The organism is Stenotrophomonas indicatrix (assembly GCA_041545745.1).
Lineage (GTDB): Bacteria > Pseudomonadota > Gammaproteobacteria > Xanthomonadales > Xanthomonadaceae > Stenotrophomonas > Stenotrophomonas indicatrix_A.
The window spans coordinates 1106548-2016451 of record CP168152.1 but is presented as its reverse complement, the minus strand read 5'-3'; the positions used below and the strand labels follow the sequence as shown (position 1 = coordinate 2016451).

825 protein-coding genes, 19 tRNA genes, 1 other RNA gene, 2 pseudogenes and 1 riboswitch (2 of these 848 running past the window's edge) are annotated in these 909904 nt (G+C 65.6%); of the genes and pseudogenes, 380 read left to right on the top strand and 467 right to left on the bottom strand.

What is annotated here, in order from left to right; genetic code table 11:
* From ACEF39_RS09345 to ACEF39_RS09320, 6 genes are all read right to left on the bottom strand, one after another.
* Positions 1-2090: the 5' portion of a beta-mannosidase gene (locus tag ACEF39_RS09345; RefSeq protein WP_500287745.1), read on the bottom strand. Its footprint begins 532 nt before the window's first position; the window shows 2090 of its 2622 coding nt (coding positions 1-2090); the start codon lies at positions 2088-2090; its stop codon lies off the left edge, out of view.
* Positions 2091-2271: 181 nt separating this feature from the next.
* Entirely contained in the window at positions 2272-3498 is a 1227-nt protein-coding gene (locus tag ACEF39_RS09340; RefSeq protein WP_500287744.1) for an AGE family epimerase/isomerase, read from the bottom strand.
* Positions 3495-4490, bottom strand: a complete 996-nt coding sequence (locus ACEF39_RS09335; RefSeq protein WP_500287743.1) for a carbohydrate kinase family protein — start codon at positions 4488-4490, stop codon at positions 3495-3497. The genes ACEF39_RS09340 and ACEF39_RS09335 overlap by 4 nt, the downstream gene beginning before the upstream one ends.
* Before the next feature lie 7 nt (positions 4491-4497).
* A complete protein-coding gene (gene fucP / locus ACEF39_RS09330) occupies positions 4498-5811 on the bottom strand; it encodes an L-fucose:H+ symporter permease (RefSeq protein ID WP_025874796.1) in 1314 nt (437 codons plus the stop codon).
* 69 nt (positions 5812-5880) lie between these two features.
* Positions 5881-6930: a LacI family DNA-binding transcriptional regulator gene (locus tag ACEF39_RS09325; RefSeq protein WP_312704849.1), complete on the bottom strand. Its 1050-nt coding sequence runs from the start codon at positions 6928-6930 to the stop codon at positions 5881-5883.
* Between the two features lie 96 nt (positions 6931-7026).
* Positions 7027-9501 carry a GH92 family glycosyl hydrolase gene (locus tag ACEF39_RS09320; RefSeq protein ID WP_500287742.1) on the bottom strand — a complete coding sequence of 825 codons (2475 nt, stop codon included), beginning with the start codon at positions 9499-9501 and terminating at the stop codon, positions 7027-7029.
* Positions 9502-10628: 1127 nt separating this feature from the next.
* On the opposite strand from ACEF39_RS09320, the gene ACEF39_RS09315 reads away from it, so the two are divergent.
* Positions 10629-13706 (top strand): TonB-dependent receptor, encoded by a 3078-nt coding sequence (locus ACEF39_RS09315; RefSeq protein ID WP_500287741.1) that lies wholly within the window; start codon positions 10629-10631, stop codon positions 13704-13706.
* Between the two features lie 163 nt (positions 13707-13869).
* Positions 13870-14064, top strand: coding sequence for a heavy-metal-associated domain-containing protein (locus tag ACEF39_RS09310; RefSeq protein WP_500287740.1), 195 nt, complete (start codon positions 13870-13872; stop codon positions 14062-14064).
* Between the two features lie 78 nt (positions 14065-14142).
* Here the strand turns inward: ACEF39_RS09310 and cueR are convergent, their stop codons facing one another.
* The 20 genes from cueR to hisS form a co-directional block, all read right to left on the bottom strand.
* The gene (gene cueR / locus ACEF39_RS09305) at positions 14143-14595 is read right to left on the bottom strand and encodes a Cu(I)-responsive transcriptional regulator (RefSeq protein ID WP_500287739.1); all 453 of its coding nucleotides are present in this window, start codon (positions 14593-14595) and stop codon (positions 14143-14145) included.
* Positions 14596-14607: 12 nt separating this feature from the next.
* A complete protein-coding gene (locus ACEF39_RS09300; protein WP_500287738.1) occupies positions 14608-17109 on the bottom strand; it encodes a heavy metal translocating P-type ATPase in 2502 nt (833 codons plus the stop codon).
* A 158-nt stretch (positions 17110-17267) separates the two neighbouring features.
* Positions 17268-20225, bottom strand: coding sequence for a TonB-dependent receptor plug domain-containing protein (locus tag ACEF39_RS09295; protein ID WP_500287737.1), 2958 nt, complete (start codon positions 20223-20225; stop codon positions 17268-17270).
* Positions 20226-20503: 278 nt separating this feature from the next.
* On the bottom strand, positions 20504-20971 hold the full coding sequence (locus ACEF39_RS09290; RefSeq protein ID WP_500287736.1) for a hypothetical protein: 468 nt from the start codon (positions 20969-20971) through the stop codon (positions 20504-20506).
* Between the two features lie 288 nt (positions 20972-21259).
* Complete coding sequence (locus ACEF39_RS09285) at positions 21260-21991, bottom strand: copper homeostasis protein CutC (protein ID WP_500287735.1); 732 nt, start codon at positions 21989-21991, stop codon at positions 21260-21262.
* On the bottom strand, positions 21988-22986 hold the full coding sequence (locus ACEF39_RS09280) for a glycosylasparaginase (RefSeq protein WP_500287734.1): 999 nt from the start codon (positions 22984-22986) through the stop codon (positions 21988-21990). The genes ACEF39_RS09285 and ACEF39_RS09280 overlap by 4 nt, the downstream gene beginning before the upstream one ends.
* Before the next feature lie 52 nt (positions 22987-23038).
* Positions 23039-24061 carry a glucokinase gene (locus ACEF39_RS09275; protein WP_500287733.1) on the bottom strand — a complete coding sequence of 341 codons (1023 nt, stop codon included), beginning with the start codon at positions 24059-24061 and terminating at the stop codon, positions 23039-23041.
* An 85-nt stretch (positions 24062-24146) separates the two neighbouring features.
* Positions 24147-24431 carry a hypothetical protein gene (locus tag ACEF39_RS09270; RefSeq protein WP_025874818.1) on the bottom strand — a complete coding sequence of 95 codons (285 nt, stop codon included), beginning with the start codon at positions 24429-24431 and terminating at the stop codon, positions 24147-24149.
* Between the two features lie 48 nt (positions 24432-24479).
* Positions 24480-26069, bottom strand: coding sequence for a calcineurin-like phosphoesterase C-terminal domain-containing protein (locus ACEF39_RS09265; protein WP_500287732.1), 1590 nt, complete (start codon positions 26067-26069; stop codon positions 24480-24482).
* A 65-nt stretch (positions 26070-26134) separates the two neighbouring features.
* Positions 26135-26755 carry a bifunctional phosphoribosyl-AMP cyclohydrolase/phosphoribosyl-ATP diphosphatase HisIE gene (hisIE, locus tag ACEF39_RS09260; RefSeq protein WP_500287731.1) on the bottom strand — a complete coding sequence of 207 codons (621 nt, stop codon included), beginning with the start codon at positions 26753-26755 and terminating at the stop codon, positions 26135-26137.
* Positions 26745-27521 (bottom strand): imidazole glycerol phosphate synthase subunit HisF, encoded by a 777-nt coding sequence (hisF, locus tag ACEF39_RS09255; RefSeq protein ID WP_500287730.1) that lies wholly within the window; start codon positions 27519-27521, stop codon positions 26745-26747. The genes hisIE and hisF overlap by 11 nt, the downstream gene beginning before the upstream one ends.
* Positions 27515-28249: a 1-(5-phosphoribosyl)-5-[(5-phosphoribosylamino)methylideneamino]imidazole-4-carboxamide isomerase gene (hisA, locus tag ACEF39_RS09250; protein ID WP_500287729.1), complete on the bottom strand. Its 735-nt coding sequence runs from the start codon at positions 28247-28249 to the stop codon at positions 27515-27517. Before hisA ends, hisF begins: the two co-directional genes overlap by 7 nt.
* Complete coding sequence (gene hisH / locus ACEF39_RS09245; protein ID WP_500287728.1) at positions 28246-28848, bottom strand: imidazole glycerol phosphate synthase subunit HisH; 603 nt, start codon at positions 28846-28848, stop codon at positions 28246-28248. Before hisH ends, hisA begins: the two co-directional genes overlap by 4 nt.
* Positions 28845-29918, bottom strand: a complete 1074-nt coding sequence (hisB, locus tag ACEF39_RS09240; RefSeq protein ID WP_500287727.1) for a bifunctional histidinol-phosphatase/imidazoleglycerol-phosphate dehydratase HisB — start codon at positions 29916-29918, stop codon at positions 28845-28847. The genes hisH and hisB overlap by 4 nt, the downstream gene beginning before the upstream one ends.
* Positions 29915-31009 (bottom strand): histidinol-phosphate transaminase, encoded by a 1095-nt coding sequence (hisC, locus tag ACEF39_RS09235; protein WP_500287726.1) that lies wholly within the window; start codon positions 31007-31009, stop codon positions 29915-29917. Before hisC ends, hisB begins: the two co-directional genes overlap by 4 nt.
* On the bottom strand, positions 31006-32301 hold the full coding sequence (hisD, locus tag ACEF39_RS09230) for a histidinol dehydrogenase (RefSeq protein WP_500287725.1): 1296 nt from the start codon (positions 32299-32301) through the stop codon (positions 31006-31008). Before hisD ends, hisC begins: the two co-directional genes overlap by 4 nt.
* Positions 32298-33209 (bottom strand): ATP phosphoribosyltransferase, encoded by a 912-nt coding sequence (gene hisG / locus ACEF39_RS09225; protein WP_500287724.1) that lies wholly within the window; start codon positions 33207-33209, stop codon positions 32298-32300. Before hisG ends, hisD begins: the two co-directional genes overlap by 4 nt.
* Positions 33210-33242: 33 nt before the next feature.
* On the bottom strand, positions 33243-33551 hold the full coding sequence (locus ACEF39_RS09220; protein WP_025874839.1) for a YerC/YecD family TrpR-related protein: 309 nt from the start codon (positions 33549-33551) through the stop codon (positions 33243-33245).
* A 194-nt stretch (positions 33552-33745) separates the two neighbouring features.
* Positions 33746-34015 carry a hypothetical protein gene (locus tag ACEF39_RS09215; RefSeq protein WP_500287723.1) on the bottom strand — a complete coding sequence of 90 codons (270 nt, stop codon included), beginning with the start codon at positions 34013-34015 and terminating at the stop codon, positions 33746-33748.
* A gap of 23 nt (positions 34016-34038) precedes the next feature.
* Positions 34039-35436, bottom strand: coding sequence for a histidine--tRNA ligase (gene hisS, locus ACEF39_RS09210; RefSeq protein ID WP_500287722.1), 1398 nt, complete (start codon positions 35434-35436; stop codon positions 34039-34041).
* A gap of 139 nt (positions 35437-35575) precedes the next feature.
* Between hisS and ACEF39_RS09205 the strand changes: the two genes are divergently transcribed.
* On the top strand, positions 35576-36328 hold the full coding sequence (locus tag ACEF39_RS09205; protein ID WP_500287721.1) for a Crp/Fnr family transcriptional regulator: 753 nt from the start codon (positions 35576-35578) through the stop codon (positions 36326-36328).
* A gap of 102 nt (positions 36329-36430) precedes the next feature.
* Here the strand turns inward: ACEF39_RS09205 and thrC are convergent, their stop codons facing one another.
* The 9 genes from thrC to ACEF39_RS09160 form a co-directional block, all read right to left on the bottom strand.
* A complete protein-coding gene (gene thrC / locus ACEF39_RS09200) occupies positions 36431-37720 on the bottom strand; it encodes a threonine synthase (RefSeq protein ID WP_500287720.1) in 1290 nt (429 codons plus the stop codon).
* Positions 37721-37749: 29 nt separating this feature from the next.
* On the bottom strand, positions 37750-38664 hold the full coding sequence (locus ACEF39_RS09195; RefSeq protein WP_500287719.1) for a homoserine kinase: 915 nt from the start codon (positions 38662-38664) through the stop codon (positions 37750-37752).
* Positions 38661-41165, bottom strand: a complete 2505-nt coding sequence (gene thrA, locus ACEF39_RS09190; RefSeq protein ID WP_500287718.1) for a bifunctional aspartate kinase/homoserine dehydrogenase I — start codon at positions 41163-41165, stop codon at positions 38661-38663. The genes ACEF39_RS09195 and thrA overlap by 4 nt, the downstream gene beginning before the upstream one ends.
* Before the next feature lie 85 nt (positions 41166-41250).
* Entirely contained in the window at positions 41251-41388 is a 138-nt protein-coding gene (locus ACEF39_RS09185; protein ID WP_500287717.1) for a hypothetical protein, read from the bottom strand.
* Between the two features lie 138 nt (positions 41389-41526).
* A complete protein-coding gene (locus ACEF39_RS09180) occupies positions 41527-42477 on the bottom strand; it encodes a DMT family transporter (protein ID WP_500287716.1) in 951 nt (316 codons plus the stop codon).
* Between the two features lie 66 nt (positions 42478-42543).
* Positions 42544-43263: a helix-turn-helix domain-containing protein gene (locus ACEF39_RS09175; protein ID WP_500287715.1), complete on the bottom strand. Its 720-nt coding sequence runs from the start codon at positions 43261-43263 to the stop codon at positions 42544-42546.
* 42 nt (positions 43264-43305) lie between these two features.
* Complete coding sequence (locus ACEF39_RS09170) at positions 43306-44358, bottom strand: linear amide C-N hydrolase (protein WP_336027679.1); 1053 nt, start codon at positions 44356-44358, stop codon at positions 43306-43308.
* 63 nt (positions 44359-44421) lie between these two features.
* Positions 44422-44835, bottom strand: coding sequence for a DUF6691 family protein (locus ACEF39_RS09165; protein ID WP_500287714.1), 414 nt, complete (start codon positions 44833-44835; stop codon positions 44422-44424).
* Positions 44832-45269 carry a YeeE/YedE family protein gene (locus tag ACEF39_RS09160; RefSeq protein WP_500287713.1) on the bottom strand — a complete coding sequence of 146 codons (438 nt, stop codon included), beginning with the start codon at positions 45267-45269 and terminating at the stop codon, positions 44832-44834. Before ACEF39_RS09160 ends, ACEF39_RS09165 begins: the two co-directional genes overlap by 4 nt.
* Before the next feature lie 87 nt (positions 45270-45356).
* Here ACEF39_RS09160 and ACEF39_RS09155 point away from each other — a divergent pair, with 87 nt between their 5' ends.
* Positions 45357-45674 (top strand): metalloregulator ArsR/SmtB family transcription factor, encoded by a 318-nt coding sequence (locus ACEF39_RS09155; protein ID WP_500287712.1) that lies wholly within the window; start codon positions 45357-45359, stop codon positions 45672-45674.
* Positions 45675-45677: 3 nt separating this feature from the next.
* Here ACEF39_RS09155 and ACEF39_RS09150 read toward each other — a convergent pair whose 3' ends face one another.
* The 5 genes from ACEF39_RS09150 to ACEF39_RS09130 all read right to left on the bottom strand — a co-directional run bounded on the left by ACEF39_RS09150 (position 45678) and on the right by ACEF39_RS09130 (position 51828).
* Positions 45678-46106, bottom strand: coding sequence for a BLUF domain-containing protein (locus ACEF39_RS09150; protein ID WP_500287711.1), 429 nt, complete (start codon positions 46104-46106; stop codon positions 45678-45680).
* An 82-nt stretch (positions 46107-46188) separates the two neighbouring features.
* The gene (locus ACEF39_RS09145; RefSeq protein ID WP_500287710.1) at positions 46189-47328 is read right to left on the bottom strand and encodes a hybrid sensor histidine kinase/response regulator; all 1140 of its coding nucleotides are present in this window, start codon (positions 47326-47328) and stop codon (positions 46189-46191) included.
* Positions 47325-47900: a chemotaxis protein CheB gene (locus ACEF39_RS09140; protein WP_500287709.1), complete on the bottom strand. Its 576-nt coding sequence runs from the start codon at positions 47898-47900 to the stop codon at positions 47325-47327. The genes ACEF39_RS09145 and ACEF39_RS09140 overlap by 4 nt, the downstream gene beginning before the upstream one ends.
* On the bottom strand, positions 47900-48724 hold the full coding sequence (locus ACEF39_RS09135) for a CheR family methyltransferase (RefSeq protein ID WP_500287708.1): 825 nt from the start codon (positions 48722-48724) through the stop codon (positions 47900-47902). Before ACEF39_RS09135 ends, ACEF39_RS09140 begins: the two co-directional genes overlap by 1 nt.
* Entirely contained in the window at positions 48721-51828 is a 3108-nt protein-coding gene (locus ACEF39_RS09130; protein WP_500287707.1) for a response regulator, read from the bottom strand. The genes ACEF39_RS09135 and ACEF39_RS09130 overlap by 4 nt, the downstream gene beginning before the upstream one ends.
* A gap of 151 nt (positions 51829-51979) precedes the next feature.
* On the opposite strand from ACEF39_RS09130, the gene ACEF39_RS09125 reads away from it, so the two are divergent.
* Together ACEF39_RS09125 and ACEF39_RS09120 are read left to right on the top strand one after the other, a co-directional pair.
* Entirely contained in the window at positions 51980-53140 is a 1161-nt protein-coding gene (locus ACEF39_RS09125; protein WP_500287706.1) for a two-component system sensor histidine kinase NtrB, read from the top strand.
* Positions 53130-53489, top strand: coding sequence for a response regulator (locus tag ACEF39_RS09120; RefSeq protein ID WP_500287705.1), 360 nt, complete (start codon positions 53130-53132; stop codon positions 53487-53489). Before ACEF39_RS09125 ends, ACEF39_RS09120 begins: the two co-directional genes overlap by 11 nt.
* Before the next feature lie 321 nt (positions 53490-53810).
* Here ACEF39_RS09120 and ACEF39_RS09115 read toward each other — a convergent pair whose 3' ends face one another.
* Complete coding sequence (locus ACEF39_RS09115; protein ID WP_500287704.1) at positions 53811-54275, bottom strand: GNAT family N-acetyltransferase; 465 nt, start codon at positions 54273-54275, stop codon at positions 53811-53813.
* Between the two features lie 45 nt (positions 54276-54320).
* A tRNA-Arg gene (locus ACEF39_RS09110) sits at positions 54321-54397 on the bottom strand.
* 185 nt (positions 54398-54582) lie between these two features.
* On the opposite strand from ACEF39_RS09110, the gene amaB reads away from it, so the two are divergent.
* The 7 genes from amaB (at position 54583) to ACEF39_RS09075 (ending at position 61217) form a co-directional block, all read left to right on the top strand.
* Positions 54583-56115: an L-piperidine-6-carboxylate dehydrogenase gene (amaB, locus tag ACEF39_RS09105; RefSeq protein ID WP_500287703.1), complete on the top strand. Its 1533-nt coding sequence runs from the start codon at positions 54583-54585 to the stop codon at positions 56113-56115.
* On the top strand, positions 56115-56903 hold the full coding sequence (locus ACEF39_RS09100; RefSeq protein WP_500287702.1) for an SDR family NAD(P)-dependent oxidoreductase: 789 nt from the start codon (positions 56115-56117) through the stop codon (positions 56901-56903). The genes amaB and ACEF39_RS09100 overlap by 1 nt, the downstream gene beginning before the upstream one ends.
* A 187-nt stretch (positions 56904-57090) precedes the next feature.
* Positions 57091-57381 carry a DUF4190 domain-containing protein gene (locus ACEF39_RS09095; protein WP_205405631.1) on the top strand — a complete coding sequence of 97 codons (291 nt, stop codon included), beginning with the start codon at positions 57091-57093 and terminating at the stop codon, positions 57379-57381.
* A 7-nt stretch (positions 57382-57388) separates the two neighbouring features.
* Positions 57389-58159 carry a class I SAM-dependent methyltransferase gene (locus ACEF39_RS09090; protein ID WP_180166892.1) on the top strand — a complete coding sequence of 257 codons (771 nt, stop codon included), beginning with the start codon at positions 57389-57391 and terminating at the stop codon, positions 58157-58159.
* Between the two features lie 9 nt (positions 58160-58168).
* Positions 58169-59224, top strand: a complete 1056-nt coding sequence (locus tag ACEF39_RS09085; protein ID WP_500287701.1) for a quinone-dependent dihydroorotate dehydrogenase — start codon at positions 58169-58171, stop codon at positions 59222-59224.
* Positions 59225-59232: 8 nt separating this feature from the next.
* Positions 59233-60297 carry a UDP-N-acetylmuramate dehydrogenase gene (gene murB, locus ACEF39_RS09080; protein WP_500287700.1) on the top strand — a complete coding sequence of 355 codons (1065 nt, stop codon included), beginning with the start codon at positions 59233-59235 and terminating at the stop codon, positions 60295-60297.
* 50 nt (positions 60298-60347) lie between these two features.
* Entirely contained in the window at positions 60348-61217 is an 870-nt protein-coding gene (locus tag ACEF39_RS09075) for a DMT family transporter (protein ID WP_181392997.1), read from the top strand.
* 583 nt (positions 61218-61800) lie between these two features.
* On the opposite strand, the gene ACEF39_RS09070 is transcribed toward ACEF39_RS09075, so the two are convergent.
* The 4 genes from ACEF39_RS09070 to ACEF39_RS09055 all read right to left on the bottom strand — a co-directional run bounded on the left by ACEF39_RS09070 (position 61801) and on the right by ACEF39_RS09055 (position 65273).
* Positions 61801-62808: a phosphotransferase gene (locus ACEF39_RS09070; RefSeq protein ID WP_500287699.1), complete on the bottom strand. Its 1008-nt coding sequence runs from the start codon at positions 62806-62808 to the stop codon at positions 61801-61803.
* 98 nt (positions 62809-62906) lie between these two features.
* A complete protein-coding gene (locus ACEF39_RS09065; RefSeq protein ID WP_500287698.1) occupies positions 62907-63941 on the bottom strand; it encodes a DUF418 domain-containing protein in 1035 nt (344 codons plus the stop codon).
* The gene (locus ACEF39_RS09060; RefSeq protein WP_500287697.1) at positions 63938-64528 is read right to left on the bottom strand and encodes a TetR/AcrR family transcriptional regulator; all 591 of its coding nucleotides are present in this window, start codon (positions 64526-64528) and stop codon (positions 63938-63940) included. The genes ACEF39_RS09065 and ACEF39_RS09060 overlap by 4 nt, the downstream gene beginning before the upstream one ends.
* Positions 64529-64661: 133 nt before the next feature.
* Positions 64662-65273 (bottom strand): TetR/AcrR family transcriptional regulator, encoded by a 612-nt coding sequence (locus tag ACEF39_RS09055; RefSeq protein WP_500287696.1) that lies wholly within the window; start codon positions 65271-65273, stop codon positions 64662-64664.
* A gap of 103 nt (positions 65274-65376) precedes the next feature.
* Here ACEF39_RS09055 and ACEF39_RS09050 point away from each other — a divergent pair, with 103 nt between their 5' ends.
* Positions 65377-66453 carry an MBL fold metallo-hydrolase gene (locus ACEF39_RS09050; protein ID WP_500287695.1) on the top strand — a complete coding sequence of 359 codons (1077 nt, stop codon included), beginning with the start codon at positions 65377-65379 and terminating at the stop codon, positions 66451-66453.
* Between the two features lie 21 nt (positions 66454-66474).
* Here ACEF39_RS09050 and ACEF39_RS09045 read toward each other — a convergent pair whose 3' ends face one another.
* Together ACEF39_RS09045 and ACEF39_RS09040 are read right to left on the bottom strand one after the other, a co-directional pair.
* Entirely contained in the window at positions 66475-66975 is a 501-nt protein-coding gene (locus ACEF39_RS09045) for a helix-turn-helix transcriptional regulator (RefSeq protein WP_500287694.1), read from the bottom strand.
* Positions 66976-67085: 110 nt separating this feature from the next.
* On the bottom strand, positions 67086-67865 hold the full coding sequence (locus ACEF39_RS09040) for an NAD(P)H-dependent oxidoreductase (RefSeq protein ID WP_500287693.1): 780 nt from the start codon (positions 67863-67865) through the stop codon (positions 67086-67088).
* Between the two features lie 83 nt (positions 67866-67948).
* Between ACEF39_RS09040 and ACEF39_RS09035 the strand changes: the two genes are divergently transcribed.
* The 3 genes from ACEF39_RS09035 (at position 67949) to ACEF39_RS09025 (ending at position 72472) form a co-directional block, all read left to right on the top strand.
* Positions 67949-68845, top strand: a complete 897-nt coding sequence (locus ACEF39_RS09035) for a LysR family transcriptional regulator (protein WP_500287692.1) — start codon at positions 67949-67951, stop codon at positions 68843-68845.
* A gap of 113 nt (positions 68846-68958) precedes the next feature.
* Positions 68959-72081 carry a discoidin domain-containing protein gene (locus ACEF39_RS09030; RefSeq protein ID WP_500287691.1) on the top strand — a complete coding sequence of 1041 codons (3123 nt, stop codon included), beginning with the start codon at positions 68959-68961 and terminating at the stop codon, positions 72079-72081.
* A gap of 19 nt (positions 72082-72100) precedes the next feature.
* Entirely contained in the window at positions 72101-72472 is a 372-nt protein-coding gene (locus ACEF39_RS09025) for a hypothetical protein (protein WP_500287690.1), read from the top strand.
* A gap of 145 nt (positions 72473-72617) precedes the next feature.
* Here the strand turns inward: ACEF39_RS09025 and ACEF39_RS09020 are convergent, their stop codons facing one another.
* The 9 genes from ACEF39_RS09020 to ACEF39_RS08980 form a co-directional block, all read right to left on the bottom strand.
* Complete coding sequence (locus tag ACEF39_RS09020) at positions 72618-73592, bottom strand: ABC transporter substrate-binding protein (protein ID WP_500287689.1); 975 nt, start codon at positions 73590-73592, stop codon at positions 72618-72620.
* Between the two features lie 18 nt (positions 73593-73610).
* A complete protein-coding gene (locus ACEF39_RS09015) occupies positions 73611-75353 on the bottom strand; it encodes an amino acid ABC transporter permease/ATP-binding protein (protein WP_500287688.1) in 1743 nt (580 codons plus the stop codon).
* A complete protein-coding gene (locus ACEF39_RS09010) occupies positions 75350-75910 on the bottom strand; it encodes a GNAT family N-acetyltransferase (protein ID WP_500287687.1) in 561 nt (186 codons plus the stop codon). The genes ACEF39_RS09015 and ACEF39_RS09010 overlap by 4 nt, the downstream gene beginning before the upstream one ends.
* On the bottom strand, positions 75907-77127 hold the full coding sequence (locus ACEF39_RS09005; RefSeq protein ID WP_500287686.1) for a M20 aminoacylase family protein: 1221 nt from the start codon (positions 77125-77127) through the stop codon (positions 75907-75909). Before ACEF39_RS09005 ends, ACEF39_RS09010 begins: the two co-directional genes overlap by 4 nt.
* Before the next feature lie 4 nt (positions 77128-77131).
* Positions 77132-78475, bottom strand: coding sequence for an LLM class flavin-dependent oxidoreductase (locus tag ACEF39_RS09000; RefSeq protein WP_500287685.1), 1344 nt, complete (start codon positions 78473-78475; stop codon positions 77132-77134).
* Positions 78476-78491: 16 nt separating this feature from the next.
* A complete protein-coding gene (locus tag ACEF39_RS08995; protein ID WP_500287684.1) occupies positions 78492-79469 on the bottom strand; it encodes an LLM class flavin-dependent oxidoreductase in 978 nt (325 codons plus the stop codon).
* A 14-nt stretch (positions 79470-79483) separates the two neighbouring features.
* Entirely contained in the window at positions 79484-79846 is a 363-nt protein-coding gene (locus ACEF39_RS08990) for a DUF3088 family protein (RefSeq protein WP_089240600.1), read from the bottom strand.
* Between the two features lie 148 nt (positions 79847-79994).
* Positions 79995-80576, bottom strand: coding sequence for an FMN reductase (gene msuE, locus ACEF39_RS08985; protein WP_500287683.1), 582 nt, complete (start codon positions 80574-80576; stop codon positions 79995-79997).
* A gap of 52 nt (positions 80577-80628) precedes the next feature.
* Entirely contained in the window at positions 80629-83205 is a 2577-nt protein-coding gene (locus ACEF39_RS08980; protein WP_500287682.1) for a TonB-dependent receptor plug domain-containing protein, read from the bottom strand.
* Between the two features lie 315 nt (positions 83206-83520).
* On the opposite strand from ACEF39_RS08980, the gene ACEF39_RS08975 reads away from it, so the two are divergent.
* Positions 83521-84522: a helix-turn-helix domain-containing protein gene (locus tag ACEF39_RS08975; protein WP_500287681.1), complete on the top strand. Its 1002-nt coding sequence runs from the start codon at positions 83521-83523 to the stop codon at positions 84520-84522.
* A 75-nt stretch (positions 84523-84597) separates the two neighbouring features.
* Positions 84598-85839: a hypothetical protein gene (locus ACEF39_RS08970; RefSeq protein ID WP_500287680.1), complete on the top strand. Its 1242-nt coding sequence runs from the start codon at positions 84598-84600 to the stop codon at positions 85837-85839.
* Positions 85840-85863: 24 nt separating this feature from the next.
* Here the strand turns inward: ACEF39_RS08970 and ACEF39_RS08965 are convergent, their stop codons facing one another.
* From ACEF39_RS08965 to ACEF39_RS08955, 3 genes are all read right to left on the bottom strand, one after another.
* Positions 85864-86364 carry a hypothetical protein gene (locus ACEF39_RS08965; protein ID WP_500287679.1) on the bottom strand — a complete coding sequence of 167 codons (501 nt, stop codon included), beginning with the start codon at positions 86362-86364 and terminating at the stop codon, positions 85864-85866.
* 90 nt (positions 86365-86454) lie between these two features.
* A complete protein-coding gene (locus ACEF39_RS08960) occupies positions 86455-87042 on the bottom strand; it encodes a TetR/AcrR family transcriptional regulator (RefSeq protein WP_500287678.1) in 588 nt (195 codons plus the stop codon).
* 120 nt (positions 87043-87162) lie between these two features.
* Positions 87163-88116 carry an AraC family transcriptional regulator gene (locus tag ACEF39_RS08955; RefSeq protein ID WP_500287677.1) on the bottom strand — a complete coding sequence of 318 codons (954 nt, stop codon included), beginning with the start codon at positions 88114-88116 and terminating at the stop codon, positions 87163-87165.
* A 101-nt stretch (positions 88117-88217) separates the two neighbouring features.
* Here ACEF39_RS08955 and ACEF39_RS08950 point away from each other — a divergent pair, with 101 nt between their 5' ends.
* Positions 88218-89063 carry an oxidoreductase gene (locus ACEF39_RS08950; protein ID WP_500287676.1) on the top strand — a complete coding sequence of 282 codons (846 nt, stop codon included), beginning with the start codon at positions 88218-88220 and terminating at the stop codon, positions 89061-89063.
* An 83-nt stretch (positions 89064-89146) separates the two neighbouring features.
* Here the strand turns inward: ACEF39_RS08950 and ACEF39_RS08945 are convergent, their stop codons facing one another.
* Together ACEF39_RS08945 and ACEF39_RS08940 are read right to left on the bottom strand one after the other, a co-directional pair.
* Positions 89147-90916, bottom strand: coding sequence for an oleate hydratase (locus ACEF39_RS08945; RefSeq protein WP_500287675.1), 1770 nt, complete (start codon positions 90914-90916; stop codon positions 89147-89149).
* Between the two features lie 94 nt (positions 90917-91010).
* The gene (locus ACEF39_RS08940) at positions 91011-91535 is read right to left on the bottom strand and encodes a GNAT family N-acetyltransferase (protein WP_500287674.1); all 525 of its coding nucleotides are present in this window, start codon (positions 91533-91535) and stop codon (positions 91011-91013) included.
* A gap of 440 nt (positions 91536-91975) precedes the next feature.
* Here ACEF39_RS08940 and ACEF39_RS08935 point away from each other — a divergent pair, with 440 nt between their 5' ends.
* The 4 genes from ACEF39_RS08935 to ACEF39_RS08920 all read left to right on the top strand — a co-directional run bounded on the left by ACEF39_RS08935 (position 91976) and on the right by ACEF39_RS08920 (position 94736).
* Positions 91976-92290, top strand: a complete 315-nt coding sequence (locus tag ACEF39_RS08935) for an ArsR/SmtB family transcription factor (RefSeq protein ID WP_117310206.1) — start codon at positions 91976-91978, stop codon at positions 92288-92290.
* A gap of 2 nt (positions 92291-92292) precedes the next feature.
* Positions 92293-92751 (top strand): SRPBCC family protein, encoded by a 459-nt coding sequence (locus ACEF39_RS08930; RefSeq protein WP_500287673.1) that lies wholly within the window; start codon positions 92293-92295, stop codon positions 92749-92751.
* 174 nt (positions 92752-92925) lie between these two features.
* Positions 92926-93366 (top strand): chemotaxis protein CheW, encoded by a 441-nt coding sequence (locus tag ACEF39_RS08925; protein WP_500287672.1) that lies wholly within the window; start codon positions 92926-92928, stop codon positions 93364-93366.
* Positions 93367-93689: 323 nt separating this feature from the next.
* Positions 93690-94736 carry a hypothetical protein gene (locus ACEF39_RS08920; protein ID WP_500287671.1) on the top strand — a complete coding sequence of 349 codons (1047 nt, stop codon included), beginning with the start codon at positions 93690-93692 and terminating at the stop codon, positions 94734-94736.
* A 141-nt stretch (positions 94737-94877) separates the two neighbouring features.
* Here ACEF39_RS08920 and ACEF39_RS08915 read toward each other — a convergent pair whose 3' ends face one another.
* From ACEF39_RS08915 to ACEF39_RS08900, 4 genes are all read right to left on the bottom strand, one after another.
* Positions 94878-95660 (bottom strand): 3-hydroxybutyrate dehydrogenase, encoded by a 783-nt coding sequence (locus ACEF39_RS08915; RefSeq protein WP_500287670.1) that lies wholly within the window; start codon positions 95658-95660, stop codon positions 94878-94880.
* Between the two features lie 86 nt (positions 95661-95746).
* Positions 95747-96226, bottom strand: a complete 480-nt coding sequence (locus ACEF39_RS08910; protein ID WP_500287669.1) for a hypothetical protein — start codon at positions 96224-96226, stop codon at positions 95747-95749.
* Between the two features lie 83 nt (positions 96227-96309).
* Complete coding sequence (locus ACEF39_RS08905; RefSeq protein ID WP_500288001.1) at positions 96310-97047, bottom strand: hypothetical protein; 738 nt, start codon at positions 97045-97047, stop codon at positions 96310-96312.
* 98 nt (positions 97048-97145) lie between these two features.
* Entirely contained in the window at positions 97146-97985 is an 840-nt protein-coding gene (locus ACEF39_RS08900) for a type 1 glutamine amidotransferase domain-containing protein (RefSeq protein ID WP_500287668.1), read from the bottom strand.
* Positions 97986-98082: 97 nt separating this feature from the next.
* On the opposite strand from ACEF39_RS08900, the gene ACEF39_RS08895 reads away from it, so the two are divergent.
* Both ACEF39_RS08895 and ACEF39_RS08890 read left to right on the top strand, forming a co-directional pair.
* Entirely contained in the window at positions 98083-99006 is a 924-nt protein-coding gene (locus ACEF39_RS08895) for a LysR family transcriptional regulator (RefSeq protein ID WP_500287667.1), read from the top strand.
* Between the two features lie 545 nt (positions 99007-99551).
* Positions 99552-99908, top strand: a complete 357-nt coding sequence (locus tag ACEF39_RS08890) for a hypothetical protein (protein ID WP_500287666.1) — start codon at positions 99552-99554, stop codon at positions 99906-99908.
* A gap of 386 nt (positions 99909-100294) precedes the next feature.
* Here the strand turns inward: ACEF39_RS08890 and ACEF39_RS08885 are convergent, their stop codons facing one another.
* The 17 genes from ACEF39_RS08885 to ndk all read right to left on the bottom strand — a co-directional run bounded on the left by ACEF39_RS08885 (position 100295) and on the right by ndk (position 123934).
* Complete coding sequence (locus ACEF39_RS08885) at positions 100295-101152, bottom strand: HNH endonuclease family protein (protein WP_500287665.1); 858 nt, start codon at positions 101150-101152, stop codon at positions 100295-100297.
* Positions 101149-102900: an AAA family ATPase gene (locus tag ACEF39_RS08880; RefSeq protein WP_500287664.1), complete on the bottom strand. Its 1752-nt coding sequence runs from the start codon at positions 102898-102900 to the stop codon at positions 101149-101151. Before ACEF39_RS08880 ends, ACEF39_RS08885 begins: the two co-directional genes overlap by 4 nt.
* A 2-nt stretch (positions 102901-102902) precedes the next feature.
* On the bottom strand, positions 102903-104924 hold the full coding sequence (locus ACEF39_RS08875; RefSeq protein WP_500287663.1) for a restriction endonuclease subunit S: 2022 nt from the start codon (positions 104922-104924) through the stop codon (positions 102903-102905).
* Positions 104924-106699, bottom strand: coding sequence for a class I SAM-dependent DNA methyltransferase (locus ACEF39_RS08870; protein WP_500287662.1), 1776 nt, complete (start codon positions 106697-106699; stop codon positions 104924-104926). The genes ACEF39_RS08875 and ACEF39_RS08870 overlap by 1 nt, the downstream gene beginning before the upstream one ends.
* A 33-nt stretch (positions 106700-106732) precedes the next feature.
* Positions 106733-109174, bottom strand: coding sequence for an EcoAI/FtnUII family type I restriction enzme subunit R (gene hsdR, locus ACEF39_RS08865; protein ID WP_500287661.1), 2442 nt, complete (start codon positions 109172-109174; stop codon positions 106733-106735).
* A 183-nt stretch (positions 109175-109357) separates the two neighbouring features.
* Entirely contained in the window at positions 109358-110923 is a 1566-nt protein-coding gene (guaA, locus tag ACEF39_RS08860; protein WP_134832404.1) for a glutamine-hydrolyzing GMP synthase, read from the bottom strand.
* Positions 110924-111031: 108 nt separating this feature from the next.
* Positions 111032-112489, bottom strand: a complete 1458-nt coding sequence (guaB, locus tag ACEF39_RS08855) for an IMP dehydrogenase (protein ID WP_500287660.1) — start codon at positions 112487-112489, stop codon at positions 111032-111034.
* A 271-nt stretch (positions 112490-112760) separates the two neighbouring features.
* Entirely contained in the window at positions 112761-113639 is an 879-nt protein-coding gene (folD, locus tag ACEF39_RS08850) for a bifunctional methylenetetrahydrofolate dehydrogenase/methenyltetrahydrofolate cyclohydrolase FolD (protein WP_100552320.1), read from the bottom strand.
* A gap of 173 nt (positions 113640-113812) precedes the next feature.
* Positions 113813-115648, bottom strand: a complete 1836-nt coding sequence (locus ACEF39_RS08845) for a monovalent cation:proton antiporter-2 (CPA2) family protein (RefSeq protein ID WP_500287659.1) — start codon at positions 115646-115648, stop codon at positions 113813-113815.
* Between the two features lie 355 nt (positions 115649-116003).
* Positions 116004-117140, bottom strand: coding sequence for a molybdopterin-synthase adenylyltransferase MoeB (gene moeB, locus ACEF39_RS08840; RefSeq protein WP_500288000.1), 1137 nt, complete (start codon positions 117138-117140; stop codon positions 116004-116006).
* A 177-nt stretch (positions 117141-117317) separates the two neighbouring features.
* The gene (gene der, locus ACEF39_RS08835) at positions 117318-118715 is read right to left on the bottom strand and encodes a ribosome biogenesis GTPase Der (protein WP_500287658.1); all 1398 of its coding nucleotides are present in this window, start codon (positions 118713-118715) and stop codon (positions 117318-117320) included.
* A gap of 15 nt (positions 118716-118730) precedes the next feature.
* Positions 118731-119939, bottom strand: coding sequence for an outer membrane protein assembly factor BamB (gene bamB, locus ACEF39_RS08830; protein WP_140227102.1), 1209 nt, complete (start codon positions 119937-119939; stop codon positions 118731-118733).
* Entirely contained in the window at positions 119939-120577 is a 639-nt protein-coding gene (locus ACEF39_RS08825) for a YfgM family protein (RefSeq protein ID WP_025874997.1), read from the bottom strand. Before ACEF39_RS08825 ends, bamB begins: the two co-directional genes overlap by 1 nt.
* 64 nt (positions 120578-120641) lie before the next feature.
* The gene (locus ACEF39_RS08820; protein WP_500287657.1) at positions 120642-121502 is read right to left on the bottom strand and encodes a helix-turn-helix domain-containing protein; all 861 of its coding nucleotides are present in this window, start codon (positions 121500-121502) and stop codon (positions 120642-120644) included.
* Positions 121503-121520: 18 nt separating this feature from the next.
* A complete protein-coding gene (gene pilW, locus ACEF39_RS08815) occupies positions 121521-122306 on the bottom strand; it encodes a type IV pilus biogenesis/stability protein PilW (RefSeq protein ID WP_500287656.1) in 786 nt (261 codons plus the stop codon).
* On the bottom strand, positions 122293-123498 hold the full coding sequence (gene rlmN / locus ACEF39_RS08810) for a dual-specificity RNA methyltransferase RlmN (RefSeq protein ID WP_089240538.1): 1206 nt from the start codon (positions 123496-123498) through the stop codon (positions 122293-122295). The genes pilW and rlmN overlap by 14 nt, the downstream gene beginning before the upstream one ends.
* A gap of 10 nt (positions 123499-123508) precedes the next feature.
* Positions 123509-123934, bottom strand: coding sequence for a nucleoside-diphosphate kinase (gene ndk / locus ACEF39_RS08805; protein WP_008265389.1), 426 nt, complete (start codon positions 123932-123934; stop codon positions 123509-123511).
* Positions 123935-124268: 334 nt separating this feature from the next.
* Between ndk and ACEF39_RS08800 the strand changes: the two genes are divergently transcribed.
* The 3 genes from ACEF39_RS08800 to ACEF39_RS08790 all read left to right on the top strand — a co-directional run bounded on the left by ACEF39_RS08800 (position 124269) and on the right by ACEF39_RS08790 (position 128619).
* On the top strand, positions 124269-124937 hold the full coding sequence (locus ACEF39_RS08800; protein WP_500287655.1) for a TetR/AcrR family transcriptional regulator: 669 nt from the start codon (positions 124269-124271) through the stop codon (positions 124935-124937).
* A gap of 26 nt (positions 124938-124963) precedes the next feature.
* Entirely contained in the window at positions 124964-127336 is a 2373-nt protein-coding gene (locus ACEF39_RS08795) for a 3-hydroxyacyl-CoA dehydrogenase/enoyl-CoA hydratase family protein (protein ID WP_447934590.1), read from the top strand.
* 74 nt (positions 127337-127410) lie between these two features.
* The gene (locus ACEF39_RS08790; RefSeq protein WP_500287654.1) at positions 127411-128619 is read left to right on the top strand and encodes an acetyl-CoA C-acyltransferase; all 1209 of its coding nucleotides are present in this window, start codon (positions 127411-127413) and stop codon (positions 128617-128619) included.
* Positions 128620-128905: 286 nt separating this feature from the next.
* Here ACEF39_RS08790 and ACEF39_RS08785 read toward each other — a convergent pair.
* The 9 genes from ACEF39_RS08785 to cmk form a co-directional block, all read right to left on the bottom strand.
* Positions 128906-130140, bottom strand: a protein-coding gene (locus tag ACEF39_RS08785; protein WP_500285465.1) for an IS3 family transposase whose coding sequence is annotated in 2 segments (ribosomal slippage) — positions 128906-129789 and positions 129789-130140 — 1236 coding nt in all. Because the reading frame shifts where the segments join, the coding sequence is not laid out codon by codon here.
* Between the two features lie 173 nt (positions 130141-130313).
* Positions 130314-131192 carry a UTP--glucose-1-phosphate uridylyltransferase GalU gene (gene galU, locus ACEF39_RS08780; protein WP_025875017.1) on the bottom strand — a complete coding sequence of 293 codons (879 nt, stop codon included), beginning with the start codon at positions 131190-131192 and terminating at the stop codon, positions 130314-130316.
* Positions 131189-133102: a polysaccharide biosynthesis protein gene (locus ACEF39_RS08775; protein ID WP_500287653.1), complete on the bottom strand. Its 1914-nt coding sequence runs from the start codon at positions 133100-133102 to the stop codon at positions 131189-131191. The genes galU and ACEF39_RS08775 overlap by 4 nt, the downstream gene beginning before the upstream one ends.
* Positions 133103-133117: 15 nt before the next feature.
* Positions 133118-134095 (bottom strand): MraY family glycosyltransferase, encoded by a 978-nt coding sequence (locus ACEF39_RS08770; RefSeq protein ID WP_500287652.1) that lies wholly within the window; start codon positions 134093-134095, stop codon positions 133118-133120.
* A gap of 3 nt (positions 134096-134098) precedes the next feature.
* Positions 134099-135277 (bottom strand): lipopolysaccharide assembly protein LapB, encoded by a 1179-nt coding sequence (gene lapB / locus ACEF39_RS08765; protein WP_032977571.1) that lies wholly within the window; start codon positions 135275-135277, stop codon positions 134099-134101.
* Between the two features lie 6 nt (positions 135278-135283).
* Complete coding sequence (locus ACEF39_RS08760) at positions 135284-135568, bottom strand: lipopolysaccharide assembly protein LapA domain-containing protein (RefSeq protein WP_500287651.1); 285 nt, start codon at positions 135566-135568, stop codon at positions 135284-135286.
* Between the two features lie 77 nt (positions 135569-135645).
* Positions 135646-135951 (bottom strand): integration host factor subunit beta, encoded by a 306-nt coding sequence (locus ACEF39_RS08755; RefSeq protein WP_005409286.1) that lies wholly within the window; start codon positions 135949-135951, stop codon positions 135646-135648.
* An 89-nt stretch (positions 135952-136040) separates the two neighbouring features.
* Positions 136041-137726 carry a 30S ribosomal protein S1 gene (gene rpsA, locus ACEF39_RS08750; RefSeq protein ID WP_025875032.1) on the bottom strand — a complete coding sequence of 562 codons (1686 nt, stop codon included), beginning with the start codon at positions 137724-137726 and terminating at the stop codon, positions 136041-136043.
* Positions 137727-137926: 200 nt separating this feature from the next.
* Positions 137927-138604 (bottom strand): (d)CMP kinase, encoded by a 678-nt coding sequence (gene cmk / locus ACEF39_RS08745; protein WP_500287650.1) that lies wholly within the window; start codon positions 138602-138604, stop codon positions 137927-137929.
* A 197-nt stretch (positions 138605-138801) separates the two neighbouring features.
* On the opposite strand from cmk, the gene ykgO reads away from it, so the two are divergent.
* The 6 genes from ykgO to ACEF39_RS08715 all read left to right on the top strand — a co-directional run bounded on the left by ykgO (position 138802) and on the right by ACEF39_RS08715 (position 143302).
* Entirely contained in the window at positions 138802-138927 is a 126-nt protein-coding gene (gene ykgO, locus ACEF39_RS08740) for a type B 50S ribosomal protein L36 (RefSeq protein WP_005409283.1), read from the top strand.
* Between the two features lie 146 nt (positions 138928-139073).
* Positions 139074-139403, top strand: a complete 330-nt coding sequence (locus ACEF39_RS08735) for a hypothetical protein (RefSeq protein WP_089240526.1) — start codon at positions 139074-139076, stop codon at positions 139401-139403.
* A 39-nt stretch (positions 139404-139442) separates the two neighbouring features.
* Positions 139443-140480, top strand: coding sequence for an agmatine deiminase family protein (locus ACEF39_RS08730; RefSeq protein ID WP_500287649.1), 1038 nt, complete (start codon positions 139443-139445; stop codon positions 140478-140480).
* A 164-nt stretch (positions 140481-140644) separates the two neighbouring features.
* Positions 140645-141532, top strand: coding sequence for a carbon-nitrogen hydrolase (locus tag ACEF39_RS08725; protein WP_099821258.1), 888 nt, complete (start codon positions 140645-140647; stop codon positions 141530-141532).
* Positions 141533-141546: 14 nt separating this feature from the next.
* Positions 141547-142077 carry a GNAT family N-acetyltransferase gene (locus ACEF39_RS08720; protein ID WP_099821257.1) on the top strand — a complete coding sequence of 177 codons (531 nt, stop codon included), beginning with the start codon at positions 141547-141549 and terminating at the stop codon, positions 142075-142077.
* A 4-nt stretch (positions 142078-142081) separates the two neighbouring features.
* Positions 142082-143302 (top strand): TraB/GumN family protein, encoded by a 1221-nt coding sequence (locus ACEF39_RS08715; protein WP_025875050.1) that lies wholly within the window; start codon positions 142082-142084, stop codon positions 143300-143302.
* Between the two features lie 149 nt (positions 143303-143451).
* Here ACEF39_RS08715 and ACEF39_RS08710 read toward each other — a convergent pair whose 3' ends face one another.
* The 3 genes from ACEF39_RS08710 to ACEF39_RS08700 are packed head-to-tail and all read right to left on the bottom strand — an operon-like array spanning position 143452 to position 151204.
* Positions 143452-146541: an efflux RND transporter permease subunit gene (locus ACEF39_RS08710; RefSeq protein WP_500287648.1), complete on the bottom strand. Its 3090-nt coding sequence runs from the start codon at positions 146539-146541 to the stop codon at positions 143452-143454.
* On the bottom strand, positions 146538-150056 hold the full coding sequence (locus tag ACEF39_RS08705; RefSeq protein ID WP_500287647.1) for an efflux RND transporter permease subunit: 3519 nt from the start codon (positions 150054-150056) through the stop codon (positions 146538-146540). The genes ACEF39_RS08710 and ACEF39_RS08705 overlap by 4 nt, the downstream gene beginning before the upstream one ends.
* Positions 150053-151204: an efflux RND transporter periplasmic adaptor subunit gene (locus ACEF39_RS08700; RefSeq protein ID WP_500287646.1), complete on the bottom strand. Its 1152-nt coding sequence runs from the start codon at positions 151202-151204 to the stop codon at positions 150053-150055. The genes ACEF39_RS08705 and ACEF39_RS08700 overlap by 4 nt, the downstream gene beginning before the upstream one ends.
* 205 nt (positions 151205-151409) lie before the next feature.
* Here ACEF39_RS08700 and ACEF39_RS08695 point away from each other — a divergent pair, with 205 nt between their 5' ends.
* Positions 151410-151805, top strand: coding sequence for a c-type cytochrome (locus ACEF39_RS08695; RefSeq protein ID WP_089240512.1), 396 nt, complete (start codon positions 151410-151412; stop codon positions 151803-151805).
* Between the two features lie 9 nt (positions 151806-151814).
* Positions 151815-152276 carry a c-type cytochrome gene (locus ACEF39_RS08690; RefSeq protein ID WP_099821251.1) on the top strand — a complete coding sequence of 154 codons (462 nt, stop codon included), beginning with the start codon at positions 151815-151817 and terminating at the stop codon, positions 152274-152276.
* A 211-nt stretch (positions 152277-152487) separates the two neighbouring features.
* Here the strand turns inward: ACEF39_RS08690 and ACEF39_RS08685 are convergent, their stop codons facing one another.
* Together ACEF39_RS08685 and ACEF39_RS08680 are read right to left on the bottom strand one after the other, a co-directional pair.
* Positions 152488-154368 (bottom strand): ATP-binding cassette domain-containing protein, encoded by a 1881-nt coding sequence (locus ACEF39_RS08685; protein WP_500287645.1) that lies wholly within the window; start codon positions 154366-154368, stop codon positions 152488-152490.
* Positions 154369-154698: 330 nt separating this feature from the next.
* Positions 154699-155574, bottom strand: coding sequence for a LysR family transcriptional regulator (locus tag ACEF39_RS08680; protein ID WP_500287644.1), 876 nt, complete (start codon positions 155572-155574; stop codon positions 154699-154701).
* Between the two features lie 101 nt (positions 155575-155675).
* Here ACEF39_RS08680 and ACEF39_RS08675 point away from each other — a divergent pair, with 101 nt between their 5' ends.
* The 3 genes from ACEF39_RS08675 to dbpA all read left to right on the top strand — a co-directional run bounded on the left by ACEF39_RS08675 (position 155676) and on the right by dbpA (position 158567).
* Positions 155676-156755, top strand: a complete 1080-nt coding sequence (locus tag ACEF39_RS08675; protein WP_500287643.1) for a YeiH family protein — start codon at positions 155676-155678, stop codon at positions 156753-156755.
* Between the two features lie 28 nt (positions 156756-156783).
* Positions 156784-157056: a hypothetical protein gene (locus tag ACEF39_RS08670; RefSeq protein ID WP_500287642.1), complete on the top strand. Its 273-nt coding sequence runs from the start codon at positions 156784-156786 to the stop codon at positions 157054-157056.
* Between the two features lie 134 nt (positions 157057-157190).
* Entirely contained in the window at positions 157191-158567 is a 1377-nt protein-coding gene (gene dbpA / locus ACEF39_RS08665; RefSeq protein ID WP_025875072.1) for an ATP-dependent RNA helicase DbpA, read from the top strand.
* A 105-nt stretch (positions 158568-158672) separates the two neighbouring features.
* Here dbpA and ACEF39_RS08660 read toward each other — a convergent pair whose 3' ends face one another.
* From ACEF39_RS08660 to ACEF39_RS08645, 4 genes are all read right to left on the bottom strand, one after another.
* Positions 158673-159209, bottom strand: coding sequence for an adenine phosphoribosyltransferase (locus tag ACEF39_RS08660; RefSeq protein ID WP_500287641.1), 537 nt, complete (start codon positions 159207-159209; stop codon positions 158673-158675).
* A 366-nt stretch (positions 159210-159575) separates the two neighbouring features.
* Entirely contained in the window at positions 159576-161141 is a 1566-nt protein-coding gene (locus ACEF39_RS08655) for a protein adenylyltransferase SelO (protein ID WP_500287640.1), read from the bottom strand.
* Positions 161142-161172: 31 nt separating this feature from the next.
* The gene (locus tag ACEF39_RS08650; RefSeq protein WP_500287639.1) at positions 161173-161862 is read right to left on the bottom strand and encodes a glutathione S-transferase family protein; all 690 of its coding nucleotides are present in this window, start codon (positions 161860-161862) and stop codon (positions 161173-161175) included.
* Positions 161863-162014: 152 nt separating this feature from the next.
* Positions 162015-162224 carry a cold-shock protein gene (locus ACEF39_RS08645; protein ID WP_025875108.1) on the bottom strand — a complete coding sequence of 70 codons (210 nt, stop codon included), beginning with the start codon at positions 162222-162224 and terminating at the stop codon, positions 162015-162017.
* Positions 162225-162528: 304 nt separating this feature from the next.
* Here ACEF39_RS08645 and ACEF39_RS08640 point away from each other — a divergent pair, with 304 nt between their 5' ends.
* On the top strand, positions 162529-163017 hold the full coding sequence (locus ACEF39_RS08640; RefSeq protein WP_500287638.1) for a YaiI/YqxD family protein: 489 nt from the start codon (positions 162529-162531) through the stop codon (positions 163015-163017).
* 13 nt (positions 163018-163030) lie between these two features.
* Here ACEF39_RS08640 and ACEF39_RS08635 read toward each other — a convergent pair whose 3' ends face one another.
* Positions 163031-163900 (bottom strand): pseudouridine synthase, encoded by an 870-nt coding sequence (locus tag ACEF39_RS08635; RefSeq protein ID WP_500287637.1) that lies wholly within the window; start codon positions 163898-163900, stop codon positions 163031-163033.
* A 180-nt stretch (positions 163901-164080) separates the two neighbouring features.
* Here ACEF39_RS08635 and ACEF39_RS08630 point away from each other — a divergent pair, with 180 nt between their 5' ends.
* The 3 genes from ACEF39_RS08630 to ACEF39_RS08620 all read left to right on the top strand — a co-directional run bounded on the left by ACEF39_RS08630 (position 164081) and on the right by ACEF39_RS08620 (position 167971).
* Complete coding sequence (locus ACEF39_RS08630; protein WP_033830883.1) at positions 164081-164629, top strand: YaeQ family protein; 549 nt, start codon at positions 164081-164083, stop codon at positions 164627-164629.
* Positions 164626-165810, top strand: a complete 1185-nt coding sequence (locus tag ACEF39_RS08625) for a BaiN/RdsA family NAD(P)/FAD-dependent oxidoreductase (RefSeq protein WP_500287636.1) — start codon at positions 164626-164628, stop codon at positions 165808-165810. The genes ACEF39_RS08630 and ACEF39_RS08625 overlap by 4 nt, the downstream gene beginning before the upstream one ends.
* Before the next feature lie 91 nt (positions 165811-165901).
* Positions 165902-167971, top strand: coding sequence for an EAL domain-containing response regulator (locus ACEF39_RS08620; RefSeq protein ID WP_500287635.1), 2070 nt, complete (start codon positions 165902-165904; stop codon positions 167969-167971).
* Positions 167972-168088: 117 nt separating this feature from the next.
* Here the strand turns inward: ACEF39_RS08620 and fabV are convergent, their stop codons facing one another.
* The 7 genes from fabV to queA all read right to left on the bottom strand — a co-directional run bounded on the left by fabV (position 168089) and on the right by queA (position 177198).
* Complete coding sequence (gene fabV / locus ACEF39_RS08615) at positions 168089-169348, bottom strand: enoyl-ACP reductase FabV (protein ID WP_500287634.1); 1260 nt, start codon at positions 169346-169348, stop codon at positions 168089-168091.
* 548 nt (positions 169349-169896) lie between these two features.
* A protein-coding gene (locus ACEF39_RS08610) for an IS3 family transposase (RefSeq protein WP_500285688.1) occupies positions 169897-171248 on the bottom strand; the annotation gives its coding sequence in 2 pieces (ribosomal slippage) (positions 169897-170792 and positions 170792-171248; 1353 coding nt in all).
* Positions 171249-171464: 216 nt separating this feature from the next.
* Positions 171465-172445, bottom strand: coding sequence for a protein translocase subunit SecF (secF, locus tag ACEF39_RS08605; protein ID WP_100552292.1), 981 nt, complete (start codon positions 172443-172445; stop codon positions 171465-171467).
* Between the two features lie 15 nt (positions 172446-172460).
* Positions 172461-174317, bottom strand: a complete 1857-nt coding sequence (secD, locus tag ACEF39_RS08600; RefSeq protein ID WP_500287633.1) for a protein translocase subunit SecD — start codon at positions 174315-174317, stop codon at positions 172461-172463.
* A gap of 61 nt (positions 174318-174378) precedes the next feature.
* On the bottom strand, positions 174379-174723 hold the full coding sequence (gene yajC / locus ACEF39_RS08595) for a preprotein translocase subunit YajC (RefSeq protein WP_089240484.1): 345 nt from the start codon (positions 174721-174723) through the stop codon (positions 174379-174381).
* A 136-nt stretch (positions 174724-174859) separates the two neighbouring features.
* Positions 174860-175990: a tRNA guanosine(34) transglycosylase Tgt gene (gene tgt, locus ACEF39_RS08590; protein WP_500287632.1), complete on the bottom strand. Its 1131-nt coding sequence runs from the start codon at positions 175988-175990 to the stop codon at positions 174860-174862.
* Between the two features lie 140 nt (positions 175991-176130).
* Positions 176131-177198 (bottom strand): tRNA preQ1(34) S-adenosylmethionine ribosyltransferase-isomerase QueA, encoded by a 1068-nt coding sequence (gene queA, locus ACEF39_RS08585; protein WP_500287631.1) that lies wholly within the window; start codon positions 177196-177198, stop codon positions 176131-176133.
* 210 nt (positions 177199-177408) lie between these two features.
* On the opposite strand from queA, the gene ACEF39_RS08580 reads away from it, so the two are divergent.
* Together ACEF39_RS08580 and ACEF39_RS08575 are read left to right on the top strand one after the other, a co-directional pair.
* A complete protein-coding gene (locus ACEF39_RS08580) occupies positions 177409-178905 on the top strand; it encodes an aminotransferase class III-fold pyridoxal phosphate-dependent enzyme (protein WP_500287630.1) in 1497 nt (498 codons plus the stop codon).
* Between the two features lie 169 nt (positions 178906-179074).
* Positions 179075-179668 carry an LOG family protein gene (locus ACEF39_RS08575; protein WP_089240478.1) on the top strand — a complete coding sequence of 198 codons (594 nt, stop codon included), beginning with the start codon at positions 179075-179077 and terminating at the stop codon, positions 179666-179668.
* 19 nt (positions 179669-179687) lie between these two features.
* Here ACEF39_RS08575 and ACEF39_RS08570 read toward each other — a convergent pair whose 3' ends face one another.
* Positions 179688-182534 carry a bifunctional diguanylate cyclase/phosphodiesterase gene (locus tag ACEF39_RS08570; protein ID WP_500287629.1) on the bottom strand — a complete coding sequence of 949 codons (2847 nt, stop codon included), beginning with the start codon at positions 182532-182534 and terminating at the stop codon, positions 179688-179690.
* Between the two features lie 247 nt (positions 182535-182781).
* On the opposite strand from ACEF39_RS08570, the gene ACEF39_RS08565 reads away from it, so the two are divergent.
* The 5 genes from ACEF39_RS08565 (at position 182782) to ACEF39_RS08545 (ending at position 186957) form a co-directional block, all read left to right on the top strand.
* On the top strand, positions 182782-183300 hold the full coding sequence (locus ACEF39_RS08565) for an RNA polymerase sigma factor (RefSeq protein ID WP_500287999.1): 519 nt from the start codon (positions 182782-182784) through the stop codon (positions 183298-183300).
* Positions 183297-184292 carry a hypothetical protein gene (locus tag ACEF39_RS08560; RefSeq protein ID WP_500287628.1) on the top strand — a complete coding sequence of 332 codons (996 nt, stop codon included), beginning with the start codon at positions 183297-183299 and terminating at the stop codon, positions 184290-184292. The genes ACEF39_RS08565 and ACEF39_RS08560 overlap by 4 nt, the downstream gene beginning before the upstream one ends.
* Positions 184293-184326: 34 nt before the next feature.
* A complete protein-coding gene (locus ACEF39_RS08555) occupies positions 184327-184923 on the top strand; it encodes an IMPACT family protein (RefSeq protein WP_500287627.1) in 597 nt (198 codons plus the stop codon).
* Positions 184916-186694 (top strand): ABC transporter transmembrane domain-containing protein, encoded by a 1779-nt coding sequence (locus ACEF39_RS08550; RefSeq protein ID WP_500287626.1) that lies wholly within the window; start codon positions 184916-184918, stop codon positions 186692-186694. The genes ACEF39_RS08555 and ACEF39_RS08550 overlap by 8 nt, the downstream gene beginning before the upstream one ends.
* Positions 186695-186762: 68 nt before the next feature.
* Positions 186763-186957, top strand: a complete 195-nt coding sequence (locus tag ACEF39_RS08545) for a hypothetical protein (protein ID WP_088101408.1) — start codon at positions 186763-186765, stop codon at positions 186955-186957.
* Positions 186958-187123: 166 nt separating this feature from the next.
* Here ACEF39_RS08545 and ACEF39_RS08540 read toward each other — a convergent pair whose 3' ends face one another.
* The 3 genes from ACEF39_RS08540 to ACEF39_RS08530 all read right to left on the bottom strand — a co-directional run bounded on the left by ACEF39_RS08540 (position 187124) and on the right by ACEF39_RS08530 (position 190910).
* Positions 187124-188248 carry a prephenate dehydrogenase gene (locus ACEF39_RS08540; RefSeq protein WP_500287625.1) on the bottom strand — a complete coding sequence of 375 codons (1125 nt, stop codon included), beginning with the start codon at positions 188246-188248 and terminating at the stop codon, positions 187124-187126.
* Entirely contained in the window at positions 188245-189153 is a 909-nt protein-coding gene (gene pdxY / locus ACEF39_RS08535; protein WP_500287624.1) for a pyridoxal kinase, read from the bottom strand. The genes ACEF39_RS08540 and pdxY overlap by 4 nt, the downstream gene beginning before the upstream one ends.
* Positions 189154-189710: 557 nt before the next feature.
* Entirely contained in the window at positions 189711-190910 is a 1200-nt protein-coding gene (locus ACEF39_RS08530; RefSeq protein WP_500287623.1) for an MFS transporter, read from the bottom strand.
* Between the two features lie 73 nt (positions 190911-190983).
* Between ACEF39_RS08530 and ACEF39_RS08525 the strand changes: the two genes are divergently transcribed.
* Positions 190984-191781 carry an AraC family transcriptional regulator gene (locus ACEF39_RS08525; RefSeq protein WP_500287622.1) on the top strand — a complete coding sequence of 266 codons (798 nt, stop codon included), beginning with the start codon at positions 190984-190986 and terminating at the stop codon, positions 191779-191781.
* Positions 191782-191881: 100 nt separating this feature from the next.
* Here ACEF39_RS08525 and dnaJ read toward each other — a convergent pair whose 3' ends face one another.
* The 4 genes from dnaJ to hrcA all read right to left on the bottom strand — a co-directional run bounded on the left by dnaJ (position 191882) and on the right by hrcA (position 196942).
* Positions 191882-193015 (bottom strand): molecular chaperone DnaJ, encoded by a 1134-nt coding sequence (gene dnaJ / locus ACEF39_RS08520; RefSeq protein WP_025878872.1) that lies wholly within the window; start codon positions 193013-193015, stop codon positions 191882-191884.
* Between the two features lie 154 nt (positions 193016-193169).
* Positions 193170-195095, bottom strand: a complete 1926-nt coding sequence (gene dnaK, locus ACEF39_RS08515) for a molecular chaperone DnaK (RefSeq protein ID WP_025878871.1) — start codon at positions 195093-195095, stop codon at positions 193170-193172.
* 203 nt (positions 195096-195298) lie between these two features.
* Complete coding sequence (grpE, locus tag ACEF39_RS08510; RefSeq protein WP_025878870.1) at positions 195299-195814, bottom strand: nucleotide exchange factor GrpE; 516 nt, start codon at positions 195812-195814, stop codon at positions 195299-195301.
* A 63-nt stretch (positions 195815-195877) separates the two neighbouring features.
* Positions 195878-196942: a heat-inducible transcriptional repressor HrcA gene (hrcA, locus tag ACEF39_RS08505; RefSeq protein ID WP_099820184.1), complete on the bottom strand. Its 1065-nt coding sequence runs from the start codon at positions 196940-196942 to the stop codon at positions 195878-195880.
* Positions 196943-197057: 115 nt separating this feature from the next.
* Here hrcA and recN point away from each other — a divergent pair, with 115 nt between their 5' ends.
* Positions 197058-198719: a DNA repair protein RecN gene (gene recN / locus ACEF39_RS08500; protein ID WP_500287621.1), complete on the top strand. Its 1662-nt coding sequence runs from the start codon at positions 197058-197060 to the stop codon at positions 198717-198719.
* 185 nt (positions 198720-198904) lie between these two features.
* On the opposite strand, the gene ACEF39_RS08495 is transcribed toward recN, so the two are convergent.
* On the bottom strand, positions 198905-199822 hold the full coding sequence (locus tag ACEF39_RS08495) for a LysR family transcriptional regulator (protein ID WP_500287620.1): 918 nt from the start codon (positions 199820-199822) through the stop codon (positions 198905-198907).
* 97 nt (positions 199823-199919) lie between these two features.
* Here ACEF39_RS08495 and ACEF39_RS08490 point away from each other — a divergent pair, with 97 nt between their 5' ends.
* On the top strand, positions 199920-201179 hold the full coding sequence (locus ACEF39_RS08490) for an SGNH/GDSL hydrolase family protein (protein ID WP_500287619.1): 1260 nt from the start codon (positions 199920-199922) through the stop codon (positions 201177-201179).
* A 63-nt stretch (positions 201180-201242) separates the two neighbouring features.
* Here ACEF39_RS08490 and fur read toward each other — a convergent pair whose 3' ends face one another.
* On the bottom strand, positions 201243-201650 hold the full coding sequence (gene fur, locus ACEF39_RS08485; RefSeq protein ID WP_025878865.1) for a ferric iron uptake transcriptional regulator: 408 nt from the start codon (positions 201648-201650) through the stop codon (positions 201243-201245).
* A 103-nt stretch (positions 201651-201753) separates the two neighbouring features.
* On the opposite strand from fur, the gene ACEF39_RS08480 reads away from it, so the two are divergent.
* The gene (locus tag ACEF39_RS08480) at positions 201754-202149 is read left to right on the top strand and encodes an outer membrane protein assembly factor BamE (RefSeq protein ID WP_099820180.1); all 396 of its coding nucleotides are present in this window, start codon (positions 201754-201756) and stop codon (positions 202147-202149) included.
* A 36-nt stretch (positions 202150-202185) separates the two neighbouring features.
* Here ACEF39_RS08480 and ACEF39_RS08475 read toward each other — a convergent pair whose 3' ends face one another.
* Both ACEF39_RS08475 and ACEF39_RS08470 read right to left on the bottom strand, forming a co-directional pair.
* On the bottom strand, positions 202186-202443 hold the full coding sequence (locus ACEF39_RS08475; RefSeq protein ID WP_500287618.1) for an RnfH family protein: 258 nt from the start codon (positions 202441-202443) through the stop codon (positions 202186-202188).
* A 3-nt stretch (positions 202444-202446) separates the two neighbouring features.
* Positions 202447-202872 carry a type II toxin-antitoxin system RatA family toxin gene (locus tag ACEF39_RS08470; RefSeq protein ID WP_025878862.1) on the bottom strand — a complete coding sequence of 142 codons (426 nt, stop codon included), beginning with the start codon at positions 202870-202872 and terminating at the stop codon, positions 202447-202449.
* A 57-nt stretch (positions 202873-202929) separates the two neighbouring features.
* Between ACEF39_RS08470 and smpB the strand changes: the two genes are divergently transcribed.
* On the top strand, positions 202930-203433 hold the full coding sequence (gene smpB, locus ACEF39_RS08465) for an SsrA-binding protein SmpB (protein WP_025878861.1): 504 nt from the start codon (positions 202930-202932) through the stop codon (positions 203431-203433).
* An 89-nt stretch (positions 203434-203522) separates the two neighbouring features.
* Here smpB and ACEF39_RS08460 read toward each other — a convergent pair whose 3' ends face one another.
* The 3 genes from ACEF39_RS08460 to ACEF39_RS08450 form a co-directional block, all read right to left on the bottom strand.
* Positions 203523-204095: a hypothetical protein gene (locus ACEF39_RS08460; RefSeq protein WP_500287617.1), complete on the bottom strand. Its 573-nt coding sequence runs from the start codon at positions 204093-204095 to the stop codon at positions 203523-203525.
* Positions 204096-204332: 237 nt separating this feature from the next.
* Positions 204333-204872, bottom strand: a complete 540-nt coding sequence (locus ACEF39_RS08455) for a hypothetical protein (RefSeq protein ID WP_500287616.1) — start codon at positions 204870-204872, stop codon at positions 204333-204335.
* 168 nt (positions 204873-205040) lie between these two features.
* The gene (locus tag ACEF39_RS08450) at positions 205041-205460 is read right to left on the bottom strand and encodes a hypothetical protein (RefSeq protein WP_500287615.1); all 420 of its coding nucleotides are present in this window, start codon (positions 205458-205460) and stop codon (positions 205041-205043) included.
* 148 nt (positions 205461-205608) lie between these two features.
* Between ACEF39_RS08450 and ssrA the strand changes: the two genes are divergently transcribed.
* From ssrA to ACEF39_RS08430, 4 genes are all read left to right on the top strand, one after another.
* Positions 205609-206001: a transfer-messenger RNA gene (ssrA, locus tag ACEF39_RS08445) on the top strand.
* 119 nt (positions 206002-206120) lie between these two features.
* Positions 206121-206474 (top strand): TM2 domain-containing protein, encoded by a 354-nt coding sequence (locus tag ACEF39_RS08440; protein WP_500287998.1) that lies wholly within the window; start codon positions 206121-206123, stop codon positions 206472-206474.
* Positions 206475-206498: 24 nt separating this feature from the next.
* On the top strand, positions 206499-206858 hold the full coding sequence (locus ACEF39_RS08435) for a HEAT repeat domain-containing protein (RefSeq protein WP_500287614.1): 360 nt from the start codon (positions 206499-206501) through the stop codon (positions 206856-206858).
* Positions 206859-206915: 57 nt separating this feature from the next.
* Complete coding sequence (locus ACEF39_RS08430) at positions 206916-207383, top strand: hypothetical protein (RefSeq protein WP_500287613.1); 468 nt, start codon at positions 206916-206918, stop codon at positions 207381-207383.
* A 36-nt stretch (positions 207384-207419) separates the two neighbouring features.
* On the opposite strand, the gene ACEF39_RS08425 is transcribed toward ACEF39_RS08430, so the two are convergent.
* Complete coding sequence (locus ACEF39_RS08425) at positions 207420-207875, bottom strand: methyltransferase family protein (RefSeq protein WP_500287612.1); 456 nt, start codon at positions 207873-207875, stop codon at positions 207420-207422.
* Positions 207876-208015: 140 nt separating this feature from the next.
* Between ACEF39_RS08425 and ACEF39_RS08420 the strand changes: the two genes are divergently transcribed.
* The 4 genes from ACEF39_RS08420 to ACEF39_RS08405 all read left to right on the top strand — a co-directional run bounded on the left by ACEF39_RS08420 (position 208016) and on the right by ACEF39_RS08405 (position 212815).
* On the top strand, positions 208016-210022 hold the full coding sequence (locus ACEF39_RS08420) for an esterase/lipase family protein (protein ID WP_500287611.1): 2007 nt from the start codon (positions 208016-208018) through the stop codon (positions 210020-210022).
* A 529-nt stretch (positions 210023-210551) separates the two neighbouring features.
* Positions 210552-211424, top strand: a complete 873-nt coding sequence (gene hchA / locus ACEF39_RS08415) for a glyoxalase III HchA (protein WP_500287610.1) — start codon at positions 210552-210554, stop codon at positions 211422-211424.
* A 158-nt stretch (positions 211425-211582) separates the two neighbouring features.
* Positions 211583-211825: a hypothetical protein gene (locus ACEF39_RS08410; protein WP_500287609.1), complete on the top strand. Its 243-nt coding sequence runs from the start codon at positions 211583-211585 to the stop codon at positions 211823-211825.
* A gap of 135 nt (positions 211826-211960) precedes the next feature.
* Complete coding sequence (locus ACEF39_RS08405) at positions 211961-212815, top strand: endonuclease/exonuclease/phosphatase family protein (RefSeq protein WP_500287608.1); 855 nt, start codon at positions 211961-211963, stop codon at positions 212813-212815.
* Between the two features lie 18 nt (positions 212816-212833).
* Here the strand turns inward: ACEF39_RS08405 and ACEF39_RS08400 are convergent, their stop codons facing one another.
* Complete coding sequence (locus ACEF39_RS08400; RefSeq protein WP_500287607.1) at positions 212834-213097, bottom strand: hypothetical protein; 264 nt, start codon at positions 213095-213097, stop codon at positions 212834-212836.
* Between the two features lie 140 nt (positions 213098-213237).
* Here ACEF39_RS08400 and ACEF39_RS08395 point away from each other — a divergent pair, with 140 nt between their 5' ends.
* Positions 213238-213615: a VOC family protein gene (locus ACEF39_RS08395; RefSeq protein WP_500287606.1), complete on the top strand. Its 378-nt coding sequence runs from the start codon at positions 213238-213240 to the stop codon at positions 213613-213615.
* Between the two features lie 42 nt (positions 213616-213657).
* On the opposite strand, the gene ACEF39_RS08390 is transcribed toward ACEF39_RS08395, so the two are convergent.
* From ACEF39_RS08390 to ACEF39_RS08365, 6 genes are all read right to left on the bottom strand, one after another.
* On the bottom strand, positions 213658-215079 hold the full coding sequence (locus ACEF39_RS08390) for an efflux transporter outer membrane subunit (protein WP_025878845.1): 1422 nt from the start codon (positions 215077-215079) through the stop codon (positions 213658-213660).
* Positions 215073-215810, bottom strand: coding sequence for an SDR family oxidoreductase (locus tag ACEF39_RS08385; RefSeq protein ID WP_500287605.1), 738 nt, complete (start codon positions 215808-215810; stop codon positions 215073-215075). Before ACEF39_RS08385 ends, ACEF39_RS08390 begins: the two co-directional genes overlap by 7 nt.
* Before the next feature lie 63 nt (positions 215811-215873).
* Positions 215874-219044 (bottom strand): efflux RND transporter permease subunit, encoded by a 3171-nt coding sequence (locus ACEF39_RS08380; protein WP_089240410.1) that lies wholly within the window; start codon positions 219042-219044, stop codon positions 215874-215876.
* A gap of 127 nt (positions 219045-219171) precedes the next feature.
* Positions 219172-220395, bottom strand: a complete 1224-nt coding sequence (locus ACEF39_RS08375) for an efflux RND transporter periplasmic adaptor subunit (protein ID WP_100464915.1) — start codon at positions 220393-220395, stop codon at positions 219172-219174.
* Between the two features lie 91 nt (positions 220396-220486).
* Positions 220487-221257, bottom strand: a complete 771-nt coding sequence (locus tag ACEF39_RS08370; RefSeq protein ID WP_089240405.1) for an SDR family NAD(P)-dependent oxidoreductase — start codon at positions 221255-221257, stop codon at positions 220487-220489.
* Positions 221254-221481, bottom strand: a complete 228-nt coding sequence (locus tag ACEF39_RS08365; RefSeq protein ID WP_100552199.1) for a hypothetical protein — start codon at positions 221479-221481, stop codon at positions 221254-221256. Before ACEF39_RS08365 ends, ACEF39_RS08370 begins: the two co-directional genes overlap by 4 nt.
* A gap of 147 nt (positions 221482-221628) precedes the next feature.
* On the opposite strand from ACEF39_RS08365, the gene ACEF39_RS08360 reads away from it, so the two are divergent.
* The gene (locus ACEF39_RS08360) at positions 221629-222660 is read left to right on the top strand and encodes a LysR family transcriptional regulator (protein ID WP_025878839.1); all 1032 of its coding nucleotides are present in this window, start codon (positions 221629-221631) and stop codon (positions 222658-222660) included.
* Between the two features lie 174 nt (positions 222661-222834).
* On the opposite strand, the gene ACEF39_RS08355 is transcribed toward ACEF39_RS08360, so the two are convergent.
* Both ACEF39_RS08355 and ACEF39_RS08350 read right to left on the bottom strand, forming a co-directional pair.
* Positions 222835-223530 carry a YiaD family glycine zipper/OmpA-like lipoprotein gene (locus tag ACEF39_RS08355; protein ID WP_089240401.1) on the bottom strand — a complete coding sequence of 232 codons (696 nt, stop codon included), beginning with the start codon at positions 223528-223530 and terminating at the stop codon, positions 222835-222837.
* A 141-nt stretch (positions 223531-223671) separates the two neighbouring features.
* Positions 223672-225087 (bottom strand): cryptochrome/photolyase family protein, encoded by a 1416-nt coding sequence (locus ACEF39_RS08350; protein WP_500287604.1) that lies wholly within the window; start codon positions 225085-225087, stop codon positions 223672-223674.
* Between the two features lie 202 nt (positions 225088-225289).
* Between ACEF39_RS08350 and ACEF39_RS08345 the strand changes: the two genes are divergently transcribed.
* The gene (locus ACEF39_RS08345; RefSeq protein ID WP_500287997.1) at positions 225290-225781 is read left to right on the top strand and encodes a hypothetical protein; all 492 of its coding nucleotides are present in this window, start codon (positions 225290-225292) and stop codon (positions 225779-225781) included.
* Between the two features lie 76 nt (positions 225782-225857).
* On the opposite strand, the gene ACEF39_RS08340 is transcribed toward ACEF39_RS08345, so the two are convergent.
* The 4 genes from ACEF39_RS08340 to ACEF39_RS08325 are packed head-to-tail and all read right to left on the bottom strand — an operon-like array spanning position 225858 to position 231058.
* Positions 225858-226010: a hypothetical protein gene (locus ACEF39_RS08340; RefSeq protein WP_500287603.1), complete on the bottom strand. Its 153-nt coding sequence runs from the start codon at positions 226008-226010 to the stop codon at positions 225858-225860.
* 10 nt (positions 226011-226020) lie between these two features.
* Positions 226021-227370 carry a purple acid phosphatase family protein gene (locus tag ACEF39_RS08335; protein ID WP_500287996.1) on the bottom strand — a complete coding sequence of 450 codons (1350 nt, stop codon included), beginning with the start codon at positions 227368-227370 and terminating at the stop codon, positions 226021-226023.
* Positions 227371-227381: 11 nt separating this feature from the next.
* Entirely contained in the window at positions 227382-228500 is a 1119-nt protein-coding gene (locus tag ACEF39_RS08330) for a phytase (protein WP_500287602.1), read from the bottom strand.
* Positions 228500-231058 (bottom strand): TonB-dependent receptor, encoded by a 2559-nt coding sequence (locus ACEF39_RS08325; RefSeq protein ID WP_500287601.1) that lies wholly within the window; start codon positions 231056-231058, stop codon positions 228500-228502. Before ACEF39_RS08325 ends, ACEF39_RS08330 begins: the two co-directional genes overlap by 1 nt.
* A gap of 164 nt (positions 231059-231222) precedes the next feature.
* Between ACEF39_RS08325 and upp the strand changes: the two genes are divergently transcribed.
* Together upp and ACEF39_RS08315 are read left to right on the top strand one after the other, a co-directional pair.
* Positions 231223-231855 carry a uracil phosphoribosyltransferase gene (gene upp / locus ACEF39_RS08320; protein ID WP_025878832.1) on the top strand — a complete coding sequence of 211 codons (633 nt, stop codon included), beginning with the start codon at positions 231223-231225 and terminating at the stop codon, positions 231853-231855.
* Between the two features lie 85 nt (positions 231856-231940).
* Entirely contained in the window at positions 231941-232207 is a 267-nt protein-coding gene (locus ACEF39_RS08315) for a PsiF family protein (RefSeq protein ID WP_500287600.1), read from the top strand.
* A gap of 275 nt (positions 232208-232482) precedes the next feature.
* Here the strand turns inward: ACEF39_RS08315 and ACEF39_RS08310 are convergent, their stop codons facing one another.
* The 6 genes from ACEF39_RS08310 to rsmD form a co-directional block, all read right to left on the bottom strand.
* Positions 232483-233370 (bottom strand): MBL fold metallo-hydrolase, encoded by an 888-nt coding sequence (locus tag ACEF39_RS08310; protein WP_500287599.1) that lies wholly within the window; start codon positions 233368-233370, stop codon positions 232483-232485.
* A gap of 120 nt (positions 233371-233490) precedes the next feature.
* A complete protein-coding gene (ggt, locus tag ACEF39_RS08305; RefSeq protein ID WP_500287598.1) occupies positions 233491-235218 on the bottom strand; it encodes a gamma-glutamyltransferase in 1728 nt (575 codons plus the stop codon).
* Positions 235215-235496 carry a YfhL family 4Fe-4S dicluster ferredoxin gene (locus ACEF39_RS08300; protein WP_025878828.1) on the bottom strand — a complete coding sequence of 94 codons (282 nt, stop codon included), beginning with the start codon at positions 235494-235496 and terminating at the stop codon, positions 235215-235217. Before ACEF39_RS08300 ends, ggt begins: the two co-directional genes overlap by 4 nt.
* 132 nt (positions 235497-235628) lie before the next feature.
* The gene (locus ACEF39_RS08295; protein ID WP_089240385.1) at positions 235629-236120 is read right to left on the bottom strand and encodes a hypothetical protein; all 492 of its coding nucleotides are present in this window, start codon (positions 236118-236120) and stop codon (positions 235629-235631) included.
* Between the two features lie 78 nt (positions 236121-236198).
* The gene (gene coaD / locus ACEF39_RS08290; protein ID WP_008267036.1) at positions 236199-236708 is read right to left on the bottom strand and encodes a pantetheine-phosphate adenylyltransferase; all 510 of its coding nucleotides are present in this window, start codon (positions 236706-236708) and stop codon (positions 236199-236201) included.
* Between the two features lie 26 nt (positions 236709-236734).
* Positions 236735-237313 carry a 16S rRNA (guanine(966)-N(2))-methyltransferase RsmD gene (rsmD, locus tag ACEF39_RS08285; protein ID WP_500287597.1) on the bottom strand — a complete coding sequence of 193 codons (579 nt, stop codon included), beginning with the start codon at positions 237311-237313 and terminating at the stop codon, positions 236735-236737.
* Between the two features lie 584 nt (positions 237314-237897).
* Between rsmD and htpG the strand changes: the two genes are divergently transcribed.
* On the top strand, positions 237898-239790 hold the full coding sequence (htpG, locus tag ACEF39_RS08280) for a molecular chaperone HtpG (RefSeq protein WP_500287596.1): 1893 nt from the start codon (positions 237898-237900) through the stop codon (positions 239788-239790).
* Between the two features lie 293 nt (positions 239791-240083).
* Here the strand turns inward: htpG and ACEF39_RS08275 are convergent, their stop codons facing one another.
* Positions 240084-240386 (bottom strand): hypothetical protein, encoded by a 303-nt coding sequence (locus ACEF39_RS08275; protein ID WP_500287595.1) that lies wholly within the window; start codon positions 240384-240386, stop codon positions 240084-240086.
* A gap of 131 nt (positions 240387-240517) precedes the next feature.
* Here ACEF39_RS08275 and ftsY point away from each other — a divergent pair, with 131 nt between their 5' ends.
* The 3 genes from ftsY to ACEF39_RS08260 all read left to right on the top strand — a co-directional run bounded on the left by ftsY (position 240518) and on the right by ACEF39_RS08260 (position 243342).
* Complete coding sequence (gene ftsY / locus ACEF39_RS08270; protein WP_500287594.1) at positions 240518-241861, top strand: signal recognition particle-docking protein FtsY; 1344 nt, start codon at positions 240518-240520, stop codon at positions 241859-241861.
* 81 nt (positions 241862-241942) lie between these two features.
* Positions 241943-243067, top strand: coding sequence for an A/G-specific adenine glycosylase (gene mutY, locus ACEF39_RS08265; protein ID WP_500287593.1), 1125 nt, complete (start codon positions 241943-241945; stop codon positions 243065-243067).
* A gap of 5 nt (positions 243068-243072) precedes the next feature.
* Entirely contained in the window at positions 243073-243342 is a 270-nt protein-coding gene (locus ACEF39_RS08260) for an oxidative damage protection protein (protein WP_132825380.1), read from the top strand.
* A 73-nt stretch (positions 243343-243415) separates the two neighbouring features.
* On the opposite strand, the gene ACEF39_RS08255 is transcribed toward ACEF39_RS08260, so the two are convergent.
* The 10 genes from ACEF39_RS08255 to ACEF39_RS08210 all read right to left on the bottom strand — a co-directional run bounded on the left by ACEF39_RS08255 (position 243416) and on the right by ACEF39_RS08210 (position 250468).
* Positions 243416-243874, bottom strand: coding sequence for a DUF6491 family protein (locus ACEF39_RS08255; protein ID WP_500287592.1), 459 nt, complete (start codon positions 243872-243874; stop codon positions 243416-243418).
* Between the two features lie 196 nt (positions 243875-244070).
* Positions 244071-244784: a lipoprotein-releasing ABC transporter ATP-binding protein LolD gene (gene lolD, locus ACEF39_RS08250; protein WP_500287591.1), complete on the bottom strand. Its 714-nt coding sequence runs from the start codon at positions 244782-244784 to the stop codon at positions 244071-244073.
* Positions 244777-246018, bottom strand: coding sequence for a lipoprotein-releasing ABC transporter permease subunit (locus ACEF39_RS08245; protein WP_500287590.1), 1242 nt, complete (start codon positions 246016-246018; stop codon positions 244777-244779). The genes lolD and ACEF39_RS08245 overlap by 8 nt, the downstream gene beginning before the upstream one ends.
* 23 nt (positions 246019-246041) lie before the next feature.
* Complete coding sequence (locus ACEF39_RS08240) at positions 246042-246491, bottom strand: hypothetical protein (RefSeq protein WP_500287589.1); 450 nt, start codon at positions 246489-246491, stop codon at positions 246042-246044.
* The gene (locus ACEF39_RS08235; protein WP_089240366.1) at positions 246442-246690 is read right to left on the bottom strand and encodes an FAD assembly factor SdhE; all 249 of its coding nucleotides are present in this window, start codon (positions 246688-246690) and stop codon (positions 246442-246444) included. The genes ACEF39_RS08240 and ACEF39_RS08235 overlap by 50 nt, the downstream gene beginning before the upstream one ends.
* 97 nt (positions 246691-246787) lie before the next feature.
* Positions 246788-247573 carry a succinate dehydrogenase iron-sulfur subunit gene (locus ACEF39_RS08230; protein ID WP_025878815.1) on the bottom strand — a complete coding sequence of 262 codons (786 nt, stop codon included), beginning with the start codon at positions 247571-247573 and terminating at the stop codon, positions 246788-246790.
* 66 nt (positions 247574-247639) lie between these two features.
* Positions 247640-249430 (bottom strand): succinate dehydrogenase flavoprotein subunit, encoded by a 1791-nt coding sequence (gene sdhA, locus ACEF39_RS08225; RefSeq protein ID WP_500287588.1) that lies wholly within the window; start codon positions 249428-249430, stop codon positions 247640-247642.
* Between the two features lie 31 nt (positions 249431-249461).
* Positions 249462-249848 carry a succinate dehydrogenase, hydrophobic membrane anchor protein gene (sdhD, locus tag ACEF39_RS08220; protein ID WP_025878813.1) on the bottom strand — a complete coding sequence of 129 codons (387 nt, stop codon included), beginning with the start codon at positions 249846-249848 and terminating at the stop codon, positions 249462-249464.
* Positions 249845-250237 carry a succinate dehydrogenase, cytochrome b556 subunit gene (sdhC, locus tag ACEF39_RS08215; protein ID WP_089240360.1) on the bottom strand — a complete coding sequence of 131 codons (393 nt, stop codon included), beginning with the start codon at positions 250235-250237 and terminating at the stop codon, positions 249845-249847. Before sdhC ends, sdhD begins: the two co-directional genes overlap by 4 nt.
* Before the next feature lie 57 nt (positions 250238-250294).
* Positions 250295-250468 (bottom strand): DUF1674 domain-containing protein, encoded by a 174-nt coding sequence (locus ACEF39_RS08210; protein ID WP_500287587.1) that lies wholly within the window; start codon positions 250466-250468, stop codon positions 250295-250297.
* A 39-nt stretch (positions 250469-250507) separates the two neighbouring features.
* Here ACEF39_RS08210 and ygfZ point away from each other — a divergent pair, with 39 nt between their 5' ends.
* Positions 250508-251383 carry a CAF17-like 4Fe-4S cluster assembly/insertion protein YgfZ gene (gene ygfZ / locus ACEF39_RS08205; protein WP_500287586.1) on the top strand — a complete coding sequence of 292 codons (876 nt, stop codon included), beginning with the start codon at positions 250508-250510 and terminating at the stop codon, positions 251381-251383.
* Between the two features lie 124 nt (positions 251384-251507).
* Here ygfZ and ACEF39_RS08200 read toward each other — a convergent pair whose 3' ends face one another.
* Positions 251508-252590, bottom strand: a complete 1083-nt coding sequence (locus ACEF39_RS08200; protein ID WP_089240356.1) for an ABC transporter ATP-binding protein — start codon at positions 252588-252590, stop codon at positions 251508-251510.
* A gap of 352 nt (positions 252591-252942) precedes the next feature.
* Between ACEF39_RS08200 and zwf the strand changes: the two genes are divergently transcribed.
* The 5 genes from zwf to eda all read left to right on the top strand — a co-directional run bounded on the left by zwf (position 252943) and on the right by eda (position 258968).
* The gene (gene zwf, locus ACEF39_RS08195) at positions 252943-254379 is read left to right on the top strand and encodes a glucose-6-phosphate dehydrogenase (protein WP_340568408.1); all 1437 of its coding nucleotides are present in this window, start codon (positions 252943-252945) and stop codon (positions 254377-254379) included.
* Positions 254376-255383 carry a glucokinase gene (gene glk / locus ACEF39_RS08190; protein WP_500287585.1) on the top strand — a complete coding sequence of 336 codons (1008 nt, stop codon included), beginning with the start codon at positions 254376-254378 and terminating at the stop codon, positions 255381-255383. The genes zwf and glk overlap by 4 nt, the downstream gene beginning before the upstream one ends.
* Complete coding sequence (gene pgl, locus ACEF39_RS08185; RefSeq protein ID WP_500287584.1) at positions 255380-256102, top strand: 6-phosphogluconolactonase; 723 nt, start codon at positions 255380-255382, stop codon at positions 256100-256102. The genes glk and pgl overlap by 4 nt, the downstream gene beginning before the upstream one ends.
* 58 nt (positions 256103-256160) lie before the next feature.
* Positions 256161-258077: a phosphogluconate dehydratase gene (edd, locus tag ACEF39_RS08180; RefSeq protein ID WP_500287583.1), complete on the top strand. Its 1917-nt coding sequence runs from the start codon at positions 256161-256163 to the stop codon at positions 258075-258077.
* A gap of 231 nt (positions 258078-258308) precedes the next feature.
* On the top strand, positions 258309-258968 hold the full coding sequence (gene eda, locus ACEF39_RS08175; RefSeq protein ID WP_500287582.1) for a bifunctional 4-hydroxy-2-oxoglutarate aldolase/2-dehydro-3-deoxy-phosphogluconate aldolase: 660 nt from the start codon (positions 258309-258311) through the stop codon (positions 258966-258968).
* A gap of 290 nt (positions 258969-259258) precedes the next feature.
* Here the strand turns inward: eda and ACEF39_RS08170 are convergent, their stop codons facing one another.
* From ACEF39_RS08170 to ispG, 3 genes are all read right to left on the bottom strand, one after another.
* Positions 259259-259906: a response regulator gene (locus ACEF39_RS08170; protein WP_025878804.1), complete on the bottom strand. Its 648-nt coding sequence runs from the start codon at positions 259904-259906 to the stop codon at positions 259259-259261.
* Positions 259907-260108: 202 nt separating this feature from the next.
* Positions 260109-260858, bottom strand: coding sequence for a phosphatase PAP2 family protein (locus tag ACEF39_RS08165; RefSeq protein WP_117310107.1), 750 nt, complete (start codon positions 260856-260858; stop codon positions 260109-260111).
* Positions 260839-262104, bottom strand: coding sequence for a flavodoxin-dependent (E)-4-hydroxy-3-methylbut-2-enyl-diphosphate synthase (ispG, locus tag ACEF39_RS08160; RefSeq protein WP_089240343.1), 1266 nt, complete (start codon positions 262102-262104; stop codon positions 260839-260841). The genes ACEF39_RS08165 and ispG overlap by 20 nt, the downstream gene beginning before the upstream one ends.
* A 114-nt stretch (positions 262105-262218) precedes the next feature.
* Here ispG and ACEF39_RS08155 point away from each other — a divergent pair, with 114 nt between their 5' ends.
* Positions 262219-263439: an ATP-binding protein gene (locus ACEF39_RS08155; RefSeq protein WP_089240341.1), complete on the top strand. Its 1221-nt coding sequence runs from the start codon at positions 262219-262221 to the stop codon at positions 263437-263439.
* Positions 263436-264005 carry a response regulator transcription factor gene (locus ACEF39_RS08150; RefSeq protein ID WP_032952096.1) on the top strand — a complete coding sequence of 190 codons (570 nt, stop codon included), beginning with the start codon at positions 263436-263438 and terminating at the stop codon, positions 264003-264005. The genes ACEF39_RS08155 and ACEF39_RS08150 overlap by 4 nt, the downstream gene beginning before the upstream one ends.
* 103 nt (positions 264006-264108) lie before the next feature.
* Here ACEF39_RS08150 and pgi read toward each other — a convergent pair whose 3' ends face one another.
* From pgi to pcnB, 7 genes are all read right to left on the bottom strand, one after another.
* Complete coding sequence (gene pgi, locus ACEF39_RS08145; RefSeq protein ID WP_500287581.1) at positions 264109-265623, bottom strand: glucose-6-phosphate isomerase; 1515 nt, start codon at positions 265621-265623, stop codon at positions 264109-264111.
* Positions 265620-266000 carry an aspartate 1-decarboxylase gene (gene panD / locus ACEF39_RS08140; RefSeq protein WP_004153087.1) on the bottom strand — a complete coding sequence of 127 codons (381 nt, stop codon included), beginning with the start codon at positions 265998-266000 and terminating at the stop codon, positions 265620-265622. The genes pgi and panD overlap by 4 nt, the downstream gene beginning before the upstream one ends.
* 87 nt (positions 266001-266087) lie before the next feature.
* Positions 266088-266582, bottom strand: a complete 495-nt coding sequence (locus ACEF39_RS08135) for a hypothetical protein (protein ID WP_500287580.1) — start codon at positions 266580-266582, stop codon at positions 266088-266090.
* A 72-nt stretch (positions 266583-266654) separates the two neighbouring features.
* Positions 266655-267494 carry a pantoate--beta-alanine ligase gene (gene panC, locus ACEF39_RS08130; protein WP_500287579.1) on the bottom strand — a complete coding sequence of 280 codons (840 nt, stop codon included), beginning with the start codon at positions 267492-267494 and terminating at the stop codon, positions 266655-266657.
* The gene (gene panB, locus ACEF39_RS08125; protein ID WP_500287578.1) at positions 267491-268306 is read right to left on the bottom strand and encodes a 3-methyl-2-oxobutanoate hydroxymethyltransferase; all 816 of its coding nucleotides are present in this window, start codon (positions 268304-268306) and stop codon (positions 267491-267493) included. The genes panC and panB overlap by 4 nt, the downstream gene beginning before the upstream one ends.
* A gap of 34 nt (positions 268307-268340) precedes the next feature.
* Positions 268341-268826 carry a 2-amino-4-hydroxy-6-hydroxymethyldihydropteridine diphosphokinase gene (folK, locus tag ACEF39_RS08120; RefSeq protein WP_500287577.1) on the bottom strand — a complete coding sequence of 162 codons (486 nt, stop codon included), beginning with the start codon at positions 268824-268826 and terminating at the stop codon, positions 268341-268343.
* 3 nt (positions 268827-268829) lie between these two features.
* Positions 268830-270209 (bottom strand): polynucleotide adenylyltransferase PcnB, encoded by a 1380-nt coding sequence (gene pcnB, locus ACEF39_RS08115; protein ID WP_500287576.1) that lies wholly within the window; start codon positions 270207-270209, stop codon positions 268830-268832.
* Between the two features lie 49 nt (positions 270210-270258).
* On the opposite strand from pcnB, the gene ACEF39_RS08110 reads away from it, so the two are divergent.
* Both ACEF39_RS08110 and ACEF39_RS08105 read left to right on the top strand, forming a co-directional pair.
* Positions 270259-270333: transfer RNA gene (locus ACEF39_RS08110), tRNA-Glu, on the top strand.
* Between the two features lie 108 nt (positions 270334-270441).
* Positions 270442-271676 (top strand): IS3 family transposase gene (locus ACEF39_RS08105; protein ID WP_500285465.1). Its coding sequence is split into 2 segments (ribosomal slippage): positions 270442-270793 and positions 270793-271676, totalling 1236 coding nucleotides; the frame shifts between segments, so codons are not numbered across the junction.
* A 457-nt stretch (positions 271677-272133) separates the two neighbouring features.
* Here ACEF39_RS08105 and ACEF39_RS08100 read toward each other — a convergent pair.
* Complete coding sequence (locus ACEF39_RS08100) at positions 272134-273558, bottom strand: sugar porter family MFS transporter (RefSeq protein WP_500287575.1); 1425 nt, start codon at positions 273556-273558, stop codon at positions 272134-272136.
* Between the two features lie 186 nt (positions 273559-273744).
* Between ACEF39_RS08100 and fdxA the strand changes: the two genes are divergently transcribed.
* Positions 273745-274068, top strand: a complete 324-nt coding sequence (gene fdxA, locus ACEF39_RS08095; protein WP_005409054.1) for a ferredoxin FdxA — start codon at positions 273745-273747, stop codon at positions 274066-274068.
* 189 nt (positions 274069-274257) lie between these two features.
* Positions 274258-275492, top strand: a protein-coding gene (locus ACEF39_RS08090) for an IS3 family transposase (protein ID WP_500285465.1) whose coding sequence is annotated in 2 segments (ribosomal slippage) — positions 274258-274609 and positions 274609-275492 — 1236 coding nt in all. Because the reading frame shifts where the segments join, the coding sequence is not laid out codon by codon here.
* 156 nt (positions 275493-275648) lie between these two features.
* Here ACEF39_RS08090 and ACEF39_RS08085 read toward each other — a convergent pair.
* Together ACEF39_RS08085 and dapA are read right to left on the bottom strand one after the other, a co-directional pair.
* Complete coding sequence (locus ACEF39_RS08085) at positions 275649-276164, bottom strand: hypothetical protein (protein WP_500287574.1); 516 nt, start codon at positions 276162-276164, stop codon at positions 275649-275651.
* 32 nt (positions 276165-276196) lie between these two features.
* Positions 276197-277090: a 4-hydroxy-tetrahydrodipicolinate synthase gene (dapA, locus tag ACEF39_RS08080; protein WP_230112518.1), complete on the bottom strand. Its 894-nt coding sequence runs from the start codon at positions 277088-277090 to the stop codon at positions 276197-276199.
* Between the two features lie 164 nt (positions 277091-277254).
* Between dapA and ACEF39_RS08075 the strand changes: the two genes are divergently transcribed.
* The 10 genes from ACEF39_RS08075 (at position 277255) to ACEF39_RS08030 (ending at position 283407) form a co-directional block, all read left to right on the top strand.
* On the top strand, positions 277255-277815 hold the full coding sequence (locus ACEF39_RS08075; RefSeq protein WP_025879444.1) for a glycine cleavage system transcriptional repressor: 561 nt from the start codon (positions 277255-277257) through the stop codon (positions 277813-277815).
* 91 nt (positions 277816-277906) lie between these two features.
* Positions 277907-278386: a peroxiredoxin gene (locus ACEF39_RS08070; RefSeq protein ID WP_500287573.1), complete on the top strand. Its 480-nt coding sequence runs from the start codon at positions 277907-277909 to the stop codon at positions 278384-278386.
* An 84-nt stretch (positions 278387-278470) separates the two neighbouring features.
* Positions 278471-279871 carry a PhoH family protein gene (locus tag ACEF39_RS08065; RefSeq protein ID WP_500287572.1) on the top strand — a complete coding sequence of 467 codons (1401 nt, stop codon included), beginning with the start codon at positions 278471-278473 and terminating at the stop codon, positions 279869-279871.
* Positions 279872-279900: 29 nt separating this feature from the next.
* Positions 279901-280374, top strand: coding sequence for a hypothetical protein (locus ACEF39_RS08060; RefSeq protein ID WP_500287995.1), 474 nt, complete (start codon positions 279901-279903; stop codon positions 280372-280374).
* 10 nt (positions 280375-280384) lie between these two features.
* Positions 280385-281053 (top strand): YoaK family protein, encoded by a 669-nt coding sequence (locus ACEF39_RS08055; RefSeq protein WP_230112521.1) that lies wholly within the window; start codon positions 280385-280387, stop codon positions 281051-281053.
* Positions 281054-281363: 310 nt separating this feature from the next.
* Positions 281364-282173, top strand: coding sequence for a bifunctional hydroxymethylpyrimidine kinase/phosphomethylpyrimidine kinase (gene thiD, locus ACEF39_RS08050; protein ID WP_500287571.1), 810 nt, complete (start codon positions 281364-281366; stop codon positions 282171-282173).
* Entirely contained in the window at positions 282170-283096 is a 927-nt protein-coding gene (locus ACEF39_RS08045; protein WP_500287570.1) for an alpha/beta hydrolase family protein, read from the top strand. The genes thiD and ACEF39_RS08045 overlap by 4 nt, the downstream gene beginning before the upstream one ends.
* A tRNA-Arg gene (locus ACEF39_RS08040) sits at positions 283087-283163 on the top strand. Before ACEF39_RS08045 ends, ACEF39_RS08040 begins: the two co-directional genes overlap by 10 nt.
* Before the next feature lie 58 nt (positions 283164-283221).
* Positions 283222-283298 (top strand) — tRNA-Arg (locus ACEF39_RS08035).
* Positions 283299-283330: 32 nt separating this feature from the next.
* Positions 283331-283407: transfer RNA gene (locus ACEF39_RS08030), tRNA-Arg, on the top strand.
* A gap of 610 nt (positions 283408-284017) precedes the next feature.
* Here the strand turns inward: ACEF39_RS08030 and ACEF39_RS08025 are convergent.
* Complete coding sequence (locus tag ACEF39_RS08025; protein WP_500287569.1) at positions 284018-284938, bottom strand: LysR family transcriptional regulator; 921 nt, start codon at positions 284936-284938, stop codon at positions 284018-284020.
* Between the two features lie 140 nt (positions 284939-285078).
* On the opposite strand from ACEF39_RS08025, the gene ACEF39_RS08020 reads away from it, so the two are divergent.
* On the top strand, positions 285079-285780 hold the full coding sequence (locus ACEF39_RS08020) for a pirin family protein (protein ID WP_500287568.1): 702 nt from the start codon (positions 285079-285081) through the stop codon (positions 285778-285780).
* 54 nt (positions 285781-285834) lie between these two features.
* Here the strand turns inward: ACEF39_RS08020 and ACEF39_RS08015 are convergent, their stop codons facing one another.
* A complete protein-coding gene (locus tag ACEF39_RS08015) occupies positions 285835-288030 on the bottom strand; it encodes a TonB-dependent siderophore receptor (RefSeq protein WP_500287567.1) in 2196 nt (731 codons plus the stop codon).
* Between the two features lie 160 nt (positions 288031-288190).
* Positions 288191-288886 carry an alpha/beta hydrolase gene (locus tag ACEF39_RS08010; protein ID WP_500287566.1) on the bottom strand — a complete coding sequence of 232 codons (696 nt, stop codon included), beginning with the start codon at positions 288884-288886 and terminating at the stop codon, positions 288191-288193.
* A gap of 186 nt (positions 288887-289072) precedes the next feature.
* Here ACEF39_RS08010 and ACEF39_RS08005 point away from each other — a divergent pair, with 186 nt between their 5' ends.
* The gene (locus ACEF39_RS08005) at positions 289073-290212 is read left to right on the top strand and encodes an MFS transporter (protein ID WP_500287565.1); all 1140 of its coding nucleotides are present in this window, start codon (positions 289073-289075) and stop codon (positions 290210-290212) included.
* Between the two features lie 87 nt (positions 290213-290299).
* Here the strand turns inward: ACEF39_RS08005 and ACEF39_RS08000 are convergent, their stop codons facing one another.
* Positions 290300-291451, bottom strand: coding sequence for an alpha/beta hydrolase (locus ACEF39_RS08000; RefSeq protein WP_500287564.1), 1152 nt, complete (start codon positions 291449-291451; stop codon positions 290300-290302).
* A gap of 183 nt (positions 291452-291634) precedes the next feature.
* On the opposite strand from ACEF39_RS08000, the gene ACEF39_RS07995 reads away from it, so the two are divergent.
* From ACEF39_RS07995 to ACEF39_RS07980, 4 genes are all read left to right on the top strand, one after another.
* Positions 291635-292981, top strand: coding sequence for a c-type cytochrome (locus ACEF39_RS07995; protein WP_500287563.1), 1347 nt, complete (start codon positions 291635-291637; stop codon positions 292979-292981).
* Positions 292978-293904, top strand: a complete 927-nt coding sequence (locus tag ACEF39_RS07990) for a c-type cytochrome (protein WP_500287562.1) — start codon at positions 292978-292980, stop codon at positions 293902-293904. The genes ACEF39_RS07995 and ACEF39_RS07990 overlap by 4 nt, the downstream gene beginning before the upstream one ends.
* 118 nt (positions 293905-294022) lie before the next feature.
* Positions 294023-296401: a TonB-dependent receptor gene (locus ACEF39_RS07985; protein ID WP_500287561.1), complete on the top strand. Its 2379-nt coding sequence runs from the start codon at positions 294023-294025 to the stop codon at positions 296399-296401.
* A 10-nt stretch (positions 296402-296411) separates the two neighbouring features.
* On the top strand, positions 296412-298520 hold the full coding sequence (locus ACEF39_RS07980; protein ID WP_500287560.1) for a phosphocholine-specific phospholipase C: 2109 nt from the start codon (positions 296412-296414) through the stop codon (positions 298518-298520).
* Between the two features lie 55 nt (positions 298521-298575).
* Here ACEF39_RS07980 and ACEF39_RS07975 read toward each other — a convergent pair whose 3' ends face one another.
* The 4 genes from ACEF39_RS07975 to ACEF39_RS07960 form a co-directional block, all read right to left on the bottom strand.
* Positions 298576-300171, bottom strand: coding sequence for an alkaline phosphatase D family protein (locus ACEF39_RS07975; protein ID WP_500287559.1), 1596 nt, complete (start codon positions 300169-300171; stop codon positions 298576-298578).
* A 12-nt stretch (positions 300172-300183) separates the two neighbouring features.
* Positions 300184-303117, bottom strand: a complete 2934-nt coding sequence (locus ACEF39_RS07970; protein ID WP_500287558.1) for a TonB-dependent receptor — start codon at positions 303115-303117, stop codon at positions 300184-300186.
* Positions 303118-303259: 142 nt separating this feature from the next.
* A complete protein-coding gene (locus tag ACEF39_RS07965) occupies positions 303260-304291 on the bottom strand; it encodes a FecR family protein (RefSeq protein ID WP_500287557.1) in 1032 nt (343 codons plus the stop codon).
* Positions 304288-304803, bottom strand: a complete 516-nt coding sequence (locus tag ACEF39_RS07960; protein WP_089240285.1) for an RNA polymerase sigma factor — start codon at positions 304801-304803, stop codon at positions 304288-304290. Before ACEF39_RS07960 ends, ACEF39_RS07965 begins: the two co-directional genes overlap by 4 nt.
* Positions 304804-305074: 271 nt before the next feature.
* On the opposite strand from ACEF39_RS07960, the gene aceE reads away from it, so the two are divergent.
* Positions 305075-307747: a pyruvate dehydrogenase (acetyl-transferring), homodimeric type gene (gene aceE, locus ACEF39_RS07955; RefSeq protein ID WP_500287556.1), complete on the top strand. Its 2673-nt coding sequence runs from the start codon at positions 305075-305077 to the stop codon at positions 307745-307747.
* 57 nt (positions 307748-307804) lie between these two features.
* On the opposite strand, the gene ACEF39_RS07950 is transcribed toward aceE, so the two are convergent.
* A complete protein-coding gene (locus tag ACEF39_RS07950) occupies positions 307805-308287 on the bottom strand; it encodes a LuxR family transcriptional regulator (RefSeq protein ID WP_500287555.1) in 483 nt (160 codons plus the stop codon).
* A gap of 211 nt (positions 308288-308498) precedes the next feature.
* Between ACEF39_RS07950 and ACEF39_RS07945 the strand changes: the two genes are divergently transcribed.
* Positions 308499-310829, top strand: coding sequence for a TonB-dependent receptor (locus tag ACEF39_RS07945; RefSeq protein ID WP_500287554.1), 2331 nt, complete (start codon positions 308499-308501; stop codon positions 310827-310829).
* Between the two features lie 57 nt (positions 310830-310886).
* Here ACEF39_RS07945 and ACEF39_RS07940 read toward each other — a convergent pair.
* The 15 genes from ACEF39_RS07940 to rlmE form a co-directional block, all read right to left on the bottom strand.
* Positions 310887-310979 (bottom strand) — tRNA-Ser (locus ACEF39_RS07940).
* Positions 310980-311057: 78 nt separating this feature from the next.
* Entirely contained in the window at positions 311058-311261 is a 204-nt protein-coding gene (gene csrA, locus ACEF39_RS07935; RefSeq protein WP_025878924.1) for a carbon storage regulator CsrA, read from the bottom strand.
* A 148-nt stretch (positions 311262-311409) separates the two neighbouring features.
* On the bottom strand, positions 311410-314058 hold the full coding sequence (alaS, locus tag ACEF39_RS07930; protein WP_500287553.1) for an alanine--tRNA ligase: 2649 nt from the start codon (positions 314056-314058) through the stop codon (positions 311410-311412).
* A gap of 105 nt (positions 314059-314163) precedes the next feature.
* Positions 314164-314655 carry a recombination regulator RecX gene (gene recX / locus ACEF39_RS07925; RefSeq protein WP_500287552.1) on the bottom strand — a complete coding sequence of 164 codons (492 nt, stop codon included), beginning with the start codon at positions 314653-314655 and terminating at the stop codon, positions 314164-314166.
* Between the two features lie 109 nt (positions 314656-314764).
* Positions 314765-315802 carry a recombinase RecA gene (recA, locus tag ACEF39_RS07920; protein WP_500287994.1) on the bottom strand — a complete coding sequence of 346 codons (1038 nt, stop codon included), beginning with the start codon at positions 315800-315802 and terminating at the stop codon, positions 314765-314767.
* A 201-nt stretch (positions 315803-316003) separates the two neighbouring features.
* Complete coding sequence (gene lexA, locus ACEF39_RS07915; protein WP_500287551.1) at positions 316004-316639, bottom strand: transcriptional repressor LexA; 636 nt, start codon at positions 316637-316639, stop codon at positions 316004-316006.
* Between the two features lie 212 nt (positions 316640-316851).
* On the bottom strand, positions 316852-318534 hold the full coding sequence (ubiB, locus tag ACEF39_RS07910; RefSeq protein ID WP_500287550.1) for a 2-polyprenylphenol 6-hydroxylase: 1683 nt from the start codon (positions 318532-318534) through the stop codon (positions 316852-316854).
* Positions 318535-318569: 35 nt separating this feature from the next.
* Positions 318570-319064, bottom strand: a complete 495-nt coding sequence (locus ACEF39_RS07905; RefSeq protein WP_500287549.1) for a CinA family protein — start codon at positions 319062-319064, stop codon at positions 318570-318572.
* A gap of 102 nt (positions 319065-319166) precedes the next feature.
* Positions 319167-320477, bottom strand: a complete 1311-nt coding sequence (gene hflX, locus ACEF39_RS07900; protein WP_089240267.1) for a ribosome rescue GTPase HflX — start codon at positions 320475-320477, stop codon at positions 319167-319169.
* Positions 320478-320491: 14 nt separating this feature from the next.
* Positions 320492-320767 (bottom strand): RNA chaperone Hfq, encoded by a 276-nt coding sequence (gene hfq, locus ACEF39_RS07895; protein ID WP_025878916.1) that lies wholly within the window; start codon positions 320765-320767, stop codon positions 320492-320494.
* Positions 320768-320862: 95 nt separating this feature from the next.
* Entirely contained in the window at positions 320863-321816 is a 954-nt protein-coding gene (miaA, locus tag ACEF39_RS07890; RefSeq protein WP_500287548.1) for a tRNA (adenosine(37)-N6)-dimethylallyltransferase MiaA, read from the bottom strand.
* Positions 321816-322712, bottom strand: a complete 897-nt coding sequence (gene folP, locus ACEF39_RS07885) for a dihydropteroate synthase (protein WP_500287547.1) — start codon at positions 322710-322712, stop codon at positions 321816-321818. The genes miaA and folP overlap by 1 nt, the downstream gene beginning before the upstream one ends.
* Positions 322713-323270: 558 nt before the next feature.
* A complete protein-coding gene (locus ACEF39_RS07880; protein WP_100464731.1) occupies positions 323271-323456 on the bottom strand; it encodes a hypothetical protein in 186 nt (61 codons plus the stop codon).
* Between the two features lie 98 nt (positions 323457-323554).
* Positions 323555-325492 (bottom strand): ATP-dependent zinc metalloprotease FtsH, encoded by a 1938-nt coding sequence (gene ftsH, locus ACEF39_RS07875; RefSeq protein ID WP_162292006.1) that lies wholly within the window; start codon positions 325490-325492, stop codon positions 323555-323557.
* Positions 325493-325558: 66 nt separating this feature from the next.
* Entirely contained in the window at positions 325559-326191 is a 633-nt protein-coding gene (gene rlmE, locus ACEF39_RS07870) for an RlmE family RNA methyltransferase (protein WP_499292027.1), read from the bottom strand.
* Positions 326192-326255: 64 nt separating this feature from the next.
* Between rlmE and yhbY the strand changes: the two genes are divergently transcribed.
* Positions 326256-326561, top strand: a complete 306-nt coding sequence (gene yhbY / locus ACEF39_RS07865; protein ID WP_108266546.1) for a ribosome assembly RNA-binding protein YhbY — start codon at positions 326256-326258, stop codon at positions 326559-326561.
* A gap of 12 nt (positions 326562-326573) precedes the next feature.
* Entirely contained in the window at positions 326574-326948 is a 375-nt protein-coding gene (locus ACEF39_RS07860; RefSeq protein WP_500287546.1) for an Mth938-like domain-containing protein, read from the top strand.
* Between the two features lie 340 nt (positions 326949-327288).
* On the opposite strand, the gene ACEF39_RS07855 is transcribed toward ACEF39_RS07860, so the two are convergent.
* From ACEF39_RS07855 to surE, 4 genes are read right to left on the bottom strand one after another with little or no spacing between them, the layout of a single operon-like run.
* A complete protein-coding gene (locus ACEF39_RS07855; protein WP_500287545.1) occupies positions 327289-328074 on the bottom strand; it encodes a peptidoglycan DD-metalloendopeptidase family protein in 786 nt (261 codons plus the stop codon).
* On the bottom strand, positions 328071-328685 hold the full coding sequence (locus ACEF39_RS07850) for a YqaA family protein (RefSeq protein WP_500287544.1): 615 nt from the start codon (positions 328683-328685) through the stop codon (positions 328071-328073). The genes ACEF39_RS07855 and ACEF39_RS07850 overlap by 4 nt, the downstream gene beginning before the upstream one ends.
* 19 nt (positions 328686-328704) lie before the next feature.
* On the bottom strand, positions 328705-329382 hold the full coding sequence (locus ACEF39_RS07845) for a protein-L-isoaspartate(D-aspartate) O-methyltransferase (RefSeq protein WP_089240249.1): 678 nt from the start codon (positions 329380-329382) through the stop codon (positions 328705-328707).
* Positions 329379-330158: a 5'/3'-nucleotidase SurE gene (gene surE / locus ACEF39_RS07840; RefSeq protein WP_089240247.1), complete on the bottom strand. Its 780-nt coding sequence runs from the start codon at positions 330156-330158 to the stop codon at positions 329379-329381. The genes ACEF39_RS07845 and surE overlap by 4 nt, the downstream gene beginning before the upstream one ends.
* Before the next feature lie 209 nt (positions 330159-330367).
* Here surE and ACEF39_RS07835 point away from each other — a divergent pair, with 209 nt between their 5' ends.
* Entirely contained in the window at positions 330368-330907 is a 540-nt protein-coding gene (locus ACEF39_RS07835; RefSeq protein ID WP_500287543.1) for a Smr/MutS family protein, read from the top strand.
* Positions 330908-331112: 205 nt separating this feature from the next.
* Here ACEF39_RS07835 and truD read toward each other — a convergent pair whose 3' ends face one another.
* From truD to ACEF39_RS07785, 10 genes are all read right to left on the bottom strand, one after another.
* Complete coding sequence (gene truD, locus ACEF39_RS07830; protein WP_500287542.1) at positions 331113-332144, bottom strand: tRNA pseudouridine(13) synthase TruD; 1032 nt, start codon at positions 332142-332144, stop codon at positions 331113-331115.
* Positions 332141-332638, bottom strand: a complete 498-nt coding sequence (ispF, locus tag ACEF39_RS07825) for a 2-C-methyl-D-erythritol 2,4-cyclodiphosphate synthase (RefSeq protein ID WP_089240241.1) — start codon at positions 332636-332638, stop codon at positions 332141-332143. The genes truD and ispF overlap by 4 nt, the downstream gene beginning before the upstream one ends.
* Positions 332639-332672: 34 nt before the next feature.
* Positions 332673-333371, bottom strand: coding sequence for a 2-C-methyl-D-erythritol 4-phosphate cytidylyltransferase (gene ispD, locus ACEF39_RS07820; protein WP_100552136.1), 699 nt, complete (start codon positions 333369-333371; stop codon positions 332673-332675).
* Complete coding sequence (ftsB, locus tag ACEF39_RS07815; protein WP_089240237.1) at positions 333368-333718, bottom strand: cell division protein FtsB; 351 nt, start codon at positions 333716-333718, stop codon at positions 333368-333370. The genes ispD and ftsB overlap by 4 nt, the downstream gene beginning before the upstream one ends.
* 4 nt (positions 333719-333722) lie before the next feature.
* Positions 333723-335015, bottom strand: a complete 1293-nt coding sequence (eno, locus tag ACEF39_RS07810; RefSeq protein WP_500287541.1) for a phosphopyruvate hydratase — start codon at positions 335013-335015, stop codon at positions 333723-333725.
* Between the two features lie 97 nt (positions 335016-335112).
* Positions 335113-335445: a hypothetical protein gene (locus ACEF39_RS07805; protein WP_500287540.1), complete on the bottom strand. Its 333-nt coding sequence runs from the start codon at positions 335443-335445 to the stop codon at positions 335113-335115.
* Positions 335445-335792: a hypothetical protein gene (locus ACEF39_RS07800; RefSeq protein ID WP_500287539.1), complete on the bottom strand. Its 348-nt coding sequence runs from the start codon at positions 335790-335792 to the stop codon at positions 335445-335447. Before ACEF39_RS07800 ends, ACEF39_RS07805 begins: the two co-directional genes overlap by 1 nt.
* On the bottom strand, positions 335789-336619 hold the full coding sequence (kdsA, locus tag ACEF39_RS07795; RefSeq protein WP_014036736.1) for a 3-deoxy-8-phosphooctulonate synthase: 831 nt from the start codon (positions 336617-336619) through the stop codon (positions 335789-335791). The genes ACEF39_RS07800 and kdsA overlap by 4 nt, the downstream gene beginning before the upstream one ends.
* An 88-nt stretch (positions 336620-336707) precedes the next feature.
* Complete coding sequence (gene pyrG / locus ACEF39_RS07790; RefSeq protein ID WP_100464696.1) at positions 336708-338372, bottom strand: CTP synthase; 1665 nt, start codon at positions 338370-338372, stop codon at positions 336708-336710.
* Between the two features lie 475 nt (positions 338373-338847).
* Positions 338848-339081, bottom strand: a complete 234-nt coding sequence (locus tag ACEF39_RS07785) for a hypothetical protein (protein ID WP_500287538.1) — start codon at positions 339079-339081, stop codon at positions 338848-338850.
* A 160-nt stretch (positions 339082-339241) separates the two neighbouring features.
* On the opposite strand from ACEF39_RS07785, the gene parE reads away from it, so the two are divergent.
* The 4 genes from parE (at position 339242) to ACEF39_RS07765 (ending at position 345033) form a co-directional block, all read left to right on the top strand.
* Complete coding sequence (gene parE, locus ACEF39_RS07780; RefSeq protein ID WP_500287537.1) at positions 339242-341131, top strand: DNA topoisomerase IV subunit B; 1890 nt, start codon at positions 339242-339244, stop codon at positions 341129-341131.
* Positions 341132-341333: 202 nt separating this feature from the next.
* Complete coding sequence (locus ACEF39_RS07775) at positions 341334-341912, top strand: GNAT family N-acetyltransferase (protein ID WP_500287536.1); 579 nt, start codon at positions 341334-341336, stop codon at positions 341910-341912.
* A 98-nt stretch (positions 341913-342010) separates the two neighbouring features.
* The gene (locus tag ACEF39_RS07770) at positions 342011-343507 is read left to right on the top strand and encodes a S10 family peptidase (protein ID WP_500287535.1); all 1497 of its coding nucleotides are present in this window, start codon (positions 342011-342013) and stop codon (positions 343505-343507) included.
* A 174-nt stretch (positions 343508-343681) separates the two neighbouring features.
* Positions 343682-345033 (top strand): IS3 family transposase gene (locus tag ACEF39_RS07765; protein ID WP_500285688.1). Its coding sequence is split into 2 segments (ribosomal slippage): positions 343682-344138 and positions 344138-345033, totalling 1353 coding nucleotides; the frame shifts between segments, so codons are not numbered across the junction.
* 291 nt (positions 345034-345324) lie between these two features.
* Here the strand turns inward: ACEF39_RS07765 and ACEF39_RS07760 are convergent.
* Both ACEF39_RS07760 and ACEF39_RS07755 read right to left on the bottom strand, forming a co-directional pair.
* Positions 345325-346446 (bottom strand): inorganic phosphate transporter, encoded by a 1122-nt coding sequence (locus tag ACEF39_RS07760; protein WP_500287534.1) that lies wholly within the window; start codon positions 346444-346446, stop codon positions 345325-345327.
* Between the two features lie 13 nt (positions 346447-346459).
* On the bottom strand, positions 346460-347086 hold the full coding sequence (locus tag ACEF39_RS07755; protein ID WP_176021108.1) for a DUF47 domain-containing protein: 627 nt from the start codon (positions 347084-347086) through the stop codon (positions 346460-346462).
* A 292-nt stretch (positions 347087-347378) separates the two neighbouring features.
* Here ACEF39_RS07755 and ACEF39_RS07750 point away from each other — a divergent pair, with 292 nt between their 5' ends.
* Together ACEF39_RS07750 and ACEF39_RS07745 are read left to right on the top strand one after the other, a co-directional pair.
* On the top strand, positions 347379-348683 hold the full coding sequence (locus tag ACEF39_RS07750; protein ID WP_500287533.1) for a hemolysin family protein: 1305 nt from the start codon (positions 347379-347381) through the stop codon (positions 348681-348683).
* A complete protein-coding gene (locus tag ACEF39_RS07745; protein ID WP_500287532.1) occupies positions 348667-349320 on the top strand; it encodes an exopolysaccharide biosynthesis protein in 654 nt (217 codons plus the stop codon). The genes ACEF39_RS07750 and ACEF39_RS07745 overlap by 17 nt, the downstream gene beginning before the upstream one ends.
* Positions 349321-349521: 201 nt before the next feature.
* Here ACEF39_RS07745 and ACEF39_RS07740 read toward each other — a convergent pair whose 3' ends face one another.
* From ACEF39_RS07740 to ACEF39_RS07725, 4 genes are all read right to left on the bottom strand, one after another.
* On the bottom strand, positions 349522-350019 hold the full coding sequence (locus tag ACEF39_RS07740) for a pyridoxamine 5'-phosphate oxidase family protein (protein ID WP_500287531.1): 498 nt from the start codon (positions 350017-350019) through the stop codon (positions 349522-349524).
* Between the two features lie 67 nt (positions 350020-350086).
* Entirely contained in the window at positions 350087-351082 is a 996-nt protein-coding gene (locus ACEF39_RS07735) for an LLM class flavin-dependent oxidoreductase (protein ID WP_500287530.1), read from the bottom strand.
* A gap of 201 nt (positions 351083-351283) precedes the next feature.
* Positions 351284-352051, bottom strand: coding sequence for a sulfurtransferase (locus tag ACEF39_RS07730; RefSeq protein WP_500287529.1), 768 nt, complete (start codon positions 352049-352051; stop codon positions 351284-351286).
* Positions 352052-352349: 298 nt separating this feature from the next.
* A complete protein-coding gene (locus ACEF39_RS07725; protein WP_500287528.1) occupies positions 352350-352715 on the bottom strand; it encodes a DUF6164 family protein in 366 nt (121 codons plus the stop codon).
* Positions 352716-352784: 69 nt separating this feature from the next.
* Between ACEF39_RS07725 and ACEF39_RS07720 the strand changes: the two genes are divergently transcribed.
* Both ACEF39_RS07720 and ACEF39_RS07715 read left to right on the top strand, forming a co-directional pair.
* Positions 352785-353219: an FKBP-type peptidyl-prolyl cis-trans isomerase gene (locus ACEF39_RS07720; RefSeq protein WP_500287527.1), complete on the top strand. Its 435-nt coding sequence runs from the start codon at positions 352785-352787 to the stop codon at positions 353217-353219.
* The gene (locus ACEF39_RS07715) at positions 353206-354453 is read left to right on the top strand and encodes a TIGR03862 family flavoprotein (protein WP_500287526.1); all 1248 of its coding nucleotides are present in this window, start codon (positions 353206-353208) and stop codon (positions 354451-354453) included. Before ACEF39_RS07720 ends, ACEF39_RS07715 begins: the two co-directional genes overlap by 14 nt.
* A gap of 25 nt (positions 354454-354478) precedes the next feature.
* Here ACEF39_RS07715 and ACEF39_RS07710 read toward each other — a convergent pair whose 3' ends face one another.
* The 5 genes from ACEF39_RS07710 to ACEF39_RS07690 form a co-directional block, all read right to left on the bottom strand.
* Positions 354479-354940, bottom strand: coding sequence for a GNAT family N-acetyltransferase (locus tag ACEF39_RS07710; RefSeq protein WP_500287525.1), 462 nt, complete (start codon positions 354938-354940; stop codon positions 354479-354481).
* Positions 354941-354983: 43 nt separating this feature from the next.
* Positions 354984-356606, bottom strand: a complete 1623-nt coding sequence (locus ACEF39_RS07705; RefSeq protein ID WP_500287524.1) for an FMN-binding glutamate synthase family protein — start codon at positions 356604-356606, stop codon at positions 354984-354986.
* 45 nt (positions 356607-356651) lie between these two features.
* Positions 356652-357938, bottom strand: a complete 1287-nt coding sequence (locus ACEF39_RS07700) for a nucleotide sugar dehydrogenase (protein ID WP_500287523.1) — start codon at positions 357936-357938, stop codon at positions 356652-356654.
* Positions 357939-358049: 111 nt separating this feature from the next.
* A complete protein-coding gene (locus tag ACEF39_RS07695; protein ID WP_500287522.1) occupies positions 358050-358502 on the bottom strand; it encodes a BLUF domain-containing protein in 453 nt (150 codons plus the stop codon).
* Positions 358503-358560: 58 nt separating this feature from the next.
* The gene (locus tag ACEF39_RS07690; RefSeq protein ID WP_500287521.1) at positions 358561-359532 is read right to left on the bottom strand and encodes a TraB/GumN family protein; all 972 of its coding nucleotides are present in this window, start codon (positions 359530-359532) and stop codon (positions 358561-358563) included.
* Positions 359533-359698: 166 nt separating this feature from the next.
* Here ACEF39_RS07690 and ACEF39_RS07685 point away from each other — a divergent pair.
* Positions 359699-359785, top strand: a tRNA-Leu gene (locus tag ACEF39_RS07685).
* Positions 359786-360126: 341 nt separating this feature from the next.
* On the opposite strand, the gene ACEF39_RS07680 is transcribed toward ACEF39_RS07685, so the two are convergent.
* The 3 genes from ACEF39_RS07680 to ACEF39_RS07670 form a co-directional block, all read right to left on the bottom strand.
* Positions 360127-360675 carry a hypothetical protein gene (locus ACEF39_RS07680; RefSeq protein WP_353101866.1) on the bottom strand — a complete coding sequence of 183 codons (549 nt, stop codon included), beginning with the start codon at positions 360673-360675 and terminating at the stop codon, positions 360127-360129.
* Positions 360676-360953: 278 nt separating this feature from the next.
* Positions 360954-362363 (bottom strand): oxygen-independent coproporphyrinogen III oxidase, encoded by a 1410-nt coding sequence (hemN, locus tag ACEF39_RS07675; protein ID WP_500287520.1) that lies wholly within the window; start codon positions 362361-362363, stop codon positions 360954-360956.
* Positions 362364-362407: 44 nt separating this feature from the next.
* Positions 362408-362848, bottom strand: coding sequence for a group III truncated hemoglobin (locus ACEF39_RS07670; RefSeq protein ID WP_500287519.1), 441 nt, complete (start codon positions 362846-362848; stop codon positions 362408-362410).
* Between the two features lie 180 nt (positions 362849-363028).
* Here ACEF39_RS07670 and ACEF39_RS07665 point away from each other — a divergent pair, with 180 nt between their 5' ends.
* Complete coding sequence (locus tag ACEF39_RS07665) at positions 363029-363310, top strand: hypothetical protein (protein WP_165376789.1); 282 nt, start codon at positions 363029-363031, stop codon at positions 363308-363310.
* On the top strand, positions 363307-364356 hold the full coding sequence (locus ACEF39_RS07660) for a 4Fe-4S dicluster domain-containing protein (RefSeq protein ID WP_500287518.1): 1050 nt from the start codon (positions 363307-363309) through the stop codon (positions 364354-364356). The genes ACEF39_RS07665 and ACEF39_RS07660 overlap by 4 nt, the downstream gene beginning before the upstream one ends.
* A gap of 1 nt (position 364357) precedes the next feature.
* On the opposite strand, the gene ACEF39_RS07655 is transcribed toward ACEF39_RS07660, so the two are convergent.
* Together ACEF39_RS07655 and ACEF39_RS07650 are read right to left on the bottom strand one after the other, a co-directional pair.
* Entirely contained in the window at positions 364358-364594 is a 237-nt protein-coding gene (locus ACEF39_RS07655) for a hypothetical protein (RefSeq protein ID WP_025875165.1), read from the bottom strand.
* 351 nt (positions 364595-364945) lie between these two features.
* Positions 364946-365155 carry a helix-turn-helix domain-containing protein gene (locus tag ACEF39_RS07650; RefSeq protein ID WP_108266613.1) on the bottom strand — a complete coding sequence of 70 codons (210 nt, stop codon included), beginning with the start codon at positions 365153-365155 and terminating at the stop codon, positions 364946-364948.
* 78 nt (positions 365156-365233) lie between these two features.
* Between ACEF39_RS07650 and ACEF39_RS07645 the strand changes: the two genes are divergently transcribed.
* Both ACEF39_RS07645 and crcB read left to right on the top strand, forming a co-directional pair.
* The gene (locus ACEF39_RS07645) at positions 365234-365674 is read left to right on the top strand and encodes a helix-turn-helix domain-containing protein (RefSeq protein ID WP_500287517.1); all 441 of its coding nucleotides are present in this window, start codon (positions 365234-365236) and stop codon (positions 365672-365674) included.
* Between the two features lie 22 nt (positions 365675-365696).
* A riboswitch (Fluoride riboswitch) is annotated at positions 365697-365760 on the top strand.
* An 82-nt stretch (positions 365761-365842) separates the two neighbouring features.
* On the top strand, positions 365843-366235 hold the full coding sequence (gene crcB, locus ACEF39_RS07640) for a fluoride efflux transporter CrcB (RefSeq protein WP_089240183.1): 393 nt from the start codon (positions 365843-365845) through the stop codon (positions 366233-366235).
* A gap of 3 nt (positions 366236-366238) precedes the next feature.
* On the opposite strand, the gene ACEF39_RS07635 is transcribed toward crcB, so the two are convergent.
* Complete coding sequence (locus tag ACEF39_RS07635; protein ID WP_500287516.1) at positions 366239-367072, bottom strand: cupin domain-containing protein; 834 nt, start codon at positions 367070-367072, stop codon at positions 366239-366241.
* A gap of 94 nt (positions 367073-367166) precedes the next feature.
* A complete protein-coding gene (locus tag ACEF39_RS07630) occupies positions 367167-367682 on the bottom strand; it encodes a P-loop nucleotide/nucleoside kinase family protein (protein ID WP_500287515.1) in 516 nt (171 codons plus the stop codon).
* 261 nt (positions 367683-367943) lie between these two features.
* Here ACEF39_RS07630 and ACEF39_RS07625 point away from each other — a divergent pair, with 261 nt between their 5' ends.
* Positions 367944-369026: an alpha/beta hydrolase family protein gene (locus tag ACEF39_RS07625; RefSeq protein ID WP_500287514.1), complete on the top strand. Its 1083-nt coding sequence runs from the start codon at positions 367944-367946 to the stop codon at positions 369024-369026.
* A 13-nt stretch (positions 369027-369039) separates the two neighbouring features.
* Here the strand turns inward: ACEF39_RS07625 and ACEF39_RS07620 are convergent, their stop codons facing one another.
* Positions 369040-369309 (bottom strand): hypothetical protein, encoded by a 270-nt coding sequence (locus ACEF39_RS07620; RefSeq protein WP_500287513.1) that lies wholly within the window; start codon positions 369307-369309, stop codon positions 369040-369042.
* Between the two features lie 133 nt (positions 369310-369442).
* Entirely contained in the window at positions 369443-370147 is a 705-nt protein-coding gene (locus tag ACEF39_RS07615; protein WP_500287512.1) for an ArsR/SmtB family transcription factor, read from the bottom strand.
* Between the two features lie 105 nt (positions 370148-370252).
* On the opposite strand from ACEF39_RS07615, the gene ACEF39_RS07610 reads away from it, so the two are divergent.
* Complete coding sequence (locus ACEF39_RS07610; RefSeq protein WP_500287511.1) at positions 370253-370894, top strand: flavin reductase family protein; 642 nt, start codon at positions 370253-370255, stop codon at positions 370892-370894.
* A gap of 46 nt (positions 370895-370940) precedes the next feature.
* On the opposite strand, the gene ACEF39_RS07605 is transcribed toward ACEF39_RS07610, so the two are convergent.
* From ACEF39_RS07605 to ACEF39_RS07580, 6 genes are all read right to left on the bottom strand, one after another.
* A complete protein-coding gene (locus ACEF39_RS07605; RefSeq protein WP_500287510.1) occupies positions 370941-371510 on the bottom strand; it encodes a DUF998 domain-containing protein in 570 nt (189 codons plus the stop codon).
* A gap of 505 nt (positions 371511-372015) precedes the next feature.
* A complete protein-coding gene (locus ACEF39_RS07600; protein ID WP_500287509.1) occupies positions 372016-372114 on the bottom strand; it encodes a CII family transcriptional regulator in 99 nt (32 codons plus the stop codon).
* A gap of 804 nt (positions 372115-372918) precedes the next feature.
* Positions 372919-373152 (bottom strand): hypothetical protein, encoded by a 234-nt coding sequence (locus tag ACEF39_RS07595; RefSeq protein ID WP_500287508.1) that lies wholly within the window; start codon positions 373150-373152, stop codon positions 372919-372921.
* A 291-nt stretch (positions 373153-373443) separates the two neighbouring features.
* Positions 373444-373517: transfer RNA gene (locus ACEF39_RS07590), tRNA-Cys, on the bottom strand.
* 66 nt (positions 373518-373583) lie between these two features.
* Positions 373584-373659: transfer RNA gene (locus ACEF39_RS07585), tRNA-Gly, on the bottom strand.
* 154 nt (positions 373660-373813) lie between these two features.
* Positions 373814-373889: transfer RNA gene (locus tag ACEF39_RS07580), tRNA-Gly, on the bottom strand.
* Positions 373890-373963: 74 nt separating this feature from the next.
* Between ACEF39_RS07580 and ACEF39_RS07575 the strand changes: the two genes are divergently transcribed.
* Positions 373964-374416: a hypothetical protein gene (locus tag ACEF39_RS07575; protein ID WP_500287507.1), complete on the top strand. Its 453-nt coding sequence runs from the start codon at positions 373964-373966 to the stop codon at positions 374414-374416.
* A gap of 12 nt (positions 374417-374428) precedes the next feature.
* On the opposite strand, the gene ACEF39_RS07570 is transcribed toward ACEF39_RS07575, so the two are convergent.
* From ACEF39_RS07570 to ACEF39_RS07555, 4 genes are read right to left on the bottom strand one after another with little or no spacing between them, the layout of a single operon-like run.
* Positions 374429-375340: an HlyD family secretion protein gene (locus ACEF39_RS07570; protein ID WP_500287506.1), complete on the bottom strand. Its 912-nt coding sequence runs from the start codon at positions 375338-375340 to the stop codon at positions 374429-374431.
* Positions 375337-376065, bottom strand: coding sequence for an ABC transporter ATP-binding protein (locus ACEF39_RS07565; RefSeq protein WP_500287505.1), 729 nt, complete (start codon positions 376063-376065; stop codon positions 375337-375339). The genes ACEF39_RS07570 and ACEF39_RS07565 overlap by 4 nt, the downstream gene beginning before the upstream one ends.
* Positions 376066-376075: 10 nt before the next feature.
* Positions 376076-377215 (bottom strand): ABC transporter permease, encoded by a 1140-nt coding sequence (locus ACEF39_RS07560; RefSeq protein ID WP_500287504.1) that lies wholly within the window; start codon positions 377213-377215, stop codon positions 376076-376078.
* Positions 377212-378537 carry a TolC family protein gene (locus tag ACEF39_RS07555; protein WP_500287503.1) on the bottom strand — a complete coding sequence of 442 codons (1326 nt, stop codon included), beginning with the start codon at positions 378535-378537 and terminating at the stop codon, positions 377212-377214. The genes ACEF39_RS07560 and ACEF39_RS07555 overlap by 4 nt, the downstream gene beginning before the upstream one ends.
* A gap of 332 nt (positions 378538-378869) precedes the next feature.
* Between ACEF39_RS07555 and ACEF39_RS07550 the strand changes: the two genes are divergently transcribed.
* A complete protein-coding gene (locus ACEF39_RS07550; protein ID WP_500287502.1) occupies positions 378870-379217 on the top strand; it encodes a hypothetical protein in 348 nt (115 codons plus the stop codon).
* A 68-nt stretch (positions 379218-379285) separates the two neighbouring features.
* On the opposite strand, the gene ACEF39_RS07545 is transcribed toward ACEF39_RS07550, so the two are convergent.
* The 15 genes from ACEF39_RS07545 to ACEF39_RS07475 all read right to left on the bottom strand — a co-directional run bounded on the left by ACEF39_RS07545 (position 379286) and on the right by ACEF39_RS07475 (position 394560).
* Positions 379286-379361, bottom strand: a tRNA-Gly gene (locus ACEF39_RS07545).
* Positions 379362-379466: 105 nt separating this feature from the next.
* Positions 379467-380573: an NAD(P)/FAD-dependent oxidoreductase gene (locus ACEF39_RS07540; protein ID WP_500287501.1), complete on the bottom strand. Its 1107-nt coding sequence runs from the start codon at positions 380571-380573 to the stop codon at positions 379467-379469.
* Between the two features lie 138 nt (positions 380574-380711).
* A tRNA-Gly gene (locus ACEF39_RS07535) sits at positions 380712-380787 on the bottom strand.
* 188 nt (positions 380788-380975) lie between these two features.
* Positions 380976-381605, bottom strand: coding sequence for a CDP-diacylglycerol--glycerol-3-phosphate 3-phosphatidyltransferase (gene pgsA, locus ACEF39_RS07530; RefSeq protein WP_089240079.1), 630 nt, complete (start codon positions 381603-381605; stop codon positions 380976-380978).
* A gap of 17 nt (positions 381606-381622) precedes the next feature.
* Positions 381623-383467 carry an excinuclease ABC subunit UvrC gene (gene uvrC, locus ACEF39_RS07525; RefSeq protein WP_500287500.1) on the bottom strand — a complete coding sequence of 615 codons (1845 nt, stop codon included), beginning with the start codon at positions 383465-383467 and terminating at the stop codon, positions 381623-381625.
* Positions 383464-384876, bottom strand: coding sequence for a hypothetical protein (locus ACEF39_RS07520; protein ID WP_500287499.1), 1413 nt, complete (start codon positions 384874-384876; stop codon positions 383464-383466). Before ACEF39_RS07520 ends, uvrC begins: the two co-directional genes overlap by 4 nt.
* A complete protein-coding gene (locus ACEF39_RS07515) occupies positions 384873-385361 on the bottom strand; it encodes a low molecular weight protein-tyrosine-phosphatase (RefSeq protein WP_500287498.1) in 489 nt (162 codons plus the stop codon). The genes ACEF39_RS07520 and ACEF39_RS07515 overlap by 4 nt, the downstream gene beginning before the upstream one ends.
* Positions 385358-386131, bottom strand: a complete 774-nt coding sequence (gene kdsB / locus ACEF39_RS07510) for a 3-deoxy-manno-octulosonate cytidylyltransferase (RefSeq protein ID WP_500287497.1) — start codon at positions 386129-386131, stop codon at positions 385358-385360. The genes ACEF39_RS07515 and kdsB overlap by 4 nt, the downstream gene beginning before the upstream one ends.
* A gap of 75 nt (positions 386132-386206) precedes the next feature.
* Positions 386207-387226, bottom strand: coding sequence for a tetraacyldisaccharide 4'-kinase (gene lpxK, locus ACEF39_RS07505; protein ID WP_500287496.1), 1020 nt, complete (start codon positions 387224-387226; stop codon positions 386207-386209).
* Positions 387226-388974: a lipid A export permease/ATP-binding protein MsbA gene (gene msbA, locus ACEF39_RS07500; RefSeq protein ID WP_500287495.1), complete on the bottom strand. Its 1749-nt coding sequence runs from the start codon at positions 388972-388974 to the stop codon at positions 387226-387228. Before msbA ends, lpxK begins: the two co-directional genes overlap by 1 nt.
* Positions 388971-389393 carry an ExbD/TolR family protein gene (locus ACEF39_RS07495; RefSeq protein ID WP_025875217.1) on the bottom strand — a complete coding sequence of 141 codons (423 nt, stop codon included), beginning with the start codon at positions 389391-389393 and terminating at the stop codon, positions 388971-388973. The genes msbA and ACEF39_RS07495 overlap by 4 nt, the downstream gene beginning before the upstream one ends.
* 2 nt (positions 389394-389395) lie before the next feature.
* Complete coding sequence (locus ACEF39_RS07490) at positions 389396-390058, bottom strand: MotA/TolQ/ExbB proton channel family protein (protein ID WP_500287494.1); 663 nt, start codon at positions 390056-390058, stop codon at positions 389396-389398.
* Positions 390059-390061: 3 nt separating this feature from the next.
* Complete coding sequence (locus ACEF39_RS07485) at positions 390062-392473, bottom strand: DNA internalization-related competence protein ComEC/Rec2 (RefSeq protein WP_500287493.1); 2412 nt, start codon at positions 392471-392473, stop codon at positions 390062-390064.
* Between the two features lie 70 nt (positions 392474-392543).
* On the bottom strand, positions 392544-393887 hold the full coding sequence (locus ACEF39_RS07480; protein ID WP_089240065.1) for a sensor histidine kinase: 1344 nt from the start codon (positions 393885-393887) through the stop codon (positions 392544-392546).
* 1 nt (position 393888) lies between these two features.
* Entirely contained in the window at positions 393889-394560 is a 672-nt protein-coding gene (locus tag ACEF39_RS07475; RefSeq protein WP_108264756.1) for a response regulator transcription factor, read from the bottom strand.
* Between the two features lie 144 nt (positions 394561-394704).
* Between ACEF39_RS07475 and ACEF39_RS07470 the strand changes: the two genes are divergently transcribed.
* Both ACEF39_RS07470 and ACEF39_RS07465 read left to right on the top strand, forming a co-directional pair.
* Positions 394705-395472, top strand: coding sequence for a MipA/OmpV family protein (locus ACEF39_RS07470; protein ID WP_500287492.1), 768 nt, complete (start codon positions 394705-394707; stop codon positions 395470-395472).
* A gap of 39 nt (positions 395473-395511) precedes the next feature.
* Positions 395512-395799 (top strand): hypothetical protein, encoded by a 288-nt coding sequence (locus ACEF39_RS07465; protein WP_025875229.1) that lies wholly within the window; start codon positions 395512-395514, stop codon positions 395797-395799.
* Positions 395800-395807: 8 nt separating this feature from the next.
* On the opposite strand, the gene ACEF39_RS07460 is transcribed toward ACEF39_RS07465, so the two are convergent.
* The gene (locus ACEF39_RS07460; RefSeq protein WP_170929494.1) at positions 395808-395948 is read right to left on the bottom strand and encodes a hypothetical protein; all 141 of its coding nucleotides are present in this window, start codon (positions 395946-395948) and stop codon (positions 395808-395810) included.
* 107 nt (positions 395949-396055) lie between these two features.
* Between ACEF39_RS07460 and ACEF39_RS07455 the strand changes: the two genes are divergently transcribed.
* The 4 genes from ACEF39_RS07455 to ACEF39_RS07440 all read left to right on the top strand — a co-directional run bounded on the left by ACEF39_RS07455 (position 396056) and on the right by ACEF39_RS07440 (position 397649).
* Positions 396056-396625, top strand: coding sequence for a TlpA family protein disulfide reductase (locus tag ACEF39_RS07455; protein WP_500287491.1), 570 nt, complete (start codon positions 396056-396058; stop codon positions 396623-396625).
* An 11-nt stretch (positions 396626-396636) separates the two neighbouring features.
* Positions 396637-396828 carry a hypothetical protein gene (locus ACEF39_RS07450; RefSeq protein ID WP_500287490.1) on the top strand — a complete coding sequence of 64 codons (192 nt, stop codon included), beginning with the start codon at positions 396637-396639 and terminating at the stop codon, positions 396826-396828.
* A gap of 31 nt (positions 396829-396859) precedes the next feature.
* Positions 396860-397054, top strand: a complete 195-nt coding sequence (locus ACEF39_RS07445) for a hypothetical protein (RefSeq protein WP_099820043.1) — start codon at positions 396860-396862, stop codon at positions 397052-397054.
* A 262-nt stretch (positions 397055-397316) separates the two neighbouring features.
* Positions 397317-397649: a hypothetical protein gene (locus tag ACEF39_RS07440; RefSeq protein WP_500287489.1), complete on the top strand. Its 333-nt coding sequence runs from the start codon at positions 397317-397319 to the stop codon at positions 397647-397649.
* A 112-nt stretch (positions 397650-397761) separates the two neighbouring features.
* Here ACEF39_RS07440 and ACEF39_RS07435 read toward each other — a convergent pair.
* The 3 genes from ACEF39_RS07435 to uvrB all read right to left on the bottom strand — a co-directional run bounded on the left by ACEF39_RS07435 (position 397762) and on the right by uvrB (position 400140).
* Positions 397762-397836 (bottom strand) — tRNA-Val (locus ACEF39_RS07435).
* Between the two features lie 97 nt (positions 397837-397933).
* A tRNA-Val gene (locus tag ACEF39_RS07430) sits at positions 397934-398008 on the bottom strand.
* A 107-nt stretch (positions 398009-398115) separates the two neighbouring features.
* Positions 398116-400140, bottom strand: a complete 2025-nt coding sequence (gene uvrB / locus ACEF39_RS07425) for an excinuclease ABC subunit UvrB (RefSeq protein WP_500287488.1) — start codon at positions 400138-400140, stop codon at positions 398116-398118.
* Positions 400141-400319: 179 nt separating this feature from the next.
* On the opposite strand from uvrB, the gene ACEF39_RS07420 reads away from it, so the two are divergent.
* On the top strand, positions 400320-400814 hold the full coding sequence (locus ACEF39_RS07420; protein ID WP_500287993.1) for a GspH/FimT family pseudopilin: 495 nt from the start codon (positions 400320-400322) through the stop codon (positions 400812-400814).
* Positions 400815-400866: 52 nt separating this feature from the next.
* Here ACEF39_RS07420 and ACEF39_RS07415 read toward each other — a convergent pair.
* From ACEF39_RS07415 to grxD, 11 genes are all read right to left on the bottom strand, one after another.
* A tRNA-Asn gene (locus tag ACEF39_RS07415) sits at positions 400867-400943 on the bottom strand.
* A 45-nt stretch (positions 400944-400988) separates the two neighbouring features.
* Positions 400989-401396, bottom strand: coding sequence for a type IV pilin protein (locus ACEF39_RS07410; RefSeq protein ID WP_500287487.1), 408 nt, complete (start codon positions 401394-401396; stop codon positions 400989-400991).
* Between the two features lie 23 nt (positions 401397-401419).
* Positions 401420-405181: a pilus assembly protein gene (locus tag ACEF39_RS07405; protein ID WP_500287486.1), complete on the bottom strand. Its 3762-nt coding sequence runs from the start codon at positions 405179-405181 to the stop codon at positions 401420-401422.
* A 13-nt stretch (positions 405182-405194) separates the two neighbouring features.
* Complete coding sequence (locus ACEF39_RS07400; protein ID WP_500287485.1) at positions 405195-405716, bottom strand: pilus assembly PilX family protein; 522 nt, start codon at positions 405714-405716, stop codon at positions 405195-405197.
* Positions 405717-405721: 5 nt separating this feature from the next.
* Positions 405722-406879, bottom strand: a complete 1158-nt coding sequence (locus ACEF39_RS07395) for a PilW family protein (protein ID WP_500287484.1) — start codon at positions 406877-406879, stop codon at positions 405722-405724.
* An 8-nt stretch (positions 406880-406887) separates the two neighbouring features.
* On the bottom strand, positions 406888-407385 hold the full coding sequence (gene pilV, locus ACEF39_RS07390) for a type IV pilus modification protein PilV (protein WP_500287483.1): 498 nt from the start codon (positions 407383-407385) through the stop codon (positions 406888-406890).
* The gene (locus tag ACEF39_RS07385) at positions 407382-407897 is read right to left on the bottom strand and encodes a GspH/FimT family pseudopilin (RefSeq protein WP_500287482.1); all 516 of its coding nucleotides are present in this window, start codon (positions 407895-407897) and stop codon (positions 407382-407384) included. The genes pilV and ACEF39_RS07385 overlap by 4 nt, the downstream gene beginning before the upstream one ends.
* A 173-nt stretch (positions 407898-408070) precedes the next feature.
* Positions 408071-409459 carry a nucleotide 5'-monophosphate nucleosidase PpnN gene (ppnN, locus tag ACEF39_RS07380; protein ID WP_025875258.1) on the bottom strand — a complete coding sequence of 463 codons (1389 nt, stop codon included), beginning with the start codon at positions 409457-409459 and terminating at the stop codon, positions 408071-408073.
* A 254-nt stretch (positions 409460-409713) separates the two neighbouring features.
* Entirely contained in the window at positions 409714-412905 is a 3192-nt protein-coding gene (locus ACEF39_RS07375; protein WP_230110759.1) for a TonB-dependent receptor, read from the bottom strand.
* 226 nt (positions 412906-413131) lie between these two features.
* Positions 413132-413929, bottom strand: a complete 798-nt coding sequence (locus ACEF39_RS07370) for an SDR family NAD(P)-dependent oxidoreductase (RefSeq protein ID WP_500287481.1) — start codon at positions 413927-413929, stop codon at positions 413132-413134.
* Positions 413926-414246: a Grx4 family monothiol glutaredoxin gene (grxD, locus tag ACEF39_RS07365; protein WP_500287480.1), complete on the bottom strand. Its 321-nt coding sequence runs from the start codon at positions 414244-414246 to the stop codon at positions 413926-413928. The genes ACEF39_RS07370 and grxD overlap by 4 nt, the downstream gene beginning before the upstream one ends.
* A gap of 119 nt (positions 414247-414365) precedes the next feature.
* Here grxD and ACEF39_RS07360 point away from each other — a divergent pair, with 119 nt between their 5' ends.
* The gene (locus ACEF39_RS07360; protein ID WP_500287479.1) at positions 414366-414944 is read left to right on the top strand and encodes a superoxide dismutase; all 579 of its coding nucleotides are present in this window, start codon (positions 414366-414368) and stop codon (positions 414942-414944) included.
* 221 nt (positions 414945-415165) lie between these two features.
* Here the strand turns inward: ACEF39_RS07360 and ACEF39_RS07355 are convergent, their stop codons facing one another.
* Together ACEF39_RS07355 and purE are read right to left on the bottom strand one after the other, a co-directional pair.
* Entirely contained in the window at positions 415166-416314 is a 1149-nt protein-coding gene (locus ACEF39_RS07355; protein WP_500287478.1) for a 5-(carboxyamino)imidazole ribonucleotide synthase, read from the bottom strand.
* Positions 416311-416814 (bottom strand): 5-(carboxyamino)imidazole ribonucleotide mutase, encoded by a 504-nt coding sequence (gene purE, locus ACEF39_RS07350; protein WP_025875268.1) that lies wholly within the window; start codon positions 416812-416814, stop codon positions 416311-416313. Before purE ends, ACEF39_RS07355 begins: the two co-directional genes overlap by 4 nt.
* Before the next feature lie 58 nt (positions 416815-416872).
* Between purE and ACEF39_RS07345 the strand changes: the two genes are divergently transcribed.
* From ACEF39_RS07345 to ACEF39_RS07330, 4 genes are all read left to right on the top strand, one after another.
* On the top strand, positions 416873-417142 hold the full coding sequence (locus tag ACEF39_RS07345; RefSeq protein WP_500287477.1) for a Trm112 family protein: 270 nt from the start codon (positions 416873-416875) through the stop codon (positions 417140-417142).
* The gene (gene nadC, locus ACEF39_RS07340; RefSeq protein ID WP_500287476.1) at positions 417139-417990 is read left to right on the top strand and encodes a carboxylating nicotinate-nucleotide diphosphorylase; all 852 of its coding nucleotides are present in this window, start codon (positions 417139-417141) and stop codon (positions 417988-417990) included. Before ACEF39_RS07345 ends, nadC begins: the two co-directional genes overlap by 4 nt.
* 112 nt (positions 417991-418102) lie before the next feature.
* Positions 418103-419080, top strand: coding sequence for a DUF2272 domain-containing protein (locus tag ACEF39_RS07335; protein WP_500287475.1), 978 nt, complete (start codon positions 418103-418105; stop codon positions 419078-419080).
* 69 nt (positions 419081-419149) lie between these two features.
* Positions 419150-419500, top strand: a complete 351-nt coding sequence (locus ACEF39_RS07330) for a DUF3301 domain-containing protein (protein ID WP_089241240.1) — start codon at positions 419150-419152, stop codon at positions 419498-419500.
* A gap of 77 nt (positions 419501-419577) precedes the next feature.
* Here ACEF39_RS07330 and ACEF39_RS07325 read toward each other — a convergent pair whose 3' ends face one another.
* The 7 genes from ACEF39_RS07325 to ACEF39_RS07295 all read right to left on the bottom strand — a co-directional run bounded on the left by ACEF39_RS07325 (position 419578) and on the right by ACEF39_RS07295 (position 425649).
* Entirely contained in the window at positions 419578-420033 is a 456-nt protein-coding gene (locus tag ACEF39_RS07325; protein WP_230110765.1) for a ClpXP protease specificity-enhancing factor, read from the bottom strand.
* An 84-nt stretch (positions 420034-420117) separates the two neighbouring features.
* Complete coding sequence (locus tag ACEF39_RS07320) at positions 420118-420753, bottom strand: glutathione S-transferase N-terminal domain-containing protein (protein WP_089240017.1); 636 nt, start codon at positions 420751-420753, stop codon at positions 420118-420120.
* Positions 420754-420887: 134 nt separating this feature from the next.
* Positions 420888-421637, bottom strand: coding sequence for a cytochrome c1 (locus ACEF39_RS07315; protein ID WP_500287474.1), 750 nt, complete (start codon positions 421635-421637; stop codon positions 420888-420890).
* Positions 421630-422889: a cytochrome b gene (locus ACEF39_RS07310; RefSeq protein ID WP_025875284.1), complete on the bottom strand. Its 1260-nt coding sequence runs from the start codon at positions 422887-422889 to the stop codon at positions 421630-421632. Before ACEF39_RS07310 ends, ACEF39_RS07315 begins: the two co-directional genes overlap by 8 nt.
* Positions 422889-423509, bottom strand: a complete 621-nt coding sequence (gene petA / locus ACEF39_RS07305; protein WP_025875286.1) for a ubiquinol-cytochrome c reductase iron-sulfur subunit — start codon at positions 423507-423509, stop codon at positions 422889-422891. The genes ACEF39_RS07310 and petA overlap by 1 nt, the downstream gene beginning before the upstream one ends.
* Before the next feature lie 195 nt (positions 423510-423704).
* Entirely contained in the window at positions 423705-424634 is a 930-nt protein-coding gene (locus ACEF39_RS07300) for a lytic transglycosylase domain-containing protein (RefSeq protein ID WP_500287473.1), read from the bottom strand.
* Between the two features lie 46 nt (positions 424635-424680).
* Positions 424681-425649, bottom strand: a complete 969-nt coding sequence (locus tag ACEF39_RS07295; protein ID WP_500287472.1) for a helix-turn-helix transcriptional regulator — start codon at positions 425647-425649, stop codon at positions 424681-424683.
* Positions 425650-425729: 80 nt separating this feature from the next.
* On the opposite strand from ACEF39_RS07295, the gene ACEF39_RS07290 reads away from it, so the two are divergent.
* A complete protein-coding gene (locus ACEF39_RS07290) occupies positions 425730-426350 on the top strand; it encodes a glutathione S-transferase family protein (protein WP_500287471.1) in 621 nt (206 codons plus the stop codon).
* A 195-nt stretch (positions 426351-426545) separates the two neighbouring features.
* Positions 426546-427967, top strand: a complete 1422-nt coding sequence (gene miaB / locus ACEF39_RS07285; RefSeq protein WP_500287470.1) for a tRNA (N6-isopentenyl adenosine(37)-C2)-methylthiotransferase MiaB — start codon at positions 426546-426548, stop codon at positions 427965-427967.
* Positions 427968-428055: 88 nt separating this feature from the next.
* Here miaB and ACEF39_RS07280 read toward each other — a convergent pair whose 3' ends face one another.
* The 3 genes from ACEF39_RS07280 to ACEF39_RS07270 are packed head-to-tail and all read right to left on the bottom strand — an operon-like array spanning position 428056 to position 431065.
* Positions 428056-429168 (bottom strand): ABC transporter permease, encoded by a 1113-nt coding sequence (locus tag ACEF39_RS07280; protein ID WP_500287469.1) that lies wholly within the window; start codon positions 429166-429168, stop codon positions 428056-428058.
* On the bottom strand, positions 429165-430088 hold the full coding sequence (locus tag ACEF39_RS07275) for an ABC transporter ATP-binding protein (RefSeq protein WP_500287468.1): 924 nt from the start codon (positions 430086-430088) through the stop codon (positions 429165-429167). Before ACEF39_RS07275 ends, ACEF39_RS07280 begins: the two co-directional genes overlap by 4 nt.
* Before the next feature lie 20 nt (positions 430089-430108).
* Positions 430109-431065, bottom strand: a complete 957-nt coding sequence (locus tag ACEF39_RS07270; protein WP_500287467.1) for an HlyD family secretion protein — start codon at positions 431063-431065, stop codon at positions 430109-430111.
* A gap of 364 nt (positions 431066-431429) precedes the next feature.
* On the opposite strand from ACEF39_RS07270, the gene ACEF39_RS07265 reads away from it, so the two are divergent.
* From ACEF39_RS07265 to ACEF39_RS07230, 8 genes are all read left to right on the top strand, one after another.
* Positions 431430-432416, top strand: a complete 987-nt coding sequence (locus tag ACEF39_RS07265; protein ID WP_500287466.1) for a PhoH family protein — start codon at positions 431430-431432, stop codon at positions 432414-432416.
* Positions 432413-432898 (top strand): rRNA maturation RNase YbeY, encoded by a 486-nt coding sequence (gene ybeY, locus ACEF39_RS07260; protein WP_033830754.1) that lies wholly within the window; start codon positions 432413-432415, stop codon positions 432896-432898. The genes ACEF39_RS07265 and ybeY overlap by 4 nt, the downstream gene beginning before the upstream one ends.
* Before the next feature lie 47 nt (positions 432899-432945).
* On the top strand, positions 432946-433554 hold the full coding sequence (locus ACEF39_RS07255; RefSeq protein ID WP_500287465.1) for a hypothetical protein: 609 nt from the start codon (positions 432946-432948) through the stop codon (positions 433552-433554).
* Between the two features lie 41 nt (positions 433555-433595).
* A complete protein-coding gene (locus ACEF39_RS07250; protein WP_500287464.1) occupies positions 433596-434174 on the top strand; it encodes a hypothetical protein in 579 nt (192 codons plus the stop codon).
* A 109-nt stretch (positions 434175-434283) separates the two neighbouring features.
* Positions 434284-434838 (top strand): hypothetical protein, encoded by a 555-nt coding sequence (locus ACEF39_RS07245; protein ID WP_500287463.1) that lies wholly within the window; start codon positions 434284-434286, stop codon positions 434836-434838.
* Positions 434839-434902: 64 nt separating this feature from the next.
* Complete coding sequence (locus ACEF39_RS07240; RefSeq protein ID WP_089239987.1) at positions 434903-435784, top strand: CorC family transporter; 882 nt, start codon at positions 434903-434905, stop codon at positions 435782-435784.
* Positions 435781-437022 carry a lipoprotein N-acyltransferase Lnb domain-containing protein gene (locus ACEF39_RS07235; RefSeq protein ID WP_500287462.1) on the top strand — a complete coding sequence of 414 codons (1242 nt, stop codon included), beginning with the start codon at positions 435781-435783 and terminating at the stop codon, positions 437020-437022. The genes ACEF39_RS07240 and ACEF39_RS07235 overlap by 4 nt, the downstream gene beginning before the upstream one ends.
* Positions 437023-437028: 6 nt before the next feature.
* Positions 437029-438063 (top strand): magnesium and cobalt transport protein CorA, encoded by a 1035-nt coding sequence (locus ACEF39_RS07230; RefSeq protein WP_089239983.1) that lies wholly within the window; start codon positions 437029-437031, stop codon positions 438061-438063.
* Between the two features lie 88 nt (positions 438064-438151).
* On the opposite strand, the gene ACEF39_RS07225 is transcribed toward ACEF39_RS07230, so the two are convergent.
* The 4 genes from ACEF39_RS07225 to ACEF39_RS07210 form a co-directional block, all read right to left on the bottom strand.
* Entirely contained in the window at positions 438152-439516 is a 1365-nt protein-coding gene (locus tag ACEF39_RS07225) for an NAD-dependent succinate-semialdehyde dehydrogenase (RefSeq protein WP_108268107.1), read from the bottom strand.
* 63 nt (positions 439517-439579) lie between these two features.
* Entirely contained in the window at positions 439580-440422 is an 843-nt protein-coding gene (locus ACEF39_RS07220) for an ABC transporter permease subunit (RefSeq protein ID WP_100464457.1), read from the bottom strand.
* Positions 440419-441351 (bottom strand): ABC transporter permease subunit, encoded by a 933-nt coding sequence (locus tag ACEF39_RS07215; RefSeq protein WP_089239977.1) that lies wholly within the window; start codon positions 441349-441351, stop codon positions 440419-440421. The genes ACEF39_RS07220 and ACEF39_RS07215 overlap by 4 nt, the downstream gene beginning before the upstream one ends.
* Positions 441348-442484: an ABC transporter ATP-binding protein gene (locus ACEF39_RS07210; protein ID WP_500287461.1), complete on the bottom strand. Its 1137-nt coding sequence runs from the start codon at positions 442482-442484 to the stop codon at positions 441348-441350. The genes ACEF39_RS07215 and ACEF39_RS07210 overlap by 4 nt, the downstream gene beginning before the upstream one ends.
* 307 nt (positions 442485-442791) lie before the next feature.
* Between ACEF39_RS07210 and ACEF39_RS07205 the strand changes: the two genes are divergently transcribed.
* Positions 442792-444159, top strand: coding sequence for a flavin-containing monooxygenase (locus tag ACEF39_RS07205; RefSeq protein WP_500287460.1), 1368 nt, complete (start codon positions 442792-442794; stop codon positions 444157-444159).
* Between the two features lie 38 nt (positions 444160-444197).
* On the opposite strand, the gene ACEF39_RS07200 is transcribed toward ACEF39_RS07205, so the two are convergent.
* The 3 genes from ACEF39_RS07200 to ACEF39_RS07190 all read right to left on the bottom strand — a co-directional run bounded on the left by ACEF39_RS07200 (position 444198) and on the right by ACEF39_RS07190 (position 447551).
* Positions 444198-445307: a polyamine ABC transporter substrate-binding protein gene (locus tag ACEF39_RS07200; protein WP_500287459.1), complete on the bottom strand. Its 1110-nt coding sequence runs from the start codon at positions 445305-445307 to the stop codon at positions 444198-444200.
* 91 nt (positions 445308-445398) lie between these two features.
* Positions 445399-446793 (bottom strand): glutamine synthetase family protein, encoded by a 1395-nt coding sequence (locus ACEF39_RS07195; protein ID WP_363730986.1) that lies wholly within the window; start codon positions 446791-446793, stop codon positions 445399-445401.
* Entirely contained in the window at positions 446790-447551 is a 762-nt protein-coding gene (locus ACEF39_RS07190) for a gamma-glutamyl-gamma-aminobutyrate hydrolase family protein (RefSeq protein WP_500287458.1), read from the bottom strand. The genes ACEF39_RS07195 and ACEF39_RS07190 overlap by 4 nt, the downstream gene beginning before the upstream one ends.
* A 161-nt stretch (positions 447552-447712) precedes the next feature.
* Between ACEF39_RS07190 and ACEF39_RS07185 the strand changes: the two genes are divergently transcribed.
* Positions 447713-448990 carry an NAD(P)/FAD-dependent oxidoreductase gene (locus ACEF39_RS07185; RefSeq protein ID WP_500287457.1) on the top strand — a complete coding sequence of 426 codons (1278 nt, stop codon included), beginning with the start codon at positions 447713-447715 and terminating at the stop codon, positions 448988-448990.
* 230 nt (positions 448991-449220) lie between these two features.
* Positions 449221-450798, top strand: a complete 1578-nt coding sequence (locus ACEF39_RS07180; protein WP_500287456.1) for an MASE1 domain-containing protein — start codon at positions 449221-449223, stop codon at positions 450796-450798.
* A 113-nt stretch (positions 450799-450911) separates the two neighbouring features.
* Here ACEF39_RS07180 and ACEF39_RS07175 read toward each other — a convergent pair whose 3' ends face one another.
* On the bottom strand, positions 450912-451241 hold the full coding sequence (locus tag ACEF39_RS07175) for a hypothetical protein (RefSeq protein ID WP_500287455.1): 330 nt from the start codon (positions 451239-451241) through the stop codon (positions 450912-450914).
* A gap of 259 nt (positions 451242-451500) precedes the next feature.
* On the opposite strand from ACEF39_RS07175, the gene ACEF39_RS07170 reads away from it, so the two are divergent.
* Both ACEF39_RS07170 and ACEF39_RS07165 read left to right on the top strand, forming a co-directional pair.
* Positions 451501-452844: a diguanylate cyclase gene (locus ACEF39_RS07170; protein WP_500287992.1), complete on the top strand. Its 1344-nt coding sequence runs from the start codon at positions 451501-451503 to the stop codon at positions 452842-452844.
* Positions 452845-452929: 85 nt separating this feature from the next.
* A complete protein-coding gene (locus tag ACEF39_RS07165) occupies positions 452930-453391 on the top strand; it encodes a bacteriohemerythrin (RefSeq protein WP_500287454.1) in 462 nt (153 codons plus the stop codon).
* Here the strand turns inward: ACEF39_RS07165 and ACEF39_RS07160 are convergent, their stop codons facing one another.
* On the bottom strand, positions 453392-454672 hold the full coding sequence (locus ACEF39_RS07160) for an MFS transporter (protein ID WP_500287991.1): 1281 nt from the start codon (positions 454670-454672) through the stop codon (positions 453392-453394).
* Here ACEF39_RS07160 and ACEF39_RS07155 point away from each other — a divergent pair.
* Complete coding sequence (locus tag ACEF39_RS07155; RefSeq protein WP_500288071.1) at positions 454659-454784, top strand: hypothetical protein; 126 nt, start codon at positions 454659-454661, stop codon at positions 454782-454784. The genes ACEF39_RS07160 and ACEF39_RS07155 overlap by 14 nt on opposite strands.
* A 35-nt stretch (positions 454785-454819) precedes the next feature.
* On the top strand, positions 454820-455461 hold the full coding sequence (locus ACEF39_RS07150) for a hypothetical protein (RefSeq protein WP_500287453.1): 642 nt from the start codon (positions 454820-454822) through the stop codon (positions 455459-455461).
* A gap of 88 nt (positions 455462-455549) precedes the next feature.
* Here ACEF39_RS07150 and ACEF39_RS07145 read toward each other — a convergent pair whose 3' ends face one another.
* Positions 455550-457046, bottom strand: coding sequence for an aldehyde dehydrogenase (locus ACEF39_RS07145; RefSeq protein WP_500287452.1), 1497 nt, complete (start codon positions 457044-457046; stop codon positions 455550-455552).
* Between the two features lie 153 nt (positions 457047-457199).
* Between ACEF39_RS07145 and aptA the strand changes: the two genes are divergently transcribed.
* The 6 genes from aptA to ACEF39_RS07115 all read left to right on the top strand — a co-directional run bounded on the left by aptA (position 457200) and on the right by ACEF39_RS07115 (position 463660).
* On the top strand, positions 457200-458552 hold the full coding sequence (aptA, locus tag ACEF39_RS07140; RefSeq protein WP_500287451.1) for an omega-aminotransferase AptA: 1353 nt from the start codon (positions 457200-457202) through the stop codon (positions 458550-458552).
* A gap of 63 nt (positions 458553-458615) precedes the next feature.
* On the top strand, positions 458616-459500 hold the full coding sequence (locus ACEF39_RS07135; protein ID WP_500287450.1) for a ParB N-terminal domain-containing protein: 885 nt from the start codon (positions 458616-458618) through the stop codon (positions 459498-459500).
* A gap of 115 nt (positions 459501-459615) precedes the next feature.
* Complete coding sequence (locus ACEF39_RS07130; protein ID WP_500287449.1) at positions 459616-460902, top strand: DUF445 domain-containing protein; 1287 nt, start codon at positions 459616-459618, stop codon at positions 460900-460902.
* A 486-nt stretch (positions 460903-461388) separates the two neighbouring features.
* Positions 461389-461709, top strand: a complete 321-nt coding sequence (locus ACEF39_RS07125) for a DUF3649 domain-containing protein (RefSeq protein ID WP_500287990.1) — start codon at positions 461389-461391, stop codon at positions 461707-461709.
* Positions 461706-463334: a PepSY-associated TM helix domain-containing protein gene (locus tag ACEF39_RS07120; protein WP_500287448.1), complete on the top strand. Its 1629-nt coding sequence runs from the start codon at positions 461706-461708 to the stop codon at positions 463332-463334. The genes ACEF39_RS07125 and ACEF39_RS07120 overlap by 4 nt, the downstream gene beginning before the upstream one ends.
* Entirely contained in the window at positions 463331-463660 is a 330-nt protein-coding gene (locus tag ACEF39_RS07115) for a DUF3325 domain-containing protein (protein WP_500287447.1), read from the top strand. The genes ACEF39_RS07120 and ACEF39_RS07115 overlap by 4 nt, the downstream gene beginning before the upstream one ends.
* A gap of 150 nt (positions 463661-463810) precedes the next feature.
* On the opposite strand, the gene rlmKL is transcribed toward ACEF39_RS07115, so the two are convergent.
* Both rlmKL and ACEF39_RS07105 read right to left on the bottom strand, forming a co-directional pair.
* The gene (rlmKL, locus tag ACEF39_RS07110) at positions 463811-465949 is read right to left on the bottom strand and encodes a bifunctional 23S rRNA (guanine(2069)-N(7))-methyltransferase RlmK/23S rRNA (guanine(2445)-N(2))-methyltransferase RlmL (RefSeq protein ID WP_500287446.1); all 2139 of its coding nucleotides are present in this window, start codon (positions 465947-465949) and stop codon (positions 463811-463813) included.
* Between the two features lie 144 nt (positions 465950-466093).
* A complete protein-coding gene (locus ACEF39_RS07105) occupies positions 466094-466621 on the bottom strand; it encodes an alpha/beta hydrolase (protein ID WP_500287445.1) in 528 nt (175 codons plus the stop codon).
* Between the two features lie 72 nt (positions 466622-466693).
* Here ACEF39_RS07105 and ACEF39_RS07100 point away from each other — a divergent pair, with 72 nt between their 5' ends.
* On the top strand, positions 466694-467260 hold the full coding sequence (locus ACEF39_RS07100) for an N-acetylmuramoyl-L-alanine amidase (protein ID WP_500287444.1): 567 nt from the start codon (positions 466694-466696) through the stop codon (positions 467258-467260).
* Positions 467261-467591: 331 nt separating this feature from the next.
* Here the strand turns inward: ACEF39_RS07100 and ACEF39_RS07095 are convergent, their stop codons facing one another.
* The 3 genes from ACEF39_RS07095 to ACEF39_RS07085 form a co-directional block, all read right to left on the bottom strand.
* Positions 467592-468494: a sulfurtransferase gene (locus ACEF39_RS07095; protein ID WP_500287443.1), complete on the bottom strand. Its 903-nt coding sequence runs from the start codon at positions 468492-468494 to the stop codon at positions 467592-467594.
* Positions 468491-469294: a CoA pyrophosphatase gene (locus ACEF39_RS07090; RefSeq protein WP_500287442.1), complete on the bottom strand. Its 804-nt coding sequence runs from the start codon at positions 469292-469294 to the stop codon at positions 468491-468493. The genes ACEF39_RS07095 and ACEF39_RS07090 overlap by 4 nt, the downstream gene beginning before the upstream one ends.
* A gap of 129 nt (positions 469295-469423) precedes the next feature.
* Positions 469424-470125: an FKBP-type peptidyl-prolyl cis-trans isomerase gene (locus tag ACEF39_RS07085; RefSeq protein ID WP_500287441.1), complete on the bottom strand. Its 702-nt coding sequence runs from the start codon at positions 470123-470125 to the stop codon at positions 469424-469426.
* 166 nt (positions 470126-470291) lie between these two features.
* Between ACEF39_RS07085 and ACEF39_RS07080 the strand changes: the two genes are divergently transcribed.
* The 16 genes from ACEF39_RS07080 to rnt all read left to right on the top strand — a co-directional run bounded on the left by ACEF39_RS07080 (position 470292) and on the right by rnt (position 484159).
* Positions 470292-471086: an enoyl-CoA hydratase/isomerase family protein gene (locus tag ACEF39_RS07080; protein WP_500287440.1), complete on the top strand. Its 795-nt coding sequence runs from the start codon at positions 470292-470294 to the stop codon at positions 471084-471086.
* A 4-nt stretch (positions 471087-471090) separates the two neighbouring features.
* Entirely contained in the window at positions 471091-471444 is a 354-nt protein-coding gene (locus tag ACEF39_RS07075) for a hypothetical protein (RefSeq protein WP_500287439.1), read from the top strand.
* On the top strand, positions 471444-472133 hold the full coding sequence (gene nth, locus ACEF39_RS07070; RefSeq protein ID WP_500287438.1) for an endonuclease III: 690 nt from the start codon (positions 471444-471446) through the stop codon (positions 472131-472133). Before ACEF39_RS07075 ends, nth begins: the two co-directional genes overlap by 1 nt.
* A gap of 228 nt (positions 472134-472361) precedes the next feature.
* A complete protein-coding gene (locus ACEF39_RS07065) occupies positions 472362-473573 on the top strand; it encodes an OprO/OprP family phosphate-selective porin (RefSeq protein WP_500287437.1) in 1212 nt (403 codons plus the stop codon).
* A gap of 110 nt (positions 473574-473683) precedes the next feature.
* Positions 473684-474463 (top strand): PA3715 family protein, encoded by a 780-nt coding sequence (locus ACEF39_RS07060; RefSeq protein ID WP_500287436.1) that lies wholly within the window; start codon positions 473684-473686, stop codon positions 474461-474463.
* Between the two features lie 136 nt (positions 474464-474599).
* Positions 474600-475619, top strand: coding sequence for a phosphate ABC transporter substrate-binding protein PstS (gene pstS / locus ACEF39_RS07055; RefSeq protein ID WP_025875374.1), 1020 nt, complete (start codon positions 474600-474602; stop codon positions 475617-475619).
* A 485-nt stretch (positions 475620-476104) separates the two neighbouring features.
* Complete coding sequence (pstS, locus tag ACEF39_RS07050; protein ID WP_025875376.1) at positions 476105-477193, top strand: phosphate ABC transporter substrate-binding protein PstS; 1089 nt, start codon at positions 476105-476107, stop codon at positions 477191-477193.
* 82 nt (positions 477194-477275) lie between these two features.
* Positions 477276-478244, top strand: a complete 969-nt coding sequence (gene pstC / locus ACEF39_RS07045; RefSeq protein ID WP_033830733.1) for a phosphate ABC transporter permease subunit PstC — start codon at positions 477276-477278, stop codon at positions 478242-478244.
* Positions 478244-479107: a phosphate ABC transporter permease PstA gene (gene pstA, locus ACEF39_RS07040; protein WP_500287435.1), complete on the top strand. Its 864-nt coding sequence runs from the start codon at positions 478244-478246 to the stop codon at positions 479105-479107. The genes pstC and pstA overlap by 1 nt, the downstream gene beginning before the upstream one ends.
* A 19-nt stretch (positions 479108-479126) precedes the next feature.
* On the top strand, positions 479127-479957 hold the full coding sequence (gene pstB / locus ACEF39_RS07035) for a phosphate ABC transporter ATP-binding protein PstB (protein ID WP_025875381.1): 831 nt from the start codon (positions 479127-479129) through the stop codon (positions 479955-479957).
* A gap of 65 nt (positions 479958-480022) precedes the next feature.
* The gene (gene phoU, locus ACEF39_RS07030; protein WP_025875384.1) at positions 480023-480730 is read left to right on the top strand and encodes a phosphate signaling complex protein PhoU; all 708 of its coding nucleotides are present in this window, start codon (positions 480023-480025) and stop codon (positions 480728-480730) included.
* Positions 480731-480911: 181 nt separating this feature from the next.
* Positions 480912-481262: a hypothetical protein gene (locus ACEF39_RS07025; protein WP_500287434.1), complete on the top strand. Its 351-nt coding sequence runs from the start codon at positions 480912-480914 to the stop codon at positions 481260-481262.
* Positions 481249-482124 carry an HvfB family MNIO-type RiPP peptide maturase gene (locus tag ACEF39_RS07020; protein ID WP_500287433.1) on the top strand — a complete coding sequence of 292 codons (876 nt, stop codon included), beginning with the start codon at positions 481249-481251 and terminating at the stop codon, positions 482122-482124. Before ACEF39_RS07025 ends, ACEF39_RS07020 begins: the two co-directional genes overlap by 14 nt.
* On the top strand, positions 482117-482872 hold the full coding sequence (locus ACEF39_RS07015; protein WP_500287432.1) for an HvfC family RiPP maturation protein: 756 nt from the start codon (positions 482117-482119) through the stop codon (positions 482870-482872). Before ACEF39_RS07020 ends, ACEF39_RS07015 begins: the two co-directional genes overlap by 8 nt.
* 23 nt (positions 482873-482895) lie before the next feature.
* A complete protein-coding gene (locus ACEF39_RS07010) occupies positions 482896-483417 on the top strand; it encodes an HvfX family Cu-binding RiPP maturation protein (protein ID WP_500287431.1) in 522 nt (173 codons plus the stop codon).
* 157 nt (positions 483418-483574) lie between these two features.
* Positions 483575-484159 carry a ribonuclease T gene (gene rnt / locus ACEF39_RS07005; RefSeq protein ID WP_032951815.1) on the top strand — a complete coding sequence of 195 codons (585 nt, stop codon included), beginning with the start codon at positions 483575-483577 and terminating at the stop codon, positions 484157-484159.
* 289 nt (positions 484160-484448) lie between these two features.
* Here rnt and ACEF39_RS07000 read toward each other — a convergent pair whose 3' ends face one another.
* The 3 genes from ACEF39_RS07000 to ACEF39_RS06990 form a co-directional block, all read right to left on the bottom strand.
* Complete coding sequence (locus ACEF39_RS07000; protein ID WP_500287430.1) at positions 484449-487418, bottom strand: two-component regulator propeller domain-containing protein; 2970 nt, start codon at positions 487416-487418, stop codon at positions 484449-484451.
* A gap of 255 nt (positions 487419-487673) precedes the next feature.
* Positions 487674-489065 carry an ATP-binding protein gene (locus tag ACEF39_RS06995; protein ID WP_500287429.1) on the bottom strand — a complete coding sequence of 464 codons (1392 nt, stop codon included), beginning with the start codon at positions 489063-489065 and terminating at the stop codon, positions 487674-487676.
* Between the two features lie 6 nt (positions 489066-489071).
* A complete protein-coding gene (locus tag ACEF39_RS06990) occupies positions 489072-489800 on the bottom strand; it encodes a response regulator (RefSeq protein WP_500287428.1) in 729 nt (242 codons plus the stop codon).
* Between the two features lie 205 nt (positions 489801-490005).
* Here ACEF39_RS06990 and ACEF39_RS06985 point away from each other — a divergent pair, with 205 nt between their 5' ends.
* Genes ACEF39_RS06985 through ACEF39_RS06975 form a run of 3 tightly spaced genes read left to right on the top strand, consistent with a single transcriptional unit; the run spans position 490006 to position 494635 of the window.
* On the top strand, positions 490006-491244 hold the full coding sequence (locus ACEF39_RS06985) for an efflux RND transporter periplasmic adaptor subunit (protein ID WP_500287427.1): 1239 nt from the start codon (positions 490006-490008) through the stop codon (positions 491242-491244).
* Positions 491241-493199 (top strand): MacB family efflux pump subunit, encoded by a 1959-nt coding sequence (locus tag ACEF39_RS06980; RefSeq protein WP_500287426.1) that lies wholly within the window; start codon positions 491241-491243, stop codon positions 493197-493199. The genes ACEF39_RS06985 and ACEF39_RS06980 overlap by 4 nt, the downstream gene beginning before the upstream one ends.
* Positions 493196-494635: a TolC family protein gene (locus ACEF39_RS06975; protein WP_500287425.1), complete on the top strand. Its 1440-nt coding sequence runs from the start codon at positions 493196-493198 to the stop codon at positions 494633-494635. Before ACEF39_RS06980 ends, ACEF39_RS06975 begins: the two co-directional genes overlap by 4 nt.
* A gap of 145 nt (positions 494636-494780) precedes the next feature.
* Here the strand turns inward: ACEF39_RS06975 and rlmB are convergent, their stop codons facing one another.
* The 3 genes from rlmB to rnr all read right to left on the bottom strand — a co-directional run bounded on the left by rlmB (position 494781) and on the right by rnr (position 498656).
* A complete protein-coding gene (gene rlmB / locus ACEF39_RS06970) occupies positions 494781-495524 on the bottom strand; it encodes a 23S rRNA (guanosine(2251)-2'-O)-methyltransferase RlmB (protein WP_500287424.1) in 744 nt (247 codons plus the stop codon).
* A gap of 92 nt (positions 495525-495616) precedes the next feature.
* Positions 495617-496111, bottom strand: a complete 495-nt coding sequence (locus tag ACEF39_RS06965; RefSeq protein ID WP_500287423.1) for a GFA family protein — start codon at positions 496109-496111, stop codon at positions 495617-495619.
* Between the two features lie 85 nt (positions 496112-496196).
* Entirely contained in the window at positions 496197-498656 is a 2460-nt protein-coding gene (gene rnr, locus ACEF39_RS06960; protein WP_500287422.1) for a ribonuclease R, read from the bottom strand.
* Between the two features lie 128 nt (positions 498657-498784).
* Between rnr and ACEF39_RS06955 the strand changes: the two genes are divergently transcribed.
* Both ACEF39_RS06955 and ACEF39_RS06950 read left to right on the top strand, forming a co-directional pair.
* A tRNA-Leu gene (locus ACEF39_RS06955) sits at positions 498785-498869 on the top strand.
* 160 nt (positions 498870-499029) lie between these two features.
* Positions 499030-499116: transfer RNA gene (locus tag ACEF39_RS06950), tRNA-Leu, on the top strand.
* A gap of 60 nt (positions 499117-499176) precedes the next feature.
* Here ACEF39_RS06950 and ACEF39_RS06945 read toward each other — a convergent pair.
* Positions 499177-499923, bottom strand: coding sequence for a sulfite exporter TauE/SafE family protein (locus ACEF39_RS06945; protein ID WP_500287421.1), 747 nt, complete (start codon positions 499921-499923; stop codon positions 499177-499179).
* 97 nt (positions 499924-500020) lie between these two features.
* Between ACEF39_RS06945 and ACEF39_RS06940 the strand changes: the two genes are divergently transcribed.
* The 3 genes from ACEF39_RS06940 to ACEF39_RS06930 all read left to right on the top strand — a co-directional run bounded on the left by ACEF39_RS06940 (position 500021) and on the right by ACEF39_RS06930 (position 501678).
* On the top strand, positions 500021-500932 hold the full coding sequence (locus ACEF39_RS06940) for a LysR family transcriptional regulator (protein WP_500287420.1): 912 nt from the start codon (positions 500021-500023) through the stop codon (positions 500930-500932).
* Positions 500933-500982: 50 nt separating this feature from the next.
* Positions 500983-501069 (top strand) — tRNA-Leu (locus tag ACEF39_RS06935).
* Positions 501070-501399: 330 nt separating this feature from the next.
* A complete protein-coding gene (locus tag ACEF39_RS06930; RefSeq protein ID WP_500287419.1) occupies positions 501400-501678 on the top strand; it encodes a hypothetical protein in 279 nt (92 codons plus the stop codon).
* Positions 501679-501811: 133 nt separating this feature from the next.
* Here ACEF39_RS06930 and emrB read toward each other — a convergent pair whose 3' ends face one another.
* From emrB to emrR, 4 genes are read right to left on the bottom strand one after another with little or no spacing between them, the layout of a single operon-like run.
* Positions 501812-503389, bottom strand: coding sequence for a multidrug efflux MFS transporter permease subunit EmrB (emrB, locus tag ACEF39_RS06925; RefSeq protein WP_500287418.1), 1578 nt, complete (start codon positions 503387-503389; stop codon positions 501812-501814).
* 8 nt (positions 503390-503397) lie between these two features.
* Positions 503398-504576 carry a multidrug efflux MFS transporter periplasmic adaptor subunit EmrA gene (emrA, locus tag ACEF39_RS06920; RefSeq protein ID WP_099783412.1) on the bottom strand — a complete coding sequence of 393 codons (1179 nt, stop codon included), beginning with the start codon at positions 504574-504576 and terminating at the stop codon, positions 503398-503400.
* An 11-nt stretch (positions 504577-504587) separates the two neighbouring features.
* Positions 504588-506081 carry a multidrug efflux transporter outer membrane subunit EmrC gene (gene emrC / locus ACEF39_RS06915; RefSeq protein ID WP_500287417.1) on the bottom strand — a complete coding sequence of 498 codons (1494 nt, stop codon included), beginning with the start codon at positions 506079-506081 and terminating at the stop codon, positions 504588-504590.
* The gene (gene emrR / locus ACEF39_RS06910; RefSeq protein WP_105163770.1) at positions 506078-506521 is read right to left on the bottom strand and encodes a multidrug efflux system transcriptional regulator EmrR; all 444 of its coding nucleotides are present in this window, start codon (positions 506519-506521) and stop codon (positions 506078-506080) included. The genes emrC and emrR overlap by 4 nt, the downstream gene beginning before the upstream one ends.
* Before the next feature lie 145 nt (positions 506522-506666).
* On the opposite strand from emrR, the gene ACEF39_RS06905 reads away from it, so the two are divergent.
* Both ACEF39_RS06905 and parC read left to right on the top strand, forming a co-directional pair.
* Entirely contained in the window at positions 506667-507575 is a 909-nt protein-coding gene (locus ACEF39_RS06905) for an AraC family transcriptional regulator (protein WP_500287416.1), read from the top strand.
* Between the two features lie 59 nt (positions 507576-507634).
* Entirely contained in the window at positions 507635-509878 is a 2244-nt protein-coding gene (gene parC / locus ACEF39_RS06900) for a DNA topoisomerase IV subunit A (protein WP_500287415.1), read from the top strand.
* Between the two features lie 348 nt (positions 509879-510226).
* Here the strand turns inward: parC and bfr are convergent, their stop codons facing one another.
* The gene (gene bfr, locus ACEF39_RS06895) at positions 510227-510715 is read right to left on the bottom strand and encodes a bacterioferritin (protein ID WP_108267855.1); all 489 of its coding nucleotides are present in this window, start codon (positions 510713-510715) and stop codon (positions 510227-510229) included.
* 125 nt (positions 510716-510840) lie between these two features.
* On the opposite strand from bfr, the gene ACEF39_RS06890 reads away from it, so the two are divergent.
* Positions 510841-513171 (top strand): penicillin acylase family protein, encoded by a 2331-nt coding sequence (locus tag ACEF39_RS06890; RefSeq protein WP_500287414.1) that lies wholly within the window; start codon positions 510841-510843, stop codon positions 513169-513171.
* 75 nt (positions 513172-513246) lie between these two features.
* On the opposite strand, the gene ACEF39_RS06885 is transcribed toward ACEF39_RS06890, so the two are convergent.
* Positions 513247-514635 (bottom strand): cation:proton antiporter domain-containing protein, encoded by a 1389-nt coding sequence (locus ACEF39_RS06885; RefSeq protein ID WP_500287413.1) that lies wholly within the window; start codon positions 514633-514635, stop codon positions 513247-513249.
* Between the two features lie 104 nt (positions 514636-514739).
* Positions 514740-516431, bottom strand: a complete 1692-nt coding sequence (gene asnB, locus ACEF39_RS06880) for an asparagine synthase B (protein WP_500287412.1) — start codon at positions 516429-516431, stop codon at positions 514740-514742.
* 358 nt (positions 516432-516789) lie between these two features.
* On the opposite strand from asnB, the gene ACEF39_RS06875 reads away from it, so the two are divergent.
* Positions 516790-517683: a tetratricopeptide repeat protein gene (locus ACEF39_RS06875; protein ID WP_500287411.1), complete on the top strand. Its 894-nt coding sequence runs from the start codon at positions 516790-516792 to the stop codon at positions 517681-517683.
* A gap of 46 nt (positions 517684-517729) precedes the next feature.
* On the opposite strand, the gene dapE is transcribed toward ACEF39_RS06875, so the two are convergent.
* Genes dapE through map (ACEF39_RS06850) form a run of 5 tightly spaced genes read right to left on the bottom strand, consistent with a single transcriptional unit; the run spans position 517730 to position 523700 of the window.
* Positions 517730-518857 (bottom strand): succinyl-diaminopimelate desuccinylase, encoded by a 1128-nt coding sequence (gene dapE, locus ACEF39_RS06870; RefSeq protein WP_500287410.1) that lies wholly within the window; start codon positions 518855-518857, stop codon positions 517730-517732.
* Positions 518854-519219 (bottom strand): arsenate reductase, encoded by a 366-nt coding sequence (locus tag ACEF39_RS06865; protein WP_032975801.1) that lies wholly within the window; start codon positions 519217-519219, stop codon positions 518854-518856. The genes dapE and ACEF39_RS06865 overlap by 4 nt, the downstream gene beginning before the upstream one ends.
* Before the next feature lie 13 nt (positions 519220-519232).
* Positions 519233-520294 carry a 2,3,4,5-tetrahydropyridine-2,6-dicarboxylate N-succinyltransferase gene (gene dapD, locus ACEF39_RS06860; RefSeq protein WP_500287409.1) on the bottom strand — a complete coding sequence of 354 codons (1062 nt, stop codon included), beginning with the start codon at positions 520292-520294 and terminating at the stop codon, positions 519233-519235.
* Positions 520294-522903, bottom strand: a complete 2610-nt coding sequence (locus ACEF39_RS06855; RefSeq protein WP_500287989.1) for a [protein-PII] uridylyltransferase — start codon at positions 522901-522903, stop codon at positions 520294-520296. Before ACEF39_RS06855 ends, dapD begins: the two co-directional genes overlap by 1 nt.
* Positions 522904-522923: 20 nt before the next feature.
* A complete protein-coding gene (gene map / locus ACEF39_RS06850; protein ID WP_500287408.1) occupies positions 522924-523700 on the bottom strand; it encodes a type I methionyl aminopeptidase in 777 nt (258 codons plus the stop codon).
* A 239-nt stretch (positions 523701-523939) separates the two neighbouring features.
* Here map (ACEF39_RS06850) and ACEF39_RS06845 point away from each other — a divergent pair, with 239 nt between their 5' ends.
* From ACEF39_RS06845 to ACEF39_RS06775, 15 genes are all read left to right on the top strand, one after another.
* Positions 523940-524467: a Csu type fimbrial protein gene (locus tag ACEF39_RS06845; protein WP_488765524.1), complete on the top strand. Its 528-nt coding sequence runs from the start codon at positions 523940-523942 to the stop codon at positions 524465-524467.
* On the top strand, positions 524467-525219 hold the full coding sequence (locus ACEF39_RS06840) for a fimbrial biogenesis chaperone (protein ID WP_500287407.1): 753 nt from the start codon (positions 524467-524469) through the stop codon (positions 525217-525219). Before ACEF39_RS06845 ends, ACEF39_RS06840 begins: the two co-directional genes overlap by 1 nt.
* A 7-nt stretch (positions 525220-525226) precedes the next feature.
* Positions 525227-527569 (top strand): fimbria/pilus outer membrane usher protein, encoded by a 2343-nt coding sequence (locus ACEF39_RS06835; RefSeq protein ID WP_500287406.1) that lies wholly within the window; start codon positions 525227-525229, stop codon positions 527567-527569.
* Between the two features lie 2 nt (positions 527570-527571).
* Positions 527572-528606 carry a Csu type fimbrial protein gene (locus ACEF39_RS06830; RefSeq protein WP_500287988.1) on the top strand — a complete coding sequence of 345 codons (1035 nt, stop codon included), beginning with the start codon at positions 527572-527574 and terminating at the stop codon, positions 528604-528606.
* 101 nt (positions 528607-528707) lie between these two features.
* Positions 528708-528935, top strand: coding sequence for a hypothetical protein (locus ACEF39_RS06825; protein ID WP_500287405.1), 228 nt, complete (start codon positions 528708-528710; stop codon positions 528933-528935).
* Positions 528935-529633 (top strand): fimbrial biogenesis chaperone, encoded by a 699-nt coding sequence (locus ACEF39_RS06820; RefSeq protein ID WP_500287404.1) that lies wholly within the window; start codon positions 528935-528937, stop codon positions 529631-529633. The genes ACEF39_RS06825 and ACEF39_RS06820 overlap by 1 nt, the downstream gene beginning before the upstream one ends.
* Before the next feature lie 219 nt (positions 529634-529852).
* A complete protein-coding gene (gene rpsB / locus ACEF39_RS06815) occupies positions 529853-530659 on the top strand; it encodes a 30S ribosomal protein S2 (RefSeq protein ID WP_089239851.1) in 807 nt (268 codons plus the stop codon).
* Between the two features lie 125 nt (positions 530660-530784).
* Positions 530785-531663 (top strand): translation elongation factor Ts, encoded by an 879-nt coding sequence (tsf, locus tag ACEF39_RS06810; protein WP_165376694.1) that lies wholly within the window; start codon positions 530785-530787, stop codon positions 531661-531663.
* A gap of 238 nt (positions 531664-531901) precedes the next feature.
* A complete protein-coding gene (locus ACEF39_RS06805) occupies positions 531902-533104 on the top strand; it encodes a tyrosine-type recombinase/integrase (RefSeq protein WP_047128803.1) in 1203 nt (400 codons plus the stop codon).
* Positions 533101-534156 (top strand): PDDEXK nuclease domain-containing protein, encoded by a 1056-nt coding sequence (locus ACEF39_RS06800; protein ID WP_313459252.1) that lies wholly within the window; start codon positions 533101-533103, stop codon positions 534154-534156. The genes ACEF39_RS06805 and ACEF39_RS06800 overlap by 4 nt, the downstream gene beginning before the upstream one ends.
* A gap of 370 nt (positions 534157-534526) precedes the next feature.
* Positions 534527-535036 (top strand): RadC family protein, encoded by a 510-nt coding sequence (gene radC / locus ACEF39_RS06795; RefSeq protein ID WP_313459205.1) that lies wholly within the window; start codon positions 534527-534529, stop codon positions 535034-535036.
* A gap of 280 nt (positions 535037-535316) precedes the next feature.
* Positions 535317-535703 carry an ATPase gene (locus ACEF39_RS06790; protein WP_313459207.1) on the top strand — a complete coding sequence of 129 codons (387 nt, stop codon included), beginning with the start codon at positions 535317-535319 and terminating at the stop codon, positions 535701-535703.
* Between the two features lie 672 nt (positions 535704-536375).
* A complete protein-coding gene (locus tag ACEF39_RS06785; protein ID WP_313459208.1) occupies positions 536376-537203 on the top strand; it encodes a DUF932 domain-containing protein in 828 nt (275 codons plus the stop codon).
* A gap of 80 nt (positions 537204-537283) precedes the next feature.
* Entirely contained in the window at positions 537284-539350 is a 2067-nt protein-coding gene (locus tag ACEF39_RS06780; protein ID WP_313459210.1) for a ParB/RepB/Spo0J family partition protein, read from the top strand.
* Between the two features lie 277 nt (positions 539351-539627).
* Positions 539628-540230: a LysE family translocator gene (locus ACEF39_RS06775; RefSeq protein WP_313459212.1), complete on the top strand. Its 603-nt coding sequence runs from the start codon at positions 539628-539630 to the stop codon at positions 540228-540230.
* Between the two features lie 84 nt (positions 540231-540314).
* Here the strand turns inward: ACEF39_RS06775 and ACEF39_RS06770 are convergent, their stop codons facing one another.
* From ACEF39_RS06770 to ACEF39_RS06755, 4 genes are all read right to left on the bottom strand, one after another.
* A complete protein-coding gene (locus ACEF39_RS06770) occupies positions 540315-541526 on the bottom strand; it encodes an MFS transporter (RefSeq protein WP_313459214.1) in 1212 nt (403 codons plus the stop codon).
* A 52-nt stretch (positions 541527-541578) separates the two neighbouring features.
* Positions 541579-542136 carry a TetR/AcrR family transcriptional regulator gene (locus ACEF39_RS06765; RefSeq protein WP_313459215.1) on the bottom strand — a complete coding sequence of 186 codons (558 nt, stop codon included), beginning with the start codon at positions 542134-542136 and terminating at the stop codon, positions 541579-541581.
* Positions 542137-542498: 362 nt separating this feature from the next.
* Positions 542499-542693 (bottom strand): hypothetical protein, encoded by a 195-nt coding sequence (locus ACEF39_RS06760; protein WP_500287403.1) that lies wholly within the window; start codon positions 542691-542693, stop codon positions 542499-542501.
* A 152-nt stretch (positions 542694-542845) separates the two neighbouring features.
* Positions 542846-543625: an HAD-IIB family hydrolase gene (locus ACEF39_RS06755; protein WP_313459220.1), complete on the bottom strand. Its 780-nt coding sequence runs from the start codon at positions 543623-543625 to the stop codon at positions 542846-542848.
* An 806-nt stretch (positions 543626-544431) separates the two neighbouring features.
* Here ACEF39_RS06755 and ACEF39_RS06750 point away from each other — a divergent pair.
* Positions 544432-544746, top strand: a complete 315-nt coding sequence (locus tag ACEF39_RS06750; protein WP_313459223.1) for a DUF736 domain-containing protein — start codon at positions 544432-544434, stop codon at positions 544744-544746.
* 73 nt (positions 544747-544819) lie between these two features.
* Here the strand turns inward: ACEF39_RS06750 and ACEF39_RS06745 are convergent, their stop codons facing one another.
* On the bottom strand, positions 544820-545254 hold the full coding sequence (locus tag ACEF39_RS06745) for a VOC family protein (protein ID WP_313459226.1): 435 nt from the start codon (positions 545252-545254) through the stop codon (positions 544820-544822).
* A 1-nt stretch (position 545255) separates the two neighbouring features.
* The gene (locus tag ACEF39_RS06740) at positions 545256-545540 is read right to left on the bottom strand and encodes a helix-turn-helix domain-containing protein (protein ID WP_500287402.1); all 285 of its coding nucleotides are present in this window, start codon (positions 545538-545540) and stop codon (positions 545256-545258) included.
* A gap of 210 nt (positions 545541-545750) precedes the next feature.
* Here ACEF39_RS06740 and ACEF39_RS06735 point away from each other — a divergent pair, with 210 nt between their 5' ends.
* The 9 genes from ACEF39_RS06735 (at position 545751) to ACEF39_RS06695 (ending at position 553335) form a co-directional block, all read left to right on the top strand.
* A complete protein-coding gene (locus ACEF39_RS06735; RefSeq protein ID WP_500287401.1) occupies positions 545751-546206 on the top strand; it encodes a DUF2958 domain-containing protein in 456 nt (151 codons plus the stop codon).
* Between the two features lie 346 nt (positions 546207-546552).
* Positions 546553-547323 (top strand): DUF2285 domain-containing protein, encoded by a 771-nt coding sequence (locus ACEF39_RS06730; protein ID WP_313459232.1) that lies wholly within the window; start codon positions 546553-546555, stop codon positions 547321-547323.
* A 110-nt stretch (positions 547324-547433) separates the two neighbouring features.
* On the top strand, positions 547434-547715 hold the full coding sequence (locus ACEF39_RS06725) for a helix-turn-helix transcriptional regulator (protein ID WP_043291169.1): 282 nt from the start codon (positions 547434-547436) through the stop codon (positions 547713-547715).
* A 14-nt stretch (positions 547716-547729) separates the two neighbouring features.
* Positions 547730-548587 (top strand): replication initiator protein A, encoded by an 858-nt coding sequence (locus tag ACEF39_RS06720; RefSeq protein ID WP_500287400.1) that lies wholly within the window; start codon positions 547730-547732, stop codon positions 548585-548587.
* A 265-nt stretch (positions 548588-548852) separates the two neighbouring features.
* On the top strand, positions 548853-549491 hold the full coding sequence (parA, locus tag ACEF39_RS06715; RefSeq protein ID WP_313459255.1) for a ParA family partition ATPase: 639 nt from the start codon (positions 548853-548855) through the stop codon (positions 549489-549491).
* Complete coding sequence (locus ACEF39_RS06710; protein WP_313459258.1) at positions 549488-549757, top strand: chromosome partitioning protein ParB; 270 nt, start codon at positions 549488-549490, stop codon at positions 549755-549757. Before parA ends, ACEF39_RS06710 begins: the two co-directional genes overlap by 4 nt.
* Positions 549754-550311 (top strand): DUF2840 domain-containing protein, encoded by a 558-nt coding sequence (locus ACEF39_RS06705; protein ID WP_313459237.1) that lies wholly within the window; start codon positions 549754-549756, stop codon positions 550309-550311. The genes ACEF39_RS06710 and ACEF39_RS06705 overlap by 4 nt, the downstream gene beginning before the upstream one ends.
* The gene (locus tag ACEF39_RS06700) at positions 550308-550895 is read left to right on the top strand and encodes a S26 family signal peptidase (RefSeq protein WP_313459240.1); all 588 of its coding nucleotides are present in this window, start codon (positions 550308-550310) and stop codon (positions 550893-550895) included. The genes ACEF39_RS06705 and ACEF39_RS06700 overlap by 4 nt, the downstream gene beginning before the upstream one ends.
* Positions 550896-551343: 448 nt before the next feature.
* Positions 551344-553335: a DUF3363 domain-containing protein gene (locus tag ACEF39_RS06695; protein ID WP_500287399.1), complete on the top strand. Its 1992-nt coding sequence runs from the start codon at positions 551344-551346 to the stop codon at positions 553333-553335.
* Between the two features lie 123 nt (positions 553336-553458).
* On the opposite strand, the gene ACEF39_RS06690 is transcribed toward ACEF39_RS06695, so the two are convergent.
* On the bottom strand, positions 553459-553965 hold the full coding sequence (locus tag ACEF39_RS06690) for a 2-dehydropantoate 2-reductase N-terminal domain-containing protein (RefSeq protein WP_425928673.1): 507 nt from the start codon (positions 553963-553965) through the stop codon (positions 553459-553461).
* A gap of 100 nt (positions 553966-554065) precedes the next feature.
* Between ACEF39_RS06690 and ACEF39_RS06685 the strand changes: the two genes are divergently transcribed.
* Positions 554066-554311, top strand: coding sequence for a hypothetical protein (locus ACEF39_RS06685; RefSeq protein WP_032720668.1), 246 nt, complete (start codon positions 554066-554068; stop codon positions 554309-554311).
* A 46-nt stretch (positions 554312-554357) separates the two neighbouring features.
* On the opposite strand, the gene ACEF39_RS06680 is transcribed toward ACEF39_RS06685, so the two are convergent.
* The 3 genes from ACEF39_RS06680 to ACEF39_RS06670 all read right to left on the bottom strand — a co-directional run bounded on the left by ACEF39_RS06680 (position 554358) and on the right by ACEF39_RS06670 (position 556802).
* Positions 554358-555344 (bottom strand): polysaccharide deacetylase family protein, encoded by a 987-nt coding sequence (locus ACEF39_RS06680; protein WP_500287398.1) that lies wholly within the window; start codon positions 555342-555344, stop codon positions 554358-554360.
* The gene (blaOXA, locus tag ACEF39_RS06675; RefSeq protein WP_500287397.1) at positions 555298-556104 is read right to left on the bottom strand and encodes a class D beta-lactamase; all 807 of its coding nucleotides are present in this window, start codon (positions 556102-556104) and stop codon (positions 555298-555300) included. Before blaOXA ends, ACEF39_RS06680 begins: the two co-directional genes overlap by 47 nt.
* Before the next feature lie 314 nt (positions 556105-556418).
* Positions 556419-556802, bottom strand: a complete 384-nt coding sequence (locus ACEF39_RS06670) for a GatB/YqeY domain-containing protein (protein ID WP_050548614.1) — start codon at positions 556800-556802, stop codon at positions 556419-556421.
* Between the two features lie 74 nt (positions 556803-556876).
* Between ACEF39_RS06670 and ACEF39_RS06665 the strand changes: the two genes are divergently transcribed.
* The 18 genes from ACEF39_RS06665 (at position 556877) to ACEF39_RS06580 (ending at position 573083) form a co-directional block, all read left to right on the top strand.
* On the top strand, positions 556877-557302 hold the full coding sequence (locus ACEF39_RS06665; RefSeq protein WP_032720670.1) for a helix-turn-helix domain-containing protein: 426 nt from the start codon (positions 556877-556879) through the stop codon (positions 557300-557302).
* Positions 557299-558177 (top strand): alpha/beta fold hydrolase, encoded by an 879-nt coding sequence (locus ACEF39_RS06660; RefSeq protein ID WP_425928667.1) that lies wholly within the window; start codon positions 557299-557301, stop codon positions 558175-558177. Before ACEF39_RS06665 ends, ACEF39_RS06660 begins: the two co-directional genes overlap by 4 nt.
* Positions 558178-558267: 90 nt before the next feature.
* On the top strand, positions 558268-559212 hold the full coding sequence (locus ACEF39_RS06655) for a LysR family transcriptional regulator (protein ID WP_273929409.1): 945 nt from the start codon (positions 558268-558270) through the stop codon (positions 559210-559212).
* 103 nt (positions 559213-559315) lie between these two features.
* Positions 559316-560272, top strand: coding sequence for an IS30 family transposase (locus ACEF39_RS06650; protein WP_500287396.1), 957 nt, complete (start codon positions 559316-559318; stop codon positions 560270-560272).
* On the top strand, positions 560273-560530 hold the full coding sequence (locus tag ACEF39_RS06645; protein WP_500287987.1) for an EexN family lipoprotein: 258 nt from the start codon (positions 560273-560275) through the stop codon (positions 560528-560530). It begins immediately after the preceding gene.
* Positions 560531-560763: 233 nt separating this feature from the next.
* Positions 560764-562761 carry a conjugal transfer protein TraG gene (locus ACEF39_RS06640; RefSeq protein WP_500287395.1) on the top strand — a complete coding sequence of 666 codons (1998 nt, stop codon included), beginning with the start codon at positions 560764-560766 and terminating at the stop codon, positions 562759-562761.
* Positions 562758-563234, top strand: coding sequence for a CopG family transcriptional regulator (locus ACEF39_RS06635; RefSeq protein WP_313458031.1), 477 nt, complete (start codon positions 562758-562760; stop codon positions 563232-563234). Before ACEF39_RS06640 ends, ACEF39_RS06635 begins: the two co-directional genes overlap by 4 nt.
* A 68-nt stretch (positions 563235-563302) precedes the next feature.
* The gene (gene trbB / locus ACEF39_RS06630; protein WP_500287986.1) at positions 563303-564277 is read left to right on the top strand and encodes a P-type conjugative transfer ATPase TrbB; all 975 of its coding nucleotides are present in this window, start codon (positions 563303-563305) and stop codon (positions 564275-564277) included.
* Positions 564274-564657 carry a TrbC/VirB2 family type IV secretion system protein gene (locus tag ACEF39_RS06625; RefSeq protein ID WP_500287394.1) on the top strand — a complete coding sequence of 128 codons (384 nt, stop codon included), beginning with the start codon at positions 564274-564276 and terminating at the stop codon, positions 564655-564657. The genes trbB and ACEF39_RS06625 overlap by 4 nt, the downstream gene beginning before the upstream one ends.
* Positions 564654-564926, top strand: a complete 273-nt coding sequence (locus tag ACEF39_RS06620; protein ID WP_182060287.1) for a VirB3 family type IV secretion system protein — start codon at positions 564654-564656, stop codon at positions 564924-564926. Before ACEF39_RS06625 ends, ACEF39_RS06620 begins: the two co-directional genes overlap by 4 nt.
* 12 nt (positions 564927-564938) lie before the next feature.
* Positions 564939-567389, top strand: coding sequence for a conjugal transfer protein TrbE (gene trbE / locus ACEF39_RS06615; RefSeq protein ID WP_500287393.1), 2451 nt, complete (start codon positions 564939-564941; stop codon positions 567387-567389).
* Positions 567386-568123, top strand: coding sequence for a P-type conjugative transfer protein TrbJ (gene trbJ, locus ACEF39_RS06610; protein ID WP_500287985.1), 738 nt, complete (start codon positions 567386-567388; stop codon positions 568121-568123). The genes trbE and trbJ overlap by 4 nt, the downstream gene beginning before the upstream one ends.
* Before the next feature lie 11 nt (positions 568124-568134).
* Complete coding sequence (locus ACEF39_RS06605) at positions 568135-568437, top strand: hypothetical protein (protein ID WP_500287392.1); 303 nt, start codon at positions 568135-568137, stop codon at positions 568435-568437.
* Positions 568434-569828: a P-type conjugative transfer protein TrbL gene (gene trbL, locus ACEF39_RS06600; RefSeq protein WP_500287391.1), complete on the top strand. Its 1395-nt coding sequence runs from the start codon at positions 568434-568436 to the stop codon at positions 569826-569828. Before ACEF39_RS06605 ends, trbL begins: the two co-directional genes overlap by 4 nt.
* A gap of 24 nt (positions 569829-569852) precedes the next feature.
* Positions 569853-570557 (top strand): conjugal transfer protein TrbF, encoded by a 705-nt coding sequence (gene trbF / locus ACEF39_RS06595; protein WP_500287390.1) that lies wholly within the window; start codon positions 569853-569855, stop codon positions 570555-570557.
* Complete coding sequence (gene trbG / locus ACEF39_RS06590; protein ID WP_500287389.1) at positions 570554-571564, top strand: P-type conjugative transfer protein TrbG; 1011 nt, start codon at positions 570554-570556, stop codon at positions 571562-571564. The genes trbF and trbG overlap by 4 nt, the downstream gene beginning before the upstream one ends.
* A gap of 2 nt (positions 571565-571566) precedes the next feature.
* Entirely contained in the window at positions 571567-572847 is a 1281-nt protein-coding gene (locus ACEF39_RS06585; protein ID WP_500287388.1) for a TraB/TrbI/VirB10 family type IV secretion system protein, read from the top strand.
* A complete protein-coding gene (locus ACEF39_RS06580) occupies positions 572844-573083 on the top strand; it encodes a DUF2274 domain-containing protein (RefSeq protein WP_500287387.1) in 240 nt (79 codons plus the stop codon). The genes ACEF39_RS06585 and ACEF39_RS06580 overlap by 4 nt, the downstream gene beginning before the upstream one ends.
* Positions 573084-573383: 300 nt before the next feature.
* On the opposite strand, the gene ACEF39_RS06575 is transcribed toward ACEF39_RS06580, so the two are convergent.
* Both ACEF39_RS06575 and ACEF39_RS06570 read right to left on the bottom strand, forming a co-directional pair.
* Positions 573384-573731: a hypothetical protein gene (locus ACEF39_RS06575; RefSeq protein WP_500287386.1), complete on the bottom strand. Its 348-nt coding sequence runs from the start codon at positions 573729-573731 to the stop codon at positions 573384-573386.
* Complete coding sequence (locus tag ACEF39_RS06570) at positions 573700-574296, bottom strand: MFS transporter (protein WP_500287385.1); 597 nt, start codon at positions 574294-574296, stop codon at positions 573700-573702. The genes ACEF39_RS06575 and ACEF39_RS06570 overlap by 32 nt, the downstream gene beginning before the upstream one ends.
* A gap of 97 nt (positions 574297-574393) precedes the next feature.
* Here ACEF39_RS06570 and ACEF39_RS06565 point away from each other — a divergent pair, with 97 nt between their 5' ends.
* On the top strand, positions 574394-575281 hold the full coding sequence (locus ACEF39_RS06565; RefSeq protein ID WP_500287384.1) for a LysR family transcriptional regulator: 888 nt from the start codon (positions 574394-574396) through the stop codon (positions 575279-575281).
* A 150-nt stretch (positions 575282-575431) separates the two neighbouring features.
* Positions 575432-575755 (top strand): hypothetical protein, encoded by a 324-nt coding sequence (locus ACEF39_RS06560; protein WP_500287383.1) that lies wholly within the window; start codon positions 575432-575434, stop codon positions 575753-575755.
* Positions 575756-576286: 531 nt separating this feature from the next.
* Here ACEF39_RS06560 and ACEF39_RS06555 read toward each other — a convergent pair.
* Complete coding sequence (locus ACEF39_RS06555; protein ID WP_500287382.1) at positions 576287-577219, bottom strand: AraC family transcriptional regulator; 933 nt, start codon at positions 577217-577219, stop codon at positions 576287-576289.
* 121 nt (positions 577220-577340) lie between these two features.
* On the opposite strand from ACEF39_RS06555, the gene ACEF39_RS06550 reads away from it, so the two are divergent.
* Positions 577341-578201 carry an NmrA family NAD(P)-binding protein gene (locus ACEF39_RS06550; protein ID WP_500287381.1) on the top strand — a complete coding sequence of 287 codons (861 nt, stop codon included), beginning with the start codon at positions 577341-577343 and terminating at the stop codon, positions 578199-578201.
* 317 nt (positions 578202-578518) lie between these two features.
* Here ACEF39_RS06550 and ACEF39_RS06545 read toward each other — a convergent pair whose 3' ends face one another.
* Positions 578519-579433 (bottom strand): helix-turn-helix domain-containing protein, encoded by a 915-nt coding sequence (locus ACEF39_RS06545; protein ID WP_500287380.1) that lies wholly within the window; start codon positions 579431-579433, stop codon positions 578519-578521.
* Positions 579434-579527: 94 nt separating this feature from the next.
* Between ACEF39_RS06545 and ACEF39_RS06540 the strand changes: the two genes are divergently transcribed.
* Both ACEF39_RS06540 and ACEF39_RS06535 read left to right on the top strand, forming a co-directional pair.
* On the top strand, positions 579528-580289 hold the full coding sequence (locus ACEF39_RS06540) for an SDR family oxidoreductase (protein WP_500287379.1): 762 nt from the start codon (positions 579528-579530) through the stop codon (positions 580287-580289).
* A gap of 53 nt (positions 580290-580342) precedes the next feature.
* Complete coding sequence (locus tag ACEF39_RS06535; protein WP_313458070.1) at positions 580343-581290, top strand: alpha/beta hydrolase family protein; 948 nt, start codon at positions 580343-580345, stop codon at positions 581288-581290.
* Positions 581291-581335: 45 nt separating this feature from the next.
* Here the strand turns inward: ACEF39_RS06535 and ACEF39_RS06530 are convergent, their stop codons facing one another.
* Positions 581336-582268 (bottom strand): LysR family transcriptional regulator, encoded by a 933-nt coding sequence (locus tag ACEF39_RS06530; protein WP_500287378.1) that lies wholly within the window; start codon positions 582266-582268, stop codon positions 581336-581338.
* A 69-nt stretch (positions 582269-582337) separates the two neighbouring features.
* Here ACEF39_RS06530 and ACEF39_RS06525 point away from each other — a divergent pair, with 69 nt between their 5' ends.
* From ACEF39_RS06525 to ACEF39_RS06515, 3 genes are all read left to right on the top strand, one after another.
* Positions 582338-583105 carry an SDR family oxidoreductase gene (locus ACEF39_RS06525; RefSeq protein WP_500287377.1) on the top strand — a complete coding sequence of 256 codons (768 nt, stop codon included), beginning with the start codon at positions 582338-582340 and terminating at the stop codon, positions 583103-583105.
* Positions 583106-583110: 5 nt separating this feature from the next.
* The gene (locus tag ACEF39_RS06520) at positions 583111-584262 is read left to right on the top strand and encodes an amidohydrolase family protein (protein ID WP_500287376.1); all 1152 of its coding nucleotides are present in this window, start codon (positions 583111-583113) and stop codon (positions 584260-584262) included.
* A 222-nt stretch (positions 584263-584484) separates the two neighbouring features.
* The gene (locus tag ACEF39_RS06515; protein WP_500287375.1) at positions 584485-584685 is read left to right on the top strand and encodes a DUF2274 domain-containing protein; all 201 of its coding nucleotides are present in this window, start codon (positions 584485-584487) and stop codon (positions 584683-584685) included.
* Positions 584686-584757: 72 nt separating this feature from the next.
* On the opposite strand, the gene ACEF39_RS06510 is transcribed toward ACEF39_RS06515, so the two are convergent.
* A complete protein-coding gene (locus ACEF39_RS06510; RefSeq protein WP_500287374.1) occupies positions 584758-585126 on the bottom strand; it encodes a winged helix-turn-helix transcriptional regulator in 369 nt (122 codons plus the stop codon).
* A gap of 116 nt (positions 585127-585242) precedes the next feature.
* Here ACEF39_RS06510 and ACEF39_RS06505 point away from each other — a divergent pair, with 116 nt between their 5' ends.
* The 18 genes from ACEF39_RS06505 (at position 585243) to ACEF39_RS06420 (ending at position 607879) form a co-directional block, all read left to right on the top strand.
* The gene (locus ACEF39_RS06505) at positions 585243-586262 is read left to right on the top strand and encodes an MDR/zinc-dependent alcohol dehydrogenase-like family protein (protein WP_500287373.1); all 1020 of its coding nucleotides are present in this window, start codon (positions 585243-585245) and stop codon (positions 586260-586262) included.
* Positions 586263-586300: 38 nt separating this feature from the next.
* Positions 586301-587164, top strand: coding sequence for a LysR family transcriptional regulator (locus ACEF39_RS06500; RefSeq protein WP_500287372.1), 864 nt, complete (start codon positions 586301-586303; stop codon positions 587162-587164).
* A gap of 506 nt (positions 587165-587670) precedes the next feature.
* The gene (locus ACEF39_RS06495) at positions 587671-589209 is read left to right on the top strand and encodes a sensor domain-containing diguanylate cyclase (RefSeq protein WP_500287371.1); all 1539 of its coding nucleotides are present in this window, start codon (positions 587671-587673) and stop codon (positions 589207-589209) included.
* Between the two features lie 119 nt (positions 589210-589328).
* On the top strand, positions 589329-590057 hold the full coding sequence (gene pyrH, locus ACEF39_RS06490; RefSeq protein WP_025877663.1) for a UMP kinase: 729 nt from the start codon (positions 589329-589331) through the stop codon (positions 590055-590057).
* A gap of 97 nt (positions 590058-590154) precedes the next feature.
* A complete protein-coding gene (frr, locus tag ACEF39_RS06485; protein ID WP_099821430.1) occupies positions 590155-590709 on the top strand; it encodes a ribosome recycling factor in 555 nt (184 codons plus the stop codon).
* A gap of 5 nt (positions 590710-590714) precedes the next feature.
* Entirely contained in the window at positions 590715-591482 is a 768-nt protein-coding gene (gene uppS, locus ACEF39_RS06480) for a polyprenyl diphosphate synthase (protein ID WP_500287370.1), read from the top strand.
* Positions 591479-592315, top strand: a complete 837-nt coding sequence (locus tag ACEF39_RS06475) for a phosphatidate cytidylyltransferase (protein WP_049465362.1) — start codon at positions 591479-591481, stop codon at positions 592313-592315. Before uppS ends, ACEF39_RS06475 begins: the two co-directional genes overlap by 4 nt.
* A gap of 2 nt (positions 592316-592317) precedes the next feature.
* Positions 592318-593508: a 1-deoxy-D-xylulose-5-phosphate reductoisomerase gene (locus tag ACEF39_RS06470; RefSeq protein WP_500287369.1), complete on the top strand. Its 1191-nt coding sequence runs from the start codon at positions 592318-592320 to the stop codon at positions 593506-593508.
* Positions 593509-593563: 55 nt separating this feature from the next.
* Complete coding sequence (rseP, locus tag ACEF39_RS06465) at positions 593564-594922, top strand: RIP metalloprotease RseP (protein WP_500287368.1); 1359 nt, start codon at positions 593564-593566, stop codon at positions 594920-594922.
* Positions 594923-594996: 74 nt separating this feature from the next.
* Positions 594997-597360, top strand: a complete 2364-nt coding sequence (gene bamA / locus ACEF39_RS06460) for an outer membrane protein assembly factor BamA (RefSeq protein ID WP_500287367.1) — start codon at positions 594997-594999, stop codon at positions 597358-597360.
* Positions 597361-597794: 434 nt separating this feature from the next.
* Positions 597795-598817 (top strand): UDP-3-O-(3-hydroxymyristoyl)glucosamine N-acyltransferase, encoded by a 1023-nt coding sequence (gene lpxD / locus ACEF39_RS06455; protein ID WP_093817747.1) that lies wholly within the window; start codon positions 597795-597797, stop codon positions 598815-598817.
* A complete protein-coding gene (gene fabZ, locus ACEF39_RS06450) occupies positions 598814-599269 on the top strand; it encodes a 3-hydroxyacyl-ACP dehydratase FabZ (RefSeq protein ID WP_500287366.1) in 456 nt (151 codons plus the stop codon). The genes lpxD and fabZ overlap by 4 nt, the downstream gene beginning before the upstream one ends.
* 19 nt (positions 599270-599288) lie before the next feature.
* Positions 599289-600080, top strand: a complete 792-nt coding sequence (gene lpxA, locus ACEF39_RS06445) for an acyl-ACP--UDP-N-acetylglucosamine O-acyltransferase (RefSeq protein ID WP_500287365.1) — start codon at positions 599289-599291, stop codon at positions 600078-600080.
* Positions 600081-600133: 53 nt separating this feature from the next.
* Complete coding sequence (gene lpxB / locus ACEF39_RS06440; RefSeq protein ID WP_500287984.1) at positions 600134-601336, top strand: lipid-A-disaccharide synthase; 1203 nt, start codon at positions 600134-600136, stop codon at positions 601334-601336.
* A complete protein-coding gene (rnhB, locus tag ACEF39_RS06435; RefSeq protein WP_500287364.1) occupies positions 601333-602004 on the top strand; it encodes a ribonuclease HII in 672 nt (223 codons plus the stop codon). The genes lpxB and rnhB overlap by 4 nt, the downstream gene beginning before the upstream one ends.
* Positions 602005-602282: 278 nt before the next feature.
* Positions 602283-605864 (top strand): DNA polymerase III subunit alpha, encoded by a 3582-nt coding sequence (dnaE, locus tag ACEF39_RS06430; protein ID WP_500287363.1) that lies wholly within the window; start codon positions 602283-602285, stop codon positions 605862-605864.
* A gap of 59 nt (positions 605865-605923) precedes the next feature.
* A complete protein-coding gene (locus ACEF39_RS06425) occupies positions 605924-606790 on the top strand; it encodes a hypothetical protein (RefSeq protein ID WP_500287362.1) in 867 nt (288 codons plus the stop codon).
* A 129-nt stretch (positions 606791-606919) separates the two neighbouring features.
* Complete coding sequence (locus ACEF39_RS06420; protein WP_165376684.1) at positions 606920-607879, top strand: acetyl-CoA carboxylase carboxyltransferase subunit alpha; 960 nt, start codon at positions 606920-606922, stop codon at positions 607877-607879.
* 324 nt (positions 607880-608203) lie between these two features.
* Here ACEF39_RS06420 and ACEF39_RS06415 read toward each other — a convergent pair whose 3' ends face one another.
* The gene (locus tag ACEF39_RS06415) at positions 608204-608659 is read right to left on the bottom strand and encodes a CopD family protein (protein WP_500287983.1); all 456 of its coding nucleotides are present in this window, start codon (positions 608657-608659) and stop codon (positions 608204-608206) included.
* Between the two features lie 148 nt (positions 608660-608807).
* Between ACEF39_RS06415 and ACEF39_RS06410 the strand changes: the two genes are divergently transcribed.
* A complete protein-coding gene (locus tag ACEF39_RS06410; RefSeq protein ID WP_482995259.1) occupies positions 608808-609404 on the top strand; it encodes a class I SAM-dependent DNA methyltransferase in 597 nt (198 codons plus the stop codon).
* Positions 609405-609490: 86 nt separating this feature from the next.
* The gene (locus ACEF39_RS06405) at positions 609491-610798 is read left to right on the top strand and encodes a polyhydroxyalkanoate depolymerase (protein ID WP_100464249.1); all 1308 of its coding nucleotides are present in this window, start codon (positions 609491-609493) and stop codon (positions 610796-610798) included.
* A gap of 113 nt (positions 610799-610911) precedes the next feature.
* Here ACEF39_RS06405 and ACEF39_RS06400 read toward each other — a convergent pair whose 3' ends face one another.
* Both ACEF39_RS06400 and ACEF39_RS06395 read right to left on the bottom strand, forming a co-directional pair.
* Positions 610912-611901, bottom strand: a complete 990-nt coding sequence (locus tag ACEF39_RS06400) for a sensor domain-containing protein (RefSeq protein ID WP_500287361.1) — start codon at positions 611899-611901, stop codon at positions 610912-610914.
* On the bottom strand, positions 611898-612263 hold the full coding sequence (locus tag ACEF39_RS06395; RefSeq protein WP_099821443.1) for a PadR family transcriptional regulator: 366 nt from the start codon (positions 612261-612263) through the stop codon (positions 611898-611900). Before ACEF39_RS06395 ends, ACEF39_RS06400 begins: the two co-directional genes overlap by 4 nt.
* A 220-nt stretch (positions 612264-612483) precedes the next feature.
* On the opposite strand from ACEF39_RS06395, the gene ACEF39_RS06390 reads away from it, so the two are divergent.
* Both ACEF39_RS06390 and ACEF39_RS06385 read left to right on the top strand, forming a co-directional pair.
* A complete protein-coding gene (locus ACEF39_RS06390; RefSeq protein WP_346476556.1) occupies positions 612484-612951 on the top strand; it encodes a hypothetical protein in 468 nt (155 codons plus the stop codon).
* Between the two features lie 130 nt (positions 612952-613081).
* Positions 613082-613984, top strand: coding sequence for a peptidylprolyl isomerase (locus ACEF39_RS06385; protein WP_500287360.1), 903 nt, complete (start codon positions 613082-613084; stop codon positions 613982-613984).
* Positions 613985-614575: 591 nt separating this feature from the next.
* Here ACEF39_RS06385 and ACEF39_RS06380 read toward each other — a convergent pair.
* Complete coding sequence (locus tag ACEF39_RS06380; RefSeq protein ID WP_500287359.1) at positions 614576-615448, bottom strand: DMT family transporter; 873 nt, start codon at positions 615446-615448, stop codon at positions 614576-614578.
* 116 nt (positions 615449-615564) lie between these two features.
* On the opposite strand from ACEF39_RS06380, the gene ACEF39_RS06375 reads away from it, so the two are divergent.
* Both ACEF39_RS06375 and ACEF39_RS06370 read left to right on the top strand, forming a co-directional pair.
* Positions 615565-616509 carry a LysR substrate-binding domain-containing protein gene (locus tag ACEF39_RS06375; RefSeq protein ID WP_108265809.1) on the top strand — a complete coding sequence of 315 codons (945 nt, stop codon included), beginning with the start codon at positions 615565-615567 and terminating at the stop codon, positions 616507-616509.
* Between the two features lie 69 nt (positions 616510-616578).
* Positions 616579-616872, top strand: a complete 294-nt coding sequence (locus tag ACEF39_RS06370; RefSeq protein ID WP_500287358.1) for a hypothetical protein — start codon at positions 616579-616581, stop codon at positions 616870-616872.
* A gap of 42 nt (positions 616873-616914) precedes the next feature.
* Here ACEF39_RS06370 and ACEF39_RS06365 read toward each other — a convergent pair whose 3' ends face one another.
* Positions 616915-617727 carry a DUF4349 domain-containing protein gene (locus ACEF39_RS06365; RefSeq protein WP_500287357.1) on the bottom strand — a complete coding sequence of 271 codons (813 nt, stop codon included), beginning with the start codon at positions 617725-617727 and terminating at the stop codon, positions 616915-616917.
* Positions 617724-618080, bottom strand: a complete 357-nt coding sequence (locus ACEF39_RS06360; RefSeq protein WP_500287356.1) for a GFA family protein — start codon at positions 618078-618080, stop codon at positions 617724-617726. Before ACEF39_RS06360 ends, ACEF39_RS06365 begins: the two co-directional genes overlap by 4 nt.
* Positions 618081-618192: 112 nt before the next feature.
* Here ACEF39_RS06360 and ACEF39_RS06355 point away from each other — a divergent pair, with 112 nt between their 5' ends.
* Positions 618193-620001: a DUF885 domain-containing protein gene (locus ACEF39_RS06355; protein ID WP_500287355.1), complete on the top strand. Its 1809-nt coding sequence runs from the start codon at positions 618193-618195 to the stop codon at positions 619999-620001.
* 119 nt (positions 620002-620120) lie between these two features.
* Here the strand turns inward: ACEF39_RS06355 and smrA are convergent, their stop codons facing one another.
* Together smrA and ACEF39_RS06345 are read right to left on the bottom strand one after the other, a co-directional pair.
* Positions 620121-621953 carry a multidrug efflux ABC transporter SmrA gene (gene smrA / locus ACEF39_RS06350; RefSeq protein ID WP_500287354.1) on the bottom strand — a complete coding sequence of 611 codons (1833 nt, stop codon included), beginning with the start codon at positions 621951-621953 and terminating at the stop codon, positions 620121-620123.
* Positions 621954-622094: 141 nt separating this feature from the next.
* Entirely contained in the window at positions 622095-623657 is a 1563-nt protein-coding gene (locus tag ACEF39_RS06345) for a serine hydrolase (protein WP_500287353.1), read from the bottom strand.
* 110 nt (positions 623658-623767) lie between these two features.
* On the opposite strand from ACEF39_RS06345, the gene ACEF39_RS06340 reads away from it, so the two are divergent.
* Together ACEF39_RS06340 and ACEF39_RS06335 are read left to right on the top strand one after the other, a co-directional pair.
* A complete protein-coding gene (locus ACEF39_RS06340; protein WP_500287352.1) occupies positions 623768-624211 on the top strand; it encodes a VOC family protein in 444 nt (147 codons plus the stop codon).
* Complete coding sequence (locus tag ACEF39_RS06335; RefSeq protein ID WP_500287351.1) at positions 624208-625086, top strand: DUF72 domain-containing protein; 879 nt, start codon at positions 624208-624210, stop codon at positions 625084-625086. The genes ACEF39_RS06340 and ACEF39_RS06335 overlap by 4 nt, the downstream gene beginning before the upstream one ends.
* On the opposite strand, the gene ACEF39_RS06330 is transcribed toward ACEF39_RS06335, so the two are convergent.
* Positions 625007-625624, bottom strand: coding sequence for a Pr6Pr family membrane protein (locus ACEF39_RS06330; protein ID WP_500287350.1), 618 nt, complete (start codon positions 625622-625624; stop codon positions 625007-625009). The two genes, ACEF39_RS06335 and ACEF39_RS06330, sit on opposite strands and share 80 nt — an antisense overlap.
* A 77-nt stretch (positions 625625-625701) precedes the next feature.
* Here ACEF39_RS06330 and ACEF39_RS06325 point away from each other — a divergent pair, with 77 nt between their 5' ends.
* Positions 625702-626649 (top strand): DMT family transporter, encoded by a 948-nt coding sequence (locus tag ACEF39_RS06325; protein WP_500287349.1) that lies wholly within the window; start codon positions 625702-625704, stop codon positions 626647-626649.
* 39 nt (positions 626650-626688) lie between these two features.
* Here ACEF39_RS06325 and ACEF39_RS06320 read toward each other — a convergent pair whose 3' ends face one another.
* The 5 genes from ACEF39_RS06320 to ACEF39_RS06300 all read right to left on the bottom strand — a co-directional run bounded on the left by ACEF39_RS06320 (position 626689) and on the right by ACEF39_RS06300 (position 635895).
* A complete protein-coding gene (locus tag ACEF39_RS06320; protein ID WP_500287348.1) occupies positions 626689-627849 on the bottom strand; it encodes an AAA family ATPase in 1161 nt (386 codons plus the stop codon).
* 346 nt (positions 627850-628195) lie between these two features.
* Positions 628196-628918 carry a pseudouridine synthase gene (locus ACEF39_RS06315; RefSeq protein WP_500287347.1) on the bottom strand — a complete coding sequence of 241 codons (723 nt, stop codon included), beginning with the start codon at positions 628916-628918 and terminating at the stop codon, positions 628196-628198.
* A 34-nt stretch (positions 628919-628952) separates the two neighbouring features.
* A complete protein-coding gene (locus ACEF39_RS06310; RefSeq protein ID WP_500287346.1) occupies positions 628953-630617 on the bottom strand; it encodes a sensor domain-containing diguanylate cyclase in 1665 nt (554 codons plus the stop codon).
* Positions 630618-631354: 737 nt separating this feature from the next.
* Positions 631355-633778, bottom strand: a complete 2424-nt coding sequence (locus tag ACEF39_RS06305) for a putative bifunctional diguanylate cyclase/phosphodiesterase (protein ID WP_500287345.1) — start codon at positions 633776-633778, stop codon at positions 631355-631357.
* 188 nt (positions 633779-633966) lie between these two features.
* Positions 633967-635895 carry a DEAD/DEAH box helicase gene (locus tag ACEF39_RS06300; protein WP_500287344.1) on the bottom strand — a complete coding sequence of 643 codons (1929 nt, stop codon included), beginning with the start codon at positions 635893-635895 and terminating at the stop codon, positions 633967-633969.
* A 269-nt stretch (positions 635896-636164) separates the two neighbouring features.
* On the opposite strand from ACEF39_RS06300, the gene ACEF39_RS06295 reads away from it, so the two are divergent.
* Positions 636165-636386, top strand: coding sequence for an RNA-binding S4 domain-containing protein (locus ACEF39_RS06295; RefSeq protein WP_089239773.1), 222 nt, complete (start codon positions 636165-636167; stop codon positions 636384-636386).
* Between the two features lie 15 nt (positions 636387-636401).
* On the opposite strand, the gene ubiM is transcribed toward ACEF39_RS06295, so the two are convergent.
* From ubiM to ACEF39_RS06270, 5 genes are all read right to left on the bottom strand, one after another.
* Positions 636402-637580 carry a 5-demethoxyubiquinol-8 5-hydroxylase UbiM gene (gene ubiM, locus ACEF39_RS06290; RefSeq protein ID WP_500287343.1) on the bottom strand — a complete coding sequence of 393 codons (1179 nt, stop codon included), beginning with the start codon at positions 637578-637580 and terminating at the stop codon, positions 636402-636404.
* 80 nt (positions 637581-637660) lie between these two features.
* Complete coding sequence (locus ACEF39_RS06285; RefSeq protein ID WP_500287342.1) at positions 637661-638050, bottom strand: MAPEG family protein; 390 nt, start codon at positions 638048-638050, stop codon at positions 637661-637663.
* A 208-nt stretch (positions 638051-638258) separates the two neighbouring features.
* Complete coding sequence (locus tag ACEF39_RS06280; protein ID WP_500287982.1) at positions 638259-638702, bottom strand: SMI1/KNR4 family protein; 444 nt, start codon at positions 638700-638702, stop codon at positions 638259-638261.
* Between the two features lie 23 nt (positions 638703-638725).
* Complete coding sequence (locus ACEF39_RS06275; RefSeq protein ID WP_500287341.1) at positions 638726-639271, bottom strand: DUF4019 domain-containing protein; 546 nt, start codon at positions 639269-639271, stop codon at positions 638726-638728.
* Positions 639272-639329: 58 nt separating this feature from the next.
* Positions 639330-640493: a COG3904 family protein gene (locus tag ACEF39_RS06270; protein ID WP_500287340.1), complete on the bottom strand. Its 1164-nt coding sequence runs from the start codon at positions 640491-640493 to the stop codon at positions 639330-639332.
* Between the two features lie 138 nt (positions 640494-640631).
* Between ACEF39_RS06270 and ACEF39_RS06265 the strand changes: the two genes are divergently transcribed.
* The 4 genes from ACEF39_RS06265 (at position 640632) to ACEF39_RS06250 (ending at position 644701) form a co-directional block, all read left to right on the top strand.
* Complete coding sequence (locus tag ACEF39_RS06265; protein ID WP_500287339.1) at positions 640632-640778, top strand: hypothetical protein; 147 nt, start codon at positions 640632-640634, stop codon at positions 640776-640778.
* 215 nt (positions 640779-640993) lie between these two features.
* Positions 640994-642472, top strand: coding sequence for a DNA-3-methyladenine glycosylase 2 family protein (locus ACEF39_RS06260; RefSeq protein WP_191077520.1), 1479 nt, complete (start codon positions 640994-640996; stop codon positions 642470-642472).
* A complete protein-coding gene (locus ACEF39_RS06255; RefSeq protein WP_025877732.1) occupies positions 642469-642960 on the top strand; it encodes a methylated-DNA--[protein]-cysteine S-methyltransferase in 492 nt (163 codons plus the stop codon). The genes ACEF39_RS06260 and ACEF39_RS06255 overlap by 4 nt, the downstream gene beginning before the upstream one ends.
* 481 nt (positions 642961-643441) lie before the next feature.
* Entirely contained in the window at positions 643442-644701 is a 1260-nt protein-coding gene (locus ACEF39_RS06250; protein ID WP_500287338.1) for an alkaline phosphatase family protein, read from the top strand.
* 83 nt (positions 644702-644784) lie between these two features.
* On the opposite strand, the gene ACEF39_RS06245 is transcribed toward ACEF39_RS06250, so the two are convergent.
* Positions 644785-644967: a 30S ribosomal protein THX gene (locus ACEF39_RS06245; protein ID WP_025879339.1), complete on the bottom strand. Its 183-nt coding sequence runs from the start codon at positions 644965-644967 to the stop codon at positions 644785-644787.
* 110 nt (positions 644968-645077) lie between these two features.
* On the bottom strand, positions 645078-645491 hold the full coding sequence (locus ACEF39_RS06240; RefSeq protein ID WP_025879338.1) for a MerC domain-containing protein: 414 nt from the start codon (positions 645489-645491) through the stop codon (positions 645078-645080).
* Positions 645492-645624: 133 nt separating this feature from the next.
* Between ACEF39_RS06240 and ACEF39_RS06235 the strand changes: the two genes are divergently transcribed.
* The 5 genes from ACEF39_RS06235 (at position 645625) to ACEF39_RS06215 (ending at position 652061) form a co-directional block, all read left to right on the top strand.
* The gene (locus ACEF39_RS06235; RefSeq protein ID WP_500287337.1) at positions 645625-647823 is read left to right on the top strand and encodes a TonB-dependent receptor; all 2199 of its coding nucleotides are present in this window, start codon (positions 645625-645627) and stop codon (positions 647821-647823) included.
* A 168-nt stretch (positions 647824-647991) separates the two neighbouring features.
* Positions 647992-648429 (top strand): hypothetical protein, encoded by a 438-nt coding sequence (locus ACEF39_RS06230; protein ID WP_500287336.1) that lies wholly within the window; start codon positions 647992-647994, stop codon positions 648427-648429.
* A gap of 218 nt (positions 648430-648647) precedes the next feature.
* Entirely contained in the window at positions 648648-649214 is a 567-nt protein-coding gene (locus ACEF39_RS06225) for a TetR/AcrR family transcriptional regulator (protein WP_500287335.1), read from the top strand.
* A complete protein-coding gene (locus tag ACEF39_RS06220) occupies positions 649214-650887 on the top strand; it encodes an MFS transporter (RefSeq protein WP_500287334.1) in 1674 nt (557 codons plus the stop codon). Before ACEF39_RS06225 ends, ACEF39_RS06220 begins: the two co-directional genes overlap by 1 nt.
* A gap of 10 nt (positions 650888-650897) precedes the next feature.
* Positions 650898-652061: an HlyD family secretion protein gene (locus ACEF39_RS06215; protein ID WP_500287333.1), complete on the top strand. Its 1164-nt coding sequence runs from the start codon at positions 650898-650900 to the stop codon at positions 652059-652061.
* Positions 652062-652174: 113 nt separating this feature from the next.
* Here the strand turns inward: ACEF39_RS06215 and ACEF39_RS06210 are convergent, their stop codons facing one another.
* From ACEF39_RS06210 to creB, 7 genes are all read right to left on the bottom strand, one after another.
* Positions 652175-652660 carry a Fur family transcriptional regulator gene (locus ACEF39_RS06210; protein WP_025879333.1) on the bottom strand — a complete coding sequence of 162 codons (486 nt, stop codon included), beginning with the start codon at positions 652658-652660 and terminating at the stop codon, positions 652175-652177.
* 34 nt (positions 652661-652694) lie between these two features.
* Positions 652695-654098, bottom strand: a complete 1404-nt coding sequence (gltX, locus tag ACEF39_RS06205) for a glutamate--tRNA ligase (RefSeq protein WP_500287332.1) — start codon at positions 654096-654098, stop codon at positions 652695-652697.
* A 154-nt stretch (positions 654099-654252) separates the two neighbouring features.
* A complete protein-coding gene (locus tag ACEF39_RS06200; protein ID WP_500287981.1) occupies positions 654253-655815 on the bottom strand; it encodes a M28 family metallopeptidase in 1563 nt (520 codons plus the stop codon).
* 256 nt (positions 655816-656071) lie between these two features.
* Positions 656072-656482, bottom strand: a complete 411-nt coding sequence (locus tag ACEF39_RS06195) for a hypothetical protein (protein WP_500287331.1) — start codon at positions 656480-656482, stop codon at positions 656072-656074.
* A gap of 10 nt (positions 656483-656492) precedes the next feature.
* Positions 656493-657806 (bottom strand): cell envelope integrity protein CreD, encoded by a 1314-nt coding sequence (gene creD, locus ACEF39_RS06190; protein WP_500287330.1) that lies wholly within the window; start codon positions 657804-657806, stop codon positions 656493-656495.
* Between the two features lie 81 nt (positions 657807-657887).
* The gene (creC, locus tag ACEF39_RS06185; protein WP_500287329.1) at positions 657888-659348 is read right to left on the bottom strand and encodes a two-component system sensor histidine kinase CreC; all 1461 of its coding nucleotides are present in this window, start codon (positions 659346-659348) and stop codon (positions 657888-657890) included.
* A gap of 3 nt (positions 659349-659351) precedes the next feature.
* Entirely contained in the window at positions 659352-660077 is a 726-nt protein-coding gene (creB, locus tag ACEF39_RS06180; protein WP_500287328.1) for a two-component system response regulator CreB, read from the bottom strand.
* Between the two features lie 35 nt (positions 660078-660112).
* On the opposite strand from creB, the gene ACEF39_RS06175 reads away from it, so the two are divergent.
* The 6 genes from ACEF39_RS06175 to ACEF39_RS06150 all read left to right on the top strand — a co-directional run bounded on the left by ACEF39_RS06175 (position 660113) and on the right by ACEF39_RS06150 (position 667272).
* On the top strand, positions 660113-660970 hold the full coding sequence (locus ACEF39_RS06175) for a 23S rRNA (adenine(2030)-N(6))-methyltransferase RlmJ (protein ID WP_500287327.1): 858 nt from the start codon (positions 660113-660115) through the stop codon (positions 660968-660970).
* A gap of 94 nt (positions 660971-661064) precedes the next feature.
* Entirely contained in the window at positions 661065-661610 is a 546-nt protein-coding gene (locus ACEF39_RS06170; protein WP_500287326.1) for a GNAT family N-acetyltransferase, read from the top strand.
* Between the two features lie 147 nt (positions 661611-661757).
* Entirely contained in the window at positions 661758-665222 is a 3465-nt protein-coding gene (gene mfd, locus ACEF39_RS06165) for a transcription-repair coupling factor (RefSeq protein WP_500287325.1), read from the top strand.
* An 82-nt stretch (positions 665223-665304) separates the two neighbouring features.
* Positions 665305-665820 (top strand): hypothetical protein, encoded by a 516-nt coding sequence (locus ACEF39_RS06160; protein WP_500287324.1) that lies wholly within the window; start codon positions 665305-665307, stop codon positions 665818-665820.
* A gap of 184 nt (positions 665821-666004) precedes the next feature.
* Complete coding sequence (locus ACEF39_RS06155) at positions 666005-666610, top strand: HD-GYP domain-containing protein (RefSeq protein ID WP_500287323.1); 606 nt, start codon at positions 666005-666007, stop codon at positions 666608-666610.
* 101 nt (positions 666611-666711) lie between these two features.
* Positions 666712-667272, top strand: coding sequence for a hypothetical protein (locus ACEF39_RS06150; RefSeq protein ID WP_500287322.1), 561 nt, complete (start codon positions 666712-666714; stop codon positions 667270-667272).
* A gap of 81 nt (positions 667273-667353) precedes the next feature.
* Here the strand turns inward: ACEF39_RS06150 and ACEF39_RS06145 are convergent, their stop codons facing one another.
* Complete coding sequence (locus ACEF39_RS06145; RefSeq protein ID WP_500287321.1) at positions 667354-669444, bottom strand: M13 family metallopeptidase; 2091 nt, start codon at positions 669442-669444, stop codon at positions 667354-667356.
* Positions 669445-669601: 157 nt separating this feature from the next.
* Complete coding sequence (gpmA, locus tag ACEF39_RS06140) at positions 669602-670351, bottom strand: 2,3-diphosphoglycerate-dependent phosphoglycerate mutase (RefSeq protein WP_025873769.1); 750 nt, start codon at positions 670349-670351, stop codon at positions 669602-669604.
* A 94-nt stretch (positions 670352-670445) separates the two neighbouring features.
* Here gpmA and nfi point away from each other — a divergent pair, with 94 nt between their 5' ends.
* Positions 670446-671126, top strand: coding sequence for a deoxyribonuclease V (nfi, locus tag ACEF39_RS06135; RefSeq protein ID WP_500287320.1), 681 nt, complete (start codon positions 670446-670448; stop codon positions 671124-671126).
* Between the two features lie 27 nt (positions 671127-671153).
* On the opposite strand, the gene ACEF39_RS06130 is transcribed toward nfi, so the two are convergent.
* Both ACEF39_RS06130 and ACEF39_RS06125 read right to left on the bottom strand, forming a co-directional pair.
* Positions 671154-672128: a cation diffusion facilitator family transporter gene (locus tag ACEF39_RS06130; protein WP_500287319.1), complete on the bottom strand. Its 975-nt coding sequence runs from the start codon at positions 672126-672128 to the stop codon at positions 671154-671156.
* 141 nt (positions 672129-672269) lie between these two features.
* A complete protein-coding gene (locus tag ACEF39_RS06125; RefSeq protein WP_500287318.1) occupies positions 672270-674516 on the bottom strand; it encodes a TonB-dependent siderophore receptor in 2247 nt (748 codons plus the stop codon).
* A gap of 287 nt (positions 674517-674803) precedes the next feature.
* Here ACEF39_RS06125 and ACEF39_RS06120 point away from each other — a divergent pair, with 287 nt between their 5' ends.
* Positions 674804-676219, top strand: coding sequence for a GGDEF domain-containing protein (locus ACEF39_RS06120; RefSeq protein WP_500287317.1), 1416 nt, complete (start codon positions 674804-674806; stop codon positions 676217-676219).
* A 40-nt stretch (positions 676220-676259) separates the two neighbouring features.
* Here ACEF39_RS06120 and ACEF39_RS06115 read toward each other — a convergent pair whose 3' ends face one another.
* Entirely contained in the window at positions 676260-677444 is a 1185-nt protein-coding gene (locus ACEF39_RS06115) for an MFS transporter (RefSeq protein WP_500287316.1), read from the bottom strand.
* Positions 677445-677520: 76 nt separating this feature from the next.
* Between ACEF39_RS06115 and ACEF39_RS06110 the strand changes: the two genes are divergently transcribed.
* From ACEF39_RS06110 to map (ACEF39_RS06040), 15 genes are all read left to right on the top strand, one after another.
* Positions 677521-677970 (top strand): winged helix-turn-helix transcriptional regulator, encoded by a 450-nt coding sequence (locus ACEF39_RS06110; RefSeq protein WP_500287315.1) that lies wholly within the window; start codon positions 677521-677523, stop codon positions 677968-677970.
* 74 nt (positions 677971-678044) lie between these two features.
* Positions 678045-679169: a metallophosphoesterase gene (locus ACEF39_RS06105; protein ID WP_500287314.1), complete on the top strand. Its 1125-nt coding sequence runs from the start codon at positions 678045-678047 to the stop codon at positions 679167-679169.
* 132 nt (positions 679170-679301) lie between these two features.
* Positions 679302-679973, top strand: a complete 672-nt coding sequence (locus ACEF39_RS06100) for a response regulator (RefSeq protein WP_100464099.1) — start codon at positions 679302-679304, stop codon at positions 679971-679973.
* Positions 679970-681349 (top strand): sensor histidine kinase, encoded by a 1380-nt coding sequence (locus ACEF39_RS06095; protein ID WP_500287313.1) that lies wholly within the window; start codon positions 679970-679972, stop codon positions 681347-681349. Before ACEF39_RS06100 ends, ACEF39_RS06095 begins: the two co-directional genes overlap by 4 nt.
* Before the next feature lie 79 nt (positions 681350-681428).
* Positions 681429-682265: an alpha/beta hydrolase gene (locus tag ACEF39_RS06090; RefSeq protein WP_500287312.1), complete on the top strand. Its 837-nt coding sequence runs from the start codon at positions 681429-681431 to the stop codon at positions 682263-682265.
* Between the two features lies 1 nt (position 682266).
* Positions 682267-682626 carry an EamA family transporter gene (locus ACEF39_RS06085; RefSeq protein WP_500287311.1) on the top strand — a complete coding sequence of 120 codons (360 nt, stop codon included), beginning with the start codon at positions 682267-682269 and terminating at the stop codon, positions 682624-682626.
* Positions 682623-683021, top strand: coding sequence for a DMT family transporter (locus ACEF39_RS06080; protein ID WP_500287310.1), 399 nt, complete (start codon positions 682623-682625; stop codon positions 683019-683021). The genes ACEF39_RS06085 and ACEF39_RS06080 overlap by 4 nt, the downstream gene beginning before the upstream one ends.
* Positions 683018-684220: a DegT/DnrJ/EryC1/StrS family aminotransferase gene (locus ACEF39_RS06075; protein WP_500287309.1), complete on the top strand. Its 1203-nt coding sequence runs from the start codon at positions 683018-683020 to the stop codon at positions 684218-684220. Before ACEF39_RS06080 ends, ACEF39_RS06075 begins: the two co-directional genes overlap by 4 nt.
* Positions 684221-684381: 161 nt before the next feature.
* On the top strand, positions 684382-685068 hold the full coding sequence (locus ACEF39_RS06070) for an MtnX-like HAD-IB family phosphatase (protein ID WP_500287308.1): 687 nt from the start codon (positions 684382-684384) through the stop codon (positions 685066-685068).
* Between the two features lie 48 nt (positions 685069-685116).
* Positions 685117-686517: an aspartate aminotransferase family protein gene (locus tag ACEF39_RS06065; protein WP_500287307.1), complete on the top strand. Its 1401-nt coding sequence runs from the start codon at positions 685117-685119 to the stop codon at positions 686515-686517.
* Positions 686518-686549: 32 nt separating this feature from the next.
* Positions 686550-687614 (top strand): GNAT family N-acetyltransferase, encoded by a 1065-nt coding sequence (locus tag ACEF39_RS06060; protein ID WP_500287306.1) that lies wholly within the window; start codon positions 686550-686552, stop codon positions 687612-687614.
* A 3-nt stretch (positions 687615-687617) separates the two neighbouring features.
* Positions 687618-688502, top strand: coding sequence for a hypothetical protein (locus ACEF39_RS06055; protein WP_500287305.1), 885 nt, complete (start codon positions 687618-687620; stop codon positions 688500-688502).
* A 141-nt stretch (positions 688503-688643) separates the two neighbouring features.
* The gene (locus ACEF39_RS06050; RefSeq protein ID WP_500287304.1) at positions 688644-689003 is read left to right on the top strand and encodes a bleomycin resistance protein; all 360 of its coding nucleotides are present in this window, start codon (positions 688644-688646) and stop codon (positions 689001-689003) included.
* A 67-nt stretch (positions 689004-689070) separates the two neighbouring features.
* Positions 689071-689283 carry a ParD-like family protein gene (locus ACEF39_RS06045; protein WP_025873788.1) on the top strand — a complete coding sequence of 71 codons (213 nt, stop codon included), beginning with the start codon at positions 689071-689073 and terminating at the stop codon, positions 689281-689283.
* A gap of 10 nt (positions 689284-689293) precedes the next feature.
* Positions 689294-690076, top strand: a complete 783-nt coding sequence (map, locus tag ACEF39_RS06040) for a type I methionyl aminopeptidase (RefSeq protein WP_500287303.1) — start codon at positions 689294-689296, stop codon at positions 690074-690076.
* Here the strand turns inward: map (ACEF39_RS06040) and ACEF39_RS06035 are convergent.
* Positions 690073-690687, bottom strand: a complete 615-nt coding sequence (locus ACEF39_RS06035; protein ID WP_500287302.1) for a LysE/ArgO family amino acid transporter — start codon at positions 690685-690687, stop codon at positions 690073-690075. The genes map (ACEF39_RS06040) and ACEF39_RS06035 overlap by 4 nt on opposite strands.
* A 104-nt stretch (positions 690688-690791) precedes the next feature.
* On the opposite strand from ACEF39_RS06035, the gene ACEF39_RS06030 reads away from it, so the two are divergent.
* The 5 genes from ACEF39_RS06030 (at position 690792) to ACEF39_RS06010 (ending at position 696475) form a co-directional block, all read left to right on the top strand.
* Entirely contained in the window at positions 690792-691685 is an 894-nt protein-coding gene (locus ACEF39_RS06030; protein WP_500287301.1) for a LysR family transcriptional regulator ArgP, read from the top strand.
* A gap of 111 nt (positions 691686-691796) precedes the next feature.
* Complete coding sequence (locus tag ACEF39_RS06025) at positions 691797-693173, top strand: TolC family protein (RefSeq protein ID WP_500287300.1); 1377 nt, start codon at positions 691797-691799, stop codon at positions 693171-693173.
* Positions 693166-694179, top strand: a complete 1014-nt coding sequence (locus tag ACEF39_RS06020) for an HlyD family secretion protein (RefSeq protein ID WP_500287299.1) — start codon at positions 693166-693168, stop codon at positions 694177-694179. The genes ACEF39_RS06025 and ACEF39_RS06020 overlap by 8 nt, the downstream gene beginning before the upstream one ends.
* Complete coding sequence (locus ACEF39_RS06015) at positions 694164-695351, top strand: ABC transporter permease (protein ID WP_500287298.1); 1188 nt, start codon at positions 694164-694166, stop codon at positions 695349-695351. Before ACEF39_RS06020 ends, ACEF39_RS06015 begins: the two co-directional genes overlap by 16 nt.
* Positions 695348-696475: an ABC transporter permease gene (locus ACEF39_RS06010; RefSeq protein ID WP_500287297.1), complete on the top strand. Its 1128-nt coding sequence runs from the start codon at positions 695348-695350 to the stop codon at positions 696473-696475. Before ACEF39_RS06015 ends, ACEF39_RS06010 begins: the two co-directional genes overlap by 4 nt.
* A 170-nt stretch (positions 696476-696645) precedes the next feature.
* Here ACEF39_RS06010 and ACEF39_RS06005 read toward each other — a convergent pair whose 3' ends face one another.
* The 14 genes and pseudogenes from ACEF39_RS06005 to ACEF39_RS05940 form a co-directional block, all read right to left on the bottom strand.
* Positions 696646-697014 carry a glycine zipper 2TM domain-containing protein gene (locus ACEF39_RS06005; RefSeq protein ID WP_025873797.1) on the bottom strand — a complete coding sequence of 123 codons (369 nt, stop codon included), beginning with the start codon at positions 697012-697014 and terminating at the stop codon, positions 696646-696648.
* A gap of 154 nt (positions 697015-697168) precedes the next feature.
* Positions 697169-699391, bottom strand: a complete 2223-nt coding sequence (locus ACEF39_RS06000) for a methyl-accepting chemotaxis protein (RefSeq protein ID WP_500287296.1) — start codon at positions 699389-699391, stop codon at positions 697169-697171.
* Between the two features lie 206 nt (positions 699392-699597).
* The gene (locus ACEF39_RS05995; RefSeq protein WP_500287295.1) at positions 699598-699990 is read right to left on the bottom strand and encodes a hypothetical protein; all 393 of its coding nucleotides are present in this window, start codon (positions 699988-699990) and stop codon (positions 699598-699600) included.
* A complete protein-coding gene (locus tag ACEF39_RS05990; protein ID WP_500287294.1) occupies positions 699990-700862 on the bottom strand; it encodes a DUF2628 domain-containing protein in 873 nt (290 codons plus the stop codon). The genes ACEF39_RS05995 and ACEF39_RS05990 overlap by 1 nt, the downstream gene beginning before the upstream one ends.
* Before the next feature lie 62 nt (positions 700863-700924).
* Complete coding sequence (locus tag ACEF39_RS05985) at positions 700925-701566, bottom strand: hypothetical protein (RefSeq protein ID WP_500287293.1); 642 nt, start codon at positions 701564-701566, stop codon at positions 700925-700927.
* Positions 701567-701590: 24 nt separating this feature from the next.
* The gene (gene cdiI, locus ACEF39_RS05980) at positions 701591-701956 is read right to left on the bottom strand and encodes a ribonuclease toxin immunity protein CdiI (RefSeq protein ID WP_500287292.1); all 366 of its coding nucleotides are present in this window, start codon (positions 701954-701956) and stop codon (positions 701591-701593) included.
* Between the two features lie 63 nt (positions 701957-702019).
* Entirely contained in the window at positions 702020-702469 is a 450-nt protein-coding gene (locus ACEF39_RS05975; RefSeq protein WP_500287291.1) for a hypothetical protein, read from the bottom strand.
* A gap of 35 nt (positions 702470-702504) precedes the next feature.
* The gene (locus ACEF39_RS05970) at positions 702505-704937 is read right to left on the bottom strand and encodes a hemagglutinin repeat-containing protein (RefSeq protein ID WP_500287290.1); all 2433 of its coding nucleotides are present in this window, start codon (positions 704935-704937) and stop codon (positions 702505-702507) included.
* A gap of 406 nt (positions 704938-705343) precedes the next feature.
* Positions 705344-705502: a hypothetical protein gene (locus ACEF39_RS05965; RefSeq protein ID WP_500287289.1), complete on the bottom strand. Its 159-nt coding sequence runs from the start codon at positions 705500-705502 to the stop codon at positions 705344-705346.
* 1547 nt (positions 705503-707049) lie between these two features.
* A complete protein-coding gene (locus ACEF39_RS05960; RefSeq protein WP_500287288.1) occupies positions 707050-707442 on the bottom strand; it encodes a hypothetical protein in 393 nt (130 codons plus the stop codon).
* Positions 707443-707455: 13 nt separating this feature from the next.
* Positions 707456-710224, bottom strand: a pseudogene (locus tag ACEF39_RS05955) (hemagglutinin repeat-containing protein); the annotation flags it as partial.
* Between the two features lie 24 nt (positions 710225-710248).
* Positions 710249-710533: a colicin immunity domain-containing protein gene (locus tag ACEF39_RS05950; protein ID WP_500287287.1), complete on the bottom strand. Its 285-nt coding sequence runs from the start codon at positions 710531-710533 to the stop codon at positions 710249-710251.
* The gene (locus ACEF39_RS05945; protein WP_500287286.1) at positions 710530-722919 is read right to left on the bottom strand and encodes a hemagglutinin repeat-containing protein; all 12390 of its coding nucleotides are present in this window, start codon (positions 722917-722919) and stop codon (positions 710530-710532) included. Before ACEF39_RS05945 ends, ACEF39_RS05950 begins: the two co-directional genes overlap by 4 nt.
* A 21-nt stretch (positions 722920-722940) precedes the next feature.
* The gene (locus tag ACEF39_RS05940; RefSeq protein WP_500287980.1) at positions 722941-724617 is read right to left on the bottom strand and encodes a ShlB/FhaC/HecB family hemolysin secretion/activation protein; all 1677 of its coding nucleotides are present in this window, start codon (positions 724615-724617) and stop codon (positions 722941-722943) included.
* A gap of 368 nt (positions 724618-724985) precedes the next feature.
* Here ACEF39_RS05940 and ACEF39_RS05935 point away from each other — a divergent pair, with 368 nt between their 5' ends.
* Positions 724986-725378 carry a barstar family protein gene (locus ACEF39_RS05935; RefSeq protein ID WP_500287285.1) on the top strand — a complete coding sequence of 131 codons (393 nt, stop codon included), beginning with the start codon at positions 724986-724988 and terminating at the stop codon, positions 725376-725378.
* A 54-nt stretch (positions 725379-725432) separates the two neighbouring features.
* Here ACEF39_RS05935 and ACEF39_RS05930 read toward each other — a convergent pair whose 3' ends face one another.
* Positions 725433-725891, bottom strand: coding sequence for a hypothetical protein (locus ACEF39_RS05930; protein ID WP_500287284.1), 459 nt, complete (start codon positions 725889-725891; stop codon positions 725433-725435).
* 196 nt (positions 725892-726087) lie between these two features.
* Here ACEF39_RS05930 and mutS point away from each other — a divergent pair, with 196 nt between their 5' ends.
* From mutS to katG, 3 genes are all read left to right on the top strand, one after another.
* Positions 726088-728679, top strand: a complete 2592-nt coding sequence (mutS, locus tag ACEF39_RS05925; protein WP_500287283.1) for a DNA mismatch repair protein MutS — start codon at positions 726088-726090, stop codon at positions 728677-728679.
* 119 nt (positions 728680-728798) lie between these two features.
* Positions 728799-729416 (top strand): DUF937 domain-containing protein, encoded by a 618-nt coding sequence (locus ACEF39_RS05920; protein WP_500287282.1) that lies wholly within the window; start codon positions 728799-728801, stop codon positions 729414-729416.
* A 144-nt stretch (positions 729417-729560) separates the two neighbouring features.
* The gene (gene katG / locus ACEF39_RS05915) at positions 729561-731801 is read left to right on the top strand and encodes a catalase/peroxidase HPI (RefSeq protein WP_500287281.1); all 2241 of its coding nucleotides are present in this window, start codon (positions 729561-729563) and stop codon (positions 731799-731801) included.
* 106 nt (positions 731802-731907) lie between these two features.
* On the opposite strand, the gene ACEF39_RS05910 is transcribed toward katG, so the two are convergent.
* The 3 genes from ACEF39_RS05910 to ACEF39_RS05900 form a co-directional block, all read right to left on the bottom strand.
* Positions 731908-733101 (bottom strand): glycoside hydrolase family 5 protein, encoded by a 1194-nt coding sequence (locus ACEF39_RS05910; protein ID WP_500287280.1) that lies wholly within the window; start codon positions 733099-733101, stop codon positions 731908-731910.
* 130 nt (positions 733102-733231) lie between these two features.
* Positions 733232-733639 carry an RNA-binding S4 domain-containing protein gene (locus ACEF39_RS05905; RefSeq protein WP_089239660.1) on the bottom strand — a complete coding sequence of 136 codons (408 nt, stop codon included), beginning with the start codon at positions 733637-733639 and terminating at the stop codon, positions 733232-733234.
* A gap of 9 nt (positions 733640-733648) precedes the next feature.
* Positions 733649-733888 (bottom strand): hypothetical protein, encoded by a 240-nt coding sequence (locus tag ACEF39_RS05900; RefSeq protein ID WP_049470175.1) that lies wholly within the window; start codon positions 733886-733888, stop codon positions 733649-733651.
* 62 nt (positions 733889-733950) lie between these two features.
* Between ACEF39_RS05900 and ACEF39_RS05895 the strand changes: the two genes are divergently transcribed.
* A complete protein-coding gene (locus tag ACEF39_RS05895) occupies positions 733951-735423 on the top strand; it encodes an MATE family efflux transporter (protein WP_500287279.1) in 1473 nt (490 codons plus the stop codon).
* A gap of 82 nt (positions 735424-735505) precedes the next feature.
* On the opposite strand, the gene ACEF39_RS05890 is transcribed toward ACEF39_RS05895, so the two are convergent.
* The 12 genes from ACEF39_RS05890 to ffh form a co-directional block, all read right to left on the bottom strand.
* On the bottom strand, positions 735506-735913 hold the full coding sequence (locus ACEF39_RS05890) for a DUF1801 domain-containing protein (RefSeq protein WP_500287278.1): 408 nt from the start codon (positions 735911-735913) through the stop codon (positions 735506-735508).
* Positions 735914-735946: 33 nt separating this feature from the next.
* Entirely contained in the window at positions 735947-736381 is a 435-nt protein-coding gene (locus ACEF39_RS05885) for a DUF1801 domain-containing protein (protein WP_500287277.1), read from the bottom strand.
* A 77-nt stretch (positions 736382-736458) separates the two neighbouring features.
* Positions 736459-736833: a DUF6404 family protein gene (locus tag ACEF39_RS05880; RefSeq protein WP_500287276.1), complete on the bottom strand. Its 375-nt coding sequence runs from the start codon at positions 736831-736833 to the stop codon at positions 736459-736461.
* 81 nt (positions 736834-736914) lie between these two features.
* Positions 736915-737316: a 50S ribosomal protein L19 gene (gene rplS, locus ACEF39_RS05875; RefSeq protein ID WP_025873818.1), complete on the bottom strand. Its 402-nt coding sequence runs from the start codon at positions 737314-737316 to the stop codon at positions 736915-736917.
* 151 nt (positions 737317-737467) lie between these two features.
* Positions 737468-738226 (bottom strand): tRNA (guanosine(37)-N1)-methyltransferase TrmD, encoded by a 759-nt coding sequence (gene trmD / locus ACEF39_RS05870; protein ID WP_500287275.1) that lies wholly within the window; start codon positions 738224-738226, stop codon positions 737468-737470.
* An 8-nt stretch (positions 738227-738234) separates the two neighbouring features.
* Positions 738235-738747 (bottom strand): ribosome maturation factor RimM, encoded by a 513-nt coding sequence (gene rimM, locus ACEF39_RS05865; protein WP_500287274.1) that lies wholly within the window; start codon positions 738745-738747, stop codon positions 738235-738237.
* A gap of 45 nt (positions 738748-738792) precedes the next feature.
* Positions 738793-739053, bottom strand: coding sequence for a 30S ribosomal protein S16 (rpsP, locus tag ACEF39_RS05860; RefSeq protein ID WP_025873821.1), 261 nt, complete (start codon positions 739051-739053; stop codon positions 738793-738795).
* A 190-nt stretch (positions 739054-739243) separates the two neighbouring features.
* Complete coding sequence (locus ACEF39_RS05855) at positions 739244-739852, bottom strand: suppressor of fused domain protein (protein ID WP_205404906.1); 609 nt, start codon at positions 739850-739852, stop codon at positions 739244-739246.
* A 128-nt stretch (positions 739853-739980) separates the two neighbouring features.
* Complete coding sequence (locus tag ACEF39_RS05850) at positions 739981-740763, bottom strand: aminotransferase class IV family protein (protein WP_500287273.1); 783 nt, start codon at positions 740761-740763, stop codon at positions 739981-739983.
* Entirely contained in the window at positions 740760-741836 is a 1077-nt protein-coding gene (locus ACEF39_RS05845) for an NAD(P)H-dependent flavin oxidoreductase (RefSeq protein WP_500287272.1), read from the bottom strand. The genes ACEF39_RS05850 and ACEF39_RS05845 overlap by 4 nt, the downstream gene beginning before the upstream one ends.
* Positions 741837-741924: 88 nt before the next feature.
* A complete protein-coding gene (locus ACEF39_RS05840) occupies positions 741925-742359 on the bottom strand; it encodes a hypothetical protein (RefSeq protein WP_500287271.1) in 435 nt (144 codons plus the stop codon).
* A 55-nt stretch (positions 742360-742414) separates the two neighbouring features.
* Positions 742415-743791 (bottom strand): signal recognition particle protein, encoded by a 1377-nt coding sequence (gene ffh / locus ACEF39_RS05835; RefSeq protein ID WP_500287270.1) that lies wholly within the window; start codon positions 743789-743791, stop codon positions 742415-742417.
* A gap of 122 nt (positions 743792-743913) precedes the next feature.
* On the opposite strand from ffh, the gene ACEF39_RS05830 reads away from it, so the two are divergent.
* Positions 743914-744708: a cytochrome C assembly family protein gene (locus tag ACEF39_RS05830; RefSeq protein WP_500287269.1), complete on the top strand. Its 795-nt coding sequence runs from the start codon at positions 743914-743916 to the stop codon at positions 744706-744708.
* A gap of 73 nt (positions 744709-744781) precedes the next feature.
* On the opposite strand, the gene ACEF39_RS05825 is transcribed toward ACEF39_RS05830, so the two are convergent.
* The 4 genes from ACEF39_RS05825 to radA all read right to left on the bottom strand — a co-directional run bounded on the left by ACEF39_RS05825 (position 744782) and on the right by radA (position 751066).
* Entirely contained in the window at positions 744782-745246 is a 465-nt protein-coding gene (locus tag ACEF39_RS05825; RefSeq protein WP_500287268.1) for a YqhG/Tai3 family protein, read from the bottom strand.
* 95 nt (positions 745247-745341) lie between these two features.
* The gene (locus ACEF39_RS05820) at positions 745342-747648 is read right to left on the bottom strand and encodes a tetratricopeptide repeat protein (RefSeq protein WP_500287267.1); all 2307 of its coding nucleotides are present in this window, start codon (positions 747646-747648) and stop codon (positions 745342-745344) included.
* 51 nt (positions 747649-747699) lie between these two features.
* The gene (locus tag ACEF39_RS05815; protein WP_500287266.1) at positions 747700-749556 is read right to left on the bottom strand and encodes an ATP-binding protein; all 1857 of its coding nucleotides are present in this window, start codon (positions 749554-749556) and stop codon (positions 747700-747702) included.
* A 133-nt stretch (positions 749557-749689) separates the two neighbouring features.
* Positions 749690-751066: a DNA repair protein RadA gene (gene radA, locus ACEF39_RS05810; RefSeq protein WP_089239626.1), complete on the bottom strand. Its 1377-nt coding sequence runs from the start codon at positions 751064-751066 to the stop codon at positions 749690-749692.
* A gap of 148 nt (positions 751067-751214) precedes the next feature.
* Here radA and ACEF39_RS05805 point away from each other — a divergent pair, with 148 nt between their 5' ends.
* Positions 751215-753272: a putative bifunctional diguanylate cyclase/phosphodiesterase gene (locus ACEF39_RS05805; RefSeq protein ID WP_500287265.1), complete on the top strand. Its 2058-nt coding sequence runs from the start codon at positions 751215-751217 to the stop codon at positions 753270-753272.
* 127 nt (positions 753273-753399) lie between these two features.
* Here ACEF39_RS05805 and cyoD read toward each other — a convergent pair whose 3' ends face one another.
* From cyoD to cyoA, 4 genes are read right to left on the bottom strand one after another with little or no spacing between them, the layout of a single operon-like run.
* Positions 753400-753741, bottom strand: a complete 342-nt coding sequence (gene cyoD, locus ACEF39_RS05800; protein WP_025873831.1) for a cytochrome o ubiquinol oxidase subunit IV — start codon at positions 753739-753741, stop codon at positions 753400-753402.
* On the bottom strand, positions 753741-754379 hold the full coding sequence (gene cyoC / locus ACEF39_RS05795; RefSeq protein ID WP_099821051.1) for a cytochrome o ubiquinol oxidase subunit III: 639 nt from the start codon (positions 754377-754379) through the stop codon (positions 753741-753743). The genes cyoD and cyoC overlap by 1 nt, the downstream gene beginning before the upstream one ends.
* A complete protein-coding gene (cyoB, locus tag ACEF39_RS05790; RefSeq protein ID WP_336025919.1) occupies positions 754376-756373 on the bottom strand; it encodes a cytochrome o ubiquinol oxidase subunit I in 1998 nt (665 codons plus the stop codon). The genes cyoC and cyoB overlap by 4 nt, the downstream gene beginning before the upstream one ends.
* 2 nt (positions 756374-756375) lie before the next feature.
* Positions 756376-757419, bottom strand: coding sequence for a ubiquinol oxidase subunit II (gene cyoA, locus ACEF39_RS05785; protein ID WP_500287264.1), 1044 nt, complete (start codon positions 757417-757419; stop codon positions 756376-756378).
* A 337-nt stretch (positions 757420-757756) separates the two neighbouring features.
* Between cyoA and ACEF39_RS05780 the strand changes: the two genes are divergently transcribed.
* The gene (locus tag ACEF39_RS05780) at positions 757757-758185 is read left to right on the top strand and encodes a VOC family protein (protein ID WP_500287263.1); all 429 of its coding nucleotides are present in this window, start codon (positions 757757-757759) and stop codon (positions 758183-758185) included.
* Positions 758186-758223: 38 nt separating this feature from the next.
* On the opposite strand, the gene ACEF39_RS05775 is transcribed toward ACEF39_RS05780, so the two are convergent.
* From ACEF39_RS05775 to ACEF39_RS05735, 9 genes and pseudogenes are all read right to left on the bottom strand, one after another.
* Complete coding sequence (locus tag ACEF39_RS05775; protein ID WP_500287262.1) at positions 758224-760236, bottom strand: energy transducer TonB family protein; 2013 nt, start codon at positions 760234-760236, stop codon at positions 758224-758226.
* Complete coding sequence (locus ACEF39_RS05770; RefSeq protein WP_500287261.1) at positions 760233-761618, bottom strand: hypothetical protein; 1386 nt, start codon at positions 761616-761618, stop codon at positions 760233-760235. The genes ACEF39_RS05775 and ACEF39_RS05770 overlap by 4 nt, the downstream gene beginning before the upstream one ends.
* Positions 761619-761622: 4 nt before the next feature.
* Positions 761623-762378: a PP2C family serine/threonine-protein phosphatase gene (locus ACEF39_RS05765; RefSeq protein ID WP_500287260.1), complete on the bottom strand. Its 756-nt coding sequence runs from the start codon at positions 762376-762378 to the stop codon at positions 761623-761625.
* 2 nt (positions 762379-762380) lie between these two features.
* Complete coding sequence (locus ACEF39_RS05760) at positions 762381-763061, bottom strand: vWA domain-containing protein (RefSeq protein ID WP_051584968.1); 681 nt, start codon at positions 763059-763061, stop codon at positions 762381-762383.
* A 156-nt stretch (positions 763062-763217) separates the two neighbouring features.
* Positions 763218-764452, bottom strand: a pseudogene (locus ACEF39_RS05755) (IS3 family transposase).
* Between the two features lie 166 nt (positions 764453-764618).
* Positions 764619-764876 (bottom strand): hypothetical protein, encoded by a 258-nt coding sequence (locus tag ACEF39_RS05750; RefSeq protein WP_500287259.1) that lies wholly within the window; start codon positions 764874-764876, stop codon positions 764619-764621.
* 446 nt (positions 764877-765322) lie between these two features.
* Positions 765323-765398, bottom strand: a tRNA-Thr gene (locus ACEF39_RS05745).
* Positions 765399-765482: 84 nt separating this feature from the next.
* On the bottom strand, positions 765483-766487 hold the full coding sequence (locus tag ACEF39_RS05740) for a 2-hydroxyacid dehydrogenase (RefSeq protein WP_500287258.1): 1005 nt from the start codon (positions 766485-766487) through the stop codon (positions 765483-765485).
* 97 nt (positions 766488-766584) lie between these two features.
* Positions 766585-769473: an autotransporter domain-containing protein gene (locus tag ACEF39_RS05735; protein WP_500287257.1), complete on the bottom strand. Its 2889-nt coding sequence runs from the start codon at positions 769471-769473 to the stop codon at positions 766585-766587.
* 213 nt (positions 769474-769686) lie between these two features.
* On the opposite strand from ACEF39_RS05735, the gene ACEF39_RS05730 reads away from it, so the two are divergent.
* From ACEF39_RS05730 to treA, 6 genes are all read left to right on the top strand, one after another.
* Complete coding sequence (locus ACEF39_RS05730) at positions 769687-770241, top strand: RNA polymerase sigma factor (protein WP_500287256.1); 555 nt, start codon at positions 769687-769689, stop codon at positions 770239-770241.
* Entirely contained in the window at positions 770238-771206 is a 969-nt protein-coding gene (locus ACEF39_RS05725; RefSeq protein WP_500287255.1) for a FecR family protein, read from the top strand. Before ACEF39_RS05730 ends, ACEF39_RS05725 begins: the two co-directional genes overlap by 4 nt.
* A gap of 11 nt (positions 771207-771217) precedes the next feature.
* Entirely contained in the window at positions 771218-774016 is a 2799-nt protein-coding gene (locus ACEF39_RS05720) for a TonB-dependent receptor domain-containing protein (protein WP_500287254.1), read from the top strand.
* A gap of 45 nt (positions 774017-774061) precedes the next feature.
* Positions 774062-775030 (top strand): hypothetical protein, encoded by a 969-nt coding sequence (locus tag ACEF39_RS05715; protein ID WP_500287253.1) that lies wholly within the window; start codon positions 774062-774064, stop codon positions 775028-775030.
* The gene (locus ACEF39_RS05710) at positions 775027-775731 is read left to right on the top strand and encodes a hypothetical protein (RefSeq protein WP_500287252.1); all 705 of its coding nucleotides are present in this window, start codon (positions 775027-775029) and stop codon (positions 775729-775731) included. Before ACEF39_RS05715 ends, ACEF39_RS05710 begins: the two co-directional genes overlap by 4 nt.
* 63 nt (positions 775732-775794) lie before the next feature.
* On the top strand, positions 775795-777432 hold the full coding sequence (gene treA / locus ACEF39_RS05705) for an alpha,alpha-trehalase TreA (RefSeq protein WP_500287251.1): 1638 nt from the start codon (positions 775795-775797) through the stop codon (positions 777430-777432).
* A gap of 53 nt (positions 777433-777485) precedes the next feature.
* Here the strand turns inward: treA and ACEF39_RS05700 are convergent, their stop codons facing one another.
* The 7 genes from ACEF39_RS05700 to murJ form a co-directional block, all read right to left on the bottom strand.
* A complete protein-coding gene (locus tag ACEF39_RS05700) occupies positions 777486-778151 on the bottom strand; it encodes a lysoplasmalogenase (protein WP_500287979.1) in 666 nt (221 codons plus the stop codon).
* A 2-nt stretch (positions 778152-778153) separates the two neighbouring features.
* A complete protein-coding gene (locus ACEF39_RS05695; protein WP_500287250.1) occupies positions 778154-780037 on the bottom strand; it encodes a M61 family metallopeptidase in 1884 nt (627 codons plus the stop codon).
* Positions 780038-780224: 187 nt separating this feature from the next.
* The gene (gene ispH, locus ACEF39_RS05690) at positions 780225-781175 is read right to left on the bottom strand and encodes a 4-hydroxy-3-methylbut-2-enyl diphosphate reductase (RefSeq protein WP_500287249.1); all 951 of its coding nucleotides are present in this window, start codon (positions 781173-781175) and stop codon (positions 780225-780227) included.
* Positions 781176-781202: 27 nt separating this feature from the next.
* Positions 781203-781727 (bottom strand): signal peptidase II, encoded by a 525-nt coding sequence (gene lspA, locus ACEF39_RS05685; RefSeq protein WP_099783243.1) that lies wholly within the window; start codon positions 781725-781727, stop codon positions 781203-781205.
* Positions 781727-784561, bottom strand: coding sequence for an isoleucine--tRNA ligase (ileS, locus tag ACEF39_RS05680; protein ID WP_500287248.1), 2835 nt, complete (start codon positions 784559-784561; stop codon positions 781727-781729). The genes lspA and ileS overlap by 1 nt, the downstream gene beginning before the upstream one ends.
* Entirely contained in the window at positions 784558-785505 is a 948-nt protein-coding gene (locus tag ACEF39_RS05675) for a bifunctional riboflavin kinase/FAD synthetase (protein ID WP_025873849.1), read from the bottom strand. Before ACEF39_RS05675 ends, ileS begins: the two co-directional genes overlap by 4 nt.
* Positions 785506-785580: 75 nt before the next feature.
* Positions 785581-787185, bottom strand: coding sequence for a murein biosynthesis integral membrane protein MurJ (murJ, locus tag ACEF39_RS05670; protein WP_500287978.1), 1605 nt, complete (start codon positions 787183-787185; stop codon positions 785581-785583).
* A 116-nt stretch (positions 787186-787301) separates the two neighbouring features.
* Here murJ and rpsT point away from each other — a divergent pair, with 116 nt between their 5' ends.
* On the top strand, positions 787302-787571 hold the full coding sequence (gene rpsT, locus ACEF39_RS05665; RefSeq protein ID WP_025873851.1) for a 30S ribosomal protein S20: 270 nt from the start codon (positions 787302-787304) through the stop codon (positions 787569-787571).
* Positions 787572-787776: 205 nt separating this feature from the next.
* Here rpsT and obgE read toward each other — a convergent pair whose 3' ends face one another.
* Genes obgE through rplU form a run of 4 tightly spaced genes read right to left on the bottom strand, consistent with a single transcriptional unit; the run spans position 787777 to position 789618 of the window.
* A complete protein-coding gene (gene obgE, locus ACEF39_RS05660) occupies positions 787777-788832 on the bottom strand; it encodes a GTPase ObgE (RefSeq protein WP_025873852.1) in 1056 nt (351 codons plus the stop codon).
* Positions 788829-788966: a hypothetical protein gene (locus tag ACEF39_RS05655; protein ID WP_157804331.1), complete on the bottom strand. Its 138-nt coding sequence runs from the start codon at positions 788964-788966 to the stop codon at positions 788829-788831. Before ACEF39_RS05655 ends, obgE begins: the two co-directional genes overlap by 4 nt.
* 59 nt (positions 788967-789025) lie before the next feature.
* Positions 789026-789289 (bottom strand): 50S ribosomal protein L27, encoded by a 264-nt coding sequence (gene rpmA, locus ACEF39_RS05650; protein ID WP_025873853.1) that lies wholly within the window; start codon positions 789287-789289, stop codon positions 789026-789028.
* Between the two features lie 11 nt (positions 789290-789300).
* Positions 789301-789618 carry a 50S ribosomal protein L21 gene (gene rplU, locus ACEF39_RS05645; protein ID WP_004148331.1) on the bottom strand — a complete coding sequence of 106 codons (318 nt, stop codon included), beginning with the start codon at positions 789616-789618 and terminating at the stop codon, positions 789301-789303.
* A 319-nt stretch (positions 789619-789937) separates the two neighbouring features.
* Between rplU and uvrA the strand changes: the two genes are divergently transcribed.
* From uvrA to ACEF39_RS05630, 3 genes are read left to right on the top strand one after another with little or no spacing between them, the layout of a single operon-like run.
* Positions 789938-792937: an excinuclease ABC subunit UvrA gene (uvrA, locus tag ACEF39_RS05640; RefSeq protein WP_500287247.1), complete on the top strand. Its 3000-nt coding sequence runs from the start codon at positions 789938-789940 to the stop codon at positions 792935-792937.
* Complete coding sequence (locus ACEF39_RS05635) at positions 792937-793344, top strand: acyl-CoA thioesterase (protein WP_089239570.1); 408 nt, start codon at positions 792937-792939, stop codon at positions 793342-793344. The genes uvrA and ACEF39_RS05635 overlap by 1 nt, the downstream gene beginning before the upstream one ends.
* A gap of 51 nt (positions 793345-793395) precedes the next feature.
* Positions 793396-794121 (top strand): enolase, encoded by a 726-nt coding sequence (locus ACEF39_RS05630; RefSeq protein ID WP_500287246.1) that lies wholly within the window; start codon positions 793396-793398, stop codon positions 794119-794121.
* 73 nt (positions 794122-794194) lie between these two features.
* Here ACEF39_RS05630 and ACEF39_RS05625 read toward each other — a convergent pair whose 3' ends face one another.
* Positions 794195-794641, bottom strand: a complete 447-nt coding sequence (locus ACEF39_RS05625; RefSeq protein WP_500287245.1) for a copper chaperone PCu(A)C — start codon at positions 794639-794641, stop codon at positions 794195-794197.
* Positions 794642-794676: 35 nt separating this feature from the next.
* On the opposite strand from ACEF39_RS05625, the gene ACEF39_RS05620 reads away from it, so the two are divergent.
* From ACEF39_RS05620 to ACEF39_RS05605, 4 genes are all read left to right on the top strand, one after another.
* Positions 794677-795453 carry an enoyl-CoA hydratase/isomerase family protein gene (locus ACEF39_RS05620; protein ID WP_500287244.1) on the top strand — a complete coding sequence of 259 codons (777 nt, stop codon included), beginning with the start codon at positions 794677-794679 and terminating at the stop codon, positions 795451-795453.
* 128 nt (positions 795454-795581) lie between these two features.
* A complete protein-coding gene (gene tesB, locus ACEF39_RS05615; protein WP_406779147.1) occupies positions 795582-796502 on the top strand; it encodes an acyl-CoA thioesterase II in 921 nt (306 codons plus the stop codon).
* Positions 796503-796506: 4 nt separating this feature from the next.
* A complete protein-coding gene (locus tag ACEF39_RS05610) occupies positions 796507-797016 on the top strand; it encodes a pathogenicity-like protein (protein ID WP_500287243.1) in 510 nt (169 codons plus the stop codon).
* A gap of 140 nt (positions 797017-797156) precedes the next feature.
* Positions 797157-798377 (top strand): RNA polymerase sigma factor, encoded by a 1221-nt coding sequence (locus ACEF39_RS05605; protein WP_500287242.1) that lies wholly within the window; start codon positions 797157-797159, stop codon positions 798375-798377.
* A 59-nt stretch (positions 798378-798436) separates the two neighbouring features.
* On the opposite strand, the gene ACEF39_RS05600 is transcribed toward ACEF39_RS05605, so the two are convergent.
* Entirely contained in the window at positions 798437-799003 is a 567-nt protein-coding gene (locus ACEF39_RS05600; protein WP_500287241.1) for an EF-hand domain-containing protein, read from the bottom strand.
* A gap of 156 nt (positions 799004-799159) precedes the next feature.
* Between ACEF39_RS05600 and ACEF39_RS05595 the strand changes: the two genes are divergently transcribed.
* Together ACEF39_RS05595 and ACEF39_RS05590 are read left to right on the top strand one after the other, a co-directional pair.
* A complete protein-coding gene (locus ACEF39_RS05595; RefSeq protein ID WP_500287240.1) occupies positions 799160-799915 on the top strand; it encodes an arginyltransferase in 756 nt (251 codons plus the stop codon).
* A 38-nt stretch (positions 799916-799953) separates the two neighbouring features.
* The gene (locus tag ACEF39_RS05590; RefSeq protein WP_500287239.1) at positions 799954-801162 is read left to right on the top strand and encodes an endonuclease/exonuclease/phosphatase family protein; all 1209 of its coding nucleotides are present in this window, start codon (positions 799954-799956) and stop codon (positions 801160-801162) included.
* A 114-nt stretch (positions 801163-801276) separates the two neighbouring features.
* Here ACEF39_RS05590 and purT read toward each other — a convergent pair whose 3' ends face one another.
* Positions 801277-802464 (bottom strand): formate-dependent phosphoribosylglycinamide formyltransferase, encoded by a 1188-nt coding sequence (gene purT / locus ACEF39_RS05585; protein ID WP_500287238.1) that lies wholly within the window; start codon positions 802462-802464, stop codon positions 801277-801279.
* Positions 802465-802610: 146 nt separating this feature from the next.
* Here purT and ACEF39_RS05580 point away from each other — a divergent pair, with 146 nt between their 5' ends.
* The 6 genes from ACEF39_RS05580 to ACEF39_RS05555 are packed head-to-tail and all read left to right on the top strand — an operon-like array spanning position 802611 to position 806594.
* A complete protein-coding gene (locus ACEF39_RS05580; protein ID WP_500287237.1) occupies positions 802611-803492 on the top strand; it encodes an SPFH domain-containing protein in 882 nt (293 codons plus the stop codon).
* 45 nt (positions 803493-803537) lie between these two features.
* Positions 803538-803717 carry a type II toxin-antitoxin system antitoxin gene (locus ACEF39_RS05575; RefSeq protein ID WP_005412615.1) on the top strand — a complete coding sequence of 60 codons (180 nt, stop codon included), beginning with the start codon at positions 803538-803540 and terminating at the stop codon, positions 803715-803717.
* Positions 803714-803893, top strand: coding sequence for a DUF4177 domain-containing protein (locus ACEF39_RS05570; RefSeq protein WP_089239544.1), 180 nt, complete (start codon positions 803714-803716; stop codon positions 803891-803893). The genes ACEF39_RS05575 and ACEF39_RS05570 overlap by 4 nt, the downstream gene beginning before the upstream one ends.
* Positions 803894-803895: 2 nt before the next feature.
* Complete coding sequence (locus ACEF39_RS05565) at positions 803896-805185, top strand: alpha/beta hydrolase (RefSeq protein WP_500287236.1); 1290 nt, start codon at positions 803896-803898, stop codon at positions 805183-805185.
* Positions 805182-805775 (top strand): PH domain-containing protein, encoded by a 594-nt coding sequence (locus ACEF39_RS05560; RefSeq protein ID WP_500287235.1) that lies wholly within the window; start codon positions 805182-805184, stop codon positions 805773-805775. Before ACEF39_RS05565 ends, ACEF39_RS05560 begins: the two co-directional genes overlap by 4 nt.
* Before the next feature lie 9 nt (positions 805776-805784).
* Entirely contained in the window at positions 805785-806594 is an 810-nt protein-coding gene (locus tag ACEF39_RS05555; RefSeq protein WP_500287234.1) for a M15 family metallopeptidase, read from the top strand.
* 259 nt (positions 806595-806853) lie between these two features.
* On the opposite strand, the gene ACEF39_RS05550 is transcribed toward ACEF39_RS05555, so the two are convergent.
* From ACEF39_RS05550 to ACEF39_RS05535, 4 genes are all read right to left on the bottom strand, one after another.
* Entirely contained in the window at positions 806854-807225 is a 372-nt protein-coding gene (locus tag ACEF39_RS05550) for a DUF423 domain-containing protein (protein ID WP_500287233.1), read from the bottom strand.
* Between the two features lie 103 nt (positions 807226-807328).
* Positions 807329-808402, bottom strand: coding sequence for a polyketide cyclase (locus tag ACEF39_RS05545; RefSeq protein WP_500287232.1), 1074 nt, complete (start codon positions 808400-808402; stop codon positions 807329-807331).
* A 245-nt stretch (positions 808403-808647) separates the two neighbouring features.
* The gene (locus tag ACEF39_RS05540) at positions 808648-809289 is read right to left on the bottom strand and encodes a response regulator (RefSeq protein ID WP_025873873.1); all 642 of its coding nucleotides are present in this window, start codon (positions 809287-809289) and stop codon (positions 808648-808650) included.
* On the bottom strand, positions 809289-810494 hold the full coding sequence (locus tag ACEF39_RS05535) for a sensor histidine kinase (RefSeq protein ID WP_025873874.1): 1206 nt from the start codon (positions 810492-810494) through the stop codon (positions 809289-809291). The genes ACEF39_RS05540 and ACEF39_RS05535 overlap by 1 nt, the downstream gene beginning before the upstream one ends.
* A 150-nt stretch (positions 810495-810644) precedes the next feature.
* Here ACEF39_RS05535 and ACEF39_RS05530 point away from each other — a divergent pair, with 150 nt between their 5' ends.
* From ACEF39_RS05530 to ACEF39_RS05510, 5 genes are read left to right on the top strand one after another with little or no spacing between them, the layout of a single operon-like run.
* Positions 810645-811241 carry a GNAT family N-acetyltransferase gene (locus ACEF39_RS05530; RefSeq protein WP_500287231.1) on the top strand — a complete coding sequence of 199 codons (597 nt, stop codon included), beginning with the start codon at positions 810645-810647 and terminating at the stop codon, positions 811239-811241.
* Positions 811242-811243: 2 nt separating this feature from the next.
* Positions 811244-812050, top strand: a complete 807-nt coding sequence (gene minC / locus ACEF39_RS05525) for a septum site-determining protein MinC (protein ID WP_500287977.1) — start codon at positions 811244-811246, stop codon at positions 812048-812050.
* Between the two features lie 36 nt (positions 812051-812086).
* The gene (minD, locus tag ACEF39_RS05520; RefSeq protein WP_100463870.1) at positions 812087-812896 is read left to right on the top strand and encodes a septum site-determining protein MinD; all 810 of its coding nucleotides are present in this window, start codon (positions 812087-812089) and stop codon (positions 812894-812896) included.
* Between the two features lie 2 nt (positions 812897-812898).
* Positions 812899-813159: a cell division topological specificity factor MinE gene (minE, locus tag ACEF39_RS05515; protein WP_005408532.1), complete on the top strand. Its 261-nt coding sequence runs from the start codon at positions 812899-812901 to the stop codon at positions 813157-813159.
* Between the two features lie 45 nt (positions 813160-813204).
* A complete protein-coding gene (locus ACEF39_RS05510) occupies positions 813205-813684 on the top strand; it encodes a hypothetical protein (protein ID WP_049467711.1) in 480 nt (159 codons plus the stop codon).
* A gap of 75 nt (positions 813685-813759) precedes the next feature.
* Here the strand turns inward: ACEF39_RS05510 and ACEF39_RS05505 are convergent, their stop codons facing one another.
* The 3 genes from ACEF39_RS05505 to ACEF39_RS05495 all read right to left on the bottom strand — a co-directional run bounded on the left by ACEF39_RS05505 (position 813760) and on the right by ACEF39_RS05495 (position 819438).
* Positions 813760-815004 (bottom strand): DUF819 family protein, encoded by a 1245-nt coding sequence (locus ACEF39_RS05505; RefSeq protein ID WP_500287230.1) that lies wholly within the window; start codon positions 815002-815004, stop codon positions 813760-813762.
* 125 nt (positions 815005-815129) lie between these two features.
* A complete protein-coding gene (locus ACEF39_RS05500; RefSeq protein WP_500287229.1) occupies positions 815130-817208 on the bottom strand; it encodes a S9 family peptidase in 2079 nt (692 codons plus the stop codon).
* A 265-nt stretch (positions 817209-817473) separates the two neighbouring features.
* On the bottom strand, positions 817474-819438 hold the full coding sequence (locus tag ACEF39_RS05495; RefSeq protein ID WP_500287228.1) for an OPT family oligopeptide transporter: 1965 nt from the start codon (positions 819436-819438) through the stop codon (positions 817474-817476).
* 327 nt (positions 819439-819765) lie between these two features.
* Here ACEF39_RS05495 and ACEF39_RS05490 point away from each other — a divergent pair, with 327 nt between their 5' ends.
* From ACEF39_RS05490 to ACEF39_RS05475, 4 genes are all read left to right on the top strand, one after another.
* Positions 819766-820281, top strand: a complete 516-nt coding sequence (locus ACEF39_RS05490; protein ID WP_089239518.1) for a hypothetical protein — start codon at positions 819766-819768, stop codon at positions 820279-820281.
* A 56-nt stretch (positions 820282-820337) separates the two neighbouring features.
* Complete coding sequence (locus tag ACEF39_RS05485) at positions 820338-821486, top strand: acetyltransferase domain-containing protein (RefSeq protein ID WP_500287227.1); 1149 nt, start codon at positions 820338-820340, stop codon at positions 821484-821486.
* A gap of 72 nt (positions 821487-821558) precedes the next feature.
* Entirely contained in the window at positions 821559-823313 is a 1755-nt protein-coding gene (locus ACEF39_RS05480; RefSeq protein ID WP_500287226.1) for a peptide MFS transporter, read from the top strand.
* A gap of 133 nt (positions 823314-823446) precedes the next feature.
* A complete protein-coding gene (locus ACEF39_RS05475; protein WP_500287225.1) occupies positions 823447-826101 on the top strand; it encodes a pectate lyase-fold domain-containing protein in 2655 nt (884 codons plus the stop codon).
* Positions 826102-826142: 41 nt separating this feature from the next.
* On the opposite strand, the gene ACEF39_RS05470 is transcribed toward ACEF39_RS05475, so the two are convergent.
* The 4 genes from ACEF39_RS05470 to ACEF39_RS05455 form a co-directional block, all read right to left on the bottom strand.
* Positions 826143-828128, bottom strand: coding sequence for an alpha/beta hydrolase family protein (locus ACEF39_RS05470; RefSeq protein ID WP_500287224.1), 1986 nt, complete (start codon positions 828126-828128; stop codon positions 826143-826145).
* A 67-nt stretch (positions 828129-828195) separates the two neighbouring features.
* Positions 828196-830181: an alpha/beta hydrolase family protein gene (locus tag ACEF39_RS05465; RefSeq protein WP_500287223.1), complete on the bottom strand. Its 1986-nt coding sequence runs from the start codon at positions 830179-830181 to the stop codon at positions 828196-828198.
* Positions 830182-830274: 93 nt separating this feature from the next.
* Complete coding sequence (locus ACEF39_RS05460) at positions 830275-832245, bottom strand: alpha/beta hydrolase family protein (RefSeq protein WP_500287222.1); 1971 nt, start codon at positions 832243-832245, stop codon at positions 830275-830277.
* 165 nt (positions 832246-832410) lie between these two features.
* Positions 832411-833046 (bottom strand): LysE/ArgO family amino acid transporter, encoded by a 636-nt coding sequence (locus ACEF39_RS05455; protein ID WP_025873889.1) that lies wholly within the window; start codon positions 833044-833046, stop codon positions 832411-832413.
* Positions 833047-833185: 139 nt separating this feature from the next.
* Here ACEF39_RS05455 and ACEF39_RS05450 point away from each other — a divergent pair, with 139 nt between their 5' ends.
* The 14 genes from ACEF39_RS05450 (at position 833186) to ACEF39_RS05385 (ending at position 848261) form a co-directional block, all read left to right on the top strand.
* The gene (locus tag ACEF39_RS05450) at positions 833186-834091 is read left to right on the top strand and encodes a LysR family transcriptional regulator ArgP (protein WP_025873890.1); all 906 of its coding nucleotides are present in this window, start codon (positions 833186-833188) and stop codon (positions 834089-834091) included.
* Between the two features lie 103 nt (positions 834092-834194).
* Positions 834195-834779, top strand: a complete 585-nt coding sequence (locus tag ACEF39_RS05445; RefSeq protein WP_500287221.1) for a hypothetical protein — start codon at positions 834195-834197, stop codon at positions 834777-834779.
* An 80-nt stretch (positions 834780-834859) separates the two neighbouring features.
* Complete coding sequence (locus ACEF39_RS05440; protein WP_500287220.1) at positions 834860-835306, top strand: GNAT family N-acetyltransferase; 447 nt, start codon at positions 834860-834862, stop codon at positions 835304-835306.
* 205 nt (positions 835307-835511) lie between these two features.
* Positions 835512-837209: a malate dehydrogenase (quinone) gene (gene mqo / locus ACEF39_RS05435; protein ID WP_500287219.1), complete on the top strand. Its 1698-nt coding sequence runs from the start codon at positions 835512-835514 to the stop codon at positions 837207-837209.
* A 353-nt stretch (positions 837210-837562) separates the two neighbouring features.
* The gene (locus ACEF39_RS05430) at positions 837563-839767 is read left to right on the top strand and encodes a TonB-dependent siderophore receptor (RefSeq protein ID WP_500287218.1); all 2205 of its coding nucleotides are present in this window, start codon (positions 837563-837565) and stop codon (positions 839765-839767) included.
* A gap of 184 nt (positions 839768-839951) precedes the next feature.
* Positions 839952-841595, top strand: a complete 1644-nt coding sequence (gene mdcA, locus ACEF39_RS05425) for a malonate decarboxylase subunit alpha (protein ID WP_500287217.1) — start codon at positions 839952-839954, stop codon at positions 841593-841595.
* 10 nt (positions 841596-841605) lie between these two features.
* The gene (gene mdcC, locus ACEF39_RS05420) at positions 841606-841926 is read left to right on the top strand and encodes a malonate decarboxylase acyl carrier protein (RefSeq protein WP_500287216.1); all 321 of its coding nucleotides are present in this window, start codon (positions 841606-841608) and stop codon (positions 841924-841926) included.
* On the top strand, positions 841923-842831 hold the full coding sequence (locus ACEF39_RS05415) for a biotin-independent malonate decarboxylase subunit beta (RefSeq protein ID WP_500287215.1): 909 nt from the start codon (positions 841923-841925) through the stop codon (positions 842829-842831). The genes mdcC and ACEF39_RS05415 overlap by 4 nt, the downstream gene beginning before the upstream one ends.
* A gap of 2 nt (positions 842832-842833) precedes the next feature.
* Positions 842834-843538, top strand: coding sequence for a biotin-independent malonate decarboxylase subunit gamma (mdcE, locus tag ACEF39_RS05410; protein WP_500287976.1), 705 nt, complete (start codon positions 842834-842836; stop codon positions 843536-843538).
* On the top strand, positions 843531-844181 hold the full coding sequence (gene mdcG / locus ACEF39_RS05405) for a malonate decarboxylase holo-[acyl-carrier-protein] synthase (RefSeq protein WP_500287214.1): 651 nt from the start codon (positions 843531-843533) through the stop codon (positions 844179-844181). The genes mdcE and mdcG overlap by 8 nt, the downstream gene beginning before the upstream one ends.
* A complete protein-coding gene (gene mdcB / locus ACEF39_RS05400; protein ID WP_500287213.1) occupies positions 844178-845035 on the top strand; it encodes a triphosphoribosyl-dephospho-CoA synthase MdcB in 858 nt (285 codons plus the stop codon). The genes mdcG and mdcB overlap by 4 nt, the downstream gene beginning before the upstream one ends.
* Entirely contained in the window at positions 845032-845952 is a 921-nt protein-coding gene (gene mdcH, locus ACEF39_RS05395) for a malonate decarboxylase subunit epsilon (RefSeq protein ID WP_500287212.1), read from the top strand. The genes mdcB and mdcH overlap by 4 nt, the downstream gene beginning before the upstream one ends.
* Positions 845953-846069: 117 nt before the next feature.
* On the top strand, positions 846070-847437 hold the full coding sequence (locus tag ACEF39_RS05390; RefSeq protein WP_500287211.1) for an SLC13 family permease: 1368 nt from the start codon (positions 846070-846072) through the stop codon (positions 847435-847437).
* Positions 847438-847541: 104 nt separating this feature from the next.
* On the top strand, positions 847542-848261 hold the full coding sequence (locus ACEF39_RS05385) for a GntR family transcriptional regulator (RefSeq protein WP_500287210.1): 720 nt from the start codon (positions 847542-847544) through the stop codon (positions 848259-848261).
* Positions 848262-848351: 90 nt separating this feature from the next.
* On the opposite strand, the gene ACEF39_RS05380 is transcribed toward ACEF39_RS05385, so the two are convergent.
* Complete coding sequence (locus ACEF39_RS05380) at positions 848352-848705, bottom strand: hypothetical protein (protein WP_500287209.1); 354 nt, start codon at positions 848703-848705, stop codon at positions 848352-848354.
* Positions 848706-848859: 154 nt separating this feature from the next.
* On the opposite strand from ACEF39_RS05380, the gene ACEF39_RS05375 reads away from it, so the two are divergent.
* Positions 848860-849807: a nucleoside hydrolase gene (locus tag ACEF39_RS05375; protein WP_500287208.1), complete on the top strand. Its 948-nt coding sequence runs from the start codon at positions 848860-848862 to the stop codon at positions 849805-849807.
* 4 nt (positions 849808-849811) lie between these two features.
* Here ACEF39_RS05375 and ACEF39_RS05370 read toward each other — a convergent pair whose 3' ends face one another.
* The 6 genes from ACEF39_RS05370 to ACEF39_RS05345 form a co-directional block, all read right to left on the bottom strand.
* Entirely contained in the window at positions 849812-851086 is a 1275-nt protein-coding gene (locus ACEF39_RS05370; protein WP_500287975.1) for an MFS transporter, read from the bottom strand.
* Positions 851087-851267: 181 nt separating this feature from the next.
* Complete coding sequence (locus ACEF39_RS05365) at positions 851268-852404, bottom strand: metallophosphoesterase (RefSeq protein WP_500287974.1); 1137 nt, start codon at positions 852402-852404, stop codon at positions 851268-851270.
* 82 nt (positions 852405-852486) lie between these two features.
* Entirely contained in the window at positions 852487-854025 is a 1539-nt protein-coding gene (locus ACEF39_RS05360) for a TerC family protein (protein ID WP_500287207.1), read from the bottom strand.
* Between the two features lie 62 nt (positions 854026-854087).
* Entirely contained in the window at positions 854088-854312 is a 225-nt protein-coding gene (locus ACEF39_RS05355; protein ID WP_100551815.1) for a helix-turn-helix domain-containing protein, read from the bottom strand.
* 13 nt (positions 854313-854325) lie between these two features.
* On the bottom strand, positions 854326-854793 hold the full coding sequence (locus ACEF39_RS05350) for a DUF2975 domain-containing protein (RefSeq protein ID WP_500287973.1): 468 nt from the start codon (positions 854791-854793) through the stop codon (positions 854326-854328).
* A 186-nt stretch (positions 854794-854979) separates the two neighbouring features.
* The gene (locus ACEF39_RS05345) at positions 854980-855573 is read right to left on the bottom strand and encodes an NMCC_0638 family (lipo)protein (RefSeq protein WP_165376517.1); all 594 of its coding nucleotides are present in this window, start codon (positions 855571-855573) and stop codon (positions 854980-854982) included.
* A gap of 131 nt (positions 855574-855704) precedes the next feature.
* Between ACEF39_RS05345 and ACEF39_RS05340 the strand changes: the two genes are divergently transcribed.
* Both ACEF39_RS05340 and ACEF39_RS05335 read left to right on the top strand, forming a co-directional pair.
* Positions 855705-856016 carry a metalloregulator ArsR/SmtB family transcription factor gene (locus ACEF39_RS05340; RefSeq protein WP_089239470.1) on the top strand — a complete coding sequence of 104 codons (312 nt, stop codon included), beginning with the start codon at positions 855705-855707 and terminating at the stop codon, positions 856014-856016.
* 11 nt (positions 856017-856027) lie between these two features.
* On the top strand, positions 856028-857416 hold the full coding sequence (locus ACEF39_RS05335; protein WP_500287206.1) for a DUF2867 domain-containing protein: 1389 nt from the start codon (positions 856028-856030) through the stop codon (positions 857414-857416).
* Positions 857417-857457: 41 nt separating this feature from the next.
* On the opposite strand, the gene ACEF39_RS05330 is transcribed toward ACEF39_RS05335, so the two are convergent.
* The 3 genes from ACEF39_RS05330 to ACEF39_RS05320 all read right to left on the bottom strand — a co-directional run bounded on the left by ACEF39_RS05330 (position 857458) and on the right by ACEF39_RS05320 (position 858987).
* On the bottom strand, positions 857458-857889 hold the full coding sequence (locus tag ACEF39_RS05330; protein WP_500287205.1) for a pyridoxamine 5'-phosphate oxidase family protein: 432 nt from the start codon (positions 857887-857889) through the stop codon (positions 857458-857460).
* Between the two features lie 142 nt (positions 857890-858031).
* The gene (locus tag ACEF39_RS05325; RefSeq protein ID WP_500287204.1) at positions 858032-858532 is read right to left on the bottom strand and encodes a GNAT family N-acetyltransferase; all 501 of its coding nucleotides are present in this window, start codon (positions 858530-858532) and stop codon (positions 858032-858034) included.
* An 11-nt stretch (positions 858533-858543) separates the two neighbouring features.
* Complete coding sequence (locus ACEF39_RS05320) at positions 858544-858987, bottom strand: hypothetical protein (RefSeq protein ID WP_500287203.1); 444 nt, start codon at positions 858985-858987, stop codon at positions 858544-858546.
* 387 nt (positions 858988-859374) lie between these two features.
* On the opposite strand from ACEF39_RS05320, the gene ACEF39_RS05315 reads away from it, so the two are divergent.
* Both ACEF39_RS05315 and ACEF39_RS05310 read left to right on the top strand, forming a co-directional pair.
* Complete coding sequence (locus ACEF39_RS05315; RefSeq protein WP_500287202.1) at positions 859375-859818, top strand: hypothetical protein; 444 nt, start codon at positions 859375-859377, stop codon at positions 859816-859818.
* A 25-nt stretch (positions 859819-859843) separates the two neighbouring features.
* A complete protein-coding gene (locus ACEF39_RS05310) occupies positions 859844-860350 on the top strand; it encodes a PaaI family thioesterase (RefSeq protein ID WP_500287201.1) in 507 nt (168 codons plus the stop codon).
* Positions 860351-860355: 5 nt separating this feature from the next.
* On the opposite strand, the gene ACEF39_RS05305 is transcribed toward ACEF39_RS05310, so the two are convergent.
* The 3 genes from ACEF39_RS05305 to arsH form a co-directional block, all read right to left on the bottom strand.
* Positions 860356-862098 carry a GGDEF domain-containing protein gene (locus ACEF39_RS05305; RefSeq protein WP_500287200.1) on the bottom strand — a complete coding sequence of 581 codons (1743 nt, stop codon included), beginning with the start codon at positions 862096-862098 and terminating at the stop codon, positions 860356-860358.
* Between the two features lie 54 nt (positions 862099-862152).
* Positions 862153-863118 carry an AI-2E family transporter gene (locus ACEF39_RS05300; RefSeq protein ID WP_500287972.1) on the bottom strand — a complete coding sequence of 322 codons (966 nt, stop codon included), beginning with the start codon at positions 863116-863118 and terminating at the stop codon, positions 862153-862155.
* A 147-nt stretch (positions 863119-863265) separates the two neighbouring features.
* The gene (gene arsH, locus ACEF39_RS05295; protein WP_500287199.1) at positions 863266-863997 is read right to left on the bottom strand and encodes an arsenical resistance protein ArsH; all 732 of its coding nucleotides are present in this window, start codon (positions 863995-863997) and stop codon (positions 863266-863268) included.
* Positions 863998-864014: 17 nt separating this feature from the next.
* Between arsH and ACEF39_RS05290 the strand changes: the two genes are divergently transcribed.
* The 4 genes from ACEF39_RS05290 to ACEF39_RS05275 all read left to right on the top strand — a co-directional run bounded on the left by ACEF39_RS05290 (position 864015) and on the right by ACEF39_RS05275 (position 866482).
* Positions 864015-864344, top strand: coding sequence for an ArsR/SmtB family transcription factor (locus ACEF39_RS05290; protein ID WP_500287198.1), 330 nt, complete (start codon positions 864015-864017; stop codon positions 864342-864344).
* Between the two features lie 15 nt (positions 864345-864359).
* Positions 864360-864866 (top strand): arsenate reductase ArsC, encoded by a 507-nt coding sequence (locus ACEF39_RS05285; protein ID WP_500287197.1) that lies wholly within the window; start codon positions 864360-864362, stop codon positions 864864-864866.
* A 14-nt stretch (positions 864867-864880) separates the two neighbouring features.
* Positions 864881-865903 carry an ACR3 family arsenite efflux transporter gene (arsB, locus tag ACEF39_RS05280; RefSeq protein WP_500287971.1) on the top strand — a complete coding sequence of 341 codons (1023 nt, stop codon included), beginning with the start codon at positions 864881-864883 and terminating at the stop codon, positions 865901-865903.
* A 186-nt stretch (positions 865904-866089) separates the two neighbouring features.
* Complete coding sequence (locus tag ACEF39_RS05275; RefSeq protein ID WP_500287196.1) at positions 866090-866482, top strand: DoxX family protein; 393 nt, start codon at positions 866090-866092, stop codon at positions 866480-866482.
* A gap of 40 nt (positions 866483-866522) precedes the next feature.
* Here ACEF39_RS05275 and ACEF39_RS05270 read toward each other — a convergent pair whose 3' ends face one another.
* On the bottom strand, positions 866523-867530 hold the full coding sequence (locus tag ACEF39_RS05270) for a LacI family DNA-binding transcriptional regulator (RefSeq protein ID WP_500287195.1): 1008 nt from the start codon (positions 867528-867530) through the stop codon (positions 866523-866525).
* A 95-nt stretch (positions 867531-867625) separates the two neighbouring features.
* Between ACEF39_RS05270 and ACEF39_RS05265 the strand changes: the two genes are divergently transcribed.
* From ACEF39_RS05265 to ACEF39_RS05245, 5 genes are read left to right on the top strand one after another with little or no spacing between them, the layout of a single operon-like run.
* Positions 867626-868678, top strand: coding sequence for a sugar phosphate isomerase/epimerase family protein (locus ACEF39_RS05265; RefSeq protein ID WP_500287194.1), 1053 nt, complete (start codon positions 867626-867628; stop codon positions 868676-868678).
* Between the two features lie 27 nt (positions 868679-868705).
* Positions 868706-869923, top strand: coding sequence for a nucleoside permease (locus tag ACEF39_RS05260; protein ID WP_500287193.1), 1218 nt, complete (start codon positions 868706-868708; stop codon positions 869921-869923).
* A gap of 12 nt (positions 869924-869935) precedes the next feature.
* Positions 869936-871060 carry a Gfo/Idh/MocA family protein gene (locus ACEF39_RS05255; RefSeq protein WP_500287192.1) on the top strand — a complete coding sequence of 375 codons (1125 nt, stop codon included), beginning with the start codon at positions 869936-869938 and terminating at the stop codon, positions 871058-871060.
* A gap of 19 nt (positions 871061-871079) precedes the next feature.
* Positions 871080-871943, top strand: a complete 864-nt coding sequence (locus tag ACEF39_RS05250) for a sugar phosphate isomerase/epimerase family protein (RefSeq protein WP_500287191.1) — start codon at positions 871080-871082, stop codon at positions 871941-871943.
* Between the two features lie 27 nt (positions 871944-871970).
* Positions 871971-872258, top strand: coding sequence for a c-type cytochrome (locus ACEF39_RS05245; protein WP_500287970.1), 288 nt, complete (start codon positions 871971-871973; stop codon positions 872256-872258).
* Positions 872259-872268: 10 nt separating this feature from the next.
* Here the strand turns inward: ACEF39_RS05245 and ACEF39_RS05240 are convergent, their stop codons facing one another.
* From ACEF39_RS05240 to ACEF39_RS05220, 5 genes are all read right to left on the bottom strand, one after another.
* Positions 872269-873015 (bottom strand): 3-keto-disaccharide hydrolase, encoded by a 747-nt coding sequence (locus tag ACEF39_RS05240; protein WP_500287190.1) that lies wholly within the window; start codon positions 873013-873015, stop codon positions 872269-872271.
* 11 nt (positions 873016-873026) lie between these two features.
* On the bottom strand, positions 873027-873602 hold the full coding sequence (locus tag ACEF39_RS05235) for a gluconate 2-dehydrogenase subunit 3 family protein (RefSeq protein WP_500287189.1): 576 nt from the start codon (positions 873600-873602) through the stop codon (positions 873027-873029).
* Entirely contained in the window at positions 873602-875287 is a 1686-nt protein-coding gene (locus ACEF39_RS05230) for a GMC oxidoreductase (RefSeq protein WP_500287188.1), read from the bottom strand. The genes ACEF39_RS05235 and ACEF39_RS05230 overlap by 1 nt, the downstream gene beginning before the upstream one ends.
* Before the next feature lie 26 nt (positions 875288-875313).
* Positions 875314-876210, bottom strand: coding sequence for a hydroxypyruvate isomerase family protein (locus ACEF39_RS05225; protein ID WP_500287969.1), 897 nt, complete (start codon positions 876208-876210; stop codon positions 875314-875316).
* A 561-nt stretch (positions 876211-876771) separates the two neighbouring features.
* Complete coding sequence (locus ACEF39_RS05220; protein WP_153675080.1) at positions 876772-877554, bottom strand: hypothetical protein; 783 nt, start codon at positions 877552-877554, stop codon at positions 876772-876774.
* 388 nt (positions 877555-877942) lie between these two features.
* Between ACEF39_RS05220 and ACEF39_RS05215 the strand changes: the two genes are divergently transcribed.
* The 3 genes from ACEF39_RS05215 to ACEF39_RS05205 all read left to right on the top strand — a co-directional run bounded on the left by ACEF39_RS05215 (position 877943) and on the right by ACEF39_RS05205 (position 883687).
* Positions 877943-879667 carry a hypothetical protein gene (locus tag ACEF39_RS05215; protein ID WP_153675079.1) on the top strand — a complete coding sequence of 575 codons (1725 nt, stop codon included), beginning with the start codon at positions 877943-877945 and terminating at the stop codon, positions 879665-879667.
* A 3-nt stretch (positions 879668-879670) separates the two neighbouring features.
* Entirely contained in the window at positions 879671-882751 is a 3081-nt protein-coding gene (locus ACEF39_RS05210) for an ABC-three component system middle component 1 (RefSeq protein WP_153675078.1), read from the top strand.
* Positions 882752-882979: 228 nt separating this feature from the next.
* Positions 882980-883687 carry a hypothetical protein gene (locus ACEF39_RS05205; RefSeq protein WP_153675077.1) on the top strand — a complete coding sequence of 236 codons (708 nt, stop codon included), beginning with the start codon at positions 882980-882982 and terminating at the stop codon, positions 883685-883687.
* 1062 nt (positions 883688-884749) lie between these two features.
* On the opposite strand, the gene ACEF39_RS05200 is transcribed toward ACEF39_RS05205, so the two are convergent.
* From ACEF39_RS05200 to ACEF39_RS05180, 5 genes are all read right to left on the bottom strand, one after another.
* A complete protein-coding gene (locus ACEF39_RS05200; RefSeq protein ID WP_232054015.1) occupies positions 884750-886804 on the bottom strand; it encodes a hypothetical protein in 2055 nt (684 codons plus the stop codon).
* A gap of 20 nt (positions 886805-886824) precedes the next feature.
* Positions 886825-888366, bottom strand: coding sequence for a site-specific integrase (locus tag ACEF39_RS05195; RefSeq protein ID WP_153675076.1), 1542 nt, complete (start codon positions 888364-888366; stop codon positions 886825-886827).
* Complete coding sequence (locus tag ACEF39_RS05190) at positions 888356-889687, bottom strand: site-specific integrase (RefSeq protein WP_153675075.1); 1332 nt, start codon at positions 889685-889687, stop codon at positions 888356-888358. Before ACEF39_RS05190 ends, ACEF39_RS05195 begins: the two co-directional genes overlap by 11 nt.
* Before the next feature lie 136 nt (positions 889688-889823).
* The gene (locus ACEF39_RS05185; protein WP_500287187.1) at positions 889824-890411 is read right to left on the bottom strand and encodes a single-stranded DNA-binding protein; all 588 of its coding nucleotides are present in this window, start codon (positions 890409-890411) and stop codon (positions 889824-889826) included.
* 263 nt (positions 890412-890674) lie between these two features.
* A complete protein-coding gene (locus tag ACEF39_RS05180; RefSeq protein ID WP_500287186.1) occupies positions 890675-890947 on the bottom strand; it encodes a DUF7710 domain-containing protein in 273 nt (90 codons plus the stop codon).
* A gap of 195 nt (positions 890948-891142) precedes the next feature.
* Here ACEF39_RS05180 and ACEF39_RS05175 point away from each other — a divergent pair, with 195 nt between their 5' ends.
* A complete protein-coding gene (locus tag ACEF39_RS05175) occupies positions 891143-892174 on the top strand; it encodes a LacI family DNA-binding transcriptional regulator (protein ID WP_500287185.1) in 1032 nt (343 codons plus the stop codon).
* Positions 892175-892199: 25 nt separating this feature from the next.
* Here ACEF39_RS05175 and ACEF39_RS05170 read toward each other — a convergent pair whose 3' ends face one another.
* Positions 892200-894254: an ATP-binding protein gene (locus tag ACEF39_RS05170; protein ID WP_500287184.1), complete on the bottom strand. Its 2055-nt coding sequence runs from the start codon at positions 894252-894254 to the stop codon at positions 892200-892202.
* Positions 894244-895740, bottom strand: a complete 1497-nt coding sequence (locus tag ACEF39_RS05165) for a DUF7125 family protein (RefSeq protein WP_500287183.1) — start codon at positions 895738-895740, stop codon at positions 894244-894246. Before ACEF39_RS05165 ends, ACEF39_RS05170 begins: the two co-directional genes overlap by 11 nt.
* A 316-nt stretch (positions 895741-896056) precedes the next feature.
* Between ACEF39_RS05165 and ACEF39_RS05160 the strand changes: the two genes are divergently transcribed.
* The 3 genes from ACEF39_RS05160 to ACEF39_RS05150 all read left to right on the top strand — a co-directional run bounded on the left by ACEF39_RS05160 (position 896057) and on the right by ACEF39_RS05150 (position 901090).
* Complete coding sequence (locus ACEF39_RS05160; protein ID WP_500287182.1) at positions 896057-896521, top strand: GNAT family N-acetyltransferase; 465 nt, start codon at positions 896057-896059, stop codon at positions 896519-896521.
* A gap of 72 nt (positions 896522-896593) precedes the next feature.
* Positions 896594-897493 (top strand): ABC transporter ATP-binding protein, encoded by a 900-nt coding sequence (locus ACEF39_RS05155; RefSeq protein WP_500287181.1) that lies wholly within the window; start codon positions 896594-896596, stop codon positions 897491-897493.
* A 12-nt stretch (positions 897494-897505) separates the two neighbouring features.
* Positions 897506-901090 carry an ABC transporter permease/M1 family aminopeptidase gene (locus ACEF39_RS05150; RefSeq protein ID WP_500287180.1) on the top strand — a complete coding sequence of 1195 codons (3585 nt, stop codon included), beginning with the start codon at positions 897506-897508 and terminating at the stop codon, positions 901088-901090.
* A gap of 140 nt (positions 901091-901230) precedes the next feature.
* Here ACEF39_RS05150 and ACEF39_RS05145 read toward each other — a convergent pair whose 3' ends face one another.
* From ACEF39_RS05145 to ACEF39_RS05120, 6 genes are all read right to left on the bottom strand, one after another.
* Entirely contained in the window at positions 901231-901536 is a 306-nt protein-coding gene (locus tag ACEF39_RS05145) for a hypothetical protein (protein ID WP_500287179.1), read from the bottom strand.
* On the bottom strand, positions 901533-901997 hold the full coding sequence (locus ACEF39_RS05140) for a GNAT family N-acetyltransferase (RefSeq protein ID WP_500287178.1): 465 nt from the start codon (positions 901995-901997) through the stop codon (positions 901533-901535). Before ACEF39_RS05140 ends, ACEF39_RS05145 begins: the two co-directional genes overlap by 4 nt.
* 90 nt (positions 901998-902087) lie before the next feature.
* A complete protein-coding gene (locus ACEF39_RS05135; RefSeq protein WP_340568880.1) occupies positions 902088-902474 on the bottom strand; it encodes an SseB family protein in 387 nt (128 codons plus the stop codon).
* Between the two features lie 122 nt (positions 902475-902596).
* Positions 902597-904315 (bottom strand): alpha-amylase family glycosyl hydrolase, encoded by a 1719-nt coding sequence (locus ACEF39_RS05130; protein WP_500287177.1) that lies wholly within the window; start codon positions 904313-904315, stop codon positions 902597-902599.
* Complete coding sequence (locus ACEF39_RS05125) at positions 904315-905802, bottom strand: MFS transporter (protein ID WP_500287176.1); 1488 nt, start codon at positions 905800-905802, stop codon at positions 904315-904317. The genes ACEF39_RS05130 and ACEF39_RS05125 overlap by 1 nt, the downstream gene beginning before the upstream one ends.
* The gene (locus tag ACEF39_RS05120) at positions 905799-907991 is read right to left on the bottom strand and encodes an alpha-L-rhamnosidase-related protein (RefSeq protein WP_500287175.1); all 2193 of its coding nucleotides are present in this window, start codon (positions 907989-907991) and stop codon (positions 905799-905801) included. Before ACEF39_RS05120 ends, ACEF39_RS05125 begins: the two co-directional genes overlap by 4 nt.
* A 236-nt stretch (positions 907992-908227) precedes the next feature.
* On the opposite strand from ACEF39_RS05120, the gene ACEF39_RS05115 reads away from it, so the two are divergent.
* A protein-coding gene (locus tag ACEF39_RS05115; RefSeq protein WP_500287174.1) for a glycoside hydrolase family 97 protein crosses the window boundary here: on the top strand, positions 908228-909904 show its 5' portion. The gene runs 381 nt beyond the window's last position; only the first 1677 of its 2058 coding nucleotides appear in the window; the start codon lies at positions 908228-908230; the stop codon falls past the right edge of the window.

Sequence of the window (909904 nt, the reverse complement as noted above, 5' to 3'; positions counted from 1 at the left end):
GCCACGGTGACCGGCGCGAAGAAGCGCCGTGCGGCGAAGTGCAGCGCCTTCCAACGGCCGAAGTAGTCAACGCTCGACCACGAGGCACCTGGCCAGACGTCGTTGAGCTGCCAATACAGCGAGCCCATCGTATAGGGCCGCGAAGCACGATGGTGCAGCGCCGCCAGGGAAATGCCATCGGCCTGCATCACCTGGCTCAGGTAGACGAAGTCCTCGAAGTCCTTCGGCGTGCCGTAGCCCAGCTCGATGTAGTGCAGCAGGCGCGTATTGCCCTCGCCGGCCATGAACTTCTGGTGCGCGCGGATCACCGGACTGTCGATACGCTGCTCGGCACGGGTAGCGATCTGGTCCACCGTCGCCACCGCAGGCCAGGCCTGCAGGCCATACTCGGACATGAAACGCGGGGTCTCGCGCAGATAGGCCTGCACCGGCAACGCTGGATTGCCCCACACCTGCCAGTAGTGCTTGTCACCGCGGGTAGAGTCGTTGGCCTTCTCGTCCAGATCGTTGCTGGGCGAACTGGACCAGTACGGCACGCCCAGGCCGTCTTCGCTCACCACCTGGCGCAGGTCGTTGCCGAACAGGTCGACATAACCCTGCCAGACCTTCGCTGCGAACGCCGGATCGGCGGCCTTCAGGTCGCGGCCGTGGCCCCAGTCCTTCCACGCCGTCTCTTCTTCGTTGTTGCCACACCACAGCACGATGCTGGGATGATGCCGCAGGCGGCGCACGTTGTCGCGCGCCTCGGCGACCACGCTGGCGCGGAATGCCGGGTCGTAACCGGGTTGCATGCCACCGCCGAACATGAAGTCCTGCCAGACCAGCAGGCCCAGTTCGTCGGCGATATCGAAGAACGCATCGTCTTCGTAGTAACCGCCACCCCAGTTGCGCAGCATGTTCATGTTGGCATCGCGCGCGGCGACCAGCACCTGGCGCAGGCGCGCGGCATCAACACGCGCAGGGAAGGCGTCGAACGGAATCACGTTCGCGCCCTTGGCGAAGATCGGCACACCATTGATCACGAAGGCGAAGCCCTGCCCTCCCTTGTCGTCCTGCTCACGGCGCAGCTCGACCGTGCGCAGGCCGATACGCTGCTCGCGCTTCAACGTGGAATCGGCGCCACCGTCGAGCGAGGCCAGCACGGTGTAACGATCCTGCGCACCGTGGCCGACCGGCCACCAGCGCCGCGGCTTGGCCAGTTCAACCGGCACCTCCACGCTGTTCCGACCGGGCTTCAGCTCGACCGTGCGTTGCACCCGTGCGACGCTGCGGCCGTCTGGATCACGCACCTCAACGTCCACCGCCACCGGACCGGCGGCCGCACCCTGTTCCACCTGCAGCACTACGGCCAGCGTTGCCTTTTCCGCATCAAGCGCATCCGTGCGTACGGCGAGGTCGGTCAACCGATGCGCGCCCCATGCCTGCAGGTCAACGCCGCGCCAGACACCGGCCGTGACGTAGCGCGGACCCCAGTCCCAGCCGAAGTGGTAGGCCGGCTTGCGCGCGAAGTTGCCGACCATCGCGTCCTTGGGTTCATCGCCGTAGGGCGAAGGATAATTGCCGGCGATTCTGTGCGGCATCGCCTGCACGCCCGGCAGCAGCGTGCGGATCGGCGAACGGAACACGAGCTGCAGCTCATTGCCCTTCGCACGCAGGCGACCTTCGACGCGGGCGCGCCATGTGCGGTGGGCATTATCGGCACGCAGCAGCGGCTTGCCGTTGAGCTTCACCTCGGCATAGGTATCCAGGCCATCGAAGCGCAGCTCGGCGTTGGGCCTGGCCAAGGTGACGGCGTCCACATCGAAACGGGCGCGGTACTCCCAGTCAGCCAGGCCGATCCACTGCAGTTCGGCTTCGGGCGCGCCGACGTAGGGATCGCGGATCAACCCATGCGCCAGCAGATCGGTGTGCACGCTGCCCGGCACCGTGGCCGCACGCCACAGCTGCAGGCCCGGATGCGCCGCGCCCTGGGCGTCGCCGGGCAGCAGGCGGAATTCCCATTGCGCCTGCAGCGGAGCGGCAGTTGCCGGGAAGGCGGACGCTGCGATCAGCAGCAGGAGCAGACGGACAACGAGGGGAAGGCGATGCACGTGATGCTCCTTTTGTTGCTGTTGAAGGCCCAAGCGGGTGTCCACTGCATGCGGTCGGCTCCGCGCGCATGGCGATGCGTTCGACATCCTGGCGCCAGACCACAGCGCGGCGCGGCGCTACCAATGCAACACGCCACGGTAGCGCCGGACCACGTCCGGCGAGCACGCAGCGCGGCAGACCTCAACGCACGACGTTCAGCACTTCGTAGCAGGCGCCCATGGTGTGGTAGTCGACCTTGCCAGCCGGGCTCTTCTCGTCGCTGTACTTGCGGTTGTCAGCGTCGAGGATGCGGAACCATGCGCCGTACCGGTGGTCGACGAAATGGTCCCACGAGTACGCCCAGATACGGTCGTACCACTGCCAATAGCGGTCATCGCCAGTGCGCTTGGCCATCAGTGCGGCGGTAGCCAGCGTCTCGGCCTGCACCCAGAAATACTTGTCGTCGTCGCAGACGAAGCTGTCGCCGCCAATCGGCGCGCCGTCCATGCCCGGCTGCCGGCGCGACTCCGGAGCGAAGCCGTAATACAGGCCGCCGCGCACCTCGTCCCAGCTGCGCGCTACGGCCACATCGAACAGATGCTGCGCGGTCGGCAGCAGCCAGTCGGCCTGCACGTGGCGGTCCAGGATCAGCAGCAGCTTGGCCCACTCGGTCTGGTGGCCGGGCTGGAAGCCCCATGGCCGGAACAGGTGCTTGGGATCGTCCAGGTTGTAGTCCCAGTCGATGTTCCAGTTGACGTCGTAGTGCTCCCAGACCAGACCGCCGGCCTTGGCCGCCTGGCGGCGGGTCATGTTGTCGGCCAGCTGCAGCGCGCGCTCGACATAGCGCTGTTCACCACTGGCCTCGAATGCTGCCAGCATCGCCTCGCACATGTGCATGTTGGCGTTCTGGCCACGGTAACCGGTGAAGTTCCACTGGCCGTCGGCCTCGTCCCTGTACAGGCCGTGCTCTGCTTCCCAGAAGCGCGCTTCCAACAGCTGCCAGGTCTCGTCCATCCACGCGCGGGCTTCTTCGATACCCGCCTTCAATGCACAGCTGTAGGCCAGCAGCACGAAGGCCACGCCGTAGCAGTGATTCATGTCGTCCTCGACCACGCCATCGCGCAGGGTCCAGGCGTAGCCGCCCGTAGCCGGGTTGCGATGCACCTCGCGCAGGTAGCGCACGCCGTGCTCGACCGCATCGCGATACTCGGCATTGCCGAATTCGCGGTAGGCCATGGCGTAGTTGAAGACGAAACGGGTGCTGCTCACCAGGTGGCGATGGCTGGCGTCGTAGATGCTGCCGTCGTCACGGAAGTAATGGAAGAAGCCGCCCTTCGGGTCGATGCAGCGCGGGTGGTAGAACGCCATCGTGTCGGCGATGTGGGCGCGCAGGAACGCGGGAGAACGGAAATCGGGCGAGGTGCTCATGCGGGGAGATCCTGTAGCTGCAGCAGCCGCTGCACTTCATCGAACGAGGGCATTGCAGCGAACGCGCCCTTGCGGGTCACCGCCAGTGCGCCAACGGCGGCGCCGAAGCGCAGCGTGGCGGCGATCGCCTGCGGGTCCTGGCAGAACGCGGCAAAGCCCGCACCTGCCCCACCCCTCTCCAGCAGCCCGACCAGCACACCGCCAACGAAGGCATCACCGGCAGCGGTGGTGTCCACGGTGGCGACGCGGAAACTGCTGACCTTGCCCTGCGTTTCACGGGTATACCAATGCAGCGTGGCGGCGCCGTCGGTGATGATCACCCAGCGTGCCTGCGCGGCCAGCAGGCGACGCAGCACCAGCGCCTCGCCGTCATCACCCAGCGGTGCCGCCAGGTACTCCAGTTCCTCGCGCGACAGCTTGACCAGGTCGGCGCGTTCCAGCGCCTGCCACAACCGCGGTGTCGGGTCGACATCGGCCGGCCACAGCGCCGGACGCAGGTTGAGATCCAGGCTGACCACCGCACCGGCCGTGCGTGCGCGGTCCATGCCGGCGAACGTCGCTTCGGCGATGTCCGCTTCGGTCAGGCTGTTGGAACAGACATGGAAACAAAGCGCGCCATCGAAGCAGCCCGCCTGGAAATCGCTGTCACGGAACAGCAGGTCGGCGGCAGGCGGACGGTAGAAGCTGAAGCTGCGTTCGCCGCCCGCGTCCAGTGCAACGAAGGCCAGCGCGGTCTTGGCCGCGTCGGTACGCACGATGTAGTCGGTACCAACGCCGTGTTCGCTCAGGCTCTCCGCCAGGAAGTCACCGAACATGTCGCGGCCGAGCATGCCGACGAACTGGGTCTTCGCGCCCAGCCGTGCAGCGGCCACCGCGACGTTGGCCGGTGCACCACCGGCGTACTGCAGGAACGCGCGCGGGGTATCGGCCGAGGCCGGCGGCTGCGCTAGTAGATCGATCAAAATTTCGCCGAAGCAGACGATGGAACTCATTTTCGACTCAGCCTCCCTGCGTGCCGGCAGCCGGCGCGCGGGCGCCGACCAGTCCATAGAAAATGATGTAGCCGTAGCACAGCAGCGGCAGGATGAAGCTGGCCTGCACGCCGATGTGGTCAGCCAGGACGCCCTGCAGGTAAGGCACCACGGCGCCACCGACGATGGCCATGATCAGCAGGCTCGAACCCTTGCTGGTCAGCGGGCCCAGGCGCTCGATGCTGAGCGCGAAGATGGTCGGGAACATGATCGAATTGAACAGGCCGATCGCCACCACCGAGTACAGCGCGACATTGCCGGAGGTCATCATGGTCAGCGTCAGCAGGCCCACGTTGACCAGCGCGAAGATCGCCAGCAGGCGGCTCGGCGAGAAGCGCGCCAGCAGCGCCGAACCGGCGAAGCGACCGATCATCGCCATCGTCCAGTAGGCCGACACATAATGGGTGGCTTCCTGCTCGCTGAAACCGCCGATGGTGGGCATCGACAGGTAGTTGACCAGGAAGCTGCCGATCGATACTTCAGCGCCGACGTAGAAGAAGATGCCGAGCACGCCCAGCAGCAGATGGCGCTTGCGCAGCGCGTCCAGGTAGCTGTGCTGATGCCCCTGGTCAGCCTGCTCGGTGGTGTCGTTCAGCGCCGGCAGGCGGAACAGGAACACGAACAGGGCCAGCAGCACAAGCGCCACCGCCAAGCCCACGTAGGGGCCCTGCACGGCGTGGGCCTCGGCGGTGCGGTAGGCCAGCTGTTCGGCGGCCGGCAGCGCGGCGATCTGCTCACCGCTCATGGCCGTGTTGGACAGGATCAGCATGCCGCCGAAGATCGGCGCGATGGCCGTACCCAGCGAATTCAGCGCCTGCGCCAGGGTCAGGCGGCTGGAACTGGTCTGCTCCGGCCCAAGCAGCGCCACATACGGGTTGGCCGCGACCTGCAGCACGGTGATGCCGGTGGCCAGCACGAACAACGCACCGAGGAAGGCGCCGTAGACGCGCAGCTCAGCGGCCGGCCAGAAGCCCAGCGCGCCGATGCCGGCGATCACCAGACCAGCCACGATGCCCTTCTTGTAACCCAGCGCGGCTACCAGCCGGCCCGCCGGCAACGACATCAGGAAATAGGTGCCGAAGAAGGTGAACTGCACCAGCATTGCCTTGGCGTAGTTCAGTTCGAACACCGCCTTCAGATGCGGAATCAGGATGTCGTTGAGGCAGGTCAGGAAGCCCCACATGAAGAAGATGGTGGTGACCACGGCCAGCGCCTTGCCGTTGGTGACGGCAGGCTGGTTGCCCGGGGAACCCGATGGGCGGGGCGTTGCGGAGATCGGCATGCGGTACGCGCCTCGATGCGCGAAAGGTCGTTGAAGCGTGGAAGGGGGCAATCAGTCAGTAGCAAAGCATCAATTCGGGCGTGCGGCACTGCTTTCGCGGATGCGCAACTGTACCGGGGCGACCGTGCGCCGTGGTGGCGCATCCGGTTCCTCCAGCCGCTGCAGCAGCAGGGACGCCGCCTGCCGGCCGCGCTCGCGCGGGTCGGCGGTCAACGTGGTCAGCGGCGGCACGGCAACCGATGCCTCGGAAATATCATCGAAACCGGTCACCGCGAAATCACCGCCGGGCCGGATGCCGCGCGAGTTCAGGCCCAGCATCAGGCCCAGCGCGACAGTGTCGTTGTAGCAGACCGCTGCGCTCGGCCGATGGCCGTCGACGAACAGTTCATCGGTGCGCGCGGCCGCTTCCAGCCGGTTGGGTGCCGATTCGATCATCCAGCCCGGCGGCAATGCCAGCCCGGCTTCGGCCAGTGCCTGCTGGAAGCCGGCACGACGCTGGTGGCAGGAACTCGATGCGGCGTGGCCACCGAAGAACGCAATCTGGCGATGACCGCGCTCGATCAGGTGGCGGGTGGCCAGGTAGGCGCCATGCTGGTTGTCCAGGGTCAGGAAATCCCACTCGGCGCCTTCCAGTTCACGGTTGAACAGCAGCACGTTGGCATTGGCACCCAGCGCCTGCCGCAGCAGCGTGGCATCGCTGCCTTCGGCCGGCGACAGGATCAGGCCTGCAGGTGTGTGTTCCATCAACGTGGACAGCACCGCCTGCTGGCGCTCGGGTGACTCGCCGGTACTGCCGAGCAGGGTCACGTAGCCACGCCCGCCCAGCGCTTCGTCCACACCGGAGGCGAATTCGGCGAAGAACGGGTTGGACAGATCGTTGATGACCAGCGCGATGCTGGATGATGTACGTCGTCGCAGGTTCGCCGCAGCGCGGTTGTAGACATAGCGCTGGCGGCGCAGCTCGGCCTCGACCCGGGCGCGGGTATCGACGTTGACCAGCGGACTGCCGCGCAGCACCAGCGACACGGTCGCGCGCGAAACGCCGATGGCACGGGCGATGTCGGTCACCGTCACCGCCTTGCCGGAACGCTTGCTGGAACTGTCGCCGTTGTCGTTCATCGTCTTCCCGCACTCCGATGGATGCTCAAGCCTAATGGATCGCGGCCCTGTCGTGCCGTGCCGTTCGCTGGGTTGCCTCGAACGGCACAGCCCGGCTCAGTGCAGCTGGCTGCCCGGTGACGCACACCAGGACACCGGCAGATCCTTGACCGCCGTGCCCCAGCCCTCGGTCGGCGCCTGCCCATCAAGCGCAAAACGCAGTTTCGGGCCCTGCTGCAGCTGGCTCCAGCCCATCCATACCGGGGCATGTGCCTGGCCGTCGACCTGCACGCCCTGCACGTACTGCAGGCGACGGCCATCGGCGCCAGGCGCCTCGATGCGCAGGGTGCGGCCGTTGCCCAGCTCGACTTCGACCTTGGCAAAGCGCGGCGTATGCAGCAGGAACTCGCCACTGCCCGGCACCGCCGGGTATACGCCGATGGCACTGAACAGGTACCAGGCCGACATCGTGCCGAGGTCATCGTTGCCGGTCACGCCGTTGGGTGCATTGGTGAACAGCTGCTGCGCAGCACGCACCACCGCTGCGGTCTTCCATGGCTGGCCGATCAGCGTGTACAGCCACGGCGAATGCAGGTCGGGCTCGTTGTTGGGGTTGTAGCGGAACTGGTTGTAGTAGCTGTACGGGCCCACCACCCACTCGCGGCGCGCCGCATTGAGCGGGTCGGCCTGCAGCGCATCCATCGCGAAGAAGGCATCCAGGCGGCGGCCCGCCTGCTCGCGACCGTCCATCGCCTCGACCAGGCCCGGCATGTCCTGCTGCGCCAGCCACTGGTACTGCCAGGCGGTGCCTTCATGGAAACCATGGTGCGAACGCGGGTTGTAATGGCCATCAGCCGGGGTATACCACTGGCCATCTTCGGTGCGCGGGCGCGGGAAGCCGCTGAAGCCGGTTTCCGCATCACGTACCTGCGGGTCCCATACCTTGCGCCAGTTGCGGCCGCGCTCACGCAGGGTCGCTGCGTCCTGGGCGTGGCCAAGGCCGTCGGCCATCTGCGAAAGCGCACAGTCGGCCAGTGCGTATTCCAGCGTTGCCGAACCACCATGATGGGGATCGACGTCCATGCCCTTGGACGGGAATGCACGGTCGTAGACCACGTAGCCCTTGTCCAGATAGGTTGGATTGCCGGAACGGCCGGCCATGCGCGAGTTCAGCGGCGGCGTGCCGAAGGCATTGCGGCGCAGCGCGTCCCATGCCTGCGATTCACGGCCTTTGAGCGCACCGAAGCGCCACAGGTCGACCATGAAGGGGGTGACCGGGTCGCCGGTCATGATGTTGGTCTCGAAGTTGGCATAGCCCCAGCGCGGCAGCCAGCCGCCCTGCTCATCGATCGCCAGCAGGCTGCGGCCGATGTCGCGCGCCACGTCCGGGCGCGTCAACGCCAGCCACTGGTTCTGTGCGCGGTAGGTGTCCCACAGCGAGAAGTACTCGTAGTAGGTCCAACCATCGGCGCGATGGATGCCATCGTCGTAGCCGCGGTAACGGCCGTCGGCATCGCTGCCGGTAAGCGGCTGCAGCAGCGCGTGGTACAGCGCGCTGTAGAACACGGTGCGGTCATCGCCATTGCCCCCCTGCACGCGCACGCGTGCCAGCTGCTCACGCCACGATTGCTGCGACAGCGCGCGCATGCGTTCGAAGCCGAGCAGCGCCCCGCCCTGCATGCCCTCGGCGCGCAGGTTGGTTCGCGCACCTTCGGCGTCCACATGCGAAATCGCGCTGACGGCCGTGACCGACTGGCCTTTGGCCAGATCGAAGCTGAGCCAGGCGCCATTCGGCTTCTGCTCGCCTTCCATGCTGTGGCGCGCGCCTGGCAGGCCGCCGCCCTCGCCCCAGGTGCCATGCGCCTTGAACGGGCGGTCGAACTCGATACGGAACCAGGTGGTGTACTGATGGCCACCGCAGAAGCTCTTGGTGACCAGCTTGCCTTCCACCACGCGGTCGCCAACCACATCGACTACGCTGCCGATCACCGAGTGGCGCTCGTTGGCCTGGCCGACATTGACCAGCACGTGGCCATCGCCCTTGCCCTGGCCGAAGGTGTAGCGCTCCGCAGCCGCGCGCGTACGCGCCGTCGCCTCAGCGTCAATGCCGCCGTAGCTGGTCAGGCGCACCTTGTAGTAGCCGGCCTGGCCGATCTCACCGTCATGGGTATAGGCCGAGGCATACGCCTTGTGGTCGAACTGCTTGGGGTTGGCGGTATCGAAGTCGCCGCCGGGACCGATGCTGCCCGTCACCGGCAGCACCGAGACCTGCCCGCCCTGCTCCCAGCAACCGGCGCCGGACAGGAAGGAGTGGCCGAAACCGCGGATCTTGTCGTCGTCGTAGCGCCAGCCCGAATAGTGGCTGCCGATCGGGCTGACCTGGATCAGGCCGAACGGCGCCGAGGCACCGGGGAAGGTGTTGCCGTCATCCTTGCTGCCGATGAAGGTGTTGACCTCGCGCTCCAGCGCGGCCGGCGCGGCCTGCAGCCAGGGCGTCACCGCCAGAGCCAGCAGGCAGGCGATACGGGCAAGGGGCCGATGGGACAATGCCGACAGGCGGCGGTCGGGACGACGGTGGGACAACCTGGTCACGGGCAGGACTCCTTGGCGGCAGGGCGGCAGCGAAGGACCGACCGCACAGGCCGAGCCCTCGTTTCCATCGGTACAAATCCGCACCCCGGCGGATTTAGATCGATTCAAGTAGAGCATGGGGATTTCGCCCAATGCATTCTGCGGCGCAGCATGAGAGGGGGCTTCGGCCGGGCTGCGCCCGGCACCTGCAGAGGCCGGAGCAAGAGCAGAAGCAGGCTCCCGAGCTGGGCGGGGCGCTGCGGGTATGCAGGACGCGCCGTAAACCCCGCTCCGCGGTCCGGCCCAGCCGCTGGCGGCTGTGCGTTCGGGCGCTTGCGAAGCAGTGCTTCGCAAGCAAAGCGCCCTCACCCATGGGGGCTCGATGGCGCCATCCGTGGCGCCAACGGTCCTGCACACCCACACCGCCCCACCCCTGACAGTTTCCTGATGCCTGGTAGATCCACGCCATGCGTGGATGGATGTTCCTACCGATTTCGAAATCATCGAATGGATTGGATTTCATCCACGCATGGCGTGGATCTACTGTCAGCCGCAGGAAACTGTCGAAGGCGGGGTGGGTCCGGTTGCGGGGGCGTGAGCGCCATGGATGGCGCGACCGAGCTTACAGGGGTGAGGGCGCTGCTTGCGAAGCACTGCTTCGCAAGCGCCCGAACGCACAGCCGCCAGCGGCTGGGCCGGGCCCCGGAGGGGGACTTGCAGCGTCCCCCGCAACCGGACCCACCCCGCCATCCCACGGAACGCCGCTGTTGTTGCTGCTGTTGCTGCCGCACTGGCTTGAAGGCCTCTGCGGGTGCTGGGCGCAGCCCGGCCGGCCCAGCCCATTTGCGCATGTAACCGCTTACAGCAATTTTCCGTAAAGGGTCATTTGTACGACACGTCGCTGCCATATTGCGCAGCAACATGCGTCGGCGCCGTTGCCGTGCTAAAAATCGCCCCGCCCATCGCTTAGATCGATCCAAGACGACAGCGCGATGGCCCGGAGTTGGGGAGCAAGACAGGACGTGCCGCGCCATCTGCCAAGCGCTCGTTGCATCTGCAGGGCGAAGGCAAAGATCGGCATCACGAATTAGATCGATTCAAGTTTCCGCGTCAGTCAGTCACCGGATCAATCCAGGAGAGAGGGAGAGATGGCAATGAGGCATTCAACACGTACACAGGGCCACGACGCGTTGTCGCTGGCCATCGCGCTGGCCCTGGCCGCCGCCGTCGCCCCGCTTGGCGCCTCCGCGCAGCAGGCGACAGCAACGACCGGAGCGCAGGACGCCACCACCCTGGACAGCGTCCAGGTCACCGGCTACCGCTACGCAATCGAAAAGAGCCTGCAGCAGAAGCGCGACGCCAATGCCGTGGTCGAAGTGATCACCGCCGAGGACGTTGGCAAGTTCCCCGACAAGAACGTGGCCGACGCGCTGCAGCGCGTGCCCGGCGTGGTCATCACCCGCAGCGGTGGCGAAGGCAAGTCGGTCAGCGTGCGCGGCCTCGCGCCCGACCTGACCCTGACCCAGTTGAACGGCAACTTCGTCGCTTCGTCGGAAACCAACAACGAAGCTACCCGCTCGTTCAACTACACCCTGCTGCCGTCGAACATGCTGTCCAGCGCCGAGCTGTTCAAGTCGCCGGAAGCGCGCATCGACGAAGGCGGTATCGGCGGCACGGTCATCCTGCATACCCGCCGCCCGCTGGAGATGGAAGCCAATTCCGGCTACGTGAACCTGGAAGGAACCTCGTCCGACACCAGCCACGACGTCGACCCGCAGGTGTCGGCGCTGTATTCCTGGCACAGCAAGGACGAGCGTTTCGGCGTGCTGGTCGGCGTGACCCAGCAGAAGCGCACCAGCCGCACCATGGAAGCCAGCACCGAGGACTACCAGTGGTACGGCAACGGCACCACCGCACGTGATGCCAACGGCAACCTGCTGGAACAGGACGGCATCCACTACTGGTGGGGCGAGTCCGGCTTCAACAACCAGACCGGCAAGAACTACAGCGAGTTCTTCATGCCGACCTCGGTGAACTTCGCGGTGAAGGAAGAGAAGCGTGAGCGCAAGGGCGGCCAGCTGACTTTCCAGTTCAAGCCGATCGACAACCTCACCCTGACCGCCAACTACTTCCGCTTCGAGCTGCAGGGTGATTACACCCAGAACATGCTGAAGGTGCCGGAGTGGAACCTGGCCCGTTACAACCAGGACGGCAACTGGGATGGCGGCCGCCTGCTCAACGGGCTCAGCTTCGACCCCAGCGGCAGCATCGTCACCGGTGCGCAGTACGAAAAGCTGGCCGGCAAGACCTACTACTGCAGTGAAGACGAAGCCGCAGCGGCCGGCATGAAGCCCGGTGGCTGGGGCCCGGACGACTGCACCATCCCCACCCCGCAGCTGACCGGTGGCTACAGCAAGGAAAAGGCGCTCTCGCAGACCGCCGACCTGACCATCGACTGGGACATCAGCCCGCTGTGGAAGGCGTCGTTCACCGGCGGCCGTACCTGGTCTGAAGGCGGCCCGTCGATGAACTTCCGGATGTCAGCCAAGCCGCGTCGCAAGGTCGGCGATCAGTGGCAGTCGGGCAATCAGTACACCGCGTGGGACCTGACCGGCACCCCGTCGGTGCAGTTCTCGCCGGACCTGCAGCAGCAGCTGATGGCCGGCATTGCCGAAGTCGATACCGGTTCCACCGATTCGTCGTGGATGAAGACCGAAGTTGAACAGAACTACTTCCAGGCTGATGTCACCAAGCTGTTCGAAGCCGGCTGGCTGGATTCCATCCAGTTCGGTACCAAGTACCGCGATGGCAAGGTCCACCGCAACACCGGCAACACCTACTGGGTGTGCCCGGGCCTGGACCCGGCCGACTATGACAACAACCGCTACCAGGCCGGTTGCGATCCGACCGCAGGCAATGCGCAGCCGGGCTTCTTCCTGTCCAACCCGATCAGCAACATTGCCGGTGGCTTCAACGCCAACGTGTTCCCGGGCGTCAACTACCCGGCCTACATCGATTACCTGAACAAGACCTACGGCGGTTCGCACAACCGCACCGAGGAAGACTTCGTCTACGACGTCAACGAAAAGATCTACTCGGGTTACTTCCAGGCCAACTTCCGTACCGATCGCGTGCGCGGCAACGTCGGTGTGCGCGTGGTGCGTACCAAGCAGTTCGCGCAGTCCAGCGATTCGGTCGAGCGCTTCAACGACTATTTCGTGGACAACGCCGCCGGTGCACCGATGAGCTGCGATGATCCGGCCGCCGATCCGAACCTGCGCTGCCAGGGCGGCTTCGTGCGCCTGCCGGACAACCAGGTCCGCGACAAGGTCTACACGCTCAGCTCGCTGGACAAGACCTACACCGACTTCCTGCCCAGCTTCAACATCGCCTGGGACATCACCGACAACCTGGTGCTGCGTGGTGCCGCATCGAAGGTGATCGCCCGCCCGAGCTACACCTCCATCGCCTACCCGGGCGGCCTGCGCTACGTCAGCGAGGAATACAGCAACGACCGCCGCGTCGCTGGTGGTACCGACACCCCCGGCTGGTATGGCTCGGGCAGCAACAAGGCGCTGGAGCCGTTCGAGGCCGTGCAGTTCGACCTGGGCCTGGAGTGGTACTTCAAGCCCGGTTCGGTAGCCGGCGTGGCGCTGTTCCGCAAGAACGTGGACAACTTCACCGTGCCGGTGGTGCGCGACCAGCAGATGACCGTTGGCGGGCAATCGGTGACGGTGCAGAAGTATGAAACCCAAGCCAACGGCCGTGACGGTGTCTCGCAGGGCGTGGAACTGTACGGTCAGTACACCTTTGACTTCGGTCTGGGCGTACAGGCCAACTACACCTACAACGACACCAACCTGGCTTCGATCGTGCTGGATGGCGAAGAGATCGGTTCCTCGCCGCTGGTGGGCAGCGCCAAGAACCAGGCCAACGTGACGGTGTTCTACGAGAACGAGAAGTTCCTCGCGCGCGCCTCGTACAACCGTCGTGGTGAAGTGGTCGGCGGCCTCAACAACGGCCTCACCACCTACACCAAGCCCTACGACCAGCTTGATCTGAACGTGGCCTACAACCTGACCCCGGACTGGACCGTGACCGCCTCGGTGCTCAACGCCACCAAGTCCGAGCTGCGCAGCTATCTGGGCAACGACAGCCAGGCCCGCCTGCTGTCCAACATCTACGCCGGCCGCCAGCTGTACTTCGGCGTGAACTGGAAGTTCTAAGGCATTACCCCCGCCTGCGGGCGGGGACGATCCTCCACGGCAGCCGCGCTGGTACAGGTGGCTGCCGTTTTTCGTGGCCCCTGCGCTTCGGGGAATGCTTGACCCTGCCATCGTTGCAAGGTGCACACTGCCTCCACCCCCAAGTGAATCGAAGGAGCTACAGATGGAATTCCATGTGGAAGGCATGACCTGCGGTGGCTGCGCGCGCAGCGTGACCAAGGCGATCGAACTGGTCGACCCGGCGGCGACGGTGTCGGCCGACCCGCCCAGCCGCCGCGTGCAGGTGCAGACCTCGGCCAGCGAAGCGCAGATCATTGCAGCGCTGACCGAAGCGGGTTTCCCGCCGCGTACCGCCTGATCGTCCTGCCAACTGCGTAAAACAATGCCCGTCCCGTGCAACTGCCGGGTCGGGCATTTTCTTTTCCGCAGGTCTTCGTCAGGTCCTGCGCGAGCGCCTGCGTACCGCCCCGGCGGGCGCTGCAACCGGCACAGCGCCCTCCTCGCCCTCCCCCAGCCGCTGCAGGATCGGGCACTCGGGGCGGTCATCGCCGGCGCAGCAGCTGATCAGTGATTTCAGCGTATCGGCCATCTGCCGCATGTTCTCGATGCGCTGCTCCAGATCATCGATGTGCTGCTCGGCCAGGCGCTTGACGTCGGCGCTGTGCCGCGAGGTGTCGTTCCACAGGCCCAGCAGATTGGTGATCTCGGCCACCGAAAAGCCGAGATCGCGTGCGCGACGGATGAAACGCAGCCGATGCACGTCGGCCTGCGAATAGGCGCGATAGCCCGCTCCGGTGCGGTCAGCCTGAGGAATCAGGCCGATCTGCTCGTAGTAGCGGATCATCTTGGCCGACACGCTGGATGCCTTCGACGCTTCACCGATGTTCATTCAATCGCTCCTTCACTGGGCTGCATGGGGCGCCTCAACCATCGGTGCCTGGAAGCGCCGCAGGCGCAGCGCATTGCCGAGCACGAACACACTGGACAGCGCCATGGCACCGGCGGCGAACACCGGTGACAGCAACACGCCCCATACCGGATACAGCGCACCCGCCGCGACCGGGATCAATGCGGTGTTGTAGGCAAAGGCCCAGAACAGATTCTGGCGGATGTTGCCGATGGTCGCCTTCGACAGTGCGATGGCGTTGGGCACACCCTGCAGGTTGCCGGACATCAGCACCACGTCGGCCGACTCCACCGCGACGTCGGTACCGGTGCCGATGGCCAGGCCGACATCAGCCTCGGCCAGCGCCGGCGCATCGTTGATGCCATCACCGACGAACGCGATCTGACCGTAAGCCGCCTTCAACCGGCGCACCGCCTCCACCTTGCCTTCCGGCAGCACTTCGGCCACCACTTCATCGATGCCGAGCTGGCGGGCAATGGCCTGCGCGGTAGCGGCGTTGTCACCGGTAATCATGGCCACCTTCAGGCCAAGCTGGTGCAGGGCGGCAATGGCGGCCGGCGTACTCGGCTTGATCGGATCGGAGACTGCGATGATCGCCGCCAGGCGGCCATCGACGGCGGCATACAGCGGCGACTTTCCTTCGTTGCCCAGGCGATCGGCCAGCGCAGCGAACATGCCGATGTCCACGCCCAGCGAACGCATGAAGCGGTCGGCACCCACTTCCACCCGCGCACCGTCGACGCTGGCACGCACACCCATGCCGGTCACCGACTCGAAATCAACCATCGCTGGCAGCGCGATGCCCTCCTCCGTTGCCGCCTCGACAATGGCGCGGGCGATCGGATGCTCCGAGCGCGATTCCACCGCTGCCACCCATGCCAGTACCTGCGCGCGATCGAAGCCGTCGGCGATCTCCAGGTCGGTCAGCAGCGGTCGCCCTTCGGTCAAGGTGCCCGTCTTGTCCACCGCCACCACCTTGGCATCCTTCAACAGCTGCAGCGCCTCACCCTTGCGGAACAGCACGCCCATCTCGGCGCCGCGGCCGGTGCCGACCATGATCGAGGTCGGCGTCGCCAGCCCCATCGCGCACGGGCAGGCAATGATCAGCACGGCCACCGCGTTGACCAGCGCGAAGGTCAGCGCCGGCGACGGCCCGAAGATCAGCCACACCAGGAAGGTGGCCAACGCCGCCAGCATCACCGCCGGCACGAACCACAGCGTCACCTTGTCGACCACGGCCTGGATCGGCAGCTTGGAACCCTGTGCCTGTTCAACCAGACGGATGATCTGCGCCAGCATAGTCTGCCCACCCACCGCGGTCGCACGCAGGGTCAGCGCGCCCTTCTGGTTGACGGTGCCGCCGACCACGCTGCTGCCAGCCGACTTCTCCACCGGGATCGGCTCGCCGGTGATCATCGACTCGTCGACGAAACTGCGACCGTCGGTCACTTCACCATCCACCGGCACGCGCTCGCCCGGACGCACTTCCAGCAGATCGCCCAGCAGCACCTCGTTGATCGGGATATCGACGATGCGCCCTTCGCGGCTGACGTGCGCCACCTTGGCCTGCAGGTTGACCAGGCGCTTGATCGCCTCCGAGGTGCGGCCTTTCGCACGCACTTCCAGGAACCGGCCGAGCAGGATCAGCGCGACGATCACCGCCGCAGCTTCGTAGTAGACATTCACCGTGCCCGCCGGCAGCAGGCGCGGGATGAAGGTGGCCACCACCGAATAACCGAACGCCGCCGCGGTGCCCACCGCCACCAGCGAGTTCATGTCCGGCGCCAGGCGCAGCAGCGCCGGGAAGCCCTTCTGGTAGAAGCGCCGGCCGGGAATGGCCAGGACCAGCGTGGTCAGCACGAACTGCAGGTACCAGCTGGCCTGCATGCCGATCGTGGACATCACCCAATGGTGCATGCCGGGGATCAGGTGCGAGCCCATTTCCAGCACGAACACGGGGGCCGCCAGCACGCTGGCCAGGATCAGGTCGCGCTTCAGCGCCACCCGCTCGGCATCCTTCTTTTCCGCCGCTTCCTCATCGACCTGGGTACCGCCATCGATCGCGCGTGCCGCATATCCAACCTTGTCGATCGCCGCCACCAGCGCGTCGATGCCGGCAACGCCGCGCACGGTCGCACGCTCGGTGGCCAGGTTGACGCTGGCGTGACTGACGCCCGGCACCGCCAACAGCGCGCGCTCCACGCGGCCGACGCAGGACGCGCAGGTCATGCCTTCCACGGCCAGTTCGGTGGTCGCGGCCGGTACTTCGTAGCCCACCTTCTCCACTGCCTGGATCAGCGCATCGCGGTCGACCGGACCAGAGGAGCGGATGTCCGCGCGCTCGGTGGCCAGGTTGACCGACACGCTGGCGACCCCCTCGACCTTGGCCAGGGCCGCTTCAACGCGGCCAACACAGCTGGCGCAGGTCATGCCTTCGATCGGCAGGCTGATGGTGGAAGCCGTCTCGTGGACGGTTGTGGTGCTGGAGGTGCTCATGGCCTGGTTTCCCTGGTTCCATCTGGAGAGGTGACCAGCCTAGACCTTGCCATCGTGGGAAGGTCAAATCCACCCCACCCCGCCAATGTTCCATCAAAGCCACAGTAGAGCCACGCCATGCGTGGCTGGCGCCGGGCCACGCCCGGCGCCGCCTTCCCTCAGAACGTGAACACATACTCCAGCGCGAACTCGCGTCCCACCGCACCCAGCAGGCGGGTCGGGGCGAAATCGTAGTCGACCTTGTACGGGTCCTTGTGGTTCCAGCTGGTCGCATTGAAAGCGTTGTTCACGTACAGATTGACCTTCATGAACTCGGTCACCTGGTAGCCGACGTTGAAGTTCCAGGTAATGAACGGTCCGACCCGGCCGTAATAGCGCGCCGTTTGCTGCCCCGCATTCGGGTTCGGATTGGCCGATCCATCCGGGCGCGTGGCAGGCTCCAGGCAGTTAAGCGACGGGCTGTCGCTGGGCACGTAACCATCGGCGAACGGCAGGCAGCCACCGGGGTTGTCCAGGCGGTCGGTGCCCCAGTGGTAGCGCACGCCCGGCACCGAACCGATGCGGTCGGCATACACGTTCGCATTCCAGTTGCCGCCCTGCCAGGCCAGGCTGGCGCGCAGCTTGCTGCGCAGGTCACGATCGCGACGTTCCGGATTCGGGTCGTTGGCGTAGCGCTGCTCCTTCGTCGAGATCTGGTTGGTGTAATTCACCCCCAGCTGGAAGCTGCCCCATGCGGCGGTCTCCAGCCGGTAGCGCGCGCTCAGGTCGATGCCGCGCACTTCGCGGCTGGCCAGGTTGAACGGCCCGCGCTCGATCGACACCAGCCGGCCGCTGCTGTCACGGTTCACCCGGGCCAGGATGCCGGCGCAGTACGCGTCACCCGCCGGGTTCGCCCACGGCGTACCGTCCATGTTCTTGCCGGTCAGGCAGCCGGCCTCGCTGGCCAGCACCTCGTCCGCACCGACGTCGACGATCATGTCTTCCAGCTTGATCGCCCAGTAGTCAGCGCTCATCGACAGGTTCGGCAGCACGTCCCAGACGAAGCCGACCGTCCACGAATCGCCGGTTTCCGAGCGCAGCAGCGGCGTACCCCGACGGTTCACGTCGAACGCATACCAGACATCGGTATTGCCCACGCCGCAGTTGTTGACCAGATACGCCCCGCTCTCGATGCAGCGCAGGCGGTCGTAGGTCAGCACTTCGGAACTGCTGGCCTGGCCCAGCAGGTAGTGCATGTCCGGCGCATGGAAGCTGGTCGCGTAGGAGCCGCGCACCAGCAGCGACTCGAACGGCCGCCATTCCAGGCCGGCGTTCCAGGTGGTCTCCTTCTGGCTGCCGATATCCAGCGCCCCGCCGCCGCCGTCGGCCTTGTAGCTGCCGTATCGGTCGTAGCGTGCCGCTGCGGTGGCGATCAGGCTGTCGGCCAACGGAATCTTGAACTCGACGCCGGCCGAATAGCGGGTGCGCTCACCGCCGCCACGATCAACGTTCTGCAGGTCGAAATCGATGCCGGCACGCGGGTCCGGGCTGAGGTGATAGCCCTGCTTGGCCACTTCGGCTACCGCTGCGAACGAGATCGGCCCGGCCCAGCCCTGGAACAGTTCACCGGTGATGTCGGCCGAGGCCTGGTTGACGTAGGACGACGCCCGGTTTTTCGCCACCGTGCCCATCTGCCAGTACTGGTCCGGGGTGATCGGGTTCCACCAGTGCGACTCGTTCAAGGCATAGATCGCCTCGCCATCGCCGGTGGTGCCCAGCCGTGGGCCGAGGAAGAAGTCGTACGACTTCTGCTCGTCGACCACGTTCTGCCGCTCCTCGACGCGGTAGTAGGAACGGCCGACCGTGGCGCTCCAGTCGAAGCGATCGGCCAGGCGCCCGCGCAGGCCCGCGCTGATATCCCACGACAACTCGCGGTTGGTATTGCGCAGCGTGTCCAGGCCACCGACTTCGTTCGGGGTGAACTGGCGCACGCCGAGCACCGGGCGATTGCGGTTGGCATCCCAGTAATAGCCGTTGGCATCGTCGATCAGCGACACGCTCGGCGGATTGGTGCCCCAGACCGCTTCGGAACGGTATACCGCCAGGTTGCTCCAGGCCTGCAGATCGTTGCCGAAATCGAAGGTGGCATACAGGTTGCCCGACAGGTTCTCCGAGCCTCCGGTCAACAGCCAGTTGGCGTAGTCGGCGCTCATGCCGCAGAGGCGGCCGGTGTTGCTCACCGTATTGGCGTTGTAGTTGTAGACCAGGCGGTCGGCGGTGTAGTACTCGCCAGCGAATTTCTCGCAGGTGCCGTCGGGCGGCGCCAGGCGCTGGCCGTTGCTGGGGTCGATCAACGCCAGGCCAGCGGTGGGACGGAAACCGACCTTGCGCTGTTCCATGTTCCAGGACGGGTACAGCGCGTCGTCGGCGTCGTCCATCTGCGGCCGGTCGCGGCCGAACAACGGATCGCGCTTGGTGTACTGCAGGGCGTAGGTGACGCTCCAGTTGTCGCCGGTCTTGCCGCCCGCCCAGGACAGATCCCAGGTATCACGCCCGCCTTCGGTGGAGGTGCCGCCGCGCACGCGCACTTCGTCGCCGTCGTAGTTGGTCTTCAGGATGACGTTGACCACGCCGGCAATGGCGTCCGAACCATAGATCGCCGACGCGCCGCCGGTCAGCACTTCGATGCGCTCCACGGCAGCGGCAGGAATGTTGCTGTAGTTGGAGAAATTGGTCTCGCCGCCATAGGGCAGCGGATAGTCGGCCACACGGCGGCCGTTGACCAGCAGCAGGCTGCGGTTGGGCCCCATGCCGCGCAGGTTCAGGCCGCTCGCATTGGGGGTGTGCGAGCCCCACTGCGACGCCGCTTCGACGGTGCCGGTCGCCTCGGTCAGGGTTTTCAATGCGTCGTAGACGGTGACGAACCCTTCCTTCTGGATCTGTGCGGCGCTGATCACGTTGACCGGGGCCGGGCCCTCGACGCCAGCGCGCTTGATGCGCGAGCCGGTGACGGTGACCGCATCAAGATCCTTGGTCGGCGACGGGGCCGCTTCCTGTGCACCAGCGGCGAACGGCAGCAGGGCCAGGGCGAGGGCGTGGGACAGCAGATGACGGCGGTTGCGGACGGACTGAGCCATGGGTGGTTGCTCTTGGATGGTGGACGCGCGGTCGGATGGCGATCCCGGGCGTTGAATCGATCCATCTCGATTCGATCACCCTCCCCTGTGGATCGATCCAAACTAAAGCACAGCTGAACCACACCCGGCATGCGGCGACGCAGCAACGCACTGCGACATGTCGCTATCGGTTCTCGGTATCCAAGAAAATCATATGTTTGCGAAACATCGCTGAGAGAACGACGCACGAAGCGATGACACGATTGCGACAAACGCGCGCGGAACGGTTTTGTCCGCCTTCAACGATTTCCAAGGTCCGGTGGATCTGGAACAAACCAGCCATCGCGGAGGACGTAGTGGCTTGATGCGTTGCCTCCGGGTCCGATACCCCACCATTCGATGGTGAACCCGTCGTCCTGCCAGGTCACGGAAGAAAAATCGGATTCACTGCCGGGGCTTCCCGAGTTCTGACTGGCGAGGGAGACGGTCTCCAGGCAGCTGCTGATGACTGCACTGCCGCGTTCGATGGGCTTCGGCCGGGTCAATTCGTAAACGGACAAATGGATCTCGCGCCCCGCGCCACAGCGGCCCGTCGGATTGGAGGCGTTTGAATCGAACACCTGATACAGCGCCCGAAAGCGTTTGTTTCCAAGCATATGTACGCGAGTGTCGACGAACGCCCCTGTAGCAGAGGGTGCCAGCGTCACCCCACTCAGCACGGCGTCGATGCTGTTTCCCTCCGGACCGGCCGCCTTCCAGATCAACACTGGTGGCTGTCCTTCATCTGCAGCTATTACGGCGGTTGGCAGCAGACAGAGAAGTAGCAAGAGCAGTCGAGGCATGCGGAAGGAGGATCGTTGCCACAGGGAGTTGGACCCCACTGTCGACAATCCTGACTTGCTCGTCCATTCGGAAACACGGATGCCTCTGCTTTCCGCTGTTTGGCGGACGGGCTGTCCATCCGCGCATGTCAGAAACGTCACTTTTCGGCAAAGGGTGCGCGTTCGGTAATGGGGTCGGAGCCCTTCTGCGAAGGGATCCGACCTCGGCGGCTCTCAGCCGTCCAGCGCCTGCCGCAGTGCGGCCACGGTGGCGGTCGCGGTCTGGCTCCAGTCCGGGTCCAGCCCGCGCAGGGCCGGGTTCTGGAACTGCATGGCCGAGCGTCGCTGCCCTTTGGCCGAGGCATGCAGTTCGAGACAGCCGGTCTTCCGCGCGACGGCGGCGATATTGCCCGGGCCCAGCCCTGCGCCGGCCATGACGCTGATGCGGCCGGCCGCCTGTGCGACCAGCGCGGCCAGTACCTCGGCACCGGCCTCAGCGCTGGCTTGGCCGCCAGAGGTCAGCACCCGCTGGCAGCCCAGCCCGATCACCTGTTCCAGTGCCGCAGGCAGATCGCACACGGCATCGAACGCACGATGGAAGGTCACCTGCAGCGGGCCGGCGGCGCGCAACAGTTCGCGGCACAGCGGCAGGTCGATGCCGCCCTGCACATCCAGCGCACCGATCACCACGCCATCGCAGCCCAGCGCGCGGCACTGGGCGATGTCGCGCAGCATCAGTTCGGTTTCCAACGCGTCGTAGTGAAAATCCCCCGGACGCGGCCGCACCAGCACGAATAACGGAATCTGCAACCGCTCGCGGGCGATGGCGATGCTGGCAAACGACGGCGTGGTACCGCCTTCGGCAAGGTTGTCGAACAGCTCGATGCGATCAGCACCACCGGCCTGCGCGGCCAACGCCGAAGCCACCGAATTGCTGGCGATCTCCAGCGTCAGGCGTGCGCTCACGCCTGCGTGCTCGTATAGATCGACGGTGAGTCGCGCAGGTCGTCCTGGCGCTGCGCATCGCACACCGCGTAGACGAAGCCGCGATGCAGTGCATAGGCACCGACCTCGCCGTGCTTGTTCATCGCCAGGAAACAGACCTGCAGCGTGCGGCTCGCCTCGGGGCGCTTGCGCACCACGCGGTCGATCGCTTCGCGGCAGGCCTGTGCCGGCGAACGGCCCTGGCGCATCAGCTCGACCACCAGGAACGAGGCCGCGTTGCGGATCATTTCTTCGCCCACACCCGAGGCGGTGGCCGCGCCCACTTCGTTGTCCACGTACAGACCTGCGCCGATGATCGGGCTGTCGCCGACCCGGCCGTGCAGTTTCCAGGCCATGCCGCTGGTGGTGCAGGCACCGGCCAGGTTGCCCTTGGCGTCCAGTGCCAGCATGCCGATGGTGTCGTGGTTGTCGCTGTTGCCGGGAAGTCCGCGGCGCTCGGCATTGATCTGCGGCGCGTACTTTTCGGTCTTCAGCCACTCACGCCAGGCCGCTTCGGCCTTCGGCGTCAGCAGGTGCTGGCGCTGGAAGCCCTGCTGCACGGCAAACTGCTGGGCGCCCTCGCCCACCAGCAGCACATGCGGGCTGTTCTCCATCACCCTGCGGGCCACCGACACCGGATGCAGGATGTCGACCAGCGCAGCGACCGCGCCACAGCGGCCGTCACCATCCATGATGCTGGCGTCCAGGCTCAGCACGCCGTCGCGGTCCGGGTTGCCACAATGGCCGACGGTGGGATTGCACAGCTCGCTTTCGGCCCAGCGTGCACCGGCTTCCACCGCATCCAGCGCACTGCCGCCCTGCGCCAGTACCTTCCACGCGGCCTGGTTGGCCGGCACGCCGAAGTCCCAGGTCGAGACCACCTTGGCGCCACCGTGCGTACGTGCCTTCACCACCGGCAACGCTGCCACGCCTGCGGCCAGTGCACCGACCTGCAAAAACTGCCTGCGATCCACCATCTTCGCCTCCGTCTGCATGCTGCGCCCGCCGGCTCGATGCCGGCAGCGCCGATCAATCGTGCGCGGGGGTCCGCGCTGCGTGCCAGGCCGCTGCACCAAGCACACCCAGCTGGCCATGTTCGACCCGCCACACCGGCACCTGGCGCAGCACGTCGGTCAGCACTCCCTTGTTGAGGAAGCGCTCACGGAAACGCCCGTCGGCAAGGAAGTCCTGCACATGGGTGGAAATGCCGCCGGCCAGGTACACCGAGCGCGCGCCCACGGCGATCGCCGCGTCACCAGCCAGGCTGCCCAGCCAGGCGCAGAACACCTGCAGGGTTTCCACCGCCAGCGCGTCGTCGCCTTGCCGCGCAGCCGCGATCAGCGCTTCGGTGCTGGTCCATTGCGGAGCCACGCCACGCAGTTCGCACAGGCAGGGATACAGGTTCATCAGGCCGCTGCCGGACAGCACACGTTCGTTGTCCACATGCGACCAGCGCTGCAGCAGCTGGCCCAGCACATGCAGTTCCAGCGCATTGCCGGCGCCCAACGCAGCGTGGCCGATCTCGCTGGCCAGCACCGGGCGCTCGCCATCGGCGAAGCGCAACGCCGCGCCCAGGCCGGTGCCCGGCCCCAGCACCAGCGCCGGGAAGGTCTTGGCCGGATCGGCATCGCCATTCAGCGGCACCAGCGTGTCGGCCTGCAGGTAGGGAATGGCCAGCGCCACTGCTTCGAAATCATTGATCAGCTGCAGGTCGGGCAGGCCCGACTCGCGGCGCGTCGCCGACAGCGACACCGTCCACGGCAGATTGGCATTGATCAGGCTATCGCCGTCGAGCAGGCCGGCGATGGCGACCACCGCACTGGCCATCGGCTGGCCAAGGCTGGCGGTGAAATCGGCCAGGATCGCCGCCAGGCTGGGGTGGTCGGCACAGGCGTAGGTACGGTAGCTGCCCAGCCGCGGCGCCTGCCCCGGCACGGTCTCAGCCAGCGCCAAGCGGGCGAAGGTGCCACCGACATCGGCGACCACCAGGCTGCGGGGAACGCCGCTGCGGGTGGGTTCGGGTGGAACCGGGGACACTGCTGCAACGTTCACGCTGGCCTGCTTGGATCGATTGAATCGTCCCGATTCTCAGGCATCGGCCGGCCTTTGCCTAGCGCGGCGACACTGGCACCCGGGGTCACATGCCTTCCTGCTCGGCCACCTGGACACCATCCACCAGCACCCGCAGGCGCTGCGGACGGAACCCGGCGAACAGCAGCGGCCGGGTCCGCTCAACCAGCACTTCATGGCCGGCGATGTGGCGCTGCCACGACTGTACCAGCGAGAACGAGAAGTGCGTGCCCGGATGCAGCGGATGCTGCACCCAGACCTTCTCGCTGGCGCTCTGCAGCATCATCGCGCCGGTGAACCAGTGGCGGCTGAGGGTGACCGGCGTGGTGCCGGCCATGAAACGGATATCCATGCTGCGTCCTTTCGTAATGGAAGTGCGTGACGGAGACCCGGCCCGCGCTCAGGGCTGCGCGGTCTGCAGGCTGTAGCTGGTGCTGGCGGTGAACACCGCACCATCCGGCTGGGTGGAACGCACCTCGACCTTGTGGCTGCCCACGGCCAGATCGGTCGGCAACGCACCACGCCACAGGTGCGGCGAAGCGGTGGCTTCCGGCGAACGGTCGTAGCCGCGCAACGTGGCGGCGAGATCGTCGGCGACGTTCTCCACCATCAGCCGCGGATCAGGCTGGCTGACCTGCTTCATCGGCTGCCAGGCGCCGCCATCGACGCGGTACTCGACCACGCTGGCATCCTCGCCCATGTAGACGTTGGCATAGATACCCCACGCCGGATACGCGCCCTTGCGCAGCACCTTCGGCGCATGCAGGCCGATCTGCTCGCTGGCGGCCGCACCGGCCACCCGGTACTGCAGGCGATAGCTGCCGTTGCCGGCCACGTCCAGCAGCGCATAGCCCTTCGGCGTGCCATCGCTCATGGTGCTGTCCGGCACGCCGGCGGCATTCTTCACGCCCGACCAGAACGCACCGCAGTTGGCGCCGACGTTGTACTCGTGCAACGGCCTGGCACCCTGCCAGCCGTCAGCCTTGCCGTGGTAGACATGCTGCTGGGTGTGGCTGTGGCCACTGAGCACCAGCACGTTGCGGAAGTCCTTCAGCAGGTCGAACAGGCGCTGACGGTCGGCATGGCGGAAGGTCTCGCGACCCGGTGCCGCATCGAACAGCGGAATGTGCATGCCCAGCACCAGCAGGCGGTCCTTGTGCAGGCCCTTCAGATAGGCAGCAAGGAAAGCGAACTGATCCTCGCGCAGGCCACCAACATACCTGGGCTTGGCATTGGGGTCGTAGACCACGTCGTCGAGGAACACGAAGCTGGCGCCGCCCTCTTCCACCGCATAGGTATCGGGGCCGTAGATGTTGCGCCAGCTGTCCAGCGAATGCGCGTCATTGGCCGCGTCGAAGTCCAGATCGTGGTTGCCGGGCACGTGGAACCACGGCACGCCGAGTTCGGTGGTGACCTTGTTGATCGCCGGGTACAGGGTCAGGTCGTCGTTGACGATGTCACCGAGCGTGGTACCCAGGCGCGCCTTGGTCTGACCCACCAGCGGCGCCACGATCGACTGCTGGTAGTAGCCGATGTCCTGCAGGCTGGCGGTCTGCGAATCGGTGAACACCAGCATCTGGAAGCCGCGGCGGCTGTCATGCCGGTCGTTCTGCAGCGCGAAGTCCCAGTTGCGGGCGACGTCACTGGTGGCCGCGATGCCGCCGTACTTCAGCGCAGGGGAACCGTTCGGCCGGTAGTGCCGCCAGAACGACGGCAGGCCGTCGGCGGCCTTCGGGAAGGAATAGGCATCGGGCTTGATGACGAAGACCGTCTGGCCGTCACGCACCGGCAGGCTGTAGCTGCCGTCGGCAGCGGTCTTGACGATGGTTTCGCCATTGGACACCTGCACGCCGGCCAGACCCGGATCAGTCGCACCGCGGCCTGGCTTGCCGTCACGCTCCAGATAGACCTTGCCGCTGACCACGGTGTCCGCGGCCCAGGCCGGCGAGGTCAGCAACAGGCAGCACAGCCAGGCGGCAGGCAGTTTCATGGGGGCGGTCCGGGAAAAAGAAGACGCCATATTGTAGGTGCGGACCGTTGGTCCGCACACCTCGGTCAACGATGGCGCTTTTCCAGCACGTCGCGGGCATCTTCCAGCGACAGCCCGCGCGCGCGCAGCAGCACCAGCAGGTGGTACAGCAGGTCCGACGCCTCACCCAGCAAGGCCTCATCGTCCTGTGCCACCCCGGCCAGCGCCGTCTCCACGCCTTCCTCGCCCACCTTCTGCGCGATGCGGCGGATGCCGCCCTCGAACAGCGACGTCGTATAGCTGCCGGAAGGGCGAAGCGCCTCACGTACCGCGACCAGCTGGTCCAGGCCACCGAGGAAGTCCTTCGGCGCACCGTCGAAGCAGCTTTCGGCCCCGGTGTGGCAGGTCGGGCCTGCCGGGCGTGCCAGCACCAGCAGCGTATCGGCATCGCAATCGACGCTGATCGACTGCACCGCCAGCACATTGCCGGACTGCTCGCCCTTGGTCCAAAGACGCTGCTTGCTGCGGCTGAAGAAGGTCATGTGGCCGATGGCCAGCGTCGCTGCCAGCGACTCGGCGCTGACATAGCCCAGCATCAGCACCTGCAGGGTGTCGGCATCCTGCACCACGGCCGGCAACAGCCCATCACCCTTGCCCCATTCCAGCGTTTCCAGCGCCTGCGGCGACGGCCGCACGTCAATAGACATCTCGTACCTCGATCTGCTGCTCGCGCAGGTAGCGCTTCAAGTCGGCAATGGCGATGGCGCCACTGTGGAACACGCTGGCCGCCAACGCACCGTCAACGTCGGCCTGGTCAAAGGCCTGGGCGAAGTGCTCCATCGTACCCGCACCGCCCGATGCGATGAGGGGCACGTGGCACAGCGCACGCGCCTGGCGCAACTGCTCAACGTCATAGCCGCGGCGCACGCCATCGCTGTCCATGCAGTTCAGCACGATCTCGCCGGCACCCCGGCGCTGCGCGTCGACGATCCAGTCCAGCGTGCGCAGCGGCACCGCCAGGGTTTTGTCCGGGTCGCCGCTGAAACGGCGTACGCGCCACTGGCCGTCGTCCTCACGTACCGAGTCGACACCGACCACCACGCACTGCACGCCGAACTCTTCGGCTAGTTCGGTGATCAGTTCCGGGCGGCCCAGCGCGGGTGAGTTGATCGAAATCTTGTCCGCACCGGCGAACAGCACGCGACGCGCGGTCTCCACGCTGTCGATGCCACCGGCTACGCAGAACGGGATATCGATCAGGCGCGCGATGCGTTCGATCCAGGCCACGTCCACCGACCGTGCCTCCGGGCTGGCGCCGATGTCATAGAACACCAGCTCGTCTGCACCCTGGTCGCGATAGCGCTGCGCCAGCTCGGCGATGTCCCCCATGTCGACGTGATCGCGGAAACGCACACCCTTGACCACACGGCCATCGCGCACGTCCAGGCACGGAATGATGCGGCGGCTCAGCATGCCAGCGCCTCCGCAAGGTCCATGCGCTGTTCCAGCAGCGCTTTGCCGAGAATCGCACCACCACAACCGGCGGCCTGTGCCGCAGCCACGTCGGCCACATCGCGGATACCACCTGACGCCTGGATGGCCACGCCCGGCAGCAACGTTGCGAGGTGCTGGTACAGGCTGATGTTGGGGCCGGCCAGCATGCCGTCGCGGGCGATGTCGGTGCACAGCAGGTGGCGCATACCCGCCTGCGCGTAGCGTTCGGCCAGCGCATCCAGGGTCACCCCCGCGTTCTCGGTCCAGCCGTGTACCGGCAGCTGCCACTGCCCCTGCGCGTCCTGCCGTGCATCGAGGGCGATGGTCAGCCGCTCCGGGCCGAACTCGCCCAACCAGCCGATCACCTGCTCGGGTTCGCGCACCGCCAATGACCCGATCACCACGCGGCTGGCACCAGCATCGAGGATGCGTGCCACATCGTCACGGCCACGCACGCCGCCACCGGTCTGCACCTGCAGCGGAGTCTGCGCACGGATCGCGGCCAACAGCGGCGCCAACGTGTAGCCACCGGCACGTGCGGCATCCAGGTCGACCAGATGCATCCACTGCGCGCCCTGCACTGCGAACGCCTGCGCACGCGGCAACGGATCGTCGCCATAGTGGGTTTCCTGCGCGTAGTCGCCCTGGCGCAGCCGCACCACGCGGCCATCACGGATATCCAGCGCGGGATAGACGGTGAAACTCATGCAGCGGTGCCCTCGAGGAAATTGCGCAGCATCAGCGAACCAGTATCTCCGGACCGCTCGGGATGGAACTGGGCGCCGAAGTAGCGGCCCTGCTCGACCACGGCGGTGAACAGGCCGCCGTGATCACAGGCGGCGACGGTATGGCTGTTCAGCGGCGCGGCGTAGCTGTGTACGAAATACGCACTGGCGCGCTCGGGCACCCCCTGCAGCAGCAGCGACGGGCGCAACGGCAGCAGCCGGTTCCAGCCCATGTGCGGCACACGGATGCCACAGGCCGGCACCAGCTTGCGCACCACCCCGGGGATCAACCCAAGCGTATTCACGCCGGCCTCTTCGGAACGATCGAACAACAGCTGCATGCCCAGGCAGATGCCCATCAGCGGCACCTGCAGCTGGCGCAACGGCTCGACCAGGCCCTGCGCATGCAGGCGCTGCATGCCGGGGCCGGCCGCGCCGACGCCGGGCAGGATCACCCGTTGCGCGCCGGCCAGGCCTTCGGCATCGCGAACCAGCTTCACCGTCGCACCGAGCCGTTCCAATGCGTAGCGCACCGACCCCAGGTTGGCACCGCCGGCATCGATCAGCACGACCTCGCTCACAGCGCCCCCTTGGTGGTTGGCAACGCGGTGCCCTGCCGCGCAAGCGCCGGCCGCAACGCACGTGCCAATGCCTTGAAGCAGGCTTCGACCTTGTGGTGGTCGTTGTCGCCACACACCTGCAGGTTGAGGTTCAGGCCGCTGGCATCGCACAGCGAACGGAAGAAGTGCGGGACCAGCTCGGTCGGCATGTCGCCCACGCGCTCGCGCTTGAACTCGCCTTCGAATACGAAATACGGACGGCCGCTGAAATCCAGCGCAGCACTGGCCAGGGCTTCATCCATCGGCAGGGTGAAGCCGTAACGGCCGATGCCGCGCTTGTCGCCCAGCGCCTCGCGCAGGGCCTGGCCCAGCGCAAGTCCGGTGTCTTCGATGGTGTGGTGTTCGTCGATGTGCAGGTCGCCCTCGGCGCGGATGTCCAGGGCGAAACCGCCGTGCTTGCCGATCTGTTCCAGCATGTGGTCGAAGAACGGCAGGCCGGTGTGGATGTCCGCATCGCCGGCACGGTCCAGATCCAGTTCGACGCGGATCTTCGTCTCCTTGGTATTGCGCTGGACCACTGCCGTACGCGGTGCATCGGCCAGTGCGTGGGCGATGGCCGGCCAGTCCCACTCGCCGCCGAACTGCTCGGTGCGCAGCTGGAAGCCACGGATGTTGAGGTTGTCGGCGAACTGCAGGTCGGTGATGCGGTCGCCCACCATGCCCGAGCGCGCCCAGTCGACGCTGCGGTCCTGCAGGTAGGCCGTCATCAGGCCGATGCCCGGCTTGCGCGTCGGCGCGTTGTCGTGCGGCCAGCTGCAGTCGACCAGCACGTCACGGAAGACGATGCCCTGGCTTTCGAAGATCTGCAGCATCAGGTCGTTCGGGCCATCGAAGCTGGCGCGCGGATAGCCTTCGCTACCCAGGCCATCCTGGTTGGTGACGATCACGAACTGGTAGCCGGCATCGCGCAGCTTCAGCAGTGCCGGGATTACCTGAGGTACGAAACGCAGCTTCTCGTAGGCATCGATCTGGAAATCCGCCGGTTCCTCGATCAGGGTGCCGTCGCGGTCGATGAACAGAATGGGCGTCATGCCACGGCCCTCCGTGTGGACAGGGCGGCAAGCACGCGGTCGTTCTCCTCGGGGCTGCCGATGCTGATGCGCAGTGCATCGCCCAATAGCGGCGCAGCGCGCTGATCGCGCACCACCACGCCAGCAACGAGCAGCGCGTCGAACGCGGCCTGGGCATCGGCAAAGCGGACCAGCAGGTAGTTGCCGGACGAAGCGTATATCCGGTCGATGCCAGGCAGGCCTTGCAGGGCGTGGTACAGGCGCTGGCGCTCGGTGATGACCGTGGCTACCCGCTCAGCGGTGCGCGCAAGCGCGGCCGGCTGCAGTGCCTGCACGGCCAGCTCGGCGCACGGCGTCGGCACCGGGTACGGCGCCTGGCAGCGGCGCAACACGGCAATCAGCTCCGGCGCGGCGATCAAGGTGCCGATACGCGCGGCGGCCAGAGCGTGCGCCTTGGACAACGTGCGCAGCACCGCCAGGTTGGCGTGCGCGGCAAGCAACGTGGTCGCCGAAGCGCGCCGCGCGTACTCGACATAGGCCTCATCCACCACCACCAGCGCCTGCCCACGCAGGGCAGCAGCCACGCGTTCGATCTCCGCCAGCGGGATATCACTGCCGGCGGGATTGGACGGCGCGCACAGGAACACCAGCTTGGCGCCCTGCCCCTTCGCAGCGGCAATCACCGCATCCAGATCCGTGCGCAGGCCATCACCATCGTCGATCAACGGCACTTCAATCAACGGCGCACCCTGCAGGCGTGCGCAGACCGCGTACATGCCGAATACCGGCGGCGTCACCAGCACGCCATCGCGGCCTGGTACGCACATGGCGCGCGCCAGCAGATCGATCGCTTCGTCGCTGCCACGGCCTACCAGCAGCTGTTGCGGCTGCACGCCGTACAGCGACGCCAGCGCTTCACGCAGCGCAGCCGGTTGCGGCTCCGGGTAGCGGCGGCTGCCACCGGTGGCGTCGGCCGGATTGGCCCACGCCGATTCGTTCGCGTTCAACCATACTTCACCCTGCACAGCGCTGCTGCGCGCCGAACTGTAGCCGGCGAAGGCCTGCAGGTCCGGCCGTACCAGGGCCAGCACGCCATCGATGTCCGCGCTCATGCGGCCACCTCCATGCGCAGGGCGACGGCACGTTCGTGTGCATCCAGCCCTTCGGCGCTGGCGATGGTGCGCGCGCACCCACCGATCGCGGCCAGGCCAGCGGCGGTCGCGCTCTGTACGCTGATCAGGTTCTGGAAGCTGGCCACGCTGACGCCGCTGTAGGCGCGCGCGGCACCGGCGGTGGGCAGCACGTGGTTGGTGCCGCTGCAGTAGTCACCCAGTGCTTCCGGCGTGTAGTCGCCGAGGAACACCGATCCGGCCGCCTGCACCTGGTCCAGCCACGCGCGCGGTTCGCGCAGGGCCAGGATCAGGTGTTCGGGGGCGTAGCGGTTGCTGATCGCAAAAGCATCGGCCAGCGATTCCACCTGGATCAACTGCGATGCCGACAGCGCTTGGCGGGCGATGTCCTGCCGCGGCAGCAATGCCACCTGGCGTTCAACTTCGGCCTCGACGGCGGCCAGGATCGCCGCGTCATCGGTCAGCAGCAGTACCTGTGAATCCGGGCCGTGCTCAGCCTGCGACAGCAGATCGGCGGCTACGAATGCAGGGTTGGCACCGGCATCGGCGATCACCAGCACTTCCGAAGGACCGGCCGGCATGTCGATGGCGGCGGCACCGTCCTGTGCCACCTGCTGCTTGGCCTCGGTGACGAAACTGTTGCCGGGCCCGAACAGCTTGTCGCTCGCCGGAATGCTCCCGGTGCCGTACGCCATCGCCGCGATCGCCTGCGCACCACCCAGCTTGAACACACGTTGCACGCCGGTCAGGCGCGCGGCCACCAGCACTGCAGGATCGGCCGTACCGTCGGCACGCGGCGGCGTGCACAGCACTACCTGCGGGCAAGCGGCCAACTGCGCAGGCACGCCCAGCATCAGCGCGGTGGACGGCAACGGCGCACTGCCGGCCGGTACGTACAGGCCAACCCGGCCGATCGGCCGCAGCATGCGCTCGCAGACCACACCCGGCGCGGTTTCCACTGCATAGCCCTGGCCCATCCCCGCCTTGTGGAAGCGGGTGATGCGCTCGGCCGCCTCGACCATGGCCTGGCGCAGCGCGGCCGGCACGGCGGCTTCCGCGGCAGCGAACTCGCTGTCGGAAACTTCGAAATCCTGCAGGTCCACGCCATCGAAGCGCGCGGTGATCGCGCGCAACGCGGCATCGCCCTGTGCACGTACCTGCGCGATCAGCGCGGCCACCGCATCACGGGTCTGCTGCGCCACGGCCTGCACCGGGCGGGTCAGCGCCGCGCTGCGTGCGGCCTCATCAAGTTGCGACCAGATCAGACGATTCATGCCAGCGACCGCTCCACGCTCAATACCATCAGGCCCTGGGCGCCGGCGCGCTCCAGTTCTTCCATGCGCTGCCAGGTCAACGGACCGGGGCACATGGTCTGCAGGCGCAACGCACCGCCATCGGCAGGCAAACGCACCAACGGTTCGGCATCGGCCAGCAGTTGCGCCAGCGCGTCGACGCGGTCCTCGCTGGCGCGGAACATCAGCAGCTTGCGGTCCTGTCGCTGCACCACACCGTCCAAGCGGCGCAGCAGCATGCTGCGCAGTGCGCCGCGCGCATCATCGGGAACGCGTACCGCACCGGCCAGCACGGCTTCGCTGTCGAGCAGGTTGTGCACCGGGGTGAGCTGGTTGGCACGCAGGGTGGCGCCGCTGGAGACCAGGTCACAGATCAGGTCGGCGGTGCCCAGGCGCGGCGCGATCTCCACCGAGCCGGACAGCTCCACCACCTGCGCATCCACGCCCTGCGCGGCCAGCCACTGCTTGAGGATGGCCGGGTAGCTGGTGGCGATGCGGGTACCGGTCAGTTGTGCCGGCCCCTGCCATTGCCACTCTTCCGGCACCGCCAGCATCAACCGGCACTGACCGAAGCCCAGCCCACGCAATGCCTGGTAGGCGTCGGCCAGGCCGATCTGGCGACGCGCGGCGGCCTGTTCGTCCAGTTCGTTGCGGCCGACGATGCCCAGGTCGCAGACGCCATCGGCAATCAGGCCGGGGATGTCGTCGTCGCGCACCAGCAACAGGTCCACCGGCAACGATTCGCCATAGCAGAACAGCTTGTCGCGACTCTCGCGCCAGCTCAGGCCACAGGCGCTGAGCAGGTTGCGGGCGGGCTCGGCCAGCCGGCCACTCTTCTGGATGGCGATACGCAGCCGGTCTCGCGCCGGCGCTGCCTGGGTTGCACTCATGGGGGAGGTCTCGAAGTTCGGAACGGGCGCGGATCAGCGCGAAGCAAGGCGGTCGACGGCGGCGGCATAGCCTCGATGGCCATGCTCGAGCGTGCGTGCCACCCGTCCGGTGGTAGTCACGCTGACGCCGGTGCGCTCGTGGATCTCGCGGTACGGCACGCCCTGCTGCAGCAGCGGCACCACCTTCCAGCGGTCGGCCATGGCTTCCAGTTCGGCCGGCGTGCACAGGTCACGCAGGAACGCGACCACCTGTTCCGGCTCGCGCAGGGCAGCAAAGGCCTGGGCCAGGGCGTCCAGATCGGCTTGCGGGTCTTTGGCGGCGATGTCGGGGCGGGCTTTCACGGGCAGGACTCTTGCATCAATGTAATAGCGTGTTAGTACATTAGCGCATTCTTGCGCGGCGCGTCAAACCGAGAGGCCATGGGGTCAGATCCGTTTTCCCAGGGGAAACGGATCTGACCCCGGAACCGAGCGGCGGAAACGAAAACGCCCACCGGGCGGTGGGCGTTCGGATGCTGCGATGTACGTGACCCCGATCAGGGCGGACAGCGGACCTCCGCCTGCAGCGCGCCGCGCCGCAGGCATTCACCGAACAGGCTGCCCTGCCGGCTGGGATGGGACTGCAGGTTCTGCAGCGCTCCTGCCCGGCCCGGGCACGCACGCGCGGCCAGGGCCTGCAGATCCCGCTCCAGCTGCGCCCGGTCGATCACATGGCAGCGATCAACCACCAGCTGGTAGTGCGCCGGGCCGATCCGGGTGCTGCGCAGCGCCGGATCGCTCTGGCAGCCCGCCAGCAGGAGCAGCATCAGCGCCCCTGCGGCGGCAGGCTTCACGCCATGACCCGCGACTGCTCCAGCTCCACCTGCAGCGTGCTGGCCAGTTCGTCGCGCGAGATCTCGAACTGCTGCTCGCGCAGCAAGTCCTTCACCGCCACCACGCCGCGCGCCAGTTCGTCTTCGCCAGCCAGCACCACGAAACGGATACCCGCCTTGGCCGCGTACTGGAACTGCTTGCCGATCTTCTTCGGCTCCATCTGCACTTCGGTGTTGATGCCACCGGCGCGCAGGCGGCGGGCAATGTCCAGCGACTGCGGCATGCCCTGCTCGTCCATCAGCGCTACCAGCGCCTGCACGCTGCTGGCCTCGATGCCCTCGATCAGGCCGGCTTCGCGCAGCTGCCAGAACAGGCGCGACAGGCCGATGGAAATGCCCACACCCGGCAGCTTGGATTTGCTGTAGTGGCTGGCCAGGTCTTCATAACGGCCACCGGAACAGATCGAACCGATCTGCGGGTGGTCGGTCAGCGTGGTCTCGTACACCGTGCCGGTGTAGTAATCCAGGCCACGTGCAATGGAGAAGTTCAGGCAGTACGCGCTTTCCGGCACGCCCAGCGCCTGCACCAGCTGCAGCACTTCGCGAAGCTCGGCCACGCCGGCACGCAGGATCTCCGACGAACCGGCACCGGCTTCCAGTGCTGCCAGCTGCGCCAGCGCATCGGCATGACCCTGCGAACGCACGGCGACGAAGGCCAGGATCTTCTCGACCTGTTTGGCCGGAATACCGAAGCCCTCGCCCACCAGCGTCTCGCGCACGTAGTCAGGGCCACGCTTGTCCAGCTTGTCCACTTCGCGCAGTACCGCCAGCTGGCGCTCGCCCTCGGCCACGCCGAGGCTTTCGAAGAAGCCGCGCAGCAGCTTGCGGTTGTTCAACTGGATGCTGAAGTCACCGATGCGCAGTTCGGCAAACACCGCGTGGATGACCGCCAGCACTTCGGCGTCGTAACGCACGCTCAGGCTGTCCTTGCCGATCACGTCGATGTCGCACTGGTAGAACTCGCGGAAGCGGCCGCGCTGCGCACGCTCACCGCGGTAGACGCGCTGCATCTGGTAGCGGCGGAACGGGAAGGTCAGCTCGTGTTCGTGCTCGGCCACGTACCGCGCCAGCGGCACGGTCAGGTCGAAGCGCAGTGCCATCTCCGGCAGCGAACGGTCGCCGGATTCGGCGGCGTTGGCCAGCGCGCCGGTGGACTGCACGAAATACACCTGGCGCTCGGTCTCGCCGCCGGACTTGGTCAGCAGCACATCGGACAGCTCGAACACCGGCGTCTCCACCGGCAGGAACCCGAAGCGCTCGTAGTTGCGGCGGATGACGTCCAGCATGCGCTGGAACGCAATCTGCTCGCGCGGCAGCAGTTCAAGGGTGCCGGGCGGGGTACGGGGCTTGATCACGGGCGGAGCTCCTGCGGAATCGGGGACGTGGGAGGGGGCGACATTCTAGCGCCCCGCATCGCTCAGCCGCAGATAAGGGGTCCAACGGCCGCTTGAAGTATCATAAAGCCCTCCCCCGCCCGCGATACGCCCACGCAACATGTCCCGGCCTTCCGGCGCTCCGCCCGCCACCAACGACCCCGCCGCGCCGTCCTGCGCCACGCTGGACTGCCTGCACTGCTCGGTACGCCACCTGGCGGTGTGCTCTGCGCTGTCGCCCGATGAGGTGCAGGCGCTGGAACAGGTGACCGTGTCGCAGCAGGTGACGATGGGCAGCACCCTCGCCCGCAGCGGCGAAGAGCGCCAGCATGTCTATACATTGACCGGCGGTGCGCTGCGACTGGTGCGCACGCTTGCCGATGGCCGCCGGCAGATCAATGGCTTCGTGCTGCCTGGTGATTACCTGGGCCTGAGCGGCAGCGACCACCATCGCTACGACATCGAGGCCATCGCCGACAGCCGCGTGTGCCGCGTCGCCCTGCCGCAGATGAAGGGCCTGCGCGCCCGCTATCCGCACCTCGAGCGCAAGCTGCTGCAGCGCGCCTGCCAGGAGCTGGATGCCGCGCAGGATGCCGCCTTGGCGCTGGCACGCCTGCAACCGGCGGAAAAACTTGCTGATTTCCTGCTTCGCCTGGCCGCGCGCGAGGCCAAGCTGGGCGGAGATGGCCTGCGCGTTTCGCTGCCGATGGGCCGCGGCGACATTGCCGATCATCTGGGCCTGACCATGGAGACGGTCAGCCGTACCTTCACCAAGCTGCGCCAGCAGGGGTTGATCGCCCTGCCCCATCTGAACGTGGTTGAGATCCTCGACGAGGATGGCCTGCGCACGCTGGCCGGTGAAGTGCAGGGCTGAGCGCCCTGACGTTGCTGGGGTTGCCGGCCAGCGGCCGGCACTACCCATGACCCAGACGTCTGCCGATGCCGGCCAGCGCCCGGCAACCGCAGAGATTTCCAATCAACGCAACAACACCTCGCGCAACCCTGCGTAATCAGCCGCCAACGGCTCGGCATGCGCTGGACGCTGCAGCAGCGCGTCCAATGCCGGCGGCACCGCCACGGCTTCGCCGATCAACGGTTCCACCACCGCCTCGAACTTGGCCGGGTGCGCGGTAGCAACCACCGCCCAGTCGCCCTTGGCGCCACCCACGCGCAGATCCTGCAGCACCTTCACCGCCGTGGCCGTGTGTGGGCAGAACAGTTCACCGTCGCTGGCATGGGCGCTGGCGATGGTCGCGCGAATGGTCACGTCATCCACTGCGAAGGCGCGGAACGCTGCGCGCAATTCGGCATCGTCGCCCTGGTACAGCCAGCGCAGCCGCTCGAAATTGCTGGGCGCGCCGACATCCATGGCGTTGGCCACGGTCGCAATGCTGGCCGCCGGCCGGTACTGATCTCCACCGAAGTAGCGTGGCAGCACCGCATTGGCATTGGTCGCCAGCACGATCTGCCCGATCGGCACGCCCAGCGCGCGTACCAACACCGCCGCCATCGCGTTGCCGAGATTTCCGGTGGGCACCACCAGGTTCAAGCGCCGTTGATGCTGCGCGTGATGGGTCAGCGCCGCATGCGCGTAATAGCTCATCTGCGGCAGCAGCCGACCCAGGCTGATGCTGTTGGCTGAGCTCAGCGGCACCTGCGCCTGCAGATCACGGTCGGCCAGCGCCTGCTTCACCATCGCCTGGCAATCATCGAACGAACCGGCCACCCGCAGCGCCTGGATGTTGTCGCCGAAGCAGCCGAGCTGATGCGCCTGTCGCGGCGACACCCGCCCATCGGGATACAGCACCACCACGCGTACACCGGGCTGCCGATGGAAGGCCGCCGCCACCGCCGCACCAGTGTCACCGGAAGTGGCCACGACGATGGTCAGATCGCGGCCCTTGCCGGCCTGCAGCCGCGACAGCACACCGGCGAGGAAGCGCGCGCCGATGTCCTTGAACGCCGCTGTCGGCCCATGGAACAGCTCCAGCACGTAGTCATTGCTGTTGCGCAGCGCGCGCAATGGCACGAGGAAATCGAAGGCCTCACGGCAGATCGATGGCAAGGCATCGGCCAGCGCATCCCCGTCGAAGAAAGGCGCCAGCAGGTCAGCGGCGGTGTCGGCCAGGGTCGCACCGGCCTGCAGCGTGCGCGGCGCCGGCAGCGCCTGCGGAACGTACAGCCCGCCATCGGGCGCGAGACCGGCGGCGATGGCCGCACTGAGTCCAACAGCCGGCGACTGGCCACGGGTCGAAACGAATTGCATGGGATCGATATCCGGTAGGGAGGAAAAGTTCAGCACAGGCGGGCTCCGGGTGCATCCAACGGCGAGATCCAGGCATCACTGTTGAAGCCGGCAGCGGCGAAGGCCGCACGCACCGGCTGCGCTGCCGCGCGCGCCTGGTCTGCATCTTCGAACCAGGCAAATACACTGGGCCCGGCGCCGGAAATGCCTGCGCCCATCGCGCCTGCAGCCAGTGCGGCATCACGCGCCGCACCGAAGCCAACGATCAGGCCCGCCCGCCGCGGTTCGACCAGCACGTCACGCAGGCCGGCGCGCACCAGCGATGCATCGCTGCGATGGCATCCACTCAATACCAGCGCCAGGTTGGCGCTCTGCGCAACGAATTCGCCCAATGCATAGCTGCCCTGCAGCGCCTGCCGCGCACGCCGGGTTTCCAGCACCGCATGTGGATGTACCAGCAGGCTGTGCCAGCTGGCCGGCACCGGAACCGGCACCAGACGATCGGCCGTGCACAACGCCACACCTCCCAACAGCAGCGGGCCGACGTTGTCGCCATGGCGGCCACCGCTGGCCACCGCTTCGCCATCCACTGCGAACGGATACAGCGCCTCACGCGACAGCGGTACGTCCAACAGTGCATTGGCCGCCACCAGTGCGGCCACGCAGGAGGCCGCCGATCCGCCCATGCCGGAGCCGAAGGGAATGCCCTTGTCGATCTCGATGGCGAAGCCGAAGCCCAGCCCCAGCGCCGCCCGCAGCGCGATCAGCGCCGCGCCAGCGGTGTTGCCGGCGGCTTCCAGCGGCAGCTCCACCGCACTGCCGCGGATGGCGTCGATGCGCACCCGTGGTTCGTCGATGCGGCGCACGCTCACCGTATCGCCGATACCGGCGATGGCGTGGCCCAGGATGTCGAAGCCCACGGCCACGTTGGCCACCGACGCGGGCGCGAAGGCGCGTGCGATCACAAGCGCGCCCCTTCGCCGGCCGCCACCCGCAGCAGATCAGCGAACACACCGGCAGCGGTGACTTCCGGGCCCGCACCCGGGCCCTGCACCACCAGCGGGTTGTCGCAGTAGCGGCGCGTACGGAACTGCACCACGTTGTCGGTCAACCGCAGGTTGGCGAACGCGTGGTCGGCCGGCAGCTCCTGCAGGCCAACCGAGGCACCGTCCGGCCCCAGCCGCGCGACGTAGCGCAACACTGCACCACGCTCACGGGCCTCGTGCAACCGCGCCAGCAGCGCCTCATCGGATGCGCCCAGGCGGGCCATGAAGTCATCCACGCTTCCCTCGCGCAACGGCGCTGGCACCAGGCTCTCGACCTGCACCTGCTCCAGGCTCAGCGCGTGTCCGGCCTCGCGGGCGAGGATCACCAGCTTTCGCGCGACATCCACACCGGACAGGTCATCGCGCGGATCCGGCTCGGTGTAGCCCATCGAACGCGCCTGCGCGACCAACGCCGAAAACGGCTGGCTGCCATCAAAACGATTGAACAGCCAGGCCAGCGTGCCGGAGAAAATACCTTCGATCGCCAGCACTTCGTCACCGGTATCCACCAGGTCACGCAGCGTGGTGATCACCGGCAGGCCAGCACCCACCGTGGCCTCGTAGCGGAAGCGCGCGCCACTGGCGGCGGCCGCCGCGCGGATGCGCTGGTAGCGTGCGAGCGGCCCGGCACCGGCCTGCTTGTTCGGGGTCACTACATGGATGCCTGCCGCCAGCCAGCCTTCATAGCGCTCGGCAACCTCGGCGCTGCCACTGCAGTCGATCACCACCGCATGCGGCAGATGTGCGGCCAGCAGGTGTTCGGTGAAGTGGTCCAGATCGCTGGCCTGGCCGGCGTCCTGCAACGCCTGGCGCCAGTCTTCATGCAGCCCATCGGCCTCCAGGCGCATGCGCGAGCGTGACGCAAGCGCGCGCAGGCGCAGATCGATGTTGGCCTTGGCCAGCAGCTGCGGGCGCGCTGCCAGCAACTGGTCCAGCAGCGCGGCGCCGACATTGCCCGGACCGATCACACCCACCGCGAACGTCTGTGGCGACAGCCAGAACCCCGCATGCGCGGCACGCAGCGCACGGGTGGCATCGGCGCTTGCCACCGCCACCGAGATGTTGCGCTCGGACGACCCCTGCGCAATCGCCAGGATGTTCACCTGCGCGCGACCCAGCGATTCGAACAGCCGTGCAGCCACGCCAGGCTGGCCCGCCATGCCATCGCCGACGGCGGCCAGTACGCTGACCCCCTCGCTGACCTGCACGCGCTGCACCTGGCCGGCAGCCAGCTCGTGCGAGAACGCCTGCACCACGGCATCGCGACCACGCGCCGCTTCACCTGCACGGACAACGCAGCAGATCGAATGTTCGGAAGATCCCTGCGAGATCATCACTACCGAGACCAGCGCCTGACGCAGCGCGGCGAACACGCGTTCGGCGGTACCCGGCACGCCGATCAGACCGGTGCCTTCCAGATTCAGCAGGGCCAGATCCTCACTCAGCGTCAGCCCCTTTACCGGACCACGTGGCGAGCGCTCGGCACTGATGCGGGTACCCGGATGGCCGGGGTGGAACGTATTGCGGATGAAGATCGGCAGACCCAGCCGGATTGCCGGGGACATGGTCTGCGGATGCACCACCTTGGCCCCGAAGTACGCCAGTTCGCAGGCCTCGTCGTAGCTCAGCGCGTGCAGCTGCACAGCCTCCGGCACCAGCCGCGGGTCGGCCGACAGCACGCCGTCGACGTCGGTCCAGATATGCAACTCATCGGCATTGAACAGCGCGGCGAAGATCGCACCGGAATAGTCGCTGCCGTTGCGGCCCAGCGTGGTGACGCGATCCTGGCGGTCACGGGCGACGAACCCGGTAGCGACCACGCGCAGCTGCGGGTGCTGCAGCCGCCACGCGGCAAGGCGGCCAGCACTGGCATCCCAGTCGACATCCACGCCCAGTTCGCCGTGGCCGACCACCAGCACATCGCGTGCATCCAGCACCGCGCAGTCCTCACCCAGCGCGCGCAAATGGGTGCCGAGCAACTGCGCGGAGAACACTTCGCCCAGGCCCTGCACTCGGTCGAGCACTTCGCGCGGCAGTTCACCGATCACCGCCAGAGCAGCCAGCACCTCGGCCAGCTGATCGAAGCGCGCGTCGATCCAGTCCACGGTGTCGCCCACCTGCTCACCCAACAGCGCTACCGCGGCACCGCGATGGCGCGCGCGCAGTGCATGCCAGGCTTCCTGCCAGCCGGCATCGCCCTGGGCTGCCAGGTGCGCCAGTTCGATCAGCGCATCGGTAACGCCCTTCATGGCCGAGACCACACTGACCTGCAACGACTCGGGGCGGGCCAGCAGCAGGCCGGCAACATGGCGATAGCGCTCTGCGTCGGCCACCGAGGTACCGCCGAACTTGTGCACGACAGTGGACGGCGCGGCCAGCGCGGACGCAGCGGGGGAATGGGCGGGAACGGTGGAAGACATGCAGACCTCGGTTGGAGGCCCCGTCGCATGCAGGTGGTCGAGTTTCCCCGTCACCTGGATGGTGCGGGGCCGTTGTTTTCGGGAGTTACACGAAGACGACGGGCCGCACCAGGGCAGTGGTGGCGGTGGTGGTGGTAATGGTGGTGGTGATGGCGACCGGCGCAGTCGAACGGCCCGCGGCAGCGGGGGCGATCAGGCAGGCGTTGGCGGCATCAAGGACCATGGCGTACAGAAAACACCGCCGCGATGGCCGCTGTCAAGTGTTGCGGCGCAATATTTCTTTGCGGCGATCATCGGCCAACGTGCCGGCATTTGGTTGCAATTGAGACAAAACGGTGATCGTCGGCTTCAATGCGTCGATTCAGCCGACATGTTCGGTGATCGCGCGGGGCGTGCGGTGTGCATGCGCGCACAACAGCACGCCGCCGACCAGCAGCACGATCGCCAGCAGTTCCAGCAGGCTTGGCCAACGTCGCTGCCAGGCGAAGGCATAGAGAAGCGCGAACAGGGTTTCGAACACGATCATCTGCCCGGTCAGGGTCAGCGGCAGCAGGCGACTGGCGCGGTTCCAGAACGCGTTGCCGAGGATCGAAGCAACCACCGCAACGCCCGCGCTGATGGCCCAGAACCCACTCCATTGCGCGGCCGTATGAGTCCCGGCGTGTCCGATGAACGCCATCGGCACCAGCAGCAATGACAAGCCGCCGGTAGTGACGCCGGTCAGCAGCGACCAGTCATGGCTGGAAAGATCAGGCCGTCGCGCCAACCAGCGGCTGTTGCCGATGGAGTACAGCGCCCACGAAAACAACGCACCGAACGCGCACAGCAGACCGATCAGGCGTTGCCGCCAGGGCGTGCCCAGGTGTTCGGACATCAGCGCTTCCCAGCCGACCATCGCCACCCCGGCCACGCACAACCCCAGCGCCGGCAGCAGTTGCTTCAACGGCACCGCGCCCTGCTCGCGCACGCCCACCAAGGTGACCACGACCGGAATCAGGCCGACAATCAACGAAGCAGCGGCGCCACCGGCCCACTGCACCGCCGTGGCCAACAGCAGGAAGTACACCAGGTTGCCGGCCAGGCTCAGCCACAACAGGCCGATCCATTCGGCACGGCCGAGCTGCGGCGCCAAGCGCTTCCAGCGCGGCAGCAGCAGAACCACGGCGATCAGGCCATAGACCAGATAGCGGCCAGCGGAAAGCTGCAGGGCATTGAAGGTGTTCAACACGGCGGGCGCGAGGAAGACCACGCCCCACAGCGCACCGGCGGCGATGCCATTGGCGATGCCCAGAGCAATCGGGTTGTTGCGCATTGCAGGTTCACGGCGAGAGCGGGCCGCGCAGTGTAAGCGGCCGTTGCCGGCCGGTCTTGACCGAGGCTACTGCCGGTTCGCCTGCGTAACGTCGGGCGTCCCGCGCCGCCATGCTGCCGGCGTCTGCCCGCATTCGCGGCGCAGCGCACGGGTCAGTGCACTCTGTTCGGAATAGCCTGCGGCCAGTGCGATGTCACTGATTGAAGCCGGGCTGACCCGCAACTGGTGCTTGGCCCAGCGCAGGCGGCTGGCACTGAGCCAAGCCTGCGGGCTTAACCCGAACTCGCGCCGGAACACCGCATGCAGACGGCTTTCGCTGATGCCGACGAAGACGGCCATGCGCGCGACCGACCACCCCTGCCCCGGCATCGCCTCGACGGCAGCGCACAGGCCTTGCAGGCGCGCACCACTACCCGCAGGCGCGAACATCCGCAGCAGTTCCGGCAGCAGCGCTGGCACAGGCCGACCCGTCTGCACCTGGGCAAGCCGCTGCCGCAGCGACAGCGGGAAATGCAGCCAGCGTTGCCGGCACAGGTGCTCCTGGGTCGCGTCATCAAGCACACCCGGTCCGCAGTCGACAATCACGAAACCGTTAGGGCCATCGGCCATCTGGTCGTGCGCCTCGCCGGCAGCCACGAAGGCGCCCTGCAACAGGTCAAGACGCCCACCCCTGCCCTCCATCTCGAACTGCAGCTCACCCTGCAGGGGCAATACCCACTGCGCGTAGTCGTGGCGATCCAGGCCGGTGGCCTGACCGTAGTGCCGTAGATGGAAGATCGCGCCCATTCAAGGAGTGTGCGCGCGCCGCTGCCGGCCCGCAACGTTGCGCTAACCCTCCACGCCGAGGAAGGTAAACGGCGCGCTGGGCACGAAGTGCTGCAGCGCATCGCCGGCGAAGGTATTGCGCTGGTCACGGCCGAGATCGAGCTTGAGCACCTTGCCGCCGAAATCGACCTTGGTCAGGTCAACCCAGAAGGTGTTCGGTGTCAGTGCCGACTCGAAGAAATACAGGCGTCGCTTGTGGTCGGCCACCGTGCGCCAGCGGGTGGATGAGATGTTTGGCTCGCCCGGCGTGGTGATGCCGAACGGTACCGACACGTTGCGGATCACGCTGAACACACTGGCCAGCGCCTCCACCGGATCTTCCGCTTTCGGAATCGCGTTGATGTAGAACGACGCGCGCGCGAAGCGGTCGGCCGAACGGTTGGTGCCCGGCAGCATCACCGTGCCACCGATCTGCTGCCAGTAGCTGTTCAATGCCAACTGCTGGTCGAAGATCGGCGAATTGGTCATCACCTGGTAGCGGCGATCGTGGTGGATCACCTGGCGTCCGCCGATGTACTCGACGATCGCGCTGTCACCCGTGGCATCGGACAGCGACAGGTGCAGCGTCGCCTGACGGTCCTCGCCAGGCACCTTGTCGGTCACGATCGAATACGGCTCGCGCTGCAGGGCGGTCACCGCCTCCTCCACCGTCGCGAAATTATCCAGCACGTACTGCGCCCACAACGAGATCGACAGGCCGGGCTTGCCGCTGCGCTGGGCCGGATATTCCGACTCGACCAGCCACAGCAGGTTGGCGACCAGGCCCTTCTCGTTCATGCCGTCGGTGGTGGAAATGTCATAGCCGGTGGCCACCACGCTGCCGTAGCGCGCAGTCCAGGCGATCGACCCCGGCCCCGCCTTTCCGGTGCGCGCAATACCACGCGGCAACACGTAGAGATTGGTGGCCACGTCCACTTTCCAGTCCATCGAGCGGGCGGTGATGACATCACCGTTGTCGCCCAGATACACCGCGCGCGTGCAGGCCATCGCCGGCATTGCCGCCGTCGCCAGTGCCGCCGCCAGCAACGCGCTGCCTTTCCATTTCATCCGTGCCATGTTGTGCTCCGTTCCCCGGGAAGGGTGATCTGAACCCCGCAACGGTGAGACGAACGTGAAGCCTCAACGCAGCCAGCGATCATGCAGCCAGAAACCGGCCGCCATTGCGGGCACGAACCACAAGGCTTCGCGCGCGCCCACCGCAAACGCGGCCAGCGCGGGTCCTGGGCAATAGCCGACCCAGCCCCAGCCGATGCCGAACACTGCAGCGCCCAACAGCAAGCGCGCGTCGACAGCCTGCGCTGCCGGCAGCTGGAAGCGCTCGGCGCAGCATGGGCGTTGCCACCGCCGCAGCCAGAACTGACCCAGTGCACTGACCAGCAGCGCCGACGCCAGCACCCAGGCCAGCGTGGGATCGAAGTCGCCAGCCACATCGAGGAAACCGAGCACGCAACGCGGGTCGGTCATGCCGGCCAGCGCGAGGCCGGCACCAAACAGGCCACCGGCCGCGCCTGCGGACCAAACGCTGCGGCTCATGCCAGGCCTCCGCCGTGGCGTACCAGGAACGTAGTGAGCATCGCGCAGGCCATGAACACCAGCACCGCCACCAGCGATCGCCGCGATCCACGGGCGAGGCCACAGACACCGTGGCCGCTGGTGCAGCCGTTGCCCAGTCGCGTACCGACGCCCACCAGCACACCGGCAGCGATCAATTGCCAGGCCGGCAGGGCGTCACGCAGCAAGGCGCGTGGTGGTTGTCCCGCGCCCGCCTGCCAGCTCAGTACCGCCGCCGCAGCCACCATCAGTCCGAGCAGGAAGGCCCAGCGCCAACCACGATCACCGCGCGGCGCGGCCACGGCGCCTGCAGTGATGCCGCTGATGCCGGCCACCCGACCGAGCGTGGCCAGTAGCACCACTGCCGACGTACCGATCAGGCCGCCGCCTGCAATGGCCGCCCATGGCAGGTTCATACCCTGTCCCTCTGCATTGCGCGCATCGGCTTGCCCTTAAATTTAGATTTCTCTAAATTAGACTTTCCTGAACTATCGGGTCAAGCCATGCCCAGCATCACCACCGACAGTGCCGCGATGGCCGCGCATGCCGCACAGGCGGCGGGCCTGTTGAAATCGCTGGCTCACCCTGCGCGGCTGCGTGTGTTGTGTCGCCTGGTGGAAGGCGAAGCACCGGTGCCAGAACTGCAGGCCGTGACTGGCCTGAGCGCATCGGCGCTGTCACAGCATCTGGCCGTGCTGCGCACTCTGGATGTGGTGGCAACGCGGCGGCAGGCACAGACACTGCACTATCGGCTGCTGGAAGGCCCTGCGCTGGGCGTATTGCAGGCATTGCACGCGGCGTACTGCGCACCGCAGCGCTAGCGATCAGCCCGCGCTGAGCGCCGGCCGCACGACCTCGGTCAACAGATCCACCGCGGTCGGCCGCCCACTGTCGCCACGCACGGTGCGCGCGAACCCCGACCAGTCACCTGCGGAAAGCTGGCGCAGCAGCGCAGCGTCCACCGGCAACACGCGCATCGCCCAGTACGGAAACTGACGCTGGCCTACCCGGCCGCGCGCCAGTTCGACGATGTCGACATGGCTGCCGGCCTGCAGGATGCGCTCATACACCGAATCGATGCCATCGGGTGGGCCTTCGATATACTGCAGGAAGCGCTCGCCGTCATGCAGCAGCACACCCGTCACCCCTGCCATCTTGTTGAAGCGCGCGGCATCCTCGACCAGCGTCTGCAGACGTTCGGCAGACAGATCCGGCCTGGCCTGGCTGACATAGGCGATGGCACGCAGTGGCATGGAGCTTCCTTTGCAAGAGTGATGCCACGGTAGCAGTTGCGGACGAGTCCGTCTCAGCACGCTCACGCGTCAGCTGAAGAATTCAGGAAACGACCACGCTGCGTCCATCGCTGCGACGAGGCAGCACTGCCTCGAACACCACCTGTCCCGCGTCGTTGCGCGCGCTCAACCGTCCACCATGGGCACGCACGAACTGGTCAACGATGTACAGGCCCAGTCCGAGCCCGTTGCTCTGATGGAAGCTGGCCTTGAAGGGTTCGAACAATCGCGGCAGCAACGCTTCATCGACATGGCCGGCGTTGCGTACGCGCAGCGCAACCACGCGCGCATCTCCACCATCCACCTGTACCTGCACCGCTGCGTTGGCGCCATGGGTGAGTGCGTTGCCGACCAGGTTGGCGACCACCTGCCCCAAGCGATCCATGTCACCCTGCAGGGTCGCATCACCACGGACATCCAGCGCAATCCGATCGGTTCGATGACCGGCACCGGCCTCCACCAGCACCGCACGCGTCACCTCGGCCAGGTCGCAGGCACCGGTCTGCAGGCGCAGGCCACCGCTGCGGATCCGCGAGAAGTCCAGCAGCTGCTCGACCATGCGCGCCATCCGCAGTGTGCTGGCTTCCAGGTAGCTCAGTGTCTGCTGCGCGCCGGCATTGTCGGCCGGCAGTTCCAGCGACAGCTTGTCGGCACACAGCAGGATGGCCGACAACGGCGTGCGCAGGTCGTGGGTGAGCACCGCCGCCATGGTCTCGTTGAGCTTCAACGCGCGCTCCAGTGCTTCGTTGCGCGCCTTCAGCAGCTGCCGCTGCTGGTAGAGCTCGATGAACACATTGACCTTGCTGAGGATCACCTGCGGTGCAACCGGCTTGTGCAGGAAATCCACCGCGCCAGTCTCGTAGCCCTTGAACACCCGCAGCGGATCATCCGGCGAGGCGGTCAGGAAGATGATCGGCACATCACGGCTGCGCTGAGAGCCGCGCATCAGCTCGGCCAGCATGAAGCCATCGATTTCCGGCATGTGCACGTCCAGCAGCGCCAACGCCACCTCATGCTCCAGCAGCAGTTCCAGCGCCTGCGCGCCGGAGTCGGCCAGCAACAGGTTGACGCCCTCGCGGCGCAGCAGCGCCTGCATGGCCACCAGGTTCTGCGGCACGTCGTCGACGATCAGCAGGTTGACCGGCGCCTGCGACTGGGCAGGGTCCGGCGGCAGCAGGTTCATGCAAACAACTCCTTCAGGCGGCGACACATCAGTTCAAGGGGCAGCACGGCGTCGGCGCCGGCGTGCTGCAGGGCGGAGGCCGGCATCATCGATGCCTCGGCCTCCTCGGGGCATTGCAGCCAGGCCTGGCCGCCAGCGGCGCGCACCGCGGCCACGCCATCACTGCCATCGCTGCTGGCACCGGTCAGCAGGATCGCCAGCACGCGCGTGCCGAACACGGCTGCGGCCGATTCGAACAGCGGATCGATGGCCGGCCGCGAGAACAGCACCGGTTCGTCCATCGACAGTGCGATGGCCTGCGCGTCCTCCACCAGCAGGTGGTAGTCCGGCGGCGCGAACGTCACCGTTCCAGCCTGCAGGGGCTGCTTGTCCTCCGCTTCGCGCAGGGTCAGCGTGCAGAACGGCGTCAACACCTCGGCGATGCGGCTGGAACGGTCGCGTGGCAGATGCAGCACGACCAGTACCGGCACCGGCAGGGTGGCCGGCAACGCACCCAGCACGGTCTGCAGGGCGGCCACGCCACCGGCCGATGCGCCGATCACCACGACCTCAGGGCGGGACATCGCCACCATCAGGCCACCTTCCGGTACAGGCGGTGCTCCCGCGAACAGGCTTCGAACGCATCGTGGTGACGGCCGAACTGCAACGATTCCTTGCTGCCCAGGCCGAGGAAGCCGCGATGCACCAAGGCTTCGCGGAACAGCCCTACCGCCCGATCCTGCAGGTCGCGGTTGAAATAGATCAGCACATTGCGGCACGACACCAGGTGCACTTCCGAAAACACCGTGTCGGTGGCCAGGCTGTGGTCGGCAAACACCACGTTGCGACGCAACTGGCGCTCGAAGACCGCGCCGTCGTAGGCGGTGCTGTAATAATCCGACAGTGAAGCAGTGCCACCGGCGGCAAGGTAGTTGCGGCTGAACTGCGCCAGGCGGTCGATGCCGTAGGCGCCGGCTTCGGCCGTGGCCAGTGCCGCGGGGTTGATATCGGTGGCGTAGACGATGCTGCGCTCAAGCAGTCCTTCCTCGTGCAGCAGGATCACCAGCGACCACACTTCCTCGCCGGTACTGCAGCCGGCCACCCACAGCTTCACCGAAGGGTAGGTGCGCAGCACCGGTACCACCTGTTCGCGCAACTGCCGGAAATACTCCGGGTCACGGAACATCTCCGAGACCTGCACGGTGAAGAACTGCATGGCCTGGGCGAACAGCTCCGGCTCGTGCAGCAGCCGATGCTGCAGATCCGACAGGCGCTCGCACTCATAGCGCTGCATGGCCTGGCTGACGCGACGGCGCAGCGAGGACACCGCATAGCTGCGGAAGTCGTAGTGGTAGCGCTGGTACAGCGCTTCCAGCAGTACCTTCAGCTCCAGGTCGAACAGCGCCTGCTCGTTCATTGCCGCGAACACCAGACCCGGCACAGCGACACCAGCTTGTCCACGTCGATGGGCTTGGCGATGTAGTCGTTGGCACCGGCCTGCAGGCAACGCTCACGGTCATCGGGCATGGCCTTGGCGGTCAGCGCGATGATCGGCAGGTCCTGCAGGTGGCGCTGCGCGCGGATCTCGCGCATCGCCTGCAGGCCATCCTTCTCCGGCATCATGATGTCCATCAGCACCAGGTCCACCTCGCGCTGGGCCAGGCGGTCGACGGCCTCCTGGCCATTGCGGGCGATCTCCAGCGTGACCCCCAGCGGCTCCAGCACGCTGGACAGCGCGAAGATGTTGCGCACGTCGTCCTCGGCCAGCAGCACGGTGCGTCCGTCGAGCACGGTGTCGCGGCGGCGCGCTTCGCGCAGCAGGCGCTGCTGGTCGCTGGGCAGGTTGGCCTCCACGCTGTGCAGGAACAGCGTCACCTCGTCGAGCAGGCGCTCGGGCGAGCGTGCACCCTTGATGATGATGCTCTTGGAGTAGCGGCGCAGGCGCTGCTCTTCTTCGCGGCTGAGGGCACGGCCGGTATAGACGATGACCGGCGGGAAGCCGACATCATCGTTGCCTGCCATGTGCTCGAGCAGGTCGTAGCCACTGCCGTCGGGCAGCGACAGGTCCATCACCATGCAGTCGAAGGTGACCGTGCTCAGCTGCTCCACCGCTGCGGCAAGCGTACCGACAGCAGCGATCTGCAGCTGATCGCGGCCCAGCAGCAGTTCCAGGTTGCGGCGCAGGTCGTTGTCGTCTTCCACGATCAGCAGGCGCCGTACATCGCGCTGGCTGGTCTGTTCAAGCTGCTCGATGGCAGCCACCAGCCGCTCGCGCGTGGTCGGCTTGATAGCGAAACCGATCGCGCCCAGTTCGCGCGCCACTTGGCCGCGGTCCATGCCGGAGACTACATGCACCGGAATGTGCCGGGTGTCGGGGTTGCGCTTGAGCCGCTCGAGCACGGTCAGGCCCGAAACGTCGGGCAGGCCGATGTCCAGCAGGATGCCGTTGGGACGCAGGTCTGCCGCCAGTGCCAGCGCCTCTTCGGCAGTGGTGGCCACCACGCAGTCGAAATCGAGTTCGTGCGCCAGCGTCACCAGCGCTTCGGCGAAGACCGCATCATCTTCCACGGCCAGGATCAGTCGCCCGGCGTGGCGACGCCGGCCACGGTCATCTGCAACCGTGGCGACCACAGTGGCCGGGGCAGCGCTGGAGCGCTGGGCAACAGGTGCCGGTGCCGCAGTCGCGGCGGGGGCCGGCCGCACGGGCACGGCCACCGCGGCATCTGCGCGGGCCTCGGCCATCGGCGCACCCTGCAGGGGCAACTCGAGGATGAAGCAGCTGCCGCGGCCCGGCTCGCTGTCCACCTGGATGTCACCGCCCATGCGCACCGCAAGGTCGCGCGAGATCGACAGGCCCAGACCGGTGCCGCCGTAACGGCGGCGGGTGCTGCCATCGGCCTGGCGGAATGCTTCGAAGATCAGCTGCAACTGATCGCGTGCGATGCCGATGCCACTGTCGGCGACTTCGAAACGAATCCGGCCATTGCCGCCGTTGCGCACCTGCAGGCTGACCTTGCCGTGTTCAGTGAACTTCAGTGCATTGGCCAGCAGGTTCTTCAGGATCTGCTGCAGGCGCTGGTTGTCGGCCACCAGCTGGCTGGGGGCCAGGCCATCGGCCTCGATCTGCAAGGCCAGGCCCTTCTGCCGCGCCATCGGTTCGAAGGTTTCACGCAGCCGCTGCAGCACGCTGTCGACCACCACCACTTCATCGGCCAGTTCGACGTGCCCTGCTTCGATGCGCGACAGATCGAGGATGTCGTTGATCAGCGCCAGCAGGTCGTTGTTCGAGGACAGGATGGCGCGGGCGTACTTGACCTGCTCGTCGCTGAGCGCGCCGTCCTTGTTGTCGGCCAGCAGCTTGGCCAGGATCAGCGAACTGTTCAGCGGCGTGCGCAGCTCGTGCGACATGTTGGCCAGGAACTCGGACTTGTAGCGCGAGGTGGCGGCCAGTTCGTTGCTGTTGCGAACCAGCTGGCCCTGCGCGACCAGCAGCGCCTGCTTCTGCGCCTCCAGCTCGTGGGTGCGCTCTTCCAGCTGCACATTGCTCTGCTCAAGCTCGGCCTGCTGCTGTTCCAGATGGGTCTGCGACTGCATCAGGCTGCGGCTCTGCTCTTCCAGCTCTTCGTTGGCCACACGCAGCTCTTCCTGCTGTGCCTGCAGCTCTTCGCCCTGGCGCTGCGACTCCTCCAGCAGCACCATCAGCTGCCCGCGCAGCATCGAGGTACGCAGTGCCATGCCGATCGTTTCGGCGCAGCGCTCCAACAGTTCGTCATCCAGTGCACGCTGATCGCCCACCACCGACCTGCCGAGCTCGATCACGCCGACCACAGCGCCATCGCTGCTGATCGGGGTGAGGATGCGCTCGCGTACAGGCACACGTCCCAGGCTGGTCTGCAGCTCAAGAGGCGCCCCTTCGCCACCCTGCAGGTGGCGCGTCAGCTGGTCGCGGGCCACCTGCCCTGCCACCCCTTCCTGCAGGCCCAGCGTCGCCGGGATGCCGGTCGGCAACGCCAGTCCACCGGTCAGCTGCAGGCGACCGCCCTCAAGCCGATAAAGCGCTCCAACGTCCGCGCGCAGGTGGGTTGCCAGTGCCGTCACCGCCGCCTCGGCGATCTGTTCCGGTGCCAGCTCGCCCCGCAGGCCCAGCGATACCGCGTTCTCCGCTTCCTGCAGCCACAGCGCGCGCATCGCCTCGCGCCGTGCCTGGATGGCACGCGACGCGATGAGCGCGATCATCAGGAAGGCCGCACCACCAATGGATCGGTTGACGAACGAGAACGACGAATTGGTGCTGGCCGGGGCCACGTTGTAACCCACCGCCAGCAGCACGCAGGCGCTGAAGGCAACCACGAACGGCACGCGGGCGCTGCGCTGGAACACAGTGACGCCGATGGCCATGAAATAGGCCAGCCATACGGCATAGCCCAAGGGCACCACCAGTTCCAGCGCGGCGGTGGCCGCCACCAGCACCGCCGACATCATCCAGATCCAGCGGTCACGCGTAGTCGCACCAGGACGCATGCAGGTCGGTTCCACATTGGAAAAGGGAGGAGATGTTACTCCGTGTCGCATTCAGCCGCATACGACCAATGGCACGGGCGCAGCGTGCACACCTTCTTCACACTTCACTGCCTACGTTCTCGTCCCTCACAGAGGTAATACGCATTTCATCGTGGTCGCTGCCGCTTCGACGCCGTCCGTGTTGACGGACCCTTCCCGACAGCTGCGATTGCTGATCGACAGCGTGCGCGATCATGCGTTGTACCTGCTCGATCCCGATGGCATCGTCTGCAGCTGGAACCCCGGCGCCGAACGCATCAAGGGCTACCGGTCGGAAGAAGTCATCGGCACCCACTTCGGACGCTTCTACCTGCCGGCTGATCGCGATGCCGGCGAGCCGCAGCACCTGCTGCGACTGGCGGCGGAAAGCGGACACCATGCCGCCGAAGGTTGGCGGGTGCGCCGTGATGGGTCGCCGTTCCGTGCCAGCGTGGTCATCGAGTCGGTGGTCGAGCACGGCGAACTGGTGGGCTTTGTCAAGATCACCCGCGACATCACAGAACAGTGGCAGGCGCAACGGCTCCTGCGCGACGCGCAGCGGGCGTTGCGCCAGACCCAGCAGTTCGAGACGGTCGGCCAGCTCAGCCGTGGCCTTGCCCACGAGTTCAACAACCTGCTGACCACCATTGTCAATGCACTGGATCTGCTGTCCGCACGCATGGGTGATGATGCGCGTGCCAACGCCCTGCTCACCACCGCGCAGGCGGCCAGCGATCGTGGCGCACTGTTGACCCGGCAGCTGTTGGCCTTCAGCACCGGGCAGACCCTGATCCGCGAAACGCTGGACATCAATGCGCGGATCCGCGACTGGCTGCCCGCACTGCAGGCCACCTGCCCTGCCGGCGTCACCCTGGAAACCGCGCTGGCCGCCGGCCTGCCTGCGATACTGAGCGACACCGTGCAGCTGCAGACAGCGCTCACCAATCTGGTCGGCAACGCTGCGGATGCCACCGTCGGTGGCGGCCGGGTACTGATCGCCACCGCGCTGGAACACCGCATGGACCCCGACGCCGACACATCCCGGCAACGGACCTATGTAACGTTGAGCGTCTGCGATGAGGGCCATGGCATGGCCCCGGACATCGCCGAGCGCGCGACCGAACCCTTCTTCACCACCAAGGACATCGGCAAGGGCAGCGGTCTGGGCCTGAGCCAGGTGTTCGGATTCACCACCCAGAGCGGCGGCTTCGTTGATGTGTCCACCACGCCCGGTGTCGGCACCACGGTCAGCCTGCTGCTCCCTGCCACCGAGGACCCCGCACATGACCGATGATCCGATCCGCGTATTGATGGTGGAGGACCAGACCGATCTGCGCGAGATGATCGGGCTGGCCCTGCGCGACTTCGGCATCGACGTGGCGACCACGGCGGATGCGCAGGAAGCAGTCGCCCTGCTGCAGGGTGGCGCGCGTTTCGATGTGGTATTCAGTGACATCAGCATGCCCAACGGCATGTCCGGCATCGAGCTGAGCGAGCATGTGGCGCGGGACCAGCCGCAGGCGCGGATGATCCTCTCCTCCGGCTATGCGCGCTCGCAGTTGCCGCCGTTGCCCGAGCAGGTGGAATTCCTGCCCAAGCCTTACCGGTTGCGGCAGCTGGTGGAGTTGCTCAAGCAGGCCTGAGTCGCCGTTGCGACGCCAGGCATGGCCTGGCACTACCTCGAATCGACCCTCATGGGCCCGCCAGGCATGGCCTGGCGCGCCGCGCTCCTACGCCGCGCTCCTACCAGGGCACGAAGAGCAGGATCAGCAGAATCACCAGCAGCACTGCGGCGACGGTCAACAGCACGTTGCGCTGGCGCCAGGAAGGTTTGGGGGTGCCGGGGGTGTTCATGGGGGCGCTCCTGGGCAACCGATGGGGACAGCACCAGACTGCCGAGTCCGCTTGCAGCAGCGCGTGCAGATGATGTGCAGCGGGAGTGCAGAGCACTGCCCGTTCTCGGCTCAGACCGCCGGGCGGGCCATGAACAGCAGCTCCGGCGTGGATGCGTCTTCGCTGGCAACGAAGCCAAGCGCGCGGTACAGCGCCACGGCCGCCGGATTGTCCCGATAGACTTTCAACGTCAGTTGCAGTGCGTCGGTACGACGAACGGCTTCGGCGCACAGTGCGGTCACCAGCACCCGGCCCAGGCCACGGCCGCGCGCCTGCGGCGACACGATGATGCGCCCAAGGTGGGTGCTGCCAGGTGCCGTCTGCCAATACTGGCCAAAGCCCATGCAGGTGCCGTCGGCATCCAGCAGCGTCCAGCCTGGGCGCGAAGGCAACGCCAATGCAGCGGCGAAGGCATCGGCAGGCAACGGAAACGGCACGCCGGGGCCGGCCCAGCGCAGGGTCGCCCCAGGCGAGTCGAGCCAGCCGGCGATGACCGCGAAGTGTGAAGGCTGAACAGGCTGCAGGAGGTGATCCATGGCGCCGACGCTGTTGCGGGCGCGCGTCGATGCGCCCTACGTGGATGGTGACCCCGGCCCGATTCGAACGGGCGACCTTCCCCTTAGGAGGGGGACGCTCTATCCAGCTGAGCTACGGGGCCATGCAGCCGCCAAGTTTACAGGCAAGCCGCCCTGCCCTCCAAGCATTCATCTGCCACACCGCTGCCACTGGCGCGGCGCACCATGGCAGTTCCGGTCGCTCTGCTACCATCGGCGGCTCAGTTCGTCGCGCCCCCACCTGCCCGCGACGGCACCAAACACAACGTAACGAAACACAGGAGTCTGCATGTCTTCCGAGCTGCTCAAGTCCCTTGGTCTGGACGCGATCAACGCTGGCACCTACCTGGGCAACGGGGAGTGGTCGAGCGCTACCGGCGGTGAACTGATCACCCCGATCAATCCGACCACCGGCGAGCCGATCGCGCAGGTCCGCGCCACCACCGAAGCCGAGTACGAAACCGTCATTGCGCGCGCGCAGGAGGCCTTCAAGGTCTGGCGCACCACCCCGGCCCCGCGTCGCGGTGAAGCCGTGCGCCTGTGCGGCGAAGCGCTGCGCAAGCACAAGGATGCGCTGGGTTCGCTGGTCGCGCTGGAAATGGGCAAGAGCAAGCCCGAAGGCGACGGTGAAGTGCAGGAGATGATCGACATCGCCGACTTCGCCGTGGGCCAGAGCCGCATGCTGTACGGCTACACCATGCATTCCGAGCGCCCGGGCCACCGCATGTACGAGCAGTACCAGCCGCTCGGCCTGGTCGGCATCATCAGCGCGTTCAACTTCCCGGTCGCGGTGTGGGCCTGGAACTCGTTCCTGGCCACGATCTGCGGCGACATCTGCCTGTGGAAGCCGTCCAACAAGACCCCGCTGACCGCCATCGCCTCGATGCGCATCTGCAATGAAGCACTGCGCGATGCCGGTTTCCCGGACCTGTTCTTCCTGATCAACGACGCCGGCACCGTGCTGTCGGAAAAGATGGTGGCCGACAAGCGCGTGCCGCTGATCAGCTTCACTGGTTCGACCCAGGTTGGCCGCACCGTCGCCGAGAAGGTCGCGCACCGCCTCGGCCGTTGCCTGCTGGAACTGGGCGGCAACAACGCGATCATCCTCGATGAAACCGCCGACCTGAAGCTGGCGATCCCCGGCATCGTGTTCGGCGCGGTCGGCACCGCTGGCCAGCGTTGCACCACAACCCGTCGCCTGATCGTGCACGAATCCATCCATGACGACGTGCTGGCCACGCTGGTCAAGGCGTACAAGCAGGTGGAAGGCAAGATCGGCGATCCGACCGACCCGGCCAACCTGATGGGCCCGCTGAACAGCGACGGTGCCGTGCAGCAGTTCCTGGCCTCCATCGAAAAGGCCAAGGCCAGCGGCGGCACCATCGAAACCGGCGGCACGCGCATTGACCGCGCCGGCAATTTCGTGCTGCCGGCCATTGTCACCGGCCTGAAGAACAGCGATGAAGTGGTGCAGCACGAGACCTTCGCGCCGATCCTGTACGTGATGAAGTACAGCACGCTGGACGAAGCCATCGACATGCAGAACGGCGTGCCGCAGGGCCTGTCCTCCTCGATCTTCACCACCAACCTGAAGACCGCCGAGCGCTTCCTGTCGGCGGCCGGTTCGGACTGCGGCATCGCCAACGTCAACATCGGCACCTCCGGTGCGGAAATCGGTGGCGCCTTCGGTGGCGAGAAGGATACCGGCGGTGGTCGCGAATCCGGTTCGGATGCATGGAAGGTCTACATGCGCCGCCAGACCAACACCATCAACTATTCGGATTCGCTGCCGCTGGCCCAGGGCATCAAGTTCGACCTGTGATGGCAGAGACCGCGCCTCTGCGCGATGGCCGGCCGGTGATCGATTTCACCGGCCGCCGGGTGTTGATCGCCGGCGGCAGCAAGGGGATCGGCCGCGAACTGGCGCTGGCGTTTGCTGGCGCCGGTGCGCAGGTTTCGGCCTGCGCGCGCGGCCAGGCCGGCCTCGACGCCCTGCAGGCCGATGCGCAAGCACAGGGCACGCAACTGCACACCTTCTCCGCCGATCTGGGTGATCCTGCCCGGATCAGCGCCTGGCTGCAGGCCGCTGCCGACACGCTCGGCGGCATCGATGTGCTGGTCAACAACGCCACCGGCTATGGCATGGCCGATGACGAAGACGGCTGGGCCGCCAGCCTGCAGATCGACCTGATGGCCGCTGTCCGCGCATCGCGCCTTGCGTTGCCGTGGCTGCGCGCCTCGTCCGATGCCTGCATCCTCAATCTTTCCTCGATCGCCGCGCAGCAGCCGCGTCCCGGCGGGGCACCGTATGCGGCGGCCAAGGCCGCGCTCTCGCACTACACCACCTCGCAGGCGCTGGCACTGGCGTCGGACCGGATCCGGGTCAACGCCATTGCACCAGGCTCGATCGAATTCGCCGACGGTCTCTGGGATCGCCGTCGTATCGAAGATCCGGCGCTGTACCACGGCACCCTGGCGAAGATTCCGTTCGGCCGCTTCGGGCAGCCGCGCGAGATCGCCGATGCCGCGCTGTTCCTGTGCTCGCCACTGGCGCGCTGGATCACCGGCCACGTGCTCAACGTCGATGGCGGCCAGGTGCTGATGGGCTAGCGCCGATACCTCGGTAGCCGCCAACCTTGGTTGGCGGTGCCTTCGTCGACCAAGGTCGACGCCTACCAACACCACCCCGCTCCCGGCTCCGATGGTTGCCAACCTTGCCTGGCAGCCTGGCATTGGCCGGACCATGGGATTGCCGGAGCAGAGGCACTATCATGTCGGCACTGCCACGGAGGACTCGATGAGCGTGCCACCCCGACAGAGCAACGCCCTGGCCGTGGTCAGCCTGATCGCGGGCATCTGCAGCTGGACCGTGCTGCCGGGTGTCGCCGCCCTCGTTGCGATCATCACCGGGCACCTGGCCCGCGCCGAGATCCGCCGCCGTGCTGGCGAACAGGAAGGCGATGGCATGGCCCTGGCCGGGCTGATCATGGGCTGGCTCAATATCCTCGCTGCGGTGGGCCTGGTGGCCATCCTGATCTTCGCGATGGTGGCGGCCGGTGCCGACGCCAAACCTGGACTGCGCTGGTGAAAGCACGATGACCTCCCCGGACAGCACTGAACGCTTCAGCAGCCGCGTCGCGGACTATGTCCGCTACCGCCCCGACTATCCGGTCGCGCTGATGGACTGGCTGCATGGCCCCATGGCCGTGGCAACCAGCGCGCTGGTTGCTGACATCGGCGCAGGCACCGGCATCTCCAGCCGGCAGTTCCTGGCCGCCGGCCATCCACTGGTCGCCGTCGAACCCAACGCGGCGATGCGCGCCGCCGCCGAACACTGGCTGGCGCCGCAGTATCCGCACTTCTCCGCCGTCGATGGCCGCGCCGAGGCCACCGGCCTGGCCGATGCCAGCGTTGACCTGGTCAGTGCCGCGCAGGCTTTCCACTGGTTCGACACCGTGGCCGTGCGCGCCGAGTGGCAGCGCATCCTGCGCCCCGGCGGCCTGGCACTGATCTACTGGAATTCGCGCCTGCTCGATGCCAGCCCGTTCCTGGTCGGCTACGAACAACTGCTGCTGGACTACGGCACCGACTACACCGCGGTGGCCGAACGCTACCAGGACGACGCCACCATGCAGGCCTGGTTCGGCTCCGGCCTGCGCGGCATGGTGCAACTGCCGAACGTGCAGCACCTGGACCTGGACGCCCTGAGCGGACGCCTGCTGTCCTCTTCCTACGCGCCGCAGCCCGGCCATCCGCGCCACGCGCCGATGCTGGCTGCGCTGCAGGACCTGTTCGCCGCCCACGCGGTCGACGGCCAGGTCGCTTTTGAATATCGAACCCGAGCCTTCCTCGGCACGCTGGACTGAAACCTACGCATGTATTCGCTTGCCCGCCCCTTCCTGTTTTCGCTCGACGCTGAACGCGCCCACGGTCTCGGCCTGTCCGCTCTGGACCTGGCCTATCGCACCGGCACCACGCCGCTGGTGGCCGCACGCATCGCGCCGATGCCCAGCACGGTGTTCGGGCTGACGTTCCCCAATCCGGTCGGCCTTGCTGCTGGACTGGACAAGAATGGCGAGCACATCGATGCACTGTTCGCGCTGGGTTTCGGCTTCGTGGAGATCGGCACGATCACGCCACGACCGCAGGCCGGCAACCCGAAGCCGCGCCTGTTCCGGCTGCCGGCGCACAACGCGATCATCAACCGCATGGGCTTCAACAATGCAGGCGTGGATGCGCTGGTACGCAACGTCGAACGCGCGCGCAACCGGCGCGGCCTGCTCGGCATCAACATCGGCAAGAACAAGGACACCCCCAACGAACAGGCCGCCGATGACTACATCGCCTGCATGGACAAGGTGTACCCGCTGGCCGATTACATCACCGTAAACATTTCCTCGCCCAATACCGCTGGCCTGCGCGAACTGCAGGAAGAGACCGCGCTGCGGCAGCTGGTCAGCCAGCTACGTGAGCGCCAGGAAGCACTGGCTACGCAGCATGGCCGGCGCGTGCCGATGCTGGTCAAGGTGGCCCCGGACCTCAACGAGCGCGACATCGACGCCGCCGCGCGCGTGCTGGGCGAACTGCAGGTGGACGGTGTGATCGCCACCAACACCACCATCGACCACAGCCGCGTTGCCGGCGATCCGCTGGCCAATGAAGCCGGCGGCCTTTCCGGTGCACCAGTGCTGGAGCAGTCCACCCTGGTGCTGCGCCGCCTGCGCGCGCGCCTGCCGGAATCGGTGCCGCTGGTCGGTGTCGGCGGCATCCTTTCCGGTGCCGACGCCGTGGCCAAGATGGCCGCCGGTGCGGCGCTGGTGCAGTGCTACAGCGGCCTGATCTTCAAGGGCCCGGCCCTGGTCGCCGACTGTGTGGAGGCGATCCGGCGCCGACGCGAAGCGCCCAGCCGCGGCGCGGTGGCACCGCTGTGAGTACCCCCATGGACGACACAAACAACACTGCAGCACCGCTGCGCTGGACCCTGACCCGCAACGCACCGCTGCAGGCCCTGAACACCTTCCACGTGCAGGCCAACGCCGCGCAGTTGCTGGAACTGCACGATGCCGCGCTGCTGCCGGAGGTCCTGGCCCTGCCGGATGTGGCCGATGGCCCGCTGCTGGTGCTCGGCAGCGGCAGCAACGTACTGATCGCCGACGACCTGCCCGGCACCGTGCTGGTGTTCGGCAACCGCGAAATCAGTTTCCTCGAACACCGTGCGGACCACGCCGTGATCCGCGCCGGAGCCGGCGTGTCCTGGCATGGGTTGGTGATGTGGTCGCTGCAGGAAGGCCTGTCCGGTTTGGAAAACCTGGCGCTGATTCCCGGCACGGCCGGTGCGTCGCCGATCCAGAACATCGGCGCCTATGGCGCACAGGTCGGCGAGTTCATCCAGACCGTAGAGGCCTGGGACTGCCTGGAAAAGACCTGGGTACGGCTGGACAACGAACAGTGCGGCTTTGCCTACCGCGACAGTGTGTTCAAGCAGGAGCCGGACCGTTACCTGATCACCGCCATTGAACTGAAACTGCCACTGCTGCATGACCTGCGCATGGGCTACGCCGGCATCCGCGAAGAACTGCAGGCGCAGGGCGTGGAACTGCCGAGTGCGGTGGACGTCGCCAATGCGGTGATCGCGATCCGTCGCCGCAAGCTGCCCGACCCGGATGTGCTGGGCAACGCGGGCAGCTTCTTCAAGAACCCGATGCTGCCGCTGGAACAGGTGGAGGTGCTGCTGCAGCACTTCCCCGAGCTGCCAGTGTTCCCGGCAGACCGTGACGACCGGCGCAAGGTCTCGGCCGCCTGGATGATCGAATCCTGCGGCTGGAAAGGCTTCCGCGAGGGTGATGCCGGCGTTGCGCCCAGCCATGCATTGGTGCTGGTCAACCACGGCAACGCCACCGGCACCGAACTGCTGGCGCTGGCACGGCGGATCTCCGCCTCGGTGCTGGAAAAATTCGGCGTACCGATCGAACCGGAGCCTCGCCTGCTCGGCGCACAGTGGTGAGCACACCGGCCCTACCCGCCAGCGCCACTCCATTGCGGGCGGCGCTGCTGATGCTCGGCAGCACCATGGCGTTCGGCCTGATGGCGGTGGCGATCCGCTACGCCACCCGCTACGTGCCGACCCAGGAAGTGGCGTTCTTCCGCAATGCCTTCGGCCTGCTTGCCCTGCTGCCGATGTTGCTGCGCCCAGGCCATGCCCCGCTGAAGACCCAGCAGCTGCCGCGCTATTTCGTGCGCAGCGCGATCGGCCTGGGGTCGATGCTGTGTGCGTTCTGGGCGTTGGGCCACCTGCCACTGGCACAGGCCGTTTCGCTGTCCTACTCCACGCCCTTGTTCGTCACCATCGCGGCGGTGCTGTGGCTGGGCGAGACGGTACGCGTACGGCGCTGGGCGGCGGTGGTGGTCGGTTTCATCGGCGTGCTGGTGATCGTGCGGCCGGGCACCGCCGGTTTCACGTCCGGCAGCCTGATTGCCGTGGCCGCCGCCGTGCTCAGCTCGCTGGTGGCGATCCAGATCAAGCAGCTCACCCGCATCGACAGCGCCGACACCGTGGTGCTCTACACCTACGTGTTCTGGGTGCCGCTGTCACTGATTCCGGCGCTGTTCGTCTGGGTCTGGCCCGCCGGCATCGCCTGGGTCTGGCTGCTGGCCACCGGCGTGCTGGGCACCATCGGCCAGTTGCTGTGGACGCGCGCATTGCGCCTGGGCGAAGTTTCCGCGCTGACCCCGATCAGCTTCCTGCAGTTGCCGCTGGTGACCCTGTGCGGCTGGCTGCTGTTTGCCGAGACGGTTGATCGCTGGACGATCATTGGCGCTGGCATCATTCTCGCCGCCAACGCCTACATCGCCCACCGCGAAGCAGTGCTGTCACGACGTGCAGCGAGCGTCGCAGCGAGTGCGGCGGCCAAGCCGGCAGAGTAAGGGTTCTGACCGGGCTGCGCCCGGCACCCGCGGTAGTGCCGGCCGCTGGCCGGCAACCGAAGCAACAGCCGAAGCAACTTCAACAGCGGCATTCCGTGGGATGGCGGGGTGGTGTCGGATTGCGGGGACGCCGTAAATACGTCCCTGTAGGCTTGGCCGCGGCATCCATGCCGCGGACACCCCGCAATCCGACACCACCCCACCTCTGACAGATCTCCGCGATCGGGTAGATCCACGCCATGCGTGGATGAATCTCCATGGAAATCGAACATTTCGACAATTGATTGAAGAGCATCCACGCATGGCGTGGATCTACGTGTCGACCAAGGTCGACACCCACCAAGAGCAAGCCACGCCATCCAGACAGATTGCGGAAAACTGTCGAAGGCGGGGTGGGTCCGGTTGCGGGGGTGTAAGCGCCATGGATGGCGCGCCCAAGCCTCCATGGACGGATTCACGGCGGCCCCCGCAACCGGCCCCACCCCGCCATCCCACGGAATGCCCGCTGTTGCTGTTGCTTCGGCAGTTGCTGTTGCTTCGGCTTCGGCCTCTGCAGGTGCCGGGCGCAGCCCGGCCGTAACCCCTACAGCACCCGATACGCGCGCTCGGCCGCATCGAATACATTGCCCGGCGCGAACTGCTCGCCCAGGTAATGCAGTGACTGCCGGTGCTGTTGCAGCGAGCGCTGCGCCGCGCCGGGGCCCAGCAGCATCTGCTCGAACTCGATCAGGTCCTGCAGAATGCGCCAGTGCCGGTACCATGCAATCCAGCGCGGATCACCGAGGTCGCTGCCATACCCCTCGGCGAAGCCCAGCGGATGCTCGCGCCCCCAACGGCCACCCACCGCAGCTCCGACAAACATCAGATCGCGCTCGCGCGGGGCCAGCGCCAGGCCGTCCCAGTCGATCAGGTGCAGCGCGTCGTCCTGCCCCATCAGCAGGTTGCCGGCGTGCAGATCGGTGTGGCACAGGCACAGTGCGGGGGCTTCGTCCTGCAACGCACGACGCAGTGCTTCAGCACGCTGGTGAAGTTCGGCGATGCGCGGCCGCTGTTGCTGCCACAGCGCCAGGAATGCACTGCCGGATCGATCCTGCGCCTGCGCCAACGTCGAGGGATCCTGCAACCACGCGCCCACCGTATCGACCGCCGCGGTTTCAAGCCGCAGCGTCGGCAATGCCTGGCGCAGCGCTGGCGGAATCCCGGCCTCATGCAGGCGCCGCAGCACCTCGCCCAGCCTGCGCCATTGCGCGCGGCTCAGCGGTGCCTCGAAGCCCGATTGCCCTTCGATATAGGGGAACAACGTGAACTGCAGGCCCCAGCGCTGCACCGATGCACCACCGGTCAATGCCGGCCACGGCGCAACGATCTCTTCAATGCCCAACGTGCCACGCAGCCAATGCAGGCTGTCCCACACCGCTGGCGCAACCTGGAAGTTGCGGCACTTCAACCACCAGTGGTCGTGGCGGGCATCGATGCGGAACACGCACGCGTTGGCATCGGCGCCCACCGGACGCGGCACCACCGCTGTCGCGTTGATGTCGTAGGACTGCTGCAGGACTTCAACGATCTGCTGCGCCGAAGCGAATGACATGGATGCAGGCGTGCTCTGATGACGACACCTACTATCGCAGATGGCCCTGCATCCGCACAGGCAAACGGGTCACAACATTGGTTCCTGCGACAAAAGAACTAGCCGGCGACGCGCCGCATGACCGCTTCCAACGGGCCGCGCGCGAACTGCCACGACCACAACCAGGCCGCTGCCGTAGCCAGCATCACGAACAGCAACGCGGCCATCAACACCCACGACAGGCTTGCACTGCCATCAAGCAGACCGATCGATTCCAGCACGCCCATGCCAATCAGGATGTGCGCCACGTACAGGCTCAGCGTCATCCGTCCGGCAGCAGTGAACGGCTCCAGCCAATCGCCGGGATGCAGCCGCACCAGCCACAGACACGCGGCGATCAGTCCGCACGCCGCGCCTGCGCCGGTCAGCAGATACGCCGGACCGGGCGGCATCGGCTGCGTCGCCAACCACGTCTGCCACGCGGTGCCCTGGCCCCACTGCTGCAACGCCTGGCCGGCGCCCATCAACAACAGGCCGAGCAGCAGCAGGGTACGCTGCACCCGTGGCTGCGACAGCGGCAGCCGCGCCAGCAGCATGCCCAGCAGGAAGAAGCACAGCCACGGCAACACGGGATGGAAACCGTTGAACAGCAGGTTGCGCATCGCACCCGGCCACTGCCACAGACCTTCGTAAGCCAACGCCTGCCAGTTCCATCCCGCGTTGTAGTCCCAGTGCAGCAGGGCCCAGAACGAGACCATTGCCAGGGTCGCCATGCTGCCCAGCAGAACACGGGGAGACGCGCGCAGCCACAGCACTGCCACCGCGAAATACACCGCGTAGTAGTGCAGGATGTCAGCAGGAAACACGGTCAGGTTGAGCAGGCCGAGTACGGCCAGGAACACGGCCCGCCGCCAGGTCTGCACGCTCGCCTGCCACCACGCTTGTCGCTGCGTGGCCAGCATCAACCCCACCCCGGCCAGCGTCACGAAGGTTGCCGAGGCCTTGCCTTCCAGCAAGCGGAAGAATCCAGCAAGCAACCCGCCGCCGTCGGCTTCAACGGCCATCGCCAGACGGAAATTGACCAGCACCATGCCGGCCAGCGCGAGATAGCGCGCGAGGTCCAGCCCGTGCAGCCGTCGATCATCAGTGCTCACGCGCGCCCCCCGAGCAGCGCTGTCAGCAGGCCAGGATCAAGCACGTCGGCATCCGCATCGCGCGCCTCGCCCAACCCCTGCCGCAGCGCATCGCTTTCGATCGCATCCAGCAAGACCTGCGCCTGCAACGCGGCGGGCAGTGCAGGACGGCGGCGCTCACGCCGTGCGACCTGTTGCAGGGCCTCGGCCAAACCGCGTTGCAACTGCGCGCGGTTGCCCGCAAATGCCGCCGCCACCGCTGGATTGCGCGCACTCTCGGCCAGCACTTCCACACTCATCAGCGCCCATTCCGGCTGCCGACACAAGGCGTGGAACTCCTGCAGGAACATCTGCACGTGCGCCCGTTCGCCATTGCAGCCCGTCAACCGCTGCAGCAAAGGCTGCAGTTCATCCTGTTCGGCCTCGGCCGTCGCCAGGATCAGCGCCTCCTTGCCGGGAAAGTGGTTGTAAAGATTGCCCAGGCTTACCCCCGCCGCCTGCGCGATGTCGCGCATGCTGGCCTGGTGGAAGCCTTTCACCAGGAAACACTGCAGGGCGGCCTGCAGGATCTGCGAGGCACGTTGTTCGTTGCGGTCGGTTCGGTTCATGTCGCAGACAATGAACGAACGTTCGTCCATTTTACAGGCCTGCCAACGCCCTCGGCCAGTTGCCGTTCAGACCGCTGCGCTTGATCCTGCCGCGCCGTACAGCGCCTGCGGACTTGGTGACATGCTCCCAGGCCTAGACCGCGTAGAAGCCCAGGAACATCGCCACCGCCGACTCTGCCACGCGCGTGCGTTCGGCCTGTGCCAGCACTGCCTGACCCATCGTCACCTGCGGCCAGAACGCGAAGCTCTTCACCAGGCCCTGCAGCTGATGGCCGGCGAATTCCGCATCGACCTCGCGCAGCCGCCCATCGGCAATCGCCGCACGGATCCACGCGCTGATCCCACTCTCCTTCTCGCCCATGCGGCAGACGATCGCCTGCGCTCGCTCGGGCGAATGGATGATCTCGGCCATCGCCACCCGCGCCAGATCGATGAAGTTGGCATCACCCAGCAGGTCCAGCTTCTGCCGCAGCAGCTGCAGCAACTGCACGTCCAGCGGCTGGTCGGCACGGTACGGCAACTCGACGCTGGCCACGCTGCTTTGCCACAGCTCTTCCAGGATCAGCGCGAACAGTTCTTCCTTGCTCGGGAAGTGGTTGTAGACGGTGCGCTTGGAGACGCCAGCCACTGCCGCGATGCGATCCATGCTGGTCGCCTCGTAGCCGGCCGACCGGAACTCCTCCACCGCCGCGCGGACAATGGCCTCGCGTTTGCGGTCGGTAAGGCGTTGCGGGGCACGGGACATGGCGGGACCAGACAGCTGAACGGATGTCTCTATTTTACACCCTGCAGTGTACTTTCCGAAATCTGGAAACTACACTGTGCAGTGTACCCTGCGGACGTCACCCATGAAGCGCCTGCTCCTTGTCCTCCTGCTCGGAATCCTCGCCGTGACCGCTTATACCTTCTGCAAATCCTGGTCCCTCCCCGACTTCCCCGATTCGCCGCAGTACCGCGAAGGCAGGTTCCGCAATGCCCTGCCGAAGCCGGCGATGGGCCTGCGCGACGGCCTGGAGATCTGGTGGACCTTCCTGTTCAACAAGCCCAAGGGCACCGTACCCAACCACCCCATTCCGGTGCAGACGCTGGACCGCGCCACGCTGGACGCAGCACCCGACCGCAGCCTGTTCCGGCTCGGCCATTCGACGATCCTGCTGAAGCTGCGCGGCCAGTACTGGCTGACCGATCCGGTGTTCTCCGAACGCGCCTCACCGGTGCAATGGATGGGCCCGGCGCGCTTTCATGCACCGCCGATCAGCATCGACGAACTGCCGCCGATTACCGGCGTCATCCTCTCGCACAACCACTACGACCACCTCGACCACGCGGCTGTGATGAAGCTGGCCGGCAAGACCGCGCGCTTCATCGCACCGCTGGGTGTGGGCGACCAGCTGATTGCCTGGGGCGTGGATGCGGCCAAGGTCGAGCAGCTGGACTGGTGGCAGTCCACCGAAGCCGCTGGCCTGCGCCTGACCGCCACGCCCGGCCAGCATTTCTCCGGCCGCGGCCTGGGTGACAGCGATCGCAGCCTGTGGGCCTCGTGGGTGATCCAGGACGGCGACTTCCGCATCTTCTTCAGCGGCGACACCGGCTACTTCGATGGCTTCAAGGCCATCGGCGAAAAGTACGGTCCGTTCGACCTGACGATGATCGAAACCGGCGCCTACGATCAACGCTGGGCGTTCGTGCACATGCAGCCCGAACAGACCCTGCAGGCGCACCTGGACCTGCGCGGCAAGTGGCTGCTGCCGATCCACAACGGCACCTTCGACCTGGCCCTGCACGAGTGGCAGCAGCCGTTCGAACGCATCAGCGCATTGGCTGCAGCGAAGAACGTGCCGGTGGCCACGCCGATGATGGGCGAGGCACTGGACATGCAGGCACCGACCGCTGGAACGCGCTGGTGGGAGCGGGTGGAACTGTAGCGGCCTGTCGCGCAGCGACCCTCAGCCGGGATGGCTAACCAGCCGCTCCTGCTCCTTCGCCACATTGATCTGAAGCGCCGCAGCAGCGAGCTCCGCCAGCTCGCTGCTGACCTTCTGGCTGCCGCGCGCCTGCATCCACGAGAGAATATCGGTCAGGTGCCAGATCGACGCGCTGCCTTCGTGCACCGGTGCCGGAAACGTCTGCGGGTGCGCGAGCAGCAACTTGCGCATGTTCCGCCGTGACATGCCCAGCAGATCAGCAACATCCGTCAGACCCACCAGATCGGGACTGACTTCGATCAGTTCTGCACCGGGTACGGCACGCTGGACGTCTGCCAGCGCGGAGTGAATCGCCTCGGCGGCACTGCTCGCTTCACGACAGAATTCCAGCGCCAGCCTTGCCACGCTCCCTACGCCCAGCAATGCATCTCCACATCCAGCATCGAGCAGGCGCCGCTCGAGGGCACCTTGATCAATCGAGGTATCAGGCAAGTGGTGTCTGAGGGTGAAGTTGAATTCCATCTTCAATGGACCTGCGTCTCCCTGAGTTCACTGAGGGCGGCTACAACGCGTGCCGCTGGACTGCCGAACCTACAGAATCTCCGTCGCGTTTCCAGAGGCGAATGCGCCATTCACGGTTCGAGGTGAACTCGCAACCCTGCCTCACCCTCGGCCAACTCCGGCCGCAGCTCCAGCGACGGGATCAGATAATCCCCAGCGTTCTGCCGCCGGTAAGCAATCACCGGATCGCTCGCCAACCCATCCAGCCGCGCCCCCAACCCCTCCAGCACAGCAGGCAATGACGCCTCATCGATACGACTGCTGCGGTAGATCACATGCGCGGGCAGCACGTCAAAGCCGGGATAGAACAGGATGCCGTGCTGGATCGGGAACAGCACATCGTCGATCGGCCCATTGATGCCGCGCGGACCGTAGTGCGACTCCCAGCCGCCGGTGGTCACCACCAGCATCGCGCGCTTGCCGGACATCGCACCTTCGCCATAGCGGTCGCCCCAGTGCCGATCGGAATGTTCGCCCACGCCATACGCAAAACCGTAGGCGTACACGCGGTCCACCCAACCTTTGAGGATGGCCGGCATCGAGAACCACCACAGCGGAAACTGCAGGATCACCGCGTCGGCCCAGCGCAGTTTTTCCTGCTCGGCGGCGATGTCAGGACTCTGGCGGCCGGTGGTGAACGCTTCGCGCGAATCCAGTGAAGCGTGGAACGGCAGCGAAGGATCCCGCCCGACGTGATCGTCGGCGTCGATCTGCGCCTTCCATTGCATGGCATGCAGATCGGACACCTGCACGGTGTGGCCGGCGCGTCGCAGGTGCTCGACGGTGAAGGTCTTCAAGGTGCCATTGAGCGAGGTCGGTTCGGGGTGGGCGTAGACAATCAGAACGTTCATGGTGGTACCAGGGGGGAATGCCAGCCATATTGGGCGCCGCCACGCTATAGTTGAAATGAATTCCTGCAATCCCCGGCATTGCCATGGACAATATCCTGCATCGCGTCGACCTCAACCTGCTGGTAACCCTGCAGGCCTTGCTGGAAGAGCAGAACGTCACCCGCGCGGCCGAACGCCTGCATCTGGCCCAGCCCACTGTCAGCGTGCAGCTGGCGCGCCTGCGCCACCTGTTCGATGATCCGCTGCTGCTGCCGGGCCCACGCGGCATGCGTGCCACCGCACGGGCCGATGCACTGCGCGAACCGTTGGCCGAGGCACTGGCTGCACTGCAGCGCGCGGTCGCGCCGGTACAGGCGTTCGATCCCGCCCAGGCCACGCAGACCTGGCGGATCATGGCGTCGGACTTCGGCGAAACCACGATCGTCCTGCCGGCGTTGGCCGACCTGCGCCAGCGTGCACCCGGCACGCGCCTGGCCGTGGTCAGCCTGGCACCGTCGCAGATGGTCGCGCAGAGCGAGCGCGGCGAGATCGATCTCGCGCTCCACATCACTTCAGACGCACCTCCGTCCCTGCACCATCGCCCGCTGTTCCAGGAGCGCTACGTACTGGCCGGGCGCCGCGATCACCCACGACTCAAGCGGCGGCCGACGCTGAAGCAGTTCTGCGCGCTGGACCACGTGATCGTGTCACCTGACGGCGGCGGCTTCCATGGCGGCACCGACAGCGCGTTGGCGCATGTAGGCGCGCGTCGCAACGTGGTGCTGTCGGTGCCGCACTTCCTGTTCCTGCGCAGCGTGCTGCTGCGCACGGACCTGGTGGCGATGATGCCCTCGCGCCTGGTCGCGCAGGACCCGGCCTTGAGGGCGGTTGCGGCGCCCATTGATGTGCCCGGGTTCGAGATGGTGATGCTCTGGCACGAACGCGTGCATCGCGATCCGGCGCATCGCTGGTTGCGCGAGCGGATCTGTGCGCATTCATGAAAAGTCGCGCCAGGAAGCGCCCGGAAAATATTGCGACGCGTCATGTAACCGATTACATCCCTTGCTAGCGTAGGCCCGCCCGTTCCGGGCCCTGCCGATGTGAGGCCTTCGCGATGACGTTGTGCGCTGACCGCTGGACCGCTCCCTGCCCGCCGAACCGGCGCCTTGCACTGGCCCTGCTGCTGCCGACCCTCGCGCTGGCTGCAGCCGTAAGCGCACAGAACCTGCCGCCTCGTGCGCAATGGCAGGCCAGCGCGTCATCGCAGCAGGTTCCGGCGATGGCGATCAGCCACCTGATCGACAGCGATCCGAAGACGGTGACCGGTGGCGCGTTCAGTCCCGGCCATTGGTTCCAGATCGATCTCGGCAAACCGGCGATGCTGGCCGGTACCCGCCTCACCTGGGATGTCTCCAACCCCGAAGGCTATTCGCTGCAGACCTCGCTCGACGGCAAGCAGTGGCAGAGCGCCTACGTCATGGGCGATTCGCTGGGCGGCACCGAAACCCTGTACTTCGCACCGCGCCAGGCCCGCTACCTGCGCCTGGCCAGCCCGCAGCGCACCTCCGACTGGGGCGTATCCATCTTCGAAATGGAACCGCTCGACACCGCGCTCACTGCACGCGTGACCGGTCTGGATGCCGCCCAGTCCGCTGCGCTGTGGCAGGGTGGCGGCTCGGTTGCCATCCCCGCGGGCAAAGCCGGCGTGCATACGCTCGACATCGCCCTGCCCCGCGCGCAGCCAAGCACCGGGCTGGCGGTGGACTGGGCCAACGTGCACGGCGCTGCACGCCTGCAGGCGCAGGACGCGCAAGGCCGCTGGCACGAACTGGCGCACGATGCGCAGGCAGCGAGCCGGCAGCAGAGCTGGCTGGCGGCCGGCGCGCCACTCAACATCAAGGCGCTGCGGCTGACCGTGGAAGGCGATGCACCGCAGATCAAACGCCTCCGCCTGCTCGGCCCGAAGGCGGTGATGACGCCGATGAAGCGCTACCAGATCGCCGCCAGCGGCGCGCAGCGCGCCTTGTTCCCCGCGTCGCTGCACATGCAGCAGACCTACTGGACCGCAGTGGGTGTGCACGCGGGCCGGCAGAAATCGATCTTCGACGAATACGGCAACATCGAGGCCTACAAGGGCGCACCGCTGGTGCAGCCGATCTGGCGCAGTGCCGATGGCCGCGCGGCGGGTGCCGCCGAACACCCCGTGCAGCACGCCCTTCGCGATGGCTGGAAGCCGATGCCGTCTGCCACGTGGTCACCGCAGACCGGGCTGGAACTGCGTAGCGAAGCCTTTGCCATCGAGCGCGACGGGCAACCGGTCACCTTCGTGCGCCATCGCCTGCGCAACACCGGCAGTTCAGCCATCGAAGGCACGCTGACCCTCGCAGTGCGACCGATGCAGATGAATCCGCCGTGGCAGAACGGTGGCCTGTCGCCGATCCGCCAGGTGGCCGTCGAAGGCAACAGCGTGCGCGTCAATGACCGCACGCTGCTGCAGTCACTCACTGCGGTGGATGCCGCAGGCGCCGCGCCTTTCGGCAACGCGGGCGACACCGAGATCACATCGGCCATCGCCAGCGGACAACTGCCTGCCACACAGCAGGCAAGCGATGCTGCAGGCTTGGCTGCGGCGGCGTTGAGCTACCGCATCAGCCTGGCACCGGGTGCCAGCGATGCGGTGGTGGTGGCCTTCCCGCTCGGTACCGCCACCGCCGATGCCAATGGAGTGCTGCCGCAAGCACCGGCCCTCAACTTCGCGTCGCTACCGCGCGACGGTGACAAGGCCTTCGACACGCTGGCCAGCCGTGCCTCCGCCGATTGGCAGGCACGCCTGGGCCAGGTGGGTCTGCGCCTGCCCGATCCTTCGCTGGTGGACATGCTGCGCGCGCAGGCCGCGTACATGCTGATCAACCAGACCGGCCCGGCGATGCAGCCCGGCCCGCGCAACTACAACCGCTCCTTCATCCGCGATGGCATGGCCACCTCGGCCGTGCTGCTGCGCATGGGCGAAGCCAAGGTCGCGCGTGACTACCTGGCCTGGTACAGCGAACACGGCGTGCACGGCAACGGCCTGGTGTCGCCCATCCTCAACGATGATGGCAGCGTCAATACCGGCTTCGGCTCGGACATCGAGTACGACAGCCAGGGCCAGTACGTCACCCTCGTTGCCGACGTCGCGCGGCTGGATGGCGGGCCGGAAAGCGTGCGTGCCTACCTGCCCAAGGTGAAGGCCGCGCTGCGCTTCCTGCAGGAACTGCGCGAACGCACGCTGGTGCCGGGCTACATGGCCGACCAGCCCGCACCGGAGCGCTTCGCCGGCATTCTTGCGCCGTCGATCAGCCACGAAGGCTACCCCTCACCCACCCACAGCTACTGGGACGACTACTGGGGCCTGAAGGGCTGGCATGACGGCGCGTGGCTGGCCGAATCACTGGGCGACCACGAAACCGCCACGTGGGCGCGCGAACAGTACAAGGCGCTGTATGACGCACTGCATGCCTCGATCCGCGCGACGATGTCATGGAAGGGCATCGACTTCATTCCGTCATCGGCCGACCTCGGCGACGGCGACCCGACCGGTGTGTCGATCGCGCTGGACCCGACCGGCGCACAGAGCGTGCTGCCCGCCGAGGCCCTGCGCACCACCTTCGCCCGTTACCTGGACGATGTGCGCAAGCGAAACCAGCCCGGTGCGCTGTATGCCTACACGCCGTACGAAATCCGCAACGTGCTGAGCTACGTGCACCTGGGCCAGCCTGAAGCGGCCGATGAGCTGCTGCAGGGCCTGCTGCACGACCGCAGGCCGCTGGAATGGCAGGTGCTGGCCGAGGTCGTGCATTCGCGGTTGCGCTTCCCGCGCTACCTGGGCGACATGCCGCACACCTGGATCGGCGCCGAATACGGCCGCACCCTGTTCGGCATGCTGATGCGCGAGGACGATGATGCGCTGTCGCTGCTGCCGGGTACGCCGCCTTCCTGGGTGGCTGGTGAAGGCCTGGCCGTGGACCGCCTGCCCACTGCTTATGGCACCCTGCAGATGCAGGCGCGGCAGCGCGACGGCAACCTGACCGTGTCGCTCGGCAAGGGGCTGCGCAAGGGCACGCCGGTACGCGTATGGTGGCCCAGCCGTTCCCTGCCCAAGGACGTGCGCGTGGATGGGCGATCGGTAAGGAACTTCGACAAGGACGGCGTGCTGCTCGATGGCCCGTTCCGCACCTTGGAGGCACGTTGGCAGTAATGCCGATGCAGGAACCGAAGTGATCGAACTTCTACTCGATGGCAGCCCTGTCGCCGCCGCTACCGACGATCAGCTGGCCAGCGCACTGGCGCTGGCCGCATCCATGCCCCAGTTCGAGCTGTGGGTATCGGTGCCCGACGGTCCATCGCTGTGCATGCTGCGCAATGCCGAGCATGCATGGCTGATGTACCTGCGCGAGCCCGGCGACGACGGCTTCCATTCCTGCGGAAACGAACACCGCGCCGGCAACGCCTACTTCCGGCTCGACAATGGCCAGGTGGATGGCTATCCCCTGGCGTGGTGCATCGGCATCGAGGCGTGCTTCGCCGCGATCAGTTTCTTTCACGGCAATGGAGGCGCCCGCCTGGAACACATCGATTGGCAGCCCTGACCCCGGTAGAGGCCGACCTTGGTCGGCATGCCCCGCCTCGCATTCCGGTGGGTGCCAACCGTTGGTTGGCACGCCCTCCCGTAGATGCCGACCTTGGTCGGCACGCCTTCCGTCGAGCAAGCTCGACGCCTACCAAGCGGCATCGCTAGAACCCCGGCAGCCCCGGCGGATTGGTCTGCGATTGCGGCACTGCTTCTTCGGCCACATTCCAGCGCGCCAGCACCTTCGCGTAGGTACCGCTGCTGATCTGCGTGTTCAGGGCCTGGGTCACCGCATCGGCCAGGCCGCTGCCCTTGCGGGTGGTCACCGAGATCGCCGCCGCATCCGGCCAGCCGCCCGGGAACAGGCCGACCCGGCGCACCTTGCCATCGCGTGCCGAATAGGCGCCGGTGGCATTCGGCTCGAACGACACATCCGCGCGACCGGTGATCACCGCCAGCCGCCCGATCACCGCGTCATCGAAGTACTGGTATTCCACCGGTTTCAGGCCAGCGGCGATGTTCTGCTTGTCCCACTGGCGCAGGATCTGGTCCTGGTTGGTGCTTGCCCCCACCACCACTTTCAGCCCGGCCACGTCGGCGGGCGTGGCGATCTTCTGGATCGGCCCATCGGTGCGGGTATAGATGCCCAGCAGGTCGAAACGGTAACTGGAGAAATCGAACTTCTTCTTGCGCTCTTCAGTAACCGTCACGTTCGACAGCACCGCATCGTACTTGCCCGATTCCAGCCCCAGCGGCCAATCAGCCCAGGCCACCGGCACCACCACCAGCTTCAGGCCGAGGCCATCGGCGATCAATCGTGCGATATCCGGTTCCACGCCCACCACTTCCTTGCTGTCGGCACCGTAGTCGGCCAATGGCAGCTGGCCGGGATGGGTGGCAATGGTGAAGACACCCGGGGTGACGAAACGGTAGCCGGCCGGAATCAGCGCCTGCGCCTTCGGATCGGGCGTGCCCTTCAGTATCTGCGCGTTGCTGGCGGCCAGCGAGGCCGCCGCAACGGGCACGCCATCGGGGCCATGGCGCACGCGCGAGTAGACGATGCCGGCGATGCCGATGACCAGCACACCGAAGATCAGCAGGGTGCTGCGTGCGGGACGTCGGTGCGATGCTGGGCTCATGGGGTTTCTCGAAAGGGGTTACAGGGTCTTGGCCAGGAAATCGGCGGTACGTTGCTGGCGCGGATGTTCAAACAGCGTGTCCGGCGTGCCCTGCTCGATCACCCGGCCCTGGTCCATCATCACCACGTGGTCGGCCACGCGACGGGCGAAGCCCAGTTCGTGGGTGACGATCACCAGCGTGGTGCCGGAACTGGCCAGCTCCTCGATCACGCTCAGCACCTCGGACACCAGCTCCGGGTCCAGCGCGGAGGTCGGCTCGTCGAACAGCAGCACTTTCGGCTGCAGCGCCAGCGCGCGGGCAATGGCCACGCGCTGCTGCTGGCCACCGGACAGCTGGCGTGGGAAGGCATCGGTCTTGTCGGCCAACCCCACCCGCTCCAGCAGCGTGCGTGCCTGCTGCTCGGCCTGTGCCCGCGAAATGCCGCGCACGGCGATGGGCGCTTCGATGATGTTCTCCAGCGCGGTCATGTGCGGGAACAGGTTGAAACCCTGGAACACCATGCCGACTTCCGCGCGGCGCCGGCGGATCTCGCTTTCCGGCAGCTCGTACAGCGTGTCGCCGTCGCGGCGGTAGCCGATCAGCTGGCCGCCCACGGTGACGAAGCCACTGTCAGCGCGTTCAAGATGATTGATCAGCCGCAGCAGCGTGGACTTGCCGGCACCGGACGGACCGATCAGCACGGTTACGCTGCCCGCCTTCAGTTCCAGGTGCACGTCATCCAGCACCGTCTGCTCGCCGAAGGCCTTGCCCACGCCTTGCAGGGACACAGCCGCGCCCGTTCCGGCCTCGATCGGCACGGCGAATGCCGCGCGGCTGGGCACGCGTGCGCTGGCCGGTACCGCCGGGCGCGGTGGCGCCGACGGTACCCGCGACACGCTGCGCTCATGTTGCAGCTGGCCGCGGGCAAAGCGCTGCTCCACCCGCCGTTGCAGCAGCGAAAGCACCGTCAGGATCACCAGGTACCAGACCGTGGCCACCATCAGCAGCGGCACCACCTCCAGGTTGCGGCGGTAGATCACCTGCACGGTGTAGAACAGCTCCGGCAGCGCCAGCACGTAAACCACCGAGGTGCTCTTGGCCAGCCCGATCACATCATTGAACGCCGCCGGCAGGATCGAACGCATCGCCTGCGGCAGGATGATGCGGCGCACCTGGCGACCGCGCGGCAGGCCCAGCGCTGCGGCGGCTTCGTACTGGCCGTGGTCGACCGACAGGATGCCACCACGGATCACCTCGGCCGAGAACGCCGCTTGGTTCAAGGTAAGGCCGAGTACCGCCGCAGTGAACACGCCGATCAACTGCGTGGTCGGGTACGAGAACAGGCTGATGCCGGTGAACGGCACGCCCAGTTCGATGGTGCTGTACAGGTAGCCCAGGTTGTTCAGCAGCAGCAACAGCACCAGCAGCGGAATCGAACGGAACAGCCACACGTAGCCCCACGACACCGCCGACAGCAGCGGTGAGCCGGAGACGCGGGCCAAGGCCAACAGTGTGCCCAGCGCAAAGCCGAGACCGGTGCCGAGCGCGGTCAGCAGCAAGGTCCGCCCCAACCCTTCCAGTACCGGCCGGGCAAAGAACCACTCGGCGAACGTGCCCCAGCCCCAGCGCGGGTTGCCCAGCACCGACTGCAGGCCGATCAGGATCAGCGCGAGTGCCAACACCGTGCCGATCACCTGCAACGGATGCCGGGCCGGCACGATCTTCAGCGCCGTGGCCGGCTGGCGGGGAATGCCCTCGATAACGGTGGACGGTGTGCTCATGCCACCGCTCCGTGCAGTACGATGTCGAGCGCGACGCCCACCTGCGGCTGCGGCACCAGCTGCTTTTCGAACGGCAGATGTGCGATGGTTTCCGGATCCGCATCCAGATCGAACAGCGCGGTGTAGCCGTGGCTGAGGTAAAGGCCGACCGCCTCCGGCTGGCGGAAGCCGGTGGTCAGGAACACGCGCCGATAGCCCTGCCGCGCGGCCTGGTCTTCCAGTTCCTGCAGTACGCGACGGGCGATGCCCTGCCGACGCAGACCAGGCAGCGTCCAGATGCGCTTGAACTCGGCGGTATCCTCATCGCGATGCGGCATGAACGCACCGCCGGAGATCGCCACGCCGTCGCGCAGCAGCAGCACGAACGCACCGACCGGGGCCGCGAATGCCGCCGCCGGATAGCGCTGCAGCTCTTCGCGGGCGCTGCCACCAATGCGTCGGCGCACGTCCGCGTAGCGGTTGTCGTATTCCTGTTCAAGGCCATCGAACAACGGCCGCGCCAACGGGTCGTCCACCGTGGTGTACAGGAAGCGATCGTTGTCGTACCGCACGCTCATGCCAGGTCCTCCACCAGGTAGTGCTCGGCCAGACGCGCCCACAGGCTGGCAGCGGGGGCGATGGCCGCATCGTTGAATACATAGCGCGGGCTGTGCAGCGGCGCGCTGTCACCGTTGCCGACGAACACGAAACTGCCCGGCCGCGCCTGCAGCAGGAAGGCGAAGTCCTCGCTGGCGGTACGCGGTGCGAATGCCTCAACCACCTGCCCTGCGCCGAAGCCCTGTACCGCCACCTCGCGGATGTAGGCCGTCTGCTCCGGGTGGTTGATCACGCTGGGGAAGCCGCGCGGGAATTCGATCTCGGCACGCGCGCCGAACGCGGCGGCGGTTTGTTCGGCAATGTCGGTGACCCGCTGGCGCAAGGTATCGCGCACCTCCGGCAGGTACGCACGCACGGTCAGCTTCAGCTCGACCACATCCGGGATGACATTGGCCGCCTGCCCACCGTGGATCGAACCCACGGTGACCACGCCCATCTGCCGCGGATCGACATTGCGCGATACCACGCTCTGCAGCGCGGTGATGATGTGCGCGGCGGCCAGGATCGGGTCGACGCTGCCCTGCGGCTCGGCGCCGTGACCACCCTTGCCGATCACCCGCAGCCGCGCCCAGTCCACCGAGGCCATCGCCGGTCCGTCGACGAAGCCGAAGTGACCCACCGGCACACCCGGCCAATTGTGCAGGCCATAGATGGCATCGACCGGGAAGCGTTCGAAGAGGCCATCGGCGATCATCTTCGAAGCACCCGACCCGGTTTCCTCGGCCGGCTGGAACACCAGCTGCAACGTGCCATCGAATCGGCCATGGTGCGCCAGGTAGTGGGCGGCCGACAGCAGAATGGCGGTGTGGCCATCGTGGCCGCAAGCGTGCATCAGGCCTTCGCGCTGGCTGGCATAGGCCAGCCCGGATTCTTCATGGATCGGCAGCGCATCGATGTCGGCGCGCAGGCCCAACCGGCGACTGCCCTGCCCGCGCTGCAGCGTACCGACCACGCCGGTGCCACCGATGCCGGTGCTGACCGCGTAGCCCCATTGCTGCAGCAGTTCCGCCACGCGGGCACTGGTGCGGTGTTCTTCGAAGGCCAGTTCCGGGTGCTGGTGCAGGTCATGGCGGATCGCGATGGCCTCGTCGGCACGTGCCGCGATCTCGGGCAGTACGCCCGTTGCCGGCGAATTCCTCCGGGCATGGCCCGGCGCTACCGAGGTATCTCCGCTCATCGCCTTATCCCACCTTCCGCGCCGGCTCGGCGTCGGTCGCATACCGGCTCGCCTTGCGTGGCAGGCCCAGGTGGTCGCGCAGAGTCTCTCCTGCGAGCTCGCTGCGGTGGTAGCCGCGCGCTTCCAGCAAGGGCAGCACCAGGGTCACGAAATCATCCAGGCCTTCGCGCTGCGCGGCGAAGCCGAGGATGAAGCCATCGCTGGCACCGGCGTCGAACCAGAGGATCAGCTCCTCGGCCACATGCTCCGGCGTGCCGATGAAATTCGGCCGCGGGCTGACCGCTTGCAGTGCCACCTGGCGCAGGCTCAGGCCCTGCTCGCGCGCGTCCTGCTTGATGCGGTCGGTGGTGGAGCGGAACGAATTGCTGCCGATCTCACCCAGTTCCGGGAACGGCGCATTCGGGTCGTACTGGCTGAAGTCGTGATGGTCGAAGAAGCGGCCGAGATACGCCAATGCATCGTCCAGCCCGGCCAGCGCGGCAATCGCCTGGTACTTGGCTTCGGCTTCTTCCGCCGTACGGCCAACGATCGGGCCGATGCCCGGGAAGATCTTGACGTCACCGGCGCTGCGGCCATGGGCGATCGCCGAGTTCTTCACCTTCTGGGTGAACGCACGGGTCTCCTCCAGCGACGGCGCGTGGGTGAACACCGCATCGGCGTACTTGCCGGCCAGCGCAATGCCATCGTCGGACGAACCGGCCTGGAAGATCACCGGCTGCCCCTGCGGCGAGCGCTGGATGTTGAGCGGACCTTCCACCTGGAAGAAGCGGCCCTTGTGGTCGAGGCGACGGAACTTCTCCGGTGCGAAGAACGTGCCGCTGTCGCGGTCGCGCACGAACGCATCGTCATCCCACGAATCCCACAGGCCCTGCACCACCTCAAGGTACTCATCGGCAATCTGGTAGCGCAGCGCGTGTTCCGGATGCGGGCGGCCGTAGTTGCGGCCCGAACCTTCCAGCGGCGAGGTCACCACGTTCCAGCCGGCGCGGCCACCGCTGAGCACGTCCAGCGAGGCGAACTGGCGGGCTACGGTGAACGGATCGCTGTACGAGGTGGAAAGCGTGCCGGCCAGGCCGATCTTCTTCGTTGCCGTCGCCAGTGCCGACAGCAGCGAGATCGGCTCGAAACGGTTGAGGAAATGCGGGATCGACTTCTCATTGATGTACAGGCCGTCAGCAACGAAGCCGAAGGCGATGCCGTTGTCCTCGGCGGTGCGCGCGATGTCGATGTAATAGCCCAGGTTGACGCTGGCATCGGGCACGTTGGACGGATGCTTCCAGGCATGCATGTGGCTGCCGGGGCCCTGCAGCATGATGCCGAACGGGATGGGACGCGGGGTCGTGCTCATGGGGTCGCTCCAGCAGTCAGGCCACCGCCGCGCGGGGAGCGGGCGACAGCAGTTCAAGGGACGTCAGGCGTGCGTCGAGGTCGGCCACCGGCGCGTCGAGGATGAATTCACCCACGCCGAAGCGTCGATGCAGCGCATCCAGCTCGCTGCGTACGTGCTGCGCGTCGCCAGAGAGCACGCTGGGGCGTGTTTCTTCGACGCGGAAATCGGTCACACCCACTTGCCGTGCGTACTCGGCAGCGGCCTCGGGGCTGGGCAGGTTCACCGTCTGTCCAGGGCCCAGGTGCAGCTTGTAGACCCGCAACGCGCCGATATGGCGTGCAGCGGCCTCGCTGGTGGGCGCGGCGAAGGCCACCGTTGCCAGCAACGGGGCGTGCGCGGACACCGCGCGATACGCCTCGAAGGCGGCCTCGATGTGCTTCGGGTCACCGTCGAAATGCGCGGCATACACGAAGCGCCAGCCCAGTTCGGCTGCCTGCCTTGCGCTCTGCGGGCTGGCACCCAGCAGGAAGCGCTCCGGCGACGTCTGCGGAATCGGCCGCGCCTGCGCATCAGCCTGCGCATCGGACAGATACCCTTCCAGGTCGCGCAGCTGCTGGTCGAAATCGGCGAATGCCGGGCGACCGGCGGCCAGTGCGGCAGTCGATGCCGGCAGACCGCCCGGTGCCTTGCCCACGCCCAGATCCACGCGCCCCGGCGCTAGTGCCGCCAGCAGGTTGAAGTTCTCGGCCACCTTGTACGGTGCGTAGTGGCGCAGCATCACCCCGCCACTGCCGATGCGGATGCGCCGGGTCTGCGCCAGCACCCACGCCGCCAGTACTTCCGGTGCCGGGCTGGCCAGCGTCGGCGCCGCGTGGTGCTCGGCAAACCAGTAACGGTGATAGCCCAGCTGCTCGGCACGCTGCGCCAGTTGCAGGCTGTTGCGCAGCGCCTGTTCCGGCGTGCTGCCGTCGGCCACTGGGCTCTTGTCCAACACGCTGGTGAGGTAGCTCATCGTCACGTCCTCGCTCAGGGATGGGCCACGGGAATGCCCAGCAGGCCGTTCAGCGCCGCCAGGATCGGCTCGGCACCGGAGATGTACTGGCGCTGCTGGTACTCACCACTGGCGTGTTCATTGACCACGCCCTGCGGCAGCACCAGCTTCGGCAGCGACTGGTCCTGCTCGCCGATCTCGGCGATCACCTCGCGGCGCGGCCGGCTGAAGCCGATGCGGCGCACGTCCAGTTGCGCGTCCAGGCCATCGATGCTCGACAGTGCACCTTCCAGCAGCAGGCTGTGCCGGCAGAAGAAGCGCTGTCCGGGCAACTGGCCGTCCTCGAACTCGCGGTCCAGCAGGAACAGGATGGGTTTGTGGGTTGCGTCTACAGCCACGGAATCGTCCTCGTAGGGGCCGGCAATGCACTGCCGCTTCGATATCGATGCTAGAGAAGGACGGCCGCATGCCAGCGCCAGAACTCGACAATCCACGGTCGGATCCGGCCATGCAGATGCAGGTTGGCAATAAGGTCATGGCACCGCGCTAGGCAATCCGCCGAAGTGGCGGCGCTACGGACGTCGCCAAGGGCGCCAGGTGTCCCGCTGCACGCTCGGCCGCCAGTTGGATGCGTGCCTGCAGAGCAGCACTGTTGATGCGATCGCCGTCGAAGTCGGCCGGCGTGGCATACACCCCGATCGGCAGCGTATGCGCCTGCAGGAAGCTGAAAAGCGGCCGCAGCTGGTGGTCGATCACCAGCGCGTGGCGCTCGCTGCCACCGGTCGCGGCCAGCAGCACCGGCGTATCCACCAGCGCGTCCAGCCCGATGAAGTCGATCAGGTGCTTGAACAGGCCCGGATAGGACCCGCGATACACCGGCGTGGCCGCTACCAGCAGCTGCGCCGATTCAATCGTGGCCAGCGCGCGCTCCACCTGCGGCTCCACTTCACTACGCTGCAAGGCCTGCCCGAGCGAGCGCGCGATCGGCGCCAGCTCGACCAGCTCCACGCTGACGTTGACCCGCTCGCGCAGTTCTTCCAGCAGATGCCGCACCAGCAGCAACGTGCGCGAGTTGGCCGATGCCGTCGGCGAACCAATCAACGCAACCACATTCAACGCAGAAGACATGACCCCCTCCTCGGTAGCGCCGGGCCATGCCCGGCGACGTTTCACATGAACCTCAGAACCGGTAGTTGACGCGCCCGTACCAGAACGTCCCGACGTTGCTCAGCACATCACCGCTGTCCCAGGTGGTCTCGATGCTGGCCACGTCGGTGGCGCTGCGTGCATATGCGGGTACCTTGCGGGTGCGCTTGTCGAACACGTTGTTGATGCCCAGCGCCGCGCTCCAACCGGCACCCAGCTCGACGCCACCGGACAGGTTGGTCACCAGCACCGGCGGCTGCTTGTACTCCACGCCGTTGTTCAGGCGCTTGATCGGGCCGTAGTAGGTGAAGTCCACGTTCGAGCGCCAGCGCCCGTTCTGCCAGCCCATTCCCGCCACCTGCGTGTACGACGGCGTGCGGAAGCGCAGCGCGTACTCGCTCGACTTGGTCAGCAGGTTGATGTTCGGCAGCCCCTGCAACGCCTGCGGAATCGCGCTCACTTTCTGGATGGTGGTGCGGCCCACGTTGGCCGCGTAGCTCCAGCGCAGCTTGCCCCACTGCGTTTCCTGGTTCGCCTCCAGGGTCAGCTCCACGCCGCGCGTGCGGGTGTCGCCCACGTTGGTGAAGTAGCTGGCATAGAACGCATCACCGGGCAGGATGCTGATGCCGGCCGTGCCCAGCAGCGCATCGATGGTGTTCTTCTGCGCGGCGGTCAGCACGGTGCCACTGTTGTCGGTCACCCGCGCCGGGTCCTGCGCGTTGTAGCCGATCTGGCTGGACTGGCCGAGCTGGCCGCGGATGTCGATCTGGTACGCATCCACCGCCAGATGGAAGGCAGGGCTCGGGTCCCAGGTCACGCCGAGGCTGTAGTTGGTGGCCTTCTCCGGCTTCAGCGGGGTAGCGCCCAGCGCCACTGCTGCCGGCGAAGAAACCTGCGCCACCAGCGTGGTACCGCACGGGCAGCTGCCGGTGGCCTGGTAGAACTGCGCGCCCAGGCTCGGCGCGTGGAAGCCATTGCTGACCGTGGCGCGCACGCCCAGTGCATCAGTGAAGTCGAAGCGCGTGGTCAACCGACCGGTCGACACCGTGCCGAAGTCGGAATGGTCTTCCCAGCGCGCGGCCGCATCCAGGTACCAGCGCGAGGTGATGTTGGTCGCGGCGCCTGCATACACCGCCTTGCTGTTGCGGGTGGCCTTCACCGCATCGGCGGTGGAATAGCCCACGAAGGCGGCCGCACCGAAGCCGGTGTACGACTCCCACTGCCCTGCCCCGCGCTCGTACTCCTCGTGCTGGTACTCGGCACCGGCACTTACTTCCACCGGCGAGGCGAAGGCCGCCACCTCGAAGCTGCGACGAAGATCGAGGTTGGCGATGCCCTGCTGGTAGTCCAGCTTGCCGTCGTAGAAGTCGGTAGGCGAGCCGGGGTACGGCAGCGAGTAGTTCACCGAATTGCGGGTGTAGGTACGCACCGTGTTGCGGTTGCCGGTCAGGCTGACGTCGTAGTCCCAGCCCGCAACCTGGCCCTTCACCCCGGCCGTGCCGGTGTACTGCTTCTCCTTGGTTTCCAGCACCGGCAGGAAGCCGTCGGGAAACACGCTCAGCACGCCCGGCGCCCTGTAGGTGGTGAAGATCGTCGCCGGCAGCCGGAAGTTCTGGATCGCCTGTGCGGTGCGGTCGCTGGCGGTCGCATTGGCGTAGAACTGCGCGTTCTCGCCCAGCCCATGGCCCACGTTCACCGCAAAGGCCTTCAACGCATACGACGGCGAGCTGAGGATGATGTTGGCTTCGGCATCGCGTCCGGCCTCGGCCGGGTTCGGCGACGCCCCGGCCGGCAGCCTGTTGTTCGGCCGCAGCGCCACAAGGTTGCCGTTACCGTCCACCGCCGGATAGCTCAGGTAGCCATCGATATAGCGTCGCGTGCGGATTGCATGGTGCTGGCCCGTGCTCTCACCGGACAGGTTGATGAAGCCATCCTCGCCCCATGGCAGACCGATGTTGGCGCGCACGCTGGTGCGGCTGCCGTCACCATCGGTGCTCTGCCCGCTCTCCACCGACACATCGCCACCGTGCGCCTGCGATTTCAGGATCACGTTGATCACCCCGGTGATCGCGTCCGAACCGTAGATGGCCGAAGCGCCGTCACGCAGCACCTCCACGTGGTCGATGGCCGATACCGGAATCAGCGCCAGGTCGGCCCAGGCGTGGCCCGGATAACCACCACCGTTGGCGCCACTCACATACGCACTGGCGTTGCGGCGCTTGCCGTTCACCAGCACCAGCGTGTATCCCGGCGACAGGTTGCGCAGCTGGTAGCCGCGGATCAGGCTTTCCTGGTCGCTTTGATAGCCACCAATCTGGCTGAGCGACGGCAGGCTGCGCTGCAGGGCTTCAAGCAGGTTTGCCTGACCGGTAGCCGCCAGGTCCTCGGCAGAAATCACGTCGATCGGCGTCGAGCTGTTCTTCACCGTGCGTGTACTGGTACGCGAACCGGTCACCACCACCGCATCCAGCGTGGACGCGGCAAGGTTCGCAGAAGTGGCCGTGGTCACCGACGGTGCATCGGCATCAGCCGCATACGCCGGGGCAGCGGCCAGGGCGGCGGCAATCAGAAGGGAGAGCGTGGACAGCGCAGGAATGTGGGCAGCAGGCATGGGGGCTCGTGGGGGTGGGCCGGAGACACGCCTCCATTCAAGAGCCCACGCCCAACACGCAACAGCGGATATCGCGTCATGTGACCGTCACATCGCGCCAGCTACATGACCGCTGGTAATGACCTTACGCAGCCTGCACACACCGGGTCGGATCCCTTTCCAAAGGAAAGGGCTCTGACCCCATGCACGCGAATCCGCAGGGTCAGCGCCCTTCCTGCGAAAAGGATCTGACCCCGGTCTGCATATACCCCGCGGGCATCACCTCATGCCCGCGCGCCACTCAGCGGCACGTGCCTGCATCGGTAGCATCAAGCCATGCCCAGCCTGCCTGCCGAACCGAACGCGCCCACCGTCGCCATCGTGGCCTGCCACGGCCAGGGCCTGTTCGAATTCGGCTGCGCGGTTGGCCTGTTCGCGCCCATCCGCCCCGAACTCGGTGTGGCCTGGTACCGCACCCAGCTCTGCGCTGGCGAGCCCGGTGCGCTGCGCATGCTCGGCAGCGCACAGGTGCAGCTGCCCTACGATCTGAGTGCGGTCGACGACGCCGACATCATCGTCATTCCCGGCTGGCGCGAACCCAGCGAGCGCCCGCCACAGGCGCTGCTCGATGCCTTCACCCGCGCCCATGCGCGCGGCGCCCGCATCACCTCCATCTGCTCCGGCGCGTTCGTGCTCGCCTGGGCCGGCCTGCTCGATGGCCGTCAGGCCACTACCCATTGGCGGCTCACGGAAACGCTGGCCCGCGAGTTCCCGCGCATCCACGTGCGCGACGACGTGCTGTATGTGGACGCCGGCAGCATCATCACCTCGGCCGGGTCGGCCACCGGCATGGACATGATGCTGCACATGGTGCGCAAGGATTACGGCGCCCGCGTGGCCAACCTGGTCGCCGAACGGCTGGTACTGGCACCCTGGCGCGATGCCGAACGCAGCCAGCGGGTCAGCCGCGCGATCCCGCTGGGCGAACCCACGCGGCTGGCCAAACTGATGGAATGGATGCGGCGCAATCTGCGCGAACCGCATTCACTGGGCAGCCTCGCCGAACAGGCCGCGCTGAGCCAGCGCACCCTGCAACGCCAGTTCCTCGAAGCCACCGGCCTGTCGCCCATCGACTGGCTCATCCGCGAGCGCGTGGCCTACGCACGCGAACTGCTGGAAACCACCGATCGGCCACTGCAATGGGTGGCCGAACAGGCGGGCTTTGGTTCGCAGGAATCGTTCCGTCGGCACTTCCGCGGCATGGTCGACGCCAGCCCCATCGAATACCGCAACCAGCGCCGCAGTGGCATCAGCGCCGACCGGCTGGTGGGCTGCTGACAGCCCCCCGGTCTTTCCACGCTGCCATCCACCCGGCAAGATGCAGGCACGCCCCGGCCTGCCGATGGAACGGTGATGACTGCTACCCCGTACAGGAACTACCGCTTCGGTATTGGCGTTTCGCTGGTCCTGGCCAGCCTCCTCGCCGCGCTCGGCCTGATCGCAGTCTGCACCCCGAATCTCGGCTGGGGCGTAGTGGCGTTGGTCACCCTCGCGCTGTGGGTTGGCGTACCGCTGCTGGTGCTGCTCCTGCTGGCCTGGATCCGTTACATGGTGCGCGAGCGCGGGAACGTGCCGGGCGGGGTGCATGCCCTCATGTTCCTGCCCACTGCCCTCGCCCTGCTCATCGTTCCGCTGGGGCAAGCGCTGCACAGTACCGTGGACACCGCCACCGGTGGCTCACGCGCGGCCATCGCAGAAATGCACATCAACCTCAGTGACAATGCACTGTGGCTGGACACCTCACCCTATGCCTCCACCTACTCCGGCGCGGGGCCCGACCTGCCCATGAATGGGCAGACACCCGAGCACTTCGTTGCCTTCCACCGCTATCCGAACGCACAGTCCGATGCAGACAGCGCCTTCCCCTACGACAACGCACGACTGAAACCAGGCATCGAGCATTACTATTACGGCGCCCCGCCCGGGGGCACCGGCACCCGCCTGCCACTGCGTCGCCAGTCCTATCCGGATACCGCAGCGCTCACCCGCGTGTGGGGCACATCGGGGGGGCCAGACATCGTGCACCTCTACTACCACTATGCCGACCACGTCGAGGTTGCCCCCGCGCTGGCGCGTCTGGCCGGCGCTACCGAATACGAGCTCGAGCGCAGCCGCGTGGAAGGGCTGGTGCAGTTCAGGACGCACAACTACGGCGCCGCGCCGATCGTGCGCTTGGAAATCAATGGCGCGACGCTGGACATCGGCGACGACGCCATCGCGCCCATTGCTGCGCCCCCCGCTGCGTGCACGGCGTCCAACCACACCATCGGTGTCGCGCTGTTGAATCTCGACCAGCCGTTGCAGGTTCGCTGGCAGACTGCCGCCGCACCGCAGGAATGGCACAGCGCGCGCGTGCAGGTTCCTGCATTCCGCCAGCCGCAGCCATTGGACGGGCAATCCACCCTGCAGCGCGTGCTGCTTTACGTTCTGCCCGACGACACGCTGGCAGCAGAGCGCTACGTGAAAGTGTCCAACGGCGATTCGCGGCGTGCCATCAAGGCCACCGGCCTGCCTGCCAACGCGGCGGCGTACGCGACGTGCGGCAGCGCCTACGCCACCTATGGTGAAGACGCACCAGCACCGCTGGCAGACTGATCACCCGGACTGTCCCGCGCAGCGTCAGCCGCGTGCGCGTGTGTTGCGCGCATGTATCCGCCAGCACTGCGCCACGAAGCCGATCGCAAACAGCGCCGCACACCCCAGCAACGTCTGCAGGATCACCGGCGCCAGCGGCGCAGCCGCAATCGGATGCGCCACCGGCAGTCGCGTCAGCGTTTCATTCACGCCCGGCACCAGCGACAGCAGGAAGCTGAAAGACAGCGCGAACGTGGACAGATAAGGCGCCAACCGGCCAAGCAACCGCAGCCGCGACGCCAGCACTCCACCGAATGCAATCAGCAGGATCACCACGCCAAACGCATGACCTGGGTTGAGGCCCCCGGTGCTGGAGACGGTGAACGACGTCATCACCGACAGCACCAATCCCAGCAGATAGAGCTTGCCCGCGCGCGTAGCCGGAGCAATTGCGCGATGGCGGATGAATCCGTAAATGCCGGCGACGATGGGAACCAGGCTGATCGCGGTGTGCACGACGCCCAAGGGAGAAAGCGGATGACTCATGGCAACCTCTGCTGGAGTTATGAACCTACTAGTAGGTAGATTCGATGGACAAAAAGAAGACCCGCTTCGCGCAGGCCTTCCGGGAAACACTCAGGCCGCCGCGCTCACCCGGGCAATCGACAACCGTGCCAGCGCCGCGAACGTCGCTGCATCACCAAATCCGCGCGCCGCCAGCATCGCGCCGTGCACCGACGCCATGAAGGCCTTGGCCTCGTCGGCAGGCGTGCCCTGCAGGCGTAGCTGGCCGCGGGCCACGCCCTTCTCGAGCGTCACGGTCAGCCAGCCGGTCAGATCCTCGAAATGCCCGCGCACTTCCTCGGCAACCTCCGGCGGAATCATCGGCATCTCGGCCGCCAGCATCGCGCAGATGCAGAACGACGCCGTGCCACCGGCAATGCAGCTGGACCAGTAGTCCACGTAGGCGTTGAGCTCCTGCAACGGGTCGCCCAATTGCCGGTCCAGCAGCGCCAGGCCCGCCCGGGCTTCGGCCCGGTACAGCTCCACCACCGTGCGCACCAGATCCGCCTTGCTGGGGAAATGATGGTGGATGCTGGCCTTGCTGATGTTCACCCGCGCCGACACGTCGGCATAGCTGAAACCGTTGTAGCCACCGGCTTCCAGCAGCGAACGGGCCTGGGCCAGGATCTCGTGGGCCTTTGGGGAGAGTGAGTCTTTCATGGACTTAAACCTACTAGTAGGTAGGCCGCATGTCAACCGCCTCGTTCGCCGGGCATGGCCCGGCGCTACCTGACACGGGCTTCCCTGGTAGCGCCGGGCCATGCCCGGCGAGCGCAGCGGTCAGTGCGAAGACACATACAGCGCATCGGCCGGCGCCGGCGGCAGCGCAAAACTTCGCCGCATGCGCGCCACCTCGGCCGCCGGCGGCAAACCGAACAGGCGCTTGAACTCCCGGTTGAACTGCGACGGGCTGGCATACCCCACCGCCAGCGATGCCGCCTCAGCCGTCATGCCCTGCCGCAGCATCAGCAGCCGCGCCTGGTGCAGCCGCGTGGACTTCACGTACTGCATCGGCGAGGTCCCGGTAATGCTGCGGAAGTGATCATGGAACGTGGCCACGCTCATCTCCGCCTGCGCCGCCAGCGCGTCAACATCCAGCGCCGTCGAATAGGCCGCATGGATATGCCGCAGCACCTTGCCAATGCGGCCGAAGCGCCCACGCATGGCCAGCGCCTCGCGCATCGCCCCACCCTGTGCGCCGGTCAGCACCCGGAAATACAGCTCGCGCACCAGCGAGGGCCCCAGCACGTCTGCCTCCAACGGATCGGCCAGCGCCTCCAGCAAGCGCAGCACGGTGGCCTGCATCGCCCCCTGCATCGGGCTGGACATCATGCTCTGTGCTGGCGCTTCGGCGCTGGCGGCGCGCTCGCCCAGTTCAATCAGCAGATCCGCCGCCAGCTGCAGGTCCAGATGCAGGTAGATCGCCAGCAGCGGCGCCTCCGCCGTGGCCTCGGTTTCCATGGTGAAGGGCACCGGCACCGACACCGCCAGGTAGTGCTGCGCGTCGTATTGGTAGACCTGCCCGCCCAGATAGCCGCGCTTCACCCCTTGGCAGACGATCACGATGCCCGGGTCGTACAGCACCGGCGTGCGCGCCAGTGGCCGGTTCGAGCGCAGCAGCCGCACACCGGGCAGTGGCGTCAGCGTGTAGCCCTCGTCCACCGCCAGCGCCTGCAACAGGCCGACCATGCGCGCCTGTGCCGGATGGTGCAGCGGATCATCGACCGATCGCATCGGGCGCCCCATAGGAATAGGCAAGAATGACCGAAGCTTAGGCCTGGGCTGCCCCGCACTCAACCACTAACGTGCAAGACCCCAGCCACGAGCCCTCGTCCATGACCGTATCCCGCCTCCTCCTCATCACCGGCGTCAGCAGCGGCTTCGGCCGCGCCCTGGCCCAGCAGGCGCTGCTGGCCGGCCACCGCGTGGTCGGCACCGTGCGCAGCGAAACCGCCCGTCAGGATTTCGAAGCCCTCGCGCCGGGTCACGCCTTCGGCCGCCTGTTGGACGTCACCGACGCCGCCGCCATCGAGGCATTGGTGGCCAGCGTCGAAGCCGACATCGGCGCCATCGACGTGCTGGTCAACAACGCCGGCTACGGCCACGAAGGCATCCTCGAAGAATCCACGCTGGACGAACTGCGCCATCAGTTCGAAGTGAACGTGTTCGGTCCCGCCGCGCTGATCAAAGCCGTGCTGCCGCACATGCGCGCGCGCCGCCGCGGCCACATCCTCAACATCACCTCCATGGGCGGCTTCATCACCCTGCCGGGCATCGCCTGGTACTGCGGCAGCAAGTTCGCGCTGGAAGGCATCAGCGAGGTGCTGGGCAAGGAAGTGGCGCCATTCGGCATCCACGTGACCGCGATCGCGCCGGGCTCGTTCCGCACCGATTGGGCCGGTCGCTCGATGGTGCGGGCCTCGCGCAGCATCGGCGACTACGACGCACTGTTCGACCCGATCCGCAGCGCACGCGAAGAAAAGAGCGGCCATCAGCTGGGCGACCCGATCAAGGCCGCGCAGGCGATGCTGCAGGTGATAGACAGTCCCAACCCACCCACGCACCTCCTGCTGGGCAGCGATGCCCTGCACCTGGTACGCGGCAAGCTGGCTGCCATGACAGAACGCATCGATGCCTGGGAGCGCCTCAGCCGCTCCACCGACAACGCGGCGTTGCGGTAGCGCCGGGCCATGCCCGGCGAGCGAAGCGGTCACTGCAGCGCGGGACGCCGGGCATGGCCCGGCACTACCTGCACCGCGCTCGCTCAGTCGTCCTGCACCAGCTTGAACTCACGCAGCAACCCGCCAATCTGGGTCTTGTCCAGCTTGTTCATCAGCAGGTTGCGCAGGAACGCCGGCCCCGGAATGTCCAGCTCCTTGCCATCGCGCAGGCGACCGGTCGCCGCCAGCAGCGTGCGCACGTCGTAGGTGGAATTGAACACCTCCGGCACGCCGCGCTCGATGCCCAGCAGGGTGTATACCGCTTCCATCGGCGTGCGCACCGAATACTCGGTGGTGAAGATGCAGTCGCGTTGCTTCGATTCGGCGAACTGGCCGATGAAGGCGAAGTTCACCGCGCCCTCCGGCACCACGTCCGGGCGGTCACCGGCCTGGCGCGGCATGAAGAACGCGGTGATGTACGGCATCATCACCGGCACCGTCTTCGCCCCGGTCGCCGCCAGTTCGTCGATCTCCCCCACCGGCACACCCAGGTGGTACAGCCATTCGCGGGTGATCTCCTCGCCCGTGCAGTCCTGCATCGGCTTGTTCACGTAATCGCCCGGCGTATCCACGAACAGCGAATACACCCACACAACGATCTGGTCCTTCGGCTGGTTCTTGAAGTGCGGCTGCCGGTTCACCGTCCAGCTCATCAGCCAGCGTGAATCGCGCACGCTCACGATGCCGCCGGTCACCACCCTGCCACTGAACGGATCGCGCTTGGCGATCTTCTCGATGTACGCCGGAATGCGCGCGTCCAGCGTGGTCACCGTCGCCGATTCCCACTTGGTTTCCGGTATATGCGCACCGAACACATCCGGGCGCCCGAACGCCGCATCCTTGGCCGCGATGCGCCGCCACAGGTCCCACGCCGGTGCGGGGCCTTCATTCAAGCGCGCAGCAGTGTGGTGGTCGCCGTTGTCGGAATTCTCGGTGAGCGAGCCGATCGTCATGAACAGCAGATCGTCCGCGCCCAGGGCCACGCCACCGGCCTGGCCATCCCGCGTCCAGTGGATGCGCGTGGCCTGCTTGCGCCCTTCCTGAAGCGCGAAGCCCACATCGGTCACCTCGGTGCCGTACTGGAACTGCACACCGTGCTCCTGCAGCCACTTCACCAGCGGCAGCACCAGCGATTCGTACTGGTTGTACTTGGTGAACTTCAGTGCCGAGAAATCCGGCAGCCCGCCGATATGGTGGATGAAGCGATGCAGGTACAGCTTCATCTCCAGCGCCGAATGCCATTCCTCGAACGCGAACATCGTGCGCCAGTACAGCCAGAAATTGCTGTCCAGGAAATCGCGGCCCAGCACTTCGTTGATGCGCTTGTTCTCCATTTCCTGCCGGGTGGCCAGGAACAGCGCGATGATGTCCTTCTGTGCCTGCTCACTCAGGGTGAACAAGCCATCGGTATGCGCGTCCTCGCCCCGGTTGACGGTGGCACGCTGCAGCGAATAGTTCGGGTCATCCTTGTTCAACCAGTAGAACTCGTCCAGCACGCTGGCATCATCGATCTCCAGCGACGGAATCGAACGGAACAGATCCCACAGGCACTCGAAATGGTCTTCCATCTCGCGGCCGCCGCGGATCACGAAACCCTTCTCCGGCACCTTCAGGCCGTCCAGCGCGCCACCGGCAATCTGCTGCTGTTCTAGGATGGTGATGCGCTCGCCGGGCATGCGCCCATCGCGCACCAGGAAGGCTGCACCTGCCAGCGAGGCCAGACCCGAGCCGACGAACCACGCCGTCTTGTTGTCCACGCCCGCCGGCTTGCGCGGGCGCGCGAAGGCCTCATAGTTGCCACTGCTGTAGTACATGCGCGTCTCCTTCCTGGATAGGGTATGCCCACTCTAGCGCTGAACCGATGTACCGCATCCTGCAGAGAGGCTGCGACGCAGTGACGCAGCTACCTCACAGCCGGCGACCCAACACCTGTCCCGGCCAGCCATCCACGTTGAAGGTCGACAAACGTTCGTAGCCGCACGATTCGTAGAACCGCACCAGCTCGCCGCTGCCACCGCCATAGCAATCAACGCGCAGGTAATCCAATCCCGCCGCGCGCGCCTGCTCGTCGGCGAATGCCATCAAGCGACGGCCGATACCCCGCACCCGCGCATCGCGCGAAGCAATCAGCACGCGCACGTACAACTCGGGTTCGGTCGCAGCAGGCACATACGGCATGGCCTCGCCCAACGCCAGGAATGCACGCACCTCGCCCTGCGCGGTTTCCGCCACCCACGCACCGGGCAGCGCGCAGGCATCGGTCACCTGGGTGATACGGCGCGGAATGGACGACCACGCCTCGGTGCCCCACTGCTGCGGATTGCCGATGACCACGAACCACGCAATCACCTCATCGAACAAGCCCAGCACCGCAGGTGCATCGGCCACACTGGCGCGACGGATCGTCAGCGCCTCTTTTCCTGTATCAGTCACGCGTAGTGCTCCTTTCATTCAACGAACCCGAACGGTTGCAATCACCCGGCTCCGCTCAGAATGCCGCCGCGCAGCCGCCATCACCATGGCCAAAAGTCCATTGCGCGCCGCTAACCGGTAGTGCCGGCCGCTGGCCGGCAACTGCAATCTCCCAACCCCACCCTGGTTGCCGGCCAGCGGCCGGCACTACCTCGGTTGGAAATCCATGGACCACAGTTGACATGCAGGCATTTGCCTGCCTATAGTGATCCCACGGACGGCACCCGCCGCCCACCGTGGAGCCGCAGTCATGGTGGATATCGCAGACAGAGTTGGCATCAAAGCCACTGCAGCACCAAATGGGCCATTTTCCTGATGAGCCTGAAATCCCTGCTGGAAATCGGGCGCGGCCAGCCCAGCCCGCACGACATCAAGATCGACAACTGGAACTGAAGGCCCCCATGGATGCAGACAAGGTGTTCAAAGCACTGGCCGACCCCACGCGCCGCACGCTGCTGGATCTGCTCTGTGAAGACAACGGGCAGACCCTCGGCCAGCTCTGCGAGCACTTGGACATGGCCCGGCAATCGGTCACCCAGCACCTGGGCCTGCTGGAAGACGCCAACCTGATCAGCACCGTCAGGCGCGGCCGCGAGAAGCTGCACTTCATCAACCCGGTGCCGCTGCACGACGTCTATACGCGCTGGGTAAGCAAGTTCGAGCAGCAGCGCCTGAGCCTGCTGCATGACCTCAAACAGGAACTGGAAGGACAATGACGATGAGCGCTGAATCCACCCGTTTCATCCACGTGATCTATATCGCCTCCACGCCGCAGAAGGTGTTCGAGGCCATCACCCGGCCGGAGATTGCCCGCACCTACTGGGGCCATGAAAACGTCTCGGACTGGACACCCGGCTCGCGCTGGCAGCACGTGCGCGCCAATGACGAACGCAAGGTCGAACTGGTGGGCGACGTGGTGGAAAACACCCCACCCTCACGGCTGGTGATCACCTGGGCCGCCGCCTCGCAGGCGGACAACCCGAAGGCCTACAGCCGGGTGACGTTCGAGATCGTGCCGTATGAGGACATGGTCAAGCTGACGGTGATCCATGACGAGCTGGAACCGGGCAGCGGCATGGATACCGGCATCCGCCAGGGCTGGCCGATCGTGCTCTCGAGCCTGAAGTCGTTGCTGGAAACCGGCAAAGGCCTGGACGTCTTCGCCAAACCCCAGTAGTGCCAGCCCATGGCTGGCAACCCTACCCCGGCGCCAACCGACCCGTGAAGGAGCCTTGATTCCGCTGAACGACACATGCAACGCGTGTTGGCCGCTCACCCGTCAAGCACGCGTTGCACCACGTCAACACGGCATCATTGCGACGCAGTCTAAATACCCTTCCACAGGTTCCTCTTGCAGCCCTCTTCCCCTTCGGCCGGTGAACCGGCCCCGTCGTCGCCAGCCTTCATTGAAGTTGTTGTTGTGCGGGCCGGTAACCACCTGTTTGCCATCGATGTCGAAGCCGCGATTGAAATCCGCGGCCCGGAAACCTTTGATCGCCCCGGCAGTGGCACGCGCCCGCACCTCACCGTGCGCGGCCACGCCCTGCCGGTGGTCGACCTGCGCCAGGCCATTGGCTTGGATGCATTCGCCCACAGCTGCCCGGCCATGCTGCTGATGCAGGCCGGCGCAGAGACCCTCGCTCTGGCCGTCGACGAGGTGCGGGAAATCGAAAGCGTGCCACGCCACAAGGTGCGGCCCGCCACGGATACCTCGTTCGGGTTCTGCAGCCATCACATCACGCTAGGCGCGCTCGGCGAGATTCCCCTGATCGATCCAACGCGGCTTCGATAACGGCTGGCTTCCGCTCCGTCATCAGGTTGGCGCTGTGGCATGCCGGGCGAGCGCAGCGTCCTTCCTAAGGCAACGCAGTGTCAGAGCTCAAAGCCGCCGGGCAAAGCTCCACTATTGCTGTGTCTGATGGTCGCAAGATCCGGCTATTCTGCCCGCCGCCGGGGCAGCCAAATTCGGCGGGCCTAACGCCCGACTTTGGCCAAGCTACTGCCCGGCGTCCACCCGATTTTTCCTGAACTAGGTGACACGCGCATACTTGGCGCAGGTCGAAACCTAAGCCTATACGCAATTTCGGATTTCCCTGCTTAAGGAGCTACAAGGCGATGACGCAAAATACGCAGCTGGTAGAACCGCTCATCGGTGAAACCTGGGTAGTTGATGGCAAAGCAACGAACATAAGGCCTCAGGCAGTCAATGCACTCTACATCACGCCCTTGGTGCATCAAATGGGCGTCGCTCCGTCCGAGCTGAGGATTCTTCATTCTGTACTTGTCGACAACAACGTACTAACCGACATGCTTGAGAATCGTCGACCCTCAGACTTGAAATACTTGACCGAGCTCTTCCGCTCCATGCCGCTTGAGTTCAACCCCGTGATGGCGCTGATCGAGAAGAGGCAGAACTATGCCGCCGCCAGTCAATCAGTTCATGACCTCGCAGAGTTGTTTGGTAGGACTTTTGGCTCTTGGGAGGCAAAGAGCAACGCAGTCGAGTTTGACAAGATTCTGGAACAGGGCAAACCAGAAATTGCAACGAATGTTGAACTTCTGTCCGGCTACATCCCTGCCATCGCCTACCTTTATCACCAACGTGGAAGTGCTGAGGGCAAGCTGGAGTGGCTAGGAGGCCTGGTTCGAGAGAACGATCTCCCCTATCTTCAGATTCCCTTCTACTTGGCTGCACTTTTCTTCCTGATCAAGGATAAGCCCCAGCTTTTTCCTCAGGCGGTCGTCAGCAAAGTCACTAAGGACACCAAACTGCAGTCCAATGTGGAGCTGCAGAAGAAGGCGGCACTGAATATCACCCACGACGTCATGCTTCCTGCAACTGCGCTCTTCTCCGCAGGCCTGACTGACACCCTCGTTGTTCCGTACATTGCCACGCGAGACTACCTGCTCCAAGAACTTCTAGGGCAGATCCGTTGCGAAGTCATAGTGACGATGGCGGATGGACGTGCCAACGGAGCTTGGCAACTGAACCCCAATGGGCAACTGCATGCCCAACTCGCGAATGTTATTTCAAGCCACATGCCTCGCCGCACAAGCCCCAGTCTGGAACATGAGATGTCTGGCCGGCGGGCAAGACTGCGAGCCTTCTCGGACAGCTACCTCGACAAGTGTCTTGAGCTCAGGTCGGCCCGGCTTGCGTAGGAAGCGGACACCTGAATTGTGATCAGGTTGCGACGGGCAATCTGATCTCACTTCCGTCGAGCATGCCGCAGAGCATGTGCGCAACCTTATTCCAATGAACCGGCCCTAAAATTGGCAGGCTCAGCGCGCACAGCCTGCCAGCTAGCGCGCTGTCCAGCCACCATCCACTGGAAGCGCCGTGCCCGTAATCTGCGCCGCAGCATCCGAGGCCAGGAACACCACCATCTCCCCCAGCTGCTCGGGCGTCACGAACTGCAACGAGGGCTGTTTCTCGGCCAGCAGCGCGCGAGCGGCGGACTCTTGGTCCGTTCCCTCGCGCTCCGCCAACGCGGTGATCTGTTGCTCGACCAGCGCCGTTCGCACCCACCCCGGGCAGATCGCGTTGGCCGTAACGCCCGTGCCGGCGTTCTCCAGCGCCGTCACCTTGGTGAACCCCACCACGCCATGCTTGGCCGCCACATAGGCCGACTTGTTCACCGAGCCAACCAGCCCGTGCACCGACGCGATGTTGATGATGCGGCCGGCGCCCTGCTGCTTCATGTAGGGCAAGGCCGCCGCCGTTGAGTGGAACACCGCCGAGAGATTCAGCGCGAGGATCGCATCCCACTTCGCTACGGGAAACTCCTCGATCGACGCGGTGTGCTGGATGCCCGCGTTGTTCACAAGGATGTCGATGCGCCCCATCGTGGCAACGGCGTGGGCGATCAGCTCCCGCACCGCCTCACCTCGGGAAAGGTCGGCGCCATCATGCGCCACCCGCACACCGAACTCGGCTTCCAGGCCGGAGCGGATGCGTTCGATCTCCTGCGCATCGCCAAATCCATTCAACACGATGTCGGCGCCTTGTCGCGCCAGCGCGGTGGCAATGCCAAGACCGATACCGCTGGTGGAGCCGGTAACTACCGCGACTTTTCCATTGAACATGGGCGAGCTTCCATCGGGCGTAGGCAGCCAGTGTAGCTCCACGGGCCAACCTCCTTTTGAATGGAACGGCCGATGTCGGCCCACGGTTAGAAGATGACGCTCGCTCGATCAACGGTCGCGAGCGGATTGGCTTTCCGCACCGCCTCTAGGAAGAGCAGGAAGTCGCGATTGAACAGCGACAGATTGTTGGTGAACGTTACGCACCTTCTGCCCGCTTCTCTGCTGAAGCATACCTGCCAGATATAGCGCGCGTAGATGACATCGGACGTTCGTGTGACTGAGGTGATCTGCGAGAGCGGAACCGTCGTGGGCACTGGGCCCCGCTGCAGATAGAAGGTATCTGTATCAAAGAAGTAGTGCTCTCGATCCTCTTTCCCATTAACCATCACCAAGGTCATGGACGTACCGGAAATCCGGCGAGGGGAGTTCAATCGCAGCCCTGATCCCAACGCAGAACGGGCTCTCAGTGACACTCGCCGATGGATCAGCCAAATAGTCAGCAGCGGAAGTGCCGCAAGGACAGCGAAGGCCAGGATTTTCAACACAGCTTCCAGTGTGCTTGCCACACAGATCTCCACGATTAACTTTCAGGCACTGGCGACTCCAGTAGATCCACGCCAAGCGTGGATGCTCTGGCTTCAACGCTCCATCACCTCCAATGATCCGGCCCCAGGAACGGCAGGCTCAACACAAACACCGGAACCGCCACAGGTACCAACGCCGCACCCAGCACCTTGCCGGTCGCCGCACCCACGCCCGGCTTGTCCTTATCCTCCGGCTGGATCCGCTCAGCCCGCGCGGCAATCGACTGCGGCAGCTTCGCCTTCGCGGCCAGCGCAGCAGCGTCCGGCAATTGCACCCGCTCGCCATCACCCTCGAACAGCGCGCTGTAATAGCTGCCGCCCTTCCTGGAAAGATTGCAGTCCGGGTCGGCCGCCAGTTCGTAGCGGGTCCGCGCTTCAAGGATGTACGGCCGGCGCGTCAACTCGTCGATGGCCTTGGCCACTCGTGGGCTGATCTCCAACCGCTCCAGCTTGAACTGGGCAGCTTGCTCCGGCGTCACCTGCTCGGGCCGCAGCAGCAACGCGTAGCTGCCATGTACCTTGGTGCGGTCAGCCGGAACACGCCAGTCCTCACGGATGTACATCTGCGCGCAGACCACGGCCTCGCGCAGCGGGCTGTCCATCAGGGCGCGGTAATCACGGAACGGCGCCGCATCGAAGCGCATTGGCTCGTCATAGACAGGCAGCAGATACAGCTTGCCGTCGTCGGCCACGAACGCGCTGGTGATCTCGCGACTGTAATGGTGATACTCCGGCCCGCTGGCGCAGCCAGACAACAGGGTCAGACACAAGGCGGAGAGAATGAAGAGAACGGACGTTCGCATGTCGTAGTGAATGGCTTCCCTGGGTAACCAGCCTCGCCCACAAAGACGAGACCAGTCCGCCATGGTGCCACGGCACCGCATGCGATGCAGACCCGGCCTTACTTCAACCGCTCAACCAACCGCTGCCCCACCTCCAGTGCCGAAGCCGGGTTCTGCCCGGTAATCAGCTCACGATCCACCACCACATGCCCCGTCCACGGCATGGCATTGCTGCTGAATTTCGCACCCGCCCGCTGCAGCGCGGTCTGCGGGTAGAACTTCATCTCGCCGCCCCCCAGCAGCGGCTTGGCCTGCTCTTCTTCCTGGTTGCTGATCACCGTCATCTGGTAGCCGCTGTAGATCCACTTCGGCGTGGCCGGCATCGCACCCGCTTCCATCTTCGCCGCGAAACCTGCAGCATCCGGCAGCGTGGACAGCAGCGCGATCGGCCCGTGGCAGACCAGCGCGGTGGTCTTGTTGCGCTGGTGGAAGTCGGCCAGCAGCCGGCCCAGCGCCGGGCTCTTCAGCAGGTCCTGCATCGGCGCGTGGCCACCGGGAATGTAGACCGCATCGAAACGCGCGTAACCCTGCTGCTCCACGCGCGCCAGGCTGACCACCGGCGAGGCGGTCGGCGATGTCAGCGCCAGTTTCTCCAGCAGGTCCTTGTGCAGCGTCAGCTGCGCGGCGTCGTTGCCGAAGTACGCCGGCGTCACCGAGGACGCATCCACCGTCGGCGCCCGCCCCTGCGGCGTGGCGTAGGTCACCTCGTGGCCGGCGTCCAGCAGCAGCTTGACCGGCTGCATCAGCTCGTTGAGATAGAAGCCAGTGGACAGCACCTTGCCGTCCTTCAGGTCCAGGTGGTTTTCGTCGGACAGCACCACCAGCACGTTGGCGGCCTGCGCGCCGGTGGCGGCCAGGGTCAGGGCCAGCGCTGCGGCCAGCCGGGTCATCAGGTTCATGGGGGAGCTCCTATCGGGGAATGGCCGCCACTTTATTCATCGCCCCAGCGGCGATAAATTGGCCCCATCGCAAAACATCTGTTCCCCGGAGAGCCAAATGAGCCGCAAGTTCGACTATCTGGGCGATGTGGAGGTGTTCCTGGCGGTGGTCGAGCACGGCTCGTTCACGGCTGGCGCGGTGGCGCTGTCCACCACGCCCTCGGTGCTGAGCCGCGCGGTCACCCGATTGGAAGCGCGGCTGGGCCGGCAGCTGCTGCAGCGGACCACCCGCCGCGTGGGCCTGACCGACGCCGGGCGGCTCTATCTGGAACAGGTGCGCACCGCCTTCGGCCTGCTGGACGACGCCGAGCGCGACGTACTGGCCCAGGACGGTGCGCTGGCCGGCCGCGTGCGCCTGAGCGTGCCCACCACCTATGGCCACTACCGGCTGCCGCCCGTGCTGGCGCGCTTTGCGCAGCAGTACCCGCAGGTGCAGGTGGAACTGAACATCACCAACCGCAACGTGGACCTGGTGGCCGAAGGCTTCGACCTGGCCATCCGCCTGGGCCAGCTGCCGGACAGCGGGCTGGTGGCGCGCAAGCTGGAAGACGCCCCGCTGCTGCTCGTGGCTTCGCCGGACTACCTGCAGCGCCACGGCACGCCGCAGACGCTGGACGACCTGCAGCAGCACCTGTGCCTGCCGTTCGTGATGCCGCGCACCGGGCGGCTGGCGCCGTGGACCTTCCGCGACGGCGGGCGCGACGTGGACTGGCTGCCGCGTTCGTCCATCGAGACATCCGACGATGTGCTGGGCGTGGTGTCGCTGGCCGAACAGGGCATCGGCATCTGCCAGAGCTATGAGTTCATCGTGCGCGAGCGGCTACAGCGCGGGCAGTTGGTGGAGGTGCTGCCACAGCTGCGAGGGAGATCGCGGCCGTTCTCGGTGATCTATGCGCCGCATCGGCGGCAGTCTGCGGCGGCGCGGGCGATGATTGAGCTGTTGGTGGGGAATGCGTCGGCCGTTGAAGAAGGCGTCGGCTAAGGATGCGATGCCTACTTGCGGTGTCGGGTTTGAACCGATTTTCGGACCGCGCGGCAGATCAGGCGGCGTGGCCACCCGATGCGGACTAAGAACTGTTGCAAAGAAAGCCATCGCACTATTCGCTTGCGGCATGGGCGATTGCGCCACTTCGATTCGTAATCAACAGAACAACTGCACGAATGCGTCTTGTGGCGTCGCGTGCTGCACGAAGGGCGCGTGCGACAATGGTTCTTCGCTCTCGAATCCCGCGATTTCTTCGCGAATTTCAATTTGCATTCGAAGCGACCACGTAAACACTATGGCGCGCCACCGACAACGGGTGGCCGGGCGTCCAAACCCGAGACAGATAGTTGTTTACGCTTGCCCGTCGGCACCGTCCTTAACCGGTGCCGGCGGGCAATCCGTCGGCCTTTATGGCGGGCGGTGCGTGGGGGTCTTCGGACCCGCCGGCTATTGACAACTGTCTGTCCCGGTTTGGAACCCGCACCGTCCGCCACCCCGCTCACGCGGTGGCGCTGTTAAGCACAGCCAAGGAAACCGACGCCATGAGCGAATCCGACACCTTCTCCTCGTACACCGTTGTTGAGCCCATCAACGACGACACCCCACTGCCGGACCTCAGCACCTTCTTGGGCATACTCAAGCGCATGCGCGGCTGCGAGGGCGCCGACGGACTGCCTTGGCCGGAGAACGACGTGTCACCTGGCCGCCGCGTGAGCCTGGCGAGGACCGAGCGCGCGTTGGTGGGCCTGCTGACAGTGCTGGAGGTGCTTCATTCGGCGGACCGCTGCCGGGTGGCAGCGGAGCCGGAGCGGCATTTGGATGAGGGAGTGGTTGATGGGCTATTTCTGGCTTGCAGGGGGTTGGCTGAGTGGGCTTGTCGGGAGGTCAGGCCGGAGTGACGCCTAAACGGTGGCCACTCAACTACATCTACGCTTCGACCACATAGTTCACAAAAGCAGAACCTACAGCAATCAGCACAACCTTCTAAGCCATCAACCAATTAGCAATTCAAGCACGACATGGATTGCCCCCAAACTGCGCATGTTCAGCGATACCTTCAACTCAATACCGCTCGATCATCAACGAGATTCATAAACCCCTAAATTGAACGAACTGATTGCTATCGAAAAAAACTCACGTCGCCCCTACTGCCAAGAATTCTCATCTTTAACTGGCGCGAAAGATGGAGAAATTTGACGCGCAACGGCCTTCTCGTTCCTATTGATAGATCACAATGGGAGATACCGAACAAGTGGGCCATGGTCAGCACCACATAGTGGAGGGATTAGGCAACCAATCTTGATAGTTGCGGTTCATTTCGCACTTGGATGCACCATCGGGCAACCGCAGATAGTTCAGCCGATCGCTGGGTCATCTCCCGCACTCGCGAGCGGACCTCAAGCAGTTTCGCCTTGGCCGCAGGATTGTTGCCCATAGAGCACTTGGCCTTGGCCGCGAAAAAGTCATCAATCAATGCATCAACCTTCTGCCAAACCTTGCGTCGCTCCTCCGCGAGAGGGACATGTTCGTTTAGCTTGAGCCGCTGCACTGTCACGCTCACGCGCTCCCGCTCCCAATCTGAGGCGCCCGGCACGGGTATGACTTTGCCCTCTTCGTCAAATGCAATCAGTGAAACGTCGTCGTCGTCAATCGGGTCCAGCAAGTAGCGGGACTCTGACTCCTCGCAGGGCTCTCCATAAGTTGAACAGAGCGAGCCCTGCTTCAACGGAAACCAACCACCCTTCTTTCTGTTTCCTACGTTGCCACAGAGACGGAAATTCATGTAATCAAAAGCCAGCCACCAATAGCCGTCGCGCGCCGCGCCATCCAGCGCCTTTGCTGCCTTCTTAGGCCGAAAGTGTTCAACATCGTAGTGCGAGTACAACTCCCGTACTTCGGAGAACCAGCACTTTCCTCCAGAGAGCGCCAACAACCATGGCTTTAGCGCATCCCAATGTGGCTTATTCTTGTCGATTAGTGCATTGCGCTCGGCACGACCTCCTTCGGCCTCTAGCGCTGCTAGGCTTACAACCAGCTGTTTTGAAGTTGCCAGCCAAGTATCCCACTGATCCTGTGTCCAAGGCACCCAGCCGGGTATGTCGGTGTCCGTCGGCCGCTTGTGCTCGAGGTCGATGAAGATCATTTGTTATCCTCCTCGCGAAGGATCTCATCAATGATCTCGTCGGCGATTTGATCCTGTTCCGCCTGCTCTTCCGGCGTAAGAGTGGGCTTTCTGAACTTGCGGTGTTGCGCCATTTTGCGCACGAACAAGGCGTAATCCGGATCACGGAAGTCGGCCGTAGAGAATCCCAAGTCGGCCAGCTCGGTCGATAGACGACTGAGCTCCGCATCCTCTTCCAACGTACGTGGTGACTTCACGTACAGCTCGTTGCGGCGGAACAGCCGCCGCTCGGTCTCGACATCTAACGTGGAAGAGAGGCCAAACAGATCACTCTTAAGCAACCCCGTCACCCCCATGCCTTGCGGGTGCATATCCGGTTGCTCCACTACTGTTTGATCACCCCGGCGGCGCAAGATATGCACCTGCTCGCGCTTGAGGCTTCCTACCATCATCGGGTCATGGGTGGTAATGAGAATCTGCGACTCGCCCTGCTCCACCTGGTTCTCGTCGGCACCTAGCACGCCTTCGATGTCGTCAAAATAACGCAACTTCCAGATTGGGTTCAGATGCGTATCAGGCTCATCGAGTAAAAACAAACAGTGGTTCTCCCGCGTGATGCGCATCAGGCCCAGCACGGTGAGCATTTGCAGTTCTCCTTCCGATAGCTGGGTGAAGCTCACCTTGCCACCGTGCTCGTCGCGCTTCTTCACCGTGATGCGCACCTCGTCAATCAGATCGCCGATGTAGGCGCCTTCAGCGTAGCGGAAGAAGCTGTCGGTTCCGCCCACCAGCTCGCCCAGTTGCTTGAGCTTGGCATGATTGGGAACGAACAAGTAGAGCTGTTTCTGTTTTTCGGTGCGGCCACGGAAGTCGATCTGGCGCGTGATCTCCTGCTCAATGGGGGCCCAGGCCACCTGCCAAAGCTTGTCGAGAAACTCGCTCACCACATTGCCTCGGGCATACCAGAATCGCGGATCGCCTTCATTGAGTTCGTTCTCGTCGAACTTGCCACCCCGGCGCTTTTCGCGCAAACGATGCGGCTCCTTCAACACGAACAGCGCAGATTCCAACGATTCGATATGCAGGTTCTTCAGCACCTTCTGGAACACAGGGTCATCCGACAGTAGGCAAGCCAGAAGCACCAGCTGACTGTGGCCACCACGGCAATAGAACAAACGCCGCAGGCGGTCGTCACCGGCGTGTTTAAGCCGCGCATCGCGACGACGTCTGGCGTCCTCTAGCGCGCGGATGTCAGCCTCGCTAGCCGTGAAGTTCTCCAGCAGTTGTTCTGGTAGCACTTCGTCAGTGGTGATCTCCTGGCGCTGGTTGAAGCGGCGCTGGTGCTCTTGGAACAAGGTTTCAATACGCTCGTTCCGGCCGGAGTAATAGGCAAAGATGTGTGAAGGCAACAGCTCGCGATTCTGGAGCAAGTGACCTTGAGATTGACCATGCCCATCCACCCACACGAAGGGCCGCTTCTGTTTGGTTGTGTCAGCCTCTATGCGTACGGTGTGGCCGCGGATCTCGTACTCCAACGTGTAGTCCAGAGCGGCATCGCGGTCCAGATCCACGTCACGGAAGATGGTGATCAACGCTTCGATCAGATTGGACTTGCCAACACCGTTCTGGCCGATAAGAGCATGGCTGCGGATGACCTTGAGTGCCGTGGCCGGGTCAGCGCCCGACATGGGTTCCAGCTGGGCGACGAAGTCGATGGCCACACCATGCAGGTTGCGGAACTGCGGGATGGCCAAGTGGCGCAACTGCATGGTCAGACCTTGGCCGCTTCGGCGGCAGCTTTCTCACGCATCTGCGCCACCTCAGGCTCGGCGATCCAGCCGTGTGCCACCTCGGTCTTGATCTGGGCGTAGAAGGCGTCGATTTCACCGCCGAAGCGTTGCCACAGATCACGGGCCGCCATCTCGCCTTGGTGGCGGGCCAGGATCGTGGCCAGCGGCGCCTGGTCCTTCACGTCGGGCTGAGTACCGATGCGCAACGGGGCGATGAGTTCGGTTTGCGGGGCTTTCACGGCGGTATCCTTTTCTTGTTCGATTTTGATGCCGGTGAGGGAAGCAACAGCAGACCGTACAAACTGCCCCGCTGTCTTGCGAGCTCGAGAGAGCATGTCTGAGTACACCGCACATAGTCCGAACAACTGGTCAAGAATTTCAACGATTTGATCTTGCTCACCTTTTGGAGGCACCGGAATCTGAAGATTCTCGACATCGCCAACATTGATGTGCTTCACGGCCATCCCCACTGCTGATTCCATGAGACGCTCTTTAAAAATCGGGCTTTGAACTACGTACAGAAAATACTGTGGATTAAACAAGTCATTGAAGAGGCGGATCAACATCAGGCGCTGACCCAGTCCAACGCGTACCCCCTTAGGCACCATTGCAGCCTCTCCCATAGGAGCTTCGCGCGTAAAGAAGATATCCTCAGCTCTTGGGACCAGACGACGCGACCTTTGCAGATAAACCTCTTCAGAAGTCTTCTTGGTAGCATCAAGGCGCATCTCCCCATCTCGGACGTCCGTCGTGCGGACCAGATGGATCCCGTCAGCGGAGTAAATCGGAGTCTTGTGGTCGCAATCAATGATCATCTGCGCAACCTGCAGCATCGACGCCCAACGCCAATGGTTAGGCAGTATTTTATCGGGCGTCTTAGCCCGCTGCATTCGAAGCTTTTTCGCCATTGCAACGGCTTCCTTTTTCCCCTGTCCCTCAGCCTTCTCAGCCCACCTGGACCTTGCTAAGGCAATTCGTTCGAGCAGATCAGCCGCCGTGACCGTTACAGGGAGGGGGGCTAACAACTGCCCATGGACTGCGAGGTCCAGAACTAAACCCTTGAAGTCCCGAACGTCCTCCGGCTCACTGAACAACCGCCCGAAGTTGCCTTGTAGGCGTTGCCAACTCGTCTGCAACTCGTACGGGCTTTGGGCACTTGCGATGGCTTGCAGAGTGGACTGCCGCAGCGCGCTCTGCAGCTTGCGGCGATCTTGCTGCTGCTGCTCCAGCTGATCACACAATGCCATCAGCTCGTCGACTTTGGCGACGATGCGCGACTGCTCTTCGGATGGAGGCAGCGGAAAGGCTCGTGTTGCGAAGTAATCCGTTGGCACGCGCTTTTGCCCCGCGGTGCCGGTCATGTTTTGCTCGCCCTCGACCGTGAACAACGGCGAACGAAGAAACAGATAGACGTACGCGGGCAAGACACCGACGTGAATGGGCCGAAACACCAGAAGTTCGGTGGTGCCCGCGCCAATGCCAGCTTCACCAGGCAAACGTTCAATTGCGGCAGCCTTGCCGTTTTCGAAGCACGGCGTGATCTTGGCCAGCACCACGTCGCCGTTAGCGAAGTGGGTGTAGCCCTTCTTGATTTCGCCCCAACGCCTCGTCTCAGCGACGACACCGGCGCCGTGAAGTTGAGGAACACCGCTCATAGGAACAAAGGCAGCCAGTTGATCGTCTGGCGCGTCGTTACGCGGATTGATCTCGCCGATGTCAAGCAGGCGCGTCCATCGCCAAGTCGCCGGCAAACCAATGCCCCGGGGGGATGCAACTGGCTCGCTTTCAAGCTCAAGCATCCGCTTGTACTTCTTGGCACGGATCAATTGCTGACGGTGTTCTTCAATGCGGGCTAGCAAGAGCCCAGCGTCTTCCTCCGAGTCACCGCGTGGAGTCAGCGAGCCGGCAACTGCCAATTGGTAAATCATCCGCCGCAGGTGAGCGATGCCTCCCGGCGCACTGGCAATGTGCCCGAACTCAGCTAGAAACTGCTGCGTATTCATCAGGCGTCCTCGCCCATGAAGTGGTGTGCCAGCGCCGCAGCAAGCTCACTCTTCAGGCGGTTCTCGGTCTCTTCGATCTGGCCCAGCAGCACCTTGTACTCTTCCATAAGCACGTCTGGGTCGTGGCTCTCTTCCTCGGGCGTGTTGGGGTTCTTCAAATCCAAGTTGTAGATCGGCCAGTACAGCCTGTCCCCAGCGGCCTGGGCGTCGCGAGCCTGCAGACGTAGGGTGTCGACCTGAGTGCGCAACGCGTCGATTTCAGCCTCCACCGGCTGTCGTTGCTTGGCATCGCTTACACCCTTGATGGAGTCACGCAAGTCGCGGATACGGTTGTCCAGCGCGCTGGCCTCGTTGCCCAACTGCTCGGCACGATCCCAGTGCGGCTTCGCGACAGCTTCGGCCTGCTCGCGCTTGGTCTTGAAGTCCACCCTCCAGGCGAATTCGTTCTCCACCCGGTCAGCGAAGTCGTTGGCCTCGTTCCCCCACCAGTCCTGCTCGGGTCTGAACTCCTCGAAGCGGATGGGCTTGGTCTTGCTATAGCTCTTGTAGCCCGGTGGGTACGGGTGCTCGTAGTACCAAATGGTGTCGGTGTGGAAGTGCTCGGTACCATCGTCCACCAGGGCGCCCTTAGTGAAGAAGAGTAGGTTGGTCTTGATAGTGGTGTACGGGGCAAACACGCCCTTCGGCAGACGCACGATGGTGTGCAGCTTGCAATCGCGCAGCAAAAGCCTCTTCAACGTCGCCTTGATACCGTCGCCGAACAGGAAGCCGTCGGGCAACACCACGGCAGCGCGGCCGTTCTCCTTCAGCAGCTTCTTGATGATCAGCGCCATGAACATATCGGCGGTTTCGCGTGTGCGCAGTTCGGCCGGGTAGTCGCTGCCCACGCCGTCGTCCTCGTATCCGCCGAATGGCGGGTTGGTGATGACGCAATCCACCTTGTCGTTGGCGCTCCACTCGTTCCAGCCCACACCTAGGGTGTTGCGGTGCTCGATCTGGCTGGGTACGTCGATGCCGTGCAGCAACATATTGGTTGTGCACAGCAGGTGGGGCAACTGCTTCTTTTCGATACCACGAATGGCAGTCTCAATCGCCCTCTGCTCTTTTGTGCCCGACTTAGTGGTCCGCTGATTACGTAAATGGCCGATGGTGGCTGTCAAGAATCCGCCCGTTCCGCAGGCTGGGTCCAGCACAACCTCGATTTTATTCAACCGCGGATTGACCCGATCAACCATAAACTGAGTGATGGCGCGCGGAGTGTAGAACTCGCCAGCGTTGCCAGCACCACGCAGATCGTTGAGCAGTTGCTCGTACACATCACCGAGGTTAGCGCGGGTTTTGAAGTCATGAAAATCGATGGCCTCTTCCAGCTTTTCAATGACTGCCAGAAACTGGGGACCAGACTTCATGTAGTTGTTAGCGTCTTCAAAGACGCCACGAATCACCTTATGTTGCGGACCGGCATTAGCATTCAGGTCCTTAAGCGATGGGAACAACTCATTGTTGACGAAGCTGACGACTTCGCTGGCGGCGACCTGCGGTTTCTTCTTTCCGTCTCGGCCCGGCACATAGGCCGCCCAATTCCGCCATCTCATGCGCTTGGGCAACGGGGATTTATACTCTGGATTGTCGTCCTCCCACTCGTCCTCGCGCTGATCGAATATCTTGAGAAAGAGCATCCAGGTAAGCTGGCCCAGGCGCTGAGCGTCGCCATCGACGCCGTCGTCCTTGCGCATGATGTCCTGGATAGATTTGATAGTGCTGCTGAGATTCATCTACTTTTCTCGTATCGCGACCTGAAAAGATACTCAGGCCTGCTTTTTGCGTTCCGGTTTGTCATAGAGCGCTTTTTCAAGCGCCTGCACAGCCTGGCCGTATTGTTCGACACTACCGAAAATTCCGCGTCGAATCTGAGTTTTGCTACCTAACTGATCGAAGGGCGGCAGTTCCAGCACCTTGGCGTCTTCGATATCCTGCACGCCGTGGTCGGCGAACTTTTCGAGCAGCGCATCAAGAACAGCACGGGCCTGTTCGCCGTACTGGCCAAAGACGTTCCGCTTCTTGACGTTGTCGGCCCGCTCGCGGCGGGTGAGTGGCGTCTGGTCAAAGGCTACGTGAGCGACTAGATCGAACGCATCGAGCTCGATGCCGTTCGGCACGGACTGCTGCAGGCTCTGCAGCGGAACACCATGCTCAGCCAGCTCTTCGAGCACGGTTTGCTTGCGCTCAGCACTGTTCCAGCGACGCAAAAAATCTGTGAGGCTGCCGAACTCAGATTGCAGAGCCTTTTTGATGTCATCCCTGAGCAGCACACGGTAGTCCTCGGTGATGAGCTTGCCGTCAGCATCGAGGTACTGCGAGCGCTCGACCGCCACTCGCACATTCACGTCATCGATGTAGTACCTGCTGCGGCCTGGGCCGCCGCCCCCGCCTTCGTCATCGCCACTAGGCTCGGTACTCTCCCCGCCGGTGGTACGGAAATCATCAGGCGACAACTCGGGTTCTCCGCCGCCGAGTGGGGTGATGTCGTCTGGTGGTACTACTGGATCGTCAGGCCTGGGCTCGTAGATCACTACCGGTTCACCATCGAAGTCCGGATCAGCGAACAGGCGCGTGGCACCTTTGAAATCCATGATGGTGAAGTAGAGCTTCTGGTAGTCCTCACGAAGCCGGGTACCTCGACCGATGATCTGTTTGAATTCGGTCATCGAGTTGATGTTCTGGTCCAGCACGATAAGCTTGCAAGTCTTGGCATCTACCCCAGTAGTAAGCAACTTGGAGGTAGTGACGATGACGGGGTAAGGCTCGTCGTTGTCGATGAAGTAGGAGAGCTGGGCCTTGCCCTCAGTGTCGTCGCCAGTGATTCGCATCACGTAGCGGCGGTTGCTGGCAGCAGCCGGGATGATCTTCACCAGCTCTTGCCGCATGCGCTCGGCATGGTCCTGGTCATCGCAGAAGACGATGGTCTTGGCCATCGCATCGGTGGCCTTGAGGTACTCCCACACCTTGGCCGCGACGAGCTTGGTCCGTTTTTTCAGCACCAAACTTCGGTCGAAATCTGTCGTGTTGTACTGACGCTGTTCGATAACTTTCCCGAACCTATCGCGCTTCCCCTTCTCCGGCGTGTAGCCGACAGCGTCGACATCGGTGGCGATACGAATGACCTTGTAGGGCGCAAGGAATCCATCTTCAATGCCCTGCTTGAGCGAGTACGTGTAGACCGGATCGCCAAAGTAAATGATGCTGCTTGCGTCCTTCGTCTCTTTAGGCGTGGCGGTCAGGCCCAGATGTGTAGCACTGTTAAAGTAGTCAAGCACTTCTCGCCAGGCAGAGTCGGCGGTAGCACTACCGCGATGGCATTCATCGATGACCACCAGATCGAAGAAATCTGACGGAAATTGACGATAGATTTGCTTCCACTCCTCCTTACCTGTGACTGCCTGATACAGGGCGAGGTAGATCTCATAGTTCTTTTTCACTTCGCGATTGGCGACCTTGTGCATCACTTGGCCGAACGGAGCGAAGTCCTGCTGTATGGTCTGGTCTACGAGGATGTTGCGGTCGGCAAGGAACAGGATTCGCTTCTTGGCTTTGGCTTTCCACAAGCGCCAAATGATCTGGAAGGCGGTGTAGGTTTTTCCGGTGCCGGTAGCCATAACCAGCAACACTCGTTGTTGCCCCTTGCTAATAACTTCGATAGCACGATTAACGGCTACGCGCTGGTAGTAACGCGGCTCTTTGCCGCTCCCGTCTGTATGGAAGGGCTGCTCGATGAGCTTGACGGCGTCGGTCGTAGTGATGCCCTTCCACTGCTGGTACAGAGGCCAAAGGTCATCGATGGAGGGAAATTCGACAAGCGGAAGCTCACGCTCAATCGGCCGGGTCAGGCCGGTGCGGTCGTGCAGCAGGAAACCATTCCCATTGCTGCTGATCGCGAAGGGCGCGTCGAGCATCTCGGCGTAGACAAGCGCCTGCTGCATGCCATGACCAATAGAGAAACGTGCCTGCTTGGCTTCGACAACTGCAATAGGGACATTTGGCCGGGCATAGAGTACATAGTCCGCACGCTTCGGGCCGCCTTTGACTTCCGGGTTCTTGACACGGGATGCGAGTTTGCCGCGTACCATGACGCGACCATCGGTGAGATTGACCTCCTCGCGAAACTGGTCTTGCTGCCACCCGGCCCCCTGAATGGCGGGCGTGATGAACTTGGTACAAATATCCCTTTCGCTTAGCGAGTGCTTATCCATCGCTCCCTCCCGACAGTATCGACCCAACCCCACTGCTGGGACTGGCGGGTCAACCACTCGACCCGGCAGCCCCACCAGCGCTAATTACCCGTTTTCACCGCCACCAACATTCATCGACTAACAACAAGACTCAGAAAGAGCCAACCACGCAATCCATTCTGTAACTCTACCGGGCGCCAGTGCTCATTCCCACTCAATGGTCGCCGGCGGCTTCCCCGAGATGTCATAAACCACCCTCGACACCCCCCGCAACTCATTGATGATCCGGTTGCTCACCGTCCCCAGGAACTCATACGGCAGATGCGCCCAGTGCGCCGTCATGAAGTCAATCGTCTCCACCGCACGCAACGCAATCACCCACTCATAAGCCCGCGCGTCACCCACCACGCCCACCGACTTCACCGGCAGGAACACGGCAAACGCCTGGCTGGTCTTGTCGTACAGATCCGCCTTGCGCAGCTCATCAATGAAGATGGCATCGGCCTTGGCCAGCAGCTCGGCGTATTCGCGCTTCACCTCGCCCAGAATACGCACGCCCAGGCCCGGGCCCGGGAACGGATGGCGATAGACCATGCTGCGCGGCAGGCCCAGCTCAACGCCGAGGCGGCGCACTTCGTCCTTGAACAGCTCGCGCAGCGGCTCCACCAGGCCCAGCTTCATGTGCTCCGGCAGGCCACCCACGTTGTGGTGGCTCTTGATCACATGCGCCTTGCCGGTCTTGCTGCCGGCCGACTCGATCACGTCCGGATAGATGGTGCCCTGCGCCAGCCACTTGGCGTTCTTCAGCTTGTTCGACTCTTCGTCGAAGATCTCAACGAACAGGTTGCCGATGATCTTGCGCTTGGCTTCCGGGTCGCTCACGCCTTCCAGCGCGCTGAAGTAACGGTCGGCGGCATTCACGCGCACCACCTTCACGCCCATGTGCTCGGCAAACATCGCCATCACCTGGTCGCCTTCCTGCCAGCGCAGCAGGCCGGTATCCACGAACACGCAGGTCAGCTTCTCGCCGATGGCCTTGTGCAGCAGTGCGGCCACCACGGACGAATCGACGCCGCCGGACAGGCCCAGAATCACTTCATCATCGCCCACCTGTTCGCGCACGCGGGCGATCTGGTCGTCGATGATGTTGGCGGCGGTCCACAGGGTCTGGCAGCCGCACACGTCCACCACGAAGCGGCGCAGCAGCGCCTGGCCCTGCAGGGTGTGGGTCACTTCCGGGTGGAACTGCACGCCGTACCAGCGCTTTTCTTCGTTGGCCATGGCGGCCACCGGAATGCGGTCGGTGGTGGCGGTGATGGTGAAGCCCGGCGGTGCAACGGAAACGTGGTCGCCGTGGCTCATCCAGACATTCAACTTCGGCTCGCCGCCGTGGTCGCTCAGGCCCTTGAACAGTGCATCGGGGTTGACCACGTTCACTTCGGCGTGACCGAACTCGCGCTGGTCAGCCGCTTCGGTGGCACCGCCCAGCTGCGCGGCCAGGGTCTGCATGCCGTAGCAGATGCCGAAGATCGGCAGGCCGCTGTCGAACACTTCCTGCGGCGCGGCGGGCGCGCCCGGCAGCGTGGTCGATTCCGGGCCACCGGACAGGATGATGCCCTTGGCGCCGAAGCCGGCGATCTCGGCCGGGTTGTGGTCCCACGCCCAGATTTCGCAGTAGACGCCCAGCTCGCGGATGCGGCGGGCAATCAGCTGCGTGTACTGCGCGCCGAAATCGAGGATGAGGATCTTGTCGTTATGGATGTTGGTCATGGCGCCCCGGCAATGCAGTAGGGAAAACGAAAACGTCAGATTTTTCAGCGGCAGATGGAGAAAGAGGAACGGGAATCAGCTTCCTCGTTCCTCTTTGCTCGTCCCGCATCAGGAGCGGTAGTTCGGCGGCTCTTTGGTGATCGTCACGTCGTGGACGTGGCTCTCGCGCTGGCCGGCGCCGCTGATCTTCACGAACTTGGGCTTGCTGCGCATGTCCTCGACGGTGGCACAACCCACGTAGCCCATGGTGGCGCGCAGGCCGCCCATCAGCTGGTGGATGATGCCGCCCACCGGGCCGCGGTACGGCACGCGGCCTTCGATGCCTTCGGGCACGAGCTTGTCGGCGGTGGCGGCGTCCTGGAAGTAGCGGTCCTTGGACCCCTTCTCCATCGCGGCCAGCGAACCCATGCCGCGGTAGCTCTTGTACGAACGGCCCTGGAACAGCTCGGTTTCGCCCGGCGATTCCTCGGTACCGGCCAGCAGGCCACCCACCATGATGGTCGAGGCACCGGCGGCCAGCGCCTTGCCGATGTCGCCGGAGTAGCGGATGCCACCGTCGGCGATCAGCGGGATGCGATCCTGCAGCGCTTCGGCCACCAGGTCGATCGCGGTGATCTGCGGCACGCCCACGCCAGCCACCACGCGGGTGGTGCAGATCGAACCCGGGCCGATGCCCACCTTCACTGCGTCCGCGCCGCTGTCCAGCAGCGCCAGCGCGGCTTCACCGGTGCAGATGTTGCCGCCGATGACCTGCACGTTCGGGAAGTTCTTCTTGACCCAGCTGACGCGGTCCAGCACGCCCTGCGAATGGCCGTGCGCGGTATCGACCACGATCACGTCCACGCCGGCAGCGACCAGCGCTTCCACGCGGCGATCGGTATCGCCGCCCACGCCGACGGCGGCGCCGACCAGCAGGCGGGTGGCGATGTCCTTGGCAGCGTTCGGGAAGTCGGTGTTCTTCTGGATGTCCTTGACGGTGATCAGGCCACGTAGGGCGAAATCATCGTTGACCACCAGCACCTTTTCGATGCGGTTGCGGTGAAGCAGCTGCAGCACTTCGTCAGACGCGGCGCCTTCCTTGACCGTGATCAGGCGATCCTTCTTGGTCATGATGTGGCGGACCGGATCGTCCAGCTCGGTCTCGAAGCGCATGTCGCGATGGGTCACGATGCCGGCCAGCAGGCCGTCGCTGCCCACCACCGGCACGCCGGAGATGTTGTGCGCCTGGGTCAGGGCCAGCACGTCGCGGATGGTGGTTTCCGGGCCGACGGTGATCGGGTCGCGGATGACGCCGGCCTCGAACTTCTTGACCTTGGCCACTTCGGCGGCCTGCTGCTCCACGCTCAGGTTCTTGTGGATGATGCCCATGCCACCCAGCTGTGCCATGGCGATGGCCAGGCGTGCTTCGGTGACGGTATCCATGGCGGCGGACAGGATCGGAAGCTTGAGCTTCAGGTCGCGCGTCAACCGCGTTTCGAGGTTGACGTCCTTGGGCAGGATGGTCGAATGAGCGGGGACGAGCGAGACGTCGTCGTAGGTGAGAGCTTCAGCCTGGATGCGCAGCATCGGCATACCCGAGATGTGGGGAAGCGCGACATTTTACCCTGTTTTGGCGGCCAAGAACAGTAATTTTGGTAACCGGAAACAGGCAATGCTGCGACACAGTGTCGCGCCAGCGCACCGCCCTTGGTAGGTGCCAACCTTGGTTGGCACAAACCGTCCGGCATCCGGACCCCAGCTAGGGCCGCGGCCCTGTCAGATGCGTGCCAACCAAGGTTTGGCATCTACCAGGAGCGGTCCATTCCGGTCAGCACGCCCTCATCAACAGCAGGCCCAATCAGACCCCAGCTTCCGCCGCTTCCAGCGTGTTCTGCATCAGCGTGGCCACGGTCATCGGGCCCACGCCGCCCGGCACCGGGGTGATCCAACTCGCCCGCTGCGCTGCGGCCTCAAACCCGACATCGCCCACCAACCGGCCGTCATCCAGCCGATTGATGCCCACGTCGATCACCACCGCGCCCGGCTTCACCCACTCGCCCGGCACGATGCCCGGGCGGCCCACCGCCACCACCAGGATGTCGGCGTTGCGCACGGCCTGTTCCAGCACGTCCTTGGGGGTGAACTTGTGGCAGCTGGTCACGGTGCAGCCGGCAATCAGCAGCTCCAGGCCCATCGGCCGGCCGACGTGGTTGCTGACGCCGACGATGGTGGCGTTGCGGCCGCGCACCGGCTGGTCGGTGTGCCCCAGCAGCGTGGTGATGCCACGCGGGGTGCACGGGCGCAGGCCGAACTCGCGCAGGGCCAGGTGGCCGACGTTTTCCGGGTGGAAGCCATCCACGTCCTTGCGCGGGTCGATGCGCTGGATCAGCCGGCGCGCATCGGGAATGCCCGGCAGCGGCAGCTGGATCAGGATGCCGTTGATCTTCGGGTCGGCGTTGAGCTGGTCGATCAGGTCGAGCAGCTCGGCCTCGGTGGTGCCGGCCGGCAGGTCGTAGTCATAGGCCTCGATGCCCACCTTCTCGGCGGCGCGGCGCTTGTTGCGCACGTACACGGTCGAGGCCGGGTCGCCCCCCACCAGCACCACGGCCAGGCCAGGGCGGCTGCCACCGGCGGCGACACGGGCGTCGACCCGCACCTTCAGGCTGTCGAGCAGGTCCTCGGCGATACGGCGGCCATCGAGGATGCGGGCAGGAAGCTGGGGGGCGGAGTCGGTCATCGGGGGCAGGCGTGGGGCGGCGGGGACGCTATTGTCCCCGATTCACGCCCCCTCGCCCACCGGGAATGCTGGCCGCCGCCGCTTCGGTAGTGCCGGCCGCTGGCCGGCAACCTCATGAACGCAGGAAGCACCGTGCAGCTGCCGGCCAGCGGCCGGCACTACCAGGCTTCAGATCAATCCTCTTCTTCTTCCGGCACTTCATCCGCATTGAGCGTGCGTGCCTTGCGCTTGGGCGCGGTGAACGGCGTCGGCGTCGGCACACCCGACAGCGCGGTACCGAACACCATGTGTGCGCCGGCACGCAGGTTGCCGCCGGCCATTTCCAGTTCGAAGCGTTCGGCGTCGCGCTCGCGGATCTGCTCGGCGATCTCGCGCGCGTCGTCTTCCTCCGCGCCCAGTTCCACCAGTGCCGCCTGCCCGAACAGCAGTGCCGACTCGAACGTTTCGCGGATCTGGAAGTCCACGCCAGCATGGATCAGCCGCAGCGAATGTTCGCGGTCGAACGAGCGCACCAGCAGCTTGGCCTGCGGGAACTGGTGGGCCACCAGTTCGACGATGCGGTCGGCATCCTCGGCATTGTTCACGCACACCGCAATCGCCCGCGCACTGCCAGCGCCAGAGGCATGCAGCACGTCCAAGCGGGTGCCGTCGCCGTAATAGATCTTGAAACCGAAGCGCTCGGCGTTGTGGATCATCTCCACGTCGTTGTCGATGATGGTCACGTCCACGTCGCGGGCCAGCAGCGACTGGCTGGCCACCTGGCCGAAGCGGCCGAAGCCGATCAGCAGCACGCTGCCGGACAGGCCATCGGCAGTGTCCACGCCTTCCAGGCTGACGGTCGGCTTCGGCGCCACGCGCTTGTAGACCAGCACCACCAGCGGCGTCAGTGCCATCGACAGCACCACCACGGCGGTGAAGTTGGCATTGATGTCCAGGCTGATCACGCCGGCGCTCGCAGCGGCCGAGAACAGCACGAAAGCGAACTCGCCGCCCTGCGCCATCAGCACGCCACGGTCCAGCGCCTGCGCATGGTCGCTGCCCATCAAGCGCGCCACCACGTAGATGCACAGCGCCTTGGCCGCCATCAGCGCGACCACCAGGCCGAGGATCATCGGCCAGTTGCCGGCCACCACGCCCAGGTCCAGCGCCATGCCCACGCTGAGGAAGAACAGGCCCAGCAGGATGCCGCGGAACGGCTCGATGTCCGCTTCGATCTGGTGGCGGAAGGTCGATTCGCTCAGCAGCACGCCCGCGAGGAACGCGCCCATCGCCATCGACAGGCCGGACAGCTGCATCAGCAGCGCCGCGCCCAGCACCACCAGCAGTGCGGCGGCGGTCATCACTTCGCGCGCCTTCGATTCGGCCAGCACGCGGAACAGCGGATTGAGCAGGAAGCGGCCGACCAGCACCAGGCCGACGATGGCGCCCACGCCGATCGCTACCGACATCCAGCGCGAGCCCTCGCCATCGGCGCTGCCGGCAGCCGGTGCCATCCACGCGACAAGCGCCAGCAACGGCACGATCAGCAGGTCTTCGAACAACAGGATCGAGACGATCTTCTGCCCCGACGGCAGCGCGATATCGCCGCGCTCGGCCAGCAGCTGCATCACCACTGCGGTGGAAGTCAGCACGAAGCCGGTGGCGCCGATGAAGGCGATCTGCCACGGCAGCCCGAACAGCTTGGCGATGCTGGTCAGCACCAGCGCGCAGGTGACGATCTGCAGCGTACCCAGCCCGAAGATTTCCTTGCGCAGGCTCCACAGGTGCGAGGGCCGCATTTCCAGGCCGATGACGAACAGGAACATGACCACGCCGAGTTCGGCGGTATGCAGGATCGCCTGCGGGTCGGAGAACCAGCCCAGCCCGAACGGACCGATCGCCAGGCCGGCGGCGAAGTAGCCCAGCACCGAGCCCAGGCCGAGCCGACGGAACAGCGGCACCATCACCACCGCTGCGCCCAACAGGGCGACGACCTTGACCAGCTCGCTGGTCGCTGCTTCTACCGCCATGCGGTGGGTTCCCCGGAAATCGAAATCGGACTCAACGATAGAGCAACACCGATGACGGCAATAGCATGTACGTTGCGTTTTATTGTCTTGGAGATGGAACGATCGAGGGGGCGGCCCCGCACATCATCCTGAAACCGTGCGCGCGCCTCGGTAGGTGCCAACCTTGGTTGGCACAATCCCGAAGCCATGACCTGTAGAGCCGAGCCCACGCTCGGCTGATTCTGGCCTCAGCGCGAAGAGCAGCCGAGCGTAGGCTCGGCTCTACAGTAGATCCACGCCATGCGTGGATGACGCCCCGACGCGGTTCGCCCACCCCAGTAGATCCACGCCATGCGTGGATGACGCGCCGCCCGGTTCACCCACCCCGACAGAACGCGGCGTAATCGATATACCCCGGGAACGGCACGCCCGGCGCACACACCGGGCACTGCGGGTCCGGCCCGATGCCGGTCTCGCGGAAGCGCATGCCCAGCGCATCAAAGCGCAGCAGGCGCCCCACCAGCGGCTCGCCGATGCCCAGCAGCAGCTTCAGCACCTCGGTGGCCTGCAGCACACCGGCCAGGCCCGGCAGCACGCCCAGCACACCCGCCTCGGAACAGTTGGGCGCGAACTCCGGCGGCGGCGGCTCCGGGAACAGGCAGCGGTAGCACGGCGCCACGCCACGCTGGCGGCCGGCATCGAACACGCTCACTTGGCCATCGAAGCGCTCGATGGCCGCGTAGACCATCGGCTTGGCGTGCTTGATGCAGGCATCGTTGAGCAGGTAGCGCAGCGGGAAGTTGTCCGAGCCATCCAGCACCACGTCGACGTCCTGCAGCAGGCGGTCCACGTTCTCCGAGGTCACCCGCTCGGGCACGGCCTCGACCTTGATGGATGGGTTCAATGCCAGCAGACGCTCACGCGCCGAATCCACCTTCAACTGGCCGACGCTGGCCTCGGTATGCACGATCTGCCGATGCAGGTTGCTGCGCTCGACACGGTCGTGGTCGGCGAAACGCAGGTGCCCTACCCCGGCCGCCGCCAGATAGAAACCGGCCGGCGCACCCAGGCCGCCCGCGCCCAGCACCAGCACTCGCGACTGCTGCAGCCGGCGCTGGCCGACCTCGCCCACCTGCGGCAGCAGCAGATGGCGCGAATAGCGGTCGTAGAAATCGCGGTCGTCGGCGCTGGTCAGCGGCTGCACCAACGGCAGCGACAACTCACGCCAGGCGACGGTGCCGCCAGCAACGGAGCTCACGTTCGTATAGCCCGCATCCAGCAGCGCCTGCGCCGCATCGGCCGAGCGCTTGCCGCTCTGGCAGATCAGCAGGATCTCCTGTTCCGGCAGCGGCAGCTGCGCGGCCGCGTCAGCCAGCAACTCGCCCTTGGCGATGCCACGCGCGCCTTCGGCCATGCCGCCGGCCCGCTCATGCGCCTCGCGCACGTCGATCAGCACCGCACCATGGGCCACGCGCGCACGCGCCTGCTCGGGGGAAATCTCTGGAATGCTCATGGCGCCATTATCGCGCAGGCTCAACCGGTAGCGCCGGGCCATGCCCGGCGGATTCCCGCGCGCCGCTGCGCTCGCCGGGCATGGCCCGGCGCTACCGAATCAAAACCCAGCAGCACCGTGCCCGAACCCGCATGCATCGCAAACAAGAAGGCGGCCCTGCGGCCGCCTTCTTGTGGATCACTTGCCCTTGACGTGCTTCATCAAGCGCCGCTTGGCCTTGACCTGCCGTTCGGTCAGCACGTTCTTCTTGCCCTCGTACGGGTTGGCACCCTCGCGGAAGATGAACTGCACCGGCGTACCGATCAGCTTGAAGCGCTTGCGGAAGAAGTTCTCCAGGTATCGCTTGTACGACTCCTGCAGTTCCTTCAGGCGGGTGCCGTGCACGATGAAGGTCGGCGGGTTGGCGCCGGCCGGGTGCACGTAACGCAGCTTGGAGACATGGCCGCGGATGGTCGGCGGCGGGTTGGTCTCGTAGGCCACTTCCAGCGCCTTGTTCACTTCGCTGGTGGTGAAGGTCTTGTTCGCCGATTCGTGCGCGCGGTGCACCGCACGGAACAGCTCACGCAGGCCCGAGCCATGCTTGGCCGAGATGCGCACCGATTCGGCCCACGGCACGAAGCCCAAGCGCAGCGACAGCATCGTTTCCGCCTGCTCGCGCTGGTAGTCGGTCAGGCCGTCCCACTTGTTGATCGCGATCACCAACGCGCGGCCGGCATCCAGCACGGCGCCGAGCACGGTGGCGTCCTGGTCGGTCACGCCTTCGGTGGCATCGAGCATCAGCACGGCCACCTGGCAGTGCTCGATCGACTGCATGGTCTTGACCACCGAGAACTTCTCGACGACCTCGTCCACGCGCGAACGGCGACGCAGGCCGGCGGTGTCGATCAGACGGTACTCGCGGCCGTCACGCTCCAGGTCCACCGAGATCGAATCGCGGGTGGTGCCCGGCACGTCCGAGGCGATCATGCGCTCTTCGCCGAGGATGCGGTTGACCAGGGTCGACTTGCCCACGTTCGGGCGGCCGACGAAGGCGATGCGCACGCGGTTCGGATCGTTGTCCAGCTCTTCGCCGCTGCCCTCTTCCGGCAGGCGCTGGATGACCTCGTCCAGCAGGTCGTCCAGGCCCTGGCGGTGGGCGGCCGACACGGTCAGCATCTCGCTGAAGCCGTAGCGGGCGAACTCCGAACGCACGGTGTCCTCGTCGGTGCCGTCGATCTTGTTGATCAGCAGCAACGTCGGGCGCGACAGCTTGCGCAGCCAGGCCAGGATCTCATCGTCCATCGCCGAGGTGCCCTCGCGGGCATCAACGACAAACAGGATCAGGTCAGCTTCGCCAGCGGCAGCACGGGCCTGGCGCGTGGTAGCACCAGCCAGGCCTTCTTCTTCCTCTGCGATGCCGCCGGTATCGACGACGAGGAAATGGTTGTCCTCGTCAAGCCGGCAGACGCCATAGTTGCGGTCCCGGGTGACGCCGGGCTGGTCATGGACCAGGGCGTCACGGGTTCGGGTCAGTGCATTGAATATGGTCGACTTGCCGACATTCGGCCGTCCAACCAGGGCGACCAAAGGCAGCATCGCGATTACTCCGTATTAATTTGCCAACCGGAATGCGGTCAGCTTGCCATCAACGTTCTGCACCAGCAGCACCCCATCGACGACGATTGGCTGGGCCAGAAGCGCATCACCGCCGCTTTTCGCCCGCGCCGCCATCGCGCCATCGGAGGCCTGCAGCCAATGCAGGTATCCCTTGTAGTCACCGACCACCACGTAGTCGCCGTGCAGCGCCGGACCGGTCAGCGAGCGCCGGGCCAGTGCGGTCTGCGACCACATCGCCGCGCCGCTGGCCTTGTCCAGGCCGAACACGCCGCCCTTGTTGTCGGTAACGAAAACATTGCCCGAAGACACCGCCACACCGCCGGCACCGCCGTGGTCACGCGCCCACAGCGGGCGACCGGTCGGGCCTTCGATGGCCATGGTCTGGTTCTTGAAGCTGCTCACGAACAGCGTATTGCCGTCGAGCACCGGGGCGCCATCGACGTCGGCCATGCGGTCCAGCTCGGTACGGCCTTCGCCGGTGCCGACGTTCTGGTCCCACAGCGTGCGGCCGTCCTGCATGGCCAGCGCAGCAACGCTGCCCTCGTCCTTGCCGATGAACAGCACGCCCGGACCGGCCACCACCGCCGCGTTGCCGCGCACGGTCAGCGCCGGCAGCTCGCTCGGGTTGAACCACTTCTGGGTGCCGTTGCCGGCATCGAATGCGGTGACGCGGCCATCATTGCTGCGCACGAAGACCATGCCCTGGGCAATGGCCGGCGCGGCGATGACTTCGTTCGGCACGCGTGCGCGCCACTTCTCGCTGCCATCGTTGATGTCCAGGGCGATCACCTGGCCATCGAGGGTACCGATGACCACCAGGTTCTCACCGACGCCCGGACCACCGGACAGCCGCAGCTTGGCCTTCTTCTTTTCCTTCTTCGGCTCCCAGGTCCAGACCTTCTTGCCGGTCTGCAGATCAATGGCGTGCACGCCACCGGTGATCGCCGCGGCGAACACGTGACCATTGGCCACTGCCGGGCCCTGGCGTACGCCGATGCGGCGCTCGCCCTTGCCCAGATTGACCGACCAGGCCTTGTTGACCTTCAGGGTCGGCTCGAACTTGACCAGTTCAGCCGGCTCCTGTGCCTTCTTCGCTGCTGCGTCCTTGCCGGCGAACCAGCCCTTCATGGTGCTGCAACCGGACAGCGCCATACCGAGCAGGAGTACGGTGGCGACGCGCGTGATCATGACCTTCTGACTCATCAAACCGACTCCGCAGGGGCGGCGACGGTGCCGCCGGCGTCCATAACCTTGGTTTCCAGCAGTCGCCGCTGCGGCGCTGCCACGTCCAGCGTCTTCAGCGCCTTCTCATACTGTTCGCGGGCCGCGTCACGCTTGCCCTGCGCCATCAGCGCATCGCCATGGATTTCCAGGCTGCTGCTGTCGGTGGCGCTGCCCAGCAGCTTGATCGCTTCATCACCCTTGCCGGTTGCCACCAGCAGGCGTGCCACGCGCTGGTCGACCACGCGCTGCAGGTCACCTTCGACCTTCACCGCGCGCAGTGTAGCCAGCGCTTCTTCATTCTTGCCCGCATCGACCTGGGCCTTGGCCAGCTGCAGCGCAGCCAGGTCGCCGTAGATGCTGGACGGGCCAGCCTCAAGCGCCTTGACCGCCTTGGCCGCGTCGTCGAGCTTGTTCTGCTGCAGGCCTACCAGGGCCTTCTGGTACTCGACATTGGCCGAGGCCAGCTTGCCGCCCTGATCCTTCTGGTACCACTGCCAGCCGGCAATGGCACCGATGGCGATGACTACGCCACCGAGGATGCTGGCACCATTCTTCCGCAGCCAGCTGCGGACGCGTTCACTTTGTTCGTGCTCGTCGAGCAGGTCGTCGATCGCCATGCGTACTCTCGCCCCGCCCATCGGGAGGGACCATTGGGATTATCGAAGGTGGTGAAACCGCGCCTCAGTGTGAAACCGGGACAACGGAGCCTTCAGAGGATACCTGAAAGCGTGCCACGTTGGCTCGCTGATAGGGCGTCAGATCGACGATAGCGCCATTCTGCTGAACCTGGACCGCCGAGGCGTTGCCCAGGGTGACCCGGGCCACCTGGCCGGGGGTGAAGCTGCGGGTCTCGCCCGCCTTGATCAACGCCTTCTCGACGCTGCCGCCATCCGGACCGGCGATATCGACCCAGCTGTCACCGCTGAACTGCATGTCCAGATTGGCGGCAGCGGCCGGCGCAGCGCGTGGCACCGGGGCCAGCGAGGCAACGTAGGGGGTAGCGGTCGGCTTGACGACGGGCGCGGCCGTCACTTCGGCGGGTGCGGCAGCGGCGGACCCGGGACCGGCCGGGGTAACCGGTACGGCGGCCGGGATCACGTCCAGCGAGGCGGTGCTCGGCGAAGGCGCGGTGCCATCGAAGTGGCCACGGGTGGCGAACCAGACCGGAACGGCCAATACAGCGGTAATACCGACATACAGCGCACGGCGGCCGAGATTTTCGGCGATCCGGCGCGCACGCGGGGTATGGGTGTGGCTGACCAGGGTCGGCGGAACCACCGGGCCGACCTGGGCCTGCTCCAGCAGTTCGCTGACGTCGACACCGAGCAGGCGGGCATAGCTGCGCAGCTGGCCGCGCACGAACACCGGCGCCCCCAGCTTCTGCCATTGCTCCTGCTCAAGCGACTTCACCACTTGAACCGGCATGCGCAGGCGCTGGCCGACGTCTTCGAGGGTCAGTCCGGCGGCCTCACGGGCCTGGCGCAGGCGGGTGCCGCAGCCGGCCACAGTCTCGAGATCGCTCACAGTCTGGTCATCAATCACAATGCATCAACCCTGGAGTTAGGAGCCCGCGTCCTGCGGAAATTCCTGTCGAATCCGCTGAAGATAGCGATCAGATGCTGCCTGATCACCCAGCCGCGCCTCGATTTGAGACGCAAGTTGTAACACGGAACGCGTGGCCGGTGCAGCCGCAATCCTACGTTCGGCGAAGGCGCGGGCCTCCATGAACTGGCCGCGACGGAAGCTCAGCTGGGCCATCGCCTCCAACGCGACCGGGTTGTTCGGCACCTGCGTCAAGGCCGCACGCAGGTTGCGTTCGGCGCGATCCAGCTGGCCAGCATCCAACGCACAGCTGCCGCCGTTGGCCTGCGCCTCGGCCGGCGTGGTGTAGCTGGGCGCCTGCAACGCACGGTCGAACCAAGCCAGCGACTCGGCGGCCTGTCCGTTCTGGCACAGCCAGGCACCATAATTATTGAGCACGTCACCCCGCTGCGGCGCCAGCTCGGCGGCCCTGCGGAAGCCCTCCCCGGCCTGCCGGGTGCGGCCACGCTGATCATCGATGCCGGCCAGCAGCACCAGCGCATCGGGGTCGGCAGGCGCCAGCTTGATCGCGTCGCGCGTTTTGCGCTCGGCCGCATCGAGGTTGCCGCTCTGCATGTCGCGGACTGCCAGGGCCAGCAGATCCGCCGCGCGGACCTGGCGACGAACGCCCTCCGGGTCGCGGACCGAATAGACCGTCGCCTGGCTGGGACCCAGCTTGGCTTTGGGTTGCGATTTGCAAGCGGTGACCGAGAGGGCCAGCACGCCTGCAAGCAGCGCCAGCCAGAAGCGGTCAGGCAGCAGCATCGCTCCCCTTCCCTGCCTGCAGTGTCTTGTTGAACTCTGCCTGGCGGCGGGTGCGATCCATCACCTGGCCCTTGAGCTGGCCACAGGCAGCATCGATGTCGTCGCCACGGGTCCGTCGGACCATGGTCAGCACCTTCGCGTCGAGCAGGATCTTCTGGAAGGCACGGATATGCGCTTCTTCGGAACGCTCGTAGCGCGTTCCCGGGAAGGGATTGAACGGGATCAGGTTGACCTTGCCCGAGTGCGACGCCTGCACGGCGTTGTCGAACTGGCGCATCAGCCGCGCCAGTTGCCGGGCATGCTCGGGCTGGTCGTTGATGCCCTTCATCAGGGTGTATTCGAAGGTCACCGACTCGCGGCGCTTGTTGGCGCGCAGGTAGCGTGCGCACGATGCCATCAGCTCGGCGATCGGGTACTTCTTGTTGAGCGGGACCAGCGTCTCGCGCAGCGCATCGTCGGCCGCGTGCAGCGACACCGCCAGCGACACGTCGCTTTCGGCGGACAGGCGGTCGATCTGCGGCACCAGGCCGGAGGTCGACAGGGTCACGCGCTTGTTGGCCAGGCCGTAGCCCAGGTCGTCGCGCATCACGCTCATGGCGCGCACGACGTTGTCGAAATTCATCAACGGCTCGCCCATGCCCATCATCACCACGTTGGTGAGACGACGCTGCTTGTGCGGGATGTTGCCCAGATGACGCGCAGCGACCCACACCTGGCCGATGATCTCGGCAGTGGAGAGGTTGCGGTTGAAGCCTTGGGTGGCGGTTGAACAGAACGTGCAGTTCAGCGCGCAGCCCACCTGCGAGGACACGCACAGGGTGCCGCGGTTCTTGTCCGGAATGTAGACGGCCTCGATGGCGTTCTTGCCATCGGTACCCATCGCCAGCAGCCACTTGTGGGTGCCGTCGGCGGAGGGCTTGTCGAACACGATGTTGGGGACGCGGACCTCGGCGTGCTGGTGCAGCTTGGCGCGCAGCGCCTTGCCCAGGTCGGTCATCTCATCGAAATCGGTGACGTAGTGATGGTGGATCCACTTCATCACCTGATGGGCGCGGTAGCGCGCTTCGCCGAGAGTCTCGGCGAAGAAGCGCTCCAGACCCTCGCGATCGAGGTCGAGCAGATTCTGCTTTGCCACAACCGGACCCGCAACGAGTACGGAAGGGATGGCGGTTGGCTGTACGACCTCGTTCACGGCATCACTCTCAGCGCGAAACGACTTCGGTGGCGGCGAAGAAGTAGGCGATTTCAATCGCGGCGTTCTCGACCGAGTCCGAGCCGTGGGCAGCATTGGCATCGATGGATTCGGCGAAGTCGGCGCGGATGGTGCCCGCAGCGGCTTCCTTCGGGTTGGTGGCGCCCAGCAGGTCGCGGTGGGCCAGGACGGCGTTCTCGCCTTCCAGGGCCTGGATCATCACCGGGCCGGAGATCATGAACTCGACCAGCGCGTTGAAGAACGGACGCTCGCGGTGCACGGCGTAGAAGCCTTCGGCTTCACGGCGCGACAGCTGCTTGTACTTGGCGGCCACGACCTTCAGGCCGGCCTTTTCGAAACGGGCGTAGATTTCGCCGATGACGTTCTTGGCAACGGCGTCCGGCTTGATGATCGAAAGGGTGCGCTCCAGCGCCATGGGATGTCTCCAATGGAATCGGGCCGCTGATGGCCCGAAGGGTAACAAAAAAAAAGCCGCGTCGAAACGCGGGCTTAGCCTGATAAACGTGCGCGGATTGTAAAAGATCCCGCCGAGTAGTGCCAGCCCATGGCTGGCAGGTGGACGCTGCCCCTCCCGCGCTGTAACCGATCATCCTGGGCCGCCTATTCAGGCTTTAGCGGCTGCCAGCCATGGGCTGGCACTACTGAATCCTTTGTAACCGCTGGTCAGATTTTTGCTGCACTGCAAAATGCCATACGCTACCGTCTGGTTCTAGTATCAAACAATCGTTTGATTAAGGTCCGCCCGCCCGATGGCCAAGCCCGCCCACTTCTCGACCAAGGACCGGATCCTCGGCGCCGCCGAGGAGCTGTTCGCCCAGCACGGCTTTGCCGGCACCTCGCTGCGCCAGGTCACCAGCCAGGCCGACGTCAACATCGCTGCGGTCAACTACCACTTCGGCTCCAAGGAAAACCTGGTCAACGAGGTCTTCCGCCGCCGCATGGACGAGATGACCGGCAGCCGCCTGGCCCAGCTCGAGCGCGCCCGCAACGAACACCCCGGGCAACTGCGGCCGGTGCTGGCCGCCTTCGTCGAGCCGGCCCTGGCGCTGGCCCAGGACCGCCAGAACGGCGGCGCCTTCGTCCGCGTGATCGCCCGTGCCTACGCTGAAAAGAACGACAACCTGCGCAAGTTCCTGTCCGACCACTACGGCCACGTGCTGCGTGAGTTCGGCAAGGCGATCGCCACCTGCGTGCCCGGCCTGAGCAAGGAAGAGCTCTATTGGCGCCTGGATTTCCTCGCTGGCTCGCTGACCTATGCCATGGCCGATTTCGGGCTGATCAAGCGACCCGCCGGTGTCACCGAAACGGCGCATCGTGCCCATGCCGCGCATGAACTGATCCATTTCGCCGAGGCCGGATTCCGCGCCGCCGCCCGCAGCGGCAGCGCCCTGCCCGCCTCCATTGATTCCACCCAGTAACTGCTGACCAACAAAGGCCCTACACCATGTCCAATTCCCTGCTAGTCCGCCGCGCCGCCGTGCTGGGTGCCGGCGTCATGGGTGCCCAGATCGCCGCCCACCTCACCAATGCCGGCGTCGACACCGTGCTGTTCGACCTGCCCGCCAAGGAAGGTCCGGCCGATGGCATCGTGCTGAAGTCGATCGCCAACCTCGGCAAGCTGAGCCCGGCGCCGCTGGCCAGCAAGTCGCTGGCCGAAGCCATCACCCCGGCCAACTACGAGACCGGCCTGGAACAGCTGAAGGACTGCGACCTGATCATCGAGGCCATCGCCGAGCGCATGGACTGGAAGCAGGACCTGTACAAGAAGATCGCCCCGTTCGTGGCCGACCACGCGGTGCTGGCCTCCAACACCTCGGGCCTGGGCATCAACAAGCTCGCCGACGTGCTGCCGGAACAGCTGCGCCACCGCTTCTGCGGCGTGCATTTCTTCAATCCGCCGCGCTACATGCACCTGGCCGAGCTGATTCCGGCCACCACCACCGATGCCAGCGTGCTGGAAGGCCTGGAGGCGTTCCTGGTCACCACCCTGGGCAAGGGCGTGGTGTACGCCAAGGACACCCCGAACTTCATCGGCAACCGCATCGGCGTGTTCTCGATCCTGTCCACCATCCACCACACCCAGCAGTTCGGCCTGGGCTTCGATGAAGTGGACGGCCTGACCGGCCCGCTGGTCGGCCGTCCGAAGTCGGCCACCTACCGCACCTCCGACGTGGTCGGCCTGGACACCATGGCCCACGTCATCAAGACCATGGGCGATACCCTGCCGAACGACCCGTGGCATGAATTCTTCAAGTCGCCGAAATGGCTGGATGCGCTGATTTCCAAGGGTGCACTGGGCCAGAAGACCGGCGCCGGCATCTTCCGCAAGGTCGGCAAAGACATCGTGGTGCTGGACCTGGAAAAGCAGGACTACCGTCCGGCTGACCGCACCGCCGCGCCGGAAGTGGTCGAGATCCTGAAGATCAAGAACCCGGCCGAGAAGTTCGCCAAGCTGCGCGAGAGCCAGCATCCGCAGGCGCAGTTCCTGTGGGCGACGTTCCGCGATCTGTTCCACTACAGCGCCTACCACCTGGCCGACATCGCCGAGACCGCGCGCGACGTCGACCTGGCCATCCGCTGGGGCTACGGCTGGTCGCTGGGCCCGTTCGAGACCTGGCAGGCCGCCGGCTGGAAGCAGGTCGCGCAGTGGATCGCCGATGACATCGTCGCCGGCAAGAGCATGAGCAACGCCCCGCTGCCGGATTGGGTGTTCGATGGCCGCGACGGTGTGCATGCCGCCGAGGGCAGCTACAGCCCGTCGCGCAATGCCAAGCTGCCGCGTTCGTCGCTGCCGGTGTACCAGCGCCAGCGCTTCCCGGATCCGCTGCTGGGCGAGAAGTTCGCACCGGGCGAGACCGTGTTCGAGAACGACGGCCTGCGCATGTGGCACGACGGTGATGGCATCGCCGTGGTCAGCTTCAAGACCAAGATGAACACCGTGTCCGACCACGTGCTGGACGGCCTGCAGGAGTGCGTCACGCGCGCCGAGAAGGACTTCCAGGGCCTGGTGATCTGGCAGCAGAAGGAGCCCTTCTCCGCCGGTGCCGACCTGGCCGGCGCCCTCGGCCTGCTGCAGGCCGGCAAGGTCGACCAGTTCGAGGAAATGGTGCACAACTTCCAGCGCACCAGCCAGCGCATCAAGTACTCGCTGGTGCCGGTGGTGGCTGCGGTGCGTGGCCTGGCCCTGGGTGGCGGTTGCGAGTTCCAGATGCACAGCGCCAAGACCGTGGCCTTCCTGGAAAGCTACATCGGCCTGGTCGAGGCCGGCGTCGGCCTGCTGCCGGCCGGTGGTGGCCTGAAGGAACTGGCCGTGCGTGCCTCGCAGGCCGCTGGCCCGGGCGGTGACGTGTTCGCCGAACTGAAGAAGACCTTCGAGACCGTGGCGATGGCCAAGGTCTCCAACTCGGCGGTCAACGCCCAGGAACTGGGCCTGCTGCGCAGCACCGACAAGGTGGTGTTCAACAGCTACGAGGCGCTGTACATCGCCAAGGCCGAAGCGCGCGCGCTGGCCGAAGCCGGTTACCGTCCGCCGCTGCCGGCACGCCGCATCCAGGTGGCCGGTGACGTCGGCATCGCGACCTTCAAGATGATGCTGGTCAACATGCTGGAAGGCCGCTTCATCAGCCCGTATGACTACGAGATCGCCGAGCGCATCGCCACCGTGCTGTGCGGCGGCAAGGTCGACCGCGGCACCCTGGTCGACGAAGAGTGGCTGCTGACCCTGGAGCGCAAGCACTTCGTCGAACTGGCCCAGCAGGAAAAGACCCAGGCCCGCATCGCGCACATGCTCAAGACCGGCAAGCCGTTGCGTAATTGATCGCCCATCCCTGCTTTCGGTGGGTGCCGACCATTGGTCGGCACTCCGGCTAAAAAATTCAAGAGATCACTGCAATGACCAAGCAAATCCAGGACGCCTACATCGTCGCCGCCACCCGTACCCCGGTTGGCAAGGCGCCCAAGGGCATGTTCCGCAACACCCGCCCCGACGACATGCTCGCCCACGTGCTGCGCAGCGTCGTCGCGCAGGCACCGGGCGTGGACGTCAACCGCATTGATGACGCGATCATCGGTTGCGCGATGCCGGAAGCCGAGCAGGGCATGAACGTCGCCCGCATCGGCGTGCTGCTGGCTGGCCTGCCGAACACCATCGCCGCGCAGACCGTGAACCGCTTCTGCTCCTCCGGCCTGCAGGCCGTGGCGCAGGCGGCCGACGCGATCCGCCTTGGCAATGCCGACCTGATGCTGGCCGGCGGCACCGAATCGATGTCGATGGTGCCGATGATGGGCAACAAGATCGCGATGGCCCCGAGCGTGTTCGACAACGACCACGTCGCCATCGCCTACGGCATGGGCATCACGGCCGAGAAGGTCGCTGAAGAATGGAAGGTCTCGCGCGAAGACCAGGACGCGTTCGCCCTGGCCTCGCACCAGAAGGCCATGGCCGCCATCCAGAATGGCGACTTCAAGGACGAGATCAGCCCGTACGAGATCGTCTCGCACCAGCCCGACCTGGCCGACGGCAAGCGCATCATCACCCGCAACAAGGTCGCTGACACCGACGAAGGCCCGCGTCCGGATTCCTCCGCTGAAGGCCTGGCCAAGCTGCGCCCGGTGTTCCGCAACGGCCAGTTCGGCGGCACCGTCACCGCCGGCAACTCCTCGCAGATGAGCGATGGCGCCGGCGCGGTGCTGCTGGCGTCGGAACAGGCGATCAAGGATTACGGCCTGACCCCGCTGGCCCGTTTCGTCAGCTTCTCGGTGGCCGGCGTGCGCCCGGAAGTGATGGGCATCGGCCCGATCGCCGCAATTCCGAAGGCACTGAAGCAGGCCGGCCTGAGCCAGGACCAGCTGGACTGGATCGAGCTCAACGAAGCCTTTGCCGCGCAGTCGCTGGCGGTGATCCGCGATTGCGGCCTGGACCCGAGCAAGGTCAACCCGCTGGGCGGCGCGATCGCGCTGGGCCATCCGCTGGGCGCAACCGGCGCGATCCGTACCGCGACCCTGCTGCACGGTTTGCGTCGTCGCCAGCAGAAGTACGGCATGGTGACGATGTGCATCGGTACCGGCATGGGCGCGGCGGGCATTTTCGAGGCGCTGTAGGGTTCAAGGCGTTGCCGGCTGATTGCTGGCTGTGGGGCCCGGGCGGGTGAGGCTGCCCGGGACACGCCGCAAGTACATCCCTGTAGGCTTGGCAGCGGCATCCATGCCGCTGACAGTCCCGGTCAGCCTCACCCGCCCGGACCAGCCAGCATTCCGCGCGGCGGAGGGGTGAGCAAAGGCAGGGCAAGAGCTGGGGTCAGAGCCCTTTGCTGCGCAAAGGGATCCGACCCCGACTGACCCGTCCTGCCATAGGTTGACACCTATGGGGTGGATGATCCGGCCGCCGTCAGGCGGCCAAGGACGCCCGGTGCATCGCATCGGGCGTCTGCATTTTAAGGGACAGGTGGGGGCGCTCGGCGTTGTAGATCTCCACTGCCTCAGCCACCATCTGCCGAGCCTGTCCCAGGTCCCGTGGGCGACGGAGCAGAAACTCGCATTTGAGGATCCCGTTGATCCGCTCTGCCAGAGCGTTCTGATAGCAATCGTAGCCGTCGGTCATGGAGCAGGTCAGGCCGTGCTTGGCATGGATCTTCTGATAGTTGTCCGAGCAGTACTGGATGCCCCGATCCGAATGGTGGATCAGCCGTTGCCTCGTTTTCCGGGTTTTCAGGGCCATCTCCAATGCCTGCGCGGTATGTTCGGTCTGCAGCGTCTCATTCACGCTCCAGCCTACGATCTTGCGTGACCACGCATCGGTAACAAGGCTCAGGTAAACGAACTTCCCATCTGTTGGTAGATAGGTGATGTCAGCCACCCACACCTGTTCGCAGCCACTGGGAACGATGCATCCTTCACCGGATTTGAGCAGATTGGGATGCTTGCGGAAGCGATGATGGCTATCGGTCGTCTTGTGATACGCGCGGCGCTGCGGCACCAGCAAGCGCGCTTCTCGGAGCACGTCAAATAAACGATCGCGCCCCAGAGCGATCCCCGCCGCCTGCAGCTTCGGCTCAATCAGATGGTGCAGCTTGCGCGTACCGACCCGAGGCTGGCGCGCGCGGCAGTCGCTCACCAGCGACAGTGCCGTAGCATCAGCAGCGTCTCGCCGCTGATGGCGGTGACCGGCCTGATAGAACGCCTGCCGACTGATGCCGAAATGGCGGCAAGCCCTTGCCACGCTTACGCCTTTGAGGCGCCCTTGCGTGAGGACTTGCCGGAAGGCTTTTTTACGATTTTTACCCCGTAATCCTCTTTGAGGACATCCACGATGGCCTCGAACAACTGCGCCTTCTCGTTTGCCTCCCGCAACTGGACCTGCAGGGCCTTGATCTGTTGTTCCGGCGTCAGCGGCTTGGCCGCCCCGGCTTTGGGGACAGTGCTCATGGGAGGCAATGATGCCCCAGCTGACCAATCCTGCCGACCATGCCGACGAAGCCAGGAAAGCACCGTGCTGCGCCCTTGGATCCCATAACGCTCCTGGGCCTTTTTGTAGGTCAGCTCCCCGCGCTCGACCTGGTCTACCACCGACAACTTGAAGGCCAGCGAGTAATCCCGTTGGCTGCGCCTGATTGTTGATTTCATTGAACATTCCTTTTCCAGAGGGAAAAGGTGTCAACCCAATTCAGGACGGGTCAGACCCACGAAAAAAGGCAGCCAATGGCTGCCTTTTTGCTTTTGCTTCTGCCTTTGATTCCGCCCTACCCGTCCCGCCCATCACGTATCAATCAAAGCGCCGACGGAACGCTCGAAAAACCTTACTCCGCTAGCATCGCCGCCAGCTTCTCGCGTGCCGGGCCGGCCAGTTTCGGGTTGTCCAGCGCGAAGCGGATCGTCGCCTCCACCAGCCCCAGATGGGTGCCACAGTCGAAACGGGTGCCCTCGAAACGATAGGCATCAACCTCGTCGGTCTTCAGCAGTTCGGCGATCGCATCGGTCAGCTGGATCTCGCCGCCGGCACCGGTCCGGGTCTGCTCAAGCAGCTCGAAGATCTTCGGGCTCAGCACGTAACGACCGACCACGGCCAGATCGCTCGGCGCGTCTTCCGGCTTCGGCTTCTCCACGATCTGCGAGATACGCCCCTTGCGGCCATCGAACGCCTCGGTGGCGACGATGCCGTAGCTGGCCGTCTTGTCGTGTGGCACGTCTTCGACAGCAATGACGCTGGCACCGCTGGCCTCGTTGAGGTCGGCCATCTGCTTCAATGCACCCGCGCCGCGGTTCCAGATCAGATCATCTGGCAACAGCACAGCGAACGGCTCGTCACCGATGACCGCCTTGGCGCACAGCACCGCGTGGCCCAGGCCCAGCGCCTCGGCCTGGGTAACGAAGATCGCGCGCACGCCTTCCGGCAACACATGGCGGATCAATTCGAGCTGTTCGTGCTTGCCCGCGCGCTCGAGCTTCTGCTCCAGCTCGTAGGCCTTGTCGAAATAGTCGGCGACAGCGTGCTTGTAACGGTTGGTGATGAACACCAGGGTGTCACAGCCCGCTTCGATCGCCTCATCCACGGCGTACTGGATCAGCGGCCGATCGATGATCGGCAGCATTTCCTTCGGCACCGTCTTGGTTGCCGGAAGAAAACGCGTGCCCAGACCTGCTACCGGAAATACCGCCTTGCGAATGCGCTTGCTCATTGGTGCCTGCTGGCCTCACGTGCCGGAAAGGGCACAACCTTAGCGGATGAAATGTAAGCATCCTGTTCGATTGGCGAGAATTCCGGCATGGTCGCGAACAGGATTTCCTGGATCGTATCGATGTCGTACCGGGCAATCGCCTCGCGCAGTTTGGGCACGTTGCCCAGCACGATATCCCGCGAGAAAGTACGGACGCCGGCCTCCAGGATCTTCGGGTGCGCGGTCGGCCGGTAGTCCTCGTCGGAATAGAACAGTGTCTCGTGCAGCTTCTCGCCCGGGCGCAGGCCGGTATAGATGATCGGAATTTCCTTGTAGGGCTGCTTGCCCGCCAGGCGGATCATCTGTTCGGCCAACACCCGGATCGGCACGGGCTCGCCCATGTCCAACGTATAGATCGCCCCGTGCGACGCCGACGCGGCCGCCTGCAGGATCAACTGGCACGCCTCTGGAATCGTCATGAAATAGCGGCTGACCTCCGGGTCGGTCACCGTGACCGGTCCGCCCTTAAGGATCTGCTCGCGGAACAACGGCACCACGCTGCCGGCCGATGCCAGCACGTTGCCGAAGCGCACGGTCACGAAACGGGTGTGCGTGGACTTCTGGTCCAGGCTCTGGCAGATCATCTCCGCATAGCGCTTGCTGGCGCCCAGCGCATTGACCGGGTCCACCGCCTTGTCGGTCGAAATGAACACAAAGTGCTCGACGCGGGCTTCCAGGCAGGCGCGGGCCACGTTCTCGGTGGCCAGGATGTTGTTGCGCACGGCTTCGCGCAGCTGACGCTCCAGCACCGGCACATGCTTGTAGGCAGCCGCATGGAAGGCGGTGTCGACCGGGTGCAGCGACAGCGCATGGCGGATCACCGCAGGATCGCCACAGTCACCGAGCACGGCTTCGATCTCGACATCGGGGAAGCTGCGGCGCAGCTCGCCCTCGATGGTCAACAGCAGCAGTTCGCTGATCTCCAGCAGCACGATACGTCCCGCACCATGGCGCGCGCACTGGCGACACAGCTCGGACCCGATCGAGCCACCGGCACCAGTGACCATCACCGTGCGCCCGCCCAACCAGCCGCGGATGAGGTTCCAGTCCGGCATGATCGGCTTGCGCCCGAGCAGATCTTCGATCGCCACTTCCTTCAACTGGCCCGGCAGCGACTGTCCCTGCAGGATGTCGCTGAGTTTGGGCACCGTGCGGAACGGAATGCCGGTGCTCTCGCAGATGGCCACCACGCGCTGCATGCCGACGGCATCCAGCGAGGGCATGGCAATCACCAGCAGCTTGGCCGCGGTCTCACGAGCCACCGCCGGCGCATCGTCCAGCGTGCCCAGGATCGGCAGGCTCTGCAGCTTTGCACCACGCAGGTGCGGTGCATCATCGAGCAGGCCAACCGGCTCGAAATTGCCGGATCGGCGCAGGTCGCGCACCAGGGTCTCAGCGGCTTGGCCGGCGCCGAGAATCAGCACGCGGCGCGCGGACGAATCGGACTGCAGCGACTGGTAGTCCTTCCATGCCCGGTACAGCAGGCGCGGCGCGCCCAGCAGTGCCGACAGTGCGAACGGATAGATCACCAGCACCGACATCGGCACGCCGTTGAAGCGTTTCCAGGCCAGCACCAGAACAATGGCAATCAGGCCGATGAAGCTCGCCTTGAAGATGTTCAGCAGGTCGCTGACGCTGGCAAAGCGCCACAGCCCGCGATAGAGGCCGATACGCCAGAACACCAGGCCCTGCAGGGCCAGCACCAGCGTGGTGTCCACGTTCCACAGCGGCAATGCGGGAGCGTCTGCGAGGATCGAGTAGCGACCCGCATGCAACAACTGCCAACAGGCCCATACCATGAACAAGTCGTGGCAGACGATGGCCGTACGCGGCATCAGGCCGAGGATTCTGTCCCGCCAGGGTGAAGACATAGATCGAGTAATTCCTTATCGGTGGCGCAATCCATTGCGCAGGAGGAGCCACAGCAGGGTCAACGCGGTAAACCACGCGACCGCTACGGCAGCCTCCCACCTCGGCTGCAAATTGGTGCAGATATTGAACACTGTAATACTGAACAGGCCCAAAACAAAATACATCCCTGTCACCAGGGCGTGGCTGGCTCCTGCCTGCACCGCGCGCTGGTAGACATGCTGGGTGTGGGGTTCCATCCAGCGTTGCCCAGAAAGCATGCGCGCCAACAGCGTGAAGCCCGCGTCCACAAGGAATGCAGACAACGGCAGCAACAGCAGCATCCAGTTGATATCGGTATGCACTGCGGCGACGGCCAGCACGACGGCCACGGCATAGCCGAGCGTGCCACTACCGACATCACCCATGAAGATCCGCGCCTGCGGGAAGTTGAATGGCAGAAAACCCAGGCATGCCAGGCCAAGGACGACGGCCACCAGCGAATAGGGCCAGGGCAGCACGGTGGCGAAGCCCAGTGCAACGATGACCGCCTGGCTGCTGGCAATCCCGTTGATGCCATCCATGAAATTCCAGATGTTGATCAGCGAAGCGGTGAAGAACAGCACCAGCAGGCTCAACAGCCAACTGCCGCCGTGCATCTTGACCAGCCCTGCCAGCAACATGGCGGCGAGGAAATGCACCAGCAGCCGGCGCATGGCCGGCAGCGGCCGATGGTCATCCCACCAGCCAATGCCGGCAACCAACAGCAGGCCAAGACTGGCGACAGCCAGGATGAGCGTGGCGTCCGGCCAGAAAAAAGCGGCCACGGCCGCAGCAACCAGCAGACTGATCACGATGGCGATGCCACCACCGCGAGGGGTTGCGACACTGTGGCTGCGGCGCTCACCGGGCTGATCCAGCAACTGCCTGCGCAGGGCATACACGCGCGCCGCCCAGGTCAACGCCGCGCTGAGCAGGGCCAGGCCCAACAGCGCGGCCATCACAAGCCACGGCATGGTTCAGAGCACCGCGTAATTCAACAGCGGCTTGACCGTGCCCCACTCCTTGCAACTGGGACATTGCCAGTGGTGGGTACGTGCGCCGAATCCACAGCGGGTGCAGCGGTAGGCGGGATTGCGCACCAGCAACTGGTCGGTGATGTGCTTGAGGTCGTGCAGGGTCGCGGTGGAATCTGCGCCCTCGGCCAGAGTGAGGTCGATCAGTGCCGATTCGCCGCGCACCGACGGGCGATCCTTGAGCTGGCGGCCAAGATAGGCGCGGGCAGGTGCAACACCCTCCTGCTCTTCCATCAGGCGGGTCAGCGCCAGCACCGGAGCGATGCCGCGGTAATGCTCGGTCATCTCGGACAGGAAGGCGCGCGCGCCACCCAGGTCACCGACCTTGCGGTAGTTCTCCATCAGCGCCGGCAGCACTTCCGGCAGGTATTCCGGATCGTTGCGGGCAGCACGCTCGAAGGCACGCACGGCGGCCTCGGCGTTGCCTGCATCGGTTTCCAGGCGGCCCTCGATGATGCCGGCACGGACCGACATGGCATCGGCCTGGTAAGCGCGGGCAATGGCCGCCCTCGCCTCTTCCAGCTTGCCCGCGCCACGGAAGCGTTCGGCCAGCTCGCATTCGAACTGCCCGATCAGCTTGCCCATCGGCTCGCCGGTGACATCTTCGAAGCGGGTAGCGTTGTCAATCGCCTTTTCCCAGTCACGCTCGGCCTGGTAGATGCCGATCAGGTGTTTGAGCGCCTGCGGTGCGCGCTGGTCCAACTGCGCAAGTTCGGTGAACACGGTTTCGGCCCGGTCCAGCAGACCAGACTTCATGTAGTCCTCGCCCAGTGCCAGCAGGGCCTGCACGCGCTGCGCGTCGCTCAGGTCCTGGCGGTTGACCAGGCCCTGGTGCAGACGGATTGCGCGGTCCACTTCACCACGGCGGCGGAACAGATGGCCCAGCGCGACCTGGGTCTCGAAGGTTTCCTTGTCCAGCTCGGCGATGTGCAGGAACAGTTCGATGGCCTTGTCCGGCTGCTCGTTGAGCAGGTAGTTCAGGCCACGGAAATAGGTGCTGGACAGGTGGCTGACCTGGTTGTCACCGTGGCGTTGACCGCCGCGGCGTCCGATCACCCAGCCGGCCAGCGCAGCCAAAGGAAGACAGAGGAAGAACCAGAACCACTCGGAAACGAATTCCATCTTCGATCAACGTCCATCAAAAGATTGGGAGGGGACCACCGGCGCCGACGGTGCAGCCGCCGATTTGTTGGCACGGCGCAGCTGGCTGTAGAGCGGAATGACCACGCTTACCAGCACCAGGCCAGCACCGACCACGACACCGATCAGCAGGGCGGCAATCAGCGCCACGCCGACGGACGTGTTCAATTGGGTAAACAGCAGGTTGATCGACATGGCCGTCATGTTGACCGCACCGATGATCAGACCAAGGATGAGAACCGTCAGCAGGACCAGCAGACGAAAAACTTTCATGCGACAGCTCCATTGGCAGGAGGCCGTAGCTTATCCGACTCGTGGTGGGATTCGCACGAAGTCGCGCGACGGACGGCTCAGGCCGGATCTGCGTCCAGCGGCAGCACACTGCTGACCCGCTCGCGCAATTCCTTGCCTGGCTTGAAATGAGGGACATGCTTGCCCGGAAGGGCAACCGATTCGCCGGTCTTCGGGTTGCGACCCAGGCGCGGCGGACGGTAGTGCAGCGAAAAGCTGCCGAAGCCGCGGATCTCGATGCGATCACCGGCCGACAGTGAGCCCCCCATCATTTCCAGCAATGACTTGACCGCCAGATCGACATCATCGGCCTTCAGGTGCGCCTGCCGGCGCGCAAGGATTTCGATCAGTTCGGATTTGGTCATTACCGGCTCACATCAGGGGCATCTCAGCCTGAAACGGCCCGGGCAGTGCCCGGGCCGTCCAGGAAACAACGAACAGCGCAGGGCCGATATTACTCGGACTTGTTGCCGTTCAGCTGTGCACGCAGCAGCGCGCCCAGCTGGGTGGTGCCGCTGGAAGCCGAAGAGGACTGGTATTCCTCCAGCACTTCGCGCATTTCAGCGTCGTCCTTGGCCTTGATCGACAGCTGCAGGGTACGACCCTTGCGATCCATGCCCACGAACTTGGCTTCAACCTTGTCGCCGACCTTCAGGTGCTGGGTCGCGTCGTCGACACGCTCGTTGGCGATGTCGCGAGCTGCAACATAGCCTTCGATGCCGTCGGACAGCTCGATGATCGCGCCCTTGGCGTCGACTTCCTTCACCACGCCTTCGACCTTGGAGCCCTTCGGATTGGTCGCCATGTACTGGCCGAACGGATCCTGCTCCAGCTGCTTGACGCCCAGCGAAATGCGCTCGCGCTCCGGATCGACGGCCAGGACCACTGCGTCCAGGTTGTCGCCCTTCTTGAAGTTGCGAACGATGTCTTCGCCAGTGGTTGCCCAGCTGATGTCGGACAGGTGAACCAGGCCGTCGATGCCGCCGTCCAGGCCGATGAAGATGCCGAAGTCGGTGATCGACTTGATCTGGCCCGACACCTTGTCACCCTTCTTGTGGGTGGCAGCGAAGGTTTCCCACGGATTGGCGGCAACCTGCTTCATGCCCAGCGAGATGCGGCGACGCTCCTCGTCGACGTCCAGGACCATGACTTCAACTTCGTCACCGACCTGCACAACCTTGGACGGGTTGACGTTCTTGTTGGTCCAATCCATCTCGGAAACGTGCACCAGACCTTCGACGCCCGGCTCGATTTCGACGAATGCGCCGTAATCGGTGACGTTGGAGACCTTGCCGAACACGCGGCTGTTGGCCGGGTAACGACGGGCGATGTTATCCCACGGATCTTCGCCCAGCTGCTTCAGGCCCAGCGAAACGCGGTTGCGCTCGCGGTCGAACTTCAGCACGCGCACGTCCAGCTCGTCGCCGACGTTCACGACTTCGGACGGATGGCGCACGCGCTTCCATGCCATGTCGGTGATGTGCAGCAGGCCGTCGATACCGCCCAGGTCCACGAATGCGCCGTAATCGGTCAGGTTCTTGACGACACCCTTCAGGATCGCGCCTTCCTGCAGCTTGTCCATCAGCTGCTCGCGCTCTTCCGAGTGCTCGCTTTCGACGACAGCGCGGCGCGAGACCACGACGTTGTTGCGCTTGCGGTCAAGCTTGATGAGCTTGAATTCCAGCTCCTTGCCTTCCAGGTAGGCCGGATCGCGCACGGGGCGCACATCGACCAGGGAACCCGGCAGGAAGGCGCGGACATCCTTGATGTCCACGGTGAAACCACCCTTGACCTTGCCGCTGATGCGACCGGTGATGGTTTCGTTCTTTTCCAACGCTTCTTCCAGCTCGTCCCACACCATCGCGCGCTTGGCCTTCTCGCGCGACAGGACGGTTTCACCGAAGCCGTTCTCGATCGAGTCGAGGGCGACCTTGACGATGTCGCCTTCGGCAACATCGATTTCGCCAGCGTCGTTACGGAACTGTTCGATCGGCACGATGCCTTCCGACTTCAGCCCGGCGTTGATCACCACGACGTCGCCGCGGACTTCAACAACGGTACCGCTGACGATGGCGCCCGGCTTCAGCTTGGCCAGGTTGGCCTGGCTGGCTTCAAACAGTTCGGCAAATGATTCGGTCATTAGATTTACTCTGTTGGACACATGGGTCGGTTGGCTTCCCTTCAGGGAATGGCTACCGCCCGCCTGTTGGTCGACCCCGGAAATGCAGGTCGTGTGTGGAAGTAGGAAAACCGCCACGCATCATTGCGCGACGGAGCTTTTACAGCACTGCAATACGCGACCTCCACCGATGGTGCTGGCAGAGCTCCCGCGCGAACGGATCAGGCAGCCGGAACCGGAAGCAGATCCATCACTCTGGCAACGACATCTTCGATGCCGATGCCTGTGGTGTCGATGAGGACAGCATCGTCTGCCGGCTTCAGGGGCGCCACGGTACGCTGAGCATCACGGGCGTCGCGGGCCATGATCTCGCGCAGGAGGTCATCAAAGTTAACAGAAACCCCCTTGTCTTTCAACTGCTTATGCCGGCGCTCGGCGCGCTCCTCGGCACTGGCGGTCAGGAACACCTTGTAGGGGGCGTCCGGGAAGATGACCGTGCCCATGTCGCGGCCATCGGCGACCAGCCCCGGCTCCGTCCTGAATGCGCGCTGGCGCTCCTTCAGGGCGGCCCGGACCTCGGGAATGGCGGCAATCGCCGACGCCAGCGCCCCGGTGGTCTCCAGCCGCAGCTCGTCGGTGGCATCGGTGCCATTGACCAGGACCCGCATGGCATCGCCCTGCTCGACGAACTGGACATGGGTGTCAAAGGTGCAGCGCACCAGCGCGGAGGCGTCGGAGGTATCGATGTCGGCCCAGCTGGCCGCCACGCCGACGGCGCGGTACAGAGCGCCCGAATCCAGGTAGTGCCAGCCCAACCGGCGCGCCACGATGCGGCTGATGGTACCCTTGCCGGCCCCTGATGGGCCGTCGATGGTCAGGACGGGAACAAGTGGATTCATGGGGGTCCTTGCGCGTGTGAAGAGGCCATTCTAGCCCCTGCCAGACACCCCGCAACGGGCCATTTGTGCAACCACTTGAAACCATGGGGAAAAGCCCGGTAGAATGGCGGGCTTGAACGAGCGTCAACTGCCGATTGTCTTTCGCATATCGCGGCCACGCTCCACCCGAACAACTACTGTTTACGCCGAGGTATGCCATGAAAGTTCTGTCCTCCCTGAAGTCGGCGAAGGCCCGTCACCGTGACTGCAAGGTCGTGCGTCGTCGTGGCAAGATCTTCGTCATCTGCAAGTCGAACCCGCGTTTCAAGGCGCGTCAGCGCTAAGCCCAACGGTCCTTGTGACCGCGGCTGGCCCCACGCGGGGCCGACCCGATGCAAAAAGCCGCCTTCGGGCGGTTTTTTGTTTATGCGGTTTTTTCCTGCCGTTTTTGCTGTAATCGCTGTTCTTGACCACTGGGGAGTAGATCGAGATGACGCGTTACCTGTGCACCCTGGCCGTACTGGCCACCCTGGCTGCCGCCACCCCGGCGCTGGCCGATACCCTGCTTGTCGACCGTGCCCGCGAAAAGCCGGCCGGCGCCCTGCCCGTCCGCGGCCAGAGCATGCAGCAGGTGCAGTCCCAGTTCGGCGCGCCGGCAGAGCAGCTGCAGCCGCGCGGCGGACAGAAACGGCAATGGCCGACCATCCACCGCTGGGTGTACCCGCAGTTCACCGTCTACTTCGAGAAGCAGAAGGTGATCGACGTGGTGGCAAACCAGGCGGATCCGAACGAAATCGGCCCCAAGCCGCCGATCCGTTGACCTCCATGCCCGCCACCGGCGGGCGCGTGTAGCGAGACCATGAACCAGACCCTTCGTTTTCCTGCCGAATGGGAAGCCCAGAGCGGCGTCCTGATTGCCTGGCCCACCGCCGACACCGACTGGGCCGACCGCCTGGGCCAGGTGGAAGAGACCTACATCGCCCTGGTTGCGGCGATCACCCGCTTCCAGCCGGTGCTGATCTGCGTGGCCGACGATGACGTGGAGACCTACGCCGAGATGCGGTTGCGCTCCAACCGCATCGACATGGACAAGGTCCACTTCACCACCGCCGCGTACGACGATACCTGGCTGCGTGATTCGGGCCCGATCACCCTGCGTCGCGCCGATGGCGGCTTCCAGCTGCTGGACTTCCGCTTCACCGGCTGGGGCGGCAAGTTCGATGCCACGCTCGATGACCAGCTGGTCGGCGTGCTCGACCAGGCCGGCGTGTTCAACGACGCGACGGTGCGCAGCATTCCGTTCGCACTGGAAGGCGGCGGCATCGAGACCGATGGTGAAGGCACCCTGCTGACCACCTGGAAGTGCCTGCACGAGCGCCATCCCGACCGTGACCGCGACAGCCTGAGCGCCGACCTGGCGAACTGGCTGCAGCAGGAACGCGTGCTGTGGCTGGATCATGGCTACCTGGAAGGCGACGACACCGATGCCCATATCGACACCCTCGCCCGCTTCGCCTCGGCCGACAGCATCGTCTACCAGGCCTGCGACGACGCCAGCGATTCGCACTACGCCGAACTGCAGGCGATGGGTGCCGAGCTGGCCGCACTGCGCACGCGTGACGGCCAGCCGTACCGGCTGTTCCCGTTGCCGTGGGCAAAGCCGGTGATCGATGAAGGCCGCCGCCTGGCTGCTTCGTACGCCAATTACCTGATCGTCAACGGCGCGGTGCTGATGCCGGCCTATGGCGACGCGGCCGACGACCTGGCCCGTGATGTGCTGGCGCAGGCCCACCCGGACCGCGAGATCGTGCAGGTGCCCTGCCGCTCGCTGATCTGGCAGAACGGCAGCCTGCACTGCATCACCATGCAGCTGCCGGCAGGGCTGTTGAAGGCATAAAGCCACGCGGTAGCGCCGGGCCATGCCCGGCGAGCGCAGCGGCATCTGGAAAATCCGCCGGGCATGGCCCGGCGCTACCGGTTGCGTGCACCATTCAGCAGCCAACACGCTGTCGTGGCGCATCCGCGTTAACATGCGGGTTTTCCCCCGCAGGATCGCCCCGCATGAACTCGCGCAGCCCCCTTACCGTCGCCCTGATCCAGGAGCGCAACCACGGTGATGCCGCCGCCAACCTGGCGGTGATCGAAGCGCGTGTTGCCGACGCTGCGGCACAGGGCGCGAAGCTGGTGCTGCTGCAGGAACTGCACAACGGTCCCTACTTCTGCCAGCACGAATCGGTCGATGAATTCGACCTGGCCGAGCCGATTCCGGGCCCAAGCACCGAGCGCCTGGGCGCGCTGGCGAAGAAGCACGGCGTGGTGCTGGTCGGCTCGCTGTTCGAGCGCCGCGCTGCCGGCCTGTACCACAACACCGCCGTGGTCTTCGAAAAAGACGGCACGTTGCTGGGCAAGTACCGCAAGATGCACATTCCGGACGACCCGGGTTTCTACGAGAAGTTCTACTTCACCCCGGGCGACATCGGCTTCAAGCCGATCGACACCTCGGTGGGCCGCCTTGGCGTGCTGGTGTGCTGGGACCAGTGGTACCCGGAAGCGGCGCGTCTGATGGCGCTGGCCGGTGCTGAGCTGCTGCTCTACCCCACCGCGATCGGCTGGGACCCGGATGACGTGCAGGACGAGAAGACCCGTCAGCGCGACGCCTGGGTACTGAGCCACCGCGGCCATGCCGTGGCCAACGGCGTGCCGGTGCTCAGCTGCAACCGCGTGGGCCATGAAGCGTCACCGCTGGGCGCCTCGGGCATCCAGTTCTGGGGCAACAGCCACGTGCTGGGCCCGCAGGGCGAGTTCCTGGCCGAGGCCGGCACCGAGGCGACCATCCTGATGTGCGAAGTTGATCTGCAGCGCAGCGAGCATGTGCGCCGCATCTGGCCGTTCCTGCGCGATCGTCGCATCGACGCCTACGGCGACCTGCTCAAGCGCTACATCGACTGACCCGGAGCCCGCGCATGGCCGTACTCATCCGTGATGCCGGCCCTGCCGACATCGCTGCGATCACCGCGATCTACGCGGTGGAAGTGACCGACTTCGTCAACACCTACGAGTACGACATTCCCGACCAGGCCGAGATGCTGCGCCGCATGCGCGACATCATCGACCGCGGCTTTCCCTACCTGGTGGCCGAGGTCGACGGCCAGGTTGCCGGCTATGCGTATGCCAACACCTACCGCACGCGCATCGCCTACCAGTGGACCGTTGAGAACTCGGTCTATGTCGATGCCCGTTTCCAGGGCCGTGGCGTCGGCACCAGCCTGCTGCAGGCATTGATCGATGCCTGCACCGCGCGCGGCCATCGACAGATGGTGGCGGTGATCGGCGAGCCGACCAACACTGCCTCCATCAAGCTGCACGAACGCTTCGGTTTCCAGCTGGTGGGCGTGTTCCGTGGCCTCGGTCGCAAGCACGGCCGCTGGCTGGACACCGTACAGATGCAGCGCGCGCTCGGCGATGGCGCCGATTCCGCTCCTTCCAATGAATGATTCCATGACTGAAACCCTTCCCGAAACCGGCGACGATCTGTTTGCCGGCCAGCCCGTACGCGTCGTCGAACGCGATGGCGTGCGCTACACCCTGCTGGGCACCGCCCATGTTTCCCATGCCAGCGTCGAGGCGGTGGAGAAAGCCATCGACAGTGGACGTTTCGATGCGGTGGCGGTCGAGCTGGACCCGCAGCGCCTGCAGGCGCTGAGTGATCCGGACACGCTGGCCAAACTGGACCTGGTGGAAGTGATCCGCAAGGGCCGCGTCGCGTTGTTCGCGGCCAACCTCGCGCTGTCGGCCTACCAGCGCCGACTGGCCGAACAGCTCGGCATCGAGCCGGGCGCCGAACTGAAGCGAGCAGTGGACCTGGCGCGCGAGCGCAACCTGCCGGTGCACCTGATCGACCGCGAAGTCGGCCTGACGTTCCGTCGCGCCTCGCAACGACTGGGCTTCTTCGGCAAGCTGAAGCTGGTGGCCGGGCTCGGCGCCGGCCTGTTCTCGTCCGAGGATGTCGGCGAAGACGAGATCGAGAAGCTGAAGCAGGGTGACATGCTGGAATCGAGCTTCGGCGAGTTCGCCAGCGAGAACCCGGCCCTGTACGAAACGATCATCGGTGAGCGCGACCGCTACATGGCCACGCGCCTGCGCGAAGCGCATGATCCGCAGCAGCGCGAAGTGCTGGCGGTGGTCGGCGCCGGCCATCTGGCCGGCCTGGCGCGTTACCTGGAAACCGATACCGAGGCGCCTGCGCCGTTGCGCGAGCAGCTGGAAGCGGTGCCGAAGAAGCGCAACATCCCGTGGTTCACCCTGGCGATCCTCGCCATCGTGGCCACCGGCATCGGTGTTGGCTTCTATCGTGGTGGACTGGGCGTGGGCACCGAGCTGCTGGCGACCTGGGCGATGTATACCGGCGGCCTGGCTGGTCTGGGCTGCCTGGTGGCCGGCAGCCATCCGCTGAGCATCCTCACCGCGATCGTGGTGGCGCCGTTCAAGCCGTTCCGCCTGAGCATCCCCACCGGTGCGTTCGCGGCCCTGGTGGAGGCGCGCCTGCGCAAGCCAACCTACGAGGATTTCCTCAAGCTGCGTGACGATGCGCAGTCGTTGAAAGGCTGGTACCGCAACCGTGTTACCCGCGTGGTGCTGACCTTCATGCTGACCAACCTGGGCAGCATGCTGGGCCTGTGGCTGACCGCCGGCAAGGTGTGGAGCAAGGTGGCGAGCTGATCGCGCTGCCTCGCCGGGCATGACCCGGCGCTACCGGTAGCTGCCAACCTTGGTTGGCACGACATTTACACGCTACGGCGATGAAAAAAAGGGGGAGACCGCCCCACTACGACCGGTCTCCCCCCACCACAAACACGTTGTGTTGTGCATTACAGCCGGGCAGCGCCCGGCTCTACCCTCTCCAGCCCGCGGGCGCGTTGGATCAGGCGCACCACCGCATTGCGCAGGTCATCGAGCACCGCGTAGATGGTCGGCAGGAACAACAGGCTGACCACGGTCGAGAAGGCCAGGCCACCGGCAATCGCACGCGCCATCGGCGAGTACTCCGGCCCATTGCCGAACATCTGCGTGTCGGTCAGCGAGATCGGCACCATCGCCAGGATCGCCGTGCCCATGGTCATCATGATCGGGCGCAGACGCTCGCGTGAGCCCTCCACCAGCGCCTGGGTACGGCCCATCCCGCCCCGGCGCAGATTGTTGATGTGCTCGATCATCACGATGCCGTTGTTCACCACCACGCCCATCAGCACCAGAATGCCGATGAAGGACATGATCCCGAACGAGGTGCCGGTGATCCAGAACAGCCAGAACACGCCGAAGATCGAGAACAGCACACCGCTCATGATCGCCGCCGGGAACAGCAGCGATTCGAACACCGCGGCCATCACCACGTAGATCATCACCAGCGCGATCAGCAGGTTGAACACCATCTGCTGCATCGCCTCGTTGTCATCGCCGTAGTCGCCACCGTCGAAGGTGAAGCCGTAGCCGGCCGGGAAGTTCATCGGCTTGAGCACTGCTTCCATGGCCTTGCGACCGTCCGGCGCGGTGATCTTCTCGGCCAGGTTGGCCTTGATGGTCAGCGTGGTCTGGCGGTTGGTGCGGCCGATCTGGGTCGCCGATGAACCCACATCGATGCTGACCAGACTCAGCAGCGGCACGCTGCGGCCATCGCCGGTGCGCACGCTGAAACCCGCAAGGTCTTCGGGGCTGCTCTGTTCGGCGCCGGCGAAGCGCACCCACACCGGCACTTCGTTGTCACCACGACGGAACTCGCGCATCGGCGCGCCACGCAGCGCCAGGCCGACGAAGCTGGCCACCTGCTCGGCATTGAATCCGAAGGCCGCTGCGCGCTCGCGGTCGACGTGCACTTTCAGCTCGCCGCCCTTCTCGCCATTGTCGATACGCACATCGCGCAGCTCGGCCCGCTGCGCCAGCAGCGGCAGCACTTCCTGGCCGATCTCCTGCAGCATCGCGCTGGAGTCGCCGACCAGCTGCACCTGCACACCCTGGTTGCCGCCACCGCCGCCGCCATCACCGCCCTGGTTGCCGACGAAGTAGTCGGTACGCGCAGACTTCGGCAGGCCCTTGCGCACCTCTTCCTGCAGCGCCTTGATGTCCTTGGCGTACTTCTCGTCCAAGGTGACCACGGTCGAGCTGCCTTCCTGTTCGCTGTACCAGGAGTAGACCTGCTGCACGTGCAGGCGCTCGCGGTTCTCCTCGACCCAGGCTTCGACGCGGGCCACTTCCTCCGACATCTGCCGGTAGGTGTAGGCGCCCTTCCACATGTAGCCGATGAAGATGTCCTTGCCGCCGTCGCCGCCGAACATGTCGATCTTGGTCAGTTTCATCGGCACCAGGCTGACCAGCACCACCAGCAGGATGCCCAGCAGGCTCCAGCCACGATGGCGCAGTGACCAGTCCAGCAGCTGCGCGTACCGACGCTGCAGGCGCGCGATCACGCCGGTCTGCGAATGCACCAGCTTCGGTGTGGCCATGCGTGCGGACAGCATCGGAATCAGGCTGACCGCCACCAGCCAGGAGGCCAGCAGCGAGACCGAGATGGTGATCGCGATCTGCGCCATGAAGATGCTGATGTTGTTGGTTTCGCCGAACAGGTTGGGTACGAACACGATGCAGTGGCACAAGGTGCCGGCGCTGAGCGCGATGGCAACGTTGCGGGTGCCGATGATCGAGGCCAGGCGTGGCTGGTCCGGCAGTCGCTCGCGTTCCTGGTAGATGCTCTCGACCACCACCACGGCGTTGTCGACCAGCATGCCCACCGCCAGCAGCAGGCCCATCATGGTCAGGATGTTGAGCGTGACGCCAGCGAAGTACATGAAACCGAGGGTGATGGTGAAACAGATCGGAATGGCCAGGGTCACCATCAGCGTGGATGGCCAGTGGCGCAGGAAGAAGAACAGCACCGTCACCGACAGGATCAGGCCGACGCCACCGGCCTCGGCCAACTCAAGCAGGGACGAAGTCACCGCCTTGCCCTGGTTGTCGATCACCTTGATCTGCACGTCGCGCATCGAGTCCTGCGCGCGGATCGCTTCAACCTCGGCAAGCGCGCCGCGTGAGACGTCCACCAGGTTGGCGCTGCGTTCCTTGTAGATGTCCAGGCCGACGGCAGGATTGCCATCCAGGCGGCGGCCGTAGCTCATCCGTGCCGGCTTCAGCCGCACGTCGGCAATGTCACCCAGGCGCAGTCCCTTGGCATTGATGACCAGATCACGCATTTCCTGCAGGTCGGTGATCTCACCCACCGGCTGCACGCGCACGCGCTGGCCGTTGTCGTCGATCTGCCCGGCCGAGATCGAGAAGTTCAGCGTGCGCAGGCGATCACTCAGCTCGTTGATGCTCAGGCCGTGTGCGTTCAGGCGGTTCGGATCGATCGCGATCTCCACCTCATTCGGCGGCGCGCCGGTGATCTCGACCCGGGCCACACCCGGAATCCGCTCGATACGCCGTTTGAATTCGCGGTCGAGCATGTCATAGGCAGTGGTCAGGTCGGTGGTGCTGGCCAGGCGCACCTTCAGCACTGGCTGGTCGCTGCTGGACCACTTGAACACGTTGTAGCGCTGCACGTCGTCAGGCAGATCGCTGCGGATCGCATCGATGCGCTCGCGTGCGTCGGAAGCGGCGATGGCGATATCGCGATCCCAGTCGCTGAACTCGATGAAGATCGACGCGGCTTCCGACGTCGCCGAGGAGCGCATGCGCTTGATGCCGGTCATCGTCGCCAACGACTCTTCCACCGGGCGGATGATGGTCCGCTCGACTTCTTCCGGGGTGGAGCCGGTATACGGAATCTGCACGAACAGGAACGGTGCGGAGATGTCCGGCAGCGCTTCCAGTGGCAGCCGGAACGAGGCAATCAGTCCGACCACCACCAACGACACGAAACACATGATGGTGGTGACTGGCCGGCGGATGGAGAACTCGGCAATGCTCATGCCGGTTCCTCCCCACCCGCGCTGCGGCCCGCAGCGTGCAGGCCCTCACCAGCATGCTTGCGGCCACGTTCGCGGTAATAGGCATCACCGCGGCGGTCCATCAGGTCGTACACCACCGGGATCACCAGCAGGGTCAGCAGGGTCGACACCAGCAGGCCGCCGATCACGGTGATCGCCATCGGTGCACGCACCTCGGCGCCCTCGCCCATCGCCACCGCCAGCGGCAGGAAGCCGAACAGCGTGCACAGGGTGGTCATGATGATCGGCCGCAGGCGCGAGCGTGCGCCTTCCACCAGCGCCTCGTGCTTGGCCACGCCGGCCTCGCGCAGCTGGTTGACCTTGTCGATCAGGATGATCGCGTTCTTTGTGACCAGGCCGACCAGCAGGATCAGGCCGATGAACACCACCACCGAGATCGGCTTGCCGGTCAGCATCAACGCCAGGATCGCGCCGACCAGCGCCAGCGGGATGGTGAACAGGATCACGAACGGATGCAGCAGCGACTCGAACTGCGACGCCATCACCAGGTAGACCAGGAAGATCGCCAGGCCGAAGGCGAAGATCAGCGACTTCGCTGCCTGAGCCAGTTCTTCGCCCTGGCCGCCGATGTGCAGGCCCACGCCAGCGCCCAGCGGCTGTTCGGACACCATCTGCTGTACTTCGCGCATGGCCGCGCCAAGGTCGATGTCGCGCAGGTTGGCCGAGACCACGGCAACCCGGGTCTGGTCGGCGCGATGGATCTCGCTGGGGCCGGTGGTGGCCACCACGTCGGCCACTGCGTCCAGCGTGACCGGACGGGTGCTGCCCGGATTGACGATCAAGCGGCGGATGCTCTCCACGCTGGCACGATCGGTTTCCTGCGCGCGCACCAGCACATCAATCTTGCGGTCACGGAAGCTGTAGCGGGTGGCCACATCGCCGCGCACCTTCTTCACCACCACATCGGCGATCTGCCGCGTGGTCAGGCCCAGTGCACCGGCACGCTCCTGGTCGAAGCGGATCTGGATTTCCGGGAAGCCCTCTTCCACGGTGGATTTGACGTCGGCGTAGTGCGCGTTGCCGCGCAGCAGCGCCGCCAGGCGCTGGCCCGCCACTTCCAGGGTGGCCATGTCCTGCCCGCGCAGTTCGATCTCCAGCGGCGTGGAGAAGCTGAACAATGCCGGCCGCGCGAAGTCGACCTGCGCACCCGGATGCTGGCCCATGGTGTCGCGCAGGCGTTCGGTGATCTCCGCTTCGATCTGCGGGTTGCCGCCACCTTCCATCACGATGGTCAGCTTGCCGATGTTCTCGCCACTTTCGGTCGGGCTGGCATCCAGGCGAGTACCGCTGCCGCTGACGCCGTACAGCGATGCCACGCCCTCGCCCTTGCCGTGTGCCAGCTGCAGCTCGCGCACCAGTGCGTCGGTCTGCTTCAGCGGCGTGCCGGCCGGCAGCTTGACCGTCATTTCGAAACGGTCCTGCGCCAGCTGCGGGATCAGGTCGGCACCGAGCATCGGCACCAGCGCCATCGTGCCGACGAACGCCAGTGCAGCCAGGCCCAGCACCTTGCCGGGATGGGCCAACGCACCTGGCAGCAGCCGCAGGTAGCCGCGCTCGGCACCGGCGTACGGCTTCATGGCGACGTCGCTGGCCTTGCGCATCACCGGGCCGACCACCGCAGCGACGCCGCGACAGATGCGCACCACCAACCATGCAAGTGCGTAGAAACCCCAGCGCATCGTTGCCATCACACCACGACGGCCGAGCGCGACCGGCTTCTGCCAGCGGCTCTGCGGCTGCCACGGCTCGGCCGCGGCTTCTTCCGGGAATGCCAGCGGCGGCCGGCCCTTCAGCGAGCTCAGCATCGGGATCAGGGTCATCGACACCAGCAACGAGATCGCGATGGCGATGGCCACGGTCAGCGCCTGGTCGCGGAACAGCTGGCCGGCGATGCCGTCGACGAACACCAGCGGCAGGAACACCGCGATGGTGGTCAGGGTGGAAGCAACCACCGCCATGCTCACTTCGCGGGTGCCGGCGATGGCCGCCTGCAGGATGCCCAGGCCGCGCTCGCGCGCCTTGGCGATGCTCTCCAGCACCACGATCGAGTCATCCACCACCAGGCCCGTGGCCAGTGCCAGGCCGCCCAGCGACATCACGTTCAAGCTCAGGCCGAGCTGGCCCATGAAGAAGAACGTGGCGATGATCGAGACCGGCAACGACAGGCTGATCACGAACGTGCTCCAGCCGTCGCGCAGGAACAGGAAGATGATCAGGATCGCCAGCAGGCCGCCGATCACCGCGTCCTTCTTGACGTCAGCGATGGCGTGCTCGATGAAGCGCGACTGGTCTTCGATGGTGGTCAGTTCGGCATCGGCCGGGAACGTTGCCTTGATCTGCTCCAGACGCTTGCGCAGCGCTTCGGCGGTGGCAACGGTATTGGCGTCGCCTTCCTTGTAGATCGCCAGTTCGACCGATTCCTTGCCGCCCAGGCGGATGACCGCTTCGCGCTCCTTGTAGCCCTGGCGCACGGTGGCCACGTCCTTCAGGCGCACCGGCACACCGTTGGCGACCACGCTGGAGCCGCCGCCGGACGAAGCGCTCTGCGCAGCGGAAGCTGCGGCGACGGCCGCAGCCGAACCTGTCGAGGCCGCGATGTTGAACATCTGCTGCAGCGCCGAGTCGGCCGCGCTGCCGTTGGCGGACTGGGTGGTGACCAGCAGGTTGCGGATCTCTTCCAGATCAGCGAACTGGTTGACGGTACGCACCAGGAAGCGCTGCGAGCCCTCCTCCAGACGGCCGCCGGAAATATTGATGTTCTCTTCCTTCAACCGCTTGATGACGGTGTCGATCGGCAGGTTGAGCTGGGCCAGTTTCTGCTGGTCGATGTCGACCTGGATCTCGTCTTCCAAGCCACCGCCGACCTTGACCGCCGCCACGCCGGTAACCGGCTCCAGCTTCTTTTTCAGGTCTTCATCGGCATAACGGCGCAGACCGGTCAGTTCACGGACCGCTTCTTCGTCGGTCGCAGGCGCGGCCTTGGTCGACAGCACCAGGCGCATGATCGGCTCGGTGGAGGGATTGAAGCGCAGCAGCACCGGAGCCTTGGCTTCCAGTGGCAGGTTCAGCGCCTCCATCTTGTCGCGCACTTCCAGACTGGCCTGGTCCATGTTGGTGCCCCAGGCGAACTCGAGCACCACATCACTCTGGCCGGTGCGCGACACCGACTTCAGCTTGCGCAGGTTCTTGACCACGCCGACGGCTTCTTCAACCGGCTGGGTGATCAGGGTTTCGATTTCAGTCGGCGCCGCACCGGTGTACTCGGTGCGCACGGTCAGCGTCGGATAGCTCAGGTCCGGCAGCAGGTTGACCTTGAGGTTGCCCAGCGCGATCAGGCCGAACAGCAGCAGGGTGACCGTGCACATGGCGATGGTGACGCGGCGGCGGGTGGCGAACTCCACCAGGCCGCCACGCATGCCTGCGGCGGCGCCGTCGCTCCCTGGCGAGGCACCGTGGTCGTGGCCGGGCGCGGTCATTGCGTGCTCCCGGCCTTCTCTGCCGGCTTGGCCGAGGTGGCTACCGTCTTTGCCTTGGTCTTCGGATCGGCGATCACCTGCACTGCCGTGCCATCGCGCAGGGCGACCTTGCCGGCGGTGACGATCTGGTCGCCCGCCGCCAGTCCCTCACGGATTTCCACCCACGGCCCTTCGGCGTAGCCGAGCTTGACCGGCACCCGCGCGACCTTGCCCCCGCGCACCCGGAACACCGCCGGCTCACCATCGTCCAGCAGCGCCAGGCGCGGCACCACCAGCGCATCGGCACGCTGGTCGTAGTCGATGCGGATGCGGCCGAACATGCCAGGCTGCAGCGACTGCGCAGCGCCATCGAAAGCACTGACCACACGGAAGGTGCCGCTGCCCGAATCCACCACCGGCGCGATGCGGTCGACGACACCGGTGAAGGTCTGGCCCGGCAGCGCATCGGCCGACAACGTGACCGGCTGGCCTGCGCGCAGCGTCGCCAGCTCGCGCTCGGGTACGTTGAGGGTGGCTTCCAGCCGCGAGTTGTCGACGATGCGGAAGATCGGCGTGTTGATCTGCACGAAGTTGCCGGTCTTGATCGAACGCGAGGCGATCACGCCGGAAATCGGTGCGACCACGGTCGTATACGACAGTTCCAGCGTGGCCAGGCGGTACTGCGCGCGGATGTTTTCCAGGTCGTAGCGCAACTGGTCGACGCTGGCCGCACTGACCAGCTGCTGGCCGACCAGCTTCTGTGCACGCTGATAGTCGTTTTCCAGCTTGCGCATCTGCGCTTCGCTCTGGGCAACGGCCAAGCGCGCGCGGTCCGGATCCAGCCGCACCAGAGGCTGCCCGGCGCTGACCCGCTGCCCTTCCTCGACCAGCACCGCCAACGCGACGCCCGAGGTCTTGGCGACCACCTGCGATTCGGCGCGCGGCTCCAGTGCTGCGGTTCCGGTGTAGCTGGCGGCCACTGCGCGATGGCTGGCCACGGCCACTTCCACCGGCACCGCGTCGACCTTCTTCTCGTCCTTGGTCTCGGCCGCCTTGGCCTCGTTGTTGGGCCCAGCGGCGCAACCGCTCAGCAGCAGTGAGGTGGAGAGCAGCAGCGCGGCAGCGCAGAGTCCGCTGCGGGGGCCGGGCAGGAAGGTTTGGTGCGACATCGTCAGATCCCTGGAGGATGCGTGGGCAGGTGTGGTAGCAAAGTAATGCACCACTTCACGGCAACACCATATCCCAAAGGTCATGGTGCCTTCACGCCGCCGGTCGGGCCGACCCCATTTCAGCTAGATGAAACCTGAGGCTATACTCGGGTTGTTCCGTACCCCACGCCGGAACGACCAGACCCGAATCCCCGGAAAAGACACCATGCGCCCGCAGCCGCTCGCCGCTTGTCTCGCTCTGGCCGTCCTCCTGCCCCTCGGGGCCGCCGCACAGCCCGCTCCTGCTTCTGCTCCTGCAGCACCCGCCCCGGCACCGGCTACGGCCCCTGTGCCGGCGGCTGCCACGCCCACCGGCAGTTTCGACAATGGCCGTGTGCTGGCCTATACCTGCCAGGGGTGCCACGGCATCACCGGTTACAAGAACGCCTACCCCAGTTACCGGGTACCGAAGATCGGTGGCCAGACCCAGCAGTACCTGACCCAGGCCCTGACCGAGTACCGCCAGGGCAAGCGCCGGCATCCCACGATGCAGGCACAGTCGATGAGTTTCAGCGAACAGGAGATCGCCGATCTCGCTGTTTACCTGTCCACCGTCAAGTAAGGCCCGCCCATGTCGAAAGCCGCGCATCCACTGCGTCACGCCATCGCCCTGTCCGTCGCCCTGCTGCTGGCGGCCTGCTCGCAGTCACAGGTGGAGAACAGCGAGAAATCCGCCGGCGATCCCGGCCATGCCAGCGGCGAGCACGGATCGTCTTCATCCGCTGGCCTGCCTGCCGGGCGTGAAGCCGCCGGTGAGGCGCGCGCCAAGGTCAAGAGCAAGGCCACCAGCCAGAGCTGCATCGATTGCCACGGTGCCGACGGCAATGCGCCGATCGATCCGACTTACCCGAAGCTGGGTGGGCAGTACGGCGATTACCTGGCGCATGCGCTGCAGGCCTATCGTGCCGGTGACCGTCAGCATGCGTTGATGACACCGCAGGCGAAAGACCTGAGCGATCAGGATATTGCCGATCTGGCCGCGTACTTCGGCAGCCGCACGAGCCAGCTGCGGGATCTGCACGGGGTCAAATGACCGCCGGCCGCCGGTGGGTGCGGACCGTTGGTCCGCACGGATCATGGGCGTTACTTTTCTTTGCGCGCAAAGAAAAGCAACCAAAAGAAGCGCTCCGCCATCCGCGAGCCGGTGCTACGCACCGGTACCCTGCGCTCCTCGGTCCGCTACAAGGCGGAATCAGATCAGAAGCCACAGCCGCCCGCCAAGGCGAGACGGCCGTGGTGGCCGATCAGCCTTCCAGCTCTTCCCAGCGTGCGTACGCGGCATCCAGTTCGGCCTGCACCTTGGCCAGCTGCTGGGTGTGCGCGGTCACTTCGGCACTGCTGCGCGTGTAGAACGACGGATCGTTCATCGCGGCGGTCAGGCCTTCAACATCGCCTTCGAGCTTTTCGATCGTCTTCGGCAACTGCTCCAGCTCGCGCGCTTCCTTGTAGGCAAGCTTGCGCTTGGGCGCAGCCGGTTCCGCAGCAGCGGCCGGCGCCGCGGCAGCGGGCTTGGCCGCGGCAACCACCGCCGGCGCTGCGGCCACGCTGGCCGCGTAACGCTGCCAGTCGCTGTAGCCGCCCACGTACTCACCGATAACGCCATCGCCTTCCATCACCAGGGTGGAGGTCACCACGTTGTCGATGAAGTCACGATCATGGCTGACCAGCAGCAACGTGCCGTTGTATTCGCCCAGCAACTCTTCCAGCAGCTCCAGGGTTTCCACGTCCAGGTCGTTGGTCGGTTCGTCCATCACCAGCAGGTTGGACGGCTGCGCGAACAGCTTGGCCAGCAGCAGGCGGTTGCGCTCGCCACCGGACAGGCGGGTGATCGGCGCGCGCGCGCGCTCGGGGGTGAACATGAAGTCCTGCAGGTAGGCGTGCACGTGCTTGCGCTTGCCGTTGAACTCGAGGAAATCGCGGCCTTCGGCCACGTTCTCGATCGCGCTCCAGTCCTCGCGCAGCACTGCACGGTACTGGTCGAAGTACGCAACCTGCAGGTTGGTGCCGGCGTTGACTTCACCCTTCTGCGGCTGCAGCTCGCCCAGCAGCAATTTCAACAGCGTGGTCTTGCCACTGCCGTTGGGGCCGATCAGGCCGATGCGGTCGCCGCGCAAAATGGTGGTGGAGAAATCACGGACCATCGTGCGATCGCCGAAGGCAAACGAGATGTCCTTGATGTCGATGACCTTCTTGCCCGAGCTCACGCCCTGGGCCGCTTCCATCTTGACGTTGCCGCTAAGGTCGCGGCGCTCCGAACGCTCGTTGCGCATCGCCTTCAGGCGGCGCACGCGGCCTTCGTCACGGGTGCGGCGGGCCTTGATGCCCTGGCGGATCCACACTTCTTCCTGCGCCAGCAGCTTGTCGAACCGCGCGTTTTCCTGCGCCTGCGCATTGAGTCGTTCTTCGCGGCGGCGCTCGTAGTTGGCCCAGTCGCCCGGCCAGCTGGTGACCTGGCCGCGATCGATCTCGACGATGCGGGTGGCCAGCGCGCGCAGGAAGCGGCGGTCATGGGTGACGAACACCACGCTGCCGTTCCAGTTCTTGAGGAACATTTCGAGCCAATCGATGGCTTCGATGTCCAGGTGGTTGGTCGGTTCGTCCAGCAGCAGCAGGTCGGGGCTGGAGACCAGCGCACGGCCGAGCAGCACGCGGCGCTTCATGCCGCCGGACAGGCGCGCGAACTCCGCTTCGCCATCGAGGTCGAGCTTGGTCAGGGTCTCGCTGACGCGCTGGTCCAGGCCCCAGCCGTTGGCGGCATCGATCTTCGCCTGCACGTTGCCCAGCGCTTCGCCATCGAACACGTCGGCGTGGCTGAGGTGATGGAATTCGGCGAGCCATTGGCCCAGTTCGCCCAGGCCGTCGGCGACGACGTCGAACACGCTGCCGGCGGCGCCATGCGGCACTTCCTGCTCCAGGCGGGTCACGCGCACGCCCTGCTGCACGCGCACTTCGCCGTCATCGGGCTTGTGGTCGCCGGACAGCAGCTTGAGCAGGGTCGATTTGCCGGCGCCGTTGCGGCCGATCAGGGCGATACGCTCGCCCGGCTCGATCGACAGTTCGGCTTTTTCCAGCAACAGCGGGCCGCCGACGCTGAAGTCGACGTTTTGCAGAGTAATCAGAGGCATCCGACCATTGTAGCGGGTTGCGGGCGTCGGCCGGGCGGCGCCCGGCACCCGCAGAGGCAACGGCCGCAGCCAAAGCAACGTCAAAAGCTGGCTTCCTGTGGGATGGCAGGGTGGGTCCGGTTGCGGGGGACGCCGTAAACCCGTCCTTGGGGGCTTGGCCGCGGCATCCATGCCGCGGACACCCCCGCAACCGGACCCACCCCGCCTTCGACAGATTTCCGCTGCTGTTGGTGGGTGCCGACCGTTGGTCGGCACGGGGTCGGGTCCCGTTGCTGCGCAACGGGCTCTGACCCCTTCGTGGAATTCGCGTCTGGGGAAAATGAATCCCTGCTACTGCACGTCCCCCAGCAATGCCTGCAAACCCGGCAACCATCGCTTGCCGGGGTGGCGTACCAGCCACAGCGTGCGCTGCAGCGCCGGCAGCGGGGTTTCCAGAATGCGCAGGCGGCCCAGGGCCAGGGGCTCTTCCAGGGCGTGGCGGGACAGGCAGGCCAGGCCGAGGCCGGCGATGGCGGCTTGCTTGATGGCTTCGGTATTACCCAGCTGCAGGGTCTGGGCGAAGCCGCGCAGATGCGGCAGCAGCGCCTGTTCGACGGCTTCGCGGGTGCCTGAACCGGGTTCGCGCAGCAGCCAACGGGCGGCGCGCAGTTCATCCAGCGACCAACGCGGGGGCGCGTCCGCGGCTGCCACGATCACCAGCGGATCCTGCTGCCAGACCGTGACCTGCAGTCCGCGTTCGTGGCATGGGCCTTCGATCAGGCCGGCGTCGACGTCCAGGCGCTGCACAGCGGCGACCACGCCTGCGCTGTTGTCGATACGCAGATCGACCTCGGCCTGCGGCGCCTGCCGGAGCAGTTCGGCGATACGCGGCGGCAGCAGGTAGTTGCCGATGGTGGTGCTGGCCGCCAGTACCAGCCGCAGCGGTGCGCCTTGGGCCGGGTCACCGCCTGCCGCCAATTGGCGCTCCAGATCGGCGGCATTGACCAGCAGCGCGCGCGCCGGTTCCAGCAATGCCCGGCCGTGGCCGTTCAACGCCAGGCGACGGCCGATGCGGTCGAACAGCGGCGTGCCGAAATGCGCCTCCAGCTCCTGCAGCGCGGCGCTGCTGGCCGATTGCGAGAGGGCGATGGCCTGGCCAGCGGCCGTGGTGCTGCCGTGATCGGCGATGGCGACGAAGACCTGCAACTGGCGGAGGGTCAGTCGCATATTCAACCTGCTGGGCGGGTAATTTTCACTCATATTATTCGTTTTACAGGTCAACGTGGCGAGCGCACGCTGGCATGGCCTCTCCAGACCCTCCCACTGCCATGAACGCCCCCGCCCTTTCCTCCTGGTCCCTGCCCTCCCTGCGCCAGCGCTGGCAGCCGCGGCTGCCCGGCCTGCTGCTGGTCGGCATGGTCGCGGCCGCCTCGCTGTATCTGGCCGAGCTGCCCTGGCTGCAGGCGCATGGCCTGAGTGCGCTGACCGTCGCCATCGTCGCCGGCATCGTGGTCGGAAACACCTTGTACCCGCGACTGGCCCCTGCCAGCGCGGCGGGCGTCGGCTTCTCCAAACATTGGCTGCTGCGCGCCGGCATCGTGCTGTACGGCCTGCGTCTGACGTTCCAGGACATTGGCCACGTCGGCGTCGCCGGCGTGCTGATGGACGTGCTGGTGGTGGCGAGCACCTTCGGCCTGGCCTGCTGGTTGGGCGTGCGGGTGTTCAAGATGGAGCGCGAGGCCGCCATGCTGATCGGTGCCGGCAGCGCGATCTGCGGTGCGGCCGCCGTCATGGCCGCCGAACCGGTGGTGCGCGGCCGTGCTGCGCAGGTGACGGTGGCGGTATCGACGGTGGTGGTGTTCGGCACGTTGGCGATGTTCCTGTATCCGCTGCTGTACACGCTGGTGCAGTCACATGGCTGGCTGGCGATGGACGCACAGCAGTACGGCCTGTTCACCGGCGCGACGGTGCATGAAGTCGCGCAGGTGGTCGCCGCCGGACGCGCGGTGAGCGAGCCCGCCGCCGATACCGCTGTCATCACCAAGATGGTGCGGGTGATGCTGCTGGCGCCGTTCCTTATCGCGCTGTCGTTGTGGCTGGCCCGTGGCGGCAAGGCGGCAGCGGGCGGAGGCAAGGCCCGGATCGTGGTGCCGTGGTTCGCGTTCGGTTTCGTGGCGATTGCCGGCCTCAATTCGCTGCACCTGCTGCCGCCCGGGCTGCAGGCAGCGCTGGTGCAGCTGGATACGGTGCTGCTGGCGATGGCGATGGCCGCACTGGGCCTGACCACCCATATGTCGGCGCTGCGCCAGGCCGGCCTGAAACCGCTGCTGCTGGCGCTGGTCCTGTTCGGCTGGCTGCTGTTCGGTGGCCTGGCGATCCACCGGGGCGTGCTGGCCCTGCTGGGCTGAGGGCAACCTGGATCGTTAGACTTGAGGCATGTCCGCCTCCTCCGCCCTGCTGTCGATCCCGTTGCGACTGCTGGATGATCGTTACGGGCCGGGCAATGTGGATGAGGCCGAAGACACGCTGCTCGAGATCGTTCAGGCCGTGATGGGCGTGCAGGCAACCTGTTCGTTCGACTTCGACACGCGGCACGCCAACCCGTGGTTCCACCAGCTGCTGCTGGAGCCCCGGGTCGCTGGAAAACCGGCCACCCCGGAGCAGTTGCAGGCGATGGTTGCGCGGCTGGTGGCCATCGGGCTGGGCTGAGGGGACGGCCAGAGCATCCACGCATGGCGTGGATCTACTGAATCCCCAAGGCACCGCCTCTCCCGGTAGATCCACGCCATGCGTGGATGAAAGCCCCAAGTCGGGAGCGGGCGCGCGCACAGGTACAATGCGCCATGACTGATTTCTCGACCTTGCCGCTGAGCCCGGCCCTGCAGCCCGGCCTGGATGCCCTCGGCTACACCACCCTCACGCCGATCCAGGCGCAGAGCCTGCCCGCCATCCTCGATGGCCGCGATGTCATCGCCCAAGCCCCGACCGGCAGCGGCAAGACCGCAGCCTTCGGCCTGGGCCTGCTGCAGTCGATCGACCCCAGCCTGATCCGCGTGCAGGCGCTGGTACTGTGCCCCACCCGCGAGCTGGCCGACCAGGTAGCCAAGCAGATCCGCAAGCTGGCCACCGGCATCCCCAACCTGAAGCTGCTGCTGCTGACCGGCGGCACGCCGCTCGGCCCGCAGCTGGCGTCGCTGGAAAGCCATGATCCGCACGTGGTGGTCGGCACGCCCGGCCGCGTGCAGGAACTGGCGCGCAAGCGCGCACTGAATCTGGGCGCCGTGCGCACGCTGGTGCTGGACGAAGCCGATCGCATGCTCGACATGGGTTTCGAAGAGCCGATCCGTGAGATCGCCGGCCGTACCCACCGCGATCGCCAGAGCCTGCTGTTCTCGGCCACTTTCCCCGACACCATCCGCGCCATGGCCCGCGACCTGCTGCGCGATGCCGTGGAAGTGACCGTGGAAGGCGCCGATCAGGCCCCGGCCATCCGGCACCTGTTCTGCGAGGTCGAACCGGCGCACCGGCAGAAGGCACTGGCCGGCCTGCTGCTGAAGTACACGCCCGAATCGGCCGTGGTGTTCTGCAACACCCGCAAGGACGTGGACGAAGTGGCCAACTCGCTGCAGCAGTTCGGGTTCTCCGCGCTCGCCCTGCATGGCGACATGGAGCAGCGCGACCGTGAGGAAGTGCTGCTGCGCCTGGCCAACCGCAGCTGCAACGTGCTGGTTGCCAGCGACGTCGCCGCACGCGGGCTGGATGTGGAAGAGCTGGCCGCGGTGATCAACTACGAGCTGCCGACTGACGTCGAGAGCTACCAGCATCGTGTCGGCCGTACTGGTCGTGCCGGCGCCAGTGGCCTGGCGATCAGCCTGGTGGCAGGCCGCGAAAAGAACCGCGCCGACGCCATCGAAGCGCAGCGCGGCGAGCCGCTGGATTGGCAGAAGACGCCGCTGGCGACGTCGCGCCCGGCCGAGCTGCCGCAGGCGGCGATGCGTACCCTGCGTATCGATGGCGGCAAGACCGACAAGCTGCGCGCGGGCGACATCCTCGGCGCACTCACCGGCGACGCCGGTCTATCGGCCAAGTTCATCGGCAAGATCGCGATCTTCCCGACCCGCTCCTATGTAGCGATCGCCCGCGAGCAGGTCAACAAGGCGGTAGCCAAACTGGAAGCCGGCAAGATCAAGGGCCGACGGTTCCGTGTGCGGATGATGTGATTGAAGGGGCGCTGCCAATCACGGTTGGCAGCGACGTGACCTGGTAGTGGCCAACCTTGGTTGGCCCATCCATCCGGTGCCAACCAAGGTTGGCAGCTACCGGAATCAGAACACCAGTTCGGTGTGCAGCGGCAGATCCACTTCCCAGCGGCCACGACCGCCCAAGCCATCCAGCTCGACCAGAACGCCTGCGCCGACCACGTTTACGCCCAGGCGGCGCACCAGCGACAACGCAGCAACCAGCGTGCCGCCGGTTGCCAGCACATCATCGATGATCGCCACGCGCGCACCGGCCGGCAGCGCGTCGGCATGCACTTCAATGCAGTCGCTGCGGTATTCCAGGGTGTATTCCTCGCGCAGCACCTTGCCCGGCAGCTTGCCCGGCTTGCGCACCGGCACGAAGCCGACGCCCAGTTCCAGCGCCATGGCCGCGCCCAGAATGAAGCCACGCGATTCGATGCCGACCACTGCATCCAGCTTCTGCTCGCGCCAGCGATCGGCCATCGCTGCGATCGCGCCACGGAAGTCCTCGCTGTGCGCGAGCAGCGGCATGATGTCCTTGAACAGGATGCCCGGCTTGGGGAAGTCGGCGATGTCGCGCAGGCGCGAGGCCCACTGCGGAGCGACGATGACGTCGGTCATGGCGATTCAGTTGTCTGATGGCGGCATAGGGTACCTGTTCCGGGCGCCGGCTGCCTGTTGAGGGGTTCGGCCGGGCTGCGCCCGGCACCTGCAGAGGCCAGATCAAGAGCCAAAGCAAAAGCTGAATCACGTGGCTTGGCGGGGCGGTGTCGGATTGCGGGGACGCCGCAAGTACGTCCCTGTAGGCTTGGCAGCCGCATGGATGCGGCGACCAAGCCTCCATGGACGGATTCACGGCGTCCCCGCAAACCCACAGTGCCCCGCCATCCCACGGAATGCACGCCGTTGCTGTTGCTTCGGCTGTTGCTGTTGCTGTTGCTGTTGCTGCTGCAGGTGCAGGGCGCAGCCCTGCAAAAGAACCCCTACCTAGGAACTGCAGGACAGCATCGAGCAGCCTGCGCGATTGTCTGCCCACGCTGGGCGCTTGCCGGCGTAATGCTCCAGACCCGGGCGTTCGGTGTACGGATCACGCAGCACGTCCTGCAGGGCGTGCACACCGCCCAGGTCACCCTGCTCGGCGCGATCGATCGCTTCCTGTGCCAACCAGTTGCGCAGCACATACAGCGGATTGGCCGCACCCATCTTCGCGACCCGCGCGGGTACCGACAGCGGATCTGCGTGCAGCCGTGCCGCGTAATCCTGCAACCACTGCTGCAGAGTTTCCTGCACCGCGTGCTGCCGCTCTGGGTAGTAGAACACTTCGGCCAGTACACCCGCATCGGGCGCATTGGCATCGATGCGCATCAGCGCACGCCATGCCAGGGTCATGTCCATGCCACCGTCCTGCATCAGCTGCTGCCAGCGCTGATAGAGCTGCAGATCGGTATCGTCGGCGGCCGCCAGACCCAGCTTGGCCGCCACGTCGCGGCGGGTGCAGGCGACAAAGGTCGCCTGGTAGGCGGCCAGCCCTGCCTGCAGCGGCTGTACGTCGGCGAACAAAGGCGACAGCGCCTGCGCCAGACGGCTGAGGTTCCAGTACGCCACCTGCGGCTGGGTGCCGAAACGATAGCGACGCCCCTGCGCATCAGTGGTGTTCGGCGTCCAGTCCGGATCGAAATCTTCGACCCAACCGTAGGGGCCGTAGTCCAGGGTCACGCCGAGCACGGAGAGATTGTCGGTGTTCATCACCCCATGCACGAAGCCAACGCGCATCCAGTGCGCGATCATCTCTGCGGTACGCACGGCGATCTGTGCGAACCAGTCGCCATACAACACTTCACCCTGCCCCTTCAGTTCCGGGAAATCGCGGGCGATGCAGGCGTCGACCATCTGCTTCAACAGTGCGGTCTCGCCACGTGAAGCGGGCAGTTCAAATGAACCAAAACGCAGGAACGAGGGCGATACCCGGCAGACGATCGCACCCGGCTCCGCGCGCGGATGGCCGTCATAGAACATGTCGCGCACCACGTCCTCACCGGTGCCGACCAGCGACAGGGCGCGGGTGGTCGGCACGCCGAGGTGATGCATCGCCTCGCTGCACAGGAATTCGCGGATCGACGAGCGCAGCACCGCACGGCCGTCGGCGCCGCGCGAGTAAGGCGTTGGCCCGGCGCCCTTCAACTGCAGTTCCCAGTGCCTGCCATCGGGGGCGATCACCTCGCCCAGCGAAATGGCGCGACCATCACCCAACTGCCCGGCCCAATGCCCGAACTGATGGCCTCCATAGTTGGCCGCCCACGGCTGCATGCCTGCATACAGCGCGTTGCCGCCGAACACCTGGGCGAAACTTTCATCATTGACCTGCGCAGGATCGAACCCCAGCATCCCGGCAACCTCCGGCGACCACGCCAGCAGCGCGGGCGCTGCAACAGGCGTCGGCATCACCGAAGACCAGGCTGCGCCCAGTACTTCGCGCCGGCGCGGGCCGGACTCGGGATCGCCCGGCAGCAGATTCAGCAGGCGGTTGTCGAACTGGGGAGCTGTGGTATCCATGAGCACAGCATGGGGGCGACGACGGCCGTCCTCAATCGCCGCGCAGGGCCTGCAATGCGCCACCGTGCGCCTCGGCACGCTGGTAGGCCGGACGCTCGCCTATGCGCTTGAGGAAGCCACGCAATGCCGGCTTGTCGTCCAGCCCGCCGCCGCGCGCGGCCGCCGCCTGGATCGGGAAGCTCATCTGGATGTCCGCGGCGGTGAAGCGCTCGCCCGCAAACCACGGGCTTTCGGCCAGACGCCGTTCCATCCAGTCCAGATGCAGGCGTCGTTGCGGGCCGACGAAACCGCGCTCGGCCTTGTCGGCGATGCTGCGGGCAATCGGCCGCGCGAAGAACGGCATCGGCGCGCTGCGGATGCGGCTCATCACCAAGGTCAGCAGCATCGGTGGCATCGCCGAGCCTTCGGCATAGTGCAGCCAGTAGCGGTAATCGATGCGCTCTTTGCCATCGGCCGGCACCGGCGACGGCGACAGCTGGCGATGCATGTCGTAGCGGTCAGCCAGGTAATCGAGGATGGCGCCGGATTCGGCGAGGATGAGTTCACCGTCCTGCAGCACCGGCGCCTTGCCCAGCGGGTGCACCTGACGCAGTTCCGGCGGCGCCAGCATCGTCTTCGGGTCGCGCGGGTAGCGGCGCAGCTCGTAGTCCAGCCCCAGCTCCTCCAGCATCCACAGCACGCGCAGCGAACGGGAGTTTTCCAGATGATGGACGATGCGCATGGGGACGATCCTTGGGGAGGCCTGCATCGTACCGTGCCGGGTGCATGCCCTTTGTAGAGCCGGGCCTGGCCCGACGCTACAGGAAGCCCATAACGAAAAACGCCGGGAGCTTTCGCTCCCGGCGTTTTGGCTACCAAACGGTAGCAGACGGATTAGACCGCCTGCACCTGGTCAGCCTGCATACCCTTCTGGCCCTGGACGGCGACGAAGGTAACCTTCTGGCCTTCCTGCAGGGTCTTGAAGCCGGTGCCCTGGATCGCGCGGAAATGCACGAACAGGTCCGGGCCGCTTTCCGGGGTGATGAAGCCGAAGCCCTTGGCGTCGTTGAACCACTTGACAGTGCCGGTCTGACGATCAGACATATTTACTAACTCCTGAAACACATGTTGAAAAAAATCGCAGCCACCGGGTATCGGGGCCGAGACTGAGTTGCAGGCGTTGGTAAAGCGGATCGATGAGCGGATCGTGAGATCAACTGCACCAGGCCACGATTCACGGTGACCCTAGCAAACACAGTGGGCCAGACGATACGCGTGTTTTGAGCAAAAAGCGATAGCCCTGATATTCAGCGACAGACGGTCGGCCCCCAGACAGGGCAAGGGGTTGCACCAGATCGAGGCTAAATCCGGGCCCCCATTCAGGTTTTTCCTACCCTACACTGGGTAAATGACTGAAGCTGAACCCCGAGCTGAACCCCTGCTCCCCCGCATCTGGGTGGACGCAGACGCCTGCCCCGTCGTCATTCGCGACATCCTGTTCCGCGCAGCTGAACGGGTCGGTGTGGAGCTGACCCTGGTCGCCAACCAGTGGATCCGCACCCCGCCCTCGCGCTGGCTGCGCTCGATCCAGGTTCCACAGGGACTGGACGTAGCTGACAGCGCCATTGTCGAGCGGGTGGCCCCCGGCGACCTGGTGGTCACCCAGGACATCCCTCTGGCTGCCCTGGTGCTGGAGAAGAAGGGGGTGGCCCTGAACCCACGCGGCCAGCTGTACACCCCCAACAACATGGCCGAGCGGCTGTCGATGCGCAATTTCATGGAAGAACTGCGCGGTACCGGCGTGCAGACCGGTGGACCACCGCCGCTCAGCGCGCGCGACCGCCAGCTGTTCGCTGCCGAACTGGACCGCTGGCTGGCGCGCCGCCCGAACCGGTGAATCCGGCCGCGCGTCAGCCGGGAACGCTCAAGGTGCGCGCGCTGCGGAAGCTGCGTCGCTGGCCGGTCAACGGATCATCGAAGGACAGTGCCTGCGCCAGCAGCTGCAACGGCAGCTCGCCCTCACCCTGCGGCCGGTCCTGCAGCTGCGGGTAGAACCCGTCGCCCAGGATCGGCGCCCCGAGCGCGGCCATGTGGACGCGCAGCTGATGCTTGCGTCCGGATTCCGGCGCAAGCCGGTAGCGCCAGACCGAGCCGTGCGCATCAATGACCTCGACACGGGTCAACCCATTCGGCTCGCCGGGAACTTCAGCCATCCGGAAGAACGGCTCCCCCGGCTGCAGCCGGCTGTGCCGCTCCAGCGGGAATCGCAGGTCTGGCAAGGCCGGCGCCAGCGCCTCGTAGGTCTTCTCGATGCGGCGCTCACGGAACAATCGCTGGTAGGCGTCGCGCGTTTCCGGCTGGGTGGAGAACAGCACCAGGCCGGCCGTCAGCCGGTCCAGCCGATGCAACGGCACCAGATCGGCGTTGCCGGTGCGTTCGACCAGACGCGCCAACAGGGTTTCGCGCACAAAGGCCCCGGCAGGCGCGGTCGGCAGGAAGTGCGGCTTGTCAGCCACCAGCAGGTGCGCATCGTGATGCAGGATGGTCTCCACGAAGGGAATCACCGGCTCGTCGGCCACTTCACGGAAGTAGCGGATCTCCAGCCCCACCTGCCACGGCATGTCCGGCGCCAGCGCCCTGCCCTGCGCGTCCTGCACCCGCCCACGCGCGAAGCGGCTCTCCCACTGCAACCGGTCGATGCGCGGGAAGCGCGCGCACAGCCCCTCCAGCAGGGAAACCCAGTTGCCGGGCGGCAGCTGCAGCCGACTGGGCGTGCTCATGACGTGGTCGGGGCGCCGAAGATCTGCAGGCGGCGCGGACGTGAACGGGACATACGACAGGGCAAGCCGGAAGCATCAGGGCGGCCAGCGTGCCACCGATCACGCCCTGCCGACACCCCCATACCGGACACCCCCGGGGCAAACCTCTATCATTGACGGTCTTTACCCCTCTGGATTTTCATGGCCCTCACCGCCACCATCCGCAAGGCCGAACTGCAGATCAGCGACATGGATCGCGGCTACTACGCGACCCACAACCTGACCCTGGCCCAGCATCCGTCTGAAACCGACGAACGCCTGATGGTGCGCCTGCTCGCCTTCGCGCTGAACGCTGGCGACCGCCTGGAGTTCGGCCGCGGCCTGAGCACCGACGATGAGCCGGACCTGTGGGAACACGACTACACCGGCGACATCCTGCAGTGGATCGACCTCGGCCATCCGGACGAGTCGCGCATCCGCAAGGCCAGCAACCGCAGCCGGCAGGTGCAGGTGGTCAACTACGGCGGCAATGCGTCGGACATCTGGTGGCAGAAGCAGAGCAAGGGTCTGGCCCGCTTCGACAACCTGTCGGTGGTGGACCTGGACGGCGGATTCGTCGATCTGTGGGGCCAGCAGATCCAGCGTGCGATGCGCTGGAGCGTGCTGATCCAGGACGCCGAAGTGCAGTTGCTCAACGATCAGATGCAGCTGGACGTGATCCCCAACTGGCGCAAGCGCGCCAAGGCATGAGCACGATCCGTTGCGACGTGCTGGTGATCGGTGCCGGCGCAGCCGGGCTGATGACCGCGATCACGGCGGGCCAGCGAGGCCGGCATGTGCAGGTGATCGACCACGCCAACAAGATCGGCAAGAAGATCCTGATGTCCGGCGGTGGCCGCTGCAATTTCACCAACACCGGCACTACCCCGGCCAACTTCCTGTCGGCCAATCCGCATTTCTGCAAATCGGCGCTGGCGCGTTACTCGCCCTACCACTTCATCGAGATGGTCGAGCGCCACGGCATCGCCTATCACGAAAAAGAGCTGGGCCAGCTGTTCTGCGATGTATCGTCCAAGCAGATCGTGAAGATGCTGGTGGACGAATGCCAGCAGGCCGGCGTGCAGATCCGCACGCAGTGCAGCGTGGAACGTATCGGGCATGGCACCGACGGCTTCCGCGTGCAGACCACGCACGGCCTGTTCCATTGCGCCTCGCTGGTGGTCGCCACCGGCGGCCTGTCCATTCCCAGCCTCGGTGCAACCGGGTTCGGCTATGAGATCGCGCGCCAGTTCGGCCATCAGCTGCTGCCGACCCGCGCCGGCCTGGTGCCGTTGACGCTCAGCGGTACCCACCAGGAGCGCCTGGCCGAACTCAGCGGCGTCGCCCTGCCGGTCGAGGCCAGCTGCAATGGCACAAGCTTCCGCAACTTCATGCTGCTGACCCATCGTGGCGTCAGTGGCCCGGCCATCCTGCAGATTTCCTCGTTCTGGCAACCCGGTGACGCGCTGTCGCTGGATCTGCTGCCCGGCCAGGATGCCGGCGAATGGCTGCGCCAGATGAAGCGCGAACGCCCCGCCGCGGAACTGCGTACGGTGCTGGGCGATGTACTGCCCAAGCGACTGGCGCAGCGCCTGTGCGAGCACTGGCTGCCTGACCGCCCGGTGCGCCAACTGGACGAGCCGGACCTGCGCAAGGCAGCACAGGTGCTTTCAGCCTTCCCGCTGGTGGCCAGCGGCACCGAGGGCTACCGCACCGCCGAAGTCACCCTTGGCGGTGTCGATACCAACGAAGTCTCTTCGTCGACGCTGGAATCCAAGCGCGTGCCTGGCCTGCATTTCGTCGGCGAGGTGCTGGACGTGACCGGCTGGCTGGGTGGCTACAACTTCCAGTGGGCCTGGGCCAGCGGGCACGCGGCCGGCTGCGCGGTGTGAACCGCATCGCCGTTCCAGGCACGCAACCGCTGCGCGCATGGACGTGCCGCCACGCATCGTGTATCTAGATTTGCAGATTGGGGAGCAGTGCATGCAGAACGCGAACGACATCACCATCCGCCTGCTGATCGTCGATGACAGCGGCGAGAACGCCGAAGCCATCGTCAGCACCCTGCGCAACAGCGGCATCGCCGTGCGCCCATGGCGCCCGCAGGATTCGGCCGAGCTGTCGCAGGTGCTGGCCAGCCAGGCGATCGACCTGGTGCTGGCTGCGCCCTCGCAGAGCATTCCGCTGCCACTGGTGGCCCAGCACATCGCCGCCAGCGGCAAGGACATCCCGCTGGTGCTGCTGGCCGAACGCATCGACGAGGACGAACTGGTACAGGCCAGCAGCAACGGGGTTCGCGCCCTCGCCCTGCGCCAGCGCGCCGAACACCTGCTGGCAGTGGTCCGCGACCAGTGGGTCGACCTGCAGGCACGCCGCGGCCTGCGCCGGATCGAGGCGCAGATGCGCGAGACCGAGCGTCGCTGCGACGCGCTGATCGCCTCGTCGCGCGAGCCCATCGCCTATGTCCACGAAGGCATGCACATCCGCGCCAATGACGCCTACCTGGAAATGTTCGGTTACGAGGATTTCGAGGAGGTTGAAGGCATCTCGCTGCTGGACATGGTTGCCGCCCAGCACGTGGATGATTTCAAGCAGCTGCTGAAGTCACTCAGCCGCGGCGAAGCGCCTCCGCCGCAGTACCAGCTGGACGCCCGCCACCAGGACGGCAGCGCCTTCCCGGCCACTATGGAGTTCACCGCGGCCACCTACGAGGGCGAATCCTGCCTGCAGGTGGTGTTCCGCCGGCGCATGGAATTCGACCCCGAGCTGGCACGCGAGGTCGAAGACCTGCGCCAGCGCGACCAGGTCACCGGCCTGCTCAACCGCCCGACCTTCATGCTGCAGGTCGAGGATGCGGTTGCCCAAGCCGGGCGCAGCGAGGGCCAGTTCGGTCTGCTGATGGTCGAACCGGACCATTACGCGCGCCTGCTCCCGGACATCGGCCTGGCCTCGGCCGACGCCCTGATCGGCGCCCTCGCCGCGCTGCTGGCCAAGGTCGTTGGCGAAGATGCGCAGCTGGCCCGTTTCGGCGAACACAGTTTCGCCGTGCTGCAGTCCGGTCCCTATGCGCAGACCGTGGCATTGGCCGAGCGCATCCGTGAAGCCTATGCCGCGCACGTCTTCAGCATCGGTGCGCGCTCGGCCACGGTGACCGTCAGCATTGGCGGGGTGCAGGTGGGCGAGAAGATCGCCAGCATCGGCCAGGTGCTGGCGCGCGCCAGTGAATGCACGCAGGCCGCTGCCGCGCTCGGCAATACCTGCCGCATCTTCGACCCGGCCGCTGTTGATCGCGTGGAGGAAGAGCGCGTGCAGCGCTGGGTCGCGCGCATCCGCGAAGCGTTGGCAGGCGATGGCTTCCATCTGCATTACCAGCCGGTGCTGAACCTGCAGGGCGAGTCGCTGGAGCTGTATGAAGCCTACCTGCGGCTGGAGCACAACGGAGAGCTGCTGAGCCCGACCGCGTTCCTCGGCATTGCCGAAGAACACGACCTGCTGGCGGACATCAACCGCTGGGTCGTATCGCGGGCGATCGCGGTACTGGGCGCGCGGGCGCGCGAGGGCCATCCCACCCAGGTGCTGGTGAAGGTCACGCCGGAATCGTTCGATGATCCGAAGATGATCGCCACGCTGCGCCAGCAGTTGCAGGCACACGGCGTGCCGGGCGAACGCCTGTGGCTGCATGCGCCGGAGTCGAAGGTGTTCACCCACCTGCGCAGCGCCCAGCAGTTCCTGGCGGAAGTGGCGCCACTCGGCTGCCGGATCGGTCTGGAGCAGTTCGGCTCGGGCCTGGATTCGTTCCAGCTGCTGGCCCACTTCCAGCCGCAGTTCCTCAAGCTTGATCGCGGCTTCACCAGCGACCTGGCCGCCACCCGCGAGAACATCGACCGGGTCAGCCAGATCACCGCACGCGCGCAGGAAGCCGGCATCCGCACCATGGCTGAGTTCGTCAGCGACGCCAACTCGATGACACTGCTGTTCAGTGCCGGCGTCGATTACGTGCAGGGCGATTTCGTCGGCCCAGCAGCGCCGGCGATGAACTTCGAGTTCGGTTGATGCCTCGCCGGCAGCGCCGGGCCATGCCCGGCGGATGGTTGGCAAACCGCTACGCTCGCCGGGCATGGCGCGGCGCTACCAATAGAAGAAGGCCGGCTTGCGCCGGCCTTTTTTCAATCAGGTCAAATCGACCAGATTATCGATCTTCACGTCCGGGTTGACGTCGGCTTCGTAGTCGACGCCTTCAACACCGAAACCAAACAGACGCAGGAAATCGGCCTTGTAGCCGGCCAGGTCGCTGATCTCGTACAGGTTCTCATTGGTCACCTGCGGCCACAGCGCCAGCACCTCACCCTGCACGTCGGCCGCCATTTCCTTGTAGTCGGCGCGAAGGCGTCCCTCTTCATCGATCAGCGCGACGGTGTGGCCATTGCCATCGACCAGATCGTGGCGCAGGCGATCGACCGCACCGCCATCGGCCTTGGCCCCGTACAGGATGTCGTACAGCACGTCGAGCTGCTCGATGCAGCCTTCGTGGGTGCCCTTTGCCTTCATCACCTTGAACAGCAGCGACAGGTACAGCGGCATGGTCGGAATCGCCGAGCTGGCCTGGGTCACCACCGCCTTCAGTACCGACACGCGCGCATCGCCGCCGATCTTGGCCAGCTTCTCGCGCAGGCCCAGCACCTTGTCGTCCAGATCCTTCTTGGCGGCACCGATGGAACCATTCCAGTAGATCGCCTGGGTGATCTCTTCGCCCACATAGGTGAAGGCCGTGGTGGTGCAGCCATTGGCCAGCACGCCGGCATCGGCCAGCGCGTCGATCCACATCTGCCAGTCCTCACCGCCCATCACTGCGACGGTACCGGCGATTTCTTCCGCGGTCGCCGGCTGCAGGTGGGTTTCGGTCAGCACTTCCTTGTCGGTATCCAGGCCACGCAGGGTGATCGGCTCGCCGATCGGCTTCAGCGTGGAGCTGATGATCTCGCCGGTCTTGGGATGCTTGCGGCGCGGCGCAGCCAGGCTGTAGACCACCTGATCAACCTGGCCGAGATCGGCCTTGATCATCTCGATGGTCTTCGCCTTCACCTCGTCGGAGAACGCATCGCCGTTGATGCTCTTGGCATACAGGCCCGCTTCGTCGGCGTACTTGTGGAAGGCCGCCGAGTTGTACCAACCCGCCGTGCCCGGCTTGGTTTCACTGCCCGGGCGCTCGAAGAAGATACCCAGGGTTGCCGCGCCACTGCCGAAGGCGGCGGTGATGCGCGCGGCGAGGCCGTAGCCGGTCGAGGCGCCGATCACCAGCACGCGCTTGGGGCCGTTCTGGATCGGCGGGCGCGCACGGATGTAGTCGATCTGCTGCTTGACGGCGGCGTCGCAGCCGGTCGGATGGGTGGTGACGCAGATGAAGCCGCGGACGCGCGGTTTGATGACCATGAAGACCTCGGGTTGGCAGATGCGGCGCACGGGGCGCTCAGCAGGAGTACGGGCACGCGTGTGCGCGCGAACCGCAGGATCGTAGTGCGCAGGGGCCGATTGCACAACCGACGCTGGCGTAGGGTGGTGGTGTTTTGCAGGGTTGCACCCTGCACCTGCTGCAATCAACGGCAACGTCAAAAGCCGGCTATCCGTGGGGTGGCGGGGTGGGTCCGGTTGCGGGGGACGCCGTAAATACGTCCCTGTAGGCTTGGCCGCGGCATCCATGCCGCGGACACCCCCGCAACCGGACCCACCCCGCCTTCGACAGTTTTCTGCGATCTGTTGGAACGGCTCGTGGGGTCAGATCCGTTTTCCGAAGGAAAACGGATCTGACCCCGGAATTGTTTCGATGTCTGACAGATTTCATCCACGCATGGCGTGGATCTACTGGCCGCCGGCCAACTGTCGAAGGCGGGGCACTGTGGGTTTGCGGGGTGTGAGCCGCATGGATGCGGCGACCAAGCCCCCATGGTGAAGTGACCCCCAAAAGCTGGACAGTTGGGCGGTCAGGCGGCCAGCTTGGCCTGTTCCCGGTACTTTACCGGGCTCATGCCCTTCAACTTCAGCTTGATGCGGTCTTCGTTGTAGTACCTGATGTACTCAACCAGGCCCGCTTCCAGGCTTTCGATACTGTCAAAGCTGTTCAGGTAGAAAAATTCCGACTTCAGTGTCCCGAAGAAACTCTCCATGGCCGCGTTGTCCAGGCAGTTGCCACGTCGGGACATGCTTTGTTTCAGGCCGCGCCTCTCGAGCTTGTGCCGGTAGTTCTCGTGCTGGTAGTGCCATCCCTGGTCAGAGTGGATCATCGGTCGATCTTCGGGTGAGAGCTTTTTGATCGCCTGATCCAGCATCTGACCCACCAGATCGAACACCGGCCGACGCTTCATCTGGTAGGCCACGATTTCGCCGTTGTAGAGGTCCATGATCGGCGAAAGATAGAGCTTCATGCCCTGCACTTTGAACTCGGTTACATCGGTCACCCACTTCTGGTTGGGAATTTCGGCTTCAAACTGACGGTCCAGTTCGTTGGGAACCACGACATTGGCTGTGCCCTTGAACGCGCGGTAGCGCTTGATGCGTACGCGCGACTGCAGGCCCAGCTCGGCCATCAGGCGCTGCACCCGCTTGTGGTTGATCGCCTCGCCCCGATTGGCCAGTTCCAGTGTTATGCGGCGGTAGCCATAGCGCCCTTGGCTTTCGTCGTAAATCGCGCGGATGCGCTCACGCAGTTCCACCTCGCCCTCATCAGGATGGGCCAAGGCATGAACCTGGTAATAGAACGTGCTGCGCGACAACTCGGCCGCCTCGAGCAAAAGCGGCAGGGAGTGGGCCTGCCTCAATCCTTGGACGGCTTGCGCTTTGTGCGCTGTGCCGCCTGCTCTTCCTGGATCAAGGCATCGAGCTTTTTTAAGTAGGCCGTCTCCGCACGCAGGTAGGCTACTTCCTTAAGGAGCTCATCGCGGCTCATGTCCTCGGCTGGCTTGGACGAGCGGGTCTTCTTCATCGGCTTTGGGGGCGGTAATGGTGGCGGCGCCAACGCTTGGGCGCCACCGTCAGCATACAGCCGTTGCCATTGCCCCACCGCGCCGGCATCTCCGATCTGGAAATAGGTCGTGGCCTCGCGCCCAGACATCCCTTCTTGACGCATCTTTTCAAGGACATCCAGCTTGAACTGGAGATCGTAGGACCGGACTTTGCGGTGAAACCCACGCCAACCATGCAGCCGGTAGGTCGCTGCCCAACGCCGGACCGTCGAAAACTCCAGACCGTGGCGACGGGCCACCGCCTTGACGGATGTGGAGGTCTTGCAGGCCTCCTTGGCGACCTGAAGTTTGAAGCGCGCGTCATACCTATTCATGAAATCCTCGGAGTTGGACGGGGTGTCCAACTTCCGGGGGTCACTTCATGGATGGGTTTACGGCGTCCCCGCAAACCCACAGTGCCCCGCCATCCCACGGAATGCCGCTCCGGCTTTTGACGTTGCCGTTGATTGCAGCAGGTGCAGGGCTGCAAGCCCTGCCAACAAAAAACCCCGCTTGCGCGGGGTTCTCTGTGTGTTGCGTGCAGCAGAGGCTTACGGACGACGCTCCAGGGCTTCGATGTCCTTGGCCTTGGGCAGCAGATCCTGCTTGGTCACGCGAAGGGCACCCACGGTCAGCATCGGCACGGCGACCAGGATCGAGGACAGCACCACGATCACCGCACCGATCATGTGCGTCTCGGCCAGGCCTTCCATCGAGCTGCCGCCGTACATGTACAGGGCCAGCGCAGACAGGAAGAACATCACCGCGGTGATCACCGTACGCGACAGCGTCTGGTTGATCGAACGGTTCAGCACTTCCATCGGCTCCACGCGCAGGCTGCGGAAGTTCTCACGGACACGGTCGAACACCACGATGATGTCGTTGATCGCAAAACCCATCACCGACAGCAGGCCGGCCAGCACGGTCAGGTCGAACTCACGGCCGAGCAGCGACACGTAAGCCACCGTCACGATCAGGTCGAACATGGCCACGATGCTGGCGGTGACCGCGAACTTCCATTCGAAGCGCACCGCGATGTAGATCAGGAAGCCGGCCAGCATGAAGATGGTGGCGTACAGGCCATTCATCGCCAGGTCCTTGCCGATCTGCGGGCCAACAAACTCGTTGCGCAGCACGGTGGCCTGGTTGTCCGCCGAAGAGACCGCCTTGACCACGGCCGCAGCCGTGGCCTTGTCCTCGGCAGACGCGCCACCGGTACCCGGAGCGTGTTCACCGTGCGGGGCCAGGCGGATCAGCAGGTCGGTGTTGCCACCGACGCTCTGTACCTGGGCGCCATCGAAGCCGTTCTGCTCAAGCTTGCTGCGGACGTCCTCGACGTCCACCGCATGTTCGAAGCGGGCTTCGATCAGGGTGCCGCCGGTGAAGTCCAGAGCGTAGTTGAAGCCCTTGAAGCCGATGATGCCGATCGATGCCAGGAACACGATGATCGTGACGACCATCGCGACATGGCGCCAGCGCATGAAGTCGATCTTGGTATCGTTCGGGAGGATGTGCAGCGGAAACAGTTTCATGTGCGTGTCGTCCCGTCAGATGGCCACGTTCTGGAGCTTCTTGCGACGGCCGTAGATCAGCGTCGCCAGTGCACGCGATACGGTGATCGCGGTGAACATGGAAGCGAAAATACCGATGATCATGGTCAGCGCGAAGCCCTTCAGCGGACCGGTACCGAATGCGAACAGCGCCACACCGACGATCAGGCCGGTCAGGTTGGCGTCAAGGATGGTGCCCGAAGCACGCTCGTAACCGGTCACGATCGCGGTCTTGCCCGGCACGCCGGCACGCAGCTCTTCACGGATACGCTCGTTGATCAGCACGTTGGCGTCGACCGACAGACCGACCGACAACGCCAAGCCGGCAAAGCCCGGCAGGGTCATGGTCGCGCCGAACAGCGACATCACCGCCACCACGATCAGCAGGTTGAACAGCATCGCGACCGAGGTGATCAGGCCGAACATGCGGTAGTAGATGGTGAAGAACACCAGGGTGAACATGAACGCGTAGACCACCGCGGTGATGCCGTTCTTGACGTTCTCCGCACCCAGGCTCGGGCCGACCACGCGCTCTTCGACGAAGTCCATCGGCGCAGCCAGCGAGCCCGACTTCAGCAGCTTGGCCAGGTCTTCGGCTTCCTTCTTCTGCAGACCGGTGGTCTGGAAGTTCTTGCCGAACACGCCGTTGATGTTGGCCACCGAGATCACTTCCTCGTTGACCTTGAAGCCACGCACTTCCTGGCCGTCAACCACGGTCACGGTCGGCACGCGCTCGGTGTAGACCACCGCCATCGGCTTGTTCACGTTGGCGCTGGTGAAATCGAACATGCGCTGGCCACCGACGTTGTTCAGCGTCACGCTGACTGCCGGGGTGCCACTGGTGGAGTCGGTCACCGCCTGCGCGGCCACCATCTGGTCACCGGTGACGATCACGCGCTTGTTCAGCAGCACAGGACCGCCGTTGTCACGACGCTGGTAGACCTTGGCTTCCGGCGGGATGCGGCCCGACGCGATGGCATCCTGCGCGTTGCCATCCACAACCGCCCGGTATTCCAGGGTGGCGGTGGCACCGATCATGCGCTTGGCCTCGGCCGTGTCCTGCACACCCGGCAGCTGCACCACCACGCGGTCAGCACCCTGGCGCTGGATGATCGGCTCGGACACGCCGAGCTGGTTCACGCGGTTGCGCAGGGTGTTGATGTTCTGCTCGATGGCGCCGTTGGCGATCTGCGCGATCTCGGCTTCCGGAATGGACACCGTGATGCGGTTGCCATTGACGTCGTAGCCGAGGGTCGGCTGCGCCTTGGCCAGCGCGGCGCGCGCACGGGTACCGGCATCTTCGCCGGCCGACGGGCTCAGGTTGGCGACGATGGTGTTGTCGGCACGACGCTCGACCGACTGGTAGGCGATGCGCGCATCACGCAGGGTGCTGCGCACGTCTTCGGTGTAGGCGTCCAGGCGCTTGTCCAGCGCGGCCTTCTGGTCGACCTGCAGCACGAAGTGCACGCCGCCCTGCAGGTCCAGGCCCAGCACCATCGGGCGACCGCCGAGCTTGGCCAGCCAGTCCGGCACGGTCGAGGCCAGGTTCAGGGCCACCGTGTAGTTCTCGCCCACGCTGTCACGCAGCGCATCGCTGGCGGCAGATTGCGACTTCAGGTCCGACAGGCGGACGATCAGGCTGTCCCCTTCCTTCTCTGCGCCGAGCGTGGTCACTCCGGCCTTCTTCAGGTCGGCCAGCACACGGTCACGCAGCGCATCGTCGACCTGGCCGCCACGGTTGGCGGTGATCTGGATGGCCGGGTCCTTCTGGTAGATGTTGGGCAGTGCGTACAGCGCGCTGAGCGCCAGTACGATCACGATGACGACGTACTTCCAGCGTGGAAATTCGAGCATTGCTTGGGTCCCGCGCGGCGCCATCCCCGGCGCCGCGGTTGTGCTTCAGAAAGGGAGTGGCTTACTTGGCCGAATCCAGGGTGCCGGTCGGCAGCACGCTGCCGACAGCGCCCTTCTGCACGCGGATGCGCACGTTCTCGGCCACTTCGACGGTGACGAAGTTGTCGCCGATATCGGTGACCTTGCCGGCGATGCCGCCGTTGGTCAGCACTTCGTCGCCGCGCTTGATCTTCTCCAGCATGGACTTGTGCTCCTTCTGCCGCTTCATCTGCGGGCGGATCATCAGGAAGTACATGATGGCGATCAGGATGATCGGGAACAGCAGCGTGGTCAGGCCCATGCCCTGCGGTTGGCCGCCAGCGGCCTGGGCGTGGGCGGCGGGAATCAGGAAGGCAAGCAGGTTCATCGTTGGTCCTTTGGTTGGGCGGCGCTTCGGCCGTTTCACGGGCACGAGGTGTCGACCGCGGATCTGGGTCAGCCTTGAAGTATGCCACGGCCCCGGGCATTCGTCCTTGGGCCGTTTGGCAGGGGGTGCTGCGGGTTTACAGGGGCGGCGCTACCGCCCCGCGTGCTGCGTAGAAGGACTCGCGGAAGGCCAGGAAGGTTCCCGCCTCGATGGCCGCGCGGATGTCGGCCATCAGTTTTTCGTAGTAGAAGAGGTTGTGCTGGGTGCCCAGCATCGGCGCCAGCATCTCGTTGCAACGGTCCAGATGGCGCAGGTACGAGCGGGTATAGCCGCCGGCGCAGGCCACGCAGCCACAGCCCGGCTCGATCGGGTCCAGGTCCCGCGCATACTGTGAATTGCGGATGCGAACGGTGCCGAACGAGGTGAAGTAGTGGCCGTTGCGCGCATTCCGGGTCGGCATCACGCAATCGAACATGTCCACGCCACGTGCGACACCCTCGACCAGGTCCTCAGGGCGGCCCACGCCCATCAGGTAGCGCGGACGGTCGGCGGGCAGCTCGGGGTCCAGATGGTCGAGCATGGCGTTGCGCTCGTCTTCCGGCTCACCCACGGCCAGGCCGCCGATGGCATAGCCGTCGAAGCCGATCCCCTGCAGGGCCTCGGCCGAACGGCTGCGCAGATCGGTGTGCACCCCGCCCTGGACGATGCCGAACAGGGCCGCGTCATTGCCGAGCTCGTCATGCGCGTTGCGGCTGCGCTGGGCCCAGCGCAGACTCAGTTCCATCGACCGGCGGGCGACGTCTTCGGTGGCCGGGTACGGCGTGCACTCGTCGAAGATCATCACCACGTCCGAATCGAGCACCTTCTGGATCTTCATGCTCTCCTCCGGGCCCAGGAACACCCGGGCGCCGTCGGTCGGCGAGGCGAAGGTCACGCCCTGCTCGGTGATCTTGCGGCGGTGGGCCAGCGAGAACACCTGGAAGCCGCCGGAGTCGGTCAGGATCGGGCCATCCCAGCGGCAGAAGCCGTGCAGGCCGCCGTGGTCGGCGATGATGTCCAGGCCCGGGCGCAGGTACAGGTGGAAGGTGTTGCCGAGGATGATCTCGGCGCCCAGCGCACGCACCTGGTCCGGCAGGATGCCCTTGACCGAGCCATAGGTCCCCACCGGCATGAAGGCCGGCGTTTCCACCGTGCCACGCGGGAAGGTCAGGCGGCCACGGCGGGCGCGGCCATCACGGGTCTTGAGCTGGAACTGCAATCGGGACATGGAGCGGTCGTTCGGGCAAATAGTCGCCTATTGTCTCCCAAAACCACCTTTCCTGCTCCGGTAGCGCCGGGCCATGCCCGGCGGATTGCCCGCAAGTGCACACCAACGGTGCGCACCCACCGCAAGCGCGTGTTGGCGCCTCAGCCCGCCTGCGGGAACAGCAGCATCGCGTCGCCGTAGCTGAAGAAGCGGTAGCGCTGCTCGATGGCGTGCTGGTAGGCCTCGAACACCCGCTCTTTGCCGGCGAAGGCCGAGATCATCATCAGCAGCGTGCTTTCGGGGAGGTGGAAATTGGTCACCATCGCATCCACGCTGCGGATCCGGTAGCCGGGGGTGATGAAGATCTGCGTTTCGCCAGCGAACGGCAGCAGTTCGCCGTCGCGCATCGCGCTTTCCAGCGCGCGCACCACGGTGGTGCCGACGCCGATCACCCGGCCACCGGCCGCACGCGTGCGCCGCACCTGCTGCACCAGCTCGGCGCCCACGTTCAGCCACTCGCGATGCATGACGTGGTCCTTCAGGTCGTCGGCGCGCACCGGCTGGAACGTGCCTGCGCCCACGTGCAGGGTGACGTGGCCGAAATCCACGCCCTTGTCCTTCAGCGCGGCCAGCAAAGGTTCGTCGAAATGCAGGCCGGCGGTCGGTGCCGCCACCGCCCCCACTTCGCGCGCGAACACGGTCTGGTAGCGCTCACGGTCGTCCATGCCCGGCTCGCGCTGGATGTAGGGCGGCAACGGCAGCCGCCCGGCGTGCAGCAGCCACTGTTCCAGCGACTCCGGCACGTGGAACTGCAACACGTAGAACTCGCCGTCGCGGCCGAGCACTTCGGCTTCGCCACCGGCATCCAGGGCGATGCGGCTGCCGGCCTTGGGCGACTTGCTCGCTCCGACCTGCGCTCGCGCCTGCTGGCCGCCGAGCAGGCGCTCGATCAGGATCTCCACGCGGCCACCGCTGGCCTTCTGCCCGAACAGGCGCGCCGGGATCACCCGGGTGTCGTTGAACACCAGCAGGTCGCCCGGTTGCAGCAGCGATGGAAGGTCGCGCACCTGCAGGTCGGTGAAGGCTGTCGGAGTCGGCGGCACCAGCAACAGACGGCTCGCCGAGCGTTCGGCCAGAGGAGCCTGGGCGATCAATTCGGCCGGCAGTTCGTAATGGAAATCGGACTTCTTCAAGGCAGTGGACGGCAACAGGTCGACAATGGCGCGCATTGTACGTCCAGCGTCTGCGAGCCGGCACGGGCGAGGCCAAACGTCGCGCAAAATGCTGCTATGCAGCAGTCTTTTGCGGGGTTATCGCGCAAAAAAACAAGTGCTAGCATCGACGAGGAAGTCCGCTGCACGAGCCCGCCCCAAGCGCGCGTAAAGACGCGCGTTTTGCTTTTGAAGGCCCGTGCGACCCAACGTTTCAGGAGATCTGCAATGAGCTTCATCGAACGCCTCGCCCCCCTCCGCGCCCAGCCCGGCACCCGCCTCACCAACGGCCTGGATGACGCAACCCTGACCGCCCTCGCCGACAACCACCCGCAGCTGGTTGCCGCGGTCGATGCCGCCGCCGCCGAATTCGCGCGCGTGCAGGCCGAGCTGGGGCCGCTGCTGGCACAGGATGAGCAGGCGCAGATCGATGCCATGCAGGACGGCTTCGTTAATTTCTACGCCGATGATGCGGTAACCCCGTACGTGGCGCTGGCCGCACGCGGCCCGTGGGTGGTCACCCTGAAGGGCGCGGTGCTGTACGACGCCGGTGGCTACGGCATGCTCGGCTTCGGCCACACCCCCGATGCGGTCATGGAAGCGATGTCACGGCCGCAGGTGATGGCCAACATCATGACCCCCAGCCTGTCCCAGCAGCGCTTCATCAGCGCGCTGCGGGCCGAGATCGGCCATCGCCGCGGCGGCTGCCCGTTCACGCGCTTCATGTGCCTGAATTCCGGTTCGGAAGCGGTCGGCCTGGCTGCGCGCATCGCCGACGTCAACGCCAAGCTGCAGACCGACCCGGGCGCCCGCCATGCCGGTGCGGCGATCAAGCGCGTGGTCATCAAAGGCAGCTTCCACGGCCGTACCGACCGCCCGGCGCTGTATTCCGATTCCAGCCGCAAGACCTACATGCAGCACCTTGCCAGCTACCGTGGCGAGGAGTCGGTGATCACCGTCGCGCCGTACGACGAGGCCGGCCTGCGCAAGGTGTTCGAGGATGCCGCGCACAACAACTGGTTCATCGAAGCGGTGTTCCTGGAACCGGTGATGGGCGAAGGTGACCCGGGCCGCTCCGTGCCGCCGGCGTTCTATGCACTGGCGCGCGAACTGACCCGCGCCCACGGCAGCCTGCTGCTGCTGGACTCGATCCAGGCCGGCCTGCGCGCCCACGGTGTGCTGTCGGTGGTCGACTACCCGGGCTTCGAAGGCCTGGATGCGCCGGACATGGAGACCTATTCCAAGGCGCTGAACGCTGCACAGTATCCGCTGTCGGTGCTGGCAGTGACCGATCACGCCGCGCAGCTGTATCGCAAGGGCATCTATGGCAACACCATGACCAGCAACCCGCGTGCGCTGGACGTGGCCTGCGCCACCCTGGCCCAGCTGACCCCGCAGGTCCGCGCGGCGATTGCCGAGCGTGGCGCCGAGGCGGTGCGCAAACTGGAGCAGCTGAAGAACGAGCTGGGCGGCCTGATCACCAAGGTGCAGGGCACCGGCCTGCTGTTCTCCTGCGAGCTTGCGCCGCAGTTCAAGTGCTATGGCGCCAATTCCACCGAGGAATGGCTGCGCCAGCACGGCATCAACGTGATCCACGGCGGCGAGAACTCGCTGCGCTTCACCCCGCACTTCGGCATGGACAGCAGCGAGCTGGACCTGCTGGTGAGCATGGTGGGCCGCGCCCTGCGTGAAGGTCCCCGCCGCGAGCAGGCTGCCGCTGCGTAACGGCCCACCTATGGGCGTCTGCGCGGTATGAACGGAGAGCAGCCGAGCGTGGCTCGGCTCTACAGGAAGCAAGCGCAAGGCCTCATAATTGCCCGGACACCCCGCCCTGCGACCGGCTCCACTGGTCGACGGCGGGGCGTTTTCGTTTCCGGCCAAGACAGGAAGATCCATGAAGTCGATCTGTGTGTACTGCGGTTCCAACGCTGGCAGCAAGCCGGTCTACACCGAACGCGCCATTGCGCTGGGCGATCGCATCGCCCGCGACGGCATGCGCCTTGTGTACGGCGGCGGCAATGTCGGCCTGATGGGCACCGTGGCCAACGCCGTGCTCGCCGCCGGCGGTGAGGTCACCGGTGTGATTCCGCGCCAGCTGGCCGACTGGGAAGTGGCCCATCGCGGCCTGACCGAACTGGAGATCGTCGGTTCGATGCATGAGCGCAAGTCGCGCATGTTCGATCTTTCCGATGGCTTCGTCGCCCTGCCGGGCGGCTTCGGCACGATGGAAGAGATCTTCGAGATGCTGACCTGGCGCCAGCTCGGCATCGGCAACAAGCCCTGCGCGTTTCTTGATGTGGACGGCTTCTACGCACCGCTGATCGGCATGATCGATCGCATGGTGGAAGAGCGCTTCCTGCACCCCGAGCAACGCCAGGACCTGTGGTACGGCTCGGATATCGAGGAAATGCTGACCTGGATGAAGAACTACCAGCCGGCCCAGGCCTCGAAGTGGATCGACGAGAAGCGCCGCGCGGCGCTGCGTTGAAGACTGTGTGCGCGGTGGCTCAGGCTGCCGCGCGCGTCCACGGTGCCGGTCGGCCCAGCAGGTAGCCCTGGCCGTAGTCGCAGCCGAGCTCGAACAGCGTGTCACGCTGCGCCTCGGTCTCGATGCCCTCGCCGATCGTCTCGATGCCCAGCGTGCGTGCCAGCGACAGCACGCCTTCAACCAGCGCGCGCGTGCTCTGCGCCTCCGGGCCGTGCAGGCCGGCAATGAAGCTCTGGTCGATCTTCAACGTGCTGATCGGGAAACGGTGCAGGTAGGACAGCGCCGAGAAGCCCGTGCCGAAATCATCCAGCTGCACCTGGATGCCGCGTTCTCGCAGGCCCTTGAGGATGTGCAGCGTATGCGGACCATCGTCGAGCAGCGCGACCTCGGTGATCTCCAGGCGCAGCCTCCGCGGGTCCGCGTTGCACGCCTCCAGCAAGCCATACAGCCGCCCGCTGAACTCGGCGGAGCGGAAATGCCGTGGCGACACGTTGACCGACACATAGCCACGCCCGCCGTCGGCAAGGCCAGCAATGACCTGCTCATAGATCAGCCAGTCGACCTGTTCGATCAGGCCACTTTCCTCGCCCAGTTCCAGAAACGCGCCTGGCAGCAGCAGGCCACGGCGCTCGTGCTTCCAGCGCAGCAGGGCCTCGTGGCCGACCACCTCGCCGTCGGACAGGCGCACGATCGGCTGGTAGAACGGCACGAAATCACGGTTGTTGATCGCCCGCCGCAGGTCGGCCTCAAGATCCAGGCTGCGCAGCGCCTGCTCGCGCATCTCCTCATCGAAGATCGAGCAGCGGTCGTGGCCCTGGGCCTTGGCCCGGTACATCGCCGCATCGGCATCACGCAGCAGTTCCTCGCCGGTGCGATAGCGCGGGTTCCACAAGGCGATGCCCAGGCTGCCGGAGGGGAACAGCTCGCGACCGGCGATCCACATCGATTCCTGCAGCGCCAGCAACAGCCGCTGGCCGAAATCCAGCGCCTGTGCCAGGCCCTCCGGACAGTGCAGCAGCACAGCGAACTCATCGCCGCCCAGGCGCGCCACCACATCGTTGTCGCCGGCCATGGATACGATGCGCTTGGCCACTTCCACCAGCAGGCGATCGCCGGCGGCGTGACCGATGCTGTCGTTGACCAGCTTGAAGCGATCAAGGTCCAGGAACAGCACCGCGAACACCGGGCCACCTTCGCGCCGGGCCAGCGCCAGCGCATCCTGCAGCCTGTCCAGCAGGTGCAGGCGATTGGGCAGTCCGGTCAGCGCGTCGTGCATGGCCTGGTGGGTCAGTCGCTGCTCGGCGCGCAGGCGCTCGGCGATCTGGCCCAGCAGCTTTTCGTTGACCTCGCCCAGTTCGCGGGTGCGCTCCTCCACCCGCTTTTCCAGCTCGGCATGCGCCGAGCGCAGTCGTTGCTGGTCGCGCTGGCGCGCAAGACCGGTACCGATGTTCTGCGCAACGAAGATCAGCAGGCGCTGGTCATGCACGCTGAAGGCGATCTGCTCGGTGTAACTCTGCACCACGATCGCGCCGACCACTTCGTCGTCGCGCAGCAACGGCACGCCGAGCCAGCACTGCGAACGTGCGCCGGATTCGCGCACCTCGCCGGTTTCCAGCAGCGCGTCGATCTGCGCACGCGAGGCCAGCAAGGGCCGACGATGGCGGACCACATACTCGGTCAAGCCGCGACTGAACGCGCGCGGTACACGACTCGCGTTGTGCTCGTCGACCGAATAGACGAAATCCAGCCCATCGCCATCGGCATTGACCAGCGCGATATAGAAATTGCGCGCATCCAGCAAGCGCCCGACCACGCCGTGTACCTGTCCGTAGAACTGCGCCAGGCTGTCGGCCGACATCGCCATTTCGGCGATGTTGTACAGCGCGGTCTGCAGCTGCTCGGCGCGGCGGCGCTCGGCCACTTCATCCTGCAGGCTCGAATTGGCGCGCTGCAGCTCCTGCGTGCGCCGTTCCACCTGCTGCTCCAGCCGCACCTGCGCCTGGCGGCGGTCCATGGCGGTCTGCACGTGCTGGGCAACAAAACCCAGCAGCGCCCGTTCGGCTTCGCCGTAGCGATCGGCGTGCTCGTAACTCTGCACCACGATCGCACCGCACACGCGGCCATCGCGCAGCATCGGCACGCCCAGCCAGTCCAGGCTTTCCGGGCCGCGCTGCGGATCGTGCTCCTGGTCTACCCGCGCCAGCAGTTCGCGCGAAGGCCCGCTCAGCGGCCGGCCATGCCGCAGCAACGCCACTGTCAGGCTGCGCGGCATCTGGTCGATGTCGTAGCCCTGTGCAGGATCGGCAACGAAGTCATCGACCTGGTCGGCGAAGTACAGGAAGCGGATCTGCCGGCGGGCATCGTCATACTCGACGATGTAACAGTTCTGCGCATACATCAGGGTGCCCAGCACGCCATGCACGTGGCGCAGCATCTCGCCCATTTCCAGGTCGGCACCGGCCAGGTCGGCAATCTGGAACAAGGCCTGCTGCAACCGCTCGGCCTGTTCCAGCGCCTTGATCTGACCCGCCTGGCGGTCGCGCTGCAAGGCCAGCTCCATGGCCTGCCGGGCCAGCCCCCACCAGGCCGGAGAGGGTGTCGCCCCGTGCACCGACAGCAGCAGCCGAGCACCGTCGTACTCCCAGCCATGACGGCCTTCGGCATGGTCGGCCAGGGGCTGCCAGACGTCCTCGCCGCTGCCACCGATCGGCCAACCGCCCTGCCCGCTGCCGAGCTGCGGATCGTCCCAACCGACGCGCACGACCGCCGTTTCCGGCAGCAGCGCATGCAGCGCGCGCACCAGCGCCGCGCTCAGCACGGGCTCGTTGTGGGACGCTTCCAGCGCGCGGTCGGCTTCGGTGGACAAATGACGTTCTCTTGGCGCCGCCTGAGCGCCGCCTCCCCTGAATTACCGAGCATAACGCGCCACCCGGGGGGCAATGGAAGCCCGGTAACCCCGAAACGTGCCGTCGGGCGTTTTTCCTGTCGATCTTCTCCTGATTCCCGCCGTGACCGTCGCCCTCTCCCACACCATCGCCGGCTATGCGCCATTGCCTGCAGGGCTTACCCTGTACGGCGTGGATGCCAGCGCCCTGCCAACCGATGAAGCCTTGATGCTGGCCTGGGCCGCCGGTGACGTGCACGCGTTCGAAAGCCTGTATGCACGTCATCGCAAGCGCCTGTTCGGCTTCCTGCTGCGGCAACTGCGCGACACCGCGCTGGCCGAGGAGATGTTCCAGGACGTCTGGCAACGGGTGATCAGCGCGCGGGCAGGCTGGCAGGCCGACGCGGCCTTCAGCACCTGGCTGTTCCGCATCGCCCACAACCGCCTGAACGACTACTGGCGCGCCGCCCGCCATCGCCCCCCTGCACCGGCCGATGCCGATCTGCGCCTGGCCGCGCTGGAGGATGGGCAGACCCCGGAAGCGGAACTGTCCGAATTCGAACAACGTCGCCGCATCCAACTGGCGATGGAAGAGCTGCCCGCAGAACAGCGTGAAGTGCTGCAGCTGCGGCTGGAACAGGAACTGAGCCTGGAGGAGATCGGCCAGATCACCGGCGTTGGCCGGGAAACCGTGAAATCGCGGCTGCGCTATGCGATGGACAAGCTGCGTGCGGGACTGAACGCATGAACCGAGACGATCCCCTGACCCCGGAAGAACGCGAGCTGGCACGCTTGCTTGGGCGACGCGCTGAACAGGGCCCTCCGCCGACGCTGGACGCGGCGATCCTGGCCGCTGCGCGTGCGGCCGTGGACACGCCAGCACGCGAGGCGACCCCGCCCCCGGTGGCACCGCGCACGCTGCGACCGCGCCGCCGCTGGCCGGCCGTATTCGGCGTGGCCGCATCGACGGTGTTCGCCGTCGGCATCGCCTGGCAGATGCGTCCAGAGCCGCCGTCGGCCCCTGCGGAGGCAGTTGCCACCGCGCCGGCTGCACGGGAAATGGCCGCCGATGCGAGCGCCGAAGGCACGGCCCACGACAGTGCGGCCGCCGATGTCGCAGCCACCGAACCGGCACCTGCACCGACAGCAGCACCGGCACCTGCGGCGGCTGAGGCAGCGCCGGCTCCGGCACCGGCCATTGCAGACGTGCCGAAACCTGCGCCCGCCGCACCACGGCAGGTGCCTGCCCCGACGATGGCGCCTGCGCCTGCGCCGCCACCTTCGCCTGCCGCTGACACGGCCTTTGCCGCGCCTGCGATGCCTGCGGCAGCGCCAGCCGCACCCGAAGCCTATTCGGCGCCTGCATCTGCAGCGGCACCGGCGGTTCCTGCCGCGGCGATGAGGGCGCGCAAGGCCACCGCAGCAACGGCAGAAGCAGCGCTCTCCACACAGGCCACGGCCGAAGACCGCATCGCGCTCACTGCGGCCAAGCAGGACGCAGCCGGCAGAACCGCACCTGGCGTCATGCGCCGCGCCAGCGATGCAGGCCTCAGCGCGGAGGCCGTGCAGGCTGAAGTGCAGGCCGACGCCGGGCTGCCCCGCCGGCAATGGCTGCAGAAGATCCGCGAGCGTCGCGACGCCGGCCAGCGCGACCTGGCCCGGGCGAGCCTGGAGCGTTACCTGCAGACCTATCCAGAGGCGCGCCTGCCAAAGGATGTGCGGCCATTGCTGGACGACTGAAGCACGTCGACGGCAAGCCCGTAGAATGAAGGGAATGTCCGATACCCTCGCCCAACCGGTCAGCCACACCCTGGACGTCAAGCACAGCCGCTTCATCGCGCATGCCGCGCCGATCGAAGGTGCGTCTGCTGCACTGGCATTTCTGCAGGACGTGGCCGTGGCCGATGCGACCCACAACTGCTGGGCCTACCGGCACGGCCAGGACTATCGCTCCAGCGACGATGGCGAACCGGCCGGCACCGCAGGCCGGCCGATCCTGGCAGCTATTGATGGCCAGGGATTCGACCGGGTGATGGTGGTGGTCACCCGCTGGTTCGGGGGCATCAAGCTGGGCGCCGGTGGCTTGGTCCGCGCGTACGGCGGCGCCGCTGCCGAATGCCTGCGCACCGCGCCACGCCTGCCGCTGGTCGCGATGGCGCGGCTGCAGCTGCTTGCCGGATTCGAGGACCTGGGCGCGCTGCACGCGGCCCTGCCCGCCCATGCCGCTGAAAAGCGTGATGAACAGTTCGATGCCAACGGGGTGAGATTACGGGTGGAATTGCCCGCAGACCAGGTCGACGCATTGAAAATCCGCCTGCGCGACGCCACCCGTGATCGTATCCGTATCCAAGATGACCCCCTCGATGACTGACAAGGACGCACCGGCTACCGATCCGGCTTCCCCGCCGCTGCGCCGCCTCGGCAGCCTGCGCACGCTGTGGCCGTTCGTGCGCCGCCACAGCGGCTTGTTCAGCGCCTGGCTGCTGGCCCTGGCCGTTTCTTCGGCGGCGACCCTGAGCCTGCCACCGGCCGTGAAGCAGATGATCGACCACGGCTTCAGTAGCGGTGGCCAGATCAACCGTGCCTTTGCGCTGCTGATGCTGGTCGCGGTGGTGCTGGCGTTGGCGACGGCCGCGCGTTTCTACTTTGTTTCGTTGCTCGGCGAGAAGGTCGTGGCGGATCTGCGCAGCCGCCTGTACGCGCACCTGATACAGCTCGGCGCCGGCTTCCACGACCGCAGCCGCAGCGGCGAACTGGTTTCGCGCCTGACCGCCGACAGTGAACTGCTGCGCAGCGTGGTCGGCTCGACCATGTCCGTGGCGCTGCGCAGCAGCGTCACCGTGGTTGGCAGCCTGGCGATGCTGTTCGTCACCAGCCCGCGGTTGGCCGCCTGGTCACTGCTCGGCATCCCGCTGGCGGTGCTGCCAATCATCATCGGCGCGCGCAAGCTGCGCACCATCGCGCGCAGCAGCCAGGACCGCATCGCCGATGCCAACAGCCTGGCCAGCGAAACGCTGGGCGCGGTGCGCACCGTGCAGGCGCATGCGCGCGAGCCCTATGAGCGCGGCCGCTTCGACCATGCGCTGGGCGATGCGATCCGTGCCGCGCGCCGGCGCATCGGCGCGCAATCGCTGGTCACCGCCAGCGCCATCCTGCTGGTGTTCGGCGCGATTGTCGGCGTGTTGTGGCTGGGCGCGCACGACGTCATCGACGGGCGCCTCAGCGCTGGCACCCTGGGCCAGTTCGTGCTGTACGCACTGATCGGCGGCGGCTCGGTGGGTGCGCTGGCCGAAGTGTGGAATGAACTGCAGCGCGCGTCCGGCGGCATGGGCCGCATCGGCGAGCTGCTGCAGGAAGACATCGAGATCCGTGCGCCGGCCAAGCCGCGTGCGCTGCCACAGCCGCTGCGTGGCGAAATCCACTTCGACGACGTGGTGTTCAACTACCCGCAGCGACCGGACCAGGCCGCACTGGACCATTTCAACCTGCACGTGCGACCGGGTGAAACCGTCGCTCTGGTCGGCCCATCAGGCGCCGGCAAGAGCACGGTGCTGTCTATGCTGCTGCGCTTCCACGATCCGGCAGCCGGCCGCATCCGCGTGGACGGCATCGATGTGCGCGACGTCGATCCGGCCGAACTTCGCGCACAGCTCGCGCTGGTGCCGCAGCAACCGACATTGTTTGCTTCCAGCGCACGCGACAACATCCGCTATGGCCGGCTGGAGGCCAGCGACGCCGAGGTCGAAGATGCAGCCCGCGCCGCCGAGGCCGACGCCTTCCTGCGTGCGCTGCCGGAGGGCTACGACAGCGAACTGGGTGAGCGTGGTGCCCGCCTGTCCGGTGGCCAGCAGCAGCGCGTGGCGATCGCCCGTGCCTTGCTGAAGGACGCACCGATCCTGCTGCTCGACGAAGCCACCAGTGCGCTGGACGCGCAGAGCGAACATGGCGTGCAGCAGGCACTGGAACGACTGATGGCCGGGCGCACTACGGTAGTCATCGCCCACCGGTTGGCGACCGTGCTGAAGGCCGACCGCATCGTAGTGATGGACCACGGTCGCATCGTGGCCGAGGGAACGCATGCGGAGCTGTTGGCTGAAGGCGGCCTGTATGCCGAGCTTGCACGCCTGCAGTTCATCGATTGATGACGGCCGGCTAACACCGGCCGGCTCACTCTGACGTCGTAGCGATGAACCACTGAAGGAGGTCGAACATGTCGTTCCGTCAGTTCCCTGCTGTCGACAGCAATGGCGAAAGCCACATCATCATCGAGTTCAAGCCCGAGGCCAGCGGCAGCGGGCATGGCTCCGAGACGACGCCGCGTTATGAACTGGATGACGGCCGCCAGCTGGTGCGCAACGGCCGCGAGTTCACCACCAGCGGTGGCGAAGTCAGGCTGTCGATCTAGCGGTCCGCTGTAGCGCCGAGCCAAGCTCGCCTCAGCCGTTGGTTCCGTCAAAAAAGGTTGGTCATTTTTTGACCAACCATCTTGACAGCCTTTTCTGCCAAGGCCTGCGGCCGGTTATCCACATGTTTTCGCAGAAGCCATCCACACGCCCTGTGGATGAATACTTCTACGCGAGCACCCGGCCGATTCCGCTGGCATCCACCTCGGCGGCAGCGGCGGCGATAGCCCTTGGCTCGCTGCCTGCAACGAAGCCAATACGGAAATGCACCTCGCCGCCGGGCGTGCGCGAGGAATGGATCGAGGCCAGGCTGATACCATGCTGCTCGAACACATTGAGCAGTTCGCGCAATGAACCTGCGCGGTCTTCAGGCAGATGCACCGACAGCGCGTTGCGCTCGGTCAGGTCGGCCAGCAGATAGCCGACGCGCTCGAAGGTGTAATTTCCCGCAGCCAACGCCTGATCGCCGAACGCGCTCCTGTTGGCCCCCAGCAGGTGCTCACGGAACGCGCCGCGCGCAGCATCGTCGCCCTGCCCGACCTGCGCCTGCAGCGTCTGCAGCTGGCCGATCAAGCGTTGCAGCATCGGCGCCACATAGGGATTGCCGAACTGGATGTCTTCGTAGATCGCCGGATTCAACGACAGGATGCGCGAGATGATCGCCGTATCCAGTTCGAACGAAGCCGATCGATACGGCAGCATCGCCGCCAGCGTACCCAACTGCGGCTGGTACTCGCGCAACACACCCGCCTGGGCCAGATGGGTCGCATGCACCATCGCCTGCACCAGCGCCATCATCTGGTCATGGTGCTGCGGCGTGGCCCGCACGCACTCTGCCTGCAGTGCCAGGCACAGCGCGTCCACCCAGGGCCGCCAATGCTGCAGTCGCGCCTCGCAGACCACCATCACCCGGCCTTTCAGAGTCGGCGCCTTGGGCGGCGCCGTCATCGGATGAAGGCCCACCACCTCGGCGCGCGAGGCCAGCATCGCCTGCACCGGCGCTTCCTTCACCGAGGTCACGTCCAGCCACAAGCGTTCCCGCTCGCGGCCAGCCGACAGACGCACGTACTCGGTGATCAACGAGGACGTGTGCCGGATCGGTGCGGAGAACACCAGCACATCGGCCTGTTCCAGCAGCTGCTCCGGCACATGCGAGCCCGGATCGGCCGGATCGTGGCCGATCACCTGCACCTGCATGTGCTGTTCGAAGAACCGGGTCAGCCAGCGCCCGTAGGCGCCGGCACTGCCGACGATGCCGACCGTGCGCGGCGTGCGTTCGTGCAGCTCGCTCATGCCAGCCGTTCGGCGCGGAAGCGCATTCCGTCGGCCAGCGCCGCCGGTGCGGCCGCGATCACGTCGAACTCCTCGAAGCCATGGGCCAGGGTTGCCTCCAGCGCCGCATGGGTGCCGGCGATGGCACGCGAGATGGCCATCTGCATCGGCTCACCGCGCAGCAGGAAGGACACCATCAGCGACATCAGTACATCGCCGGTACCCGCCACGTCGACCGGCAGCAGCGGCGAAGTCCAGCGCCAGGTTTCCTCACGGCCGACAGCCAGCGTCACCAGCTCACCCGGATTGCCGCCGACGCTGTGTGCCAGCACCCACTCCGGCCCCCGCGCCAGCAGCGCACGCGAGGCGGCGATTGCATCGGCTTCGGCCAGCGCCGGCATGCCGGTCAGGCGACCGAGTTCGAAGGCATTGGGGGTAACCAGCCAGGCATGCGGCAGCAGGCGCTCAGCGAAGATCTCTTCCAGGCCTGGCTCCACGTAGGGACCGGTGTGGGTATCGCCGATCACCGGGTCCAGGCAGTAGCGCAGCTGCGGACATGCCGGCAGGATCTCGTCCAGCCACTCGGCAAACGCGGCACCATTGGCAGCGCTGCCGAAGTAGCCTGAAACCAGCATCTTCGCCCGTTGCGGAAGACCACGCTCGCGCGTGCCGAGCAGCAGGTCGGCGAACCAGTCGCTGGGCAGCACACGGCCACGGGTGGTCTCGTAGAACGGCGCATTGCTCAGCAGCGTGGTCGGGATCGAGGCCACGCGCACGCCCAGCGCGCGCATAGGTGGCAGTGCGGCGCTGTTGCCGGCATGGCCGTAGACCAGTTGCGATTGGACCGAAATGACATCGATCGGCGAAGGGCCGTCGGGCCGCTGGCGGCGGCCGTGGACCAAGTGGTTGTCGAGGGATTCGCTCATGCCCGCATTCTACGCTCAAGGGGGTTTTCGGCAGGGCTGCGCCCTGCACCCGCCGAAGCGGTAGTGCCGGCCGCTGGCCGGCAACAGCAACAGCAACGACAACAGCAACAGCGGCACTCCGGGGATGGCGGGGCACTGTGGGTTTGCGGGGACGCCGTGAATCCGTCCATGGAGGCTTGGTCGCCGCATCCATGCGGCTCACACCCCGCAAACCCACAGTGCCCCGCCTTCGACAGTACCCCGCGAGCAGTAGATCCACGCCATGCGTGGATCAATCTCTGTCGAAGTCGAATATTTCGAATTCGAATCGAAGAGCATCCACGACGTGTCGACCAAGGTCGACACCCACCAACAGCAGCAGAAATCTGTCGAAGGCGGGGTGGGTCCGGTTGCGGGGGTGTCCGCGGCATGGATGCCGCGGCCAAGCCTCCAGGGATGGATTCACGGCGTCCCCCGCAACCGGACCCACCCCGCCATCCCACGAAATGCACGCTTTTGCCGTTGCCGTTGCTCTGGCATCAGCGGGTGCAGGGCGCAGCCCTGCCGAAGAACACCCCTCAGTGCGCAGTAGGCCTGGACGGCGGCAGCCATGCCGCCACGATGCCCAGCAGCGGCAGGAACGCGGTGAGCTGGTAGACGAATTCGATGCTGGTCTTGTCGGCCAACAGACCCAGCACCGCCGCGCCGAGGCCGCCCATGCCGAAGGCAAAGCCGAAGAACAAACCGGACACCATGCCGATCCGGTGCGGCATCATTTCCTGCGCGTAGACCACGATCGCCGAGAACGCGGAAGACAGCACGAAGCCGATCAGCACCGCCAGTATCGTGGTCCACAGCAGATCGGCATGCGGCAGCATCAGCGCGAACGGTGCCACGCCCAGGATCGAGGCCCAGATGATCGGCTTGCGACCAATACGATCACCCAGTGGCCCACCAAAGAAGCCGCCCGCCGCGGACGCCACCAGGAAGGCGAACAGATGCAGCTGTGCCTGCACCACCGGAATGCCGAAATGATGCATCAGGTAAAAGGTGAAATAGCTGCCGATGCTGGCCATGTAAAAATACTTGCTGAAGATCAGCACCAACAGGATGGCGAGCACCCGGGCGATCGTGCGCGGCGGATGGCGTGCGGCGATCACACCATGTGCTGCGGGGCGAGGAGCCCCCAGATGCAGCGAGTACCAGCGGCCGACATAGGTCAGCAGGGCAATGCCGATCAACGCTGCACCAGCAAACCACGATGCGGAATGCTGGCCGTAGGGCACGATCACCGCGGCGGCGATCAGCGGCCCCAGCGCCGTGCCGAAGTTGCCGCCCACCTGGAACACCGACTGCGCCAAGCCATGACGGCCGCCCGAGGCAAGGCGTGCGATGCGCGAGGCTTCCGGATGGAAGATGGCCGAACCGATGCCGACCAACGCGGCGGCCAGCAGCACCATCGCGTAATTGGGCGCGAAGCCGAGCAGCAGCATGCCGCACAAGGTCGAGGCCATGCCGATCGGCAGGGAATACGGTGCGGGTCGGCGGTCGGTGGCAAGCCCGACCAGCGGCTGGAAGATCGAGGCGGTGAGCTGGTAGGTCAGCGTGATCAGGCCGATCTGGGTGAAGCTGAGGTTGAAGCCGCCCTTGATCACCGGATAGATGGCCAGGATCAGCGACTGCATCATGTCGTTGACCATGTGCGAGCTGGAGATCGCCGCCAGCACTCCTGGCGATACGGGGCGGGTGGATACGGCAGGAGAAGCCAGGGTCGACATTGCGCACGGTCAGGATGGGGGCGAGTCGTGCATGCTACGGTGGCCATCCGCTCCCTTCTGCCGCGTTCTGGTCATGGCCTATCGCAAAAAGGACACCCCCTGCCCCATCCGCGAAACCGCGCCGTGGAACGACGTGCCGGTGCATCGCCCGGTGACCTGCCGCGCACGCGACTACCGCGCCGGCACCCACATCTCGGCGCACAAGCACCGCCGGCACCAGCTGGTCTATTCCATGTCCGGGCTGATGGTGGTGCGATCGGAAGTCGGTCGCTGGGTAGTGCCCTCCACCCGCGCGATCTGGATGCCGGCGGGCATGGCGCATGCGGTGGACTGCATCGCCGACGTGCACATGCGCAGCCTGTACATCGAACCGGCATTCGCCCCGCAGCTGCCGGCAGAGCCGTTCGCCGTGCAGGTGGCTCCACTGCTGCGCGAACTGCTGCAGGCGACCAGCCTGATCGACGGACCGCATGAAGAGCACAGTCGCGATGGCCGCGTAGTGCGACTGATGCTCGATGAGCTGCACCGCATGGACGTACTGCCGCTGCACCTGCCCGAGCCCGCCGACCCGCGCCTGCACAGGATCTGCCAGCACATCCAGAAGCATCCCGGCGATGAGGCCACTCTGCAGGATTGGGCGCAGGCGCTGGCGATCGACGTGAAGACCATCCAACGTCACTTCGCCAGCGAACTGGGCATGACCTTCGGCCAATGGCGGCAGCAGGCACGCCTGCTGGCCGCGATGGAACGACTGGCCCGCGGAGAGAAGGTGATCGATGTCGCGCTGGCGATGGGCTATGAAAGCCCGAGTGCGTTCACCAGCATGTTCAAGCGCCAGCTGGGGCAGACGCCAGCGGCATTCTTCCGTTGATCCGTTGAACGGCATCCACGCATGGCGTGGATCTACTGCAGCGGCAAACGAAAACGCCGGGCATGGCCCGGCGCTGTCGTTCACCATGTCCGTCGATGGATCAGGACGTCATCCGATCCCAGAAGCCCTTGACGCCGTCGATGAAGGTCGCCGACTTCGGCGAATGCTTGCGCGCATCCTCGCCGTTGAAGGTGGCTTCGAACTGCTCCAGCAACTTGCGCTGGTCGCTGGTGAGGTTGACCGGCGTCTCCACCACAACGCGGCAGTACAGGTCACCTTCGCTGCGGCTGCGCACCGAACGCACGCCCTTGCCGCGCAGGCGGAACAGCTTGCCGGTCTGGGTCTCGGCCGGGATACGGATTTCCGCTTCGCCACCGAGGGTGGCCACGCGCACGGTGTCACCCAGCGCGGCCTGCGAAATGCGGATCGGTACTTCGCAGTGCAGATCGTCGCCGTCGCGCTGGAAGATGTGGTGCTCACGCACGCGCACTTCCACGTACAGATCGCCCGGTGGCGTCCCCGCGGGGCCGGCCTCGCCCTCACCCGCCAGGCGGATGCGGTCGCCGGTATCCACGCCCGCCGGCACCTTCACCGACAGCACCTTGTCTTCCTCGACACGACCGTTGCCGTGGCAGGTCTTGCAGGGCTTGGCGATGATCTGGCCACGGCCGCCACAGTTGTGGCAGGCCTGCTGCATGGCGAAGATGCCACGCTGGATGCGCACCTGGCCACGACCATGGCAGACGTTGCAGGTCTCGACCTTGCCGTCTTCCGAGCCGCTGCCATCGCAGTCGCCGCATTCGGCCAGGGTCGGAATCTCGATGCGGCGTTCGACACCACGCACCGCTTCTTCCAGGTCCAGCTCCATCACGTAGCCGATGTCGGCGCCGCGACGCGCCTGGCGCGGACCGCCGCCGCCGGCACCACCAAAGATGTTGCCGAAAATGTCGCCGAAGATGTCGTTCATGTCCGGGCCACCCGGACCACCACCGCCACCGCCCATGCCGTGTTCGAACGCGGCATGGCCATGGCTGTCGTACATGCGGCGCTTGTTGCCGTCGGACAGTACTTCGTAGGCTTCCTTGCACTCCTTGAAGGAGGCTTCGGCCGCCGCATCACCCGGGTTGCGGTCCGGGTGGAACTTCATCGCGCAACGACGGTAGGACTTCTTCAGTTCTTCGTCGGTGGCGGTGCGGGCAACGCCCAGCACTTCGTAGTAATCGCGCTTGCTCATATCGTGGATCGCATTCCGGAAAGTCGGGATTCGTCAAAGCGGAAGAGCGGAACCAGGTCCGCTCTTGCGTCGGGCGCCCCGACGCGCCAGAGGGCGGTCAGGACCCTGATACGACAACGGGACGCTGGCAAGCAGCGTCCCGCGTCGGTCCGGATCAGGACTTCTTGTCGTCCTTGACTTCGGTGAACTCGGCGTCCACCACGTCATCCTGCGCCTTGCCCGCATTGCCGGCGTCGGCACCCGGGGCTGCACCGCCCTGGTCGGCCGAAGCCGCAGCGAACAGCGACTGGCCGGCTTCTTCCAGCACCTTCGACTTGGCTTCGATCTGTGCCTTGTCGTCGCCCTTCATCGCGGTTTCCAGATCAGCCAAAGCCGCTTCGACCTTGCCGATCACTTCGCCGCCGACCTTGCTGCCGTGCTCGGTGATCGCGCTGCGGGTGCCGTGGATCAGGGCATCGGCCTGGTTGCGGGCCTGCACCAGCTCCTGGAACTTCTTGTCTTCTTCGCGGTTGGCTTCCGCGTCGGCAACCATGCGTGCGATCTCTTCCTCGGACAGACCCGAACCGGCCTTGATCTCGACCTTCTGTTCCTTGTTGGTCTTCTTGTCCTTGGCCGACACGTGCAGGATGCCGTTGGCGTCGATGTCGAAGGACACTTCCACCTGCGGCAGGCCGCGCGGGGCCGGCTCGATGCCGGACAGGTCGAACTTGGCCAGCGACTTGTTGAAGCGGGCCTGTTCGCGCTCACCCTGCAGCACGTGCACGGTCACGGCCGACTGGTTGTCCTCGGCGGTGGAGAACACCTGCGAGGCCTTGGTCGGGATGGTGGTGTTCTTTTCGATGATCTTGGTGAACACACCGCCCATGGTTTCGATGCCCAGCGACAGCGGGGTCACGTCCAGCAGCAGCACGTCCTTGACGTCGCCGCCGAGCACGCCGCCCTGGATCGCAGCACCCAGTGCCACGGCTTCGTCCGGGTTGACGTCCTTGCGCGGTTCCTTGCCGAAGAACTCGGTGACAGCCTGCTGCACCTTCGGCATGCGGGTCTGGCCACCGACCAGGATCACTTCGCTGATATCGCTCGAACGCAGGCCGGCGTCATTCAACGCAACGCGGCACGGCTCGATCGACTTCCTGATCAGCTCTTCCACCAGCGATTCCAGCTTGGCGCGGGTCAGCTTGATGTTCAGGTGCTTCGGACCCGACGCGTCAGCGGTGACGTACGGCAGGTTCACTTCGGTCTGCTGGGCGCTGGACAGCTCGATCTTGGCGCGCTCGGCAGCATCCTTCAGGCGCTGCAGGGCCAGGGGATCCTTGCGCAGGTCGATGCCCTGGTCCTTGTTGAACTCTTCAACCAGGTACTCGATGACGCGGTTGTCGAAGTCTTCGCCACCCAGGAAGGTGTCGCCGTTGGTGGCCAGCACTTCGAACTGCTTCTCGCCGTCGACATTGGCGATCTCGATCACCGAGACGTCGAAGGTGCCGCCGCCCAGGTCGTACACAACGATCTTGCGATCCTTGTTGTCGCCCTTGTCCAGGCCATAGGCCAGCGCGGCCGCAGTCGGCTCGTTGATGATGCGCTTGACGTCCAGACCGGCGATGCGGCCGGCGTCCTTGGTCGCCTGGCGCTGGCTGTCGTTGAAGTAGGCCGGCACGGTGATGACCGCTTCGGTGACCTTCTCACCGAGGAAGTCCTCGGCGGTCTTCTTCATCTTCTCCAGCACCTTGGCCGAAATTTCCTGCGGCGCCATCTTCTTGGCATCGCTGGTGGCCACCCAGGCATCGCCATTGTCATGGGCCAGGATGCTGTACGGGACGTGCGCGATGTCCTTCTGCACTTCGGCGTCGGTGAACTTGCGGCCGATCAGGCGCTTCACCGCGTAGAAGGTGTTCTTCGGGTTGGTCACGGCCTGGCGCTTGGCCGAGGCACCGACCAGGACTTCGCCGTCCTTGGTGTAGGCGACGATCGACGGGGTGGTGCGATCGCCTTCCGAATTTTCGATGACGCGGGCCTTGCCGCCGTCCATGATCGCCACGCACGAGTTGGTGGTGCCGAGGTCGATACCAATGATCTTGCCCATGGGGGAGACTCCTTGAAGGATGTTGTTTTTGTCAGTCCGGCCGTTCGGCCGGTGGATGAATGGGATGTGGGGGAGGCTCGTGGAACATTCAAGCCATCCCCCGAACGCTGTGTTTCCGTTCGCCCAACACGTTCAGCGTCGGTCGTGCCGATGCCCCGGTCGCGGCGGGAAAACCCGCGCCAGGCCTCGCCCGGCGCCCGCGGTCAATCGGCGGCAACCACCACCAGCGCCGGCCGCAGCAGGCGCTCGTTGAGCAGGTAGCCCTTCTGGAACACGGTCACCACGCTGCCCGGGGCGGCGCCGGGGGCCGCGACCTGGCTGATCGCCTGGTGATGTTCCGGGTTGAACGGCTGGCCGGTCGGGTCCAGCAGCACCAGGCCGTTGTCACCAGCGACCTTCAGCAGCTGCTTGTAGGTCAGCTCCAGGCCCTCGCGAAGCGGATGGGCATCGTCGCCGGCAGCCTTGAGGCCGGCATCGAGGCTGTCGAATACCGGCAGCAGCTCGCCCAGCAGCTTCTCGTTGGCGAACTTGCGCGCCTGCTCGATGTCGCGGGCCACGCGCTTGCGCTGGTTGTCCAGGTCGGCGCGCTCTCGCAGCGCTTCGGCCTTGACCTGCTCCACTTCGGCACGGAGCTGTTCGATCTGTTCGTTGACGCCCTCGGCGGCAGCTGCGTCGGCGGCGGCCTGCTGGGCGGCGATGTCTGGCTGATCTTGATTCATGTCTGGGTCCCTGGCGGTCACTCTCCGCCTCCACCCACCCTAGTGTGGGCGGGATGCTGCGTTTCAAGCGTCCGATGCACCCGGCGTTCGCCCGCCGGGCGAAAAGGCCGCACCGAGCACATCGGCGGTGGCCTGCACCAGTGGGATCATGCGGTCGTAGGCCATCCGTTTCGGCCCGATCACGCCCAGCACGCCCAGCACCTGGCCATTGGCCGTGTACGGCGCGGTGACCAGCGAGACGCCCTGCAGGGGCACCACGCCGGTTTCTTCGCCGATGAAGATGCGCACGCCGGGGGCCTGGATGGTCCGCTCCAGCAACTGCAGGATCTCGCGCTTGCTGGAGAACAGCTCGAACAGCTCGCGCAGGCGCTCCAGGTCGGACAGGTCCTGCACCCCCATCAGACGCGTCTGGCCGGCCACCAGCATGTCGTCGGCCGGCGGCTGCAGGGCCTGCTCGGCCAGCTCGATGCTGTGCGCCAGCACCTGTTCCAGCTCGGACCGCGCGTCGCGGAGCTCCAGCAGCAGGCGGGTACGGATCTCGGCCAGCGGCAGCCCGGCGAAGTGGGCATTGAGGTAGTTGGCCACCTGCTCCAGCTGCCCCGGTGCGAAGTCCTGGCGGGTCTCGATCACCCGGTTCTGCACCTCATTGTCGGCAAACACCAGGATCGCCAGCACCCGGCGCCCGTCCAGTGCCACGAAATCGATCTGGCGGAAAGCGAACTGCTCGCGCCGTGGCGCGCTGACCACGCCAACGAAATGACTCATCGCCGACAGCAGCTCCGAGGCGCTGCCAAGCAGGGCCTGGGTGCTGCCGCCTCCGGCCAGCTCCTGACGCAGCCGGGCCAGCTCCCCTTCGCCCGGCGGCTGCATCTGCAACAGGCTGTCGACAAACACCCGGTAGCCATGCGCGGTCGGAATCCGGCCCGCCGAGGTATGCGGCGAGGCCAGCAGGCCCAGGTCTTCCAGGTCACCGAGGATGTTGCGGATGGTGGCGGGACTGACCTCCAGGCCGGCCACGCGCGCCAGCGTCTGCGAGCCCACGGGTTCGCCGTCCTGGATGTAGCGCGCGATCAGCGTGCGCAGCAGGTGCCGCGCGCGCGGGGCAAGTTGGTCGGGAGAACCGTGCATGGAATCAACCTGTGAGACAGGGACATTAGATAATGGCGGCGCATCCCCTTGGCAAGTCATTGGACGACCCCGCCGCGCGTGCTAGCGTTGCGCGGCTGCAGACACCCCCTTACCCATGCTCAGACATCTTTCAATCAAGGATTTCGCCGTCGTCCGCGCCACCGAACTGGAGTTCGGGCCGGGCATGACCGTGGTTTCGGGCGAGACCGGCGCAGGCAAGTCGCTGATGGTCGACGCCCTGGGCTTCCTGTCCGGCCTGCGCGCCGACAGTGGCGTGGTGCGCCATGGCGCTGCCAGGGCCGAACTGTCGGCCGAGTTCGCGCTGGACCAGCTGCAGGCCGCCCGCCAGTGGCTGGCCAGCAACGAGCTGGACGATGAAGACCAATGCCAGCTGCGCCGCGTGATCCGCGCCGACGGCGGCTCACGCTCGTGGATCAACGGCCGCCCGGTCACGCTGGCACAGCTGGCCGACCTGGCCGGACTGCTGGTGGAGATCCATGGCCAGCACGAGCAGCAGGCCCTGCTGACGCGTCCGTCGCAGCTGGCCCTGCTGGACGCCTATGCCCGCAATGAAAGCGAACGCCGCCAGGTGCGCCGTGCTGCCGCCACCTGGCAGGCGCTGGTCGATGAATCCCTGGCACTGTCGCAACAGGGCGATGTGAGTGACCGCATCGGCTTCCTCGAACACCAGCTGCGCGAAATGGACCGTGAGGATCTGGAACCGGAGTCGATCACCGCGCTCGGCGCCAGCCATCGCCGCCAGGCGCATGCCAGCGCCCTGTTGAGCGCCTGCCAGACAGCTACGGACCAGCTCAACGGTGACGAAGGCCACTCGGCGCTCGATCTGCTGCAGCAGGTCCGGCATGAACTGGCCAGGGTGGCCGAACATGACCCGCGCCTGGGCGACGTCGATGCCTTGATCGACAGCGCCTCCATCCAGCTGCACGAAGCCCTGGCCCTGCTCGACCGGGTACATGACGACCTGGATGCCGACCCGGACCAGTTCGAGGAGAACGAGCGCCGTCTGGGCCGCCTGCACGATCTGGCACGCAAGCATCGCGTTCCGATGGACGAGCTGGGCACGCAGCGCGAGCGCATGCACGCCGAAGTGGAACAGCTGCGCGGCGCCGACGAACGCCTGCAGCGCTTGGCCGGCGAGATCGAAAAGGCGGCAGCGGCGTGGCGCGTCGAGGCCGCGGCACTGACCACCAGCCGCCGCACCGCTGCTGCCGAGCTGTCGGCCACCACCACCGGCATCATCGCCGAACTGGGCATGGGCGGCGGCCAGTTCCTGATCGAACTGGAGCCGCAGGACAACGGCAAGCCGGACCCGCAGGGCGCCGAGCGCGTTGAATTCCTGGTGGCAGCCAATGCCGGCCAGCCGCTGCGTGCGTTGCGCAAGGTCGCTTCCGGTGGCGAGCTGTCACGCATTTCGCTGGCCATCGAAGTGGCCGCGCTCGACCTCGACGCGGTACCGACCATGGTGTTCGACGAAGTCGATTCCGGCATCGGTGGCGCGGTGGCTGACATCGTCGGCCAGAAGCTGCGCGCCCTCGGCGAAAAGCGTCAGGTGCTGTGCGTGACCCATCTTCCGCAGGTTGCCTCCAAGGGCCACGCGCACTATCGGGTCAGCAAGGCGCCGGTGGAAGGCATGACCCAGAGCTCGGTGGAGAAGCTTGACACCAAGGCGCGCGAGGAAGAGCTGGCGCGCATGCTGGGTGGCGTGGAAGTGAGCAAGGAAGCCCGCGCCGCCGCGCGCAAGCTGTTGCAGGTGTAGGCCCCTGCACGCCTGCTGGCGCGCGTGAATGGCGGGCATTCATCCACGCATGGCGTGGATCTACTGCACGGTTCATCCACGCATGTCATCCACGCATGGCGTGGATCTACGGGTAGTGCCGGCCGCTGGCCGGCAACCCGATGCGGGTGGACGAAGATCGTGAGGTTGCCGGCCAGCGGCCGGCACTACCCTCGCGGCTGCGTCAGGTCGACCTTCTCCACCAGGAAATCGAGGAACGCGCGCACCCGCAGCGGCAGGTAACCGCCCTGCCCCAGGAACACGGCGTGCACCTCTTCGAGGTCGCCCGGGTTGGCGTCCTCCAGCACCGGCAACAACCGCCCTGCGCCGATGTCGGCCTGCACCTGGAACGCCGCCAGCCGGGCCATGCCCAGCCCGCCCAGCACCAGCTGACGCAGCGCATCCCCATTGCTGGCGCGCGCATTTCCGCTGGGCAGCACCCGCTGCTCCTGCCCGTCCTGCAACAGCGGCCAGCCCTGCACCGACCGTGCGTGGCCGATATCCAGCCGGTTGTGCGCCAGCAGCGCGTCGACATCGCCCGGCAATCCGTGTCGTGCCACATAGGCCGGTGCCGCCACGATCATCATCCGCGTTGCCCCCAGCCGGCGCGCGACCAGGCTGGAGCTCTTCAACGGGCCAGCCCGCACCGCCACGTCGGTGCGCTGCTCCAGCAGATCGATCACTTCGTCGGTCAGGGTCAGGTCCACCCCCACCTGCGGGTGCCGCTGCAGGAATTCCGGCAGCAGCGGCAGCAGGAAGTGCTGGCCGAACGGCACGTTGGCATTCACCCGCAGCCGCCCGCGCGGCTCGCTGTGGGCACTGGCGCAGCGTTCAGCCTCTTCCAGATCAGCCAGCACGCGCAGGCCGCGCTCATAGAACGCACACCCCTCCGGGGTCAGCTGCAACTGGCGGGTGGAGCGCTGCAGCAGGCGCGTACCCAGCCGCTGCTCCAGGCGCGCAACCAGCTTGCTGACCGCCGACGGCGTCATCTCCAGGCTGCGGGCGGCAGCGGAAAAGCCGCCGGTCTCGATGACCCGCACGAACACTTCCAGTTCGCCGGATCGGTTGATGTCGGTGCGTGCCATGAAAATGAATTTGATTCACAGATGATTGTCCATGCGCAGTCTAGTTCACAGGTGAGCGCGGACGCACCATGGCCGTCCCTCCCACCGGGTCATTCCGATGAATCGCCTGAGCCAACTGACCGCCACCGCCCTGCTTGCCCTCTCCGGCGCCGCCGCCGCGTCACCCGCGTCACCCGCGCCGCACTGGGTCGCCAGCTGGCAAGCCAGCCCGCAGCCGGTATGGAGCGCAGATTTCCTGTTCCCTACCCTCGTCCCTGGCCAACTGCAGGCCCAGACCTTCCGGCAGAGCGCTCGCATCAGCCTGGGCGGGGCGCGCCTGCGGGTCCGGCTGAGCAATGCCTATGGCACCCGACCGTTGCGGATCGGCGCTGCCAGCGTCGCTGCACAGACGGGTGACACGCCGCAGCCGCTGCGCTTCGACGGCCAGCCCGGGGTCGTGATTGCGCCGGGGCAGGACCGCCTGAGCGATCCGCTCCCCCTTCCCACTGCTGATCGGCAGGCCTTGCAGGTCAGCGTCTACCTGCCCGACCCCACGCCGCTGCAGACCTTCCATTGGGACGGGCGGCAGACCAGTTGGATTGCGCCGGGTGACCAGCATCAATGGCCCGCACTGCACGGCGCCAACAGCACCACGGCCCGCCTGCTGCTGTCGGGCATCGAGGTCGAGGCCGCGGCCAGCGCGCGCAGTGTGGTGGTGATCGGCGATTCGATCACCGATGGCGCCACCGCCAGCCTCGATCAGGACCAGCGCTGGACCGATCATCTCGCCGCGCGGCTGGCGCCAGAAGGGGTGGCAGTGGTCAATGCCGGCATTTCCGGAGGTCGGTTGCTGCGCGATGGCATGGGTGATTCGGCCCTCAAGCGCTTCCAACGTGACGTGCTCGACCAGCCCGGCCTCGCCAGTGTGATCGTGCTGATCGGCATCAACGACATCAGCTGGCCGGGCACCGCGTTCGCCCGGAACCAGGCCCAGCCCACGCTGACCGAACTGCAGGCCGGGTATCGCGAGCTGGCCGAACGCGCCCATGCACGCGGCCTGCGCATCCTTGGCGCGACCCTGACGCCGTTTGCAGGCGCCCTGCCCGGCACACCGCTGGACGACTACTACGCCCCTGGCAAGGATGCCCAGCGCCGGCAGCTCAATGCCTGGCTGCGCACGGATAGTCCGTTCGATGCGGTGATCGACCTCGACGCGGCCCTGCGCGATCCGGCCGATCCTTCACGGATGGCGGCTGCCTATGACTCCGGCGATCACCTGCACCCCGGTGACGCCGGCAACCGGGCGATGGCCGAGGCGGTGGATCTGGAGGTCCTGATGGGGCCATCCACGCATGGCGTGGATCTACTGCTACGCTGAGGCCAGACAAGCAAAAACCCCGGGCATGCCCGGGGTTTCGTCGCAATCAGCTGGCTGCGGGGCTTACTTGCGCTTCTTGCGCACGTACAGCACCAGCGAGTGCTCTTCCAGCTCGTAGCCGTGGTCGGCAGCGATCTTGCGCTGCAGGTCTTCGATCTCGGTACTTTCGAACTCGATGATCTTGCCGCTGTCCACGTCGACCATGTGGTCGTGGTGGCCGCCGCGGTCGAGTTCGTAGACGGCCTGGCCGCCTTCAAAATTGTGCTTGAGCACGAGGCCGGCGGCCTCGAACTGGGTCAGCACCCGGTACACCGTGGCCAGGCCGATCTCGTCGCCATGCTCCAGCAGCTGGCGGTAGATGTCTTCGGCGGTCATGTGGTGCTGGGCATTGCGCTGCTCGAGCAGCGCCAGGATCCGCATCCGCGGATGGGTCACCTTCAGGCCGACTTTACGCAGGTCGTGGGTTTCCATAGGTCTCCGTTCATTGGCGATTTAGCGCCAGCTGCCTCGGATTGGGTCGCGGTGGCACGCCGGGAGTGTATCATCGGATTGATTTCCCCAACCGCCAGTCCCGATGCGCAATCTCCTGTTGGTCGCCGCCGTTGCCTTGTCCACCACCGGGTGCGGCATCATCTACAAGCAACCCATCTACCAGGGCAACCTGATCCGGGAAGATGCCGTGGCCAAGCTGCAGGTCGGGCAGAGCAAGCAGCAGGTCAACGCCCTGCTGGGTACCCCCTCGGTGCCGGACCCGTTCCACGCCCAGCGCTGGGACTACACCTCGACCGAGCGCGTGAACCGCCTGGGCCGTACCGACGTGAAGAATTTCGTCGTGTACTTCGAGAATGACGTGGTCACCCGTTGGGATGGCGATTACTTCCCGGCCAACGACAAGGCCCTTGCCCAGCAGACCGTGCGCCAGTTCGGCCGCAATCTGCCGAAGGACAAGAAGAAGAAGGGCGGCCGCTGAGCCACCCTGCCCGTCCTTCGGGACGGGTCTTGAGGATCATCCGCCGCGCGCGCGACGCCGGCGGTTGTCCTTCGGGTCGGCCTGCAGGACACGCAGCAGCTCGACACGATCGCCATCCAGCAGCACCTGCTGCGGCCGCGCCAGTACGCCATGCACCGCAGCAGCCGGACAGTCGGCGCTGCCTTCGAGCCGGGCCGCTGCCACTGCATCAGCCACGGTCGCCCCTTCCTCCAGCTGCAGCCGGCGCGACAGCACCCGTTGTGGCCAGGCCAGCACGACCTCGACCTCGATCATCGTTCAGCCCTCGTCGGCGACGCGGACGAAATCGTTGACCATGCGATCGGCCAACCCCTGGAAGCCGATCGCCAGCGCCGGGCCCAGCAGGCGTGAGCTCGGTTCGAAGTCCAGGGTGAGAGTGACCTTGCAGGCATCTTCGGCCAGGGCATGGAATTCCCAGCGGCCGTGCAGTTGCTTGAACGGCCCCTCGCGCAGCTGCATGTCGATGCTGTGCGGACGTTGCAGGGTGTTTTCGGTCTGGAACCAGGTACTGAACGAACCCAGGCCCAGATCCAGGCGAGCGACCAGCCGGTCTTCGCCCTGCTCGAGGATGCGGGCATCGGAGCACCAGCGGAAGCGGCGCGGATAGGCCTGGACGTCGTTGACCAGATCGAACATGCGCGCGGCCGAATGTTCGACCAGGGCACTGCGGCGGATAGTAGGCATGAATACAGGACGCTTCGGCAATCGACCGGGCGGGCCCGAATCGGAGACAATACGGAAATGAGCAAGAACACCGGCAAGGATAAAGCAAAGAGCGCGACGGCCAACAAGACCATCGCGTTGAACAAGCGTGCCCGTCACGAGTACCACATCGAAGACCGCTTCGAAGCCGGCCTGGCCCTGCAGGGCTGGGAAGTGAAGTCGATCCGCGCTGGCCGCGGCAACATCGTCGACGCCTACGCCTACGTTAAGGATGGCGAGATCTTCCTGATCGGCGCGCAGATCACCCCGCTGATCCAGGCCTCGACCCACGTGGTGGCCAACGACCGGCGCGAACGCAAGCTGCTGCTGCACCGGAGCGAGATCGACAAGCTGGTCGGCAAGGTCGAGCGCGATGGCTACACAATCGTGCCCACGGCCATGTACTGGAGCAAGAACAAGATCAAGCTGGAAGTGGCGCTGGCCAAGGGCAAGCAGACCCACGACAAGCGCGATGCCGCCAAGGATCGTGACTGGGCGATCGAGAAGCAGCGGGTGATGCGTCGCGGCAACCGCGACGCATAAGGACGCCTACCCGCCTTCGTGTGGAGCCGAGCCATGCTCGGCTTCGGCAAAGAAGCAGCCGAGCGCAGGCTGGCTCTACAAGACCCCGATCAACCCGCCAGCAGGCCCTGCCCGCGCAGACGCGGTGACAGCGCCGCGTGCATCACCGCCAGGTGCATCACCACCGACAGCTCCGGCGCATGGCGATCATCACCGGCCCGCCACTGCTGCGCCAGCCGCGCGGCGTCGACGGGCAGCAGGGCCAGCAACTGGGCGTCGTCCAGCGCATCGGCGGAGGTCTGCAACTGCCGCGCCAGTTGCCGCGACTGCCACACGTGCACACCGATGCTGAGGCTGGCCAGCGACATCAGGGTCAAGGCCAGGCCATGTTCGAACCACTGTGACAGCACATCCGGGCCCCACAACAGCGCGGCGAGCACCGCCAACGCCGGCAGCCGCCAGCCCAGCCAATGGAAGCGGCCACGCCGAGGCCAATGCACCACCACCGCACTGGCGATCAGCGCGGCTGCAGCCGTGGCCGGCAGCTCGGTTGCCCAGGTTGCGGCCAACAACACCGCCAGCACCGCCCAGACCCAGCCGGGCGGCAACGCCCGCCGCTGGTAATCCGCCCCTACCGGGCCAACCAGCTGACGCAGGCTGCGCTGTTGCATTGCTTCGGTCACCGGCCGTCTCCGTCTCTGTGCTGGCTCGAATGGTCGTGACCAGTGTGTCGCAAATTCGTGCCAGCGACGTTAGCAATCCGCTATGACGGAGGCTCTACAACAGAACAAACGGTCCGATTCGGCCCAGGCAACCGAGCGCCTGCCTTTACCGCATCTGCTCGGGAATCGACAAGTGCATTGCTTCCAAGGCACCCCCGCCACAAGGCAGCCGATCAGTCTGCGGGCGAACTGCCACCTTCAACGGGTTGAAATCTCGCGGGATACCCGTTGCTTCCGCATTACCCATCCCCAAAAGTCACCGAACAGGTTCGCGGAGACGATGAAAATAGCCCACACGGCAATACCGGAAATTGTCGGCCAATGCTGTGCGAGAGGGAATTGCGACAGCAGCACCAACAGAAGATGCCCTTCTACGGCGATGATCGGCGTGCCGATGAGCCAGCCGGCGATCAGCCATCGATCACGACGTTGGAACACCATGGCGAAATCGAGGTGGTACACCAATCGCCCAACGTAGTAGGCCAACACAGCAGTCAGGAACACCAGTGAGTAGCCAGCGAGGGTGAAGTCCTGGCTGACCCTCACCTTCTGCCAGCTCTCGCCGATGAGCAGCCACTGGGACACGGCCGGGTCGTAGTCGACAATCGGAACGATCCCTACGCTTCGCGCCAGCCATGCCAAACAGTGGAAGCAGTACCACGCAAAAACGATGAAGGCCGCGGCGGCAAGCCACATCCGCAATCGTCTGAGACGCTCGGACTTCGCTACATCCGGCATAAGCTGCTCATTGAATGAGTTCGTTCGCATTATGCCGCCATGAGCGCCACCGGTCCCTGAAGGGGCCTCCGCAGTGGCCCCATACATTACAAGTCCGGCAATCCCAACGCTCGGCGCACTGTTGTCAGCAGCACCGGTCGAGCGCGCCAGTGCATGCTGCTCGTACACCTATGAGTTCAAGCACCAGGCCGTGGAGCTGAGCCGGCCAGGCAATTGCTGGGACAACGCGGTGGCCGAGAGCTTTTTCGCCACGCCCAAGGTTGAAGAGGCCGCTGATCCATACGCGAGCCAGGAGCAGGCCAGCCAGCATTGCTGCCGGCATCCACGGTTTCTGCAATCCTGCCCGGCTACGCTCGGCACTGGGCTATCAGTCGCCCAACACCATATGCCGGGCAGCTCAGGGCTGCCGCCTGAAACGGCTTCATGGCGTCCGTTTTCAGAGAGCCAGATCAGATCGAACGGCAGTTCATCATCAGCCGCAACTCCACCCGTCGATAGCCAGACGAGCTGGTTGCCTTGAATGACCCGCGCAGCCACTACCGCAGCCAATTTTTCAGCGATGACGTGGCCTCCTTCCTGAATGACCATCCCGAACTCGGGGACGGACCGCCTGCCGATGGAGGCTGACTGCGTGACTGTTCAGGGAGATTGCCGTACCATCCACATCGTTAGGCAGGCTCTTGGTCAACATTTGGTCAACCAAGGGCCTGAAAGCCTTGCAATACTTGAAGAAACCGGGGGTGCATTGGTTTCGACGGGGGTTGTGAAGTCGCCTGGCGCATGCCGAGGGGGTAGCTTTCCTCGTAAATCCAGCTGCAAAACTCTAGTTGCCAACGACGACAACTACGCTCCGGTCGCTCTCGCAGCCTAAAAACTGCGGTGCGTGACCTTCTGCCGACTTAGGCGGAGCCTCGAAACTGCTTGTGTCCATGCTCGCAGCGTAGAGTCATTATCATGGAATCGCGCTGGGCGGCTGCCTGTCAGTCCGGCACAAGAACACAACAGGCTGGTCCTTGGATGCGCTTTGCACGCCGTGCTGTCCCGGGATGAGATTCAACGGTGAGCTAAGCATGTAGTGCTGGGGATGGAGTGCCTTCGGACGGCGGTTCAATTCCGCCCACCTCCACCATTTGTACCGCCCTTCGGGGCACGAAAAGCCAGATCTCCCGTCGATTGGGATCTGGCTTTTTTGTTGGCCGCATCAGGTCCAGGCCCGCCGCCTCGACAAGGAGAAGCACCGTGGCGTTGATGAAGAGCTCCGAATGCAACTGCAAGGCACGCAGCGATATGACGAACTGCCCACTCTGCGATGCAACTGCCTCGCCGGCCATTCCGCGGCCGATCGACGCCGTCTATGCGGCACCGGTGTCGCAAGCCCTGCCGATCGCCAGGAACCGGGCAATCTACATCCTCCTCGCTCTGTTCCTGGGCATTTTCGGCATCCACAACTTCTACGCCGGTTACCACGGACGCGCGATCTGCCAGCTACTGATCACGCTGCTGTTGGGTTGGCTTCTGATCGGCGTGATGATCACCGGCCTATGGGCGCTGGTGGAAATGATCACGGTGGAAACCGACGCCTCTGGCATGCAGATGGTGTAATCCTTGGCTTCAGGAGGAACTGCCATGGATCTCGACAGAATCGACGTTGTCTCCTGGCTCGACCAGATCCTGGATCAGGACCCGGCAACCTTCGAAGACGCTTACTGGGGTGTTCGCCCGGCCGCCGCCATTGCGGTACCGCACCTGCTCGCCCGCCTGCCGACCGTGCACGATGGTCACTCGCGCGCAAAGGTGCTGGAGCTGCTCGGCGAATCAGGCGACAGCGCCATCATCCCGACCCTGTTGGCTGAGCTGCAGCATCCGCTGGGGGAGGTACGCAAGTGGGCGCAACTGGCCTTGGATGCCCTTGATCGGGGGACCTCCTGGCAGCCCAGCATGGGGGGCCTAGCCGACAACGCTGCCCTGCCCCACACTTCAGCCTGACCGCCCGGACTCCGAGCCGGCGCCCACGCTCCTCCGCGACACACAGAAGGATCTGCCATGAACACGCCGCTGATCGCCCTGCTGCTGGGCCTGACCGTATCGACCGCCGCTGTCGCCGCACCTCCGGTAACCAGCACCGCCGCACTGGAAGCCCTGCTGGCCTGCAAGGCCGGCTCCGATTTCACCGAAGCGCAGGTGGAGCAGGCATTCCATGCCGCCGGCCTGACCCGCGACCCCGGCAGCGTGTTCGAGCCGAAGGACAAGCCGGTGGCGCTGTTCGGAGGCACCGTGGCCAGCGCGGATGTGAGCGTGTCAAATGTCCACAAGAGCCTGCACGTATACCTGAACAGCGTCGACCACAAGCGCTTGGCTAAAGCGTGGTCGGTGACCACTGTCGATGATGCCGCGCAGACGGAGGAACCGTCGTACATCAAGCAGACCGACGCCCGTCACACCCTGCATGTCGGCGCCGCTGACGACTACGAGGGCTATTCGGCCTCGGTGACCTGCCAGATCCATCCGTGACCGGACCGATGATCGACTGAAGAGCCGGCCCGGGCGCTACAGCCAACGCCGGACCTGCTGCCGGAACGCGGTGTACCGGGCGCCGAAACGTTCGCCGAGAACACGTTCTTCCGGATGGATCTGAAAGCGCGTGATGTACAGGACAAACATCGGCACCACTGCGAGTGCCGGGAGGTTCTGCAGATACAGCATGCCTCCGAGCAGGAACGCCGCTTGCCCCAGATACATGGGGTTGCGCGTATGGCGATAGACCCCTGTGGTGATCAGCGCGGTCGATGACGCCGGTCGCAGCGGATTGACCGTGGTACCCGCACGCTGGAACGCCAACTTGGGCAACAGGTTCATCACCAGCCCTGCGGCCATCACCGCCGCCGCAGCCCACCATGGCGTGGGCAATTCCGCTGCGGGCAGCCAGCGGCTGATGCCGAGACCGAGCAGACCGCACAGCAGCATTACAAGGGGTGGGGGAATACGGGTTTCCAGCAATCGCATCGGCCGTTCCGGCATCGGATGTCCGAACCAGTGTCACACGCCGATGCCGGAGCCGCACTTCGGCCAGCGATGCCCCATCCGAGCCCTGCTTCCGCGTTGACACGCCTGCCGCTAGAGTGGCGCCAGCGCAGGGAGTCCACATGGCAAGAACAGGCATCGGTTTCATCGGCCACACCACCTTCGTCCTCATTGCCCTGCTGACCCTCAGCGGATGCGCGACGCTGCGCCAGTTCGGCCCATCGGTGCAGGTGGGCACGGTCACACCGGGCCAGTACATCGCGCTCAAGCGCGGTGACATCCTCACCAGCGGCAAGCTCAGCGCGGCCACGATGGAGACCCTGCGCGTGGCAGGCCTGGACGAAGGCGCCTGCGCCAAGCCGGGCCTGCCGTGCATCGAAGCGATGGAAGCCAGCATCGTCGTCCGCGAGGAAGACAAGCGCTCGTCGCTGGCCGAACTATGGGTGCAGTACGCGATGACGATGCCGGCGCCGAAGCGCGAGTCAGCGTCGGCTGCGCGCAGCAAGACCGCGACCATTCAGCCCGACCCGACCTTCCAACCGCGCCTGGATGCGTGGATGCAGATCGCGCGGCAATCCTATGCATATCTGTTCTTCACCGAACGCACCGCCAACCAGCGTGGCTTCGAAGACCGCCAGACGCAGGTGCGCGACTACTACAACCTGGCCGTGCAGGAATCCGCCGTGCTGCTGTTCGAGGCCTATTCGAGCAAGCAGGTGCGCAACGACAACGGGCGGTTCCAGCTGGGCCGCTGGACCTTTGTACTGGCGCCCGCCGACGATGGCGCGGCAGCGGACACGCGCGAACCGATCGAACTGGTACCGGCTGCATCGATGTCCTTCACCGGCACCCTGCGCAGCGTGCATCGCCGCGATGGCTTCGGTGCCGAGTTGGTGGCGGTGATGGCCGACCCGGCCAGCACCGGGCTGGCGGCGGCCGCCGCAGGCACCGCACCGGCGGCCGAGCGTGACTGGAGCGAGATGCCGTCGCCGTCAATGACCGTGCTGCTGCGCTTCTCGGGCAAAAACCTGTGGGAAGTGCTACACGATGACGAACCGCAACTGGAGATCCACGACCCCTACCAGGTGGCGGTGGTGGAGCTGCACGGCGAGCAGGTACCGCTTGCGGCGAACTTCACCGCAGGCTATGCGCTGTGGCTGGCCCGCTCCAACTTCAGCCGGCAATCGCTGCGTTCGTTGTTCGGCGGCAAGGGCGGCATCGACAAGCCGCATCTGTTCATGATGCAGCCGTACGATCCGAACCGCCGTGTGCTGCTGATGATCCATGGACTGGCCAGCAGCCCGGAAGCGTGGGTCAACGTGGCCAACGAGCTGATGCGCGACGATGAGATCCGCGGCGATTTCCAGATCTGGCAGTTCTACTACCCGACCAACATGCCGATCGCGCTCAGCCACGATGAGATCCGGCGGATCCTGCACGAGGCACTGCAGCGCTTTGATCCGAGCGGCCAAGCCCTCGCATCGCACAACATGGTGGTGGTCGCCCACAGCATGGGCGGCGTGATTTCGCGACTGATGGTGTCCTCCTCCGGCGACCATCTGGTCGACACCCTGCTGGAAACCGCGCAGATGACCCCGGCGCAGCGCGAACTGCTGCGAACGAAAGGCGCGCCGGTGCTGACGTTCCAACCGGAACCGGAAATTTCACGGGTGGTGTTCATCGCTACCCCGCATCGCGGCACCGATGTTGCCGGCACGCGTCTGGGACGCTGGCTGGGCCGCTTCGTGCGGCTGCCGCTGACCGTGCTGGAGGACGTTGCAACGTTGGCAAACGACGGCAAGGTCGAGCGCAACGATGACAAGCACGGCTACCAGATGAACAGCATCCAGAACCTGGACAAGGACGATGCCTTCGTCAAGGCCGTGGCCGATCTACCGATATCGCCGAAGGTGCGCTACCACTCGATCATTGCCCGTACCCAGGCAGAAGGTCCGCTGGAAAAGACCGATGATGGACTGGTCCCGTACTGGAGTTCGCACCTGCCCAATGCCGTCTCGGAAAAGGTGATCGTGTCCGGCCATAGCGTGCAGGAAGCCACGCCGGCCATCGTCGAGCTTCGCCGCATCCTGCATGAGGACATGGCGGCTCATCCGCTGCCGGCGAAGTAATACACGAAGTCCAGCAACCGTGGCCCGCGCTTGCCCATATTCGGGTGCGGGAAGTGGAGTTCGTCCCCATGGCGGCAACGTGCCGCATTGAATGAACGGACTGCGGTCTGTAGCGTTGCAGCTGCCCATTCGGGCTACAACGGAGAACACGCATGAAGAGGATGTTCAGGCTGTCTGTTGCTATCGGTGCCGTGGCGCTGGTGTTCGGATTGAACGCTGTCGCGGCCGAGCCGACCCCATGCGATGAGTGCTAGCGCGGTTACCAGATCTGCCTGTCGCAAGGCAAAAGCGAGATCTGGTGTTACGGCGCACTATCCCGGTGCCTGAAAAATTCCACCGGATGTAACACGCCATACTGACTGCGCACTCCGGTCGATCCAGTATCCCGGTGAAACAACGGATCGACACCGCCAGTCCCACGCTGATGGGACTGGCATCTGCCAACTGGCGGTCCTATTGAGGGAAAACCCTCATCGTTCCTGCGCATCGCTCTGGCTAAGCTGACCACTCTCTTCCGCAGGAGATCCGCATGAACACCTCAGAGCCCAGCCGCCAGCCCAGCCCCGATCCGGCCGAGCGCGATGCGTTTTTCCCGTCGCCGTATTCGTTGTCCCAGTTCACTTCGGCAACGAGCAACCTGTCCGGTGCGGACTATCCAGACGCACGCAGTGACGGACGCTGGAAAGTGTTGATGATCGCCGCTGACGAACGGTATCTGCCTACCGCCAATGGCCATCTGTTCTCCACCGGCAACCATCCGGTGGAGACGCTGCTGCCGATGTACCATCTGGACAAGGCCGGTTTCGGGATCGACGTGGTCACGCTGTCCGGCAACCCGGTGAAATTCGAATGGTGGGCATTCCCACGCGAGGACCGCAAGATCGGCCGCCTGTACGAGCGCTACGAGTCCCGCTTCCGCCAGCCTCTGCAGCTGGACGACGTGGCGGCCGCGCTCGATGCCGGTTCGGACTATGCTGCGGTGTTCATTCCCGGTGGTCATGGTGCATTGATCGGCCTGCCGGAAAGCCGTGCAGTGAAGGCCACCCTGCAGTGGGCGATGGACAATCAACGCCACATCATCACCCTCTGCCATGGCCCCGCCGCCTTGCTGGCAGCTGGCGTGGACGAAGCCGATGGCAGCTCGCTGTTCCGGGGTTACCGCATCTGCGCCTTCCCCGATGCGATGGACCGGCAGACCCCGGATATCGGCTACATGCCGGGTCAACTACCTTGGTTCTTCGGTGAGCGCCTGGCCCAACAGGGCGTGCAGATCGTCAACGAGGGCATCGATGGCAGCGTGATGCAGGACCGCCTGCTGTTGACCGGCGACAGCCCGCTGGCGGGCAATGCGCTGGGCAAGCTGGCTGCGCGCACCCTGCTGGATGCGTTGGCCGGTCACTGAGAGGACAGGCACTTCCTGCCGGCGCAGGCTGCGTGCTACACAGGACCGCACCTGTGTTCTGCTGCAGGTGTGGCGCCGGCACGCTGTTGCCAGCGGCGGCCGGCAGTCATTGCATCAATAGCGTCTGGCAGCACCCACGACAACAAGGAGCGTGTTCAATGATGCTGCACAGGAAACTGTTCGCGTGTTCATTCGGTGCCGTGCTGGCGGTTGCCACGCTGGTGCCTTCAGCGCCGGCAAATGCCGCCGAAGAGGTCGGCCTGCAGGAAGAGTGCGTGCCCTTCCGTGCCGGCTTCGGCATCCACCAGCGTTGCACGCTGTATGTGGTCTACGACGATGGCACCCGCGTGGCCAGCGACCACTACAACCGCGACGAGAACGGGATGATGTACGACCCCTGATCGCCCAGTGGCATCTGCCGGGCGGTCGCACGCCGTCCGCCCGGCCCTTGCAGCCGCCCATCCCGGCATACCGCTGCCCTGGCCTTCCATGGCATCCTCCATGAAACCGCTTTCATGGAATGGAGGGATTCCACGATGTTGTCTCGCTTCCGAACGTCCGCGCTCTGCGCACTCTTGGCTTTTGCACTGCCCGCCGTGACCTGGGCAGCCTCACCCGCGCCGTTGAAAGTCATGTCATTCAACGTACGCACCCCCGCCGACACCGACCCTGGCAAGCGCTGGCAAGACCGCCGCGATGCCATGGTCAAGGTGATCCAGCAGGCGCACCCGGCGGTGATCGGCACCCAGGAACTGGTGCTGGAGCAGGCCAACTACCTGGCCGAGCACCTGCCCGGCTATCGCTGGTTCGGTGAGGGCCGCCGCGGCGGCAGCGGCGACGAGCACATGGGCGTGTTCTACGACAGCAAGGTGCTGGCGGTGGAGCAGTCCGGCAACTTCTGGCTGTCCGATACACCTGACGTTGCGGGCAGCATCAGCTGGGGCAACCTGTTCCCGCGCATGGTCACCTGGGCAGTGTTCCGACGCCTGGATGATGGCCGTCGCTTCTACTTCATGAACACCCACCTGCCCTACCGCGACGAAGACGAACCGCGGCGGATCAAGGGCGCCGAACTGATCGCCACGCGCGTGGCCGCATTGCCTTCCGATCTGCCGGTGGTGCTTACCGGCGACTTCAACAGCGAGCCCGGCGGCGGCACCTACCAGGCCTTCACCCGGGTGCTGCAGGACACCCGACGCCAGGTCAAGTCGCCGCAGGGTCCGCGCCTGACCTTCCACAACTTCACCGGCACGGCGACCGCCGAGCTGGACTGGGTGCTGGTGCGCGGCTTCCACGCGCGCAGCTTCTTCACCGATGACCGCCGCATTGACGGCGTGCTGCCCTCCGACCACTTCCCGCTGGTTGTTGAGCTGGACTGGCCGAAGCCCTGAGCACTACGGCGGCCCTCGCTACAGCGGGGGTCGCTTGCCCAGCAGGCGGTACAGCGCCTGGTGCTGGTCGCGCGCCTGGCAGATGCGTGCGCCGACGGCGAGGAACACCGCAATGCCGACAAGGCCGCCTCCCAGCATGGAATCGGGCAGCCGCAGGAAACCGATCACCGCAGCCATCGCCGCCAGCACCAGCAGCACCACCACGGCCACCGACAGCCCGGCCCCCGGCAAGCCAGGATCACCGAGCAGCGTCCGTTGGGCAGATTGATTCTGTTCGCTCATGTCCCTGTCCTCCCGTAGTTTCCCCACTAGTTACACGGTGGGCGGGACTTCCGGCAGAGTCAGAAACGTCATGGCGGCGAGAACGCGTGCGGCAACGCACGCGCTACCCTACCGGCACTCTCATTGAGCGGAGACGGCACATGGCCCATCGCAGCCGACTGGCCGGGTTCATCATCGATTGCCAGGATACGCCTGCCGCAGACAGCGCCCGCTTCTGGGCCGCAGCACTGGGCCTGGTGGCTGAGCCTGCCCGTGCCGAAGGCGACGCAGAGTACGCCGACCTGATAGGTGCGCCGGCGGGATTGAACGTGGAGGTGCAGCGGGTCGATCACCCGTCACGGGTGCATCTGGATATCGAAAGCGATGACATCAACGCCGAGGCCGAAAGGCTGGAAAAACTCGGCGCCCGCCATGTCGGTTTCGTAAAACGCTGGTGGGTGATGGAAGCGCCCACCGGCCATCGTTTCTGCATCGTGCGCATGCGCGGTCACGATGTCCCGGCCAACCTCTGGCCATAGCGAAAAAGGGGGACGGAAGCAGATGCTCCCGTCCCCTGTAGATCAGCGCGCCTGGGCCACGCTCGGTGCCTGCGGTGACTGTCCCCAGCCACCCAGCGCCTTGTACACGCCCACCACGCTGACATTGACCTCCGATTCGGCAGCCGCCAGTGCATCATCGGCCACCAACTGCGTGCGCTGCGCGTCAAGCAGGGTCAGGAAGTCTTCCGAGCCCTCGCGATAGCGGATCTGCGCCAGCGATTCGGCACGTCGTGCCGCCTGCGCCTGCTCGACCACGATGGCCAGCCGCGCCTGCTGTTTGGAATAGCGGGTCAGCGCGTTTTCGGTGTCTTCCAGCGCCAGCAGCACGGCCTGTTCGTATTGCGCGGCCACGCCCTCGGCCTCGGCCTTGCTGGCACGCAGGCGTGCCTTGACCGTACCGAAGTCGAATGCCGCCCAGCTCAGCGACGGAGTCAGCGACCAAGCCTTGTTGTTGCCGTTGACCAGGCCACTGGCATCGCCACCGAGGAAGCCGACGAAACCGGACAGCGACAGCCGCGGGAACAGATCGGCCGTGGCTACGCCGACACGCGCGGTGGCGGCAGCCAGGCGACGTTCGGCGACCCGCACGTCGGCACGCTGACGCAGCAGTTCGCGGGTATCGCCCAGCGGCAATGCCTTGGCAAACGCCGGCACCTCGTGCGGTGCCAGCATGGCGGTCAGCACTTCCGGGCGCTGCCCAAGCAGCACGGCGAGCCGGTTGCGCGACTGCGTCTCGGCCACTTCCAGCAGCGGGATATCGGCCTCGATGGCCTTCAACCGTGCGCGACTGCTCTGCACGTCCAGCTCGCTGCCGGCACCCAGTTCCCAGCGTGCCTCGGTCAGCCTCTGCGTATCGCGCAGGTTGACCAGGGTGCGCTGGGCCACCGCGATGCGCTTCTGCGTGCCACGCAACTCAAAGTAGTTGCGTGCCACTTCGGCAGCGATCAGCACCTGCGCGTCAGCGAGGTTGGCCTGCTCTGCGTCCAGGTCGGCACGCGCGGCCTCTGCAGCACGGCGTTTGCGGCCGAACAGATCCAGCTCCCAGCCCGCATCGAAGCCGAGCTGGTAGCTTTCACTGAACACCCGCTGCCCACCCAGCTGCGGATCGGGTTGCTTGCGGCGATCGTAGCTGCCGCCAGCGGTAACGTGTGGCGCCTGGTCGAAGCGGCTCTCGACGAACACTGCACGGGCCTGGCTGACACGGGCGACAGCCACGCGCAGGTCCAGGTTGTCCGACAGCGCGCCGTGCACCAGTTCTTCAAGCACCGGATCATCGAACTGCGCCCACCAGCTGGCCACCGGCGAGGTGGTGCTGAAGACCGGCTGCTGCGCGCCCTGCAGGACGACGGGCTCCTGCACCGGTGCTTTGTAGTTGGGGCCGACGCTGACACAGCCCGCCAGCACCAGGCTGGAGACGGCCATCGCCAGGGTGCGGATCACCATGGCAGCACCTCGCCCAGGTAGGTGAAGCTGCCGCTGGCGCCGGACTCGCCGATCAGCGACATCTGCACGCTGGAGCGTGCGCCCTCGGCGATTTCGATCTCGCCGTTGCCACCGTTCATATCGGTTTTCACGTAGCCGGGGTGCACGGTGTTGACTTTGATCGGCGTGCTGCGCAGCTCATGGGCCAGGGCCAAGGTCCAGCTGTTCACTGCGGCCTTGGACGCGTTGTAGGCCGGGACCTTGAAGTCGTAGATGCCCGAGGTCGGGTCGGCATGCAGGGTCTGCGAGCCGAGCATGCTGGAGACGTTGACGATGCGGCCGGACTTGGCCTGCTTGATAAGCGGCAGGAAGGCCTGGGTCACCGCCACCAGCGCGTACACGTTGGTGTCGAAGGTGCGGCGCCAGGTATCCAGCGACTGCTCCGAAGGCAGCTGCGCCGGGTTCTCGATCATGATGCCGGCGTTGTTGACCAGGATGTCCAGACGACCATGGCGCTGGCGCACCTGCTCGACCGCCTCGGCGATGCTGGCGCCATCGTTGACGTCCAGCTGCAGCGCCTCCACCGGCAGGCCCTCGGCCTGCAGCTTCAGTGCCAGTTCGACAGCGGTCTCGCGCTTGCGACCGGCCAGCAGCGTATGCACGCCGGCCTGCGCCAGCTGGCGCACGGTTTCCAGACCGATGCCGCGGGTTGCGCCGGTGACCAGCGCGATCTTGTTCTGATGGGTGTTCATGGATTCATTGCCTTGGTAGGGGGAAGCGGGCGCCGGTGGTTGCCGGCGCCGCTGTTTTCCATGTCAGTGGTGGATGGTCGGCTCGCCGTGCTGCACCAGCTGGCCACCACCGTTGCGGGTGACGAACTTGCGCAGTGCCACGTAGAACACCGGGGTCAGGAACAGGCCGAACAGGGTCACGCCCAGCATGCCGGCAAACACAGTGATACCGGTCACCGAGCGCACTTCGGCGCCAGCGCCATGCGACAGCACCAGCGGCACGGTGCCGGCGATGAAGGCGATGGAGGTCATGACGATCGGGCGCAGACGCAGGCGGCACGCTTCCAGAGCCGCTTCGACGATGCCCTTGCCGCCCATCTCCAGCTCTCTGGCGAACTCGACGATCAGGATCGCGTTCTTGCACGCCAGGCCCATCAGCACCACCAGGCCGACCTGCACGAACACGTTGTTGTCGCCGCCGGTCATCCACACGCCGAACAGCGCGGACAGCAGGGTCATCGGTACGATCAGGATCACCGCCAGCGGCAGCGACCAGCTTTCGTACAGCGCGGCCAGCACCAGGAACGCCAGCATGATCGCTACCGGGAACACGATGAAGGCAGCCTTGCCCTGGGTCGCCTGCTGGTAGCTCAGGTCGGTCCATTCGGTAGCCATGCCGACCGGCAGCACCTTGGCGGCGATGGCGGTGAGGTTGTTCATCGCTTCGGCCGAGGACAGCACACGCGGGTCGGCTTCACCGGCCAGGTCAGCGGCCGGGTAGCCGTTGAAGCGCAGCACCGGGTCAGGACCGTAGGTTTCCTTGACGGTGACCATCGAGCCGATCGGCACCATCTCGCCACGATCGTTGCGGGTCCGCAGCTTGCCGATGTCCTCGACGCTGTCACGGAACTGGCCATCGGCCTGTGCGATCACCTGCCAGGTACGCCCGAACTGGTTGAAGTCGTTGACGTAGGCAGAACCCAGGTAGGTCTGCAGCGTGTCGAACAACTCGGTCAGCTGTACGCCCTGGGCCTTTGCCTTGACACGGTCCACCTCGGCATCCAGCTGCGGCACGTTGGCCTGGTAGCTGGTGATCGGGAAGGCCATGCCCGGGGTCTGCGCAACCGCACCCTGCATCGACTGCACCGCATTCTGCAACGCGCCATAGCCGAGGTTGCCACGGTCCTGGATGAACATCTGGTAGCCGTTGCCGTTACCGAGGCCGAGGATCGGCGGCGGCATCATGGCGAAGGCAAACCCTTCCTGCAGGCCTGCGATCTTCTGGTTGATCTCCGCATTGATCTGTGCCGCGGTACGGCCATGGCGCTCGCTGAACGGCTTGAGCGGAATGAACGCAACACCGGTGTTGGGCGTGTTGGTGAACTGCAGGGCATTCAGACCCGGGAACGAGATGGTGTGGGCCACACCGTCGGTTTCCTGGGCGATCTTGGCGACCTTGCGCAGCATTTCATCGGTACGCGCGATCGACGAACCCTCCGGCAGCTTCACACCGGCGATCAGGTACAGCTTGTCCTGGGTCGGAATGAAGCCCGGCGGCACCAGCTTGAAGATGAAGCCGGTACCCACCAGCAGCACCGCGTACACCACGAACACCGCACCACGACGGCCAAGGATCTTCGACACGCCACGCTCGTACTTTTCCGAGCTGGACTTGAAGAAGCGGTTGAACGGACGGAACACCCAGCCGAACAGACGGTCGATGATGCGGGTCGGGGCATCCTTCGGCGCGCCATGCGGCTTCAGCAGGCGGGCAGCCAGGGCCGGCGACAGGGTCAGCGAGTTGATCGCCGAGATCACCGTGGAAATGGCGATGGTGACCGCGAACTGCTTGTAGAACTGACCGGTGACGCCCGACAGGAACGCCATCGGCACGAACACTGCACACAGCACCAGCGCGATGGCGATGATCGGCCCGGACACTTCGCGCATCGCCTGATGCGCAGCGGCCAGCGGGGTCAGGCCTTCTTCGATGTTGCGTTCAACGTTTTCCACCACCACGATCGCGTCATCGACCACGATGCCGATCGCCAGCACCAGGCCGAACAGGCTCAGCGTGTTGATCGAGAAGCCCAGCAGGTACAGCGCGCCGAACGTACCGACGATCGACACCGGCACTGCGATGAGCGGGATGATCGAGGCACGCCAGGTCTGCAGGAACAGGATCACCACCAGCACCACCAGCGCGATGGCTTCCAGCAGGGTGGAGACCACTGCCTTGATCGAGTCGCGCACGAAGATGGTGGTGTCATACACCGCCTCGTACTTCACGTCGGCCGGCATGGTCTTCTGCATCTCGTCCATGCTGGCCATCACCGCGTCGCGGATCTCCAGCGCGTTGGCGCCGGGGGCCTGGAAGATACCGATACCCACCGCGTTCTTGCCATCCAGCTGCGAGCGCAGCGTGTAATCGCCGGCGCCCAGTTCAACCCGAGCTACGTCCGACAACCGCACCACTTCACCGTCGGCGCCGCTCTTGAGCACGATGTCGCCGAACTCCTGCTCGCTGCGCAGGCGACCCTGGGCGTTGATCAGGGTCAGGAACTGGCTGTTGGGCATCGGCTCGGCGCCGAGCTGGCCGGCCGAAACCTGCACGTTCTGCTCGCGCATGGCGCGCACCACATCGCTGGCGGTCAGGCCACGCGAGGCAACCTTGTCCGGGTCCAGCCAGGCGCGCATCGCGTAGTCACCACCACCGAAGATCTGCGCGTCGCCCACGCCCTGGATACGTGCCAGCGCATCCTTGACGTGCAGGCGGGCGTAGTTGCGCAGGTACAGGGTGTCGTACTTGCCGTTGGGCGAGGTCAGGTGCACCACCATCAGGAAGGTGGGCGACTGCTTCTGGGTGGTCACGCCTTGCCGGCGGACGTCCTCGGGCAGTCGCGCCTGGGCCTGGGCGACGCGGTTCTGTACCTTCACCGCCGCTTCGTCCGGGTCGGTGCCCGGGCGGAAGGTGATGGTCATCTGCAGCACGCCGTCAGAGCCGGCCACCGACTTGAGGTAGATCATGCCCTCAACGCCGTTGATGGCCTCCTCCAGCGGGGTGGCTACGGTTTCGGCGATCACCTTGGGGTTGGCGCCCGGATAGACCGTGCGTACGACCACCGACGGCGGCACCACTTCGGGGTACTCACCGATGGGCAGCATCGGAATCGAGATCAGGCCTGCGGCGAAGATCACGATCGACAGCACCGCCGCGAAGATCGGCCTGTCGATGAAGAAACGGGAAAAGTCCATGGAAGAATTCCTGGAAAAGGCCGTCGGCGGGCAACAGCCGCCCTGCCCCTCACCAATCTGGTGAAGGCAGTGACGGCTGCCGCTGGCACCGGCAGCTAAGCGGGGACGCGGATCAGGAGCCGGCGGATCAGTGGTTCAGGGCGGCAGTTGCATCGCGACCCGGCGCCGGCGCAGCGGTGGGCTGCATCGCCACCGCCTTCGCCTGCACCGGCATACCGGGCATGAAGACCTTCTGCACGCCATCGATGATCACCTTGTCACCGGCGGCCAGACCCTGCTCGACGATGCGCAGGCCTTCGGCGGTGCGGCCAAGCTGGATGTCGCGGCGCTGGGCCTTGCCATCCTTGTCGACCACGTAGACGTACTTGCGGTCCTGGTCGGTCAGCACGGCCTTGTCGTCGATCAGCATGGCCTGGAACTGACCGCTGCCGAGCAGCTGCACGCGGGCGAACAGGCCCGGGGTGAACTGGCGGTCGGCGTTGTCCAGCAGCGCGCGGACGCGGATGGTGCCGGTGCTGCGGGTCACCTGGTTGTCGAGGAAGTCGACCTTGCCCGTGTGCGGGTAGCCTTCTTCACCGGACAGGCCGACCTTCACCGGCAGCTCGCTGTCGCGCTCGCTCGGGCGTTCGCCCTTGCGTGCCATCTGCGCGTACCGCAGGAAGGTGCTTTCGTCGGCATCGAAATAGACGAACACCGTGTCCAGCGAGACCAGCGTGGTCAGCACGCTGGCGCTGTCACCGGCGGTGACCAGGTTGCCGGCGGTGACCATCGCACGACCGGCACGGCCGTCGATCGGCGCACGCACCTTGGTGAACTCCAGGTTGAGGCGGGCTGCATCCAGGGCGGCCTGCGCAGCCTGCACCGCCGCACCGGACTGGTCGGCGGCCGCGCGACGCTGTTCGGCCGTTTCGGTGGAGATCGCCTGCTGTTCGGCCAGGCGCTTGGCACGCTCGGACTCACTGCGGGCCAGCACCGCCTGGGTGCGGGCGCGAGCCAGTTCGGCGTTGGCGCGGTCGTACTCGGCCTGGTAGCTGCGGGCATCAATGGTGAACAGGACGGCGCCCTTTTTCACTTCTTCGCCTTCAACGTAGTTGACCTTGTCGATGTAGCCGGACACGCGCGGGCGTAGTTCGACGCTCTGTACGGCCTCGACGCGACCGCTGAATTCGTCCCACTGGCTGATCTGCTTGAGCAGCACGGGGGCAGCGCTGACCTGCGGCGGCGGCGGTGCGCCAGCTTCTTCGGCATGGCCACCGCTGCAGGCAGCCAGAACGGCGGCAGCGAGGATCGACACGCCAGCCATCGCCAGGCGATGACGGAAACGATGTGGAGTGGTGTTGGGGGAAGTCATGGCATGCATCCGTACGGAGGGGTGGTACAGCTATTTGAGAATTGCTATCAACTTTTGGCGGCGTATCCTGCGACCTCAACCAAGGCTGAGGTCAAGCAACGCCTGCGGTGTCGCGCCACAGCGGCGGTATTTCCAGGTGCAGCAGCCCGCGCGGCAGTTCGGCATCACTGCTGTCGCAACGGACGATTGCGCGGTTATCGCGGCAACCATCGAGCAGGGACACCACGCGGCGACCGACCAGCAGCGAACTGGGCCATTCGATGCAGGCGTTGGCGGCGTTGGCCGGGGTGCATACCGGGCTGCACACTTCCAGCATCTGCGCGCGAACGCCCACGGCCTGCGCTTCCTGGTGCACCACCTGCGCGTACATGCGCAGCGCGGCCGTGGTGATCGAGGTCTCGCCATAACCGGCCCAGGGCTTCAGCCCGGCCGGGCTGCCGATCATCACGTAGCGACGGGCGTGCACGTTGTCCTGCAGCAGCGGCAACAGATGCCGCACCGCGTGCACATGCGGCATCAGGTCAGCCTGCAATGCCGCCGCCAGTGCGTCACCGCCGCGCTCGACCACACGACCGCGGTTGTACGGACCACCCATTGCCGCGATCACTGCCGCAAGCGGACGCGGACGCTGCGCCACGCGTTCGGCCAGCACGCGTGCCGAGCTGTCGTCGCTGAGCGAACCCAGCATCGTCTGCAGGCCAGGCTCATCGGCAAACTGCTCGTGCAATGCCGCCAGGCGGCGCGGATCGCGGCCGACCACCAGCACGGGGCTGCCGGCCTCCAGCAATGCGCCGACTACACCCTGGCCGACGGCACCGGTGCCGCCGAGAACCAGCACCTCGGGGGTCAGAATCCCATTCACGGGACATTTCCTCCCAAATCCGGGATAGTCCCGATTCGACGCAGTCGGTCCCCCTTCTGCGAAGCAAGGCGCAAGGCACCGCCACGCTGCTGACGCATGGGTGCGGTAAACTCACGAAAGTCCTTGTGTACCAAGGAACTAGGGCGGGATTCGACGGTCATCGCCAGGTCCAGGGCGTTCTGGCCGGCAATCCGGAAGCGGGCAAGAATGTTGCGCAGGCTCATGGCGGACGGGCTCCAATTAGCGAATGGCGCCACGATAGACCTCAAACCCCTACTTGATTAGTCCTGATTAAGGGGAATAATCATCCCGCCCCCGGTCCAATCGTTCTGTCACGATTGCCCCATCCCCGACGTCCAGGATTCCTGACCATGTCCCACGATCTCAACGAGACGCTGATCTTCGTCAAAGTGGTCGAGCAAGGCAGCTTCATCGCGGCTGCCAAATCGCTCGGCCTGCCCAAGACCACGGTCAGCCGCAAGGTGCAGGAACTGGAGACGCGCCTGGGTGCGCGCCTGCTGCACCGGACCACGCGCCGCCTCGGCCTCACCGAAGCCGGTTCGATCTATCACGAGCATTGCCAGCGCATCGCACGCGAGCTTGAAGAAGCCGAAAGCGCGGTCAGCCAGCTGCAGTCCGGCCCGCGCGGCTGGCTGCGCTTCACCGTGCCCTATTCGATCGGCATCACCTGGATCGCGCCGCTGCTGGGCCAGTTCCATGCGCAGTATCCGGAGATCCGCCTGGACATGCACATGGGCAACGAGAAGCTGGACCTGATCGCCGGTGAGGCCGATCTCGCCCTGCGCGTGGGTGCCCTGCCCGATTCCAACCTGGTGGCGCGCAAGCTCGGCAGCCTGCGCACGCAGGTGTTCGCCAGCCCGGCCTACATCGAGCGCTACGGCGAGCCGCTGCATCCGGAAGAGCTGCAGTTCCACCGCATCCTGGCCATGCGCAAGCCGTACCACACCGGCAATTCGCCACGCTTTACCTGGCAGCTGGGCGAGAACGGTGGCGAGCTGCGCGACTTCCCGGTGACGCCGCTGATGACGGCCAACGACATGTCGGCGCTGAATGGCGCGCTGGTGTGTGGCGAAGGCCTGCTGCTGACCGGTGACGTGATGGCAAAGCCCTTCGTCGAGTCGGGCATGGTGCGCCGCGTGCTGGCCGGCTGGACCGGGCCGGAAGTGGATTTCAATGCGGTCTTCGCCGGTGGCCGCCTGGTCTCGCCGAAGGTGCGCGCGTTCGTCGATTTCCTGGTGGAGAAGCTCAACTTCGACGCCAACTACATGCTGGCGCAGTGCCCCGGTGCGAAGCTGGCGCGGCAGCAGCAGGAACAGGAAGAAGCGGCGCTGGCGAGCAGCGGCAAGCGGATTCTGGAGAAGGTGGCTGCGTCGGCGGCGTAATCCACAACAATGCCGCCTCCAATCTCCTGGTAGTCGCCGACCTTGGTCGGCACGGCTCTCCACATGCGCTATCGGCGTGCCGGGCAAGCCCAGCACCCACAAAAATGCCGCCTGCAAGGGCGGCATTTTCGTTCCGGCCGATGGCCTGGCCGGCTCAAGCAACAACGCTGGGCATTATTGTTTGAGGGGAATCACGCGGATCTCGACGCGGCGGTTCTTGGCACGGCCGGCATCTGTGCTGTTGTCGGCAATCGGATAGGATTTGCCAGCGCCCAGGGTCTCGATGCGCACGCTCTGCACGCCTTGGCCGATCAGGTACTGCGCCACCGAATCGGCGCGTTCCTTGGACAGGCGGTTGTTGACCGCGTCGCTGCCGATGCTGTCGGTGTGGCCGACCACTTCGATCATGGTCTGGTTGTAATCACGCAGGGTGCCGGCAACGCCATTGAGCGAGCCGTAGAACTGCGGCTTCAGTGCCGACTTGCCGAAGTCGAAGGTGATGCCGTCCGGCAGGTTCAGCATGATGTTGTCGCCCTGGCGCTCGACGTCGATGCCGGTGTTGGCGGTGCGCTCGCGCAGCGCGCGCTCCTGGCGATCCTGGTACTGACCCACGGCGGCGCCACTGAGTGCACCGATACCCGCGCCGATCAGCGCATGCTGGCGACGCTCGGTCGCGCTGTCGCCGGTCAGCAGGCCCGCGGCCACGCCGATGGCGGTACCGATCAGGGCGTTGCGGCCGGTGCGGTTCTGCTGCTCGGTCGGGTTGCCGTATGGATCACTCTGCACATAGGAGCCGCCGGTGGCGCAGGCCGACAGGACGGCCGCACTCATCAGGGCCAGTGCGACGTTGCGGGTGGTGTTGCGGATCATGGTGTTCTCCTTGGTTTCCGGTCGGGCCGGCGGCTTGCGGGCGGCAACGAGGATAAACAGCCGGACGCGATGTCGGCATGATGATCGCACTGGTCGACAGGGGCGTGTTCAGCTAGCTGTCTGGACCGCTCAGCCAGTGCTTTACCCCGCTGCCGACTGGCGGTAGGCAGCGAGTGCCGCGTCCCGACCTGCCGCCAGGTCCACCAGCGGCGTGCGCGGATACCCGGGCGCGCGTTCGGCCAACAGCTGCGGGTGCTGCGAGGGAGCGAACCGCGCCTTCACCGGCAGCGCCGCCAGCTCCGGTACCCAGCGACTGATGTAGCGCGCCTGTGGATCGAACTTCTCGGCCTGGGTGACTGGATTGAATACACGGAAATAGGGAGCCGCGTCGGCACCGGTACCGGCCACCCACTGCCACCCCATCGTGTTGTTGGCCAGGTCCGCATCCACCAGCGTGTCCCAGAACCAGTGCGCGCCGTGCAGCCAATGCGCGCGCAGGTGCTTGCACAGGTAGCTGGCGACGATCATCCGCACCCGGTTGTGCATGTAGCCGGTATGCCAGAGCTCGCGCAGGCCAGCATCGACAATGGGCACGCCGGTGTTGCCGCGCTGCCAGTCGTGCAGCTGGGCGGCACTGGGGTTGGCCCAGGGGAAACGGTCGAAACGCGGATTGAGATTGTCCGTGGGCGTTTTCGGGAAGTGGTGCAGCAGGTGGTAGGCGAAATCACGCCAGCCGAGCTGGCGCAGGTAGCCGTCGATGTCGGCATCGCTGCCAGCACTGCGCAGGCGTTCCAGCGCGTGGGCGATGCGCCACGGGGCGATTTCGCCGAAATGCAGGTGCGGCGACAGCCGCGAGGTACCGACCCGGTCCGGCAGGTCGCGCTGCTCGCGATAGCCGCGCAGCGCACCCTCCTCGAACACGGACAGCGCCTCGAGCGCGCCGGCCTCGCCCGGCTGCCAGTGCTCCCAGAAGCCGGAGTCCCACTGCAATGGCGGCGCCAGCTGCAACGCGTCCAGCGCCAGGCCTTCAACCGTGTGTGCGGCCAACGTGCGCGGCGCCTCCTGCAGGGCCGGCAATCGCCAATGATTGAGTACGTTGCGCCAGTACGGAGTGAATACCTTGTAGGGCTGCCCTTGCTGGGTAGCGATGTCCCAGGGCTCGAGCAGCAGGCTGCCGTTGCAGCTCTGCGCATCGATACCCTGCTCGCGCAGCATGCGCTTGATGGCGGCATCACGCGGTTGTGTCGCCGGTTCGTACTTGCGGTTCCAGTACACCGCCTCGGCGCCGGTCTGCTGCACCAGCTCCAGCAGGGTCGGCAGGCTGTCACCGGCGCGCAGGACCAGCGATGAACCCCGTGCACGCAGGTCGGCATCCAGCGCTGCCAGCGAACGATGGCGCCACGCATTGGAGGCCGCGCCCGGCGCCCACTCGCCCTCTTCGTGCGGCGCGTGGATGTACACCGGCACCACATCGTGGCCCGCTTCCAGCGCTGCCTGCAGCGCCGGATTGTCCTGCAACCTCAGGTCCCGACGGAACCATACCAACGCTACCGACACCTGCACCGCCTCTCTGTTGCTGGGCGGCCATGATAGCCAGTGGCGGTGAAGGCGATGCGTGCGACCGGCTCTGCTAGGCTGCGTGCTCTTCCGCCTCCGCCCTGCCCTCGTCATGGATGATCTCCGCGCCACGTTTGCCCGCTTCGGCCCCCTGCAACCGCAACACGCTGATGCGTGGCAAGGACCATTCCCGTTGCCGGACGTGCTAGCCGGATTCTATGCACACGTCGGCCCGTTCGGTGAGGTATTCAACGCTGCAAAAGGCCCCAGCGGCATCACCATTCCGGGCGTAGAGGTGTGGCTGCCGCCGTTGCAGCGCCTGTGGGCCTGTCAGGCGGGCTACCGCTGGAATGGCATTGATGGCGAACCGATCGGCGACTGGCCAGCGCACTGGCTGGTGATCGCCGACCGTGGCGCCGATCCTCTCATCCTCGACATCAACGATGGCCGCGTGCTGTTCGCCCGTCATGGCGCGGGGCATTGGGAGGGCAGTGACTTCGTTGCGGACCTTCCGACACTGATGGCCGCGCTGGCGGCCGCCGGCAGCGTTTACCTGGAGGCCGATGAGGACCTGTACAGCGATGACGATGATGGCGGGATCCGTCCCGTCCATCGCGAAGCGGCGCTACGCGCTGTCGCCGCAGTGCTGGGCGGCACGGATGAAGCAGAACTGTTCCTGGACGCGATGCAGTAGATCCACGCCATGCGTGGATGGTGTACGGGAAGATTCAATCCACGCATGGCGTGGATCTACTTCATGCCTTCCCTGATCACCCGCCCGTCTTTCTTTCCAGCGGCGCCTGCTTCAGCGGTGCGGCCAGGAACGGGTGCAAAACCGAATCCGCGGCAGCCACCACGCTGCCCATCAGCAGCAGGGCAACGGCGATAGCGACCATCGGAACGATGCGCGGGCGCATGCTCATCGGTCTGTCCTCACTCCCAGCAGCGGTCGGTACGGCCCTTGGCGGTCTGGGCGCGCGCGCAGTCACGCGGGGCAATTCGTCCTTCCTGCTGCTCCACCCGCTGCTTGCCGCCATTGTCATCGCGCTTCAGCTCGAAGGCGTCGTACAGGCGTCCGGTGACCGTGCGCGCTTCATAACGCAGGTGCTGCGGATCGATACGCAACACCTGGAACAGTTGGGTGTCCTCGCCCACAGGTTCCATCGTCCTGCGTGCTTCGTCCGACAGCCGGTACTGCTTCGGCCCTGCTACGGTCACCACGTACTGCGGCGTTGCCGCCTGCCCTTCACCGCGACGGCCGTAGGTGTGGTCATGCCCCTGCAGCACCAGATCCACCTTGTGGCGTCGCACCACCGGCAGCAGCACCTTGCGCAGGGCGGCGTTCTCGCGGCCCTCACGCGGTGAATAGAACGGCTGGTGCAGCAGCACGATCGTCCACGGCTGCCGGTTGCCGGCCAGCACCTTGTCCAGCCACTGCGCCTGCGCCTTGGCGGTGCCGAGATCCAGCGCCGAAGTGCCATCGACCACGGCCACGCGCACACCCTGCGCATCGAACCAGTAGCTGGTACCCGCCGCCGCATTGGCACCGTTGCCTGGCAGGGCGAAGGTCATCGGCCAATGACGGCCCAGCACGCGACGTTCCTGCGGGGTGTCCTCGAATTCCTCGAAATACTCGTGGTTGCCGATCGCCGGCGCCACCAGTGTCTCCTGCGCCAGCCAGCTGGTGGCGGCGAACCATTCGCCCCATTCGCTGTCGTCCATGTTGTCACCACCACTGACCAGGTCACCGGCGAACAGGCTGATCCGCGCATCTGGTGCAGCCTTCTGCGCAGCCCGCACCACGCGGCTGACGTGACTGACATTCTTGTTCTGGGTATCACCGAAATACAGCAGGGTCAGTGGCTGGCCGGCAGCGGCCAGCGTGCGCAGCTGGTTCCACGCGCTCCAGCTGCCATTGCCCTGCACGCGATAGACATACAGGGTGTCCGGCTGCAGGCCATCGATGTCGGCGCGATGATGATGCGACAGACCATTCTCGGTCTGCAGCACCTGGGTCGTTGCGCGCACCTGGCGGATGCCTTCGATGGCCGGTGAATCGTCGGCCAGTGCGATCTCCAGCAACGGCGACTGCACGCTGCCATCGGTGCGCCAGGCCACCGCGAAACCGTGGCTGGGGTCGACCGACGGAGAAGCAACGATGCGGTCCGGCACCGGTGCCGCCGCGTAGTAACGGCTGCCCGACGGCACCTGGGTGTTGGGCTCGGCCGCCGCCATCGCCAGCGATGGCAATGCCAACAACAAGCCGATCGCGAGCACGCGCATCGAACGCGCGCTCACGAACCGCACTCCAGCGGCAGGGCCAACTGCTTGGCAATGCTCTCCCAATCGAATGCCACCACGCCCTGGTCATCGTGCACCGCATACAACGCACCGTGCGGGAATCGCGGTGTCGGCTGCTGCATCATCCAGATGCCATCGGTGTTGGCCACGGTATTGCCCTGGAACGCGCCCACCGGCTTCAGCGTGTGGCGGTCGAACAGATGGAACACGCTGCGCTGCTTGCCCTGCTCGGTGGTGATCCACCAGCCATCCTTGCCGCAGGTGCGCAGCATCACGCCTTCGGCCTGCGCCTTGAACACGTCGCGACCGAAGGTGGTGCCGGTGAAGCGCCCGGCCAGGGTGTAGACCTTGAATTCGCTGGCGTAGCTTTCGTCCTCTTCGGCGATCAGCAGGCGATCATTGGCCGGATCACCCCAGATCGATTCGACCACGCGCAGCGCGCCGGCTTCGCTGGTATCACCGATGCTGGCCGACAGCGTTGCCTGGACCCTGGTACCGTCGCGGGTCACGTGGTACTGGCGCACGCGCTTGTCCAGCTCGGCCAGCGGCGGCAGGATGTCCTTGCCCTGTGCATCCTCGCCGTTGTCCCAGGAGTCGGTGACGTAGACGCTGTAGCCATCGGCTCGACGATCCACCCACAGGCCGTAGGGCTTGCGCAGGTCGTCGGCACCGAAGGTGGCCAGCGGAGTGAAGTCCGGCAGCGAAAGCACCTGCACGCGATGATTGTCGCGCTCGACGATCCACAGCAGGTCATCGATCATCGCGATGCCATTGGGACGATCGAACTGGCCCAGGCCGGTGCCGGTGCTGCCGACGTCACGCAGGTGCTGGCCATTGCTGCCGTCGTAGACCACCAGCTTGTCGGTGGCCTTGGCCGTGGCGATCAGCCAGGTCTTGCCATCCGGTGCCTGCCAGGAGGCGGGCGAATCGATGTTGTCGGCCGGGGTCATCGGGGTCAGGAAGGCCTCGGCGATGGTCACCACCTTGCGTTCGACGGGGGCCACAGCGCCCGTCGCCGCAGCCGCTGCAGGCGCCTTGTCCGCTGCCGGCGTGCAGCCGGCGGCAAGAACGGCTGCCAGCGAGGCGGCCATCAGGGTCATGCCGCGCGCCATCACAGCGCCACCTTCAGGCCTACGGCGTAGGTGCGGCCATATTCCTCCATCTGCAGGGTGCGCGAGCGCGTGCCCTGGTACAGCTCCAACGGCTTGTCCAGCAGGTTCTGCGCTTCGAAATACACGCTCACGTTCGCGTTGAACTTGTAGTCCAGCGAGAAGTCGAGCTGGGTGTTGGGCGCCACGTAGATATCGAACGCACGGCCCTTGCCGATACTGTCCAGGTACTCGCTGCGGTAGACCGCCGCCAGACGCGTGCTGAGACCGTACTTTTCGTAGCCGATGTGGGCGCTGTACACGTGCTTGGAGGCACGCGGCAGGGTGAAGTCCTCACCGGCGCGATCCTCGATGCCCGCGTCGAATTCGGTATCCAGCCAGGTGCCGCTGGCGCCCACCAGCAGGCCGTCCAGGCCGGCGGGCAGGAAGGCCAGCTGCTGCTGCCAGTTCAGCTCCGCACCACGCACCGTGGCCTTGCGGCCATTGATCGGCTGGGTCACGTCGAAACCACCGTAGGCCGGATCATTGGTGCGCACCGTCTCGACGATATAGCCGTTGATGGACTTGTGGAACAGACCGAGCGAGACGATGCCGGTGCTGCCCAGGTACTTCTCCACCGACAGATCGATGTTCTTCGACTCGTACGGGTCCAGCTCCGGGTTGCCCAGGCGCACTTCCTCGTCGCCACGACTGTAGCCTACGCGCGGCGAGATATCACCGAAGGACGGGCGCGAAACCGTCTTGTTGGCCGAGGCACGCAGCACCCAGTCATCGGCCGCGTCGTAGCGCAGGTGCAGGCCCGGCAATACGTTGGTGTAGCTGCTGTTGGCCACGCGCGGGGTTACGGTGTAGCTGCGGCCGTTGGCAGCCACATCGACCTGGTTGCCCTCGGCCCTGAAGCGGGTGTTCTCCACACGCACGCCGCCGATGATGCGCAGCGCACCGACATCCCAGGTCCCCATGGCGTAGCTGGCGAAGATGTCTTCACTGGCGATGTAGTCCTCTTCCAGCGAGGTCATCGCGTTGGCGCCGACATCCTGCGGACGGGCACTGAACTGGCCACGGTTGGCCGCCCAGTACGCGCGCATCGCGTCCGAATCCATGCCGTCACCCAGGGTGCCGTGGCGGTGATCCGGGGAGCCGGTGGTCCAGCTGGACAGGGCAACCTTCGGGCCGACGCGCAGTTCGCTTTCGTCGACGTTGACCTCGCGGTCGCGCCAGCGCCCCAGCAGGCCGAACTTGATGCTGCTGCTGTCGCCATCGAAGCGCACGTTGACCTGTGCGCTGTGCTCCTTGTCGTTCACCTGCTTGGGCGAAATCACGAAGCGGTCGAACGCGTAGTTCGCGTTGTCCAGCCACTGCGGATTGTCGAAACTGTAGCTGGGCAGGCGGCTGCTCTGGTCCAGCGTACCGTTGAAGGCCTTGCCGTTGAGCTTGAAGCGCGCCTCCATTTCATCGTTCACCCGCTCTTCGGTACGGGTGAAACCAACCTTGTAATCGACCACGGCGTTGGTCAGCTTGTTCTCGCCGCCCAGGCTGGCCGCAAAGGTGTTCTCTTCCTTGGTGCGGTAGCGCATGCGCTTGTCGATGGAATCCTTCGGCATGCCGTCCAACCGGTACTGGTCGGTACCGGTCTTCACCATCTTGGCGTCATCGAAGTTGAAGATCACCCGCTGGCGGGTTTCGGCATCATCGAACTGGCTGTACAGCGCACGCAGGTAGTACTTGCTGTCCTCGTTCGGACGCCAGTCCAGGTTGAGATTGGCGCCGATGCGCTTGCGCTCGATCTCATACTTGCGGTGCTGCAGGTTGATCGCGGTGACGTCGCCCGGTGCGGCATCATCTTCGCCGTCGTACTCCACTTCGGTGTTGTCCGATTCGAACTTGCGCTTCTGGTAGTTCACGCCCAGCGCCACGCCGAAGGTGTCGTTGAACACTTCGCTGTAATTGAAAGCGGCCTTCGGGCTGGTTTCGCCGGACAGCTGCTGGTGGCTGGCTTCGATCTTGCCGCGCAGGCTGCGGCCGTCACGATCGAAGGCCGAGGCCGACTCGACCAGGATCGCGCCGCCGATGGCGTCGCCCGGCATGTCCGGGGTGGGCGACTTGACCACGCGCAGGCGCTCGGTCGAATCGGACGGAATCACATCCAGTGGCGCGGCACGACTGGAATCTTCCGGGGTGCCGATGGCGATGCCGTCGACGCTGACGCTGTTGAGGTTGGCATCCAGACCACGTACCACCACGAAACGGCCTTCGCCCTGGTCGCGGGTCACGCTGATGCCCGGCAGGCGCTGCAGCGACTCGGCCACGTTCTTGTCCGGGTACTGGCCCAGCGCGTCGGAGGACACGGCGTCTTCGATGGCATCGCTGCTGCGCTTGAGGTCAACCGCACGCACCTGCGATTCCAGCTGCGCGCGCACTTCGATGCGGTCCAGATCGGTCGCTGCGGCGCCCCCCCCTGCCACGGCAGCGGCAGCGTTTTCGGCCGCCAGCACGGACGGGCTGGCCGTCACCAGCAACGAGAGGCTGATTGCCAGGCCCAACGTGTTCTTCTTCTGCACAGCTATCCCCAACGGTGTAAAGATTGGGTCAGCACGGTATGTCCGGCAGGTTGCATGGACATGACACCGGTGGTGCGGGGGCCGGAACAACGTGCCTGCCACGCATTCGGCTTCGGCATTGGGTTCAGGCAAAATGGGGGCCTCCCCTCTTCCCAGACCCTCCCATGAAGATCGTCGAAGTGCGCCACCCGCTGGTGCAGCACAAGATCGGCCTGATGCGCAACGCCGCGCTCAGCACCAAGGATTTCCGCGAACTGGCCAACGAACTGGGCACGCTGCTGGCTTACGAGGCCACCGCCGACCTGGAAACCGAGCCTCACACCCTGCCGGGCTGGTCCGGTCCGGTTACCGTGCAGCGCATCGCCGGCGCCAAGATCACCGTGGTGCCGATCCTGCGCGCTGGCCTGGGCATGCTCAGCGGTGTGCTGTCGCTGATCCCGGCCGCCCGTGTCAGCGTGGTCGGCCTGCAGCGCGATGAAGAAACCCTGCAGCCGGTGCCCTACTTCGAGCGCCTGACCGGCCGACTGGAAGAGCGCGATGCGCTGATCCTCGACCCGATGCTGGCCACCGGCGGCACCCTGATCGCCACCATCGACATGCTCAAGCGCGCCGGTGCACGCCGTATCAAGGGCATCTTCCTGGTTGCCGCGCCGGAGGGCATCGAAGCGGTCAAGGCCGTGCACCCGGACGTGGAGATCTACACCGCCGCGATCGATGCGCAGCTCAACGACAAGGGCTATATCCTGCCGGGCCTGGGTGATGCCGGTGACCGCATCTTCGGCACCCGCGTGGGCTGAGATCAGCCAGGGTCGGAGCGCTTTCGAAACGAAAGTGCTCCACCTGCTCCAGGCACGTTCACACCGGCCTTGCGGCGACGGGCGAATGCTCCGCGCACCCGCCCTGCCCTGGAGGCGCCGTGAGAGCATCATTCCTGAGCGCATGGCCGACTGTTCGGCCAAGAACAAGGGGCTGAAAGGCGACGCCTACAAGTCCGCGCAGAGCGCATGCCTGAGCTCGCACGCAGCCGCCCCGGCAGCCCCTGCCACGCCGGAGGACCGCATGAAGAAGTGCAACGCCGACGCCGCGACCAAGAAGCTCGCCGACGAAGCCCGCAAGACCTTCATGAGCAGCTGCCTGAGAGCATCGTAAGCACGGCGAAGAAAGGCCCCATCCACGCATGGCGTGGATCTACTGAAGGAAGTCCCATCCACGCATGGCGTGGATCTACTGGCCACCGGAAAACTGTCGAAGGCGGGGCGGTGTCGGATTGCGGGGTGTCAGCCGCATGGATGCGGCTGCCAAGCCTACACGGACGTACTTGCGGCGTCCCCGCAATACGACACCGCCCCGCCAACCCACGGATAGCCCGCTGTTGCTGTTGCCGTTGATTCGGCAGGTGCAGGGCGCAGCCCTGCCGGCAAACCTCACCCCAACGCCCGCGCCTTCAGCTCGCCCTGCTCATGCAGCGTAACGAAACGCCCCTTCTCATCCCGCCCGACCTGCGCCAGCGCAACCTGCGGGTCGTGAGTGAAGAACAGATGCACGTTGCGCGCCAGCTTGTCCTCCAGGAACTGCCGCTTCTCGTCGATCAGCAGTTCGGCATTGCGGTCGTAGCCCATCGTGATCGGCACGTGCACCCACGAACGACCGGGAATCAGATCGGCGCAGAACACCACGCCGCCGTGCGCCCCCTCGCCTGCACGTGCCTGCCCGACGATCTCGGCCAGCATCAGCCCCGGCGTGTGGCCGTCGCTATAGCTGAAACGCACGCTGTGGCCGAGCACCTTCGAATATTCACCGTCCACCACTTCCAGGCGCCCACTGGCCTGCAGCAGGCCAGGCAGTTCCGGAATAAAACTGGCACGGTCGCGCGGGTGCGGCTGCAACGCACGCTGCCAATGCTGCGCACCAACCACGTATGTCGCATTGGGGAACAGCAGTTCCGGTTCACGGCCTTCGCGCCACGCCGCCAGCAGGCCACCGGCATGATCGAAATGCAGATGGCTGAGCACCACCACGTCGATGTCTTCGTGCTCGAAGCCGGCTTCGCGCAGTGAATCAATCAGCACATGCTGGCTTTCCTGCACGCCATAGCGCTCGCGCATGCGCGGATCGAAAAACGCACCGATGCCGGTTTCGAACAGCACCGTCTTGCCTTCCAGCGGGCTCGCCAACAACGCACGACAGGCCAGCTCGATGCGATTGAGCTCATCCGGTGCTGCCCATTTCTCCCACAACGCACGCGGTGCGTTGCCGAACATCGCACCGCCGTCCAGGCGCTGGGTATTACCGCGGATCGACCATAGTTTCATGGCGCAATTATCGGTCGCCGCTCGTTAAATAATCGCTAGCGGGAAAATGAAAAACCCCGCCGTTGCGGGCGGGGTTCTCAGGGTTGTGTCCGCCGGGCATGGCCCGCCGCTACCGCCGGATCAGGGAGCCGGCACAACCTGGGCACTGCCGACCGGGTTGCGCGGGTCGCTGCCACCAAACAGTTTGTTGGCCTTGCGGTCCCACTCCACCGTCTGCAGGTTGCCCCACACATGGCTGGAGCCACGGCCACCGGCAGCGACCTCGCCCGGCAGGTCGATCTTGTGGCCCATCGCCTGCAGCTGCTTGATGGTGCCAGCGTCGAAAGCATTGCTTTCCGCTTCGATCAGGTCCGGCAGCCACTGGTGGTGGTAGCGCGGCAGCGCAGCGACCTGCTGCGCATCCAGGCCAGCGTCGTAGCCGAGGATGCCCAGCAGCACCATGGTGATGATGCGGCTGCCACCAGGCGTGCCCAGCACGATCACCTTGTCGTCGTTCTCCATGAACGTCGGCGTCATCGAACTGAGCATGCGCTTGCCCGCTTTCGGTGCATTGGCGGCGTACCCCATCACGCCAAAGGCGTTGGGTGTGCCCGGCTTCAGCGCGAAGTCGTCCATCTCATTGTTCAGCAGCACGCCGGTGCCCTTCGGAATCAGGCCCGAGCCATACAGCAGGTTGACGGTCTGGGTGGCGCCGACACGGTTGCCGTCACGGTCGATGATCGAGAAATGGGTGGTCTCGTCATCTTCCAGCGGCGTCGGGTTGCCCGACAGCAGGTCGCTGGGGGTAGCCTTTTCCGGGTGGATGGTCGCACGCAGGCCCTGCGCGTAGTCCTTGCTGGCCAGCACCTTCTGCGGGATCTGCACGAAATCCGGATCGCCGAGGAAGAAGGTGCGGTCGCGGTAGGCACGGCGCATCGACTCGACCACCAGATGGGTGCGGTGCGCCGCATCCATCTGCTTGATGTCCCAGCCTTCCAGGATCTGCAGCATGCTGGCCAGCGCGATGCCACCGGAAGACGGCGGCGGCGCGGTGGTGATCTTCCAGCCGTTGTAGTTGAAGACGATCGGCGCGCGCTGCTTGACGCGGTAGCCGGCCAGTTCCTCGGCGGTCCACTTGCCACCGGCCTGCTTCACGCCGGCCAGCAGCAGCTTGCCGGTCTGGCCCTTGTAGAAGCCATCGAAGCCGCCGGCTGCCAAGCGTTCCAGGGTCTGCGCCAGCTCCGGCTGCTTGAACAGGTCACCGGTGGCGATCGGCTTGCCATTGCGCAGGTAGACCTCGCGCGTGCCGGGATAACGCTCCATCACTTCACGGCGCGAGGCATAGCCCTTGGCCATGCGCTCATAGACCGGGAAGCCTTCACGCGCGATGCGGATCGCCGGCTGCAACGACGCTGACAGCGGCAGCTTGCCGTGCTTGGCCGACAGTTCGACCAGCGCCGCCGGCAGGCCCGGAATACCGGCCGACCACGGGCCGTTGACCGAGCGGTCGCGGTCCAGGTCACCCTTCTTGTCGAGGAAGGCCTGCGGCGTGGCCGCGGCCGGCGCGGTCTCGCGCGCGTCCAGCATCACGTCCTTGCCGGTGGCCGCATCATGCAGCAGGAAGAAGCCGCCACCGCCCAGTCCGGAACTGATCGGCTCGACCACGGCCAGGGTGGAGGACACCGCCACCGCCGCGTCGAAGGCGTTGCCGCCCTGGGCCAGGATGTCGACACCAGCCTGGGTGGCCAAAGCGTGGCCGCTGGCGATGGCGGCGCCATCAGGGCGCTCGGCGCGGGCCGGGGCATCAGCCCAGGCAAGGGGGCTCAGCAGCAGGCCGAGCAACAACAGGGGGCGGGCGAACGGCTTCATTCGGATGGGGGCTCCGCATAGAGTTCGGGATGATCGTGCTGCAGTTGGCGCAACTTGGCCAGCAGCTCGATTTCGGTTTCGACGATATCCGGATCGGGGTCGATGCACTCGACCGGGCAGACGACCACGCACTGCGGTTCGTCGAAATGGCCCACGCACTCGGTACAGCGGGCGGGGTCGATCACGTAGATGGTTTCACCCATCGTGATGGCCTGGTTCGGGCAGGCCGGCTCGCATACGTCACAGTTGACGCAGAGCTCATTGATTTTCAGCGACATGGCGATACTCCACGCCCGCGCCTTGGGACAAGGACCGGCCTGCGCGGGCGCGCGGGCCGGTCAGGTCATCAGCGGCGCCCATCGCAGGGCGCCGCCCGGGTCGTGCCGCAGCACGACCGCCTCGGCTCGGTCTTACTTGGCTTCGACGAAAATGTACTCGGCACCGGTCGGCTGGACCACGGCCTGCACGCGGGCGTTGTCGGCGGACTGGCCGATGAAGACGACGCGCACGCCCTTCATGGAATCCGGCGAGACGTCCTTGAACACGACCTGGATCATGTCAGCCATCTTGCCCGAGGCCGACGAACCGAAGGCCAGCATGTTGCCCGGCTGCACGCCACGGGCCACGGCCTGGGTCGCGCTTTCGGTCTGGCGCTCGTACTTGGCCTGGAAGTCCGGGTCGGTTTCCGGCGAGAGGTAGTACAGGAACGGGCTGTTGGTGATGTTGCCCATGTTCTGGATGGCCACTTCCTGCAGGTACTTCTTCCAGCCTGCGTCGTCTTCCTTGGCCGGGGCGACCAGCGCCTGCTTGGCTTCGTCGACCGGAGCGGCTTCTTCCTTCTTGCAGGCGGTGAAAGCCAGGGCAAACGAGGCGATCAGCATCGCGCGCATGGTGTTGTTCATGGGTTTCCTCCCGGAATGTTGCGTGTTGGTGTGCGTAATGGGGTGCGTGGTACTACAGGATCTACTGCGGGCCGGGGCTTACGACTGCGCCGACTTCGCTTCGCGGACCTTGCGCAGCGCCTCGAGCACGGCGGCCGGCACGAAGCCGGACACATCGCCCCCCAGGCGTGCGATCTCGCGGACCAGCGAGGACGAGATGAAGCTGTGCTGCTCGGCCGGGGTCAGGAACAGGGTCTCGACCTCCGGAATCAGGTGGCGGTTCATGCTCGCCATCTGGAATTCGTACTCGAAATCGGACACCGCGCGCAGTCCGCGCAGCAGCACACCGCCCTGCACCGAACGTACAAAATGGGCCAGCAGCGTATCGAAGCCGATGACCTCGACGTTGCTGTGGTGGCCCAGGGCGCCACGCGCCAGCTGCACGCGCTGTTCCAGCGGCAGTGCCGGCCCCTTCGAGGGGCTCTGCGCCACGCCCACCACGACCTTTTCAAACAGCGGCGCGGCCCGGCTCACCAGGTCGATATGACCGTTGGTGATGGGGTCGAACGTGCCGGGATAGACGGCGATGCGGCGGTTGGCCACGGTCATGGGCGGTTGCAGATGTTCAGATGAGGTCAAAGTGTAGCAGCGGCACGGCGGTACAGGGCAAAGCGCACCTCGCGGGTGCTGCCATCGCGGTGCAGCAGCCATTCCGGGGGCAGCACCGGCACGTGGCTGGCCGGCGACTCCAGGTACAGCCAGGCATCGGCGGCCAGATGCCGCGGCAGTTGGGCCAGCACGTCCTGCCACAGGCCATCGGCAAACGGCGGGTCGACGAACACCAGATCCGCCTGCTGCGCCGACGCGGCCTGCAGCCAGCGCAGCGCATCGGCCTGGGCGACCGTGATCTGGTCGGTGGCCTGCAGTTTGGCCACGGCAGCAGACAGATTGCGCGCCAGTTGCGCATCGCGCTCGACCAAGGTCGCATGCGCGGCACCGCGCGAGACGGCCTCCAGGCCCAGCGCGCCGCTGCCGGCGAACAGGTCCAGCACGCGTGCCCCGCCCAGCTTGGGCATCAGCCAGTTGAACAGGGTCTCACGCACGCGGTCGCTGCTGGGCCGCAGGCCCGGCAGGGTTGGCACCGGCAGCCGGGTATTGCGCCAACGCCCGCCGATGATGCGGACCTGGCCGTCATTGCCACCACGGCCGCTCATCGGCGCCCCCGGCGGGAGGTATTCGAGAATTTCAGCATGAGCGGGATTGTAGTTCGGCCGGGCTGGGCCCGGCACCCGCAGAGGCCGAAGCAACGTCAAAAGTTGGTTTCCTGTGGGTTGGCGGGGTGGGTCCGGTTGAGGGGGCCGCTGCAAGTACGTCCATGTAAGCTCGGTCGCCGCATCCATGCGGCTCACGCCCCCTCAACCGGACCCACCCCGCCTTCGACAGTTTCCTGCGATCTGTCGGAACGGCTCGTGGGGTTTCGATATCTGAGAGATTTCATCCACGCATGGCGTGGATCTACTGCAGGTCGCGACGATCTGTCGAAGGCGGGGCGGTGTGGGTGGGCTGGACCGTTGGCGCCATGGATGGCGCCATCGAGCCCCATGGATGGGTTTACGGCGTGTCCTGCCCACCCACACCGCCCCGCCATCCCATGGAATGCCCGCTGTTGCTGTTGATTTGGCCTCGGCGGGTGCCGGGCGCAGCCCGGCCGACCAACCCCTTGATTTCGGGACAATCACCCTTACCCCTTGGCGAGGCCGCACGCGCTTGCGCGGCATTGCACATGGAGCCCTAACCGATGACCGAGACGATCCAGACCGAAACCCTTGGCTTCCAGACCGAAGTCAAGCAGCTGCTGCAGTTGATGATCCACTCGCTGTACTCCAACAAGGAAATCTTCCTCCGCGAGCTGGTCTCCAATGCCGCCGACGCCGCCGACAAGCTGCGCTTCGAGGCCCTGACCCAGCCGGCCCTGCTGGAAGGCGACAGCGAGCTTCGCGTGCGCGTCAGCTTCGATCCGGCCGCCCACACCATCACCATCGAAGACAACGGCATTGGCATGAGCCGCGCCGATGCCATCACCCACCTCGGCACCATCGCCAAGTCCGGCACCGGCGACTTCCTGCGCCAGCTGTCCGGCGACCAGAAGAAGGATTCGCAGCTGATCGGCCAGTTCGGCGTCGGCTTCTACAGCGCCTTCATCGTCGCCGATGAGGTCGAAGTCACCTCGCGTCGCGCCGGCCTGGCAGCCAATGAAGGCGTGCGCTGGACCTCGCGTGGCGAAGGCGATTTCGACGTTGCCACCATCGACAAGGCCGAGCGCGGCACCCGTATCGTCCTGCACCTGAAGGATGGCGAGCACGACTTCGCCGACGGCTGGCGCCTGCGCAGCATCCTCAAGAAGTACTCCGACCACATCGGCCTGCCGATCCAGATGCCCAAGGAAGGCGGCGAAGAAGGTGCTGCCGTCGAATGGGAAACCGTCAACCGCGCCAGCGCGCTGTGGACCCGCCCGCGCACCGAGATCAGCGATGCGGAGTACACCGAGTTCTACAAGCACGTCGCCCACGACCACAGCGACCCGCTGGCGTGGAGCCACAACAAGGTTGAAGGCAAGCTGGAGTACACCTCGCTGCTGTACGTGCCGGGCCGTGCGCCGTTCGACCTGTACCACCGCGATGCGCCCAAGGGCCTGAAGCTGTACGTGCAGCGCGTATTCGTGATGGACCAGGCCGAGCAGTTCCTGCCGCTGTACCTGCGCTTCATCAAGGGCGTAGTCGATTCCAACGACCTGTCACTGAATGTCTCGCGCGAAATCCTGCAGTCCGGCCCGGTCATCGATTCGATGAAGGCGGCGCTGACCAAGCGTTCGCTGGACATGCTGGAGAAGCTGTCCAACGACAAGCCCGAACAGTACGCCGCGTTCTGGAAGGAATTCGGCCAGGTGCTGAAGGAAGGCCCGGCCGAGGACTACAACAACCGTGAGAAGGTCGCCGGCCTGCTGCGCTTCGCCTCCACCCGTGGCGAGGCCGATGCACAGACCGTGTCGCTGGCCGATTACATCGGTCGCATGGCCGAAGGCCAGGACAAGATCTATTACCTGACCGGCGAGAGCTACAGCCAGGTGCGCAACAGCCCGCATCTGGAAGTGTTCCGCAAGAAGGGCATCGAAGTCCTGCTGCTGACCGATCGCATCGACGAGTGGCTGATGGGCTACCTGACCGATTTCGACAGCAAGGGCTTCGTCGACATCGCCCGCGGCGACCTCGACCTGGGCGCGCTGGAAAGCGAAGCAGACAAGCAGGAGCAGGAAGCAGCGGCGAAGGACAAGCAGGGCCTGGTCGAGCGCCTGAAGAACGTACTCGGCGATGACGTGGCCGAAGTGCGCGTGTCACACCGCTTGACCGATTCGCCGGCGGTGCTGGCCATCGGCGAACAGGACCTGGGCCTGCAGATGCGCCAGATCCTGGAAGCCAGCGGCCAGAAGGTGCCCGACAGCAAGCCGGTACTGGAGATCAATCCGGGTCATCCGCTGATCGCCAAGCTTGATGCCGAAGCCGATGGCGCACGTTTCGACGACCTGGGCCGGGTGCTGTTCGACCAGGCCGCACTGGCCGCCGGCGACAGCCTGAAGGATCCGGGTGCGTACGTGGCCCGTCTGAACAAGCTGCTGCTGGAACTGTCGGCCTGATCGATGCCGGGATCGCCCAGCCTGGAGGGTGCCAACCCCGGTTGGCACCGCCATTGCCCCGGTAGAGGCCAACCTTGGTTGGCGCTGTCGCTGCCCTGGCAGGTGCCAACCTTGGTTGGCACTTGAAAAGCTGCCGAGCATGGTTCGACTGCAAAAGCGTGCCAACCAAGGTTGGCACCTACCAAGGCGCATCGCGGTTGTCCTCAGAAGCACGGCGAGGTTGGTATTCCGCAGAAACAGGCCGCCACGATTGCCCTCATGGCCAGCCACCGGCCCGCCCAGAACCGGTAGGATCAGGCCTGCCGATCCAGCAGCGAGCCCAGCATCTGGTCCTCGCGGCGGATCACCGCAGCGTTGGCAGCAAACGCCACCACCTCGGCCTTGGCGGCCAACAGGTCACCCAGCGGCGTGGTCGGGCCTGTGTCACCAGTAGAGATCACCCGAGTCTCCACCCCACCCTGCGCTGCCGCTCCGCGCTGCAGTTGCAGTCGCGGGGCATTCGCGGTCGCCAGGTTGGCCACGTTGTGCGCGGCCACCTGCACGCCCCGCTGGGCCGCACGCATCCCGCTGAGGGCAACACCGGTCACATCGTTCATCGGCGGTCTCCCAGGCCGCCCAACGCAGCCTTCCGCACCGGTTAACGGCCGCGCGGCTGCGACCTTGAGTCCACGCCGGCCAGACAGGCCCGGGTGGTAGCATATCCCTCTGATTTCAGCGCCTTTTGCCAATGCTCAGTTTTTTCCGCCGCAAGAAGCCCCAGGACGCCGCCACACCGGACGCGCCCAAGACCCAGCACTACTCGGCTGAAGAGCTGGCGGCGGCATTCCCGTCGGCCGCGCCGCCCGAGCAGGCCCCGGCCGCACCGGTAGCACCGCCCGTGGCGGAAGCGCCTGTGCCGGCTGCCATTCCCGATGTCGTTGCGCCCGCAACGTCAGCGGCACCGGCTCCGGCTCCGCAGGCAACGCTGGAACCGCCGCAGGAAGCCATTCCGGAAGCCGCGCCGGACCGCGTGCTGGCGCCGGAGAACTTCGCAGCCGAAGCGGCCGCCGCCGCTGCGGTCCTCGCTCCGCTGGCCCCGGTCATCCCCGCGCAGGAACCGGCCGCCCCCGCCGCCGACCTGCCGGTGCTGGTCGATGCCCCGCCTGCCCCGGCCGGCAAGCCCGGCTGGCGCGAGCGCCTGCGCAACAGCGCTTTCGCCCGCAGTTTCGGCGGCCTGTTCTCACGTAATCCCAAACTCGATGACGACCTGCTGGACGAGATCGAGACCGCGCTGCTGACCGCCGACGTCGGCGTTGCCGCCACCACCGACCTGATCGCTGACCTGCGCAAGCGCATGAAGGCGCGCGAGTTCATCGATGCCAACGCCCTGCTGGCAGCACTCCGCGCCGATCTGATCGCAATCCTGCAGCCGGTGTCCAAGCCGCTGGTCATCGACCGCAACGCCAAGCCCTTCGTGGTGCTGACCGTCGGCGTCAACGGCGTCGGCAAGACCACCACCATCGGCAAGCTGGCCAAGCGCTTCAAGGACGAGGGCCACAGCCTGATGCTGGCCGCTGGCGATACCTTCCGCGCTGCCGCCGTGGCCCAGTTGCAGATCTGGGGCGAGCGCAACGGCGTGGCCGTGGTCGCGCAGGGGCAGAACGCCGATGCCGCCTCGGTCGCCTACGACGCACTGCAGGCCGGCAAGGCCCGTGGCACGTCGGTTCTGATCGCCGATACCGCGGGCCGCCTGCACACCCAGTCCGGGCTGATGAATGAGTTGGGCAAGATCCGCCGCGTGCTCGGCAAGATCGACGAGAACGCGCCGCACGAAGTGCTGATGGTGATCGACGGCACTACCGGCCAGAACGCGCTTTCGCAGCTGCGCCAGTTCAATGCCGCGGTCAAGGTGACCGGCCTGGTGGTGACCAAGCTGGACGGCACCGCCAAGGGCGGCGTGGTGTTCGCGCTGGCCCGTGAGTTCGGCATTCCGATCCGTTTCGCCGGCATCGGCGAGCGCCCGGAAGACCTGCGTGTGTTCGATCCGGAAGCTTTCGTCGACGCCCTGTTGCCCGAAGCGCTGGGTGCCTGACACACCGCGCAGCCACGCATGGCGTGGCTCTACTGCAACCCGGTAGAGCCACCCCATGGGTGGCTGCCTCTTGGAGTACCGATGCCCCGCCAGCCGAACGCCAGCGCCAAGCCAGCTCCTGAGCACGGCTTCGTCGCCCGCCTGCTGCACTGGTTCGACGACCACGGCCGCCACGACCTGCCGTGGCAGCATCCGCGCAGCCCGTATCGGGTCTGGTTGTCCGAGATCATGCTGCAGCAGACCCAGGTGGCAACGGTCATTCCGTACTTCCACCGTTTCCTGCAGCACTTCCCCACCCTGCCCGACCTCGCCGCCGCCAGCAACGACGCGGTGATGGCGCAGTGGGCTGGACTGGGCTACTACGCGCGCGCACGCAATCTGCATGCCGCCGCCAAGCGCTGCGTGGCCGAGCACGGCGGCGACCTGCCGCATGATTTCGATGCCCTGCACGACCTGCCCGGCATCGGCCGCAGTACCGCCGGCGCGATCCTCAGCCAAGCCTGGAACGACCCGTTCGCGATCCTCGACGGCAACGTCAAGCGCGTGCTCAGCCGCTATCACGGCGTCGAAGGCTTTCCTGGCCTGCCCGCCGTCGAAAAGCAGCTGTGGGCCATCGCCGAAGCACAGGCCGCCCAGGTCCCGGCGGCGCGCATGGCCGACTACACCCAGGCGCAGATGGACCTCGGTGCGACGGTCTGCAGCCGGTCCAGACCGGCCTGCGTGATCTGTCCCCTGCAGGAGGATTGCGTGGCCCGTCGCGAAGGCCGCACGGCCGAGCTGCCAACAGCAAAGCCGAGCAGGGTGCTGCCCGAACGCGAGGCGGTGGCCCTGCTGCTGCGCGACAAGCAGCAGCGCGTGCTGCTGCAGAAGCGGCCGGACACCGGCATCTGGGCGCAGCTGTGGACGCTTCCGCAGGCCGATGCGGGCAGCGAGCTGCAGGACTGGTTCGACGTGCACGTCGATGGTTCGCTGGAAGATGCCGAGGAACTACCGGTGCTGCAGCACACCTTCAGCCACTACAAGCTGCATCTGCAGGTATTGTCACGGCAGGTGCACGGCCTGCGCGTCGAAGAACCCACGCTGCGCTGGGTCGGCGCCGCCGAACTGTCTGTACTGGGTTTGCCAGCCCCTATCCGAAAACTGCTTGATGGCACACCCATCAAGGCCCCCAAGCGAACCTCCGCGAAATCCCGCAACCACGAGTGAGTGCCATGCCCCGAACCGTCTTCTGCCAGTACGAACAACGCGATGCCGAGGGCCTGGACTTCGTGCCTTACCCGGGCGAGCTGGGCCAGCGTGTGTTCAACCACATCGGCAAGCCGGCCTGGACCGCGTGGCTGGCACACCAGACCATGCTGATCAACGAAAACCGTCTCTCCCCGCGAAAGCCGGAGCATCGCGCATTGCTGGAAACGGAACTGGTGAAGTTCCTGTTCGAGAAGGACGCGGAGAAGCCCGCCGGGTTCGTACCCGAGGCCTGACTCCCGGTAGTGCCGGCCGCTGGCCGGCAACCTGGCACATCCGGGGTGCCGGCCAGCGGCCGGCACTACCGCATCACTTCGCGGGCGACATGGATTCCTCGCGTTCCTGCACCTGCGCCTGGCGCATTTCCTTTTCCTCTGCCCGCAGCGACTTCACGTCCAGCTTGCGGATGGTCTTGATGAAGCACGGCATGCGCGGGCCACTGGTCGGGTCGCGCACCAGCACCTTGTCGAACGGCGCCGAGACACGCCCCATGTGGCTGGTCAGGCCGATCGCGGGTGCGTAGGACAGATCCGGGCACGGTCCGCTCAGCTCCAGCAGGTAGGCTTCGCTGGGCTTGGTCCAGACCGCCAGCGCGCTGTCGCCCAGTTCGGTCCAGCCATTGAGGCTGCCGAAGAACTGCATGTCCTTCTGGGGGGCCCCGGCGTGGGCACGATACAGCTCCAGCTTCTCGGCACTGCCCAAGCGGCCAGTCGTTGCACAGCCAGCCAGGGCCAGGCACAGCCCGGCGATCAACAGCGGGGTCTTCATGGTGATCTCCACGGACGAACTGTGTACATCATGCGCCCAGTCATGCAGCGCCGGCGCGACGGCCGGCGGCCCAGTTCAGCCGTTGGTCGGTGGTCCCAGATCGCTTGCAACCGCGGTAGCCGCCAACCTTGGTTGGCGCCTGCGCTGCAGGACCAGCCGACCAAGGTCGGCATCTACCAAAGCGGGCCCAGCCCGCTCAGACGTCGGCGTGGGCCAGCGCGTGCAGGCGCCCTTCGCGCAACTCCAGCACACGGTCCAGGCGTCGCGCCAGCGAGCGGTCATGGGTGACCAGTACCAGGCTGGTGTGGCGGGCACGATTGAGCTCGAGCATCAGCTCGAACACGGTCGCGGCCGTGCGGTCATCCAGGTTGCCGGTCGGCTCGTCACCCAGCACGCAGGCCGGGTGATTGACCAACGCGCGCGCCACTGCAGCACGCTGGCGTTCGCCACCGGACAATTCGCCGGGCTTGTGATCCAGGCGATGGCCGAGGCCGACCGATTCCAGCAGCGCAGTGGCGCGCGAGCTGGCCTCCGCCACCGCTGTACCGGCCAGCATCACCGGCATCATCACGTTTTCCAGCGCGGTGAATTCCGGCAACAGATGGTGGAACTGGTAGACGAAACCCAGCGCCTGGTTGCGCAGCAGGCCGCGCGAGGTATCAGACAGCGCGGACATGCGCTGGCCGGTGACATAGACCTCGCCCGCGGTGGGCGTATCCAGCCCACCGAGCAGATGCAGCAGCGTGCTCTTGCCGGCACCGGAGGCGCCGATGATCGCAACCGTCTCGCCTGCGGTCACCGTCAGGTCCAGGCCATCGAACACCGGGGTCTGCATGCGCCCTTCAGCGTAAGTCTTGCCCAGTACTTCGGCACGGATCACTTCATCGCCGCGGTTGAAGACCTTATTCATAGCGCAGGGCCTCCGCCGGCTGGGTGCGTGCTGCCCGCCAGGCGGGATACAAAGTGGCCAGGAAGCTCATCAGCAGCGCGATCAGGGTGATCACCACGATGTCGCTGGTCTGCATGTCGGTGGGCAGGCCGGTGATGTAGTACACGTCCTCCGGCAGCAGCTTGACGTTGAACACGGACTCGATGGCGCCGAGGATGCGCTCAAGATTCAAGGTCAGGGTGATGCCGCCGATCAGGCCGGCGAGCGTGCCGAAAATGCCGATCAGCGAGCCCTGCACCATGAACACCTGCATCACTCCGCCCGGGGTCAGGCCGAGGGTGCGCAGGATCGCGATATCGGCCTGCTTGTCGGTCACCAGCATCACCTGCGAGGACACCAGGTTGAACGCGCCCATGGCGATGATCAGCGAGAGCAGGATGCCCATCACCACTTTTTCCATGCGCAGCGAGTGATACAGGTTGGCGTTCTGCTGGGTCCAGTCGCTGACCCGATAGGCGCCGCCGAGGTTCTGCGCCAGGTCCACGCCCACCTCCAGCGAGCGGTCCATGTCATGCAGTTTCAGGCGGACGCCGGTGGCGCCATCGGAACGCAGTACGCGCTCCAGGTCTTTCATGTTGGCAAAACCCACACCGCGATCGACTTCGTTGTAACCGGCCTCGAAGATGCCGCTGACGGTGAAGCGTTTCATCCGTGGCACCGCACCGGCCGGCGTGCCCTGCACTTCTGCAAAGGTCACCAGCACCTGGTCACCGACGTCCACGCCAAGCCAGACGGCCAGTTCCTTGCCCAGCAACAGGTTGAAGCTGCCCGGGGTCAGGCTGCCATAGCTGCCCTTGGTGACCTTCTTGTCGATCACCGACACCTTCGGCTCCAGCGCCGGATCGATACCCTGGATGATCGCACCCTGCACACGCGGGCCGCTGATCATCGACTGGATCTCGATATACGGCGCAGCACCGGCCACGCGCGGATCCTTGCTGGCCACATCGACCACGCGCATCCAGTCCGGCATCGGTTCACCGTCGCGGCTGATGGTGGTGTGTGCGGTCATCTGCAGCAGGCGGCTGCGGATTTCCTTCTGGAAACCGCTCATCACCGCCAGCGTGGTGATCAGCACCGTCACCCCGAGCGCGATGCCCAGGATCGATGCCATCGAAATGAAGGAGATGAAGCCGTTGCGGCGCTTGGCGCGCAGGTAGCGCAGGCCGATTGCCACGGGAATGGGTTTGAACATGCAGGCACGCCAGTCGATTCAGCCTATGGTGCCACCGACCGGGGCCGACGGGAAACGCTTCGTGCGGCCACGGCCAGTCGCAGTTCACGTCGTTGTACGCGATCAAGCACGTCCGGCCAGAACAACAGGCGCCTGCGACGCCGGCCATCACGCCACTGCAGCAGCAGCCAGGGCCCGCGCACTACCAGTCGCGGCTCGGGAATATCCTGCCCGTCCACGCGCAGCGGCTCAGGCAGGGGCGGCAGCCGCAGCATGGCGCGGGGCCGCTGCAGGCGCCACGCCAGTTCGGCCAGGCCCAGCACCCAGACCCCGATCAGTACGGGAACAAGGTGCGCCGGCGGCAGATCCGAAGCGCGCAACAGCCACGGCGCGGCCAGCAGCACGCTCAGCTGTGCGCAGGCCTGCAGCCGCGACGGGCGCCACTCAAGGCTTGAGGGCGAGGATCTTGTGCATGAGGGGGACGGCGTGCGCATGTGGGCAGGCCTCGTAGCCCATGAACCAGCGCCACAACTTATCGTCCTCGCAATCGAGCAGGAACAGGAAAACCTCGCGCTCTTCGGTCGGCGCACTGCTCCATTCGCGGTCCAGGTAGCGACCGAACAACTGGTCCAGTTCGCGCATGCCGCGCCGGCAACGCCAGCGCAGCTTCTTCAACAGAACATCTTCTTCCATCGTGTCTCTCCAGATACAGCAAAGCCACGCATGGCGTGGCTCTGCTGGGAGGTGCAGCCACGCGTGGCGTGGCTCTACCGGGTACAGCCGGGCCGTATCAGGCGCGGCGTTCCATCATCAGCTTCTTGATCTCGGCGATCGCCAATGCCGGGTTCAGGCCCTTCGGGCAGGTCCGGGCGCAGTTCATGATGGTGTGGCAGCGATACAGCTTGAACGGATCTTCCAGATCGTCCAAGCGCGCACCGGTGTCCTCGTCGCGCGAATCGATGATCCAGCGGTAGGCCTGCAGCAGGATCGCCGGGCCCAGGTAACGCTCGCCGTTCCACCAGTAGCTCGGGCAGCTTGTCGAGCAGCACGCGCACAGGATGCACTCGTACAGACCATCGAGCTTCTTGCGGTCTTCCGGCGACTGCAGGCGCTCACGGTCCGGCGGTGCCGGGGTCTGGGTGCGGATCCACGGCTTGATCGAGGCGTACTGCGCGTAGAAGTGGGTCAGGTCCGGAACCAGATCCTTGACCACATTCATGTGCGGCAGCGGGTAGATCGGCACTTCCTTCTTGCCGCAGTCCGAGATGGCTCGGGTGCAGGCCAGGGTGTTGGTGCCGTCGATGTTCATCGCGCACGAACCACAGATACCTTCGCGGCACGAGCGGCGGAAGGTCAGGGTCGGATCGATCTCGTTCTTGATCTTGATCAGCGCGTCCAGGACCATCGGGCCGCAGGCGTCCAGATCGACGTCATAGGTATCGGTGCGCGGATTGCTGTCGTCGTCCGGACTCCAGCGGTAGATCTTGAAGGTGCGCACGTTCTTGCCGCCGGTCTTGGCGGGGAAGTGCTTGCCCTTCGTGATCTTGGAATTCTTGGGGAGTGAAAACTCGGCCATGGCTGCTCTCGTTGGCTCAGGCGGCCCGCGCCCTAGGGCGCGGATTGCATGTTAGGCGGGGTCGGATCAGTACACGCGCGGCTTCGGCGGCACCACGGACACGTCATCGGTCAACGTGTACATGTGCACCGGACGGTAGTCGAAGCTGCACTTGCCCTTCTCGTCCACGCTGACCAGGGTGTGCTTCTGCCAATTGACGTCGTCGCGGTCAGGGAAGTCCTCGTGCGCGTGTGCGCCGCGGCTTTCCTTGCGCTGCTCGGCCGAGTTGATCGTCGCCACCGCGTTCAGCAGCAGGTTGTTCAGCTCGTAGGTCTCGATCAGGTCCGAGTTCCAGACCAGCGAACGGTCGGAGACCTTCACGTCCTGGAACGAGTCGAAGATCTTGTCCATCTTCTCGCAGCCTTCCTTCAGCGTCTGGCTGGTACGGAAGACCGCCGCGTCGGCCTGCATGGTGCGCTGCATGCGATCGCGGATGACCGAAGTCGGGGTATCGCCGTTGGCGTGGCGCAGCTTGTCCAGCAGGCCCAGCGCCTTGTCGCAGGCGTCGGCCGGCAGGGTCTTGTGCGAGGCGCCGGGGGTGATCGTCGCAGCGCAACGATTGGCCACCGCACGCCCGAACACCACCAGATCCAGCAGCGAGTTCGAGCCCAGGCGGTTGGCGCCGTGCACCGAAACGCAGGCCGCTTCGCCGATGGCGTACAGGCCCGGCACGACCGCATTGTCGTTGTCACCGACCCTCTGCACCACTTCACCGTGGTAGTTGGTCGGGATGCCGCCCATGTTGTAGTGCACGGTCGGGATCACCGGGATCGGCTGCTTGTGCACGTCGACGCCAGCGAAGATGCGGGCGCTTTCGGCGATACCCGGCAGCTTGTCGTCGATCACGCCCGGGCCGAGGTGGGTCAGGTCGAGCAGGATGTGGTCCTTGTGCTCGCCGACGCCGCGGCCTTCGCGGATCTCGATGGTCATCGAACGGCTGACCACGTCGCGCGACGCCAGATCCTTGTAGTGCGGTGCGTAGCGCTCCATGAAGCGCTCGCCGCTGCTGTTGCGCAGGATGCCGCCTTCACCGCGGACACCCTCGGTGATCAGGCAGCCGGCGCCGTAGATGCCGGTCGGATGGAACTGCACGAACTCCATGTCCTGCATGGCGATGCCGGCGCGCATGGCCAGGCCGCCACCGTCGCCGGTGCAGGTGTGCGCCGAGGTGGCGCTGAAGTAGGCGCGGCCGTAGCCACCAGTGGCCAGCACCACGCCCTGGGCGCGGAACAGGTGCAGGGTGCCGTCGGACATGTCCAACGCCAGCACGCCGCGGCAGGCACCTTCGTCATCGAAGATCAGGTCGAGTGCGAAGTACTCGATCATGAAGCGTGCGTCGTGCTTCAGCGACTGCTGGTACAGCGTGTGCAGCATTGCGTGGCCGGTACGGTCGGCCGCCGCGCAGGTACGCTGCGCCGCCGGGCCTTCACCGTACTGGGTGGTCATGCCACCGAACGGACGCTGGTAGATCTTGCCTTCGGCGGTGCGGCTGAACGGCACGCCGTAGTGCTCGAGCTCGATGATCGCCGGAATCGCTTCACGGCACATGTACTCGATGGCGTCCTGGTCGCCCAGCCAGTCCGAACCCTTGATGGTGTCGAAGAAGTGGTAACGCCAGTCGTCCTCGCCCATGTTTCCGAGCGCGGCGGAGATACCGCCCTGGGCGGCGACGGTGTGTGACCGGGTCGGGAAGACCTTGGTCAGGCACACGGTCTGCAGGCCCTTGGCGGCCAGGCCGAACGTGGCACGCAGGCCGGCGCCGCCGGCGCCCACCACGACCATGTCGTACTTGTGTTCGGTAATCTTGTAAGCGGACATCTAGTCTGGATTCCTGTCTTGGCGCCTGGGCTCAGGCAACGCCGAGGGCGATGCGGCCCACCGCAAACACACTGACGATCATGCCGAGCACGGCAACGAACTTCACCGCGGTCTGCAGCACCAGGGCCAGCAGCGATTCGTGGATGTAGTCCTCCAGCACGACCTGCAGGCCGAGCTGGGCGTGCCAGAACATGGCGATCAGCAGGCCGATCAGCGGAACGGCGTTCCACGGCTTGGCGATCGCGGCAGTGGCGGTCACGTAATCCGAGCCCAACAGGCCCAGCACGAACACCAGGAACCAGATGCCCAGCACCACCAGTGCGGCGGCAGTCAGGCGCTGATGCACGAAGTGCTCGGTGCCGGTCTTGGCCGAACCGAGACCGCGCACGCCCTTCAACGGGGTACGGAACTTGCTCACGCGGCACCTCCGAACATCACATAGGCCCACACCGCCAGGGTGATCAGCAGGCTGCCGATCACCGACATCCAGCTGCTGCGGATGAAGGTGGCAATGCGGAATCCGATCGCGAAGTCCTGCACGATATGGCGGATGCCATTGCACAGGTGATAGGCGAACGACCATGTCCACGCGAACAGGAACACGCGGCCATACCAGGCCCCGGCATGGCCGGTGAAGCAGTTCCAGGATTCGGGCCCCATCATCAGAGCCAACAGGCCTCCGGCGATGATGAGGGCACCAACAGACAGAAAGACGCCAGTGGCTCGATGCAGGATCGAGGTGGCCATCTGAATCTGCCAGCGATACACCTGAAGGTGCGGAGAAAGGGGACGTTGTCTGGTCGCCATTCGCTGGGCTCGTTGTCTCGGCTGGGCGGCATGATGCCGCGTTGGCTCAATGCTGGATCAGAAATCGATGCAGCGTCCGTTTTTTTCCCAATCGCCATACCGCACCGGATCGAGTCCGCCGCGGCCACCGAATTCTTCTTCCACCTCTGGTTGTTCCACGGGCACAGGGACCGGGGGAACCAGCAGGGCTTCAGCTTCGGCGTCGGGAGTGGGGGTTGTTTGGCCTATCATGATGGGTCTCGCAACGCACAAATTTTAGACCTCGTTCACGTGCCTGACAACCTTCCCCCTGCTTTCGTCGCATATCCGCGCCTGCCCGGCCATCAATTGCTGAGCCTGCAGGGCGTGGATGCAGCTGCTTTTGCCCATGCCCAGTTCAGCAGCGACGTGACCGCCCTGCCCCTGCTGCACTGGCAATGGAGCGCGTGGCTGAGCGCCAAAGGCCGCACCCTGGCGGTGTTTCAGCTGCTGCGGCTGGCCGATGACCATGTGCTGCTGATACTGGCCGACAGCGATGCCGATGCGATTGCGTCGCAACTGCAGCGCTTCGTGTTCCGCCGCAAAGTGAAATTGCAGGTGCACGCCGACCTGGCAGTGGCCGGGGCCTTTACTGCGCCGGAAGCCGCTACCGGCGCTGCCATCGCGCTGGCCGGCAGCCACGGCTGGGAGCTGGACCTTGGCAGCGACGCACTTCCCCGCACGCTGCGCATCGGTCCGGTCGATGCCTTCCCGGCCAGCGACGAAGCCGGGGACGCCACCTTTGCTCTGGCCTGGCGCCAGGCCGACCTGCGCTTTGGCCTGCCGCGATTGGAAGCGAGCCAGCGCGAAGTGTGGACCCCACAGCAGCTGGGCCTGGACCGCCTCAACGGCTATAGCGTGAAGAAGGGCTGCTACCCCGGTCAGGAAATCGTCGCGCGCACCCATTTCCTCGGCAAGGCCAAGCGCGCGGTGCAGCTGCTGCATACCGCAGCACCAGCGCAGGCCGGCGATGGCGTGCAGCAGGATGGCACCACGCTGGGCACCCTGGCCAGCGTGGCAGGCGATCTGGCACTGGCGGTGCTGCCGCTGGAGACCAATGACGGCGAACTGCAGGTGCGTGATGCGCCCGCGCAGCGGATGCCGCTGCTGGACGGCCTGGCGCGCTGAGGCGGGTTGGTGCGGATCTGCACCGGTGGGTGCGGACCGTTGGTCCGCACCGGATGGGTAGTGCCGGCCGCTGGCCGGCAACCACGCATCGATGAGATTGCCGGCCAGCGGCCGGCACCACCGCTTACAGGCGCTCGCCGGTTTCCGGGTTGAAGAAATGCAGGCCCTGCGGGTGGATCGCCACCCGGATGTCCTCGCCCACGCCAGGCAGCGACTGCGGCGCCACGCGCATGGTCAGCGCGTGCTGGCCGCTGCTCATGTTGACGAAGATCTCGTTGCCGACCGGCTCAATGCCTTCGACGCGCGCGGTGAACGCATGGGTGTCTTCGCTGTCTGCCGGTTGCAGGTGTTCGGGACGCACGCCCACCGCGATCGGCTTCTGCAGCCACGCCGGATCGATCGTTGCCTGCCCCAGCGGAGCCTGCCACGCACCATCAACCACGGTCACGCCACCGGCATCGCCCTGCAGCGTACCGCGCAGCACGTTCATCGCCGGACTGCCGAGGAAACCGGCCACGAACAGGTTGGCCGGACGGTCATACAGCGCCATCGGCGTATCGATCTGCTGGATGACACCGTCCTTCAGCACCACGATGCGCTGGCCAAGGGTCATCGCTTCGACCTGATCGTGGGTCACGTAGATCATGGTGGTGCCCAGCTTGCGGTGCAGCTGCGCGATCTCGGTGCGCACGCTGTGGCGCAGCTTGGCGTCAAGGTTGGACAACGGCTCGTCCAGCAGGAACACCGCCGGCTCGCGCACCAGCGCACGGCCCAGTGCAACACGCTGGCGCTGGCCGCCGGACATCGCCTTGGGCAGCTTGTCCATCATCTCGGTCAGGCCCAGCGTCTGCGCGGCTTCGCTGATGCGCTTGTCGATGGTCGCCTTGTCATGCCCGCGCAGCTTCAGGCCAAAGGCCAGGTTCTCGGCCACGGTCATGTGCGGGTATAGCGCGTAACTCTGGAACACCATCGCGATGTCACGATCCTTCGGCGCCACGTCATTGACCACGCGATCGCCGATGGTCAACGTGCCGCCGCTGATTTCCTCCAGCCCAGCCACCATCCGCAACAGGGTCGACTTGCCACACCCGGACGGGCCGACCAGCACCATCAGTTCGCCGTCGGCCACCTCGAACGTGGCGTCCTTCACCGCGACCTGGCCGTTGTCGTAGACCTTGCGCACACCCTGCAACTGCACTTTTGCCATTTCACTCATCCAGTCCGCCCGACGCCGGGCTGTCTTTTGGGACTGCCTCGGCCCTCCCGATGGCAGTGATGATTGCGCGGTTGCCGCATGACGGCGACCACTGCAATCGAATACAGTTGCCCATTCTGCCATGTAAACGTTTTCACGTGGCACTATCCGACAGTCGGTGCGCGCCGACCTGCATCGTCGACCGAACGAAGGGTTGCCGCTGTAGTGGTTTCGATTGGAACGGTGCTCCGCCAACCCGGAAAACCGATCCAGATGAGCCTCGGACAGGCAGTTGCGCGGATGTCCCCCGAACCCAGCCATGAAGCGATTGACAACGATGTCACCCGGATCTGAAACTCGAGCGATGCACGACACACTCTTCCTGTTTGGTGCCACAGGTGATCTGGCCCAGCGCTACCTGTTCCCTTCGCTGCTGCGCCTGCTCGGCGACGGCCTGCTGCCGGAGGATTTCCGCATCCGTGCGCTGGCCCTGTCCGGCCACGACACCGAAGCCTTCCATGACATCCTGCGGCCACGACTGCAGCAGGCGATGCCGATGGCCAGCCAGGAGGACATCGCCTCCCTGCTGCGTCGCATCGACTACCGCTCGGTCGACCTGCGCGACGTCGACTCGGTCGCCGCCGCGGTGTCCGACCTGGTCGACCGCCGCTGCGTGAGCTATCTGGCGATCCCGCCGGGCCTGTACATCTCCACCTGCGAAGGCCTGGCCAAGGGCGGCGCGCTGGCCGCACCGGCGCGCCTGATGCTGGAGAAGCCGATCGGCAGCGACAGCGAAAGCGCCGAGGAGATCATCACCACCATCGGCCAGTGGATCGACGAAGACCGCGTGTTCCGCCTGGATCACTACCTGGGCAAGGCGGCGGTACAGAACCTGATCGCGCTGCGCTTCGGCAACACGCTGCTGGAAGCGGTGTGGAACCGCAATTACATCGAATCGGTGCACATCCTGGTCGCCGAAAGCGAAGGCGTGGATGGCCGCGATGCCTACTACGCGCGCTCCGGCGCCCTGCGCGACATGGTGCAGAGCCACATCCTGCAGCTGCTGTGCATGGTGGCGATGGAGCCGCCGGCGTCGCTGGAAGCCGACCGCATCCGCGACGAGAAGGTCAAGGTGCTGCGTGCGCTGCGCCCGCTGGATGCCAAGCACGCAGCGCGTGACAGCGTGCGTGGCCGCTATACCGCCGGCAGCATCAACGGCCAGCCCGCACAGGCCTACCAGCCGCCGGAAGGCAGCGACGTGGAGACCTTCGCCGGTGTCACCGCGCACATCGACAACTGGCGCTGGAGCGGCGTGCCGTTCCATCTGGTCACCGGCAAGCGCCTGCCCGAGCGCACCACCCGCGTGGTGGTGACCCTAAAGCCGGTCACGCATTGGTTGTTCGAGCGTCCGCAGCGCGCGCAGGCCGCACCGAATCGCCTGGTGTTCCAGCTGCAGCCGCAGGAGAACATCGAACTGGGCCTGATGAGCAGCCTGGCCGGCCCGGAATGGGGCGCGCTGGAACTGCAGCCGCTGGAGCTGGAACTGTCGGTACCGACCGGCCTGCATCGCCGCATCGCCTACGAACGCCTGTTCCTGGACGCCTTCAACGGTAACCACACCCTGTTCGTGCGCGATGACGAAGTGCGCGCCGCCTGGGCCTGGATCGACAGCGTTGCCGATGCCTGGAAGGCGGCCGACCTGCCGCTGGAACCCTACCCTGCCGGCCAGTGGGGCCCGGCCAACGCGGTCGACTTCCTGCCGCAGGGCGTGGATGCGCCCGACAGCGGTGCCTCGGCATGAGTGCCAGCTCGCAGCCCGTGCTGGTCGCCGACATCGGCGGTACCAACGCCCGCTTCGCCCTGGCCGATACCTCGCTGGACGCCCCCTTGCTGAAGGACAGCATCCGCGAGTTCGCGGTGGCCCAGTTCCCTTCGCTGGGCGATGCCGCCCGCCACTATCTGGAACAGGCCGGCGCCACCGCACGCCGTGGCGTGTTCGCAGTGGCCGGCCGCGTTGATGGCGATGAAGCACGCATCACCAATCATCCGTGGGTGATCTCGCGCAACCGCACTGCGGCGATGCTCGGTTTCGACGAACTGCACCTGATCAACGACTTCGCCGCACAGGCGATGGCCGTCGGCCTGCTGCAGCCCGATGACGTAGTGCAGATCGGTGGTGCACAGTGGGTTCCGGCAACGCCGGGGCAACCGCGCAACTACGGTGTGATCGGCCCGGGTACCGGCCTCGGCGTCGGCGGCCTGATCGTGCGCCATGGCCGCAGCTACCCGCTGGAAACCGAAGGTGGCCATGTCAGCTTCCCGCCGGGCACGCCTGAAGAAGTGCGCATCCTGGAAATCCTCTCCGAGCAGTTCGGCAGGGTCTCCAACGAGCGGCTGATCTGTGGCCCCGGCCTGGTCAACATCCATCGCGCGGTCTGCGAGATGGCCGGCTTCGATCCTGGCCAGCTGCAGCCGCCGGATGTGACCGCCCGCGCCGCCCTCGGTGATCCGCAGGCGATGCGTGCCGTGGATGTGTTCTGCGCCGTGTTCGGCGCCATCGCCGGTGACCTGGTGCTGATCCAGGGCGCTTGGGACGGCGTGTTCCTGACCGGTGGCCTGGTGCCGAAGATGCTCGATTCACTGCAGCATTCCGGTTTCCGCCAGCGCTTCGAGCACAAGGGCCGGTTCTCTTCGATCATGGGCCGGGTACCGTCGCTGGCCATCATGCACCCCTGCCCCGGGCTGCTGGGTGCCGCTGCCTATGCCAGCGATGTTGAACACGATGTAGCAGGAGCTGCCACATGACCCCGATCTTCCAGGACGACCGTATAGATTTCATCAACCACGGCGATGCCGATGGCTGGATCGAAGCGGTCGCTGCCGAAATGGCACAGGCAATCAACCACGACATCACCGAGCTGGGCCGCGCACGCATCCTGTTGTCCGGCGGTACCACGCCAGCACCGGTGTACCAGGCGCTGGCCGAGCTGGACGTGCATTGGGACCGCGTCGAAGTGAGCCTGGCCGACGAGCGCTGGTTGTCGCCGCAGGATCGCGACAGCAATGCCTGGCTGGTGCGCGAGAACCTGCTCACACGTGCCGAAGGTGCACACTTCGATCCGCTGGTGCGGATCGGCAAGCCGCTGCCCGAGTGCGTGTACACCGCCAACCTGCAGGCCCAGCACAGCCAGGCGCCGAGCCTGGTCGCACTGGGCATGGGCAACGATGGCCATACCGCCTCGCTGTTCCCGGGCTCGCGCGACCTGCAACGTGCCCTCGAAAGCACCCTGCCGTATGCCGCGCTTGATGCCACCGGCTGCCCCGGTGCCAACCAGTGGCCACTGCGCATCACCCTGACCCCGCGCGGCCTGGGCCAGTGCCGCCAGCGTCTGCTGCTGCTGCGCGGCAAGCAGAAACTGCAGGTGCTGCGCCAGGCATTGGACAGCAACGACCCGCAGCAGTATCCGATCCTCAACGCGATCAACCTGGACGGCGCGCGCCTTCGCGTCCACTGGGCTGATTGATGTCGGCCGCGGCGCCCTCGCGCCGCATGCCTCTCGCCACCTCGAACGCCGGTAGCCAATGAGCCTCCATCCGCAACTGCAAGCCATCACTGAGCGCGTCATCCGCCGCAGCGCCGCCTCGCGCGCCGCCTATCTGGCAGCGATCGACGCCTCCCTGCGCGATGGCCCGTTCCGCAGCCGCCTCAGCTGCGGCAACCTCGCCCACGGTTTCGCCGCCTGTGGCGGCACCGACAAGAGCCGCCTGCGCGGCGGCGTGACGGCCAACCTGGGCATCATCACCGCCTACAACGACATGCTGTCGGCGCACCAGCCGTTCGAAACCTATCCCGAACAGATCCGTGCGGTGGCGCGCGAACTGGGCGCGACGGCACAGGTTGCCGGCGCTGTGCCGGCGATGTGCGACGGCGTGACCCAGGGCCGTGGCGGCATGGAGCTGTCGCTGTTCTCGCGCGATGTCATTGCCCAGGCCACCGCGATCGGGCTCAGCCATGACATGTTCGATACCACTGTGTACCTCGGTGTGTGCGACAAGATCGTGCCGGGCCTGCTGATCGGCGCCCTCGCCTTCGGCCATCTGCCCGCCGTGTTCGTGCCGGCCGGCCCGATGACGCCGGGCATCCCCAACAAGCAGAAGGCCGAAGTGCGCGAGCGCTACGCCGCCGGCGAAGCCACCCGCGAAGAACTGCTGGAAGCCGAATCAGCGTCCTACCATGGCGCGGGCACCTGCACCTTCTACGGCACCGCCAATTCCAACCAGGTGCTGCTGGAAGCGATGGGCGTGCAGCTGCCGGGCGCATCGTTCGTCAATCCGGACACGGCGCTGCGCGATGCACTGACCCGCGAAGCCACCGAGCGCGCACTGGACATCACCGCCCTGGGCGACGACTTCCGTCCGCTGGGCCGGATCATCGACGAGCGCGCGATCATCAACGCGATCATCGCGCTGATGGCCACCGGCGGTTCGACCAACCACACCATCCACTGGGTCGCCGTAGCGCGGGCGGCCGGCATCGTGCTGACCTGGGACGACTTCGACGAGCTGTCGCAGCTGATTCCGCTGCTGGCGCGCGTCTATCCGAACGGCGAGGCCGACGTAAACCGCTTCGCTGCAGCGGGTGGCCCGGCGTTCGTGTTCGGCGAGCTGATCAAGGCCGGCCTGATGCATGGCGACCTGGTCAGCGTGGCGCGTGGCGGCATGGCCGACTACGCCCGCGAACCGCAGCTGCGCGATGGCAAGCTGGTGTATCTGCCGGGCCTGGAACGCAGCGCCGATGAAGAAGTGGTGCGCGGTGTCGACAACCCGTTCGAGAGCCAGGGCGGCCTGCGCCTGCTGCGCGGCAACCTGGGCAAGTCGCTGATCAAGCTGTCGGCGGTGAAGTCGCAATACCGCACCATCGAAGCGCCGGCCGTGGTGGTTGATGCACCGCAGGTATTGAACAAGCTGCACGCCGGCGGCCTGCTGCCCGAGCATTTCGTGGCGGTGGTGCGTTATCAGGGCCCGCGTGCGAACGGTATGCCGGAACTGCATTCGCTGGCGCCGCTGCTGGGCCTGCTGCAGAACCAGGGCCGGCGCGTGGCGCTGGTCACCGATGGCCGCCTGTCCGGCGCGTCGGGCAAGATTCCGGCCGCGATCCACGTGACCCCGGAAGCCGCACGCGGTGGTCCGCTGGGCAAGGTGCGCGAGGGCGACATCATCCGCCTGGATGGTGAAGCCGGCACGCTTGAAGTGCTGGTGGACGCGGCCGAATGGGCTGCACGTCCGCATGCGCCGAATACGGCGCCGGCCGCCAACGACCTGGGCCGCAACCTGTTCGCGATCAACCGGCGCGTGGTGGGGCCGGCGGATCAGGGTGCGATCTCGATTTCGTGTGGTCCGGCGGCGGCTGATGGTGGGCCGTGGGATTACGACGCGGAGTATGAGCTGGGGCACGATGCTGCGGCTGCGGCGGCGCCACATGAGGCCAAGGACGCGTGAGGGATTGAAGAGCGCTGCGGGTATGCGTGGGCGGTGAGCGTCCTGGTTGAGGCGGCGGGTAGCCCCCACCAGGACACGCCGTAAACCCATCCATGGGGGCTCGGTCGCGGCATCCATGCCGCTCACGGTCCTGGTGGGGGCTACCCGCCGCCTCCGGACAGTTTCCCGGCGCCCTCGCGCCGCGAAGTGATCACTGAAAATCAAATTCGAAAGCAAAGGCAGAAGCAGAGCATGGGTATCGAACAACATCAGGTGCGGGCGGCGGAGTTGCTGCATGCGGCGGGCATCCTGCCGGTGGTGACGATTCATACGCTGGACCAGGCGCGTGCGGTCAGTGCGGCGTTGCTGGAAGGCGGATTGCCGGCGATCGAGCTGACGCTGCGGACGCCGGTCGCGATGGAAGCACTGGCGATGCTCAAGCGTGAGCTGCCGGAAGTGGTGGTCGGCGCGGGTACCGTGTTGACGGTGGAGCAGATGCAGCAGTCCATCGATGCGGGCGCGGACTTCCTGGTGACCCCGGGCACGCCGCCGGTGCTGGCCGATGCGCTGGCTGCGGCACCGCTGCCGGTGGTGCCGGGTGCAGCCACGCCGACCGAACTGCTGGCGCTTTACGCGCGTGGCTTCCGCGTGTGCAAGCTGTTCCCGGCCACGGCCGTGGGCGGGTTGGCGATGATCAAGGGTGTAGCCGGCCCGATTGCCGACCTCAAGCTGTGCCCGACCGGTGGCATTACCGAAAACACGGCCGCCGAGTACCTGGAGCAGAAGAACGTGGTCTGTATTGGTGGCTCGTGGATGGTGCCGGGCAACTGGATCGACGCCGGCCAGTGGGACAAGGTGCGCGAAAGCGCGGCGCAGGCCGCAAAGATCATCAAGCGCGTACGCGGCCACTGAAGCACTACGGGGCCAGAGCCCTTTCCCGCCGGGAAAAGGATCCGACCCCAGTCTACGAGCGCGCAAAGCGCGCGACCCGCTCCTGCACTTCCCTCTTCATTCCGCGGTAGCGGCGCACGGAACCTGTCCGTGGCCCTGCGGAGGGATTGCGCAGGGGCGTAAGCGCCATGGATGGCGCGCCCGAGCCTCCAGGGATGGATTCACGGCGTCCCCTGCGCAATCCCTCCGCAGGGCCAACCCCATGAAACCAACCGCCCCACCGCGAGGGGCTCAGCCGTTGGCCGAAACCCTTACAGCGGCCGTGCCGGGTCCACCAGCCCGTACTGGCTGGCCATGCGTGCCAACGCGATGTTGTCGTGGATTCCCATCTTCTCGAACAACCGCGCCTTGTGCGTGTTGACCGTCTTAGCGCTCAGGCTCAGACGTCGGGCGATGTCTTCCTGCCGCAGGCCCTGGGTCAGCAGCAATGCCACTTCCAGCTCACGCGGCGACAGGTTGTCGAACGGCGAGCCGTTGCCTTCCACGGTGGACAACGCCAGGTTCTGCGCGATGCTCGTGCCCAGGTAACGCCGTCCGGCGGCCACGTCGCGCACCGCACGCAGCAGTTCCTGTGCATCGCAGCCCTTGCCGATGTAACCGGCAGCCCCGGCTTCGAGCAGGCGCTTGGGCAGCGGACCGTCCTCCAGTACCGACACGATCACCACCCGCGTGCTGCGGTGGCCACGGACGATGCGCTCGGTCACTTCCATCCCGCTCACGCCGGGCAGGTGCAGATCACACAGCACCACGTCCGGCTGCAGCTGGCGGATCGCGGGCAGCGCGTCTTCACCCGTCTCGGCCTCGCCCACCACTTCAATGTCGGTTTCACTCGACAGTATCATTTTCATCCCGGTGCGGACCAGCGCGTGGTCATCCACCAGGTAGACTCGAATCGTCATTCACGTACCTCTTCGAATGCGGCCAATACGGGTCAACCTAGGCAGGAGCACCTGACCACTGCAAGCGCGGATGTTGCGCAAATCCGGCGTTCTGCCTTGCGCATCACATTCTTCACGCACTGATCGTGCCCCTTGCCCCGCAGAACCCGTTACAACGAAACAACCCGTCCCTCAGGTAGACGCCCTTGGGAGGGCATCCACGTCACTCCCCTTGCGTGATCGCTTCGCTGGCCGTCGCTGGCGGCGAACCGTGCCGTCGCCATGGATGACGGCGGCTGAACATGACCAGGTAGCACCCTACCACCCAAACCAGCGCGGCACACCATCCGGCCAGGATGTCCGAGGGGTAATGCACCCCCAGATAGACCCGGGAAACGCTTACCAGCAGGCTGAACGACGGCGCCAGCAGCAGCACCGGCCAGCGCCAGCGGGTATTCCAGGCCAGCAGTACCAGGGTGACCGCCAGGGTCATCGAGCCCATCGCGTGGCCGCTGGGGAAACTGAACGTGGATTCCGGCGCGATCGATTCCCACAGGCTGGGCCGGTCGCGCTGGAAGAACTGCTTGCTGCCCATGTTGAGCAGCGCCGACCCTACGAAGCTCACGGCCACGAAGGTCGCTTCGCGCCAACGCCGGTGCCAGGCCAGTGCACCGACAATCAGCACATCAGCCGGGATCAGGAACCACTCGTAACCCAGTTTCGACAGCAGCACGAAGACGTGGTCCAGCCACGGCGAATGCAGGCCGTGCATCTGCCACAGCAGCGGCGCATCGAAGTGGAAGGACTCGAACTCGTGCACTTCGTCGGCCAAGGCGACGAATCCGGCCAGCGGCAGCAGCACACCGGCAAACAGCAACAGCAGCCGCCAGGCATTGCGCGCCATCCAGTGGCGGAAACCGGAGGCCGGCTCCGGTGCAGCGAGGATCGTCGGCTTACCCGGCGCTTCGGACATAGGTGCGTTCAACATAATCATCGATCAAGGCGACGAATTCCTGGGCGATGTTCTCGCCACGCAGGGTCACCTTCTTCTCGCCATCCACGAACACCGGTGCCGACGGTGCTTCGCCGGTACCCGGCAGTGAGATGCCGATGTTGGCATGCCGCGACTCACCCGGCCCGTTGACCACGCAGCCCATCACCGCCAAGGTCATGTTCTCCGCGCCCGGATGCTGGATCTTCCACAGCGGCATCTTTTCGCGCACGTGGGTCTGCACCACCTTGGCCAGCTCCTGGAAGAACTCCGAGGTGGTTCGGCCGCAGCCCGGGCAGGCCGTGACCAGCGGGGTGAAGGCGCGCTGGCCGGTGGTCTGCAGCAGTTCCTGGGCAACAATCACTTCCTGCGTGCGCGACTGGCCCGGTTCGGGCGTCAGCGAAATGCGGATGGTGTCGCCGATGCCTTCCTGCAGCAGCACGCTCAGCGCCGCCGCCGAGGCAACGATGCCCTTGCTGCCGATGCCGGCTTCGGTCAGGCCCAGATGCAGGGCGAAGTCCGAACGCTGGGCCAGGTCACGGTACACCGCGATCAGCTCCTGCACGCCGCTGACCTTGGCCGAAAGGATGATGCGATCGCGCGGCAGGCCGATGTCCACGGCCTGCTCGGCCGAATCCAGCGCCGACCGGATCAGCGCCTCGCGCAGCACGCGGCCGGCGTCCCAGGGCTGTTCGCGATGATTGTTCTCGTCCATCAGCTTCGCCGCCAGGGCCTGGTCCAGCGAGCCCCAGTTGGCGCCGATGCGCACCGGCTTGTTGTAGCGGATGGCGAACTCGATCAGCTGGGCGAACTGCAGGTCCTTCTTCTTGCCGAAGCCCACGTTGCCCGGGTTGATGCGGTACTTGGCCAGCGCTTCGGCACAGGCCGGTTCGGCCGTCAGCAGCTGATGGCCGTTGTAGTGGAAGTCGCCGATCAGCGGTACGTCGATGCCCATCATCGCCAGCTTGTCGACGATGCGCGGGATCGCCGCAGCCGCTTCAACCGTGTTGACGGTCAGGCGCACCATTTCCGAACCGGCGCGCCAGAGCTCGGCAACCTGCTTGACGCTGGACGCCACATCAGAGGTGTCGGTGTTGGTCATCGACTGCACCACCACCGGCTTGCCACCACCCACGGTGACTCCACCAATCTGGACCGATTGGGTCAGGCGACGGGGCCAGGCAGTGGCATCGGAGGGGGCTGTAGGGCGGGTGACGGCGTCATGCATGCGGGCATTCTAACGCCGGCCCCGACCTTACGGGTGTGTCGCATTCAGGCGGCAGTACGGCTGCGGCCGATTGTCGCAGGCAGGCGTCCCTGCGAACGCATACGATGGGCGCGAATGACCGGTCCCGACGCCCCGTTTCTCCGAACCCTGTGCAGCCTGCGCTGGCTGGCCGTGGCTGGCCAGGCGGCCACCATCCTGGTCGCGACCTGGGTGCTGGGACTGCCTTTGCCGCAACTGCCATTGTGGTCAGGCGTGGCCGTGCTTGCCGTGTTCAACCTGTATACGCAGCTGCGCCCGGAGCCGGCCGATACCGCGCCGCTGACCGCCTTCGGCCACATCCTGGTCGATGTGATCATCCTCACCTGGATGGTCAGCTGGAGCGGCGGCATCGCCAATCCGTTCGGCTCGCTGTTCCTGATCCTGATCGCCCTGGCTGCGTTCGCCCTGCCCCTGCGCTGGGCCTTGGCCGTAGCCAGCGCCTGCCTGCTGGGCTATGCCGCCAGCGGACTGTTCGGGCAGCCGCTGCCGGCCGGCTACTTCAACGCGCTGGACCTCAATCGCTGGGGCGTGATCGCCACCTTCCTGCTGTCCGCCGCAGTGGTACTGATCTTCTCCACCCGACTGGCGATCGCCCTGCGTGAGCGCGAGCTGGAACTGTCGGCGCTGCGCGAACGCTTCGCGCGCAACGAAGGTATTGTCGCCCTGGCCACGCATGCGGCTTCGGTGGCGCACGAACTGAACACGCCGCTGGCGACCATGACCCTGCTCGCCGATGACGTAGCCGAGCGCAGCGAAGAGCCGGAAGTACGCGAGGACATGGAAACCCTGCGCGAGCTGCTGGTGCAGTGCCGCGAGCGTGTGCTGGCACTGGCCGCGCCGGCCTCCAACGACCGCCCCGGCCGCGCCCACTCCACTGCCCAGCAGGTGCTGGAGCAATGGCGGCTGGTGCGCCCGACCATCGACCTGCACCGCAACGACGACGCACCGCTGCGCTTGCCGCTGGACCCCGGCGTCGGCCACCTGCTGATGGTGCTGCTGAACAACGCGGCCGATGCCGGCGAGCAGGCTGGGCGACCGCGCGTCGACCTCAGCCTGCGCATCGAAGGCGACGACCTGATCGGCGAAGTACGCGATTACGGCCATGGCTTCGATGCCCGCGCCGCCGTCCTGCCGGGCAAGCTGTTCGGCAGCAGCAAGAGTGAAGGCATGGGCGTCGGTCTTGCCCTGTCCCATGCCACCATCGAACGCCTGGACGGCGAGATGTGGATGCGCCCGGCCCAAGGGGCCGGTAGCCGCGTCGGCTTCCGCCTGCCGTTGGCCCCCCGCGAGGAATGACCATGACTGCTTCTACCCTTGGCCTGCTGGTCGACGACGACGAACTCTACCTGCGCACCCTGCAGCGCAGCCTGGCCCGCAAAGGGCTGGAGACGCAGACCGCACAGGATGCCGCCAGTGCGCTGGCACTGGCCCGCCAGCATCCGCCGGCGTTCGCGTTGATCGACCTGAAGCTGGGCAGCGATTCCGGCCTGGCCCTGATACAGCCGCTGCGCGCGCTGCGCGCGGACATGCGGATCCTGCTGGTGACCGGCTATGCCAGCATCGCCACCGCGGTGGAGGCGATCAAGCTCGGCGCCGACGACTACCTGCCGAAGCCTTCGACGGTGCCGATGATCCTGCGTGCGCTGGGCGAAGAAGACGACGGCCCCGCCGATGACGGCGAGATGGAAGTGCCCGATGCGATGACCCCGATCAGCCGCCTGCAGTGGGAACACATCCAGCAGGCGATGCATGAAACCGGTGGCAATGTGTCGGCGGCCGCGCGACTGCTCGGCATGCACCGGCGTTCGCTGCAGCGCAAGCTGGCCAAGCGGCCGAGCCCGGAGCGCGATCCAAGCCGATAACGCGGCACGCCCTTCACGGTAGTGCCGGCCGCTGGCCGGCAACCTCATGAACGATTGACGCATCACCGGGATGCCGGCCAGCGGCCGGCACTACCAGGCCTGGTCAGCCCTTCAGCTGGGCCAACAGCTCACGAGTCAGCGGGTCGTTGACCTCGACATCCTCACCCTGCAGAGCGGGCAGCAGGCCACTGGCCAGCTGCTTGCCCAGCTCGACACCGAACTGGTCGAAGGCGTTGATGTTCCAGATCACCGACTGCACGTACACCGCGTGCTCGTACATTGCGATCAAGGCACCCAGCGCCTGCGGGGTGAGCGCGTCGAGCAGGATCATCGTGCTCGGGCGGCCGCCCGGATAGTCGCGGTGCGGATCGTCGCTGCCTTGGCCGTTGGCCAGTGCTTCGGTCTGCGCCAGCAGGTTGGCCATCAACGCCTGGTGGTTGACCGTATACGGGTCGTCGTTGTGCACGCAGCCGATGAAATCGGCCGGAATGATGCTGGTGCCCTGGTGCAGGGCCTGGAAGAAGCTGTGCTGCACGTCGGTACCGGCACCGCCCCACCACACCGGCACGGTGTCGGTGGTGACCGGCTGGCCATCGCGCTGCACGCGCTTGCCCAGGCTTTCCATCACCAGCTGCTGCAGGTAGGCCGGCAGCAGCGCCAGGCGCTGGTCGTAGGTCATCACCGCGTGCGTGGCAGAGCCCAGCAGATTACGGTTCCAGATGTCGGTCAGGCCATGCAGCACCGGCAGGTTGCGCTCCAGCGGCGCGTCCAGTGCATGCGCATCCATCTGCGCGGCACCTTCCAGTAGCTGCTCGAAGCGCTCGAAGCCAATGGCCAGTGCGATCGGGAAACCGACGGCCGACCACAGCGAATAGCGGCCGCCCACCCAGTCCCACATCGGCAGCACACGATCGGCTGCAATGGCGAAGGCCTTGGCGGCGCGTTCCGGATTGGCGCTGACCGCGTACAGGCGTTCGCTGCCACCCAGCCAATCGTGCAGGATCTGGCCGTTGAGCAGGGTTTCCTGGGTACCAAAGGTCTTGGAGATCAGGATGCCAGCGGTCTTCGCCGGATCCAGCGTGGCCAGCGTGCGCTGCATGGCGGCGCCGTCCACGTTCGACACGAAATGCACGCGCAGGCGTGCACCAGTGACCGGACGCAGCGCGTCGGCGACCAGTCGCGGACCCAGATCGGAACCGCCGATGCCGACGCTGACCACATCGGTCACGCCACTGTCTTCCAGCGCGCGCACCAGCACGCCCATGCGCTGGCGGATGCCGCGCGCGGTGGCATAGGCCTCGGCAGCCACCGGCGCATCGACCACATCACCACGCAGCGCGGTATGCAGCGCGGCGCGGCCTTCGGTCAGGTTGACCTGCTCGCCACGGAACAGGCGCGTGATGGCGCCGCCGACATCACGTTCGGCAGCCAGCGCCAACAGCGCCTGCAACGCCGCGGCATCGTATTTCTGCCGGGCGAAGTTGACATACAACGGACCGACCCGCAGCGCCAGGTCCTGCACACGGCCGGGTTCGGCGGCGAGCAGGCTGGGAATGCTTGCGCCCTTCAGGCGCTGGGCGTGGGAATGCAGCGAGTCGAATCCGTTGTTCGTTGTCATGCGGCCTGGGTCGGGATCGTGTCGTTGGTGTGGGAGATCTGGTTGTTGCCATCCACGTACACCAGCTTCGGCTTGAAGCTGTCGGCTTCCTGCTCGGTCATGCTGGCGAAGGCGGCAATGATGATGATGTCACCGACCTGCACGTGGCGCGCGGCGCCACCATTGAGCGAGACGACGCCGCTGCCCGCTTCGGCGCGGATCGCGTAGGTCGAGAAGCGCGCACCGTTGGTCACGTCCCAGATGTGCACCTGCTCGAATTCACGGATGCCAGTGGCAGCCAGCAGGTTGTCATCGATGGCGATCGAGCCTTCGTAGTTCAGCTCGGAATGGGTGACGGTGGCGCGGTGGATCTTGGTCTTGAGCAGGGACAGGTGCATGGGGGCGCTGCAACGGCAAAGGAAAGAGCGGATTCTAGCACCCACGCGGCAGCGGTCAGGTAGCTGCCGCGGGATGCTGAAGACCGTTCAGCCGGTGCGCTGCTGCGCGCCCGGCGCCGGCGCTGCGGCACCGGCCAGCACGGCCCGGAACACGGCATGGAACGCCAGTCCGGCCATCAGGCCGAATCCGGCCGCCACCAGTACCGAGAAGGCATAGCTGGTCCAGTCGAAGCTGCCGGCATCGGTCAAGCGGCTCATCAGAGCGCCGTCAGACCCGTCGGGCCAGGCGCAGGTGGCCATGGCCAGCGCACCCAGCCCTGCCCCCACCAGCGCGAACCACGCCCGGCGCAGGCGGCCGGAGGACAGCAGGATCAGGCCCATCGGCAGCAGCACCGCCACGGCATGGGCGAAGGCCAGCACGAACATCAATGCGGCCGCCAGCGCGGCCGTGGCCACTTCCTGGCCGAGACTGAGACCGGCAATCAGGCCACCGATCACCAGCGAAGGCAGCAGCGCGGCGGCGAACACCGCCAGGATCGCCGCCACGGCGCGGCGGCCGGAGCTGGCGGAATACGAGGTCATGTCGGCACGTCATCCTTGTCCGGCGAACAGTGGGCGCCCACTACGGGCGCCCTGCAGAACCGCGCATGCGGCTCAGAACTCCAGGTTGTCGATCAACCGGGTGGCGCCCAGGCGGGCGGCGATCAGGGCCACACGGCCACCGCCGTCGAAGCTCGGTTCGGCCAGCTCCGGGGTGCGCAGCACCGCGTAATCCACCTGGAAGCCGGCCGCCTGCAGCGCAGCGACGGCGTCGGCCTCGATGCGTTCACGGCCGTGCCCGGCCACATAACCTTCGCGCATGCCAAGCAGGGTGCGATGAAGGGTGGTCGCCAACGGGCGCTGCTCGGCGCTGAGGTACTGGTTGCGCGAGCTCTTGGCCAGGCCATCCTCATCCCGCACGATCTCGGCACCGACGATCTGGATCGGGAACGACAGCTCGGCCACCATCTGCTTGATGACCGCCAGTTGCTGGTAGTCCTTGCGACCGAACACGGCCACGTCCGGCTGCACCTGCAGGAACAGCCGCGCCACCACCGTGCACACGCCATCGAAATGGCCCGGGCGGCTGGCGCCTTCCAGCACTTCACTGACGCCAGGCGCATGCATCTGCGTGGTTTTGTCCACGCCCAGCGGGTACATCGCTTCGACGCTGGGCAGCCACACTGCATCGCAGCCCACTTGCTCCAGCCCGGCCACATCGGCTTCGGGGGTGCGCGGATAGCGGCTGAAATCCTCGTTCGGCCCGAACTGCGTCGGGTTGACGAAGATGCTGGCCACGACCTTGTCGGCGTACTGCTTTGCCAAGGTGACCAGCGCGTGGTGCCCGCCATGCAGGTTGCCCATGGTCGGCACCAGCGCCACGCGCAGGCCCTCGCCCTTCCACTGCGCGATCTGCGCGCGCAGTGCACCGAGTTCGTTGAAGGTCTGGATCATTGGGCGTACGCGTGCTCTTCGTCGGGGAAGCTGCCATCGCGCACGGCATCGGCGTAGGCGCGGGTGGCGCCGGCCACCGAGCCGCCCTCAGCCAGGAAGTCCTTGACGAACTTCGGGCGGCGGTGGCCGCTGTCCAGGCCAAGGAAGTCATGCAGCACCAGTACCTGGCCGTCGCACTGCGGACCGGCACCGATACCGACGGTCGGCACCGGCACGGCAGCGGTGACGGCGGCGGCAACCGGAGTCGGCACGCATTCGAGCACGATGATGCTGGCACCGGCCTCGGCCACGGCCTTCGCATCGTCCACCAGCTGGCGCGCGGCATCGCCACGGCCCTGGATCTTGAAGCCACCCAGGCGCAGCACCGACTGCGGGGTCAGGCCCAGGTGCGAACAGACCGGGATCTCGCGCTCGACCAGATAGCGGACGATGTCGACCTTGAAGCCGGCACCTTCGATCTTGACCATCTCTGCCCCCGCCTGCAGCAGCTGCAACGAAGCATCCAGTGCACGTTCCGGGGTGGCATCGGCGCCAAACGGCAGGTCGGCGATCAGCAGCGCACGCTGCAGCACGCGGGCGACCGCGCGGGTGTGGTAGACCATGTCGGCGACGGTTACCGGCAGGGTCGAATCGTGACCCTGCACGACCATGCCCAGCGAATCGCCGATCAGGATCAGGTCGACACCGTTGGCATCGAACGTGCGGGCGAAGCCTGCGTCGTAGGCGGTCAACATGACCAGCTTCTGGCCATTGCGCTTGGCCTCGGCCAGGGCGGGAACGGTCCAGGGCTTGCTGTCTGCGTGGGTGCTCATGTGCTGATAACCGGGGGAGATAACCCGGGCATTATCACCCTAACGGCGCGATCCCGCAGGCATCCACCCGCATCACTGCATCCCGCACGCGGCCATGGCCGGGAATGGCCAGATCGGCGGCGATTTCGGCCAACGGCACCAACACGAACGCACGCTGGTGCAGGTAGGGATGCGGCACTTTCAGCTCGGGCAGGTCCAGCACCTGCGCGCCGAACAGCAGCAGGTCCAGATCCAGCGCACGCGGCCCCCAGTGCACGGCAGGGTGGCGTACGCGGCCGAAGCGCTGCTCCAGCGCGAGCATGGCCTGCAGCAGCGTGACAGCGGACAGATCGGTGTCGACCGAGGCCACTGCGTTGACGAAGGGCGGCTGGTCCTCGTTGCCCCAAGCCGGCGTCGCGTACAACCGCGACGCCTGCGTCAGCCGGGTTCCGGGCAGCTCGTCCAGCGCGGCAATAGCCGCGCGGACGGTGTTGGCTGCATCGCCAAGATTGGCGCCCAGCCCGATCCAGGCAGCGGTCATCGATTACTCGGCGGCACCGGCAGCTGCGCCATCTGGACGACGACGGCGACGACGACGCTTGCGCGGCGCCCCACCATCCTCATCGCCGGCCTCGCTGTGCAGCGAATCCAGCGACGAATCCAGCTCATGCCCGGACTGCGCCTGCGCTTCGCGCCAGAACGCGACATCGGCTTCGTGCTCTGCCGAGGCCACCTGGCGCAGGGACAGGAAATCGAAGGCTGCACGGAAACGGGGGTGGCTGAGCGTGCGCATGACGCGCTTGCGCTGACGCGAACTGAAGCGCGCCTGCAGCAGCCAGATTTCCTGCATCGGCAGCGAGAATCGGCGCGGCAATGCGATGGTGCTCAACTGCTGCACGGTGACGCGGTCGGCGGCGCGACGCTGCGCCTCTTCCGGCGCCACGCCCTGCTTGAGCAGGGTTGCCTGCGCGCGGCAATAGGCCGGCCACAGCAACAGTGCGAACAGGAACGCCGGCGACACGGGCTCGTCATTGGCCACGCGTGCATCGGTGTTGGCCAGGCCCTCGACCACCATGCGGCGCAGCGCACCGGTACGGTTCGACTTCAGCGCCTTGGCGCTTTCCGGGAACAACACGTCGAACAGGCCATAGCGCTCCAGTCCTTCAAAGCTGGCCACGCCGTGGCCGGACAGGAACAACTTCAGGACTTCCTCGAACAGGCGCGCCGGTGCGGCTTCATTGAGCAGGCCGGCCAGCTGCGGGATCGGTGCAGCGGTGCCCTCTTCGATCTGGAAGCCGAGCTTGGCCGCCAGGCGGACCGCACGCAGCATGCGCACCGGGTCTTCCTGGTAGCGCTGCACCGGATCGCCGATGAGCTTCATCAGACGTGCCTGCACATCTTCGAAGCCGCCGGTGTAGTCACGCACCGAGAAGTCCTCGATGGCGTAGTACAGGGCATTGCAGGTGAAATCGCGGCGGATGGCGTCGTCTTCGATGCTGCCGTACACGTTGTCGCGCACGAGCATGCCGTTTTCCATCTCGCGATCGCCGCTGCCGTCATCGATGTTGGCACGGAAGGTGGCGACTTCGATGATCTCGCGGCCAAACACAACATGGGCCAGGCGGAAACGGCGACCGATCAGGCGGCAGTTGCGGAACAACTGCTTGACCTGTTCGGGCGTGGCATCGGTGGCCACGTCGAAATCCTTGGGTTGGCCATTGACCAGCAGATCGCGCACCGCGCCGCCGACAAGGTAGGCGCCGAAGCCGGCATCGCGCAGTCGATAAAGCACGCGCAAAGCGTTCGGGCTGATGTCCTTGCGGGAGATCGTGTGCTGGTCGCGCGGGATGACGCGCAGGCTGAACGGTGATGTAGCAGAGGAAATGATGTTGGCGCTTCCGGTTGAAGTTTCGGGATTGCCCAATGGCATCGAGGTGCATATACTAGCGCTCCTGCACCGGCAGCGACACACTGCTCCCTTCGTCTAGTGGTTAGGACGTGGCCCTCTCAAGGCTAAAACAGGGGTTCGAGTCCCCTAGGGAGCACCAGTCGCCGCAGCAGGAACCGAAAAAGCCCGCCTTGTGCGGGCTTTTCTGTTTTCCGTGACCCGTCCTGAATTGGGTTGACACCTTTTCCCTCTGGAAAAGGAATGTTCAATGAAATCAACAATCAGGCGCAGCCAACGGGATTACTCGCTGGCCTTCAAGTTGTCGGTGGTAGACCAGGTCGAGCGCGGGGAGCTGACCTACAAAAAGGCCCAGGAGCGTTATGGGATCCAAGGGCGCAGCACGGTGCTTTCCTGGCTTCGTCGGCATGGTCGGCAGGATTGGTCAGCTGGGGCATCATTGCCTCCCATGAGCACTGTCCCCAAAGCCGGGGCGGCCAAGCCGCTGACGCCGGAACAACAGATCAAGGCCCTGCAGGTCCAGTTGCGGGAGGCAAACGAGAAGGCGCAGTTGTTCGAGGCCATCGTGGATGTCCTCAAAGAGGATTACGGGGTAAAAATCGTAAAAAAGCCTTCCGGCAAGTCCTCACGCAAGGGCGCCTCAAAGGCGTAAGCGTGGCAAGGGCTTGCCGCCATTTCGGCATCAGTCGGCAGGCGTTCTATCAGGCCGGTCACCGCCATCAGCGGCGAGACGCTGCTGATGCTACGGCACTGTCGCTGGTGAGCGACTGCCGCGCGCGCCAGCCTCGGGTCGGTACGCGCAAGCTGCACCATCTGATTGAGCCGAAGCTGCAGGCGGCGGGGATCGCTCTGGGGCGCGATCGTTTATTTGACGTGCTCCGAGAAGCGCGCTTGCTGGTGCCGCAGCGCCGCGCGTATCACAAGACGACCGATAGCCATCATCGCTTCCGCAAGCATCCCAATCTGCTCAAATCCGGTGAAGGATGCATCGTTCCCAGTGGCTGCGAACAGGTGTGGGTGGCTGACATCACCTATCTACCAACAGATGGGAAGTTCGTTTACCTGAGCCTTGTTACCGATGCGTGGTCACGCAAGATCGTAGGCTGGAGCGTGAATGAGACGCTGCAGACCGAACATACCGCGCAGGCATTGGAGATGGCCCTGAAAACCCGGAAAACGAGGCAACGGCTGATCCATCATTCGGATCGGGGCATCCAGTACTGCTCGGACAACTATCAGAAGATCCATGCCAAGCACGGCCTGACCTGCTCCATGACCGACGGCTACGATTGCTATCAGAACGCTCTGGCAGAGCGGATCAACGGGATCCTCAAATGCGAGTTTCTGCTCCGTCGCCCACGGGACCTGGGACAGGCTCGGCAGATGGTGGCTGAGGCAGTGGAGATCTACAACGCCGAGCGCCCCCACCTGTCCCTTAAAATGCAGACGCCCGATGCGATGCACCGGGCGTCCTTGGCCGCCTGACGGCGGCCGGATCATCCACCCCATAGGTGTCAACCTATGGCAGGACGGGTCACCGGATTCTCGATTCCAACGGGCGTGGTCGCTTTTGCGCCTCTCTGTTCCTGCGCGGGAGGGGGCGGGCCACCCTTTCCTGGACACGCTAAAGCCCATCCATGGTGCTCGATGGCGCCATCCTTGGCGCCAACGGTCCAAGAAAGGGTGGCCCGCCCCCTCCTGACAATTTCCCGCGACGGCGGCAAGAACAGCCTCGCTCCTCCGAAACAAATTCAACCCCGACGCGCTTGCCTGCGTCCGCCATCCGCGATCTGTCGAGAGGCGGCGGGCCGGCCGCTCCAGGACCGTTGGCGCCATGAATGGCGCCATCGAGCCCCCATGGATGGGTTTACGGCGTGTCCTGGAGCGGCTGGCCTGCCGCCTCACCTCGGAACAGGAAGGCGCTGAAAGCCAGGCCGAGCCGTCAGCCTTCCATCTGCTCCAGTTCCTTGCCCTTGGTCTCGCGCACGTGGCGGACGACGAAGATGATCGAGAGGATCGCGGCGACGGTGTAGATGCCGTAGGCACCGGCCAGGCCGATACCGGTCAGCAGCATCGGGAAAGTCACGGTGATCGCGAAATTCGACGTCCACTGCGCCGCACCGGCCACGGCCAACGCCGGGCCGCGGATCTGGTTCGGGAACATCTCGCCCAGCATCACCCACATCACCGGGCCCCAGGACATGTTGAAGAACACCACGTAGACGTTGGCCGCTACCAGCGCCAACCGGCCCATGCCGTCGGACAGCTGCAGTCGACCATCGGCCAGGCTGCCACTGGCGAAGGCGACCACCATCAGCACCAGCGCCACCGACATGCCGACCGAACCGACCCACAGCAGCGGCCTGCGGCCGATGCGATCGATCAGCAATACCGTCAGCAGGCAGGCGCCGATGCTCAGCGCACCGGACAATACGTTGATCAGCAGCGCGTCGCTTTCCGAAAAGCCCACCGCCTGCCACAGCACGGCGCCGTAATAGAACACCACATTGATGCCGACCAGCTGCTGGAACATCGCCAGTCCGATGCCGACCCAGACGATGGGACGCAGCTTGCCGGTGGCCTTGTTGAGCAGGTCACCGAAACGCGGCTTGTGCTGGTCCTGGGCCAGGCTCGCTTCGATCTCGGCCTGCTTGTTCACCGCGGCGCGTTCACCATACAACCGGCCAAGCACCGCCCTCGCCTGCGCCTGCCGGCCCTTCATCACCAGGAAGCGCGGGCTTTCCGGGATCACCAGCAACAGCAGCAGGAACAGCAGTGACGGCAGCGCCTGCATCCAGAACATCCAGCGCCATGCCTCCTGCCCCAGCCAGAGCGGCTCGGTAGAGGCGCCTGCAGCCCTGGCCAGCAGATAGTTACTGAGGAACGCCGCGAACAGACCGCAGATGATCGCCATCTGCTGCACGGTCGCCAGCCGGCCGCGATAGCGCGCCGACGCGACTTCGGCGATGTAGGCCGGCGACATCACGCTGGCCGCACCGACGGCGAATCCGCCGAGCACGCGCGCACAGACGAACAACCAGGACGCATGTGCAGCGCCGGCGCCCAGCGCCGACACCAGGAACATCACGGCCGCCACGATCAACACGCCGCGACGTCCCAGCCGGTCACCAAGCCAACCGGCCGCGAACGCGCCGATCGCGCACCCCAGCAGCATCGAGGCGACCTCGAAGCCGAGCGCGGCCTCGCTGGAGTTGAAGGCCTGGCGCAGGCCGTCGACGGTGCCATTGATGACGCCACTATCGAAGCCGAACAGGAACCCGCCGAGGGTGGCGGCGCAGCTGATCAGGACGATGAAGGCAGTGTTCTCACCGCCGTTGGGGGCGGCACCGGGCTGGACTGGCGACATGAAGGATCCTGCAAGGAAGGGAGCCGACCGAAGCGGGCCGGCGGCCTTGGCAGCGTCGCACAGGGCGGGCATGCCGCCAAATGGGCATTCCAGGCACCAATCCGCCCCACTTTCACACGGCAACCGACACCGGGGGCCAACCTGTTCTAGAATTGGCAGGTTCAGAAAGCGATTCACCCTCTACCCATGCCCTTTGTCGTCACCGAAAACTGCATCAAGTGCAAACACACCGATTGCGTGGAAGTGTGCCCCGTGGATTGCTTCCACGAAGGCCCGAACTTCCTGGTGATCGACCCGGACGAGTGCATTGACTGCACCCTCTGCGAACCCGAGTGCCCGGTCAACGCGATCTTCCCGGAAGACGATGTTCCCGCTGGTCAGGAAGGTTTCGTCGCCCTCAATGCAGAACTGGCGAAGGAATGGCCGGTGCTGACGGTGCGCAAGGATCCGCCGGCCGACGCCGGCGAGTGGGATGGCAAGCCGGACAAGCTGAAGCTGCTGGAGCGCTGAGGCGCCAGCACCATGGCCTTGGTAGCTGCCAACCTTGGTTGGCACAAAGGCACCGACCAAGGTCGGCCTCTACCACGGCAGGTACGCACCAGCAGGCAATGAAAAGGGCGCCCAGGGCGCCCTTTTCTGTTCTGGCTGACCCGTCCTGAATTGGGTTGACACCTTTTCCCTCTGGAAAAGGAATGTTCAATGAAATCAACAATCAGGCGCAGCCAACGGGATTACTCGCTGGCCTTCAAGTTGTCGGTGGTAGACCAGGTCGAGCGCGGGGAGCTGACCTACAAAAAGGCCCAGGAGCGTTATGGGATCCAAGGGCGCAGCACGGTGCTTTCCTGGCTTCGTCGGCATGGTCGGCAGGATTGGTCAGCTGGGGCATCATTGCCTCCCATGAGCACTGTCCCCAAAGCCGGGGCGGCCAAGCCGCTGACGCCGGAACAACAGATCAAGGCCCTGCAGGTCCAGTTGCGGGAGGCAAACGAGAAGGCGCAGTTGTTCGAGGCCATCGTGGATGTCCTCAAAGAGGATTACGGGGTAAAAATCGTAAAAAAGCCTTCCGGCAAGTCCTCACGCAAGGGCGCCTCAAAGGCGTAAGCGTGGCAAGGGCTTGCCGCCATTTCGGCATCAGTCGGCAGGCGTTCTATCAGGCCGGTCACCGCCATCAGCGGCGAGACGCTGCTGATGCTACGGCACTGTCGCTGGTGAGCGACTGCCGCGCGCGCCAGCCTCGGGTCGGTACGCGCAAGCTGCACCATCTGATTGAGCCGAAGCTGCAGGCGGCGGGGATCGCTCTGGGGCGCGATCGTTTATTTGACGTGCTCCGAGAAGCGCGCTTGCTGGTGCCGCAGCGCCGCGCGTATCACAAGACGACCGATAGCCATCATCGCTTCCGCAAGCATCCCAATCTGCTCAAATCCGGTGAAGGATGCATCGTTCCCAGTGGCTGCGAACAGGTGTGGGTGGCTGACATCACCTATCTACCAACAGATGGGAAGTTCGTTTACCTGAGCCTTGTTACCGATGCGTGGTCACGCAAGATCGTAGGCTGGAGCGTGAATGAGACGCTGCAGACCGAACATACCGCGCAGGCATTGGAGATGGCCCTGAAAACCCGGAAAACGAGGCAACGGCTGATCCACCATTCGGATCGGGGCATCCAGTACTGCTCGGACAACTATCAGAAGATCCATGCCAAGCACGGCCTGACCTGCTCCATGACCGACGGCTACGATTGCTATCAGAACGCTCTGGCAGAGCGGATCAACGGGATCCTCAAATGCGAGTTTCTGCTCCGTCGCCCACGGGACCTGGGACAGGCTCGGCAGATGGTGGCTGAGGCAGTGGAGATCTACAACGCCGAGCGCCCCCACCTGTCCCTTAAAATGCAGACGCCCGATGCGATGCACCGGGCGTCCTTGGCCGCCTGACGGCGGCCGGATCATCCACCCCATAGGTGTCAACCTATGGCAGGACGGGTCAGGCCCTGGTAGCTGCCAACCTTGGTTGGCACAAAGGCACCGACCAAGGTCGGCCTCTACCACGGCAGGTGCGAACCAGCAGGCCCGCCCCCACCCAACCGGCCATTACGGGGCCAGCTTCGCCTTCAGCGTGGCAATCAGCTTCACCGGGGCTTCGGCGGTGGCCGGCAGGCCACGCGGGTCGACCGCGGAAATGTAGGCACCGGCGTCGACGGCGACCACGCGGACCAGGAAGTTGCTGCCTTCATAAGCCACGTCATACGAGCCCAGCAGCTGCGCGCGGGTGGCGATGGTCAAGCCTTCCACGCCTTCCAGCGCGGTACCAACCTTGGCGAAGGCTTCATCCTTGCTGCCGGCAATGGTGAAACCGGTGGCGCTGACTGCGGGGGTGGCTGCGGCCGGCGTGGCCGGCTTGGTCGCCGAGCTCAAGGTCGGCACCTGGTTGTTGCCGGCGCCTGCCGGCAGGTTCAGGTCCGGCGGCACTTCCAGCGGACGCACTTCCGGGGCCAGAGCGTAGTCGCCCTTGACGCCACGCTTGAAGCAACCGGTGGTGCCGGCTGCGGTGGCCACGGCAAGGAGCGCGAAGGACAGCACGCGGACGGCGGAAACGGGTTGGCGCATGTGAATCTCCTGGATCAGACCAAGACGGAAGGTCAGTGGCTGGAAAGGGCTTCGAGGGCGGCGATATCGCCGGCGAGATGGTCGGCGGCAGGCGCATGTGCAGCCGAAAGCGGCAGCAGCGGCAGGCGCAGATCGTGACCGATGCCGATCCGACGCAACAGCGCCTTGACCGGAATCGGGTTGGATTCGACACCGCAGAAGTCATGGAACGGCTGCAGGCGCGCATCCCAGGATTCGACGGCTTCATGGTCATGGGCAGCAGCCAGGTCGCACATCCGGCGGTAGGCGCCGGGCAGCACGTTGGAACCGACCGAGATCAGGCCGTCCATGCCGGCCTGGATCGAACGTGCGGCCGTGCCGTCATCACCGGTAAGCACGGCGAAGGTCGGGCTGCGCAGGTCCAGCAGCGCACGCACGCGGCCGGTATCACCCACCGCTTCCTTGATGCCGACGATGTTCGGATGGCTGGCGAGCTCGGCCACGGTCTCCGGCAGCATGTCGCAGCCGGTACGGCCGGGCACGTTGTACAGCACCACCGGCAATCCCCCCTGCTCGGCCACCGCACGGTAATGCGCGATCAGGCCGGCCTGGGTCGGCCGCACGTACGGCGGGGTGACCACCAGTGCGTGGGTGGCGCCGAGCGCGGCGGCGCGGCGGGTCTGTTCGATGGTCTTGGCGGTGCCGGACAGGCCGGTGCCGGCCAGGACCGGAACGCGGCCGGCGATACGCTCGACCGCGCTGGCCAGCAGCTGGTCGTACTCCGCATCGGACAGGGTGGCTGCCTCGCCGGTGGAGCCGGCAACGACAACGCCTTGGACGCCGCCCTCCAGCTGCAGGTGCAGCAGGCGCTGCCAACCGTCGGGGTCGAGTGCGCCGTCGGCCCGGAAGGGGGTCGCCAGCGCGGTGATGAGGCCGGAAAGGGACAAGGACGTGCTGCTCTTGGCTGGGGAGGGAAAACGTCCGCCACGGAAGGGCGCGGGCGTTCTGAATGTTACTTGCGGCGCGAAAGCACGGGCAAGTATGCTGGACACCGGTGGATCCCCGCCTCAGGCGGGCATTCAGACTAACGCATGCATTACCCGGAATCGCCTTGACCGACACCACCCCGCGCCCAGCGCCGAGCGAAAACCACCTCCTGATCAACGCCTATACGACGCATCCGGAGTCCCCCCTGTTGTCCGTCACCCGCCGCATCGCCGACAGCGGGTGCAATCTGGTGGATGCACGCCTGGCCACCGTGGGCCGCGATGTCTCGGTGACCGCGCTGGCCACCGGCTCCTGGGATTCGGTGGCCAAGCTGGAAGCGATGCTGACCCGGCTCGAGCGCGAGGAAGGCCTGAAGCTGGTGTGGTATCGCACCGAAGCCAAGCAGGCGCAGTCCAACCTGCTGCCGTACATCGTCGAGGTGATCGCCGCCGACAAGCCGGGCATCCTGTTCCAGCTGGCCGATTTCTTCGATCGCCAGGGCATCACCATCGAGACCCTGCAGAGCACGCGTTACCGCGCCATGCAGACCGGTGCGGAGATGTTCAGCGCACAGGTCACCATCGGCGTGCCGGCCAACATGCACATCGCCGCCCTGCGCGACGATTTCCTCGAGTTCTGCGACCACTTGAACCTGGACGCGATCATGGACCCGATGAAGTTCTGATTGAAATCCTGATTTTTCGCGCGCTCCTCACGGGCGCGTGGCGTTTCATGCAATTGTCGTAGAAAGAACCCAGGCTCGACAGAAGGACCTCATGAACAACGGCGATACCCTGGACAGCACCACCCTCTCCCTGCCGCTGGCGCTGTCCGGCGGCGCCCAGGCCACCCTCGGCGATTACGCCGGCCAGTGGCTGGTGCTGTACTTCTACCCCAAGGACAGCACCCCGGGCTGCACCACCGAAGGCATTGACTTCAACGCACTGCTGCCCGACTTCAGGAAGGCGGGCGCGGTGGTGCTTGGCGTCTCCCGCGACTCGGTGAAGTCCCACGACAACTTCTGCGCCAAGCAGGGCTTCGCGTTCCCGCTGGTCAGTGATACCGACGAAGCGCTGTGCAGCGCCTTTGAGGTGATCAAGATGAAGAACATGTACGGCAAGCAGGTACGTGGCATCGAGCGCAGCACCTTCCTGATTTCCCCCGACAGCCGCATCGTGCAGTCATGGCGCAAGGTCAAGGTCGCCGGCCATGCCGACGCCGTGCTTGCCGAACTGAAGGCCCATCCGTCCAAGTGAGTCCCATCGCCCACTTTGTCCGCCACCACCCTGCCCTGCAGCAGGCCGTGGTGGTTTTTCCCTGTCCGTAACCAGGAACCGATGATGACCCGAGGCAAGCGCATCTACGTGCTGGATACCAACGTGCTGATGCACGATCCCACCGCGCTGTTCAAATTCGAGGAGCACGATGTCTACCTGCCCATGCAGGTGATCGAGGAGCTGGACAACGGCAAGAAGGGTACGACCGAAGCGAGCCGCAATGCCCGCCAGGTCAGCCGCTTCCTCAACGAGCTGGTGCAGGCTTCGGGCCTGGACAACCTGGCCGAGGGCATTCCGCTGCAGCGGCCGCAGGGCCTGCAGCTGCGCGGCAAGCAGAGCGTGGGCCTGCTGCGCTTCCAGACCAGCCATTTCGACGCGGGCAAGAGCTTTGGCAAGGTCATCCCGGATAATGCCATCCTCGGCGCGATCCTGGCGCTGAAAGAAGAAACGCCGGAAATCCCGGTGGTGTTCGTCTCCAAGGACATCAACCTGCGGATCAAGGCCGCCATCGCCGGCATCGTGTCGGAAGACTACGAGAACGACCGCGCGCTGGACGATTTCAGCCTGCTCTACACCGGCGCCACCGAGTTGCCGGAAGACTTCTGGAAGCGCCACGGCGAGGATCTGCGCAGCTGGAGCGACAAGGGCCGCACGCACTACGAAATTCTCGCCCAGGACGGCGAAGAGTGGTACCCGAACCAGTACGTGTACCTGCCAGGCGAAGACGAAGTCGAGCTGCGTGTCAGCAAGATCGTCGGCGATGGCAAGGTGGTGTTGTCGCTGGTCGATGACTTCCGCCACGGCAGCCATGCCGTGTGGGGCATCAGCGCGCGCAACCGTGAGCAGAACTTCGCACTCAACGCACTGATGGATCCGGAGATCGACTTCGTCACCCTGCTTGGCACCGCCGGCACCGGCAAGACCCTGCTGGCGCTGGCCGCCGGCCTGGCGCAGACGATGGACCAGCAGCGCTACCGCGAGATCATCATGACCCGCGCCACGGTCAGCGTCGGCGAGGACATCGGCTTCCTGCCCGGTACCGAAGAAGAGAAGATGACGCCGTGGATGGGCGCGCTGACCGACAACCTGGAAGTGCTGACGCACAACCAGGAAGGCGGTACCTGGGGCCGCCAGGCCACCAACGACCTGCTGGCCAGCCGCATCAAGATCCGCTCGATGAACTTCATGCGCGGCCGAACGTTCCTGTCGCGTTACCTGATCCTGGACGAGGCGCAGAACCTCACGCCCAAGCAGATGAAAACGCTGATCACCCGTGCCGGCCCCGGCACCAAGATCGTCTGCCTGGGCAACGTCGAACAGATCGACACCCCGTACCTGACCGAAACCACGTCGGGCCTGACCTATGCGGTGGACCGCTTCAAGAACTGGCCGCACAGCGCGCATATCACGCTGCGTCGCGGTGAACGCTCGCGGCTGGCCGATTACGCGTCGGAGGTGTTGTGAACCGTTGCACCCGTCTGCTGCTGCCATCGATGGCGGTCGCCATTACCACGCTGCTCGGTGCCTGCGCGACCACGCAGGGACCGGCCAGCGTGCCGACCACCGAGCGCAGTGGCCAATCCTGGGTGGTCACCCGCCCGATCATCGCCGCGCAGGTGCTCGACACCTGTTCGCGACCCAGCCCCGGCCGCGAGGCCGGGCGGGTCAGCGGCTACTGGGCACCGAGCCGGCAGCAGGTGGACCAGCTGGAAGCGAAGCTGTCAGCGCTGGAAACGCAGGTGCCGCATGTCATGGATTTCGATCGCCAGTACGTCGGCATCGAACTGGACGGAAAGCAGGTGATCTACATCAACGCGTTCCACCAGCCTGAAGACAACAGTCTGCGGCCCGCCCGCGAAGCGGTGCGGGTCTGCGATGGCGGCGCGCAGTTCTGGGGCGCGGTCTTCGACCCGGCCAGCGGGACCTTCAGCGAGCTGCAGTTCAACGGCGGCTTCGGCGGGCCCTGAGGGGCCTGCCATGGGAATCCGCCTGCCCACCTGGGTCTGGATCGGCGCGGTCGCGCTGTCGTGCGTGGCCGGCATGGTCAATGTGGTTGGCTTCCTCGGTTTTGAACACCAGGCGGTCAGCCACATGACCGGCAGCACCAGCCAGCTCGGCATGGCGTTGGCGCAGGGTGATTGGCGCGCGGTCGGCCATCTGTGGGGTCTGCTGATCGCATTCTCACTGGGCGCGATGGTCAGCGGACTGCTGATCCAGGACAGCGCACTGCAGCTCGGCCGCCGCTACGGCGTAGCACTGGCGCTGGAATCGCTGTTGCTGCTGGCGGCCATTCCGCTGTTCAAGCAACATCAGATCTGGGGCGCACTGGCAGCCGCGATGGCCTGCGGACTGCAGAATGCGATGGCTACCACGTTCAGTGGTGCCGTCGTACGCACCACTCATCTCAGCGGCATGTTCACCGATCTCGGCATCGGCCTGGGCCACCTGCTGCGCGGACTGCCGCTGCAGGTACGGCGCCTGACCCTGAGCGGCCTGATCATCAGCGGCTTCCTTGCTGGCGGCGTGATCGGCGCTTGGCTGTTCGTACGCTGGCAGTACGACGCCCTGCTCGCCCCTGCCCTGCTGACCGGACTGACCGGCCTGGGCTATGTGTTCTACCAGCAGTGGGCACGCTGGCGGCGGTGAGCATGGCGTCATCCACGCATGGCGTGGATCTACGTTGTCCCTCCGATCATTTCCGCGATATCCACGCATGGCGTGGATCTACTGCAGGAAGCCGTCAGAGGCGGGGCGGTGTGGGGCTGCAGGACCGTTGGCGCCATGGATGGCGCCATCGAGCCCCCATGGACGGGTTTACGGCGTGTCCTGCAGGCCCACACCGCCCCGCATCCCACGAGATGCCGCCGTTGCTCCGGTGTTGCTGTTGCTTCTGCGGGTGCCGGGTGCAACCCGGCCGGCACTACCCCCACACTTAGCAGCACGGCACAATCACCGCATGAGCCCGACCACCCCCGTTTCCGCCCTGACCATCGCCGGCTCCGATTCTGGCGGTGGCGCCGGCATCCAGGCCGACCTGAAGGCCTTCGCCGCGCATCGCGTGCACGGCCTGTCGGTGATCGCCGCGCTGACCGCGCAGAACACCCGCGGCGTCAGCGCCGTGCACGTGCCGCCGGTCGACTTCCTGCGCGCGCAGATCGAGGCCTGCTTCGACGACTTCGATATCCACGCAGTGAAGCTGGGCATGCTGGCCAACGCCGAGGTGATCCACGCTGTGGCCGATGCCCTTGAACGCCATCGACCGCCGCACGTGGTGCTGGACCCGGTGATGGTCGCCACCAGCGGCGCGCGCCTGCTGGAGGACAGCGCGCTGCAGGCAATGCGCGAACGGCTGCTGCCACTGGCCACCCTGGTCACCCCCAATGCACCGGAAGCGGAGCTGCTGGTCGGCCGCAGCATCGACAATGGCAACGACGCAGAACAAGCCGCCGCCTCACTGCTTGATCTGGGTGCCGGTGCCGTGCTGCTGAAGGGCGGTCACCTGCAGGAGGGCAACCGCGTGGTCGACCGTTACTTCGATGGTGTCAGCAGCGAAGAGTTCATCCATGCCCGCTTGCCATTGGATGCGCACGGCACGGGCTGCACGCTGGCCTCGGCCATCGCCGCACAGCTGTGCAACGGGCTGAGCCTGGCCAATGCCTGCGAAGCCGGCATCGACTACGTAGCGCGCGGCCTGCAGCAGGGCTACGCGCCTGGCCGCAGCGAGGTGCTGGTACTGGACCACTTCGGCGCGGCACCGCACGCATGAGCGATTCGCCACGCGCGCTCGCCGTGGACAGCGGCGATGGCCACCGTTACGAGATCATCGCCTGCGTGCCTGCACAGCCGCTGGCACGGCTGTTGTGGCTGCCGGCGCTGGGCGTGGCCACGCGCCATTACCTGCCGCTTGCGCAGGCACTGGCAGCCAGGGGCGTGGCGGTCTACCTGCACGAATGGCGCGGCAATGGCAGCAGTTCGCTGCGCCCGTCACGCACCCAGGATTGGGGCTACCGGCAGATTCTCGATCACGATCTGCCGGCCAGCCAGGCCCTGCTCGCCGATGCCGATGACGCGCAGGAGGTACTGCCATGGATCATCGGTGGTCACAGCCTGGGCGGTCAGCTGGCCTGCGTGCATGCCGGGCGCCAGCCGCAGGCATTCGATCGATTGTGGCTGGCGGCCAGCGGTACACCGTTCTGGCGCACGTTCCCGCCACCACGCGGCTGGTTGCTGCCGCTGATCTATCGCTTCCTGCCATGGATCTCACGGCATCAGGGCGTGCTGCACGGGCGCCGGCTGGGCTTCGGCGGCACCGAAGCACGGGGATTGATCGCCGACTGGGCGCGCGTAGGGCTGAACAATCACTACGCTGCCGTGGGCATGGACGAGGACCTCGATGCGCAGATGGCGCGCGTGCATGGCAGTGCGCAGGCGGTGCTGATGGAAAACGATTGGCTGGCGCCTATCGGATCGATGCAGGCGCTGCTGGCGAAACTGCCGAATGTCGCCTCACAGCTGCGCGTGCTTTCTGCGCAGGAGCTGGGCGCGCGAGCCGACCACTTCGCGTGGATGAAACACCCGGAGGCTGTCGCAGAGGCGTTTTTCATTCAGTTGGGTGAAAATTTTCACAAAAGCGTTGACGACTCGCGCCGACATCCGCATAATTCCGCTCCTGTCGCAGGGCGCCCGTAGCTCAGTTGGATAGAGTACCTGGCTACGAACCAGGCGGTCGGGAGTTCGAATCTCTCCGGGCGCACCACTCGACAGACCTTCAGCATCCGCCGCTGGAAGTGCAGTAAAATTTGATTGTGTACCGCGCGCCCGTAGCTCAGTTGGATAGAGTACCTGGCTACGAACCAGGCGGTCGGGAGTTCGAATCTCTCCGGGCGCACCACACACGATCAACACAACAAGTTTATGTAATTGGCGCCCGTAGCTCAGTTGGATAGAGTACCTGGCTACGAACCAGGCGGTCGGGAGTTCGAATCTCTCCGGGCGCACCATTACACCGAAACAGCAGGCCCCGGCCTGCTGTTTTTTTTGTGTGTTTTTCGGCAGGGTTGCACCCTGCACCCGCAGAGGCCAAAGCAACGGCAACAGCAGAAGCAGGCATTCCGTGGGATGGCGGGACGGTATGGGCAGACAGGACACGCCGTAAACCCATCCATGGGGGCTCGATGGCGCCATCCATGGCGCCAACGGTCCTGCCTACCCATACCGCCCCACCTCTGACAGATTTCCGCGATCGGGTAGATCCACGCCATGCGTGGATGAATCTCATCGAGATCAAATATTTCGACAATTGAACGAAGAGCATCCACGCGTCGCGTGGATTCACGTGTCGACCAAGGTCGACACCCACCAAGAGCAGACCAAGAGCAGGCCATGCCATCCAACAGATCGCGGAGATCTGTCGAAGGCGGGGTGGGTCCGGTTGCGGGGGCGTGAGCCGCATGGATGCGGCGACCGAGCTTACATGGACGTACTTGCAGCGTCCCCCGCAACCGGACCCACCCCGCCATTCCACGGAATGCCCGCTGTTGCTTTGGCTTTGGCTTTGGCTTTGGCTGTTGCCGTCGATTCGGCAGGTGCAGGGCGCAGCCCGGCCGAACCCTATCCCTCTGCCATCGCCTGCCACCATTGCGCCAGCAGCTCCGGCCGTCGCAGGCGCTCGCGCCACCAGCGCAGGGCCGCGCCATCTTCGCCGGTGCGCCAGGCCAGCCAGAAGGTCTCCTCCGGCTTGTGCTCCTCGACCTCGCGGATCACCAGCTGGCCGCGCGCCACCGCCGCGCGCGCGCACGGCTCGGGCAGGAAACCGAATCCCAGCCCTTGGCACTGCAGCTTCAACTTGCTGGCCATGTCCGGCACGGTCAACGTCTCCTGGCCCATCAACAGACCCACCGTCCGTGGCAGCAGCCGCCGTGCCGAGTCGGACACGGCGATCGCGCAATACGGCGCCAACTGCTCGCGGCCCAGCACACCCGGCACCGTCGCCAGCGGATGACCGGGCGCCACCGCAAACACGAAACCAACGCTGCCCAGCGGCTCGACCACGTAGCCCCCGCCACTGGGGCCCTCGCCCGGCGCGCCCACCAGCAGGTCGGCACGCCGGTCCAGCAGCGCTTCCCAGGTCCCGGACAACGCCTCGCCAAACAGGCGCAATCGGGTCGGCGCCGCCACCTCGCGGAAAGCAGCAATTTCCGGCCCCAGCAGCCAAGTCGGGAACACCGAATCCACCGCCATGGTCAATTCAGCCTCCCAGCCCGAGGCTACCCGCCGTACCCGCAGTTCCAGCTCCCGGGCCGCACGCAGCAGGTGCCTGCCCTCCTCCAGCAACGCGCGCCCGGCCTCGGTCGGCTCCGCCCGCGGGCCGATCCGGTCGAACAGCTGCACGCCCAGATCCTCTTCCAGCTTGGCCACGGTGTAGGAAATGGTCGAAGGCACCTTGTGCAGGGCCTTGCCGGCACCGGCAAAGGAGCCTCGGCGGTCGATCGCATCCAGGATCTGCAGGGCATCGAGGCTGAGCTTGAGCATTCGAAATTTTCGATGATGGCTGTCAAAACTATCCGTTTTTCAAACCCAAGGTGCAAGCGGATACTTCTCTCCAACGGGGAAACACAGCGGCTTCCAGCCGAACCCGCTCCATCGAAACCATCGAACAAGGAGATTCCATCATGCTGCAGATCCGCAAGAGCGCTACCCGTGGCCTGGCCGAGCATGGCTGGCTGTCCTCGCGCCATACCTTCTCGTTCGCCAGCTACTACGACCCCCGTTATGTGAGCTTCGGCCCGCTGCGGGTCATCAACGAAGACAAGGTGACCGGCGGCCAGGGCTTCGGCACCCACAGCCACAGCAACATGGAGATCGTCTCCTATGTGCTGGGTGGCGCACTGGAACACAAGGACTCGATGGGCACCGGTTCGGTGCTGCGCTACGGCGACGTGCAGCGCATGAGCGCCGGCAGCGGCGTCAGCCACAGCGAGTTCAACCATTCGGCCACCGATCCGGTGCATTTCCTGCAGATCTGGATCTTCCCGCAGACCGAGAACATCACGCCGTCGTATGAGGAGACCCACTTCACGCCGGACAGCAAGCGCGGCCAGCTGCGCCTGATCGCCTCGCCGGATGGCGCCGATGGCTCGCTGCACATCCACCAGGATGCGCGCATCTTCGCCACCATCCTCGATGGCGAGCAGAAGCTGCATCACGCCCTGGCTGCCGGCCGCGGCGCGTATGTGCAGGTGGCGCGGGGCCAACTGCAGGTCAACGGCATCACCCTGGAAGCAGGTGACGCACTGCAGGTCAGCGACGAGGCACAGCTGACCCTGGAAAACGGCAACGACGCCGAAGTGCTGGTGTTCGACCTGCCGCTGTAACCAACACGCCCGCGATGCCGTCCGGCATCGCGGGCATGTCATGTCGCAACGCGATCAGAACTTGTACGTCACCGCCAGCCGCACGTTGCGCGGCTCGCCCCAGGTGTAGGTGCTGTACCAGCTGAAGATCGTGTAATAGCGCTTGTCCAGCAGGTTGTTGACGTTGACGGTAGCCGACAGGCGATCGTTGAACTGGTAGCGGGCCATGGCATCCAGCAGCCAGTACGGCTGGGTGCGATGAACCACCGACGCACCACTGGCCGGGTTGGTGATGTTGCCGAACGTGGAATCCTGCCAGCGCGCGCCGCCACCGACGGTCAGGCCACGCCAGTCGCCGCGAAGACGGTAGCTGGTGTGCAGGCTGAACTGGTTTTCCGGCTCCAGCGTGGACACCTTGGTCCCGGCCTGGCGGGCGATCTTGTGCGCAAAGCCGCCCTGCACCTGCCAGCCCTCGGCCAATTGTCCGGACAACTCCAGTTCGTAGCCCTTGGTGCGCACCCCCATCAATCCGCGATAGGCGATATCGCCGGTCGGCGTTTTGCCGCCTGTAGGCTGGGCGAAATTGTCCTGGTCAAGCTGGAACAGTGCCGCGCTGGCATTGAAGCGGCCGTCGAGGAACTCCGCCTTCAGACCCATTTCATAGCTGCGGCCTTCCAGCGGATCCAGTGCCTTGCCCTGTTCGTCGCGCTCACCCTGCGGCTTGAAGATGGTGCTGTAGCTGGCATAGACCGAATAGTGCTCACCAAGGTCGTAGACCACGCCGGCATACGGCACGAACACGCCGGTCTCGCGCGTCTGCGGCGAACGGTAGCTGGCCAGGCGGCTGCCGACGATCACCTTCAACGGGTCGGCCACGTCGAAGCGACCGACCACGTACAGACCGTTCTCGCGGGTCACTTCATTGTTGCCATAACCGCGCTGCCATTCCGGTTCCGGGATATCACCCTTCCAGCTGTTGTAGTCGGCAACGGCGGTCGGGTAGCCGGGCTGCGGCGAATAGCCGGTGTTGGTCCAGCGCTTGCGCGACGCACTGCCGCCGACCACCAGTTCATGCTGGCGGCCGAACAGACCGAAGTTGCCGCTCAGATAGAAGTCCGCAGCGTTGCTGACCGTCTTGCCGACGTACTTGCCCAGCCACAGCGAGACGCCTTCGCCGGTGACCGGATCGGGATTGCCGCCGGCCGCACCCGCCAGCGCGGCATCGTAGCCATTGACCTGGTGGTTGAGCTGCAGCTTGGCCACCCAGTCGTTGTCGAACGTGTGTTCCAGCGTGGCAAAGCCGGTGCGCACGTACTGGCGCCAGCCACTCCAGCGGGTACCGTTGTTGAACGAGCGCGGCATGTCATTGAAATTGCCCTGGCTGTCCAGCAACGGAATGCCGCCCCAGGTCGAGCCCTTGGGGTCGCTCTCCAGCACGTCGCCACCCACGGTCAGCAGCGTGCGTTCGCCCAGATCGGCTTCCAGCACGGCATAGCCGACCTTGCTGGTGCGCTGGTAGAAATCCAGATTGGAATGCTTGTCCTGCCAGGCAGCCACCGCACGGCCACGCACGCGGCCATCGGCGGTCAGCGGGCCGCCGACATCGACTTCTGCACGGTAGTCGTCCCAGCGACCGACGCCGAGCGTCGCACTGCCGGCAAATTCCTTGCCCGGCTTCTTGCGCACCAGGTTGATGGTCGCGCCGGGATCGCCCATGCCGGTCAGCAGGCCGGTGGCACCCTTGAGCACTTCGATGCGGTCGTAGATCGCGGTATCGCTGAGCGTATTGCCGGCCGAGTAGGCCGAGTCGCGCGACATCGGAATACCGTCGTACTGGAAGTTCTGCACGGCAAAACCACGTGCGTAGTACTCGGTGCGCTCACTGTCGTAGGTGACGATGCTGATGCCCGGGGTCACCCGCATCACGTCATCGATGCCATCCAGGCCGAAGTCGTCCATCTGCGCACGGGTGATCACGCTGATGGTCTGCGGGGTCTGCCGCGGGGTCAGTACCAGGCGGGTGGCGGTGGCGATGGTGCCCGGCGTGTAGGCGCCGCTGCCTTCGGTGATGGTGCCCAGCTGGTTGGCGGTGACCTGCACGGTCTGCAGGGTCTGCGAGGGCGTTTTGCCCTCCTCTTCAGCCGGGGCGGATTGCGCCGAAGCGGCGCCGGCAGCGGCCAGCGAGGTCAGCAGAAGACCATGGGCAAGGGCGTTCGCCAACGGGCGACGACGCAGGGAGAGCACGGAAAAACGAACAGGCACAGACGACACGACGGGACCTCCACGAAGGGGTGGGATCCTCTGGCGGCGGCTCGAGGCAAGGGGGGGGATGCGGCCAAAGGCCGCCGGCGCAGGAGTTTACTCTCCTGCGCCCCCGCTGTCGTGAGTGGCGCCCGGGTCTGATCAGGCTCTGCTTGCTCCGTATCGATGGTCAGCCGTCGACGGCGGCCACGGCCTCCAGGATCAGTGCCGCCACCTCGGCCGGATGCGAGGCCAGTGAGGCATGGCTCGCCTCCAGCTGCAGCAGGCGCTTGGGCTGCATGCGTACGGCCATGGCCTTCTGGTTCTGTGGCGCGATCATCCGGTCCTGGCTGGAAAGCTGGTACCAGCTCGGCTTGTGCTTCCACGCCGGGTCGCTGATCGCATCACCAAAGGTGCTGGCCAGCGGCGCCTTCTGGGTCACCGCCATCACCCAGCCTTCGTCGGCGCTGAGGTCCTGGCAGAAGCTCTCATGGAACTTGTCGGCACGCAGCCACAGATAGCCATCACTGTCCGGGGCCAGGTTCGGTGCTGCTTCGGGCAGGTGCTGCTGGGTAATGCCGCCGGGGCTCTCACCACTGTCCGGCGCGAATGCAGCGATGTAGACCAGACCCTGCACATTGGGCTGGTTGCCGGCTTCGGTGATCACCGCGCCCCCGTAGGAGTGCCCGACCAGTACCACCGGGCCATCGATCTGGCGGATCATCCTGCGCGTCCGCTCGGCGTCGTTGACCAGCGAGGTCAGCGGCAGTTCGACCGCCTTCACCTGGTCGTGGCCCTTGCGGTGCAGCTCCAGGATGACCTTGCCCCAGTGTGCGGCCCCGCCCCAGAACCCATGGACGAGGAGGATGGTCGGTGTAGTGCTCATGCGCTGATCTCCGGCGGCGGCCAGGCGGAATGCCCACCGTCGGGCTACTTTGCGCTGGCGACGTTAATCAACGGTGACGCATCCGGACCACTGCAATCGTATGCGTCGTCTGATGTCGTTCATGGCACTTGCCCAGGGCCCATGAAAACGTTTTCATAAAGGGATCCTCTGGAGCCCTTCTCGCGCATGACGCCTTCCTCTCCCCGCGCCCAGCAGCACGCGACCCGCGCTGCATTCTTCATCCCCGGCTTTGCCACCGCTGCCTGGGCGCCGATGGTGCCCTATGCCAAGGCCCAGGCCGGATTGTCCGATGCCAGCCTCGGCGGGCTGTTGCTGTGCCTTGGCCTCGGCTCATTGCTGGCGATGCCGCTGGCAGGTGCGTTGACCGCGCGGCTGGGCTCACGCCGCTTGATGATCGCCACCACCGCGTTGATCCTGCTCGCCCTGCCACTGCTGACGCTCGCTCCCACGCCGCTGGCACTGGGAGCGACGCTGTTTGTGTTCGGTGCGGGTGTGGGAGCGATGGACTGCACGATGAACATGCAGGCGGTGACCGTCGAGCGCGATGCGGGGCGACCGATGATGTCCGGCTTCCACGCGTTCTACAGCATCGGCGGCTTCATCGGCGCCGGCTGCATGACCGGCCTGCTGGTTCTCGGCACGCCGCTGTGGCTGGCGTCAGTGGTCGCCGTGGCGGCCATGCTGCTGGTGGCCGTGCTGTCGGCCCCGCACTGGCGCCCGCAGCGCATCCTGCATGACGGCCCGATGCTGGCGGTGCCGCACGGCGTCGTGCTGTTCATCAGCGTGCTGGCCTTCGTGGTGTTCCTGGCCGAGGGCTCGATGCTCGACTGGAGTGCAGTGTTTCTGGCCGACGTGCGGCAGGTATCGCGCGACCAGGCCGGTGCCGGCTTTGCGGTGTTCACGCTGGCGATGACCGCGATGCGTCTGTTCGGCGACGGCATCGTCGAGCGCCTTGGCCGCACCCGCACCATCGTCATTGGCGGCATCACCGCGGCGGCCGGTTTCGCACTGGCCACGCTGGTGCCCTCCTTCGCGATGGCGCTGGTCGGTTACGTGCTGGTGGGCCTGGGCTGCGCCAACATCGTGCCCGCCCTGTTCTCGATGGCCGGCCAGCAGCGCGCGATGCCGGAGAGCATTGCGATCACCGCAGTCACCACGCTGGGCTATGCCGGAATCCTTGCGGGCCCCGCAGCGATCGGCGCGCTCGCCCATGCTACCAGCCTGGGCTTTGCCTTCCTGTGCGTGGCGGCGATGCTGCTGGGCGTGGCGGCGTCGGCGCGTTCACTGGCCCGCCGCCTGCCCTGAAGCAAAAAGGGGACGGAGGGGATTAAGTCGTTTCCTGCACTAGTAGGCCGAATGCGACTTAATCCCCTCCGTCCCCTTTTTGAGGGTTCAGCTGCGCGCTGGGGTCTTTGCTGGTGCATCGACGCCGTGCACCAGCCACTCGGCCTGTGCCGGCAACTGCGGCGCTGGGCACGCGGTCTTCGGGTGGTGCTCGTCGCGCGCCATCCAGTCATCGACCACCCCGGCCAGCAGGTCCAGCCGCAGCGGCAGGGTGATGTGATCTTCGCCGCGCATCTCGATGTAGTGCGCACGCGGATTGGCCTGTGCCAGTGCACGCCCCTGGCTGACCGGAATGTGCTGGTCGCCCTGTCCGTGCAGCAGCAGCACGCAGGCACGTGTATCGGCCAGCGCACGGGCAACATCCACCTTGTCCAGGTCCACGTCGATGCGGCGGCTGGCGGCGGCCACCACCTGGTTGATGTCCTGGCTGCCGTAGCGCCAGCGTGCATACGAAGCGATCGCCTGTGCCTTCAAGCCTTCCGGCTGCAGGGCCATCAGATGCGGAATCATGGTGCGGATCGCTACGCCGGCATTGGCGAACGATTCCATCGCCACCACGCCTGCAACCTGGTCACCCAGCTTGTCGGCGGTGAACAGTGCGGTGGCAGCGCCATAGGAAACACCGAACAGGTACAGCGGGCCGGTCACTTCGCCGCGCGCGCGCAGCTCGGCGATGACGTCCACCACATCGTCCGATTCGTAGGTGCCGTAGCCGGAGGGGCCGGCGCCGGACTGGCCATGGTTGCGCAGGTCCAGGGTGACCACGCGGTAACCCGACTCGGCCAGCTGCAGCGACCACGGCAGCATCGAATCACCGTTCATCATCCAGCCGTGCAGCAGCACCACGGTGCCACGCGGCGCCTGCGCGCGGAACGGTTGCGGTACGGCCAGGCTCAGCCCGGTATCCAGCGGCAGACCGTTCTGGTGCTGCTGCGGCAGGTAGTGGTAGCGCGCACCATAGTCACCCGGATCGAAAGCACGCCAGAAGATCGGCACGCCATCACGGCCCGCGGCGAACCCATGCCGGTTCGGCAGCGCGGCCACAGCGGCGGCGATACGCGGTTGATCAAGCAGGGTCGAAACGCCACCGGGCGCGATCAGGCGATCGCTGAGCGAGGTGGACGAGGCCGTCATCGAAGAAGAGCATGCAGCCAGCCACAGGCCGGCGCACGCCAGCAAAAGCAGCAGCAGGCGCTTCATGGGCAGTCAGGGGAAAAGTGCGACAGCGTGGCAGGTTAGCGGTCGCGCCCGATGCCATCTATCGCAGCTGGATGACGAGTTGATGACAGCGCAGGATCGATTCAGCTTGTCACAATGTCGCGACCGGCCAGAGCATTGATCCGGATCAATGAACGCCATCGCACGAATGGCCACAGTGCCAGCATGCGCACCTCGTTCAAGCTCGCCATTGCCCTGGCCGCCACATTGACCGCCGCCTACGGCATCGCCCGCAGCACACCGTACTGGTTCGCCCCACGGCAACCGGCCGAGGTTGATATCCACGACCCGACCCTGATCGAGCAGGGCCGGTATCTATCGCGTGCCGCCGACTGCGCCGCCTGCCATACCGCACCGGGCGGCAGACCGTTCGCCGGTGGGCTTGGCATGCAGACACCGATGGGCACGCTGTACTCGACCAACATCACCCCGGACCCGGATACCGGCATCGGCACGTACGACTATGCGGATTTCGAGCGCGCGGTGCGGCGTGGCATCCGCCATGACGGCCAGCCGCTGTATCCGGCAATGCCCTACGCCTCGTACGTGATCGCCAGCGATGCCGAGATCAAGGCACTGTATGCCTACTTCATGGGCGCAGTGCAGCCGGTCCGGCAGGACAACGCCGACAGCACGATTCCATGGCCGGCCAACATGCGCTGGCCGCTTGCCTGGTGGCAGCTGCTGTTCGCGCGCCCGCGCAGCTTCATCCCTGATCCAACCCTGGATGCCGGCCAGCAGCGCGGCGCCGAACTGGTGGAAGGCCTGGCCCATTGCGGCGCGTGCCATACCCCGCGCGGGCTGGCCTTCCAGGAAAAGGCGATGGCCGATGATGGCAGTCGCCAGTTCCTGTCCGGCTCGGTGCTGGAAGGCTGGTATGCGAAGAACCTGCGCAACGAAGCGACCGGGTTGGCCAGCTGGAGCGAAGCCGAGATCGTCGAGTTCCTGCGCACCGGCCGCACCGATCGTTCCGCGGCCTTCGGCGGCATGGCCGATGTGGTCGAGCACAGTACGCAGTACCTGTCCGATGCCGATCTGCTGGCGATGGCGCGGTACCTGAAGCAGTTGCCGGCACGCGAAGGTCGCAGCGTGCAACGGACCCCGGGCACCGACACCACTACCGCCGCACTGCGCGGCGGCGACTACCGGGTGGCCGGTTCGCTGGCCTACGCCGAACACTGCCAGGCCTGCCATCGTGCAGATGGCCGTGGCATGCCACGGGTCTACCCTGCTCTGGCCGGCAACTCCATCGTGTTCGCCGACGATCCCAGCTCGCTGCTGCAGGTAACCCTGATCGGTGGACGCACGCCGCACACGCCGCATGACCGGATGGCGTTCACCATGCCGGGCTTCGAGCGACTGCCCAATGCGCAGCTCGCCGACATCCTCACCTTCATCCGCAACAGCTGGGGCAACCAGGCCAGTGCGGTCAGTGAACTGGACGTGGCGCGCATGCGCCGGGTCGTGCGTGACAAGCCGGTGCATGTGGTCCCGCAGGAGACGGCGCAATGAGGCGTTCGAAGAAGCGTTCCAGAGCGCTGATCGCCAGCGCAGTGGTTGCGGTGCTGCTGGCCGGTGCCGGTACGTTGCTATACCAGCACCTGTACCCGGACCTGGATGCGGAGGTGGCAAGGACCCTGGATATCCTCGACCGCCACGGCCAGGTGGTGGGTCAATACCACGTGCCCAGTGCCGAAGAGATCGCCGGCCTCGGCAACGCAGACACGGTGATGTTCGGCCGTCGCCTGCTCAATGAAACCGCGCGGCTGTTGCCGGACAACGTCGGCAACGATCTGAACTGCAACTCCTGCCACATGGCCGAGGGCAAGCGACCGTTCGGCAATCACTACTTCAACACCGGCGGCGGCAGCTACCCGCGCTACATGCCGCGCCCGGGCAGGGAAATCGGTCTGGCCGAGCGCATCAACGGCTGCCTGCAGCGTTCGATGAACGGCAAACCGCTGGCCAAGGACGCGCCGGAGATGCGGGCCATGCTGGAATACATGGCGTGGCTGAGCCGCCCGGTACCGGAGGGTGCACGCGTGGCCGCGCCCAGCGAAGGGCCGATCGACAGCACGCTGACGCCGGACCCGATACGTGGGCAGGCGCTGTACGCCGCGCAGTGCGCCGCCTGCCACGGCGACAACGGCGAAGGCCAGCGCGATGCCAGCGGCGATATCGCGTTCCCGCCGTTGTGGGGCGAGCGCAGCTTCAACATCGGTGCCGGCATGGCGCGGTTGTACAAGGCCGCTGGCTTCATCAAGCACAACATGCCGCCGGCGGTGACCCGTGAACCGCCACTGGGCCAGCAGGTGATGCCCGACCAGGATGCGGTGGATATCGCCAGTTACTTCATCAATCAGCCGCGCCCGGACTTCGCCGGCAAGGCCAAGGACTGGCCACGCGACCCGAAACCGAAGGACGCGCGCTACTGAGGGGCGCCGCCGGCGTTGCCGGCCGTCACACAACACACTCCCTGCATCTGCGCGTCACCGCCATGTCATCGGCGCTGCCGACACTCCCGGACTTTCCTCCCCTGAAGGTCCGGTTTCGATGCGAACGATGGCGCGCTTTCCCCGTATCTCGCTGCTTGCCCTGCTGATTGCTCCCGCACTGGATGCCCTGGCTGAAGCACCTCAGGGCGATGCCGCTGATACGCGAAGCGCCGACGCGCGGACCCTGGACCAGGTGCAGGTGATCGGCCAGGCCACCAGCTATGCCAAGACCTCGGTGCGCCAGGAAACCTTGAACCGGCAGGCCGTATTGAGCAGCGTCAATGGCACGCTCAACGAAGTGCCCGGCGTGGTCGTCAGCGAAGCCGATGCCACCGGCTCGTCGGTCTGGGGCACGCAGATCAGCATGCGCGGCTTCGTCACCAACCGCGATACCCAGCAGATCGGCACCACCATCGACGGCCTGCCCAATGGCGGTTCCGGTTATGGCGGCGGCTCGCTGGCCAACCGCTACATCGACACGCTCGACCTGGAAACGGTGGAAGTGAGCCAGGGTACGGCCGATATTTCCTCGCGCTCGAACGAAGCATTGGGCGGCACCCTGAACTTCCTCACCAGCGATCCACTGCAGGAACAGCGCCTGCGGATGGTAGTGGGTGCCGGCGACAATGAGGCGCGCAAGTACTACGTGCGCTACGACACCGGCCTGCTGGGCGGACACACCCGCGCGTGGATCAGCGCATCATCGGCGCGCGTGCATGACTGGATCGATGGCACCGGCCACACCAGCAACGACAACATCGCCGGCAAATTCATCACTGAACTGGACCGCTGGACCTTGACCGGCTACCTGTCCTACAACGATGCCGACGAGCCGGAGTACACCAGCGTTTCACCGAAGGGCTTCGCCACCAACCCGGACCGCGACGGCCTGGTCGGCACCCTGACCGGCATTCCGTATCTGGACCAGAACTACCGCTCCGGTTCGCGCGCACTGCGCGAGAACACCTTCGGCTACCTGCGCGCGGCCTTTGATGGCGGCAACGGTTTCAAAGCCTCGATGGCTGCCTACGGTCACCGTATGCAGGGCCGCGGTGACTGGCTGCCGCCGTACCTGGCCGATGTCAACGACGATGGCGCCGGTCGCCCGCAGTCGGAATACCTCGGCGGCAGGACGGTCTACGGCGGCAGCAACCGTGGCCAGATCTACTTCGTGAACCCCGATGGCAGTTCCGCCCAGCGTCTGGCCAACTGCACACCGCGTCTCGGCTTCACTGCCGAGTACGACCCCAACTGCTACGCCGGCAATGTGCAGGGCGCACAGTCCTACCGCCATTCCCACTACGACAACGATCGCATGGGCGTCACCGCCGACGTCGAATGGCGGCAGACCTTCGGCGCGATCGACAACACGATCCGCGGTGGCCTGTGGGTGGAGAAGCTCGACCGTTCCGTGCGCCGCGACTGGCACCGCCTGCTCAACGTCGGCCAGGACATCGCCTTCGACCACCAGCCCTACTGGGTGCAGTTCGAAGACAAGTACAAGGTCGATGAGCAGATGTACTACGTCGAGGACGTGGCCCGCTTCGGTCCGTTCAGCGCGCGCCTCGGCGTGAAGCAGTTCTTCGTCGACCAGTCCCGTCGCCGTGTGATCGGCGCCGCCGAGAATGTGAAGTCCGATTCGAAGTCCGATCCGCTGCTGTCCACCGGCTTCACCTGGGCCCCGGGTGTGGAGGGCATGGAGCTGTTCGCTGGCTACTCGCAGAACTTCGCCGCGATCCCGTCCGGCGTGCTGGGTGAAACCGATCCGCAGCGCTTCCGCAACGTCGAGCCGGAGACCGCCGACAACATCGAACTGGGCATGCGCATCAGCCGCTGGCCGCTCACCGCTTCGGTCACCCTGTACAACATCAAGTTCGACAACCGCATCGTCTACCTGCCGGCCGGTCTGGTCAGCGGCATCGACTACCTCGGCGAGACCGATGGCGTCTACGAGAACTTCGGCGGCGTGGAGAGCAACGGCCTGGAAGCGGCCTTCGGCTACGGCTGGGACAATGGCTGGCGCATCAATGCCGCCTACACCTACAACCGTTCCAAGTACCTGGGCAGTGGCAACGACGCGCGTGATGCCCAGCTGGGCATCGTCGACGGTGCCAAGGTGATCGGCCAGCCCGAGCAGATCCTGGTGGTGTCGGCCGACTGGCAGGGTGAGAACTGGAACTTCGGCCTGTCCGGTCGCTACCTCGGCGAACGCTACCTGGATGCAGCCAACGTCAACAAGCTGCCGTCGGCCACCGTGTTCAACGCCAACATCGGCTTCGATCTGCAGGCCCTGTCGCCGCGCCTGAAGGGCATGGGCGCCAACCTGGTGGTGAGCAACCTGACCGACAAGCGCTATCTTGCAGGGGTGGACGGCCGCGACAACGCCTTCATCGGCGCCCCGCGCACCGTCGGCATCTCCTTCCGCGTGGACCTGTGAGTGTGACCCTGTGACTGATACCGGCCGACGCCGACTGTTGCAGGCCGGCGTCGCCGCCGGCCTTTCGCCGCTGCTGCCCAGTATCGCCCGGGCAGCAGCGATCGCCCCTGCTTCGCGCACGCGCAGCCTGCAGGACCTGCAGCACATCGTGGTGTTCATGCAGGAGAACCGCTCGTTCGACCACTACTTCGGCACGTTGCAGGGCGTGCGTGGCTTCGGTGACCGTTTCGTTGCCCCGGCATCGCCGCTGCCCGATGGCGACCGCCCGCGCAGCCTGTGGCTGCAGCCCGACGCCAGCGGACAACGCGCGATCGCCCCCTTCCCGTTGGATACTGCTGCGCACTTCGGCTACATGCGGGTGGAAGGCACGCCCCACACCTGGCCTGATGCACAGCAGGCGTGGGACCACGGGCGCATGGCGCACTGGCCCAAGGCCAAGCAGAACCACTCGATGGGCTACTTCCAGCGCAGCGACATGCCGTTCCAGTTCGCCCTGGCCGATGCGTTCACGCTCTGCGATGCCTACCACTGCGCGATGCAGGCCGGCACCAACCCGAACCGCGTGTTCCTGTGGACCGGCCACAACGACGCCCAGGGCCAGGCAGGCGGCCCGGTGATCGCCAATTCGCACGACAATTTCCCCGAGCTGGGCGGCCATCCCGACTCGTACAGCTGGGCCAGCTATGTCGAGCGGCTGCAGCAGGCCGGCGTGTCCTGGCAGATCTACCAGGACATGGCCGACAACTTCACCGACAACCCGCTTGCCGGGTTCGAGACCTTCCGCCAGGCGTACCGCGGCGACCCGGGGCATGACCCGGAGCTGCGCGCGCGCGGCGTCAGTACCCGTGGCCTGGCGCAGCTGCGCGAGGACGCGATCAGCGGCCGCCTGCCGCAGGTCAGTTTCATCATCGCCGATGCGGCCGGCAGCGAGCATCCCGGGCCGTCCAGCCCCGCGCAGGGCGCAGCCTATACCGCACGCCTGCTGGATGCCTTGACCGCCGACCCGGAGGTGTGGAGCCGCACCGCCCTGCTGCTGATGTTCGATGAGAACGATGGCTTCTTTGACCATGTGCCACCACCGGCACCGCCCTCCCCGCTTGGCGATGGCTGGGCCGGTGCGTCGGCGGTCAGCACCGAGGGCGAGTACCACCGCCACCCGGCACCCGGCGACCAGAAATACGATGCCGCCGAGCTGCGCGGGCGCCCCTATGGGCTCGGCCCACGCGTACCGTTGTATGTGATTTCACCGTGGAGCCGCGGCGGCTGGGTCGACTCGCAGGTGTACGACCACACTTCAGTGCTGCGTCTGATCGAGCGCCGCTTCGGCGTGGCCGCGCCGGACATCTCGCCGTGGCGGCGTGCGGTCTGCGGTGATCTGAGCAACGCCTTCGACTTCGCCCAGCGCGACACCCGCCCCTTCGCCAAGGCGCTGCCCGATGTCACCGCTGTCGCAGCGCGCGCCGCCGCCCTGCCCGGCCGTACCGTGCCCGCGCTGCCCGATGGCCTGCATCCGGCCCGCCAGGAGCCAGGCGTACGTCCTGCACGGGCACTGCCCTATCGGCCGCAGGTGCAGGCCACATCGGTGGATGGCGCTGGTCTCACCCTGCAGCTGGCCAGCGATAGCGCCGCGGCCGTGCTGCATGTCTACGACCGCCTGCGCCTGGACGCCGTTCCGCGCCGTTACACCGTGGTACCGGGTACCCCGTTGCAGGATCGTTGGCCGCTGGATGCACAGGGTCGTTACGACCTCTGGCTGCTGGGGCCGAATGGATTCCATCGTCACTATCGCGGCGATGGCACGCTCGCACCGCTGCATGCGCACGTGGAACGCGCGGACGGCCAGATGCGCCTGATACTGCGCAATCCATCGCCTTCAGCGCGGAAGGTCCAGGCGCAGGCCGGCGCCTACGCCGGCCACATGCCCACCCGCGAACTGCAGTTGGTGGCCGGCGCGGAAACCGTACTGGCCTGGGATCCCGCCCCCACCGCAGGCTGGTACGACTTGATCGTGCACTCAGAGGGCGTCGAGCAACGCCTGGCCGGACGTGCCGAAGACGGCCGGCCTGGCACCAGCGACCCTGCCATGGGCAGCGAACCGCTGCGCTTCGAGCACGGCTGAGGGATTTTCCGTGGAGCCGGGCGCGTGCTCGGCTCCACAGGGTGGGACATCCGGCTCAGGCCTCCTGCAACCCCGGCCGGCCGTGCTCCACCGCATAGCGCTTCCAGCTCTGCAGCGCGCCGTTCGGCTGCATGACCGTATCGAGCGTCTTCATATCACCGATCCAGGCATTACGGGTGACGTCGCACAGCACGTAACCGCGCTTGTCCGTCGTCGCCTTCAGATGGGGGCTGTGCCGCAGCTGGTTCTCTGCATACGCATCCACGCCCTGTCCGTCCGCACCCGACGTGATCGAGGTGGCCAGGAACTCACTGGAAATCACCCCGGAGTCTGCATTGTCCTGCACCAGGTCGCCGGCATAGTGACGGTGCGCATCGCCACAGGCGGTTACCACGTTGCCGAAGCCCACCTTCTGGATGTGATCGAGCAGGCGGCGGCGGCTGGACAGATAGCCGGACCACTGATCATCGGAGGACTGCACCACGCCGCCCTTCTCGCGCATGTAATTGCCCAGTGAGACCTGGTGCGCGATCGCGTGCCAGCGCGGTGCGGCATCGGCCAGACCATCAAAAAGCCATTGCTCCTGCTTCGCACCCACAATGCTGCGCGCGGCAGATTCGACCTGCCCGCGCTGCGCCATGTTGACCTGCTTGCTGCGGTACTGGCGGGTATCGAGCAGATGCAGGTCCAGCAGCGTGCCGTAGCGCGCGCGGCGGTACATCTGCATATGGCCGTCGCGCGGGAACGACGAGGCGCGCAGCGGCATGTTCTCGTAGTATGCCTGGAATGCCTGTGCGCGGCGCAGCAGGAACAGTTCGCTGGGCGTACCGTCCTGGTCTTCAGCACTCGCCCAGTTGTTGTCCACTTCATGGTCGTCAAACGTCACGAACCACGGTGACGCGGCGTGCGCCGCCTGCAGATCCGTATCGGTCTTGTACTGCGCGTAGCGGCGGCGATAGTCGTCGAGGGTGTAGGTCTGCGGGCCAATGTGGTTGCGCAGGTTGGTGAACGGCTGACCGTTCATCTTCCGCACGCCAGTCTGGCTTTCGCCCTCGTAGATGTAGTCGCCGTAATGGAACACGAAATCGAGCGGTTCCTCGGCAATATGTCGCCAAGCCGTGTAGTGGCCCTCCTCGAAATGCTGGCAACCGGCCACCGCGAAGCGCACGCGCTCGATCGGCGCGTTCGCCGCAGGCAGGGTGCGGGTGCGTCCAATCGCACTGGCATGGCCTCCAACAGTGAAGCGGTACCAGTACGGCCGTCCAGGCAGCAGGCCATCCAGTTCCACGTGCAGCGCATGGCCCAGCTCGGGGTGGGCCAGCGAGGTTCCCTGCCGCACCACCGTGCGCATGCCCTCGTCAGCGGCCACCTGCCATGCCACCACCATCGGCCGGCTTGGCATGCCGCCACCGAACACCAAGGGCTCGGTGGCCAGCCGCGTCCACAGCACCACGCCGTCGGTCGACGGATCACCCGACGCCACGCCGAGAGTGAAGGGCGTACTGGCAAAGCGCGGCGAGGCCAGCAGATTGCGGGGATTCAGCGCTGCTGCATCGTTGTGCGCGGCCAGCGCGCGGGCAGTTCCGGCCCACGCACCCAATGCGGACAGTCCCGACAGGGCAAGGAAGCGCCTGCGATTGATCGTATCCAAGACAGCCGCCCCTCAGTTGTAGATGATGTGGAAGTAGAAGAAGCGGCCGTAGTCATCGATCTCGGTGCGGAAGCGTCCGTTCGGACCGGTGCTGTAGGTCGGCTGGGTGTTGAACAGGTTCTTCGCCTCGTACTTCAGCGTCACGTGCTTGCTGACCTTGTGGCTGAAGGCCAGGTTGAAGGTCATGTACGGGTCGTAATACGAATCCAGCCACTGGGTATCGCCGAAGTCGACCAGCATGCGGCTGCGGTAGGTGCCGGACACGCGCAGCTGCGAGCTCTTCCACGGCATGCGCCAGATCACCGAGCCGTTCACCGACCAGTCCGGCTGGTACAGCAGGCGGTCCAGGCGGCGCTCGCTGCCATCGCTGATGCGGTAGTTGGTCTGCCCGTCCAGGCGGGTGGCATTGAGGTACATGTCGAAGCGGTGGCGGCCCCACTGCAGATTGCGGTTTGCCACCGCGAACTCGACACCGCGCAGCGTCGACTCATCGGTGTTCATCGGCTGGGTGACTCGATAGCGGACGTCGCCGATGTTCTCGAACGTGGTCAGGGTATAGATGTCGTCCTTGATGACCTTGTCGAACAACGCAACCGACACCAGGCCGTTGTTGCCGTTGAAGTACAGGTCCCACGCAAGATCGAGGTTGGTCGAGCGGCGCGGCTGCAGCGAGGCATTGCCCTGCTTGATAGTGCAGAAGCCGCCACCCAGCTCGTCGTCACCGCAGCTGGTACTGGTGGCCTGGGCGATGTTGCTGGGCGTCGGCCGACCCAGCGTGCGGCTGGCGGAGAAACGCAGACGCTGGTTCTCGCTCAGCTTGAAGGTCGCATTCAATGACGGCAGCAGGTTGTTGTAGCCGCCACTGCTCTTGCGGAATGCCGAGGTGTAGGTGGTACCGCCATCATCACTGAACGGGCTGAACGCATCGAAGGAGGTGTGGTCATAGCGCAGGCCGCCGATCAGCAGCAGCCGGTCCCAGGCGTAATGCGCCGAAACGTAGGCGTTGGCGATGTCTTCCACGTACTTGTAGTCGCTGGTGAAATCGGCATTCGGGTAGGCCGCATCGTTGTTGCCCAGCTTCGGGTACAGCTCGTCATGCCACTTGCGGTTGTCGATCAGCGGGAAGCCGGGGACGCTGCCAAGCAGCGTCGAACCGGGATACAGATAGTCGTTCAAGGTCGCGCTGGTCTTGTAGTAATCGAAATCGATGTCCTGCCAGATCTTCAGGTGGCGATACTCGGCACCGGCGGCGAGACCGAAGCCGCGCGCATCGGCATCGATGTTGTAGCTGAAGTCGGCGCGCAGGTTGTCGATGCTCTCCTTGGCGTCGCGCGGCGAGATGTAGGCCTGCGCGGGATTGAGCTTGAACGCCGAGCTGGTCAGCAGACTGGAGTCCGAGACGCCCACCGCGTTCGGAAAACCATGGCTGTCGTTGGCATAGTCGACGAACAGGTTGCTCGGGTACGCGCGTACGCCCCAGTAGACCTGATTGTTGTGGAAGGTCTCTTCGGTGTGGCCGGCGCGCAGGGTCAGCCGTGAGAGGTCGCCGATATCCCAGTTGAAGCTGGCGATCGCACCTCGGTTGCTGCGGTCCCAGCGGTCATGGCGGTTCTTGATGTAGATGCTGTTGATCTGGGTGGTGCCACCGTCCTCGCTCTGGTTGCGTATCGGGAACTTGGCGTTGCCATACAGATCGGTCTTGTTCATCGTCGAGTTCTCGTAGAACCGGTACGAGTACAGCAGCAGCGAGGCATAGAACGGATCGTCCGATGGCTTCCATTCCAGTTTGGCCGAGCCACCGAAGTTGGTGATGTAGTTGGTGTAGGTGCCGGTGCTGAAGTTGCCCGGCGCGCGCAGGCCGTTCCAGCCTTTCGCCTCGTCGGGGCCGGTGGTCCCATCGGTGAGGTACTTGCCGGCATCGTTGTAGTAATAGTTCGATTCCACCCAGCGCTTGACGCTGTTGCGTGAGCGCTGCTCATAGCGTGCGACCGCGACGATGCCGAACTGATCATCGGCACCGAACTGGTTGGAGAACACCGCCTTGGCGCTCTTGCCGAAGTGGCCCAGGGTCTTGTGGTCGCCACCCGCGCTGCGCCCTACGTTGGTCTCGGCCGTGGAATAAATGCCGGCCACATCGGCGAACACATACTTGCCGGAGCGATCAAAGGCACTGCGGCTGATGATGTCGATCACACCACCAATGGCATCCGGTGCCTGCTCAGCGCTGAAGCTCTTGTAGATGTCGGTGCGCGTGCCGATGTCACTGGGAATCAGCTGCAGGTTGTTCATGCGCTCGCCGGAGCCACTGCCACCCACGCTTGCAATCGCGATGCCGTCGATGGTCGTGTAGTTGAGATTGGCCTGCACCCCGCGTACGGTCACATAACGCGGTTCGCCCGCATCTTCCACCGCACTCAGGCCAGGCGCGGCCATCAGGCTCTCGGCCAGCGTCTCATCGCCGTAGCTGTCCATCTCATCGTAGATCACCGAATCCTTGATCACCGGCGACGTCTTCTTCTGGTCGATGACCTCATGGGCGGCGATCACCTTGATCGTTCCCAGGGTCGGAGCCACCACGGCTTCCGGTGGCCGCGGTGCAGGTGCGGCCGGCCTGGTTTCCCGCTGGGCCGGTGCCGCATCGATGGCAATCACGTTGCCGTCCACCACCGTGTAGCGCAGGCCGGTGCCGGCCAGCAGCGTGTCCAGCGCCTGCTTGACGGTGGCTCCCCGCGGTACCGCGCCCGCCATCGGTGTATTGCCCGCGCCGGCATACAGGAACTGCACGCCGGAGCTGCGTGACAGCTGCTCCAGTGCCTGGCTCAATGGCTGCGGGGCGATCGCTGCAGTGACCTTGGTCTCAAGCCCGTTGGACGACACCGCCTGCGCATGAGCGCCCAGACAGGGAGACAAGGCCAGTACCACCGACAGATAGAGCTTCTTGCGCATCACGGTTCCTTGCAGGAGAGAGGACAGCTGCTGCCGCGTCGGCATTCGACAGCGGCTTCTCCCAAGTAAGAGCCGGCATCGGCGGAAGTGGAGAACGCCGATTCGATGAATTTTTTCTGACAGCCCACCGCCCTCACCGGGATCAGCGGCTGGAGACCCATATCGTGTCCTGTTCGCGGCGGATGACGAAGCGCGCGTCCCGCTGCAGGAATGCCTGCAATGCGGCGACCCGGTGCGCCTCCAGGCTGCCCGACAGGCGCGCCGCCCGCGCCGCATCATCGGTCAGCCGCACCTGCACCTGGTTGTGGCGGTTGAACGCTGCAGCCACCTCGTCCAGGCGCTCATCACGAAACGACACCCGGCGCTGCTGCCAGTCCAGCAGCATGGACATCGGTATTTCCAGCGGCTGCACCGCATGACTGAGATGATCGACCTGGACCACCCGCCCGGCGGGCAGCTGCGCCAGCCGGCGTTGCTCATCACCGGCAGTCCAGACCTCCACCTCGCCGGATACCACGCCGACACGCGTGCTCTGCAAACGACGCGACACATCGAACACGGTGCCGATGTCACGGATCTGCAGATCACCGACCCGCACCTCGAAGGGTCGGCGATCCGCTGCGATATCAAACGTGGCCTCGCCCTGCAGCAGTTCGACGCGGCGGCTGAACCAGCCGATGTTCACCCGCAGACGGCTGTCTGCATTCAGCCGCACCTGCGTCCGGTCAGCCAGTACCACCTCACGCAGTTGCCCGTGCCCGGCGACCAGCATCTGTTCGCGCGGCGTCAGCCACGGCAGCAGACCGGCCACCAGCAACAGACAGCACGCCACCGCAGCCCCCCGCCTCCAGAGCGGCCGGCGTGATCGCGATGCAACCGCGGCGCGCGGCAGGGGCACGGCAAACAACGGCACGACTTTCGCCGTTGCCGGCAGCGCCGGCAGCGCGGCCCTGTCCCCCTGCTCCTGCGCGTGCGCCGACATCGCCGCGCCCACCTGCCGGTGCACATGCAGGGCATGCAGGTACGCGCGTATGTGTTCGGGAGAGCGCTTCATCCATGCCATGAACTCGGCACGCTGCGCAGCGCTCAGGCCACCCTCGCGGTTGCACAGGAACCAGCGCGCGGCCTGCTCGGCCACCTCGTCATCCATTGCTGCAGGCTCCTGCCGGTTCATCCATCCTTCCCCGCGCCGAGCGCCTTCCTGCAGGCATCCAGCCCCTTGCCGATGTGCTTGCGCACCATGTGCACCGACACATCCAGCTGTGCCCCCACCTGTTGGCAATCCAGACCTTCGCGGTAGTGCAGCTCCATCACCCGCCGCGTCGTGGGTGGCAGTTGTGCGATGGCGCCGCGGATCCCGCTCCAGCGCTGCGCCCGTTCGAAATCACCCTCGATGTCCTCCTCGCTGCTGAGTACCTCGGCCAGCAGATCAACATCCTCGATCTGCGGCAGGCCGGAGCGCGAGCGTGCCTGCTCACGGGCCAGGTTGGCTGCCACGGCGAACAGATAGGCTTCAGGGTTCTCGATCGCCGCGGCGTCTTCGCCGGTGCTGCGCAGCAGGCGCAGATAGACCTCCTGGGCCAGATCCTCGGCATCGGCAGCCTGTGAACCACGCCGAAGGAAGAAGCCCCGCAACAGGCGGCGCCGCAAGGCGTAGCTCTTCTCCCAGATCCTGACGCTGTTCACAACCGACCAACCACCCCGAGGCTGGAAAGCCCAGCAGGGTGCACACCGACGATGACAGCCGCATTGCAGCGCCGCCGGGTAAAGCGCAGGTTCGCGCAGATCCAATCGTCACCTGCCTACCGGCCAACCCGTGCGCCGCCTACGCTTGTCTCCCCGGCAGCCACCAAGGCTGCCCCCGCGCCACGGCCCTGCCGGCGCGACTCCGCTCCAGAGCTGTCGCCCTGCCGGCGGTGTCGCGCAGATGCCGACCGGCGCTCTCTGGAGACGCAGCATGAACCAGGCACACTTCCCTCTCGACACCGATCCGCAGGAAACCCGCGAATGGCGCGAGTCCCTGCACGCGGTGATCCAGGCTGGCGGCCGCCCCCGCGCGCACTACCTGCTGGACCAGCTGGATGAACTCGACGTGCAGCAGCATGGCGACCTGCACACCCGCGCGTGGACCGCCTACACCAACACGATCCCGCCCGAACGCCAGCCCGCCTACCCGGGCGACCTGGCCATCGAGCGGCGGTTGAACGCGATGATCCGCTGGAACGCGATGGTGATGGTGCTGCGCGCCGGCAAGCATTCCAATGTCGGCGGCCACATCGCCACCTACCAGTCCGCAGCGGTCATGTATGACGTGGGCTTCGATCACTTCTTCCGTGGCCGTACCGACACCTTCGACGGCGACATGATCTACATCCAGGGCCATTCCGCACCCGGCATCTATGGCCGTGCCTTCGTGGAAGGCCGCATCAGCGCCGAACGCATGGACAACTTCCGTCGCGAAGCCGGACGCGAGGGCCTGTCCTCGTATCCGCACCCGCGGTTGATGCCGGAGTTCTGGCAGTTCCCCACCGTATCGATGGGCCTGGGCCCACTGACGGCGGCCTATCAGGCCCGCTACATGCGCTACCTGGAATACCGCGGCTTGAAGCAGCACCAGGGCCGCAAGGTCTGGGCCTTCCTCGGGGATGGCGAAATGGACCAGCCCGAATCGCTGGCGGCCATTTCGCTGGCCGGGCGCGAGCGCTTGGACAACCTGGTGTTCGTGGTCAACTGCAACCTGCAGCGCCTGGACGGACCGGTGCGTGGCAACGCCAAGGTGATCCAGGAACTGGAAGGCACCTTCCGTGCTGCCGGTTGGAACGTGATCAAGGTGATCTGGGGCAATGGCTGGGACGACCTGCTGGCACGCGATCACAGCGGCCTGCTACGCCAGCGCATGATGGAATGCGTCGATGGTGACTACCAGACCTTCAAGTCACAGAGCGGTGCCTATGTACGCGAGCATTTCTTCGGGCGCTACCCGGAACTGCTGGCGCTGGTCGCGCACATGAGTGACGACGAGATATGGGCGCTGGCACGTGGTGGCCACGACCCGCAGAAGGTCTTCGCTGCCTACCAGCAGGCAGTGAACACCACGGGCCGGCCAACCGTGGTGCTGGCCAAGACGGTGAAGGGCTTCGGCATGGGTGAGGCCGGCGAAGGCCAGAACATCAATCACCAGCTGAAGAAGATGAGCACCGATGCGATGCGCGCCTTCCGCGACCGCTTCGATCTGCCGGTCAGTGATGAACAGCTGGAGGAAATGCCGTACCTGCGCCCGGAACCGGGCAGCCCGGAAGCGCTCTACTTCGCCCAGCGTCGCCAGGCGCAGGGTGGCCAGCTGCCGGCACGACTGGCACAGGTCGATCCGCTGCCACTGCCGCCGCTGTCCGCGTTCAACGTCCAACTGCAGGGCAGTGGTGATCGCGGCCAGTCCACCACCATGGGCTTCGTGCGCATCCTCACCACCCTGCTCAAGGATCCCGAGCTGGGCAGGCTGGTGATCCCGATCGTGCCCGATGAATCGCGCACCTTCGGCATGGAAGGCCTGTTCCGCCAGATCGGCATCCATTCCTTCCTGGGCCAGCTGTACACGCCGCAGGATGCTGGCCAGCTGAGCTATTACAAGGAAGCCAAGGATGGCCAGATCCTGCAGGAAGGCATCAACGAATCCGGCGCGATCTGTTCGTGGATCGCCGCCGGTACCGCGTACGCCAACCACGGCCTGGCCACGATTCCGTTCTACATCTTCTATTCGATGTTCGGCCTGCAGCGCGTCGGCGACCTGGCCTGGGCAGCGGCCGACGCGCGCACCCGTGGCTTCCTGCTTGGCGCCACCTCGGGCCGTACCACGCTGATGGGCGAAGGCCTGCAGCACGACGATGGCCACAGCCACGTGCTGTCCTCGGTGATTCCCAGCTGCGTGTCCTACGACCCGACCTACAACTTCGAGCTGGCGGTGATCATCCACGACGGCCTGCGCCGCATGTACGTGGACCAGGAAGACATCTACTACTACATCACCCTGCTCAACGAGAACTACCCGCACCCGGCCCTGCCCGACGGCGCCGAAGCCGGCATCCTGAAGGGCCTCCATCTGCTGCGCCCCGCCGCTGCCGACACCATTGCACCGCCGCGCGTGCAGTTGATGGGCAGTGGCTCGATCCTGCGCGAGGTACTGGCCGCCGCCGATCTTCTGCAGCAGGATTTCGGTATCAGCAGCGATGTCTGGAGCGCCACCAGCCTGACCGAACTGCGCCGGGATGGTCTGGCCGTCGAGCGCTGGAATCTGCTGCACCCGGCCGACGAGCCGCGCGTTCCCTACGTGCAGCAGTGCCTGCAGGACCACGCCGGCCCGGTGGTGGTGGCGACCGATTACATGAAGATCGTCGGCGACCAGATCCGCCCCTTCATCAACGATCGTCGCTTCATCGCACTCGGCACCGATGGTTTCGGTCGCTCGGATACACGCGAATCGCTGCGGACGTTCTTCGAGGTCGATCGCCACTTCATCGTACTGGCGGCACTGAAGGCTTTGGCCGATGACGGACATGTCGAACGGAGCCTGCTGCAGCAGGCGATCGACCGGTACGGGATCGATACCGGCAAGCGCGACCCCGCCGCCGCATGACAGCGCAGCAACGGCATCCGCAGAGCACGCCTCTGCGGGTGTCGCTGCATTACACCGCTACGGCAACCGCTTGAACAGGTTGGTCTGCAGGATCGGCGTGCCGTCATGACCGAAGAACGCCTTGGTTTCGGTCATCGTTGAACGATCGGCGGCCACCGTATACACACGGGTGGACGCAGGCGCACCGTGATCGACCAGCTGCATCACCAGCGTGTTCGGCGCCGGCAGTTTCAGCGTCGCCTGGTTGGCGCCGTAGCTGCCGGTCAGCGCTGCGGGCGTGCCATCCAATGCCAGCGTACCGTCGGATTTCATCGTCTTGCCATCATGCAGGACGATATCCACATGCGAGCTCCACCTTCCCGCACCGGCGTCCTTGAATTCCAGCACGACCTGTTCCGGACGCTGTGCTTCAGGCAGCGCGGAGGTGGCGATATCCAGCGACCAGCGGCCGAGCAGCGGCGAGGACTTCGGGTTTTCAGCCAGGGCAGGCATCGCCTGCAGCGAAACCACGGACAACAACACGACGGACAACAGCTTCATGCGAGGCTCCTTTCGAGTGAGGAAGGTCCTGCAGGTGCGTTGTGGGGAACCTGCCATGCCGGATGCTGCGCGCCAGCGGCCGGGCGTGCAAGTTCCCAGGCTGCCGCCGATTGCCAGGCCGATCTCCCCTCCCCTCCGCCGTCCCCCCTTCCGACTTGTGAATCTGAATAGTTACGTTATAACATTTCACATTCTTTTCACGGAGTGTGTCATGCGTCGTCATCTGCTTGCTGCAGCCATCCTGTTCGTCGTTCACAACGCCCATGCCAGCGACGACCCCACCCTGCCCGCCGTCCGGGTCGAGGCAAGCAAGCCCTCCCGGATCGACAGCATCGTCACTGTCGAGACCCCACAGGCCCAGAACCGCACCCTCGGCGGCATGCTTGAACATGTCTCCGGCGTGCAGAACAGTGCCTTCGGTCCCAACGCTGGCGCTCCGGTCATCCGCAGTCTCAGCGGCAACCGCGTGCAGATCCTGGAAGATGGCCAGTCCATCCTCGGCATGAACGCCTTCAGCGGCGACATCAACATTCCCTTCGACCCGCTGTTCGTGCGCAGCGTCACCGTCACCAAATCCTCCGATACCGTCCGCTACGGCGGCAACGCGATCGGCGGCAGCGTCGACATCGACTCCGGCCTGATCTCGCGCACGATGGAGGACAAGGACCAGTCGATGCAACTGGTGCTGCGCAAAGGCTTCAACGCGGCCGATGCGCAGGGCTTCCGCATGAACTTCAACAACCAGCGGAATGTCTCGACCAACCTGCAGGTCTCGCGGCAACGCATCTCGTATTACGACATTCCCGGCAACAGCAAGGCAGGCGTCTGCAACACCCAGCTGTTCCCGGCCACCGGAGGTGTCAATTCGGCGCTGGCCGACAGCTGCCAGAAGGAAGCGCGCGTCCAGCAGCTCTACAACAAGGCCTCGCAACCCTACATCGACCAGTTCATGACCGAGAATCCCGACTGGGCCGATGGTGATTTTTCCTTCTATACCAGCAACCCGACCTCGGTCTGGCAGCGCCGCACCTACATCAATCCGGTCAATCCGGCCTATGTCGCCGGCACGCCTTCGTACGTACAGAAACAGATCAACAACGATGTGACCCCCGATTACCACCATCGGCTGGGCAACAGCTACTCACGCAGTTCGCAGGCAGCACTCGGATCGACCTGGTTCTTCGATCGCGGCCATATCGGCGTCAGCATCGATGCCAAGGACAGCGAGTACGGTGTGCCGGGCTTCTCGATGCAGAACCTGTCCTTCGGTTCCAACTACGCCAACGCACTGCCGGTGGGCGTGGTGATCAAGCAGCAGCGCTATGCACTGGAAGCGCTGCTGCGCGATCCGCTGCCGTGGTTCGAGCGCGCCGAGCTGCGTGTCTCCAAGCTGGACAACACCTCGGGCGAACGGCTGGGTGCCACCCGGGCCAACGACTACGATGTCGAAAGCACCCAGGCCGAGCTGCTGCTGAGCCATCAGCGCGTCGGTCCGCTCAGCGGCCTGCTCGGTTACAGCCACCAGTCGCGTGATGTCACCGGCAGTGGCGCGCTGCGCTACCTGCCTGACGTCGACACCCGCAGCAACGCGGTGTTCCTGAAGGAGATGCTGGACTTCGGCTGGGCCAGTTTCGACGCCGGCGTGCGCCATGAACGCGTGGACCATGGCCTGCAGCCCAGCCGCTTCAAGACCTCGCGCAATGCTGCCAACACCACGCTGCAGGATCGCTCCTATCGCCTCAACAGTTACAGCCTGGGTTCGTATGTCGAACTCGGCCCGCTGTTTGCCGCCAAGGTGCGCTATTCGTCTTCGCAGCGCACACCGGAGATCAACGAGCTGTATGCCAGCAACGCGCATTATTCGGTGATGACCCAGGAAGAAGGCAACCAGAACCTGGAGCCGGAACGCGCAAAGAACCTGGAGCTGACCGGACTGTTCCACCTTGGCGGCTTCGCGCTGTCGGCCACCGCCTACCGGATGAAGTACGACAACTACCTCTACCTGGGCTACTCCGGCATGCAGACGGCCAACCGCCTGCCGCTGAAGTACTGGAAGCAGACCGACACCACGGTGAAGGGATTCGAGATCGATGCCTCGCAGGCGCTCGACCTTGGCGGCTACGGGAAATTGAATCTGTCCGCCTTCGCCGATCTGGTCAGGAACCAGGCCGATCGTCCGGACACGCTGCGCGCGCACAACGATGGCGAGTACCTGCCGAACATGCCGACCAACCGCTATGGTGCCAACCTGCAATGGCAGCGCGACCGCTGGAAGGTACAACTCTCCAGCACCTACTACGACAAGCAGAAGTACCTGGGGCGCAACGTCAGCGAAGAGATTCCGCTGGATGCATTCAACCTGGTCGATCTGCAGGTCAGCCGCGAGCTGCCAGTACGCAATGCCTACATCGCCGGGATGGAGGTGTTCGTCAACGGCAGCAACCTTCTGGATGACGAAGCGCGTCCACACAACTCGCCGTTGAAGTACATCGCACCGCTGCCCGGTCGCGGGTTCCAGGTCGGCGTGACCGTGAGGCTTTAAGGGACCGGAAAAGAAAAACGCCTGCAGATCGAGGATCTGCAGGCGCTTCTTTGTATCTGGCGGAGCGAGAGGGATTCGAACCCTCGATAGAGCTTTTGACCCTATACTCCCTTAGCAGGGGAGCCCCTTCAGCCGCTCGGGCATCGCTCCGGGGTTTTCTCCGCGTCTGGTGCGTTGCACCTCAGCGGGGCGTGAATCATAACGTTAATCACGCGCGAAGGTAAAGCCTTATTCCGCAGAATTTTCACCACCGGTGCTGCCGGCTTCGTCACCACGCTGGATGCGCTGGTAGATCTCTTCGCGATGCACAGCGACGTCCTTCGGCGCAGTGATGCCGATACGCACCTGGTTACCCTTGACGCCAAGCACGGTGACGCTCACCGAGTCACCGATCATCAGGGTTTCGCCGACGCGGCGAGTCAGGATCAACATTTTTTTAAGTCTCCATGGAACCGTGTGGAAGGGTATCCCCCACCGGCTTGACGCTCCGTCAAGAAGCGCGCCCACGACAAAGGGAAAAGATTCGCAATGGTACCGTCAGCCGTCCCGCTCCTACAAGGAGGGGGACGGCAGGGGTTCATCACAGGCGGGGGCTGACCCATTCGACGACCGCAGCCAGCGCGGTGGCAAGGGCGGGCCCGTCCTCGCCACCACCCTGGGCGAGGTCCGGGCGTCCGCCGCCCTTGCCCCCGATCTGACCGGCGATATGAGACAACAGTTCCCCGGCCTTGACCTTGCCCATTGCACTGCCGTTCACGCCCGCGACCAGGGCCGCCTTGCCGTCCTGGGCACCGGCCAGCACGATCACCGCGTCGCCCAGCTGCTGCTTCAGGCGGTCCATGGCATCGCGCAGGGCCTTGGCATCGAAGCCTTCCAGGCGGACGGCCAGGACCTTCACGCCGGCGACCTCGACAGCCTGGCCTGACAGATCAGCCGTGGCGCCGGCGGCGGCCTTGGCCTTCACGGCCTCCAGTTCGCGCTCCAGCTGCTTCTGACGCAGGCCCAGCGCGCGGATCTTTTCGACCACGTCAGCTGCGCTGCCACCCAGCAGTTCCGCGGCCTCGGCCAGGCGCGCCTCCTCGGCGTCCACGTAGTCCAGCGCGCCCTGGCCGGTGACGGCCTCGATACGACGCACACCGGCCGATACGCCGCCCTCGGAGGTGATCTTGAACAGGCCGATGTCACCGGTCCGGTTGACGTGGGTACCACCACACAACTCAGTGGAGTAGTCACCCATCTTCAGCACGCGTACGTTCTCGCCGTACTTCTCGCCGAACAGGGCCATCGCGCCGAAGTCCAGCGCTTCCTGCATGCCCATGTTGTGCACTTCCACAGCGTTGTTGACGCGTACCTGCTGGTTGACCTTGCGTTCGATGATCGCCAGTTCCTCGGCGCTGATCGGCTGGAAATGCGAGAAGTCGAAACGCAGGCGGTCCGGTGCCACCAGCGAGCCCTTCTGCTGCACGTGGGTGCCCAGCACTTCGCGCAGGGCAGCATGCAGCAGGTGGGTGGCCGAGTGATTGAGGATGGTGGCGCCACGGCGCTCGCCATCGACCTGACCGGCCAGGACGTCACCGATCTTCAGGCTGCCCTGGGTGAGCTTGCCGACGTGGCCATGGAACTGGCCCGCGAACTTCTGGGTGTCGCTCACCTGCACCTGCACGCCGGCAGCGGACAAGGTGCCGGTGTCGCCGACCTGACCGCCGGACTCGGCATAGAACGGGGTCTGGCTGGTCAGCACGATGACCTCGTCACCGGCCTGGGCCGCTTCCACCGGACGGCCATCCTTGAGGATCGCGACCACACTGAGGCCGTCGGCCTGCAGGCGGTCATAGCCCAGGAAGACGGTCGGCTTGAGCGTGGCGACCAGATCGGCCGACAGCGTCACGCCGCCGCCGAACTTGCCGGCCGCACGCGCGGTCTCGCGCTGCGTTTCCATCGCGGCATTGAAGCCGTCGATGTCCACCGTCAGGTCACGCTCGCGGGCGATGTCCTGGGTGAGGTCGAGCGGGAAGCCGTAGGTGTCGTACAGGCGGAAGGCGTCCACGCCCGGGATCACGCCATTGCTGACCTTGGCGGCGACGTCGTCGAAGATCTTCATGCCCGAGTCGAGGGTTTCGGCGAAACGCTCTTCTTCGGCCTGGAGTGCACGCACGACGGTATCGACCTGCGCCGGAAGTTCCGGATAGGCTTCGCCCATCTGCTCGACCAGGGTCGGCACCAGCTTGCTGAAGAACGGCTGGCGCACGCCCAGCATCCAGCCGTGTCGCAGCGCGCGGCGGATGATCCGGCGCAGCACGTAGCCGCGACCTTCGTTGGACGGCAGCACGCCATCGACGATCAGGAACGAACAGGCGCGGATATGGTCGGCGATCACCCGCAGCGACTTGTTTTCCAGATCGGCGGTGCCGGTCAGCTCCGATGCCTTGCGGATCAGCGCCTGGAACAGGTCGATCTCGTAGTTGGTATGCACGTGCTGCAGGATCGCGGCCAGGCGTTCCAGGCCCATGCCAGTGTCCACGCACGGCGCAGGCAACGGCATCAACGTGCCGTCCTGCTGGCGATCGAACTGCATGAAGACCAGGTTCCAGATCTCGATGAAACGGTCGCCGTCCTCGTCCGGCGAGCCCGGAGGGCCACCGGCGATATGGTCACCGTGATCGTAGAAGATCTCGGTGCACGGACCGCAGGGACCGGTATCGGCCATCTGCCAGAAGTTGTCCGAGGCGAACGGCGCCCCCTTGTTGTCGCCGATGCGCACGATGCGCTCTTCCGGAATGCCGATCATGTCGCGCCACAGCGCGTAGGCCTCGTCGTCGGTCTGGTAGACCGTGACCAGCAGGCGCTCGGCGGGCAGCTTCCAGACCTGGGTCAGCAGCTCCCAGGCCCAGGCGATCGCATCCTTCTTGAAGTAATCGCCGAAGGACCAGTTGCCCAGCATTTCGAAGAAGGTGTGATGACGGGCGGTGTAGCCCACCTGGTCGAGATCGTTGTGCTTGCCACCGGCACGCAGGCAACGCTGGACGTCGGCCGCGCGCACGTAGCTGCGCTTCTCCGCGCCCAGGAACACGTCCTTGAACTGCACCATGCCGGAGTTGGTGAACAGCAGGGTCGGATCGTTGCCCGGCACCAGCGGCGCCGACGGCACGATGGTGTGGCCTTTGCCCTTGAAGAACTCAAGGAAGTCGCTGCGGATCTGGGATGTCGTGAATTTGGCGGATGCGTTCATGGGGGCTGGCAGTCTGCGGGCCGGGGCCCGTGCCGCCGGCCGCAGTGGCCAGGGTCGAACGGACCGCCGAAACCCCAAAGGGTATCAGGCCCGGCGCCATCAGTCTCAGTCGTCCGGATCGTAACGGGTCGCACGGCGGATGCTGTCACCATCAAAGCCCCGGCGGGCCAGCAAATCGGCAGCCTTGCGACGCTGCGCCAGGTCCTGCGGGCCAGCCTCACCGAAGCGGCGACGGACCAGATCCCGGGCGTTCTCCGTCCAGTCTCCTTCAAAGGTCTCCATGGCGGCAGCGATCTGCTCGCTGTCCAGTCCATGGGTACCCAGTTCGGCACGCACATGGATCGGCCCATAGCCGGTATTGGCACGCATGCGCACCAGATTCTCGGCAAACCGGGTGTCGTCCTGCCAGCCGGCCTCGGCCAGCTTGTCGACCGCGGCCTGCGCTGCCTCGCCCTCGATACCCCGGGAGGTCAGTTTGCGGGTCAACTCCTTGCGCGAATGTTCACGCCGCACCAGCAACCCCAGGGCGCGCTGGACAGGCGTCTGTTCGCGTACGCGGCGCTTGCGGCCGGGTGCCGGGGCGTCGGAATCGTTCATGCTCGCCTTCAATCAAATGCGCCGTCCCTGGCGCGTCCCCCGTCGGGGAAACCGAATCTGCAGGACAGGGCGACGTCACTGACGGCGCCGCCCTGCCCCACAGCAAGCCTTACTCGTCGTCGCCTTCGTCTTCGCCTTCCTCACGGACGGCTTCACTCGGCTGGAACTTCTCGCGCAGCTCGGCCTCGAGCTTGGCCGCAACCTGCGGGTTGTCGCGCAGATAGCCGCGGGCGTTGTCCTTGCCCTGGCCAATGCGCTCTTCACCGTAGCTGTACCAGGCACCGGCCTTCTCGACCAGCTTGGCCTCCACACCCATGTCGATCAGTTCGCCTTCGCGGCTGATGCCCTCGCCGTACAGGATCTCGGTGATGACCTGCTTGAACGGGGGGGCCAGCTTGTTCTTGACGACCTTGATCTTGGTCTGGTTGCCGATGATCTCGTCACCCTTCTTGATCGCACCGATACGACGAATGTCCAGGCGCACCGAAGCGTAGAACTTGAGCGCGTTGCCGCCGGTGGTCACTTCCGGGCTCTGGCCCGGCATCATCACGCCGATCTTGTGACGCAACTGGTTGATGAATACCACCAGCGTATTGGAACGCTTGATGTTGCCGGTCAGCTTGCGCAGCGCCTGGCTCATCAGACGGGCTTGCAGACCCGGCAGCTGGTCGCCCATCTCGCCTTCGATTTCAGCCTTCGGGGTCAATGCGGCCACCGAGTCGACAACCAGGATGTCGACCGAGCCGGAGCGGACCAGCATGTCGGCGATTTCAAGCGCCTGCTCACCGGTATCCGGCTGCGACAGCAGCAGATCGTCGACGTTGACGCCCAGCTTGCCTGCGTAGATCGGGTCCAGCGCGTGCTCGGCATCGATGAAGGCGGCCGTACCGCCCATCTTCTGGCACTCGGCAATGGCCTGCAGGGTCAACGTGGTCTTGCCGGAGGATTCCGGGCCGTAGATTTCAACCACGCGGCCCTTGGGCAGGCCGCCAATGCCCAATGCGATATCCAGCATCAGAGAACCGGTCGGAATCGCCTCGACGGGCTCGACCACACGGTCACCCATGCGCATCACCGAGCCCTTGCCGAACTGCTTTTCGATCTGGCCCAGAGCTGCAGCGAGGGCGCGCTTCTTGTTCTCGTCCATCGGATTGGTCCTTGCAGAGGTCACGTCGTTGGAGGTGCTGTCTTTGGAAGTCTTCTTGGCCATGGGTTCACTTTAAGGCTGGCGTATCGCACAGGCTGAGATTCTGCCCGGCGTTCGGAAAAAAATTATCGGACATCCGTACCAACCTCAGCAGAACCAGAGAATCGCCACAAAAGACCGCGGGAATTGCAGGGTGGATCGTCAACGGTTCGGTCGCAGCAGCCCGCAGTACAGGCCCTCGATCGAGAAGTCCTGGTCCGGAAGCACGTCAATCGGTTTGTAATCGGGATTGCGCGGCAGCAACCGGATCCGGTCCTTGGCGATCTTCAGCAGCTTGACGGTGATCTCGTCATCGATGCGGGCCACCACGATCTGCCCGGAACGAGCGTCACGGGTGCGGTGCACACCGATCAGGTCACCGTCGAAGATGCCCTCGTCGATCATCGAGTCGCCCTGCACTTTCAGCAGGTAGTCCGGCGCCGGCGAGAAGAACACCCGGTCCAGCACCACGAAATCATCCGAGCCGATGTCGGCGCCGATCGGCAGACCTGCAGCGACACGGCCCAGGATCGGCAGACGCAGGACGCTGTCAGGCAGGCCTGGCTCGGCGAGCTTCTCCACCGGAGGCGCCTGCACCAGACGGATGCCGCGCGCCTGGCCCGGTACGCGGCGGATCGCCCCGGCCTGCTCCAGCGCCTCCAGGTGATACTGCGCTGCACGTACGCCCTTGAAGCCGAAGGCACGTGCGATTTCAGTCTGCGAGGGGGGGGCCCCTTCGCTCTCGATACGCTCGGCGATCAACTGCAGGATCGCCTGCTGGGTGTCGGTCAGGTCCATGGTTAGTAGTATTACTACTAACTCCCGGGACCGCAAGTGCTGAGGGCGACAAGGCGCAATGCGAGCCGAATCCGACCTGTCGTGCCGAGCCATGCTCGGTAATCGGGCGAATGGCCGGGCGGCAAAGCCGAAAGCAGCCGACCAGCGGTCGGCTCTACAGGAATCGCTGCGCGATTCCGCGGTTCCCGGTGGGAACCGCAGCGGTAAGCACACTACGTGTGTTTACCGCTGCGCCAGATCGAGAACAGGATCCACACCCCGCAGAACCCTGCGCCGATGAAACCGCACACGCCCAGCGCCAGCAGCCAACGGCTGGAGACGCCCCCTACGCTGTGCATCACGATCGAGGAACCGATGATCAAGGCCGCGGTGACGATCCCCATCACCAGCCGGTTCGCGGCGCGATTGACCTGGTCACCGAAGCCCTGCAGTGCGCTGGTCTCGACCTTCAGCTGCAGGCGGCCACGGCGCGCCGCCTGGACCAGCTTGCGCAGATCCCGCGGCAGTTCACCGGCAAAGTCGATCATGCCCAGCAGACTGCGTCGGCCACGCTTGAACAGCGCCCGCGGCGCATAGCGCTGCAGTACCACCCGCTCCAGGAACGGGCGCGCGGCGCTGGCCATGTCGAAATCCGGGTCGAGCTGGCGGCCCATGCCCTCCAGGGTCAGGAAGGCCTTGATCATCAGTGCCAGATCCGCCGGCAGGGTCAGGTTGTAGCTGCGCAGCAGCTGGGTGATGTCGCCCAGCATCAGGCCGATGCGCAGGTCCTTCAGCGGTACGCCACGGTACTGGTCGACGAACAGGCTGATGTCGTGCTGCAACCGGTTCTCGTCCACCTCCACGCCGCCCGCCCAGTCCAGCAACACGTCGGCCACGCCCTGCGGGTCCTGTTCCACCAGGCCATGCAGCAGCTGTGCGACCTGGAAGCGGCGTACCTCTGACAAGGCGCCAACCATGCCGAAATCGATCACGCCGATGCGGCCATCGCGCAGGTAGATGATGTTGCCCGGGTGCGGATCGGCGTGGAAGCTGCCGTCCTCAAGCACCATCTTCAATACGATGTCGCCACCACGCCGGGCCAGTTCACGGCGGTCGAGGCCGGCGGCATCGACACCGGCCAGATCACGCCCCGCGATGCCGTCGACGAAGTCCTGCACGTTCAGGCTTTCGCAGGTCCATTGCCAGTGCACCGCCGGAATCAGGATGTCGTCACGCCCCTCGAAGTTGCGCGCGATGCGCTCGGCGTTGCGGCACTCCGCGGCGAAATCCAGCTCGCGCCGCAGCGACACGGTGAACTGCTGCACCACCTCGGCGGGCCGGTAGCGACGCAGGTCCGGCAGGCGTGCCTCAACGATCTCGGCCAGCCGTGCCAGCAATCGCAGATCGGCTTCAACCACGTCACGGATTCCGGGGCGACGCACTTTCAACACCACTTCGCGGCCATCGCGCAGCCGCGCACGGTGCGCCTGGGCCAATGAAGCAGCGGCCATCGGGGTTTCATCAAGGAAGGCGAACACCTGCGAAGGCGGCGCACCGAGATCGGCCTCCAGCTGTTCGCGGATCTTTTCATAGGGCAATGCCGGGACCGCGTTCTGCAACTCGGAGAGTTCGGCGATCCAGTCCGGCGGCAGCAGGTCCACACGGGTGGCGAGCACCTGGCCCAGCTTCACGAACGTCGGACCGAGTTCCTGCAGGGCGCTGCGCACGCGCACCGGCGCGGTCATCCGCAGCATCTCCTGCCGCTCCTCGTTCCAATGCAGCAGGCGGCCGGTACGTTCCAGCACCGTGGCCAGGCCGATGCGCCGCACGACGTCGCCGAAGCCGTAGCGGATCAGGACGGCGGCGATTTCCTGCAGCCGGCCAAGGTCACGGACGGTGCCCAGCGTCTCCCACATCGTTGCCTACTCCGGTTGATTGCCGGAGCAGCATGTCACAGCTGGGCGTCGATACCGTGCAATGCCGCCGCTACGGTTTGCCGGCGGATGGCTTCGCGGTCACCGTCGAACTGGAACAGCTCGGCACGGGCATAGCCGCCGCGGCGCTTCCAGCCGATCCAGACACTGCCGACCGGCTTGTCCGGGCTGCCACCGCCCGGCCCTGCGATACCGGTCACTGCCACCGCGATGCCGGCACCGGAATTGACCAGTGCCCCGGACACCATCTCCAGCACGGCTTCGCGGCTGACCGCACCGAACTGCTCCAGCGTCTGCGCGCGCACGCCGAGCAGGCGCTGCTTGGCTTCGTAGCTGTAGACCACCATGCCGCAGTCGAAGAACGCCGAGGAACCGGCGATGTCGGTCATGCACTTGGCGATCCAGCCACCGCTGCAGCTTTCAGCAGTCACCAGTTGCAGCGAAGCCTGATGCAGGCGCTGGCCCAGCGCAGCGGCCTGGGCGTTGAGTTCGGCGTCGGAGGGGATGGACATCGGGTAGCTGAAAGATGAAGAACCTGCACGTTGTACCGCAGATCGCAGGGTGGTGTCGCGGCGCGGGGCTGCAGGAACTGCCGGCCAGCGGCCGGCACTACCTCACCATTCGGGCAGTTTCTCCGGCAGCAGGGCCCGGATCGGCTCGCCATCGGCGCTGGCCGCCAGCTTCTCGGCCTCGGCGATGGGAAGATCGACCTGCAACAGCCAGCCTTCTTCATCAGCCTGTTCACTGCGGACCACTTCCAGCTGGTGCAGGCGCGCGCGCAGGCGGCCGGCACTGGGTGGCAGGCGCAGCTCGCCGGTGACATGCTGCAGACCCAGCCGCTTGCCGAGCACAGCCTGCAACAGTTCGATGCCCTGCCCGTCGCGTGCGGAAATCCACACCCGCTCACGCCGCGATTCATCCGGCACGCCGTCCTGGCCATCGTGGCGCACGTCGGCACCCTCGATGCGGTCGATCTTGTTGAACACCAGCAGCTGCGGCAGGTCGCCGGCACCGACGGCGGTCAGCACTTCGTCGACCTGGGCGATGCGCTCCTCGCGGTGCGGATCGGCGGCATCGACAAGGTGCAGCAGGAAATCCGCTTCCCGCGCTTCAGACAGGGTCGAGCGGAAGGCCGCCACCAGGTCATGCGGCAGGTCGCGTACGAAACCAACCGTATCGGCCAGCACGACGTTGCCACCAGGCACGGCGATCCGGCGCACGGTCGGATCCAGGGTCGCGAACAACTGGTCAGCCGCATAGGCCTCGGCGCCGGTCATCGCATTGAACAAGGTCGATTTGCCGGCATTGGTGTAGCCCACCAGGGCCACGCGCGGCAATTCGCTGCGCACACGCGCACGGCGCATCTGGGTGCGCTGTACTTCGACTTTTTCCAGCCGCTTCTGCAGCTGTTCAACCCGCTTCTGCAGCAGGCGACGATCGGTTTCCAGCTGGGTTTCACCCGGGCCGCGCAGACCGATCGAACCACCACGCTGGCGCTCCAGATGGGTCCAGCCGCGCACCAGGCGGGTCGCCATATGGCGCAGCTGGGCCAGCTCGACCTGCAGCTTGCCTTCATGGCTGCGCGCACGCTGGGCAAAGATGTCCAGGATCAGACCGGTACGGTCGATCACCCGACGCTCCAGGAAACGTTCCAGATTGCGTTCCTGGCCTGGGCTCAACGCGTGGTTGACCAGGATCAGATCTGCGCCAGTTGCTTCGGCGGCGGCCTTGATCTCATCCAGCTTGCCGCTGCCGAGCAGGGTCGATGGATTGGGACGATCCAGGCGCGCGGTGATGGTCACCGCGATGCTGGCCCCAGCCGAGCGGGCCAGATCACCGAATTCTTCCAGCACATCGTCTTCCAGCTTGCCGAAATGCGGCTGGATCAACAGGGCGTGTTCGCCCTTTTTCGAGCGGTCAAACATTCACCGCTCCAACATCATTCGTCTGCTTCATCACCCGCCTGACCATCCTCACCTGATTGCACGTACCCACCACCCGGGCCGACCTTGACGTTGCGCGCCGGCACCACGGTGGAAATGGCGTGCTTGTAGACCATCTGGCTGACGGTGTTGCGCAGCAGGACCACGAACTGATCGAACGATTCGATCGTGCCCTGCAGCTTGATGCCGTTGACCAGGTACACCGAAACCGGCACGCGCTCGCGCCGCAGTGCATTCAAGAAAGGATCCTGCAGCGATTGCCCCTTGGACATTGCACACTCCTGATTATTGTTCTTATTGGTAGCCGGCGGTTGCCGCGGCCCCCGAGCCGCTTGCCGGCCCATGATGGTACACGGCCAGCGTCGGTTCAGCGTGCAACGAAGGTCGACACCGCGCCTGCCAGGCGCTCCCCATCCATATGGGGGTCGAACCAGCGTGCATCAAGCTCGCTGCGCAGCCAGGTCAGCTGGCGCTTGGCCAGTTGCCGGGTGGCGAAAATGGACTTGTCACGGAAGCGGGCCTCGTCCCCCTCGCCGTCCAGGTACTCCCAGGCCTGGCGATACCCCACCGCGCGGACGGCCGGGAGGTCCAGCGGCGCGGCGACCGCCCGCATTTCCGGCAGCGCACGCAGGGCGCGCACTTCGTCGAGAAAGCCCTGGGCGAGCATGGCGTCGAAGCGGGCCTCGATGCGCTGGTGCAGCACGGCGCGGTCGCGCGGCGCCAGAATCAGCTTCAATGTACGCACCGGCAACGGGGCGACGCCGGGGCGACGCTGCCATTCACTGATCGGCGTGCCGGTCAGCCGGTAGACCTCCAGCGCCCGCTGGATGCGTTGCGGATCGGTGGCATGGATGCGTGCAGCGGCGGCAGGGTCAACGGCGGCCAGTTCGGCGTGCAGCGCAGCCCAGCCTCGCTCGGCGGCCTCGGCGCTCAGCACGGCACGCATCGCCGGGTCGGCCTCCGGCATCGGCGACAGCCCCTGCAACAGCGCCCGGAAGTACAGGCCCGTGCCGCCGGCCAGGATCGGAGTCTTGCCTCGGGCGACAATTTCGGCCACCACGCGGGCGGCGTCGGCAGCGAACTCGGCCGCCGAATAGGTCTGCCAAGGATCACGCAGGTCCAGCAGGTGGTGCGGTGCCTGTGCGCGTTCGGCCGCATCCGGCTTGGCCGAACCGATATCCAGGCCGCGATAGACCAGCGCCGAATCGACACTGACGATTTCACCGTCCAGCTGCTGTGCCAGCGCGATCGCGGTGGCGGTCTTGCCGCTGGCGGTCGGCCCCATCACGGCGATCGCCAGCGGCCGCTGATCCACTGCCATCAGTCTTCGTCCGGCCAGCGGAGGGTCGGCTTGGCATCCACCCGCACGGCGGGTACCGCCTCGACCGCCTGCCAGACCTTCAATGCATCGACCGTCGCTGCCACATCGTGCACGCGCACGATACGGGCACCGCGTTGCACGGCGATCAGGTGTGCGGCCAGCGACGCAGCGACACGCTCTGCCGGCGACTGACGACCGGTCAGCTCGCCCAGGCTGCGCTTGCGCGACAGCCCGGCCAGCATCGGCACGCCCAGTTCAAGGAAACGCTCCGAACGGGCCAGCAGCGTCATGTTGTGCGCAGTGGTCTTGCCGAAGCCGAAGCCGAGGTCGATCACCAGGTTCTTCTTGGCGATGCCAGCCATCTCCGCGGCGAACAGTCGCTGCACCAGGAAGCCACGCACCTCGGTGACGACATCGTCGTACTGCGGGTCTGCCTGCATGTGACCCGGTTCGCCCTGCATGTGCATCAGCACCACCGGCACGCCTGCGTCCGCTGCCGCCTCCAGCGCACCGTCCTGGCGCAGGCCGAAGATGTCGTTGATCATCCCCGCGCCTGCAGCAACCGCGGCACGCATCACCTCCGGCTTGAAGGTATCGATGCTGATCGGGACCACCGTGCGCGCTGCCAGCTGCTCGATGACCGGCACGACACGACGCAGTTCCTCGTCGATCGACACCGGCGCCGCGCCCGGACGGGTCGATTCGCCACCGATGTCGAGCAGGTCGGCGCCCTCCTCCACCAGTTTCAGACCATGCGCGACCGCCGCTTCGGTGGTGTCATGGGCGCCACCATCGGAGAACGAATCCGGGGTGACATTGACGATACCCATGACCCGTGCACGGTCCAGGCGCAACACGCGGCCGGCGCAATCGAGCTGGGGAGAGATATCGAACATGGCAGATCCTGCGGGCAACGAAGGTTAGTTTACGGCGGCAGGGCTGCGCCCTGCACCCGCAGAGGCCAGGGCAACGGCCAAAGCAACAGCGGTCCTGAGGGGGGCGGGGCACTGTAGGTTTGCGGGGTCGCCGTGAATCCATCCATGGAGGCTTGGTCGCCGCATCCATGCGGCTCACACCCCGCAAACCTACAGTGCCCCGCCTTCGACAGTTTCCCGGTGGCCAGTAGATCCACGCCATGCGTGGATGAATCTCCATTGGAATCGAATATCTCAATAATTGAACGAAGAGCATCCACTCATGGCGTGGATCTACGTGTCGACCAAGGTCGACACCTACCAACAGCAGCGGGGAATCGTCGAAGGCGGGGCGGTGTCGGATTGCGGGGTGTCCGCGGCATGGATGCCGCGGCCAAGCCTACAAGGACGTACTTGCGGCGTCCCCGCAATCCGACACCGCCCCGCCAAACACACAGACAATCCAGAGCCGGCTGTTGCTTCGGCTGTTGCAGTTGTTTCCGCCTCTGCGGGTGCCGGACGCAGCCCGGCCTGAAAACCCTACTTGCGCCGACGCTTCCGGTCCACGTACAGCGTCTTGATGATGCTCAGCAGGATGCCCACTGCGATGCCCACGCCACAGCCCAGCAGCAGATTGTCCACGGTCAGGCCGACAGCGACGCCGACCACGGTGGCGATGACCATCTCGGCAGTGTGGGAAATCGGTTCAGGCTTGGGGGCGGACATGCGGACTCCAGCGGACTGTCGGGATCGGATGGGCCAGGGCCCGGAAACAACAAGGCCGGGTTGCCCCGGCCTCGTCTTGCATTGCGTACGGCAGGCCGTCAGATCGATTCGGCCGGACCGGCGATGGGCGGCAGCGGACGGGCGTCGCCGCCCTTGTCATTGCCGCCATCGTCCTTGCTCGACTTGGTCCACCCCATCGGCGGCGGCGGATCGCGGCCCTCCATGATGGCGTCGATCTGCGGCGCGTCGATGGTTTCGTACTGCAGCAGCAGCTGGGTCATCGCATGCAGCTTGTCGACGTTGGCGGTCAGCAGCTCGGTGGTCCGGGCATAGGCCTTGTCCAGGATGCTGCGCACTTCCTCATCGATGCGGCGCGCCGTGTCGTTGGACACGCTCTTGTGCTGAGTGACCGAACGGCCGAGGAACACTTCATCGTCCTCTTCACCGTAGGCGATCGGGCCAAGGGTCTCCGACAGGCCCCACTTGGTGACCATGTTGCGGGCCATCTTGGTGGCACGCTCGATGTCGTTGGACGCACCGGTGGTGACCTTGTCCGGCCCGAAGATCAGCTCTTCGGCGACGCGACCGCCATACAGCGAGCACAGCTGCGAGTTGATCGCCACGCGGTTGATCGAGTACTTGTCGCCTTCCGGCAGGTACATGGTCACACCCAGCGCACGGCCGCGCGGAATGATCGTGACCTTGTAGACCGGATCGTGCTCGGGCACCAGGCGGCCGACGATGGCGTGACCAGCTTCGTGGTAGGCGGTGAGGGTCTTCTCCTCCTCGCTCATGGCCATCGAACGGCGCTCGGCGCCCATCAGGATCTTGTCGCGGGCCCGATCGAAGTGGTCCATGCGGACCTCCTTCTCGTTGCCGCGGGCGGCGAACAGGGCTGCCTCGTTGCAGAGGTTGGCAAGGTCCGCACCGGAGAAGCCCGGGGTACCACGCGCGATAACCATCGGCACGACGTCGTCGGCCAGCGGCAGCTTGCGCATGTGCACCTTGAGGATGTGCTCGCGGCCCTTCACGTCCGGCAGACCGACCACCACCTGGCGGTCGAAGCGGCCCGGACGCAGCAGCGCCGGGTCCAGCACGTCCGGACGGTTGGTCGCGGCGATCACGATCACGCCTTCGCCGCCCTCGAAACCGTCCATCTCGACCAGCAGCTGGTTCAGGGTCTGCTCGCGCTCGTCATGACCGCCGCCCAGGCCGGCACCACGGTGGCGACCGACGGCGTCGATTTCATCGATGAAGATGATGCATGGCGCGTGCTTCTTGGCCTGCTCGAACATGTCGCGCACACGGCTGGCGCCGACGCCGACGAACATTTCCACGAAGTCCGAACCGGAGATCGAGAAGAACGGCACCTTGGCTTCGCCGGCGATGGCCTTGGCCAGCAGCGTCTTGCCGGTACCCGGAGGGCCGACCATCAGCACGCCGCGCGGGATCTTGCCGCCGAGCTTGGTGAACTTGGACGGGTCACGCAGGAAGTCGACCAGTTCGCCGACTTCTTCCTTGGCCTCGTCGCAGCCGGCAACGTCGGCGAAGGTGACCTTGATCTGGTCTTCGCCCTGCAGCTTGGCGCGCGACTTGCCGAAGGACATCGCGCCCTTGGCTCCGCCGCCACCGCCCTGCATCTGGCGCATGATGAACAACCAGAAGCCGATGATCAGGATGACCGGCAGGAAATTCATCAGGATCGCGCCAAGGGAGATGCCGCTGGACGGCTCTTCCTGCACGATCTCGACATTCTTGGTGCGCAGCACGTTGATCAGGTCGCGATCGAACGGCGCGGTGATGGTGGACGACTGTCCACCACGGGTGGTGTAGGTGATCTGGCTGGTACCGCCGCGCGTGTCGCCGCCGAAGGCGACCTTCTGCACGTTGCCGGTGTCCACCTGGTCCAGGAACTGCGAGTACGAAGCGCCCTGCGCCCCGGCCCCCGAGGTCTTCGGTGAGAAGCTCTGGAAGACCACCATCAGCACGACGGCGACGACCACCCATAGCAGGAGGTTCTTGGTCAAGTCGTTCATCCTCATTGGCTCCGGTGTTCCTCTTAGTGCTGGCGTTGCGTTGGGGTCGAACTTACGGGGTCGAGCTTACTTCATGTGGGCGCGTTTTCCCTGACCCAAGGCATACACCTCGGGGGAGCGCTTGCGCGACGCTTCCGGCTTGCGGATGGAGACCTTGTCGTACCGGCGGCGCATGTCGCGCACGTAGTCGTCAAAACCTTCGCCCTGGAACAGCTTGATCAGGAATGCCCCACCGGTCTTGAGGTGGTTGTCGGCAAAATCCAGAGCCAGCTCCGCCAGGTGCATCATCCGCGGCTGGTCGACCGCGCCCACACCGCTCTTATTGGGGGCCATGTCCGACAGCACAAGGTCTACCGGCTGATCCCCGAGCATGGCTTCAAACTCCGATAGGACGGTTTCTTCCCTGAAGTCACCATGAAGGAACTCCACGCCGGCCAACGGCGGCATGTCCAGGATGTCCAGGGCAAGCACACGGCCGGTATCGCCAATCTGTCTCCGAATCTGCTGAGACCAGCCGCCTGGGGCCGCGCCGAGGTCGACCACCACCATGTGCGGCTTCAGCAGCCGGTCACGTTCGAGCAGTTCTTCAAGCTTGTAGGCCGCACGGGAGCGCATGCCTTCGGCCTGGGCCTTCTTCACGAAGGGATCGGAGAAGTGTTCCTTGAGCCAGCGCTGGCTGCTTTTGCTGCGGGTAGCCATTGGAAATAGGGGCTGAGGGGGTCGCCATGATACCCTGATCGTCCCATTCAACCGTGTTTTCTGCATGCCCACTGCCTTGACCCCTTCCCAGACCCGTTTCCTGCGCGGCCAAGCCCATGACCTGAAGGCCCTGCTGCAGATCGGCGGCAAGGGCGTCAGTCCGGCCTTCCTGACCGAGCTGAACGAAGTGCTGGAACGCCACGAACTGGTCAAGGTGAAAGTTGCCGCCGAAGACCGTGACGCCCGCGACGTGATGATCGGCGAGATCGTGCAGGCCACCGACAGTGCGCTGGTGCAGCGTATCGGCCATGTGGCCGTGCTGTATCGCCCAAGCAAGGAACACCGTCAGATCGTGCTGCCGCGCGGCTGATCGGTCCCTGCCATGCAGCTGAACCACGAACTGCCCGACTACGCCTACAGCCTGCGCGCCGCTGACGGTCGCTCGGCACGGGTGAATGATCGCGTTCTGGGCAACAGCTTCTTCCTGACTCCGGACCAGCTGGTCGAGCTGTGGCCGGTGACCGACGTCGCGGCACTGCAGGTGGCGGACCTGGAGCCGATCCTGGCACTGAAGCCGGCGTTGATACTGCTCGGCACCGGCGAGCGTCAAGCGTTTCCGCCGGCGGTTGTCATGGCCGCCTGCCTGTCGCGCGGTATCGGCCTGGAAGTGATGAACAATCCTGCTGCCGCGCGCACCTTCAACATCCTTGCCGGCGAAGGCCGCAAGGTGGCGGCCGCCTTCATCCTGGAAGGCTGAGGCCTGAAGCCGCCGGGCATGGCCCGGCGCTCCCGCCCCTCTGGATCACACGTTGCGCGTAGCGCCCGAGCCCATGCTCCGGCGGTGCCGTGTCGCAGCAAAGAGCAGCCGAGCATGGCTCGGCGCTACAGGTGAATCACGCCCGGCGCGCTGCGCCGGGCCGGGGATCCGGCCGGAAGGCGAATGTCCGATTACTTCGCCGGCAGATACTGCTGCGGGTCGACCGGCTTGCCGTTGTAGCGGGTGAGCCGAGGGCGCTTGCGGCCCATGGGACGCGCCCTCGGCGAACGCCCGGCGCGCTGCGCCGGGCCGGGGATCCGCCCGGAAAAAGAGCGGCCGATTACTTCGCCGGCAGATACTGCTGCGGGTCGACCGGCTTGCCGTTGTAGCGGATCTCGAAGTGCAGCATGTCCCGGTTGGCGCCGGTACGGCCCATCTCGGCGATCTGCTCGCCAGCCTTCACGCTCTGCCCTTCATTGACCAGGCGCTTGCGGTTGTGGCCGTAGGCCGACAACCACTGGTCGCTGTGCTTGATGATGATCAGCTCGCCATAGCCCACCAGGCCAGCACCGGAATACACCACCACGCCATTGGCCGTAGCCCTCACCGGCGCGCCGCTGGTGCCGGCGATGTCCACGCCCTGCTTGGTCGCATCACCGGCCACGTAACGGCCCACGACGGCGCCATCGGCCGGCCAGCGCCAGGCGATGTTGCTCTTGACCGGACCGGCCGGACCCGGCGTCGGCGCGGTGCTGCCGCCAGACGTGCTGCCGGCCGGGCGCGGCGCGGTCACCACGGTGGTCGGTGCACGGCCGCCAGCGGAACCGGCCGGATACAGGCGGATCACCTGCCCCGGGTAAATGGTCGACGGGTTGTCCAGGTTGTTCCAGGCGATCAGGTCGGCCGGGGTGATGTCGTGGATGCGGGCCAGCGCATAGATGGTGTCGCCCTTGCGCACGACCACCGTCTGCCCCGGCTTGGGCACCGACGTCTTCGGCGTGCTGACGCCACTGCCGCCACTGCCACTGGGCCGGACCACGGTGGCGGTGCCACAGGCGGCCAGGGTGGATACCAGCAACGCCAGTGCGCCGATGCGCACTCCCTTGCTCAGACGATCTGCACTCATGCGAACTTCGACCTCCATACAAGCCAGGCGATCAGCACCACCACCAACGCGGTGGCGATCCAGCCCAGCGGTTCAATCCATCGGCGCAGCGCTGCTTCGGCGCGCGCACCACCGATACGGATGACCGCGGCCAGCACGAACACGCGCTTGCCACGACCGATCAACATGCTCAACAGGTACTGCGGCATCGGCACGCCGACGATACCCGATGCCCACGTGAAGACCTTCATCGGAATCGGCATGAAGCCGCCGAGCACCAGGAAGGTGAACACCGCCCAGGGCGACTCCACCATCTTGGCCTGCACGGTAGCGATGCCCTGCTCGATCGCCGGCAGCATGCCCAGCGCCTCGAACATCGGCTTGACCGCCTCGAATGCATAGTGACCCAGCGCGTAACCGATCACCGCGCCGATCATCGAGCCGGCCAGGCTGAGGGTGGCGAACCACCAGCCGCGCTTGGGCTGGGCCACGCACATCGGCGCCAGCATCACTTCCGGCATCACCGGGAAGATGATGGCTTCGAAAAAGCTCAGCACCATCAGATAGGTCGGCGCGCGCTCGTGCGCGGCCCACTTCATCGCCCGCTCGTACAGCGGCCCGAAAATCTTCATGCAACCCTGCTCCGTGGATTCAATCGAGCATGCCAGACAGCAGCGGCACGAAGGTGACCGGCGCCAGCACGCGTTGTTCGATGCTGCCGTCGTCCTTGCGGTCGAGCTGCACCAGCGACTGTGCGCCCGCGCCACCGACCGGGGCGACCAAGCGGCCACCTTCGGCCAACTGTTCGACCAGGGCATCGACCAGCGCCGGTGCGGCGGCGGTAACCACGATGGCGTCGAACGGGCCATGCTCGGCCCAGCCCACGCGGCCGTCGTCGTGCTTGGTGCGGATGTTCATGCCCAGCGCGCGGAAACGCTTGCGCGCCTGCCGCAGCAGATCGCCGATGCGCTCGACGGTGTAGACCTCCAGCCCCAGCGCACCGAGCACCGCCGCCTGGTAGCCCGAGCCGGTGCCCACTTCGAGCACCTTCTTCGGCGCCACCTGCAGCACGGCCTCGGTCATCCGCGCGACCACCCACGGTTGGGAAATGGTCTGGCCGTGGCCGATTGGCAGCGCGGTGTCCTCATACGCGCGCGACGCCAGGGCCTCATCGATGAACAGATGACGCGGCACCACCCGGATCGCGTTCAGCGTCGACTCGTCGACGATGCCTGCTTCGCGCAGGCGGTCGACCAGGCGGTCGCGCACACGCTGCGATGTCATGCCGATACCGACCGCTTCCGGCTGCAGGCGCAGGCGTGGGCTCATGCCGGCTGGTCCAGCGCGGCGGTGAGGCCGCCGACCCAGCTGGCGACCTTTTCCAGCGCCTGGTAGCGGGTCAGGTCGACCTGGATCGGGGTGATCGAAATGTGGCCGGTGCGCACTGCATGGAAATCGGTGCCGGGGCCGGAATCCTGCTCGCGGCCAGCCGGGCCGATCCAGTACACCTCGTTGCCGCGCGGGTCTTTCTGCGCAATGCAGCCTTCGGCGCGATGGCGATTGCCCAGGCGGGTGACTTCAAAGCCCTTGACCTCGCTCCACGGCAGGTCTGGCACATTGACGTTGAGGATGGTGTCGGCCGGCAGCGGATCGGCCTTGAGGCGGGCAACGATCTCCACCGCGGCACGCGCCGCCGTCTCGAAATGCTTCGGGTCGTGGTTGCGGGTCACCAGCGACACCGCAACAGCGGGCAGGCCAAGAAAACGACCTTCCATCGCCGCCGAGACGGTGCCGGAATAGATCACGTCGTCGCCGAGATTGGCGGCATTGTTGATACCGGACACGACGATGTCAGGCTCGAATTCCAGCAGCCCGGTCAGCGCAAGGTGCACGCAGTCGGTGGGCGTGCCTGCCACCGACACGGTGTAGTGGTCGATGCGCTTGAGCCGGATCGGCAGATCCAGGGTCAGCGAATTGCTGGCGCCGGAGCGATCGCGGTCGGGTGCGACCACCGTGACTTCGTGCCCGGCCTCGCGCAGCACGGATGCAAGCATCCGGATGCCTGCCGCGTCGACACCGTCATCATTGCTGACCAGGATACGCATCTTCGATTTAACCGCTTGATTTTCCAAGAATTCGATCCCGTCACCTTGCTGCGTGGGCGAAGTCGGCCAGTCTCCTCCAAGGAGGCGGCAACTCCGCAAGTGCGCCGACTATTGTGCCGCAAGCGGGCGCTGGGTCCTACCCTGTCTGCGGTCACGGCCGACATCCAACGGGCATAGGCAGACCCGCGCGGGCGGTTTAACCTGTGCGGATGTCGCACCCTGAAGACGAAGATCCGGCTGCATTGTTCCGTGCCGCCATCGGCGAAGTGACGCCGCTGCGCAAGGAAGTGGAGCCCGCGCCTGCCGCGCCGCGCCCGAAGCCACGCGCGCGCATGGCCGAGCGCGACGACGCCGAAGCCGCCGGTGAGTTCGCCCGGCTGCTGCGCGACAACGCTCCCCTCGAAGCGGGCGACGTTGCCAGCTACCGGCGCGACAACCTGCCACCACGCCTGTTCCAGCGCCTGAAGCGCGGGCAGTACTCGGTACAGGACGAACTGGACCTGCATGGTGCCACTGCCGCGCAGGCCGAGATGATGCTGCGCCAGTTCCTGCTGGAGGCGCACGCCCACGAGTACGGCTGCGTGCGCATAATCCATGGCAAGGGCCTGCAGTCCGATGGCAGTGCGCCGGTGTTGAAGAACCTGGTGGACCGGCTGTTGCGCCTGCGCAACGACGTGTTGGCGTTCCATTCCGCCCCAACCGGGCAAGGCGGCACCGGCGCATTGCTGGTGCTGCTGGCGCGGCGCTGACGTTCTGGCGGTTGGATTCATCCACGCATGGCGTGGATCTACTGACGGCCCATCCACGCATGGCGTGGATCTACTGACGGCCCATCCACGCATGGCGTGGATCTACTGACGGCCCATCCACGCATGGCGTGGATCTACTGCGGCGAGCGGAGGAAAGTAGATCCACGCCATGCGTGGATGCTCTTCGCCTCCGCCCCCTTTTCTTTCAGGCCTGCGACGCGTCTTCTACCGGCCCAAGCTCGTGCAGGACAGCCGTGGCGTAGCAGCCCGGCGGCAGTGCGAAGGACAGCTCCAGCACGTCATCGGCCAGCCACTGATGCTGCAGCAACGCCGGACGCAGCCGCAGCGCGCGTCGCTCCTGCTTCAGCCGCGCCTCTTCCAGGCCGACACGCAACGCCTTGGATTCATCATCATCCAGCGCCGCCAGTTCCAGCTCGCGGGCGGCGTCACTGCTGCGCAGCTCACCCTCGCCCCACAGCGGGCCGCTGGGGTGGATGTCGAAGCGCGCCAGGCGCTCGGCCAGCACCTCGCTGTACGGCTCGGGACCGAACACGCTACGACTGCCGTCCAGCATCCACACTTCACCCTGCAGCGGCTGGTCCCAGCTGCCGTGCTCCACGCGCGCGGCCAGCACCCGGTTGAACAGCGCCGAACGGGCCGCCGACAACAGCAGCGAACGCTGGTCCTTGCGCATGCGGCGACCACCGAACATCGCCAGCGCAGCCGGCACATTGCCGCCATCGCGACCGAAGCGCTGCTCCCCGAACCAGTTCGGCAGGCCGCGCATGGCGATCTGCTGCAGGCGCTCGTCGATTGCCGCAGCGTCACCCCGCACATCACGCAGCACCAGCCTGAAGCGGTTGCCCGCCAGCGCACCGCGCTGCAGCTTGCGGTTGTGCCAGGTGGAGTCGATCACCTCGATCTCGTCACTGGCCAGCTCGGCCAGATCGGGCGCGACGCGCTTGGGCAGATGTACGCTGAAACGCTGGGTGGTGACCGCGTTGCGATCCTTCATGCCGGCATAGCTGACCGCCATTTCCGGCAGGCCCGCCCACTTGGCCAGCACTTTGGCCACGTGCACCGTATTGGCGCCACGCTTGCGGATATGCAGCAGCAGGTGCTCGCCTTCACCCGTCGCCTCGAAGGCCGGCAGTTCATCGACCTGGAAGTCTTCCGGGGTGGTGCGGATGCGCGCCTGCAGCAACGGCGCACCGAACGCGAGCGGCAGCGGGATCATGCGGCCACCAGCAGAACGACGGCCTGCGCGGCGATGCCTTCGCCCCTCCCGGTGAAACCCAGCTTCTCGGACGTGGTGGCCTTGACGCTGACCGCATCCAACGGCAGCTGCAGCAGCTCACCGATGCGCTCACGCATGGCCAGGGCATGCGGGCCGACCTTGGGCCGCTCGCAGATTACGGTGATGTCGGTGTTGCCGACACGCCAGCCGCGCTCGCGCAGCAGGCTGTCGCAGTGGCGCACGAACTCGCTGCTGTCCGCACCTTTCCAGCGGTCATCGCTGGGCGGGAAGTGCTGACCGATGTCGCCCAGCGCAATCGCGCCGAGCATGGCGTCGCACAACGCGTGCAGGATGACGTCGCCATCGCTGTGGGCGAGCACGCCGCAACTGTGCGGTACCGCAACGCCGCCGAGCATGATGTGGTCGCCTTCACCGAAGGCATGGACGTCGTAGCCCTGACCGATACGGACGGGCGGGAACGGGGAGGTGCTCATGGATGCAGCCCTTGCAGCAGGGCCGCGCGGGCGGTCAGCCGGCGCGGCGGGAGAGTACGAATTCGAAACGATCGAGATCGGCCGGGGTGGTGACCTTGAAGTTGTCCTCGCTGCCTTCCACCAGCAGAGGGCGCTGGCCCTGGCGCTCCATGGCCATGGCGTCGTCGGTGACATCGATACCGGCGGCGGCCGCTTCGGACAAGGCGCGGATCAGTTGGTGACGGCGGAACAGCTGCGGCGTCAGTGCACGCCACAGGCGCTCACGCGGCTCGGTGCCATCGATACCGCCATCATCACCGGCGCGCTTGAGGGTGTCTCGCACCGGCGCGGCCAGAATGGCGCCGACCGGATCGGTGCGCCCCACTTCCAGCAGGCGGCCAAGATCGGCCTGCGACAGGTTCGGACGCGCCGCGTCGTGCACCAGCACGAATTCATCGGCACGCACACTGTCCGGCAGGGCCTGCAGCCCCGCCAGCACCGAGGCGGCGCGGGTGGCGCCACCGGTGCAGGTCAGCACCGGTTTGCCGGCCCATTCGGTCCAGCCAGGCCAATCGGCATCGTCCGCACCGATCACTACCATCGCCCCGGCCACGGCCGGGTGTGCCAGCAGCGTGTCCAGGGTATGGGCGAGCAGGGTCTGCCCGCCCGCCTGCAGGTACTGCTTGGGCAACGGCGCACCAAAACGCGTGCCGCGCCCTGCGGCCGGAACAACCACCCAGATCGCCGCGCTCATGGCACGTCCGCCGGATGGTCGCCGGCCTGGGCCGTGACCGGCGCAGGCTGCGCCGGGCGCGTCGGTGCATCTTCCACGACGCGATAGAACTTCTCGCCGGGCTTGATCATGCCCAGCTCGCTGCGCGCGCGTTCTTCGATGGCGGACTGGCCTTCCTTGAGGTCCTTCACTTCGGCAGCAAGCGCATCGTTGCGCTGCTGCAGACCGTCATTGTCCCGCTCCTGGTTGGCGACCTGGGCTTCGAGCATCATCACTTCACCCGAATTGCCCGGGCCGAACCAGAAACGGTACTGCAGCCATGCCAGCAGCAGGGCCAGCAACAACAGCAGCCAGCGCCAGTCGCGCATCGGCTCAGCGCTTCAGCGACACGAACGCGTCACGACCCGCGTAACGCGCGCCGGCGCCGAGAGCTTCCTCGATGCGCAGCAGCTGGTTGTACTTGGCCACGCGATCGCTGCGGCACAGCGAACCGGTCTTGATCTGGGTGGCGGTGGTGGCCACCGAGATATCGGCAATGGTGGTGTCTTCGGTTTCACCCGAACGGTGCGAGACCACGGCGGCGTAACCGGCACGGTCGGCCAGGGCGATCGCTTCGAGGGTTTCGCTGAGGGTACCGATCTGGTTGACCTTGATCAGGATCGCGTTGGCGGTGCCCGAATCGATGCCTTCCTGGAAGATCTTCGGATTGGTGACGAACAGGTCGTCGCCGACCAGCTGCACCTTCTTGCCGATGCGATCGGTCAGCAGCTTCCAGCCCGCCCAGTCGTTCTCGGCCAGGCCGTCTTCGATGGTGATGATCGGGTACTGCGCGGCCCAGTCGGCGAGGAAGTCGACGAACTGCTCGGAGGTCAGGCGCTTGTTCTCGCCGACCAGGTTGTACTTGCCGTTCTCGAAGAATTCGCTGGAGGCCACGTCCAGGCCCAGCAGCACGTCTTCACCGGCGGTGTAGCCGGCCTTGCCGATGGCTTCGAGGATGGTGTCGAGCGCTTCGACATTGCTGCGGAAGTCCGGTGCGAAGCCGCCTTCGTCGCCCACCGCCGTGCTCAGGCCGTGACCCTTCAGCACCGACTTCAGCGAATGGAAGATTTCGGTGCCGGCACGCAGCGCTTCGGAGAACGAGGTGAAGCCCACCGGCAGCACCATGAACTCCTGGAAATCGACGTTGTTGTCGGCGTGCGCGCCGCCGTTGATGATGTTCATCATCGGCACCGGCAGCGACGGGGTCGCGCCGGTCTTGCCGGCCAGGTATTGCCACAGTGCCTGCTTGCTGGAGGCAGCGGCGGCGTGCGCGGCGGCCATGGAAACACCCAGCAATGCGTTGGCGCCCAAGCGGCCCTTGTTCTCGGTGCCATCCAGATCGATCAGGCGACGGTCCAGGGCGGCCTGGTCGGTGGCCTCCAAGCCCTTCAGTGCGTTGGCGATGGCGCCGTTGACGTTGTCGACGGCCTTGCGCACGCCCTTGCCGAGGTAACGGGTCTTGTCGCCGTCACGCAGCTCCACCGCTTCCTTGGTGCCGGTCGATGCGCCGGAGGGAACCGCGGCGCGACCGAACGAACCGTCCTCCAGGGTGACTTCGGCTTCCAGCGTGGGGTTGCCACGGCTGTCGAGGATTTCACGGGCATGGATGCTGCGGATCGTACTCATGGTCGGGCCGGTTACCTGTATGGAGAGGGGGCGACAAAAACGAATGCCGCGTGATTATCCCCGGCTACCCCTCACTTGCCAAATGGCCTGAGCGGCATCAGCCCCAGCTGGACCCGATCACGATCATCACCAGCGACACCAGCAGCACCAGCAGCGCACCGGCAATGGCCGCGCACACTGGCCCGCGCCGTCGTCGCCAGGCCATCACCATCGCCACCAGGCTGCCCACGAAAGACAGCGCCAGCGTGACCAGCGCGCCCAGCATCCAGTACTGCATGGCCTGTACGCCGCTGCTGCCATCCCCCGGCGGACGGAAGCTGGCGGCGAAGGCAAGCACGCCCAGCAGCAACGCGCCCCAGGCGAGCACGGACAGCAACAGGGCGATCAGACCCCAAGGCCAGCTGCGCGAAGGTTCAGGTGTCGTATTCATCAAAGCAGATCGTGCAGCAGGATGCCCGCCCACAGCGACAGCAGGACCATCGCCAGCGCAGCGGTGACCCTGCCCCGGTTCAGGCGCCAGCCGAGCACCGCGGCGAAAAGCCCTGCGGAAATGGTCAGCACTTCGGCCACCGCCAGCGCGATGACGAAGGGCAGCAGGTTCACTACCGGGCCGCCCGCACTGGACGGACGCATGCCGGCACCGAACAACATGCCGATGGCGAATACGCCCGATACCGAGAGCAAGGCCAGACCGAGTGCGATCGGGCCCCACGGCCACTGCCGCCAGTGCCGGCGACGACGCTGGATCTCCAGCGCCGCCTGCGAGTGCTGACTCACGCGAAGCGCGAGAAGCCGTGCTTCTTGGTCACCGCGTCAAGCTCCATCAGGGTCTCGAGCAGGGCTTCCATCTGGTCCAGCGGCCACGCGTTGGGGCCGTCGGACAGCGCCTTGGACGGGTCCGGATGGGTTTCGGCGAACAGGCCGGAGATGCCGACGGCAACCGCCGCACGCGCCAGTACCGGTACATGCTCGCGCTGGCCACCGGAACTGGTGCCCTGCCCGCCCGGCAACTGCACCGAATGGGTGGCGTCAAACACCACCGGGCAGCCGGTATCGCGCATCACCGCCAGCGAACGCATGTCGCTGACCAGGTTGTTGTAGCCGAAGCTGGCGCCACGCTCGCAGACCATGATCTGCTCGTTGCCGGTGGCCTTGGCCTTCTCGACGACAGGTTTCATGTCCCACGGCGCCAGGAACTGGCCCTTCTTGATGTTGACCGGCTTGCCGGCCGAGCACACCTTGCGGATGAAGTCGGTCTGGCGGACCAGGAACGCCGGGGTCTGCAGCACGTCCACCACCGAGGCCACTTCATCCATCGGGGTGTACTCGTGAACGTCGGTCAGCACCGGCACGCCGATCTGCTTCTTGACCTCGGCCAGCACCTTCAGACCCTCTTCCATGCCCGGGCCACGGAAGGCCGTGCCGGAGGTGCGGTTGGCCTTGTCGAAGCTGGACTTGAAGATGAAGTTCACACCGAGCTTGTCGGTCACTTCCTTCAGCTTGCCGGCGGTATCCAGCTGCAGCTGCATCGACTCGATCACGCAGGGGCCGGCGATCAGGAACAGGGGCTGGTCCAGCCCGACCTCGAATCCACACAGTTTCATGGCGTTTCCTTGTTGTCCGCTACACCGGCCGTGCCGGTGCGCTGGGGTTGAAGCAAGCAAGATGGGGGCCGGCGGCCCCCATGACAAGTCAGGCGCGCACTTCCTGCAGCAGCTTGCCACCGGCCTTGCGCTCGCGCGCGGCACGGATGAAGCCGATGAACAGCGGGTGGCCATCACGCGGGGTGGACAGGAATTCCGGGTGCGCCTGGCAGGCCAGGAACCACGGATGCTGGTCGCGCGGCAGTTCAACCACTTCCACCAGGGTGTCATCCATCGACTTGCCGGCGATCACCAGGCCTGCGTCTTCCAGCTGGGTGCGGTAGCGGTTGTTGAACTCGTAACGGTGGCGGTGGCGCTCGGCGACCACGTCCTTGCCGTACAGCTCGCGGGCCAGCGTGCCCGGCTTCAGGCGCTGCTCCTGCAGGCCAAGGCGCATGGTGCCGCCCAGGTCGCTCTTGTCGTCACGCTTTTCCACGTCGCCGGTGGCGGTGCGCCACTCGGTGATCAGGCCGATCACCGGGTTCGGCGACTGGCGATCGTTCTCGGTGCTGTTGGCGTCTTCCAGGCCCACCACGTGGCGCGCGTAGTCGACCACGGCAGCCTGCATGCCGTAGCAGATGCCAAAGTACGGCACCTTCTGCTCACGGGCGTACTGAGAGGTCAGGACCTTGCCTTCGAAGCCACGGTCGCCGAAACCACCCGGCACCAAGATGCCGTCGACATCGGCCAGCGCGGACATGTCGCTGCCTTCCAGGTCCTGCGCCTCCAGCCACTTCAGGGTGACCTTGGTGCGCTGGCGCAGGCCGCCGTGCTTGAGCGCCTCGCCGACCGACTTGTAGGCGTCCTGGTGGTCGATGTACTTGCCGACCACCGCGATGGTCACCGCATCCAGCGGATGCAGGGTGGCATCGACGGCGTCTTCCCACATCGACAGGTCGGCCGGGCCTGCCTTGTCGGCCAGCTTCAGCTGGTTGATGACGATCTCGTCCAGGCCCTGTGCGTGCAGGCCCATCGGAATGCGGTACAGCACATCGACGTCGGGCACGCTGATCACCGCGCGCTCGGAGACGTTGGTGAACTGGGCGATCTTGCGACGCTCCGAATCCGGCACCGGCTGTTCCGAGCGGCACAGCAGCACGTCCGGCTGGATGCCGATCGAGCGCAGTTCCTTCACGGAGTGCTGGGTCGGCTTGGTCTTCAGTTCACCCGCCGCGGCGATGTACGGCACCAGGGTGAGGTGCATGAACAGCGCCTTTTCCGGGCCACGCTCGGTGCGCACCTGGCGGATCGCCTCCAGGAACGGCAGCGACTCGATGTCACCGACGGTGCCGCCGATCTCCACCAGGGCCACGTCGAAGCCCTCGGTGGCTTCGTCCATGCAGCGACGGATCTCATCGGTGATGTGCGGAATGACCTGCACGGTCGCACCCAGGTAGTCGCCGCGGCGCTCCTTGCGGATCACTTCTTCGTAGATGCGACCGGTGGTGACCGAGTTCTTGCGGCTCAGGCGGGTGCGCACGAAGCGCTCGTAGTGGCCCAGGTCGAGATCGGTTTCGGCGCCGTCGTCGGTGACATAGACCTCACCGTGCTGGAACGGGCTCATGGTGCCCGGGTCGACGTTGATGTACGGATCGAGCTTCATCATCGTGACCTTCAGGCCGCGCGCTTCGAGAATGGCGGCCAGTGACGCGGCGGCAATACCTTTGCCGAGCGAGGACACCACGCCGCCGGTTACGAAAATCAAGGGAGTCATGGCTGCAAGCATCCTGTCTGGAAATGGAAAACGGCAGCGCCACGCCTGCCCGGGGGGCGGGCGTGGAGCAGAAAGGGGGTTTTCCGGATCGCTGGAGCAGCGAGGGAGATGCGGGCCCGGCCGGCGCCAGGCGCCAACGGGAAACCACCCTGCGAGGTCGGGGCGGCCGTGCCGGTCACTTCGACCGTCACCTGCGACCCGCTTTGCTGGAGGCCACGCTTGGCCGTGCCAGCCCATTCGCAAATGGTGGACACGCACTTACTCCCGGAAAGCCATAGTTTACAGATAGATGGCCGCCAACCCAAGGGGCTTGTGCGACCAACCCAAACAAAAACGCCCCGGCGTCGGGGCGTCTTATGTCCGGAAGCCCCCTTGGTAAGGGGGCGCGCCGACAGGCGCAGGGGATCGGATACGTGGTAAGGCGGGGCCCGCGGTTTGCTCCGCAAACCGTGGGGAAGCGGTAGCGCGCATGCGCTTAACGCTTCTTCCGCGCCTCTTCCTCTTCTTCCTGCTGCGGCACCGGCTGGCCCTTGGCCTTCATCTCGGCATTGGCCTGCGCACGGCGCTTGGCCTTGGCGTCGGCTTCGGACTGCGCCTTGTCGGCCTGGTCACCCTGCTGCGGAGCAGGCTGGCCGGCGTTCTGCGCCAGCACCATCGGCACTGCAACAGCGGCGGCAGCCAGGATCGCAATGGTCAGCAACTTCTTCATGGAGTCCTCCTCGCGGTATGGCTCGGATGTGGGGGGCGCCGGTGTTCGGTTCCAGCGGCTGCCATTTTACCCCCTCCCCGCCAACGAGGCTGAACCGCAGGCGTGCAAATTCCCGGTCCAGACCGCACACTTGCCCGTCGCTCCACGCTTTCGAAGACAGATGAACGCCCGCTATAACGCCGCCGATATTGAAGTCCTGTCCGGCCTTGACCCGGTCAAGCGCCGCCCCGGCATGTATACCGACACCGCGCGCCCGAACCACCTGGCGCAGGAAGTGATCGACAACTCGGTGGACGAAGCCCTCGCCGGCCACGCCCGCTCGATCGAGATCACCCTGTTCAAGGACGGCAGCGTGGAGGTCAGCGATGACGGCCGCGGCATGCCGGTGGACATCCATCCGGAAGAGAAGATCCCGGGCGTCGAGCTGATCCTCACCCGCCTGCATGCCGGCGGCAAGTTCAACAACAACAACTACACCTTCTCCGGCGGCCTGCATGGCGTCGGCGTCAGCGTGGTCAATGCGCTGTCGACCCTGGTGGAAATCCACATCAAGCGTGAAGGTGCCGAACACCGCATCACCTTCCGCAACGGCGACCGCGCCTCGCCGCTGGAAGTGGTCGGCACTGTCGGCAAGAAGAATACCGGTACCCGCCTGCGCTTCTGGCCGGACCCGAAGTACTTCGATACGCCCAAGTTCGCCGTGCGTGCGCTCAAGCACCTGCTGCGCGCCAAGGCCGTGCTGTGCCCGGGCCTGACCGTCAAACTGACCGACGAGGCCACCGGCGACGTCGACACCTGGTACTACGAAGACGGCCTGCGCGATTACCTGAAGCTGGAACTGGGCGATCGCGAGTCGCTGCCGGCCGACCTGTTCGTCGGCAACCTGAAGAAAGACACCGAGATCGTGGACTGGGCCGTGGCCTGGCTGCCGGAAGGCGAGCTGGTGCAGGAAAGCTACGTCAACCTGATTCCCACCGCACAGCACGGCACCCACGCCAACGGCCTGCGCACCGGCCTGACGGAGGCGCTGCGCGAATTCTGCGACTTCCGCAACCTGTTGCCGCGCGGCGTCAAGCTGGCCCCGGAAGACGTGTGGGACCGCGTGTCGTTCGTGCTGTCGCTGAAGATGACCGACCCGCAGTTCAGCGGCCAGACCAAGGAACGCCTGTCTTCGCGCCAGGCCGCCGGTTTCGTCGAAGGCGCCGCGCACGATGCGTTCAGCCTGCTGCTGAACCAGAACGTGGAGCTGGGCGAGAAGATCGCGCAGATCGCCATCGAACGCGCCAGCGCGCGCCTGAAGACCGAGAAGCTGGTCGTCCGCAAGAAGGTCACCCAGGGCCCTGCCCTGCCCGGCAAGCTGGCCGACTGCATCAGCCAGGACCTGTCGCGCACCGAGCTGTTCCTGGTCGAGGGCGACTCCGCAGGCGGCAGCGCCAAGCAGGCGCGCGACAAGGATTTCCAGGCGATCCTGCCGCTGCGCGGCAAGATCCTCAACACCTGGGAGGTCTCCTCCAACAGCGTGCTGGCCTCGGAGGAAGTACACAACCTGGCGGTAGCCATCGGCTGCGACCCGGGCAAGGATGACATCACCGGCCTGCGCTATGGCAAGGTGATCATCCTGGCCGACGCCGACTCCGACGGCCTGCATATCGCAACGCTGCTGACCGCACTGTTCCTGAAGCACTTCCCGGCGCTGGTCGATGCCGGCCACGTGTTCGTGGCGATGCCGCCGCTGTTCCGCATCGACGTGGGCAAGCAGGTGTTCTACGCCCTGGACGAGGAAGAGAAGCGCTCGATGCTGGACAAGATCGAACGCGAGAAGATCAAGGGCGCCATCAATGTGACCCGCTTCAAGGGCCTGGGCGAGATGAATCCACCGCAGCTGCGTGAATCCACCATCCATCCGGACACCCGTCGTCTGGTGCAGTTGACCATCGACGATGGCGAGCAGACCCATTCCCTGATGGACATGCTGCTGGCCAAGAAGCGCGCGTCGGATCGCAAGGGCTGGCTGGAGAGCAAGGGCGATCTGGCTTCGCTGGAAGTCTGATTCCGGACCGGTGGTAGTGCCGGCCGCTGGCCGGCAGCTTTCCGTGAACCACCGAGATGCCTGGGTTGCCGGCCAGCGGCCGGCACTACCGGGCCTGTCCAGGTTGCCGGCCAGCGGCCGGCACCACCCGGACCGATGGATCCGCCCCCATCGGCAAACCCTGCGGGTCCATAATGCGCGCTCATCCGCGTGGACGACCCCATTGCCCGCCAACTCGCTGCTGTTTCCCGGACTGCCGCTGCACAGCGCGCGCCTGGTGCTGAGCCCCATTCGTCGCGATGACGCTGCGGCCCTGTTCGCCCTGCAGTCCGACCCGGACGTGATGCACTGGTGGAACCACCCGGCGTGGACGCGCCCGGCCGAAGCACGCGCGCAGATCGACGACGACCTCGCCGCACAGGCGACCGGCACGCAATTGAAGCTGGCCCTGCGCGAATCCGTGGACGGCCCGCTGCTGGGCATCTGCGTGGTATTTGCCCTGGATCGCGACGCGGCGCGTGCCGAAATCGGCTATCTGCTGGCACCTGCCAGGCAGGGCCACGGCTACATGCATGAAGCGCTGCAGCAGGTGCTGGCCTATCTGTTCAACACCCTGCAACTGCATCGGGTGGAGGCCGAGATCGATCCACGCAACCACGCCTCGGCACACGTGCTCGAACGTCTCGGTTTCCACCGCGAAGGCCTGCTGCGGCAGCGCTGGCGTATCCGCGGCGAACTGGCGGACTCGGCCGTGTACGGGCTGCTGGTCGACGACACTGTGCGGCCACCCAGCTTCGCTTGACCGGATCAGGTCGCAACGCTGGCCCATGCCTTTGGACACATACGGTACGCGGCACCCCGTCCTAGCATCGGGGTCCCTTCCGCTGCCGTTCCGGTGCCATGAAGTTCCTGCTGCACTCTGCCGCGCTCTGCGTCGGCCTGCTGATTGCCCCTGTCTGTGCGCTGGCCGCTCCTGCTGCTGACAGCGCCTCCGAAACGAAAGAGGAAAAGACCGAAGCCGCTCCCCTGCCCGCCGATGCGTCGGCTCGCCAGAGCATGCGCCTGGCTGGCCGCACCCTCGACTACACCGCCACCGTCGGCACCCTGCCGGTACGCGATGCGAAGGGCAAGGTGATCGCCGATGTGGTGTTCACCGCCTACACCATGCCGGGCAAGGACCGACCGGTGACCTTCGCGCTCAATGGTGGCCCCGGCGCGTCTTCGGTGTACCTCAACCTGGGCGCCATCGGTCCGAAGGTGGTGACCTTCGGTTCGGAAGGCGACAGCGCATCGGCACCGGCGAAGCTGCATGACAACCCCGGCACCTGGCTGGACTTCACCGACCTGGTGTTCATCGACCCGGTCGGCACCGGCTTCAGCCGCGCACGCATCGGCGATGACGAAGCGAAGAAGCAGCTGTACAACCCCAGCGCCGACATCGAGTACCTGTCGCGCTCGATCTACGACTGGCTGCTGCGCAACCAGCGCATGGGCGCGCGCAAGTACCTGACCGGCGAGAGCTATGGCGGCTATCGCGGCCCGCGCATCACCCACTTCCTGCAGACCCGTCTGGGCGTGGCGATGAACGGCCTGGTGCTGGTGTCGCCTTACCTGAGCCCGACGCTGGAAGACAACGCTGATGTTTCGCCGATGGCATGGATGCAGACCCTGCCCTCGATCGCTGCCGCGCACCTGGAGCGCCAGGGCAAACTGACCGACGCGGCGATGCGCGAGGTGGTCGAGTACACCCGCGGCGACTACGCAACCGCACTGATGAAGGGCCGCAGCGATCCACAGGCGACAGAGGTGATGCTGCGCCGGGTGGCTGAGTTGACCGGCCTGGACCCGCAGTTCGTGCGCCGCGCCGGTGGCCGCCTGGAGACACAGGCCTACCTGCGCGAGGTGTTCCGCGACAAGGGCACGCTGGGCAGCCGCTACGATTCCAACGTCACTGCGTTCGATCCGTTCCCGAACGATCCGGAGCAGCGCGCCAACGATCCGCTGCTGGACAGCATCATCGCGCCGACCACCACCGCGATGGTCGACTTTGTCACCCGCGAGGTCGGCTGGAAGGTGGATGCGCGCTATCAGGCGCTGAACTACGACGTGAACCGTCTGTGGGATCGCAATGGTGACCTGCGCGAAGGTGCAGTGACCCAGCTGCGCCAGGCCGTTGCGATCGATCCGCACCTGCAGGTGCTGATCGTGCACGGCTGGAATGACCTGTCGTGCCCGTTCATGGGCTCGGTCCTGACGGTGGACCAGATGCCGGCGATGGGCAGCAACCCGGACCGTGTGCAGGTGCGCAGCTATCCGGGTGGGCACATGTTCTATAGCCGGGCGGACAGCCAGGCGGCGTTCCGCAGGGATGTGCAGGCGTTGTTCCAGCGCAATTGAGGGGTGTGTGGGCCGGGCCTGCGGCCCGGCACCCGCAGAATCAACGGCAACGGCATCGGCAAAAGCTGGCTTTCCGTGGGATGGCGGGATGGGATGGGCTTGCAGGACACGCCGTAAACCCTTCCCTGAAGTGACCCCCGGAAGTTGGACACCCCGTCCAACTCCGAGGATTTCATGAATAGGTATGACGCGCGCTTCAAACTTCAGGTCGCCAAGGAGGCCTGCAAGACCTCCACATCCGTCAAGGCGGTGGCCCGTCGCCACGGTCTGGAGTTTTCGACGGTCCGGCGTTGGGCAGCGACCTACCGGCTGCATGGTTGGCGTGGGTTTCACCGCAAAGTCCGGTCCTACGATCTCCAGTTCAAGCTGGATGTCCTTGAAAAGATGCGTCAAGAAGGGATGTCTGGGCGCGAGGCCACGACCTATTTCCAGATCGGAGATGCCGGCGCGGTGGGGCAATGGCAACGGCTGTATGCTGACGGTGGCGCCCAAGCGTTGGCGCCGCCACCATTACCGCCCCCAAAGCCGATGAAGAAGACCCGCTCGTCCAAGCCAGCCGAGGACATGAGCCGCGATGAGCTCCTTAAGGAAGTAGCCTACCTGCGTGCGGAGACGGCCTACTTAAAAAAGCTCGATGCCTTGATCCAGGAAGAGCAGGCGGCACAGCGCACAAAGCGCAAGCCGTCCAAGGATTGAGGCAGGCCCACTCCCTGCCGCTTTTGCTCGAGGCGGCCGAGTTGTCGCGCAGCACGTTCTATTACCAGGTTCATGCCTTGGCCCATCCTGATGAGGGCGAGGTGGAACTGCGTGAGCGCATCCGCGCGATTTACGACGAAAGCCAAGGGCGCTATGGCTACCGCCGCATAACACTGGAACTGGCCAATCGGGGCGAGGCGATCAACCACAAGCGGGTGCAGCGCCTGATGGCCGAGCTGGGCCTGCAGTCGCGCGTACGCATCAAGCGCTACCGCGCGTTCAAGGGCACAGCCAATGTCGTGGTTCCCAACGAACTGGACCGTCAGTTTGAAGCCGAAATTCCCAACCAGAAGTGGGTGACCGATGTAACCGAGTTCAAAGTGCAGGGCATGAAGCTCTATCTTTCGCCGATCATGGACCTCTACAACGGCGAAATCGTGGCCTACCAGATGAAGCGTCGGCCGGTGTTCGATCTGGTGGGTCAGATGCTGGATCAGGCGATCAAAAAGCTCTCACCCGAAGATCGACCGATGATCCACTCTGACCAGGGATGGCACTACCAGCACGAGAACTACCGGCACAAGCTCGAGAGGCGCGGCCTGAAACAAAGCATGTCCCGACGTGGCAACTGCCTGGACAACGCGGCCATGGAGAGTTTCTTCGGGACACTGAAGTCGGAATTTTTCTACCTGAACAGCTTTGACAGTATCGAAAGCCTGGAAGCGGGCCTGGTTGAGTACATCAGGTACTACAACGAAGACCGCATCAAGCTGAAGTTGAAGGGCATGAGCCCGGTAAAGTACCGGGAACAGGCCAAGCTGGCCGCCTGACCGCCCAACTGTCCAGCTTTTGGGGGTCACTTCACCATGGGGGCTCGATGGCGCCATCCATGGCGCCAACGGTCCTACAAGCCCATCCCACCCCGCCTTCGACAGGTTCATGCTGCTGATGGTGGGGGCGACCGTCTGATGTTGGTAGGTGTCGACCTTGGTCGACACGTTGGATACGGGAAAATGACCTGCCCATGAAAAAAGCCCGCCGGAGTCCGGCGGGCTTTTTGTTTTGCCGGGGTCAGATCCTTTTCCCGTAGGGAAAGAGCTCTGACCCCATTGCCTCGTGCTTCAGGCCCAGCCGAGCAGCTCGAACAACTTCAGGATCAGGTAGGCGCAGCCGCCTGCCGCCGGAATGGTCAGGATCCAGGCCCAGACAATGCGCTCGATCACGCCCAGGCGCAGCGAACGCGGGTTCTTGGCGAAGCCGACGCCCATGATCGCGGTCGAGATGCTGTGGGTGGTCGACACCGGCATGCCGAAGTGGGCAGCCACGGTCAGCACGGTGGCCGAGCTGGTTTCCGCGGCGAAACCGTGGATCGGATGCAGCTTGACCATTTTGTGGCCCAGGGTCTTGATGATCTTCCAGCCGCCCGAGGCGGTACCGGCGGCCATCACCACGGCGCAGGTCAGCACGATCCACATGGCGATGCCATCACCGGCGTGCGCGTCCGGATGCATGAAGGCCAGCCACGACGGCAGGTCGTTCAACGCGCCAGTCGCTTCGGCACCGATCAGGGTCATCGCGATGATGCCCATGGTCTTCTGCGCATCGTTGTGGCCGTGGGCGAAGCCCATGTAGGCTGCCGAGGCGATCTGTGCCTTGCCGAAGAACGCATTGACGATGCGCGGGCGTGCCAGTCGGCCGATCGCGCCGCCGATCCTGGCCAGGCCGGCGATCAGTGCCCACAGCAGCACCATCACCACGATGCCGAGCAGGAAGCCGGCAATCGGCGAGGTGATCATCGGCACGAACACCTTCCACAGCAGGCCCTTGTTCTGCGCCCAGCTGCCGAAGCGTTCCGACCAGATCAACGCATCCCAGTTGTTGTGGGCCGCGGCCAGGCCGGCACCACACAGGCCGCCGATCAGCGCGTGCGAGGACGAGGACGGCAAGCCCTTCCACCACGTGATCAGGTTCCAGATGATGCCGCCGAGGAGCGCGCACAGGATCACCTGCGGGGTCACGTCGACCACGTTGGTGTTGAGCAGGCCCGAAGCAATGGTCAGAGCCACGGCAGTGCCGGTCAGCGCCCCCAGCAGGTTCATGAACGCGGCGAGCATCACCGCCCAACCGGGCGACAGTACTTTGGTCGCCACCACGGTGGCGATGGAGTTGGCGGTGTCGTGGAAGCCGTTGATGAACTCGAAAACGAGCGCGGCCAGGATCACCACCAGGACGAGGGTCAGCATGCTGTGGCGTCCGTCAGCTGTTCTTCAACACGATCTGGTAGGCCACCACGCCGGCTTCGCGGCAGCGGTCGATGGCCTTTTCCAGGATCTCGAAGAATTCTTTCAGCAGGAACATCTGCAGGTTGTCCAGGCGACCGGAGTAGATGTCGCGATACAGCTCGAGCATCAGGCGGTCGGCTTCGTTTTCCAGCGAACGCAGCCGCTCGTTGAGCGCGGTCATCCGGTCCAGGTTCATGTGGCGCAGGTCGGCGACCATCTCCACCACCACGCCAGCGGCCTGCTCGAGCATCGCCGCGCGCGGCGCGAAGTCGATGTGCTCAAGATGGGTCGTGGCCAGCGAATAGCGATCGGCGAACTTCTCGATCTGCTTGGGAATCTTGTACAGGGCCGAACCCAGCGCTTCGATGTCTTCGCGCTCGATCGGGGTCATGAAGCTGTCCACCAGCGCCTGGCTGATCTTGTCCGAGGCCGCGCGCTCGCGCAGACGGGCCAGCTTGAAGGCATCCAGGGCGGGCTGGCGATCGGCCTCGCGCAGCATCGAATGCAGTGCCTTGGCGGCGTCGGAAGCCGCGACGGCAGCCTCATCAAGCAGGGTGTAGAACTGTTTGCCGGAACCGAAAATGGTCTGCAGAGAGAACATTGAGAAACCTGTCAGCCGTCGCGGGAAGGACGGCACCAGGGCGAATTATGACGGCTAGATGACCATCACGGGTATCCCTGGTCCTTTTCGGGGTCAGGATCACCCAAAACTGAACAGGCATTTGCCACCCGACCACGGCCCTTTGCTAAGATGCCAGCGCGCCTTCGGGCGCACCTTATGGACGACGACCCTTATCCCCCAGCGCCGCGCCGGACCCTGTTCCTGAGCGCCTGCCGCCATCGCAAGCACCCGCCCTCCCTGTCACCAACCGGGGACGATGCCCGTGTTTGAAATGATCCTGATTGTCTTCGCGCTCGTTCTGTTGAACGGCTTCTTTGCCATGTCCGAGATGTCGGTCATGACCTCGCGCAAGAGCCGGCTGAAGCAGCTGGCCGGCACCTCCAAGCGCGCGGCCAAGGCGCTGGAGCTGTCGGAAAAGCCCGAAGCGTTCCTGTCCACCGTACAGATCGGCATCACCGTGATCGGCGTGCTGACGGGCTTCCTTGGGGGCGAAGCACTGGGCGAGGCCATCGGTGGCTGGATCCAGGGGCTGATGCCGGGCTTTGCCTACGCCGGTGCGGTTGGCAAGGCGCTGGCAGTCACCTTCATCACCTTCATTACGCTGATCTTCGGCGAACTGGTGCCCAAGCGCCTGGCCCTGACCCGTTCAGAGGACATCGCCGGACTGGTGGCGCTGCCGATGAGCTGGCTGGCCAAGCTGGCCTTCCCCTTCGTCTGGCTGCTGTCCAAGACCACCCAGTTGGTGCTGCGCCTGTTCGGCCTGGGCAAGGACGAGGCCGCGTCGGTCACCGAAGAGGAGATCCGCATGCTGGTGGCCGAGAGCCACGAAGCCGGCGTGATCGACAGCCACGAACGCGACATGATGAACCGCGTGATGCGCCTGGGCGACCGTACCGCCGACAGCCTGATGACCCCACGCAACCGGATCGCCTGGCTGGACACGCTGGGTGGCCTGGACAAGAACCTGGAGATCATGGCCGAGCATGAGTTCTCGCGGTACCCGGTGTACCGCGACAACGACATGGACGTGGTCGGCGTGCTTGAACTGAAATCACTGGCCACGCGCATGGCGCGCGGTGACAACGCGCTGTTCCAGACCCTGCGCGAGCCGCTGTACGTCTCTGAATCCACCCATGCGATGAAGCTGCTGGAGATCTTCCGCGAAGAACAGCAGTCGATGGCGCTGGTGGTGGACGAGTACGGCGAGATCCAGGGCCTGGTGACCATCAGCGACCTGATGGGCGCGGTGGTCGGCCGCCTGCAGGCGACGGAGAATGCCGACGAAGACGCGCTGGTGGTGACCCGTGAAGACGGTTCGCTGCTGGTGGACGGCTCGCTGCCGATCGAGGACCTGCGCGAGCTGATCGGCAGCAACGACCTGCCTGACGCCGAGGATGGCGACTACTACACCCTGGCCGGCATGTGCATCCATTTCTTCGGCCGCATCCCGCACGCGGGCGAGTACTTCGACTGGGCCGGCTGGCGCTTCGAAGTGGTCGATCTGGACGGCGCGCGGGTGGACAAGCTGCTGCTTCGCACCCTGTCCGACGAGCAGGCCGATGAGCTCACCGCCTGAGTCCGGCCCCGGCGCGGCGCCGCCGGAGTACCGCAACGAGGGCATCCGCACCCTGCTGGCGATGTTCGCCTTCGGTGATCCGGCCCAGCACATGAAGCTGGGGCAGATCCTGCAGGATCTGCAGCAAAGCGCTTTCGGTGTATTCCTGTTCGTCGCCATCCTGCCGGCCTTCATTCCCATTCCGGGACTGGGCGGCGCGGTCAGCGGTCCGCTGGTGATCCTGATCGGCCTGCAGATGCTGTTCTGCATGCGCCGGCCCTGGCTGCCCGGCTTCATTGCCCGTCGCGGGCCCAAGCGCGGCACCATGCACCGGTTCCTGGACCGCATCGATGGCGCCCTGCGCCGCCTCGACCGCATGCTCAAGCCGCGCATGCCACAACTGCTGACGCCGCCCCCCGCCCACGCCTTCAGCGGCCTGCTGCTGGTGCTGCTGGGCCTGCTGCTGTCGCTGCCGATTCCGTTCACCAACTATCTGTTCGGCTTCCAGTTGCTGCTGTTCGCACTGGCTCTGCTCGAGCGTGATGGTGCGTTGATGTTGTTCAACTGGGTTGCTGCCGTGGTGGCGATCGCATTCTTTGGTTTCAGTTCCGGGCAGCTGGTGGGCTACACCGTCGAACTGTTCCAGCGCTGGTTCTGAGCGCAGGCAATTTCGGGGCGCTTCCCATCCACGCATGGCGTGGATCTACTTCGGATCACTTGCATCCACGCATGGCGTGGATCTACTTCGAATCACTTGCGTCCACGCATGGCGTGGATCTACTTCGGATCGCGTGCATTGGCGCGTGGCGCGGATCTACCTTGAACCCAGTAGATCCACGCCATGCGTGGATGCGGCACCTCAACGCAGGTCGATGAAACCGTTGTCACCCAGCTGGGCCGGCTCGTCCTGCACTGCCGACAACACGAAACTGAGGGCCGAGCCCAGCAGCGTGCCCGGACCGTCCCAGTATTCGGCGGTCTCCGCACGTACGTGGATCAACCGCAATTTCGGATCATCGGGACCACCGGGAAAGAACAGCTTCATCGCCGGCGACCAAAGCTCTTCGACCTTGGCGCGGTCATCGACAATGCGCGCCACACCCGCCACCGAGACATACGTATTCTTTGACGGTGAGGCATAGGCCACGTTGACCCGCGGGTCGAGCGCGATCTCGGCCACCTTCGGGCTGTCGGCAGCGGTGGCGAACCACAGGTCGCCATCGAAGGCGACCTGCTGGGTGCCGAGCGGACGGCTGTAGAGGCGCCCGTCGACACCGCGGGTGGTGAACATCGCCACCTCGACGTCCTTGATCAGTTCGGCCAGCTGGGCAATGTGTTCGGTACGGGACTGGTCCATGGGGGACTCCGGAGGTGTGAGTCCCCATCAGACGCGCCTGCGCCGCAAATTGCCGTGACGCAATTGTTCAGCCCGCGTGGCGGGCGTGCCAGGCGTGCATCGCCAGCTCGAACGAGCGAAGGCGTGCGCGGTGGTCGTACAGGTTGGCAGTAAGCATCAGTTCGTCCGGCTGATGGCGTTCAATGAAAGCCGCGATGCCGTCGGCCACCTGCTGCGGATCACCCAGCACCGTGCACGCCAGCGCCCGCTCCACGCCCAGCTTCTCGTGCGGCTCCCAGAACGCTTCGATGTCGTCGATCGGCGCCGGGATCTTGCCCGGACGGCCGCGACGCAGGTTGACGAAGCTCTGCTGCTGGCTGGTGAACAGCCGGCGCGATTCGGCCTCGCTGTCACTGGTCACCACGTTCAATGCCAGCATCGCGTGCGGTTGCTTGAGCGTGGCCGAAGGGCGGAATTCGCGGCGATACACCGCCAGCGCTTCATCCATGGAGTCAGGGGCAAAGTGAGAGGCGAATGCGTACGGCAGGCCCATCGAGGCGGCCATGCGCGCGCCGAACAGGCTGGAACCGAGGATCCAGGTCGGCACCCGCAGGCCGCCACCGGGCACGGCCTGCACCGCTTGGCCGGGCTGCACCGGCTCGAAGTAGTGCAGCAGTTCGCGCACGTCCTGCGGGAACTGGTCGGCACTGTCGAAATAGCGGCGCAGGGCGCGCGCGGTCGGCTGGTCGGTACCCGGTGCACGGCCCAGGCCCAGGTCGATGCGATCCGGGTACAGCGAAGCCAACGTGCCGAACTGCTCGGCCACCTGCAGCGGCGCATGGTTGGGCAGCATGATGCCACCGGCACCGACGCGGATGCGTTTCGTGCCACCGGCCACATGACCGATCAGCACCGCAGTGGCAGCACTGGCGATGCCGGGCATGTTGTGGTGTTCGGCCAGCCAGTAGCGGCGGTAGCCCAGCGCATCGGCATGCTGGGCCAGCTCGAGCATGTTGGCAAAGGCTGCAGTGGTATCGCTGCCCTCGCAGACCGGGGCCAGGTCGAGAATCGACAACGGGATCATCAGGCGGTTTTCCGTCACAAGATCCCCTGTTGATGGGGTCGCCCTGCCCCGGCGGCCAGTGTCGGTAGCGGGACGCTGATTCCCGTTGGGCGGGCCCAGGGCCCGCCGGGCTTGATCCGGTAGTGCCGGCCGCTGGCCGGCAGGCAGAGAGCCGTGGCAGCCGGCCAGCGGCCGGCTCTACCGGGACACCGGCATTTCGGGTCAGAACGCGCTGGGGCGTGGCTCGGGCAACGGCTCGTCCACCAACGGCTTCAGTTCGGCATCCAGCGCCACCCGTTCGTCGAATACGAAACAACGACCTTCGTAGCCCTCACCGCCCACTTCCTCAAAGTAGCCGAGGATGCCGCCATCAAGCTGCAGCACGTTGTCCATACCGTCGTTGAGCATCCACAGCGCCGCCTTCTCGCAGCGGATGCCACCGGTGCAGAAACTGACCACGGTGCTGTCCTTCAGCGCTTCACGATGGGGCGCCAGCGCCTCGGGCAGATCGGTGAACTTGTGGATGGGCAGTACCAGCGCGTCCTTGAAGGTGCCGTACTCGATCTCCTGCAGGTTGCGCGTATCGAGCATCACCACTGGCTTGCCAGCATCATCGTGCCCCTGCCGCAGCCAGCGCTGCACGGTGGCAGGATCGATCGCCGGCGCGCGCGGATAGTCCAGCGGTTGACCATCGTCACGGCGGAAGCTGATGATCTCGTCCTTGACCTTGGCCTTCAGCCGCGCGAACGGCTGGTGCTCGCTGAAGCTGGTCTTGACCCGCATGTCGGCGAAGCGCGCATCAGCACGCAGTTCCGCGTAGAAGCCATCGATCGCGGACGGTGCACCCGCCAGGAACAGGTTCAGCCCCTCGCCCGCCACCAGGATCGTGCCCTGCAGGCCGGACGCCTCGGCACGCGTCTGCAGCAGGTCACACAGGGCCTGCGGAGCGTCGATGACGGCGAAATGATAAGCAGCGGTATTGGCGATCATCCCGCCATTTTACCGCCTGACCGCCCCCGTATCAGCCTCCACCGTTCATCCACGCATGGCGTGGATCTACCACAGTGTCGACCAAGGTCGACATCTACCGACAGCACCCGGAACGCGTCCGGGGCGGGCGGTGTGGGCAGGCGGGGGCGCAGAGCGCCATGGATGGCGCTCTACGAGGCACGCAGGAGCAGCTTTTGCCGTCCCCCGCCTGCCCGCACCGCTCCGCCCAATCACGGGAAACCCGCTATTAACGTTGCCGTTGCCTCTGCGGGTGCCGGGTGCAACCCGGCCGACCCCCCTACCCCCGCAGCAGCATGAACGGCAGCAGCACCAGTGCCGCCGCCACCGCCATGCCCAGCAGCACCAGCACCACGAACACAGGGCGGCGGCGCACCAGGCTGCCAAAGGTCTCGGCAGTGCCGTCGCGCAGGGCCTGTTCGCGCTCGGCACGGACCCGCACGCCGCGGGCCGCCTGGTAGTCGGCCATCAGCGCCTTGGCACGCGGCTGGTCGGCATCCTCGCGCAGCCACAGGCCGCCATTGGAGATGCCCCAAGGACTGGGTTCGGTGCGGTACCAGGCGATGCCATGCTGGTCGAGCAGCGTGCAGACATCGGCATATTCGTCGTTGCCGACATTGCGCAGATTGAGCAGGAGTTTTGCCATGTGCCCATGATACCCGGCGCCGATGCGCTAACCTTGCCGCCCTTGACTCATCCCCCCTGGAGACGCCTAATGCGCCGCCTGCTGCTTCCCCTGCTGCTGTCCCTCGCCGCCGTTGGTTGCTCGTCGGAGCCGTCCGGCCCGCCGCCGGGAGGCACCATTGCCACGTTCGAGCGCATCGACACCCAGCCCGGCACCGGCGCCGAGGCCGTGCCGGGCCAGAAGGTCAGCGTGCATTACACCGGCTGGATCTACGACGAGCGCGCCGACAACAAGCACGGCAAGACCTTCGACAGTTCGGTCGAACGCGGCGAGCCGTTCACCTTCACGCTGGGCGCTGGCCAGGTCATCCGCGGTTGGGATGAAGGCGTCGCCGGCATGAAGGTCGGTGGCAAGCGCACGCTGATGATTCCGCCGGAATTCGGCTATGGCGATCGCCAGGTCGGCCCGATCCCGGCGGGTTCGTCGCTGGTGTTCGATGTCGAGCTGCTCAATGTCCAACAGTGACGTACGCCCGCCGCGTCGCGTCGCCGTCATCGGCGGCGGCCCGGCGGGGCTGTTTGCTGCCGAACGGTTGCGCGCGGCTGGGATCGACGTTGATCTGTACGAGGCCAAGGGCTCGCCGGGCCGCAAGTTCCTGATCGCAGGCAAGGGTGGGCTCAACCTCACCCATTCCGACCCGCGTCCGCTGTTCGACAGCCGGTACCGCGAGCAGGCCGCCAGCGTCGGCCAATGGCTGGACGGCTTCGACGCACAGGCGCTGCGCGACTGGGCCGCAGGCTTCGGTGTGGAGACCTACGTCGGCAGTTCTGGCCGCGTGTTCCCGGTTGACCGCAAGGCCGCACCGCTGCTGCGCGGCTGGGTTCGCCGGCTGAAGGAACAGGGCGTGCGCCTGCACGTCAACCATCGCTGGCAAGGCTGGGGCGAAGACGGCGCACTGCGCTTTGCCACCGAGAGTGGTGCGCTGGACGTGCGCGCCGACGCGACCGTGTTGGCGCTGGGTGGCGGAAGCTGGCCGCAGCTCGGCAGCGACGGCGCATGGGTTCCGGCGTTGCAGGCCCACGCCGTGGATATCGCGCCGCTGCAATCGGCCAACTGCGGATTCGACGTGGCGTGGACACCGTTCTTCGCGCAGCGCCACGCGGGAGCGCCACTGAAGCCGGTCGTCGCACATTGGCATGGCCTCGACGGTGGGCCGCACTCGCTGCAGGGCGAGTGCGTCGCCAGCGAGTACGGTATCGAAGGCAGCCTGATCTACGCCCTGTCGGCCGACCTGCGTGACACCATCAACCGCGATGGTCACGCCACCCTATGGCTGGACCTGGTTCCGGGCCGCGACTACGCACGTCTGCAGGCCGATCTCTCACAGCCGCGCAAGGGTCGCAGCTTCGGCGAGCACCTGCGTCGCCAGGCGGGGCTCGACGCGGTGAAGACCGCGCTGGTATTCGAAACGCTGGGCAAGGATGCCGGCAACGATCTGTCCGCCGTAGTCACCACATTGAAGCGCCTGCCGCTGCGCCTGTTGCGCCCGCGGCCGATGGCCGAGGTGATCAGCACGGCAGGTGGCGTGCGCCTGGATGCGCTGGACGATGGGTTGATGCTGCGTGCCTTGCCGGGCGTGTTCTGCGCCGGAGAAATGCTGGACTGGGAAGCCCCGACCGGTGGCTACCTGTTGACGGCGTGCTATGCCAGCGGACTGCGTGCGGCAGACGGCGTGACAGCGTGGTTGGCCACGCGTTGATCAACGTGCGGTAGCGCCGGACACATCAGGCTGGCCGGCGCATTTTCACCGAAGCCAATGCCACGCCGCTGGGATGCGGATACAGTTCCTCGCGTTCGGCGACGAAGCCCTGCCGCTGGTAGAACGGCACGGCATTGAGCGAAGCCGACAACACCACCTCCCGCGTCGGGTCGGCCAGGGCCAGCAACCGCTGCATCAGCGCTTGGCCAATCCCCTGCCCGCCCCGATCCGGATCGACGAACAACGCGTCGATCTCGTTGCCCTCGGCATCGAGCACACCAAACCCCAGCACATTGCCCCGATCATCCTCGGCGACGACGCAGCCGCCCTGCCCCAGCAGCCGCGAATACTGCACCGGCGGCGGCGACGCCGACCAGGGTGCAATCACCGCCGGCGGATAGTGGCTGCTGCACAGCTCACGTACGCAGCGCGTTCTCAGGGCCCACAGTGTGCTTACATCCTCGTTGGTGCCGGTCCTGAACTGCATGCGATCTCCGTATGCGTCTGCTTTTCATGCCCCGTAACGCGGGTCATCGCGACTTGCTGGCCCGCAGCGCCTGGATCTTCGGCGGCGGCTGGAAGGAATCACTGCGCGCATCGGCCCAGAACGAATGGAACACCGCGTGGTCGGGCACCTTGTGCAGCAGTTCGCCCGGCTCCAGGTAGCGGTACAGCGAGGCCAGCGAACGGATCTCGACTGGCGACACCCGGCGCAGAATGTGTTCCGGGCCAAGCTCGGCCGGATCGTTCAAGCCTGCCGCACACAGCAGCTCCTTAAGCGCATGCAGCGTGTGCTCGTGGAAGCTGTACACGCGCGTGGCCTTGTCCGGAGCATCGAGGTGCTTCCAGCGCGCCGGATCCTGGGTAGCGATGCCGGTCGGGCACTTGTCGGTGTGGCAGCTGAGTGACTGGATGCAGCCCAGCGCGAACATGAAACCGCGCCCGGCATTGCACCAGTCAGCGCCCATCGCAATGGTGCGGGCGATATCGAACGCGCTGGTTATCTTGCCGGCCGCGCCGATGCGGATGTGTTCGCGCAGGTCCAGGCCAACCAGGGTGTTGTGCACCAGCAGCAACGCCTCGTGCATCGGCACACCCACGTGATCGACGAACTCGGCGGGTGCCGCACCGGTGCCGCCTTCGGCGCCATCGACGACGATGAAATCAGGCAGCAGACCGGTCTCGTGCATCGCCTTGGCGATGCCGAACCATTCCCATGGGTGGCCGATGGCCAGCTTGAAGCCGACCGGCTTGCCACCAGACAACTCGCGCAGGCGGGCGACGAACTGCAGCAGTTCAACCGGCGTGGAGAACGCCGAATGACGTGACGGAGAAACGCAGTCCACGCCCATCGGCACCCCACGCGTCACCGAGATCTCGGCGGTCACCTTCGGCGCCGGCAGCACCCCGCCATGGCCAGGCTTGGCGCCCTGCGACAGCTTGATCTCGATCATCTTCACCTGCTCGAGCGCGGCGTTGATGGCGAAGCGTTCCTCGCTGAAGCCGCCCTTCTCGTCACGGCACCCGAAGTAGCCCGAGCCGATCTCCCAGACCAGGTCGCCGCCCATCTCACGGTGATACGGTGAAATCGAGCCTTCGCCGGTGTCGTGGTAGAAACCACCCCGGCGCGCGCCTTCGTTCAACGCGCGGATCGCGTTGGCCGACAGCGAGCCGAAACTCATCGCCGAGATGTTGAACACGCTGGCCGAATAGGGTTTGGCACAGTTCGCACCGATCAGCACGCGGAAATCGTGCTTGGCGATGGTGGTCGGCGCCAGTGAATGGTTGATCCATTCGTAGTCCACCGCATAGGCGCTGCGCAGGGTGCCGAAGGGCACCGTATCCATCTGGTTCTTGGCACGCTGGTAGATCAGCGCGCGCTGCTGCCGCGAGAACGGCACATCTTCCAGATCGCTCTGCACGAAGTACTGGCGGATCTCCGGGCCGATGGATTCCAGGCCGTAACGGAAGTGCGCCATCACCGGATAGTTGCGGCGCAGGGTGCTGCGCTTCTGCAGCAGGTCCCAGGTCCCCAGCGCCACCATCGCGGCCGTAAGGCCGACGCCCCAATACCAGGCCGGCCAGATCGTGGCCAGCCACAGGCAGATCGGAAACATCAGGATGGCGAGCAGGTAGACGATATACCGGTGCATGGCGTTCCTCGGTTGCAACTGCCCCCGAGTCTACCGCGCAAGCACCTACAGGCGATCGTCGACCACGCTGCGCGGCCAGGCAGACTTCACGTCGTAGACCAGTCCACCGGGCGCCAGCAGGCTGCGGATATGGACATCGTCCATCGCCTTGAAGCTCTCATGCGCCACCGCCAGCACCACTGCGTCGTAGCTGCCGGCCACCGGCTCGGCCAGCCAGTTCACGCCCTCGTCCGCCAGTGCCGCCGGCCCAACCCACGGATCGCTGACGTCCACCTGCGCACCGCTGTCGGCCAGCCGCTGGGCCAGTTCCAGCGCGCGGCTGTTGCGCAGGTCCGGGCAATCCTCCTTGAAGGTCACGCCCAGCACCAGGATGCGCGATTGCGTCGGTGCACGACCTCGCTCGGCCAGCATCGCCAACACACGGTTGGCCACGTGCTCGCCCACCCGGTTGTTGACCTGCCGCGCGGTATGGATGAGGTCGGGGTGGTAGCCCATGCTTTCGGACTTGTGCAGCAGGTAGTACGGGTCTACGCCGATGCAGTGGCCTCCCACCAGCCCCGGCCGGAACGGCAGGAAATTCCATTTGCTGCCTGCGGCGTCGAGCACATCCTGGGTGTCGATGTCGAGCCGATCGAAGATCAAGGCCAATTCGTTGACCAGCGCGATGTTGACGTCACGTTGGATGTTCTCCACCACCTTGGCTGCTTCGGCGACCCGCATCGACGGCACCGGGAACGTGCCGGCGGTGATGATCCGCTGGTACAGGCCATCGACCACCGCCGCCACTTCCGGCGTTGAACCGGACGTGATCTTGCGGATGTCGGCCAAGCGCCGCTGGCGATCACCCGGGCTGACCCGCTCGGGACTGTAGCCGCAGTAGAAATCCTCGTTGAAGCGCAGGCCCGAGCCCTGCTCCAGCAACGGCACACAGACTTCTTCGGTGGTACCGGGGTAGACAGTGGATTCGTAGATCACCAGGTCACCGGCGCGGAGATGGCTGGCGATCAGTCGCGTCGCCGAGCGCAAGGGCTCCAGATCGGGCTGCTCGTAGGCATCGATCGGCGTGGGCACGGTGACGATGTAGATGTTGCAGGCGTCCAGCTGTGCCGGATCGCTGCTGTAGCGCAGCAGCGAAGCGCTGGCCAGTTCGTCCGGCTCCATCTCCAGCGTGTGGTCCTGCCCGCCGGCCAGTTCGGCAATGCGCGCGGCGTCGATGTCGTACCCCAGGGTCCGCAGCTGCTGCCCGAACGCCACCGCCAACGGCAGCCCGACATACCCCAGGCCGATGATGGCCGGCGACGGCATCTGTGCTGCGCCAATCGGCGCGCTCATGCGCGGCGACCAACAGGCGACGACGGTGTCCACTGGATCATGCGAGGGTCCGGATGCAGGCAAACATGCCGACAAGATTAACCGCGGCGGCGGCGGCAGACCACGCCCGGATCAGGATCCGAGGCTGACGGCCGCAGGTTCAAGCTCCCCGTGCCCCCCTGTCCAGGCCCGCAACAGCAGGCAGAAGCCATTATCCGGGGGATTCTGCTCCAGGCTGAAATCGCGCCACGGGGCCGTCGCGATGCCGGTCAACGTCGCGGTATCCACATACCGGTTGGCCATGGTCCAGCGCGGGAACCAGCGGGTCGGGATCGGGCCTTCGGCAAGCAGGGTGATGCTGCCGTGGCGACGCGCGTTGCCGATGCGCGCGCGGACCGAGGCCAGCCCATCCCGCGGGCCTTCGATGTACTGCAGGAAACGGCTGCCATCGAACATCAGCACCCCGGTCACTCCGGCCATGCGATTGAACGCGGTCGCATCGGCCAGGAGCGCATCGAGCTCAGGCACGTCCAGTCCCTCCCTGGCCGTGCTGACATAGGCGTACGCATGCAACGGCATGTCCATCACTCCCCTCCTGAGTGCAGAGGAATATGACAGGAAGCACGAGGACTTCAAGCGTTGACTATTCCGGCGGCGCCTCGACCTGATAGCCGCGCTGCACCAATGCATCCAGATAGCCTTCGCCCAGCAGCAGGCTGACCGGCACCGTCGCGAACGTGCCAGCGTAGCCGGCCAACGCCGCATCCACGCCCTGCAACCAGCGTGTACGCACCTGTTGCGGCATATCGCTCCAGCCGCGCCGGCGCACGAAGGCCGAATCCTGCAGCAGTTCGCGGCAGGTCCGGGCCATCGCCGAGCCCGACAGCCGACGCAGTGCAGCAACATCGCCGAGCGCCCAGGCATTGGCACGCTCACGCAACACCGGCGCCTGGAATTCCACGGTATCGAGCGTGCGTTCGAAGCACGCACGGTCATCGACCTCGGTGGCCTGCAGTTCCTTCAACGTGCCACGGATGTCGTCGACCTTCAGCTTCACCTGCACGTCTTCCGGCTTCAGATCGCGGGCCTTGTAGGCGCGCCCGAGCGCTTCCTTCACCTGCTTGCCGTCGCGCAGGCCGTTGCGCTTGAGGAACGCCTGGTACAGGCGACCGGAGGCCACCAGCGGACGGTCCTTTTCCACGCCACGATCATTGCCCATGTAAGTCTGTTTCAGCCCCAGCCAGCGTGCGTACGTTGCCGCCGGCAGGATTTGATCCAGCGTGCGCCCCTGCGGATCGCGCGCGGTCCTCATCGCCAGCGGAAGCAGGGTCAGGCCCTTGAACACGCCGATCTTCGCATCGAGGCTGAAACCCGGATCGCCCAGCACGTGGTCGACACCGGCGATGGTCCGTTCGACTTCATCCGAGCGCCATTGCACGCCGCTTGGCAACGGCGAGACCGTTCCCAGGATCCACAGCACATGCCCCTGCGGAGCGGTGACCTTCCAGAGCCCGGGGCCGGGTTGTTCACCGGTCACCTGCACCGTGTCCATGTCCACCACCGGGCCAGTGGACGTCGGCACCTGCTGCGCGGCGGCCGGGCCTATCGCCAGCATCAGCCCCAGCACGGCGCTGCATCGGATCCATCGCCTGCCACGTGCACGCATATCGCCATCCCCGGAAATGTTGCCGGACTGTACCCAGCGCCGCGCCCGGTTGCGTAAAAGCCGCGTTAGCCGGCGGCAGTGGCGGCGATTCCGTTACAATCGGCGCGCGCTGCAGGCCCGGATGGCGAAACTGGTAGACGCATCGGACTTAAAATCCGCCGGGGGCAACCCCATGCCGGTTCGATTCCGGCTCCGGGCACCACTGCATGTTTTGGGGAGACTTTGCGCTTACAGCGATTCGCCAAAAATCGGCAAAGAATCAGCCGCTTGGACTCGCACAAGAATCCGCACTCACCCCGATTCGCCCGGACCTGCCCGGACCTGCCCGGCTACTCTCCCCAGAGTTTCCCCATATGATGCGGCGATGGGCAGCATCCAACGATCAGGGAACAAGTGGCGCGTGCAGGATTACGTGGCGGGCGTTCGCGACTCCACTACCAAACACACAAAGCAGGAAGCTGCGAAGTGGGTTCCCGAGCGCGAGGCCGAGTTGCGTCCTGCGTTGGGCGCCGCCGTCATGCGACTACCGGCGGCGCTTTTACCTCAACGCAGCAGAAGCTGCGCCTTGGCCATCTCAACCGTCTGAACGGTCACACTGAGCGCGCATGGTCCGGGGCCCGAGGCCATTGTGAATGTGGCCAGAGCACCTCCAATAGTGGTGCCGACAAGCGAATTGGCCTGCGGGTCGTGCGGAACCTGAAGAACAAGCAGATTGGGATACTGCGACAGAAGAGTTCGCGTCGAGATGCAGCCTCCGCGAAGGTCGAATGAGAGTTCTTCCAGCTTTCCCGCAGGATCGAGTTGTAGCGCAACATTTGTTCCGGTGAGTCGGTCACCTATAGCCAGGCCGGATACTTCCCCGTCAGGCAGACGGTCCTGCTCCAGCGCAGCAGCACGCTTGACGCTTTCCGCACCCGCCACGGCGGCAAATGAGAGTTGTTCCACCTTCTTCCACAGAGCCTTCTGGTCTTCACGAGAAGCTGGCTCTGAGGGCTTCGGAACGGATAGATCCGTGCCCACCGCTCGCACGTGCAAGGGCACCACATGAAGTATCACCAACGCCGACAGGGCGGTGAGAATGCTGGTCTTCATAGTTCAGACCTCCGTGCCATAAAGGCATTGTACGCCCACGTTCTCGTCGTACCATCTCCCATATAAGGTTCGATAGTTTTTGCCTGTCAATGAATTGGTGTTGTTGTCGCAGAAGCTGCTTCCAACCCTTTCGTCAAGCGTCTCACCTCCGGCCAATATGATTGCCTGTAGCTGTGAGGAATTTCTCGACCTCGCGCACGGACGTCGGCCACACCCACACCACGACCAGCGGCGGCATGGCTGCTCGTCGCAATGCCGGCAAGCGCTGGAGGCTGCGCTCAGATCGCCCGCGAGTAGCGCGGCTGCTCGTGGGCAACACGCAGATAGGGATCGAAGCACATTGCCAGCAGGCGCAGCAACGGCCGCCCCGGCTCGCTGGTACGCACCACGCCATCGCGGTACTCGGCCAGGCCGTCCTGCTGCAGGCGCTGCACGGCCTGCAGGTCTTCGGCGAAGTAGGTCTCGAAATCAATGCCGTGGCGCTGGGCCAGTGACATTCCATCCACTTCACCCTGGCACATCAACTGCTGGATCAGCTCGGCGCGCAGCTCGTCATCGGCACTGAGTGCGACGCCGCGCCAGACCGGCAGCTGCCCCTGATCCACGGCGTTTTCCCATGACGGCAGGTCACGCGAATTCTGGCTGTAGGTGGCACCGATGTGGCTGATCGCACTTACGCCGAGACCAAGCAAATCGGTGTCGGCATGGGTGGTATAGCCCATGAAGTTGCGATGCAGCTGGCCGGCGCGCTGGGCACGCGACAGATCCTCTTCCGGCAATGCGAAGTGGTCCATGCCGATGTACTGGTAACCGGCCGCGGACAGGCGCTCCACCGCCAGGCCCAGCAGCGCCAGCTTGTCTTCCGGCGAAGGCATCCGGCTTTCGTCGATCTGCCGCTGCGCGCGGAACAGGTGAGGCAGGTGCGCATAGCCGTACACCGCCAGTCGATCCGGACGCAGCGCCAGCACCAGTTCCAGGGTACGGCCGAAGCCCTCCAGGCTCTGCCCAGGCAGACCGTAGATCAGATCGACGTTGACCGAACGCATGCCGCTGTCGCGGCACGCGCGCAGGATGTCCAGCGTCTGCCGCACGCCCTGCACGCGGTTGATCGATTCCTGCACCTGCGGATCGAAATCCTGCACGCCCAAACTGGCGCGATTGAAGCCGAGCCGGGCCAGCATCGCCACGTCGCTGGTATCGATGAAACGGGGGTCCAGTTCGATGGAAAAATCACGCTGCGACGAATCGCTGAAATCGAAGCGGCGGCGCAGGCCTTCCACCAACGTAGTCATCGCATCGGCATCCAGGAAATTCGGTGTACCACCGCCGAGGTGCAGCTGGATCACTTCACGGCCGTCGGCGAACTGCGGCGCCAAAAGGTCTGCCTCGGCCAGCACGCGTGACACGTAACTGTGGCCACGCCCGCGGTCGCGGGTGATCACCCGGTTGCAGCCGCAGTAGAAGCAGGGGCTGGAGCAGAACGGCACATGGACATACAACGACAACGCGCGCGCCAGCGGGTTGCTGTCGGCGATCGCCTGGCGCAGCGCTGGTGCATCGAAGCCGTCATGGAAGTGCGGCGCGGTCGGATAGGAGGTGTAGCGCGGCCCCGGCCGGTCGTGCCGGCGCAGCAGATCGGGATCGAAGGTCCAAGCCAGGCCACCGGCAGCGGGAGAGAACGTGTCCATGGCGCCAGCATCGCGCCAAGCCAGGCGGTGCGCCTTGACCCAGATCAATCCTTGGTGGGCACGCCCAGCACCGGCAGCATGACCTGCGGCCAGCGCAGCATCTGGTAACGGCGCCAGAAGGTTTCGGCGATGCGGGCGGCCACATCGTCGGCCAGCGCCTGCATCGGCGGGTTGTTGCATTCGGCCGTGGTGATGTGGAACAGCACCAGCCAGCGGTCGAACAGATCCTTTTCCAGGTCGATCGCCATGTGCTTGGACATCGGCGAACCCTTGAACCGGCGCGTCCCGCGCAGCATCGCCGACCAGAAGTCGACGAGCTGGGCCAGGTGTTCCGGCCAGTCGCGCACATGTCCTTCGAACACCGGCCCCAGACGCTCCTCGTCACGCACGCGCGCGTAGAAATCGTGAACCAGCCGGGTCACTTCCTCCTCACTGCACAACTCTGGCGAAGCAATGGGAAGCACAGTCGTGGGCGTTGCGTTCATCAGGGCACCAAATGCGGACCGGCAGTGTGCCGCATGCCGCCACCACCGCTGTTGATCCAGATCAATGTCAGCGCACTGCGGCGCACCTAGGCTGGCACGCTTGCAGGAAGCATGCCTTGCGGATGCTGCGCCAACCACGGCGAAGTATACGCGCCGCCCTCTTCTTCAACCCGAACCCGCATGAACACACCGTCTTCCAGCCGCCAGCGGCTGATCCAGCATTGGGGCGCAGTCCTGTGGCCCAGCTTCATCGCCGCCGGCCTGGCCTGCGTGGTGTTCTTTGCTTTCGTCGATCCACTGCGGCTGCAGGCGATCAGCTTCCCGGGTACGGCCATCAGCCGTGAGCTGGGCTACACCGCAGGCTTCTTCATGTTCTGGGCCGTCACCGCACTGTCAAGCGCGGTGACCGGGTATCTGCTGCGGCCGATGCCGAGCGAAGAGGATGAGGAGCCATTGGGATGAGCGCCGCCACTAGTCCGCCACCGCGTCCATGGCGTTGGCGCCGCACCCTGGGCCTTGCGCTGCTGGTCCTGTTCCATGCGCTGCCGTGGCTGCAGTGGAATGGCCGGCAGGCCCTGCTGTTGGACCTCAACGCGCGCCGCTTCGACCTGTTCGCGTGGACCCTGTGGCCGGATGACATCGGCGTGCTGCTGGGCCTGCTGGCGGTGATGGCGGTGGGTCTGGCCCTGCTCACCCATCTGGCCGGTCGTGTGTGGTGCGGGCATGCCTGCCCACAGACACTGTGGACACGGGCCTTCGATGGGACCGCGCAGGCACTGGCCCGCCTCCTGCCCGCGCAGGCAGCGCGGCCGGTCACCCACGTGGTCTGGTTGCTGCTGTCGCTGTGGACCGGGATCACCTTCGTAGGACTGTTCAGCCCGATCCGCGAACTCGTCGCCGGCGCGCTCGATGGCCGCTGGAGCGGCTGGGAGACCTTCTGGGTGCTGTTCTATGCCGGCGCCACCTGGGGCAATGCCGGGTTCCTGCGCGAGCAGGTGTGCCGATCGCTCTGCCCCTTCGCGCGCATGCAGCCGTTGCTGACCGACCCGCACACCCCGCGCATGTTGTATGACCCGCGCCGTGGCGAGCCGCGCGGCGCCCGCCCACCGGCATTGGGCGGCGTACTCGGCCGCGGTCGTGGCCTGCTCGACCCGACCACCGCGCAGGACTACGTTTTCCGTGCCGCACATCCACTGCTGGCCGGACCGATGCCGACCTTCAGCGCGGATCGGCTGGGCGACTGCATCGATTGCATGGCCTGCGTACGCGCATGCCCGATGCAACTGGACATCCGCCATGGTCCACAGGCCGATTGCCTGGCCTGCGGTGCCTGTCTGGAAGCCTGCACCCGGCAGCAGCATCAGGCGGGCTTCGGGCCCGGCCTGATCAGCTATTGCAGCCCGCAGGTGATGGCCGGCCAGCCGCGCAGGTGGTGGCGCCCCCGCACCACCGCCCTGGCATCGATGCTGCTGGCCTTGCTGGCCTGTGGCGCCTGGCGCCTGCTCTGAGTCAGCCCGGATCGCCCGGGCGCGGCGGTACCAGCTGGGCACGACGGACGATGCCCAGTTGTTCGATGATCAGCGCCATTTCGTTGGTGACATCGGTCCGCCCGGTTCCTTGCGGAACCAGACGATCAAGCACCTGCTGGTAGGTATCCCAGAACGCCGGACCGCATCCGTGTTTGTGATAACTGGCTTCCAGTTCGCGGCGTACCCGTTCAGCCAAGCCATGCATGCCGTATTCCATACGACCTCCGTTGGACTTGTTCTGCATCGTTGACGGTCGACCGATTCACTTGCGAGCTACTGAAAGACTCCCGGCCTTCACAACCGGTTGATGCCAATTAGTCACAGATTTCACGACACGTCAATTACAAGGCGCGACTTTCGCGATTGAAATTATTAATCATTCATGAAAGGCCATGGCGAAGGGGATCAAGAATCTCCGTGCCGATGTCGACACTGCTCGCCAACGAACCCGGGTGCCCATCACAGATCAGGCCATCGCTGCGAGCGGGGCGATCGATTCTGCCTATGTTGCTAAGCATACTTAGCAAATTGATCTTAGCGGTCTGTCTGCGACAGCCTTGGACGCATCTCATGCAGTTTCATCGTTCGGGTCCTGATCCAGAGGGAACAGCGCGGGGTACCGCTGCTGCAGGATGTAGCGCCTCAGCGGCGGAATGGGAAAGCCTCTGGGCCATTGCGAGACAGCGGATCTGCTGATTCCAAACAATCTGGCGAGCTCTGCGTCGGTGGAAAAGCCCAGCCGCGTGCGGACCTGCCGCTTGCTCCAGAATTCGTCCATTTTCGATCCCTTTCATCATCAAACTTATTCTTGCGCCAAGGCCTCTTTCGATTCCACGCGTTAAGCTGGCTTGCATAGATGAATACTCTTGGACAACGACTCGCGGTCGCCATGAAGGACGCCGGGCATGCACGCCCGGCCGATCTGGCGCGTGCCGCCGAAACGACGACGGCAACGGTCAGCAACTGGCTCAACGACCACGTCAAGGCCAACCACGTGAAAGCCGAACAGCTGTTCCGCATAGCCGATGCGGTGAAGCTGGACCCGCGGGAGCTGCTGTTCGGCCCGTTGGGGCGGGGGGTCGGCGAACGCGGCACGGCCTACATGCACATGCCCAGTGAAGCCCACCTGGATATCTGGCAAGCGGCCTATGAGCTGGTCGCCCACATCCTTGCCGAGCGTGGTCTGGAGGTGGGCTACCGTCGCGAGGCCACGCTGGGGCTGATGGCCCATGACCTGCTGATGGAAGGCGTCAGCCGCGGCAAGGTTGCACGCGTGGTGATGACTGCCCTGCCCTGACCCATCGCGGGCTGGTAGCATGGCCGTCGATGGGGATGGGGCTCCCCCGATAACCGCCTGAGATGGCTGATGGCTCCTGCTGAGACGAACCCGGCGTTCGTTCGATGGCAGGCCGTGCCCGCCATTGCGTACGCCATCGAACCTGCGAACACGCACTCGAGGCAAGCAATGCAGACGTTGAACAACTATGTGCTGGTATTCCTGGGCGGCGGTGTCGGCGCCTGCCTGCGCCATGGCTGCAATCTGATCGGCGCCCGCGTCGCCGTCGGCAGTTCGTGGCCCTGGTCGACCTTTCTGGTCAACATCAGCGGCGCTTTGTTGATGGGTGTGGTGGTGGAGGCATTTGCCCTGCGCAACGGCGCCTCGCCGCAACTGCGCCTGCTGCTGGCCACCGGCATTCTTGGCGGCTACACCACGTTCTCCACCTTCTCGCTGGAAACTGGCCTGCTGCTGCAGCGGGGCCAGCATGGTCTTGCCGCACTCTACGCGGGCGGTTCGGTAGCCCTTGGCCTGGCCGGGCTGTTCGCCGGCATGAAGCTGACCCGGCTCGCGCTGGGGTGATGCTCAACCGGCAGCGACGCGCGCCTGCCCCCGCCATTGCCGTGGCGATTGCCCGGTGTGCGCCTTGAACGCTCGCGACAACGCCGCCTCGCTGCCATAGCCAACCTCGTCGGCGATCCGTTTCAACGGTCGGCCCTGACGCAGCGCCTGCTGTGCCAGACCTACCCGCCACCCCTGCAGATAGTGACCGGGCGTGGTTCCCATGGCCTCACGGAAACTGGCGGCGAACACGCTGCGTGACATGCCTGCGACATCGGCCAGATCTTCCAGTGTCCAGGCCTGGGCAGGTGCCTCGTGCATCGCCACCAGCGCCAACCGCAGGCGTGGGTGGCCGAGCCCGGCGAAAAGGCCGCCGCGCATCTCGCCCCCCTCCATCAACTGCCGCAGCACCTGGATCATCACCACCTCGAACAGGCGGTTGACCATCACCGTGCGACCGCAGCGCTGCTCGAATGCCTCCTCGAACAGCAGCTCCAGGGCGGCATGGCCGCCATACAGTTCGGCCAACGGCAGGCAGATGAAATCGGGCAGCGCGGCACTGATCGGGTTGAGCTTGCCGCCCTCGAAATGGAGGTTGGCGCAGGCCATGTCCGCGCCATGCTGTGGATCGGTGTGGAAGCGGTGTGGCAGCGGGCGCGGATACAGCAGCAGGCTGGGAACGTCGACCTGCACCGTCTGCGCCCCATGGCTGACCTGCAACGGACCGCGCCGCACCAGATGCAGCTGGCCGGCCTCGCCCTCTCCTTCGAGGCTGTTGATGCCACACAGCGCGCCGGCATGGAACACCGAGGCGGTGACCGCGAAGCGTTCGAGCAGGATGGCGAGACGATCGGCCATGACGGGACTCCAGATCAAGCGGAAGAAGGCAGATACGTCAGATCGTATCGGATTCAAGACCTACCGGCACGGCGGCTCAAGCCGGAACAAGGGCTCATCCTCCGGGTAGGTGGATCACGTCGAATCCCTCTTCCTCGGCAGGAGCAACGAAATGGCGGGTAATCCGCTCGAACTCGGCCTCCGTAGCCTGGAATGGATGCGCGCCAGCAGCATTGCGCGCGCGCAGCCTCGCCTTGCAGACCTCATCAGGGACGTCCAGGAAGTGCAGCCGATGCGCCGCGCCGGCGCGAACGAATATCTGCCGCGCCCATGCGCGGCTGGCGGGGGTATTGGAGGGAAAGTCGAGCACTACCGACACCCCCGCCTGCAGCAGGCAGCAGACGTGGTCGGTAAGTATGCCGCGCAACGCCGCCGCGTTCCGCAGGTAGTCGGCCACGGACCTGATCTGGCCGGGATAGAGTGCCGCCAGCCAGGTGTCTTCGCAGATCAGTGCAGTCCGCGGCTGCATCGACAACTTCCGGGACAGCGTGGATTTGCCTGCTCCGATCTTGCCGCATACCAGGTGCAGGGTGGCCGGGCAATCGTGTGTACTGGTGGGAAGTAGCTGCATGTGCCATCTACGAGGGCGAAGGAACGTCGATCGCCCGGGAGCGGTGGCAGCCCGCCCTCCCGGGCGGGTTGCATGGCTGGAACAGCCGCGCGCTAACCCGCCTTCCCGTGGGGAATTCGGATAATCGCCGGAATGCGCTGGGTCACCATTCCCCCACACTAGCGTCAGATCAGGCGCCTGGGCAAGCCACTGATGCGGTGCAGCGCGCCCCTTGCACTATCCAGCCCTATCCTCGCCACACGCCCTGCAAGGAAGGTCACGATGCGTCCACGTTTTCGACTCGCCCTGGCCGTGGCCCTGCTGCTGCCACACACCCCGCTGTCCGCCGCACCTGCAGCCACGCCGCGCACCTCCAGCGGCGAACTGCAAGGCGCACGCTGGCGCCTGGATGTGCCCGCCGGCTGGAACGGTGAACTGGTGATGCTGGCGCATGGCTATGAACCGGTCGGCGTTCCGCAGCCTTCACCGATGCCGGCCAACGACAGCACCGCTGGCCTGCTTGCAGCGGGCTACGCCGTTGCGCAGAGCGCCTATGCCAGCCAGGGTTGGGCGGTGGCAAACGCAATCGACGACATGGAGCGCCTGCGCGTGCATGCCCTGTCCGAATTGAAGGACGTGCGTCGCACCTGGATACTCGGTTTCTCGATGGGCGGTGCGGTGGCCATCGCCACTCTCGAACGCCTGCCGCAGCACTACAACGGAGGTGTTTCGCTGTGTGGCGCCAACCTGCCCGGCGAGCAGTTGGCCAACGACCTGCTGACTACACTGGTGGCGTTCGATTATTTCTTCCCCGAGGCCGAGGGGCTGCCCCGCCAGGGCCTGGTATCGGCAGACGCTGCGGCGCTATCGCAGATGGCGCTCTATCAAGGCATCGCCGCCGCGCTTCAGAGCCGGCCGGCCGTCGCTGCGCAACTGGCCACACGGCTGCAGGTAAGCGCCGAGGCATTGCCGGGCACGATCAGCCTGCACGCGATGATCCTGCACGAACTGGCTACGCGCGCCGGCGGCATGCCGGTCGGCAATCTGAGGACTGTCTACCGCGGATTCGGCGACGACAAGGCGTTCAATGCGGGCGTGCAGCGGCTGGCACCTGCTGCGCCGGCACAGCGATATGTGCGCGAAAAGCTGGCGTTGACCGGCGCGGTCAGGCGGCCGCTTGTGATCCAGTTCAACCACAATGACCCGAGCATCGTGCCGCGCATGCAGACGGTGTATCCGCAACTGGCCAGGCGCGCCGGCGCAACGCCACTGCCGCGGGTACTGCCTGCGGTTGGCGAAGGCCACTGCGGCTTTACCGATTCACAGGTGGTCGAGGCGTTGAAGACAGCAGCGGCTCCCCTCTGAGTACCCCACCGGATCAGTGGCCGAGCGTACCCATGGTGAAGGTATAGCCGCAGCGCATGAGGAAGTCGCGCATGCGCAACTCAGCGCGCCGGGGAGACGGAAGGTCTGGCGGGCCATACAGCGCATAGACCACGCCTGCGCCCTCGATGCGTTCGCGGCGCACCTCACAATGACGGCTCTCCGAGGCGAGGACCCAGCCGTCCTTCAGTTGATCGGGGCCGATGGACTGCCCGTTCTTCAGCCGGAATGTAAGCCAGCGCACATCTGCGGTGGATCTGCTCATTGCCCGCCAGCTGCATCATGCATGCAGCCCCTCATGTCCTTGCCTGCCATTGCTGCTCCCGAAGACCAGAACTCGACCATACCCCGTCGCCATGTCGTGGCCGGCTGAGACTGACAGGGACACGTGGCGGTCCTCAGGCGCCCACGTCGAACAGCCTGTGGAAAGCTGCCTGCCCGGCTGGCGTGACCTGCAGTTCGCGCCGCCCCTCGAGGCGACGCAGCCAGCGGTTCTGCAGGAAGCTCTCCAGCATGGCTTCGCCGACCATGCCGGCCATGTGCGGGCGACGCTCGGTGCAGTCCAGGCAGCCACGGCAGTAGCGCTCGGGCTTCACCTGCGGTGATCGTTCGATCAGCTCTGCCAGCGGCTCGCCCACGGCGCGCAGGACAGCGGCGCCATCAGCCGTCATCTGCCAATGGCCTGCAGCCGCGGTGATCGCTCCGATGCCCAGCAGGTGATCGGAGATGGCGACAGCGTATTCACCCGCCAAGTGTCGATAGCAGCTGCGTGCCCGGCGGAAGCCGGCATCGACCCGGACGGTTCGCGGAGAGAGCGGTGGCAGTTGATCGCTGAAACGCAGGATGCCTTCCAGCATGTCGGCGACCTCGGTCGAGGCGAGCCGGTGATAACGGTGACGCCCCTGTACCGCCACGACCAGGATGCCGCCATCGAGCAACCGCCGTAGATGACTGCTTGCCGTCTGCGGCGAGATGCCAGCCACGCCGGCCAGCTCGGAGGCCGTGTGCGCGCGGCCATCCATCAACGTCAACAGCATGGCCGCGCGTGCGTGGTCGCCGACCAATGTGCCGACATTGATGAAAGAGCGGGAGGTCTGGGCCATGGCCGCATTGTGGCACGCCCCCTGCCACGCATCATTCGACCCGGATCGAAGCTTCCGCGCCTTTGCACAGGGCACAGTGATCGCCCGCAACCAACGAGTTCAAGCATGCCATCGGAAGACCTCCAACGCCGCTGCATCCGTCCCTCCGTGCTCTACCCGGGAACGCCGGTGGTGCTGATGACCACGCTGAATGAAGACGGCAGTGCGAACATCAGCCCGCTTTCGTCATTCTGGGCGTTGGGCGACCGCGTGGTGCTCGGCATCGGCGAACAGGGCCAAGGCTGCAGCAACCTCCTGGCACGCGGCGAATGTGTACTGAACTTCGCAGCTGCCACGCAGGCGACGCAGGTTGAAGCCATCGCCCGCGCCACCGCGCGCACCCCTGTGCCGGATTCAAAGCGTCATATGGGTTACGTGCATGTGCGTGACAAGTTCGAACTGGGCGGCTTCAGCCGCGTCGAATCTGTGCTGGTGGCACCGCCGGCGATCGCCGAATGCCCGCTGCAGGTGGAGGTCGCGCTGCTTGCTTCGCATCGACCCAGCGGAAAGCAGGATCAGGGATTCATGATCGTCGAGGGACGGATCTGCCGGGTGCATGCACACGAGGCGATCACCGTTGCAGGTACCCAACACATCGACGTGCAGCGCTGGGCACCGCTGATCTATCTGTTCCGCCACTATGTGGGCACGACGACGCCGATGGCGCGCAACTTCCGCGCCGACGATCCGGCGCCAGCGGCGGCTTGAATATCTGGCCGCACACTGCCAGCGCTTGCTGCAGGAAGCGCTTGGCTCAACCGCGGAATCGACGCAGCTCCAGCGCCGCGAGGGTGTACCAGCCGAACGCCGGCAGCAGCGCAAGGCGCTGGGTTAGGCCGCGATAGGGCTCCGGATCGAAGCCGGACATCATCAGCCACAGATAGGCCATGCCCAGCAGCGAACTGGCGCGCGCAAACCATGCCATCCGCGTGGACGCCTGCGGGCCCAGCTCTGCCAGGAACAGCAGCGGGGTGAGGATCGAGAAGATGCCGATGGCATGGAGGCCATGCATCGGGCTGCCGATGGTGAAGAGGCCGTTGCTGAGCATGGCCACCCCGAACAACGTGGAGGTGAGCGCAGTGAGCGCGAAACGTCGACTCTGCGCCAGCAACGCGAGGCTGAAGAGGAGGATGGCCGAGCCACTGACCGCCGGGCCGACCTGCACCGCCTTGGCTGGCAGCCCCGGCAGCAGGCCCATCTCGCTGAGGTGCTGCGAGACCGGGTGGTAGCCGGGCACGGTGAATGCAAAAGCAATCAGCGCCAGCATTGCGCCGAGGGGAACATACACGGCCTGCTGGATCGCCAGGTTCCGCACTGCGGTCACCACTGCTGAAGAGGAGTGCGGCGACGTTAGCAGCCGGCTCCGCCGGGTCGCATGTGCATTTTGGTACAGCGCGTCGGTGCCGGATTGTGCGCAAAGAAAAAGCCCCGACCGTAGTCAGGGCTTTTCAATTGGAGGCCTCAAGCGGAATCGAACCGCTGTAAACGGATTTGCAATCCTAAACTACATCTTTCAAATCAATCACATCAATGACACTGACACCCAACTCGTCACCTGGACTCCCCAGCGAAGATTACGGTCAGCGCGAGGAACTTAAATGCGAATCGATTTCACAAAATCCAAGCGATTTCGCGCAAGCGAGCCCTGCATCGCATATGGTGTAGCCGGTGCTCTCCATATCAACTGTCTCGGCAGTTGAGTCCAGGAGGTCACTAGCCAGTAGCGTAGATAGCTTGGCTGATACGCCAAATCGACCAGAGGAAAAGTATGGACACTGTAAAAAAGTCTTCGAAGCCGCTTGGGAAATCCGCGATCGTTCTAGCCATTTTTATGGCGGCAACGCCTGGACTTGCAAGCGCCAATCATATTTCCAATGAGAAATCTGCGATTCATGAGCGCCAACTTGAATCTTCAGATGGAAAGACATGGATCGTTCGAACCATCCCATCGTCCGATTTCAACGGGGGAAAAGTGATGGTCGAGCAACGTCTGTTTAGAGATGGAAAAGGAGGACTTGTCTATCGATTTGACGACCAAAGTCAAGCAACCAAGATCTATCATCAAGCCCTGTGTGAAGCGAAAGATTCTGTTCCCTCAAGGGGGGCAACTACAATTTCCGGAGAGGCAGTGTGGAGTTGGTCCTGCACAAACAGCAACGCTGATGCCCCTTCTTCGAGCAATTCCCCAATCTCTGCAAGGAGCTCGGACTATCTGTATGCTGTTGCCCCTGACGGGTACTATCCTGTAGGAAGCAATTTCACATCCGCTGGCGCTGTTGCTTTTAAGAGTGTGGTCGCAGGAGACATGAAGGCAACGCTTTCCATCGATGATGGAAGATGTACAACGTCGGTGACTGAGCCATACAGCTCCCCCTTCGAAGGCACACACACAGCGCAAGTAGCGTGTCTGATAAGTGATGCCCGAACTGTGAACTCGTCGATGGAAGGATGCATACCACAGCGGTGTGCTACTGGTAGAGGCTCCCTCAGCGCTGTGCAGTCTCCCTGAATCCACATTCAGAAGCGTAGTTGTTGGTACGCACAGGTGTAGCAGCTGAGCAACCCAACGCAGAGTAGAAACTTACCGATCCATTCCCGCTACCCTTGGCCCTGACGACAATCCCGCCGCTCTCGCTAGGGCGACGGGGCCACGGCCAATGCCAGGTGCTGAGATCACCTGTGTTGCGGCGCTGCCTGGATGCTTGCAGGCATCTGGGCAGCGCCCTGTCTTGCTAGATAGTGCCTTCCATCACCGGAAGGTTGGGAGCCGCTTCGACCATCCGACCACCTCGAACCCAGACGTTGTATGGAATGGCTTGCTGCAGCTGGCCGAAAGCCCGCATCTGTACCCCGTCATACGTCGTCAGCGTGCTGGTGCCATCACTGTTGTGCGCGGTGACGGTCGCCAGCAATCGAGGGTTGCTGCTGACCAGTTCGCCGAATTGATCCCACAGGTCAGTCCGCATCGGTGTAGTGCCTCTCAAGGGTGGCGGTTTGCTCGATCACGACGGCCTGCTGCTCAACCGGCTGGGGCAACACCCAGCCCGCTTGATCGTGTACTGCCAGGAGTCGCCCCGGCATCGTTTAGTTGCCATCCCTGCGACTCACGTAAACGCACTCGGTGCATGTCAACGCGAGTTTGCCACCCGCAAACGGGTGGCAGAACGATGGCTCTTCGGTCGTATCAGCGGATTCCGCACAATGACGCAGAACACCATGCAAAGAAAAAGCCCTGACCGTAATCAGGGCTTTTCAATTGGAGGCCTCAAGCGGAATCGAACCGCTGTAAACGGATTTGCAATCCGGTGCATAGCCACTCTGCCATGAGGCCAACGTACTGCGATCAGGAACGACGCCCCTGACATGACAAAACCCCGCGATGGGGCCTGTCGGAACATGGAGCGGGAAACGAGACTCGAACTCGCGACCTCAACCTTGGCAAGGTTGCGCTCTACCAACTGAGCTATTCCCGCATAAGCCATCATGGTACCGGAAGCCCGGGACGCACACCAGCCATTTCACAACAGTTTTCACTTTTCTGACTGCGCGCAAAGCCTTGTGGCTCAACGTGCCCCGCCTTGCCGTGGCGGGAGAAAAACAAGGCCCCAACCGGGGCCCTGTGCAATCTGGAGCGGGAAACGAGACTCGAACTCGCGACCTCAACCTTGGCAAGGTTGCGCTCTACCAACTGAGCTATTCCCGCAGATTCTCCGACCTGCGTCGAAGGAGCGCTATTGTGTCGAAATTCCTTCACGCCGTCAACAGCCCGCCTACCCGATGAAGCCGCCTACGAGAACCCGCTACGCCCGCCTGTTCTGGATCCCTGTCGCCCTCATCTGGCTGGCGCTGATCGCCGCATTGGTCAATGCGGGCTTCACACCGGACTACTGGATGTTGCGGCACTTCGAAGGCGGAACCCTGCCCTACCCGACCAGCAGCGTCGTCGTGTTCGCGCTGTTGAGTACGGTCGAGCTGGTGATCGCTGCGCTGATCGTGCGCCCCTGGAAGTTCGGTCGCTTGTGGCTGCGACTGTTGATCGCCTGCGTGTTGCTGCTGGCGTGGACCTTCCCGTGGCTGGCATCGATGATGCACCAGCCACCGGTACAGGGAATGCACCTGCTGTGGCTGCTGCTTCTGGATGTGGGGTTGCTGCTGGCGCTGTGCGTGGTGTCACTGGCCAGTGCGTGGCGGGCATTGGTCAGAAGGAAACAGAGCCACGCGCTCCCGTAGAGAGCAATGCCGTTACTTCCTGAACTCCACCCGCACGTGCTGGCCGACGCGTGCCTTCGCGGCACTCTCGAACTCCAGCACGCACTCCACCACCTTGGCCACGCCGCGCCCTGCATCCTCCGGCAACCGCGCCGGCGCGAACACCGGGCTGATGCGGACCACGCGTGCCACCGGCAGCGGCTTGCCCTCAGTGCCATCGCTATCGATCACCACCGTCGCGCGCATGCCAACCTGCACCGCATCGGCATAGGCCGCGCTCAGTTCGGCGCGCACCTGCAGCGGCCGCGCCGGCAGCAATGACATCGCCGGCTTGCCGGCCTGCACGAACGCACCCACGCCGGGCACCTGGCCAACCACGGTGCCGGCATCCGGCGCGGTCAAAGACATCTGCCGCAGCTTGAGCCTGGCGTGCTCCAGCTTGTGCTGGGCCATCTCGACCTGCGCGCCCGCCACATCGACATCGGCGCGGACGCCGGCCAGCTGCTGCCTGGCGGCGTCGGCCTGCTGGTTGGAAGAGACGCCTTCGCTGGCGCCGGTGGCAAGACGCGTGGCATTGCGCTCCAACTCGCGCAGCTGTGCCTGGCTGCCCCTCAGCCGGTGGGTAGCCAGCGCGAGATCGGCGTTGGCCATGCCCACTTCCTGTTCAAGCAGTCCGCCATCCAGGGAAAGCAGGACATCGCCCTTGCGGACCACCGCCCCTTCCTTCACCGGCGCGGTGCTGACCGAACCATCCATTGCTGGCACCAGTGCAATCAGCCCGCCTTCCACATCGATGATGCCGCGGGCGACGCCAACCTTGTCCGCGCTGGCGGACGTGGACGCGGCCGGCGGTGCGGGTACGGGTGCACCCTTGCTGCAGGCACCCAGCAGCAATACCGCGCCCAAGGAGATGCTGAGGGAAAACAACGGCGGCAATCTGGTCATCGGCTGGGCCCTACGGTTTCGTTCTGGCGACGGTCATCGCGGACCGTGCCGTCTTCCATGGCGATCACCCGATCCGCATGGCGGATCAGGCGTGGATCGTGGCTTACGCACAGCACCGTGGCCTGATGTGTGCGCGCATAACGGTGCAGTATGTCGATCACACGCTGGCCGTTCTCGGCGTCCAACGCACTGGTGGGCTCATCTGCAAAGATCAGTGTCGGTGACTTGGCGAAGGCACGTGCAACCGCTACGCGCTGCTTCTCGCCGCCGGACAACTGTGCGGGACGCATGTGGCTGCGGTGCGAGAGACCGACCTCGTCCAGCGCCTGCCGCGCCAGCGGCTCGCTGTCACGGTTGCGCATGCCGCGATAGCCCAACGGCAGCTGCACCTGCTCCAGTGCGGTCAGCGCCGGGAACAGATTGAAGCCCTGGAACACGAAACCAACATGATGCAGGCGGAAGCGTTCCACCTCGCTGCGGGTCATGTGGCTGACGTCCTGTCCAAGCGCATGCACGCGCCCGCCGTCGGGCGTGGATAGCCCGGACATCAGCGACAGCAACGTGCTTTTGCCGCAGCCGGAGGGGCCCGACACCAGGGTCAATTCGCCGGGATAGATGTCCAGCGACAGGCCACGCAGCACGGGAACGTGCACATCGCCGGAGACGAAGCCCTTCTCCAGTGCGTCGGCACGCAGCGTCGGGGACGTGGTGGAGGTGTTCGTCATCAGTCGCCCTTCAACGCAACAGCAACGATGGGTCGGAGCGGACGACGCTGCGCACCGCCATGATGCTCGACAGCATGGCCATCACCGCGACCAGCGCCACGCAGCCGAGAACCACCGTCGGCGTGAGCTGTACCGGCACGCGCTGGGTCTGCGCCGCCAACAGCACCACCGTGCTGAAGGCTGCGGCCAGCAGCATGCCGACACCACCGATCAGCACGGCCTGTTCGAACACCACCCGCGCCAGCGCGTAGCGGCCTGCTCCGAGCGCATTGAGGGTGGCGTATTCGCGTACCGAACCGGCCACCACCGCCGCGAAAGACTGGTTGGTGATCACCGCGCCGACGAAGCAGACGATGACCGCTATGAACAGCACCGCGATGCCGGCACCGGTATCGAACAGCCAGTACTGCTGCGAGCGGCTGGCGAACTCCGGTGCTGTCCAGAATTCGACAGGCGTGGCGCGGCCCGTTGAATCGTTGAGGCGATCGCGCACGCGACCTGCCAATTCCGGCGATCGCGTGCCCGCCACGAAATAGGTGCTGCCCTCATGCGGATCGGTTCCGGCGATGGCACGCGCGGTGTCCAGTGATGCCAACACGTTGACGCCACCAAGGCCACGCAGGCCAGGTTGCGCGGCGACCACACGCACCGCCTTGCCGTTGATCCAGGCCCGGTTGCTGCGCAGATCTACGCCCAGGGTGTCCAGGTCAGCGCTGTCGACGATCACCGCGCCGGGCTCACGCAACTGCGCACGCAGCTCAGGCGACAGGATGCGCGAGAACATCATCGCGTCGTCCGCCGTGGAGATGCCGGACAGATACACCGACACGTTGCCGATACCCTGCGCGCTGGAGCGCCACTCGCCATCGACCCATTCGTAGGGCTCGACGCGGGTGACATCCGGGTCCATGCGCAGCCGGCTCTCGACATCCGCGCTGATCGCATGGCCGTAGTTCACGCTCTGCGTGCCGGCAAAGCCAGCCCAGACATCGGCGCTGGACGCCTTCACGTAGATCGCAGCGGTGCCGAAGATGCCCAGCACCAGTGCCGCCTGCACGATCAGCAGGACACCGGCGAAACACATGGCCAGCACCACCGGCAGGAATCGGCGCCACTCGTAAACCAGCGTCTTGCGGGCAAGCGCGATCATTGCGCGTCGCCTTCAGGCTCGACCGGCAAGGGTGCGCCGCCCACTGCCCGGTAGAGCGATGCGAAGGCGAGCACGCGCGTACCCTGCGCACCAATCAGATCGGCCTGCGCGGACAACGCCGCACGCTGGCTTTCCAGCCCGTCGAACTCACTGGAGAGGCCAAGCTGCACCTGCCGGGCCTGTCGGGCGACCTGCTGCCGGGCAGCGTCGTCGGCCACCTGCAGCGACTGGATGCTGCTGTCCTGACGGGCCAGGCTGCCCAATGCGCCTTCCACTTCAGCCACGCCTTGCAGCACGGCCTTGCGATAGCCCAGCAACGCCGCATCCAGTTGCTTGTCGTCGGACTGGTAGCGCGCGCGACGCTGGCCCCAGTCCCACAGCGGAATGTCGATATAGGGACCGATCGATGGGCTGGAATCGGAGTTGGAGCGTGCGTTCTGGGTGAGGTTGTAGGCGTACAGGATGGAGCCGCCCAGGCTCAGTTTCGGGTACATCGACGCGCGTGCACTGCCCTTTTCGGCGGCAGCCTGCAGCACATCGGCCTCGGCCAGCAGGATCTGCGGGCGATGGCGCAGCAGATCGGCCGGCACCTGCTGCAAGGTGAAGGCGCTCAATTGCGGCGGCGTGCGGTAGGCATTCCAGGCCGGATCCGGCCCATCGCGCCCCAGCAGCAGCGCCAGCGCACGCGCGGCGTTGCCTGCGTTTTCATCCGCCTGTGCAATGGCAGCGCGTGTGGTCGCCTGCCGCGCACGCAGACGATCCAGCTCGCCAGGCTCGTCCAGATGCAGGCGCTGCCGCACCAGCCCCAGTTGCTCGCCGCGTGCGTCAACCGCCTGTTGCTTACCCAACAGATCCGCCTGCGCCTGCGCGACGGAAAGATCCAGATAGCTGCGCACCACATCAGCGACGACCGCCACCTGCGCTGCATCGCGCAGTGCCTCTGCATTTGCGTTGGCCGCCTGCGCGCTCAGCCGCGCACTTTCCGCTGCACCAAACAGGCCGAGATCCCAGATCGCTTCGACGCCGGCGTGGAAGTAGGTGTCGACCGCGGCGGCGTCCTGCACCTGCTTTGCACTGGCCGTTATCTCCGGACGGAAGCGCGCATCGGCGGTGCCCGACACCAGGCGTACCGCCTGCAGCCGCAGCGTGGCCTGCTGCAGGTCCAGATTGCCGGCGATCGCCTCTTCCACCAGTGCGTTCAAGCGCGCATCGGCCAGCACCTTCCACCACTGCCGCGCATCGACCGCGACGCCCTGCGCAGGGGCGGCTTGATTCCAGACCACTGGAGTGCGATCGGGCAGATCGGGAACCGGCACCGACATGCAGCCTGCCAGCATCATGCTGGCCAGGAGCGCCCCGGCAGCCAGTACGATGCGCGGGAGGGGGACATACCTTTGAGCGGACATTGCAGGGGAAGTGAAACGTTTGGCCACCCGCCCGCCTTCGTGGAGAGAGAAGCCGAGGAGGCTACGCCGCGATTGTGGAGTGGACATGGAGAATCGGTCGGAGGTGCGTTACAGCGCGTGTGCGGTGCATGCATTGCGAACCCTCGGCCTTTCCACAGCCTTTCATCGGCGCCGCCAAGCTGAACGCTGGACTGTCCGCGGGCGCTGGGGCACATTGGCCGCAACGCTTATACCGGCAGGCAATACGCTTGAAATCCAGCTCTCGCCGCACACTCGGCATCTTCATGGCCGTGCTTATCGTGGGCACGATGGCGATCTGCCTGGCGACGCCACTGGCATCGAACGCGACCATGCTGCTGATGGACAGAAGCAACTTCATTCCCGCGCAGTCGTCGATCCTTTCCTTCGAGCCGTACGTGATCAATGACGGCTCGTCGAACTACTGGCTGTATGGCCAGGACCAGACCTACTACTACCACTTCACCTACCAGGCCGACGCCCCGTATCTGTACATCCCGCGGAAGAACGCCTGCGCCGGCTTTGATCGTGCGGACGTGCGTACCTGGTGCAGCGCGAGCCGGGGCATTCCGCGCTAGCAAGGCTGCATCTGGATGGCGGCGCGCAAACGAAAAACGCCCCCTTGCGGGAGCGTTCTTCTTGAATCTGGAGCGGGAAACGAGACTCGAACTCGCGACCTCAACCTTGGCAAGGTTGCGCTCTACCAACTGAGCTATTCCCGCAGATTCCGTTCGACCTGCGTCGAAGGAGCGCTATTGTGTCGGGATTGCTGCACGGCGTCAACAGGATTCTGCAGCCCTTTCACCGGCCAGCGTTCAGCTTCCGGATCACGCCCGAACGCCCCGTCGGTGGAAGTAGATCTGTTCGGCCAGCCGGCGCACCGGGCCGGTACGCAGCAGCGCATCGACCGGCCAGTCCCGCTGCAGGTGGTCCATGGCCCAGCGCAGCACGCGCTTGCGGTGAAAGGTGGGGGCCGCCTGCCTTGCCACCTGCTCGGCGGCTGGCCCCTTGCCGCGCCGGTGCAGCCCGATCGCATCACCGACCGCCCAGCCGTGCCGCCATGACGAGTGGATGCCGCCGGCCGACAGCGGCGAGACGACACCTGCCGCATCACCGGTCAGGATCACGCCCGGCGCGGTGATCGGGCCATCCGGCAACCCGCAGGGCACCAGCCCCGCGCGGGTGCCGGCAACCTGGGCCGAGTGCGGAAGTCCCACAACGTCGCGCACGTGTTCAAGGAATCCCTCGATATCCGGCGCGCGTGCATGTGCGGGATCATGCCGCAGCGCCAATCCCACCTGCACGCCGGTGGGGTTCTGCGCGGCCCAGCCGATGTAGCCGGGTGCGAACCGGCGGCTGACAAAGCAGTGCAAGGCATCGCCTTCCGGCAGCTGCACGCCGGCAAACTCGCGCTCGACGCCATACAGGTTGTCGCGCACCTGGCCCAGGCCGGTGCGCAGCGCGACGCGTGAACGCGCGCCGTCAGCGCCGACCAGATAGGCCGTGCGCCCCACCCCTTCAACCTGCCACGCGTCGCCGTCGCGGCAGGCGTCGGTGAACGACTGCTGCAACCGCAGGTCCACGCCACTGGCGCGCAGTTCGCTGGCCAACCAGCGCATCAGGTTCGGTGTATCGGTGGTGAGGAAGTAGTAGCCCGGTGCGGCCAGCAACACATTGCGCAGGTTCGGTGCGTACAGGCGCACGCGCGCCACGCGCTGCACCAGCTGTTCGGGCATGCGACCAAGCCAGGTGTGCTGCATGGCCTCCTTCACCACGATGCCGGTGGTATGCAGGCGCTCGCCGGGGTCGGCCTTGCGTTCGAGCACGCAGACACGCAGGCCGTACTGGGCGGCGGCGAGTGCACAGGCAGCACCTGCAAAACTGGCGCCGACGATGATCACGTCGTAGTCGTTGGCCGTGGGAGTGTGAGGCATCGCGGCATCACCACTTGAGAAGGGAGATGCAGCTTCGAGCCTCCGCGTGGTGAGGCGATGGAGTGGCGGTGAAGTGGATATGAAGCGCGCTGGAGACAAACGAAAAACGCCCCCTTGCGGGAGCGTTATTCTTGAATCTGGAGCGGGAAACGAGACTCGAACTCGCGACCTCAACCTTGGCAAGGTTGCGCTCTACCAACTGAGCTATTCCCGCTTGGGAGGCGAAATTTTACCTGTTCCAAGGATTGCGTCAAGCGCTTTTTTCCGGGATTTGTGGAGCTGGCCGACATTGCGTATCCACGCGTGGATGGACGCTTCAGTAGATCCACGCCATGCGTGGATGCGGGCGGCGATGGTGTCAGAGCCCTTTCCTGCGGAAAGGGATCCGACACCGGCAGTTTCTCAACCGTTGCCCAGCTTCTTCTGCCGCGAACGCTCGCGCGCGGCGCGCTCGTCGTCACGCAAGCTGGGCCAGGCGGCGTGCAGGTACTGCAGGCCCGACCACAGGGTCAGCACCGCGGCAATGGCCAGGGTCCAGTCACCGATATGGAATACCGGCGGGCCCATCCAGATGTCGTTGACCGGCACGTTGGGCGCCACCGAATACAGCAGGCACAGCAGCGCGACCATCTGCGCGGTGGTCTTGACCTTGCCGATCATCGCCACCCGCACCTTGGCACGCTGGCCGAGTTCGGCCATCCACTCGCGCAGCGCCGACACCGCGATCTCGCGGCCGACGATCACCGCCGCCCAGAACGCCATCCACGGGGTCGGATGACCCTGCACGATCAGGAACAGCGCCACCGCCACCATCAACTTGTCCGCGACCGGGTCGAGGAAGGCGCCGAACGCCGACTCCAGGCCGTAACGACGCGCGATCCAGCCATCGAGCCAGTCGGTGATCGCGGCCAGGCCAAAGATCGCTGCCGATGCGAAGTTGGTCCAGGTGTAGGGCAGGTAGAACACCAGCACCAGCACCGGGATCATCACGATCCGCAACAGGGTCAGCCAGGTGGGCAGGGTCAACGTCATGCGGCTTTATTCTCTCTCTACTCGGCCGGATCCGGCGCGGCCAACCCGTGCAGGTTAGCGTAGATGCGCGCTGCGAGGGCGTCATTGATGCCTTCCACCTTGGCGATTTCTGCTTCTCCAGCCGCTTTCAGGCCGACCAGGCCGCCGAAATGCTTCAGCAGGCTGGCGCGCCGGCGCGGCCCGATGCCGGGGATGTCTTCCAGTTTGCTGCTCATCCGGGCCTTCTGCCGACGCCCGCGATGGCCGGTGATGGCGAAGCGGTGCGCTTCATCGCGCACCTGCTGGATGAACTGCAGGGCGGGATCGGCCGCACCCGGGCGCAGTTCGCGGCCATCGGGCATCACCAGGGCTTCGTGGCCGGCACGGCGTTCCACGCCTTTGGCCACACCCACCAGCAGCACGCCTTCCACGCCCAGATCGGCCAGCGCCGCCAGCGCCTGTGCCAGCTGGCCGGCGCCACCGTCGATCAGCAGCACGTCCGGCAGCACGCCCTGCTCTTCCACGGCGCGGCGGAAGCGGCGGTCGATGGCCTGGCGCATCGCGGCGTAATCATCGCCCGGCTCGATGCCGCTGATGTTGAAACGGCGGTACTGCGAACGCACCGGGCCAGCGGCGTCAAACACCACGCAGGAGGCCACGGTGGCTTCGCCCATGGTGTGGCTGATGTCGAAGCACTCCACCCGCTTTACCGGTTCGGCCAGCCCCAGCATCACCCGCAGCGCTTCGCTGCGCGCGTGCTGCGCGGTGCGGCTGTTGATCTCGGTGGCCAGGGTCAACTGCGCGTTGCGGCTGGCCAGTTCCAGGTAGCCTGCGCGCTCGCCGCGCACGTTCCATTTCAGCTGCACCTTGCGCTCGGCCGAGGCCGACAGCGCCGAACCGATCAGATCGGCATCGGGAATTTCGCGGTCGAGCAGGATCTCGCGCGGCGGCTCGAATTCGATGTAGTACTGCGAGACAAAGGCCGCCAGCACTTCATCCGGGCTTTCCTCGCCGTTGGTGCGGGGAAAGAACGGGCGGGTGCCCAGGTTGCGGCCATCACGGAAGGCCAGCAGCATCACGCAGGCCTGCGAGCCCTGCATGGCCACCGCCAGCACATCCAGGTCGGCCGCGCGGCCGTCCACGTACTGGCGGGTCTGCATGCTGCGCAATGAAGTAATCAGATCGCGCAGTCGCGCGGCCTGCTCGAATTCCAGCGCTTCGCTGGCGGCCTGCATCTGCTCGCCCAGCTCCCGGGTCAGCTCATCGCTCTTGCCTTCCAGGAACATCGCCGCGCGGCGCACCGACTCGGCGTAGTCCGCTGCTGGCACCAGCTCCACGCACGGCGCGCTGCAGCGCCCGATCTGATACTGCAGGCAGGGCCGCGAGCGGTTGCGGAACACGCTGTCTTCGCAGCTGCGCAGCTTGAACAGCTTGTGCATCAGGTTCAGCGTCTCGCGCACCGCAGTGACGCCGGGATATGGCCCGAAATAGCGCCCGGGAATGGCGCGCGGGCCACGATGCAGGGCGATGCGCGGCCAGTCCTCGCGGGTCAGCAGCACATGCGGATAGGTCTTGTCGTCGCGCAGGGACACGTTGTAGCGCGGCGACAGCGACTTGATCAGCTGGTTTTCCAGCAGCAGCGCTTCGGCTTCCGAGCGCGTCACGGTCACGTCCATGCGCACGATCTGCGAGAGCATCGACATGATGCGCGCGTTCTTCGGACTGCCGTTGAAGTAACTGCCCACGCGGTTGCGCAGCGCACGGGCCTTGCCGACGTACAACAGCGTGTCGTCGGCCGCATACATGCGGTACACGCCCGGGGCGGTACTCAGCTGGGCCGCGAAGGCCTTGCCATCGAAGGTCGGGACGGGAACAACGGTCATTCGCTGATCGGCACTTCGCTGAGCACGCCGCTGTCAGGGTCCAGGCGCAGCACGGTGTGGGAATCCGTTTCGGCGATCCACACCGCGCCGGCACCGACGGCCAGGCCGGCCGGGCCATGCAGGCGTCGCGGCAAGGGCTGGGTGGTCAGTTCGCCGCCCCCCAGACGCAACGTGCGCAGGCGGCCATTGCCGGTATCGGCGATCCACAGCAACGGCGCATCCGGGCTCAGCGCGATCGCCTGCGGGAACTGCAGGCTGGCCTGCGCGCGCGGGCCATCGTCCTCACCGAAGCGCCAGGTGCCCTGCCCGACCAGGGTCTGCACCAGGTCACCGCGCAACTGCAATGAACGGATCGAAGAGCCCAGCGCATCGGCCACGTACAGCACCTGCTGGACCACGGCCACGGCCGTGGGCTGCGCGAACGCGGCCAGGTGCCCACTGCCGTCGCGCTCGTCGATGGCGCCGCTGCCAGCGCGCCACTGCAGGCTGCGCTGGCCGAGGTGATAGCTCCAGATGCGGTTGTCGCCGGCCATGGCGACGTGCAGCTGGTTTTCGGCGATGGCCAGGCCAACCGGATGATCCAGCGATACCTGCCGAGGCTGCGCCACCGGCCCTTCCACGGGAGCGCCCGGACGGCCGTTGCCGCACAGGGTATCGACCAGGCCGGTCAGCAGGTTGATGCGGCGCACGGCGTGGTTGCCGGTGTCGGCCACGTACAGCGACTCACGCTCCAGCGCCAGCGCCTGCGGCCTGTGGAAAGCGGCTTCGGCGAGGTTGCCGTCCATGAAGTCGGCGGTGCCGAGGCCGAACTGACGCAGCACGCGGCCGCCATGACTGCATTCAAGGATGCGGTGATGGCCACTGTCGGCGATGTACAGCCGTTCCTGGTTCACGGCCAGCCCCATGGGGAATCGCAACGCCTGGCGCGGCTCGGGATGCAGTTCGCTGCCGCCGCGCGAAGGGGCCGACGGCGCACCCTCGCAAAGGGCATTCAGGGCCCGCTCCAACTCGCCGGGCACGCCCTGGCCGATCAAGCGCTGCTGTTCGCGGCCCTGCGCGTCCAGCAGCACCATGGTCGGCCAGGCGGTGACACCGAAGCGGCGCCAGCCATCCCAATCGGCATCGAGCAGCACCGGCATGGTCAGGCCCTGCCGGCGCAGCAGTTTCAACGCAGCCGTGGCGTCACGCTCGAAATCGAAACGCGGTACTTGTAGCACCAGGGGTTGCAGCTTGCCGGGGTGGCGTGACAGCCACTGGCTGAACTCGGCCAGCCGTTGCGCGCTCCACACGGAAGCCGCGTTGACGAACAACAGCGCGACCGGCCGGCCACGCAGTTCGGTCAGGGTGCAGGGCGCGGCATTGAGCCAGGCGGCGAACTCGGGCAGGTCCGGGACGGGCTGGATGTTCATGCCCCGATTATGCCGGAGTCAGCGTGATGCAACAGGCGTGCCACGGTGCGTTCGGCAGCAGCGTCGACCAGCGACCAGACCTGTTCGAAATGATCACTGCCACCGGTATAGGGATCGGGAATCGCGCGTTCGCCCTGCCCGCCCGACCACGGTAGGTACAGCGCCAGGCGCTCGCGCTGGGTGGCGGTGGCAAGGCGTGCGGCATCACGCAGGTTGGCCTCGTCGGCGCACAGTATCCAGTGGAAGGTGTCGAAGTCCTGCGGCCGCAGCTGCCGCGCGCGCAGGCTGCCCAGGTCCACGCCATGCCCGGCTGCGCACGCAATGGCTCGCCGGTCGGGTGGCTGGCCCACATGCCAGTCGCCGGTACCGGCCGAGTCGACCTGCACCCGCCCAGCCAGCGCCGAGGCATCCAGGCGGGCGCGCAGCGCGCCTTCGGCCATCGGCGAGCGGCAGATGTTGCCGAGGCAGACGACCAGCAGCTTCATCGCGCGGCCATCGCCTGCAGCAGCGTTTCGGCGCGCTGCAGGTCTTCAGGGGTGTCGATGCCCGGCGGGAAGGGTTCGGGCGAGATCGCCACGGCGATCGGGTAGCCCGCTTCCAGCACGCGCAGCTGCTCCAGCGATTCCACCTGTTCCAACGTGCCCGGCGGCATCGAGGCGAACTGCTGCAGGAAGCCGGCACGGTAGCCATAGATGCCGATGTGACGCAGCCACTGGTGGCCCTCGGGCAGGATCTCGCGGCTGCGGGCGAAGCCGTCGCGATGCCAGGCGATTGGCGCACGGCTGAAGTACATGGCCTCGTTGCGCACGTTGCGCACCAGCTTGACCACGTTCGGGTCGAACAGCGTGTGTGCATCCTCGACCGGCGTGGCCAGGGTCGACATCGGCGCGCTGCCTTCCACCAGTGCCGCGGCGACGGCGCGGATGCCGGCGGCCGGTGCGAACGGTTCATCGCCCTGCAGGTTGACCACCACGGTGTTCTCAGCCCAGCCAGCGATACGCGCGCATTCGGCCAGGCGATCGGTGCCGGAGGCATGCGACGCCGCGGTCATCGCCACCCTCACTTCCTCCAGGCCGGACAACGCCTCGGCAATGCGCTGGTCGTCAGTCGCGACCCAGACCTCACCTGCGCCGGCCTGCAGCGCGCGGCGGGCCACATGCAGCACCATGGGCTCTCCGCCCAGCAGACGCAGCGGCTTGCCCGGCAGCCGCGAAGCGGCATAGCGGGCCGGGATGGCAACAACGAAGTCGGTCATGCGGGCGGTACTCGGCAGGCGCGATATAGCAGGAATGCGGCCGGCGGCGTGCATTTGCAAGCGCCGCACGGCCCCTCAGTTCGGTCGCAGCTTGTCCAGGCGATCGGTCAACGCGATCCAGAAAGCAGCGGGCATCTCGGCACGCAACGGCACGGCGTAATGCCAGTCATTGCCGAACGCGCGGCACTTCACAGCATCCTTTTCGGTCATCAGCACCGGCAACTGGCTGCCAAAGGACAGATCCTGCGGCTGGTAGGCGTGATGGTCAGCGAAGGCGTGCGGCACCACGCCGATCGCACGCGCGCGCAGCATGTCGAAGAAGCGTTGTGGATGGGCGATGCCGGCCACGGCATGCACGCGTTGACCCGCGAAGTACGAGAGCGGACGCGCCCGTCCACCGGCCAGTGGTTGTGCACTGTCGATGTGCAGGGCCATCGGCCATTGGCCGAAGCCGCAGGCCTGGGCAGCCGTCGCTTCATCCGCCTGGCCCAGGTTGACCACCCGGAAATCGCATTCGGCGGCGCGGCTGACCGGCTCGCGGAGCGGGCCGGCCGGGATCATCCGGCCATTGCCATAGCGGCGCTGGGCATCGACCACCTCGATCTCGATGTCCCGCGCCAGCCGGTAGTGCTGCAGGCCGTCATCGCAGACGATCACGTCGCAGCCGGCGGCGATCAACGCCTTGCCCGCGGCCACGCGATCACTGTCCACGCGCACCGGTACGCCGGTTTTCCAGGCAATCAGCACTGGCTCGTCGCCACCGAGGGCGGTCGGCGTATCGGCTTCCACCCAACGCGCCTTGTCCGCTTCTTCGCGGCCATAGCCGCGACTGGCCACGCCGGGCTTCCAACCCGCGGCCCGCAGGCGCTCGACCAGGGCGATGGTCAGCGGCGTCTTGCCGGTGCCGCCGGCGGTGATGTTGCCGACCACGATGACCGGCACCGCCAGCGCATGGCGCTTGCGCCAGCCACGCCGGTACAGGCGCCGGCGCAGCGCGGTGACGCCCGCGTACAGCGGTGCCAGCAATCGCATCGGCCACGGAACCGGGCTGCCGTCATACCAGTACGGCGGGGTCTGGGTACCTTTGCCCGCCATCAGTCCTGCCTTTCGCGGAACTGCATGTTGTGCAGGTGCTGGTACAGGCCGCCCATCGACAGCAGTTCCTGGTGGGTGCCACGTTCAACGATGCGACCATGGTCCATCACCAGCACCTGGTCGGCATGCTCGATGGTCGACAGGCGGTGCGCGATCACCAGCGTGGTGCGCTCGGGCATCAAGCGCTGCAGCGCATCCTGCACCAGACGCTCGGATTCGTTGTCCAGCGCCGCGGTGGCCTCGTCCAGGATCAGGATCGGCGCATCGCGCAGGATCGCGCGGGCGATCGCCAGGCGCTGGCGCTGGCCGCCGGACAGCAGCGCGCCATTCTCGCCCACCGGCGTCTGCAGCTGCTGCGGCATGCGTGCAATGAACTCCCAGGCATTGGCCGCCTCGGCGGCGGCACGGATCTGTTCGTCGGTTGCATCCATGCCATAGGCGATGTTGGCCGCGATGGTGTCATCGAACAGCATGACCTTCTGGCCGACGATGGCCACCTGCCTGCGCAGATCGGCCAAGGGGTAATCATCCAGGGCGACGCCGTCGAGCAGGATGCGCCCGCCGTTGGGCTCGTAGAAGCGCGGCACCAGCCGGATCAGGCTGGTCTTGCCGCTGCCGGAACGACCGACGATGGCGGTGACCGTGCCGGGCCTGGCAACGAAACTGATGTCGTCCAGGGCGATGCCGCTGTCTTCACGGTAACGCAGCATGACGTGCTCGAAGGCCAGTTCGCCGCGTACGCGCTGCACGGCGTGCGTGCCGTCGTCGCGCTCAACCGGCATGTCGATGATGCTGAACAGGCGCTCGGCAGCGGCCACGCCGCGCGAGATCGAGGTCTGCACGCTGGTCAGCCGGCGCAGCGACGGAATGATCGCCATCATCGAGGTCATCAGGCCCATGAACTGGCCCGCATTGAGCTTGCCGGCCAGCGCCTCGCGGGTGGACACCCACACGATCACCGCCAGCGCCAGCGCCGCCAGGAACTGGACCACGCTGGAGGCGGCCGCACGGGTTACTTCCACCTTCATGTTCAGCGCCAGCATGCGGTTGGCCAAGCGCGAGTAACGCGAGATTTCATGCTGCTGGGTGCCGTGCACCTTCACTTCCTGCTGCGCGGCCAGCGATTGCTCGGCGGTCTGCGCCATGGTGCCCATGCCGTCCTGGATGCCGCGGCTGATGCGCCGGTAGCGCTTGCCCACGTAGGAGACGATCACGCCGATCAGCGGCACCACCACCAGCATCGCCAGGGTCACCTTGACGCTCATCTGCAGCATCACCGCCAGCATGGCGATGATGGTCAGGGTATCGGCGACCACGGTCTTGAGCGCGTCGGCACTGGCCTGGGTAACCTGTTCGGTATCGAAGTTCAGGCGGCTGACCATCACCGGCGTCGCCTCGGCGTCGAAGTGCGAGGACGGCAGGTGCAGGTACTTCTGCAGCACCTGTTCGCGCAGGTCGCGGACCACGCTGCGGCCGGTCTTGGCCAGCGTGTAGTCGCTGACCCAGGTCGCCACGCTGCGCATCAGGAACAGGCCGAGGATGGTCAGCGGCAGGATCACCGCCATGCGCGGCTCAGGGTTGACAAAGCCCCGGTTGACCAGCGGCTCCATCAGCTTGGTGAAGTGATAGCCGGCCAGGGCTTCGACCACCATCGCGATGACCGCGCCGATCATGAAGACCCAGTAGGTGCGGGTATAGCCCAGCAGACGTTTGTAGATCGGCCACACTGGCGCGTGATGGGAACTCATGGACGCACCTCTGGCGCTGTTGCAATGGCGATACGACGGAAGCCGAGCTGGCCCAGCGCATCCTGCGCGGTGACCACGGCCTGGTAGGGAGTGCGCGCGTCGGCACGCAGCAGCACGGTCTGTTCACGGTCGCTGCCGGCGACAGCGGCGATCGTCTGCTTGACCGACTCGACGTCGCTGCGCAGCACTTCCTGATCGTTGACGAAGTAGCGACCGTCCGCGTTGATCAGCACGCTCAGCGAGCGCGGTGGCTCGTTGGTCTGCTGCTGGCTGGCGGTCGGCAGCTGCACCTGCAGGGTCGACCGCGCATCGAAGGTGGTGGTGACCACGAAGAAGATGATCAGCACCAGGATGACGTCGATCAGCGGCACCAGATCGATATGCGGTTCATCCTGGGACCGGTCGTTGCCGATACGCACGATCAGGCCTTTGCCGTGGCGGCGGAGGATGCGCGCGCGGCAGGAGCCGGGGCCATCACCCCCGGGCGACCGTCCAGCGTATCCAGCAGTGCACTGGCTTCCTGCTCCATCTCCACCACGTAGCCGTGGATGCGGCCCTTGAAGAAGCGGTGGAACATCAGCGCCGGGATCGCCACGATCATGCCGGTGGCGGTGCACACCAGCGCCTTGCCGATACCGCCGGCAAGCTGGTTCACATCCCCCACGCCGTGGTCGAGGATGCCCAGGAACATCTGGATCATGCCGACCACGGTGCCGAGCAGGCCCAGCAACGGGCCGGCCGAGGCGATGGTGCCCAGCGCGTTGAGGAAGCGCTCCATGCGGTGCACCAGGTGGCGACCGGTGTCTTCGATGCGCTCGCGGATCTGGTCGCGCGGGCGGTTGCGCGCTTCCAGTGCGGCGGCCAGCAGGGCGCCCAACGGCGAATTGGCCCGCAGGGTCTGCAGGTGCGCCGGGTCGAGCTTGCCGCGCGCAGCCCAGTTGCGCACTTCCTGGCCCAGGCCAGGCGGCAGCACCTCGTTACGCCGCAGGGACCAGAAACGCTCCAGGACGATCGCCAAAGCCAGTACGCCCAACAGCAGCAGCGGCACCATCGGCCAGCCACCGGCCTTGACCAGTTCCCACACGTTTCAACCCTCCGGCCCAACGGCCGCTTGTTCGATCGGCGATAGGATAGCAGCCGACCGTGCCCGCCCAGCGGCATCCCACCACCGGGCTGCGTGGATACGCTGTTCACGCAGCTGCAGGCCTTGTGCACCAAGCCATACGCGGATCGCCCCGGACTCGGCGGTGGACAGCACTTCGGCGCCGGCCGCCTGCCAGCGCTGCACCACGTCACGCTTCGGGTGGCCAAAACGGTTCTGGTGCCCGGCCGAGACCAGCGCCAGCTGCGGCGCCACCGCCTTGACCCAGCCCCCAGTAGAGCTGCCTCCGCTGCCGTGATGGGGCACCAGCACTACGTCCGCACGCAGCGCATCGGCAGCGCCCTGCTGCAGCGCCTGCTCGCCCTGCCGGCCAATGTCGCCGGGCAACAACACCACACCGTGTGCGCCGGCAACCCGCAGCACGCAACTGGCTTCGTTGTCGGCGCCCTTCATGCCGGCGGCCGGGAAAGCCGCAGGCGGATGCAGCACCTGGAAATCGACCCCGTCCCATTGCCAGCGCAGCCCCGCTTGGCAGGTGCCGGCAGTGGCAATCGCACTGCCCCGTGGCGCCAGGACGTCCAGTCCCGGCAGTTGCCGGCGCAGCGCTGCCAGGTTGCCGCTGTGGTCCAGATGGTCGTGACTGATCATCACCCGCGTCGGTGGCACCTGCCCCAACGCCCGCACCGTCGGCAGCAGCATCCGCTCCTCGCCCTCGCTGCCTGCTGGAGGGCCGACGTCGTACCAGAGTGCGTGGTGGGCGGTCCGCAGCAGTACCGCCGTGCCCTGGCCGACATCGTGCACCACCAGTTCCAACTCCCCTTGCTGCGGCGCCGAGCGTGCCGGCCACAGCAACGGCAGGCACAGCAATGACCCGGCAAGCACCGCCCCCGCCCCGCGTGGCAACAGCCACCAGAACACCCCCAGCAGCGCCGCCGGCAACGCCCAGGCGGGCCCCTGCGCCAGCCACCACATCGCCTGCGGGTGCTCGGCCAACGGCTGCATCAGCTGCCAACTGGCATCGAACACCCAGGCTGCCGCGCGCCAAGGCCACTGCCCTGCTCCGCTGCGCAGGGCCTCCAGAGCGGTTCCCAGCAGAGCCAAAGGCACTACCAGCAGGCTCCACAGCGGAATGACCGGCAGGTTCACCAGCGGCCCCAGCCGTGCGGTGCCGCCAAACAGCGCCACTGCCAGCGGCAGCAGAGCGACGCTGGCCACCCCCTGTCCTGCGAGAGCGCCGCGCAGCATTGCGGCGAACCCCTTCGGCCGTCCCTGTGGCAGGCACCACAACAACCACAGGACACCGCCGAAACTGAGCCAGAAGCCTGCAGACAGCACCGACAGCGGGGCCGGCAACAGCATCGCCAGCGCGGCAAGCGCCAAGCCCTGTGCCACCGTCACCGGGCGGCGGACGACGCGTGCCAGGGCCACCACCGCGATCATCAACGCGGTGCGCACGGTCGGCAGCTCGCTGCCCGCAACAACGGCATAGCCGGCCGCTGCCACCGCTGCCGCACAGGCCGCCGCCTGCGGTCGTGGCCAGAACCCGGCAAGCCCCGGCCAGGATCGCCAGAGAACAGAACACAGCAATGCGGCGAAGCCCGCCACCAGACCCACATGGAAGCCGGAAATGGCGATCAGGTGGGTCAGGCCCAGCGCGCGCAGCTGCGCCCAGTCGATATCGGACAGGCCACGCGTATCGCCCAGCGCCAGCGCCTGGATGAACCGCGCCGAGGGATGTGCGATCTGCCTGGCGATGGCCGCACTGGTGCGCTCGCGCCAGGCGGGCAGACCATGTGCGGGACGCAGCTGCCGCGTAGTGCGGGCATCACGCACGTTGCCACTCGCTGCCAGCCCACGCAGCAGCGCATGCCGCTCGCCATCGAAGCCACCCGGGTTGATGCGTGAGCGTGGCGGTCGCACGCGCAGCGACAACTGCCAGTCCGCGCCGGCGTGCAGGCGATGTCTCTGATCAACCCCAGCGTTGGTCGCCCCACCCCGTGGCGCGTGCCAGAGCACCTGCAGCCGCTTGCCACGCAGCATCGGCATCGCATCGGACGCATCGACCCGGAACTCGAACCGGGTGTATCCAGGCGCTTCCTTCGGCAGGTCGACAACCTGACCCTGGACCAGCACATCCTGCGCAGCAGCACCGGCCGGCAGCTGCGCCTGCAGCGCCCAATACCCATGGCAGCACGTCCAGGCCAGGCCGAACAGCAGCGCAGCCACCGCGCGTCCTCGCCAGCGCAGCACCCAGCCCAGCGCCGCCACGTTGGCCGCCAGAACAGACAGCCACAGCGGCGGCAACACCGGCAACAGCACGCAGGCCAAGGCACCGGTGACCAGCGCGGCTGCGCACGCGGGGCCGAGCAATGGCGACAAGATCCGATCGGCAGCCATCGACACAGCGTGCCGAGGCAGGGCCTCACGCAACCATCAGGCAACTCCCTGCGGCTTTGTCAGCGCCTGACTAACGACGCACGCTGCCGCGGTGGAAGTTGACCCGGAAACTGGCGCCGCCTCCAACGGCCTCGCCTACGCTCACCGTGCCGCCGTGGTGCTGCACGATTTCCTTGACCAGGTGCAGACCCAGGCCGCTACCACTGCCAGCAGCGCGCAGCCGATGGAACGGCTCGAAGATCGCCTCGCGGTCACCGACCGGCACACCGGCGCCCTGGTCGCTGACTTCCAGCAGGCCCTGCCGGTCCAGACGCACGCAGATGGTGCCGCGCCCACCGCCGTGGACGATGGCGTTGTGCACCAGGTTGGCGATCACCCGGCCCAGGGCCAGGCCATCGCCATGGATCCATACCGGCGTTTCCGGCGCATCCACTTCGAAGCCATAGCCGGCGCCAACGACCAGCGGCGCGAGGTCGGCGGCCGCTTCGCGCACGACATGCGCCAGGTCCAGCCGCTGCAACGCGGCGATGTTCCTGTCCAGGCGCTGCAGGTCGAGCAGATGCTCGGCGACATTGCCGAGACGAGCGACATCGGTCAGCAGCTGCGATTTCAGCTCCCCCTGCGGCAACTGCGACAGGCGCGCCTGTACCACCGCAATCGGCACCCGCAGTTCATGCGCGGCATCGGCGAGGAATTTATCGCGCGCTGCGTAGCCCTGCTGCACCTTGTCGATCGCATCGTTGAACGCTTCGACCAGAGGCGCCACCTCGGTCGACACCAGCTGCGCGTCCAGGCGCGCACCAGGCTGGCCGATATCCAGCTCCTTGGCCTGCTGCGCGGACCGGCGCACGCCACGCATGGCGCGATGGATCACCGTCGGCATCACCAGCAGCGTGACCACGATCAACGGCAGGAAGAACCACAGGCCGATCAACCGCAGCACCATCAATGCGCCATCCAGCAGGCCGCCCTTCGGCGCCCCGCCCACCATCACCGTGATGCGGCGGCCGTCTTCGTTGCGGATCATCACCCGGGCCACGTCCAGGTAAGGCGGTACCAGCGAACCCAGCTCGGTGGCACCCAGTGTCGGCAGGCGGGCCAGCAGCGGCGCGTGGATGGCAGGCAGCGTGCCGCGCTGCAGCCATGCACCGCGATCATCCACTGCGGCGAACCACAGGTTGCCGCCGGCACGCGCGTCGAGCTTCTGCCAGCGTGCTTCGTCCAGCACCAGCCGGCCGCCTTCGCTGTGCACGGCGTTGGCCGCGCTCTCGGCCATGAACATGTCCATGCCCCAGGTGTCCTTGTCGCCCCAGGTCAGGATCAGCGCGACAACGGCAAACAACACCGTGAAGGCCTGCGCCAGGAACAGCCGCCACGCCAGCCCCAGGGTGATCGAACGGATCGGTCGTGCCATCTCAGGCCTCCGCCAGCAGGTAACCGACGCCGCGGATCACGTGGATCTCCACGCCTGCCCCGGCCTGCTGCAGCGCCTTGCGCAGCTTGGAAATATGCGCGTCGAGTGCATTGGACTGGATCTCATCATCGAACCCGTACACCGCCGCTTCCAGCGCACTGCGGGTGACCGTGCGCCCCTGCCGCATCGCCAGCGCCTGCAGCACCAGCACCTGCCGACGCGGCAGTGCGACCGGCTGGCCATCCACCTGCGCCTGCAGCGATTCGAAATCAAACTCCAGCCGGCCCAGCCGCAACCGGGGGGTCACCATCGCCGACGGTCGACGCGAGACGGCGCGGATGCGCGCCATCAGCTCTTCGATCGCCACCGGCTTGACCAGATAGTCATCGGCACCGACATCCAGCCCCTCCACCTTGTCCGACAGCCCACCCTTGGCAGTGAGCATGATCACCGCCAGGTTCGGCCGCAGCGCACGGGCAATCGCCACGAAGCCCACGCCATCACCATCGGGCAGTTGCCGATCGAGCAGCATCAGCTGATGCACCGGCTCACGCAGGGCGAGCGCAGCCTCGGCCAAGCTGCCGACCACGTCGGCGACCACACCCTGGCGCTCAAGCCCGGACTGCAGGGCTCGCGAGAGATCGGGGTCATCTTCGACCAGGAGAATGCGCATCGGGGGCTCGGCAACCGGAAACGGTGCCGATCATAGTGCCTTCGGCGTGCAGGTGGCGGCGATGCCAGCAGATTGCGCCTGCGCAATGTTCCGACAATGTTGCGCGCGCAGCATGCATCGCCATCCCTGCAACGCACTACATCGATGACCTCACTGTCCCCCGCCCTGCTGCGCCCCCTGCTGTGCACCGTCGCTCTCTCCACGCCGCTGCTGGCAAACGCGCAGGAACAGGCTCCGGGGGTGCAGGCCGGCATCACCTTCGGCGCGACCACTGGCGCCTACGCACACTATGACGACAAGCCGCTGGTGCTGCCGGCGCTGTCCTGGCAGGGCAAGCGCTTCTTCGCCAGCCCTGGCTCGCTCGGCATGAACCTCTACAAGGCCGATGGCCTGCGCCTGTCGGCGGTAGCGACGCCCTACACGTTGCGCTTCAAGACCGACGACGTGAACGATCCGCAGCTGCGCCGCCTGCACAGCCGGCAGATGTCGGCGATGGTCGGCATCAATGCCGACTACAGTGCGGACTGGGGTGCGGTGGCGGCCAGCGTGAAGCGCGAAGTGAGCGGGCACGGCGGCGGCGTTGAATCCAGCCTGCATTACAGCTATCCGATCCAGGCCGGCCGTTTCACCTGGGTGCCGCGCGTGGGCGTGGTGCATTCCAGCGCCCGCCTGCTCGACTACTACTACGGCATCAGCGACGAGGAAGCACTGCGCTCCGGGCTGGCAGCCTACAAGCCCGGCAGTGCCACCTCGCCGAGCCTGCAGATCGCGGTCAGCACGCCGCTGGGTACGAAATGGCGCGCGACCGGCGTTGTCGCCAACCAGTGGTTCGGTGATGCCGTCGAGGACAGCCCGATGGCACGGCGCAGCAGCCAGACCTCCGCTTTCATCTCGCTGATGCGCGCATTCTGACCGAACCTGCATCCGCCCCACGGACAACAAGGATCCCGCATGGCCGCCGTCACCCCCACCGCCGATGCCAACGCGATCCTGCGCGCACCGGATCTGGACAGCGCCGAGCGCGCCTACCTGGGCCTGTTGCCGGACATGGATCATGTCGATGCACTGACCCGACGTGCGCTTGGCCTGTCGCGCGCTGCCGATGCCGCGCGCGGCTATGCCCTGTCGATGACCTTGGTCGGCCTGCGCCTGCAGGAACTGGAGATGGGCGAGCCGTGTGCGGCCGAGTATCGGCAGGCAACGCTGCGCAGCCTGCGCCAGGCCTTCACTGCGGCCTGAGCGTCCCGTCAGCGGAAGGTCGTCCAGGCCAGCACCGCAGACAGCAGTGCGACCCAGATCACGGCCTTGAAGGTGCCTTCCAGCATGTTGCCGCCGAACAGCAGTTCGATGATCGGGTCAGGCCGGGAAACGGGAGCATGGTCACTCATGGTGGCGTCCTGAGGTTTGGGAACTGCGTCACCTATGATAGAAAAGCTTGACATTCCTGTTGCTGTTTCCGGTATGGTCGATGCAACGCGGCGTTCAAGGATGATCGATGCTCAAGCGTGCACTGTTTCCCGTAGTCGCCCTGCTGCTGGCCGCACTGGTCATCATGCTCTCCTGGCAGAACCGCCAGTTGCGGCAGGTCAACGAACAGATGGCGGCGCAGCTGCAGCAGACCCAGCTGGATGCACATGGTCTTGCAACCGGCACCCGACCTGAACTGTTAACGCTGCGGACGACGCAGCAGACCCATGTCGATATCGGTGGCCACCGCGCCGTGCCGCAGATCCTCTACTTCTTCTCTACCGCCTGCCGCTACTGCCTGGCCTCAGTGCCACAGCTGCAGCAGATCGCGGCTGCACGTGGCAGCGCCGAACTGGTCGGCGTCGGCCTGCCACCGTATGACCAGCTCGCCGACTACGCCGGCAAACACGCGCTGGCGTTTCCGATCGCCGTCGACGATCAGGGCGAAGTCTCCAAGCGTTACCGCGCAACGCTGACACCGATGCTGATGGTGCTCGCCGCAGATGGCAGCGTCGCCTACAAGCATGTCGGCCAGCTCGACACAGAGACGGTACAGGCCGTCGCCAAGGCAATGAATCCGGGAAGCCACACCAACTGAAGGAGATACACATGATCGGGAAGAAAGCGCTGTTCTCGTCCGTCGCCGGTATCGTCATCGTTGCTGCAATGTCATTCGGTGCCGCACAGGCCTTCGCCACACCGGTGAAGACCGGCTTTGCACCGGGTTGCAAGGAGCATCCCAGCTGCCCGTACGGCAATGCTGGCTCCCACGGCCTGCTGGTCTGCTGCGATCCGATGTGATCCACCTCGACACTCTGCAAAGGAGATACAGATGATCGGAAAGAAGAAGCTGTTCTCGTCCATTGCCGGCATCGTCGTGGTTGCCGCGATGTCATTCGGTGCCGCGCAGGCCTTCGCCACTCCGGCCAAGGCCGGGTTCGCACCGGGCTGCGAGTTCACCCCGGGTTGCCCGTATGGCGGTTCAGGGCACTGGTCCGGCCCGCGCCTGTGCTGCGATCCGCTCTGAGCCTGCTTGAAGGTTCCAGCCATGTCGTGACCTGAGCCCAGGCTTCCCGGCCAAACGGGGTCACTTCCGGGCAAATGGGCCGGACTGCCTTCACAGGCGGCCCGGCCCTTTTCATGATCGTGTCCTGCAGCTGCCCCGACCCAGCCCGGATTCATCCTTGCTGGCTCTCGTTGGCACGCGCTTTTCCAGCCTTCGTCGCATACCGGTTTCACACCGCAGGCCACGGTGCAACGCTGGACTCCCTTCTCCGGAGCACCGTGCCATGCCGATGCTTGCCTTGCTGCTGTTGATGGCCGGTCTATGCAACCGCGACGCCGACACCGGAAGCGATTCGCTGCGATTGCAGATCCTGCAGGCCGATGCCCAGCGTGCCGCCAGCGAGCCAGCCACGCACGGGCAGACGGAGCGCCAGAGCGTACAGATCCTGCGCCTGAGTGCGGATCGCGTGCTGCAGGTGGCCCATGATCGGGGGCACACTGAAGCGCCTGCGGGACAGCGCGGGCAAGCGCACTCCCGGGGCTTCATGCAGCTGTGGCAGCGCGTGGAAGGTCATTGGCAGCTGCAGCGCAGCGCCAGTGTCGAGCAACGCGGTTGATGATGACAGCAACCGGCCAGGCGCAGACGAGCGCGAATCGCAGGCACAAAAAAACCGGCCCAGGGCCGGCTTTCATCGTGTCCACCGCTGCTTCGGCGATGCCGGGAACCGGTGGTGGGCGGTACAGGGTTCGAACCTGTGACCCCTACCATGTCAAGGTAGTGCTCTACCGCTGAGCTAACCGCCCAAAAATTCCGTACAGCCCGCAGGCTGGTGCTTCTACGTAAAAACCCGGCGCCAGGGCCGGGCTTTTGATCCTCACGACAGCCCCCTGGGGGACTTCGTGGTGGGCGGTACAGGGTTCGAACCTGTGACCCCTACCATGTCAAGGTAGTGCTCTACCGCTGAGCTAACCGCCCGTTTGTTGCTTCTGCAGCGCCGCGATTGCGTCGGTGCAGGCCGCGTATATTACGGATGGCGACCGGCAAGCGCAATACTTTTGTGAAGAAAAGCCGCTTTACCGCGTTCAGCCCAGGCTGGCTTCCTTCAGCTGCCTGATCTGGTCGCGGACCCGGGCGGCATCTTCGAATTCCAGGTCTTTGGCATGCTGGTACATCCGCTGCTCCAGCGCCTTGAGGCGAGCGGCCAACTGCGCCGGACTGAGCGACCGGTAGTCGGCCGCATCCTCGGCCACGCCGGAACGGCCTTTGCCCTTGCCCTTGCGGGCCTCCTTCTCGGCGGCATCCGAGCGCGCGCCCTCCAGCACATCGACAATCGGCCGCAAGACCGAGCGGGGAATGATGCCGTGCTCCTGGTTGTACTCGACCTGCTTGGCGCGACGACGGTCGGTCTCGTCAATCGCCGCCTGCATCGAACGGGTGATCCTGTCTGCGTACAGGATCGCCTTGCCGCGCACGTTGCGGGCCGCACGGCCGATGGTCTGGATCAACGAACCGGTCGAGCGCAGGAAGCCCTCCTTGTCCGCATCCAGAATCGCGACCAGCGAGACCTCGGGCATATCCAGCCCCTCGCGCAGCAGGTTGATGCCGACCAGCACATCGAACTTGCCCAGACGCAGATCGCGGATGATCTCCACGCGCTCGACGGTATCGATGTCCGAGTGCAGATAGCGAACGCGGATACCGTGCTCGGTCAGATACTCGGTGAGGTTCTCGGCCATGCGCTTGGTCAGGGTGGTGACCAGCACGCGGTCACCGGCCTTGATCCGCTCGTTGGCCTCACTCATCAGGTCATCGACCTGGGTGCCGACCGGGCGGATCTCCACCACCGGATCGATCAGGCCGGTCGGGCGAACCACCAGCTCGGCCATGTCCTCGCCAGCCTCACGGAATTCGTAAGGGCCCGGCGTCGCCGACACGTAGATACTGCGCGGGCAGCGCGCTTCCCATTCCTCGAAACGCAGCGGCCGGTTGTCCAGCGCCGACGGCAGGCGGAAGCCGAACTCGACCAGGGTTTCCTTGCGCGAACGGTCGCCCTTGAACATGGCGCCGATCTGCGGAATGGTCACATGCGATTCGTCTATCACCAACAGCGCATCAGCCGGCAGGTAATCGAACAGGGTCGGTGGCGGCTCGCCCGCGTTCTTGCCGGTCAAATGCCGCGAGTAGTTCTCGATGCCATTGCAGAAGCCCACTTCGGCCATCATTTCAAGGTCGAACTGGGTGCGCTGGGCCAGGCGCTGCGCCTCGACCAGCTTGTTCTGCGCGTACAGCTGCTCCAACCGTTCCTTCAGCTCGACCTTGATGGTCTCCACCGCCGCCAGCACCCGTTCACGCGTGGTCGCATAGTGGGTCTTCGGGTACACCGTGAAGCGCATCAGGTTGCGCATGGTCTCACCGGTGAGCGGATCGAACATCGTGATCTTTTCCACCTCGCCATCGAACAGTTCGATGCGCAGGGCCTCGCTGTCCGATTCCGCCGGGAACACGTCGATCACTTCACCACGCACGCGGAAGGTACCGCGCTGCAGCTCGTATTCATTGCGCGTGTACTGCAGCTGGGTCAGGTGATTGATCAGGTCGCGCTGGTCGATGCGCTCGCCCTTGGACAGGATCAGGCGCAGCGACAGGTAGTCTTCCGGCGCGCCCAGGCCGTAGATGGCCGACACGGTCGCCACCACGATCGCATCCGGTCGCGACAGCAGGGTCTTGGTCGCCGCCAGCCGCATCTGTTCGATGTGCTCGTTGATCGAACTATCCTTCTCGATGAAGGTGTCCGACGACGGCACGTAGGCTTCCGGCTGGTAGTAGTCGTAATAGCTGACGAAATACTCCACCGCGTTGTGCGGGAAGAACGCCTTGAACTCACCGTACAGCTGCGCGGCCAGGGTCTTGTTCGGCGCCATGATCAGCGTCGGCTTCTGGATCTGCTGGATGACGTTGGCGATGGTGTAGGTCTTGCCCGAGCCGGTCACGCCCAGCAGGGTCTGCTTGGCCACGCCAGCCTCGAAATTGCTGGTCAGCTTGGCGATGGCATCGGGTTGGTCGCCCGCCGGCGAATACGGCGAGACAAGCTGAAAACTGTCGCTCATGGTGTTGCCAGGTCCCGGGGAAGGTAAGTATAAGGGGCGTCCGGTGACGGTCGGCTGAGGGGAAGCCGGGGAGACCGGCAGGGGAATGCCTGATGGTGGGCCCCATTGAAAGGGGCGACGCTCGCTCCATGTCCACCCCCTCCTGGAAACACCCGCCTGCACACCCGCCCGCCCAGGGCATGCAACTGGTTGAACTGATGATGGTTGTTGCCGTCCTTTCGGTAATGCTGGCGGCCGGATGGCCGGCGATGCAGTCACTGCTGCTACGCCAGCGTGCCGACGCACTGCAGCTGACGCTGCATGCCAGTCTCTCCAGCGCGCGCAGCCAAGCGCTGATCCGGCGTGAACTGATCGGCGTGTGCGCCAGCGAAGACGGGCATCAGTGCACGGACGACTGGAGTGCTGGCTGGATCATCTATCGCAGTGGCCTGCGGCGGGACCCACCAGCAACGCCGGAAGCCATCCTGGCCCATCACCGTGGCCGCGACGATGTCTCGATCCTGGCACACGCCAGCAGCGGACGGCCGCTCCTGTTTTTCCAGGCGGATGGGCGAAGCCCCGGCGCCAATCTGACCCTGCGCATCTGCGCTGGCAGACACCTGCACGGCAAGCTGGTGGTCAACAATGGCGGGCGTACCCGCAGTGAACGCAGCAACCGCGATCTGCCGTGCTGAACAGAGCAAAGAAAAGCAAAAAGCCGCGATTTCTCGCGGCTTCTGCAATATCTGGCGCCCGAAGTTGGACTCGAACCAACGACCCCCTGATTAACAGTCAAGTGCTCTAACCGGCTGAGCTATTCGGGCGGGGAGGCGCATTGTACTGGTCGAATCCTGGAAGATCAACACCCACTACCAACAATCGGAAACCGCTCCTTCCGAGGTTTTCCGGTTGGCCTGGTCGAGGGTCAGCTTGCCGCAGCTGTCCTTGACCTGCGTACCCGCGGGAGACGCCGTGATCGTGAACGTGGAACCATCTCCGTTGTAACTCAGGTCGTATCGCGTCGCCCCGCCTTCGCGCGGCGAGACCTTGCTGGGCAGGGTGTAGCCCGAATAGGAATTGTTGCTGGAGTGATAGCGCTCCGCACGTTGCGCGTACTCGGCCAGGTCCGCTTTGGCTACTGCACGGTGTGATCGAAGTACGTACTGCTGGTACGAAGGAATCGCGATGGCCGCCAGGATGCCGATGACGATCACCACGATCATCAATTCGATCAACGTAAAGCCCGCTGAGCGATGAGGCGCACGGAAAGACTGCATGGATGTGGATCCTCGCACAGGGGTCACTGGAGCTGCCGCCAGGATTGGCGACCGCAGGGATAAGGCAGATACAGCGACTGGCTGCCAGCGGCGCCTACCACCATCCAGCATGAGCTGCCCCCGGGCGGACCTTCCTTGCCACTACCCAGACGCGGTATGACCGACAGGGATACGTCCTTGACCGGAGCGGTTCCCTCGGTCTTCATCGACAGGCCCGCTGTACCCGGCGCCGGCTTGACACCCGTGGGGGAACCGGTCCGGACATTCTCCAGGGCAGGCGCACCGGTCAGCGAGGAAAGACCAAACAGCCAGTTCGAACCACTCGTCGAGCAGCCCACGGATTCCAGATTGGGGACATAGGTCGGCATGAACATGATGCCGCTGACCAGCAGTGGATTACCAACGAACCGCTCACCGTTGCTCGCAGGCAGGTTGATCATCCACCCTCGCGCATTGGCCGGCGCAGTCCCTGCCACAATCTTGCGCGCCTCGGCGCCCGTCGCCGGAACATCCGCGGTATAGGGCGTCAGATTGGCCGCGGTCAAGGTCGATGTGACCCTCTTCCCGCCGATGTCATTGACCGCATACAACGCCTGTCGTGAGGTATCGTCCTTGTCACTGTAGAACGAGAAGCTGCCCGTACCGAAATACAGCATCACACCACCCGATGGACCGGTCGCAGCGGTCATGCCACCCGTGATCGGCTGGCGGAAGTTTCGCGCGCTGGTGTCCTGGCTGACCTGGGTGGTGAATACGGGAACGGTCAGCGCCGTGTCGGAACTATCGGTAAGGTCGAATTTCCAGATGGCGCCGCGCTGATCGGCGGCGTAGACGGTATCGGCAAGACCATCGCGACCGCGCAGGTCCTGGCTGTCACCACGCCAGCGATCCACCACCACCACGTTGCCCAACCCATTGTCTCCGGAGATATTGGCTCCCGAGGCATTGCTTTCTACCGCCTCGATCATCCGCGTGGCGCCGGACGCCATATCCACGACGAACAGAACGGCCTTGCGACTGGCACTGTTATAGCCGTTGCCGAAGATCGCCTTCCATGCAACCGTCTTGCCTTCCTTCACCGGCACGATCACCGGCTTGCCCAGCACGAAGCCGATGTTGTTGCGCACGCCCTCGGCCAACGACATGTTCAGGTCGCTGATCTCCCAGAGTGCTTGGCGCGTGCCAAACGCTGCCGGGTCACTCACGTCCAGCGCGAATACCGAGCGTCCACCAGCGCCAGCCGTACCGACCAGTCCCGTCTGCCAGGTGCTGCCGACGAGCATGTCCGAGATGGTGATTGGACCGTCGACGAAATAGCGATGGCGGAAGGTCTGATCAGCGGTATCCGGTTTGTACGGGAACAGCAGGTTGGCCATGTGGCCCAGCGAGGTTGACGGAATGTACGCAAAGCGCTCGGTCCCTCCCGTACTGTCCATCTCACCCGATGCCCCCATGCCACCATCGAAGGCATGCAGCATGCCGTCATTGGCACCGACGTACACCGTGTAACGACCACTCTTCGCCTTGGTGTCCAGGTACTTGGCATAGCTGACGGCATAATCGGTGCCGAGCTGGCGATAGCCATAGTCATCGATAGGCGAACTGACCACCGGGGCCGAATTGACGATGTCGCCCAGCGGCGTGGTCCGGTCGCGGTACTTGCCGCCGCTGCGCTTTTCCATCGTCGTATCCGCTTTCAGATAGCGGATGGCCGTGTCGATATCAGCATCAATGGACTTCAGCTTGTCAGTCGAGCACACCAGCATCTCTGCGTACTTGCCATCCGGCTTGCTGCACAGATCGGCCAGGCTGATGTCGGCCGAACCGAAGTCAACCAGCGTACCCGCTTTGTTGGCCACGATGCGGCGACCCGTTGAAGCGAGTTTCGTTGACGCCTCCCAGGCCTCGCTGAACACAGCGACCTGGTCACTGTTGATCTTTACGGTCGACGCCTTCAGCTTGCTCGACCAATCGGTCGCACCATTGCGGATGTCATAGCTTGGCGTCACCGACAGCGAACCTGCGCCAATGCGGGCGCCGGTCATGCCAATGGTTCCCGACGACGACTTGCCGCCGGAAATCGAGGCCAACACACGTCGCATCGCCTCGGTTACATCGGCAGGCGTCTGAGCATTGATGAATTCACCACGACTGTTGAGCGCGGCGTGCCAGATCTCATCGATGACCGTTCCATCGTCCACCGTCGACGGATCAGGGCTGCCGTTCCAGTTCGGCGGATTCTTGTACGGATCCGCCGTGGCGGCAGCATTCACGCCGTAAATCCGCCCCTGAGCACCAAGCGTGACACCGTAGAAATTCATGTGCAGATCGGCCTGGCAGTCCAGTCGCTTCCACTCCGCGCTGCCTTGGGACAACGTGCCGCAGCGCTCGTCCACCGGCACCTGCCCCTTGGGGAAGCCGGTATCGGAACGAAGCGGCGTCTTGCTGCCCGAGTAATAGGCCGCAGTGATGTCGGCCATCGTATTGTTGTAATTGTCGGCGAAGGGCAGTGTCGGCAGATTCACGGTATTGACCGCGTCCGCGTTGGCGAACGAGCCATTCGGATAGTTCTTGGAATTCGTATAGCCGTCCGTGAACAACATGCCGCCATTGCGCTGGCAAGCGCGGATGACGGGCGCGCCGTCATCGGTGCGGCGGAACTGTTCGGCCAGATACTCCACAGCACGTCGGTTGGGCGTGCCACTGATCGGCTTCAATCCGTAGATCTGCTGATAGAGATCGGCGCGGTTAGTCACCAGATCATGCATCTTCACGTTCTTCAAGTCATTGATCGTGAAGTAACCCACCCGCATGTTGTCGATGCCGTACAACGCCTCGGTAGAGGCACCGACAATGGCCAGCGTGCGGCTGCGGTGATACTGGAACCAATTGGCGAAGTTCTGCACCGCAGTATCGTAGGCACCATCGATGCTGTAGTTGTCCTTCTTGATCTGATAGCGGCGCAGATTGCACTTGGGCCCACAGGCACCCGTGATCACCGGTCGATTCGCATCGTCCAGCTTGTATCCGTAGGGCGCAGGTGAATTCTCCGGCAGATAGAAGGTCGCCGGGAAGTACTGCACGCCATACTGCACCGCAGAGCTGAAGTCGCGCGAAGCGGTACGCCAACTGCCGCCCTGGTAGTACGCATTGTCGGTTCCCGCCAGATTGGGAATCTTCATTCCATCGACGAACTGGAACCCTTCATTATTCCTCGAACGGACACTGGTCATGTCGTACGTGATGTCGTACCCCGCAAATCCGGAGCGCGGGTCGACACGCGCCGCCGTCTTGCTGGCAGCGTCCCAACGGGTTCCATCGGCCCTCAGCCACGGCTTGTAGCTGACGGACGGGTTGTAATAGCTTGCGTTGTAGACGTGCGAGCGGGCAAAGCCGAAGATATCCAGCGGTGGGATCGCGCGTCCATACGAATAGCGCTCGTTGTATTGACTGTGCGCGTAAAGGTAGAGGTAGCAATCGACTGAACTGGAGCTGCAGTCCTGGCCGACACTGTAGAAGCTGCCGTTGTTGTTGAAGAAACTGCCCGTCGTTTTGGTGAAGATCAATCGCCCGTCACCACCCGGGAACATGCGCTCGAAGGTCATCGAATTCGAGTCATCCACCGCCATGATGAACGCAGGCGGTGTCTGCACCTGCACGTTCAAGGGCTCCTGCGCCAACACACCCTGCGCCTGCGCGGCCATCAGGGTATGCACCAGGTAGCCGCCGGCGGCGACAACGGCAAGGCCTACGCCCGCCAGGATCCTGCGATTTCGCGTGTTCATGGGTTCCCCACCCTCACAGCTTGAATACGGTGTCGACCGCCGAGCGCGATGTCGCGTCGGCAGCGGTGTCGCCGGCGTACGTGGTGATCTGGTAGACCGGTGTTGCGGCCTCCAACGGCTTGCCCATGTCCAGCGCCCCCTCTCCCTGGATGCAGCCCTGGATCTGCCGGACCTTCACTGCCGGCTTGTTGCCCAGCTTGGTCTTGGCGACCCAGTCCGAAGGATCGAAGCCGTCGTCGCAGCGTTGATCGATGTCGGCCGAAGTAACCGCCGGGCTGTCACCCGGCGACTGGCGATTGGCAATCTTTTCCACGGCATTCTCGGCACTGCGGGCGGCGCCCTCGGCATTCTGGAAAGCCACGTTGCCAGCACGGTAACCGGATGCCATGCGCTCCTGCATGCCGGCCACCTGCATGCCTATGACACCCAGCAGCGCAAGCATGATCAGCAGAATCAGCGCGACATAGAGCACGGCACCACGCTGCCGGACAGGGGCAGAGAAAGTGCGGCGCGAAGACAGCTTGATGGAGCGCATGGTCGTCAATTCCCGAACAGGCGGTTGCGCAACGCAACGGAAACTTCATAGGCGCCACGGTGGCGCTGGTCATACGGATCGCCCGGCGCGATGGTCACACCAAGCACGCCCAGGTAGGTGGCTGCCGAACCCGGAGCCTGCGCCGACGCCCGCTGCGGGCTGCGGGCAAGCAGCCCCACCTGCACCATGCCTACGCGACGCCACGCGCCAACGGCGGTCGCGTCCACTGCGGTACTGATGTCGCTGGCCACGCGCTGGTCGACGATGCGGCCGCTGGGCGGCGTGGAAAGAGAAATATCCGGTGTTGCATCAAGGCCGTACAGCAACTGCATGCTCTCGATGCCCTCCACCAGTTCCTCGCCGTCACCGTAGCCACCGGCACCGTTGGCGCGGGCGCGGTACAGGGCCGGCTCGTTGTTGCCATTGCTCGCGATGTAATACACCAGGCCATCGGCGCGATACAGCATCGTCATCGCGTTGTTGACGGAGTAGCCGGTCAGATCCAGCTTCTCGATCTTGACCGTGGATCCACTGATGCTGGCCGGGAACACATCGGCGCGAGTGCAATCGGCCAGAGCGAACACCGTCGGAGTGCCGGCAGCACCCGCCTTCAGGCGCGCCATGCCATCACTGGACACCGTCACCGTAGTTGTAGTGCCATCCACACCGACGCCTGTCACAACCGCCCCTTCCGGGCTCAGCAGGCGAAGCACAAGCACATCACTGCCCGGCAATGGCGCCGGCTTCAGGCTGCTGATGCTCTTGGGCATGGATATCGCCGCGCTCCACGTGCGCCCCAGTGTCAGTGTATTGGTCGGGGCGGTGCCTGCGGCCTCATACCCCTGCACCGGTACCGAGAAATCCAGCGGATCTCCACTGCCAGCGGCGACACCAAGGTTGTAGCGGACATCGCCGGTGTTCTTGATCACATGTGCCTGGTCGTTCACGCAACCAAAGTGACCTGCCATGCGCAAGTCACGCTGCAGGAAGTCCAATGCAAAGCGCGCGTTCTCCTGGGTTCGGGCAGCACCTTCTGACAGGCGCGAAGCCGCACGGGAAGCGATGAAAATCTGCGTGATGCCCAACAGAAGCACCAGACCGATGACCATTGCGATCATCAGTTCGATCAACGACAGGCCGCGGGCTCGTGAAGACGGACTCATGGACGCGCTCACAGGAAAGTGGTCAGGCCGAAGGTGGTGAGGCTGTCAGGTTCCTTCGGATCCCAACGCTGATCACCCCAGGTAATGGCCACGCTGACCTGGCCGGTGCTCTGGGTGAACTGGACCTCCGCACTGGCCTTTTCACCGAGTGTCTTCACAACTTCACATTGCCAGCGTGCCACATTGGTCTTCGGCGTCACCGCTGCGCCGGTCGGCCAGGCACATGCACCATTCGCCGTTACCGCACCAGCAGAAAACGAGGCCGACGAGTAAGCACCGCCGGCAAGCGTATCGGTGCGCTGGGCGCGCATCAGTTCGATCAAGTCGTTTGCCAGATTGGTAGCCTGGGTCCGGTAATTGGCGCTCTGCACGAAGCGCACGCTTGTCGTCTGCAGCATGGCAAAGCCGAGCAACCCAAACGCCAGGATCAACAACGCCACCATTACTTCGATCAGGCTGAAGCCGCCTTGGGACGAACGTGGAGAGGCAAGGTTGCGGCGATTCATGAGCAGGTTCCCTTGGTCACCCGGACCTGGCCGGACTTGTTGATCGTCAATGTGCTGCGCTGTTCGCCGGCCTTGCAGGACGCCGGGGACAGCACCAACGTCTGATCTTCCGCGGCCTTGCGACGGCCACGGCCATCAAAGGCGATGGTCGCACCCGGGGGACCGACCACGCTCAGCTGAGGGTTGCCCAGGGAGAAGCGCAGCACGCTGTCATTGCTGCCCAGCACGCCATCCGCATCGAGATCGGACCAGGCCAGCAGCCCCTTTGACCATTCACCATCACAGGCCTGGCCATCGGTACTGCCACAGAGGCCACCACCATGGTTGTTGCGGATGGCCTCGCTGCGCGCGAGGTTGGTCAACGCGATCACTTCGTTGTTGGCAGTTGCCAGCCGGTTCGAACGAATCATGCCGCGGAAGCTCGGATAGGCGATCGACGCCAGGATCACGAAGACGGTCAGCGTGACCATCAGCTCAATCAACGTGAAGCCGTTTTGCCGGCGCAAAGACATTGGACGCTCCCCAGCGTGTTGGTGGCCACGATGGCGCACCGGCCTGCCGCCGGCAAGCGGCGGCAGGATGAACGGTCAGATCCGGGCGACGGGCGTCAAAGGCTTGACGACCCGCCCTGCCCCGGCCGGTCCGGCACGCCCCCCGCCGCGCCGTCCAGCCGCCCTCGCCTGGCTTACGCCAGTACCTGGTAGCAGGGCTGGTACTCGCCGGAGATCTTCATCCGGCGCTGCTCGACGAAGGCACGCAGCAGCGCGTCCAGGGCCTGCATCATGTCGGGGTCGCCATGGATCTGGAACGGCCCGAACTCCTCGATGCGGCGCATGCCGTCCTCCTTCACGTTGCCAGCGACGATGCCCGAGAACGCCCGGCGCAGGTCGGCTGCCAGCGCATGCGGTGCACGCCCGTGATGCAGATCCAGCGCCGCCATCGCTTCGTGCGTCGGCACGAACGGCTGCTGGTATTCCCACGGAATCTCGATGGACCAGTTGAAGAAGAACGAATCCTTCTGCGCCAGGCGGTGCTCACGCACGCGCTTGATGCCGGCCGACATCTTCTTGGCCACCGCCACCGGATCGCCGATGACGATTTCGTAGCGCTCGGCCGCGGCGTCGCCCAGGGTCAGGCGGATGAAGCGGTCGATCTGCTCGAAATACGGCGCGGCCACGGTCGGACCGGTCAGGATTAGCGGGAACGGCAGGTCCTTGTTCTCTTCGCGCAGCAGGATGCCGAGCAGGTACAGGATCTCCTCAGCGGTACCCACGCCACCGGCGAACACGATGATGCCGTGGCCAATGCGGACGAAGGCCTCAAGGCGCTTCTCGATGTCCGGCATGATCACCAGGTGGTTGACGATCGGGTTCGGCGACTCGGCGGCGATGATGCCCGGCTCGGTCAGGCCGATGTAGCGCGTCACCGTACGGCGCTGCTTGGCATGGGCGATGGTCGCACCCTTCATCGGACCCTTCATTGCGCCCGGGCCGCAGCCGGTGCAGATGTCCAGGCCACGCAGGCCCAGCTCGTAACCGACCTGCTTGGTATACAGGTACTCGTCGCGCGAGATCGAGTGACCGCCCCAGCAGACCACCAGGTTCGGGTCACCCGGGTTGAGGATGCGCGCGTTGCGCAGCAGCCCGAACACCGCATTGGTGATGCCCTCGGACGATTCCAGCTCGGCCGCGTAGGCCGGGCCCATCTCAATGGCCATGTAGGCCAGGTCGCGGACCACCGCGAACAGCAGCTCGGCCACACCACGGATGATCTCGCCATCGACGAACGCCATCGCCGGCGCATTGGCCAGGTCGATGCGCACGCCACGATCCTGCTGTGCGACCTGGATATCAAAATCGGGGTAAAGATCGCGCGCCGCGCGCGGATCATCGGAAGCACTGCCACTGGTCAGCACGGCCAGCGCGCAGCGGCGCAGGAGCTCGTGCATGCCACCGCTGGAGGCATCGCGCAGGCGCGCAACCTCGGCCCGCGACAGCACATCCAGGCCACCACGCGGGTAGATCCGCGCGTCCTGCACCGGCAGCGTCCGCGCTGCCTTTTCGTTCGTTGTCATATCCACTTTTCTGCTTCCTTTAAGGTGTCCGACTGTACTGCCGCCCCCTTAAAAAGCAAAACGGCCGGGAAGCCCGACCGTTGGATAGGTGCGTCCCGCGTTCGCCGCTTCGGGACCGCATCGGCGGCATCTGCGCCGCGCACGTGTCTGGATGCTACGCCGATGCAGGCACCCTCGCAAGGACTTTCGCCTGAACGGAAAACGGCCGGGTTTCCCCGGCCGTTTCCGTGCACAGCTGTTGCTACGTCAGTTCATCAGAACTGGTAGCGGAAGCCCAGCTGCAGCGACCACTGCGACACACCGACGTCAAAGCCGTCTGCGTCATTGTTTGCCACCGCCGGCAGGTCAGCGCCGCGGAAGTTGTACACGTACTTGCCGTCCTTCATGCCCTGCAGGGTGGCCACACGCGCATCGGCAAAGAAGCCGTAGTCGTAGATGTTGCCCCACTTCTTGTTCAGCATGTTGCCGACGTTCTGGATGTCCAGCCACACTTCCGACTTGTGACCCTTCATGAAGCCCGGCAGCTGCTGGCTGATACGGATGTCGAAGGTGTTGATCCAGCCGGTACGGAACTGGTTGGCCGGAGCGTAGCTACCCGCATACTTGGCCAGCTGCGGGTTGGCGGCCAGCCACTCGTAGAACGACTTCTCCATTTCCGGGTTGGCGGTGAACCGACCGGTGTCCTTGTTGATGTCACCGAACAGCACATCGCCCCGGTTCGGCACGTAGAACAGGTCGTTCGCACTACGGCTGTCGCCGTTGGCGTCGTTGACGTAGACGTAGCTGTACGGACGGCCGCTACGGCCTTCGTACACCAGGCCCACCTTGGTTTCGTAGTCGCCGAAGAACTTGTGCTTCCAGTTCAGCGAGCCCGACAGGCGGTCGCGGATCTCGTAGCGCGAGGTGTTCTCGGTTTCGCTGTTGGCGTTGAAGGCGTACTGGTAGCCCCAGCCCGAGCTGGCAGTGGAGCTGGTCAGCGAGCCCACTTCGGTGGCGTCGGTGTAGGTGTAGCCGATGTTCCAGGACCAGTCGCTGGCTTCCGACCACGGCTTGCTCAACGACACGGTGAACTGCGAGGTACGGCCCTTGTCGGTGTTGGCGATTTCGTACACCGAGTCGTAGGCACCATTACGCCCGGCGCGTGCGTCGTTATTGGTCCAGAGGTTGCCGTTGCGTGCCGCTGCGTAGTAGAGCGCACGGCCGTCCGGACCCAGCTGCTGCACCGGACCCAGGTTCAGGTTCTTGTAGTACAGCGCGTCCTTGACCTTGGTGACCAGCAGCTCGGCCGAAGCCACGATGCCGTACCACGGGGTCTCATGGTCGAAGGCCAGGTTGGCCTTGTACACCGACGGCATGTTGAAGTCGCTGCCGACGAAGTTGACGTTCTGACGGTTCGAGCCCGGGGTGGTCGGGACCGGCTGGCTGTCCTTGTTCGGGTTGAACGGCAGCGCCGGGTTGTTGGAGGTGTACGCGTAGACCGAGTTGTTGAAGCCGGTCGCCGAATAGCTGTTGCTCAGCCACACCTGCGGGGCATCACCCTGGAACAGGCCCACGCCACCGCGCAGCTGGGTCGGGCGCTCGCTGTCGAAGGTGTAGTTGAAACCGAAGCGCGGCTGGATCAGGAACTTGTTGCTCAGCACATCGCTGTTGTTGCGACCGAAGAACGTCGACGCTGCAGCGTTGTAAGCCGGGGCCGGGCTGGTGTCAGCACGGTCGCCACGCACGCCCAGGGTCAGGGTCAGATTGTTGTTGACATACCAGGTGTCCTGCACGAACAGGGCCAGGTTGCTGAACTTGTAGTCAGCCGGAATCGAGCCCGGGGTGCGCTCCGGGTTGTAGTTGTAGCTGCTCCAGCGGCCAGCGGCGAAGTTGTCCAGACCGTAGAAGGTGTAGGCACCCCACGAGTTGGCGCCGAAGTAGTTGTAGATGTCGTTGGTGTCGTACGACGCACCGAACTTGACATCGTGGTTGCCCAGGGTCCAGGTACCGGCGGCGTAGTAGTTCCACGCCTTGGTTTCCAGGATGTTGTTCTGCGAGTTGACTTCGGTACCCAGGTACAGCGAGTCACCCGACGGCGAACCCTGGTTGCCGCCGAAGAAGATGCGGATGCTCGGCGCATCGGTGGACACGTTGCGGATCGCCGAGTACTCGCGGTACGAGGCCTTCAGTTCGGTCGAGAAGTTCGAGGTCCAGTCGCTGAACAGCTGGGCGACGTAGCTCTCGTTGGTCTTGTCATGCTGGTACCAGTACGAGCTCAGCGAGGCAGAGCTGGTGGTCATGCCGTTGATGCGCAGCTTGCTCTGGTCGATCTTGCTGTAACGGATGTTGGCACGGTGGTTTTCGCTGATGTTCCAGTCCAGCTTCAGCGCGTACTCTTCCATCTCCGTGTCGCCGTTGCTTTCCAGGCCACCGGCGTTGATGCCGTAGCCCTGCGCGATCTGCTGCGCGCGGGTCACGTCGGCCATGGTGAACTGCGCGTTGGCCTTGCCCAGCGCGGTGCCACTCAGGTCGGCGCCCGGCGCGGCCTGCTTGAACTTTTCGTAGTTGGCGAAGAAGAACAGCTTGTCCTTGATAATCGGACCGCCCAAGGTCATGCCGTAGGTTTCTTCCTTGGTGAAGCCCTTGAACGGCTGGCCTTCCGGGTTGTCACCGAACCAGTCGCCGTCACGGTAGGTGCCGTACACCGAACCGTGGAATTCATTGGTACCCGACTTCGTCACCGCGTTGACGGTGGCACCGGCGGCGGCAGCGATGCTGACGTCGTAGTTGGACAGGTTGATGTCCAGCGCTTCGATGGCTTCCATCGCGACCGGCTGGCGGCGGGTCGGCATGTTGTTGCCTTCCAGACCGAAGGTGTCGCTGGCCGAGACGCCGTCGATGTTGATCGAGTTGAAACGCGGGTTCTGGCCGCCGGCCGAGATCGAGCCCGAGGCGCGATCGATGAAGGTCACGCGCGGATCCAGACGCATCAGATCCTGGATGTTGCCGCCGATGGACGGCGCAACTTCGATCTGCTGCTGGCTGATGTTGGTGCCCGAACCCATCTTGGTGGCGCTGAACACTTCCGAGCCGCCGCCGACAGCGGTGACCTGCACGGTGTCCAGGTTGGTCGCGGCGAGGTCGCCGGCCAGGGTGGCATTGATGGTGCCGGTCTGGTTCACGCCCAGGTAGACGCCATCTTCGGTCTTGGTGCCTTCACCGGACTTGGTGATGGTGATCGAGTACGGACCACCCACGCGCAGGCCGCGCGCGTTGTAACGACCCGCCGCATCGGTGGTCGCACGCGAAACGGTGCCCGACTCGGTGTGGGTGATGGTGACTTCAGCACCGGCGACGGGCTGGCCGGCACGGGACACGACCTGGCCGCCGACACCGGCAGAGGTGCTCTGGGCGAAGGCGGGAGCGGCGGCGAGCGCAGCCACGAGACCAAGGGTGAGCTTGGACATCCGGAATGGGTGAGTCATTGTTCGGTAGCCTCGATGCGAGTTGGCGATGGCGGAAAAAAAGCGCATCCAAGCAGCCTTGCGGGCGGCTGTTCGGACATTTATCTGGGGTTCCCTACCGTGAACGGCAGCTGCCGCAACGGTTAACACTAGATTAACACGCTACGCTTTCAATGTGACGGTTGTGCGACAAACGGCACCGGATCGCAACGCTATCGTGACGGGATCTTCATTCCGCTTTACGAACGTCTTCACTCATCGATGGCGGATTGCCCGCATCGAGCACCTGCCCCCGCCACGCCTGTCCAGCGGCGGACAACAGGGTCACGGCCGCTGCAGCGGCGGCCTCCGGGCCACGTGCGGCCGGGTCTTGGTCGATCGAATAGGCCCGCGCCCGCAGGGCGGTACGCAAGGGGCCGGGGTAAAGGCCACTTACCCGCACCGGGCTGCGGGCCAGCTCGTCATGCAGGCTGCCGATCAGCCCGCGCAGGCCATGCTGGGCGGCGCCGTAGCCGCCCCAGTAAGCCTGCCCCACCCGCTCCACGGCATCCACGGTGAACACCAGCGCCGCGTCTTCACGCTGCCGCAGCAACGGCAGGCAGGCCTGGGCCAGCCAGGCCGGAGCGGTCAGGGTAACGTGCACGGCGCGGGCGAAACTGGCCGGGTCGGCCAGCTCGAACGGGGTCAGGCCGGGAAAGTGCGCTGCACAGACCAGCAGGCCATCAAGCCGTCCCAGCTCCTGCGCCACGGCCTGGGCCAGCTCGGCATAGTCGTCAGGACCTGCACCTTCAAGGTCCAACGGGTACAACAGGGGTTCCGGCCCGACCGCCTGCACCTGGGCATAGACCCGGTCCAGCCGGCGTGGCTTGCGCCCCAACAGGACCACGGTCGCTCCCGCCTCGGCGGCAGCAACAGCGGCGGCACTCCCCAGCCCACCACCGGCACCGGCAACGAGCACCACGCGACCCTGCAACGGGCGGCCATCGAGCGCCCCGTCTGCCGGTGACGTCGATGGCCAGGCGCTCATCCCTGCGCAGCCTCTTCGACGATGCGCTTGAGCTCGCCGGCTTCGAACAGTTCCATGACGATGTCACAGCCGCCGATCAACTCACCGTTGATGAACAACTGCGGGAAGGTGGGCAGATTGGAGAAGCGCGGCAGGTTGGCGCGGATCTCGGGCTCTTCCAGCACATTGACCGTGCGCAGCGACGCGGCGCCCGCGGCCATCAAGGCCTGCACGGCGCGGCTGGAATAGCCGCACATGGGGTATTGCGGGGTGCCCTTCATGAACAGCACGAGCGGGTAACGATCCACCTCGGCCTGGATTTGCTGCATTACCGCCACACCTCACTCCTTGCTTCGCTGGACAAACCAACCGTGGTGGTCGGCTAGACTGCCCACGGTAGCCCCCATTGTAAGCCGATGGTACCGGCTGCCGCCGCCCCCTGGCCACGAACCTGTCCATGCCCGTCGAATTGCCCGCCCTGCCCTACCTGCCCTCGTCCCTGCAGCCGCACCTGTCGGCACAGACCGTGGAACTCCATCACGGTCGCCACCATCGCGCCTACGTCGATGCGGTCAATGCCGCCATTGTCGGCACCGAATGGGAAGAAGCCACGCTGGAGGACATCGTCCGCCACGCCCAGGGCGCGCTGTTCGATGCCGCCGCCCAGGCTTGGAACCACGGCTTCTACTGGCAATGCCTGCGCCCGCGCGGCGGTGGCGAGCCGCAGGGTCGCCTGGGCGAGCTGGTCAAGCGCCAGTTCGGCGACGGCCAGCGTCTGCGCGAAGAATTCAGTCGAACCGCGCTTGGCCTGTTCGGCTCCGGCTGGGTGTGGCTGGTACAGCACCCGGGTGGGCAGCTCGGCCTGCAGGCGACGCGCAATGCTGGCACGCCTCTGACCGGCGACAGCACGCCGCTGCTGTGCTGCGATGTCTGGGAGCACGCGTACTACACCGACTACCAGAATGATCGTGCACGCTATCTGGAAGCATTCTGGCAACTGGTGAACTGGGAGTTCGCCGAGAGCCAGCTGCGCTGAGACGGACGGGCATCCGCCGGGCATGAGCCGGCGCTGCCGGTATCACGCTACGCCGTGGCGGCGGCCCACCTTTTGGTGGGCCTGCCTTGGTAGATGCCCACGACTTGGTGGGCATTGCCGGCCAGCGGCCGGCACTACCAAGATCGGCAACGTTTGCCGGCCAGCGGCCGGCACTACCAAGATCAGCGACGTCTGCCGGCCGACGGCCGGCATCACCTTGGTCAGCCGTTGCGCAGCGCGTGCACGGCCGGGGCCACCTGGGCCTGGCGGTCCAGTTCCAGACCGACCTGCACCAACGCATCGGCCAGCGCCCCGGCATCATCGTCACGCAGCGTCGCGTGACCAACCTTGCGGCCGTCACGCGATTCCTTGCCGTAATCGTGCCAATGGCCGCTGGCCTGCTGCAGCACCGGCCTCGGGTCAGGCATCGCCCCGAGCCAGTTCAGCATGCAGGCATGGCCAAGCATGCGGGTACTGCCCAGCGGCAGGCCGAGCACCGCACGCAGGTGGTTCTCGAACTGCGAGGTTTCGCTGCCTTCGATGGTCCAGTGACCGGAGTTGTGCACACGCGGCGCCATCTCGTTGGCCAGCAGTTCACCGTCGCGGCAGAACAGCTCCAGCGCGAACACACCCACGTACTGCAGGTGTTCGGCGACACGCTGGGCATAGCCGATCGCCGCTTCGTGCTCGGCAGCGGACAGCACCGCCGGTGCCACGCTGGCCGACAGCACGCCGTCGACATGCCAGTTGCCGGTGACCGGCCAGGCCTGGAAGCTGCCATCGCGGCCGCGCACGGCTACCACGCTGACTTCGCGCTGGAAGGCGACAAAACCCTCGAGGATCAGGCCGGTGCGCTCGACCTGCGCACCCAGCGCCTGCCAAGCCGCATCGATGTCCGCTTCGCTGCGCAGACGGAACTGGCCCTTGCCGTCGTAGCCCAGGCGGCGGGTCTTGAGGATGCACGGCAGACCGAATTCGGCCGCCTTGGCCGCCAGTTCTTCGCGGCTGCGGATATCGGCGAACGCCGGCAGCGGAATACCCAGCTGCTGGAACAGGGTCTTCTCGCTCAACCGGTCCTGGGCCACGGCCAACGCCGACGGCGGCGGATAGACCGGCACGCGGTCGGCCAGCCATTGCGCGCTGTCAGCGGGTACGTTCTCGAAATCGAAGGTCACCACATCGACCTTGGCGGCGAAATCCGCCAGTGCCTGCCGATCGTCGAAAGCACCGACGGTGAGCGGCGCCAGCGGGCCGCTGCAGGCATCGGCTGCCGGATCGTACAGTTCGAATCGCAGACCCAGCGGCGCACCGGCCAGGACCATCATGCGGGCGAGCTGACCGCCGCCGAGGATGCCGACGGTCAGACTCATTGGCGCGGATCGTCGTGGGCCATCACGTCTTCGGTCTGGCGCGCGCGGAAACTGTCCAGCGCCTGGCCGATGGCGGGCTGGTCGCTGGCCAGCATCGCGGCGGCGAACAGCGCGGCATTGGAGGCGCCGGCATTGCCGATGGCGAAGGTGGCGACCGGAATGCCGGCCGGCATCTGCACGATCGACAGCAGCGAATCCATGCCGTTGAGGGCCTTGGACTGCACCGGCACGCCCAGCACCGGCACCGCGGTCTTGGCCGCGATCATGCCCGGCAGATGCGCGGCACCGCCAGCGCCGGCAATGATCGCGCGCAGCCCGCGCGAACCTGCCTGCTCGGCATAACTGAACAACACATCCGGCGTCCGATGTGCGGACACCACCTTCACTTCGAACGGAACACCCAGGGCTTCAAGCTTCTGGGCGGCGTGCTGCATGGTTTCCCAGTCGGAGCGGGAACCCATGACGATGCCGACAAGCGGCGCGATCGGGTTGGGGGTCATTGGCCGTCACCTGCCTTAAAGACGTATTCTAGCCATCTTCCACGCAAGACGAAGAACCATGGATCGCAAGCTGCTCGACCTGCTGGTATCGCCCGACACCCGCCAGCCCCTGTCCCTGCTGGATGGCAAGGGCCTGGAAGCCCTCAACCGGGCGATCGCCGCCGGTACCGTCAACCGCGCCGATGGCAACCCGCTGGCGCAGCCGCTGCGCGAAGCCCTGGTCACCCGCGACCGCAAACAGGTATTCCGCGTTGACGACGGCATTCCGGTGCTGTTGGCCGAAGAAGCCATCCCGACCGCACAGATCGCCGACTTCCCGACCACATGAGCGCGCTGCCGACGCCGGATCCAGCCGTCGTCGCGGCCGATGTGGCCCGCGCGTTGGCCGAGGACCTGGGCAGTGGTGACGTCACCGCCGCCCTGCTGCCCGACCAGCCCGACAGTGGCTACCTGCTGTGCAAGCAGGATGCGGTGATCGCGGGCCGCCCGTGGTTCGATGCCACCCATCGCGCACTTGATGCGGACGTGCAGATCGAGTGGCGGGTGGCCGAAGGCGACCATGTCAGCGCCGGTACCGTGCTGGCGCTGCTGCACGGGCGCAGCCGCAGCCTGGTCAGCGCCGAACGCACCTCGTTGAATTTTCTGCAGACCCTGTCCGGCACAGCGACCACCACTGCCCGCTACGTGGCTGCGGTGGAAGGAACGGACACACGCATCCTCGATACCCGCAAGACCCTGCCCGGCCTGCGTCTGGCGCAGAAGTACGCGGTGCGGTGCGGCGGCGGCGACAACCATCGCTTCGGCCTGTACGACACGGTGATGCTGAAGGAAAACCACATCCGTGCGGCCGGTTCACTGGCTGCCGCCGTGTCGGCGGCCCGCCGGCAATGGCCGCAGCTGCCGCTGGTCGTCGAGGTCGAAGACCTGGAACAGCTGCGGCAGGCGCTGCAGGCCGGCTGTGAACGCATCCTGCTGGACGACTTCAGCCCGGAACTGCGGCGCGAAGCGGTGCGCATCACCGGGGGCCGCATTCCACTGGAAGTGTCCGGCAGCGTCGGCCTCGGCGGCTTGCGCTCGATCGCCGAAGATGGCGTCGACTGCATTTCCATCGGCGGCCTGACCAAGCACGTGCAGGCCATTGATCTGTCGTTGAAGCTGGGTCCACCACCGGGTTGAGGGTGGATTCGCGGATCGTGATGTTGCCGGCCAGCGGCCGGCACTACCGTTCTCACACCCGGCGTTCACAGCGGCGCTGCGACGCTGCGACCATCCCCCACAGGAACCGCGCATGCGCCGGATGCTCTTGCCCGCCTGCCTGCTGCTGGCCGCGACGCCCCTCTCGGCCGCCGCCGTCGAAGCCTGCGATGTACCCCCGCGTTTCGGCCTGAGCCCTTTGGCCATCGCCATCCGCAACACTGCCTGCAACGAGCATCGTCTCTGGTTCCGCCCCTTCATCGACCGTGACGGCCGCGCCGCCAGCCTCAGTGTCACCGAGGCCGAGAGCGATCATCTGGCCGACAACGGCCTGATCGCCTGGCAACGGGTCAGCAGCTACTGGCGCGAAAGCGGCACGCTGAATGCATTGGGCAGCCAGCCGGGTGCCAGCAGCTGCCTGGCCCCGTCGGGCACCCGCTACACCGACAGCGATTGCCGCGCGTTCCTGATCGACAATCCGTGGTCGGCCGCCTTCATTTCCTGGGTGATGGTGCGTGCCGGCGTACCTGGCTTCAACACGTCCCCACGCCATATCGACTACATCCGCGCCGCCTACCAGGCCGGCCCTTCCGGCGTGCCCTACCGCCTGGTGGACCCAGCCACCGCCAAGCCTGCACCGGGCGACCTGCTGTGCTTCCTGCGCGACCGTAGCAGCACACTCAGCTACAGCGGATTGGTGCAGGCCCTGGGCAACGGCTCGGTAGGCCATTGGAAGTCGCATTGCGAAGTGGTGGTGGCGGCCAACCTCGGTGGCGACCAGACGCTTTACCTGGTGGGCGGCAATGTCATGAACACCGTGGCGATGCGCCTGCTGCAACTGGATCGCACCGGCACGATCAAGCTGCCGCCGCCACGCGAGCGCGACGCCACCGGCATCGATCCGACCTGTACACCGGGTCGCGAGGACGAGTGCAGCTTCAACCGGCAGGACTGGGCCGCACTGCTGCAGTTGAATGCCACTACACCGCGGGTTGCACCGCTTCCGCCGGCACCCGCTGCACCGACATCGGTGCCGCTGCAGCCGGCAACGGAGCCCGGCAGCGATCGCTGAGCAGATGCCGCTTGATCCGGTCGCCATTCGTCGCCATCTTTGGCGGATCGACACCTGACGGCTGAAGCCATGCCCACCCTGCTGATCCTGCTGATTGCCGGCGGTATCGTCTACTTCTTCTGGAACGCAGCGCGTTCGGCCGCCGAACGTGCGGTCGAACTGGGCCGCAATGCCTGCCGTGCCGCCGATGTGCAGTGGCTGGACCAGGCGGTACACGCCACCGGTCTGCGCCTGTCGCGCGGGGAAGATGGCCGGCTCGGTTTCGAGCGCACCTTCAAGTTCGAGTATTCCTACGACGGCATCGATCGCCATGTCGGCCGCATGGTGCTGCGCGGCGACCAGCTGATTTCCTTCACCGGCCCGGGCGCGGCGCGGATCAGCCAGATCCGTGCGGACAACGAAGATGCCGAGGATGTGTGAGCAAGGGCATCCACGCATGGCGTGGATCTACTGGAGCCGGTAGATCCACGCCATGCGTGGATGTAAAGCTGTGGAAGCTACTTGACCACGCGAAGGGTCGGGCGGCCCTTGGGCGGCGGACCGGCGGGCGGCGTGTCGTCCGGCGGCGTCTGCTCATCGTCGTGCAGCAGCTCATCACTGGCCGGCGTCGGCTCGCCACCGGGAATGTCATCCGGCAACGCCATGCCCTGCCCGGTTTCGCGGGCATACACCGCCAGCACCGCGCTGATCGGCACCTGCACCGGATAGCTGGTGCCGGAGAAGCGCGCCGAGAAGCTCACCGACTCGTTGTCGATCACCAGCCGTACCACCGCGCGCTCGGCGATGTTGAGCACCACCCGGCCGTCCTTGACGGCCGAAGGCGGAACCTGCACGCCGGGAACGCCGGCGTCGACCAGGATGTGCGGAGTCAGCTGGTTGTCATTGATCCATTCCACCAGAGCCCGCAACAGATACGGGCGGTGGCTGGTCATGTGGAAGAAGTCTTCGGTCATGCGTGAAGTGTAGCGCCCGACGCCCCTGCCGGGGCGGATCGCCTGCACGCCGGTCGGCGTGCAGACGGGAAAGCGGATGCCGGATCAGCCCGGCAGATCGCGCAGTTTCTTTTCCTGATCGGTCAGGCTGCGGACGAAACCGGGGTGGCGGAAGATCCGATTGCCATAGTCCTCGATCGCCTTGCTGTCCTTGGGCAACGGCACATCCAGCGATTGCAGGCGCCAGATGATCGGCGCCATCGCGCAGTCGGCCAGACTCATTTCCGGGTTGAGGAAGAACTTGCTGGCCTTGAACAACGGCAGCGAGGCCGTCAGCAATTCCTTCAGTCGCTTGCGCCCCGCCTCGGCCTGGGTCTTGTTGCCCAGCTGGATCGCCTGCACCTGCGGCACCCAGTCGTGCTCGATACGCAACATGGCCAAGCGGATGCGCGCGCGCGACAGCGGGTCGACCGGCATCAGCGGCGGGTGCGGATAGCGCTCGTCCAGATACTCGCTGACCACCGAGGCGGCATACAGCACCAGCTCGCGCTCGACCAGGGTCGGCACCGAGTGGTACGGATTGAGATCGATCAGATCTTCCGGCGGGTTCTGTGGATCGACCGGAACGAAGTCGAAACTCACGCCCTTGGCTGCCAGCACCAGGCGCACACGGTGGCACAGTACATCGTCGTTCGAGGAAAACAGCGTCAGTGTATTGCGCATGCGTACGCTCGCCGCCATCAAAGGCTCTCCTACGACAGGAGACCGCCTGCCGCATCGGCGCCACCAGCACCGTGCCGGCGGTCGACTCCTCCCCGAGTGTGCAACCGACCATCACAAAAGCCAATAGGCCCGTTGCGATGGCCGGCTCTGGATCAGTGCACGTCCTTCCAGTATTCCTTCTTCAACAGGTACACCAGGAAGGTCAGCAGGGCCAGGAACAGGATCACCCAGACACCGAGCTGCTCCCGCTTCAGTGCGGCCGGTTCGCCGGCGTATTCAAGGAAGTTGGTGATATCGCGCACGGCCTGGTCGTACTGTGCCGCATCGACCGAGCCCGGGCTTTCGATGCGCAGGCCAGTCACCGGCGGATCCATGCCCGGCGCTTCGGCCTTGCCATGCACCGCATGCTGCAGGCCCTGCATCTCCCACAATGGATTGGGCATGGATGCGTTGGCGAACAGCGCATTGTTCCAGCCCAGCGGGCGGCTGCTGTCCAGGTAGAACGACTTCAGGTAGGTATAGATCCAGTCGCTGCCGCGCACCCGGGAAATCAGGCTCAGGTCCGGCGGCATCTTGCCGAACCACTTCTCGGCCTGCTCCTTGGGCATCGCTACCGGCACCGGATCACCGACTGCCGAGCCGGTGAAGTTGAGGTTGTTCATCACCTCTTCCTCGCTCAGCCCCAGGTCCTCGCCCATCCGTGAATAGCGCAGGTACTTCAGTGCATGGCAGCCACTGCAGTAGTTCATGTACAACTGGGCGCCACGCTGCAGCGACGCCCGGTCACCCAGGTCGTTGCCGGCCTGCAGGAGCTTGGTGCCACCCTCGGCGGCCATGGCCAGGGTACTGCCCAGCATCAGGGCGGCCGCCAGGGCCAGCCGGACCATCCATCGCTCAGTCATGCGTGGTCACCCTCTCCGGTACCGGCTTGGTCTTGTCCAGCCTTGTCCATATCGGCATGGTGATGAAGAAGGCGAAGTACAGGAAGGTCAGCACCCGCCCGACGTAGGTCTCGTGCGCATCGGTACCAGGACCGGACCCGATCACCATCAGCCACGCGAAGCACACCACGAACATGCCCAGCAGGCCGCGCGACAGCCAGCCGCGGTAGCGGTAGGACTTGACCTTGGCGCGGTCGAGCCAGGGCACCAGGAACAGGATGGCGATGGCCGAGAACATCACGATCACGCCGCCCAGCTTGTTCGGCACCACCCGCAACATCGCGTAGTACGGCGTGTAGTACCAGACCGGCTTGATGTGCTCGGGGGTGACCAGGCGGTTGGCTTCGGTGAAGTTGTCGTGTTCCAGGAACAGGCCACCGAAGGCCGGTGCGAAGAAGATGATGAAGGCCGCGATGATCAGCAGGAAGCCCGCACCGACACCATCCTTGAGCGTGTAGTAGGGATGGAACGGAATGCCGTCGGTCGGCGCGTTCGGTGACCAGCGGTTGCCCTTCGGCCCCTTCTTGATCTCCACGCCATCGGGATTGTTCGATCCCACTTCATGCAGCGCGCCCAAGTGCAGCACCACCAGCAGCAGCAGCACCAGCGGCAGCGCGATCACGTGCAGTGCGAAGAAGCGGTTGAGCGTGGCGTCGCTGGGCAGGTAATCGCCCATGATCCATTCGGTCAGGCCGTTGCCGATCACCGGAATGGCGCCGAACAGCGAGATGATCACCTTGGCACCCCAGAACGACATCTGGCCCCACGGCAGCACGTAGCCCATGAAGGCTTCGGCCATCAACACCAGGTAGATCAGCATGCCCAGGATCCACACCAGTTCGCGTGGCTTCTGGTAACTGCCATACAGCAGCCCGCGGAACATGTGCAGGTAGACCACGATGAAGAACAGCGAGGCGCCGGTGGAGTGCATGTAGCGGATCAGCCAGCCCCACTCCACGTCACGCATGATGTATTCGATGGAGGCGAATGCTTCGGCGGCATTCGTCTTGTAATGCATGGTCAGGAAGATGCCGGTGACGATCTGGTTGACCAGCACCAGCAGTGCCAGCGAGCCGAAGTAGTACCAGATGTTGAAGTTCTTCGGCGCGTAGTACTCGCTGACATGCTTGCGGTAGATCGGCATCAACCCCGGCGCGCGGGCATTGACCCAGTCGGCCACGCCGGTGGCGGTACGGCTGAGGATGTTGGACATCAGGCAGCCCCCTGCGGATCGACACCGATGATGATGGTGTTGTCGTCCTGGTAGTGGTGCGCGGGCACCTTCAGATTGATGGGTGCGGGCACGTCCTTGAAGACGCGGCCGGACATGTCGAAGCGCGACTTGTGGCAAGGGCAGAAATAGCCGCCCTTCCATTGTGGGTCGTAGGGCTCGGGGCGGATTTCACCCACCATTTCCGGCGAGCAGCCCAGGTGCGTGCAGAGACCGACCAGCACCGAGATCTCGGGCTTGATCGAGCGCAGCTCCGGGTTCTGCTTGAGTACGTACTCCGGCTGCTGGTCCTTCTCGCCGGACTCGGGGTCCTTCAAGCGGCCATCCAGCCCATGCAGCGCGTCAAGGATCGCCTTGGACCGTTTGACGATCCAGATCGGCTGGCCACGCCATTCCACGATCAGGCGTTGGCCTTCCTGCAGGGCGCTGATGTCGGCCACCACCGGTGCGCCGGCAAGCTTGGCGCGGGCACTGGGGTTCCAGGATTTGATGAAAGGAACTGCGGTGAATCCGACGCCGACGGCGCCCACCACGGCTGTGGTGGCAGTAAGAAAACGCCGACGTCCGGTGTTGACTGGATCGTGTACCCCATCGTTGGCCATCCGGCACTCCGATATTGATTAGGTAGCTTTAAGGCTGCCAGCGGTTCCGGTGGGGGCCAGAGCCGCATTGAATCTCGGTCGAGTGTAGCGGAACCGTCGCGCGCCACACAACGCATTGCAACAACTCTTTTCAAGGTGTGCCGACTGACAGTCGGCACCTACCCGCTTGAAGGTGTGCCGACCAACGGTCGGCACCTACTGGTGGGTCAGGGCGGTGCGGTAACGCTCGGCCAGCTGCCCTACCCTTCGCACGTAATACTGGGTCTCGCTGTAGGGTGGCACGCCTCCATGGCGATCGACCGCGCCTTCGCCGGCGTTGTAGCCGGCCGCGGCCAGGGTCAGATCACCTTTGAAACGCTTCAACAACCACGCCAGGTACTGCACACCGCCACGGATGTTCTGCCCCGCGTCGTAGGAATCGCTGACGCCGAAGCGTGCGGCGGTGGGCGGCATCAGCTGCATCAGGCCCTGGGCACCGGCGCGGCTGAGCGCGGTCGGATTGTAGGCCGACTCGGCGTGGATGATCGCGCGCACCACGGCCTCTTCTACCCCGAATTCGCGTGCGGCCGAGGATATCTCGCTCTGAAACGCCGTGGTGTTCAGGCGCACGCTGCCGAAATCGACCCGCGGATTGACCCCGCAGGCGTAGCAGCGCTCCATGAAGCTGTAGCGGATGGTCCGCACCGGGCCGAGGTTGGCGACCTGGGTCGGGCGTGCGCTGGTGTAGTGGCGCACCCCGTCCTGCATGTACGAATAGACCTGGCCGCTGACCATCTTGCCGCCGCGCGGACTGGCTGGCGCGGACGCTGCCGCCGGCACCGGAGTCGGTGCGACAGCGGGACGGGCAGCGCTGGCGGCAACCGCGACCGGATTACGCTCGGCACTGGCCACCGCTGCAGCAGATACGGGTACTGGCGTCGGAGCCGACGTGGCGACCGGGGCGCGCACCGCCCTGCCCGCGCTGCGGGTGTAGCTGATGGTGCTGCATTGGGCACCGGCCACCCGCTTGCTGACATAGCTGGTGACCCCATCGGCGCCAAGACACTTGAACAGGGTGCCAGCGCTGGCCGGCGCAGCGGTCAGCGCAGCGATGATGATCGCCGTTATCCCCAGTCTCCCCTTCATGGCCGCGAGTGTCCCAGCTTCGCTGCGGCTTGCCAAGGGCGCCGGCTCAGACCGTGACGACGGGCACGGCCAGGACCTGGCTGAGCCCGGTCAGTCGCTGGGCCAGCTCCTCGCGCAGCTCGGCCGGCGTGGTCCACACCTCCACCGGCAGGCGGTCCAGGCTGAGGATCTGCGCCAGCATCATGCCGCGGCTTTCCGCACCCATCCGCAACAGACAATGGTCTGCTCCGTCAGCCTCGAGCACACCGCACCAGGGCGGAATGCGGCCGGCCAGCTCCGCTTCACTGCCGGCCAGGCGCAGGATGGCCTGCAGCGCGAACGGCGCTTGGCTGACCGCCTGGCGCACCATCACATCCGGTGGCGCCGGAGTGCGCCGATGCAGGCCAGGCTCTGGCAGCGAACGCACTGCGCCCATCCGGTCCACGCGCAGCGTGCGCCAGTCCTGCCGCCCCAGGTCCCAGGCCAGCAGATACCAGCGCCGTCCGTAGTTGACCAGGTGCTGGGCCTCGACTTCGCGTTGCGTCACCGCGTCCTGCGCGCTGCGGTATTCGAAGGCCAGCCGCGCGGCCTGCCGGCAATGCTGGGCCAGTCGCCCGAGCAGGCGCGCGTCGGTGGACGGCAGGTCGGACAGGGTTGCGGTAGCGGCATGTACTTCGCCGGCCTGCTGGCGGCGACGCGCGGGCACCAGCGGGTCGAGCTTGGACAGCAGGCCGCGTGCGGTGTCGTCGATGCCGGACACCGTGGCCGACGCCGCGCGCAGGGCAATCGCCAGTGTGGTGGCCTCCTCCTCATCCAGCAGCATCGGCAGCACCGGCGCACCGGCGCCCAGCCGGTAGCCGCCACCTACACCGGCCGAGGCCTGTACCGGATACCCCAGCTCACGCAGGCGCTCGACATCGCGACGGATGCTGCGCCGGTCCACGCCCATGCGCTCGGCCAGCTCGGCACCGGACCAGTGGCGGCGGGCCTGCAGCAGTGAGATCAGGCGAAGCAGGCGATGGGCGGTATAGCGCATGAGAGATCGCGGACAGAAGTCGTCCGCAATTGTGCCCCAGCATGGGCCCCACTTCATCACCACCTGCAAGGAGCAATGCCATGACGTCACGCCAGATCACCCTCTACCACGCCGCCCGTTCACGCTCGAGCGGCGCGGTGGCCCTGCTTGAAGCACTGGGCGCCGATTACCGCATGCAGGTGCTGGACCTGAAGGCTGGCGCCAACCTGGCCCCGGCCTACCTGGCGATCAATCCGATGGGCAAGGTGCCGGCCATCGTGCACAACGGCGCCCTGGTGACCGAGCAGGTGGCGATCTACCTGTACCTGGCCGACCTGTACCCGGAGGCCGGGCTGGCGCCGCCGATCGGTGACGCCCTGCGCGGCCCCTATCTGCGCTGGATGGCCTTTTATGGCGCCTGCTTCGAGCCGGCAATGATCGACAAGGCCATGCACCGCGAACCGCCGCCGCATGCGATGTCGCCCTACAACGATGCCGACACGGTGCTGCAGGTGATCGAAGCACAGCTGGCGCAGGGGCCGTACCTGCTCGGCGAGGTGATGAGTGCAGCCGACGTGCTGTGGGGCAATGCATTGGCCTGGACCACTGCGTTCGGTCTGGTGCAGCCGGCACCGGCGACGGCCGCCTACATCGAACGGATGAGCGCACTGACCGCGTTTGATCGTTCGCGGCAGATCGATGCGGAACTGATCGCGGCGTAACCGGGGTTGCGGTAGATCCACGCCGTGCGTGGATGAACCAGTCCGCCGCGCCTACCGGACGGAATGCAGCCAGGCATGGCCTGGCTCTACTGAGAATCCCGCCGCGCGTGTGCTCGGCGCTTCAGGGGCAAGGCGGGCGGTACGGGATGCGGGTAGAATCGCCTCCTTTCCCGCCACCCGAATGGATTAAGCGCCATGACCGGGACGCCAGACGTCTTTCCGCCCGCCGCCCAGGGCGGCACTCCGCTCGTTGCCCTGCCCTCTGGTCCGCGCAAGCCCGACCAGGTGAAAGGCAAGCTGTACATCAAGACCCACGGTTGCCAGATGAATGAGTACGACTCGGCCAAGATGGCCGACGTGCTCGCCGCCAGCGATGGCCTGGAACTGACCGACCGCCCGGAAGACGCCGACGTCATCCTGGTCAACACCTGCTCGATCCGCGAAAAGGCGCAGGAAAAGGTGTTCAGCCAGCTGGGCGTCTGGAAGAGCCTGAAGAACCAGGGCCGCGAGGTCATCATCGGCGTCGGCGGCTGCGTCGCGTCGCAGGAAGGCGAGGCGATCATCAAGCGTGCGCCGTTCGTCGACCTGGTGTTCGGCCCGCAGACACTGCATCGCCTGCCGGAGCTGATCCGCGCCCGTCGCGAACAGCAGCGCCCGCAGGTGGACATCAGCTTCCCGGAAATCGAGAAGTTCGATCGCATGCCCGAACCGCGTGCCGATGGCGCGTCGGCGTTCGTGTCGATCATGGAAGGCTGCTCCAAGTACTGCTCGTTCTGCGTGGTGCCCTACACGCGCGGTACCGAAGTCAGCCGCCCGTTCGAGGACGTGGTGGTGGAAGTGGCGCAGCTCGCTGCGCAGGGCGTGCGCGAAATCAACCTGCTCGGCCAGAACGTCAACGCCTACCGCGGTCCCTATGGCGACAGCGAGTTCGCCGACCTCGGCCTGCTGATCCGCACCATCGCCGAGATCGATGGTGTCGGTCGCATCCGCTTCACCACCTCGCACCCGTTGGAGTTCAGCGATTCGCTGATCGATGCGTTCCGCGATGTACCGCAGTTGGCCAACTTCCTGCACCTGCCGGTGCAGGCGGGCAGCGACCGCGTGCTGTCGGCGATGAAGCGTGGCTACACCGCACTGGAATTCAAGTCGAAGATCCGCAAGCTGCGTGCGGTACGCCCGGACATCTCGATCAGTTCGGACTTCATCGTCGGTTTCCCCGGCGAGACCGATGCGGATTTCGAGAAGACCATGAAACTGATCGAGGACATCGGCTTCGACCACAGCTTCTCCTTCATCTATTCGCGTCGCCCGGGCACCCCGGCCGCGGACCTGGAAGACACGATCAGCGATGCGGAAAAGCATGCACGCCTGTCGCGCCTGCAGGAACGCATCAACGCGCACGCCGCAAGCATCTCCGAAAAGATGGTCGGCAGCGTACAGACCGTGCTGGTGGAAGGACCTTCACGCAAGAACCCGAACGAACTGACCGGCAAGACCGAGAACATGCGTTCGGTGAACTTCCCGGCGCACCCGCGCCTGATCGGCCAGTTCGTGGACGTGGTGATCACTGAAGCGTTGACCAATTCGCTGCGCGGCCGCGTGGTGGCGGCGGACTGAGCGCCAGGGTCGGATCCCCGCGGGGGCTCCGACCTGTTGCACCGATCAATGGGGTCAGAGCCCCTGCGGGGATCCGACCCCGGTCCCTTCAATCCAGCCGCTTGCGGAAGCGCAGGATGGCCAGGGTCATCATCGCCACGATGAACACCAGCAGTGCCAGTGCGTCCGGCCACAGCTCCCACAGCGAGGCCCCGCGCAGCATGATGCCGCGCACCAGGCGCAGGAAATGGGTGAGCGGCAGTACTTCCGCCAGCCACTGCACTGGCCTGGGCATGCCGGCGAACGGGAACATGAAACCTGACAACAGGATCGACGGCAGGAACAGGAACAGGGTCATCTGCATGGCCTGGAACTGCGACCGCGCGCGCGTGGAAATCAACAGGCCCAGCGCCAGATTGGCCAGCACCAGCAGCACCGCGGCCAGATAGACATCAACCAGGCTGCCGCGAATCGGAACCTCGAACAACCAGGTTCCCAGCAGCAGTACCAGCGTGGTCTGCAGTAGACCGATCGCCGCATAGGGCAACACCTTGCCGACCATCAGTTCGCTGCGCGATACCGGCGTGGCGATCAGCAGTTCCATGTTGCCGCGCTCGCGTTCGCGCACCACCGCCACTGCGGTGAACATCACCAGGGTCATGGTCAGGATCACTCCGATCAGGCCGGGCACGATGTTCACCGCTGAGCGCCGTTGCGGGTTGTAGAAACTGATGACGCTTACCTGCCCGCTGGCGATGCTGCCTTCGCGCAGCGGCCGTGTGTTGCTGGACGGGCGCGTGTCCAGCGGTACCTGTGCAAGCTGGATCGCCGCACTCTGCACCACTGTGTCGCTGCCGTCGACCAGCACCTGCACTGCTTCGCGGCCTTCGTAGCGGCGTCGTTCGAAGTCGGCGGGAATGACGATGCCCACGCTGATCCGGCCCCGTCGCAACGCCTCCATCAGCTGATCGGGCGTATAGGCCTGCGCGCGCGGCGTGATCACGCCGGTGGCGACCATGTCCTGCACCAGCGCGCGCGAAGCCGCACTATTGGCCTGATCGGCGATACCGGCATCCAGATGCCGCAGGTTGAGGTTGATCGCATAGCCGAACAGCAGCAACTGCATCACCGGGATGCCGACGATCATCGCCAGGGTGATGCGGTCACGGCGCAGTTGCCGCAGTTCCTTGAGCATGATCGCCCATAGCCGTCGCATGCTCATGCAGCAGGCTCCCGACCACGGCCACGGGTGGCGGCAACGAATACGTCTTCCAGGTTGGGCGCCACCGGTTCGATCCTGGCCTGTCGATCAGCGGCGGCAAGTGCCTGCGCCAGCACGCTGGTATCGGCCGCGTCCTCGCCGCACAGCACGCGCAGTTCGGTGCCGATCTGGGCCACGCTGAGCACACCCGGCAACGCCGCCAGCGCGCGGCTGGCCTGCCGGGGCTGCGAGGCGGTGACTTTCAGCGTACGACCCTGCAGCTGCGCGCACAGCTCGGCCGGCGTGCCATCGGCCACCAGGGCACCGCGATCGAGGATCGCCAGCCGGTGGCAGCGTTCGGCCTCGTCCATGTAGTGGGTGGACACCAGCACCGTAGTGCCGGCATCGGCGAGTTCGAACAGCGCCTCCCAGAAATCGCGCCGCGACTCAGGATCGACCGCACTGGTGGGCTCATCCAGGAACAGCAGTTCCGGCGCATGGATCACCGCACCGGCCAGCGCCAGCCGCTGCTTCTGCCCGCCGCTGAGGGTGCCTGCCAACTGCACCTGGCGGTCCTGCAGGCGGTACTGCTGCAGCAGCGCATCGACCCGCTGCCGCGCCTGCACCCGCGGTAGGTCCTGGATGGCAGCCAGGAATTCCAGGTTCTCCCGCACCGACAGGTCTTCGTACAACGAAAAGCGCTGGGTCATGTAGCCGATGCGACGGCGCAACGCTTCGGCCTGCACCGGGATCTCCAGGCCCAGCACTTCGATCTCGCCCGCGCTCGGTTCAAGCAGTCCGCACAGCATGCGGATGGTGGTCGACTTGCCCGAGCCGTTCGGGCCGAGGAAGCCGTATACCTGGCCACGCGGCACCTGCAGGTCGACGTTGTCCACCGCCAGCAGATCGCCGAAGCGGCGGCTCAGGCCCCGCGCGCGCACGGCGATGTCATCGACCGGATTCAGAAACGCACCTGCACCGGCAGCCCCGCGGGCAGAGCCTGCGTGTCCGCACTGTCATCAATCTCGATCTCAGCCAGGTAACTCAGCCGCGAGACGTCATCACCGGTCAACGCGTAGTACGGCGTAAAGGAAGGCTCGCTGCGGATCGACCGCACATGCCCCTTCAACACGGTGTTCGCGCCATCCAGCTGCACCTGCGCTCCCTGCCCCACCTTCACCTGCAGGCGCAATGGCTGGGACAGGTACACGCGCGCATACGGGCGTTCGCCCACCAGCATCACCACCAACGGCGCACCGATCGGTGCCTGGTCGCCCTGCCGGTACGGCAACGCATCGACCACGCCATCGCGCGGCGCGCGCAACTGCAGCTTCTGCAGGTTGACGGCCTGCACTACCTGCTGTGCCTGCGTTGCCCGGGAGGTGGCCTGGCCCTGGGCAATGTCCTCACGACGGTTGCCGCGCTGCAGCTCCAGCCACGCCTGTTCGGCAGCGCGCACGCTGGCCACGGCGTTGTCGGCGGCCGCGCGGGCCCGGTCCAGGTCGGCGGCAGCGACCAGCCGCTGACGGGCCAGCGGTTGCACCCGGCGGTAGTACGCGGTGGCTTCCGCCGCCTGCGCGCGCAGCGCCGTAAGCTGTGCCTGCGCCTGGGCGATCTGCTCCGGACGCGGGCCCACCTGCAGTTCTTCAAGCTGTGCCTGCACGCGGGCGGTTTCGGCCTGCGCGGCGTCGAACTGGGCGGCGCCACGGGCAGGGTCCAGGCGCATCAGCAGCGCGCCGGCCTTGACCGCCTGCCCCTCGCGCACGTCGACGGCACTGATCACTTCCGCCGCCGGTGCGGGAATGCTGATCCGGTCCCACTCGAGCGTACCCAGTGCCGCCGGCGGTGCTTCGCCGCAGCCCGCCAGCAGGCAGCTGCCCAGCAGCCCCATCCTGCGCATCCACGTGCCCACGGCCATGCGCCACCTCCTCCGATGGCGCCACGGTGCCATGCTCCCTGTGCACCCGCAATGATCCAGAACAGGGCTGGTCAATAATTGATCAGCCGCCGGCAACGCCACTGCCGCAAGGCTCGCTGCCACCTATCCACAGGTTCACGGCAACACCGTCCACACCGCATGTGGAGAACCCTGCTGGCACTGGCACAATTTTCACCACCGCATCATCTTCCTTGTGGCACAAGCGCTGCAAAGGACTATCCACAGGTTTCTTCGGCGCCGGTCCACACCCGGTGTGGAGAACTGTCGTCCTGCCGCCTCGCGCGTTACCCTTGTCGTCCCTGACTCCATCGCGGTGGACGGCGACCCCGCCCCACCCCAAGCAATGAAAAGCATCGAGCATCGAGACTTCACCCTGTCGCCGGAAGACAACGCGCAGCTGGCCAACCTGTGCGGTCCGTTCGACGGCCACCTTCGCCAGATCGAACTGAAGCTTGGCGTGGAAATCGCCAACCGTGGCTTCGTGTTCCGCATCAGCGGGCCGACCGAGGCCAGCGCCGAGGCACAGAAGCTGATCGAGGCGCTGTATGACGAAGCCGCCGAGACCACCTTCGACAGCCACGGCATCCACCTGCGCCTGAACGCGGCAAACATCGAACAGATCGCCGACCGCTCCTACGAAGCGCAGGACGTGGCGATCAAGGTCAAGCGCGGTACCGTGCGCGGGCGTGGTTCCAACCAGAGCCGCTACCTGCACCAGATCGTCAGCCACGACATCAACTTCGGCATCGGCCCGGCCGGTACCGGCAAGACCTTCCTGGCCGTGGCCAGCGCGGTGGAAGCACTGAACGAATCGCGCGTGCAGCGCCTGATCCTGGTGCGTCCGGCGGTCGAAGCCGGCGAGAAGCTGGGCTTCCTGCCCGGCGACCTGAGCCAGAAGGTCGACCCGTACCTGCGACCACTGTACGACGCCCTGTATGAGATGCTGGGTGTGGAAAAGGTGCTCAAGCTGCTGGAAAAGAACGTCATCGAGATCGCGCCGCTGGCCTATATGCGCGGCCGCACGCTGAACGATGCGTTCGTGATCCTGGACGAAGCGCAGAACACCACCATCGAACAGATGAAGATGTTCCTGACCCGCCTGGGCTTCGGCTCCACTGCGGTGGTCACCGGTGACCTGACCCAGACCGACCTGCCCAAGCACGTGAAATCCGGCCTGCGTGATGCGATCGACGTGCTGCGCGACGTGGACGGTGTCAGCTTCACCTTCTTCGAAGCCCGCGACGTGGTCCGCCACCCGCTGGTGGCGCGCATCGTCAGTGCCTACGACCGCCGCGACCTGCATGAGATCCAACCTGGAGCGACTCCATGACCCGTGGTCCCGTACGACTGGATGTCGCCGTCAACTATGCCCTGCCCCGTGCCGGCCTGCCCTCGGCCGTCAGCTTCCGCAAGTGGGTGGCGGCGGCGCTGAAGGGCCGGATCCGCGAGGCGGACCTGGCCATCCGCGTGGTCGACAGCAAGGAAGGGCAGTCGTTGAACCGGCACTACCGGGGCAAGGACTACGCCACCAACGTGCTGAGCTTCCCGGCCGACGTGCCGGAGGGCCTGCCCAAGGGCGTCAAGTTCCCGCTGCTGGGCGACCTGGTGATCTGCGCACCGGTGGTGGCGCGTGAAGCCGAGGAGCAGGGCAAAGTGCTCAACGCCCACTACGCGCACCTGACCGTGCACGGCGTGCTGCACCTGCTCGGCTGGGACCACGAGGACGACAAGGAAGCCGAGGCGATGGAACAGCTGGAGCGCGAGATCCTGGCCGAGCTCGGCATCGACGATCCCTACGCCGGCGAGCGCTGAGCCTCGCACGGCGCTATCCTGCGCCTGCAACCTCCCCGGAGACATGGATGATGATGGGCGACATGGGGCCACTGCTGGCCGGAAGTGCGATCTTCTCCCTGCTGCTGGTCGTGGCCGCCAACGTGGTGCACCGCGTCAGCACCCGCCATCCCGATGGCCGGCACTGGCTGCTGCGTACGCTGGCCCTGCTGTCCCCGACCAGCCTGCTGGCAGGCGTAGCCGTGGGCATGGTCGGGCCGCACCTGCTGGGTGGCCATGGGCCGGTGAGCAGCACCTCGACGCTGTGGATGACCTCGATGGTGCTGATCCTGATCGGCGCGTTCTCCGCACCGGTAAGCTGGCGCGTGGTCCTGCAGCAACGCCTGGGCCGCGCAAGCGGCAGCCTGCCGTTCTTCCATGCAACGCGCGCGCAGCTGTGCGCGCTGTTCGTGCTCGCTGCCGTGTATATGGGCGCTGCCCACCACGCCAGTGCAGACCTGTCGCCTTGGCTGCTGCAACCGGGTGCACTGCAGCTTGCGGTCCGCGCCGTGCTGCAACTGGTCCACATCGCCCTCCTCTCGGCGATGCTCGCCCTGCCGGTGATGGCGTTCCGTGCCGTGGCCAACCGTTCGGTACGACGTGTGCGGGCGCTGCTGCACCGGACATCGCAGGGCTGACACCGCCCTTTGCAACGGATCATGCCGCCCCGGGAGCGCCAATGACATTGATGCCCGCACTGTTGCTTGCCGCGCTGCTGCAGTCCGGGGCAGGCCTGATGTCCGATCCTGACCAGCCCTCACCGTTCCCCGCGAGCGACAGTGAGGCCGACATCGCCGCAAAGGTCGCCGAGCTGCGGGCGTTCTTTGGCAGCAGCGAACAGGACACCCGCCAGGCCGTCGCCACCGCCCAGCAACGGGCGCTGATCGAGCGCCTGGAAGTCCGGCACGCGCCACGGCTGGCGGGCGCCTGGGTGGAAAACGATCCGGGCTGGCACATCGTGGTGCGATTGACCGGTGATGCACCGGTGGCAGATGAAGTACATGGCGGCGCGGACGGCCCGCAGTACGTGCACTTCCGCACCGGTGCCGCGTTGACCGAGGCGGAGATGCGGCGACGCATGCAGGTCCAGCGTGACTGGTTGCTGGCCCAGCTGCCGTACATCACGGGCTACGGCCTGGACGTGCGGACCGGCGAGCTGTACGTGCAGCTCGATGACGATGCCCCAAACCGCGCGGCGGCATCGGTGGTGGGTGCACACCTGGAAGCCCGGCTCGGCTTCCCGGTCAGGTTCGAATAGCTGCCGGCCGCGCCCCGGCGCTGACCGGCCCCGGCCACGATGGGTCGCAGGCCGCGACGGGCGCCGTTACCATGCACAGCCTTGCCGCCGCCGATCGGATGTTGTCGCGATGTCACCGCTGCGTTTCCTGCCCATGCTGCTTGTCGTCGCCCCGGCCGTCTCCGCCGCGCCGCTGGACTTGCCTGCACTGATCGAGTGCCGCCAGGGCGTGGCCGAGCATGCCGCGCTGGCACCCCTGCTGGCCGATCCGCTGAAGGCTGTGTCCAACGGCCTGCAGCCGCTGCCGCAGGGCAACCAGTTCATGAGCGAGTACCGGCTGGCCAGTCCGATCACCGTGTTCGGCCAGCAGACCGAGCGCGTAGCCGTGGCCGGCGCCAGCATCATGGCCGTGCTCGACCAGGCCGACCCGCGGCCGCTTGCCACGCAGCTGGCGCTGGAGACCGGCTACGACCAGGACGGCAAGTTCATGGCCGGGCGCGAGCTGGTCAGCCGCGATCTGACCGACCCGAAGACCGGCGAGGCGCAGATCGAGTCGATCATCCTCAGCGTATCCACCGTCGCCACCCACCCGGGCAAGACCCTGGCCGGCTGCACCTACAGCCTGGACCTGCCGGCCGAGGACGAGAGCCCGGCCGCCGCCGCCCCGGCTGGCGAGGGTCACTGACAGGCCCCCACATCCTGCTAGACTGGAGCCATCGCCCGGCCTGCCGGGTGCCTTTTTTCCAGAGATGTCAGAAGACGACAGTAGTAGCTCCTCCGTGGAGCACAGTGAAAAGAAGCGCGGCTGGCTTGAACGCCTGACGTCCGCTTTTTCCGGCGAACCCCACACCCGCGACGAGCTGGTCGCTGTCCTGCACACCGCGCAGGAAGAAGGGTTGATCGCCGCCGATACCCTGAAGATGATGGAAGGTGCCATTTCGGTAGCCGAGCTGACCGTGGGCGACGTGATGATCTCGCGTTCGCAGATGGTCTCGCTGCCGGTGGAGGCGCCCTTCCTGGAGCTGATGAAGCAGGTGGTCGAGTCCGGCCATTCGCGCTTCCCGGTGCATGGCGAGAACAAGGACGACATCCTCGGCGTGCTGCTGGCCAAGGACCTGCTGCGCGGCGTGGTTGCCGACAATGGTCCGGGCAACGTACGTGAACTGCTGCGCCCGGCGGTGCTGATTCCGGAAGCGAAGAAGCTCAACGTGCTGTTGAAGGAGTTCCGCCTGTCGCGCAACCACATGGCGATCGTGGTGGACGAGTACGGCGGTGTCGCCGGCCTGGTCACCATCGAAGACGTGCTGGAGCAGATCGTCGGCGACATCGACGACGAACACGACGAGGCCGAGGATTTCTCGGCGCAGATCGCCATCCAGGCCGATGGCCAGTACGTGGTGGATGCGCTCACGCCGATCGGCGATTTCAATGAGCGCTTCGGTGCCACCTTCTCCGATGAGGACTACGACACCATCGGCGGCCTGGTGACCGAAGCCGTCGGCCATCTGCCGGAAGTCGGCGATGAACTGGCGTTGGATCGCTTCATGTTCCGTGTGGCCCGCGCCGATGCGCGCCGGGTCCAGGCTTTCCATGTAACGGTGCTGGCACCGGACGCGCAGGACGACGCTTGAAACACCGTGGCCTGATCCTGACCCTGTGGCTGGCGTTGTGCCTGCTGGCCACTGCCCTGCCACTGGCTGCGTTCGCGCAGGCAGCGGCGCCGACCGTTTCGACGACCACCGATGCCCCTGCCCCGCGTGTCGGCGTGGTCACCATGCAGCCGGGCACCGTGTTCTTCGAGCGCTTCGGCCACGATGCCATCGTCGTGCTGGACCCGGTGAGCGGCGAGGCGATCTCGTACAACTTCGGCTACTTCGATCCGTCCGAACAGGATTTCATCGGCCGCTTCGTACGTGGCGACATGATGTATTACCTGGTGGCCCTGCCACTGCAGCAGGACCTGTCGTACTACGACGAGACCGGCCGCGGTGCCAGCGTACAGTGGCTGGATATCACCCCTGAGCAGGCACGCTCGCTGGCCGCCGACCTGGCCGAACGGGCCAAGCCGGAAAACGCGCGCTACCACTACGATTACTACACCGCCAACTGCGCGACGATGGTGCGCGACACGCTGGACAAGGCACTGGGCGGCGGGTTGCATTCACAGCTGTCGGGCCGCTCACGCGGCAACACCTATCGCAGCGAGTCGGTTCGCCTGGCGTCGCCGGCCCCGTGGATGTGGCTGGGCTTCGATATCGGCCTGGGCCCGTTTGCCGACCAGCCGCTGTCGCGCTGGCAGGAAGCCTTCGTGCCGATGCGCCTGGCCGATGCCCTGCGGCAAGCCCGCAACAGCGACGGCCGCCCGCTGGTGCAGTCCGAGCAGGAACTGCTGCCGCACCGCATCGACCCCGAGCCGAAGGAGTTCGCGCGCCGCTGGTGGCCGTGGCTGCTGTGCGGCCTGGTGATTGCGGCGGGCGTGCTGGCGCTGCGCAACCGTCCGCGCCTGCTGGCTGGCCTGGCCTTGCCGCTGTGGCTGCTGTGCACGATCGCCGGTGGCCTGCTGGTATTCCTGTGGGGCTTCAGCACGCACTACGCCGCCTGGGCCAACCGCAACCTGCTGCTGCTTTCGCCGCTGTGCCTGCTGTTGCTGCCGGGGGCGATCAGCCTGCTGCGGCGGCGCGTGCCCGGCCGCATGTTCAGGATCGTACTGTGGCTGGTGGCGGTACAGGCCGTGGCCGCCCTGGTGCTGCATTGGCTGAGCCTGCAGGCGCAGTACAACGTGCAGTGGATCGTGCTGCTGCTGCCGGTCCACGCAGCGCTGGCCTGGGTGCTGGGGCACCGTCCTCACTTGTCGGAAACGCAGCACTGACGCACGATGGCGGGCATGTCATTGCCCGCCTCATTGCCCGCCCCTGCTGCCGCCTCCGCCGCAGCCAATCCCACCTGCGTCATCAACTGCGTCCACTACGATGACGACGGCAAACGCCACGACATCAGCCTGGATGCCATCAGCGATGTCATCGCCAGCAACAACGGCTTCGTCTGGGTCGGCCTGTACGACCCGAACGAAGATGTACTGCTGAAGCTGCAGGAAGAATTCTGCCTGCACGACCTGGCGGTCGAGGATGCACGCAACGCGCACCAGCGCCCCAAGGTGGAGGCCTACGGCAACTCATTGTTCGTGGTGGTGACCACCGCGCAGATGGTTGACGAGCGTATCCAGTACGGCGAGACCCACGCCTTCCTCGGCCCACGGTTCCTGGTGACCGTGCGCCATGGCGCCTCGCTGTCGTACGCGCCGGTGCGCGCACGCGTCGAGCGCGAACCACAACTGCTGAAGATGGGGCCGTCGTACTGCCTGTACGCCGTGGCCGACTTCGTGGTGGACAACTACCTGCCCATCACCAACCGCTTCCGCGACACCCTGGAACTGCTGGAGAAGGACATCTTCGCCGACAGCTACAAGCGCAGCACCGTGGTGCGCCTGTATGAGCTCAAGCGCGAGTTGAACAAGATGCGGATGGCAGTGGCGCCATTGCAGGATGTACTGGCGCAGTTGCGCCGCTACCAGGGCGAACTGTTCCCGGACGAAGTGAAGCTGTATATCCGCGACGTGCACGACCATGCGGTACGCATCAGCGATGTGATCGACACCCTGCGCGAGATGCTGGGCACCGCCTTGAGCGTGAACCTGTCACTGGTGACGCTGGCCCAGGGCGAGACGGTGAAACGGCTGGGTGCATGGGCCGCGCTGCTGGCCGCGCCGACGTTGATCACCAGCTGGTATGGCATGAATTTCAGCCACATGCCGGAACTGAACCAGCCGTGGGCCTACCCGTTGATGATCGTCGGCGTCGGTGGCATCTGCGTCGGCCTGTACCGGCTGTTCAAGCGGGTGAAGTGGTTGTAACCCGCTTTTTTGTAGAGCCGAGCCCACGCTCGGCTGTTCCCGGCAAAGAGCAGCCGAGCATGGGCTCGGCTCTACACAGGCAGGTGCATCAAGCCACGTAGATGGTCTTGATGTTCATGAACTCATGGATGCCGTGGTCGGCCAGTTCGCGGCCGAAACCTGATTCCTTGCTGCCACCGAACGGCAACCGCGCGTCGCTCTTGACGATGGCGTTGACGAACGCCGCGCCGCATTCCATGCGCTGGGCGAAGGACTCACCGCGCACCGGGTCACGCGTCCACACGCTGCCGCCGAGACCGAAGCGGGTGTCGTTGGCCACGCGCAGTGCCTCAGCCTCGTCCTTGACCCGGATGACCGCGGCGACCGGCCCGAACAGTTCTTCGTCGTAGGCCGGCATGCCCGGCCCCACCTGGTCGAGCACGCTGGCCGGATAGCCGGCGTGGCTGCCAGCAACCGGTTCGCCGCCGATCAACACGCGTGCGCCTTTGGCAACGCTGGCCTGCACCTGCTTGTGCAGTTCGTCGCGCAGGTCGGCACGGGCCATCGGCGCCAGCGTGGTGCCGCGCTCGTTCGGGTCGCCGTACTGGCGCTCGCCTGCGGCTTCGACGAAGCGCCGGGTGAATTCATCGGCCACCGCTTCGACCACGATGAACCGCTTGGCGGCAATGCAGGTCTGGCCACTGTTGTCGAAGCGCGACTTCACCGCAGCGGCAACTGCCTTGTCCAGGTCGGCATCATCGAGCACCACGAAGGCGTCGCTGCCGCCGAGCTCCATCACCGACTTCTTCAACTGGCTGCCTGCGTTGGACGCGATCGAACGCCCTGCCCGCTCGCTGCCGGTCAGGGTCACCGCTTTCACCCGTGCGTCGCGCAGCACCTCGGCGGCCTGGTCGTTGTCAATGTGCAGCACGTCGAACACGCCGTCAGGCAGGCCGCCATCGCGGCATACCGCCAGGATCAGGTCCGCGCACTGCGGCACGTTGCTGGCGTGCTTGAGCAGCGCCACGTTGCCGGCCATGAACGCCGGAGCAAGGAAGCGGAACACCTGCCAGATCGGGAAATTCCACGGCATCACCGCGAACACGCAGCCGATCGGCTCATAGCGCACGTAGCTGCGCTGCGCCTCGGTATCGATCAGTTGCGGCTTCAGGTAGTCGGCTGCGTGGTCGGCATAGAACTCACAGGTGCTCGCGCACTTTTCCACCTCGGCCAGAGCTTCGGCCTTCAGCTTGCCCATTTCGCTGGTCATGGCCTGCTGCAGGTCGTCGCGGCGCGCACGCAGCTGGCCAGCGATCTGCTTGAGGATCGCCCCACGTTCCTGCAGAGAGCGCTCGGCCCAGCGCGGGAATGCATCGGCCGCCGCCTGCAGGCGCTTCTCGATGGCAGCGGCGTCCATCAGCTCATGGCGGTAGGTCACCTGGCCGGTGGCCGGGTTGATGATCTCGACGGTCATTGGGGGTCTCCATCAGGTAGACCCCCATTGTGCGCCGGCGGCCGTGAGCCGGATGTTGCTGGCTCAGCCGTTGTCCTGGCGTGCCAGCTGCAGATCGCGCTGGCGTCGCTTCTCGGCACGCGCGTTGATGTACCAGCCGATCACCGCGGCAATCGACACCGCCGACACCAGCAGCGTGGCCAGCGCATTGATCTTCGGGCTGATGCCCATGCGCACCGAGGCGAACACCTTCATCGGCAGCGTGGTCGAGCCCGGCGTGGCGACGAAGCTGGCCACCACTACGTCATCCAGCGACAGGGTGAAGGCGAGCAGCCAGCCGGCCACCAGCGCCGGCGCGATGATCGGCAGGGTGATGCGGCCGAACACGGTCAGCCGGCTCGCGCCCAGGTCCATCGCCGCCTCTTCCAGCGACAGGTCCATCTCCTGCAGGCGCGAGGACACCACCACGGTGACGAAGCACAGGGTGAAGGTGACGTGGGCGATCCAGATGGTGGCAAGGCCACGCGCCGGGAAACCCGGAATCGCGCCCATCGAGGCCAGCAGTGCCATCAGCGAGAAGCCGAGGATCACGTCCGGCATCACCAGCGGCGCGGTCACCAGCGCACCGAAAAACGGCTTGCCGCGGAAGCGCTTGAAGCGGGTCATCACCATCGCCGCCAGCGTGCCGAGCACGGTGGCGGTACAGGCGGTCCAGAACGCGACCACCAGGCTGGTCCACATCGCATCCATCAGCGCGCGGTCGGCAAACAGATCGCTGTAAGCGCGGGTGGAGAACCCGGCCCAGACCATGGCCAACCGCGAGCTGTTGAACGAATAGAACATCAGCAGCAGGATCGGCAGGTACAGGAAGGCGAAGCCGAGCAGCAGCACGCCCAGCCCTAGGCCTTTGGCAGAACGCGGGCTCATGCCTGCTTCCCTTCCAGCAGTCGCTGCTGGGATCGGTTGAACAGCAGGATCGGCACCAGCAGCAACAGGATCATCGCCACTGCCATCGCTGAGGCGCCCGGCCAGTTGCGGTTGTTGAAGAACTCGTTCCACAGCTGGCGACCGACCATCAGCGTTTCCGAGCCACCGAGCATTTCCGGGATCACGAACTCGCCGATCGCCGGAATCATCACCAGCATGCAGCCGGCGATGATGCCCGCCTTCGACAGCGGCAGGGTGATGCGCAGGAACGCCTGCCACGGCTTGGCACCGAGATCGTAGGCCGCTTCCAGCAGGCGGTGGTCATGCTTGACCAGGTTGGCGTACAGCGGCAGCACCATGAACGGCAGATAGCAGTACACGATGCCGATATAGGCGGCGGTCGGGGTATCGATCAGCTGCAGCTTGGGCAGGCCCATGTTGGTCATCAGCGTCTGCAGGCCGGTGTACTGCAGGAACTGGTCGAGCAGGCCGTTGCGGTCCAGGATCGCCTTCCAGGCATAGACGCGGATCAGGAACGAAGTCCACGAAGGCAGCACCACCAGCATCATCGCCACGTTGCGCGCGGCCGGCGACAGGCGGGCGATGGCATAGGCCATCGGATAGCCGATCAGCAGGGTGAGGAACGTCGAGATCGCGGCGATCTTGATCGAGCTCAGGAACGCCTGCGCGTAGATCGAATCGCGGAACAGCGCCAGGTAGTTCTCGAGGTTGAGCTTCAGTGAGAGGCCGCCATCGACGTACTGCAGCAACCAGGTATACGGCGGCGAGCCGACCCGGCTGTGCGAGAAACTGATCATCAGCACGATCAGGAACGGCACGGCGAAGAACAGCAGCAGCCACAGGTACGGAATGCCGATGACCGTGGCACGCGTGCCCGGCAGCCAGCGCTTCAGGCCCGCCGTGCTCATGAGGTCAGCACCACGCCGTCGTTGTCACGCCAGTGCACCCACACCTCGTCGCCCCAGGTCAGGCCATCGCTGGCCCAGCGCTGCGAGTTGGCGAAGTTGGCCAGCACCTTGGCACCACTGGGCAGGCGCACGTGGTAGACCGAATGGCTGCCGAAGTAGGCGATGTCCTCGATCACGCCCTGCGCCTTGTTGGTGTGCACTTCCGGCTCGTCCTTGCCGATCATCACCTTCTCAGGGCGCAGCGCGAACGCGACCGGCTGCCCTTCATAGCAGGTGATGCCATGGGCGATGTAGACCGGCGCCGGGAACAGCGGCGAGCGCACGGTCACGTATTCGGGCAGGTCCTCGTCGATCACCCCGTCAAACAGGTTCACCGAACCGATGAACTCGGCAACGAAGCGGTTGGCCGGCTGCTCGTAGACCTCGTCGGGCTTGCCGACCTGTTGGATCCAGCCGGCGTCCATCACCGCGATGCGGGTGGCCATGGTCATCGCCTCTTCCTGGTCGTGGGTGACCATCACGCAGGTCACGCCCGACGATTCGATGATGCTGACCAGCTCCAGCTGCATCTGCGAGCGCAGCTTCTTGTCCAGCGCGCCCATTGGTTCGTCGAGCAGCAGCAGCTTGGGCCCCTTGGCCAGCGACCGCGCCAGCGCCACGCGCTGCTGCTGGCCGCCGGACAGCTGGTGCGGCTTGCGCTTGCCAAGATGTCCCATCTGCACCAGGTCGAGCATCTCGCCCATGCGCTTGCCGATGGCCTCGCGGCCTAGCCCGTCCTGCTTCAAGCCGAACGCGATGTTCTGCTCCACGGTCATGTGCGGGAACAGCGCGTAGGACTGGAACATCATGTTGACCGGCCGCTGGTACGGCGGCAGCGCATCCATCCGCTGACCATCGACGGTGATGCTGCCCTTGGTAGGTGTCTCGAAGCCGCCCAGGCAGCGTAGCAGGGTCGATTTGCCGCTGCCGGAGCCACCGAGCAGCGCAAATATCTCGCCCTTGCGGACGTCCAGGTTGACGTCATCGACGGCGACGAAGCCATCGAATTCCTTGCGCAGATCACGAATGGAGAGATAGCCGGGCACACCGGTCGCTTCGACGACGGCGGCTTCCGGCTGGGCTTCAACGGGCATGGGGGCTCCGGGAGCGGGCGGTGGACAGCGGCCGCCATTCTAACGGCCGGGGGCCGATGGGGATATGACGGCGGCAAGTGGCAGCGGCTGCGGCCGGCCCGGCCGCGCGTCGGCTGTCGGATTCCGACCGGAATTGGCGCGCTTCCGTCCATACCCCGTCCCCCTTCCCCGCCATTGCCGGCCGTCTCCGCCAAGCGCCACCGGTGCTACCGGGAATCTGCAACGTTTTTCAGAACCGGAAGCATTGATCGCCCGCAGTACCCCCGGCGCAATCTGCTGGACCGAGGCCCACCATGGATGAACACGCGTGATATCCCCAGCTGACTGCTTCCTTCCCGCCTCTCCCGAGCGCCTGGCACCGCCAGCCAACGGGCTGGAGCTGGTCATCGTCGGCGCCGGCCAGGCCGGGCTTTCACTCAGCGCCGTCCTGCAGGAGACCAACGTCGACCATCGCGTACTGGAAGCCGAAACCGTGGGCGCCAGCTGGCGGCGGCGCTGGGATTCCTTCCAGACCAACACCGCCAACGCGACGATGGCGCTGCATGGTCACGCCTATGCCGGCAACGATCCGGAGGGCTTCATGGCCGCACCGGAAGTGATCCGGCGGCTTCGCAACTACGCCGGCGAAAGGTCACTGCCGATCCACGAAGGCTGCGCGGTCCTGCGTGTCACGCCCAAGGCGGGCGGCTATGCCATCGAATCCAGCCGCGGGCCGATCCAGGCCGCTGCGGTGGTGGTGGCCACCGGCGAATACGGCCGTCCCCGGATGCCCCGCGTTCCCTTTGCGCCCGGGCCGGAGCTGGCGGTACTGCACTCCAGCAACTACCGCAATTCCCGGCAGCTTCCCGACGGCGCGGTGCTGGTCATCGGCGGCGGCCAGTCCGGCGCGCAGATCGCCCAGGACCTGCGCGCCAGCGGGCGCCGCGTGTACTGGTCGCTGGCCGAGCGCCACTCGCATACGCGTCGGCTGCGTGGCAAGGACTCGATGACCTGGTGGGACATGGCCGGACGCATCCACCAGCATGTGCGCGAATCGGCCGGTGTGCTGGCGGGAGAGCCGGATGCCCTGCGCAAGGCCCGCACTGCGGAGTTCCCGCTGATTTCCGGCAAGGGCACCGGCGGCAGGGGCAGTTCGATCAGCCTGCTGGCGATGCATCGCGAGGGCATCACCCTGCTGGGCCGCTTGCAGGGCTTCGACGCGGACATCGCCCGCTTCGCCGATGTCCGCCCACAGCTGCGTATCGCGGTCGAGGCGACGCGGGCCGAGTACGCCTATCTCGATTCACTGGCCAGCGCGTACTACGCCACGCGGCCCGAACCCCGTACCGACGACGCCCGCTACATTCCCGAGGAGGTGTATCTGCACTGGGAGCCGGATGCCTCTCCGCGCGAACTGGATCTGAACGCTGCCGGCATCCGCTCGGTTGTCCTGGCCACTGGCTTCGTTGCCGAATGGCCGTGGCTGGATGTGACCGGCGTGCTGGACGAACACGGTTACCCGCTCGGCGAGTTCGGTGTCTCCCCGCAGCCCGGGCTGTTCTTCATCGGCATGCACAACCTGCAGCGGATGAGCTCGTCGTTCCTGTGCAACGGCGGTCGCGATGCGCGGGACCTGCTGCCCGCCATCCTGCAGCACCTTGGCCGGAGCGGCAGTACCGGCTCCGGCGCAGGGTAAGGCAGCCGCCGGGCATGGCCCGGCGCCACCAGGACCGCTCAGCGGCCGGTCTTTACCTCGGTCCACAGCCGGGTGTAGAGCTTGTCGGTCTCCGGTGTGTTGATCGAATAGGTGAACATCTTCGCGGCCACGTCGGCCGGCGGGTAGATGGTCGGGTCGGTGCGGATCGCTTCGTCCACCAGCGGCGTCGCGGTCGGCACCGGGTTGCCGTAGTGGATGAAGTTGGTGTTGGCCGCGGCCACCTTCGGTTCCAACAGGTAGTTGATGAACGTGTAGGCCGCTTCCGGGTGCTTGGCATCCTTGGGAATCGCCAGCATGTCGAACCACTGCGGCGCGCCTTCCTTCGGGATCGAGTAGGCCACGTGCACGCCATTGCTGGCCTCGGCCGCACGGTCGCGGGCCTGGATGATGTCACCCGACCAGCCCACCACCAGGCAGGTACCGCCATTCGCCAGCGAGCCGACGTACTGCGAGGAGTGGAAGTTCTGTACGTAAGGACGGATCGACTTCAGCAGGTCGGCCGCCTTCTGCAGGTCGGCCGGATCACCGCTGTGCGGGTCCAGGCCCAGGTAGTGCAGTGCGATCGGAATCATGTCCGCCGGCGTGTCCAGGATGGTCACGCCGCAGTCCTTCATCTTGCTGATGTTTTCCGGCTTGAACACCAGGTCCCAGCTGTTGGCGATGTCGGCGCTGCCACCGAAACGCTCCTTCAGCATGTCCACGTTGTAGCCGATGCCGGTGGTGCCGATCATGTACGGCACACCGTATTGGTTACCTGGATCCTGGGTGGCGATGCGCTTCATCACCGCCGGATCGAGGTTGGCCAGGTTCGGAATCTTCGACTTGTCCAGCGGCAGGAATACACCGGCCTGGATCTGCCGGCCGAAGAAATTCAGCGTCGGCACCACCACGTCGTAGCCGCTGTTGCCGGCCAGCAGTTTGGTCTCGACCATCTCGTCACTGTCGAACACATCGTAGGTGACCTTGATCCCGCTCTGCTTCTCGAAGTTCGGGATGGTGTCTTCGGCGATGTAGTCGCTGTAGTTGTAGACGTTCAGGACCTTGCTGTCCTGTCCGCCGCCGTTGCCGCCGCCACAGGCGGAAAGCATGGCGGAGGCCAGGCCGAGCGTGAGGATACGCAGCTTCATCGGGTGCTCCAGAATGCGGAAAGGGGGGCCGGCCGGGCCGGCGACGGGTGCCAGCCTACCCCCCGGCGACGGATTTTTCTATTCGCGGCCTTCACACGTTCAGCAGCAGGAACTCGCGTTCCCACGAACTGATCACACGGAAGAAGGTCTCGTATTCCTTGCGCTTGACCGAGATGTAGGCGCGGCAGAAGCGCTCGCCCAGCAATGCCTGCAGCTCGCTGCACTGCTCCAGCCCGTCCAGCGCTTCACCCAGCGAACGCGGCAGGTCGTAGCCCAGCTCCTTGGCGCTGCCGGTCACTGGTGCATCCGGCGCGAGGCGCTCGCGGATGCCGAGCAGGCCACAGGCCAGGGTTGCGGCCATCGCCAGGTAAGGGTTGGCATCGGAACCGGCGAAGCGGCTTTCCACCCGCATGTTCTCCGGCGTATCCAGCGGCACCCGCAGGCCGCAGGTGCGGTTGTCGAAGCCCCAGTGCACGTTGCTCGGCGAGACTTCGCCGAACACCAGACGCCGGTAGGAATTCACATTCGGCGCGAAGAACGCCATGGCCATCGGCACGTACTTCTGCAGGCCGGCCAGGTAGTGGGCGAACAGCGGGCTGAAATCCTCACCGCCGTGCTCGCCGGTGAACACATTCTGGCCATCGCTGATGCGCAGCAGACTCTGGTGGATGTGCATCGCACTGCCCGGCTCGTTCTCCATCGGCTTGGCCAGGAACGTGGCATACACCCCATGGCGCATCGCCGACTCGCGCATGGTGCGCTTGAACAGGAACACCTGGTCGGCCAGATCCATGGCGTTGGCGTGGGTGAAGTTGACTTCCAACTGCGCCGCGCCGGATTCATGGATCAGTGTATCCACGTCCAGCTTCATCGCGTCGCAATAGTCGTACATCAGGTCGAGGATCGGATCGAACTCGTTGACCGCGTCGATCGAGTACGACTGCCGCGCCGTTTCCGGGCGCCCCGAGCGGCCCGCCGGGGGCAGCAGCGGGAAATCCGGATCGGTGTTCTTCTGTACCAGGAAGAATTCCAGCTCGGGCGCAACCACCGGTCGCAGGCCGAGCTCGGTGTAGGCATCCAGCACCCGGCGCAGCACGTTGCGCGGCGCCAGCTCATGCGGTTCACCGTTCTTGGTGTAGCAGTCGTGGATGACCTGCGCGGTCGGATCGGTCGCCCACGGCACCATGCGCACCGTGTCCGGATCGGGGCGCAGGATCATGTCCGAGTCCGACGGCGAGGTCAGGTCGTAGTAGTCGTCCGGGAATTCGCCGGTGACCGTAGTCGCGAAGATGCCTTCCGGAAGGCGCGTGCCGTAATCGTGCGAGAACTTGTCGGCCGGGATGATCTTGCCGCGCGCATTGCCGGTGATGTCCGGAACCAGGCATTCGACCTCGGTGATGCGCCGCTCCTTCAGCCAGCGCAACAGGCTGCTTTCCTGCGGGGGCGGGGGCGTAGCCGTCTTGCGCGGGCGCGTTCGGGAACTCATGGGGATTCCAGTCGATTCTGTTGGTGCTGCCGGCAAGCTTGGCCGAACGCACGGAAAATAGCGTGATAGAACGGCGTCTGCATGACACGCCACTCCGGATGCCACTGTACGCCGAGCACGAATCGATGGCGCGGACTGCGGGCTGCTTCGACCAGGCCATCATCGGCCCAGGCCTCGATCTGCAGACCTTCGGCCAACCTCGCGATGCCCTGCCCGTGCACCGAATTGACCTGTACCTGATCGCCGGCAGACCACTGAGCCAGCCAACCACCATCGGCCAGGGTGATCGCATGGGCCGGCCCATACTGCACCTCCACCGGCGCCTGCGGGTCTTCGCGATGGTCGGACAGGCCAGGTACTGCATGCACCTGCGGATGCAGCGTGCCGCCGAGCGCCACATTCAATTCCTGGAAGCCACGGCAGATCGCCAGCACCGGCAGATCCATTGCCAGCGCGTCGTACAGCAGGGCGAACGCAGTGGCATCACGCGCTGGGTCGTGAGGGTTGCCCTCCCAGCTACGGCCGCCCTCGTAGTGCTGCGGCTCGATGTTGCTGACCGCACCGGTCAACAGCAGGCCATCCAGGCCCTGCAACCAGTCGCGTGCCGGCAGCGGCGGCTGCAGGCTCGGCAGCACCAGTGGCGTTGACTGCGCAGCGTCAACCAAGGCACGCACATATTTTTCCCCGGCCACCGCGAAACGATGATGGCCGAGCACGGTGCTGTCGGTAGGCAGGCCCACCCAAGGCAGGCGGCGCATGGGAAATCTCCTTGGCGTGGCATCAAGGTACGCGCCCGGCATCGGCATCGGCAAGCCGCTGCCGTCACACCACGGGCGGCCGGCTTGGGCCAAACTATCGCCGTGAAGCCCGACCGTCCTCCCCCGCTCCAACGCCCTTTGCCGCTTCTGCGAGGCCGCCGGTGAGCGCCGCCTTCCCGCCCAGCTGGTACGCCAGCAGCCTGCCCGAACCGCCCGCATTGCCGCCGTTGCGCGGTGAACTGCATGCCGATGTGGCGATACTGGGCGCCGGCTATACCGGCCTCACCGCCGCACTGGAACTGGCCCTGCGCGGCCAGCGGGTGGTGCTGCTGGAAGCGCAGCGGATCGGCTGGGGAGCCTCTGGCCGCAATGGCGGCCAGGCACTGGTCGGCTACGGCTGTGAGGTCGACGAGCTGGAACGCCAGCTCGGCCGCGAGGATGCGCGCCGCCTGTTCGACTGGTCGCGCGAAGCGGTACAGGCGATGCGCGCGCGCATCAACCGGCATGGCATTGAGTGCCATTGGGTGGAGGGCCACGCCAGCGTCGCCATCCGCGCACGCCACGAGCGCGACCTGCGCGCCAACTGCGAACACCTGCAGCGACAGTACGATTACCCGATGCAGTGGTGGGAGCGCGATACCCTGCGTGGGCAACTGGACAGTCCGCGCTACCGCGCGGCGATGTTCGACCCGCTCAGCGCCCACCTGCATCCGCTGGCCTACGCCCGCGGGCTGGCCGATGCAGCGCGCGCAGCCGGGGTGGTCATCCACGAACAGTCGCCGGTAACGCGCATTCAACGCGGCGCACATGCGGTGCTGCATACCGATCACGGCAGCGTGCGCGCGCCGCAGCTGGTGGTGGCCGGCAACGCCCTGCTGCAGGGGCTGGTGCCTGAGCTTGAGCGGCGCATCATGCCGGTCGGTACGTATATCGGCGCCAGCGCGCCGCTGGGGGCCGAGCGCGCCCGCGCCCTGATCGGCAACAACATGGCGGTCTCCGATACGGCCTGGGCGCTGGACTATTTCCGGCTCAGCCATGACCACCGCCTGCTGTTCGGTGGCCGCGCCAGCTATTCCGCGCTACCGCCGCCGGGCCTGCACCGGGTGATGCAGCGGCGCATGCACCAGGTGTTCCCGCAACTGGCCGACATTCCGCTGCAGCAGGTCTGGGGCGGCTATGTGGACATCACCCGCAACCGCGCCCCGCACTGGGGCCGGCTGGATGGGAATCTGTACTTCGCGCAGGGCTTCTCCGGCCACGGTGTGGCAGCGGCCGGCTTGGCCGGCGAGGTCATTGCTGCCGCGATTGCGGGCCAGAGCGAGCGGCTGGATGTATTCCAGCGGCTGCAGCATGCGCCCTTCCCCGGCGGACGCCTGCTGCGCATGCCGCTGCTGGTGGCGGCCATGTCCTGGTACAAACTGCGCGATGCGCTGTGGTGAGTCACCGGGAAGCGAGCTGAATCTACCGTCCCCCGAAAACTGTGAAACTCGTCGCCGCAGGTAATCATGTGATGACTTTCTCACTTGCCGGGCAGACCACTGAGGCGATTGCATAATCGAACGCGTGTCGATACCGTCGGTAAGAACCGGGTCCCGCGGCGAATGGATGCTGACAGGGAACGTACTGTGAAGGGGTAGTGCGATTGAACTGGTGGAATGAAGGCCTGCAGTTGAAGTTGCGTATCCGCCCGGCGGGGCTGGTCCTTGCACTGCTGTACGCCGTCGCATGCTGGGCGTCGCGTCAGTTGTCGCTCGACCAGTTCTATCTGCCTGCCGGCGTCCGCGTCGCTGCAGTGTTGTTGTTCCCCCCTCGCTGGTGGCCGTATCTGCTGCTGGGCGAATATGCCTACTTTGCGCAGATGCGCGTGCCAATGATCGAGAAGTATGGGCTGGCCTGGATCGTGCTGGGCTCGGCACTGCTGATGCCTGCCGTGATGCTGATCGTGCATCTGCACCGGAAGATGATGCTGACCACGAAGAATGCGTGGCTGATTTCAGTCGCGGCGGCTTCGGCGCTGGTAGTCACGGCGCTCAATCTGATGCTGGCACACCTTCTGTGGCCGACACCACCGGAGATGCCGGTGCTTGCCAGCATCGCGCGACTGGTCGTCGGCGACTTCATCGGCATTCTAACCCTGGCGCCGCTCGCGTTGCTGTGGACACGACGGACCAGCAACGCCCGATGGACTTCAGGCTTCGCCCCGCCTGCACTCGGTGCCCTGACGCTGATGGCATTGATTGGCCTGTATGCCGCACAGCTGCCCCTGGACGAAGTCAACGCCAAGACGTCGATGCAGCTGCTGATGGCGCTGCCGGTCGTCGTGCTTACCTGCCTGTATGGCTGGCGAGGTGCGGCGATCGGCGTGCCGTCGCTCAACCTGATCATTGGCCTGACCACGCCCAGCCCCTACACGGGCGCCTTCGATCCGGCCGCCTTCGCGACCCAGCAGATCATGGCGGTCACCGGCGCTGCGCTGCTGGTGCTGGGCTCGCGTATCACCCACTACTACCACCGTTCGAGACTGGGCGAAGTGGGTGAAAAAGATGCGCTCAAGCATGCGCGTAATTCACTGGTGGCGAGCGAGCTCGATCTCCGCGAGCGGGCTCGGCACCTGAGGAAACTGGGGGACGGCATCGACACCTCGCTCAGCGAGGTGGTGAACTGGCTCAATGCTCAGGGCCATCCCACCATAGCGAACAGTCTCCTGCACATGGCTTCGGTCCATTCGCGACAGTTCCGGGAACAGACCAGCATGGTCTACCCCGCTGCGCTGGAACACCTTGGGCTCTATGTCGCCCTCCAGGCCGGCGGCGTACGCGAAACCTGGGACCTGAGCCATCGGGTAATGCGCCCTCGCCTGCTCGGCGATCCCTGTCAGCTGAGTGTCGGCCTGCAGTTGGCCGCCTATCGCGCCCTGACCGATGCCGTTTCGCTGTTGATCAACAGTGAATCAGGCCAGATCTGCATCCGCGTGCGTTGCGGCCAGGCAGGCGGACGCCGCGGCATCCTGATGACGGTCGCACTGCTGGATTCATATCGCAGCCTGTCACCGTCCACCGTCACCGCCACAGTCGAGCGCTTGGCTGGCCGGACGATTGCCTATGGCGGAACGGTACAGTGCCATCGGAACCGGATACGTATGGCGATGGTGGAAACGGGTGATTCCGCTGCCCTGGGCATGGCATCGTTCAACGCCATGGATCACGTGACGGCCTTCGGCCAGGGAAACTCGCAGACCCAGACCTGACGGCCAGTGTCCGCCAAGGGCCCGCCTTGCGGCGTGTCACGCATCGGCCGCATACATCGCGGTCAAACGCAGCGGCGCAGGAGATCCTGACGCCGCTGCCTAGTTCATCGTCTTTACGGCGTTTCAACCGACCAGATGACTTCCGCGCCACTGCGATACCGCACCAGCGAGAAATCACTGCCGCTGTAGATCTGCGAGCGACTGGCACCTGCCGGAATCTGGATCTGCTGCTGGGGCAGCGAAACCCGGGCCGCGTTGTTGCCTGCCGGCAGCACCCAGTAGGTACCCCCTGCATTGCCGATGATCATCTGCACATTTCCGAGCAGGTCATTCACCTGCAGATAGGTGATTCCGTCACGCTGGAATCCATACAGTTGCCAGCTGGGGTCCTGGCTGAGATTGATCGCGGCCGGACTGGCCTGCCCCAACCCAGCCGTAGCCAATGGCTTTCCATGAAAATCCGACGGACCGCCCGCGATTGCTGGGGCAGCGGCAAGCATCAGAAATCCAGTGGCCGCACCAAAACATGAAAATCGCACAGTGACCTCCAGGTCGAAGTTAACGTCGGGAACCTCCAGCAGATACTAACCTCTTCCCGTCCAATCAATTGCCCTGGCAACGGGCATGGACGTTTTCGTCCTAAAGTTACACCCGAAACCGCCGCTATCCGTGCCAAGACTTTCCCACATGAGCCACCGCATCATGCCCGTCCTGTCGCAGGCCGCTCTGGATGGCGACCTGACCGATCCCCTGCCTCAGCGGATCCTGCTGGTGGAAAACTCGCGCGCGTTCACCGGCATGCTGCGCGAGGCAATCGAGCAGCGCCTGGAGCTGCCGGTGGTGGTGGCCAGCTCGCTGGCCGAGGCCGACCGCCTGCTCACTGCCGAGGACGGCTGGTTCCTGGTCCTGACCGGGCTGGTGCTGGCCGATGGTGACCGCGACGCGGTGGTCGAGTTCTTCCTCAAGCGCAACCTGCCGACGGTGGTGGTCAGCGGCGTGTATGACGAGGACCTGCGCAAGCGTGTGCTGCAGCAGCAGATCATCGACTACGTGCTGAAGAACACCCCGGGCAGCATCGACTACTTGGTGTGGCTGGTGCAGCGCCTGGAGCGCAACCGGCGCATCGCCGCGCTGGTGGTGGACGACTCGCCGTCCGCGCGTGGCTATGCCGCCGCCCTGCTGCGCATGTACGGCCACGAGGTGTACGAAGCGGCCGATGGCAGCGAAGGCCTGGCGGCGATCGAGGCGCACCCGGCGATCCGCCTGGCCGTGGTCGACCAGGAAATGCCGGGCATGCAGGGCGTGGAGTTCACCCGCCGCCTGCGCACCCTGCGTTCGCGCGACAAGGTGGCGGTGATCGGCATTTCCGGCAATACCGATGCGTCGTTGATCCCACGTTTCCTGAAGAACGGCGCCAATGACTTCCTGCGCAAGCCCTTCTCGCGCGAAGAGTTCTTCTGCCGTGTCTCGCAGAATGTCGACCAGCTGGAGCTGATCGGTACGCTGCAGGACCTGGCCACCCGCGATTTCCTCACCGGCCTGCCCAACCGCCGCTGCTTCCTGGAACAGAGCCAGCGCCAGCTGCCGCAACTGCAGCTGCATGGCCAGTGCGTGGCGGTGGCGATGATCGACATCGACCATTTCAAACACATCAACGACACCCACGGCCACGAAGCCGGTGACGATGCGCTGCGTGCGGTCGCCCGTGCCGTCGGCGACCACGCGCGCAGCCAGGACCTGATCGCGCGCTTCGGCGGTGAGGAATTCTGCCTGCTGGTGCCGGACATGGAACAGGACGAAGCGTTGCTCTATTTCGAGGAGCTGCGCCAGCGCATCGCCGCGCTGGAAGTGGACATCGGCAGCGCCACCCTGCGCATGACGGTCAGCATCGGCCTGTGCTGCCTGCGGCCGCAACGCGATGCGCTGCACCGGCTGATTTCCGAGGCCGATCGCCAGCTGTACCTGGCCAAGGCCGGCGGCCGCAACCGGGTCAGCTGCACCACCGTTGCCAACCCACTGCGTCCGCGTGAGGCTGCGCTGTCCTGACCGGCGTGCTTTGATCCAGATCAACGCCGCCTGCGGGCGGCACCTCTACAGTCGGCCCCGACATCAGCATGAAGGGGAGCCGGGGATGGCACTACTGGTCTGGCAGGACGATCTGAACATCGGCATTGATGTGATCGATCAGCAACACCGCCGCATCGTCGAGATGCTCAACCACCTGCACATGGCGCAGACCAGCCTGCAGCGTGCGGCGGTGGGCGAAGTGATCGACGAGGTGGTGGACTACACCATGTCGCACTTCGCATTCGAAGAAGAACTGATGGAAGAAGCAGGCTATCCGTTCTGCGCCGCGCACAAGCGCGTGCATGAAATCTTCATCAAGCGCGTGGCCGAGTATCGCCTGCGCTTCCAGGCCGGTGAGGACATCAGTGACGAGCTGCGCACCATGCTCTCGCGCTGGCTGTTCAACCACATCCGCGGCGACGACCAGGCCTATGCCGAACAGGTCAAGCAGCATCTGAACCAGTTCGCCCGCGAGCACCAGAGCGGCGGCTGGCTGGGCCGCACGCTCAAGCGCTTCTTCGGCTGATCAGCGCTGGCGGCGCTGCAGCGCCAGCAGTGCACACAACGTGATCACCGCGGTCAGGCACAGGTAGTAGCCGACCGCGACCAGCCCGTAGCGCTCGGCCAGCCAGGTAGCCAGGTACGGCGCCGGAGCTGCACCAAGAATGCCCGCCAGGTTGAACGACAGCGAGGCTCCGGTGTAGCGCACTTCCACCGGGTAGATCTCGGCCAGGAAGGTACCGCAGGGGCCGTAGGTCAGCCCCATCAGGAACAGGCCCAGGCACAGGAACGTCAGCACCAGCCACGGGCTGCCGGGCTGGAACAGCGGTGCGAACAGCACACCGAAGCCGATGATCAGCAGACTGGCGATGGCCATCGTGCGGCGGGTGCCCCAGCGGTCGCCGTAACGTGCCGACAGCGGGATGCCGGCGGCGAAGAACAGCATCGCCACCATCTGCATCAGCAGGAACTGCTCGCGGCTGTAGCCGAGCACGGCGGTGCCGTGGCCGAGGCTGAACACCGTCATCAGGTAGAACAGCACGAAGGTGGCGAACGCACCCAGCGTGCCCAGCAGCATCGGCAGCGGATGGTCGCGCAGCACGGTCCACATCGGCAGACGCACCGGCGCCTTGCGCTCCAGCGCGCGCTTGAAATCCGGCGTCTCGTGGATGTTCAGGCGCACCCACAGGCCCAGGCCGACCAGCAGCGCGCTGGCCACGAACGGAATGCGCCAGCCCCATTGCAGGAAATCGTCCTGGCCCAGCCAGCGACCGAGCAGCAGGAAGATGCCCGCTGACAGCAGGAAGCCGATCGGTGCACCCAACTGCGGGAACATGCCGTACCAGGCGCGCTTGCCCGGCGGCGCGTTCTCGGTGGCAAGCAGCACCGCCCCACCCCACTCGCCGCCCAGGCCCAGACCCTGACCGAAGCGGCACAGGGCCAGCAGCGCTGGTGCCCATAGGCCGATCTGCGCGTGGGTCGGCAACAGGCCGATGGCGACCGTGGACAGGCCCATGGTCAGCAGTGCGGCCACCAGGGTGGCCTTGCGGCCGATGCGGTCACCGAAGTGGCCGAACACCGCCGAGCCGACCGGGCGCGCGATGAAGGCCACTGCGAAGGTGGCCAGGGACTGCAGCAATGCTGCCTGGTCGCTGCTTTCCGGGAAGAACAGGTGCGGGAACACCAGCACCGCGGCGGTGGCGTAGATGTAGAAGTCGAAGAACTCGATGGTGGTGCCGATCAGGCTGGCCAGCAGGACACGGCGGGGAGAATTCACGGGTGGCGCGGCAGCGGTGATCGTCGACATCGGCAAGGCGGGTAACGGCGGATCGACCGATTCTGCCACGGGGCAGTGGCTGTACGGGGCGATGGTTTCAGCCGAGACCGATGCCAACGAAATTTTTCCAGCCGCCCGCTAGGCTGCGCCACCGGTTCCCGCATGGATGCCTTGCCGATGGCTGCAGTCGCGTTGCCGTGGTCCGATTCCCCGAAGGTGCCGCGCTTGGCGGCCTGGCTGGTGGTGCTGCTGGTGCATGGCGTGCTGGCGCTGTGGCTGCTGGGCAGCGGCCGGATCGAACTGCGTAGCGACGACGGGCCACGGATTTCGTTGCGCTGGCTGCCACCGGAGGAATCTGATCCGATCCCGCAGCACCATGCCCTCCCCGTCGCGTCGATGACGCGCCCTGCCGCGCCGATCGCGCCACACGCAGCACCAGTTGTACGGACGAACCGCCTGGAGTCCGCCGTCGAAGAAGTGCAGCCTGCCGCCCCGCTGAACCTGGGACTGCCGGCGGACAGCATCGATGGCGGTGACGGCATCAGCGCAGCCGGCGTGACGCCGCGCCTGATCGGCCGCCGCGAGGTGCACCCGGCGTTCGCGCCACGCCGCAACTACTTCCGCATCCGCCGGCAGATGACCCCGGAGCAGATCGTGCATGGTGTGGCCCAGTTGCTGGGTTTGTGGCCCCCCGGATACATCGTCGACCCGTGCGAGCTGGGCAAGCAGGACATGGACTATTTCCAGAATGCCGTCGATGAAGCCTACCGGGATCAGCTGCGTGCGGCGGTGCTGCAGGTGAGCGCACGCTGCAGGTAGGCGACACGGTATCTACAGAAGAGCGAAGAGCAGCCGAGCATGGGCTCGGCTCTACAGAAGCGCGCTGAGCCGCACGGCAAGCGCGCCGTCACAGCTGGATCCAGGTGGCCTTCATCTCGCTGTACTTGTCGAAGGCATGCAGCGATTTATCGCGGCCGTTCCCGGACTGCTTGTAGCCCCCAAATGGCGCCGTCATGTCACCGCCGTCCCAGCCGTTCACCCACACGCTGCCCGCACGCAGCTGACGGGCTACGCGATGGGCGCGACCGAGATCCCGCGTCCACAGGCCGGCGGCCAGCCCGTAGCGGCTGTCGTTGGCCAGGCGCACGGCCTCGGCTTCGTCGTCGAAGCCAAGCACCGCCAGCACGGGGCCGAACACTTCCTCGCGGGCCAGCGCCTGCTCGGGCCGCACCTGGTCGAACACCGTCGGCTGCACATAGCAACCACCCGCCTCCACCTCGGCGCGTTGGCCGCCCAGCAGCAGGCGCGCGCCATCGGTTTCGGCCCGGGCGATGTCGGCCAGCACCTTGTCCACATGCGCGGCATCGACCAGCGCGCCCATCGGCGCATCTGCCTCCAGCGGATGGCAGGGTTGCATGCGCTGGCCGTAAGCGACCACCTGGTGCACGAAGTCATCGCGGATCGAACGCTGCACCAGCAACCGCGAACCGGCCGTGCAGACTTCCCCCTGGTTGAAGAAGATACCCTGCGCCACGCCCTTGGCGGCCGCATCCAGGTCCGGCGCATCGGCAAACACCACATGCGGGCTCTTGCCACCGCATTCCAGCCAGACCCGCTTGAGGTTGGAACGACCGGCGTACTCCAGCAACCTGGCGCCGGTAGCGGTGGAACCGGTGAAGGCAAGCACATCTACATCCATGTGCAGGGCAAGCGGTTCGCCCACGCGTGAACCGTGGCCGGGCAACACGTTGAGCACGCCCTCGGGCAATCCCGCTTCGGCCGCCAGTGCGGCCAGCCGCAACGCACTCAGCGGCGAGCGCTCGGAGGGCTTCAGCACCACCGAGTTTCCCATCGCCAATGCCGGCGCGATCTTCCAGCAGGCCATCAACAACGGAAAATTCCACGGCACGATGGCCGCCACCACGCCCGCGGCCTCGCGCGTGACCAGGCCCAGCTCGTGCGGGCCGGTGGGCGCGATTTCACCGTACAGCTTGTCCACCGCCTCGGCGGTCCAGGTCAGGCAGCGCACCACGCCGGGCAGGTCGATGCGGCGCGCATCGCGGATCGGCTTGCCCATGTCCAGCGTTTCCAGCAGGGCCAGCTCATCGGCATGCGTCTCCACCAGCGCGGCCAGCGCCAGCAGCACGCGCTTGCGATGGGCGGGGCTGGCCTGCGACCAGTGGCCTGCTTCGAACGCGCGGCGCGCCGAGGCCACTGCACGCTCAACGTCCTGCGCATCACAGTCGGCCACTGCGCCCAGTACGCGCCCGTCGATCGGGCTGATGCAATCAAAACGCGCGCCGCCGGCGGCATCCACGTAGCGGCCATCGATGAACGCTTGGCCGGGAATCGCCACGCGGCAGGACAGGGCCTGCCAGTGGCTGCGGTCGGGGAAGTGGGTCATGGGGTCCTCCGCGTATCGACTGTCCGCCGTTATACCGACGCGGCCGCGACCGGGTCGTGACGTGCGTATTCCGGTAGCGCCGGGCCCTGCCTGGCGACAGATCCGTGACGCGGCTGCGCTAGAGTCGCAACCATCGGACCCGACGGAGCCGGCATGAAACCCCTTGCAAGCGACCTGCACGACCTGGCCACCCAGCGCCCCGATTCACTGGACGCGTACTGGATGCCGTTCACTGCCAACCGCCAGTACAAGGGCGCGCCGCGCATGCTGGTACGTGCCGAGGGCATGCACTACGAGGACGTGGATGGGCGCGTCATCCTCGATGGCACCGCTGGCCTGTGGTGCTGCAATGCAGGGCACGCGCGCCGGCGCATCGTCGACGCGATCGCCGAGCAGGCCGCCACGCTCGATTATTCGCCCGCCTTCCAGATGGGTTCGCCGCCGGCCTTCGCCCTGGCGCAGCGACTGGCGGCGCTGGCCCCGGCCGGGCTCAACCACGTGTTCTTCACCAGCTCGGGCTCGGAGGCGGTGGATTCGGCGATGAAGATCGTGCTGGCCCACCATCGCCTGCGTGGCGAGGGCCAGCGCACGCGTTTCATCAGCCGCGAGAAGGCCTACCACGGGGTCGGCTTCGGCGGTATGGCGTTGGGCGGGCTGCCCAACAACCGCCGCCAGTTCGGCCTGCAGCTGGGCGGCGTGGACTACCTGCGGCACACGCTGGACCTGTCACGCAATGCCTTCAGCAAGGGGCTGCCGCGTCAGGGAGCCGAGCTGGCCGACGATCTGGAACGGCTGATCGCCCTGCACGATCCCTCCACCATTGCCGCGGTGTTCGTCGAGCCCATTGCTGGGTCGGCCGGTGTGATCCTGCCGGCACCGGGGTATCTGCAGCGCCTGCGTGAGATCTGCGACCAGCACGGCATCCTGCTGGTGTTCGATGAAGTCATCACCGGGTTCGGCCGGGTCGGCATGGCGTTCGCCGCACAGCGTTTCGGGGTCACCCCGGATCTGCTGACCTTCGCCAAGGGCGCCAGCAACGGCGCGGTGCCGCTGGGTGGCGTGCTGGTCGGCGACAGCGTGCATGCCAGCTTCATGCAGGGTCCGCCACAGGCCATCGAGCTTTTCCATGGCTATACCTATTCGGGCCACCCCTTGGCCTGCGCGGCGGCGCTGGCCACACTGGACGTCTACGCCGAGGAACGACTGTTCGAGCGTGCGATCGAACTGGGTGAGTACTGGCAGGAGGGCCTGCACGACCTGCAGGGGCTGCCGAACGTGATCGACATCCGCAACTTCGGCCTGGTCGGTGCGGTGGAGCTGGCGCCGCGCAAGGACGCCCCCGGCAGCCGTGGCTACGAGGTGTTCCGCCGTTGCTTCCATGACGGGCGCCTGCTGGTGCGCTGTACCGGCGACATCATCGCGTTGTCACCGCCGCTGATCGTGGACAAGGCACAGATCGACCAGATCACCGGCACCCTGGGCGAGATGATCCGGGCCACCGCCTGAGGCCGGGACGAAGGTGGCGAGCGGGTACAATGGGCGGTTCCGCTCCTGTCCGTTGCCGTGCCCATGAACATCGTCGTCAAAGAAGAACTCAAGGCCTACATCGACCCGCTCACCGCGGACGAACACGAAGCGCTGGAGCGCAGCATCCTCGCCGAAGGCTGCCGTGATGCGCTGGTGCTGTGGGGCGAGGTGCTGGTGGATGGGCACAACCGTTACGGCATCTGCCAGAAGCACGGCCTGCCGTTCAACACCGTGCAGAACACCCGCTTCCAGAGCATGGAAGACGTGCACCTGTGGATGATCGAGCAGCACCTGGGCCGGCGCAGCGTCTCCGATTTCCAGCGCGGCGTATTGGCCCTGCGCAAGCGCGACATCCTGTCCGCGCGCAAGCAGGTCGAGCAGGCGCAGCTGCAGCGCGAAAGCGATGGCACCGCCGAGCCTGCCGATGAGGCCGGCGAAGACAGCCCGCCGTGGGAGCCAGTGCCGAAGATCAGCCGCGCCGAACTGGCCCGCGAAGCCAAGCTGAGCACCAGCCAGGTCGGCATGATCGAGCGCATCCACGCCCAGGCCGCGGCCGAGGTGGTGGAAGCGGTGAAGGCCGGCATGATCTCGATCAGCGCCGCCGCTGCCGTGGCCGACCTGCCGGAAGAAGAGCAGCGCGCCGCTGCCGCCGGTGGCAAGGATGAACTGAAGCAGGCTGCAAAGCGTGTGCGCGAGTCCAAGCGCAAGCCGCGCGCGCCGAAGCCGGAAACGGAGTCGCCGGAAATGGACTTCGAAGAAGCCAACGAGGATGAGATCGCCAGCCGCGATGCCGAGGTGCTGGCTGCGCTGGAGCAGCTGGGCGAGGATGCCCCGGCGCTGCGCCGTCGCGTGGTGAACCTGACCCGCGAGAACGATACCCTGCGCGCACAGCTGGCCCATCTGCGCAAGCAGCTGGAAGCGCTGTAACGGATGGGTAGCGCCGGGCCATGCCCGGCGAGCGCAGCGGGCTCTGAAAAGCCGCCGGGCATGGCCCGGCGCTACCGATGCGTCGGCATCATTCAGTGGCGGGTAGACTTCGGGCATGACGTCTGCCATCGATCCGCGCCGCGCTCAGCTGCGGCGCCTGAAAGCCCTCGCCCTTGGCCTGCTGCTGCTGATGCTGGCCGGTTTCGCGGTCAGCCACTGGCAGGGCGAGCGCGGCATCTGGGCCTGGGTCTCGGCCTTCTGCGAGGCCGCCGCGGTCGGCGCACTCGCGGACTGGTTCGCGGTGGTCGCCCTGTTCCGGCGGCCGATGGGCCTGCCGATTCCGCATACGGCGATCATTCCGCGCAGCAAGGAACGCATCGGTGACAGCCTGGCCCTGTTCGTGCGCGACCAGTTCCTGGAACCGACGGTGCTGCTAGCCAAGCTGCAGGTGTTCGACCCGGCCAGCCGCCTCGGCAGCTGGCTGGCCGATCCCGCACGGTCAAGGATGCTGGCCGACATGGCCCGTGGCTGGGCATTGCAGGCGCTGGACTTCTTTGATGAAGCGGCGGTGCGGCGGCAGCTGCACAGCTTCGTGGTGCAGCAGTTGCGGCAGTGGAATGCCGCGGCCACCGCCGGCGAACTGCTGGGCCTGCTGACCGCCGATGGCCGCCACCAGCGGGTGCTGGACGAAGGCCTGCAACGGTTGGGGCGCTGGCTGGAGCAGCCGGAAGTGAAGGAACGCGCCTCGCAGCTGATCGTGCGCTACATCCAGCGCGAATGGCCGACGCTGTCGAGCACGGTGAACTGGATCAAGCCGATCGATGAGATCGGCGACAACCTTGCCGAACGCCTGGCCGGGGCGGTGCTGGAAGAACTGCAGCAGGTGCTGGCGGAGCCGCAGCATCCGCTGCGCCAGGATTACGAGCAGTGGCTGGGCAACTACGTGCAGCGCCTGCGCGAAGACCCGGCACTGGCCGAGCGCATCGAGCAGCTCAAGCAGGAAATGATCGACCATCCTGCCCTGCAGGAGTACGTACAGGGCCTGTGGTCGCGCATCCATGCCAGCCTGCGCGGCGATCTGCAGCGCGAGGACTCGGCACTGGTCGGTCACCTGCAGCGCAGCCTGGCCTCGCTGGGTGACAGCCTGCAATCGGACCCGGCATTGCGCGAGGCATTGAACCAGCACCTGCTGGAAGGCGCGCAGCGCCTCACCGGGCGCCTGCGCGAGGGCGTCACCGCCCATATCGCGCAGACCGTGAAGAGCTGGGACGAACGCCACCTGGTCGAACAGCTGGAACTGAGCGTGGGCCGCGACCTGCAGTTCATCCGCTTCAACGGCACCCTGGTGGGCGGCCTGATCGGGCTGCTGCTGCATGCGGCGACTGTTCTGTTCCGGTTCTAGGCTGAGATTCCGGAGTCTTTGCCAGTAGATCCACACCATGCGGGGATCACTGAGGCTGTCGCGCTTGCTTAACGAAATGCGAATGCCTATCATTTACTGATCGGTTGTACGCTCAGCCAAGCGGTGTCCGGAAGCACGCGTCCACCTGCCCCTTCGCCCGTGTACATCTCCCGACTACCGGGTCCCCGGCCTGCCGCAGATGGCCCATCGTCGATGGGAATCACGCGGGGGGGCGCAAGTCGCGCGGGGCCTTCCTGGTCAGTGGCAAGCGCGACCGCGTGGCGATCGAACGGGGTGACATCTACCTGCTCAACCTGTCGGCCGGCTATCGCTTCAGCGAGAACTCACCGCCAGGAGAACGTGAACAACCTGCTGGACAAGAAGTACTACAACCGCGCCGGTTCCTATGACGACGCCGGCCACGGACAGCCAACCCCGGCGCGCTTCGGTGCGCCGGTCCTCTTTCGTTCAACCTGCAGGACCAACGTGGACCGCTCGCCCGCAACCGCCAGCCCCCGCTTCAGCACCCTCTTCGCCAATCCGCGATGGGGCGTGCTGTCCCGATCCCTTGCCGCCATCTTCGGCGGCTACGCGCTTGCCTCGGTGACCACCGTGTTCTGTGCGCTGGTGCTGCCGGGCGCGCGCGGCCAGGCCGTGCTGACCGGCATGCTGCTGGCGATCCTGGTCGCCGCCTGCGCAGCACTGTGGGCGTTCGCCACCCGCAGTGCGCTGCGCGCCTGGGTCGGCATTCTCGCCCCCACCCTGCTGATGGCCGGCATTTCGCGTCTGCTGGGAGCGTGGGCATGAAGAATGGATTCCGCCAATCCATGGCCTGGCTGCATACCTGGACCGGCCTGCTGGTCGGCTGGCTGCTGCTGCTGATCTTCATGGCGGGCACCGCCAGCTACTACCGCGAGGAAATCAGCCGCTGGATGCGCCCGGAACTGCCGCGCAGCACGGTCAGCACCGACGAAGCGGCGCAGCGCGCGGCCGACTACCTGCTGACCAACGCACCACAGGCCGAGAGCTGGTTCGTTACCCTGCCGCAGCCACGCAATCCGGCCATGCAGATGTTCTGGCGATTGCCAGAGGCACTGGCCGATCCGAGCAAGGGGCGCCGCGGCGCCTTCGGCGATGCCACCCTGGACCCCAACACCGGCACCGAGCTGAAGGCCCGAGAGACCCGCGGCGGCGACTTCTTCTACCGCCTGCACTTCGACCTGCATTACATCCCGGTACTGTGGGCGCGCTACCTGGTGGGCTTCTGCGCGATGTTCATGCTGGTGGCGATCATCACCGGCGTGATCACCCACAAGAAGATCTTCAAGGACTTCTTCACCTTCCGGAAAGACAAGAGCCTGCGCTCCTGGCTGGACTTCCACAACGTCAGCGCGGTGATGGCCCTGCCCTACCACGCGATGATCACCTACACCGGCATCGTTACGTTGATGATCATGTACCTGCCGTGGGGAGTGAACGTGGCCTACGGCACCGACCAGGATGCGTTCTACGCGGAGGCCTTTGGTGGCCTGCCCGAGGTCACCGCGCCCGCCGAAGGCAAGGCAGCCCCCCTGCCACTGCGGCAGCTGCTGGACAGTGCCCGCATGCATTGGCACGGCACCGAGGTCGCCGGTTTCAGTGTTGCCAATCCCGGTGCCGTCAATGCGGTGATCGACATCCGCCAACGCGACGGCAAGCGTTTGTCCAGCGATACGCCCGCACTGCGCTATGACATGGTCACTGGCGCGCTGCTGCAGGAAACCCCGCCTTCCGGCGGCGCCACCGCCACCCGTGGCGTGCTGTATGGCCTGCACCTGGCCCGCTTCGCCGACTGGGGCCTGCGCGCGTTGTTCTTCCTGTCCGGCCTGACCGGCTGCCTGATGGTGGCCAGCGGCGTGGTGCTGTGGGCGGTGAAGGAGCGTCCGAAGCATGCCAAGAGCGGTCGCACCGGCTTCGGCCTGCGCCTGGTCGATGCGCTGAACATCGGCGCCGTGGCCGGCCTGCCGATCGCCTTCGCCGCCTATTTCTGGGGCAACCGCCTGCTGCCGCTGGGCCTTGCCGAGCGCTCCAACGCCGAAGCGAATGTGTTCTTCTACGCGTGGGGCGCCTCGCTGCTGGCGGCCTTCATCTGGCCCAAGCGGATGATGTGGGCGTGGCAGCTGTACATCGGCGCGGCCGCGTTCGCGCTGATCCCGGTAGTGAACGCGCTGACCACCCACGCACACCTGGGCGTGACCCTGTTCAACGGTGACTGGGCATTGGCCGGCTTCGATCTGTCGATGATCGCCTTCGGCGCGATGCTGGCCCTGTGCGGCTGGCGCATGCAGCGCTGGACGCCACCGCTGACTGCCGCCGAGAAGAAGAAGCGCGCTGCGGCCGCCGCAGCGACCAAGGCACCGGCCGATGCAGTGGAAGCGGAGGCCAGCGCATGATGCTGCTGGTACTGGGGCTATCGTTCACAGCGTTCACCGCGCTGTCGCTGGCGATGGAAAAGCACCAGCAGGAACTGCACGGCAAGGCAGCGGCGTCACCGGTACGGCGCATGCAATGGCGGGTGCTGGGCTGGGTGCTGCTGACCGTGGCGTTCGCGCTGTGCGTGGTCGATCACGGCTGGGCAATGGGCCCGGTGCTGTGGCTCGGCGCGCTTACGCTGGGTGGAATCGTGCTGGCGTTTGCGCTGTATCCGTACCGGCCAAAGTGGATCGCACCGCTGGCGATCGCGTTGCCGGTTATCGGGCTGGTGGTGGCGTTGTTGTAGCCGAAGCCACCGGGGTCGGATCCCTTGCGCACAGCGCAAGGGCTCTGACCCCAGGCACGTACCGCCATCGATGCATGGCGTGGATCCACCGACCTTGATGGGATCGGATCCCCTGCGCTGCGCGCAGGGGATCCGATCCCGGACGTCGGTTCACGCCAGGCGCTTCAGCTCCCACGCACGATGGATGCGTGCATTGCGCTCGAAATCCGGGCCGATGGTGCTGGCGCTGATCTCGCGGCACTGGGCGAATTCGGCGATGGCGTTCTCTTCCAGCTTGAAGCGGCGGAAGTTGTTGGAGAAGTACAGCACGCCACCCGGTGCCAGTCGCGCGACGGCCGCACGCAGCATTTTCACCTGCTCGCGCTGTACGTCGAAGTCCTCGGCGCGGGCCGAGTTGGAGAACGTCGGCGGGTCGCAGAAGATCACGTCGTACTGGCCGCGATCGCCTTCCAGCCAGGCCATCGCATCGGCCTGCACCAGCAGGTGCTGATTGCCGCCTTGCCCGTTCAAGGCCAGGTTGTCGTAGCACCACTGCAGGTAGGTGGCCGACAGGTCCACGCTGGTGGTGCTGGCGGCACCGGCCACCGCCGCCTGCACGCTGGCCACGCCGGTGTAGCAGAACAGGTTGAGGAAGCGCTTGCCGCGCGCCTGCTCGGCCATCAGGCGGCGCAGCGGGCGATGGTCGAGGAACAGGCCGGTATCGAGGTAATCGAACAGGTTCACCTGCAGCAGCGCGTTGTTCTCACGTACCACGAGGAACTCGTCACGTTGCTCGAAACGGCCGTACTTGCTGCCGCCCTTGCCACGTTCGCGCGACTTCATCGACACCTGTTCCGGCGGCACGCCGAACACCTCGCGCGCAGCGGCCAGCAGTTCATTGCGGCGGCGGCGCACGTCGTTCTCGGGAATCGCAGCCGGTGCGGCGTATTCCTGCACGTGCAGGAAGGTGCGCCGCTGGCCGCCATCCTCTTCGTACACGTCGATGGCCGCTGCGTATTCCGGCAGATCGGCATCGTAGGCGCGGAAACAGGTGATGCCTTCGCGCGCGCGCCAGCTCTTGAACTTCTTCAGGTTCTTGCGCAGGCGGTTGGCCACCATCTGCGCGCCTTCGCTCAGCTCGCGCACCTGTGCCGGGTCGCGACCAGGCACCGCGATCGGATCGCAGACGATCAGTGCACATTCCAATGCACCATTGAACATCTGGTACTTCTTGCCTGCACGCAGGCCGGTAGCGAAGGCCAGTTCGTCATTGCCGCACAGCAGGCTGGCGCGCCACTGCGGCACCGCCTTCTGCAGGGCATTGCCGAGCTTGCGGTACAGCGCCGGATCGGCGGCCAGGCGCTCGTCATACGGCGGGTTGCAGACCACGGCGCCGATCTCCTGCTCCGGGGTGGGCAGATCGGCCACATCGGCGCGGGTGAAGCGGATGGCATGGGCGACGCCGGCCACTTCGGCATTCTCGCGCGCCGCCTGGATCGCCACCGGGTCGATGTCGCTGCCGTGGACGACCGGCTTCAGCGCGGCCAAGCCGGCCGCTTCGCGATCACGCGCTTCGCTCTGGATGGTTTTCCAGGCCGCCTTGTCGAAGCCCAGCCAGCGGCTCGGCGGCAGGCTGCCATGGCGCATCAGGCCGGGAGCGATGTCGGCGGCCATCAGCGCGCCTTCGATCAGCAGGGTACCGCTGCCGCACATCGGATCCAGCAGGCCGCCACCGGCAGCATGCAGGCGCGGCCACTGCGCGCGCATCAGCAGCGCGGCAGCCAGGTTTTCCTTCAACGGCGCGTCATGGGCAGCACCACGCCAGCCACGGCGGTGCAGCGGGCCACCACCGAGGTCGATCGACAGTGAGGCACGGCCCTTGCGCAGCGACAGGTTGACGCGTACGTCCGGCAGATCGGTGTTGACCGAAGGGCGCTCGAGCCCTTCGTCACGCATGCGGTCGACGATGGCGTCCTTGATCCGCTGCGCGGCAAAACGGGCATGGGTGATCTTGTCGCCGGACACGTGCGCGTCCACCGCCAGGGTCATCTCCGGCTTGATGTGTTCATGCCACGGCAGCGCACGCACGCCGTCGTACAGCGCCTGCTCGTCCGGGCATTCGAATTCGTCGATCGGCCACAGCACGCGGCTGGCCAGCCGCGACCACATGACGATCCGCAGCGCCTGCTCCAGTTCGCCATCGGCGTTGACGCCGGCGATGGTGGCGGTGGCCTTTTCCAGGCCCAGGGCCGACAGCTCATCGGCAAGCAGGTATTCCAGGCCCTTGGCGCAGGAGACAAAAAATTTCACGGGATCGGTTCGCAGGTGGTCAGGCACGGCAGGGGGCCGGGCCATTCGGAAGGGAGGGCCGTAGGCACGGCCGGCAGGCCCGCGCCGGGGGCGGCGGGGCTGCCATTGTAGTCAATGCGGGCGGGCGCGCCGTGCGCCCGGGCTTCACAGCTGCCGCAGCAAGCGCTCGAAGGCCTGCGCGGATGCCTCCACGTGGTGTTCCAGGCGATGGCCATCGTCCACCAGCAGCAGCTGCGCCGAGCGCGCCTGCGCCCAGGCGATGACTCCGACGGCCGGCACCACCTCGTCATGCCAGGCCTGCACCACCGTGGTAGGCACCGGCGCGGCATCCAGCGCCGGCATCGGGCCCATGGTGGTGGGCGGCACCATCAGGAACAGGCCGGCCACCGGCACCTGCAGCGAGGCAATGGCGGAGATGTAGGCGCCCAGGCTGGAGCCGGCCAGCACCACCGGCCCCTGCGCAGCGGCAGCGGCCGTGCGCTCGATCAGGCGCTGCAGGCGGGTGCGCACGTCACCAACGCGGCTGACCTCGCTCATTGCGTCCAGGTCGGTGTAGTCCGGGCGTTCATGGGTCCAGCCCAGGCGCTCGGCAACCTCGGCCAGGGCGGTGACCTTGGTCGCCTCCGGGCCGCTCTCGAAGCCGTGCGACAGGATGCAGTGACCGCGGCTCATGCGTGCGCTCCCACGGAGCGGACCGACAGCAGAAAGGAAGGCAGTTTCATTCGGCAATGCTAGCATCGCCGAATGCCCAACCCGCTCCTGCCCGGCCTGCAGCTGCAGCCGCTGCCCTACCACGACCGCCTGCCACTGCGCGATCCATCCAGCCTGGCGATGGTGGTGATCCACTGCACCGAACTGCCCGACCTGGCGACCGCACGGGAGTACGGCGAGCGCGTGCTGTACGACAGCGGCGCCGGCAACAGCGGGCATTTCTACATCGACCGCGACGGCAGCGTGGTGCAGTACGTGGCGCCGGAGCGCATCGCCCACCACGTGCGCGGCATGAATGCCGATTCGGTGGGCATCGAACTGGTCAATTCGGGGCGCTACCCGCACTGGCTCGACAGCCGCCATCAGGCGATGGACGAGCCGTATACCGAAGCGCAGCTGCTGGCGCTGGAACAGCTGCTGCAGGCACTGGTGGCTCGTTACCCGTCGCTGCGGCGGATTGCCGGACATGACCAGTTGGACCTGGAGCAGGTGCCGGCCAGTGATGACCCGGCGGTGACCGTGGCGCGCAAGCGCGATCCGGGCCCGTTGTTCCCGTGGCAGCGGATCCTGGCCAAGGTGCCGCTGCAGCCACTGGGTTGATCGGCAGGGCTGCGCCCTGCACCCGCCGAAGCGGTAGTGCCGGCCGCTGGCCGGCAACCTCAAAGCCAAAGCAACAGCAGGCATTCCGTGGGTTGGCGGGGCGGGTCCGGTTGCGGGGGACGCTGCAAGTACGTCCCTGTAAGCTCGGTCGCGCCATCCATGGCGCTCACGCCCCCGCAACCGGACCCACCCCGCCTTCGACAGATCTCTGCGATCTTTCGGATCGAGCCGGGGTCGGATCCCGTTGCTACGCAACGGGCTCTGACCCAGATTTACGGTCGATAGGGTCAGAGCCGCTTTCCGCTGGAAAACGGATCCGACCCCGCGCGGCTCAGGCGCCGGTCGCCACCGGGCGGCTGCTGTCGCTGACCCAGCCACTCCATGAATCGGCATAGATGCGTGCGCCAGACAAGCCCGCACTTTCCATCGCCAGCAGCAGATGGCAGGCGGTCACACCCGAGCCACACATCAGGACCACGCGCTGCGGGTCCTGGTTGCCGATCACGCCCTGCAGTTCGGCACGCAGTTCCTGCGCATCACGCAGGCGGCCGTCCAGCACGTTCAACGCGAACGGTCGATTGACCGCACCCGGCACGTGGCCGGCGACCGGGTCCAGCGGCTCCACCTCGCCACGGAAACGCTCGCCCGCGCGGGCGTCGACCAGCCAGCCCGGCGCATGCTTGAGGCGTGATTCGATCTCGTCCGCGCTGGCGACCTGGCTGGTATCAAAACGTCCCGGGTACGCCGGCAACGCCGCGACTTCGCTGCTGCCGGTCGCCAACGGTTGGCCCGCGGCCTGCCAGGCAGCGATGCCGCCATCAAGCACGGCCACCTTCGTGTGCCCGATCAGGCGCAGCAGCCACCACAGTCGCGCAGCGGCCATGCTGCCATCGCTGCCGTCATACACCACCACCTGCGTGTCCGTGCCGATGCCCCACTGCCCCAGCCGCGCTGCGAACGCATCGCTGTCCGGCAACGGATGGCGCCCATGGCCGACCCGCGTCAGGTCGGACAGGTCGCGGTTGAGATCGGCATGCACCGCACCGGGAATGTGTCCCTGTGCGTAGAGGCCATTGCCCGCCTGCGGATCGGCCAGCGAGGCACGCGCGTCGACCACGCGCACGGCGGTGCTTGCAGTTGCGCGGGCATCGACCACGCGTACTCCGTTGCCCAGGGCCGCAGCCAGGGTCGCGACATCAACGAGGGTGGTCCACGGCGGGTCGATCAACTTCATTGCACTTGCTCCAGGCGGCGACGCAGGTTGTAGAGGATGGCCGCAGTAGCGCCCCAGATGCGCTGGCCGGGCCAGCCGTATTCCAGGACATGGCGGACGCGGCCGCGATGGTTGATTTCGACCTGGCGCAGGTTGTCGGCAGCCATCAGGTAGTCCAGCGGCACTTCGAACACCTCGGCCACTTCGCTGGGCTGCGGGACCGCCACGAAATCAGGATCGATCACCGCCACCACCGGGGTCACCCGGTAGCCGGTGATGGTCACGAACGGATCGAGATAACCCAGTGCCTGCACCTGCGTCGGCGCCAAGGCGATTTCTTCCTGGCTTTCGCGCAGTGCTGCAGCCAGCGCATCACGATCATCCGATTCGGTACGGCCACCGGGAAAACCGACCTGGCCACCATGTTGCCGCAGGGTTTCGGTACGCCGGGTCAGGATCACCTGCGCCCCGTTGGCACGCGGCACGATGCCAGCCAACACCGCTGCCTCGACCGGTGGTCCGGGAGGCAGCAGATCATCCAGCTCACTGCGGTTCCAGCCATCGCCTGCCGGCGGCTCGGCCAGCGGATGCAGCGCACGCAGCAGGCGCTCATGTTCGGCCAGGGAACCTCGCAGCGACTGCTGCAGTTGCTGGCGCAGGGGCAGCACGCGGTGCAGGATGTGGGACCGCTCGCTGTCACTCATCGACGACCACCGTGCAATTTCGTCGAGATGCCGCCCGCAGCCGGCGCAGAGCCGGTTGTGATCCAGCTTGCACACGTTGATGCAGGGGCTTGCGACAGCACGCGCCGTTTCTTCCATTATTTGCACCGGTCAACAGTAGCGCGAATGGACCGGATTTGGGATGGGATCAACGCGACGGCTGCGCGACGCAGAAACAAAAACGCGCCGGTGGGATCACCGGCGCGTTGATGTTGACGCTGCTTCTTCTTACTTGACGCTGATCAGCTTGATCTCGAACTGCACAGCCACGTTCGGCGGGAACGGGGTGCGCGGGTCGGCGCCATAGGCCTGATCCGGCGGCAGGGACACTTCCCACTTCGAGCCAGCCGGCATCTGCAGCAGGGTCTCGCGCATGGCCTTCATTTCGACTTCGCTGACCTTGATCGACGGAATCTGCTGGGCCGGGCGAGCCTCGGCCGGGCGCTGGCCGTACGGGAACGGACCGGCCACTTCCAGCTGCACGGTGCTGGCCTGGGTCGGCTTGGCACCCTTGCCGGCTTCGATCACACGGTACTGAACGCCGCTCGGCAGGGTCTGCACGCCCGCCTTGGCCTTGTTCTGCGCCATGAACTGATCGCTCTTGGTCTTGTTTTCGGCAGCAGCCTTTTCGTACTCGGCCTTGGCGGCCTGGGCACGGCCCTGCTCGCGCTTCTGGAACGCTTCAACGGCCGGCTTCAGCTGCTCGGCGGTAATGGCCGGCTGCTTCTTGGCGTAGGCGTCCTGCAGACCCTTCACCACCGAGTTGATGTCCAGCTGCTCACCGCGACCGGTCAGCTCCGCCAGGTTGTTGCCGTAGTCGTAACCGAAGTAGTAGCTCAGCTTGCCCTTCTCGGACGCGATGTCCTGGGCGAAGGCATTGCCCGTCAGGGCCAGGGCCGCGACGGCGACCGCGATAGAACGCAACTTCATCAAACAGTTCTCCAGGGGTGGTAACTCAGGGACGTTCTGCGCCGCCCTGAGGCGACGGGTTAGGATAACGGCCACAACGTGTAACCGCTACTCACCACGCAGGCTATGACCTGTCTGCGTTTACAGAGTTCAATCTCACTATTTTTTAACGTTCCAGGAGTTTCCCGTGGTCGAGGCCCCCACTCCCCACCCGGTCGACGTCAGCGATGACGGCGCCATCCGCACCATTACCGTGCAACGCCCGGACAAGCTCAACGCCCTCAATGCCGCCACCCTGCAGGCCCTGGCCGAGGCGTTTGGCGACGCCGCCGCCGACCCGGCGGTACGGGTGGTGGTGCTGACCGGCGCCGGCCCCAAGGCGTTCGTAGCCGGCGCCGACATCGCGGAAATGAACACATTGAGCGCGGTTCAGGGACGTGATTTCTCCCTGCTCGGCCAAGCATTGATGCGCCGCATCGAACGCATGCCCAAGCCGGTGATCGCCCGCGTGAACGGATTTGCGCTGGGCGGCGGGCTGGAACTGGCCATGGCCTGCCATCTGCGCATCGCCGCCGATTCCGCCAAGGTCGGCCAGCCGGAGATCAATCTCGGCCTGATTCCTGGCTTCGGCGGCAGCCAGCGCCTGCTGCGCCTGTGTGGTCGGGCGGCCACGCTGGAGCTGTGCCTGCTGGGCACCCCCATCGACGCCGCACGCGCACTGGCCCTGGGCATCGTCAACGAGGTGGTGCCCGCCGCCGAGCTCGACGCCCGCGTGCAGGCCCTGGCCCGGCAGCTGGCACAGTCGGCGCCGCTGGCCCTGCGTGGCCTGCTCGACGCGGTGCACGTGGGCGGCGAATGCAGCCTGGACGCCGGCCTGGAATACGAAAGTGCGCAGTTCGGTCTGCTGTTCGCCACCGAAGACATGCGCGAAGGCACCAGCGCCTTCCTGCAGCGCCGTCCTCCCGCTTTCCAGAACCGCTGACGCCATGGCATCCCGACCCAACCCCGTGCTGCTGTTCGCCCGGGTCCAGGCAGACGATCCCGATGGCGCCCTGCAGGCGGGACTGATGGACTACGTCGTGCGCGCTGGCGATGATCGACTGTTGCCAGATCATCCTGACCTGCCCGACCGCCTCTGCCGGATGCAGCTGCAGCTGCAGCGTGCGTGGGCCGCGCGCGAACGTTTCCGCGCACGCGAGGTGCGTCTGGCCCGCCGCGAGGCCGAGCGTGATGCGCGGCGGACGCCCGCGCCGGCACCGGACGTCAAACCCGCCCTGCCTGCCGCAGCGGCCGCCATCCTCGCCCGGGCCAAGGCCCGCGCCGTCGGCAAGGAGCAGTAATGGCGACTGCGAAGAAGACCGCGCGCGCGCCAGCGCGCCGCGGCAATACGATGCCGCGTGCCGACGTGGTGGAAATGTTCACCCGCCTGCGCGAACTCAACCCGCATCCGAAGACCGAGCTGGAATACAGCTCTCCCTTCGAACTGCTGGTGGCGGTCGCACTGTCGGCGCAGGCCACCGACGTCGGCGTCAACAAGGCCACCCGTCGCCTGTTCCCGGTTGCCAACACGCCGGCGAAAATCCTCGCCCTGGGCGAAGAGGGACTGAAGAAGTACATCGCCACCATCGGCCTGTTCAACGCGAAGGCGAAGAACGTGATCGCCACCTGCGCGCTGCTGCTGGAGAAGCACGGCGGCGAAGTGCCACGCGATCGCGATGCACTGGAGGCCCTGCCCGGTGTCGGTCGCAAGACCGCCAACGTGGTGCTCAACACCGCCTTCGGCGAACCGGTGATGGCGGTGGACACGCATATCTTCCGTGTCGCCAACCGCACCGGGCTTGCGCCAGGAAAGAACGTGCGCGAGGTCGAAGACCGATTGGTCAAAGCGATTCCCGCCGAGTTCCTGCTGGATGCGCACCACTGGCTGATCCTGCACGGACGGTACGTGTGCAAAGCACGCAAACCGGATTGCCCGGGGTGCGTGATTGCCGATCTTTGCCGGTTCAAGGACAAGACCCTCGCGGAGTGACGATGACATCCACGCGTGGCGTGGATCTGCGGAAAAACCATCCACGCATGGCGTGGAGCTACTGCAACCGGGGCGCAATCCGGGCGTCATACGTAACCGGTTTCAATGGCGGGCCCAGCCGTGACGGGGCCTGCGGCGGATCGCGGTCGTGCGCGAACTGTCACATTTACGCAATCTTCACGTTTTAGCCTGCGCGCATCTTCCCACCTGCCTGCAAGGCTCCTCTCCATGAAACTGCATCACCAACTCCTGACGGTCGCCGTGGCTGCTGCGCTGTATGTGCCGGCCGCCCACGCCGAAGTCGCCATCGATGTGATCGGCGGTTCGGAAATCACCTTCGAAGGCCTGGTCCAGGCCGACGGCAACTGGTACGACAATGACGTCGTGGACCTCAACGGCGGTGACGCCGGCAACGGCAAGAACAGCGAATTCGAACTGCGTCGCGCCGAGCTGGTGCTGAAGGGCAAAGGCCCGGGCAACGTGGAGTGGGTGGTCGGCTATGACGCCAAGGCCGACAAGTTCCTCGACACCAACGTGAAGTACAAGCTGCTGGGCAATGCCAGCCACTTCATCCAGGTCGGCCAGTTCAAGCAGCCCAACAGCCTGGAAGAACTGTCCAGCACCAAGAACAACGACTTCATCTCCAAGGCTGCAGTCACCAACACCTACGCCGTCGCCCGTCGCCTCGGCGGTGCCTATAGCTACGGCCAGGACAACTGGTCGGTGACCGCCAGCGCCTTCGGCCGCGAGCTGACCCGCAACCTTGCCCACGGCAGCGGCTACGGCGCGCGCGGCACCTGGGCGCCGATCAACGAGAAGGGCCAGGTCCTGCACTTCGGCCTGAGCTATGTTGACTACGACACCGACGCGGACACCCTGCGCGTGCGCGCCCGTCCCAACGCCGACCTGGCCACCGTGCGCCTGGTCGACAGTGGCAACATGATCGACACCGACCGCGTCAGCACCATTGGCGCCGAAGCGATGTACTTCCAGGGCCCGTTCAAGGCCCAGGCCGAGTACTACACCAGCAAGGCCAAGCGCCTGGCCAACGACAACTACACCAGTGACGGCTACTACGTCAGCGGCGTGTGGAACGTCACCGGCGAGACCTGGAGCTACAAGGGTGGCACGCCGGGCACCGGCCTGCCGAACAACCCGGCCGGCGGCCAGTGGCAGCTGGGCGTGCGCTATGACCACATGGATCTGAACGACGGCAACCTCGCCGCCAACCCGGTGGCCGGCCGTCCGCCGATCGTCGATGGCGTGCTCGGCGGCAAGATGGACATCTGGACCGTCGGCGCCAACTGGTACTGGCGCTCGAACTTCAAGCTGATGCTCAACTACGTGATGGTCGACAGCAAGAAGTACAGCTCGAGCGCCCGTGGTTTCGTCAACGACGATCCGAACATCCTGGAAGCCCGCGCGCAGTTCTTCTGGTAAGACCGGAAGCACGCGTTCGAACGAAGGCACGGCTCCGGCCGTGCCTTCGTCGTTGTGGGCAGGTGGTGGCCGCGCGATGATGTCCTGCCCTGTCGACATGGACCTTCGGGATGCCCACTTCCCTTCGCCTGCGCCGCCTGCTGTGCGCTGCCCTGCTCGCCGCCCTGCCCGCCACCGCGCTCGCCTGTGACAATGCAGAGGCCGTACGCGAGGTCGCGTATCGGCAGTTGCCGGCTGGCGCGTTGCCAGTGACGGCACGCTTTACCGATGCCGACAGCACCGCCTGCCGTGCGTGGCCCGCGCAGCCCGGCACGACCCTGCTGGCCGTCGCGCAATGGACAGCGCCCGCCTCGGAAGACGTGCGCGGTGGCGACCTGGATCTTCTGCTGATCGACACCGCCAGTGGCCGGCCGCTGGCCTGGACCCGCGTGGCCGATGCGGTCAGCAGCGATGCGCTGCGCTTCACCGGGCTCCACCTGGACATGGCACGCTGGCAACTGGATCCGGCCACCCGCGCGTTTGGCGTGCGCATGGACTACAGCGGCAGCTCAGGCCCCAACCCGTTCGCACAGACCGAACTGCAGTTGTTCGTGCGTGATGGCCGACGGCTGCGCCGGGTGCTTGCCCCGCTGGCCGTCAGCGGCAGTCGCGGCGAATGGGATACGCGCTGCGCCGGCGAGTTCAGCCGCTTCGAGCGCACGCTGGAAATGGGCAACAGCAATCCCCCTGGCCTGGCACCGATCCTGGTGCGCGAAAAGCGCACCGATACGATCAGCGTCGCTGCGGGTGACGACTGCCATGCAACCGACACGACGGCACCTGCGCAGCGCTGGACACTGCTGCCCAGCGGCGGTCGCTATGCCGTTCCGGAGGCGTTGCGCGGGCTCTGACAGGGAGGCTGGGGCACCGCCATGACGGCTGTCACGTCTGCGTCATATGACAGACGCGGGCGTGTCATGGAACCGTTATGGAATGTGCACCGAAACGTCGGGCAGCCGCCCCTCGACCACCCCAGGAGTCTCTCCCGTGATCCACGCCTTCAAGTCGCGCGCCGCCGTCGCCATTCTGGCCGCATCGTCCGTGTTCGCCGCCAACGCCGCCGATGTCACCGGCGCGGGCGCCTCGTTCATCTATCCGGTGATGTCCAAGTGGTCGGCCGACTACAGCACCGCCACCGGCAAGAAGGTCAACTACCAGTCGATCGGTTCCGGCGGTGGTATCGCCCAGATCAAGGCCGCGACCGTGGACTTCGGTTCGTCCGATGCGCCGCTGAAGCCGGAAGAGCTGGCTGCCGCCGGCCTGGCCCAGTTCCCGTCGGTGATTGGCGGCGTGGTGCCGGTGATCAACGTCGCGGGCGTCGCCCCGGGCGCGCTGAAGCTGGATGGCCCGACCCTGGCCAACATCTTCCTGGGCAAGATCACCACTTGGAACGACCCGGCCATCGCCGCCCTGAACAGCGGCCTGACCCTGCCCAGCGGCAAGATCACGATTGTCCATCGTTCGGACGGCTCGGGCACCACCTTCAACTTCGTCAACTACCTGTCCAAGGTCAGCCCGGAGTGGAAGAGCAAGGTCGGTGAAGGCACCTCGGTCCAGTGGCCGGCCGGCATCGGCGGCAAGGGCAACGAAGGCGTTGCTGCCTACGTGAAGCAGATCAAGGGTGGCATCGGCTACGTCGAACTGTCCTACGCACTGCAGAACAAGATGTCCTACGCGGCGATGAAGAACGCAGCCGGCAAGATCGTGCAGCCGTCGGACGCCTCGTTCTCGGCCGCTGCGGCCAGCGCCGACTGGGCCAACGCCCGTGACTTCTACCTGGTGATGACCAACGCCCCGGGCGCTGATGCATGGCCGATCACCGCCACCAACTTCATCCTGGTGCGCAAGCAGCCGAAGAACGTGGCGGGCGCCAAGGCCACCCAGGAGTTCTTCCGCTGGGTTTACAAGAATGGCGATGCGCAGGCCAAGCAGCTGGACTACGTGCCGCTGCCGGACGCGCTGGTGCGCCAGATCGAGACCTACTGGACGCAGAACCTGAAGTACTGAGTTTCGTTGCAAGGCGTTCCCCCGCAGGAACGGGGTCGGCGGGTCCTCTCTCCCCCGCCGGCCCCACCGGGCGCTGGATCCTTCGGGGTCCGGCGCTCTTCTTTTTTGTGCGGTTGGTCGTGAAAGGCGCTGCGCCTGCGTTGATGTGTTGTTGCGTCGATGGGCCGGGCTGCGCAGGACACGCCGCAAGTACGTCCTTGTAGGCTCGGCCCACCGCCGTCCGACAGTCCATCGGGGGCGCGGTGGGGTCATGGAAGGCAGGAGCAGGAGCAAGGGCAACGGCAATGCGCCGCCGCACCGGGAACCGCGCAGAAGCGCAGTTGGCGCCGGCAGCCGGCCCGGCGGCCAACTGCGAATTCCCCGAAACCCTTGCCAGAACGTGATCCAGGACACCTCTGTCATGGACGTCATACGGCTGTAACAAAAACATCATTTCATAGCCGCATCCGCCGACACCGTCGGCTCTACCCCGCTATGGAGTGACCATGAAACTGCACTCGGCCAGCCTTGCCGCCCTTTCCCTGGCCATCGCCCTGGGCCTGTCTGCCTGCGGTGGCGACAAGCAGGCCGCACAGCAGCCGGCCGCTGACGGCGCCGCTGCTCCGGCCGCTGCCGGCGACAAGGTGACCGCGGAGGTCTCCGGAGCCGGCGCCTCCTTCATCTTCCCGCTGGTGTCCAAGTGGTCGGCCGACTACAACACCGCCACCGGCGCCAAGATCAACTACCAGTCGATCGGTTCCGGCGGTGGCATCGCCCAGATCAAGGCCGGCACCGTTGATTTCGGCTCCTCCGACAAGCCGCTGAGCAGCGACGAACTGGCCCAGGCTGGCCTGGCCCAGTTCCCGTCGGCCATCGGCGGCGTGGTGCCGGTGGTCAACATCGACGGCCTGGAAGCCGGCAAGCTGCGCCTCAGTGGCGCCCTGCTCGCCGACATCTTCCTGGGCAAGGTCAAGACCTGGAACGACCCGGCCATCGTCGCCGCCAACCCGGGCGTGACCCTGCCGGACGGCAAGATCACCATCGTCCACCGTTCGGATGGTTCGGGCACCACCTTCAACTTCTCCAACTACCTGTCCAAGGTCAGCCCGGAGTGGAAGAGCAAGGTTGGCGAAGGCACCTCGGTGCAGTGGCCGGACGGCGTGGGTGGCAAGGGCAATGAAGGCGTTGCTTCCTACGTGAAGCAGATCAAGGGCTCGATCGGCTACGTCGAACTGGCCTATGCCCTGCAGAACGCGATGCCATACACCTCGCTGCAGAACGCGGCCGGCACCTGGGTGCAGCCGAACGCTGAAACCTTCGCCGCCGCTGCCGCCAGCGCCGACTGGGCCAGCGCCAAGGACTTCAACCTGGTCATCACCAACGCCCCGGGCGAGCAGGCGTGGCCGATCACCGCCACCAACTTCATGCTGATGCAGAAGAAGCCGAAGGATGCCAAGCGCAACCAGGATGCGCTGGCCTTCTTCAAGTGGGCCTTCGAAAGCGGCCAGACCCAGGCCAACGAACTGCACTACGTGCCGTTGCCGGCCGAGCTGGTCAAGCAGATCGAAGCCTACTGGGCGACCGAACTGAAGTGATGGACCCGACGGTGCCCGCCACGTGCGGGCACCGCCTCCTGAACATCGTGCTGCCCCGCCCCCTCCTGGCCCTGCCGTCCCCATGAATGCCATCGCCCAGCCTGTAGCCGCCCCGTCCACGCGTGACACGCGTGATGCCCGCAACGACAAACTGTTCCGATGGGTGCTGGTCGGCACCGTCATCTTCGTCCTGATCGCACTGGCCTGCGCCGCACTGTCGATGCTGTGGGGTGGTCGCCACGCCCTGCAGGTGCAGGGCCTGAGCTTCTTCTTCTCTTCCGACTGGAATCCGGTCGAAAACAAGTTCGGCGCCCTCGCCCCGATCTACGGCACCCTGGTCACCGCGCTGATCGCGATGGTCATCGCCGTGCCGGTCAGCTTCGGCATCGCCTTCTTCCTCACCGAAGTGGCACCGCGCTGGCTGCGTGGTCCGGTCGGTACCGCCATCGAACTGCTGGCGGGCATTCCCTCGATCATCTACGGCATGTGGGGCCTGTTCGTGCTGGTGCCGGTGATGACCGAGTACGTCACCCCGTTCCTCAACGAAACCCTGGGCGAATGGCCGATCATCGGCCCGGTGTTCCAGGGCCCGCCGCTGGGCATCGGCATGCTCACCGCCGGTTTCGTGCTGGCGATCATGGTCATCCCATTCATCTCCTCGGTGATGCGCGAAGTGTTCCTGACCGTGCCGACCCGCCTGAAGGAATCGGCCTACGCGCTGGGTTCCACCAAGTGGGAAGTGAGCTGGGACATCGTCCTGCCCTATACCCGCTCGGCGGTGATCGGTGGCGTGTTCCTCGGCCTGGGCCGCGCACTGGGCGAGACGATGGCCGTCGCCTTCGTGATCGGCAACAGCGTGCGCCTGTCGCCGTCGCTGCTGGAACCGGGCACCACCATCGCCGCGCTGATCGCCAACGACTTCGGCGAGGCCACTGAAACCTACCGCTCGGCGCTGCTGCTGCTCGGCTTCGTCCTCTTCATCGTCACCTTCGTGGTGCTCGCCATCGCCCGCCTGATGCTGATGCGCCTGTCCCGAAAGGAGGGCAACTGATGTCCAGCACCGCTGACTCCCTGTACCTGCGCCGCCGCATCGGCAATGTCATCGCCATCACGATGTCCTGCGCCACTGCGCTGTTCGGCCTGTTCTTCCTCGGCTGGATCCTGTTCACCCTGGCCTCCAAGGGCCTGGCCGGCATCAACCTGGATCTGTTCACCAAGATGACACCGCCGCCAATGCAGGAAGGCGGTCTTGCCAACGCCTTCTTCGGCAGTGCGGTGATGTGTGCACTGGCGATCGGCATCGGCACCCCGCTGGGCGTGCTGGCCGGCACCTGGCTGGCCGAGTACGGCAACGCCCGCAAGGCCGGCACCGTGGTCCGCTTCGTCAACGACATCCTGCTGTCGGCCCCGTCCATCGTGCTGGGCCTGTTCGTCTACACCCTGTACGTGATGCAGACCGGCGGCAGCTTCTCCGCGTTCGCCGGTGCACTGTCGCTGGCATTCATCGTGCTGCCGGTGGTGGTGCGCACCACCGACGAGATGCTGCGCCTGGTGCCTTCGCAGATGCGCGAAGCCGCCCTGTCGCTGGGCATCCCGCAGTGGAAGGTGATCGTGCAGGTGCTGTACCGCAGTGCCTCGGCCGGCATCATTACCGGCATCCTGCTGGCGCTGGCACGCATTTCCGGCGAGACCGCACCGCTGCTGTTCACCGCTTTCGGCAACCAGTACTGGAACAGCAACGTGTTCCAGCCGATGGCCTCGGTGCCCGTGGTGATGAACCAGTTCGCCGGCAGCCCGTATGAATCCTGGCAGGTGCTGGCCTGGGCAGGTGCCCTGGTGCTGACTGTCTTCGTGTTGCTTGTCAGCCTTGCCGCTCGCGGCTTCCTGCTGCGCAACCGTATCTCCCATGACTGACCTTTCCGTGGATACCGCCATGAACGACCTTTCCAACGCCGTGCCGATGCAGCGCATCGTGGTGCCGGCCTCGCACGAGAACCTGCACGCTCCGGCACCGGTCAAGCTCGCCGCGCGTGGACTGGACTTCTACTACGACAAGTTCCACGCCCTGAAGGGCATCAACCTGGAGATCCCGGAAAAGCGCGTGACCGCGCTGATCGGTCCCTCCGGTTGCGGCAAGTCGACCCTGCTGCGCATCTTCAACCGCATCTACGCGCTGTACCCGAAGCTGGAAGCGCGCGGTGAGGTGATCCTCGACGGCGAGAACATCCTGTCGCCGAAGTACCCGATGAACCGCCTGCGCAGCAAGGTCGGCATGGTGTTCCAGAAGCCGGTGCCGTTCCCGATGACCATCTTCGAGAACGTGGCCTACGGCATCCGCCACCACGAGAAGCTGTCCAAGGCGGACATGGCCGACCGTGTCGAACACGCGCTGCGCCAGGGCGCACTGTGGGACGAAGTGAAAGACAAGCTCAACCAGAGCGCGCTGGGCCTGTCCGGTGGCCAGCAGCAGCGCCTGTGCATCGCCCGTGCCGTGGCCCTGCGCCCGTCGGTGCTGCTGCTGGACGAGCCGACCTCGGCGCTGGACCCGATCTCCACCAGCCGCATCGAGCAGCTGGTGGAAGAGCTGAAGCACGAATACACCATCGTGATCGTCACCCACAACATGCAGCAGGCCGCACGCGTGTCCGATTACACCGCCTTCATGTACCTGGGCGACCTGATCGAGCACGACCGCACCGAAGTGATCTTCTCGCAGCCGTCCAAGCAGCAGACCGAGGATTACATCACCGGTCGCTTTGGCTGATCGGCGCTGACGCTTCGCCACATGTCCCAGCCAGGCGCGGCCTGGCTCTACCTGGATTGCAGACCATGAACCTTCCCAACGACCACATCGTCAAAAGCTACGACGAAGAGCAGCAGCGCCTGGTGGCCGAAATCGTGCGCATGGGCGAGATGGCCGTCGCCCAGCTGGAGGCGTCGATGGACGTCATCGAGAAACGCGATGAGAACGCCGCCCATCGCATCATCGCCAACGATGAAGCGATCGATTCGCTGGAACAGCAGATCAGCCACGACGTGATGCGCCTGGCGCTGCGCGGCCCGATGGCGCGCGACCTGCGCGAGATTCTCGCCGGCCTGCGCATTCCGGCCGATATCGAACGCATCGGCGACTATGCAGCCAACGTCGCCAAGCGCTCCATCGCGCTGGGCAAGGTGCCGCCGCTGCCGCAGATCCAGGGCCTGCGCGCCCTCGGCCGTCTGGCTGCGCAGCAGGTCCGCCGCGCCATCGCAGCTTACCGCGACAACGATGCCGATGCCGCGCTGGAACTGCGCGAGGACGACGCCCGCCTGGATGCGCAGTACACCGCGCTGTTCCGCGAGCTGCTGACCTACATGATGGAAGACCCGCGCAACATCACCCCGTGCACCCATCTGCTGTTCATGGCCAAGAATCTGGAGCGCGTGGGTGACCACGCCACCAACATCGCCGAGAACGTGTGGTTCCTGGTGCATGGCGAACAGCCGCTGCCACCGCGCCAGAAGCGCGACGAGACCTCCAGCGCGGGCGATATCTGATACTGCACTGCAACACCGGATTCGACTCCAAGGTGGCCGCTGTCCTCGCGACAGCGGCCTTTTTTGTTGATATCGCAATACTTCTCACGAAAATTTGAACTCCCGGCGAGGATTCGTTGAGTAGGATCGCTGCACCATCGCTTCACCACGGGCACCCGCCCACCACCCAGGAGCACGACCGATGAGCACCTCCAACAAGACCCTGTCCCTGCTGACCGCCACCGCCCTGGTCGCAGGTCTCGGCATGACCGCCTCCGCCTCGGCCCTGAGCATGAGCGATCTCGCCCAGGGCTATCTGGTTGCCGGCCAAGCGGCCAAGGCCACCGACGCGAAGGCGGCCGATGCGAAATCCGCCGACGCGGCCAAGCATGCAGAAGGCAAGTGTGGCGCCGACGGCAAGAGCGCTGAGGGCAAGTGTGGCGGCGACAAGGGCAAGGCCGCGGCCGGTGCCGACGCCAAGGCCAAGACCGGCGGCGACAAGAAGTCGGCCGAAGGCAAGTGCGGCGAAGGCAAGTGCGGTGGCAAGCACTGACGTCCGCGCCGGCGTCGTCCACCCGCGGTCGCCGCTCCCCGCGGCGGCCGTGGGCCTGGGCCTGCGCCGCGCCCTGCTGCAGGACCTGCGCGACGCACCGGCCGGTGATTTCGATTTCCTCGAGTGCGCGCCGGAGAACTGGATCGGTGTCGGCGGCCCCGCCGGTGACGCGCTGGCCGAACTGGCGGCGCGCCATCCGCTGAGCTGCCATGGCCTGTCGTTGTCACTGGGCGGCAGCGCAGCACTGGATACCCAGCTGCTGGCGCAGGTGGGTACCTTTCTTGAACGCCATCGGGTGCCGCTGTACAGCGAACACCTGAGCTACTGCAGCGACGAGGGCCACCTGTACGACCTGCTGCCGATTCCATTCACCGATGAGGCGGTACGCCACACCGCTGCACGCATCGCCCGCGTGCAGGACATCCTCGGCCGCCGCATCGCCGTGGAAAACGTGTCGTACTACCTTGCGCCGGAGCCGATGATGGACGAACTGGCCTTCACCAATGCGGTGCTGGCCGAGGCCGACTGCGATCTGCTGCTGGACGTCAACAACGTGTACGTCAATGCCCGCAACCACGGCTACGACGCCGATGCCTTCATCGCCGGCCTGCCCGCGCAGCGCATCGTCTGCCTGCACGTGGCCGGGCACCTGGACGACGCTCCGGACCTGAAGATCGACACGCACGGCAGCCCGGTGATCGACCCGGTGTGGGACCTGCTGGCGCGCACCTACGACCGCATCGGCCCACGCCCTACCCTGCTCGAACGCGACTTCAACTTCCCGCCTTACGCCGAGCTGCGGGGCGAGCTGCAGACCATCCATCGCCTGCAGGCCGCGCATGCTGGAGCCGCCCATGGCTGACGCCCCCGAACGACTACGCGCGCAGCAGCACGCGTTCACCGCACACCTGCGCGACCCGGCGCAGGTTCCGGCGCCGCCCGGCATGGACCCGCGCCGGGTGGCGGTGTACGAACGCCTGCTGTTCAACAATCTGCTGGGATTGTTGAGCAACGGCTTCCCGGTCTGCGTGCGCCTGCTGGGCGAACCGGCCTGGAGTGCGCTGGTGCGCCACTATTTCGCCAGCCACCATTGCCAGGCGCCGTTGTTCACCGAGCTGGCCGCCGAGTTCGTGCAGTGGCTGCAGGTGCAACCGGAACTGCCGCACCCGGCGCTGGCTGAGCTGGCCCACTACGAGTGGGTGGAGACCGCGCTGTACCAACTGCAGGCTGATCCGCTGCCGGAACCGGGCGACCTCGATCCGTTGCAGGTGCCGTTGCGGCGCTCGCCACTGGCCTGGCCGCTGCTGTATCGCTGGCCGGTGCATCAACTGGGTAGCGACGATGCGCCGTCGCAGCCACCGGCAGAACCCACCGGCCTGCTGGTACGGCGCGATGCCGATGGCGCGGTGCGCTTTGCCACCCTGACCAGCCTGGCGGTGCATCTGCTGACCCTGATCGGCGAAGCGGCCGGGGCCACCGGCCAACAACAGCTGCAGCAACTGGCCGTCCTGCACCACCTCGATCCCGAGACCCTGGCCGCCCCGGGCGCGCAACTGCTGCAGCAGTTCCTGCGTGCTGGCGTGATCGGTCCGCTCCCCGCTTCACCCTGACGCCCCTTCCAGGAGATTCACGCATGAAGACCCCGATCCTGGCCGCAGCCCGCGGCCAGCTGGACCGTTTCGCCCCGTGGTTGGCCCCGCTTGGCCTGCGCATACTGCTGGCCTGGGAATTTTTTGAATCCGGGCGCGAGAAACTGCACGGCGAGAACTGGTTCGCCGACCTGCAGGGCGCGTTCCCCTTCCCCTTCGACCAGTTGCCCACCGCGCTGAACTGGCAGTTGGCCACTTGGTTCGAGCTGCTGGGCGCAGCCTGCCTGCTGCTCGGCTTCGGTACCCGTTTCGCTGCCGCCAGCCTGCTGGTGCTGACGGTCGTGGCCACGTACGCGGTGCACTGGCCAGCCGAATGGACCTCGCTGGGCGATCTGGCGATGGGCTATGCGATCAGCGACCAGGGCTTTGGCAACTTCAAACTGCCGCTGCTGTTCATGGCGATGCTGCTGCCGCTGCTGTTCACCGGCGCCGGGCGCCTGAGCGTGGATGCAGTGCTGGCGCGGTGGTATCCATCGGGCCCCACGGCGCGCCCCGCGGTCCGGTAGACGCCGACCTTGGTCGGAGCGCAGTGTGCCACCCCAGGTTGGCACCTACCCGGATCCCGGGCGCTCAGGGTCGCTCTGCTAGAATCCGTACATGACTGACCCCACTTCCGCACCTGCCGCCGCCCCTGTTTCCGACGTACCCCAGGCGCAGCGCGCGATGTCACAACGCTTCCGCGGCTTCCTGCCGGTGGTGGTGGATGTTGAAACCGGCGGCTTCGACAGCCAGCGCAATGCACTGCTCGAAATCGCCGCCGTGCCGATCGAGATGGACGAGAACGGCCTGCTCTATCCCGGCCAGACCGCCAGCGCCCACGTGGTACCGGCCGAAGGGCTGGAGATCGACCCGAAGTCGCTGGAAGTGACCGGCATCATCCTCGACCATCCGTTCCGGCTGGCCAAGGAAGAGAAGGCGGCGCTGGATCACGTCTTCACTCCGGTGCGTGCGGCGATGAAGAAGTACGGCTGTCAGCGCGCGATCCTGGTCGGCCACAACGCCCATTTCGACCTGGGCTTTGTCAACGCGGCCGTCGCCCGTACCGGGCACAAGCGCAATCCGTTCCATCCGTTCAGCGTGTTCGATACGGTCACCCTGGCGGGTATCGCCTATGGCCAGACCGTGCTGGCGCGCGCGGCCACGGCGGCCGGGCTGGGCTGGGATGCCAACGAGGCGCACAGCGCGGTGTACGACACCGAGCAGACGGCGCGGTTGTTCTGCACGATCGCCAACGCCTGGCCGCGGTAAGGCGGCCAACGGCGGAGCCCCTCGTGGCGGGCTGACAGCGATTCATCGGTTGGGCCGGGCAAGGTGGGTTCGCGGCGGACGCCGTGAATCCGTCCCTGGAGGCTTAGCCGCGCCATCCATGGCGCGGATACCCCCGCGAACCCACCCTGCCCGGCCTTCGACAGTTTCCTGGGCGCCACGGAAAGATCAGAAGAGCGGGGGCAACAGCGGGGCGCTGCGCTCGATGGGTGCCAACCGTTGGTACGGCACTCCAGTAGATCCACGCCACGCGTGGATGCTTTGCACTGGATCAACCGATACTCGTACGATCGCGGCCGTCGCTCTTCGCGCGGTACAACGCGCGGTCGGCACGCTGGTACAGCAGCGCCGGGGTGCGGTCGTCGCCATCCAGTTCCACCAGGCCCGCACTGAAGGTCACCCGCAGGCCGGGTATGCCGGCCCAGTCCGGATGGTCATGGAACAGGCCACGCAGGCGCGCGCACAGTTGCGCCGCCTCCTCCAGCCGGGTGTCGTTGAGCAGCAGCGCGAATTCTTCGCCGCCGGTGCGTGCCGGCAGGTCCGAATCGCGACTGGCCGCTGCGATCACCTGGGCTACTTCCACCAATACCGCATCACCAATGCTGTGGCTGTGCTGATCGTTGACGTCCTTGAAGTGGTCGATGTCCAGCACCACCAGGCAGAGCGGATGGCCGCTGCGCTGGGCGCGGGCGAAGTCGCGGGCCAGCGCCTCGTCGAAGCCGCGACGGTTGGCCAGCCGGGTCAGCGCGTCTTCGCGGGCCTGCCGTTCGAATGCCTCGGCCTGCCGCGCCAGGCGCTCGGCCAGCTCGGTCTTTTCCTGGTTCAACGCCTGCAGGTGCACGGTCTGCGCCTGCAGGTCGAAGGTTGCCTCGTCCACGCGCCGTGCCAGGCGCAGGTTGCTGGCCTTGTACTGCTGCAGCAGGAAACGGTACAGCGCTACCAGCGCGGCCAGCAGCACCAGCCCGGTCAGCGCCTGTACGCTGCGCCGCTGCCACCAGAACGGCTCGACAGTGAAGCTCCACACTGCTTCCTGATGGCCCCAGCTGCCGCCTGGGTGCGAAGCGGCGACGTGCAGCGTGTAATCGCCCGGCGGCAGACCAACGAACTCCACGCTGCGCTGCGGACCACGCTCCACCCAGCCGCTGTCCAGACCCTCCAGCCGCGTGCGGTAGCGGATGCGGTCGGACATCAGATAGCTCAGGCCCACGTAGCTCACCGCAAGCCGTCGCCCACCTGGAATCAGGTTGCGCTCGCGGCCTTCCCAGTGCACCGGCGCACCGTCCACCTGCACGTTCTCGATTGCCGCAGGTGGCGCCGGACGCTCGCGGAAACGCTGCAGCCGCTGCGGATCGACCGTGCTCAGGCCACCGGCGGTCACCACCCAGAACGTGCCATCCTGGCGCAGGATCGCCGAGGGTCCGGAGCTGCCGTTGGCCTGCGCATTGGCCATGCCGTCGATTTCGTTGTAACGCTCCACGGTTACCCGCGGCGCGCGCCCATCGGCCACGGCGTTGAGCGTTGCCATATCGGTACGCAGCACACCGCGGTTGCTGCTGATCCACACATTGCCCAGGCGGTCGGGCACCAGCTGGAACACCGCATCCACCGGCATGCCCTGCTCCAGGCCCACGCGCGCCAGTGTGCCCCGCTGCCAGCGATACAGCCCACGGTCACTGCTGATCCACATCGCATCGCCGATCTGGTGGAAGCCGAACACGCTGCGGCCACCGCCCAGCGGCGCCAGGTCGATCGACTGCACCCGATCACCACGCAGCACGCGGACGCCTTCAATGGTGCCGATCCACAGATTTCCCTGGTGATCGTGTTCCAGCGCGGTGGTGAGGCCTCCCGGCATGCCGGGAACCGTTGGCACGCTCACCTCGTCACCCTCGATGCGGACCACGCCCTTCTGCGTCCCCGCCCAGACCACGCCGTCAGGCGCGATGCTGATCGCGCGGATGTTGCCGCCGGGCAGGCCATCGGCCGCGGCGTAGTTGTGGCGAAGCCGTCCATCGGCGCGCAACCGGTAGATGCCGTCGCCGAAGGTGCCCACCCACAGATCGCCGCCGGCATCCTGGGCCAGGCTCAGCACCGAGGGCGCCTTGCCACCGCGGTTGTGCAGCGGCATCGCGCGGAATCGACCGTCGGCGGTCTGCAGGTCCAGGCCGCTGGCACTGCCCACCCACAGGTGGCGATCACGGTCTTCGAGCACCGTGCGCACGTAGTCACCGCTGAGACCGTCGCGTTCGGTGTAGCTGCTGAACAGCGTTTCGCGCAGGCGATACAGGCCCCCGTTGGCACCCACCCAGATGCTGCCCTCGGCGTCTTCGCGCAGGCTGACCACACGCCCGCCGGGCAGGTTCAGACCTGCCGGCAGGCGCTCCAGGCCATGCGCCGAGATGCGCAGCAGGCCCTGGTTCTCGGTGCCCAGCCACAGGTCGCCATGGCGGTCCTGCAGCATGGCGGTCAAGTGCAACTGGCCGGGCAACCGGTGCACCAGTACCAGGCGATCGTCCTCCACCCGGTACAGGCGCTCGCCCGCGACGATCCACAGCGTGCCATCGGGTGCCCGATAGGGCCACGACAGGCCCCTGTCCACGCCCCACGCTGCCGGCGCGCGCTGCAGTACGCCGTCGGTGTCGCGCAGCACCAGGCCGTCGAGGGTGCCGATCCAGACCCGGTCCTGCGCATCGACCGCCATCTTGGTGAAACTCATCGCCAGCGGCAGGCCCGGCGGCGGGTGCTGGTAGACGATGCCCTTGTCCGGGGTCAGATAGCCGATGCCCTTGCCCTCGTACAACAGCCACAGGCGACCTTGGCTGTCCATCTGCATGGACTGGATCAGCACCTGCGGCGTATCCGGTTGGTGCTCCCAGACCCGCCACTGGCCATCGCTGCCGCGGTGGCTGACATTGCCACGCGAGTCGCTGATCCACAGCCCGCCCTGCGGGTCGACCAGCAGCGCGCCGATGCCGTTGTCGCGCAGCCCTGGCCGCGTGCTGCGGTCGAACACGGTGAAATCCAGGCCGTTGTAGCGCACCAGGCCTTCCCAGGTGGCGAACCACAGGTGGCCTTCCGGGGTCTGCGCGATGTCGCGTAGCGAGTTGTGCGGCAGACCATTGCGCGAGGTCCATACGTCGATGGCGTAGTCGCGCAGTGGCGGCGCGCCACTCTGCGCGGCCAGCGGCGCGGCTATCGCCAACAGCAGCCACAGCACACCCAATCGCAGCAGACGACCCATGTTCTTCGCGTGGCGCCCCGCCCGGCACCTGCCCGCCCCCTGCCCGCCCATCAGCGCGGCGGCGGCGGCCAGCGGCGGATGCCGGCGGTGGCGGCAAACGCGAACAGGAATGGCCGCACCGCGTAGGGCGGCATGCCGGCAGGAACAGGCAGGCTCATCGGACGAAGAATAGGGAAGTATGCAGATGATAGGGCAAACCCTGTCGTCGGAGTCACCGCATCCGGCACCGCCTGGCACCGGTGCCGATCCCTGCGGCTACCGCGCCTCGGCGCTGGTCGACCATTGCACCACTGCTTCCAACCCACCTTCGGGGCGGTTGCGCAGCCACAGTCGGCCCCCGTCCTTTTCGGCCAGCGCCCGGGCGATGGTCAGGCCCAGGCCGGCACCACCGGTCTCGCGCGAACGGGATGTCTCCACCCGCACGAACGGATCGAATACCGCTTCCAGCTGGTCATCGGCCAGCCCGGGGCCATCATCGGCGATGACCACCGTGATCGTGTCCTCGCCGCGCTCGACACGTACCCGGGCCCGCTGCGCATACATCACCGCGTTGTCCACCAGGTTGGAGAACAAGCGATGCATCGCCAACGGGCGCAGCATCAGCACCGCGCCGCTGCGGCCTTCGAAGACGACGTCGGCGCCGTCCTCAGCGGTGTCCTCGACGATGCTCCCCAGCAGCGAATCCAGATCCAGCGCGGCGCGCTGCTCGGCACTCTCCGCACTGCGGGCCAGTTCCAGCCCCTCGCGTACCAGCGCCTGCATCGCGGCCAGGTCGCCGATCAGTCGCTCGCGCAAGGTCTCGTCAGTCACGTTTTCCAGGCGCAGGCGCAGCCGGGTCAGCGGGGTCTGCAGGTCGTGGGTGATCGCCGCCAGCATCTGCGTGCGTTCGGCCAGGTGCCGCTGCAGCCGATGCTGCATGGCATTGAAGGCCTCGGCGGCGCGCTGCACTTCGCGCGGCCCGCGCAGCGGCAGTGGCGCCCGCTGCAGGTCATCGCCGAGGTCCTCGGCGGCTGCCGCCAGCTCCTGCAGCGGCGCACTGGCCATGCGAGCGACCACGTAGGCCAGCACGGCAATGGCCAGTACCAGCAGAGTCAGGAACAGCGGGTCCACGGCAAGGATGCCGTTGTGTGCGATCGCAGGCGAATCCAGGGCGAGCTTCAGCAATGTGCCGTCGTTGAGCACCACGTCCACCGCCCGGCACTTGGGTGGGATGAAGGTGGGATCGCGTTCGTGTGGCGGCTTGCGGTGACCCGGCGGCGGCGGCGGCAGTAGGTCCTGCAGCTTGGGAATGCACGAACGGAACGAGGCGAAGTGCACATGGGCCCGCGACACCGGGCCCGGGCGGTCCTCCAGCACTTCCATCAGCGCCCTGTCGGCCCGCCCGATGCGCGCGCCGGGCTGCAGCGCCCGCACGCTGGGGCCACCGATCTCCAACAGCCGCTCACGCAGTTCCGGGTTGCCATCCAGCAGATTGATGTAGCCCTGCAGGCGATCGGCAATGCGGTTCAGGTTCTGCCGCTCGAATTCCTGCTGCCGCTTTGAACTGGCCAGCATGGTCGCGCCGATCGCGGCCACGCTCATGCCCAGCAGCAGGATCACGAACAGCCGTCCTACCATCGAGGACAGGAAATGGCGCAGGCGCTTCATCGCGGCTTATTCCAGGTTGACGGCCGAGGCCAGCACATAGCCTTCGTTGCGCACGGTCTTGATCAGGCCATCGGGGCCACCGTCATCGGCGAGCTTGTTGCGCAACCGGCTGACCTGCAGATCGATGGCCCGGTCCTGCGCTTCATAGTTGCGGCCGCTGCTGAGGGCCACCAGCTGCTCGCGCGAGAGCACCTTGTTGGCATGGGCGATGAACACCCGCAGCAGGCGGAACTCGGCGCCGGACAGCACCACGACGCGCCCGTCCGGATCGACCAGGTGGCGATGCTCCAGGTCGAAGATCCAGCGCGAGAAACGCGCACGGCGCACCGCCAGCGGCTCCAGGTTGGCCGGAAGCGCCTCGGTACGGCGCAGCACGTTGCGGATGCGCGCCAGCAGTTCGCGCGGTTCGAACGGCTTGGCCAGGTAGTCGTCAGCGCCCATTTCCAGGCCAAGTACGCGGTCGATCGGCTCGGCGCGCGCGGTGAGCATGATCACCGGCGTGTTCGAGCGCGCGCGGAGGTCGCGGCACAGGGTCAAGCCATCTTCGCGTGGCAGGTTGAGGTCGAGCACGATCAGGTCCACGTGCTCGCGTTCCAGCAACTGTCGCATGGCGGTGCCATCGGCGGCGGTGCTGACCTGATAGCCAGCGCGGCCGAGCTGCTCGGCCAACAGAGTACGGATATCGTTATCGTCATCGACGATCAGCAAACGGTGCATCGGGTTTTCAGTCTCCATGTCGCGAATCATCCCGTGTCGGCAGCTGAACCGCATCCAGGCCAATGCGTACCACTGTATCCCCCGCAGTGCGGGATACCTGCTGATACGCCGTCTCGGAGACAGTGTTACATAGAGACACACCCCGAGGATTGAGCACAGCATCGCTCGATCTTCACAATGCCCACCAACGCCGCCACTGCGGCCCCCAGAGTGAAGCCGCCACGTGATCTCCCGCCTGTTGCCCGCGACCCGCAAGGGTCGCCTGATGTTGATCGCCCTGCTTGTCCTGATCGCCGCCGTTTCCGCCTGGTGGCTGCTGCGCAAGCCGGCCGCACCGGCCCTGGCGACCACCCCGGTCAGCCGCGGCGACATCGAACAGACGGTGGAGGCTACCGGCGTGATCGACGCCTACAAGCTGGTCAGCGTCGGTGCGCAGGCCTCCGGCCAGATCAAGTCGCTGAAGGTGCAGCTGGGCGACACGGTGAAGGAAGGCGACCTGATCGCCGAGATCGATGCCACCACCCAGCAGAACCAGGTGCTCAACGCGCAGGCCTCGCTGGACCAGGTGACCGCGCAGCGCGCGGTGCAGCAGGCCACCCTTCGCCAGGCCGAACTGGAGTTCGCACGCCAGCAGCAGATGCTGGCGGCCGAAGCCACCTCGCGCCAGGAATATGATGCCGCCGAGGCCCAGCTGAAGACCGCGCGTGCGCAGCTGCAATCCTACGAAGCGCAGATCAAGGGCCGCGAAACCGAACTGGGCACCGCGCGTGCCAACCTGGCTTACACCCGCATCGTCGCGCCGATGGACGGCACCGTGGTGGCGGTAGTGGCCGAGGAAGGCCGCACGGTGAACGCCAACCAGACCGCGCCGACCATCGTGATGCTGGCCCGGCTGGACGTGGTGACTGTCAATGCCGAGGTATCCGAGGCCGACGTGGTCAAGATCAAGGCCGGCATGCCGGTGTACTTCACCACGCTGGGTGACCCTGACCGCAAGTACCACGCCACGCTGCGGCAGATCAATCCGGCGCCGGCGTCGATCGCCAACGAGAGCTCGTCCAGTTCCAGCAGCTCGTCCAGTTCCAGCTCCAGCAGCGCGGTCTACTACAACGCGTTGTTCGACGTCGAAAACCCCGATGGCACCCTGCGCATCGACATGACCGCACAGGTATCGGTGCTGCTCAAGCAGGCCAAGGGCGTACTGATGGTGCCCGCCGTTGCGCTGGGGCCGAAGTCGCGCGATGGCGAGCGCATCGTGCGCGTGGTCGATGACAAGGGCCAGCCGCAGCCGCGCAAGGTCAAGGTCGGCATCAACAACGGCGCCAGCGTCGAGGTCCTGTCTGGCCTGAAGGAAGGCGAGCGTGTGGTGGTCGGCGAAGGCGGCGCTGCGGCGGCCGCAGGCGGCGGCAACCGTGGCGGCATGCAGATGCGGGTCGGCGGCCCGGGCATGGGGCGCCGATGAGCACGACGGCGCCGCTGCTGCGCCTGCGCAACCTGCGACGCGAATTCCCGGCCGGCGAAGACGTCATCGCCGTGTTGCGCGACGTCAACCTGGACATCCATGCCGGTGAGATGGTGGCCATTGTCGGCCAGTCCGGTTCGGGCAAGTCCACGCTGATGAACATCCTCGGCTGCCTGGACCGCCCTACCCGTGGCAGCTACCAGGTAGCGGGCCGCGAGACGGGAAAAATGGCACCCGACGAGCTGGCCGAGCTGCGCCGCGAGCACTTCGGTTTCATCTTCCAGCGCTACCACCTGCTGGGGGATCTCGACGCGCGCGGCAATGTGGCCGTACCGGCGGTCTATGCCGGCAGCCCCGGCCCGGTGCGCACCGCGCGTGCCGAGCAGCTGCTGCAGCGCCTCGGTCTGGCCGACCGCATGCACCACAAGCCCGGGCAGCTGTCCGGTGGCCAGCAGCAACGCGTGTCGATCGCGCGTGCGCTGATGAACGGTGGCGAGGTGATCCTGGCCGACGAACCGACCGGCGCACTGGATACGAAATCCGGCGAAGAGGTGATGGCCATCCTCGGCGAGCTGCATGCCGAAGGGCACACCATCATCATCGTCACCCACGACATGAGCGTGGCCGAGCACGCACAACGCATCATCGAGATCCGCGACGGCGAGATCATCGCCGACCGCGCCAATCCGGCCGCGCCCAGCTACCGTGCGCAACGCGAACCGAGCACGGGCGTCGCCCATGGCAGCAGCTGGCTGGCCGCCCGCGACCGCTTCACCGAAGCGTTCCGGATGGCCCTGCTGGCGATGAACGCTCATCGCCTGCGCACCTTCCTGACCATGCTCGGCATCATCATCGGCATCGCCTCGGTGGTATCGGTGGTGGCACTGGGCAATGGCTCGCAGCAGCAGATCCTGCAGAACATCAGCGCGCTTGGTACCAACACCATCGACGTCTACCCCGGCCGCGGGTTCGGCGACATGCGTTCGGCGCGGGTGCAGACCCTCAAGGCCAGCGATGCCGATGCCCTGTCGCGGCAGAGCTACGTCGACAGCGCCACCCCCAGCGTGTCCAGTTCGGTCACCGCGCGCTACCGCAACCAGTCGGCCACCGCGCAGATCAGTGGCGTCGGCGAGCAGTACTTCCGGGTGAAGGGCGTGAGCCTGCTCAGCGGCAGCTTCTTCGAAACCGATGCGGTGAAGGGACTCGGCCAGGTGGCGGTGATCGATGAGAACACCAGGACCCAGTTCTTCCCTGACAGCGACCCGATCGGCCAGGTGATCCTGCTTGGCAACGTTCCGGTGCGCGTGGTCGGGGTGGCCAAGAAGCAGAGCTTCGGTTTCGGCGGCAGCACCAGCCTGAGCGTGTTCGTGCCCTACACCACGGTGATGTCGCGCATGCTCGGGCAGAGCCACGTTTCCAGCATCACCGTGCGGGTCAACGATGAAACGCCGATGGATGCGGCGCAGGAAGCAATCACCCGGCTGCTGACCATGCGCCACGGCACCGAGGACTTCTTCCTCAGCAACAGCGCCGAGATCCGCGACACCATCGAACAGACCACGCGCACGATGACCCTGCTGATCGGCGCCATTGCCGCCATCGCGCTGCTGGTCGGTGGCATCGGCGTGATGAACATCATGCTGGTCTCGGTGACCGAGCGTACCCGCGAGATCGGCGTGCGCATGGCGGTGGGTGCGCGGCAGAGCGACATCCGCCAGCAGTTCCTGATCGAAGCGGTGCTGGTGTGCCTGCTCGGCGGATTGCTCGGCATCGGCCTGGCCCTGCTGATGGGTGTGTTGATCGGCCGTTTCGCCAGCGATTTCCAGGTGTTGTTCTCCACCGCTTCCATCATTGCCGCCTTCGCCTGTTCAACCCTGATCGGCGTGGCGTTCGGCTTCCTGCCGGCACGCAGTGCCGCCCAGCTCGACCCGGTGGAGGCCCTGGCCCGCGAATGAAGATGATGACCCGACTGCCCTTCCCCGCTCCCACACGCCTGCTGCTGGCCGGCGCCGTGCTGCTTGCACTCTCCGCCTGCGCTTCCGTGGGCCGCTATCCGGTTGAAGACCCCAGCGTTGCGGCCACCTATGGCCGTGGCGATGCGACCCTCAACGCACCGGCCGACGACCCGCGCAGCGGCCTGGACACCCCGGTTCGCGACATCCGCCAGGACCGCTGGTGGATCGGCTTCGGCGATGAGCGCCTGGACCGCCTCGTCGCGCAGGCGCTTGCCGCCAACAGCGACCTCGGTGCGGCCGGGCTGGCGGTGCAACGTGCACGCCTGCAGGCCGGGCTGGCCAGCAACGCGCTGTGGCCGCAGCCATCGTCGTCCGGGGTGAGCGGCAGTGGCAGCCGCGCCACCGACCAGGCCGACGACTGGCGCCGCAGCTATTCCACCGGTGTGTCGCTGGGGTGGGAAATAGACCTGTGGGGCCGCCTGCGCACCCAGCGCGACATCGCCCGCTGGGAGGCAGACGCCAGCGAAGAAGATCGGCAGAACACCGCCCTGCTGGTGATCGGTGATGTCATCAACCAGTACTGGGCACTGGCCTACCTCAACCAGTCCATCGCCACCGGCCAGGCCAACCTCGAGCGACTGCAACGCACGCACGAACTGGTGCAGGCACGCTTCGATGCCGGTGCGGTGTCGCGGCTGGAAGTACGCCAGGCACTGCAGAACCTGCAGTCGCAGCGTTCGGCGCAGAGCGCGCTGGAACAACAGCGGGTGGAAGTGCGCAATGCGCTGACCGTGCTGCTGGATGGCACGCCCTGGCCGCAGCAGGACGAACCGCAGAACCTGCTGGAGGCGCAGAGTCCGTCCATTGCCGAAGGCCTGCCGGCCGATCTTCTCGGCCGCCGGCCGGACCTGCGCGCGGCCGAACTGCGGCTGCGCAACAGCCTGAAGACGATCCGGGTGACCGCCACCCAGTACTACCCGGCACTGAGTCTTACCGGCAGCCTGGGTTCCAGCGCGACCTCGCTGGGCGATGTGCTGCGCAATCCGGTGGCGACGCTGGGCGCTGGCCTGTCGCTGCCCTTCCTCAACCTGCAGCGCGCGCAGCTGGATACGGACGTGGCCGGTACCAACTACCAGATCGCCGCCACCAACTTCCGCAAGACGCTGTACACCGCGCTGTCGGAGGTGGACAACGCCCTGTCCGCACGTGAGCAGCTGCTGCGCCAGGTGACTGCCTCGCAGGCGTCCTACGATGAAGCAGTGGAAGTGGAGCGCGCGCAGGAGGTGCGCTATCGCGTGGGCGCTACCGATCTGCGCACCTGGCTGGAAGCACAACAGACCCGCCGCGATGCGGAACTGTCACTGGCGCGGGTGCGGCAGAGCCAGTTGAACAACGACGTGACCCTGTTCAAGGCGCTGGGTGGCAGCGCCGGGTAACGTGCCCGGAGCGCCAACCGAGGTTGGCGGCTAACACCTGCCCGGCAGGTGTCGACCTTGGTCGACATGGCAGATCACAAAAAAGGGGTCAGATCCCTTTTCCCTGGAAAGGGATCTGACCCCGATCATTCTGCAGCGGTGCCGATCAACCGCGCTGGCGCACGGCCTCGAACAGGCTGACGCCGGCAGCGACCGAAACGTTCAGGCTCTCGATCTCGCCCGGCATCGGAATCTTGACCAGGCCATCGCAGTTCTCGCGGGTCAGGCGGCGCAGGCCGTCGGCTTCGCCGCCCAGCACCAGCGCGATGTTGCCCTTCAGGTCCAACTGGTACAGCGACGAGGTGGCTTCACCGGCCAGGCCGTAGATCCACACGCCCTGCTTCTGCAGGTCCTTCAGGCAGCGCGACAGGTTGGTCACCGCCACCACCGGAATAAGGTCGGCAGCACCGGCCGAGGTCTTGCGCACGGTGGCGTTGACCGTGGCCGACTTGTCCTTGGGAATGATCACGGCGGTAGCGCCGGCAGCGGCGGCCGAACGCAGGCAGGCGCCGAGATTGTGCGGGTCCTGCACCTCGTCCAGCACCAGCAGCAGGGCCTTGCCTTCCGCAGCCGTGACCAGGCCTTCCAGCTCGTTCTCGTTGTAGGTGCGGGCGGCGGCATAGCGTGCAGCCACGCCTTGGTGGCGCACCGAACCGCCCACGCCGTCCAGCGCCTGGCTGTTGACCTTGCGCACGTCGATGCCCTTGCGGCGGGCATTTTCCTCGATCTCGGTCAGACGCGGATTCTTCGCACCGGCCTCGACCAGCACTTCGCGGACGTTCTCGGCGTCGTTCTCGATGGAGGAGGCGACGGCGTTGACGCCGACGATCCACTGGCTGTTCTTGCTCATGCGGGCAGGACCGGAAAGGGGGTGGCTATGGTAGAGCATCGGGGGCGGCCGCGCTTCGCGCTCGCCGGGCATGGCCCGGCGCTACCCGCCGTTCACCCTTCGGCCGAACGGCTGCGCGGCGGCCAGTGCGGGGTGTCGTGGTCGGGGTGCTGGTGGGACACGATCGTGGCCAGGAACTCCAGCGCGGCGACATCATCTTCGGTGCGGCGTGCCGGCAGCCCGCCCAGCCCGTCAACGAAGGGCAGCTTGCGCTCGACGCCATACTGGATGGTCGGCGGCAGGCGTTCAGGCTGGTCGAAGGCACCGGCGGCCACCGCCATGCCATCGGGCGCTTCATAGGTCAATGGCGTGCCGCAGTCGGCGCAGAACCCGCGTCGCACCACGTTGGAGGACTGGAAATAGCGCGGTTGGCCACGCGTCCAGCTGAACTGCACGCCGCGCACCGAGACCAGCGGCGCGTAGTACGCGCCAAAGGCCTTCTGGCACATCCGGCAGTGGCAGATCGAGCTGTCGGTCAGCTCGCCCCGCACCTGGAAGCGGATCGCACCGCACTGGCAGCCGCCGCTGTATTCGGGTTGGCCCTGCATTGCCGCTTTCCTCCGAAACGTCGTGCCAACCAACGGTTGGCACCTACCGGGTGAGGTGGGTGCCGACCGTTGGTCGGCACACCTTTCAATACTGCTTTTTCGTGCGCTTGGCCGGCTTGCCGCGCTCGGGCAGCGGCGCCGGGTTCTGCACCTCTTCCTCACCCTTGTGCTCGACCAGGCGGAAGTCGATCTTGCGTTCTTCCATGCTGGCCTTCAGCACCAGAATGCGCACCTGGTCACCCAGCCGGTAACTGCTGCCGCGGCGCTCACCGGTCAACGTCTTGCGGGTCGCGTCGAACTTGTAATAGTCCTGTGGCAACTGGGTCACGTGCACCAGGCCCTGTACCTTCGAGTCGGCCAACTCCACGAACAGGCCAAAGCTGGTCACACCGCTGATCACGCCGTCGAACTGGCCACCGACGTGTTTCTCCATCCACGCCGCGCGGTAACGCTCATCGACTTCACGCTCGGCCTCATCGGCACGACGCTCACGCTCGGAGCACTGCAGTGCCAGTGCGGCCATCTCGCGGGCGTTGTAGGTGAACTTGTCCAGCGGCTTGCCCGACAGCGCATGCTTGATCGCACGGTGCACCAGCAGATCCGGGTAACGACGGATCGGCGAGGTGAAGTGCGCGTACGCCTCCAGGGCCAGGCCGAAGTGGCCGTTGTTGTCCGGGCTGTACACGGCCAGGCTCTGGCTGCGCAGCAGCACCGATTCCAGCAGCGTGGCATCGGGACGGTCGCGGATCTTCTTCAGCAGCTTGGTGTAATCGCCCGGGCGCACCTTCGACCACGGCGGCAGGCTCAGCTTGAACTCCTTGAGGAACTCCAGCAGATCGGCGTACTTGGTCTCCGGCGGCTTCTCGTGCACGCGGTAAGGCGCCGGCACGTGGCGCGACAGCAGGTACTTGGCCGCCTCCACGTTGGCCGCGATCATGCATTCCTCGATCAGCTTGTGCGCATCGTTGCGTACCAGCATGCCGGCCTGGGTGACTTCACCGCGGTTGTCGAGCACGAAGCGGACTTCGCTGCTTTCAAATTCGATCGCGCCACGCTTGGTGCGCGCCTTGGACAGCACCTTGTACAGCTGGTGCAGGCGCTGCACCTGCGGCAGCAGGTCGCCGATGAAGGCCTTGGCACCGGCATCGTCCTCGCCCACCGCCTGCCACACCTGGGTGTAGGTCAGGCGCGCGTGCGAATTCATCACCGCTTCGTAGAAGCGCGAGTGGATGACGACGCCCTCGCGGTCGATCTGCATGTCGCAGACAAAGCACATGCGGTCGACCTTCGGCATCAGCGAACAGATGCCGTTGGACAGCGTTTCCGGAAGCATCGGCACCACGAAGCCCGGGAAGTACACCGAGGTGGCGCGCTTCTGCGCTTCATCATCCAGCGGCGTGCCGGGACGGACATAGTTGGAGACATCGGCAATAGCCACCACCAGACGGAAGCCGTCGGCGTTCGGCTCGCAGTACACCGCGTCGTCGAAGTCCTTGGCGTCCTCGCCATCAATGGTGACCAGCGGCGTGCTGCGCAGGTCGACGCGATTACCGATCATCGCCGGTTCGACCACCAGCGGCACCGAGGCGGCTTCGTCCAGCACCTCCTGCGGGAACTCGAACGGTAGTTCGTGGCCGTGAATCGCGGTCTCCACCACCAGCGATGCGGTCAGCTTGTCGCCGAGCACGGCGATGATGCGGCCGATCGGCGGACGGCGGCTGTCCGGTGCCTGGGTCAACTCGCAGACGACCAGCTGGCCATCGCGCGCGTCGCCGGTCTGGTCCGGCGGCACCTGCACGTTGCGTTGGATGCGCTTGTCATCGGGTACCACGTAGTTGATGCCCATCTCGACGCTGAAGCGACCGATCAGTCGCGTCATGCCGCGCTCAAGCACGCGGGCGATGCTGCCTTCGCGACGGCCGCGGTGATCGATGCCGGTAACACGGGCCAGCACCTTGTCGCCGTGCATCACCTTGCGCATTTCATACGGCGGCAGGAACAGATCGTCACCGCCCTCGACCGGGCGCAGGAAGCCGAACCCTTCCGGATTGGCAATCACCACACCGGTGACCAGGTTCAACGTCTGGATGGGCGCGAAGCCGCCGCGGCGGTTCTGCACCAGCTGGCCATCGCGGACCATGGCGCCGAGCCGGCGCGACAGTGCCTCGGCGCGGTCCGGTGCGGTCAGGCCCAGGCGCGCGCCAAGTTCTTCAGCGGTCTGCGGCCCTTCGCAGCGTTCCAGCAGGGCCAGGATGGCCTCGCGGCTGGCGATGGGTTGTTCGTACTTTTCCGCTTCGCGGGACGCATAGGGATCGTCGATCACCTTGCCCGTCGGCGGCAGCTTGCGGCCCGGCGCGGGGCCCGGTGCCTCTGCATTGCGCGGGCCACGTCCACGCGGAGCGGCGGCGGCATCGGCCACGGCGGGCAGCCAACCCGGCAACGGCTTGCCTGGCTTGTTGTTGCGGGCCGGGCCGGCCTTGGCACCCTTGTTCGGGGCTTCGCTGCGGGACTTGCTCCCGCCCTTGCTTGGTTTTTTGGTAGTCATCGCCCTCCATGGTAGCCGTTGCGGGCGTGCAGAACGGGTCAGCAAAACGGTTGAAGCATCCCCATTAAGAATTTTCAGGAAATCGTTGACAGCCCCCCGGTTCATCTTCACAATTGCGCCTCTGGAACGCCCAGATGGCGGAATTGGTAGACGCACTAGTTTCAGGTACTAGCGGGTAAAACCGTGGAGGTTCGAGTCCTCTTCTGGGCACCAACGAAAAAATTCCTCGCTTCGGCGGGGATTTTTTTTGCCTGTAATCCGGATGCGGCACCCCATCCACGCATGGCGTGGATCTACTGGGCGCGGTGGTCGCGGGGATTTCACAAGGGTCTTGACACCTCCATCACGGCACCGCATAATTCTCCTCCTCGACGCCCAGGTGGCGGAATTGGTAGACGCACTAGCTTCAGGTGCTAGCGGGGGCAACTTCGTGGAGGTTCGAGTCCTCTCCTGGGCACCATGTCGAGAATGAAAAACACCCGCGAAAGCGGGTTTTTTCTTGTCCGGCGTCCGGCCGGCATCACCACCACGAACGCAGCACCAACTCCAGGCCCAGCAGCAACAGGAAGCCGAGGAAGCACGCACGGAATACCCGCGCACTGATGCGCTGGCGGATCACCTGCCCCAGCCACATGCCGGCCAGCGACGGCACCACCGCCAACGCGCTGAGACCGAGCTGCTGCACGCCGAACGCACCGTGCAGCACCAGGCCCGTGGTCAGCGAGATCGTGGACCCCGTGAATGCAAGCCCCAGCGCCTGCACCAGCTCGTCTCGCTGCAACCCCAGCGACTGCAGGTAGGGCACTGCCGGCATCACGAACACGCCGGTTGCGCCGGTCACCACACCGGACATCGCGCCCACCAGTGGTCCGAGCCAGCGCTCGCGCCGAGCCGGGACCCGCAACACCGGCGCCAGCAACGCGTACCCGGCGTAGACCACCAGCGCCACACCCAACGCGGTACGCGACACATCACGATCCACCCGCACCAGCAACGCGGCGGCACCGAGCGTAGCGATCACCACCGCCAGCATCATCGGCCACAGCCGCCGCACGGTGCGACCCAGTGATGGCCCGGACAGCAACTGCCAGGCATTGGTGACGAAGGTGGGAATGAACAGCATCGAGGCCGCCGCCACCGGCGACAACGCGCCGCCCAGCAATCCCATCGCCACCGTCGGCAGGCCCATGCCGGTCACGCCCTTGACCACCCCGGCCAACAGGAACACCCCCACCAGCAACCCATAGAAGTACGTCGTCTCGTTCATGCTGCCATTGGAGCCGGCGCCGCAGGCGCGCACAATGCGGTCTTTCCCGCCTGCGCCTTCGGACCAGCCGAAGGCAGGGCCGAGCGGAGCAAACGACATGCGCTTGGACATTGCCGATCTGCGCCTGTTTCTGGCAGTAGCCGAAGCCGGCAGCATCACCGCCGGCGCCGTAGAGGCGAATCTGGCACTGGGATCGGCCAGCGAACGCCTGCGCGCCATCGAAACCGACGCCGGCACCGCACTGCTGACCCGTCACCCGCGCGGCGTCAGCCTCACCGAAGCGGGCGCCGCACTGGCCCATCACGCGCGCCTGATCCTGCAGCAGCAGGCACAGCTGCGCGGCGAACTGCAGGCGTTCGCCCACGGCGCTCGCGGCACGCTGCACCTGTACGCCAACACCGCGGCATTGACCAACTATCTGCCCGCACGACTGGCCCCATGGCTGGCCGAACGCCCTCGCCTGCGCGTCGAACTGCACGAACGCACCAGCAATGAAGTCGTGCGTGCGATCCGTGCCGGCCAGGCAGAGGCCGGCATCATCAGTGACGCCGTCCCCGCCGATGGGCTGGGCCGCCATGTCATTGCCGAAGACCCGCTGATGATGCTGCTGCCGGCCGGCCACCGCTTCGCCGCGCGGCGCTCGCTCGACTTCAGCGATGTGCTGGGCGAGACCTTCGTTGCCCTGGCCGACGGCAATGCGCTGCAGACCTATATCGAAGAACTGGCGGCAGAGGCCGGACGCACGCTCGACGTACGCATCCGCATGAAGACCTTTGAAGGCCTGTGCACGATGGTGGGCCATGGCATCGGCGTGGGCATCGCGCCGCGCACGATCGCGCGGCAATATCGGCGGGCCACCGGCATCGTCGCCGTTGCACTCGACAACGCATGGGCACAACGCCGGCTGTGCGCCGCGTTCGCCGACTGGAAATCGCTCTCGCCGCCGATGCGCAGCCTGCTGCTGCATCTGGATGTGGACGCGGAAAGGGGTGCAGAAAAAAATGTGTGAAATGGTGTTGACACATATCCAACCTTCCTGCAAAATTCTCCTCCTGAGTCGCCCAGGTGGCGGAATTGGTAGACGCACTAGCTTCAGGTGCTAGCGGGGGCAACTTCGTGGAGGTTCGAGTCCTCTCCTGGGCACCATGACTCAGACAATGATCAAACCCGCGCAAGCGGGTTTTTTCATGTCCGGAGTTCGGGGCGCGGCGTTGCATGCGATTGCTGCTCGACGTGACGTGTCGTATCCGGCCCCATCTGGCGGCCACTTGATTGTGCGATCCCCCTTCGGCACATCGCCGCCACGCTCTGAACATCATTCGTATCCGAATCCATTTCACGTTCCGCTCGAATTCGTACTTTTCCTAAACGAAATCCACGCAATTCCTTTTCCCCGGCAGGCAGATTTACTGCTACCGGGGGCAGACACGACATCACGCTCTGCTCCGGTGCCCTTCCTCCCGCAAAGGACGCTCTATGCAGCGCAGCATCATCTGCCCCCACTGCCACACCAACTCCAACTACGGCGTAACCGTCTGCGTGGGATGCCAGGCCGAGGTCCATTACGGCGCACCAAAAGAAGCGCACCTGCTTGTCATCGTCGCCGCCATCATCTGCGGCGCATTTGTCGGTAGCCACGTGCAGGCCACTGCCGGCTGGGTCACGGGTGGCGTCGTACTTGTGGCAGGAATGTGGGCGATCAGCCAGCTGTTCCGCGATCGCGTGGTGTTCAAGCGCGTGTATCGCACACGCTAGGCCCGAACCAGTCTGCTTGACCTGGATGTGCCAGGGCACACCATTTGAAAGGCATGTCCCCGCACTTTCCGCAACGCCCAAACAGAAACCCCGCCTTCCGGCGGGGTTTCTGCGTTTCAACAACAACGATCGATCAGTGCCCGCCACCGGCGGCGGCACCCGCGCCTGCACCGAACGGCGGCTTGGCCAGCCACAGGAAGGTGATGATCGCCAGGAAGATCCAGCCCAGCAGGAAGAAGATGTCGTTGAAGCCCATCTGCGACGCCTGGTGGTTGATCATGTTGTTCAACACCGCCGCACCGTGTTGCAGGTCACCCTGCCCCATCGCTGCGACCTGATCCTGCATGCCCGGCTGATACACCGAGATGTGTTCGGTCAGGTCCGCGTGATGCACCTGCGTGCGACGCGCCCACAGCCAAGTGGTCAGCGACGCGGCGAAGCTGCCACCCAGCGTACGCAGGAACGTGGCCAGGCCCGAGCCGGCCGCGATCTCACGACCATCCAGGTCCGACAGCAGGATCTGCAGCACCGGCATGAAGAACAGCGCCACACCGATGCCCATGATCAACTGCACGCCGGCCACGTGCTGGAAATCCACCTGCAGGTTGAACCCCGATCGCAGGAAACTGGTCATCGACAGCACCACGAACGCGATGGTGGCCAGCATGCGCATGTCGAAGCGCGATGCGTACTTGCCCACGAACGGGGTCATGATCACCGGAAGAATGCCGATCGGTGCGGTCGCCAGGCCTGCCCATATCGCGGTGTAACCCATGTCGCGCTGCAGCCACTGCGGAATCAGCAGGGCCACGCTGAAGAACGCCGCGTAAGCCACCACCATCGCCAGCGTACCGGCGCGGAAGTTGCGGTGCCGGAACAGCTTCAGGTCGACGATCGGATCCTTGTCGGTCAGTTCCCAGATCAGGAACACGGTCAGCGCCACCACGGCCACGCAGGCCAGCACCACGATCTTCATCGACGAGAACCAGTCCTCGTCGTTGCCCAGGTCGAGCACCAGCTGCAAGGCGCCCACGCCGATCACCAGGGTGACCAGGCCGACGTAGTCCATCTTCGGCTTCTCGACGTGCTCGGGGCGACCCTTCAACTGGTTGCCCACCACCAGCGCAGCGAAGATGCCCAGCGGCACGTTGATCAGGAAAATCCATTCCCAGCTGTAGTTGTCGGTGATCCAGCCACCGAGGATCGGCCCGCAGATCGGCGCCACCACGGTGATCATCGCCAGCAGCGCCAGCGCCTGTCCACGTTTCTCCCGTGGATAGATCGACACCAGCAGCGACTGGGTGATCGGGTACATCGGGCCGGCGACGAAGCCCTGCAGCGCACGCGACAGCACCAGCATGCCCATGCTCTGGGCCAGGCCGCACAGCAGCGAGGTGATCACGAAGGCCAGCGTGGCCCACACGAACAGCTTGCGCTCGCCGAAGCGACGGCTGAGCCAGCCAGTCAACGGCAGCGCGATCGCAGTGCTCACCGCGAACGAGGTGATGACCCACGTCGCCTGCTGCGAACTGGCGCCAAGGTTACCGGCGATGGTCGGCAGCGAGACGTTGGCGATGGTGGTGTCGAGCACCTGCATGAACGAGGCCATCGCCAGGCCCACGGTGCACAGGGCCACACTGGGTGGCAGGAAGCCGGCGGCCGCACCCGGCGCCGCCGGTGCGCCGGGCGCAGCTGGAGCTTGTGCGGACATGGCCGACCTCAGCTCGCCTTGGACTGCTGCGGCAGGTTGCCCTGGATGATCGTGTGGATCACCTCATCGGCATCGTGCAGCTGCTTGGCGTACACGTCGGTGTCGAACACCGTGCCCTTGGCGGCCGCGCTCGGCAGCACTTCACCCTTCTGGTCGCGCAGGCTCACTTCGGCCTTCATCGACAGGCCGATGCGCAGCGGGTGTTCGGCCAGCTGCTTGGCATCGATGGCGATGCGCACCGGCACGCGCTGAACGATCTTGATCCAGTTGCCGCTGGCGTTCTGCGCCGGCAGCAGCGAGAACGCCGAGCCGGTGCCCAGGCCGAGGCTGTCGATGCGGCCCTTGTACTTCACGTCACCGGCATACAGGTCCGACTTCAGCTCCACTTCCTGGCCCAGGCGCATGTGGCGCAGCTGGGTTTCCTTGAAGTTGGCTTCGACCCACATCTGCTCGGTCGGCACCACCGCCATCAGCGCATTGCCCGGCTGCACGCGCTGGCCGACCTGCACCGAACGACGGGCGACATAGCCGGTGACCGGCGCGACGATGCCCGAACGTGCGTTGTTGAGGAAGGCCTGGCGCAGCTGCGCGGCGGCAGCCTGCACGTCCGGCTGGGTGGCGATCACGGTGTCATCGACCAGTGCGCGGTTGCGCTCGACGGTCTCGCGCGAACCGGCCACGGCCGCTTCGGCAGCTGCCAGCTCATCGCGGGCGTGGGCCAGTTCTTCGTTGGAGATGGCGCCGGTGGCGGCCAGGTCCTTGCGGCGTGCGAAGTCGTCGCGCACGCGCTTCAGGGTCACCTGGCGTGCGTTCAAGTCCGCCTGCGCACCTTCGACGCTGCGGTACAGGCCGCGGGTCTGCCGCACGGTCTTGGCCAGGTTGGCTTCGGCCTGCTGCAGGGCCACCGAGGTATCGGCCGGGTCCAGCTGCACCAGCAGCTGGCCACGCTCCACGCGCATGCCGTCATCGGCGTTGATGGCGACCACGGTACCGGCCACCAGCGGAGTGATCTGCACCTGGTTGCCCTGCACGTAGGCATCGTCGGTCTCTTCGAACCAACGGCCGAACATGAAGTACCACAGCGCCAGTGCCGCCAGCAGCAGCACGACGATCACGAACAGGCCGCGCAACAGCTTGCCGCGGCGGTTGGGGGCGGCGGGGGCCGCAGTGTCTTGGGTCTGGCTCATGGCAGGCGTCTTCAGGAATGCGAGGAATCGGAATGGGAAGCAAGCGGGGCGGCATCAGCGTCACTGGGCTGGAAACCACCACCGAGCGCCTTGCTCAGGCGCACCGAGGTCTGCAGCTGCTGCGACTGCAGGCCGGCCAGCTGCTGCTGCGACTGCAGCAGGGTGGACTGCGCGGTCAGCACGTCCAGATAGCTGCCGATGCCGGCGCGATAGCGCTGCTGCGCAAGGTCGAACGCAGCGCGTGCGGTATCCACCGCCTGCTGCTGCGACTGCGCCTGCTGCGCCAGCGAGCGCACGGCGTTGACCTGGTCGGCCACATCGCGCAGTGCATCGAGCACCGCCTGGTTGTAGTTCGCTACGGCCAGGTCGTACTGCGCATCGGTGTTGGCCAGGTTCGCGCGCAGCTTGCCGCCTTCGAAGATCGGCATGCTCAGCGCCGGGCCGATGTAGGCGAAGCTGGAGCTGCTCTGCAGCAGGTCGCCGACGTTGGGTGCGACCACGCCGGCCAGTGCGGTCAGGTTGAGGCTCGGGTAGAACTTGGTCTTGGCGACCTTGATCTGCTTGTCGGCCGCTTCCACCCGCCAGCGCGCGGCGACGATGTCGGGGCGGCGACCGAGCAGTTCACTGGGCACCACGCCCGGCAGCTGCAGCGCCAACGGGTTCATCGCGCGCGGGCGTTCGATCGACAGGCCACGGTCCGGGCCCTTGCCGACCAGCGCGGCCAACGCGGTGCGGCCCGCGTCGATGCGCTGCTGTGCCGCCAGCAACTGCTGCTGTGCGGCCGGCACACGGGCTTCAGCCTGGCGCACCTGCAGGTCGCTGTCGATGCCGGCGCTACGACGCTGACGGGTCAGTTCCAGCGACTTCTGCGAGCGCGCCAGTTCTTCTTCGGCCACGTCATTGAGCTGCCAGGCGTAAGCCAGATCGGTATAAGCCTGGGCGATGCCAGTGGACAGGTTCAGGCGCGCGGCCTGGGCCTCGACGGTAGCGGCATGGGCGCCGTCCACGGCAGCTTCCCAGGCGGCGCGCTTGCCGCCCCACAGGTCGATGCCGTAGCTGAAATCGAAGGCGACCTGGCTGCTGCCGGCGTAATGGCCACCGATTTCATCGCCGGCCATCGATTCGGGCAGGCGCAGGCCGGTGTAGCCACCGGACACGGACAGGCTGGGCAGGCGATCGGCGCGTGCGGTGCCGACCTGTGACTGTGCCTGGCGCAGGCGGGCGTCGGCGGCGTCCAGGCTCGGATGGCCGGCCAGACCTTCGGCGATCAGCGCATCCAGCTGCGTATCGCCCAGTGCCTTCCACCAGTCCTGGGCGGGAAAACCGGCGGCGCTCAGGTCGCTGTCGGCCAGGGTGCGTTCGCTGTGCAGGCTGTCCACGTCGAGCACGTGGCCCTGCGGGGTGAGGCCGCGGCTGCTGGCGCAAGCGGCCAGGGCCAGGGTCAGCGCTGAAACCAGCAGCGCGCGCCCGGACCGGCGGAGAGTGGGATGCGGGATCGGGTTCATGGGGTCGTCAGGGAATCGCGGATTCGGGTCAGGAGGGACAGCAGCTGCGTGCGTTCGTCGGCGGACAGATCGCGCAGGGCGTAATCCATCACCGCGTCGCCGCGCAGCTTCAACCGCGCCCACAGCGCGCGGCCTTCGTCGGTCAATACGATCTGCAGCGCACGCCGGTCCTGGGTGTGCGGCTCGCGGCGCACGCAACCGAGCGCTTCCAGCTTGTCCAGCAGGCGGGTGACCGCGCTGGGCACCTGGTCGATGGCCTGGGCCAGTTCGTTGGCCGTGCACGGCGCCATGTTCGAGAGCACCTTCAGCCCGATGTAGTGGGTGAAGCCGATGCCGAGGTCTTCTTCGGCCATGGACGCATCGAGCTGGCGGACCAGGCCGTCGCGCACCTGACGCAGCAGCAGGCCGAAGCTGGGGGGAGTGGTTGCAGGACAGATCATGGGGGAGCATTCTCTTCCAAAAAAAATATTTCTCAATGGAAATATTCGATCTGGCATCGAATGCTGTGTTGCAGCAATGGGCTGGATCAGGTGAAGGCGCCACCTTAATGGCGCTCCCAACTGGCCCGGTAGTACAATCCAGCCAATGAATGTCACATTCAAGCCACCCCCAGCCCACGTGAAGGCGGGCGAACCCGGACCTGCCACCCTGCTGCGTGAGGAAGCGCTGGACTGGTTCGAGCGCAATGACGGCCCTCCGGTCATCGCCTTCCGCTTCGACAGCCCGCAGGGACTGGCCCGCGAAGTGGACTGGCATCACCACGTGCGCGCGCAGCTGATCTGCGTCGAACGCGGCCTGCTGACCACCCGCACCTCGCATGGCACCTGGTCGCTGGCACCGGGCTCGGCGGGCTGGATGCCACCAGCCGAGCCGCATACGGTCCACATCGATGGCCCCCTGCGCGGCTGGGGCATGGTGCTGGCCGCGCCGCTGTGCGCCGAACTGCCCGCCGACCCTTGCGTACTGGGCATCTCGCGGTTGGCGCAGGCGGTGGCCGAACGCATCTGCGACTGGCCGCAGGACTACGAAAGCACCACCGAGCGGCAGCACATCATCAACGTGCTGCTGGACGAGATACGCGTCGCGCCGCGCCAGCGCATGCACCTGCCGATGCCGCGCGACCGGCGCCTGCTGAAGATCGCCTCGCAGCTGCTGGCCGATCCGGCCGACGAGCGCGGGCTGGCGCAGTGGGCGCATTGGGCCGGCCTGTCGCCGCGCAGCCTGACCCGCCATTTCCGCGACGAAACCACCCTGAGCTTCGCCCAGTGGCGGCAGCAGGCGCGGCTGGCCGAGGCGCTGCGGCAGCTCAGCGAAGGCCACAGCGTGGCTGACATCGCCCACGCACTGGGCTTCAGCAGTGCCAGCGCCTTCGTCACCGTGTTCCGGCGACACTTCGGACTACCGCCCGGACGCTACCTGGCACGGGCCGGCCACGGCCTGGAACCGGGCCTTGACCCTGCACGCGGCTTGGCATCCCCCGCCGCATCCGGATAATCACTGGATTGAGAGCGGCGACCGCCGTCACCGCCTCCCGACATAGGTAACAACGCCGCATGACCGATCTTGCCCGCCCCGTGTTCCACGGTTTCGAACAACTGCCGCTGCGCGAATACGCCGAACGCGCCTACCTCGACTACTCGATGTACGTGGTCCTGGATCGCGCCCTGCCGTTCCTCGGCGACGGCCTGAAGCCGGTGCAGCGCCGCATCATCTATGCGATGAGCGAGCTGGGCCTGAATGCCGCGTCCAAGCCGAAGAAGTCCGCGCGTACCGTCGGTGACGTCATCGGCAAGTACCACCCGCATGGCGACAGCGCGTGCTACGAGGCGCTGGTGCTGATGGCGCAGCCGTTCTCGTACCGTTACCCGCTGATCGAAGGCCAGGGCAACTTCGGTTCCAGCGACGATCCGAAGTCGTTCGCGGCGATGCGTTACACCGAATCCAAGCTGACCCCGATCGCCGAAGTGCTGCTGGGCGAACTGGGCCAGGGCACCACCGACTGGGCGCCGAACTTCGACGGCACCCTGCAGGAACCGACCTGGATGCCGGCACGCCTGCCGCATCTGCTGCTGAACGGCACCACCGGCATCGCCGTGGGCATGGCCACCGATGTCCCGCCGCACAACCTCAACGAGATTGTCAGCGCGCTGCTGCACCTGCTGGACGACCCGGACGCCAGCGTGCGCGACCTGTGCGAGCACGTGAAGGGCCCCGACTACCCGTCCAACGCCGAGATCATCACCCCCGCCAACGACCTGCGGAACATGTACGAGACCGGCAACGGCAGCGTGCGTGCGCGTGCGACCTACATCAAGGAAGCGCACAACGTGGTGGTCACCGCGTTGCCGTTCCAGGTGTCGCCGTCGAAGGTGATCGAGCAGATCGCCGCGCAGATGCGTGCAAAGAAGCTGCCGTGGCTGGAAGACATCCGTGATGAGTCCGACCACGCCAACCCGGTGCGCGTGGTGCTGGTGCCGCGCTCGAACCGCGTCGACGCCGAGCAGCTGATGGGCCACCTGTTCGCCACCACGGACATGGAGCGCAGCTACCGCGTCAACCTCAACGTGATCGGGCTGGACGGCCGTCCGCAGGTGAAGAACCTGAAGACGCTGCTCAGCGAATGGCTGGTGTTCCGCAGCAGCACCGTCACCCGTCGCCTGCAGCACCGCCTGCAGAAGGTCGAGCGTCGTCTGCACCTGTTGGAAGGCCTGCTGGTGGCGTTCCTCAACCTGGACGAGGTGATCCACATCATCCGTACCGAGGACGAACCGAAGGCAGCGCTGATCGCGCGCTTCGGCCTGTCCGAAGACCAGGCCGAGTACATCCTGGAAACCAAGCTGAAGCAGCTGGCCCGCCTGGAAGAGATGAAGATCCGTGGCGAGCAGGACGAGCTGGCCAAGGAACGCGACAAGATCCTGAGCATCCTCGACAGCAAGGCCAAGCTGAAGAAGCTGATCCGCGACGAGCTGCAGGCCGATGCCAAGAAGTTCGGTGACGAGCGCCGTTCGCCGCTGGTGCAGCGCCAGGCGGCGCAGGCCATCGACGAGACCGAACTGGTACCGAGCGAGCCGATGACGGTGGTGATGTCCGAGAAGGGCTGGATCCGCGCGGCCAAGGGCCACGACATCGACGCCTCGACCCTGTCCTATCGGGATGGCGATGCCCTGCAGGGCGCGGTGCGTGCACGCAGCACCCAGCAGGTCGCGTTCCTCGACAGCGAAGGCCGCGCCTACTCCACGCCGGTGCATACCCTGCCCTCGGCACGCGGCAACGGTGAACCGCTGACCGGCCGCTTCTCGCCGGCCGCGGGCACCAGCTTCGTGACCCTGGCCAGCGCCGAGCCGGATACCCGCTTCGTGCTGGCCTCGACCCACGGCTACGGCTTCGTCACCCGTTTCGAGAACCTGATCGGCCGCAACAAGGCCGGCAAGGCGATGCTGAACCTGTCGGCGGGCTCGTCGGTGCTGTCGCCGTCGGTGGTGGCCAACGTCGCCACCGACCGCATCGTCGCGGTGACCAGTTCGGGCAACCTGCTGGCGATCGCCGCCAGCGACCTGCCGGAACTGGACAAGGGCAAGGGCAACAAGATCATCGAGATCCCCAAGGCGAAGCTCGCCACCGAACGCGTGGTGGCGATCGTGGCGATCAGCCCCGGGCAGACCCTGCAGGTACGCAGTGGCCAACGCACGATGGGCCTGAAGTTCAACGAGCTCGAGGCCTACCTGGGCGCCCGTGCCACCCGCGGCCACCTGCTGCCGCGCGGCTGGCAGAAGGTGGAAGGGCTGTCGGTCGAATGAGGCGCGGGGTCGGATCCCTTTCAACGGAAAGGGCTCCGACCCCAGGCATCACCTCTGGTAGATGCCAACCTTGGTTGGCACGCCTCACCCGATGGGGTCAGAGCCGTTTTCTTCGAAAACGGATCCGACCCCAGACGTCAGACACAAAAAAGCCGGGGCATTCCCCGGCTTCTTTGTTTGTCGGCTGGCGGGCGGTGGAGCAGCTGGCTGGCGAAGGCTGGCTGGCGGTGCTCCGGTGCTGGCGGGCGACGGGACGTTGTGATTCTGTGAAATGCCGCCAAGCATGACTTGGCTCTACATCAGGTACAGCAGCCGAGCATGGCTCGGCTCTACCGAAAGCGGCGTCGGTCAGTGCGCCGGGGCGCCGCTGCCGTCGATCTTGCTCAGCTGGTACAGCTCCAGGCCGATGCGCTTGATCAGGCCCAGCTGCTGCTCCAGCCACCAGGCGTGGTCTTCCTCGGTGTCCTTCAACTGTGCCAGCAGCATGTCGCGGCTCACGTAGTCGCCCTTCTCCTCGCACAGCTTCATGCCGGCGGCGAGGTTGTTGCGAACGGCGTATTCGGTGTCCAGGTCCTTGCGCAGCATTTCCTCCACGGTCCTGCCCGGCTCGGTGGCATGCGGGCGCATGTCCGGGTCGCCGCCCAGGAACAGGATCCGGCGCAGCAGCGCGTCGGCATGCTGGGTTTCCTCTTCCATCTCGTGGTTCAGGCGTTCGTACAGCGCGAACAGGCCCTGGTCCTCGTAGCGGCGGGAGTGGATGAAGTACTGGTCGCGGGCGGCGAGTTCGCCGCGCAGCAGTTCCTTCAGGCAGGCGATGACGTCCGGGTTGCCTTTCATGGGGGGAGCTCCTGTGAATCGATGGCGCCCATGGTGCCCCATCTGGAAATACGGTGATCTAATCGGAATCAGTCGCAGTTGCGCCTGCGGCTACAATCGGCCGACATGCTCGGGAAGGACCTGCAATGCGTCGTACGTGGCGGTGGATTCTGGGTGCGTTGGTCGCGATCGTGCTGCTCGCGGTGCTGGTCCTGTGGTTGCTGCTGCGCGGCAGCCTGGCCGAGCTGGACGGCGAGCGCCCGTTGCCCGGGCTGGCCAGCAAGGTCACCGTGGAGCGCGATGCGCTGGGGGTGGTCACCATCACCGCCGGCAACAAGGCCGATGCCCTGCGGGCGCTCGGCCGTGTTCACGCGCAGGAACGTTATTTCGAAATGGACCTGATGCGGCGCAGTGCCGCAGGTGAACTGTCCGCGCTGTTCGGGGCGAAGGCCATCGAAGCCGACAAGCGCATGCGCGTACACCGCCTGCGCGCGCGCACCGAAACCCATCTGCAGGATGCGCTGGGCAGCGACCCTGCGGCCGTGCGCGCCTATGTGGACGGGGTCAACCAGGGCCTGGGCAGCCTGGCGGTGCGGCCATGGGCCTACCTGCTGCTGCGGCAGGCGCCGCAACCGTGGCAGGCCAGCGACAGCGTGCTGGCGGGCCTGGCCATGTACGCCGACCTGCAGGACCCCAGCAACCAGTCCGAACTGGCCCTGCAGCGCATCCGCACGGTGGTGCCGCCGGCCCTGTACGCCCTGCTGGCGCATGACGGCAGCGAGTGGGACGCGCCGCTGGCCGGCCCTCCCCGCGGCAACGCCACACTGCCCGATGCCAGCCAGCTGGACCTGCACACGCTGAAGGCCGCAACCGGCGCAGTTGCCGAAGATGCCGACGCGGTCGGCAGCAACAATTTCGCCGTTGCCGGCGCGCTGACCGCCGATGGCCGTGCGATCGTCGCCGACGACATGCACCTGGGCCTGCGCGCGCCCAGCCTGTGGTTCCGCGTGCGCCTGCGCTACCCCGATCCGCAGGCCGCAGGTGGCCAGGTCGACGTCAGCGGATTCTCGCTGCCGGGCGTGCCGGCGGTGATTGTCGGCAGCAACGGCCACGTGGCCTGGGGTTTCACCAACAGCTACATCGACACCGCCGACTTTCGCAGCGAGCCCGCCGACGCCGCGGTGACCGTGCATGAGGAACGGATCGTCGTGGCCGGCGGCGCCGACGTACGTTTTCCGGTACGCGAAACCGCGTGGGGACCGATCGTGCATACCCACGCCGATGGCAGTGGCGACGCCCTGCGCTGGGTCGCGCAGTTGCCGGGCGCGGTGCGCATGGACTTCGCCGACATGGCACGCGCTGCCGATCTGGACCAGGCCCTGCAGATTGCCGACCACGCCGGCATTCCCGCGCAGAACCTGGTGGTCGGCGACCGCAGCGGACGCATCGCGTGGCGCCTGATCGGCGCGCGGCCCGACCGTGGCCCGCACTGCGCGCCACTGGGTTTCAATGAAAATCAGGCCAACCAGGGCTGCGCGCCCTGGCCGATCCGCAGCGACGCCGCGCCGAGCCTGATCGATCCGCCCAGCCATCGGTTGTGGACCGCCAACAGCCGCGTGGTGGACGAGGCGACCCTGGCCACCGTCGGCAACGGCGGCTACGACCTCGGTGCACGCGGACGGCAGATCCGCGATCTGCTGGCCACGCAGGAGCGCTTTGACGAACACGACCTGCTGGCAATCCAGCTGGACGACCGCGCGGTGTTCCTGCAGCGCTGGTGGGTGCTGCTTCAGGAAGTGATCGAGCACAGCGACGATCCGGCACTGAAGCGGTTGAGAACGGTCAGCGACCATTGGGACGGTCGCGCCGCAATCAATTCGACCAGCTACCGGGTGGTACGCGAGTTCCGTACACAGGTGCTCGACACGCTGACCGATGCGCTGCTGGCACCGGCCCGGGCGCAGCTGGGCGAGGATTTCCTGGCACCACGCCTGGCACAGCTGGAAGGCGTGGCCTGGCCGATGCTGGAACAGCGACCCGCCAACCTGCTGCCGTCCGCGTACACGAGCTGGGATGCGCTGCTGGCCGATGCTGCACGTCGCACCGAAGCCGAGCTGTCCACGCAGGGGCCGCTGGCACACCGTACCTGGGGCGAGCGCAATACCGCAGCGATCTGCCATCCGGTTGCGCGCGCCCTGCCCGCCTTCGCCAGTCGCTGGTTGTGCATGCCGGCCGATCCCCTGCCCGGCGACCGTGACATGCCGCGTGTACAGACGCCGACCTTCGGTGCCTCGCAGCGGATGGTGGTCTCGCCCGGCCACGAAGCCGACGGCATCGTGCACATGCCGGGCGGGCAGAGCGGCCATCCGCTGTCGCCGTACTGGGGCGCGGGGCATGAGGATTGGGTGCATGGTCACCCCACCCCGTTCCTGCCCGGCAAGGCACAGCACACGATGACGCTGGTACCGGTGAGGTAGCGCCCGACAGTGACCGCATGATGCCCGACTCGTGTGCGTGGCTGCCGGCCAGCGGCCGGCACTACCGTCCAGCGCTCAGGCCCTGCGACGCTCGATCAGGTTCAACAGCGGCCCGGTCATCGCGGTGGTCACCAGCGCCATGATCACCAGCACCGCGAACAGGCGGTCGCCGAGCAGGCCCAGCTCGTAGCCCAGGTTGAGCACGATCAACTCCATCAACCCACGGGTGTTCATCAGCGCGCCCAGTCGCCACGCTTCACGCGAGGCCATGCCGGTACTGCGCGCCGCACTCCAGGTGCCCAGCAGCTTGCCCACCGTGGCCACTGCGATCACCACCACGCACAGCAGGATGTCGCTGCTGTGCAACGCGTCGGCCCGCATGCGCAGGCCGGTCATGGCGAAGAACAGCGGCAGCAGCAGGGTCACCGCGAACGGTTCGACCCTGACCACCAGCAGCTGCCGCAGCTGCGCGTTGGACGATACCGCCACGCCCGCAGCGAAGGCGCCGAACAGCGCGTGGATGCCGAGCACTTCGGTGACCAGCGCACTGGCCAGTGACAGCAGCAGGATGCCCAGCAGCCAGCGCCCTTCGCGGCCCGGCGCGATGGTCTGGCGGGCAAACCATGGCTTTACCAAGCCCAGCATCAGCGCGATGAACGCCACCACGCACAGCAGGTTGAGGCTGGCCGGCAGCCAGCCAGTGGCCTGCGCCGCCGCCACGATCAGCGCCAGCAGACACCACGCGGTCGCATCGCCCAGCGCCGCGCAGGCGATGGCGGTCTGCCCCAACGATGTGTGGGTGATACCGCGATCAGCGAGGATGCGCAGCAGCACCGGGAAGGCGGTGATGCTCATCGAGATGCCGACGAACAGCGCGAACGCAGTAAAGCTCACGCCTTCCGGACCATGCTGCGGGTACAGCCAGATGGCCAGCGCCACGCCGAGCACGAACGGCACCGCGATGCCGGCGTGGCTGACGGTGAAGGCGAATCGACGACGCCCGCGCAGCGCGCCCAGATCCAGCTCGGCGCCAGCCACCAGCAGGAACATCAACACACCCAGCTGACTGAGCATGCCCAGCGGCCCCAGCGAAGCGGCCGGGAACAGCGCGCCGTGCACCTGTGGCAGCAGACTGCCCAGCAACAGCGGCCCCATCATCAGGCCAGCGGCCATCTCGCCGATCACGGCCGGCTGGCCGAAACGCTTCAACAGTGCGCCGGCGCCCTTGGCGACCAGCAACAGCACCAGCAGCTGCAGCAGGAACAGGCCGAGCGGCGAGGACAGGTGATGTGCCCAATCACTACCGACCACGGCCTCGGCCTTGTTGCGGATCACCGGCAGCCCGGGCCCGGCATAGCGGGCCAGCAGCAGGCCGACCAGCAGCGGCAGGCCGGCCCAGACCAGGTAACGCCAAGCCCACTTCGTCGGCCGCACGGGACCTCCGGTCTGTACGTCCATGAACATTCCCCAATGTGCAGGGCGCCGATGATACGTCGCAAAAAGGGGACGGAGGGGATTAAGTCGTTTGTGGCATAAGCGACTTAATCCCCTCCGTCCCCTTTTTTGGGTCAGGCCAACGCCTGCTCGTGCACGCCGGCGATGGCGCGGCCCGACGGATCGGCGGCGGCGGCGAAGCTGGCGTCCCAGGCAATGGCTGCCGGCGAGGAACAGGCGATCGACTTCCCGCCCGGCACGGTTTCAGCCGCCGCATGACTGGGGAAGAACTGCTCGAACAGGTGACGGTAGTAGTACGCCTCCTTGGTCTGCGGCGGGTTGTGCGGGAAACGCTTGTCGGCGGCGGCCAGTACGCGGTCGCTGACCTGTGCTTCGGCATGCGCCTTCAGGCCGTCGATCCAACCGTAGCCGACGCCATCGCTGAACTGCTCCTTCTGTCGCCACAGGATGCTATCCGGCAGGTAGCCCTCGAAGGCCTCGCGCAGCACCGCCTTCTCGATGCGACGACCACCGAAGCCGGCGCCGACCATCTTGTGCGCGGCATCGAAACGCATCGCCACGTCGAGGAACTCGCGGTCCAGGAACGGCACGCGCGGCTCCACGCCCCAGGCCATCATCGACTTGTTGGCGCGCAGGCAATCGTAGTTGTGCAGGGCATCGAGCTTGCGCACCAGTTCCTGGTGGAATTCGCGCGCGTCCGGTGCCTTGTGGAAGTAAAGATAGCCGCCGAAGATCTCGTCACTGCCCTCGCCGGACAGCACCATCTTCACGCCCATTGCCTTGATCCGACGCGCCAGCAGGAACATCGGCGTGGAGGCGCGGATGGTGGTGACGTCGTAGGTTTCAATGTGGCGGATCACCTCCGGCAGCACATCCAGGCCTTCCTCGAAGGTGTATTCGAAGCCGTGGTGCACCGTGCCCAGCGCTTCGGCGGCGACCGCAGCAGCGGCCAGATCCGGCGAACCCTTCAGGCCGATGGCGAACGAATGCAGGCGCGGCCACCACGCTTCGCTCTGGCCGCCATCTTCAATGCGACGCCGCGCATAACGTGCTGCCACGGCAGCAACCAGCGACGAATCCAGCCCACCCGACAGCAGCACGCCATATGGCACGTCACTCATCAACTGGCGTTCGACCGCATGTTCAAAGGCCTGGCGCAGCTCGGCGAGATCGGCCTGGCGGCCCTGCACGTCGTCGTACTCGCGCCACGGCTGCTGGTAGTAGCGCACCAGCTCACCGCTGGCGCTGTCGTAGTAGTGGCCCGGCGGGAACTGGGCAACGTCGGCGCAGGTATCCACCAGCGCCTTCATTTCAGACGCTACGCGCAACCGTCCCTGCGCATCATGGCCCCAGTACAGCGGCACCACGCCGACCGGGTCGCGCGCCACCAGTACACGGCCGGCTGCACGGTCCCACAGAGCGAAGGCGAAGATGCCGTTGAGCTGTTCCAGCCACTGCGCCGGCGATCCGCCCTGGCGGTACAGCGCGTTGATCACCTCGCAGTCCGAACCGGTCTGGAAGGCATAGGCTTCGACGAGGCCGGCCTTGAGCTGCTGGTGGTTGTAGATCTCTCCGTTGACCGCCAGCGCCAGCTGCACGTCTTCGGACAGCAGCGGCTGCGAGCCGCCTGCCGGATCGACGATGGCCAGGCGCTCGTGCACCAGCAGCGCGCCCTCGTCCAGGTACACGCCGCTCCAGTCCGGGCCACGATGACGCTGGCGCTGCGACAGCTCCAGCGCATGGCGGCGCAGGGAAGGAAGATCGTCACCGGCCTGCAGGCCGAAAATACCGAAGATCGAACACATGGGTGGAACTCCTGTTGTGGGGAAGTACACGGGGGAAAGGTGTTCGACCGGCCATCCAGGCCCGGGTGGGACTGCGCCCGGGCACAAAAAAACCCGCATCGGCCGATGCGGGTTTTCTGGTGTCCGGGCGTATGTTGCTGTCTATCTACCCAGGGCGCAGTCCCGCATCGGCCGCGCACGATTATTCGCACGCAGATTATTGCGGTTGGTGTTGTTGACGGCGGTGGCCAGGCGGAGCGACATGGATCCGACCGTAACCGGGTTTCCGGCGCGGCGCAACTGTTGCGATGGCAACCGATTCAGCGGCCACGCCGGTGCCGACCCGGATAATCCCCTGCCCGCTTTCCGGAACCCATGGATGACCCCTTCCTACCGTCACCTGCTGCCCATCCTGGCCCTGATCGCCCTGGCCGGCTGCGCGACCACGTCCACCCGCCCGGTCGATGACAGCGAACGCGACGCCCTGGCCGCAGCTGCCGATGGCCAGTTCGATTCGGCGCTACGCGTGGCCAAGCTGTACCAGTACCGCAACGACGTGCGCGCACTGGACTGGTACGCGCGCGCCGCCGCCACCACGCCGCGCACCCACCGCACCACCAGTGCAGAGGAACAGCTCGGTGCGATCCTGGAGCGCGGCCGACTGGACAGTGGTGACACTCCGCAGAAGCCCGACGCGGTCGTGCTCAAACCCTCCGCGCGCAAGGCCTATCGCTGGTACCACAGCGCCGCCTATCACGGCTCGCCGTATGCGATGAGCGATCTGGAGACGTGGTACGAGCGACGAGGCGACATGGAGGGCGCACTGCGCTGGCGCCTGCGCCACGCGGTCTACCTGCGCCAGCTGTACAAGCTGCAGCCGTTGCGCGATGCCACCAGCGGGTCCGCGAAGCCCGGCACTCCGCTCAGCACTGACGCTTCACCGAACCCGGTGATCGCCCGCATCCAGCGCCGTGCCGCGCGCGGCGATGCCGAAGCGCAGGTGGACCTGGGCACGCTGTACGAGGCCGGCATCGGCGTGGTGCAGGACAAGACCGAAGCGCTGCGCTGGTATGAGCGTGCCGCTGCACAGGGCAACGTGTATGGCCAGTACCTGGCCGGGCTGGCACTCGGCCGCGGCGGCGATGGCCTGCAGAAGAACGTGGATGCCGCGGCGACGTGGTTCGCCAAGGCCCGCGCGCAGGGCTTCTACATGGCCGACGAGTCGTACTGGCGCGAAGCGATCAAACCGCCGTTCTTCCAGTTCTCGGAGTAGCGCCGGACCATGCCCGGCGTATCCACGGAAACCCGGCGGAGGGGTGCTACACCAGCAGGCGTTCAACCAATCGCTGGTACAGCCCCGGCAGCGCTTCCAGCTCGTCCACGCGCACGTTTTCATCCACCTGGTGGATGCTGGCGTTGACCGGGCCGACTTCGATGCACTGCGCACCCAGGGGCGCGATGAAGCGCGCATCGGAGGTGCCACCACCGGTGCTCTCTTCCGGCGCGCGACCGGTGTGCTCGGCCAGCACCGCGCGCGCCGCTGCGCGCAATGTCCCTTCCGGGGTGTAGAACGGTTCGCCGCTGCGATGCCACTTCAGCGTGTACTGCAGGCCATGACGGTCCAGTAGCGTGGTGATCTCCGCTTCCAGCTTCGCTGCATCCCAATGCGGGTTGTAGCGGATGTTGAAATCCACCACCAGCTCACCAGGAATCACGTTGTTGGCGCCGGTACCGGCGTGGATGTTGGAGATCTGCAGGCTGGTCGACGGGAAGCTCTCATAGCCCTCGTCCCAGCGCCGCGCACTCAGTTCGGCCAGCATCGGCGCGGCAAGATGGATCGGATTGCGCGCCTTGTCCGGGTAGGCCACGTGGCCCTGCACACCCTGCACGCGCAGCTTGGCCGACAGGCTGCCACGCCGGCCCACGCGCAGCAGGTCGCCCAGCGTGGTGGTGGACGACGGCTCGCCGGTGATGCACCAGTCGATGCGCTGGCCGCGCTCGGCGAACAGCCGTGCGACATGGCGCACGCCGTCGATGGCATCGCCCTCTTCGTCGCTGGTCAACAGCACCGCCAGCGTGCCGGTGTGCTGCGGATGCGCCGCGACGAACTGTTCGGCAGCGATCACGAACGCAGCCACGCTGCCCTTCATGTCCGCGGTGCCGCGACCGTACAGCACGCCATCGCGGATCTGCGGCGCGAACGGATCGCTCTGCCATGCCTCGCGCGGGCCCGGCGGCACCACGTCGGTGTGGCCCAGCAGGACCAGCACCGGTGCGCCGCTGCCGTGGGTGGCCCACAGGTTGTCGACCTCGCCCAACCGCAGGTGCTCACAAGTGAAACCGGCCGCCTGCAGACGTTCACCGATCAGCGCCTGGCAACCGGCGTCGTCCGGGGTCACCGACGGCCGTGCAATCAGATCGCAGGCCAGGTCGAGGACGGCGCTCACGCGCCGCCCACGCCGAAGCGCGCCTTGAAACCGTTGTCGCTGAAACCCTGGCTGACCTTGCCGTCGGCGGTCACCACCAGCGGGCGCTTGATCAGCTGTGGGTACTCGCGCAGCAGCAGCTTCCACTCCGCCTCCGAATCGGCGGCCTTGCGGTTGTCCGGCAGCTGCCGCCAGGTGGTGGAGGACCGGTTGACCATCGCCGCCAGGCCGCCCAGCTGCGCGGCCCATTCCAGCAGCGTTTCCGGGCTGGGTTTGTTGTCGCGATAGTCGACGAAGGTATACGGCACGCCGAAGCGGTCCAGCCACTTGGTCGCCTTCTTGCAGGTATCGCAGTTCTTCAGACCGTAGACGATGGTGCTCATGCGTGCGGCTCCGTCAGTCGGCCAGGCCGCGCAGCAGGTCGTTGACGCTGGTCTTGCTGCGGGTGCGGGCATCGACCTGCTTGACGATCACCGCGCAGTACAGCGAGTGGGTACCGTCCTTGCTCGGCAGCGAGCCGGACACCACCACGCTGTACGGCGGGATGTAGCCGTAGCTGATTTCGCCGGTGGCGCGGTTGTAGATACGGGTGCTCTGGCTGAGGAACACGCCCATGCCGATCACGCTGTGATGGCCGACGACCACGCCTTCCACCACTTCCGAACGCGCACCGATGAAGCAATGGTCTTCGATGATGGTCGGGCTGGCCTGCAGCGGCTCGAGCACGCCGCCGATGCCGGCACCGCCGGACAGGTGGCAGTGCTGGCCGATCTGCGCGCAGGAACCGACGGTGGCCCAGGTGTCGACCATGGTGCCTTCGCCGACGTAGGCGCCGATGTTGGTGAAGCTCGGCATCAACACCACGTCCTTGCCGAAATACGTGCCGCGACGGGCGATCGCACCCGGCACAACGCGCACGCCGCCGCGGCGGAATTTCGCCTCGTCATAGCCGGCAAAGCGCGATTCGACCTTGTCCCAGAACGGTGCCGGGCGTGCATCGACCACGGCCATGTCGTTGACACGGAAATACAGCAGCACCGCCTTCTTCAGCCATTCGTTGACCTTCCAGCCACCATGGCCGTCCGGCTCGGCGACGCGGAATTCGCCGCTTTCCAGGCCGTCGATCACGCGGTTGACCAGCGGACGGGTCGAGCCTTCCAGTTCGTGCAGGGTCAGCGTGGCGCGGCGCTCGAAGGCACTTTCGATGCCGAACTTCAGCTCTTCCACGCCCGGGCCGGCCGGCTTGCGCAGCGACTTGCGTGCGATGTTCTCGGCGCGCGCGGCTTCGGCGGTCTTGGCCGGGGCCTTCTTCGCCGGTGCCTTCTTCGCCGGTGCCTTCTTCACCGCAGCCTTCTTCGGCGCGGCAGTCTTCTTCGCAACCGGCTCAGCGGCAGTGGTCTTTCTGGCTGCTGCGCTCTTGGCGGTCGCGGCAGTCTTCTTTACAGGCTTGGTGGCCATCAGGCGGGGTCTCCGGCGTTTCGATCAGGGTCCAGGCAGGCCAGCATTGCGTCATGCAGCTGCTGCCGGGCGGATTCAGTCAGGGGGAGGTCGTGTTCGTCACTGATCACGAAGGTGTCTTCGGCGCGTTCGCCGAATGTGGCAATGCGCGCGTCCTGCACGCGCAGTCCCTGGTTGCGCAGCACGAACGCCACGTCGGCCAGCAGGCCGGGACGATCGGGTGCGACCAGGGCGAAACGGGTTGCGCCGGGTTCATCGCGGAACTCGATACGCGGGGCGAAACGGAAGTGGCGCAGCTGGCGTGGCACCACCCGGCGCGAGGGTCGCAGCCGCGTCAAATCGCCACTGAGCGCCTCGCGCAGGGCCGCTTCCAGGTTGGCGCTGCTGCCATCGGCAAACGTATCGGCCGGGCTCACTTCAAAATTATCGAAAATCGTGTCGGCCGGACCATCCAGCACGCGCGCGCGGTGGATGCCGTAGCCCTTGCGGTCCAGGGTCATCACGATCGCGGCGAACAGGCCGTCACGGTCCGGCGAATGCACGAACACTTCCAGCGCTGGATCATCGACACTGATCCGGCGAACCTTCACCAGGGTCTGGCCCTGCTTGATCGGTATCAGCGCGGCAGCCTGCCAGGCCAGCTGTTCCGGGCGCAGGCGGATGAAACCTTCGTCGGGCATCACCGCAAACTGGCGATCGATGGTGGCATCGTCGTAGCCCTGCTCGCGCACCAGCGCACGCACGCTGTCGCGCGCTTCGGCCACGCGTTCGGTGGCCGGAACCGGGTGCTCCAGGCCCTCGCGCAGCGCGCGCCGTGTCGCGAAGTACAGATCGGCCAGCAACCGGTCCTTCCACGCGTTCCACAGCTTCGGGCTGGTGCCGGCGATGTCGGCACAGGTCAGCAGATAGAGGTAATCCAAGCGGTCGCGACTGCCGACCAGGGTCGCGAAGCGATGGATCACGTCCGCATCGGCGATGTCCTGCTTCTGCGCGGTCACCGACATCCGCAGGTGCTGTTCGACCAGCCAGGCCACCAGTTCGGTGTCCGAACCGCTCAGCCCCTGCGCATGGCAGAACGCCCGTGCATCGACCGCGCCCAGTTCGGAATGATCGCCACCTCGGCCCTTGGCGATGTCGTGGAACAGGCCGGCCAGCAGCAGCAGCTCGGGCTTGCGCAGGCGCGGCCAGACTTCATGGGCGATCGAGAAACGTTCATCGGCGCGACTGCTGGCAAACAGCCCCATGTTGCGCAGGACCATCAGCGTGTGCTGGTCGACGGTGTAGACATGGAACAGGTCGAACTGCATGCGCCCGCTGACCTGGGCGAATGCGGGAATCCACTGCCCGAGCACGCCCAGCCGCGCCATGCGCGAAAGCGTGTCGACCGGGCGCTGGCCACGCAGCAGGGCCATGAACTGTTCGCGCGCGTCGGGGTCTGCCTGGTCATAGGCAGGCAGCAGCGGCAGCGATTCGGCCAGCGCACGCGCGGTCAACGAATGCAGGCCACGGATCTGCGGATTGTTCGCCCAGCTGGCGAACAGCGCGAAGACCTGGCCGATGTCAGCACTCGGCCAGTCGGCATCGTTGGCCGCCAGATAGCCACGGCGCAGGGCGAACCCCACGGTCAGCGGCTCGGGCTGCGCCTCGCCATCGAACTGTTCCTCGAAGCGCTGCAGCAGACGATCGCTGATCCGCCGCACCACCGAAGCGGCACGGTAGAAACCCTGCATCATCTTCTCGACGCCCAGGCTTTCGGCGTCGTCTTCAAAGCCCAGGCGCGCGGCCAGGGTCTTCTGGTAATCGAAGCGCAGGCGCTCTTCCGGGCGTCGCGCCACCAGGTGCAGGCCGAAGCGCAGTCGCGCCAGCACCGCACGTTCGCGCTTCAGCGCCGCGGCCTCGTCAGCGCCCAGGTGGCCCAGGCCGACCAGCGCTTCCAGATCGCGCACACCAAACGCACGCAGCGCCATCCAGCCCAGCGTGTTGAGATCGCGCAGGCCGCCGGGGCCATCCTTCAGGTCCGGCTCCAGGTTGTCGGCGGTGTCGCCAAAACGCTGGTGGCGGTTGCGCAGTTCCTCCAGCTTTGCCAGGAAGAACGCACGCGGCGGCCACAGTTCGCGGTCATCCACTGCCGCACGCAGCGCACGCCGCGCCGCCTCATCGGCCATCAGCGGGCGCGCTTCGATCAATGCCGTCAGCACGGTCTGGTCGGCTGCAGCCTCGCCGCACTGCCCGCCCGAACGCACCGCGTGACTGACCGCCAGGCCGCAATCCCACAGCAGCGCGAACAGGCGCGCGAGCGCCTCCTCATGGGCCAGCTGCGCCTGCGGATCGCCGAACACCAACAGGTCGATGTCCGAGCGTGGGAACAGTTCACCGCGCCCATAGCCACCGACCGCAAACAGCGACAGGCCACTGTCGGCCGGCAGGCAGCGCTGCCACGCATGGCGGATCAGGTGATCGGCCGCGCGCGCGCGCAATGCCAGCAGGCGCTCGATGTTGTCGCCCTGGTCGAAGCGGCGGTACAGGCGCGTATCGGCCTGCTGCAGCGCATCGCGCGCGGCAGCAGCCCAGTCCGGGTCGTTGAGCGACGCGGCCGGCGTGTCCAGCAGCGAACTCGCCGGCAGCATCGTCAGGAGACCTGCGACTCGCCCGGCGACAGGGTCAGCACGTCCACGCCGGTCTCGGTGACCGCGATCATGTGCTCCCACTGCGCCGACAGCTTGCGGTCCTTGGTCACCACGGTCCAGCCATCGGGCAGCACCTTGTTGTAACGGGTGCCCTCGTTGATCATCGGCTCGATGGTGAAGGTCATGCCCGGCTGCAGCACCAGGCCCTGGCCGGGACGGCCGTAATGCACCACCTGCGGCTCATCGTGGTAGACCTTGCCAATGCCGTGACCGCAGTACTCGCGCACCACGCTGAATCGCTCGCCTTCGGCATAGCTCTGGATCGCATGGCCGACGTCGCCCAGGGTTGCGCCCGGACGCACCGCGCGGATGCCGCGCCACATGGCCTCATAGGTGGCGTCGACCAGGCGCTTGGCCATCACCGACGGGGTGCCGACGAAGTACATGCGGCTGGTGTCGCCATGCCAGCCGTCCTTGATGACGGTGACGTCGATATTGATGATGTCGCCATCCTTGAGGACCTTCCCTTCGCTGGGAATGCCGTGGCAGATGACATTGTTGACCGAGGTGCACACGGTCTTTGGGAAGCCGCGGTAGCCGACGTTGGCCGGAATGGTGCCCTGCACGTTCACGATATGGTCGTGGCAGATGCGGTCCAGTTCCTCGGTCGTGACACCGGGCTTGACGTGGGGGGTGACGATGTCGAGCACTTCGCTGGCCAGGCGGCCGGCGATGCGCATCATCTCGATTTCCTGCGGGGTTTTGATATTCACGCTCATGGCTCCCATTATCGCCGATCCGGCCGCAATCTGAACGAACGCCACCCAACTGGCGATACGGGCCATGCACGGATCCGGCAAGGAAGGTGAAAGCGTGATGGCCCACACCCTTTCGATCGCCTGTTTCTCACGGAATACAGACACTTGCGGTGCCTACGCTGGCGCCACTGTCGTCAAATCGGCGCCGAACGTGCCGACTTCGCGCTGTTCAACGGACCTTCGGGTCAGGGAGGTTGTCCATGCGATCCGCAGCTCGTTCCCCTTTGGCCTGGGCCTTGGCCCTGCTGGTGGCAGGCCCGGCCGCCGCCGCCGACACCACCACGTTCAACGTCACCCTGGTGGTCACCAAGGCCTGCACCATTACTGCGGCCGCAGCCACCAACGTCGACTTCGGTACCGCCGCCTCCACCACCGCCACCCCGACCCTGGGCCAGGGCACCGTGACCGCGCAGTGCTCGGCGCTGACCCCGTACACCATCTCGCTGAATGCCGGCGCCAATGCCGGCACGGCCAATGACGTCACTACGCGGCGGATGAAGAACACCAACGCAGCAGTGACGGCCAACAACTACGTGGGCTACCAGCTCTACCAGGATGCTGCGCATACCCTGGTGTGGGGCGCCACCACGGGCACCAACACCCAGGCCGGTATCGGCACCGGCCTGGCGGTGCCCTACATCGTCTATGGCCAGATCCTCAACCTGAGCACGGCCAACGCTGCGACCGGCAACTACCTGGATACCGTTACCGCCACGATCACCTATTGATGGAGCACGCCCGAATGGCCGGATCCCGCCGGTGGCGCGCCACCGGCGTGGCGCTGCTCGTCTTTGGCCTGCTGGTGGCCGCCGAGGTCCCGGCGACCAGCCTGCAGGTCGCGCCCACCAGCCTGCAGCTGGAGGCACGCCAGCGCGCCGGCGAATTGTGGTTGACCAACAGCGGCACCTCGCCGGTGAAGCTGCAGGTGCGGGTATTCCGTTGGGTGCAGCAGGACGGCAACGAACAGCTGCTGCCCACCGAAGATCTGCTGGCCACGCCACCGATGCAGGAACTGGCCGCCGGCCAGCAGCAGCTGGTACGGGTCATCCGCGCCGTGGCCGACGCACCGGCTGCGCAGCAGTACTACCGGTTGATCGTCGACGAGGTGCCCGATCTGGCCACGCGCACCGAAGGCATGCAGTTCGTTTTGCGCTATTCCATTCCGGTATTCGTGCAACCCGGCGCCGGCAGCCGGCTCGCGCCACAGCTGCATGCCCGACTGGTCCGGTTGGACGACGGCCGCAACGGCGTGGAAGTGGGCAACACGGGCAACAGCTACGCGCAGATCGCCGACCTTGCCCTCGGCAGCAAGGAGCGCCCGCGCATCGTCCATCCGGGCCTGCTGGGCTACGTACTCCCCGGCCAGATCATGCGCTGGCCGCTGGAACGCACGGCGATCGACCGCGACAACGACCAGATCACGGCCAAGCTCAATGGCGAGTCGGAACAGACGCCGCTGCCGCCACCACCGGCTCGCTGAGACGCTGATGAGCGCAGCGCTCGGTGCGGCCCTGTCCCCGGCGGCTCATGCAGCCGATGTCTCCGGGGTCTCCGCCGATACCCTGCTGCCACCACCCACCCCACTCACAGCCAACCAGACGCTGTACCTGGACGTGACCCTCAACAGCACGCCACGCGGCCTGCTTCCCTTCACCGACAATCGGGGTCGCCTGCAGGCCAGCCCCGAGATCCTGCGCCAGCTCGGCTTCAACGCCAGCGGTGAGGTCCCGGTCTATCTGGACCAGATCAGCGGCGCGGTGGTGCGCTATGACGCGCAGCTGCAGACCCTCGCCCTGGACGTGCCAGTGGACCAGTTGACCCTGCCCACCACCATGCTCGGCCGCCCGCAGGTCCGTGCCCCGCGCGGCAGTGCCTCGCCCGGCGTCCTGCTCAACTACGACCTGTATGGCAGCCGCGTCGACAGCCTCGGCAACCTGACCCTGAGCTCTGAGCTGCGGGTGTTCGGCATAGGGGCCGGCACCTTCGACAACACCGCGGTCAGCCGTCGCTACCAGACCGGAGACCGCCACTGGCGCAGCGAAAGCGTACGCCTGGATACGCGCTGGACCCTGGATTTCCCGGACAGGGCGCTGACCCTGGAGGTGGGCGACTTCTACAGCGGCTTTGTCGACTGGAGCCGGCCGGTACGCCTGGGCGGACTGCAGATCGGCCGCAATTACGGACTGCAGCCGTACCGTGTACTCACTCCGACCCCGGCCTTCCTCGGCCAGGCGGTGGTGCCATCGACGGTCGAGCTGTATGTGGATGGCCTGCGCCAGTACAGCGGCCAGGTACCGGTCGGGCCGTTCCAGCTGGCGGCGCAACCGGGCATCAGCGGCACCGGCAGCGCGCAGGTGGTGGTCACCGATGCCTTCGGCCGCATGCAGACGCTGGATTTCAGCTTCTACGGCACCCAGCAGCTGCTGGCCAAGGGCCTGTCGGACTGGTCGCTCGGCGTCGGCCAGCTGCGCGAGCAGTTCGGCGAACGCTCCTTCGCCTACGACGACCGCACCGTGGCAAGCGCCAGCTGGCGCGGCGGCGTCAGCGATACCTTCACCGGCGAAGCACACGCCGAAGGCGGCGGCGGTCTGGCCCAGGCCGGCGTGGGTGGCTGGTGGCTGCTGGGCGGTGCGGGCGTATTCAATGCTGCTTACGCCCACAGCCACTACCAGGGTCTGCAGGGCGGCCAGTGGGCGCTGGGGTACAGCTGGAACAACCGGCGCTTCAATTTCAACCTGCGCAGCGTGCGCAGCCACGGCGACTACCGCGACCTGGGCGCGCTGCAGGCCAACCTGCCGCCCAGCATCAGCGAGCAGGCCACGGTCGGCCTGGACCTGTTGCGTTTGGGCACCTTGAGCGCCAGTTACCTGCGCCTGCGCTACCCCGATGGCGAGGACAGCCGCTATGCCAGCCTGTTCTGGTCACGCAGCTGGAGCCAGCGCTGGTCGGCCTACCTGTCGGTCAACCAGAACCTGGACAACAGCGATGACCGCAGTGTCTACCTGTCGCTGACCGCAAGCCTGGGCAACAACCGCCAGGCAAGCCTGTCCACCCAGCGCAACGGCGACCGCCAGAGCTGGGTCGCCGATGTCACCCAGCCGGTGCCTGGCGACGGCAGCGCCGGCGGCATCGGTTGGCGCGCCCAGGTCCGCCACGGCGACGGCGGCAGTGGCGGCTTGGCCGAAGTCGGCATCCTCAACGATGTCGGTCGCTACGCCTTGGGTGCCTCGCGGCAGGCCGGCCTCAACTACACCTATGGCAGCGCCAGCGGCAGCCTGGTGTGGATGGCCGGGCACACCTTTGCCGCCCGCGAAGTCGCCGATGCCTTCGCCGTGGTCAGCACGAATGGCATTGGCGGTGTTCCAGTGCGGCTTGAGAACCGCCTGATCGGTGTCACCGACGATCGCGGCCTGCTCCTGATCAGCCCACTGCTGTCCTGGCAGCGCAACCGCGTCTCCATCGACACCCTGGACCTGCCGGCGGACATGCGCGCCGATCGCATCGAGGATTGGGTGACACCGCGCCAGCGTGCCGGCACCGGGCTGACCTTCAACCTGCGCTCGCGGCCCTCGTTGACCCTCACCGTGCAGGACATGGCGGGGCAGCCGCTGGAAGCGGGCAGCGAGGTGCAGCTGCCGGATGGCCGCCAGGCATCACTTGGTTACGACGGACTGCTGTACCTGGAAGACGTGGCCGCTGGCACCGTGCTGTACATCACCACCAGCAGGGGACAATGCCGTACGCGGGTACCGGCATCGCCGCAGGTGGTCGCCGCAGGTGCATGGCCTCGTCCGGCGCCCCTGCAATGCGTGCCGGAGGTGGCGCCGTGAGCCTGCGCCCGCTGCTGCTCGGCCTGCTGCTGCTTGCAGGCCTGGTCGCCAGTGCACCGACGCGCGCGGCCGCCACCTGCACCGCCACCGCCGACGCGCTGCTGCCCTTCGGCAACGTCAGCAGCGGCGCTTCAGGTGCCACCCCCGGTACCTTGAACATCACCGTGAACTGCTCCACCGCCGCGCTCAGCCTGATCGCCACCACCGGCATCCGCGTCTGCATCGGCCTGGGCAATGGCACCGGCGGCACCAGTACTTCGCCGTGGCGGACAATGGTCAACGGCAGCAGTGATCCGCTCAACTTCCAGATCTACAACGTCGCCAACTACAGCGAAGTCACCGGCCTGGCACCGCGCGGCACACCGCCCGCACAGGAACTGACGATGACCTACAACGTGCCGCTGATCGGCGGCTCCGGCAGCCGTACCACGCAGTTGTTCGCACAGATCCCGGCCAACCAGTTGCTGGCCTCCGGCAACTACAGCAGCACCTTCACCGGTGCCAGCGTGGTACTCACCTGGGCCTGGAACGAGGTGCTGCTGGGCACCGCCACCGTTCCGGCCACCTGCAATGGCGGCGCTACCGGCACCAACACCGCCAGCAATGCCTTCACCTTCAATGCCACTGCCACGGTGCTGCCGCAATGCGGCAGCTACCTCACCACCACCATGAATTTCGGCAACGTCACCGGCGGCATTCCCGCCAACATCGACCAGACCGCCACCTTCACCCTGACCTGCCTCAAGCGCACCGCATTCCAGGTAAGCCTCGACAACGGCCAGAACAACCCTGCCCTGAGCAGTACCCGGCGCATGCGCACCACCATCGGCAGCAACAACTATTACCTGACCTATGAGCTGTATCGGGATGCTGCGCGCAGCCAGCGCTGGGGCAATACGCTCACCGTGGACACCTTCAGCGGCGTCGGCACTGGCAGCGCGCAACCGTTGACCATCTACGGCCGGGTACCGCCGGTGAGTGGCCAACCGCCGGCCGGCACGTACAACGACCTGGTACAGGTAACGATCACTTACTGAGTGACGCCCCGCACTACAGAATCCCCCCTGTCGGCCGATACCGCGCATCAAGTCGACAACGCAGTGGATGGCAGGTGGTTCGGGCAGTACTGATCGGAGTGATGTCCATTGCCAGCACGACAGCGTGGGCCGGCCCGGCGCCCGCCCCACTGCAGATCCGCCTGACCGTGGTTGAAGGCTGCGCAGGCACGGAGGGCGGCCCCCGTTGCCCGGTGCCACAGCAGCACAGCGACGCCCTGCACCTGCCGCCACAGATCCGTGAACTGGCCCCGCCAGCGCAGGACGAGCAAGGGCGTGCCGCATCCGAACCGCGTACCACCTACTACTGATGCGCCAACTGCTGCCCCTGCTGATGGCACTACTGCCCATGCCGCTACAGGCGCTGGATCTGATGCCGACAACGCTGCGCCTGCCGGCTGCACAGGGGCGGTCCGAGCTGTGGCTGCACAATCCTGGCCCTGGCCATTGGCGCGGCCAGGTGCAGATCTGGGCGTGGGACCAGCAACCGGGGGCCGAACACCTGCAACGCAGCGCGCTGGTGCTGGCCAGTCCGACCGTGCTGGACCTTCCTGTCGGTGCGCGGCAGCGCGTCTGGTTGCTGCCGGCGTCGTCCGCGCCGGTGGCCGCCGAACAGGCATTCCGTATCATCCTGGCACCGGCAGAACCGGCCATGCCACGCTATTCACTGCCCCTGTTCCGCGGCGAACCGGCCGGCCCAGCGCCCCCCTGCCTGCAGGCAGAAGTGGTGCTCAACGGGTCGCAACTGATACTGCGACTGCTGAACGGTGGCACCGGGCACGCGCGCCTGAGCGATCTTGCCTATGAGGCGGCTGGCGGCCACCGCAACCTGCTGCTGCCCGGCCTTGCCGGCTACATATTGGCGGCGCGCCAGCGCCAATGGCAGCTGCCGCCGCGCGCCGATGGCTATGCAGGCGGCAGGTTCCACGCTCGCCTGCAGGACGGTGCAGAGGTGATCCTGGCCGCGCCGACGCCCGCAATTGCAGCGCGCCGCCCAAGCGGGCTATAATCGCCGGGATGTCCTGCCGCCCTGTGCGCAGGACGCCGTCCACGCCGGACGTCACCGGTGAATCCACACCTGCTGCCCCCATCCGTGCCGGGGTGCTCCGCAAGGAGTTCGGCCACGGAGGCAACAGGGAAGCCCAACCCCGGAACCTTCAGCGCTTCCACGCGTCCCGCATACCTATCCCGCGGGCGGAATCGCCGGTTCCCCATCAGGAGTATTGCAATGCCCCAGGTCACCATGCGTCAGATGCTGGAAGCCGGCGTCCACTTCGGCCACCAGACCCGCTATTGGAACCCGAAAATGGCTCCGTACATCTTCGGCGCCCGCGGCAAGATCCACATCATCAACCTGGAAAAGACCGTCCCGCTGTTCAACGACGCGATGAACTTCATCTCGTCGGTTGCCCAGAAGCGCGGCACCATCCTGTTCCTGGGCACCAAGCGCAGCGCGCGTGAGTCGATCCGCGAAGAAGCCGAGCGTTGCGGCATGCCGTTCATGAACCAGCGTTGGCTGGGCGGCACCCTGACCAACTTCCGTACCGTCAAGCAGTCGGTTGCCCGCCTGAAGGAACTGGAAGCCGGTGAATCCGACGGCACCTTCGAGAAGCTGGTCAAGCACGAAGTGCTGGGCCTGCGTCGCGAGCGTGACAAGCTGGAAGCCTCGCTGGGTGGCATCAAGGACATGAACCGTCTGCCGGACGCGATCTTCGTCATCGATATCGGTCACGAAGACATCGCCATCAAGGAAGCCAAGAAGCTCGGCATCCCGGTGATCGCGGTCGTCGATACCAACTACAACCCGGAGCTGGTGGATTACGCGATCCCGGGCAACGACGACGCCATCCGTGCCGTGCAGCTGTACGCACGCGCCGCTGCTGACGCCGTGCTGGAAGGCAAGGCTGCTGCACCGCACGCTGCCACCGTCCGTGAAGAAGAGTTCGCCGACGCTCCGGCCGAAGAAGGCAAGCCGGTTCGCCGCGCTCCGGCCAAGAAGGCTGTTGCTGCCGACAAGGGCGAAGCCCAGGCCTGATCCAGGCCCCGGTGGGCGCCACGCGCCCACCTTTCCTGTCCGCTGCCGATGGCGCGACGACAGGAAACTGTCACACGGGCCGGCCACCATGCCGGCCCAACCCCTTTCTTTCGTGAGGTAATCCCGTGGAAATCACTGCTTCCCTGGTCAAGGAACTGCGCGAGCGCACCGGCGCCGGCATGATGGAATGCAAGAAGGCGCTCACCGAGGCCGGCGGCAACATCGACGCCGCTGCTGAAGCGCTGCGCAAGTCCGGCGCTGCCAAGGCCGACAAGAAGGCTGACCGCGTGGCCGCCGAAGGTCGTCTGGGCCTGGCCCAGGACGGCGGCAAGGCCGTGCTGGTCGAGATCAACTCGGAAACCGACTTCGTCGCCAACGACATCAACTTCAAGAACTTCGTCGATTCCGTCGCTGCCGCTGCCCTGGCATCGGGCGCCACCGACGTGGAAGTGCTGAAGAGCGCCAAGCTGGCCACCGGCGAAACCGTCGAAGAAGCCCGCGCCACCGCCATCCAGAAGCTGGGCGAGAACATCCTCATCCGTCGCCTGGTCAAGCTGGACACCACCGGCAACGTGGGTTCCTACGTCCACACCAACGGCAAGGTCGGCGTGCTGATCGACCTGATCGGTGGCGACGCCGAACTGGCTCGCGGCCTGGCCATGCACGTGGCTGCGCTGAAGCCGCCGCACAACAAGGCTGCCGACGTGCCGGCCGAGTTCGTGGAAAAGGAAAAGGAAATCGAACTGGCCAAGATGTCCGAGAAGGACAAGTCCAAGCCGGCCGACATCCTGGAAAAGATCATCAGCGGCAAGATCAACAAGATCGTCAGCGAAGTGACCCTGTACGGCCAGAGCTACGTGCTGGACGGCGACAAGACCGTCGAGCAGGTGGTCAAGGCCGCAGGCGCCGACGTGGCTGGCTTCCAGCTGCTGGTCGTTGGCGAAGGCATCGAGAAGGTGGTGGAAGACTACGCCGCCGAAGTTGCCAAGGCGATGCAGGTCTGATTCCAGCCTCCCGGCTGTAATGAAACCAGAAGGAGCCGCGGGAAACCGCGGCTCTTTTTTTATTTCAGGATGACTCCAGCACCGCACTTTGCTGGACTACGCCTCAGCCCGATACAGCAGGTTTATCAATAACTTAGGCGAGTTCAACATATGCCGGTGCTTTCCGAAACCTGACCTGACTTCCGACCGCCTGACTCCTATCCGGCTCTTGGAATCCGGGTCTTCCCAAGGAGTCATCATGGCTAAGATCAAACTTACTAAGTCCGCTGTCGACGCGGCGCAACCCCAGGCAGAGGCCGTCGAACTCAGGGATACGCTAGTCCCCGGCTTCCTGTGCAAGATTACCCCGGCCGGTCGCAAGGTGTTCATGCTCCAGTACCGAACGAACGCCGGCGAGCGACGCAAGCCTGCCTTGGGCCTGTTCGGCGAGCTGACTGTCGAACAGGCCCGCTCGCTGGCGCAGGAATGGCTGGCCCAGGTGCGCCGGGGCGGCGATCCGGCAGCGGACAAGGCCGAAGCGCGCCAGGCACCTACCGTTGAGGAGTTGTGCAAAAAGTTCATGGAGGACTACTCCAGGAAGCGCAACAAGCCCAGCACCCGAGTCGGCTATCAAGGCGTCATCAACCGCTGCATCATCCCGCTGCTGGGCCGCAAGAAGGTTCACGACGTGAAGCGGCCGGACGTTGCCGGGCTGATGGAAAAGCTTTCATACAAGCAGACCGAGGCCAACAAGGCGTTCAGCATCCTGCGCAAGATGTTCAACATGGCGGAGGTGTGGGGTTATCGGCCAGACGGCACCAATCCTTGCCGCCACGTCCCGATGTTCCCTGCCGGCAAGTCCACCCACCTCATCAGCGACGAGGACATGGGCAAGCTGTTCCGGCAGCTCGACAAGATCGAGGCCGAAGGGCTTGAGAACTACGTCATCCCGCTGGCGATTCGCCTGCAATTCGAGTTCGCCGCCCGCCGCTCCGAAATCGTCACGCTCGAATGGAAATGGGTCGATCTGGAGAATCGGCGCGTCGTCTGGCCCGACAGCAAGACAGGCGGCATGTCCAAGCCCATGAGCGAGGAAGCCTACCGGCTGCTTTCGACGGCACCGAGGCAGGAGGGCAATCCCTATGTGCTGCCGTCGCCACGCCATCCGGGGCAGCACCTGACCACGGGCGAGTATTACGGTGGCTGGTGCCGCGCGCTCAAGGCAGCGGGCGCGGCGCACGTGGGGACACATGGCATCCGCCATCGCTCTGCGACCGACATTGCCAATTCAGGTATCCCGGTCAAGGTCGGCATGGCGCTGACGGCGCACAAGACCGTCGTGATGTTCATGCGCTATGTCCACACCGAGGATGATCCGGTGCGCGAGGCGGCCGAACTCGTGGCGAACCGGCGCAAGACGATTACCGGTGCCAAGCAGCCTCCTGCGGAGGTGACAGCATGACCAGGCGCAGGGTATCCGTTCCTTCGTCGGCGGCGCTGTTGGGTGACATTCGGGGGCTGATCGAGGCGGCGCGGCAGCGGGCCGCCTCGGCGGTGAATAGCGAACTGACGATCCTCTACTGGCGCATCGGCCAGCGCATCCACACGCAGGTCTTGGATGGCCGACGGGCCGACTACGGTGAGGAGGTTGTGTTGACGCTGGCGGCGCAGTTGGTGAAGGAGTATGGCAGCAGCTTTGCAGTCAAGAACCTGCGCCGCATGGTGCAGTTCGCCGCCACCTTTCCCGACGAGCAGATTGTCGTATCACTGATACGACAATTGAGCTGGACGCATTTCATTGCCTTGATCCCGCTCAAAGACCCGCTCCAGCGGGACTACTACGCGCAGATGGCCGGTGCCGAACGCTGGAGCGTGCGGACGCTGCGGGAGCGCATCGACTCGATGCTGTACGAGCGCACGGCGCTGTCCAAAAAGCCGGGCGAGACGATTGCGCAGGAGTTGGCGACCCTGCGCGATGCGCAGCGCATGACACCGGCGCTGGTCATGCGCGACCCGTACATTCTCGACTTCCTGGGGCTGCGGGATACCTGGCAGGAGGGCGACCTGGAGGCGGCGATCATCCGCGAAATGGAATCCTTCCTGCTGGAGCTGGGCGCGGGCTTTTCCTTCCTGGCCCGGCAGAAGCGCATCCAGATCGACGACGAGGATTTCCATCTTGATTTGCTGTTCTACAACCGCAAGCTGCGGCGGCTGGTGGCGGTGGAGTTGAAGATCGGCGAGTTCAAGGCCGCCTACAAGGGGCAGATGGAGCTTTACCTTCGCTGGCTCGACAAGCATGAGCGGGAGCCGGAAGAAGCCTCGCCGCTGGGGATCATCCTGTGTACTGGCAAGAAGTCCGAGCAGATCGAGTTGCTGGAGTTGGACAAGTCCGGTATCCACGTCGCCGAGTATCTGACCACCTTGCCGCCGCGTGCGGTGCTGGGCGAACGGTTGCAGCAGGCGACCGAGCGGGCACGGCTGCAGATCGAGCAGCGCAAGACGGACATGGAGTAGTCCTGTCTCAAGCAGTCGGGCGTCCCGGCGTGCCGCCGTCGCGCTGTCGTGCTGCGCATCGAGCCTCGCTGCGCGAGTCTCGCCCTATCGGGCTTCCATCGTTCCCTCGCTCCGCTCTGCTGACGCCTCCGGCTCGGCTCGCTGATCCGTGCCTGCGCGCTTCGCTTGCCCCAAAAGCCGAGTGTGTGCAGTGGCAGGTGTGGGCGGTCTTGCTGTTCCCTTCACCGTATCACGGCGTTCTCGCCGTCAAGGGCGGCGCGCGCTTCTGCGCGCTTGCGTCCTGATGGCCGTCTTCGACCCCTGACTGCTTGCGCTGCGCCGTGCTGGCGACGGTTCCGGGCAATTCCGCCCGAGCAACCGGAGCACGATCATGTCGCAACTGTCCATTCCTTCCTTCGATTCCCCGTTGATGCTGCGTGACTCGCGCGGGCGCTACCGTCAGGCATCGGCCGACCAGATTCTCGAAGCCGCGCGCCAGGTCATCGACAAGAAGATGCAGCGGGGTGACGAGTTCACTTCGCCGACGGCGGTCAAGGACTACTTGCGCGCCAAGCTGGCCGGCTTCGAGCATGAAGTCTTCGCGGTGCTGTTCCTCGATACGCGCCATCGGCTGATCGACTATGCCGAGATGTTCCGCGGCACGATCGACAGCGCGGAGGTTCATCCGCGCGAAGTGGTCAAGGAGGCGCTGCGGCTCAACGCGGCGGCGGTCGTCATTTCACACAATCACCCGAGCGGGAACCCCGAGCCGAGCGCCACCGACAAGGCAATGACCTCGCAGCTTCGGCAGGCGCTGGCGCTGGTGGATGTTCGCACCTTGGATCACATCATCATCGCGGGCAGCACCACCACGTCTTTCGCCGAACGTGGCTTGATCTGAACGAGGGGGCTTCGGCCCCCTTTTTGCTGCGCCCGATGGCGCAGCTCCGGCCCTCGCGGGCCTGCGCGTGCTGCGCACTTGCCAAAGGCAGGGTGTGGGTGTGTCTCGTTGGGGGCGGGCTTGCTGTGTCCCTCCACCGTATCACGGCGTTCTCGCCGTCAAGGGCTGCACGCGGCTTGCGCGCTTGCGTCCTTGCGTCCGTTTGCGCCCCCTGACTGCTTGCGCTGCGCCGTGCTGGCGACGGTTCCGGGCAATTCCGCCCGAGCAACCGGAGATCGTCATGAACGACAAATCGCACGTTTCGCTTGAACGACACGTTTGCCTTGCCTGCGGTACTCGGTTCGACACCGGCGCCGTCCTGCTGGATCGCCTGCGCGCGAGCATGGATCGCCGCACGGCAACCGACTGGGGCTTGTGCCCCGAACATCAGAAGCTGTCCGACGATGGCTTTGTCGCCCTGGTCGAGTGTGACCCGCAGCGCGGCGGCTCGCCGGCGGGCGGTGGCCGCGTGAAGCCCGAACAGGCGTACCGAACGGGCCGCCTAGCGCACCTCAAGCGCGAAGCCTTCGCGCAGGTGTTCAACGTGCCGATCGCGGCCGACCAGCCGTGCGTCTTCGTCGAGCCCGGCGTGATCGAGCAGTTGCAGACGATGAAGGCGGCGAACTGATCGCGCCTGCGGCGCTTGCACTCCAGGGAAAGTGCCTTCGGCACATCCCCGCCGAGCTTTGCTTGGCGCCCCTGCAACACCGCCGCCCCGGCTGCGCCGGCGCGGCAATACCGAAGCCGCAAAGGCTGCTTGTCCACCTCAGACGATCCACGCTGCATCTCCACGACTGCATGGGCGTCCCCGGCCAAGAAGCATGACCGGTCGCGCTGTCGTGCGTGGCATCGAGCCTCGCTGCGCGAGTCTCGCCCCTGACGGGCTTCCATCGTTCCCTCGCTCCGCTCGGCTGACGCCTCCGGCCCGGATGCCTCGATCCGGGCCTGCGCGCTTCGCTTGCGTGCGGTCGGCACAAAGGGATGGCCGTTGCCTGTCCAGCCGTCTCCCCTGACTTCATCACCTTGTCCGCGACCGTAGCCCGCTCCCGTGTGCCGTCAAGGCGCGCAGGGCCGTGTCCTCGCTGCGCTGCGGGCCGCACCAACCCTGCGCTTGTCTCCTTGACGGCCCCCGTCCGCGCGCTCCTTTGGCCGCGGGCGATGAACTCAGGAAAGACGGCGGCAACGAGGCCAACCGGGTTCTTCGTGCCGACCGCACCGAACAGCCGAAGGCTGGGCTTCCGAATCTAGGAATTCGGTGTGCGGTTTGAACAGCAAACCTTTTTTTGTCAGGAGAAACGCAATGCAACTCGCATCCCGATTCGCTTCCCGTTCGCCGTCGCTGCGCAGCGATTACCCGCTATCCGATGAGCAGATTCACCGCGTGGCCCCGTCCATCTTTGCAGACGCCCCACATGAGAGCCGCTCGCAGCGGTACGCCTATATCCCCACCGCCGCCGTGCTGTCCGAGCTTCGCAAGGAGGGATTCCAACCCTTCATGGCTTGCCAGACCCGCGTGCGTGATGAAGGCAAGCGCGAGCACACCAAACACATGCTGCGGCTGCGGCACGCGAGCCAGATCAACGGCGCGGAAGCCAATGAAATTGTGCTTCTGAACTCGCATGACGGCACCAGCAGCTATCAGATGCTGGCCGGGATGTTCCGCTTCGTATGCAGCAATGGCCTTGTCTGCGGCGACACTGTGGCCGATGTGCGAGTGCCCCACAAAGGCGACGTGGCCGGTTCCGTCATCGAGGGCGCTTATGAGGTGTTGCGCGGCTTCGACCGAGTGAAGGAGTCCCGCGATGCCATGCGCGGCCTCACCTTGGACGATGGCGAATCCGAAGTGTTCGCCCGCGCCGCGCTGGCCCTCAAGTACGACGACCCAAACAAGCCCGCGCCCGTCACGGAAACGCAGATCCTGATGCCGCGCCGGTTCGATGACCGCCGCCCGGACTTGTGGAGCGTGTTCAACCGCACACAAGAAAACCTCACCCAAGGCGGCCTGCATGGTCGCAGCGCCAACGGACGCCGCCAGCAAACCCGCCCGGTGCAGGGCATCGACCAAAACATCCGCCTCAACCGTGCGCTTTGGCTGCTGGCCGATGGCATGCGCCAGTTGAAAGCCTGAACCCCTACGCGGCAGGGGCAGGCAGCAGCCCTTGCCGCTGTCTTCGCTGCTGCATCCCTGAACCGATAGGAGTTATCACCATGAACGCCAATACCCAAGTTTCCCAAATCGAAACCCGCGCCATCGAAACCGCCGCCCCGCTGGAAGTGGCCGACCCGACCAAGAACCTGATTCTGGTTCCGCTGTCGCGGCTGGTGTCGCGTCCCGCGGGCCGCAACGTGCGCAAGAGCCCGCGCATGTCCATTCCCGAACTTGCCGCCAGCATCCAGCGTGTCGGCCTGCTGCAAAACCTCATCGTGATTGCCGCCGCCGATGGCGAGCATTACGAAGTCGTGGCTGGGGGCCGCAGACTGGCCGCGTTGAAGCTGCTGGCGAAAAAGCACCGCATCAGCAAGGAATGGGAAGTGCCTTGCCTGCTGGTGGCCGATGGCACCGCACGCACGGCCAGCCTCACCGAGAACGTGCAGCGCGAAGCCATGCACCCCGCCGACCAGTTCGAGGCATTCGCCGCGCTGGTGATGGAGGGTCGCAGCATCGAGGACATAGCGGCGGATTTCAGCGTCACGCCGCTGGTAGTACAGCGCCGCTTGAAGTTGGCGAATGTTTCGCCGCGCCTGCTGGCCGACTACCGCGCCGATGCCGTCGCGCTCGATCAGTTGATGGCCTTGTCCATCACCGACGATCACGCCGCACAGGAAAGCGCCTTCTACGATGCGCCGACGTGGCAGCGCCAGCCGTCCGCGCTGCGCGACCGCCTGACCGAACGCGAAATCGACGCCTATCGGCATCCGCTGGTGCGCTTCGTTGGGCTGGACACCTACGACGCCGCAGGCGGCGGCATCCGCCGCGACCTGTTCGCCGAAGGCGATGCGGGCGTGTATCTGACCGATGCTGCGCTGCTGGAACGGCTGGCGCAAGACAAGCTGGCAAGGATCGCCGCCGAGGTGAAGGCCGAAGGCTGGGCATGGGTGGATGCCACGCCGAGCGTGACCCATGCCGACCTGCACGCCTTCCAACGTGCCCCGAGGGAACGCCGCGAACCGAACAAGCGCGAAGCCGCACGCATCGAAAAGCTGCAAGCCAAGCTGCACGAACTGGCCGAAGCCGTGGATACCGCGCTGGATGCCGACGACGAAGACAAGGCCGATGCCTTGCAGGAGGAAGGCGAACGCCTGGGCGAACAGTTACAGGCGCTGGAAGATGGCTTGCAGGACTACAGCGCGAACGTGAAGGCCGCAGCCGGTGCCATCGTCACCCTCGACCGCAACGGCGCAGCCGTGGTGCATCGTGGCCTGATGCGCGAAGCCGAAGCCAAGGCGTTGCGCACGCTGGAACGCTTGCGGGAGGGTTTTGGTGGTGAGGACGCCGCGAACGAGGACGAAGGCGAGGACGCCGAGCAACCCAAGGCCGCAGTCATGTCCGACCGGCTGGCGCAGCGCCTGAGCGCCCACCGTACCGCCGCGCTGCAAATCGAAGTCGCCCGGCATCCACAAGCCGCGCTGGCTGCCGTGGTGCATAGCATGGTGCAGAGCGTTTTGCAGGAACACCGTTACGGCCACGACCAGTCGCTGGGCGTGAGCTTGAAAGTGCAAGACCGGCTGGAAGGCATGGCCCCGGATTGGCCCGAATCGCCCGCCGCCGTGGCGCTGCACGAACTGCAACAGGTGGCGGGCGAAGCCTTGCCGCAGGACAGCGCCAAACTGTTCGCCGCGCTGCTGGCGAAGTCGCAGGATGAACTGGTGCGGCTGCTGGCCGTGTGCGTGGCTTCCACGGTTGACGTGGTGACGCCTCGCGCCATGACGCAGCAACCGGGCGCGGAACTGGCGCAGGCCGTGGGGCTGGATATGGCGGAATGGTGGAAGCCGACCGCCGAGGGCTATTTCCAGCATGTGCCGAAGGCGGCGATTCTTGACGCCGTGGGCGCGTTCGCCCCGGCCCACATCACCCGGCTGGCGAAGTTGAAGAAGGGCGACATTGCCCGCGAAGCCGAACGGCTGGCCGATGGCACTGGCTGGATGCCCGCCATCTTCCGCACCGAAGGCCCGCGGCAGGATGCGCAGGTCGTGACAAAGGATGAAGACGCCGAAGCACCGGAGGCCGCCGCTATGGCGGATGAACCGACGCAGCCCGAGCAATTGGCCGCGTGATCTCCCCATCCATGCAAGCAAGCGCCTTGGCCTCGGCCAAGGCGTTTTTGCTGTCCAGTCAGCACCGGCCCCAAGCCGTGCCGCCTTGGGGCCGGTGGTCAAAAAAGCCGGGCGCGACAGTGGCCGCGCCCGGCTCAAATCCTTGACCTCAACTGTCCGACATCATCGAAAGGACTCACCAACCGCCACCCATGTCCAGTATCATTTTTCAGATCTGGCAGTTATGCCTAACAACGGTATTGCACGCTTCGCGCATCAATAAGGGTTAGGAGCCGCTATGGCTGAGAATTTGCTTTTCTTCATCATTCCTTTTGCCATCGCTGCCGCGTTGCCGGGGCCGGCACAAGGCGCACTTGTGGCACGTGTCGTTTCGTCGGGAGGCGGTTCATCGGGCCTTCTCTTTGTATTGGGCATGGTGCTCGGCAATTTGATCTGGCTTGCTGCCGCCATGTTTGGTTTGTCGGCGGTTGCCCTGCGCTACGAAGGACTATTCATCGCCATTAAATGGGTGGGTGTCGCATATCTGCTTTTCATGGCCTGGAAACTTTGGAATGCGCCGCCTGTCATTTCCGAGACTTCAAAAGTGGATACCAGCGGCTTGGTGCCGGGTATGTTGCTGACAATGGGGAATCCGAAAGCGGTTGTGTTTTTTGGGGCCGTGCTTCCTCATGCTTTCGATATGACCTCACTCTCATACGTGCACATGGGATTGATTCTGGTGCTGGGTCTGGTGATCGACCTTTCCATACAGCTTACGTATCTGTTTGCAGCGACTCGGGCGCGCAAATTCGTTCAGTCCGAGCGCCACATGAGATTGGTCAATCGCTCATCGGCTGGTCTGATGACCGGGGCGGCCGCCGTGATTGCATCAAGGGGTTAGCCCCAAAACACGCGGTAGCGTGTCGGCGCATAGCGCTCCATTCAATCGCCACCATCGGACGACTGTCGTTGTGGTTCGCCTGGATCATCCCGGGCGTTCTTCCGTCATCCAATACACCAAGGCCGCCACGGGCAGCGCGATACCGAAGGCAGATGCCCATGCCCAGCCGCCGCTCGCATAGGCCCAAGCGCCGAGCGCCGAGCCGAGCGCGCCGCCCAGGAAGAACGTGGTCATGTACAGGCCGTTGAGCCGGGCGCGCACTTCCGCACCCAGCGCGAAAATGGCACGCTGCCCCAGGGTCATGTTGGCCGCCACCCCGAAGTCCAGCACGATGGCCGCCAGCACCAGCCAGCCAAGCGACCATGACGAGCCGGGCGCGCCGAGATGCGTCAACAGGAAGCCCGATGCCACCGCCAGCATGGCCGCTGCCGTGGCCGGACGGCTCCAGCCCCGGTCCGCCACGCGGCCCGCGATAGGCGCGGCGATGGCGCCCGCAACACCGGCGAGTGCGAACAAGGCGATGCCGCCTTGCGAGAGGCCATAGGTAGGCCCGGCCAGCAGCAGCGGCGTGGTCGTCCAGAACAGGCTGAAAGCGCCGAACAAGGCGGCATGGTAAAGCGCACGGCGACGCAGTGCCGGCGTCGTGCGCGCCAAGCCGGCCATCGACGCCAGCAGTTCGCCATAGCGCAGATTTCCGGCGGGCGCACGCTGCGGCAGCTTCCAGCTCAACACACCGGCCAGCAATACCATCCCCACGGCGGACGCGAAGAACACCAGATGCCAGGAGGCAAGCTGGGTGATGAAGCTCGATACCGGGCGGGCCAGCATGATGCCCAGCATCAAGCCGCTCATCACGTTGCCCACCACGCGACCGCGAACAGCGACCGGAGCCATGTGTGCGGCATAGGGCACCAGCACTTGCACTGCGACAGTTCCGATGCCGATGCCCAGCGCCGACAGCAGGAATGGCAGTGGCTGTGTGGACAACCCTGCGCCTAGCAGCGACAGCGCGGCAATCAGCAGCAATGTCAGCGTCAGCTTCCGGTTCTCGATCAAGTCGCCCAGCGGCACGATCAGCAGCAGACCCAGACCGTAGCCGATTTGTGTCAGCGTAACGATCAACCCCGTCGCCTTGGCGGACAGGCCAAGCGCCGAACCGATCGGCCCCGCCAGCGGCTGCGCATAGTAGATGTTGGCGGCGATCAGGCCGCAGGCCACGGCGAGAAGCGAAGTCAGCCAGGGGGATATGGCCGATGGTTCCGCCGTGGCGGTCGTCGAAGAAGCAGGTGTTGTCATAAAAAACTCTCAAATAAAGGGAATATTTATTTCCTAAATTGGCAAAAAAATATCAATCCAGGAACTTCAACGCGGTATCGGCCACGGCCTGCATGTCCTCCTTGCTCCGGCCTGCCTTGCCGATGACGCGCATACCTTGCAGCACGCAGAGCATTAGCCGGGCCGTCGCCTGGCTGTCGAGCGTCGTGGGGATCGAACCATCGTCTTGCCCTTGCCGTATGAGTTCGCCCAGCATGGTTTCGCTTCTCTCCAGCGAGCTGGTGACGCGCCGCGCGATCTCCTCATCGAAGGTCCCCAGTTCGCTTGCGCCACTGACCACCAGGCATCCCAACTGACCTTGTGCGCCGCAGGACGAGGCAGCGAAGAAATCGAGGGCATTGCGCAACCGCTCGCGGCCATCGCGGCCGCCCTGGATGGCCTCGCTCAACTGCGCATCACGCATTGCCTTGTAGTGGTCGAACGCAGCCAGGAACACCGCGCGTTTGTCCTTGAACGCCTTGTAGATGCTGCCTGCCGCCAACCCCATCGCCGAGGTTAGGTCGGTAATGGAGGTCGCGTGATATCCACGTTCACAGAACACACGAACGGCCTTGTCCAGAGCTTCATCCATGTCGAACTCGCGTGGTCGGCCACGGGTGCGGGCAGTGGTGTTGGATGATGGATAAGGTCTAGGCATGACGCAGTACGCCAATATTAGGGAATGATTATTTCCCAATATAACATGAAGCGGCTTCGTGTCATTGGTGCGTGTCGGCACCGTGTGCCGCCGGACTTTCGGGCTGCACCCCATTGCCGCCAATGGCGTCATAGCCATCCGGTGTCAATCCCTCACGTCTTCGCGCCCGCGGTGCTGCTAGGGGACCAGAGCAAGGCCCGTCCCCGACGCTTGCAGCTCGTCACCCTCGAATGCTACCGAACCGGCATTGTCGGATGGGTCACGGCGGTGCGCCGCCCCTCGCGGCGGCGCACACACTATGTAGATCTTGTCCTGCGCATGCCCCACGGCAAGACCACCGCTACCGTCGGCAGTCCCGCGCCGAACCACAGTGAGGTGCCCAGGCCATGCCGGTCGGCGACCTCGCCAGCCAGCACCAGCCCGATCACCTGGCCGACCACGAAGACGGCGGTAAACAGCGCCATCGCCTTGGCGACCTGCGCGGGCGGCATGTTCTGGCGCTGCAACACGGCAATTGGGGCCGGCGCCGATCTGACAGATTTTCACTCCATCACGGGGCGCGGCTGTAGCCGCGCCCGAAAAACGCACAACGCCATGCTCGATTCATAAACCCAAGTCGGGGCGAGCTGGATTGGAAAGGGCTTCAAATTGCTGAAAGCACCGCTTCCGCAGCTTCGACGAAACCAGCGCCGCCTGGCCCGTTCGTCACCCAACGCGGAGGCACGGGAATTTCGTGCAGATAACGCCGCACGGTGCTAACGCCAACACAATGTTTGAAGAAGCCAAACATAGGAGCATCGTTTGTCGAGTCTCCGGTATAGAGCACGGCTTCGGGATGGGTGTCGATATTGAGTCCATAAGTCTCGGCAAGAACTCGCCTTGCCATGCTCAATTTGTCGTATCCCCCCACCCACCCCAAGACCCATAGGTTGTTCAGCGTGGCATCAGCACCCAGCTCCCGTAGCCGCGCGATGAGGCGCTGGGTGATTGCAGAATTTTCTGGCTGCGTGAAGGCGATGCTGGTGAGCCGAAAGGGTTGGTCATCTGCCAAGGCGGCTTGTGGTATTTCTTCGCGCAGTGTCCGCGCGATGCTGTCCAGGCGAGCAGCTACGGTTAGCCTACCGTCCTCACTGTGCCAGAAACGGCGCGTGACGCCATGCCCGCCAGGCGCACGCTGGAAAAACAAGCCGCCGTTTTCGCCGATAACCCCGTCAACAGGCCACATGCGGGCCATCTGGTCGCACCAACCCGCTGGCGCAGCCGTTACGGGGATGACCTTGATTCCCTTGTCTTGCAACCGCTCCAACGCTCGGTAGGTAGCGGCGGCCAACCGGCCCTGATAGGTCAGGGTTTCATCCATGTCGGTCAGGATGAAACGCACAGTTTTGAATTCATCGGACGCAGCGGTCGATAAGGGGCGCATGAATCGGTTCTTCCATTGGTTCTTGATAGTTGTTTTTCATTGCATGGTATAGAACATCGAAACTTAGTTCATTTCATAACTTGTCCAATGGCGTTTTGGTCACCTTGAAAAATCTGTTGTGCATGTCTGCGCATAGCGCCGCCGGGCTTTCGGGCTGCGCCTCATGCCGCCAATGGCGTCCTGTCCATTCGGCTTCAATCCCTTATGCCTTCGCGCCTGCGCCGCTGCGCACTTCGCTTGCGGGACAAATCAGCACACCGCCGCAATGAGCGGTACTTGTGAGGCTACACCTGGGCTTGCTGCGGCAGGTTTGTGCGAAAGCGTGCCGTCCTCGACGCTGGCGGTCCAATGCAACCACGTCACGAAGGACGGTTCACGGACACCGCGCGGCCTCGCTATGGCGCATCCACACCACACCTCAAGCCAGCCGCCGCAGGATACGACTGGGACGCTCCCGCCAATCGTGGCGGGCAGACTTGGTCGCATCAGGGCGCATGTCGGTGCAGCCGTCATGCGGGGATGCCGAGTCGGCCACGTCTCCATTCGGGAGTGGGCGGCCCGTGCGTCCTTGGCTTGTCGTGAATCCTGGCGGTGGCGCGGCTGCGCCTTGGGCTTCATGGCCGCAACCTTCCAGCGAAAACAATTTCCCCGTCGCTGCGCGGCTTCCTCGCGCAGCAAATTCTCTTCGCTTCCAGGTTCTCCACGGTGTTGCGACCGCTGCGCGGTGCGGCCAGCCCATCCCTCGCCGGCCGGTTCACAACAAGGACGCACTGGCGCGACCTTGTTCAACCGAAAGGAGAAACATCATGGCTAACATCGGCACCTTCAGCGCAGACAAAGACGGCTTCACCGGCACGCTCCGTACCCTGACGCTCAACGTCAAGGTCAAGCTGGTTCCCAACGACAAGGGCGACACCGAGAACGCCCCCGACTTCCGCCTTCAGGCGGCTGGACACGACATCGGCGCGGGGTGGCGGAAAGTCAGTGAAGCCGGACGCCCCTATGTGTCCGTGTCCCTCGACGATCCTTCGTTCCCGGCAACGGTCTATGCCCGCCTGATCGAAGGCGAGGACGGCACGCACGACCTGATCTGGTCGCGCAGCAAGCCCAAGGCGGCCTGACGGCCGCCACCGCGCCCCGCCCCTTGCGGCGGGGCGCATCCTTGTGCAACCCGGCTCCAGCGTTCGTCGCTGATTACCGGCCCTTTGGGTCGGGCCGATGATGGACGTACTCGACAACCGCGCCATCCGGGTGAACCGCGTTGAATGCCGCGCCTGTGGGAACGACTTGCAAAGGAAATATGATCTTTGCGCCGGCAGCCATCAGCTTGTCGTAGTAAGGCTGTACGTCATCGACCAAGAGCGTGCCCGTGGTCGACGTGAAAGGTGCCAATGTTTTGGGCGTTCCCTCAATCAGCAGGAACGCACCGACCATCGCCAGACGCAAACCCGCTTCGGGGAACGGAAAGCCACCATCGGCTGCCACGCCTTGGAGTTCTTCATAGAAACGCACGCTGCGCTCAAGCTCCCCCGGCCCGACGAACACTCGGATCAGCACGCGCGGTACGCGCTGTTGCGAGGTGTCGTTGCGGTCGCGCCAGAGGTGGTCGAAGTTGCGAGGTTCGGTCATGTCATTCACCAAAAACGATTGCATCCAGTTCCTTCTGGACTTGTACCAGAAGCTGTTGGACTTTGCGTTTGTCCTCGCCGGCATAAGCCAGCGTCAGCAACGTGAGCGGATGCACGTCCATGACCTCGCACAGCTTGGTCAGCTTGTGCATGGTCGGGCTTTTGAGGTCGCGCTCCAGCAAACTCAGGTAGGTACGGCTGGAGACATCGGAGAACGCTTCCTGGCTTAAGCCGCGCGCTTTCCTGACCGTCCGTATTGCCGTCGCCAATGAGTGTTTCGCTGCCACCTATGGTTTTCCTTACAAAACCAAGATGACATCCGATTGCGCACTATAGAGCTACAAACTATAGTGCGCATTTAGTGCTGTTCTACGCTTTCGTGCCTTTACGGAAATCCGCATCTGCGGATGGCTCCAAATTCAGGGAACCGCATCCGTGTCTTTCCGGCTTTCCACAATTCCGCTTGTGCACTTCCGTTCTTCTACGGATGCGATGGATTGCGTTTCCGTGCTTGCGCACGGATGCGCGGACACGGTTCGGCGGTTCTGCGCTTCGGCACAAAAGCGCATCCGCGCGTCCTCGGTTTTGTGGGAATTCCGAATATGACCCTGCCGCTTGTCACCGCCGACGAACGCGCCCGGCTGCTGGCCCACGGCGCGGCACGCGCTGCCGGCCAGTCCATCGACCCGTTGCCCGTGGTGCGGATCTTCACGCCGGACGCGCATGTGATCTGGCTGCTGGTGGCGCTCGATCCTGCGGATGGCGATTCGGCCTACGGCCTGATCGACCTTGGCATCGGGATGCCTGCACTGGGAACGGTCAAGCTGTCCGACCTGGCCGGCATCGTCGGCCCGCGCAAGATGCCGGTGCGGCGAGATCGGTATTTCCAGGCGGTGCGCCCGCTGTCGGAGTATGTCCGACTGGCACAGGAAAGCGGCTCGATCTCGGACTGACCGAGCCCTGCGCAACCCATCCAGCCGGGGTGCATTGTGACTATTTCCGTCTTACTCAAGACCGTGCAGGTCTCAATCCGCATTCTTGCACCGAAGCGGTGCGACTCTGCTGGAAACAGTCACGATCTTTGACGCGGGCTGCGGCACGGTGTCCAGTGCTGCGCACCATTTCCTGGCGGTGCAGCCGTCGCATTCAGACGATTTTCGCGATGCACCGGAGCCAATCGGTCTTGACACCAGAAGACGCAACCTAACCCGATAACGATGACGTTTTGATGTTGAACCGATAGCTCCCACACATCGAAAACCGTGGCGACGTTCCTGCTGACTGACAGGAGGTTGCGTCATGGCTGGCCCGAGCGCTGAACACTGGTATCCGACAGCCGCGTATCTCTACACGCTGCACCTCGACGGCCCGGCGCTGGCGTGGGAATACCTGCGCCGCCACCCCGACTACCGCTACGACTGGCTGCGCCGTCGCCGCCGGCCGAACGCAGCACAGCGCTGGGGCCTGCGCCTGTGGGAAGATCCGGCCCTGGACGCACGCGACGCGCATCCGGCCTGGTTTCCCGATCACGACGCCGTGGTGCAGCTTTATCCCGATGCCGATCCGCCGCCCGATGCCTATGCCTTCGAGTTCTGGCGCCTCCCCGGTCGCAAACACTTGATCCACGATGGCAAGCGCCTGGTGCTGGTGTCGCACTGGCCCGGCTGCTGCATGCGGCTTGTGCTGGCGCCGGGCCTGGAAGACGGCATGGCCTACCTCTACGCCACCCGCGCTTGCGATACACCCTGCGCACGCTATCGCGCGCTCGCGGCCGGGCTGGATGCCTTGGCCGTGGCGAGCGTAGCTGCGCCTGCCGCAGCGGTCCGTTCCCGGCCCTCGCCCGCGGCGGTGCTGGGACTGAACACCTTGCAGGCGCTTGACGCGACCCTGGCGGGCGCATCCTTGCGCGAGGTTGCCGAAGGATTGTTCGGTGAGAATGCCGTCGCCGCCGACTGGCACAAGGACAGCGCCTTGCGTGCCCGCGTGCGGCGGCTGGTGCGTCGCGGCGAGGCGCTGATGCGCGGCGGCTATCGCAGCCTGGCGCAGCTTCCGCCAGTTGCATCGCATTAGGGGGACGTTTCACGCACCCTGCAATTCGTCCCTTAGCAGGAAGCCTCGCTTTCTTGAAAGTGCCTCTATCCGGCTGCGTGGTGTGGCCGGGCTTGATGGAGGACCATCCCATGCGACCTGCTCCCTTGCGGCCTGCCGCCGCTGCTGTCGCTGCGCCCGCGCAGCCCCAACGCTACCTCACCAACGACGAGGCCGCCGAGTATCTGCGCCTCAGCCCTCGCACGCTGGAGAAGCAGCGCGTGATCGGTGGTGGCCCGAAGTTCCGCAAGTTCGGGCGGCGCGTCATGTACGCCGTGAGCGACCTCGATGCCTGGGCCGATGCCCGCAGCTACGAGGCCACGTCCGATCCCGAATACGCCGAGAACCATTCGGCCGACAGCCGTGCGCGCTGATCGGCGCATCGCCGGTGGCCATCGCCATGTCCAGCCCGCCAGGGCAAGCCTTGCCACAGCGCGAACAGCTCGACCTGTTCCGCGCGTTGCCGGGCGACATGGCACCGCGCGACAGCCAGGACTTGATGGCCTTTCCGTTCTTCTCGCTCGCCAAGTCGCGACGCACCGCCCCGATCGACTTCCGCGCGGGCGGCATCACCATCCGGGTGGAGGGCACGGCCGAGCATGGCATCGCCACCATCTGGGATGCCGACGTGTTGATTTGGGCCGCCTCGCAGATCGTGGAAGCGCGCGACGCGGGCATTCGCCCGTCGCGCTGGATACGCGCCACGCCCTACGAGATCCTGCGCTTCATCGGACGCGGCACGTCGCTCAACGACTACCAGCGCCTGAAAGCCGCGCTCGACCGGCTGCAATCGACCAGCGTGGCGACTTCCATCCGCGAAACCACCGGGCGGCGCCTGCACCGCTTTTCGTGGATCAACGAGTGGAAGGAACTGGCCGACGCCAGCGGCGTGCCGCTGGGCCTCGAATTGATCCTGCCGGATTGGTTCTACGCGGGCGTGGTGGACGCCGCCCTGGTGCTGACCATCGACCCCGCGTACTTCCGCCTCAAAGGCGGCATCGAACGCTGGCTGTACCGCCTCGTGCGCAAGCACGGCGGCAAGCAGCCGGACGGCTGGCAGTTCGACTTCCGGCACCTGCACCGCAAGTCGGGCAGCGCGGCACGCTTCTCGGACTTCGCCTACGACCTGCGCGCCTTAGTGGCGCGGCAGTCGCTGCCCGGCTACGTCCTGGGCATCGAGGCGATGCCGGACGAAGGATTGGAACTGCTGACCTTCCGGCCCGTGCTGCATACGGCACGGGGATAACTACGGTAAAGCCTGTGGACGGCCTCGTGCTATCAGGAGTACCGGGTATCGTGCTATCAGGAGTACGCCTATCGTGCTATCAGGAGTACGAAAACGCCGGAAAGCCAATAACGGCGCGGGTTTGCGTTCCCTCTAACTTACCTAACTATAAATCTCTAACTTTTAGTAGAAGCGCGCCGTTTCGGTGGACAACTGCCGAACGGTACGGCGAACAGCGTTTCGCATGGCAGGCAAAGCCTGGCTTTCCAGCATGGAGGGCCACGCAATGATCGTCGCCTTGCTCAACCAGAAAGGCGGCGTCGGCAAGACCACGCTCGCCACGCACATTGCCGGCGAACTGGCGATGCGCGGACAGTCGGTCATCCTGCTGGATGCCGACCCGCAAGGTTCATCGCTGGACTGGACGCAGCGCAGAAGCCAGCAAGGCTTGCCACGGCTGTTCAGCGCCGTGGGCCTGGCCCGCGAAACGCTGCATCAGGAAGCGCCAGAACTCGCCCGCCGCGCAGATCACGTCATCATCGACGGGCCGCCGCGCATCGCCGCCTTGGCGCGCTCCGCGCTGCTGGCGGCCGAGCGCGTGCTGATCCCGGTGCAGCCCAGCCCCTACGACTTGTGGGCCAGTGCCGAGATGGTGGCGCTGATCCGTGAGGCCCAGGTGTTCCGGCCTGCGCTGCACGCGGCCTTCGTCATCAACCGGCGCGTCAGCACCACGGTGATTGGTCGGGAGGCGCGGCAGTCGCTGGCCGAACAGCCGCTGCCGGCGCTGCGCGCCGAAGTGCGCCAGCGCATCGTCTTCGCCGACAGCGTGGCCGCTGGCCGACTCGCACGCGAGACGGCGCCCGACAGCGCCGCCGCGCGCGAAATCACTGCGCTGGTGGACGAACTGCTGCGGTGGCCGACATGACAGCGAAGCCACCACGCAGCAAGCGCGTCGGTATCGGTGCGCGCCCGCCCGCGAATCCGCACGCCGAAGCGTGGATTCGCCAAGGCGACGCCGATGCGCTCAACAAGGGCGACCTCTACACCGCGCGCCTGACCCTCGACATTACGCCCGCCATGCGGGCGCGCATCAAGGTTTCGGCCTTCACGCGGGGCGTGACCGTGGCCGAACTGCTGCGCGCTTTGCTGGAGCGGGAGTTTCCCGAAAACCGCACGGAGAACATCCCATGAACGTATCCGCTGCACCCGCCGAGAACGCGGCCACGGCTGCCGCATCGCCTCCGGCTGCGCCGTCGCTTGTGGTACTCGCCGGCGAGGCCGGCAACGTGCCGCTGACCCGCGTATCGCTGGCCTACATCGAACCGCGCTTCAAGCTCTACCTGCGCTTCGGCGAACCGGCGCGCACGCTCCAGCTCGACCGCTGGCGGCGCTGCGCGGTGTTCCTGCCGGGCGCGATGTTCTGCCGCATCCGCTGGCAGGCCAACGACTACGGCACGATCCGCTGGCAGTTGATGGTGATGCAGGCTGGCACGCCGCTGGATGCCTTGCAGTGCATCCCCGGCGTGCGGCCCGGTGCGCGCTTGCTGCTGCACGCCGAGGGTGACGCCAGCGTGCGCGCCGTGCTGGAGCGCATCGACGCCATCGAGGCGCTGGGGACCGCGCCCTCCGCCGTCTCGCCCGCGTACTGGCGCACGCTGGGCAACCGGCTCGCGGCGCGCCTGCCGCTGCCCGAATACAGCATCGAACGGCACGCCGCTTGGCTGGCCGGAAGGACCCTCCCATGACCAGCATTTCTACGACCGGCTCCGCGCCGCGTCCTCGCTCGCGCTGGCGCGCTCGCTTCGTGCTGGCGGGTCTGACCGCCTGCGGCCTCGCTGCGCTGGCCTGGGCGGCTTTCGTGTCGCCGCTGCCGCGCCTGACATACAACCCATCCGACAGCGTGGCGGTCGGCTGGTATCGCATCGAACCGTTCGACCCGCGCACCGCCTCGCTGCCACGTCCGTTGTCCGTGGACAGTATCGTGCTGGTGCCGCTGCCAGCCGAGGCCGCCGCACTGGCTGCGCAGCGCGGCTACCTGCCGACGCGCGTTCCGCTGCTCAAACGTGTGGGCGCCGTCGCACCGCAACACGTTTGCATCGTCGCTGGTCAGATACGCATCGACGGCGTGCCTTCGGCCGCCGTGCTGCATGCCGACCGGCTGGGCCGGCCGCTGCCATCCTGGCCGCAATGCCGCCGCCTTGCCCCTGGCGAACTGTTCCTGTTGAGCGTGACGAATCCGGCGTCATTCGACAGCCGCTACTTCGGCCCGGTTAGCGCATCCGCCGTGATCGGCGTCGCGCATCCGGTTTGGCTGGAGACACACCCATGATGGCCGCCGATTCGCTTCACGTTGCCGCGCATCCCATCGTGCCATCGGGCGTGTCGTTCCGGCTGCTGCTGCCGTGTCGTCGCGCGTGCAGTGCGAGCGCATCTGCGCCGCACTTCGCGCAACATCCGGCGCAGCCGTCCAACGTGCAGGCGTCTTGCCTTGAACACGCCCGGCCTGCGGCCATTGGCGGATTCACCGGCGCGCTGGCTGCAAGCAGCACAGCGCCGCCGGGCCGCCGACGCCCGGAGCGAGAGCGAGGGGCAAAGGCGGAAGGCAAGACAAAAGGACGCGGCACCGGGCCGCGTCGAAAGCCTGTCTGCACGTGGGGTTGGCGCAGCACGGAGCGGCTTCGCCGCCGTGCCGCTTGTGGCGCGAGGCCCGCGCCAATGCAGGCATGTCCGCGTGCTTCGCACGACCAGACACGCCGGAGCTTGCAGGGAGCACAGCCATGACCGACCGCCGCGACGACGATTTCCGCATCCGCCCCAGCGCCCCGAAGAACCGGGGCAAGGGCCATGATCAGAGTTTCGTTTCCAAGGTGCTCAAGCAGGCCGGCAAGGCCAGCGGCGGCAAGTCCTCGGTGCGCCGTCCGGTGTCGGCGCGTGGCACCGGCCAGAGGCCCGGCTCGCGCCTCGGGCGCGGCCACACGGCGGCGCGCTTCGCGGGGGCGAAGCTCACTCCCATGTCGCGGCGCGTGACCATCAAGACGCTGCTGGTCAACCAGCGCCAGGCCAGCCCGCAGTCGCTCGCCAAGCACCTGCGCTACATCGAGCGCGACGGCGTGGGCCGCGATGGCGAACCGGGCCAAGCCTACGGGCCGCAGACCGATGCCGCCGACCTCGACGCCTTCAAGGAACGCTGCGCCGATGACCGGCACCATTTCCGCTTCATCCTCTCGCCCGAGGACGGCGCGGAGCTGGAAGACCTGCGCACCTACACGCGGCACCTCATGGGCCGCATGGAGGCTGACCTGGGCACGGGCCTTGATTGGGTGGCCGTCAACCACTGGAACACCGACAACCCGCACACGCACATCGTCGTGCGCGGGCGCGGGCGCGATGACACCGGCAAAGACCTCATCATCGCGGGCGACTACATCGCGCACGGCTTCCGCCATCGCGCCGCCGAACTGGCGACCGAATGGCTGGGGCCACGCACCGAGCTGGAGATCCAGCAGACCTTGCAGCGCGAGGTGGAGCAAGAGCGGTGGACGAGCCTGGATCGCACCCTGCAACGCGAGGCCGGCGAGGCCGGCCGAGTGCAGATCGAACGCTTCAACGAACCGCGACTGCAACGCCAGCGCCTGTTGCTGGTTGGCCGGCTGCAACGCTTGCAGCGCCTGGGCCTGGCCGACGAAATGCAGCCCGGCACCTGGGCCGTCCACGCCGACGCGGAAAAGACCCTGCGCGTCCTGGGCGAGCGTGGCGACATCATTCGTACCATGCAACGGGCCATGCGCGGCGAGCCGCGCGAGTTGGCGGTGTTCGAGCCGGGCGACGACGGCCGAACCATTCTGGGCCGCGTGGCCGCAAAGGGGCTGGCCGACGAGCTGCGCGACCGGGGCTATCTGGTCATCGACGGCGTGGATGGCAAGGCCCACTACGTCGCGCTGAACGCCCGCGACGAGCTGGCGAACTATCCGGTCGGCGCCGTGGTGGAGGTGAAGGGATCGGCCGACGTGCGCGCGGCCGACAGGAACATCGCCGCGCTGGCGAGCGATGGCCTGTACCGCGCCAATCACCACCTGGCCATCGAACAGGGCCGGGCCAAGGCCGGACGCGACCCACAGGAGGTTGTCGCGGCCCACGTCCGCCGGCTGGAAGCCCTGCGCCGGGCCGGCGTCGTGGAGCGCGTGGCCGATGGGCTATGGAAGGTGCCGGACGACCTGGTCGAACGTGGTCGCCAGTACGACGCGCAACGGCTGGGCGGCGTGGTGGTGGAGTTGAAATCACACCTGCCCATCGAGCGACAAGCCCGTGTGATCGGCGCGACCTGGCTGGATCAGCAGTTGATCGGTGGCGGCAAGGGGCTCGGTGATTTGGGCTTTGGTGGCGAGGTCAAGAACACCTTGCAACAGCGTGCCGACTTCCTCGCCGAGCAGGGGCTGGCCGAGCGGCGGGGACAGCGTGTGATCCTCGCCCGGAACCTGCTGGGCACGCTACGTAACCGGGAGTTGGCGCAGGCCGCCAAGGACATTACCGCCGACACCGGCCTGGAGCATCGACCCGTCGCCGACGGTCAGCGCGTGGCCGGCATCTACCGGCGTTCCGTCACGCTCGCCAGTGGGCGCTACGCGATGCTGGACGACGGCATGGGCTTCTCGCTGGTGCCGTGGCTGCCAGTGATCGAACAGCGGCTGGGGCAGCAGATCGCCGCGACCATGCGTAGCGGTGGCGTGTCCTGGGAGATTGGGAGGCGGCGTGGGCCAACCGTTGGTTGAAACGGTGTGTATTCAAGCGAGCAAATGCACCTTAGCCTGGACCGTCGCTCGCAGCCGCGAGCAGCGGCACCAGGATGTCGCTGATCGGCGTCGGAACGCAATGAACCCGGCGGCGACGCACGATCATGCCGTGCGGATATCCCATTCGAGTGGCCGTCCTGCTTCCCGATCCGTGAGGATGGAGGTGCTCATGTCCGCCGGTGCCGCCTGGAATTTTTCGAGAATCTCCTGCGGCACTTCGTCGCCGAGTTCGGCGCCTTCAGCCCGGGCCACGGCCAGGCATTCTCGCGCATAGGCAAGGGTCAGGCCAGCGATATCAGATCGGCTGAATATGCCCGAACGGCGGTGCGTGAGCGCCATTAGGCCTGCTACCGCGTTCTGCAATAGCTTGCGCCAAGCCAGGGCGCTGAAGTTTTCGGCCAAGTCCACGGCGCACCGCGTCCCTTGAAGTGCCTGTGCCGGAAACCATACGACAGCGGGAACGATGTCCCCGCGTGGCAAGTGTGATCGAACTATTTCCGCCTGTTCGATCCCATTCTGCAAAACACGCACAACGGTTTGCGGCCCGACCAGCGTGGCCAGCCAGTCTGCTGCCGCCTCAATCTGCGTGGCTTTGACTGCCAGAAACACAAGATCAGCCGTGCGAGTGATCTGCTTCTGACTCGTCCGATCCGGCCCTACAGCGCACGGCCCGGCTGGCGTCCCTCGACCAGCACGACGGGATCGAACTATGAGTCAGTACCGCCTCAATCTGTTCATCCAGCATGAGCACGCCAAGCGCCTGGATCGCCTCTCGCGCCAAGCCGAACGCCTGGAGCGCGAGGCCCCCCAACTGAATGTCTGGAAGCGGCTGGCCGAAGGGCTCAGTCTCGCTGGCGCAAACGCCGGCGAAGAAAGAACGGCTCAGCAAACGCCGGAGCCACTGTCGAGCGCGTCGAGCAGGATGACAGGCAACGCTACATCATGCTGCGGCTAAGAGCAGCTAACAAAACCATGTCATCGTCACACGCTTTGCCGGTGCACTACGGCAGCATGCGCGCCGGTACCAGTTCCAGCGCGCGCAGCTTGGGCTCCTCATAGACCGAGTCCTCGGCCGGATAGCGCAGCCCTGGAACCTGCGCAGCCTTGGCGCTGGCCCAGACGACGCTTTCGCCCGCCGGCAAGGTATCGATCTGCACGGTGTAGATCGGATCCTCGAAGGCGGCTTTGGCGGCTATGAAAGCCCACCCTCGCTCCCGGAAAGCCGCGATCAACTCCCCAAGCGCGGCGGCGTTGATCCTGCTCGTGTGCAGCAGCATCACATGGGCAGGGCTGCGGCCGAGGACCCGCCGGGCCAGACCATCGTAGTAGGCGGCACGGTCCAGCAGATGCTCGATGTACGCTGCCTTCACACGATCGGCCTTGTCGGCGTTTCCTTCGTTCAGCCAGGCTGCATAGACCTGGTTGTAGTACCAGTCGCTCGCGTCGATCGAAACCGGTGCTGCCCGGTAGCCTGCGGCCTGCATCCAGAGTCGCATGCCGTCCCGCTTCGCGAGCGTGTTGCCTTCCTTGAGATACGGAAAGCGCAGCATCTTCGTCCAGCCAGGGAGTCGGCTCAGCACCGCGTCGGCCTCCTCGACATCGCCGATGAAATCCGCGAGCGGCACTTGGGGCGATCCCAGGCTGCGGTGCCGGGACGTATGGTTGCCGACCGCGTGGCCCGCGCGCGCCCAGTCCCGGATGAGATCCAGTCCCTGCGCCCGGCCGGTGCGCACAAGTGTGGGAAACACCATGGACGTCACGCCTGCATCGCGGAGCGTCTCCAGGATCTGCCGGTTCCACGACGGGGCCGCGGGCTCCTTCAGGGGATCGAGCCCGTCGTCGAATGTCAGCGCCACGGTCTGGGCCTGGACGCAGCACGATCCGAGAAAGATGAGAAGCGCGGCAAGCGCGCGGCGCAATGCAGTCATCGCGATGCCCGTCTCAATGGTCGATGGCTGGCAGAAGCCGAAGCAGCTCGTCGCGCGCACGCAGGCCCGCATTGGGCTTGATAGCCTGCTCGTCCTGGATCAGGCGCGCAAATGCCAGCCTTCGCGCGCCCTTGGTCGCCCAGCCCACGTACCAGCCATAAGCGCGGCTTGCGTCATAGCGGTTGTCGCGGCCCGGCGAGCCGGTGCCCGTCTTGCCATGCACGGCCCAGCCGTCGACCGGTGCACCGTAGTTCGCGATGAGGGCGGTCATGTCGAAGGCATGCGCACTCACCGGCAACTGGCGGCGCACGATCTTGCGCATGAACGCAAGCTGTTCCTTAGGGGAGATGCGCAGTGAACTCATCACCCAGGCGCCGTTCTGTCCAGGATCATCGACCGGCACGGCAGAGACATCGGCATTGCCGTATTGAAAGGCCTTCACATACTGCGCGAAGCGCTCCTGCCCCACGCGCTTCACGACCTGCTGTGAGTACCAGAAGACGGAGTCCCTGATCCATGTGGTTGGCGTGATGTCGCGCCGCCAGGCATCACCACCCCAATCCGGATATCCCGTTTGATACGTCAAGGCAGGCTGTGCAGCATCCTTCAGCACGCCTGCGTCGTAGCCCATGAGGCTGATGGCCAGCTTGAAAGTCGAGGCAGGCGTCACGCGCCCGGAGCAGGCGGAGCCGCGCTGCAGAAGCACCCTGCCGGAATCGGCATCGGCGATCAGCGTGCACAGCTCATGCGCGGTCGCGAAAGGCGCTGAAAAAAGGAAGACCACTGATACCGCAGCGACCTGGAGGACGCGATTGCACATGTTGTTTGTTTCCGAAGGAAGGGAGAGGAGTACTGATAGGAGTTTGACGCTGTGGGGGTCGAAACAAGAACAAAGAAATCAGCGCCGCGCTGTTTAAGAAGTCGGCAACGCCACCAACGTCAGCATGGCGTTCTATCTCTATGGCGACGACGCCAAGCAGCGCGCTGCATCGAGCGAACCCAAGTGGCGAGACTGGTTCAACGAGGCTTTCAAGAAATCTTGAGCGCGCCGCCTGGCCAAGAGCAGCAATAGCGGCTTGGCGCAGGCAGCGCAGAGCATTGGCATGAATAGCGGCGCAAGTGTCCCGATTCCCATCACTCCAGATAGCGCCTGGCGAATAGCACCTCTGCGCGCAGGGCTTTGGCGCGCTCCGTCATGTTTAGACGCTCCAGTTCCATCGCCGCGCGCTCGCGCTCATCAATCTCTATCAACAGCACTTGACGCACATCAGACTCGCTCAGTAGAAGTCGCTCCACTTCTGCCGATCCGGTATGGAAACGATGCTGGATAAACGCAGTCTGCTCGGCTTGGACGGGCGGCGCCTCGGCATTGTCGATTGCCGCGACGAGCACCCGGATGACCTTTGCCTCGAAGGCGTGCCTGCCCCTCATGGCAACCCGCAGATCGGCGCGCAGTCGATCCTTCACGTCCTTTCCGGCATCTATCTGCATGCCGATGTTCTCAAGCCTGTTGTTCATGTTGTGCGCTCGCTAGACACTCTCTATAATTACACATTATACCTCACTTCGTACTTAATAGGGATGTTTTAGGAATGAATGCCAGCCTTGTCACCGTCGAGCAAGCGGCCGAGCACCTGAATCTGCACCCCAAGACTGTGCTGCGCTACATCCGCGACAGACGGCTCCCGGCGACGCGCGTTGGAAAGTCCTACCGCATCGTTCGCTCCGAGCTGGATGCCTTTGCCGGCGTCCCGAGCGTCGAGTCCGAAGCTGCGACGGCAATCGTGCGGACTACCTGCATCGTTGACATCCCCCATATCCCGGGGAATGAGGCCGAGCGACTGGCAACCTTCCTCCAGTCCGCTGCCTTGTCCCGTCCTGCCGGCGCAGCGCCACTGCATCTCCAAACGGCGTTCGATCCGCTCGCCAAGAGCATGAAGGTCGTAGTGATCGGTGATCCATCCAGCGCGGCCAAGCTCTTAGAGATGTTGCAGTTTCATATGAGTAACAGCTTATGAATGACGTGGTTTATCGAAGCGCCGAGGCGGCTGCGGCTGTTGAGGGCCAATACAGACGAGTCCTGGAGCGATGGCCGGTTCCGAAGACCGAACTGCACATATCCACTCGTCAGGGTTCGACGTTCGTCGTGATCTGCGGGCCGGAAAGTGCGCCTCCCGTCGTACTGCTCCACGGCTCAATGGCCAACTCGGCTGCATGGCTACCCGATGTGGCATTGTGGTCAACGAAGTTCAGACTGTTCGCGATCGACGTGATCGGCGAGGCTGGCCTCAGTGCAAGAGTTCGGCCCGACCTTGCCAGCGACGCCCATGCGTTGTGGCTCGACGAGGTTCTCGAACGGCTGGGTTTGGTATCGGGGCAAACGCGCGTTGCCATCGTCGGCACGTCACTCGGCGGATGGCTGGCTCTTGACTATGCCAGCAGAAGGCCGGCAAGCGTTGGCGCGTTGGCGCTGATGTGTCCGTCCGGAATCGGCCGACAGAAGAATCTCCTGCTGAAGATACTGCCGCTCCTCCTGCTCGGTTCCTGGGGCAAGCGGCGAATATGGAAACTGGTGTTCGGTCCAGCTCCCAAGGTCTTGCCCCAGGAAATGCAACCGCTCGCAGAACTTATGAAAAGCGTAGGACTGGCCGCCAAGCCGCGGGTGATCCGCATTCCACAACTAACAGATGCCCAACTCCGTGAACTCGGCATGCCGATCCTGACGATCATAGGTGAGCGGGACGTCCTACTGGACTCGCGAGACACAAGGGACAGGTTGCAGCGGACCGTTCCTCACGCGGAAATCCGGTTCATCGAAGCGGGCTATCACTTTCTCCCGGACCAGGCGCCGCACGTCATGGATTTTCTGGAACGAACCACGCTGAAGTCATGAGATTGATGTCTGCCCAAGTGAGTTTCTCCACAGAGGCAATAGTTGTCGGAAGCAAGCGAGACATATTCATGTTGACAAAGGTGTCCACCGATGGAATTGCGACATCTAAGATGCTTCATAGCAGTGGCCGAGGAACTTCATTTCGCACGCGCCGCCGAGAAACTGCATATCGAGCAATCACCGCTGTCGCGCACCATCAAGGAATTGGAGGAAGAGCTGGGCGAGCAGTTGTTCATCCGCACCAGCCGCAGCACGCGGCTGACGCGGTCGGGCAAGCTGTTCCTTGAGCATGTGCCGCGCGTGTTTACTGCTTTACAACAAGCACGCGACAGCGTGAAGGCGGCGAGTAATGGCTTCCACGGCCAGTTGCGCATCGCGCTATCCGACGGCATCACGCCGTCGCGCCTGCCGGCTTTGCTGGCCATGTGTCGGCAGGAAGAACCCGAGACTGATATCCGTTTGTTCGAGGTGCCGCTGTCGCAGCAGATCAAGGGGCTGCACGACGACCTGTACGACGTGGGTTTCGCCCAGTCCGATGAGGTAGGCGAAGGCATCGCGGCCGAAGCGGTATGGAGCGATCCATTGATGGTTGCCGTGCCAGCGCGCCATCCCTTGCTCAAGCACAAGCGCATTCCCCTGGAGGAAATGATGCGGTACCCGCTGGTGCTGTGCGACCCACTGGCGTGCGAAGGGCACGCGCGCCAGGTCGAGCGGGTGCTGCGCCGGTCGGACGTGGAGCCGCTGATTGCCGAGCGCGTGGCCTCCTGCGATCTGATGATGGCGCTGGTTTCGGCAGGCTTTGCGCTGGGGCTGACCGGCGCACCCCACATCGCGGCCAGCCGTGCGCCGGACGTGGTCGCGCGTCCTTTGGCGGGCCGCTCCCCCGTACTGACGACCTATGTATTGCGTCGCGAGGGCGAGTCTTCGGAAGTGCTGTCCCGATTCATCGAGCGAGTGCATGCCATCGACTTGCCCAAAGGCGCACGGCCCACGCCGCCACTTGAACCTGATCTCCAGGAGGACATCGAGCCATGAAGCGAATGACCCGGTGAGTTCAACTCCCAATCGCAACACCTGAGGTTGTGAAGTGGCCCAGGCGACCAGACCTGAGCCACTTCACCGCCAAGTGGAGTTGCTCATGGCCATCGGCCGCCTGGACCAGCACGAACGATATCGCATCCACAGCCTGCGCGAGGCCGGCAACAGCCTGCGCGAGATTGCCCAGACGCTTGTGCGTGCGCCCAGCACCATCAGCCGCGAGCTCAGGCGCAATGCTAGTGGCGGGCACTACGAACCGCAGCGTGCGCAGCGGTTGAGCCAGCGCCGGCGCACGCACGCAAGCCGCCGGCCACGGGTCATGCCGCAGGCCATCGCGTTGATCGAGCAATGCCTGCGCCAAGACTGGAGCCCCGAGCAGATCGCCGGAAGCACCGGCCTTGCCAGCCACGAATGGATCTACGGCCACATCTACGCCGATCAGCGCCGTGGCGGCACGCTGTACCAAGGCCTGCGCCGCCCTCGACGGCGACGTCGCAAACGCCGGCTGCGTGACGGTCGCGGCCAGCTGACGGGCCGGCGCAGCTGGCGCGAGCGCCCCGACGTTGTGGAGAGCCGTGCCCGTACCGGCGACTGGGAGATCGATACCATGCATGCCGCCAGCGGCACCGCGGTGGTGGTGACGATGACCGAGCGCGGCTCCGGCCTGCAGTTGCTGGCGTGCTCGCCGGACTGCACGGCTGGCAACGTGATGCGCGCCATCGTCCAGCGCCTGGGCCGCTTCCGCCACATGGTGTACACGCTGACGGCCGACAACGGCAAGGAGTTCGCCGAACACCGGTTGCTGGCAGCGGCCCTGCAGGCCGAGGTCTACTTTGCCGATCCATACTCGCCATGGCAGTGTGGCAGCAACGAGAACGCCAACGGCCTGGTCCGCCAGTACCTGCCACGCAGCCTGGATTTCGCTACGATCACCCCCGCGCAGCTACGCCACATCGAGCAGCGCCTCAACACACGGCCGCGCAAGCGGCACCGATACAAAACGCCCCTCGACATCTTCGCCGAGGGTTTCAATCACGCTGTTGCGAACCGGAGTTGAATTCACCCCCCTTTGCTACTGGTTGCGGCGCTCACGGCCTGCGACCCATCGGAGGCACCCAAGCCAGCCAACGTGCCTACGGTGAAAGAACTGGCCGCCGATCCGGCACTGTTGAAGGAACTGCGCCAACAGTGCAAGACCGATCGCCAAACACTGGGCGACGTGCTGTGCAACCGAGTGTCCGAGGCCACGCGCAAGCGGTTCTACGGCGATGGGAAGACACCGTACACGCCATCGGAGACGTCGCCGAAGTTCTGATCGCCTGTCCTTCGCTAAATAATCAGCCGTTCTCTGCAAACACGCCGCAGTGCGCCCGCGCCTGCGGCATTTCTATTGGGTTCCACCCAACCTGAACCATTGCTTTTTTCATCAGCTTGCTTCCGATAACGGTCTTTGACCGGCACTGACCCGGCACTGATCCTCGCGCTATGCGGCACGTTCTTGTGCCGCTTCTGAACGAGGAAAAGCGCAGGAACATCGGAGGCCAGTCAATGCAAGCTCAGGGCGTGCTTTTTGGGCAGATCACCGCCATCTTCGGCATCGTGATCGCCGGCATATGGAGTGCAACGCAATGGACAGCCGCCGCTCTGGGCTATCAAGTACGCCTTGGCTCGCCCTGGTTCGATTTCTTCGGCAACCCGGTCTATCACCCGTGGCGGCTGTTCGAGTGGTGGTTCTTCTTCGATGCCTACGCGCCGCATGTCTTCGACATTGGCGGCGTCATCGCTGGCGGCAGCGGCCTGCTGGCCGTGGTGGTCGCCATCGCCATGTCGGTGTGGCGCTCGCGGCAAGCGCGCCTCGTCACCACTTACGGATCGGCGCGCTGGGCCGAAGCGGACGACATTCGCAAGGCCGGGCTGGCGCAGCCGGCCGGCGTCTTCCTCGGCAAGTATCGCAACGAGTACCTGCGCCATGAAGGCCCGGAACACGTCCTGACCTTCGCGCCCACGCGCTCAGGCAAAGGTGTTGGCCTGGTTGTGCCCACTTTATTGAGCTGGCCCGCGTCCGCCGTCATCCACGACATAAAGGGCGAGAACTGGCAAATCACGGCCGGCTGGCGTTCGCGCTTCTCGCATTGCCTGCTGTTCAACCCCACCGATGCGAAGTCAGCAGCCTACAACCCGCTGCTGGAGGTTCGGCGCGGCGCGCATGAAGTGCGCGACGTGCAGAACATCGCCGACATCCTGGTCGATCCCGAAGGCGCACTGGAGAAGCGCAACCATTGGGAGAAGACTTCGCACGCGCTGCTGGTCGGCGCCATTCTGCATGTGCTCTACGCGGGCGAGGACAAGGCGCTGCGCGGCGTGGCGAACTTCCTCAGCGACCCGGCCAGCCCGTTCGAGCTGACCTTGCACCGGATGATGACGACGAAGCACCTGGGCGATGTACCGCACCCTGTCGTCGCATCCGCTGCGCGCGAAGTGCTCAACAAATCGGACAACGAGCGGTCGGGGGTTCTGTCCACGGCCATGTCGTTCCTCGGCCTGTACCGCGACCCCACCGTGGCCGAAGTCACGTCGCGCTGCGACTGGCGCATCGCTGATCTGATTTCCGCCGAGCATCCGGTATCGCTGTATCTGGTGGTGCCTCCTTCGGACATTTCGCGCACCAAGCCGCTGATCCGCCTGATCCTCAACCAGGTCGGCCGACGCCTCACCGAATCGCTCGATGGTAGCGACGGCATCGAGCGCCGCCACAAGCTGCTGCTGATGCTCGATGAGTTCCCGGCGCTGGGGCGTCTGGACTTCTTCGAGACGGCGTTGGCCTTCATGGCCGGCTACGGCGTCCGCAGCTTTCTCATCGCTCAGAGCCTGAACCAGATCGACAAGGCGTATGGGCAGAACCATTCCATCCTCGATAACTGCCACGTTCGCGTGACGTTTGCGACGAACGACGAACGCACAGCGAAACGCATTTCCGAAACGCTCGGCACCGCCACCGAACTACGTGCGCAGCGCAACTACGCCGGACACAGATTGGCCCCGTGGCTCGGGCACCTGATGGTGTCGCGGCAGGAAACCGCGCGTCCGCTGCTCACCCCTGGCGAGGTGATGCAGCTTCCGCCCGACGAGTCGGTGGTGATGGTGTCCAGCGTCGCGCCGATCAAGGCGAAGAAGCTGCGCTACTACGCCGACGCCAATTTCAAGCAGCGCGTGCTGCCACCGCCTGCGCTGGCGGCCGGGCAGTACGCCGACGTGCCACCGGCCCGCGCCGACGACTGGAGCGGTCTGGCGATTCCAGCCGTGCCCGCGGCATCAGCCACGGCATCCGCCGATGACCTGGGCGGCACCGGTGACGGCGGCCCGCGCCGCCAGCCCGAACTCTCCGAATCCGTCGCCTACGCCCCCGAGCTGGACGCGTCCAGCGACCTGGCGCTGCTCGATGACGACGACGACCTACCGCTGCCGTTCTCAGGCCAGCTTGACCCGGCCATGCAGCGCACGGCGCGGCTGGCCTCCCTCGACCCCAACGACGGAATCGACCTATGAGCCAATACCGCCTCAATCTTTTTATCCAACACGAGCACGCCAAGCGGCTGGAAGAACTGGCCGCCAAGAAAGGCGTCTCGAAATCCAGCATCGTCGCGGCGGCGCTGGCGTCCTGGCTGTCGCCGGACGCGGGCGACCAGCGCGAGGCCGCCATTGCCAAGCGGCTGGATCGCCTGTCGCGGCAGGCCGAACGCTTGGAGCGCGACCAGAACATCCAGATCGAGACGCTGGCGCTGTTCATCCGCTACTTCCTGACCGTCAGCACGTCGGTGCCCGAGGCCCATCAGGACGCGGCCCGCGCGCAGGGAAAGGCGCGTTTCGAGCAGTTCATCGAACAGCTCGGCAGACACCTGCTGCGCGGCCGCAGTCTCGTGCGCGATGTGGTGGAAGAACTGCACCCGGACACCGCACGGATGGATGGCGCGGCGGCGCTGGCCGAAGCCCATGAACGTGCTGCGGAGCGTGCCTCATGAGCGCCGTTCTGCAGATCCCGCCCGAACCACGCTCGTCGGTCAGCACGTCACAGGATCGCCGCATCCAGATGCTGCGCACGGCAATGGGGCCGCTGATCGCCGCCGCGCTGGAAGACCCGGACGTGGTGGAAATCATGCTCAATCCCGACCGCACCCTCTGGGTGGATCGGCTGTCGTCGGGCCGCATCCCACTGGGTGTCGAACTGCCCGAAGCCGATGGCGAACGCATCATCCGCCTTGTCGCCGCCCACGTCGGCGCGGAAGTGCATCGCGGTCAGCCGCTCTTGACCGCCGAATTGCCCGAGACAGGCGAGCGTTTCGAGGGCATCTTGCCGCCCGCAGCACCGGGGCCAGCCTTCGCGCTGCGCAAGCGGGCCGTGAGCATCATCGGCCTGGATCGCTATGTGGCCGACGGCATCCTGACTGCCGGCCAGGCGGACTTCCTGCGCCGTGCCGTGCGCGAGCGGCAGAACATTCTGATCGCCGGCGGCACCAGTACCGGCAAGACCACGCTCGCCAATGCCTTGCTCGCGGAAATCGCTGCCACGGGCGACCGCGTGCTGGTGCTCGAAGACACCATCGAGCTGCAATGCGCCGCCCGCGACCATGTGCCGCTGCGCACGCGCGCAGGCGTCGTGTCGATGCAGGAACTGGTGCGCGCCACGATGCGCCTGCGCCCCGACCGCGTGATCGTCGGTGAGGTGCGCGGCGGCGAGGCGCTGGATCTCATCAAGGTGTGGGGCACCGGCCACCCCGGCGGCATCGCCACGGTTCACGCCGGTTCCGCCTTGGGCGCGCTGCTGCGCCTAGAGCAACTGATTCTTGAAGTGGCGGTGAATCCGCCGCGAGCGTTGATCGCCGAGGCCATCAACGTCGTCATCCACATCGCCGGGCGTGGCCGCAAGCGCCACGTCGAAAGCATCGTCCGCGTCGTCGGTTTCGACGGCGTGGGCTATCGCATGGCGGATGCGCTGGAAACGCCGTTTCCCGAGCTGCCGCCAGTTTCTTCCCCGTCCCCTGAACCCTCTGGAGAACTGCCATGACGCAGATGCACATTCATGCTTTCCGCATTTCCGTAAATCCGCTTCTGCGCATGGCGCGGCTGCGCTGCCTGGCCCACCCTGCGGGGCAAGGGTTGCTGCTGGCCGCGCTGCTGCTGTTCTTGGCTGGCACGGCGCAGGCGGCCGGTTCCAGCATGCCCTGGGAAGGCCCGCTGACCTCCATCCTCGAATCCATCCAGGGGCCGGTGGCACGCATCGTCGCGGTCATCATCATCATTTCCACCGGCCTGGCGCTGGCCTTCGGCGATACCAGCGGCGGCTTCCGCAAGCTGATCCAGATCGTGTTCGGCCTGTCCATCGCGTTCGCCGCGTCCTCCTTCTTCCTGTCGTTCTTCTCGTTCTCCGGCGGGGCGGTCGTATGAGTGCCCCGGACGCCTTCGCGGCGGGCTTCGAGGTGCCGCTGCATCGCTCGCTGACCGAGCCGATCTTGATGGGCGGTGCGCCGCGCACTGTGGCGATCGCCAACGGCACGCTGGCCGCCGCCGTCGGGCTGGGCCTGCAACTGTGGATTCCCGGTGCGGTGCTCTGGATCGTCGGCCATTCGCTGGCGGTGTGGGGCGCGCGCGTCGATCCGCAGTTCATGCAGGTCTTCGCCCGGCACATCAAGCACAAACCGCTGCTGGACGTGTAGGGGGACGCCGCCATGCTGAACCTTGCCGAATACCGTCAGCGCCCGGCCTTGCTTGCCGACTGGCTTCCGTGGGCCGGGCTGATCGCGCCGGGCGTCGTCTTGAACAAGGACGGCAGTTTCCAGCGCACGGCGCGCTTTCGCGGGCCTGATCTGGACAGCGCGACGCAGGGCGAACTGATCGCCACATCGGCGCGGCTCAACAACGCGCTGCGCCGGCTGGGTTCGGGCTGGGCCTTGTTCATTGAGGCCGAGCGCCGACCGGCGGCGGACTACCCACACTCCGACTTTCCCGAACCGCTGTCCTGGCTCGTGGACGAGGAACGCCGCGCCGCCTTCGAGGAATCGGGGCATCACTTCGAGAGCGGCTATCACCTGACGCTGGCGTATCTGCCGCCGGAGGAATCCCGCGCCCGCGCGGCCAAGCTGCTCTACGAGAACGCGCCCGGCGACGGCGTGGACTGGCGCGGCCGGCTCGATGCCTTCGTGGCGGAAACCGACCGCGTGTTCGACCTGCTCGATGGCGTGATGCCGGAAATCGCCTGGCTCGATGACGCCGAGACACTGACCTACCTGCACGCCACAGTGTCCACGCGGCGCTACCGCGTGGGCGTACCCGAAGTGCCATTCCATATCGACGCGTTGCTGGCCGACTCCGCGCTGGTCGGCGGCCTGGCACCGATGCTGGGCGACCAGCACCTGCGCGTGGTGTCGGTGCGGGGCTTTCCGACCTCGACCTGGCCGGGTCTGCTGGATGACCTCAACCGCTTGGGCTTTGCGTACCGCTGGAGCACGCGCTTTCTCTGCCTGGACAAAGCCGAAGCGGAAAAGGAACTCGGCCGCCTGCGCCGCCAATGGTTTGCCAAGCGCAAGAACGTGGTGGCTTTACTGCGGGAGACGATCTTCCAGCAGGAAAGCCCGCTGGTCGATACCGACGCCAGCAACAAGGCCGCTGATGCAGACGCCGCCATGCAGGAACTGGGTGGCGATCAAGTCGCCTTCGGTCACTTCACTGCCACGGTGACGGTGCTCGATGCCGATCCGGCCGTGGCCGACGAAAAGCTGCGCATGGTGGAGCGCGTCATCCAGGGCCGAGGCTTCGTGACCATCCCCGAAACGCTGAATGCCGTGGATGCGTGGCTGTCGTCCATCCCCGGCAACGCTTACGCCAACGTGCGTCAGCCAATCGTCTCGACGCTGAACCTGGCGCACATGATGCCGCTGTCCGCCGTATGGGCCGGGCCGGAGAAGAACGACCACCTGGACGGCCCGCCGTTGATCGTCACCCGCACCGATGGCGCCACGCCGTTCCGGCTGGTGACACACATCGGCGACGTAGGCCACACGCTGGTGGCCGGCCCGACCGGCATGGGAAAGTCGGTGTTGCTTGCCATTCTGGTGCAGCAATTCCGCCGCTATCGCGGCTCGCGCATATTCGCATTCGATATGGGCCGCTCGATGCGCGCCACCATCCTAGGCCTGGGCGGCGAGCACTACGACCTGGGTGCCGATGGCGGCATTGCCTTCCAGCCGCTCGCGCGTATCGATCGGGAAAGCTATCGCTCCTGGGCGGGGGAATGGGTGGAAGGCCGCCTGCTGCATGAGGGCGTGACGGTCGGCCCGGACGAGAAGGCGGTCATCTGGTCGGCGCTGGGCAGCTTGGCCGGTGCTCCGGTCGAGCAACGCACGTTGACCGGGTTCTCGGTACTGCTGCAATCGAACGCGCTACGACAGGCACTCGCGCCCTATGTGCTCGGTGGCGCGCACGGAAAGCTGCTGGACGCGGACACCGATCGTCTCGGCTTCGGTGACGTGCAGGGCTTCGAGATGGAAGAACTGATGCACAGCCCCGCCGCCGTGCAAGCGGTGCTGCGCTACCTGTTCGCCCGCTTCGATGAGCGTTTCGACGGTGCGCCCACGCTGCTGATTCTGGATGAGGCGTGGCTGTTCCTCGATGAGCCTTCCTTCGCCGCGCGCATTCGCCAATGGTTGAAGACGCTGCGCAAGAAAAACGTGTCGGTGATCTTCGCCACGCAGTCGCTCGCCGACATCAAGGATTCGAGCATTGCGCCCGCGATCATCGAGAGCTGCCCGAGTCGAATCTTTCTCCCCAATCCGCAGGCCACGGAGCCGCAGATTCGCACGATCTATGAGGGCTTCGGCCTCAACAGCCGGCAAATCGAAATCGTCGCCACCGCGCAGCCCAAACGCGACTACTACTACCAATCGCGCCTCGGCAATCGCCTGTTCGACCTTGTTCTGGGGTCGGCCGCGCTCGCGTTCGCGGGCGCATCTACACCGCAAGACCAGCGCGACATTGACCGCGTGCTGACGCAGGCCGGCGCTCCGGGCTTCGCTGGTGCGTGGCTGCGCCATCGCGGCCTCGATTGGGCCGCCGACCTGCTGCCGTCCTCACCGGCGGCGGCTTCCTTCCTTTCCCAACCACGACAGGAGAACCTGCCATGAAGATCCGGGCGCTTTCCGTTTCGCTGGCCGCCGCGCTGGCTGGCTCGCTGATGCTCGCCCAGCCGGCGGCGGCCATCACCGTATTCGACCCGTCCAACTTCGTGCAGAACACGCTCACCGCCGTTCGCACGCTGGAACAGATCAACAACCAGATCAATCAACTGCAAAACGAGGCGCAGATGCTGATGAACCAAGCTCGCAATCTGGCGAGCCTGGACTTCAACATCGTCAACCGCCTGCGTTCGACGCTCGCCACCACTGAACGCCTGATCGCCGAGGCGCAGGGACTGGCCTACGACGTGCAGAGCATGGACGCTACGTTCTCGCGCCTGTACCCGGAGCAGTACGCCGCCACCGTCAGCGGCGACCGCATGGCGCAGGACGCCCGCGAGCGTTGGAAGAACACCCTCGACGGCCTGCACACCGCGATGCGGATGCAGGCGCAGGTGTCGCAGAACCTGACGCAAGACGAAAGCGCACTGGCCGATCTGGTCAGCCAGAGCCAATCGGCGACCGGCGCCTTGCAGGCGCAGCAGGCGACCAACCAGCTCCTTGCCTTGCAGGCCAAGCAGTCCATCCAGGCGCAGCAGCTCCAGATCACGCAAGACCGCGCCGCGTCGCTGGAACTGGCGCGGCAGGCGGCGGCCACCGAGCGCGCCCGCGAAGTGCGCCGGCGCTTCCTCGGCAGCGGCACGCCGTACACGCCGCAGTCCATCAATTTCTACAACAACTGACGGAGGCGGCCATGCGATGCGCTTCCGTCTTGTCGGTTTCGCTGCTGGCCCTGCTGCTGACCGCGTGCGGCCAGCAGCAGGCCGAAGACCTGGCCGACACCTTGACCACCGATCCCGTGCGGCTCAAGGGGTTGCGTGCGCAGTGCGCGGCCGACCGGCAGGCCGTGGGCGAAGACGACTGCCGCGCCGCCGCCGAAGCGTTCCGGCGGCGCTTCTTCGCCGGCCATACCGGGCCGGACGAGTACCGGACGCTGGCAGACCTGCCGCCGATTCCCCCCAGCTTCGATGAGCCAGCGGTGGAGGACGCGCCATGAACGACGTGACCATCATCGACCGCTTCCTCGACACGTTCTCGCGCTACATCGACTCCGGCTTCGGGTTACTGCAAGGCGAAGTGGCGTTCCTGACCGCCACGCTGATCGTCATCGACATGACCATCGCCGGCCTGTATTGGGCCATGAGCCACGCCACCGGCCAGGGCGAAGACGTGATCGCCAAGCTGCTGCGCAAGGTGCTCTACGTCGGTGCGTTCGCCTACATCATTGGCAACTTCAACTGGCTGGCCGGCATCGTCTTCCGCTCGTTCGCCGGGCTGGGCCTGACGGCCACCGGCTCGGCCATGACGATGGAGAACTTCCTGCAACCGGGGCGGCTGGCCAAGACCGGCATCGATGCCGGCGCGCCGATTCTCGACCAGATCGGCGACATGGCGGGCTTCCCCGAAGTGTTCGTGAACATCGACCCCATCGTGGTGATGTTCCTCGCCTGGCTCACCGTCATCCTGTGTTTCTTCGTGCTGGCGATTCAGCTTTTCATCACGCTGATCGAGTTCAAGCTGACCACGCTCGCCGGCTTCGTGCTGGTGCCGTTCGCGCTCTGGAACAAGACCTCGTTTCTTGCCGAAAAGGTGCTCGGCAACGTGGTGTCCTCGGGCATCAAGGTCTTGGTGCTGGCCGTCATCGTCGGCATTGGCTCGGGCCTGTTCGCGGAGTTCCAGGTTCACCCCGCCGAACCCTCCATCGACCACGCCCTTGTCGTGATGCTGGCCTCGCTCGCGCTGCTGGCGCTGGGTATCTATGGGCCGGGCATCGCCACGGGTCTGGTGTCCGGGGCGCCGCAGCTCGGCGCCGGCGCGATGGCCGGTGCTGCCATTGGCGCCGCTGGCACGGCCGTTGCCATTGGTGCTGCCGCAACCGGCGTGGGCGGCGCAGTGGCCGCCGGCGCACGCATGGCGCCGGCGGCCGCGAAGCTGGCCGGCGCCGGTGCGCGTGCCGCCACGTCGGCGGCCGGTTGCGCACGCTCGGCGTTCCAGGCCGGTTCCGCCGCTGCGGGCGGCGGAGCCAAGGGCGCAATGGCCGGCTTAGGCAATGTCGCCAAGACCGGCGCGCAGGCTGCCGGGCGCAGTGCTGCATCCGGCGCGTCCGGCGCTGCGCAGAAGATGACCGGCTCCTTCCGCGCTGGATGGAACGGCACAGAGGCCGGTGGCGGCGCTGCGTCCGGTGCGGCCGGCTCCGGTCAGGCGGCCGCAGGCGAAGCCGAATCCGGCACCACCAGCTCGCAGAAGCCAGAGCAGCCCGCCTGGGCCAAGCGGATGCACCGCCGCCAGCAGATCACCCATGCCGCGACCACTGCCGCGCACACGTTGCGCGGTGGCGACGGTGGCGGCTCCGGGCAAGGCCCGAGCCTGCGCGGCTCCGACGACTAGAGCGATTCACAAGGAGAACTGACCATGCGATTCAAACGACCGCAGGTGCGCTATGCCGATACGCCGCAGCCTGCCACTCCGTATCAAGCCGCCGCCCAGGTGTGGGACGAGCGTATCGGCTCGGCGCGCGTACAGGCCAAGAACTGGCGACTGATGGCCTTCGGCTGCCTCACGCTCGCGCTGCTGATGGCTGGTGGTTTGGTGTGGCGCTCGGCACAGTCCATCGTCACGCCCTACGTCATCGAAGTCGATCAATCCGGCCAGGTGCGTACCGTGGGCGAGGCCGCCACGCCGTACCAGCCTGCCGATGCGCAGATCGCGCATCACCTTGCGCGCTTCGTGACGCTGGTGCGCTCGCTGTCCATCGACCCCATCGTGGTGCGGCAGAACTGGCTCGATGCCTACGACTACACCACCGACCGCGGCGCGGCCGTGCTCAACGACTACGCCAGCAAGAACGATCCGTTCGCCCGCGTCGGCCGCGAGTCGGTGACGGTGCAAATCACCAGCGTCACGCGCGCCAGCGATGCCTCATTCAACGTCCGCTGGACAGAACAGCGGTTCGTCAATGGCGCACCCGCTGGCACCGAACGCTGGAACGCCGTGCTTTCTACCGTCCTGCAAACCCCGCGCACAGAACAGCGCCTGCGCAAGAACCCGCTCGGGATCTACGTCAACGGCCTGTCGTGGAGCCGCGAACTGGATTCTTCCGAAGGAGCCAAACCATGAACGTGCCTTTCCGCTTTTACGCTTTCGTATTGACGCTCGCGGCCACCACGTCGTCATTGCTGGGCTGCGCCTCGCAGGGCAAGCCGCCGCCGACCATCTCGCTCGATGAGCCGGTGCAGGCGCAGCCGCTGCCCGAGCCGCCCAAGCCGGTCGAAGTCGTCGCCGTGCCCGAGCCGCTGGCGCTGGCGCTGCCGGCGCAGTTGAAGCCGCTGCCGGAGGCGGACGAGGCAGCGACCGTGCCGGAGCCGACCGACGAGAAGGTGCGCGTCTCGCGCGCCAATGCCGAGGCGCGTATCGCGCCGACCCGCGAGGGCTACGTCAACGCGATTCAGGTGTGGCCGTACAGCGACGGCGCGTTGTATCAAGTCTATGCCGCGCCGGGGCGCGTCACCGTGGTTTCGCTCCAGCCCGGCGAGGAACTGGTGACGGTCGCCGCTGGCGATACCGTGCGCTGGATCGTCGGTGACACGTCCAGCGGCAGCGGCGAGGCGCTGCGCGTCAACGTGCTGGTCAAGCCCACTCGCTCGGGCCTGAAAACCAATCTGGTCATCACCACCAGCCGGCGGACGTACCTGCTGGAACTGACCTCGACGGAAAAGGCATGGATGGCGTCGGTGTCTTGGGACTACCCGAAAGACCGGATGCTAGCCTTGCAGCGCCAGTCGCAGGCCGCACAGACAGCCGCGCCGGTCGATACCGGCCTGGCGCTGGAGAAGATCCGCTTCCGCTACGCGATCAGCGGCAGCAATCCGCCGTGGAAGCCGCAGCGGGCCTTCGATGATGGCGAGAAGGTCTATATCCAGTTTCCGCCGGGTATCGCCCAAGGCGAACTGCCGCCGCTGTTCGTAATCGGCGCGCAGGGTGACGGTCAGCTCGTCAATTACCGTTTCCGTTCGCCGTACTACATCGTGGATCGCCTCTTTGGTGCGGCCGAACTGCGCCTGGGCGGTGATGGCGGCGACGTGGTGCGAATCGAGCGCACCGACGGCATTGCGCGGAGGAACTGAGCATGAGCCAGGACAACACTCCCGACCTCGCCACGCCTCAGCCGGGCAAGGTCGCGCCCGAGGCGGTGGCGCTGCGCGCCCAGCCACGCCCGGTCACGCGCCTGAACCGGCGCACGCTGGCCATCCTCGCCGGCGGCCTGTCGGTCACTGTGCTCGGCGCGCTGATGTGGTCGCTGCAACCGCAGCGGCGCGGGACCAACGAGCAGACCGAGCTTTACAACGTCGATCGTGTCTCCAAGTCCGAAGGACTGGACGCGCTGCCGGCGGACTACTCCAAGCTGCCGCCGGCCTTGCCGCCCGCGGTGCCCGAGCTGGGGCCACCGCTGCCGGGCGATCTTGGCCCGGCCATCGTCAAGTCGCAGCAGCCGGTGACGGCCGCCTATGCGGCCCCTGGCAACGACCCGAACGATGCGCTGCGCAAGGAAGCCGAAGCGGCTGCGGCATCGTCCGTGTTCTTCCGCTCTGGCACGCAGAAGGCCGCGCCGGTGGCACAGTCGCAGGCCGCCGCCGCACCGGGCTTCGCCGCCAATGCGGCGTTCGACCCGATGGCTGCCGGGCCAGCCTCGACGGCGGCGCAGCCTCCCGACCCAACGGCGGTGCAGAACCGGCAAGACCAGAAAGAGGCGTTCCAGAAAGCCGGAACTGCGGAAACCCGTAATTCCGGCAGCCTGCAAATGCCGGCATCGCCGTATCAAGTGATGGCCGGTACGGTCATCGCCGGTGCGCTGGTGACGGGCATCAAGTCGGATCTGCCGGGCGATGTGATCGCCACGGTGACGGAGCCGGTCTATGACACGGCGACCGGGCGCTTTCTGCTGATCCCGCAGGGTTCGCGCATCCTGGGCCGCTACAACAGCCAGGTCAGCTACGGCCAGAGCCGCGTTCAAGTCGTCTGGAACCGGATTATCCTGCCCGACACGTCTTCGCTCACGCTCGACAACCTGGTCGGAGCCGACCCGGCCGGCTATGCCGGGCTGGAAGACGACGTGGACTACCACTGGGGCCGCATCTTCGCCGGCGCGGCGCTGACCACGCTGCTGGGCGTCGGCGCCGAGCTGGCCGCGCCCGAGAACCGCCAGGATGGCGACCGCATCATCATCGCCGGGCGCGACAGCGCGCAGGACAGCATCAATCAGGTCGGCCAAGAGATGACCCGGCGCAACATGAACATCCAGCCGACGCTGACCGAGCGGCCGGGCCTGCCGGTTCGCATCATCGCCAACCGGGATCTGGTGCTGCGGCCCTACCAGCCGTTGTTCTTCAACAAGGGGACTTCACGATGACGACGCGCAAGCTGCGGCTCGGCCCGCTACCGAAAACGGAATCCGCGAAGCTGACTTTTGCCTGCCCGGCCAGCCTGAAAGCCGACCTCGACCACTACGCCGCGCTGCATGCACAGGCGTATGGCGAGGCGGTCGATGCCGTGACGCTGATCCCGCACATGCTGGAGGCGTTTATGGCTGGGGATCGAGGGTTCAAGAAGAAGACGGCCAGACCCACGTCGGCGAAGCCCATCTGACGATGCACATTTCTGTCATCGGTACATTCGACTGCGCAGCCCGGGCAACGCGCTGGCGAACTCGGCGTCAACGCTGGCCAGGTCGCAATAGCCTGGGCGGGCACGCATGGCGCTGTTCCGATCCTCGGGCCGCGTTCACGCACCTAACTCAACGACAACCTCGGCGCACTGGCGCAGGAGCTTTCAGCGGAACAAATCAGCCGCCTCGATGCCGTGAGCAGCCCGACGCCATCCGGACTGGCAAAGACGCCCATTTCTTGGGCCAACGACGTTTCGGCGCGTGTCGTGGCTTGAGCCGCATCAGTAAGTCTGCTGATCTCTCCAAGATCGGGACGAAAGTGGTGGCACTTGCAGTGGCGTCATCAAGCCGTGGAGCGATCTGGTCGGATGGCCCAGCCAGCACAGAATAGTTCCGAACAACAGCAATGCCACCGAAATGCCAATCGACACATGCATGCCGCGCATGAAGGCCTGCGGCGCGGTATCCCGGATCAGATAGCCGAAGACGGCCACGCCCAACATGCCGCCGACCTGGCGCGCGGAATTGAGCACGCCGGAGGCAATCCCCGTACGCGAAGCATCCACCGACGAAAGCGTCGCGTTGATCCTGGCCGCCCTAGTCGAGGCTGCGCCGGTGGCTGCCCCCATGCGGGGCGACGTGGCGCAGCGTCAGGCAGATCCCGATCAAGCCGATGGGCAGGTTGATCAGGAAAATGCTGTGCCAGCCCAGGTGCGTCACGAGCACGCCGCCCAGCACCGGACCGGCCGCCAGCGACATGCTGCCAAAGGCACCCCACCAGCCGACCGCCCGGCTGCGCTGCTCGCGGTCCGGGAAGGCCCGTTGCAGCATGGCGAGCGAGTTCGGCACCAGCAGGGCCGCGCCCAGACCCTGGACCAACCGGGCGACGACCAGCATCGACAGGCTGCTCGCCATGCCGCACGCGGCCGACGCCAGAGTGAACACCACGAAGCCCTGCAGGAAGATCCGCCGCGCGCCGAAGCGGTCGCCGAGCGCGCCGCTGGTCAGCAGCAACGCGGCAAATACAAGCGTGTAGGCGTTGAGCACCCATTGCAGGCCCGCCACATCAGTGGCGAATTCATGACGCAAGGCGTCCAGCGCCACGTTGACGACGCTGACGTCGAGCAAGACGACCACGAAGCCGAGCGAGGCCGCCCACAGCGTGCCGCGTGCGGAAGGAGAGGAGAGAGACATGGATGCGTCCGAAAAGCCGATGAGAACGCATGCTAGGCTGCGGTCATGTCAGCGTAAATTCCCTAAAATTTCAATCCAGACTGGAGAAAACGCACCGATGTTTGATTGGGAGAACTTTCGTCATTTCCTGGCTGTGGCCCGCGCCGGCACTCTCTCCGGGGCCGCCCGGGCCTTGCACGTGGACCATGCCACCGTCAGCCGACGCCTGACGGCGCTGGAGGCCGAGTTGCAGGCGCCGCTGGTCGAGCGCCTGCCACGTTCCTGCCGACTCACGCCGATGGGCGTGCAACTCTACGAGCAGGCCAAGGCGATGGAAAATGCAGCCTTCACGGCGGAGCGCCTGGCGCATGCGAGCCATGTGCCGCTCAGCGGGAAGGTCACCCTCAGCGCGTCGCCGGTGCTGGCCACGCACCTGCTGGCCAGCAAGCTGGCCGACTTCCGCAACGAACATGCAAGCATCCAGCTGTCTGTTTCGGCGCAGGTCCAGCAGGTGTCGCTCAGCCGCCGGGAGGCCGACGTGGCGCTGCGGCAGGTGCGGCCCCAGGAAGCCAGCAGCGTTGTTCGCAAGCTCGGGCAGATGCCCTTTGCGCTTTACGCGACTCAGGATTACGTGACGTCGCACCGCCCCGAAGACTGGACCTTCATCGCCTACGACGCGCAGTTCGCCGACATGCCCCAGCAAAAGTGGCTGCTCGGGATTGCCGCCGGGCGTCGGGTCGGGTGCAAGTTGAGCGACATCAGCGGCCATCTGGCGGCTGCGCGGTGCGGGGCTGGCGTGGCCGGTCTGCCCTGTTTTCTCGGCGATGCGGAATCCGGGCTGGTGCGGCTGGACCATGACGGTGCCATGTTCTCGCGTGACATCTGGCTGGTGGTGCACCGCGATCTAAGGCACTCTGCGCCCGTGCGTGCCGTGATGGACTTTGTGGCCAAGGTTGTCGCAGAGAAACCGGGGCTTGGTCTGACGCTGGCTCGCGCAGCGCCATGACCTTCCCGAATAGAGTCCATTGGTGTCTTGCCAATCCGTTTCCTGAACATGGTGGAAAACGCGCTGGGGCTGTCGTAACCGAGATCTAGCGCGACCTACGTGACGGACTGCCCCGGCCGACAGCCGGGGCAGCGCCGCCAGCAGGCAGGCTTGCTGGCGCCATGCGCCAAAGCTCATGCCCGTCTGCTGGTGGAAGAACCGGGTGAAGGTACGCAGGCCCTTGTGCAGCCGCTGCGCCCAGGTCAGGGGCGTCGCTTGGATGCCGGGCGATTTCAGAAATGCCTTGCACAGCCGCGCAAGCTGACGGTCTTGGGGGATCGGCGCAAACAGGGGCATTGTCTGCGCCAAGCGTACTTCCTGCAAAAGCAGTTGCACCAAGGCGCTGTCGCGCCCGTTTTCGTCGTAGAGCGCGGGAATGTCCGCCGAAGCAAGGCGTATATCGCGCTGTTGTGCGTCGTGCTGCTGGCGGTTTAGCCTGCTATGCCTTATGGGGTTTTAGGCTGGTCGCCGTACGATGGGCCGCCGGGCTTCCGGGCTTCGCCCCGCGTCGTCTTTGCCGTTGCAGCCATGCGCGGCATCAACCCCTCATGCCTTCGCGCCTGCGCTTGCGGGATAAGTAGCCCCGCCGCAATAGGCACGGCTTGTGGGGCTACGCCCCGGCTTGCTGGGGCAGGTTGTGCGAAAGCGTAGTCGGCCATGTTTTCATTCGGCAGCGGTTGGCCTGCACGTCCTTGTCTTGTCGTGAATCCTGGCGGTGGCGCGGTTGCGCCTTGGGCTCCATGGCCGCAACCTTCCAACGCAAACAGTTTCCCCTGCGCTGCGCGCATTCCTCGTGGGACAAATTGCATGCTCTTCCAGACTCTCCACTGCATTGCGACCGCTGCGCGGTGCGGCCAGCCGCAGTCGGCCGCGCGCCTTGAAAGCGAAAGCGCAGCCCACAGCCTGCGCTTTCGTCGGTGGACACTGGCGGAATTTCTCATCGGCTCTCGCCACGCTGTTCGCGACTCAGTGTTGTTGGGCCGGCGTTTCGGCCAAGACACGAGCCCGATGGTCTCTTGGAGAATGGCCATGGATCTTCTTGAATGCGGTGCTGAATGACGCTTCCGATTCGTATCCAACCTCATATGCGATCCTCGCGAGGCTGATTTCCCGGTTTATGAGCCGATCAACGGCGATCTGCATTCGCCATTGAGTCAGATACCCCAATGGCGTTGTTCCGACCACCTGTCTGAACTTTGCGGCAAAACTCGAACGGGACATGCCGGCAAGCTGCGCCATTTCCAACACAGTCCAACGACGGCCAATATCCTGGTGCACCGCATTGATGGCTGCACTCAACTGCGGATCATGCAGCGCTGAAAGCCAACCGTTGTTCATCGTTTTTGTCGACGCAAGATGCAGCCGCAACACCTGGATGAGCATGATGTGCGCAAGATGCTCAGCCGTAAGCGAATGGCCTGGCTGACTATTCCGCAATTCCTGCGCGAGAAGATCCAGTGACCATCGAAGCACTGACGCCTCGCTCGATGCGGCGCTCACCGGGACCACCGGCGGGAGGTATTCGAAAAGCCTGTCGACACCGGTTCCCTTCAAGGAGAAGTGACCTGCGACCAGGAAACAGTCGCCACCAGCCTGGCATTGTGCAATGCCTTGGGCATCGTAAGACAGCGCGTCCAGATAGTTGACCGGTGATATGGAAGGGTCGCTGGCAAGGACGAATGGCCGGCCGCGCGTCAGCAGGAAGCAGTCTCCTTCGACAAGGCGATAGGGTTCGCTTTCTCCATCTGAAAGAAGCCAGCATGAGCCTTTCAAGACGGCATTCAGCTTGACGCCGTTATGGACAGGAAACTGGATAGCCCAATCGCCGCCTGCGTCCAACGCATGAAGGACGTACGTCTGGGGTCTAAGGAGCGCGAGGGCTTCGGAGAGTAGGTCCATGCTGATAGCCGGGGGATGATGAGCTTGGACGATATCGAAAGTACTGTGGAGCCTAAAGCATGGATCGTCCAAGCTTGTCTTGTTACTGTGGGCGCTGCTCAAACAGAACAAGGAACATCGTATGTTTTTCATCGCTGGCGTCACAGGGAAAACGGGTGGTGCTGCTGCGCGTCAGTTGCTCGAAGACGGGTTCAATGTGAGCACGCTTGTGCGGGATCCGCAAAGGGCATTGGAATGGTCGCGGCAAGGTGTGCGGGTTCATCAAGGCGACCTGAACAATGCGCGGGATGTAGCCGCAGCGCTGGAGGGTGTCGAAGGCGCCTTCCTGATGTTGCCGCCAACGATGACCCCGGCGCCGGGGCATCCAGAAGCCAGGGCCACCATCGCCAGTTTCGTGGAGGCGCTTCGAGTCACGCCACCGCCACGCCTGGTCCTGCTGTCGTCATTTGGATCCGAACGAACCAGCGGTTTGGGGAACATCACATCCACGCACCTGATGGAGCAGGCGCTGGACGACCTCGCCATGCCTACCGCCATCTTGCGGCCAGGCTCCTTCATGGAAAATTACCTGTACGGCCTGCATCAGGCAGAGGCGTCAGGGTTCGTTGATTTCTTCCTGACGCCGACTGACCGCAAGGTGCCCATGACCGCTACGGCTGATATCGGCGCGGAGATCGCAAGGCGACTGCAAGAGGATTGGGAGGGTCGCAGGATTGTCGAGCTCGGCTCGCGATTCAGTCCGGACGATCTGGCTCAGGCGATAGGCAACGTCGTTGGCCGTGCCGTCACAGCCCGATCCGTTCCACGTGAGGCATGGACGTCAACGCTGGAATCGATGGGGATACCGGCGGGCTCTACAGGCCCGATAGAGGAACTGAATGATGGGATCAATTCCAGCTGGATCGATCATGGTGTCATTGGCACCGAGTCCGTCGCGGGCACGACAACCCCGGACAGATTCTTTGCGACCGTGCGCAAGTGACAAACGCCCGTTTTTGGCGCCAGCGGTAGACCGCTTCGGGTCTTTCGCCGGGGCATCTGCAGATGCCCAAGGTGCTCCATCGTGGCAATGCAACAGGGATGTGGATATAAACCGCTGAAACCGAAGACCCGAAGCCTTGTCCGCATGAGCCGGCATTGATCGCCGTTCGCAGTCTCGCTGTGTGAGCCCACCACGTTGTTCACGGGGACCGCAATTCGAGAGATGGCGGTTTGCTGCAGGGGGCCCAGGTGCTGCGGCAGCTACCGACCTCATCCGCAGCATCATGGTCATCGGATGAGAACTGGTCGAGGTGCGATTTACGCAGCCTGGCATCTGGCGGCGAAAGCGCCGGGTGGTGTTCCAACATGCCGCGAAAAGGCCATGCTGAATGAACTGACCGACCCGTAGCCGACACGCCGCGCGAGCTCCGCCATCGCGATATTGCCCTTCACCAACATGTCCTTTGCCACTGCCATCCGCCAGGCAGCTACATATTCCATGGGCGCGGATCCGACCTCGCTGTGAAAGCGGTCAAAGAAGGTGGAGCGCGACACGCCCGCTGCAGCGGCCAAGCCCTGAACGGACAGGCTTGCACCGGGGTCTGCGTGGATCTGCCGCAGCGCCAAGGCAAGTTTGGGATCGGCGAGGCCGCGAAGCAATCCAGGTTCTGCCATCGTGCTTTCGACGGAGCGCAAGGCCTCGACCAGCAGCAGCTCCAAAAGGCATACGAGCACCATGTCTCGGGCTGCACGATCACTTTGCGTCTCTTCCTGGATCATCTGAACGAGCGCGATCAAGCGTCTATGTGCGCGCACATGGATGACCGCCGGCAGGAGCGAAACGAGCAGTTCCCGGTCCGGCGAGGCAAAGCTGCAGTGGCCCACTAAGCACCGCATTTCGTTCGGTGCGTCCTGTTCGCCCAGGCGGAAAACACCTGGGCCGGTCTCCAGCGGCCGGTGCGGGGCGCCGCGTGGCGGCGGATCAATGCTCGACATAGTGAAATCAAAGCTTTCCGGTACCAGAACGAAGTCTCCCGCTCCAAGAACAAGCGGCGCACGGTCCCGAAGGGTCAGCAAGCAAGTGCCCTCGACCATGGCGCAGTAGAACGGGCTTGCCATGTTTGTGCGCTCGACGCGCCAGCGGCCGCCGCCGTTGACAAGCTTGGCGATCGAAGGCTCCGGCTTGAGCAGCGCGACGACACTGGCGAGGGGGTCAATTGTCGAAATAGCCATAATTCGGACTTTCGCTGAAATATATCGGATTTTCAAATATAGACAGTCCGGAAAGTTTTATCCATCCTTGTCGTACCAACGACAGGAGATACCCATGCCCAAAATTCTTATCACCGGCGCTTCGTCGGGCTTTGGTCTCGCCACGACAGAACTCTTCCTTGCTCAAGGTTGGGAGGTGGTCGCGACCATGCGGAACCCGCAGGCACACACAATGCCAGCGCATGATCGCCTGCACATACTGGCACTCGACGTCATCAGTGCAGCCAGCATCGCCCAGGCCGTGGCCGACGCCGGTGCTGTCGAGGCGCTCGTCAACAATGCCGGGGTCGGCATGCTGAACGTGCTGGAGGGTGTAGACATGGCCAAGGCCCGCGAACTTTTCGAGACCAATGTGCTCGGCACGATAGCTATGACCCAGGCGGTGCTGCCGGGCATGCGTGCGCGACAGTCCGGCGTCATCGTCAACATCAGCTCCAGCGTCACGCTGCGCCCATTTCCGGCGCTGTCGGTCTATACCGCCAGCAAGGCCGCCATCAATGCGTTCACGGAAAGCCTCGCCCTTGAGACAGCACAATTCGGCATCCGTGCCCGGCTTGTCCTGCCGGGGTCGGCCCCGACGACCGCCTTTGGAAAGAACGCCGTGGCACGCATGGGGATGGACGTTCCGGCGCCCTATGACGCTTTCGTGAAAGACTACTTTGCAATGATGCGCGGCTCGACCGAGAAAACAGAGGCTGACGACGTGGCGCAGGCCGTATGGCGGGCCGTGACGGAGCCGGATGCGCCGATGCGCCTGCCAGCAGGCGCCGATGCAGAAACTATCTTCAATCAGACAGCCACCCAGGCCAACAGCTGAACGTACCGCTCCTCTTGACCCGGCGCCCATAGGGGGCTCAAAAGGGTGACAACATGAATAATCTCATCGATTTGTCGCGGTCCATCCCTACGCCCCAGGCGGCGCTGACCGTGGCCTATACGCCGATCGTCCTGCCGATGGCAGGGCGTGCACCACTTGAGCTGCGCCTGACTGCACCGGCAAAAGGCGACGCACTGCCAATCGTGCTTCTCTCGCACGGAGCCGGACCTTCAAAATATGCTCCCTCCAAAGATGGCTATGCACCCCTGGCGCAGTTCTGGGCTGAACGCGGTTTTGCCGTGATCCAGCCAACCCATGGAAATTCGCCTGTCGGTGGCCTGCCCAAGGACGCTCCCGGTGCGCCCTACTTTTGGCGCCAGCGCGTGTCCGAGATGACAGCAATTCTCGACCAACTGGATGAAGTGGAACAGCAGGCGCCAGCAATAGCGGGTCGGCTCGATCACCGACGCATAGCGGCTGCTGGCCACTCTTTTGGCGGGCACACGGTCGGCCTGCTTCTGGGCGCGCGGCTTGCAAAAGAGGACTTTGCTGACCCGCGCATATCCGCAGGCGTCCTGCTGGCGGCACCGGGTCGTGGTGGCAGTGACCTCACCGCGCAAAGTGCGGCGCGCTTTCCATTTTTTGATGTGGATTTTTCGCATATGAAAACGCGCAGTGTTGTGATCTGCGGCGCGGACGACAACCCGCACTTCACGTCACGCGGCCCGGAGTGGCACTCGGATGCCTTTCACGACAGCCCGGGAGCCAAGGCTCTCGTCACCCTGTATGGCGTTGGTCACGGATTGGGCGGCATTGCTGGTCTGGATGCAAAAGAAACGGAAATTGAGGCGCCCGATAGTCTTGAGGCGACGCGGCGGCTAAGCGTGGCCTGGCTTCTCACCGCTCTCGACCTTGATGTGGGGGCTTGGCCCGCTGCAATCGCTTCACTCGACGGACCTGCAAGCGCGTTGGCGCAGGTAACGCTCGCCGCCAACACCTGAAGCCATGCCTGCCGCTGCCGTCGTTCTCTGGCAGCAGTCAGGCAATCAGCTGACCAGTCCCACGTCATTGCAAACAGCGAAGATGGTGTCGCGGAGCCAGCGATGGGCGGGATCTGCGTTAAGTCGTGGATGCCAAATGGCGGATACCTTTATCGGGGGGGTATGCACCGGCAGCTTGAAGTGCTGGATGCCCGCGCTTATGGTAGCGTCGCACGGCGAACCAATCCCCAGGCTCAAACGCGGGACAAGCCCGATGAGGTCTGAGTAGCACACGATCCGCATTGCGTTGGCATAGGCGGGCACAACCATGACGACCGTTCTGTGCAAGCCCAACTGATCCAGAGCATCGTCCACCGGGCCGGAGAATTGGCGTTTGCGCGAGACGACCACATGCGGGAAGCTGGCATAGCGTCTGGCCGTCACGCCCGGTCTGCCCAAGATGGGATGGCCCGTTCGACAAATGCCAACGAACCGGTCTTGAAGAAGAAGCCGTGTCTTCAGTTCCGGCGCCTTGGTTCCAATCACCCCGATCTCCAGGTCGATCATGCCTTCCCGAAGCGGCTGTGCGTCCTTGTCGAGCTTCGGAACAAAGCGGATGCGAACATAGGGCGCAGTCTGGGCGATCACGGCCATCAGCGAGGGGCCGACGAGATCGACAAACCCATCATTGGCCCGGATCGCAAACGTCCGCTCCAAGGTCGCAACGTCAAGGGTGTTGCTGACGGGCTGGAGCACCGCGCGGGCATGGCGCGCAAGTTCATGCACTTGCTCGGTCAGTTGTTCCGCGTAAGGGGTTGGGACAAGTGTCCTGCCGGCCTGTACGAGCAGTTGATCGCCTATGGCTAGCCGAAGCCTGGCAAGCGTTCTGCTCATGGCCGAGGGGCTCAAGCCAAGGCGGTGTGCCGCCCGCGTCACGTTGCGCTCAGTGAGCAGCACGTCCAACGATGTGAGGAGGTTCAGATCCACGTTCTGCACCATGGCCAATCCTTGAATCAACTATGCGTTTGATGCAATCGATTATTGCATCGCACGCGTCTGGTGCAAACCATGATCCACGTCGAGAATCATGGCTGCCAGCCGAATGAAGGGATTGCAACTATGACGAACTCAACCAGCCGTGAACCTCGTCCGAGCATTTTGCTCATCGGTGCTTCGCGTGGCCTTGGCGCCGCCATGTCTGCGGAATTTATCAAAAGTGGATGGAACGTCACCGGCACCGTGCGCGGGACTGCCAGAACCGAATTGCATGATTTGGCCGATGCCCACGCGGGTCGCGTTGAAATCGAGCAGCTCGACGTTACCGAGCAGGAGCAGATTACCGCGCTACGCGATCGCCTCTCTGGCTCTCGCTTCGAGATCCTATTCGTGAATGCCGGAACCGCGAACACCAACCAGAACGAAACCATTGCCGACGTGTCCACGGAGGAGTTTGTGCGCGTCATGCTCACCAACGCGCTCGCACCGATGCGCGTCATCGAAGCGTTGCAGGGCTTGGTGCCTGCCAACGGACTGATCGGCGTCATGTCGTCCGGGCAAGGCAGCATCACCAGCAATGAGAAAGGCGGACATGAGGTCTATCGTGGCAGCAAGTCGGCTTTGAACCAATACATGCGCAGCTACGCAGCCCGGAATGCAGACGAATCCCGTGCGTTGATGTTGTTGGCTCCCGGCTGGATTCGTACCGCACTGGGTGGACCGGAAGCACCGTTCAGCCTGGAGGAAACCGTCCCCGACCTGGTGAAGGCAGTCCTCTCGAAACGCGGAAGGCCAGGTCTGGAATACCTCGATCGCATGGGCCGAACTGTTCCTTGGTGAAGCACATGACTGCCGAAAATATCAATGATGAACGTCGGGCGGTGTTTGGCGCCTCGCTGAGTCTTCTGGCGGGTGCGGCGAGTGGTTCGCTAATCCCCGGAAAGGCGTTTGCGAAGCAACCGGCCATGGCCAGCAGCTCCAGCAGCAAAGTTGTACTGAATGGAAATCTGGGAGCGCCCATGAAGCTCATTGGCATCGAAGAACATTTTCTGACCGCCGAGATACTCAAGGCTTGGAGCGATGCCGGCTTGGAGGCAACCGATCCAAGCGTCGCGTTCCATTCCGGCGTGATGGAGGGGCGCTTGCTCAATCTGGCCGAAGACCGGATTGCGCTAATGGATGAAACCGGACTGGACATTCAGGTGCTGTCCCTAACGACACCAGCGCTCCACGACCTCGGGGCGGAAAGTGTCGATCTGGCACGGCGAACCAATGACGCCTTGGCGGCGGCGGTGGCGCGTCATCCAACGCGCTTCCAGGCGATGGCTACGCTGCCGATGGCAGTACCGGAGGCTGCGGCCCGCGAATTGGAACGCTGCATCAAAACGCTGGGCTTCAAGGGAACGCTGCTGTGCGGGAAAGTCGGCAAGCGCCACCTCGATGACCTTGCTTTTGCGCCCGTCTTCCACACTGCGGCGGAGTTGGGCGTACCGGTATTCCTGCACCCCCGCGTGCCCGATCCGGCGGTGAGGGAGGCCTACTATTCGGGGTTCTCGCCTGACGTTGATGCGGCTTTCGCCACCTACGGCCTCGGCTGGCACTATGACGCAGGCATCCAGTTCATCCGCCTTGTCCTGTCCGGTACCTTCGACCGCCTGCCGAACCTTCAAGTGATCCTCGGCCATTGGGGCGAGCTGGTGCTGTTCTATGCGGAACGCTTGGCTGCGATGGATCGTGTGTCCGGCCTTGCGCATCCGATCGCCACCTACTTGCGCAAGAACCTCTACGTCACCGCGAGCGGCATGTTCCTTCCGCATTTCCTAGAACGAGCCGCTGTGGTGGTCGGGGCTGACCGTCTGCTCTTTTCGACCGATTTTCCCTATCAGTACCGTCCCGGCCATGAGGCGAGGAGTTTCCTGGACAACTGCGGACTCTCTGTGCAAGACAAGGCCGGGTTCGCCCACGGTAATTGGATACGGTTGATCGGTGACAAATGATTTTGCACATCTTTAGGCGACAAGAAAGTAAGGGCAAGCAGAAGCAAATAATGCTGAACGACTCCCGGCGACCATCGCCCGCCCCCTCTTTCTGGGATTTGTGATCTTCCATCGTGGGAGGCAGAAAGTTCTTAGCTAATTCGACTAGCGCGACTTCCCCGCCACAGTAGATTCTTCACGGAGCAGATAGGTATATCCGCCACCCAGGTCTTCCTTGCCCTATTGGCGGAGTTCGGTGGGTTGACGATAATCTGCGCCGACAGGCCTGACCTCGACCGCTATGTCGCGCTGCATGCGCATGCGTATGGCGAAGCAGTCGATGCAACGAAGTTGATCCCGCACATGCTGGCAGCGTTCATGGCGGGGGATAGAGGATTCAGGAAGGGCACGGCGACACGGAGCGCGCCATCGAAGCCGGCATGACGGCGTTGCATGCTATCCACCGCGTTCTTCGTTCTGGAGTTCCGGGCCATGCCGAACACCACACTAAACAATTCATGCCCCGGCATTGGACGAAGTGGCTGGGTCGGTGTCCTCTGATGTCTCGATTACTTTTTCGCGATTAGCCAAGCCCCAATCGGCCATGGCGGACATGACCGGACGAAGCGTCTGACCCAGGGCGGTCAAGCGATATTCGGTTTTCGGCGGAATGACGGGGAAGGCCTCACGCGAGATCAGGCCACAGTGCTCCAGCTCCCGCAGCTCCTTCGTCAGGATGCGATCGCTGACGGGCGGGCAGGCTCGACGGATCTCCGAGAAGCGCAATGGTTCATTCCGGACAAGCGCCCAAATGATTCTGGCCTTCCATTTGCCGCCCAGAATCCGCGAAGTAAACGCCACGGGGCACTTCGTTTCAAGCTTCATGGCGAAAACACTAACAAATAATTCCGTACTTGTAAAAAGTAAGAATTGGAATTCTCATGTATCCGTCCTGGCACGGCATCCCTCCCTTCAACTTCGCCGGGGCATGAGGAACATGCATGAAAGCAATTGGCATCAATGCGTCCAGCCGCAGGTTGGAAGTCCTGGACATCCCCGCACCTGATATTCCGCCTCCGGATCATGTGATCGTGGACATCGAGGCTTGCGGCATTAACCATGGCGACAAGTTGTTCTTGACAATGCCAGGCGCGGCCGGTGGGGCTCTCAATCGATCAAACAGCGCATGGGGCGCTTCCGCAACTGGCAAAGTGGCCGCGATTGGCGCAGGAGTTCCGGAGGAGTTTCTTGGAAAGTCCGTGGCGCTCTATCGGTCACTCAGCGCCAGTGCCCAGACGGTAGGATTGTGGTCCGAAAAGGCACAGGTGCTTTACACCAGCTGCTTGATCCTGCCTGACCAACTGCCGGCGTGCGACTACTGCGGTTCATTGGTCAATGCGTTCACACCCTATGCCTTCCTTCAGGAAATGGCGGTGGAAGGCCATCGTGGCGTGATCGCCACGGCGGGAGCCTCGGCGACCGCACTGGCGCTGGCCGTGCTGGCGAAAAAACGCCAGGTTCCGGTCATCCATCTTGTGCGCTCGCAGGCGCAATACGAGGAAGCACGTCGGCTGGGTCTCGAACACGTCATAGCAACGGATGGCGAAGGGTTCGAGGGCAAGCTGGGACAACTGGCCGAAGCCCTTGGAACCACAGCGGTGTTTGACGGGTTGGGCGGCGTTCTGATTAACCGCATTGCTCCGCATGTACCGATGAATACTTCGATTTACATATACGGAATCCTCGATGCTTCGGTGCCAGTGACGATTCCGTCACAGCTGTTCATGGGCAAGAACCTTGTGGTGAAGCGATTCAGTAATTTCAATAGCGCCACGGCCAAAGACCCGGCACGACTGGCAGCGGCGATGACTGATCTGCGCAGTGTCATCGCGGACCCTTTGTTCCGCACTAAGATCGGCAAGGTTTTTCGTTTCGAGGAGATTGACGCCGCGATGGCCTATCAGGGAGCACCTAACGCGAGGGCTGTTCTTGTGCCTCCCGCAGTTTCATTGAAGCAATGAGTATCCTCAGGCACGCACAAGCAATCTGCTAACCCGGCGTGCGCAGCTACGTTGCGGCCGCGCGCATTCTCGGGGTTTCGTCGTCCGCCGTTTCCAAGAACGTGGCACGGCTGGAGACCCGGTTGGGCGTTCGCCTTCTCAGCCGGACGACGCGAAGCATCGGCGTGACCGAAGAAGGCGCGCTGTTCCACGAACGATGCAAACGCGTTCTCGACGAACTGTGGAATGCGGAAGCCACCCTGCTGCAAAGCCGCGAGACGCCCAGAGGCCGGCTGCGCGTCAGCGTTCCGCAGATCTTCGGTCTTCATTTGCTGATGGCACAGTTGCCAGAGTTCACGGAACGCTTTCCAGACATCGAACTGGACGTCGACGTTGAGGACCAGGTCGTCGATATCGTCGCCAGCGGCTTGGACGTCGCGGTGCGCAGCGGGCACCTACCAGATACTCGGCTGGTTGCACGCCTGATCGGGGAGCAGCACTCCGTGGTCTATGGCAGCGACGCATACTTCGAGCGCCGTGGCCGACCCCAAATGCCCAGTGATCTGGGGCAGCACTCCTGCATTCACTTCAAGTACCCGTCGAGTGGCCGACTCGCACCCTGGTCCTTCGCCCAGCCATACGGAGACACAGCGATTCCGGCGAGTCTTGTGGTTAACAACACAGAAGCGGGACTTGCCGCTGCAACAAGGGGGCTTGGGATGGCGCACCTGCCAGTCTATGTCGCAGCTCCTGGTATCGCTTCGGGTGTGCTTCGACCGGTACTAACGGAGTTCATGATTCCGTTCGGGGCGCTGTGGCTGATTTGGTCCTCCAGTCGCCAGCTCTCGCCGAAGGTCAGGGCGTTCGTTGATTTCGTTGTCGAGGGATTGGCAACAGTGCCAAATGCCTTTATGCGTTTCTGACGGTACAAGCGGCGGTATCGGCCCATGCCGGTTACAGCCAAGTCCTTAAACCACGCGGGTTTGGGCGGCTTTCCATGTACTGGAGTGCAATAGCCGGTTGGGCCATGATGCTTAATAAGTCCACCGTCCCTTGGCAATCGTCACCGTTACAGCGCGACCCGGCTTGCTTTCCCAAGGCTCTTATGTGGCCCCCAGCCCGCAACACCGCATCCCCTGCAAGCGGTGCCAAATGGAGCTAACCTATTGCCCCGTATATTCTTTTAAACCACAATTCCTTTGCGCAGAAGGCTTGACACTGGCCATTTTTTATGCCTGCACCCGCGGTGGGTGCCCATTCCGTGGATGCGCGCCGTTGCTGCGCACACCGGAGCGAAGGGTCTTTGCGTTGCGTGCGAATCAGGCCGATACTCGGCACAGGGAATCTGCAGTCACATAACAGGAACGAAAGTCGCGGACTGTGATGCATTCCTAGGTATTCTTGTCCTAATGGAATTGAACGACCCGACATGCCTCCCGAGCTGACAGCTGCACTGGCGCTTTGCCGCAACCTCCCCTCGCCGCCCGGTATTGCCCTGCGCATCATCGAACTGGCCCAGGACCCGGAAGCGGACATCGCAACCGCTGCGGACATCATCGCCATCGACATGGCGTTGAGTGCCCGCATGCTGCGTATCGCCAATTCGCCGCTGTACGCCAGCCGGCGCCGGATCGAGAACCTCGGCCAGGCGCTGACCATGCTCGGGCTGAACGCTACGATCAGCCTCGCCCTGGGCTTCACCGTCACCCAGGGCCTGACCGGCAAAGGCGGCGCCGACCACGACCTGCGCCAACGCGCCTGGAAGCGCAGCATCCTCAGCGCGCTGGCGGCCAGCCAGCTCGGCCAGGCGCGCGGCCTGCGCCGGCTGGAGGAGCTGATGCTGGCCGGACTGCTGCAGGACATGGGCGTGCTGTGCCTGGCCCAGGCTGAATCCGAACGCTACCTGCCGCTGCTGCGCGAAGCGCGCGACAACCCCGACCTGATCGCGCGCGAGCGTCAGGAACTCGGCTGCAGCCACGCCGACGTCGGTGCCTGGGTAGCCGAGGAGTGGGGCCTGCCGCGCTATCTGGTCGACAGCATCCGCCACAGCGAAGACGAAGGTGCCGCCAAGAATCCGTTCCAGGCCTGCGTACAGCTGTCTGGCGCCGTTGCCGACATCTGGCTGGATGAAGACGCCGATGCCGCCCGCGAGCGCGCCCTGCAGCAGGTCCACGACCGGCTGGAGTTGGACAGTGCACGCTTCGACCAGGTCCTGGCGCGGATCAGCGATGCGCTGCCGGACATCGCCAGCCTGTTCGAGAACGGCCTGAATTCACCAGCCCGCGTGCGCGAGCTGATCGACCACGCGCAGGAGCTGGCCACCCTGCGCAACCTGCGTGAACTGCAGGACGCCGACCAGGCCCGCCGTCGCGCCGATGAATTCGAGGCACGCGCCAAGCGCCTGGCCGACCAGGCCCATCGCGATGCCCTGACCGGCGTACTCAACCGCCGCCAGCTTGAAGCCGTGCTTGAGCAGGAGTTCCTGCGCGCCGGCCGCCATGGCTGGCCGTTGTCGGTGGCCTTCATCGACCTGGACGATTTCAAGAAGATCAACGACGCCCACGGCCACCTGACCGGTGACGAGGTGCTGCGCGCCTTTGCCGGCAAGCTGCAGGGGCAGCTGCGCAACAGCGACACCGTGGCCCGCTTCGGCGGTGAGGAGTTTGTCGCGCTGCTGCCCAATACCAGCGAATCGGTGGCCCTTGACGTGATCCGCCGCGTGCTGGCCAACATCGTCGCTACCCCGATGGCGGAACTGGAAGGCGGCCCGCTGTTCATCACCTTCTCGGCCGGCGTGGCCACCCAGGGCGGCTACGAGCGCTTTGCCGGTGTGCAGGACCTGCTGCGCGCGGCAGATGACGTGCTTTACCGCTCCAAGAACCTGGGCCGCAACCGGGTCATCGCGCGCTCTCCCGGCGAACTGGGGCATGATGAACTGTCTGCCACTGCGGGCGCCGAGCTTGGCTGAATGGTGCGCCCCGGATGTACGGGGCACACCGGTATTTTGCGCCGCAGTGCACAAAACGCTTTGGCCGCGCGCCGCTTGCGCGTAGAATCGCCCGCGATTTCCACGCACCCGAGGTCCCTATGTCCAAGCTCGCCTATCGCCGCATCCTGTTGAAACTTTCCGGGGAGGCGCTGATGGGAGATGAGGACTACGGCATCGACCCCAAGATCATCAATCGCCTGGCCCGTGAAGTCGTCGAGGCCCAGCAGGCCGGCGCCGAAGTCGCATTGGTCATCGGTGGTGGCAACATCTTCCGCGGCGCAGGCCTGGCCGCTGGCGGCATGGACCGGGTCACCGGCGACCAGATGGGCATGCTGGCCACGGTCATCAACGCGCTGGCCATGCAGGATGCGCTGGAAAAAGTGGGCGCCAAGGCCCGCGTGATGAGCGCGATCAAGATCAACGACGTGTGCGAGGACTACATCCGCCGCCGCGCCATCCGCCATCTGGAAAAGGGTCGCCTGGTGATCTTCGCCGCTGGCGTCGGCAGCCCGTTCTTCACCACCGACTCGGGCGCGGCCCTGCGCGCCATCGAGATCGGCGCCGACCTGCTGCTGAAGGCAACCAAGGTCGATGGCGTGTACGACAAGGATCCGAACAAGTACAGCGACGCCGTCCGTTTCGACAGCCTGAGCTACGACGAAGTGATCCGTCGTGGCCTGGAAGTAATGGATACCGCCGCCTTCGCCCTGGCCCGCGACAGCGACCTGCCGATGCGCGTGTTCGACATGGGCCAGCCGGGCGAACTGCTGAAGATCCTGCACGGCGAGAACATCGGCACCCTCGTCCAGGGCCGCGACCCGGCCTGAGGCTGAGCGCAAGGCGACCTCCGGGCCGATTCAGGCCCGGCGGCGTCCCGTATTCGCCTATAATCGCCCGATTCCAGTTACATCCAGGACCCTGGCGATGCTCAACGACATCAAGAACAACGCGCAGACGCGCATGGCCAAGAGCATCGACGCTCTTAAGCACACCCTCACCTCGATCCGCACCGGCCGCGCAACGCCGGCCCTGCTGGACCGCGTCACGGTCAATGCTTACGGCAACGCCAGCACGCCGCTGAATCAGGTTGCGTCCATTTCCAACCCCGACGCCCACTCCCTGCTGGTCACGCCCTTCGACAAGAGCATGATCAAGGAGATCGAGAAGGGCCTGTACAACATCGAGCTGACCCCGAACACCATCGGCACCTCGATCCGCGTCAACCTGCCGCCGCCGACCGAAGAGCGTCGCAAGGAACTGGCCAAGCAGGTACAGAAGGAAGGCGAAGGCGCCAAGATCGCCGTGCGCAACATCCGCCAGGATGCGAACAAGGAAGTCGCCAAGCTGCTGAAGGACAAGGTCATCAGCGAAGACGAGAAGAAGCGCGGCGAAGACGATATCCAGAAGTTGACCGACGCCAACATCAAGGATATCGACAAGGTCGTCGCCGACAAGGAAAAGGAACTGATGTCGGTCTGAAGTCGATGCCTTCAGTCCCGCCTCCCCTGCCGGCCGCCCTGCCGCGCCACGTCGCCATCATCATGGATGGCAACGGGCGTTGGGCACAGCAGCGCCGTCGCCCCCGCGTGATCGGCCATCGGGCCGGTGCGCGCGCGGTCAACCGTACCATCGAGCGCTGCCTGGAACTCGGCATTCCCGCGCTGACCCTGTTCGCGTTCTCCAGCGAGAACTGGGGCCGGCCGCAGGAAGAAGTCGATGCGTTGATGAAGCTGTTCCTCGGCGCGCTCGATCGCGAAGTGGACGAGCTGCATCGGCGCGGCGTGCGCGTGCGCTTCATCGGCGAACGCGAGCGCTTCGGCGCCGCCCTGGTCAGCCGCATGCAGCTGGCCGAACAGCGCACCGCCGACAACAGTGCCCTGACCCTGTCGATCGCCGCCAGCTATGGTGGCCGTCAGGACATCGCCCGTGCCGCACGCGCACTGGCCGTTGAAGTGGCCGCCGGCCGCCTGCTTCCCGAGCAGATCGACGAATCCCTGCTGGGGCGACAGGTGGCTCTGGCCGACCTGCCGCCACCGGACCTGTTCATCCGCACCGGCGGCGATACCCGCATCAGCAATTTCCTGTTGTGGCAGCTGGCGTATACCGAGCTGTGGTTCACCGAGGCGCTGTGGCCGGATTTCGACGCCGCGCAGCTGCAGCTGGCGCTGGATGCCTATGCCAGCCGTGAGCGCCGCTTCGGCCTGACCAGCGCCCAGATCGCCGCCCTGGCCACCGAGACGTCCAGCCCATGACCAAGACCCGAGTCCTCGCCGCGCTGATCATGGCGCCGGTCGCCATTGCTGCGATCCTGTTGCTGCCCACGCAATGGCTGGCCGCCGCCGCCGCTGCCGTGCTGCTGATCGGCCTGTGGGAATGGCTGAAACTGGCCGATGTCGAAGACACCCTCGCCCGCACCGTGCTGCTGGTCCTCAACCTGGTGCTGATGGTGCTGCTGGTGTGGGCCGATGCCGGCACCCTGGTGTTGTTCCAGATCGCGACCCTGGTGGGCGTTGCCTGGTGGCTGGGCGCGCTGGTGTGGCTGCGCTTCTTCAACTTCGGCGCGCAGCCCGGCAGCCCGGCGCGCATCCTCAAGCTGCTGGCCGGCACCCTGGCGATCGTGCCGGCGTGGGCGGCGCTGGTACTGATCCATGCCGGCGGCGACCCGCCGGGCCATCAGGGCCACCTGTGGCTGCTGGCCGCGCTTGCACTGGTCTGGGCCGCTGATTCGGGCGCCTATTTTGCTGGCCGCCACTTCGGCAAGCACAAGCTGGCACCGCGGATCAGCCCGAACAAGACGTGGGAAGGCCTGGTCGGTGGGCTGATCGCCGGCGTTGCGGTGGCTGTCGGCCTGGGCTGGCTGGCCGGTATCGATGCCGCGCACCTGCCTGGTCTGCTGATCACCTCGGTGGTGGCCGTATTCGCCTCGGTACTGGGCGACCTGTTCGAAAGCCTGATCAAGCGCCATGCTGGCGCCAAGGATTCAGGCCACCTGATCCCCGGCCACGGCGGCGTGCTCGACCGCGTCGACGGTGTGCTGGCGGCCATTCCGGTGTTCGCACTGGGCAAGGAAATCTTCGGGTTCTGACCATGGATGCTGCTGCAGACCTGCGCCGGGTCGCCGTGTTCGGCGCCACCGGCTCGATTGGTGCCTCCACGCTTGACGTGATCGCCCGCCACCCACTGCGTTACCAGGCCACCGTGCTCGCTGCCGGCCGCCAGGTACAGGCGCTGCTGGCCCTGTGCCGGCAGCACCGGCCCGCGCATGCGGTGATCGCCGATGAAACCCTGTACGCCGAACTGCGTGATGGCCTGCGCGATGCCGGCCTGGCCACCCAGGCCCACGCCGGCCATGCCGCGCTGGACCAGCTGGCGGCCAGCGACGCCTGCGACACCGTGGTTGCCGCGATCGTCGGCGCCGCCGGCCTGTCCTCGACCCTGGCCGCCGCTGCGGCCGGCAAGCGCATCCTGCTGGCCAACAAGGAATCGCTGGTACTGGCCGGCGAACTGCTGACCCGTACCGCCGAACGTGCCGGCGCCGAGATCATTCCGATCGACAGCGAGCACAGTGCGATCTTCCAGTGCCTGCGTTCACGTGATGCCAGCCTCGACGGTGCCGGCGTGCGCCGCATCCTGCTGACCGCCTCGGGTGGACCATTCCGTGGGCGCAGCCGCGCCGAACTGCAGCAGGTCACCCCGGCCCAGGCCGTGGCGCATCCGAAGTGGTCGATGGGGCCGAAGATCTCGGTCGATTCGGCGACGTTGATGAACAAGGGCCTGGAAGTGATCGAGGCCCACCATCTGTTCGGCATTCCCGGCGAGCGCATTGAGGTGCTGGTGCACCCGCAGAGCCTGGTGCATTCGCTGGTGGAGTTCGTTGACGGTTCCACGCTGGCGCAGATGGGCCTGCCGGACATGCGCACCACCCTGGCCGTGGGCCTGGGCTGGCCGCAGCGGATCGAATCGGGGGTGTCCGGGCTGGATCTGCTGACCCAGGGCCGGCTGGATTTCGAGGCCCCCGATACCGACGCCTTCCCCTGCCTGGCCTTGGCATGGCAGGCGATGCGCGCCGGTGGTACCGCCCCGGCCGTGCTGAACGCCGCCAACGAAGAGGCTGTTTCAGCGTTTCTTCAGGGCCGCATAGGCTTCCTGACCATTCCGACGCTGGTTGCTAACGCTCTTTCAACACTGCCGACCGAGCCAGCCGATACACTTGAGGTTCTGTTGTCCGCCGACCAGCGGGCCCGCCAGCTGACCCTGAACGCCATCGACGCCACCTGAACAGCGCACCCATCCCGAATGACGCCGCCGCCCGTGTCCGCCAATGTGAACCTGCATGACTGACTTCATCGGATCGGTCTGGTGGATGATCGTGAGCCTTGGGCTGCTGGTCACCTTCCACGAGTTCGGGCATTACTGGGTGGGACGCCTGTGCGGGGTCAAGGTGCTGCGCTTCTCGGTCGGCTTCGGCCGCCCGCTGTGGTCGCGCCGTGACCGCCATGGCACCGAGTTCGCCATCGCCGCCATCCCGCTGGGCGGCTATGTGAAATTCCTCGACGAACGCGAAGTCGAGGTCCATCCGCACGAGCGCGGCCAGGCCTTCAACCACAAGACCGTGTGGCAGCGCATCGCCATTGTCGCCGCCGGCCCGATCGCCAACCTGCTGCTGTGCATCCTGCTGCTGTGGGCGATGTTCGTGATCGGCAAGCAGGACTATTCCGCCACCGTGGGCCGCGCTACCGGCATGGCCGCCACGGCGGGGCTCGGCAGTGGTGACCGCCTGCTGCGCGTGGACGGCCGCGATGTGATCACACTGGGCGAGGCCAGCATGGCCCTTACTGCGGCGGCGATGGACCGTCGCGACGTGACCCTGCAGGTTCTCGACCCCGCAGACCAACTGCGCTCGCGCACCCTGCCGCTGTCGCAGCTGCCGGCCGGTTTTGATGAACGCCGGGTTCCGATCCTGGCTGGCGTGTACTGGCGTGCGTGGCTGCAGCCGCCACTGGTGGACAACATCGTGAAGGGTTCGGCTGCGGAGGGTCGCCTGCAACCCGGCGATCTGATCGTGGCGATCGACGGCCAGCGCATCGACAGCGTCGAGCAGGCCATCAGCGAAGTGGGCAGCCTCGGCCGCCGCGGCGGCCCGGCGATGGTCGAAGTGCTGCGTGGTGGCGAGCGCCTGGCGCTGGAGATCACCCCGCGCCAGGGCAAGGACGGCAAGGGCCAGCCCACCTGGCAGATCGGCGCCGGCTTTGCCCAGAGCTACAGCCCCGCCTATGACACCCTGCTCAAGTTCGGCCCGCTGCAGTCGGTGACGGTGGCGGTGCGTGAAACCGGCAGGATGGCCGCCGATTCACTGGCCATGATGGGCCGGATCGTCACCGGCAAAGCCTCGCTGCAGAACGTTTCCGGCCCGGTCACCATTGCCCGGGTCGCCAATATTTCGGCCAAACGTGGCGTGGATTGGTTCATCCAGTTCCTCGCGCTGCTGTCGCTGAGCCTGTGCATCATCAACCTGCTGCCGATCCCCATCTTGGACGGCGGCCACCTGCTGTATTACCTTATCGAGTTGGTCAAGGGCAGCCCGCTGAGCGAGCGTGCCGTCGCCGCCGGCCAATACATCGGCCTGGCGTTGCTGGCCGGGCTGATGGGATTGGCGTTCTACAACGACATCCTCGGCTTGGTCCCGCGATGAACTTTTCCATGTTTTTGCCGTCTACAGCGTCGGCATCCCTTACCAATGAAATCGACCTTCCTACCGGACGTGACATGACGCGACTCCCCAATCGCCGCCTGCTGGCCCTCGCCCTCGCCGCCGTCACCGGCGCTCCCGCCCTGGCCCAGGCAGCCGAGCCCTTCACTGTCAGCGACATCCGCGTCGACGGCCTGCAGCGCATCAGCTCCGGTACGGTGTTCACCTACCTGCCGGTCGAGCGTGGCGAGACGGTCACAGACAGCAAGGTCGGCGAGACCATCCGCGCCCTGTACAAGACCGGCTTCTTCGAAGACGTGCAGCTGGATCGCCAGGGCAGCATCCTGGTGGTGACCGTCAAGGAACGCCCGGCGATCAACAAGCTGACCGTCACCGGCAACAAGGACATCAAGTCCGACCAGCTGCTCAAGGGCCTGTCCGACATCGGCCTGACCGAAGGCGGCACCTTCGATCGCCTGAGCCTGGATCGCGTGACCCAGGAACTTCGCCGGCAGTACAACGATCGTGGCAAATACACCGTCGACATCACCCCGACGGTGAGCCCGCTGGACCGCAACCGTGTCGACATCGCCATCGCGATCAAGGAAGGCAAGGCGGCCAAGATCCGCCACGTCAACATCGTCGGCACCGAGAAGTACGACAGCAAGGACATCCTGGAATACTGGGAGTCCAAGGAGCACAACTGGGCGTCGTGGTACCGCCGTGACGACCAGTACTCCAAGGAAAAGCTGTCCGGCGACCTGGAAAAGCTCAACTCCTGGTACCTGGACCGCGGCTATGTCGACTTCAGCATCGACTCGACGCAGGTGTCGATCAGCCCCGACAAGCGCGACATGTTCATCACCGCCGGCGTGACCGAAGGCGACCAGTACAAGATCTCCGAGATCAAGGTCAGCGGCGATACGATCCTGCCGCAGGAAGACGTCGAGCGCATGGTCGTGCAGAAGTCCGGCGACACGTTCTCGCGTGCGCTGCTGGAATTCAGCTCCGACTCGATCACCAACTCGCTGTCCAACATCGGTTACGCCTTCGCCAAGGTGAACCCGATTCCGACCACCAACCGCGCCGAGCAGACCGTGGCGGTCAACATGCAGGTCGTGCCCGGCCCGCGCGTGACCGTCCGCCGCATCATCTTCAAGGGCAACACCCGCACCTCCGACGAGGTGATGCGCCGCGAAATGCGCCAGTTCGAGAACAGCTGGTACTCGCAGGCCGCGATCGACCGTTCCAAGATCCGCCTGCAGCGCCTGGGCTACTTCGAAGGTGTCGAAGTGGAAACCCCGGCCGTCAGTGGCAGCAACGACCAGGTCGACGTCGTCTACAACGTCAAGGAAACCACCTCGGGCAGCTTCGTGTTCGGCCTGGGCTATTCGCAGTCCTACGGCATGACCACCTCGGTGCAGCTGTCGCAGAACAACTTCCTGGGCGGCGGCAACCGCGTGTCGGTCGAAGCCTCGCGCAGCAGCTACCTGCAGCGCTACGGCTTCAGCTACACCAACCCGTACTTCACCGATGACGGCGTCTCGCTGGGCTACAACCTGTCCTGGCGCGAACTGGACTACTCCGACTTCAACACCGCGCAGTACAACAGCACCAATGGTTCGGCGCAGGTGGTGTTCGGCGTGCCGATCACCGAGACCGACACCGTCTCGCTGATGTTCGGCATCGACAGCAACCAGATCACCACGTATGCGGGCTCGACTCCGAAATCGATCATCGACTACATCGATGCCGTCGGCAGCCGTACCTTCCATGCATGGCGCACGGAGCTGGGCTGGGCGCGCGACTCCCGCAACGACTACTTCATGCCGACCCGCGGTACCTACCAGCGCGTGGGCCTGGAAACCACGCTGCCGGGTTCGACCATCGAGTACTACAAGCTGAACTACCAGATCAGCAAGTACTGGCCGATCATCCCCTCGCTGGTGATCAACACCCGCGCCGAAATCGGCTACGGTGATGCCTACGGCAACGACAAGACCCGCGTGATCGACAACGGCGACGGCACCACCCGCACCGTCACCGCCTCGGGCCTGCCGTTCTACGAGAACTTCTACGCCGGTGGTACCAACTCGGTGCGTGGTTTCGAGGACAACACCCTCGGCCCGCGTGAAGTCACCAGCGGTTACCCGAACGGCCAGCCGCTGGGTGGCTCGCTGAAGACCGTCGGTTCGGTCGAAGCCTACTTCCCGCGCCTGTTCGACAGCCCGTCGGCCCGCGTATCGGCCTTCGTCGACTTCGGCAACGTCTACAACGGCACCGACAATTTCAAGGCCAACGAGCTGCGCGTGTCCACCGGTGTGGCCCTGCTGTGGCGCGCCCCGGTCGGCCCGATCTCGATCAGCTACGCGTTCCCGCTGAAGAAGAAGGACGGCGACGAGGTCGAGCGTCTGCAATTCACCTTCGGTGGCCAGTTCTGAGGAACGACGTTTCTCAGAACTGATCCACCTCCGGTGAATTGCCCGCGCATTTCACCTATCCCCCGCGCCGCTGGCGCGCCCCCCTTGACAGAAGGGGGGCTCTCCACCAGACGGGTATCGGATCGCCGGGCATTGCCCGGCGTTTTCGTTTAGACGGGTTGGCGGAAGGGAGCGCTCCGCTCTTGATCTTTCCTGTTTTTCCGTGGCTGGCACTCGCGCCACGCCGTCGGAGGGCGGACGGGTGGGGCCTGCGAGGGTGTGAGCCGCATGGATGCGGCGACCAAGGCTACATGGACGTACTTGCGCCGTCCCTCGCGGGCCCCACCCGTCCGACCCAGCCCACCGGCCTGACTCTGCCAGCCGCGAGGGGCCCCGCCGTTGGCAGCAGAACCGCCCCGCATGACCGCAATGGCGTCACACGTTAAACTCCCGCCGTGAATACTCCTACCTACACCGCCCAGCAACTCGCCGATCAGTTCGGCCTGCAGGTCCATGGCGACCCGAGCACCGCCATCCATGGCGTGGCCACCCTCGCCCATGCCGGTGCCGGCCAGCTGACCTTCCTCGCCAACCCGCGCTACCGCGCCCAGCTGGCCGACAGCCAGGCCGGCATCGTGGTCCTGCGCGCCGAGGATGCCGACGCAGCTCCCGGCACCGCGCTGGTTGCCAAGGATCCCTACACCACCTTTGCCAAGATCGGCGCGCTGTTCGACATCGCCCCGACCCGCCCGCCCGGCATCCACCCCAGCGCGGTGATCGATCCGCAGGCGCAGGTCGCCGCCAGCGCCCACGTCGGCCCGTTCGTCACCATCGGCGCACGCAGCGTCATCGGCGAGAACTGCATCATCGGCGCCGGCAGCATCATCGGCGAAGACTGCACCCTCGACAGCGGCTGCGAGCTGATCGCCCGCGTCACCCTGGTCACCCGCGTCAAGCTGGGCAAGCGCGTGCGCATCCATCCCGGCGCCGTGCTGGGCGCCGATGGCTTCGGCCTGGCAATGGACGCTGGCAAATGGATCAAGGTGCCGCAGCTTGGCGGCGTGCGCATCGGCGACGACTGCGAGATCGGCGCCAATACCTGTGTTGACCGTGGCGCGCTGGAAGACACCGTGCTGGCCGAGGACGTCCGCCTGGACAACCTGGTGCAGATCGCACACAACGTACAGATCGGCGCCCACTCGGCCATCGCAGGCTGCACCGGCATTGCCGGCAGCGCCAAGATCGGCCGTTACTGCCTGCTCGGCGGCGCAGTTGGCGTCGTCGGTCATCTCGAAATCTGCGACAAGGTCGTGATCACCGGCAAATCGGTGGTCCGCAACTCCATCACCGAGCCGGGCGAGTACTCCTCCGGCACGCCCCTGACCGACAACCGCACGTGGCGCAAAAACGCCGCGCGCTTCAAGCAGCTCGATGCACTGGCCCGTCGCATCCTGTCTGTGAGCAAGGAGAAAGAATGAGCCAGCCCCAGACCCTGCCGGACATGGCGCAGATCCAGACACTGCTTCCGCACCGCTACCCGTTCCTGCTGGTGGACAAGGTCGTAGCGATCGACTACGAAAAGCGCACGATCGTCGCGACCAAGAACGTCAGCATCAACGAGCCGTTCTTCCAGGGCCACTTCCCGGGCCAGCCGATCATGCCCGGCGTGCTGATCATCGAAGCCATGGCCCAGGCCGGTGGCGTGCTGACCCAGTTGACGCTGGGCCGCGATGCGCAGTCCAAGCTGTTCTACATGGTCAAGGTCGACAAGGCCCGCTTCACCAAGCAGGTGGTGCCGGGTGACGTGCTGGAGATGCACGTGGAGATCAAGCGCGTGATCCGCAACATGGCCGTGTATGACTGTGTGGCCAAGGTCGACGGCGAAGTCGTCGCCTGCGCCGAGGTGCTGTGCGCCGGCACCCGCGAATGACCCTGGCTGGAGGACCGAGATGAGCGACAACGCCCCCCTGATCCACCCTACTGCCGTGATCGATCCGTCGGCGCGCCTGGCCGACGATGTCCGCGTGGGCGCGTTCACGATCATCGGGCCGGACGTCGAGATCGGTGCCGGCACCGAGGTCGGTCCGCACTGCAGCGTGCACGGCCCGACCCGGATCGGCCGCGACAACCGTTTCATCGGCCATGTCGCGGTCGGCGGCGAACCGCAGGACAAGAAGTTCGCCGGTGAGCGCACCGAACTGGTGATCGGCGACCGCAACGTGTTCCGCGAGTTCGTCACCCTCAACCGTGGCACCGGCGGCGGCGGTGGCATCACCACCATCGGCGATGACAACTGGATGCTGGCCTACACGCACGTGGCCCACGATTGCCACGTCGGCAACTTCTGCGTGTTTTCCAACAACACCACGCTGGCCGGCCACGTGACTGTGGGTGACTACGTGATCATCAGCGGCTTTGCCGGCGCCCATCAGTTCTGCCGCATCGGTGCGCATGCCTTCCTCGGCATGGGCGCGCTGACCAATGGCGACGTCCCGCCGTTCACCATGGTCGGCACCGACTCGCTGGGCCGCCCGCGCGGCATCAACAGCGAGGGCCTGAAGCGCCGCGGCTTCGACCCCGAGCGCATCACCGCCATCAAACGCGCCTACCGCACGCTGTACGTGGCGGGCCTGCCGCTGGCCGAAGCCAAGGCACAGCTGGCCGAGCAGGCGCGTGACAGCGACGACGTCAAGTCGATGCTGGACTTCATCGAACACGCCGAGAGGCACCTGCTGCGATGAGCAGCGCGACCGGCCAGGCGCCGGCCGGCGCCGACGTGATTTCGCTGGCCTCGATGGCCGGCAGCGTGCCTGCCCATCGGGTGCTGAGCGACCGCCCGTTGCGGATCGCACTGGTCGCCGGTGAAGCCTCCGGCGACCTGCTCGGTGCGGGCCTGATACGCGAACTGAAGGCCCGCTTCCCGCATGCCGAATTCGCCGGCATCGGCGGCGATGCGATGCGCAGCGCCGGTTGCCAGACCTGGCACGATGCCAGCGAACTGGCGGTGATGGGCCTGACCGAAGTGCTGCGCCATCTGCCGCGCCTGCTCAAGCTGCGTTCGGCGTTCCGCCAGCGTGCGCTGGAGTGGCAGCCGGATGTGTTCATCGGCATCGATGCTCCCGACTTCAATCTGGGCATCGAACGCTGGTTGAAACAGCGTGGCGTACGCACCGTGCACTACGTCAGCCCTTCGGTATGGGCATGGCGCGAAAAGCGTGCCGAGAAGATCGGTAGCAGCGCCGACCTGGTGCTGTGCCTGTTTCCGATGGAGCCACCGATCTACGCCAAGCACGGTATCGATGCGCGCTTTGTCGGCCATCCGATGGCCGATGACATCCCGCTGCATGTCGACCGTGAAGCGGCCCGGATCGAGCTCGGACTGCCCGCCTCGGCCAAGGTGCTGGCCGTGCTTCCCGGCAGCCGCCTGGGTGAGATATCCAAGCTCGGCGAAGCCTTCTTCGAGGCCGCATGGCAGGTGTCCGAGCGCATTCCCGGCCTGCACGTGGTGGTCCCTGCGGCCAATGCGGCCTGCCGGCGCCTGATCGAAGAACAGCTGTCACGCTCGGCACTGCCGGTGGCCTATTCGCATGTACTGGACGGCCAGGCGCGCAACGCGATGATCGCCGCCGACGTGGTGGTGCTGGCCTCTGGCACCGCGACCCTGGAAGCGATGCTGGTGAAGCGGCCGATGGTGGTCGGCTACCGGGTCAACGAACTGACGTACCGCCTGGTGAAGGCGCTGGGGTTGATCAAGGTCGACCGCTTCGCCCTGCCCAACATCCTTGCCGGGCAGGATCTGGCGCCAGAACTGATGCAGCACGACTGCACGCCGGAAAAACTGGCTGCGGCCGTCCAGCAGTGGTTCGACCACCCGCAACGGATCGCCGACCTGCAGGGAACCTACACGCGCCTGCATGAACGCCTGCGTCGCAACGCATCGGCGCGCGCAGCCGATGCTGTCGGCGAACTGCTGGTCTGCGGCCAGGAAAAAGCATGAGCCGCCGCCACGCCGCGGCGGCCAGTCTGGCCCTGTTCGATGGCGCCGCGGTGATCGACCCCGGCCACCGCATCGCCGGTGTCGACGAAGCGGGTCGGGGGCCGCTGGCTGGGCCAGTGGCGGTGGCAGCGGTGGTGTTCGATCCGCAGCGGCCACGACTGAACGGCCTGGATGATTCCAAGCAGCTGACCGCGGCCCGCCGCGAGCAGCTGCACGATCGCATCCTCGACCGCGCCCTGGCCTGGCACGTGGTGCTGGTGGACGTGGAAGCCATTGATCGCCTGAACATCTATCAAGCCACGCTGCAGGGCATGCGCGATGTCGTCGCGGCGGTGGCCCACGTGGCCGGCTTCGCCCGCATCGATGGCAACGTGGTGCCCAAGGGGCTGGTGCTGCCGGCGCAGGCGCTGGTCGGCGGCGATGGCATCGACCGCGCGATCATGGCGGCCTCGATCCTGGCCAAGGTCTCGCGTGACCGCTACATGCTGGACCTGCACGCTCGCCACCCGCAGTACGGCTTCGACCAGCACAAGGGCTACGGCACCCCGGCGCATCTGGCCGCCCTGCGTGAACACGGCCCGTGCGCGGAGCACCGGCGCAGCTTCGCCCCGGTGCGCGAGTGCCTGGAGGCGCCGCCGACGTCGGCCATCGACATCGCGATTGCCTGAATCGCCTGAACGGCCGCTGCAATCCGTCTGGGGGAACAGTCCCCCTGAGTCAGGGGGACGCGCCAAGGGCGCGGGGGTCTGGAAGCATGCTGAGAAGGGGCCCGCGGTTCGCCTGCGAACCGTGGGAAGCGATAGCGCGAATGCGATATCGCGCACCGTCAAGTCCTTGTCGCAACCCCCTGCCCTCGCTACCCTGACCGGGCACTCCAGCGCTTCCCGACCCCGGCGACGATTCCCGCGTCTGCACCCGGGGCCTGCGCGCTCCAACCTGGTCCGGCATGTCCAACTCCCGCTTCGTACATCTCCACGTCCACACCGAGTTCTCGCTGGCGGACTCGACCATCCGCGTGCCGGCCAAGCCGGACCAGGCTGACCCGAAGAAGGCCAAGCAGGCCAACCTGCTGTCGCGCTCGGTCGAGCTCGGCCTGCCTGCGCTGGCGGTGACCGACCTCAACAACCTGTTCGCCCTGGTCAAGTTCTACAAGGCCGCCGAAGGCGTGGGCATCAAGCCCATCGCCGGCGCCGACGTGATGATCGCCGAGGAAGGCCAGGACCCGTGGCGGATGACCCTGCTGTGCCGCGACCGCGAAGGCTATCTGAGCCTGTCGCGGCTGCTGACCCGGGCATGGATGGAAGGCCATCGCCCCGAGGGCGGCGTGGCCGTGCATCCGGACTGGCTGAAGGCCGGCAACGCCAGCCTGTTCGCCCTGGCCGGCCGTGACAGCCTGGCCGGGCGGCTGGCGCTGGATGGCAAGCATGACCTGGCCGAACAGCAGCTCGCAGACTGGCAGCGCGTGTTCGGCGACGGCCTGCACCTGGAGCTGACCCGCACAGGTCGCGACGGCGAAGAAAGCTTCAACCAGTTCGCGCTGATGGCCGCCGGCCAGCGCGGGTTGCCGGTGATCGCCAGCAACGACGTCCGCTTCCTGTCGTCGTCCGATTTCAGCGCGCACGAAGCACGCGTGTGCATCTCCACCGGCCGCGTGCTGGATGACCCCAAGCGCCCACGCGAGTACAGCGACCAGCAATACCTGAAGTCGGCCGAGGAGATGTGCGCGCTGTTTGCCGACATCCCCGATGCGATCGACAACACGTTGGCGCTGGCCGAACGCTGCAACATCGAGATGCGCCTGGGCACCTACTTCCTGCCCGACTATCCGGTGCCCGACGAGGAGACGCTGGACAGCTGGATCCGCAGCGAATCGCGCAAGGGCCTGGCCGCGCGCCTGGAAAAGAATCCCATCGCGCCCGGCATGACCGCGCAGGATTACAGCGACCGCCTCGAGTTCGAGCTGGACACCATCATCAAGATGGGCTTCCCCGGCTACTTCCTGATCGTGGCCGACTTCATCCAGTGGGGTAAAGCGCAGGGCATCCCGATCGGTCCGGGCCGTGGTTCCGGTGCCGGCTCACTGGTGGCGTGGGCGCTGCAGATCACCGATCTGGACCCGCTGCCGTACAACCTGCTGTTCGAGCGCTTCCTCAACCCCGAACGCGTGTCGATGCCCGACTTCGACATCGACTTCTGCATGGACCGTCGCGACGAAGTCATCGACTACGTCGCGCGCAAGTACGGCCGCGAGCGGGTCAGCCAGATCATCACCTACGGCACCATGGCGGCCAAGGCGGTGGTGCGCGACTCCGGCCGCGTGCTCGGCTTCCCCTATGGCCTGGTCGACGGCGTCGCCAAGCTGATCCCGAACATCCTCGGCATCTCGCTGAAGGACGCGATGGGTGAGGGCAAGGACAGCGAGATGGCCTCGCCCGAGCTGATCCAGCGCTACCAGAGCGAGGACGATGTCCGCGATCTGATCGACCTTGCGCGGCAGCTGGAAGACCTCACCCGCAACGCCGGCAAGCACGCCGGCGGCGTGGTGATCGCGCCCGAACCGCTGGCCGAGTTCTGCCCGCTGTTCGCCGAACACGATGAAGATGGCCGCGGCAAGAATCCGGTCACCCAGTTCGACAAGAACGACGTTGAAGAAGTCGGCCTGGTGAAGTTCGACTTCCTCGGCCTGCGCACGCTGACGATCATCGACTGGGCGGTGAAGGCGATCAACAAGCGCCACGAGCGCGCCGGCGTTCCGCCGGTGGACATCACCCAGCTGCCGCTGGACGATGCGCCCACCTACAAGGACATCTTCGCCTCGGGCAATACCGGCGCGGTGTTCCAGTTCGAATCCTCGGGCATGCGCCGCCTGCTGAAGGACGCCAAGCCCGACCGTTTCGAAGACCTGATCGCGCTGGTGTCGTTGTACCGCCCCGGCCCGATGGACCTGATTCCCTCCTTCGTCGACCGTAAGCACGGGCGCGAAGACGTCGAGTATCCCGATCCGCGCACCGAGCGCATCCTGCGTGACACCTACGGCATCATGGTGTACCAGGAGCAGGTGATGCAGATGGCGCAGATCGTCGGTGGCTACTCGCTGGGCGGCGCCGATCTGCTGCGCCGTGCGATGGGCAAGAAGGTGCCGGCGGAAATGGCCAAGCACCGCGAGATCTTCCGCGAAGGTGCGGCCAAGGACGGCGTCGGCGAAGCCAAGGCCGATGCGATCTTCGACCTGATGGAGAAGTTCGCCGGCTACGGCTTCAACAAGTCGCATGCCGCTGCCTACGCCCTGGTCAGCTACCAGACGGCCTGGCTCAAGCGCCATTACCCGGCCGAGTTCATGGCAGCGACGCTGTCTTCGGACATGGACAACACCGAAAAGGTGGTCGGCTTCCTGGACGAGGTACGCAACCTCGGCCTGACCGTGCTGCCGCCGAAGGTGAACCAGTCCGCCTTCATGTTTGAAGCAGCCACGCCGGACACGATCCAGTACGGCCTGGGGGCGATCAAGGGCGTCGGCCAGGGTGCCTGCGAAGCGGTGGTGGAGGAGCGCCTTCGCGGCGGCGACTACACCGACCTGCTCGACTTCTGCACCCGCATCGGTTCGGCCAAGCTCAACCGACGCACGCTGGAAGCCATGATCAACTGCGGTGCGCTGGATGAGCTGGGCCACAACCGTGCCTCGCTGATGCTGCAGCTGCCGGAAGTGATCAAGGCCACCGAACAGATGGCGCGCGAGCGTGCGTCCGGCCAGAACTCGCTGTTCGGCGGCCCCGAGCCAGGCGTACAGGCCATCCACCTGGAGCTGCAGGAAACCGACGAATGGCCGTTGCTGCAGCGCCTCAACGGCGAGCGCGACACGCTGGGCTTCTACCTCAGTGGCCACCCGTTCGACCCCTGGCGCGATGACGTGCGCGATCTGGTCGGTACCGACCTCGGCTCGGTGGAAAAGATCTGGAGCGCCAACAGCAACAGTGGTGGCGGCGAGAAGCGCTGGCGTCCGGAAGTGCAGACCGTGCTTGCCGGCCAGGTGGTCGGCGTGCGCCGCAAGGGCGAGAGCCAGATCTTCATCCAGCTGGAAGATGGCCGTGGCCGCGTCGAATGCAGCGCGTTCTCCGATGCCATGGCCGAGTTCGGCCACCTGATGACCAAGGACCGCATCCTGGTGGTCAAGGGCGGCCTGCGCGAAGACGAATTCAATGGTGGCTTCGCCTTGCGCATCCGCCAGTGCTGGGACTTCGACGAGGTCTGTGCGAACTACGCCACGCGCCTGTCGCTGCGGCTGGACCTGCGCCAGCAGCGGCCGGTGTGGGAGCGCATCGATGCCCTGCTCGACCGTCATCGCCCCGGCCGCACGCCGCTGCGCCTGGACCTGCTGCTGAAGGGCCCCGATGGCGGCGGCATCGCCGGCATGCTCGATGTTTCCGGGCAGAGCGCGGTGCGCGTCGATTCCCGGTTGATGGAGGCGCTTCGCGCCGAACCGGCAGTACGCACGCTGAAGGTGCGCTACAGCCCGCCATGGGCCAGCTGAGGCTGGCCGAACCCCCGTTTCCGCTTTCCCGCCGCATACGTCAAGGACGATTGTCCGCAATGAAGAATCTGTTGCTGTCGATGGTGGCCGCGCTCGCGCTGGCCGGCTGCTCTTCCAAAGTCGATTTCGAGATCGACAACCCGACCGATACGCCCCTTGCCATCAGCATCGATGGCAAGGACCTGCCGGTAGCCGCACATGCGTCGCGCCCGGTCAGTCTGGCGGCCGGCGAACATCGCCTGCACACCGAACGCCTGGGTGAGGTGCGCTTCATCGTTTACGCCGGCGGTCATGGCGGCCTGATCAACCCAAGCCTCAGCGAGTACGTAACCGCGCGCGAGATCTATGTGACCGACGACAACAAGCTGAAGAACTTCGGCGTCAGCGGCCCGGGCATCGAACTGGGAGGCGTCGAATTCAAGGGGCCGTTCGAAAAGCAGCATGGCCTGTTCATCGAGAAGACCTGGAACTTCGGCGTGCATGAAGCGTTCCCCGAGGAACAGCTGGTTGCCCATGTCGATTCGACCGGCGGCAGGATCAGCACCAAGATCTTCACCGCGCCGGCGTTCATCACCTATGTCGAGGCTGGCATGGGCGAGCCCGGTGCCTACAAGCGCGAGCAGCCCGCCGGCTATGTCGCCCCCGTCTTCACCCTGGACACTGCACCGGCGGCGTTGCCGACGCTGGATCCCGTGTTCGAAGCCCATGCCGGCCCCCTGCGCGATGTCTACGCACGCTGGCTGAAGGCCACCACCGCCAGCGAGCAGAAGGCCCTGCGCAAGCAGGACACGCAGGCACAGATAGCCTTCACCCTTGCCACCGCATCGCTGGGCGCGAAGCTGCCAGTCGCGGCCAACAAGGCCTACAACGACTTTGTGACCCAGCGCAGCACGCTGATGGCCCGCAGCGCGCTGGTCCTGCCCTGAACCGGCGACCGGCGGCCTGACTGGCGCCGCCCGCCCCCACTGCGCTACCGTCGGTTTCCAGACGAAGGCGTACGGGCCGTTCCTGCGCATTCGGCTAGAATTCCCCTCTTCTTTACACGACGGCTTCCGATGAATCCGAACTACCTCGACTTCGAGCAACCCATCGCCGACCTGGAAGCCAAGATCCAGGAACTGCGCAACGCCAGTGCCGGGCCGGCGGTCAATGTCGAGGCCGAAGTGCACGCGCTGCAGGACAAGCTGCGCGTGCGTACCGCGCAGATCTTCCGCAACCTGACCTCGTGGCAGGTGCTGCAACTGGCCCGCCATCCGTCGCGCCCGTACACCGCCGACTACATCCGCATCATCTGCGATGAGTTCCAGGAACTGGCCGGCGACCGTGCCTTCGCTGACGACAAGGCGATCATGGGCGGCCTGGCCCGCATCAATGGCCGCTCGGTGATGGTCATCGGCCACCAGAAGGGCCGCGATACCAAGGAAAAGATCAAGCGCAACTTCGGCATGCCCAAGCCCGAAGGCTACCGCAAGGCGCTGCGCCTGATGAAGATGGCCGAGCGTTTCGGCCTGCCGGTGCTGACCCTGATCGATACCGCCGGCGCCTGGCCGGGCATCGATGCCGAGTCGCGCGGCCAGTCCGAAGCGATCGCGCGCAACCTGATCGAGATGGCCGAGCTGAAGGTGCCGATCATCTGCACCGTGATCGGTGAAGGCGGCTCCGGCGGCGCACTGGCGCTGGGCGTGGGCGACCGCACCGTGATGCTGGAATACGCGGTGTACTCGACCATCACCCCGGAAGGCTGCGCCTCGATCCTGTGGAAGGACGCCGGCAAGGCCAAGGACGCCGCCGAGCAGCTCGGCCTGACCGCGCCGCGCCTGAAGGGCCTGGGCCTGGTCGACAAGGTCGTGCGCGAGCCGACCGGCGGCGCCCACCGCAACCCGACGCAGATGGCCAAGCGGCTGAAGGCCGTGCTGCTGAACGAGCTGGAAGCGCTGGATTCGCTGTCCACCCAGGAGCTGCTGGACCAGCGCTACAAGCGCCTGCGCAGCTACGGCACCTACGAAGCTGCGTGATCGCTTCCTGACGTCGGATACGCAAAGAGCCGGGCAGACGCCCGGCTCTTTTGTTTGCGCCCTGACGGCATCCACGCATCGCGTGGATCTACCGGGTGCAGCTGCGGCTTTTGACGTTCGGGTCCGCCATGAGCGAGCCGAGCATCGCAGGGGAATCAGGGGCGAAGAGGCGCCGATGTTTGAGCGCAGCGAGTTCGGCGTCGTCCCCTGATTCACCGAGAAGCGCAGGGAACCGGCGCGCAGCGCCGGCGAGCGTTCGGCGGCGTGTTCTTTGGTTACTTTCTTGCACGAGCAAGAAAGTGACATGTTCGAACGCGCGGGATCTCAGAACGGCTTGGCCAGCACCAGCCAGACGATCGGGATGAAGGCCAGCAGCGGGATCTCGTTGATCCAGCGCAGCGCGCGCGAGGACGGCAGCGCCCTGCCCTTGGCCACACCCTTGAGCAGGCGTCCGATCCAGATGAAGTACGCCAGCAGCACCACCACCAGGCCCAGCTTGGCATGCAGCCAGCCCGCCCCGTCCTGGGCGACCATGGTCGGGAAATCCGGAATCACCTTGTAACCCAGCCACAGCACCAGGCCGAGCACGAATGCCAGGCCGAACATCGAATGGCCGAAGCGGTACAGGCGCATGCCCATCAGCTGCAGGCGCTCGACCACCGCCGGCTGCCCCGCCGTCTCGGACAGGTTCACCAGGATGCGCGGCAGGTAGAACACCGTGGCCATCCACGCCACCACGAACACGATGTGGAAGGTCTTGACCCAGTAGTAGCTCTGCATGCGCTCGCTCCGGCGGCTGGCGTGGATGTCCGCCATTCTCGCATGTCGTGATGAGGCCACCGCATGCGCAACCGCCGCGACACATCGACGCATGGTGTGCTGCAACGCCGTACGATAGGCGCCGATTTCACGACCGCAGCCGAACGCCATGGACAAGACCTACGACGCCGCCTACTTCCAGCGCTGGTACCGCCGCGCCGACATCGGTGGCAGCGCGCGCCTGGCGCGCAAGGTCGCCCTCGCCGTAGCGACGGCCGAGTACTACCTGGAACGACCGATCCGCAGCGTGCTGGACATCGGCTGCGGCGAAGGCGCCTGGCGCGCGCCGCTGCTGAAACTGCGTCCGAAGGTCGACTACCTCGGTTTCGACAGCAGCGAGTACGCTGTGCGCCGCTACGGCCGGACCCGCAACCTGCACCTGGCCAGCTTTGGCGATTTCGCCTGGCTGCGACCCTGCGCCCCGGTCGATCTGCTGGTCTGTTCGGACGTGATGCACTACGTGCCCAACCGCGAACTGCGCGCGGGCCTGGCCGGTGTCGCCGAGCTGACCGCAGGGGTGGCGTTCCTGGAAACCTTCGCTGCCGAAGATGAATTCGAGGGCGACCATGACGGCTTCCAGTCGCGTCCGGCCCGCTGGTACCGGCGCGAGCTGACGCGCCAAGGCCTGCAGGCAGTCGGGTCCCACCTCTGGCTGGGGCCAGCACTGGCCGGTGAAGCAGCCGCGCTGGAGCAAGCGGCCCGCTGAATAGGGCCAGTGAGTCTGCTTAACGTCCGGGACAGTCGGATGCGCTATGCTGCGCGGCAACATAAGACCATACATATTCGGTCGGCATGCTCTATCAACTGCACGAACTGACCCGCAACCTGCTCGCCCCCTGGGTGCACCAGGCCCAGGCCAACGCCAAGTTCTTCGCCAACCAGGGACACTGGTGGTCGCAGATGCCCGGCGCTGATCGCCTGGCGGCGGTCAATGAGCTGTTCCATCGCATCGGCAAGGATTACGAGAAGCCCGAATGGGGCATCAACGAAATCGAAGTCGAGGGCGAGCGCGTGCCGATCGTGGTGCACGAGGAACTCAGCAAGCCGTTCTGCAAGCTGCTGCGCTTCAAGCGCCACAGCAATGAAGCCGACCAGCTGCACACCATGCTCAACCAGCCGTTCGTGCTGGTGGTGGCGCCGTTGTCGGGCCATCACGCCACGCTGCTGCGCGACACCGTGCGCACGCTGCTGCGTGACCACCGCGTGTATGTGACCGACTGGGTCGACGCGCGCATGGTGCCCGGCAGCGAAGGCGAGTTCGGGCTGGACGACTACATCGCCTACATCCAGGAGTTCATCCGCCATCTCGGCGTCGAGCGCCTGCACGTGGTCAGTGTCTGCCAGCCGACCGTACCGGTGCTGGCCGCAGTTTCATTGATGGCCAGCCGCGGTGAACCGACGCCGCGCACGCTGGTGATGATGGGCGGCCCGATCGATGCGCGCTGCAGCCCGACCGCGGTCAACAATCTGGCCACGCAGAACCCGCTGTCGTGGTTCGAGAACAATGTCATCCACACCGTGCCGGCCAGCTATCCCGGTGCCGGTCGCCGCGTGTATCCCGGCTTCCTGCAGCACGCAGGCTTTCTGTCGATGAACCCGAGCCGCCACTTCAGTTCGCACTGGGATTTCTACACCGACCTGGTGAAGGGCGACCTGGAGGATGCCGACGCGCATCGCAATTTCTACGACGAGTACAACGCCGTGCTGGACATGCCGGCCAAGTACTATCTGGACACCATTTCCGTGGTGTTCCAGGACTTCCTGCTGCCGCGTGGCGAATGGGTGGTCAACGGCGAGAAGGTCGATCCGTCGGCGATCCGCGATACCGCACTGCTGAGCATCGAAGGCGAGCTGGACGATATCGCCGGCCTCGGCCAGACCGAAGCGGCGCAGTCGCTGTGCACCGGCATTGCTGCTGACCGCCGCGAGCATTTCATCGTCGAAGGCGCGGGCCACTACGGCATCTTCAGCGGCCGCCGCTGGCGCGAAGTGGTCTACCCGAAGGTGCGTGACTTCTTCGCCGCGCATGCCGAAGCACCGGCAGCGAAGGCCACGAAGAAGAAGAGCAACGTCACCCCGCTGCGCCGCAAGGCGGGGTAACCCCGCTGGAACCGGGGTCGGATCCCTTTCCCACGGAAAGGGCTCTGACCCCAGCGCGAGCGGATGCAGGGTCAGAGCCCTGTTCTGCGAACAGGGATCCGACCCCTGGCCTCCTACAACCGCACCAGCAGGTTCTTGGCCAGCATGCCGTGCAGCTTGCCGATGCCGCGTGCCAGGTGCATCGTCAGCAGCAACAACAACACGCCCACCGCTGCAACCACGATGGCCACCAGCGGCGACGCCGCCAGCGGCAGCACGTTCACGTCGTCGATATAGATGCCGGGGATATCGCCACTGAAGATCGCCGCCACCGGTGCCCAGATCAAACCCAGCGACAGCGACAGCAACGTCACCGCGATGGTGAAGTAGATGATGCCGAGCGGCAGCATCAGCACGAAGTACAGCAGGGTCAGCCAGGTGCGGCCATCGGTGAACATGTCACCGATACGCTGCAGCCAGCTGCGGCTGCGGTCGGTGTACTGCGGCCGACGCGGCATGCGCTCGCCCAGCAGCGCTTCCACCAGCCGCCCCTCCAGCAACGCCAGTCCACGCACCGAGCCGAAGAACAGCACGGTCAGCGGAACGCCGATGATCAGGATCAGCAGGCCCAGCGACAGCGACAGGCCGGTGACCACCCAGGTGAAGAAGAAGATGCCGGTGGCCAGCGACAACAGCATGTAGCACAGCGCGCCGTAGGTGTGCGGGTCGGTCACCACGCCGAAGAAGCGCGCCAGCAGCGAACGCTGCACGGGCGCTGCCGGCTGCGCCGCCGGCGCAGCACCGCTGGCCTCGGCCGCTGCACGCAGCATCGGGCCCGTGTCGGCCCGCGGCGTACGCAGCGCGCGGTTCACCGTGAGCTCGGTTTCGCGATAGATTTCCGCCACCTCGTCCGGTGCACCGTAGCTGCCGGCGACGTCGGCGATGACCTCGGCTTCGCTGCGGCCGGGTTGCGCTGCCAGTTCAGAGCGCAGGTATTCCTCAGCGTCGTACAGGGCGTCCTGCACCATCGCCGGATCGGCACCGTCCAGCGCCGCACGCAACTGCGCCAGATACTGCGGAATGGTGCTGGGCAGACTGTTGCCTGCCAGGTTCAGGTCGTTCATTGCGGTACCCCCTCCAACACGGAATCGACGGAATCACGGGTGTCACGCCAGGCCTGGCGCCATTGCTCCAGCACCTCCCGGCCACGCGCGTTGATGCGGTAGTAGCGGCGCGGCGGCCCGCTGCTGGACGGTTCCACATGGCTTTCCAGCAGGCCGGCGCCCTCCAGGTTGCGCAGTACCGGGTACAGCGCGCTCTGCTTGCCGCTCAGCACGCCCTCGCCCACCCGCTCCAGCTCCTTGGCAATGAGGTAGCCGTACAGCGGCTCCCCGGCCCGGGCCAGCACCGCCAGCAGGGCCAGCGACACCGTTCCGGCGCTGAGCTCCTTCTGGAACTTCTTCAGGTGGACATCGTCCTCGGACATGACCGGCCCTCCACTACGTTGAAGTCCACAGTAGTGCGAAGTTCGGTATAGCGAATGTGTCGTTAGTCACTCTGCCGGTTGGCGAGGGTCGGCCGACCATCTGGCCGGCAGGCCCATTGGCTTGCTTGCCCCTCTGCGAGCCGCGGCATACCGTCGTCTTCCAACAGCGCAGCGGCTGATCCAGCTCCTGCGAGCACGACGATCCCGGGACTATCCACTTATGACTGAGTTTTATTATTGCGACTTCTGGTTTGGCGCAAAGAAGTCCGCCCGAAACATAATCAGTGAATCCGAAGCCAAATCGAGACATGAGAGCCAGGCTCGCTATACGGTTCTCGTTGGCTCTCCCACCACGCCATCAGTGATTGTCGATGTGCTGTTGGACAAAGACATGATTGGCGTCGACTTTCTGGATGAACATCTAAGGGAGCGCCTGACGTATCAGTTCCAGCAAGTAGCACCGGGAAATCTGTTCCTGAGCATGGCGGTACATAGAACGTTCGCTGAAAAGAGTGACAGCATTGCTGAAGGAACCTGCTATATCTTCAACGAAGATGGTCGGCTCTTCATAGAGAAATTCTCGCCCCATCATGTGGAAGAGTGTTCAACTACGCACGACCCAATAGGCAACTACGAGCCTGTACCTGTCTTCGGCCATTACTCCGGTCTAATTGCAGAAGAAAGATAGACGTTGATGCCAGGCCGATTGGATCGGCCAAGAGGCGGCGCGCAGGCTGACGCGAATGCCCCGCATGTCACTTGGCGATACGGTATCTCGTCGCGCAGAATCGAAGCCTCGTTCATGCTCCGGGGATCCCATGCCGCACCGTCGCCGTCTTGCCCTGACCACCCTCGCCCTGGCCTGCCTGCTGCCCGCCCTGGCCAGCGCCGCCACGCCCTACCGCAGCCCGCAGCAGATCCTCGATGCCTCGGCGGCCAGCGACTGGCGCACGCCGGACCCGGCCAACCTGCTGTACATGGACCTGCCCGCCGGGCGCGTGATCATCGAGCTGGCGCCGCAGTTCGCCCCGCGCCATGTCGCCAACATCCAGACCTTCGCCCACGAGCACTTCTGGGACGGCACCAGCATCTACCGCTCGCAGGACAACTTCGTGGTGCAGTTCGGCGATGCCGACGCCGATGACGCAGCCAAGGCCAGGCCGTTCGGCAGCGCCGCGCGCAAGCTGCCGGCCGAGTTCGAGCGCGCCAGCGCCGGCCTGAAGGTCAACGTGCTGCCGGATCGCAATGGCTGGGCCGCGCAGACCGGCTTCGTCGATGGCTTCCCGGTCGGTCAGGACCCGCAGGCCGGCAAGGCCTGGCTGGCGCACTGCTACGGCATGCTGGGCGCCGGCCGCAGCAACGAGGAAGACAGCAGCATTGGTGCCGAACTGTACGTGGTGACCGGCCAGTCACCGCGCCAGCTGGACCGCAACATCACCTTGGTTGGTCGCGTGCTGAAGGGCATGGAACTGCTCAGCGCAACGCCGCGCGGACCGGCACCGATGGGCTTCTACGCCGACCCGAAGCTGCGCACGCCGATCGTATCGATCCGCCGTGCCAGCGATGTGCCGGTGGCCGAGCGCACGCCCATCCAGGTGCTGCGTACCGACTCGAAGACCTTCATCGATACGGTGGAGGCACGCCGCAATCGCGTGGATGATTTCTACAAGCGTCCGGCGGGGCATATCGACCTGTGCAATATCCCGGTGCCGGTGCGGTAGGTGCCTGGCTTCCTGCGCGTGGCGCGTGCTGAAGGTGCTTCACTGTTCATGGGCGTTACTTTTCTTTGTACGCAAAGAAAAGTAACCAAAAGAAACGTTCCGCCGGCCGCGAGCCGGTGCTGCGCACCGGTACCCTGCGCTCCTCGGCCCGTCGAGGGACGGCGCGGGAACTCGCTGCGCTCAAACACCCGCGTCTCTTCGCCCTCGCCGGACCTGCGGTGCTCGGCTCGCTCAAGGCGGACTGGAAGATCAAGACCAACAGCAAGAGCATCCACGCATGGCGTGGATCTACTGGGTACAGCTGCGGCCTTTGATCTTGGGTCCGCCTTGAGCGAGCCGAGCATCGCAGGGGAATCAGGGGCGAAGAGGTGCCGATGTCCTGTAGAGCCGACTGTTAGTCGGCTGACTTCTGCGCACCGTCCCCTGATTCACCGAGAAGCGCAGGGGACCGACGTGCGAAGCACGGCGGCTCGCGGCGGCGGCGTGTTTCTTTGGTTACTTTCTTTGCACGAGCAAAGAAAGTGACACCTCTCCGCAGGCGCGGAAAAGGGCTGCCGGGCAGCGCCCGGCACTAGCCGTGTGTCGGCGCCCTCAGCCCTTCTGGCTGACGGCCACGCTACCCAGAATCAACGCACCGGCAATCAACATCTGCACCGTCACCGCTTCGCCCAGGAACAACCAGGCAAACGCCGCACCGAACAACGGAACCAGGTAGGTCACCGTCGATGCACGCGACGGGCCGATGCGACCGATCAGGCGATAGAACATCAGGAAGGCGAACCCGGTGCAGACCACGCCCAGCGCGATCGCCGCGCCCCATGCCTTGCCCGGAATCGGCCCCTGCGGCAGATGCGTGAGCGCCATCGGCAACAACCACAATGAGGCGCACGACAACGTGGCAGCGGCGGCCGCAGCCGAGGGCAGACCGGTCATGTGCCGCTTCACCAGGTTCACGCCCAGGCCGTACAGCAGGGACGCCGCCGCACCGGCCAGCACGGCCGTGCCGATGCTCAACCCCGAGATCTTGGCCGTGGCCAGCACCACCACGCCGGCAAAACCGACCAGCAGCGCGCCGGCACGGCGCACACCGATCTTCTCGCCGAAGAACAGGAACGCGATCAACGCGGCGAACAGTACCGTCATCGCATTGCAGATCGCCCCGATGGCGGCCGGCGCACGCTCTGCGGCGTAAGCGAACAGCACGAACGGCAATGCCGAATTGACCAGGCCGATCGGTGCCAGCCACAGCCAGCGGCGCGGCGGAAACTGCGCGCGTGCGCGCCACAGGAACGGCAGCAGCACCAGTGCGCCCAGCACCAGCCGCACCTCGACCAGGGCGAACGGGCCAAACGAGGGCACCGCCACCCGCATGAACAGGAACGAACAGCCCCAGATCGCGCCGAGCAGGGTCAATTCCAGGGGTGTGCGCCAATCTCGCTCGTTCGCCTGGGGTATCGCATTCATGTGCTGTGTCCGTCCGCCATCGCGGTGCTGGTCTGGCCACACAGGATCGACCGCAGACGCCCGCTGCACAAGCGCGTAGTATCGCTGCCAGCCACAAATATGGCTTGAGGCTGGACATGCTGCTACGCCCTTCCCTGCTCCCCGCACTGGCCGTATTCGCGGTCGCCGCGCGCCACCAGAACTTCGCTCAGGCGGCGCAGGAACTGCATCTGACCGCCAGCGCGGTCAGCCATCACGTGCGCCGCCTGGAAGAGGTGCTGGCCACGCGCCTGTTCCTGCGTCATGCGCGCGGGGTACGCCTGACGGCCGAAGGCCGGCAGTTGGCCGACGCCGCCAGCGCCGCGTTCACCGATGTCGCCGCCGTCGCCCACCATCTGCAGCCGGACGCGGACAGCGTGCCGCTGCGGATCGCTACGCTGCGCTCCTTGTCGTATTGCTGGTTGCTGCCGCGGTTGCCGCGTTTCACCCAGGCCCATCCACACATCCGCATCGAACTGCACACCGGCAGTGGGCTGGACCGTTACGATGAAAACGGCCCGGAGGTCGGCATCCGCTATGGACTGGGCCAGTGGCCCGGACTGCACGCGCAGCACCTGATGGACGACAACCTCTTTCCCGTTGCGTCCCCGGCGTTGCCCGGTGTCGAAGCACTGGAAGACCCGGCACGCATCGCCGGATTGCCGCTGCTCAGTGATCTGTCACCACAGGGCTGGCGCGACTGGTTCCGCCACGCCGGCGTGCGCCCGCCGTCGCCATTGCCGGCGATGCACACCTTTGCCGACAGTACCGACGCGATGCGCGCGGCGGTGTATGGCATGGGCGCGGTGCTTGCCCGCACCCACGTCGCCCAGCCCTATCTGCAGCGCTATGAGCTGGTGCGCCTGCCTGGCCCTGCCCTGAAGGCACGCTACGCCTACTATGTGGTGCACGCCGAAGGGCGGCCGCCCAGCCCTGCCGCGCGGCTGTTCATCGACTGGTTGCTGGGCCAGGCGCAGGACGAACGCACGCCGGTTCCCGCGTTGCCCGATAGCCTGCTGGGGCGCCCGAGCACACCCGGCTGACTGCGCCCTCACCCGGTCTTTGCCCGGCGCTGGCTAGGCTGCAGACGAACCCCACAACGTGCTTCCGCCATGGCCCTGCTGCGACTGCGAATTACCGGAACCGAAGACGATGCCCGCTCCATCAGCGACCTGCTGCTCGGCCTGGAAGGCATCGAACACGTCGAAGAGACCGACGACCTGATGCCGCACATGGATGACGATGATTCCAGCTCGGCCGGACTGTCCGACGACATCGGCCCGGGCACCCACGAACTGGAAGTGGAAGTGGGCAACGAAAGCACCGCACAGAAGGTGCGCGATGCAGTGCAGGAACTGGCGCTGGAACTGGATGTGTTCGTCGAATACGAGACCGACGAAGGCTGATCCGCAGGAATGCCGGCCAGCGGCCGGCACTACCTGTTCCGGTCAGGTTTTCGGCGGCAGCTTACGGCGGCGACGACGGATCAGTGCGCGGACGATCCAGGCCATCACCAGCGCCACCAGACCCACCGGCAGCAATGCCGCCGCTGCGCGGATCAGGAATGCCACGCTGGTGCTGAGGATACTGCCCGACTCGCTCAGGGCTTCGCCGATCTCGCTGCGGCTGCGCTGGCCCGAGGTGGTATCGAAATGCATCGTCACCAGCTGCGTATCAATGCGCCTGCGCTGCTGGGCGGCGTCCTTGGTGGCCTGCTCCACACCCGCCTCGATCTCCGACAGGCGCGTAGTGATCGCCATCAGGTCCTCGATCTTCAGATCACCGCGGTCCTGGTAGGACAGCAAGCGCGCGTGCTCCTTCTCCAGCCGGGCCTTGGTCAGCGCGGTGTCGGCCACCTGCTGGGCCAGGTCCTCGGCACGCGTGTTGCGCGCCTGCAGCTTGCCACCTTCGCCGGCCAGGCCGATCAGCGATTCCACGCCCTTCGGCGCGATGCGTACCTTGACTTCGCCACTGGGCTGTTCGCCACTGCGCTGATCCACCTGCAGCACCGCGCACTCACCGAACTTCGCGTTCTGGCACGCCTGTGCGACCTGCTGGATACGCGGCGCGATCTGCGCCGCTTCCAGCTGCACCTGCACATCGTGTTCATAGGCCAGGAAAGCGCCTTCAGGCGAGGCTACGCCCGCTTCGGCGGCACCACCGGCATCGGCGGCGCTCTCACTCTGTTTGGCACAGGCAGCCAACACCAGCAGCAATGCCGGCACGATCAGCACGCGCGTCCACACGCGGCGTGCGGTCATCGCGACGCTCCGTCGAACGCGGTGATCGACAATCCAGCCAGCTCAACCTGTGGCAGGCAGCGCACGTTGATCGCCACCATCGGCAGGCCACTGCGCGGATCCACCGCCTCGCTGTACGGCGCGGTGCCGCACGCGCGGCAGTGATGGTGATCGATGTTGTGGGTGTTGAACTGGTAGGTCGCCACGTCGGCGATATCGGTGCCCAGCTGGAACGCCTCGCGCGGGGCGAACCAGAGCAGGCTGCCGCGGCGGCGGCACATCGAGCAGTTGCAGTCGATGACGTCCTTGATGGGGACATCAGCCCGCACGGTGAATGCGATCCTGCCGCAATGGCAACTTCCCTGGTATTCCATGTCCTGCGCTCCGCTGGAGGGTCCTTGTGTGCGCCCATGGTAATCCTATGGCACGGGGACAAAGCAGCCCCGGGGGCCTATGCTCGTGGATTGACCCCGTACAGGAATGCCGATGCGCCCGCATCTTCTTGCCCTCGCCCTCGTCGCCGCCCTCGCCGGTTGCCAGCCGGCCGATGCCCCGACCAACGGTTCCACCCCGGCCGCCGGCCAGCAGGCCGGTGATGCGGCGGTCGATGCCGCCTTCGCCGACCTGTCCAAGCGCGCCCTGGACACCTGGATGCAGCTGTCCCCGGTCAGCGCCACCCAAATCGGCGACCACCGCTATGACAGCGAGATCGACGACCTGAGCGCGGCCGGCCAGCAGAAGACCGTGGACGCCTACAAGGGCCTGCTGGGCGAGCTGGACAAGATCGAGGTGGCCAAGCTGGGCCGCGAGAACCAAGTGGATGCCGCGATCCTGCGCAACCAGCTGCAGTCGGAAATCTGGAATGCCGAGGTGATGCAGTCCGGCAAGTGGGACCCGCAGCTGTACAACGGCATTGCCGGCAGCGCGATCTACGGCCTGATGGCGCGCGAGTTCGCACCACTGCCCGATCGCCTGAAGTCGGCTACCGCGCGCATGGAAAAGCTGCCGGCGATCTTCGCCCAGGCCCGCGAGAACCTGGATCCGGCACGCGTGCCGAAGATCCATGCCGAGACCGTGGCCAAGCAGAACAAGGGCATCCTCAGCATCGTCGATACCTTCATCACCCCGCACATCGGCGAGCTGCCGCAGGCAGATCAGCAGCGCCTGCAGGCCGCCATCGACGGCCTGAAGAAGGCCGTGGACGAGCAGCAGACCTGGCTGGACAAGACCCTGGTGCCGAACGCCAAGGGCGACTTCCGCATCGGTGCGGAAAAGTACGACCAGAAGCTGAAGTTCGCGCTGAATTCCTCGCTGTCGCGGCAGGAGATCGGTGAGCGTGCACGCGCCGAACTGAAGCGCGTGCGCGAGGACATGTACGGCATCGCGCAGACCGTGCTGAAGGACAAGCCGGGCGCACCGGAAATGCCCGCGCAGCCGAGCGACGAGCAGCAGCAGAAGGCGATCGAGGCCGCGCTCGAGCTGGCCTACGCCGACAAGCCGGCGCGCGACAAGGTGGTCGACGATGCCAAGGCCGCACTGGAGCAGTCCACCGCGTTCGTCCGCGAACACGACCTGATGACCCTGCCGGACGCGCCGGTGGACATCATCCTGATGCCGGAATTCCAGCGTGGTGTGGCCGTGGCCTATTGCGATTCACCGGGCCCGCTGGACAAGAACCTGAAGACCTTCTACGCCGTCTCGCCGATTCCCGATGACTGGAACGACAAGCAGGTCGATTCGTTCCTGCGTGAGTACAACTCGCGCATGATCCATCTGCTGAGCATCCACGAAGGCACCCCGGGCCACTACCTGGAAGGCTGGCATTCGGCCAAGTTCCCCTCCACCCTGCGTGCGGTGCTGCGTTCGGGCCTGTTCGCCGAAGGCTGGGCGGTCTACACCGAGCGGATGATGCAGGAGCAGGGTTATCTCAACAACGATCCGCTGTTCCACCTGGTGCAGCTGAAGTTCTACCTGCGCACGATCTCCAACGCGATCCTCGACCAGGGCGTGCACGTGGACAACTGGGATCGCGAGAAGGCGATGCACCTGATGACCCACGACGCCTTCCAGCAGGAAAGCGAAGCCTCGGGCAAGTGGGTGCGCGCGCAGCTGACCTCGGCTCAGCTGCCGACCTACTTCGTCGGTGCACAGGAACACTTCGACACCCGCAAGGCGATGCAGGACAAGCTGGGCGACAAGTTCAACCTGAAGGCCTACCACGACCAGATGCTGTCCTACGGCGCACCGCCGGTGCGTTTCGCGCGCCAGCTGATGCTGGACCAGCCGATCGAGTGATGGATCGGGTGTGAGCTGAACGCAAACGGCCCGGGGAGACCCGGGCCGTTTTCATCTGTGTTGTACGGCATCCACGCGTGGCGTGGATCTACTGTTGCTCAGCCACCGTCCGGGGGCCGTCATTGATCGGCTGCCACGAACCCACCGGTCTGCCGCGCCCACAACCGCGCGTACAGGCCGCCGGCCTCGATCAGCTCGGCATGGGTACCGGTCTCGACGATGCGGCCCTGGTCCATCACCACCAGCCGGTCCATCCGCGCGATGGTCGACAGGCGATGGGCGATCGCGATCACCGTCTTGCCACCCATCAGTTCGTCCAGGTTGTCCTGGATCGCCGCTTCCACTTCCGAGTCCAGCGCCGAGGTCGCCTCGTCCAGCACCAGGATCGGGGCGTCCTTCAGCAGCACGCGGGCAATGGCGATGCGCTGGCGTTGGCCACCGGACAGCTTCACGCCGCGTTCGCCGACGTGTGCGTCGTAGCCACGACGCCCTTCGCCGTCGACCAGCGTATCGATGAACGCCTCCGCGCGCGCCTTCGCCACGGCCGCGCGCAGTTGCGCGTCGGTGGCGTCGGGACGGCCGTACAGCAGGTTGTCGCGGATCGAACGGTGCAGCAGCGAGGTGTCCTGGGTCACCACACCGATCTGATGGCGCAGGCTTTCCTGGGTGACGTAAGCGATGTCCTGGTCGTCGATCAGGATGCGTCCGCTTTCTAGGTCGTACAGCCGCAGCAACACGTTCACCAGGGTCGACTTGCCGGCACCGGAGGGGCCGACCAGGCCGATCTTCTCGCCCGGCTTCACCACCAATTCCAAGCCAGCAATCACGCCGCCCTTCTTGCCGTAATGGAAATGGACATCCTGGAAGTGCACACCGCCACGTGTCACCTGCAGCAGCACCGCATCCTCGCGGTCCTGCACGGTCAGCGGCTGGGCGATGGTGGTGATGCCATCCTGTACGGTGCCGATGTCCTCGAAGATGCCGTTGATGGTCCACATGATCCAGCCGGACATGTTGTGGATGCGGATCACCAGACCGGTCGCCAGGGTGATCGCGCCGACGGTGATGTGCCCGCCGTTCCACAGCCACAGCGCAAGTCCGCAGGTACCGGCGATGAGGAACCCGTTGACGATGGCGATGGTCAGGTCCATGCCGGTGGTGATCCGGGTCTGTGCGCGGTGCTTGACCGCCAGTTCCTGGATCGAATCGGCCACGTAGGCCTGTTCACGGCCGCCGTGGGCGAACAGCTTCAGCGTGGGAATGTTGGTGTAGCCGTCGACGATGCGCCCCATTGCCTTGGAGCGCGCCTCTGACGCGATCCAGGCCCGTTCCTTCGCGCGCGGCACGAAGTAGATCATGATCACCACGTAAGCCAGCAGCCAAAGGATCAGCGGCACCATCAACCGCCAGTCGGCCTGCGCGAACAGGTACAGCGCGGTGCCGGTGTAGACCACGATGTACCACAGCGAATCGACCATCTGCACCGCCGACTCGCGCAGCGAGGTGCCGGTCTGCATCACCCGGTTGGCCATGCTGCCAGCGAAGTCGTTCTGGAAGAAGCTCAGGCTCTGCCGTACCACGTAGTTGTGCATCAGCCAGCGCGAACGATTGCTCAGGCCCGGCACGATGGCCTGATTGACCAGCAGGTTGTGCAGGCCGACCAGGATCGGGCGCGCGATGACGGTGATGAACAGCATCCAGCCCAGGGTATCGGCATGGCGCTGGAAGAAGTCCGCGCCGGGCTGCTCGGCAACCATGTCGACAATGCGACCAAGGAAATCGAACATCGCCACTTCCACCAGCGCCAGCAGCAGGCCGGCGATCAGGGTGGCCAGCAGCACCGGCCACACCGGCCGCAGGTAGTGCAGGTAGAACGGCACCACGGTGCGCGGCGGCATGCGCCCGTCAATGGGCGGAAACACCGGGATCAGGGATTCAAACCAACGGAACATCGCATTCCCTCGCCATCAATAGCCGGCAAAGTATCCCACGCCTCGTGTGTACGCCGGCCGACGATCTCCCCCGGTTCCGGTACGCTCTGGTAGTCGCCCACCTTGGTGGGCGCTCTACCGCATGCCGACCAAGGTCGGCATCTACCGGGCCGTGGGGGTGAACAGCAGATCCTGGAAATCGAAGCTGAAATCGGTCAGGTCGGAGATCGGCTGCATGCGCACCTCGCGCACTTTTCCATCCGGGTCCAGGCTGAAATTCACGAACGCATCGGCATTGAGCGAGCGGTCGTCCCAGCGCACGATGAAGGTGTCGTGCTGCCAGTGTTCCATGCGACCACTCAGCTGTGCGGTCTTCGCAAAGCGCAGGCGCAGGCCCTTGCCTTCTGCCGTCACCACCATGTCGCCATACCAGCGGTCGCGGTAGGTGGCCGCATACCCGGCCAGCGGCAACGACGGCCTGCTGCCCTTGTCACGCTCGGCCTGGTGCTTGGCCCACGCTTCGTCGGCCTTGTCCTGGCCCTTGGCCACGCCCTTGGCATAGGCATCCACCCAGTCGTGCTTTTCACCGCCCAGGTAGGCATCCAGCACGCTCAGCGTGATCGCATTGAAGGCTGCACCCACTTCCTGGTTGGTCAGCACCACCACGCCCAGCTTCTCGCCCGGCACCAGCGTCAGCCGCGAAACCATGCCTGGCCAGCCACCGGTGTGCCAGACCAGCTTCTGCCCGCGATAGTCGCTCAGGCTCCAGCCCTCGCCATAGCCGGCAAAGTTGGCCCGCGCCGGCGCCAGCTCCGGCACGCTCGGCGCCGGAATCGTCTGCGGCGTGATCATCTGCCACATCTGCTGCTGGCTCTTGGCAGTGAACAGCGCAGTGCCATCGGCCAGCTTGCCTTCGGCCAGCTGCACCTGCATCCAGCGTGCCATGTCGTGGGCACTGGAATAGATGCCACCGGCACCGGCGTTGTTCGACCAGGTCAACGGCGCAACCGTCCGCAGATCCTTGAAATCGTACTTGGCGTGACCGACCGCAGCGTTGTCGCCGGCCTTGAGGTGATCGGCGTTGTAGCGCGTGCCGGTCATCCCGACCTTGTCGAAGATGCGCGTCTGCAGGAACTGCTGGTAGCTCATGCCCGAGACGTGCTCGATCACCTGCTGGGCGACCGCATACAGGATGTTGTCGTAGGCATAGCGCTCGCGGAAACCACCTTTCAGCGGCACCTGGCCGAGGCGCTGCACGACGTCGGCATTGCTGTAGGAGGTGGTCGGCCAGAACAGCAGGTCGCCTGCCCCCAGGCTGAGTCCGCTGCGATGTGAAAGCAGGTCGCGGATGGTCATCTGCCCGGTCACGAACGGATCGGACATGCGGAACGATGGCAGGTGGTCGATCACCTTGTCGTCCATCTTCAGCTTGCCGTCCTCCGCCAGCAGATTCAGCGAGGTGGCGGTGAAGGCCTTGGTGTTGGAGGCGATGGCGAACAGGGTATCGGCCTCGACCGGCGCCGGCTTGCCCAGTTCACGCACGCCCCAGCCACGTTCCAGTACCACCTGCCCGTCCTTGACCACGGCCACGGCGATACCGGGCACGTCGAACTGCGCACGCACGCGCTCGACGGTCGCATCCAGTTCCTGCAGCTGCTGCGGGGTCGCCGCATTGCCCATGGTCGTGCACGCAAGCAGCACGGCTCCTCCGATCCAGGTTTTCATCCAGCACCATCTCCGAACAGGGGTAGCGGCCATGTGCAGGCCGTCACCGGGGTTTCGCGCGATGGTAACGGTCCCGGGTGCAGCCTGCCCTGTGCCATAGGAGGGGTGTCATGGGTGCGAACGGCCAGAGCAGCAACGGCTCCGCCATCATTCCGTGCCTGCGCTACCGCGATGCGTTGGCCGCCATCGACTGGCTGCAGCGCGCGTTCGGTTTCCACGCGCAGGCCGTCTATGCCGACGGCGATACGGTGCACCACGCACAGCTGGTGTTCGGCCAGGGCATGATCATGCTCGGATCTGCCAGCAACAGCGGCGAATGGGCGAAGCTGGCAGTGATGCCCGATGAGGTTGGCGGCCGGCAGACCCAGAGCGCCTGCGTGATCGTCACCGATGTCGACGCCCACTACGCCCGGGCCCAGGCCGCGGGTGCGCGCATCGTCATCGACATCGCCGACCAGGCCTACGGTGGAAGGGGCTATGCCTGCGCCGACCCGGAAGGCTACCTGTGGTGGTTCGGCAGTTACGATCCGTGGCGGGCGGAACACTCGCAATGACGGCACGATCAGCATCTGCGCTGCCGGTGCGCTGCGGTATCGGCGGCTGGGTGTTCCCGCAATGGCGTGGCGGCGCCTTCTATCCTCCAGGATTGATCCAGCGCGAAGAACTGGCCTACGCCAGTCGCGCGTTGCGCTGCATCGAGATCAACGGCACCTTCTACCGCACCCCGACAGCGGCCCAGTGTGCGCAATGGGCCGCGCAGACACCGGACGGCTTCCGCTTCTCGATGAAGGCGCCGCGCCATCTGGTGCAGCGCCGGGATCTGTCGTCCACGGTCGAGGCGGCTGGCTCGTTCCTGCAGGCAGCCATCGCTCTCGGCGACAGGCTCGGCCCCTTGCTCTGGCAGTTCGACCCGCAGCACCCGGCCGATGCCGAGGCGCTGGACACCTTCATGGCACGGCTGCCACAGCAACTGGATGGAACGGTGCTGCAACATGCGCTGGAGGTACGCAACGCCGGCGTCCATGGGCCGGAACTGGTCGAAGCGGCGCGCCGGCATGGCGTGGCCCTGGTGATCGAAGACAGCGACGAGTCACCGTTGCACGGCGACATCACCGCCGGCTTCGTCTATGCACGGATCAAACGCAGCCAGGCCAGGCTGACCGAAGGTCTTCCCCTGCCGATGCAGCAGCGCTGGGCCGGTCGCGCGCAGTGCTGGGCCCGAGGCGAGATAGTGGACGACCTGCCTTGCCTGGCCCCATCGGCCCCTGCCGCGCCGCGCGAGGTCTACCTGCTGTGCATCGGCGCCGGCAAGGCACGCAACCCAGCGGCGGCGATGGCGCTGCAACGGCTCATCGACGGCGCCAGCGATCCACGGCCCACAGCAGTGTCCAGCCCAGCACAAACACCCCGCCGACGCGCAGCACGCTGAGGCCGAACGCACGCGAACCGATCCGCTGCACTTCCAGGAACGGATACGGTGCGCTGCCCAGCCACGAGGCCGTGAGCATCGCCCAGCCCAGGTAGGCCAGCGGCACCAGCAGGACAGCGCCCAACGCACGCCAGCGCAGGCCACCATGAGGCAGCAGCCCCACCCAACCAGCCAGATACAGCAGCGGCACCACGTAGTGCAGACCGGCATCGGCCCACCATTGCAGGCCAGTTGGCTGCCACAGCCCCTGCAGCGCCAGCAGATAGATCAGGCCGGTGACGCCGATGCACAGTGCAAGGGTGGCGGCCACCGTCGGTCGCAGGGCGCGGCCGCGGCAGAGCCATACGCAGCCCAGGCACACGGCCAGATTGCTGAGGATGGTGAAGTAGCTGAGGAAGCGCAGGCTCGCCACGCCGATGCCCAGGCTGGCACCCACACCGCGCAGCAGCAGGGCAAACTGCAGCAGCAGCGATGCGGCCGCGACCAACGCGGTCAACAGCGCCCAGCCGCGCAGCAGGAAAAAACGGGCAGCAGGCATGCACGGCTCCCTCGTGGCAACGCCGCGAGCATGCCACAGGCATCGCCCGCCGATGCGCCTTGCCTCACAATACGCCGATGAGCACACCCGACACCCGCAAAGCCCTCTGGCAGATCCACTTCTGTGTCCTGCTGTGGGGCGTCACCGCCATCCTCGGCAAGCTCATCACCCTGCCGGCGCTGCCGCTGGTGTGGTGGCGGATGTTGCTGGTGGTGGCAATGCTGGCACTGCTGCCGCGGGTCTGGCGCGGCCTGCGCACGTTGCCGCTGCGGCTGGTCGCCGGCTATGCCGGCATCGGCGCGCTGGTCGCGCTGCATTGGCTGACGTTCTATGGCGCGGTGAAGCTGGCCAATGCCTCGGTTGCCGCGACCTGCATCGCCCTGGCACCGGTGTTCACGTCGATCATCGAACCGTGGGTGGCCAAACGCCCGTTCCAGATGCGCGAACTGGCCTTCGGCCTGGCCGTGCTGCCCGGTGTCGCGCTGGTGGTGGGCGGCGTGCCCGACGGCATGCGCATGGGCGTGCTGATCGGCGCGCTCTCGGCCTTGCTGGTGGCGGTGTTCGGCTCGCTCAACAAGCGTATGGTCAGCCATGCCGATCCGCTGACGGTAACCGCGCTGGAGCTGGGCGCCGGCACCATCACCCTGACCCTGCTGGCACCGCTGATGCCGTACCTGCTGCCGGCACTGGCCAGCCCGTTGTGGATCGTTCCGGATCTGCACGACGGCATCCTGCTGCTGGTGCTGGCCGGTGTCTGCACGCTGCTGCCGTTCGCTTTGGCCCTGGTCGCGCTGCGCCATCTCAGCGCCTACACCGTGCAGCTGGTCACCAACCTGGAACCGGTCTACGCCGTGGTGCTGGCCGTGGTGCTGCTGCGCGAGCAGCATGAAGTCACCCCGTGGTTCTACCTGGGCGTGGCGATCATCGTCGGTGCCGTGTTCCTGCATCCGCTGCTCAACCGCCGCAAGCCCGTGCAGCATCCGGAGATCCTCGGCACATCCGAAGCGCGCAACATCGCCGATTGAGTGCGTCCGCGCATTGCGCGGATTTTCCCGGTACCCGTCTCAGCGCTGCGGCCAGTGCCAGGCCGGCGCATCCAGCAGACCCTGCCCACTCAGCAGCGTCCGCCCATGCTCCTTGTGCAGGTGCATCGAATGGCATTGCGGCGCCTGTTCCAGCGCGGCGATCAAGCGCGTGGCATGCGATACGACCCAGACCTGGCTGCGCGCACTGGCGGCGATGATCAACCGTGCCAGCGCCGGCAGCAGATCCGGATGCAGGCTGGTCTCCGGCTCGTTGAGCACCAGCAGTGGCGGTGGCCGTGGCGTATGCAGCGCTGCGGCAAGCAACAGGAAGCGCAACGTGCCATCGGACAGTTCGGCCATAGACAGCGGCCGCAGCAGACCGGGCTGGTGGAAGCGCAGCGCGAGCCGGCCATCCAGTTCCTCGAAGCTGACCGTCGCCCCGGGGAATGCATCATCGATACTGCGCGCCAGCGCCTGCGGATCGCCGATTTCCAGAATCGTCACCCACGCGGCGGCAAGGTCGCGGCCGTCGTGGTGCAGCACCGGGGTACGGGTCGCCATCGCCGGTTGTCGCGCCGGCGCATCGGCATCGCTGCGGAAGTGGTCGTAGAAGCGCCAACGCCGGATGTACTCGCGCAAGGTGATGGCTTCCGGCATGCGCTGCGGATCGCCCACCTGGGTGAACAGGCTGTCGAACAGCGAAAGATGGTCGTCCACCAGGTCCCAGCCGCGCGCGTGCCGCTGCCGCACCAGCGCACCGCGGCGGTCGACCAGCAGATTGGCGCTGCGCAGGAACGGGCCCGCCCAGATCGCTTCGGCCTTGATCTGCGGATCCAGCGCGAAGGCCGATCGACTCGGCGGCGGATAGCCGAGGTCGATGGCGTAGCCGAATTCATCGGTGGCAAAGCCCAGTTTGAGCCCCACCGATTCCTGCCGCGCCCCGCCCTGCAGCGGGATCTCGCCAGCCAGCACGCGGCGGTCGATCTTTTCCGGTCCGGCCCACAGCGCCGAACCCAATCCACCCTCCCGGGCGAGCACCGCTGCAACGCCACCCTGCGCGGTTTCCGCCAGCAGGCGCAGCGCGCGGTACAGGCTGGATTTGCCACTGCCGTTGTCGCCGGTGACGACGTTGAGCCGCTGCATCGGCAGCACCAGCCCATGCAGTGATCGGTAGTTGGCGATGGCCAGGGTCTGCAGCATGGTCGACGTCCTTGCAGTGAGACGTTGAGGGTGCCGTACGGGTTTCGCAATGGCTGCGACTGCATGCAATGCAATGCCCGGGCAATACACACAGGGCGTGGATCTACTGGTGCATCCACGAGCGTTCGCGTTCGGAATCGAGGGCCCGGTAGCGTTACAGCGCCTCCAGGTGCAGGGCTTCGTTGGCGGGCCTGTCGGGCTTGAGGATGCAGCGTCGCGTTCCGGCAGGTCACCGCAAAGCCGAACTGATGCAGGCGCGCAATCTGCTTTCTGGTAGTGCCGGCCGCTGGCCGGCAACCGTACAGCGCCAGGCTGCCGGCCAGCGGCCGGCACTACCTGCAGTTCGTTACCAGTCCTGCTGCTGCGGCAACAGGCCGTGCAGCTCCTGCTCGGTCAGGTTGCGCCACTGGCCAGGCTTCAGTGCACCGATCTTGATGTTGTCGATGCGCACCCGGCGCAGCTGGGTCACGCGGTAGCCGAACTCGGCCGACATCAATCGGATCTGCCGGTTCAGGCCCTGCTGCAGGGTGATGCGGAAACCGAACTTGGCGATCCGCGAGGTCTTGCACGGCAGCGTCATCTGGTCATGGATGCGCACGCCGCGGGCCATGGCGCGCAGGAATTCGTCGGTGACCGGCTTGTTCACCGCCACCAGGTATTCCTTCTGGTGGCCGTTTTCGGCGCGCAGGATCTGGTTGACGATGTCGCCGTTGCTGGTCATCAGGATCAGGCCTTCCGATTCCTTGTCCAGGCGGCCGATCGGGAAGATGCGCTGTTCGTGGCCGACGAATTCGACGATGTTGCCCTTCACCGTGCTTTCGGTGGTGCAGGTCACGCCTACCGGCTTGTTCAGCACGATGTACACGTGGCGGCGGGCGCCCGGCTTGCGGGCAGTGCGAACGCGCAACGGCTGGCCGTCGACCAGCACCTTGTCATCCTCGCCGACCACCGCGCCGGTGCCGGCGGCATGGCCATTGACGGTGACCCGGCGGGCGGTGATCAGACGATCGGCCTCGCGACGGGAGCAGAAGCCGGTGTCGGCGATATATTTGTTGAGTCGGGTGGTCATCGCCCCATTATCCGGCATCGCCGCCCTTCCCGCCTCATGCCGTGGTCAACGGATCTCCGGTCTCGCCATCGAACACCCGGTTGCGGCCGCTGCGCTTGGCCACGTACATGGCGTGGTCGGCGCGTCGCAGCAACGCGGCCAGGTCATCTTCGGCCGGCCGCCACTGTGCCAGGCCGATGCTCGCGGTCACCTCCAGACCTGGCACCTGCAGGCCCTGGCAGGCCTCGGTGATGCGCTGGCGCAGGCGTTCCAGGCGGGCGGCAGCGATCTCCCGCGGCATTCCCGGCAACAGCAGCAGGAACTCCTCGCCGCCCATCCGCACCACCTGGTCCTCGCTGCGTACAGCAGCGCGAAGCGCGCGGGCCACTGCCACCAGCACCTGGTCGCCGATCTCATGGCCATGGCGATCGTTGATGTCCTTGAACAGATCGATATCGAGGAAGCCGATCACCAGCGGCCCCCTCTCACGCTCGCCGCCCTGCAGATGCTGGGCCAGCTGATGCAGGCCGGCGCGGCGGTTGGGCAGGCCGGTCAGCATGTCGGTCTCGGCGAGCTGGCGCATTTCATCACGCTGCTGGCGCAGCCGGCCCAGGCGCAGGTTGAGCGCGTAGGCCGCCATCATCAGCAGCCAGGTGACTGCCAGCTGCAGGGCCTCCACCCGGTACGCCATCAGCCAGTGCGCGCTGGCGGCGTCGGCCACGATCAGCACCAGCATCGGCGCCAGTGCCGCCAGCCCCGCCAGCGACCAGACATCGCCGCGCAGGCGGGCCCAGATGCCCATCGCCAACGACAGTGCGCAGCCGACGATGAAACTCCACTGCAGGACCTGCGCAACCACGCCCAGTCCGTCGCGCTGCAACCACGGCACCGCTGCCGCCAGCATGAGCAGCGACCACAACACCAGCTGCTGGCCCACGCGCGAACGTGGCAGCACCCGGTCGCCGCCGTTCAGGCGCCACAATGCCGGCAATACCAGCGCCTGGGTTGCCGCAGTCAACGCCAGCAGCCACCCGTCACCGCGTCCGCCGACCCGCAGCCAGGGTTCGGGATAGCCGCTTAGGCCACCGAGGATCGACTGCCACAGCACCAGCACCAGGGTGGCGCCGATGTACATCAGGAAACTGCGGTCGCGGGTGGTCAGATAGGCCATCAGCGCCGACAGCGCCAGCGCGATTGCCACGGCAATGCAGGCGGCACGCACCAGCAGCCGGGCAGTGTCGTTCTGCTGTACCGGGCTGGGCGCGCCCAGCTGCAATGTCGGCACCCAGCGTGCCTTCAGCGGCGTCTGCCAAGAGACCACGAAGGGTTCGTGGCTGCCGGCAGCGGGTACCGCGACCATGCCGATGCCCGCACGGAAGCGCGAATCGCGGGTGCGCGCATCCTGCATGTTGCCGCAGATCTCGCGGTCACCGTGCTGCAACCGCACTTCGCCGGCAAAGACATTGAAGACATCCAGCGCCTGCGGCTGCCCGGACCAGCCTTCTGGCGGTGCATTCACCCGAGTCTGCTGGCGCGGCCCGGCCAGCATCTCCGGCGTACACGCGCGATGGGGCGTAGGTTCAGCCGTCGCGGTGCCGACCAGAAGGTAATCGCGGCCAGCGTCGACGCTGCGCGCGTGGCCCAGCCATGGCAATGCCAACCACACCAGCAGCAGGACAAGCACCGCCCCTGTTTCGAAACGCACCTGCCTGCCGCCCACGCCACGTCCTGTTACTGCTTACGTCCGCGCCCACTGCGCGTCGCCCCTGGCGGCATTATCGCAGTCGAAGGCACCGCCGATGTGTAGACCAAAGTGGTGAGGGTGTTGGCCGGGCTGCCGCCCGGCGCCCGCAGAGGCCGGAGCAACGGCAACAGCGAAAGCGGCTACCGAGGTGGGCGGGGCGGTATGGGCAGGCAGGACACGCCGTAAACCCGTCCATGGGGGCTCGATGGCGCCATCCATGGCGCCAACGGTCCTGCCTGCCCATACCGCCCCACCCCTGACAGCGTCCTGGCGTCTGCTGGATCCCCGTCATGCGTGGATGAAACTCCATCGAAATCGAATATTTCGATAATTGGACGAAGAGCATCCACGCATGGCGTGGATCTACGTGTCGACCAAGGTCGACACCCACCAGGAGCAGGCCAGGCCATTCCGACAGATCGCGCAGATCTGTCGAAGGCGGGGTGGGTCCGGTTGTGGGGGCGTGAGCGCCTGGATGGCGCGACCGAGCTTACAGGGGTGAGGGCGTTTTGCTTGCGAAGCACTGCTTCGCAAGCGCCCGAACGCACAGCCGCCAGCGGCTGGGCCGGGCCCCGGAGGGGGACTTGCGGCGTCCCCCGCAACCGGACCCACCCCGCCATCCCACGGAATGCAGCTGTTGCTGTTGCTGTTGAGGTTGCCGGCCAGCGGCCGGCACTACAGCGGGTGCCGGGCGCCGCCCGGCCGCAACACCTTCAGCCGGCAGCCGATGGCCCCTGCGTGCCGGCCAACCGCATCGGCCGCAGGTCGGCCAGGGTCAGCCGTTCCAGCGGCTGCGGCCGTTCAATGGCATAGCCCTGCAGGCCCTGCACGCCCATCCCGGCCAGCGCCTCGGCAACCTCTATGGTCTCCACCCACTCGGCCACCACCTCCATCTGCAGTTCGCGGCCCAGCTCGCTGATCGCGCGCACGCTGGCACGACTGACCGGATCGGTGTCCATGTCGCGCACGAAGGCTCCATCGATCTTCAGCATGTCCGCCGGCAGCTGCCGCAGATAGCCGAACGAGGACAGGCCCGAGCCGAAATCATCCAGCGCCACCCGGCATCCGCGCGCCTTGACCGCGTCGATGAAGGCCCGTGCCTGGCTCAGGTTGCCGATCGCTGCGGTTTCGGTGATCTCGAAACAGAGCTTGGACGCCAGTGCGCGGTTGCGCTCCAGCAGGTCGCAGACGAACGCCAGGAATCCCGGCTCGGCGATCGACTGGGCCGACACATTGACGTTGCACAGGCCCAGCAGGCGTACGTGTGCCGGGCACACCTGCAGGTGGCGGAACAGTAGGCCGAGCACGTGCCGGTCCAGCACCACCGCCATGCCATAGCGTTCCACCGCTGGCATGAACTGGCCTGGAAGGTGCAGCACGCCATCGCTGTCACGCATGCGCACCAGCACTTCGTAGTGCAGGTAGGACGGATCACCCACCTTGGCGATGCGCTGCGCATACAACAGCATCCGGTTCTCGGCCATGGCACGGCTGACCCGCTGCAGGCGCTCGGCCTCCAACCGCCGTTCCTCCAGGGCCAACCGGTTCTCGTTGAAGCAATGCACGCGGTTGCGACCGGCCTGCTTGGCTGCATAGCAGGCACTGTCGGCGGCGCTCATCAACCAGTTCGCGTCCGGCGCCTCGGCCGTCACTTCGACCACGCCCACGCTGCAGCTCAGCTGCGGACTGCCTTCGCTGATCGGGAACGTGGCTTGGCCCAGGTTGCGGATCAGCCGCTGCAGCACGCGCTTGGCTTCATCCTGGTTGGCGCGGGCGAGGAACACCGCGAACTCGTCTGCGCCCAGGCGGCCGACCCAGTCGCCGTCACGCACCGCACCGACCAGGTACTCGGCGAAGCTGCGCAGCATCTGGTCGCCGGCTGCGTGGCCGAAGCTGTCGTTGACCAGCTTGAAGTGGTCCAGGTTGATATAGCCGAGTGCGTGGGTTCCACCGTCGGAGCGGACCTGCAGCAGGGATTTTTCCAGCAGACGCTCGATCTCGCGGCGATTGATCAGGCCGGTCAGTGGGTCATGGCTGGCGTGGTGCTCTATCTCGCGCGCCAGGGCATGGTTCTGGCTGACATCCTCGACGATGGCGAACACCGACAGGCCACCGCTGGCGGTGCGCACGCCGGTACCACTCCAGCGTCCCCACACCAGGCTGCCGTCGCGACGCCGGAAGCGCAGTTCGCCCGGTCGCAGTTGGCGATCCCAATCGATTCGGCCACCGCCATCGATCACCAGCTCGCCCTCCATCAGCAGCTCCGCCAGCGACATCTGCAGCAGCACGTCACGGCGATGGTCGAGGATATCGGCCATCGCCTGGTTGGCCTCCACTATTCGGCCAGCGGCATCCAGCTTGAGCATGCCGACGTTGGCCTGGTAGAAGGCGGCCCGGAAGCGGCTCTCGTGCTCGGTAAGGTCCTTGCCGACCCGGCGCGCCAAGGCCACCGCCATCAGGCTGATCAGCAGGACCGACAGGCCGCCCACGGCCAGGGTCGCGATGCGCACCGCGTGGGCCATGCGCAGCAGCGCCTGCGAGAACGCCTGCGCCTGCTCCCGCAATTGATGGTCGATGCGACGCAACCGGTGCAGGTATTCGTCCACGGTCGCCTCGTCCAGCGGTCCCGAACCATGGCGGCGTTGCAGCTCCTCCGACAACGCCTGCAGGGCCAACAGGTCCGCGTCGGTCTGCCGCCACAACCCGGTGGCCTCGCGGAAGGCACCGACATCGCGCGCATGGCGGAACGAGAAGATCAGCCTTGGAATATCAGCGCGGGCGTTACCGCCACGCAGGAAGCCGGCCCGCGCTATCGCCTCGTCCGGTTCGGGTTGCTCCAGCGCTTTGCGAGCCTGCAGATCACCCAGCGGAACCTGCAGTGCCCGTTGGGCATCGTGCAGATCCTGCAGATGGCCACGTGCCAGGTAACGGCTGAGCGCTGCGGTGGCGTCCTGCTGCCCCCTCGACCAGTAGCCCTGCCCTGCGATCCACGCGGTCGATGCCGCCTGCAGCTCCTGGATCACGGCCGACAGCGCGACCAGTCCGATCGCCATGCCCGTCAACAGCGCAAAACGCAGTCCCAGCCCGCGGGTCATCGGTACCCGTCGGCGCTGCTGGTCCCTGCCACTTCTACCCATCCTGGATCCCCCGAATGTGCTGCGGTGACAATCTCCTACGGAACCGCGCCAGCCTAGAACCGGTGATGTGTGGGCCATGCGAAACCGGACCTGGCCGGTGACCGGCAGGTCGGAGCGAGCATGCCTGACATTGCACAAAAGACAACGCCAACCCGGAGGCTGGCGTTGTTCATCTACTTCAGCGCGGCCTAGAAGCTGCGCGGGCCGCGCGGCTTGTTGAAGCCATCACGACGCGGCGGACGGCTGTCACGGTCGCCGCCGGGGCCACCCGGACCACTGCGACGCGGACCGCCCGGGCCACCCGGACCGCCCGGACCACGCTTGTCGAAGCGCGGCTTGAACGGACGCGGCGCCGGATTGACCTCTTCACCGGCCGCCAACGGGCGCATCTGCAGCTGCTGGCCGGACACCCACACCTTCTGCAGGTGGGTCAGCACGTCCGACGGCATCTGTGCCGGCAGATCCAGCAGCGAGAAGTCGTCGTGGATGTCGATGCGACCGATGAAGCGGCTTTCCAGACCAGCTTCGTTGGCGATGGCGCCGACGATGTTGGCCGGCTTCACGCCATGCTGGTGGCCGACCGAGATGCGGTAGGTCTCCATGCCCTGCTCCGGCGCACCGCGCGGCGGCACGTCACGGCGCGGACGCTGCTCGAAGCCACCTTCGGCATCGTCACGACGCGGACCACGCTCGAAGCGCGGGCCGCGCTCGTTGCGGTCGCCACGTTCCGGGCGCTCAGTGCGCTCGAAACGCTCACGCGGCGCGCGCTCTTCGCGCGGTGCGCGCACCGGCGGCTGCAGCAGGAACGGGGTATCGCCCTGCATCATCTTGGCCAGTGCGGCGGCCACTTCGATGGCCGGCACGTTCTGCTCGGCCTCGAAGCGCTCCAGCAGCTGGCGGTAGAAGTCCAGGCCGCCCTGGCCCAGGGTCTCGGTGATGCGCGAGGTGAACTTGTTGATGCGGTTGTCGTTGACCGCTTCCACGCTCGGCAGCTGCATTTCTTCGATCGGCTGGCGGGTCGCGCGCTCGATCTGGCGCAGCATGCCCTTTTCGCGCGGGGTGGCGAACAGGATCGCTTCACCGCTACGGCCGGCACGACCGGTACGGCCGATACGGTGCACGTAGCTTTCGGTGTCGTACGGGATGTCGTAGTTCAGCACGTGGCTGATGCGCTCCACGTCCAGGCCACGGGCAGCCACGTCGGTGGCGACCAGGATGTCCAGCTTGCCTTCCTTCAGCATGGCGATGGTGCGCTCACGCTGGGCCTGCTGCATGTCACCGTTGATGGCGGCAGCGGCCAGGCCACGGGCCTGCAGCTTGCTGGCCAGTTCCTCGGTGCCGGCCTTGGTGCGCGCGAAGACGATCATCGCGTCGAACGGCTCGACTTCCAGGATGCGGGTCAGCGCGTCCAGCTTGTGCATGCCGCTCACCCACCAGTAGCGCTGGCGGATGTTGGCCGAGGTGGTGGTCTTGGTCGCGATGGTGACTTCGACCGGGTCCTTCAGGTAGGTCTGCGCGATGCGACGGATGGCCGGCGGCATGGTGGCCGAGAACAGCGCCACCTGGCGCTTCTCCGGCAGCTTCTTCAGCACCGCTTCGACGTCGTCGATGAAGCCCATGCGCAGCATTTCATCGGCTTCGTCCAGCACCAGCGTCTTCAGCTCGGACAGGTCAAGCGTGCTGCGGTTCAGATGGTCGATGACGCGGCCGGGGGTACCGACCACGATGTGCACACCGCGGCGCAGGGCCGTCAGCTGCTGGCCGTACGGCTGGCCGCCGTACACCGGCAACACGCGGAAGCCGGGGATCTTCGAGGAATAGGACTGGAACGCCTCGGCAACCTGGATGGCCAGCTCACGGGTCGGTGCCAGCACCAGGGCCTGCGGCTTGATCTGCTGCAGGTCGATGTTGGACAGCACCGGCAGCGCGAAGGCTGCGGTCTTGCCGGTACCGGTCTGGGCCTGGCCCAGCACGTCGCGGCCTTCCAGCATCGCCGGGATGGTGGCAGCCTGGATCGGCGACGGCGTTTCGTAGCCGATGGCAGTGACAGCCTGCATGACGGAATCGGACAGGCCGAGCTGCGCGAACTGCAGCTGCGCTTGGGTTTCTTGGGACATGGGGAACTCCGAAGGCACTGCCACGAGCATGGCAGGCGAAAAAAGGGGGATTCCGCGCTTTGGGCGCCCTTCTTATCGCGTGCCCTGGCGCTGCTCGGTTGAAGCTGAGGTTTCACTCGCTCAGAGCGGAATGATACCGCACTGTTCCTGAACATGGTGTACAGGAACACCACCGGCATGCCGTTACGGCCCGCCGTGGCGCACAATGAGCGCCCATTCTACCGCTGCAGGCCCTGCCCTGCAGCGCCAGCCCCAGGAAACCCCGTTCCATGCAGATCCTCGAATTCGACCTCGACGGCGACTACGTCGAACTCAAGCAGTTGCTGAAGCTGGCCGACCTGGTCACCAGCGGCGGCGAGGCCAAGATGGTCATCAGCGAAGGCCTAGTGCTGGTCGATGGCGAGGTCGAGCTGCGCAAGGCCTGCAAGATCCGCGCAGGCCAGGTGGTCGAGTTCAACGACAGCCAGATCCGGGTGCTGGCCGCCGTTTGAGTCACCGCGCGGCCGTCAGGCCACGCGCTGGGTCAGGTGGGCGGCAATCAGCTGCCGGAACGGCGCCACTCCCTGCGCCACACGCAACCCGGCAGCACGCAACAGACGCGCCGGCCGGCGGTCGTCGGTATACAGGCTGGCAATCGCATTGGTCGCTTCATACAGCGGCCGCGCCGCCAGCCGATGTCCGCGCTGGTAGCTGCCCAGCACGCCGGCGGCGGCGATGTCCGCCCCGCGCCGCTGCTGCTCGGCGATGCCCTGCGCCAGCCGCTGCGCACTGGCCAGGCCCAGGTTGAAACCATGCGCGGTGACCGGGTGCATGCCCACCGCTGCATCGCCGATCAGAGCCGAACGTTCGCCCACGAAGCGGTGCGCATATACCCCGACAAGGGGATAAGCCTGCGGCGTCGCCACCGGCTGCATGCGCCCCAGCCGATGCTCGAAGAAACCGCTGATGGCGTCCCCGAACGCAATCTCATCCATCGCCAGCAGTTCTTCGATCTGCCGCGGCGGCAGGGTGATCACCGCCGATGCCTGGCCTTCGTTGAGCGGCAGCAGCGCCATCGTGCGGCCATAGCCGAACCACTCCCACGCCGTGTGGTGATGATCGCGCTCGACCTGCATCCTGCAGACCAGCATCGACTTGCCGAAGTCACGCATCTGCGCACCGATGCCAAGCATGCGGCGGGTGCCGGAGAAGCGGCTGTCGGCGCACACCAGCAGGCGCGCGTGCAGTTCGCTGCCATCATCCAGGCGCACCACGTGGCCCTGGCTGTCGGCGCGCACCGCTTGCACCTTGCGACCATCGAACAGCTCCAGCCCGTCCTGGCCCTGCACTGTCTGCCAGGCCGCGCGGCGGATCAGATGGTTGGGCACCAGCCAGCCCAGCGGCTGGCCGTCGACCTGGCTGCTGGCGAAGGTCAGCGCGAATGGCGACCCGCCGTTCATCACCCGCGCATCGCGCAGCTCGGCAACCTCGGTCTCGGGCAGGCGTTGCCACAGGCCAAGCCGTTCCAGGCTCTGCCGCGACGCATGGGTCAGGGCGATTTCACGGCCATCGAAGGCGGCCTCGGCCAAGGCCTGGCGCGGCTGCGCCTCGACCAGCCCGACCTGCAGGCCGGTAGCAGCCAGTGCGCGCGCAAAGCACAACCCGGCCGGCCCGGCACCGACCACCACCACGTCCATCCTGCGCATGCGCGCCTCCTGCCGTTGATCCAGTCGCGGCCAGCATAGCGCTGCGTGCCTGACCGGCCTTGATCTGGATCAGCTGCGCGTCACAGCAGCGCGCACACCAGCGCCAGGATTGCCACGATGGATACCAGCCAGACCAGGCTGCGCACATAGGGCACGCCGGCCGCATACAGCGGCAGGTACACCACACGTGCCCAGAAGTAGATCTGTGCCGCCAGCGCGGTGGTGTCGCTGCCCCGCCCGGCCACCACCACCGCAATCGCAGCGGCGGCGAAGAACGGGAAGGTCTCGAAGAAGTTGGATTGCGCCCGCTGCAGCCTGCCTGCCAGCGGGCTCAGCGGCTTGGACGAGTCGTCGCGTGCCGAGGCGTTCCATTTCATCCCGCGCTCGCGGGTGACCACAGTGGAGGCGGCGAAGATGTAGACGAAACCCAGCAGCATCGCCCACGCCAGCATCGTCAGTTCAGTTGCCATTTGCTCATCCACGGGGCGACAGGTTGATCGGAGAATCCTCAATTACTTCGATTCATTACGCAGACTGCTGATAATTCGGTTCCAGTAGCGCACAGCCTCAAAGTGCTGCTGTCTCGTCAACCACGTTTTATTCTCAGGACGGACCGGATCACCGCCAACGATAACGGGTTCAATCTCGAACAACTCCATGCCTCCAGGACGCGAATTCTTATTCAAGCCAATCATCCTGTTCTGCCAGATGAGCAAACAGATCGGGAATATCCCTCGCTACCGAGATCGCATGCTGACGATCCATACCTATGAAAGGAACCCGAACTACCGACATCGCTACATCCAATGTGTCAAAACCATACCCCTCGCCTCCGCCGCTGGAAGCGATCAAAAATATGCCTGGCGCATATGTATCGACCTCATATTCACGATTGAAATCGACCACCTCTTCTGCCTTCCAGAAAATTATGTAGTTATCGCCAATGAATCCTTCGCCACCGTCGTGCGTCTTAAGGAATTCAATGTAACTCTCAGGAAGTGCCACTCCCAATTGTGTTGACAGACCATCAACAGCCGAAATTTCAGCCGAACGATTGAGCTGCCCCTCCGTTAGATGATATTTCACAGCTATTTTCCTAAGCTTTTCTGCAATTGGCTCCACCAAGGAGTTACTGCTGCCGATCCTCAGGGTGCCGACGCACGCAGGCTGTAACCGGCCAGGCGCCAGGTCTGGTCTTCGTCGAAGCGGAACGACACCAGCTCGCGGACCGGCTGCGCGCTGTTGGCGAAACGGGTCGGGAAGCTGACGTTGATGTACAGGCCCTCGGGCACGGCAGCACCTGCAGCGTATTTCACGCGGGTGATGGTCGGCTGGCCACGCCCGGCCAGCGCACCCAGGCGCGTGCGGTCTGCCGCAAGCTGGCTGACGAAGGCCGCCTTGGGCACCGCGCGACGGGCAACAGCCGAGGCGCCGTCCCACAACTCACCCGCCCGATTGGCGTCGACCAGTTGCGCGGCCTTCAATGCGGCGCTGCCCATTTCCGCGTCCTGTTTCTGCACCTGCGCCTGCTGGGCAGCACTCAGCACGGGCGTGGCAGCGGTCGCCGGTTTCGCGGCCGCCGGGGTGCTCGGCGCGGGGCGCGCCGGGGCCGGCGCGGGCGTGGCCGGTGCAGGCGCTTGCGCCAGTGCAGCCAGGGGCAACAGGGACAGCAGCAGGAGCACGCGCTTCATGGACACCGCCGGTTCGATTGAAAGAACCGCAGTCTACGCCAGCGCAGTGAGCGGACCGTCAGCGCGCCCGGACGCTGCCTTCCACCGCACCAGCCTCGGCCTGCGCCGCCGGTGCCGCCGATGTCGGGGGCAGCTGCTCGGCCACCGGTGGCTGCTCCGGCGGTGCCGGCGGCAGCGTGGCCACGTCGATCTCCGACAGCGGGCTTTCCTCCGGGCATACCGGATCGGGGAAGCCGAAGCGCTGTTTCAGCGACTGGCCACAGCTGTTGATCGATTCCATGTCGGCGCCGTCGCGCTTGCACTGCTGGTCGAAGGCCACCAGGAACGCATCCTTGCGCTGCACGAAGTCGTCGCCGCAGGCACGCATCTGCTTGATCCGCTCAAGGTCATCCTGCACCGCGTTGGTGCCGTCCAGGCCGTATTGGCGAAGCTCTTCGGCCGTCAACAGGCGCAGACTGCGGTTGGGCACGGTCATCATCAGGTCGGCCACGCCCACCGCCACGCCATTGCGCTGCAGGTAGTCCTTCACGTTGTCATAGACCTCGTGCAGTTCGCGGTTGAGTTCAGCGCGCGACGTGGCCTTGGAACTGATGCGCATCATGCGGTGGATGCCGACCTTGCCGGTCAGCAGGCGGTTGTCGCCGGCAGCCAGTACGAACACGCAGGCGCTGTGGCAGATCGAGCCCTCGCGCACCCAGATGGTCCAGCCGGATTCGCCGATGCTGTCGCCGGCAACGATGGCCGATTCCACCTGGCCACCGCTGGAATCCAGGTCGAGGATGCGCTTGTGGATCTGCAGTTCGTCGGCCACCACGGCCAGCCGCCACATCATCTCGGCAAACCCGGGGTTGATCTTGCCGTTGTAGCGCACCCGCAGCAGCCCACGCTCGGCACACGGCGCCAGGGCCTGCTTCAGCTGTTCGCGCTGCAGGCCTTCCAGTTCAACACCATCGCCGCCGTCGCCGGCGTAATCGGTGGTGCAGCTGACCCAGGCCTTGCCGTTTTCCAGCTGCGCCTGCGGCCAAGGCCGATCAGCCCGGCTGCGTGCCGGTGCCGGCGGCGGCGGCGCATCGGCGGCATTGATCGACACCATGTTCTCGCCATCGCTGGCCGGGGCACGCGTAGCCTTGTCTGCGGCAGTGACGTTGCCGGGGTTCTCCAACTGAGTGCAGCCCGCCAGGGCCAGGCACAACAGGGGCAACCAGCGGAATTTGGCGGACATCGGGCAACCGGATTTCGGACAGGTAAGAACCACAGTCTACCTGCCCATGGCGCGCATTCAGCGCGCGCCACTGAACCTCTTCTGACCCTCTGACCCTGTCATTTCCCGTTCCAGCGTCGTCCCACATCCCATCCACGCATGGCGCAGATCTACGTGTCGACCAAGGTCGACACCCACCAGAAGCAGCGGGAAGTCGACGCCCATCAGAAGCAGTGGGAAGTCGGCACCCACCAACAGCAGCGTGAAACTGTCAAAGGCGGGGTGGGTCCGGTTGCAGGGGCGTGAGCGCCATGGATGGCGCGACCGAGCTTACAGGGACGTACTTGCAGCGTCCCCTGCAACCGGACCCACCCCGCCATCCCAGGGATCGCCCGCTGTTGCTGTTGCTGCTGAGGTTGCCGTTGCCTCTGCGGGTGCCGGGCGCAGCCCGGCCGACCTCCCCCAGCATCCATGTCCGAATATGGCGAGTACTGTCCCCCGGACGCGCCTAGACTGGCGCCATGGATACCGCACTCGCCCTCGACACTGCCGCCTGCGATCGCGCCCGCCTGGCCCGTGATGCGCGCTTCGACGGCGTGTTCTTCACCGCCGTGCGCAGCACCGGCATCTACTGCCGGCCAGTGTGCCCGGCGCCGCCACCGAAGCCGCGCAACATCACCTATTACCCCACGGCTGCTGCCGCCGCTTCGGCCGGCTATCGTCCCTGCCTGCGCTGCCGACCCGAACTGGCCCCGCTGGCACAACAGGCGCTGGCCGGACAGGCCGTGCAGCGCGCCCTCGCTTTGATCCATGCGGGCTTCCTGCAGGACCAGCCGGTGGCCGACCTGGCTGGGAAGATCGGCCTCAGCGCACGCCAGCTGCAACGCCTGTTCGTCGAACGGTTGGGGGCAACGCCAGGCCAGATCCACGCAACCCATCGCCTGCTGCTGGCCAAGCAGCTGCTGACCGAAACCACGCTGCCGGTGACCGATGTGGCGCTGGCCGCCGGTTACAACAGCCTGCGCCGCTTCAACACGGCATTCCTGCAGGGCTGCGGTATGGCGCCTACTGTACTGCGCCGCCAACACCATCCACTGGCCGCCGACGATGGCGGGCTGGTGCTGCGCCTGGGCTATCGACCGCCGCTGGATTTCCCGCGGATGCTGTCGTTCCTGCGCAAGCGCAGCCTGCCCGGCATCGAGCTGATCGGTGAAGACAGTTACCAGCGCGTACTGGGCACAGCCGAGCGCCCCACGCTACTGCGGGTCACCGCCGACCCGAAGCGGCCCGAGCTGCGCCTGCAGCTGGGCGCGGTCGACCCGCGCCTGATTCCGGACATCGTGCGCCGCGTGCGTCGCGTGTTCGACCTGGACGCCGACCTGCAGCAGGTGCACGCAGCACTGGGCAATGAACCCCTGCTGGCACGAGGCATTGACGAGCGCCCCGGCCTGCGCGTACCAGGCGGCTGGGACGGCTTCGAGGTGGGCGTACGCGCGGTGCTGGGCCAACAGGTCAGCGTGGCGGCGGCAACCACGTTCGCGCGCCGGCTGGTCGATGCCTACGGTGCGCACCTGCCCGGCATGCCGTCTGAATTCGACCGTCAATTTCCAGCACCGGACGTGCTTGCCGAAGCCCCACTGGAATCGATCGGCCTGCCACGCAGCCGCGCCGCCACCGTGCGCGCCCTCGCTGCGGCCTGCGCCAGCGGCCAGCTGGACTTCGGGCCGGGCCAGGCACTGGAGGATTTCGTCGCGCGCTGCGTGGCACTGCCTGGCATCGGCCCGTGGACGGCGCAGTACATTGCCCTGCGCGGGCTCGGCCAGCCTGATGCCTTCCCCGCCGGTGATCTGGTGTTGCAGCAGGTGCTGGGCCACGCACAGGGCCAGCGCCTCAGCGAACGCGCCACCGAAGCGCGTTCGCAATCGTGGCGCCCATGGCGCGCCTATGCCGTGCTGCATCTGTGGCACCTGTCCGGCACTTTCGTTGGAGAACCCTCATGAACCTGTTGTTCGATCGCTTCGACACACCGATCGGTGAACTGACCATCGCCGGGGATGAGAATGGCCTGGCCCACGTTCTGTTCCCGGAAAACCGCCATCCTGCGCGCGGCCGCGAGCACTGGCATTACGCGCCCGGCGCATTGCCGGAGGCGCGCGAACAGTTGCTGCAGTACCTGCACGGTGAGCGCAGCGGTTTCGACCTGGCGCTGGCACCGCATGGCACGCCGTTCCAGCTGCGCGTCTGGCATGCGCTGGCGTTGATTCCCTTCGGCCAGACCTGGAGCTACCTGCAGCTGGCGCAGCAGTTGGGTCAGCCTACGGCGACCCGTGCAGTCGGCGCGGCCAATGGCCGCAATCCGTTGCCGATCGTGCTGCCCTGCCATCGCGTGATCGGCAGCAACGGTACGTTGACGGGCTTCGGTGGTGGACTGGAAACCAAGGCGGCCTTGTTGCGGCTGGAGCAGCGGCAGGCGCCGTTGTTTGCATGAGGGTTGGAGGCAGGGCTGCGCCCTGCACCCGCTACAAGCCAGAGCAACATCAACGTCAACATCAACGTCCAAAGCGGGCTATCCGTGGGTGGTCGGGGCGGTGTCGGATTGCGGGGTCGCCGCAAGTACGTCCTTGTAGGCTTGGCCGCGGCATCCATGCCGCGGACACCCCGCAATCCGACACCGCCCCGCCTTCGACAGGTTCCCGGTGACGGTTTGATTCGTTCCGGTAGATCCACGCCATGCGTGGATGGAAGCATCCGTAATCTGTCTGGAGAAAAGCCCCCTTGTTGTTCAAGGGGGCGCGCCAAAGGCGCGGGGATAAGGTGAAATGCGTGGACACGCCAGCACGCCAACGGCGGGATGGCGTGTTCAAGGGGGCGCGCCAAGGGCGGGGGGATAAGGTGGAATGCGCGGACACGTGGCGCCCAAGGGCGCCACGTGTCTTTGGTACGTCATCGCCACGGATTATCATGGGCGGATGACATCCGTACGCCTGACCTGCACGCTGGCGCTGCTGCTGCCCCTGGCCGCCTGCACCACTACGCCTTCGCCATCGACAATCGCCGCGGCAAGCGGCACGAGCGCGACCCCGACCTCGCCGCCGAAGCTGCTGCTGATCTCCATCGACGGACTGCGCGCCGATGCGCTGGATCGCGGCCTCACCCCGAACCTGCAGCGGATCATCGACGGTGGCGTGCGTGCTCGATGGATGACGCCCTCCTATCCGTCACTCACCTTCCCCAACCACTACACGCTGGTCACCGGCCTGCGTCCGGACCACCACGGCATCATCAACAACAGCATGGACGACGCTGCGTTGGGGCGCTTCGCGCTGCACGACCGCACTGCGGTGATGACCAGCGGATGGTGGGGCGGCGAACCAATCTGGGTGGGGGCCGAGAAGGTCGGCGTGCGCACCGCCACCACGTCATGGCCCGGCAGCGAAGCCGAGATCCAGGGCACACGGCCCAGCCAGTGGCGCATGTACGATGCCAAGGAACCGCTGGAACAGCGTGCGCAGACGGTGCTCGACTGGCTGTCGCAGACCGATGCCGATGCGCCTCGCCTGACCACGCTGTACATGGAGCACGTGGACAAGGCCGGCCACAACTTTGGGCCGGACTCCAGGCAGTACACCGATGCGATCATGCAAGCCGACCGGATCATCGGCCAGGTGCTCGATGGCTTGCAACAGCAGGGCCTGGCCGATACCACCAACGTGATTGTGGTCTCCGACCATGGCATGGCGTCGGTGCCGGAGGGCCAGGTGATCGCCCTCGAATCGATGGTTGATCCCAGCATCGCGCGCAACGTCAGCCCGGGCCAGTCGGTCGGCTTCGCGCCGGTGGCGGGACGTGAGGCAGAGGCCGAGCGCGCGCTGCTCGGCCGTCATGCTCACTACGAATGCTGGAAGAAGGAAAACCTGCCGGCGCGCTGGCACTACGGCACCCATCCGCGCGTGCCGGCAATCGTCTGCCAGATGGATGAGGGCTGGGACGCGCTGACACGCGAGAAGATCGCAAAGCGCGAGCACGTCGAGCGCGGCTCGCATGGTTACGACAACGCGTTGCCGTCAATGCGCGCGGTGTTCGTGGCCCATGGCCCTTCATTCCGGCAAGGCCTGGTGATCGACGGTTTCGACAACGTCGACGTCTACCCGCTGCTGGCGCACCTGCTGCAGGTGCCGGAAGCGGCCAACGATGGCAACGCGCAGACGCTGCAGAAAACCCTGCGCTGATCGCGGCCTTACGCCCTGACCGAAGAGCAAAAAAAAACGCGGCGCCGAGCGCCGCGTTTTCTTTGGACCGGTCGGTCGGCGGATCAGCCGGCCTTGGCCACTGCCTTCTTGGCCACAGCCTTCTTCGCCGGAGCCTTGGCCACGGTCTTCTTGGCAACCGGGGCGGCGGCGCCTACAGCGACCTTGCTCGCGGTGTGCGAACGGGCGTTGCCGTAGCTGGCGTTGTAGCGCTTGCCCTTGGCGGTCTTGCGGTCACCCTTACCCATGTCTTCAACTCCTCAAATGTGAAATCTGGTTACCCCGTACTGACACGGGTTCGGCGGGGCCGCCTTGCTGGGCGCCCCCGCGCACGATCGGAAAGCCTACCACGGAGCACCTAGTGCGCGCAGCTGGCGTCATGTACGTGTCCGTGATTCAGGCGCAGATTGACCAGATGCGCGATGCCGACCAGCAGCCCGCCCAGTGTCATCACCACCGCATGCGGCACTGCGTTGTGGTGCAGCGGGTCGTACAGCACGCCGGCCCACAACGCGACCAGGCCAGGAATCAGGAACGCCAGCGCACGCAGCGCACCGTGCCGCCGGTAACCCCAGACCAGGCTGAACAAGCCCAGCAGGGTCACGAACACCACCAGCGCTTTTTCCACACCATCACTGAGCCAGAAAGACAGACCCAGCGAGGGGGCAGCGGCCAACAGCAGCGGAATCACCGCGCAGTGCACCGCGCACAGCATCGAACCGGTGGCGCCGAAGCGATCGAGCAGGTGGCGCAGACGTGAGGGCAAAGGCATGACTTCCAGCAGGGCGGCGAATCGTTATGGAATAATATAACATTGATCCCCGACCCGCACGGTTTCCCTCTCCCTGTCCCGCCGACGGGATTCGTGCGCCACCCGATTGATACATTGTAACAAAGGACCGCCCATGCCCTCCCACCACCCTCGTTTCAAGCCGCATTCCCTGGCCCTGGCGCTTGCTGCACTGCTGCCCTCCGTCGCCTTTGCGGCCTCCGACGATGATTCGCATCGTGACCGCCACCTGACCGAACTGTCCTCGGTGCAGGTCACGGCATCGCCGCTGCAGGGTGATGCCGAATCGCTGGCGCGCCCGGTTGAAGTGCTGGCCGGTGAGCGCTTGGACGAGCAGAAGGCCGGCACCCTCGGCGACACCGTCGCCAAGCTGCCCGGCGTGCAGAGCACCTTCTTCGGCCCCGGTGTCGGCCGCCCGATCATCCGCGGCCAGGAAGGCCCGCGCGTGGCCGTGCTGTCCAACGGCATGGGCAACATGGATGCCTCCACCGTCAGCGCCGACCACGCCACCAGCATCGAGCCGTTCCTGGCCGACCAGATCGAAGTGCTGAAAGGCCCTGCGACCCTGTTGTTCGGCAGCGGCGCGATCGGCGGCGCAGTGAACGTGGTCGATGGCCGCATCGCGCGCGAACTGCCGGACCGTCCGCTCAGCGGCCGCGCCGAACTGCGCGGCAACTCGGTCAACGACGAGCGCAGCGGCATGTTCCGCCTTGACGGCGTGAGCGGCAACGTCGTGCTGCATGTGGATGGCCTGGTCCGCAACGGCGACGACTTCCGCATACCCGGCTACGCGGTGATCGACGGCCTGGAAGAGCATCACGATGACCACGACCACGCGGGCGAGGAAGGCGAAGAGCCGCGTCGCGGCCGCCTGGACAACAGTTCCATCCGGACCCGCGCCGGCGGCGTCGGCGCCACCTGGCTGGGCGAAGGTGGCTACTTCGGCGTCTCTGCCAGCACCTACCGCACCAACTACGGCATTCCCAACGGCGCCCATGTGCACGCCGACGGCGATGACCACGACCATGGTCACGACCATGACCATGGCGAGGAGGAGGAAGGTGAAGAGCATGACGTGCGCATCGACATGGTGCAGAACCGCTTCGAGACCAAGGCCGGTATCTACAACCCGGTGTCGTTCCTGAAGAACGTCAACGCGCGCGTGGCCTACACCGACTACGAACACGTGGAACTGGAAGCCGGCACGCCGTCCACGCGCTTCACCAACCGCGGCATCGAAGGCCGCCTGGAAGCGGTGCAGCAGCAGATCGGCGGCTGGGACGGCGCCTTCGGCCTGCAGGTCGGCAACAGCGATTTCGGCGCAAAGGGTGAAGAAGCCTTCGTGCCGGATACCGGCACCAAGAACATCGGCGTGTTCGTGCTGCAGGAAAAGCAGTTCGGCCCGTTCAAGCTGGAACTGGGCGGTCGCCACGACCAGGTCAAGCTGGACCCGACCGGCGACTACCAGCGCCGTAAGTTCGATGCCACCAACCTGTCGGCCGCCGGCATCTGGAAGCTCAACGATGCCGTCGACCTGCGCATCGGCGTGGACAGCTCCGAGCGCGCGCCGACCAATGAAGAGCTGTACGCCGCCGGTGCACACATCGCCACCCGTTCGCTGGAAATCGGTGATGCCAACCTGAAGACCGAGCGCGGCCAGCGCATCGAACTGGGCATCCACACCCACAGCGAACGCCTCGATTTCTCCGCCGCGATCTATCAGACCAAGTTCAAGGACTTCATCTACCTGGCTGACACCGGCGTGACCGAGAGCCTGCCGGTGCGTGCCTGGACCCAGCAGGACGCGGTGTTCAAGGGCGCCGAGGCCGAAGCGCTGGTGCACCTGTTCGAAGGCGGTGCCGGCGATTGGGACCTGCGCGTGTTCGGCGACTACGTGCAGGCCAAGCTGGACGGCAACGGCAGCCGTACTCTGGACATCGCCGTGCCACACGGTGACCACAACCACAACTACAGCGTGGAACTGGCCAACACCGGTTACCTGCCGCGCATCGCCCCGGCCCGTGTCGGCGCCGACCTGCGCTGGGCGAAGGACGGCTGGCGTGCCTCGGTCGGTGCGGTGCGTTACAGCCGGCAGAAGGACGTTGCGCAGAACGAGGAGCCGAGCAACGGCTACACCCTGGTCGACGCGCACCTGGCCTACCGCTGGGACCGCAGCGACAGCAACAGCTACGAGCTGTTCCTGGACGGCAGCAACCTGACCAACCGCGAAGTGCGTCCGCACACCTCGCTGTTGAAGGATTACTCGCCGCTGCCGGGTCGTGGTGTCGCTTTCGGGATCCGCGCGTTCTTCTGATCGATACACATCATTGAGATGTAGCTGGAGGGGGCCGAATGGCCCCCTCTTTTGTCGTATGTGGCCTGCACTTGTGAAATCACCCCGTCGCCACGGCATCACTTTCTACCCTTTGCCTAAACTCTTTCAGAATTCGATTTAGCAAACGAACTGAAGGAGGCTTTCAACATGGGCTTGAGTCTTGGCACCGATCTGGAGGCGCGTTTCCTCGCCGTAGCCCAGCGCGGAAGGACTGCTTGGCTGGCCGGTGATATTGCGGAGGCGGAGCATCGTTTCCTTGAAAGCTGGGACATGATTCCGGAGCCGAAATCCGCGTATGACTACGGCCAGATCATCTCGTACGGAATGGCGGTGTTCTATCGTGACACCGCCCAGTTTGAGAAGGCCAGAGAGTGGGCGATGGTCGCCAGAGGCATCTATGGAGAGGGAGAAACCGCGAGCGTGTCCATGGACGAACTCGCCGCTACCATTCACTTCGAATCGGGAGACTTGGAAGAGGCTTACGTCCTGTTCGAGCCGCACTACAGGAAGTACGGACGTCGTGTCTTTGAGGGCCACAAGAAGGAGTTCATCGCTTTCATCAAGAGCAGGAAGAAGCCTCGATGAGTGGAACAGCCAGCCACTAGCCAGATCCACTCTGCGCAAGCTTTTCATCCACGCATGGCGTGGATCTACTGAATGCTGAGGAGCCGGTCGAGCTTCCGTCTTCGATCCGGCAGGGTCCATCACGCATCCGTCACAAAGATGTGCGTACGACAACAAGCGGACAATCCCGTCGCCATCTGTCTCTCGCCATCCGGACATTTGTGTCCGAAAATGAAGCCATGACCACCCAACGTGCCGATGCCGCTGCCCGCCGAGCCCTCATCCTCGATGCCGCCGACCATGTGTTCGGCCAACATGGCGTTACCGCGCCGCTGGACCTGGTGGTGGAGCGCGCCGAAGTCGGCCGCGCCACCCTGTACCGCAATTTCCCAGACCGTACGGCGCTGATCCAGGCGCTGCTGCAGCGCACGGTCGACCGCATCCGCCGCCAGGTCGAGCAGCTTGGCGGCCGCGACGATGCGCTGTTCGAGGTGTTCGAAGGCATGGCCCAGCGCATCGTCGATTCGCCTGCACTGGCCGATTACTGGCGCGCGGTTGATTCGGACGTGCCGGCCATGCGCACCGCACGCGAGACCGTGCGTGACCTGCTGGAAGCGCCCATCGCCCGCGCCAAGGCCGCTGGCCTGTGCCGGCCCGACCTGGAGAAGACGGATATTTCACTGATCTCGGGCATGCTGGGTGCGGCCCTGCGCGGCAAGACCCGCGATGAGCGCGCCCAGCTGGCCGGGCGTGCCCTGCAGCTGTTGCGCGGGGGACTCCAGGGAGCAGCCAGCGGGGAACGCTGATGGTGCAGCCGTACCTCAAGCCGGTTCCGGATTGGGAGGAGCACGAGAAGCCGACCATGCCCGGTTCGGCATCGATGCCGTGGCACCCGCCCTATCGGCGCGCAGCCTATGCACTGGTGTCGCTGCTGGTGGCCATCACCGGTGGCCTCGGCAATGCGCTGGTGACGGCCAACCTGCCCTTCCTGCAGGGGCAACTGGCGCTCACCCCCACCCAGGGAAGCTGGCTGGTGGCTGCCTACGCCATGGTCAACGTGACCGCCAACCTGCTGGCCTTCAAGTTCCGCCAGCAGTACGGCATCCGCCTGTTCGCCGAGATCGGCCTGGGGCTGTATGCGGCGCTGGCAGTGCTGCACCTGTTCGTCGGCAGCTTCGAGACCACCATGCTGACCCGCGCCGCCAGCGGTTTCGCCGGCGCGGCATGTTCGACACTGGGTACGCTGTACATGCTGCAGGCACTGCCGCGGCGTTTCACCGGCAACCTGCTGGTGGTCGGCGTTGGCCTGTCGCAACTGGCGGTGCCGATTGCCTGGATCGTTTCGCCCGGTCTGGTCGATACCGGCCAATGGCACCAGCTGTATTCGTTCGAAGCGGGGCTGGCGCTGTGCGCGTTTGCCGCCGTGGTCGTGCTGAAGCTGCCACCGGGCATCCAGGTCAAGGCGTTCGAACCGCTGGACTTCCTCACCTTCGTCCTGCTCGCGCCTGCCGTCGCCCTGCTGGTGATCGTGCTCGCGCAGGGCTACACGCGCTGGTGGTTGAACACGCCGTGGCTGGGCTGGGCGCTGATCGCCTCCATCGCGCTGACCACCACCGCGCTGATCATCGAACACTACCGGCGCAATCCGCTGCTGCAGATCCGTTGGCTGTCGACCCTGCCGGTGATGCACTTCATCGTCGGCGCCTTCCTGATCCGCTTCCTGACCACCGAACAGTCCTACGGCGTGGTCAACCTGATGCGCACGTTGGGCATGGGGCCGGACCAGATGCGGCCGCTGTTCGTGGTGATCCTCGCCGGCGTGGTGACTGGCATCGCCGGCGCAGCGATCACCTTCGGCCCGAAGCGGCTGATCGCGCAGCTGCTGATGGCGATCCTGCTGCTGGGCGCGGCCGCGTTCTTCGACCAGCACCGCACCAGCATGGATCGACCACACGATTTCTACGTCAGCCAGTTCCTGGCCTCGGTGGGCGCCGGCATGTTCATGGGCCCGCTGATCATGCTGGGCATTTCCGCCGCGCTGAAACAGGGTGTGGACCACATGATCACCTTCCTGGTGACCTTGTCGATCACGCAGACGCTGGGCGGACTGGCTGGCTCGGCAGTGCTGGGAACGTTCCAGCTGCATCGCGAACAGCTGTATTCCAGCGCATTGACCAGCCAGCTCGATCCGGCCGACCCGGTGGTGGCGCAGCGCCTGCGCATCCAGCAGCAGCTGTACGCAGCGCAGATCACCGACCCGGTGCTGCGCAGCGCACAGGGCAGCGCGCAGCTGGCGCAGACCACCCGCCGCGAAGCCAACGTGCGTGGCTTCAATGATGTGTTCACCCTGAGCGGCTGGCTGGCGATCGGCTTCCTGTGCTGGTTGCTGCTGCTGTCGCTGCGTACCGCCGTGCGCAAACAATGGCGCAAGCGCCATCCTTCCTCCCCCGCTGCGGCTGCGACCGCGGCACCGCGCTGAGTCCACCGTCATGCCTCCCGTCCCGCCCCGTCCAGACGACAACGACGCTGCCGAGAACGTCACCCCGCCACCGCCCACCGATGCGGCGCCTGCGGCGACGCCTGCCGCACCCGCCGCCGCACCGAAGTACCTGAAACCGAGTTCGCGCAGCGTGGTGGTGATGGTGGTGGTGGCTCTGCTGGGCATCGCGCTGATCCTGCGCGCGTGGCATCTGTGGCCGTTCACCAGCAGCGTGATGGTGACCGACAATGCGTACGTACGTGGTCAGATCACGGTGATGGCGCCGCAGGTGAACGGTTACGTGACCGATGTGCTGGTGAAGGATTTCCAGCACGTGAAGCAGGGCGAGCCGCTGCTGCGCATCGACGACCGCATCTATGCGCAGCGGGTGGCGCAGGCGCAGGCCACACTGGACAGCGCGCGCGCGGCCTTGGCCAATTCGGACCAGTCGCAGGCGCAGAACCGCGCGCAGATCGCTGCGGCACGGGCCACGCTGTCGGCCGGCCAGGCCGAGCTGCAGCGCTCGCGCAACGAGGCCAAGCGCTACGAGGAACTGGCAGCGCAGCAGCTGGTGTCGATCAACGACCGCGACAAGTTCCGCACCAGCCGGGCATCGGCACAGGCCAGCGTGCAGCAGTCGCAGGCGCAGATCCGCATCGCTGAAGAAACCCTGGTCTCGACCCAGGTCTCGCGCAAGAGCCTGGAAGCGCAGGTGGAAAGTGCGCAGGCACAGCTTGAGCTCGCCCGCATCGACCTGGCCAATACGGTGATCCATGCGCCGCGCGATGGGCAGATCAGCGAGGCGAGCGTGCGCGTGGGGCAGTACGTGGCCGCCGGTTCGCAGCTGCTGTTCCTGGTGCCCGATGCATTGTGGGTGGTGGCCAACTACAAGGAAGGCCAGACCTGGCAGATGAAGATCGGGCAGCCCGCCTCGTTCTCGGTGGATGCGTTCCAGGGCCAGGTGCTGCGTGGACGGGTGGAAGAGATTGCCCCGGCCACCGGATCGGAGTTCAGCGTGCTGCGCCCGGACAATGCCAGCGGCAATTTCACCAAGGTGGTGCAGCGGTTGCCGGTGCGGATCTCGATCAACGGGGAGCAGCAGCTGGCGGCGCGGTTGCGGCCGGGCATGTCGGTAATCGTGAGGGTGGATACTGCGAGCAAGCCGATGGACTAGGGCGTCGGCCCGGTGGAGTCGAGCCATGCTCGGGGTCAGATCCCTTTGCCAGAGGCAAAGGGATCTGACCACAATCCCGGGGATACCGGCCAGCGGTCGGCACTACCCTCGCATCAACCTGCGCAGCGGGCGCAGAGTCCGTGTACTTCCAGCGTCTGTGCCTGCGGTTGGAAGCCGAGTTCCTTGGCCCGCTTCTCCAGCTGGGTCACGATCTCGCGGTCTTCCAGTTCCACCGCGCTGTGGCAGCTGTTGCAGATCAGGAACGGCACCGAATGGGCCGCACTGCTGGGATGGTGGCAGGCCACGAAGGCATTGACCGACTCCAGCTTGTGCACGAAGCCATTGGCCATGAGGAAGTCGAGCGCGCGGTACACGGTGGGCGGGGCGTCAGCGCCCACACCCTTGCCGTTGCGCACCCACTCCAGCAGCTCGTAGGCCTTGACCGGCTTGCCGGCCTCGGCGATCAGCTTGAGCACGTTGGCGCGGATGGGGGTCAGGCGCAGCCCGCGCTCACGCGAGACACGCTCGACCACCGCCACGAAATCCGAAGCGTCGTGGACATGGTGGTGCGGGGCCGTACAGGCGGTTTTGGCGGACATGCGCGTTCTCCAGTTCGGGCGTGGGCCGGTGGGCTCAGGCCGTTGCTACCTTGGTGATGGCCACATCGATGCGTTTCAAGGCCTGCTCGCGGCCGGCCAAGTACACGGTATGGGAAATGTCAGGGCTGACCTGGGTGCCGGTGATGGCCACGCGCAGCGGCTGGGCGACCTTGCCCATGCCCATTTCCAGCGCCGCGGCTGCATCGTGCAGGGCCACGCCAACGGCCTCGGCGGTCCACTCCGGCAGGGCTGCCAGCAGTTCACGCGCCTTGCCCAGCGCCACCTCGGCACCGGCCTTGAAGTGCTTGGCCACGGCGGCGGCGTCATACTCGGTCAGCGGCTGGTACCAGACTGCGGCGCTCTCGGCCATGTCCTTCAGGGTCTGCACGCGATCACGCAGGGCGACCACCACGTCTTCCGGCGCCGGGCCCGCGGCCACGTCCAGGCCCAGCTTCTGCAGCTGGTAGACCAGGTGCGGGGCGACCGCAGCCGGGGCTTCGCTCTTCAGGAACTGCTGGTTGACCCAGCCCAGCTTGGCCATGTCCAAGCGCGAGGCCTTGGAATTGCAGTCCTTCACATCGAACAGGTCGATCAGTTCCTGGCGGCTGAACAGCTCCTGGTCGCCGTGCGACCAGCCCAGCCGGGCCAGGTAGCTCAGCAGTGCATCAGGCAGGTAGCCGGCGTCCTTGTACTGCATCACGTCGGCCGCGCCGGTGCGCTTGGACAGCTTGGCGCCCTGCTCGTCCAGGATCATCGGCATGTGGCCGAACTTCGGCACCGGTGCGCCGATGCCTTCGTACAGGTTGATCTGGCGCGGGGTGTTGTTGATGTGGTCGTCGCCACGGATGACTTCGGAGATTTTCATGTCCCAGTCGTCCACCACCACCGCGAAGTTGTAGGTGGGGTAGCCGTCCGGACGGAAGATCACCATGTCATCCAGCTCGCTGTTGGCGATCTCGATGCGGCCCTTGATCAGGTCATCGAACACCACCGTGCCTTCAAGCGGATTCTTGAAGCGGATGACGCGGTTCGGGTCGTCCCTGTACGGCAGGCCCTGCTCGCGCGCGGCGCCGTTGTAGCGCGGCTTTTCCTGCCTGGCCATCGCGGCCTCGCGCATGGCGTCCAGCTCTTCGCGGGTCTCGTAGGCGTAGTACGCCTTGCCGTCGGCAATCAGCTGTTCGGCCACTTCCTTGTACCGGGCAACGCGCTCGGTCTGGTAGAACGGGCCTTCGTCGTAGTCCAGGCCCAGCCACTCCATCGCCTCCAGGATGGCGTCGATCGCGCCCTGGGTGCTGCGTTCCCGATCGGTGTCCTCGATGCGCAGCACGAACTCGCCGCCACGATGACGGGCCTCCAGCCAGCAGTACAGCGCAGTGCGGGCGCCACCGATATGCAGGTAGCCGGTGGGACTGGGGGCGAAGCGGGTGCGGCAGGTCATGGAGGGCTCGAGGAACGGGTATCCCCCGATTTTACCAGCCCTCCGCCCCCTGCGGAAAAAGGGGACGGAGGGGATTAAGTCGCGATTCCCCCGCTCCTGCGGGGACACTCGGGCAACAGAGGGGAAATACGACTTAATCCCCTCCGTCCCCTTTTCACGGTTGCGGCTCGGGCTTGCGCGGGAACGGCTGCTCGCGCATGGCGGCGTGGTAGGCAAAGGAGGCGACGATGGCGGCGGCCTGCTTCAGGTCTTCCGGTTCCGCGTGGTCCCAGGTGTCCAGGTGGCTGTGGTGGACGTTGCTGAAATAGTCCAGCTTGTCCTGGATGAACTGGAAGCCCGGCAGGCCGATGCGGTCGAAGCTGATGTGGTCGGTGCTGCCGGTATTGCGGGTGGCCACGGTGGTTGCACCCACGTCATGGAACGGGGCGAGCCAGGCTTCGAAGATCGGCATGGCCGCCAGGTTTTCCTGTGCGTAGATGCCACGGAAACGGCCCGAGCCGTTGTCCATGTTGAAGTAGACCTGGAACCTGCCGTAGTCACGGGTCTTCTGCAGGGCACCGGTCGGTTCGCGCAGCGAGGCAGGCAGCGACTTCTGCGCCGGGTCGGTCGGCTCGGGGAATCGACCGAAGTGCTTGGCCACGTACGCCTGCGAACCGATCAGTCCCTGCTCCTCGCCACTCCACAGTGCAACCCGGATCGTGCGCTTGGGCTTGGCGCCGCTGGCCTTGAGGATGCGCATGGCCTCCATCATCACCGCCACGCCGGCCGCGTTGTCGGCCGCGCCGGTGCCGCTGTGCCAGGAATCCAGGTGCGCGCCGATCATCACCACTTCGTCGGGCCTGCTGCTGCCACGGATCTCGGCCAGCGTGTTGTAGCCGGGCTGGTCGGCCTCGTCGGTGAAGCGTGCGGCCACATCCACGCGCAGGCGCACGCTCTGCTTGGCTTCCAGCGCACGTACCAGCGGATTGAAGTGCTCGGCGATCATCGCCAGTTCGGGAATGCCGACCGACTCGCCGGCCTTGCGCGAGCCGCCACCGGCCACGCGGATGATGCCGTTGTCCCAGCTGCTGATGCTGATCGAGGCCAGCGCGCCTTCCTCGACGAAGAACGCGTTGACCTTCGCCGCCAGCGCCTGCTTCTCCTGGTATTCCTTGACCCGCTTGGCGCGGTCGGCGGCCACGTCCTTGTCCTTGGGCAGGGTGAACTCCTGCAGGCCTTCCAGCGAGGTGGCGTCGTGCCGGTGCGAATCGGCATCGGTGCCACGCTTGTATTCGCGTGCCTCGCCCAGCAGCAGGATCTTGCCACGCAGCTTGCCGCGATATTTCTCGATGTCCTCAGGCTTCTTGATGTCCACCTGCAACAGCTCGCCCTCGACCGGGCCCTTGGTGCCCGGGGTCCACGCCTTGGGCAGGGCATGCAGTGGCTGCACGCGATCGCCCAGCATCTCTACGCTGGCCGACGTGAATTCCCAGCCACGGCCGAATTCGTCGAAGGCTTCGTCATGCACATTGTCCAGCTTCCATTCGTTGAACTTGCCTCGGGTCCAGGCATTGGCCCGCCCCATCGCCGGCGAATTGGTCAGGCGCGGCCCGATGCGTTCGGTGAGGTAGCCGAAGGTGTCCATCACCTGCGATTTGTGGAACGCCTGCTGGCGGATCTTGCCGACCATGTCCAGGTCCACCGGCTCGCGCTGCTGCGCCACCGCGTTGCCACCCATCGCCAGCGCTACTGCCAGCACGCCCCACTTCAGCCCGCTCCACGTCAACACGCCGCACCCCTGCCCTTCGGCTCGATCATCAACCGGTCGAGTCTAGCCAGCCGTGGCGCCCAGCCCCCGTCCCATCGGTCATGGGCATCTGGTAGATCCACGCCATGCGTGGATGGGGTCTCCCACCGAAGAGCGGTGAGGACCAAGGTCCTCACCCACCAGAGGCCTGGTAGATCCACGCCATGCGTGGATGGCCCTTCCACCATCACGCCTCCCACCCCAGCCACAGCTGCGCGCGCTCCGGCAACAACAGCAGCCAGTGCCGCTGGTCGATGCTGCTGCAACCAAACACCGCCGCATGTTCCGGCCAGTCCGCTGGCAGCCCGTCGATACCGATCTCCGACAATGCTGCCGCCCCGGCCTTCCATGGCCGGTAACGGGGCACCTGGCCCGCGAGCGCGCCGCGTCCATGCCGCGCCTCCCGCAACCAGTCCAGCCCACGCCGCTGCAATCCCTCGCAGGTGATGGCGGCCAGCTGGAAGCGGACCAGGCCGGGCGCGATCCGTGCCCCCGGCAAAGCCGCCAGTACCCCATGGGCCTGCAGCAGCGCATCCACTTCCAGCAGGGCGGGAATGCCCTGTCGTGCCCGTTGCTGCAATCCTTGGCGCCACCCCATGGCCTGCTCCTTACTTCTGCTCGGCCAGGGCGTACCAGTCGACCCGACGGGTCACCCACATCGCCAGCGCGAGGATCACGAACAGCAGCAGCGACCCCATCAGCAGTGCATTGTTTTCCGACACCAGCAGCCCATACAGCGCGCCGTACAGCACGGTCAGCATCGCGGCGAAGCCCAGGCCCCGCTTCCAGTGCCCCAGCACATTGGCCAGGTACACCGCCTGCAGGCCGATGCAGGCCAGCGCGGAGACCAGATAGGCCTGCCAGAAGGCGATGTGCTCGGACAGGCTGATCAGCAGCAGGAAGAAGATCGCCAGCGCCAGGCCGACCATCAGGTACTGCAGCGGGTGGATGCGCAGCGACTTGATCAGTTCGAACAGGATGAAGCCAACGAACGTCAGCACCACGAACAGCACGCCGTACTTCGAAGCGCGGTCGGCCTGGGTATAAGTATCGACCGGGTCCACCAGCGAGACCTGCACGGCCTGCGCGTCCAGGTCATCGCCCTCGTGCAGTCGCTGCTGCGCGTCAGATGCCAGCGAGGAGACGGCCCAACGTGCATCGAAGCCCTGCGCATCCACACGCCGCTCGTTCGGCAGGAACGCACCGGCAAACGACGGGTGCGGCCAGCTGGAGCGCAGCGCGATCTGGTTGTCATCGCCTACCGGCACCACCGACAGGGAGCGGCTGCCGTCGAGCTGCAGCTCCAGTTCCACGCTGCTGGCCGCCAGGGTGCCTCCGCTGCGGGCGATGCCGGCGACCGGTGCATGCAACCCACGGCCCAGTGCGGATGCGCCGGCCACGCCCGGCAGCAGCTTGACCTGCTGCCCATCCACCCGCAGGTTCGGCGTACCAACCAGGCCGCGCGCATCGGACACACCCAGCGCAATGTAGGCCTCGCCATAGGTCGTGCCATCGTGCTCCGGGTAGTCGTCCTCGCTGAAGGTCGCCTTGAGTTGGCCATTCCAGCTGTACACCGGCACCTTGAACAGGCCCACCGAACGCTGGCCTGGCAGCAGCTCGCCGCTGATCTGCAGGGTGGCCGGCGGCTGCAACCAGTAACCCTGGGTGGTCTGCAGTTCGGTCTTCTTGTTGCCCTGCGCATCGACCACTTCCACCTGCTCGCGCTTGGACCACGGCACCACGCGCACCGGCCCGACCACGCGCTGGGTGCCGGCACGGCTTTCGGCCACCCGCGAGTAGGCCTCTTCGCGATAGGCGCTGCGCTCGGTGATGACGCTGCGGATCAGGAACAGCGGGATCAGCAGCAGCAGGATCAGGCCGCCGACAATGGCGAACCGCAGCAGCATCTTCAGGGATTTCATCGTCCGTCCTCGTTGGAGAGGACTGCAGGATGGACCGTGGCGGTGAGCAGGGTTTGTGGCGAATTTGAAGCGAGTGTGAAGTCAGCGCCGCGGACGCTGCCCCGGTATCGCCAGCGGCAGCCACAGGCTGGCCACGGTGCCGCCTGCTTCTCGCGGCTGCAGGCTGGCGCGGCCGTCATGCAGGCGCGCGACTTCCTGCACGAAGGGCAGGCCGAGGCCGGAACTGCGGCGGCCGGTGCCGGGTCGGGCCAGCGAATAGAAGCGTTCGAACACGCGCTCGCGTGCGTAATCAGGAATGCCCGCGCCACGGTCGGCAACCTGCAGGCGTACGCCCTGCCCGTCCCGTTGTGCATCCAGCTGCACCTGTGCCCCGGGCGGCGAGAACGCAATGGCGTTGTCGATCAGGTTGTGCAGCGCCTGTCGCAGCAGATAGCCATCGCCCTGCACGCGCAGATCAGGCGCCCGATCGATAAGCAGCTCGATACCTGCGGCCTGCGCGCGCACCTGCGCCGCCGCTGCGGCTTCCTGCAGCAGCGCGGGCAAGGCGATCGGATCACGGGTCTGCAACCAGCCGTGCTGCTCGACCTCGGCCAGCGCCAGCAGCTTGTCGATGGTTTCGGTCAGCCGCTCCTGCTGGTCGACGATGCTGCGGGCGAAATGCGCGCGGTCGGCGTCGGCCATCGGCTCCTGCAGCAGTTCGGCGGCACCACGGATCGCCGCCAACGGGCTTTTCATCTCGTGGGTCAGCGATTGCACGTACTGTTCGACGTACGCCTTGCCTTCCAGCTTGCGCCGCATCGTCTCCAGTGCCTGGCCAAGCTCGCCGATCTCATCGTTGCGGCGCTTCGGCGGTGGCACCGGTTCACCGGCGCTGACCGCCCGCGCATAGCGGCTGAGCTGGCCCAGGCCGTTGGTCAGCCACATGGTCACCAGCACGCCCACCAGCGCCGACAGGCCGATCAGCCACGCGCCACGTTCGATGATGGCGCGCTGGCTGGCGGCAATGAACGGGTCGATGCTGCGGTTCGGCTGGGCCAGGCTGAGCACGCCGATCAGGGTGCTGCCATCGACCGGGTCGTACACCGGCGCGGCCACGTGCATCACCGTATTGCTGTCATCACCCGGCGTTTCCGGGCTGGAGCGCGCACCATACTCGCCGCGCAGGGTGCGATAGACATCGTTCCAGCGCGAATTGTCGCGGCCCACGTCGCGGCCCAGCGAATCGTAGATCACGATGCCCTTGGCGTCGGTGATCGTCACCCGGTAGTCCAGCGCGCGCTTGGGGAAGCGCCAGACCATCGCCTTCAGGTCGCGCTGCCGGGCCTTGGCCAGGTTGCGGGTGAAGCTGCCGTTGCGGATGGTGCCTGCCTTGACGTCGGCGGCGGCCATCTCGGCCAGCACGTTGGCCGCATCCACCAGGGTCGATTCCATCGCCTGGCGCACGCCTGGCTTCACTTCGTTGACGAACACGCGCATCACGAAGAACGCGGCGATGCCCACGATCAGGAAGAAGCCCAGGAACAGTTTCAGGACCAGACGCACGCGTCAGACCTCCAGGGCGTAGCCGAGGCCGCGATGGGTGCGGATCGGTTCACCGCTGGCGCCGGCCGCACGCAGCTTGGCGCGCAACGTCTTGACGTGGGTGTCGACGGTGCGGTCAGCGCTGTCGGCGGCGCTGTCCCAGCCACGGTCCATCAGCTGGGCACGGCTGAGGATCGCGCCGGGGCGCTGCAGCAGCGCTTCCAGCAACGCATATTCATAGCGGGTCAGGTCCAGCGCGTGGCCCTGGAAGCGGATGCGACGGCCATCGCGATCAATGGCGAAGGCACCATGCTCCTGCCAGCCGGTCTCGGCGCCCGGGGCGGCCGGAGCGGGTATGGCACGCCGCAGGCGGGCGCGCACCCGCGCCACCAGCTCGCGCGGCGAGAACGGCTTGGCCATGTAGTCGTCGGCCCCCAGTTCCAGGCCCAGCACACGGTCGAGTTCGTCGTTGCGGGCGGTCAGGAAGATCACCGGCACCTGCGCCACCGGCCCCGGCAGGGCCCGCAGCCGGCGGCAGACCTCGAAACCACTGAGGTCCGGCAGGCCCACATCCAGCACCACCAGGTCGATATCGCCGGCCTGCAGCTGCTGCAGGGCCAGCCCGCCCAGCAGGCAATGGCTGGCCGCATAGCCTTCGCTGCGCAGCGCATAGAGCACGGTTTCGGCGATGGCCGCTTCGTCTTCGACCACCAGGACATGGGTAACAGGGGCTGTCATGGCGCGCAGCATAGCCGCTGCGGCCCGTGCCCCGTACACTGCCGCCCATGAACTATCGCCACGCCTTCCATGCCGGCAACCACGCCGATGTCCTCAAGCACATCGTGCAGTTGGCCCTGATCGACAGCTTCAAGCGCAAGGACAGCCCGTTCTTCGTGCTCGACACCCACGGCGGTGCCGGCCGCTACCTGCTGGCCAGCGAAGAAAGCCGCAAGACCCTGGAAGCCGAATCCGGGGTCATGCGGCTGATGGCCCAGCCCAAGCTGCCGGAGGTGGTCGAGCGCTACCTCAAGGCGGTGCAGGCCGACAATCCGGTCGGCGCGATGATCGCCTACCCCGGCTCGCCGCTGCTCAGCGCGCAGGCCATGCGCCCGCAGGACCGCATGGCGGTGTGCGAGCTGCAGGAGGATGAGGCCGCTTCGCTGAAGACCCTGTTCGCCCATGACAGCCGCGTCGGCGTACACCCTGGTGACGGCTACGCACTGCTGCGTTCGCTGCTGCCGCCCAAGGCCAACGGTGCCAAGATCGGCCGCGGCCTGGTCCTGATCGACCCGCCCTACGAAGCCCAGGACGCCGAGTACCAGGCAGTCCTCGCCGCGCTGGCCGAGACCCTGGCCCGCTGGCCGCAGGCCACCTGTGCGGTCTGGTTCCCGATCAAGCAGCGCCGCACCATCCTGCATTTCCTGCGAAAGGCCACCGCACTGCCGGTGAAGGCGGCGATGACCATCGAGTTCCTGATGCGCCCGGACGACTCCCCGCTGCGCCTCAACGGCAGCGGCATGCTGGTGCTCAATGCGCCCTGGCAGTTCGACCGCGTGGTCGGCCCGGCCCTGCCGGCCTTGCGCCAGCATCTGGGCGAGCCCGGTGCCAGCACCCGCCTGGACTGGCTGAAGACGGCCGAATAGGGCCTTCACGAGGCTGTACGACCGTGAGCCTTTCGTTCACGGAATGCAGCCCCGGTGATGACACAATCGATGGACCACCAAGGAATCACCCGGTATGGCCACTCGCAACCGCATGCCGCCCTGGCATGAGATCTTCAAGGCTCCCAGCGGCCACGAGCTGCTGATCCGCCCCATCCGTCCCGAAGATGGCGCGCCGCTGCAGGCCGCCTTCAGCCTGTTCGGGCCGGAAGAAATCCGCGACCGTTTCCTGCAATCGGTGACCGAGCTGTCACCGGAAACCACCCAGCGCCTGACCCACCCCAACCCGAAGACCGAGATCACTCTGGTCGCCGCCGAGTCGCTGCCGGCCGGTGAGGCCGTGGTCGGCGCGGTGGCCCGTGCCTCGATCATCCCCGGTACCCGCGAAGCCGAGTACGCAATCCTGATCAGCCGGTTCCTGATCGGTCAGGGCCTGGGCCGCCAGCTGATGCGCAAGCTGGTGAAATGGGGCCGCGGCAAGTACCTGGACCGCCTGTATGGCGATGTTGCTGCCGAGAACGAGCCGATGAAGCAGCTGGCCGCCTCGCTGGGCTTCAAGCCGATCCCCCACCCGAACGGAGCCGAAGGCCTGGTGCGGATGGTGCTGGAACTGGACAACTGACGGCAGTGCCGGGCCCTGCCCGGCACGCGTTCGGTAGCGCCGGCCGCTGGCCGGCTCCACGGATACCCCGCAGCATCATGAGCTGCCGGCCAGCGGCCGGCACTACGCAGCGGGCTTCGATCAGGCTTCTGCTAAAATCAGCGGTCAATGTCGCGTACTCCATTCCCCGCCCCGCCGTTGCCACGTGCCGGCCAGCTCCGCGCCTGGTGGCGCGCCCCCACCTCGCCCACTGCCCTGGCCTGGTATCTGGCCCAGGCCGCGCGCACGCATGACGCCCCGGTACTGGTGGTGGCCCGTGACAACCACGGTGCCAACCAGATCGAAGCGGATCTGCACACCCTGCTGGGAGGCGACCCGAGCCTGCCGGTGGTGGCGTTCCCGGACTGGGAAACGCTGCCCTACGACCGCTTCAGCCCGCATCCGGACATCATTTCGCAGCGCCTGTCGGCCCTGCACCGCCTGCCCACGCTGAAGCGTGGCCTGGTGGTGGTGCCGGTGCAGACCCTGCTGCAGCAGCTGGCACCCCGCAGCTACGTCATCGGCGGCAGCTTCAATCTTGAAGTCGGCCAGCGCCTGGACCTGGAAGCGGAGAAGCGTCGCCTCGAAAGCGCCGGTTATCGCAACGTGCCGCAGGTGATGGACCCGGGTGATTTCGCCGTGCGTGGCGGCCTGCTCGACGTCTATCCGATGGGCGCCGACGAGCCGCTGCGGGTGGAGCTGCTGGACGAGGACATCGATTCGATCCGTGCATTTGATCCGGAAAGCCAGCGCTCGCTGGACAAGGTCGAGGCGGTGCATATGCTGCCCGGCCGCGAAGTGCCGATGGACGACGCCAGCATCGCCCGGGTGCTGGCCACCCTGCGCGAGCGCTTTGACGTCGATACCCGCCGCAGTTCGCTGTACCAGGATCTGAAATCGGGCCTGGCGCCGGCCGGCATCGAGTACTACCTGCCGCTGTTCTTCGAGCGCACCGCCACCCTGTTCGACTACCTGCCTGCCGGCAGCCTGCCGGTGGTCTGCGTCGGCGCCGCTGAAGCGGCAGAGACCTTCTGGACGCAGACCGGCGAGCGCTACGAGCAACGCCGCCATGATGTTGAACGGCCGTTGCTGCCACCGTCGGCGCTGTACCTGTCGCCGGACCTGCTGCGCGAGCGCCTGAACGACGCACCGCGCATCGAAGTCTGGGCTGCCGATCACGCGCGCATTGCCGAGGCGCATGCGCTGGGCGACCAGCCGTTGCCGCCGCTGCCGGTGGCCGCGCGCGAAGCACCAGCCGGTGACGCACTGAAATCCTTCCTCGGCCATTACCCCGGCCGTGTGCTGATTGCCGCCGATTCGCCCGGCCGCCGCGAAGCCCTGCTGGAAGTGCTGCTGGCCGCCGAGCTGAAGCCGCCGGTGGTGGCCGACCTGCTCTCCTTCCTCGCCAGCGACGAACGCTTCGCCATTGCTGTGGCGCCGCTGGAAGACGGCTTCGCCTTGGATGCGCCGCACATCGCGGTGCTGACCGAGCGCCAGCTGTTCCCCGAGCGCGCAGGCAGCACGCGCCGTACGCGCCGTGCCGGACGTGAGCCGGAAGCGATCATCCGCGATCTGGGCGAACTGACCGAAGGCGCGCCGATCGTGCACGAGGACCATGGCGTCGGCCGCTATCGCGGACTGATCGCGATGGACGTCGGCGGCATGCCCGGCGAGTTCCTCGAAATCGAGTACGCCAAGGGCGACCGCCTGTACGTGCCGGTCGCGCAGCTGCACCTGATCAGCCGCTATTCCGGCGCTTCCGCCGAAACCGCGCCACTGCATTCACTGGGTGGCGAGCAGTGGAGCAAGGCCAAGCGCAAGGCTGCCGAGAAGGTGCGCGACGTGGCCGCCGAGCTGCTGGAGATCCAGGCCCGCCGCCAGGCGCGTGCCGGACTGGCACTGCAGGTGGACCGCGCGATGTACGAGCCGTTCGCCGCCGGTTTCCCGTTCGAGGAAACCCCGGACCAGCTGGCCGCCATCGACGCCACCCTGCGTGACCTGGCCAGCAGCCAGCCGATGGACCGTGTGGTCTGTGGCGACGTGGGCTTCGGCAAGACCGAAGTGGCCGTGCGTGCTGCATTCGCCGCCGCCAGCGCTGGCAAGCAGGTGGCGGTGCTGGTGCCGACCACGCTGCTGGCCGAACAGCATTACCGCAATTTCCGCGACCGCTTCGCCGACTATCCGATGAAGGTCGAGGTGCTGTCGCGCTTCAAGAGCGCCAAGGAGATCAAGGCCGAGCTGGAGAAGGTCGCCGCCGGCACCATCGACGTCATCGTCGGCACCCATCGCCTGCTGCAGCCGGACGTGAAGTTCAAGGACCTGGGCATGGTCGTCGTCGACGAGGAGCAGCGCTTCGGCGTGCGCCAGAAGGAGGCGCTGAAGGCACTGCGTGCCAACGTGCACCTGCTGACCCTGACCGCCACGCCGATTCCGCGCACGCTGAACATGGCCATGGCCGGCCTGCGCGATCTGTCGATCATCGCCACTCCGCCGCCGAACCGGCTGGCGGTGCAGACCTTCATCACCCAGTGGGACAACGCGCTGCTGCGCGAAGCCTTCCAGCGCGAGCTGGCACGCGGTGGCCAGCTGTATTTCCTGCACAACGATGTGGAAAGCATCGGCCGCATGCAGCGTGAGCTGTCCGAACTGGTGCCCGAAGCGCGCATCGGCATCGCCCATGGGCAGATGCCCGAGCGCGAACTGGAAAAGGTGATGCTGGACTTCCAGAAGCAGCGCTTCAACGTGCTGCTGTCGACCACGATCATCGAATCGGGCATCGACATTCCCAACGCCAACACCATCATCATCAACCGTGCCGACCGCTTCGGCCTGGCCCAGCTGCACCAGCTGCGTGGCCGCGTCGGTCGTTCGCACCACCGCGCCTATGCCTACCTGGTTGTACCGGACCGTCGCTCGATTACGCCGGATGCGGAAAAACGCCTGGAAGCAATCGCATCGATGGACGAACTGGGCGCCGGCTTCACCCTGGCGACCCACGATCTGGAGATCCGCGGTGCCGGCGAACTGCTGGGCGAGGACCAGAGCGGGCAGATGGCCGAAGTGGGCTTCAGCCTGTACACCGAGCTGCTGGAACGCGCCGTGCGCAGCATCAAGCAGGGCCATCTGCCCGACATCGATGCCGGCGAAGAAGTGCGTGGCGCCGAGGTCGAACTGCATGTGCCGGCGCTGATTCCGGACGACTACCTGCCGGACGTGCACACCCGCCTGACGCTGTACAAGCGCATTTCCAGCGCGCGCGACAGCGACGCGCTGCGCGAGCTGCAGGTGGAGATGATCGATCGTTTCGGCCTGCTGCCGGATGCGGCCAAGAACCTGTTCGCCATCGCAGAACTGAAGCTGCAGGCCAGCACGCTGGGCATCCGCAAGCTGGACCTGGGCGAGAACGGTGGCCGCATCGTGTTCGAATCCAAGCCGAACATCGATCCGATGGCGGTGATCCAGCTGATCCAGAAACAACCGAACCTCTATGCCATGGACGGTCCGGACAAGCTGCGCGTCAAGCATCCGCTGCCGCTGCCCGAAGACCGCTTCAACGCCGCACGTGCGCTGCTGCTGACCCTGGCCCTGCGCTGATCGATCTCCAAGGTTCCGGTCCGCCGCGGGCGGCAGACCGGCACCCTTTCCGTTTACCGCGCCCGCGACAAGGAGTGTTGCCGTGAATCGTTTCGCCCCCCTTCTGCTCGCCACCAGCCTGGGCCTGCTGGCCGCCTGCCACAGCGGCATGAGCAACCGCGATTACCTGCATGAGAATGTCGCCAGCTGGAACGGCACGGTCAGCATGGTCGAGCAATGGACCAACGGCCCGAACGGCGAGTCCTTCCATGCGTCGCTGCAGGATGGCAAGAGCATGCAGCAGCATCGCTTCGGCCTGAAGAACGCGCACCAGGAGATCGCCGACCGGCTGGTCTTCGTCCAGCAGTTCACCCATGGCAAGGACGCCGATGCACTGCACCAGAACCTGCTCGATTCCCTGAAGAGCACCGAACAGATGTTCGCGGTGATGGAACAGCTGGCTGCCCTGCCCGATGGCTACAGCGAAGAACAGGTCACCCCGCTGCTGCAGACGCTGGATGAGGCCGTGACCAAGATGGACGAAGACATGCAGACCCTGAGCGACGCGCAGGACGCTTTCGCCAAAGCCCATCGCATCCACCTGCAGACCACCGGCTGAGCCACGCCACCCCGGTTGCCGATGCGACCGGGGCGACGACACGCTGCGTGACTGAACGCACGGCCCCACGCGATACCGTCGATGCGCCCCGCGCAACACCGATGCGGGTACCCTATGCGCCGCCCCGGCCCGCTCTCGCGGGCCTTTCCGTTTTCTGCGCGGCTTCGCCGCGCCGCCAGTTCCGATGCCCCAGTCAAGACCTCCCGACCTCCTGCACGCGCAGGCCTGCCTGATCGACGCCCTGTCGATGTCTCTGCAGATGCGAGATGCCTATACCCGCCACCACTGCGACCGTGTGGGCCTTCTTGCACAGCACCTCGCCCTGCATTGCGACCTGGATGAGGAGGCCCGTGCGCAGGTCGGCCTGGCCGCGCGCTTCCACGATATCGGCAAGATCGGCATCCCCGACGAGGTACTGCTGAGTCCGCGCCGGCACAGCGATGAAGAGCGCGCGATCATGCGCGAGCACCCGGTGCGTGGCGAACACATCTTCCTGGCTACCGGCCGCAGCGATGCGGCGCCGGTCGCGCGCCTGATCCGCGCCCACCATGAAGCGTTCGATGGCAGCGGCTATCCCGATGGCCTGCAGGGCGAGAACATCCCGCTGGGCGCACGTATCGTCACCATCGTCGATGCTTACGATGCGATGACCAGTGCACGCCCCTATCGCGCAGCAATGGAGCATGAGACGGTGCTGCGGATACTCGATGAGCAGGCCGGTGGCCTGATCGATCCGTACGTGCTGCAGCGTTTCCACGGCATGCTCAAGCACGAACCGGCGCTGGCCTGAGCATTCACATGCCGGGCTGCGCCTCGCTTGCGCAGCCGCAGCAATCCTCGCAATCTGGTGGTCGACCAAAGACGGTCGCCTGCTTACGAGGAGCATCACCCATGAATGGAAACACCCGTATCACCGCACCGCTGGGCCTGTTGCTGTTGGCCCTGGCGCCGTTCGCGCAGGCCCAGCAGGAGAGCAACGCGTCCGCTGCCGCCTGCCTGTCGCGCAGCCAGATCACCGCTGGCACCTCGCCCGCCGCCCTGATGAACGCCCTGCCCCGCTGCGTGCAGGATGGGCGCATGCAGGACGCCATCGATCTCTACAACATCGCCGGCGTGTTCGCCCATTTCGATCGCCAGCGGGTCGCTGACGAGACCGGACACAGTGCCTACAACGCGCTGAAGGCGATGGCGGGTTCGGCCATGGGCGAGGAGAATCTCGGCCGTTTCGACAGCGCGTTGAAGGCGCAGCTGACCCCCGACAAGGCGCCCGCCTATGTCGCTGGCATCTGTACCTTCAGCAAGCGCGTGGGGCCGCCCTCGTATACCCCCACCTACATGCTGGCCCATGGCATGTCCAACTTCACCGGCACGGGTGGCGGCCTGGTGCCAGGCTTCGACCCGACCAGTGCATGGCAGGCAACGTTGTCGCAGTACCTGAAATGCCCGGGCTGAGCCGCAGCCGGTTGTAGTGGTTCCCAATGAAAAGGCCCGGCTTGCGCCGGGCCTTCTGCTTCACGCGTTGCGGGCGATCGGTTACCAGATCACCACGCGCTTGTCGTCTGCGCGCACCATCGCATCACCGGCCTTGCACTGGAACGCAGCGGCATAGGACGGCATGTTCGACGGCGCACCGTTGGCACGGAAGTTCGCCGGTGCGTGCGGATCGGTGTTCAGGCGCACGCGCAGCTCACCGTCGGTGAAGTTGCGGCGCCACACGGTGGCCCAGTTCATGAAGAAGCGCTGGTCCTGGCTGTGGCCGTCGACTTCGACGTTCGCCTTCGGGTTCTCCTTCAGCGCCATCTGCAGAGCATCGTAGGCCACGGTCAGGCCACCCAGGTCACCGATGTTCTCGCCCAGCGTCAGCTTGCCCTTCACGAACACGCCCGGCACCGACTCGTAGCCGTCGAACTGCGCGACCAGTTGGTCGGTGCGCTCGGTGAAGGCCTTGCGGTCGCTGTCGGTCCACCAGTTGTCGAAGTTGCCGTTGGCGGCGAACTGGCTGCCCGAGTCGTCGTAGCCGTGCATCATCTCGTGGCCGATGACCGCACCGATACCGCCGTAATTCAGCGCCGGATCGGCCTTGGCGTCGAAGAACGGCGCCTGCAGGATCGCCGCTGGGAACACGATCTCGTTCTTGGTGGCGTTGTAGTAGGCGTTGACGGTCTGCGGGGTCATGCCCCACTCGGTCTTGTCCACCGGCTTGCCGACCTTGTCCAGCATGTAGCGGTAGTTGAACGCACGCGCTGCCTGCATGTTGCCCAGGTAGCTGTCACCGTTGGTCTGCAGGCCCGTCCACTCACGCCACTTGTCCGGGTAACCGATCTTCGGGGTGAAGCTGGCCCACTTTTCCAGTGCCTTCTTCCTGGTTTCCTCGCCCATCCACGGCAGCTGCTCCAGGCGCGCCTTCAGCGCCACCGACAGGTTCTGCACCAGGTGCTGCATGGCCTCCTTGGATTCGGCCGGGAACACCGCATCGACATACAGCTGGCCGAGCGCTTCGCCCATGCCGCCGTTGACCGACTCCAGCACGCGCTTCCAGCGCGGCTGCATTTCCTGCTGGCCACGCAGGGTCTTGCCATAGAACTCGAAGTTGGCCTTCTCGAACTGGCTGCTCAGGTACGGCGAGGCATCGTCGATGGTGTGGAAGCGCAGGTACGACTGCCAGGTGGCGGCCGGCACGTCGGCCAGCATCTTGTCCATTTCGCTGAAGAAGCCCGGCTGGGCCAGCGAGAACTTCTGTGCAGCCGGCACCTTCAGGGTGTCAAACAGCGCGGTCCAGCTGAAATTCGGGGTCAGCTTGTCCGCGTCGGCGGCGCTGAGCGGGTTGTAGCGCTTGGCCGGGTCGCGCATCTCGATGCGCGACATCGAGGCCTTGGCCAGGCGGGTCTCGAACGCCATCACCGCCTTGGCCTGTTCGGCAGCCTGCGCGGCGTCAACGCCGGACAGCGTCAGCACCTGGGCGATATAGGCCACATAGGCGTCGCGGATCTTGGCCTGCGCGTCGTCGAAGTAATAGCCCTTCTCCGGCAGGCCCAGGCCGCCCTGGCCGACGTAGGCGATGACGTTGGCCGAATCCTTGTAGTCGGCATTGGCGAACAGCGAGAACAGCGCGCCCTGGCCCTGCGCCTGGCTGTCGCGCAGGTACTGGGTGATGGCGGCGGTGTCGTTCAGCGCAGTGATCTTGTCCAGCGTCGGCTGCAGCGGCGCCAGGCCGGCGGCCTCGATCTTCGCTTCGTCGTTGCCGGTCTTCCAGATGTCACCGATCTTGGCTTCCACCGAGCCGGCCTTGGCCTGGCTGGCGGCGGCCTGCTGCACCAGCGCGTGCTGCACTTCCAGCGAGCGCTCGCGCAGGATCTCGAAGCTGCCCCAGGTGGTCTGGTCGCCCGGCACCGGGTTGGCCTTCAGCCACTTGCTGTTGACGAAGCCGTTGAGGTCGGCGCATGCGGCGATGGACGGATCCAGATCGGCGCTGTTGAGTGAGATCAGTGCGGTCTTGATCTGCGACTGGTCGAACGCCGGCTTGGCGGCGTCGGCAGCGGGCGCGGTCTCGTTCTTGCCACAGGCGGCGAGCGAGGCGGCGATGGCGATGGTCAGGCCCAGCGGGACCAGATTGCGGACGTTCATGGCGATTCTCCAACGGCGAATCGTCCAGCGTAGCCGCTGCAGCGATGGTGGGGACCGGCCAAAGGTCACAGAGGGAACGCCCGTGGTCGCAACCGGGTCGGTGCGGACCGTTGGTCCGCGCCTACCCAGCAGAGGAATACCCACCAACGGTGGGTATCTACCGCGCCTTGCCCTGATTGGCGACAGCTTCAGCGGCCTTGCGTGCCGCCTCCGGGTCACCCAGGTAGCGGAACGACTTCACGGTGAGGTCGTCGTTCAACTCGAACAGCAGCGGGATGCCGGTCGGGATGTTCAGCTCGAGGATTTCCTCGCGCGACACATTGTTGAGGTACTTGTACAGCGCGCGCAGCGAATTGCCGTGGGCGGTGACCAGCACGGTCTTGCCGTCCTTCAGCTGCGGCGCGATGGCGTCGTGCCAGTACGGCAGCACGCGGTCCAGGGTGGTGGCCAGCGATTCGGTACCCGGCAGCGCGTTGCGGTCCAGGCCGGCGTAACGACGGTCATGGATCGGGTGGCCCGGATCTTCCAGGTCCATCGCCGGCGGCGGGATGTCGTACGAACGGCGCCACACCTTGACCTGGTCTTCGCCGTGCTTGGCGGCGGTCTCGGCCTTGTCCAGGCCCTGCAGGCCACCGTAGTGGCGCTCGTTGAGGCGCCAGGACTTGTTCACCGGCAGCCAGTCCTGCTCCAGCTCGGCCAACGCCCCCTGCAGGGTGTGGATGGCGCGCTTGAGCACGGAGGTGTGGGCAACGTCGAACTGCAGGCCTTCCTCGCGCATCAGGCGGCCGGCGGCAGCCGCTTCCCGGCGCCCCTGCTCGGTCAGGTCGACATCGACCCAGCCGGTGAAGCGGTTGTCCAGGTTCCACTGGCTCTGGCCATGGCGCAACAGTACGAGTTTACGGGTCACTGCAGGGTCTCCAACGCGAGGAAAGGCAGGCGGCCATTGTAGCCCCGGCGCCCGCTCACCGCGCCGTGGCGGTACGGATGTCATCCTGTGGCCGATGAATACCGTGATCGACCCCGGGCGCTGGGAAGGCAGCGTCAGCGCCGCCCGCGAGCAGCAGAAGCAGCTGGCCAGCCGCGTGCAGCGCCAGGACCACCTGCCCGCCACCGTGCGCTGGCTGGCCGGGCTGGATGTCGGCTTCGAGGAAGGCGGTGCGATTACCCGCGCTGCGGCGGTACTGCTCGACGCGGAGACCCTGCAGCCTGTGGCGCAGGACATCGCCCGCATCCCTACTGTGATGCCCTATATCCCGGGCCTGCTCAGCTTCCGCGAACTGCCGGCGCTGCTGGCCGCGTTGGCGCTGCTGCCACGCACGCCGGACCTGGTGTTCGTCGATGGCCACGGCATCAGCCATCCGCGCCGCCTGGGCATTGCCGCACACCTGGGCGTGGTGACCGACCTGCCGAGCATTGGCGTGGCCAAATCGAAGCTGGTCGGCCGCTTCATCGAGCCGGGCGCCGACGCTGGCGCGCATACGCCGTTGATGGATGGCAGCGAGCAGCTCGGCTGGGTGCTGCGCAGCAAGCTGCGCTGCAAGCCCCTGTTCGTCGCCGGCGGGCATCGGGTCAGCGCCGATACCGCGTTGGCCTGGGTGCAGCGCACGCTGCGCGGCTATCGCCTGCCCGAGCCGACCCGGCTGGCGGATCGGCTGGCCTCGCGGCGCGACGAACAGAGGTAGCGCCGGGCACCGGCCGCCACACCCGCTTCAGCGATGCACGTGACCGCGATGGCCCTGCGCATCGGCAGCTGCATGATCGTGCCCGGCGTGATCGTCGTCCTTCGCCGCCGACGGCTGGCCACAGGCTTCGCCGCAGTGGTCGGCTTCGATCTGCAGGGTCACGTGTTCGATGCCGAAATCATCGTGCAGGCGATCACCGAGTTCGCGCCGCAGGCGGTCGGCGTCGTCGCCTTCGCGCATCACGATGTGCGCGGTCAGTGCCGGCGTGCTGGACGCCAGCGCCCACACGTGCAGGTCATGCACGTCCAGCACTGCGTCGTGGTCGGACAGGCGGTCGCGGACCCTGGCCACGTCCATGCCCTTGGGCACACCTTCCAGCAGCACGTTGATGGCTTCGCGCATCAGCACGTAGGTGCGCGGCAGCACCCACAGACCGATCAGCACGGCCAGGATCGGGTCGATCGGCTTCCAACCGGTCCATTGGATCAGCAGTGCGCCGGCGATTACCGCCACCGAGCCGAGCATGTCGGCCCACACTTCCAGGTACGCCCCCTTGACGTTGAGGCTCTCGCCGCTGCCGGCCTGCAGCAGGCGCATGGAGATCATGTTGATCACCAGGCCGACTGCGGCAATGACCAGCATGCCGGTGGAGGCGATCTCCTGCGGCTGGCGGAAGCGACCGATGGCTTCCCACAGGATATAGCCGGCAACCACGAACAACATGGCGCCGTTGATCATCGCGCCCAGTGCTTCAAGGCGCGCATAGCCGTAGGTGCGGCGCGCATCCGGCGGACGCCGGCTCAGCCGCACGGCAACCAGCGCGATCATCAGCGCCAGGGTGTCGGTGGCCATGTGCGCGGCATCGGACAACAACGCCAGGCTGTTGGTCCAGAACGCACCGGCCACCTCCACGACAAGGAAGGTGGAGGTCAGGCCGAGCGCCCACCACAAGGGTTTCTCGTGGCGGATCTCGGATGGCAGGTGATCGTGGTCGTGACCCATGGCAACAGCTCCTTTGCGATGGGAGGCAGGCTACGCCGGCGGGCGTTGGGAAACTATCACGGTGTTTATAACATTGCAGGCATGCACCACTGGCGCGAAGCGGGAGGGTGCCGGCCAACGGCCGGCACCACCGCCTGATGATCAGAACCCGAAACGCAGGCTCGCCCAATACGCGCGGCCGGGTTCGTTGTAGGTCGCCGCACCGGCATCGCTGCTGTTGGCCTCGCGGAACAGGCGCTTGTCGGCCAGGTTGTTGACGCCGAAGCCCACGCTGACCGTGTCGGTCACCTTGTAGCGCGCGCTCACGCCCCAGACGTTGTACGCACTGCGGGTCTGCAGCACGGTGGACGCATCGCAGTTGGCCGTGCAGCGCGGATCATTGTTGATGTTGGCCGTGGCCGGTTCCTGCTTGCCGTAGAAAGTGCCGATCAGCAGCAGCGACAGCTGCTCGGTGGCCTGCCAGTCCAGCATGGTGTTGACGGTGTACTTGGGAATCACCGACAGCGGCTGGCCGGTGCTCTTGTTTTCGTTCTCCACCATGTAGGTGAAGTTGTTGCTCCACTTCAGGCGGTCGCCCTGCTCGCCCAGCAGCGGAATCACCAGGTTGCCCTCAAGCCCCTGCACGATGGCCTTGGGTGCGTTCTCCCAGCGGAAGATGCGGCCCTTGCTGTCGGCCGTCAGGCCGATCTGGGTGTAGCCGGCCTGGATCTTGTCCTTGTAGTCGTTGTGGAAGTAGGTCAACGAGGCCTGCCAGCCGCTCTGCGGTGCCCACTCCACGCCCAGTTCCTTGTTCAAACTGGTCTCTGCGTTGAGATCCGCATTGCCCTGCATGTAGCAACCGGCACCCAGGCTCGGCAATGCGTTCGGGCAGCCATTGCCACGGGTGTAATACAGATAGTCCGGGTTGGACTGGTACAGGTTCGGCGCCTTGAACGCGCGCGCGATGCCGCCCTTCACCACCCAATCGCTGTTGAGCCGGAACTGCGCGTTGAGGCTCGGGCTGGTGTTGTTGCCGAACTGGCTGTGATGGTCGAAACGCAGGCCCGGGGTCACGATCCAGCGCTCGCCCAGGTAGATGTTGTCTTCCACGTAGACGGCGGCGGTCTGTGCATCGGACTTGCCGCGTGCGCGATCGGCCGAAAGGCCCGGAATGCCACCACCGCTGCTGCCGGACTGGCTCATCGAATACGGATCGGTCAGCCGGCTGTCGAGGTACTCGAAGCCCAGCGTCCACACGTTTTCCGCACCGCCGAGGGTAGTCGGGAAGCTGACCTCACCGTCCAGCTGGTAGTTGCGCAGTCGCGAGGTCGACCAGTCGGCGCCATTGAAGCTGCCCTCCGGGCCGCCGGCCAGGCCTTCGTTGATGCGCGAATTGTTGACCCCTTCCACTGCTGCCGTCAGCCGCGAGCTGACATCGCCCCAGCGTCCGCGATGGGTGATCGCGCCGGTGGTGCGGTACATGCGGTTGGTCTCGGCCTGCTGCTCGGCCAGCGCGGCCAGGTCGACACCGGTTGAGGTACCGGTGGTGCTGACCGCACGATCGCCGGCATAGATGTTGCCCTGGCGGCTGGTACCCGCCTCGAACTCGACCACCTGGTTGGCGGTCACGTCCCAGCGCAGCAGCGCGTTGACATCGCGGTTCTTGACGCCTTCGCGGCCCGCCGGCGGTACCGCGTTGGCAGCGGTGGCGAAGTTGCGGTTGAGATCCAGCGAATCGGCATCGGTCTTGTTGAGGTTGCCATACAGCCGGAACGACAGCGTGTCGGTCATCGGCCCGCTCAGCTGCAGGCCGACGCGCTCGCTGCCACCCTCGGCGCTGTGTTCGGGTACCAGGCCGTACAGGTCAACCGCGCCGGTCAGGTCACCGGTCGGGCGCTTGGTGATGATGTTGACCACGCCACCGGATGCACCCGAGCCATAGCGCGCCGCCGCCGGGCCGCGCAGCACTTCGATGCGCTCGATCATTTCCGCCGGCACCCAGTTGGTATCACCGCGCGTGTTGCGCTCGCCACTGCGGCCCATGCGCACCGCATCACGTGCACCCACGCGCTTGCCATCGATCAGGATCAGGGTATTTTCCGGCCCCATGCCGCGCAGATCGATCTGCCGGTTGTTGCCGTACTGGCCCGACGCGCTGTTGCCGGTCAGATTGACGCCGGGCATCGTACGCAGCAGTTCGGCGATGTCGTTGACCGGCGGTCGCTTGGCGATGTCTTCAGCGGTGATGGTGGAGGTGCCCAGCGCCTGCCGCGCGATCTGCGAGGCAGTGACATGCACGGTATCGATATCGGCGGCATCGGTTTCCGCGTGCGCGGTAATCGTACCGGCAGCCAGCAGCGCGGCGACGGCGAGCGCCAGCGGGCGCGGTGAAAGAGTGGTTGCAGGCATGTTCTGGACCTTCTGGCAGGGCAGCGGAAGCCTCTGGCATAGGGCACGAGGCGGCGACGGGGGAGGCGGAACGATCACTGCGGGATGCGCGCAGCTCGGTTCCTGCCGTCATTTTTTCACAAATGCGAGTGATTCTCAAATGCGTCAACGCATTGCAGCAACGGCCGGCATGTGCTCTGCCGGCGTTTTTCGGCCTGCATGGCGCTTAAACTGGTCGGCTTCCCTGCCATCAACCGTCGACAGCCGTGGCCGATACCGTGGTCTGTTGTGCGCCGTTAGAGATCGACGTGGATACACCCCAACTGGACGAAGCCAGCCAACCGCTGGCTCAGGCCTGGCAGCAGTGTCTGCTGCTGGCCGGCCCCGCCGCCGCCGCGCTGCTGCACGCCGTTGCCGCCGATGCACCGCCGACGCTGGCGCAGCGCTTCTACGAAGTGCTGCTGCAGGACACGCGTGCGCGCCGCTTCCTGTCCCACGAACAGGTCAAGCAGCGCCTGCAACCGGCGATGCAGCGTTGGCTGGCCCAGCTGCTGACCACCGATGCGGATGGCATTGCCGCTACCGTCGCCGCACAACGGGTGATCGGCGATGTGCACGCGCGGGTCGGCATTCCGGTGGACCTGGTGGCCCGCGGTGCGCGCGTGCTCAAGCACGAGCTGTTCATCCGCCTGCGCGCCGACGCCGCTGACAACGACACCGCCTTCGCCGCCATCGATTGCCTCAGCGCGATCATGGACATCGCCATGGAAGGCATGACGCTGGCCTATACGCACGCCCGTGAGCGCTCATCGCGCACCGATGCGGCGTACCGGTTGTTCTCGCTGGTGCAGAACGTCAGCACCGAGCGCGAGCGCCAGCGCGCCCTGCTGCTGGATTGGGAAAACAGCCTGCTGTACACCCTCGCCGGCCATGCGACCGGTGCCGACAACGCCAGTCTGGCGAGCTCGGAATTCGGCCTGTGGTTCACCCACAAGGGCATTCCCAGCTTCGGCGAAAGCAGCGAGACGCAGCAGGTCGGGCAGTTGATGGCGCGCATCGACAGCCGCCTGCAGCGCGCCACCGATGAAGATCCGACACGACGTCTGGCCGCTCTGCCGGCGATCCGCGAAGACCTCGCCACCATCCGCAACCTGATGACCCTGCTGTTCGAACGCATCGGTGAACTGGATGCGGGCAGCGATGCGTTGACCAACCTGCTCAACCGGCGCTTCCTGCCGACCGTGCTGCGACGTGAGATCGAGTTATCCACGCGCAACCACACACCGTTCTCGCTGTTGTTGCTGGACCTGGATCATTTCAAGGCGATCAACGATGGCCACGGCCACGACGCTGGCGACCGCGCGCTGCAGCACGTTTCTGCCCTGCTCGGCCAGCAGACCCGAGGCAGCGACTACCTGTTCCGCTATGGCGGCGAGGAATTCGTGGTAGTGCTGGTGGCGGCGAGCGAGTCGCAGGCGGAGGTGATTGCCGAAAGCCTGCGTCGGCAGATCGCACAATCGCCGATCTCCCTGCCCAATGGACAGACGTTGGGCCTGACCGCCAGCATCGGCGTGGCCGGACACGATGGGCATCCCGATTACGAGCGGCTGATGGCGCGCGCCGACGCGGCGATGTATGCCGCCAAGCGACAAGGCCGCAACCGGGTGGTGGTGGCCGACGAAGCACTGCCCGAGGCACCGGGGCGACGCGCGCTGCAACGTTGAGCCTGCAGCGCGCGCGGTAGGGCGTCGAACAGCCTCGGCGCTACAGGGCGGCCTTACGCGGAATGCGCCACGCCGCCCACCACGCCAAGCCCAGCAGGGCGATTCCCGCTCCCAGCGCGCACACCGCCGGCCACCCGTAGCGCGCCTGCATCCAGGTGCCTGCGGCAGCGCCCGCACCGCTGCCCACCGCATAGAACAGCATGTACAGCGCCACCAGGCGCCCATGCTGTTCGGCCGGGGCACGCAGCAGCAGGGCCTGGTTGGACACATGCAACGCCTGCCCGCCCAGGTCCAGCACCACCACGCCCAGCAGCAACAGCGCCAGCGAGTGCGGCAGGCCCAGCAGCGGCACCCAGGCGACCAGCATCAGCAGCAGCGCCCCCAGGCTCACCCGGTGGGCAAGGCCACGATCCATCCAGTGCCCGACCCGCGCCGCCAGCAGCGCGCCGATGATGCCAGCCAGGCCCAGCGCGCCGATGCCAGCGGTCGACCAGCTCAGGGGCGGCGCCGACAACGGCAGTGGCACCGCCGCCCAGAACACATTGAGACCGGCAAACAACAGCAGTGCCAATGGCCCACGTTCACGCAGCGCCCGATCCTGCAGCAGCATCTGGACCATGGAGCGCAGCAGCTCGCGCCACGCCGGCGGCAATGGAGGCACCGGCACGTGCGGCAGTCGCCGCCACAGCAGCAGCGCCAGCGCTGCCATCAACAGTGCCGACAGCAGGTACACCGCGCGCCATCCCGCCACGGCGGCGACCGCGCCGGACACCACCCGTGCCGACAGCAGGCCGATGAACACACCGCCCTGGACCATGCCAACCACCCGCCCGCGTTGCTCCGGTGCAGCGAGGTTGGCGGCGTAGGCGATCAGCCCTTGGGTCAGCGCGGTACCGAGCAGCCCCGCCAGCAGCATGCCCGACAGCAACCATGCGGTGCTGCGGGCGGCGGCCAGCCATAGCAGCGCCACCACCAGTGCCAGCAACTGCACCCGCAGCAGTCGGCGACGGTCGCCACGGTCGGCCAGCGGCAGCAATCCGAGCAAGGCCAGCACGCTGCCTACCTGGGTGGCAGCCAGCAGTGCGCCGGCCACCGCAGCATCCAGGGCGAAATCGTGGGCCAGGCGCTCCAGCAGCGGCTGCGCGAAGTAGACGTTGGCCACGCTGGCACCGGCAGCAATGGCGAGAAGGCCCAACAACGGGCGTGACAGCGAAGGCATCATCATTGTAGTTGCAATTTGAAACCACGTGCACGGTAGCGCCACTGGTTTTAAACTGCAACCACGCCTGAGGAATTCCGCCATGCACGCCAACAGCCCCTGCCCCGTGGCCCGCAGCGCCGATCTGCTTGGCGACCGCTGGGCGTTGCTGATCATCCGCGACGCCTTCGATGGCATCAGCCGATTTGGCGATTTCCAGCGCAGCCTGGGCGCGGCGCGCAACATCCTCAGCGACCGTCTACGGCGACTGGTCGAGGCCGGGCTGCTGGTGCAGCAGCCTGCCGCCGATGGCAGTGCGTACCAGGACTATGTGCTGACCGCGGCCGGCCAGGACCTGTTCCCGCTGCTGGTCGCCCTGCGCCAATGGGGAGAACGGCATCGCTTCGCCGCTGGCGAGGCGCACTCGCAGCTGATCGAATGCAGCAACCGCCGGCCGCTGCCCTATATGCGACCCCACGGACGCGACGGCCAGCCCCTGCACGCCGCCGATACCCGCGTGCGCAAGCTCAAGGAAGCAGGCGGCCGGGCCTGACCCGCCCGTTCACGCACACCGGCGACGTCCCCGGGCAGTTAGCATCGCTCGTCTCCTGCCGCTGGATGCCGCCGATGCCGAACTGCGCCCGAACCGTTTCGATCCTGCTGCCGCTGGCCTTGCTGCTGGCCGCACCACTGGCCTCGGCCCGCGACGTCGCAGCACCCGCAGAACACGTCGGCAGCGACGGCCCTTACGTGTTCCGTGAAGGCACGCAGCTGAAAGCGCAGTGGATCTGCCAGGACCAGGTGGAAACCCATACCGTGCACGCCGGCAGCGACGGCGCGGACGTTGCCGCGCACTGCGGCTACGTGCATGCGGTGCATGTGCTGCCGCCGAATGCGCCGTCGGTATCCGTGCTGCCGGCGGTGCCGCGCATCGTCGCGGTGTCCGACATCCACGGCCAGTACAAGTTGCTGGTTCGCCTGCTGCGCGCCAACCGGGTGATCGACGCGCAGGACCGCTGGACACTGGGCACGGACACGCTGGTGATCGCCGGCGACGTGTTCGATCGCGGCCCACAGGTGACCGAAGCGTTCTGGCTGCTGTACGGCCTGCAACAGCAGGCGGCGGCCGCCGGTGGCGCGGTGCATTTCGTGCTCGGCAACCACGAGACCATGGTGCTCTATGACGACCTGCGTTACGTCAACCCGAAGTACCTGCGCAGCGCGCAGCTGCTCGGTCGCAGCTATCCGCAGCTGTATGGTGCCGACTCGGTGATCGGCCAGTGGCTGCGCACGCGCCCGGTGCTGCTGCAGATCGGCGATACCCTGTTCCTGCACGGCGGCATCTCGCCCGACGCCGTGCAGATGGCATTGGACCCGGCCCGCACCAACGCCGCCTACCAGGCCTCGCTGGGCGTTCCCAAGGCCGAGGTGAAGGCAGATCCCGCCACTGCACCGCTGTACGACGGCAAGATCAGCCCGATCTGGTACCGCGGCTACTTCGACGGACGCCTGGACACCCCGGGCGTGCAGGCGGTGCTCGATCGCCTCCAGCTCAAGCGCATCGTGGTCGGCCACACGTCCATGCCACACGTCAGCAGCTTCCACGATGACCGCGTGATCGCCATCGACAGCAGCATCAAGAATGGTGAGAACGGCGAACTGCTGTTCATCGAGGACGGCAAGCTCAGTCGCGGCCTGCTGGACGGTTCGCGGGTGCCACTGGCCAAGGGCGAGCCCGGCCTGCAGGACTGAACGAAGGGCCAGCGTCGGGCCTGCCCAGGTCCCCCACGCCCGCCACCTGCACCCGGTTTGCCGCTACCCTCGGCAGCCGAGAGGCCCGCCCTGCCCCCCGGGGCGGCCCATCCGCCCCCAGGAGCCCCGCGCATGCGCGTTCTCATCGCAGAAGACGACCCCGACATCGCCTCCGGCCTGTGCGCCTCGATGCGCCGGCAGGGCCACGTGGTCGACCACGTGGACAACGGCGCGCATGCCGATGCCGCACTGAATTCCACCCAGTACGCATTGCTGGTGCTGGATCTTGGCCTGCCGCAGCTGGACGGCCGCGACGTGCTGCAACGGTTGCGCCAGCGCGGCGATGGCCTGGCCGTGCTGGTGGTCACCGCACGCGATGGACTGGCCGAGCGCGTGCGCGTGCTCGACCTGGGAGCCGACGACTACCTGGTCAAACCCTTTGCGCTGGACGAATTCGAAGCACGCGTGCGCGCGCAGCTGCGGCGGGTCACCAGCAACGGCAACCCTGACCTGCGCATCGGCCGGCTGCGCCTGGACCTGACCGGGCACCGGGTGTGGATAGACGAGCAGACGCTGGAGCTGACCGCGCGCGAATTCGGCCTGCTGTCCGCCTTGGCGGTGCGTGCCGAGCGCATCGTCTCCCGTGCGCAGCTGGTGGAGGCCCTGTGCGACTGGGGCCAGGACCTGACCGACAATGGCCTGGACATCGCCCTGCATCGCCTGCGCCGCAAGCTGCAGCCGGGCGGCATGGGCATCCGCACGGTGCGCGGGCTGGGCTACATGCTGGAAGACGCCGGCGCGTGATCAGCGGACCGCCCAGCCTGCGACGGCGCCTGCTCGCCTTCCTGGCGCTGCCGATGCTGGGCCTGCTGACCTTCAACACGCTGCTGGCGTACTACGTGGCGCTGGACTACTCCAACCGCATCCACGACCGCAACCTGACCGACGACACCGTATCGTTCGCACAGATGCTCAGCACCATGCCGGTCAGCAGCGACCTGTCCCCGCAGGCACGTTTCCTCATCGAGTACGACCCCGACGGTCACCGCTACTTCAACGTTGACAGCAGCCGCCTGGGCACCATCGCCGGCAACGCCGATTTCAGTGCCTACGCACCGTCGCAGGACTGCAGCGGCACGCACCCGGCGCTGTACGAAGGCGAGTTGAACGGCCAGCAGGTGCGCATGTCGACGGTCTGCACCCAGGCGATGAACGATCCGCAGGACCAGCTGGCGGTGACCGTGGCCGAAAGCATGGCCGACCGCCGCCAGCGTGCACGCGAGATCCTGATGATCGTCATTCCACTGATGGCCATGCTGGCCCTGGGAATGGCGGCACTGGTCTGGTTCGGCGTCACCCACGGCCTGCGTATTCTGACTCCGCTGACCTCGCGCCTGGCCCAGCGCCGCGGCGAGCTGGCACCGATTTCCGACGCCGACGTGCCCGAGGAAATCCAGCCACTGATCAGCACCATCGATGGCCTGTTCGCGCGGCAGGCGGAAATGATCACGCTGCAGAACCGCTTCATTGCCGATGCCGCGCACCAGTTGCGCTCGCCGCTGGCGGGCATGGCACTGCACGTGGACCAGGCACTGGCCCACGGCGATCCGGAGACCGTGCGCGAAGCGCTGCAGAACATCCGCCGGCTCAACCAGCGAACCGCCCGCGTCAGCACCCAGCTGCTGGCGTTGAGCCGTGCCCAGACCGTGCCGGAGACGGTGGAGGCGCTGGACCTGTCCGAACTGGTGCCGCAATGGGTGGGCATGCGCGTGCCCGAAGCGATCCGCGATGGCATCGACCTGGGCTACCTGGGTCCGCAGCAGCCGGTGCGGATACTGGGCAACGGCGCACTGCTGCACGAGGCGCTGGACAATCTGATCGACAACGCCCTGCGCTACGCCGGCGTGGATGCGACCGTCACGGTGGGCGTGCAGACCCTGGACGACAACGATGTCGAGCTGTACGTCGAAGACAACGGCCCGGGCGTACCCGAGGACGTGATGTCGCGGCTGGGGGAACGTTTCTTCCGCGCGCCCGGCACTGCCGCCAGCGGCACCGGCCTGGGCCTGGCCATCGCCCATGAGGCCGTCGAGCATCTGGGCGGGCGCCTGGGTTACCTCAACCGTCCCGGTGGCGGCCTGAAGGTGTCCATCACCATACCGTTGCTGAAGGGCCCTTGATCCAGCCGGGCCGTTGAAAGGTTGCCGAAAATCGCGCTTGCGATGCTGACCTTCCCGACTGCCACGCTGGAGCCGACTGGTGTCCGCATCCCATGAGTTCTTTCTTCCCGGTGGCCCGCAGGGCGTCCTGCTGATCCATGGCCTGACCGGCACGCCGGCCGAGATGCGCATGCTGGGCAAAGGCCTGAACAACGCCGGCTTCAGCGTGCACGGCGTGCAGTTGCCGGGCCACTGCGGCAGCGTCGAGGACCTGCTGCAGACCCGCTGGGAAGAGTGGTACCAGGGCGTGGAAGATGCGGCGGCGAACCTGCGCGGCAAGGTCGACCAGTTGTTCGTCGGCGGGCTGTCGATGGGTGCGGTGCTGGCGCTGGCGCTGGCCGCGCGCCGGCCGGCCTGGGTCACCGGCGTGGGCGTGTACGGCGCCACCTTCCGCTACGACGGCTGGAATATTCCGGCGGTCGCGCGCTTCTCGTTCCTGCTGCCGTGGTTCAAGCGCCTGGGCATCGGCCGCGACCGCATGTTCATGGAAGAGCCGCCGTACGGCCTGCGCGACGAGCGCCTGCGTGCGCAGGTCAGCGCCGCCATGCTCTCTGGTGACAGTGCCGCTGCCGGCCTGCCAGGCAACCCGTGGCATGCATTGGCCGAAATGCGTGCACTGAGCACCTGGACACGGCGCCACCTGCACCAGGTCACGGCACCATGCTTGGTGATGCATGCCCGCGAGGACGACGTGGCCAGCATGGGCAATGCCGAACTGGTGATCTCGCGCGTCAGCGGCCCGACCGAACTGGTGGTGCTGGAAGACAGTTACCACATGATCACCATCGATCGCGAACGGCGCGAGGTGATCCGCCGCAGCGCGCGCTTCTTCAGCGACATCGGCGAACGTGCGGGCGTGCTGCAGGCGGTCGCCTGAGATGGGATCGCTTGCGACCCTGCTGTGGCTGGTCAACGTGGTGCTCGACACCGGCGGCCAGTTGGCCTTCAAGGCTGCCGCCAGCGACCCGCAGGATGGCGAAGGCCTGCAACGCTGGAAACACATGTTCGGCCGTCCCTGGCTATGGCTGGGCATCGCTTGCTACGTGCTCGAATTCGTCGCCTGGATCGCCTTCCTGTCGCTGGTGCCGTTGTCGCAGGGCGTGCTGCTTGGCTCGATCAACATCGTCGCGTTGATGATTGCCGGTCGCCTCCTGTTCCGCGAGCGGCTGACGCCGTTACGGGTGACCGGCATGCTGCTGGTCAGCGCCGGCGTTGCCGTGGTGGGAGCCGGAACATGAGGCGGCTGTACCTGGTCGGTTTCCCGTTGCTGATGGCCTTCGACACCCTCGCCCAGCTGTGCTTCAAGTATGCCGGCGACGCCGCGCTACCGGTGGAGGCCAACACCGCGTGGCTGCTGCGCGTGCTGTCGCAGCCGTGGGTATACGGCGCGATGCTTGGTTACGTCGGCGCGTTCTTCACCTGGATGAGCCTGCTGCGGCACGCGCCGATCGGCCCTGCGTTCGCGGCCTCGCACCTGGAAGTGATCAGCGTGCTGCTGCTGTCGGCGTGGCTGCTGCACGAACCGTTGACGCTGCATCACCTGATCGGTGCGGTGCTGATCGTGGCCGGCATCATCTGCCTGGGCCGCGCCGAGGCGGATGATCCGCATGCAGTTACCGAAGCAGCCCCGTGAGCCTGCTGTCGCGCGAGTTGCCTCCCACCGCTGGCCTGCCCCTGCAGGCCAGCGATTTTCTGCCCGGCGGCGGTGACCTGTGCACGATTCTCGCCGAACAGCTGGGCACGCCGCCGCTGCAACTGACCTGCTCGGGTACCCACGCCCTGCTGATTGCCCTGCGCACCCTGCGCAGGCGCGCGCCGCAACGCGATACGGTGATCCTGCCGGCCTATACCTGTCCGCTGGTACCGATTGCCGTGCACAGCCTCGGCCTGCGCATACAGCTGTGCGATACCCGCCGCGACCATTTCGATTTCGACCCGGCAGCACTGCATGCCGCCGCCGATACGCGCACGCTGGCGATCATTCCCACGCATCTGGGCGGGCGCATCGCCAATGTCGATCACGCCTGTGCGATCGCGCACCGCGTCGGCGCATGGGTGATCGAGGACGCTGCGCAGGCACTGGGTGCACGCGTGGCCGGCAACAGCGTCGGCCTGCGCGGCGATATCGGTTTCTTCAGTCTGGCCGCTGGCAAGGGCCTGAGCCTGCATGAGGGCGGCCTGCTGCTGACACGTGATGAAGAACTGCGTGCGGCATTGATCGAGCAGGCCGCAGGAAGCACGCCCTTCAGCCTGCGCTGGGAGCTGACCCGCAGCCTGCAGCTGCTGGGCCTGGCGGCCTGCTACCGCCCTTCCCTGCTGTCGCTGGTGTATGGAAACCCGCTGCGGCGTGCCCTGCGCAGCGGCGACCTTGAAGCTGCGGTGGGCGATGTATTTCCGTTGGACATTCCGCAGCATCGCGTCAGCCGTTGGCGGCAGAACGTCGGTGCACGCGCAGCACAGCGCCTGCCCGCCTTCCTGCAGGCGGCCCGCCTGCGTGCGCTGCAGCTGCGCGTGCAGCTGGAGTCGCTGCCTGCCGTTGACGTGGTGGACGGAATGCCTGGCACCCTTGGTACCTGGCCGATGCTGATGCTGCTGCTGCCGAGCGAACGTGCGCGTGATAAAGCGCTGTCCGCGCTGTGGCAGCGCGGCCTGGGTGTCAGCCGCATGTTCATCCATGCCCTGCCGGACTACGCCTATCTGCGAGGCGTCGTTGCAGACGCGGATGTACCCAATGCCCGCGACTTCGCCGCACGCTCCCTGACCGTGGGCAACAGCCCCTGGCTGACCCATGAAGACACCCGCGAGATCGCGAAGGTACTGGCACGCCAATAGTCGCTGAAGCCAGGCGAGGCCTGCTTCGCGTCACTGGCTGAACGCTTCCCGAGCGCCTCCGTTCGAGCTTTCAGGCGGAAAGGAACGAGAAAGACGGCCTGCCTACATTGGCCCCGTCGCCGGCATCGTGCCAAGGCCTCTCTTCATCGACGGAGCTGCCCATGCAATGGAGCATCCTGTGTGACTTCGATGGCACTATCAGCCTCGAGGACGTCATCGACTCACTGTTGGAAAAATTCGGCCAGCCCGGTTGGCAGCAGCTGGAAGATCAGTGGCGTTCGGGTGAGATCGGCTCGCGTGAATGCATGCAGGGCCAGGTCCGCCTGCTGATGCTGGATCCGGCCACACTCGATGCACACCTGGACCAGGTACGGATCGATCCGGGCTTCGCCGCCTTCGTCAATCGCGCACACGCATTGGGCCTGCCACTGCGCATCGTCAGCGACGGCCTGGACTACGCGATCCATCGCATCCTTGCCAACCATGGCTTGCCACCGCTGCCTGTAGTGGCCAACCACCTGCGCTGGTGTGACGGCCATTGGCAGCTTGAATCTCCGTACCAGGCCGAAGGCTGCCGCAGCGGCACCTGCAAGTGCGCCTGCGCGGCGCAGGCACGTGCTGGCCACGCGCCCCGCGTGCTGATGATCGGCGATGGCGCCTCGGATTTCTGCGTGTCCGAACACGCCGATTTCGTGTTCGCCAAGCGTCGCCTGATCGCCCATTGCACCAACGCCGGCATTCCCCACGCTGCCATCGACACCTTCCACGACGCTACTGCGCTGCTGCCGCGCCTGCTCGACGGCAGCCTGCTTCAGCCCTCGCTTCCGCGGCTGCTCGCCACCGCCTGATCGCTCCGCCCGTTGCTTCCTTCGAATGCCCTCTCCGGAACCGAACCGATGAATATTTTTGACAAGAACGCCGATGCCGCCATCACCGATGCGCAGCTGCTGGTCGATGAAGCCCGCTACAGCTCCTTCGGCGACACCGTGCACTACGTCGATCCGCCGAAGATCTTCCAGCGCTGCGAAGGCAGCTACATGTTCGATGCCGCCGGCACCCCGTACCTCGATCTGCAGATGTGGTACTCGGCGTGCAACTTCGGTTACGCCAACCAGCGCCTGAACAATGCGCTGAAGGACCAGATCGACACCCTGCCGCAGGTCGCCAGCCAGTACCTGCACCCGACACGCGTGCAGCTGGCCAAGGCCATCGCGGTGGACATGCACGAAAAGTTCGGCCTCGATGGTCGCGTGCACTTCAACGTCGGTGGTGCGCAGGCGGTGGAGGATTCGCTGAAGATCGTCCGCAACGCGCGCAACGGCAAGAGCCTGATGTTCGCGTTTGAAGGTGGCTACCACGGCCGCACCCTTGGCGCCTCGTCGATCACCTCCAGCTACCGCTACCGCCGTCGTTACGGCCACTTCGGCGAACGCGCGATGTTCATCCCGTTCCCGTATCCGTTCCGTCGCCCGAAGGGCATGGCCCCGGACGAGTACTCCGACCACTGCGTGCACCAGTTCGAGCGCCTGTTCGAAAGCGAGTACAACGGCGTGTGGGACCCCAAGGTCGGCCAGGCCGAGTACGCCGCGTTCTACGTCGAGCCGATCCAGGGCACCGGCGGCTACGTCATTCCGCCGCGCAACTTCTTCAAGGGCCTCAAGCGCGTTCTGGACAAGTACGGCATCCTGATGGTCGTCGATGAGATCCAGATGGGCTTCTGGCGCACCGGCAAGCTGTGGGCCATCGAACACTTCGATGTCACCCCGGACGTGCTGGTGTTCGGCAAAGCGCTGACCAACGGCCTCAACCCATTGTCGGGCCTGTGGGCGCGCGAAGAGCTGATCAACCCGACCGTGTTCCCGCCGGGCTCCACCCACTCCACCTTCAACTCCAATCCGCTGGGTACGCGCCTGGGCCTGGAAGTGCTGAAGCTGGGCAAGGAGATGGACTACGAGCGCACTGTGCCGGAAAAGGGCGCCTACTTCCTCGACGGCCTGCGGGGCCTGCAGAAGCGCCATCCGGAAATCGGTGATGTCGACGGCCTCGGCCTGGCCCTGCGTGCGGAAATCTGCGCCGCCGATGGCTTCACTCCGAACCGTGAGCTGCTGGACCGCATGGTCGACATCGGCCTGGCCGGTGACCTGCTGCACGACGGCAAGCGCATGGGCCTCGTGCTCGATGTCGGTGGCTGGTACAAGAACGTGATCACCTTCGCGCCTTCGTTGAACATCACCTACGAAGAAATCGATCTGGCGATCACCCTGCTGGACCAGCTGCTGACCAAGGCCAAGGGCTGAGCTGCAATGCGTTGCCGGTTCCCGTGCCCCGCATGGACCTGATTCCGCGTGTTTCCAGCACCGCGCTGGAACCGGCCGCGCTGCTGGAAGGCTTCCTGGCCCACCCGCCCCTGGGGTTCGATGCCAGCCGCCTGCCCAGCGGCCTGCCCAGTTTCCGTGCGCCATTGGACCTGACCACAACCCTGGACGATGCACTGCGCTCGCGCCTGCTGGGGCTGCCGCTGTCGCGCCTGTGGCGGCCGTGGCTGACCTGGCAGACACGGTTCATCGGTGCCACCAGCACCGAGTACACACCGCTGCCCGCGCATGTGTCGGCGGCTGCACTGGCCGACGACGTGCTGCGCCACGGCGTCGGTGACAGTCGACTGCTGGTGGTCAAGGATCTGGCGATCGATTCCCCGTTGCTGGACGACGCTGCCAACGCGCACAGCCAGGCGTTCCTGCAGGCGCTGCTGGAACGCGGCTTCATCCAGCTGGAAGGCATGCCGCTGGCATGGGTGGCGATCGATTTCGACTGCATCGACACCTACCTGGCGCGCCTGTCCACGGCGCGGCGCAAGAACATCCGGCGCAAACTGCGCTCACGCAGCAATCTGCAGATCGACTGCATCGCCACCGGCGACCCCGCCCTTGCCGAGCCACGGCTGCAGGCCGAACTGCATGCGCTGTACCTGCAGGTGTATGCACAGAGCGCCGTGCATTTCGACCAGCTCGACCTGCCCTTTTTCCAGCACCTGCTGGCAGACACACAGGGTCAGGGGCACTTGTTCCTCTACCGCCACAACGGCGAGCTGATCGGCTGGAACCTGTGCTACGTGCACGCCGGCAAGCTGGTGGACAAGTACATCGGCCTGTCCTATCCGCAGTCGCGCGACCACAACCTGTACTCGGTCAGCTGGATGCAAAACCTGGAATACGCGTTGCAGCACGGCCTCAGCCACTACGTCGCGGGCTGGACCGATTCACGCATCAAGGCCGAACTGGGTGCCCGCTTCACTTCCACCGTGCATGCGGTGCATGCGCGTTCGCCCCTGCTGCGCGCCGCGCTGCGCAGGCTGGCCCCGCACCTGCGGGGTGAGCCGGATGGAGGGGGCTGACCGATGCAACTGCGCCCCCCGCTGATCCTCGATCTCGATGGTGGCGTACTGCCATTGCCGCAGGCACGCACGCTCGCGCTGCGGCACTGGCATGACCCGCTGCGTTTTGCCTGCGGCAACGCCACGCTGTCACGCTTCGCCACTGAAGTTCTTCGGCCGCTGCCGGCACAGCTCGGCACGGTGATGCTCGGCAGCGGCGACTTCCACCATCTCAGCCTGCCACTGCTGCAGCGCCTGCACACGCGTGCCCCGTTCCAGCTGGTGGTGCTGGACAACCATCCGGACAACATGCGCTTTCCCTTCGGCATGCACTGCGGTTCCTGGGTGAATGCTGCCGCCGCATTGCCGCAGGTATCGCATGTGCATGTGCTGGGCATCACCTCCGCCGATATCGGCCTGGGCCATGCGTGGGAGAACCACTGGCGGCCGCTGCTGGGGCGGCGGCTGACCTACTGGTGCATGGATGTGGATGTGGGCTGGGCCAGCCGCATGGGCATGGCAGATGCCTTCCTCCGCTTCGACCATCCCGAGGCCCTGGTCGCCGCGTTCGCCGCCGAACAGGCGCAGGCACCTCAGCCGACCTATCTGTCGATCGACAAGGACGTGTTCGCTGAAGATGTCGCGCGCAGCAACTGGGACCAGGGCCGCTTCCAGCTTGAACACGCACTGATGGTGATCGAGGCCCTGCGCACCGGTGGACTGGTGGGCAGCGATATCACCGGCGAAGTATCACTGGCCAACTACCAGGGCCGTTTCAAGCGCTGGTTGTCGTCGCTGGATGGGCAACCGGATATCACTGCCAGCGATCTGCCAGCCTGGCAGGCGCGGCACCAGCAGGTGAACCGTGAACTGCTGGCGGCGATGGCCGCCGTGCCGACTGCCTGCTGAGCCCGCCCTGTGGTGCCGGCCGCTGGCCGGCAGCTGTACCACGATGTGCCAACCAAGGTTGGCACCTGGCAACGCGGGGCTGCGCCGGCGCAGGCATCCGCAGACGTGGTATGCAGTAGTCCCGCCCCCGGAGCCGCCGTCATGCCCCAGACCGTCATCCCGCAGCTGCGCATGCGCCATGCCGATACCAGCCTGCCGTTCTACGTGCAGGGCCTGGGCTTCATCATTGACTGGGAGCACCGCTTCGAACCCGGCTTGCCGCTGTTCGCCCAGCTCACCCGCGAAGGCCAGACGATCTTCCTGACCGAACACACCGGCGACTGCGAGGTGGGCGGTGCGGTGTACTTCATCGTCACCGACGTCGATGGCCTGCATCGCGCGTTCAGCGCTGCGGGAGTACCCATCGAGCAGCCGCCACACGATACCGACTGGGGAAGCCGCGAGATGCTGATCGTCGACCCGGACGGCAACCGCCTGCGCTTCGCCACCGACGCTGGCTGAACACCCCGCGCTTGAGCAGGAATATACGTTTCGTATACGCTTCATATATTCCCAATCGAGAACGCCCATGGGCATCGTCAACATCGATGACACCCTGCACGACCAGCTGCGCCGTGCCTGCACCGTCTCCAACCGCTCGATCAACGCCCAGGCCACGTTCTGGATCCGGGTCGGCATGCTGTGCGAGATGAACCCGACCCTGAGCTTCCAGGACGTCGTCGCCAGCGAACTGCGCGCCGCCGGCGTGCAGCCGCAGCTGCTTGCGCCCGGGCGGGCCTGAGCCGATGGCCATGATCAAGCGCCCCGACGAGATCGACCGCCTGGCCGAGTCCGGACGGCTGCTGGCGCAGGTCTTCGCCATGCTCGACGCACTGCCGCTGCAGGGCCGCAGCACGCTGGAGATCAACGACATCGTCGAGCGGATGATCGTTGACGAGCTGCGGGCACGGCCCGCCAGCAAGGGGCAGTACGGGTTCCCGTACGTGCTCAACGCCTCGATCGACAACGTCATCTGCCACGGCATGCCGTCGGCCGACGATGTGCTGCGCAATGGCCAGATCGTCAACCTCGACATCACGCTGGAGAAGAACGGCTACATCGCCGATTCCAGCACCACGTATCTGGTGGGTGAAGTCGACTACGCCGCGCGCAAGCTGGTGCAGGTCACCTACCAGGCCATGTGGAAGGGCATCGCCGCTGTGCGGCCCGGCGCGCGCCTCGGCGATATCGGCCACGCCATCGCCCGCCATGCCCGCAGCCATGGCTACAGCGTGGTCAAGGAATACTGCGGCCACGGTATCGGCCAGGAGATGCACGAGGAACCGCAGATCCTGCATTACGGCCATGCCGGCACCGGCATGGAACTGCAGGAAGGCATGGTGTTCACCATCGAGCCGATGCTCAACCAGGGCAAGCCTGCGATCCGCCAACAGCCCGACGAATGGCCGGTGTACACGCGCGACGGCAAGCTGTCGGCGCAGTTCGAGCACACCGTGGCCGTGACCCGCAGCGGTGTGCGTGTACTGACCCTGCGCCCGGGCGAATCGCCGCTGTGCGCGGTGGATGCGGCCTAGAGCGGGCGCAGCAGCAACAGCAGCGCAAGGCACAGCATGAAGGCGGCCACGCCGGCATCCAGCAACCGCCACGCTGCCGCGTTACGGAACACCGGCTGCAGCAACCGGGCGCCGAACCCGAGCCCACAGAACCAAGCCACGCTGGCCACGCAGGCGCCCGCTGCGAACGCCCAGCGCAGGTCACCCGGATAGCGCGTGGACAGGCTGCCCAGCAGCACCATCGTATCCAGGTAGACGTGCGGGTTGAGCAGGGTGAAGGCCAGGCAGGCCAGCAGCACCTGCCGCCGGCTGCCACCACTGGCATCGGCCGCGGCCAGCGCGCTGCCACCGCGCCATGCGCGCAGCCCGGCCTGCAGCCCATAGCACAGCAGGAAGGCGGCCCCGCCGAAGCGCAGCACCTGCAACAGCAACGGCCACTGCAGTACCAGTGCTCCCATGCCGCCCACGCCGGCCAGGATCAACGCGATGTCCGCGCCCATGCAGGCCAGCACCACCATGCCGACGTAGCGACGCTGCAGCCCCTGCCGCAGCACGAAGGCGTTCTGCGCGCCGATGGCGATGATCAGGCCGGCACCCGCGAACAGGCCGGCCAAGGCCGCAGCAATCCACATCCGACGCTCTCCACCGTGAAAGGAGGCGCAGGGTGCGACCAACGGCCCCGTTAAGACAAGCTGGTTTTTCTTTATCCTGTGCAGAAAAACTGAAGAGGCATCTCGTGGACCTGGTACATCCGCAGTTGAGCGCCTTCACCGCGGTGCTCGAAGAAGGCAGCTTCGAGGCCGCCGCACGCCGCCTGTCGATCAGTCCGTCGGCGTTGTCGCAACGGATCAAGGCACTTGAGGACCGGCTGGGCCAGGTGCTGGTGGTACGGCAGGCGCCATGCCGGCCTACCGCTGCTGGCGAAGTGCTGCTGCGGCGGGTACGGCCGATGCAGGCGCTGCAGGCCGAAGCGCTGGCCGAACTGCTGCCGGAGCGCGGCAGCGATGCCATCCGCACGCCAATCCCGCTGGCCGTCAACGACGATTCGCTGGACACCTGGTTCGTCGCCGCCATCGCCGAGCTGCACCAGCGCCACGGCTACCTGTTCGACCTGCGCATGGATGACCAGGACCACACCCTGGAACTGCTGCGCAACGGGAGCGTGCTTGGCGCGGTCACCGCCGAACGCAAGCCCCTGAAGGGCTGCAACGTGCATCCGCTGGGCGCGATGCGCTACCACGCCATCGCCTCACCTGCCTTTGCGAAACGCCACTTCAGCAAGGGCATGCACGCCGACGCGTTGGCGTCGGCGCCGATGATCGTGTTCAACCGCAAGGATGAACTGCAATGGCGCTTCATGCGCAGGCTGACCCGTGCACGCCTGCAACCGCCCGTACACTACCTGCCCTCCTCCACCGGCTTCGTCGATGCTGCCGCGCGTGGCCTCGGCTGGTGCCTGGCGCCGGAGGCGCTGGTTACGCCAGCGGTACAGGCCGGGCAGGTGGTGGTGCTGGAACCTCGTCGCTGGCTCGACGTACCCTTGTTCTGGCAGCATGCCGCCGTGCGTTCGAGCACGCTGCAGCACATCACCCAGGCGCTGCGCACCGCCGCTGGCAACACCCTATGTTGAAAAGAACATGATCCCGACCACCGCAGACCCCGGCTTCACGCGCGGACCACTACCGTTTGCCCACTTCTTCACTACAGGAACGGCATGCGCCTGAGCTGCCCACGGACAAGGATGCACCGCGCACTCGGCGCTGCCGGCCTGGCCTTGCTGGCAAGCCTGCCGCTGGCCGCAGCGGCACAGACCAGCGCGCCTCCCGCACTGGAATGGGAACAGGCGCGGCAGCGGCTGGAACAGGTCTCCGACGCACTGGCCGCTGCTGATGCCGGCGTGCGCAACAAGGAAGAACTGCAGGAAGCCACCCGCCTGCTGCGCCTGCCGGAGATCACCGGCGAAGTGCGCCGCCTGCAGTTCCAGAAGACACTGACCCTGCCGCTGGGCTCACTGGCACCGGTGGCCGAGGCCTATGGCATCGACTCGCCGCTGTCGTTCACCGAACGCGATTGGCGCACGCGACCGGTGGTCACCGCAGTGCTGCCGCTGTACACCGGCGGCCTGATTCCCGCCGCACAGCGTGCTGCCGGCGCGGCCAGCGAACAGGCCAGCGCCGAGCGCGAAGCGCAGCGGCAGTCACTGACCGTGCAACTGGCCCAGGCCTACTTCGGCCAGCGCCTGGCCGAACAAGCAGTGGTCGTGCGCCGCGACGTGCGCGATGGCCTCAATCGCCACCTGTCCGATGCGGAGAAACTGGAACGCGAAGGCTTCGCCACCCGCGCGCAGCGCCTGCAGGCCACCGTCGCCCGCGACAAGGCCGAGCGCGAGTACCAGAAGACGCTCAATGACCTGGCCACGCTGAAGGCTGCGCTGGCCACCCTGCTGCGCAGTGGCGGTGATGTGCAGCCGTTGTCGCCGTTGTTCGTGCAGCGCACCCCGCTGGAACCGGTCACCAGCTTCGAGCGCACCGCGCAGGCACGGCAGCCGCAGATCGCGCGCCTGCGGGCGATCGTCGCGCAGGCCGAACAGGGCGTGCGCGTGCAGCAGGCCAAGCTCAAGCCAACGGTGTTCCTGTTCGGCCAGTACGACTTCCGTCGCCGCGACGAGATGCTGACCGATCCGGACTGGGCGTTTGGCATCGGCCTGAAGTACACCTTCCTGTCGCCGAACTCGCGACCGGCGCAGATCAGCGCTGCACGCGCGCAGCAGGAACAGGCCGAAGCCGGCCTGCGCGAGGCCGAGAACCAGGTCGCGCTGGGTGTGCGCAAGGCCTGGAACGAGCTGGAAACCGCACGCCAGCAGTTCGTGCTGCTGGACAGCAGCATCGCCCAGGCCGACGAGAACCTGCGCCTGCAGGAGCTGGCCTTCCGCGAAGGCCAAGCCACCTCGCTGGACGTGATCGATGCGCGGCTCGGCCTCGGCGGCGCCCGCGTCGAACGTGCGCAGGCGGCCTACCAATACGATATCGCCTTGGCGCAGTTGCTTGAGGTGAGTGGACAGATGGACCGCTTCGAAGACCATCGGCGGCGTGCAGACGAGGTAATTGATCATGAGTGACGTGTTGCACGACGAAGCGACGACGCCCCCGGGCAAGCGCAGGCTGGGGCCGATTCTGCTGGTGGTGCTGCTGGTGGCGGTGGTGCTGGGCCTGTGGCTGGCTTGGCGCAGCCCCGCCGACCAGGTCCAGGGCATGGCCGACGCCGACACCCTCAACGTGTCCGCCAAGATCACCGCGCGCGTGGCCGAACTGAAGGTGCGCGAAGGCGATCGCGTGCAGACCGGGCAGGTGCTGTTCCTGCTCGACAGCCCGGAAGTAGCCGCCAAGGAACAGCAGGCGCGCGGCGCGCTGGCCGCGGCGCAGGCGGTGGCCGACAAGGCCAACGACGGCGCACGCAGCGAAGACATTCGTGCGGCCGAAGCCAACTGGAAGCGCGCCGAAGCCGGTGCCACCCTCGCCGAAGCTACCTACCGGCGCGTGCAGAACCTGTTCAACGAAGGGGTGATGACCCGGCAGAAGCGCGACGAAGCCGCTGCCCAGGCCACCAGCTCACGCGAACTCGCCCGCGCCGCCCGCGCCCAGTACGACATGGCGTTGGCCGGTGCACGCGAGCAGGACAAGCGTGCCGCGCAGGGGCAGGTGCAGCAGGCGCAGGGCGCGGTTGCGGAAGTCAACGCTGCACGCGTTGAAGTGGAAGGTCGCGCACCGGTGGCCGGTGAGATCAACAAGCGCATGGCCGACCCGGGCGAACTGGTCCCGGCCGGCTTCCCGGTGTTCACCCTGGTCGACATCGACCGCATGTGGGTGTCGATGAACCTGCGCGAATCGCAGATGCAGGGCCTGAAGGTCGGCAGCAAACTGCGTGGCAGCGTGCCGGCGCTCGGCAAGGACGACGAGTTCGAGGTCTACTTCATCAATCCCGCGGGCGACTACGCTACCTGGCGTACGACCCGTCAGTCATCGGGCTATGACGTGCGCAGCTTCGAAGTGCGGGTGCGCCCGGTACGCCGCATCGAGGGCTTCCGCCCCGGCATGAGCGTGCTGTTCGCATGGCCGCAGCACTGAACACCAGCCGCAGCAGCTTCGGCAGTTCATGGCAGCGCGAACTGCGCCGGTTGCGCAGCAACCGCGCAGACCTGGCGCTGGTCACCGTGCTGCCGCTGTTGATGCTGGTGGTGATGGCCTGGATGTTCTCCGCATCGGTGATGCGCGATGTGCCGATTGCCGTGGTCGACCTTGATCACAGCAGCGACAGCCGCCTGCTGCTGCGCATGCTCGATGCCAGCCCCGGTGTACGCATCACAAGCCAACCGGCCGATATGGATGAGGCACGCATGCAGCTGCGCCAGCTGCAGGTGTTCGCGGTGGTGCTGGTGCCGCGCGATGTGACCCGCCAGGCGTTGCGCGGCCGGCAAGGCACGGTATTTTCCTATTACAACGCCACCTACATGACCACCGGCCAGTCCGCCGCGCGTGATATCGGCGACGCGGTATCGGCGTGGAACGCGCGCCTGCTGCGCGAACGCATCGGCCTGCAGGTCGGGCCGGGCAAGCTGCGTGCCGCGCCCATCGCGGTGCAGTCGGACATCCTGTTCAATCCGGCACGCAGCTACGAGCTGTTCCTGCTGCCGCTGATCTTCCCGGCGGTACTGTCGCTGGTACTGGCGCTGGCGGTGGCCGGCAGCCTCGGCCGCGAAATCCGCGACGGCACCCTGCCCGCCTGGCTGGGCCACGCGCCGTGGTCGGCCATTGCCGGCAAGGTGCTGCCCTATGCCCTGCTGTTCTCGTTGTACGGTGCGCTGGGCGCAGCCTACCTGGCCTGGCTGCGCGGCGACGGCATCGCGGGCAGTGTGGTTCTGCTGCTGCTCGCACAGCCACTGTTCTACCTGGCCACCGCGGCGTATGCCCTGTTCTTCGTCGGCGTTACCCGCGACATGGGCACGGCCCTGTCCGCAGTGGGCCTGAGCATCGGCACCGCGCTGGCCTTTTCCAGCGCCACGTTCCCGGTGATCGACGCGCCGTTGTTCACCCGCGTCTGGCATCTGCTGCTGCCGCTCAGCGCCTACATCAAGCTGCAGACCCAGCAGCAGTTCATCGGCTCGCCGTTGGCAGTGTCGCTATGGCCGCTGGCCACGCTGCTGCTGATGATCCTGGTCGCTGGCGGCACCGGCGGCTGGCGCCTGCTGGCGTTCGCGCGCACGCCGCAGGCCGCGCAACCCGCCGGGGCCGGCGCATGAGCCGGATCTGGCACAGCCTGCGACAGACCCTGTTGGCCGTGCTCTGCGACCGCTATGCGATCGTGGTGATGGTCGGCGCGGTGATCCTGTACTCGTTCTTCTACCCCGCCGCCTATCGCCACCAGGTGGCCGGCAACCTGCCCGTGCTGGTGGTCGATGAAGACCACAGCGCGACCAGTCGCGAACTGCTGCGCAAGCTGGATTCCCTGCGCGTGGCCCATGTGGTCGGGCAACCGGCCGACCTGCAGCAAGCGCGCGCACAGCTGGAGGCCGGCCAGGCCGAAGGCATCGTGCTGATCCCGGCCAACCTGGAACGCGACATCCTGCGCGGGCATCCGGCCAAACTGGTGCTGCTCGGCAACGGCGCCTATCTTGGCCGCGCCAGCTGGGTACTGGGCAGCGTGGCTGATGCGCTGGGCGCATTCGGCCGTGAAGCGGCGGTCACCCAGGCCGCGTTCATGGGCGCGCCACAGGCGCCGCCGGTCACCCTCGTACAACGGCCCTTGTTCAACACGCAGGAAGGCTATGGCAGCGCGATCGTGCCTGGCGTGGCCGAACTGATCGTGCACCAGACGCTGCTGATGGGCATCGGCGTGCTGCTCGGTGGTCGCCGCTTGGTGCTGGGCCGGCGCCTGCAGTTCGACCTTCCCACCCTGACCGGCATGGCGCTCGGCTTCGGCCTGATCGGGCTGTTCGGGCTGCTCTGGTACGCCGGCTTCACCGCCTGGGTGCAGGACTATCCGCGTGGCGGCAACCGGCTCGGCCAGCTGCTCGGCGGCACCCTGTTCATCGCTGCCACGGTGGCGTTCGGCCTGTTCGTCGGCAGCTTCTTCCGCACGCGCGAACGCGCCTTCCAGTACATCATCGCCACCTCGATCCCGCTGTTCTTCCTGGCCAGCCTGTCCTGGCCGGCGGTGATGACCCCACGCCCACTGGTGTGGCTGGCGCAGCTGCTGCCGACCACCTCCGGCATCAACGTGATGGTGCGCCTGAACCAGATGGACGCCAGCCTCGTCGAGGTCAGCCACGAACTGATCACCCTGGCCGTGCTGCTGGTGCTGTACGGCGCCCTCGCCCTCTGGCGCCTGCACAGCCCAAAGGGGACGGAGGGGATTAAGTCGTAACTGGCACGGAGAGGGAGAAAGCGACTTAATCCCCTCCGTCCCCTTTTTATGGCTCCGGCGCCTACCAGAACGGGATGCTCCAAGGAAGGAGTGGGCCTGAAACGAAGAACGCCGGCACAGGGCCGGCGTTCGGGGTACAGCAGTGTGGAAGGGGATATCGCGTGGAAGGATCAGCGGTAGACGCGCTCACAACGGCGCTCGACCACACGGTCGCCGGTCTTCTGCTGATGGTTACCCTGGATCTGCCGGCCGGCTGCACCGCCCGCCACAGCACCGGCAACCGTCGCCAGTTTTTTGCCGTTGCCGCCGCCTACCTGGTTGCCCAGCAGGCCACCAACCACGGCGCCCGTCGCGGTGCCGGTGATGCGGTTGGGATCTCGAGTATTGCGCTGCACTTCCACGTTCTTGCAGACCACGCGGCTGCCATCGTTGAACTTACGGCCTTCATCACGCGGGCCGTAATTCTGTGCGCCAGCAACGGACGAGGCTGCCAGCAAGGTGCCCAGCACCATCAATCGGGTCGAGGTCTTCATGGCCATCTCCTGTGCTCCGGTATGGCGCAAGTGTCTGCCTGCACGTGGCAACTGCAGGTGAAATCCACGTCTCCAAGCGCTCGGCGGCCAACATCGGTTCAGGAAACAAAAATGCGCCCATCGCGACCAGCATCGTGATGGGCGCGGTCTCCCACCCGGCTTAGAACTCTTCCCACCCACCCGTGTTGGCAGCGAGCGACGGGGCGTTTCGCGGCGGCAGGCCGGTCGCGCGACGCACCGGCGGCACACTTGCAGCGACCGCTGCCAACATCGGACGGACTGCTGCCGCCGCCACCGAAGCCCCGGTGCGGAACACCGATACCGCTTCGGCCAGCAAGTTGGCCTGCTCCTCCATCGACCGCGCAGCCGCGCTGGCCTCTTCCACCAGCGCAGCGTTCTGCTGGGTGGTTTCGTCCATCTGCATCACGGTCTGGTTGACCTGCTCGATGCCGGAACTCTGCTCCTCCGAGGCTGCAGAGATCTCGGCCATGATGTCGGTCACCCGCTGCACCGAGGCGACGATCTCGCCCATCGTGGTGCCGGCCTGACGCACCAGCGCCGAGCCGTCGGATACCTTGCCCATCGACTCTTCGATCAGGCGCTTGATCTCCTTGGCCGCACCCGCCGAGCGCTGTGCCAAAGTGCGCACCTCGCTGGCCACCACAGCAAAGCCCCTGCCCTGCTCACCCGCACGCGCGGCTTCCACCGCGGCATTGAGCGCCAGGATGTTGGTCTGGAAAGCGATGCCATCGATCACGCTGATGATCTCGGCGATCTTCTTCGACGACGCTTCGATGGCGCTCATGGTGGTCACGACCTGCCCCACCACCTCGCCGCCCTGCGAGGCCACCCCATGTGCACCGATCGCCAGCTGATTGGCCTGGCGCGCGTGTTCGGCGTTCTGCTTCACCGTGGAGGTCAGTTCCTCCATCGACGCCGCCGTTTCTTCCAGATTGGCCGCCTGCTGCTCGGTACGCCGCGACAGATCGGTATTGCCCGAGGCGATTTCCCCCGCTGCCAGATTGATGCTGGATGCACTGGCCTGGATGCGGCCGACGATCTGGGTGAGCTGCTCGACGGTGGCATTGCAGTCGTCGCGCATGCGTGCGAACACACCGTGGAAATCGCCCTGCATGCGTACGGTCAGATCGCCACGTGAGATCGCCTGCAATAGACTCGACACCTGCACCAGGTTCTCGTCGGTGGTCTGCATCAACCGGTTCAGTCCGGTCACCATCTCGCCGAAATCGTGCTCGAAGCGTGCTTCATCACCGCGCAGGCTGAAGTCGCCCGCGGCCGCGGCTGTGGCCAGCCGGCGGATCTCGCCGTTGATGGCCGACAGACTCGATTTGGTCTCATCCATCGCCTGGGTGATCGCCGCCTTCTCGCCCGGCAGGCGATCCATGTCCACCGACAGGTCGCCGCGCGCGTAGTGCTTCATCACCTCGATCAGGCGGTTCTGCACCTGCACGTGCGAACCCACCAGCGCGTTGGTGTCATGCACCATGCGCCCGTAATCGCCGGGGAAGGTGCTCTCGTCCATGCGATAGCTCAGGCTGCCGTCATCATGCTGCCGCGCCATCTCGCCCTGCGCAGCCATCACGGCCTGCAGCTGCCCCTGCATGCGCTGCATGGACTTCAGCAACTGGGTCACCTCGTCGTTGCCCGAGGCATCTATGACGTTGTCCAGGCGGCCGTTGGCGATGCCATCGGCCAGCTTCACCGCGCCCGCCAAGGGGCGGGTCAGGCTGCGGGTGATCGCCCACGCGGCCAGTGCGCCGAGAATCAGGCTGAGCACACCGAAGGCGATGGACAGGGTTCCCGTCCACGCTTCCGTGGCGCGGTATTCCTCACGGCTGCGTTCGGTCAGGGTCTCCTGGTGCCGTAGCAGGCTGGAGATCGCTCCATTCCAGGCGGTGGCCAGACCGTGCTCGGCCAGCAGCTCGGTGGCTGCACCGTCGTAGTCGCCCGCCTTCATCCGCTCGTGCAATTGTTGAGTGGAGATGTCGGTGGCCTTGCGTGCCGCCGCGATCTGCGCCACCAGCGTATCGCCGGTGGCATCGCGGGGAATCTTGACGTACTTGTCCCAGATGCTGTCGTAGGTGCGGCTCAGTTCCTGCGCCCGCTGGTAATCCTTGTCGAACTCCTCGCCGCGCTTGATCACCATCAGGCGACGATGCATCAGCACCGCGTTGTTGGTATCGAGCATGTCGTTCAACAACCGCATCTTGACCATGTTCACGCCCACTACTTTCTCGAACTGGGCGGACTTCAGATGGTTTCCGTACAACACCAGGCCGACGATGGCCAGGATGAACAGCAACAGCAGACCGAAGCCGGCGGAAAGCCGGGATCCCACACGGAGGTTGCGTAAGGCGAGCATCTCAATTCCCTTGATCGTGGCCCTATATCGGTGGCGGCACGGGCAAGGGAAACTTTATGGGCCGATTTTATTATATCGATCCAAAACTCTGAAACTGTGCAGACAGGTGTGAAATCAGTCAACCCACAGATGCTCTATATCCAGAAGGCATATCGATACATGCAGAAAAAACGAGATCGAACCGGGATCGCCCCCGTCATGCGGCATTACGACGCAGCGGGCCCAGTGCAGACCAGATCCTGCCCGAGCCTTGCTGCATAGATGCTCTCGAACTGGAACGAGAGCACAAACCGGAACCCGCACGTCGCGGCGTAACACCTGATGAAACAGCAGATTTCCTCCCAGGCGCTTTCAAATCCGCTCGCGCGGAAATGAAACGAGCCGAGCAGTCCAACCCTCCACTCGGCTTCAACTCCTTCGGCTACGACAGCCTCCGGCGGATCGACCATGCCGAACCCGAAGCCGGTGTTGGACGCTGGAAAATACCCATGCAAACCGTCAATGCCGTTGGAGTACTCGGCCCGGATCGAATCCAGGACACGCAGAACGGCATCGAGGTCGGCACCGGCTTCGACCTCGAGAAACAGCGAAATGCTCATTACTTGCGCAAGCCGATGAGGGTATGCCTGTTGAAGAACCGCATCTTCCCCTGGATGGTGAAGTCCGTGCGCCTGATTTCACCCAGCATCATTTCGCGCTGTTCGTCGTTCAACGTGCAAGGCTCCAGAACATTGGCGTCCAGCACGGTACCCGGTGGCGTCAGACGTAGCTCGACAATGCAGACATTGTTGTCCATTGGAACACCCGCCGGCCACGCCGTCATCGCGATCGCACGCAGTTCCTCCTGGTAAACCTCCCTTTCCGCATACTCGAGATCCGGGTCCGGCCGGCTCGCCGGCAGATGCGGTGAAGACTGCTTGGGCGCTGCCTTCGGCATCGAACGAACTGCCAGATTGATCAGGGTGTTCTGTGAGGCCGTTACAGCCAAGGCGATCACCAGAGCAGTGTAGCTGACACCACCGGCCTTCTGCAGTTCCGCGTGCCGCCTATGCGCGCCTCCATGCCCGGCAAGCACCTTGCGGACAACTTTCCGGCAATGAGACAGGTACAGGGAATTCGCCAGAATTCCGGCAAGCACGCGGCAGACCACGAAGACCACTACCGCGAACCATGGCAGGCCCATCTGAGTGAACGTGGTCATCGCCAAAGGCGGAACGATGAACCAGATCGTGCCCAGTACGGGCATGCGTCGGAAGAAAAACCATAGTGATGAAAACAGGAACGCCGGCCAATGCCAACGTCTCGGCGCCCTGCCGGCAGCGTCGTCCAGCCTCCAGAAATGGCAATAGGTGGAGAACCGGTCCCCAACCACAATCGCCAGCGCACTCTTTTCACTTGGCTCGTCAGCGGCAGAGTCTGCGCCTCGCTCCGGACCACCCTCTGCACCACCGAAAGTGGGCTCGATCTTCATCCGCACTGATTCTTCATCCAAAAGCAAGATACACTGATAATCGTTCGAAAGGCTTCAAAAGGTCAGCGAGCTTCCGGTGCTTCGGTTTTCGGCGCGTAGACGACACTGAGATAGTACTGCTGACCGCGGGCCTCGGAGACAATCGTCTCAGTGAGCGTTATCGTCGTATCACCACTCACCCATTCGGTCAGCAGCACCGCAGGCTTGTCGCGCGGACGCGCAGACGTCTCGCTTACCCTTTCAGGCTGGCCATGCCGTTCTGCCAGCACCTTCTTCACCCGGTTGTACCTGAATTCCGCACCTTTACCTGCCTTGATCTGCTCGTTGGTTACCGTCGCGGCGCGATCGAGATAGATGGCGCTCAGCGGCCCCTCGATTCCGCGAAGACCGAAGAACGCCACGAAGGAGATGCCGTCGATGGTGTAATCCTCGATGTAAGGGCCGCAGGCTCTGGCGTATCGATTCAGTTCCGGCTCTTCTTGCTGTTCCTCAGGGCAGGCTCGCGTACCCAATCGCTCGCCCAGTGCTTCTTTCAGCTGGGCCTGGGTTGCGCCCCAGGCAATGCCTTCGAAGCCGGATTCGGCAGCCAGCGCGGGATGTGAAGTGAGTGCCAGACTCGCTGTGGCGATAGTTGTCGCCAGGGTGAAGCTGCTGCGGAAGGCGCGGCGAGCAAGGCTGCGATGGTTTAGCGCGTTACTGGACACTCGGATACTCCATTAGCAAACAATTCACACATGCTCTTTGAGAAGCATCATTGAGCGCACCTGATCAGCAGATTCAGGCTTCTCTTTCACATAAATGGAGCATGCCATAGCCAAATAGGTGAAAAAATCTGCATCACTGACAATCACCACGCCGGGTTCGCACAGCATTCCATATGCAAATTGCACGCCACAGAAGTGATCGTCCGCGTCATAGCTGTTCAAATCCGGAAAACTGCAGTCAACATCGTCGATCCCAAATCCCCAACGTTTCGTCAGACACTCCAGCATCTGCACAAACAGACCTGCCCCATAGATCCAATCAAAATATGTTAATACGACCCAATCAGGATCATTCCGATCCGCCCACGACCCGAACAATTGACCACTCACGGCTCCATATAGCCAACTTTAATGCCCGCCTGATAGGAAAGCGCTCTGGCAAGCAAAGTTCAGCTACTGACATCTAAGCAAGCGACTCCGAACTACTCCAAGCTCTGGCAAAGAAGCAATGGCAGTTTCATCAACGATGTGAAAACCATCACCCCAGCGATATATTTTTCCACTACCCCAGAAAAACATCACGAGACGAAGCAGAAGAATTTCATCCAACTCATTACCACCATCATCCAACTCAAAAACAAGCAGCAGCTCACCACACCCATTTATTAGCGGGAAGAGCCCTTCGCCTTTTAAATACTCCTCGAGAGAGGCGCCCCGCAATATCTCAACCCTGATCCAAGGCGCATCCCCTTGCACCACACTCCATTCGCTATTAATTTCCCACTTATTAACTTTAAGATCAAGAAAATTACTTTCACCAAGACTCTCATCATCCTGAAAGTAGGACACGGGAAAATCACCCCATGCCTGGTCAATCAAGAACTTTCTCTCGGGCAACTTCATGCCACCCTTCAAAACAACAATAAATTTGGTTCCCATTACATATCCCCGGTTTCTTGCAGGCGTCTTAGCCCCTTCTCAGCGTTTCTGACAAGCTGATCCCTTGCAGATTTTGGCAATCGCCTGAATGCCTTGTCTATCTGAGGAGCCAAGGGCAATGATAGATCCGGACGGAAGTCTACGAACGAGTCCTTTCCGCCTCCTGACTGGATCTGAAGCTTACCATTCGGCTCGATATCGACCCGAAGCATCCTTTTACGACCGTTTATGACAGCCTCTACAGGCTGACCGATCGTTTCGCTGGCCTTGATTGTTCCACTATTAGTGGAGACGGAAACACTATCGCTTCTAGGCGACTCCCCCACGCGCCTTCTGCTCGAAGCGCTGCTCTTCTGACCGTCCTCACCAACTGGGTTAATTCCCAAACGGCCCGTCACAGGCAGCAAACCCGTCTTCCCCGCAGCCGTTGCCCCGGCAATCAGCGCGATGTTCCCCGCAGTCATAGTGAGTGCATATCGATCATCGTCACTCAGCCCTACAAGGCTGCCGAACAGATAGCTTCCGCTCGCCAGAGGGCTACCGACCAAGGCATCCATCAGCGCGAAGTCACGCCGTTGCCTCATCACCGTTGGCAGGAGATCTTCAGAGCGCCATACCTCCAAGCCGGACCTGATAACAGCCTTGTTGAAGATTGCCTCGTTTTCGCTATCAGCTCTCCAAATATTCTTTTCGAAGAACGAAAAGTTCTCATCAGTGTACTTCTGCTTATCACGCGAAAGTCCCGAGTAAGGGAATTCGCTTACCTCGCGAATACCCCTACTGACGAGGGCAATCGCCGCATCCGTGCCGTTCTGCCGGGCATACGCCCCCAGATAGAGCTCCAGATTGTGCTGCTGCACGACAGAAAGAGGCTGGCCGCTGGCAAGCATATTCAGCAGGCCATCACTCATATGATCCCCACCGTCGAGATAAATAAGCTCCGCGGATTCCTGTGGCGTCAACTTCCCCTTCTTAGACTTCTCACGTAGATCTGCCAGCCGCTGCTGATCATTCTTCCCGAGGAAATTATTCTCAACAGAATTTCTGGCAATCCCCGCATTCAACGCGATCCCAACCAGATCCTGCCCCGACAACCCACCCGCCAGCGCACCCACCGCCTGCGACAGCGCTAGAACTGCCTCCCTTTGCTGTGGGCTCAGGTTCGAGGGATCCCCGCCGAACAACGTGTCCGTCAGGACCTTCGCTGCCAGCTCACCCCCACCCGCCGCCAGCGCCCCACTCCCCGCCGAGCCACCATTGGCCTCCGCCAACAACGCGCCCAGCAGCGCATGCGACAGCATCTGCATGGCCTCGCTGGGCACAGCACTCTGCTTGTTCGGGTCGAACGTCTTGCCAATCAGTTCAGCCGCATACGGTGCAAGCGCGTTGGAACCCAGCTGACCCAGCCCCTGGCCGGACATGCCTCCGACCAGTACGGTGGTTACCGCGCCAAGCGCGCGGCCATAGACACCGTCAGGAGCCCACTTCTGCTGCGTGACCAGTGCCTCGGGGTATGACGGATCGAACACTTTCAGGCGATTGAACTGCTCATCCGAAGGAAGGCCATCAAACACCCGTCTTTCTTCGACGCTCAGCCCTTCCCGATACTTGTCGGTGATCCTGTTCGCACCACTGCCAATGTCGTTGGCAATCTGCTGGCTCGTGGAAACCACCGTCCCTATCGCTCCCGCCATCGCCTGCTGATCGGCCAGCAACTTGCTGGCATCAGGCAACGCCTCCAGCGCACGATGCGCGGCACTGGCATCGGTGTTGATGCCCAGCTCCGCCGCCGTGGTCTGCTTGCCGCCGATGGTGATGTTGCCTTCAGTCAACGTTGCAAGCGTGGAGCTGCTGTCGCTGCCGCTCTCCGACATCGGCATGCCCGGGCCACCGCGCGGAGCGGTGGTGCCTTCCTTCGCGTCCCAACCGTTCATCTTGCCGCCCGCACCACCGCTGATGCTGCCGGAGCTGGCCGAGTAGTCCATCTGGTTTTGCAGGTCGCTGAAGGTCAGCGTCTGTGCGGTCAGTTCACTGTTGGCCGCGTTGGTGCTGGAAATCGCGCCGCCAATCAGGTTCACGTGTCCAGCATCCACGTGATAGCCACCGTTGCCGGCAAACAAGCCACTCTGCTGGCCCACGCCCTGGTAGCTGCCCTCGGCCTTGCCTGCACTGGCGTAGCCATCGGCGTTCCACGCGTTGCCGAAGGCCACCTGCACGCGCCCGCCCACCTGGCTGTTCTTGGACATGCTCTCGGCCATGTCCTGCAGCGATTCGATGGTCAGCGTGCCGCCGGTCTTGACGTCGATGCGGTCGGCCGTGGCGGTCGCGCCGCGCAACGTGGTGTCACCCTCGGCCTTCAGCGAGATGTTCTGGCCGGTCAGCGTGGTGTTCTGCCAGGCATTGCTGTCCGAGTTCGACTTGCTGCTGCCCACGCTGGCTTGACGGACCACATCAGAGCGCTGCGGCGATAGTCAAAATTACTCCGCGCACATTATCCTTCTGGATATTGCCCGCCATCCACCGAAGGGAGGACAGCATGGCGCTCAAGCCACACTAAAAACATATAATAAATTCAAGAGGCAGGACCTCCCTTCACCAAATCAATATATGTTTCCTCCATATTCCTCAATCCTTCCGTACGATTTGCTACAGACATCTTCACCGCGCTCAACCAGTCATCCCAGGCACCCGCATCCATAGGACTCCGATCCATAGTCATATCCCAGCTAAGGGACCCCAGCAACCCACCAACCTCGTCAGTCGCCCCTCGAGAGTAATCGATACTTAGAAAGTAAAACATGGCCATATAAGCCTCCTCGATTGTCAACATTCCGTTCTTCATGAGCTTTTACCTTTTGGAGTGGCGGGAGGATAAACAGCGGGTGCAAACTTGGGACGCACCGATGCGGCGGGTGGGTAAATCAGCGAGATGTTCTGGCCGGTCAGCGTGGTGTTCTGCCAGGTGTTGCTGTCCGAGTTCGCCTTGCTGCTGCCCACGCTGGCTTCGGCACGCACACCTGCCCCGGCCTGCCTCTGCCGAACATCCCTCCTAAACAAGCGTAGACCAGACGAGATGTATTGTTGGCTCAAGCGCCAATTCAACCCTGGACAGGCCCAATCCAGGAATGAACTCAATACGCAAACCAGACCTTCCATCTGATTCAAACATCGAAACTGAATCCACACCCTCCGATGAGATAACAGAAACCTCCACCCCATCAATGAACATTGAAACCTGGAAAGATCGCATGACCAAGCTAAAGGAAAACTCAACTTCAACCCGTGCTTCCGACCCCGCCCTGTAGACGAACAGGCCAATTTCGGGGTCAACCCGAAAAGGCTCAAGCCCGAAAATCTCAAGAAACTCTTCTCGCGCTGGATATAACATAGCCCGCATTATTTATGGAGAAGGAATGAAGGCGCTGGATTTTCGAGCACCGTCATCCATTATCTGAATAAACTTGATATTATCATAACAATGCGCCCCCAGGGCGCAATAAGCGATGATTCACGGATCTCTGGGACATTTCCTTCGACCCATTCCGGACCGTCTGTTCGCACGCCACGTCCGAGCCACGCTCGTCCATTTGCTCCTTTAGCACCAGCGCCTGCGGCTCGATCAGGAAATTATTCTCAACAGAATTCCCGGCAACGCCGAGCGCGCGACCATAGACACCATCAGGTGCCCACTTTTGCTAGGTCACCAGCGCATCCGGGTAGGATGCATCGAACGCAACCAGCCGGTTGAATCGCTCGCCCCGAGAAAGCGCATCGAATACCCGCTTCTCTTCGGGACTCATCTTTTCCCGATATTTGTCCGTGATCTCTTCGCATCCGCACTGCCAATACCCCAGGCTATCTGCTGGCTGGTGGCCAGCGCCATCCCCGCCGCAGCCGCCATCTCCTGCTGGCCGCCAACAACTTACTCGCATCCGGCAATGCATCCACCGCAGGATGCGCTCCGCTGGCGTCGGTATTGATGCCAGGCTCAGCAGCCGATGTCTGTTTGCCGCCGATGGTGATGTTGCTCTCGGACAAGGTGGCAAGGGTGGAGCTGCTGTCGCTACCCTTTTCCATCATCGGCAGGCCCGGACCACCACAAGGTGTGGCAACTCCCGGCTTGGGCGTCGAGCCATTCATCTCCTCGCCCTGCACACCGAGAGCGACTCGTAATCCGCTCGTTCCGACAATTGCTTGGCAACGTCGCGCACCGTCTTCTGGCATGACGTGTCGCTGCGGCGCTCGTCGAGCTGTTGCTTCATTACACGAGCCTAATCCTCTGCAAGGAAGTTGGTCTCGACCGAATGCTTGGCAATCTCCGCATTCAGTGTGATCCCAGCCAGAGGCTACCCTGACACGCGGCCCGCCAGCGCCGAACCGCGCTCGACAGGATGGCATCAGACTTGCTGCCATCCACGTTTGTGCAAAGGACGAACGACCAAACCTCGGCGCCTACATCCCCTCGTTGCCAGTTCCTGCTCGTGACAATCGTATGCGGCAGGTTGCCTTGGACAGATCGCGGCGCGTAGAGCGCAGGGGGGCAGTCATTCAAAGAACTTAATAACCCCCTCCACTTCATACCCAAATTTTAAACTCCCATCCGGATAGCAAACAACAAACCGCCCCTCCAAATCAGGTACATTACTGAAATGATCTCCTATAAGAACCCCTGAATCGAACTTGGGCGCCATCCGAATGGCCAGACGCCCGAGCTCCTCATCGTTTACATTCAAGCCACTGTAGGCATTGACGATAGTTTTGAACTGACCGTCATCATGCATAACCCAAATCCCCACCGATCCCCTAGTTTGCGCATGATCCCAATACTCATCGGAATCGAACACATTTGATTGCGGCACACCCAACGACTCCGACAGCACCGCACGCACATCATCAAAGCTCAAATAGCGCTCAATCGAAAACTGGAAGGAATCCACATATCACCTCAATTTATTTATTCGAGCCACGCGAATTGTAGAGTTCCAGCAACCTCGCCCTGGAAGTCGCGTTCACTCCTGCGTTCCCCGCTGAGATCATACCCTCAAGCGCCTTCTCCGATCCGCCCCTGAGACCGCCGTCACGCACCATGTCCGTGTAAACACGAAACTCTGCCCGCGACAGCTGAACAATTCCCGGCCCCTCCTTTGGGAACATCGAGGCTCTATCAGGATGAGTACCCCAGATGCGGCCTGAGGGCACCATGACGTCACCATTTGGGAGCAAAACACCTTTCCCTGAGTTCAGATCATTTACATCCTTGGCAATATCATATCCCCCTTTGACGACGGATTTTGGCGTATTGGCGCTACCGTCACCAAACCAGGTCTTCGGCCCAATTGTGTCCACGCTGTGTGCCGCACTCACCTTCACAGAATCTCGCGGTATGAACGGCTTCCCCCCCGATGTTCCGCCGTCCGCAACCTTTGAAAGAGATCCGCCTTTGACCCTGAGAATCCCGGCCAATTGATTCCCTGATCTTGCAACCAGGGCCAGATATGCCTGAGTCTCCTCGACCTTCGTCATTACCGATGCTTGATCCAACATCGACTGAATCTCGATCGATGGATACTTGGAAGTAATCAACCCGCTTGCAGCGTTAAACTGGCCAAGCATCCCGTCCCGCAGTGCCTCCGCGTCCTTGGCCATCTTGTCCATGAACCATGCGCCGGGCCCCTTGTCGGAAATGGATACAAGTGCCTGCATGCTGCCTGCTAGCATCTGCCTTTGTATTTCCCTGAACGCGTAAGCGGCATCAGCTCCAGGTGTGGCTCCAGCCACCCGGTCCTGCACTGGAATACCTTGATACTGCTGCTGCCAGTAGACGTCAATCCGCGCCGCAAACTCGCGCTTCCAGTCGGCTTCTGAAGTCGCTGGATAGGAGCGCATGCTCAGCTCAACAGCAGCACCATGCGCAAGCAATTCGCGATCACGCTCTGCGTTCAGCTCGTCGTACGCACGTGTAACAGAGTCCTTACAGGCTTGGACATCTCCCCCCTCGCCACCACACGCGGCCCGTTCGGACTCCATAAGTGCGATTTCCTGCCTGCTCAACCAGTTATTTTCCACCGAGTTCTTGGCAATCCCCGCATTCAACGCAATCCCGGCCAGGTCCTGTCCCGACAACCCGCCCGCCAGAGCTCCCACCGCCTGCGACAGCGCCAGAACTGTTTCCCTTTCCTGTGGGCTCAGCTTCGAGGGATCCCCGCCGAATAGCTTGTCCGTCAGGAACTTCGCTGCCAACTCACCACCACCGGCCGCAAGCGCCCCACTCCCCGCCGAGCCACCGTTGGCCTCGGCCAACAACGCGCCCAGCAGCGCATGCGACAGCATCTGCATGGCCTCGCTGGGCACGGCACTCTGCTTGTTCGGGTCGAACGTCTTGCCGATCAGTTCTGCCGCATACGGTGCCAGCGCGTTGGAACCGAGCTGGCCCAGCCCCTGCCCGGACATGCCTCCCACCAGAGCGGTGGTTACCGCGCCAAGCGCGCGGCCATAGACGCCGTCAGGAGCCCACTTCTGCTGCGTGACCAATGCCTCGGGGTATGACGGATCGAACACTTTCAGGCGATTGAACTGCTCGTCCGAAGGAAGGCCATCAAATACCCGCCTTTCTTCGACGCTCAGCCCTTCCCGATACTTGTCAGTGATCCTGTTCGCGCCCGCACTGCCAATGTCGTTGGCAATCTGCTGGCTCGTGGAAACCACCGTCCCTATCGCTCCAGCCATCGCTTGCTGGTCCTCCAGCAGCTTGCTGGCGTCAGGCAATGCCTCCAGCGCACGATGCGCTGCACTGGCATCGGTATTGATGCCCAGCTCCGCCGCTGTGGTCTGCTTGCCACCGATGGTGATGTTGCCTTCGGTCAGCGTCGCAAGCGTTGAACTGCTGTCGCTGCCGTTCTCCGTCATCGACATGCCTGGGCCACCGCGCGCAGCGGTAGTGCCCTCCGTCGCGTCCCAACCGTTCATCTTGCCGCCCGCGCCACCGCTGACACTGCCGGAGCTGGCCGAGTGGTCCATCTGGTTCTGCAGGTCGCTGAAGGTCAGCGTCTGTGCGGTCAGTTCACTGTTGCCCGCGTTGGTGCTGGCAATCGCACCACCAATCAGGTTCACGTGGCCGGCATCAACGTGGTAGCCGCCATTGCCGGCAAACAAGCCACTCTGCTGGCCCACGCCCTGGTAGCTGCCCTCGGCCTTGCCTGCGCTGGCGTAGCCATCGGCATTCCACGCATTACCGAAGGCCACCTGCACGCGGCCGCCCACCTGGCTGTTCTTGGACATGCTCTCGGCAATGTCCTGCAGCGATTCGATGGCCAGCGTGCCGCCGGTCTTGACGTCGATGCGATCGGCCGTGGCGGTCGCGCCGCGCAGGGTGGTGTCACCCTCGGCCTTCAACGAGATGTTCTGGCCGGTCAGCGTGGTGTTCTGCCAGGTGTTGCTGTCCGAGTTCGCCTTGCTGCTGCCCACGCTGGCTTCGGCATACACATAGACGCCCGTCTGCGCGCCCACCACGACGCCAACGCCCACTTCGGCGCCGGCATTGCTGCTCTTGCTGCGGTCTGCCATGTGTGCCTTGCCCGCTTCCAGCAGGATGTCGCCGGCAGAATCCAGGCTGAGTGTGTTGCCTGCGCTCAGGTTGCCCTGCACTACGTGGATGTCGCCCGTGGTGCTGGTCAGGTTGACGTTGCCGCCGCCCTGGATGGTCGAGTCGCGCAGCACCACTAACCGAAAGATGCGGCGCCACCCTTAATCAAACACTGATCTATCAAAGGCAGCCAACACATTTGACACTTCGCGCAAAAGGCCCTCATCCCCAAGCTCATAGTCCGCTCGCGACACCTCATCTGGCTCATACATATCAGCAACACAGAATATTGTGGATAGACACTCATTCAAACCCGGAAAATCCTCCCGCAGAAGATCAGAGTCCCTCTCAATCTTCCACAACTGAACATAAGCATCCGAAAATGATTGTGCAGAAATCCAACCATTGACGAACCTTTCAGCGAACTTAAAAATCAACACACTCATCGAAGCACACCATTTTTGAAGAGATTTTCGTACTGCGAACTTTTCGGATCCAACTTAAATCCGGTAACGAATTTACCTGAAGAATCCAACACCACGGCGTTATTGGTTGATCCATTGAAATAAACCTTTGACCCCGGCACAAATCCGTAAGTACCCCGAAGCCCTGTCTCTGGCGCAGCCATGTGGTCCCGTATTGCGGATCCATATTGTGCAATTGTCTGCGGATTCTTCTTGCTTGTCACCAGCCCAAAATCCTCCGCATGCTTGAACTTTTTGTCCAACTGCTTTATCTCAATCGATGTCAGGTCGTTCAAATGCCCGCGGGCAACTTCAGGCGCGGCGGGTGCGGTGACAGCATGGGTCCCACTCGGCGTCGAACTCCCAGCACCAAACCCCCCATTTCCGCCAACAATGTTAACAACCCCGTACTTTCGAAGCAGTACCTTCGCAAGGCCCAACCCCAGTTCGGCGGACGCTTCCTTGGAGAAGATTCCGTACTGGTCAACGGTCTTGTCAAAGTTGCCAGTCCACTGTGCTAGAGCAGCTACCGTGTATTCCTGAGGCATGATGTAGACAGGCTTGAGCCCGCCGTTTTCAAAGATGAGCTGGCGGTAAGCAGTTCCATTCAGGGAGTGGGCGAACGAGCTAAGTGCCTCACTGCTGCGGCTCAGATCATCGTAGATCCCAAGATCGCCGGCCCAAGTGCCGTACTTGTACGCGACCGCAGCACCCACAAAGGCTTGGCAGGCTGGGCTTGCAGAGTTAGCAGTGCAGACCGAGAGCAACTCGTAATCCATGCTCCGGGACACTTCCTTCGACACATTCCGCACCATCTGTTGGCACGCCACGTCCGAGCCACACTCGTCCAGTTGCTCCTTAAGCACCAGCGCCTGCGGCTCGGTCAGGAAATTATTCTCAACAGAATTTCTGGCAATCCCCGCATTCAACGCGATCCCAACCAGATCCTGCCCCGACAACCCACCCGCCAGCGCACCCACCGCCTGCGACAGCGCTAGAACTGCCTCCCTTTGCTGTGGGCTCAGGTTCGAGGGATCCCCGCCGAACAACGTGTCCGTCAGAACCTTCGCTGCCAGCTCACCCCCACCGGCCGCAAGCGCCCCACTCCCCGCCGAGCCACCGTTGGCCTCGGCCAACAACGCGCCCAGCAGCGCATGCGACAGCATCTGCATGGCCTCGCTGGGCACGGCACTCTGCTTGTTCGGGTCGAACGTCTTGCCAATCAGTTCAGCCGCATACGGTGCAAGCGCGTTGGAACCCAGCTGACCCAGCCCCTGGCCGGACATGCCTCCGACCAGTACGGTGGTTACCGCGCCAAGCGCGCGGCCATAGACACCGTCAGGAGCCCACTTCTGCTGCGTGACCAATGCCTCGGGGTATGACGGATCGAACACTTTCAGGCGATTGAACTGCTCGTCCGAAGGAAGGCCATCAAATACCCGCCTTTCTTCGACGCTCAGCCCTTCCCGATACTTGTCAGTGATCCTGTCCGCGCCCGCACTGCCAATGTCGTTGGCAATCTGCTGGCTCGTGGAAACCACCGTCCCTATCGCTCCAGCCATCGCTTGCTGGTCCGCCAGCAACTTGCTGGCATCAGGCAATGCCTCCAGCGCACGATGCGCCGCACCGGCATCAGTATTGATACCCAGCTCCGCCGCCGTGGTCTGCTTGCCACCGATGGTGATGTTGCCTTCGGTCAGTGTCGCCAGCGTGGAACTGCTATCGCTGCCGCTCTCCGTCATGGGCGTACCCGGGCCGCCGCGGGGGGCGGTAGTGCCCGCCTTCGGATCCCAACCCTTCATCTGCCCGCCTGCACCGCCACTGATGCTCCCCGAGCTGGCCGAGTAGTCCATCTGGTTCTGCAGGTCGCTGAAGGTCAGCGTCTGTGCGGTCAGTTCACTGTTGGCCGCGTTGGTGCTGGCAATCGCGCCGCCAATCAGGTTCACGTGGCCGGCATCAACGTGGTAGCCGCCATTGCCGGCAAACAAGCCGCTCTGCTGGCCCACGCCCTGGTAGCTGCCCTCGGCCTTGCCTGCGCTGGCGTAGCCATCGGCATTCCACGCATTACCGAAAGCCACCTGCACGCGGCCGCCCACCTGGCTGTTCTTGGACATGCTCTCGGCAATGTCCTGCAGCGATTCGATGGTCAGCGTGCCGCCGGTCTTGACGTCGATGCGATCGGCCGTGGCGGTCGCGCCGCGCAGGGTGGTGTCACCCTCGGCCTTCAACGAGATGTTCTGGCCGGTCAGCGTGGTGTTCTGCCAGGTGTTGCTGTCCGAGTTCGCCTTGCTGCTGCCCACGCTGGCTTCGGCATACACATACACGCCCGTCTGCGCACCCACCACAACGCCAACGCCCACTTCGGCGCCGGCATTGCTGCTCTTGCTACGGTCTGCCACGTGCGCCTTGCCCGCTTCCAGCAGGATGTCGCCGGCAGAATCCAGGCTGAGCGTGTTGCCCGCGCTCAGGTTGCCCTGCACCACGTGGATGTCGCCCGTGGTGCTGGTCAGGTTGACGTTGCCGCCACCTTGGATGGTCGAGCCGCGCGAGACCGTGCTGCTGCCATCGGCACTGCTGTTGGCCGTCTTGAAGCCGATGCCGGCCTCGGCACGGAACAGCTCGCCGCTGCCCGTCACGCCATCGCTGGCGAGCCCCCTGATCGCACTGGCCGCTTGATACGCGTTGGCGCCGGCGGCCATGCCCTGCATCTTCTGCAGGCGGTCATCGGACTGACGGGCCGCGTCCACGTTGTTGATCAGGTCGATCAGCGGCGACTTCACCCGTGCGAACACGCCGATCTTCAGGTCCTTGTCGCTCTGCGAGTAATGACCGCTTTCGTCGGCGGTCAGCAGCTCGATCTCGGCGGCAGTGATGTTCACGTCCTTGGCGGCCACCACGTTGCTGGCCGTCTGCGTGTACTTGCCGCCAGCCGTCAGGTTCACGCTGCCGCCAAGGCTGCCGATGCTGCTGGCCACCTGTGACACCTGCGCGCTGTCGTCCTGGTGCTGCTCGCGGTGCCAGCCGGAGAACTTTTCGGTATCGGAAATCTGTACCGAACCGATCGCCTTGCTGTCCGACGTATTGGCGTTGCTGACCGTGTCCTGCCCACTGCGCACCAGCAGATCGCCAGCCGCACGGATGTTCACGTCCTTCTCGGCGGCGATGTTGGCCGCAGTCAGGCTGATATCGCCCTCGGTGGTGGCCATGCGCACGCCACCGCCCACCGACAGCTGGGTGCCGGTGATGGTGTCACTGCTGCCGCTGCCCTGGCTCTGCGAATTGTTGGTACCGAAAGGCAGGCCGCTGGTGTTGTTGGCCAGGCCCCAGCCCTTGCCACGACTACTGCTGTCGCTGCGCTCGGTGTTGTGGGCCACATCGAACACGATGTCCTTGGTGGCCAGCAGCACGGCGTTGCCCTCGGCCGACATCTGCGTGCCCTGGCTGAGGATCGAGCCCCCGTTGGCAATCAGCGTGAGATCGCCTCCTGCAGCCAACTGGCTGACACGCGCGTTACTGGTCGAATGGCTTTGCTCGCTGTTGGAGCGCTGGCTGCCGGCGGTCACCACGGTCGAGGTAGTGGCCGCACGCAGGCCGGACGCAGCGCCTTCAGCGGTGCGGGTGATCCGCCCCATCGCCGAGCCGCTGTCGGCCATGCCGTCTGTGGTCGAATCGCGGGCGCTGCGGTAGGCCTTGGTCGGGTCATAGGTCACGCCCACCGAGAAGCCGCTGGACTTGCTCGCTTGGCTGGACTGGCTGTCCGTGGTGTCCTGCCGCGCCAGCAGGGCAATGTCCTTGCCCACCAGCGTCAGGTTTTCACCAGCGGCGACGTCCGAAGCGGCAATGGTCAGCTGGTTGCCGGCATTGATCAGCACATTACCTTCGCGCGAGGCGATGGCCGACCCGACCTGGGTGGTGGACTGCTCGGCGCTGGTGCTGCTGTTCTTCGCGCTGCTGTAACCCACCGACGCCACGCCGTTGCCAAAACCTCCGGTAATGCCGGATTTCTTTTTGCTCTGGCTGGACTCACTGCTGTGATGGTCCTCGGCGGCGGTGATCAGTACGTTGTTGCCCGCCCCCAGAATCACGTTACCGGTGGCATCGACCACCGCACCGACTGCGGTCAGATCGCGACCGGCAGTGATGTTGATGCTCTCGCCCTGAATCGCCGTACCGATGGCATAGCTGTCGCTGTTGTCGACGCTGCGCGTGGTAGTAGTGCTGGAGAGCGTCTTCTTTTTCTTCTCGTAGCTGTCCAGGCTGTAGTCGTGCGTCTCGTTGGCCGAGAGCAGGTTGACGTCGCGGCCGGCGGCTACGCTGACTGCGCCATCGCTGCTGTCGACCAGTGCGGCCGTCAGGTTCACGTCGCGCCCTGCGCTCAGCAGCAGATTGTCCCCTGCCTGCAGCGTGCTCCCGCGCACCGTCTCGTCACTCTGGCTGACCTGCCGCGAGCTGCGCTTGCCCGCCGCACTGGAGTCGTTGCTGACACTGTCCACCAGCGCCTGGCTGTTGATGTCACCGCCGGCCTGCAATGCCAGGCCACCACCGGCCTTGATCTGCGCTGCAGCCAGGTTGATGTCCTTGCCAGCAGCCAGCACCACGTCACCAGCGCCCTGCACCGTGGTAACTGCGTGAGTGGTCTGGCTGCTGCGCACATGATTGCGCTCGTCGTAGGTGGAGTCGTTGCGCTGGCCAAGCGTCAACGCACCCAGATCAAGACTGCCGCCTGCCGCCAACTGGGTAAGCCCATCAGCACCGGCATTATGGATCTGCGCGGCCTGCAGGCTGATGTCACCGCCGGCCACCACCGACAACATGCCATCGCCGCTGGGGTTGGTCACATACAGTCCGGCGACACGATCAAGCTGGGTAATCTCGAACGCATGCGTTCCACCTGCGCCGAGAGTCTCCACGGTCGAGGCCACCGTGACATTGCCCGCCGCCTGCACCGACAGCGCATCGGTCGCCGTCACGGTCGCACCGACGATGCGGATGTCCTTGTCCGAGGAAAGACCCACGTACTGGCCGGAGATACTGCCGCCCAGGTGTTCGATGTTGCCGGCATCGATGGTCACCAGCTTGCGGCCGGCGATGTCACCGGTATTGACCAGCCCATTGGCCAGCTTGATGTCCAAGTTGGCACCGGCCAGCAGCGTCCCCTGCCCATCCAGGTCGCCCGGACGCAGACGGAGATAGACCTGCGGCACCAGTGCGGTGGTGGTGCTGCCGTCGGCCAGCGTCACGGTCTGCTCGACGAGCCAGACAATGTCACTGGTCAGCTGCGCCATCTGCGCCTCGGTCAGCGCCACGCCGGGGCGCAGGCCCCATTCGCTGGCCACGGTAGCGCCGGCTTCCAGCAGCGCGCGGTACTGCGCCTCGTCGCTGGCGTAACCGTCCAGGAAGCGGCGTCCGGTCAGCTCGCCGATCTGCTCGCGCACCAGCTTCTGTTCGTAGTAGCCGTCACCCAGCCGCTTCTGCACGGTATCGGGCGAGTAGCCCATCTGCCCCAGCAGGTGGTCCGAGCTCAGCCACGTCTTGTGGTCGGTGAAGCGCGGATCGGTTTCAACCAGATAGTAGCCGCCGTTGCGGTTGACGTTGAACAGGCTGGCCGTGGGTGCACGGGTGTCCGGCGCGCCCATCGCGATGCGGTCCGGCGAGCCGCCGGCGGCGGCAACCACGCGCGACCCGGATGCGGCGCCGTTGCCGGCTACTCCGCCCACCGTGCCACCCTGCTGCGCGCCAGCGGCGTCGGCCGCCTGCGCCAGCGCGCGCTCCGCACCTGTTCCACCTGTATGGCCCGGCCCCTGTGCACCACCGTGGCCAGGGCCGTCCGGCAGCGTCTTCGGCCCCTGCACGTTGAGGTTGGCCATTGCCGCGCCATCCTGCACGTTGGGCGCGTTGCGCCCCTGATTGAGGTTACTCAGATCGCCGACGTCGATGGTGAGCGTGCCGTTGGCAGTGATCTGCCCACCCAGTTGGCCGATCTTTTCGGAGATGGGTGCTGCTTCCCACTGCGTGCGGGTGCCGTTGTAGGCAATCGATGTGTTGTTGAACGTATGCGTTCGAAACAGCTCCACGCCTTCATTGCGCACACGGCTGTCCGCGCCGTGGCCAACGATCTGCATGTTGCCGCCGGCAGCGATCTGCGCATAGAGGTTGTTCAGCTCATCTACCGAAAGGCGCATGTTGCCACCCGATCGAATGACCGCATCGGCGCCGACGCCAGGCTGCAGCTGGTCCTCGTAGGCGACATGGTGCGCCAGGCGGTTCTGCTCGTTGAGGCTGGTTTCCTGGGTGTGCTGGCGCCGCCCGAAGATCGTCGCGTCCGGATTGTTGAAACCGGCGGGGGTGATGAACTGGATGCAGCTGGTGCTGCACGTTCCGTACGCATTGGAGAAGGTCAGACGGTCGGTCTGGTAGGTGAACTTCTCCTTGGATTTGAGCACATCGAAGGGGTCGCCACCTGCCACCTGGTCCGGATTGGCGGCAGTACCCTTGCTTACGTAGTAGATCGTGACCGTCCCGTTCACCGGGTCCATGCGCCAGCGCTCGCCACGCACGTCATAGCCCAAGCCGCCGGAGCCGAAGAAGAAGCGCGAGGTGTTCGCAGTCAGGCGGATCACCGCCTTGCCCAGCCGGGTGCCATCGGCGGCAATGAAGGGTTCATCCTGCAGCACGTCTTCCGGCGCGATGTAGTAGAACTCCCATGCTTTGTAGTTGCTGGTGTCGCTGACCGTTCCCGCCGTGTTCTTGCTGTTCTTCTGCCACGACGCAACCGTCATGCTCGCGGTGGTGTCGATCGTCTTTGTCGAAACGACCGACACGTTTTCACGGATGTTGTTGATCACGCCCGCATCGATCGCCAGGTTGCCGCTCACATCAATGATCGAACCGATGTTGTCGATCCTGCCGGCCGTGCCCGCAGCAATGCGATCAGCCCCCAGCGATCCACCGATGGCCGCATCGCCGCCGCTGTAGATCAGGCCCTTGCCGGTGTTCTGCAGTTCGCGCACGCCCAGGTCCAGGCGCTCGCGCGCGGCCACGGTGCCGACGCGGGTGGCACCGTTGGCATCCTCGGCATGGTTCTTCAGCACGCCGGCCGAGATCGCCACGTGGTCGCCATAGATGCGGCCGGTGCCAAGGTTGTCCAGCACGTCGGCTTCGAGGTGGGTCACCTTGCCGTCGATCAGGCCGCGGTTGGTCAGCTGGCCGCGGGCATTGAGATGGGTGATGCCTTCGCTGGAGATCTCGCCGTTGGCCGCGTTGGTGATGTTCTGCGCGTTGAGATCGAGGTTGCCGCCGCGCAGTACGCCCTGGTTGTCCAGGTCGCCGGACAGATGCAGGGCCAGCGTGCCGTTGGCGACCCACTCGCCGCGGTTGCTCAGGCCCTGCTGCAGGGTCAGGCTCAGGTCGTGCTGGGCGTGTACCTGGCCGTCCTCGCTGAGCGCGCGCGCCACCAGGGTCTGGCTGCCATCGGCCCGCAGCAGGCCGCCACTGTTGGCAACGCTGTCGGCACTGCTGTCGAGGTTGCCGCCGGTGGTGATGACACCCCCGTTGTTCTGCAGCTGGCCGTTGACCTGCAACCGCGCGCCACCGTCGGTGACGATCTGGCCCTGGCTGTTGTCCAGCCACTGCGTTCCAAACTGCAGCTGGCCCGCCTGCAGGCCGCGGGTGCCATCGCCGCCGCGGGTATTGCGGTTGTCGACGCTGGCTGCGTTGAGGGTGAGCAGCTGGCCAGCGGCGATCGCGCCGGCCGTGTTGTCCAGGCGCCCGCTCAGGGTCAGGTCGAGATTGCGCCCGGCCTGCACGCGCCCGGCGCCGTTGGCCAGCGTCGTCGCCTGCAGCGACAGGCCTGCCGCGCTGGCAAGGGTACCGCCGGCGCTGTTGTCGACACTGGTCAGCAACAGCCGCGCATCGCCCTGTGCGTTCAGCGTGCCACCGCGGTTGTCCAGCGCACCACCGCCCAGCTGTAGCGTGCCCGCCGCCAACAGGCCGCCACTGCTGGCGGTGTCCCGGTTGTCGATGGCCTGCCCTGCGGTATCGATGCGCAGATCGGTGGCCGACTGTATCCGGCCGCTCTGGTTGTCCAGCGCGCCGCTGTGCACGGTCAGCGCACCCTTCTGCGTACCCAGCGTGCCGCCGCGGTTGTCCAGCCGCTGGCCACGGGTATCGACGGTCAGCTGGCCGCCCAGCAGCGTGCCGCGCTGGTTATCGAGGCCGCTGGCCTGCAGCTGCAGCAGCTCGCCGGCCTGCATCGCGCCATCGCTGTTGTCCACGCCTGCAACCGTGGTCAGCAACAGGTCCTTGCCAGCCACCACCGTGCCGTGCCGGTTGTCGAGACTGGCAGCGTCCAGCGTCATCGCACCGGCGCTGGACAGCAGCCCCTGGCTGCCGTTGTCGAGACGACCGTCGATGCCCAGCACCAGTTCGCTGCCGCCGGCATGGACGGTACCGCCGCGGTTGTCGACGCTGGCCGCGGTGATCGTGCCGGCGCCTGCCAACAGAATGCGCCCGGTTTGGTTGTCCAGTGTCTGGCCGATGGCCAGGGTGGACCGGCCGCTGCCGGCACCCTGCAGGGTGCCCTGCGCATTGATCAGCTGCTGCGCGGCAACGTCGAGCACACCATTACTGGCCAGCGAGCCGCCGCGATTGTCCAGCAGCCCCTGCACACGCAGGCGCAGTGCCTCTTCGCCGGTGGCAGTGAGCGCACCGCCAGCGGTGGTCAGGCTATCGGCAGTGATATCGATGCGGCGCGCCGAGGTGGTTGCCTTCGACAGATCGAGGGTCTTGCCCTCCAGCACGAACGTGCCATTGCTGAGCACGCTGCCGCCCGACCCCAGCAGGGTCTGCGCATGCACCTGCAACTGGCCGCTGCCGGCGTGCTGGATCTTGCCTGCGCTGTTGTCCAGCGTCTGCGCCTGCAGCGTCAGATCACCATTGCTGGCCAGCGTACCGCCGGCATTGCCCAGTGAGGTGGCACTGATGCGGCTGGCGCCCTCGCCACTGGCAATGATGCGGCCACCGGCGTTGTCCAGCGTTCCGGCCTCGAGGTCGAAGCGATCAGCGCCCAGCGTTGCGTCGCGATGGTCCACCTCATCCGCGCGCAGGGTCAGCGTAGCCGCAGAGACCAGCGTGCCCTTGCTGCCATCCAGGCGGGTCGTGGTGATGTCCAGGCCCTGGTTGCCGGCCTGGCGGATGGAACCGGCGGTGTTGTCGACCCGCGCGGCAGTAATGGTCAGCCGGTTGGCATTGCTGGCAATGGTGCCTTCATGGTTGTCCAGCGTCCGGGTGACCTGCAACGTGCTGTCGACCGCGCCGGCGCCGCTGAGCGTGCCCTTGCGGTTGAGCAGTTCACCGGCCTGCACGTCCAGCGCGCCGTTGCCGGCGATCACGCCGCCGCTGTTGTCCATGGTCTGCACCACGCGTACCTGCAGCGCATCGCTGCCCGTCGCGCTGAGATTGCCGCCGGCGTTGTCCAGGTGTTCGGCATTGATCGCAATGCGCTCGGCCTGGGTGGTGCTGCCGGCACCCAGCACCAGCTCGCCCCCCTCAAGCGTCAGCGACGACTGGCTGAGAATCCGGCCCGCTGCGCCCTGCAGCGTATCGGCACGGACCTGCAGCGTGCCGCTGCCGGCGTGTTCGATTGCACCGCTGCGGTTGTCCAGCCGTGCCGCCTGCAACAGCACGTCGCCGCTGCCGGCCAGTCGGCCGCCATCGCGGTTGTCCAGCAGTTCGCGGGCCTGTACCTGCAACAGGCCACTCCCCGCAGCAAGTACCTTGCCGCCCTGGTTGAGCAGGCTGCCGACGTGCAGCTGCACCTCGCCGTTGCCAGAGATCGCACCGGCGCTGTTGTCCAGTTCGTCGCGCACGGTCAGTGTCGCGCCCTGGGTACCGGCCGACTGCAGCGTGCCCTTCTGGTTGTCGATGCGGCCCGCGTCGATGCGCAGGCCTGCATTGCCGAGCACCTGCCCGCCCTGGTTGTCGAAGGTTCCGCGCACATCCAGCGCCAGCTCGGAATTGCCCAGCGAGACGATCTGGCCACCGGTATTGCGCAGGCCATCGGCGTTGATCTGCACGCTCTGGGCGGAGGTGATGCCGCCACTCACATCCAGTTGGCCACCGGTCAGCGTCAGGTCGCCGTTGCTGAGCAGGCGGCCTTCGCTGCCATGCAGGGTACCGGCGTGCACGCGCAGGGAGCCATTGCCTGCCTGCTGCAGCAGGCCCTTGCTGTTGTCCAGCGTGGTCGCCGAGACGGTCAGCTCGCCATTGCCGGCCACGGTGCCACCGGCACCGTTGTCCAGCGTACCGGCGCGCAGCATGCTGCCCTGGTTGCCCAGCGACAGCAGGCTGCCGCCGCGGTTGTCCAGCGTGCCGGCGACGATCTGGAACTGCGCTGCGGTGAGCGTGCCGTTGCGCACGTCCGCGTTGCCCACCGTCCAGTCCAGGCGACCGAGCGTGCTCAGGCGACCGCCGACACCGGTCCAGTCGCCGGTGGTCAGCACCAGCGCGCCGTCACCGGCATGCTCGAGGCGACCGCCTGCATTGGATACCCGGCCTGCGCCCAGGGTCAGGCGCTCGGCGTTGGTTGCCAGCAGGCCACCGTCGTTGTTGAACGTGTCGTGCACCGTCCAGGCCGATGCTGCACTGTCGGCATGGCGCAGCTCGCCTTCCCGGTTGTCCAGCGACTGTGCCTGCAGCTGCAGCGCACCGGCCACACTCAGCGCGCCCTTCTGGTTGGACAGCGTGCCCAACTGCAGCGCAGCGTCACCGTGCACCTGCAGCGTGCCGCCGTCGTTGTTCAGGTCGCCCCTGGCCTGCAGCGAGGCCACGCCAAGGCGACCTCCGCTGTTGTCCAGACCATTGCCGGCAACCAGCGAAACACGACCGCCGCTGCTGATGCTGCCGCCGTCGTTGTCGAGAAGGCCGGCGATGTCCAACACACCCGTGGCCAACGGAACCACCGGCGTCACCGGCGTGCCGCCCCCCGTGCCGGTACCCGGAGTACCCGTACCGGGCGTTCCGGTTCCGGGCGCACCGGTCCCTGGCGTTCCGCCGCTTCCCGGGGAGGTGCCACTGCCGGGGGTACCACCGGTGCCGCCCGACGCCACCGCATCCAGCGCACCGATCAGGCCTTCGCTGCGATTGCTCACGCTGCCTGCGTTGAGGTTCAATGCCTGCACGCCGGTCTGCTCGATGGCGCCGCCACGATTGCGCAGCCCCTGCGCCTGCAGCTGCAGGCGCTGTGCATTGAGCTTGCCGCCACTGTTGTCCAGCGTGCCACCAGAAGTGATTGCAGCCTCGCGCGTAGCGGCTATCGTGCCGCTGTTGGCCAGATCGCCGCCCGCCTGCACGCGCACGTTCTGCAGCGACTGCAACGCGCCGGTATTCTCCAGCCGGCCATCCACCGTGACCACCAGTTCGCCTGCCTGCGCGCCGATGCTGCCGGCGTTGCGCACGCCCACGCCGTGTTCATTGCCCACCAGCCAGATCTTGTTGGCGAACATGCCGCCCAGCGCGCCTACGTCCAGCGCGAAGGTCGGCGCCTCGCTGCTGGCCGCCGTGGCGGTCACCTGACTGTGATCAGCACTGACCACGTTGTTGCCGAGAGACGCCTGCAGCTGGTTGGCCCAGATGCCGGCGTTGACCTTCAGCGACCGGGTGATCAGGTCGGTGTAGTCGGCGCGGCTGGTATCGAGGCCATCTCCGTTGACCTCGATCGCCCCACCACTGACCCGATAACCTTCCAGTGCACCAGCACCGGTGAACATCGGCGTGCCGGTGGTGAGCGTGACGCGACTGGCATTGAGGAAACCGCCGCCGTTGACCTGGATGCCCGCCGGATTGGCGATGATCACCTCGGCGCGCTGTCCGGCCACTTCCACATAGCCATTGAGGCGGCTGGCCGGGCCATTGACCTCATTGAGGATGACCCGTGCGCTGCCGGTGGCCAGCCACGGATTGCCCAGCACCCAACCGCCCAACTGCGTCTGCACCTGGCCACGCGCGTTGTTGAGGATCACGCCCTCGCGGCCGACATCGAACTGCGAATAGCGATTACGTGAGACGCCACCGGCCGAAGGCGTGGTGATGTTGACCATCGGCACGCCATTCGGCGCGGTCACCACGGTGGGACGCTCACGACCGGGCGCATTGGGATCGGACGCGATGTGGCCGACCGATTGCGCTTCAACCACGGGCACCAGGGCGACCCATCCCAACGCGCACATCAGCGCGAAGCCGAGCGGCGACACGGCCGCTGTCTGCCGGCCAGCGACCTGGCCGACCAGGCCGCCGCCGCCCTTCACCAGTTCCGAAGCGACCTGCCACACGCGCAGCGCGCGGTTGAAAACCAGGCGATAGATGCTGTTCATTTCACGAATCCTTGTGCCAGATCAGTAACGCCACGCCAGGCTGAAGCCGAAGGTGGTGTAGTCGGTAGGGAAGTTGGAGGGCTTGTGCAGGGCCGAGCCCACGAAGCCGTCCCAGGAAAGCTGCTGCCAGCCGCCGCGCAGGCCAAACGCCATGCCGGCCAGATCCCGGCCGGATTGCCATTGCGCCGATGGCCCGCCGATGCGGCCGTAGTCGGCGGCGACGTAGAACTCCTGGCCACCGCCGATACCCAGCGACAGATCGTTGCGCAGCGACCAGCCGCGCTCGCCGCTGAGCGAGCTTTCGCCGTCGAATCCACGCACCGTGTAGCGGCCACCAATCGCAAAGCGATCCTGTGGCGACAACGGCGTGCGGTTCCACTGTGCGCGCCATGCAGCGGTGTAGCGCAGGCGCTGCTTGCCCAGCTGGAACGGCACGGTGAACTGCGCGTCAGCGGTGATCACCCTCATCCGCGACGTGCCTTCCAACGGCAGGGTCGGATCCCACGCCTGCGCCATCTCTTCGGGCGAACGCAGTGCATGGAAGGCGCCGGTACCGCGGCGGTAGGCCAGCGTGGCATCGAGTGTGGCCGCACCGATGAACTGCTTGTGGGTCAGGCCAAGCTCCCATCCCGACGTGCGGCGGCGCTGCACCTCGATCTCGGTATCGTCGATGTAGTTCTTCGACGTGCGCTGCCAACCGCGACCGTAAATGCCCAGCTTGGTCTTGGCGTTGCGCAGCAGCAGGCGATCCACGCGTGCCTCGGCGTTGCCGCTGCGGCCGCTGTAGTCATAACTTTCGTAAGCGCCGACCACGGTCTGGCTGTAGTCGTAGGCACTGGCCGTGGCGCCGAACAGCCAGTAGCCGTAGGGCACGTCGTAGTGCGCGGTCCAGCTGTTGGTGTCCTTGCCTTTGCCATTGAACACGCCGCGCCCGGCACTGACGTAGAACAACTCGTTCAGGCCCAGCGGGTTGTCCAGCGACAGTGTGGCATTGGCCTGCAGTTTTCCGGTGCCCTGGCTGCCGGCATCGTCCAGGGTCACGCTGGCGCGCACCGGCGAACGCTGCTTCCAGTCGATCTGCAGGTCGCTCTGCCCGGGTCCGGCACCTTCGCCATCAGCGGGTGCGATCTTGATGTCGGCGGTGACCGTGGGCACGCGCTGCAGGTTCTCCAGCCCCTGCTCGATGTCACGTAGGTTCAGCAGGCCACCGCTGCGGATCGGCAGCGCGTTGACGATGGCCTGATGCCGCGCATCCGCGTCGGAAAACACCGCCTCGCGGAATCGCCCCGGTACCACCGACAGCATCAGCGTGCCGGTATTCAGATCCTGCGGTGCCGACAGCACGCGGGTGGTGACATAGCCGCGCGCGATGATCGCGTTCTGCACGCGCTTCATCACTACGTTGATGCCTTCAGTGCCCAGGCAGCGGCCACTGGCGGGATCTTCGCGCGGATCGGCTGCGGCCAATGCCCACTGGAAGCGATTGGCGGCCTCGCCTTCCAGCACGATGCGATCAATGCGCACGCAGGGCTGCTCCTGCGCCGGCAGGCGCTCACCCTGTTCACCCTGGCTGTTCTCAAGGCGCACATCGGGCCGACTTTCCTGCTGCTCGCGCAGTACGCGTTCGCGCTCCTGCTGGCGCAACAGTTCCTGTGCACCCGGGTCACCCACCTGCTGGGCAGCAACACCGAAGGCCATGACCAGAAGCACCAATCCTCCACCACTGCGGCGCGCACAGCGCGCAGACTTCTTCCTTGCTCGCACAATCAATTCCAGGTTTTGATGCCACGCGTCAGTGGTCCTGCTCCCGGAAGGGAGAAGGGCCAACCCGGTGGCTTGATCGAGGTTCGCCGGGGATATTCAACGGCACGCCACCGCGCCCGACGCGAAGTGACGCATAGGCTATCGGCTGCCCCGAGGATTTCTATAGGAAAATATTCAAATACCCGGAGCTACGGGAAACCACACCGCAGACGGCAATCCAGAGTATGCGGGGGCACGCGCCACGTCGCGAAGCAACGGCGTTCAGCACAACGCCTTCCGCCGGCCCACGCTACAGTCCGCGCATGACCGCATTCCTGCAGATCGAAGGCTCCGCCATCGTTGACATCCCCAGTCTCTATGCGGAGATCAACCGGGTGTTCATGGCCAGCGAGGACTGGCAGCTCGGGCCCAGCCTCGATGCGCTGGACGATCTGCTGTACGGCGGCCATGGCGCGCTGGCGGGGCACGAAACCGCCACGGTGGTCTGGCGCGACATCGACCGCAGCCGCGAGGCACTGGGATCGGAGGCCACGCGCGCGTGGCTGGAAGACAAGCTGCGGCAGCCGGGTACGTTCAATGCCGAAACCATCGGCCGCCAGCTGGACGCCCTGCAACGTGGCGAGGGGCAGACCTATTTCCAGATCGTGATGGATATCTTCGCCAGCCACCCGAACGTTGCGCTGGTGTGCCCCTGAAGTGGCGGCGCGCCCTCTGGTGTGGGGTCACGCCTGCGGAACACGCCAACCGTTTCAGCGCCACCGGTTGCGGAAGTAACGGTCTGCCGGATCGCGGTACAACAGGAATGCGACATACAGGGAAACGCAGAAGATGGCCCCCACGGTCAGAAATTCGAAGGGGCCTGCCATCTTCATGTCGACCAACTGCAACACGGTCGCCTCCACGAACATCACCACAAACAGCGGGCGAACCCACGCCCAGCGCGCGAAGATGCCCACCCCGATGACGATGCCTGCCAACGCGTTGAGCACACCGGCAGTGACCAGCACCGCATACGGCAGAGAGTGGTAGAGGCTCATCCGGGCCAGCAGCTGATACTCGGGCACACCCGGCCCATAGACCTTGAGCATGCCGTAAAGGGCGAAGGCGCCCCCCACCAACTGGTACAGCGCGACGAGATAGAGCGAAGGCGGCGCTTCAACGGCTGCCTTGGCCTGCTGGCCTTCTTGGGGTGCAGATTGTTGCGTCATCGTTCATTCCTTGGCTGATGTGCTGCCAGCATGGCCGCAGGCCAGAGCCTACACCCGCACCGCGTGGCGTGACAGCCGCCCTGCCCGCCGGCTCCAGCAGCGGCCAGCCCGCTCTACCCGTTACCATGGACAACCCTGTACCGGCTCCGCCCCGCTGCCCTCCGGCGCGAGCGGACGCCCCTGATCCACGAGTCCCATGTCCAAAGACAAGTCCGCCGAACACACCCCGCTGATGAAGCAGTTCTTCGCAGCCAAGTCCGACTATCCGGACCTGCTGCTGTTCTTCCGCATGGGCGACTTCTACGAGCTGTTCTACGACGACGCGCGCAAGGCCGCGCGCCTGCTCGACATCACCCTGACCCAACGCGGCAGCTCCGGTGGTGCACCGATTCCGATGGCCGGCGTGCCGGTGCACGCTTACGAAGGCTACCTGGCACGACTGGTGGCGCTGGGCGAATCGGTGGCGATCTGCGAACAGATCGGCGACCCGGCACTGGCCAAAGGTCTGGTCGAACGCAAGGTAGTGCGCATCGTCACCCCGGGCACGGTCACCGACGAAGCGTTGCTGGACGAGCGCCGCGACACCCTGCTGATGGCCCTGTCGCGTAACAAGAGCGGCTATGGGCTGGCCTGGGCCGACCTGGCCGGCGGCCGATTCCTGGTCAACGAAGTCGACACTGACGATGCACTGGAAGCCGAGCTGGCCCGTCTGGAACCGGCCGAACTGCTGGTGCCGGATGAAGAGAACTGGCCCGACTTCCTGCGCCAGCGCAGCGGCGTGCGTCGCCGCGCACCGTGGCTGTTCGACGCCGACAGTGGTCGCCGCCAGCTGCTGAACTTCTTCAAGCTGCACGACCTCAGCGGCTTCGGCATCGACGACAAGCCGCGCGCCACGGCCGCTGCCGGCGCCCTGCTCGGTTATGTCGAGGAAACCCAGAAGCAGCGCCTGCCGCACCTGACGTCCATCTCGATGGAGACCGCCAGCGAAGCGATTGCGATGAACGCGGCAACGCGTCGCCATCTGGAGCTGGACACCCGCGTCGATGGCGATACCCGCAACACCCTGCTCGGCGTGCTCGACAGCACGGTGACGCCGATGGGTGGCCGCCTGCTGCGCCGCTGGCTGCATCGACCGCTGCGCCTGCGTGAGGTGCTGGTGCAGCGCCACCACGCGGTGGAAACACTGATCGACCGCGGCGCGGAGACGGATATCCGCGAGCAGTTCCGCCGCCTCGGTGATCTGGAACGCATCCTCACCCGCGTCGCCCTGCGCTCGGCGCGGCCGCGCGACTTCTCCACCCTGCGCGATGGCCTCGGCCTGCTGCCGGCCGTACGCGAGGTGCTGGCACCGCTGGATTCACCGCGCCTGCAGACCCTGCACGCGGCGCTCGGCGAGCACGACGAGTGTGCACACCTGCTGGCCAGCGCCATCGCCGAAATGCCGCCGCTCAAGCTCAGCGATGGTGGCGTGCTGGCCGATGGATTCGACGCTGAGCTGGATGAACTGCGGCGCCTGTCGACCCACGCCGACCAGTTCCTGGTCGACCTGGAACAGCGCGAGCGCGAGAGCAGCGGCATCGCCACCCTGAAGGTCGGCTACAACCGTGTGCACGGCTACTACATCGAAATCAGCAAGGGCCAGTCCGAGCGCGCGCCGGTGCACTACACCCGCCGGCAGACACTGACCAACGCCGAGCGCTACATCACCGAAGAGCTGAAGGCGTTCGAGGACAAGGTGCTGTCCGCCCGCGACCGTTCGCTGTCGCGCGAGAAGTATCTGTACGAGCAGCTGCTGGACACGCTGGGCACCCAGCTGGAGCCGCTCAAGCAGTGCGCCGCCGCGCTCAGCGAACTGGACGTGCTGGCCGCCTTCGCCGAGCGTGCGCAAGCGCTGGACTGGGCGCGCCCGGAACTGCAGGCCGAGCCGTGCCTGAACATCGAACGCGGCCGCCATCCGGTGGTGGAAGCGGTGCGCGACCAGCCGTTCGAGCCCAACGACCTGGACCTGCACCCGGACCGTCGCATGCTGGTCATCACCGGCCCGAACATGGGCGGTAAATCGACCTACATGCGGCAGAACGCACTGATCGTGCTGCTGGCCCACATCGGCAGCTTCGTGCCGGCCAGCCGTGCGTTGATCGGCCCGATCGACCGCATCCTGACCCGCATCGGCGCCGGCGACGATCTTGCCCGCGGGCAGTCGACCTTCATGGTCGAGATGGCTGAAACCAGCTACATCCTGCATCACGCCACCGCACATTCGCTGGTGCTGATGGACGAGATCGGCCGCGGCACGTCCACCTACGACGGCCTGGCCCTGGCCGACGCGGTGGCGCGCCACCTCGCCTACGAGAACCGCTGCTACACGCTGTTTGCCACCCATTACTTCGAACTGACCGCGCTGGCCGACGAGCAGCACGAGGGCGGCCGCAGCGGCATCGCCAACGTGCATCTGGATGCCGTCGAGCACGGCGAGGCGCTGGTGTTCATGCATGCGGTAAAGGACGGCCCGGCCAACCGCAGCTTCGGCCTGCAGGTGGCCGCGCTGGCCGGCCTGCCGCGTGCCACCGTGGCACAGGCGCGTCGACGCCTGGCCGAGCTGGAGCAGCGCGGCGGCGAAAGCCATGCTGCCGAGCTCGCCCCGCAGGCGCTGGATGCACCGCAGCAGTTCGGACTGTTCGCCGCCCCGCCAAACAAGGCACAGGAGGCGCTGGCCGCGATCGACCCGGACGAGCTGACCCCGAAGCAGGCACTGGAAGCGCTGTACCGGTTGAAGGCGCTGCTGTAACGCAGGGCGCAGGTTCCGCCGGCACTGCCCGGCGGACGCCCGCCATGAAGCCTTCGCATTGCCGTCGTGTACACGGCGTTATGCTCGGGCAGTTCGTCCTTCACAGACCGGAGACCGCCATGAACACCGAATCCCTCGCTGCATCCCTCTTCCAGCAGCTGCAGCAGGGCCAAGGCCTGCAGCAGGTGTCACAGCAGCTCGGCCTGGACAGCAGCCAAGCCACCCAGGCCGTCGGCAGCGCCCTGCCCCTGCTGCTCGGCGCGATGGGCCAGAACGCCAGTGAGCCGCAGGGTGCGCAGTCCCTGCTCAATGCCCTGCAGCGCGACCACCTCGGCTCGGCCGGCGGCAGTGGCGGCGGTTTCGACATCGGCAGCATCCTCGGCGCGGTGATGGGCGGTGGCGGTGGCAACGCCACCAACGGTGCCGGCATCCTCGGCCATGTGTTCGGTGGGCAGACCTCGCAGGCAGCAGAAGCGCTGGGCCAGAAGACCGGTCTGGACAGCGGCAGGTCCAGTCAGCTGCTGGCGATCCTCGCCCCCATCGTCATGTCGTTCCTGGCCCAGCGGTTTGCCCAGAGCGGCAACGCCGGCCAGCTCAGCCAGGCCCTGGGCCAGGAAGCACAGCAATCCGGCGGCGGCATCGGCAGCCTGCTCGGCGGTGCGCTCGACCAGGACGGCGATGGCCAGTTCGGCGCCAGCGATCTGTTCAAGCTCGGCGCGGGCCTGCTCAAGCGCTGATCGCGCACAACGATGCAAGCGCTGCCGACCATAGGCAGTCACTATCGCAGCGGTTGAATCAATCGAATTTACCCATCGTTAGGCGATGCCTATGGTGGGTAAGCGATCTGATTCCCTCATTCGCCAGTCCACAGGTAGAGACCCATGAAAAGCGAAGCGAAGTGCCCGTTCAACCATGCCGTCGTCGGTGACGCGACGACCAACCGCGACTGGTGGCCGAACCAGCTGCGCGTGGACCTGCTCAACCAGCACTCCACGCGCTCCAACCCCCTCGATGCGGGCTTCGACTACGCCAAGGCCTTCAAGGGCCTGGACTACAGCGCCCTGAAGGCCGACCTGAAGGCGTTGATGACCGACTCGCAGGACTGGTGGCCGGCCGACTTCGGCCACTACGGCGGGCTGTTCATCCGCATGGCCTGGCACAGCGCCGGCACCTACCGCATCGATGACGGTCGTGGCGGCGGTGGTCGCGGCCAGCAGCGCTTCGCGCCGCTCAACAGCTGGCCGGACAACGTCAGCCTGGACAAGGCGCGACGCCTGCTGTGGCCGATCAAGCAGAAGTATGGCCAGGCCATTTCCTGGGCCGACCTGCTGATCCTGACCGGCAACGTCGCACTGGAATCGATGGGCTTCAAGACGCTCGGCTTTGCCGGCGGCCGTCCCGATACCTGGGAACCGGACCAGGACGTGTACTGGGGCCGCGAGACCACCTGGCTCGGCGGCGACGTGCGTTACAAGCACGGTTCGGAGGGGGTGGAAGAGAACCACGGCGTGCTGGTGTCCGATGACGACGCTGATGGCGACGTGCATTCGCGCAAACTGGAGAACCCGCTGGCCGCAGTGCAGATGGGCCTGATCTACGTGAATCCGGAAGGCCCGGATGGCAATCCCGATCCGGTGCTGGCCGCGCATGACATCCGTGACACCTTCGGCCGCATGGCGATGGACGACGAAGAAACCGTCGCCCTGATCGCCGGTGGCCACAGCTTCGGCAAGACCCATGGTGCCGGCCCGGCCGACAATGTCGGCAAGGAACCGGAAGCAGCGGGCCTGGAAAGCCAGGGCCTGGGCTGGGCCAACAGCTTCGGCAGTGGCAAGGGCGGCGACACCATCACCAGCGGCCTGGAAGTGACCTGGACCCGCACCCCCGCGCAGTGGAGCCACGACTTCTTCGAGATCCTGTTCGGCAACGAGTGGGAGCTGAGCAAGAGCCCGGCTGGCGCCCACCAGTGGGTCGCCAAGAACGCCGAGGCGGTGATTCCCGATGCGCACGACCCGTCGAAGAAGCACCGCCCGACCATGCTGACCACCGACCTGTCGCTGCGCATGGACCCGGCCTACGAAAAGATCTCGCGGAAATTCCTCGCCGATCCGCAGGCCTTCGCCGATGCGTTCGCCCGCGCCTGGTTCAAGCTGACCCATCGCGACATGGGTCCGCGTGCGCGCTACCTGGGCCCGGAAGTTCCGGCCGAGGAATTCATCTGGCAGGACCCGGTGCCGGAAACCAAGCATCCGTTGATCGACGCCAAGGACATCGCCGCGCTGAAGCAGAAGATCGCAGCGACCGGCCTGAGCGTGGCCGAGCTGGTGTCCACGGCGTGGGCCTCGGCCTCGACCTTCCGCGGTTCGGACAAGCGCGGTGGCGCCAATGGTGCACGCGTGCGCCTGGCACCGCAGAAGAGCTGGGCGGTGAACCAGCCGCAGCAGCTGGCCAAGGTGTTGGCTGCGCTGGAAAAGGTCCAGACCGAGTTCAATGGTGCGGGTAGCAAGCAGGTGTCGCTGGCCGATCTGATCGTGCTGGCCGGTGGCGTCGGCATCGAGCAGGCGGCGAAAGCCGGCGGCCACGACCTGAGCGTGCCGTTCACGCCGGGCCGCACCGATGCCAGCCAGGAGCAGACCGACGTCGAATCGTTCGCGGTGCTGGAACCGGCTGCCGATGGTTTCCGCAACTACCTCAAGGGTGCCTACAGCGTGCCGGGTGAGGCGCTGCTGATCGACAAGGCACAGCTGCTGACCCTCACCGCACCGGAAATGACCGCTCTGGTCGGTGGCCTGCGCGTGCTCGGCGCCAACGCCGATGGTGGCCGGCACGGCGTGTTCACCAGCCGTCCCGGCACGCTGAGCAACGACTTCTTCGTCAACCTGCTGGACATGGGCACCACCTGGAAGGCAACCGGCCGCGAAAGCTATGAAGGCCGCGGCCGCAACGATGGCGCTGCGCGCTGGACCGGCACCCGTGCCGACCTGGTGTTCGGCTCCAACGCCGTGCTGCGCGCCCTGGCCGAGGTCTACGCCAGCGCCGACGGCGAGAAGAAGTTCGTGCAGGATTTCATCGCCGCCTGGACCCGGGTGATGGAACTGGACCGCTACGACCTGCACGGTTGACATGCTCTGGTAGATGCCAACCTTGGTTGGCACACGACACAACGCCCACCAAGGTGGGCGGCTACCGATGCACTCGCCGGGCGTGGCCGGCGTCACCGCGAAGGCGTCAGCGCGCTCCCGCCTTCAACCGTTGCAGGATCGGTGCGAACAACGGCGCCTGCATCGAACGCGGCGGCTGCACGGCCTCACCCTTCTCGACAGCCTGCCAGTACGATCCCGGCAGCGGCCTGTCGCCCAGTTCATAGTCCATGCCATCCCAGCCGTCTTCGCGGAATGCGTAGAACGCCCAGTGCACCTTCTGCTGCTCGGCCACCGCCAGCACATCGCGCAGGTAGGCGCCGCAATCCGGCCAACGACGCATGCAGCCGAACTCACCGATCACCATGCGGTTGGCGCCGATGCCATGGGTCTTCGCCCAGTCCATCGGCTGCTGCAGGTAGCTGCGCACGCGCACGGCGTCCCAGCGCTCGCTGCGGTCGCCGAACGGCACTTCGGCGGGATAGCGGTACGGTGTGCTGCGCTTCTGGTTCGGCGCGCTGGTGGCGGCATACGGCTCGTACATGTGCACGCTGTACAGCAGCTTCGTGTCGTCCAGTGGCGCAGGCCAGTAGTCGAACGCATCGGCCGCGGCATACCAGCCGGCATCAAGCATCAACGGTATCTCTGCATCGACTTCGCGCACGCTGGCCACCAGTTCCGTGTACAGCTGGCGCAGATCGCGCGGCCCGCCCTTCACCCCGGCATACCACTTCAGCATGTCCTCGCGGGAGGCGTGTTCGGCCAGCGTGGTGCCGTATTCCGGTGCCGGCTCATTGATCAGGTTGTAGCCGGCCAACGCCGGATGCCCCTTCAGCGCGGTCGCCAGATCACGCCAGAAGCGCTGCGCAGGTGCGTGGTTGTCGAAGGATTGCCACAGGCGCTGGTCGACCACGTCGCCGTTCTTCTGTTTCCAGCGCAGCAGCGGCAGCGACAGCGGCACCAGCACCACCTTCAGGCCCACGGCATTGGCGTCATCCAGCGCGCGACGCAACGTGGTCACGTCAGCCTCGACCAGGCCCTGGTAGTGATCGGCATCGCCCATCAGGAAATCGCGGCCGCCGGCACTGCGCCACTTGTCCGGGGTCAGTCGTACCCAGGTGGCGCCGGTCGCACGCAACGCCTGGAAATAAGCCTTGTCCGGCGGCGCTTCATTGAAGCTGTTGCCACCGCGCTGCGGGGTGTCCCAGAAGGTGATGTCGGCGGCGAACACCGGGACGACGGCGGACAGGGCCAGGCACAGCAGGCTGCGGCGCAGGAACATGGCGGGCTTCCATGAAAAGGACCATCCAACGTGCGGGGCGCAAGCCGAACGGTGGCTGAGCGCAGGCGGCACAGCGCCCACCAAGGTGGGCGGCTACCAGAGCGCGGGTCGGTTCAGTCCGGCCACTGCGTCACAACGCGTCAAGATCACCCAGGGCGCGGATCAACCGTCGTGCGCGCTTGTCCGGTTTGTGCTCCGGTGCCTGGTAGCCATCACGCGCGGCAATGCGCAGTGCACGCAGTTCGGCTCGACGCGCTTTGGATGCCTCGCTCTCGGCATACAACTGCTGCGCCACCGGCGCCGGGCCGCGCTGATCGCTCAGGCCCAGCACCTGGATCTCGAAGTGTTCTTCACCACGATCAACCAGCAGCTGCTCCCCCACACGCACCGCGCGCGAGGATTTCGGGCGCTGCCCGGCCACGGATACCTTGCCGGTCTCGATTGCCTGTTTTGCCAGGCTGCGGGTCTTGAAGAAGCGGGCCGCCCACAGCCAGATGTCCAGACGGACGCTGGGCGCCAACGGGGAAAGCTCGGACATCAGTAGGGACTACTCCGTTCGCTTGTTCAGGGGGCGCGGATTGTCGGGGTCGGTACGGCAACCCGTGCCCCCGATCAATGCCGGCGTTCCGGCCGCCAGATCCTGGCGCTGGCTGCCGACCAGGCACTCGGGGCGGTCGGTCGGCCGCACCTGGGTATCGCCCAGCCGGTCACCTGACGAACATGCGGCCAGTGCCGCTGCGATCAAGGCCGCCACGATCATCCGCATCGCCTGTTGTGGTTGATGCATTGCCACATCCTGCAAACCGGCTTGATGCTAGTGTGCGCCTCCCGGGAATCGATCACCACTCCATGGCCAAAGCGCCGCTTGACCTGACCTCCGGCCCGATCGGCCGCAACCTGCTGCTGTTCGCGCTGCCGATCCTGGCAGGCAACATCGCGCAGTCGCTGAACGGCTCGGTGAACGCGGTATGGGTGGGGCGCTTCCTTGGCGAAGCGGCACTGACCGCGACCGCGAACGCCAACAACATCATGTTCTTCCTGATCGGTTCGGTGTTCGGCTTCGGCATGGCCTCGACCATCCTCATCGGCCAGGCCATCGGCGCGCGCGACATCGCGCAGGCACGGCGCGTGGTCGGCACCAGCGCCACGTTCTTCATCGGCCTGTCGGTGATCATCGCCATCGCCGGCTGGTTCCTTGCCCACCCGCTGCTGGCGGCGATGGGCACGCCTGCCGCCTCGCTGCCGTTGGCCGAGGCCTACCTGCGCATCATCTTCCTGGCGATGCCGACGCTGTACGCCTTCGCCTTCCTCAGCGCGGCGCTGCGTGGTGCCGGCGACTCGCGCACACCGTTCCGCTTCCTGCTGGTCTCGGTGGTGCTGGACATCGCCCTGAACCCTGTGCTGATCTTCGGCATGGGGCCGTTCCCGGAACTGGGCATCGCCGGCTCGGCCTGGGCCACGCTGGTGTCGCAGACGCTGTCACTGGCCGGCCTGCTGCTGTACATGCGGCACAAGCGGCACACACTGTGGCTGGGCCGCGCCGACATGCACCTGTTCAAGCTGGACATGACCATCCTGCGTGCGCTGGTGATCAAGGGCGTGCCGATGGGCCTGCAGATGGTGCTGATCTCGCTGTCGGTGATCATGCTGATGACGATGGTCAACCAGTACGGCACCGACACCGGCGCAGCCTACGGCGCGTCGCTGCAGCTGTGGAACTACGTGCAGATGCCGGCGATGGCGATCGGTGCGGCGTGTTCGTCGATGGCCGCGCAGAATGTCGGTGCGCAGCGTTGGGATCGCGTACGCGGTACCGCGCGCCAGGGCATCGCGTTCAACTTCCTGCTGACCGGCGCGTTGATCCTGCCGCTGGTACTGCTGGACCAGTACTCGCTGGCCTTGTTCCTGCCGCAGGGCAGCGAGTCGTTGCAGATCGCGCGGCACCTGAACCACATCGTGATCGGTTCGTTCCTGTTCTTCGGCGTCAGCTTCGTGATCTCCGGCGTGGTGCGCTCCACCGGCGCGGTGCTGCCGCCGCTGCTGATCCTGGCGGCATCGCTGTGGGGCGTGCGCGTGCCGTTCGCCGAGTTCCTGCAGCCGTACTGGGGCGCCGACGCGATCTGGTGGAGCTTCCCGGCCGGTTCGCTGATATCGATGCTGCTGTCGCTGGCGTATTACCGCTGGGGTGGCTGGCGCAAGGCGAGGATGATCAGCAAGCCGGTGCACGCGGAGGAACTGGCCACGCCATCGGAGATTCCGGCCTGCCCGCCTTCGCCGGTGGCTGATCCGGATGCGGCGCTGGAGACCATCCCACCGCGTTGAACATCCACCGGTAGTGCCGGCCGCTGGCCAGTAACCCCATGCACTTCGGAAACATCGTGCAGTTGCCGCCCAGCGGCCGGCACTACCGCTTTTTCTTTTCCGCGTTGTGCCTGGCGGCGGCGCGCAGCAGTGCTTTCAGCGCCGTAGCGTCGGGCATTGCGCCTTCTTGGATGTCGATCGCGCGACGCGTGCCGCCTTCCAGGCTGGCATTGAACAGGCGCTTCGGGTCCGGCAACGCTGCGCCGTGGGCGAAGGTCAGCTTCACCGCCTGCTTGTAGGTTTCGCCGGTGCACAGGATGCCGTTGTGTTCCCACACCGGTGTGCCGCGCCACTTCCAGGTTTCCTCCACGTCCGGCAGCGCCTCGTGGATCAGCGCGCGCACGCGGGCGAGGATGTCACCGCGCCAATCACCGAGCTCGGCAATGCGGGCATCGATCTGGGCGGCGGCGGGGAGTGCGGTGTCGGCGGGATCGGACGTGTGCGTAGCCATCGTGTGCTCTCGTTCGGGGGAAGCGCGTGGAAACTACATGCGTTCGCCGGGCAGCTTGCTGGCCTGTCGCACCCAGTCGAGGAACTGCGCCTCGTCCAGCACCCCGTCCTCAGGAATGTGCAGGTAGCGCGTGTCGGCGCTCTTGGACGGTTCAGGCGGAACAGGCTGCAACAGCGCGCCACGGAAGAACGCGACCTTGATGTAGCGGGTGAAGCAATGAAAGCTGAGAAACCAGCCCTCGTCGGCGGCGACGCCGTACATCGGCGAGTTCCATTTCACCGCCTTGTGCGCGCCTGGCACGGCTTGTTCGATCAATGCGTCCAGACGCGCACCGACGGCCCGCTTCCAGTCCGGCATGGCGGCGATATAGGCCTGCACGGTCGCATCGCCCTCGCCCTTGGCGATCTGCGGGTTACCGCCGGACAGCAGCTTGGGCGAAGCACTGTTGGCAGGTTGCTTGGCGGGCATCGCAGGGGGCCATCGAGGTCGAAGGCCCGAGCGTACGCCGCCGTCAGGCAGCGGTCACGGCGCACTGCGCCATGGCTTCAGAGGCTGCGGCGGAACTGCTGCCAGGTGGGCAGCTTGCGGGTCCCGCGCAGGAACCACATCAGGGTCGCCATCACCAGGCCGAACATCGCGCCTGCTGCCACCCCGACAAGCAACAGCAGCTCCAGCGCCAGGGCCCTGCCCTGCCACAGCAGCAGCCACATCAGCATCGTCCAGAACAGACCAAACAGCGCGCCCTGCAGCAGCGTATTGGTCAGGAACCCGGCCAGTATCGGCGGCGGCAGCGCGATACCCAGCCGCCACAGCATGCGGTGCAGCAAGGGGGCCGCTTCCCGCCGCGGTACGCCGGAACGGGCCAGGAAGCGCAATGCCACCTGGATGTCCGCTGGGTATCGATGGTCGGTCTCATCCATTCACTGAAACTAACGAGACGATCCCGCAAACGCAAACGGCCGCCCGAAGGCGGCCGTCGCGGCAACAACCGAAGTTGTTTATCAGCCCTTGGTTGCCAGACGGGCAGCCTTGGCGGCAGCAGCGGCAGCCAGATCTTCCTTGATGCGGGCAGCCTTGCCTTCCAGGCCACGCAGGTAGTACAGCTTGCCGGCGCGGACCTTACCACGGCGCTTCACTTCGACCGAGTCGATGATGGCGCTGTGGGTCTGGAACACGCGCTCGACGCCGTAGCCATGCGAGATCTTGCGCACGGTGAACGAGGAGTTCAGGCCGCCGTTCTTGGTCGCGATGACAACGCCTTCATAGGCCTGCACGCGCTCACGGGTACCTTCCTTCACCTTCACGTTGACGACAATGGTGTCGCCCTGGCTGAACTGCGGCAGTTCGCGGGTGATCTGGGCGGATTCGAATTCCGCGACGATGGACTTGTTCAGCTTGCTCATGGGTTACACCGATTCATTGTTCGGGTGGGCGTGTCATTCGACAGCGTGGGCTCATGCAGTCACCGGACTGTGCTGCACGTTTGTTTTGGGTACTGCGCACCGGCCGGGGCCGGCGTAATTGGCCATGATAGCCGATAAGACAGGGCTGGCGCTAGGGCCTGCCCTTTTCTGCCAGTCCCTGACGGGCCAGCGTCAACAGCTTGCGGTCGGCCTTGCCCAGCGCCTGTTCATCCAGCAGGTCCGGGCGCCGCTGCGCGGTACGGATCAATGACTGCTGCCGGCGCCAAGCGGCAATGGCGGCATGGTTGCCCGAGCGCAGCACGTCCGGCACGTCCCCCAGCGGATGCTGGGCCGGCTGGCTGTAATGCGGGCAGTCGAGCAGGCCGAGGTCGCCTTCGAAACTGTCCTGCGCGGCCGATTCGGCGTCATTCAAGGCACCTTCCTGCAGCCGGGCGACCGCGTCGATGATGACCGCCGCCCCCAGCTCGCCGCCGGACAGCACATAGTCGCCGAGGGAAATCTCCTCATCGACATGGGCGGCCAGGAACCGCTCGTCGATGCCTTCATAGCGGCCGCAGAGCAGGACCATGCGCGGCAATGCCGCCAGTTCCCGCACCTTGGCCTGGGTCAACGGAGCCCCCTGGGGACTCAGGTAGATCACCCGGGCCGGAGTCGGATCGGCCTCACGGATCGCCTGCAGGCAGGCCTGCAGCGGTTCGATCAGCATCACCATGCCCGGACCACCGCCGAACGGACGATCGTCCACCCGGCGGTAGTTGCCCTCGGCGTAGTCACGGGGATTCCAGCCATGCAGGCTGAACAATCCCTTTTCCTGCGCACGGCCGACCACGCCCAGCCCAGCGGACTGGGCCAGGAAATCGGGGAACAGGGTGATGACGTCGAAACGCATGCTCACACTCAGAACTCGGGGTCCCAGTCGACCACGACCAGATTGGCCTCGAAGTCGACGGATTTGACGAACTCCGGCACAACGAACGGAATCATCCGCTCGCGATCACCGCGTACGACCACCACATCGTTGGCGCCGGTACTGAACAGGTGCGAGACCTGGCCGAGGGCAACGCCTTCGACGGTCTTCACATCCAGGCCTTCCAGGTCGACCCAGTAATACTCGTTGGCACTCGGCGGCGGCAGCGCACTGCGGGCCACGAAGACCTCGGTGCCATGCATCGCCTCGACCGTGTCGCGATCCTCGATGCCCGGGAAACGGGCCACCAGGTGCTTGCCGGTATCCCGGCCACGGGCGCCTTCAAGCGTCGATTCCTGCCCGTTGGGGCTGCGCAGGATCCACGGTTGGTAACGGAAAATAGCGGAACGCGGCTCGGTCCAGGACTCGAGCTTTATTTCGCCGCGCACACCAAAAGCGCCGACAACCCTGCCAAGCAGGATGCGGCGCTCGTTATCTTTCATCTGCGTTCAATCAGATGGGCCGCACCAGGGCGCGGCCCGTCAGGATCAGGCCGCAGCGGCCTGGGACTTGCTCGCTTCCTTGATCAGGTTGCGAACTTTCTCGGTCGGCTGGGCGCCGTTCTTGACCCAATGGTCAACGCGGGCCAGGTCCAGCTCGATGCGCTTCTCGCCACCCTGTGCAACCGGGTTGTAGAAGCCGACGCGCTCGATGTTGCGGCCGTCGCGGGCGCTGCGGACGTCGGTGACGATGATGTGGTAGAACGGACGCTTCTTGGCGCCGCCGCGGGTCAGTCGAATCTTGACCATGGTGGTTTTTTCCTATTGCCCAGTCGCCAGGATGGCGCGGTAAGCGGGCGATTATAGCGGCAGATTCCGGCCGAGCCAACCCCGCGGAAAAACGGACCTGCCCGGTAGCGCCGGGCCATGCCCGGCGGCTTTCATTCAGCAAAGTGATGGATTCAGCGACTGATCCCGCGTCCAACCAATGCCAAAGGCGTCACGCGACGCCCAACGCCGGCAGGGCGACACGATCCATATCGAACACGTCGACCTCGTGACGTTGCAGCAGATCATCAAACGCGTCCGCGCCAATCTGCTCGATCAGACGCCGCTCAGATTCATGGATGGCGATGCACTGGAGCCAGTTGATCGCGAGAGGTGGCAGCGGCAGCCCCGCAAACCTTCCCTCACGCCAGAAGAAGGGAGGCACCAGACAAATATGCGGCATCGTCGACGACGGGAAGTAGTCCAGCAGGATGTCTGGAATCACGCTGCCCGGTAGCACCGCCGCACGATCACGCATGATCGCAAATGCAGTGGAGGCAACGACGTTGTCCCAGTGCAGTCTCTCCTCAGGTACACATGCGCAAAGCTCGACGCGCGTTTCCAGTTCACGACCATTTGAATGGCGTAGAGCGAAATCAGATAGTCCGATGGACGAAATCGACTTCAGGCCCGCTTCCGGAGCGTTGAGTGTCGTCAGGATGTCGACCGAACGCTGGCGACGGTCATCGTGAAAGGCCTGGACCTTGGGCCGTGCGTCGCCGCCCATGATCTTCATCGCGTGCATCGCTACCGCGCGATGCTGCTCGGTGACTGTGCCCATATCTGATTGGAACTCCTGAACTGTGCTGTGCTGCGAAAGCATCCGCCGGGCATGGCCCGGCGCTACCCACCCTGGGTATTCACGCTAGCGCCGAGGCACGCCCGGCGAGCATCCGCCACGCACCTCGTTCAGGAAAGCGGCTGCCAGGGCACCCGCGCCAGCACCGCCCTGCCCTGTTCGGCCAGGGCCTGCGAACCCGGCAGCGCTTGACCGTCGATGGCATCCAGCGCCCACAGCCCGCTGGCGTTGCAGGCGAAGGCAGCCTGCATGCCGGCCAGCGCATCCAGCCGCAACGGGCGGATCTGCTGTGGACCCGCCCAGCCCGCCTGCAGCAGCGCTTCAGCGGTTCCCCGCAGCGCAGGCGCCTGCGGCCAGATCAGCTGTTCGCCATCATGCACGGCCAGGTTCCAGGTCGTGCCCTCGCTGATCTGCCCGTCGGCAGTCACCAGCAGCGCATCGTCGAAACCCGCTGCCAGCGCGGCACGGCGCTGGGCGAACAGGCCAAACGTACCGACATGCTTGATCTGCGGCAGCTCTCGCTGCCATGTCGCGCTGCGTACGCGTTTCGGCGCGGTCAGCGCGACCGGCACGGACACGGCAACCAGTACATCCACCGGCACGCTGGCCAGCGGATCGCGGAAATCGAAACGGCGCGAGAACACGGTGACCCGCATCGATGCATCGATCTGAGCCGACTGCTGCAGCGCCTGCGCCATCCATGCCCGCACCTGCACGATATCGAGCGCGCTGCCGAACAACTCGCGCGTTGCCTGCGCCAGCCGTTGCAGATGCAGGTCGAGGCCCTGCACCGCTTGGCCGCGCACCTGCAGCGAGGTGAAGTGGCCGTAGTTGGTCAGCGCCGGCAACAGGTCTTCGACCCGCGCCGTGGCGCCGTTGCAGGTCACCGTCATCGCAGCAACGCCCGCGCCTGTTCCCACATATCACGCAGCACGTCGGCGGCTGGCGCTGCCGGTGCCATCCACGCCGACTGCCCGGCCCAGGCCTGCATCGCAGCAAGCCGGTTTTCCTGCGTGGCCTGCTTGCGCATCGGTCCGGTCAGGCCACGCTGCACCGGATACGGGCGCGGCGTCGGCGCGCCCTCGGCGGCAGCTGCACGCACGTAAGCGGTCGCCAGGCCACGGCCCAGGCGCCCACTGAACGCACGGGTCGGCCAGGTGTCTTCGGGTTCGCTGCGGGCCAGCGCGTCGGCCCATGCCGGCGCGACCGCCGCTTCGGGTGTGCGCAGGAAGGCCGTGCCGATCTGCACGGCGCTGGCCCCGAGCATCAAGGCAGCAGCAATGCCGCGACCGTCGCCGATGCCACCTGCAGCGATCACTGGAATCTTCAGGTTGTCCGCCAGCCGCGGCAGCAGCGCGAACAGGCCGACCAGCTGCTGTTCTGCACGTATCGGATCGAAGGCGCCGCGATGGCCACCGGCTTCGGCGCCTTGCGCGACCACCGCGTCAGCACCTGCGTCCTGCGCAGCGCGCGCTTCGGCCAGCGTCGTAGCGCAGGCGATCCAGGCGATGCCCGCATCCTTCAACTGCTGCACATGACGCGGCGACAGCACACCCATGATGGTCGAGGCCACCGCCGGCCGTGCCGCCAGCAGCGCGCTGAATTGATCCTCGAAATCGGCAGGCGTGGCATCCGCTGCACTGGCCGCAACCTCCGGCCCCCACTGACCCAGGAAAGCGCGCGATGCGGCCTCGGCAGCCACATCGCGCACCGGCGCGGGATCAGGCAACCACAGGTTCACCTGCGCCGGCCCGCTGGACGCGGCCCGGAAGTCCTGCATCCATCGACCGATATCAGCCGCGGGCGACAACACGGCGCCCATCGCGCCCATGCTGCCGGCGTTGGCCAACGTGGCGGAAAGCGGAACCGGACAGGCGCCGGCCATCGGTGCCAGCAGGATCGGTAGCTGCAATGAAAAACGCCGACAGAAATCGTCGGCGCGTTCGAGAATCGGCGAAAGGCTCACGCGACGCACCTGTGGGAGGAGTCGCTGCCAGCATACGCCAGACATTGTGGACGGGAGCGTCGCGTTGGGCGATCCGCTCCCGCGTTGCTCAGCGTGCAGACACCGCGTAGGTGCGGACCAGCTGGCTGTCCATTTCTTCATTGAACTTGAACGTCACATAGCGCGCGTCATCAGCGGCGAACTCTTCCTCGGCGCTGGCGCGGCCGATCTCGGTGCCCTCGGCATCCAGTGCACGCGCCACCAGCTTGCCCTTGAAGGCCTTGTCGGCCACCACGTAGACCGCTGCGTCCTTGGAGCCCATGCCACGGCTCTTGCCGAGGGTGACGGTAAGGCCCTGCGCGGCCAGGCCTGGATCGGTCTGCAGCGTCACGTTCATACGCTTGTCCACGCCCTCGCCCAGCCCGGCGACGAAATCGGCAGCGGTACCACTGATGGCACTACCGGCCTTCTGCGACACGGAGGTGTCGTCCTTGCAGGCAACCAGCCCCAGGGCCAGCGCCATCACCACGATCGACTTGTTCATGCACATTCCTTTGATTTATTCCGCGGGTTGTTCAAGCGTTCGATACAGCGCGCGCTCAGCGGAACGGCATGCCACGGCCGCCCATGGCGCCCATCATGCCCTTCATGCTGCGCATCATGCCCTTCATGCCGCCGCCGGCCATCTTGCTCATCATCTTTTCCATCTGCATGTACTGCTTCATGAGCTTGTTGACGTCGGCCGGGGTCACGCCCGAGCCCTTGGCGATACGGGCGCGACGCGAGCCATTGAGCAGGTTCGGGTTGCGCCGTTCCTTCTTGGTCATCGAGCCGATGATGGCGATCATGCGCGGCACTTCCTTGCCCTGGCTGACCTGCTGCTTGAGGTGCTCGGGAATCTGGCCCAGGCCCGGCAGCTTGTCCATCAGGCCGCCGATGCCGCCCATGTTCTGCATCTGCTCGAGCTGGTCGCGCATGTCGTTCAGATCGAACTTCTTGCCCTTGGCGACCTTCTCGGCCAGCTTCTGCGCCTTGTCCTTGTCGACCTGCTGCTCGACCTGCTCGACCAGCGACAGCACGTCGCCCATGTCGAGAATGCGGCTGGCGATACGGTCCGGGTGGAAGACATCCAGGCCTTCCGGCTTTTCGCTGACACCGACGAACTTGATCGGCTTGCCGGTGATGTAGCGCACGCTCAGCGCCGCGCCGCCACGGGCGTCACCGTCGGTCTTGGTCAGCACCACGCCGGTCAGCGGCAGTGCATCGCCGAAGGCCTTGGCGGTGTTGGCCGCGTCCTGGCCGGTCATGGCGTCGACCACGAACAACGTTTCAGCCGGGTTGACCGCGGCGTGCAGGGCCTTGATCTCGGCCATCATCGCTTCGTCGATGGCCAGGCGGCCGGCGGTATCGACCAGCAGCACGTCGACGAACGACCTGCGTGCATCGTCGATCGCGGCGCGGACGATGGCCTCCGGTTTCTGGTCGGCGCTGGACGGGAAGAACAGCACGCCCACCTGGTCGGCCAACGTCTTCAGCTGCTCGATCGCCGCCGGACGGTAGACGTCGGCCGAGACCACCATCACCTTCTTCTTGCGCTTTTCCTTCAGGTGCTTGGCCAGCTTGCCGACCGTGGTGGTCTTGCCGGCACCCTGCAGGCCCGCCATCAGGATGATGGCCGGAGCGGGAACGTTGAGGTTCAGGTCGCTGGCTTCGGCGCCCATCACCGCGGTCAGCTCGTCGCGCACGACCTTGATCAGGGCCTGGCCCGGGGTCAGCGACTTCAGCACTTCCTGGCCGACCGCACGCACCTTGATGCGCTCGATAAGGGCCTGCACCACCGGCAGCGCGACGTCGGCTTCGAGCAGCGCGATGCGGACCTCGCGGGTCGCCTCGCGGATGTTCTCTTCGGTCAGGCGGCCACGGCCGCGCAGGCGCTCGATGGTGCCGGAAAGGCGCTGGGTCAGGGACTCGAACATGCGGCGCAACCTGTCTGAAAGCGGGGGACAATAAGGCCCACAGTATAACGGGTCCACCGCGCTCCCCGGACTGCGACGCCAGGCCCGTCGCCAGCACCCCGGGGGTATGCGAAACTTCAACGATGACAATCGTTCTCATCGCCGTCCTGCTCTACTTGGCCGCCAGCGCCCTGCTGGTGCGCGCCCTTGGTCGCAACGACGGGGTGACCTCACCTGTGTGGCTGTGGCCTGCGCTGCCGGCGATGCTGCTGCATGGCGGCTACCACGTGCTGGTGGCGATGCGCACGACCGGTGGACCGGACATGCACTTCTTCGCCGCGTTGTCGCTGGTAGGCCTGGGAATGGCGTGGCTGACCTCGCTGGTGGGCGCGCGCGGGCGCATGTCCACATTGGGCGTGGTGGTGTTCCCGCTGGCCGCGCTGCTGCTGCTGGTCTACCACGGCTACGGCCACGAACCGAGCAAGCTGCTGGGTTGGCGCCTGGCCAGCCACGCCTGGTTGGCGCTGCTGGCCTACGCCACGTTGAGCATCGCTGCGCTGCTGGCGATCATGCTGTGGCTGCAGGAGCGTGCGCTGCGCCGCCGTGAATTCCGTCCGTGGCTGCGTGCGCTGCCGCCGATGGCCGACCTTGAATCGCTGCTGTTCCGGGTGATCACCGTCGGCTTCGCGCTGCTGACCCTGACCCTGGTCACCGGCGTGCTGTTCGTCGACGACCTGCTGGCGCAGAAGCTGGTGCACAAGACCGTGCTGAGCGTGCTGTCGTGGATCGTGTTCGGCGTGCTGCTGATCGGCCGCCGCCGCTATGGATGGCGCGGCACGAAGGCGGTGCACTGGACGTTGACGGCGATGTTGTTGCTGCTGCTGGCGTTCTTCGGCAGCCAGTTCGTGATCGAGCTGGTGTTCGGGCATTCGCGCTGAGCGGTGACCCCATCCACGCATGGCGTGGATCTACTGCATCCCGGTTGCCGGCCAGCGGCCGGCACTACCGCCTTCAGGGCACCGGCTGGGCCAGGATCTTCCGCACCGAGCGGCCGCTGTTGGTGAGGATGTCGTCGACCTGCCAGCAGCCCTCCCCTTTTCGCACCATCGGCAGACGGGTTACGTAGGCCTTGCTCCAGACCGGATAGCGCATTTCGACCTGGCCGGCCGTGGCCGAGGCCTGCTTCCAGCTGTAGCGCACCGGACTGTCGATCTCCCCGTCCTGAGCGTCCAGCCACGGATCGGAATCGAGCGTGCAGATGCCCTCTTCGCGCACCTGGCAGGCGCGCTCACCGTGCAACGCCTTGGCAAACGCCGCGCTGACCAGTGCCTGCGGCGGCTCCAGCAGGTCGCCCTTGCCGATGGTCGCTTCGAAGAAGGCGCGCGCCACGTCGGCCGGTTGCTGGCAGGCTGGCGCGGCCTGCACGGTGGGAGCCAGCAGCAGGCCGATGATCACCCACATCCCTGTCTTCCGCATGTTCCAATTCCCTGGCGGTCGTGCCGGCCGCTGGCCGGCAACGCGTGATTCCATGGGGTTGCCGACCAGCGGCCGGCAACCCCGATGTCGGCGAATTACAGCCCGTACCGCTCGATCGCGTCCAGGTGCGGCTGGCGGTCCTGGTCGCAGGCCTCGGCCAGGCGCAGCCAGCAGTGCGGGTGCGCCCAATCCGCCGTCGCCTGCTGCAGGAATCGATGCAGTGCCAGCGGCGCGTGATCCTGCGGCTGCGCGACAGTGAACAGCAGACCCGGCAGCGTGCCGTCTTCCGCGTCCGGATCGGTCACGGTGTAGTCCGCACGGCTGTGCGCCCACACCTTCCAGCCCTGTGCCTCGGCCGCTTCCACGAAAGCGTTCCACGCCTCCTCACCCGGGTGCGCGCCGTCGACCAGCCAGCTGCGCGCGAAACCACCCCGCTCAAGCACGTGCACCTGCGCATAGGTCGGAATGAAGTGCTCGCGCTCCGCTTCATCCTCTGGCGCGGGGTGCACCAAGCCGGCGTCGAACACCACCCAGTCACCCACCTGCTGCGCACGGTTGGCCGGTGCGTTCTCGACGATGCGCGCGGTCACCGGGCCGCTGCGGCGGGCGTAGTACTCCATCGGTTCGCCGCCTTCTTCGCTACGGATGATCACCCAGCCCCACGGCTCTTCGACCACGCCCTGCTGGCTGGACAGTTCCATGCCGATCGCTGCTGCCGAGCGGCGCACCGCATCCCAGTCGAGCGCCGCGCTGGCCGCACTCATGTGATCCCAGTGCGCGGCGTTGGGCTCTTCCAGCAGCTCCACCAGCTGCGCATAGCAGGCCTGTGCCTCGCTGAAGCGGCCGGTCTCCATGTACATGCGGGCAAGCGTCCCGCGTGCACCGTTCGACTCCGGCGACAACGCCAGCAGCGCCTGCGCGGCCTGCTCCAGCGCCGGCCAGTCGGACGCGCGCCGTGCGCGCTGCACCTCGCACCAGTGCGCGAACACCGGCACGCTGTCGCGGTAGGTCGCGGCCAGCCTGCGCAGGCCATCGTCATCGCCCTGCTCGGCCAGCCAACGCATCAGCGTGTAGGCCGCCGCGCCGTCTTCCTGCGCGTGGCCGCGCACGAAGTCCCACAGCAGCGCCTGCGCTTCGGTCTTGGCGCCACAGGCGTGCAGCGCCGAGGCGGCCACCTCGGCCAGCGCGCCGTCGTCCGGCCGCTCGGCGTGCGCCTGCAGCAGCCACTGCGCTTCACGCTCGGGATCGCGCGACTGGTTCTGTTCCCCCTGCGCCTGCAGCCACGCCAGCAGTTCCTCGGCAGGCACCGGCAGCGGTGCCATTTCCGGCAGCGCCTCGATCCGTGCCGCCAATCCAGCCACCAGTGCGGCAGCGCCACGGTCCTGCCGCAGCTGCACCAGATGGGTGCGGGCCAGGCCGAGCTGCCGCTGTGCCACCCAGCGCGCACCGCGCTGCAGGGCCAGTTCCAGGCTCAATGCAGCGATCTCGATCACCAGGCGATGCGCGCCGACAGCGGCGAAGTGCTCGATGATGGTGTTGAAGCGCGTACCCAGATCCCAGGTGTTGCGTTCGCCATCACGACTGCACAGCGTTGACGCGGTATTGGCCCACAGCCGCCAGTGGTTCGGTGTGAGCTCGCTCCAGGGCACCAGCTGCTGCAGCGCCTCTTCATCACGCCCCAGCTGGGCCAGCGCCCAGGCCTTGGACAGCCGGCGCGGCACCGTGCAGTTGGCCGGCTCGTATTCGCCTGCGGCGGCTACTTCGGCCTCACGCTGCTCGATCAGTGCCAGCGCCTCCGCCGCGCGGCCGCTGGCCAGAAGGATCTTGATCTGCATTTCCGGGAAGCTGTCGAACACTTCCTTGCCGCGCGCCTGGATCGCCGCCGCCTGCACCTGCAGGTAATCCAGCGCGTCCTGGCCGCGGCCGTCGTCCAGCAGCGCGTCGGCCTTTTCGCAGCTCAGGCACTGGAAGCAGGCCCAGCTCGGGTCGATGCGGCCCAGCGTCTCATCGCAGACCTCGATGCGCTCGGGCACCCAGCCCGGACCATCGATGTTGCCGTAGCAGGCGGCAAGGTCCTGGGTGACGCAGATCGACTGCGGGCAGTCCAGGGTATCGGCACGGTGTGCGCGCTCGAACAGCGCCACCGACTCGCCCAGCGCGCTTTCACCTTCGACGCGGTTGCCGACGCGGTTGCGCAGCGCCCAATGGCCGACGTAGACGTCGACCCAGGGGTTGTCCAGCGCCTTGCCCAGCGCGCGCGCTTCGGGCAGCAGTGCATCGACACGGTCGACCTGCAGTTCACTGACTTCATCGGCAAGGCGGGTCAGCAGGTGGGCGTTCTGCGCCTGGCCTGCCTGGCGCAGGTCTTCCTGCAGTTTTTCGACCCAGTTCCAGATATCCATGGGGGTAATGCTCCTGTCTAGCGAAGGCTGGATGAGAGGGAGTAGCGGTGCTCAGCGCAGCATCTGCTGCAGGGCACCGGCAATATCGGTAAATGCACCATTGAGATCGGGTCCCGGCGTCGCCGCGCTCTGCTGCAGCGGCCGGCCCTGTGCGGACACGATGATCTTCAGAGAGCGCAGCAGGCGCGCGGCCGCCCCGGCCTGCGGGTGGCCCTCGCGCTGGGCCTGCAGCAACGCCTGCACCGCTGGATTGTCCAGGTTGAGGTACAGCCGCGACGGCGCACGCGCCTCGATGCGCGCGGTGAACTGGCGCGCCAGCCGCAATGCGGCCATCGATACGCGCTTGTCGTTCTCGTCGTCTTCCAGGCGCTGCTTCAGTTCGGCCTCGCGGTCGGGCACCACCACCACCGGCAGCGCCTCGGGGCTGAACCGCGCGGGCAGCAGCTGTTCGCCATCGCCCAGGTGTTCGCGCAGCCAGGTCAGCTGCGCATCATCAAGGCTGTCGTCGGTGCGGAACAGTGCGCGGTTGCCCTGCTCGGTACCCAGTTCGACCAGGCGCAGGCCCTTGGCCTGGGCCCAGCGTCGCAGGAACGGCACCACTGCGTAGCGATGACCATGCGCGACCGGCACGCCCATCGCGCGGAACAGCATTTCCTCGAAGCCACCACCGTTGTCGAGGATCACATGCACTGCGCCGCGCGCCGGCAACGCGCTGGCCGGCAGGTCACCCTGCGAAGTCGGCACGCGCACGTGTTCCAGCAGCAGGTCGAACAGGCGCTCATCGCACAGCGCCGCGCCGAGCAGGGCTTCATTGTGGCGGCTGAGCACGCGGCGCCAGGCTTCGGGCTGCTGCCGCGCGACATCGGCCAGGCCATCGATCAGCGCTTCCAGCAGGGCGTGCTGCACGGCGCGGTAATGGTCATCGCGCTGCAGATCCTCGCGGCTGGCGGTCGGGGTCAGCTTCGACGATTCGATCACTCCGCCGATGAAGCCGGCCCACGGCGGTAGCAGGTCGCGCGCGTCGTCGTCCAGCAGCATGCCGCGCACGAACACCGAGAGGTTGCGGTTGTCGCTGGTGCCATAGGTGGCACCGTCCTGTACCCAGAGCATGCCGACGGCGTCGCTGCTGCCATCGGACTGCAGCGGCATCGTCACGATGGGCTCGAAATCGTGTTCGAAACGGGCCGCGAACTGCTGCGCCTGGCGGCGTGCCTGCACCGGATGCAGGACGACGCCACCCTGCCCGCGCCACGGCGGCGGTTCGGGATTGATCGCGGCGGTCGCCGCACCGATGAAGATCGGCTCGGACAGCAGCGCGCAGTAGCGGCCCAGCACCTCGTGCAGGCGCGCTTCGTTGGCCAGCGGCAGGAAGTCCGGATGCAGCTCCAGCTCGACCTCGGTGCCGATCGCGCGCGCCGGCACTTCGCTGACGGTGTACTGCTCGGCATTGCTGGACAGGTACAGGTGGCCCAGCTCTGGTGACTGGTAGGAGGTGGTACGCACGCTGACACGGCGCGCCAATACGAAGGCCGACAGGAAACCCAGGCCGAACATGCCGATCAGGCCTTCATCGTCCTCGCCGTCCTGGCGCAGGCCCCGGGTGTAGCCGACACCGACCGTGGCCAGGTAATCGTGGATTTCCTGCCGGGTCAGGCCGGCACCGGTATCGGTGATGCGCAGCACGCCGGCGGCGACATCGACCTGCACGTCGATGCGCGACACGCTCTGGATGCCGGGCTGCTCGATACGGCGACGGATGATCGAATCATGCGCGTTCTGCACAAGCTCGCGCAGCGCCACCATTGGCGTGGAATACAGGTGCTTGCCCAGCACCGTCATCAGTCCATTGAGATCGACCCCGGCGCGGCGGATTTCGGCGGCGGGGGTGCTGAACATCGGGTCCTGCATGTAAACGATTACTCCTTGCCACGTAAAGGCGCCAGGGGGCGACTTCGTCGAGCCGGGAAAACTAGCACAGGCTGGCTGAGCGCTGCTGTGCCGTCGGCTGAATCTGCAGGTCCGAGCATGGACCCGACTCCGGTCACGCCGCGTCGATGGCCTCGGACAAGCGTTCGACCGCGATCACTTCCATTCCCTTCACCGAGCCGCCCTTGGGGGCATTGGCCTTGGGCACGATGGCGCGCTTGAAGCCGTGGGTCGCGGCTTCGCGCAGGCGATCCTCGCCGTTGGGTACCGGCCGGATCTCACCGGACAGGCCGACTTCGCCGAACGCGATGGTCTTCTCGGCCAGCGGACGGTCCTGCAGCGAGGACAGCACCGCCAGCAGCACCGGCAGGTCGGCGGCGGTCTCCTGCACGCGGATGCCACCGACCACGTTCACGAATACGTCCTGGTCGCCCACCATTACCCCGCCATGACGATGCAGTACCGCCAGCAGCATGGCCAGACGGTTCTGTTCCAGACCCACGGCGACGCGGCGTGGATTGGACAGCGGCGAGGCATCGACCAGTGCCTGCACTTCCACCAGCAGCGGCCGGGTGCCCTCGCGGGTGACCATCACGCAGCTGCCCGGCTGGTGCGTGCTGGCACCGGACAGGAAGATCGCCGACGGATTGGAGACTTCCTTCAGGCCCTTGTCGCCCATCGCGAACACGCCCAGCTCGTTGACCGCACCAAAGCGGTTCTTGAACGCGCGCAGCAGGCGGAAACGGCTGCCGCTCTCGCCTTCGAAATACAGCACGGCATCGACCATGTGCTCCAGCACGCGCGGGCCGGCGATGCCGCCTTCCTTGGTCACATGGCCGACCAGGAACACCGCGGTTCCGGTTTCCTTGGCGAAGCGCACCAGCCGCGCAGCGCTCTCGCGCACCTGGCTGACCGAACCGGGCGCGGCGGTCAGCGTCTCGGTCCAGAGCGTCTGTACCGAATCGGCCACGATCAGCCGCGGCCCACTCTTGGTGGCGTGCTGCAGGATGGATTCGACACCGGTCTCGGCCAGCGCGTTGACGCCCTCCAGCGGCAGCTCCAGCCGGTGCGCACGACCGGCAACCTGGGCCAGTGATTCTTCACCGGTGACGTAGAGCACCGGCAGCACCGCGGCCATCTTCGCCACCGCCTGCAGCAGCAGGGTGGATTTGCCGATGCCCGGGTCGCCACCGACCAGCACCACCGCGCCCTCGACCAGGCCGCCACCGAGCACGCGATCGAATTCACCGATGCCGGTGCTGACCCGGTTGTGCTCGGTCTGCGCCACGTCCTTCAGCGCGGTGATCTTCGGCGGGTCGATCTTGCCCGCCCAGCCGGCACGGCGCGAGGCGGGCGCCTTGGCCGCCGCAGCGCTCTCAAGGACGATTTCCGACAGCGCGTTCCAGGCATTGCACTCGGTGCACTGGCCTTGCCACTTGCTGTATTCGGCGCCGCATTCATTGCAGACATACGCGGTGCGGGCTTTGGCCATCGGGAATTTCCTGCAGGGGCAACGAGCGTGGCAGGATAGCCGAGCCGGGTCGCAGCTGCTGCGACCACTCAAGTCCCACCCGTTGGTGCCGATAGCGGTGGCGGGCGTGCGCCTTGCGGGCGCCCCTCCCTCCCCCTCTGGATTCAACATGACTGGTAGTTACAGTCAGAGCCTGGTCGCCATCTCGCTGCTGGTGGCGATCCTGGCATCGTATACCGCACTCGACATGGCCGGACGCCTGGCCACGGCCGAGGGCCGGGTCGCCCGCTGGTGGCTGGCCGGCGGTGCTGCCGCGATGGGTCTGGGCATCTGGTCGATGCACTTCATCGCGATGCTGGCCTTCAGGCTGCCGATTCCAGTCGGTTACGACCTGGCGATCACCCTGTACTCGCTGGCCGTATCGATCGGCGCGTCGGCCTATGCGCTGTGGCTGGTGTCGCGGCCCAGCCTGCCGCTGCAGCGGCTGGCCGCCGGTGCGGTGCTGATGGGACTGGGTATCGCGGCCATGCACTACCTGGGCATGGCCGCCATGCGGATGGAGCCCGGCATCGATTACCACCCCGGCTGGTTCGCCGTGTCGATCGCGGTGGCCATCGGTGCCGCCGGTGCAGCGCTGTGGATCGCCTTCCGGCTGCGCGTAGAGCAACGCAACACGGTGCGCCTGCGGATACTGGCGTCGCTGGTGATGGGCCTGGCCATCGTCGGCATGCACTACACCGGCATGGCCGCCGCGCGCTTCCCGGCAGGCAGCGTCTGCGGCGCCATCGGCAGCGGCGGCATCGATCCGCGCTGGCTGGCAGTGCTGGTGATCGTGACCACCCTGGCCACGCTGGGCATCGCCCTGGTGGCCTCGCTGTTCGACCGCCAGATGCGCGTGCGCACCGGTCTGCTGGCCGACTCACTGGCGCGCGCCAACGACAAGCTCATCCAGGCCGCGCTGCACGATCCGCTGACCCAGCTGCCGAACCGCATGCTGCTGCAGGACCGGATCGAGCAGGCCATCGAGAAGGCGCGACGCCACCAGCAGTCGGTGGCGGTGATGTTCTGCGACCTGGACGGTTTCAAGGCCGTCAACGATGCCTATGGCCACCAGCTGGGCGATCGCCTGCTGGTCGCGGTGGCCCATCGCGTGGGGGCGCAGCTGCGGCCGCAGGACACCCTCGCCCGCCTCGGTGGCGACGAGTTCGTGATCGTGCTGGCCATTGATGCGCCTGACGATGCGGCGGTGGTCGCCGAACGGGTGATCGCGGCGGCCAGCGAACCGTTCGTGCTGGATGCGGCGGAACTGCAGGTCACCGCCAGCCTGGGCATTGCCCTGTATCCGGACGATGCCGGCGACGAACGCGAGTTGATGGCACATGCCGACGCCGCGATGTACCACACCAAGGAAACCGGCCGGAACGGCTATACCTTCTTCATCCCCTCGATGCAGCTCAGCGCCAACCGCCAGCTGCGGCTGCTGCAGGACCTGCGCAAGGCAATCGCGCGCAATGAGCTGCTGCTGCACTACCAGCCGAAATTCCCGGCCGCTGATGCGCCCGCCACCGGCGCCGAGGCGCTGCTGCGCTGGCAGCATCCGGAGCTGGGGCTGCTGGCACCGGACGTGTTCATTCCCATCGCCGAGCGCAGCGGCCTGATCCTGCCGATCGGCGACTGGGTGCTGGACCAGGCCTGCGCGCAGCTGCGGGCCTGGCATGACGGCGGGCACAGCGACTGGACGATGGCGGTGAACCTGTCGCCGCTGCAGTTCGCCTCGCCGGCCCTGCTGGAAAGCGTGCGCTCGGTGCTGGAGCGGCACCGCATCGACCCGGCGCGGCTGACCCTGGAGATCACCGAAACCACGGCGATGAAGGATGTCGAGGCCAGCCTGGCGATCCTCAACGACCTGACCGCGATGGGCGTGCACATCGCCATCGATGATTTCGGTACCGGGTATTCCAGCCTGCTGTACCTCAAGCGCATGCCGGCCACCGAGCTGAAGATCGACCGGGCGTTCGTGCATGACCTTGAACGCAATGACGAAGATTCCGCCATCGTATCCTCGATCATCGCGCTGGGCCGTACCCTGCAGTTGCAGGTGGTGGCCGAGGGCGTGGAGACCCAGGCCCAGCGCGATTACCTGAGCGAGCTGGGCTGCGACCAGCTGCAGGGCTACCACCTTGGACGGCCGATGGAGGCCGAGGAATTCCTGCGCAAGGTGGGGTGAGAGGCAACCGCATCCACGCATGGCGTGGATCTACTGGCTGCCGGCAAGCGGCCGGCACTACCGGGCAACGGAAAAACAGAAAGGCCGCCCGGGGGCGGCCCTTCTGCGTGGCAACGTCGCGAAGACGTCAGTGCATCATGTGCACGTTCATGTTGTGCATGACCCACAGGGTACCGACCACGATGATGCCGATCACCACCACGGTGAAGGCCGCAGCGTTGACATTCCAGCGGCTCTCCGACGAGCGGTCCAGGTGCAGGAAGAACACCAGGTGGACCAGCATCTGCAGCACCGCGGTGATGGCGATCACCACACCGTTGACGGTGCGCGAGAAATCACCCGACATCACCATGTAGAACGGGATGACGGTCAGCACCACCGCCAGCACGAAGCCGATCAGGTACGACTTCACGGTGCCGTGGCTTTCGCCGCCGGCGGCGTGGTCGTGTGCATGGTTGTCATGTGCCATTACAGCGCTCCATTGAGGTAGACGACGGAGAACACGCCGATCCAGATCAGGTCCAGGAAGTGCCAGAACAGGCTCAGGCACGCCATGCGGGTCTTGTTGGTCGGGGTCAGGCCGTACTTCTTCAGCTGCACGAACATCACCAGCAGCCACAGCAGGCCGGCGCTGACGTGCAGCCCGTGGGTACCGACCAGGGCGAAGAACGCCGACAGGAAGGCACTGCGGTCCGGACCGTAACCCTGATGGATCAGGTGCTGGAACTCATAGACTTCCATGCACATGAAGCCGAAGCCCAGCAGCCAGGTGATGCCCAGCCACAGGAACATCTGCCCGACCTGCTTGCGGTGCATGGCGATCATGCCCAGGCCGAAGGTCAGCGACGAGGTCAGCAGCAGCGCGGTTTCCCACGCCACGAACGGCAGCTCGAACAGGTCCTTCGCGCCGGGGCCACCATCGGTGCCGCCGGCCAGCACCACGTAGGTGGCAAACAGCGAGGCGAAGATGAGGCAGTCGCTCATCAGGTACACCCAGAAACCGAAGACGGTGTTGCCGCCGGTGTCGTGGTGCTCGTGGTCGTCATGGCCATGGGCCGCCGCGTGCGCGGCGTGCCCGTGGTTCACGGTCGAGGTATTGGTGCTCATGCCTTCAGCTCCGACTTCACCAGGCCCTGGGCTTCCAGGTGCTTGCGGTGTTCGTTCTCGATGCGTTCCACCTCGGCAGCCGGGACCCAGTAGTCCACGTCCTGGTCGAAGGTGCGGTAGATGAACGTGGCGATCATGCCGACGAAGCCGATGATGGCCAGCCACCAGATGTGCCAGATCATCGCAAAGCCGAACACCATGCTGAAGGCGCCGATGACAACGCCAGTGCCGGTGTTGCGCGGCATGTGGATGTCGGTGTACTTGGCCGGCTTCGGCCAGGCTTCACCACGCTGCTTGCGCTCCCAGAAATCGTCCAGTTCGGTGACTTCCGGCAAGGTGCCGAAGTTGTAGAAGGCCGGCGGCGAAGAGGTTTCCCACTCCAGCGTACGGGCATCCCACGGGTCGCCGGTCAGGTCGGCAGTCTTCTTGCGGTCGCGGATCGACACGGCCACCTGGATGATCTGGCACAGGATGCCGGCACCCACGATGAAGGCGCCCACAGCGGCAACCAGCAGGAACGGCTCGTAGGCCGGGTTGACGGTGCTCTGCAGACGACGGGTCATGCCCATGAAGCCCAGCACGTACATCGGCATGAAGGTCACATAGAAGCCGATGAACCAGCACCAGAACGCGCACTTGCCCCAGAACTCGTTGAGGCGGAAGCCGAACATCTTCGGCCACCAGTAGGTGATGCCGGCGAACATGCCGAACACCACGCCGCCGATGATGACGTTGTGGAAGTGGGCGATCAGGAACAGGCTGTTGTGCAGCACGAAGTCGATGGCCGGGATCGCCAGCATCACGCCGGTCATGCCGCCGATGGTGAAGGTGACCATGAAGCCGATGGTCCACAGCACGGGCGTGGTGAACTGCACGCGACCGCGGAACATGGTGAACAGCCAGTTGAAGATCTTCACGCCGGTGGGGATGGAGATGATCATCGTCGTGATGCCGAAGAAGGCATTGACGTTGGCACCCGAGCCCATGGTGAAGAAGTGGTGCAGCCACACGATGAACGACAGCACGCCGATGCAGGCGGTGGCGTAGACCATGCCCTTGTAGCCGAACAGGGCCTTGCGCGAGAAGGTCGCGATGACCTCGGAGAACACGCCGAAGGCCGGCAGCACCAGGATATAGACTTCCGGGTGACCCCAGATCCAGATCAGGTTGATGTACAGCATGGCGTTGCCGCCACCGTCATTGGTGAAGAAGTGCGTACCCAGGTAACGATCCAGGGTCAGCAGCACCAAGGTGATGGTCAGCACCGGGAAGGCGGCGACGATCAGCACGTTGGTCACCAGCGCGGTCCAGGTGAAGACCGGCATCTGCATGAGCTTCATGCTCGGGGTGCGCATCTTGAGGATGGTGATGAAGAAGTTGATACCACTCAACGTAGTACCCAGACCCGCCACCTGTAGTCCCCATATGTAGTAGTCCATACCTACATTGTTGCTGTACTCGATGCCCGACAATGGCGGGAAGGCCAGCCAGCCGGTGGCGGCGAATTCACCGATCCACAGCGACAGCATGATCAGCACCGCACCGGACACGAACAGCCAGAAGCTGAGCGAGTTGACGAACGGGAACGCGACGTCGCGCGCACCGATCTGCAGCGGCACGGCCAAATTCATCAGGCCGGTGATCAGCGGCATCGCCACGAAGAAGATCATGATCACGCCGTGGGCGGTGAAGATCTGGTCGTAGTGGTGCGGCGGCAGGTAACCCTCGGACCCGCCGACGGCGATGGCCTGCTGGGTACGCATCATGATCGCGTCGGAGAAACCGCGCAGCAGCATGACGAAGGCGACGATGATGTACATCACGCCGATCTTCTTGTGATCCACCGAGGTGAACCACTCCTTCCACAGATAGCCCCACAGCTTGAACTTGGTGATCAGGGCCATGACGCCCAGCCCACCCAGCACCGCACCGACCAGGGTGGTCAGCACGATTGGATCGTGGGGGATCGACTCAAGAGAGAGTTTTCCCAACATGTTCATTCTCCCGAACCCATGTGGCCTTCATGGCCAGCGTGTTCGTGTTCTTCGGTGGCATCCAGGTTCTTCCCGGATTCCTTGGCATCATGCGCGTCGCTTGGGGCGTGCCCCTCGTGCGCTTCATGGCTGGACGCATCGGCAGCAGCCGCACCCGCATGGGAATGCTTCATGCCGTAGTGCTTGTTGTCGCCCATGTGCTTGGAGACGACCCAATCGAACAGGTTGTCTTCAACCTTGCCGAAGTAGGTGACCGGGTACCACTCGGAATTCTTCGCTTCGCCCAGCGCCTTGAACGAGGCCTTGTCCAGGGTCTGCTCGCCGGCACGGACCTGGTCCAGCCACTGGCGGTACTGCGCATCGGTGACCGAGTAGGCAGTGAAATGCATCTTGGCGAAGCCTGCGCCGCTGTAGTGCGAGGACATGCCCGGGAATTCACCCAGTTCGTTGGCGATCAGGTGGAGCTTGGTCTCCATCGCCGCCATCGAATAGATCATGCTGCCCAGGTGCGGGATGAAGAACGCATTCATCACCGTATCGGAGGTGATCTCGAAGTTCAGCGGGGTGTTGACCGGGAACTTGATCTCGTTGACGACCGCGACCTTCTCTTCCGGATAGATGAACAGCCACTTCCAGTCCAGCGAGATCGCCTGGATGGTGACCGGCTTGACGTCCGATTCCAGGGGCTTGTACGGATCCAGCGCGTGCGAGGACCGCCAGGTCAGCACCGCCAGGACCAGCACGATCATGCAGGGGATCGACCACACCACCACCTCGATCGCCGTCGAGTGGGACCACTTCGGCTCGTAACGGGCCTTGGTGTTGGAGGCGCGATACTTCCACGCGAAGGTCAGGGTCATGATGATGACCGGGATGACGACCAGCAGCATGAGCACGGTGGCCGTGATCAGCAGTGTCTTTTCATCCTGGCCGATCTGGCCCTTCGGACTGAGGATGGCCACGGCATCGCAGCCGGTGAGCATCACCAGCAATGCGAGCAGCAGGCCCGGGCGCAACCAGCGCCCAAGGGTTTTCAACGGAATCATCGGTCGATCCAATTGCGAGGGAATGCCGTTCCCCGTCCTGCCCGCACCGGCCAAAGCCGGCCCACCCGTCCAGAGGACAGGCAGGTGAGGTGGGGTCGAGTCAGCCTTTCAATTTTAGGCCGTCACCCACCATTTAAGAAAGGCATTGACAATGATCAGGCGCAGGAAAGGCCCGGATCTGGATGCGACACGTTGTCGCACCGCGCCATTGCGACAGGCAGAACGCGCGGGGACGGCAGCGTAGCATCGGCCACGGGGACGTCGAGGCCCCTCGTTCGGCAAAGTGGACTGAACAGGTTCAGCAAGTCTTGAATTCCCATTCTTCGAGGAGCCCGGCATGGACAGACCCTTCAGCGTTGAACGCATCGATCATGTGGTGCTGCGGGTGCGCGAGCTGGCCCGCAGCGAAGCCTTCTATGGCCAGGTGTTGGGGTGCGTGGCGGTGCGGCGGCGCGAGCACCTGGGCCTGGTGCACCTGCGTGCGGGCACGTCGATGATCGATCTGGTCAGCCTGGAAGGCACGCTCGGTCGCCACGGCGGTAGCGGGCCGGGCAGCGAAGGGCGCAACGTCGACCACCTGTGCCTGCGCGTCGAGCCCTTCGACGAAACCGCGCTGGTCGCCCACCTTGCGGCCCACGGCGTGCCGGTACTGGGGCCGGCCGAGGTCAACTTCGGCGCCGAGGGCGATGGCTTGTCGTTGTACTTCAAGGATCCGGACGGCAACACGGTGGAACTGAAGGGGCCTGCGAACGGAGCCAGTCGATGAAACGACCACTGCCTCCGGCCCGTACCCTGCCTCCGCTATCAGCCCTGGAACCGCACCGGCACGCGCAGGGAAATCTGCTTGAGCGTGGTCAGCGGCCGCGCGGGGGTGACGTGCCATCTCAGCGCAGCCTCACGGGCCGCGCGATCCAGCGCAGGATGTCCGCTGCTGCGGTCCACGGTCACATCGAGCACGCGCCCCTCGGCTGACAGGGTGATCAGCAGCTCGACGTTGCCTTCGGGCACCGTCTCCCCGTCTCCACGCGGATAACGCGGCGGCTGCCGGCGCGCCATCGCCGCCAGCTGCGCGCCCAGCGTCTGCTCGGGGTTCAGCTGGGGCGGCGGCGGGCTCATAGCAATCGGCAATGGTGCGTCCACGGTCATCGGCGGTGGTGCGGCAACCACCGGCGCTTTGAACACGACCGTCACCTGCCTGCGCTCGCCGCCTGTGGGCACCTTCGACGCGCTGAGCCAGGTGCGTGCGCCCCGGCGCGCGGCCTCATCCAGTTGGGCGCTGCCACTGCTGCCTTCCACCAGCACCGCTGTAACCACGCCGGTCTGCCAGACATCCACCTGCAGGGTCACCATGCTGTCGGCCTCCACAGGTGCACGCAGTGGGATGCCATGGCGCAGGTCCTTGAAGCCGGCGGCGGGCAGGTCGACCAGCACCTGCCCATACTCTGCTGGTGGCGACGACGGCGGCAGAGAAGGTGACGTACGCAGCGCCAGACCCTTGCGATCGACCAGCATGCCCGCTGGCGGCATCGCGCGTTGCGCCTGCCTGGTGGTGTCCGCTTTCGAGGTTGCCGGTGGTGAGGGCTCCGAGACCACCGGGCCCGCCGGGTCCGCCGCGGTGCCGGTGGCGTCCTGCGCCTCGCCTCTGCCTGCCTTCGCCTGCCGATCATCATCGCCCAGCAGCAGCGTCGCGCGCGCTTTCAGGATCTCCATGCGGTCTTCGGACGCACTGGCCAGCAGCGTCGAGAGCATGAACACGTCGCTGCCAAGCAGCAGCGTGTTCACGTCGAACCGGGCGGGATCGGACGAGGCGTTCTTGTCGGTGCGGTCGATCAGTCCGGCGATCACCAGCGCGCCCAGCGCCAGCTCTTCGTCCGTGTCGACCATCGTCGAAGCGTAGGCATTCCACAGACGCTCCTCCAGCGGTGCATAGGCGAACAACACCTCCTGCGTGCCGTGGATGCGCCACAAGCGCTCTTCCAGTGCCGCGTCGCCCTCACGGTCGAACGGCTTGCGTGGCGACCACCGTGAGCGGATCGCCAGCTCCTGCAGATCCGTCGCCAGCAGGCGCATTGCAACCGTCGTACTCGACGGCGAGAGTTTCCACATCTGCTGCAGCAGCTCGATCTGCTTCAGTTCCAGCTCGCGCGCCTCCTCGGCGGTAAGCCGATCCACCATCGCGCCCGCATTGCTGGCCAGGCCTCCCGTCCTCTGCGTGCGGCGACCGGAGCGGGCGGCAAGGGTCTCGATCGTCTCGTTGTACGCCGCACGCAGGCGCTCGTACTCGGTGCGGTCTTCGCGCAGCGCCGGGCCATTGCGCGCCCACAGATCCAGCTCCTGCATCAGCGCCTGCGTCTGCGGCAGATCGCCGCGGGCAGCGGCACGCGCGGTCTCGTGCACCTTGTTGAGCATTTCCCGCTCGAAATGACCGCGCGAATACCAGCGCGGAACCGTCATGCGATCCTCGCCGACCACGGCCGAGCGCGCTCCTTGCATACTCCCCGCGCCCGCAACGCCATCCCCGGAAATGCCGGTGACAACAAAGATGACGAACGAGAGGAAGCCGAACATCACCGACGCGATCAGATAGTCCACGGCCCGGTCCTGCACCGCTACGCGCAGGAACGACAGCACCGACACCACACCGCCGATCAGCAGCGCAGCACGCAACGCCGCCCTGCCATCACTCAACACGCCGCTCGACAGCACTCGCCCGAGCCAGCCGATCGAGCTGTAGACCAGCACGCCGAGGTCGCCCCAGAACGGCGCCATCCCGATCAGCGCCAGCAGCAGCACGGCCAGTACACCCAGCAGCCTCATGGGCGCTTGCTCATGATCAGCATCGGCACGAACAGGATGAACAGCAGGATCGCGATCGCCAGCATGGCCATCTGCACGGCCAGGCCCACGCCATCCCAGATACCCGGGTCCACCAGCGCGCTGTAGCGGCGGTAGGCCGGCATGCCCCAGCCCATCACCCAGCCCAGCAACAACGTGCCGATCACCGCCATCGTCACCCGCGACATCACCCCGGGAACGCCACTCGCCGCCGACGCCTGTGCGGCGACCGGCTGCGCCTGGGCGACGCGCGCGGCGGTGCGTGCACGCTGCTTGCGGGCCTTGTTCGGTTTCCGCCGCGTGCGAGTCTGCGCCGCGCGTGCGCTGCCGGCCAGCAGTTCGGCGCGGGCGCAGGCGGCACAGGGCATGCCGACAAAATGCTGGTGGCCCGCATCCTTGCTACACGTCACCAGTTGGCCGGCGTTGCGCCGTGCGTAGTCCAGCAGCAGCGTGGCCCATTCCTGCGCCGAAGGCCGCCGCCGCGCCTGCATCGAGAACGCACGATCAAACATGTCGCGCAGTGCCGGCGGGAACATCTCATGACCGCTCACCGGCGAGGGCAGCATCCGCGGATGCGGCTTGCCGCGCGCGTAGGGGTACAGGTTGGCGGCGATGCGCGCCGGCAGGTCACTGGGCACCGTCGCCCCCTGCGGCCGGCCCGCATACGGATGCAGGCCGGAATTGAGCAGCTGGAACACTATCACCGCCAGCGCGAATCGATCCTGCGCCTCCTCCTGGCCCGGCTTCACCCCCGGCTGCTGGAACTCGGACGCCAGATAATCGGTGGTGACCTGGCCGGCCGGAAAGCGCTCACCCTTGCCCTGGATGCTGAAACCATCGCAATCGAGCATCGCGATGAACAAGGTGCTGCGATAGAACCGCACGTTCAGCGGTTTGAGGTCGACCACATAGTGCTGCCGCCGGTGCAGCGCAGCCAGCATCACCGCCAGGTTGGCGGCCAGCGTCATCTTCGCGCCCAAGCCGGTGGGCAGGCCCTCCGCGCGCGCCTGGCGCTCCTGCAGCACATGTTCCAGATCGCTGGTAGCCGACAGATCCAGGATCGGCATGGTGAAGCCGATGAAACGTCCACTGCGCTCCCGCAGCAGGGTCAACGGCCAGGCAATCTGTACCTGGTCGGACCCCTGCCCTTCCATCGGCGGCAGGTCCGGCTGCAGCTCCAGCATCGCCTGCAGCTTGCGCTCGTAGACGCGCGCGTCCTTGTCTGAATGGTAGAGCTTGGCCACTTCGCGCGGCCGCTCCTTGAGGGTGAACACGCTGCCCGCGCCGCCACTTTTGAGCAGCCGCTCAAGGGTCAGCGGCCTGCGCTGTGCGTCGTAGACCTGTTCGCCGCTGCGCCCGGGCATGTGCTCAGGCCGGCAGCGCGACCAGCAACGTCTTGTCGTCGCCGGTGATCTGATCGGTGCGCGGGTCGGCCAGCGTCGCATGCAGCGCTTGGCTGCCGTGGGTCTCATCGACGCCGGACAGATAACGGATCACCGGTGCGATGAACGGTTGGAACAAGCTGTCGCCCGCGCGCGACATCGCAAACGGCTGCACGCCATCGGACATCAGCACCAGCGCGTCGATTGCCCCTTCGAAGCGGGTCAGCCGCAGCTGCTCGCGCCAGTTGCTGCCGGTCACGAACCAGGTTTCGTTGGCGTACTCGCCATTGGCAGGCAGCGATACCGCATCGGGCGATTCATTGCTGAACGCACAGGCGGCCACGCCATCGCCGACATGGAAGAACCAGCCGCCATCGCGTGTAGCGACCGCCCCTACCAGCGTGCAGGCATGGTCGGATAGCTTCAGGCCCTGGCTCAGCGCAAGCATCGCCAGCTGCCCGCGCGCATCGTCGACAGCGGTTTCGATGATGCTGCGCAGCGCGTCCACCGGCAGTGCCAGTGGATCGGCGCCGAGCTGCGCGGACCCGGTAACCGACGCCGCCACGCTGCTGGATACATGCCGCGCGCCCACATCGCTGTGCGACGCGGAGCCTGCGCCATCGCAGACCACCGCGACCAATGTCTGCCCCACCTGCACCGACGCATAGGCGTCCTGGCAGGGCTGCCCACGGTCCAGATGGGACCGTCCCGTGGCCGATGCGGCCATCACGCGCCAGGCCATGGTCAGACCGGCACTTGTGACCAGCTGTCGGTGGCCGGCAATTGCACCTGGCCACCGGGCGTCGAGTTGGAGACCACCCGCATGCTCGCGCTCAGCCACAGGAACAGTTCCTTGAACTGCAGGCCCTGCAGGCGCTTCACGCCGCGCTCGCCATTGCGGCTGAACTGACCCAGCACGCTCATGTCAGCATTACCGACAGCGATCGGGAACACCGCCACCTTGTTCTGCTGCTCGGCCTCGCGGCACTGCTCGGCCACCGCTTCCCAGGCGTCCGTGGGCTGGCCATCGGACATCAGGAACAGCCACGGCCGGGTGTAGGCAACGCCGGCCTGGCGGAAGCGCGCCTTCTCGTCTTCAATCTCCTGCAGCGCCACTTCCACGGCCGCACCGGTCGGCGTGGTGCCATTGGCCGACAACGTGGGCGCGGTGAAATCCATCGCATCGCACCAGTCACCGCTGATGGCCGCGTTGTCCATGCCGCCGTACTCGACCAGCAGCACGCGCACACGCTTGGCCGCGATCACATCGGCTTTCAGCTCCTGCTCCAGCAGCTTCAGGCCCGCGTTCAACTGCTCGATGGGGCCACCACTCATGCTGCCGGAACAGTCCAGCACCAGGATCAGCGGCGTGCGCTGCTCACTGTTGTCGACCAGCGAAACATCGGGGATTGCAGCAATGGACATGATGGGAAGCCTCCGTGCGGGTGAACCGGTGCAGGTGATCTGCGGGGACGATTATAGGGGGAGCTGGAGGTCCAGGGGCGAGGGCCGACTGGGAGCCGTGCCGGTGACCCGTCCTGCCATAGGTTGACACCTATGGGGTGGATGATCCGGCCGCCGTCAGGCGGCCAAGGATGCCCGGTGCATCGCATCGGGCGTCTGCATTTTAAGGGACAGGTGGGGGCGCTCGGCGTTGTAGATCTCCACTGCCTCAGCCACCATCTGCCGAGCCTGTCCCAGGTCCCGTGGGCGACGGAGCAGAAACTCGCATTTGAGGATCCCGTTGATCCGCTCTGCCAGAGCGTTCTGATAGCAATCGTAGCCGTCGGTCATGGAGCAGGTCAGGCCGTGCTTGGCATGGATCTTCTGATAGTTGTCCGAGCAGTACTGGATGCCCCGATCCGAATGGTGGATCAGCCGTTGCCTCGTTTTCCGGGTTTTCAGGGCCATCTCCAATGCCTGCGCGGTATGTTCGGTCTGCAGCGTCTCATTCACGCTCCAGCCTACGATCTTGCGTGACCACGCATCGGTAACAAGGCTCAGGTAAACGAACTTCCCATCTGTTGGTAGATAGGTGATGTCAGCCACCCACACCTGTTCGCAGCCACTGGGAACGATGCATCCTTCACCGGATTTGAGCAGATTGGGATGCTTGCGGAAGCGATGATGGCTATCGGTCGTCTTGTGATACGCGCGGCGCTGCGGCACCAGCAAGCGCGCTTCTCGGAGCACGTCAAATAAACGATCGCGCCCCAGAGCGATCCCCGCCGCCTGCAGCTTCGGCTCAATCAGATGGTGCAGCTTGCGCGTACCGACCCGAGGCTGGCGCGCGCGGCAGTCGCTCACCAGCGACAGTGCCGTAGCATCAGCAGCGTCTCGCCGCTGATGGCGGTGACCGGCCTGATAGAACGCCTGCCGACTGATGCCGAAATGGCGGCAAGCCCTTGCCACGCTTACGCCTTTGAGGCGCCCTTGCGTGAGGACTTGCCGGAAGGCTTTTTTACGATTTTTACCCCGTAATCCTCTTTGAGGACATCCACGATGGCCTCGAACAACTGCGCCTTCTCGTTTGCCTCCCGCAACTGGACCTGCAGGGCCTTGATCTGTTGTTCCGGCGTCAGCGGCTTGGCCGCCCCGGCTTTGGGGACAGTGCTCATGGGAGGCAATGATGCCCCAGCTGACCAATCCTGCCGACCATGCCGACGAAGCCAGGAAAGCACCGTGCTGCGCCCTTGGATCCCATAACGCTCCTAGGCCTTTTTGTAGGTCAGCTCCCCGCGCTCGACCTGGTCTACCACCGACAACTTGAAGGCCAGCGAGTAATCCCGTTGGCTGCGCCTGATTGTTGATTTCATTGAACATTCCTTTTCCAGAGGGAAAAGGTGTCAACCCAATTCAGGACGGGTCACGGCCAAACAAAAAGCCCCGACCGAGGCCGGGGCTTTTCATTACAAACCACGGGTACCGGAAACAGGAATCGAACCTGCGACCAGCCGCCTACGACTCCAAATCAACGATGGCCTAGTCGCTGGATGCATCAGTCTGATCAGCGATAGCGCCAACGAAATCGATGATCTCTTCGATCTCGACGCCTCGTTGATTAGGCTCATCGTCAGATCCCAAACCGGTCTCCGAAAACTCCTGCGCTAATGCATCGATCAGCGACTCGCGGTCCTGTTTGGCAAGGTGCTTGATGCCCTCTTCAGGCAAGTGAAAGCTGTGCTTCGCTGCGATTTCAGCCAACAGAGAATGCAGACGGGACGAGATAGACCGCTTCATTTCACTTCACCTTCGGGTCTCTCAACCCATCGCTGCTTCTTGGAATGGCAGTTATGACCTTCCCCCTCATCATTCAGGACTACCTTCGCATCTTCCCCAGTGTAAGCAGTCCTGCCACCGACCTGCTCGGCGACCTTGGCAGGGTCTTTTATGCTCCTTGAAAGAGCCTCGACGCAAGGTTCGGCATTCATGACACAAGGAGGTCATCGGAATGCAACTCCAGGGCCGAGGCCAAAGGGGCCATCCTGAGTTGGACAGGACCCTTGGCTATAAAGCACCAGCGAAGCCGAGGGCGATGCCTCGTGAGGGATTGAACGGCTACGGGAACCTTATGGCTGCCAGCCATGGGCTGGCACTACTGAACCAGCCGGCCAGCGGCCGGCACTACCAATGGCCGTGCCGCCCAAACAAAAAGCCCCGACCAAGGCCGGGGCTTTTGCTGAAACTGGTGCCGGAAATAGGAATCGAACCTACGACCTACGCATTACGAATGCGCCGCTCTACCAACTGAGCTATTCCGGCGAAGCAGGCAATTTTACGGTCGCCCTGCCCCTGCGGTCAATCCGGTCGTGACGATTGCCGTCAAACGCCCGCCCGCCCGGGCTCTCAACCCGCCGCCACCCGGTTGCCGCACTCCCGCCCCGCCGCGAAATCGGCCAGGTTGCCCAGCGTGATCGCCGAGATCTCCTGCAGCGCCTCCACGGTGAAGAAGCCCTGGTGGCCGGTCACCAGCACGTTGGGGAAGGTCATCAACCGCTGGAAGGCCTCGTCGTCGATGATCTCGCCGGACAGATCCTGGAAGAACAGCGCGCTTTCCTGCTCGTAAACGTCGATGGCCAGGTGACCCAGCCGGCGCGACTTCAGCGCGCGGATCACTGCGTGGGTATCGACCAGGCCGCCGCGCGAGGTGTTGACCAGCATCGCGCCGGACTTCATCCGCGCCAGCGAGGCGTCGTCGATCAGGTGCTGGGTATCCGGCGTCAGCGGGCAATGCAGCGAGACGATGTCCGAGCGCGAGAGCAGCTCGTCCAGCCCAACCATCGCACCGATCTCGGCGAACGCCGGCGAAGGATACGGATCGCGCCCCAGCACGGTGCAGCCCATGCCGCGGAAGATGCGCGCGGTGGCCAGCCCGATCTTGCCGGTACCGACGATGCCCACGGTTTTGCCATGCAGGGTGCGGCCGAGCAGGCCATCAAGCATGAAGTTGCCCTCACGCACGCGGTTGTAGGCGCGATGGGTCTGCCGGTTGAGGGTCATCACCAGCGCCAGTGCGTGTTCGGCAACGGCTTCCGGCGAGTAGGCCGGCACGCGGGCGACGAACAGGCCGAGCGCGTTCGCAGCGGCCAGGTCCACATTGTTGAAGCCGGCGCAGCGCAGCAGCACCGCGTGCACGCCCAGCACATGCAGGGCCTGCAGCACCGGCTCATCAAGCCGGTCATTGACGAACACGCAGACGGCAGCGCAGTCCTGTGCCAGTGCGGCGGTGTGCACATCCAGCGCGGCGTCGAAGTACACGAACTGGAACGGCTGCCCTGCCCCTTCGCGCGCGTTGGCTTCCTCGAGAAAGCGGCGATCGTAGGGACGGGCACTGAAAACGGCGATCTGCATGGCAAGGTCTGCGCGGAAATCCGCCACGACCATAGCGCACCCGCACATCGATGGGGATGGCACCAGCGGCGTGACAGCCGCCGGTGCCGGTACTGCCTTAGAACGTATAACCCAGGCCCAGCATCACGCCGTTCTGCAGCTGGCCGTCGCGACGCTCGCCCACGTAGTCAACCATCACCGACAGGCGATCGCTGGCGCGGCTGGTCACACCCAGGTTCCAGGCCAGCACCTGCTCGCCCACGGTCTGGCTGCTGGCACCGAACACCAGGTCCGGCGCAGCGGCGAAGCCGGTGCTGTAACGGGCCTGGGTGTCGCCCAGTTCCTTCTGCCAGACCACGCGCGCGCGCGGAGTGATGCGCTCGCCGTTGTTACCTTCGAAGGTCTTGAACAACTGCAGGCCCGCGCCGACACGGATGCTTTCCAGGCTGTCACCACGCCCGACCAGTGCGCCAGCACCCTGCCCTTCATTGAAACGGGTGGCGGAGGTGCGCGCGTAGTCCACTACCGGCAGCAGCGGCTGGATCACCACACCCTTGGCGGTGGTGAACGAGAAGCCGTGCTCCAAGCGGGCCGAGATCGCATCGTTGTTGTACTTGGCACGCAGCGGGCCCTGCAGGCCGTCGATGCCCTCGATGCTGCGGCGGGTGTCGTGGCGCAGGTCGGTGTAGCGCACCGAGGCCGAGAGGTATCCACGCGAGTAGGTGGCATCCAGGTAGCCGCCCACATCCAGCGCGCGCACATCACCGGTGAACCCGGAACCATCGCGGCCCTTGGTCGACATGTCGGCGGCGGCAGCGCTGACGCCCAGGGTCAGCCGGTCATCGGCCAGCTGCGTATCGGCACCGAGCACGATGCCGCCGACGGTATGGCTCAGGCCGGCCACGCCGCCCTCACCGTCGATGCGGCCATGGCTGCCGAAGCCGCGGCCCCAGAGGCCGTGGTTGCGTGGTGCTTCGCCGCCGAAGTTGGTGTTGCCACCGCCCGCCCCCGCCGGCTCCACCAGGTGCATCGCCAACTGGTTGAACAGGCTGCCATTGGCCATGCCGGGCTGCGCCGAAGCCGCCTGCGCTGCCTGTGCGGCCAGGCCGCCGGCGTCACCGCTGCCGCTGCGTCGTGCGGCCTGGTGCTGCTGCACCACGCTGCCGATGCTGCCAACCAGGGCGTTGTCGGCCAGGCGCAGGCTGGCGTGGCCATCACCACGCAGTGCACCGGCCTGCTGGGCGATCACATCGCGGTCAGCGAACTGCAGCGCCCCCAGCAGCGGCTTCAGGCCGGCATCCTGGCGCTGGCCCGCAGCAGCCAGCGCGCGACCGAGTCCATCGTTGCCGTTGTTGCCGGTGAGCTGCGCGAGCTGGTCGAAGCCGGGGTTGGCGGTCAGCGACAGGCCCTCGGCGGTCTGGTTGATGTTGAAGCTCAGCAGCGAGTTGTGGCGCGGCCGGAACACCTCGCCGTCGGTGATGCTGGCCGTATAGCCGGTGTCGCCCAGGCGCACCGCATCGGTGAAACCGCCCTGGTAGATCGGGCCGCTCACCAGCTCACGCTGGTAGTTGCCGGCGTAGAAGCCCTGTGCCACGTTCAGTTCAAGGTGCGCGCCCGGCGAGATGACCAGCGCGCCTTCGTTGGTGCCGCTATCGTAGAAGTCGCCCACGCGCAGGCGGCCACTGTTGGCCCCGCCCGCCTCGGTGACGTCGAACAGCACCTTGCCGCCTGGCATGATGTTGACGTAGCCGTGGGTGACCAGATCACCGCCACGCGGCATCAGGGTGCCGTACACGCGCAGGCGGTTGAAGCCATCCTCGCGGAATGAGGGACCGGTGCCATCGAACAGCGCATCCGAGTCGTTGGCGACCGAGGCGATGTCACCGTGGCCGACCACCATGCCGGCCGCCAGCACGCGCAGCTCCGGGGTCCGCAGGGCCCCGCCCTCCAGGGCGATGGTGCCGTTCTCCACCAGCATGAAATCGGCGCCGGTGGTCTCGGCGGTGCGCCAGGTGCCGCCCTTGGCCACGCGGATCACACCGGCCGAATTGCCCAGCGTGGAGGCATCCAGCTCCGACAGGCGCAGGCTCGCCAGCAGGTCGGCCTGGATGCCCGGATCGTTGAGGAAGTCCTGCACCGAGAAGCGACCGATGCCGTTGGGACCGCGTGCCGCCGCGTTGTAGATGGAAACGGCCTGGTTGATGTACGTGGTGGCGAAGTCGGTATCGTTCCAGCGCGAGAAGTCGTCGTCGACGAACGCCTGCAGCTGGCGTGCGGTGCGCAGGTAGCCCGGATTGATGTCGCCGCTGACATTGCCGGTGACGGTCAGGGTGTCGCCCGGGTCGCGGTAGCCGGCGGCGGTGATGATGTTGTTGCTGTGGATGTCCTGGCCGGGGAAGGTTTCCAGCTTGCGGCCGCTGCCATCGGGATCGAAGCTGACCGACGCGCCGGTGGTCCGGGCCGGATCGCGGAACACCAGCAGACCGTTGGGCTGCACCACCTCGTACATGGCCTTGTGCAGCAACCCGGCATCCATGCCGCCGCCGTAGTTGCCGGTGTAGATCTCGGTCATCCGCGGCGAAGGCGTATAGATCACCTTGCCACCGCTGCTGGCGGCGTGGATCTGCACCGAGTCGACCAGCGGCAGGTCACCGGCCAGGTAACGCTCGACGCCACCGGACTGCATGATCGAGCAGGACGAGATGCAGTGGCCGGACACGATGGTGTTCAGGCCATTGGTGCGGATCACCCCCTGCAGCCACTCACCCGCGATCAGCGCGCCACCATTGGAGGTGCGCAGCACGACTTCGCGGATCGGACGGCCTTCGGCCTGCGCTTTGGCCAGCAGCGCCGGCAGCGCGACGACGTCGGCGACGGTGACACCGCCACTGAGCACGACGCGATCGCCCTGCACGTGATAATTCATTGCCATGACGTCATCCATCTGGCCCAGGGTCGCGATACCCACCAGGCCGGCCAGGGCGATGCTCAACTTCGAATGCTTCATTGCGTTCTCTCTCTCCGCCCGCACCACGCGGGTCGAAAGCAGAACGCAGCAGCGGGGCAGACGCCCCCAGTCGGCGACGAGAAAAAAGATGAATGCATTCACAATGGAAATACCAGAGAAACGTGGGCTTCCCCATCCGGTCACCGTCGCGTAAAACTCGATGACGCGTCCGTCATTGTCGTCCGAGGCCCTCCCCTGTCCGTGCCCTCCCCTTTGCTCCGTGCTGTGCCGGAACTGCCTGGGATTCCGGACGTCTTCATTGCATTCGTACGTGAGGAACGCGCGCCGCTGTGCGCGTTCCTGCGCGCCCGCGGTGTCGGTCCCGAGGATGCCGAGGACATCGCCCAGGACTGCATGGAGCGCCTGATCCGCTACCGCGCACACGACACCGAGGAACTGCGGCTGCTGCTGTACCGCATCGCCCGCAACCGCCTGGCAGACCGCGGGCGCTCGCCGCAATCGCGCAACCACCTGTCGCTGACCGAACGCGACGGCAACGAAGAAGCCGCCAGTGCTTCTCCTGATCCGCTGCGTCAGGCAGAATCCGGGCAGATGCTCGCCCTGCTGCGCCAGGCATTGTTCAAGCTTCCCGAACGTGCCCGCGAGGTGTACCTGCTCAACCGCATCACCGGGATGAGCTATACACAGATCGCCCAGCATTGTGGCATCACCGCCAAGACCGTGGAAAAACACATTGCCCGTGCATTGCAGGGCCTGCGCAAGGAGCTGGGCCCCGATCCTCTCCACAATGATGGAGACACCGAATGATCCGCAACGACAACAGGGATGACACGTTGCTTTTTGAACACGCAAGCGCCTGGGTGGCCCGGCTGGAAGCCCCCGACTGCAGCCCCGAAGAGCGTCAATCCTTCGAGGACTGGCTGGCCGAGGATCCCGCGCACGTCAGCGCATGGGTGCAGGCCGAGAGGCTGAACCAGCGCAGTGCCGGTCTGGCCGGCGACCCGTGGCTGCGCACCGCCGCCGCGCGCGCGGCACGCAGGCCGCAGCGACGTTGGCTGCCGAATGTGGCCGCCGCCGCCGGCGTGTGCCTCGCCGTTGGCCTGGGCTGGATGCTGTACAGCGATGGCAACCCCACAGCGCTGACCTATGCCAACACCAGCCTGCTGCCGCAGCAGCGCACCCTGGCCGATGGCAGCATCGCCGTGCTCGACGCCGGCACCATGCTCACCGCACGCTTCGGCTGGCGCAAACGCGAACTGGCGCTGGAACACGGCCGCATCCAGCTGCAGGTCGAACCGTCATCACGCTCGCTGCGGGTGCAGGCCGGTGGCAGTTCGATCCGCGATATCGGCACCACCTTCCAGGTGGAACGCCTGGCTGACGGCCGGGTCGAGGTCGCGCTGCTGGAAGGCGTGGTGGAAGTCACCAGTGGTAGCGCGCAGCACACGCTCTCGCCGGGCCAGCAGCTGCAGGTCCTGGCGTCCGGGAAGATCCAACCGGGCCCGCAGCTGTCCTCGACCGCCGCCGCCGAGGCCTGGCCTCAGGGCAAGCTGGTGTTCGATGGCACGCCCCTGGCCACCGTGGTCGAACGCATGAACCGCTATGGCAGCACGCCACTGGTGGTCGCCGACCCGGATATCGCCGACCTCGCGGTCAGCGGCACCTTCCGTGCAGGCGACGCGCACGAACTGCTTTCCGCCCTGGAACTGGGGTGGTCCATTGCTGGCCAGCCGCGCTCGGATGGCGCGCTGGAACTGCGCCGCACCTACTGAGGCGGCGGCCGATGCCGGCGCCGGGTGTGCTTCGTTGGGACATGCTGCGCTGGGGCCTGCTGCAGGCCCTGCTGTGCGTTGTGCTGGTGCCCGGTGTGGCGGCCACGACAGGCGCTGCCGAGGCAGTCAGGCAGGTCGACTATCGGATCGCTCCTGGCGCCCTGTCGCCGGCACTACAGCAATGGGCACGCCAGAGCGGCATCGCCCTGGTGTTCGACGCACGGGAACTGGCCGACCTGCGCACCAGCGGCGTCGCCGGCTCGCTGGCGCCGGCCGCCGCACTGAAGCAGCTCGTCGCCGGCATGCCGGTGAACATCCTGCAGACACCCAGCGGCGGATTCGTGGTGCGCCGACATGCTGCCCCGCCCGCCGTGGTCGCACAACCGGTACGACGGCCACCACCGCCGGCGCCACCGAAGCCGGTGCAGGTGGAACTGGCACCGATCCATGTCACCGGCAGCCGGTTGCCGCGCACCTCCGTGCAGACCACGCTGCCGGTAACAGTGATCGACCGCGAAGACATCCTGCGCAGCGGCTACGGCACGCTGTTCGACCTGTTGCGCCACCTGCCCGGCATGAACGGCCACCCGCCACTAAGCACCTCGCGCAGTGGCGATTCGCTGTACCTGCCGGTCGGCGCAGCAGCCACCACCAGCCTGGACGGCATGGGCCCGCGCGCGACCCTGTTCCTGGTCAATGGCCGGCGCCTGCCGCGCTATCCGATGGTATCGCTGGAAGAAGGCGGGCTGACCGATCTGGGTGGCATTCCGCTCAGCTTCGTCGAGCGCATCGAACTGGTGCGCGGCGGTGCTTCGGCCATCTACGGCGCCGATGCAATGTCCGGCGTGGTCAACATCATCCTGCGCGACCAGGCCGAGGGGCCGGAGGCCACGCTGCAATCGGGGGTCAGCAGCCGTGGTGATGGCGATCAGTACCGGCTGCAGGCAGCCACCGGTGGTGTGCGCGAAGATGGCGACCGCTGGTTCGCCGGCGTCGACCTGCATCGCCTGCAGCATGTGGCCGGTGACCAGCGCGACTGGCATGCGGAAACCTCGCTGTACCCGATCGGGCTGATCCTTGCCAACGGCAATTACTACCCGGCCACGCAGTGCGATCGGCCATTGCAGCGCGAAGACGACGGCTGCTGGTTCGACAACGCCCGCCCGCGCTCGCTGCAGCCGGCATCGGAAACGCTGTCCGGCTATCTGCGCTATCGCCACGAACGCGGTGACGGACGCTACGCCTATGTGGAAGCGCGCGCCAGCCACAACCGCCAGCGTTTTGAACTGGGCCCGACCGCCGTTGCCCTCAATTTCAGCCGTGGTGCGATCCTCAATGTGGTCCTGCAGGAAGGCGGCGAAGTGCGCCCGCGCGTGCATGCCACCGAAGGCGACATCAGTTTCGGCATGGGCCGTGAGCACGCCGGCCGCAGTTGGGATGCCGGCCTCAGCGCGCAGCGCAGCCAGGTGGACCTGCGCACCGAAGGCACCGTGCGCAGCGAACGCCTGCTGGAAGCCACACGAACGCTGGATTTCCTGCCAGGCTTTTCCACCCTGCCGGCGGGGCTGGCAGAGGAGCTGTTTCCGGCCATCCACAATCGCGGGCGTACCGAGCAGCTGCAGGGTTGGTGGGGCATGCAGCGCACCCTGATGACACTGCCGGGCGGTGCGGCACAGCTGGCAACCGGTATCGACCTGCGCCGCGAGCGCTGGACATCGCTGCCCGATCCGCTGCTGGGCAAGGGTGAGTTGGCGCTGGGCCTGCCGATGGAGCAGCGCCGGCTGTCGCGGCAGAGCAACGCCGCCTACGCCGAACTGGGCCTGCCGTTGGCGCCGACATTGCGCCTGGACGTGGCCGCGCGGCTGGACCGCGATGGCGGTGACACTGCGTTCTCACCGCGTGCCGGCCTGCGCTGGAGTCCGGGCCCGCACTGGTCGTTCCTGCTGGCCAGTGGCCGCGGCTACCGCGCGCCCAGCATCTTCGAGCGGCGGCGACCGCCGGGCTACTTCGGCCTGTACGGCCTGCCCGCATCGGCCTCCCTGCCGCCGTGCGCGCGCCCGCTGCGCGGTGGCGGCTGCGCGGTGGAAGTAGAGGTGGTGGAGAACGATGTGCTGAAAGCCGAGACCTCGCGCAGCCACTCGCTGGCCGCCAGCTGGACACCGAACGATGCGTTCTCGCTCTCTCTGACCCACAACATCGTCGAACTGCGCAACGAGATCCTTGCTCTGCAACCCAGCGATGCACTGTGGAATCCCGGTACCTGGGAGCTGGATGAGCAAGGTCGCCTGCGTGATCTTCGCCTGTCATTCGACAACATCGGCCGCACCACCTCGCGCAACTGGGTACTGCGTGGCGAGTACCGGGTGGATGCCGGCCGCAACGGGCAATGGCTGTTCTCGCTGGATGCATTGAAGCAGCAGGAACTGCGTCGTGATCGCAGCCATGGCCAATCGGTGGACCTGCGCGGGCATGCCACGCCGGCAAACGCGGGCATTCTCAACGTGCAGTGGCAGAACCCGTCCTGGGACATCGCCCTGCGTGGCAATCGCGTCGGTCGCACCCGCGCATGGCTGGCCGGCGAGGCGTGCGCGCAGGAGCAGCATGACCAGGGCCGCTGCATGAACCCTGCGCAGCTGCGCTGGAACCTGCACCTGGCGCGCCGGCTGAGCCCGCGCGTGATTGCCGCACTGGACGTGCACAACCTGCTTGATACGCAGCCGGTGAACTACCTTATCGGCAGCGGCGGACAGATGCCCGGGCTGGACGATCCACTCGGCCGCTACTTTCTGCTGACCCTGCAATTCCGCTGAGCGTAGTACCCTACGCCGCCTGTTCCACGGCGTCGAAGGCGAGTCATGAAAGCCTACCTCTGGTTCCTGGGCGCGCTCATGCTGTTCTTCGCGCTGCCCTTCCCCTGCCTGATCTACTTTGGCACCAGCTGGCCGCTGGACGTGGGCGACCGCAGCGCGCCAGGGTTGGCACTGGGCCTGCTGGCGACGTCGCTGACCCTGTGGCTGGTGCTGCTTTACGCATTCCTGCATTACCTGCTGCTGGCGCCACCGCGCGCACTGCAACGCGTGCGCAGCATCATCGCCGACGGCGAGCCACGCAGCGCACGCATCGAGCAGGCCGAACAGACCGGCGTGCAGGTGCGTGGCTTCGCGCAGTGGCGGCTGCAACTGGCCTTCGACAACCTGTCCGGCACGCCGATCACCGAAACGATGATCGTGGTCGACAGCAAGCCACAGCTGCAGCGTTTTGCCGTGGGCAGCCAGGTGGATGTGCTGCTCAGCCGCACGCCGGGCACATCGCCCAATCTGATGCTGGAAGGAGCGCAACCGGAATTGGACCGCGCCAGCCTGTGGCGCCGTGCCATCGGCGGCCTGGTCGGCATCGTCGGGGTCGCTGCCGCGTACGTCATGGCCTACCGGCTGCAAAGCGATGGAATGGGCTGGACGTTCCTGGGCTTCGGCCATCCACTGCTGATCTGCCCGCTGGTGCTGTGCAGCTACCTGATCGCCCTGCGCCTGCTGGCGCGACTGCTGGCCGGCACACTGCAGATCGACGCGCGCAGCGAAGCCCTCAAGTACCGCGGCATCGGTGCCGAAGCGCGGGTGCTCGACGTGCGCCAGACCGGCACCTACGTCAACGAACAACCGCAGGTGGAGTTCAAGCTGGAATATCTCGACCGCGAGGGCAACGTGCAGCACGCCAGCGTGCGCCGCTTCGTTGCGCTGCTCGAACTGGCCAACATCCCACGTGGGCAGGTCGACATCCTCTACGACCCGGATGATCGCCGCAGCGTGCGCATGGAGCACCCGTGAAGCGGCCCGTGTCCACGCCGCTGGTGTTTGCTGGCGTAGTGCTGGCCCTGGCCGGTGCCGCCACGGCGGGCGGCGCACTGCAGACCGTCGATGCGACCCTGCGTGGCGCCATATCGACCACGCCTGCAGATGCAACGCAGCAGCATCCTTGGGAACAACCGTTGCGTACGGCGGCCATCGCCACGCCACGGGCAGCGCCCGAAGCGATGCAGCTGCCAAGGCGCGCGCGGCCCAACCTGCTGCTCGACACCGAGCGCCTGCAGGCTGCACGGCAGGCTCTGGAGGCGATGCCCGGTCTGGTCGGTGAACGCCTGATCGTCTTCCACAGCATCCACTTCCATGACGACGGCCGCATCGACATCGACCTGGTCGATCCACAGCAGCCGGGCCATGTGGATGCTTACCACTACCAACGCGGGCAGTGGCGCAAGGGCGACGCGGTGAATCCGCAACAGTTCGCGCCGACCATCACCCTGCGCCGCAGCAGCACCGCACTGGCCAACATCGATTTCGATGCCGTGCCACGCGTGGTGCAGGCCCTGCAGCAACAGCGCAATGCACTGATGCGTACGCCCGCCGACGTCGGCCATGTGTATGTGGTCATCCGCAAGGGCGGCAAGCTGGTGTGGTTGCCGGATGAAGTAGCCGGCGACCACCAGACCGTGCGCCTGCGCTTCGATGCCAAGGGCAACCTGCAGTAGCCCTGCGCCTGCTTTCACGGCCGCTGACCTACAGTGCTTCCATTGTTACAAGGAAGCCCCTCCATGCGCCTTTCGATCCATCTGGTGGGTGCCACGCTGGCCCTGGTTTCCTGCATCGGCGCTGCCGGCGCAGTCGATACCGGAGCGGCGGCGGCTCCTCCTGACCAGCAGCTGCAGCCGCTGTTCCAGCAGGTACAGCGCGCGCAGCTGTTCGCCGACCAGAAAACCTTCGCCGATGCGGTGCCGCAGCGCGAGCCCGCCGTCGTGCTGGCCGACTGGCAGCGTGCGCGGCAACAGCCCGGCTACACCCTGCGTGACTTCGTCTCCTCCGCCTTCAATGTGCCGGGCGAGGCTCCGCGCTACGTGCCGCCAGCCGGCGAGACCCTGCGTGCACACATCGAAGGACTGTGGCCGGTGCTGACCCGGCAGACCCCGGCGGTGGACCCACGTGGCTCGCTGCTGCCACTGCCCCACCCTTACGTGGTGCCGGGCGGGCGCTTCCGCGAGGTCTATTACTGGGACAGCTATTTCACCATGCTCGGCCTTGCCTCCAGTGGTCGCTGGCAGCAGGTGCGCGACATGGTCGACAACTTCGCCTGGCAGCTTGATCAGTACGGGCACATCCCCAATGGCAACCGCAGCTACTACCTCAGCCGCTCGCAACCGCCGTTCTTCAGCTTGATGGTCGAGCTGCTGGTCAGCCACGAAGGCGACGGTGCCTATCGACGCTACCTGCCACAACTGCGCATCGAGCATGCGTTCTGGATGCGCGGTGCCGATGGCCTGGCGTCGGGGGCGGCACGCGAACGCGTGGTGCGGTTGGCCGACGGCAGCCTGCTCAATCGCTACTGGGACGCGCGGGCCGTGCCGCGTACCGAATCGTGGACCGATGATCTGGCTACCGCTTCGCATGTCTCTGGGCGTGCGCCATCGCAGGTGTATCGCGACCTGCGTGCTGGCGCCGAATCCGGCTGGGACTTCAGTTCCCGCTGGCTGGATGATCCCGCGTCTCTGGCCAGCATCCGCACCACATCGATCATTCCTGTGGACCTCAACAGCCTGCTGCACCAGCTTGAGCTGACCCTGCAGCGGGCCAGCAGGGCCGCGGGCCTGCGCAACGACGCCCGCGATTACGCACGCCAAGCGACTGCACGCCGCGCTGCCATCAACGACCATCTCTGGGATTCCGCGCAGGGATGGTATGTGGACCGCGATATGGACCACGGCATCACCCGTCCTGCCCTGACCGCCGCGGCACTGTATCCGCTGTGGTTGCAGATTGCCGACCGCACCCAGGCGCGACGCACTGCCAACGCCGTGGAAGCACAGTTATTGCGCGAAGGTGGGTTGCTGACCACCACCCTCAGCACCGGCCAGCAATGGGACGCACCCAATGGTTGGGCACCGTTGCAGTGGGTGGCGGTGGATGGCCTGCAGCACTACGGTCAGCAGCGGCTGGCGCGGCAACTTGGCGTGCGCTTCCTGCGTACCGTGCAGTCGGTCTACGACCGCGAAGGCAAGCTGGTGGAAAAGTATGTGGTTGACGGTTCCGCTGGCGGCGGTGGCGGCGGCGAATACCCGCTGCAGGATGGCTTCGGCTGGAGCAACGGCGTCACCCTGGCGCTGCTGGATCGCTTGTGCGCACCACAACGCACCTGCGACAGCGCCACCGACATCGAAAAAGGGGACGGCGGGGATTAAGTCGTGCCAGGCAGTACGAGGGCGGAAGCGACTTGATCCCCGCCGTCCCCTTTTTACTTTACCGAGCGGGCGATGGCGTACTGCGCGGCGTAGTAGGTGGACAGCACCAGCAGGCTGGCCAACGGCAGGCCACCGCTGAAGCGATCCCATGCCAGCAATGAATCACTGGCCACGAACAGCAGTGCGCCACCGGCGGCCCAATGGGCGCTGCCCGCTTCCAGTGCATCGGCGTGCGGCCGCTTCCAGTAACGCGCCAGTGCCAGCACTGCCATGGCGGCCAGCACCACGACGTAGGCCAACACCGGAATGCGCAGCGGCAGCGGCAGATGCGGCCACAGGCCGGCCACGTTGATCGAAGCGAATGCGGCAAGCAGCACGAAGGCAGCGAGCAGTCCGCGGCCCGCGCGCGCGCCGGCACGGAACGCGGCGATGTAGCACAGATGCGCCAGCAGGAAGGCCACCAGGCCCGGCACGAACGCGTCAACCGGCAACATCAGCGCGATGTCGCCCACGCAGGACAACAGCATGCCGACCAGCACCGCGCGCCGGTAGAACGCATCGGCCGCCGGCCGCGCCTGCCAAGCGATGGCGGCGATCAGCAACGTGGTTGCCGGTTTGGCCAACCAGTGCAACCAACGCCCGTCGCCGTCCAGGTAGGCGCCGACGATGGCCAGCACGGCCACCATCAGGATCACCCCATCGCGCGTGCGCGTGCGCAGGCTCATCGTGCCTTCCACAGCTCTGCAAGGCGGTCCGGGCGGCCGGCAATGCGTTCCAGCACCGGATACTGCAGGCCGCCGTGATAATCGATCTTCATCGTATCGATGCGGTCGAACTGCTTGACCAGCAGTGTGATCGGCGCCTTGTCAGTGGCCGTTGCAGCAACTGCATCCTTCAAGCGTTGGCTGCTGTACTCGCGACCGCCAATGGCGATCACCTTCATCCCCGGCGCCAGGCCGGCATTGAACGCCGGGCTGTCCCAGACCACATCGCCGACCACGCCGCTGTCGAGCACCGTCGCGCCCAGCGAGTAGGCCAGCAGCGCTGCCTTCGCACGTTTTTCCTGTGCCTTGTAGGCCTCGTTCGGCGCATCGCGGTAGACCAGCTTCCATCCCGCCAGTTCCAGGCCGCCGGTCAACGAACCGTGTCCGTCCAGGCGCTGGCGCAGGAAGCTCGCCCAGTCGTACGGCGCGATGTCGTTGAGGGTCGCCACGACGTCATCGAAGGTGTACGGACTGACGTCCCAATCGCCGTTGCCGACGCCGAAGAACGCGCGCGCGAAATCATCCAGGCTGCGGCGGTTGCCGGTCAACCCACGCAGCTTGCCCTCCACCTCCAGCCACAGCATCTGCCCGCCGGAGTAGTAGTCCTCGCTCATCTGGTAGTTGCGGTACGGCAGGGTGCGACGCTGGGCGATGGTCGGATCGTTGGTGGTGTCCTGCAGCGGTCGCCAGGCCAGGCCCGGGCGACCACGATCATAGGTGGCCGCCACGTTGGCCAGCATGTCGCGCGCCTGCTCGCTGGACCACAGCCCCGAACGCGCGGCCAGCACCTGGCCCCAGAACTGGGTCTGGCCCTCGTACACCCACAACAGGCTATCGCCCATCGGCGTATTGAAATTGGCCGTGGCCAGGTCGGCGCCGCGACGGTACTTGCCGTTCCACGAGTGGGTGTACTCATGCGGCAGCAGGTCGCGCATCCAGGCATTGCTGTCCCACTCGGTGAAGTAGCCTGGATCGGCGCTGTTCTCGCTGGAGCGATGGTGCTCCAGCCCGATGCCGCCGAGACGATCGGTCAGAGCAAGCAGGAATTCGTAGTGGTCGTAGTGACGCGCGCCGTACAGCTTGTCCGCCTGCTGCACCAGCGCACGATGCACCTTCAACTGCGCGTCGGTCGGCTTCAGCGATTTGGCATCGTCGGCAAACACGTTCAGATGCACCGGCGCCTTCGCGCCCGGGTCGAGGTCGATGCGCTGGTGATGCTCACCGGCAAACAACGGCGAGTCGACCAGGTGATCATAGGAAATCGGCTTGAACACCACGGTGTCGCCATCGCGACGTGCGGTTTCCAACGCGGTGGCATAGGCCCATCCCTTGGGCAGGGTCACGCTGGCCTGTGCCTGCAGGTTGCGCGCGTCTACGCCGGCCGGATACAGCGAATTGGCGTTCCACTGCAGGTTGAGCATTTCCGGGGTCATCACCACCCGGCCCTGGCTGCCGCCCTGCGAAGACAGGAAATCGAAGTGGGCGACGATCTCGCTCACGCCCGCCGGCACCTCCACCTTGAACGCGTACACGTTGAACTGGTCACGCTGCCACGCCAACGGCTTGCCGTTTGCGGTCACCCGCAGGCCGGCCAGCTTGTCGATGGGGCCAGTGGGCGAATGGTTGCCGGGAATCCACTGCGGGTACAGCAGGGTCAGCGGGCCGGGCTTGGCCGGCACGGCGGCGGTCACCTTGAAGATGCGCCGAGCCAGGTCGCGCGCATCGACGTCGATGCGCAGCAGGCCGGGGGCGGCGGCATCACCCGGTGGCGGGGTCTGCGCCAGCGCGGGCGTGGCTGCCAGCGCGAACAGCACGGACATCACCAGGGCACGGGTTTTCATCAGGCGACTTCCAGCAGCAGAGGATTCCCCGATGCTAGGCCTGTGAGGTGCCGAGCCCCATGGCCGAAGGTCATGGTCGGTAGCGCATCGGCCTGATGCAGCAAAGCCTCACCGCAGCGACGTCGAAGGCAGACAGCATCCCGAAGCCGTGCGAACCAAGGTTTGCACCCACCAATAGCGCTGCCGGTCAGTCGACCAAGCGCAGGCGCAGTTCCTTCGGCAGCGCGAACACCATCGATTCCGGCTCGCCGTCCAGCTCACCGATTCCGGAAGCCCCCAGCTCGGCCAGACGCGCCAGCACGCCATCGACCAGCACCTGCGGTGCCGACGCACCGGCGGTCACGCCGATATGCTGCTTGCCGAGCACCCAGGCCGGGTCGATCTCGTGCGCACCGTCGATCAGGTAGCTCTCCACGCCTTCACGGCGGGCCAGCTCGCTCAGACGGTTGGAATTGGAGCTGTTCGGCGAACCGACCACCAGCACCAGGTCGCAGCGCTTGGCCAGGTCGCGCACGGCGTCCTGGCGGTTCTGCGTGGCGTAGCAGATGTCGTCGTTCTTCGGCCCCTGCATCGCCGGGAAGCGCGCGCGCATGGCTTCGATGATGCCGCGCGTATCGTCCACCGACAGCGTGGTCTGGGTGGTGTAGGCGAAGTTTTCCGGCTGGTTGATGTGCAGCGTGGCCACCTGCTCCACGTCCTCGACCAGGTAGATCTGGCCGGTGCCCGCTTCGCGGTTCCACTGGCCCATCGTGCCTTCCACTTCCGGATGGCCGGCATGGCCGATCAGCACCACGTCACGTCCGGCACGGCAGTGACGGGCGACTTCGAAATGAACCTTGGTCACCAGCGGACAGGTGGCGTCGAACACTTTCAGGCCACGACGCTCGGCTTCCAGGCGCACGGCCTGGGAAACACCATGGGCGCTGAAGATGACGGTGTTGTTGTCCGGCACTTCGTCGAGTTCTTCGACGAAGATTGCGCCGCGCTGCTTCAGGTCATCGACCACGAAGCGGTTGTGCACCACTTCATGGCGGACATAGATGGGCGCGCCCAGCGTTTCGATCGCGCGCTTGACGATCTCGATCGCACGATCGACACCGGCACAGAATCCACGCGGGTTGGCGAGCAGCACATCCATCAGTTCAGTCTCCCGGCAGCGGCCGGCTTACGGTTTCGGGTTGGCATTATCCGCCTTTTTGGCGGACTTGCCGTCGAACAGGCCAAACAGGGCGATGCCTACGGCACCCACCACGATGGCCGAATCGGCGATGTTGAACGACGGCCAGGCATGCTCGCCGACGTACCACTGGATGAAATCCACCACGTGGCCGTGCACCTGGCGGTCGATCACGTTGCCGATCGCACCACCGATGATCAGCGCGTACGGCACGGCGGCTTTCCAGTTGCCACGAGCGGTAGCGCGCAGCCACCAGGCCATCAGACCGCTGATCGCGATCGCCAGCACGGTGAAGAAGTGCTTCTGCCAGCCACCGGCATCGCTCAGGAAGCTGAACGCAGCCCCGGTGTTGTAGGTGCGGTACCAGTTCCAGAAGCCGTCGATAACCACCACCGGCTGGAACTCCGGCAGGCTCGACAGCACCCAGGCCTTCGACCACTGGTCCAGGCCGATGATGACTGCCGACAGCAGCAGCCAGATCAGCGCATTGGGATGCGGGCGCGCGGCGGCCATCAGAACCAGCTCCGCACTTCGCCGGCACCGGCGACGTTGGTCACGCAGCGGCCACACAGTTCCGGGTGGTCGGCATTGCTGCCAACGTCGGCACGGTGGTGCCAGCAGCGCACGCACTTGTTCTTCGTCGTCGGCTGCGCGCTGACGAACACCTCGTCGGTGGTCGCCGGACGCACCTGCACGTCGCCGCTGATGAACAGGAAGCGCAGTTCATCGGCCAGCGGCTGCCAGCGGGTCGCCTGCTCTTCGCTGGCGGCGATGGTGATCTCCGCTTCCAGCGCGGCACCGATCGCACCATTGGCGCGCATCGGCTCCAGCACCTTGGCCACCTGCTCGCGCAGGGCCAGCAGCTGGTCGAAGTCGGCCGCGTTGAGCTGTGCGTCGGCCGGCAGCGGAGCCAGGCCCTCGTACCAGGTAGTGAACAGCACGTGGCCGGCACGGTCGCCCGGCAGATACCCCCACAGCTCATCGGCGGTGAAGGTCAGGATCGGCGCCACCCAGCGGGTGAACGCTTCGGCGATGTGGTACATCGCGCTCTGCGCCGAACGACGACCGTCCGAATCGGTCGGCATCGTGTACAGGCGGTCCTTGGTCACGTCCAGGTACAGCGAACCCAGGTCCACGCTGCAGAAATTCAGCAGCAGCTGGACGATCTCGGCCATGTCGTAGTTGTCATACGCCGCCTCGATCTTCTCCTGCAGCTCCCAGGCGCGATGCACGATCCAGCGGTCCAGCGCGACCATCTCGTTGAGCGGGCGCAGGTGCTGGGCCGGATCGAAACCATCCAGGTTGCCCAGCAGGAAGCGGGCGGTGTTGCGCAGGCGACGGTAGGCGTCGGCGGTGCGCTTGAGGATTTCCTGCGACAGCGACATCTCGTTGCTGTAGTCGGCCGAGGCAATCCACAGGCGCAGGATGTCCGCGCCCAGCTTGTTCATGATTTCCTGCGGTTCGATGCCGTTGCCCAGCGACTTGGACATCTTGCGGCCGTGCTCGTCCACGGTGAAACCGTGGGTGAGGCACTGCTTGTACGGCGCGCGCTTGTCGATGGCCACGCCGGTCAGCAGCGAGGACTGGAACCAGCCGCGATGCTGGTCGGAGCCTTCCAGGTACAGGTCGGCCGGCTTGCCGAAGCCACGTGCGGCCAACACCGCCTCATGGGTCACGCCGGAATCGAACCAGACGTCGAGGATGTCGGTGACCTTCTCGTAGTCGGCCGCTTCAGCGCCCAGCAGTTCGGCCGCATCCAGCGAGTACCACACGTCGATGCCTTCGGCTTCAACGCGGTCGGCGACCTGCTGCATCAGCTCCACCGAACGCGGGTGGATCTCGCCGGTCTGGCGGTGGGTGAACAGTGCGATCGGCACGCCCCAGGTGCGCTGGCGCGAGATCGTCCAGTCCGGGCGGCCATCGACCATGCTCTGGATGCGCGCCTTGCCCCAGCTCGGGAACCAGCCGACGGTGTCGATGGCGGCCAGCGCATCGTTGCGCAGGTTGGCCTTGTCCATCGAGATGAACCACTGCGGGGTGGCGCGGAACACCAGCGGTGTCTTCTTGTGGCGCCAGCAGTGCGGATAGCTGTGCACGATTTCCACCGCCTTGAGCAGCGCGCCGCTGGCGGCCAGCACTTCGATGATCGGCTGCTGCGCCTTCCAGATGTGGGTACCGGCCAGCACCAGGTCACCGGCGGGCGGGGTGGACGCCAGGTACACGCCGGCACCGTCGACCGGATTGATCTGGCCAGCGTTGTACTTCTCCAGCAGGCCGTACTTCTGGCTGACCACGTAGTCTTCCTGGCCGTGGCCGGGGGCCGTGTGCACCGCACCGGTACCGTCCTCGTCGGACACGTGTTCGCCGTTGAGCACGAGGATCTCGCGCTCCGGATAGAACGGATGGATCAGCAGCTGGTTTTCCAGCGCCGAACCTTCGGCCTCACCGTGCAGCACCACCGCGTCCACGCCGTAACGCTGCAGCGAGCGCTCGGCCAGTGCAGCGGCCAGCACCAGCCAACGGCGCTTGCCCTTGTGCGCCGGGCCTTCGGCCAGCACGTAGCGGATGTCCGCGCCCAGCGACACCGCCAGCGAAGCCGGCAGCGTCCACGGCGTGGTGGTCCAGATCGGCACGGCCACTTCCACGTCGGCCGGCAGGCTGACGCCGAACGCCTGCGCCACCGCCTGCGCATCACGCGCGGCGTAGGCGACGTCGATCGCCGGCGAGGTCTTCTCGTGGTACTCGATCTCAGCCTCGGCCAGTGCCGAGCCGCAGTCGAAGCACCAGTACACCGGCTTGGCGCCGCGCAGCAGATGGCCGTTGGCCACGATCTTGGACAGCGCGCGGATCTCGTTGGCCTCGAAATCGAAGCTCAGGGTCTTGTACGGGTTGTCCCAGTCGCCGGTGACGCCCAGGCGCTTGAAGTCGGCACGCTGGATGTCGATCTGTTCCTCGGCGAATTCGCGGCACTTCTGCCGGAACTCGACCGCATCGAGCTTCACCCCGACCTTGCCCCACTTCTTCTCCACCGCGATTTCGATCGGCAGGCCATGGCAGTCCCAGCCCGGCACATAGGGCGCATCGAAGCCGGCCAGGTAGCGCGACTTGACGATGATGTCCTTGAGGATCTTGTTGACCGCATGGCCCAGGTGGATGCGCGCATTGGCGTACGGCGGGCCGTCGTGCAGCACGAACAGCGGGCGGCCGGCGGCGTTGTCGCGCAGCTGCTGGTAGAGCCCCTGCTCTTCCCAGCGCGCCAGAATGCCCGGCTCGCGCTTGGGCAGGTCGCCGCGCATCGGGAATTCGGTGGCCGGCAGGTTGAGGGTGGTCTTGTAGTCCTGGCTCACGCAGTGGCTCGCAATCTATGTTCGGAAAGGATGGCACGCGCCTGTTCGGCGTCGCGGTGCATCTGGTCGGTCAGCGCCGCCAGATCGTTGAATTTCTCTTCGTCACGCAGCTTGGCAACGAATTCGACTTCGATGTGGCGCCCGTACAGGTCGCCCTGGAAATCGAATAGATGCGCTTCCAGCAGCGGCTCCACGCCGTCCACGGTCGGCCGGGTGCCGAAACTGGACACCGACGGCCACGGCTGGTCGAACACCCCGTGCACCCAGGTCGCGTAGATGCCCGACAGTGCCGGGGTCTTCGGGAACCGCAGGTTGGCGGTGGGGAAGCCCAGCGTACGGCCGAGCTGGCGCCCGCGCACCACCCGCCCGCTGATCGAATAGGGACGACCCAGCAGGTCGCCGACGCGGGCGAAGTCGCCTTCCTGCAGCAGCTGGCGGATCCGGGTGCTGGAGATGCGATCACCATGCAGATCGACCGCTTCGATTTCGCCAGCGCTGAAACCGAGCTCGGCGCCCAGCGCCTGCAGCAGGGCCAGATCGCCACGGCGACGGTTGCCGAAACAGAACTCCGGCCCGATCCAGACCTCACGGGCGTTCAGGCGCTGGGCCAGCAGCTGGCGCACGAAGGTTTCGGCCGGCATCGCCGCCATCGCCGCGTCGAAGCGCAGCAGGCCGATCGCATCGACGCCCAGTTCGTGCAGGATCTCGACCTTGCTGCGGGCCAGGGTCAACCGCGGCGGCGGCGTACCCTGGGCGAAGAACTCACGCGGCAGGGGCTCGAAGGCCACCGCCACCGCAGCCACACCCAAGGCGCGCGCACGCGCGACCGCGTGCCGCACCAGCGCACGATGGCCCAGGTGGAGGCCGTCGAATGCACCGATGCAGACCACGCTTCCGTTGGGGAACAACTCCCCGCCCTCGACGCTTCTGAACAGCCTGCTCATCAACTCTCGTTCCGGCCGGCCGCAGCCCGCCCCTTCAATGGTGTAACCCTGAAGTATAGCCGCCGGGAGCCACGATCAATGCCCACGCAGGTCGCGCGGACGGAAGCCCATCGCCACCATCGCCAGCAGGTAGGTCATCCCGCCACCGCCGACCAGCAGGCCGAGGGCGCCGATCCGTTCCCACACGCCCATCGACGAGAAGCCCGGCAGCCAGTACAGCAGGGCCAGCAGCACGCCGACCATCGCCGTGCACGCCAGCAGCAGACGCAGCAGGTAGCCGCCCCAGCCCGGGCGCCGCTGGTAGACATCGGTCTTGCCCAGCCAGTACCAGAGCAGCCCCAGGTTCAGGTAACTGGACAGCGCGCTGGCAATGCCCAGCGCCAGGTGCAGGCCGGGTTGCTTGCCAAGGGCGGCCATCACCCCCTGCGCTTTCAGCTCATCGGGCACCATCACCTGGTACAGCACCGCCAGCAGGGCGAAATTGAACACCATGTTGGCCACCAGCGCGGCGACACCGGCACGCACCGGCGTCCTGGTGTCCTGGCGCGCATAGAAGGCTGGCAGCACCACTTTCAGCAGCGCGAAGGCCGGCAGGCCGAAGCTCAGGCCGTACACCGACAGCGCCGTCATGCGGGTGTCGAAGGCGGTGAACTGGCCGTGCTGGAAGATCGTGGAGATCAGCGGCTCGGCCAGCAGCAGCAGGCCCAGCATGGCCGGCACCGAGATCAGCAGGGTCATGCGCAGGCCCCAGTCCAGCGAGCGTGAGAAGCCTTCGCGGTCGGTGCTGACATGGTGCCGGGCCAGCGCCGGCAGGATCACCGTGCCCAGGGCCACGCCGAACACGCCCAGCGGCAGTTCCAGGAAGCGATCGGCCAGCGACAGCCAGGACTGCGAGCCATCGGTCAGCTTGGCGGCGATGACGGTATCCAGCAACAGGTTGATCTGTGCCACTGACGAGCCGAACAGGGTCGGCACCATCAGCGTCATCACCTTGCGCACGCCCGGATGGTTCCAGCCCCAGCGCGGCAGGGTCAGCAGGTCGATGCCCTTCAACGAAGGCAGCTGGAACAGCAGCTGCAGCAGGCCGGCGGCCAGCACGGCCCAGCCGAGGGCGAGGATCTGCTTTTCCGGTGTGCCGCCCAGCCGCGGCGCCAGCCACAGCGCGCCGGCGATCATGCACAGGTTGAGGATGACCGGGGTCAGCGCCGGCATCGCGAAGCGCTGGAAACTGTTCAGCGCACCGCCGGCCAGGGCGGTCAGCGAGACGAACAGCAGGAACGGGAAGGTCAGGCGGAACAGGTCGATCAGCAGGCCCTGCTTGGCAGGGTCGGTGTCGACGCCACTGGCGAAGACCGAAGCCAGCTGCGGCGCGAAGATCAGCGCCAGTGCCGTGACCAGCATCAGCACGCCGCCCAAGGTGCCGGCGGTGCGGGCCATCAGTTCACGCAGCTCGGCGTGGCTGCGGGTTTCCTTCACCTCGGTGAACACCGGCACGAATGCGGTGGCAAAGGAGCCCTCGGCGAACAGCCGGCGCAGGAAATTGGGTATCCTGAAGGCGACCCAGAAAGCATCGGTGATGGCGTTGGTGCCGAAGGTCGAGGTCACCACCTGGTCCCGGACCAGGCCGAGAACCCGCGAGACCATGGTCATGCTGCTGAACGACAGCAGGCCCCGCAACATCTTGGGTGAACTCACTCAACGTCCCTCTTGACAATCGACTTGACGTACATTTCTTACGCCATCATACTAGCTAGCTTGCTGTTCCCATAACACCGATTTTTCAGGAAACCACCACCGTGGCCAATATCAAGTCCGCCAAGAAGCGCGCCAAGCAGACCGTCGTGCGCAACGCGCGCAACGTGGCTCAGCGCTCGATGCTGCGCACCGCTGTCAAGAAAGTGATCAAGGCGCTGGACGCCAACGATGCCGCCGGCGCTCAAGCCGCCTTCGCCGTTGCCCAGCCGATCCTGGATCGTTTCAGCGCGCGTGGCCTGATCCACAAGAACAAGGCTGCTCGCCACAAGAGCCGCCTGAACGACCGCATCAAGGCCCTCCAGGCCGCCTGATCCGGTTGGTTGCTGGAGCCCCGGCTCCGGCAGCACGCAAAAGCCCGGCTTCGGCCGGGTTTTTTGTTGCCTGCAATCTGGCGCCCGGCGCTACCGATGCCCGGGGTCAGATCCCTTTTCCGCAGGAAAAGGGATCTGACCCCATTCGGCGGCCAACAAAAAACCCGGCCGAAGCCGGGTTTTTTCGCGGGAACCACAACAGGCATTACTGCGCGTTGCGGGCCGCCTCGAGCTCGTCTTCCTTCTGGCGATCGAAGAACGCCATGATCCGGCTCATGATCGGGAAGGTACCTTCGCGACCCAGTGCGGACACCAGGAACCACGGCTCCTTCCAGCCCAGCTCGGCAACGATCTTCTCGGCGGCGGCCTTGGCCTCGTCCTCGAACATCAGGTCAGCCTTGTTCAGCACCAGCCAGCGCGGCTTGGCCAGCAGCTCCGGATCGTGTTTTTCCAGTTCGCGCTCGATGGCACGCACCTGCTCGACCGGGGAAACGCCTTCCACGCCACCTTCCATCGGCGAGATGTCGACGAGGTGCAGCAGCAGGCGGGTGCGCTGCAGGTGGCGCAGGAACTGCGCGCCCAGGCCGGCACCGTCGGCCGCACCTTCGATCAGGCCCGGAATATCGGCGATCACGAAGCTGCGGTAGTTCTCCACCTTCACCACACCCAGGTTCGGGTACAGCGTGGTGAACGGGTAATCGGCCACCTTCGGCGTCGCCGCCGAGACCGCACGGATCAAAGTGCTCTTGCCGGCATTGGGGAAGCCCAGCAGGCCGACGTCGGCCAGCAGCTTCAACTCTAGCTTCAGCGTGCGCTCTTCACCCGGCTCACCCGGCAGCGCCTGGCGCGGCGAGCGGTTGGTGGAGCTCTTGAAATGCATGTTGCCGAGGCCGCCGCGGCCGCCCTTGGCCACCAGCAAGCGGTCGCCGTGCTGGGTCAGGTCGCCGATGATTTCATCGGTGGCCACGTTGATGATCACGGTGCCGACCGGCACGGTGATGACCATGTCTTCGCCGCCCTTGCCATAGGCCTGGCGGCCCATGCCGTTCTCGCCGCGCTGCGCCTTGAAGATGCGGTCATGGCGGAAGTCGACCAGGGTGTTGAGGTTTTCGTCGGCGCGGATCCACACGCTGCCGCCCGCACCGCCGTCGCCGCCGTCCGGGCCGCCGAGCGGAATGAACTTCTCGCGACGGAAGCCAATGCAGCCGTTGCCGCCGTTGCCGGCGAACACTTCGATTTCTGCTTCGTCTACCAGTTTCATTGTTTCGATGCCTGCGATGGGCGCGGCATGCACGCCGCCACCTTGATGTAGTGCCGGCCGCTGGCCGACAACCGGGCGATGCCCGTTTTACCATTGATTCCAACGAAAAGCCCCGCCGAAGCGGGGCTCTTCATGCAGCGAGCTCTTCATCCAGCACGGCCATGCCGAGGCATGGGCGCCGGACGCAGCCTTATCAGGCTTCGACCGAGACGACGCTGACGGTGCGACGCTTCTTCGGGCCCTTCACGGTGAACTCCACCTTGCCGTCCGTCAGGGCGAACAGGGTGTGGTCACGGCCGAGGCCGACGCCGGTGCCCGGGTGGAACTGGGTGCCGCGCTGACGCACGATGATGTTGCCGGCTTCGATGGCCTGGCCGCCGAAGATCTTGACGCCGAGGTACTTCGGGTTGGAGTCGCGACCGTTGCGCGAAGAGCCTACGCCTTTTTTATGTGCCATGACCTATCTCCTTACTTGCTGCCACCGGCAATGCCGGTGATCTCGATTTCGGTGTAGTACTGACGGTGACCCTGGCGCTTCATGTGGTGCTTACGGCGACGGAACTTGATGATCCGGACCTTGTCGGCACGACCCTGGGACAGGACGGTGGCAGTGACCGCAGCGCCGCTCAGGGCGTCGCCGATCTTGATGCCATCGCTGTCGCCGAGCAGCAGGATGTTGTCGAACTTGATCTCGCTGCCGACTTCGACTTCGAGCTTTTCAATGCGGAGCTTTTCGCCCTGCGCCACGCGGTATTGCTTACCGCCGGTGACCAGTACTGCGTACATGACCAGACTTCCTCTGTAGTTATTGTGGTCTATGGACTGCCGCCGTCGAGGGCGGACAGGAGCGGAATTGTACGTGGACCAGCGGGGACGGGTCAAGTCAACCACTGAACGACTCTGGAGGCCGGGCCGGAACCGGGTCAGATCCCTTTTCACCACGTGAAAAGGGATCTGACCCCTGCCTGTCGGCCGGTCTCACGAGGTGAGACACCGGGCTGGCATTGTCGCCCATTGCCCCCATCTGGTCACCTCGGTAGGCTGACCGATTGCCGCCCTTTCGCTGGCCCGGCGGCCCAGCCACGCCCCCACAACCGGATTCCCCATGGCGATGGATTTCATCCGCATCCGCGGCGCGCGGACGCACAACCTCAAGAACATCGACCTCGACCTGCCTCGCGACAAACTGATCGTGATCACCGGCCTGTCCGGTTCGGGCAAGTCGTCGCTGGCGTTCGACACCATCTATGCCGAGGGCCAGCGGCGTTACGTCGAGTCCCTGTCGGCGTATGCGCGGCAGTTCCTGAGCGTGATGGAAAAGCCGGACCTGGACCATATCGAAGGCCTGTCCCCGGCGATCTCGATCGAGCAGAAGTCGACCTCGCACAACCCGCGCTCGACGGTCGGCACGATCACCGAGATCTACGACTACCTGCGCCTGCTGTACGCACGTGTCGGCACCCCGCGCTGCCCCGACCACGGCTACCCGCTGGAAGCACAGACGGTCAGCCAGATGGTCGACCACATGCTGACGCTGGACCCGGAACAGCGGTACATGCTGCTGGCGCCGGTGATCCGCGATCGCAAGGGCGAGCACGCACAGGTGTTCGACCAGCTGCGTGCGCAGGGTTTCGTGCGTGTACGCGTCGATGGCGAGCTGTACGAAATCGATGCGGTGCCGCCGCTGGCACTGCGCCAGAAGCACACCATCGAAGCGGTGATCGATCGCTTCCGCCCGCGCGAAGACATCAAGCAGCGCCTGGCCGAGAGCTTCGAAACGGCCTTGAAGCTGGGTGATGGCATGGCGTCGGTGCAGTCGCTGGACGACGCCGGTGCGACCCCTACCCTGTTCTCGTCCAAGTATTCCTGCCCGGTCTGCGACTACTCGCTGCCCGAACTGGAGCCGCGCCTGTTCTCGTTCAACGCACCGATGGGCGCCTGCCCCGGCTGCGACGGACTGGGCATGGCCGAGTTCTTCGATCCCTCGCGCGTGGTGGTGCATCCCGAGCTGTCGTTGGCGGCCGGTGCCGTGCGCGGCTGGGATCGCCGCAACGCCTATTACTTCCAGCTGATCGCCTCGCTGGCCAAGCACTACAGGTTCGACACCGACGCGGCGTGGAACTCGCTGCCGGCCAAGGTGCAGCAGGCCGTGCTGTATGGCAGTGGCGAGGAAGCAATCACCTTCACCTATTTCACCGAGGCCGGTGGCCGCACCCAGCGCAAGCATCGCTTCGAAGGCATCATTCCCAACCTCGAACGCCGCTACAAGGAAACCGAATCGGCGGCGGTGCAGGAAGAGCTCGGCAAGTACATCAGCGAGCATGCCTGCCCCGAGTGCAACGGCGCACGCCTGAACAAGGCCGCGCGCAACGTGTTCGTGGCCGACCGCCCGCTGCCGGAACTGGTGGTGCTGCCGATCGATGAGGCCCTGAAGTTCTTCAGCGAACTGAGCCTGCCGGGCTGGCGCGGCGAGATCGCTGCGAAGATCGTCAAGGAGATCGGCGAACGCCTCGGCTTCCTGGTCGACGTCGGCCTGGATTACCTGACCCTGGAGCGCAAAGCCGACACCCTGTCCGGTGGCGAGGCGCAGCGCATCCGTCTGGCCAGCCAGATCGGTGCCGGCCTGGTGGGCGTTATGTACGTGCTCGATGAGCCGTCCATCGGCCTGCACCAGCGTGACAACGAGCGCCTGCTGGGCACCCTCACCCGCCTGCGCGACCTCGGCAACACGGTGATCGTGGTCGAGCATGACGAAGATGCGATCCGCCTGGCCGACTACGTGCTGGACATCGGTCCGGGCGCGGGCGTGCATGGCGGCGAGATCGTCGGCCAGGGCAGCCTGCAGGACCTTCTCGATGCACCGCGCTCGCTGACCGGCCAGTATCTGTCGGGCAAGCGCGCGATCAAGATCCCGGCGCGCCGGCACAAGCCGAACCCGAAGATGACGCTGCATCTGCGTGGCGCCACCGGCAACAACCTGAAAGGCGTGGACCTGGCCATCCCGGCGGGGCTGCTGACCTGTGTGACCGGCGTGTCCGGCTCGGGCAAGTCGACCCTGATCAACGACACCCTGTTCTCACTGGCCGCCAACGAGATCAACGGCGCCTCGCACCCGATCGCCCCTTACAAGGAGATCGATGGCCTGGACCTGTTCGACAAGGTGGTGGACATCGACCAGTCGCCGATCGGCCGCACCCCGCGTTCGAACCCGGCCACCTACACCGGCCTGTTCACCCCTCTGCGCGAACTGTTCGCACAGGTTCCCGAATCGCGTGCGCGCGGCTATTCGCCGGGGCGCTTCAGTTTCAACGTGCGTGGTGGCCGCTGCGAGGCCTGCCAAGGCGATGGCCTGATCAAGGTCGAGATGCACTTCCTGCCCGACGTGTACGTTCCCTGCGACGTCTGCCATGGCAAGCGCTACAACCGCGAAACGCTGGAGATCCTGTACAAGGGCTTCAACATCAACGACGTGCTGGAAATGACCGTCGAAGATGCATTGAAGCTGTTCGAGCCGGTGCCGTCCATCGCCCGCAAGCTGGAAACCCTGGTCGATGTCGGCCTGAGCTACATCAAGCTGGGCCAGAGCGCGACCACGCTGTCCGGCGGTGAAGCACAGCGCGTGAAGCTGTCCAAGGAACTGTCGCGCCGCGATACCGGCCGCACCCTGTACATCCTCGACGAGCCGACCACCGGCCTGCATTTCCACGACATCGAAGCGCTGCTCGGCGTGCTGCACAAGCTGCGCGACGAGGGCAACACGGTGGTGGTGATCGAGCACAACCTGGACGTCATCAAAACCGCGGACTGGATCGTCGACCTGGGTCCGGAAGGCGGTCATCGCGGCGGCACCGTCTTGGTGACCGGTACGCCGGAAGACGTGGCTGCATGCCCGGATTCGTATACCGGCCAGTTCCTCGCCCGGATGCTGCCCTCCACCAATGCGCGACCGGACCAGCCGGCCGCCGTGGCCAACAAGCCCGATGCGCGCCCGCCGCGCAAGGTGAAGCCTGAAAAGCCGGCGAAGAAGGCAGCGGCCGCCAAGAGCACCGGCAAGGCCAGCAAGACCGCCGCGGCCGGCGGCACCAAGAAGAAAAAGGACGCCTGATGAGCAGCGAACACAAGATCCTGGCCCGCATTCCGATCAGCGTGCGCTGGCGCGACATGGACAGCATGGGCCACGTCAACAACGCCAAGTACATCTCCTACCTGGAAGAGGCACGCGTGCGCTGGATGCTGGGCGTGGAAGGCGTGTCGATGACCGACCGCATCGCACCGGTGGTGGCTGCCACCAACGTCAACTACCGGTTGCCGATCGTGTGGCCCAACGACATCCTGGTCGAGTTGTTCGTCGAGCGTCTGGGCAACAGCAGCGTGACCATCGGTCATCGCATCGTCGACCAGCAGGATGAGTCGAGGCTGTATTCGGACGGCAACGTGGTGGTGGTGTGGATGGACACGCAGACCGGCAAGAGTGCGCCACTGCCGGACGCGATCCGCAACGCTTCCAGCTGAAGGTGGTGCCGGCCGCTGGCCGGCACGACCGACACCCTTCAAAGGACTGACATGATCCACCAGACTGAACTGCGCGACCTGCTGCCCGGCATGGTCCCCTTCCCCGTCGATGTGTTCCCCGATGACCAGGCTTGGCTTGGCCAGCACCTGCTGCCGTTGCTGAAGATCGACCTCGGCGTGCTGCGCCCGGAACTGGCCGGCAGCGTGGCCACCATGCTGTGCCCGATCGAACCCTACGACGGCTGCATCGGCGAAACCACCGAAGACCACCACAACGCGTTCACCGGCACCAACTGGATCGCCTTTGAATTGACCGCCGACAACCGCATGCGTTTCCTCGGTGAGGAGGGCTACTTCATCGGCGACCAGGTGCAGGACAACGACGCGCTGGAGCACATCACCGAGATGCGCGGGAGCTACAACAAGGCACGCGCGTACTTCCAGCAGCATGGACGCCTGGCCAGCTATTCGCGCTATGGCGATGGCGAGCCTGGCGAGCAGGCCTGCCTGGACGTGCTGGGCGGGCAGATCTCGACCGGCAACTGGATTGAAACCGCGGAGATTCCCGCCGCCTTCGCGCTGCAGTTCACCGAGGCTGCCGACGACCGCCATGCGCCTGACGATGCCGAGTGCGCGATCATCACCCGCGATGGAAACAAGTTCTTCGCCGTGGCAGAAGTGGCCGGCTACAATTGGTGTGCAACCGGTGCCGATGCGATCGTGATGCTGTACGAGCCGGAAAGCCGCACGGTGCTGTTCTCGTACGACTGGTCGTAAGCCTCGTCGGTAGTGCCGGCCGCTGGCCGGCAATCAGCTGTGCTGCCGGCCAGCGGCCGGCACTACCCCATCTTCATTTCGCGGCCTTGCGCACTATCAGGGCCGTGCTGACTTCGGTGCCACCCTCCAGTTGCACCTGCAGCCACACCGGCTGCCCCTCCTCCAATACGCGCCTGCCGTCCATCAACATCAGGTGCAGGCCGCCGGGCTTGAGTACGGCGCGTTCGCCCGGCGCTAGTGGCAGACGCTCAACGGCACGCATGCGGCTGACCCCGTCGACGATCCGGGTCTCGTGCAACGACACATCACCGAAACTCGCACTGCGCGCACCGATGATGGTCACCGCAGTGGCGCAGCCGTTGCGGATCACGCCATAGCCGGCGGTCATCGGCATCGTCGGATTCGGCGGCATCCGCGCCCAGCCCTGTTCCACCGTCACGCAGCCCTGTTCCGCCGCCGACGCCGATGTTGCAAGCGCACACAGCACGAACAGTACGCCAACGCATGGTTTGGTTATCATCGCCCAGGTTCCTTCTTCGCAACGAGACCCGCAGCATGACGACGCTCATCGAGGTGATCAACCATGGCCCCATCCGCGAACTGCGGCTGGCGCGGCCGCCGGTCAACGCACTGGACACCGAGCTGTGCCGGCAGTTGATCCATGCCATCGAACTGGCGATGGCCGAGGACGCGCACGGCATCGTGCTGTCGGGCAGCGAGCGCATCTTCACCGGCGGCATGGACGTACCTCATCTGCTCTCGCATGGTGATGACAAGCACAAGCTGCTGGACACCTGGAACGCATTCTTCGGCGCTGTACGTACGCTGGCCGAGAGCCGCATCCCGGTGGTTGCGGCGATCACTGGCCATGCACCGGCGGGCGGCTGCGTGCTGGCACTGTGCTGCGACTACCGGGTGATGGCACGCAGTGCCGATCCGGCGCGCCCCTACGCCATCGGCCTGAACGAAGTGCAGGTCGGCCTGATCGCACCGGAAGGCATCCAGCGCCTGTTGCGCCGTGCCGTGGGTGCACACCGCTCCAGTGTCCTGCTGGCCACCGGCGCGCTGGTACCGGCCGAACAGGCCCTGCAGATCGGCCTGGTCGATGAACTGGTTGATGGCGAGCTGGTGGCGGCACGTGCGGTGGCCTGGCTGCAGGACCTGCTGAAGCAGCCGCGGCAGCCGATGCTGCTGACCCGTGCCATCGCCCGCGCCGAGCTGCACGACGCCCTGCACCCGGACCTGATCCAGCTCGACCGCTTCGTCGAGGCCTGGTTCGCCCCGGATGCGCAGAACGCACTGCATGCACTGGTCGCCCGCCTCGGCAAGTAAACGGTAGTGCCGGCCGCTGGCCGGCAACCGCAGGCATCCCGGGAGGATCACGAGGCTGCCGGCCAGCGGCCGGCACTACCGCTGATGGGCTGGCCGGCACCGGTATAATCGAGCCCTCTTTCATCGCTGTGGCCGCCCCCTTGAACGACACGCCCGAACCCGTCGTCTCCGAGCTGATCGATCTGCTCACCCTGGAGCGGCTGGAGGACAACCTGTTCCGCGGCCAGAGCCGCGACATCGGCACCAAGTACGTGTTTGGCGGGCAGGTGCTGGGCCAGGCCCTGGCGGCCGCCCAGGCCACGGTCGACAACGGTCGCCATGTGCATTCGCTGCATGCCTATTTCCTGCGCGCCGGCAACATCGACCATCCGATCGTCTACGACGTCGACCGTACCCGCGACGGCGGCAGCTTCTCGGTGCGCCGGGTGACCGCCATCCAGCACGGCAAGGTGATCTTCTTCTGCGCCGCCTCGTTCCAACAGGCCGAATCCGGTGCCGAGCACCAGCACAAGATGCCCGAAGTGCCACAGCCGGAAGACATCGAACCTAACCGGCCGTTGCCTGCCGAAGTGCTGGAGCGCCTGCCGATCAAGGTGCAGCGCTGGCTGTCGCGCGGCGGTCCGTTCGAGTTCCGCCACGTATATCCGCGCGATGAGCTGAACCCGCCCAAGCGCCCGCCCTACCACCAGGTCTGGCTGCGCTTGAGCGAGCGTGTAGGCGATGCTCCCGAGCTGCACCAGGCGCTGCTGGCCTACGCGTCGGACTTCCACCTGCTGGGCACGGCGACCTTCCCGCACGGCATCAGCTACTACCATCCGCACGTGCAGATGGCTTCGCTGGACCACGCGATCTGGTTCCACCGCCCGTTCCGCGCCGACGATTGGCTGCTGTACTCGCTGGACAGCCCCAGTGCGCAGGATTCGCGCGGCCTGGCCCGCGGCCAGTTCTTTACCCGTGATGGCGTACTGGTTGCCAGCACCGCCCAGGAAGGCTTGATCCGCGTGGTTCCGGACCAGGCAGCAGCGGCCGCCGTGCCGGCCAAGGATTGATCAGATGCGTCAGATTTTCAGCAGCCAGCGCGTGGAAACCGTGGAAGGCGTGGCCGAGCTCCTGCGCAGCCACGACATCCAGGTGAAGGTCACCAACGGGCGCTCGTACAAGACCCGGCGCCGAGGCCAGTTCAGCTATACCGACCTGGGCAATGCCGGCGCCTACCCGGCAGTCTGGGTCGTGCGCGCCGACGACCAGCCGCGCGCGCGCGAAATCCTGCGCGACGCCCGCCTGCTCGACACCACCCGCCGTGACCACCCGACCGCCGAATTCGCCTTCCGCGATGATGTGCAGGAAAGTGCCGGTGGTCGTGGCTGGGCCTGGCGCATCCGCATCGCCCTGCTGGTTGTGATCGCCGGCGTGGCGCTGGTGATCGGCCTGCGCCATCGCGGCGCCCCTGCCCCCGCCGCCCCGGTGCCCGCCCCGCAGGCCCAGCCGCAGCAAGCCCAGCCGACCGCACCGGCACCGCCGGAAGAAGAGGAAGTGCGGGTCCGCATCCAGCCGGCGAAGTAGTGCCGGCCGCTGGCCGGCAACAGCCCGCCGAATGGGCTCATGATGTTGCCGGCCAGCGGCCGGCACTACCATGCAGAAGGCAGGTCACAATCCGCACGCAGCTCCGTCATGGGACACAATCCCTGCAGGAGCCCGCCGCCATGACGACCTTCGCCGCAAGCATCGACGAGACCTTGGAACGCGACCTGCCGTCGGCGGCAGGCGGTTGCCAGCATGCCTATGGGCGCATCGTACTGGCCTGCCAGAACACGGTCACCGCCATCGCCCTGGCCATCACCGGCGACCGCCAGGCCAGCGAGGACATCGCCCAGGAAGCGTTCGTGAAGGGCTGGCAGCAGCTGCACCAGCTGCGCAGCGCGAGCAGCTTCCTGCCCTGGCTGCGGCAGATCACCCGCAACCTCGCCCGTGACTGGCTGCGCGCGCAACGTGGCCGACCGCTGAGCGGCGAGGCTGCCGAAGTGGCCTTGACCATGGCCGCGGATCCGACCCCGGGCGTGGCCGATCGCCTGCAGCGGCTGGAAGAGGAAATCGCCGCCGAGAACATCATCTCCGCCCTGCCCGCCGACAGCCGCGAAGTACTGCTGCTGTATTACCGCGAGGGCCAGCATTCGCAGCAGGTCGCTGACCTGCTCGGGCTGAGCGACGCGGCAGTACGCAAGCGCCTGTCGCGTGCCCGTGCGCAGGTGCGCGAGGGCCTGCTGCAGCGCTTCGGCGAATTCGCACGCAGCAGTGCACCCAGTGCCGCGTTTGCAACGACGGTGGTGTCGATGGTGCTGGTGGCAGCACCGGGCACGGCCAGCGCAGCGATCCTGCTGGGCACCGGCGTCGGCGTGGGCGGTAGCAAGCTGGGCTTGGGCGGTGTGAGTGCCGCCGGCGGTACGGCACTGGGTTCGCTTACGGCGGCCATTGGTGAAAGCCCGCTGGTCGGCAACGGCTTCAACGCGGGTCTGGTGGTCGGCGGCGTGGTGGGCGGTTTCGTCGGCTGCTACCTGGGCGGCCGCTACCTGCTGCGCTTCACCGAAACGCCAGCCGAGCAGGCGCAGATCATGCGCTTCGTCCGCTACAGCACCTTCACCGCGATGGGCATCTGCCTGGCGGTGCTGATCGGGGAAATGCTGAAGGCGCCGACGTGGATGATCACTTCGTCGTTGATGCTGGGCATGGGCGTGGTCAGCTACCAGTGCCTGGGGCCGCTGCAGCGGATCATGGCGCCACTGATCGCCCGAGACAACGCACGGCGGGGACGCACCGGCCGCAACTGGGTGTACGAATCCATGTACGGGCGAACGGCGATCATCAGCTGCTGCGTATTCCTGCTGCTGGCCATCGCTGGCGTGCACTGGCTGGAATCATTAGGCTGACCCACAAACAAACATCGCCGGCATGATGCCGGCGATGCAGGTACCTGGGGAGTGCGCGATCAGTTGCGCTGCGGCTTCGGCGCGGCGCCGTCACGCGGGCCGCCGTGGCGCGGCCCACCGTGCATCGGGCCCTTGGCGGCATCAAACTCGGCCTTGCTCAGCTGACCATCCTTGTTGGTGTCGGCCGCGGCGAACCAAGCGTCACGATGCTGCTTCATGCGCAGCTCGCGGTCGACCTTGTCCAGGTAGCCATCCTTGTTGAGGTCGAGCTGGTCGAAACGCTCGGCCAGGCGCGGATCGGCCTTGGCTTCCTCACGGCTGATGCGGCCATCCTTGTTCGCGTCCAGCTTGGCCCAACGCTCGCCACCGCGACCACCGTGGCGGCCATGCTTCCAGCGCGGCAGTTCATCACGCGAGAGCTTGCCGTCCTTGTTCTTGTCCAGCTCGTCGAATTTTGTGGCCAGGCGCGGGTTGGCCGCCGCTTCGCTGCGGTCGATGACACCATCGCCATTGGTATCCAGCTTGGCCGGGCGTTGTGCCGGTGCAGCCGGGGTGTCGGCGGCCAAGGCGATACCGGTCGCGGAAGTGCCGAGCAGCAGGGCCAGCAGCAGGGGGGTACGGATCATGGGGTCACTCCTGGGAATGGGATTGGCATCGGGGTGAACACCTCACCCTCGGAGGACAAGAACGCCTGACCACAGCCTCGGTTGACGCAGCCGCCTATCCCATTCATCCGGCGGACAGTCGCGGCCATTGCGACAGGCTGGAGCTATGCTGTGCCCATGGCGAGACACGGCGACAGAGACGACGAACTGCGACTGTTCCAGACCGGCGAGCACCCCTGCGGGTACTGGCCGGACCGGGTCGCGCGCGATCTGGTGCTGGACCCGCAGGACCGTCGCCTCGGCGGGCTGTATCCACTTGCCCTGAGCTGGGGATTCCGCCGCAGCGGTGATCTGGTCTATCGCCCGCACTGTGCGAACTGCCACGCCTGCGTCGCCGTGCGCATCCCGGTGGCGCGCTTCGCCCCAGACCGCAGCCAGCGCCGCTGCGCCGCCCGCAATGCCGACCTGGAAGTGCGCATCACTGCAGCCATGCCGCGAGAGGATCTGTTCGAGCTGTACCACCGCTACCTGGTACATCGTCATGCCAAGGGCGGCATGGACGACCACGGCCCGCACGAGTTCGAGCAGTTCCTGATCGGCAGCTGGTCGCACACGCGCTTCATGGAAATGCGCCTGCCCGGCCATGACGGCCAGCCCAGCCAGCTGCTGGGCGTGGCGGTGACCGATGTGACCGAGCACGGGCTGTCGGCGGTCTATACCTTCTTCGACCCCGCACATTCCGCCCGCGGGCTGGGCACGTTCGCGATCCTGCAGCAGCTGGAGTGGGCCCGCCGCGAGGGCCTGCCACATCTGTACCTGGGCTACTGGATACGCGAGCACCAGAAGATGGATTACAAGCGGCGCTACCGCCCGCTGGAGGCCTACGACGGCCGCCGCTGGCATGATTTCGATGACGATCTGGACGGACGCTGACAAACCACTGACACCGGGCCGAGTGCACAATACGGCCCATGAACGCCAAACCCCTGATCCTCGGCCTGGCCCTGCTCTGTGGCGCCACCGCTCCCGCCTTCGCCACGTCCCCCGCGATGACCGAAAAACCGTCTGCAGCGCTGCGCCTGGCCACCTACAACACCTCGCTGTATTCGGACGAAGCCGGCGGCCTGATCGCCGAGCTGGAAGGCGACAGCGAACACGCACGCAAGATCGCTGCGGTGCTGCAGCAGGCGCGTCCGGATCTGGTGCTGTTGAACGAATTCGATTTCGACGACGCCCATCGTGCCGCCGACCTGTTCCAGAAGCGCTACCTGGAAGTGGCCCAGCCCGGTGGCGGCAAGCCGCTGCACTTCGCCTACCGCTACCTGGCACCGGTGAACACCGGCGTGCCCAGCGGCCTGGACCTGGACAACAACGGTGTGGTCGGCGGCGAAGGCCGCGGCCGCGGCAACGACGCCTGGGGCTACGGCCTGCACCCGGGTCAGTACGGCATGCTGGTGCTGTCGCGTTACCCGATTGACGAAGCCAAAGTACGCAGTTTCCAGCTGCTGAAGTGGAGTGCGATGCCCGGCGCGATCCGTCCGGTCGATCCGCGTACCGGCAAGAGCTTCTACAACGACACCGTCTGGTCGCAGCTGCGGCTGTCGTCGAAGTCGCATTGGGACGTGCCGGTGAAGACCCCGGCTGGCGTGGTCCACGCGCTGGTCTCGCACCCGACGCCGCCGGTGTTCGACGGCCCGGAAAAGCGCAACGCCGCGCGCAACCATGACGAACTGCGCCTGTGGCAGGAATACCTGTCCAAGGGTGACAAGCCGTGGCTGTGCGACGACAAGGGTCAGTGCGGTGGCCTGGCCCAGGATGCACGCTTTGTCATCCTTGGCGACCTCAACAACGATCCGGTCGATGGCGATGGCCGCCACGAGGCGATCGTCGAACTGATCGAGAACGCCCGCGTTCTGCGCTACCCCACCCCGCGCAGCGTCGGCGCCGAGCAGACCAGCCTGGCCTATGCGGCCAAGGGCATCGCCCGCAAGGGTGCGCCGTTCCATGCCACCGGCGATTTCGGCCCGAAGTCCGGCACCATGCGCCTGGACTACGTGCTGCCCTCGACCGGTTTCGAGTACATCGGCAGCGGCGTGTTCTGGCCGGCCAATGAAAGTGCCGAGGCGAAGATCGCCGACGGTAGCGACCACCACCTGGTGTGGGTGGACGTGAAGCCGTAACCGGTGTTGATGGGGTACCGACCAACGGTCGGTACCCACCGGAAATCTGTACCGATCAACGGTCGGTACCCACCGAAATTCGGTAGGCGACGACCGTTGGTCGTCGCTTCTTTTTCAAGGGCGCAGTTCGACGCCGATTACTTCGGCGGCGTCGCGGGCAAGCGCACGCGCTTCGTCGATGGTTTCCGCGCGCGCCAGGGTCACGCCGACGCGGCGGTGGCCATGCACGCTCGGCTTGCCGAACAGGCGCACGGCGGTGTCCGGCACCTGCAGTGCGGCGGCAACGTTGTTGAAGTACGGCACGCCTTCGCCATGCGCCAGCAGCGCGCACGAGGCCGATGGGCCACTCTGGCGGATCACCGGGATCGGCAGGCCGAGGATGGCCCGCGCATGCAGCGCGAACTCGCTCAGCTCCTGCGAGACCAGCGTCACCAGGCCGGTGTCGTGCGGGCGCGGCGATACTTCGCTGAACCACACCTCGTCGCCCTTCACGAACAGTTCGACGCCGAACAGCCCCCAGCCACCGAGATCATCGGTGATCGCGCGCGAGATCTCCTCGGCACGCGCCAGCGCCTTGTCCGACATCGGTTGCGGCTGCCAGCTTTCGCGATAGTCGCCCTCCTTCTGCAGGTGCCCGATCGGCGCGCAGAACAAAGTGCCGCCGGCATGGCGTACGGTCAGCAGGGTGATCTCGTAATCGAAGTCGATGAAACCCTCGACGATGCAGCGGCCGGCACCGGCACGGCCGCCGGTCTGCGCGTACTCCCAGGCCGGGGCGATGTCCGCCTCGCTGCGCAGCGTGCTCTGGCCCTTGCCCGAGGACGACATCACCGGCTTGACCACGCACGGCAGGCCGATCGCCGCCACGGCGTCGCGGTACTCGGCCTCCGTATCCACGAAGCGGTACGGCGAGGTCGGCAGGCCCAGCGTCTCGGCGGCCAGGCGACGGATGCCCTCACGGTCCATGGTCAGGCGCGCCGCACGCGCAGTCGGGATCACCCGCAGGCCCTGCTCCTGTTCCAGCTGCACCAGGGTCTCGGTATGGATCGCCTCGATCTCCGGCACCACCAGGTGCGGCTGCTCCTGCGCGATCAACTGGCGCAGAGCCATCGCATCCAGCATGTCGATCACGTGCGAGCGGTGTGCCACCTGCATGGCCGGGGCATCGGCGTAACGGTCGGCAGCGATCACTTCCACGCCCAGCCGCTGCAGTTCGATGGCCACTTCCTTGCCAAGTTCGCCCGAGCCCAGCAGCAGCACGCGGGTGGCGGAGGGGGACAACGGGGTTCCAAGCTTGGCCATGGCGGGGGTTCCAGCAGCGATGTGAAGGCGGGTGGGCATTCTAGCCGGTCCAGCCGCAGCGCCTGGGCAAGCCCAGCCGACGAGCGGCAGTCCGAATGTGATATCACTTTGATATCTTAAATTCGAACCCTCAAGGACGTACCGCCATGAAAGAGAAGTCGCTGTCCTCCCTCAACGGCCTGGGCGCGCTCGCCGGGTCCCTGCTCGTAGCCCTCGCCGGCGGCGCCCTGTTCGTGGCTGGGGTCGCGGCGAAGGCCAGCACCGGCTCACCCAACGTGCTGCTGATCCTGGCCGGCCTGCTGATTGCTGCGCTGGCGCTGGTTGCGCTGGCCGGTCTGTACACCGTGCAGCCCAACCAGGCGGCGGTGGTCAGCCTGTTCGGCAAGTACGTAGGCACCGTCAAGGACAACGGCCTGCGCTGGAACAATCCCTTCTTCAGCAAGCGCCGCGTGAGCCAGCGCGTGCGCAATTTCGAGAGCGGCAAGCTGAAGGTCAACGAGCTGGACGGCAGCCCGATCGAGATCGCCGCGGTGATCGTCTGGCAGGTGGTCGATGCCTCCGAAGCGGTCTACAACGTGGACGACTACGAGAGCTTCGTGCACATCCAGTCCGAATCGGCACTGCGCGCGATGGCCACCAGCTACCCCTATGACCAGCACGAGGACGGCCAGCTTGCACTGCGCAGCCACGCCAGCGAGATCTCCCAGCACCTGAAGAACGAACTGGCCGAGCGCCTGGCCGATGCCGGCGTGCAGGTGATCGATGCGCGCATCAGCCACCTCGCCTACGCCGCTGAAATCGCCCAGGCGATGCTGCAGCGGCAGCAGGCAAACGCGGTCATCGCCGCACGCACGCGCATCGTCGCCGGCGCGGTCGGCATGGTCGAGATGGCGCTGGCCGAGCTGCAGAAGAACGGCGTGGTGCAGCTGGATGAGGAGCGCAAGGCGCACATGGTCAGCAACCTGTTGACCGTGCTGTGCTCGGACCGCGGCACGCAGCCGGTCGTCAACACCGGCTCGCTGTACTGAGCCACCCTCGCAACGGGGCGCCCCACCGCCCCGCCAGGAGTCTGCATGAGCGAGAAAAAAGCCTATCCGCTGCGCATCAACGCCGAGGTCCTGGCGGCCGCACAGCGCTGGGCGGACGATGAACTGCGCAGCCTCAACGCGCAGATTGAATACGTGCTGCGCGACGCCCTGCGCAAGGCAGGACGCCTGCCGAAACCCAAGCCATCGCCGGAGGACAAGGAATGAGCAAGCGCTGGAGCTACCTGACCGTCGAGGTCAAGACCACCATGATGGGCCTGCAGAAGGCTGACGACATCCAGGCCGAACTCAGCCGCCAGGGCCAGCTCGGCTGGGAACTGGTCAACATCATCATCCCGGCGCCGATGCGCCCGGCCCTGCTGGTCTTCAAGAAGGAGCTGTGACCATGGGCGCACGCCGCTCGTTGCTTGCTGTTTCCCTTGCCCTGTTGTCCGCCAGCGCATCCGCTGGCGAACCGCAGCAGGTCGCAGCACGCCTGCTCGATCACCTGCAGGCAGGGCGCACCGCCGATGCCGAGGCCATGCTGACCCCGCAGATGGCCGCAGCCGTGCCTGCCGACAAGCTGCAGGGCCTGTGGCAGTCGCTGGGTGAACTGAAGCAGCGCGGGCCGGCGCACAGCAGCGAGCAGCAGGGCCTGCACCTGGTGGAAGTACCACTGCAGTTCGCCAGCGGTGCAGTGATCGCGCAGGTGGCGGTGAACGCGCAGGACCAAGTGGCTGGCCTGCTGCTGCGCCCGGCCCCGGCCGCCAAGGCGCCGCCACCGCCATCCGACGCGAACTACAGCGAGGCCGATTTCAGCGTGCCACAGGCACGGGGTGCGCTGCCCGGCACCTTGTCCCTGCCCAAGGGCAAAGGACCGTTCCCGGCCGTAGTGCTGGTGCACGGCTCCGGCCCACAGGATCGCGACGAAACCATCGGTGGCAACCGCCCGTTCCTGGACATCGCCCGCGGCCTGGCCGCCCAGGGCATCGCCGTGCTGCGCTACGACAAGCGCACCCATGCGCGTCCCCAGGACTTCCAGAGCGGCAGCTTCAACGTTGATGACGAGACCACCGACGATGCCATCGCAGCGTTGAGCGCGTTGGCGGCGGACCCACGCATCGACGGCAAGCGGATCTTCGTGCTCGGCCACAGCCAAGGCGGCATGCTCGCCCCGCGCATCGCCAGCCGCTGGCCACAGGCGCGCGGCGCGATCCTGTGGGCTGCGCCTGCGCGCACATTGCTGGAGCTGTTGCCGGAGCAGAACCGCTACCTGCTGTCGCTGGACGGCTCGATCAGTGCGCCTGAGCAGGCGTTCCTGGACAAGCTGGCAGCACAGATCGCCGCGGCCCGCAGCGACACGCCTGCACCCGCCAGCGAACTGCCACTGGGCGTGCCGCAGACGTTCTGGAAGAGCATCGAAGCGGTGAACGCACGTGGCGATGCGCTGGCATTGAAAAAACCACTGCTGATGCTGCACGGCGGCCGTGACTTCCAGGTACCAGAAACGGATTGGGCACTGTGGAAAAAAGCCCTGGCCGACCGCAAGGACGTGCAATGGAAGGCCTATCCTGCCCTCAACCACATCGGCATCGCCGGCAGCGGCTCCAGTTCATTGAAGGAATACGCGCAGCCGGGCCATGTCGATGGGCAGCTGATCGATGACGTCGCTCATTGGGTGGAGTCGCAACGATGAGTGGCAGTGATGCACGCCCGTTCGACGTCGCCGAAAGCTCCTCGCTGCGGGTGCTGTGGGTACTGCTGCCGCTGCTGGCGGTACTGGGCATCGGCATCTGGTCGCAACTGCACGTCAGCCGCACCGACGTCCCCTGGATGGAGGTCACGCTGTCGCCGCCGTTCTTCCTGATGGGCGGCAGCGCGGCATGGAGCCTGGCGGTGATCGTGGTGATGGGAGTCGGCCTGGGCTGGGCGTTTTTCCGCCGGCGGGTGGAGCTGGCAGACAACGTACTGGACGTGCGTTCGACGCTGTACCGTCGCCGCACGCCGGTGGCCGACCTGCTGCTGGATCAGGCGGAGGTGGTCGACCTCGGCCGTGATCGCCGCTACGGCATCCGCTTCAAGACCAACGGCTACAGCATGCCCGGCTTCTACTCGGGGCACTTCCGCCTGCAGGGAGGTGGCAAGGGCTTTGCCCTGGTCACCGATCGCGCACGCACGCTGGTGATTCCGGTGCGCGGCGGCAGCACCCTGCTGCTCAGCCTGGAGCGCCCGCAGGCCCTGCTGGAGGCGCTGCGCAAGGTGGCCGCCACGGCGCCACGGCAGTAAGCTGGATCGATGCACCGCCCCCCTCCGCTGTTGATCAACACCGAGACCGTCGAACTGTGGCCAGCGCCACTGCTGCGCGCGCGCAGCAATCTCGACGCCCGCCTGCTGGCGCGCGCGCAATGGGTATTGCGGCGCAAGCAGGATGGCCGCTACCTGGCGGCAGTACTGGCGCACGGTGTGCACTCGCTGGTGCCGCGCCTGCCGCGGGAACAAGGCGTGGCGGAAGCGCTGGCGTTGCTGGATGGCGCACGGTCACGACCGTTCGGCGCTGCACTGGAAGACCAGTGGCTGCCGCTGGTTGGCCTGCAGCAGCGGCTGCAGCAGCTGGGTCTGGATGCACAGCGCTATGCGCACGACAGCGGGCTGACGCTGGAGGCCGAGCCCTGCCTGCTGCACTTCGCCGGACGTGATCGCTTCGCGCGCCCGTTGTGGCTGCGTCGCGGTGCCGCGCAGGGTTGGCGACGGATGCGCCTGCATGCCACGCGGGATGGCATTGCACTGGACGCGATCTCCGGCTTCCGCAGCCATGCGTATCAGCTCGGCATTTTCGAACGGAAGTTGGCGCGCGGGCAGAGCGTGCTGCAGATCCTGCAGGTCAATGCTGCGCCAGGATTCAGCGAACACCACAGTGGCCACGCACTGGACATCGGCACACCGGGGGATGCTCCCGCCGAGGAGAGCTTCGAGGCGACGGCCGCGTTTGCGTGGCTGCAGGCCAATGCCGCGGCGCACGGGTTCCATCTGAGCTATCCACGCGACAACCCGCATGGGATCGTCTACGAACCGTGGCACTGGTGCTGGAAACCGGCCAACGGCTGAGCCCCTCGTGGCGAAGGCCTGGAGCAGTCCGCGCATGGCCGCAGGCGGGATGAACTTGCGGGGGCCGCCGTAAATCCATCCCTGGAGGCTTGGGCGCCGCATCCATGCGGCTTACACCCCCGCAAGCTCACCCCGCCCGCGCCCCGGAATTGTTCCGGGTGCGTTCACCACGGAATGGAACAAGAGAGCAAAAGCAAACGCGGGTCGCTGCGCTTGACGCCGGGCGTGGCCCGGCGCTACCGGTGCTTGGACGTTGCGGCTAGCGCCGCAATGCATTGATACCCAGCAGTACCCACCCGGCCATCAGCGTGGTGCCACCTACCGGCGCCAGTCGCGTCGGCCACTGCCACAGCGCTCCGCCCACCAGGCTGCCAGAGAACAGCAGCACGCCCAGCAGCAACACGTACAACGCCAGATGCGCGATCACGCCCTGCGCGCGCGGGCCGAGGGCGACCAGCACCGCTCCGTGGGCAAAGGCGTACAACGCCGCCATGTTCAGGTGCTGCTGCGCCAGCGGATCGGACACGCCATGCGCGGCATAGGCGGACAGACCGATCGAGGCGGCCGCCAGCAGCGCCCCCAGGCAGGCCAGCAACGACGGTTTACGCGCGCGTCGTTCGGAATTGAACATGACAGCTCCTTGCGCAATGCCCGACACCGGGCTCGGGATAAAAAAAACGCGCCGCAGGAAGCGGCGCGTTTTCGTGTCCAACACTACATGGGTCAGCCGAGGCTTACTTGACGGCCCAGTAGATGTCGTACGTCGCTTCCGGGGTGAACGACTTGTCCACGCCATCCTTCCAGGTTTCGTACGGGCGGTCGATGACTTCGTTGCCCGAGGTCACGGCCCAGGCGCGCAGGGCGCTGCGGGCAACGTCCAGACCTGCCATGTGGCCGGTGTAGGCCGCATGCGCCGAGCGGTGCGGAGCAACGCGGACGTACTTGACCGGAGCGCCACCGTCGATCTTGACGGTCAGCTGTTCGGCCGGCACGCCTTCGGCACCCTTCTTCTTCACCGGCTGGGCGATGTCGAAGGCGTACTTCTCAGCACCGAAATCGGTGGTGATGATACGCAGCGGGCCAGCGGCTTCCAGGCCATTGGCCTCGATCACGCGCTTGATCCACTCCTGGTTGTCCTTGATGGACTTGCTGATGGACTCCTGGCCACGATCGACGTTGCCGGCGGTGACGACCAGCAGGTCCTCGGCCGGGACATCGACGATACCCAGATCGGTCAGCGGGGCTTCGGCAGTGCGGTAGTCGACATTCGGCACGGTGGCCAGCATGTTCGCCATGCGCGACAGGCCCATCTTGATGTCATCGCCGATCTGGCGGCTGACATACAGACCTGCGTAGCGGCCGAACAGGTCGAAGCCATACTTCACCGAGTAGTCCTGGGTGATCTTGACGTTGCGACCGCCCTTGCCGGTCGGCTCCAGGGTGAAGGTGCTGACCTTGTCGTGACCCTTGGTGGCGTCGTCGATGGCGATGACAACACGCTTGTTCTCTTCGGCTTCGGTCACCTTCCAGGAACCGGTGCCCAGGTCCTTGGAGGTGAAGTCGAGAGTGGCACCGACGCCGGAGGCCGGGCCGGACAGCTTCAGTTCAACGGCGGGATCGCGCAGTACCAGCGGGTTCCAGTCCTTGAAGCGGCGCAGACTGCTGACCGTGTCGTACACGATCGTCATCTTGCGGTTGGTCTCGATGCTTTCGGTGATGTGACGCTCGCCCGGCAGACAGACGCCAATGATGACGAACAGGCCAGCCACGATCCCCAAGGCGATCAGGAACTCGATAATACGGGTCATTCAGAGAGTCTCCGGGGCCGATCCCACGGCCGGGTTGATTGAAGCGAAGCGCCAATCCTAGCAGGCTTCGCGGGCATTGGTTATCGGGATTGGCGCACCGGTTTCCGTGCCGGCGGCGCATTTGTATGCACAAAGAATTCGAAGGGTAACGCATCCGCGTACCCGGCATGTAGGGGGCAATTGGGGGGCGACCCTGAATCCAGGCCCGGGCTGCATGCCAAGTCTTTGTCGCTAAAGGATTTTCCTCACACCAACTGGAGTTCAAACGCTTTCAATACCGCACGCGTACGGTCGCGCACGCCCAGTTTGGAGAGGATGTTGGACACATGGTTCTTGATCGTGCCCTCGGCGACCCCCAGCGAATTGGCGATCTCCTTGTTGGAGAAACCACTGGCCATCAGCCGCAGGATCTCGGTTTCACGGTCGGTCAGCGGGTCGGGGCGGTCCAGGCTGACGAAGTCGTTGCGCATGTGCTCCAGCCCGGACAGCAGGCGCTGGGTCACCGCCGGCTGCACCAGCGAACCGCCATCGGCCACCGTGCGGATCGCCCCGACCAGCTGCGCCAGGGTCACATCCTTGAGCAGGTAGCCCTTGGCGCCGGCCTTGAGCCCGGCCAGCACCAGCTGGTCATCGTCGAAGGTGGTCAGGATGATGGTCGGCGGCAGCTGTTCCTGCCGTGACAGCACCTGCAGCGCCTCCAGCCCCGACATCACCGGCATGCGCATGTCCATCAGGACCACGTCCGGACGGATCTGCGGGATCAGCTCGACCGCTTGGCGGCCATCAGCGGCCTCGGCCACCACTTCGATGCCGTCGTCAAGCGCCAGCAGCGAGCGGATCCCCTGCCGCACCAGGGTTTGGTCGTCGACCAGGCAGACGCGAATCATCAACGCACTCCTTCAGGAACCTGGGTAAGGGCCGCCAGCACCGTTGCCGGTACCGTCGCCCGCAGCCGGAAGCCTTCGCCGGGGCGGGTCTCCACCTGCAGCTGGCCTCCACATTGTTGCAGGCGTTCACGCATGCCGCGCAAACCATTGCCCACATTGACAGTTTCCGCCCCGACACCGTCGTCGCGGGCTTCCACCACGACCTGGTCCGGAACCTCACGGTACACCCGCAACCACAGGTGGCGGGCGCCGGCGTGGCGCACCGTGTTGGTGATGATCTCCTGGGTGCAGCGCAGCAGCACGTGGGCCCGCTGCGGGTCTTCCACGTTCAGCGGCTCCTCGATCTCCAACTGGATGTCCAAAGAAGGCACGTGCTCGGTCAGCGGACGCAGGGCAGCGGCCAGGTCGATGGCACCGGTCTCGCGCAGCTGGCTGACCACCTCGCGTACGTTGCCCAACAACAGTTTGGCCAAGGCATGTGAGCGCTTCACGTGCTCCAGCGCCTGGCCCTCGGCCAGATGGCCGGCCACCTCCAGGTTCAGGGTCAGCGCGGTCAGTTGGTGGCCCAGCAGGTCGTGCAGTTCACGCGAAATGCGGGTGCGCTCGTTCACCCGGGCGCTTTCGGCCAACAGCGCACGGGTAGCGCGCAGCTCGGCATTCAGCCGGCGCTGCTCCTCGCGTGCCTCGGCCTGGCGGCGGGCCACCAGCGCGATCACGAACACGAAGCTGGAGAAGCCCATGTAACCGACGGCCTGCAGCACGGCGATGACCGGCGGGAAGCCCAGAGGCTGGATGTAGACCGGCAGCACGGCCAGGTTGCTGGCCACCAGCCACACCACGCCGATGCGCGGGCCCAGCAGCCAAGGCAGCAGGCCAGCCACCACCATCAGCAGGATGCTGCCCAGCGCGGTGCCGGAGAAATAGCTCACGCCGATCGCGCAGGCCGTCAGCAGGATCAGCGCGGCATGGTCGAAGAAGCCGGGCCGGCTTTCGCCCAACGAGCGGGTCAGCACCCAGTACACGAAGCCGAAGGCCAGGTAGGCCGAGGCCCAGGGAATGATCCGGAAGCCGGCCTCGCCGTCCAGGCTCTCCAGTGTCAGCGACACCGGATCGATCAGGTAGATCGCAAGCCAAAGGCCGACGGTGCCCCAGGTGAACAACCCGGAGTAGCGCAGCATCGCATTGTGGTTGAGTCGGGCCAGCATGGCCCATCGTAGCCTGTGCGCGTCAGGGCCCAAGGGCATAAAGTCATGTTCGGCGCGGCCCCCTGTTCATGCCGCAGCCCACCCCGGGCATGCAATAATCATGCGCAGGGTCCGTACATGGGACCAACCGCGTTACCCCACGGAGTCACAATGTCGATTGTCATCCGCGACGTGCGCGAGCACGAGCTCGATTCCGTCCTGGCTTTGAACAACAATGCTGGCCTGGCCATCCTTCCCCTGGATGCCGAGCGCCTGCGCCTGTTCTACGCAACCGCTGAATATTTCCGCGTCGCCGAGCGCGACGGCAACCTGGCCGGCTTTTTGATCGGCTTCGGCAGCGACAGCCAGCACGACAGCAGCAATTTCGCCTGGTTCAAGCAACAGCTGAACTCCCCCTTCTTCTATATCGACCGCATCGTGGTCGCCAGCCGCCGTCGCGGTGGTGGCGTCGGCCGTGCGTTCTATGCCGACGCACAGAGCTTCGCCGAGCTGCGCTACCCGCAGATGACCTGCGAGGTGTTCCTGGACCACGGTGCCGATGCCGCCCTGCTCTTCCACGGCAGCTTCGGCTTCCGCGAGCTGGGCCAGAACACCATGCCGCAGGTGGACGTGCGGGCCAGCATGCTGGCCAAGGAACTGTGCAGCTTCCCGTGGGTGAACGAAACCTATGGCGGCAAGCTGCCTGATGTGGCGTGGGCACGCGACCGGCAGCTGCCGGCGCAGGCACAGCGGTCGACGGGGACCTGAGCGTGGCGGTGAATTTCGATTACGAACAGGCCGGTGAACTGAAGATCGGCCAGGTGGGCATCGCCAACCTGCGCATCCGCACCCTCGATGTTGAACGCCTCGTGCAGGAAATGCAGGAACGGGTGAGCCGTGCGCCGAAGCTGTTCGGCCGGGCGGCGGTGATCCTGGACTTCGGCGGCCTCAGCCAAGTGCCCGATGTGGCGACGGCGCAGGCGCTGGTGGATGGCCTGCGCGGTGCCGGCGTATTGCCGGTGGCACTGGCCTATGGCACCAGCGCGGTCGACCTGCTCTCGCAGCAGCTTGGCCTGCCACTGCTGGCCAAGTTCCGTGCCCAGTACGAGCGCGCCGAAGCAGAGCCTGCCCCGCCGCCGCCGGCACCAGCACCGGAACCGCGCCGTGCCGCGCGTGCCGAGGCGAAGGCCGCTTCCGCACCGGCTCCGGCCACGCCGATGGGCAAGGCCGCCGATGCCGCCGCGCCACAGCCGGGCCGCATGCAGTTGGGTAACGTGCGTTCGGGCCAGCAGCTGTATGCGGAAAACTGCGACCTGACCGTGATGGCCACCGTCGGCGCCGGCGCCGAGGTCATCGCCGATGGCAGCATCCATATCTACGGAACCCTGCGCGGCCGTGCGCTGGCAGGGGCCCAGGGCAACACCGCGGCACGCATTTTCTGCCGTGATTTCCATGCGGAACTGGTCGCCATTGCAGGCCATTACAAGGTGCTGGACGATGTCCCGGAAACCCTGCGCGGCAAGGCCGTGCAGGTGTGGCTGGAACAGGACCAGATCAAGATCGCTGCGCTGGACTGACGCAGCACCTCAAACAGAATCATCAGGAGAAGTCCTTTGGCTGAAATCATCGTAGTCACCTCCGGCAAAGGCGGCGTCGGCAAGACCACTTCCAGCGCCAGCCTTGCCTGCGGCCTGGCAAAGCGTGGCAAGAAGGTGGCGGTGATCGACTTCGACGTCGGCCTGCGCAACCTCGACCTGATCATGGGTTGCGAACGCCGCGTGGTGTACGACTTCGTCAATGTCGTGCACGGCGAAGCCACCCTCAAGCAGGCCCTGATCAAGGACAAGCGCTTCGACAACCTGTTCGTGCTGGCTGCCTCGCAGACCCGCGACAAGGATGCGCTGACCCAGGAAGGCGTAGGCAAGGTCCTGAAGGACCTGGCCGCCGACGGCTTCGAGTACATCATCTGCGACTCCCCGGCAGGCATCGAGAAAGGCGCCTTCCTGGCGATGTACTTCGCCGACCGCGCAGTGGTGGTGGTGAACCCGGAAGTTTCTTCGGTACGCGACTCGGACCGCATCATCGGCCTGCTCGATTCGAAGACCCACAAGGCCGAATCCGGCCAGGACGTGCCGGCCTTCCTGCTGCTGACCCGCTACACCCCGGTGCGCGTGGAAAGCGGCGAGATGCTCAGCATCGCCGACGTCGAGGAGGTCCTTGGCCTGAAGGCGATCGGCGTGATCCCCGAATCGGGCGACGTGCTCAATGCCTCCAACAAGGGCGAGCCGGTCATCCTGGACGGCGAGTCCGCTGCCGGCCAGGCCTATGACGACGCCGTCGCGCGCATCCTCGGTGAAGAACGCCCGATGCGCTTCACCAACGTCGAGAAGAAGGGCTTCTTCAGCAAGCTGTTCGGAGGGTAAGCATGGGCCTGTTTGATTTCCTCAAAGCGAAGAAGACCACCGCCGAAACCGCCAAGAACCGCCTGCAGATCATCATCGCGCAGGAGCGCAGCCACCGTGGCGGTCCCGACTACCTGCCACTACTGCAGCGCGAGCTGCTGGAAGTGATCAAGAAGTACGTGAACATCGACGTCGATGCAGTGAAGGTAGACCTGGTCAAGGATGGCCAGCACGACGTGCTGGACATCTCCGTGGCGCTGCCTGAAGGCCCGGACAAACCCTGACCCCTGCCCCGCCCGTGCCTGCATGGGCGGGGCTGCCTGACCCGCATGACTGATACCACGCCCGAACCGAACGTTACCCGCGTCGGCGACATCGCCTTCGCCGATGCCCAGCGCCTGCTCGCGGCACATGAGCTGCGCCTGCACCGCGTTGCGGCCGGCGAGCCGATCCCGGGCAGTTATTGGGGCGAGCCCGAGGCCGGCATCATCGCCAGCGACGTGTACGTGCGCGATGACACGCCGGTGCATTCGATGCTGCACGAGGCCTGCCACCTGATCGTGCTGCCGCCGGAGCGGCGCGCGCAGGTGCATACCGACGCCACCGATTCGGTGCCCGAAGAAGATGCCACCTGCTACCTGCAGATCGTGCTGGCCGGACACCTGCCCGGTGTCGGCAGCGAGCGGCTGATGGCCGACATGGATGCGTGGGGGTACACGTATCGCTTGGGGTCGACGAAGGCGTGGTTCGAGCAGGACGCGGAAGACGCGAAAGCGTGGTTGATCGAACGCGGGTTGCCGGTGGCGTGATCCCCCGTGAACCGGGGTCAGATCCCTTTTGCACAGCAAAAGGGATCTGACCCCATCGCCCCGACCGTTGAATGATCAGCCCTGCCCTGCCAGCGCGCGCAGGGTGATGCCGACCACATACGCCAGATAGGTGCCGGTGGCATACCCCATCGTGCCCAGCAGCACGCCCACCGGCGCCAGCGCCGGATGGAACGCGGCGGCCACCACCGGCGCCGAGGCCGGGCCACCGATGTTCGACTGCGAACCGATGGCGAAGTAGAAGAACGGCACCTTCAGCAGCTTGCCCAGGCACCACAGCAGCACGATGTGCACGCTGATCCAGATGAGGCCGAGCAGGAACAGCCACGGGCGGTCCAGCAACGCAAGCAGATCCATCTGCATGCCGATGCAGGCGATCAGGAAGTACAGCAGCAGCGAACCCAGGCGCGAGGCGCCCGCGCCCTCCAGCGTACGTGCACGGGTGAAGCTCAGGCCCAGGCCGAGCGTGGTCGACAGCACCACCACCCACACGAACGGCGCGTCCAGGCTGAACTGCGATGCCCAGCTGACATTGACCTTGAACCAGGCCGCCAGCGGCGCGCCGATGGCGTGGGCAAGACCGACGCCACCGAAGGCCACGGCCACGATCAGCATCAGGTCGGTCAGGCTGGGAATACGCTCGTGCTCGGCCTGGAAGCGTGCGATGCGCTCCTTCAGCTCGTCGATGGCGGAGGTATCGGCACCGCTGCGTGCATCGATCTTCGCCGCGCGCCCGGCCAGGAAGATCAACGCCGCCATCCACACGTAGCCAACCCCCACATCGACCACCGCGAACTGGCCGAAGGTGGTCGCGTTGACATCGAACACTTCGCGCATGGCCAGCATGTTGGCACCGCCGCCGATCCAGCTGCCGGCCAGTGCCGCCATGCCGGCCCAGGTGTCGCCGGCGACGGTATCGGGATGGATCGCACGCATCACCAGGAACGCCACCACCGCACCCAGCATGATGCTGGCCGAGGCCCCCAGGTACATCAGCACCAGCTTCGGCCCCAGCCGCAGGATGCCCTTGATGTCCACCGCCAGGGTCAGCAGGATCAGCGCCGCCGGCAGCAGGATGTCACGCGCGATGGGGTTGTACAGCCTGGTGTTCTGCCCGTCGATCAGGCCGAACGTGTTGTAGATGCCCGGCAGCAGATAACACAGCAGCAGCGCCGGCACGAAGGTATAGACGCGCTTCCACAGGCCCTGCTCGCGCGAGGCGGTCCAGAACACGGCGCCAAGAGTGGCGGCGATCAGGCCGAAGACGACGATGTCGTTCTGGATCAGGGCAGTCGAGGGCATGCAGGCGCTCTTGTTCGGGGTCGGATCCCTTTCGCCATGCGAAAGGGCTCTGCCCCCAGGGACGGTCGATGGCGGGGTCAGAGCCCCTCCGCCGTGCGGAAGGAATCCGACCCCTCGGCGCTACATCAGTTGCCGATGTGCTGCTTCAGCCAGGCGTTGACGGTGTCGTGCCAGAGGATGCTGTTGTTCGGCTTCAGCACCCAGTGGTTTTCATCCGGGAAGTACAGGAACTTCGATTCGATGCCCTGGCGCTGGGCGGCGGTGAACGCGGCCAGGCCCTGCTCGACCGGAATGCGGAAGTCCTGCTGGCCGTGGATCACCAGGATCGGCTTCTTCCAGTCAGCCACGTGGTTGACCGGATTGAACTTCTCATAGTTCGCCGCCTTCTGGTAAGGGGTCCCGCCCTGCTCCCATTCGGTGAACCACAGCTCTTCGGTGGCGTAACCCATCATGCGCTGGTCGAACACGCCGTCATGGTTGACCAGGCACTTGAACGGGCTGTTCCAGTTGCCGGCGATCCAGTTGACCATGAAGCCACCGTAGCTGGCGCCCAGTGCGCAGGCCTTGTCACCGTTGAGGAAGTCGTACTTCTTCAGCGCCGCGCTCCAGCCCTTCTGCAGGTCTTCCAGCGGGCGGTCGCCCCAGTGCTGGCTGATCGCATCGGTGAAGGCCTGGCCGTAGCCGGTTGAGCCATGGAAGTCGATCATCACCACGGCGTAGCCCTGGCCCGCATAGGTCTGCGGGTTCCAGCGGTAGCTCCAGCCGTTGCCGAAGCTGCCCTGCGGGCCGCCGTGGATCAGGAACGCAACCGGGTACGACTTGCCTTCCTGGTAGTTGTGCGGCTTGACCACGTAACCGTGCACGGTGTCGTTGTTCCAGCCCTTGAACTCGAACTGCTCGTAGTCGCCGAAGGACACGTCCTTCAGCACCTCACCAGCAGCCGGGGTCAGCGCGCGCAACGCGCCGATCGGCTCGCCAGCGGCCGGCAGCAGGCCGACCAGCACCTGGTCGTTGCTCTTCAGGCTGTTGCGGGTGATCGCCACGCTGTTGCCGGCCACGTCCACAGCAGTGACGCTGCCGTCGCCGATCAGCTTGGTCGCCTTGCCGCTGGCCACGTCGATCTGGAACAGCGGGTGCTCGCCGAGGTCATCTGCCGTGGTGTAGATGCTGGCGCCGTCGGCGGACAGGGCGATGCCACCGGCCGAACGGTCCCACTGCGGCGCGATCTCGCGCGCCTTGCCGCTGGCCAGGTCCATCGCCATCAGGCCGAAACGGTCGGCTTCAAAGCCGGGGCGCTTCATCGCGCGGTAGAACAGGGTCTTGCCGTCGGCGCTGAACACCGGGCCGGCATCCCACGCCGGGTTGGACGCGGTCAGGTTGACCGGCGCCTGCTTGCCCGCAGCATCGAAGCGGTACAGGTCGAAGTTGGTCGACCACGGCTCCTGCTTGCCGGCCACGCGGATGCTGGCGACCACGCTGCTGCCATCCGGCGACCAGGTGAAATCGTCATTGCCACCGAACGGCTTGGACGGAGCGTCGCCGTCGATGGTCGCGCTCAGCGCCGAAGCGCCCTTGACTGCACCGGCCTTGGCCGCCGGCAACGGCGCGACGAACAGGGTGTTGCGGCGGCCGTCGTTCCAGGTATCCCAGTGGCGCACGAACAGCGAATCGAAGACCTTGCCGCTGGCCTTGGCGCCTTCCACGTCCTTCAGCTTCTTTTCGGTGCAGGCCAGGTCCGAGGCACAGGCCTGGAACACGCCAGCGCTGAACAGCACGCGGTCGTCCTGCGGCGACACGTGGTAGCTGTCCACGTCCACCGGGAAATCGGTCAGCTGGCGCGGGGCGCCGCCGCTGATCGGCTGTGCGTACAGCTGCTGGCTGCCGTTCTTGGCGCTGAGGAAGTACACGGTCTGGCCATCGGCCGACAGCGATGCGGAGTTGACGTTCCAGCCAGCCGGCGTGATCTGCTTCGGCGGTGCCGCGTCGCGGGTGCGCAGGTTGCGCGCGAACAGTGCGGTGCTGGCCTTGAGGTTGGCATCGGTGCTGCGCTTGGCGAACACCACGGTGCCGCCGTCGGCGGTCAATACCGGCGCGGAGACGCGGTCCATCGCCACCATGTCGCGGACTTCCAGGCCACGGGCAGCGGCGACGCTGGGCAGGGCAGCCAGCAGGCTCAGTGGCAGCAGGGCATGACGCAGTTTCATCGGGGTCTCCGCAGGACGGCAAAAGACCGATGGTAGGCCTGCGCGACCGGGGCTGCCAAGGCCATCGGTCATGGCTGCCTGCGGGGGTTGGCTCCGCCGCCAGAAACAGCAAACCGCGCCGTAGCGCGGTTTGTGGTAGTGCCGGCCGCTGGCCGGCAACCAGGGGCATCACGGCATTCCGGGATTGCCGGCCAGCGGCCGGCACTACCCATTGAACCTGGGGTCAGAGCCCTTCCCTGCGGGAAGGGATCCGACCCCGTGGGCGTCATGCCACGGCGCGCTTGCCGGTGCGGTAGATCAGCCAACCGACCAGGAACAGCACGGCCAGGCCGATCCACTGCGCGGCCGGCAGGTGGAACGGCACGGCCAGCACGTCGGCACGGCTGCTGACCACGATCGGCACGGCGATGGCGATACCCATCAGCGCCTCACCGGTGATCAGGCCGGCAGCGAACAGCACGCCCGGCTTGTGCACGCGGTCGCGGCCTTCTTCGTCATCGGCGCGCACCTTGTGGAAGCGCTCGACCAGGTAGGAGATCAGGCCACCGAGGAAGATCGGCACCATCAGTTCCAGCGGCAGGTAGATGCCGATCGCTGCGGCCAGCACCGGCACGCGGAAACGCGAGTCGCGCGACTTCAGCCAGCTGTCGAACGCGATGATGGCGGCACCGACCACGGCACCGATACCGATGAAGGTCCACGGCAGCTCGCCGCCGAACAGGCCCTTGGCCACCGACGCCATCAGGTTGGCCTGCGGTGCGGCCAGCGCATTCGGGTGCAGCTCGGACTTGACGCCGATGCCGTAGGCGGTGGCCAGCAGGTTCAGCACCGGGGCCATGATCAGCGCGCACGAGAACGCGCCGATGCCCAACATCAGCTGCTGCTTCCACGGAGTGGCACCGACGATGTAGCCGGCCTTGAGGTCCTGCAGGTTGTCGCCACCAACGGCGGCGGCACAGCACACCACCGCGCCGATCATGATCGCGGCCACCGCGCCCAGTGGCGCACCGAAGGCACCGACCGGCTGCAGGCCGTCCTTGCCCAGCAGCAGCACCAGCACCGCCGAAGCGAACAGGATGGTGGAGATGGTGATGCCCGAGACGGGGTTGTTGGACGAACCGATCAGGCCGGCCAGGTAAGCCGATACCGAGACGAACAGGAAGCCGGCGACGATCATGATGAGGGTCATCGGGATGGACACGTGCCACTGGCCGACAATGGCCTGGTACAGCGCCAGCAGCGGCAGGGTGAACACCACCAGGGCCACCAGCATCCACTTCATCGGCAGGTCGCGCTCGGTGTGCGCCAGCGCCGGGCCACCGCTCTTGCGCGCGGCCGCAAAGCCGCTTTTGACGCCGTTGAGCAGCGACTTGCGCAGCGAGATCAGGGTCCAGATGCCACCGATCAGCATTGCGCCGACGCCCAGGTAACGCATCTTCGCGCCCCAGATGGCGAACGCCGCTTCGGTGGACGAGGCGGTGGCGATCGAGGCGGCCAGCGCCGGATCGGTGTTCATGAAGAACGCCTGGTAGATCGGAATGGCGATGTGCCAGGTCAGGATCGAGCCGGACACCACCACGATGCCGACGTTGAGGCCGACGATGTAGCCCACGCCCAGCAGTGCGGGCGACAGGTTGGTGCCGATGAAGGCGGTGACCTTGGAGCTGCCGACATAGGCCGAAGTGGCCCAGGCGTCGGGGATCAGGCGCATGCCGCTTTCCGCGGCCAGCTTGACGAAGGCACCGATCACCGCCGACAGGCCGAGGATCTTCAGGCCCGGGCCGGGGTTTTCACCGGCCTTGAGCACTTCAGCTGCCGCCTTGCCTTCCGGGAACGGAAGCGGGTCTTCGACGATCATCGAACGGCGCAGCGGCACCGAGAACAGCACGCCCAGCAGGCCGCCGAGACCGGCGATGCCCAGCACCCACCAGTACTTGAAGTCCGGCCAGTAGCCCATGATCACCAGCGCGGGGATGGTGAAGATCACACCGGCGGCGATCGACGAACCGGCCGAAGCGCCGGTCTGCACGATGTTGTTCTCAAGGATCGAACCGCCACCCAACAGGCGCAGCACGCCCATGGAAATGACCGCGGCGGGAATCGCGGTGGCGATGGTCAGGCCTGCGAACAGACCGAGGTAGGCGTTTGCGGCCGACAGCACCACCGCCAGCACGATGGCCAGGACCACCGCGCGGAAAGTGAGCTGCTTGGGCGCAGCGTCATGGTTCATGAAAGCCCCTGCTGGCAAAAAATCCCTGCCACGCTAGCGTTCAGGGGACAGCAAGTCCAGTGCGGTTGGTACCGGCTGGCAAGCCCTCGCCCGGCACTGCGCCCCAGCAGGCCCTTGGCCCCTTCAGATGTGTCGTGTTTGACCAAGTTGTGCACAGTGCACCGGTTCGTCGGAGCGGGGGTCCCTTGACCCCAATCCCCCGACGCCCCCGGCCCACCGGCCGATGCGTGCCAGGCGATGGGGTTTGCGGCTCGGCGCCTGCTTGAGTCGATTCCCGGAATCCAACACCGTGCACTGCCACCAACACATCGTCAGTAAGGAGACCGGATGGCAGACGCACCATTGATCACGATGATGCGAGGCCTCCTCGTTGCAGCGGGCGCGATGCTGTGCCTGCTGCTGGGTATCTGCAACGTCAACGCCTACAGCGGGTTCGGCACCGCGGTGATCGAGGATCGGGAAGGAATACCTTGTTTCGGCCTGCCGCCGCGGGCACTGGAATGGGTCCGATCGCCCCGTATCCTGCAAGCGGTGATGGTGTATCACCACGACACGGTGAAGGCATGGTCGTTCATGTACGACCTGACTCCCGCAGAGCCTTTGGCGCCGGGCCAGTGCATCGTCTACGGCGATCTGCCAGCCTCGGCCACGCTGCGCACTTCTCCACAGCCATTGATTCCTGCAACCTTGTATGAGGTCTACCTCAACGCTCCCACCAATGGCCCAATCAGGGGCTACACGGCGAAGTTCTGCCTGAAAGCTGCGCCTGACGGATCGACTCGGGTGATCCCCATCAGGTACGACAAGCGGACGGGTTGGAGCGCAGCTGTCTGCCAGCCCTGACGGGCTGCGCGGCAAAACGTTATGTTATATCCTGTCACGCCGGTCGAGCATCCCACGTGGCCCCTTCCCCCTCATCCCGGCTGGCCTCCATCGACCAGCTGCGCGGCACCGTGATGCTGCTGATGCTGCTCGACCACGTCCGCGAGACGTTCTTCCTGCAGCATCAGGTCAGCGATCCGATGGACGCGGCGACCGTGTCCCCTGCCCTGTTTGCCTGCCGCCTGCTGGCCCACCTGTGCGCGCCGGTGTTCGTGCTGCTGACCGGCCTGTCGGCATGGCTGTACGGCCAGCGCCACGCCGATCCGCGCCGTGCCATTGCGGCTTTCCTGCTCAAGCGCGGCCTGTTCCTGGTGGTGCTGGAACTGACCCTGGTCAACTTCGCCTGGACCTTCCAGTTCCCGCCGGACACGGTGTACCTGCAGGTGATCTGGGCGATCGGCCTGAGCATGATCGCGCTGGCCGGCCTGCTGTGGCTGCCGCGGCCGGTGCTGGCGGTGCTGGCGGTAGCGCTGGTGGTTGGCCACAACCTGTTGGATGGCGTACGCGTGCAGGGCGACGGCGCGGTGGCGGTGCTGTGGAAAGTGCTGCACCAGCGCGACTGGATCGAGGCTGGGCCGTTGAGCCTGCGCACCTCCTACCCGGTGCTGCCATGGATCGGGGTGATCGCGCTGGGCTACCTGATGGCGCCTTGGTTCGGCGTCGGCAGCGATCCGGAACAGCGGCGGCAGCGGTTGCGGTGGGCCGGGCTGGGCGCACTGGCCGCCTTCGCCCTGCTGCGCTTCGCCAACGACTATGGCGATGCACCCTGGCAGTACCAGACCAGCACGCTGCGCACGTGGATGAGCGTGTTCAACATCACCAAGTACCCGCCGTCGCTGCAGTTCCTGCTGCTGACCCTGGGCGTGGGCCTGCTGCTGTTGCGGCTGTATGAGTGGCCGCCGCTGGCGCGCGCGCTGCGGCCGCTGGCCGATATCGGCGCAGCGCCGATGTTCTTCTACCTGCTGCACCTGTACGTGCTGAAGCTGCTGTACCTGGCCGCGCTGAAGACCTGGGGCCCGACTCACGGTTGCCTGTATGCACTGGACTCGGTGGCCGGCCTGCTGCTGGTGGCCTGCGCGCTGGCGGTGGTGCTGTACCCACCGACGCGGGCATTCGCGCGGTTCAAGGCACGGCGACGCGACCTGGCCTGGTTGCGGTATCTGTAGGTCATGCACCGGGGCAGCCATCCACGCATGGCGTGGATCTACTGAAAGCGGGCGCGGGCCTATAATTCCGCGATGAATTCCACTGCTATCGCTTCCGACGACTTCCTGGGTCATCCCAAGGGCGTCTACGTCTGCTTCTTCACCGAAATGTGGGAGCGCTTCTCCTTCTACGGCATGAAGGCGCTGCTGCTGCTGTATCTCACCAAATACCACCTGTTCGGTGACAAGGCCGGGCTGGACCTGCTCGGTGCCTATGGCGGCCTGGTGTACTGCATCCCGGTATTCGGCGGCATGCTCGCCGACCGCTGGCTGGGCATGCGCCGCGCGGTGCTGTTCGGCGGCATCCTGCTGGTGCTGGGTCATCTGGGCATGGCCTTCGAAGGCCACGCGGCGTACCGGGTCAATGGTGAAGTGGTGCGCGACACCTCGGCATTGGCAGTGACCTATCTGTCGCTGGCGCTGATCATCATGGGCGTCGGCTTCCTCAAGCCGAACATCTCCACCATCGTCGGCAAGCTCTATCCGCAGGACGATCCGCGCCGCGATTCGGGCTTCTCGCTGTTCTATGCAGGCATCAACCTGGGTGCCCTGTTCTCCTCGCTGGTGTGCGGTTTCCTCGGCGAGGTCTACGGCTGGAAGTACGGTTTCGGTGCGGCCGGCATCGGCATGATTGCCGGCCTGGCGATGTTCCTGTGGGGCCAGAAATACCTGCAGGGCCATGCCGAACCGCCGCAGCCGGCCACGCTGAAGCAGAAGGTGCTGGGCCTGCCGCGCGAATGGCTGATCTACCTCTGCGCGGTGATCGGCGTGCTGCCGGTGGCCTGGCTGATGTGGGCGGCCGGCAACGGTGCCTTCGCGCTTGGTGGTGAAATCAGCCTGGCGCTGATGCTGATGCTGGTGGTGCTCGGCGGCGTGCTGGTCTGGTTCGCCTGGTTCACTGGCAGCAAGTGCACGCCGGTGCAGCGCCAGCAGATGATCGCGCTGATGGTGCTGATCTTCATGGCACTGGTGTTCTTCACGATGTACGAGCAGTCCTACGGCTCGTGGGTGACCTTTACCGACCGCCTGTTGACCAAGGACATCGTGCCGGCACTGGTGATCCGCGAGGGCTCGCCGCTGCCGTGGTCGATCCTCTCGCTGCTGCTGGCACCGCTGGGCTTCGTGGTCAGCGCGCGCCTGTCCGAACGCCGCCCCGGTTCGGCCGCGCCGCGTACGTTCTTCATCGCCATCGTCGCGCTGATGCTGGTGCTGCTGGTGCGCGACTGCCTGGTGATTCCGCAGACCGCCGGCTCGCTGACCTACCTCGGCGGCCTGTTCCTGGTGCTGCTGGCGCCAGCGTTCGCTGCGCTGTGGACGTGGATGGACCGTCGTGGCTGGGAACCGGGCAAGCCGGTGAAGTCGGCCTGGGGCCTGGTGATCGGTGCGCTGTCGTTCGTGCCGCTGGCGCTGGCCGCGCAGCACGTCGGTGCCACCGGCGAGATGGCCAGCGTGTGGTGGCTGGTACTGGCCTACTTCCTTCTGGCCAGCGGCGAGATGTGCCTGTCGCCGGTGGGCCTGTCGGCGGTCACCCAGCTGGCGGTACCGCGGGTGATGAGCCTGATGATGGGCACCTGGTTCCTCGCGACAGCCTTCTCGGAAACACTCGCCGCGCTGTTCGGCAAGCTGGCGGCGATTGACGTGCCCGAAGGCGAGACGCTGGACATGGCCGCGGCCGCCGGTGCCTATGCGCACCTGTTCTGGTTGCTGATGTGGATCGGCCTGGGCTGCGCGTTGCTGGCCTTCATCGCCGCGCCGTTGTTGAAGCGGATGATGCACGGGGTGAAATAGGGCCGATAGCGTCACCCTGCAGCGTCATTCACTATTGTCGCGCCGAAGACGACAGCGTTTTCGTACAAATTGCATGTGATGCGGCCGAAGAGGGAGGCAGGATGCGGCCTCCCTACACTCCCCCCCTTCTTTCATGCGCTCTTCCATATTGGCCCGCACTCCGCTGGCCCTGCTCATCTCGACCTGTCTGCTCACCCCGGTTCCGGCGCTCGCGGACGGTACCTCCGACTCCTGCGAGGATACCGACCAGATTCACTGCGATTCCGGCACCGGCATTTCCGGCTGGTGGTGGGGCGGCCTGGCGGCCTTGGGCCTGGGTGCTGCGGCAGCCGGTGGCGGTGGCGGTGGCGGTGGCGGTGGCGGTGGCGGCAGTGAGGGTGGCAGCGGTGGCGGTGGCGCGGTGCCGCCCGGCCAGGAAGGTGGCCAGTTCGGCAACAACCAGGTGCTGTCGGCCGCGGGCACCCAGGTGAACTGGCATCAGCCGGTCACCACCCGTGTCGCCGGCCGCGCCCGCAACGAGGGGCAACTGCAGTTGCTGGCCGGCACGCTGCACCTCGTTGGCGAAGGCGAGCTGCGCAATACCGGCGACCTGACCGTCGGAAGCGCCAGTACCCTGCGCATCGATGGCGATGCGGACCTGGACAACCATGGCGCACTACGCATCGAGGGCGCCCTCGAACTCGCCGGCGATGGAAGCCTGGAGAACTTCAGCCGGGCCGAGTTCATCGGCGCGCGCGTGCAGGCAGCAGGTGAAGCCGAGATCGACAACAACAGTGTCCTGCATGTGCGGGGTGGCCAATGGTCTTTCACCCAGGATTCGGACCTGGACAATGGCCGCAATGGCGTACTCGACATCAGCGGTACCAGCATCGCCCTGCGCGACCGTGCGGAAGTGGAGAACGAAGGCCGCATCCTGGCGCGCGACCTCGCCGCTGGCACCGCGCTGTTCGATGCAGTGACCGGGGCGTGGGGTACCGATCGCGATGCGATCGATGTGCTCGACAACCGTGGCCACATCCAGCTCGACGGCGCCAATGGCAGCGTGCTTCGCCTGGTGGCGGACAGCCATGCCAGCCATGCCGTCAACCGCAGCGGCGCCAGCATCCAGAGTTCGGCACGCAACAGCGCCCTGCTGCACGCCGAAGGCGTGCACGCCACAGTGCTCAACCAGGGCACGTTGACTGTCACCGGCGACGGCGCGGTGGCGATGCGCGGCACGCGCGGCGCGACCCTGATCAACGATGGCGTGATCAACCTGGGCACGACCACCAACAACCAGGGCCGCGGCATGGTGGCCATGCAGTCCGATGGCAGCGCAACGATGAACAACCGACGCGGTGGGGTGATCAACATCCATGCCGCCGATTCCTTCGCCTTCCAGATCGCCGCAGGCGGCAGCGGCCGGCTGATCAACAATGGCGTGGTGAACCTATACGGCCAGGGCAGTGGCCTGCATGCCGATGCTGATTCGGCCGCCGCCGACCGCCCGGGCGATGATCTTGGCTGGCAGGCGCCCCGCGGCATCGGCGGCTACACCGTTGGCACCAATGCCGATGGCAGCGCCGGCCGGCTGATGCTGCATGACGGTGGGCAGCTGCAGGACGTTGCGGTGGACACCGGCTTCACCCGCGGCACTGATGCCTCGCACGTCGTGCTGCACGATGTGGTCAGCGGTGCCGAAGGCGGCGAGCAGAACATCCGTAGCGCCAGTGTGGTCTGGCACGCGCACGCCGAACGCGATGCGCAGGGCAACGTGGATGTAACGATGCAGCGCCGAAACTACCGTGAGCTGGCCAGCGATGACCAGCAGCAGATCGCATCCGCGCTGGAAAACGCATACCGCAACGATGCGCTTTTCCACAGCCTGGAGGTGGCCGATCAGCACACATTCCAGAACGCGCTGCGGCAGCTGTCCGGCGCCAGCCTGGTGGGCAGTGCGCTGCGCGTGGGCAGCAATGCGGATGCGCTGTGGTCGCAGTTGGCGGCCCAACCGGCCGGGCAATCGCGCGCGCTGGCCTTCGGCGGCGGGCAGGCCAATGCGTATGGAGTGCGCGGCGATGGTGGCGCGATGCAGGTGGCGCTGCAACTGCGTGGCGGCCAGATTCTGCAGTTGGCCACGGCGGCACTGTCGGGTGACCTTTCCGCAGGCGGCGGGCAGGATCGGCTGCACTCGCAGTTCGCCGGTATCGGTCTGGCCCAGCAGTGGGGAGCGCTGCAGTTGCGCCACCAGCTTGGCCATGAGCAGCACCAGCTGCAGGGTCAGCGCCAGCTCGGCTGGGACCAGACCCGCGAAACCGCGCACAGCCAGCGCCGCATCGGCAGGACGATGCTGGCCACCACGCTCGACATGACGTCTTCACTGGGCAAGGTGCAGTGGCAGCCGCGCATCAAGGCCAGCGCCTTCGACCAGCGTGAAGGCGCCTTCCACGAACAGCACGCCAACGGCTTCGGCCTGGCGGTGGCCGCTGGCCGGCTGCAGGGCGTGCAGCTGGAAGTGGGCAGCGCGTTCAAGCGCTCGCTCGGCGCGCAGTGGCACCTGCAGGCCGACGTGGCAGCGAGCCGACCGATGGCACTGCGCGAGCAGGCGCGCTCTGCGCAGCTGCTGGGCGCATCGGGCAATGCCTTCACCCTGCCCGGCGTACGCCGCAGCGGCGTCGACCACAGGCTGCAGCTGGGCCTGAACTACCAGGCATCGAACCTGGGCTTCGGCGCGCAGCTGTCCAGCCTGCGCCAGTGGGGCGAACGCGATGTCCGCGCTGACCTTCAGTTCGGCTACCGCTTCCGCTGAAGTACTGGGCGACGGGCGCCTATGCGCCCGTCGCCGTCAGCTCAAGGCGCCTTGCCCTTGTCGGAAGACGTCGCGGCCGCTGCGGTACCGCCCCCCAGACTGCGTGACAGGAAGGCAAGCAATCGGCTGTAGTAGTCGCGCTGGTTGGCCTCGGCGTACAGGCCGTGTCCCTCTCGCGGGTAATACAGCGCTTCCACCGGCACACCGGCCTGTTTCAACGCCGCTTCCATGCGTTCGGTGTGCTGCACCGGCGCGCGCAGGTCTTCGCGACCGGCGGCCAGAAGCACCGGTACCTTGATGCTCGCCGCAAGATTCACCGGCGATACCGCCGCCAGCGTGGCCGGATCACCCAGCCACTCCTGCAGATAGGTCACGCCGGAGGCGCGATCCTGGATGTCGCCCCGTTTGAACATCAACGGCAGGTCGTACACCCCCACATAGCCTGCCGCGCAGCGGTACAGCCCCGGCTCGCGCACAGCGCCCATCATGGCCGAGTACGCACCGTAGCTGGCACCGTAGATGCAGATGCGTGCGCTGTCGGCGATGCCCTGGCTGATCGCCCAGCGGGTGGCGTCGGTCACATCGTCCTGCATCGCGCGGCCCCATTGCCGGGCAGCAGCCTGGGTATGTGCACGGCCGTAGTTGCCCGATCCGCGGAAGTTGATCTGCAGCACCGCGTAGCCGGCGTCGGCCAGCAACTGGTTCTCGCGTTCGAAGCTGCCGTCATCGAACACACCTATCGGACCTCCATGCGGGACCACCACCATCGGCAGATTGTGCCCATCACTGCCCTTGGGCAGGGTCAGGAAGCCATGCAGCGGCAGGCCATCCCGCGCAGCCAGGGTGACCGGGCGAACGCTGGCACCGCCATCGCGATCGAACCAGCGATGGCGGCTGGTGAGGAACGCGGCGTTGCGGGTGGCAGTGGTGTACAGGAAATAGTCGCCGGGATTGGTCGCCGAGCTCACCTTCACCAGCAGGCGCGCGTTGTCGCGGGTGCCGGTGAGCAGGCTCACGACCTGCCCGGGAAACGCCTTTTCAAGCCTGCGCTGGGTGCTGGCAGTCGGCGACTGCTCATCGAAAAAGGCGGTGCGCGTGACGGCGCCGACGAACTGGATACCCACCGGCACGCGCGTGCCGGGCTGGTAGACCACGCGGGTGGGGTCGACGGTGTCGTCCTGCAGCAGCGTACGCCGTTCTCCGCTGACCGGGTCCCAGCTGACCACCGCATCAGGGCCGCGGGCCTGCTCCACCACCAGGTAAGCCAGCCGATTGTCGGCGGAAAAGCCGATCGGGCGTTCGATGCGATGGCTGCCGCCTTCGTCGTTGACCAGGGTCCAGTGATCACGGTCCTGGCGATAGTAGAGCTTGTTGACGTTGTCGGCGGCGGCTCCGTGGGCGAAGCGCAGCTCACCTTGATTGTCGGTGGTAAACGTCGCGCGCTGCACCGGCGAGCGCGAGACCAGGACGCGGCGCCCGGTGATGACATCCATCCGTTCCAACCGCGTATTGGTGTCATTGGCAAATGGCCACAGCGAGATCAACACGTTGCGCTCGTCGGCAGCCAGGGGATCGGCCAGGAATGCAGCCACCTGCTCGGCCACCCGTCCGGTCACGAAGCCGGGCTCGTCCGGGCGCGCACGGTAACCGACCAGCAGATCACCGCGCTTGCCATTGGCATCGATGGCATACAGTTCGCCGGTCGGCCGTGGCTGGTCCAGTGGCCCCCATTTCTCGGCCAGGCCGATGAGCAGGCGGGTGTCACTCACCCAGTCGACCTCGGCTGCATGATTGTTGCGTGGCGGTCGGAAATTGCCGACCAGTTCCATCGTGTCGGTACGCAGTACCGCCACCGCGGTTGCGCCGTCCAGCGGCAAGGTCATGGCCAGGTACTCGCCGGTGGGCGAGAGCTGGATGTCATTGAACTCCGCGCGGCGCACATAACCGTCCAGCGAAACCTCCGCAGCCTCCACCCCACCCACACCGCAGATGGCCATCAATGCGGCCAGCACCCTTGCATGCTTCATGACGTTCTCCTTGAAACCGGGCATCCCCCTGCCCGGCGTCGGGTCCGCGGCGCGCGGCTCGCCTGCCTTACGGTGCCTTGTCAGCGCCTGCGGTCGTGCTGGTGCTGGCGGTGCCGCCGCCCAGGCTGCGTGACAGGAAGGCCAGCAGCCTGCTGTAGTACTCGCGCTGGTGCTCAGGCCGATGGAAACCGTGCCCTTCGGTGCGGTAATACAAACTCTCCACCGGTGAGCCGGCCGCCTTCAGCGCTGCCTCCATGCGCTCGGTATGCTTGATCGGCGCACGCGTGTCTTCGCCGCCAGCGGCCAGGAACACCGGCACTTTCAGCTGTGCGGCCAGGTTCACCGGCGAACGGCCTCCCAGGGCCTTCGGATCGCCTACCCATTCGCGCTGCCAGGCCATGGCCGAATCGCTCAACTGTGCCTCACCACTGAACATCAGCGGCAGGTCGTACACACCGACGTAGCCGGCGGCGCACTGATACAGCCCGGGTTCGCGAATCGGGCCCATCATCGCGGCATACGCACCGTAGCTGGCCCCATAGATGCAGATGCGGTTCCTGTCGGCGATGCCCTCTGCGATGGCCCAGCGGGTGGCGTCGGTCACATCGTCCTGCATGGCCGCGCCCCACTGCTTCGCACCCGCCTGGGTGAACGCGCGGCCATAGTTGGCCGAGCCACGGAAGTTGACCTGCAACACGGCATACCCTGCTGCCGCCAGCATCTGCGGCTCATTGCTGTAGCTGCCTTCATCGAATACGCCGAAGGGACCACCGTGCGGCAGCACGACCAATGGCAGATTGCGCCCTTCGCTGCCCGGCGGCAGAGTCAGGAAGCCGTGCAGCGGCAGTCCGTCGCGCGCCTTCAGCGAGAACGGACGCACGGTGGCGGCAAGTTTCGGGTCGACCCATTCGCTGCGGCTGAGCAGATGCTCGGCTGCCTTTGCGCGGGTGTCGAACAGGTAGAAATCCCCGGGATTGCTGCCCGACCACGTCTGCACCACCACCTTGCCGCCATCGCGGGTACTGGATGTGATGAACACCGGGCCGCCGAACGCCGCCTCAAGGCTGCGGTATTGACGAGCATCGGCCCCCTTCTCATCGAAGAACCGCGTGCGCGGTGCATCGCCGGCAAACAGCGCGCCCACCGGCACGCGAGTGCCCGGGCGGAAGATGATCGCGTAGGGATCGACCACGCCATCGCGCAGCACCTCGCGCCGTTCGCCGGTCTGCGGGCTCCAGCTGACGATGGCATCGGGCCCGGTGGGCTGCTGGACCTGCAGATAAGCCAGTGCGCCATCTTCGGAGAAGCCGATTGCGGTTTCTATCCGGCGGCTCAGCGACTCGTCATTGACCAGCGACCACTGCGCATTGGTCCCGGAGCGGTAGTAGAGCTTGTTGACGTTGTCCGACGCTGCGCCGTGGGCGAAGCGCACTTCACCCTGATGATCGGTAGTGAAATCGGCACGCTGCACGGGTGAACCGGACACGCGCACGCGACGCCCACTGATCACGTCAAGCCGCTCGACCCGGGTGTAGGGGTCCTCTGCGAAGGGCCATACCGCGATCAGCACATTGCGGTCGTCACCCGCCAGTTCATCGGTGAGGAAGGCCGCGACGTCCTCCACCTTCTTCGGCTGGATGCGCGTGCCCAACCCGCGCCCCTGCACGCGGTAGCCGACCAGCAGTTCCCCGCCCTTGCCATCGACGTTGACCCCGTACAGCTCACCGGTTGGCTGCGGCGTGTCGAGCGCGCCGAGCTTCTCGGCCAGGCCGACCAGCAGGCGCTCGTTGCTCACCCATTCAAAGGTGTTGGCGTGGTTCTTGTCCTGCGGGCGGAACACGCCGGCAGGCTTGCGGTCGGACGTGCGCAGGATGACCAGCGCGGTGGAATCGTCCAGCGGTACGGTGCCGGCAACGTATTCGCCGCCGGGCGAGAGCTTGACGTTCGAAAACGACTCCGGTTTCAGGTACTTCTCCAGGTCCACCCCGCCGGTACCCGCCGACGTCCCGCCCACCACCGCGCACAACAGCGCGGCAAGTACAGTCCTGCGCATCCTTCCCCCTCCCTGCCCGGACACCCTGTCCAGATTGGCCGATTCTAGGCAGGCCCGCGATGGCTCCGCCAGTGGCGGGGGCCACGGCCATGCTCAGGGCGCCTTCTCCGCATCACCGGTGGCCTGCGTTTGTGCGGTGGCTCCGCCCAGGCTGCGCGACAGGAACGCGAGCAGGCGTCCGTAGTACTCGCTGCGATGCGCCTGGGTGTAGAAGCCGTGGCCTTCGGTGCGGAAATACAGGGTTTCTACCGGGGTACCGGCCCGTTCCAGCGCAGCCTGCAGCCGCTTGCTGTGCTGGATGGGCGCACGCGCATCCTCACCACCAGCGGCCAAGAATACCGGCACCTTGATGCGCTCTGCCAACGCAACCGGCGACACCTCACCCAGCGAGGCCGGATCGCCCAGCCACTGCTGCAGATAGGCCACGCCGGAACGGCTGTCGCCCACATCGCCACGGGTGTACATCAACGGCAGATCGTAGACGCCCACGTAGCCTGCCGCGCACTGGTACAACCCCGGCTCGCGTACCGGCCCCATCATTGCTGCGTAGGCACCGTAGCTGGCACCGTAGATGCAGATGCGTTTACTGTCAGCGATGCCCTCGGCGATGGCCCAGCGCGTTGCATCGGTCACGTCATCCTGCATGGCGCGGCCCCATTGCCGCACTGCCGCACGCATGTGGGCACGGCCGAAGTTGCCGGATCCGCGGAAGTTCACCTGCAGCACGGCATAACCGGCCGCTGCCAGCAACTGCGTCTCGTGTGCGAAACGGCCGTCGTCGTACTCGCCGATGGGGCCGCCATGCGGCAGCACCACCATCGGCAGGTCGCGGCCGGTACTGCCGTGCGGCACGGTCAGGAACCCATGCAGGTCCAGTCCGTCGCGTGCCTTCACTCTGATGGACCGCACCGATGCGGTCGTAGCCGGGTCGATCCATTCGCTGCGGGCAAGCAGGAAGTGCGCCTGTCTGCGGTCGACGTCATAAAGGTAGAACTCGCCCGGGTTGGCACCGGACCAGGTTTCCAGAAGCAGCTTTCGTCCATCACGGGTGCTGGAGGTGATGAACACCGCCCGCTGGGGGAACGCCGCCTCCAGGCTGCGGTACTGCCGCGCTTCGGCCGATGCTTCATCGAAGAAGCGGGTGCGCGGGGTATCGCCCAGGAACAGTGCGCCGACCGGCACCCTGCTGCCTGGACGGCGGATCACCCGTGCCGGATCGACCACATCGCCGCGCAGGACAACCCTGCGCTCCTGCGTGGCCGGGTTCCAGCTGACGATGGCATCGGGCCCCGTGGCCTGCTCGCTCTGCAGGTAGGCCACCTGGCCGTCGGCGGAAAAACCCAGTGGCACGTCGACGCGGCCACTGCGCTTCTCATCGTTGACCAGCATCCAATCGCCGCCACCAAAGCGGTGGTAGAGCCGGCTGCCACTGTCTGCACCGACGCCCCGCGCGAACCGGACCTGCCCCTGGCCATCGACGGTATAGGTGGCACCCGGCAGTGGCGGACGCACCAACAGGTGCTGCTTGCCGGTGGCCAACTCGAGCCGCGCGGCGTAGCCGTTGGCATCCAGGCGCGAACCGCCGACCGCGATCACCACGTGGTCATCGTCGTCAGGCAGGTCATCGCTGAGGAATGCCGCAACGGCGTCCAGGTATCTGGGCCGCAGACGAAGGCCAAGCTGGCGATAGCCGACCAGCAACTCAGGACGCCCGCTGCGGGCGTCGAGTGTCATCAATTCGCCAGTGGCCCAGGGCGCGTTGCGGGTGCCGAACTTCTGGGCCAGGCCGAACATCACCTGTTCGTCGTTGACCCAGTGCATGTCGATGACGTGCGAATAGCGCGGCGGCCGCAGACTCGCCACGGGCGTGTCGTCGTCGGTGCGCAGGATGACCACAGCGGTGAAGCCGTCGCCGGGAACGGTTGCGGCCAGATAGTTGCCAGCCGGGGAAAGCACGACGTCCTCGAACTTGTCCGGCCGCACGAAAGCGTCCAGATCAACCGCAGCGGCGGTTCCCCACGACATCCCTGCCACGATGATGGCGGCCAACCCATACCTGCGCATCCTTCCCCCTTACGCCTGGACGCCTTGTCCCGGCTGGCCAATTCTAGGCAGGCCAGCGGCCGCGCCGCCAGTGGGCAGAAAAAACGACGGCACCGTTGCCGGTGCCGTCGTTGCCACTACCTTGGAGAGAGAGTAAGGACGTGGGTTCGGGGGGCGTGCGCCGGGTCAATGGACCCCGCGCACCGCCAGAGTGAGGGCCAGGATGCTGAGGATCACCGCGATGGTGCCGTCAAGCACGCGCCAGGTGCTGGGCTTGGTGAACAGCGGTGCCAGCAGGCGCGCGCCCAGACCCTGCGCGGTCAGCCACAGGCAGCTGGCGGTGACCACGCCGGCCGCGAAGGCCATGCGTGCATTGCCGAAGTTCTCGGCGATCGAGCCGATCACCATCATGTCCAGCCAGAAGTGCGGATTGATCAGCGAGAAGCCGACTGCCGCCATCAGCACCGCACGACGGCTGCCGTCATCGCTGTCGGCTTCGCCCATGCCACCGCCACCGGCGATCGCACGGCGTGCCGACTTCATCGCATACCAGGCCAGGAAGGCCACGCCGGTCCAGAGGACGGCGGTGGTCAGCCACGGCAGCGCCGTGGTGAGCGTGCGCAGGCCGGCCACGCTGGCGAAGATGAAGATCGCATCGATGGCCGCACAGGTGGCGACCACCGGCACGATGTGCTTGCGCAGGATGCCCTGACGCAGGATGAAGGCGCTCTGGGCGCCGACCACGGCAAACAGGCCGATGCCGGTAGCCGCACCACTGAACCAGGCACCAAGGCCGGTGCTGGCGGAGATGACCGAGAACATGGGATTCACTACCTTGTCTTGCTTGGGGGAGCGGTGCCTCGCGAAGGCGGACAGCACCGGAACGGGCGCCATTGTCGCGCCGCAACATAGAAAAGACGAGCTAAACTTACTAAACCAACATTAGCGGAGCTTAATCTCCATGCGCATCGACCATGCCCAGTTGCGGGCCCTGGCTGCGGTGATCCGCGAAGGCAGCTTCGACCGTGCCGCGCAGTCGCTCAACGTCACCCCCTCGGCCATCTCGCAGCGGGTCAAGGCACTGGAAGACCGCATCGGCCGCCTGCTGGTCAAGCGCGGCACGCCTGCGACCGCGACTGCCGAGGGCCAGTTGCTGGTGCAGCTGGCCGAGCAGACCGCCCTGCTGGAGCACGACGCGCTGCACCGCATGGGCCTGGCCGACGAGGACCTGCCGCAGGCCAGCATCCCCGTAGCGGTGAACCACGACAGCCTGGAGACCTGGTTCCCACAGGCCGCCCAGCAGTTCGCGCAGGGCACCGGCACCACCCTGGACCTGCGGGTGGAGGACCAGGACCACACCGTCGAACTGCTGCGCCAGGGCACCGTGCTGGGGGCGGTGACCACCCTGGACGAGCCGGTGCAGGGCTGCCAGATCCACGCGCTGGGCAGCATCCGCTACGCCGCCACCTGTACGCCGGAGTTCCGCGAGCAACACTTCGCCAAGGGCGTGACCGCACAGGCGCTGGCGCAGGCACCGGTGCTGGTGTTCAACCGCAAGGACGACATGCAGTCACGCTTTGCCCGGCGCATGGCCGGCGCCGACCTGCCCAGCACCGCGCCGACGTGGTGGATTCCCTCCACCCGCGCGTTCGTGCAGGCCAATCTGGGCGGGCTGGGCTGGACCATGAATCCGCTGCCGCTGGTCAAGCGCCATCTGGATGCCGGGCGCCTGGTCTACGTGCGGCAGCGCGCGTGGGAAGACGTGCCGCTGTACTGGCAGCACTGGAAGGGCGATGTGCAGACGATGGCGCTGCTGACCCGGGCGGTGCTGGACGCCGCCTCGGCGCTGGTGCAGCGCAGGCGCTGAAAAAGGGGATGGAGGGGATCAAGTCCGTCGTGGCATGAACGACTTGATCCCCTCTCCCGCCTTTTTATGCAAGCATCGGTGCAACCGACGAGGGGGCTGGCCGATGGAAACCGAACCGGTATTCCTGCATATCCGCGTGGTGATGGGGATCATCCTCGGCCTGTCCATCACCACCCTGCTGAAGGGGCTGGCGCAGATCATCGAACACCCGCAGCGGCGTGGCTGTTCGGCGCTGCACCTGTGCTGGGTGATGTGGACGCTGGTATCGCTGGTGACCTTCTGGTGGTGGGAGTTCCGCCTGGTTGAAGTGCACCGCTGGACGTTTGAAACCTATCTGTTCGTGATCACCTACAGCGCGACCTGGTTCCTGCTGTGCGCGCTGCTGTTTCCCGAAGACCTGCGCGAGTACGGAAGTTACGGCAACTACCTGATGCAGCGTCGACGCTGGATCTTCGGGGTGATCGCGATATTGACGCTTCTGGATCTTGTGGACACCGCGATCAAAGGGGGAAGTCGATGGCGGCTGCTGGGCGAGGCCTACCCACTGCATACGGCACTGATGCTCGTCGTCGCCGCACTGGGCTGGCACCTGCGCAGCACGCGTTCGCAGCTGGTGCTGGCTGCAGCGACGCTGGCCTATCAACTGGGCTACTTCGCGGCGGAGTACTTCACCATCGGCAATGAATGAAGACCGCTCCCCGCCTCCATCCAATCTCCATGCGGGCCGGCCACAATCGCGCGATTCCGTTCGACCACAGGTTTCCCCAGATGACGATCCACTACCGCGACGCCCTTCCCGATGATGCTGCTGCCTGCATCGACCTTCGCGGGCGCACCCGCGAAAATGCCTTCAGCGCCGCGCAGCTGGCGGAACTGGGCATCACCAAGGAGAGCTGGGCCGCAGGTATTGCCGGTGGAGATTCAATTGGTCGCGTCGCCTGGGAGGGCGAGCGGATGGCCGGCTACTGCTTCGCCGACCGCGAAAGCGGCGAGGTGCTGGTGCTGGCCCTGCTGCCGGAATTCGAGAACCGCGGCATCGGCCGGCAGCTGCTGCAGGACGTGGTCAGCCTGACCCGCGATGCCGGCCACACCCGCCTGTTCCTGGCCTGCTCGGCCGACCCGCGCTCGCGTTCCCATGGCTTCTATCGGCATCTGGGCTGGAAGGCGACCGGCGAGATCGACGAGGCCGGTGACGAGATTCTTGAGCTGTCATGACGCGCGGCGCCGGGAAAAGCCGCCGGGCATGGCCCGGCGCTACCGGAACTGGGCTGAACGCGCGGGCCGGATGCTGCGTTGCATCAAAATCGGACCAGAAGCGGTTAAAATCGCCACTGGAATGCTGCAAGGCGTTGTTTCTTCACGCTCTTTCCCTGCTTCTTGCGCATCCTGACCCCTTCCCCCCGCCAACGATTCCGCCCCCATGAAGAAATTTGGCAAGGCCCTACTCGCCCTGCTCGTGCTGCTGTTGCTGGTCGCCGCACTGTTCCTGTACTGGCCGCTGACCCAGCGCTCGGTGCCCGCTGCGAGCAACGACAAGCCCGTCGATGTCGTGCTGGTCGGCGCCGGCATCATGAGCATCACCCTGGCCACCTACCTGCAGGAACTGCAGCCGGACTGGAACATCCAGGTCTACGAGCGCCTCGACGGCGTCGCCGGTGAAAGCTCGGATGGCTGGAACAACGCCGGCACCGGCCACTCGGCATTCGCCGAACTGAACTACACCCCGGAACTGCCCGATGGCAGCATCGAGACCAAGCGTGCGATCGGCATCGCCGAATCGTTCGAGGTCTCGCGCCAGTTCTGGTCGCACCAGGTGAAGGAAGGCCGGCTGAGCCAGCCCAGCGACTTCATCAACCCGACCCCGCACATGAGCTTCGTCTGGGGCGATGACAACATCGCCTACCTGCACAAGCGCCAGCAGGCGCTGGTGAAGAACCCGCTGTTCTACGGCATGCAGTACTCCGAGGACCCGGCGCAGATCAAGCAGTGGGCGCCGCTGCTGATGGAAGGCCGCGACCCGAAGCAGAAGGTCGCAGCGACCTGGATGCCGCTGGGCACCGACGTCAACTTCGGCGTCATCACCCGCCAGCTGACCGCCGGCCTGCAGCACAGCCCGAACTTCGGCCTGCACCTCAACCACGAGGTCAGCGCGCTGCGGCAGAACGCGGACAAGAGCTGGAACGTGACGGTGAAGGACCTTAAGGCCGGCACCGAATCCACCACCCACGCCCGCTTCGTGTTCATCGGTGCCGGTGGCGCCGCGCTGAAGCTGCTGCAGATGTCGGGCATCCCCGAATCGAAGGACTACGCCGGCTTCCCGGTGGGCGGCCAGTTCCTCGCCTTCCAGGGCCAGGACGTGACCTCGCGCCATGGCGTGAAGGCCTACGGCATGGCTGAAACCGGTTCGCCGCCGATGTCTGTGCCGCACCTGGACGCGCGCAAGCTGGACGGCAAGCAGGTGGTCCTGTTCGGGCCGTTCGCGCTGTACAGCACCAAGTTCCTCAAGCACGGCTCGTGGTGGGACCTGTATTCGTCGGTCAACCACAACAACGTCGGCCCGATGCTGGAAGTGGGCAAGGACAACCTGGACCTGGTGCAGTACCTGATGAGCCAGGCACGCCTGAACGACGCTGATCGCCAGGCCGAACTGGTCAAGTACTTCCCCAATGCCAAGCCGGGCGACTGGAAGCTGGTCACCGCTGGCCAGCGCGTGCAGATCATCAAGCGTGATCCGCTGAAGGGCGCGGTGCTGCAGTTCGGTACCGAGATCGTGACCGACAAGGACCACACCCTCGCTGCGCTGCTGGGTGCCTCGCCGGGCGCTTCGACCTCGCCGCCGATCATGCTGGACCTGATGGCCAAGGCCTTCCCGGAACAGATGAAGGCCGGGTGGGAAGCCCGCCTGCGCGAGATCGTTCCCTCGTACGGCCGCAAGCTCAACGAGAGTGCCGCGCTGACCAACGAGATCCGCACGCTGACCAGCCAGACCCTGCACCTGCCCTACCTGGAGGTTCCGGCGGAAGCAGGTACGACGCCGGCACTGGCGCCGACGGTCGCGCCGGCCGCGGCGCCGGCCAAGGAAAAGCGCAACGCCAACGAGGAACTGCAGGCGCTGTAAGCCTGCGGTTTGCGTATGCATACGACGGCCACCTTCGGGTGGCCGTCTGCGTTTGTGCGGTTGAGGGTCGGATCACTCCCGCACGGGAGGGCTCTGACCCGCGCTTGAGCGCCGAGGGCGGAGTCAGAGCCCGTTGCTTGGGCAACGGGATCCGACCCCGCTTCAGCCCCTGCCAGGCGCCGACAAACCCCTGCGCAACGGCGCGAATTGTAATGTTGTTAAGAATTATTTACATTTGCATCCTGCGCAGTGACCGCGCCACTCCCAGATGGACCCGATGTGCCCGAAGCCGCCGCCCCGGGTGCTGGACGACTGTTGCCGCCCCTTCCCCGCCTTCACGCTTCGAGCCCGCCATGTCCCTGACTCTCCGTACCCGCCTGCCCCGCCGTGCGCTGCTGCCCGCTGCCCTGCTGTCCTGCCTCACCCTGGCTGCGCCGTCGGCGTTTGCCGATGCTGATGCCGCTGCCGATGCGGCCGACGCCAAGACCCTGGATCGGGTCAGCGTGCGCGCCGAGCAGTCCGCGCCGCCGTCCAGCACCACCCGCCTGCCGATCACCCTGCAGGAAACGCCGCAGTCGTCCACGGTGATCGGCCTGCAGCGCCTGCAGGACGAATCGTTGTTCAGCCTCAACGATGTGATGCGCTATGTCACCGGCGTCAGCGTGTCCTTCTATGACACCCAGCGCCCGCTGTACTACGCGCGCGGCTTTGCCATCACCGATTTCCAGGTGGACGGCATTCCCACCTACAGCGGCTCGACCAACCAGGAATACGACACCGCTTTCTACGACCGGGTGGAAGTGATCCGCGGCGCCAACGGCCTGCTCAGCGGCGCGGGTGTGCCGTCGGCCACGGTGAACCTGCTGCGCAAGCGCCCGGGCAAGGAGTTCGACGCTTCGTTCTCGGTCAGTGCCGGCAGCTGGGACTACCGCCGCATGGAGGCGGACGTGACCGCACCACTGACCGCCGACGGCCGCTTCCGCAGCCGCGTGGTCGCCGCCTACACCGATCGCGATTTCTATTACGACCGCTACAAAGAGAACAAGATGGCCGGCATGGCCGTGTTGGAAGGTGATGTGACCGACAGCACCACGGTGACCGTCGGCTACCAGACCCAGGACAACAACCCGGTGGGTTCGACCTGGGGCACCGTGCCGTTCTTCGACAGCCAGGGCAACTTCGCCCATCTGCCGCGCTCGACCAACCTGGCACCGAAGTGGAGCTACTGGCAGCGCGAGACCAGCACGGTATTCGCCAACCTGGAACAGCGCTTCGGTGAGAACTGGCTGCTGAAGATCAACACCGCCTACACCCGTGGCAACGTGCAGAACATGCGCCTGTACGGCACCGGCAATCCCGACCCGGTGACCGGCGCGGGCATCTACCTGCGCACCGCCGCCGGCGATTCGGAAGACACCCGCCGCAACGTCGACGCCTACCTGACCGGCACCTTCAGCCTGTGGGGCCAGGAGCACGACGTGACCGTGGGCGCGCAATGGGCCGACCTGGAAGGCACCACCAACACCCTTGCGCTGAACTATCCGCGCGATTGGGCGACGTGTGGCCGCGAGCGCTGCTACTACATCCCCAACGTGCATACCTGGGATGGCGACATCTCCGAAGTGACGTACACCCTTACCGGCGCACGCCGCGTGGCCAAGACCACGCAGAGCGGTTTCTACCTCGCCACCCGCCTGCGCCTGGCCGATCCGCTGGCGCTGATTGCCGGCGCACGCCTGAGCCGCTGGCAGACCCAGACCCGTGCCTACAACGCCGCCGGCAGCTACACCGCTACCAGCGGCGCGTACAAGGTGAGCGATGAAGTCACCCCATACGTGGGCCTGGTGTACGACATCACCCCGAACGTGGCGGCTTATGCCAGCTACACCGAGATCTTCAACCCGCAGAACTACAAGGACCGCAACGAGAACCTGCTGGCGCCGGTGCAGGGCTCCAACCTGGAAGCGGGCCTGAAGACGCAATGGTTCGACGGTCGCCTGACCGCCAACGCGGCGGTGTTCGAAGCCAAGCAGGACAACTACGCGGTGCGCGACATGAGCGTGCCGGAAGGCTCACTCAGCGACGGCAGCTCGGCCTACATCGGCGTCAACGGCACCAAGGCGCGTGGCTGGGAAGTGGACATCAACGGCGAGATCCTGCCGGGCTGGACGGTCAATGCCGGCTATACCCACGTCAAGGTGACCCGTGCGGCCACCGACCTGCTGTACGCCAACCCGGCCGAAGACCTGCTGCAGCTCAACACCCAGCTGCAGCTGCGCGGCGCGCTGGAGCGCCTGAGCGTGGGTGCCGGCGTGCAGTGGCAGAGCAAGGTGCAGGGCTACAACATCCCCTACCCGGTGGGCGTGAGCACCACAGTGACGGTGAACCAGCCCGCGTATGCGCTGGTGCAGTTCAACGCCAACTACCGCATCAGCGACAACTGGACGGCGACGCTGAGCGTGCGCAACGCGCTGGACAAGACCTACTGGGCCAACCTGGACTACAACAACTACGGCGAGCCGCGCTTCGTGGCGGCCAGCCTGCGCTGGAAGTTCTGAGCAACCCGGAAATGGTGGGTGCCGACCGTTGGTCGGCACGCTTCTGACGCTCCGCCACGACCCACGGTCGTGGCCCACCTGAATGGGCCCGCCTTCGCGCGGGCCTTTTCTTTGCTGCGCTGCGGGTTGCACACCCCTCCATAATTATGGCGTAATTATTCCAACGCCATTCGGAAGTCCGTCGATGAACCCGAGCTGGGACACGCTGGAGCGGGGCCGCCAGGCGCGGCTGGAACGCGCCGCGCCATGGGCCAGGGGCCGCGAGGTGGCCGCCGGCGATGTCGCCGAGCTGCTGCACGCGCTGCTGGAACCGGGCGACAAGGTCTGCCTGGAAGGCAACAACCAGAAGCAGGCCGATTTCCTCGCCCAAGCGCTGGCCGACCTCGATCCGGCAAGGGTGCATGACCTGCACATGGTGCAGTCGGTGCTGTCGCTGCCCTCGCACCTGGATGTGTTCGAGCGCGGCATCGCCTCCAGGCTGGATTTCTCCTTCTCCGGGCCGCAGTCGGTACGGCTGGCCAACCTGGTGGCCGAAGGGCGCATCCAGATCGGCGCCATCCATACCTACCTGGAACTGTTCGGCCGCTACTTCATCGACCTCACCCCGCGCGTGGCACTGGTGGCAGCGCAGGCCGCCGACCGCCACGGCAATCTCTACACCGGCCCCAACACCGAAGACACGCCGGTGATCGTGGAGGCCACCGCATTCGGTGGCGGCATCGTCATCGCCCAGGTCAACGAGATCGTCGACACCCTCCCCCGCGTCGACATTCCTGCCGACTGGGTCAACTTCGTGGTGCAAGCGCCGCGCCCGAACCACATCGAACCGCTGTTCACCCGCGACCCGGCGCAGATCTCCGAGATCCAGGTGCTGATGGCGATGATGGCGATCAAGGGCATCTACGCCGAGTACGGGGTGAACCGGCTCAACCACGGCATCGGTTTCGATACCGCGGCGATCGAACTGCTGCTGCCGACCTATGCCGAATCGCTGGGGCTGAAAGGCAAGATCTGCCAGCACTGGGCGCTCAACCCACACCCGGCGCTGATTCCGGCCATCGAATCGGGCTTCGTCAAATCGGTGCACTCGTTCGGCTCGGAACTGGGCATGGAGAAATACATCGCCGCGCGCGGGGATGTGTTCTTCACCGGTGCCGATGGTTCGATGCGCTCCAACCGCGCGTTCTCGCAGACCGCAGGGCTGTATGCCTGCGACATGTTCATCGGTTCCACCCTGCAGATCGATCTGCAGGGCAACAGCTCCACCGCAACGCGTGACCGTATAGCCGGCTTTGGGGGTGCGCCCAACATGGGCTCGGATGCACGTGGCCGTCGCCATGCCAGCGACGCCTGGATCAAGGCCGGCCAGCAGGCCGCGCGACCGGGCGAGATGCCGCGTGGGCGCAAGCTGGTGGTGCAGATGGTGGAAACCTTCCGCGAGCACATGGCGCCGGCCTTCGTCGATCGCCTCGATGCCTGGGAACTGGCCGAACGCGCGAGCATGCCGCTGCCGCCGGTGATGATCTACGGCGACGACGTCAGCCATGTGCTGACCGAGGAAGGCATCGCCAACCTGCTGCTGTGCCGCAGCCCGGAAGAACGCGAGCAGGCGATCCGCGGCGTGGCCGGCTACACCGCCGTCGGCAGGGGTCGCGACCGCGCGATGGTGGAAAACCTGCGCGACCGCGGGGTGATCCGCCGCCCGGACGATCTCGGCATCAACGTACGCGATGCCAGCCGTGATCTTCTTGCCGCGCGTTCGGTGAAAGACCTGGTGCGCTGGTCCGGCGGTCTGTACGACCCGCCGAAGCGCTTCCGCAACTGGTAAGGGGCACGCCATGGAAACCCTCGACTATCGATTCGACGGCACGACGCCCGTGCGCTTCCCCACCAATGCAGTGCTGGTGGGCGTGCTGGCCTCGGGCAACCTGGAAATCCTGCTGGAACCGGCCGACCTGGATGGTGCGATGACGGTGCGCATCATCACCGCCGCACGTGGCTTCGGCACGGTATGGCAGGCCGTGATCGCCGACTTCGCCCAGCGTCACCCCCTGCGCGATGTACGCGTGTCGATCAACGATGCCGGCGCCACACCGGCCGTGGTCAGCCTGCGCCTGGACCAGGCGGTAGAGACCCTGCGTGCCGGAGACTGGACATGACGCTCGCACAGCGCAACAGCTATTACGAAGCCGATGCCCGCGCGCGCATCGCCGGCCTGCTCGATGCCGGATCGTTCTGCGAATTTCTCGGTCCAGCCCAGCGTGCCATCAGCCCGCATCTGGCGCAGCTGGACCAACCGGCCGCCTTTGACGATGGCATCGTCGTCGGCGAAGGACGCCTGCGCGGCAAGCGCGTGCTGGTGGCCGCGCAGCAGGGTGAATTCATGGGCGGCGGCGTGGGTGAGGTGCATGGCGCCAAGTTGACCGGCCTGCTGCGCCGCGCGGCAGACACCCATCCCGACGGCGTGCTGCTGCTGCTCGATACCGGCGGTGTGCGCCTGCATGAAGCCAACGCCGGCCTGATCGCCATTTCCGAAATCATGCGCGCCACCCTGGGCGCGCGGGCCGCCGGCGTACCGGTAGTTGCGCTGATCGGCAGTGGCAACGGCGCCTTCGGCGGCATGGGTATCGTCGCCCGCTGCTGCAGCACCGTGATCATGTCCGAAGAAGGACGGCTGTCGCTGTCCGGCCCGGAAGTGATCGAGACCGTGCGCGGCGTGGAGGAGTTCGATTCGCGCGACCGCGCATTGGTGTGGCGGGTGACCGGTGGCAAGCACCGCTACCTGATCGACCAGGCGCAGGTGCTGGTGCCCGATGCGATCGGCGCGTTTGCGCAGGCGGCCTTTGATGCGCTGCAGCCAGACACCGCAAGCACCGACACCGACGCGGCGCTGGCCGCGCTGCAGGCACGCCACGCCGGATTGAAAGCGCGCGTGGCGGCGTGGGGCGACTGCAACGATGGACTTCAGATCTGGGCACGCCAGGGCATTGCTGACCCAGAACGCCTGGCGCTGCTGGAAACCGATGCCTTCCTTGCCGCCACCGCACACCGGAGCCTGCCATGAGCCTGCCATTGAATACACTGCTGGATGCGCTGTTCCCGCGTGGCCATGCAGTCGCGGTGAACGATTCGGTACTGACCGGAACGGCAACCACCGACGACGGCGAGGTGACCGTGATCGGCACCACCGACAGGATCGAAGTGGGCGTGGATCACGCCCTGGTGCTGGCTGATACCGTGCTGGCCAGCACCGCTGCACATCCGCAGCGTCCGATCGTGATGCTGGTCGATACCGCCGGCCAGCGGCTGGCGCGCCGCGATGAGCTGCTGGGCATCAACGGCTACTTCGCCCACCTCGCACAGACCCTGGACCTGGCCCGCCGTCGTGGTGCGCGCCTGGTCACGCTGGTCTACGGCGAATCGGTCAGCGGTGGCTTCCTGTCGTTCGGGCTGATGGCCGACCACATCCATGCCCTGCCCGATGCGCAGGTGCGGGTGATGGACCTGCGCGCGATGGCACGGGTGACCAAGCAGCCGTTGGAAAAACTGCAGGCGCTGAGCCTGACCTCGCCGGTGTTCGCACCGGGCGTGGAGAACTATGTGGCGATGGGCGCAGTGCAAACGCTGTGGGACGGCGATCTGGCACATCACCTGCTGGAAGCACTACGTGCACCCGTCGACGGTGACCATCGCGCGGCGCTGGGCGCCGAACGCGGTGGCCGTACGCTGGCTGCGCAGGTGGCCACCGCTGTGAGCCACGGCAATGCCTGAGCGGCCGGCCCGGCACACGCTGGTCTGGCTGTCGGCCGATGCCGATTGGCGGGCCGACGTGGCCACGTACGAGCCGCGCCTTGCCGCATGGCTGGCGCAGGACCTGCCTGCGGTGGTGGCGCGTCGTGCCGCGGATGATGCCGATCCGCGCCTGCGACTGGGCATTCCATTGCCACCGACCGAAGGCAAGCAGCGCCTGTCGTTGCGCGTGCCGTTGCGCGACGTTGCTCGCATGCACGCGCCGCCGGCATTGAGTGAGCTGCTGGCAGCGGGCGACGCCGTTGTTCCACAGGCGTGGCGGGAATCACTTCACGACCTGCAGTCACTGGCCCCGGCCCGGGTGTTCGGCGCCTTCGCCTGGCAATGGCTGACCGCCCTGCCCTACGTGCATGAGCGTTCGGACATCGACCTGCTATGGCAGGTGACCGATGCTGCGCAGACCGAGGCGCTGATCGCGCAGTTGCTGGCATGGGAGACCCGCCATCCGCATCGTCTCGATGGCGAACTGTGCCTGCCCGATGGTGGCGCGGTGAACTGGCGCGAACTTGCCGGCCGCAGTCGGCAGGTGCTGGTGAAACGTCTGGACGGAGCCGCACTGGAAGCGCGCGATGCGCTGTTTGCCACGCGCGAGGCGATCGCATGATTGCCGCCCGCAAGCAGTTGCCTGCACACGGCACGGTGATCGACAGCGCTCGCCTGGGACGGCTGGCCATTGCCAGCCTGCACGCCGAGCTGGCGTGCGCCCCCAAGCCTGGCCTGGTCACGCCGTTCGACAGCGGCAGCCATGACGACATGGATGCCGGTACCTTCCTGCGCAGTCTGTTCGCCCTGCGCCACTACTTCACTGCGGTGGCCAGGGCCGGTGCCGCGGGTGCCCCCTTCACGGTGCTGCGCGATCACGGTATTGCCGCTGAAGCGGCCATGCTGGCCGCCACCGCCGGCATCAACACCCATCGCGGTGCGATCTTCAGCCTTGGCCTGCTGGTGGCCGCCGCTGCTGAGCGCAGGCGTGTGCATGGCCAGGCCGCATCTGCCGCGCAGGTGTGTCTGGCGGTCCAGCAATGGAAAGACGCGCTCATCGCTGCGCCACTGGACCCACACAGCCCGGGACAGCGCGCGCGCGCGCGGCACAGCGTCTGCGGCGTACGCGAACAGGCTGCCGCCGGCTACCCGGTGTTGCGCGAGCTGGCCCTGCCTGCCATGCGCCACGCACTGGACAGCGGACTGCCGCGCGATGCCGCGCTGTGCCACACGCTGATGCAGCTGGTGGCACAGGTGGACGATCTGAACCTGCTGCACCGTGGTGGCGCCGAGGGCCTGCGTTGGGCACAGCAACAAGCGAGCGCATTCCTTTCCTCGGGCGGCGCCTTCGCGCCGGACTGGCGTATGCGCCTGCAGTCCATCGGCGATGCCTTCGTGATGCGTCGGCTCAGCCCAGGTGGCAGTGCCGATCTGCTGGCCTGCGCCTGGTTCCTGCTGCAGCAGGAGGATGCATGAGCCTGGCCCTGCTCTGCCCCGGACAAGGTGCGCAGCATCCGGCGATGTTCGACCGCGTGCGTGGCATCGCCGCTGCACGCGCGGTACTGGATGCGGCGGGCGATGTGCTGGAACGCGACGTGTTCGCTGCCGCAGCCGCCGACGACCGCTTCGACAACGCGCAGGCGCAACCGCTGCTGTGCGCCGCCAGCATTGCGCAATGGCATGTCCTCCGCGACACCCTGCCGAGCCCGATCGTGCTGGCCGGGTACAGCATCGGCGAACTGGCGGCGCACGCCATCGCCGGCAGTTTCGACGCCAGCACCTGCCTTTCGCTGTCGGCCCAGCGCGCGCGCCTGATGGATGCTGCCAGTCCCGCCGGTGCGGGCATGCAGGCGATCCTCGGCCTGGATCGACAGACGCTGCAGCCGCTGTGCGACACGCACGGCGCGCACGTGGCCATCGCCAACGGCGCAGATCATTTCATCATCGGCGGCACGCAGCAGGCACTGAATGCTCTGGCCGCTGCCGCGCACGCACAGGGCGCGGAGGTCCGCCCGTTGCCGGTGCATGTGCCGGCACACACGCCACTGCTGTCGGCGGCAGTCGAACCGTTTGCTGCTGCGCTGCAGGCCACCACCCTGCATGCCCCTTGCCTGCCGCTGTTGGCTGGCATCGATGCACGACCGGTGCGCGACACCACGACGACGGTGCATACGCTGTCCGCGCAGCTGGCGCAGACCATCGAATGGGCACAGGTGATGCGCCAGGCCTTCGAGCGCGGCGCGCGGGTGTTCCTGCAGCTGGGCCCGGGCAACGCACTGGCACGCATGATCGCGCCGGCCTATCCATGCTGCGAGGTACGCGCCATCGAGGAATTCCAGAGCCTGGACGGCGCGGCGGCGTGGGTCCGCAGCGCGCTGCAACGGCTGCGGTAACGGGTTTGAGCAGTAGCGGGTTTGAGCAGTACGTAACGCGCAGTACGTAACAGGCCATACCCCGGGATGGCGGGCTTCCATCCGTGCAGTACGCGAATCAGGTGTCTGGGAGGGCGCATGACTCCACAAATTGCAACGATCATCGGTCTGGTGATCATGTTCATCGTCGCCACCGCGATGCCGATCAACATGGGTGCCGTCGCCTTCGCGCTGGCCTTCATCGTCGGCGGTCTCTGGGTCGACATGGGGGGCAAGGAAGTCCTCGCTGGCTTCCCGGGTGACCTGTTCCTGACCCTGGTCGGCATCACCTACCTGTTCGCCATCGCGCAGAAGAACGGCACCATCGACCTGCTGGTGCACTGGGCGGTGAAAGCGGTACGCGGCCATATCGTCGCCATCCCGTGGGTGATGTTCGTGATCACCGCCGTGCTGACCGCCTTCGGTGCGCTGGGCCCGGCCGCGGTGGCGATCATCGGCCCGGTCGCGCTGCGCTTTGCCATGCAGTACAACATCAACCCATTGATGATGGGCCTGCTGGTGATCCACGGTGCGCAGGCCGGCGGATTCTCGCCGATCAGCGTGTACGGCAGCATCACCAACGGCGTGGTGCAGAAGGCCGGGCTGGAAGTCACCGAGATGGCCGTGTTCCTGACCAGCCTCGGCTTCAACTTCATGATGGCCACGATCTGCTTCTTCGCCTTCGGCGGCATCGCGCTGCTGCGTCGCGGTTCGATCACTGCGGCGGGCACGGTCGGCACCGCGGAACTGGCGATGGCCGGTGGTCCGCAGGCCTCATCGCGGCAGTTCGCCATTGAAGGCCACGGTGCGTTGGTCGCGGCCGGTGGTGGCACCCTGTCCAACGACCCGGTGGCACTGGATGCGGTGGGCCTGACCCGCGAGCGGCTGTTCACCCTGATCGGCCTGCTCGGCCTGGGCGTGGCCGCGCTGATCTACAACCTCAACGTCGGCCTGGTCTCGATCACCGTTGCGGTGGTGCTGGCACTGCTGTCGCCGCAGAGCCAGAAGGGTGCGGTGGATGGCATCAGCTGGTCCACCGTGCTGCTGATCTGCGGCGTGGTCACCTACATCGGCGTGCTGGAACATGCCGGTGCCGTGGACTTCATCGGCCACGGTGTTTCCAGCATCGGCATCCCGCTGCTGGGCGCACTGCTGGTCTGCTACGTGGGTGGCATCGTCTCCGCGTTCGCCTCGTCGGCAGCGGTGCTGGGTGCCACCATTCCGCTGGCGGTGCCGTTCCTGATGCAGGGCCATCTCAGCGCCGCTGGCGTGATCTGCGCGCTGGCCGTGTCCTCCACCATCGTCGATGTCAGTCCGTTCTCGACCAACGGCGCACTGGTAGTGGCCTCGGCCGCGAAGGAAGAACGCGAAACGCTGTTCCGCCGCTTCCTGGTCTACAGCGGCCTGGTGGTGGCCTTCGGCCCGCTGCTGGCCTGGCTGGTGTTCGTGGTGCCGGGCTGGATGTAAATGCCTGCGGTAGTGCCGGTCGCTGGCCGGCAACCCATGATCGCTGGATGGCTTCATGAGGTTGCCGGCCAGCGGCCGGCACTACCTGGCGTTACACTTTCCGCATGGCCATCGCTCCCGCTCCGCGTACTCCGAAGAAGCGCGCCCCTCTGTATGAAGAGGTGGCCGAACACGTGCGCGAGCGGATCTACGACTACCGCCTGCCCCCGGGCGAATGGATCGACGAACCGGCGCTGTGCGGGGAACTGGGCATCAGCCGCACGCCGTTGCGTGAAGCGCTGAAGCTGCTCGCTGCCGAAGGCCTGGTGCAGATCGATGCGGGCCGCGGTGCGCGGGTCACCCGGCTGACGCTGGAAGACCTCAACCAGCTGTTCCCGGTGATGGCAATGCTGGAAGGCCGCTGTGCGCATGAAGCGGTCAAGCACATCGACGACGCCGGCGTGCAGCAGCTGGAAGATCTGCACGCGGCGATGGAAACGGCGGCCGCAGACGGCAACATCGCCGAGTACTACCGCAACAACTACCTCATCCACGAGACCGTGCAGCACTACGCCGGCAACCCGTGGCTGATCCGCATCACCCACGACCTGCACCGCATCCTGAAGATGCATCGCGGGCGCCAGCTGCTGGCCCCGGGGCGCACCGCGCAGTCGCTGGCCGAACACCGCGAACTGATGGAGTGCTTTCGCCAGCGCGATGCCGCGGCCGCCGAGCGCACGATGGAACGCCACCTGCTCAGCCAGGGCCAGGCCTTGGCCGCGTACGTGGCGAGCGGCGGATTGTTGAACGTGCCCGCGCCGTTGCCGACCGAAGGCGGAAGTTGAGTTCATGGGGTTGCCGGCCGCTGGCCGGCAACCTCGATAGGTCACGTCCCTGGTAGTGCCGGCCGCTGGCCGGCAACCAGGAAGCTCACGTCAATCGCCGCCGCCGCAGCTGCCGCCGTCACCCCCGCCACCGCTGTCGCCGCTGCTGCAGTCCGAGCTGCTGTAGCTGTGGTGGCTGTAGCTGTGGTGGCTGTTGCTGTCGCCGGAATAGCCGCCGGAGAAATCGGCGGCCCCCCCGCCACTGCCATCGCCCCGAGCGGGTGAGCCATCGGCGGTGGCCATCGCCATGCACACGATCGCGCCGACCAGCGGCAGCAGCCACACCACCAGCAGCTGCCCGGCGCGGCTGCTGACGGGAAGGTCGTCGCGCCCCAGCACCACGAAGCTGGCCACCAGGTTCAGCCCCAGCACCAGGGCAATCAGGACGAGGGTCACAGCCAGCATGGCGCAGCTCCTTGCGACGGGTTCGGGCCCGCAGACGATACCACTGCCGCCGGTTCGCCCTGGCTGTCATGAAGATGGGACAATGTGGGGCGCGCCGGCCTGCCCTCGGGGCCGCCGGCCCCCCTGCACCACACGGAAGAAGAAGAACAACAACATGCTGAAAGTCATTTTCGATACCGACCCGGGCGTCGACGACGCGTTGGCGCTGCTGTATCTGCACAAGCATCCGCAGATCGACCTGATCGGCGTCACCACCACCTTCGGCAATGCCTCGGTGGCGTCCACCACACACAATGCGCTGTACCTGAAGCAGGTCTGGGGTTTCACCGCCCCGATCGCGCGCGGCGCTGAAGGCCCGCTGCAGCCCGAAGCCACCCCGGAAGCCTGGCCGGTGCACATCCATGGTCACAACGGCCTGGGCAACCACCCGGTGCCGGAGACGCTGGATGTGGTTGCCGACAGCCGCCCGGCCCACCAGCTGATCATCGACCTGGTGCGCGCCCATCCGGGCGAAGTGACCCTGGTGGCGGTCGGCCGCATGACCAACCTGGCGCTGGCCCTGCAGCAGGCCCCGGACATCGCCGGACTGGTGCGTGGCGTGGTGCTGATGGGCGGTGCGTTCCACGTCAACGGCAACATCACGCCGGCGGCCGAGGCCAACATCTGGGGCGATGCCGAAGCGGCTGACATCGTCTTCACCGCCAATTGGCCGGTGACCGCCATCGGCCTGGACGTGACCACCCGCGTGGAAATGGACCGTGACGGCCTGGACAAACTGGCCGCCATCGGTGGCGCCGATGCCGAACTGGTCCGCGCCCTGTCGCAGGACTACGTCGACTTCTATCTGCAGGCCGGCCACAAGGGCATGGTCGTGCACGACTGCTGCGCCTGCATCGCCCTGACCCGCCCGGAGCTGTTCCAGTTCGAGCGCGCCAGCGTGCGCGTGGCCACCGACGGCGTCGCCCGTGGCATGACCATTCCCAAGCCGGAAGGCATGGGCTTCGGCCCCAGCGTGTGGGACGGCCAGGTGCTGCAGTCCATCGCCATCGGCGTGGATGCGGCCGCGGTGCTGGCCGACATTGGGCAGACCCTGAAGGTCTAAGCGCTCACGGCCCGCCCCGGGACACGGGGCGGGTCTTCGGCACGGTCTCCGGCAGCGTCCACAGCACCGGCAGCACCAGCACCGCCACCAGCGCGATCATCGCCCCCGGCGCCGCCGCCCAACCGCTGCGTTCCACCCACCATTGCGCCAACCACGGCGTCGCCCCGCCGAACACTGCGGTGGCCATGGTCACCCCCAGCGCCAGACCACTGACCCGGCCCTCGCCGGGGAACTGCTCAGCCGTGGCCGGTGCCGCCACCGCACTGATACCGCCGGCCACGCAGGCCAGGCTCACCGCTGCCAGCACGATGCCCAACGGCGCAGCAGAGGCCATCCAGCCGAACATCGACAACGGCAGCAGCGCCGCCAGCACCGTCAGCCCCAGCAGCAGCGGACGCCGCCCGAAGCGATCGGACAGCGCGCCACACAGCGGGGTGATCGCGATCACCGCCACCGCCGCAATCGTCGACAGCCACAGCGCATCACCTTCATCGTGTCCCTGCGCGTGCAGGAACGCCGGCACATAGGTGATGCCCACGTAGTAGGTGATCGAACCCAGTGCGGAAATCGCGAACGTGCGCGCCACGGCACCGGGATGGTTGCGCAGCACGTGCCGCAGCGGCGTGGCCGGAATGCTGCCTTCGCGCCGCTGCCGTTCGAACTCCGGCGATTCGTGCATGCCCGAACGCGCGATCAGGATCACCAGTGCCAGCGCCGCGCCGAAGAAGAACGGGATCCGCCAGCCCCAGCTGTCCAGCTGCGGCGCAGGCAGCAGCGCCACGGTGAGCGCGGAGATCGCTACTGCCAGCAACGCACCCACTTCGCTGGCCGCCGAGGCCAGCGAGGTGACCAGGCCACGTCGTCGCGCCGGCGCGCTTTCCAGCAGATAGGCGACCACGCCGGTGTATTCGCCGCCCACGGAAAAAGCCATCACGCAGCGCAGGATCAACAACAGCACACCAGCAGTCGCACCGGCGGTCGCCGCCGTCGGCAGCAACGCGGTGGCCAGCATGGCCGCGGCCATCAACGCCATTGAGGCCAGCAGCATCCAACGCCGGCCGAGCCGGTCGCCCAGGTGGCCGAAGCACAGCGCACCGAGCGGACGCATCAGGTAGGACACCGCGAAGCCGGCCAAGGTAACCAGCATCGCCTCCTGGCCGCCGCCGAAGAACACCCGCGACAGCACCGTGGCGAAGTACAGGTACAGGGTGAAGTCGTACCACTCCACCACCGTGGACAGGCCGGCCACCCACATCGAGCGCTGCCGCCCCGCGGTCATTGCGTGCTTTCCATCATGGCCGAAGGGTGTCACGGCGGCAGTGACGATGCAGTAGATCCACGCCATGCGTGGATGCCCCGGAAGGAAAGCAGTAGATCCACGCCATGCGTGGATGCTCGCTCTCCGTGGCAAACGGGGTCAGAACCCTTTGCTGTTCGCAAAGGGACCCGACCCCACTGTGTCACCGTGCCCGGCGCAGGGTGATCAACGTGATCTCCGACGGCACACCGATGCGCGCCGGGAACCCGGCCCACAGGCCGGCGCCGTTGCTCACGTACAGCGTCATGCCATCCACCGCATAGCGGCCGGAAACGAAGCCGCCGTTGGCACGCTTCACCAACTGGTCCATGCCGATGATCTGGCCGCCATGGGTGTGCCCGGAAAGCTGCAGCTTCACCCCGCGTGCAGCCGCTTCGCGCGCATTGCGTGGCCGATGGTCGAGCAGGATCACCGGCGCGGCAGGATCGGCACCGGCCAGCGCGGCCTCCAGGTCGGGCAGTGGCAAGCCATAGCGCGAGGCCACCGGGTCGGTCACCCCGGCGATGGTCAGCGCTGCATCACCACGGCGCACCTGGGTGTGGCTGTTTTCCAGCACCTGCATGTGCAGCGCGCGGAACGCCTGCATCCATTCGCTGTACTGCGCGTAGTACTCGTGGTTGCCGGTGATGGCGATCACCCCGTCCGGCGCACGCAGGTCAGCCAGCGGTGTGTAATCGTTGCGGCGCGCCTGTACCGTGCCGTCGATCAGGTCGCCGGTGATGACCACCAGATCGGGCGACAGTGCATTGCTTTCAGCCACGACCTGGCGCACCCAGTCGCCGGTGAGCAGGCGGCTGGCATGGATGTCGGTGAGCTGCAGCACGCGGTAGCCATCGAAGGCCTGCGGCAGGCCGGCAATGGCCACCTCGATCTGCCGCGGCTTGGGTATGGCCATGCCCTGGCTGACACCGAAGGCACTGAGCAGCAGCGCCAGCACCGCCGCCGACGGGCGTAGCGCTTGGCTGCGCAGTGCAGAGAGGGCACGCGGTGCGCGCACCAGGCGCGCAGCCACCAGCCCGGCATCCAGCACCAGCAGCGCCAGGGCCAGCAGCAGCACCGCAGTGGAGCCGGTGGCCAACGTGGCGATGGCCATCTTCGGAATTTCCGGCGAGGCCATCGTGCCCCAGAAGCTGGCGACAATGCGCAGCTGTACGGCAATGCCCACCAGCAGCACGGACAGCACCACCTTCAACCAGACGGGCAGGCGCAGTGGCCAGAACAGGCGCCAGGCCACATACAGGCCCATCAGAAAACCAATCGTACTCAGCACTACGACAATCCAGAACGGCAAACAGGCCCGCCATGGTGACGGCAGAAGATGGCAATGGATAGAGCCGAGCACGGGCTCGGCCCTACCGTCGTCACGCCTCCGGCAAGCGTTCCATCCGCAAACGCGTGATGCGGCGCTTTTCCATCGTCAGCACTGTGATGCGGATGCCGGCCACCTCCAGCGTGTCGTCGATGTCGGGCAGGCGCCCCAGCTGTTCCAGCACCAGCCCGGAGATGGTCATGTAGTCCGCACTGCGCGGCAGCGACACGCCGGCCAGCCGCTGCAGGTCGTCCAGGGTCAGCGCGCCGTCGGCGTCCCAGCAGGCCTCGCCCTGCGCGACCACGCCATAGCGCTCGTCCTGGGTATCGGCCAGGTCACCGGCGATGGCCGCCAGCAGGTCGTTTGCAGTCACCAGGCCTTCCACGCTGCCGTATTCGTCCACCGCCACTGCCAGCGGCACCGGGTGCCGGCGGATCAGTTCCAAGGCCTGCAACGCACTGGCGCTGGACAACACGTACTGCGGCTCGCGCAGGTTGCCTTCCAGTTGCAGTGGCCTGCCCTGCAGCAGGTCGGCCAGCAGGTCGCGGCTTTGCACCACGCCACGCAGGCTGTCCAGGTCACCCTCGCTCACCAGCATGCGCGTATGCGGCGACGCCACCAGGCGTGCGACCACGTCGTCGTCACCGCGCGCCATGTCGATCCACTGCACGTCGGCACGCACGGTCATTACGCTGGACACCGGGCGGTCAGCCAGGCCCAGCACGCTGCGGATCATCTCGTGCTCGGCCGGCTGCAGGCGTTCTTCGGTACTGCCGCGTTCATCGGCTTGTTCTTCATCGTGGCCATTGGCCTGGCGCGCACCCAGCAGGCGCAGCACTGCATCAGCGGTACGCTGGCGGAACGGCTGGCGCTGCTCGTTGCGCTCGCGGTTGAAACGTATCCACTGGTTGAACGTTTCCACCAGGATCGAGAACGCGATGGCCGCGTACAGGTAGCCCTTCGGAATCTTGTAGCCCAGGCCCTCGGCCACCAGGCTGAAACCGATCATCAGCAGGAAGCCCAGGCACAGCACCACCACGGTCGGGTGTTTGTTGACGAAGCGGGTCAGCGGCTTGCTGGCCAGCAGCATCAGCGCCATCGCGATGGTCACCGCCGCATACATCACGCCGAGGTTGTCGACCATGCCGACAGCGGTGATCACCGAGTCCAGCGAGAACACCGCATCGAGCACCACGATCTGCGCCACCACCATCGCGAAGCTGGCGTAGACCTTCTTGCCATTTTCATGATGCTCGCGGCCTTCCAGCCGCTCGTGCAGTTCCATCGTGCCCTTGAACAGCAGGAAAAGGCCGCCGCCCAGCAGGATCAGATCACGCCCGGAGAAGCTGTGCTCGAACAGGGTGACCAGCGGTTCGGTCAGTTTCATGATCCAGGCCAGCGCGGCCAGCAGCACCAGCCGCATCAGCAGCGCCAGCGCCAAGCCGATCACCCGCGCGCGGTCGCGCTGGTGCGGCGGCAGCTTGTCGGCCAGGATCGCGATGAACACCAGGTTGTCGATGCCGAGAACGATCTCCAGCACGACCAGGGTTGCAAGGCCCATCCATATCGAGGGGTCAGCCAACCATTCCATTTCAGGTCCGTTTCGTCAGTAAGGGGAAAGTGACGCGGTGCAGGCGTGCGGCGCAGCGAAGGTCAATCTGCATCCTGCGCCTGCGTGGGGTCATGCCCGAGCAGGTCGCCGGGGCTGCATTGCAGTTCGCGGCAGATCGCATCGAGCGTGGAAAAGCGGATCGCACGCGCCTTGCCGGTCTTCAGGATCGACAGGTTGGCCAAGGTGATGTCGATGCGCCCAGCCAGCTCGGACAGGGTCATGCCACGTTGCTGCAGCATGCGGTCGAGGGTGATGATGATCGCCATCAGGTCATGCTCATCAAATCACGGTGTCCAGATCGTCGCGCATCGCTGCGCCGACGGTGAACACCCGCGCCAGCACGAACAGCATCAGCACCGCGACCAGGCCGGTGATCGACATGCCACCGCCCACCTCCATCCAGGCAAAGTCCGGCCCCATCCAGCTGGCGTACAGGCCGATCACGATCGACAGCACCTCCATCGCCAGCATCAGCCAGGCCATGCGTTGCAGGCGCACGGCATTGGCATGGGTGAAGGGGCGTTCGTTGGCCGCAGACCGCAGCAGCCGCGCCAGGTGGCGCAGGAACACCAGGCACAGCACCAGCAGCGCCACGATGGCGGCCAGGCCCACGCAGAAATGCAGGAACAGATACGAACCGTGTATGGCCGCCGCCTGCGCATCGCGCACGCTGTCCAGCAGCCAGCTACGGTCGTAGGCCACCAGCGGCACTGCCAGCAGCGCGGCCAGGATGCCCAGCCAGCACATCGCGCGCACTGCCTGCACGGCGGTCTGGGCCAGGGTGAACAAGCCGCGCGCAGGAAGGGCGCGGGCGGGACGAACGGTCAAGCAGCCTCCGATGAGGAGCGGCCCTGCCGCCCCGGGGTGGATTTATCGATAAACGATATATCACATCCACAGGCTGTTGGCTGAATCGCTTCCGCTCCGGCGCCGTTACCGGGCGGGTGCGGATGCGGGCGGCGCGGCCTGTTCGCGCATCGCCTCGCCCGGCGTGGCCGAGGCCATCGCCTGCACGCCCGCTTCGGCGGCCTGCCGGGTAACCAGCCGGAAGCGCACGCGCAGCTTGCTTTCACCCGGCGTTGCCCAGCCGTACTGGATCGCCACCTGGTCACCGGACAAGGGACCGCGCGAGGGCAGCGAGCGGATCTGCAGCGGCTTCGGCGCGGCCTGCATCAGCCGCGCGAAGCCTTTCTGCACCACCGCCGGATCGGCCTTCTCGGCGTACACGGTGCAGGTGCCATCGTCGGCCCAGCTGACCGCATAACGGCCACTGGCCAACGGCACCATCCACGCCATGCCCGGCTGGCCCTGCAGCAGCGTGGCGGCCTCGGCCGGCTGCAGAGGTGTCAGCCCATTTGCATCCATCAGCGACTGCAGCCGCGCCGGTGCACCGATGTGCTGCATGCAGGCGGTGTCGAACAGTTCGCTGAAGGGATCCTGCGCCGGTGCCTTCGGCGCACGCGCGGGCTGGGCCATCACCACGATCGGCAGCAGCAGGCCAGCCATCAGCCAGGGCGCAGGGCGCATCGCAACTCCAAGGAACGGGAAACAGCGGGGAGGATGGCAAAGCCGGGAGGCAGAACGCAACGGGCATGCCCGCGCTTGACATCATCCAGCCCCAGGAAGAATATCAATTAACGAATTAGTTAACTAATCCCATGGACCGCATCTTCGAAGCCCTGGCCTCCACCGCACGCCGGCAGATCCTGGCCTACCTCAGCGCCGGCGAACTCAGCGCGGGCGAGCTGGCCGAGCGCTTCGATTTCAGCAAGCCGGCACTCTCCAGCCACCTGCGCATCCTGGAAGACGCCGGCCTGATCGAACGCGAGAAGCGCGGCCAGTTCGTGTACTTCCGGCAGGTGCCCGAGCGCCTGGCCAACACGCTGTTTTCCTGGGCTGCCGAAGTCTGTCCGGTGGGCGGCCCGCTGAAGCGCGAAGCGCGCGCACGCCGCAAGACACCCGCCCGCTGAGGAGCACTGCGATGCCCGGTTCGACCCGCACCAGCCGTTCGTTCCCGAGTATCCAGCTTCCGGCACAGGACGGCGGTGGCCCGGTGGAAGTCACCCTGATCGCGCAGCTCGGCCTCGGTGCCGGCGACGCGCTGGTGAGCGATGCCAGCCAGCGCCAGCGCCACCATCCGGCCTTCATCGATGCACTGGACGAGCCCTCCGCTCGGCTGGGCGGCATGCACCTGCAGAACGGCGATGCGTCATCGCTGTACAGCTTCATGGTGGCTGCCGGCGGCCATCCCTTCCATCGCCATGCCGGGCCGCGCATGTTCACCGCCATCGCCGGCAGTGCGGGTGCCGAACTACGGTTTGCCAGCGCATCCGATGGGCAGTTGGCGGACGATCCCTCACACTTCCTGCGGTCGCTGCGCCGTGTCCGCATCCCACCGGACTGCCTGTTCACCGTGCGCTTCGGTGGTGGCACCTGGCATCAGTTCGCCTCGAACAGTCCGGCGCACCCTGCCCTGTTCGCGCTCTCGTGCCACAGCAATGAGCTGGCCGGGGCAATGAGCGAGCAGGCGCGCGAACAGGCACAGGCCAACGCCGCAGACATCCCCAGCCTGACCGACGTGCTGCCTGCCGCGCACTGGCCCACCGCAACCACGCTGGCGGCCACGCCGTTGCTGCAGTTGTCACTGCAGGCGGCGGCACCCAGCCTGCGCGCGCGCCTGTGCGCGCAGACGCGCACGTTGCTCGGGCCGCTGCGCCGCTTCAGCCTGGAGCCACTGCGCGGGTTCGTGGAACGGGCGACGCCGGCGTACCCGGTCTGCAGCAGCGCATCGCCGCCTCCAGCGGGAATGCTTGCCAGCGCTCTGCCGCACAGTCACTACAACGACACGACCACGCTGGCGCTGCACGGCGGGCAGATCGGCCATCGCTCCGCCTCCGCACTGCTGGCCGACGTACTGGACGGATTCCTGCGCAACCCGCCAGCCGGCGTCGGCCGCTTGATGGCCCTGCGCAATCGTCTGGTTGCACCACTGCATCTGCGCACCTCGCCGCTGGGCTGTCCGGTGTCGTCACTGCTGTCCAGCGACCGCAGCCGCGTCTTCGGTGGTCGTTTCCCGGTACTGGATGCGCAGGTGGATGCGGAAGACCGGTGTGCCGAAGTGCTGCTCGGTGCCGATGACCGTCATCTGCGCTTCCGCAGCAGCGTACGCGTGCAGTTCAACGAGGACGGACAGGTCGAAATCAGTCTGGGCTCGCGCGTGCAGACGCTCAATGCGTTCGGTCGCTTCTACATGGCGATGATCGACAGCGCGCATCGGCATTACGTGGCCCCGGCCCTGCTGCGCCGCGCAGTGGAACATGCGCTGGCGCCGGAACTGGCAGCGTGGTCCGGCGCGCCAGCGCACTCCTGACCGATGGATGCAATGCACGGGGCCCTGTGTGGCCTCCGCAATCAAACCACGATTTCACCCTCGTCCTCGCCATCCCAGTAGTGCAGACGGCTGGCGTGCACATGGATCAGCACCAGCCCCGGTGTATCCACGCCCTGTTCGAACCACCGCTCCAGGTCCTTCACCCAGTGCTGGGCCATCGTGCCGCGATCGCGGATCAGCGCTGCCCTGCCCTGCACGTGCACGAACAGCGGCGGCTTGCCCAGCAGCGACTTGCTGCCGGTAAGACCCAGCGCCACGTTCGGGTCGGCGCTGATCTCGCGCACCATGTCGGTGTCTTCCATGGTGAAGAACCAGCTGTCGCCGTCGTAGTCCACATCGCCGTTGTTGCTCATCGGGCGCCCAGCAATCTGGCCACCGGCATGGGTCTGCAGCATGGTGAAATCGATGCCGGCCATCTTCTTGGCCAGTTCAGGCAGGGTGAGCGTGGTCATGGACAGTTCCTTCAACAGGTGGGCGCCCAGCCTCTGTCCAGTGCAGTGACCGAAGCGTGGATGGCTGCTGTCGGCTTCTTCACGCGGTGAGCCGGCGGCGTTCCTGCGCTCAGCGCACTCGCGCTGCAGTGACCATCCACCGTCAACGCGGATAGCGGAACACCAGATCGTCCGGATCGCTGCGCACCGCCTGCGCATCCAGCACACCACCAAGGCGAACCGCCACGGCCTGCGAGGCGCGGTTGTCCGCTGCCATGTAGCTGACCAGGGTCGGCAGGCAACGCACCACGAACGCCCAATCACGCAGCGCCGTCGCTGCCTCGCTGGCGAACCCCTGCCCTTCCTGCCCGGCATACAGCAACCAGCCCAGTTCCTGTTCCGGGAACAGCGGGCCATGGTTGATGCCAACCTGGCCGATGCACTTGCCCGTATCGCGGCGCTCGATCATCAACGCGCCGTGCCCGAACAGATGCCAGCTGGCCAGGTCGTGGCAGAACTGTCCCCACGCGGCAACCTCACCGAACGGCCCGCCCATGCCGCGCGCGCGGGGCGAGGCCAGGAATGCGGCATACACGGGGAAGTCGTCCAGGCGCTGCGCGCGAAGGCGCAGGCGGGGGGTTTCCAGCAGCGGAATGTCGATCACGCGTGTATCGGTCAGTACACGGCCAGGAAACCACAGCCGCGACGCTGTGGCTGGCCTTCAGCCGTCACCTGCACGCTGGCCGATGTATCCACGCCTTCGGCATTGCGGCAGGGCTCGCGCTTGATCTCGACGATGATCGGCTGCTTGCCCAGCTCACCGTTGAGTACCGTCAACGAACTGGGCGCACCGGCGGGCTGGCCGAGGTAGCGCAGCGTGCCGGCGCTGCTGCGGCCAGCAACGGTGAGCGTGGCATCGTGGCTTCCCTTGCCGGTGGAGGCGATCTCGATGGACCAACCGACACCGCCGCCGGTGAAGGCAGGCACCGGGCTGGCATCGACGGCGATCGACGGATGGCGGGGTGCATCGGCGATCGCATCGGCTTGCGGCGCGGCGCTGGCGCAGCCGGAGATCAACCCTGCCAGCAGCGTGTTCGTCACAACGGAACGTAGGGACATGACAGAATCCTGCGGCAGAAGGAGCGCCAGTCTAGGACGCGTTGCGTGCGACAGCGATGAATGACCGCATCAACGATGGCCACCGCCGACGCCACGCTACTGTGATGGACGCAACGGTAGCAGGCACGATTCGACGATACCGCGATATCCATATGCCCTGCTGTCATGTGTTCAATGCACAGAATGGCGAGTGGGATCACACCCCTGCCGTGACCAACCTCTCTCTTTCACTCTTCCGCTAAAAGCGCATGAAGGGAGGAAGCGCCGCACAAGGACGTGTCGCTAACAGCAGGCCCCGGAAAATCTGGCAGACCATGCGGGCCAGCGGGGAACGGAGCTCCGGCGTGGGCGCAAGTGCGGCGCTCTCTTCCACCTCGGAAACCCATCATGGACCTGCTTGCCTGGATTGCGTTCGGCTGCTACCTGCTGGCTTTCGCCGTTGTATTCCTGTTTGCCGCTGCCTACCTGAAACGTTCGGAGTTCATGCCCTACCACGGCCAGGCCGTGGGCATGCCATGGAGCAGGATCGAGCAACGCATGCAGGTGCTGCTGATGGCACTGATCAGGGTTGTGGGAGCAGCTTGGACCGCACTGGCCGGCGCAGGTGTGCTGCTGGCCTGGTTGGTGTTCTTCGGCGGTCATTTCGCGCTGCCACAACTGATTGCCTTCCAGATTTTCTGTCTGATCGCCACGCTGCCACCGGTGCTTGTCGCCTCCGGCGTACGTCGGCGCACCGGTGCACGGACGCCGGTTTCGGCCGGGGCCGCCGTGGTCGTCCTGTGCGTCATGGGCTTCCTGCTTGCCCTTTTGTCGCTGTTACAGCCTGCCTGACCTCCTTCCCTTCCAGGATCCCCAAATGAATCCTCATTCCCTGCTGTACAGCGTGATCAACGGCGATCTTCCACCCTCCAGAGCCGGCCTTCTGCTTGGCTGGCAGTTCATCAGCCATGACGCCGAGCGTGGACAGATCAACGTCGAGTTCGATGCCGGCACGGCACTGACCAACCCGATGGGCAACATCCAAGGGGGATTCCTGTCAGCGATGCTGGACGACTGCATGGGCCCGGCCATCTACGCGACGCTGCCGCCCAACCGCTTGGCAGTGACCGTAGAATCGAAGACCAGCTTTGTCAGTCCTGCACGGCCGGGACGCATCATCGGCTGGGGTGAGATTGAGCACAGCAAGGGCAGCATCGTGTTTACCCGCGGGCGCTTGACGTCGCCCAGTGGCAGGTTGCTGGCGACGGCCACCGCCACGTTCCGGGTTGGGGCCATGCGTTGGCGCGGAGTGCCCCTTCCCCAGTTGGTGGCGCGGCACATGGTGGGTCGCGTGCTGCGACGGGAACATGTCAGGAACGGGTAACACTCTCAGCGTGCCGCACGCCCACCCGTAGCCACCTGCACCCGGTCGCGGCCAAGCGATTTGGCCGCGTACATGGCCGTGTCGGCAGCACGTACCAGCGCGTGCCAGCCGATCGGGTCGAGCGTGCCCAGGGCAACACCGAAGCTGGCAGTGACCCGCAGGATGTCGCTGTTGCTCAACACGATGTCGTTGCCACGCAGTGCTACCCGCAGCGACTCGGCCAGCTGTCGGCCACTGGCCAGATCGCCGTCGGCCAGCAGCACCAGGAATTCCTCGCCGCCGTAACGGGCGACGCTGTCGTTGCGGCGCAGGTGGCTGCGCAGCAACTGCGCCACCTGCACCAGCACATCGTCACCGGCCGCATGGCCCTGCCCATCGTTGATCGATTTGAAATGATCAACGTCCAGCAGAATCACCACCGCCTGCATGCTTCCATCGGCATGCCGCTGTCGTACCAGCTCCTCCAGCGAGCGCCGGTTCAACAGGCCGGTCAGCTGATCGGTATCTGCCAGTTCGCGCAGCTCACGGGTCAATGCCGAACGCTGGTGCGACTTCGCCCGCAGTATCTCGATGGCATCGAACAGGCGCTGCATTTCCGCCATCGGGTGGGTGGCGTGCCGCTCGGCACCCGGCGTGTCCGAGGCGATCTGGATCACCTGCGCCTGCGCCTGCAGCAACGGCCGCAGGATCTGCACGTGGGCGATACGCAACGCCAGCGCAAGCAGCAGCAACGTCCCCAATGCAGTGGCGCTCAGGACAGCCAGGCGTACCGCTTCCTTGTTGCGGGCGTGCTCGAAGCGTGCGATCGAAACGCCGAGGTAGCCATCGCGCAGCGCTTCCAGCGATTGCAGGGTGGGCACGTAGCGTGTGGTGAACTCGGCCGCTGTCCAGGGTGGCGATACGCCGCGCCGGCCATCTTCGATCAGCTGTTCCACCATCGGCAGTGACTGGCCGAAGAACTGGCGACGCGCCATGTCCCAATGCCAGGACAGCGTCGGCTCGCTGCGGAACACCGATTCGTGGCTGGCGGCCAACCGCCACAGCTCCAACAGGCGGCCCTCGGTCTGCTGCGCAGCGCGCACCTGCGGCTCCCGCCATGCGCCGGGCACCGCCAGCGGTACCATCACGTTGGATGCCAAGCGGCCACCGTGCTCGCGCAGGTCGATCAGGATCTGCCCCTGCATGGCAGGAATCGCGGCTTCGCGATCGGCGGCGACCAGGTCGCTGATCTGCACCGACGTCAGCGCCTGCAGCCGGTCGTACACCGCGAACATGCTGTTGATCGCGTGCTCCACCTCCTCTGCCGAGCGCTCGCCCCTGGGCAGTGCGGCGACGCGGTCCACCGCAGCGCGCGCGGTCTGCAGCCGCCGCTGCGCTTCGTGCAGGCGCGGCGTTTCGTCCACCACCCGCGGGTCGTTCTGGAACACGCTCTGCAGGTGCTCCGTCGCCGCGTCCACCCGCAGCCGTGCGACCGCCAGCTGCGCGGCCAGTCGGCGTTGCTCCTGCACATCGGTGCTGTCGGCGCCGAGCAGGCTGTTGGCCGGTCCACGCTCGGCCGACACCAGATTGGCCAGTTCGAAGGTCTGCCGCAGTTGCTGCAAGCTGACCAGGTTGGCCTCGGCTTCGGTGTAACGCTGCGTGCCCTGCACCAGCGCGATGGCCATCAGTGGCAGCGTGCACAGCACGAACAGGCCACCGAGGATCCAGAGCCAGGTCTGCAGTCCGTTTGGCGATGCCCTGTGGCCCATCGATGTACCCCCGGCGTGCGGAGCAGTGTAGCGCTGCACCCGCGTGAAAGCGGGTCAAATCCAGCGCTGGTCCACCAGTTCGCGCTTCACGTAGGCGTAGAACACCGGCGCGGCCACCAGGCCGGGCAGCCCGAACGCCGCTTCCATCACCAGCATGGCCAGCAGCAGCTCCCAGGCGCGTGCCTGGATCTCGCCGCCGACGATGCGCGCGTTGAGGAAGTACTCCAGCTTGTGGATCACCACCAGGTACAGCAGCGCAACCACGGCCACGTAGAACGACACCGACAGTGCGACGATGGCGATGATGGTGTTGGAGATGATGTTGCCCACCACCGGCAGCAGGCCCGCCAGGAAGGTGATCAGCACCAGCGTCTTCGACAGCGGCAGGTGCACGCCGAACAGCGGCAGCACCCCCAGCAGGAAGATGGCGGTGAACACGGTGTTGAGCAGCGAGATCTTGACCTGGGCGAACACCACCTGGCGGAACGCGGTGGCCAGGCGGCCGGTGCGGCCGATCAGCTCCTGCGCCAGTGGGCCCATCTTCGGCAGCGGCAGTTCGTCGTACAGCGCGATCATCGCGCCCAGCACCATGCCGATCAGCACCCGCACCCCCACCTGCACCACCGACGTACCGGCCACGCCCAGCTGGCGCTGGTGCTCGGCGGCCCATTCGTTGACGGCCGCACGCAGCGCCGTCAGGTCTTCAGGGATGTAGGGCTGCAGCAGGGCCGGCACCTGGTGCCGGGAGGTGTTGAGGATGTCCATCAACCGCGCCAGCAACACGTCCGGGCCACCGGTCTCGTTGCGGAAGAACGAGGCCACGCCGATGCCGGCCAGCACCAGTGCACTGATGATCACCGCCGACAGCACGATCACCGCGATCGCCCGTGCCCGCCCAGGACGCAGCTTGCCTTCCACGGTGGAGGCCAGCACATGGGTCAACTGGAACACCAGCAGGCCCGACAGCAGGGTCACCACCAGGCCAAGCTTCAGTGCCAGCCACATGCCCAGCAGCATCATCAGCCAGGCGGCGATGCGTGCGGCGGGAGGCCTGGGCAGGGTCGGGATGACGAGGGACATCGGGGCACATCCTGGTGGGGTGGCCCATGGTAGTGGATTGAGGTGATGCGTCCGCGCATGCGCGCGTTCCTACGGCTCCGCTTGCCCTCAGCGTGCGGCCACCGCCCCTGCCGCACGTGCCAATGCGGCCGCCTGCTGATCACCCTTGCGCTCGCTGTAGCGATCCACCAGGTAGTCCGAACGATCCCGCGTGAGCAGCGTGAACTTGACCAGCTCCTCCATCACATCCACTACCCGGTCGTAGTACGCCGACGGTTTCATCCGCCCGTTCTCGTCGAACTCCTGCCATGCCTTGGCCACCGAAGACTGGTTGGGGATGGTCAGCATGCGCATCCATCGTCCCAGCACGCGCAGCGTGTTGACCGTGTTGAACGACTGCGAACCGCCACTGACCTGCATCACTGCCAGCGTCCTGCCCTGGGTCGGGCGCACGCTGCCGTCTTCCAGCGGCAGCCAGTCGATCTGGTTCTTGAACACGCCGGTGACCGTGCCGTGGCGCTCCGGGCTGATCCAGACCTGGCCTTCGGACCATTGCGACCACGCGCGCAGGCGCTGCACTTCAGGGTGATCGGCGCCGACGCTGTCGAGCATGGGCAACGCATGTGGATCGAACACCCGGGTCTCGCAGCCGAGGTGGCGCAGCAGATGCTCGGCCTCCAGCGCCAGCTTGCGGCTGAACGACTGTGGGCGCAGCGAGCCATACAGCAGCAGGATCCGCGGCGGGTGCGCGCGGCCGGTGCCCAGCAGGATCGGGTCGGGCTGGAGAAGCGAGGCTTCGGCCAGATGCGGGAGGGTGGGACTTGCGAGGGATTCATTCATTCGACTATTCTAGAAATATGGAAACGAAAAATGCAATCGCCGCCCTCACCGCCCTTGGCCATGCCACCCGCCTGGCCGCCTTCCGGTTGCTGGTGGAAGCCGGCCCGGCCGGCCGCATGGCCGGTGACATCGGCGGCGCCCTGCAGGTGCCGCCGGCCACGCTCAGCTTCCACCTGAAGGAGTTGCTGCAGGCCGGGCTGGTCGAGAGCGAGAGCCAGGGCCGCAACGTCTGCTACCGCGCCAACTTCAGTGCCATGACCGGCCTGATCGAGTACCTCACCCACAACTGCTGCGCAGGCTCGCCCGATCCGGCCTGCAGCCCGACGTCCCCTGATTGCGCCTGCTGACCGGAGATCCGCTTCGTGACCACTCAACGTGTCCTGTTCCTGTGCACGGGCAATTCCGCCCGCAGTGTTCTTGCCGAAGCCACGCTGCGGGCGTGGGCAGGCCATCGCTTCGAGGTGTTCAGCGCCGGCAGCCAGCCGGCCGGCGAGGTCAATCCGTTCGCCCTTGCCCAGTTGCAGGCCGAGGGCATCGCCACCGCAGGCCTGCGCAGCAAATCGTGGGACGAGTTCGCTGACGGCGCGCCCATGGACCTGGTGATCACGGTCTGCGATGCCGCGGCCGCCGAGGCGTGCCCGGTGGTGTTCGGCGACTTCGTGCGTACGCACTGGGGCCTGCCTGATCCGGCTGCCGTGGATGGCAGCGCGGAGGACAAGGCGGCTGCGTTCGTGCAGGCCCATGCCATCGTCAAGGCACGGTTGCTGGCACTGCTGGCATTGCCCGCAGCGACCTGGTCCGACCGCCGGCAGTTGAAAGACGCGCTGGATCGCATCGGTTTCGTGCAACCCGAGGATGGCGAGGCGTGAGCGCGCCGGCACCGATGGGGTTGTTCGAGCGCTACCTGACGCTGTGGGTGGCGCTGTGCATCGTGGCAGGTACCCTGCTTGGCCACGTGCTGCCGCAGCCATTTGCTGCGCTGGCGTCGGCGGAGGTGGCCAAGGTCAACCTGCCCATCGCCGTGCTGATCTGGTTGATGATCATCCCGATGCTGCTGCGGGTCGATTTCCGTGCGATGGGCCAGCTCGGCCAGCACTGGAAAGGCATCGGCGTGACGCTGCTCATCAACTGGGCGGTCAAGCCGTTCTCGATGGCACTGCTGGGCTGGTTCTTCCTGCGCCACGTGTTTGCTGATGCGCTGCCCGCCGCACAGGTCGACAGCTACATCGCCGGGTTGATCCTGCTGGCAGCCGCGCCCTGCACCGCCATGGTGTTCGTGTGGAGCAACCTGTGCCGCGGCGATGCCAACTTCACCCTCAGCCAGGTGGCGTTGAACGACGCGATCATGGTGGTGGCGTATGCACCGGTGGTGGCGCTGCTGCTGGGCCTGTCGGCGATCAGCGTGCCGTGGGACACACTGCTGCTGTCGGTGTCGCTGTACATCATCGCGCCGGTGCTGGTGGCCGCACTGTTGCGGCGCTGGCTGCTGGCCCGCAACGGGGAGGCCGGCCTGCAGTCCGCACTGCGAAAGCTGGGGCCGGTCTCGCTGCTGGCGCTGCTGCTGACGCTGGTGCTGCTGTTCGGCTTCCAGGGCGAGCAGATCGTGCGGCAGCCGCTGGTCATCGCCATCCTGGCGGTCCCGATCCTGATCCAGGTCTACTTCAACTCCGGGCTGGCCTACCTGCTGAACCGGCGCCTGGGCGTCGCCCACTGCGTGGCCGGTCCCTCGGCGCTGATCGGCGCCAGCAATTTCTTCGAACTGGCCGTGGCCACCGCCGTGGGCCTGTTCGGCGTGCATTCCGGCGCGGCGCTGGCGACCGTGGTCGGCGTGCTGATCGAAGTACCGGTGATGCTGTCGGTGGTGCGCATCGTCAATGCATCGCGCGGCTGGTACGAGCGGCGCTGAGGCAAGGACGCACCGCGCGGGTCGGCAGGCTGCCGGCGCCATCGCTCTCAACACCCACTTCACCCGTGATGGGATTCGATGGCCGGACAGGAGATCCTGCTGCAGCGCCCGGTCGGTTGGGCAAGGGCATACCGCCCTGCATGGTTGTTGATCATCCCCCGCCCTGCCCACCCTGAGGACGTTGCCGTGGACACATCACTTCACTCCCTTGCGAAGCTGGCCGCCCGCGTTCTGCTGATGCTGCTGTTCCTGGTATCCGGCCTGGGCAAGCAGTCCGACCCAGCAGCGACACAGGGCTACATGGCGGCGATGGGTCTTCCCGGCATCCTGCTGTGGCCCACCATCCTGTTCGAGATCGGCACGGCGCTGTGCATCCTGCTTGGCCTGCAGACCCGGGCAGTGGCCGCGGTGCTGGCCGCCTTCAGCCTGGTCACGGCCTTCATCTTCCACCACCAGCTCGCCGACCCGGTGCAGCAGATCATGTTCCTGAAGAATCTGGCCATCGCCGGCGGCTTCCTGCTGCTGGCCTGCAGTGGACCGGGCCGCTACAGCGTGGACGCCAGGCGCGGGAAGCCCTGAGGCGGAGAAAGCGCGGCATCATGCCGCCTCGCCGTTGCGCTCAGCTGCGTCTGGGCGCAGCCGTCGAGCCCCGCACCATCAAGCTGAACACCAGCGTCTGCTGACGTGGCACGTCGACCTGTTCGATGATGGCCAGCAGCAGGTTGACCGCGCGCTCGCCGATCTCCCGCATCGGCTGCCTGATGGTCGTCAACGGAGGCGTCAGGTAACGCGATGACGCCAGGTCGTCGAAGCCGACGATGGACAGGTCATCGGGCACGCGGATGCCCAGATCCCGGCAGGCCGCCAGCGTCCCCAGCGCCATCTGGTCGCTGAAACAGAAGATCGCGGTGGGTGCGGACGCGACCGTCAACAGCGCCGTCGCAGCCGCATGGCCGGACTCCACCGAGAAGTCACCCGGCACGATGCTGAGGTGGCGCAGACGGCCACGCGCCCTGCCAGCGGCGCGAACCCCTTCCAGCCGTTGCGTATGCAGGGGATTGTCGGGCGGCCCGCCTACCACGGCGATCCGCTCGTGCCCCAGGCCGTACAGGTGTTCCATCACCGCGCGCGCGGCGGCGGCGTTGTCGATGTGGACGCTGGGAATGCCCAGCGCGGGGTCGAACTCGCAGCCGTTGACCACCGGCGCGGCGACACCCCGTTGCTCGACGATATCGCGCGCCGTCGGCGGCAGGCGATGCCCCAGCACGATCAGGCCATCGGCCTCGTTGCGCCGGAGCATCTGCGCGTAACGCTCCTCGCGCTCGGGCAGGTTCTGGGTATCGCCCAGCAGGACGGCGTAGCCGACGGCCTGCGCCGCATCCTCCGCGCCCTGCAGGATCTGCGCGAAGAACGGGTTGGCAATGTCCGGCACAGTGACCAGGATCTTGCCGCTGCGCTGGGTCTTGAGCGTCCGGGCAACGGTGTTGGGAACATAGCCCAGCGCAGCGGCCGCCTGCTCGATGCGCGTGCGGGTGGCCGGCAGGACTTTGTCCGGCCGGGAAAGTGCTCGCGACACCGTCCCGGCAGAGACGCCGACGTGCTTTGCGATGTCGTAGATGGTGGCCATGGCGTTACCTCTTCCTTCCGCTGTGCAGTGCACAACGGGTCTTTCGAAAGCCCCTGCTAGGATAATGCAATCGATTGCATCGAGGGCGAATCATCTTGAAAACGCTCAAGGGTCCAGCGCTGTTCCTGGCGCAGTTCATCGGCGACACAGCTCCTTTTGATCGGCTGGACACGCTGGCCGGATGGGCCGCGGGGCTGGGCTATTCTGGCCTACAAGTGCCGACCAGCGCGCCCCACCTGTTCGATCTGGCCAAGGCGGCGAGCAGCCAGGCGTACTGCGACGACATCGCCGGCATGCTGGCCGGACATGGCGTGCAGATCACCGAGCTGTCCACCCACCTGCAGGGGCAGCTGGTCGCCGTCCATCCCGCCTATGACGCGCTGTTTGACGGATTCGCGCCGCCGGACAAACGCGGTGATCCTGCCGCCCGCCAGGCCTGGGCAGTGGAGCAGCTGCTGCTGGCCGCCAAGGCCAGCCAGCGCCTGGGCCTGACCGCGCATGCCACGTTCTCCGGCGCGCTGGCCTGGCCCTACTTCTATCCCTGGCCGCAACGCCCGCCTGGTCTTGTGGAAGAAGCCTTCGCCGAACTCGGTCGCCGCTGGCGCCCCATCCTGGATGCCTTCGATGCCTGCGGCGTGGACCTGTGCTTCGAGATCCACCCGGGCGAGGACCTGCATGACGGCGCGACCTTCGAGCGCTTCCTCGAGGTGGTGGACCACCATCCCCGCGCGAAGATCCTGTATGACCCCAGCCATCTGCTGCTGCAGCAGATGGACTACCTCGGCTTCATCGACCGCTACCACGCGCGCATCGGCATCTTCCACGTCAAGGACGCCGAGTACCACGCCGGTGCCAGCAGTGGCGTCTATGGCGGCTACCAGGACTGGATCGATCGTCCGGGCCGGTTCCGTTCACTCGGCGATGGGCAGATCGACTTCAAGGCGATCTTCTCGAAATTCGCGCAGTACGATTTCCCCGGCTGGGCAGTGCTGGAATGGGAGTGCTGCCTGAAGCACCCGGAAGACGGCGCGCGCGAGGGTGCTCCCTTCATCCGCGACCACATCATCCGCGTGACGGAGCGCGCCTTTGATGATTTCGCCGACAGCGGCACGGACCCGCAATCACTGCACCGCATGCTGGGAATCTGAGCCATTACCGCCCCGGGAGGGCAAGCCATGACGCACGCGATGTCGCGCTTGGGCGCGATGATGTTTCTGCAGTTCTTCATCTGGGGAGCCTGGTTCGTGACCCTCGGCACCTACCTGGTGCAGGGGCCGTTGCAGGCCAGTGCGAGCCAGGTGGCGACGGCCTTCCTCAGCCAATCGATCGGCGCCATCGTGGCCCCCTTCCTGGTCGGCCTGATCGCTGATCGCTACTTCGCGGCGCAACGCATCCTGGCGGTTCTGCACTTGGCCGGCGCGGTGCTGATGTGGCTGGCGTCCACGGCAACCGACTTCCGCATGTTCTTCGCCTGCGTCATGGGCTACATGCTGCTGTTCATGCCGACGCTGGCATTGGCCAACAGCGTGGCGATGCGCCACATGCAATCGCCCGAGAAACAGTTCCCGCTGGTGCGGGTGGCCGGCAGCGTCGGCTGGATCGTGGCGGGCGTGCTGATCGGCTGGCTGGGCTGGGAGCAGGCACACCGGCTTGAGCTGACCTTCCGGATGGCGGCGATGGCGTCGCTGGCGCTGGGCCTGTATGCGTTCACCCTGCCGCACACGCCGCCGCTGGCGCAGCAGCGCGATGCCGGGCTGGGGCAGATCCTGGGGCTGGATTCGCTGCGGCTGCTGAAGTCGCGCTCCTACCTCGTGTTCTTCCTGTCGTCCATCGCCATCTGCGTCCCGCTGGCGTTCTACTACAACTTCACCAACCCGTACCTCAATGATCTCGGTGTGCGTGGCGCAGCAGGCCTGCAGTCGCTGGGCCAGGTCTCCGAAGTCCTGCTGATGCTGGCCATGCCGTTCCTGTTCGTGCGACTGGGGGTGAAGACGATGCTGGCGGTAGGCATGGCCGCGTGGGTAGTGCGTTATGCCATGTTCGCCTTTGGCGATGCGGGCGGCGGCTTCTCGCTGCTGGTGATCGGCATCGTGCTGCACGGCATCTGCTACGACTTCTTCTTCGTCACCGGCCAGATCTACACCGATGCGCACGCCGGCCCGGCCGCGCGCAGCAGCGCGCAGGGCTTCATCACCCTGGCCACCTATGGCGTGGGCATGTTGATCGGCACATTCCTGTCCGGCGCGGTGGTGGAGCACTTCACCACGGCAGCTGGACCGGACTGGCAGCAGATCTGGCTGTTCCCCGCAGGCGTCGCGCTGATCGTGCTGATCGCCTTCCTGTTGCTGTTCCGCGACCGGCCGGTGGTCGCGGCCGCGCCTTCCACGCCCTGAGGACACCACCCGATGCCAAAGCTTGGAATCGCCATCGTCGGTACCGGCATGATCGGCGCCGTACATCGTCGCGCGGCGCTGCTGGCCGGTGCGGAGATCCGCGGCGTGGCCGCCTCGTCACCGCAACGCGCACGCGACGTGGCGCAGGCGTGGGGTGTTCCGCATGCCTACCGGGACATCGAGGACGTGGTCGCCGATCCACAGGTGCAGGTCGTGCACGTCTGCACGCCCAATCATCTGCACCGCCCCATGGCGCAGGCCGCGCTGGAAGCGGGCAAGCACGTGATCTGCGAGAAGCCGCTGGCGACCACGCTGGAGGATGCGCAGGCGCTGGCGGCACTGGCCGCCTCGAACGCCTTGGTCGCCACGGTGCCCTTCGTCTACCGCTACCACCCGGTGATCCGCGAGGCCCGCGCACGCATCGCGCAGGGCGACCTGGGGCCGCTGCACCTGATCCATGGCAGCTACCTGCAGGACTGGCTGCTGGACCCGGCCAGCAACAACTGGCGCGTGGACCCGGCATTGGGCGGCGCGTCTCGCGTGTTCGCCGACATCGGTTCGCACTGGTGCGACCTGGTGGAATGGGTCAGTGGCGAGCGCTTCGCCGAGGTCAGCGCGGCATTCGACACGGTGATCACCGAACGCAGCACCGACACCGGGCAGAGCTTCACCACAGCGGTGGCCGGTGGCGCGATGCAGGCGGTTGCGAGCGAGGACGTGGCGGCGGCGATGTTCCGGACCGGCGCCGGCACATTGGCGTCGCTGACGGTCAGCCAGGTATCGGCCGGACGCCACAATCGCCTCTGGTTCGAGATCGATGGCGCCAAAGCCAGCGTAGCCTTCAACCAGGAAGACGCCGAGCGGCTGTGGATCGGCCTGCCCGATCAGCGCGAGGAAGTCTTCGTGCGTGGGCCGGGCGGCGGCAGTGCCGAACAACGCCGGCTGTCGGTGTTGCCCGCCGGGCATGCGCAGGGCTACGGACAGTGTTTCGAGGCGTTTGTCGCCGACACCTATCGCGCCATCGAAGGCGAGCAGCCGCAGGGCCTGCCCACCTTCGAAGACGGCGTGCGCTCGGCGCTGATCGTCGACCGCGTCATTGCATCGGCCAGGACACGCGCCTGGACCACCATCGGCTGAATCCCAGGAGACTCTCTTGATGAACACCTCTGTTCGCGGAACTGCAATCCTCGCCCTGCTACTCGCTGCCCTGCCCGTCTTCGCGCACGACATCGCCCCCCCACAGAAGCCCATCGCCGTGCAGATGTACTCGCTGCGCAACGCCGGCCCGCTCGACCAGCAGTTGAAGATCGTCCATGACGCGGGCGTAGGTGCGGTGGAGACGGTGGGCACGCAGGGCGTCAGCGCCGCCGAACTCAAGCAGCTGCTGGACAGGTACGCGATCAAGGCGGTTTCGTCGCACGTGCAGTTGGCCGAGCTGCGCAAGGACCTGGATGGCGTGGTGGCCTTCAACCGGTCGATCGGCAACACCACGCTGGTGGTGCCTTACCTGGACGCGAAGGATCGGCCGACCGATGCCGCAGGCTGGACCGCGCTGGGCAAGGAACTGGGCACGATCGCCAAGCAGTTACGGGCCAAGGGCATGCGCCTGGCCTACCACAACCATGACTTCGAACTGGTCGACTTCAATGGCAGGACCGGCCTGGAACTGCTGTTTGCCGCGGCCGGGCCCGACCTGCAGACCGAGCTGGATCTTGCCTGGGTGGCACGCGCCGGCTACAACCCGGCGGTGATGCTGGGCAAGTTCCGCGGCCGGCTGTTCGCAGTCCATGCCAAGGACAACGCACCCCAAGGCCAGGCCGAAGACGAAGGCGGTTTTGCAGCGGTCGGTCAGGGCGTGCTCGACTGGAACGCGATCCTGCCGGCGGCGGCCGCTGCCGGCGTGCAGTGGTACATCGTCGAGCACGATCAGCCACGCGACCCGGCCAAGGTCATCCAGACCGGCGCGGACTACCTGCGTGAACACCTGACCGTCACCCTGCCCGCCAGCGCACAGCGCTGACGCCCGAAGGAGTCCTGATTGAAAACGATGCTGAAAGTGGCTGTGATTCTGTGCGGGGCGATGCTGGCAACCACGGCATGGTGCAAGGACGACCCTGCAGCCGGTGCAAAGCTCTACACCGCCAACTGCATGGCCTGCCATGGCGCCGATCGCGCCGGCATGCCGGGCGCGTTCCCCGCGCTCACCGACATCGGCAAGCGCCTGGATGCCGCGCAGATCAAGGACAAGATCAGGAAGGGCGGCGGATTGATGCCGCCCTTCTCCCAGCTGTCGCAACAGGAAATCGATGACATCGCCAGTTTCCTGGCGAAGTAGCAGGAAGCCGTTACAACTCGCGCACCCAGATGTTGCGGTAGCTGACCTTGGAATCATGCTCCTGCAGATAGATCGGCGCGCACGCATGTGGCGAGTACGAGGGCGCACCGATGTACTCGGTCTTGCCAGCCAGCACGGTATCGTCCTGTACCAGCACGCCGTTGTGCAGCACGGTGATGCGCGCGGGCGAGGTGAGCCCGCCACCCGGCGAGAAGCGCGGTGCCTTCCAGAGGATGTCGTAGGCCTGCCACTCGCCCGGCGCACGCGAGGCATTCACCCGCGGCATGGCCTGCTTGTAGATGGAGCCCGCTTGGCCGTTGGCATAGGTCGGGTTGTTGTAGCTGTCGAGCACCTGCAGCTCATACAGCTCCTGCAGGAAGATGCCGCTGTTGCCCCGGTTCTGGCCGTCGAAGCCCTTGGTTTCGATCGGCGTGCGCCACTCGACATGCAGCTGGATGTCGCAGAAGCGTTGCCTGGTGCGGATGCCCTTGCTGCCCGGCACCACGGTCAGCGCCCCGTCGGCCACGGTCCAAGGCACGCGTCCACCCTGCTCCGACTCCCAAGAGGAGACGTGCTTGCCATCAAACAGCACGATCGCGTCGGACGGCGCCTTGCCCGGAGGCGTAGTCACGACCGCCGGCACCGGCGCCCACACTTCGGTTTTCTTCGGATCGCGTGCAGGATCGGCAGCGGCCTGCGCGAACGCAGGTGCAGCGGCCAGCACACCGGCGGCGATCAACAGCGGCTTGATCCTCATGGCGTGGTCCATCAGCTGGTCCCCCACGCAGGCGTACCGGCAACATAGGCGAGGTCACCTTCGTAGCGCCCCGGTACCGCGACATAGCGCAGCACTTCGGTCGCGCCGACCTTCGAGGTGAAGAAGCCGAAGATGGTCAGCTGCTTGAGCATCGTGAAGTAATGCGGCATCACTTCTCCTTCCTCGGCGGTGCCGGTTTCGGTCACCTCGACTGCGTGTTTCCTGGCCTCTGCATCCAGCGCCCGCAGCAGTTCGGTGCGGGCCTGCAGCGCAAGTGAAACGAAGCGGCCGCCGGCGCGCTTGTCGATATCGGCCAGGCCGGCGCGGAACGTCGCCTGCTGCCGGGCGGTGTAGCAGTCGCTGACGAACGTCGCCATGAACGTACCGGCGCCTGCTTCTTTCGCCCCCGGCGTCTTCGTGCGCGGCAGGATGGTCTCGGCGATCTCGTCCAGCGTGCCGACATCCGCGTCGGAGAAGCGCGTCTTCGCCCCTGCGGCAGGAGCCTGTGCCTGACCGAGCGCAGGCAGTCCGACCATCGCCGCACCGGTGGCGGCGACGATCATCTTCAGCAGTTCGCGGCGGTCCATCAGAGATTCCCCGCTTTCAGTTCGCGCACGGCGTGGTCGGCCGCCCGCGCGGTCAGCGCCATGTAGGTCAGCGACGGATTCACGCAGGCGCTGGAGGTCATGCAGGCACCGTCGGTGACATAGACGTTGGGTGCATCCCAGACCTGGTTGTGCTGGTTCAGCACGGAGGTCCTGCGATCACGGCCCATGCGCGCGGTCCCCATCTCGTGGATGCCCTTGCCCGGGGCATAGTCGTTGTCGTGCATCTCCACGTCCTTGACGCCGGCCGCCTCCAGCATCTCGGCGGCATCGGCAGCCATGTCCTTGCGCATCGCCAGTTCGTTGGCGCGCATGGCTACGTCCATCGCCAGCACCGGCAGCCCCCACTTGTCCTTGCGGTCCCGGTCCAGGCGGATCGTATTGTCGTGGTGCGGCAGCATTTCGCCGAAACCGGTCATGCCGATGCGCCAGTCACCCGGCACGGTCAGTGCCTCCTTCAGATCGGCCCCGATGTTGAGTTCGGCGATCTCGCGCGACCAGCCGGTGCGGCTGGCACCGCCCTGGTAGCCGAACCCGCGCAGGTATCCTCGCTTGTCGGTAGCAACGTTGCGGAACCGCGGAATATAGAAACCGCAGGGACGACGGCCGAAGTAGTACTTGTCCTCGAAGCCTTCGACCCGGCCGGAGGCGCCGGCACCGAAATGATGGTCCATCACGTTGTGCCCCAGCTCGCCGGACGAAGAGCCCAGCCCGCCTTCCCAGACGTCGGTGGCCGAGCTCATCAGCAGCCAGGTCGAGTTGAAGGAGGAGGCGTTGAGGAAGATCACCTTGGCGGTGTACTGGTAGGTCTGCCCGGTCTCTGCGTCGATGACCTCCACGCCCCGCGCTCGCTTGCGGTCCTTGTCGTAGAGCACTTCCTTGACGATGGAGAATGGCCGCAAGGTCAGGTTGCCGGTCTTCATCGCCGCTGGCAGCGTCGCCGCCTGGGTGGAGAAATAGGCACCGAAGGGACAGCCGAGGATGCACTTGTTGCGGTACTGGCAGTTGACGCGGCCCTGCTCGGGCATGGGCTTGGTGATGTTGGCGGTGCGCGAGTGGATCATATGGCGCGTTCCACCGAAGGCTTTCTGGATCCGCGCGGCCACGTCCTTTTCGACGATGTTCAACGGGATCGGCGGCAGGAACTCGCCGTCCGGCAACACGTCCAGTCCTTCACGCGTGCCGGCGATACCGGCGAATTTCTCCACATGGTCGTACCAGGGTGCGATGTCGGCGTAACGGATCGGCCAGTCGGTGGCGATGCCGTCCTTCAGGTTCGCCTCGAAATCCAGGTCGGAGAAGCGATAGCTCTGCCGGCCCCACATCAATGAGCGACCACCCACATGGTAGCCGCGGAACCAATCGAATCGCTGGGTCTCGGTGTAGGGCGACTCCTGTTCGTCGGCCCACATTCCCTGCAGGTTCTCGGCCAGCGCATAGTCGCGCATCAGCACCGGGAAGGCAGCCTTCATCGCCTGTGTGGGCCGGTTGCGATGCGGGAAATCCCACGGCTCCTTCATCGCATTGACGTAGTCCTTGACGTGCTCGATGTTGCGTCCGCGTTCCAGCATCAGGACCTTGAGGCCCTTCTCGGTCAGTTCCTTTGCCGCCCAACCGCCGCTGATTCCCGAGCCAACAACGATGGCGTCGTAATGATTGTCTGCCATGGATCACTCACCTGGTGGATATCGTTTCAGACGTCGCAGAGGCGGATGGCCTCGCGCAGCGAACCGACGGGATCTGGTGCCGCAGGCATGAATTCCTGCGCCAGATAACCATCGAAACCGGTGTCGCGGATCGCGCGACAGATGGCGGGGTAATTGAGTTCCTGCTGATCCCCGATCTCATGCCGTCCAGGCACGCCGGCGGTGTGGTAGTGCTTGAAGCAGGCGTGGTGCCTGCCGATGGTGGCGATGATGTCGCCCTCCATGATCTGCATGTGGTAGATGTCGTACAGCAGGCCGAAGTTGTCCGAGCCGAGCCGCTGGCACAGCTCCACGCCCCAGGCGGAGTGGTCGCACAGGTAGTCGCGATGATCGACCCTGGAGTTCAGCAGTTCCATCACCAGCACCACGCCGCGCTTCTCGGCATGCCCAAGGATGCGCTTGAGCCCTGCCTCGGCATGGGCCATGCCCTCCTGCGGATCCATGCCGTTGCGGTTGCCGGAAAAGCAGATGAGATTGCGATAGCCGGCATCAGCCACCAGATCGATGTGGCGCGTATAGCGCTCCACCAGCTGGTCGTGGAACTCGCGGCCGGCAAAGCCCTTGGTGAGGCCCAGCTCGGCGCCGTTGCACATCGAGCTGTATACGCCATGGGCCTTCAGCGTGGGCCAATCCTCCGGGCCCACCAGGTCGATCGCGGCAAAGCCAATGTCCTTCACGGTCTGGCAGAGCTGGGCCATCGACTGCCCGGGAAAGGTCCAGCGCGCAACGGAGTGCTTCAGGTTGCCCTTGAGGGGCGCGGTAGCTGCAAACGCAGGCAGCACGCCCGCAGCACCCAGGCCAAGACTGCCGGCAACCGCGATGCGCAACGCATCGCGCCGCGTGAGCCCCGGGGCCGGGGACGGTCTGATCGAATGGATGGACATCCACCTTCCGGCCTCCCAACCGGTATCAAACACTGACGATTTCGCCGCAATGCAATCGATTGCACCATAGGGGAGGAAATTGTTTTTTTGCAAGACGCAGTGCAAGAAATCTCATGCTGCGGGGCACAACGTCGACAGGAGTCTCTGGAAAAAGAAAAGCCCCGCATGGGCGGGGCTTTCGTTCTTCCTGCTGACAAGCGTTCGATCAGAACGGTTGTGTACACAGGAGTAAATCAGACTAGCGCTCGAGTGGACGAAAAAATACCTTTAAATCAATAGCTTAAGAGAAAGCTAGGAGACATTTTCCTCAACCATGCGAGCTGATTCAGTAGATTTTCCAGCCCGCTAGCGCGTGACCCGGCCCTTCAGAGCGCAACTGCCGTCTGCCGCTGGCGCTTGTCTAAGCCCTGGTAGCACAAGAAAAGAATCGGCCTACTCGGCATCGGACCTCCAACAGCGGTAGCAGGACCGGTGCCACGCAGCCCCTCCACGCCCGGCATGCACGTTGGTTCTGCCTGAGGTCCCGCCGAGCAACAAGCCGCGGGGCGACTCATCGTGCAATCACATGCGTCGGATTCTGTAGCCACTAATCACTGGATTGCGCATGGCGAACGCCCAGCTCCAACCTCCTCCCATCAAACGTCCTCCAAGCAGCGCCACATGCCCCAGCCTCCTCGCTGCCGGCGACACTGCGAACTCAGCCGGAAGCCCTTTCTTCACCGCCTTGTCTAAGGCTTTCGTCAATCCAGCATTGGGCGTGATGAGTTCGATTTGCTCACCAGGCAGTAGTCCATTGAGCAGTCCCACCAACGCGGCTCTCCCGCCCAGCACGCCTATATTGGAGGTTTGTTCGGGCTTCCACTTTTGAATTCGAATCAATCGCATAAATCGAGACTTCGACCGCTTCACTACATGGAGCTGCACCTTCCCGAATCCAATCGGCTCCAGTACATAGCGATACGCAGGATTCCACTCGCAGGCGGGCTGGCCACGGTCGGGACTCGACAGTACAAGCACGCGGGTCACGTTCCACTGCCACTGTAGCCAAACTGCGACTGGCAGAATCGGGGCCAGGAGCATCATCATTCCCGCTCGGAACATCGAAGGGCTCATTCCAGCGGAGACGGACTTTAGAACCAGTCCCGTCACACCAAGAATGCTCCAGACCACCGTCCAAGTCATCGCTGCGCTCTGCGTCACCAAGTAACGCACACGCCCCTGGCGCCGTTCGATTATTCCCCAGAATGCGAACAGCGCAACCACAGACAGCAGCGAGCCTATGTAGATCCATGACCACACCGGTATCCATTTCCAATAGAGAACTTCCCAGTCCAGCCAGTTCATGCTTGCCCTCCAATGAGTTGCCTTCTATATCGGCAACTTGGAAGAAAAGATGACCCCGACGTTGTTGAGCGAACTCTGGGTACTGGCTTGAACACGGTGAAGCGCCGCACCGACCGGCGCCTGGGCGCGGCCTTCCCGCGTGCTGTCCGCGCAGTGCCACGGCTCGCGTCGCAGAGTTCGGCCTCGGCACCCGCTTGATTCTCAGCCCCCCCCCCTCCCGCGCGCGACGACCTCACGGAGACTGCGGACCGCGCGCCGGAAAGTTGATCAAAGACTCATGCAATCTGACGCAATCGTCGTCAGCCAAGGTTGACGGAAACCTCCGCCATTACACTTTTGACGCAAGGTCGCTACACTCTCCAAATCCATGGGGGCGTAGGGACAGCACGTGGTTGATCTTGTAGACACCAATGACGCGCTAGGGGCGATTGACATTGGAGAGGCATACCTCACGTTTTTGGGAACAGGTTTTGAAAAGATATCATCCCTGATATTTCAGCCTTGCGCTGACTTGATCACATCAGACGATGGCATCCATGCGGTTGACAGGGAAAGTCTGGCCCTTAAAGCCACTGCCTTCCTCAAGCTTGCCAGGTTTAGAAACATCGACTTCGCGACCGCACCCGAATACCTATTCCCTTGGCAAACATTAGTCGAAGCAGCAAAGAATGGAATTCACCCTCGACAGGGGGCACTTTGGTCGATCTGCTTCGAAAGCATAAAACCCGATGAGCTCAGTGGCGTCATTGAAGTTCTCAAGGATAACAAGATCACAGTTATCGAACCCGTTCTGGCGGCCTCAGGCGGCAGCTTCATCAACCTGCTTTGCCACTTCTTTTGGGCCAGAGATTCCAACGGAAACTTGATACCCATTGCCATCTTCCAAGCTAAGACAGCGCCGATGGGCGGAATTGATTTCGAGCGCGACGGGTTAATTTGCGGAACCGTGATCTATCGCTTCGGCAAAGCCGACGAAAATAGACTTATCTGTCTGATATGCTCAGACTCACTCAACCCCAAATTCCATCCCGACGTAGTTGAGAAAGTCAAACAAAATACAATAATCGCCCACCTCCAATTGAATCCAGATCCGGCCGCTGCCGGATTCAGATCCTACCGCGACCATTTCAATTGCTCCGCCCCGAGAACCGTCGAAATACTATCTCTCAATTGGGCAAAAGGTACGGCGATAGCTAAAGGTGACAGGCGGATTCCGCTCATACTCCAACCCAAGAGCATATATTACCGAACCTTGGAGGGCATCAATGAGAGCGACACAACTATTACTAGCAACGATCAGAAGGGTTGCTATCTAACCAATTTTCATCGCTACAGAACTGCGGCTTATGTCTTCCACCCTCACGAGAACGTTTTCGAACTCAAAATATCAAAGCCCCTCATGATCGGAGCGGCCGCCGTAGCCAGACCCACTGGGATAGCGGTGGTCGCGCGTTACGAGTGGGACTCTAACGAGTGGGTGTCGTGCACTCAGCATGCTGACAATAGCTTCGCAAGTTATCTAGCAGGAAAGCCTGCCACAGACATTCATTTGACGCCTTACAAATCCCAGCCAATGGATTTGGAAAGAGTCATACAGCTTTCGACTGGGAATATCCTGACTGACGAGGCATTCCACTGGAAAGGAATGTTGTCATTTCACTTGGAGGACGACGACACCCCTTCTCGAGTCCAGCTTTGCTGGTTCGACGACGGACTGGGTGGCCAGAATAGACATGAGTGTTTGAGGAGGTTTAACTCCCTGGTTGCGATCGTAGACAACCCAACGAAGTTGCCAGCGCGCTTGGCTTCTTTCCGCTCATTGAAACCTTCACTCACATACAATCCGTCGCCACAGGTTAGACGCTACAGGAACCTAGTTGTTGGCGATAATCGAGCTACTGTTGTTAATCTGGGATCCTCGCCACCAACCTCCGTCCTAGAGAAAACCAAGGACAATCTGTCAAAGCGTCTATTTGATTGCGGAGAAGATATCCTTCTACTTTCGATCCTATACCGTAATGACGCCGGCGACGTAGAGGACTACATGGACACAACTCCCCCTCTGATCAGTCAAGATCCAGACTGCGACCCCACAAGCATAACGGCGGGCTAAAGAATGAACACTTCTGATCTGATGCCAACGCTGTCAGCTTCTTTTGAGAGTTGCGAAGAACTGGAGAGTGGTTTTGCGCGATGCGAGCATAGAGTTGGAGAAAATGTCCGCAGTGTCTATTTCATCAAATCGGCTCAGTTCATACCTACGGACGACGAGCTCCATTCAATTCAGTCCACGGTCATTGCGCCTTCATTCTTTGCGTCCCAAGACGACAGCAGATGGAACCATTACCTGATCTTTCTCGTCCCCCCGTCGGAGATAGAACGAACTCCAGGGCGGCTTGCGAAGATTGAAACTGATACTTCTTATGCGCGCAAGTTGATCATTGCGGACGACCAACTTAGCGACTTCATCCGCAGAAGAAATTGGCCCATACAGGCTCAACCACACAATGCAAATGACCTGCAGCTTCGCTGGAACAACGCCCTACAGGCTGCAAATTTGGATGCAGTAGTTTCTGATCTCCCTAGAGCGGAAGTAGTCCGATCTATCAGGAACGGGCAAAAGCGAATTGCACCATTAACGATCAAGCCAGTTTCTGACACTCAGCCGGACGCGTTCTTCACTAATCTGAAAATTGACGAATTCGGGACACGGCGACTGAAAGGAAACTTCTCCTTTGGGCGCGTCAACCTCATACGTGGCGCAAATGGAGCAGGGAAAACATCGCTCCTAGAAGCGATCGAACACTTCCTCTGCGGTGGCACTTCTCGTGGCGAAGGCCAAAGTGAGACCCTCAGGGCGACCGCGTCGTTCCGAAACACGGATAGAAGTGTAGCGTTCAGAGATCGGCCAGCGTCATATTTCCAGCAGCGAGATCTGAAGTGGTACGGGCGCAAGACTCGTGGCAATCGACTATTTGAGGGATTCGCCCGATATAACTTCCTAAATACCGACGCCCCCGTTGACTTTTCTAGACAAAGGGAGCAGCAAGATCTAACAACCATTCTCTCGAGAGTGGCCCTGGGTCCCGATGCCAATATTGCATGGGAGCGAATCCAGAAAGTCATAGAGGATATCAGGCCGCAGATATCTTCGTTGAAGCGGGATATAGCACGTCTCGACCAACAGATCTCCTCGACTGAATCCAGGCTATCTGTCTTTGATGATCCAGGCCCGGAACTCTCGTCTCGTCTTGCACAGATAGATGAGCTTCTGGCCCTCCTTGGCTGGCCGGAATCGGTCGACGATCTTTCCGATCCATCGTACTTTGAGACACTAGCACCACTGAAGATGGCGATTGACACTCTCCCGTCGGACGCCCCGAGTTCCATTTATGGAGTGAAGAAGCAACTAACCGATATTGAAGATACAGTTAATGCAATCTCAGCATCGGAGTCAAGCAGGCGAGAGACTGTTGCCACGATTAGCCAGATCAATACCACTTCAAAGGCCACCGAAGCGACACTTCGAGCACTGGAGCGACTCAGGGAATATCATAGGGTAGGATTCTACGGAGTTTACAAGAAAGTAAGTGAGCTGAGTGCCCGCGCGGCGCTTCGACCGATGCCTTCAGTAGAGGCAATCGCCGTACTGCGTGAACTGGAGCAAACGTACCCAGCCCAACCTGGAGAATCAATAAGCCGCACGATTGAAGACCTCCATAAACACCTGACTGATCAGATCAATTATCTCCATAGCCGCGCCCAAATTATTTCAATGGAGATAGGCGCTGAAAGAAGTCGCCGGGAAGAACTTGAATCTCTCCGAACACAGATAATAGCCATTGGCAGAAAGATTCTTTCTGACCATCGCAACGACAGCTGCCCTCTTTGTCATACTCACTTTGAGGAAGGCGAGCTAATTCTCAGGATTGAACGTTCTCTCACTGAATCCGGAAATGCTCACCTCGCCTCGATCGAAGAGAAACATCTCGATACTACACGGTCGCTGTCCGAAATAAGACTAGCGCATCAATCTCTAAGCACGATAATTCGGGAGTTCCCCTACATCAGCTCACTTAGCACTCCCGAACTGGATGAGCAGTGCAGAAGACAGCGAGAGATTGAGGATAGTTTCGATGCAGAGCGCAGGATGTTTTCCGCCAAGCTTGAGAGCCTTATTCAACAGGGCTTCAACTACAATGAGTACTCCGGAGTTGCCTCCAGGTGCTCTGCCGAAGCATCTATCGAATGGAATGAAGGAGTTGACGGGGAAATTGAACTTATGGAGGCTTCCAAAAGAATTTCGGCGAAGCAGGAAGAACTTCGTCGATCGCTGAGCGATGCGCATGATCGTCTTCGAGCCAATGATTTACTCCTTGGGAAATTGTCAATTAGTGTCTCGGGAAATAGTGATCCCGACGAGGCAAGAGAGGAACTCTTTAGGAGGAGGCGGGAGAAGAGACAATTTTTGGAGGCATACTCACGACTACCCCAGTCCGTACGGCATGTCACCGACAGCAATCTTCGCCTTTTTTCTGAGGTTGCAAGCTTAGCGTATTCCCAGATCATTCAAGCTGGCGCAGACATTTCCATTGGCAAGGCAAGGAACGCGGAGCGCAATAATCTCACCAGGGAACTCGCGGAGCACCTGAGTGACAGAGATCGAGCCCAGAAGGAGCTCGATAATTTTACGTCCGCCGAAGAAACACTTAACGGCATAGTCGCAGAAAACAGTCTTGAGCAAGGACTATCGGACTTCTTGCGCACGAACCTAGATTCGATTCAGAGCATATTCGAGAGAATTCATGTACCAAATGAACTCCGAATTTCCAGCCTGAACAGCTGCGAGCTAATCCGCAATTTCGACAACTCTACCGCAACTCTTTCTCAGATCAGCACCGGCCAACGTGCTGCATTAGTCCTTAGCGTATTTCTGACCCTTAACGGCTCCCTACATTCGGGACCCCCGCTTATGCTAATTGATGACCCCGTTGCGCACATTGATGACATAAACTCATTGGCGTTACTCGACTATCTTGGCGACGTCGCGGAGTCCGGCACGAGGCAGATATTCTTCGCCACTGCAGACGACAAGCTGGCTAACCTGTTTGTCAGAAAGATGAGTTTCTTGGGGGATGAATTCAGAGCCATCAACCTCGAGAGAACTCAAAGCGAATCAGTCGCCCCCCTTCACTAGCAATAGCTCATCGAGGAGCGTTTTCCTTTCACAGTAGAGGGACGTTCTTCGGGGCCAGGCTATATAGGGTCATGCACCATACGAAGGAATTTTTGCTGGGGAATCGGCGATCTTGCTCGGTATGGCTTGGCGCCAGGGGCTTTCGTCGGTTGTCTGTCCCTAGCAAGAGGCGATAGGTCATTGTACTCAGACACCGAGTAGTCGAAAGAACTAGCAGGAGGAACGCGGGTGAAGTGGAATTTGAGGGAACTGCGGGACCACGCGAATCGCCTGTTCGGCAAAGAACAGCTTCGTACGATCAACCAATGCCTCCGAACGATAGGAGACCGGCGTGAATTCAGCCGGTATCACTTCAACGAAGCGAGAAGCCGGATGGAGGATGCACTCCAGGGTCGAGAGACCTTCGAGTTGACTGCCGCGCTCATGGGGGCATTTGATACCGACGATCGGCAGTTCAGTACCGCACGATTTCAGGCATATGCCCACACGGTCGCCTGCGTCCAAAGCATGCACGCCGTCGTCGACAACATGGTCCACTTCATTTATTACGTTCTTGGCGCCAACTTGGATCCGACCACTCGTATAGAGCAGGAGCGCGACATCACCTGGTCCAAGGTGAACAAGAGGCTCATCGAGGGCCCCATCAAGGAAGGGCTGAGAGCGCTACTGGACGATCCCGGCTTCAGCTATCTGGCGGCGCTGAGTAACCACTCAAAGCATCGCTCCATCATCGAGGTGTCCTATTCGGTGAACTTCGAGTCCGACACGGTCGAACACGGCCTGCGATTCAATCCTTTCACCTACGAAGGGACAGATTATCCACCCAAATGGGTTCGCTCGACGCTGATATACGAGTATCAGCGGCAAGAGGACTTGATACTTAAAATCGGCAACGCAGTGAACGATGAGCTGAGGGTACGCTGCCAACCCCAATAGCCAGCCGCGCCGCCGCGACATGGTTCATAAGAGTAGTCGGAGATCGCCGGGTCTCCGACGCGTTCTATCGCCTCGTCGATGGTCTGCTTGCCCCCCTGGCAGGCAGCTTGCGTCTGAAGATAGAAAGGGTCTGGACGAACGCCCCCCCCCTTGGGCCTCGGTACGAGTTGTGCCAACTCCTACCGAATACAGGCACATAAATGTGCACTCGATTCCTTCCATGAGGACCTCTGCTGCGTGTAGTCAGGCAGTAGACATAAGTGACATGTAGCCATACTGCCCGCAGTTCAGGCCTTCAAATAGGAGATCGATCCTAGAATCCTCTGAATGCAGCCATCGTGCCCGCACTATCGATCGAGATCCTGAGATAACATGACATCTTCATCTCAACCATTGATGGAGCAAACGCCATTGAACGCGACTGATCAGGCGATCCTAATCGTTGGCATCTTCATCTCAGTCTCAGCCATTTCGTTCACGCTTTGGGCAATCTGGCTGTCCGCCCGGAGGCCTCATAAGTCGAGTAGTAAGTGTTACAGGAAGCAGGTCACTCGACGGAGATGAGGAGGTCGTTCTCTGCGGCACGCGTCTTGCACGTCGAATATCCAGATGCAAATCACGGACAATTCGCCCTCTACCTGCCCTACCTAGAGTGCCCTCTGGGCAGGGGATTCGCACGACTCAATGATGGTAATGGGCGATCTAGCTGCAGTAGATCAATCCGAACATTGTTGGCATAGGCGTTGTACTGCCAACGACGGAATTGGTTCAGCAACAGGTTGTTCGTTTCCTCGAGCCTGCGGACCTGAGCCTCCAGATCTGCAATGCGTCGGACTGCTCCACTCAGAGTGAAGTCCCTGGGAAGCGCATCCTTCGCCTCCCTCAAATCCCGTTGGCGTTGCTGGAAACGCTCTTTGATCGTGGGATAGAGGTACATGGTGTGCTTGGATACTGAGCCGACGCCCAGCACCAATGCGACTCGCGCGCAGAACAACGGCCAGGTGAGCTTCCCCTCCCAGCGGTCAAGTTCACGCAGTATTTTTGGCAGAGCCGCCTTTGTCACTACAATTCTGGGCACTTATCCGTACTCCCGTGCATTGTGATGTTGAGGGTGTCGAGTGATTCTGAGGCGGGATGTTCTATCAACCCAAGATCGAGCAACGCTCTACGAACTGGTGAGGGATCGTGCCCCTCCGGTATTCTAAGAACAGCCCCTGACGAAACCTCAGGATGCTCGAGTGCGAGCCTCATAGCCCTGACGTGTGCAAGCTTCCACTTGTGGCTATCGACCCAGCGATCCGCGCCGAAGTCACCTGCAGAGTGCGCTCTCCTCGCGCGTGCGAGAAGTGCTTCGGTCTGCAGTTCCAGCAAGCGGATTCGCTCAAGCGTTACATGATCTCCCTTGATACAGACATGCTCCTTGCAGGTCATGCACTCTCTCTGCTTCTGGCAAGGTGCCATGGCGTAATCGTGGACACACATGCCGTAGAGGGTAGCTTTTGCAGTTCCAAGCCGATCAACACCAAGCTCCTGATAGGTGACCGGCGCACGTTGACTGAAGCGTTCTAACAGCGATATGTGGCGCAGGGGCAGGAGCTCTCGCGCACCCGCCAGGCGCTCCTGTGGGCTGCGATGGTCGTAGTGCCTATTGTCTGAAACTCTCGCACGCCCGGCCCATTGGGCGAGAGTGAAATCGTCCATTCCTGCCCTTTCAGACATCGTACTGAGCCAATGTCGTAGCTGATGGGTAGTCAGCTTTACCCCACGCCCGCCCTCCCCCTTCAGCCCCTTTCGTTCGAACAACGACGGGCGGCCCGCTTTACCGAGGCGGCTATTGACTTCGTTGGCGTTGGGAAGCCGCCACGAGAACTGTTTGGCCTCGAACTCCATATGAAATTCATTGATCCTGTGCAAGCACAATGAATCCCAAGCCAGGACAGCTCGCTCGCCGTCGATGTGCGGCCAATAGGCATCACTGCACTCGCTCAGCACGTGTTCGGCTAGATCCCGGTAGCTGGTCCTTCCTTGATTAACAAGAGCCTTCAACCTGCTGTCCAAGCGAACTTCATGCCAGGCGCGGAGGCCGGCGCGTGGCCTATGCCTCGGGTACCGAACATTCACAGCGGCACAAAATTCCTCCGGGGTGAGGGGTGTCTCATCGACGCCTTTCGTATCTCGCAGACAGCCCGAGTGATACATGAAGTGCCCCGGATTCGCCGAAGCGAATTTCGCTGCATCGCGTGCAGGTTGACCTATCTCAAGAAGACGCTTTACGGCCTCCTGAACCACCTCATGCATTGCGGGTACAACCCATTTCTTCATCCCCCCTTTGCCCTTGGCCGCTCTCCAGCGCAGGTACATCTGGGGCTGCCCGGCTTCATCCAACTCCCATTGCACACAGTCAACCGGCAACCGAAGCACCTCGGAAATCCGGCTAGGGGTGGCCATCAGAATAATCATCAGCGAGCTGAAGTAGCGACTCTCCACGTCGTCCGCCACTGCAAAGAGATCGGCAACTTGCAGCATGACCTGTGTGGAAGGAAGTTTCGATGCACGGTATTCCGCTCCGGCTTCGCCCACGCCCTCTGTCAGGATCGCAGGCTTCTTGAAGGGTGATTTCCAAGGCGGCAGGAATCGAACAAGCCTTTTTTCACGCAGAAAGTCGAAGATCAATTGAATGTGGCGAGCAACCGAGTACTGAATCTGCTTGGTGCCGCAGAACTCAGCGCACTTGTTCGCGCACACGTCCATAACTGCAATGCCGAGAAGTCCAACATCCGCTCTCCCACAGGCCGCGAGCAATCCGGCCTCTACGCATCGGAGCGCCAGGATCATAAAGGACAGATTTCTGACGGGCCTGTGGCTCCATGAGTAACGAACATAAGCCTTGGCGAACTGCTTGAATGGCTCAGCCATGGGAGTGAAGCTATAGGGATCGAGCGGCGCCGTCTTTGTCGCAAACACGACCGTCGTCGCCCCGTCCTGCCATCTATCATCTACCCAAGAGCCGTCACCTCCAAAAGCGGTGAGCTCCTCCCTCGTCAACCGGATGAACTCCATGAGATTCGCATCTGCGTCCTTCTCAGCGCGGGGCACGAACTGAACGATTTCACCCATGAGTACTCGCTCCCAGGAGGCTACTCCGTTGACCTTGCGGTTCTGCACATTGCCACACAGTGCTCAACCGCAAGTATCAGTTGATCATTCGCATTCACAACCGCATCGGCACATCCTGCAGCTCGAGTTCGGTCCTTCTCTGCGTAAAGATCAGCCAGAACTTCCTCGTGAGGTCCATTAACCCAAGGCTGAAAGTGACTACACGTATAGCAGGCACGATACCCACTAGCACAGAACCCATAGTTGCCACAGGTTCCAACGGCGTTTTGACGCTCGTTGGCTACACGGCTCCGTGGATCGCCGCCGCGGATCGCCTCCCTCTCCGATGCGACAAGCTTGCCCAGGCAGGCTTGCGCAAAAGGAGCCAGCTGGGCACCAACCAGCTCGTTGATCAGAACGGCCTCCTGCGCTGTGCTCTTGGCATAGATGCTGACATTCTGAACATCAGAATGATCGAGCAGTTCTGCGATCACAAAGGCTCCGAACCCCTCACGACGCAGCTTTGTTCCCCGGGTGTGTCGGAAGCGAGTCGCGGACAGCCGAATGAACTCACCGGTCCGCTCTGAGCGAGCGGTCGACGCTCTCGCGCAGCGCCGCAGGGCCGATGAGAGTGAGGAAGTAGTCGCATGCAACCGGTCTGGTGCGTCCCCCATTAGAAGCCCTTTCATTTCATGAACGCTGCGCACCTGCATCAGGCGCCCTCGATTGATAAAGACTGGAAGTTCGCCCGCCAATTCTGGCTCGATGGCTTGCTCTACTGTCTCGCTGGCCAAGGCGACGGAACGCTGGTGCAGCTGTTGAAGCACCAGGTAAAGGTCTTCGATGACAGCTAGCGTGCGAAACGCGCCGCGGAACTTGATCCCACGCTGCTTCGCACGAGGAATTCGAAGCCTGAAGGTCTCCACCCCTCTTGTGCTATCACGGATCAGGTCCCGACCTCGAAGTGCCGCGAGCTGGACAGGGCGTCTTGCCGTCATTGCCAACGCCAATAAGTACGCGTATTCCTCTAGAGAAATGTTCCTACGTGTAATTGCCAGATTTGCCCAGTCCAGCAGGGCCGCCATCTCGAGGTCGGTGTACGGCCCGCTGTCGGGACAGCCGCTAGCAACCGCCGCCCCCTTCTCGTTGCCCTGAATCCGCCACCCCTGCAGGAGATCGACGACCTCCGTGGAGACGCCATCAAACCCATAGTCATGCCATGCGAGCAAAAACCCCTTCAATCCACCGAGCTTCCATTGATCGTGGGTGCCCAAGGTGGCCCTCCAATTGATGAGTTCAGCCACCGACACGTGCGACGCCCCCGTGTCCCGGAGGTACTTCTTGAATCCTTTCTCCATGTTGTATGCATGGTGGCCCGAAGCTTCCTCAGCGTAACGAAGCAATGTGGCGCGGAAGCCAGATTCGACGGAAGGGTCAATACTGTGCGGAAGTACCAGAGAGAGCTGGACGTCCTTGTTTAACCGCCACTGGTTGCTGGATGGATCGAAAGGATAGCCATCCTTTGACAATGCGCTGAGCGCGGCTTGCTTGACTCTTCCAAGAGGCCTTCGCTCAGTCTTCATCTTCTTCGGCCATTTTTTTATTGATCTTCCGCATCATCCCAGACTGCACCAGACGTGCGGCCTTTTCGCTGACTTCGCGGATATGGCGGCGGTTGTATGCCGCGCCAGAGGCTCTATGTCGGTGACCATTGAGGAAAGCCCTTACATCCTGTTCTCTATGCTCGCTGATTGGTACAGCGTGTTCAGCAGTGGCGCCCGATTGAATCTCTGCGTTGCGCTCATCAATGCTTCTGGACAGTTCATAGTTGAAATGGTGTCGGAACGCATGGGGATGGATCAGCTCAAAGTCGCTGTCCACAGCCCGCATTCGACCGAAGATCTGGCTGTTGAGAGCAGAAATGGAGAGTGGCTGTCCCCAGCCAGCGCCCTTTCGATGCGAAATCAGAAGATACGGGTGCCGCCGCGCAGGACGGATGCCAGCGCGGACCTGCAGCATGTATCGGCTGAGCTGCTCAGCGAGCTCAGCCGGTAGCGGGAGAGGTCTTTCCTTGGTCTTAGCGACAGGCTGATAGCGTCGAGAATCGTGCTTGTCATCCTGGTTGCGCCTAACCCAAACAAGGGGCTCGTGGCCCAAGTCAAACTGATCCAGTCGAAGACTTAAGAGTTCTCCGCGTCGCATGCCGGTATGTCTCAACAGGCCGAAAATGATCGCGTTGCGGAGTCTGATATCCGGGTGCTTGAACGGATTTCTTGAATCACGTTCAGATCCGACTGCCATGAAGTGATTCACGACGTCGGTCGGAGGGGAGCGACGTTCTGGCTCTTCCTCAAAATGCTTCGTCAAACCGCGCGGACGGTGCTTTCGGATGGTAGTCCCCATACGAGCAATTTCTTGTCCCATTTGGTGAGAACCGTTGTGCTGCGTGACGACGCTTGCCGTGAACTCCAGATAGTCGGCAATCGTACTTAGACGATTGAAATGTTGTTGCGAGCCAATTGCGGCCCGAGCTCGGCTTGGGGCAACCCTCGCCTCCAGAAAGCCCAGGACACGGATACTTGGCTTCTCTGCGCAGTGCCCATCGGATTTCCAGTTCCGCATATCAAGCTTGGCGAAATCGCGTAGCGAAACCACATCGGCGATGGTCAGAAAGCTCCCATCCTGGAACTCCGAAATCAAATTGCGACAGTTCGCAACCTCCCATCGCAACAACACGATCAGATCGGCAAGCTTGTTGCGGATGGTGTTGACGGCCACGCCAGCATTTCGCAGCTGCGAGGTCGCGTACAACGTGGGATAGAACAGCGGAAGGCCCGATTCGTCGTGGAGCATCGGAACTCGCTCGCCGTCTTGCATCACATGGACCGACAGCTTGGGGCTCATCCCTTGCTCGCCTGATTTCACGTATGTATGACTATAGCTCTTTTTCTTGCCGTCCCGAGAACGCAAAAAAAAAGGAGGAGCCCCATAGACAGGGCTCCTCCTTGGCTTATTTCAACTGTTAGTACTTAAGTGTTTCTTAGAACGGAATATCGTCGTCAGCGAAGTCATCCATCGGCGGGGCCGACTGCTGCGGCGGCTGCTGCGGACGCTGCTGGCCGTAGCCGCCGCCCTGGTTGCCACCCTGGTTGTAACCACCGCCCTGGCCGCCACGCGCGTTGCCGCCGCCACCACCACCACCACCACCGCCGTATTCCTGGCGCGGGGCCTGCTGGCGCTGCGGACGCTCGCCGCCGCTGAAGTTGCCACCACCGCCGCCACCGCCGCCTTCACCGCGGCCGCCCAGCATCTGCATTTCGTCGGCGATGATGTCGGTGGAGTATTTCTCCACGCCATCCTGGCCGGTGTACTTGTCGTAGCGCAGGCTGCCCTCGACGTACACCGAGCTGCCCTTGCGCAGGTACTCACCGGCAATTTCGCCGAGCTTGCCGAAGAACACCACGCGGTGCCACTCGGTACGCTCCTGCTGGTTGCCATCCTTGTCCTTGCGGACGCTGGTGGTGGCCAGGCTGATGCGGGTGATCGCCATACCGCCCTGGGTGTACTTCACGTCCGGGTCGTTGCCGAGGTTGCCGACCAGGATGACTTTGTTGATGCCGCGCGCCATAGGGTTGCTCTTCCGTTGTCCGAGGGCAGGCCGCAGTCATAACACAGCACCGGGCGGGCTGCAGGTACGCGGGGTTGCCCCAGGTGAAATGGGGGGGTCCAGAAGGCAACATCTTACCATTGCCACCGGCCCCGACCTTGTCGGAATTCCGCCCGACGCAGACCGGGATTCCCCTCCCGCCATACCCGACAAGGGGAGCGAGGGCCCCTCCGGGCGCCCAAGGTACGGGGCATCTGTCGTCGACGATCGCTTCCGACCCGGGGCTACTTCTCCCCATCCTCATAGTGGAAGTGGGGCATGGCACCGCTTGAGAACCGCGAAATGAAGCTGGCGTCGATCACCTTGTCCGGCTTGGGGGTGAACGCGTCCGTACGGATGGCCCAGTCATAAGCCCCTTCGCCGACCGGATACAAGGTCAACACACCGCTTAGCGCGTGGGTCCGTATCCAGGCTTCGGCCTCCTCAAGCTCCGCGAAGACGCCGGCAGGGAATCCCGCCCGTTCGCCGACAAATACCCACACAGATCCGGCTGCCATCACTTCTCCTTTGGCCAAGGCACCGTGCCCGAGCCCGCCAATCATGGCGCGACATGCACCTTACAGTCGATAGCGTCGGGGACCGCGTCTGGGGCGGTGCGCACTGTTCTGGCTGCCCGCCGGGCGGCCTCGGGCATCCGCCACATCTTGCGGCGCATGGCATCATGCAGGTCGTCGTTCCCGCCGTTCCCAGCAATGACCATCAAAGGCAAAGCCACCTCCCTGGACATCGCCCACCTGGCCGGGGTCTCCCAGCCCACGGTGTCGCGGGCCCTGCGCGGCAGCCCGATGGTCAATGCCGAGACCCGCGAGCGCATCCTGCGCATCGCCCGCGAGCTGAACTACAAGGTCGACAAGAACGCCTCCAGCCTGCGCCTGCGCAACGCCGGCACCCTGGCCCTGCTGTTCTTCGAGGACCCGACCAATGACGACTCGCTGATCAACCCCTTCTTCCACTCGATGCTGGGGTCGATCACCCGCGCCTGTGCGTTGCACGGGCAGGACCTGCTGGTGTCCTTCCAGCAGCTGTCCACCGACTGGCAGGCCGACTACGAAGACAGCAACAAGGCCGACGGCATCATCCTGCTCGGCTATGGCGACTACCACGAGTCACGCGACCGTCTGCAGCGACTGGTGGAACAGGGCACGCACTTCGTGCGCTGGGGCGCGGCCCTGCCCGGCCAGCCGGGGGTGTCGATCGGCAGCGACAATTTCCAGGGCGGGCATGACATCACCGTCCACCTGCTGCAACAGGGCTGCCGCCGCATCGCCTTCCTCGGCCATGCCTCCAGCCATTACCCGGAATTCGAGGAGCGCTATCGTGGCCACGTCGAAGCCCTGCGTGCGCACGGCCTGGCCGCCGATCCGGCGCTGCAGCACGATGCGATCACCACCGAGGCATCCGGGCATGAGGCCTGCCTGGCGCTGCTGGCCCAGGACCGTTCCATCGATGCGGTATGCGCGGCCAGCGACCTGATTGCCATCGGCGCGGTGCGCGCCCTGCGCGAGCAGGGCCTGCGGGTGCCACAGGACGTGGCGGTGACCGGCTTCGACGACATCCCGCTGGCAGCCTCGGTGTCGCCGCCGCTGACCACCGTGCAGCAGGACACCAAGCAGGCCGGCCAGCTGCTGGTGGAGAAGCTGCTGGCGCTGATCGGCCGGCAGCCGGTGGAAGGCCAGAGCATTCCGGTGAAGCTGGTGGTACGCGAGTCGTCGCTGCGCGCGTAGTACCGGCTCGTCTCCACCGCCCCCGCTACGCGCCGCCCGGCATGGCCGTGCGTACCGCCATGCTGAACTCATCCAGCAGGAACGGCTTGGCGATCATCGCCATGCCCTCATCAAGGAACGCCGCGCGCTCCTGCGCCTTTTCCGCGTAGCCGGTCATGAACAGGATCGGCAGCGCTGGCCGCGATTGCCGCGCGATTTCCGCCAGCTGGCGGCCGTTGAGCCCCGGCAGTCCGACATCAGTGACCAGCAGGTCGATGGTCTGCGCCGAGGCCAGGATCGGGATGGCTGCATCGGCGTCGCCCACCACCTGGGCGTGATACCCCAGGTCCTCCAGCACCACCGTCACCAGCATGCGTACCTGCTCGTCGTCCTCCACCACCAGGATGGACTGGCCGGCACCCCGCCGTATCGGCTGCGAGGCTGCAGGCTCGTCCTCCACCACGGCTTCCGACAACGGAATGAACAACAGCACGGTCGTGCCCTGGCCCAGATTGGACTGGATGGCGATGTGGCCACCGGACTGCTGCATGAAGCCGTACACCATCGACATTCCCAGGCCCGTGCCCTTGCCGATGGGTTTGGTGGTGAAAAAGGGCTCAAACGCGCGCTCGACCACTTCCGGCGCCATGCCGGCACCGGTATCAGCCACCGCCACCATCGCGTAGTCGCCAGCGGGCACGGCCGTGTACTGACCCTCGCGTACGCTCACCGCCGATGCGCGCAGGGTCAGATCACCACCGTGCGGCATCGCATCTCGCGCATTGATGGCCAGGTTCAGCAGCGCGCTCTCGAACTGGTTGGCATCCAGCGTGGCGTGCAAGGGCAGCGGTGAGGGTTCGGCGCGGATGCGCACCGCTTCGCCCAGGGTGCTGTGCAGCAAGTGCTGCACCGAAACCAGCAGCGTGTTGAGCTCCACCGGACGCGCATCCAGCGACTGCCGCCGGGAGAACGCCAGCAGGCGCTGGGTCAGTGCCGCGGCACGCTGGGCCGAGGCCGTGGCGGTGTCAAGGAAACGCTCGAGGTCGTCGACCCGGCCCATGTCCAGGCGCAGCCGGACGATATCCAGCGCAGACAGGATGCCGGTCAGCATGTTGTTGAAATCGTGGGCGATGCCGCCGGTCAACTGGCCGATCGCTTCCATCTTCTGCGACTGCCGCAGTGCAGCGTCGCTGGCCTCGCGCGCCGCCATCTGTGCTTCCAGTTCACGGGTACGCTCGGCCACCATCGCCTCCAGCGCGTGCGCGTGCTGTTGGCTGCTGGCAAGCGCCAGCTTGGCAGCGGTGATATCGGTGACGAACACGTGGAAGCCGTCGACGCGACCCTCGGCATTCCGGCGCGGCGAGTAACGCACTTCGCAGTCCCGGCGCCCGTACACGTGATGTGGCCAGACGATCTCGAACACGCCGTCACGCCCGGCCAATGCGGCTTCCATCGCCGGCCGACGCTGCTGCCACATCGTCTCGCCGATGACCTCGCGCACGTGCCTGCCGATGACCTCGCCGGTGGCCAGTTCGAACCAGCTTTCGTAGGCCCTGTTGGCGAAGCGGAAGCACAGCGCGCGGTCCACGAATGCGATCAGCACCGGCATCGCATCGGCGATCAATCGCAGCTCGGACTCGCTACGCGCCAGCGCCGCACGGCCATCGGCCAAGGCGGTGACCTGGTCGCGCACCACGAACTGCTTCGCGCGTGCACGCAGCGCACCCTGCACAGCGCTGAGCAGCGACATGCTGCCCAATGGCCGGTCCATTTCCACCACGTTGATCGAGCAGGGCAACAACGGTTCGCGGGTAGAACGCCGATAGGAGCGCGCCGAGCGCAGCAGGATGAACGGAATGTCCGACCAGGTGGGCTGCTGCTGCAACACCTGCAGCAGTACTTCGCTGTCGCGCGCCACCGCTTCCTGGGTCACCACCACCAGCCCGGTGCGGTCATCGAGCTGGCTGGCCAATACCTCCAGCGCGGGCGCGATGCGTGTTGTCAGACCCGCACTGGCCAGTACCGACGCGATGCTGTCTGCATCGCGGCCGAAGGGGGCAACGATTCGGACAACCGTGCCGCCATCATCGCTATCGGACATTGGACTGGCCCAGCAGCGCCGCGCTGTCGCCGACGAATTCGGGCGTACCGGTAAGGATGCCCTGGAAATCGGCCAGCGCGGCGCTGACCGTGATACCCCGCCCGTCGATCTTCAGTTCGCGGATGGTGTCTTCGTGCGCACCGCCGCGGTTCTTGATCACCGAGATCGCCTTGCGGATGCGTCCCTTGGCTTCGAAGAAGCGGAACAGCACCACCGCATCGGCGATGTAGGACACGTTGAGGCTGCCGGTGGACATGGTGCCGACCAGACCGTGCTGCGGGTTGATCATGAAGGTCGCCACGCCCTTCTGGTTCAGGTAGGACAGCATCTCGTGCAGCTGCAGCATCAACTGTTTCTCCTGCGGCATGGCGGTGACGTAGCCGTTGAGGCTGTCGATCACCAGCACACGGCAGTTGCGCTCCTCTACGGACTTACGCAGGTTCCAGGAGAACTCCCCGGGTGACACTTCGGCCGGGTCGATCTGCAGGATCTCCAGCATGCCGGAGCGCAGATGCTTGTCCAGATCGATATCCAGCGCCGAAGCGCGTGCCAGCAGCGTACCCACGCGCTCGTCGAACTCGAAGATGCAGCTGCGCTCACCGCGCTCGCAGGCGGCCCACACGTACTGCAGCGCCACGTTGGTCTTGCCGCTGCCGGCCGGGCCGGTCAACAGCGTGGAGGTACCGCGCAGCGGACCACCGCCCAGCAGCCGGTCGATCTCGTCCACCCCACTGCTGATGGGTGCTCCCACGAACCGGCCGTGATGCTCGGAGGCAATCAGGCGCGGGAAAATCTGCACCCCACCACGACGGATCACCATGTCATGGTAACCGGCGACGAAATCGACGCCACGCAGTTTCTGCACCTGCATCCGGCGGCGCGCGGGGCCGAAGTCCAGGGTGAGACGTTCCAGCGACAGCACGCCGTGGCACAGGCTGTGCAGTTGGCCATCGCGTTCATCGCCGGTGGACGTCAGGTCATCCACCAGAATGACCGTCGCACTCTTGGGCGCGAAGAACTGCTTGAGCGCGAGGATCTGGCGACGATAGCGCAGCGAATCCTGCGCCAGCAGGCGCAGCTCCGACAGCGAATCGAACACCACCCGGGTCGGCCCGATGCTGTCCACCTTGGACATGATCAGGTTGACCGTCTCGTCAAGCTCCATTTCCCACGAGTGCAGCACCGACTGCAGGCGGCCATTGCCCATCGCCCCCTCGGCCGAGCCCAGCTCGAACAGGTGCAGTCCATCCAGCGACCAGCCGTGGGCCGACGCTACTTCCCTCAGTTCTTCGGCGGTCTCGGACAGGGTGATGTACAGGCAGCGCTCGCCGCGTTGCAGGCCTTCCAGCAGGAACTGCAGGGACAGCGTGGTTTTGCCGGAGCCTGGCGGCCCTTCCAGCAGGTACACCCGGGCCTGCGGGAACCCGCCGCCAAGAATGCCGTCCAACCCTTCAATTCCCGTTGTGATCCGCATGCGCGCTCGCATTGACTTGCTGTATGAGGGGCAGAGCGTATCGGCGCACCTGTCGACGTATTGTGTGATCCAGCGCACCGATACCAGCGCATTCAGGAACATTTCACAGCCTCTGGCTTCAACGCACCGGCGATTCCGCAGGTACGCTAGGAGCGCGCGCTCCGCGCAGCACTCCCTCCCGCCAGGAGAAGGCCTTTGTCCTCCGCCAGCAGTTCCCACACCGCACCGGTGACGGCGGCAAACGGCGAGTTGCACCTGGGCTGAGGCTCACGCTGCCCTGCCCTCGCACCGGCAATGCCCATCCGGGCAACTCCCTGTCGAGGTTCCCATGCTCATTCCTGCGTCCGCACACGACGTGCGCGCTCTGCTGTCCTGCACCGATACCGCTGAAGACGCTGTCGCCCCACCCGAAGTGATCGCCATGCTGGCCGACCTCACCGCCTCCATCGAGCCGCAGTTTTCTCCGGCCGCGTGGCGGATCGTCGAGGCGGCACGCACGGTGGGCCTGCTGTCCCTGACCCGCGCGCCGCAGGCCGGTGTTCTCACCCTTGGCTATGGCATCGCTCCAGCCCACCAGGGACGAGGCCTGGCCGGCGCCGCACTGGCCGAGTTCGTGCAATGGGCGTGGACGCAGCCACGCATACACGTGCTGACGGCCGAAACCGCCGTGGACAACCTGCCCTCGCAGGCAGTGCTGCGCCGGAACGGTTTCCGCACGGTCGGCCAGCGCGTGGATGCCGAGGACGGTGTGCTGCGGTGCTGGCAGCTGGACCGCTGGCCAAAGGCACCATGACCAAAGGGGCATGACGCCGCCGCCGTTCAGCGCGATAAACAGCAGATCAACACACGGAAAGGTGTACGTCGCATGCTGACGATCGATTCGCTGTCCAAGACGTACGCCAACGGCGTGCACGCGTTGAACGGGGTCACCCTGGATATTCCCCGCGGCATGTTCGGCCTGCTCGGCCCGAACGGCGCGGGGAAATCCTCGCTGATGCGCACCCTGGCCACCCTGCAGGAGGCTGACAGTGGCAGTGCCACCCTGAGCATTCCGGGTGAATCACCGATCGACGTACTGCGCGACAAGGACGCCGTGCGCCGCCGCCTGGGCTACCTGCCACAGGACTTCGGGGTGTACCCGAAAGTCAGCGCGCTGGACCTGCTGGAGCACTTTGCCGTGCTGAAGGGCCTGACCCAGCGTGGCCCGCGTCGCGAAGTGGTCGATGGCCTGCTGCAGCAGGTGAACCTGTGGGATGCACGCAAGCGCAAGCTGGGCACCTACTCCGGGGGCATGCGCCAGCGCTTCGGCATCGCCCAGGCGCTGCTGGGCGACCCGCGCCTGGTGATCGTCGACGAGCCCACCGCCGGGCTCGACCCGGAAGAACGCAACCGCTTCCTCAACCTGTTGGCGGCCATCGGCGAGAACGTGGCGGTGATCCTGTCCACCCACATCGTCGAGGACGTGACCGACCTGTGCCCGACCATGGCGATCATGAACAAGGGTCAGGTGCTGCTGACCGGCCGCCCCACCGATGCGATCGAGGCGCTGCAGCAGCAGGTCTGGCGCAAGCAGGTGGATCCGTCGGAACTGGCTGACCATGAGGCGCGCTACACGGTGCTGTCCTCGCGCCTGGTGGGGGGCCGTCCGGTGATCCACGTGCACAGCGCCAGCGACCCGGGCGATGGCTTCGCGCCGGTCGCACCCGATCTCGAGGATGTGTATTTCCAGCGCCTGCGCCTGCAGGCGCGTGCCCGTGCAGCCTGAGCGGAGTACACCATGACCCTCGACTTCTTCCGGTTCGAGCTGCGCGAGCAGCTGCGTTCCCCGCTGCTGTGGCTGTTTGCCGGTCTGTTCGCTCTGCTCGCCTTCGGCGCCGCGTCCAGCGATGCGGTGCAGATCGGGGGCGGCAGCGGCAACGTGCACAGCAATGCACCCACCGTCGTCGCCTCGATGCTGGGCATCTTCACCCTGCTTGGCATGCTGGTGTCCACCCTGTTTGTCAGCAATGCGCTGCTGCGTGACTTCGAACTGGGCACGGCCGAACTGATCTTCGCCAGCCCGATCAAACGCCGTCACTATCTGGCCGGGCGCATCGGTGCGGCGCTGGTGTCGGGCCTGCTGGTATACGTGCTGATCGCCATTGGCATACTGGTGGCGCAGTTCATGCCCTGGGTCGATACCGAGCGCCTGGGGCCCACCAGCTGGGCCGGCTACGCCTGGACCTTCGCGGTGGTGGTCATTCCCAACCTGCTGTTCACCACGGCACTGCTGTCGCTGCTGGCGGTAACCACCCGTTCGATCCTGTGGGTGTACATCGGCGTGGTCGGTTACTTCGTGCTGTACGGGGTCAGCGCCGCCCTGCTGCGCGACATTGACAACACCTGGATCGCGGTGCTGACCGAGCCATTGGGCATGCGTGCGCTGTCGCGCACCATCCGCTACTGGTCCACCGAAGAGCGCAACAGCGGCATTCCGGAACTGGCCGGTTACCTGCTGGCCAACCGGGTGCTGTGGCTGACCGTGGCCGCCGCGCTGTTCGCAGCCACCTTCGCCCTGTTCCGTACCGAACGCAGCGGCAGCGGCCGCCGGCGCTGGGGCCGCGGCCAGGCGGCGGCATCAGCCGATCCCGCGCCGCTGCGACCGGCAACGACCACGCTGCCGCGGGTGACGCCGGTGTTCGGTGCAGGCACCGCGTGGCGGCAGTTCCTGCGCCAGGTGCGCTTCGATACACGCGGCGTGCTGCGCAGCGTGCCCTTCATCGTGCTGCTGGTGCTGGGCCTGGCCAATTTCCTGCCGTCCGCGCTGTTCCGGCAGACGCTGTACGGCACCTCCATCTGGCCGGTCACCTCGCAGATGATCATGGCCCTGCAGGGCGCCTTCAGCTGGCTGCTGATCATCATCGTGCTGTTCTTCGCCGGTGAGCTGGTGTGGAAGGAGCGTGGTGCACGCATCAACGAGGTGAACGATGCGATGCCGGTACCCAACTGGGTGCCGTTGCTGGCCAAGTTCGTCGCACTGGTGGCGGTGATCGCCTGCTTCCAGGCGGCCGGCGCGCTGGCAGCCATGGCCGTACAGCTGGCCAAAGGCTATACCCATCTCGAACCGCTGCTGTACCTGCGCAGTCTTGCGCTGGATTCGGTGGTGTACGTGCTGATGGGCGGTCTGGCGCTGGTACTGCAGGTGCTGACCAACAACAAGTTCTTCGGCTACGCGCTGCTGATCGTGGTGATGATCGGCCAGGGCGTGCTGGGCATGCTCGACTACACCCAGAACATCTACAACTTCGGCAGCTGGCCGATCGCCCCCTATTCGGACATGAACGGCTACGGCCACTTCCTGAGCGGGCAGTTGGCCTTCCAGGGCTACTGGGCGCTGTTCCTGCTGGCATTGATGTGCCTGGCGTCGGCGTTCTGGGTACGCGGCGTCAGCCAGGGCCTGCGCCAGCGGCTTGCCCTGGCCGGGCGACGCCTGCGTGGCCCGACCGGCGCGATGGCAGCGCTGGCCGCCGTCGCGTTCATCGCGGTAGGCGGCTGGCTGTACTGGAGCACCAACATCCGCAACGATTTCCTTTCACCAGACCAGCAGCTGGACCTGCAGGCCCGTTACGAACGCGAACTGTCGAAGTACCGCAACCTGCCGCAGCCGCGCATCATCGCCGTGGACAACCGGGTGGATCTGCATCCCGAGACCCAGTCAATGGTGATCGACGCCAACTGGACGATCCGCAACACCCATGCCGCGCCCATCCAGGAGGTGCACGTGGCCACGGCCGACGACAAACAGCTGGTGGCCGTCGACCTCGGCGGACAGACGCTGTCGATGCACGACGCCGACCTTGGCTACCGCATCTATCGCTTGGCCACGCCGTTGCAGCCGGGCGAAGAGCGCCGCATCCATTTCCGTCTGGTGCAGCAGCCCCATGGCATCACCGCAGATCAGGCGCCGAGCAACATCGTCGACAACGGCAGCTTCTTCAACAGCCGCGTACTGCCGTCCTTCGGCTACAACGAAGGCGTTGAGATCAGCGACCGCAATGAGCGTCGCAAGCGTGACCTCGGCGAGCCACGGCGCATGCACAAGCTGGAAGACGAAGCCGCACGCGCGAACAACTACGTCACCAACGACGCCGACTGGCTCGACTTCCGCAGCACCATCTGCACGGCACCCGACCAGGTGGCGCTGGCGCCGGGCTACCTGCAGCACGAGACCACGGCGGACGGCCGGCGCTGCTTCAGCTATGCGATGGACCGGCCGATGCTGAACTTCTACGCCTACCTGTCGGCACGCTGGGAAGTTCGCCGTGCCAGCTACAAGGACATCCCGATCGAGGTGTATTTCGATCCTGCCCACGGCTACAACGTGGACCGCATGATCGACGCGGTGCAGAAGTCGCTGGCCTACTACGAAGCCAACTTCACTCCGTACCAGCATCGCCAGGTACGCATCATCGAGTTCCCGGGCTACCAGCGCTTCGCCCAGTCCTTCGCCAACACCATTCCCTATTCGGAGTCGATCGGCTTCATCGCCGACCTGCGCGACCCGGACAAGGTGGACTATGTGTTCTACGTGACCGCCCACGAAGTCGCGCACCAGTGGTGGGCGCACCAGGTGATCGGCGCCAACGTACAGGGCGCAACCGTGTTGTCCGAGTCGCTGTCGCAGTATTCGGCACTGATGGTGATGGAGCAGGAATACGGTCGCCAGCACATGCGCCAGTTCCTCAAGCGCGAGCTGGATGGCTACCTGTCCGGGCGCGGAGGTGAGGCCATCGAGGAGCTGCCGCTGGAACGTGTGGAGAACCAGCAGTACATCCACTACCAGAAGGGCTCGCTGGTGTTCTACCGCCTGCGTGAGGAAATCGGCGAGGAGGCGCTGAACCGTGCCCTGAAGCGCTTCCTGCAGGACAAGGGCTACCAGCAGCCGCCGTACACCACCTCGCGGGAGCTGCTGGCCTACATCCGCGCCGAAACGCCCGCCGGCCGCCAGCAGCTGGTAACCGATCTGTTCGAGAAGATGAGCTTCTACGACAACCGGGTGTTGGCCGTCAGCGCGCGCAAGCGTGCCGACGGTCGCTACGACGTGACTCTGGACCTGCATGCCAGCAAGCAGTACGCCGATGGCAAGGGCAAGGAGACCGCCGGCACGATGGATGACTGGGTCGAGATCGGTGTGTTCGCCAATGGCGCGTCAGGCAAGGAACGCGACCAGAAGGTCCTGTACCTGCAGCGACACCACATCACTACGGCCGAGCCGAAGATCACGGTGACGGTGGATGCCAGGCCGGATGAGGCGGGCTTTGATCCGTACAACAAGCTGATCGACCGGGTGAGCGAGGACAATCGGCGCAAGGTGACGATGTAGTGTGTGTGATGGTGCCGGCCTTCGGGCCGGCATCGTTTGCGGAAGCGTCCACGCATGGCGTGGATCTGCCCGGACGATGCGATGGCGGAAGTAGATCCACGCCATGCGTGGATGCCGCACTTCCCCGTTGACGCCCTTAGCTACGCTGCGGGGCTCTGCGAACCGGCCTTCGGCCCCAGCACCGCCAGCAGCACGTAGATCACGATCGACGCCACGGTACCGAGCGCTGCCGGCAGCCCGAACGCCCAGGTTGAACGGCCCTGCTGCCGCGCCCACTGCCCCAGATGCCAGGCCGCCCCCAGGTTGATCAGCCAGGCGATGACGAACACCGGCCACTGCACGAAACCGACTGCACGCAACAGCGGCATGGCGATGAGTGCTGCGACGATGGCGCCGATCAGGAAGGCCAGAGCGAGACGGGAATGGTGTTCCGAAGCGGCGGTCATGCGCCCAGCTCCCGTACCATCACCAGTACGCGATAGCCGTGGTTGTCGGCTTCCTGCAGGGGCGTCCAGCCCAGCCGCGCGTAAAGGCCGCCATCCAGGGCTTCGGTCTGCAGATACAGATGCGAGACGCCCATCCGTACCGCCTGCGCCGCAGCCTGTTCGACCAGTCCGCTGGCCAGGCCGCGGCCGCGATGACTGTCGGCCACGAACACACTGCCCAGCCAATGCTCGTACTGTGGAAATGCCCGCATCTCCCGGCGCTTGAGCTGCACGGCGCCTGCCACCTGGCCGCCATCGAATGCTGTGATCAGGTGGGGAAAGCCTTCCGCATCCTGCGGCTGGTTGAGCCGCTGCAGTTCCTGCTCCAGCGACACGCCGGCATCCCGGCCCCATTGCGCGTTGTACCACTGTGCCAGCTGCAGCCTTTCCGGCGCGTCAGCGGATAGCACCCTGAATTCCATGGCAAAGCCTCGATCCCTATGTCGTGCAAGAGGATCACGTACGGCCGCCAATTGGAAGCAGACGAGCGACGATTTGGCGCTACAGAACGGTCAGCCCTGCGCGAAATCCTTCAGGATCTCGCCCACACCGCTGGGCGAGATCTCGAAGCCGAGCGTGGTGCCCGGATTGATCACCACGCCGTAACCGCCCGGCACGCGACGCAGCACGTCCAGCATCAGCCAGCGGACCTGATGCTCGGCCTGCTGGCTGTAGATGCCCACCCGCGCAGGATCGGTAAACACGGCCACGTGCAGGGTGCCCTGCTTGTCGAACAGCAGCGGATCGAAGCCGCTGCCATCGGGGGTGACCAGGCTGCCGGTCAGCAGCACCACCTCGGAGGCGACGAAGGCCTCCATGAACGCGCGGATCGGCACTGTTCCGTCCATCGCGGCCTTGAGCAGGGTTTCGATCGGGGTCTGCGGGGCAAGGTCGGTCATGGCAGTGCGGGCGCGGCATCAGGGGTGCCTATTGTGCCGGATGCGATCAACCCCGGTAGTGCCGGCCGCTGGCCGGCAGCCGCATGTGCCAGTGATCTGGAGCTGCCGGCCAGCGGCCGGCACTACCGCTTCCGAAGCCGCTGGTCGCGAGACTGCTGGTCGGCCACCGCCTTGTCCAGTTCGGCCTGCAGCGCCGGCTGCTTCACGGCCGCATCCAGTACGAACACCTTCACCCCGTGCGCTGGCACGTCAGCCTTCAGCGCCCCCGTCACTTTCACCTCGCCGCCGTCCAGCGCGTCCCGCCAGGTGCCGGCCTGCAGGTAGCGGTCCACGTTGAATGTCTTCGCGGCATCACCCTTGTTCAACAGCACCAGCGCGGTCTGCGCCACGTCGGCGTGCTGCAGCACGCGGAAGAACACCGCCTCATCGCCCTGCAGACGTTCGTTCACCTGCAGGCCGCGCTGCAGCGCCGGCGTGGCCTCACGCAGCTTGGCGATGCGTTGCAGCGGCGCGAAGATCGGGCTCTGCGGGGCAGCATCCACCCGTGGCTGGCCGAAGTAGGCGCGGTTGCCGGCATGTTCCGCACGGCCGCGCATGAAGCCGGTTTCCGATCCGTAATAGACCACCGGAATGCCACGTGCGGTGAACAGCCAGTTGTGCGCATCGATGAAGCCGTTGTCGCTGGCCTGCAGACGCGGCATGTCATGGTTGTCGTAGAAGCTCATCAGCTCGTACGGGTTGGCGTACGGGCCAGCAGTCAGGTGCAGCGGCTCAGCCAGGGTTTCAAAACCCTTGCCGGCCGTGCCGAAGGTCTGCTCCAGCGCGCCGCGCAGCGGGAAGTCGAGCACACTGACATTGGCGTTGGCCGGCCAGGTGTGTTCGGCGATGCTGGCGGCGTTGTAGTCGAACGCTTCGCCGAACATGAACATGCCCGGGTGCTGCGCGCGGATGCGGTTGACGAACTCGTGCCACCACGGGTGCGGCAGCCAGCCGATGGTATCGATGCGCAGCGCATCCACGCCCTGCTCGGTCCACTGCAGGTAGGCCCCGACCAGGTAGTCCATCACTGCCGGGTTGTCCTGGTTGAAGTCGCTCAACTCGGCCAGGTTGCCATCGAAGATCGAGCCGTCCTTGCTGTCGACCGGGCCGATGTTGTTGTAGAACGCGTGCAGCGGAGTGTGCTTCGGGTCCAGCTTCTGTGGCGGCAGGTTCTGGTGGTCGGCAATCAGCGTGCCGTCCTTGTCGAAGATCTGGCCGAACTGCGGCTGCCGCTTCGGCATGGTCCATGCCGGCGATCCGTGGTTGCCGACGATGTCCAGCACCACCTTCAGGCCGGCACCGTGCAGGCCCTTGGTCAGCCCGGCAAAGTCCAGGTCCCTGCTCGGCAGGTGCTCGTCCAGTTTGTAGAAGTTGATGCCCCAGTAGCCGTGGTAGCCGGTCTTGCCGCGGTCGGTCAGGGTGCTGGTGCAGCTGATCGGTTTGCTGCCGGTGAAGGCTTCATCCGGGTTGTCGACGATGGGCGTGATCCACACCGCGCCGAAACCGAGGTTGCGGATGTAGCCGGCGTTGTCGAGCACGCCACGGAAATCACCACCGAGATAGCCGATGTTGCCGTCCACCTTGTCCGGGCATGGCACCGGGATATCGAACGTACGGTGCTTGCCGCCCTGGTCGCGATGGTCGTTGGACGGATCGCCGTTGACGAAGCGGTCGGTGACCACGAAATACACCGCATCGCTGGCGAACGGTTCGGTGGTACCGACATAGACAGGACGTGGCGCAGCCGCAGCATGACCAGCGAACAGCACAAGGGATACAGCAACAGTCAGCGCACCACGCATCACACCACCTCCGGACGGGACGGAACCCGCAACACGCACAGACCGGCAATCAGCAGACTGCAGCCACCCAGTACCAGTACATGCATCGGTTGGCCTCCCAGCCATGCGCGCAGGGCGAAACCGAGCGCGCTGGCCGCGACCAGCTGCGGGATCACGATGAAGAAATTGAAGATGCCCATGTACACACCCATCTTCGCCGCCGGCACGCTGTCCGACAGCAGCGCATAGGGCAACGACAGGATCGAGGCCCAGGCAAAACCCACGCCGACCATCGACAGCAACAGCCACTGCGGATCGTCGATGAACATCATCGAGATCAGCCCTGCCCCGCCCAGCCACAGGTTGACCAGATGGCTCCAACGCAGGCCGATCGCCCGCACCATCGGCGGGATCAGCAGCGCGGCCAGTGCGGCGAAGCCGTTGTAGGCACCAAACAGCACGCCCACCCAGTTGGCGCCTTCGTTGTAGGCCGCCGATTCGACGTCGGTGGAACCGAAATGCATGCCAGCCACCGCGCGCGTGGTGAAGATCCACATCGCGAACAGTGCGAACCACGAGAAGAACTGCACCCAGGCCAGCCGTCGCATGGTGATCGGCATCGCGCGCAGGTCACCGACGATGGCGGCCAGCATGTGCGTTCCTGGCAGTACCCGCGCCGCCGCCAGCAGTGCGCCGTAGCCCGCGCACAGGCCGGCCAGCACGTACAGCATCTTGTCGCCCTGGCGCCACGCGATCAGCGCCGCCAGCAGCACGCCGAGCCCCAGCCACAGCGCAACCTGCGCGCATGGCGCAGGGCCGGTGACCGCAGTGCCGGCGTGGTGCGCCGGTGGTTCGGCGTCATCGAAACTGGCCAGTTCGTCGGGCGAGTACTCACGTGTACTGACCACCGTCCAGGTGATTGCCGCCAGCAGCACCACCGCGCCGAAGTAGAACGCATAGCGCACGGTATCGGGCACCTCGCCCGCCGCTGCCGTGTTGGCAACGCCGAAGTGGGCCAGGATGAAAGGCAGGAAGCTGGCAACGATCGCGCCGACGCCGATGAAGAAGCTCTGCATCGCATAGCCGGCCGGGCGCTGCCGCGGTGCCAGCTGGTCGCCGACGAAGGCGCGGAATGGCTCCATCGACACGTTGATCGAGGCATCCAGCACCCACAGCGTGCCGGCGGCGATCCACAGCGTCGGCGAGTTTGGCATCACCAGCAGGGCCAGCGTGGTCAGCACCGCGCCGATCATGAAGAACGGGCGGCGCCGTCCCCAGCGTGTCCAGGTGCGGTCGGACAGGTAGCCGATCACCGGCTGCACCAGCAGGCCGGTCAGCGGTGCGGCGATCCACAGCCCCGGCACCGCTTCCATATCCGCGCCCAGCGTTTCGAAGATGCGGCTGGCGTTGGCGTTCTGCAGGGCAAAACCGAACTGGATGCCAAGGAAGCCGAAGCACATGTTCCAGATCTGCCAGAACGACAACTGCGGCTTTGCAGGACGACTCATCGTGCGTCCTCTGCTGCCGCCACCGGCGCGACCTTCAGCGCCTGTACCTGGGCCTGGTTGAGCACGCCGTCGCGCCCGCCCTTGCCGCCGGTGTAGTGCGCGAAGTGCTGCAGCGCGCTCATGTTGAAGCCCTCTTGCAGGGTCACCGTGCAGCGCCCCTTGGGCACCGCGAAGGTTGCGGCGGTCGAGTCCTGCGCCGCCACGCTGTGCGGCAGCGTTACCGTGTGCCGCTGCGGCGCCTGGCCCTTGCACTGCACGGCCAGCTGCTTCACCGCCGCGGTCACACCGGTGTTGATCGGGCCGTTCGGGTTGCTGTACTGCAGGCGCAGGCGCACGTGGCCCGCCTTGGCGGCGTTGAACTGCCACTGCCTGCTGCCACGCAGCACCTGCTGCGGGCCGACGCAGACCATCGGACTGTGCAGTGATTCCAGCACACCTTCGCGACGGGTCAGGCTCAGGCAGTGCTGCAGGCCATCATCACCTACGCGCACCTGGGCCTTGCTGGCCGAGGCCGCGACACCGTCCTGCCAAAGTACCTGTCCGGCGGCGACTGCGACGGTCCAGCCCTTGCCACTACGCTTTACCTGCGGCGCCAGCGGTGTGGCCGGTGCTCGTGCATTGGCATCGGCGCGCAGCACATCATGGCTCGCCGCTGCCGGCGCGGCGACCAGCTGCACGGTCGTCGTGGCACCACGCGTGCGCGTCTTTCCCGCGACCAGCAAGCCAGCACCCACCTGCTTCGGGCGCTCCAGCACATAGCGCTTTCCGCCCGACTCCAGACTGATCCGCTTCTGCTTCCCGAACAGCTCCGGCACCAGCTCGGCCGGCAGCTTGGGCTGCACCCGACCGTCGTCCTGCACGCCGAACACACCCTCGGTCACCATCGACAGATAGCCGGCCACCGACCACAACTGGCGCTCTGAGTTGACCACCGGGCCGCTCAAGGCACCTTCGTCCACGTGCACGGCCTGGGTGGCCAGCTCGTAGTTCTCCATGTTGGAACCGGCCAGCGCCGCCCCCCGCATCAACGAGCGGATCTCGGCGGCAATGCGCGGCGCGTCGTCCACCTTGCGCGCCGCGCGCAGCGAGTAGGCGCTGACGAACGGCCAGATCGCGCGGTTGTGGTAGATCGGCTGCTGCGCCTCCTGCGGCCACACCACCGGGCTGCCAGCAGCGCCCATCGGATAGCCCGCCAGCGCCCGACGCGCACGCTCAGCAGGCAGCACGTCGGCGAGGATGCCCAGCGACAGACCGAGCAGATCGATCTTGGCGTACGGCACCGGGTGCGCCGCTTCGCCGATGTAACTCATGTACTGGCCCATGTCTTCGCGCCAGAAGCGCGCGTCGATCTGCACCGCCAGTGCGTCGGCCCAGGCCTTGTACTGCTCGCTGCGTTCGTCGCCGAGCTGCGCGGCCATCTGCTGCGCCAGGCGTAGCGCCTGGTAGTGCAGCACGTTGGTGGACAGCGCATAGGAATCGCCGATGAAGCGCACGTCCTCGCGTGTCCAGTCCGGATAGGTCTGCTCGCGCCAGTCGAGGAACGAGGTCTCGCCGCGATACAGGCCCATCTGCGCGTCGAACACCATCGCCCGATCCTGCGCCAGCGTGCCCTGCAGCGCCTGCCAGACCTGCTCGGCAAACGCAGGATCATCCAGCAGGTGGCGTGCGGCCAGGAACCACACCACGCGGTCGCTGCTGATCGGCCAGCTGCCGCCGGAGCCGGTGTCCTGGGCCACGAACAGGCCGGGCGTATGCCCATCGCGCGCCGCCGACAACTTGAACTGCAATGACTGCCGGGTACGCTTCGGGTCCAGCTTGGCCAGCGCCAGGTCGGCAGCGAAGCTGACATCGCGCGTCCACACGTAAGGCCAGCGCGCACCGGTCTGGAAGCACTCACACGGCACCGGACGGCCTTCATCGAAGGCCGGATCGCGGATGGCATCCACCCGGTCCTGGTCCATTTCCTGCTGGGCCAGTGCGAACAGCGCATCGAACATCACGCTGCCGGTCTGGCTGCGCATGGGCGCGGCGGCGATGCGCACCTCGCGCTTGGGCGCATGCAGGATGAAGCTGCCCTTGGCAGCGGCTTCGGCGCGCGCCTGGCGGCCGTCGAATGTCAGGTCGGCCGCGTGTGCGGTCGTCCCCAGCGCTGCCCCCAGGGCAGCGGTCAGGCAAATGATCTTCAGCATCGAAGCGGCAGACCGGCTTGCGCCCGTCGACCTCCCTCCCTCTCTGCACCGTTGTGGGTCCGCACTGCCGTTGCCGGCGTGCGGGCGCGGCACCTCCCTCAAGGTGCCCTGGCCCCATGGTAGACGCGGGGCTGTCGGCTGCGTCCAGCTGCATACGTATTCATGGCGCGCAGTACCGGCACGCCTGCCGCGCTGGCTTATGGTCCGGGTCTGTCAACGGCGCCTTGGGAGGGGAAATGCCGACGTCACCCACAACGGTACGCGCAGTGTTCGCGCACGCCTTCGGCCTGGCCCTGTTGGGATTGGCCACGCTGGCACAGGCGGCTGCATCGCAGATCGCCAGCGTCGAATCACCGGACAAGGTACTGAAGGTCAGCCTGGTGCTGGACGGCGGCACCGCACGCTACCGCGTCGAGCGCCTTGGCCAGACCGTGGTGGCCGATTCGAAGCTGGGTTTTGAACTGCGGGATGGTCGCCTCGACCGCGACTTCAGCCTGCTGGCGCAGGAACGCCGCAGTGTCGACGACCGCTGGGAGCAGCCGTGGGGCGAGCGCCGCCTCACCCGCAACCACTTCAACGAACTCACCGTGCATCTGGCCGAAACCACCGGCAGCAAGCGCCGGCTGGACCTGGTGTTCCGCGTCTACGACGATGGCCTGGGCTTCCGCTACGTGTTTCCCGAGCAACCGAACCTGCGCGAAGCGATCATCGATGACGAACTGACCGAGTTCGCCATTGCGCCGGAGTCCACCGCCTGGTGGATACCCGCTGGCGAACCGATCCACTACGAATACCTGTACCAGCGCACGCCACTGCGCGAAGTGCCGCTGGTGCACACGCCGATGACCCTGCGCAGCCACGACGGCTTGCACGTGGCCATCCATGAAGCGGCGCTGGTCGACTACGCCGGCATGTGGCTGCGCCGCACCGAGGGCCAGCGCCTGCGCGCGCAGCTTTCGCCTTCGGCCGAAGGCTGGAAGGTGCGCCGCGCCCTGCCCTTCGCCACCCCATGGCGCACCCTGCAGATTGCCGACCGCGCCGGCGGGCTGGTCGAGTCCGACCTGATCCTCAACCTCAACGAGCCCAATGCGCTGGGCGATGTGAGCTGGGTGAAACCAGCCAAGTACCTGGGCGTGTGGTGGTCGATGCACCTGGACAACGAGAGCTGGGCGACTGGCCCGAAGCACGCGGCCACCACCACGAAAACGCGGAAAGTGATCGACTTCGCCGCCGCGCACGGCTTCCGTGGTGTGCTGGTGGAAGGCTGGAATCCGGGCTGGGACGGCAACTGGGTCGGTAACGGCTACGACTTCGACTTCACCCGTGCCACGCCGGATTTCGACATCGAAACCCTTTCGGCGTACGGGTTGAAGAAGGGCGTGCACCTGATCGGCCACCATGAAACCGGATGCGCGATCGAACACTACGAAGACCAGCTGGATGCTGCGCTGGACCTGTATGCGCGGCTGGGCGTGGACCAGTTCAAGACCGGCTACGTCTGTGACGACGGCCAGGTCGATCGCCGTAATCCGGCCGGCGGCCCGCTGTGGCGCGAGTGGCACGACGGGCAGTTCATGGCTCGCCATCACCTGAAGGTGGTGCAGGAAGCCGCCCGCCGGCACCTGTCGGTGAACCCGCACGAGCCGATCAAGGACACCGGCCTGCGCCGCACCTACCCGAACTGGATTTCCCGCGAAGGCGCACGTGGGATGGAATACAACGCCTGGGGACAGCCACCGAACCCGCCCGAGCATGAGGTCAACCTGGTGTTCACCCGCATGCTGGCCGGGCCGATGGATTACACCCCCGGCATCCTCAGCCTGAAGGGTCGCCACGGCCAGGCCATCCCCAGCACGCTGGCCCGCCAGCTTGCCCTGTACGTGGTGCTGTACAGCCCGATCCAGATGGCCGCC

Excerpts from the sequence above, each read along its gene's own strand:
- ACEF39_RS06625 (WP_500287394.1), top strand. The coding sequence starts at position 564,274 with ATGACGCAGATGCACATTCATGCTTTCCGCATTTCCGTAAATCCGCTT.
- ACEF39_RS07880 (WP_100464731.1), bottom strand. The coding sequence starts at position 323,456 with ATGTCCGCCCCCAAGCCTGAACCGATTTCCCACACTGCCGAGATGGTC.
- ACEF39_RS09325 (WP_312704849.1), bottom strand. The coding sequence starts at position 6,930 with ATGAACGACAACGGCGACAGTTCCAGCAAGCGTTCCGGCAAGGCGGTG.
- ACEF39_RS06890 (WP_500287414.1), top strand. The coding sequence starts at position 510,841 with ATGCGTCGTACGTGGCGGTGGATTCTGGGTGCGTTGGTCGCGATCGTG.
- ACEF39_RS06785 (WP_313459208.1), top strand. The coding sequence starts at position 536,376 with ATGCAACTCGCATCCCGATTCGCTTCCCGTTCGCCGTCGCTGCGCAGC.
- der (WP_500287658.1), bottom strand. The coding sequence starts at position 118,715 with ATGCTGCCTTTGGTCGCCCTGGTTGGACGGCCGAATGTCGGCAAGTCG.
- ACEF39_RS07520 (WP_500287499.1), bottom strand. The coding sequence starts at position 384,876 with ATGAACATCCAGCCCGTCCCGGACCTGCCCGAGTTCGCCGCCTGGCTC.
- ACEF39_RS08935 (WP_117310206.1), top strand. The coding sequence starts at position 91,976 with ATGGATGCAGACAAGGTGTTCAAAGCACTGGCCGACCCCACGCGCCGC.
- msuE (WP_500287683.1), bottom strand. The coding sequence starts at position 80,576 with ATGTCTTCTGCGTTGAATGTGGTTGCGTTGATTGGTTCGCCGACGGCA.
- ACEF39_RS09185 (WP_500287717.1), bottom strand. The coding sequence starts at position 41,388 with ATGGTCCTTGATGCCGCCAACGCCTGCCTGATCGCCCCCGCTGCCGCG.
- ACEF39_RS05385 (WP_500287210.1), top strand. The coding sequence starts at position 847,542 with ATGGCCATCGCTCCCGCTCCGCGTACTCCGAAGAAGCGCGCCCCTCTG.
- ACEF39_RS05505 (WP_500287230.1), bottom strand. The coding sequence starts at position 815,004 with ATGCCCTCGACTGCCCTGATCCAGAACGACATCGTCGTCTTCGGCCTG.
- ACEF39_RS07265 (WP_500287466.1), top strand. The coding sequence starts at position 431,430 with ATGAAAAGCATCGAGCATCGAGACTTCACCCTGTCGCCGGAAGACAAC.
- ACEF39_RS05765 (WP_500287260.1), bottom strand. The coding sequence starts at position 762,378 with ATGGCCTGGCGCGTGATGGCCGCATCGGCCACGGGACGGTCCCATCTG.
- ACEF39_RS09045 (WP_500287694.1), bottom strand. The coding sequence starts at position 66,975 with ATGGAATTCAACTTCACCCTCAGACACCACTTGCCTGATACCTCGATT.
- ACEF39_RS06725 (WP_043291169.1), top strand. The coding sequence starts at position 547,434 with ATGCGACCTGCTCCCTTGCGGCCTGCCGCCGCTGCTGTCGCTGCGCCC.
- trbB (WP_500287986.1), top strand. The coding sequence starts at position 563,303 with ATGCTGCGCACGGCAATGGGGCCGCTGATCGCCGCCGCGCTGGAAGAC.
- ACEF39_RS07950 (WP_500287555.1), bottom strand. The coding sequence starts at position 308,287 with ATGAAGCTGTTGTCCGTCGTGTTGTTGTCCGTGGTTTCGCTGCAGGCG.
- ACEF39_RS07805 (WP_500287540.1), bottom strand. The coding sequence starts at position 335,445 with ATGAATACGACACCTGAACCTTCGCGCAGCTGGCCTTGGGGTCTGATC.
- ACEF39_RS08530 (WP_500287623.1), bottom strand. The coding sequence starts at position 190,910 with ATGTCGACCCTGGCTTCTCCTGCCGTATCCACCCGCCCCGTATCGCCA.
- ACEF39_RS08055 (WP_230112521.1), top strand. The coding sequence starts at position 280,385 with ATGGGAATCCGCCTGCCCACCTGGGTCTGGATCGGCGCGGTCGCGCTG.
- ACEF39_RS05775 (WP_500287262.1), bottom strand. The coding sequence starts at position 760,236 with ATGAGGCTGCTGGGTGTACTGGCCGTGCTGCTGCTGGCGCTGATCGGG.
- ACEF39_RS06365 (WP_500287357.1), bottom strand. The coding sequence starts at position 617,727 with ATGACCGCACGCCGCGTGTGGACGCGCGTGCTGATCGTGCCGGCATTG.
- ACEF39_RS08560 (WP_500287628.1), top strand. The coding sequence starts at position 183,297 with ATGAACCGAGACGATCCCCTGACCCCGGAAGAACGCGAGCTGGCACGC.
- ACEF39_RS08380 (WP_089240410.1), bottom strand. The coding sequence starts at position 219,044 with ATGGACTTTTCCCGTTTCTTCATCGACAGGCCGATCTTCGCGGCGGTG.
- ACEF39_RS06710 (WP_313459258.1), top strand. The coding sequence starts at position 549,488 with ATGACAGCGAAGCCACCACGCAGCAAGCGCGTCGGTATCGGTGCGCGC.
- ACEF39_RS07315 (WP_500287474.1), bottom strand. The coding sequence starts at position 421,637 with ATGACTGAGCGATGGATGGTCCGGCTGGCCCTGGCGGCCGCCCTGATG.
- ACEF39_RS05310 (WP_500287201.1), top strand. The coding sequence starts at position 859,844 with ATGAATCCTCATTCCCTGCTGTACAGCGTGATCAACGGCGATCTTCCA.
- folP (WP_500287547.1), bottom strand. The coding sequence starts at position 322,712 with ATGTTCGATATCTCTCCCCAGCTCGATTGCGCCGGCCGCGTGTTGCGC.
- rseP (WP_500287368.1), top strand. The coding sequence starts at position 593,564 with ATGACTGACTTCATCGGATCGGTCTGGTGGATGATCGTGAGCCTTGGG.
- ACEF39_RS06840 (WP_500287407.1), top strand. The coding sequence starts at position 524,467 with ATGGAGCACGCCCGAATGGCCGGATCCCGCCGGTGGCGCGCCACCGGC.
- pyrH (WP_025877663.1), top strand. The coding sequence starts at position 589,329 with ATGTCCAAGCTCGCCTATCGCCGCATCCTGTTGAAACTTTCCGGGGAG.
- ACEF39_RS07985 (WP_500287561.1), top strand. The coding sequence starts at position 294,023 with ATGCGAACGATGGCGCGCTTTCCCCGTATCTCGCTGCTTGCCCTGCTG.
- ACEF39_RS08900 (WP_500287668.1), bottom strand. The coding sequence starts at position 97,985 with ATGAACCTGATGACCCGGCTGGCCGCAGCGCTGGCCCTGACCCTGGCC.
- asnB (WP_500287412.1), bottom strand. The coding sequence starts at position 516,431 with ATGTGTTCGATCTTCGGTATTTTCGGCCTGCAGGCCGGTGACGATCTT.
- ACEF39_RS09090 (WP_180166892.1), top strand. The coding sequence starts at position 57,389 with ATGACCTCCCCGGACAGCACTGAACGCTTCAGCAGCCGCGTCGCGGAC.
- ACEF39_RS06775 (WP_313459212.1), top strand. The coding sequence starts at position 539,628 with ATGGCTGAGAATTTGCTTTTCTTCATCATTCCTTTTGCCATCGCTGCC.
- ACEF39_RS08455 (WP_500287616.1), bottom strand. The coding sequence starts at position 204,872 with ATGCCGGATGTAGCGAAGTCCGAGCGTCTCAGACGATTGCGGATGTGG.
- ACEF39_RS06225 (WP_500287335.1), top strand. The coding sequence starts at position 648,648 with ATGACCACCCAACGTGCCGATGCCGCTGCCCGCCGAGCCCTCATCCTC.
- panD (WP_004153087.1), bottom strand. The coding sequence starts at position 266,000 with ATGCACCTGTCCCTGCTCAAGACCAAGATCCACCGCGCCACCGTCACC.
- ACEF39_RS07135 (WP_500287450.1), top strand. The coding sequence starts at position 458,616 with ATGAACATCGTCGTCAAAGAAGAACTCAAGGCCTACATCGACCCGCTC.
- ACEF39_RS05460 (WP_500287222.1), bottom strand. The coding sequence starts at position 832,245 with ATGCGCAGGTATGGGTTGGCCGCCATCATCGTGGCAGGGATGTCGTGG.
- alaS (WP_500287553.1), bottom strand. The coding sequence starts at position 314,058 with ATGAACGCATCCGCCAAATTCACGACATCCCAGATCCGCAGCGACTTC.
- smpB (WP_025878861.1), top strand. The coding sequence starts at position 202,930 with ATGAGCAAGAACACCGGCAAGGATAAAGCAAAGAGCGCGACGGCCAAC.
- emrA (WP_099783412.1), bottom strand. The coding sequence starts at position 504,576 with ATGAGCCAGACCCAAGACACTGCGGCCCCCGCCGCCCCCAACCGCCGC.
- smrA (WP_500287354.1), bottom strand. The coding sequence starts at position 621,953 with ATGTTCCGTTGGTTTGAATCCCTGATCCCGGTGTTTCCGCCCATTGAC.
- ACEF39_RS08065 (WP_500287572.1), top strand. The coding sequence starts at position 278,471 with ATGACCCGAGGCAAGCGCATCTACGTGCTGGATACCAACGTGCTGATG.
- ACEF39_RS06155 (WP_500287323.1), top strand. The coding sequence starts at position 666,005 with ATGCCCCAGTCAAGACCTCCCGACCTCCTGCACGCGCAGGCCTGCCTG.
- ACEF39_RS08895 (WP_500287667.1), top strand. The coding sequence starts at position 98,083 with ATGAGCCGCAAGTTCGACTATCTGGGCGATGTGGAGGTGTTCCTGGCG.
- ACEF39_RS07025 (WP_500287434.1), top strand. The coding sequence starts at position 480,912 with ATGAGCACCTCCAACAAGACCCTGTCCCTGCTGACCGCCACCGCCCTG.
- ACEF39_RS05720 (WP_500287254.1), top strand. The coding sequence starts at position 771,218 with ATGCCGGCGCCGGGTGTGCTTCGTTGGGACATGCTGCGCTGGGGCCTG.
- trbL (WP_500287391.1), top strand. The coding sequence starts at position 568,434 with ATGAACGACGTGACCATCATCGACCGCTTCCTCGACACGTTCTCGCGC.
- rsmD (WP_500287597.1), bottom strand. The coding sequence starts at position 237,313 with ATGAGCGGCCGTGGTGGCAATGACGGCCAGGTCCGCATCATCGGCGGG.
- ACEF39_RS05900 (WP_049470175.1), bottom strand. The coding sequence starts at position 733,888 with ATGCATCAACCACAACAGGCGATGCGGATGATCGTGGCGGCCTTGATC.
- ACEF39_RS07060 (WP_500287436.1), top strand. The coding sequence starts at position 473,684 with ATGCCCACTTCCCTTCGCCTGCGCCGCCTGCTGTGCGCTGCCCTGCTC.
- ACEF39_RS08950 (WP_500287676.1), top strand. The coding sequence starts at position 88,218 with ATGACCGTATCCCGCCTCCTCCTCATCACCGGCGTCAGCAGCGGCTTC.
- ACEF39_RS08310 (WP_500287599.1), bottom strand. The coding sequence starts at position 233,370 with ATGAAACTATGGTCGATCCGCGGTAATACCCAGCGCCTGGACGGCGGT.
- ACEF39_RS05415 (WP_500287215.1), top strand. The coding sequence starts at position 841,923 with ATGACGCTCGCACAGCGCAACAGCTATTACGAAGCCGATGCCCGCGCG.
- ACEF39_RS08715 (WP_025875050.1), top strand. The coding sequence starts at position 142,082 with ATGACTGAAACCCTTCCCGAAACCGGCGACGATCTGTTTGCCGGCCAG.
- ACEF39_RS08525 (WP_500287622.1), top strand. The coding sequence starts at position 190,984 with ATGGCCTATCGCAAAAAGGACACCCCCTGCCCCATCCGCGAAACCGCG.
- ACEF39_RS05315 (WP_500287202.1), top strand. The coding sequence starts at position 859,375 with ATGGACCTGCTTGCCTGGATTGCGTTCGGCTGCTACCTGCTGGCTTTC.
- ACEF39_RS07360 (WP_500287479.1), top strand. The coding sequence starts at position 414,366 with ATGCCCGTCGAATTGCCCGCCCTGCCCTACCTGCCCTCGTCCCTGCAG.
- ACEF39_RS06650 (WP_500287396.1), top strand. The coding sequence starts at position 559,316 with ATGGCCATCGGCCGCCTGGACCAGCACGAACGATATCGCATCCACAGC.
- ACEF39_RS08410 (WP_500287609.1), top strand. The coding sequence starts at position 211,583 with ATGATGCTGCACAGGAAACTGTTCGCGTGTTCATTCGGTGCCGTGCTG.
- ACEF39_RS05135 (WP_340568880.1), bottom strand. The coding sequence starts at position 902,474 with ATGACCGACCTTGCCCCGCAGACCCCGATCGAAACCCTGCTCAAGGCC.
- ACEF39_RS08430 (WP_500287613.1), top strand. The coding sequence starts at position 206,916 with ATGAACACGCCGCTGATCGCCCTGCTGCTGGGCCTGACCGTATCGACC.
- ACEF39_RS07620 (WP_500287513.1), bottom strand. The coding sequence starts at position 369,309 with ATGAGCAGATCCACCGCAGATGTGCGCTGGCTTACATTCCGGCTGAAG.
- ACEF39_RS05175 (WP_500287185.1), top strand. The coding sequence starts at position 891,143 with ATGACCATCAAAGGCAAAGCCACCTCCCTGGACATCGCCCACCTGGCC.
- ispH (WP_500287249.1), bottom strand. The coding sequence starts at position 781,175 with ATGGATGTGCTGCTCGCCAACCCGCGTGGATTCTGTGCCGGTGTCGAT.
- pstA (WP_500287435.1), top strand. The coding sequence starts at position 478,244 with ATGTCCAGCACCGCTGACTCCCTGTACCTGCGCCGCCGCATCGGCAAT.
- amaB (WP_500287703.1), top strand. The coding sequence starts at position 54,583 with ATGTCTTCCGAGCTGCTCAAGTCCCTTGGTCTGGACGCGATCAACGCT.
- ACEF39_RS05495 (WP_500287228.1), bottom strand. The coding sequence starts at position 819,438 with ATGAACCATGACGCTGCGCCCAAGCAGCTCACTTTCCGCGCGGTGGTC.
- ACEF39_RS09175 (WP_500287715.1), bottom strand. The coding sequence starts at position 43,263 with ATGGGCGCGATCTTCCATCTACGGCACTACGGTCAGGCCACCGGCCTG.
- ACEF39_RS07095 (WP_500287443.1), bottom strand. The coding sequence starts at position 468,494 with ATGAAGTTGATCGACCCGCCGTGGACCACCCTCGTTGATGTCGCGACC.
- ACEF39_RS08550 (WP_500287626.1), top strand. The coding sequence starts at position 184,916 with ATGACTGACAAGGACGCACCGGCTACCGATCCGGCTTCCCCGCCGCTG.
- ACEF39_RS05540 (WP_025873873.1), bottom strand. The coding sequence starts at position 809,289 with ATGATTCGCGTCTGCCTGGTCGACGACCAAACCCTGGTGCGGCAGGGG.
- ACEF39_RS09205 (WP_500287721.1), top strand. The coding sequence starts at position 35,576 with ATGTCCCGGCCTTCCGGCGCTCCGCCCGCCACCAACGACCCCGCCGCG.
- ACEF39_RS08735 (WP_089240526.1), top strand. The coding sequence starts at position 139,074 with ATGACGCGTTACCTGTGCACCCTGGCCGTACTGGCCACCCTGGCTGCC.
- arsB (WP_500287971.1), top strand. The coding sequence starts at position 864,881 with ATGGGGTTGTTCGAGCGCTACCTGACGCTGTGGGTGGCGCTGTGCATC.
- ACEF39_RS07090 (WP_500287442.1), bottom strand. The coding sequence starts at position 469,294 with ATGGAAGAAACGGCGCGTGCTGTCGCAAGCCCCTGCATCAACGTGTGC.
- rpsA (WP_025875032.1), bottom strand. The coding sequence starts at position 137,726 with ATGACCGAATCATTTGCCGAACTGTTTGAAGCCAGCCAGGCCAACCTG.
- ACEF39_RS07615 (WP_500287512.1), bottom strand. The coding sequence starts at position 370,147 with ATGGCCCAGACCTCCCGCTCTTTCATCAATGTCGGCACATTGGTCGGC.
- ACEF39_RS06825 (WP_500287405.1), top strand. The coding sequence starts at position 528,708 with ATGTCCATTGCCAGCACGACAGCGTGGGCCGGCCCGGCGCCCGCCCCA.
- ACEF39_RS05190 (WP_153675075.1), bottom strand. The coding sequence starts at position 889,687 with ATGAGCCCCAAGCTGTCGGTCCATGTGATGCAAGACGGCGAGCGAGTT.
- ubiB (WP_500287550.1), bottom strand. The coding sequence starts at position 318,534 with ATGTGGGAGACGCTGGGCACCGTCCGTGACCTTGGCCGGCTGCAGGAA.
- murB (WP_500287700.1), top strand. The coding sequence starts at position 59,233 with ATGGACGACACAAACAACACTGCAGCACCGCTGCGCTGGACCCTGACC.
- ACEF39_RS05930 (WP_500287284.1), bottom strand. The coding sequence starts at position 725,891 with ATGACGCAACAATCTGCACCCCAAGAAGGCCAGCAGGCCAAGGCAGCC.
- rplU (WP_004148331.1), bottom strand. The coding sequence starts at position 789,618 with ATGTACGCAGTACTGGTCACCGGCGGTAAGCAATACCGCGTGGCGCAG.
- ACEF39_RS06800 (WP_313459252.1), top strand. The coding sequence starts at position 533,101 with ATGACCAGGCGCAGGGTATCCGTTCCTTCGTCGGCGGCGCTGTTGGGT.
- creD (WP_500287330.1), bottom strand. The coding sequence starts at position 657,806 with ATGAAATCCCTGAAGATGCTGCTGCGGTTCGCCATTGTCGGCGGCCTG.
- ACEF39_RS07715 (WP_500287526.1), top strand. The coding sequence starts at position 353,206 with ATGTCCAACAGTGACGTACGCCCGCCGCGTCGCGTCGCCGTCATCGGC.
- ACEF39_RS05895 (WP_500287279.1), top strand. The coding sequence starts at position 733,951 with ATGGCCAAAGCGCCGCTTGACCTGACCTCCGGCCCGATCGGCCGCAAC.
- ACEF39_RS07375 (WP_230110759.1), bottom strand. The coding sequence starts at position 412,905 with ATGTCCAAGCTCACCCTTGGTCTCGTGGCTGCGCTCGCCGCCGCTCCC.
- sdhA (WP_500287588.1), bottom strand. The coding sequence starts at position 249,430 with ATGTCCGCTTACAAGATTACCGAACACAAGTACGACATGGTCGTGGTG.
- ACEF39_RS07130 (WP_500287449.1), top strand. The coding sequence starts at position 459,616 with ATGACGTCTGCCATCGATCCGCGCCGCGCTCAGCTGCGGCGCCTGAAA.
- ACEF39_RS05260 (WP_500287193.1), top strand. The coding sequence starts at position 868,706 with ATGACGCACGCGATGTCGCGCTTGGGCGCGATGATGTTTCTGCAGTTC.
- dapD (WP_500287409.1), bottom strand. The coding sequence starts at position 520,294 with ATGGCCACCAAGCCTGTAAAGAAGACTGCCGCGACCGCCAAGAGCGCA.
- ACEF39_RS08790 (WP_500287654.1), top strand. The coding sequence starts at position 127,411 with ATGACCAAGCAAATCCAGGACGCCTACATCGTCGCCGCCACCCGTACC.
- ACEF39_RS06005 (WP_025873797.1), bottom strand. The coding sequence starts at position 697,014 with ATGGCCATGAAGACCTCGACCCGATTGATGGTGCTGGGCACCTTGCTG.
- ACEF39_RS05935 (WP_500287285.1), top strand. The coding sequence starts at position 724,986 with ATGACCGCATTCCTGCAGATCGAAGGCTCCGCCATCGTTGACATCCCC.
- ACEF39_RS07420 (WP_500287993.1), top strand. The coding sequence starts at position 400,320 with ATGCAACTGGTTGAACTGATGATGGTTGTTGCCGTCCTTTCGGTAATG.
- rnt (WP_032951815.1), top strand. The coding sequence starts at position 483,575 with ATGTCACAACGCTTCCGCGGCTTCCTGCCGGTGGTGGTGGATGTTGAA.
- frr (WP_099821430.1), top strand. The coding sequence starts at position 590,155 with ATGCTCAACGACATCAAGAACAACGCGCAGACGCGCATGGCCAAGAGC.
- ACEF39_RS07015 (WP_500287432.1), top strand. The coding sequence starts at position 482,117 with ATGGCTGACGCCCCCGAACGACTACGCGCGCAGCAGCACGCGTTCACC.
- ACEF39_RS07905 (WP_500287549.1), bottom strand. The coding sequence starts at position 319,064 with ATGTCCATCCCCTCCGACGCCGAACTCAACGCCCAGGCCGCTGCGCTG.
- ACEF39_RS07965 (WP_500287557.1), bottom strand. The coding sequence starts at position 304,291 with ATGAACCGGCAGGAGCCTGCAGCAATGGATGACGAGGTGGCCGAGCAG.
- ACEF39_RS08365 (WP_100552199.1), bottom strand. The coding sequence starts at position 221,481 with ATGAGCCTGCGCAACATTCTTGCCCGCTTCCGGATTGCCGGCCAGAAC.
- ACEF39_RS06570 (WP_500287385.1), bottom strand. The coding sequence starts at position 574,296 with ATGTCTCTCTCCTCTCCTTCCGCACGCGGCACGCTGTGGGCGGCCTCG.
- ACEF39_RS09085 (WP_500287701.1), top strand. The coding sequence starts at position 58,169 with ATGTATTCGCTTGCCCGCCCCTTCCTGTTTTCGCTCGACGCTGAACGC.
- ACEF39_RS06545 (WP_500287380.1), bottom strand. The coding sequence starts at position 579,433 with ATGGCTATTTCGACAATTGACCCCCTCGCCAGTGTCGTCGCGCTGCTC.
- cmk (WP_500287650.1), bottom strand. The coding sequence starts at position 138,604 with ATGAATCCACTTGTTCCCGTCCTGACCATCGACGGCCCATCAGGGGCC.
- ACEF39_RS05990 (WP_500287294.1), bottom strand. The coding sequence starts at position 700,862 with ATGAAGATCGAGCCCACTTTCGGTGGTGCAGAGGGTGGTCCGGAGCGA.
- ACEF39_RS08400 (WP_500287607.1), bottom strand. The coding sequence starts at position 213,097 with ATGAGCGAACAGAATCAATCTGCCCAACGGACGCTGCTCGGTGATCCT.
- ACEF39_RS06335 (WP_500287351.1), top strand. The coding sequence starts at position 624,208 with ATGACGGCACGATCAGCATCTGCGCTGCCGGTGCGCTGCGGTATCGGC.
- ACEF39_RS07250 (WP_500287464.1), top strand. The coding sequence starts at position 433,596 with ATGACATTGATGCCCGCACTGTTGCTTGCCGCGCTGCTGCAGTCCGGG.
- ACEF39_RS05200 (WP_232054015.1), bottom strand. The coding sequence starts at position 886,804 with ATGGGTGAAATCGTTCAGTTCGTGCCCCGCGCTGAGAAGGACGCAGAT.
- treA (WP_500287251.1), top strand. The coding sequence starts at position 775,795 with ATGCGCCTTTCGATCCATCTGGTGGGTGCCACGCTGGCCCTGGTTTCC.
- ACEF39_RS08150 (WP_032952096.1), top strand. The coding sequence starts at position 263,436 with ATGACCATGACTGCTTCTACCCTTGGCCTGCTGGTCGACGACGACGAA.
- ACEF39_RS07560 (WP_500287504.1), bottom strand. The coding sequence starts at position 377,215 with ATGATCGCGCTTGCCCGCAAGACGCTGGTTTACGAGTGGCGCCGATTC.
- ACEF39_RS08720 (WP_099821257.1), top strand. The coding sequence starts at position 141,547 with ATGGCCGTACTCATCCGTGATGCCGGCCCTGCCGACATCGCTGCGATC.
- ACEF39_RS09280 (WP_500287734.1), bottom strand. The coding sequence starts at position 22,986 with ATGGTGGATCGCAGGCAGTTTTTGCAGGTCGGTGCACTGGCCGCAGGC.
- ACEF39_RS08540 (WP_500287625.1), bottom strand. The coding sequence starts at position 188,248 with ATGAGCGAGCTGCACGAACGCACGCCGCGCACGGTCGGCATCGTCGGC.
- ACEF39_RS05655 (WP_157804331.1), bottom strand. The coding sequence starts at position 788,966 with ATGAAGAGCCCCGCTTCGGCGGGGCTTTTCGTTGGAATCAATGGTAAA.
- petA (WP_025875286.1), bottom strand. The coding sequence starts at position 423,509 with ATGGCCAACGATGGGGTACACGATCCAGTCAACACCGGACGTCGGCGT.
- ACEF39_RS09295 (WP_500287737.1), bottom strand. The coding sequence starts at position 20,225 with ATGGCTCAGTCCGTCCGCAACCGCCGTCATCTGCTGTCCCACGCCCTC.
- ACEF39_RS07215 (WP_089239977.1), bottom strand. The coding sequence starts at position 441,351 with ATGAGCACGGCGGGCCTGAAGCGCTGGCTGCCGGGCACGCGTGCCACG.
- mdcB (WP_500287213.1), top strand. The coding sequence starts at position 844,178 with ATGATTGCCGCCCGCAAGCAGTTGCCTGCACACGGCACGGTGATCGAC.
- ACEF39_RS08655 (WP_500287640.1), bottom strand. The coding sequence starts at position 161,141 with ATGGATACCACAGCTCCCCAGTTCGACAACCGCCTGCTGAATCTGCTG.
- ACEF39_RS05815 (WP_500287266.1), bottom strand. The coding sequence starts at position 749,556 with ATGCAGGACCCGATGTTCAGCACCCCCGCCGCCGAAATCCGCCGCGCC.
- ACEF39_RS07280 (WP_500287469.1), bottom strand. The coding sequence starts at position 429,168 with ATGAGCATGCGACGGCTATGGGCGATCATGCTCAAGGAACTGCGGCAA.
- eno (WP_500287541.1), bottom strand. The coding sequence starts at position 335,015 with ATGAGTACGATCCGCAGCATCCATGCCCGTGAAATCCTCGACAGCCGT.
- ACEF39_RS05725 (WP_500287255.1), top strand. The coding sequence starts at position 770,238 with ATGATCCGCAACGACAACAGGGATGACACGTTGCTTTTTGAACACGCA.
- ACEF39_RS07480 (WP_089240065.1), bottom strand. The coding sequence starts at position 393,887 with ATGGCACGACCGATCCGTTCGATCACCCTGGGGCTGGCGTGGCGGCTG.
- ACEF39_RS06845 (WP_488765524.1), top strand. The coding sequence starts at position 523,940 with ATGCGATCCGCAGCTCGTTCCCCTTTGGCCTGGGCCTTGGCCCTGCTG.
- ACEF39_RS05880 (WP_500287276.1), bottom strand. The coding sequence starts at position 736,833 with ATGGATGAGACCGACCATCGATACCCAGCGGACATCCAGGTGGCATTG.
- hisD (WP_500287725.1), bottom strand. The coding sequence starts at position 32,301 with ATGAATCGTCTGATCTGGTCGCAACTTGATGAGGCCGCACGCAGCGCG.
- ACEF39_RS09005 (WP_500287686.1), bottom strand. The coding sequence starts at position 77,127 with ATGAGCGGAGATACCTCGGTAGCGCCGGGCCATGCCCGGAGGAATTCG.
- ACEF39_RS08685 (WP_500287645.1), bottom strand. The coding sequence starts at position 154,368 with ATGCCTCTGATTACTCTGCAAAACGTCGACTTCAGCGTCGGCGGCCCG.
- ACEF39_RS07670 (WP_500287519.1), bottom strand. The coding sequence starts at position 362,848 with ATGAACGCAACGCCCACGACTGTGCTTCCCATTGCTTCGCCAGAGTTG.
- ACEF39_RS08875 (WP_500287663.1), bottom strand. The coding sequence starts at position 104,924 with ATGAATACGCAGCAGTTTCTAGCTGAGTTCGGGCACATTGCCAGTGCG.
- ACEF39_RS06195 (WP_500287331.1), bottom strand. The coding sequence starts at position 656,482 with ATGGGGTGGCGCCAAGGATTGCAGCAACGGGCACGACAGGGCATTCCC.
- ACEF39_RS06705 (WP_313459237.1), top strand. The coding sequence starts at position 549,754 with ATGAACGTATCCGCTGCACCCGCCGAGAACGCGGCCACGGCTGCCGCA.
- ACEF39_RS06025 (WP_500287300.1), top strand. The coding sequence starts at position 691,797 with ATGCACCGCGCACTCGGCGCTGCCGGCCTGGCCTTGCTGGCAAGCCTG.
- moeB (WP_500288000.1), bottom strand. The coding sequence starts at position 117,140 with ATGAGCATTCCAGAGATTTCCCCCGAGCAGGCGCGTGCGCGCGTGGCC.
- ACEF39_RS06015 (WP_500287298.1), top strand. The coding sequence starts at position 694,164 with ATGGCCGCAGCACTGAACACCAGCCGCAGCAGCTTCGGCAGTTCATGG.
- ACEF39_RS05735 (WP_500287257.1), bottom strand. The coding sequence starts at position 769,473 with ATGAAGCATTCGAAGTTGAGCATCGCCCTGGCCGGCCTGGTGGGTATC.
- ACEF39_RS05675 (WP_025873849.1), bottom strand. The coding sequence starts at position 785,505 with ATGAGCAGGCTGTTCAGAAGCGTCGAGGGCGGGGAGTTGTTCCCCAAC.
- ACEF39_RS07455 (WP_500287491.1), top strand. The coding sequence starts at position 396,056 with ATGCTCAAGCGTGCACTGTTTCCCGTAGTCGCCCTGCTGCTGGCCGCA.
- hisIE (WP_500287731.1), bottom strand. The coding sequence starts at position 26,755 with ATGTCTATTGACGTGCGGCCGTCGCCGCAGGCGCTGGAAACGCTGGAA.
- ACEF39_RS06220 (WP_500287334.1), top strand. The coding sequence starts at position 649,214 with ATGGTGCAGCCGTACCTCAAGCCGGTTCCGGATTGGGAGGAGCACGAG.
- ACEF39_RS05760 (WP_051584968.1), bottom strand. The coding sequence starts at position 763,061 with ATGTCCATTGCTGCAATCCCCGATGTTTCGCTGGTCGACAACAGTGAG.
- fur (WP_025878865.1), bottom strand. The coding sequence starts at position 201,650 with ATGGAAACCCACGACCTGCGTAAAGTCGGCCTGAAGGTGACCCATCCG.
- trmD (WP_500287275.1), bottom strand. The coding sequence starts at position 738,226 with ATGCGTTTCGACGTCATCACCCTGTTCCCCGATTTCCTGGCCCAGTCC.
- ACEF39_RS06700 (WP_313459240.1), top strand. The coding sequence starts at position 550,308 with ATGACCAGCATTTCTACGACCGGCTCCGCGCCGCGTCCTCGCTCGCGC.
- ACEF39_RS08565 (WP_500287999.1), top strand. The coding sequence starts at position 182,782 with ATGCTGGCCTGGGCCGCCGGTGACGTGCACGCGTTCGAAAGCCTGTAT.
- ACEF39_RS06265 (WP_500287339.1), top strand. The coding sequence starts at position 640,632 with ATGGCGCAGATCTACGTGTCGACCAAGGTCGACACCCACCAGAAGCAG.
- ACEF39_RS09155 (WP_500287712.1), top strand. The coding sequence starts at position 45,357 with ATGCCCAGCATCACCACCGACAGTGCCGCGATGGCCGCGCATGCCGCA.
- ACEF39_RS07000 (WP_500287430.1), bottom strand. The coding sequence starts at position 487,418 with ATGGGTCGTCTGCTGCGATTGGGTGTGCTGTGGCTGCTGTTGGCGATA.
- pgi (WP_500287581.1), bottom strand. The coding sequence starts at position 265,623 with ATGACAACGAACAACGGATTCGACTCGCTGCATTCCCACGCCCAGCGC.
- ACEF39_RS05625 (WP_500287245.1), bottom strand. The coding sequence starts at position 794,641 with ATGATAACCAAACCATGCGTTGGCGTACTGTTCGTGCTGTGTGCGCTT.
- ffh (WP_500287270.1), bottom strand. The coding sequence starts at position 743,791 with ATGTTCGAGTCCCTGACCCAGCGCCTTTCCGGCACCATCGAGCGCCTG.
- ACEF39_RS09130 (WP_500287707.1), bottom strand. The coding sequence starts at position 51,828 with ATGCGTCCTGGTGCGACTACGCGTGACCGCTGGATCTGGATGATGTCG.
- ACEF39_RS08435 (WP_500287614.1), top strand. The coding sequence starts at position 206,499 with ATGGATCTCGACAGAATCGACGTTGTCTCCTGGCTCGACCAGATCCTG.
- pyrG (WP_100464696.1), bottom strand. The coding sequence starts at position 338,372 with ATGACTCCCTTGATTTTCGTAACCGGCGGCGTGGTGTCCTCGCTCGGC.
- queA (WP_500287631.1), bottom strand. The coding sequence starts at position 177,198 with ATGCGCGCCATTGTCGACCTGTTGCCGTCCACTGCCTTGAAGAAGTCC.
- ACEF39_RS06250 (WP_500287338.1), top strand. The coding sequence starts at position 643,442 with ATGACATCCGTACGCCTGACCTGCACGCTGGCGCTGCTGCTGCCCCTG.
- ACEF39_RS06285 (WP_500287342.1), bottom strand. The coding sequence starts at position 638,050 with ATGGCAACTGAACTGACGATGCTGGCGTGGGCGATGCTGCTGGGTTTC.
- ACEF39_RS07290 (WP_500287471.1), top strand. The coding sequence starts at position 425,730 with ATGACGTCACGCCAGATCACCCTCTACCACGCCGCCCGTTCACGCTCG.
- ACEF39_RS09335 (WP_500287743.1), bottom strand. The coding sequence starts at position 4,490 with ATGAGTTCCATCGTCTGCTTCGGCGAAATTTTGATCGATCTACTAGCG.
- ACEF39_RS05610 (WP_500287243.1), top strand. The coding sequence starts at position 796,507 with ATGCGTCAGATTTTCAGCAGCCAGCGCGTGGAAACCGTGGAAGGCGTG.
- ACEF39_RS08340 (WP_500287603.1), bottom strand. The coding sequence starts at position 226,010 with ATGAGCATGCGCCCGCGCATCGTTCCGATGGTCGCTATCGCCGTTGCC.
- hisB (WP_500287727.1), bottom strand. The coding sequence starts at position 29,918 with ATGACGCCCATTCTGTTCATCGACCGCGACGGCACCCTGATCGAGGAA.
- ACEF39_RS05750 (WP_500287259.1), bottom strand. The coding sequence starts at position 764,876 with ATGAAGCGGTCTATCTCGTCCCGTCTGCATTCTCTGTTGGCTGAAATC.
- ACEF39_RS08300 (WP_025878828.1), bottom strand. The coding sequence starts at position 235,496 with ATGTCGCTGAAAATCAATGAGCTCTGCGTCAACTGTGACGTATGCGAG.
- trbG (WP_500287389.1), top strand. The coding sequence starts at position 570,554 with ATGAACGTGCCTTTCCGCTTTTACGCTTTCGTATTGACGCTCGCGGCC.
- ACEF39_RS08690 (WP_099821251.1), top strand. The coding sequence starts at position 151,815 with ATGTCGAAAGCCGCGCATCCACTGCGTCACGCCATCGCCCTGTCCGTC.
- trbE (WP_500287393.1), top strand. The coding sequence starts at position 564,939 with ATGCTGAACCTTGCCGAATACCGTCAGCGCCCGGCCTTGCTTGCCGAC.
- ACEF39_RS07190 (WP_500287458.1), bottom strand. The coding sequence starts at position 447,551 with ATGCGCCGCCTGCCTTGGGTGGGCCTGCCTACCGACAGCACCGTGCTC.
- thrA (WP_500287718.1), bottom strand. The coding sequence starts at position 41,165 with ATGTCTTCCACCGTTCCCGCCCATTCCCCCGCTGCGTCCGCGCTGGCC.
- ACEF39_RS05350 (WP_500287973.1), bottom strand. The coding sequence starts at position 854,793 with ATGTGCTGGCTGGGCATCCTGGCCGCGCTGCTGGCAGTGCCGCTGGTG.
- lpxA (WP_500287365.1), top strand. The coding sequence starts at position 599,289 with ATGAGCGACAACGCCCCCCTGATCCACCCTACTGCCGTGATCGATCCG.
- ACEF39_RS06820 (WP_500287404.1), top strand. The coding sequence starts at position 528,935 with ATGCGCCAACTGCTGCCCCTGCTGATGGCACTACTGCCCATGCCGCTA.
- ACEF39_RS05170 (WP_500287184.1), bottom strand. The coding sequence starts at position 894,254 with ATGTCCGATAGCGATGATGGCGGCACGGTTGTCCGAATCGTTGCCCCC.
- ACEF39_RS05945 (WP_500287286.1), bottom strand. The coding sequence starts at position 722,919 with ATGAACAGCATCTATCGCCTGGTTTTCAACCGCGCGCTGCGCGTGTGG.
- ACEF39_RS05905 (WP_089239660.1), bottom strand. The coding sequence starts at position 733,639 with ATGTCCGAGCTTTCCCCGTTGGCGCCCAGCGTCCGTCTGGACATCTGG.
- obgE (WP_025873852.1), bottom strand. The coding sequence starts at position 788,832 with ATGAAACTGGTAGACGAAGCAGAAATCGAAGTGTTCGCCGGCAACGGC.
- cyoB (WP_336025919.1), bottom strand. The coding sequence starts at position 756,373 with ATGTTGGGAAAACTCTCTCTTGAGTCGATCCCCCACGATCCAATCGTG.
- uppS (WP_500287370.1), top strand. The coding sequence starts at position 590,715 with ATGCCTTCAGTCCCGCCTCCCCTGCCGGCCGCCCTGCCGCGCCACGTC.
- ACEF39_RS06100 (WP_100464099.1), top strand. The coding sequence starts at position 679,302 with ATGCGCGTTCTCATCGCAGAAGACGACCCCGACATCGCCTCCGGCCTG.
- ACEF39_RS05270 (WP_500287195.1), bottom strand. The coding sequence starts at position 867,530 with ATGGCCACCATCTACGACATCGCAAAGCACGTCGGCGTCTCTGCCGGG.
- ACEF39_RS06050 (WP_500287304.1), top strand. The coding sequence starts at position 688,644 with ATGCCCCAGACCGTCATCCCGCAGCTGCGCATGCGCCATGCCGATACC.
- rplS (WP_025873818.1), bottom strand. The coding sequence starts at position 737,316 with ATGAGCAAGCTGAACAAGTCCATCGTCGCGGAATTCGAATCCGCCCAG.
- rlmB (WP_500287424.1), bottom strand. The coding sequence starts at position 495,524 with ATGAGCAAGAACAGCCAGTGGATCGTCGGCGTCAACGCCGTCGCCTCC.
- ACEF39_RS07105 (WP_500287445.1), bottom strand. The coding sequence starts at position 466,621 with ATGAGCCGCGGTCACTGCATCCTGTCGCACGGCTTCGAGAGCGGCCCG.
- tgt (WP_500287632.1), bottom strand. The coding sequence starts at position 175,990 with ATGTCCCGATTGCAGTTCCAGCTCAAGACCCGTGATGGCCGCGCCCGC.
- rnhB (WP_500287364.1), top strand. The coding sequence starts at position 601,333 with ATGAGCCGCCGCCACGCCGCGGCGGCCAGTCTGGCCCTGTTCGATGGC.
- ACEF39_RS09000 (WP_500287685.1), bottom strand. The coding sequence starts at position 78,475 with ATGAGCACGACCCCGCGTCCCATCCCGTTCGGCATCATGCTGCAGGGC.
- cyoD (WP_025873831.1), bottom strand. The coding sequence starts at position 753,741 with ATGGCACATGACAACCATGCACACGACCACGCCGCCGGCGGCGAAAGC.
- ACEF39_RS05155 (WP_500287181.1), top strand. The coding sequence starts at position 896,594 with ATGCTGACGATCGATTCGCTGTCCAAGACGTACGCCAACGGCGTGCAC.
- ACEF39_RS06360 (WP_500287356.1), bottom strand. The coding sequence starts at position 618,080 with ATGGAATACCAGGGAAGTTGCCATTGCGGCAGGATCGCATTCACCGTG.
- ACEF39_RS08060 (WP_500287995.1), top strand. The coding sequence starts at position 279,901 with ATGGCGGTCGCCATTACCACGCTGCTCGGTGCCTGCGCGACCACGCAG.
- ACEF39_RS06980 (WP_500287426.1), top strand. The coding sequence starts at position 491,241 with ATGAGCACGACGGCGCCGCTGCTGCGCCTGCGCAACCTGCGACGCGAA.
- rnr (WP_500287422.1), bottom strand. The coding sequence starts at position 498,656 with ATGACTACCAAAAAACCAAGCAAGGGCGGGAGCAAGTCCCGCAGCGAA.
- ACEF39_RS08635 (WP_500287637.1), bottom strand. The coding sequence starts at position 163,900 with ATGAGCACGCCCAGTCGGCTGCAGCTGCCGCCCGGCAACTGGGTTTCC.
- secD (WP_500287633.1), bottom strand. The coding sequence starts at position 174,317 with ATGCTCGAATTTCCACGCTGGAAGTACGTCGTCATCGTGATCGTACTG.
- ACEF39_RS07100 (WP_500287444.1), top strand. The coding sequence starts at position 466,694 with ATGCCCAACCCGCTCCTGCCCGGCCTGCAGCTGCAGCCGCTGCCCTAC.
- ACEF39_RS06045 (WP_025873788.1), top strand. The coding sequence starts at position 689,071 with ATGGGCATCGTCAACATCGATGACACCCTGCACGACCAGCTGCGCCGT.
- ACEF39_RS06330 (WP_500287350.1), bottom strand. The coding sequence starts at position 625,624 with ATGCCTGCTGCCCGTTTTTTCCTGCTGCGCGGCTGGGCGCTGTTGACC.
- ACEF39_RS09050 (WP_500287695.1), top strand. The coding sequence starts at position 65,377 with ATGAAGCGCCTGCTCCTTGTCCTCCTGCTCGGAATCCTCGCCGTGACC.
- eda (WP_500287582.1), top strand. The coding sequence starts at position 258,309 with ATGGGTATCGAACAACATCAGGTGCGGGCGGCGGAGTTGCTGCATGCG.
- ACEF39_RS08645 (WP_025875108.1), bottom strand. The coding sequence starts at position 162,224 with ATGTCTGATCGTCAGACCGGCACTGTCAAGTGGTTCAACGACGCCAAG.
- ACEF39_RS05150 (WP_500287180.1), top strand. The coding sequence starts at position 897,506 with ATGACCCTCGACTTCTTCCGGTTCGAGCTGCGCGAGCAGCTGCGTTCC.
- ACEF39_RS05590 (WP_500287239.1), top strand. The coding sequence starts at position 799,954 with ATGAACGCCAAACCCCTGATCCTCGGCCTGGCCCTGCTCTGTGGCGCC.
- ACEF39_RS06420 (WP_165376684.1), top strand. The coding sequence starts at position 606,920 with ATGAATCCGAACTACCTCGACTTCGAGCAACCCATCGCCGACCTGGAA.
- rpsB (WP_089239851.1), top strand. The coding sequence starts at position 529,853 with ATGCCCCAGGTCACCATGCGTCAGATGCTGGAAGCCGGCGTCCACTTC.
- ACEF39_RS09030 (WP_500287691.1), top strand. The coding sequence starts at position 68,959 with ATGACGTTGTGCGCTGACCGCTGGACCGCTCCCTGCCCGCCGAACCGG.
- ACEF39_RS08405 (WP_500287608.1), top strand. The coding sequence starts at position 211,961 with ATGTTGTCTCGCTTCCGAACGTCCGCGCTCTGCGCACTCTTGGCTTTT.
- kdsA (WP_014036736.1), bottom strand. The coding sequence starts at position 336,619 with ATGAAACTGTGTGGATTCGAGGTCGGGCTGGACCAGCCCCTGTTCCTG.
- ACEF39_RS06200 (WP_500287981.1), bottom strand. The coding sequence starts at position 655,815 with ATGGGTGGCAACGCGGTGGCGCAGCAGCGCGAGCCGGTGGACCTGGAC.
- ACEF39_RS06130 (WP_500287319.1), bottom strand. The coding sequence starts at position 672,128 with ATGGGTCACGACCACGATCACCTGCCATCCGAGATCCGCCACGAGAAA.
- ACEF39_RS07325 (WP_230110765.1), bottom strand. The coding sequence starts at position 420,033 with ATGACCGAAGACTTCTTCCACATGACCAGCCACCGCCCGTATCTGTTG.
- ACEF39_RS09135 (WP_500287708.1), bottom strand. The coding sequence starts at position 48,724 with ATGAACGAGCAGGCGCTGTTCGACCTGGAGCTGAAGGTACTGCTGGAA.
- ACEF39_RS06760 (WP_500287403.1), bottom strand. The coding sequence starts at position 542,693 with ATGCCGCCCGCGCAGGTCGCCAAGGCGATGGCGCTGTTTACCGCCGTC.
- ACEF39_RS07570 (WP_500287506.1), bottom strand. The coding sequence starts at position 375,340 with ATGACCAGATTGCCGCCGTTGTTTTCCCTCAGCATCTCCTTGGGCGCG.
- ACEF39_RS06475 (WP_049465362.1), top strand. The coding sequence starts at position 591,479 with ATGACCAAGACCCGAGTCCTCGCCGCGCTGATCATGGCGCCGGTCGCC.
- ACEF39_RS08710 (WP_500287648.1), bottom strand. The coding sequence starts at position 146,541 with ATGAGCATTGCCGAGTTCTCCATCCGCCGGCCAGTCACCACCATCATG.
- ACEF39_RS05805 (WP_500287265.1), top strand. The coding sequence starts at position 751,215 with ATGACTGGTAGTTACAGTCAGAGCCTGGTCGCCATCTCGCTGCTGGTG.
- ACEF39_RS06385 (WP_500287360.1), top strand. The coding sequence starts at position 613,082 with ATGCCGCACCGTCGCCGTCTTGCCCTGACCACCCTCGCCCTGGCCTGC.
- ACEF39_RS07115 (WP_500287447.1), top strand. The coding sequence starts at position 463,331 with ATGATGCTGCTGGTACTGGGGCTATCGTTCACAGCGTTCACCGCGCTG.
- ACEF39_RS06055 (WP_500287305.1), top strand. The coding sequence starts at position 687,618 with ATGCAACTGCGCCCCCCGCTGATCCTCGATCTCGATGGTGGCGTACTG.
- ACEF39_RS07295 (WP_500287472.1), bottom strand. The coding sequence starts at position 425,649 with ATGCGCTATACCGCCCATCGCCTGCTTCGCCTGATCTCACTGCTGCAG.
- ACEF39_RS07335 (WP_500287475.1), top strand. The coding sequence starts at position 418,103 with ATGCGCCGGATGCTCTTGCCCGCCTGCCTGCTGCTGGCCGCGACGCCC.
- nfi (WP_500287320.1), top strand. The coding sequence starts at position 670,446 with ATGAATACCGTGATCGACCCCGGGCGCTGGGAAGGCAGCGTCAGCGCC.
- ACEF39_RS07945 (WP_500287554.1), top strand. The coding sequence starts at position 308,499 with ATGCGTCGTCATCTGCTTGCTGCAGCCATCCTGTTCGTCGTTCACAAC.
- ACEF39_RS05475 (WP_500287225.1), top strand. The coding sequence starts at position 823,447 with ATGCGCTCTTCCATATTGGCCCGCACTCCGCTGGCCCTGCTCATCTCG.
- ACEF39_RS08675 (WP_500287643.1), top strand. The coding sequence starts at position 155,676 with ATGAACGCCCCCGCCCTTTCCTCCTGGTCCCTGCCCTCCCTGCGCCAG.
- ACEF39_RS07850 (WP_500287544.1), bottom strand. The coding sequence starts at position 328,685 with ATGAAGATTTTCGGGCCGCTGTACGAGCGGGCGATGAAGTGGGCCGCG.
- ACEF39_RS07010 (WP_500287431.1), top strand. The coding sequence starts at position 482,896 with ATGAAGACCCCGATCCTGGCCGCAGCCCGCGGCCAGCTGGACCGTTTC.
- dbpA (WP_025875072.1), top strand. The coding sequence starts at position 157,191 with ATGACTGATTTCTCGACCTTGCCGCTGAGCCCGGCCCTGCAGCCCGGC.
- ACEF39_RS05885 (WP_500287277.1), bottom strand. The coding sequence starts at position 736,381 with ATGCCCGCCAAGCAACCTGCCAACAGTGCTTCGCCCAAGCTGCTGTCC.
- ACEF39_RS05920 (WP_500287282.1), top strand. The coding sequence starts at position 728,799 with ATGAACACCGAATCCCTCGCTGCATCCCTCTTCCAGCAGCTGCAGCAG.
- ACEF39_RS06635 (WP_313458031.1), top strand. The coding sequence starts at position 562,758 with ATGAGCCAATACCGCCTCAATCTTTTTATCCAACACGAGCACGCCAAG.
- ACEF39_RS09160 (WP_500287713.1), bottom strand. The coding sequence starts at position 45,269 with ATGAACCTGCCATGGGCGGCCATTGCAGGCGGCGGCCTGATCGGTACG.
- ACEF39_RS09300 (WP_500287738.1), bottom strand. The coding sequence starts at position 17,109 with ATGAGCACCTCCAGCACCACAACCGTCCACGAGACGGCTTCCACCATC.
- ACEF39_RS08420 (WP_500287611.1), top strand. The coding sequence starts at position 208,016 with ATGGCAAGAACAGGCATCGGTTTCATCGGCCACACCACCTTCGTCCTC.
- edd (WP_500287583.1), top strand. The coding sequence starts at position 256,161 with ATGAGCCTCCATCCGCAACTGCAAGCCATCACTGAGCGCGTCATCCGC.
- ACEF39_RS06010 (WP_500287297.1), top strand. The coding sequence starts at position 695,348 with ATGAGCCGGATCTGGCACAGCCTGCGACAGACCCTGTTGGCCGTGCTC.
- ACEF39_RS08725 (WP_099821258.1), top strand. The coding sequence starts at position 140,645 with ATGAACTCGCGCAGCCCCCTTACCGTCGCCCTGATCCAGGAGCGCAAC.
- ACEF39_RS07575 (WP_500287507.1), top strand. The coding sequence starts at position 373,964 with ATGAAGCCGCCTACGAGAACCCGCTACGCCCGCCTGTTCTGGATCCCT.
- ACEF39_RS06505 (WP_500287373.1), top strand. The coding sequence starts at position 585,243 with ATGAAAGCAATTGGCATCAATGCGTCCAGCCGCAGGTTGGAAGTCCTG.
- ACEF39_RS08335 (WP_500287996.1), bottom strand. The coding sequence starts at position 227,370 with ATGCGCGTGCTCGCGATCGGCTTGTTGTTGGCATTGCCATCGCTGGCG.
- ACEF39_RS06315 (WP_500287347.1), bottom strand. The coding sequence starts at position 628,918 with ATGACCACCCGACTCAACAAATATATCGCCGACACCGGCTTCTGCTCC.
- ACEF39_RS07700 (WP_500287523.1), bottom strand. The coding sequence starts at position 357,938 with ATGAGCGCGCCGATTGGCGCAGCACAGATGCCGTCGCCGGCCATCATC.
- ACEF39_RS08425 (WP_500287612.1), bottom strand. The coding sequence starts at position 207,875 with ATGCGATTGCTGGAAACCCGTATTCCCCCACCCCTTGTAATGCTGCTG.
- radC (WP_313459205.1), top strand. The coding sequence starts at position 534,527 with ATGTCGCAACTGTCCATTCCTTCCTTCGATTCCCCGTTGATGCTGCGT.
- ACEF39_RS08965 (WP_500287679.1), bottom strand. The coding sequence starts at position 86,364 with ATGAGTCATCCGCTTTCTCCCTTGGGCGTCGTGCACACCGCGATCAGC.
- ACEF39_RS05555 (WP_500287234.1), top strand. The coding sequence starts at position 805,785 with ATGCACCGCCCCCCTCCGCTGTTGATCAACACCGAGACCGTCGAACTG.
- ACEF39_RS06175 (WP_500287327.1), top strand. The coding sequence starts at position 660,113 with ATGAACTATCGCCACGCCTTCCATGCCGGCAACCACGCCGATGTCCTC.
- ACEF39_RS08490 (WP_500287619.1), top strand. The coding sequence starts at position 199,920 with ATGAATCGCCTGAGCCAACTGACCGCCACCGCCCTGCTTGCCCTCTCC.
- secF (WP_100552292.1), bottom strand. The coding sequence starts at position 172,445 with ATGAAACTGTTTCCGCTGCACATCCTCCCGAACGATACCAAGATCGAC.
- ACEF39_RS06605 (WP_500287392.1), top strand. The coding sequence starts at position 568,135 with ATGCGATGCGCTTCCGTCTTGTCGGTTTCGCTGCTGGCCCTGCTGCTG.
- ACEF39_RS05695 (WP_500287250.1), bottom strand. The coding sequence starts at position 780,037 with ATGAAAACCCGTGCCCTGGTGATGTCCGTGCTGTTCGCGCTGGCAGCC.
- ACEF39_RS05140 (WP_500287178.1), bottom strand. The coding sequence starts at position 901,997 with ATGGAATTCAGGGTGCTATCCGCTGACGCGCCGGAAAGGCTGCAGCTG.
- zwf (WP_340568408.1), top strand. The coding sequence starts at position 252,943 with ATGCACGACACACTCTTCCTGTTTGGTGCCACAGGTGATCTGGCCCAG.
- ACEF39_RS05995 (WP_500287295.1), bottom strand. The coding sequence starts at position 699,990 with ATGAGCATTTCGCTGTTTCTCGAGGTCGAAGCCGGTGCCGACCTCGAT.
- miaB (WP_500287470.1), top strand. The coding sequence starts at position 426,546 with ATGACCGGGACGCCAGACGTCTTTCCGCCCGCCGCCCAGGGCGGCACT.
- parE (WP_500287537.1), top strand. The coding sequence starts at position 339,242 with ATGAACGCCCGCTATAACGCCGCCGATATTGAAGTCCTGTCCGGCCTT.
- ACEF39_RS06295 (WP_089239773.1), top strand. The coding sequence starts at position 636,165 with ATGCAGATCCTCGAATTCGACCTCGACGGCGACTACGTCGAACTCAAG.
- ACEF39_RS08670 (WP_500287642.1), top strand. The coding sequence starts at position 156,784 with ATGTCCGCCTCCTCCGCCCTGCTGTCGATCCCGTTGCGACTGCTGGAT.
- ACEF39_RS05450 (WP_025873890.1), top strand. The coding sequence starts at position 833,186 with ATGCGCATCGACCATGCCCAGTTGCGGGCCCTGGCTGCGGTGATCCGC.
- ACEF39_RS06275 (WP_500287341.1), bottom strand. The coding sequence starts at position 639,271 with ATGAAGCGCGTGCTCCTGCTGCTGTCCCTGTTGCCCCTGGCTGCACTG.
- mdcG (WP_500287214.1), top strand. The coding sequence starts at position 843,531 with ATGCCTGAGCGGCCGGCCCGGCACACGCTGGTCTGGCTGTCGGCCGAT.
- ACEF39_RS07995 (WP_500287563.1), top strand. The coding sequence starts at position 291,635 with ATGCGCACCTCGTTCAAGCTCGCCATTGCCCTGGCCGCCACATTGACC.
- ACEF39_RS07645 (WP_500287517.1), top strand. The coding sequence starts at position 365,234 with ATGAATACTCTTGGACAACGACTCGCGGTCGCCATGAAGGACGCCGGG.
- pgl (WP_500287584.1), top strand. The coding sequence starts at position 255,380 with ATGACCCCGATCTTCCAGGACGACCGTATAGATTTCATCAACCACGGC.
- ACEF39_RS05820 (WP_500287267.1), bottom strand. The coding sequence starts at position 747,648 with ATGGATATCTGGAACTGGGTCGAAAAACTGCAGGAAGACCTGCGCCAG.
- ACEF39_RS07740 (WP_500287531.1), bottom strand. The coding sequence starts at position 350,019 with ATGGACCAGTCCCGTACCGAACACATTGCCCAGCTGGCCGAACTGATC.
- ACEF39_RS09150 (WP_500287711.1), bottom strand. The coding sequence starts at position 46,106 with ATGCCACTGCGTGCCATCGCCTATGTCAGCCAGGCCAGGCCGGATCTG.
- ggt (WP_500287598.1), bottom strand. The coding sequence starts at position 235,218 with ATGAAGCCGTTCGCCCGCCCCCTGTTGTTGCTCGGCCTGCTGCTGAGC.
- ACEF39_RS05715 (WP_500287253.1), top strand. The coding sequence starts at position 774,062 with ATGAAAGCCTACCTCTGGTTCCTGGGCGCGCTCATGCTGTTCTTCGCG.
- rpsP (WP_025873821.1), bottom strand. The coding sequence starts at position 739,053 with ATGGTCAAGATTCGACTGACCCGCGGCGGCGCCAAGAAGCGTCCGTTC.
- ACEF39_RS06410 (WP_482995259.1), top strand. The coding sequence starts at position 608,808 with ATGGACAAGACCTACGACGCCGCCTACTTCCAGCGCTGGTACCGCCGC.
- ACEF39_RS07485 (WP_500287493.1), bottom strand. The coding sequence starts at position 392,473 with ATGGCTGCCGATCGGATCTTGTCGCCATTGCTCGGCCCCGCGTGCGCA.
- ACEF39_RS07405 (WP_500287486.1), bottom strand. The coding sequence starts at position 405,181 with ATGAACACGCGAAATCGCAGGATCCTGGCGGGCGTAGGCCTTGCCGTT.
- ACEF39_RS08760 (WP_500287651.1), bottom strand. The coding sequence starts at position 135,568 with ATGAAAGTTTTTCGTCTGCTGGTCCTGCTGACGGTTCTCATCCTTGGT.
- parC (WP_500287415.1), top strand. The coding sequence starts at position 507,635 with ATGACCGATCTTGCCCGCCCCGTGTTCCACGGTTTCGAACAACTGCCG.
- hemN (WP_500287520.1), bottom strand. The coding sequence starts at position 362,363 with ATGGACACGTTCTCTCCCGCTGCCGGTGGCCTGGCTTGGACCTTCGAT.
- ACEF39_RS08045 (WP_500287570.1), top strand. The coding sequence starts at position 282,170 with ATGAGCGATTCGCCACGCGCGCTCGCCGTGGACAGCGGCGATGGCCAC.
- ACEF39_RS08800 (WP_500287655.1), top strand. The coding sequence starts at position 124,269 with ATGGCCAAGCCCGCCCACTTCTCGACCAAGGACCGGATCCTCGGCGCC.
- ACEF39_RS06875 (WP_500287411.1), top strand. The coding sequence starts at position 516,790 with ATGACCCCTTCCTACCGTCACCTGCTGCCCATCCTGGCCCTGATCGCC.
- ACEF39_RS05500 (WP_500287229.1), bottom strand. The coding sequence starts at position 817,208 with ATGAAACTGCGTCATGCCCTGCTGCCACTGAGCCTGCTGGCTGCCCTG.
- ACEF39_RS07085 (WP_500287441.1), bottom strand. The coding sequence starts at position 470,125 with ATGAAGTTGCGTTCTATCGCGGTCGCCGTCGCGGCCCTGGCCCTGACG.
- ACEF39_RS06255 (WP_025877732.1), top strand. The coding sequence starts at position 642,469 with ATGAACCTGTTGTTCGATCGCTTCGACACACCGATCGGTGAACTGACC.
- ACEF39_RS06780 (WP_313459210.1), top strand. The coding sequence starts at position 537,284 with ATGAACGCCAATACCCAAGTTTCCCAAATCGAAACCCGCGCCATCGAA.
- ACEF39_RS06380 (WP_500287359.1), bottom strand. The coding sequence starts at position 615,448 with ATGAATGCGATACCCCAGGCGAACGAGCGAGATTGGCGCACACCCCTG.
- ACEF39_RS06470 (WP_500287369.1), top strand. The coding sequence starts at position 592,318 with ATGGATGCTGCTGCAGACCTGCGCCGGGTCGCCGTGTTCGGCGCCACC.
- ACEF39_RS06940 (WP_500287420.1), top strand. The coding sequence starts at position 500,021 with ATGCGCTTGGACATTGCCGATCTGCGCCTGTTTCTGGCAGTAGCCGAA.
- ACEF39_RS09165 (WP_500287714.1), bottom strand. The coding sequence starts at position 44,835 with ATGAGCCGCAGCGTTTGGTCCGCAGGCGCGGCCGGTGGCCTGTTTGGT.
- ACEF39_RS08630 (WP_033830883.1), top strand. The coding sequence starts at position 164,081 with ATGGCCCTCACCGCCACCATCCGCAAGGCCGAACTGCAGATCAGCGAC.
- ACEF39_RS08100 (WP_500287575.1), bottom strand. The coding sequence starts at position 273,558 with ATGTCGCCAGTCCAGCCCGGTGCCGCCCCCAACGGCGGTGAGAACACT.
- ACEF39_RS05300 (WP_500287972.1), bottom strand. The coding sequence starts at position 863,118 with ATGATGCTGCTGGGCATGTGGCTGGCACTGAAGCTTGGCCTGGTGGTG.
- ACEF39_RS05340 (WP_089239470.1), top strand. The coding sequence starts at position 855,705 with ATGGACCGCATCTTCGAAGCCCTGGCCTCCACCGCACGCCGGCAGATC.
- cueR (WP_500287739.1), bottom strand. The coding sequence starts at position 14,595 with ATGAACATCGGTGAAGCGTCGAAGGCATCCAGCGTGTCGGCCAAGATG.
- ACEF39_RS07515 (WP_500287498.1), bottom strand. The coding sequence starts at position 385,361 with ATGAAGCTGCTGGTCGTCTGCCTCGGCAACATCTGCCGCTCGCCGATG.
- ACEF39_RS07710 (WP_500287525.1), bottom strand. The coding sequence starts at position 354,940 with ATGCAGTTCAGGACCGGCACCAACGAGGATGTAAGCACACTGTGGGCC.
- nadC (WP_500287476.1), top strand. The coding sequence starts at position 417,139 with ATGAGCGCGCTGCCGACGCCGGATCCAGCCGTCGTCGCGGCCGATGTG.
- ACEF39_RS05220 (WP_153675080.1), bottom strand. The coding sequence starts at position 877,554 with ATGAACTGGCTGGACTGGGAAGTTCTCTATTGGAAATGGATACCGGTG.
- ACEF39_RS06550 (WP_500287381.1), top strand. The coding sequence starts at position 577,341 with ATGTTTTTCATCGCTGGCGTCACAGGGAAAACGGGTGGTGCTGCTGCG.
- recA (WP_500287994.1), bottom strand. The coding sequence starts at position 315,802 with ATGGACGAGAACAAGAAGCGCGCCCTCGCTGCAGCTCTGGGCCAGATC.
- ACEF39_RS09145 (WP_500287710.1), bottom strand. The coding sequence starts at position 47,328 with ATGAACCTGCTGCCGCCGGACCCTGCCCAGTCGCAGGCGCCGGTCAAC.
- ACEF39_RS05250 (WP_500287191.1), top strand. The coding sequence starts at position 871,080 with ATGAACACCTCTGTTCGCGGAACTGCAATCCTCGCCCTGCTACTCGCT.
- ACEF39_RS06150 (WP_500287322.1), top strand. The coding sequence starts at position 666,712 with ATGAATGGAAACACCCGTATCACCGCACCGCTGGGCCTGTTGCTGTTG.
- murJ (WP_500287978.1), bottom strand. The coding sequence starts at position 787,185 with ATGTTGCGGGGCCTGCTGTCGTTCAGCAGCATGACCATGGTCTCGCGG.
- bfr (WP_108267855.1), bottom strand. The coding sequence starts at position 510,715 with ATGAAAGGCAACCCGGACGTCATCGCCTGCCTGAAGGAACTGCTGCGC.
- map (WP_500287303.1), top strand. The coding sequence starts at position 689,294 with ATGATCAAGCGCCCCGACGAGATCGACCGCCTGGCCGAGTCCGGACGG.
- ACEF39_RS06020 (WP_500287299.1), top strand. The coding sequence starts at position 693,166 with ATGAGTGACGTGTTGCACGACGAAGCGACGACGCCCCCGGGCAAGCGC.
- ACEF39_RS06425 (WP_500287362.1), top strand. The coding sequence starts at position 605,924 with ATGAAGAATCTGTTGCTGTCGATGGTGGCCGCGCTCGCGCTGGCCGGC.
- ACEF39_RS06245 (WP_025879339.1), bottom strand. The coding sequence starts at position 644,967 with ATGGGTAAGGGTGACCGCAAGACCGCCAAGGGCAAGCGCTACAACGCC.
- ACEF39_RS05355 (WP_100551815.1), bottom strand. The coding sequence starts at position 854,312 with ATGGCGATCATCATCACCCTCGACCGCATGCTGCAGCAACGTGGCATG.
- ACEF39_RS06340 (WP_500287352.1), top strand. The coding sequence starts at position 623,768 with ATGGGTGCGAACGGCCAGAGCAGCAACGGCTCCGCCATCATTCCGTGC.
- ACEF39_RS07835 (WP_500287543.1), top strand. The coding sequence starts at position 330,368 with ATGTCGCACCCTGAAGACGAAGATCCGGCTGCATTGTTCCGTGCCGCC.
- ACEF39_RS08700 (WP_500287646.1), bottom strand. The coding sequence starts at position 151,204 with ATGTCGCACCAAACCTTCCTGCCCGGCCCCCGCAGCGGACTCTGCGCT.
- ACEF39_RS06070 (WP_500287308.1), top strand. The coding sequence starts at position 684,382 with ATGCAATGGAGCATCCTGTGTGACTTCGATGGCACTATCAGCCTCGAG.
- ACEF39_RS09060 (WP_500287697.1), bottom strand. The coding sequence starts at position 64,528 with ATGAACCGAACCGACCGCAACGAACAACGTGCCTCGCAGATCCTGCAG.
- ACEF39_RS05620 (WP_500287244.1), top strand. The coding sequence starts at position 794,677 with ATGACGACGCTCATCGAGGTGATCAACCATGGCCCCATCCGCGAACTG.
- pstS (WP_025875376.1), top strand. The coding sequence starts at position 476,105 with ATGAAACTGCACTCGGCCAGCCTTGCCGCCCTTTCCCTGGCCATCGCC.
- ACEF39_RS06965 (WP_500287423.1), bottom strand. The coding sequence starts at position 496,111 with ATGCAGGGCCAACCCGAATACAGCGGCGGCTGCCAGTGCGGTGCGATC.
- ACEF39_RS08085 (WP_500287574.1), bottom strand. The coding sequence starts at position 276,164 with ATGCGCCAACCCGTTTCCGCCGTCCGCGTGCTGTCCTTCGCGCTCCTT.
- mutS (WP_500287283.1), top strand. The coding sequence starts at position 726,088 with ATGTCCAAAGACAAGTCCGCCGAACACACCCCGCTGATGAAGCAGTTC.
- ACEF39_RS05255 (WP_500287192.1), top strand. The coding sequence starts at position 869,936 with ATGCCAAAGCTTGGAATCGCCATCGTCGGTACCGGCATGATCGGCGCC.
- ACEF39_RS05855 (WP_205404906.1), bottom strand. The coding sequence starts at position 739,852 with ATGGGCACAGTCACCGAGCAGCATCGCGCGGTAGCGATGCACGCGATG.
- uvrC (WP_500287500.1), bottom strand. The coding sequence starts at position 383,467 with ATGACCGTTGTTCCCGTCCCGACCTTCGATGGCAAGGCCTTCGCGGCC.
- ACEF39_RS05535 (WP_025873874.1), bottom strand. The coding sequence starts at position 810,494 with ATGCTGGCCCGACTCAACCACAATGCGATGCTGCGCTACTCCGGGTTG.
- ACEF39_RS06765 (WP_313459215.1), bottom strand. The coding sequence starts at position 542,136 with ATGGATGAAGCTCTGGACAAGGCCGTTCGTGTGTTCTGTGAACGTGGA.
- ACEF39_RS05830 (WP_500287269.1), top strand. The coding sequence starts at position 743,914 with ATGACAATCGTTCTCATCGCCGTCCTGCTCTACTTGGCCGCCAGCGCC.
- ACEF39_RS07470 (WP_500287492.1), top strand. The coding sequence starts at position 394,705 with ATGACCTCACTGTCCCCCGCCCTGCTGCGCCCCCTGCTGTGCACCGTC.
- ACEF39_RS09070 (WP_500287699.1), bottom strand. The coding sequence starts at position 62,808 with ATGTCATTCGCTTCGGCGCAGCAGATCGTTGAAGTCCTGCAGCAGTCC.
- ACEF39_RS05465 (WP_500287223.1), bottom strand. The coding sequence starts at position 830,181 with ATGCGCAGGACTGTACTTGCCGCGCTGTTGTGCGCGGTGGTGGGCGGG.
- ACEF39_RS07230 (WP_089239983.1), top strand. The coding sequence starts at position 437,029 with ATGGCGGGCATGTCATTGCCCGCCTCATTGCCCGCCCCTGCTGCCGCC.
- aceE (WP_500287556.1), top strand. The coding sequence starts at position 305,075 with ATGAACCAGGCACACTTCCCTCTCGACACCGATCCGCAGGAAACCCGC.
- ACEF39_RS09170 (WP_336027679.1), bottom strand. The coding sequence starts at position 44,358 with ATGGCACGGATGAAATGGAAAGGCAGCGCGTTGCTGGCGGCGGCACTG.
- ACEF39_RS06685 (WP_032720668.1), top strand. The coding sequence starts at position 554,066 with ATGAGTCAGTACCGCCTCAATCTGTTCATCCAGCATGAGCACGCCAAG.
- ACEF39_RS05195 (WP_153675076.1), bottom strand. The coding sequence starts at position 888,366 with ATGAAGACTGAGCGAAGGCCTCTTGGAAGAGTCAAGCAAGCCGCGCTC.
- ACEF39_RS05770 (WP_500287261.1), bottom strand. The coding sequence starts at position 761,618 with ATGCCCGGGCGCAGCGGCGAACAGGTCTACGACGCACAGCGCAGGCCG.
- ACEF39_RS07690 (WP_500287521.1), bottom strand. The coding sequence starts at position 359,532 with ATGCTGGCGATAGGCCCGGCCGCCGCGCAGCAGGTGCCGACGTCCACT.
- fucP (WP_025874796.1), bottom strand. The coding sequence starts at position 5,811 with ATGCCGATCTCCGCAACGCCCCGCCCATCGGGTTCCCCGGGCAACCAG.
- ACEF39_RS08200 (WP_089240356.1), bottom strand. The coding sequence starts at position 252,590 with ATGGCAAAAGTGCAGTTGCAGGGTGTGCGCAAGGTCTACGACAACGGC.
- ACEF39_RS05890 (WP_500287278.1), bottom strand. The coding sequence starts at position 735,913 with ATGGCTACGCACACGTCCGATCCCGCCGACACCGCACTCCCCGCCGCC.
- ACEF39_RS06210 (WP_025879333.1), bottom strand. The coding sequence starts at position 652,660 with ATGTCCGCCAAAACCGCCTGTACGGCCCCGCACCACCATGTCCACGAC.
- ACEF39_RS09215 (WP_500287723.1), bottom strand. The coding sequence starts at position 34,015 with ATGCTGCTCCTGCTGGCGGGCTGCCAGAGCGATCCGGCGCTGCGCAGC.
- uvrB (WP_500287488.1), bottom strand. The coding sequence starts at position 400,140 with ATGAGCGACAGTTTTCAGCTTGTCTCGCCGTATTCGCCGGCGGGCGAC.
- ACEF39_RS05510 (WP_049467711.1), top strand. The coding sequence starts at position 813,205 with ATGACTGATACCACGCCCGAACCGAACGTTACCCGCGTCGGCGACATC.
- ACEF39_RS09120 (WP_500287705.1), top strand. The coding sequence starts at position 53,130 with ATGACCGATGATCCGATCCGCGTATTGATGGTGGAGGACCAGACCGAT.
- ACEF39_RS06170 (WP_500287326.1), top strand. The coding sequence starts at position 661,065 with ATGGCCACTCGCAACCGCATGCCGCCCTGGCATGAGATCTTCAAGGCT.
- ACEF39_RS06065 (WP_500287307.1), top strand. The coding sequence starts at position 685,117 with ATGAATATTTTTGACAAGAACGCCGATGCCGCCATCACCGATGCGCAG.
- ACEF39_RS07310 (WP_025875284.1), bottom strand. The coding sequence starts at position 422,889 with ATGTCCAACATCCTCAGCCGTACCGCCACCGGCGTGGCCGACTGGGTC.
- ACEF39_RS05390 (WP_500287211.1), top strand. The coding sequence starts at position 846,070 with ATGACTCCACAAATTGCAACGATCATCGGTCTGGTGATCATGTTCATC.
- cyoC (WP_099821051.1), bottom strand. The coding sequence starts at position 754,379 with ATGAGCACCAATACCTCGACCGTGAACCACGGGCACGCCGCGCACGCG.
- ACEF39_RS07755 (WP_176021108.1), bottom strand. The coding sequence starts at position 347,086 with ATGTTCTCTCTGCAGACCATTTTCGGTTCCGGCAAACAGTTCTACACC.
- ACEF39_RS06215 (WP_500287333.1), top strand. The coding sequence starts at position 650,898 with ATGCCTCCCGTCCCGCCCCGTCCAGACGACAACGACGCTGCCGAGAAC.
- ACEF39_RS07385 (WP_500287482.1), bottom strand. The coding sequence starts at position 407,897 with ATGTCTTTGCGCCGGCAAAACGGCTTCACGTTGATTGAGCTGATGGTC.
- ACEF39_RS09265 (WP_500287732.1), bottom strand. The coding sequence starts at position 26,069 with ATGAAACTGCCTGCCGCCTGGCTGTGCTGCCTGTTGCTGACCTCGCCG.
- hflX (WP_089240267.1), bottom strand. The coding sequence starts at position 320,477 with ATGTTTGACCGCTCGAAAAAGGGCGAACACGCCCTGTTGATCCAGCCG.
- ACEF39_RS06345 (WP_500287353.1), bottom strand. The coding sequence starts at position 623,657 with ATGAAAACCTGGATCGGAGGAGCCGTGCTGCTTGCGTGCACGACCATG.
- ACEF39_RS07075 (WP_500287439.1), top strand. The coding sequence starts at position 471,091 with ATGGCATCCCGACCCAACCCCGTGCTGCTGTTCGCCCGGGTCCAGGCA.
- ACEF39_RS05490 (WP_089239518.1), top strand. The coding sequence starts at position 819,766 with ATGGCAGACGCACCATTGATCACGATGATGCGAGGCCTCCTCGTTGCA.
- hfq (WP_025878916.1), bottom strand. The coding sequence starts at position 320,767 with ATGTCCAAGGGGCAATCGCTGCAGGATCCTTTCTTGAATGCACTGCGG.
- ACEF39_RS06115 (WP_500287316.1), bottom strand. The coding sequence starts at position 677,444 with ATGATGATGCCTTCGCTGTCACGCCCGTTGTTGGGCCTTCTCGCCATT.
- ACEF39_RS06790 (WP_313459207.1), top strand. The coding sequence starts at position 535,317 with ATGAACGACAAATCGCACGTTTCGCTTGAACGACACGTTTGCCTTGCC.
- ACEF39_RS05910 (WP_500287280.1), bottom strand. The coding sequence starts at position 733,101 with ATGTTCCTGCGCCGCAGCCTGCTGTGCCTGGCCCTGTCCGCCGTCGTC.
- ACEF39_RS07660 (WP_500287518.1), top strand. The coding sequence starts at position 363,307 with ATGAGCGCCGCCACTAGTCCGCCACCGCGTCCATGGCGTTGGCGCCGC.
- ACEF39_RS07600 (WP_500287509.1), bottom strand. The coding sequence starts at position 372,114 with ATGTCTTTCCATCTGAAGATTCAAGTTGGCGCTCATGAATCGCAGATT.
- ACEF39_RS09040 (WP_500287693.1), bottom strand. The coding sequence starts at position 67,865 with ATGAACGTTCTGATTGTCTACGCCCACCCCGAACCGACCTCGCTCAAT.
- ACEF39_RS06565 (WP_500287384.1), top strand. The coding sequence starts at position 574,394 with ATGTTTGATTGGGAGAACTTTCGTCATTTCCTGGCTGTGGCCCGCGCC.
- ACEF39_RS06750 (WP_313459223.1), top strand. The coding sequence starts at position 544,432 with ATGGCTAACATCGGCACCTTCAGCGCAGACAAAGACGGCTTCACCGGC.
- ACEF39_RS07170 (WP_500287992.1), top strand. The coding sequence starts at position 451,501 with ATGCCCGTCCTGTCGCAGGCCGCTCTGGATGGCGACCTGACCGATCCC.
- creB (WP_500287328.1), bottom strand. The coding sequence starts at position 660,077 with ATGCTGCGCGCCATGACAGCCCCTGTTACCCATGTCCTGGTGGTCGAA.
- ACEF39_RS05360 (WP_500287207.1), bottom strand. The coding sequence starts at position 854,025 with ATGGAATGGTTGGCTGACCCCTCGATATGGATGGGCCTTGCAACCCTG.
- trbF (WP_500287390.1), top strand. The coding sequence starts at position 569,853 with ATGCGATTCAAACGACCGCAGGTGCGCTATGCCGATACGCCGCAGCCT.
- ACEF39_RS06405 (WP_100464249.1), top strand. The coding sequence starts at position 609,491 with ATGCTCTATCAACTGCACGAACTGACCCGCAACCTGCTCGCCCCCTGG.
- ACEF39_RS05180 (WP_500287186.1), bottom strand. The coding sequence starts at position 890,947 with ATGGCAGCCGGATCTGTGTGGGTATTTGTCGGCGAACGGGCGGGATTC.
- ACEF39_RS08440 (WP_500287998.1), top strand. The coding sequence starts at position 206,121 with ATGAAGAGCTCCGAATGCAACTGCAAGGCACGCAGCGATATGACGAAC.
- ACEF39_RS07450 (WP_500287490.1), top strand. The coding sequence starts at position 396,637 with ATGATCGGGAAGAAAGCGCTGTTCTCGTCCGTCGCCGGTATCGTCATC.
- ACEF39_RS07395 (WP_500287484.1), bottom strand. The coding sequence starts at position 406,879 with ATGAGTCCGTCTTCACGAGCCCGCGGCCTGTCGTTGATCGAACTGATG.
- ACEF39_RS05455 (WP_025873889.1), bottom strand. The coding sequence starts at position 833,046 with ATGTTCTCGGTCATCTCCGCCAGCACCGGCCTTGGTGCCTGGTTCAGT.
- ACEF39_RS05240 (WP_500287190.1), bottom strand. The coding sequence starts at position 873,015 with ATGAGGATCAAGCCGCTGTTGATCGCCGCCGGTGTGCTGGCCGCTGCA.
- ACEF39_RS06770 (WP_313459214.1), bottom strand. The coding sequence starts at position 541,526 with ATGACAACACCTGCTTCTTCGACGACCGCCACGGCGGAACCATCGGCC.
- purT (WP_500287238.1), bottom strand. The coding sequence starts at position 802,464 with ATGGCCAAGCTTGGAACCCCGTTGTCCCCCTCCGCCACCCGCGTGCTG.
- ACEF39_RS05580 (WP_500287237.1), top strand. The coding sequence starts at position 802,611 with ATGAAAGAGAAGTCGCTGTCCTCCCTCAACGGCCTGGGCGCGCTCGCC.
- ACEF39_RS09075 (WP_181392997.1), top strand. The coding sequence starts at position 60,348 with ATGCTCGGCAGCACCATGGCGTTCGGCCTGATGGCGGTGGCGATCCGC.
- ACEF39_RS08165 (WP_117310107.1), bottom strand. The coding sequence starts at position 260,858 with ATGTCCGAAGCGCCGGGTAAGCCGACGATCCTCGCTGCACCGGAGCCG.
- ACEF39_RS08770 (WP_500287652.1), bottom strand. The coding sequence starts at position 134,095 with ATGCCGTGGCTTGTGATGGCCGCGCTGTTGGGCCTGGCCCTGCTCAGC.
- parA (WP_313459255.1), top strand. The coding sequence starts at position 548,853 with ATGATCGTCGCCTTGCTCAACCAGAAAGGCGGCGTCGGCAAGACCACG.
- ACEF39_RS08755 (WP_005409286.1), bottom strand. The coding sequence starts at position 135,951 with ATGACCAAATCCGAACTGATCGAAATCCTTGCGCGCCGGCAGGCGCAC.
- ACEF39_RS08375 (WP_100464915.1), bottom strand. The coding sequence starts at position 220,395 with ATGACTTCCCCCAACACCACTCCACATCGTTTCCGTCATCGCCTGGCG.
- msbA (WP_500287495.1), bottom strand. The coding sequence starts at position 388,974 with ATGAGTTCCCATCACGCGCCAGTGTGGCCGATCTACAAACGTCTGCTG.
- ACEF39_RS08475 (WP_500287618.1), bottom strand. The coding sequence starts at position 202,443 with ATGATCGAGGTCGAGGTCGTGCTGGCCTGGCCACAACGGGTGCTGTCG.
- rimM (WP_500287274.1), bottom strand. The coding sequence starts at position 738,747 with ATGAAAGATAACGAGCGCCGCATCCTGCTTGGCAGGGTTGTCGGCGCT.
- hchA (WP_500287610.1), top strand. The coding sequence starts at position 210,552 with ATGAACACCTCAGAGCCCAGCCGCCAGCCCAGCCCCGATCCGGCCGAG.
- ACEF39_RS06270 (WP_500287340.1), bottom strand. The coding sequence starts at position 640,493 with ATGTCCGCCAAATTCCGCTGGTTGCCCCTGTTGTGCCTGGCCCTGGCG.
- ACEF39_RS06805 (WP_047128803.1), top strand. The coding sequence starts at position 531,902 with ATGGCTAAGATCAAACTTACTAAGTCCGCTGTCGACGCGGCGCAACCC.
- ACEF39_RS06730 (WP_313459232.1), top strand. The coding sequence starts at position 546,553 with ATGGCTGGCCCGAGCGCTGAACACTGGTATCCGACAGCCGCGTATCTC.
- mdcC (WP_500287216.1), top strand. The coding sequence starts at position 841,606 with ATGGAAACCCTCGACTATCGATTCGACGGCACGACGCCCGTGCGCTTC.
- ACEF39_RS05950 (WP_500287287.1), bottom strand. The coding sequence starts at position 710,533 with ATGAGTGTGTTGATTTTTAAGTTCGCTGAAAGGTTCGTCAATGGTTGG.
- ACEF39_RS07345 (WP_500287477.1), top strand. The coding sequence starts at position 416,873 with ATGGATCGCAAGCTGCTCGACCTGCTGGTATCGCCCGACACCCGCCAG.
- ACEF39_RS07565 (WP_500287505.1), bottom strand. The coding sequence starts at position 376,065 with ATGACGAACACCTCCACCACGTCCCCGACGCTGCGTGCCGACGCACTG.
- ACEF39_RS07225 (WP_108268107.1), bottom strand. The coding sequence starts at position 439,516 with ATGACCGTCGAGATCATCAACCCGGCCACCGGCCAGGTGACCTACCGC.
- emrC (WP_500287417.1), bottom strand. The coding sequence starts at position 506,081 with ATGAACCCGATCCCGCATCCCACTCTCCGCCGGTCCGGGCGCGCGCTG.
- ACEF39_RS08930 (WP_500287673.1), top strand. The coding sequence starts at position 92,293 with ATGAGCGCTGAATCCACCCGTTTCATCCACGTGATCTATATCGCCTCC.
- ACEF39_RS08705 (WP_500287647.1), bottom strand. The coding sequence starts at position 150,056 with ATGACCGCGCCCGGCCACGACCACGGTGCCTCGCCAGGGAGCGACGGC.
- galU (WP_025875017.1), bottom strand. The coding sequence starts at position 131,192 with ATGAGCAAGCGCATTCGCAAGGCGGTATTTCCGGTAGCAGGTCTGGGC.
- ACEF39_RS05480 (WP_500287226.1), top strand. The coding sequence starts at position 821,559 with ATGAATTCCACTGCTATCGCTTCCGACGACTTCCTGGGTCATCCCAAG.
- ACEF39_RS06400 (WP_500287361.1), bottom strand. The coding sequence starts at position 611,901 with ATGAACGACCTGAACCTGGCAGGCAACAGTCTGCCCAGCACCATTCCG.
- ACEF39_RS07355 (WP_500287478.1), bottom strand. The coding sequence starts at position 416,314 with ATGAGTCTGACCGTCGGCATCCTCGGCGGCGGTCAGCTCGCCCGCATG.
- ACEF39_RS06640 (WP_500287395.1), top strand. The coding sequence starts at position 560,764 with ATGCAAGCTCAGGGCGTGCTTTTTGGGCAGATCACCGCCATCTTCGGC.
- radA (WP_089239626.1), bottom strand. The coding sequence starts at position 751,066 with ATGGCCAAAGCCCGCACCGCGTATGTCTGCAATGAATGCGGCGCCGAA.
- ACEF39_RS07845 (WP_089240249.1), bottom strand. The coding sequence starts at position 329,382 with ATGAGCCCACGCCTGCGCCTGCAGCCGGAAGCGGTCGGTATCGGCATG.
- ACEF39_RS05305 (WP_500287200.1), bottom strand. The coding sequence starts at position 862,098 with ATGGGCCACAGGGCATCGCCAAACGGACTGCAGACCTGGCTCTGGATC.
- ACEF39_RS09095 (WP_205405631.1), top strand. The coding sequence starts at position 57,091 with ATGAGCGTGCCACCCCGACAGAGCAACGCCCTGGCCGTGGTCAGCCTG.
- purE (WP_025875268.1), bottom strand. The coding sequence starts at position 416,814 with ATGACCCCCAACCCGATCGCGCCGCTTGTCGGCATCGTCATGGGTTCC.
- emrR (WP_105163770.1), bottom strand. The coding sequence starts at position 506,521 with ATGATCTGTCCTGCAACCACTCCCCCCAGCTTCGGCCTGCTGCTGCGT.
- ACEF39_RS07555 (WP_500287503.1), bottom strand. The coding sequence starts at position 378,537 with ATGTCGGTGCCGGTTCCCGATCTGCCCGATCGCACTCCAGTGGTCTGG.
- ACEF39_RS08255 (WP_500287592.1), bottom strand. The coding sequence starts at position 243,874 with ATGAAGACCCCGCTGTTGATCGCCGGGCTGTGCCTGGCCCTGGCTGGC.
- ACEF39_RS07245 (WP_500287463.1), top strand. The coding sequence starts at position 434,284 with ATGTCACCGCTGCGTTTCCTGCCCATGCTGCTTGTCGTCGCCCCGGCC.
- ACEF39_RS08915 (WP_500287670.1), bottom strand. The coding sequence starts at position 95,660 with ATGTTCAATGGAAAAGTCGCGGTAGTTACCGGCTCCACCAGCGGTATC.
- ACEF39_RS09270 (WP_025874818.1), bottom strand. The coding sequence starts at position 24,431 with ATGGATATCCGTTTCATGGCCGGCACCACGCCGGTCACCCTCAGCCGC.
- ACEF39_RS09180 (WP_500287716.1), bottom strand. The coding sequence starts at position 42,477 with ATGCGCAACAACCCGATTGCTCTGGGCATCGCCAATGGCATCGCCGCC.
- ACEF39_RS07705 (WP_500287524.1), bottom strand. The coding sequence starts at position 356,606 with ATGCACCGGTATATCGTCTACCTGCTCGCCATCCTGATGTTTCCGATC.
- mqo (WP_500287219.1), top strand. The coding sequence starts at position 835,512 with ATGAAGAAATTTGGCAAGGCCCTACTCGCCCTGCTCGTGCTGCTGTTG.
- ACEF39_RS07240 (WP_089239987.1), top strand. The coding sequence starts at position 434,903 with ATGTCAGAAGACGACAGTAGTAGCTCCTCCGTGGAGCACAGTGAAAAG.
- ftsY (WP_500287594.1), top strand. The coding sequence starts at position 240,518 with ATGCTCAGTTTTTTCCGCCGCAAGAAGCCCCAGGACGCCGCCACACCG.
- recN (WP_500287621.1), top strand. The coding sequence starts at position 197,058 with ATGCTCAGACATCTTTCAATCAAGGATTTCGCCGTCGTCCGCGCCACC.
- ACEF39_RS06305 (WP_500287345.1), bottom strand. The coding sequence starts at position 633,778 with ATGGGTAGAAGTGGCAGGGACCAGCAGCGCCGACGGGTACCGATGACC.
- ACEF39_RS05130 (WP_500287177.1), bottom strand. The coding sequence starts at position 904,315 with ATGCGTGGTGCGCTGACTGTTGCTGTATCCCTTGTGCTGTTCGCTGGT.
- ACEF39_RS05185 (WP_500287187.1), bottom strand. The coding sequence starts at position 890,411 with ATGGCGCGCGGCATCAACAAAGTCATCCTGGTCGGCAACCTCGGCAAC.
- ACEF39_RS08680 (WP_500287644.1), bottom strand. The coding sequence starts at position 155,574 with ATGCGACTGACCCTCCGCCAGTTGCAGGTCTTCGTCGCCATCGCCGAT.
- ppnN (WP_025875258.1), bottom strand. The coding sequence starts at position 409,459 with ATGACAACGAACGAAAAGGCAGCGCGGACGCTGCCGGTGCAGGACGCG.
- ACEF39_RS08625 (WP_500287636.1), top strand. The coding sequence starts at position 164,626 with ATGAGCACGATCCGTTGCGACGTGCTGGTGATCGGTGCCGGCGCAGCC.
- pgsA (WP_089240079.1), bottom strand. The coding sequence starts at position 381,605 with ATGACGTTGACCCTGCCCACCTGGCTGACCCTGTTGCGGATCGTGATG.
- ACEF39_RS06540 (WP_500287379.1), top strand. The coding sequence starts at position 579,528 with ATGCCCAAAATTCTTATCACCGGCGCTTCGTCGGGCTTTGGTCTCGCC.
- ACEF39_RS08135 (WP_500287580.1), bottom strand. The coding sequence starts at position 266,582 with ATGACCTCGTATTCCGCCAGCTCCGGCCGCCGCGCCGTGGCGGCGATC.
- ACEF39_RS07445 (WP_099820043.1), top strand. The coding sequence starts at position 396,860 with ATGATCGGAAAGAAGAAGCTGTTCTCGTCCATTGCCGGCATCGTCGTG.
- ACEF39_RS07610 (WP_500287511.1), top strand. The coding sequence starts at position 370,253 with ATGCCATCGGAAGACCTCCAACGCCGCTGCATCCGTCCCTCCGTGCTC.
- ACEF39_RS07970 (WP_500287558.1), bottom strand. The coding sequence starts at position 303,117 with ATGCGCAAGAAGCTCTATCTGTCGGTGGTACTGGCCTTGTCTCCCTGT.
- ACEF39_RS06745 (WP_313459226.1), bottom strand. The coding sequence starts at position 545,254 with ATGACCGAACCTCGCAACTTCGACCACCTCTGGCGCGACCGCAACGAC.
- ispG (WP_089240343.1), bottom strand. The coding sequence starts at position 262,104 with ATGCATGACGCCGTCACCCGCCCTACAGCCCCCTCCGATGCCACTGCC.
- thiD (WP_500287571.1), top strand. The coding sequence starts at position 281,364 with ATGAGCCCGACCACCCCCGTTTCCGCCCTGACCATCGCCGGCTCCGAT.
- ACEF39_RS08480 (WP_099820180.1), top strand. The coding sequence starts at position 201,754 with ATGCGCAATCTCCTGTTGGTCGCCGCCGTTGCCTTGTCCACCACCGGG.
- ftsB (WP_089240237.1), bottom strand. The coding sequence starts at position 333,718 with ATGCGCGACTGGCGCTGGCTGCTGTTGTTGCTGGCCCTGCTGCTGGCA.
- ACEF39_RS07655 (WP_025875165.1), bottom strand. The coding sequence starts at position 364,594 with ATGGAATACGGCATGCATGGCTTGGCTGAACGGGTACGCCGCGAACTG.
- nth (WP_500287438.1), top strand. The coding sequence starts at position 471,444 with ATGGCGACTGCGAAGAAGACCGCGCGCGCGCCAGCGCGCCGCGGCAAT.
- ACEF39_RS05235 (WP_500287189.1), bottom strand. The coding sequence starts at position 873,602 with ATGGACCGCCGCGAACTGCTGAAGATGATCGTCGCCGCCACCGGTGCG.
- guaB (WP_500287660.1), bottom strand. The coding sequence starts at position 112,489 with ATGCTGCGCATCCAGGCTGAAGCTCTCACCTACGACGACGTCTCGCTC.
- ACEF39_RS08905 (WP_500288001.1), bottom strand. The coding sequence starts at position 97,047 with ATGCGAACGTCCGTTCTCTTCATTCTCTCCGCCTTGTGTCTGACCCTG.
- rpmA (WP_025873853.1), bottom strand. The coding sequence starts at position 789,289 with ATGGCACATAAAAAAGGCGTAGGCTCTTCGCGCAACGGTCGCGACTCC.
- hrcA (WP_099820184.1), bottom strand. The coding sequence starts at position 196,942 with ATGCACGGTTCTCCCGACCAACTTGCCCCGCGCGCGCGGCACCTGCTG.
- ACEF39_RS08000 (WP_500287564.1), bottom strand. The coding sequence starts at position 291,451 with ATGAAGCGCCTGCTGCTGCTTTTGCTGGCGTGCGCCGGCCTGTGGCTG.
- ACEF39_RS05780 (WP_500287263.1), top strand. The coding sequence starts at position 757,757 with ATGGACAGACCCTTCAGCGTTGAACGCATCGATCATGTGGTGCTGCGG.
- ACEF39_RS05530 (WP_500287231.1), top strand. The coding sequence starts at position 810,645 with ATGTCGATTGTCATCCGCGACGTGCGCGAGCACGAGCTCGATTCCGTC.
- ACEF39_RS08545 (WP_088101408.1), top strand. The coding sequence starts at position 186,763 with ATGTCGTTCCGTCAGTTCCCTGCTGTCGACAGCAATGGCGAAAGCCAC.
- ACEF39_RS06110 (WP_500287315.1), top strand. The coding sequence starts at position 677,521 with ATGCACGCCAACAGCCCCTGCCCCGTGGCCCGCAGCGCCGATCTGCTT.
- ACEF39_RS08295 (WP_089240385.1), bottom strand. The coding sequence starts at position 236,120 with ATGAACAACACCATGCGCGCGATGCTGATCGCCTCGTTTGCCCTGGCT.
- ACEF39_RS06525 (WP_500287377.1), top strand. The coding sequence starts at position 582,338 with ATGATCCACGTCGAGAATCATGGCTGCCAGCCGAATGAAGGGATTGCA.
- ACEF39_RS05160 (WP_500287182.1), top strand. The coding sequence starts at position 896,057 with ATGCTCATTCCTGCGTCCGCACACGACGTGCGCGCTCTGCTGTCCTGC.
- ACEF39_RS07460 (WP_170929494.1), bottom strand. The coding sequence starts at position 395,948 with ATGAGTGACCATGCTCCCGTTTCCCGGCCTGACCCGATCATCGAACTG.
- ispF (WP_089240241.1), bottom strand. The coding sequence starts at position 332,638 with ATGAGCACCTCCCCGTTCCCGCCCGTCCGTATCGGTCAGGGCTACGAC.
- cyoA (WP_500287264.1), bottom strand. The coding sequence starts at position 757,419 with ATGATTCCGTTGAAAACCCTTGGGCGCTGGTTGCGCCCGGGCCTGCTG.
- ACEF39_RS06905 (WP_500287416.1), top strand. The coding sequence starts at position 506,667 with ATGAATGTCACATTCAAGCCACCCCCAGCCCACGTGAAGGCGGGCGAA.
- ACEF39_RS06990 (WP_500287428.1), bottom strand. The coding sequence starts at position 489,800 with ATGGAGACTGAAAACCCGATGCACCGTTTGCTGATCGTCGATGACGAT.
- ACEF39_RS07475 (WP_108264756.1), bottom strand. The coding sequence starts at position 394,560 with ATGCGCATTCTCCTGGTCGAAGATGACCCCGATCTCTCGCGAGCCCTG.
- hisF (WP_500287730.1), bottom strand. The coding sequence starts at position 27,521 with ATGCTGAGCCGCCGCATCATTCCGTGCCTGGACGTGCGCGATGGCCGT.
- ACEF39_RS08235 (WP_089240366.1), bottom strand. The coding sequence starts at position 246,690 with ATGGAAGAAGATGTTCTGTTGAAGAAGCTGCGCTGGCGTTGCCGGCGC.
- ACEF39_RS07665 (WP_165376789.1), top strand. The coding sequence starts at position 363,029 with ATGAACACACCGTCTTCCAGCCGCCAGCGGCTGATCCAGCATTGGGGC.
- ACEF39_RS06555 (WP_500287382.1), bottom strand. The coding sequence starts at position 577,219 with ATGGACCTACTCTCCGAAGCCCTCGCGCTCCTTAGACCCCAGACGTAC.
- ACEF39_RS05550 (WP_500287233.1), bottom strand. The coding sequence starts at position 807,225 with ATGTTCAATTCCGAACGACGCGCGCGTAAACCGTCGTTGCTGGCCTGC.
- map (WP_500287408.1), bottom strand. The coding sequence starts at position 523,700 with ATGAGCGTGAATATCAAAACCCCGCAGGAAATCGAGATGATGCGCATC.
- ACEF39_RS08385 (WP_500287605.1), bottom strand. The coding sequence starts at position 215,810 with ATGAACACCCATCAGAACAAGATCGCGCTGGTCACCGGCGCAACCCGC.
- ACEF39_RS06930 (WP_500287419.1), top strand. The coding sequence starts at position 501,400 with ATGCAGCGCAGCATCATCTGCCCCCACTGCCACACCAACTCCAACTAC.
- surE (WP_089240247.1), bottom strand. The coding sequence starts at position 330,158 with ATGCGTATCCTGGTCAGCAATGATGACGGTGTCGACGCGGCAGGCATC.
- ACEF39_RS07760 (WP_500287534.1), bottom strand. The coding sequence starts at position 346,446 with ATGCTGACCCTCGTCCTGGTGGTGATCCTGGCCGCGCTCGTTTTCGAG.
- ACEF39_RS05335 (WP_500287206.1), top strand. The coding sequence starts at position 856,028 with ATGCCCGGTTCGACCCGCACCAGCCGTTCGTTCCCGAGTATCCAGCTT.
- ACEF39_RS05850 (WP_500287273.1), bottom strand. The coding sequence starts at position 740,763 with ATGACGGTGACCTGCAACGGCGCCACGGCGCGGGTCGAAGACCTGTTG.
- ACEF39_RS07255 (WP_500287465.1), top strand. The coding sequence starts at position 432,946 with ATGATGATGGGCGACATGGGGCCACTGCTGGCCGGAAGTGCGATCTTC.
- ACEF39_RS05470 (WP_500287224.1), bottom strand. The coding sequence starts at position 828,128 with ATGAAGCATGCAAGGGTGCTGGCCGCATTGATGGCCATCTGCGGTGTG.
- ACEF39_RS05120 (WP_500287175.1), bottom strand. The coding sequence starts at position 907,991 with ATGCTGAAGATCATTTGCCTGACCGCTGCCCTGGGGGCAGCGCTGGGG.
- ACEF39_RS06060 (WP_500287306.1), top strand. The coding sequence starts at position 686,550 with ATGGACCTGATTCCGCGTGTTTCCAGCACCGCGCTGGAACCGGCCGCG.
- sdhC (WP_089240360.1), bottom strand. The coding sequence starts at position 250,237 with ATGGCGACCAGACAACGTCCCCTTTCTCCGCACCTTCAGGTGTATCGC.
- uvrA (WP_500287247.1), top strand. The coding sequence starts at position 789,938 with ATGGCGATGGATTTCATCCGCATCCGCGGCGCGCGGACGCACAACCTC.
- minE (WP_005408532.1), top strand. The coding sequence starts at position 812,899 with ATGGGCCTGTTTGATTTCCTCAAAGCGAAGAAGACCACCGCCGAAACC.
- ACEF39_RS07745 (WP_500287532.1), top strand. The coding sequence starts at position 348,667 with ATGAGCTCACCGCCTGAGTCCGGCCCCGGCGCGGCGCCGCCGGAGTAC.
- ACEF39_RS06755 (WP_313459220.1), bottom strand. The coding sequence starts at position 543,625 with ATGCGCCCCTTATCGACCGCTGCGTCCGATGAATTCAAAACTGTGCGT.
- ACEF39_RS06235 (WP_500287337.1), top strand. The coding sequence starts at position 645,625 with ATGCCCTCCCACCACCCTCGTTTCAAGCCGCATTCCCTGGCCCTGGCG.
- ACEF39_RS06975 (WP_500287425.1), top strand. The coding sequence starts at position 493,196 with ATGAAGATGATGACCCGACTGCCCTTCCCCGCTCCCACACGCCTGCTG.
- kdsB (WP_500287497.1), bottom strand. The coding sequence starts at position 386,131 with ATGACCGACTTCGTTGTTGCCATCCCGGCCCGCTATGCCGCTTCGCGG.
- ACEF39_RS05230 (WP_500287188.1), bottom strand. The coding sequence starts at position 875,287 with ATGGCAGACAATCATTACGACGCCATCGTTGTTGGCTCGGGAATCAGC.
- hisC (WP_500287726.1), bottom strand. The coding sequence starts at position 31,009 with ATGAGCGCGGACATCGATGGCGTGCTGGCCCTGGTACGGCCGGACCTG.
- bamB (WP_140227102.1), bottom strand. The coding sequence starts at position 119,939 with ATGAGTCAGAAGGTCATGATCACGCGCGTCGCCACCGTACTCCTGCTC.
- ACEF39_RS06495 (WP_500287371.1), top strand. The coding sequence starts at position 587,671 with ATGCCTCCCGAGCTGACAGCTGCACTGGCGCTTTGCCGCAACCTCCCC.
- lspA (WP_099783243.1), bottom strand. The coding sequence starts at position 781,727 with ATGGCCGCCGCGCGCCCGCATCCCAATGCGCTGATCTGGCTGCTGCTG.
- ACEF39_RS08230 (WP_025878815.1), bottom strand. The coding sequence starts at position 247,573 with ATGGCCGAGTTTTCACTCCCCAAGAATTCCAAGATCACGAAGGGCAAG.
- ACEF39_RS05375 (WP_500287208.1), top strand. The coding sequence starts at position 848,860 with ATGCTGAAAGTCATTTTCGATACCGACCCGGGCGTCGACGACGCGTTG.
- ACEF39_RS09055 (WP_500287696.1), bottom strand. The coding sequence starts at position 65,273 with ATGTCCCGTGCCCCGCAACGCCTTACCGACCGCAAACGCGAGGCCATT.
- ACEF39_RS06535 (WP_313458070.1), top strand. The coding sequence starts at position 580,343 with ATGAATAATCTCATCGATTTGTCGCGGTCCATCCCTACGCCCCAGGCG.
- ACEF39_RS06575 (WP_500287386.1), bottom strand. The coding sequence starts at position 573,731 with ATGGGGGCAGCCACCGGCGCAGCCTCGACTAGGGCGGCCAGGATCAAC.
- ftsH (WP_162292006.1), bottom strand. The coding sequence starts at position 325,492 with ATGAACGACTTGACCAAGAACCTCCTGCTATGGGTGGTCGTCGCCGTC.
- upp (WP_025878832.1), top strand. The coding sequence starts at position 231,223 with ATGAAGATCGTCGAAGTGCGCCACCCGCTGGTGCAGCACAAGATCGGC.
- ACEF39_RS08240 (WP_500287589.1), bottom strand. The coding sequence starts at position 246,491 with ATGCGCACGCCGTCCCCCTCATGCACAAGATCCTCGCCCTCAAGCCTT.
- ACEF39_RS05600 (WP_500287241.1), bottom strand. The coding sequence starts at position 799,003 with ATGATCCGTACCCCCCTGCTGCTGGCCCTGCTGCTCGGCACTTCCGCG.
- ACEF39_RS05605 (WP_500287242.1), top strand. The coding sequence starts at position 797,157 with ATGACGACCTTCGCCGCAAGCATCGACGAGACCTTGGAACGCGACCTG.
- ACEF39_RS05345 (WP_165376517.1), bottom strand. The coding sequence starts at position 855,573 with ATGCGCCCTGCGCCCTGGCTGATGGCTGGCCTGCTGCTGCCGATCGTG.
- ACEF39_RS07630 (WP_500287515.1), bottom strand. The coding sequence starts at position 367,682 with ATGCAGCTACTTCCCACCAGTACACACGATTGCCCGGCCACCCTGCAC.
- ACEF39_RS06945 (WP_500287421.1), bottom strand. The coding sequence starts at position 499,923 with ATGAACGAGACGACGTACTTCTATGGGTTGCTGGTGGGGGTGTTCCTG.
- fabZ (WP_500287366.1), top strand. The coding sequence starts at position 598,814 with ATGAGCCAGCCCCAGACCCTGCCGGACATGGCGCAGATCCAGACACTG.
- ACEF39_RS07300 (WP_500287473.1), bottom strand. The coding sequence starts at position 424,634 with ATGAAGGGGAGACTGGGGATAACGGCGATCATCATCGCTGCGCTGACC.
- ACEF39_RS09035 (WP_500287692.1), top strand. The coding sequence starts at position 67,949 with ATGGACAATATCCTGCATCGCGTCGACCTCAACCTGCTGGTAACCCTG.
- ACEF39_RS08395 (WP_500287606.1), top strand. The coding sequence starts at position 213,238 with ATGGCCCATCGCAGCCGACTGGCCGGGTTCATCATCGATTGCCAGGAT.
- ACEF39_RS07680 (WP_353101866.1), bottom strand. The coding sequence starts at position 360,675 with ATGAAGACCAGCATTCTCACCGCCCTGTCGGCGTTGGTGATACTTCAT.
- katG (WP_500287281.1), top strand. The coding sequence starts at position 729,561 with ATGAAAAGCGAAGCGAAGTGCCCGTTCAACCATGCCGTCGTCGGTGAC.
- ACEF39_RS07400 (WP_500287485.1), bottom strand. The coding sequence starts at position 405,716 with ATGCGCTCCATCAAGCTGTCTTCGCGCCGCACTTTCTCTGCCCCTGTC.
- thrC (WP_500287720.1), bottom strand. The coding sequence starts at position 37,720 with ATGCAATTCGTTTCGACCCGTGGCCAGTCGCCGGCTGTTGGACTCAGT.
- ACEF39_RS07320 (WP_089240017.1), bottom strand. The coding sequence starts at position 420,753 with ATGGCGGCGAGCGTACGCATGCGCAATACACTGACGCTGTTTTCCTCG.
- dnaE (WP_500287363.1), top strand. The coding sequence starts at position 602,283 with ATGTCCAACTCCCGCTTCGTACATCTCCACGTCCACACCGAGTTCTCG.
- ACEF39_RS07440 (WP_500287489.1), top strand. The coding sequence starts at position 397,317 with ATGCCGATGCTTGCCTTGCTGCTGTTGATGGCCGGTCTATGCAACCGC.
- ACEF39_RS06325 (WP_500287349.1), top strand. The coding sequence starts at position 625,702 with ATGAGCACACCCGACACCCGCAAAGCCCTCTGGCAGATCCACTTCTGT.
- ybeY (WP_033830754.1), top strand. The coding sequence starts at position 432,413 with ATGACCCGTGGTCCCGTACGACTGGATGTCGCCGTCAACTATGCCCTG.
- ACEF39_RS07150 (WP_500287453.1), top strand. The coding sequence starts at position 454,820 with ATGGCTGCAGTCGCGTTGCCGTGGTCCGATTCCCCGAAGGTGCCGCGC.
- ACEF39_RS06375 (WP_108265809.1), top strand. The coding sequence starts at position 615,565 with ATGCTGCTACGCCCTTCCCTGCTCCCCGCACTGGCCGTATTCGCGGTC.
- ACEF39_RS08470 (WP_025878862.1), bottom strand. The coding sequence starts at position 202,872 with ATGCCTACTATCCGCCGCAGTGCCCTGGTCGAACATTCGGCCGCGCGC.
- ACEF39_RS08890 (WP_500287666.1), top strand. The coding sequence starts at position 99,552 with ATGAGCGAATCCGACACCTTCTCCTCGTACACCGTTGTTGAGCCCATC.
- ACEF39_RS08975 (WP_500287681.1), top strand. The coding sequence starts at position 83,521 with ATGCCCAGCCTGCCTGCCGAACCGAACGCGCCCACCGTCGCCATCGTG.
- ACEF39_RS07785 (WP_500287538.1), bottom strand. The coding sequence starts at position 339,081 with ATGAAGAAGTTGCTGACCATTGCGATCCTGGCTGCCGCCGCTGTTGCA.
- ACEF39_RS08650 (WP_500287639.1), bottom strand. The coding sequence starts at position 161,862 with ATGCGCATCGTCCATCATCTGGAAAACTCCCGTTCGCTGCGCGTGCTG.
- ACEF39_RS07735 (WP_500287530.1), bottom strand. The coding sequence starts at position 351,082 with ATGATCCCGTTGTCGATTCTCGACCTGGCCCCGGTCTGCGAGGGCAGC.
- ACEF39_RS08170 (WP_025878804.1), bottom strand. The coding sequence starts at position 259,906 with ATGACGATTCGAGTCTACCTGGTGGATGACCACGCGCTGGTCCGCACC.
- ACEF39_RS06695 (WP_500287399.1), top strand. The coding sequence starts at position 551,344 with ATGACCGACCGCCGCGACGACGATTTCCGCATCCGCCCCAGCGCCCCG.
- ACEF39_RS06510 (WP_500287374.1), bottom strand. The coding sequence starts at position 585,126 with ATGAAGCTTGAAACGAAGTGCCCCGTGGCGTTTACTTCGCGGATTCTG.
- htpG (WP_500287596.1), top strand. The coding sequence starts at position 237,898 with ATGACCGAGACGATCCAGACCGAAACCCTTGGCTTCCAGACCGAAGTC.
- ACEF39_RS05440 (WP_500287220.1), top strand. The coding sequence starts at position 834,860 with ATGACGATCCACTACCGCGACGCCCTTCCCGATGATGCTGCTGCCTGC.
- ACEF39_RS09115 (WP_500287704.1), bottom strand. The coding sequence starts at position 54,275 with ATGGATCACCTCCTGCAGCCTGTTCAGCCTTCACACTTCGCGGTCATC.
- ACEF39_RS07410 (WP_500287487.1), bottom strand. The coding sequence starts at position 401,396 with ATGCAGTCTTTCCGTGCGCCTCATCGCTCAGCGGGCTTTACGTTGATC.
- ACEF39_RS09015 (WP_500287688.1), bottom strand. The coding sequence starts at position 75,353 with ATGAGCACACCGTCCACCGTTATCGAGGGCATTCCCCGCCAGCCGGCC.
- mfd (WP_500287325.1), top strand. The coding sequence starts at position 661,758 with ATGTCGCGTACTCCATTCCCCGCCCCGCCGTTGCCACGTGCCGGCCAG.
- ACEF39_RS06370 (WP_500287358.1), top strand. The coding sequence starts at position 616,579 with ATGGCCCTGCTGCGACTGCGAATTACCGGAACCGAAGACGATGCCCGC.
- ACEF39_RS06865 (WP_032975801.1), bottom strand. The coding sequence starts at position 519,219 with ATGAGCACCATCGTCTACGGTCTGAAGAACTGCGATACCTGCAAGAAG.
- ACEF39_RS06520 (WP_500287376.1), top strand. The coding sequence starts at position 583,111 with ATGACTGCCGAAAATATCAATGATGAACGTCGGGCGGTGTTTGGCGCC.
- ACEF39_RS08640 (WP_500287638.1), top strand. The coding sequence starts at position 162,529 with ATGACTGAAGCTGAACCCCGAGCTGAACCCCTGCTCCCCCGCATCTGG.
- coaD (WP_008267036.1), bottom strand. The coding sequence starts at position 236,708 with ATGACCGTGGCCAACCGCCGCATCGCCGTCTATCCCGGCACGTTCGAC.
- ACEF39_RS08005 (WP_500287565.1), top strand. The coding sequence starts at position 289,073 with ATGACGCCTTCCTCTCCCCGCGCCCAGCAGCACGCGACCCGCGCTGCA.
- ACEF39_RS07855 (WP_500287545.1), bottom strand. The coding sequence starts at position 328,074 with ATGAGTGCAGATCGTCTGAGCAAGGGAGTGCGCATCGGCGCACTGGCG.
- ACEF39_RS05840 (WP_500287271.1), bottom strand. The coding sequence starts at position 742,359 with ATGAACAAGTCGATCGTGGTGATGGCGCTGGCCCTGGGGCTGGTTGCC.
- ACEF39_RS08980 (WP_500287682.1), bottom strand. The coding sequence starts at position 83,205 with ATGCCTGCTGCCCACATTCCTGCGCTGTCCACGCTCTCCCTTCTGATT.
- hsdR (WP_500287661.1), bottom strand. The coding sequence starts at position 109,174 with ATGGATAAGCACTCGCTAAGCGAAAGGGATATTTGTACCAAGTTCATC.
- ACEF39_RS08880 (WP_500287664.1), bottom strand. The coding sequence starts at position 102,900 with ATGCAGTTGCGCCACTTGGCCATCCCGCAGTTCCGCAACCTGCATGGT.
- ACEF39_RS08885 (WP_500287665.1), bottom strand. The coding sequence starts at position 101,152 with ATGATCTTCATCGACCTCGAGCACAAGCGGCCGACGGACACCGACATA.
- ACEF39_RS06035 (WP_500287302.1), bottom strand. The coding sequence starts at position 690,687 with ATGTGGATTGCTGCGGCCTTGGCCGGCCTGTTCGCGGGTGCCGGCCTG.
- ACEF39_RS05940 (WP_500287980.1), bottom strand. The coding sequence starts at position 724,617 with ATGGCCTTCGGTGTTGCTGCCCAGCAGGTGGGTGACCCGGGTGCACAG.
- ACEF39_RS05165 (WP_500287183.1), bottom strand. The coding sequence starts at position 895,740 with ATGCGAGCGCGCATGCGGATCACAACGGGAATTGAAGGGTTGGACGGC.
- ACEF39_RS08730 (WP_500287649.1), top strand. The coding sequence starts at position 139,443 with ATGAACCAGACCCTTCGTTTTCCTGCCGAATGGGAAGCCCAGAGCGGC.
- guaA (WP_134832404.1), bottom strand. The coding sequence starts at position 110,923 with ATGACCAACATCCATAACGACAAGATCCTCATCCTCGATTTCGGCGCG.
- ACEF39_RS07200 (WP_500287459.1), bottom strand. The coding sequence starts at position 445,307 with ATGAAGCTGCGTATCCTCACGCTCGGCCTGGCCTCCGCCATGCTTTCC.
- ACEF39_RS09315 (WP_500287741.1), top strand. The coding sequence starts at position 10,629 with ATGGCAATGAGGCATTCAACACGTACACAGGGCCACGACGCGTTGTCG.
- ACEF39_RS08920 (WP_500287671.1), top strand. The coding sequence starts at position 93,690 with ATGACGCAAAATACGCAGCTGGTAGAACCGCTCATCGGTGAAACCTGG.
- ACEF39_RS09340 (WP_500287744.1), bottom strand. The coding sequence starts at position 3,498 with ATGAGCACCTCGCCCGATTTCCGTTCTCCCGCGTTCCTGCGCGCCCAC.
- ACEF39_RS05575 (WP_005412615.1), top strand. The coding sequence starts at position 803,538 with ATGAGCGAGAAAAAAGCCTATCCGCTGCGCATCAACGCCGAGGTCCTG.
- ACEF39_RS06085 (WP_500287311.1), top strand. The coding sequence starts at position 682,267 with ATGGGATCGCTTGCGACCCTGCTGTGGCTGGTCAACGTGGTGCTCGAC.
- ACEF39_RS07065 (WP_500287437.1), top strand. The coding sequence starts at position 472,362 with ATGAAACTGCATCACCAACTCCTGACGGTCGCCGTGGCTGCTGCGCTG.
- ACEF39_RS05975 (WP_500287291.1), bottom strand. The coding sequence starts at position 702,469 with ATGAAGTTGCCCGAGAGAAAGTTCTTGATTGACCAGGCATGGGGTGAT.
- grpE (WP_025878870.1), bottom strand. The coding sequence starts at position 195,814 with ATGAATCAAGATCAGCCAGACATCGCCGCCCAGCAGGCCGCCGCCGAC.
- ACEF39_RS08945 (WP_500287675.1), bottom strand. The coding sequence starts at position 90,916 with ATGTACTACAGCAGTGGCAACTATGAGGCCTTCGCGCGCCCGCGCAAG.
- mdcA (WP_500287217.1), top strand. The coding sequence starts at position 839,952 with ATGAACCCGAGCTGGGACACGCTGGAGCGGGGCCGCCAGGCGCGGCTG.
- ACEF39_RS07695 (WP_500287522.1), bottom strand. The coding sequence starts at position 358,502 with ATGGACATGCCGTTGCATGCGTACGCCTATGTCAGCACGGCCAGGGAG.
- ACEF39_RS08495 (WP_500287620.1), bottom strand. The coding sequence starts at position 199,822 with ATGGCACGCACCGACATCAACCGATCCGGCGAACTGGAAGTGTTCGTG.
- ACEF39_RS08025 (WP_500287569.1), bottom strand. The coding sequence starts at position 284,938 with ATGCTCAAGCTCAGCCTCGATGCCCTGCAGATCCTGGATGCGATCGAC.
- csrA (WP_025878924.1), bottom strand. The coding sequence starts at position 311,261 with ATGTTGATCCTGACTCGCCGCGTCGGCGAAACCCTGATGATCGGTGAC.
- ACEF39_RS06125 (WP_500287318.1), bottom strand. The coding sequence starts at position 674,516 with ATGCCTGCAACCACTCTTTCACCGCGCCCGCTGGCGCTCGCCGTCGCC.
- ACEF39_RS05225 (WP_500287969.1), bottom strand. The coding sequence starts at position 876,210 with ATGTCCATCCATTCGATCAGACCGTCCCCGGCCCCGGGGCTCACGCGG.
- ACEF39_RS06885 (WP_500287413.1), bottom strand. The coding sequence starts at position 514,635 with ATGTTCATGGACGTACAGACCGGAGGTCCCGTGCGGCCGACGAAGTGG.
- ACEF39_RS07750 (WP_500287533.1), top strand. The coding sequence starts at position 347,379 with ATGATCCTGATTGTCTTCGCGCTCGTTCTGTTGAACGGCTTCTTTGCC.
- ACEF39_RS08795 (WP_447934590.1), top strand. The coding sequence starts at position 124,964 with ATGTCCAATTCCCTGCTAGTCCGCCGCGCCGCCGTGCTGGGTGCCGGC.
- ACEF39_RS08580 (WP_500287630.1), top strand. The coding sequence starts at position 177,409 with ATGAGCTTCATCGAACGCCTCGCCCCCCTCCGCGCCCAGCCCGGCACC.
- ACEF39_RS05545 (WP_500287232.1), bottom strand. The coding sequence starts at position 808,402 with ATGACCCGTATTATCGAGTTCCTGATCGCCTTGGGGATCGTGGCTGGC.
- ACEF39_RS06300 (WP_500287344.1), bottom strand. The coding sequence starts at position 635,895 with ATGTCCCAAGAAACCCAAGCGCAGCTGCAGTTCGCGCAGCTCGGCCTG.
- ACEF39_RS08355 (WP_089240401.1), bottom strand. The coding sequence starts at position 223,530 with ATGATCCGCAACACCACCCGCAACGTCGCACTGGCCCTGATGAGTGCG.
- ACEF39_RS08960 (WP_500287678.1), bottom strand. The coding sequence starts at position 87,042 with ATGAAAGACTCACTCTCCCCAAAGGCCCACGAGATCCTGGCCCAGGCC.
- ACEF39_RS08660 (WP_500287641.1), bottom strand. The coding sequence starts at position 159,209 with ATGACCGACGTCATCGTCGCTCCGCAGTGGGCCTCGCGCCTGCGCGAC.
- ACEF39_RS06415 (WP_500287983.1), bottom strand. The coding sequence starts at position 608,659 with ATGCAGAGCTACTACTGGGTCAAGACCTTCCACATCGTGTTCGTGGTG.
- ACEF39_RS06665 (WP_032720670.1), top strand. The coding sequence starts at position 556,877 with ATGAATGCCAGCCTTGTCACCGTCGAGCAAGCGGCCGAGCACCTGAAT.
- ACEF39_RS06655 (WP_273929409.1), top strand. The coding sequence starts at position 558,268 with ATGGAATTGCGACATCTAAGATGCTTCATAGCAGTGGCCGAGGAACTT.
- blaOXA (WP_500287397.1), bottom strand. The coding sequence starts at position 556,104 with ATGTGCAATCGCGTCCTCCAGGTCGCTGCGGTATCAGTGGTCTTCCTT.
- ACEF39_RS06355 (WP_500287355.1), top strand. The coding sequence starts at position 618,193 with ATGCGCCCGCATCTTCTTGCCCTCGCCCTCGTCGCCGCCCTCGCCGGT.
- fabV (WP_500287634.1), bottom strand. The coding sequence starts at position 169,348 with ATGGTCATCAAACCGCGCGTCCGCGGCTTCATCTGCGTCACCACCCAT.
- ACEF39_RS07145 (WP_500287452.1), bottom strand. The coding sequence starts at position 457,046 with ATGACCCACTTCCCCGACCGCAGCCACTGGCAGGCCCTGTCCTGCCGC.
- ACEF39_RS05560 (WP_500287235.1), top strand. The coding sequence starts at position 805,182 with ATGAGTGGCAGTGATGCACGCCCGTTCGACGTCGCCGAAAGCTCCTCG.
- ACEF39_RS07650 (WP_108266613.1), bottom strand. The coding sequence starts at position 365,155 with ATGGACGAATTCTGGAGCAAGCGGCAGGTCCGCACGCGGCTGGGCTTT.
- ispD (WP_100552136.1), bottom strand. The coding sequence starts at position 333,371 with ATGAGCGCGGCGATCTGGGTGGTTGTTCCGGCCGCAGGGCGCGGCACG.
- ACEF39_RS07465 (WP_025875229.1), top strand. The coding sequence starts at position 395,512 with ATGGCCGCCGTCACCCCCACCGCCGATGCCAACGCGATCCTGCGCGCA.
- ACEF39_RS08260 (WP_132825380.1), top strand. The coding sequence starts at position 243,073 with ATGCCCCGAACCGTCTTCTGCCAGTACGAACAACGCGATGCCGAGGGC.
- mutY (WP_500287593.1), top strand. The coding sequence starts at position 241,943 with ATGCCCCGCCAGCCGAACGCCAGCGCCAAGCCAGCTCCTGAGCACGGC.
- ACEF39_RS08210 (WP_500287587.1), bottom strand. The coding sequence starts at position 250,468 with ATGATAGGCCAAACAACCCCCACTCCCGACGCCGAAGCTGAAGCCCTG.
- ACEF39_RS08315 (WP_500287600.1), top strand. The coding sequence starts at position 231,941 with ATGCTCCGCGCACCCGCCCTGCCCTGGAGGCGCCGTGAGAGCATCATT.
- lpxK (WP_500287496.1), bottom strand. The coding sequence starts at position 387,226 with ATGGCGGGCAAAGGTACCCAGACCCCGCCGTACTGGTATGACGGCAGC.
- ACEF39_RS05825 (WP_500287268.1), bottom strand. The coding sequence starts at position 745,246 with ATGCGGAAGACAGGGATGTGGGTGATCATCGGCCTGCTGCTGGCTCCC.
- ACEF39_RS06145 (WP_500287321.1), bottom strand. The coding sequence starts at position 669,444 with ATGAACGTCCGCAATCTGGTCCCGCTGGGCCTGACCATCGCCATCGCC.
- dnaJ (WP_025878872.1), bottom strand. The coding sequence starts at position 193,015 with ATGAGCAAGCGCGATTACTACGAAGTGCTGGGCGTTGCCCGCACCGCC.
- ACEF39_RS08020 (WP_500287568.1), top strand. The coding sequence starts at position 285,079 with ATGCTGCAGATCCGCAAGAGCGCTACCCGTGGCCTGGCCGAGCATGGC.
- ACEF39_RS05595 (WP_500287240.1), top strand. The coding sequence starts at position 799,160 with ATGGCGAGACACGGCGACAGAGACGACGAACTGCGACTGTTCCAGACC.
- ACEF39_RS07220 (WP_100464457.1), bottom strand. The coding sequence starts at position 440,422 with ATGAGCCCGCGTTCTGCCAAAGGCCTAGGGCTGGGCGTGCTGCTGCTC.
- ACEF39_RS08970 (WP_500287680.1), top strand. The coding sequence starts at position 84,598 with ATGACTGCTACCCCGTACAGGAACTACCGCTTCGGTATTGGCGTTTCG.
- ACEF39_RS06530 (WP_500287378.1), bottom strand. The coding sequence starts at position 582,268 with ATGGTGCAGAACGTGGATCTGAACCTCCTCACATCGTTGGACGTGCTG.
- ACEF39_RS05445 (WP_500287221.1), top strand. The coding sequence starts at position 834,195 with ATGGAAACCGAACCGGTATTCCTGCATATCCGCGTGGTGATGGGGATC.
- ACEF39_RS06620 (WP_182060287.1), top strand. The coding sequence starts at position 564,654 with ATGAGTGCCCCGGACGCCTTCGCGGCGGGCTTCGAGGTGCCGCTGCAT.
- ACEF39_RS07270 (WP_500287467.1), bottom strand. The coding sequence starts at position 431,065 with ATGGCCGTGGGCACGTGGATGCGCAGGATGGGGCTGCTGGGCAGCTGC.
- ACEF39_RS09010 (WP_500287687.1), bottom strand. The coding sequence starts at position 75,910 with ATGAGCGTGCGGTACGACAACGATCGCTTCCTGTACACCACGGTGGAC.
- pstC (WP_033830733.1), top strand. The coding sequence starts at position 477,276 with ATGAATGCCATCGCCCAGCCTGTAGCCGCCCCGTCCACGCGTGACACG.
- pilW (WP_500287656.1), bottom strand. The coding sequence starts at position 122,306 with ATGCTGCTGCCTGACCGCTTCTGGCTGGCGCTGCTTGCAGGCGTGCTG.
- ACEF39_RS06230 (WP_500287336.1), top strand. The coding sequence starts at position 647,992 with ATGGGCTTGAGTCTTGGCACCGATCTGGAGGCGCGTTTCCTCGCCGTA.
- lapB (WP_032977571.1), bottom strand. The coding sequence starts at position 135,277 with ATGGAATTCGTTTCCGAGTGGTTCTGGTTCTTCCTCTGTCTTCCTTTG.
- dnaK (WP_025878871.1), bottom strand. The coding sequence starts at position 195,095 with ATGGGCAAGATCATTGGTATCGACCTCGGCACCACCAACTCGTGCGTG.
- ACEF39_RS06390 (WP_346476556.1), top strand. The coding sequence starts at position 612,484 with ATGACTGAGTTTTATTATTGCGACTTCTGGTTTGGCGCAAAGAAGTCC.
- ndk (WP_008265389.1), bottom strand. The coding sequence starts at position 123,934 with ATGGCGCTGGAGCGCACCCTTTCGATCATCAAGCCGGACGCCGTTGCC.
- ACEF39_RS08775 (WP_500287653.1), bottom strand. The coding sequence starts at position 133,102 with ATGTCTTCACCCTGGCGGGACAGAATCCTCGGCCTGATGCCGCGTACG.
- hisG (WP_500287724.1), bottom strand. The coding sequence starts at position 33,209 with ATGAGTGCAACCCAGGCAGCGCCGGCGCGAGACCGGCTGCGTATCGCC.
- ACEF39_RS08555 (WP_500287627.1), top strand. The coding sequence starts at position 184,327 with ATGTCCGATACCCTCGCCCAACCGGTCAGCCACACCCTGGACGTCAAG.
- ACEF39_RS08450 (WP_500287615.1), bottom strand. The coding sequence starts at position 205,460 with ATGGTCATTCAGGAAGGAGGCCACGTCATCGCTGAAAAATTGGCTGCG.
- ACEF39_RS06995 (WP_500287429.1), bottom strand. The coding sequence starts at position 489,065 with ATGAAGCGCCTGCGCCATTTCCTGTCCTCGATGGTAGGACGGCTGTTC.
- panB (WP_500287578.1), bottom strand. The coding sequence starts at position 268,306 with ATGAGCACCCACGCAGACAGCAAGCCCTGGACCGTTCCCGCCCTGGCC.
- yhbY (WP_108266546.1), top strand. The coding sequence starts at position 326,256 with ATGCCCACTGCCTTGACCCCTTCCCAGACCCGTTTCCTGCGCGGCCAA.
- lolD (WP_500287591.1), bottom strand. The coding sequence starts at position 244,784 with ATGAATAAGGTCTTCAACCGCGGCGATGAAGTGATCCGTGCCGAAGTA.
- folD (WP_100552320.1), bottom strand. The coding sequence starts at position 113,639 with ATGACCGACTCCGCCCCCCAGCTTCCTGCCCGCATCCTCGATGGCCGC.
- recX (WP_500287552.1), bottom strand. The coding sequence starts at position 314,655 with ATGAACGATTCCGACGCCCCGGCACCCGGCCGCAAGCGCCGCGTACGC.
- ACEF39_RS06585 (WP_500287388.1), top strand. The coding sequence starts at position 571,567 with ATGAGCCAGGACAACACTCCCGACCTCGCCACGCCTCAGCCGGGCAAG.
- pstB (WP_025875381.1), top strand. The coding sequence starts at position 479,127 with ATGAACGACCTTTCCAACGCCGTGCCGATGCAGCGCATCGTGGTGCCG.
- arsH (WP_500287199.1), bottom strand. The coding sequence starts at position 863,997 with ATGAATGAATCCCTCGCAAGTCCCACCCTCCCGCATCTGGCCGAAGCC.
- ACEF39_RS08845 (WP_500287659.1), bottom strand. The coding sequence starts at position 115,648 with ATGGCGGTAGAAGCAGCGACCAGCGAGCTGGTCAAGGTCGTCGCCCTG.
- ACEF39_RS07330 (WP_089241240.1), top strand. The coding sequence starts at position 419,150 with ATGCCCACCCTGCTGATCCTGCTGATTGCCGGCGGTATCGTCTACTTC.
- ACEF39_RS07635 (WP_500287516.1), bottom strand. The coding sequence starts at position 367,072 with ATGGCCGATCGTCTCGCCATCCTGCTCGAACGCTTCGCGGTCACCGCC.
- ACEF39_RS07625 (WP_500287514.1), top strand. The coding sequence starts at position 367,944 with ATGCGTCCACGTTTTCGACTCGCCCTGGCCGTGGCCCTGCTGCTGCCA.
- glk (WP_500287585.1), top strand. The coding sequence starts at position 254,376 with ATGAGTGCCAGCTCGCAGCCCGTGCTGGTCGCCGACATCGGCGGTACC.
- ACEF39_RS05245 (WP_500287970.1), top strand. The coding sequence starts at position 871,971 with ATGCTGAAAGTGGCTGTGATTCTGTGCGGGGCGATGCTGGCAACCACG.
- ykgO (WP_005409283.1), top strand. The coding sequence starts at position 138,802 with ATGAAAGTTCTGTCCTCCCTGAAGTCGGCGAAGGCCCGTCACCGTGAC.
- hisA (WP_500287729.1), bottom strand. The coding sequence starts at position 28,249 with ATGAGTTTCACCGTCTATCCCGCGCTGGATATCCGTGATGGCCGCGTG.
- ACEF39_RS08070 (WP_500287573.1), top strand. The coding sequence starts at position 277,907 with ATGAACAACGGCGATACCCTGGACAGCACCACCCTCTCCCTGCCGCTG.
- ACEF39_RS08995 (WP_500287684.1), bottom strand. The coding sequence starts at position 79,469 with ATGAGCTACCTCACCAGCGTGTTGGACAAGAGCCCAGTGGCCGACGGC.
- ACEF39_RS06660 (WP_425928667.1), top strand. The coding sequence starts at position 557,299 with ATGAATGACGTGGTTTATCGAAGCGCCGAGGCGGCTGCGGCTGTTGAG.
- ACEF39_RS08390 (WP_025878845.1), bottom strand. The coding sequence starts at position 215,079 with ATGGTGATCCGCACCCTGGCGATGGCCGTCTCCAGCCTGGTGCTGGCG.
- ACEF39_RS05145 (WP_500287179.1), bottom strand. The coding sequence starts at position 901,536 with ATGACCGCCGCTTCGGAACACCATTCCCGTCTCGCTCTGGCCTTCCTG.
- ACEF39_RS07165 (WP_500287454.1), top strand. The coding sequence starts at position 452,930 with ATGGCACTACTGGTCTGGCAGGACGATCTGAACATCGGCATTGATGTG.
- ACEF39_RS08620 (WP_500287635.1), top strand. The coding sequence starts at position 165,902 with ATGCAGAACGCGAACGACATCACCATCCGCCTGCTGATCGTCGATGAC.
- panC (WP_500287579.1), bottom strand. The coding sequence starts at position 267,494 with ATGATCCAGACCTTCAACGAACTCGGTGCACTGCGCGCGCAGATCGCG.
- ACEF39_RS09140 (WP_500287709.1), bottom strand. The coding sequence starts at position 47,900 with ATGGTGGCGATGTCCCGCCCTGAGGTCGTGGTGATCGGCGCATCGGCC.
- ACEF39_RS06080 (WP_500287310.1), top strand. The coding sequence starts at position 682,623 with ATGAGGCGGCTGTACCTGGTCGGTTTCCCGTTGCTGATGGCCTTCGAC.
- bamA (WP_500287367.1), top strand. The coding sequence starts at position 594,997 with ATGACGCGACTCCCCAATCGCCGCCTGCTGGCCCTCGCCCTCGCCGCC.
- ACEF39_RS07990 (WP_500287562.1), top strand. The coding sequence starts at position 292,978 with ATGAGGCGTTCGAAGAAGCGTTCCAGAGCGCTGATCGCCAGCGCAGTG.
- ACEF39_RS07210 (WP_500287461.1), bottom strand. The coding sequence starts at position 442,484 with ATGCCCGTTGAAGCCCAGCCGGAAGCCGCCGTCGTCGAAGCGACCGGT.
- ACEF39_RS06395 (WP_099821443.1), bottom strand. The coding sequence starts at position 612,263 with ATGTCCGAGGACGATGTCCACCTGAAGAAGTTCCAGAAGGAGCTCAGC.
- ACEF39_RS05740 (WP_500287258.1), bottom strand. The coding sequence starts at position 766,487 with ATGCAGATCGCCGTTTTCAGTGCCCGTCCCTACGATCGCCGCTTTCTC.
- ACEF39_RS05125 (WP_500287176.1), bottom strand. The coding sequence starts at position 905,802 with ATGAGTCGTCCTGCAAAGCCGCAGTTGTCGTTCTGGCAGATCTGGAAC.
- ACEF39_RS07725 (WP_500287528.1), bottom strand. The coding sequence starts at position 352,715 with ATGGCAAAACTCCTGCTCAATCTGCGCAATGTCGGCAACGACGAATAT.
- ACEF39_RS08575 (WP_089240478.1), top strand. The coding sequence starts at position 179,075 with ATGAAGTCGATCTGTGTGTACTGCGGTTCCAACGCTGGCAGCAAGCCG.
- ACEF39_RS06835 (WP_500287406.1), top strand. The coding sequence starts at position 525,227 with ATGAGCGCAGCGCTCGGTGCGGCCCTGTCCCCGGCGGCTCATGCAGCC.
- ACEF39_RS05320 (WP_500287203.1), bottom strand. The coding sequence starts at position 858,987 with ATGTCCCTACGTTCCGTTGTGACGAACACGCTGCTGGCAGGGTTGATC.
- ubiM (WP_500287343.1), bottom strand. The coding sequence starts at position 637,580 with ATGCGCAGGATGGACGTGGTGGTGGTCGGTGCCGGGCCGGCCGGGTTG.
- ACEF39_RS08155 (WP_089240341.1), top strand. The coding sequence starts at position 262,219 with ATGACCGGTCCCGACGCCCCGTTTCTCCGAACCCTGTGCAGCCTGCGC.
- ACEF39_RS05330 (WP_500287205.1), bottom strand. The coding sequence starts at position 857,889 with ATGACCACGCTCACCCTGCCTGAACTGGCCAAGAAGATGGCCGGCATC.
- ACEF39_RS07595 (WP_500287508.1), bottom strand. The coding sequence starts at position 373,152 with ATGCGGACTGACCTGTGGGATCAATTCGGCGAACTGGTCAGCAGCAAC.
- trbJ (WP_500287985.1), top strand. The coding sequence starts at position 567,386 with ATGAAGATCCGGGCGCTTTCCGTTTCGCTGGCCGCCGCGCTGGCTGGC.
- ACEF39_RS07160 (WP_500287991.1), bottom strand. The coding sequence starts at position 454,672 with ATGTCGACGATCACCGCTGCCGCGCCACCCGTGAATTCTCCCCGCCGT.
- ACEF39_RS05380 (WP_500287209.1), bottom strand. The coding sequence starts at position 848,705 with ATGCTGGCTGTGACCCTCGTCCTGATTGCCCTGGTGCTGGGGCTGAAC.
- ACEF39_RS08275 (WP_500287595.1), bottom strand. The coding sequence starts at position 240,386 with ATGAACGATGTGACCGGTGTTGCCCTCAGCGGGATGCGTGCGGCCCAG.
- lexA (WP_500287551.1), bottom strand. The coding sequence starts at position 316,639 with ATGGACCTGACCGACACCCAGCAGGCGATCCTGCAGTTGATCGCCGAG.
- ACEF39_RS08330 (WP_500287602.1), bottom strand. The coding sequence starts at position 228,500 with ATGGCGCGCGGCATGACCCTGATGGCCGCCTCGCTGGCAGCCGTTCTT.
- ACEF39_RS07120 (WP_500287448.1), top strand. The coding sequence starts at position 461,706 with ATGAAGAATGGATTCCGCCAATCCATGGCCTGGCTGCATACCTGGACC.
- ACEF39_RS05635 (WP_089239570.1), top strand. The coding sequence starts at position 792,937 with ATGAGCAGCGAACACAAGATCCTGGCCCGCATTCCGATCAGCGTGCGC.
- ACEF39_RS05570 (WP_089239544.1), top strand. The coding sequence starts at position 803,714 with ATGAGCAAGCGCTGGAGCTACCTGACCGTCGAGGTCAAGACCACCATG.
- ACEF39_RS09100 (WP_500287702.1), top strand. The coding sequence starts at position 56,115 with ATGGCAGAGACCGCGCCTCTGCGCGATGGCCGGCCGGTGATCGATTTC.
- ACEF39_RS06240 (WP_025879338.1), bottom strand. The coding sequence starts at position 645,491 with ATGCCTTTGCCCTCACGTCTGCGCCACCTGCTCGATCGCTTCGGCGCC.
- ACEF39_RS06580 (WP_500287387.1), top strand. The coding sequence starts at position 572,844 with ATGACGACGCGCAAGCTGCGGCTCGGCCCGCTACCGAAAACGGAATCC.
- ACEF39_RS05565 (WP_500287236.1), top strand. The coding sequence starts at position 803,896 with ATGGGCGCACGCCGCTCGTTGCTTGCTGTTTCCCTTGCCCTGTTGTCC.
- ACEF39_RS08825 (WP_025874997.1), bottom strand. The coding sequence starts at position 120,577 with ATGGCGATCGACGACCTGCTCGACGAGCACGAACAAAGTGAACGCGTC.
- ACEF39_RS07770 (WP_500287535.1), top strand. The coding sequence starts at position 342,011 with ATGAAGTTCCTGCTGCACTCTGCCGCGCTCTGCGTCGGCCTGCTGATT.
- miaA (WP_500287548.1), bottom strand. The coding sequence starts at position 321,816 with ATGGCAGTGGATCAGCGGCCGCTGGCGATCGCCGTGATGGGGCCGACC.
- aptA (WP_500287451.1), top strand. The coding sequence starts at position 457,200 with ATGAAACCCCTTGCAAGCGACCTGCACGACCTGGCCACCCAGCGCCCC.
- mdcH (WP_500287212.1), top strand. The coding sequence starts at position 845,032 with ATGAGCCTGGCCCTGCTCTGCCCCGGACAAGGTGCGCAGCATCCGGCG.
- truD (WP_500287542.1), bottom strand. The coding sequence starts at position 332,144 with ATGATCCCGCTGCCGCTCGCGTTCGGTGCGCCGTTGCTGCAGGCGCGC.
- pdxY (WP_500287624.1), bottom strand. The coding sequence starts at position 189,153 with ATGAGCGAATCCCTCGACAACCACTTGGTCCACGGCCGCCGCCAGCGG.
- ACEF39_RS05430 (WP_500287218.1), top strand. The coding sequence starts at position 837,563 with ATGTCCCTGACTCTCCGTACCCGCCTGCCCCGCCGTGCGCTGCTGCCC.
- yajC (WP_089240484.1), bottom strand. The coding sequence starts at position 174,723 with ATGAACCTGCTTGCCTTCCTGATTCCCGCCGCCCACGCCCAGGCCGCT.
- crcB (WP_089240183.1), top strand. The coding sequence starts at position 365,843 with ATGCAGACGTTGAACAACTATGTGCTGGTATTCCTGGGCGGCGGTGTC.
- ACEF39_RS06260 (WP_191077520.1), top strand. The coding sequence starts at position 640,994 with ATGGATACCGCACTCGCCCTCGACACTGCCGCCTGCGATCGCGCCCGC.
- folK (WP_500287577.1), bottom strand. The coding sequence starts at position 268,826 with ATGACCGCTGCCTGGATCGGGCTGGGCGCCAATCTTGGCGATGCAGCC.
- ACEF39_RS05290 (WP_500287198.1), top strand. The coding sequence starts at position 864,015 with ATGGAAACGAAAAATGCAATCGCCGCCCTCACCGCCCTTGGCCATGCC.
- ACEF39_RS08245 (WP_500287590.1), bottom strand. The coding sequence starts at position 246,018 with ATGTTCAAACCCATTCCCGTGGCAATCGGCCTGCGCTACCTGCGCGCC.
- ACEF39_RS07720 (WP_500287527.1), top strand. The coding sequence starts at position 352,785 with ATGCGCCGCCTGCTGCTTCCCCTGCTGCTGTCCCTCGCCGCCGTTGGT.
- ACEF39_RS07370 (WP_500287481.1), bottom strand. The coding sequence starts at position 413,929 with ATGAGCGCCTGGCCATCGACGTCACCGGCAGACGGGGCGCTCGATGGC.
- ACEF39_RS07195 (WP_363730986.1), bottom strand. The coding sequence starts at position 446,793 with ATGAGTTCCCGAACGCGCCCGCGCAAGACGGCTACGCCCCCGCCCCCG.
- phoU (WP_025875384.1), top strand. The coding sequence starts at position 480,023 with ATGAACCTTCCCAACGACCACATCGTCAAAAGCTACGACGAAGAGCAG.
- ACEF39_RS08695 (WP_089240512.1), top strand. The coding sequence starts at position 151,410 with ATGCGCCCGCAGCCGCTCGCCGCTTGTCTCGCTCTGGCCGTCCTCCTG.
- ACEF39_RS06670 (WP_050548614.1), bottom strand. The coding sequence starts at position 556,802 with ATGAACAACAGGCTTGAGAACATCGGCATGCAGATAGATGCCGGAAAG.
- ACEF39_RS08010 (WP_500287566.1), bottom strand. The coding sequence starts at position 288,886 with ATGAGCACTACACCGACCATCCTCCTCGTCCATGGGTTCTGGGGCGGG.
- ACEF39_RS07860 (WP_500287546.1), top strand. The coding sequence starts at position 326,574 with ATGCAGCTGAACCACGAACTGCCCGACTACGCCTACAGCCTGCGCGCC.
- ACEF39_RS08360 (WP_025878839.1), top strand. The coding sequence starts at position 221,629 with ATGTCCCACGATCTCAACGAGACGCTGATCTTCGTCAAAGTGGTCGAG.
- ACEF39_RS05370 (WP_500287975.1), bottom strand. The coding sequence starts at position 851,086 with ATGACCGCGGGGCGGCAGCGCTCGATGTGGGTGGCCGGCCTGTCCACG.
- gltX (WP_500287332.1), bottom strand. The coding sequence starts at position 654,098 with ATGACCTGCCGCACCCGCTTCGCCCCCAGTCCCACCGGCTACCTGCAT.
- pilV (WP_500287483.1), bottom strand. The coding sequence starts at position 407,385 with ATGAATCGCCGCAACCTTGCCTCTCCACGTTCGTCCCAAGGCGGCTTC.
- ACEF39_RS09310 (WP_500287740.1), top strand. The coding sequence starts at position 13,870 with ATGGAATTCCATGTGGAAGGCATGACCTGCGGTGGCTGCGCGCGCAGC.
- ACEF39_RS08955 (WP_500287677.1), bottom strand. The coding sequence starts at position 88,116 with ATGCGATCGGTCGATGATCCGCTGCACCATCCGGCACAGGCGCGCATG.
- ACEF39_RS07730 (WP_500287529.1), bottom strand. The coding sequence starts at position 352,051 with ATGATCGCCAATACCGCTGCTTATCATTTCGCCGTCATCGACGCTCCG.
- lpxB (WP_500287984.1), top strand. The coding sequence starts at position 600,134 with ATGGCCGGCAGCGTGCCTGCCCATCGGGTGCTGAGCGACCGCCCGTTG.
- fdxA (WP_005409054.1), top strand. The coding sequence starts at position 273,745 with ATGCCCTTTGTCGTCACCGAAAACTGCATCAAGTGCAAACACACCGAT.
- rlmE (WP_499292027.1), bottom strand. The coding sequence starts at position 326,191 with ATGGCTACCCGCAGCAAAAGCAGCCAGCGCTGGCTCAAGGAACACTTC.
- ACEF39_RS06320 (WP_500287348.1), bottom strand. The coding sequence starts at position 627,849 with ATGCTGCAGACCCTGGCCATCGCCAACTACCGATCACTGCATGGGCTG.
- ACEF39_RS07540 (WP_500287501.1), bottom strand. The coding sequence starts at position 380,573 with ATGCCTCACACTCCCACGGCCAACGACTACGACGTGATCATCGTCGGC.
- ACEF39_RS06105 (WP_500287314.1), top strand. The coding sequence starts at position 678,045 with ATGCCGAACTGCGCCCGAACCGTTTCGATCCTGCTGCCGCTGGCCTTG.
- ACEF39_RS09020 (WP_500287689.1), bottom strand. The coding sequence starts at position 73,592 with ATGAGCCCAGCATCGCACCGACGTCCCGCACGCAGCACCCTGCTGATC.
- ACEF39_RS08870 (WP_500287662.1), bottom strand. The coding sequence starts at position 106,699 with ATGAATCTCAGCAGCACTATCAAATCTATCCAGGACATCATGCGCAAG.
- ACEF39_RS05210 (WP_153675078.1), top strand. The coding sequence starts at position 879,671 with ATGAACACTTCTGATCTGATGCCAACGCTGTCAGCTTCTTTTGAGAGT.
- ACEF39_RS05630 (WP_500287246.1), top strand. The coding sequence starts at position 793,396 with ATGATCCACCAGACTGAACTGCGCGACCTGCTGCCCGGCATGGTCCCC.
- emrB (WP_500287418.1), bottom strand. The coding sequence starts at position 503,389 with ATGTCCGCACAAGCTCCAGCTGCGCCCGGCGCACCGGCGGCGCCGGGT.
- ACEF39_RS06000 (WP_500287296.1), bottom strand. The coding sequence starts at position 699,391 with ATGCTCGCCTTACGCAACCTCCGTGTGGGATCCCGGCTTTCCGCCGGC.